The sequence below is a fragment of the Shewanella sp. FDAARGOS_354 genome, assembly GCF_002209245.2.
Taxonomy (GTDB): Bacteria; Pseudomonadota; Gammaproteobacteria; order Enterobacterales; family Shewanellaceae; genus Shewanella; species Shewanella xiamenensis.
The window spans coordinates 57,672-980,417 of the sequence record NZ_CP022089.2 but is presented as its reverse complement, the minus strand read 5'-3'; the positions used below and the strand labels follow the sequence as shown (position 1 = coordinate 980,417).

The 922,746-nt window shown below is 45.7% G+C and carries 765 protein-coding genes, 34 tRNA genes, 3 rRNA genes, 36 pseudogenes, 2 riboswitches and 1 other annotated feature (2 of these 841 running past the window's edge); of the genes and pseudogenes, 348 read left to right on the top strand and 490 right to left on the bottom strand.

Annotation, left to right across the window (positions count from 1 at the left end; all coding sequences use genetic code 11):
• The 3 genes and pseudogenes from CEQ32_RS04530 to CEQ32_RS04520 form a co-directional block, all read left to right on the top strand.
• A protein-coding gene (locus CEQ32_RS04530) for a LamG-like jellyroll fold domain-containing protein (RefSeq protein WP_122040735.1) crosses the window boundary here: on the top strand, positions 1–4 show its end. 3,362 nt of this gene lie to the left of the window's left edge; the window shows 4 of its 3,366 coding nt (coding positions 3,363–3,366); its start codon lies off the left edge, out of view; the stop codon is at positions 2–4.
• A gap of 469 nt (positions 5–473) precedes the next feature.
• Positions 474–1,370: an SMP-30/gluconolactonase/LRE family protein gene (locus tag CEQ32_RS04525; protein WP_088585576.1), complete on the top strand. Its 897-nt coding sequence runs from the start codon at positions 474–476 to the stop codon at positions 1,368–1,370.
• 529 nt (positions 1,371–1,899) lie between these two features.
• Positions 1,900–3,231: pseudogene (locus tag CEQ32_RS04520) on the top strand (molybdopterin-dependent oxidoreductase); the annotation flags it as partial.
• 12 nt (positions 3,232–3,243) lie between these two features.
• Here the strand turns inward: CEQ32_RS04520 and CEQ32_RS04515 are convergent.
• Positions 3,244–4,452 carry an IS4-like element IS10A family transposase gene (locus tag CEQ32_RS04515; protein ID WP_001206290.1) on the bottom strand — a complete coding sequence of 403 codons (1,209 nt, stop codon included), beginning with the start codon at positions 4,450–4,452 and terminating at the stop codon, positions 3,244–3,246.
• A gap of 101 nt (positions 4,453–4,553) precedes the next feature.
• Between CEQ32_RS04515 and CEQ32_RS04510 the strand changes: the two are divergent.
• The 8 genes and pseudogenes from CEQ32_RS04510 to CEQ32_RS04475 all read left to right on the top strand — a co-directional run.
• Positions 4,554–6,254, top strand: a pseudogene (locus CEQ32_RS04510) (molybdopterin dinucleotide binding domain-containing protein); the annotation flags it as partial.
• Between the two features lie 2 nt (positions 6,255–6,256).
• Positions 6,257–7,159 (top strand): formate dehydrogenase subunit beta, encoded by a 903-nt coding sequence (gene fdxH / locus CEQ32_RS04505; RefSeq protein ID WP_088585575.1) that lies wholly within the window; start codon positions 6,257–6,259, stop codon positions 7,157–7,159.
• Entirely contained in the window at positions 7,156–7,776 is a 621-nt protein-coding gene (locus CEQ32_RS04500; protein ID WP_088585574.1) for a formate dehydrogenase subunit gamma, read from the top strand. The genes fdxH and CEQ32_RS04500 overlap by 4 nt, the downstream gene beginning before the upstream one ends.
• Positions 7,777–7,781: 5 nt before the next feature.
• A complete protein-coding gene (gene fdhE / locus CEQ32_RS04495) occupies positions 7,782–8,681 on the top strand; it encodes a formate dehydrogenase accessory protein FdhE (protein ID WP_088585573.1) in 900 nt (299 codons plus the stop codon).
• 27 nt (positions 8,682–8,708) lie between these two features.
• Positions 8,709–9,554: a formate dehydrogenase accessory sulfurtransferase FdhD gene (gene fdhD / locus CEQ32_RS04490; RefSeq protein ID WP_082389649.1), complete on the top strand. Its 846-nt coding sequence runs from the start codon at positions 8,709–8,711 to the stop codon at positions 9,552–9,554.
• A 617-nt stretch (positions 9,555–10,171) separates the two neighbouring features.
• The gene (locus CEQ32_RS04485; protein WP_088585572.1) at positions 10,172–11,104 is read left to right on the top strand and encodes a chromate resistance protein ChrB domain-containing protein; all 933 of its coding nucleotides are present in this window, start codon (positions 10,172–10,174) and stop codon (positions 11,102–11,104) included.
• Positions 11,101–12,467: pseudogene (chrA, locus tag CEQ32_RS23180) on the top strand (chromate efflux transporter). The gene CEQ32_RS04485 and the pseudogene chrA overlap by 4 nt, the downstream one beginning before the upstream one ends.
• A 54-nt stretch (positions 12,468–12,521) precedes the next feature.
• On the top strand, positions 12,522–13,265 hold the full coding sequence (locus CEQ32_RS04475; protein WP_088585571.1) for a superoxide dismutase: 744 nt from the start codon (positions 12,522–12,524) through the stop codon (positions 13,263–13,265).
• Positions 13,266–13,496: 231 nt separating this feature from the next.
• Here the strand turns inward: CEQ32_RS04475 and CEQ32_RS04470 are convergent, their stop codons facing one another.
• Entirely contained in the window at positions 13,497–16,493 is a 2,997-nt protein-coding gene (locus CEQ32_RS04470) for a Tn3 family transposase (RefSeq protein ID WP_122040734.1), read from the bottom strand.
• 18 nt (positions 16,494–16,511) lie between these two features.
• Positions 16,512–17,753, bottom strand: a complete 1,242-nt coding sequence (locus tag CEQ32_RS04465) for a site-specific integrase (RefSeq protein ID WP_088585570.1) — start codon at positions 17,751–17,753, stop codon at positions 16,512–16,514.
• Between the two features lie 260 nt (positions 17,754–18,013).
• Between CEQ32_RS04465 and CEQ32_RS04460 the strand changes: the two genes are divergently transcribed.
• The 4 genes and pseudogenes from CEQ32_RS04460 to CEQ32_RS04445 all read left to right on the top strand — a co-directional run bounded on the left by CEQ32_RS04460 (position 18,014) and on the right by CEQ32_RS04445 (position 21,517).
• Entirely contained in the window at positions 18,014–19,021 is a 1,008-nt protein-coding gene (locus tag CEQ32_RS04460) for a DNA-binding protein (RefSeq protein WP_088585569.1), read from the top strand.
• 28 nt (positions 19,022–19,049) lie between these two features.
• The gene (locus CEQ32_RS04455; RefSeq protein ID WP_088585568.1) at positions 19,050–19,259 is read left to right on the top strand and encodes a hypothetical protein; all 210 of its coding nucleotides are present in this window, start codon (positions 19,050–19,052) and stop codon (positions 19,257–19,259) included.
• A gap of 2 nt (positions 19,260–19,261) precedes the next feature.
• On the top strand, positions 19,262–19,798 hold the full coding sequence (locus tag CEQ32_RS22920) for a hypothetical protein (RefSeq protein WP_088585567.1): 537 nt from the start codon (positions 19,262–19,264) through the stop codon (positions 19,796–19,798).
• Positions 19,799–19,944: 146 nt separating this feature from the next.
• A pseudogene (locus CEQ32_RS04445) lies at positions 19,945–21,517 on the top strand (DUF3369 domain-containing protein).
• Positions 21,518–21,625: 108 nt separating this feature from the next.
• Here the strand turns inward: CEQ32_RS04445 and CEQ32_RS04440 are convergent.
• Positions 21,626–22,111 carry a hypothetical protein gene (locus CEQ32_RS04440; protein WP_037418559.1) on the bottom strand — a complete coding sequence of 162 codons (486 nt, stop codon included), beginning with the start codon at positions 22,109–22,111 and terminating at the stop codon, positions 21,626–21,628.
• Between the two features lie 223 nt (positions 22,112–22,334).
• Here CEQ32_RS04440 and ccoN point away from each other — a divergent pair, with 223 nt between their 5' ends.
• The 11 genes from ccoN (at position 22,335) to ttcA (ending at position 32,416) form a co-directional block, all read left to right on the top strand.
• Positions 22,335–23,771 (top strand): cytochrome-c oxidase, cbb3-type subunit I, encoded by a 1,437-nt coding sequence (gene ccoN, locus CEQ32_RS04435; RefSeq protein WP_011072351.1) that lies wholly within the window; start codon positions 22,335–22,337, stop codon positions 23,769–23,771.
• A gap of 12 nt (positions 23,772–23,783) precedes the next feature.
• Positions 23,784–24,410 carry a cytochrome-c oxidase, cbb3-type subunit II gene (gene ccoO / locus CEQ32_RS04430; protein ID WP_023265294.1) on the top strand — a complete coding sequence of 209 codons (627 nt, stop codon included), beginning with the start codon at positions 23,784–23,786 and terminating at the stop codon, positions 24,408–24,410.
• Positions 24,411–24,421: 11 nt separating this feature from the next.
• Complete coding sequence (locus CEQ32_RS04425; protein ID WP_011072349.1) at positions 24,422–24,598, top strand: CcoQ/FixQ family Cbb3-type cytochrome c oxidase assembly chaperone; 177 nt, start codon at positions 24,422–24,424, stop codon at positions 24,596–24,598.
• On the top strand, positions 24,598–25,566 hold the full coding sequence (gene ccoP / locus CEQ32_RS04420; protein ID WP_037430481.1) for a cytochrome-c oxidase, cbb3-type subunit III: 969 nt from the start codon (positions 24,598–24,600) through the stop codon (positions 25,564–25,566). Before CEQ32_RS04425 ends, ccoP begins: the two co-directional genes overlap by 1 nt.
• A 110-nt stretch (positions 25,567–25,676) precedes the next feature.
• Positions 25,677–26,156, top strand: a complete 480-nt coding sequence (locus CEQ32_RS04415; protein ID WP_037430483.1) for a FixH family protein — start codon at positions 25,677–25,679, stop codon at positions 26,154–26,156.
• A gap of 22 nt (positions 26,157–26,178) precedes the next feature.
• Complete coding sequence (locus CEQ32_RS04410) at positions 26,179–28,578, top strand: heavy metal translocating P-type ATPase (RefSeq protein WP_088585566.1); 2,400 nt, start codon at positions 26,179–26,181, stop codon at positions 28,576–28,578.
• Positions 28,579–28,598: 20 nt separating this feature from the next.
• Positions 28,599–28,802 (top strand): cbb3-type cytochrome oxidase assembly protein CcoS, encoded by a 204-nt coding sequence (ccoS, locus tag CEQ32_RS04405; protein WP_037418545.1) that lies wholly within the window; start codon positions 28,599–28,601, stop codon positions 28,800–28,802.
• Between the two features lie 8 nt (positions 28,803–28,810).
• Positions 28,811–29,503 carry a sulfite exporter TauE/SafE family protein gene (locus CEQ32_RS04400; protein ID WP_192959165.1) on the top strand — a complete coding sequence of 231 codons (693 nt, stop codon included), beginning with the start codon at positions 28,811–28,813 and terminating at the stop codon, positions 29,501–29,503.
• 55 nt (positions 29,504–29,558) lie between these two features.
• Positions 29,559–30,311, top strand: a complete 753-nt coding sequence (etrA, locus tag CEQ32_RS04395; protein WP_037418542.1) for an electron transport transcriptional regulator EtrA — start codon at positions 29,559–29,561, stop codon at positions 30,309–30,311.
• A 126-nt stretch (positions 30,312–30,437) separates the two neighbouring features.
• Complete coding sequence (gene uspE / locus CEQ32_RS04390; protein WP_088585564.1) at positions 30,438–31,370, top strand: universal stress protein UspE; 933 nt, start codon at positions 30,438–30,440, stop codon at positions 31,368–31,370.
• 77 nt (positions 31,371–31,447) lie between these two features.
• Positions 31,448–32,416, top strand: coding sequence for a tRNA 2-thiocytidine(32) synthetase TtcA (gene ttcA / locus CEQ32_RS04385; protein ID WP_047536988.1), 969 nt, complete (start codon positions 31,448–31,450; stop codon positions 32,414–32,416).
• A gap of 56 nt (positions 32,417–32,472) precedes the next feature.
• Here the strand turns inward: ttcA and CEQ32_RS04380 are convergent, their stop codons facing one another.
• Positions 32,473–33,096, bottom strand: coding sequence for a DUF2987 domain-containing protein (locus CEQ32_RS04380; RefSeq protein WP_037418533.1), 624 nt, complete (start codon positions 33,094–33,096; stop codon positions 32,473–32,475).
• Positions 33,089–33,901, bottom strand: coding sequence for a glucosaminidase domain-containing protein (locus CEQ32_RS04375; RefSeq protein ID WP_055647950.1), 813 nt, complete (start codon positions 33,899–33,901; stop codon positions 33,089–33,091). The genes CEQ32_RS04380 and CEQ32_RS04375 overlap by 8 nt, the downstream gene beginning before the upstream one ends.
• A gap of 290 nt (positions 33,902–34,191) precedes the next feature.
• Between CEQ32_RS04375 and CEQ32_RS04370 the strand changes: the two genes are divergently transcribed.
• Positions 34,192–35,112, top strand: coding sequence for a YvcK family protein (locus CEQ32_RS04370; protein WP_088585563.1), 921 nt, complete (start codon positions 34,192–34,194; stop codon positions 35,110–35,112).
• A gap of 98 nt (positions 35,113–35,210) precedes the next feature.
• Here CEQ32_RS04370 and CEQ32_RS04365 read toward each other — a convergent pair whose 3' ends face one another.
• The 6 genes from CEQ32_RS04365 to CEQ32_RS04340 form a co-directional block, all read right to left on the bottom strand.
• The gene (locus CEQ32_RS04365; protein ID WP_037418524.1) at positions 35,211–36,404 is read right to left on the bottom strand and encodes an amino acid aminotransferase; all 1,194 of its coding nucleotides are present in this window, start codon (positions 36,402–36,404) and stop codon (positions 35,211–35,213) included.
• Positions 36,405–36,698: 294 nt separating this feature from the next.
• Positions 36,699–36,785, bottom strand: a tRNA-Leu gene (locus tag CEQ32_RS04360).
• A 49-nt stretch (positions 36,786–36,834) separates the two neighbouring features.
• Positions 36,835–36,908, bottom strand: a tRNA-Cys gene (locus tag CEQ32_RS04355).
• Between the two features lie 23 nt (positions 36,909–36,931).
• A tRNA-Gly gene (locus tag CEQ32_RS04350) sits at positions 36,932–37,007 on the bottom strand.
• A gap of 281 nt (positions 37,008–37,288) precedes the next feature.
• Positions 37,289–37,723, bottom strand: a complete 435-nt coding sequence (gene tnpA / locus CEQ32_RS04345; protein WP_039978090.1) for an IS200/IS605-like element ISShes8 family transposase — start codon at positions 37,721–37,723, stop codon at positions 37,289–37,291.
• 171 nt (positions 37,724–37,894) lie between these two features.
• The gene (locus tag CEQ32_RS04340) at positions 37,895–39,328 is read right to left on the bottom strand and encodes a glyceraldehyde-3-phosphate dehydrogenase (RefSeq protein ID WP_023267065.1); all 1,434 of its coding nucleotides are present in this window, start codon (positions 39,326–39,328) and stop codon (positions 37,895–37,897) included.
• 206 nt (positions 39,329–39,534) lie between these two features.
• Here CEQ32_RS04340 and CEQ32_RS04335 point away from each other — a divergent pair, with 206 nt between their 5' ends.
• Together CEQ32_RS04335 and gap are read left to right on the top strand one after the other, a co-directional pair.
• Positions 39,535–40,422 carry a DUF2989 domain-containing protein gene (locus tag CEQ32_RS04335; RefSeq protein ID WP_088585562.1) on the top strand — a complete coding sequence of 296 codons (888 nt, stop codon included), beginning with the start codon at positions 39,535–39,537 and terminating at the stop codon, positions 40,420–40,422.
• Positions 40,423–40,636: 214 nt separating this feature from the next.
• On the top strand, positions 40,637–41,647 hold the full coding sequence (gene gap / locus CEQ32_RS04330) for a type I glyceraldehyde-3-phosphate dehydrogenase (RefSeq protein WP_037418518.1): 1,011 nt from the start codon (positions 40,637–40,639) through the stop codon (positions 41,645–41,647).
• Positions 41,648–41,782: 135 nt separating this feature from the next.
• Here gap and nadA read toward each other — a convergent pair whose 3' ends face one another.
• The 6 genes from nadA to CEQ32_RS22865 form a co-directional block, all read right to left on the bottom strand.
• A complete protein-coding gene (gene nadA / locus CEQ32_RS04325) occupies positions 41,783–42,856 on the bottom strand; it encodes a quinolinate synthase NadA (RefSeq protein ID WP_037418516.1) in 1,074 nt (357 codons plus the stop codon).
• Between the two features lie 144 nt (positions 42,857–43,000).
• A complete protein-coding gene (locus CEQ32_RS04320) occupies positions 43,001–44,608 on the bottom strand; it encodes a dihydrolipoyllysine-residue acetyltransferase (protein WP_088585561.1) in 1,608 nt (535 codons plus the stop codon).
• 9 nt (positions 44,609–44,617) lie between these two features.
• Positions 44,618–45,595 carry an alpha-ketoacid dehydrogenase subunit beta gene (locus CEQ32_RS04315; RefSeq protein WP_088585560.1) on the bottom strand — a complete coding sequence of 326 codons (978 nt, stop codon included), beginning with the start codon at positions 45,593–45,595 and terminating at the stop codon, positions 44,618–44,620.
• 3 nt (positions 45,596–45,598) lie between these two features.
• Entirely contained in the window at positions 45,599–46,777 is a 1,179-nt protein-coding gene (locus CEQ32_RS04310) for a thiamine pyrophosphate-dependent dehydrogenase E1 component subunit alpha (protein ID WP_037418510.1), read from the bottom strand.
• 162 nt (positions 46,778–46,939) lie between these two features.
• Positions 46,940–47,974 carry a succinylglutamate desuccinylase gene (gene astE, locus CEQ32_RS04305; protein ID WP_069454931.1) on the bottom strand — a complete coding sequence of 345 codons (1,035 nt, stop codon included), beginning with the start codon at positions 47,972–47,974 and terminating at the stop codon, positions 46,940–46,942.
• 10 nt (positions 47,975–47,984) lie between these two features.
• Positions 47,985–48,188, bottom strand: coding sequence for a hypothetical protein (locus CEQ32_RS22865; RefSeq protein WP_146128715.1), 204 nt, complete (start codon positions 48,186–48,188; stop codon positions 47,985–47,987).
• A gap of 64 nt (positions 48,189–48,252) precedes the next feature.
• Between CEQ32_RS22865 and msrA the strand changes: the two genes are divergently transcribed.
• Positions 48,253–48,732, top strand: a complete 480-nt coding sequence (gene msrA, locus CEQ32_RS04300) for a peptide-methionine (S)-S-oxide reductase MsrA (protein ID WP_037418505.1) — start codon at positions 48,253–48,255, stop codon at positions 48,730–48,732.
• Between the two features lie 121 nt (positions 48,733–48,853).
• Here msrA and pgm read toward each other — a convergent pair whose 3' ends face one another.
• Complete coding sequence (pgm, locus tag CEQ32_RS04295; protein WP_088585559.1) at positions 48,854–50,506, bottom strand: phosphoglucomutase (alpha-D-glucose-1,6-bisphosphate-dependent); 1,653 nt, start codon at positions 50,504–50,506, stop codon at positions 48,854–48,856.
• Between the two features lie 69 nt (positions 50,507–50,575).
• Positions 50,576–51,127 carry a replication initiation negative regulator SeqA gene (gene seqA, locus CEQ32_RS04290; RefSeq protein WP_047535036.1) on the bottom strand — a complete coding sequence of 184 codons (552 nt, stop codon included), beginning with the start codon at positions 51,125–51,127 and terminating at the stop codon, positions 50,576–50,578.
• Positions 51,128–51,422: 295 nt separating this feature from the next.
• On the opposite strand from seqA, the gene CEQ32_RS04285 reads away from it, so the two are divergent.
• From CEQ32_RS04285 to efp, 6 genes are all read left to right on the top strand, one after another.
• On the top strand, positions 51,423–52,199 hold the full coding sequence (locus tag CEQ32_RS04285) for an alpha/beta fold hydrolase (protein ID WP_088585558.1): 777 nt from the start codon (positions 51,423–51,425) through the stop codon (positions 52,197–52,199).
• Positions 52,200–52,300: 101 nt separating this feature from the next.
• Positions 52,301–52,522 (top strand): DUF2788 domain-containing protein, encoded by a 222-nt coding sequence (locus CEQ32_RS04280; protein WP_007648263.1) that lies wholly within the window; start codon positions 52,301–52,303, stop codon positions 52,520–52,522.
• Between the two features lie 11 nt (positions 52,523–52,533).
• On the top strand, positions 52,534–52,806 hold the full coding sequence (ybfE, locus tag CEQ32_RS04275; protein ID WP_011072323.1) for a LexA regulated protein: 273 nt from the start codon (positions 52,534–52,536) through the stop codon (positions 52,804–52,806).
• Positions 52,807–52,861: 55 nt separating this feature from the next.
• The gene (gene fldA / locus CEQ32_RS04270) at positions 52,862–53,389 is read left to right on the top strand and encodes a flavodoxin FldA (protein WP_023265275.1); all 528 of its coding nucleotides are present in this window, start codon (positions 52,862–52,864) and stop codon (positions 53,387–53,389) included.
• A gap of 73 nt (positions 53,390–53,462) precedes the next feature.
• Positions 53,463–54,665, top strand: coding sequence for an elongation factor P maturation arginine rhamnosyltransferase EarP (gene earP, locus CEQ32_RS04265; protein ID WP_413776991.1), 1,203 nt, complete (start codon positions 53,463–53,465; stop codon positions 54,663–54,665).
• Between the two features lie 44 nt (positions 54,666–54,709).
• Positions 54,710–55,270 (top strand): elongation factor P, encoded by a 561-nt coding sequence (gene efp, locus CEQ32_RS04260; protein WP_037418480.1) that lies wholly within the window; start codon positions 54,710–54,712, stop codon positions 55,268–55,270.
• A 44-nt stretch (positions 55,271–55,314) separates the two neighbouring features.
• Here efp and CEQ32_RS04255 read toward each other — a convergent pair whose 3' ends face one another.
• From CEQ32_RS04255 to CEQ32_RS23250, 9 genes are read right to left on the bottom strand one after another with little or no spacing between them, the layout of a single operon-like run.
• On the bottom strand, positions 55,315–56,382 hold the full coding sequence (locus tag CEQ32_RS04255) for a protein-glutamate methylesterase/protein-glutamine glutaminase (RefSeq protein WP_088585556.1): 1,068 nt from the start codon (positions 56,380–56,382) through the stop codon (positions 55,315–55,317).
• Between the two features lie 19 nt (positions 56,383–56,401).
• Positions 56,402–57,010 (bottom strand): chemotaxis protein CheD, encoded by a 609-nt coding sequence (locus tag CEQ32_RS04250; RefSeq protein ID WP_037418473.1) that lies wholly within the window; start codon positions 57,008–57,010, stop codon positions 56,402–56,404.
• A gap of 1 nt (position 57,011) precedes the next feature.
• Positions 57,012–57,839, bottom strand: a complete 828-nt coding sequence (locus CEQ32_RS04245) for a CheR family methyltransferase (RefSeq protein WP_080612388.1) — start codon at positions 57,837–57,839, stop codon at positions 57,012–57,014.
• Positions 57,836–58,372, bottom strand: coding sequence for a chemotaxis protein CheW (locus CEQ32_RS04240; RefSeq protein WP_037429777.1), 537 nt, complete (start codon positions 58,370–58,372; stop codon positions 57,836–57,838). Before CEQ32_RS04240 ends, CEQ32_RS04245 begins: the two co-directional genes overlap by 4 nt.
• A 12-nt stretch (positions 58,373–58,384) precedes the next feature.
• Positions 58,385–60,325, bottom strand: coding sequence for a methyl-accepting chemotaxis protein (locus tag CEQ32_RS04235; protein WP_088585555.1), 1,941 nt, complete (start codon positions 60,323–60,325; stop codon positions 58,385–58,387).
• A gap of 25 nt (positions 60,326–60,350) precedes the next feature.
• Positions 60,351–62,525: a chemotaxis protein CheA gene (locus CEQ32_RS04230; RefSeq protein ID WP_088585554.1), complete on the bottom strand. Its 2,175-nt coding sequence runs from the start codon at positions 62,523–62,525 to the stop codon at positions 60,351–60,353.
• Positions 62,522–62,842, bottom strand: a complete 321-nt coding sequence (locus tag CEQ32_RS04225; RefSeq protein WP_052183980.1) for a lipid asymmetry maintenance protein MlaB — start codon at positions 62,840–62,842, stop codon at positions 62,522–62,524. Before CEQ32_RS04225 ends, CEQ32_RS04230 begins: the two co-directional genes overlap by 4 nt.
• A 12-nt stretch (positions 62,843–62,854) precedes the next feature.
• A complete protein-coding gene (locus CEQ32_RS04220; protein WP_047535698.1) occupies positions 62,855–63,220 on the bottom strand; it encodes a response regulator in 366 nt (121 codons plus the stop codon).
• A 32-nt stretch (positions 63,221–63,252) separates the two neighbouring features.
• The gene (locus tag CEQ32_RS23250) at positions 63,253–64,428 is read right to left on the bottom strand and encodes a methyl-accepting chemotaxis protein (protein ID WP_088585553.1); all 1,176 of its coding nucleotides are present in this window, start codon (positions 64,426–64,428) and stop codon (positions 63,253–63,255) included.
• A gap of 515 nt (positions 64,429–64,943) precedes the next feature.
• Here CEQ32_RS23250 and eco point away from each other — a divergent pair.
• Positions 64,944–65,495: a serine protease inhibitor ecotin gene (gene eco, locus CEQ32_RS04210; protein ID WP_047535695.1), complete on the top strand. Its 552-nt coding sequence runs from the start codon at positions 64,944–64,946 to the stop codon at positions 65,493–65,495.
• Between the two features lie 77 nt (positions 65,496–65,572).
• On the opposite strand, the gene CEQ32_RS23175 is transcribed toward eco, so the two are convergent.
• The 7 genes from CEQ32_RS23175 to lrp form a co-directional block, all read right to left on the bottom strand.
• A complete protein-coding gene (locus tag CEQ32_RS23175) occupies positions 65,573–65,695 on the bottom strand; it encodes a hypothetical protein (RefSeq protein ID WP_037418447.1) in 123 nt (40 codons plus the stop codon).
• Positions 65,696–65,713: 18 nt separating this feature from the next.
• Positions 65,714–67,000, bottom strand: a complete 1,287-nt coding sequence (serS, locus tag CEQ32_RS04200; protein ID WP_037418445.1) for a serine--tRNA ligase — start codon at positions 66,998–67,000, stop codon at positions 65,714–65,716.
• Positions 67,001–67,018: 18 nt separating this feature from the next.
• Entirely contained in the window at positions 67,019–67,393 is a 375-nt protein-coding gene (crcB, locus tag CEQ32_RS04195) for a fluoride efflux transporter CrcB (RefSeq protein ID WP_037418443.1), read from the bottom strand.
• The gene (locus CEQ32_RS04190; protein ID WP_088585552.1) at positions 67,386–68,717 is read right to left on the bottom strand and encodes a replication-associated recombination protein A; all 1,332 of its coding nucleotides are present in this window, start codon (positions 68,715–68,717) and stop codon (positions 67,386–67,388) included. Before CEQ32_RS04190 ends, crcB begins: the two co-directional genes overlap by 8 nt.
• Before the next feature lie 8 nt (positions 68,718–68,725).
• Positions 68,726–69,346 carry an outer membrane lipoprotein chaperone LolA gene (gene lolA / locus CEQ32_RS04185; RefSeq protein WP_088585551.1) on the bottom strand — a complete coding sequence of 207 codons (621 nt, stop codon included), beginning with the start codon at positions 69,344–69,346 and terminating at the stop codon, positions 68,726–68,728.
• A gap of 69 nt (positions 69,347–69,415) precedes the next feature.
• A complete protein-coding gene (locus CEQ32_RS04180; RefSeq protein ID WP_088585550.1) occupies positions 69,416–72,154 on the bottom strand; it encodes a DNA translocase FtsK in 2,739 nt (912 codons plus the stop codon).
• Positions 72,155–72,478: 324 nt separating this feature from the next.
• Complete coding sequence (gene lrp / locus CEQ32_RS04175) at positions 72,479–72,985, bottom strand: leucine-responsive transcriptional regulator Lrp (RefSeq protein WP_037418431.1); 507 nt, start codon at positions 72,983–72,985, stop codon at positions 72,479–72,481.
• A gap of 180 nt (positions 72,986–73,165) precedes the next feature.
• On the opposite strand from lrp, the gene ald reads away from it, so the two are divergent.
• On the top strand, positions 73,166–74,281 hold the full coding sequence (gene ald, locus CEQ32_RS04170; RefSeq protein ID WP_037418428.1) for an alanine dehydrogenase: 1,116 nt from the start codon (positions 73,166–73,168) through the stop codon (positions 74,279–74,281).
• A gap of 251 nt (positions 74,282–74,532) precedes the next feature.
• Positions 74,533–75,486 (top strand): thioredoxin-disulfide reductase, encoded by a 954-nt coding sequence (gene trxB, locus CEQ32_RS04165; protein ID WP_011622726.1) that lies wholly within the window; start codon positions 74,533–74,535, stop codon positions 75,484–75,486.
• Between the two features lie 148 nt (positions 75,487–75,634).
• Here the strand turns inward: trxB and rplT are convergent, their stop codons facing one another.
• The 4 genes from rplT to thrS form a co-directional block, all read right to left on the bottom strand.
• The gene (gene rplT / locus CEQ32_RS04160) at positions 75,635–75,991 is read right to left on the bottom strand and encodes a 50S ribosomal protein L20 (protein ID WP_006081652.1); all 357 of its coding nucleotides are present in this window, start codon (positions 75,989–75,991) and stop codon (positions 75,635–75,637) included.
• 16 nt (positions 75,992–76,007) lie between these two features.
• Positions 76,008–76,202 (bottom strand): 50S ribosomal protein L35, encoded by a 195-nt coding sequence (rpmI, locus tag CEQ32_RS04155; protein ID WP_011072303.1) that lies wholly within the window; start codon positions 76,200–76,202, stop codon positions 76,008–76,010.
• Positions 76,203–76,286: 84 nt separating this feature from the next.
• Complete coding sequence (gene infC, locus CEQ32_RS04150) at positions 76,287–76,829, bottom strand: translation initiation factor IF-3 (protein WP_011072302.1); 543 nt, start codon at positions 76,827–76,829, stop codon at positions 76,287–76,289.
• 3 nt (positions 76,830–76,832) lie between these two features.
• The gene (gene thrS / locus CEQ32_RS04145; protein ID WP_088585549.1) at positions 76,833–78,761 is read right to left on the bottom strand and encodes a threonine--tRNA ligase; all 1,929 of its coding nucleotides are present in this window, start codon (positions 78,759–78,761) and stop codon (positions 76,833–76,835) included.
• Between the two features lie 376 nt (positions 78,762–79,137).
• Between thrS and CEQ32_RS04140 the strand changes: the two genes are divergently transcribed.
• Together CEQ32_RS04140 and CEQ32_RS04135 are read left to right on the top strand one after the other, a co-directional pair.
• On the top strand, positions 79,138–79,407 hold the full coding sequence (locus CEQ32_RS04140) for a hypothetical protein (protein ID WP_226871867.1): 270 nt from the start codon (positions 79,138–79,140) through the stop codon (positions 79,405–79,407).
• A 214-nt stretch (positions 79,408–79,621) separates the two neighbouring features.
• Positions 79,622–79,822 carry a CPXCG motif-containing cysteine-rich protein gene (locus tag CEQ32_RS04135; protein ID WP_011622722.1) on the top strand — a complete coding sequence of 67 codons (201 nt, stop codon included), beginning with the start codon at positions 79,622–79,624 and terminating at the stop codon, positions 79,820–79,822.
• A 9-nt stretch (positions 79,823–79,831) separates the two neighbouring features.
• Here CEQ32_RS04135 and CEQ32_RS04130 read toward each other — a convergent pair whose 3' ends face one another.
• Positions 79,832–80,452 carry a riboflavin synthase gene (locus CEQ32_RS04130; RefSeq protein WP_055647645.1) on the bottom strand — a complete coding sequence of 207 codons (621 nt, stop codon included), beginning with the start codon at positions 80,450–80,452 and terminating at the stop codon, positions 79,832–79,834.
• A 33-nt stretch (positions 80,453–80,485) separates the two neighbouring features.
• Here CEQ32_RS04130 and CEQ32_RS04125 point away from each other — a divergent pair, with 33 nt between their 5' ends.
• The 3 genes from CEQ32_RS04125 to CEQ32_RS04115 all read left to right on the top strand — a co-directional run bounded on the left by CEQ32_RS04125 (position 80,486) and on the right by CEQ32_RS04115 (position 82,312).
• Positions 80,486–81,865 (top strand): MATE family efflux transporter, encoded by a 1,380-nt coding sequence (locus CEQ32_RS04125; RefSeq protein ID WP_037427637.1) that lies wholly within the window; start codon positions 80,486–80,488, stop codon positions 81,863–81,865.
• 255 nt (positions 81,866–82,120) lie between these two features.
• Positions 82,121–82,197: transfer RNA gene (locus CEQ32_RS04120), tRNA-Val, on the top strand.
• Between the two features lie 38 nt (positions 82,198–82,235).
• Positions 82,236–82,312: transfer RNA gene (locus tag CEQ32_RS04115), tRNA-Val, on the top strand.
• Positions 82,313–82,763: 451 nt separating this feature from the next.
• Here CEQ32_RS04115 and def read toward each other — a convergent pair.
• Positions 82,764–83,255, bottom strand: a complete 492-nt coding sequence (gene def / locus CEQ32_RS04110) for a peptide deformylase (protein ID WP_037427638.1) — start codon at positions 83,253–83,255, stop codon at positions 82,764–82,766.
• A gap of 210 nt (positions 83,256–83,465) precedes the next feature.
• Here def and CEQ32_RS04105 point away from each other — a divergent pair, with 210 nt between their 5' ends.
• Positions 83,466–83,909, top strand: a complete 444-nt coding sequence (locus CEQ32_RS04105; RefSeq protein WP_122040788.1) for an MGMT family protein — start codon at positions 83,466–83,468, stop codon at positions 83,907–83,909.
• Between the two features lie 127 nt (positions 83,910–84,036).
• Complete coding sequence (locus CEQ32_RS04100; protein WP_037419101.1) at positions 84,037–84,834, top strand: DUF3108 domain-containing protein; 798 nt, start codon at positions 84,037–84,039, stop codon at positions 84,832–84,834.
• Between the two features lie 167 nt (positions 84,835–85,001).
• Here the strand turns inward: CEQ32_RS04100 and CEQ32_RS04095 are convergent, their stop codons facing one another.
• The gene (locus tag CEQ32_RS04095; RefSeq protein ID WP_037419104.1) at positions 85,002–85,781 is read right to left on the bottom strand and encodes a class II glutamine amidotransferase; all 780 of its coding nucleotides are present in this window, start codon (positions 85,779–85,781) and stop codon (positions 85,002–85,004) included.
• Positions 85,782–86,025: 244 nt separating this feature from the next.
• Between CEQ32_RS04095 and fadE the strand changes: the two genes are divergently transcribed.
• Positions 86,026–88,473, top strand: a complete 2,448-nt coding sequence (fadE, locus tag CEQ32_RS04090) for an acyl-CoA dehydrogenase FadE (RefSeq protein ID WP_037427644.1) — start codon at positions 86,026–86,028, stop codon at positions 88,471–88,473.
• 88 nt (positions 88,474–88,561) lie between these two features.
• Here the strand turns inward: fadE and CEQ32_RS04085 are convergent, their stop codons facing one another.
• From CEQ32_RS04085 to CEQ32_RS04065, 5 genes are all read right to left on the bottom strand, one after another.
• Complete coding sequence (locus CEQ32_RS04085) at positions 88,562–90,574, bottom strand: cation:proton antiporter (RefSeq protein WP_088585548.1); 2,013 nt, start codon at positions 90,572–90,574, stop codon at positions 88,562–88,564.
• A 171-nt stretch (positions 90,575–90,745) separates the two neighbouring features.
• On the bottom strand, positions 90,746–91,669 hold the full coding sequence (locus CEQ32_RS04080) for an IS5-like element ISSpu11 family transposase (RefSeq protein WP_088585547.1): 924 nt from the start codon (positions 91,667–91,669) through the stop codon (positions 90,746–90,748).
• A gap of 269 nt (positions 91,670–91,938) precedes the next feature.
• On the bottom strand, positions 91,939–93,015 hold the full coding sequence (locus CEQ32_RS04075; protein ID WP_231640378.1) for an HDOD domain-containing protein: 1,077 nt from the start codon (positions 93,013–93,015) through the stop codon (positions 91,939–91,941).
• A gap of 45 nt (positions 93,016–93,060) precedes the next feature.
• Positions 93,061–95,037, bottom strand: coding sequence for an EAL domain-containing protein (locus CEQ32_RS04070; RefSeq protein ID WP_055647649.1), 1,977 nt, complete (start codon positions 95,035–95,037; stop codon positions 93,061–93,063).
• Positions 95,038–95,045: 8 nt separating this feature from the next.
• A complete protein-coding gene (locus CEQ32_RS04065) occupies positions 95,046–95,624 on the bottom strand; it encodes a response regulator (protein ID WP_037419118.1) in 579 nt (192 codons plus the stop codon).
• Between the two features lie 92 nt (positions 95,625–95,716).
• On the opposite strand from CEQ32_RS04065, the gene CEQ32_RS04060 reads away from it, so the two are divergent.
• The 3 genes from CEQ32_RS04060 (at position 95,717) to CEQ32_RS04050 (ending at position 101,742) form a co-directional block, all read left to right on the top strand.
• Positions 95,717–97,027, top strand: a complete 1,311-nt coding sequence (locus CEQ32_RS04060; RefSeq protein ID WP_055647650.1) for an HD domain-containing phosphohydrolase — start codon at positions 95,717–95,719, stop codon at positions 97,025–97,027.
• Positions 97,028–97,316: 289 nt separating this feature from the next.
• A complete protein-coding gene (locus CEQ32_RS04055) occupies positions 97,317–98,684 on the top strand; it encodes a sensor histidine kinase (protein ID WP_088585545.1) in 1,368 nt (455 codons plus the stop codon).
• Positions 98,668–101,742: an ATP-binding protein gene (locus CEQ32_RS04050; protein ID WP_088585544.1), complete on the top strand. Its 3,075-nt coding sequence runs from the start codon at positions 98,668–98,670 to the stop codon at positions 101,740–101,742. Before CEQ32_RS04055 ends, CEQ32_RS04050 begins: the two co-directional genes overlap by 17 nt.
• A 36-nt stretch (positions 101,743–101,778) precedes the next feature.
• Here CEQ32_RS04050 and CEQ32_RS04045 read toward each other — a convergent pair whose 3' ends face one another.
• From CEQ32_RS04045 to CEQ32_RS04030, 4 genes are read right to left on the bottom strand one after another with little or no spacing between them, the layout of a single operon-like run.
• Entirely contained in the window at positions 101,779–103,077 is a 1,299-nt protein-coding gene (locus CEQ32_RS04045) for a sensor histidine kinase (RefSeq protein ID WP_088585543.1), read from the bottom strand.
• A gap of 2 nt (positions 103,078–103,079) precedes the next feature.
• Positions 103,080–103,652, bottom strand: a complete 573-nt coding sequence (locus CEQ32_RS04040) for a chemotaxis protein CheC (RefSeq protein WP_037427655.1) — start codon at positions 103,650–103,652, stop codon at positions 103,080–103,082.
• Positions 103,649–104,014: a response regulator gene (locus CEQ32_RS04035; RefSeq protein ID WP_037419128.1), complete on the bottom strand. Its 366-nt coding sequence runs from the start codon at positions 104,012–104,014 to the stop codon at positions 103,649–103,651. Before CEQ32_RS04035 ends, CEQ32_RS04040 begins: the two co-directional genes overlap by 4 nt.
• Before the next feature lie 17 nt (positions 104,015–104,031).
• Positions 104,032–105,240, bottom strand: a complete 1,209-nt coding sequence (locus CEQ32_RS04030) for an IS4-like element IS10A family transposase (protein ID WP_088585542.1) — start codon at positions 105,238–105,240, stop codon at positions 104,032–104,034.
• A 751-nt stretch (positions 105,241–105,991) separates the two neighbouring features.
• Here CEQ32_RS04030 and CEQ32_RS04025 point away from each other — a divergent pair.
• Entirely contained in the window at positions 105,992–107,194 is a 1,203-nt protein-coding gene (locus CEQ32_RS04025) for an IS256-like element ISSod4 family transposase (RefSeq protein WP_032482388.1), read from the top strand.
• An 84-nt stretch (positions 107,195–107,278) separates the two neighbouring features.
• Here CEQ32_RS04025 and CEQ32_RS04020 read toward each other — a convergent pair.
• Positions 107,279–108,305 (bottom strand): IS630-like element ISSpu8 family transposase gene (locus CEQ32_RS04020; RefSeq protein ID WP_088585529.1). Its coding sequence is split into 2 segments (ribosomal slippage): positions 107,279–107,854 and positions 107,856–108,305, totalling 1,026 coding nucleotides; the frame shifts between segments, so codons are not numbered across the junction.
• A 61-nt stretch (positions 108,306–108,366) separates the two neighbouring features.
• Between CEQ32_RS04020 and CEQ32_RS04015 the strand changes: the two are divergent.
• Positions 108,367–109,161: pseudogene (locus CEQ32_RS04015) on the top strand (IS982 family transposase); the annotation flags it as partial.
• A gap of 290 nt (positions 109,162–109,451) precedes the next feature.
• Here the strand turns inward: CEQ32_RS04015 and CEQ32_RS04010 are convergent.
• The 4 genes from CEQ32_RS04010 to dnaQ all read right to left on the bottom strand — a co-directional run bounded on the left by CEQ32_RS04010 (position 109,452) and on the right by dnaQ (position 112,032).
• A tRNA-Asp gene (locus CEQ32_RS04010) sits at positions 109,452–109,528 on the bottom strand.
• Between the two features lie 57 nt (positions 109,529–109,585).
• A tRNA-Asp gene (locus CEQ32_RS04005) sits at positions 109,586–109,662 on the bottom strand.
• Positions 109,663–109,826: 164 nt separating this feature from the next.
• A complete protein-coding gene (locus CEQ32_RS04000; protein WP_088585541.1) occupies positions 109,827–111,293 on the bottom strand; it encodes a TIGR03503 family protein in 1,467 nt (488 codons plus the stop codon).
• A gap of 10 nt (positions 111,294–111,303) precedes the next feature.
• Positions 111,304–112,032 (bottom strand): DNA polymerase III subunit epsilon, encoded by a 729-nt coding sequence (dnaQ, locus tag CEQ32_RS03995; protein ID WP_037419134.1) that lies wholly within the window; start codon positions 112,030–112,032, stop codon positions 111,304–111,306.
• A gap of 70 nt (positions 112,033–112,102) precedes the next feature.
• Here dnaQ and rnhA point away from each other — a divergent pair, with 70 nt between their 5' ends.
• Entirely contained in the window at positions 112,103–112,579 is a 477-nt protein-coding gene (gene rnhA, locus CEQ32_RS03990) for a ribonuclease HI (protein ID WP_088585540.1), read from the top strand.
• 23 nt (positions 112,580–112,602) lie between these two features.
• Here rnhA and CEQ32_RS03985 read toward each other — a convergent pair whose 3' ends face one another.
• Both CEQ32_RS03985 and CEQ32_RS03980 read right to left on the bottom strand, forming a co-directional pair.
• Positions 112,603–113,502 (bottom strand): LysR substrate-binding domain-containing protein, encoded by a 900-nt coding sequence (locus CEQ32_RS03985; protein WP_055647910.1) that lies wholly within the window; start codon positions 113,500–113,502, stop codon positions 112,603–112,605.
• A gap of 23 nt (positions 113,503–113,525) precedes the next feature.
• Complete coding sequence (locus CEQ32_RS03980; RefSeq protein WP_037419144.1) at positions 113,526–114,260, bottom strand: methyltransferase domain-containing protein; 735 nt, start codon at positions 114,258–114,260, stop codon at positions 113,526–113,528.
• Positions 114,261–114,420: 160 nt separating this feature from the next.
• On the opposite strand from CEQ32_RS03980, the gene gloB reads away from it, so the two are divergent.
• Entirely contained in the window at positions 114,421–115,224 is an 804-nt protein-coding gene (gene gloB / locus CEQ32_RS03975) for a hydroxyacylglutathione hydrolase (RefSeq protein ID WP_088585539.1), read from the top strand.
• Positions 115,225–115,475: 251 nt separating this feature from the next.
• The gene (locus CEQ32_RS03970; protein ID WP_037419149.1) at positions 115,476–117,023 is read left to right on the top strand and encodes a LysM peptidoglycan-binding domain-containing protein; all 1,548 of its coding nucleotides are present in this window, start codon (positions 115,476–115,478) and stop codon (positions 117,021–117,023) included.
• 219 nt (positions 117,024–117,242) lie between these two features.
• On the opposite strand, the gene CEQ32_RS03965 is transcribed toward CEQ32_RS03970, so the two are convergent.
• A complete protein-coding gene (locus tag CEQ32_RS03965; protein ID WP_088585538.1) occupies positions 117,243–119,063 on the bottom strand; it encodes an AsmA family protein in 1,821 nt (606 codons plus the stop codon).
• A gap of 38 nt (positions 119,064–119,101) precedes the next feature.
• Positions 119,102–119,596 carry a putative 4-hydroxy-4-methyl-2-oxoglutarate aldolase gene (locus CEQ32_RS03960; RefSeq protein ID WP_037419152.1) on the bottom strand — a complete coding sequence of 165 codons (495 nt, stop codon included), beginning with the start codon at positions 119,594–119,596 and terminating at the stop codon, positions 119,102–119,104.
• A 218-nt stretch (positions 119,597–119,814) separates the two neighbouring features.
• On the opposite strand from CEQ32_RS03960, the gene CEQ32_RS03955 reads away from it, so the two are divergent.
• On the top strand, positions 119,815–120,135 hold the full coding sequence (locus tag CEQ32_RS03955; protein ID WP_037419155.1) for a hypothetical protein: 321 nt from the start codon (positions 119,815–119,817) through the stop codon (positions 120,133–120,135).
• 165 nt (positions 120,136–120,300) lie between these two features.
• Here the strand turns inward: CEQ32_RS03955 and CEQ32_RS03950 are convergent, their stop codons facing one another.
• Positions 120,301–122,079 (bottom strand): DUF885 domain-containing protein, encoded by a 1,779-nt coding sequence (locus tag CEQ32_RS03950; RefSeq protein ID WP_088585537.1) that lies wholly within the window; start codon positions 122,077–122,079, stop codon positions 120,301–120,303.
• 353 nt (positions 122,080–122,432) lie between these two features.
• Between CEQ32_RS03950 and CEQ32_RS03945 the strand changes: the two genes are divergently transcribed.
• Positions 122,433–123,848: a DEAD/DEAH box helicase gene (locus tag CEQ32_RS03945; protein WP_088585536.1), complete on the top strand. Its 1,416-nt coding sequence runs from the start codon at positions 122,433–122,435 to the stop codon at positions 123,846–123,848.
• A 22-nt stretch (positions 123,849–123,870) separates the two neighbouring features.
• The gene (locus tag CEQ32_RS03940; RefSeq protein ID WP_088586941.1) at positions 123,871–124,365 is read left to right on the top strand and encodes a peptidylprolyl isomerase; all 495 of its coding nucleotides are present in this window, start codon (positions 123,871–123,873) and stop codon (positions 124,363–124,365) included.
• A 190-nt stretch (positions 124,366–124,555) separates the two neighbouring features.
• Here the strand turns inward: CEQ32_RS03940 and CEQ32_RS03935 are convergent, their stop codons facing one another.
• Positions 124,556–124,996 (bottom strand): YcgN family cysteine cluster protein, encoded by a 441-nt coding sequence (locus tag CEQ32_RS03935; RefSeq protein WP_037419163.1) that lies wholly within the window; start codon positions 124,994–124,996, stop codon positions 124,556–124,558.
• 199 nt (positions 124,997–125,195) lie between these two features.
• On the opposite strand from CEQ32_RS03935, the gene CEQ32_RS22915 reads away from it, so the two are divergent.
• Positions 125,196–125,354 (top strand): hypothetical protein, encoded by a 159-nt coding sequence (locus CEQ32_RS22915; RefSeq protein WP_192959149.1) that lies wholly within the window; start codon positions 125,196–125,198, stop codon positions 125,352–125,354.
• Positions 125,355–125,686: 332 nt separating this feature from the next.
• Here CEQ32_RS22915 and CEQ32_RS03925 read toward each other — a convergent pair whose 3' ends face one another.
• A complete protein-coding gene (locus CEQ32_RS03925) occupies positions 125,687–125,965 on the bottom strand; it encodes a YcgL domain-containing protein (RefSeq protein ID WP_055647906.1) in 279 nt (92 codons plus the stop codon).
• A gap of 122 nt (positions 125,966–126,087) precedes the next feature.
• On the opposite strand from CEQ32_RS03925, the gene minC reads away from it, so the two are divergent.
• Genes minC through minE form a run of 3 tightly spaced genes read left to right on the top strand, consistent with a single transcriptional unit; the run spans position 126,088 to position 127,850 of the window.
• Entirely contained in the window at positions 126,088–126,753 is a 666-nt protein-coding gene (gene minC / locus CEQ32_RS03920; protein WP_037419169.1) for a septum site-determining protein MinC, read from the top strand.
• Positions 126,754–126,780: 27 nt separating this feature from the next.
• Complete coding sequence (minD, locus tag CEQ32_RS03915) at positions 126,781–127,590, top strand: septum site-determining protein MinD (protein ID WP_037419172.1); 810 nt, start codon at positions 126,781–126,783, stop codon at positions 127,588–127,590.
• A gap of 2 nt (positions 127,591–127,592) precedes the next feature.
• Positions 127,593–127,850, top strand: a complete 258-nt coding sequence (gene minE, locus CEQ32_RS03910) for a cell division topological specificity factor MinE (protein WP_007648439.1) — start codon at positions 127,593–127,595, stop codon at positions 127,848–127,850.
• A gap of 179 nt (positions 127,851–128,029) precedes the next feature.
• Here the strand turns inward: minE and rnd are convergent, their stop codons facing one another.
• The 7 genes from rnd to tsaB form a co-directional block, all read right to left on the bottom strand.
• Entirely contained in the window at positions 128,030–129,139 is a 1,110-nt protein-coding gene (gene rnd, locus CEQ32_RS03905) for a ribonuclease D (protein ID WP_192959164.1), read from the bottom strand.
• Positions 129,140–129,209: 70 nt separating this feature from the next.
• The gene (fadD, locus tag CEQ32_RS03900; RefSeq protein WP_037430423.1) at positions 129,210–130,883 is read right to left on the bottom strand and encodes a long-chain-fatty-acid--CoA ligase FadD; all 1,674 of its coding nucleotides are present in this window, start codon (positions 130,881–130,883) and stop codon (positions 129,210–129,212) included.
• A gap of 199 nt (positions 130,884–131,082) precedes the next feature.
• Entirely contained in the window at positions 131,083–131,949 is an 867-nt protein-coding gene (locus CEQ32_RS03895) for an alpha/beta hydrolase (protein ID WP_037430426.1), read from the bottom strand.
• A gap of 21 nt (positions 131,950–131,970) precedes the next feature.
• On the bottom strand, positions 131,971–132,783 hold the full coding sequence (locus tag CEQ32_RS03890) for a class I SAM-dependent methyltransferase (protein ID WP_037430429.1): 813 nt from the start codon (positions 132,781–132,783) through the stop codon (positions 131,971–131,973).
• Between the two features lie 130 nt (positions 132,784–132,913).
• A complete protein-coding gene (locus tag CEQ32_RS03885) occupies positions 132,914–133,621 on the bottom strand; it encodes a M50 family metallopeptidase (RefSeq protein ID WP_088585534.1) in 708 nt (235 codons plus the stop codon).
• Positions 133,614–133,922 carry a hypothetical protein gene (locus CEQ32_RS03880; RefSeq protein WP_037419187.1) on the bottom strand — a complete coding sequence of 103 codons (309 nt, stop codon included), beginning with the start codon at positions 133,920–133,922 and terminating at the stop codon, positions 133,614–133,616. The genes CEQ32_RS03885 and CEQ32_RS03880 overlap by 8 nt, the downstream gene beginning before the upstream one ends.
• Before the next feature lie 143 nt (positions 133,923–134,065).
• Positions 134,066–134,776 (bottom strand): tRNA (adenosine(37)-N6)-threonylcarbamoyltransferase complex dimerization subunit type 1 TsaB, encoded by a 711-nt coding sequence (tsaB, locus tag CEQ32_RS03875; RefSeq protein ID WP_088585533.1) that lies wholly within the window; start codon positions 134,774–134,776, stop codon positions 134,066–134,068.
• 378 nt (positions 134,777–135,154) lie between these two features.
• Between tsaB and hemB the strand changes: the two genes are divergently transcribed.
• Positions 135,155–136,153, top strand: coding sequence for a porphobilinogen synthase (gene hemB / locus CEQ32_RS03870; RefSeq protein ID WP_088585532.1), 999 nt, complete (start codon positions 135,155–135,157; stop codon positions 136,151–136,153).
• Positions 136,154–136,247: 94 nt separating this feature from the next.
• Here hemB and CEQ32_RS03865 read toward each other — a convergent pair whose 3' ends face one another.
• Positions 136,248–137,153, bottom strand: a complete 906-nt coding sequence (locus tag CEQ32_RS03865) for a bifunctional methionine sulfoxide reductase B/A protein (protein WP_088585531.1) — start codon at positions 137,151–137,153, stop codon at positions 136,248–136,250.
• Positions 137,154–137,532: 379 nt separating this feature from the next.
• On the opposite strand from CEQ32_RS03865, the gene CEQ32_RS03860 reads away from it, so the two are divergent.
• Together CEQ32_RS03860 and ylqF are read left to right on the top strand one after the other, a co-directional pair.
• Positions 137,533–138,372 (top strand): isopenicillin N synthase family dioxygenase, encoded by an 840-nt coding sequence (locus tag CEQ32_RS03860; RefSeq protein WP_055647900.1) that lies wholly within the window; start codon positions 137,533–137,535, stop codon positions 138,370–138,372.
• Positions 138,373–138,496: 124 nt separating this feature from the next.
• Positions 138,497–139,438 (top strand): ribosome biogenesis GTPase YlqF, encoded by a 942-nt coding sequence (gene ylqF, locus CEQ32_RS03855; protein ID WP_037419203.1) that lies wholly within the window; start codon positions 138,497–138,499, stop codon positions 139,436–139,438.
• A gap of 383 nt (positions 139,439–139,821) precedes the next feature.
• Here ylqF and CEQ32_RS03850 read toward each other — a convergent pair whose 3' ends face one another.
• Positions 139,822–140,823 (bottom strand): rhodanese-related sulfurtransferase, encoded by a 1,002-nt coding sequence (locus CEQ32_RS03850; protein ID WP_055647914.1) that lies wholly within the window; start codon positions 140,821–140,823, stop codon positions 139,822–139,824.
• Between the two features lie 272 nt (positions 140,824–141,095).
• Between CEQ32_RS03850 and CEQ32_RS03845 the strand changes: the two genes are divergently transcribed.
• Positions 141,096–141,767, top strand: coding sequence for a glutathione S-transferase (locus CEQ32_RS03845; protein ID WP_055647899.1), 672 nt, complete (start codon positions 141,096–141,098; stop codon positions 141,765–141,767).
• Positions 141,768–142,377: 610 nt separating this feature from the next.
• Positions 142,378–143,700, top strand: coding sequence for an IS4-like element ISSba6 family transposase (locus CEQ32_RS03835; protein ID WP_088585530.1), 1,323 nt, complete (start codon positions 142,378–142,380; stop codon positions 143,698–143,700).
• Between the two features lie 47 nt (positions 143,701–143,747).
• Here CEQ32_RS03835 and CEQ32_RS03830 read toward each other — a convergent pair whose 3' ends face one another.
• The 3 genes from CEQ32_RS03830 to CEQ32_RS03820 form a co-directional block, all read right to left on the bottom strand.
• Entirely contained in the window at positions 143,748–145,505 is a 1,758-nt protein-coding gene (locus CEQ32_RS03830) for a SulP family inorganic anion transporter (protein ID WP_055646610.1), read from the bottom strand.
• A gap of 138 nt (positions 145,506–145,643) precedes the next feature.
• A protein-coding gene (locus tag CEQ32_RS03825; protein WP_088585529.1) for an IS630-like element ISSpu8 family transposase occupies positions 145,644–146,670 on the bottom strand; the annotation gives its coding sequence in 2 pieces (ribosomal slippage) (positions 145,644–146,219 and positions 146,221–146,670; 1,026 coding nt in all).
• Positions 146,671–146,831: 161 nt separating this feature from the next.
• Positions 146,832–147,458: a LysE family translocator gene (locus CEQ32_RS03820; protein WP_055646611.1), complete on the bottom strand. Its 627-nt coding sequence runs from the start codon at positions 147,456–147,458 to the stop codon at positions 146,832–146,834.
• 91 nt (positions 147,459–147,549) lie between these two features.
• On the opposite strand from CEQ32_RS03820, the gene CEQ32_RS03815 reads away from it, so the two are divergent.
• A complete protein-coding gene (locus CEQ32_RS03815) occupies positions 147,550–148,908 on the top strand; it encodes a PLP-dependent aminotransferase family protein (protein ID WP_055646612.1) in 1,359 nt (452 codons plus the stop codon).
• A 128-nt stretch (positions 148,909–149,036) separates the two neighbouring features.
• Here CEQ32_RS03815 and CEQ32_RS03810 read toward each other — a convergent pair whose 3' ends face one another.
• Complete coding sequence (locus CEQ32_RS03810) at positions 149,037–150,911, bottom strand: choice-of-anchor I family protein (protein WP_055646613.1); 1,875 nt, start codon at positions 150,909–150,911, stop codon at positions 149,037–149,039.
• A 482-nt stretch (positions 150,912–151,393) separates the two neighbouring features.
• Between CEQ32_RS03810 and CEQ32_RS03805 the strand changes: the two genes are divergently transcribed.
• The 3 genes from CEQ32_RS03805 to ilvN all read left to right on the top strand — a co-directional run bounded on the left by CEQ32_RS03805 (position 151,394) and on the right by ilvN (position 155,294).
• A complete protein-coding gene (locus CEQ32_RS03805) occupies positions 151,394–152,617 on the top strand; it encodes a multidrug effflux MFS transporter (RefSeq protein WP_088585528.1) in 1,224 nt (407 codons plus the stop codon).
• 464 nt (positions 152,618–153,081) lie between these two features.
• A complete protein-coding gene (locus tag CEQ32_RS03800; protein ID WP_088585527.1) occupies positions 153,082–154,800 on the top strand; it encodes an acetolactate synthase 3 large subunit in 1,719 nt (572 codons plus the stop codon).
• A complete protein-coding gene (gene ilvN, locus CEQ32_RS03795; protein ID WP_011072288.1) occupies positions 154,800–155,294 on the top strand; it encodes an acetolactate synthase small subunit in 495 nt (164 codons plus the stop codon). Before CEQ32_RS03800 ends, ilvN begins: the two co-directional genes overlap by 1 nt.
• A gap of 108 nt (positions 155,295–155,402) precedes the next feature.
• Here the strand turns inward: ilvN and CEQ32_RS03790 are convergent, their stop codons facing one another.
• The 5 genes from CEQ32_RS03790 to rimK form a co-directional block, all read right to left on the bottom strand.
• The gene (locus CEQ32_RS03790) at positions 155,403–155,846 is read right to left on the bottom strand and encodes an Hsp20 family protein (RefSeq protein ID WP_011622519.1); all 444 of its coding nucleotides are present in this window, start codon (positions 155,844–155,846) and stop codon (positions 155,403–155,405) included.
• Between the two features lie 329 nt (positions 155,847–156,175).
• On the bottom strand, positions 156,176–156,607 hold the full coding sequence (ndk, locus tag CEQ32_RS03785; RefSeq protein ID WP_011072285.1) for a nucleoside-diphosphate kinase: 432 nt from the start codon (positions 156,605–156,607) through the stop codon (positions 156,176–156,178).
• Positions 156,608–156,839: 232 nt separating this feature from the next.
• Positions 156,840–157,007 carry a hypothetical protein gene (locus CEQ32_RS03780; RefSeq protein WP_037418345.1) on the bottom strand — a complete coding sequence of 56 codons (168 nt, stop codon included), beginning with the start codon at positions 157,005–157,007 and terminating at the stop codon, positions 156,840–156,842.
• A gap of 207 nt (positions 157,008–157,214) precedes the next feature.
• The gene (iscX, locus tag CEQ32_RS03775; RefSeq protein ID WP_037418347.1) at positions 157,215–157,412 is read right to left on the bottom strand and encodes a Fe-S cluster assembly protein IscX; all 198 of its coding nucleotides are present in this window, start codon (positions 157,410–157,412) and stop codon (positions 157,215–157,217) included.
• Between the two features lie 68 nt (positions 157,413–157,480).
• Positions 157,481–158,380 carry a 30S ribosomal protein S6--L-glutamate ligase gene (rimK, locus tag CEQ32_RS03770; RefSeq protein WP_037418350.1) on the bottom strand — a complete coding sequence of 300 codons (900 nt, stop codon included), beginning with the start codon at positions 158,378–158,380 and terminating at the stop codon, positions 157,481–157,483.
• A 266-nt stretch (positions 158,381–158,646) separates the two neighbouring features.
• Here rimK and CEQ32_RS03765 point away from each other — a divergent pair, with 266 nt between their 5' ends.
• Positions 158,647–159,855, top strand: a complete 1,209-nt coding sequence (locus CEQ32_RS03765) for an IS4-like element IS10A family transposase (RefSeq protein WP_088585401.1) — start codon at positions 158,647–158,649, stop codon at positions 159,853–159,855.
• A gap of 257 nt (positions 159,856–160,112) precedes the next feature.
• Here CEQ32_RS03765 and CEQ32_RS03755 read toward each other — a convergent pair.
• The 11 genes from CEQ32_RS03755 to trmJ all read right to left on the bottom strand — a co-directional run bounded on the left by CEQ32_RS03755 (position 160,113) and on the right by trmJ (position 170,270).
• Positions 160,113–161,683, bottom strand: a protein-coding gene (locus tag CEQ32_RS03755; RefSeq protein ID WP_088585399.1) for an IS3-like element ISSpu6 family transposase whose coding sequence is annotated in 2 segments (ribosomal slippage) — positions 160,113–161,206 and positions 161,206–161,683 — 1,572 coding nt in all. Because the reading frame shifts where the segments join, the coding sequence is not laid out codon by codon here.
• Entirely contained in the window at positions 161,680–162,888 is a 1,209-nt protein-coding gene (locus CEQ32_RS03750) for an IS4-like element IS10A family transposase (RefSeq protein ID WP_001206290.1), read from the bottom strand. The genes CEQ32_RS03755 and CEQ32_RS03750 overlap by 4 nt, the downstream gene beginning before the upstream one ends.
• Before the next feature lie 109 nt (positions 162,889–162,997).
• The gene (gene fdx / locus CEQ32_RS03745) at positions 162,998–163,333 is read right to left on the bottom strand and encodes an ISC system 2Fe-2S type ferredoxin (RefSeq protein ID WP_037418353.1); all 336 of its coding nucleotides are present in this window, start codon (positions 163,331–163,333) and stop codon (positions 162,998–163,000) included.
• 8 nt (positions 163,334–163,341) lie between these two features.
• A complete protein-coding gene (gene hscA, locus CEQ32_RS03740) occupies positions 163,342–165,204 on the bottom strand; it encodes a Fe-S protein assembly chaperone HscA (protein WP_037418355.1) in 1,863 nt (620 codons plus the stop codon).
• Positions 165,205–165,271: 67 nt separating this feature from the next.
• Entirely contained in the window at positions 165,272–165,796 is a 525-nt protein-coding gene (gene hscB, locus CEQ32_RS03735; RefSeq protein WP_037418358.1) for a co-chaperone HscB, read from the bottom strand.
• A 15-nt stretch (positions 165,797–165,811) separates the two neighbouring features.
• A complete protein-coding gene (gene iscA / locus CEQ32_RS03730; protein ID WP_011072278.1) occupies positions 165,812–166,135 on the bottom strand; it encodes an iron-sulfur cluster assembly protein IscA in 324 nt (107 codons plus the stop codon).
• Positions 166,136–166,149: 14 nt separating this feature from the next.
• The gene (gene iscU / locus CEQ32_RS03725; protein ID WP_011072277.1) at positions 166,150–166,533 is read right to left on the bottom strand and encodes a Fe-S cluster assembly scaffold IscU; all 384 of its coding nucleotides are present in this window, start codon (positions 166,531–166,533) and stop codon (positions 166,150–166,152) included.
• A gap of 37 nt (positions 166,534–166,570) precedes the next feature.
• Complete coding sequence (locus CEQ32_RS03720; protein WP_037418361.1) at positions 166,571–167,785, bottom strand: IscS subfamily cysteine desulfurase; 1,215 nt, start codon at positions 167,783–167,785, stop codon at positions 166,571–166,573.
• 78 nt (positions 167,786–167,863) lie between these two features.
• On the bottom strand, positions 167,864–168,325 hold the full coding sequence (gene iscR, locus CEQ32_RS03715; RefSeq protein WP_006081858.1) for a Fe-S cluster assembly transcriptional regulator IscR: 462 nt from the start codon (positions 168,323–168,325) through the stop codon (positions 167,864–167,866).
• Between the two features lie 352 nt (positions 168,326–168,677).
• Positions 168,678–169,499 carry a serine O-acetyltransferase gene (cysE, locus tag CEQ32_RS03710; protein ID WP_037418369.1) on the bottom strand — a complete coding sequence of 274 codons (822 nt, stop codon included), beginning with the start codon at positions 169,497–169,499 and terminating at the stop codon, positions 168,678–168,680.
• A gap of 45 nt (positions 169,500–169,544) precedes the next feature.
• Positions 169,545–170,270, bottom strand: a complete 726-nt coding sequence (trmJ, locus tag CEQ32_RS03705) for a tRNA (cytosine(32)/uridine(32)-2'-O)-methyltransferase TrmJ (protein ID WP_037418371.1) — start codon at positions 170,268–170,270, stop codon at positions 169,545–169,547.
• Between the two features lie 154 nt (positions 170,271–170,424).
• Between trmJ and suhB the strand changes: the two genes are divergently transcribed.
• Positions 170,425–171,228, top strand: a complete 804-nt coding sequence (gene suhB, locus CEQ32_RS03700) for an inositol-1-monophosphatase (protein ID WP_011072272.1) — start codon at positions 170,425–170,427, stop codon at positions 171,226–171,228.
• 92 nt (positions 171,229–171,320) lie between these two features.
• Here suhB and lolE read toward each other — a convergent pair whose 3' ends face one another.
• From lolE to CEQ32_RS03685, 3 genes are all read right to left on the bottom strand, one after another.
• Positions 171,321–172,571 carry a lipoprotein-releasing ABC transporter permease subunit LolE gene (gene lolE, locus CEQ32_RS03695; protein WP_088585526.1) on the bottom strand — a complete coding sequence of 417 codons (1,251 nt, stop codon included), beginning with the start codon at positions 172,569–172,571 and terminating at the stop codon, positions 171,321–171,323.
• A complete protein-coding gene (gene lolD / locus CEQ32_RS03690) occupies positions 172,568–173,260 on the bottom strand; it encodes a lipoprotein-releasing ABC transporter ATP-binding protein LolD (protein WP_088585525.1) in 693 nt (230 codons plus the stop codon). The genes lolE and lolD overlap by 4 nt, the downstream gene beginning before the upstream one ends.
• A gap of 97 nt (positions 173,261–173,357) precedes the next feature.
• Positions 173,358–174,590: a lipoprotein-releasing ABC transporter permease subunit gene (locus tag CEQ32_RS03685; RefSeq protein WP_088585524.1), complete on the bottom strand. Its 1,233-nt coding sequence runs from the start codon at positions 174,588–174,590 to the stop codon at positions 173,358–173,360.
• 94 nt (positions 174,591–174,684) lie between these two features.
• On the opposite strand from CEQ32_RS03685, the gene CEQ32_RS03680 reads away from it, so the two are divergent.
• The 3 genes from CEQ32_RS03680 to CEQ32_RS03670 all read left to right on the top strand — a co-directional run bounded on the left by CEQ32_RS03680 (position 174,685) and on the right by CEQ32_RS03670 (position 179,884).
• A complete protein-coding gene (locus CEQ32_RS03680) occupies positions 174,685–175,305 on the top strand; it encodes a hypothetical protein (protein ID WP_055646622.1) in 621 nt (206 codons plus the stop codon).
• A gap of 86 nt (positions 175,306–175,391) precedes the next feature.
• Positions 175,392–178,886 carry a transcription-repair coupling factor gene (gene mfd, locus CEQ32_RS03675; RefSeq protein ID WP_055646623.1) on the top strand — a complete coding sequence of 1,165 codons (3,495 nt, stop codon included), beginning with the start codon at positions 175,392–175,394 and terminating at the stop codon, positions 178,884–178,886.
• Positions 178,886–179,884, top strand: coding sequence for a peptidoglycan binding protein CsiV (locus tag CEQ32_RS03670; RefSeq protein WP_055646624.1), 999 nt, complete (start codon positions 178,886–178,888; stop codon positions 179,882–179,884). The genes mfd and CEQ32_RS03670 overlap by 1 nt, the downstream gene beginning before the upstream one ends.
• Before the next feature lie 117 nt (positions 179,885–180,001).
• Here CEQ32_RS03670 and CEQ32_RS03665 read toward each other — a convergent pair whose 3' ends face one another.
• From CEQ32_RS03665 to nagZ, 3 genes are all read right to left on the bottom strand, one after another.
• Complete coding sequence (locus CEQ32_RS03665; protein WP_037418308.1) at positions 180,002–180,274, bottom strand: acylphosphatase; 273 nt, start codon at positions 180,272–180,274, stop codon at positions 180,002–180,004.
• Positions 180,275–180,833: 559 nt separating this feature from the next.
• Entirely contained in the window at positions 180,834–181,376 is a 543-nt protein-coding gene (ycfP, locus tag CEQ32_RS03660) for an alpha/beta hydrolase YcfP (protein ID WP_055646635.1), read from the bottom strand.
• 81 nt (positions 181,377–181,457) lie between these two features.
• Positions 181,458–182,486: a beta-N-acetylhexosaminidase gene (gene nagZ, locus CEQ32_RS03655; RefSeq protein ID WP_055646625.1), complete on the bottom strand. Its 1,029-nt coding sequence runs from the start codon at positions 182,484–182,486 to the stop codon at positions 181,458–181,460.
• 383 nt (positions 182,487–182,869) lie between these two features.
• Between nagZ and CEQ32_RS03650 the strand changes: the two genes are divergently transcribed.
• The gene (locus CEQ32_RS03650; protein ID WP_037429797.1) at positions 182,870–184,246 is read left to right on the top strand and encodes an L-serine ammonia-lyase; all 1,377 of its coding nucleotides are present in this window, start codon (positions 182,870–182,872) and stop codon (positions 184,244–184,246) included.
• Between the two features lie 111 nt (positions 184,247–184,357).
• Here CEQ32_RS03650 and CEQ32_RS03645 read toward each other — a convergent pair whose 3' ends face one another.
• The 3 genes from CEQ32_RS03645 to CEQ32_RS03635 form a co-directional block, all read right to left on the bottom strand.
• Positions 184,358–185,143 (bottom strand): S1 family peptidase, encoded by a 786-nt coding sequence (locus tag CEQ32_RS03645; protein ID WP_055646626.1) that lies wholly within the window; start codon positions 185,141–185,143, stop codon positions 184,358–184,360.
• 287 nt (positions 185,144–185,430) lie between these two features.
• Entirely contained in the window at positions 185,431–186,270 is an 840-nt protein-coding gene (gene fghA / locus CEQ32_RS03640) for an S-formylglutathione hydrolase (protein WP_037429803.1), read from the bottom strand.
• Between the two features lie 127 nt (positions 186,271–186,397).
• Positions 186,398–187,537, bottom strand: a complete 1,140-nt coding sequence (locus CEQ32_RS03635; RefSeq protein ID WP_037429804.1) for an S-(hydroxymethyl)glutathione dehydrogenase/class III alcohol dehydrogenase — start codon at positions 187,535–187,537, stop codon at positions 186,398–186,400.
• A gap of 195 nt (positions 187,538–187,732) precedes the next feature.
• Here CEQ32_RS03635 and CEQ32_RS03630 point away from each other — a divergent pair, with 195 nt between their 5' ends.
• Positions 187,733–188,608, top strand: coding sequence for a LysR substrate-binding domain-containing protein (locus tag CEQ32_RS03630; protein WP_055646627.1), 876 nt, complete (start codon positions 187,733–187,735; stop codon positions 188,606–188,608).
• Positions 188,609–188,670: 62 nt separating this feature from the next.
• On the opposite strand, the gene CEQ32_RS03625 is transcribed toward CEQ32_RS03630, so the two are convergent.
• Entirely contained in the window at positions 188,671–189,960 is a 1,290-nt protein-coding gene (locus CEQ32_RS03625; RefSeq protein WP_088585523.1) for an NAD(P)/FAD-dependent oxidoreductase, read from the bottom strand.
• A gap of 315 nt (positions 189,961–190,275) precedes the next feature.
• Here CEQ32_RS03625 and CEQ32_RS03620 point away from each other — a divergent pair, with 315 nt between their 5' ends.
• Positions 190,276–190,920 (top strand): DUF938 domain-containing protein, encoded by a 645-nt coding sequence (locus CEQ32_RS03620; protein ID WP_088586939.1) that lies wholly within the window; start codon positions 190,276–190,278, stop codon positions 190,918–190,920.
• A 114-nt stretch (positions 190,921–191,034) separates the two neighbouring features.
• On the opposite strand, the gene CEQ32_RS03615 is transcribed toward CEQ32_RS03620, so the two are convergent.
• From CEQ32_RS03615 to dmeF, 5 genes are all read right to left on the bottom strand, one after another.
• Positions 191,035–192,063 carry a GGDEF domain-containing protein gene (locus CEQ32_RS03615; RefSeq protein WP_047539657.1) on the bottom strand — a complete coding sequence of 343 codons (1,029 nt, stop codon included), beginning with the start codon at positions 192,061–192,063 and terminating at the stop codon, positions 191,035–191,037.
• A 159-nt stretch (positions 192,064–192,222) separates the two neighbouring features.
• Positions 192,223–193,848: a phosphoethanolamine transferase gene (locus CEQ32_RS03610; protein WP_088585522.1), complete on the bottom strand. Its 1,626-nt coding sequence runs from the start codon at positions 193,846–193,848 to the stop codon at positions 192,223–192,225.
• A gap of 258 nt (positions 193,849–194,106) precedes the next feature.
• Positions 194,107–196,200 (bottom strand): prolyl oligopeptidase family serine peptidase, encoded by a 2,094-nt coding sequence (locus CEQ32_RS03605; RefSeq protein WP_088585521.1) that lies wholly within the window; start codon positions 196,198–196,200, stop codon positions 194,107–194,109.
• Between the two features lie 262 nt (positions 196,201–196,462).
• Complete coding sequence (locus tag CEQ32_RS03600) at positions 196,463–196,924, bottom strand: MarR family winged helix-turn-helix transcriptional regulator (protein ID WP_037417825.1); 462 nt, start codon at positions 196,922–196,924, stop codon at positions 196,463–196,465.
• Positions 196,924–198,120 carry a CDF family Co(II)/Ni(II) efflux transporter DmeF gene (gene dmeF / locus CEQ32_RS03595; RefSeq protein ID WP_088585520.1) on the bottom strand — a complete coding sequence of 399 codons (1,197 nt, stop codon included), beginning with the start codon at positions 198,118–198,120 and terminating at the stop codon, positions 196,924–196,926. The genes CEQ32_RS03600 and dmeF overlap by 1 nt, the downstream gene beginning before the upstream one ends.
• A 626-nt stretch (positions 198,121–198,746) precedes the next feature.
• Here dmeF and gloA point away from each other — a divergent pair.
• Positions 198,747–199,157: a lactoylglutathione lyase gene (gene gloA, locus CEQ32_RS03590; RefSeq protein ID WP_037417829.1), complete on the top strand. Its 411-nt coding sequence runs from the start codon at positions 198,747–198,749 to the stop codon at positions 199,155–199,157.
• Positions 199,158–199,251: 94 nt separating this feature from the next.
• On the opposite strand, the gene msrQ is transcribed toward gloA, so the two are convergent.
• Both msrQ and msrP read right to left on the bottom strand, forming a co-directional pair.
• Positions 199,252–199,899, bottom strand: a complete 648-nt coding sequence (gene msrQ / locus CEQ32_RS03585; protein ID WP_037431360.1) for a protein-methionine-sulfoxide reductase heme-binding subunit MsrQ — start codon at positions 199,897–199,899, stop codon at positions 199,252–199,254.
• 114 nt (positions 199,900–200,013) lie between these two features.
• Positions 200,014–201,048 (bottom strand): protein-methionine-sulfoxide reductase catalytic subunit MsrP, encoded by a 1,035-nt coding sequence (msrP, locus tag CEQ32_RS03580; protein WP_069454838.1) that lies wholly within the window; start codon positions 201,046–201,048, stop codon positions 200,014–200,016.
• A 273-nt stretch (positions 201,049–201,321) separates the two neighbouring features.
• Between msrP and rmuC the strand changes: the two genes are divergently transcribed.
• The 3 genes from rmuC (at position 201,322) to CEQ32_RS03565 (ending at position 205,824) form a co-directional block, all read left to right on the top strand.
• The gene (rmuC, locus tag CEQ32_RS03575) at positions 201,322–202,935 is read left to right on the top strand and encodes a DNA recombination protein RmuC (protein ID WP_088585519.1); all 1,614 of its coding nucleotides are present in this window, start codon (positions 201,322–201,324) and stop codon (positions 202,933–202,935) included.
• Positions 202,936–203,003: 68 nt separating this feature from the next.
• The gene (locus CEQ32_RS03570; RefSeq protein WP_088585518.1) at positions 203,004–204,929 is read left to right on the top strand and encodes a transglycosylase SLT domain-containing protein; all 1,926 of its coding nucleotides are present in this window, start codon (positions 203,004–203,006) and stop codon (positions 204,927–204,929) included.
• A gap of 193 nt (positions 204,930–205,122) precedes the next feature.
• On the top strand, positions 205,123–205,824 hold the full coding sequence (locus CEQ32_RS03565) for an EAL domain-containing protein (RefSeq protein ID WP_037431641.1): 702 nt from the start codon (positions 205,123–205,125) through the stop codon (positions 205,822–205,824).
• 266 nt (positions 205,825–206,090) lie between these two features.
• On the opposite strand, the gene CEQ32_RS03560 is transcribed toward CEQ32_RS03565, so the two are convergent.
• The gene (locus CEQ32_RS03560; protein WP_226871866.1) at positions 206,091–206,291 is read right to left on the bottom strand and encodes a hypothetical protein; all 201 of its coding nucleotides are present in this window, start codon (positions 206,289–206,291) and stop codon (positions 206,091–206,093) included.
• Positions 206,292–206,589: 298 nt separating this feature from the next.
• Positions 206,590–207,549 (bottom strand): integron integrase, encoded by a 960-nt coding sequence (locus tag CEQ32_RS03555; RefSeq protein ID WP_055646947.1) that lies wholly within the window; start codon positions 207,547–207,549, stop codon positions 206,590–206,592.
• Positions 207,550–207,876: 327 nt separating this feature from the next.
• Here CEQ32_RS03555 and CEQ32_RS03550 point away from each other — a divergent pair, with 327 nt between their 5' ends.
• From CEQ32_RS03550 to CEQ32_RS03515, 8 genes are all read left to right on the top strand, one after another.
• Positions 207,877–208,179, top strand: a complete 303-nt coding sequence (locus CEQ32_RS03550) for a zinc-ribbon domain and TM2 domain-containing protein (RefSeq protein ID WP_088585517.1) — start codon at positions 207,877–207,879, stop codon at positions 208,177–208,179.
• 453 nt (positions 208,180–208,632) lie between these two features.
• Positions 208,633–209,544 carry an AAA family ATPase gene (locus tag CEQ32_RS03545; RefSeq protein ID WP_047539638.1) on the top strand — a complete coding sequence of 304 codons (912 nt, stop codon included), beginning with the start codon at positions 208,633–208,635 and terminating at the stop codon, positions 209,542–209,544.
• Positions 209,545–209,594: 50 nt separating this feature from the next.
• Complete coding sequence (locus tag CEQ32_RS03540) at positions 209,595–210,683, top strand: DUF58 domain-containing protein (RefSeq protein ID WP_088585516.1); 1,089 nt, start codon at positions 209,595–209,597, stop codon at positions 210,681–210,683.
• A gap of 23 nt (positions 210,684–210,706) precedes the next feature.
• A complete protein-coding gene (locus CEQ32_RS03535; protein ID WP_181159824.1) occupies positions 210,707–212,842 on the top strand; it encodes a transglutaminaseTgpA domain-containing protein in 2,136 nt (711 codons plus the stop codon).
• 129 nt (positions 212,843–212,971) lie between these two features.
• Positions 212,972–216,748, top strand: a complete 3,777-nt coding sequence (recC, locus tag CEQ32_RS03530; protein WP_122040732.1) for an exodeoxyribonuclease V subunit gamma — start codon at positions 212,972–212,974, stop codon at positions 216,746–216,748.
• Positions 216,748–220,548, top strand: coding sequence for an exodeoxyribonuclease V subunit beta (gene recB, locus CEQ32_RS03525; protein ID WP_122040731.1), 3,801 nt, complete (start codon positions 216,748–216,750; stop codon positions 220,546–220,548). The genes recC and recB overlap by 1 nt, the downstream gene beginning before the upstream one ends.
• Positions 220,545–222,710 (top strand): exodeoxyribonuclease V subunit alpha, encoded by a 2,166-nt coding sequence (gene recD / locus CEQ32_RS03520; protein ID WP_088585515.1) that lies wholly within the window; start codon positions 220,545–220,547, stop codon positions 222,708–222,710. Before recB ends, recD begins: the two co-directional genes overlap by 4 nt.
• 54 nt (positions 222,711–222,764) lie before the next feature.
• Positions 222,765–223,157, top strand: a complete 393-nt coding sequence (locus tag CEQ32_RS03515; protein ID WP_037418057.1) for a hypothetical protein — start codon at positions 222,765–222,767, stop codon at positions 223,155–223,157.
• Here CEQ32_RS03515 and CEQ32_RS03510 read toward each other — a convergent pair.
• On the bottom strand, positions 223,154–224,089 hold the full coding sequence (locus CEQ32_RS03510) for a sensor histidine kinase (RefSeq protein ID WP_055648450.1): 936 nt from the start codon (positions 224,087–224,089) through the stop codon (positions 223,154–223,156). The genes CEQ32_RS03515 and CEQ32_RS03510 overlap by 4 nt on opposite strands.
• Positions 224,082–224,627 carry a heme NO-binding domain-containing protein gene (locus CEQ32_RS03505; protein WP_055648449.1) on the bottom strand — a complete coding sequence of 182 codons (546 nt, stop codon included), beginning with the start codon at positions 224,625–224,627 and terminating at the stop codon, positions 224,082–224,084. Before CEQ32_RS03505 ends, CEQ32_RS03510 begins: the two co-directional genes overlap by 8 nt.
• 528 nt (positions 224,628–225,155) lie before the next feature.
• Here CEQ32_RS03505 and CEQ32_RS03500 point away from each other — a divergent pair.
• A complete protein-coding gene (locus CEQ32_RS03500; RefSeq protein WP_055648448.1) occupies positions 225,156–225,794 on the top strand; it encodes a PolC-type DNA polymerase III in 639 nt (212 codons plus the stop codon).
• A gap of 108 nt (positions 225,795–225,902) precedes the next feature.
• Here CEQ32_RS03500 and CEQ32_RS03495 read toward each other — a convergent pair whose 3' ends face one another.
• Both CEQ32_RS03495 and CEQ32_RS03490 read right to left on the bottom strand, forming a co-directional pair.
• Positions 225,903–226,943 (bottom strand): LacI family DNA-binding transcriptional regulator, encoded by a 1,041-nt coding sequence (locus CEQ32_RS03495; protein ID WP_055648447.1) that lies wholly within the window; start codon positions 226,941–226,943, stop codon positions 225,903–225,905.
• 309 nt (positions 226,944–227,252) lie between these two features.
• A pseudogene (locus CEQ32_RS03490) lies at positions 227,253–227,885 on the bottom strand (DUF3334 family protein); the annotation flags it as partial.
• 57 nt (positions 227,886–227,942) lie between these two features.
• Here CEQ32_RS03490 and CEQ32_RS03485 point away from each other — a divergent pair.
• Positions 227,943–229,145, top strand: a complete 1,203-nt coding sequence (locus CEQ32_RS03485; RefSeq protein WP_032482388.1) for an IS256-like element ISSod4 family transposase — start codon at positions 227,943–227,945, stop codon at positions 229,143–229,145.
• Positions 229,146–229,180: 35 nt separating this feature from the next.
• On the opposite strand, the pseudogene CEQ32_RS03480 reads toward CEQ32_RS03485, so the two are convergent.
• Positions 229,181–229,279, bottom strand: a pseudogene (locus tag CEQ32_RS03480) (DUF3334 family protein); the annotation flags it as partial.
• 342 nt (positions 229,280–229,621) lie between these two features.
• Here CEQ32_RS03480 and CEQ32_RS03475 point away from each other — a divergent pair.
• From CEQ32_RS03475 to crr, 5 genes are all read left to right on the top strand, one after another.
• On the top strand, positions 229,622–231,259 hold the full coding sequence (locus CEQ32_RS03475; protein WP_055648446.1) for a methyl-accepting chemotaxis protein: 1,638 nt from the start codon (positions 229,622–229,624) through the stop codon (positions 231,257–231,259).
• A gap of 209 nt (positions 231,260–231,468) precedes the next feature.
• The gene (locus tag CEQ32_RS03470; protein WP_037418252.1) at positions 231,469–231,864 is read left to right on the top strand and encodes an ACT domain-containing protein; all 396 of its coding nucleotides are present in this window, start codon (positions 231,469–231,471) and stop codon (positions 231,862–231,864) included.
• A gap of 23 nt (positions 231,865–231,887) precedes the next feature.
• Positions 231,888–232,145 (top strand): HPr family phosphocarrier protein, encoded by a 258-nt coding sequence (locus CEQ32_RS03465; RefSeq protein WP_037418255.1) that lies wholly within the window; start codon positions 231,888–231,890, stop codon positions 232,143–232,145.
• Between the two features lie 29 nt (positions 232,146–232,174).
• A complete protein-coding gene (gene ptsP / locus CEQ32_RS03460; protein ID WP_088585513.1) occupies positions 232,175–233,878 on the top strand; it encodes a phosphoenolpyruvate--protein phosphotransferase in 1,704 nt (567 codons plus the stop codon).
• Positions 233,879–233,949: 71 nt separating this feature from the next.
• A complete protein-coding gene (crr, locus tag CEQ32_RS03455; protein ID WP_037418261.1) occupies positions 233,950–234,459 on the top strand; it encodes a PTS glucose transporter subunit IIA in 510 nt (169 codons plus the stop codon).
• Positions 234,460–234,621: 162 nt separating this feature from the next.
• On the opposite strand, the gene CEQ32_RS03450 is transcribed toward crr, so the two are convergent.
• The 11 genes from CEQ32_RS03450 to CEQ32_RS03400 all read right to left on the bottom strand — a co-directional run bounded on the left by CEQ32_RS03450 (position 234,622) and on the right by CEQ32_RS03400 (position 247,081).
• Positions 234,622–234,948 carry a hypothetical protein gene (locus CEQ32_RS03450; RefSeq protein ID WP_088585512.1) on the bottom strand — a complete coding sequence of 109 codons (327 nt, stop codon included), beginning with the start codon at positions 234,946–234,948 and terminating at the stop codon, positions 234,622–234,624.
• Between the two features lie 138 nt (positions 234,949–235,086).
• On the bottom strand, positions 235,087–235,674 hold the full coding sequence (locus CEQ32_RS03445; protein ID WP_037418266.1) for a cytochrome c3 family protein: 588 nt from the start codon (positions 235,672–235,674) through the stop codon (positions 235,087–235,089).
• An 8-nt stretch (positions 235,675–235,682) separates the two neighbouring features.
• Entirely contained in the window at positions 235,683–236,168 is a 486-nt protein-coding gene (locus CEQ32_RS03440) for a nitrate reductase cytochrome c-type subunit (protein ID WP_037418269.1), read from the bottom strand.
• 10 nt (positions 236,169–236,178) lie between these two features.
• Positions 236,179–238,668 carry a nitrate reductase catalytic subunit NapA gene (gene napA / locus CEQ32_RS03435; protein ID WP_088586938.1) on the bottom strand — a complete coding sequence of 830 codons (2,490 nt, stop codon included), beginning with the start codon at positions 238,666–238,668 and terminating at the stop codon, positions 236,179–236,181.
• Positions 238,669–238,670: 2 nt separating this feature from the next.
• Entirely contained in the window at positions 238,671–238,928 is a 258-nt protein-coding gene (locus CEQ32_RS03430) for a chaperone NapD (RefSeq protein ID WP_047537299.1), read from the bottom strand.
• A 43-nt stretch (positions 238,929–238,971) separates the two neighbouring features.
• Positions 238,972–239,130, bottom strand: a complete 159-nt coding sequence (locus tag CEQ32_RS03425) for a periplasmic nitrate reductase, NapE protein (protein WP_011716898.1) — start codon at positions 239,128–239,130, stop codon at positions 238,972–238,974.
• A gap of 687 nt (positions 239,131–239,817) precedes the next feature.
• Positions 239,818–243,699 (bottom strand): ATP-dependent RNA helicase HrpA, encoded by a 3,882-nt coding sequence (gene hrpA / locus CEQ32_RS03420; RefSeq protein WP_088585511.1) that lies wholly within the window; start codon positions 243,697–243,699, stop codon positions 239,818–239,820.
• Positions 243,700–243,813: 114 nt separating this feature from the next.
• The gene (locus CEQ32_RS03415) at positions 243,814–244,230 is read right to left on the bottom strand and encodes a CBS domain-containing protein (protein ID WP_037418282.1); all 417 of its coding nucleotides are present in this window, start codon (positions 244,228–244,230) and stop codon (positions 243,814–243,816) included.
• Positions 244,231–244,525: 295 nt separating this feature from the next.
• Positions 244,526–244,975 carry a low molecular weight protein-tyrosine-phosphatase gene (locus tag CEQ32_RS03410; RefSeq protein WP_181159826.1) on the bottom strand — a complete coding sequence of 150 codons (450 nt, stop codon included), beginning with the start codon at positions 244,973–244,975 and terminating at the stop codon, positions 244,526–244,528.
• Positions 244,976–245,052: 77 nt separating this feature from the next.
• Positions 245,053–246,069, bottom strand: coding sequence for a hypothetical protein (locus CEQ32_RS03405; RefSeq protein ID WP_088585509.1), 1,017 nt, complete (start codon positions 246,067–246,069; stop codon positions 245,053–245,055).
• Between the two features lie 103 nt (positions 246,070–246,172).
• The gene (locus tag CEQ32_RS03400; RefSeq protein WP_088585508.1) at positions 246,173–247,081 is read right to left on the bottom strand and encodes a DNA ligase; all 909 of its coding nucleotides are present in this window, start codon (positions 247,079–247,081) and stop codon (positions 246,173–246,175) included.
• Positions 247,082–247,324: 243 nt separating this feature from the next.
• Here CEQ32_RS03400 and CEQ32_RS03395 point away from each other — a divergent pair, with 243 nt between their 5' ends.
• On the top strand, positions 247,325–247,696 hold the full coding sequence (locus CEQ32_RS03395) for a diacylglycerol kinase (RefSeq protein WP_088585507.1): 372 nt from the start codon (positions 247,325–247,327) through the stop codon (positions 247,694–247,696).
• A 100-nt stretch (positions 247,697–247,796) separates the two neighbouring features.
• Here CEQ32_RS03395 and hdfR read toward each other — a convergent pair whose 3' ends face one another.
• Complete coding sequence (hdfR, locus tag CEQ32_RS03390; protein ID WP_088585506.1) at positions 247,797–248,657, bottom strand: HTH-type transcriptional regulator HdfR; 861 nt, start codon at positions 248,655–248,657, stop codon at positions 247,797–247,799.
• A gap of 108 nt (positions 248,658–248,765) precedes the next feature.
• Here hdfR and CEQ32_RS03385 point away from each other — a divergent pair, with 108 nt between their 5' ends.
• The 3 genes from CEQ32_RS03385 to CEQ32_RS03370 all read left to right on the top strand — a co-directional run bounded on the left by CEQ32_RS03385 (position 248,766) and on the right by CEQ32_RS03370 (position 251,644).
• On the top strand, positions 248,766–249,224 hold the full coding sequence (locus CEQ32_RS03385) for a DUF413 domain-containing protein (protein ID WP_037430721.1): 459 nt from the start codon (positions 248,766–248,768) through the stop codon (positions 249,222–249,224).
• 20 nt (positions 249,225–249,244) lie between these two features.
• A complete protein-coding gene (locus CEQ32_RS03380; protein ID WP_037418145.1) occupies positions 249,245–250,204 on the top strand; it encodes an ATP-grasp domain-containing protein in 960 nt (319 codons plus the stop codon).
• A gap of 576 nt (positions 250,205–250,780) precedes the next feature.
• Positions 250,781–251,644 carry a hypothetical protein gene (locus tag CEQ32_RS03370; RefSeq protein WP_037418173.1) on the top strand — a complete coding sequence of 288 codons (864 nt, stop codon included), beginning with the start codon at positions 250,781–250,783 and terminating at the stop codon, positions 251,642–251,644.
• Between the two features lie 293 nt (positions 251,645–251,937).
• Here CEQ32_RS03370 and CEQ32_RS03365 read toward each other — a convergent pair whose 3' ends face one another.
• Positions 251,938–253,563 (bottom strand): M28 family metallopeptidase, encoded by a 1,626-nt coding sequence (locus CEQ32_RS03365; RefSeq protein WP_069454819.1) that lies wholly within the window; start codon positions 253,561–253,563, stop codon positions 251,938–251,940.
• Between the two features lie 159 nt (positions 253,564–253,722).
• Here CEQ32_RS03365 and CEQ32_RS03360 point away from each other — a divergent pair, with 159 nt between their 5' ends.
• Positions 253,723–254,748 (top strand): GGDEF domain-containing protein, encoded by a 1,026-nt coding sequence (locus tag CEQ32_RS03360; RefSeq protein ID WP_069454818.1) that lies wholly within the window; start codon positions 253,723–253,725, stop codon positions 254,746–254,748.
• Between the two features lie 111 nt (positions 254,749–254,859).
• Here CEQ32_RS03360 and CEQ32_RS03355 read toward each other — a convergent pair whose 3' ends face one another.
• The 3 genes from CEQ32_RS03355 to pdsO are packed head-to-tail and all read right to left on the bottom strand — an operon-like array spanning position 254,860 to position 258,660.
• Positions 254,860–255,540, bottom strand: a complete 681-nt coding sequence (locus CEQ32_RS03355; RefSeq protein ID WP_088585504.1) for a class GN sortase — start codon at positions 255,538–255,540, stop codon at positions 254,860–254,862.
• A gap of 9 nt (positions 255,541–255,549) precedes the next feature.
• Positions 255,550–257,817: a marine proteobacterial sortase target protein gene (locus CEQ32_RS03350; RefSeq protein ID WP_088585503.1), complete on the bottom strand. Its 2,268-nt coding sequence runs from the start codon at positions 257,815–257,817 to the stop codon at positions 255,550–255,552.
• Positions 257,818–257,862: 45 nt separating this feature from the next.
• Positions 257,863–258,660: a sortase-associated OmpA-like protein PdsO gene (gene pdsO, locus CEQ32_RS03345; protein WP_088585502.1), complete on the bottom strand. Its 798-nt coding sequence runs from the start codon at positions 258,658–258,660 to the stop codon at positions 257,863–257,865.
• Between the two features lie 232 nt (positions 258,661–258,892).
• Here pdsO and pdsR point away from each other — a divergent pair, with 232 nt between their 5' ends.
• The 4 genes and pseudogenes from pdsR to CEQ32_RS03325 all read left to right on the top strand — a co-directional run bounded on the left by pdsR (position 258,893) and on the right by CEQ32_RS03325 (position 264,218).
• On the top strand, positions 258,893–259,585 hold the full coding sequence (pdsR, locus tag CEQ32_RS03340) for a proteobacterial dedicated sortase system response regulator (RefSeq protein WP_037418159.1): 693 nt from the start codon (positions 258,893–258,895) through the stop codon (positions 259,583–259,585).
• Positions 259,586–259,617: 32 nt separating this feature from the next.
• Positions 259,618–261,777: pseudogene (gene pdsS, locus CEQ32_RS03335) on the top strand (proteobacterial dedicated sortase system histidine kinase).
• A gap of 125 nt (positions 261,778–261,902) precedes the next feature.
• A complete protein-coding gene (locus CEQ32_RS03330; RefSeq protein WP_088585501.1) occupies positions 261,903–263,102 on the top strand; it encodes a cystathionine beta-lyase in 1,200 nt (399 codons plus the stop codon).
• 216 nt (positions 263,103–263,318) lie between these two features.
• Entirely contained in the window at positions 263,319–264,218 is a 900-nt protein-coding gene (locus CEQ32_RS03325) for an IS982 family transposase (RefSeq protein ID WP_088585327.1), read from the top strand.
• A 12-nt stretch (positions 264,219–264,230) separates the two neighbouring features.
• On the opposite strand, the gene CEQ32_RS03320 is transcribed toward CEQ32_RS03325, so the two are convergent.
• Both CEQ32_RS03320 and yegD read right to left on the bottom strand, forming a co-directional pair.
• Positions 264,231–264,728, bottom strand: a complete 498-nt coding sequence (locus CEQ32_RS03320; RefSeq protein WP_086024101.1) for a CreA family protein — start codon at positions 264,726–264,728, stop codon at positions 264,231–264,233.
• A gap of 22 nt (positions 264,729–264,750) precedes the next feature.
• Positions 264,751–266,205, bottom strand: a complete 1,455-nt coding sequence (yegD, locus tag CEQ32_RS03315) for a molecular chaperone (RefSeq protein ID WP_055648432.1) — start codon at positions 266,203–266,205, stop codon at positions 264,751–264,753.
• Positions 266,206–266,524: 319 nt separating this feature from the next.
• On the opposite strand from yegD, the gene ppk1 reads away from it, so the two are divergent.
• Both ppk1 and ppx read left to right on the top strand, forming a co-directional pair.
• Entirely contained in the window at positions 266,525–268,687 is a 2,163-nt protein-coding gene (gene ppk1 / locus CEQ32_RS03310; protein ID WP_088585500.1) for a polyphosphate kinase 1, read from the top strand.
• A gap of 42 nt (positions 268,688–268,729) precedes the next feature.
• The gene (gene ppx, locus CEQ32_RS03305; protein WP_037426443.1) at positions 268,730–270,247 is read left to right on the top strand and encodes an exopolyphosphatase; all 1,518 of its coding nucleotides are present in this window, start codon (positions 268,730–268,732) and stop codon (positions 270,245–270,247) included.
• A gap of 103 nt (positions 270,248–270,350) precedes the next feature.
• Here the strand turns inward: ppx and CEQ32_RS03300 are convergent, their stop codons facing one another.
• Positions 270,351–271,220 (bottom strand): ion transporter, encoded by an 870-nt coding sequence (locus CEQ32_RS03300; RefSeq protein WP_037426445.1) that lies wholly within the window; start codon positions 271,218–271,220, stop codon positions 270,351–270,353.
• A 156-nt stretch (positions 271,221–271,376) separates the two neighbouring features.
• On the opposite strand from CEQ32_RS03300, the gene CEQ32_RS03295 reads away from it, so the two are divergent.
• The 3 genes from CEQ32_RS03295 to CEQ32_RS03285 all read left to right on the top strand — a co-directional run bounded on the left by CEQ32_RS03295 (position 271,377) and on the right by CEQ32_RS03285 (position 273,066).
• Entirely contained in the window at positions 271,377–271,892 is a 516-nt protein-coding gene (locus CEQ32_RS03295) for a L,D-transpeptidase family protein (protein WP_050991306.1), read from the top strand.
• Positions 271,893–271,958: 66 nt separating this feature from the next.
• On the top strand, positions 271,959–272,573 hold the full coding sequence (locus CEQ32_RS03290) for a VOC family protein (RefSeq protein ID WP_037426451.1): 615 nt from the start codon (positions 271,959–271,961) through the stop codon (positions 272,571–272,573).
• 232 nt (positions 272,574–272,805) lie between these two features.
• Positions 272,806–273,066, top strand: a complete 261-nt coding sequence (locus CEQ32_RS03285; protein ID WP_011626406.1) for a DUF5062 family protein — start codon at positions 272,806–272,808, stop codon at positions 273,064–273,066.
• A gap of 70 nt (positions 273,067–273,136) precedes the next feature.
• Here CEQ32_RS03285 and CEQ32_RS03280 read toward each other — a convergent pair whose 3' ends face one another.
• Complete coding sequence (locus CEQ32_RS03280) at positions 273,137–274,057, bottom strand: M23 family metallopeptidase (protein ID WP_192959148.1); 921 nt, start codon at positions 274,055–274,057, stop codon at positions 273,137–273,139.
• Positions 274,058–274,122: 65 nt separating this feature from the next.
• Positions 274,123–274,998 (bottom strand): 6-pyruvoyl trahydropterin synthase family protein, encoded by an 876-nt coding sequence (locus tag CEQ32_RS03275; protein ID WP_037426454.1) that lies wholly within the window; start codon positions 274,996–274,998, stop codon positions 274,123–274,125.
• A 503-nt stretch (positions 274,999–275,501) separates the two neighbouring features.
• On the opposite strand from CEQ32_RS03275, the gene ccpA reads away from it, so the two are divergent.
• Positions 275,502–276,503 (top strand): diheme cytochrome c5 peroxidase CcpA, encoded by a 1,002-nt coding sequence (ccpA, locus tag CEQ32_RS03270; protein WP_037418098.1) that lies wholly within the window; start codon positions 275,502–275,504, stop codon positions 276,501–276,503.
• Positions 276,504–276,627: 124 nt separating this feature from the next.
• Here ccpA and yejK read toward each other — a convergent pair whose 3' ends face one another.
• Positions 276,628–277,656 (bottom strand): nucleoid-associated protein YejK, encoded by a 1,029-nt coding sequence (yejK, locus tag CEQ32_RS03265; RefSeq protein ID WP_037418093.1) that lies wholly within the window; start codon positions 277,654–277,656, stop codon positions 276,628–276,630.
• 77 nt (positions 277,657–277,733) lie between these two features.
• On the opposite strand from yejK, the gene CEQ32_RS03260 reads away from it, so the two are divergent.
• From CEQ32_RS03260 to CEQ32_RS03250, 3 genes are all read left to right on the top strand, one after another.
• Positions 277,734–277,952 (top strand): YejL family protein, encoded by a 219-nt coding sequence (locus tag CEQ32_RS03260; RefSeq protein WP_011622981.1) that lies wholly within the window; start codon positions 277,734–277,736, stop codon positions 277,950–277,952.
• Between the two features lie 66 nt (positions 277,953–278,018).
• Complete coding sequence (locus CEQ32_RS03255) at positions 278,019–279,809, top strand: DUF3413 domain-containing protein (RefSeq protein ID WP_088585499.1); 1,791 nt, start codon at positions 278,019–278,021, stop codon at positions 279,807–279,809.
• Between the two features lie 199 nt (positions 279,810–280,008).
• Positions 280,009–280,941 (top strand): GGDEF domain-containing protein, encoded by a 933-nt coding sequence (locus CEQ32_RS03250; RefSeq protein WP_069454808.1) that lies wholly within the window; start codon positions 280,009–280,011, stop codon positions 280,939–280,941.
• 629 nt (positions 280,942–281,570) lie between these two features.
• On the opposite strand, the pseudogene CEQ32_RS03245 reads toward CEQ32_RS03250, so the two are convergent.
• Positions 281,571–281,747 (bottom strand): annotated as a pseudogene (locus CEQ32_RS03245) (GlyGly-CTERM sorting domain-containing protein); the annotation flags it as partial.
• An 81-nt stretch (positions 281,748–281,828) separates the two neighbouring features.
• On the opposite strand from CEQ32_RS03245, the gene CEQ32_RS03235 reads away from it, so the two are divergent.
• Positions 281,829–282,752 (top strand): IS5-like element ISSpu11 family transposase, encoded by a 924-nt coding sequence (locus CEQ32_RS03235; RefSeq protein ID WP_088585497.1) that lies wholly within the window; start codon positions 281,829–281,831, stop codon positions 282,750–282,752.
• Between the two features lie 21 nt (positions 282,753–282,773).
• Here the strand turns inward: CEQ32_RS03235 and rhlP are convergent.
• The 14 genes and pseudogenes from rhlP to CEQ32_RS03165 form a co-directional block, all read right to left on the bottom strand.
• A pseudogene (gene rhlP, locus CEQ32_RS03230) lies at positions 282,774–283,487 on the bottom strand (rhombotarget lipoprotein); the annotation flags it as partial.
• Positions 283,488–283,701: 214 nt separating this feature from the next.
• Positions 283,702–284,235, bottom strand: a complete 534-nt coding sequence (locus tag CEQ32_RS03225; RefSeq protein WP_037419319.1) for a cell division protein ZapC — start codon at positions 284,233–284,235, stop codon at positions 283,702–283,704.
• A gap of 200 nt (positions 284,236–284,435) precedes the next feature.
• The gene (pyrD, locus tag CEQ32_RS03220) at positions 284,436–285,455 is read right to left on the bottom strand and encodes a quinone-dependent dihydroorotate dehydrogenase (protein ID WP_037419316.1); all 1,020 of its coding nucleotides are present in this window, start codon (positions 285,453–285,455) and stop codon (positions 284,436–284,438) included.
• 62 nt (positions 285,456–285,517) lie between these two features.
• Entirely contained in the window at positions 285,518–290,362 is a 4,845-nt protein-coding gene (locus CEQ32_RS03215; RefSeq protein ID WP_037419313.1) for an NAD-glutamate dehydrogenase, read from the bottom strand.
• A 265-nt stretch (positions 290,363–290,627) separates the two neighbouring features.
• Positions 290,628–292,946, bottom strand: coding sequence for an efflux RND transporter permease subunit (locus CEQ32_RS03210; protein ID WP_055648420.1), 2,319 nt, complete (start codon positions 292,944–292,946; stop codon positions 290,628–290,630).
• Between the two features lie 31 nt (positions 292,947–292,977).
• Positions 292,978–293,988 carry a WD40/YVTN/BNR-like repeat-containing protein gene (locus CEQ32_RS03205; protein WP_037426463.1) on the bottom strand — a complete coding sequence of 337 codons (1,011 nt, stop codon included), beginning with the start codon at positions 293,986–293,988 and terminating at the stop codon, positions 292,978–292,980.
• A gap of 54 nt (positions 293,989–294,042) precedes the next feature.
• Positions 294,043–295,407, bottom strand: coding sequence for a DUF1329 domain-containing protein (locus CEQ32_RS03200; RefSeq protein ID WP_037419306.1), 1,365 nt, complete (start codon positions 295,405–295,407; stop codon positions 294,043–294,045).
• Between the two features lie 12 nt (positions 295,408–295,419).
• Positions 295,420–297,462, bottom strand: a complete 2,043-nt coding sequence (locus tag CEQ32_RS03195; RefSeq protein ID WP_037426466.1) for a DUF1302 domain-containing protein — start codon at positions 297,460–297,462, stop codon at positions 295,420–295,422.
• A gap of 338 nt (positions 297,463–297,800) precedes the next feature.
• The gene (locus tag CEQ32_RS03190; protein WP_037419300.1) at positions 297,801–298,016 is read right to left on the bottom strand and encodes a DUF2835 domain-containing protein; all 216 of its coding nucleotides are present in this window, start codon (positions 298,014–298,016) and stop codon (positions 297,801–297,803) included.
• A 262-nt stretch (positions 298,017–298,278) separates the two neighbouring features.
• Complete coding sequence (pepN, locus tag CEQ32_RS03185) at positions 298,279–300,840, bottom strand: aminopeptidase N (protein ID WP_037426469.1); 2,562 nt, start codon at positions 300,838–300,840, stop codon at positions 298,279–298,281.
• Positions 300,841–300,923: 83 nt separating this feature from the next.
• A complete protein-coding gene (gene prc / locus CEQ32_RS03180) occupies positions 300,924–302,969 on the bottom strand; it encodes a carboxy terminal-processing peptidase (RefSeq protein WP_192959147.1) in 2,046 nt (681 codons plus the stop codon).
• Positions 302,970–302,997: 28 nt separating this feature from the next.
• Positions 302,998–303,639, bottom strand: a complete 642-nt coding sequence (proQ, locus tag CEQ32_RS03175; RefSeq protein ID WP_086023985.1) for an RNA chaperone ProQ — start codon at positions 303,637–303,639, stop codon at positions 302,998–303,000.
• 277 nt (positions 303,640–303,916) lie between these two features.
• On the bottom strand, positions 303,917–304,375 hold the full coding sequence (locus CEQ32_RS03170; RefSeq protein ID WP_037419288.1) for a GAF domain-containing protein: 459 nt from the start codon (positions 304,373–304,375) through the stop codon (positions 303,917–303,919).
• A 14-nt stretch (positions 304,376–304,389) separates the two neighbouring features.
• Entirely contained in the window at positions 304,390–304,689 is a 300-nt protein-coding gene (locus tag CEQ32_RS03165) for a YebG family protein (protein ID WP_037419285.1), read from the bottom strand.
• A 205-nt stretch (positions 304,690–304,894) separates the two neighbouring features.
• Here CEQ32_RS03165 and CEQ32_RS03160 point away from each other — a divergent pair, with 205 nt between their 5' ends.
• Genes CEQ32_RS03160 through CEQ32_RS03150 form a run of 3 tightly spaced genes read left to right on the top strand, consistent with a single transcriptional unit; the run spans position 304,895 to position 308,772 of the window.
• On the top strand, positions 304,895–305,530 hold the full coding sequence (locus tag CEQ32_RS03160) for a paraquat-inducible protein A (RefSeq protein WP_037419282.1): 636 nt from the start codon (positions 304,895–304,897) through the stop codon (positions 305,528–305,530).
• 1 nt (position 305,531) lies between these two features.
• Positions 305,532–306,149, top strand: a complete 618-nt coding sequence (locus CEQ32_RS03155) for a paraquat-inducible protein A (RefSeq protein WP_037419279.1) — start codon at positions 305,532–305,534, stop codon at positions 306,147–306,149.
• Complete coding sequence (locus CEQ32_RS03150) at positions 306,136–308,772, top strand: PqiB family protein (protein ID WP_088585495.1); 2,637 nt, start codon at positions 306,136–306,138, stop codon at positions 308,770–308,772. The genes CEQ32_RS03155 and CEQ32_RS03150 overlap by 14 nt, the downstream gene beginning before the upstream one ends.
• Before the next feature lie 124 nt (positions 308,773–308,896).
• On the opposite strand, the gene CEQ32_RS03145 is transcribed toward CEQ32_RS03150, so the two are convergent.
• Entirely contained in the window at positions 308,897–310,123 is a 1,227-nt protein-coding gene (locus CEQ32_RS03145) for a nucleoside recognition domain-containing protein (RefSeq protein ID WP_088585494.1), read from the bottom strand.
• Positions 310,124–310,277: 154 nt separating this feature from the next.
• Between CEQ32_RS03145 and rsmF the strand changes: the two genes are divergently transcribed.
• Positions 310,278–311,726 carry a 16S rRNA (cytosine(1407)-C(5))-methyltransferase RsmF gene (gene rsmF, locus CEQ32_RS03140; RefSeq protein ID WP_088585493.1) on the top strand — a complete coding sequence of 483 codons (1,449 nt, stop codon included), beginning with the start codon at positions 310,278–310,280 and terminating at the stop codon, positions 311,724–311,726.
• Positions 311,727–311,982: 256 nt separating this feature from the next.
• Here rsmF and CEQ32_RS03135 read toward each other — a convergent pair whose 3' ends face one another.
• From CEQ32_RS03135 to apbC, 9 genes are all read right to left on the bottom strand, one after another.
• The gene (locus CEQ32_RS03135; RefSeq protein ID WP_037426481.1) at positions 311,983–312,771 is read right to left on the bottom strand and encodes a TatD family hydrolase; all 789 of its coding nucleotides are present in this window, start codon (positions 312,769–312,771) and stop codon (positions 311,983–311,985) included.
• Between the two features lie 128 nt (positions 312,772–312,899).
• On the bottom strand, positions 312,900–313,226 hold the full coding sequence (locus tag CEQ32_RS03130; RefSeq protein ID WP_037419265.1) for a PilZ domain-containing protein: 327 nt from the start codon (positions 313,224–313,226) through the stop codon (positions 312,900–312,902).
• Positions 313,227–313,232: 6 nt separating this feature from the next.
• Complete coding sequence (gene holB, locus CEQ32_RS03125; protein WP_088585492.1) at positions 313,233–314,189, bottom strand: DNA polymerase III subunit delta'; 957 nt, start codon at positions 314,187–314,189, stop codon at positions 313,233–313,235.
• Positions 314,183–314,812 carry a dTMP kinase gene (tmk, locus tag CEQ32_RS03120; RefSeq protein WP_037426486.1) on the bottom strand — a complete coding sequence of 210 codons (630 nt, stop codon included), beginning with the start codon at positions 314,810–314,812 and terminating at the stop codon, positions 314,183–314,185. The genes holB and tmk overlap by 7 nt, the downstream gene beginning before the upstream one ends.
• On the bottom strand, positions 314,809–315,819 hold the full coding sequence (gene mltG, locus CEQ32_RS03115) for an endolytic transglycosylase MltG (protein ID WP_088585491.1): 1,011 nt from the start codon (positions 315,817–315,819) through the stop codon (positions 314,809–314,811). The genes tmk and mltG overlap by 4 nt, the downstream gene beginning before the upstream one ends.
• Positions 315,816–316,625 carry an aminodeoxychorismate lyase gene (gene pabC / locus CEQ32_RS03110; RefSeq protein WP_047533970.1) on the bottom strand — a complete coding sequence of 270 codons (810 nt, stop codon included), beginning with the start codon at positions 316,623–316,625 and terminating at the stop codon, positions 315,816–315,818. Before pabC ends, mltG begins: the two co-directional genes overlap by 4 nt.
• 5 nt (positions 316,626–316,630) lie before the next feature.
• Positions 316,631–317,212, bottom strand: a complete 582-nt coding sequence (gene dcd / locus CEQ32_RS03105; protein WP_037419254.1) for a dCTP deaminase — start codon at positions 317,210–317,212, stop codon at positions 316,631–316,633.
• A 29-nt stretch (positions 317,213–317,241) separates the two neighbouring features.
• Positions 317,242–317,880, bottom strand: a complete 639-nt coding sequence (gene udk / locus CEQ32_RS03100) for a uridine kinase (RefSeq protein WP_011072566.1) — start codon at positions 317,878–317,880, stop codon at positions 317,242–317,244.
• Between the two features lie 11 nt (positions 317,881–317,891).
• On the bottom strand, positions 317,892–319,007 hold the full coding sequence (apbC, locus tag CEQ32_RS03095) for an iron-sulfur cluster carrier protein ApbC (RefSeq protein ID WP_037419322.1): 1,116 nt from the start codon (positions 319,005–319,007) through the stop codon (positions 317,892–317,894).
• Between the two features lie 160 nt (positions 319,008–319,167).
• Between apbC and metG the strand changes: the two genes are divergently transcribed.
• Both metG and CEQ32_RS03085 read left to right on the top strand, forming a co-directional pair.
• Positions 319,168–321,198: a methionine--tRNA ligase gene (gene metG / locus CEQ32_RS03090; RefSeq protein WP_037426495.1), complete on the top strand. Its 2,031-nt coding sequence runs from the start codon at positions 319,168–319,170 to the stop codon at positions 321,196–321,198.
• A 212-nt stretch (positions 321,199–321,410) separates the two neighbouring features.
• The gene (locus CEQ32_RS03085) at positions 321,411–322,367 is read left to right on the top strand and encodes an AEC family transporter (RefSeq protein ID WP_037426498.1); all 957 of its coding nucleotides are present in this window, start codon (positions 321,411–321,413) and stop codon (positions 322,365–322,367) included.
• Positions 322,368–322,461: 94 nt separating this feature from the next.
• Here CEQ32_RS03085 and CEQ32_RS03080 read toward each other — a convergent pair whose 3' ends face one another.
• Together CEQ32_RS03080 and CEQ32_RS03075 are read right to left on the bottom strand one after the other, a co-directional pair.
• Positions 322,462–323,214 carry a Nif3-like dinuclear metal center hexameric protein gene (locus CEQ32_RS03080; protein ID WP_037426500.1) on the bottom strand — a complete coding sequence of 251 codons (753 nt, stop codon included), beginning with the start codon at positions 323,212–323,214 and terminating at the stop codon, positions 322,462–322,464.
• Between the two features lie 75 nt (positions 323,215–323,289).
• Positions 323,290–323,760 carry a glycine zipper 2TM domain-containing protein gene (locus CEQ32_RS03075; RefSeq protein ID WP_037419247.1) on the bottom strand — a complete coding sequence of 157 codons (471 nt, stop codon included), beginning with the start codon at positions 323,758–323,760 and terminating at the stop codon, positions 323,290–323,292.
• Between the two features lie 54 nt (positions 323,761–323,814).
• On the opposite strand from CEQ32_RS03075, the gene aat reads away from it, so the two are divergent.
• The 3 genes from aat to infA all read left to right on the top strand — a co-directional run bounded on the left by aat (position 323,815) and on the right by infA (position 325,532).
• Positions 323,815–324,525: a leucyl/phenylalanyl-tRNA--protein transferase gene (gene aat, locus CEQ32_RS03070; protein ID WP_037426502.1), complete on the top strand. Its 711-nt coding sequence runs from the start codon at positions 323,815–323,817 to the stop codon at positions 324,523–324,525.
• The gene (locus CEQ32_RS03065; protein ID WP_037426504.1) at positions 324,515–325,231 is read left to right on the top strand and encodes an arginyltransferase; all 717 of its coding nucleotides are present in this window, start codon (positions 324,515–324,517) and stop codon (positions 325,229–325,231) included. The genes aat and CEQ32_RS03065 overlap by 11 nt, the downstream gene beginning before the upstream one ends.
• 82 nt (positions 325,232–325,313) lie before the next feature.
• On the top strand, positions 325,314–325,532 hold the full coding sequence (infA, locus tag CEQ32_RS03060) for a translation initiation factor IF-1 (protein ID WP_006081934.1): 219 nt from the start codon (positions 325,314–325,316) through the stop codon (positions 325,530–325,532).
• A 106-nt stretch (positions 325,533–325,638) separates the two neighbouring features.
• Here infA and clpA read toward each other — a convergent pair whose 3' ends face one another.
• Together clpA and clpS are read right to left on the bottom strand one after the other, a co-directional pair.
• A complete protein-coding gene (gene clpA / locus CEQ32_RS03055) occupies positions 325,639–327,906 on the bottom strand; it encodes an ATP-dependent Clp protease ATP-binding subunit ClpA (RefSeq protein ID WP_088585490.1) in 2,268 nt (755 codons plus the stop codon).
• 42 nt (positions 327,907–327,948) lie between these two features.
• A complete protein-coding gene (clpS, locus tag CEQ32_RS03050) occupies positions 327,949–328,257 on the bottom strand; it encodes an ATP-dependent Clp protease adapter ClpS (RefSeq protein ID WP_011622425.1) in 309 nt (102 codons plus the stop codon).
• Between the two features lie 193 nt (positions 328,258–328,450).
• Here clpS and cspD point away from each other — a divergent pair, with 193 nt between their 5' ends.
• Positions 328,451–328,657, top strand: coding sequence for a cold shock domain-containing protein CspD (gene cspD, locus CEQ32_RS03045; protein ID WP_011072576.1), 207 nt, complete (start codon positions 328,451–328,453; stop codon positions 328,655–328,657).
• 148 nt (positions 328,658–328,805) lie between these two features.
• On the opposite strand, the gene CEQ32_RS03040 is transcribed toward cspD, so the two are convergent.
• Positions 328,806–331,031 (bottom strand): NADP-dependent isocitrate dehydrogenase, encoded by a 2,226-nt coding sequence (locus tag CEQ32_RS03040; RefSeq protein ID WP_088585489.1) that lies wholly within the window; start codon positions 331,029–331,031, stop codon positions 328,806–328,808.
• A gap of 417 nt (positions 331,032–331,448) precedes the next feature.
• Here CEQ32_RS03040 and CEQ32_RS03035 point away from each other — a divergent pair, with 417 nt between their 5' ends.
• The 6 genes from CEQ32_RS03035 (at position 331,449) to CEQ32_RS03005 (ending at position 337,462) form a co-directional block, all read left to right on the top strand.
• Positions 331,449–332,234 (top strand): rRNA large subunit pseudouridine synthase E, encoded by a 786-nt coding sequence (locus CEQ32_RS03035; protein WP_181382085.1) that lies wholly within the window; start codon positions 331,449–331,451, stop codon positions 332,232–332,234.
• 56 nt (positions 332,235–332,290) lie between these two features.
• Complete coding sequence (locus CEQ32_RS03030; RefSeq protein ID WP_037426512.1) at positions 332,291–332,767, top strand: NUDIX hydrolase; 477 nt, start codon at positions 332,291–332,293, stop codon at positions 332,765–332,767.
• A gap of 295 nt (positions 332,768–333,062) precedes the next feature.
• The gene (mnmA, locus tag CEQ32_RS03020) at positions 333,063–334,181 is read left to right on the top strand and encodes a tRNA 2-thiouridine(34) synthase MnmA (RefSeq protein WP_037426519.1); all 1,119 of its coding nucleotides are present in this window, start codon (positions 333,063–333,065) and stop codon (positions 334,179–334,181) included.
• A gap of 30 nt (positions 334,182–334,211) precedes the next feature.
• Complete coding sequence (gene hflD / locus CEQ32_RS03015) at positions 334,212–334,802, top strand: high frequency lysogenization protein HflD (protein ID WP_413776995.1); 591 nt, start codon at positions 334,212–334,214, stop codon at positions 334,800–334,802.
• A 29-nt stretch (positions 334,803–334,831) separates the two neighbouring features.
• The gene (gene purB / locus CEQ32_RS03010) at positions 334,832–336,202 is read left to right on the top strand and encodes an adenylosuccinate lyase (RefSeq protein ID WP_088585487.1); all 1,371 of its coding nucleotides are present in this window, start codon (positions 334,832–334,834) and stop codon (positions 336,200–336,202) included.
• 120 nt (positions 336,203–336,322) lie between these two features.
• Positions 336,323–337,462 carry a cupin domain-containing protein gene (locus CEQ32_RS03005; RefSeq protein ID WP_088585486.1) on the top strand — a complete coding sequence of 380 codons (1,140 nt, stop codon included), beginning with the start codon at positions 336,323–336,325 and terminating at the stop codon, positions 337,460–337,462.
• 121 nt (positions 337,463–337,583) lie between these two features.
• Here CEQ32_RS03005 and CEQ32_RS03000 read toward each other — a convergent pair whose 3' ends face one another.
• A complete protein-coding gene (locus tag CEQ32_RS03000; RefSeq protein ID WP_037419348.1) occupies positions 337,584–338,036 on the bottom strand; it encodes a DUF4826 family protein in 453 nt (150 codons plus the stop codon).
• A 280-nt stretch (positions 338,037–338,316) separates the two neighbouring features.
• On the opposite strand from CEQ32_RS03000, the gene CEQ32_RS02995 reads away from it, so the two are divergent.
• Both CEQ32_RS02995 and CEQ32_RS02990 read left to right on the top strand, forming a co-directional pair.
• Entirely contained in the window at positions 338,317–339,351 is a 1,035-nt protein-coding gene (locus CEQ32_RS02995) for a Glu/Leu/Phe/Val dehydrogenase dimerization domain-containing protein (protein WP_037426528.1), read from the top strand.
• Between the two features lie 195 nt (positions 339,352–339,546).
• Positions 339,547–339,894 carry a hypothetical protein gene (locus CEQ32_RS02990; protein WP_037419354.1) on the top strand — a complete coding sequence of 116 codons (348 nt, stop codon included), beginning with the start codon at positions 339,547–339,549 and terminating at the stop codon, positions 339,892–339,894.
• A gap of 25 nt (positions 339,895–339,919) precedes the next feature.
• Here CEQ32_RS02990 and CEQ32_RS02985 read toward each other — a convergent pair whose 3' ends face one another.
• The 4 genes from CEQ32_RS02985 to ppsA form a co-directional block, all read right to left on the bottom strand.
• Positions 339,920–340,345, bottom strand: a complete 426-nt coding sequence (locus tag CEQ32_RS02985; protein ID WP_037419357.1) for a MarR family winged helix-turn-helix transcriptional regulator — start codon at positions 340,343–340,345, stop codon at positions 339,920–339,922.
• Positions 340,346–340,483: 138 nt separating this feature from the next.
• On the bottom strand, positions 340,484–340,975 hold the full coding sequence (locus CEQ32_RS02980; protein ID WP_088585485.1) for a DUF1285 domain-containing protein: 492 nt from the start codon (positions 340,973–340,975) through the stop codon (positions 340,484–340,486).
• Between the two features lie 88 nt (positions 340,976–341,063).
• Positions 341,064–344,105 carry an FAD-binding and (Fe-S)-binding domain-containing protein gene (locus CEQ32_RS02975; protein WP_088585484.1) on the bottom strand — a complete coding sequence of 1,014 codons (3,042 nt, stop codon included), beginning with the start codon at positions 344,103–344,105 and terminating at the stop codon, positions 341,064–341,066.
• Between the two features lie 99 nt (positions 344,106–344,204).
• On the bottom strand, positions 344,205–346,574 hold the full coding sequence (gene ppsA, locus CEQ32_RS02970; protein WP_069455135.1) for a phosphoenolpyruvate synthase: 2,370 nt from the start codon (positions 346,572–346,574) through the stop codon (positions 344,205–344,207).
• Positions 346,575–346,698: 124 nt separating this feature from the next.
• Between ppsA and CEQ32_RS02965 the strand changes: the two genes are divergently transcribed.
• The 4 genes from CEQ32_RS02965 (at position 346,699) to CEQ32_RS02950 (ending at position 350,210) form a co-directional block, all read left to right on the top strand.
• The gene (locus tag CEQ32_RS02965) at positions 346,699–347,511 is read left to right on the top strand and encodes a pyruvate, water dikinase regulatory protein (RefSeq protein WP_011072591.1); all 813 of its coding nucleotides are present in this window, start codon (positions 346,699–346,701) and stop codon (positions 347,509–347,511) included.
• Positions 347,512–347,692: 181 nt separating this feature from the next.
• Positions 347,693–348,757 (top strand): 3-deoxy-7-phosphoheptulonate synthase, encoded by a 1,065-nt coding sequence (locus CEQ32_RS02960; protein ID WP_037426544.1) that lies wholly within the window; start codon positions 347,693–347,695, stop codon positions 348,755–348,757.
• A gap of 149 nt (positions 348,758–348,906) precedes the next feature.
• On the top strand, positions 348,907–349,338 hold the full coding sequence (locus tag CEQ32_RS02955; RefSeq protein WP_037419524.1) for an acyl-CoA thioesterase: 432 nt from the start codon (positions 348,907–348,909) through the stop codon (positions 349,336–349,338).
• Between the two features lie 209 nt (positions 349,339–349,547).
• The gene (locus CEQ32_RS02950; protein ID WP_037419521.1) at positions 349,548–350,210 is read left to right on the top strand and encodes a response regulator transcription factor; all 663 of its coding nucleotides are present in this window, start codon (positions 349,548–349,550) and stop codon (positions 350,208–350,210) included.
• Positions 350,211–350,297: 87 nt separating this feature from the next.
• Here the strand turns inward: CEQ32_RS02950 and cysB are convergent, their stop codons facing one another.
• Positions 350,298–351,272: an HTH-type transcriptional regulator CysB gene (gene cysB / locus CEQ32_RS02945; protein WP_011622367.1), complete on the bottom strand. Its 975-nt coding sequence runs from the start codon at positions 351,270–351,272 to the stop codon at positions 350,298–350,300.
• Between the two features lie 227 nt (positions 351,273–351,499).
• Here cysB and zomB point away from each other — a divergent pair, with 227 nt between their 5' ends.
• Positions 351,500–352,279, top strand: coding sequence for a flagellar motor control protein ZomB (gene zomB, locus CEQ32_RS02940; protein ID WP_037419518.1), 780 nt, complete (start codon positions 351,500–351,502; stop codon positions 352,277–352,279).
• Positions 352,280–352,423: 144 nt separating this feature from the next.
• Here the strand turns inward: zomB and topA are convergent, their stop codons facing one another.
• The gene (topA, locus tag CEQ32_RS02935; RefSeq protein WP_088586936.1) at positions 352,424–355,060 is read right to left on the bottom strand and encodes a type I DNA topoisomerase; all 2,637 of its coding nucleotides are present in this window, start codon (positions 355,058–355,060) and stop codon (positions 352,424–352,426) included.
• Positions 355,061–355,391: 331 nt separating this feature from the next.
• Between topA and astB the strand changes: the two genes are divergently transcribed.
• Entirely contained in the window at positions 355,392–356,726 is a 1,335-nt protein-coding gene (gene astB, locus CEQ32_RS02930) for an N-succinylarginine dihydrolase (protein ID WP_037419515.1), read from the top strand.
• Positions 356,727–356,809: 83 nt separating this feature from the next.
• Here the strand turns inward: astB and CEQ32_RS02925 are convergent, their stop codons facing one another.
• The 8 genes from CEQ32_RS02925 to CEQ32_RS02890 all read right to left on the bottom strand — a co-directional run bounded on the left by CEQ32_RS02925 (position 356,810) and on the right by CEQ32_RS02890 (position 364,292).
• Positions 356,810–357,307, bottom strand: coding sequence for a GNAT family N-acetyltransferase (locus CEQ32_RS02925; protein ID WP_047538930.1), 498 nt, complete (start codon positions 357,305–357,307; stop codon positions 356,810–356,812).
• A gap of 34 nt (positions 357,308–357,341) precedes the next feature.
• Entirely contained in the window at positions 357,342–357,890 is a 549-nt protein-coding gene (locus tag CEQ32_RS02920) for an NAD(P)H nitroreductase (protein ID WP_047538933.1), read from the bottom strand.
• A gap of 129 nt (positions 357,891–358,019) precedes the next feature.
• Positions 358,020–358,613 carry a DoxX family protein gene (locus tag CEQ32_RS02915; protein ID WP_047538935.1) on the bottom strand — a complete coding sequence of 198 codons (594 nt, stop codon included), beginning with the start codon at positions 358,611–358,613 and terminating at the stop codon, positions 358,020–358,022.
• A 51-nt stretch (positions 358,614–358,664) separates the two neighbouring features.
• Positions 358,665–359,537, bottom strand: coding sequence for a DUF6279 family lipoprotein (locus CEQ32_RS02910; protein ID WP_088585482.1), 873 nt, complete (start codon positions 359,535–359,537; stop codon positions 358,665–358,667).
• Positions 359,538–359,715: 178 nt separating this feature from the next.
• A complete protein-coding gene (locus CEQ32_RS02905; RefSeq protein ID WP_226871864.1) occupies positions 359,716–360,867 on the bottom strand; it encodes a phosphotransferase in 1,152 nt (383 codons plus the stop codon).
• 74 nt (positions 360,868–360,941) lie between these two features.
• Positions 360,942–361,607 carry a nicotinamide riboside transporter PnuC gene (gene pnuC / locus CEQ32_RS02900; RefSeq protein ID WP_088585480.1) on the bottom strand — a complete coding sequence of 222 codons (666 nt, stop codon included), beginning with the start codon at positions 361,605–361,607 and terminating at the stop codon, positions 360,942–360,944.
• Between the two features lie 120 nt (positions 361,608–361,727).
• The gene (locus CEQ32_RS02895; RefSeq protein WP_037427460.1) at positions 361,728–361,988 is read right to left on the bottom strand and encodes a hypothetical protein; all 261 of its coding nucleotides are present in this window, start codon (positions 361,986–361,988) and stop codon (positions 361,728–361,730) included.
• 102 nt (positions 361,989–362,090) lie between these two features.
• Positions 362,091–364,292, bottom strand: coding sequence for a TonB-dependent receptor (locus CEQ32_RS02890; protein WP_088585479.1), 2,202 nt, complete (start codon positions 364,290–364,292; stop codon positions 362,091–362,093).
• 53 nt (positions 364,293–364,345) lie between these two features.
• Positions 364,346–364,455: riboswitch (TPP riboswitch) on the bottom strand.
• A 223-nt stretch (positions 364,456–364,678) separates the two neighbouring features.
• On the opposite strand from CEQ32_RS02890, the gene CEQ32_RS02885 reads away from it, so the two are divergent.
• Positions 364,679–365,359 carry a Crp/Fnr family transcriptional regulator gene (locus tag CEQ32_RS02885; RefSeq protein WP_037427464.1) on the top strand — a complete coding sequence of 227 codons (681 nt, stop codon included), beginning with the start codon at positions 364,679–364,681 and terminating at the stop codon, positions 365,357–365,359.
• A 76-nt stretch (positions 365,360–365,435) separates the two neighbouring features.
• Here CEQ32_RS02885 and tsgA read toward each other — a convergent pair whose 3' ends face one another.
• The 6 genes from tsgA to hinT form a co-directional block, all read right to left on the bottom strand.
• Entirely contained in the window at positions 365,436–366,590 is a 1,155-nt protein-coding gene (gene tsgA, locus CEQ32_RS02880; RefSeq protein ID WP_047538945.1) for an MFS transporter TsgA, read from the bottom strand.
• Positions 366,591–366,640: 50 nt separating this feature from the next.
• On the bottom strand, positions 366,641–367,345 hold the full coding sequence (gene deoD / locus CEQ32_RS02875; protein WP_037427467.1) for a purine-nucleoside phosphorylase: 705 nt from the start codon (positions 367,343–367,345) through the stop codon (positions 366,641–366,643).
• Between the two features lie 269 nt (positions 367,346–367,614).
• The gene (locus CEQ32_RS02870) at positions 367,615–368,007 is read right to left on the bottom strand and encodes a YcfL family protein (protein WP_088585478.1); all 393 of its coding nucleotides are present in this window, start codon (positions 368,005–368,007) and stop codon (positions 367,615–367,617) included.
• 113 nt (positions 368,008–368,120) lie between these two features.
• The gene (locus tag CEQ32_RS02865; protein ID WP_088585477.1) at positions 368,121–368,585 is read right to left on the bottom strand and encodes a PaaI family thioesterase; all 465 of its coding nucleotides are present in this window, start codon (positions 368,583–368,585) and stop codon (positions 368,121–368,123) included.
• Positions 368,572–369,099: a PaaI family thioesterase gene (locus tag CEQ32_RS02860; protein WP_037427471.1), complete on the bottom strand. Its 528-nt coding sequence runs from the start codon at positions 369,097–369,099 to the stop codon at positions 368,572–368,574. The genes CEQ32_RS02865 and CEQ32_RS02860 overlap by 14 nt, the downstream gene beginning before the upstream one ends.
• Positions 369,096–369,452: a purine nucleoside phosphoramidase gene (hinT, locus tag CEQ32_RS02855; RefSeq protein WP_011623075.1), complete on the bottom strand. Its 357-nt coding sequence runs from the start codon at positions 369,450–369,452 to the stop codon at positions 369,096–369,098. The genes CEQ32_RS02860 and hinT overlap by 4 nt, the downstream gene beginning before the upstream one ends.
• Positions 369,453–369,597: 145 nt before the next feature.
• Here hinT and CEQ32_RS02850 point away from each other — a divergent pair, with 145 nt between their 5' ends.
• Positions 369,598–371,364: a M61 family metallopeptidase gene (locus tag CEQ32_RS02850; RefSeq protein WP_088585476.1), complete on the top strand. Its 1,767-nt coding sequence runs from the start codon at positions 369,598–369,600 to the stop codon at positions 371,362–371,364.
• Positions 371,365–371,535: 171 nt separating this feature from the next.
• On the opposite strand, the gene CEQ32_RS02845 is transcribed toward CEQ32_RS02850, so the two are convergent.
• Positions 371,536–372,171, bottom strand: a complete 636-nt coding sequence (locus CEQ32_RS02845) for a LuxR C-terminal-related transcriptional regulator (RefSeq protein WP_011717426.1) — start codon at positions 372,169–372,171, stop codon at positions 371,536–371,538.
• A gap of 296 nt (positions 372,172–372,467) precedes the next feature.
• Between CEQ32_RS02845 and CEQ32_RS02840 the strand changes: the two genes are divergently transcribed.
• Complete coding sequence (locus tag CEQ32_RS02840) at positions 372,468–373,214, top strand: cytochrome b/b6 domain-containing protein (RefSeq protein ID WP_037427475.1); 747 nt, start codon at positions 372,468–372,470, stop codon at positions 373,212–373,214.
• A 71-nt stretch (positions 373,215–373,285) separates the two neighbouring features.
• Here the strand turns inward: CEQ32_RS02840 and cctA are convergent, their stop codons facing one another.
• Positions 373,286–373,636, bottom strand: a complete 351-nt coding sequence (gene cctA / locus CEQ32_RS02835) for a tetraheme c-type cytochrome CctA (RefSeq protein ID WP_037419470.1) — start codon at positions 373,634–373,636, stop codon at positions 373,286–373,288.
• Between the two features lie 325 nt (positions 373,637–373,961).
• Complete coding sequence (htpX, locus tag CEQ32_RS02830; protein WP_088585475.1) at positions 373,962–374,825, bottom strand: protease HtpX; 864 nt, start codon at positions 374,823–374,825, stop codon at positions 373,962–373,964.
• A 285-nt stretch (positions 374,826–375,110) separates the two neighbouring features.
• Here htpX and pepE point away from each other — a divergent pair, with 285 nt between their 5' ends.
• Both pepE and CEQ32_RS02820 read left to right on the top strand, forming a co-directional pair.
• Entirely contained in the window at positions 375,111–375,821 is a 711-nt protein-coding gene (pepE, locus tag CEQ32_RS02825; RefSeq protein ID WP_055648401.1) for a dipeptidase PepE, read from the top strand.
• A gap of 372 nt (positions 375,822–376,193) precedes the next feature.
• Positions 376,194–377,777, top strand: coding sequence for a glucan biosynthesis protein G (locus CEQ32_RS02820; RefSeq protein ID WP_088585474.1), 1,584 nt, complete (start codon positions 376,194–376,196; stop codon positions 377,775–377,777).
• A gap of 233 nt (positions 377,778–378,010) precedes the next feature.
• Here CEQ32_RS02820 and CEQ32_RS02815 read toward each other — a convergent pair whose 3' ends face one another.
• A complete protein-coding gene (locus CEQ32_RS02815; protein ID WP_001206290.1) occupies positions 378,011–379,219 on the bottom strand; it encodes an IS4-like element IS10A family transposase in 1,209 nt (402 codons plus the stop codon).
• Between the two features lie 86 nt (positions 379,220–379,305).
• On the opposite strand from CEQ32_RS02815, the gene CEQ32_RS02810 reads away from it, so the two are divergent.
• Complete coding sequence (locus CEQ32_RS02810; protein WP_320060510.1) at positions 379,306–379,884, top strand: DUF3187 family protein; 579 nt, start codon at positions 379,306–379,308, stop codon at positions 379,882–379,884.
• Positions 379,885–380,041: 157 nt separating this feature from the next.
• Complete coding sequence (locus CEQ32_RS02805) at positions 380,042–381,250, top strand: IS4-like element IS10A family transposase (protein ID WP_088585397.1); 1,209 nt, start codon at positions 380,042–380,044, stop codon at positions 381,248–381,250.
• 57 nt (positions 381,251–381,307) lie between these two features.
• On the opposite strand, the gene bioD is transcribed toward CEQ32_RS02805, so the two are convergent.
• From bioD to bioB, 4 genes are all read right to left on the bottom strand, one after another.
• The gene (bioD, locus tag CEQ32_RS02800) at positions 381,308–382,003 is read right to left on the bottom strand and encodes a dethiobiotin synthase (protein WP_037427484.1); all 696 of its coding nucleotides are present in this window, start codon (positions 382,001–382,003) and stop codon (positions 381,308–381,310) included.
• A gap of 54 nt (positions 382,004–382,057) precedes the next feature.
• Positions 382,058–382,885 (bottom strand): malonyl-ACP O-methyltransferase BioC, encoded by an 828-nt coding sequence (bioC, locus tag CEQ32_RS02795; protein ID WP_037427486.1) that lies wholly within the window; start codon positions 382,883–382,885, stop codon positions 382,058–382,060.
• 97 nt (positions 382,886–382,982) lie between these two features.
• Positions 382,983–384,188, bottom strand: a complete 1,206-nt coding sequence (locus CEQ32_RS02790; RefSeq protein WP_088585473.1) for an aminotransferase class I/II-fold pyridoxal phosphate-dependent enzyme — start codon at positions 384,186–384,188, stop codon at positions 382,983–382,985.
• Positions 384,189–384,287: 99 nt separating this feature from the next.
• Positions 384,288–385,340, bottom strand: a complete 1,053-nt coding sequence (gene bioB / locus CEQ32_RS02785) for a biotin synthase BioB (RefSeq protein ID WP_088585472.1) — start codon at positions 385,338–385,340, stop codon at positions 384,288–384,290.
• 122 nt (positions 385,341–385,462) lie between these two features.
• Between bioB and bioA the strand changes: the two genes are divergently transcribed.
• Positions 385,463–386,821 carry an adenosylmethionine--8-amino-7-oxononanoate transaminase gene (gene bioA / locus CEQ32_RS02780; protein ID WP_088585471.1) on the top strand — a complete coding sequence of 453 codons (1,359 nt, stop codon included), beginning with the start codon at positions 385,463–385,465 and terminating at the stop codon, positions 386,819–386,821.
• Positions 386,822–386,840: 19 nt separating this feature from the next.
• Here the strand turns inward: bioA and CEQ32_RS02775 are convergent, their stop codons facing one another.
• Positions 386,841–390,278, bottom strand: a complete 3,438-nt coding sequence (locus CEQ32_RS02775) for a NahK/ErcS family hybrid sensor histidine kinase/response regulator (RefSeq protein ID WP_037427492.1) — start codon at positions 390,276–390,278, stop codon at positions 386,841–386,843.
• Positions 390,279–390,453: 175 nt separating this feature from the next.
• Between CEQ32_RS02775 and acs the strand changes: the two genes are divergently transcribed.
• The 3 genes from acs (at position 390,454) to CEQ32_RS02760 (ending at position 394,727) form a co-directional block, all read left to right on the top strand.
• Positions 390,454–392,406, top strand: a complete 1,953-nt coding sequence (gene acs / locus CEQ32_RS02770) for an acetate--CoA ligase (RefSeq protein ID WP_037427494.1) — start codon at positions 390,454–390,456, stop codon at positions 392,404–392,406.
• 227 nt (positions 392,407–392,633) lie between these two features.
• Entirely contained in the window at positions 392,634–394,406 is a 1,773-nt protein-coding gene (locus CEQ32_RS02765; protein ID WP_088585470.1) for a DEAD/DEAH box helicase, read from the top strand.
• A 60-nt stretch (positions 394,407–394,466) separates the two neighbouring features.
• Positions 394,467–394,727, top strand: a complete 261-nt coding sequence (locus CEQ32_RS02760; RefSeq protein WP_011072684.1) for a GrxA family glutaredoxin — start codon at positions 394,467–394,469, stop codon at positions 394,725–394,727.
• 276 nt (positions 394,728–395,003) lie between these two features.
• On the opposite strand, the gene CEQ32_RS02755 is transcribed toward CEQ32_RS02760, so the two are convergent.
• From CEQ32_RS02755 to motY, 18 genes are all read right to left on the bottom strand, one after another.
• Positions 395,004–395,079 (bottom strand) — tRNA-Lys (locus tag CEQ32_RS02755).
• Between the two features lie 33 nt (positions 395,080–395,112).
• Positions 395,113–395,188: transfer RNA gene (locus tag CEQ32_RS02750), tRNA-Lys, on the bottom strand.
• Positions 395,189–395,221: 33 nt separating this feature from the next.
• Positions 395,222–395,312, bottom strand: a tRNA-Lys gene (locus CEQ32_RS22895).
• A 36-nt stretch (positions 395,313–395,348) separates the two neighbouring features.
• Positions 395,349–395,424, bottom strand: a tRNA-Lys gene (locus CEQ32_RS02745).
• A 33-nt stretch (positions 395,425–395,457) separates the two neighbouring features.
• A tRNA-Lys gene (locus CEQ32_RS22890) sits at positions 395,458–395,548 on the bottom strand.
• 35 nt (positions 395,549–395,583) lie between these two features.
• Positions 395,584–395,659: transfer RNA gene (locus tag CEQ32_RS02740), tRNA-Lys, on the bottom strand.
• Between the two features lie 35 nt (positions 395,660–395,694).
• Positions 395,695–395,770, bottom strand: a tRNA-Lys gene (locus CEQ32_RS02735).
• A gap of 35 nt (positions 395,771–395,805) precedes the next feature.
• Positions 395,806–395,881 (bottom strand) — tRNA-Lys (locus CEQ32_RS02730).
• A gap of 54 nt (positions 395,882–395,935) precedes the next feature.
• Positions 395,936–396,011 (bottom strand) — tRNA-Lys (locus CEQ32_RS02725).
• Between the two features lie 142 nt (positions 396,012–396,153).
• Positions 396,154–396,903, bottom strand: coding sequence for a tol-pal system protein YbgF (gene ybgF, locus CEQ32_RS02720; RefSeq protein WP_037419433.1), 750 nt, complete (start codon positions 396,901–396,903; stop codon positions 396,154–396,156).
• A gap of 24 nt (positions 396,904–396,927) precedes the next feature.
• Positions 396,928–397,461, bottom strand: a complete 534-nt coding sequence (pal, locus tag CEQ32_RS02715) for a peptidoglycan-associated lipoprotein Pal (RefSeq protein ID WP_037419429.1) — start codon at positions 397,459–397,461, stop codon at positions 396,928–396,930.
• A 46-nt stretch (positions 397,462–397,507) separates the two neighbouring features.
• A complete protein-coding gene (gene tolB, locus CEQ32_RS02710; RefSeq protein WP_037419426.1) occupies positions 397,508–398,836 on the bottom strand; it encodes a Tol-Pal system beta propeller repeat protein TolB in 1,329 nt (442 codons plus the stop codon).
• A gap of 9 nt (positions 398,837–398,845) precedes the next feature.
• Positions 398,846–399,880, bottom strand: a complete 1,035-nt coding sequence (gene tolA / locus CEQ32_RS02705; RefSeq protein WP_037427498.1) for a cell envelope integrity protein TolA — start codon at positions 399,878–399,880, stop codon at positions 398,846–398,848.
• Positions 399,881–400,315, bottom strand: a complete 435-nt coding sequence (gene tolR, locus CEQ32_RS02700; protein WP_037419420.1) for a protein TolR — start codon at positions 400,313–400,315, stop codon at positions 399,881–399,883.
• Complete coding sequence (tolQ, locus tag CEQ32_RS02695; protein ID WP_037419415.1) at positions 400,315–401,001, bottom strand: protein TolQ; 687 nt, start codon at positions 400,999–401,001, stop codon at positions 400,315–400,317. Before tolQ ends, tolR begins: the two co-directional genes overlap by 1 nt.
• On the bottom strand, positions 400,991–401,392 hold the full coding sequence (gene ybgC / locus CEQ32_RS02690) for a tol-pal system-associated acyl-CoA thioesterase (protein ID WP_037427499.1): 402 nt from the start codon (positions 401,390–401,392) through the stop codon (positions 400,991–400,993). The genes tolQ and ybgC overlap by 11 nt, the downstream gene beginning before the upstream one ends.
• Before the next feature lie 169 nt (positions 401,393–401,561).
• Positions 401,562–403,742 (bottom strand): prolyl oligopeptidase family serine peptidase, encoded by a 2,181-nt coding sequence (locus CEQ32_RS02685; protein WP_055648389.1) that lies wholly within the window; start codon positions 403,740–403,742, stop codon positions 401,562–401,564.
• A gap of 689 nt (positions 403,743–404,431) precedes the next feature.
• Complete coding sequence (gene motY / locus CEQ32_RS02680; RefSeq protein ID WP_088585469.1) at positions 404,432–405,301, bottom strand: flagellar protein MotY; 870 nt, start codon at positions 405,299–405,301, stop codon at positions 404,432–404,434.
• Between the two features lie 142 nt (positions 405,302–405,443).
• On the opposite strand from motY, the gene rnt reads away from it, so the two are divergent.
• Positions 405,444–406,112, top strand: coding sequence for a ribonuclease T (gene rnt, locus CEQ32_RS02675; RefSeq protein WP_088585468.1), 669 nt, complete (start codon positions 405,444–405,446; stop codon positions 406,110–406,112).
• 75 nt (positions 406,113–406,187) lie between these two features.
• Here the strand turns inward: rnt and CEQ32_RS02670 are convergent, their stop codons facing one another.
• Positions 406,188–406,793, bottom strand: a complete 606-nt coding sequence (locus tag CEQ32_RS02670; protein WP_011623136.1) for a peroxiredoxin — start codon at positions 406,791–406,793, stop codon at positions 406,188–406,190.
• Between the two features lie 368 nt (positions 406,794–407,161).
• Here CEQ32_RS02670 and CEQ32_RS02665 point away from each other — a divergent pair, with 368 nt between their 5' ends.
• Positions 407,162–408,481: a Na+/H+ antiporter family protein gene (locus CEQ32_RS02665; RefSeq protein WP_122040730.1), complete on the top strand. Its 1,320-nt coding sequence runs from the start codon at positions 407,162–407,164 to the stop codon at positions 408,479–408,481.
• Between the two features lie 88 nt (positions 408,482–408,569).
• On the opposite strand, the gene CEQ32_RS02660 is transcribed toward CEQ32_RS02665, so the two are convergent.
• Together CEQ32_RS02660 and upp are read right to left on the bottom strand one after the other, a co-directional pair.
• Positions 408,570–409,976 carry a GGDEF domain-containing protein gene (locus CEQ32_RS02660; protein WP_192959146.1) on the bottom strand — a complete coding sequence of 469 codons (1,407 nt, stop codon included), beginning with the start codon at positions 409,974–409,976 and terminating at the stop codon, positions 408,570–408,572.
• Positions 409,977–410,163: 187 nt separating this feature from the next.
• Complete coding sequence (gene upp / locus CEQ32_RS02655) at positions 410,164–410,790, bottom strand: uracil phosphoribosyltransferase (RefSeq protein ID WP_023267861.1); 627 nt, start codon at positions 410,788–410,790, stop codon at positions 410,164–410,166.
• Positions 410,791–411,117: 327 nt separating this feature from the next.
• Here upp and purM point away from each other — a divergent pair, with 327 nt between their 5' ends.
• The 5 genes from purM (at position 411,118) to asnB (CEQ32_RS02630) (ending at position 417,691) form a co-directional block, all read left to right on the top strand.
• Positions 411,118–412,155: a phosphoribosylformylglycinamidine cyclo-ligase gene (gene purM, locus CEQ32_RS02650; RefSeq protein ID WP_088585466.1), complete on the top strand. Its 1,038-nt coding sequence runs from the start codon at positions 411,118–411,120 to the stop codon at positions 412,153–412,155.
• Positions 412,155–412,799, top strand: a complete 645-nt coding sequence (purN, locus tag CEQ32_RS02645) for a phosphoribosylglycinamide formyltransferase (protein ID WP_037427506.1) — start codon at positions 412,155–412,157, stop codon at positions 412,797–412,799. The genes purM and purN overlap by 1 nt, the downstream gene beginning before the upstream one ends.
• A gap of 139 nt (positions 412,800–412,938) precedes the next feature.
• The gene (locus CEQ32_RS02640) at positions 412,939–413,685 is read left to right on the top strand and encodes an HAD-IIA family hydrolase (RefSeq protein ID WP_088585465.1); all 747 of its coding nucleotides are present in this window, start codon (positions 412,939–412,941) and stop codon (positions 413,683–413,685) included.
• A gap of 185 nt (positions 413,686–413,870) precedes the next feature.
• The gene (locus CEQ32_RS02635; protein ID WP_088585464.1) at positions 413,871–415,544 is read left to right on the top strand and encodes a M28 family metallopeptidase; all 1,674 of its coding nucleotides are present in this window, start codon (positions 413,871–413,873) and stop codon (positions 415,542–415,544) included.
• 482 nt (positions 415,545–416,026) lie between these two features.
• Complete coding sequence (gene asnB / locus CEQ32_RS02630) at positions 416,027–417,691, top strand: asparagine synthase B (RefSeq protein ID WP_037427511.1); 1,665 nt, start codon at positions 416,027–416,029, stop codon at positions 417,689–417,691.
• Between the two features lie 150 nt (positions 417,692–417,841).
• Here the strand turns inward: asnB (CEQ32_RS02630) and CEQ32_RS02625 are convergent, their stop codons facing one another.
• From CEQ32_RS02625 to CEQ32_RS02605, 5 genes and pseudogenes are all read right to left on the bottom strand, one after another.
• Entirely contained in the window at positions 417,842–418,849 is a 1,008-nt protein-coding gene (locus tag CEQ32_RS02625) for a patatin family protein (protein WP_088585463.1), read from the bottom strand.
• 264 nt (positions 418,850–419,113) lie between these two features.
• Positions 419,114–420,883 (bottom strand): annotated as a pseudogene (locus CEQ32_RS02620) (TonB-dependent siderophore receptor); the annotation flags it as partial.
• Between the two features lie 21 nt (positions 420,884–420,904).
• A complete protein-coding gene (locus CEQ32_RS02615; protein ID WP_088585462.1) occupies positions 420,905–422,026 on the bottom strand; it encodes an ISAs1 family transposase in 1,122 nt (373 codons plus the stop codon).
• Positions 422,027–422,104: 78 nt separating this feature from the next.
• Positions 422,105–422,590: pseudogene (locus tag CEQ32_RS02610) on the bottom strand (TonB-dependent receptor plug domain-containing protein); the annotation flags it as partial.
• A 292-nt stretch (positions 422,591–422,882) separates the two neighbouring features.
• On the bottom strand, positions 422,883–424,673 hold the full coding sequence (locus CEQ32_RS02605; protein WP_037427239.1) for an acyl-CoA dehydrogenase C-terminal domain-containing protein: 1,791 nt from the start codon (positions 424,671–424,673) through the stop codon (positions 422,883–422,885).
• 227 nt (positions 424,674–424,900) lie between these two features.
• Between CEQ32_RS02605 and CEQ32_RS02600 the strand changes: the two genes are divergently transcribed.
• Positions 424,901–425,749, top strand: a complete 849-nt coding sequence (locus CEQ32_RS02600) for a D-hexose-6-phosphate mutarotase (protein ID WP_088585460.1) — start codon at positions 424,901–424,903, stop codon at positions 425,747–425,749.
• A 96-nt stretch (positions 425,750–425,845) separates the two neighbouring features.
• On the opposite strand, the gene CEQ32_RS02595 is transcribed toward CEQ32_RS02600, so the two are convergent.
• The 11 genes from CEQ32_RS02595 to yceD all read right to left on the bottom strand — a co-directional run bounded on the left by CEQ32_RS02595 (position 425,846) and on the right by yceD (position 434,548).
• Positions 425,846–426,721, bottom strand: coding sequence for an NAD(P)-dependent oxidoreductase (locus CEQ32_RS02595; protein ID WP_037427241.1), 876 nt, complete (start codon positions 426,719–426,721; stop codon positions 425,846–425,848).
• A 326-nt stretch (positions 426,722–427,047) separates the two neighbouring features.
• Positions 427,048–427,527, bottom strand: coding sequence for an acyl-CoA thioesterase (locus tag CEQ32_RS02590; protein WP_037419717.1), 480 nt, complete (start codon positions 427,525–427,527; stop codon positions 427,048–427,050).
• A gap of 116 nt (positions 427,528–427,643) precedes the next feature.
• Positions 427,644–428,012 carry a hypothetical protein gene (locus tag CEQ32_RS02585; protein ID WP_037419714.1) on the bottom strand — a complete coding sequence of 123 codons (369 nt, stop codon included), beginning with the start codon at positions 428,010–428,012 and terminating at the stop codon, positions 427,644–427,646.
• Positions 428,013–428,190: 178 nt separating this feature from the next.
• Complete coding sequence (gene fabF / locus CEQ32_RS02580) at positions 428,191–429,429, bottom strand: beta-ketoacyl-ACP synthase II (protein WP_088585459.1); 1,239 nt, start codon at positions 429,427–429,429, stop codon at positions 428,191–428,193.
• Between the two features lie 209 nt (positions 429,430–429,638).
• Entirely contained in the window at positions 429,639–429,872 is a 234-nt protein-coding gene (gene acpP, locus CEQ32_RS02575; protein ID WP_006081231.1) for an acyl carrier protein, read from the bottom strand.
• A 163-nt stretch (positions 429,873–430,035) separates the two neighbouring features.
• Positions 430,036–430,770 (bottom strand): 3-oxoacyl-ACP reductase FabG, encoded by a 735-nt coding sequence (fabG, locus tag CEQ32_RS02570; RefSeq protein ID WP_197062292.1) that lies wholly within the window; start codon positions 430,768–430,770, stop codon positions 430,036–430,038.
• 21 nt (positions 430,771–430,791) lie between these two features.
• Positions 430,792–431,718 carry an ACP S-malonyltransferase gene (gene fabD / locus CEQ32_RS02565; RefSeq protein ID WP_088585458.1) on the bottom strand — a complete coding sequence of 309 codons (927 nt, stop codon included), beginning with the start codon at positions 431,716–431,718 and terminating at the stop codon, positions 430,792–430,794.
• Positions 431,719–431,822: 104 nt separating this feature from the next.
• Complete coding sequence (locus tag CEQ32_RS02560; RefSeq protein ID WP_088585457.1) at positions 431,823–432,782, bottom strand: beta-ketoacyl-ACP synthase III; 960 nt, start codon at positions 432,780–432,782, stop codon at positions 431,823–431,825.
• 9 nt (positions 432,783–432,791) lie between these two features.
• Positions 432,792–433,820 carry a phosphate acyltransferase PlsX gene (plsX, locus tag CEQ32_RS02555; protein ID WP_037427251.1) on the bottom strand — a complete coding sequence of 343 codons (1,029 nt, stop codon included), beginning with the start codon at positions 433,818–433,820 and terminating at the stop codon, positions 432,792–432,794.
• Positions 433,821–433,835: 15 nt separating this feature from the next.
• A complete protein-coding gene (gene rpmF / locus CEQ32_RS02550; RefSeq protein WP_011072715.1) occupies positions 433,836–434,006 on the bottom strand; it encodes a 50S ribosomal protein L32 in 171 nt (56 codons plus the stop codon).
• Positions 434,007–434,023: 17 nt separating this feature from the next.
• A complete protein-coding gene (yceD, locus tag CEQ32_RS02545) occupies positions 434,024–434,548 on the bottom strand; it encodes a 23S rRNA accumulation protein YceD (RefSeq protein ID WP_011072716.1) in 525 nt (174 codons plus the stop codon).
• Between the two features lie 284 nt (positions 434,549–434,832).
• Here yceD and CEQ32_RS02540 point away from each other — a divergent pair, with 284 nt between their 5' ends.
• Positions 434,833–435,417, top strand: coding sequence for a Maf family protein (locus tag CEQ32_RS02540; RefSeq protein WP_081990957.1), 585 nt, complete (start codon positions 434,833–434,835; stop codon positions 435,415–435,417).
• 3 nt (positions 435,418–435,420) lie between these two features.
• Here CEQ32_RS02540 and CEQ32_RS02535 read toward each other — a convergent pair whose 3' ends face one another.
• Both CEQ32_RS02535 and rluC read right to left on the bottom strand, forming a co-directional pair.
• On the bottom strand, positions 435,421–436,164 hold the full coding sequence (locus tag CEQ32_RS02535) for an HAD-IA family hydrolase (RefSeq protein ID WP_088585456.1): 744 nt from the start codon (positions 436,162–436,164) through the stop codon (positions 435,421–435,423).
• Positions 436,165–436,206: 42 nt separating this feature from the next.
• Positions 436,207–437,166 (bottom strand): 23S rRNA pseudouridine(955/2504/2580) synthase RluC, encoded by a 960-nt coding sequence (rluC, locus tag CEQ32_RS02530; RefSeq protein WP_069455170.1) that lies wholly within the window; start codon positions 437,164–437,166, stop codon positions 436,207–436,209.
• Between the two features lie 595 nt (positions 437,167–437,761).
• Between rluC and rne the strand changes: the two genes are divergently transcribed.
• On the top strand, positions 437,762–441,052 hold the full coding sequence (gene rne / locus CEQ32_RS02525) for a ribonuclease E (RefSeq protein WP_088585455.1): 3,291 nt from the start codon (positions 437,762–437,764) through the stop codon (positions 441,050–441,052).
• Between the two features lie 143 nt (positions 441,053–441,195).
• Positions 441,196–442,755, top strand: coding sequence for a SulP family inorganic anion transporter (locus tag CEQ32_RS02520; RefSeq protein WP_037427309.1), 1,560 nt, complete (start codon positions 441,196–441,198; stop codon positions 442,753–442,755).
• A gap of 337 nt (positions 442,756–443,092) precedes the next feature.
• Here CEQ32_RS02520 and CEQ32_RS02515 read toward each other — a convergent pair whose 3' ends face one another.
• The 3 genes from CEQ32_RS02515 to CEQ32_RS02505 form a co-directional block, all read right to left on the bottom strand.
• Positions 443,093–443,302 (bottom strand): cold-shock protein, encoded by a 210-nt coding sequence (locus CEQ32_RS02515; protein WP_011072720.1) that lies wholly within the window; start codon positions 443,300–443,302, stop codon positions 443,093–443,095.
• Between the two features lie 305 nt (positions 443,303–443,607).
• Complete coding sequence (gene rlmA, locus CEQ32_RS02510) at positions 443,608–444,423, bottom strand: 23S rRNA (guanine(745)-N(1))-methyltransferase (protein ID WP_037419673.1); 816 nt, start codon at positions 444,421–444,423, stop codon at positions 443,608–443,610.
• A gap of 34 nt (positions 444,424–444,457) precedes the next feature.
• On the bottom strand, positions 444,458–445,261 hold the full coding sequence (locus CEQ32_RS02505) for a hypothetical protein (RefSeq protein WP_069455174.1): 804 nt from the start codon (positions 445,259–445,261) through the stop codon (positions 444,458–444,460).
• A gap of 174 nt (positions 445,262–445,435) precedes the next feature.
• Here CEQ32_RS02505 and sbcB point away from each other — a divergent pair, with 174 nt between their 5' ends.
• On the top strand, positions 445,436–446,848 hold the full coding sequence (gene sbcB / locus CEQ32_RS02500; protein ID WP_088585454.1) for an exodeoxyribonuclease I: 1,413 nt from the start codon (positions 445,436–445,438) through the stop codon (positions 446,846–446,848).
• Positions 446,849–447,021: 173 nt separating this feature from the next.
• Positions 447,022–447,912, top strand: a complete 891-nt coding sequence (gene cdd, locus CEQ32_RS02495; RefSeq protein ID WP_037419666.1) for a cytidine deaminase — start codon at positions 447,022–447,024, stop codon at positions 447,910–447,912.
• A gap of 72 nt (positions 447,913–447,984) precedes the next feature.
• On the opposite strand, the gene CEQ32_RS02490 is transcribed toward cdd, so the two are convergent.
• The 3 genes from CEQ32_RS02490 to CEQ32_RS02480 form a co-directional block, all read right to left on the bottom strand.
• On the bottom strand, positions 447,985–448,194 hold the full coding sequence (locus CEQ32_RS02490) for a DUF1289 domain-containing protein (RefSeq protein WP_037427261.1): 210 nt from the start codon (positions 448,192–448,194) through the stop codon (positions 447,985–447,987).
• Entirely contained in the window at positions 448,169–448,519 is a 351-nt protein-coding gene (locus CEQ32_RS02485) for a VOC family protein (RefSeq protein ID WP_037427263.1), read from the bottom strand. The genes CEQ32_RS02490 and CEQ32_RS02485 overlap by 26 nt, the downstream gene beginning before the upstream one ends.
• 79 nt (positions 448,520–448,598) lie before the next feature.
• Positions 448,599–449,303 (bottom strand): DUF445 domain-containing protein, encoded by a 705-nt coding sequence (locus CEQ32_RS02480; protein WP_088585453.1) that lies wholly within the window; start codon positions 449,301–449,303, stop codon positions 448,599–448,601.
• Positions 449,304–449,651: 348 nt separating this feature from the next.
• Here CEQ32_RS02480 and CEQ32_RS02475 point away from each other — a divergent pair, with 348 nt between their 5' ends.
• The 3 genes from CEQ32_RS02475 (at position 449,652) to CEQ32_RS02465 (ending at position 454,077) form a co-directional block, all read left to right on the top strand.
• Positions 449,652–450,032: a VOC family protein gene (locus tag CEQ32_RS02475; RefSeq protein WP_037419655.1), complete on the top strand. Its 381-nt coding sequence runs from the start codon at positions 449,652–449,654 to the stop codon at positions 450,030–450,032.
• Between the two features lie 249 nt (positions 450,033–450,281).
• The gene (locus tag CEQ32_RS02470) at positions 450,282–453,503 is read left to right on the top strand and encodes a DUF748 domain-containing protein (RefSeq protein WP_088585452.1); all 3,222 of its coding nucleotides are present in this window, start codon (positions 450,282–450,284) and stop codon (positions 453,501–453,503) included.
• A 217-nt stretch (positions 453,504–453,720) separates the two neighbouring features.
• Complete coding sequence (locus CEQ32_RS02465) at positions 453,721–454,077, top strand: glutaredoxin family protein (RefSeq protein ID WP_037419649.1); 357 nt, start codon at positions 453,721–453,723, stop codon at positions 454,075–454,077.
• Between the two features lie 30 nt (positions 454,078–454,107).
• Here CEQ32_RS02465 and CEQ32_RS02460 read toward each other — a convergent pair whose 3' ends face one another.
• On the bottom strand, positions 454,108–454,797 hold the full coding sequence (locus CEQ32_RS02460) for an energy-coupling factor ABC transporter permease (protein ID WP_169548688.1): 690 nt from the start codon (positions 454,795–454,797) through the stop codon (positions 454,108–454,110).
• 212 nt (positions 454,798–455,009) lie between these two features.
• On the opposite strand from CEQ32_RS02460, the gene CEQ32_RS02455 reads away from it, so the two are divergent.
• Positions 455,010–455,471: a hypothetical protein gene (locus CEQ32_RS02455; RefSeq protein ID WP_088585451.1), complete on the top strand. Its 462-nt coding sequence runs from the start codon at positions 455,010–455,012 to the stop codon at positions 455,469–455,471.
• Between the two features lie 117 nt (positions 455,472–455,588).
• Here CEQ32_RS02455 and CEQ32_RS02450 read toward each other — a convergent pair whose 3' ends face one another.
• The 4 genes from CEQ32_RS02450 to CEQ32_RS02435 are packed head-to-tail and all read right to left on the bottom strand — an operon-like array spanning position 455,589 to position 460,925.
• Positions 455,589–455,768: a Trm112 family protein gene (locus tag CEQ32_RS02450; protein WP_037419644.1), complete on the bottom strand. Its 180-nt coding sequence runs from the start codon at positions 455,766–455,768 to the stop codon at positions 455,589–455,591.
• Entirely contained in the window at positions 455,758–456,765 is a 1,008-nt protein-coding gene (lpxK, locus tag CEQ32_RS02445) for a tetraacyldisaccharide 4'-kinase (RefSeq protein ID WP_088585450.1), read from the bottom strand. Before lpxK ends, CEQ32_RS02450 begins: the two co-directional genes overlap by 11 nt.
• The gene (msbA, locus tag CEQ32_RS02440) at positions 456,766–458,571 is read right to left on the bottom strand and encodes a lipid A export permease/ATP-binding protein MsbA (RefSeq protein ID WP_055647209.1); all 1,806 of its coding nucleotides are present in this window, start codon (positions 458,569–458,571) and stop codon (positions 456,766–456,768) included. It lies immediately after the preceding gene.
• Between the two features lie 32 nt (positions 458,572–458,603).
• A complete protein-coding gene (locus tag CEQ32_RS02435; protein WP_055647208.1) occupies positions 458,604–460,925 on the bottom strand; it encodes a DNA internalization-related competence protein ComEC/Rec2 in 2,322 nt (773 codons plus the stop codon).
• 32 nt (positions 460,926–460,957) lie between these two features.
• Here CEQ32_RS02435 and CEQ32_RS02430 point away from each other — a divergent pair, with 32 nt between their 5' ends.
• From CEQ32_RS02430 to CEQ32_RS02405, 6 genes are all read left to right on the top strand, one after another.
• A complete protein-coding gene (locus tag CEQ32_RS02430; protein ID WP_037419631.1) occupies positions 460,958–461,467 on the top strand; it encodes a DUF2062 domain-containing protein in 510 nt (169 codons plus the stop codon).
• A 287-nt stretch (positions 461,468–461,754) separates the two neighbouring features.
• Positions 461,755–462,930 carry an NnrS family protein gene (locus tag CEQ32_RS02425; protein ID WP_055647207.1) on the top strand — a complete coding sequence of 392 codons (1,176 nt, stop codon included), beginning with the start codon at positions 461,755–461,757 and terminating at the stop codon, positions 462,928–462,930.
• 152 nt (positions 462,931–463,082) lie between these two features.
• Complete coding sequence (locus tag CEQ32_RS02420; RefSeq protein WP_011623180.1) at positions 463,083–463,487, top strand: phosphate-starvation-inducible protein PsiE; 405 nt, start codon at positions 463,083–463,085, stop codon at positions 463,485–463,487.
• A 150-nt stretch (positions 463,488–463,637) separates the two neighbouring features.
• Entirely contained in the window at positions 463,638–463,940 is a 303-nt protein-coding gene (locus CEQ32_RS02415) for a PilZ domain-containing protein (protein WP_037419625.1), read from the top strand.
• A gap of 77 nt (positions 463,941–464,017) precedes the next feature.
• Complete coding sequence (locus CEQ32_RS02410; RefSeq protein WP_011623182.1) at positions 464,018–464,686, top strand: AAA family ATPase; 669 nt, start codon at positions 464,018–464,020, stop codon at positions 464,684–464,686.
• Entirely contained in the window at positions 464,673–465,014 is a 342-nt protein-coding gene (locus CEQ32_RS02405; RefSeq protein WP_037427275.1) for a hypothetical protein, read from the top strand. Before CEQ32_RS02410 ends, CEQ32_RS02405 begins: the two co-directional genes overlap by 14 nt.
• A 109-nt stretch (positions 465,015–465,123) precedes the next feature.
• Here the strand turns inward: CEQ32_RS02405 and CEQ32_RS02400 are convergent, their stop codons facing one another.
• Complete coding sequence (locus CEQ32_RS02400; protein WP_037427277.1) at positions 465,124–465,375, bottom strand: YecH family metal-binding protein; 252 nt, start codon at positions 465,373–465,375, stop codon at positions 465,124–465,126.
• Positions 465,376–465,503: 128 nt separating this feature from the next.
• On the opposite strand from CEQ32_RS02400, the gene CEQ32_RS02395 reads away from it, so the two are divergent.
• The 4 genes from CEQ32_RS02395 (at position 465,504) to CEQ32_RS02380 (ending at position 470,031) form a co-directional block, all read left to right on the top strand.
• Positions 465,504–467,186 carry a sensor histidine kinase gene (locus tag CEQ32_RS02395; protein ID WP_037419617.1) on the top strand — a complete coding sequence of 561 codons (1,683 nt, stop codon included), beginning with the start codon at positions 465,504–465,506 and terminating at the stop codon, positions 467,184–467,186.
• Positions 467,183–467,893, top strand: coding sequence for a two-component system response regulator BtsR (btsR, locus tag CEQ32_RS02390; RefSeq protein WP_037427280.1), 711 nt, complete (start codon positions 467,183–467,185; stop codon positions 467,891–467,893). The genes CEQ32_RS02395 and btsR overlap by 4 nt, the downstream gene beginning before the upstream one ends.
• A gap of 195 nt (positions 467,894–468,088) precedes the next feature.
• Positions 468,089–469,537 (top strand): carbon starvation protein A, encoded by a 1,449-nt coding sequence (locus tag CEQ32_RS02385; RefSeq protein WP_037427281.1) that lies wholly within the window; start codon positions 468,089–468,091, stop codon positions 469,535–469,537.
• A gap of 125 nt (positions 469,538–469,662) precedes the next feature.
• On the top strand, positions 469,663–470,031 hold the full coding sequence (locus CEQ32_RS02380; protein ID WP_055647206.1) for a VF530 family protein: 369 nt from the start codon (positions 469,663–469,665) through the stop codon (positions 470,029–470,031).
• Between the two features lie 211 nt (positions 470,032–470,242).
• On the opposite strand, the gene CEQ32_RS02375 is transcribed toward CEQ32_RS02380, so the two are convergent.
• Positions 470,243–471,352, bottom strand: coding sequence for a PQQ-dependent sugar dehydrogenase (locus CEQ32_RS02375; RefSeq protein WP_082389610.1), 1,110 nt, complete (start codon positions 471,350–471,352; stop codon positions 470,243–470,245).
• Between the two features lie 36 nt (positions 471,353–471,388).
• The gene (locus CEQ32_RS02370; protein ID WP_069453180.1) at positions 471,389–472,483 is read right to left on the bottom strand and encodes an RNA-guided endonuclease InsQ/TnpB family protein; all 1,095 of its coding nucleotides are present in this window, start codon (positions 472,481–472,483) and stop codon (positions 471,389–471,391) included.
• 46 nt (positions 472,484–472,529) lie between these two features.
• Here CEQ32_RS02370 and tnpA (CEQ32_RS02365) point away from each other — a divergent pair, with 46 nt between their 5' ends.
• Positions 472,530–472,934 (top strand): IS200/IS605 family transposase, encoded by a 405-nt coding sequence (gene tnpA, locus CEQ32_RS02365; protein ID WP_069453179.1) that lies wholly within the window; start codon positions 472,530–472,532, stop codon positions 472,932–472,934.
• A 156-nt stretch (positions 472,935–473,090) separates the two neighbouring features.
• Here tnpA (CEQ32_RS02365) and CEQ32_RS02360 read toward each other — a convergent pair whose 3' ends face one another.
• Entirely contained in the window at positions 473,091–474,299 is a 1,209-nt protein-coding gene (locus CEQ32_RS02360; protein WP_001206290.1) for an IS4-like element IS10A family transposase, read from the bottom strand.
• Between the two features lie 180 nt (positions 474,300–474,479).
• Here CEQ32_RS02360 and CEQ32_RS02355 point away from each other — a divergent pair, with 180 nt between their 5' ends.
• Entirely contained in the window at positions 474,480–474,932 is a 453-nt protein-coding gene (locus CEQ32_RS02355; protein ID WP_037427284.1) for a FlxA-like family protein, read from the top strand.
• Between the two features lie 39 nt (positions 474,933–474,971).
• Here the strand turns inward: CEQ32_RS02355 and CEQ32_RS02350 are convergent, their stop codons facing one another.
• The 8 genes from CEQ32_RS02350 to CEQ32_RS22910 form a co-directional block, all read right to left on the bottom strand.
• Positions 474,972–475,748, bottom strand: a complete 777-nt coding sequence (locus CEQ32_RS02350) for a hypothetical protein (protein ID WP_055647205.1) — start codon at positions 475,746–475,748, stop codon at positions 474,972–474,974.
• A gap of 221 nt (positions 475,749–475,969) precedes the next feature.
• Positions 475,970–476,581, bottom strand: a complete 612-nt coding sequence (ribA, locus tag CEQ32_RS02345; RefSeq protein WP_037427288.1) for a GTP cyclohydrolase II — start codon at positions 476,579–476,581, stop codon at positions 475,970–475,972.
• Between the two features lie 263 nt (positions 476,582–476,844).
• Positions 476,845–477,201, bottom strand: coding sequence for a YibL family ribosome-associated protein (locus CEQ32_RS02340; protein ID WP_037419602.1), 357 nt, complete (start codon positions 477,199–477,201; stop codon positions 476,845–476,847).
• Between the two features lie 125 nt (positions 477,202–477,326).
• Positions 477,327–477,788, bottom strand: coding sequence for an anaerobic ribonucleoside-triphosphate reductase-activating protein (gene nrdG, locus CEQ32_RS02335; protein ID WP_055647204.1), 462 nt, complete (start codon positions 477,786–477,788; stop codon positions 477,327–477,329).
• A gap of 115 nt (positions 477,789–477,903) precedes the next feature.
• A complete protein-coding gene (gene nrdD, locus CEQ32_RS02330; RefSeq protein ID WP_037419596.1) occupies positions 477,904–480,021 on the bottom strand; it encodes an anaerobic ribonucleoside-triphosphate reductase in 2,118 nt (705 codons plus the stop codon).
• 303 nt (positions 480,022–480,324) lie between these two features.
• Positions 480,325–481,005, bottom strand: coding sequence for a hypothetical protein (locus CEQ32_RS02325; protein ID WP_037427297.1), 681 nt, complete (start codon positions 481,003–481,005; stop codon positions 480,325–480,327).
• A gap of 112 nt (positions 481,006–481,117) precedes the next feature.
• A complete protein-coding gene (gene rssA / locus CEQ32_RS02320; RefSeq protein ID WP_055647202.1) occupies positions 481,118–482,065 on the bottom strand; it encodes a patatin-like phospholipase RssA in 948 nt (315 codons plus the stop codon).
• A gap of 116 nt (positions 482,066–482,181) precedes the next feature.
• Positions 482,182–482,355 (bottom strand): hypothetical protein, encoded by a 174-nt coding sequence (locus CEQ32_RS22910; protein ID WP_156312309.1) that lies wholly within the window; start codon positions 482,353–482,355, stop codon positions 482,182–482,184.
• 79 nt (positions 482,356–482,434) lie between these two features.
• Here CEQ32_RS22910 and CEQ32_RS02315 point away from each other — a divergent pair, with 79 nt between their 5' ends.
• The 4 genes from CEQ32_RS02315 to CEQ32_RS02300 all read left to right on the top strand — a co-directional run bounded on the left by CEQ32_RS02315 (position 482,435) and on the right by CEQ32_RS02300 (position 485,474).
• The gene (locus tag CEQ32_RS02315) at positions 482,435–483,784 is read left to right on the top strand and encodes a DEAD/DEAH box helicase (protein ID WP_088585449.1); all 1,350 of its coding nucleotides are present in this window, start codon (positions 482,435–482,437) and stop codon (positions 483,782–483,784) included.
• Between the two features lie 114 nt (positions 483,785–483,898).
• Complete coding sequence (locus tag CEQ32_RS02310) at positions 483,899–484,336, top strand: DUF3010 family protein (RefSeq protein WP_037419582.1); 438 nt, start codon at positions 483,899–483,901, stop codon at positions 484,334–484,336.
• A 56-nt stretch (positions 484,337–484,392) separates the two neighbouring features.
• Positions 484,393–484,920, top strand: a complete 528-nt coding sequence (locus tag CEQ32_RS02305) for a M48 family metallopeptidase (RefSeq protein ID WP_037427302.1) — start codon at positions 484,393–484,395, stop codon at positions 484,918–484,920.
• An 86-nt stretch (positions 484,921–485,006) separates the two neighbouring features.
• Positions 485,007–485,474: a hypothetical protein gene (locus CEQ32_RS02300; protein ID WP_037427304.1), complete on the top strand. Its 468-nt coding sequence runs from the start codon at positions 485,007–485,009 to the stop codon at positions 485,472–485,474.
• A 361-nt stretch (positions 485,475–485,835) separates the two neighbouring features.
• On the opposite strand, the gene CEQ32_RS02295 is transcribed toward CEQ32_RS02300, so the two are convergent.
• The 4 genes from CEQ32_RS02295 to CEQ32_RS02280 all read right to left on the bottom strand — a co-directional run bounded on the left by CEQ32_RS02295 (position 485,836) and on the right by CEQ32_RS02280 (position 492,714).
• The gene (locus tag CEQ32_RS02295) at positions 485,836–487,131 is read right to left on the bottom strand and encodes a peptidoglycan DD-metalloendopeptidase family protein (protein WP_037419574.1); all 1,296 of its coding nucleotides are present in this window, start codon (positions 487,129–487,131) and stop codon (positions 485,836–485,838) included.
• A gap of 267 nt (positions 487,132–487,398) precedes the next feature.
• The gene (locus CEQ32_RS02290; RefSeq protein ID WP_088585448.1) at positions 487,399–490,455 is read right to left on the bottom strand and encodes an SbcC/MukB-like Walker B domain-containing protein; all 3,057 of its coding nucleotides are present in this window, start codon (positions 490,453–490,455) and stop codon (positions 487,399–487,401) included.
• The gene (locus tag CEQ32_RS02285; RefSeq protein WP_088585447.1) at positions 490,452–491,651 is read right to left on the bottom strand and encodes an exonuclease SbcCD subunit D; all 1,200 of its coding nucleotides are present in this window, start codon (positions 491,649–491,651) and stop codon (positions 490,452–490,454) included. Before CEQ32_RS02285 ends, CEQ32_RS02290 begins: the two co-directional genes overlap by 4 nt.
• 292 nt (positions 491,652–491,943) lie before the next feature.
• Positions 491,944–492,714, bottom strand: a complete 771-nt coding sequence (locus tag CEQ32_RS02280; RefSeq protein ID WP_037430888.1) for a TSUP family transporter — start codon at positions 492,712–492,714, stop codon at positions 491,944–491,946.
• Between the two features lie 141 nt (positions 492,715–492,855).
• Between CEQ32_RS02280 and CEQ32_RS02275 the strand changes: the two genes are divergently transcribed.
• Positions 492,856–493,749, top strand: coding sequence for a LysR family transcriptional regulator (locus tag CEQ32_RS02275; RefSeq protein ID WP_088585446.1), 894 nt, complete (start codon positions 492,856–492,858; stop codon positions 493,747–493,749).
• Positions 493,750–493,799: 50 nt separating this feature from the next.
• Here the strand turns inward: CEQ32_RS02275 and CEQ32_RS02270 are convergent, their stop codons facing one another.
• The 12 genes from CEQ32_RS02270 to gmhB all read right to left on the bottom strand — a co-directional run bounded on the left by CEQ32_RS02270 (position 493,800) and on the right by gmhB (position 506,459).
• Entirely contained in the window at positions 493,800–494,195 is a 396-nt protein-coding gene (locus CEQ32_RS02270; protein WP_037419558.1) for a hypothetical protein, read from the bottom strand.
• Between the two features lie 44 nt (positions 494,196–494,239).
• Positions 494,240–494,695 carry a GNAT family N-acetyltransferase gene (locus CEQ32_RS02265; protein WP_037419745.1) on the bottom strand — a complete coding sequence of 152 codons (456 nt, stop codon included), beginning with the start codon at positions 494,693–494,695 and terminating at the stop codon, positions 494,240–494,242.
• Between the two features lie 93 nt (positions 494,696–494,788).
• On the bottom strand, positions 494,789–495,391 hold the full coding sequence (locus CEQ32_RS02260) for a GNAT family N-acetyltransferase (RefSeq protein WP_088585445.1): 603 nt from the start codon (positions 495,389–495,391) through the stop codon (positions 494,789–494,791).
• A gap of 643 nt (positions 495,392–496,034) precedes the next feature.
• Complete coding sequence (locus tag CEQ32_RS02245) at positions 496,035–497,165, bottom strand: sodium ion-translocating decarboxylase subunit beta (RefSeq protein ID WP_069455194.1); 1,131 nt, start codon at positions 497,163–497,165, stop codon at positions 496,035–496,037.
• A gap of 8 nt (positions 497,166–497,173) precedes the next feature.
• A complete protein-coding gene (gene oadA, locus CEQ32_RS02240; protein WP_088585444.1) occupies positions 497,174–499,009 on the bottom strand; it encodes a sodium-extruding oxaloacetate decarboxylase subunit alpha in 1,836 nt (611 codons plus the stop codon).
• An 11-nt stretch (positions 499,010–499,020) separates the two neighbouring features.
• On the bottom strand, positions 499,021–499,308 hold the full coding sequence (locus CEQ32_RS02235) for an OadG family protein (protein ID WP_069455196.1): 288 nt from the start codon (positions 499,306–499,308) through the stop codon (positions 499,021–499,023).
• A gap of 555 nt (positions 499,309–499,863) precedes the next feature.
• Positions 499,864–499,979, bottom strand: a 5S ribosomal RNA gene (gene rrf / locus CEQ32_RS02230).
• A 222-nt stretch (positions 499,980–500,201) separates the two neighbouring features.
• Positions 500,202–503,094, bottom strand: a 23S ribosomal RNA gene (locus CEQ32_RS02225).
• Positions 503,095–503,376: 282 nt separating this feature from the next.
• Positions 503,377–503,452, bottom strand: a tRNA-Ala gene (locus CEQ32_RS02220).
• Between the two features lie 137 nt (positions 503,453–503,589).
• Positions 503,590–503,666, bottom strand: a tRNA-Ile gene (locus CEQ32_RS02215).
• A 119-nt stretch (positions 503,667–503,785) separates the two neighbouring features.
• A 16S ribosomal RNA gene (locus tag CEQ32_RS02210) occupies positions 503,786–505,327 on the bottom strand.
• Together the 16S, 23S and 5S rRNA genes with 2 tRNA genes alongside form the textbook arrangement of a ribosomal RNA operon.
• 580 nt (positions 505,328–505,907) lie before the next feature.
• On the bottom strand, positions 505,908–506,459 hold the full coding sequence (gene gmhB / locus CEQ32_RS02205) for a D-glycero-beta-D-manno-heptose 1,7-bisphosphate 7-phosphatase (RefSeq protein ID WP_037426804.1): 552 nt from the start codon (positions 506,457–506,459) through the stop codon (positions 505,908–505,910).
• Between the two features lie 316 nt (positions 506,460–506,775).
• On the opposite strand from gmhB, the gene CEQ32_RS02200 reads away from it, so the two are divergent.
• Entirely contained in the window at positions 506,776–507,447 is a 672-nt protein-coding gene (locus CEQ32_RS02200; protein ID WP_037419935.1) for a GntR family transcriptional regulator, read from the top strand.
• A 92-nt stretch (positions 507,448–507,539) separates the two neighbouring features.
• Complete coding sequence (locus CEQ32_RS02195) at positions 507,540–508,604, top strand: ketoacyl-ACP synthase III (protein WP_037419932.1); 1,065 nt, start codon at positions 507,540–507,542, stop codon at positions 508,602–508,604.
• A gap of 34 nt (positions 508,605–508,638) precedes the next feature.
• Here CEQ32_RS02195 and CEQ32_RS02190 read toward each other — a convergent pair whose 3' ends face one another.
• The 8 genes and pseudogenes from CEQ32_RS02190 to CEQ32_RS02155 all read right to left on the bottom strand — a co-directional run.
• Positions 508,639–509,238, bottom strand: coding sequence for a lecithin retinol acyltransferase family protein (locus CEQ32_RS02190; protein ID WP_088585443.1), 600 nt, complete (start codon positions 509,236–509,238; stop codon positions 508,639–508,641).
• A 211-nt stretch (positions 509,239–509,449) separates the two neighbouring features.
• Positions 509,450–510,127, bottom strand: a complete 678-nt coding sequence (locus CEQ32_RS02185) for an exonuclease domain-containing protein (protein WP_069455198.1) — start codon at positions 510,125–510,127, stop codon at positions 509,450–509,452.
• On the bottom strand, positions 510,127–511,989 hold the full coding sequence (locus tag CEQ32_RS02180; RefSeq protein ID WP_069455199.1) for a DUF294 nucleotidyltransferase-like domain-containing protein: 1,863 nt from the start codon (positions 511,987–511,989) through the stop codon (positions 510,127–510,129). Before CEQ32_RS02180 ends, CEQ32_RS02185 begins: the two co-directional genes overlap by 1 nt.
• 150 nt (positions 511,990–512,139) lie before the next feature.
• On the bottom strand, positions 512,140–513,876 hold the full coding sequence (locus CEQ32_RS02175; RefSeq protein ID WP_088585442.1) for a sodium:solute symporter family protein: 1,737 nt from the start codon (positions 513,874–513,876) through the stop codon (positions 512,140–512,142).
• Positions 513,877–513,887: 11 nt separating this feature from the next.
• On the bottom strand, positions 513,888–514,154 hold the full coding sequence (locus tag CEQ32_RS02170; protein ID WP_011622295.1) for a DUF4212 domain-containing protein: 267 nt from the start codon (positions 514,152–514,154) through the stop codon (positions 513,888–513,890).
• Between the two features lie 430 nt (positions 514,155–514,584).
• Positions 514,585–515,208, bottom strand: coding sequence for a thiol:disulfide interchange protein DsbA/DsbL (locus CEQ32_RS02165; protein WP_037419917.1), 624 nt, complete (start codon positions 515,206–515,208; stop codon positions 514,585–514,587).
• Between the two features lie 139 nt (positions 515,209–515,347).
• A complete protein-coding gene (locus CEQ32_RS02160; RefSeq protein WP_088585441.1) occupies positions 515,348–516,199 on the bottom strand; it encodes an NAD(P)-binding domain-containing protein in 852 nt (283 codons plus the stop codon).
• A 68-nt stretch (positions 516,200–516,267) separates the two neighbouring features.
• Positions 516,268–516,786, bottom strand: a pseudogene (locus CEQ32_RS02155) (HD-GYP domain-containing protein); the annotation flags it as partial.
• Positions 516,787–516,844: 58 nt separating this feature from the next.
• Here CEQ32_RS02155 and CEQ32_RS02150 point away from each other — a divergent pair.
• Positions 516,845–518,047 (top strand): IS256-like element ISSod4 family transposase, encoded by a 1,203-nt coding sequence (locus CEQ32_RS02150; RefSeq protein ID WP_032482388.1) that lies wholly within the window; start codon positions 516,845–516,847, stop codon positions 518,045–518,047.
• Positions 518,048–518,081: 34 nt separating this feature from the next.
• Here CEQ32_RS02150 and CEQ32_RS02145 read toward each other — a convergent pair.
• The 3 genes and pseudogenes from CEQ32_RS02145 to CEQ32_RS02135 form a co-directional block, all read right to left on the bottom strand.
• Positions 518,082–518,774: pseudogene (locus CEQ32_RS02145) on the bottom strand (HD-GYP domain-containing protein); the annotation flags it as partial.
• A 219-nt stretch (positions 518,775–518,993) separates the two neighbouring features.
• Positions 518,994–519,467 carry a DUF2919 domain-containing protein gene (locus CEQ32_RS02140; RefSeq protein WP_037426787.1) on the bottom strand — a complete coding sequence of 158 codons (474 nt, stop codon included), beginning with the start codon at positions 519,465–519,467 and terminating at the stop codon, positions 518,994–518,996.
• Positions 519,468–519,712: 245 nt separating this feature from the next.
• Positions 519,713–520,333: a LysE/ArgO family amino acid transporter gene (locus CEQ32_RS02135; protein WP_023266289.1), complete on the bottom strand. Its 621-nt coding sequence runs from the start codon at positions 520,331–520,333 to the stop codon at positions 519,713–519,715.
• A gap of 112 nt (positions 520,334–520,445) precedes the next feature.
• Between CEQ32_RS02135 and CEQ32_RS02130 the strand changes: the two genes are divergently transcribed.
• Complete coding sequence (locus CEQ32_RS02130; RefSeq protein ID WP_037426785.1) at positions 520,446–521,363, top strand: LysR family transcriptional regulator ArgP; 918 nt, start codon at positions 520,446–520,448, stop codon at positions 521,361–521,363.
• 112 nt (positions 521,364–521,475) lie between these two features.
• Here the strand turns inward: CEQ32_RS02130 and CEQ32_RS02125 are convergent, their stop codons facing one another.
• Together CEQ32_RS02125 and CEQ32_RS02120 are read right to left on the bottom strand one after the other, a co-directional pair.
• Positions 521,476–522,582 (bottom strand): AI-2E family transporter, encoded by a 1,107-nt coding sequence (locus tag CEQ32_RS02125; protein WP_088585440.1) that lies wholly within the window; start codon positions 522,580–522,582, stop codon positions 521,476–521,478.
• 199 nt (positions 522,583–522,781) lie between these two features.
• A complete protein-coding gene (locus CEQ32_RS02120; protein ID WP_037419895.1) occupies positions 522,782–523,015 on the bottom strand; it encodes a sulfurtransferase TusA family protein in 234 nt (77 codons plus the stop codon).
• 111 nt (positions 523,016–523,126) lie between these two features.
• Between CEQ32_RS02120 and CEQ32_RS02115 the strand changes: the two genes are divergently transcribed.
• The 4 genes from CEQ32_RS02115 to CEQ32_RS02100 all read left to right on the top strand — a co-directional run bounded on the left by CEQ32_RS02115 (position 523,127) and on the right by CEQ32_RS02100 (position 527,723).
• Positions 523,127–524,596 (top strand): M48 family metalloprotease, encoded by a 1,470-nt coding sequence (locus CEQ32_RS02115; RefSeq protein ID WP_037426781.1) that lies wholly within the window; start codon positions 523,127–523,129, stop codon positions 524,594–524,596.
• Positions 524,597–524,708: 112 nt separating this feature from the next.
• A complete protein-coding gene (gene arsC, locus CEQ32_RS02110; protein ID WP_047535240.1) occupies positions 524,709–525,059 on the top strand; it encodes an arsenate reductase (glutaredoxin) in 351 nt (116 codons plus the stop codon).
• Positions 525,060–525,110: 51 nt separating this feature from the next.
• Entirely contained in the window at positions 525,111–525,491 is a 381-nt protein-coding gene (locus tag CEQ32_RS02105; RefSeq protein ID WP_088585439.1) for a DUF2069 domain-containing protein, read from the top strand.
• A gap of 279 nt (positions 525,492–525,770) precedes the next feature.
• A complete protein-coding gene (locus CEQ32_RS02100) occupies positions 525,771–527,723 on the top strand; it encodes a hypothetical protein (RefSeq protein ID WP_192959163.1) in 1,953 nt (650 codons plus the stop codon).
• A gap of 112 nt (positions 527,724–527,835) precedes the next feature.
• Here CEQ32_RS02100 and hda read toward each other — a convergent pair whose 3' ends face one another.
• Both hda and CEQ32_RS02090 read right to left on the bottom strand, forming a co-directional pair.
• On the bottom strand, positions 527,836–528,546 hold the full coding sequence (gene hda, locus CEQ32_RS02095) for a DnaA inactivator Hda (RefSeq protein ID WP_037419883.1): 711 nt from the start codon (positions 528,544–528,546) through the stop codon (positions 527,836–527,838).
• Between the two features lie 76 nt (positions 528,547–528,622).
• On the bottom strand, positions 528,623–529,705 hold the full coding sequence (locus CEQ32_RS02090) for a DUF2066 domain-containing protein (protein WP_088585437.1): 1,083 nt from the start codon (positions 529,703–529,705) through the stop codon (positions 528,623–528,625).
• Positions 529,706–529,920: 215 nt separating this feature from the next.
• Between CEQ32_RS02090 and CEQ32_RS02085 the strand changes: the two genes are divergently transcribed.
• Entirely contained in the window at positions 529,921–531,159 is a 1,239-nt protein-coding gene (locus tag CEQ32_RS02085; RefSeq protein WP_037426776.1) for a uracil-xanthine permease family protein, read from the top strand.
• Positions 531,160–531,265: 106 nt separating this feature from the next.
• Here the strand turns inward: CEQ32_RS02085 and CEQ32_RS02080 are convergent, their stop codons facing one another.
• Positions 531,266–531,598, bottom strand: a complete 333-nt coding sequence (locus tag CEQ32_RS02080; protein ID WP_007649079.1) for a Grx4 family monothiol glutaredoxin — start codon at positions 531,596–531,598, stop codon at positions 531,266–531,268.
• 227 nt (positions 531,599–531,825) lie between these two features.
• Between CEQ32_RS02080 and sodB the strand changes: the two genes are divergently transcribed.
• The 4 genes from sodB to CEQ32_RS02060 all read left to right on the top strand — a co-directional run bounded on the left by sodB (position 531,826) and on the right by CEQ32_RS02060 (position 537,466).
• Positions 531,826–532,410 (top strand): superoxide dismutase [Fe], encoded by a 585-nt coding sequence (sodB, locus tag CEQ32_RS02075; protein WP_088585436.1) that lies wholly within the window; start codon positions 531,826–531,828, stop codon positions 532,408–532,410.
• Positions 532,411–532,661: 251 nt separating this feature from the next.
• Positions 532,662–534,596, top strand: a complete 1,935-nt coding sequence (locus tag CEQ32_RS02070) for a PrkA family serine protein kinase (RefSeq protein ID WP_088585435.1) — start codon at positions 532,662–532,664, stop codon at positions 534,594–534,596.
• A 65-nt stretch (positions 534,597–534,661) separates the two neighbouring features.
• The gene (locus CEQ32_RS02065; protein ID WP_047535224.1) at positions 534,662–535,930 is read left to right on the top strand and encodes a YeaH/YhbH family protein; all 1,269 of its coding nucleotides are present in this window, start codon (positions 534,662–534,664) and stop codon (positions 535,928–535,930) included.
• Positions 535,931–535,939: 9 nt separating this feature from the next.
• Positions 535,940–537,466: a SpoVR family protein gene (locus CEQ32_RS02060; protein ID WP_088585434.1), complete on the top strand. Its 1,527-nt coding sequence runs from the start codon at positions 535,940–535,942 to the stop codon at positions 537,464–537,466.
• A gap of 109 nt (positions 537,467–537,575) precedes the next feature.
• Here the strand turns inward: CEQ32_RS02060 and fadR are convergent, their stop codons facing one another.
• Positions 537,576–538,301, bottom strand: coding sequence for a fatty acid metabolism transcriptional regulator FadR (gene fadR, locus CEQ32_RS02055; protein ID WP_037419862.1), 726 nt, complete (start codon positions 538,299–538,301; stop codon positions 537,576–537,578).
• 302 nt (positions 538,302–538,603) lie between these two features.
• On the opposite strand from fadR, the gene nhaB reads away from it, so the two are divergent.
• From nhaB to CEQ32_RS02035, 4 genes are all read left to right on the top strand, one after another.
• On the top strand, positions 538,604–540,205 hold the full coding sequence (nhaB, locus tag CEQ32_RS02050; RefSeq protein WP_037419860.1) for a sodium/proton antiporter NhaB: 1,602 nt from the start codon (positions 538,604–538,606) through the stop codon (positions 540,203–540,205).
• Between the two features lie 95 nt (positions 540,206–540,300).
• Positions 540,301–540,828: a disulfide bond formation protein DsbB gene (gene dsbB / locus CEQ32_RS02045; RefSeq protein WP_037426767.1), complete on the top strand. Its 528-nt coding sequence runs from the start codon at positions 540,301–540,303 to the stop codon at positions 540,826–540,828.
• A gap of 156 nt (positions 540,829–540,984) precedes the next feature.
• Entirely contained in the window at positions 540,985–543,624 is a 2,640-nt protein-coding gene (locus CEQ32_RS02040; RefSeq protein ID WP_088585433.1) for a cache domain-containing protein, read from the top strand.
• Positions 543,621–544,823, top strand: coding sequence for an IS256-like element ISSod4 family transposase (locus CEQ32_RS02035; protein ID WP_032482388.1), 1,203 nt, complete (start codon positions 543,621–543,623; stop codon positions 544,821–544,823). Before CEQ32_RS02040 ends, CEQ32_RS02035 begins: the two co-directional genes overlap by 4 nt.
• A gap of 148 nt (positions 544,824–544,971) precedes the next feature.
• Here CEQ32_RS02035 and CEQ32_RS02030 read toward each other — a convergent pair whose 3' ends face one another.
• From CEQ32_RS02030 to smc, 8 genes are all read right to left on the bottom strand, one after another.
• A complete protein-coding gene (locus CEQ32_RS02030) occupies positions 544,972–545,352 on the bottom strand; it encodes an STAS/SEC14 domain-containing protein (RefSeq protein WP_037426761.1) in 381 nt (126 codons plus the stop codon).
• Between the two features lie 362 nt (positions 545,353–545,714).
• Complete coding sequence (locus CEQ32_RS02025; protein WP_037419846.1) at positions 545,715–546,071, bottom strand: DUF3802 family protein; 357 nt, start codon at positions 546,069–546,071, stop codon at positions 545,715–545,717.
• A 171-nt stretch (positions 546,072–546,242) separates the two neighbouring features.
• Positions 546,243–546,818, bottom strand: coding sequence for a YceI family protein (locus CEQ32_RS02020; RefSeq protein ID WP_088586934.1), 576 nt, complete (start codon positions 546,816–546,818; stop codon positions 546,243–546,245).
• A gap of 148 nt (positions 546,819–546,966) precedes the next feature.
• A complete protein-coding gene (locus CEQ32_RS02015; RefSeq protein WP_055648128.1) occupies positions 546,967–547,422 on the bottom strand; it encodes a YaiI/YqxD family protein in 456 nt (151 codons plus the stop codon).
• A gap of 18 nt (positions 547,423–547,440) precedes the next feature.
• Positions 547,441–548,079: a pyridoxamine 5'-phosphate oxidase gene (pdxH, locus tag CEQ32_RS02010; RefSeq protein WP_047535211.1), complete on the bottom strand. Its 639-nt coding sequence runs from the start codon at positions 548,077–548,079 to the stop codon at positions 547,441–547,443.
• A gap of 161 nt (positions 548,080–548,240) precedes the next feature.
• On the bottom strand, positions 548,241–550,310 hold the full coding sequence (ligA, locus tag CEQ32_RS02005) for an NAD-dependent DNA ligase LigA (RefSeq protein ID WP_088585432.1): 2,070 nt from the start codon (positions 550,308–550,310) through the stop codon (positions 548,241–548,243).
• A 98-nt stretch (positions 550,311–550,408) separates the two neighbouring features.
• A complete protein-coding gene (zipA, locus tag CEQ32_RS02000; RefSeq protein WP_088585431.1) occupies positions 550,409–551,449 on the bottom strand; it encodes a cell division protein ZipA in 1,041 nt (346 codons plus the stop codon).
• A 26-nt stretch (positions 551,450–551,475) separates the two neighbouring features.
• The gene (smc, locus tag CEQ32_RS01995; RefSeq protein WP_088585430.1) at positions 551,476–554,904 is read right to left on the bottom strand and encodes a chromosome segregation protein SMC; all 3,429 of its coding nucleotides are present in this window, start codon (positions 554,902–554,904) and stop codon (positions 551,476–551,478) included.
• Positions 554,905–555,145: 241 nt separating this feature from the next.
• On the opposite strand from smc, the gene cysZ reads away from it, so the two are divergent.
• Both cysZ and CEQ32_RS01985 read left to right on the top strand, forming a co-directional pair.
• Positions 555,146–555,925, top strand: coding sequence for a sulfate transporter CysZ (gene cysZ / locus CEQ32_RS01990; protein WP_037426752.1), 780 nt, complete (start codon positions 555,146–555,148; stop codon positions 555,923–555,925).
• Positions 555,926–556,111: 186 nt separating this feature from the next.
• The gene (locus CEQ32_RS01985; protein ID WP_192959145.1) at positions 556,112–558,472 is read left to right on the top strand and encodes a carbohydrate binding family 9 domain-containing protein; all 2,361 of its coding nucleotides are present in this window, start codon (positions 556,112–556,114) and stop codon (positions 558,470–558,472) included.
• Positions 558,473–558,531: 59 nt separating this feature from the next.
• Here the strand turns inward: CEQ32_RS01985 and CEQ32_RS01980 are convergent, their stop codons facing one another.
• The 3 genes from CEQ32_RS01980 to CEQ32_RS01970 all read right to left on the bottom strand — a co-directional run bounded on the left by CEQ32_RS01980 (position 558,532) and on the right by CEQ32_RS01970 (position 561,555).
• Positions 558,532–558,981, bottom strand: a complete 450-nt coding sequence (locus CEQ32_RS01980; protein ID WP_088585429.1) for a hypothetical protein — start codon at positions 558,979–558,981, stop codon at positions 558,532–558,534.
• Positions 558,982–559,153: 172 nt separating this feature from the next.
• Positions 559,154–560,275, bottom strand: coding sequence for a beta-ketoacyl-ACP synthase III (locus CEQ32_RS01975; RefSeq protein WP_069455208.1), 1,122 nt, complete (start codon positions 560,273–560,275; stop codon positions 559,154–559,156).
• Complete coding sequence (locus CEQ32_RS01970) at positions 560,272–561,555, bottom strand: RDD family protein (protein ID WP_088585428.1); 1,284 nt, start codon at positions 561,553–561,555, stop codon at positions 560,272–560,274. Before CEQ32_RS01970 ends, CEQ32_RS01975 begins: the two co-directional genes overlap by 4 nt.
• 246 nt (positions 561,556–561,801) lie before the next feature.
• Between CEQ32_RS01970 and cysK the strand changes: the two genes are divergently transcribed.
• The 5 genes from cysK to CEQ32_RS01945 all read left to right on the top strand — a co-directional run bounded on the left by cysK (position 561,802) and on the right by CEQ32_RS01945 (position 569,826).
• A complete protein-coding gene (cysK, locus tag CEQ32_RS01965) occupies positions 561,802–562,770 on the top strand; it encodes a cysteine synthase A (RefSeq protein ID WP_011622282.1) in 969 nt (322 codons plus the stop codon).
• Positions 562,771–562,990: 220 nt separating this feature from the next.
• Complete coding sequence (locus CEQ32_RS01960) at positions 562,991–564,067, top strand: methyltransferase (RefSeq protein ID WP_088585427.1); 1,077 nt, start codon at positions 562,991–562,993, stop codon at positions 564,065–564,067.
• Positions 564,068–564,186: 119 nt separating this feature from the next.
• Complete coding sequence (locus CEQ32_RS01955; protein WP_037419806.1) at positions 564,187–565,182, top strand: TDT family transporter; 996 nt, start codon at positions 564,187–564,189, stop codon at positions 565,180–565,182.
• Positions 565,183–565,612: 430 nt separating this feature from the next.
• Entirely contained in the window at positions 565,613–566,821 is a 1,209-nt protein-coding gene (locus tag CEQ32_RS01950) for an IS4-like element IS10A family transposase (RefSeq protein WP_001206290.1), read from the top strand.
• 350 nt (positions 566,822–567,171) lie between these two features.
• Entirely contained in the window at positions 567,172–569,826 is a 2,655-nt protein-coding gene (locus CEQ32_RS01945) for a TonB-dependent receptor plug domain-containing protein (RefSeq protein WP_088585426.1), read from the top strand.
• A gap of 152 nt (positions 569,827–569,978) precedes the next feature.
• On the opposite strand, the pseudogene yfcC reads toward CEQ32_RS01945, so the two are convergent.
• Positions 569,979–571,067 (bottom strand): annotated as a pseudogene (gene yfcC / locus CEQ32_RS01940) (putative basic amino acid antiporter YfcC); the annotation flags it as partial.
• A gap of 123 nt (positions 571,068–571,190) precedes the next feature.
• On the opposite strand from yfcC, the gene CEQ32_RS01935 reads away from it, so the two are divergent.
• Positions 571,191–572,801: an IS1634-like element ISSpu7 family transposase gene (locus tag CEQ32_RS01935; protein WP_011787758.1), complete on the top strand. Its 1,611-nt coding sequence runs from the start codon at positions 571,191–571,193 to the stop codon at positions 572,799–572,801.
• 20 nt (positions 572,802–572,821) lie between these two features.
• Here the strand turns inward: CEQ32_RS01935 and CEQ32_RS01930 are convergent.
• A pseudogene (locus CEQ32_RS01930) lies at positions 572,822–573,313 on the bottom strand (hypothetical protein); the annotation flags it as partial.
• 377 nt (positions 573,314–573,690) lie between these two features.
• Here CEQ32_RS01930 and CEQ32_RS01925 point away from each other — a divergent pair.
• Positions 573,691–574,638: pseudogene (locus tag CEQ32_RS01925) on the top strand (IS30 family transposase).
• Positions 574,639–574,675: 37 nt separating this feature from the next.
• Here CEQ32_RS01925 and focA read toward each other — a convergent pair.
• On the bottom strand, positions 574,676–575,662 hold the full coding sequence (focA, locus tag CEQ32_RS01920) for a formate transporter FocA (RefSeq protein WP_037426738.1): 987 nt from the start codon (positions 575,660–575,662) through the stop codon (positions 574,676–574,678).
• 1,028 nt (positions 575,663–576,690) lie between these two features.
• Here focA and pflB point away from each other — a divergent pair.
• Both pflB and pflA read left to right on the top strand, forming a co-directional pair.
• Positions 576,691–578,973, top strand: coding sequence for a formate C-acetyltransferase (gene pflB / locus CEQ32_RS01915; protein ID WP_088585424.1), 2,283 nt, complete (start codon positions 576,691–576,693; stop codon positions 578,971–578,973).
• Positions 578,974–579,036: 63 nt separating this feature from the next.
• Complete coding sequence (gene pflA, locus CEQ32_RS01910; RefSeq protein ID WP_037419790.1) at positions 579,037–579,777, top strand: pyruvate formate lyase 1-activating protein; 741 nt, start codon at positions 579,037–579,039, stop codon at positions 579,775–579,777.
• 14 nt (positions 579,778–579,791) lie between these two features.
• On the opposite strand, the gene yfbV is transcribed toward pflA, so the two are convergent.
• Positions 579,792–580,235 carry a terminus macrodomain insulation protein YfbV gene (yfbV, locus tag CEQ32_RS01905; RefSeq protein WP_088585423.1) on the bottom strand — a complete coding sequence of 148 codons (444 nt, stop codon included), beginning with the start codon at positions 580,233–580,235 and terminating at the stop codon, positions 579,792–579,794.
• A 141-nt stretch (positions 580,236–580,376) separates the two neighbouring features.
• On the opposite strand from yfbV, the gene ackA reads away from it, so the two are divergent.
• The 3 genes from ackA to CEQ32_RS01890 all read left to right on the top strand — a co-directional run bounded on the left by ackA (position 580,377) and on the right by CEQ32_RS01890 (position 584,744).
• On the top strand, positions 580,377–581,576 hold the full coding sequence (gene ackA / locus CEQ32_RS01900) for an acetate kinase (RefSeq protein WP_088585422.1): 1,200 nt from the start codon (positions 580,377–580,379) through the stop codon (positions 581,574–581,576).
• 121 nt (positions 581,577–581,697) lie between these two features.
• Positions 581,698–583,851 (top strand): phosphate acetyltransferase, encoded by a 2,154-nt coding sequence (gene pta, locus CEQ32_RS01895; RefSeq protein ID WP_037419786.1) that lies wholly within the window; start codon positions 581,698–581,700, stop codon positions 583,849–583,851.
• A gap of 458 nt (positions 583,852–584,309) precedes the next feature.
• Entirely contained in the window at positions 584,310–584,744 is a 435-nt protein-coding gene (locus CEQ32_RS01890) for a hypothetical protein (protein ID WP_088585421.1), read from the top strand.
• 635 nt (positions 584,745–585,379) lie between these two features.
• Here CEQ32_RS01890 and CEQ32_RS01880 read toward each other — a convergent pair.
• Positions 585,380–586,396 (bottom strand): annotated as a pseudogene (locus tag CEQ32_RS01880) (IS256-like element ISSod5 family transposase); the annotation flags it as partial.
• Between the two features lie 127 nt (positions 586,397–586,523).
• Here CEQ32_RS01880 and CEQ32_RS01875 point away from each other — a divergent pair.
• Positions 586,524–588,134 carry an IS1634-like element ISSpu7 family transposase gene (locus tag CEQ32_RS01875; RefSeq protein ID WP_011787758.1) on the top strand — a complete coding sequence of 537 codons (1,611 nt, stop codon included), beginning with the start codon at positions 586,524–586,526 and terminating at the stop codon, positions 588,132–588,134.
• An 11-nt stretch (positions 588,135–588,145) separates the two neighbouring features.
• On the opposite strand, the pseudogene CEQ32_RS01870 reads toward CEQ32_RS01875, so the two are convergent.
• The 3 genes and pseudogenes from CEQ32_RS01870 to CEQ32_RS01860 form a co-directional block, all read right to left on the bottom strand.
• Positions 588,146–588,352: pseudogene (locus CEQ32_RS01870) on the bottom strand (IS256 family transposase); the annotation flags it as partial.
• 23 nt (positions 588,353–588,375) lie between these two features.
• Positions 588,376–589,314, bottom strand: a complete 939-nt coding sequence (locus CEQ32_RS01865; protein ID WP_088585420.1) for a class I SAM-dependent methyltransferase — start codon at positions 589,312–589,314, stop codon at positions 588,376–588,378.
• A gap of 6 nt (positions 589,315–589,320) precedes the next feature.
• Positions 589,321–590,427 carry an AI-2E family transporter gene (locus CEQ32_RS01860; protein WP_088585419.1) on the bottom strand — a complete coding sequence of 369 codons (1,107 nt, stop codon included), beginning with the start codon at positions 590,425–590,427 and terminating at the stop codon, positions 589,321–589,323.
• 98 nt (positions 590,428–590,525) lie between these two features.
• Here CEQ32_RS01860 and folX point away from each other — a divergent pair, with 98 nt between their 5' ends.
• From folX to gltS, 3 genes are all read left to right on the top strand, one after another.
• Positions 590,526–590,894, top strand: a complete 369-nt coding sequence (folX, locus tag CEQ32_RS01855) for a dihydroneopterin triphosphate 2'-epimerase (protein ID WP_037419769.1) — start codon at positions 590,526–590,528, stop codon at positions 590,892–590,894.
• A gap of 82 nt (positions 590,895–590,976) precedes the next feature.
• Entirely contained in the window at positions 590,977–591,867 is an 891-nt protein-coding gene (locus tag CEQ32_RS01850) for a TIGR01777 family oxidoreductase (RefSeq protein WP_037426729.1), read from the top strand.
• Between the two features lie 549 nt (positions 591,868–592,416).
• Positions 592,417–593,640, top strand: a complete 1,224-nt coding sequence (gltS, locus tag CEQ32_RS01845) for a sodium/glutamate symporter (RefSeq protein WP_037426727.1) — start codon at positions 592,417–592,419, stop codon at positions 593,638–593,640.
• Positions 593,641–593,804: 164 nt separating this feature from the next.
• Here the strand turns inward: gltS and CEQ32_RS01840 are convergent, their stop codons facing one another.
• The gene (locus tag CEQ32_RS01840; RefSeq protein WP_088585418.1) at positions 593,805–596,306 is read right to left on the bottom strand and encodes an ABC transporter permease; all 2,502 of its coding nucleotides are present in this window, start codon (positions 596,304–596,306) and stop codon (positions 593,805–593,807) included.
• A 3-nt stretch (positions 596,307–596,309) separates the two neighbouring features.
• Positions 596,310–597,059, bottom strand: a complete 750-nt coding sequence (locus tag CEQ32_RS01835) for an ABC transporter ATP-binding protein (RefSeq protein WP_088585417.1) — start codon at positions 597,057–597,059, stop codon at positions 596,310–596,312.
• A 52-nt stretch (positions 597,060–597,111) separates the two neighbouring features.
• Here CEQ32_RS01835 and CEQ32_RS01830 point away from each other — a divergent pair, with 52 nt between their 5' ends.
• A complete protein-coding gene (locus CEQ32_RS01830) occupies positions 597,112–597,711 on the top strand; it encodes an arylesterase (RefSeq protein ID WP_122040729.1) in 600 nt (199 codons plus the stop codon).
• A gap of 144 nt (positions 597,712–597,855) precedes the next feature.
• Positions 597,856–598,923, top strand: coding sequence for a DUF3083 family protein (locus CEQ32_RS01825; RefSeq protein WP_037428585.1), 1,068 nt, complete (start codon positions 597,856–597,858; stop codon positions 598,921–598,923).
• Between the two features lie 100 nt (positions 598,924–599,023).
• Here CEQ32_RS01825 and CEQ32_RS01820 read toward each other — a convergent pair whose 3' ends face one another.
• The 4 genes from CEQ32_RS01820 to CEQ32_RS01805 form a co-directional block, all read right to left on the bottom strand.
• Positions 599,024–599,755 (bottom strand): AcvB/VirJ family lysyl-phosphatidylglycerol hydrolase, encoded by a 732-nt coding sequence (locus CEQ32_RS01820; RefSeq protein ID WP_037428586.1) that lies wholly within the window; start codon positions 599,753–599,755, stop codon positions 599,024–599,026.
• Positions 599,756–599,762: 7 nt separating this feature from the next.
• Positions 599,763–602,315, bottom strand: coding sequence for a bifunctional lysylphosphatidylglycerol flippase/synthetase MprF (gene mprF / locus CEQ32_RS01815; RefSeq protein ID WP_088585416.1), 2,553 nt, complete (start codon positions 602,313–602,315; stop codon positions 599,763–599,765).
• Positions 602,316–602,521: 206 nt separating this feature from the next.
• Complete coding sequence (locus CEQ32_RS01810) at positions 602,522–603,730, bottom strand: IS4-like element IS10A family transposase (protein WP_001206290.1); 1,209 nt, start codon at positions 603,728–603,730, stop codon at positions 602,522–602,524.
• Between the two features lie 128 nt (positions 603,731–603,858).
• Entirely contained in the window at positions 603,859–605,067 is a 1,209-nt protein-coding gene (locus CEQ32_RS01805) for an IS4-like element IS10A family transposase (protein ID WP_001206290.1), read from the bottom strand.
• 318 nt (positions 605,068–605,385) lie between these two features.
• On the opposite strand from CEQ32_RS01805, the pseudogene CEQ32_RS01800 reads away from it, so the two are divergent.
• A pseudogene (locus CEQ32_RS01800) lies at positions 605,386–608,103 on the top strand (SO2930 family diheme c-type cytochrome).
• Between the two features lie 137 nt (positions 608,104–608,240).
• Positions 608,241–609,422: an SO2930 family diheme c-type cytochrome gene (locus CEQ32_RS01795; RefSeq protein WP_037428591.1), complete on the top strand. Its 1,182-nt coding sequence runs from the start codon at positions 608,241–608,243 to the stop codon at positions 609,420–609,422.
• 443 nt (positions 609,423–609,865) lie between these two features.
• Here the strand turns inward: CEQ32_RS01795 and CEQ32_RS01790 are convergent, their stop codons facing one another.
• The 3 genes from CEQ32_RS01790 to CEQ32_RS01780 form a co-directional block, all read right to left on the bottom strand.
• Positions 609,866–610,885 carry an AraC family transcriptional regulator gene (locus CEQ32_RS01790; protein WP_037428594.1) on the bottom strand — a complete coding sequence of 340 codons (1,020 nt, stop codon included), beginning with the start codon at positions 610,883–610,885 and terminating at the stop codon, positions 609,866–609,868.
• A 193-nt stretch (positions 610,886–611,078) separates the two neighbouring features.
• Positions 611,079–612,095: a protease SohB gene (gene sohB, locus CEQ32_RS01785; protein WP_037428596.1), complete on the bottom strand. Its 1,017-nt coding sequence runs from the start codon at positions 612,093–612,095 to the stop codon at positions 611,079–611,081.
• A gap of 111 nt (positions 612,096–612,206) precedes the next feature.
• A complete protein-coding gene (locus tag CEQ32_RS01780) occupies positions 612,207–614,690 on the bottom strand; it encodes a VolA/Pla-1 family phospholipase (protein ID WP_088585415.1) in 2,484 nt (827 codons plus the stop codon).
• Between the two features lie 261 nt (positions 614,691–614,951).
• On the opposite strand from CEQ32_RS01780, the gene CEQ32_RS01775 reads away from it, so the two are divergent.
• Positions 614,952–615,689 (top strand): YciK family oxidoreductase, encoded by a 738-nt coding sequence (locus tag CEQ32_RS01775; RefSeq protein WP_037419993.1) that lies wholly within the window; start codon positions 614,952–614,954, stop codon positions 615,687–615,689.
• A 64-nt stretch (positions 615,690–615,753) separates the two neighbouring features.
• Here CEQ32_RS01775 and CEQ32_RS01770 read toward each other — a convergent pair whose 3' ends face one another.
• The 6 genes from CEQ32_RS01770 to rnm form a co-directional block, all read right to left on the bottom strand.
• Positions 615,754–616,716, bottom strand: coding sequence for a hypothetical protein (locus tag CEQ32_RS01770; protein ID WP_047533854.1), 963 nt, complete (start codon positions 616,714–616,716; stop codon positions 615,754–615,756).
• 105 nt (positions 616,717–616,821) lie between these two features.
• Complete coding sequence (gene rluB, locus CEQ32_RS01765; RefSeq protein WP_037419997.1) at positions 616,822–617,697, bottom strand: 23S rRNA pseudouridine(2605) synthase RluB; 876 nt, start codon at positions 617,695–617,697, stop codon at positions 616,822–616,824.
• Positions 617,690–618,286: an SMC-Scp complex subunit ScpB gene (gene scpB, locus CEQ32_RS01760; protein ID WP_088585414.1), complete on the bottom strand. Its 597-nt coding sequence runs from the start codon at positions 618,284–618,286 to the stop codon at positions 617,690–617,692. Before scpB ends, rluB begins: the two co-directional genes overlap by 8 nt.
• 3 nt (positions 618,287–618,289) lie before the next feature.
• Complete coding sequence (locus tag CEQ32_RS01755) at positions 618,290–619,078, bottom strand: segregation and condensation protein A (RefSeq protein WP_088585413.1); 789 nt, start codon at positions 619,076–619,078, stop codon at positions 618,290–618,292.
• 197 nt (positions 619,079–619,275) lie between these two features.
• A complete protein-coding gene (locus CEQ32_RS01750; protein ID WP_037420004.1) occupies positions 619,276–619,896 on the bottom strand; it encodes an L-threonylcarbamoyladenylate synthase in 621 nt (206 codons plus the stop codon).
• Positions 619,893–620,753: an RNase RNM gene (gene rnm / locus CEQ32_RS01745; protein WP_055648773.1), complete on the bottom strand. Its 861-nt coding sequence runs from the start codon at positions 620,751–620,753 to the stop codon at positions 619,893–619,895. The genes CEQ32_RS01750 and rnm overlap by 4 nt, the downstream gene beginning before the upstream one ends.
• Positions 620,754–620,963: 210 nt before the next feature.
• Positions 620,964–621,069 (top strand) — a sequence feature (Trp leader region).
• Positions 621,070–621,121: 52 nt separating this feature from the next.
• Between rnm and CEQ32_RS01740 the strand changes: the two genes are divergently transcribed.
• The 16 genes from CEQ32_RS01740 (at position 621,122) to xthA (ending at position 639,089) form a co-directional block, all read left to right on the top strand.
• Positions 621,122–622,831 carry an anthranilate synthase component 1 gene (locus CEQ32_RS01740; protein WP_088585412.1) on the top strand — a complete coding sequence of 570 codons (1,710 nt, stop codon included), beginning with the start codon at positions 621,122–621,124 and terminating at the stop codon, positions 622,829–622,831.
• A gap of 10 nt (positions 622,832–622,841) precedes the next feature.
• Positions 622,842–623,450 carry an aminodeoxychorismate/anthranilate synthase component II gene (locus CEQ32_RS01735; RefSeq protein WP_088585411.1) on the top strand — a complete coding sequence of 203 codons (609 nt, stop codon included), beginning with the start codon at positions 622,842–622,844 and terminating at the stop codon, positions 623,448–623,450.
• Entirely contained in the window at positions 623,450–624,493 is a 1,044-nt protein-coding gene (gene trpD, locus CEQ32_RS01730; protein ID WP_088585410.1) for an anthranilate phosphoribosyltransferase, read from the top strand. The genes CEQ32_RS01735 and trpD overlap by 1 nt, the downstream gene beginning before the upstream one ends.
• 77 nt (positions 624,494–624,570) lie before the next feature.
• Complete coding sequence (gene trpCF, locus CEQ32_RS01725; RefSeq protein ID WP_226871934.1) at positions 624,571–625,980, top strand: bifunctional indole-3-glycerol-phosphate synthase TrpC/phosphoribosylanthranilate isomerase TrpF; 1,410 nt, start codon at positions 624,571–624,573, stop codon at positions 625,978–625,980.
• Between the two features lie 108 nt (positions 625,981–626,088).
• Complete coding sequence (gene trpB / locus CEQ32_RS01720) at positions 626,089–627,279, top strand: tryptophan synthase subunit beta (protein ID WP_037420018.1); 1,191 nt, start codon at positions 626,089–626,091, stop codon at positions 627,277–627,279.
• A 5-nt stretch (positions 627,280–627,284) separates the two neighbouring features.
• On the top strand, positions 627,285–628,121 hold the full coding sequence (gene trpA, locus CEQ32_RS01715) for a tryptophan synthase subunit alpha (RefSeq protein WP_055648772.1): 837 nt from the start codon (positions 627,285–627,287) through the stop codon (positions 628,119–628,121).
• 208 nt (positions 628,122–628,329) lie between these two features.
• Positions 628,330–628,773, top strand: coding sequence for a glycerate kinase (locus tag CEQ32_RS01710; protein WP_080612445.1), 444 nt, complete (start codon positions 628,330–628,332; stop codon positions 628,771–628,773).
• A gap of 193 nt (positions 628,774–628,966) precedes the next feature.
• Complete coding sequence (locus CEQ32_RS01705; protein WP_037428620.1) at positions 628,967–629,251, top strand: DUF2798 domain-containing protein; 285 nt, start codon at positions 628,967–628,969, stop codon at positions 629,249–629,251.
• 577 nt (positions 629,252–629,828) lie between these two features.
• Positions 629,829–631,325 (top strand): lysine N(6)-hydroxylase/L-ornithine N(5)-oxygenase family protein, encoded by a 1,497-nt coding sequence (locus CEQ32_RS01700; protein ID WP_088585408.1) that lies wholly within the window; start codon positions 629,829–629,831, stop codon positions 631,323–631,325.
• Positions 631,325–631,966, top strand: coding sequence for a GNAT family N-acetyltransferase (locus CEQ32_RS01695; protein WP_122040728.1), 642 nt, complete (start codon positions 631,325–631,327; stop codon positions 631,964–631,966). The genes CEQ32_RS01700 and CEQ32_RS01695 overlap by 1 nt, the downstream gene beginning before the upstream one ends.
• A 4-nt stretch (positions 631,967–631,970) precedes the next feature.
• On the top strand, positions 631,971–633,863 hold the full coding sequence (locus CEQ32_RS01690) for an IucA/IucC family protein (RefSeq protein ID WP_088585407.1): 1,893 nt from the start codon (positions 631,971–631,973) through the stop codon (positions 633,861–633,863).
• Positions 633,864–633,947: 84 nt separating this feature from the next.
• Positions 633,948–636,161, top strand: coding sequence for a TonB-dependent siderophore receptor (locus tag CEQ32_RS01685; RefSeq protein ID WP_192959143.1), 2,214 nt, complete (start codon positions 633,948–633,950; stop codon positions 636,159–636,161).
• 88 nt (positions 636,162–636,249) lie between these two features.
• Positions 636,250–637,272 (top strand): siderophore-iron reductase FhuF, encoded by a 1,023-nt coding sequence (gene fhuF / locus CEQ32_RS01680; protein WP_088585406.1) that lies wholly within the window; start codon positions 636,250–636,252, stop codon positions 637,270–637,272.
• A 160-nt stretch (positions 637,273–637,432) separates the two neighbouring features.
• Positions 637,433–637,978 (top strand): septation protein A, encoded by a 546-nt coding sequence (locus tag CEQ32_RS01675; RefSeq protein WP_037420040.1) that lies wholly within the window; start codon positions 637,433–637,435, stop codon positions 637,976–637,978.
• Complete coding sequence (locus tag CEQ32_RS01670; RefSeq protein ID WP_011072939.1) at positions 637,978–638,277, top strand: YciI family protein; 300 nt, start codon at positions 637,978–637,980, stop codon at positions 638,275–638,277. The genes CEQ32_RS01675 and CEQ32_RS01670 overlap by 1 nt, the downstream gene beginning before the upstream one ends.
• Entirely contained in the window at positions 638,277–639,089 is an 813-nt protein-coding gene (gene xthA, locus CEQ32_RS01665; protein WP_088585405.1) for an exodeoxyribonuclease III, read from the top strand. The genes CEQ32_RS01670 and xthA overlap by 1 nt, the downstream gene beginning before the upstream one ends.
• A gap of 158 nt (positions 639,090–639,247) precedes the next feature.
• Here the strand turns inward: xthA and CEQ32_RS01660 are convergent.
• The 3 genes and pseudogenes from CEQ32_RS01660 to CEQ32_RS01650 all read right to left on the bottom strand — a co-directional run.
• Positions 639,248–639,439, bottom strand: a pseudogene (locus CEQ32_RS01660) (IS256 family transposase); the annotation flags it as partial.
• Positions 639,440–639,573: 134 nt separating this feature from the next.
• Entirely contained in the window at positions 639,574–640,017 is a 444-nt protein-coding gene (locus CEQ32_RS01655; protein ID WP_088585403.1) for a hypothetical protein, read from the bottom strand.
• The gene (locus CEQ32_RS01650) at positions 640,014–640,613 is read right to left on the bottom strand and encodes a hypothetical protein (protein WP_088585402.1); all 600 of its coding nucleotides are present in this window, start codon (positions 640,611–640,613) and stop codon (positions 640,014–640,016) included. The genes CEQ32_RS01655 and CEQ32_RS01650 overlap by 4 nt, the downstream gene beginning before the upstream one ends.
• Positions 640,614–640,805: 192 nt before the next feature.
• Between CEQ32_RS01650 and CEQ32_RS01645 the strand changes: the two genes are divergently transcribed.
• Positions 640,806–642,014: an IS4-like element IS10A family transposase gene (locus tag CEQ32_RS01645; protein WP_088585401.1), complete on the top strand. Its 1,209-nt coding sequence runs from the start codon at positions 640,806–640,808 to the stop codon at positions 642,012–642,014.
• 257 nt (positions 642,015–642,271) lie between these two features.
• Here CEQ32_RS01645 and CEQ32_RS01635 read toward each other — a convergent pair.
• The 5 genes from CEQ32_RS01635 to CEQ32_RS01615 all read right to left on the bottom strand — a co-directional run bounded on the left by CEQ32_RS01635 (position 642,272) and on the right by CEQ32_RS01615 (position 647,751).
• Positions 642,272–643,842 (bottom strand): IS3-like element ISSpu6 family transposase gene (locus CEQ32_RS01635; RefSeq protein ID WP_088585399.1). Its coding sequence is split into 2 segments (ribosomal slippage): positions 642,272–643,365 and positions 643,365–643,842, totalling 1,572 coding nucleotides; the frame shifts between segments, so codons are not numbered across the junction.
• Positions 643,839–645,047, bottom strand: coding sequence for an IS4-like element IS10A family transposase (locus CEQ32_RS01630; protein WP_001206290.1), 1,209 nt, complete (start codon positions 645,045–645,047; stop codon positions 643,839–643,841). Before CEQ32_RS01630 ends, CEQ32_RS01635 begins: the two co-directional genes overlap by 4 nt.
• Positions 645,048–645,634: 587 nt before the next feature.
• A complete protein-coding gene (locus tag CEQ32_RS01625) occupies positions 645,635–646,099 on the bottom strand; it encodes a hypothetical protein (protein WP_088585398.1) in 465 nt (154 codons plus the stop codon).
• Positions 646,096–647,304 carry an IS4-like element IS10A family transposase gene (locus CEQ32_RS01620; protein ID WP_088585397.1) on the bottom strand — a complete coding sequence of 403 codons (1,209 nt, stop codon included), beginning with the start codon at positions 647,302–647,304 and terminating at the stop codon, positions 646,096–646,098. The genes CEQ32_RS01625 and CEQ32_RS01620 overlap by 4 nt, the downstream gene beginning before the upstream one ends.
• A 102-nt stretch (positions 647,305–647,406) precedes the next feature.
• Positions 647,407–647,751 carry a hypothetical protein gene (locus CEQ32_RS01615; RefSeq protein ID WP_146128714.1) on the bottom strand — a complete coding sequence of 115 codons (345 nt, stop codon included), beginning with the start codon at positions 647,749–647,751 and terminating at the stop codon, positions 647,407–647,409.
• 686 nt (positions 647,752–648,437) lie between these two features.
• Here CEQ32_RS01615 and CEQ32_RS22905 point away from each other — a divergent pair.
• Positions 648,438–648,614 (top strand): hypothetical protein, encoded by a 177-nt coding sequence (locus CEQ32_RS22905; protein WP_192959142.1) that lies wholly within the window; start codon positions 648,438–648,440, stop codon positions 648,612–648,614.
• Positions 648,611–648,793 (top strand): hypothetical protein, encoded by a 183-nt coding sequence (locus tag CEQ32_RS22860; RefSeq protein WP_146128713.1) that lies wholly within the window; start codon positions 648,611–648,613, stop codon positions 648,791–648,793. The genes CEQ32_RS22905 and CEQ32_RS22860 overlap by 4 nt, the downstream gene beginning before the upstream one ends.
• 540 nt (positions 648,794–649,333) lie before the next feature.
• On the opposite strand, the gene CEQ32_RS01600 is transcribed toward CEQ32_RS22860, so the two are convergent.
• The 9 genes from CEQ32_RS01600 to CEQ32_RS01560 all read right to left on the bottom strand — a co-directional run bounded on the left by CEQ32_RS01600 (position 649,334) and on the right by CEQ32_RS01560 (position 660,310).
• Positions 649,334–650,308 carry an IS481 family transposase gene (locus tag CEQ32_RS01600; RefSeq protein ID WP_088585394.1) on the bottom strand — a complete coding sequence of 325 codons (975 nt, stop codon included), beginning with the start codon at positions 650,306–650,308 and terminating at the stop codon, positions 649,334–649,336.
• Positions 650,309–650,499: 191 nt separating this feature from the next.
• Positions 650,500–651,954 carry a methyl-accepting chemotaxis protein gene (locus CEQ32_RS01595; RefSeq protein ID WP_088585393.1) on the bottom strand — a complete coding sequence of 485 codons (1,455 nt, stop codon included), beginning with the start codon at positions 651,952–651,954 and terminating at the stop codon, positions 650,500–650,502.
• Between the two features lie 113 nt (positions 651,955–652,067).
• A complete protein-coding gene (locus tag CEQ32_RS01590; protein ID WP_088585392.1) occupies positions 652,068–652,559 on the bottom strand; it encodes a DUF1097 domain-containing protein in 492 nt (163 codons plus the stop codon).
• 362 nt (positions 652,560–652,921) lie between these two features.
• Positions 652,922–655,168, bottom strand: a complete 2,247-nt coding sequence (locus CEQ32_RS01585) for a xanthine dehydrogenase family protein molybdopterin-binding subunit (protein ID WP_088585391.1) — start codon at positions 655,166–655,168, stop codon at positions 652,922–652,924.
• Position 655,169: 1 nt separating this feature from the next.
• Positions 655,170–655,667, bottom strand: coding sequence for a (2Fe-2S)-binding protein (locus CEQ32_RS01580; protein ID WP_088585390.1), 498 nt, complete (start codon positions 655,665–655,667; stop codon positions 655,170–655,172).
• Positions 655,668–655,670: 3 nt separating this feature from the next.
• Positions 655,671–656,375, bottom strand: coding sequence for an NTP transferase domain-containing protein (locus tag CEQ32_RS01575; RefSeq protein WP_088585389.1), 705 nt, complete (start codon positions 656,373–656,375; stop codon positions 655,671–655,673).
• The gene (locus CEQ32_RS01570; RefSeq protein WP_088585388.1) at positions 656,375–657,388 is read right to left on the bottom strand and encodes an XdhC family protein; all 1,014 of its coding nucleotides are present in this window, start codon (positions 657,386–657,388) and stop codon (positions 656,375–656,377) included. The genes CEQ32_RS01575 and CEQ32_RS01570 overlap by 1 nt, the downstream gene beginning before the upstream one ends.
• Before the next feature lie 214 nt (positions 657,389–657,602).
• Positions 657,603–659,342 (bottom strand): methyl-accepting chemotaxis protein, encoded by a 1,740-nt coding sequence (locus CEQ32_RS01565; RefSeq protein ID WP_088585387.1) that lies wholly within the window; start codon positions 659,340–659,342, stop codon positions 657,603–657,605.
• 323 nt (positions 659,343–659,665) lie between these two features.
• Positions 659,666–660,310 carry an MBL fold metallo-hydrolase gene (locus tag CEQ32_RS01560; protein WP_037431095.1) on the bottom strand — a complete coding sequence of 215 codons (645 nt, stop codon included), beginning with the start codon at positions 660,308–660,310 and terminating at the stop codon, positions 659,666–659,668.
• Between the two features lie 179 nt (positions 660,311–660,489).
• Between CEQ32_RS01560 and CEQ32_RS01555 the strand changes: the two genes are divergently transcribed.
• Complete coding sequence (locus CEQ32_RS01555; protein WP_088585386.1) at positions 660,490–661,779, top strand: alpha/beta fold hydrolase; 1,290 nt, start codon at positions 660,490–660,492, stop codon at positions 661,777–661,779.
• A gap of 223 nt (positions 661,780–662,002) precedes the next feature.
• On the opposite strand, the gene CEQ32_RS01550 is transcribed toward CEQ32_RS01555, so the two are convergent.
• The 3 genes from CEQ32_RS01550 to CEQ32_RS01540 are packed head-to-tail and all read right to left on the bottom strand — an operon-like array spanning position 662,003 to position 665,654.
• Positions 662,003–662,386: a cytochrome c3 family protein gene (locus CEQ32_RS01550; protein ID WP_088585385.1), complete on the bottom strand. Its 384-nt coding sequence runs from the start codon at positions 662,384–662,386 to the stop codon at positions 662,003–662,005.
• Between the two features lie 41 nt (positions 662,387–662,427).
• Entirely contained in the window at positions 662,428–664,065 is a 1,638-nt protein-coding gene (locus tag CEQ32_RS01545; RefSeq protein ID WP_088585384.1) for an HAL/PAL/TAL family ammonia-lyase, read from the bottom strand.
• 35 nt (positions 664,066–664,100) lie between these two features.
• Positions 664,101–665,654, bottom strand: a complete 1,554-nt coding sequence (locus CEQ32_RS01540) for a flavocytochrome c (protein ID WP_088585383.1) — start codon at positions 665,652–665,654, stop codon at positions 664,101–664,103.
• Between the two features lie 165 nt (positions 665,655–665,819).
• Between CEQ32_RS01540 and CEQ32_RS01535 the strand changes: the two genes are divergently transcribed.
• Positions 665,820–667,346, top strand: coding sequence for a sigma-54 interaction domain-containing protein (locus CEQ32_RS01535; protein ID WP_088585382.1), 1,527 nt, complete (start codon positions 665,820–665,822; stop codon positions 667,344–667,346).
• Between the two features lie 90 nt (positions 667,347–667,436).
• Here the strand turns inward: CEQ32_RS01535 and CEQ32_RS01530 are convergent, their stop codons facing one another.
• Entirely contained in the window at positions 667,437–668,606 is a 1,170-nt protein-coding gene (locus CEQ32_RS01530; RefSeq protein ID WP_088585381.1) for a porin, read from the bottom strand.
• A 249-nt stretch (positions 668,607–668,855) separates the two neighbouring features.
• Entirely contained in the window at positions 668,856–670,985 is a 2,130-nt protein-coding gene (locus CEQ32_RS01525; RefSeq protein WP_088585380.1) for a DNA topoisomerase III, read from the bottom strand.
• 201 nt (positions 670,986–671,186) lie between these two features.
• Here CEQ32_RS01525 and CEQ32_RS01520 point away from each other — a divergent pair, with 201 nt between their 5' ends.
• Both CEQ32_RS01520 and CEQ32_RS01515 read left to right on the top strand, forming a co-directional pair.
• Complete coding sequence (locus CEQ32_RS01520; RefSeq protein ID WP_088585379.1) at positions 671,187–671,474, top strand: hypothetical protein; 288 nt, start codon at positions 671,187–671,189, stop codon at positions 671,472–671,474.
• Between the two features lie 372 nt (positions 671,475–671,846).
• Complete coding sequence (locus tag CEQ32_RS01515; RefSeq protein ID WP_088585378.1) at positions 671,847–673,331, top strand: alanine/glycine:cation symporter family protein; 1,485 nt, start codon at positions 671,847–671,849, stop codon at positions 673,329–673,331.
• Positions 673,332–673,444: 113 nt separating this feature from the next.
• On the opposite strand, the gene purF is transcribed toward CEQ32_RS01515, so the two are convergent.
• From purF to fabB, 9 genes are all read right to left on the bottom strand, one after another.
• Entirely contained in the window at positions 673,445–674,959 is a 1,515-nt protein-coding gene (gene purF, locus CEQ32_RS01510) for an amidophosphoribosyltransferase (RefSeq protein ID WP_037420099.1), read from the bottom strand.
• Positions 674,960–675,140: 181 nt separating this feature from the next.
• Entirely contained in the window at positions 675,141–675,629 is a 489-nt protein-coding gene (locus tag CEQ32_RS01505) for a CvpA family protein (RefSeq protein WP_011072963.1), read from the bottom strand.
• 110 nt (positions 675,630–675,739) lie between these two features.
• The gene (locus CEQ32_RS01500; RefSeq protein WP_088585377.1) at positions 675,740–676,555 is read right to left on the bottom strand and encodes an SPOR domain-containing protein; all 816 of its coding nucleotides are present in this window, start codon (positions 676,553–676,555) and stop codon (positions 675,740–675,742) included.
• The gene (folC, locus tag CEQ32_RS01495; RefSeq protein WP_088585376.1) at positions 676,548–677,846 is read right to left on the bottom strand and encodes a bifunctional tetrahydrofolate synthase/dihydrofolate synthase; all 1,299 of its coding nucleotides are present in this window, start codon (positions 677,844–677,846) and stop codon (positions 676,548–676,550) included. Before folC ends, CEQ32_RS01500 begins: the two co-directional genes overlap by 8 nt.
• A 52-nt stretch (positions 677,847–677,898) precedes the next feature.
• Positions 677,899–678,684 carry a tRNA pseudouridine(38-40) synthase TruA gene (truA, locus tag CEQ32_RS01490; protein ID WP_088585375.1) on the bottom strand — a complete coding sequence of 262 codons (786 nt, stop codon included), beginning with the start codon at positions 678,682–678,684 and terminating at the stop codon, positions 677,899–677,901.
• A 112-nt stretch (positions 678,685–678,796) separates the two neighbouring features.
• Entirely contained in the window at positions 678,797–682,111 is a 3,315-nt protein-coding gene (locus CEQ32_RS01485) for a FimV/HubP family polar landmark protein (protein ID WP_088585374.1), read from the bottom strand.
• Between the two features lie 179 nt (positions 682,112–682,290).
• Entirely contained in the window at positions 682,291–683,307 is a 1,017-nt protein-coding gene (locus CEQ32_RS01480; protein ID WP_088585373.1) for an aspartate-semialdehyde dehydrogenase, read from the bottom strand.
• A 2-nt stretch (positions 683,308–683,309) separates the two neighbouring features.
• Entirely contained in the window at positions 683,310–684,440 is a 1,131-nt protein-coding gene (locus CEQ32_RS01475; protein ID WP_088585372.1) for a 4-phosphoerythronate dehydrogenase, read from the bottom strand.
• A 150-nt stretch (positions 684,441–684,590) separates the two neighbouring features.
• Positions 684,591–685,802: a beta-ketoacyl-ACP synthase I gene (gene fabB / locus CEQ32_RS01470; RefSeq protein WP_192959141.1), complete on the bottom strand. Its 1,212-nt coding sequence runs from the start codon at positions 685,800–685,802 to the stop codon at positions 684,591–684,593.
• A gap of 138 nt (positions 685,803–685,940) precedes the next feature.
• On the opposite strand from fabB, the gene mnmC reads away from it, so the two are divergent.
• Positions 685,941–688,028 carry an FAD-dependent 5-carboxymethylaminomethyl-2-thiouridine(34) oxidoreductase MnmC gene (gene mnmC / locus CEQ32_RS01465; RefSeq protein ID WP_088585370.1) on the top strand — a complete coding sequence of 696 codons (2,088 nt, stop codon included), beginning with the start codon at positions 685,941–685,943 and terminating at the stop codon, positions 688,026–688,028.
• Positions 688,029–688,268: 240 nt separating this feature from the next.
• On the opposite strand, the gene CEQ32_RS01460 is transcribed toward mnmC, so the two are convergent.
• From CEQ32_RS01460 to prmB, 6 genes are all read right to left on the bottom strand, one after another.
• Positions 688,269–688,877, bottom strand: coding sequence for an RNA methyltransferase (locus CEQ32_RS01460; protein WP_088585369.1), 609 nt, complete (start codon positions 688,875–688,877; stop codon positions 688,269–688,271).
• Between the two features lie 3 nt (positions 688,878–688,880).
• On the bottom strand, positions 688,881–689,162 hold the full coding sequence (locus CEQ32_RS01455; RefSeq protein WP_011716529.1) for a YfcL family protein: 282 nt from the start codon (positions 689,160–689,162) through the stop codon (positions 688,881–688,883).
• Between the two features lie 55 nt (positions 689,163–689,217).
• Entirely contained in the window at positions 689,218–690,360 is a 1,143-nt protein-coding gene (locus CEQ32_RS01450) for an ATP-NAD kinase family protein (RefSeq protein WP_088585368.1), read from the bottom strand.
• A gap of 63 nt (positions 690,361–690,423) precedes the next feature.
• On the bottom strand, positions 690,424–691,593 hold the full coding sequence (locus CEQ32_RS01445) for an MFS transporter (RefSeq protein WP_088585367.1): 1,170 nt from the start codon (positions 691,591–691,593) through the stop codon (positions 690,424–690,426).
• 69 nt (positions 691,594–691,662) lie between these two features.
• Positions 691,663–692,757, bottom strand: a complete 1,095-nt coding sequence (aroC, locus tag CEQ32_RS01440; RefSeq protein ID WP_088585366.1) for a chorismate synthase — start codon at positions 692,755–692,757, stop codon at positions 691,663–691,665.
• A 114-nt stretch (positions 692,758–692,871) separates the two neighbouring features.
• Positions 692,872–693,816 (bottom strand): 50S ribosomal protein L3 N(5)-glutamine methyltransferase, encoded by a 945-nt coding sequence (gene prmB, locus CEQ32_RS01435; protein WP_011716525.1) that lies wholly within the window; start codon positions 693,814–693,816, stop codon positions 692,872–692,874.
• A gap of 80 nt (positions 693,817–693,896) precedes the next feature.
• Between prmB and smrB the strand changes: the two genes are divergently transcribed.
• Positions 693,897–694,427, top strand: coding sequence for an endonuclease SmrB (gene smrB / locus CEQ32_RS01430; RefSeq protein ID WP_041416788.1), 531 nt, complete (start codon positions 693,897–693,899; stop codon positions 694,425–694,427).
• Positions 694,428–694,504: 77 nt separating this feature from the next.
• Here the strand turns inward: smrB and sixA are convergent, their stop codons facing one another.
• Positions 694,505–694,975 (bottom strand): phosphohistidine phosphatase SixA, encoded by a 471-nt coding sequence (sixA, locus tag CEQ32_RS01425; protein WP_088585365.1) that lies wholly within the window; start codon positions 694,973–694,975, stop codon positions 694,505–694,507.
• Positions 694,976–695,144: 169 nt separating this feature from the next.
• Here sixA and CEQ32_RS01420 point away from each other — a divergent pair, with 169 nt between their 5' ends.
• The 3 genes from CEQ32_RS01420 (at position 695,145) to CEQ32_RS01410 (ending at position 702,835) form a co-directional block, all read left to right on the top strand.
• Positions 695,145–697,934 (top strand): insulinase family protein, encoded by a 2,790-nt coding sequence (locus CEQ32_RS01420; RefSeq protein WP_088585364.1) that lies wholly within the window; start codon positions 695,145–695,147, stop codon positions 697,932–697,934.
• 284 nt (positions 697,935–698,218) lie between these two features.
• Positions 698,219–702,451: an EAL domain-containing protein gene (locus tag CEQ32_RS01415; RefSeq protein ID WP_122040726.1), complete on the top strand. Its 4,233-nt coding sequence runs from the start codon at positions 698,219–698,221 to the stop codon at positions 702,449–702,451.
• A gap of 63 nt (positions 702,452–702,514) precedes the next feature.
• On the top strand, positions 702,515–702,835 hold the full coding sequence (locus CEQ32_RS01410; protein ID WP_146128712.1) for a hypothetical protein: 321 nt from the start codon (positions 702,515–702,517) through the stop codon (positions 702,833–702,835).
• A 756-nt stretch (positions 702,836–703,591) separates the two neighbouring features.
• Here the strand turns inward: CEQ32_RS01410 and fadJ are convergent.
• Positions 703,592–705,709 (bottom strand): fatty acid oxidation complex subunit alpha FadJ, encoded by a 2,118-nt coding sequence (gene fadJ / locus CEQ32_RS01395; protein WP_037420294.1) that lies wholly within the window; start codon positions 705,707–705,709, stop codon positions 703,592–703,594.
• Positions 705,710–705,714: 5 nt separating this feature from the next.
• Complete coding sequence (fadI, locus tag CEQ32_RS01390; protein ID WP_088585362.1) at positions 705,715–707,025, bottom strand: acetyl-CoA C-acyltransferase FadI; 1,311 nt, start codon at positions 707,023–707,025, stop codon at positions 705,715–705,717.
• A gap of 272 nt (positions 707,026–707,297) precedes the next feature.
• Between fadI and CEQ32_RS01385 the strand changes: the two genes are divergently transcribed.
• The 17 genes and pseudogenes from CEQ32_RS01385 to CEQ32_RS01305 form a co-directional block, all read left to right on the top strand.
• On the top strand, positions 707,298–708,254 hold the full coding sequence (locus tag CEQ32_RS01385; RefSeq protein ID WP_047535105.1) for an AAA family ATPase: 957 nt from the start codon (positions 707,298–707,300) through the stop codon (positions 708,252–708,254).
• Positions 708,255–708,349: 95 nt separating this feature from the next.
• Entirely contained in the window at positions 708,350–709,333 is a 984-nt protein-coding gene (locus tag CEQ32_RS01380) for a DUF58 domain-containing protein (protein WP_037420190.1), read from the top strand.
• A 60-nt stretch (positions 709,334–709,393) separates the two neighbouring features.
• Entirely contained in the window at positions 709,394–709,987 is a 594-nt protein-coding gene (locus CEQ32_RS01375; RefSeq protein ID WP_088585361.1) for a DUF4381 domain-containing protein, read from the top strand.
• Positions 709,981–710,997 (top strand): vWA domain-containing protein, encoded by a 1,017-nt coding sequence (locus CEQ32_RS01370; protein ID WP_088585360.1) that lies wholly within the window; start codon positions 709,981–709,983, stop codon positions 710,995–710,997. Before CEQ32_RS01375 ends, CEQ32_RS01370 begins: the two co-directional genes overlap by 7 nt.
• Positions 710,997–713,063, top strand: a complete 2,067-nt coding sequence (locus CEQ32_RS01365; protein ID WP_088585359.1) for a VWA domain-containing protein — start codon at positions 710,997–710,999, stop codon at positions 713,061–713,063. The genes CEQ32_RS01370 and CEQ32_RS01365 overlap by 1 nt, the downstream gene beginning before the upstream one ends.
• A complete protein-coding gene (locus CEQ32_RS01360; RefSeq protein ID WP_088585358.1) occupies positions 713,057–714,718 on the top strand; it encodes a BatD family protein in 1,662 nt (553 codons plus the stop codon). The genes CEQ32_RS01365 and CEQ32_RS01360 overlap by 7 nt, the downstream gene beginning before the upstream one ends.
• Positions 714,719–714,800: 82 nt before the next feature.
• Positions 714,801–715,364: a sigma-70 family RNA polymerase sigma factor gene (locus CEQ32_RS01355; RefSeq protein ID WP_088586930.1), complete on the top strand. Its 564-nt coding sequence runs from the start codon at positions 714,801–714,803 to the stop codon at positions 715,362–715,364.
• The gene (locus tag CEQ32_RS01350; protein WP_037420207.1) at positions 715,357–716,061 is read left to right on the top strand and encodes a DUF3379 domain-containing protein; all 705 of its coding nucleotides are present in this window, start codon (positions 715,357–715,359) and stop codon (positions 716,059–716,061) included. The genes CEQ32_RS01355 and CEQ32_RS01350 overlap by 8 nt, the downstream gene beginning before the upstream one ends.
• A gap of 158 nt (positions 716,062–716,219) precedes the next feature.
• On the top strand, positions 716,220–717,671 hold the full coding sequence (gene putP, locus CEQ32_RS01345; protein WP_069455253.1) for a sodium/proline symporter PutP: 1,452 nt from the start codon (positions 716,220–716,222) through the stop codon (positions 717,669–717,671).
• Positions 717,672–718,010: 339 nt separating this feature from the next.
• Positions 718,011–719,306 (top strand): OmpP1/FadL family transporter, encoded by a 1,296-nt coding sequence (locus CEQ32_RS01340; RefSeq protein WP_069455254.1) that lies wholly within the window; start codon positions 718,011–718,013, stop codon positions 719,304–719,306.
• A gap of 100 nt (positions 719,307–719,406) precedes the next feature.
• Positions 719,407–719,793 (top strand): VOC family protein, encoded by a 387-nt coding sequence (locus tag CEQ32_RS01335; RefSeq protein ID WP_037428235.1) that lies wholly within the window; start codon positions 719,407–719,409, stop codon positions 719,791–719,793.
• A 158-nt stretch (positions 719,794–719,951) separates the two neighbouring features.
• Positions 719,952–720,668: an SIMPL domain-containing protein gene (locus CEQ32_RS01330; RefSeq protein ID WP_069455255.1), complete on the top strand. Its 717-nt coding sequence runs from the start codon at positions 719,952–719,954 to the stop codon at positions 720,666–720,668.
• 186 nt (positions 720,669–720,854) lie between these two features.
• On the top strand, positions 720,855–721,868 hold the full coding sequence (locus CEQ32_RS01325; protein ID WP_069455256.1) for an efflux RND transporter periplasmic adaptor subunit: 1,014 nt from the start codon (positions 720,855–720,857) through the stop codon (positions 721,866–721,868).
• 35 nt (positions 721,869–721,903) lie between these two features.
• Positions 721,904–725,146, top strand: coding sequence for an efflux RND transporter permease subunit (locus tag CEQ32_RS01320; protein ID WP_069455257.1), 3,243 nt, complete (start codon positions 721,904–721,906; stop codon positions 725,144–725,146).
• Positions 725,147–725,187: 41 nt separating this feature from the next.
• Positions 725,188–725,400, top strand: coding sequence for a DUF2892 domain-containing protein (locus CEQ32_RS01315; RefSeq protein ID WP_069455258.1), 213 nt, complete (start codon positions 725,188–725,190; stop codon positions 725,398–725,400).
• Between the two features lie 25 nt (positions 725,401–725,425).
• On the top strand, positions 725,426–725,824 hold the full coding sequence (locus CEQ32_RS01310) for a rhodanese-like domain-containing protein (protein ID WP_037428230.1): 399 nt from the start codon (positions 725,426–725,428) through the stop codon (positions 725,822–725,824).
• 585 nt (positions 725,825–726,409) lie between these two features.
• Positions 726,410–727,642 (top strand): annotated as a pseudogene (locus CEQ32_RS01305) (S8 family serine peptidase); the annotation flags it as partial.
• Between the two features lie 62 nt (positions 727,643–727,704).
• On the opposite strand, the gene tnpA (CEQ32_RS01300) reads toward CEQ32_RS01305, so the two are convergent.
• Positions 727,705–728,109: an IS200/IS605 family transposase gene (tnpA, locus tag CEQ32_RS01300; RefSeq protein ID WP_069453193.1), complete on the bottom strand. Its 405-nt coding sequence runs from the start codon at positions 728,107–728,109 to the stop codon at positions 727,705–727,707.
• Positions 728,110–728,155: 46 nt separating this feature from the next.
• Between tnpA (CEQ32_RS01300) and CEQ32_RS01295 the strand changes: the two genes are divergently transcribed.
• Together CEQ32_RS01295 and CEQ32_RS23245 are read left to right on the top strand one after the other, a co-directional pair.
• Positions 728,156–729,250, top strand: a complete 1,095-nt coding sequence (locus CEQ32_RS01295) for an RNA-guided endonuclease InsQ/TnpB family protein (protein WP_069455259.1) — start codon at positions 728,156–728,158, stop codon at positions 729,248–729,250.
• 9 nt (positions 729,251–729,259) lie between these two features.
• A pseudogene (locus CEQ32_RS23245) lies at positions 729,260–730,465 on the top strand (proprotein convertase P-domain-containing protein); the annotation flags it as partial.
• Positions 730,466–730,509: 44 nt separating this feature from the next.
• On the opposite strand, the gene CEQ32_RS01285 reads toward CEQ32_RS23245, so the two are convergent.
• From CEQ32_RS01285 to CEQ32_RS01245, 9 genes are all read right to left on the bottom strand, one after another.
• Positions 730,510–731,055, bottom strand: coding sequence for a YaeQ family protein (locus CEQ32_RS01285; RefSeq protein ID WP_037420235.1), 546 nt, complete (start codon positions 731,053–731,055; stop codon positions 730,510–730,512).
• An 85-nt stretch (positions 731,056–731,140) separates the two neighbouring features.
• Positions 731,141–732,052, bottom strand: a complete 912-nt coding sequence (locus tag CEQ32_RS01280) for a bifunctional precorrin-2 dehydrogenase/sirohydrochlorin ferrochelatase (protein ID WP_069455260.1) — start codon at positions 732,050–732,052, stop codon at positions 731,141–731,143.
• Positions 732,053–732,374: 322 nt separating this feature from the next.
• The gene (locus tag CEQ32_RS01275; RefSeq protein ID WP_037420242.1) at positions 732,375–732,692 is read right to left on the bottom strand and encodes a DUF2007 domain-containing protein; all 318 of its coding nucleotides are present in this window, start codon (positions 732,690–732,692) and stop codon (positions 732,375–732,377) included.
• A gap of 261 nt (positions 732,693–732,953) precedes the next feature.
• Positions 732,954–733,901, bottom strand: coding sequence for a protein translocase subunit SecF (secF, locus tag CEQ32_RS01270; protein ID WP_069455261.1), 948 nt, complete (start codon positions 733,899–733,901; stop codon positions 732,954–732,956).
• 12 nt (positions 733,902–733,913) lie between these two features.
• Entirely contained in the window at positions 733,914–735,764 is a 1,851-nt protein-coding gene (gene secD / locus CEQ32_RS01265) for a protein translocase subunit SecD (protein ID WP_069455262.1), read from the bottom strand.
• Between the two features lie 17 nt (positions 735,765–735,781).
• Positions 735,782–736,114, bottom strand: coding sequence for a preprotein translocase subunit YajC (yajC, locus tag CEQ32_RS01260; RefSeq protein ID WP_069455263.1), 333 nt, complete (start codon positions 736,112–736,114; stop codon positions 735,782–735,784).
• A gap of 26 nt (positions 736,115–736,140) precedes the next feature.
• A complete protein-coding gene (tgt, locus tag CEQ32_RS01255; protein WP_088586929.1) occupies positions 736,141–737,265 on the bottom strand; it encodes a tRNA guanosine(34) transglycosylase Tgt in 1,125 nt (374 codons plus the stop codon).
• Between the two features lie 160 nt (positions 737,266–737,425).
• A complete protein-coding gene (queA, locus tag CEQ32_RS01250) occupies positions 737,426–738,463 on the bottom strand; it encodes a tRNA preQ1(34) S-adenosylmethionine ribosyltransferase-isomerase QueA (protein ID WP_069455264.1) in 1,038 nt (345 codons plus the stop codon).
• Between the two features lie 64 nt (positions 738,464–738,527).
• Complete coding sequence (locus CEQ32_RS01245; protein WP_037420254.1) at positions 738,528–738,734, bottom strand: hypothetical protein; 207 nt, start codon at positions 738,732–738,734, stop codon at positions 738,528–738,530.
• Positions 738,735–738,922: 188 nt separating this feature from the next.
• Between CEQ32_RS01245 and CEQ32_RS01240 the strand changes: the two genes are divergently transcribed.
• From CEQ32_RS01240 to CEQ32_RS01230, 3 genes are all read left to right on the top strand, one after another.
• Entirely contained in the window at positions 738,923–739,549 is a 627-nt protein-coding gene (locus CEQ32_RS01240) for an ACP phosphodiesterase (RefSeq protein WP_069455265.1), read from the top strand.
• 104 nt (positions 739,550–739,653) lie between these two features.
• Positions 739,654–740,208, top strand: coding sequence for a protein disulfide oxidoreductase (locus CEQ32_RS01235; RefSeq protein WP_069455266.1), 555 nt, complete (start codon positions 739,654–739,656; stop codon positions 740,206–740,208).
• A gap of 79 nt (positions 740,209–740,287) precedes the next feature.
• Complete coding sequence (locus tag CEQ32_RS01230; RefSeq protein ID WP_069455267.1) at positions 740,288–740,959, top strand: RluA family pseudouridine synthase; 672 nt, start codon at positions 740,288–740,290, stop codon at positions 740,957–740,959.
• Between the two features lie 133 nt (positions 740,960–741,092).
• Here CEQ32_RS01230 and CEQ32_RS01225 read toward each other — a convergent pair whose 3' ends face one another.
• Positions 741,093–741,527 carry a hypothetical protein gene (locus CEQ32_RS01225; protein ID WP_037420263.1) on the bottom strand — a complete coding sequence of 145 codons (435 nt, stop codon included), beginning with the start codon at positions 741,525–741,527 and terminating at the stop codon, positions 741,093–741,095.
• Between the two features lie 336 nt (positions 741,528–741,863).
• Between CEQ32_RS01225 and CEQ32_RS01220 the strand changes: the two genes are divergently transcribed.
• A complete protein-coding gene (locus tag CEQ32_RS01220) occupies positions 741,864–743,243 on the top strand; it encodes a Gfo/Idh/MocA family oxidoreductase (protein WP_047537287.1) in 1,380 nt (459 codons plus the stop codon).
• A 65-nt stretch (positions 743,244–743,308) separates the two neighbouring features.
• Here the strand turns inward: CEQ32_RS01220 and CEQ32_RS01215 are convergent, their stop codons facing one another.
• Together CEQ32_RS01215 and CEQ32_RS01210 are read right to left on the bottom strand one after the other, a co-directional pair.
• Positions 743,309–743,833: a CIA30 family protein gene (locus CEQ32_RS01215; protein ID WP_069455268.1), complete on the bottom strand. Its 525-nt coding sequence runs from the start codon at positions 743,831–743,833 to the stop codon at positions 743,309–743,311.
• Positions 743,834–743,859: 26 nt separating this feature from the next.
• On the bottom strand, positions 743,860–744,915 hold the full coding sequence (locus CEQ32_RS01210) for an RNA-guided endonuclease InsQ/TnpB family protein (RefSeq protein WP_069455269.1): 1,056 nt from the start codon (positions 744,913–744,915) through the stop codon (positions 743,860–743,862).
• A gap of 131 nt (positions 744,916–745,046) precedes the next feature.
• Between CEQ32_RS01210 and CEQ32_RS01205 the strand changes: the two are divergent.
• Positions 745,047–746,073, top strand: a pseudogene (locus CEQ32_RS01205) (IS630-like element ISSpu8 family transposase).
• A gap of 95 nt (positions 746,074–746,168) precedes the next feature.
• Here the strand turns inward: CEQ32_RS01205 and sstT are convergent.
• From sstT to CEQ32_RS01175, 6 genes are all read right to left on the bottom strand, one after another.
• Positions 746,169–747,395, bottom strand: a complete 1,227-nt coding sequence (gene sstT / locus CEQ32_RS01200) for a serine/threonine transporter SstT (protein ID WP_037420273.1) — start codon at positions 747,393–747,395, stop codon at positions 746,169–746,171.
• 169 nt (positions 747,396–747,564) lie between these two features.
• On the bottom strand, positions 747,565–748,464 hold the full coding sequence (locus CEQ32_RS01195; RefSeq protein WP_069455270.1) for a chemotaxis protein CheV: 900 nt from the start codon (positions 748,462–748,464) through the stop codon (positions 747,565–747,567).
• A 135-nt stretch (positions 748,465–748,599) separates the two neighbouring features.
• Complete coding sequence (locus CEQ32_RS01190) at positions 748,600–749,070, bottom strand: dual specificity protein phosphatase family protein (RefSeq protein WP_069455271.1); 471 nt, start codon at positions 749,068–749,070, stop codon at positions 748,600–748,602.
• A 66-nt stretch (positions 749,071–749,136) separates the two neighbouring features.
• Entirely contained in the window at positions 749,137–750,420 is a 1,284-nt protein-coding gene (locus tag CEQ32_RS01185) for a DEAD/DEAH box helicase (RefSeq protein WP_088585357.1), read from the bottom strand.
• Between the two features lie 37 nt (positions 750,421–750,457).
• Positions 750,458–751,024 carry a methylated-DNA--[protein]-cysteine S-methyltransferase gene (locus CEQ32_RS01180; protein ID WP_088585356.1) on the bottom strand — a complete coding sequence of 189 codons (567 nt, stop codon included), beginning with the start codon at positions 751,022–751,024 and terminating at the stop codon, positions 750,458–750,460.
• 107 nt (positions 751,025–751,131) lie between these two features.
• Complete coding sequence (locus CEQ32_RS01175) at positions 751,132–752,757, bottom strand: DNA-3-methyladenine glycosylase 2 family protein (protein ID WP_088585355.1); 1,626 nt, start codon at positions 752,755–752,757, stop codon at positions 751,132–751,134.
• Positions 752,758–752,939: 182 nt separating this feature from the next.
• On the opposite strand from CEQ32_RS01175, the gene CEQ32_RS01170 reads away from it, so the two are divergent.
• From CEQ32_RS01170 to CEQ32_RS01155, 4 genes and pseudogenes are all read left to right on the top strand, one after another.
• Positions 752,940–754,769 carry an ABC transporter ATP-binding protein gene (locus CEQ32_RS01170; protein ID WP_088585354.1) on the top strand — a complete coding sequence of 610 codons (1,830 nt, stop codon included), beginning with the start codon at positions 752,940–752,942 and terminating at the stop codon, positions 754,767–754,769.
• A 272-nt stretch (positions 754,770–755,041) separates the two neighbouring features.
• A pseudogene (locus CEQ32_RS01165) lies at positions 755,042–755,794 on the top strand (IS30 family transposase); the annotation flags it as partial.
• A 133-nt stretch (positions 755,795–755,927) separates the two neighbouring features.
• The gene (locus CEQ32_RS01160) at positions 755,928–757,538 is read left to right on the top strand and encodes an IS1634-like element ISSpu7 family transposase (protein ID WP_011787758.1); all 1,611 of its coding nucleotides are present in this window, start codon (positions 755,928–755,930) and stop codon (positions 757,536–757,538) included.
• Positions 757,539–757,558: 20 nt separating this feature from the next.
• Positions 757,559–757,756: pseudogene (locus CEQ32_RS01155) on the top strand (transposase); the annotation flags it as partial.
• 204 nt (positions 757,757–757,960) lie between these two features.
• Here the strand turns inward: CEQ32_RS01155 and CEQ32_RS01150 are convergent.
• The 10 genes from CEQ32_RS01150 to gltX all read right to left on the bottom strand — a co-directional run bounded on the left by CEQ32_RS01150 (position 757,961) and on the right by gltX (position 760,877).
• A tRNA-Glu gene (locus CEQ32_RS01150) sits at positions 757,961–758,036 on the bottom strand.
• Positions 758,037–758,134: 98 nt separating this feature from the next.
• Positions 758,135–758,210 (bottom strand) — tRNA-Glu (locus CEQ32_RS01145).
• Positions 758,211–758,308: 98 nt separating this feature from the next.
• A tRNA-Glu gene (locus CEQ32_RS01140) sits at positions 758,309–758,384 on the bottom strand.
• A gap of 98 nt (positions 758,385–758,482) precedes the next feature.
• A tRNA-Glu gene (locus tag CEQ32_RS01135) sits at positions 758,483–758,558 on the bottom strand.
• A gap of 98 nt (positions 758,559–758,656) precedes the next feature.
• Positions 758,657–758,732, bottom strand: a tRNA-Glu gene (locus CEQ32_RS01130).
• Between the two features lie 98 nt (positions 758,733–758,830).
• A tRNA-Glu gene (locus CEQ32_RS01125) sits at positions 758,831–758,906 on the bottom strand.
• Positions 758,907–758,969: 63 nt separating this feature from the next.
• Positions 758,970–759,045: transfer RNA gene (locus CEQ32_RS01120), tRNA-Ala, on the bottom strand.
• Between the two features lie 107 nt (positions 759,046–759,152).
• Positions 759,153–759,228, bottom strand: a tRNA-Glu gene (locus CEQ32_RS01115).
• Positions 759,229–759,287: 59 nt separating this feature from the next.
• Positions 759,288–759,363: transfer RNA gene (locus CEQ32_RS01110), tRNA-Ala, on the bottom strand.
• 104 nt (positions 759,364–759,467) lie between these two features.
• A complete protein-coding gene (gene gltX, locus CEQ32_RS01105; protein WP_088585353.1) occupies positions 759,468–760,877 on the bottom strand; it encodes a glutamate--tRNA ligase in 1,410 nt (469 codons plus the stop codon).
• 514 nt (positions 760,878–761,391) lie between these two features.
• On the opposite strand from gltX, the gene CEQ32_RS01100 reads away from it, so the two are divergent.
• The 13 genes from CEQ32_RS01100 (at position 761,392) to CEQ32_RS01040 (ending at position 769,301) form a co-directional block, all read left to right on the top strand.
• Positions 761,392–761,467, top strand: a tRNA-Val gene (locus CEQ32_RS01100).
• Positions 761,468–761,515: 48 nt separating this feature from the next.
• Positions 761,516–761,591: transfer RNA gene (locus CEQ32_RS01095), tRNA-Val, on the top strand.
• 27 nt (positions 761,592–761,618) lie between these two features.
• A tRNA-Val gene (locus CEQ32_RS01090) sits at positions 761,619–761,694 on the top strand.
• 40 nt (positions 761,695–761,734) lie between these two features.
• Positions 761,735–761,810, top strand: a tRNA-Val gene (locus CEQ32_RS01085).
• Between the two features lie 25 nt (positions 761,811–761,835).
• A tRNA-Val gene (locus tag CEQ32_RS01080) sits at positions 761,836–761,911 on the top strand.
• A gap of 25 nt (positions 761,912–761,936) precedes the next feature.
• Positions 761,937–762,012 (top strand) — tRNA-Val (locus CEQ32_RS01075).
• 25 nt (positions 762,013–762,037) lie between these two features.
• Positions 762,038–762,113 (top strand) — tRNA-Val (locus tag CEQ32_RS01070).
• 150 nt (positions 762,114–762,263) lie between these two features.
• Complete coding sequence (locus CEQ32_RS01065; RefSeq protein ID WP_055647659.1) at positions 762,264–762,494, top strand: hypothetical protein; 231 nt, start codon at positions 762,264–762,266, stop codon at positions 762,492–762,494.
• A 393-nt stretch (positions 762,495–762,887) separates the two neighbouring features.
• Positions 762,888–763,907: a TRAP transporter substrate-binding protein gene (locus CEQ32_RS01060; RefSeq protein ID WP_055647658.1), complete on the top strand. Its 1,020-nt coding sequence runs from the start codon at positions 762,888–762,890 to the stop codon at positions 763,905–763,907.
• 65 nt (positions 763,908–763,972) lie between these two features.
• Positions 763,973–764,617: a TRAP transporter small permease gene (locus tag CEQ32_RS01055; RefSeq protein WP_055647657.1), complete on the top strand. Its 645-nt coding sequence runs from the start codon at positions 763,973–763,975 to the stop codon at positions 764,615–764,617.
• Positions 764,617–766,014 (top strand): TRAP transporter large permease, encoded by a 1,398-nt coding sequence (locus CEQ32_RS01050; protein ID WP_037428311.1) that lies wholly within the window; start codon positions 764,617–764,619, stop codon positions 766,012–766,014. The genes CEQ32_RS01055 and CEQ32_RS01050 overlap by 1 nt, the downstream gene beginning before the upstream one ends.
• Positions 766,015–766,113: 99 nt before the next feature.
• Positions 766,114–767,925 carry a sensor histidine kinase gene (locus CEQ32_RS01045; RefSeq protein ID WP_069455279.1) on the top strand — a complete coding sequence of 604 codons (1,812 nt, stop codon included), beginning with the start codon at positions 766,114–766,116 and terminating at the stop codon, positions 767,923–767,925.
• On the top strand, positions 767,922–769,301 hold the full coding sequence (locus tag CEQ32_RS01040; protein WP_055647655.1) for a sigma-54-dependent transcriptional regulator: 1,380 nt from the start codon (positions 767,922–767,924) through the stop codon (positions 769,299–769,301). The genes CEQ32_RS01045 and CEQ32_RS01040 overlap by 4 nt, the downstream gene beginning before the upstream one ends.
• 123 nt (positions 769,302–769,424) lie before the next feature.
• Here CEQ32_RS01040 and CEQ32_RS01035 read toward each other — a convergent pair whose 3' ends face one another.
• A complete protein-coding gene (locus tag CEQ32_RS01035; protein WP_069455280.1) occupies positions 769,425–772,496 on the bottom strand; it encodes a transglycosylase domain-containing protein in 3,072 nt (1,023 codons plus the stop codon).
• Positions 772,497–772,779: 283 nt separating this feature from the next.
• Positions 772,780–773,358 (bottom strand): thymidine kinase, encoded by a 579-nt coding sequence (locus CEQ32_RS01030; protein ID WP_037420539.1) that lies wholly within the window; start codon positions 773,356–773,358, stop codon positions 772,780–772,782.
• Positions 773,359–773,737: 379 nt separating this feature from the next.
• Here CEQ32_RS01030 and CEQ32_RS01025 point away from each other — a divergent pair, with 379 nt between their 5' ends.
• The 3 genes from CEQ32_RS01025 (at position 773,738) to CEQ32_RS01015 (ending at position 779,402) form a co-directional block, all read left to right on the top strand.
• On the top strand, positions 773,738–774,661 hold the full coding sequence (locus CEQ32_RS01025; protein WP_069455281.1) for an IS5-like element ISSpu11 family transposase: 924 nt from the start codon (positions 773,738–773,740) through the stop codon (positions 774,659–774,661).
• Between the two features lie 304 nt (positions 774,662–774,965).
• Positions 774,966–777,080, top strand: a complete 2,115-nt coding sequence (locus CEQ32_RS01020) for a multiheme c-type cytochrome (protein WP_055646637.1) — start codon at positions 774,966–774,968, stop codon at positions 777,078–777,080.
• Positions 777,081–777,251: 171 nt separating this feature from the next.
• The gene (locus tag CEQ32_RS01015) at positions 777,252–779,402 is read left to right on the top strand and encodes a M3 family metallopeptidase (RefSeq protein ID WP_055646638.1); all 2,151 of its coding nucleotides are present in this window, start codon (positions 777,252–777,254) and stop codon (positions 779,400–779,402) included.
• A gap of 92 nt (positions 779,403–779,494) precedes the next feature.
• Here CEQ32_RS01015 and CEQ32_RS01010 read toward each other — a convergent pair.
• Positions 779,495–779,872, bottom strand: a pseudogene (locus tag CEQ32_RS01010) (Na+/H+ antiporter NhaC family protein); the annotation flags it as partial.
• Between the two features lie 12 nt (positions 779,873–779,884).
• Positions 779,885–780,979: an RNA-guided endonuclease InsQ/TnpB family protein gene (locus CEQ32_RS01005; RefSeq protein ID WP_083243992.1), complete on the bottom strand. Its 1,095-nt coding sequence runs from the start codon at positions 780,977–780,979 to the stop codon at positions 779,885–779,887.
• Positions 780,980–781,025: 46 nt separating this feature from the next.
• Between CEQ32_RS01005 and tnpA (CEQ32_RS01000) the strand changes: the two genes are divergently transcribed.
• Complete coding sequence (gene tnpA / locus CEQ32_RS01000; protein WP_069453179.1) at positions 781,026–781,430, top strand: IS200/IS605 family transposase; 405 nt, start codon at positions 781,026–781,028, stop codon at positions 781,428–781,430.
• Positions 781,431–781,456: 26 nt separating this feature from the next.
• Here tnpA (CEQ32_RS01000) and CEQ32_RS00995 read toward each other — a convergent pair.
• The 3 genes and pseudogenes from CEQ32_RS00995 to CEQ32_RS00985 form a co-directional block, all read right to left on the bottom strand.
• Positions 781,457–782,689, bottom strand: a pseudogene (locus tag CEQ32_RS00995) (Na+/H+ antiporter NhaC family protein); the annotation flags it as partial.
• A 79-nt stretch (positions 782,690–782,768) separates the two neighbouring features.
• Positions 782,769–782,965, bottom strand: a riboswitch (Lysine riboswitch).
• Positions 782,966–783,060: 95 nt separating this feature from the next.
• Complete coding sequence (locus CEQ32_RS00990) at positions 783,061–783,987, bottom strand: electron transfer flavoprotein subunit alpha/FixB family protein (RefSeq protein ID WP_037420528.1); 927 nt, start codon at positions 783,985–783,987, stop codon at positions 783,061–783,063.
• Complete coding sequence (locus CEQ32_RS00985; RefSeq protein WP_037420526.1) at positions 783,988–784,737, bottom strand: electron transfer flavoprotein subunit beta/FixA family protein; 750 nt, start codon at positions 784,735–784,737, stop codon at positions 783,988–783,990. It abuts the gene before it with no gap.
• A 309-nt stretch (positions 784,738–785,046) separates the two neighbouring features.
• Between CEQ32_RS00985 and CEQ32_RS00980 the strand changes: the two genes are divergently transcribed.
• The 12 genes from CEQ32_RS00980 (at position 785,047) to CEQ32_RS00925 (ending at position 799,771) form a co-directional block, all read left to right on the top strand.
• Positions 785,047–785,439 (top strand): H-NS family nucleoid-associated regulatory protein, encoded by a 393-nt coding sequence (locus tag CEQ32_RS00980; protein ID WP_037420523.1) that lies wholly within the window; start codon positions 785,047–785,049, stop codon positions 785,437–785,439.
• Positions 785,440–785,646: 207 nt separating this feature from the next.
• The gene (locus CEQ32_RS00975) at positions 785,647–788,721 is read left to right on the top strand and encodes an amidohydrolase family protein (protein WP_088585351.1); all 3,075 of its coding nucleotides are present in this window, start codon (positions 785,647–785,649) and stop codon (positions 788,719–788,721) included.
• On the top strand, positions 788,721–790,010 hold the full coding sequence (locus CEQ32_RS00970; protein ID WP_088585350.1) for an amidohydrolase: 1,290 nt from the start codon (positions 788,721–788,723) through the stop codon (positions 790,008–790,010). The genes CEQ32_RS00975 and CEQ32_RS00970 overlap by 1 nt, the downstream gene beginning before the upstream one ends.
• A gap of 77 nt (positions 790,011–790,087) precedes the next feature.
• Positions 790,088–790,468 carry an Rcs stress response system protein RcsF gene (rcsF, locus tag CEQ32_RS00965; protein WP_037420516.1) on the top strand — a complete coding sequence of 127 codons (381 nt, stop codon included), beginning with the start codon at positions 790,088–790,090 and terminating at the stop codon, positions 790,466–790,468.
• Between the two features lie 95 nt (positions 790,469–790,563).
• Positions 790,564–791,298 (top strand): tRNA (N6-threonylcarbamoyladenosine(37)-N6)-methyltransferase TrmO, encoded by a 735-nt coding sequence (gene tsaA / locus CEQ32_RS00960; RefSeq protein WP_069455286.1) that lies wholly within the window; start codon positions 790,564–790,566, stop codon positions 791,296–791,298.
• Positions 791,299–791,928: an acyltransferase gene (locus CEQ32_RS00955; RefSeq protein ID WP_011716467.1), complete on the top strand. Its 630-nt coding sequence runs from the start codon at positions 791,299–791,301 to the stop codon at positions 791,926–791,928.
• A gap of 198 nt (positions 791,929–792,126) precedes the next feature.
• A complete protein-coding gene (locus tag CEQ32_RS00950) occupies positions 792,127–793,839 on the top strand; it encodes a proline--tRNA ligase (protein ID WP_088585349.1) in 1,713 nt (570 codons plus the stop codon).
• 265 nt (positions 793,840–794,104) lie between these two features.
• Entirely contained in the window at positions 794,105–795,229 is a 1,125-nt protein-coding gene (locus CEQ32_RS00945) for a patatin-like phospholipase family protein (RefSeq protein WP_037428284.1), read from the top strand.
• 268 nt (positions 795,230–795,497) lie between these two features.
• Positions 795,498–795,737 (top strand): hypothetical protein, encoded by a 240-nt coding sequence (locus tag CEQ32_RS00940; RefSeq protein ID WP_088585348.1) that lies wholly within the window; start codon positions 795,498–795,500, stop codon positions 795,735–795,737.
• Between the two features lie 149 nt (positions 795,738–795,886).
• Positions 795,887–796,597 carry a YjbF family lipoprotein gene (locus tag CEQ32_RS00935; protein ID WP_088585347.1) on the top strand — a complete coding sequence of 237 codons (711 nt, stop codon included), beginning with the start codon at positions 795,887–795,889 and terminating at the stop codon, positions 796,595–796,597.
• A gap of 10 nt (positions 796,598–796,607) precedes the next feature.
• Positions 796,608–797,393 carry a capsule biosynthesis GfcC family protein gene (locus CEQ32_RS00930; protein WP_055646644.1) on the top strand — a complete coding sequence of 262 codons (786 nt, stop codon included), beginning with the start codon at positions 796,608–796,610 and terminating at the stop codon, positions 797,391–797,393.
• Positions 797,393–799,771: a YjbH domain-containing protein gene (locus CEQ32_RS00925; protein WP_088585346.1), complete on the top strand. Its 2,379-nt coding sequence runs from the start codon at positions 797,393–797,395 to the stop codon at positions 799,769–799,771. The genes CEQ32_RS00930 and CEQ32_RS00925 overlap by 1 nt, the downstream gene beginning before the upstream one ends.
• Positions 799,772–799,790: 19 nt before the next feature.
• Here the strand turns inward: CEQ32_RS00925 and rfbC are convergent, their stop codons facing one another.
• The 4 genes from rfbC to CEQ32_RS00905 form a co-directional block, all read right to left on the bottom strand.
• Positions 799,791–800,333: a dTDP-4-dehydrorhamnose 3,5-epimerase gene (gene rfbC, locus CEQ32_RS00920; protein WP_037428279.1), complete on the bottom strand. Its 543-nt coding sequence runs from the start codon at positions 800,331–800,333 to the stop codon at positions 799,791–799,793.
• Positions 800,320–801,210, bottom strand: coding sequence for a glucose-1-phosphate thymidylyltransferase RfbA (gene rfbA / locus CEQ32_RS00915; RefSeq protein ID WP_055646646.1), 891 nt, complete (start codon positions 801,208–801,210; stop codon positions 800,320–800,322). Before rfbA (CEQ32_RS00915) ends, rfbC begins: the two co-directional genes overlap by 14 nt.
• A 143-nt stretch (positions 801,211–801,353) precedes the next feature.
• Positions 801,354–802,715, bottom strand: a complete 1,362-nt coding sequence (locus CEQ32_RS00910) for a sensor histidine kinase (protein ID WP_088585345.1) — start codon at positions 802,713–802,715, stop codon at positions 801,354–801,356.
• A 345-nt stretch (positions 802,716–803,060) separates the two neighbouring features.
• Complete coding sequence (locus CEQ32_RS00905; RefSeq protein WP_001206290.1) at positions 803,061–804,269, bottom strand: IS4-like element IS10A family transposase; 1,209 nt, start codon at positions 804,267–804,269, stop codon at positions 803,061–803,063.
• A gap of 173 nt (positions 804,270–804,442) precedes the next feature.
• Here CEQ32_RS00905 and CEQ32_RS00900 point away from each other — a divergent pair, with 173 nt between their 5' ends.
• The 4 genes from CEQ32_RS00900 (at position 804,443) to CEQ32_RS00885 (ending at position 806,855) form a co-directional block, all read left to right on the top strand.
• Positions 804,443–804,889: a copper resistance protein NlpE gene (locus tag CEQ32_RS00900; RefSeq protein WP_192959140.1), complete on the top strand. Its 447-nt coding sequence runs from the start codon at positions 804,443–804,445 to the stop codon at positions 804,887–804,889.
• A 275-nt stretch (positions 804,890–805,164) separates the two neighbouring features.
• Positions 805,165–805,932, top strand: coding sequence for a HutD family protein (locus tag CEQ32_RS00895; protein WP_086904479.1), 768 nt, complete (start codon positions 805,165–805,167; stop codon positions 805,930–805,932).
• 106 nt (positions 805,933–806,038) lie between these two features.
• Positions 806,039–806,461, top strand: coding sequence for a type II toxin-antitoxin system antitoxin (locus tag CEQ32_RS00890; protein ID WP_069455294.1), 423 nt, complete (start codon positions 806,039–806,041; stop codon positions 806,459–806,461).
• Entirely contained in the window at positions 806,454–806,855 is a 402-nt protein-coding gene (locus tag CEQ32_RS00885) for a type II toxin-antitoxin system toxin (RefSeq protein ID WP_069455295.1), read from the top strand. Before CEQ32_RS00890 ends, CEQ32_RS00885 begins: the two co-directional genes overlap by 8 nt.
• Positions 806,856–807,048: 193 nt before the next feature.
• Here the strand turns inward: CEQ32_RS00885 and rfbB (CEQ32_RS00880) are convergent, their stop codons facing one another.
• Complete coding sequence (gene rfbB, locus CEQ32_RS00880; protein ID WP_088585343.1) at positions 807,049–808,080, bottom strand: dTDP-glucose 4,6-dehydratase; 1,032 nt, start codon at positions 808,078–808,080, stop codon at positions 807,049–807,051.
• Positions 808,081–808,870: 790 nt separating this feature from the next.
• Here rfbB (CEQ32_RS00880) and CEQ32_RS00875 point away from each other — a divergent pair.
• Together CEQ32_RS00875 and CEQ32_RS00870 are read left to right on the top strand one after the other, a co-directional pair.
• Entirely contained in the window at positions 808,871–810,082 is a 1,212-nt protein-coding gene (locus CEQ32_RS00875; RefSeq protein WP_088585342.1) for an NnrS family protein, read from the top strand.
• Positions 810,066–811,475 (top strand): ammonia-forming cytochrome c nitrite reductase subunit c552, encoded by a 1,410-nt coding sequence (locus CEQ32_RS00870; RefSeq protein ID WP_088585341.1) that lies wholly within the window; start codon positions 810,066–810,068, stop codon positions 811,473–811,475. Before CEQ32_RS00875 ends, CEQ32_RS00870 begins: the two co-directional genes overlap by 17 nt.
• Positions 811,476–811,495: 20 nt before the next feature.
• On the opposite strand, the gene CEQ32_RS00865 is transcribed toward CEQ32_RS00870, so the two are convergent.
• A complete protein-coding gene (locus CEQ32_RS00865; protein WP_241407254.1) occupies positions 811,496–811,741 on the bottom strand; it encodes a transposase in 246 nt (81 codons plus the stop codon).
• A gap of 106 nt (positions 811,742–811,847) precedes the next feature.
• Positions 811,848–812,081 (bottom strand): hypothetical protein, encoded by a 234-nt coding sequence (locus CEQ32_RS22855; protein WP_146128711.1) that lies wholly within the window; start codon positions 812,079–812,081, stop codon positions 811,848–811,850.
• A 391-nt stretch (positions 812,082–812,472) separates the two neighbouring features.
• On the opposite strand from CEQ32_RS22855, the gene CEQ32_RS00855 reads away from it, so the two are divergent.
• From CEQ32_RS00855 to CEQ32_RS00845, 3 genes are all read left to right on the top strand, one after another.
• Positions 812,473–812,730, top strand: a complete 258-nt coding sequence (locus CEQ32_RS00855) for a hypothetical protein (protein ID WP_216841348.1) — start codon at positions 812,473–812,475, stop codon at positions 812,728–812,730.
• A 156-nt stretch (positions 812,731–812,886) separates the two neighbouring features.
• Positions 812,887–813,090, top strand: a complete 204-nt coding sequence (locus CEQ32_RS00850) for a hypothetical protein (RefSeq protein WP_088585338.1) — start codon at positions 812,887–812,889, stop codon at positions 813,088–813,090.
• A 68-nt stretch (positions 813,091–813,158) separates the two neighbouring features.
• Positions 813,159–814,364: an IS256-like element ISSod5 family transposase gene (locus CEQ32_RS00845; protein WP_088585337.1), complete on the top strand. Its 1,206-nt coding sequence runs from the start codon at positions 813,159–813,161 to the stop codon at positions 814,362–814,364.
• A 609-nt stretch (positions 814,365–814,973) separates the two neighbouring features.
• Here the strand turns inward: CEQ32_RS00845 and CEQ32_RS00840 are convergent.
• The 3 genes from CEQ32_RS00840 to CEQ32_RS00830 all read right to left on the bottom strand — a co-directional run bounded on the left by CEQ32_RS00840 (position 814,974) and on the right by CEQ32_RS00830 (position 818,960).
• A complete protein-coding gene (locus tag CEQ32_RS00840) occupies positions 814,974–816,383 on the bottom strand; it encodes an ammonia-forming cytochrome c nitrite reductase subunit c552 (protein WP_086904809.1) in 1,410 nt (469 codons plus the stop codon).
• A complete protein-coding gene (locus tag CEQ32_RS00835; RefSeq protein WP_086904808.1) occupies positions 816,367–817,578 on the bottom strand; it encodes an NnrS family protein in 1,212 nt (403 codons plus the stop codon). Before CEQ32_RS00835 ends, CEQ32_RS00840 begins: the two co-directional genes overlap by 17 nt.
• 170 nt (positions 817,579–817,748) lie before the next feature.
• Positions 817,749–818,960 (bottom strand): IS256 family transposase, encoded by a 1,212-nt coding sequence (locus CEQ32_RS00830; RefSeq protein WP_088585336.1) that lies wholly within the window; start codon positions 818,958–818,960, stop codon positions 817,749–817,751.
• 952 nt (positions 818,961–819,912) lie between these two features.
• On the opposite strand from CEQ32_RS00830, the gene CEQ32_RS00820 reads away from it, so the two are divergent.
• The gene (locus CEQ32_RS00820; protein WP_088585334.1) at positions 819,913–820,545 is read left to right on the top strand and encodes a hypothetical protein; all 633 of its coding nucleotides are present in this window, start codon (positions 819,913–819,915) and stop codon (positions 820,543–820,545) included.
• Positions 820,546–820,872: 327 nt separating this feature from the next.
• Entirely contained in the window at positions 820,873–821,247 is a 375-nt protein-coding gene (locus tag CEQ32_RS00815) for a hypothetical protein (RefSeq protein WP_088585333.1), read from the top strand.
• 535 nt (positions 821,248–821,782) lie between these two features.
• Here CEQ32_RS00815 and CEQ32_RS00810 read toward each other — a convergent pair.
• Entirely contained in the window at positions 821,783–822,991 is a 1,209-nt protein-coding gene (locus CEQ32_RS00810; RefSeq protein ID WP_001206290.1) for an IS4-like element IS10A family transposase, read from the bottom strand.
• 286 nt (positions 822,992–823,277) lie between these two features.
• On the opposite strand from CEQ32_RS00810, the gene CEQ32_RS00805 reads away from it, so the two are divergent.
• The 7 genes from CEQ32_RS00805 to CEQ32_RS22900 all read left to right on the top strand — a co-directional run bounded on the left by CEQ32_RS00805 (position 823,278) and on the right by CEQ32_RS22900 (position 832,287).
• Positions 823,278–823,649: a hypothetical protein gene (locus CEQ32_RS00805; protein WP_086904845.1), complete on the top strand. Its 372-nt coding sequence runs from the start codon at positions 823,278–823,280 to the stop codon at positions 823,647–823,649.
• The gene (locus CEQ32_RS00800; protein ID WP_088585332.1) at positions 823,649–825,259 is read left to right on the top strand and encodes a site-specific integrase; all 1,611 of its coding nucleotides are present in this window, start codon (positions 823,649–823,651) and stop codon (positions 825,257–825,259) included. The genes CEQ32_RS00805 and CEQ32_RS00800 overlap by 1 nt, the downstream gene beginning before the upstream one ends.
• The gene (locus CEQ32_RS00795; RefSeq protein WP_088585331.1) at positions 825,252–828,200 is read left to right on the top strand and encodes a hypothetical protein; all 2,949 of its coding nucleotides are present in this window, start codon (positions 825,252–825,254) and stop codon (positions 828,198–828,200) included. Before CEQ32_RS00800 ends, CEQ32_RS00795 begins: the two co-directional genes overlap by 8 nt.
• A 7-nt stretch (positions 828,201–828,207) precedes the next feature.
• Positions 828,208–829,722, top strand: a complete 1,515-nt coding sequence (locus CEQ32_RS00790) for a hypothetical protein (protein WP_088585330.1) — start codon at positions 828,208–828,210, stop codon at positions 829,720–829,722.
• Positions 829,723–830,135: 413 nt separating this feature from the next.
• Complete coding sequence (locus CEQ32_RS00785) at positions 830,136–831,302, top strand: tyrosine-type recombinase/integrase (protein ID WP_088585329.1); 1,167 nt, start codon at positions 830,136–830,138, stop codon at positions 831,300–831,302.
• A gap of 73 nt (positions 831,303–831,375) precedes the next feature.
• Positions 831,376–832,101, top strand: coding sequence for a zeta toxin family protein (locus tag CEQ32_RS00780; protein WP_088585328.1), 726 nt, complete (start codon positions 831,376–831,378; stop codon positions 832,099–832,101).
• A gap of 21 nt (positions 832,102–832,122) precedes the next feature.
• Positions 832,123–832,287: a hypothetical protein gene (locus CEQ32_RS22900; protein WP_014610884.1), complete on the top strand. Its 165-nt coding sequence runs from the start codon at positions 832,123–832,125 to the stop codon at positions 832,285–832,287.
• A 77-nt stretch (positions 832,288–832,364) separates the two neighbouring features.
• Here the strand turns inward: CEQ32_RS22900 and CEQ32_RS00775 are convergent, their stop codons facing one another.
• The 4 genes and pseudogenes from CEQ32_RS00775 to CEQ32_RS00760 form a co-directional block, all read right to left on the bottom strand.
• Entirely contained in the window at positions 832,365–832,541 is a 177-nt protein-coding gene (locus CEQ32_RS00775; protein WP_205403037.1) for a tyrosine-type recombinase/integrase, read from the bottom strand.
• A 71-nt stretch (positions 832,542–832,612) separates the two neighbouring features.
• A pseudogene (locus CEQ32_RS00770) lies at positions 832,613–833,164 on the bottom strand (dTDP-glucose 4,6-dehydratase); the annotation flags it as partial.
• Between the two features lie 30 nt (positions 833,165–833,194).
• A pseudogene (locus tag CEQ32_RS00765) lies at positions 833,195–834,344 on the bottom strand (IS3-like element ISShes1 family transposase).
• Between the two features lie 96 nt (positions 834,345–834,440).
• The gene (locus CEQ32_RS00760; RefSeq protein WP_088585327.1) at positions 834,441–835,340 is read right to left on the bottom strand and encodes an IS982 family transposase; all 900 of its coding nucleotides are present in this window, start codon (positions 835,338–835,340) and stop codon (positions 834,441–834,443) included.
• A 232-nt stretch (positions 835,341–835,572) separates the two neighbouring features.
• Between CEQ32_RS00760 and CEQ32_RS00755 the strand changes: the two genes are divergently transcribed.
• Both CEQ32_RS00755 and CEQ32_RS00750 read left to right on the top strand, forming a co-directional pair.
• Positions 835,573–835,827, top strand: a complete 255-nt coding sequence (locus CEQ32_RS00755) for a type II toxin-antitoxin system HicA family toxin (RefSeq protein ID WP_088585326.1) — start codon at positions 835,573–835,575, stop codon at positions 835,825–835,827.
• The gene (locus CEQ32_RS00750; RefSeq protein ID WP_014610929.1) at positions 835,824–836,165 is read left to right on the top strand and encodes a type II toxin-antitoxin system HicB family antitoxin; all 342 of its coding nucleotides are present in this window, start codon (positions 835,824–835,826) and stop codon (positions 836,163–836,165) included. Before CEQ32_RS00755 ends, CEQ32_RS00750 begins: the two co-directional genes overlap by 4 nt.
• Before the next feature lie 157 nt (positions 836,166–836,322).
• Here CEQ32_RS00750 and CEQ32_RS00745 read toward each other — a convergent pair whose 3' ends face one another.
• From CEQ32_RS00745 to tnpA (CEQ32_RS00725), 5 genes are all read right to left on the bottom strand, one after another.
• Entirely contained in the window at positions 836,323–837,531 is a 1,209-nt protein-coding gene (locus tag CEQ32_RS00745; protein ID WP_001206290.1) for an IS4-like element IS10A family transposase, read from the bottom strand.
• A 134-nt stretch (positions 837,532–837,665) separates the two neighbouring features.
• Positions 837,666–838,046, bottom strand: a complete 381-nt coding sequence (locus CEQ32_RS00740) for a helix-turn-helix transcriptional regulator (protein ID WP_086904820.1) — start codon at positions 838,044–838,046, stop codon at positions 837,666–837,668.
• Complete coding sequence (locus CEQ32_RS00735) at positions 838,043–839,410, bottom strand: type II toxin-antitoxin system HipA family toxin (protein WP_014610930.1); 1,368 nt, start codon at positions 839,408–839,410, stop codon at positions 838,043–838,045. Before CEQ32_RS00735 ends, CEQ32_RS00740 begins: the two co-directional genes overlap by 4 nt.
• Positions 839,411–839,764: 354 nt before the next feature.
• On the bottom strand, positions 839,765–840,037 hold the full coding sequence (locus CEQ32_RS00730; protein ID WP_069453183.1) for a CcdB family protein: 273 nt from the start codon (positions 840,035–840,037) through the stop codon (positions 839,765–839,767).
• A 106-nt stretch (positions 840,038–840,143) separates the two neighbouring features.
• Positions 840,144–840,548: an IS200/IS605 family transposase gene (gene tnpA / locus CEQ32_RS00725; RefSeq protein ID WP_069453179.1), complete on the bottom strand. Its 405-nt coding sequence runs from the start codon at positions 840,546–840,548 to the stop codon at positions 840,144–840,146.
• Between the two features lie 46 nt (positions 840,549–840,594).
• Between tnpA (CEQ32_RS00725) and CEQ32_RS00720 the strand changes: the two genes are divergently transcribed.
• Positions 840,595–841,689, top strand: a complete 1,095-nt coding sequence (locus CEQ32_RS00720) for an RNA-guided endonuclease InsQ/TnpB family protein (protein ID WP_088585325.1) — start codon at positions 840,595–840,597, stop codon at positions 841,687–841,689.
• An 18-nt stretch (positions 841,690–841,707) separates the two neighbouring features.
• On the opposite strand, the gene CEQ32_RS00715 is transcribed toward CEQ32_RS00720, so the two are convergent.
• Both CEQ32_RS00715 and CEQ32_RS23305 read right to left on the bottom strand, forming a co-directional pair.
• Positions 841,708–841,953 carry a type II toxin-antitoxin system CcdA family antitoxin gene (locus tag CEQ32_RS00715; RefSeq protein WP_014610893.1) on the bottom strand — a complete coding sequence of 82 codons (246 nt, stop codon included), beginning with the start codon at positions 841,951–841,953 and terminating at the stop codon, positions 841,708–841,710.
• A 580-nt stretch (positions 841,954–842,533) separates the two neighbouring features.
• Positions 842,534–842,716, bottom strand: a complete 183-nt coding sequence (locus tag CEQ32_RS23305; protein WP_041412043.1) for a nucleotidyl transferase AbiEii/AbiGii toxin family protein — start codon at positions 842,714–842,716, stop codon at positions 842,534–842,536.
• On the opposite strand from CEQ32_RS23305, the gene CEQ32_RS23300 reads away from it, so the two are divergent.
• Positions 842,703–842,924, top strand: coding sequence for an AbiEi antitoxin N-terminal domain-containing protein (locus CEQ32_RS23300; RefSeq protein WP_205403036.1), 222 nt, complete (start codon positions 842,703–842,705; stop codon positions 842,922–842,924). The two genes, CEQ32_RS23305 and CEQ32_RS23300, sit on opposite strands and share 14 nt — an antisense overlap.
• A 65-nt stretch (positions 842,925–842,989) precedes the next feature.
• Here the strand turns inward: CEQ32_RS23300 and CEQ32_RS00700 are convergent.
• Positions 842,990–844,240, bottom strand: a pseudogene (locus tag CEQ32_RS00700) (type II toxin-antitoxin system HipA family toxin).
• Positions 844,237–844,542 carry a helix-turn-helix domain-containing protein gene (locus CEQ32_RS00695; RefSeq protein WP_004249763.1) on the bottom strand — a complete coding sequence of 102 codons (306 nt, stop codon included), beginning with the start codon at positions 844,540–844,542 and terminating at the stop codon, positions 844,237–844,239. The pseudogene CEQ32_RS00700 and the gene CEQ32_RS00695 overlap by 4 nt, the downstream one beginning before the upstream one ends.
• A gap of 283 nt (positions 844,543–844,825) precedes the next feature.
• Here CEQ32_RS00695 and CEQ32_RS00690 point away from each other — a divergent pair.
• Positions 844,826–845,466: pseudogene (locus CEQ32_RS00690) on the top strand (transposase); the annotation flags it as partial.
• A gap of 122 nt (positions 845,467–845,588) precedes the next feature.
• Here the strand turns inward: CEQ32_RS00690 and CEQ32_RS23240 are convergent.
• Positions 845,589–845,744, bottom strand: a pseudogene (locus CEQ32_RS23240) (type II toxin-antitoxin system RelE/ParE family toxin); the annotation flags it as partial.
• 81 nt (positions 845,745–845,825) lie between these two features.
• On the opposite strand from CEQ32_RS23240, the gene CEQ32_RS00680 reads away from it, so the two are divergent.
• From CEQ32_RS00680 to CEQ32_RS00655, 6 genes and pseudogenes are all read left to right on the top strand, one after another.
• Positions 845,826–846,704 (top strand): helix-turn-helix transcriptional regulator, encoded by an 879-nt coding sequence (locus CEQ32_RS00680; protein WP_088585324.1) that lies wholly within the window; start codon positions 845,826–845,828, stop codon positions 846,702–846,704.
• A complete protein-coding gene (locus CEQ32_RS00675) occupies positions 846,701–848,170 on the top strand; it encodes a DUF3375 domain-containing protein (RefSeq protein WP_088585323.1) in 1,470 nt (489 codons plus the stop codon). Before CEQ32_RS00680 ends, CEQ32_RS00675 begins: the two co-directional genes overlap by 4 nt.
• 2 nt (positions 848,171–848,172) lie before the next feature.
• Positions 848,173–848,826 carry a DUF4194 domain-containing protein gene (locus CEQ32_RS00670; RefSeq protein ID WP_088585322.1) on the top strand — a complete coding sequence of 218 codons (654 nt, stop codon included), beginning with the start codon at positions 848,173–848,175 and terminating at the stop codon, positions 848,824–848,826.
• On the top strand, positions 848,823–852,269 hold the full coding sequence (locus CEQ32_RS00665; protein WP_226871862.1) for an ATP-binding protein: 3,447 nt from the start codon (positions 848,823–848,825) through the stop codon (positions 852,267–852,269). Before CEQ32_RS00670 ends, CEQ32_RS00665 begins: the two co-directional genes overlap by 4 nt.
• Positions 852,270–852,271: 2 nt before the next feature.
• A complete protein-coding gene (locus CEQ32_RS00660) occupies positions 852,272–853,450 on the top strand; it encodes a Wadjet anti-phage system protein JetD domain-containing protein (RefSeq protein WP_069453191.1) in 1,179 nt (392 codons plus the stop codon).
• 29 nt (positions 853,451–853,479) lie between these two features.
• Positions 853,480–853,659, top strand: a pseudogene (locus tag CEQ32_RS00655) (transposase); the annotation flags it as partial.
• A gap of 88 nt (positions 853,660–853,747) precedes the next feature.
• Here CEQ32_RS00655 and CEQ32_RS00650 read toward each other — a convergent pair.
• Together CEQ32_RS00650 and CEQ32_RS00645 are read right to left on the bottom strand one after the other, a co-directional pair.
• Positions 853,748–854,085 (bottom strand): annotated as a pseudogene (locus tag CEQ32_RS00650) (helix-turn-helix domain-containing protein); the annotation flags it as partial.
• Between the two features lie 38 nt (positions 854,086–854,123).
• Positions 854,124–855,218: an RNA-guided endonuclease InsQ/TnpB family protein gene (locus tag CEQ32_RS00645; RefSeq protein ID WP_069453180.1), complete on the bottom strand. Its 1,095-nt coding sequence runs from the start codon at positions 855,216–855,218 to the stop codon at positions 854,124–854,126.
• A 46-nt stretch (positions 855,219–855,264) separates the two neighbouring features.
• On the opposite strand from CEQ32_RS00645, the gene tnpA (CEQ32_RS00640) reads away from it, so the two are divergent.
• On the top strand, positions 855,265–855,669 hold the full coding sequence (gene tnpA / locus CEQ32_RS00640) for an IS200/IS605 family transposase (protein WP_069453193.1): 405 nt from the start codon (positions 855,265–855,267) through the stop codon (positions 855,667–855,669).
• A 78-nt stretch (positions 855,670–855,747) separates the two neighbouring features.
• Here tnpA (CEQ32_RS00640) and CEQ32_RS00635 read toward each other — a convergent pair whose 3' ends face one another.
• The 5 genes and pseudogenes from CEQ32_RS00635 to tnpC all read right to left on the bottom strand — a co-directional run.
• Positions 855,748–856,116: a helix-turn-helix domain-containing protein gene (locus CEQ32_RS00635; RefSeq protein ID WP_014610936.1), complete on the bottom strand. Its 369-nt coding sequence runs from the start codon at positions 856,114–856,116 to the stop codon at positions 855,748–855,750.
• 10 nt (positions 856,117–856,126) lie between these two features.
• Entirely contained in the window at positions 856,127–856,426 is a 300-nt protein-coding gene (locus tag CEQ32_RS00630) for a type II toxin-antitoxin system HigB family toxin (RefSeq protein WP_088585321.1), read from the bottom strand.
• Positions 856,427–856,738: 312 nt separating this feature from the next.
• Entirely contained in the window at positions 856,739–857,023 is a 285-nt protein-coding gene (locus CEQ32_RS00625; protein ID WP_088585320.1) for a type II toxin-antitoxin system RelE/ParE family toxin, read from the bottom strand.
• Entirely contained in the window at positions 857,013–857,252 is a 240-nt protein-coding gene (locus CEQ32_RS00620; protein WP_069453195.1) for a CopG family ribbon-helix-helix protein, read from the bottom strand. The genes CEQ32_RS00625 and CEQ32_RS00620 overlap by 11 nt, the downstream gene beginning before the upstream one ends.
• Before the next feature lie 115 nt (positions 857,253–857,367).
• Positions 857,368–858,009, bottom strand: a pseudogene (tnpC, locus tag CEQ32_RS00615) (IS66 family transposase); the annotation flags it as partial.
• Positions 858,010–858,096: 87 nt separating this feature from the next.
• On the opposite strand from tnpC, the gene CEQ32_RS00605 reads away from it, so the two are divergent.
• Together CEQ32_RS00605 and CEQ32_RS00600 are read left to right on the top strand one after the other, a co-directional pair.
• Positions 858,097–858,414 (top strand): antitoxin of toxin-antitoxin stability system, encoded by a 318-nt coding sequence (locus CEQ32_RS00605; RefSeq protein ID WP_226871861.1) that lies wholly within the window; start codon positions 858,097–858,099, stop codon positions 858,412–858,414.
• Complete coding sequence (locus CEQ32_RS00600; protein ID WP_088212880.1) at positions 858,405–858,821, top strand: type II toxin-antitoxin system YafO family toxin; 417 nt, start codon at positions 858,405–858,407, stop codon at positions 858,819–858,821. Before CEQ32_RS00605 ends, CEQ32_RS00600 begins: the two co-directional genes overlap by 10 nt.
• Before the next feature lie 779 nt (positions 858,822–859,600).
• On the opposite strand, the gene CEQ32_RS00590 is transcribed toward CEQ32_RS00600, so the two are convergent.
• The 3 genes from CEQ32_RS00590 to CEQ32_RS00580 form a co-directional block, all read right to left on the bottom strand.
• Complete coding sequence (locus tag CEQ32_RS00590; protein ID WP_226871860.1) at positions 859,601–860,800, bottom strand: J domain-containing protein; 1,200 nt, start codon at positions 860,798–860,800, stop codon at positions 859,601–859,603.
• A gap of 220 nt (positions 860,801–861,020) precedes the next feature.
• Entirely contained in the window at positions 861,021–861,368 is a 348-nt protein-coding gene (locus CEQ32_RS00585) for a type II toxin-antitoxin system RelE/ParE family toxin (protein ID WP_055647497.1), read from the bottom strand.
• A 1-nt stretch (position 861,369) separates the two neighbouring features.
• A complete protein-coding gene (locus CEQ32_RS00580; protein WP_086904670.1) occupies positions 861,370–861,630 on the bottom strand; it encodes a type II toxin-antitoxin system Phd/YefM family antitoxin in 261 nt (86 codons plus the stop codon).
• Positions 861,631–862,059: 429 nt separating this feature from the next.
• Here CEQ32_RS00580 and mntA (CEQ32_RS00575) point away from each other — a divergent pair, with 429 nt between their 5' ends.
• Together mntA (CEQ32_RS00575) and hepT (CEQ32_RS00570) are read left to right on the top strand one after the other, a co-directional pair.
• A complete protein-coding gene (gene mntA, locus CEQ32_RS00575) occupies positions 862,060–862,482 on the top strand; it encodes a type VII toxin-antitoxin system MntA family adenylyltransferase antitoxin (RefSeq protein WP_088585314.1) in 423 nt (140 codons plus the stop codon).
• On the top strand, positions 862,475–862,891 hold the full coding sequence (gene hepT, locus CEQ32_RS00570) for a type VII toxin-antitoxin system HepT family RNase toxin (RefSeq protein ID WP_088585313.1): 417 nt from the start codon (positions 862,475–862,477) through the stop codon (positions 862,889–862,891). The genes mntA (CEQ32_RS00575) and hepT (CEQ32_RS00570) overlap by 8 nt, the downstream gene beginning before the upstream one ends.
• A 395-nt stretch (positions 862,892–863,286) precedes the next feature.
• Here the strand turns inward: hepT (CEQ32_RS00570) and glmM are convergent, their stop codons facing one another.
• The 30 genes from glmM to rfaH all read right to left on the bottom strand — a co-directional run bounded on the left by glmM (position 863,287) and on the right by rfaH (position 898,717).
• Positions 863,287–864,639 carry a phosphoglucosamine mutase gene (gene glmM / locus CEQ32_RS00560; protein WP_088585312.1) on the bottom strand — a complete coding sequence of 451 codons (1,353 nt, stop codon included), beginning with the start codon at positions 864,637–864,639 and terminating at the stop codon, positions 863,287–863,289.
• Between the two features lie 103 nt (positions 864,640–864,742).
• On the bottom strand, positions 864,743–866,683 hold the full coding sequence (locus CEQ32_RS00555; RefSeq protein WP_088585311.1) for a polysaccharide biosynthesis protein: 1,941 nt from the start codon (positions 866,681–866,683) through the stop codon (positions 864,743–864,745).
• Positions 866,684–867,175: 492 nt separating this feature from the next.
• Entirely contained in the window at positions 867,176–867,724 is a 549-nt protein-coding gene (locus CEQ32_RS00550; RefSeq protein ID WP_088211952.1) for a sugar transferase, read from the bottom strand.
• A gap of 9 nt (positions 867,725–867,733) precedes the next feature.
• Positions 867,734–868,690, bottom strand: coding sequence for a UDP-glucose 4-epimerase family protein (locus CEQ32_RS00545; RefSeq protein WP_088211953.1), 957 nt, complete (start codon positions 868,688–868,690; stop codon positions 867,734–867,736).
• A complete protein-coding gene (locus CEQ32_RS00540; protein WP_088585310.1) occupies positions 868,683–869,855 on the bottom strand; it encodes a glycosyltransferase family 4 protein in 1,173 nt (390 codons plus the stop codon). The genes CEQ32_RS00545 and CEQ32_RS00540 overlap by 8 nt, the downstream gene beginning before the upstream one ends.
• 10 nt (positions 869,856–869,865) lie before the next feature.
• Entirely contained in the window at positions 869,866–871,506 is a 1,641-nt protein-coding gene (locus CEQ32_RS00535; protein WP_088211955.1) for a heparinase II/III family protein, read from the bottom strand.
• A 2-nt stretch (positions 871,507–871,508) separates the two neighbouring features.
• Positions 871,509–873,641, bottom strand: a complete 2,133-nt coding sequence (locus tag CEQ32_RS00530) for a bi-domain-containing oxidoreductase (protein ID WP_088211956.1) — start codon at positions 873,639–873,641, stop codon at positions 871,509–871,511.
• Entirely contained in the window at positions 873,642–874,490 is an 849-nt protein-coding gene (locus CEQ32_RS00525; protein ID WP_176399943.1) for an AAC(3) family N-acetyltransferase, read from the bottom strand.
• 25 nt (positions 874,491–874,515) lie between these two features.
• Positions 874,516–875,571 carry a hypothetical protein gene (locus tag CEQ32_RS00520; RefSeq protein ID WP_088211958.1) on the bottom strand — a complete coding sequence of 352 codons (1,056 nt, stop codon included), beginning with the start codon at positions 875,569–875,571 and terminating at the stop codon, positions 874,516–874,518.
• 241 nt (positions 875,572–875,812) lie between these two features.
• A complete protein-coding gene (phbB, locus tag CEQ32_RS00515; protein WP_088211959.1) occupies positions 875,813–876,550 on the bottom strand; it encodes an acetoacetyl-CoA reductase in 738 nt (245 codons plus the stop codon).
• Between the two features lie 68 nt (positions 876,551–876,618).
• Positions 876,619–877,707, bottom strand: coding sequence for a glycosyltransferase family 4 protein (locus CEQ32_RS00510; RefSeq protein WP_088211960.1), 1,089 nt, complete (start codon positions 877,705–877,707; stop codon positions 876,619–876,621).
• A complete protein-coding gene (asnB, locus tag CEQ32_RS00505) occupies positions 877,694–879,604 on the bottom strand; it encodes an asparagine synthase (glutamine-hydrolyzing) (protein WP_088585309.1) in 1,911 nt (636 codons plus the stop codon). Before asnB (CEQ32_RS00505) ends, CEQ32_RS00510 begins: the two co-directional genes overlap by 14 nt.
• A 1-nt stretch (position 879,605) precedes the next feature.
• Positions 879,606–880,148, bottom strand: a complete 543-nt coding sequence (locus tag CEQ32_RS00500) for an acyltransferase (protein ID WP_088211962.1) — start codon at positions 880,146–880,148, stop codon at positions 879,606–879,608.
• The gene (locus CEQ32_RS00495) at positions 880,129–881,421 is read right to left on the bottom strand and encodes a hypothetical protein (RefSeq protein WP_122040724.1); all 1,293 of its coding nucleotides are present in this window, start codon (positions 881,419–881,421) and stop codon (positions 880,129–880,131) included. The genes CEQ32_RS00500 and CEQ32_RS00495 overlap by 20 nt, the downstream gene beginning before the upstream one ends.
• A gap of 102 nt (positions 881,422–881,523) precedes the next feature.
• The gene (locus tag CEQ32_RS00490; RefSeq protein ID WP_088211964.1) at positions 881,524–882,717 is read right to left on the bottom strand and encodes a hypothetical protein; all 1,194 of its coding nucleotides are present in this window, start codon (positions 882,715–882,717) and stop codon (positions 881,524–881,526) included.
• 1 nt (position 882,718) lies between these two features.
• Entirely contained in the window at positions 882,719–883,681 is a 963-nt protein-coding gene (locus CEQ32_RS00485) for a glycosyltransferase family 2 protein (RefSeq protein WP_088211965.1), read from the bottom strand.
• Positions 883,681–884,418, bottom strand: a complete 738-nt coding sequence (locus CEQ32_RS00480; protein ID WP_088211966.1) for a dTDP-4-amino-4,6-dideoxyglucose formyltransferase — start codon at positions 884,416–884,418, stop codon at positions 883,681–883,683. The genes CEQ32_RS00485 and CEQ32_RS00480 overlap by 1 nt, the downstream gene beginning before the upstream one ends.
• On the bottom strand, positions 884,415–885,506 hold the full coding sequence (locus CEQ32_RS00475) for a DegT/DnrJ/EryC1/StrS family aminotransferase (protein ID WP_088585305.1): 1,092 nt from the start codon (positions 885,504–885,506) through the stop codon (positions 884,415–884,417). Before CEQ32_RS00475 ends, CEQ32_RS00480 begins: the two co-directional genes overlap by 4 nt.
• Positions 885,503–886,372: a glucose-1-phosphate thymidylyltransferase RfbA gene (rfbA, locus tag CEQ32_RS00470; RefSeq protein WP_088211968.1), complete on the bottom strand. Its 870-nt coding sequence runs from the start codon at positions 886,370–886,372 to the stop codon at positions 885,503–885,505. Before rfbA (CEQ32_RS00470) ends, CEQ32_RS00475 begins: the two co-directional genes overlap by 4 nt.
• 1 nt (position 886,373) lies before the next feature.
• On the bottom strand, positions 886,374–887,447 hold the full coding sequence (rfbB, locus tag CEQ32_RS00465; RefSeq protein ID WP_088585304.1) for a dTDP-glucose 4,6-dehydratase: 1,074 nt from the start codon (positions 887,445–887,447) through the stop codon (positions 886,374–886,376).
• Between the two features lies 1 nt (position 887,448).
• On the bottom strand, positions 887,449–888,471 hold the full coding sequence (locus CEQ32_RS00460; RefSeq protein ID WP_088585303.1) for an NAD-dependent epimerase/dehydratase family protein: 1,023 nt from the start codon (positions 888,469–888,471) through the stop codon (positions 887,449–887,451).
• 12 nt (positions 888,472–888,483) lie between these two features.
• The gene (gene tviB, locus CEQ32_RS00455; RefSeq protein ID WP_088211971.1) at positions 888,484–889,761 is read right to left on the bottom strand and encodes a Vi polysaccharide biosynthesis UDP-N-acetylglucosamine C-6 dehydrogenase TviB; all 1,278 of its coding nucleotides are present in this window, start codon (positions 889,759–889,761) and stop codon (positions 888,484–888,486) included.
• Entirely contained in the window at positions 889,761–891,029 is a 1,269-nt protein-coding gene (wecC, locus tag CEQ32_RS00450; protein ID WP_088211972.1) for a UDP-N-acetyl-D-mannosamine dehydrogenase, read from the bottom strand. The genes tviB and wecC overlap by 1 nt, the downstream gene beginning before the upstream one ends.
• 51 nt (positions 891,030–891,080) lie before the next feature.
• Positions 891,081–892,205 (bottom strand): non-hydrolyzing UDP-N-acetylglucosamine 2-epimerase, encoded by a 1,125-nt coding sequence (gene wecB, locus CEQ32_RS00445; RefSeq protein WP_088211973.1) that lies wholly within the window; start codon positions 892,203–892,205, stop codon positions 891,081–891,083.
• A gap of 197 nt (positions 892,206–892,402) precedes the next feature.
• Complete coding sequence (gene hepT / locus CEQ32_RS00440) at positions 892,403–892,843, bottom strand: type VII toxin-antitoxin system HepT family RNase toxin (RefSeq protein WP_037424711.1); 441 nt, start codon at positions 892,841–892,843, stop codon at positions 892,403–892,405.
• Positions 892,840–893,229 (bottom strand): type VII toxin-antitoxin system MntA family adenylyltransferase antitoxin, encoded by a 390-nt coding sequence (gene mntA / locus CEQ32_RS00435; RefSeq protein ID WP_037424713.1) that lies wholly within the window; start codon positions 893,227–893,229, stop codon positions 892,840–892,842. Before mntA (CEQ32_RS00435) ends, hepT (CEQ32_RS00440) begins: the two co-directional genes overlap by 4 nt.
• Before the next feature lie 117 nt (positions 893,230–893,346).
• Positions 893,347–894,321 (bottom strand): Wzz/FepE/Etk N-terminal domain-containing protein, encoded by a 975-nt coding sequence (locus CEQ32_RS00430; RefSeq protein ID WP_088585302.1) that lies wholly within the window; start codon positions 894,319–894,321, stop codon positions 893,347–893,349.
• Between the two features lie 186 nt (positions 894,322–894,507).
• A complete protein-coding gene (locus CEQ32_RS00425; protein ID WP_069453219.1) occupies positions 894,508–894,885 on the bottom strand; it encodes a four helix bundle protein in 378 nt (125 codons plus the stop codon).
• 150 nt (positions 894,886–895,035) lie between these two features.
• Complete coding sequence (locus tag CEQ32_RS00420) at positions 895,036–897,522, bottom strand: SLBB domain-containing protein (protein WP_088585301.1); 2,487 nt, start codon at positions 897,520–897,522, stop codon at positions 895,036–895,038.
• Positions 897,523–898,216: 694 nt separating this feature from the next.
• A complete protein-coding gene (rfaH, locus tag CEQ32_RS00415; protein ID WP_037424726.1) occupies positions 898,217–898,717 on the bottom strand; it encodes a transcription/translation regulatory transformer protein RfaH in 501 nt (166 codons plus the stop codon).
• 475 nt (positions 898,718–899,192) lie between these two features.
• Between rfaH and CEQ32_RS00410 the strand changes: the two genes are divergently transcribed.
• Complete coding sequence (locus tag CEQ32_RS00410) at positions 899,193–900,662, top strand: peptide MFS transporter (protein ID WP_037420415.1); 1,470 nt, start codon at positions 899,193–899,195, stop codon at positions 900,660–900,662.
• A 304-nt stretch (positions 900,663–900,966) separates the two neighbouring features.
• Here the strand turns inward: CEQ32_RS00410 and CEQ32_RS00405 are convergent, their stop codons facing one another.
• Positions 900,967–902,070 (bottom strand): response regulator, encoded by a 1,104-nt coding sequence (locus tag CEQ32_RS00405; protein ID WP_037424734.1) that lies wholly within the window; start codon positions 902,068–902,070, stop codon positions 900,967–900,969.
• 120 nt (positions 902,071–902,190) lie between these two features.
• Positions 902,191–902,976 (bottom strand): VacJ family lipoprotein, encoded by a 786-nt coding sequence (locus tag CEQ32_RS00400; RefSeq protein WP_037424736.1) that lies wholly within the window; start codon positions 902,974–902,976, stop codon positions 902,191–902,193.
• Positions 902,977–903,196: 220 nt separating this feature from the next.
• Between CEQ32_RS00400 and CEQ32_RS00395 the strand changes: the two genes are divergently transcribed.
• Both CEQ32_RS00395 and CEQ32_RS00390 read left to right on the top strand, forming a co-directional pair.
• Complete coding sequence (locus CEQ32_RS00395) at positions 903,197–905,197, top strand: flagellar hook-length control protein FliK (RefSeq protein WP_088585300.1); 2,001 nt, start codon at positions 903,197–903,199, stop codon at positions 905,195–905,197.
• Positions 905,198–905,212: 15 nt separating this feature from the next.
• Positions 905,213–905,521 (top strand): EscU/YscU/HrcU family type III secretion system export apparatus switch protein, encoded by a 309-nt coding sequence (locus CEQ32_RS00390; RefSeq protein WP_037420403.1) that lies wholly within the window; start codon positions 905,213–905,215, stop codon positions 905,519–905,521.
• A gap of 95 nt (positions 905,522–905,616) precedes the next feature.
• On the opposite strand, the gene CEQ32_RS00385 is transcribed toward CEQ32_RS00390, so the two are convergent.
• The 19 genes from CEQ32_RS00385 to fliN all read right to left on the bottom strand — a co-directional run.
• Positions 905,617–906,015: a DUF2802 domain-containing protein gene (locus CEQ32_RS00385; RefSeq protein WP_037420401.1), complete on the bottom strand. Its 399-nt coding sequence runs from the start codon at positions 906,013–906,015 to the stop codon at positions 905,617–905,619.
• A 153-nt stretch (positions 906,016–906,168) separates the two neighbouring features.
• Positions 906,169–906,663, bottom strand: coding sequence for a chemotaxis protein CheW (locus CEQ32_RS00380; RefSeq protein ID WP_011073088.1), 495 nt, complete (start codon positions 906,661–906,663; stop codon positions 906,169–906,171).
• A gap of 7 nt (positions 906,664–906,670) precedes the next feature.
• A complete protein-coding gene (locus tag CEQ32_RS00375; RefSeq protein ID WP_037424742.1) occupies positions 906,671–907,651 on the bottom strand; it encodes a chemotaxis protein CheW in 981 nt (326 codons plus the stop codon).
• Positions 907,635–908,426, bottom strand: coding sequence for a ParA family protein (locus tag CEQ32_RS00370; protein ID WP_037420395.1), 792 nt, complete (start codon positions 908,424–908,426; stop codon positions 907,635–907,637). The genes CEQ32_RS00375 and CEQ32_RS00370 overlap by 17 nt, the downstream gene beginning before the upstream one ends.
• Before the next feature lie 66 nt (positions 908,427–908,492).
• The gene (locus tag CEQ32_RS00365; protein ID WP_037420561.1) at positions 908,493–909,011 is read right to left on the bottom strand and encodes a hypothetical protein; all 519 of its coding nucleotides are present in this window, start codon (positions 909,009–909,011) and stop codon (positions 908,493–908,495) included.
• Between the two features lie 13 nt (positions 909,012–909,024).
• Complete coding sequence (locus tag CEQ32_RS00360; protein ID WP_088585299.1) at positions 909,025–910,149, bottom strand: protein-glutamate methylesterase/protein-glutamine glutaminase; 1,125 nt, start codon at positions 910,147–910,149, stop codon at positions 909,025–909,027.
• A 20-nt stretch (positions 910,150–910,169) separates the two neighbouring features.
• Positions 910,170–912,485 (bottom strand): chemotaxis protein CheA, encoded by a 2,316-nt coding sequence (locus CEQ32_RS00355; protein ID WP_088585298.1) that lies wholly within the window; start codon positions 912,483–912,485, stop codon positions 910,170–910,172.
• 15 nt (positions 912,486–912,500) lie between these two features.
• Positions 912,501–913,238 (bottom strand): protein phosphatase CheZ, encoded by a 738-nt coding sequence (locus tag CEQ32_RS00350; protein WP_037420388.1) that lies wholly within the window; start codon positions 913,236–913,238, stop codon positions 912,501–912,503.
• A 13-nt stretch (positions 913,239–913,251) separates the two neighbouring features.
• Positions 913,252–913,635 carry a chemotaxis response regulator CheY gene (gene cheY / locus CEQ32_RS00345; RefSeq protein ID WP_007649667.1) on the bottom strand — a complete coding sequence of 128 codons (384 nt, stop codon included), beginning with the start codon at positions 913,633–913,635 and terminating at the stop codon, positions 913,252–913,254.
• A gap of 47 nt (positions 913,636–913,682) precedes the next feature.
• A complete protein-coding gene (locus tag CEQ32_RS00340) occupies positions 913,683–914,396 on the bottom strand; it encodes an RNA polymerase sigma factor FliA (RefSeq protein ID WP_047539533.1) in 714 nt (237 codons plus the stop codon).
• Positions 914,389–915,270, bottom strand: a complete 882-nt coding sequence (locus CEQ32_RS00335; protein ID WP_037420384.1) for a MinD/ParA family protein — start codon at positions 915,268–915,270, stop codon at positions 914,389–914,391. Before CEQ32_RS00335 ends, CEQ32_RS00340 begins: the two co-directional genes overlap by 8 nt.
• A 4-nt stretch (positions 915,271–915,274) precedes the next feature.
• On the bottom strand, positions 915,275–916,654 hold the full coding sequence (gene flhF / locus CEQ32_RS00330) for a flagellar biosynthesis protein FlhF (protein WP_037420382.1): 1,380 nt from the start codon (positions 916,652–916,654) through the stop codon (positions 915,275–915,277).
• Positions 916,655–916,665: 11 nt separating this feature from the next.
• Positions 916,666–918,765, bottom strand: coding sequence for a flagellar biosynthesis protein FlhA (gene flhA / locus CEQ32_RS00325; RefSeq protein ID WP_037420379.1), 2,100 nt, complete (start codon positions 918,763–918,765; stop codon positions 916,666–916,668).
• A 394-nt stretch (positions 918,766–919,159) separates the two neighbouring features.
• The gene (gene flhB, locus CEQ32_RS00315; protein ID WP_037424768.1) at positions 919,160–920,290 is read right to left on the bottom strand and encodes a flagellar biosynthesis protein FlhB; all 1,131 of its coding nucleotides are present in this window, start codon (positions 920,288–920,290) and stop codon (positions 919,160–919,162) included.
• A 17-nt stretch (positions 920,291–920,307) separates the two neighbouring features.
• Positions 920,308–921,105: a flagellar biosynthetic protein FliR gene (gene fliR, locus CEQ32_RS00310; protein WP_069453227.1), complete on the bottom strand. Its 798-nt coding sequence runs from the start codon at positions 921,103–921,105 to the stop codon at positions 920,308–920,310.
• A gap of 4 nt (positions 921,106–921,109) precedes the next feature.
• Complete coding sequence (fliQ, locus tag CEQ32_RS00305) at positions 921,110–921,379, bottom strand: flagellar biosynthesis protein FliQ (protein WP_037420368.1); 270 nt, start codon at positions 921,377–921,379, stop codon at positions 921,110–921,112.
• 17 nt (positions 921,380–921,396) lie between these two features.
• On the bottom strand, positions 921,397–922,143 hold the full coding sequence (gene fliP / locus CEQ32_RS00300) for a flagellar type III secretion system pore protein FliP (RefSeq protein ID WP_088585297.1): 747 nt from the start codon (positions 922,141–922,143) through the stop codon (positions 921,397–921,399).
• Positions 922,140–922,547, bottom strand: coding sequence for a flagellar biosynthetic protein FliO (fliO, locus tag CEQ32_RS00295; RefSeq protein WP_037424769.1), 408 nt, complete (start codon positions 922,545–922,547; stop codon positions 922,140–922,142). The genes fliP and fliO overlap by 4 nt, the downstream gene beginning before the upstream one ends.
• 34 nt (positions 922,548–922,581) lie before the next feature.
• A protein-coding gene (gene fliN, locus CEQ32_RS00290; RefSeq protein WP_037420360.1) for a flagellar motor switch protein FliN crosses the window boundary here: on the bottom strand, positions 922,582–922,746 show its 3' portion. The gene runs 210 nt beyond the window's last position; only the last 165 of its 375 coding nucleotides appear in the window; its start codon lies off the right edge, out of view — the gene reads right to left on this strand; it ends in the stop codon at positions 922,582–922,584.

The following is a 922,746-nucleotide window of genomic DNA, read 5'->3' as shown; positions in this document are numbered from 1 at the left end:
ATAACTGATCAGTTAAGCCAGATCGCTTGACGATCCCATTCAAAAGATCAAAATCCGATGACCACTCGTCATCGGATTTTTTTATGCAACTCACTACCGCGCTTGCACTGGCCGGAACCATTCCTAAAAGAATTGATAGTTTAATCGCAGAAACAGAGCAACATATACTACCGATACAACGAGAATTAAGGGTTTATCCTCGATGTGTCATAGCGAAACCAAGGAAATACCCAGTCAAAAGAAAAGGCCAGTCAGCTCTTAACTGATTGGCATTACTCTCAATGGTGCATTTAAATCAATGTCTTAAGATATTTAAATCTTGGCGATTATGAAGGTCATTTATCGACTATTATCGCGATAACCCGACAGCTAAAAGAACCACAAGCTATATTCACGTTTTACCCTTGCTTCATCCCATAAGTTGTTTAAGATTAAGCCTTTCTTGATTACAGAGTTTATTTCTGAGTAACGCAATGCAAACGGTCACGGTTGGCGAGCTGTTGATGACGATCCCAGTAGGAAACCTCCTTGGAGAAGGCGTATTATGGGATGAATTACACCAATCCATTTGGTGGACTGACATTCTCTCCTCTGTGATTTATCGTTTTACTCTCGCCACCCGCACACTAGATACTTTCTCCATGCCGCACCGCGTCGGCTCCTTTGGCCTCACGGCAAAGCCTACAACACTGATCGTCGCATTCGATATCGGTATTGCGACTTATAATATTGAAGATCAAAGCCTGACATGGTTGGCGCAGCCAGAATCTCATTTTGCCGGCAATCGCTTTAATGATGGTCGCATCGATAGGCAAGGGCGTTTTTGGGCCGGCACTATGGTTGAGCGACGCGATACTTTGCAACAAACGGCAGCCCTGTATTGTCTGGATGAGAATGGGCATTGCCACCAGCGCCTCTCAAATCTCGAAATCTCCAACGGCCTATGCTGGAGCGTGGATGGGCGAACGCTCTACCATGCTGATTCGCCAAAACACCAAATCTATCAATATGATTTTGATATTGAGCAGGGGCTATTGAGTCGTAAGCGCCTCTTTGCGAGCACGAGCCATCACATTTTCCCTGATGGCGCCGATGTCGATGCGGCGGGTTATCTTTGGAATGCCCAGTGGGGCGGTGGCCAAGTGGTACGCTATCGTCCAGACGGTAAAGTCGATCTTATCCTCAAATTGCCCGTTACAAACACAACCAGCATCGCCTTTGGCGGCGCAAAATTAGATTTACTTATCGTGACCAGTGCTAAACACTCACTTGACGCATCGCAATTAGCTCAAGAGCCGCAAGCGGGGGATGTGTTTATCTATCAATTACAGGGTATTTATGGCGTAACCGCCCCACGTTTTTGCGGTTAGATCTAAGTAAACATCAGCGTTTTTAGCGCAAATTTTGTTATCAAATCCACTCACCAATCCCTTAGTCAAAAACGATTTACCGCGCTTTCAGGCAAAATCGCCGCTTATCGCCCCAATCATTTACCTTAAATTGTGATCTTGCTCAAAAAGCGGCTAATCGGTATTTTCACTCATAATTTGAGCAACTAACGCCATTTTTGTGACGCGCATCAACAATAAGATTTACGGCTATCAGAAATTGGTACAAAGTGGACAAAATGACTAATCAAAATGTCCATATCAATAAAATAGTTAAATCCTGAGAAATAACATTATTTAAAAATATTAATTCAACAATCACAATAAAACTTACATATATCAGGATATTATTCCATTGAAAGCTTAATGTGATTTCGATCACCTGTCGGAAATTGTCATTATTAGTCACTTTTTTATACTCGCACCTTGAGTAGGGTTAAGTTCTCTACTCAAGCATGCAGCGTATTCGCTGCAACTTGTGAGCACATAAAAGAGAGTGTGTGAAATGACAATGAATAGACGACAGTTTTTTAAACTCTGTGCTGTGGGAGCCGCGACTTCTGCTATTTCTGCACTGGGGTTGATGTCCGAAAAGGCATTTGCATCCGTCAGAGGTTTTAAATTGCTACGCGCAAAAGAGACGCGTAACAATTGTTGCTACTGCTCTGTGGGTTGTGGTTTGTTGATGTACAGCCAGAGCAGTAATGGGAAAAATGCGGAGCAGAGCATTTTTCATATCGAGGGCGATGCCGATAATCCAATTAACCGTGGAGCTCTGTGTCCTAAGGGCGCTGGCTTGGTTGACTATGTGAATAGCCCGCACCGTTTAAAATATCCTGAAGTGCGTTTACCTGGTTCGGATAAATGGCAGCGCATTAGCTGGGATGAGGCCTTTAAGCGTATCGCAAGACTTATCAAAGACGAGCGTGATGCCAATCTGATTGAAAAAAATGCCCAGGGTCAAACCGTTAACCGCTTAGTCAGTCTAGGCATGATGACTTCATCGGCCCAAGCAAACGAAGGCTGCTACATTACCCATAAATTTGGCCGTGCCATTGGCATGTTAGGCATAGATAACATCGCCCGCGTTTGTCACGCTCCGACACCTGCTGCGATGGCGCCCACCTTTGGCCGCGGCGCTATGACTAACCACTGGGCAGATATGAAAAATACCGATCTGGCCATTGTGATGGGCGGTAACGCTGCCGAAGCGCATCCCGTCGGTTTTGGTTGGGTGACAGAAGCGATGGAGCACAACAATGCCAAGTTGATTGTGGTCGATCCGCGCTTTAACCGCAGTGCTGCCGTCGCCGATTTATATGCGCCTATTCGTTCAGGCACCGATATTGCCTTCCTACTCGGCATGATCCGCTACCTGCTCGAAGCCCAGCAAATCAACCTTAACTATGTCAAAGCCTATACCAATGCCTCGTTTATCGTGCGGGAAGACTTTGAATTTAATGAAGGTTTATTCAGTGGCTACGATGAAGCTAACCATAAATACGACCAATCTACTTGGTTCTATGAGTTAGATGAAGAGGGCTACGCTAAGGTCGACACAAGCTTAAGTCATCCTCGTTGCGTGATTAACCTGCTGAAAAAACACGTTGATCGCTACGATCCCGACACAGTTTCCAGTATCACTGGGACGCCTAAAGAAACCTATCTTGAAGTGTGTAAGCAAATTGGGACAACCCATTTTGACCATAAAGCCGCCACCTTCCTGTATGCCCTCGGTTGGACACAGCACAGCGTCGGCGCGCAAAACATCCGCACCATGGCGATGATCCAATTGCTGCTTGGCAATATGGGGATCATGGGCGGCGGCGTGAATGCACTGCGCTGAAGGATCCCCTCATAAATCAGCCATAGCATAGCCATATTTGAGCAACTGATTGGCGAATAATACCCAGGCCGCCAGCAATTCTTTCTCCGTGATTTGATAATCAGGCCGCCTGAGTACCTCCAATCCCAAGCGAATCGTTGAGAGTACCGTTCGATGCCCAATGGTATTGGCCTGAAAATGCTTATCCCAGCCCTGTTGCTGTGCGTGTAAACCAACTAGCCACAACAGGCATTGAACCATCAACGCTATCAGTAGGATGATGTCGAATCGCTCTGGACTGTTGGTACGACTTTGGCGTAAGCCAAAGCCGTATGCCGGGCTTTTGAGGTCACGAAAGGTTTCCTCTATTTGCATACGTTTGGCGTACAGGTTTACCAGCTGCTTTGGGCTCCGAGATTCTGGTGGTAAATTGCTGGCTAACACCCAAGGCTCTTTCGCCGATGTTGAGTACGTTTTTGCCGATGGATGGTGGCAATTAGTCCTCGTTGAACGCTGATTTGTACGCCCCTTAGGTTTGCTACGATAAAGCGTGAGATGGCAATTGATAGGGTTAGTTTTGGTCAAGGTCTTACAACCCAGGCTCTTCGCTTGACCGTTGGCCAAGTCATGTGTACTGCGAACTGCACGCCAATTTTCAGCGCCAATATCTGCAAATTGAACTGTACCGCGAATACGGCTTAGCCAAAACCAACCATGCGCCTCAACCTCTTTGTACCAAGGCACTTTGAACCCCGCGTCAGTCACGATGAGAGGGGTAACATGCAAAGGTAAAATCTTGGCTAAGTCCGCTAAAAAACCGTTGTGGGAGGCCTTAGAGCATTGTTCTGATAGGGGATAGGACTTCTCATACAGGGTAATAGAGCGGCCATTGAAGGCTATTGAGGCGCGCAGAGCCATGATGCGTTTATGCTCTCGGATGTCTGACCAATCGACGAGCACAATCGGCATAGGGTTACCAGAACAGATGAGGCTGGCATGCCATTGGTAGACAGCTAACCGTTCTTGATGCAGATGCGTGTTGCCGAGCAAACGATCAATGCGCTTGATGTTGTGCTTGGTTCGGGCCGTGGTTGGTAAATTTCGACCTAACTCAGTCAAGGTCAGTGTCTTACATTCAATCAGTGCCTTAGAGGCCAGCATCAAGCTGTTTAATCGTTTTAGGTGAAGTTCTGGGCAGTATTGGTGTAAAGAATGTTGTAGGATATTGGCTTCGCGCATCTTGTTGTCCAAGTGTAGTTTTTAGCGAAACCATTTGATCATGCAACAAGATGCGCTTCCACCCTAATTTGATGATTTATTTGTAAATCATCAGGGGATTCTTCAGTGCACTGCGTGGTCACTCAAACGTTCAAGGCGCAACGGACTTAGGGTTATTGTGCCAAGCCTTACCGGGTTACCTTAAATTACCTCAAGATAAAGATGTTGATTTACAAAACTATTTAGCCCATTACACCCCAAAAGCCTTAAGACCAAACCAAACCAACTATTGGCACAATTACCCAGCCTTTACCGTGTCGTTGTTAAAAGCCTTCTTCGGTGAACATGCGACGGCAGAGAATGATTATGGCTATGACTGGCTGCCAAAGTGGGACCAACAGTACGATATCAACAAGCAAATCGACATGATGGTTCACGGTGAGGTCAATGGCTACTTTATCCAAGGCATCAACGCGCTTAACTCTCAGCCCGATAAGCAAAAAGTGTCTAAGGGCTTATCGAATCTGAAGTTCTTAGTTGTGCTGGATGCACTTGCAAACGAAACCTCCACTTTCTGGCGCAATGCAGGTCAGTTTAACGATGTGGATACCGCCAGTATTCAAACTGAAGTCTTCCGCTTACCCACGACCTGTTTTGCTGAGGAAAGTGGTTCAATTGCCAACTCAAGCCGCTGGTTACAATGGCACTTTAAGGGCGCAAATCCACCCGGCGAAGCCTTGTCTGATCCTGAAATTCTTTCTGGCATCATGTTGGAATTAAAACGTTTATACCGTGAAGAGGGGGGTCGTTTACCTGCGCCAATTGAAGCCATTAAATGGGACTATGCGATCGAACATGAACCTAGTTCAGAGGAAATCGCGCGGGAGATGAATGGTTATGATCTCACTACCGGTAAGTTACTCAATGGTTTCTCCGAGTTAAAAGCCGATGGATCAACCTCATGTGGTGTTTGGGTTTACTCAGGCATGTGGACCGAAGCGGGCAACTTGATGGCGCGTCGCGATAATAGCGATCCATCAGGCAAAGGCATTACCCCAAATTGGTCATTCGCTTGGCCAGCAAACCGGCGCATCTTGTACAACCGCGCCTCCTGCGACGTGCAAGGTAAGCCGCGCGATCCAAGCCGTGTACTGCTCGAGTATAAAGACAACAAGTGGCAGGGCATTGATGTGCCAGACTTTAATGCCAAATTGAATGCCGAAGAATCGGCCCATCCTTTCATCATGCAAGCCGATGGCGTTGGCCACTTATTTGCGCTGCGTGACTTAAAAGATGGCCCATTCCCAGAGCATTACGAGCCGTTCGAATCACCACTGGCGAGTAATCCGCTGCACCCTAAGGTCACCAATAACCCAGTGGCGCGGATGTTCAAAGGCTTACGTGAAAGCTTTGGTACCAATGAAGAATTCCCCTATGTTGGCACCACTTACTCAATGACGGAGCACTTCAACAACTGGACCACACATTGTCACCTTGCTGCGATTACCCAGCCACAGCACTTTATCGAAATCGATGAAACCTTGGCGGCGGAAAAGGGCATCAATAACGGTGATTGGGTCAAGGTGAGCTCTAAGCGCTCGCATATTGTCACTAAGGCCTATGTCACTAAACGGCTCCAACCCATGATGGTTCAGGGCAAAAAAGTCCATACCATTGGTATTCCACGCCATGGCAGCTACGAGGCCTTGACGCAGAAGAGTTATATCGTTAACGAACTAACTTCATCTGTGGGCGATGCCAATACCCAAACCCCTGAATACAAAGCATTCCTTGTGAATATTGCCAAAGCGGAGGGCTTCTAATTATGGCTTCTCAAGATATTATCCGCATCTCAGGCACCACGGACATCACCCCAGCGTCTCAAGGACGCATTGGAGCGGTCCAGCAGGTGACTAAGCTGTTTGATGCGACGAAATGTACCGGCTGTAAGGCCTGTCAGGTTGCCTGCTCCGAATGGAATGACCTTCGTGAAGATGTCGGTACTTTCCAAGGCAGTTACCAGAACCCGATGACACTGTCACCGGAAAGCTGGAACATCATGCAGTATCACGAAGTGATGGATAACAATAAGTTGCGTTGGCAATTTACCCACACTGCCTGTATGCACTGCGCCGATCCAGCCTGTTTAAAAGCCTGTTCAACCAGCGGAGCGATTGTGCAACATGCCAATGGCACAGTGGATTTTGACTCGAACAAGTGTATTGGCTGCGGCTATTGCGCCAGTGCCTGTCCTTTCAATGTGCCTAAGATCAGCGCCAAAGATAACAAAGCCTATAAGTGCACTCTGTGCTCAGATAGGCTCGCCGTTGGCCTCGAGCCTTCCTGCGTTAAAACCTGCACCGTGGGAGCACTGCGCTTTGGTACCCGCGAAGACATGTTGTTCTATGCCGAAAAACGCGTCGAGCAGTTAAAGGAACGTGGCTTCAGCAAGGCGGGACTTTATAACCCAGAGGGCGTTGGCGGAACGCATATGATGATGATCCTCCACGACATCACGCAACCCGAAAGCTATGGCATGCCCAAGGATCCGCAAATCCCTGCGGCAACCGAATGGCGTCAAGATTGGCTCAAACCGTTGGGCACCGCAGGCCTGCTCGCAACGGCGGCGTTCGCCCTGATGCACCGCATTGCGGTAGGGCGCAACATCGTCGAGGAAGATCAGCCTGGTTATATTGATGCCGGCGTCAAAGAGGAGGAAAAACTATGAGTCATAAAGAAATGATCGTGCGCCATAAGCTCGTTGACCGTCTGTGTCACTGGACCATAGTCTTTGTTGGCCTAGTGACCTTTCTAACGGGGTTCTCGTTTTTTTATCCCTCGTTCCAGTGGCTCAGTAGCATTGTTGGCACACCACAACTGGCAAAAGTGATGCATCCATTCTTTGGAATTGCCATGTGTCTGCTGCTGGCGGTGATGTTAATCCGCTACTACCAGCACAATAAGTGGAATAAATACGATTTGCCCTGGATGAAAGCCGTGGTGTGGGTGTTACTGCAAAAAGAAGAGAACATTCCGCCCGTGGGCCACTACAACCCAGGTCAGAAAATGTTATTCCGCGCCTTTGTGGTTTTTGTACTGGCGTTTCTGATCAGCGGCATCATGATGTGGCAACCTTATTTTGCCCCCATGTTCTCGGCAGAAGCCGTCAATTGGGCCACCTTAGTCCACTCGGCCTGCGGCATATTAATGCTGTTATCACTAGTGGTACACGTATGGATGGCCTGCTGGATTGAAGGCTCTATCACTGGGATGCTCTACGGCAAAGTCTCTAAGGCTTGGGCCCGTAAGCACCACCCAGCCATGTTAGAAGAACACGAGGAATAATAGCAATGAAGATGGCCAGCGATATCCCGTTAAGTTTTGTTGATAAATCTCCCTTAGCTTTGAAACCGCTAAAAGCAGCAGATCCTGAGAAAATTTATCAACATAGAGCACGTCGTTTAGCCCAATTAGCGCAGGATTCTCCGCTGGCGGATTATCTTAAGCTCTGCCAAATCCTAGTGTCTGCGCAGCAAAAACTGGCGGCAACGGATATGGGCTCAGCACCAATGATTGACGTTGAGGCGCCATATCCGTTGTCCCTAAGCCAAACTCAAACGGCTCAGGATTGGTTACAACCATTGCAAGCATTGCTGACAGAATTGTTATCCCAAGTGCCCGCGCATTTAGTGCCTGTTCTCCAGGAGCTACTGGAGCAATCGCCAGTCCAATTGCTCCAGTGGGGCAATCAACTAAGGCAAGGGCAGTTTAGTGCCGTACCCGCACAGTTTAGCTTATTTATTTGGGCGGGTTTGTCACTCTATTGGTCCCATTGGGCGCCCATGGTGATTGCGCGTATGGATACCAATAGGGTTAAGCAGTCCAGTTTATGCCCTGTATGCGGCAGTCATCCTGTCGCCAGCATGATTGTCGATAAACCACGCGAAGGGCTGCGTTATCTACATTGCAGTCTGTGTGAAAGCGAGTGGCACTATGTGCGAGCCCATTGTACCTGCTGCGAACAATCCCGTGAGATGTCTATTTGGTCGTTTGACGATCATAAGGCTGCCGTACGGATTGAGAGCTGCGAGGCGTGTAAAGGATATACTAAGATGTTGTTTATCAACCGTTTGCCATTGTTAGATGCGGCAGCGGATGATATCGCATCGATGGGATTGGATGCCGAGCTCAATACAAAGGGCTATGGTGCGACAACTGTCAATCCGCTATTGCTGGCCCATGAAGCTTAGAAAACGTAGTTAACAGGAGATGCGTTGATGGTTGCTGATAATTCTTTCCCTAATTCAGTTGTTACAGCCGATGTGACTCGATTTAGCACGGCAGGGAATGTTGAACAAACTGAATTACTCGCCAATGAGGTAAGAGTGGCGTTGGTGTATAACGGATTGGCGCACACAGTCATGATGGCAAGCCCACAGGACTTGGAAGTGTTTGCGATAGGTTTTACGCTTTCGGAAAGAATTGTCTCAACCATTAATGATATAAAAGATATTGAACTTGAATATGTTTCTAATGGCGTGATCATTAAGATAGAGATTAATCAACGCTGTTTCAATGAGTTAAAGGAGCATCGCCGTAGCATGGCGGGACGCACTGGCTGTGGTCTCTGTGGTGTTGCACAGCTTAAAGATGCTGTAAAACCAGTTCAAGTCGTCGGATCCGATATCAGATTCAACATTGCCCATCTCGACCCGATTTTAGTCCGAGTCAAACAACTACAACAGACTTTTGCTTTAACTGGTGCAACCCATGCTGCAATTGGTGTAAATGAAAACGGGGAGGTGATTTATCTATTTGAAGATATTGGCCGACATATCGCTTTAGATAAATTGATCGGGGCGATGTCTGTACGGTATGCAGCAAAACCCGCTGCGGTATTGTTAACCAGCCGCGCCAGTTTTGAAATGGTACAAAAGGCGGCAAGTGTCGGTATTCAAATTCTGTTTGCTATGTCAGCCGTGACGGCGTTGGCTACTGAGATTGCGGAGCAAAGCAATGTGACTTTAGTCGGTTTCTGCCGTGATGGTCGAGCAAATATTTATAATCATGGCTATCGACTTCAAGGAAGCCAACTGTCACAACCAGCCGTGGTCGGGCTTTAAGATTTGACCGTAGGCAAATGAAGAGATTGATTGGCAAAATAAAAAGTCGATCCAAGTAATAATAGACACCAACATCATGATATAAAACGCGATGCTATGTGAATTCTTTAGCACTATGCGGAGTAATCTCTGCAAACATTCACGTAGCAACGCGATATAAGCAATAGCATTTCTTCCTTAAACCAATAAATCCTCAATCAAGCAGAACCAGCAGAAGTGAAAGTACTTTAACGTAAATCCATAGAGAACTGTTTCTTTCCCCAAAACACAATTTAACATAATATACATTGTGCGCAGTTTTGTGTGCGAGGGATTTGAGGGCCCAACGGGATTCTGAATTTTTTTCACAAAAAGCCACCTAAACAATTAATATTAAACAACTAAATATGTGAAATTGGCTTGCATCAAATCATTGATATGCCCATTGTCGCTGCTCTATCGAATTTTTTTAGGTAGTGAACTCTGATGTTTATGGCCTTTTCACAACACATTCCGTACACCATCCTCAAAGTGAAAAATACACTGCATCTGATATAACAAATTGCCGTTTCCTCCTGTACTCCTTGTGTTAAATGACATAAACTCGCCTTTATTTTATGTAAGTTTCTCTACACTTTATGAAATGGTTATTACTTATTTTGTCTTTACCTACGTCAAATGCAACTACGCGAATGCGGACATGGCGAGCACTTAAATCAGCGGGTGCAGCTGTATTACGTGACGGTGTTTATTTACTCCCCCAACGGCAGGAACATCAGCAACTATTTGATGGTTTAGTAAAAGAGGTCGAAGCAAGCAAAGGCTCTGCTTATGTACTCCAGGTTGACACCGAAGAGTCGGACCTGTTTAGCGGAATGTTTGATCGTAGTGATGCGTATGCCAGCGTTTTACATGATCTACAATCTGTAAAAGGAATGACGGAAAACTCATTACAAGAAGCGACACGGCAATTGCGTAAATTCCGTAAAAACTTCACAGCTATCTCAGCGATTGATTTCTTTCCAGGTGAAGCACAATCGCAAGTTCAGCAGGTACTACAAGATCTTGAACTCCAACTTAACCGCCAGTTCTCACTCAATGAACCCCACGAACACACAGGTCACATTCCAAGGTTAGACATCTGCCTTTACCACGGGCGCTTGTGGGCAACCCGTCAACGCCCTTGGGTAGACCGTCTTGCCAGTGCTTGGCTGATCCAACGCTATATCGATCACGATGCCCGCTTTGTTTGGTTGGCAACGCCTGAAGATTGCCCCGCAGATGCGCTGGGGTTTGATTTCAATGGTGCACAGTTTACTCATGTCAATGGCAAGGTCACTTTTGAAGTTCTACTTGAAAGTTTTGGTTTGAATAGCCCCTGTTTGGCGCGTTTGGCTGCGTTGGTCCATTTTCTGGACGTTGGTGGGATCCAGCCAAATGAGGCCAGTGGATTAGAGCAGATCCTCTGGGGGTTGCGAAACAGCATACATGATGATGACCAACTCATCTTAAGTGCCAATTTTGTTTTCGACGCACTATGTACCGCTTTTACAGAAAAGGAACCGTTATGAGTACTATCGTGGAACGAACATCCGATCAACAAGTTCAAACGCCAGAAGCCGTGAGTTTTTGGCAAGCATTCCTGTTCTGGCTAAAGCTCGGGTTTATCAGCTTTGGCGGTCCGGCGGGCCAAATCTCTATCATGCATCAGGAGTTGGTGGAGCGCAGACGCTGGATCAGCGAAAAGCGGTTTCTACATGCGCTTAATTACTGCATGGTATTGCCTGGCCCTGAGGCACAACAACTCGCTACATACATTGGTTGGTTAATGCACCGCACCTGGGGGGAATAGCAGCGGGTGTTCTGTTTGTATTACCATCGCTCTTTATTTTGATCGCTCTCTCGTGGGTGTATATCGCCTATGGTGATGTGGATTGGGTGGCTGGTTTATTTTATGGCATCAAGCCAGCAGTAACGGCCATCGTCGTGCATGCCGCGCATCGCATTGGTTCACGAGCATTAAAAAACAATCTGATGTGGGCGATTGCCGCTGCCGCATTTGTAGCGATATTCGCTCTTAATGTGCCCTTTCCTTATATTGTCATTGTTGCAGCATTGGCTGGCTATTTAGGCGGTCGGTTTTTACCTGACCATTTTAACAATGACGGAGGCCATGGCACTTCCGATAAATCTTTCGGGTCAGCTTTAATAGACGATCATACCCCGACACCTACTCACGCCATTTTCCGTTGGTCGCGTTTTTGTATGATTTTAATATCCGGGCTATGCCTATGGGCAATTCCTTTACTTACACTGTGGACATTCTTGGGCTGGGATCACACATTCACCCAAATGGCTTGGTTCTTTACTAAAGCGGCACTACTCACTTTTGGTGGTGCATATGCCGTACTGCCTTACGTCTATCAGGGAGCTGTCGGTCAATACGGTTGGCTAACACCCACACAAATGATTGATGGACTTGCTCTGGGCGAAACAACTCCTGGGCCACTTATTATGGTCGTGGCTTTTGTTGGTTTTGTTGGCGGATATGTAAACGCTGTATTCGGTCCTGACATGGTATTTATTGCAGGCGCTGTTGCTGCGTCCATCGTCACGTGGTTTACGTTCTTACCGTCATTTATTTTTATCTTCGCAGGCGCTCCTTTTATCGAAACGACACAAAACGATCTGAAATTCACTGCGCCACTGAAAGCCATCACCGCAGCTGTAGTAGGTGTGATCTTAAATCTGGCTCTGTTTTTTTGTTACCACATTTTGTGGCCAAAAGGTTTTGATGGCCAGTTTGAGTGGATTTCTGCCGTCATTTCAATCGCAGCGGGAGTTGCATTATTTCGCTACAAAATCAATGTTATTAAAGTGATCAGTGTCTCTGCACTCGCCGGACTTTTGGTTTCATTAATGGAGCTCGTTTAAGTCATCTTTCAACGCACAGTACCCAACTAACCCCTTGAATGGAGAAAAATACCAGTGGATGAATTTAACCAAAACCGACGTGATTTTCTCATCACCAGTGCGGCCGCAGCCGGAAGCTTACTGCTGAGTTCGGCAGTCAACGCCGAAGTAGCAGTGAAAACCACGAACACAAGTACAGGAGCAAATTGGATGATCCCAGAACTTAAACCTAAACCGCTACCATTTAATGCGGCAAAATTAAAAGGCCTTTCTGCGGCTCTTCTGGAGTCTCATTGGGTTAATAATTATAGCGGATCCATCAAAACCCTAAATGCTGTCAATAGCCAACTGAATCAGGCGCTTGAGAAACCAGACACACCGCCATTTCTCTACAATGATCTCAAGAGGGAGCATTTGATCCGCACAGGATCGGTCATTTTGCATGAATTGTATTTTGATAATCTGGGAGGAGATGGTAAAGCAGATAGCGAGTTACGTTCCGCAATTGCCAAACAATTCGGCACCTTTGACCGCTGGGAAACTGAATTTCGAAAAATAGCTCAAGGCTTGGGCGGAGGTTCCGGCTGGGTCGTTTTGGGCTACAACACCCATTTTAATAAACTGGAAAATTATTGGATGGGTGATCACGCGCACTATCCGGTGGGAACTACACCATTACTGGTGATGGATATGTATGAACATTCGTATCATATGGACTTTGGTGCTGCTGCGAACAAATACATTGATGCCTTTTTTACCAACATTAACTGGGACAAAGTTGCAGAACGTTTGAAAATGCCTACTGCAAGCTCCGTGTGATTACGTAAACTAACATTACATTCTTACCAAGAAAATGACCACTTAGGAACAAATTAGGTGGTCATTTTCAAAAAAACATATCTTCTGTGGTAGTTGCTTACTTTGTCGTTTACTGGCTTCACCTAAAGAGACAAGCTGAATACTCTGATGAGGAGTAAATCGGCAACAATTTAGATTGCTGTTCTGGGGCCTTATACATCAGACGTTCCGCGCCGCTTACATCGCACTGCATTACGTGACCTTAGATATGTCTAAATGAATATCCATGGGTTCAATGGGTCTGTTCACATCAATATTATAATCGCCAAACCGGTTGATGTAGGATGTCCAGTAGGGAGCTAGACATCCCAGCAACTCCTGGGTGATTTCATGACCTTCCGCAGTGAGTTGCTTTAAGATCTGAGTCATTTTCGCGGTCGTGTACAAAATCACCATATTGGCCACCAGTTGATTGTACTTCACAATTTTTTGCTGCTCGTAGCGTATGTTTTCGGTGATGATCCGCTCACCACCAAAAAAGAGCCACTTCTTGTACTGGTGAAACTCTTCCGTTTTATTAGTTTCAGCATGAATAGTCTGGCGCATCACTGGATCATCAATGTAGTTCAGCAAGAAGATGGTCCGGATCACTTTCCCCAGCTCTTTAAAGGCGAAATACAGTTTGTTTTTGCGGCTGTACGTGCCCAAACGTTTGAGTAGTGTCGAGGGGGTGATCCGTCCCAGCTTGATAGAGACCATTACCCGGAGCATATCTGGCAGGTATTTACGGATCAGTTCAAAATCGATGCTGCCGCTAAACAGTGAGTCAATGTGCTGATACTTGGTGTTCTTGTCCGGTCTGAAAAACCGCAAGTCGTGAATATTACGAATGCGGGGCATCAGCTTGATCCCCAATAAATGCGACAATCCAAAAACGGTGTAGCTTTGCGCGTGAGTATCGCCATGCAGTGTATCGGGCTGAATGTCCGACTCATTTTTTTGCAGGACATCAAGGATATACACCCCTTCATAGGTGCCACACGGAATAAAGTGGCTGAACAAGGCAATGTACGTATCCGAAACATGGTAATAGCCGATCCCGCCATACCCGCCGTAACGAATGTGATACTGAGACATCATATTTTGCTCGTACAGCTCCCATTTGGTGCCATCGGCGGACGCATGACTACCGTCACCCCAGAATTTGGGCAGATCAAATTGATTGTACGCATTGATCACTTTGGTGATGGCCTTTTCCAGTTTCACCTCGCTGACTTGTTTTATATTCAGCCAGGCCACCTGGCGCGGACTCAGTCCTTTGATTGACCGAGCTGTTTGGGTTGGGCCCAGATTACACCCATAGCAAAACAACGTCGTAATAAATCGGTACTGCGGGTTGTCCAAACGACTTTTGTTGCCGGAGTGGGGATAGATAATTTTATGCAGATCAAGCCAATGCTCTGTGTCCGTCAGTATATCGACGATACTGGTGGTTTCCAATTTTCCGCTGATGAGCTCCTTCAGTGCTTCCACTTCATTGTCCGGCCGTTCTTTTTTGCCTTTTTTCAGACTCAGTCGTCCGGATTTGAGCGTTGCACTGTCGTTGGCTGGAAACCGGGCATCGACCCGTTGTGCTGTTTCAGTTAATAGGGTTTTCAACTGATCAATAAATTCATCAGGCTTGTTCACCGGAAGTTCTATTTCCTGGGCATACCGGTCAATTTCCTGCAGATACTCTTCGACACTGACAAACTCTTCGCGGTGGTCGTAGTATTCCTGACCATGAAGCACATGCAGATCCCCGGACTCGAGTTCCTGCTTGATCAGTGTCCATATCGCCAGCTCCAGGTATTTTCTGTGGTATTTCACATCGTCGCTGTCGTTCGTTGGCGTGACTTTGACCAGCTTGGCCCATTGGGCAGGAAACAGCGGTGTGGGATCGGAGTCACAGTACTCCAGCACCTGCTCCTCGGAAATAAATTCTTTGTGACTATTTCTAAGGGCCAAAAGCAATCGCAGCAGCTGCAGCGTGCTGTCATCACTGGTGGCACTTTGCAGTTGCAGCACATCCAGGCAACGGTACATCAATCCTCGTTTCAACCGGTACGAGGTCAGCATAAAGGGATAAAAATTGTTGCCTGAGTACGCCAGGTATTCATCACACCGCGACATCACCAGCGTACTGCCGGGCTTCAGTGCTTCACCGACCGCATCCAAACGCTCGGTTTCAGAGCTATCCATTTCATACGCCACGGTCACGGCCCGAAGAGTCTGGATCAGATCCGTGACCTTTTTCTGTTGCTTTAGGATGTACTCATCCAGACTTTTCTGGGCCAGACTCTCCATCTGCCGCAACATCCGGATGAGCATATTGGTCACATCGTCTAAAGCTTTGCCTTTTTGCCCCCGGATCAACAGCACAGCCAGCGCATAGCGCTTGATGGGTTTGAGTTCCCGCATCTCCCGTACATCCAATGCCTGTGCTTCCGTCAGAAATTGCTTCAGCTTGACGGCCGGGATCTGCACGTCCGGCATTTTTTCGGACAAATCCAACAGCCAGGCGACATGCTGCAGGTAAAAGTTAATTTCCTTGGCACCGGGTTTCTTTGGCTCCCGCTTGAGTTGCTGCCAGGCGCTGTAACTTTGTTCGGTGTCTTTTTGCAGTAGCGTATCGATGTGCAGCCGGGCCTCGGCGCTGAGACCTTCGGCTATGGTCTTAAAGTAAGCAGTGTTTACCTGGTTGCGTATGAGCCGGGCAATGCGTTGCAGCTCAGAAAAACCTGGCAGTTCATAACAAAAGCGAACCAGCTCTTCCAGCATCACGTTGATAATGTCGGAGACATTGTCTTTGGTTTGCGCTGCTTTTCGTGCAACGTCCATCAACCATGGCTCATCTTCATCGGTGTACCGCCGCACACCCCGAGTGGCCCGAATATCATCCAGTTGCTTATAACGACTGGCGGCGGTGCTGTATGTGGACCACTCGGCCTCAGTGGGCAGACTGTGGACCCCGGCAAATTTCATCAAAAAGCGGATCAGTGGCAGTGGGAACTCTTTGGGCACCACAAAGTAACCCATCCGCTGGAAAAGCTTCAGGTGAATGAGGAAGCCGAGCCGGTGCAAAGGCTTGCGATAAGCGCTGGCCCAGCTCAGTTCCAGATCGGTCGGTCGATAATGCTTTTCCAGTAAACGAGCGCTGTACTGCGTATCTAAGACGGGATACGCCGTATCCTGATAACCACCTTGCATCCGATGCGAACTCCTTCATTAATCCCAATAACGTCCTGACGCTGGCTCCGTCAGGGTGATCTCAATCATGCACTGGTGATCCTGAGCCATGTGATAGAGGCTGGCCAGGAGGTCATCAATACGTTCATCCAGTTCTGCTTCGTCGGCGACCCGCAACGTCAGGCGGTAACGATGATCCACTCCATCGATACACTCGGCTTTGAGTGGTTTAAGGCAAAAGCGGTCTATTTTTTGGCGAACTTTCACTGGGTCACGGCTATTTTTGTGGTAGCGCTGCAGGCTATAGCGAAGTTCCAGCTCGTGTGTACTCAACGTCTGTAGAGGCGCTGACTCCACCTCTGTGGGTGTAACAGGCAAAAATGGCACGGGGCTATCCATGTAACGCATGGCAGAATTCAGATCTTTCCAGCCGACATATTCCATCAATGCCTTGAGCGACCAGCCACTTTGACCGGCCCATGTGGCAAAGCCGCGGCGTAAGGAATGGGCGCTGTAGTGTCCTGCATCGGCTACCCCGGCGGCGATGAAGTTTTTGCGTAGCAGTGGCACAATATTTTTGGCGGTCAATGCCGCTTTGCCTAGCTGGCCCCAGCGGTTGATGCTCCGAAACACCGGCCCTTCGGTCAGCCCGGACACCTCCAGATAGCGCTCCAGTGCCTGCACAGGACACAGCTGCGCTAAGGCCGGTAATCGATAAACTTCCCCTCGGTTGGCGCGATCCGTTTTGCTTCGTCGCAGATAAATGTGCAGTCCTTCTCCTTTGGCCAGAACAAGATGCTCCACGTCCATCCGGCACAGCTCATCGCCACGAAAACCACGCCAGAATCCGACCAGAATAAAGGCCCGATCCCGGCAGCAGCGCAGCAACTCCGGTTGTTCATTCTCTTCAATGGCTATGGTTTCGCGCTGGTCCAGACTTCGGACGATTTGAGCCAACGTCTCTAGCTGCAGGGGTTTGGCTTGTTTTTCCCGGACGGGATGCAATTCACGGATCCCTTTGAGCACCTTTTTTACCATTGGCGCTTTGGTCGGATCGACAAAGCCTTGCTCACGGTGCCAGGCGGATAAGCCGGACAGTCGCTGCTTGAGTGTATTGAAGGTTAACGAAGGTGCGTAGTGGGCCAGGTAGCGGCAGATCTCCGCGCTGGTCGTCGGCAGTAGTCCCCCAAACTGAGTTTCAAAATGTTCCACCGCCGCTTGATAACTGCGTCGGGTGTTATCCCGTGTCGCGGCCTGCAGATACTGATCAATGGTGTTCACTACGCGAGTCGATCCCCACAACGGTGCCGTTGCTTGTTTTTTGTACGCCCACTATACGGGCTCGCTCCGATGCTTCGCAAGGGGTTCTGTACGGAGACAGAAAAATACGTATGGCGTAGGCCTACAGTTGACGCGGCTTCCAGCCTAACAAGTAATAATCCATAATTATTACTTGTTATAAATGATGAAATTTTGACTATTTTTATTTTTGATTTAGTATGTATATACATATTACGTATTAGTATGAAATGGAGTAAGACATGGCCAGAACCGGGATCACAAAAGACGATGTAAAAGACGCCAGACAACGGCTGATGGACGAAGGTCAGTCGGTTACGCTGGATTCGTTGCGTATTGAGCTGGGCAATACCGGTTCCCGGTCAACCATACAGCGCTGGCTCAGAGAGCTCGAGAATGACGATTCGACGTTGTTGCATGATGAGCAGCTTCTGACGGAGACGATCAAGACGACGGTGCTGCAATTGGCCAGGCGACTTCAGGAAGAGGCTTTGACCCACGTGACACAAGCTGAGGCCATGCATAAGGCTGCACAAGCGAATTGGCAGCAGTTGGCTGACAACCTGCGCACACAGATCCAGGATTTGACGGCGCAAACCGACGACTTGCAACGCAAGCTCTTATCATCTGAGGACAGCAATAAAAAGCTACAGGAAGCCAGACAGCAAGATGCACTCACCATGGCGGAACTCACCGGTGAAAATGCCCATCTGAAAAGCCTGCTCGCCACCAAAGAGCAGCACATTAGTTCTCTGGAAGAAAAACACCAGCATTCACGGCAAGCTTTGGAGCATTATCGCGCTTCTGTCCAAACGCAGCGTGAGCAGGATGTACAGCGCCATGAACACCAGATCCAGCAGGTACAGGCAGACCTTCGCGTAGCACAGCAAACTGTGATGGTGAAACAGCAGGAAGCGAGCACTCTGCTGGCGCAGGTACAGCAATTAACATCCACGCTGCAGCATGTAGAGACTACATCCGCGCAGTTGAAGGAGCAGATGGGTAGTCTTGAGACGGAGCGCCGTCAATTAGAGCGTCAACTGGAGCATCGAGATACACTGTATGCTGAGTTGCAAAAAGCCTTTGATGCGAAATGCCACGATGTACAGCAATTACAGGCCCATGTTTCGAGCGTGAAAACACAAGAAACGACCTGGTTGCAGGAAAAGGCCGCATTAACCGCGACCTTGGCCACTCAGCAGCAACTTTGGCAGCAGTTTTCACGCAGTTCAGCAGCACCTGCATCCTGATCATTACTATTACTTAGGAGTTGTATTTATGGCCCTGACGGATGAACAGTCACAAGAACTAATGGACGCCATCATCGAGAAATGTGAAACCATGGAGCTATCGCCGGAGGAAATCATCGATGGTTTAGGGCGGGCGCTCATGAGTGCCACAATGGCTTTTGAAAAGCAGTCAGCGTCCATAACAGTAGAAGGCGTAGGCTACTGTGATGTCGTTTTAGAAACCGCAAGTTCACTGTGAGTATGAAGCCAAGACACCGAGTGAATGCTATGCCACGGTGGTGGCAACAGCAGCACGGAGTAGGCGGGCTTATATTTCATGATGAAATTATCTTAGCTCCAGGCAACTATGACTTAAACCCCAACAGTAAATGGGCACACTTTAAAACTACCCAGCTAAAATCGCAGTCTCCAACACCACAAAACATTTCCCGAGATATGTTCAGGCGTATTCACCCGAGCAAAAAGAATAGCGTCAACGTGAACGATCATGACGAAATGCAGTCATTGCCGACAAGACCGGGTTGTTATGCTGTGATCCGTGACAAACAGGTTCTGTACGTCGGTGCCTCGAGTGATCTGAGAGAACGATGCTATCGATTCATTGGCAAAGGGGAGAGAGCAGACCGGCTTTACTTCTGGATCTGGCGCTATCCGTATTCTTTGGAATACATCTTGATTTCGTTCCTTGCACCAAAGGACAACTGCCACGGTAAGTACAATAAGTTTCCGGCTATATGCGCCTGGAACGGTAAATTCAGAGAAGAATTGGATTTTTAAAACGTCTCGTAAAAGCAGGTTTAAATCAATTTATATATTAATAATATCAATGGCTTAAATAATTTTTTGTGAAAAAAATTCAGAATCCCGTTGGACCCTCTACTACACTCTAACTGTGCGACATAAATTAAGTGATGAGGTCTCGGATGGTGATTGATCTTACAAAGAAAAAGCCGCTCTTTTCAGGGAAAAAAACCATAGAAACTTCTGCATTTTCTGCGCCCTGGAAAATTCTTGTTGTTGATGATGAGCCTGATGTACACACGGTCACTAAACTTGCACTTTCTCGTTTTAAACTCGATGGTCGTGCCCTCTCCTTTATTAACGCTTATAGTGCTGAACAAGCTAAAGAATTTCTTTTAAATGAACAAGATCTGGCAATTGCCTTTATTGATGTTGTAATGGAAACCGATCATGCTGGCTTGGAGTTAGTAAAGTGGATCCGTGAGGAACATAAAAACAATCCGCCTAATTTTGCGCACAGGACAGCCAGGCCAAGCTCCTGAAGAAGATGTTATCGTCAACTACGATATCAATGACTATAAGGCAAAATCTGAACTCGATTCACGCAAGTTAATGACAAGTGTCTACTCGGCACTGCGTTCTTACCGCGACATTATGGAAATCGAACAAGCAAGGCGTGCACAGCTGAATCATCGAAAAGGATTAGAGCGAGTGCTCGAGGCAACCTCAGGATTATTTGAACTCAGAACGCTCTATCGATTCGCTGATGGCTTGCTGACCCAAGTTGCAACCCTATTGAATCTCGATTCCGAAACACTGCTGCTAACCTGCAATGCCATGGATGCGATAAGCGGCCATATGGAATCTGCTGAGATTAAGATTTTGGCGGGGACGGGACAATTTGCCGAGAGTCCCGCGAACAAAGTGTTACCAATGCATATTGATAAGTTATTACGCACGGCTCTCGCACAAAAGCGTTGTTTATATGAAGATAACTGTTTCGTTGGCTATTTCCCAACGAAGAGCGGGCTTATCAACCTGCTTTATATGGATGGGATTGATAAAATCGACGATTTAGATAAAAAACTTATTGATATTTTTGCAATAAATGTGGGTATCGCCTTTGAGAACCTACTTCTAAATCAAGAGGTCGAAGATACCCAGTCTGAACTTATTCTACGTTTAGGAGATGTCGTTGAAAGCCGCTCAAAAGAGGCTGCTAATCACGTAAAACGTATGGCCGAATATTGTGCCAAACTGGCACTACTTGCAGGATTATCTGAGACCGAAGCTGAACTTTTACGCAGAGCATCGCCTATGCATGATATTGGTAAGATAGCGATCCCCGATGCGGTGTTGCTTAAGCCAGGCAAGTTAGACGATAAAGAATGGTCGGTTATGCGTCAGCACCCTACTATTGGCTACCAGATCCTCGCTAATTCCGAGCGGCCTATCCTAAAAGCCGCTGCGATTATAGCCTTGCAACATCATGAAAAGTATGATGGTTCAGGCTATCCAGCCAATTTAAGACAAGAACAAATTCACATTTTTGCCCGTATTGTTGCAATTGCAGATGTGTTCGATGCTCTTTCCCATGCACGTTGCTATAAAGCAGCTTGGCCACTGGAAGAGGTTATCGATGAAATGCGTAAAGGTGCAGGTAAACATTTTGATCCTGATTTACTCGAACTCTTTATCAATAACATCGATATTTTTGTACAGGTAAAGGAAAACTGGAAGGATCATGATGAATAGCCAAAAAAGCATTCATAATCAATCATCCACCTATGATAATCGATCATATGAATAAGGAGCGGGAGTTAATATTGTTAACAAGCTCTTTATCCGGCGAACGCCATAAACTTAATATGGATTATCGGCAAGAAAGTCAAAAATAACGGCTTGCTCGATACCATTTCGACTAAAACTGATAAAACCACGCCACACCATATATCCACTGCTACAGGAACCGTAAATCAACTGCCCCTCATAGGTTGTTTTATCGAGTTGACGAATATTGACAGGGATAATGCCCATAAACATATCTCTACCTTCTAAACGGACCTGTAAATTATCAAGTACATCAGAAGATAATAGCTTCAATGTTAATGGTTTTTCACTTGGCGCACGATCTGGCGAAAGGCTGATGCTCAGCACTATATCCCCGACCTTTTTAATGCAATCCCCCTGAGTAAACACACAAAGAGTGGGATCTGTAGGCGGTATTTTTACCTGTTGCTCGGCTTTTTTATCACAAGCGCTAAGATTCAACGCAATTAACATGATGTAAAGCGGGAGACGTTTGCGATTAAGCACAAAAATTAACCTTGTGATGCAAGATGTTAACATTCTATGGCGTAGGTTGATCTAGATCAACTTTCCGTCCCCCTTCTTTGGTATCTTTTTTGACATGGCTCAAGTATCATTGCGAAACCTCATATTTGAGCACAAATGTGTAGGGTAACGCATTGACATGGCTTCATAACCCTTATAGGGACATGAGCTTTGTGTCATATATAACAGGTAAAGCTAGTCTTTACTAAAAGTAAAAGTAATAAGCAGTGGAAGCATTATGATGAACCATTCCCAGCCAACAGGCGCTGATTACAATTACACCATTGTCCGCCAATTCGCCTTAACCACAGTTTTGTGGGGTATTGTTGGTATGTCAGTCGGTGTTTTAATTGCGGCTCAGTTAATCTGGCCACATCTGAACTTCGATACGCCTTGGTTTACGTATAGTCGCTTGCGACCATTACACACCAATGCGGTAATTTTCGCGTTCGGAACATCAGCCCTCTTTGCAACATCCTATTATGTCGTACAACGCACCTGTCAAACCCGACTATTTGCACCTAAATTAGCTGCATTTACGTTTTGGGGATGGCAAGCCATCATTCTGTCAGCAGCCATCACTCTGCCAATGGGTTATACCAGCGGTAAAGAATATGCTGAATTAGAATGGCCAATCGATATCGCTATTACGATCGTTTGGGTATCCTATGCAATAGTGTTCTTCGGCACTATTATCAAACGAACAACATCGCATATTTACGTAGCGAACTGGTTCTTTGGTGCATTTATCATTACGGTTGCCGTGCTTCACATCGTGAACTCAATGGCCGTTCCTGTTAGCTTGTTTAAGTCATACTCTATGTACAGTGGCGCGGTCGATGCCATGGTGCAATGGTGGTATGGTCACAACGCGGTAGGCTTCCTGTTAACCGCTGGCTTCTTAGGTATGATGTACTACTTCGTTCCTAAGCAAGCGGGTCGTCCTGTTTACTCATATCGTCTGTCGATTGTGCACTTTTGGGCACTGATCGCACTGTACATTTGGGCAGGTCCTCACCACTTACACTACACTGCCCTGCCTGACTGGACTCAGTCTTTAGGTATGGTGATGTCACTGATCCTGTTCGCACCATCTTGGGGCGGTATGATCAACGGTATCATGACCTTATCTGGCGCATGGCACAAACTGCGTACTGACCCAGTATTGCGTTTCTTAGTGGTTTCTCTGTCTTTCTATGGTATGTCGACCTTCGAAGGTCCGATGATGGCCATCAAGACAGTTAACGCTTTATCTCACTACACAGACTGGACAGTAGGTCACGTTCACTCCGGCGCGCTAGGCTGGGTTGCAATGGTATCTATCGGTTCTCTGTATCACTTGATCCCAGTACTGTTCGGCCATGGCCGTATGTACAGCATCAAGTTAGTTAACGTGCATTTCTGGTTAGCGACAATCGGTACTGTTCTTTACATCGTGTCTATGTGGATTTCGGGTGTAATGCAGGGTCTGATGTGGCGTGCAGTTAACGCTGACGGTACTTTGACTTATAGCTTTGTTGAAAGTCTGGAAGCTTCTTATCCTTTCTACTTCGTACGTTTCCTCGGCGGTTGTTTCTTCTTAACCGGTATGCTGATCATGGCATACAACGTGATCCGTACTGTGAAAGCCTCTAAAGATTCATTGCCAGCACTGGCTGAAGCAAAAGCGGCTTAAGGAGCAAACTCGATGAAATTTAATCATGAGATAGTTGAAAAAAACATCGGTTTGTTAGCGATATTCACTGTTATCGCTATCAGCTTCGGTAGCTTGGTTGAAATCACGCCGCTGATTTTCCAAAAAGATACCACTGAGCCTGTTGAAGGTTTGAAACCCTACACTGCCCTGCAACTTGAAGGCCGTGACATTTATGTACGTGAAGGTTGCTACAACTGTCACAGTCAGATGATCCGTCCTTTACGTGCAGAGACTGAACGTTACGGTCACTACTCTGTTGCCGGTGAGTCTGTTTGGGATCACCCATTCCAATGGGGTTCTAAGCGTACTGGTCCAGACTTGGCCCGTGTTGGCGGTCGCTACAGCGATAAATGGCATGAAGTTCACTTAATCGATCCTCGTGCTGTGGTCCCTCAATCGAATATGCCAGCCTTCCCATGGCTTGCCGAAAACAAGTTAGACGGCAAGTTAACCGGCGACAAGATGACTATTCTGCGTAACATGCACAAAGGCGGTTACAAAGGTAAGGATCTTTACACCGATGAAGAAATCGCAGGCGCGCAGAAAGCTGTTGAAGGTAAGACAGAGCTGGAAGCCTTGATTGCATATCTTCAGTCTTTGGGTCACGCACTCAAATAAGGAGGCAGTATATGGATTACGGCACATTACAAGGTATTTTAACCATCATTGTGATGCTGACCTTCGTCGGTATATTTGCTTGGGCATATAGCTCGCGTCGTCAAAAATCCTTTGATGAAGCAGCGAATCTTGTGTTTTCCGATGAGGAAATCAGCAAGGAATCGAAGGACTCAGGAGAGAATAAGTGATGAGTAGCTTCTGGAGTATTTGGATTAGCGTACTCTCGTTAATTGTGATCGCAGGATGTTTTCTGTTGCTACGTGTGTGTTCAAAGAACACCACCGATGTCAAAGAAGGCGAATCCATGGGTCACAGTTTCGATGGTATCGAAGAACTCAATAACCCACTGCCAAAATGGTGGAGTTATATGTTCTATATCACTATCGTGTTTGGCCTAGTGTACTTAGCCCTGTTCCCAGGTTTAGGTAACTACAAAGGTCTACTGAACTGGACCAGCTCTAACCAAAGCATTGGTACAGAGAAAGGTATTAAAGCCGATTCTGTAGCCGCGATTGAGCTGGCGGCAAAAGAAGGCATGTACGTTCAGTACGACCAAGAAGTTAAACACGCTAACGAAAAATATGGCCCAATCTTCGCGGCTTACTTGGCAACACCACTCGAAGAGTTAGTGAAAAACCAAGAAGCGTTGAAAGTGGGCGGCCGTTTGTTCCTACAAAACTGCGCGCAGTGCCACGGCTCTGACGCACGTGGTAGCAAAGGCTTCCCTAACCTGACCGACAGTGATTGGTTATACGGTGGCGATTTAGCCACGATTAAAACCACCATCATGAGCGGTCGTCATGGCATGATGCCACCGAAAGGTGGTTTGCCAATCGACGATAGCGAAATTGCAGGTCTAGCCGAGTATGTGGTTAAGTTATCTGGTCGTGAACACGACGAGAAACTCGCAGCTCTTGGTCAAGGTTCATTCATGAAAGGTTGTTTTGCGTGTCACGGTATGGACGCAAAAGGCAACAAGCTCATGGGCGCACCTAACTTAACTGACGATGTTTGGTTATATGGCGGTAGCCGTGGTGTGATCGAAGAAACGATCAAACACGGCCGTGCAGGCGTGATGCCAGCATGGAAAGACGTTCTCGGTGAAGAGAAAGTCCACGTGATCGCAGCTTATGTTTATAGCTTGTCAAACAAGTAATTAGATATGAGTAACACTAAGGCCTCGATAACGTCGGGGCCTTTTTTTTAAAGTGCTAAAGCCACCTTTTAACGGTAAAATGGCGCAAATTTTTATAATGGGTATTTAACATGAGCGAACAACAACCCTGGTATAAGCAGTTTTGGCCTTGGTTTTTAATTATTCTTCCTTTATGTGCCGTCGTCGCAAGTTTTACCACGCTAAAAATTGCCCTCTCAAACTCTGACTCTCTGGTTGCCGAGGATTATTACAAAGAAGGCAAAGCCATCAACATGGACTTGAGTAAAGTCAAATATGCCAAGCAGCTTGGCATGCAATGGCAACTTGAACAGAATAACCATGAACTCCTATTCACTCAGCACGGCGGCCCAGCCTATCAAGCTGCGTTGAAAGTCGAATTTTACCACCCAACGATTGCCGAAAGAGATATTAAGACCACTGTCACCGCCGATGCCAATCATGTGTATCGCATTACTCTGCCCGATGTGTTAACGGGTGCTTGGGAAGTCCGCCTCGAAGGTTTTGACGGTAAATGGCGTATTCATCAACGTGTCGAATTAAAAGACAACGTCCAATTGTGGTTGAACTGACGGTGGTTGAATAAGTATTGCTATGACACATCCAAGTTGTTTTCACTGTAATGAACCTGTACTCACCGGCACGCAGTTTGTCACTCGCATTAATGATCGCGATGAACTCATGTGTTGCCCAGGCTGCCAAGCGGTATCCCAAGCCATTGTTGATGCAGGCTTATTAAGCTATTACAAGTTTAGAACTGAGCCAGGTAATAAACAGACGGCCCTTGTGCCTGATGAATTAAATCAGTTTAGTGCCTATGACTTGCCCGAGGTACAGCAGGACTTTGTCCACTCAGTGGAGAATAGCGACTCAGTGTCGCTGTCCATTGATGGCATTACCTGCGCGGCCTGCGCTTGGTTAATTGAACATAAAGTGAAGCAACTGCCTGGCGTAAGCCAAGTGATGGTCAACTCCACCACCCAAAGGGCGCTGATTAGCTGGGATAAACAACAAGTTAAACTCAGTGATATTTTGGGGCAAATTAGCCGTATCGGTTATCAAGCTGCGCCCTATCAAGTGGATGAACAAGAACTGACCGCCAAGCAAAATAGCCGTAAATTCTTACTGCGTTTAGGTTTAGCGGGCTTTGCCACCATGCAAGTGATGATGTTCGCACTCGCCCTCTATACCGGTTACTTTACCGATTTGGATGTGCAATATCGGGATTATTTCCGCTGGGTGAGCATGATTTTCGCCACGCCCGTGGTGCTCTATTCGGCGCAGCCCTTCTATTTTAGCGCGATTCGCACCCTGCTCAGTGGCAAACTCAATATGGACGTATCGGTCTCTATCGCCATTGGCGGCGCCTATATCGCCAGTTGCTTTGCGACCGTTAACGGCACGGGCGAAGTCTATTTTGAATCCGTTTCCATGTTTACCTTCTTCCTGCTGCTGGGACGTTATTTCGAGCAGAAGGCCAGACAAAAGGCCTCCGTTAGCTCCAGCAATCTGCATAAGTTAGTGCCGTTAACGGCGCATCTGGTTACGGCGCAGGGGCAAGAAGAGATCCCCGCTAAAAAATTATGTCTTGGGGATATTATCCTTATTAAACCCGGTGAAATGGTCGCCGCCGATGGAATCGTGGTTGACGGCCACACCAGCATCAATGAAGCCATGCTCACCGGTGAGCAAATGCCGATTGAAAAGCCCGTCGATAGCCAAGTATTTGCAGGCACCATTAACCTAGACCAACCCATTAAGGTAAAAGTCACCGCTCTTGGGCAAGACCAATTGGTTGCTGAAATTATTCGCTTGCAGGAATTAGCCTCAAACACTAAACCTGCCGTCGCTATGCTAGCCGATAAACTGTCGCGTTATTTCTCAGGCACTATCTTAACCATAGCGACAATCACCTATCTGGTGTGGCTACAAATCTCCCCCGAAGACGCCTTTTGGGTGACCTTGTCAGTATTAGTGGCCACCTGTCCTTGCGCCCTTGCGCTGGCGACGCCTACCGCAGTGACCTGCGCGACCGCGATTTTTACCCGTCTTGGGATCATTACCCGTAAGGCGGGTGTATTTGAAAAACTGCCTCAAATCAGGCATGTAGTATTTGATAAAACCGGCACCCTCACCTGCGGCACGCTATCGATAGCCAAGGTGCAATGTCATGGTGATTTTAGTAAAGAACAAGTACTAGCGATTGCCGCAGCGTTAGAAACGGGCTCTCGTCATCCCATTGCTGCTGCATTTGCTGCTTATTTGACACCCGATGTCGTCGCAAATCAGGTTCACCATGAAGTGGGTTTTGGGGTTAAAGGCATTATCAATGGCGCTGAATATCGCATTGGGAATGCTCACTTTACTGGCGCAATAGTCAATTCAGAGTTTATCAATCAACAGATTTGGCTTGCTCGTGCCAATGATGACCAACTAAAGGTTATCGCCACTATTGAGATCAAAGACAATATTCGTATCGATAGCAAAGAAACTGTCGACATACTGAAGCAACAAGGTTGCAAGGTCAGTATCGCCAGCGGGGATAGCTCTGGGCATGTGCATCAATTGGCAAAAGAGCTCGGCATTACGGATGTACACAGTGGACTCACACCGGCCGATAAACTCTCGCTAGTGAATAAGTTACAGCAATCCAATCCTGTGGTGATGTTCGGTGATGGCATAAATGACGCACCAGTACTCGCTGGCGCCGATTTATCCGTGGCCATGGGCAGCGGTAGTGCAATTGCCAAAAACAGTGCCGATCTTATTTTGCTTGGCGATCACCTCTCCCGCTTCACCCAAGCGGTGAGGGTTGCTAAACTGACCACACAAATTATTCGCCAAAATCTCGCTTGGGCATTAGGTTACAACGCGCTCATTTTACCTTTAGCGGTAACCGGCCATGTTGCACCTTATATTGCCGCTATCGGCATGTCGACAAGCTCACTGATTGTTGTGGGTAACAGTTTGAGATTATTACGAATTAAAATATAACAATAAAATAGGCTTAGCTAATGAGCATCATTTATGTACTTATCCCTATTGCGATGATCTTTGTGTTGATCGCTGTAGCCGTGTTCTTTTGGGCGGTAAAATCCGAACAATTCGATGATTTAGACCGCCAAAGTGTCTCAATTCTATTCGATGAAGATGCCGACAAACCTAATCCTGCGAGCATCAAGCAACAGGAATCTCAAGACAAAGGCATGCCTCAGTGACTGGCACTGTGATTGAATACAATGTAATGGGTGCATTTCTCGTTGGTCTAATGGGAGCCGCTCACTGCTTTGGCATGTGCGGTGGCCTTGTTGGCGCCTTTTCCTCTCAGCTTGCTAATCCTAAGCAAGGAAACCACTTAGCCCATCAACTCACTTACTTATTAAGTTATAACCTTGGCCGGATTGTCAGTTATACCTTCGCGGGCGCTTTAGTCGGCGGTTCATCTGCCATGCTTGGGCACTTATTTGAGCTAGATAGCTACCTATTAATTCTCCGGATCATCGCCGGCGTCATGATGATTGCAACCGGGCTTTACATTGCAAAAATTTGGATCGGAATAGTACAAATTGAACGCCTTGGTCAGGTATTGTGGCGTTATTTGAAACCCATAGCACAACGTCTGGTGCCAATCACTACGCCAATGCAAGCCATCACCGCGGGATTGATATGGGGATGGCTGCCCTGCGGACTGGTATATAGCACCTTAACTTGGTCTGTAGCGGCAGGTTCTGCCAGTCAAGGCGCCTTGATTATGCTGGCATTTGGTTTGGGTACACTCCCTGCACTACTCAGTGCAGGATTGGCGGCCAAACGCTTAGCCAATTGGGTACAGCAAAAAACCGTTAGATTATTGAGTGGCTTACTTTTAATTGCCTTTGGTGCACAAACTTTATATATCGCCCTGTCGCAGCTAAACTAGCCCAAGCGAATGAATTGGTTTAACATGGCTGCAGTGGATTAACTTGAGAACCGACATGACAATAGAGCAGAATAAAAACCGTCGTCCCGCCGCCAGTGGGTGCGCAATTCATTGTCACGATTGCAGTATGGGAACCCTTTGTATCCCATTCACCCTCAATGCAAATGAACTCGATCAACTCGATGACATTATTGAGCGTAAGAAACCTATTCAAAAAGGCGAACAGATTTTTAAATCGGGTGATCCTTTAAAATCACTCTTTGCGATCCGCTCAGGCACCATAAAAAGTTACACGATCACCGAACAAGGCGATGAACAGATCACTGGCTTTCATTTAGCGGGAGATGTCATTGGTTTTGATGGTATTCATGCACAATCTCATCAAAGTTTTGCACAAGCCTTAGAAACTTCCATGGTGTGTGAAATACCCTTCAATATTCTCGATGAACTTTCAGGCACAATGCCTAAATTACGCCAACAAATCATGCGCTTAATGAGTAATGAAATCATGAGCGATCAAGAAATGATTTTGCTGCTCAGTAAGAAAAATGCAGAAGAACGCCTCGCTGCATTTATCAGTAATCTCGCTAACCGCTTTGGTAATCGAGGTTTTTCTGCCAAAGAATTTCGCTTGACCATGACACGTGGGGATATTGGTAATTACCTAGGCCTTACCGTTGAAACCATCAGTCGCTTGTTAGGCCGCTTCCAAAAATCTGGGTTAATCGAAGTAAAAGGTAAGTACATCATTATCGTTGATTATAATGAACTTAATCTTCTAGCGGGTAATGCCAGAATTGCCAGATAAGCTTCATCATTAATCATGCGTTTTTGGCGCTAGGCACTGGTTTTCAAAAGAGTTTTGATCTAGAACAATACAGATAATTGCCAAAGGCTCATGATGAATATGAGCCTATGACTAAAGGAACAAGTTATGAAGGATTATCAAAAAATACTGGTCGTTGTCGATCCTACGACAGAACATCAAGTGGCACTCGCTCGAGCGGTTACCTTAGCCAGTAAAAGTAACGCCCATGTGACCGTGTTTCTTTCGATTTTTGACTTCTCCTATGAAATGACATCGATTCTATCGAGCCAAGAGCGCGAAGCCATGCGCCAAGGTGTGATTGATCAACGTTTAGCTTGGATACAAGATCTGCTGTCAGCCTATAACCACCTACAACTGAATATTGATACGCAAGTTATTTGGCACAACCGCCCCTTTGAAAGCATTATTAACTATGCCATTGCAGGGCAATATGATCTGATTGTTAAAGGCACCCATGCTCATGATAAATTAAAAGCGGTGATCTTTACTCCGACGGATTGGCATTTAATGCGTAAAGCCCCTGTTCCTGTATTAATGGTCAAAGATCATGATTGGCCTGAAACCGGTAAAATCCTCTGTGCGGTAAACGTGGCGACTGAGGATACCGATCATCAAATGCTTAACGGCAAAATTATTGAACATGCGAAGGATTTAGCCGCAAAATTTGCCGCCGAAGTTCACTTAGTCAATGGCTATCCTGGTACACCGGTAAATCTTGCCATTGAACTCCCCGATTTTGATGCACAAACCTACAACGACACCATTCGCCTACAACACGAACAAAGAGTGCAATACCTGGCTAATGCCTATGGTATCGATACACTCCATTGCCATGTGAGGGAAGGATTGCCAGAGGATGTGATCCCTGAGCTTGCTGAGCAGCTCGATGCTGAATTAGTTATTTTAGGTACAGTCGGTCGTACGGGCTTTTCAGCAGCACTCATTGGCAACACAGCAGAACATGTTATCGATAGCATCAATTGTGATTTATTAGCTATCAAACCTGATGGTTATAAATCGCCGCTTGAAGAGGCATAGCGCACGCCGCTCTTTACCCCGCCGTCGATAGCTGGAATAATACGCGCCCTGAAACTGAGTTACTGGGCGCTTTTTTTATGTTGGAAGCTATGTCTGAAGTTACGGCGAGTCAAATGCCTGAAGAATTATCAAAAAAACAAATTACCCGTCTGAATAAATTACAGAAGCGTCTGCGTCGTGAAGTGGGTAGTGCTATCGCCGACTACAACATGATTGAAGATGGTGACCGAGTCATGTGCTGCCTAAGTGGCGGTAAAGACAGCTATGCTATGCTGGATATTCTGCTCAATCTACAACAGCGCGCGCCTGTACAGTTCGAAATTATTGCCGTTAATTTAGATCAAAAGCAGCCAGGTTTCCCTGAAGATATACTGCCTGCCTATCTAGATAGCCTTAATATTCCCTACCACATTCTTGAAAAAGACACTTACTCGATTGTGAAGGAGAAAATTCCTGAAGGCAAAACCACTTGCTCACTGTGCTCTCGCCTGCGTCGTGGCACTCTCTATGGTTTTGCGCAACGAATTGGCGCAACCAAGATAGCTCTCGGTCATCACAGAGACGATATTATTGAAACGCTATTCCTCAATATGTTTTATGGCGGCAAGATGAAAGCCATGCCACCTAAGTTGCTCTCAGACGATGGCGCAAACGTGGTTATTCGCCCACTTGCGTACTGTCGTGAAAAGGATTTGGAAGAATACGCACAGCTTAAAAAATTCCCCATTATTCCTTGTAATCTCTGTGGCTCTCAGGAAAACCTCAAGCGTCAAGCGGTTAAAGACATGCTCAATCAGTGGGATAGACTATATCCTGGCCGTATTGAAACCATTTTCACTGCTATGCAAAATACTGCACCTTCACAGGGTGTTGACCGTGACCAATTTGACTTTGTATCGTTGAAACGCGATCCCAACGCGCCGATGAAGGGGGATGTGGCCGAAGCTGAACTGCCCGCCTTTGATTTTCTCGATATTGCTAACAACGGCCATATCGATTTAGATGCGGCAAAACGCATCAATATCGTCAACGTGTACGAAGCGTAAATGCGACAAGCATAAAAAAGCCCACTGACGTGGGCTTTTTTATAGCTAATCTATTGTTACTTAACCCAAGGACTTAATACGGTCGGCACATGGCTAAATTGCAATGATGTCAAACTATTGATCTGCTCAACGCTCAGCTTAAAGCTGGTATTCACCTGTTGTTCACGCCCATCAAGCGTCACGGTAACAGTTTGATCTTGAGCAAATTCAAAATTTAATCCTGCAATAGGATCCTTAAAGTAACGCATCGGGAAGCCCTGCATAGCCCCTAGTAAGTCATCCATTTCATTAGCAATTTGCTGTAAGCGTTCTTGATCATATTGAACTTGTGTTTGCTTCGAGCGCACTTGCATCGCAATTCCACAGCCTTCAGCCTTACCCTCAAACTCTAGATTTACTAATGCCCGCTGGTCTTTCAGTGCATCATCAAAGGGAATAAACAAACGTTGCGCAGATGTATAAGTGAGTGGCGTTGAATTTAATTCACTCGAAATGGTACCACTCTGAATATGGCAGTTAGGCAGCATTGGTACACTAAAGGCCACTTCGACTAACTGATAACTGCCCTTATTGACCTGCTTCAATCTGTCATAAAACCCTTTATATTCAAGGGAAATTGTTTCTGCCTGCACATTTGATGCAAACAAGCAAACTCCCACTAACAACCATTTTTTATACATCCGCCTTCACCAAATATTTTTCATTATGACGTAACATATCGAGTAATTCATCGATATAAGCTTCTTGCCTTTCAGAATAATTCACTAATCCATAGATAAGTTGGTCGGCACTCAACTCGGCCTCCTGAGCACGTAAATCGGCTCGAATTGAGCGAAACAAGGCATATGCTGTGTTCGAGTTTAAATTACGCATATAGGAGGAAACTGAAGCGTCTACCGATGGAAATATTTCTACTTCGTGTATTTTACCTGAGCCTCGCGAAGAAGGCACAATGCCGCAGCCATGACTAAAACACCATTCACCAAAGAAATTAAAACCTTCACGAGCAAAACGAGAACTGCCCCACCCAGATTCATTAGCCGCTTGGATCAGCACCATCGATTCTGGAATAATATCAACCCGTTTGAGTAAGCTGTTAAGGGATTTAGTATCGACACTGCGGGCAGCATATTGATATTTATCAAATAATTGATTGAGCTGCGCTAACTGTGATTCGGACAACGTATTGCCATTATCTAATACTGCCAACATATCAATGATAAATTCACGTTCAGTGGCAATAATGGCGTTTTGTTGTTGAACAATCGGCCTCAAAAAGTTAAAAAAGGCACGTTTTTTTTCTGCAACATCACTGATAGCAGAAAAGTCAGGAACTTGCGTAACAGGCTCAACGGCGTTTTCCAATTGGTTAACAATAGATTCAGGCTCATTCGTCGTAGGAATGAGCCACAATCTCAACGAAAAAATCGCCGAGATCACTAGGGCTAACGCGAGTGTAAACGAACCAATTCTACCAGTTTTCAATAAGTCACCTTCGATGTTGAGTTACTAGTGGCAAAATAAGCGCCAGATTATATGTCATATCTTGAAATTCACGAAATTTGGATGCAAAAACAACAATTCTTCCCAATACTGCATTCACACATATTTAAAATGCGATCCGGCGCTTAAGTATTAGAATGCGTGAGAATTTTTAGTGCATGCTTTTGACTGAGCTTTTATACTAAGGTTCCGTTAGCTTCGGCAGTAACAAACTGAGTTTATCCTAGTTGATAACAGGATAGGATTTTACGGGTATTCAGGAAGGAAGCCTCATGCAGCAAATCTTAAACCAATTCAATCATGTAGTGGCTATCGGTGGCGGCCACGGTCTTGGACGTGTACTTTCATCACTCGATTTTCTAGGCAATCGTCTCACAGGTATTGTTGCTACGACGGATAATGGTGGTTCTACAGGTCGATTAAGAGCCGAGCAGGACTGCATTGCTTGGGGTGATTTGCGCAATTGTTTGTCCCAACTTGCTCATCGTCCTTCTGTCGGCTCACAATTATTTGAGTATCGCTTTCAGGGCGAAACTGAACTCAGTGGTCACAATCTAGGTAATTTGATGTTGCTCGCCTTAGATAAGTTGTGCGTTAGGCCCCTCGAAGCCGTCAATCTTATTCGGCATATGCTTAAAATTGAGACCAATATCATTCCGATGTCGGAGCAACCAACCCATTTGGTGGCATTACGAGCGTCCGGCTCAAAAGTGTTTGGTGAAGTGAATGTCGACAAGATGAATGAAGCTCCCATTGCACTATGCCTTGAGCCACAAGTTGATGCGACAGCCGAAGCCTGTGAAGCCATTTGCCGCGCGGATCTGATTATCTTGGGACCTGGCAGTTTTCTTACGAGTGTGATGCCACCTCTCTTATTACCCTGCTTTGCTAAAGCATTAGCAATGACAACCGCGCCAGTAGTCTTTATCGATAATCTGAATGAAGAAACTTCGCCAGCAGGCCAGTTTAGTATTGAGCAGCGCATAGCCTGGTGCCATCAAGTAATTGGTAAACCCGTGATCACTAAAGTGCTGCGACATTCGGAACAAGTGCGTTTAGGCACCCTAGTTAATTATTTTCCCTTAAAAAATCGTCATAATCCGCAATTGCATGATCAGGCTAGTCTGCGTGATGCGCTTAACGCCATACTGCGGATAAAGTCAGAATTATCTTTAGAAACATTGGCTTCGTAATTGTTGTCTATACTGATAAACCATAAAACTTAAGTTTATCGACCGCATAAAAGTAAAAGGACAGCCTAAGCTGTCCTTTTTCGTGAGCCTCTTTTAAGTTAGAGGATTTGAGCAATCGCCTTACAGATCACAGGCATATTAGTTTTGGTCATACCCGCCACACTAATGCGACCCGAGCCGACGATATAAATGCCGAACTCGTCTTTCAAACGGGCAACCTGTGCTTTATTTAAGCCGGAGAAGCTAAACATACCGTTTTGACGGGAAATAAAGCTAAAGTCCTGTGTCACACCTTCATCTTTTAAGCTTTGTACAAATAGCGTACGCATCTCGGCAATACGTTCACGCATTTCGGTCAGCTCTTGTACCCAAAGGGCTTTCAATGATGCATCACTCAGAATCGTACTCACAATTAACGCGCCATGGGCTGGTGGATTTGAGTAATTTGCACGAATAGTACGTTTCACTTGGCTAAATGCACGCACCGCTTCATCGGCATTTTGTGCAACCACAGTCACGGCGCCGATACGCTCGTTGTATAAACCAAAGTTTTTAGAGAATGAATTTGCGACCAATAGTTCTGGTACTTTTGACGCAACTAAGCGTAAACCAGCAGCATCTTCTTCAATACCAGCACCAAAACCTTGGTATGCAAAGTCGAATAATGGAACTAATTGCTTGTCCGCACAGAGATTAGCGACTAATTCCCATTGGGTTAACGTTAAATCAATACCCGTTGGGTTATGACAGCAACCGTGCAGTAGAATAATGTCACCCGCCTGTGCATTGGCGAGATCTGTCATCATGCCATCAAAATCAATATCGTGGGCACTGGCGTTGTAGTAACCGTATTCTTTAACCGTCAAACCCGCAGTTTCAAAAATATTTTGATGGTTTGCCCAAGTTGGATTACTTACCCACACAGTGCGCGATGGCGTATTACGCAATAAGAACTCGGCAGCAATACGCAGTGCACCTGTACCACCAGGCGCTTGAGCCGTTGCTGCTCGGCCAGAAGTCACGAGATCACTACCTTCACCAAATAGCAGCTCTTGTACTACGCGATTATAGGTTTGAACCCCTTCTATCCCTAAATAGTTTTTAGTTTTCTCTTGCTCAAGCAATAGGGCTTCAGCTTTCTTCACTGATTGCAATACTGGAGTCTGCCCTGCTTCATCCTTATAAATGCCAACACCAAGGTTGACTTTATCTTGGCGCGGATCGGCCTTAAATGTATCGGTTAAACCAAGGATGGGATCGGCGGGTGCGAGTACTACCTGAGAGAAAATCATGACTACTTATCCTAAATGTTCACGTGTAGGGGGAAAATTCAGCTTATTTATACCACTGTCTTAAGAGAGGGAATAGCGCCTATTACCGCTTCTTAAGGAAATAGTTTGGCTATTATGGATTGATTAAAATAAATAACAACTAAATGAGAGATCATTTATGTGAAAGCTGAATTTTTTGAAAAATATGATTTTTTAGAGGCAGATCACTATCGCTTCAAGAGTGGCTTTAAAGTTATAAACTTGAAATTATTGCCAATAAAAAAGGCCTAACAAATGTTAGGCCTTTTTATGTTATGGTACCCGAGGCCAGACTTGAACTGGCACGCTGTTACCAGCGAGGGATTTTAAATCCCTTGTGTCTACCGATTCCACCACTCGGGCAAACTCTTTATATTAACGACAGTAATCTTATCATTAATACTTTAATCTATGGAGGCGCGACCCGGAGTCGAACCGAGATCGACGGATTTGCAATCCGCAGCATAGCCATTCTGCCATCGCGCCAAATTTCCAAACTCGTAAAGAGTTGGAGCGACATATCGGGTTCGAACCGATGACCTATACCTTGGCAAGGTATCGCTCTACCAACTGAGCTAATGTCGCATCGATGTCATAGAGTAACGTTACTACGCTTTCCCCTGACTGCGGATTGGCATTCTACCGATTTAACCTTCAGAGTCAATCAACAAATTTGAAATATTGCGCTTAACCACACTGTTTGCCCAATATTCAGCCATAGCGATATAAACTTGCCGATAGAATCAACAATTCACGGATTTGCTCAATAACAATGTCCAGATAAATTGTTATTCAACATAATTGAAGTGTAAAGAATCCACCTTCTAAAGAAGGTGGCTTTGTTTTAACCCCCTAAAAGGGGGCCTTTATTCAAGAGCAAGTTGACCCTGCTCTTGCCGCTCTACTTTCTCTTGATGCCTAACGTATCTACGGATTATTTCCTCGTTAATTCCAATCGAATCGACGAAGTATCCTCTCTGCCAAAAATGATTTCCCCAAAGTTTATTCTTACGTAGGTAAGGAAATTTACTGAATATTTTCAAAGCTATCTTACCTTTTAACGCCCCCATTAAATTCGATATAGATATCTTCGGAGGTACCTTCACCACTAAATGAACATGGTCAACTTGAACATTTAGCTCCATGACTATGCATCCCATTTGATGGCAATAAACCTGAATGCATCGATAAACCTCTTTTCCGACATTACCTTTCAATATCCGAAAGCGGTACTTTGGTGTCCAGACTATATGATATTGACATCGCCAGAACACATGCGATGCTTGCTCGTATCTACTCATGTTATTTGCCTCTTTTGACTTCGCTAAAAATCAAAGATGCATTTAACATGGGTAGGTATACAGGCAAAGCCTCAAATGATGATAACCACCTACTGAAGTAGGTGGTTTTGGGCTAAAAATAAAAAAAGCGCCCTCTCAGGCGCTTTCTCGTTGTACTTCTGTCTGTCGCAATTAAGCAGGCAGAGACAGCGTTGTTAAGCCTAACATCGTTTGCATCACACCGACTACTTGGCAGCTGTAACCAAATTCGTTGTCATACCATACGTACAGAATGGCGCGTTTACCTTCGGCGATGGTCGCTTGAGAATCAACCACGCCCGCATAGCGAGAACCCACTAAGTCGCTTGATACGATTTCAGTTGAGTCTGTGTAGTCGATTTGGTTCTGCAAGGGTGATTGCAGCGCCGTGTCTTTTAGGTATTCGTTCAATTCGTCTTTGTTGGTCTCAGCATTTAAGTTCATGCTGATGATTGCCATAGACACGTTTGGCGTTGGCACGCGAATCGCGTTGCCTGTCAGTTTACCCGCTAATACTGGCAGAGCTTTAGCAACCGCTTTAGCTGCGCCCGTTTCAGTGATCACCATGTTTAATGGTGCACTGCGACCACGACGGTCAGCACTGTGGTAGTTGTCGATCAGGTTTTGATCGTTTGTATATGAGTGAATCGTCTCAACGTGACCATTCTCGATACCGTACTTATCGTTTACCGCTTTCAGTACTGGTGTAATGGCGTTAGTGGTACAGCTCGCAGCTGACACAATGATGTCTTCTGGCGTAATGTCGCCTTCGTTCACACCGTAAACGATGTTCTTGATGGCGCCTTTAGCAGGCGCTGTCAGTAATACTTTGCTTGCACCAGGGCTCTTCAAGTGTAAGCCAAGGCCTGCTTCGTCTTTCCAAATACCCGTGTTGTCTACCACTAAGGCATCTGTAATACCGTATTTGGTGTAATCCACTTCATCTGGTGAGTTTGCGTAAATTACTTGGATATAAGTACCGTTAGCGATGATGGCGTTGTTCTCTTCATCCACTTCAACAGAACCGTTAAATGGACCATGAACAGAGTCACGACGCAGTAAGCTTGCGCGTTTTTCTAAATCGCCCTTCTTACCACCACGTAATACGATTGCACGCAGTCTTAACTTGTTGCTGCGACCAGTACGTTCGATCAGTAAGCGCGCTAATAAGCGGCCAATACGACCAAAACCATACAACACCACATCACGCGGAGCGATATCATCAGCATGATCAATCGCAGCCGCTAATTCGCGTGCCATATAGCTTTCAATTTCGTTGGTATCAGTATGTTCAGCCCAGTATTTGACAGCAAGCTTACCAATATCCACTTTACATTGTTTAACAGCGAGTCTGCTTAAGGCTTGAACAAACGGGAAACTCTCGCGTAAACGTAATTTCTCGCCGACATGACGACGAACTAAACGGTGCGCTTTAATAATCTCAATAGTAGAAGCATTGAGTAATGGCTTACCATAAACCACAACTTCGACGCCTTGGTTACGGTATAACTTGCCCAGCAAAGGTTGCATTGCCTCTGCCATTTCAAAACGTTCTTGCCAACTTTGTAGGTGTTTATCAGCGCTCATTTACAGATCCTTTATCTCACTTTTCAATAAAATATATTGAAAGGTTTGAGTAACATGACGAAAAGACCAATAATCTTATGTAGGTTTTAGGGAAAACCCTCTGTTTTGGTCGGCGCCATTGTAATGAAAACTGACCCAGCTTGCTAGTAAGATATTTTCTGTAAATCTGTAATTTTATTAGAGAAAATTGCATTTTGGAGCGTATTTTGAGACAAAATCTAGTAATAATTACATCATTTACCCTCGCGATAAGCCTTTTCGGTTGTGATAATGGCCGAAATATCGAAACGATTTGTAAAAATAATCCTGAAATTTGTGCCGATTTGCATAAGGATGGCTGGTGTTTAGCCGAAAAAACAAAGTTGATCCAAAGTCGATACGATCTAATGGACAATAAAAATCCAACAGGCAAGCAACTCTATCAACAGTTAACTTACCTCGAGGACTATAGTCGATGTATTGAATTGGCCTCAGGCGTTCAGCACATTATCCACACAAGCCGCACAGCTGATAGAGCCAGAGCCTTTCGACTAAGTACACAAAATTTGAGTCGGTTGCAGGATGAAACCCGCGAGCGCCAAGACCCGTTTATGTCTTATTATCAATGGACACGTTTTGGTGACACGGATGCGTTAAACCGACTCTTGGCGCAAGAAAATGCTGGCGAAGTCACTGAGCCATTTCTTTTAGCGCAAATAGCCACCTACTACAGCAACCGTAATGCCATCAAAGCGCAACAACTCTACCTTACTGTGTTCGCAGAGATCCAATACGCTGACTTTGATCCAAATTGGTTGCTTGGGCTCGCTGCAGCCTATCGCCAAACCCAAGCGCTTGAAAAAACTTACATGCTGACAAAAGCCAATTTACTACTTACGCAGCAGAAGTATTCTGAAGATAAGATGCTAGCCTTAATCGGTGGCAACAAAACGCTGGCGACAAGATTAGATGAATACGCCCAGAACTTGATCAATGCGTTAGAAAATGGCCTCTATTCGACTAGTCCGGTTGCGCTCTGGCTTGCTCCACCTCGGACAGAGGTAACACCGCCAGCGGCAACTCCCGTCGAACCAGAGAAGCCAAACTCGCCTTAAGGCTTGGGCCTTGAGTAACGTCGGCAAAATGTTTGCCATCTTGTAATTTTTTATCCAAATGCAGTGCTGAAAAAGGTGTTTTCGCGAGCAATGTAAAAAAAACACCTAATTTGTTAACCAAATCCCGGCAAAATAGCCGAATTAACTTGACGATAGCTGTCAGTTTGGTAATTTTACTACCAGTTGAATTTTATAATCACCAGAGGGATATGAGATGACTATCCGTGTTGCAATAAATGGTTACGGCCGTATCGGTAGAAACGTATTACGCGCCCTGTACGAAAGCGAAAAAGCTTACCCAATCAAAATTGTTGCCATCAACGATTTAGGCGACGCTTCAATCAACGCTCACCTGACAAAATACGATTCTGTACATGGTCGTTTCAATGCCAAAGTTGAGCATGATGCGGAAGCAATTTATGTTAACGGTGACAAGATCCTCACTTTCCAAGAGCGCGATCCAGGCAAATTACCTTGGGGCGACCTACAAGTAGACGTGGTATTTGAATGTACCGGTATCTTCACTTCTAAAGATTCTGTTCAACCGCATTTAGCCGCTGGCGCAAAGAAAGTGATTATCTCTGCACCAGGCAAAAACGTTGATGCAACCGTCGTTTACGGTGTGAACAACAATGTGTTGACCGCGGATATGACAGTTATCTCTAACGCGTCATGTACCACTAACTGCTTAGCGCCTTTCGCTAAGCCGTTAAATGACGAAATTGGTATCGAATCAGGTCTGATGACCACCATCCACGCGTATACCAACGACCAACGTTTATCTGACGTATACCACACAGATTTACGCCGTGCCCGCGCAGCGGCACTGTCGATGATCCCAACTAAAACTGGCGCTGCCGCGGCAGTAGGTTTAGTTGTGCCTGAATTACAAGGTAAATTCGATGGTTTAGCGGTACGTGTACCGACTGTTAACGTGTCTTTAGTGGATTTATCTTTCATTGCATCACGTGACACAACCGTTGAAGAAGTTAACGCCATCATCGAGCGTGCAGCAAGCGTAGCACCACTGAGCGAAGTATTGGCCGTCAACAAAGAGCCATTGGTATCTATCGACTTTAACCACAATGCGTTTTCATCTAACTTCGATGCGACGCAAACCCGTGTTAACGGCCGTTTAGTCAAAGTAATGGCTTGGTACGATAACGAATGGGGCTTCAGTAACCGTATGTTAGACAACGCGGTTGCGTTAATGAACGCTAAATAATCTCGATTAGCGATTTAGCTAAAGCCCTGCAAATGCAGGGCTTTTTGTTATTTTCCGTATGGCAACTGCAATTAAAAAAATATCCCCGCAAAGCGGGGATATTAATGTTGAAACTCGATGTGCGACTAAAAGCGCTTAGGCATTACCCTTCACTTTCATATTGAGCGTTTTAGCGAAATCGAGCATACGGGTCAGCGGGATTAACGCTTTCACTCGCAAGTCTTCATCAACAAAGATCTCATGGGTGGTTTTGTCGCTATCACTTAATGACGCTTCAATGGCTTTTAAGCCATTCATTGCCATCCAAGGACAGTGGGCACAGCTCTTACAGGTCGCACCATTACCGCCAGTCGGCGCTTCGATTAAGGTTTTACCCGGCGCCGCTTGTTGCATTTTGTAAAAAATACCGCGATCGGTCGCGACAATAAAACGCTCGTTAGGCATGGTTTGCGCAGCTTTGATCAACTGACTGGTGGAGCCGACAGCATCCGCCATCGCCACCACACTCGCGGGTGATTCTGGGTGTACCAAAATTGCTGCGTCGGGATAAACGCTTTTCAGATCACGCAGGGCATTCGCTTTAAACTCATCGTGAACGATACAGTCGCCCTGCCACATCAGCATCTCGGCGCCCGTTTGTTTGGCAATATAGCTGCCTAAGTGACGGTCTGGGCCCCAAATAATTTTTTTGCCTTCGCTGTCTAAATGCTCAACGATTTCAAGGGCAATACTCGAGGTCACCACCCAATCGGCACGGGCTTTTACCGCCGCAGACGTGTTGGCGTAAACCACCACGGTATGGTCTGGGTGCGCATCACAGAAGGCGCTGAATTTATCGATGGGGCAACCTAAGTCTAATGAACAGGTCGCCTCCAAGGTTGGCATCAGAATGGTTTTTTCTGGGCTTAAGATTTTGGCAGTTTCCCCCATAAACTTCACCCCAGCGACGATTAACGTCTTTGCGGGATGATCGCGGCCAAAGCGCGCCATTTCAAGTGAGTCAGAAACACACCCACCAGTTTCTTCAGCCAACGCTTGAATTTCAGGGTCGGTATAATAATGGGCAACCAATACCGCATCCTTTTCAATCAGCAGCTGCTTGATACGTGCCTTGTAGTCCGCCTTTTCGGCATCGGACAGAGGAATTGGCTTAGGCGGAAACGGATAATCAATAGTTTCGATTGTTGGGGCAAATGGGCTGGGGCTCATAACAAATCCATCAGGATAACAACGTTCGCGAATTATACGTAATTGGGATCAAAAGATTAACCCATTTATGGCCTGCGAATAAAAAAGGACGCTAAATTGCGTCCTTTTTTGCTGGATTGGCTGTAAGTATTGGCTGACAGCCGACTAACGCATGGCTAATAGCATATCCTGCGGTTGCTCAAGGTATTGTTTCCAAAGGTTACAGAAACGAGCAATGGTGCCGCCATCGATAACGCGGTGATCGCCAGACCAACTCACTTGCATGATCTGGCGCGCTTCGACTTCACCTTTCGCATTAAAGCGCGGCAAGGTTTGCAACTTACCAAGCGCAACAATCGCCACCTCTGGCTTATTGATAATTGGTGTTGCGACTGTGCCACCCAATGCACCAATATTCGAAATCGAAATCGTGCCTTCTTTAAGATCCGCTGGTGCCACACGGCCGTTACGCGCAGCAGTGGTTAAGCGGGTGATCTCGGCAGCCACCTCAAGAATACTCTTATCTTGCACATCCTTCACATTTGGCACTAACAATCCCACTTTCGAATCTACTGCCATACCAATGTTATGACGCGCCTTGTAGGTGATTTCCGTACAATCAGCATTCACTTGGCTGTTAAGCACAGGGAACTGCGTTAAGGCTAATGACATGGCCTTCATAAAGAATGGCATCATGGTCAACTTAACTTCGTCGGAGGAATACTTGGCCTTCATGCTTTCACGCAGAGCGACTAAGTCTGTCAGATCAAACTCTTCGCAATAGGTGAAGTGTGGAATGGTTGATACCGATTCGACCATCATTTTCGCCATCACGGCTTTCACGCCACGGATAGGCTCAACAATGTCACCCCGTGCAGAATTTGCCACGACGTTAGAGACGGTTGATTGAGTCACACCTGATTGAGTCGGTGCTACAGCCACTGGCGCAACGGCAGACACAGCGCCGCCCTGCGCTTGGAAGCGAGTAATGTCTTCCTTATATACTCGGCCATGTTTGCCACTACCAGGTACGCGACTTAAATCGATATCTAAGGCACGTGCCATACGGCGAACGGCTGGGCTGGCTAAGGCTTTACCTTGGCGAGCAGACTCTTGCACCACACTTGCACTCGAACAAGCTGCTGGAGCGGTATTCGCAGCGCCGACGCTTGCTTCCTGTGCATGGCTGACCGGCGCACTAACGCCACCTTCAACCTCAATCGCAAATAGTGGCGCATGTACTTTCGCTAACTGGCCCTTACGGTAGTGCAACTTGACAATTTTGCCCGCTTTGATGGCGGGGATTTGCACTAAGGCTTTATCAGTCATCACATCGGCGATGGGTTGGTCTTCCACCACAGTATCGCCTTCTTGGACTAACCATTCGACCAGTTCACACTCAACAATGCCTTCACCAATATCGGGCAGCAGGAACTCTTCGACGCTGGTACCCGCCACGCTGGCTTGGCTTGCAGATGCTTGAGTAGATGTGTGTGCTTCAGGTTGAGACGCAGCAACAGGCGCAGCTTCGTCAGACTCAACCTGCACGGCATACAGCGGTGCATGCACCTTAGCAATATCGCCTTTGGCGTAATACAACTTAGTCACGACTCCTGCAAAAGGCGCCGGAATTTGCACTAAGGCTTTGTCGGTCATCACATCGGCGATGGGCTGATCTTCCACAATCGTGTCGCCCTCTTGCACCAACCACTCGACGAGTTCGCACTCGACAACGCCTTCACCAATGTCCGGCAAAATAAAATCTTTAATCATACCGGACTCCTAGAAGTTCACTGATGCCTTAATGGCTTCAAAAGTTTTGAGCGCATCGGGCATATATTCTTTTTCGTGGACCAGTGGATATGGGGTATCTAGACCACATACACGGCTGATGGGTGATTCTAAATACAAGAAACACTCCTGCTGAATGGTGGCCGCAATTTCACCCGCAAAACCACCCGTTAATGGTGCTTCATGGTTGATCAGTAAGCGGCCTGTCTTCTTCACAGAATCGGCAACGGTATCTACATCCCAAGGCGCGAGTGTACGCAGGTCGATAATTTCGCAGGAAATCCCCTCTTTTGCTGCCATGTCGGCCGCTTTTTCGATGATTTCCATCTGTGCGCCCCAAGCGACTAAGGTGATATCTTTCCCTTCACGCACCACTTCGGCTTTACCCAGCTCGATGTCATAATCGCCCGCAGGGACTTCTCCCACAGAAGCACGGTATAAACGCTTAGGCTCGAAGAACACCACCGGGTTTTTATCGCGAATAGAGGCTAATAATAAACCTTTGGCTTGAGCAGGATTACGCGGCACAACCACTTTTAAGCCTGGGGTTTGGGTAAAATAGGCTTCTGGCGATTGTGAATGATAATGGCCGCCCGCAATACCGCCACCATAGGGTGTGCGGAACACTAGACTTCCCACATTAAACTCATTACCGCTGCGGTAACGGAATTTAGCCGACTCGTTTACGATCTGGTCAAACGCCGGAAAGATGTAATCAGCAAACTGGATTTCCGCTACGGCAGTCATACCATTAGAGGCTAACCCGTTGGCAAAACCCGCTATACCTTGCTCAGTCAGTGGCGTGTTAAAGCAGCGGCTGCGACCAAACTTTTCCTGTAAACCTGAGGTTGCGCGAAACACGCCGCCAAAGTGGCCAACGTCTTCACCAAACACCACCATGCGCTCATCAGCTTGCATGGCGATTGACAAGGCCTCATTGACGGCCTGTAACATATTCATTTCTGCCACGGCTTATAGCCTCCCTGCACTTTTGGGATAGGATTGCGGATATTTTTTGATGTGTTCTTTAAGATCGCTCAGTTGCTTTTTAAGCGCAGGCGTTGGCTTGTCGTACACGTCTTCAATAATCTCATCCAGCATAGGGATAGGTAATTTTTCCGCGACTTTAACGGCGGCTAACACTTCTTCACGGTACTTTTCGTAACGCTGGGCATCATCGGCCTCGGCTAACCAGCCTTTATTAATCAGCCACAACTTAAAGCGTTTGACTGGATCGTGTTGTTGCCATTTCGCCTCTTCTTCTTTTGAGCGATAGCCAGAAGGATCGTCAGAAGATGAGTGGGCGCCCAGACGATAAGTCATAGCTTCAATCAACACGGGGGCATTGTGTTCAATCGCATAGGCGCGCGCTTGTTGAGTTGCAGCTAACACTGCCAGCATATCGTTACCGTCGACACGAATAGTGTGCATGCCGTAACCCACGCCACGACTGGCAATACCGTTACCGGCAAATTGCTCTTCCGTTGGGGTAGAAATGGCATAACCATTGTTACGGCAGAAGAAAATCACGGGGCATTTTAACACCGCCGCCATATTCAATCCGGCATGGAAATCGCCTTCCGATGCAGCGCCTTCACCGAAATAACAGACAGCAACATTACGTTTCCCCTGCATTTTCAGGCTATAACCGACACCTGTCGCTTGCGGGATTTGCGTGGCCAGTGGCGATGAAATGGTTTGGTAGTTTAACGCCGCGCAGCCATAGTGAATTGGCATTTGGCGACCTTTACCTAAGTCCTTCTCATTGCTGAACATTTGGTTCATAAACTGTTCAGTGGTAAAGCCGCGATAACGTAGCGCCGCATGTTCACGGTATTGCGCGAGGATCACATCTTCTTGATCAAGTGCGGCCACGCTACCGACGATCGCCGCTTCTTCACCCGTACAGGTCATATAGAAGCTGATCCGTCCCTGACGCTGTGCGCCAAGCATACGTTCATCGAGTACCCGCGTGAATACGCAAGTATCGTAAATTTTGGTGGCTAAGGCTTCATCTATTACAGGCAAAACCGCGGTTTCATAGGTAGTGCCGTCTGCTTGTAGAATTCGAAGGATAGGAATGTGAAGCGATGCCTTATCCAAGAAGCCGACACGATGCACTGTATCAGTGTTGAGTGTTGCTTTGCTCATATTGTGCTCTTGTTATCTCGTTACGCAGCAGAAGAACCACTGCGCCTAATTTATACGAATATGCCGGATGAACATTACGTTAACGTAAACTACCTATCAACCGTTGGCACAGTTCAAACGACAACTAATCCCCTGTGGGCATGTATATAATGCTTTACAAAACTAGCGAACATCTGGCGCAACTGAAGGGATCAGGCAAATCACAGTGCGATTGCCGATGGGCACCTTAGCATTGGGGAAGACAATCGCTTCAAATTCCTGTTCGACTTTAATTTCCTGCCCACCCTCTCGGGCCAATACAAAGCCTTTCGGGAACGATCGAAAGTTTTCGACATCAGTTGCGAAGGTAAATTCAAAATCATCAAAATGTTTGTTGATCACCCGACACACTTGATACAGATTCACCTTATCCGCTGAGAATGGCTCAAGCGCTAAGGGTTTGTCTGTGATAAGACGCATAAACATCTCTTGGGCGGCAATAAAACGCGTCATATCGTTTTGGCCCATGGGATACACTTTACCTAATTCAATGGTAAAGGCATCGGCGCCATACTGCTCGGAGGAAAAATAGCTAAAGGTGGTTGTCGGCTCATGGTGAAATAACACAGTATCGACGCCACTGGCCGCTAAAAACATGATTTGCTCGGCGCTGTAAGCACGGCCGGGACGATAGGGATAAATCGCAAACTTTTCGTGTTTTGACGCCCGCATCGCCGTGTGTAAATCGTAGTGAATTCGCTGGCGCCCTGAGGCTGCGCCCTTATAGAAGCGGTCAACATAGGCTTCTAATTTTTTCGCCCGCACCCGCTCAGGATTCACTAATCCCGGTGGATTTGAATGCTCGCCACTAAACAGACGATTCATGTTCTCGTCGATAATGCGAGTGCCGTTATTAATCGCTAAAGGGTTACCAATAAGAAAGAGCGTGCGTTGTTTGGCGATGATTTTTTGTTGGAGAAGCTGTTTGATTAAGGTATTGCAGAGTTCGATGGGGGCGGTTTCATTGCCGTGGACACCGCAGGAGAGAATGACATCCTTACCTTGGGCTTGTGCAGGCTCAAAAACGATGACGCCCGTGTCCCACACCTCTACTCGAGTATGTTCCCCTAAGGCGAAACTAAACTCATCCCCGAGGGTTTCAGGATTAGCGAGGGTCAGCGCGAGAAAATCCTTCGAATCTAACAGAGCTTGTAACACAGAATTCTCCTTATAATAGCGTGTTAAAGACGGGAGTGATGGCAATAACTGCCTGTTTCATGGCACTTATCGCTACCCGCCTTAAAAAGCGCATCCATACTAACACAAGTTTTTGGGCCGTTACTCTGTCATTCTGGTCAAACAAGCGCATTTCGCGGCAAAACAACAGCATCTTAGCCGCATTTGGTCGACATAGGATTAATTTTGTCGACACACTTGCTTTTAGGCATGAGTTTTATCACAATCCTTAGCCATCTAGACTTCTATCAGGATTTATCATGGCGTTAGCAACTTTCGGTGCCGGCTGTTTTTGGGGCGTGGAGTATTTCTTTAGACAAGTCAACGGCGTGACCAACGCGACCTGCGGCTATATGGGTGGCAATAACGAAGCGACCACCTATGAGGAAGTCAAAAAAGGTAAGACAGGCCATGCTGAAGTCGTGCAAGTAGAATTTGACCCTGCGATTGTCAGCTACGACGAGTTACTGGATGTGTTTTGGAAAAACCACAACCCGACCACGCTCAATATGCAGGGCGGCGATATTGGTACTCAATACCGCAGTACCATTTTCTTCCATGATCGTGAGCAAAAAGCGGCGGCAGAAGCCTCAAAACTGGCCTTTGCCCGTTCAGGTCGTTGGGGATTGCGTCATATCGTCACTGAGATTGTGCCGTTACAGCAATTCCATGTGGCAGAGGAATATCATCAAAACTATATCGATAAGAATAACTTACCGAGTTGCCATATCGAGTACTAGGCTTAGCGATTAAGCTCAAACCTGAATAATTTGACCTTACAATCGCTGCAAATAAAAACGCACTCATAGGATTTCAATGAGTGCGTTTTTTTATCGGTAAAAAGAATGCGTAAACGCTAAATCAGGCGCTGAGGGCCTTATCGATCAGGGCTTGTGCGTCCTTAATGATATCGGCAAGATGTTGCTCACTGATAAAGCTCTCACCGTAAATCTTGAATAACGCCTCAGTGCCCGATGGCCGCGCAGCAAACCAACCATTGGCCGTGGTCACTTTAATGCCACCAATTGAAGCATTATTGCCAGGTGCATGGGTCAATACAGCCTCAATGTTCTCACCCGCCAGCGTAGTGGCGTTTAAGGTCTCGGCATTAAGCTTGGCAAATTTGGCTTTGTTCTCAAGGCTAATTGGGCTGTCGATACGCTTGTAGAAGCTTTGACCAAATTGCGCCACTAATTCTTGATGGCGTTGCCCCGGCGTTTTACCTGTGACCGCAAGCATTTCGGCTGCGAGCAGCACTAAAATAAAACCGTCCTTGTCAGTACACCAAGTCGTGCCATCACGGCGCAGGAACGCGGCGCCCGCACTCTCCTCACCGCCAAACGCAATGGTTGCCTCGGCTAACCCATCGACGAACCACTTAAAGCCAACAGGGACTTCAAGCAATTTTTTGCCATGGAAGGCACAGATTTTATCGATAAGCGCGCTCGATACCAATGTCTTACCAATGGCTAAGCTATCGCTCCACTCTGGTCTGTGGGTCAGCAGATAATCAATCGCTACTGCTAAATAGTGGTTGGGGTCCATCAGCCCTGTGCCCGGACACACGATGCCGTGTCTATCGTAGTCAGGATCGTTACCCACACATAAATCGAAGGATTCTTTATGGGCCAGTAAACCTGCCATCGCATAGGGAGAAGAGCAATCCATGCGGATCTTGCCGTCCTTATCCAATGACATAAAGCTGAAGCTTGGATCGACCTTATCGTTAACTAAAGTGATATCAATGCCATAGTGCTTGGCAATCGGCGCCCAATAATGAATCCCCGAGCCGCCTAATGGGTCAACGCCCACTTTCAGCTTAGCCTTAGCGATAGCATGCATATCGACGACATTGTCTAAATCCGTCACATAGGGCGTGATTAAATCAATGGCATGCACATAACCCGAAGCCAATGCATCTGCATAAGCGAGCTTATTAACGCCCTTGAGTGCAGCGCGCAGGTAATCATTAGCGCGGGACTCAATCCACGCAGTGATATTACCTTCAGCAGGGCCACCATGGGGTGGATTGTATTTAATCCCACCATCCTGCGGTGGATTGTGGGATGGCGTAATAATCAAACCATCGCTTAACGCGGCACCACTTAGTGCCGCCTCGCGATTTGCACAAATAATCGCATGTGACACCACAGGCGTTGGCGTAAAACCATCATGTTGCTGGATATGCACAGTCACCTTATTGGCTGCTAACACTTCAATCGCTGACACATAAGCAGCGTATGATAAGGCGTGGGTGTCGATACCTAAGAACAGAGGACCGTCGATATTCACCGATTGGCGATAATCGACAACGGCTTGGGTAATCGCCCAAATATGGTCTTGGTTAAAGCTCCCCTGAAATGCAGTTCCGCGATGGCCTGAGGTCCCGAATGTCACACGCTGCTCGGCAGCATCCACATTGGGTTTGATGCTGTAATAATGGCTCATCAGCTTTGGAATATTCACCAGATCCGTCTGACTCGCGGTTTGTCCTGCCCGTTGATGTATTGCCACCTGATCCTCTCCTACTGGAAAATCGGTTATTAAATGGAAACGCCGCATCATTGCGGCGTCGATAAATCGTTATACGCGTTCGGCAATGCCGTTGGCGATTTGGGCATCACAGCCCAATTGCACCAAGGCCTCGGCTAAAATTGTCCGTTTTTTTGCAGTATTGTTGTTGGTCGTTACCCAAAATCCGGTATTACCGATTTCCTTTGGATTTGCGGTGGCGCTAGCCTTGAGTAACTCCTCACGAGAGCGCGCAAAGTAGAGACGATCGCGCCCTTGGATCTGTAAAATTTGCGAAAACTGGGCTTTGTTAAGTTGATACAAGCTCTCGAGCAAAAATAAGAAGCGGCCCACCGCGCCTTTTTGTTGTTCTAACTTATGTTCATCAACCAATTGATTAAAATCGGTGACAGACTCGAAGCTTTCTACTTGCGGAACGCTCTGTGGCTCAGGCGTTACCACCTCTAAACTCGGTTGGCTGATAGACTGTGGCTGTGACTGTTCAACCGCATCGACGGACAGGCCGAGTAATCGACGGAGAATGTCAGAGGCGCTCTCACCAATACGTTCCGTTTTGCTGGCAATATGACGATAGAGCTCTTCATCCACTTCGATGTATTTCATAACCTTATTATCCTTTGTTATTCGATAGGCTTAACCGAAAAAGTGCACCACAGGCGATCCTCGCAAAGGATCTGTGCGATCGTTGCCCCAGTGTATCTATCTCTATCAATCTGATAAAGCATCATTAATCTAAAAATGCGTGAAATCGCACATCAAATTAGCACAAGCGCGTTAATCGCTGAAAAAGCCAGCAAGTTGAAGGTTCTTAATTTCAAAACCGCCACAAGACTTGTCAAACTTAACGCATTGAAGGCACAATTCGCGCAACGTTAGGTACCATAGCACAGGCTATTCCATGAATTTTGTATCTTCTGGTCAAGGAGAAGCGGTCCTCCTTATCCATGGTCTCTTTGGCAATTTAGATAATCTTAAAGGCTTAGGTCAAGTTATCGAAACCCATCATCAAGTCATCCGCGTTGATGTACCTAATCACGGCTTAAGTGAACATTGGCAACAGATGGATTACCCAAGCTTAGCGAAAGCGATGGTGGATTTACTCGATGATCTCAAGCTTGAGCGCGTGCATATTGTGGGGCATTCCATGGGTGGGAAAATTGCCATGGCAACGGCCCTAGCCTATCCAGAACGCATCAGCAGCATGGTGGCCGCTGATATTGCCCCAGTTGCTTATCAACCACGCCATGATGTGGTATTTGCCGCACTCGAAAGTTTGCCACTTGAAGGCCACACCGATCGCCGTTTTGCCTTGGCCCATTTAACCCATAGCGGCATTGATGAAGCGACAGCCCAATTTCTTCTCAAAAATTTGCAACGGACTGAGACAGGATTTCGTTGGAAAATGAATTTAAGCGGCTTAAAAGCGTGTTATCCCAATATTATTGGTTGGCATAATCTTGTAGAAGAAAAGCGCCAAACTTACCACGGCCCCAGCCTCTTTATCCGCGGAGGAGACTCAAACTATGTCACTGGTGAACATAGAAATGCCATCATGACACAATTCCCATTGGCACAAGCAAAAACCCTTGAAGGGTGTGGCCATTGGTTACATGCGCAAAAACCTACCATTTTTAACCGGATTGTGTCTGAATTTATTGACAAACACACGGTGTAAATGACAACGATTCTCGACCTAAATCATATAGCCGACACCCTGTTGATGTGATATATTCGCGCCTCTTTTAGCCTTAGAACACTCTAGAGGACTAAGAAAGTATGTTATCTCAGTACATGGAACAAATTGAGACCATCGGCTTGAACCTGTTTTTTGCCGCGATATTTTTCTTTATCGGCATGGCCATCCACGATGTGCTAAAACAAGGTAACGTACCGAAATTCGGTCGATTTATTGTTTGGTTAGTGTTATTTCTCGGCTGCGCCGGGTTTATTGCAAAAGGTATTATCCAGATGTCTTGGGAAGGTTCAGGCATCGGTTAAACAATAAGAACATGGCAAAAGAAGCAACAGATAGAACGACCATTGACCTTTTTGCCAATGAAAAGCGACGGGGACGCCCACGTAGCAATCCTTTGTCCCGTAGCCAGCAACTTAAGGTCAATAAGCGCAACCAGATCCAGCGGGATAAAGCCAAAGGATTAAAGCGAATAGAGTTAAAGGTGTCACAAGATTTATATGACGCCTTGAATGAGCGGGCATTGGCCAGTAACATCAGCCGAAGCCAGTTAATCGAATTAATTCTTCAGCAAAAAATAGAATGCTGAGCAATCAATAGCAGCAAGATTAACGTATAAGTGAACTAGACATAAAGGATAGACAATGGCAACTGTAGGTCTTTTTTTCGGTAGCGACACAGGCAACACCGAAGCTGTCGCCAAGATGATCCAGAAGAAACTGGGTAAGAAAATGGTTGAGGTGAAAGATATCGCCAAAAGTACCAAAGAACAGATCGCAGAATACGACCTGCTGCTGTTCGGTATCCCAACCTGGTATTATGGTGAAGCACAGTGTGACTGGGATGACTTTTTTCCTGAGTTAGAACAGATTGATTTTACAGACAAACTGGTTGCTATTTTCGGTTGTGGTGATCAAGAAGACTACGCGGAATATTTCCTCGATGCCATGGGCATGATTGGCGATATCGTTCAAGCCCGTGGTGGTATTATCATTGGACATTGGCCTACTGCAGGTTACAACTTCGAAGCTTCTAAAGGCTTAGTGGATGACGATCACTTCATCGGTTTAGGGATTGACGAAGACCGTCAACCAGAGCTGACCGAAGAGCGTGTTGATGCTTGGGTCAAACAAATCTACGAAGAAATGTGTTTAGCAGAACTCGAAGACTAAGCCTAGTTTCATCGAGTGAGCTCTGTAAAAAAAGTGGCCAATGCCGCTTTTTTTACATTTGTTATCCACGTAAATGAAAGCGATATTTCCAATGGTAACTCCCCAACATCCCCACTGGGATATCTTCTGCACTGTCGTCGATAACTACGGTGATATTGGCGTTACTTGGCGTTTAGCCAAACAGTTAGTCAATGAATATCAGATCCCAATTAAGCTTTGGGTCGATGACTTAAACAGTTTTTCGCATATTTTACCGACCCTTGACCCTAACCTCACTTGCCAGATTTTTCATGGCGTGACTATCCTTCATTGGACTACGCCCTTACCTTTGGTATATGAGCCAGGCGCAGTGTTAATTGAAGCCTTTGCCTGCGAACTACCCGATGTAGTGAAGCAACAACTTGCTGAACTGCATATTAAAACACCAAAATCTGTGCCTTTATGGCTTAATTTAGAGTATTTAAGTGCAGAAGATTGGGTCGATGGCTGCCATGGTTTACCCTCGATGCAGGCCAGCGGCATTAGAAAGTATTTCTTTTTCCCGGGCTTTACACCTAAGACGGGTGGACTGATTTGTGAGCGAGAGCTATTTGCAGAGCGCGATGCATGGCAACAAGATAGCGCCAATAAGCTGCAATTATTTGAGCGTCTTGGTCTTAAGGATATTAAAGCGCAAGATACTGTCTATAGCGTCTTTAGTTATGAAACCGAGTCGCTCCCAGCCTTATGTGAACTCTGGCAAGCCACGGCCAAACGCGATGCAAAAATTCACGCCCTTATCCCAAAAGGCCGCAGCTTAAACAGTTTGCAGCACATATTGCCCTGCCCTATAGAGGAATTAATACCTGGGCAGCAAATTAAACTGGGGGATTTAACCCTGCATATCTTGCCGATGACCGATCAACAGGGATTTGACCGCCTACTATGGAGCTGCGACGTTAATATTGTCCGCGGTGAAGATAGCTTCTTACGGGCCCAATGGGCGGCAAAACCTTTTATTTGGCATATTTATCCGCAAGAAGATGATTATCATCTAATAAAATTAGAAGCTTTTATTCGACTTTACTGCGATAATCTGCCCCCTGATATTGCTGACACTTGGTCTAAATTGAACGTTGCATTTAACCAAGGAGAGCAATCCGCCGTGAAAACTCACTGGCAAAACCTAAATCCAGTCTGTTTGCCACTCTTACAACATGCTAAAGAATGGCCAATTGACGCAATAAATGCTGCAGATCTTGCAACTCGGCTAGTCCAATTTGTGAAAAAAAGCTAAGATGCTGCGCTGATATAGAAAATCGACATATAGGAAATTGTGTAATGAAAACTGCTCATGAAATCCGTCCTGGTAACGTGATCATGTTTGAAGGCAGCCCATGGGTTGTACAGAAAACAGAAACAACTCGTTCTGGCCGTAACGCTGCCATCGTTAAGTTAAAGCTGAAAAACTTACTGCTTAACTCTGGTACTGAAACCACTTTTAAAGGTGAAGATAAGTTAGACGATATTATCCTAGATCGTCTGGATTGTACTTATTCTTACTTTGCTGATCCTATGTATGTATTCATGGATGCAGAATACAACCAATACGACGTAGAAGCTGAAAACTTAGGTGATGCAGCAGCTTACATCGTTGACGGTATGGAAGAAACTTGCCAAGTGACTTTCTACGAAGGCAAAGCAATTTCTGTTGAAATGCCAACCACTATCGTACGTGAAGTGATCTACACTGAGCCATCAGCTCGTGGCGATACTTCAGGTAAAGTAATGAAGCCAGCGACAATCACTGGTGGCGGCACTATCAGCGTGGCTGACTTTGTGAAAGTTGGCGACAAGATTGAAATCGATACCCGTACTGGCGAATTTAAAAAGCGCGTATAACCGCCTTTTTTCGTCAGAGAAAGCCAGTGTCCGCACTGGCTTTTTTATTCTTTGGTAAACGCAATAATTTCCTCAGCAATATTGCTTAAAGCAACCTGCCGACTGACTGCGCCGAGCTTCACAGCCTCTTTTGGCATACCATAAACCACACAACTGGCTTCATCCTGTGCCAATGTTGTGGCTCCAGCATGATGCATATCTAGCAAACCCCGAGCCCCATCGTCCCCCATACCAGTCATAATTATGCCTAGGGCATTTTTACCCGCAGCATTAGCGACTGAACGAAACAACACATCAACCGAGGGGCGATGCCGACTGACCAACGGTCCGTCCTTAAGCTGAACACGATATTGAGCACCACTACGTTGTAGCAGCATGTGCTTGCCGCCGTTAGCAATGAGCACAAGACCCGGCATCACTCTATCGTTATCTTCGGCTTCTTTCACTTCCATTTCACATAAACTATTTAACCTACTAGCAAAGGCCGCCGTAAAATGCTCTGGCATATGTTGGACAACAACAATACCGGCACTTGTACGTGGCAATGCCGTTAACACGCACTCAAGTGCGTGGGTTCCACCCGTTGAAGTTCCGAGTGCAACAACCCGATCCGTGGTTTGGTGTAGCGCATGGTTTGTTGATGTTAACACTACATCGGCGTTATGTTTTGCGGCGACAGGCATTTTTGTGGGGGTATTAACACGCAATTTTGATACTGATGCTTTAGCTGCAGCACGCACGGACTGGAGTAAACGGGCTTGTGATTCCTCCAAAAATCCCTTCAATCCTAATTTAGGTTTAGTAATGATATCAACCGCTCCCGCGGCAAGTGCAGCAATAGTCACTGAAGCACCTTGCTCAGTGAGTGTTGAGCAAATCACGACAGGGGTTGGCCTTTCAGCCATCACTTTTTTTAAGAAAGTAATGCCATCCATTCTTGGCATTTCAATATCAAGAATAATGACATCGGGCCATTGCTGTTCAAATAATTTAAGCGCAAACAACGGATCCCGAGCACAGCCTAATAAAGTAATATCAGGCTGGTTAGCTAACATGCTGCTGAGCACTTGTCTGACAACTGCTGAGTCATCGACTATGGCGACATTAATCACAAGGCCCCCTTAAGTCTTGTTAATCCGACCAAATCACCACCGAGTTATTAGAGGTACGCATATCTTCACTCGCTTTATTAAAATATCGGTATTCTTCATCCTGAAGTGACGCAATTTCTTCATATTTATTCTCGATTAAACTGCGATACACCGAATAATCCGACGGATCGAAATAAATTATTCGACCAGAATGGCCTCCAAGATCTTCACTAATAACAGGGATTCGTTCACGTTGTAGAAACTGTCTAACAAAATCAATATTCATCCCGCCAATATCATAGTGATTAAGGATATTGTCAGCACACAAAGATAAAACATTCGCGCCTCCAAATATTTTACTCTGCAAATATTGCCGCTGTGCTCCTAACTTTAGCATGGCATTGATTAAGATCTCCATGGCATGAACACCATAGTAACCTGCGCGAGAATCAAGAAAATGTGTAAGCTTGCGCCGATCAGCAGCCAATAAAAAGTGATTCATTCCAATGACCTGAGCCTTGGGATCAAATAAACATACTGCCACACATGAGCCCAATAATGTCTTTATGACTTCGTTTTTCGCCGTCACATAATGCTCACCAGGGCCAATCATAATTACTGTTCTTTGATTTAAGGCTGTCTTTTCCACATCAAATCCTTTGATAGATAGAAGGTTTAATCTGCTTTAACCCATGTTTTACGTGCATCAAGGATTCGGTATGTGAAATAAACAAATAACCACCGACTTTCAACTGCTTTATTACATGGTTTATGACCCTTTGCTTAGACTCAGCATCAAAATAAATCATTACATTACGAATAAAGATTAAGTCGCACATTCCGACACTTTCACAGGATTGAGTCAGATTCATCGCAAAAAAGCTAACTTTACTCTTTAAGCTTTGGTCAATTAAAAATGTACCGTTTTGCTTACCTACCCCCTTTAAGCAATACTTCTGTAATCTCTCAAAGCCGATGGCGTCATTACGTTCAAGGGGATAATGTGCCATTTCAGCCTTCGCTAGCACCCGCTGGCTAATATCAGACCCCTGCACTTGCCAGTGACCATCAATCCCTAAATGATCCGCCAACAGCATGGCCAAGCTATAAGCCTCCTCTCCAGATGAACAAGCTGCTGACCATACCTGCCAGCTTTTTTTTTGTGGATGTGTTTTTATTAGGTGTTTAACAAATTCAAAATGCTCTATTTCACGAAAAAAGAATGTTTCATTGGTCGTCAAAGCATCTATAAAATGATGATATTCAATATGTTCAGAGTGTTTTTTGACGAACTCAAAGTAATCTCCATAGTTTTCATAACCAGTTTCTTTTAGGCGTCGACATAATCGACTAGCCACCAATGATTTTTTAATGTCGCTCAAGAATATACCGGCCTCCTCATACAAAAATTGCCGGATATGTTCAAATTCCCTTTGCGTTAAGGCGGTATGTTCAAGCGGCAACGGTGAGGACTTCATAGTGCTTCATCAGTGGCATCAGCTGCATGAAAATTGAGTTGGCTAATTGCACTAATGTCGGCCACCGATAGCACATAATTGATATCAAGTAATATCATAAAATGTTCGCCAACTCGCCCCATTGCGCGAATAAAGTCAACTCTGAGATCGGCACCAAAATCCGGTGGCGGCTGTGTATGTTCATCATCAATTTCAAGGATTTCATTCACTTCATCCACTAACATCCCAATGGTTTGCTGCTCATCCTCGTGACTAACTTCTACCAATACAATACAACTTTTTTTTGAGATGACCGTTGTCAGACGCCCTAGCCTTTTTGACAAATCAATAACAGGAACGACCTTACCTCGTAAATTAATAATACCGCACAAAAATTCTGGCATCATAGGCACCCGCGTAATGCCTTCAATTTCAATGATCTCTTTTACATCTAAAATACCAATTGCAAAGGTATCATTCCCTGACTGAAAGGTAAGATATTGGGTAATATCTCCCACTGAATTGGCCTTCATCTCATTCACTAATTGATTCATGATAGGCCCCTATCAGAATCGTTCGAAATCGGTACGTTCAACATGTTGCTTAGCTTTGGCTGTCTTACGCCCAGAAGCCGCCATTACTGTTGATTTACCTTGATGAGATCTTTCACTACTGATGGCAAGTTTAAAAAACTCTACTGCGTCAAGTAGTTGATTAGCCTGACCGTTTAACTCCTCTGATGTCGCGGCTAACTCTTCTGACGCAGATGCATTCTGCTGTGTGGCTTTATCAAGCTGTAACATAGAGTCATTAATCTGGCTGATCCCAATGGCTTGTTCCTCAGAGGAGGAACTAATTTCCTGAACCAAATCAGATGTTTTTTGAATATTAGGCACAATATTAGCGATCAAGCGGCCAGCATTTTCAGCAATACCAACACTTTCACTGGCTAGTTTATTAATTTCTTGTGCAGTTAAGCTGCTGTTTTCAGCTAATTTTCTAACCTCGGAGGCGACAACGGTAAAGCCTTTACCATGTTCACCAGCACGGGCCGCCTCAATGGCCGCATTGAGACTTAATAGATTAGTTTTATATGCAATGTCTTCTATTAGGCTAATTTTCGCCGCAATCTGTTTCATTGCGGCAACGGTTTGTTCTACTGCTATTCCACCTTGTCGTGCTTCTTCAGCGGCTACCGTTGCCATATTATTGGTAACCCTAGCATTTTCGGAGTTCTGCTGGACAGATGCATTTAACTCTTCAACGGCACTGGTCGTCTCTTCGACACTAGCAGCCTGCTCTGTTGCTCCTTGGCTTAGACTTTGTGCGGTACTACTGACCTGTGAAGAAGCACTAGACAAATTATCTGCACCACTTCGAACCTGAGCAATCACAGAAGTAAGGCTATCAATCATATCAATCATCGCCTTATAAACCCCCGTCGCATTTTCACGCTGTTTTAGCTCTACCGTTAAGTCTCCGTTAGCGATTGCGCGCGCAATCGTTTCCATATCACGAGGTTCTCCGCCCAACGGTTTTTTAATTAACTTCACTAAAAACCATGCCAAGAAAATGCCGATCAAAGTAGCGGCGATAGATACACTAATAACAGTGCTAAGGGTCTGCTCATTCTGTGCTTTAACAATAGGACCAAGGGCATCTTGCCTTTTTTGGATGGTTAATTTGATATCTTCAGTTTGGCGCGCAACATCAGCACCGATACGGTCGAGTTGATTTTGCACAATATCGTTTCTTTCGCTAATAGTGCTATAAACTGACTTTAACGAAGACGCATAATTGTCAATGCTGCTGGTAAATTGTAATAATTTTGATTGTGCATCTAGATCTATTGCCACAGTTTTTAAGGCAGAAAGACGCTCTCCCTTAGCTAAATCAATAGCCATCAGCGCCTGCTGTAAATCGGCATCTAAATTTGTTTCAAGGAATTTAGATGCTGCTAAACGAGCAGTCAATATCGATTCGAGCACAGAACCTGCTCGATAAGCAACATCAATCTGACCTTTATTATAGGATTGATGCATAGTGTCAGAAATCAGTTTTACAACTTCAGTTCCTTTAGGAACCAACACGTTGGTAACTTCATCATTGCGAGATTTAATCAATTTTACTACAGATTCAAAGTAATTATTGTAATCAACAATATCTTTGCGAATATCTGAAAGTTGTTGACTCAATTCAGGCTCGCTAATCTCCGTCATGGCTTTTTGAATGATGTCATTAAGAATAACATTACGTTCATTGAATACTTTATAAGCTGACTCGTTCTTCTGAAAGATATAGTCATAAGCCTGCATTTGAATTGTAAGCATATTAGCTTGGATGCGACCAGCCATATTAGAGTCGCGCGCCAACGAGCGGTAATCATTAAAACCGTTAATGGCTTTCGTTAGTCCAAAATAGGCGGCTAATGAAATCACGATCAATAGTAATAACACCAATGCATAACCACCAGAAATCTGCATGCTGAGCGTCAGTTTTTTAAACATAGTCAATATTCCTTTTCAACATAGGCTATTCATCAATCAGTGCTACATGATGATATTTTTTGGCGCTAATGCTTGCTTCAGTAATTAAACCCTGTACGTCAAGGATCAAGGCAATATCTCCCGTTCCTAAAATAGTGGCACCGCTTAATCCCTTGAGATGTTGAAACATTTTCCCTAAGGGCTTAATCACTGTTTGCTGTTCACCAAATAATTTATCGACAACTATCCCTGCTTTAGTTCGACCAAAACGAACAACAACAAGGCTTTCACGGGTATGGTTTTGATTTAAATTGGGTATATTAAAAAAACTTTTAAGTCGAATAAAAGGCATCAGTTCTCCACGCAAACTGATGTAATTCTTCTGTTGCTCATGCCATTCGCCCCGATTGAGCTCGACACATTCTTCTACCATATTCAGCGGTATCACATAGTTTTCGTTGGCAGCACCGACCATAAAACCATCAATAATGGCAAGAGTTAATGGTAATGTGATCGTCACTTTTGTACCTTTACCCAGCTCGCTATCGAGTTCAACTGAGCCGCGTAACGCTTCAATATTGCGTTTAACAACGTCCATACCAACACCTCTTCCTGACAGATTACTTGCTTTATCTTTAGTACTGAGGCCTGGTTCAAAGGCTAATTTCAAAATTTCAGAATGGCTAAGCATCTGGTTTACATCAATTAACCCCAATGCTTCAGCCTTTCTTCTAATGCGTTCAGGGTCAAGTCCAGCACCATCGTCAGTGACTTCAATAACGATATGTCCAGAATCATGGTAGGCATTTAACATCAGATGTCCCTCAGCGGATTTACCTGCCTTGAGACGAGCCTCTGGAAGTTCAATACCGTGATCTAGGGCATTGCGAACGAGGTGGGTTAAAGGGTCATTAATCTTTTCAACAACGATTTTATCGAGTTCAGACTCTCCCCCTTGAATGGTTAACTCAATTTGTTTACCTAGTTCATTGCTGACATCGCGTACTACTCGCCGGAAACGTGAAAAGGTTTCGCCTATCTGCACCATACGCAGTTGTAAGGCATTTTCTCTAATTTCTTGGACCAGATGTTCTACCGATCCTACTAGGTCATTAGCATCGAGAAATTGGTAACGGTCGACCATCACCTTCATCGCGGCACTTGCCGTCACCAGCTCACCAACCAAATTAATTAACTGGCCAAGACGATTAGAATCGACGCGAATAGTTTGCGCCTGCTCTCGAGCTTGAATTTGTTTTTTAAGGGCTTGCTCAACCACAGGTTTATCGACAAGTAAGTTTGCAATTAGCACTTCGCCCAGTTTTTTAGTCGTGCAGTCTTCACTCTTACCAGACTGTAAATCGAGTGATTTAGAGAGTTCTCTTTCAGTGATGGCGCCGATCGATAGCAGAATTTCACCTAGCCGCTGATTTTCAGACGGATTAAGCTGTTCAATCAGCGCTTGAAATGATTCGGAGATTTTTTGTGAAGGTAGAATCTGTATATCGCAATCATCTTGGGCAAATTCAAATACCGACTCAATTTGTTCTTTTGTACAATCTCCAGCAAAAATAATACGATAGCGTAAAAAGCAACTTTCGAAGTCACATTCTTCGAATGGCGGCAACTTGTGGCTTAAACATATAACTTCAAGCACTTGACCTAATTGATGCAAATAACGAATAAAGCTTAATGGATCTAATCCATTACGTAGTGCATCGGCTTTAAAATCCAGTGATATAAGCCAATGGCCCGTATCAAGATAATGTCCTTCTATCCGTTCTGGGGTAATCGCCTCTGCGGCGAGAGTCTGAGGGTAACAAGGTTCAAGGTTTTCATGTTGCGCTAATTCGGCCAAAATTGACTGACTTTGAATGCAGAGTGTATTCAACTCTGCCTCATCCTCCTCTACCGCAGCATTGACCAACGCCCATGTATGATCTTTACACTTAAGGAGTAGTGCTATAAGCGTACTATCTATTTTCAATTCATTTTTGCGCAGCCTATCAATTGACGTTTCAATGGGATGAGTAAAATCAACGATGGCACGATAATTAAAAATACCCGCTGCACCTTTTATCGTGTGCATTGCTCTAAAAAGTTGATTTATTAATTCTGTACTTTCTGCGTCGACCTCTAATGACAATAATGCATCTTCCATTTCTGTCAGTAGTTCTTCCGCTTCGGTCATAAATAACTTTTGTACGTCATTGGCGGTCATAGGCGAGTCTCCGAGGATATCACTATGGTATCGTCAAATGTGCCAGACAAACCCGAAAGTGCGAGAGCATCTATTACCGCTTTGCTGTGGTGACAAAATTCTACTCGATGTGCCTCATTCAATACTTTAAGCGCCAGAAGCCACTGAAGCCCTGCGGTATCGATCTCTGTCACTTGAGAAAGATCAACACTGATGTCTACACCCGGTTGCAAATGACCGACTAGTGCATCACGAAATTCCATAACACTATAGATAGTTAACTCTTCGGTTAAGTTAACCTTAATAGATTGATCTTTTAGCGCGATATTGATTGGCATACACAAATCCTTTTACGGTAAACAAAGTTTAGCTACCGCATCAAGCATTTGGGGTGGTTGAAAAGGCTTGACTACCCATGCCTTAGCTCCCGCCATGCGCCCTTCTTCCATTTTATCCCGACCCGCCTCGGTGGTGAGCATAATGACTGGAGTGAATTTATAACGCGGATGTTTTTTAACTTCTTTTAAAAAGCTAATGCCATCCATATTTGGCATATTAACGTCACTGATAATAAGATTAATTTTATCGCCATTGAGTTTACTCAGTGCATCTCTACCATCACAGGCATCAATGACCTCATAACCTGCGCCCCTAAGCGCAATACTGACGACATGTCGGATAGAGGCAGAGTCATCAACTACGAGTATTCTTTTCATCTCAGTGGCCATCCTTGTTTTATAAACGTGAACTAAAAGAAGTTAATAGAACTTTTCTCTGCATGTTGATAATGGCTATCTTTTTTTGAACTATGGTGAATATGCTGTTCGGTCGCCACATACCTTTGCTTCATCATGGCAAGCAAGGAATCCACATCACCTTCAGGAATAGGTAAACCGGCTTCCCTCGCTTGCTGTTGAACACGGATTAGCTCTGTAAGTTCATCAATACTGGCAACAAGCTGTCTTAACATTTGGTCGCAGCGATCTTGAAATTGAAAATCCACTAATATTTGCTCAATTTCTCTTTTAACTTGCCGACCAAGCTCTAATGCTTGAATACCCTCATCTTTCATTTGCAAAGTACGATTTTCGAGGTGGTCAATTACACGGATGAGAATGGACTCACCACCTTCTAGCGCTTGGCTTTCCTGTAAAGTAGCTGCATCGGTCAGCTGGTATAGCTCCGCCATACGTTGATTTAATTCAGTGATCTGCTGAGTGATCCGTTCACCTGTCTGCCCTGATTGAGCTGACAAGGTTCTGACTTCATCAGCCACTACGGCAAAGCCGCGACCCGATTCTCCGGCTCTAGCGGCTTCAATTGCCGCATTTAAGGCTAATAAATTGGTTTGTTGGGCAATTTTTCTAACTTCAGCTGCGAGTCCATCAAGTGCTTTGGTATCGTTAACTAATGCGGTTAACTGTTCTAAATGGTGCAGTTTGGCACTATTCATCTGGTTTAAGTCATTAAATAATGCTTTTAGCAGTGCTTTGTCGTCTTCTATAGCTGGGGAGTGGAGTTGATCTGCGATCCCCGTTGAATTACTAGTGACTTTTTCGATTTCGCTGATAATTGAACTAAATCGCTCCGTCATATTGGCTACGCTTTGGTTCATTTGTTGGTCGACAGAGACGATATGTCCCTGCCAAACGGGTACTAAGCGGGAAATAATCGCCTCAAGTTTGGCGACTTGTTGGTCAACATGATGCCGTTTCTCTTTTTCATAGGCGAGTTGGCGAGATTGATAAAGATGAGTCGATTTGTGAATTTGTGCCCGAAGCACCCAAGCAAATCCAAAGTATGAGAGTAAACATAAGCCTGCAAGCCACCAATGGGAGAGCCAAACGAGCCCGCAGAAGACTATAGCTCCAACAATAAAGGTCAAGGTGGTGGTAGAAAAAAGATTGCGCTCCATGCTTGTCATTTTTACTGTCTCTTTTATTTCTATTATGTTGTTACGGAAGAAACTTTTCCCTACAAATAAACGTAGTCGCTTTTTTCGTATTACGCCAAAACTCTGAGTACTTCTTGAACAAGATCACACAAAAGGCTGATTTAATTAAATAAGCCTCTAATTATCTCAATAAATTTAACATTGGGGATGAAATGACGTTCGGATTAAGAACATCGTAAGTAGTTGATGGCTATCGGTCTGCTAAGTGGTATTATTTTTTAAACAGTTTTTAAGCTCAAACAAACCACAGCATTGAGACTATAAAATTTTCTATGAATGCGCCATTTTTCAAAAACACAGTTCAACTCTCTAAAATTCATTGATTTTATAGCCGAATGCTAGATAAAGATCTTAAGGAAAATGAGTCATGGGCTTAAATTTTCCTGCATAAATAACCCTTTCTTGCAAGTAAGCCGTTTATAGGTACCGTAGAATGGTTGTTCCATTATCCTAGCAACCTATTTTTGAGTCTTAAGGAGAAATGTATGAAATTAACTCAATTGCGTCATCTTGCGGTAGTACCACTGGCCTTTACGTTGCTTTCTTTTAATGCCAGTGCTGTCAGTCCGCCTCATCCAACAGGACTTAATGCCCCAATGATTAATGTTTCTCGTATGAACACCAATAATTATGCTCCAGGGGAAGCCGTTAAAATGTTCCCAGCCCCCAAGAAAGGCATGGTTCAACATATTTTGACATTACCTAAGCTTGAGAATGAAGCAGACTACATGGTCGAGATCCAAATAGGCCAAACTCAACTTGTTGATTGCAATAAACATGGACTCAATGGCCAGCTTAAAGAGCTCACCGTTGAAGGTTGGGGTTATAACTACTATCAGGTCGATGAAATATCAGAAGGCCCAAGCACTATGATGGCCTGTTTTGAATTAGCCAAAAAAGAAGCATTTCTAAGGATCCCAAGTGAATTAACACTGCGTTATGACAGTCGTCTACCAAAGGTGTTTTATCTACCCGAGGGTGCAGAACTGCGCTTTAGAACGTGGAAGGCTGATTCAGCGTATCAATATTCAAAGTAATCATGTAAAAAAATCAAAAAGAAGGGATATCTATTGCAGATATCCCTTTTCATTTTGAGTCTTAACATTGAGTCGTGCTAATTGACGTTTTCTAACACAACCCAGACAGCTTTACCTAAGGTTGCGAGCATCACAGCGCAAAATATGGCGATGACCGCAGTATAGGAAAGCCAACGAAGATAGCGTTGACCTTTATCCATGGTATTGTGTTATGTCAATTAACCGATCTGTGTGAGCCCGCCCATGTATGGACGCAGCGCCTCAGGAATAGTCACGCTACCATCAGCATTTTGATAGTTTTCCAAAATTGCAACTAAGGTACGACCTACCGCAAGACCAGAGCCATTTAAGGTATGTAATAATGCGGGTTTGTTATCAGCCTTAACACGGTAACGCGCTTGCATACGGCGCGCTTGGAAATCCTTCATATTTGAGCATGAAGAGATCTCACGGTAAGTGTTTTGCCCAGGTAACCACACTTCAATATCGTAGGTCTTGCTTGAGCCAAAGCCCATATCACCGGTACAAAGCACCACAGTACGATATGGTAAGCCTAAGCGTTGTAAAACCGTTTCCGCATGGCCAGTCAACACTTCGAGTGCAGCCATTGAATCTTCTGGCTTAACTAGCTGTACTAATTCCACTTTATCAAACTGATGTTGACGAATTAAGCCACGGGTATCTTTACCGTAAGACCCTGCTTCACTACGGAAACACGCGGTATGTGCGGTTAATTTAATGGGTAACTCATCTTCATCAACGATGGTATCACGCACTAAGTTGGTTAATGGCACTTCTGCGGTTGGAATAAGGCTTAAGCCTTGGCCTTCTTCGGTCGCAGGTTTTGTGTGGAATAAATCCTCACCAAACTTAGGTAATTGGCCTGTACCCAATAAGCTTGCTTCGTTAACCAGTAATGGCACGTAGGCTTCGGTATAACCATGCTCAGTGGTGTGTAGATCTAGCATGAACTGCCCTAATGCACGATTTAAACGAGCAATTTGGCCTTTCATCACGATAAAGCGTGAGCCAGTGATTTTCACTGCGCTCTTAAAATCTAAACCGTTTAGGCCTTCACCTAAATCGATATGATCTTTAACAGGGAAATCGAAGCTGCGTGGCGTGCCCCAACGACGGATTTCGACGTTTTCAGTCTCGTCAGCACCGATAGGCGCAGACTCGTCTGGCAGGTTTGGCATCGACATAGCAATCGCGTTCACTTCTTCAAGTACCGCGGCCAGCTCGACTTTCTTCGCATCTAATTGCGCACCTAAATCGCCTACCTGCGCCATGATGGCATCCACATCTTCGCCGCGGGATTTAGCTTGTCCGATGGACTTGGAAATAGCATTACGCGAGGCTTGCAGCTCTTCCGTTGCCACTTGCAGTGACTTACGTTTTTCTTCTAATTGGGTGAGATGAGCGACATCTAAAATAAAACCACGGGTAGCTAATCGCTCAGCGGTCACTGCTAATTCGTTGCGCAAAAATTTAGGATCTAACATGTGATATATTCTTAATAGTTAAATGCGAGAAAAAACCAGTTGTTGACCTAAGTAAACCATAAACAAACATAGACTTAGGTTCAACACCACATTCAAAGCCGCCTTCAACCAATCTCCTTCTTGCATCAGCAATAAAGTTTCGTTTGAGAAGGTTGAAAACGTTGTCAAAGCACCTAACAGGCCAACACCAATTAGTGCTTTGAGTTCTGGGCTGATATGACTCAATTGTCCCAGTGCGTAAATGACGCCCATTAAAAATGAACCAAGGACATTGACCAACAGTGTACCAAAAGGAAAACTGCTGCCAAATACTTGGATCATGAATATTGAAATAAGATAGCGAAAAACCGCACCAATGGAACCACCTAAGGCAACAAGTATGAGATTATTCATACCTTTTTCTCCCACTGGCTTGATCTAATTGCGCTAATTGCGCCAATTTGTCCTTAATCCGCTTCTCAAATCCGCGTTCAGTCGGGAAATAAAATTGCGATGCTTGTAAGGATTCGGGGAAATAATTCTCACCGCTGGCATAGGCATTGGGTTCATCGTGGGCATAACGATACTCGGCGCCAAAACCCATTTCCGCCATGAGTTTTGTGGGTGCATTACGTAAATGATAAGGCACGGCCTCTTGGCTGGTTTCGCGTGCCAGCGCCCTCGCCGCTTTAAAGGCGGTGTAAACGGCATTACTCTTAGGCGCACTGGCTAAATACACAATCGCTTGGGCAATCGCCCGCTCACCTTCGGCAGGCCCAACGCGGTGGAAACAATCCCAGGCATTGAGCGCAATGGTCATGGCAGCAGGATCTGCGTTGCCCACATCTTCTGAGGCTATGGCTAATAAGCGTCTGGCGACATACAGCGGATCGCCGCCGCCTTCTAAAATGCGGCAAAACCAATAGAGCGCGGCATCCGGCGCAGAGCCGCGAATCGATTTATGTACCGCAGAAATCAAATCGTAAAACTGATCACCATTTTTATCGAACCCTGCCACTTGATGGCCTGCGACTTGAACCAGCATTTCAGTGGTAAAACTGCCACCATCGGCCACCATATCGCTCATCAACTCAAGCAGGTTCAGCGCCTTACGCGCATCGCCATCACATAACTGCGCCAGCTTACTGAGCACATCCGTTGGCATAATTAACTGACGCTGCCCTAAACCACGCTCGGCATCCGTTAAGGCTTGGGTGATGATATGCACTATCTCGTCTTGGCTTAAACGCTTAATTAGATAAACACGCGCCCGCGACAGTAAGGCATTATTGATTTCAAATGAAGGGTTTTCCGTGGTCGCCCCAATAAAAATCACAGTGCCATCTTCAATAAAGGGCAAAAAGGCGTCCTGTTGACTCTTATTAAAGCGATGCACTTCGTCGACAAACAGCAAGGTGCGTTGGCCACGGGATTGAGCAATCGCTTGCGCTTGCTCAATGGCGGCGCGAATATCTTTTACACCCGACGTGACCGCCGAAATACGTTCGACATGGGCATTGGAGTAATGGGCGATAAGTTCGGCAAGGGTCGTTTTACCAGTACCAGGCGGTCCCCATAACATCATCGAATGGGCACGGCCCGCTTCTAATGCTTGGCGTAGTGGTTGACCTTCACCCAACAAATGGGCTTGACCTATGTACTCAGCTATCGTCCTTGGGCGCATACGCGCGGCCAAAGGACGAAAATCGGGCGCAAAATTAAACGATAAACTACTCACTCGCTAACCTATTGGGGTTTAACACGTTGGTCATCAACATCAACGTTATCAGGCAACACAAACTTAAACAGCGCTTTATCCGCAGAACTAATAGTGTGTTGGTTGCTTAAGTCAAACTGGCTCAGATTGCCTTTATCATCGAGTACATTAAATTTATTCAGTGTGCCTTTGTTAAAACACACATTAACCGCAGAAATACCAGCGTCCATCGACTTAGGTTTGATTTCATAACAGTCTTGCTTCTTGGTCACGCTATATTGCGACCAAGTGGCATCATCGCGGTGAACTAATAAAGCGATAGGCGATGCATTAATAGCTTCAGCAAAATCCATAATCACAACTTCCTCGGCAAAGGGGTTGTAGATCCATAAGTCTTTACCGTCGGCGACAATTTTAGACTCATCGGGCGCCGTTAAATGCCAATAAAACTGATTAGGGTGAGCAAGTGCAAATACGCCAGCACCGCTTTGGATAACTTTTTTATTCACATCAGTAACGGTTTGCTTAAAATCCGCCTTAAGGGACTCCGTGCCGTTTAAGGTTTCGCGTAATTGCTTAGCATCATCGGCCAACACTGCATTGCTGTATAACAATGGTGATAACAACACAGCACACAACAGTTTTTTCATAGGTATCCTTTGGACTAAAAGTTCAACTCGCCGCATTATGGCAAGTTCAAACTGATATCTAGCTTAACATTAATAGTGTTTTGGGGCCGGAGGTGCTAACACTTCGCGGTTACCGTTATGGCCCTGCGCCGAAACCACACCCTGCATTTCCATTTGTTCGATAATACGTGCTGCACGGTTATAACCAATCTTAAATTTACGCTGCACGCTCGAAATCGAACCTCGGCGAGTTTCGGTCACGAAGGCAACGGCTTCATCATAAAGCGGATCGTATTCTTCATCGGATTCGGCGGTTTCACCCGGCAATAGCACTTGTTCACCCTCACTGACGCCATTGAGGATCTCATCAATGTATTGTGGCTTACCACGGGCGCACCAATCGGCTACCACACGGTGAACTTCATGGTCATCGATAAAGGCACCATGGACACGATTTGGCACTGCGGTTCCGGGCGGTAAGTACAACATGTCACCCATACCGAGTAAGGTTTCGGCACCTTGCTGATCTAAAATGGTACGGGAGTCGATACGGGAAGACACTTGGAACGCCATTCGCGTCGGAATGTTAGCCTTGATTAAGCCGGTGATCACATCCACCGACGGACGCTGGGTCGCGAGGATTAAATGGATACCCGCAGCACGGGCTTTTTGGGCGATACGGGCGATCAGTTCTTCCACTTTCTTACCGACAATCATCATCATGTCGGCAAATTCATCGACAACCACCACAATCGAAGGCAGTTTATCTAAGGCTGGTGCCTCTGGCTCCATGCTGTCAGACGATTTCCACATAGGATCATAAATCACTTCACCATTGGCTTTAGCTTCAGCGATTTTCGCGTTATATCCCTTGATGTTACGAACGCCCATCATAGACATTAATTTATAACGGCGCTCCATCTCACCCACACACCAACGCAGCGCATTGGCCGCTTCTTTCATGTCGGTAACGACTTCACAGAGTAAATGCGGGATACCTTCATAAACCGAGAGCTCAAGCATTTTCGGGTCAATCATGATAAAGCGAACATCTTCAGGACCAGACTTATACAGCAAGCTGGTGATCATCACGTTCACCCCGACTGATTTACCCGAGCCTGTCGTACCAGCAACCAATAAGTGCGGCATTTTACCTAAGTCAACCACCACAGGCTCACCGGAGATATCTTGGCCAAGCACCATAGTTAAATTCGATTTGCTCTGAGTAAAGGCTTCACAGTCGAGTACATCACGCATATACACGGTTTCGCGAAACTTGTTTGGCAGTTCTAGGCCAACGTAAGATTTCCCTGGGATCACCTCAACGACTCGCACACGCTCTGCCAGCAGTGAACGGGCTAAGTCATTTGCAAGGTTTGAAATCTTAGAGGCTTTAATACCTGGCGCAAGTTCAAGCTCAAAACGAGTGATCACCGGACCTGGATAGACCCCCACAACAGTGGCAACAATATTAAAGTCGGCAAGCTTAGCTTCAACCAAACGTGCCACATGTTCTAACTCTTCGGGACTAATCGGGTTCTTTTTACGATCAGGCACATCGAGCAAACTGATGCTCGGCAGCGGATCCATAGGCTTAGTCGGCACAGGTTTATCTTCTTGGCCGGGTAATACGACAATGCCATCGACAATCTTAGCCTTAGGGGCCTGCTTTTGACGCTGCGCTTGAGTTACTGCACCCGTAGATGCTTTGGTATCAAAATCGATCACATCGTCATCATTGAACGTTAAGATGTCATCGTCTTCATCAATGATAGCTTCGCGATGCAATACTGGTTCATCCTCATCGTCGTCGAAAACCTGAGCATTGAAACCGTTATCGGTTTCATCTTCTTCCAAATCAGCATCTTGCGCTTTAGCTACCCAAGGTGGCGCTTCAAAATGACCGTATTCAGCGACCGCGCTAACAGGATCAAGTTGCGGCTCAACGCGTTGCTGGCCTTTAGGTTCAGCTTTTGCTTTATTGTTGTTTAAACTTAAAATTTTAACCAAAGAAGATAACTTACCTTTACCACTACTGGCTTCAGTGATGAATTCTTCACGGGGCTCTTCTGGTAACGCCCGTGTATGGATCACGCGGCTTTGTGTTATATCTGGTTGACGTATTTTTGCTTTATCAAGCACATGTTGCGAATCACGACGCTCGCGGAATTTATCCACAACAGACATAAAACCGCGAGTATCTTCCGTTTCTCGCTCACGCTTTAACGACTGAGGTAAACGTTTGAGTTGTTTGTAGCACCAGATTGAGACAAAGCCGACCTTTTCAACCACGGTCAGCCAACTGATCCCTGTTAATAGCGTAAAACCCGAGCCTAAACAGCACAATAGCAATAAGGTTGTGCCTAACTTATTAAAATATGGCAGCATCGCTTGACCAATGACATCACCAGCTACACCGCCTGCGGAAAACTCATAGATATTATTGGCGTTCATGCTGGCTAATGCCGAAAAACCAAGAATAAGTAGCAGAAAACCAATGATCCGCAATGCGACCGAAAAGTAGTCGATTTCCAATAAATCATGGGCGCGCTTAAAAAGCAGCCAACCAGTAGAGGCGACAATAATTGGCATGATATAGGCTGTCACGCCAAAAAAATACAGCAGGATATCGGCGATCCAAGCACCAACAGCCCCTGTCCAGTTATTGATATCACCTTGAAAATGAGACTGACTCCAACCCGGATCTGAGGGACTGAAACTGGCTAAAGCGAGCAAAATATAAGTGGCTACAACACAGCAAATGATAAGTCCGCCTTCGAGCAGACGCTGCAAGCCTGAGAGCGTGCGTACACTATTTCCTTGAGACAAACGACTTAATCCATAAAATTGAAACAGGTGGGCTAACGATACCAGAATCCCATTAAATGTGGAGCATCTTAGGCTGTTTTTCTCCTAAGAATTACTGCTATAAGATAAAAAAACGCTCTTGGCTCATAAAAGCTAGGACTTTGACCATTAACTGATTATTCCGCAATCAATTTAGGCTACATAGTTGAAGACAAATGCCAGATAAAAATATGCCCCTAAGCTGGCTAACTTAAGGGCAAAAGCAAGGTTATAAGTGTGGTTTTAAAAGGCTTACACTGGAATAAATAAGGGGCCTAGGCCCCTTATTGTAACCATTTCAGGGTATTAAATATCGCAGAGCAGCTGGTTTATCGCAACACGACTAGTATGTTTAACTTCTTCCATCACCACGTAGGTACGGGTATCTGAAACAGAAGGTAATTTCAGTAAAGTTTCGCCCAATAAGCGGCGATAAGCCGACATATCAGAAACACGTGTTTTTAATAAGTAGTCAAAGTCACCAGAAACGAGATGACATTCTTGAATATCATCCAACAGTTGCACAGCGCGATTAAACTTATCAAATACTTCGGGAGTATCACGGCTTAATGTGATTTCCACGAATACCAGTAGGGATGCACCCAAGAAATGAGGATTCACCAAAGCAGTATAGCCATTGATATATCCTTGCTTTTCGAGTCGTTTCACTCTTTCTAAACACGGAGTAGGACTTAATCCCACTCTTTTAGATAGTTCCACATTTGAAATGCGTCCATCAATTTGTAATTCATTAAGAATGTTGCGATCGATGCGATCCAAGTCTTTTACAGGACTCTTTTTATTATATGCCATTTATTTAACCTTGCTTTATCACTAAAACAACATTTTATTCTACGTATGTCTAAAGTTCAGCAGCATAAACTGCGTCGCCGATACTATACTAGATATCCCTGAATTAATCACGTTCAGGTCACGATAAAATAACAATTATGCCCATTAAAAGTGGGTTTTTCAGGCAATTGAGGCTCAAAAATGATTATTGGTGTACCAAAGGAAATTAAAAACCACGAGTATCGTGTCGGTATGGTTCCTTCAAGCGTTCGCGAATTGACAATCAAAGGTCATGAAGTGTTTGTAGAAACGAATGCCGGCACGGGAATTGGTTTTACTGATCAGGATTATATTGATGCAGGCGCAAAAATATTAGCAACTGCTGCTGAAGTCTTTGCTAAAGCAGAGATGATTGTAAAGGTAAAAGAGCCTCAAGCAGTTGAACGCGCCATGCTGCGTCATGACCAGATTTTATTCACTTATCTGCATTTAGCACCGGATTTACCACAAACTGAAGATTTAATTAAAAGTGGTGCCGTATGTATCGCTTACGAAACTGTGACCGATGACCGTGGTGGCTTACCGCTGTTAGCCCCGATGTCAGAAGTGGCTGGCCGCATGTCTATCCAAGCGGGTGCGATGGCGCTGGAAAAATCTTCTGGTGGTCGTGGTATGTTATTAGGTGGTGTACCCGGTGTTGAGCCAGCTAAAGTTGTGATCATTGGCGGTGGCATGGTCGGTACTAATGCAGCGCAAATGGCTGTTGGTATGGGCGCTGATGTAGTTGTGCTTGATCGTAGCATCGATGCACTACGTCGCTTAAACATGCAATTTGGTTCTGCTGTTAAAGCGGTTTACTCGACTGCCGATGCGATTGAGCGCCATGTATTAGAAGCTGACTTAGTCATTGGTGGCGTATTAATTCCTGGTGCTGCGGCACCTAAACTGGTGACACGTAGCATGATTTCTCGAATGAAACCAGGCAGTGCTATCGTAGACGTTGCTATCGACCAAGGCGGTTGCGTGGAAACCTCCCATGCAACGACTCACCAAGATCCAACTTACATCGTTGATGACGTAGTGCACTACTGTGTAGCGAACATGCCAGGCGCAGTAGCCCGTACATCAACCTTCGCTCTCAATAACGCAACTCTGCCTTATATCCTTAAGTTAGCTAACTTAGGTTATAAAGCCGCCCTGTTACAAGACAAGCACTTACTAAACGGTTTGAACGTAATGCACGGCAAACTGGTTTGTAAAGAAGTGGCTCAAGCATTAAATCTTGAGTACACAGCGCCAGCAAGTTTATTAGCCTAATCATATGAGAGCCTAGGTTCACACGGACCTACTCTGCTTTGTTCGGCCTCACTCTGTTGAGGCCGATTTTTTATGCAGATCACAATTATCTTCACTCACGCCGGTTTTAAGCCATAGCCTTAGTAAACTCAGGCTGACAATTTGCCTTAGGATTCGATTAGCATAATCTAAAAGAATCACCAAACATCGCTTTACCCCTACAGGTAAATTCCCTACAATCCATGCAATTTGCTAAAAGCACGGAGAGAAAAATGAGCCAAGTCAGACATAGTAACCTATTGATTTTAGGTTCAGGTCCCGCAGGATACACCGCTGCAGTTTATGCTGCGCGCGCAAACTTAAAGCCTGTGATGATCACAGGTATGCAGCAAGGTGGTCAGTTAACGACCACGACTGAAGTTGAAAACTGGCCAGGTGATGCAGAAGACTTAACGGGTCCAGCATTAATGGAACGTATGCAAAAGCATGCGGAAAAATTTGATACTGAAATTCTGTTCGATCATATTAATGAAGTGACGCTAACTGAGCGCCCTTTCCGTTTAAAAGGCGATAACGGCGAATATACCTGTGATGCGCTAATCATCGCCACTGGCGCCTCTGCCCGTTACCTAGGACTTGAGTCTGAAGAAGCGTTCAAAGGACGCGGCGTATCGGCCTGTGCAACCTGTGATGGTTTCTTCTATCGTAATCAAAAAGTTGCAGTGATTGGTGGTGGTAACACAGCCGTTGAAGAAGCACTATACCTAAGCAATATCGCCGCCGAAGTGCACTTAATTCACCGTCGCGACACCTTCCGCTCAGAAAAAATTCTTATCGACCGTTTAATGGATAAAGTCGCCAACGGCAACATTATCCTGCATCTAGACCAAACCATGGAAGAAGTGGTTGGTGATGCAATGGGTGTAACAGGTCTAAAAATGAAGAGCACCAAAGACGGTTCTATCACTGATCTAGCCGTTGCCGGTGTGTTCGTGGCCATTGGTCACAGCCCAAACACAGGGATTTTTGAAGGCCAATTAGAGATGAACAACGGCTATTTGAAGGTGCAGAGTGGTCTCCAAGGTAACGCCACGCAAACCAGTATAGAAGGCGTGTTTGCCGCAGGAGATGTGATGGATCAACATTACCGTCAAGCGATTACCTCTGCGGGTACAGGTTGTATGGCAGCATTAGATGCCGAGCGTTACTTAGACGCGAAGAAATAATCTACTGTAAGTCTTATCTAAACTCAAATAATAGCAGGCACAGGTTAACTACCTTAGCCTGCTTTTTTTTATCTGCATGTTGTGGCTAAAAAACAGCAACAAAAAAAGGGACCAAATGGTCCCCTCTTAAGTGCGACAAACTAATTGCTTAGTTTAACGCTTCTTTTGCTTTTTCAACTAAAGTTGCAAATACAACTTTGTCAAATACAGCGATGTCAGCCAAAATCTTACGATCGATTTCGATAGACGCCTTTTTCAGACCGTTGATGAAACGGCTGTAAGACAGACCATTTTGACGAGCTGCAGCATTAATACGTGCAATCCACAGTTGGCGGAATTGACGTTTTTTCTGACGACGGTCACGGTAAGCATATTGACCAGCTTTAGTTACTGCTTGAACAGCAACGCGGTAAGTACGGCTACGAGCGCCATAATAACCTTTAGCTAATTTTAAAACTTTCTTGTGACGAGCACGTGCGGTTACACCACGCTTAACTCTTGGCATTTTCTAATCTCCTAAATTAAGCGTATGGTAATTGACGCGCGATTGCTGGAACGTCAACTTTGGCAACTAAACACTTGTTACGTAAGTGACGCTTACGCTTAGTGCTCTTTTTGGTCAGAATGTGACGTAAATGGGCTTGCTTGCGCTTGAAACCATTAGCGGTTTTCTTAAAACGCTTCGCTACACCTCTGTCGGTTTTCATTTTAGGCATTACTAAAACTCCGCATTGGGATGTTAAATAAAAAGCAAGGCGAGCGAAGGCATATAGCCTTCGCTACTTTATAGGTTGCCCTACTTATTTCTTTTTAGGCGCTAGCACCATGATGGCTTGTCGGCCTTCCATTTTCGGGAAGGATTCAACAACTGCATACTCATCCAAATCAGTCTTAATACGGTTCAAAAGATCCATACCAAGATTTTGGTGGGCCATTTCGCGACCTCGGAAACGCAGCGTAATTTTCGCTTTGTCCCCGTCTTCCAGAAAACGTATCAGGTTGCGTAGTTTTACCTGATAGTCGTTTTCGTCAGTTCCAGGACGGAATTTAATTTCCTTAACCTGAACCTGCTTTTGCTTCTTCTTTTGTTCCTTGGCTGACTTAGCCTTATCAAACAGGAACTTACCGTAGTCCATAATGCGACATACTGGAGGTTCAGCATTTGGACTAATTTCAACGAGGTCTACACCTGCTTCATCTGCCAAATTCTGAGCATCTCTGATGCTCACCACACCAATAGCTTCACCATCAATGCCGGTTAAGCGTACTTCTGGTACACCTGTGATTTCTTCATTGATTCTATTAGGGGCCAGCTGACGCCCTGCTGTTTTCTTGATCTTTATGACCTATTCCTCCAACAATTTGAGACTACGGAGCGAAATCTGTTGATGGATTTTAGCGGCGAAATCTTCAATTCGCATCTTACCTAAATCAACGCCATCACGAGTACGCACCGCGACTTCCTTATTTTCCATCTCTTGATCGCCAACGACCAATAAATAAGGGACACGCCTTAAGGTGTGTTCGCGTATTTTAAAGCCTATTTTCTCATTCCTCAAGTCAAATGAGGCACGAATACCTTGTTCTTTGAAGAATTTGACCACTTCTTCAACATAATCAGCCTGTTTGTCGGTGATATTCATCACGACAACTTGCATTGGCGCTAACCATGTTGGGAACCGACCAGCATATTCTTCAATTAGAATACCTAAGAAACGCTCCAACGAACCTAAAATTGCACGATGGATCATCACAGGCGTTTGACGGCTATTATCTTCCGCCACATAAGTTGCACCTAAACGGCTTGGTAATGCGTAGTCAAGTTGCACTGTTCCGCACTGCCATGCACGGTCTAAACAGTCGTGCAGTGTGAACTCAATCTTAGGACCGTAGAAGGCACCTTCACCCGGTAAAATAGTGAATTCAATATTATTAGCACGTAAGGCTTGTTTCAACGCTTCTTCAGCTCTATCCCACATCGCATCGTCACCGATACGTTTTTCTGGGCGAGTTGATAGTTTTACCACGATGTTTTCAAAACCGAAGGTAGAGTAAGTATCGTATACCATTTGGATACAAGAGCTGACTTCTGCTTGAACTTGATCTTCAGTACAGAAGATATGGGCATCGTCTTGAGTAAAACCACGTACGCGCATCAGACCGTGCAGTGAACCTGATGGCTCATTGCGGTGACAGCAACCAAATTCCGCCATACGCAGTGGCAGATCACGGTAAGATTTCAAGCCTTGGTTGAAAATCTGTACGTGGCCTGGGCAGTTCATTGGCTTAACCGCATATTCACGGTTTTCACTGCTGGTGGTGAACATGGCTTCTGAGTACTTATCCCAATGACCAGAACGCTCCCACAGTACGCGGTCCATCATGAGTGGACCTTTCACTTCTTGGTAAGTGTATTGATTTAACTTGCGACGAATGAATCTTTCTAACTCAAGGAAGATACTCCAACCGTCGTTATGCCAGAACACCATGCCGGGTGCTTCTTCTTGCATATGGTATAGATCGAGCTGCTTACCAATCTTGCGGTGGTCACGTTTAGCCGCTTCTTCGAGACGAGTTAAATAGGTACTCAGGGCTTTTTTGTCAGCCCATGCAGTACCATAAATACGTTGCAGCATCTTATTTTCAGAGTTACCGCGCCAGTAGGCGCCGGCAATGCTCATCAATTTAAAATGCTGGCAAAAACGCATGTTTGGCACGTGAGGACCACGGCACATGTCGGTGTATTCTTCGTGATGATACAGAGCAGGTGTCGCATCTTTGCTAATGTTTTCATCCAGAATCGCAATCTTATATTCTTCACCGCGAGCGGCGAAGGTATCACGGGCTTCTTGCCAGCTTACAACGCGTTTCACTACGTCATAGTTGGTTTTTGCCAGTTCAAGCATACGTTTTTCGAGGGCTTCGATATCTTCTTGAGTCAGCTTATGCTCAAGATCGATGTCGTAGTAGAAGCCGTTATCGATCACAGGACCGATCGCCATCTTGGTTTGTGGCCATAATTGCTTGATTGCATGGCCTAATAAATGCGCACAAGAATGGCGAAGGATTTCAATACCTTCTTCGTCTTTAGCGGTAATAATAGAAAGTTCGGCATCGGTTTCGATAAGATCGCAAGCGTCTTTGAGTTCGCCATTCACGCGACCAGCGATACAGGCTTTCGCAAGACCAGGGCCAATATCAGCGGCAACATCGAGAGTCGATACGGGATGTGCAAACTCGCGTTTGCTACCATCAGGAAGTGTAATTACAGGCATGAAATATCCTTGTCCAGTGGTGACCCACACGTAGGGCCACATGGTGATTAAGTAAAAAGAGTAATGCTCGCGAGGTTAAGACAGTACAGGAGTCTTAGCCGCCTTGCGTAGCAGGCAGTTATTCTACGGGATCGTCTTTAATACACGCAAGTTAAATGGCCCGATTGCGGGGCTTAACGCCCAAATCGATGCATTTATTAAAACCAATCCGCGAAGTTTTCCGTTAATTCATCATATTGCAGTCAATCGTTCATGTGGCAGTCATTTAACGCCCCTACGCTATGCGCGTTAAATGACCGCGAGATTCTTTGTTATTTGCCATAACAAATGCCGTTGCCGTCACATCGCTGTAAATAATGAAGCAAAAGGAGTTGGTATGTTCACGAGTATCCTATTGACGGTTGCACTTAGCCAAGTCGCCCAGAATTCAATCTCTGTTAACCCCATACCAAAAACACAACCTGAGCCGATAGTGGTTCAAAGCCAAACTGTAGTACATGTACAATTCGACACCATTGGCTTACAGGCCGATATCCATGCCGAGCTTTTGCTACAGATAGAACGACTATCGCAGGCCATTAGTGACAATATAGAGGAAGGCATATTACCGACGGCGCCTGTCGAACTGATGACTGTAAAGGATTGAGTTAACTTAACTGGTGCACATGCTTGACGGTTCTTACGCTAGAAAATTTTAGTGAAAAAAGTACCAAGCGCTGAGCTGAATGGAAAAATCTAGTTAATGAGATTTTGATATCGACTTTATCTAAGCTGCCACGGCACATTCTTGTATACTCAAACAAAGCCAGTATGAAGGCTTAGCGACAAATATCATCCCTTCGTTAGCGAGGAGTTGCGCCATGAGGATCATGAATAAAGTCATTGCCTGCCCCCACTGCGGACACCATCAACATATTAGTATTGATGCCAGCAGCGGCGATCAGGATTATTACGATGACTGCCGAATTTGTTGTAACCCCATCCACCTGCGTTTACATGTGGATGATGCCCGCCGAACCATAGAGTTATATATTGACTCGGACGACGAGCAAATTTATTAGGCATGTTGATTAAGATTGGCCGCTAAAACGTTTAGCCAGCACACGCTCAACGGTGTCGACGATGGCTTGGGTTTGGCTGTCAATTTCGATATTTAACTCATCACCAACCTGACATTGGCCTAAATTGGTCAACTTAAGAGTTTCTGGGATCAAGTGCAGCATAAAAGTACTCTCGGTCACCTCGCCAACGGTAAGGCTGCAACCATTTACCCCAACAAAGCCTTTATAGAGAATATAATTCATCCATTTAGGATCGACGCTTAAGGTCAGATCATAATGTTGCTCGGTGTGACTAATGTGACTGACTTTTGCCTTGGTATGAATGTGTCCAGATAGGATATGGCCGCCAATTTCGCTACCAAAAGTCAGAGAGCGTTCAATGTTAACGCGCTGCCCAACGGATAAATTTGCCAAGTTAGTCAATCTTAAGGTCTCTTCCACTACATCGAAAAATACCCTATCATCAACGACCTGAGTCACCGTCAGACATACCCCGTTATTTGCCACACTTGCGCCAATTGCAAGTCCCTCATGCAAATCAGGTTTAAACGCTACCTCAAGGGTATTGAGGCCATCTTTCTTATGTATTGCAACCACCTCACAGGTGGCTTGAACTATACCAGTAAACATTTTTTGCTCGCTTATTCGTTAAAGGCTGTATTTATGAATCATTCAGGCTTTCAGGCCAAACGCTTAATTCAACTCGCACTTCCAGTGTTGATCGCCCAAGTGACACAAACCATGATGGGGTTTATCGACACTGTAATGGCGGGTCGCGTCAGTGCGGTCGATATGGCCGCAGTTGCCGTGGGAACCAGTCTTTGGTTGCCCGCAATTCTATTTGTACAAGGGCTACTGATGGCGTTTACGCCATTATTTGCCCATCACAATGGCGCAAATAATCAGAAAGCCATTCAACCTTTGGCGTTTCAAGGCGCCTACTTAGCCTTAATTGGTGGCCTTGGCGTAATGGCGTTTCTCGCATCCGCGCCACTCGTGCTCAGCCATATGAATTTAGAGCCCCAATTGTACAACTTAACCATAGGATATATCGACGGTATTTTATGGGGCGCGCCCGCATTTGTGCTCTATCAAGTATTGCGTGGTTGCAGTGAGGGGATTTCTTATACCTTACCTACCATGATCATCGGTTTTGTGGGGCTCGCCGTAAATATTCCAGCAAACTATATCTTTATTTATGGTCACTTCGGCGTGCCTGCCATGGGCGGCGCTGGCTGCGGTGTCGCAACTGCATTGGTATTTTGGGCCATGTTGATCGCCATGACGATTTATATGCAGTTTCATAAGAAATTTGCCGCATTGGCACCCTTTAGCCAATTCCATCGCCCCGATTTTACCACCATGAAGAAGATGACCAAGCTCGGCATGCCAATCGCGATGGCGTTATTTTTTGAAGTAAGTCTGTTTGCGATTATCGCCCTGCTGCTGGCGCCATTAGGCGCAACTGTGGTGGCAAGTCATCAGATAGCGTTGAACTTCTCCGCTATTGTATTTATGTTGCCACTGTCGATTGGTATTGCCGTCTCGATTCGTATTGGCTACTACCTTGGCCGCGATCGTGCAGATATTTCTGCCGTGGTGGCTAAAGTCGGATTGTGGTTGGCACTATCGTTGGCCTTATCGACGGCAATCTTAACGGTGATATTCCGCTTTCAAATCGCCGAGTTATATAACAGCGATCCTGAAGTGGTGGTACTTGCGGGCAGTTTGATGTTGATGGCCGCGCTATATCAACTATCTGACTCAGTCCAAGTGGTTGCCGCTGGTGCACTACGTGGATATAAGGATACCCGCAGTGCATTTTATATTACGCTGTTTTCCTATTGGGGAATCGGCATGACCTTAGGTTATACCTTGGCGTATACCGACTTTATCGTACCCGCCATGGGCGCCCATGGCTTTTGGGCAGGATTGATTGCAGGTCTCACCTCTGCGGCGCTGCTGTTTTTTATCCGTCTACGTTATATTCAAAAGCATGGCGTACATTTAAGTCTGATTGAAGGCGACAGCGTGCACCATTGACATAGGACATAATTCACTGAATCAACGGCGAGCATTAGCTCGCCGTTTTGTTTAATTTCTTTTAATTTTGCAATCTTTGAAGCCTAACATGCCGTTTTATCAGTAACTTTGCTGAAACACTGGGCAAGTTGCACAGCAATTCACCATTTGACAATAAAATTCGTTTTTTTGCTTGCCAGCCTTTCGCTATCCCCCTAATATAGCGCTCGTTCGAAAGCGAGATGCGTTTAGCGGTTTCGATATAGCTAATACAATGCACCCGTAGCTCAGTTGGTTAGAGCACTACCTTGACATGGTAGGGGTCGGTGGTTCGAGTCCACTCGGGTGTACCACTCTTTTCACAGAGTCTAAAAAGTGAAATTCAAACAGTGCACCCGTAGCTCAGTTGGTTAGAGCACTACCTTGACATGGTAGGGGTCGGTGGTTCGAGTCCACTCGGGTGTACCATTTCTAGCTTTAACTATCTATAAAACCTCAATTTAATATAATCACCCATCAAGATGCTTAATTTTTATTTGTGCCTAAGATAAAATTTTCGAACCTGTTCTAGGTTTTTCCACAAACATTCAAACATGTCCCTCCCTTCGGCTCTGCCTGATTTTGCCTCTATTGCTTAATCCACATTTACCGCTCTTCCCCCCCAAAAAAATTCGCTGTTTTCTCTAAATTTGTACCCATTTCGCGCCAAACCTGTTGGCACAACATGCTTTTGATGATTTTTTGTTATTACCATCGTAGTTAGCCCATAGATGCTGATAACAGACTCGTTTTGCGTGTATCTAGATAAACATTCAACAACGTAACAATTTTATCACCATGAGTACGACGGGTAATGCCGCCTAGAAACAGCAAAGCCGCAATCTAATGTGCGGCTTTACAGAGCAAGACATTGGGGAAATTAGGCGTATTTACGTACCTTTTTTAAGGCGATTTGTTGCTTCAATGCCGATAAATGCTCGATAAACACTTTACCGTGTAAATGATCAATTTCATGTTGCAAAACAATGGCTAAAAAGTCGTCGGTTTCGATTTCAACCGCTTTGCCTTGTCTGTCTAAGGCGGTGACTTTGACCTTTTCGAAACGGCTCACTTTCGCGCGATAACCAGGGATTGAAAGACAGCCTTCTTCACCCACATACTCGCCAGACTTTTCAACAATCTCTGGATTAATCAGCACTAAGGGTTGGTCACGGGTTTCGGATAAATCGATCACAATCACCGCATCTGTACTGCCCACTTGGGTAGAGGCCAGACCGATACCATCGTCAGTGTGGTACATGGTTTCGATTAAGTCATCGATAAAACCCTGAATCGCTTCTATATCTTTTACGGGTTGCGCTTTGCGTTTTAGACGTTCATCGGGAATTGTCAGAATATCGAGTACAGCCATGCCTGTTTCATCTCTTATGGAGTCAAAAAAATTGGCGCCATTATGAACTATTCCTGTGTTTTCTCAATATTCAAAACTAAATAGTTTAATAAAAATCATTACAATCGATTTTTTAGATTTACATTACGGCTTTTCAAACTAGCCTCTATTTCACTTGGCCTTTATTTAACGCTACACTGGCTCACCTTTTTCATGGTTTTATTTGGCATCATCATGCGGTTTGCAAAAGATAAATCTCCACTTTATCGCTACTTAGAGCAAGATAAGGCTAATACGCCAGACGAGTTAGGCAATACACAAGAGATACGAAGTCATGTCCTATCACCCATGGCGAAGATTTGGCAGATTGTAGCGATGATCCCGCCCAGCAAAGTAAGCAGTTATGGTAAGATCGCCGATTTCGCAGGGTTACCAGGACGCGCTCGCTATGTATCCAGGGCTCTCAAATTGGCCCCCGAACATTTGTCACTTCCTTGGCATAGAGTACTCAATAGCCAAGGAAAAATTTCCTTCGAAAAACATTCAGCCTCCTTTCAGGAACAGATGGAATTATTGCGCCTTGAAGGTGTAATGGTGAACTGTGGCAAAGTGAACTTGTCTGAATGTGAGTGGCAACCGGATATGGCAACCTTAGTGATGTCAATCCCGTTCTAATTTAATATATTGATCTAAAAACTATTTATTCCAATATAAACTCGGTTATAAACACTTAAATTTGATAGCTGAGCCATAGGATAAGCAGTGTTAGACGCTTTCTGTTTGCGATATAAAGGAGCATTAATTGCGCACAATTCCAACGTTATTCGTGAGTCTCGCACTCACCCACAGCGTATTTGCGATGGCGGCGCCAACGCCTTTAACGCCTCAAACTGCTGAATATCAAGTTAATTATGGTGATGTTGAACTGGGTAAGGCCAAGTATCAACTGCCAGCCATAGAGGATGGCGTCTATAAATATCGCTTCGACAGCGATCTTAGCCTGTTATTACTGACCGATGTGCGCCATGTACTGAGTGAGTTTGCCCAAGAGGGCAATCAATTATTACCCCTGCGCTATTTGCATGAGCGCCAAGGTGTCGGTCCGAATTTTATCGAGCAAACCGCCTTTGCCAAGGGGCAAGGGATGATCCATACCCGTTATAAGGATGAAAAAGGTAAATTCCCCTTCGAAGGCGATATTTTCGATCCGTTAATGGTGCAGCTGCAGTTTCGACTCGATATCAGCGCTGGCAAAGAAGTGCTTGATTATAAAATGATTAAATCTAACGAGCTCGATGAGTATAAGTTCCATGTGATTGGTAAGGAACGGATGACAATTGAAAGCGGCAGTTATGATACAGTCAAAATTGAGGTAGTGCGTGACAATCATAAACGCCAAACCTTCTTTTGGATGGCGCCGGATTTAGCCTACCTCCCCGTTCGTCTAACGCACTTTGAAAAAGGCAGTAAGCAGCTAGATATCAAACTGCTTAAGTATCATTTTGACGATGTGCCAGTTGAAGCCGCGCCCGCTGCCGTTGATACTGAAGTTCCGACGGAGCAGAAAGTACCTAAACTCCTCGGCACAGGCGCGAATTAAGCCAGTTACACATTTATCGCAATTTAAGATGGATTTAGCGCTGTTTCTAAGATGCCGTAACAACACAGCACAAAACATAAAAGGCCAAACGTGAGTGACTCCGTTTGGCCTTTTGTGTCTTATTTAATTCCGTCAAAGTGCAATGACTGACTGTTACAGCGCCCCAATTACAAATCGATAAGCAGCTCACCTAAGCGGAACAACTTCCAATTACCGGGTTGCATCACCTGCCAGTCTTCGTTTTCGGTTAGCGGCCGAGTGGCAATTACAGTCACGACATCGTGTGGCGTGGTTTCTTTATCAAAATCAATCACTACATCGGTATCAATTAATTTTGCCTTGCCAAACGGCGCCCTGCGGGTGATGTAACACAGATTATTACTGCAATAACTCATCAAGTATTCACCATCGCTGAGGATCATATTAAACACCCCAAGCGCACGGATTTGTTCGGCCAGCGTTGCCACAAATCGAAACACCGCTTGCATATCTTCAGGCCGACGATCACCAAACTTGGACGCGATTTGCTCCAATATCCAGCAAAAAGCCAGCTCGCTGTCGGTATCACCAACACTCTGATAACGAGACACCTGAAACTTCGCCTGATAATCGCTTAACTGACCATTATGAGCATAGGTCCAATAACGGCCCCACAACTCACGGGTGAATGGGTGAGTATTTTCAAGGGAAACACAGCCGCGATTGGCCTGACGAATATGGCTTATCACCACCTCGCTTTTAATCGGATAGGATTTGATCAATTTTGCAATGTGCGACTCACTACTCGGGCAAGCATCTTTAAAAGTTCTGCTGCCACGGCCCTCATAGAAAGTTATCCCCCAACCGTCAACATGGGGCCCAGTGACGCCACCACGCTGTGCTAAACCCGTAAAACTAAAAACAATATCGGTCGGCACATTGGCGCTCATCGCCAGTAACTCACACATGTTTATCGCCTTTCTCTATCCAAATATCCACAGTTTTGCATTGTAACTAGTTGATGACATTTGTGGAATGATCAAAGGTGACAAAAAATTTAAACAATTGTTTGAAAAATACTTGTATTAAAACTGCCTTAGGTTTAACTTTTATGCGACACAGGTCAGACCACAAACTATAATTGTGATCGCAATCAACAAAACTCGTTATGACCTGTGATTGGCACTCAGTCATACTTAAGGAGAAATTACAGTGACTACCCTACTTTGGATCATCGCCATGATCTTAGTGCTAGGAGCCCTAGCTTACCTTCGGGTATCTTTGCTCACTGCCACTATTGCAGCCGCTGTTGTGATGACAGCCGGATGGACACTCGATGTTGTCGGCCCTATCTCTTGGATTATCTTCCTGGTGATCGCGCTGCCCCTCAATATCAGTGCATTTAGACAAAATGTTATCAGTCGCCCACTGATGAAGATGTACCGTGGCATCATGCCCGAAATGTCTTCAACCGAAAAAGAAGCGATTGAAGCTGGTACCACTTGGTGGGAAGCCGATCTGTTTGCGGGTAACCCAAACTGGAAAAAACTCCACAACTACCCTGTTGCTCGTTTAAGTGCCGATGAGCAAGCCTTCTTAGACGGTCCAGTTGAAGAAGTGTGCCGCATGGTGAATCAACACCAAGTATCACACCAACTTGCTGATTTGCCTGCTGAAGTATGGCAATACCTGAAAGATCACGGTTTCTTCGCCATGATCATTAAGAAAAAGTACGGCGGTTTAGAGTATTCAGCCTACGCCCAATCACGCGTACTGCAAAAGCTTGCGGGTTTAAGCAGCGAGCTGGCATCCACTGTAGGTGTGCCTAACTCCTTAGGCCCTGGCGAACTGTTACAACACTATGGTACGCCAGAGCAGCAAAACTATTACCTGCCACGTTTAGCCAAAGGGCTAGAAGTGCCATGTTTCGCACTGACAAGCCCAGAGGCTGGTAGCGATGCGGGTTCTATCCCTGACTTTGGTATCGTGTGTAAAGGCCAATGGGAAGGCGAAGAAGTCTTAGGTATGCGCTTAACCTGGAACAAGCGTTATATCACCCTCGCACCTGTTGCGACTGTATTAGGCTTAGCCTTTAAACTGCGTGACCCTGATCACCTGTTAGGCGATAAAGAAGAGCTGGGCATTACCTGCGCGCTTATTCCTACAGACGTTGAAGGCGTTGAAACGGGTCGTCGTCACTTCCCGCTGAACTGTATGTTCCAAAACGGTCCTACTCGCGGTAAAGACGTATTCGTACCATTAAGCTTTATCATCGGTGGTCCGAAAATGGCTGGCCAAGGCTGGCGTATGCTGGTTGAGTGTTTATCTGTTGGCCGTGGTATCACCCTGCCATCAAACTCTGCCGGTGGCGTCAAAACCGCAGCGTTAGCAACTGGTGCCTATGCGCGTATTCGTCGTCAATTCAAACTGCCTATTGGTAAGTTGGAAGGGATTGAAGAGCCAATGGCACGCATCGGTGGTAACGCCTACCTGATGGATGCCGTGACCTCATTAACCACCACAGGTATCGACTTAGGTGAAAAACCTTCAGTTATCTCGGCTATAGTGAAATATCACCTGACTGATCGGATGCAGAAATGCGTTATCGACGCCATGGACATCCACGGTGGTAAAGGTGTGTGCTTAGGCCCTAACAACTACTTAGGCCGTGGCTATCAAGCGGCTCCGATTGCGATTACCGTTGAAGGCGCAAACATCCTGACACGTTCGATGATCATCTATGGTCAAGGTGCAATCCGTTGTCATCCTTATGTATTGGCCGAAATGGAGTCAGCGTTTGATACTGAGTCTGGCCAAGGCTTAGCTAACTTCGATGCGGCCATCTTCGGTCACATTGGTTTTGCGACCAGTAACTTTGTCCGTAGCTTCTGGTTAGGTCTGACATCAAGCCGTTTCTCTAACGCGCCATACTCAGATAAAACCAAACGTTATTATCAACATATGAACCGTTTCAGTGCTAACCTTGCCCTGTTATCAGACTTGGCCATGGCAACCTTAGGCGGTAACTTAAAACGTAAAGAGCGTATTTCTGCCCGCTTAGGCGATCTGTTAAGCCAGTTATATCTCGCCTCTGCAACCTTAAAACGTTACCAAGATGAAGGCCGTCAAACTGACGATCTACCACTGGTTCAGTGGGCGGTTGAAGATGCTCTGTATAAGTTACAAGCTTCATTAGACGATTTACTGGATAACTTCCCAATGGGTCTGGGCGGTGTATTACGCGCCATCATGTTCCCATTCGGCCGTCCACTGAAACGTCCAAGCGATGTGTTAGACCATAAAGTGGCTAAGATCATGCAAACGCCCTGTGAAAGCCGTGATCGTTTAGGTAAAGGCCAATTCTGGACTAACTCTGAGCACAATGCTGTGGGTATCCAAGAGCAAACGCTGAAGGATATTCTGGCCGCCGAACCTTTATTCGACAAAGTCTGTAAAGCCAGTGGCAAACGTTTACCTTTCATGTGGCTAGATAAAGTCGCTGCTGAAGGTAAAGCCTTAGGCGTACTAAGCGACAGCGAAGTACAACTGTTGGAACGTGCCGAAATCGGCCGTATGAAGTCTATCAATGTGGATGACTTCGACCCAGCAGAGCTGCGCCCTGAAGTCGTTGCAACGACGTCACAGGAACGCGCCGCTTAATCGCTAAGCTGTACTAAATAAGCCCATCAAAATAAACAAAAGGCACTACAATCTAGTGCCTTTTTTATTTTCGTCTCACTTAACGGGCTTATCCCTTAGCTAGAGTTTCATCAGATGTATTAATGCTTTCTTGAACTTCAACCTCAGGTTGCGTTTGTTCCGCCGCCTTGATTTGCGCTTGCAGCTCAAGTCGTTGACGTTCAGCTTCAGCGTTCTCCTCGGCCTTGGCTTTCGCAAGGGCAGCTTCTTCCGCCGCTTTGGCCTGTGCAGCGATCGCCTCTTGCTCTGCAATCGCCTGTTGGATTTTCGCTTCTTCAAGTGCTTCAACGGGCAATAAACTAATCAACTCAATGCCATTGGGGAATTGGTTGTTATTGCCTGAAACAATCACAACTTTATCTTCTTTAGTCAGATACACTAGCGGCAATGCCGTTTCGCCATAACGTTTGCGGAAATGATCGAAGGTGAAGTTTTCAGTTAAGTTAGTGACCTTAAGCTGCGCTCCTTTCGCCATTTGGCTGGCGATTTTGGCATAGGAAACCGTATCACCAAATAAACATAGCCGCTGTTTGTAAGACTCAGACAATTGATGGCGCGCGCTGCCCTGCTCGGCATTATTAAGGCCAAAAACCTTTTTTGCGCCTAATACATCTTGAAAATAAAAGGTCACTAGCGGGTTTAACTGCTTGTAGGGCGACATGATCAGCACGCGACCAATTCCTGTTAGATCCATATAGGTTTCAGCATGTTCCGAGGCAGGGTTACCAAAATAGACAGGAATATTGTCCATCCGTGCAAGGCGAATATTATCCCAGTTGCTGTCGGCCAGTAGCACTTTGACATCTTTGCTTTTTAAGATTTTTGCCAGCTCGCGGGAAAACTTGGAGGCACCAAAAATTAATAATCCTTGCGCCGAACCCGACGTGACCCCAAGGTATTTCGCCCAGCGGCCCGCGGTTAGGCTTTGGATCACCACGGTGCCGATAATGATTAAAAACACTAAAGGTACAATGGCTTCGGCGCCCTGTACATTGTTTGCCTCTAACTTAATGGCGAATAATGAAGACACGGCCGCCGCCACAATCCCCCGCGGAGCAATCCAACATAGGAACCACTTATCGGCCTTTGAGAGTGACGTCCCAATGCCTGACACCCAAATACTGAGTGGCCGTGCAACTAGCATAGTCACGGCGAGCACACCAATGCCGCCCCAACCTAAATCCATCATGGCATTCGAGTCGAGTCTGGCGGCTAACAGGATAAATAAGGCGGAGATCAGCAGAACTGTCAGTGTTTCTTTAAATTCAAGGATTTCAGCAATATCCACGCCGCGCATATTCGCCAGCCAAATGCCCATCACAGTCACGGTGAGCAATCCCGATTCTTCCTGCAACAAATTTGAGCCGACGAAAATCCCCAGCATTAGGGTTAATACTGCGGTATTACGTAAATAGTGTGGCAACAAATTGTGGCGGATCACTTGGCCAATTAAGTAACCTGATGCAGCGCCTAAGCCTAAGCCAAGTGTGAGCATAGAACCTAGTGCATAGAGTACATGGCTAGTTTGATTGCCAGATACCGTTATATATTCAAACACTAATACCGCTAGCAGCGCGCCAATTGGGTCAATCACAATCCCTTCCCAGCGTAAAATACTCGCGAGCTGCGACTTTGGCCTAACGCTGCGCAGCATTGGTACTATCACAGTTGGCCCCGTGACCACCACCAACGCACCAAATAGCAGTGCAACTTCCCAGCTAAAATCCAGCAGGTAAAAAGTGGCAACACTGATACAACCCCAGGTGATCACCATTCCGATGCTCACTAAGTGAGTCACCATGCGGCCATGATCTTTAATCTCTTTAAAATTGAGGGTTAATGCGCCCTCAAACAGGATCACGGCAACGCCTAGGGAAATAATCGGAAACAGTAAATCCCCAAATATTGCATCGGGATTTAACACTCCAAATGCTGGACCTAGTAATAAACCACAGAGTAGTAGCGGTAAAATTGCTGGTAATCTCAACTTCCAACCAAGCCATTGACAAAAAAGCGAAAGCACGCCGATGAGTGCTAGCATCCCAGTGATTTTTTCAACCATAAAACATCCTTTCGTTAGGTGAGGCATGCGATTGTGGATTTAACCTAACACGCTTTTTCATTCAGGAAAATAAACGGTTAATGATAACAATAGCAGTAAAAAGCACGCTCTAGTGAGGCTTTGTTTCCTAAATCGATTCAGCGAGCAAAGCTCCTCATAATCGTTTGAATATTAAACTACACGGTAAGTTTCAGGCATGCCTAGCCCAGTGAGTTTGTTCAACGCCTTTATCATCGCGTAAGTTTCTCCTACCTGACCGTTATAATTTCGCAGGCTCAATCTGCCACCAAGTAGTTGCTTCACTCTGTACATTGCTGTTTCTGAGATTGACCGCCGATGATAACCATACCGTTTTTTCCACTGTTTATTTGAACCATGAAGCTGTTGCCAACTGACCGCTAAGTTACGCGGATGACCTTGTTCCCAGAGCGCGGCACCTTCCCTCGGTGGAATGAGTACTAAAGCCCGTTTTCTACGAACGGCATCGTGACAGGCTCTTGTGTCGTAAGCACCATCACCTGAGATATTGCGGATTTTGCGATGGGTTTGCTTGAGCAAATTCGGCATAACTTCAGCGTCAGTGACACCGGATAAACTCAGTTCCGCTGCAATAATTTCATGGCTATGGGTATCGACAGCGATATGCAGCTTACGCCACACGCGGCGCTTGCCATTTGTGCCATGTTTCTTCACTTTCCACTCACCTTCGCCATAAACCTTCAAGCCTGTCGAGTCGATAGCCAAGTGCTCAATGGTGCCACGCGTCTTGGTTTTAAAAGCAATCTTGACGGTTTTAGCGCGTTTGCTGATGCAAGTGTAATGTGGGCACGAAAGCGGAATATCAGCCAGTTTAAACACCGAGTTGATAAAGCCTTGTAACGCTCGTAGTGGCATCGAGAAAACACGTTTAACCATCAGCGCGGTGGTAATGGCTAAGTCGCTAAATACGCGTGGTCGACCTTTCCTTGGTTGCTCGGCCTTAGCTTTCCACTGGGCGATAGCGTCCTCATCAATCCAGAAGGTAAGTGAGCCACGATTGATCAGGGCTTGATTGTATTGCTTCCAGTTGATTGTTTTATATTGAGGTTTTGACACGATTGATGGGCGAGTTGATGGGCTATGTCGATCAGATCACCAGCTATGGTTTTAGTTCAACTGATTTAGGAAACAAAGCCCTCTAGTGATGCAAATAAGTTAGATGATATTCAACTTTATTCGCATACCAAGGGAGTTCGAAGGGTTACATTGCTATATAAGAAACACGAAAGCGACAGAGAATAAAGTTGCAGTCTATTCAGCAAGTTGGGATAAGTTAGTGATCGAATAAATATGTAAGATCTAAATGCCCACAAATGTATCTTGAGTTAGAGATTAGCTAATTTTAGTTTTATTTGCTCATCGGGTAGCTTATTCAATATTTCATCGGGGATTCTGCCGTGATATTTAGTGGCATAGTGTGCCAAGCATAATAATAAGGCTAGATTATGTTCAACATTACTCACCTCTGGCTCTGCGCTGGATAAAATGTTGTCACATAAGGATTCGCTATACCCCCAAAGCGTTAAAAGATAGGCTGATATAGAGACGATGAGTTTTCTCACTGGCCACTCCGTAAACTGAGTCGCAAACGAATCTTGCCAAATACGAGATGCCAAAATCAACTCACCTATTGACGACATCAAAGCCGCAATAAATAGCTCTTCTTGTAAACTCTTTTGTAAATTAAGTGCTTTAGCGATTTTTTGAGCGTTAAGCGCTAACTGATACGCATGTTCGTTAATTCTACTCTGCGCAGACTTATCAATAATCGACGTCGCCGATTGCTCAATGGCGATAGAACTAATAATCGCGCTAGTTAAATCCACCCCTAAGCGTTTGATAGCCTCTTCAATTGACAGTGTTGTGCGGCTAAAACCCAAAAACGCGGAGTTTGCGAGTTGTAATAATTTGGCGGTAATAATTGGTTCGTGGGCAATAAGATCAACAATATCGGCGGCTTCGGATTGCTGATTTAGAAGCACTTTGCGGACCTGTTGTACTATGTCTGGCAGTGGCAGTAATAAAGCACTTGCGCCCAACATTGCTCTAACGTCTTGGGAGAATGGCAATTTATGAACCCGTTCCACAGAGGTCAGAAGTTGTACAATATCCTGTTCATTGAAGGGTTTACTCAATACAAAATGAGCCGTTTTGCCCGCTTTGCATACTACTTCCTCTGTCGTGTCACCTGTAAGTAACGCTCTAATTGCCTGGGGATAATGTTTTGAAACCTCAACGAGTACCCTATCGCCATTAACATCAGGCATTAAATAATCGCAGATTATAAGATCGACATTAACATCATTAGCTATAGATTTTGCCCAGTTTAGGCCATCCTCCTCAGTCCAAAACTGCCAGTCAGGTCTCAGTCTTTTCGCTAGCCGTAAGAGAGCTCTAAGCATAAAACTGTCATCATCAACAAAGAGTACATTAAACATAACTCTCTCCTAAGCCATTGTGGCTGAAAGACTTTCAAAAGAAGCCAATAGCGCTAAATACTCCTCTTCAGATTGCGGTTTAGAAATGCAGTATCCTTGCACTACATCACAACCTAAGGATTTGACAATATTGAGTTGGTCCAATGTTTCAATACCCTCGACAACCACTTTCATGTTCAGATCATGTGCTAACCTGACCACATTAGCCACTAAACTTTCAGTATTCAAATTACTTTCAATATCGAGCACAAGTGAACGGTCAATTTTTAGTACATTAATAGGCAGTTTACTCAAGTAACTCAAAGATGAATAACCGGTACCAAAATCATCTATCGCAATACTGATACCGAGTTCAGCAATCGCCTTAAGGGTGATCGCACAATCTTCAAGGTTATTAAGCAAAAAAGTTTCGGTTAATTCAAATTCTAAATCTGTAGGTGAAACGCCTGTCAGCTGAATATGATGCTTTATCCAGTGAATAAAATCAGGCTCAGTTAACTGTCGACCAGATATATTAATTGCCATTTTTCCAAATTGAATGCCTTCACTCTGCCATCTAGCCGCAGTAATAAAGGCCGTTTTGAGCACCCAATAGCCAATATCCACCATTTGGCCATGTTGCTCTGCTAAAGGAATAAATAACGCAGGTGAAACCATCCCAAATTCGGGGTGCTGCCACCGAATGAGGGCTTCACAGCCGGACAAATTATATTTGGCAAAATCAAATTTTGGCTGAAAATGCAGAAAAAGTTGACGCTGTTGCACCGCATGAAATAACGCCTGATTTAATGAGATCTGGTGTTTTTTTCGTTCAATAGCTTGCTGATCATAACGCATAAACATCCGGACGGAGTCTTCTGCCATCATCAGATTACCCAGTAATAAATTATTCAGAACGGATCGAGGCTCATCACCATCGTCGGGTATAAGACAGTAACTGACAGCATAATCCAACTTAGATGAGGTCAAATTAGCTTTACCAGTCACGGGGTCAATAATTGAAGCGGCCTTCTGTAAAGCGTCCATCTCGGAGGTAATATCAGGTAAACAAAGCACAAATTGTTCATTAGCTAGTAGTGCAAGCTCCCCTGCCGTACCAGTGGAATTAAGTAGCTGTAATGCAATATGCTCGATAGTCCGCTGCGCTTCTGAATAACCAATCATGCGGCTCCAGAGTTCAAAACTTTTGATCTTGATAACAACGAGAACCATAGCTCTGCGAGAATTGAGATATTGTGTTATCACCGATATAAGCTGCTGATAATTAAGCAGCGAAGGAAGTTCAAATGCCGTGTTTAGCAACTCACCATCAGTCACGGGATTTAAACACAAAACTACCCCAGAAGGACCAGCTAAACGACAACTCACTTCTAATTCAGTGTGATTCAATAACCTAATAGATACACTCTGACCGATTGCTAATGTCTGTTCCTGCAAGGTTAACCTATCTGTTTCAACCAAAAACTCATCAAGCAAACGTCCCTCGACCAAGGTTGAACCCAAGAGCTTTGTCGCCGCAATATTAGCATGCACAATTTGATTAGATGGGGATATCTCGAGTAAGGCATCGGAACTAGCCAACAACATTTTTTGGGATTGGCGTTGAAAAATCTGTTTGTTGTGATGCGTAAATGCATTCGCTATTTCATCAAGTAACTCGTTATCTTCCCAAGGTTTTTGCAGAAAACGATACGCACTACCCGCATTAAGTAATGACTTCACCGACTCAAAATCTGAATAACCACTAATGACAAGCCCGACGACTTCAGGATATAAGCGTTTGATTTTAGAAAGTAACAGCCCTCCATCCATATAGGGCATTCTAAAATCGGTCAAAACAACTTTACAATCATAAGTGAGTAATAGGTTTAACGCTTCTTCTCCACTTTGAGCTGTCTTTACCGAATAGCCAGAACGAGTTAATAAGCGTTTTAGGGCCTTTAAAATGCCAACATCGTCATCGACTAGTAGTAAAGAGTTATCCATTGTGGCCTCTAGCTTAAGAGCATATTTACTCTGTCCAATAGATCATGATTATCAAAAGGTTTTGCTATCGCATCATCCGCACCTAATCTAATCGACTCTGCTAACTCTTTAGGTGAAAGCCCTGATAATACTAAAATTTTAATATTTGCTAACTCTGGTCGCTCTCGAATAAATTGGATAACTTCAAAACCATTCAACCCAGGTAAGGACAGGTCAAGAAGAATTAAATCTGGCTTTTCAGCAATAATTTTCACCCCAGCCTGAAAACCATCCTGTGCCGATAAAATTGCAAAGGGTGTTGAATGGAGTGCCCGCCTGAGTGCATTTCGCATCGATAATTCATCATCAATGATAAGAATAGACTTTTTATCAGCCATTAACTCATTATTATTTGAGGCTAAAAAGGCTTCTGGCATTGGCATGTTTTGTTGATGTAGAAAACTAATGAAGTCATCAACCAAGACTCGATAATTACCCCGTCCAGGTAATTTGTGACCTTTTAATTGACCTTTAGCGATCCAGCGACTCACTGTGCGTTGATGAACATCGCAATATTGAGCAATATCGCTTGGCTTGAGCGTTTTCATGCTCTCGTACCCATGATTATTCTTGCTTAGTTAACACTTATAGCATAATTTTAATCTATAAGACAAATAGGACAAATGCGATAGGTGACTTAATGCCAACCCCATCTGAAAGCACTCTGCCATTGATTTTGTGTGTAGACGATGAAGCCAGTATTCTAAAATCGCTACAGCGGCTTTTTATCGGTAAGGAGCTGCAGCTTTTATTGGCTGATAGCGGGAGCCAAGCTTTAGAGTTAATGAAGCAGCATAGAATCAATGTCATTATCACCGATATGCGCATGCCGAATATGACGGGGGCAGAATTTTTAGCTAAAGCGGCGGTATTACAACCAGACGCTTACCGCATTTTAATGACCGGTTATGCTGATCTTGCCTCGACGGTCTCTGCAATCAATCTTGGAAAAATCCACAGATATGTTCAAAAACCTTGGGATAATCAAGAACTATTAACTGTGGTTGACGAAGGATTAGCAATGTACCACTTAATTCGTCAAAACAAACAACTTACTGCCAAGGTAGCCGCACAAAACAAACAGTTAAAAGAACTCAATAACTCCCTTGAGGAAACCGTTCAAAAACGTACAGAACAACTTAAGCAAACACTATTAAAATTCAAAAACTTAGCAAGTGAACGACAAAAAGATGAAGCTGCTACCTTAGAGGTACTCTACAATATCATCGTGAGTTATCCACCGCTCAGTGGCGAACTGGCCCGTAAAATCAGCGCCACCTGCGAATATCTTGCAAATGCATTGCAATTGCCTGCAGAACAGATAGTTACGATAACAAAAGCGGGCTTATTTTCAGAAATCGGTAAAATCGCGCTCCCCACCAAAATAGCTGAAACGGCATATACCGACCTCTATGATCGTGAACGTCGTTTATTTAATGAACATCCATTACATGCCGAAGAGATCTTACTGCCCGCGATACATTTAAGCGAAATGTCACTCATCATCGTCAATCAATTAGAGCGCTTTAATGGCGGAGGTGAACCCGCTCAAAAAGCAGGCGTAGACATCCCTCTTGGGTCACGAATATTGGCAGTAGCAAGAGATTTTTGGCTGCATGTTGAAGGCCGATACGATGGTAATAAAAAAAGCATGGCTGACGGCTTTGACGCAATAAAACTACGCCAGGGCAGTTATTATGACCCAGTGATTGTCAACGCTTTGTCAATTTTAGTCACTTCCGAAGAAGTAGACATAGCAAACAAAGCTAGAAGAGGACTACAAGTGAGTGCACTCAAAGCCGGTATGAAATTAAAGCAAAACTTATACAATCTTAAGCACATACTGCTGTTGCCTGAAGGACATATACTAACCTCTGCTTCACTTGATAAATTATCAAAGTATCAGCTAAAACATAAGGAGCAATTGTTAGTTGAAATAGAAACAAACTAAAGCTTAAAACATTATAGATCAATGGGATGACTTAAATATATGACTCACTGAATACATGTAAAATGCCCACGCTGTGATGTTAAAAGTCCGACAAATATTCAGCAGTTATCATCCCTATGACCATTGCGGTGATTATTGGCAAGCTAAACGAAGCTATACTCAGTGTTGATACAAAGCTAACTTTCATCCCTTCCATTAGCATTTGTAACGTTGACATACGTGCTCCATATCAACTGTGTCAAAACGACTAATACTCTTATAAAGTTAGCTGTGCAATTTGGACTATTGAATGAATAAAAATGACCAACAGCAATTGCTGATACAATTAAGAGCAGAAAATCAGGAATTATTAGAGTTTAAAATACTCAATAATTTAATTTCAAAATCGATGCAAGCTTTGACGGAAAACATAGACCAAGCTATGCCATTTAGCGTCTTATTTTCACTAGTCAAACAGGAGTTAAAACCTGATCTTCAATTAATCGTAACTTGCAACCCAGAAAGTACTGAACTGAGTATTTTAGCATGCACACATGAGGAACTAATTGGAAAACACATTACATTCGAAAATACTAAAACTGTAAAATTTGAATTTAGAGAAACAACAGTGATCAATTTAGACTCTACCTCTAATTGGTCAAGCACACTAAAGCGCCTATTGCCCCAAGCGACATCAGCATTAATTCAGCCTGTAAAATTTAACAACAGTGATTATGCCATCATCTTGCTAAAAAAAGAGCCCTATAGCTTTAACTCTGGAGCGCAATCTATCATATCAAACTACTGTAGTTTTATCGCAAACACACTCACATTGAGAGACTATCGCCATATTGCAGCTGAACGCGAAAGTTTATTTGCACAACAAAAAAGAATTGAAAACAGTTTATCGAAACAAGGAAAGTTAGCGGCAATTGGTCAACTTGCAGCCGGTGTTGCCCACGAATTGAATAACCCACTAGGATTTATTTATAGCAACTTGAACACGCTTGACGTGTATTTAAAAGATATCAGCTCATTCATAAACGAAGTAAACAATACACATCCAGAAATTAATATGTCCGTTAAAAAGTACAAGCTTGATTTTATATTAAAAGACAGTATTGAATTAATTAATGAAAGTCAAGAAGGTGCTAGACGTGCGAGAGATATTATTAAAAACCTACGTAACTTCTCACATCCAGATGAACAAACCATATCAACTATAAACATAGTAAAGCTTGTTGAAGATACGGTAAAGATAGCTAAAGTCAATCTAAAAAAACACATAAAAATAAATTTAACTCATCATTTAGAAAGTGTATTAGTCAACGGAAACACAACACAACTAAGTCAAGTAATATTCAATATGATAAACAACTCCTATTATTCAATAAAACATAAAAAAGGATTATTTGAAATAGATATCACGAAGATAAATCATTGGATAAACATTGAAATAAAGGATAATGGGAATGGTATACATGAGACTGATATACCACATATCTTTGAACCTTTTTTTACAACAAAAGAAATTGGTGAAGGTACTGGGTTAGGGCTATCAATATCAAGAGCTATAGTAGAGCAACATAATGGATTTATTACTCTTGACTACACAGGGCCTTTGGGCACAAAATTTGTTATAGGTCTACCGGAGTCTAGCCATGCTAGCAATAATTAGAAGACATAATAAATCCATTAAGAAACACCGAATATTATTCTTATTATATTGTATTATCATTGGATTGGTTGCCAATTTATCAGTTGTAACCGTTCCAATTGCAGTACCTCTCAATATAGGCAATGTTGCAGCTTTATTGATTCTAGCACGTTTAGGTCCCTTGTGGGCGTTAGTATGTTTTGTTTTTGTTGCATCTCCACTCCCCTCTTTTATTGCTATAATACTAAGCCTTATACAAGTCGTATTATTTAATATTTATATTAAAAAAAATAGCTCAAACACAACGCAAATTTCTGTGATTTATTTTTTAGCAGCTGTTCTCATTATAAAAATGTTTTCACTGGAAGCTATAAAGGATAATTTATCCTTCTTAATTATATATAGCTCTTTATCAACGGCATTATTTATTTGGAGTATAAAAGCCGCACGTTTACTCCTTGCATTATATGTTAATAATGAGCAATTAAGAAAACAGTCATTGCAACATCAACTATCTTTTAGAGTCGGATTATACACAGCAATCCCTGCAACATTACTGATTACACTTGGTCTCAATGGACTAACGAGTTTAGAACTTGTGAAACAAATGGTTCATTATCAAAATGAAGTTAACTCTCTTAAGGACAATATTGAGTTAAAACTAAATGATTACATCGTAAAGATTGAAACCATTGTTAATACAACTGAAAAACAAGTTACTAAAAACACCTTAAAACTTCTTGTGGAACAATCTCCAGAATCTATATCTTCACTTGTAACAGATGAGAATGGTATTGTTAGAGATTTCTACAAAGTTGATGCAAACACAAACAACATCGGCAACTTGAGCGTTGCAGACCGTCCCTATTTTTATTTGGTAAAACAAACAAAAACGTCTTTTATAAGTGATACCTTCAAAGGAAGATCACTCGGAGATGATCAATTATTTGCTGTAAGCACACCTATAATAAGAGAAAATAAATTTGATGGTGTACTACAATTAGCAATAAAACTTAATTCATTACTGACATTATTTGATAAACATAATGATAGTATTTCACATCGTATACTCATAGATAAATCAGGAAGAAAAGTATGGGGAAACAATGTAAGTGGTGATATCGGCAGTGTCTGGACTCGCCCTAAAGATAGCGAGCCGATGAAAGATACATTTTTAAGAAAAAGTATATTCAACCCACTTAATCCTATTACATTTAGCAAAGATGCGCATCACTTTATTATCAATGAAAAAGTCGGTTTAACTGGTTGGGAGTTATATTTTTTCATTGACACGAACGATCTCTTCATAAAACTTTCAATTTATTTTTTTCTTGCACTAGCCTTAATCACTATAATATTAGAAACATCTGTTAGATTATCAAAAAGATTTGTAAAAAACTACACACAGGCATTAGAGCAATTGGTAGATTACACTCAACAATGGGATGGCAAAACCTTAAATAGCAAAGCATTGAATCTGACTCAATCGGCGCTTGAAATTGACACTTTAGCGCATAGCTTTATAAATATGCAACGACGAGTAACTGGTGCTCACAACGCAACAATATCATCAATGAATGAGGTAAGACTTCTTAATGAAGAGTTAGAAGAAAGAGTTGAAAAACGAACAAGAGAATTAGAAGAAGAGCGCGATAAAGCAAATCATCTAGCGGCAATTAAAACTAGATTCCTTGCTAATATGAGCCATGAAATTCGTACTCCAATAACGATAATTAAAGGTTTCACTGAACAAATTTTACCCATTACCCATGGTGAAGTACATACTGCTCTTTGCAAAATTGAACAAAATACATCTCACCTTCAAAGTATAATTAATGACATTTTAGACGCGGCTAAAATTGATGAAGGAAAAATGTCTATAGCTGAGCAATCGGTTGCTATTGAACCGCTTTTAAACAGCTTAAGTGATGCATTAACTGTTTTAGCACATTCGAAAAATTTAACTACTCAGTTAGACATTAATCTATCAAATATTAAATATATAAAAACAGACCCTTATAGACTTAAGCAGATATTACTCAATTTTATTAGTAACGCAGTAAAGTTCACGCAAAAAGGTACTATAAAATTAGTTGCGAACATAACAGATAAAAATGAGTTATATATTGCAATTATCGACAACGGCATTGGTATTTCATCTGAACAAGCATCGAGTTTATTTCATGCATTTACTCAAGCAGACTCCAGTACCAGTAGAGATTATGGCGGTACAGGTCTAGGATTATTTATCAGTAAACAATTAGCTGATGCTATGTCTTTACAACTTAATATGCATAGTACAGTTGGGATTGGGTCTTGTTTCTCTATCACATTACCCGAAGAAAAATTAATTAATAACGTTGCCATAACGCATGATGAAATCAACATTATTCAAAATGACATCATAGACTGGAAAAAGAAAAGCATCTTATTTGTTGATGATGTAGAGGATATTAGAGACTTAGTAGCAATTTACCTAAAAGATACCGGAATAAGTATAGATTTTGGTGTCAATGGTGAAGAAGCAATACAATTAGCATCTCTAAAACATTACGATCTGATCATATTAGACCAACAAATGCCAGTTATCGATGGACTTACCGCTGCAAATACAATACGTGCGATGAATAAAAATATTCCTTTATTATTATTAAGTGCTGATATTTTTTATGATGACAGTGAAAAAAATAGCTCTTTCAACAAAAAAATCACAAAACCTTTTAGCAAACAACAGATCATTGATACCTTGCAATATTTTCTGGGAGAAAACCAATCAACATATAATAAGCAAAAAAAAGAAGATGACATATTAGATAATGATTTAACAATTGAATATCTAAAAACCTTACCTAATACATTGTCTTTATTAAAGCAACTTATCAATGATGGAGAAGTAAAAAAGTTAGGACATGAATTACATAAGCTAAAAGGAACAAGTGCGTGTTTAGGGCTTAGCAATATATCGTCATGTGCGGCTCATCTCAATGTGAAACTAAAAAATCGAATGATAACCCTAGATGAAATCAACGAATTGTCAACCGCTATAACGGATGCACTTTTAGCTGAAAATGAAAAATAATAGGATATAATATCAATGATAACACATGAGTCAGACCTAACACTCAAAAACATCAGCAGGAGTTAAGATTGGTAATATCACAGTGAAAGAAGTGCCCACACCCAAAGTAGAAGTGACTTTAATCTCACCTTTATGCTTTTGAACTATACTGTAGGATAATGATAAACCAAGCCCTGTGCCTGTTCCGACAGGTTTGGTGGTGTAAAAAGGTTCAAATATTTTACGTATATCTTGTGCTGCAATACCAGAACCAGTATCACGAATAACAATCATAAATTCTGATTCTGTCGCACTTACATCGATAGATATTTCACCTCTTTCCTCTATAGCTTGCGCAGCATTAACTAACAAATTAAGGAATACTTGATTAAGCTGCATTGGCTGACAATATAGCTCTGGCAAATTATCCTGGAAATTACGAAGAACAACAGCTTTATATTTAATTTGGTTAGCAGCAATTTTTAATGTATTTTCAACACCCTCTATTACATTAGCATATTGCCATTCACTACTATCGACATGAGAAAAAGACTTGAGGCTTTTCACTATTACGGCAACGCGATCTAATCCCTCAATCGATTCATTGATTAAATCAGGTAAATCTGAGCATATAAATTCAAACTGATGTCGCTTCAACATATCTTGTTCAAGTGCAAAATAAGGAGGAGACCCAATCTTATGTACTAGTTTTTGATAAAAGCTAAGTAATTTCAACAACTTATCATTATAATCTTGTAAGCTTTGTAAATTTGAATTCACAAAACCAATTGGATTATTAATTTCATGAGCAACGCCTGCAGCTAACTGTCCAATTGCGGCCATTTTTTCAGATTGTAATAATTGATTCTGAGCAGCCTCTAGTTTTTTATTGAGAAGACTCAGTGCTGTATGCTCTTGTTCCAATTGTTCAGAAAGGCACTTTTGTGCTTGGTAATAACTTGCAAGCTCAGTTACATCTTGCACAATTAAACAAACTGTTTTCACTTGATTATTTTCTATATCGAGCGGGAAAAACTCAATATTTTGGTACATAGCAGTCTCTTCACCTGTAATAGGCCGACTGCTACTAAAGTCAAATACATGTGGACGATGTTCCCAATATGAGAAACTGGCATTATTAAGCACAAAAACGCTATTAATTTTTTTTTGAAGAAATTTTGCGGCATCAGGGAATAACGTGAGTAAGTTATTTTCGTGTGTAACTGACTTATTATCGGTTGACAATCTATCGGTAAAAAATTCATTCCAGTAAATAATTTGATAAAACTCATCAACCACACAAATTCCAAGTGGTAAGCGTGAAGTAAGCTTCTGCAATAGCTGTGACTGACTCATAATTACTCCAGCAGCTGCTGTAGTTTCACTAATAAAGTTTGAACTGATGCCTCTTCCAAACAGATCACAACTTTTGAGTCAAACTGACTCACTTCCACTTTAAACTCAACCTCCATCATTAAAGTACTTGCCCATCTATAGTGGTAATGCTGACTAGCCGCATTATACATTGTCGGCATACTTAACTTTGCGTTTAATGAAAGTTGCTCAGCAAATCCGGTTAAACATGCACCAGCTAAAATATTGGCAAGTTCTAACAACAATTCATTTAACCGGTCTTGAGTAAGTGGCAGTTCATACTCCATTAATGTACCAATCGCATCGCAGCCCTGCTTAGATAGCGTTGAAATAACTTCACCTTTAATACTGCCTAAAAATGATTGGCGTGTGTACCACATTGCCTCGTCCGATAGCATAGAGACAAATTGTTCAGGAGTAACATCACTGATTTTAGGAATTGATAGTGTAATTTTAGCTTCGATTAAACGAGCAAGTGAATTAGCTGCTTGCCCCATAGAAATATTCATCAATTCCTGGAGCGCGTCTCGCTGTTCTTCAGATAGCAACATGTTCATATTAGCCCCACATCGAAAAGTGCTTCTCTTAACTGTGCGGGTTGTAACGGTTTTTGTAAGAAACGAAAAGCACCTAGGGAATCAACTAACAATTTAGCTTCTGGCTGTATATCTGCACTTATCACAATCACAACCGTCTTTGATTGTTGTTCATGAAGACATTTAAGTACTCCAAATCCATCAAGTTCAGGCATGGTCAGGTCAAGAAATAGTACCTCAGCCTTACCTGAATTAGCTGCTTCTAAGGCCTCTTTTCCATTACACGCTTCAGTGATCTCAACATCCCAGTCCTCCGGTAAAGCTCGTCTTACCGCTTTTCTGGACATTAAAGAATCATCAGCAATTGTGACAGGTATTGGCATAGCACTGAAGGATCCCCTCATAAATCAGCCATAGCATAGCCATATTTGAGCAACTGATTGGCGAATAATACCCAGGCCGCCAGCAATTCTTTCTCCGTGATTTGATAATCAGGCCGCCTGAGTACCTCCAATCCCAAGCGAATCGTTGAGAGTACCGTTCGATGCCCAATGGTATTGGCCTGAAAATGCTTATCCCAGCCCTGTTGCTGTGCGTGTAAACCAACTAGCCACAACAGGCATTGAACCATCAACGCTATCAGTAGGATGATGTCGAATCGCTCTGGACTGTTGGTACGACTTTGGCGTAAGCCAAAGCCGTATGCCGGGCTTTTGAGGTCACGAAAGGTTTCCTCTATTTGCATACGTTTGGCGTACAGGTTTACCAGCTGCTTTGGGCTCCGAGATTCTGGTGGTAAATTGCTGGCTAACACCCAAGGCTCTTTCGCCGATGTTGAGTACGTTTTTGCCGATGGATGGTGGCAATTAGTCCTCGTTGAACGCTGATTTGTACGCCCCTTAGGTTTGCTACGATAAAGCGTGAGATGGCAATTGATAGGGTTAGTTTTGGTCAAGGTCTTACAACCCAGGCTCTTCGCTTGACCGTTGGCCAAGTCATGTGTACTGCGAACTGCACGCCAATTTTCAGCGCCAATATCTGCAAATTGAACTGTACCGCGAATACGGCTTAGCCAAAACCAACCATGCGCCTCAACCTCTTTGTACCAAGGCACTTTGAACCCCGCGTCAGTCACGATGAGAGGGGTAACATGCAAAGGTAAAATCTTGGCTAAGTCCGCTAAAAAACCGTTGTGGGAGGCCTTAGAGCATTGTTCTGATAGGGGATAGGACTTCTCATACAGGGTAATAGAGCGGCCATTGAAGGCTATTGAGGCGCGCAGAGCCATGATGCGTTTATGCTCTCGGATGTCTGACCAATCGACGAGCACAATCGGCATAGGGTTACCAGAACAGATGAGGCTGGCATGCCATTGGTAGACAGCTAACCGTTCTTGATGCAGATGCGTGTTGCCGAGCAAACGATCAATGCGCTTGATGTTGTGCTTGGTTCGGGCCGTGGTTGGTAAATTTCGACCTAACTCAGTCAAGGTCAGTGTCTTACATTCAATCAGCGCCTTAGAGGCCAGCATCAAGCTGTTTAATCGTTTTAGGTGAAGTTCTGGGCAGTATTGGTGTAAAGAATGTAGTAGGATATTGGCTTCGCGCATCTTGTTGTCCAAGTGTAGTTTTTAGCGAAACCATTTGATCATGCAACAAGATGCGCTTCCACTCTAATTTGATGATTTATTTGTAAATCATCAGGGGATTCTTCAGGGCATAGCATCACCTCATGAGTGTCTCATCTGTCTTATATTAGTCGTTATTCACTATGCGTCAATGTTAAGCGCTAATAATAAGAATCTTAGTAGAACCTTCAGCACAATGATTTTCTCGATAAGGTTGAACTTAAAAAATAACTCATGCCAAAACAACAAACTAGTAAAACTATTCCACCGTCTTGATTGCATTCCAGTTGCTTTCAGGATGAAAATTTAGCTCAACAGTCATTTGTAGCTTTAACTTGGCTGAAAATAGATGAACAGATGGTGTTAAATGAATGCGAGTGCAATATAAGAATAAAACCACATAACAGATACGACCATATTAGGGCGTGTTGGCAACGTTTCAGAGTGGTTTGTTTCAGCAGTTTGGCTGGTTATGCGAGGCAAAGTCCGTACAGCATAGTTAACCTGAGCTTCGGATAAGAATTTAGCTCCCAAAAGGAACTAAATGCTCGTTCCCTGATCCGATCATTCGACCAAGAGTGATTAGAAAAAGGAACGAGCATGAACAAACTAGTTGAAACTTACTGTGATGTCGATGATTTCTGTCAGTTATTTATCCCACATTGGCAACGCTTATGGTAGTGTTCATAATTCTGTGTCATTTCAGTAAAATATTCAAAAACAGGAATGACACATGACCCAACCTTTTAACTTCGAACAAGCCCTTAAAGATCTGCAATCAGGTAAAAGCCTCACAGGTAAAGACAGCATTCTTGGTCCACTGATCAAGCAACTCACTGAAGCGGCTCTCCAGGCTGAGCTTGAGCAGCATTTAGCGCATGATCCTCAGCCTAATCGTAAAAATGGCAAAACCTCTAAGACCATTAAGTATCCGTCCGGTAACTTTGAGTTAGACGCGCCTAGAGACCGCAATGGCACCTTTGAGCCTCAGTTGATTAAGAAAAATCAAACTACGCTAACCGATGAAATCGAACGTAAAGTGTTATCGATGTTCAGTATAGGTATGAGCTATCGCGATATTAATCAACATGTTGAAGATATGTATGGGCTCAATGTGTCTAACGCAACAGTCAGTGCTATCACTGACAAACTCATCCCCGAACTTAAAGCGTGGCAACAGCGCCCATTAGATAGCCATTATCCTATCGTTTGGCTTGATGCGATACATTACAAAGTCAAAGAGGATGGGCGTTACGTCAGTAAAGCCGTTTACACATTGTTAGCGCTTAATATGAAAGGAAAAAAGGAAATTTTAGGGCTTCACTTGTCCGAAAATGAAGGCGCTAATTACTGGCTATCCGTACTGACCGATCTTAATAATCGTGGTGTAAAAGATATTCTTATCGCCTGTGTTGACGGTTTGACCGGTTTCCCTGAGGCCATAGCCAGTATCTTCCCTCATACGGAAACACAGCTATGTGTTATCCACCAGATCCGCAACTCAATGAAGTATGTCGCCTCAAAAAATCAGAAAGCGTTTATGGCTGATTTAAAGCCTGTGTATCGAGCCGTGAGTAAAGAAGCCGCAGAGATGGCATTGGACGAACTGGAGGCCAAATGGGGTGATGCTTATCCGCTGGTAATCAACTCTTGGCGTCGCAAATGGCATAATTTGTCCCATTATTTTAAGTACCCAGAACATATCAGGAAAGTGATTTACACGACCAATGCGGTTGAGGCTGTGCATCGCCAATTTAGAAAGCTCACCAAAACCAAAGGTGCTTTTCCTAATGAAAATAGCTTGTTGAAGCTACTTTACGCAGGCATATTAAACGCCTCAGATAAATGGACCATGCCAATCCACAATTGGAGCCTTTGTTTATCTCAGTTAGCGATTTATTTTGAAGGACGTTTAGATAGCGTGCTGGAAATTTAAAAATTAGCCTGACACAGAATTTTGAACGCCCTCACGCTTATTGCTTGATAATGGTGAAATGAAGCGTAATACCAATTCCATTAACTAACTGGTCAAAATTGTCCATGGTCTAGTACACAATTCTATCACTCTTGCTTTCTTCTCAATGAAGGTATTCCATGCGATAGAGCACTGTTCGACAATATCGTCATAACCACTAAAACAACGATTGGCCAACACATTTTGACGCAGCCATTGCCATACCTGCTCTATTGGATTCAACTCCGGTGAATAAGGTGGCAACTTGAGAAGCGTCAGATTATCAAAGTCATCGGCCAAATCCTGTTGATGCCAGCCTGCGCCGTCCATGATGACCAGCGCATGGCGCCCAAATGCGGTGGCGGCTGAAATCAGTTTTAAATGCTCGTTCATATATTCGCTATTGGCATGCGGGGCAATAATCGCTTGTGTCGCCCCCGTTGCCGGACACACGGCGCCATATAGATACGCTGATTCAAATTGTTGCTGCTTGACGGCCCGTGGACGGGTCCCTTTCTCAGCCCAAATACGGGTGGTGGTATTCTGTTGGCCAAAGCGGGCTTCATCTTGAAACCAAACGTCAATGCGATCGAGTGCAACGTGCCCAGGTGTGTTAAGGATCGTTGCCATCCGGAAGTTTTTTAAAAGCCTCTTGTATAGCCTCAGATTGTTTCGGGTGGCGAGAGCGAGTGGTAATCCATGAGAAGCCAAGTTGATGCAGCAAGCGGTAGATATTTGCTTGCTTGAACGTCACACCAAATTCAGACTGAATAAATAGGCCGACATCCTTGGCCATCAACCTGCCACCTTGTTCAGATAGACTTCTGTGCTGTACGAACGCTTTAAGCTTAGCTTGTTGTGCGATGGACAGTGTCGCAGGACGGCCCGGATTGGGCGCATCGTCAAGGCCAGTCAGCCCATGGGTTAAATAGGCGGTGACCCAGCGATTGACACTGGTTCTACTGACCTTAAGCATGCTTGCGATGGCGGTACGAGAATGACCTTCAGTGAAATGGAGTAAGGCAAGATAGCGCATACGTTTGCGTGCACTTTTCTCCGATTTTACTAAGGCTGCGATGTGGGGATTATTCATATTTTGTATGATTAAAAACTGATGACCAATTAGATCACATAATTAATATAATTGGTATAATAGACCTTGTCGCCTTTCTCCCGCAGAAGTGATGACCATTATCATTCATTTCCATCAATCACATTACCGAGATTTCAAAAATTATTATCTGCACTATGTTTGTCGCCAGCTAAAACCCTATTTTCCAGAGTTGTTGAGCTACACTCGTTTCCTTGCATTAATGCCTAGCGTCGTTGTCCCTATGTGTAGCTATCTGACTTCAAAGCTTGGAAAGCCAACGGGAATTCAGTTTGTCGACTCCACTAAAATTGAAGTCTGTCATATTATTCGAGCGAAGCGAAATAAGGTTTTTGAAGGCATTGCCGAACATGGAAAGGGAACTATGGGCTGGTCGTTTGGATTTAAACTGCATCTTATTATCAATCACTTGGGTGAAATTGTAGCGTTAAAACTGACGAAAGGTAATGTCGATGACAGGCAACCTGTCAGTGAAATGGCTGAGTCTCTTTTTGGTAAGCTTTATGGTGATAAAGGCTATATTAGCCAAGCCCTAACAGGTGAGCTTTTGGAAAAGGGCGTTGAGTTAATCACCACAGTTCGTAAGAACATGAAGAAAAAGTTTATTTCTCTATGGGATAGAGCAATCTTAAAAAAGCGATTCATCATTGAAACAGTGAATGACCAATTGAAGAACATTTCCTATATTGAACACTCAAGACACCGCAGCGAGCATGGGTTCATGCTCAATCTACTTGGTGGATTGATTGCATATTGTTTAAAAGAAGAAAAGCCATCGTTAAATCTAACAGCTCAGGAGCTTGAACTGTTAGATAGCTCTAATTTAGTGCTGGCTTAACCAGATCTGAGGTTAGTTAAGCTACATAATACTAAAATAACTCAGCAGAAATATCAGCCAAATACTGCCCGAAGAGTTCATTCTGGCAAGACTTTTCTCTTTACTTTCAGTGATTAGAGACGCTGGTAATTTGAGTAAAATAACGACCCATATTTACTCGCTTCGCGAGCAGCACTTGCTCAAACAAAATTGAATCTTAAAATATCAACATTCTTTAGACGGTAGACACTAGTGGTTTACTGATATCGCAAATGAAAAAGCCTCATCAAATGATGAGGCTTTTTCATATTTGGCGGAGCGGACGGGACTCGAACCCGCGACCCCCGGCGTGACAGGCCGGTATTCTAACCAACTGAACTACCGCTCCAAACTTTTTATTATACCGCTATCAAAGCACTATAATTTTAACTTTTAATAACTTGACTGGCGGAGCGGACGGGACTCGAACCCGCGACCCCCGGCGTGACAGGCCGGTATTCTAACCAACTGAACTACCGCTCCACTCAAGTTGCGGTGAATAATACGGTTGAGCGTTCGAAGCGTCAACCGTTTTTTTCACTCAATTGCATCGATTAGTTAAAATTTCGCCAAACTTAACAAAACCCCATGATAAGTGAACAAAATATCTGCAAATCCCGATGTAAATCTCACCCTTTCCTTCACTTTTATCTACGATTATCAGGTTCATCTGGCATAGTTAAATCTATTTCATCAAGGGATGGGACATCAGCTTTATTTTGTTCCGCTTCATCTAAAATCCGCTGTTCGGCCGCGGCTAGTGCTTGTGCCAAACTTTGACGCTTACGCCAAATAATCAGCCCAACCACCCCCAGTAGCACTAACACCACATTGACGGTGATAATCCAGAAGATCGCTTCCTGCTTAGCGAGTGCCTCTTCCTCTGCAGCCTTTTGCGCGGCCACAGCTGCGAGCTCTTCTTCGCTAGGTGGTGGCTCGGGCGGTTGCACTAGGTTGAAGAACAGTTCAGGTAAATCGAGTACTATTTCACGGCCAGTGACTGTCGTTGTCGCAGCAGAGCCTTTTATTCGGTAACTGCCAAACTCGGTCACAGGCGGTATCGGCAGTTCAGTGTCGCTCTCCTTAAGCCCATGAACTACGAGGGGAAGTTGCAAACCAGCAGGTCCAACAAGCTCAAATGAAAAATGGGTTTCAGCTAGCTGTAATACGCTACTATCGGCATGTAGCATGATTTTCCATTGACCCGTTAAAGGATCTTCAGGAGTTATCACCTCTGCATTTACGGGTCGTGGAGATAAGCTAAAAGGAAATGAGACTTGCCTTTCAAATACGTTGTTACGCGCTTGAACGACAAAGTCGTACTCACCCCATGGCTGCTTAAGATTGATATCGCCTGTAAATATGCCGTCATCAGGTCTTTCATCGAACTTTTCACCATTATCTTTGTAGGAACCAACGATAATGTCACCTGCGGCAAAGTTTTCATCGCCCGTCCGATGCTTACTGACAAAGTGAGCGGTCCACTCGACTAAATAGTCCATCCCAGGCATGCGAACGCGCTCTGCATCTCCCATTAATTGGGCAATCACTTTGGTTTGTTCGCCTTGGAATAATGGCTGAGGTAATCGTTGAACTTCAATCTCAAGCTTTGAAACCCGTTTAATTTTCGAGCCCGGCACCACCTTCCCCACTAATTGCCAAGGACCTGGCTGGGGTGATTCGATATAAATAATATCTCCGGTCATACCATCAACCCATTTAACGGTTTCTGGATGACGATTGGCGTACCACTTACTGCCATCGGGCAAGACAATCACCACGGGGGCCGAACCATATTCTCGCTGGATCATGAGTGTCATACTGCTGACCATATGATCCACCCGAAAACGATTTTTAAGCTCAGAAGCCGTATCTACGGGCACGACTTTCATATTCGAGGGCTTGGACGTGTTTACCTTACTCTCAGCACTGTTTACCTTAACCTCAGCACTTGGCTCAGCAGTATTTTGAACCTTAGCTGCCATATCGGTAGTCGGCTTTGTTGGCTTAGCGGTCACTGGTTCCGTATCAGCCGCAAGCAATGACGTGCTCAAGCTAAGGTAGCCGAGTATTAACGTGGTATTGACTAGATATTTTCGCAGCAACATCGTCATAGGCTAAAAATTATCCTCTCCAGAGGCACTTTCCTGATTTTGCGACTAAATCAAGGCGTTGTTCATGTATAACGAGTTCATCGGCCGATGCGCTGATCACTTTAAGATTAAGTGATGCGGGATCAAAGCGTTGAATGCCTCCCGCCTCTTGACCAACTTCTTCGTTAGAGAGATTGAACTTAGTCTGACCTCCCGTCATCGACAAATACACATCGGCAAGAATTTCGGCGTCGAGTAATGCGCCGTGGTAATGACGGCGGGAATTGTCGATGCCATAACGTTTGCAGAGAGCGTCTAAGTTGTTTTTTTGCCCAGGATGCAAAAACTTAGCGATATCGAGGGAGTCTAAAATATCACAAATGTCGCGAGTCTTTGGTCCTAACGGTTGCAGTAAGGAAAACTCATGGTCCATAAAGCTCACGTCGAAGTTTGCGTTATGGGCTACAATTTCTGCGCCACTGATAAAATCGATAAACTCTTGCGCTATTTGATGAAACCTTGGCTCATTTGCAACACGCTCATCGGTGATCCCGTGAACAGCAATCGCTTCTGGATCAATCGCTTGGCCAGGATTGATATATTGATGGTAATAACGCCCCGTTAAACGGCGGTTGATGACCTCAACACAGCCTATCTCAATAATTCGGTGTCCTAAATACACCGCACCACTCCCCTGGTTCATACCAGTGGTTTCAGTATCCAAAATAACCTGACGGCTTGCGTTTGAGATAATATTCATACTTTTATGCGCTTCTTATGACTTTTTTTGGTTATACTCGGCCGATATTTACGCCGCTGGTAACCACTTGATGACTGAACTAAAACTAATCCACATCTTCACCGATGGTTCTTGCTTAGGCAATCCGGGCCCCGGTGGCTATGGCATTGTAATGAATTATAAGGGCCATACAAAGGAGATATCCGATGGTTTTGCCCTGACAACCAATAATCGCATGGAATTATTAGCCCCAATCGTTGCGCTTGAGGCCCTAAAAGAACCCTGTAAAATCATTCTCACCAGCGATAGCCAATATATGCGCCAAGGGATCACCACTTGGATCCACGGTTGGAAGAATAAAGGCTGGATGACATCTAATAGAACGCCGGTGAAAAATGTCGATCTTTGGAAACGTTTAGATAACGCCGCTCAACTCCACCAAATTGATTGGCGCTGGGTAAAAGGCCATGCCGGACACGCGGAAAATGAACGCTGTGATCAACTTGCTCGCGCCGCCGCAGAGGCAAATCCTACGCAAATTGATGCAGGTTATCAGGCGGAGTCCTAACACTTATCGCTGCTAGAACACCATTATTCTCGTGATAAATGGAAAAAATTACTGCAAAACTGCACAAAGGCCAGCCCTAACGACGTTGCTTGGCGACTCTTATGAGTTATGCGGTAAAACTGCCGCTCTAGCACTAATCCTTCAATGGTGACTAGAGCCAATTCTTTTCGACTAATGTCTTTATCCAACGCAAGTTCTGACAAAACCCCCAAACCAGCACCTTGTTTTACCGCCAACTTGATGGCATCTGGCGTGGTAAAGCAGAACTTAGCCTCCGGTTGCATACCCAGTTCATTGGCCGCATTAACAAAATATTCCCGAGTTCCCGATCCTTCTTCACGCAGCACCCAAGATTGGCCTTTTACGGCCATAGGCTTAACCGTTTGCCCTGCTAATGGATGAGCGGGATGGCAAAACACCAATAATCGATCCTTGTGCCACGGCTCGATATGAAGACGGTTATCAGTACAATGCCCTTCAATAAACCCCATTTCGGCACGAAATTGTGCAACGGATTGAATCACTTCTTGGGTATTGGTGATCGCCACGTCTACATGGGTTTGGATATGTTGCTGGCAAAATGCGACTGCCGCTTTCGCCAGTAAATAATTACCAATCGTTGAGCTTGCACTCACACTTAAGTGTCCAACCAAATCACCATCTTGACGAGTAAATGCCTGCTCAATTTGTTCAACACGATGTAAAAGATCGGTGGCCAACGGCAACAAGAGGTTACCTTGCGAATTCAGTTGCAGACGATTGCCAATTCTTTCAAATAACCGAGCATTGAGCTGTTTTTCCAGTTCGGCTAAGGCCATAGAGGTCGCAGGCGGCGATAGATTAACTTGTTCAGCCGCTTTTGCCACCTGACCACTGCGTGCGACGGCTTCAAAAACTGCAAGTTGCCTTAGGGTAATTCGCATATCGGACTCATTAATCGATGATGTTATTTTATATGTTCGGATAAATGCCCAGTGCGTCCGGCACTTGGCGCAGTGGCCCAATTGGGTTGTCGAACTTTACGTTTGTCACGGATTGGGGTTAATGGTGATTCTAATTTTCGAGCCACAATCAAATACAAACTCCCCGCACTGGGAAGCCATGAAGCTAAGGTTTGCTGTAAAAAACGACCACGATTCAATTCGCCGATCAGGGGATGGTAAACCAAACGCTCATCACTCACCACTTGATAACCAAGTAGCCCTAACCAATCTCGCACCCTAGATGGCATAAAAAAGCGTCCGCACCAAGGTAGATCATCTTGATATTTCGGCCACAGCTTGCCAAGAAACACTGAGCTTAAGGGGTTAAAGCCCACAATAAATAAATAACCACCGGCGATCAGCACTCTGTCGGTTTCCCGTAAAATACGGTAAGGATCAGCCTCAAACTCTAGTAGCAGGCTCATCACCACAGCATCAATCACCCCATTTTGTATCGGCAAATGACAAAAATCCCCCATTAACGAGGCTGTTGGTGCTGAGCATAGTGAAAAATGATGAGCAACAGGGGATGCCATACTGGAAAGCTGTGCACTTAAGGGGCCCAACTTCAACAAATGATAGCCAAACACCCTTGGCCACCAATCAGTGAGTTTATCGGTAACAGCTTGCTGGAGTGCGTCGCCATTGGGTAAATCTTCCCATTGCTCAGGTTTACGCACAGAACTGTTATACGACACAACTCACCTCCCTTTCCGTTATCTTATTACTTTTACCGAGTTAAGACCTTCATTGAACATCCATCATTAGGTGATTTAAAAATCACAATAGTCGCCAACTGATATCCACCTGTGGATAATAACCTCATCTTGAAATCAAAATACAGCTATCGGCGGTGCTATGCTCACTATAACAGCGATTAATGCCTTTAATGACAATTATATCTGGGTGTTGCGACAAGACTCCCTGCAAACGGTGTATGTGGTTGATCCTGGCGATCCACATGTTGTGCTCGACTACTTACGTAAACATCAACTTACGTTAGCGGGTATTTTGATCACTCATCATCATCATGATCATACAGGTGGAATAACCGCCCTCGCCGCCCATGTTAAGCAGACAACAGACCAGATCCTGGCTGTCTACGGTCCGGAACGTGAAGCTATTCAAGGCATCAATCAGCCAATCGACCCTACACAGATCAATACACTTACTTTGCCCTTTATCGATGCGCCCATACACATTTTGTCTGTACCTGGGCATACTGCTGGTCATATAGCGTATCTACTTGATGGTGCACTATTTTGTGGTGATACACTCTTTAGTGCAGGCTGCGGTCGTTTATTTGAGGGCACCCCTGCACAAATGTGGCAATCCTTAAGTTTGCTCGCGGCGTTACCCGATGAGACTCGAGTGTACTGCGCCCATGAATATACTCTTGCGAATCTTAAATTCGCCCAAGAGGTAGATGCAGATAACGCTGCACTCAACAAGTATGTAGAGCAAGCCACCACAATGCGTGCCCAAAACAAAGCCACCATCCCCTCCACCATAGGGTTAGAGCGGGCAATCAATCCCTTCCTTCGTCCGTTAGCGCCTACCATAGTCAACAGCATAAAAAGTAAGTTTTGTGACCAAGATCTGACTAAAGCTGATGAACTAAGCTGTTTTACCCTACTTCGGCAGTGGAAAGATATTTTTTAGTAAAAAATGATCCATTTATGGCTGAAATTTATACAGATTTTTCCACTTTTGATGACGTAAATCAAAAGTGACCCTACAAGATGTACGATAATTTAGGGACAAGCTCGAAAAGATCCCATAGAATGGCTCGTTTTTGCGTGAATACTTTGCGCTCTGTGTTGCCACTTTTTTTCACATAATCAATTCGTTAGATAATTTACGTTGTACGAAGAGTGCAGTGGCAATGCACTAACAGAGGACTATCGTTTTCCATGAGAGTATCACTTTATGTTGTAGTAGGGGGATTTGCCCTACTCACAGGTTGTCAGACGTTAGACAACCCTCAGGTGCCCAAACCTGAAGCTGAAACCGTCACGACCGAAAATACCGTCCCACAGTATTATCTCGCAACCGAACCTGAATCGGCGCAAATTACTGATGTATGGGAACGAATTCGTCAAGGAATGCAGTTACCTATTCCAGACAAGAAACTCGTTAACTATTATCGCGATTGGTACATTAACAACCCTAAACACCTTGAATTGATTTCTGAGCGTGCAGCGCCTTACATGTATTTGATCGTCGAAGAGCTTGAAAAACGCCATCTACCAATCGAGATAGCCCTGCTTCCGATTATTGAAAGCGCTTTCGACCCCAGTGCTTCTTCGGCCAGTGCTGCCTCAGGGCTTTGGCAATTTACCACCCCGATGGCGAGCCACTTTGGGTTAGAAATGAACTGGTGGTATGACGGCCGTCGCGATGTGCCTGCATCCACGACAGCAGCCCTAGATATGCTCGAATATTTGTACGATAAAACCAATAATAATTGGCTTTATGCAATTGCGGCCTACAACTCAGGAGAGTCACGCGTACTCAATGCGATTAAACGCAACGAAGATAAAGGTCTTAAAACCGATTTTTGGTCGCTCGATCTCCCAAAAGAAACCAAACGTTATGTGCCACAGTTATTGGCGCTCGCTGAAGTGATTAAACATGCCGATGAATATGGCATAACTCTGGCACCCATTGATAACAGCCCTTCAATCGAAGTGGTTGATATAGACAGTCAAATTGACTTAGCCATGGCAGCAGGTCTCGCCAATATGACCACCAATGAGCTATTAAAGCTCAATCCAGGTTACAATCGCTGGGCAACCTCACCAATGGGCCCACACACTTTAGTATTACCCATTGATAAATCTGAAGAGTTCAAAAAAGCACTTGCAGAAACAGAAAGTGAGGCCCGTGTAAGCTGGCTTAGATATACGATTAAGCCTGGAGATAGTTTAGGATCTATTGCAGAAAAACATCATACAAGCATCAATGCGATCCGTGCTGCTAATGGTATGAAAAACAACAATATCATTGCTGGAAGACCGCTAATTATCCCAGTCTCTGCTGATGACAAACAACTGTATGCCCTATCAACCAGTCAGAAATTACCTAAAAAAGCCGCTGTTGCCGCCTCGGGTAACAAGTTGACCTATAAAGTAAAATCCGGTGATAGTTTGTGGCAAATTGCCCAAGCACATAATGTTAGCGTCAAACAGTTAATGACTTGGAACCATTTAAGCAAAGACAGCAAATTACAAAGTGGTCAGCAATTGACGATTGTTGCACCACAAGAAAAACACGATAACGAGCAGATCCGAACCGTCAGCTACAAAGTTAAGGCTGGTGATTCACTCGCACGAATTGCAAACAAGTTTAAGGTGACTGTTCCTGAACTTCGCGAATGGAACGGCTTAACCGCATCACAATATATTCAACCCGGTCAAGTGTTGAAACTGGTTGTAGATGAAAGCAATTTAAATACATAAAGCATTTAAGTGTGAATCACTCTAAATACCTTATGTTTAATTTGTTAATAAAATCGTCTTGAATCTAAAATAAAGATCAACATAAAAAAGCAGTAACCTCTGGGTTACTGCTTTTTTATTGGCTCAATACGCCGTTATCTTTCGAGCAGAACGTTGCCGGTTACGCTCACACATCGACTGTTGACGTAGGAGATGACCGAGCACGCAAAACTTGCATACCTACAAGCCGCCCAACTTTTTAAGTAGCGAATCCTTTAATTTTTCTTTCGCTTTATCAGTCTCTTCCTTCAACTGATTATTTAATAACGCTTGAGTATCTAAGGCATATTCCGGCTTTTGGAAAGTACCCGTAATCGCGAGAGGGATATCAATTCCTGCCAGCGTATCTTTCTCACTGCCACCTTGACCTTTAAGGGAATTGACTAAACTGGTCGTTAACCGATAATCCAGAGTTTGCGTCAAGAGATCCGCGCTGCCCTTACCCGCAAGCCTAAGCAAAGGTGAAGACATAGCGAGATCAGGGTTTGTCGCTACACCATGATCAAGGGAGAAGTTACCGGTTAGGCTCGAGAAGTCGGTTTTACGCTCCTCTTTCGTGTCCGCAGACAAATCCCCCTTTAATTTAGCCTGAGCACTACGGATCATCTGCGGGATATTGACACCGTAAAGGGCACCATCGGTGATATCAAAACGACCATTTGCGAGGAGGTTTTTCTTTAATTGTTCAGGAATCAAACTCTTACCTTTTCCTTTTACACTAAAATTTGCCGTTCCCGCCAGAATATCAAGCTTGGCCGCATCCTTAAGTAATGGTTGAATTTGAACACCTGATATTTGCTTATCAAATTGGTAACTTGCCACTTTTGATCTCGCATCAACCTGAGCATTGAGCATTAACTTACCTTGGTAGAGATCTGCACTTAGCTGCTTAAGATCAACCTCACTATTTTTAATGCCTAAATCCATTAACCAATTTTGCGTAGACAAATTCGCGACTTTGATCGATTTAACCGCCAATATTAGCTTCGCATCCAAACCATTAAGCGCCGTTAAATCGGGTTCAACAGCCTGAGTCTGTGAAGACGCAGCTGCGGTTTGTTCTTCTGAAGTGTCAGATTTGGGTAGCAAAGCATCGAGGTCAATATCCCCAAATTGGAAATCCGCACTAATTTTCGGCACTTTGCTCCCGTAACTGACGGTCAACTTACCCGCTGCATTGATATCCATTGCCGTTAATTTACTGATGTCCGCCGATAACTGCTTTTTATCTAATGCAATTTGGCTGTTTAGACTAATCTCGGCGGTCAATTTTTTATTAGGGATCCCCTCTCCTTCAACTTGAGTCTCAATATCCAGCTTCTCAATCACCAGCTGATTAAAATCATGACTTAACTTGATTTGCCCTTCGCCTTTGCTGCTCACTGTCATATCCGGCAAGGTCGCGGCAAATTCGTAGGCCATCGGCGCAAATTTATCGAGTGAAAATGCCCCCAAAGTGAACTGTTTTAAGGTTAAGGTTTGGGTTTGCCCTTTAGCTTCATCAATTAAATTGATTTGCGTATTCGTAATAGAAATACCACCTACATCGATACTGGCTAATTGTGCTTTAGCACTTGGTTCAGATGGGGTAGCAGATAGCTCAGTGCTCTTGCCCGTTAAGCCATCTAGGCTTGAGCTACCATTTTTACGGGTGACCAAATTGATTTTTGCGCCATCAAGAGTGAGCTGAGCGATTTCAATTTGCTTGCTAAACAGTGGTATAAGCTCAACCTCAGCTACGGCTTTATTAACTTCAAGCATCGATTTTGGGGTAAATCCCTCAGGGTTAGATAGGGAAACACCGCCTAAATTAATCCCTATGGTCGGAAAAAATGTCCATGACAAGTCATCGGTTATTACTAACTCGCGCCCAGTTTGTTTTTTAATAGCGTTGACAATTTCGGGTTTAAAATCATTAGGGTCAAAGAAAACAGTAAGATATAAGGCGACAGCGACAATTAAGGTCGCCAGAATGGCTAAAAACCACTTAATGAATTTCATGAAAACATCCTTATCAATAACATCTTGAATTTAAAAACTTAACTTAAAAATGCGAAATTTAAACACTCCTCACTGATGGCAATGCCATTCTCATCAACATAAACCATCATACCGGGTTTGACTGTAACACTGCCAAACTCGATAGGCACATTGACTTGCCCTTGATCTTTCTTATCAGTCTTGATGGGCATCGCGCCTAAGGCATAAACCCCTAAATTAAAAGTATTCAGTCTAGCAACATCCCGAACATAACCATTGATAATCACGCCTTGCCAACCATTATCCATGGCGCTTTGGGCGATTAAATCTCCCAGCAGTGCACGACGGGATGAGCCTCCACCATCAACAACAAGCACTTTCCCTTGACCTGGCTGTGCTAAAACTTCTTTCACTTTGGAGTTATCTTCAAAACATTTGACCGTCACAACTTCACCCCAAAACAACTTCTTACCACCATAAGCACGAAACGCTAGCGGCAACAAAGTGAGTTTGGATGGATAGTGATCAAACAAATCGGGTAATAGATCAAGCATTTCAATCTCCACTTGGCGAAAAGTTTAGACTACTCATTATTGTAGACGCCGACAAGTACTATGAGAAAACCAGCTTTTTATTGGTTTTAGCACTTTAATACTTGGTCAGCATTGGCATAAACATTATAATCTGCGATAGTAAAATGCTTGTGATACCCTCTTGGGTTAAGGCATTCATTCTTTCGCTTCTCAACGTCTCGTAATAAAGTGAACACCAAATGACAACTGATCTAGATTTGCAAAGCGCTATCGCTGCACTCGATGAATATGGATATGAGAAAAAAGTCTCAACGGATCTTGAGCAAGCCCGTAATAAACAACAAATGGGGAAATACATCAAATCCCTTGATTACAGTTTACGTCGCTTATTAATATTGCAAGAAACTGTTAACGAACTAGTTGAAGAAAAGAAACACCAACTTGCACAGCAAGAAAATATTCAAACCTATAAGACTAAAATTATTAACCTTTCTCGAGAGTTTAACATTTCATACGAAGATGTATTAGCTATTATGGCTGAGTTACCCAACAAAAAATAATACCGAAAACAGCCTTCCAGAAAGAACAATTATAACAAGGCCGTACAGAATCTGCTGTATGGCCTAAATTAATCGTTGTATCAATTCAGACGTATTCATCCACGCAATGTTTATCAAAACAGCCAGTGAAAAGGCGCCATTGATGGCACCCTTTCAATTATTGGCTTATTTTTCTAGCATTAACTGACGAATATATTTCACTGGCGCACTGCCATAGCTTAAAAACTTCTCATGGAATGCTTTGAGATCAAAATCCTTACCTTTGAGCTGCTTATATTCTTCGCGGAAATCGTAAATTTCACGGTAACCCGAGTAGTAACTGGTCAGCTGTACTTGGCTTAGGGTAGCACGGCGCCACTTGCCTTCAGCCTCAGCTCGTTGCTGGAAGGCTTCATCCATCATCAGGCTGATGGCTTGATCTTCAGTCATGCCTTTAACATGAATGCTGTAATCCAAGATCGTGTTACAGATAACACGTAGATTCCACTTGTAATACATCAACCACATTTCAGGCTCGAAATTGCCATAACCTTCTTCAAGCATCATGCGTTCGGTATAAACAGCCCAACCTTCGACCATTGCGCCATTACCAAATAAGCTTTTCACTAAGCTTGGCGATTCATTGGAATACACTAATTGAGTGTAATGCCCTGGAATCGCCTCATGGATATTTAAAATCTGTAATATCCAATGGTTATATTCGCGTAAATAGCTTTCAGCGGATTCATCATTCATACCATCGAGTGGCGTGACGTTATAATAGGTATTGCCTAATTTATCATAGGGGCCAGGGGCACTAATCGACGCTCCAGCATAACCACGCATATACTCAGGAGTTTCACGAACCACTAATGGTTTTTTTGGGTCTAAAGTCACTAATTTTTTTTGATTTACAAACTCAATCAACTCAGGAATTTGTTTACGGACTTCGCTAACAAAGTCGTCGCGTTTAACGTGCTCAGTCGACAATTTATCAATTAATTGGCGGATGGCGATTTTATTATCACTTGGTTTTGGCGTTGTAAAATATTTAGGCCAAAGTTTATCGGTGATCTTGGCCATTTCACCTTGGACCCTATCTTTATCTGCCATGGCTTTTTGATAGAGCTGTTTAGCCGTCATGCCCGCTTGGATATCAAAGGCAAATTTTTGCTCGTATAATTCTTCACCGATCCTAAAGCTACGGGCGCCTTCTTTTTTCAGCAAGTCAACCTGTGCATTTAACCAACGAATATGTTCATTAATTGCTTTCGTTGCCGTATCGAAGCGGGATTTAAATAGCGATTTTTCCGCATCCGACAGACCGGAATCCGCCACTTGTTTTAATAAATCATCGGAGAATACCGAAAACGCACCTTGGTTTTGCATTACAGCAAGTTCCGTATGCTCTAGGGTTGGTTTCGATATATTACTTCTTGCTGCGGCGTAATAAGCTGGGATATTTTCCATCCTGGCCAATACCGAGCGTAATCTGTCATCCAGCGGCGCAAAGTTTTCATTGATGATTTGTGCAAAACCGCCCGCCACGTTATAGCTAGAGGGATCCCATTGCCAAGATTTAAAGTCAGTGATATCCCACGCCATGCTGTTTAGCAGGTTATCAATCAAATGATAATCGATGGTTTCGTTAGAGCTCAGAGACTTAATTTCAAACTGTTTCAGCTTTGCCTGCTGGTTTTTTACAAAGGCAAGTGTCTTAACACGGCTAGCTTCATTGGGGATTTCTAAATAGCCATCATTAACATGCTTGCCGCTATATAGCGCCCATGTTGGTGATAATTGCCACAAATCATCGATAAAAGCATTACTAAACTGCGCAAAAGAAACCGTGCTAACTTCACCACTAACCACTTTACTTGGCGAGGTTTGGTCTAATTGAGATTGGCAGCCTACAAGGCCGGTGAACGATAACAATATCGCAAGGGATAGGGTGGTTTTTCTCATTCTTTTTTGTCCTTTTTATATTTATACCAACGCGTTGTTGTAATGCTTACCCTAAGCAAGCTGGTAAAACGAATGCTAGGCGTATTGAATTTGGCGATAAACGCCTGAAAGCTCGCTCGTCAGGCGTATTTAACATTACTTTAGTTAATCATATCAGCCGCCTAATTGCAGCAATGTTAATATCTAATACATGCCCAGTTACAAATTTGTAAGCCCATTTATTAACCCCTCGAACTAACCGCAAAGTTGAGATAATCCCCTATTTCAACAATGCTACTGCTATAATAGCGACCTGCTTCGCTGTTTGCGCCACGCCAACAGTTTGCCAATAAATCATTTAGTTGAGATCCTCAATGCCATTCACCCAACTTGGATTACACAGCGCGCTTATCAAAGCCGTGACTGAACTGGGTTACCAAAGCCCTACGCCAATACAAGCTCAGGCCATTCCCAGCATTCTTGCGGGGAAAAATGTGCTAGCCGCAGCCCAAACCGGTACAGGTAAAACGGCTAGTTTTGTATTGCCGTTGCTGCATCGATTTGCTGACGCTCCCAAAATTCGGCCTAAACGGGTACGTACCATCATTCTTACCCCCACACGGGAACTGGCGCTGCAGGTTGAACAAAACATCAATCAATATGCCAAGTACCTGCCGTTAACGGCCATGGCCATGTACGGCGGTGTTGATGCTGCGCCGCAAAAAAAACGTCTGATTGAAGGGGTTGATCTGCTCGTTGCAACACCTGGGCGTTTGCTGGATATGTATACTCAAAGAGCCATTCGCTTTGATGAAGTCTCAGTATTAGTGCTGGATGAAGCCGATCGTATGCTCGATATGGGCTTTATCGAAGATATTAATAGCATTATTGAAAAGCTGCCTGAACAGCGGCAAAACCTGCTATTTTCGGCAACCTTATCAAAACAGGTCAAAGCACTGGCTAAAACCGCTATTCCGGATGCCATTGAGATTGAAATCAGTCGTAAAAATGCCGCTTCAACGCAAATTGAGCAGTGGTTAACGACCGTTGATAAAGATCGAAAATCCGCACTATTGAGCCATTTAATTAAAGAGAATAACTGGGCACAGGCATTAATTTTTATCCAAACCAAACACGGCGCTGCCAAATTGGTTAGCCAGTTAGAAAAGCGTGGCATTACCGCGGAGGCTTTTCACAGTGGTCGCAGCCAAGCGGTGCGCGAGCAACTACTTATCGATTTTAAAGCGGGTAAAGTCTCCTTTTTAGTCGCGACCGGTGTTGCGTCACGCGGTATCGATATCGATGCGCTCGAGCGAGTGATTAACTACGATTTACCCGATGAAGCCGATGATTATATCCATCGCATTGGCCGCACCGGCCGCGCGGGCAATCAAGGTGAAGCCATATCCTTTGTCTCTAAAGATGATTTTAGAAACCTGTGCGCTATAGAGCGCCGTTTAGGCCATATTATCGAGCGCAAGCACATCGAGGGGTTTGAGCCTAAAAAAGCGGTGCCTATTTCAATTCTCGATTTTGTGCCTAAATCGGCTTCTACATCAGCGCATAAACCCAATAAAAAAGCTCAAGCCTTGCCCTATTCCAGTGGAAAACCCGGCACCTTTGAAGCAACTCAGGCGAAAAAGCACCGTAGTGCTAAATCCAAGCCGCAACCTAAGCAAGCGACAAGGTTAACACAGCCCGATGTGAGCGAAAGCACCGAGAAACAACAAACACAAGGTGAAACATCTCCATCATTTAATCCTTGGCTTAGTGGATCTCACACCAAATAACTCACTAACAGAAGCGCAGCATATGATTATTTTCACGACAAATTTTGGCGATATAACCCTCGAACTTGATGTAGAGCGCGCCCCCGTTACCGCCAAAAACTTTATTCGTTACTGTAAAGAAGGTTTTTATGATCACACGATTTTCCATCGTGTGATCAAAGGCTTTATGATCCAAGGCGGTGGTTTTACCGCCAAAATGAAAGAAAAGCCCACCCACGAACCAATTGTCAACGAAGCCAACAAAGGCCTATCGAATGTATTTGGTACTATCGCCATGGCCCGTACCGATGCGCCACACTCGGCAACCGCGCAGTTTTTTATCAATACTGCCAATAATGAGTTTCTAGACCATACGGCACCCACCAATAACGGCTGGGGTTATGCGGTATTTGGTAAAGTCACAGCGGGACTCGAGGTTGTACTGCAAATTGAAGGCGTTAAAACCACACGAGTAGCGGGCCATGAAGACGTGCCCCGTGAAGCCATCATTATCGAAAAAGTGACGATTATTGAATGACTTTATCTAATCGATAAAATTGTTTTGCGTGACTGAGCGGAGGTCCAGCAATAACGCCACCATATCCTTGATAAATAACGCTTTGGTTTTAAACTCGAGATAGAAAAAAGGAGCAATCAACCGAAATGGTTAGTTGCTCCTTTTTGTTCATTACTATCTGACATTACAGACAAAAACTGCTTGAATAGTATTAATCCAGATCTTTCAGCGGCCATAGCACGATATGGTCTTCAATATCCTTAATCCTGCGCTCATCTACCACTTTACCTTGAATCGACATACCCGCAAGGTGCATGGCCTCTTTAGAACCCGTAAGTAATGGATGCCAGCTTGGTAAGTCTCTGCCTGATGCCAAACGGCGATAGGCGCAGCTATCGGGTAGCCAGGTGAGTTCATGCACATTTTGCGCAGTAATCACAGTACATTGGGGAACATGGCTAAAACGGTCACTATAATGTTTGCAGCTGGCACTTTGGTGATCGAGTAATAGACAAGCCGCATTGGTGTAATACAGCTCTTCAGTTTCATCATCAATCAATTTGTTTAAACAACACTTACCACAACCATCGCAGAGGGACTCCCACTCCTGCGACGTCAGCTCGGTTAACGCTTTATTCTGCCAAAATGCCATGTTTACGCTTATCTTCATATAAAAAATCCGCTCAATGCGGGCCATTTTACACCAATTTATAGGGGATGCTTAATTCTCTCCGATACATGCACCACAAAGATGCCTAAATAATCGCACTCATCTAAATAATTCACCGCTTGCCTGTAGGTAATTGTTATAGACGAAAGACCTTGCGCCATAAGGCATGTGAGACGAAGGCATGAATATTTTTGTGATTGGGCAAATCACTATTATCGAGATGCCTTACCCCAATGGTTGCCACTTACTAGGGCGTGTTGACGTTTCAGGGTTATTTTTGCAGCAATTTGGCTGGCGTTTATGCAAGGCAAAGTCCTTGCAGTGTAGTTGTTCTACATAAACGGACGATAACGCAGCAGAAACGTCAGCCAAATGCTGCCCGAAGGGGTCGTCTGGCAAGCCCTTGCTCTTACTTTCTGTCATAAGAGCCGCTCGTCATTTGAGTAGAATAACTACACATCATTCCTCGTTTCGCGAGCACGTGCTTGCTAGAACGAACAAAATCTAATCTCGAAACGTCAACACGCCCTAATGTCTGCGGCTGCTTAAATTTAAGAGGCGAGTATTAAAGAAGGATACTTGCCCTTACGAATTAAGGGCAAGAAGAGCTTTGTATATGCTGCAACAGATTTAAAGACTGTCTTTGGCATTTACCCTGTGCACAGTTACAGACTAGTCTTGAATCCCAAGGCTTTCTCTGTGCTCGGCCAATAAATTAACCTGCGGTGGCGGAATTTGTAAATAAAACCCCTTTTCCTTGAGTGCTGCTCTGACCTTATTAATATCGGCGATACCGAGTGATTCACGCTTAGCAATCGGGAATACCATCACTAACTGAGGCACACCAAACATATCTAACAACGCCTGCGGGACGTCGTCGAAACAGTCCCTTTTGTTTACAAATAAGTAAGTGTCAGCCTTTCGACTACTTTTATAAACCGCACATAGCATAAGAGTATAAATATCCAATAGTTCAAACTTGCCAGTCAATGGGGCACACTATAACATGGTCGCCTAGTAATTTAATTGCAAATCAGCGAACCGACTGATGATTTCTGGAGAATAGTGCCGGGATGTCAAAACCTAGCTTAGAGTTAAAAGGCGCTTCTTTTACTCTTTCAGTGCTTCATATTAATAACAGCGATTTAAATGCTGTCATGGCTGAATTAGATAGCAAATTGGCACAAGCTCCCCAATTTTTTCTGGGTGCCCCTTTAGTCGTCAACCTCAGCGCCATTCAAGATAACGATTTTAATTTACAGGGCTTAAAAGAGTTATTACTTTCCCGCCAGTTAGTTATTGTAGGAATTACTGGTGCAACTAACGTCCTGAGCAACCAAGCTAAAACACTCGGACTTGCCATAGTCAAAGCGGGTAAACAAAGCGTCGCCCCCCCACCAGCACCGCGTCAAACTAAGATTTTGAAGCAAAATATCCGCTCAGGTCAGCAGGTCTATGCAAAAAATGGCGATTTAATCATATTTGGTGCGGTAGGTAATGGCGCTGAAGTCATCGCCGATGGTAGCATTCATATTTATGGTGCGTTACGAGGAAAGGCCATGGCGGGCGCAGCTGGCGACAGCAGCGCGGTAATCATTGCTCATTCCCTCGAGGCAGAATTAGTTTCAATAGCAGGGCAATATTGGCTCGCTGAAAATCTACAACAACATAGCTCAGATAAAGGCGGCTGCATTCGCTTAAATGGCGAGTCGCTTATCGTTGAATCATTGCCCCTCTAAATGGCACAAAAAAGGATAGAGAGAAACATGGCACAAATTATTGTTGTCACTTCAGGTAAAGGTGGTGTTGGTAAAACCACATCCAGTGCGGCGATTGCAACTGGACTTGCACTACAAGGGCATAAAACTGTTGTTATCGATTTCGATATAGGCTTGCGTAACTTGGATCTAATCATGGGCTGTGAGCGCCGCGTCGTCTATGACTTTGTCAATGTCATCAACGGTGAAGCGAATTTAAATCAGGCACTTATCAAAGATAAACGCTGTGAAAAACTGTTTGTACTGCCAGCCTCGCAAACTCGTGATAAAGACGCCCTAACAAAAGAAGGCGTGGGCCGTGTGCTTGACGATTTAGCCAAAGAATTTGAATTTATTATCTGTGATTCCCCTGCAGGTATTGAGCAAGGCGCGATGATGGCATTGTATTTTGCCGATATCGCCATTGTGACGACCAACCCTGAAGTAAGCTCGGTTCGCGACTCTGACCGTATTCTAGGAATGCTGCAAAGCAAGTCACGCCGCGCAGAACTCAGTTTAGAGCCGATAAAAGAGTACTTACTGTTGACTCGTTATTCTCCAAGTCGGGTAAAATCGGGCGAAATGTTAAGTGTTGACGATGTAAAAGAAATCCTTGCCATTGATTTGCTTGGCGTTATCCCTGAATCACAATCCGTACTCAAGGCATCAAACTCCGGAGTACCTGTGATTATCGATCAAGAAAGTGATGCAGGCGCCGCTTATAGTGACACTGTCGCGCGTTTATTGGGTGAAGATGTCCCAGTACGCTTTATTACGGAAGAGAAAAAAGGTTTCTTACAACGGATATTTGGTAGCTAATTATGTCTTTACTCGACTATTTCAAAAGCAAGAAAAAGCCTAGCACCGCGGTAATGGCAAAAGAGCGATTACAAATTATTGTGGCCCATCAGCGTGGACAACGCGATACACCTGACTATTTCCCGCAGATGAAGCAAGAAATCATCGCCGTGATCCGCAAGTATGTGCAGATTTCGGATGATCAAGTTTCAGTGCAATTAGATCAGAATGACGATAACTTGTCGGTACTCGAACTTAACGTGACGTTGCCAGACAGATAAGTCGAGCGTTGGCGTCATCCTCAAATGGGGATGACGCTTTCTGCTGCGCCTTTCTCCTACCCCCATGCTTTAGCTGGGGTAAAATCAAGGCCTAACACCTTAAATGCAAATTTAGGCATCAAATCTTAGGTCAAAACCGAAATGTTAAAAGCAAAATGTTGGCGCCTAACCAGTAAAACTTAAACTTCAAGTTTTACCAATGACTCGGCCGCGATCTCTCCGCGCCAACCGCTTAATACTGTAGGTAATTCCCCTTGTTGTTTATCCCAACGCCATTGTAAATACTCATGAATATGACGTTTGGAGCCTAGCATTTCCATCGGAATAGCATGTTGTTCGCAAAGTTCGGTTAAACAGGTTTTAATGGTCTTAAAGGCGGATTTATAACCCGGTTTAAGCGCTAAAACATCAACTAGCTCCGGTGGATTGTTTAAGTCAGCAGTCTGCATTACCCGTAAAATATCTTTACCGTGGATGCGTTTTTCCTGCTCAGTTAAATCGTTCAATTTAAACAAATCACTTATGCTTTTAGGCTGTTTTTTCGCTAGCGCAATCAAGCCATGATCTTTAATCACAAAGCCTAAGGCTAAATCCCGTGCTAAAGCTTTTTCTAAACGCCATTTAGCCAGCACTTTAAGGTAAGCCAATTGAGGCTCGGTTAATTGAAATGCGTTTTTTACTTTAAGGTATGCAGTCTCGACATCGGGAGGAGCTAAACGCCCTTCAGTCATCCGCTCGCCTTCTTCATAAAGCCAATCTAAACGGCCTTGCGCTTTTAGCTTGTCGGCGAGTTGCGGATAAAGTTGATAAAGATACAACACATCATTGGCGGCGTAGCTAAGTTGCGCCTCGGTTAAGGGACGACGTATCCAGTCGGTGCGTGACTCGCCTTTATCAATCACTTCACCTAAGCAGGTTTCGACTAACTTGGCATAACCTAAGCCATGGCCCATACCGCATAGTGAAGCCGCAATTTGGCTATCAAATAAGGGCGTAGGTTGGCGCTGGCCATAATGGGCGAAGACTTCTAAATCCTCACTGCAGGAATGTACTAGCTTGATAATGTTAGGATTATCTAACAAAGCCCAAAATGCACCGAGATTGGGTAAAGCCACAGGGTCAATCAAAGCTAAGGTGTTACCATCATAGGCTTGGATCAGGCCAAGCTTAGCGTAATACGTACGTGTGCGCACAAACTCGGTATCTAATACCAGTACTGCGCTCTGTTGATATTGAGCGACGAGGGCATTGAGGCTCGCTTCGTCGCTCACATAGTGAAACACTGACAAATTCTTCTCCAGTTCCTGTGGGATAATCACATCCATAAAAACAAAAGCCGGCTTATTGCCGGCTTCAATCTTACGCGCGCTTGACTTCGTCTCTCAGTTCTCGTCGCAAGATCTTACCCACATTGGTTTTAGGTAACTCGTCCCTAAATTCTACCAGCTTCGGCACTTTATATCCCGTTAAATGCACTCGGCAATGCTTAATGATGTCTTCAGCGGTTAAAGATTTATCTTTCGCCACCACAAACACCTTCACTAACTCGCCACTCGCATCATTAGGAACCCCTACTGCCGCGACTTCTATCACCTTAGGATGTAAAGCAACAACCTCTTCCACTTCATTGGGGAAGACGTTAAAGCCAGAAACTAAAATCATGTCTTTCTTACGATCAACAATATAGAAGAAACCCTGTTCATCCATATAACCGATATCGCCCGTGGCGAGCCAGCCGTCTTTATCAATCACTTTGGCTGTCTCTTCTGGACGCTGCCAATAGCCTTTCATGATCTGTGGGCCTTTACCAAATAGCTCACCCGTCTCGCCTTGGGGCAACACATTACCCGCATCATCACGCACTTGAATGAGTGTAGATGGCGCAGGGAAACCGATAGAACCGTTATAACCGTCTAAGTTATAGGGACAGCACGTTAACAGGGGCGAGGCTTCAGTTAACCCATAACCTTCAAGTAAACGGGTTTTAGTGATGCTCTGCCATTTATCGGCCACGGCTTTTTGCACGGCCATACCGCCACCAATGGATAATTTGAGGCGAGAAAAATCCAGCTCAGCAAAATCACTACTATTCACTAAGGCATTAAACAGGGTGTTAACACCTGTCAGGGCGGTAAAAGGATATTTCTTGAGTTCAGCCACAAACCCTGGAATATCCCGAGGGTTAGTGATTAACAGATTCTGACTGCCCTTATGTAAAAACAGTAAGCAATTCACTGTTAAGGCAAAAATATGGTAAAGCGGTAATGCAGTTACAACAAATTCAGTACCGTCTCGCAGCGCTGGAGAATAAGCACCGTTGGCCTGCAACACGTTTGCCACCACATTACTGTGGGTTAACATGGCGCCCTTTGAAACCCCAGTCGTACCACCAGTATATTGCAAAAAGGCAAGGTCACCCCCAGTAATTACGGGTTTGACATACTGCATTCTGCGACCTCTTGACAAGGTTTCGCGCATCGAAAGGGCATGGGGTAGATCGTATTTAGGCACCAGTTTTTTAATATATTTAACAACAAAGTTAACTAAGGTGCGTTTTGGCGCACTTAGTTGATCGCCTAAACTAGTGATAATGACACTTTTCACGGGCGTTTGATCGACCACTTCTTCTAAGGTGCGGGCGAAGTTAGACACCACAACAATGGCTTTGGCGCCCGAGTCAATCAACTGATGTTTGAGCTCTCGCGGGGTATAAAGTGGGTTAACGTTAACCACCACCATACCAGCACGTAATACCCCAAATAACGCAATAGGATATTGCAACAGATTGGGCATCATCAGTGCGACACGGTCGCCCTTTTGTAGCTTCAATTCATTTTGTAAATAAGCAGCAAAAGCACGGCTACTTTCTTCAAGTTTACGGTAAGTTAGCGTGGCCCCCATGTTGATAAATGCAGGTTGATCCGCATACTTAGCCACCGCGGTCTCGAACATATCGATAAGCGATGAATACTGATCCACATTAATCTCAGCAGGCACATCTTTTGGTAAATGTTTAATCCAAGGCTGATCCACTACTTTCTCCTAAATCCCCACAACTGCGGATACGGTACCCTTACTACCGCCAATACTCGACAAATACCGAGTTAAAATACCGACTTACATTTTATTGTTATTGATTTACCCGGATAAATCATACGGGCGTTTTAATTTTGATCATCATCACATAAAAGAAACAAAAAACCTAGTGTCTTTTTTATGTTAGTAAAAGCCATTATTCGACAAAACGTTGGATTAACTGACTAACCGCTTGCGCATTATCCATATGCACATGATGGTCCCCCTCAAGCATATGTTCAGACAAATTGCTGAACCATTTCCTTGCTTTAGGTAGCGCCGTATGTAATTGGCTAAAACCTTGTTTGCCGCAGATGAGTAAGGTAACCACCGAAATATTTTGCATTAAAGCATCGACTTGCTCAAAGGTCAGTCGCATTGGCGAGTCGAGCCTTAGTCTTGGATCACTTCGCCAAACAACTCCATCAGAAGTCGCTTGCATATTGCGGTCAAGTAATAGTCGACACCACGGTTCGGCCAATCCGGTTAAATGCACTCTAGCCTTAACTGCCGTTTCCAGACTATCGTAGACTCTCATCCGTTTGTGTTTTTGCGCTAAAAATTTCTCATGTTGGTAAAAGCTTTTCCTCAGCCGCGATTTGGCTTGGGTTGCTGACTCATATAAGGGACTTAAGGCCTCAATTAAAATCAGCTTATTAACCTTTTCTGGAAATGCTGCCGTATACGCAGAGGCGATAATCCCCCCTAATGAATGCCCAATAATAGCCAGTGGCTTTTGTGGCAAAATCGCCAGTAACGCATCGAGATCGTATAAATAGTCAATCCAGTATAATGGGTAATGTCCCGGCCGATGCGCCGAAAAACCATGACCGGGCCAATCTATGGCAAGAATTTGGTAATCTGACAAATACTCAGCGAGAGGCTCAAAACTGTTGGCATTGTCTAACCAGCCATGCAACGCGAGCAATAATGGCTTATCTTTCGCTCCCCATAATCGACCACTCAGCTTGATATGGGGTAACACAAACTCGACTTGATTTTTGGGGGCGAAAGATTGCCACATATTGCCTCTAATGTCAGGTGATTAGCGGGATTTTTTGACAAATTTGAGCGTCATGCGATCACTCTCACCAATTGCTTGGTATTTTTCTTTATCTGTATCACCTAAAGCAAAGGAAGGTGGCAACGTCCATACTCCCTTGGCATAGTCCTTAGTGTCTTTCGGATTGGCGTTGATTTCGGAGCTTTCGGCTAAGGTAAAACCGACCTTTTTGGCCAGCGCGATCATCTCGTCTTGATCCATATAGCCCGTGCTCATATTCATGCCTTTATTGGCTCTATGTTCGACGACGCCAAATACACCGCCATCTTTAAGCACTTTGTAAGAAGCGGCAAACACGTTTTCGAGCTGGTCGCTTGAAGCCCAATTATGTAAGTTACGGAAAGTTAATACCAAGTCAGCACTGCCATCGGCACCTAAATTCATTTTGGCTGGAGGGTCGAGAACCACCATTTTCGCATTACCAAATAAGGCTTTATTGGCCGTCATCCAAGTATCGAATTTCACGCCCGCATTGGCGCGATAGCGATTACCAGGGGTGTCCGTGCTGGGGGTAGTTTCGAAACTGGCGGCAATATATTGTCCCTTAGGCGCAAGATAAGGGGCAAGGATTTCAGTGTACCAGCCATTACCTGGCCAAAGTTCAATCACGGTTTGTGTTGGGGTTATACCAAAAAATGTAAGGGTTTCTGCGGGGTGACGATAAATATCGCGGCTAGCGTTTTTGGCTTGGCGAAAATCACTTTTAATGGCTTTATCTAATGCTTCATCTGCATTGGCCATACCTGAACAGAGACCAGCAATCAGCATACTGGCGATGAGTGTGACTTTTTTCATAATAATTCTCCTTGGATACCGAAGACTTAAGCTAGCAGTCTATATAAAAAAATCCAAGAATTAGCCGCATAAGTTGACCATTTAGGCTGTAAATATTTGTGATGTCATGGGAGCATTAATGTGCGATGTATTAACGAGAGATGGCGGAATCCACCCGCCGCCAAGCCATATACAAGGCGCAGATACTGCAAAACAACCAAATGGCGACCCAAATCCACGCTGGTATCCATGAACGATCAGCCAGCAGCACCGCATCGCCCAGCCCTTCGAGTCCGAGCAATACCGTTGGGCTTGCCAGCGCATTGAGCATGATCATCAAACCAATAATGCGTAAAAATTGCGTGAGGATTTTATTTTTGCTGAGTTTTAACGGCAGTAACAACACTATCGTCAGTACCGCTAAAATGGCTAAGGTGAGCAAATCTCGCCCCCACAGCAGACCACTTAGCACCACTAAACCGCCTAAAAACGCAAAGCTTAGGCGAATGCCCTTAGGCCAAGTCGCCAGCAGATAAATAAGGTATCCCCAACAGGCTGCGCCAAAATAGCCCGCAAATCCAATCACCAGTGGCGAGCCACCTTGGCTAAAGCAAAACCCCGCACCATTGGGAAAGAGTTGAATATGACTCACTATGCCGCCACTGAGCACTGTCGCTATCCCATGGGACAACTCGTGGAAATAGCTCTCTAACCACTTAAAAGGCACACTCAGATAAGGAATGCGCGTCAAAATGAGGGCCAGCATCAGTTCGATGATAAACAAACCGCGGCTCGGAAGGCCGCCAGTTAAACGAGGTGTAAAACGGGATTGAGAAGACACAGGCGCACTATCAGGCATAAATATCCACACCCACCATCTGCTGAATCTCTTCACGTTTGGCGGCATGTTGCGTTTGTAGGTATTGGGCGATAGCCCCTTGATGTCCTCGGGTACTTTGCTCGTATTCGAGTTGGGCACCGAGTCTGGATTGTAGGTTTTGTGACGATCCTTCATCGGTATCATCAAGGGCTAAAGCTGAAACCGCATCGAGCTCAATCACAGGGCGCGGCGCTTCCGTGGGCGACATTCCCTGTATGATCGCGGGGCGATTACTCGCAACCGCTTGTGTCAAACTCGTTTGAAGCGAATTTACCTGCATCGAAATGCCCAGTTAATATCCTAGTAGTCCTAGTTAGTATTATTAGGCTGTTGTGACAAACGCCTAACTAAGATTTGATGTCTACATCGTGAGCCAATGCAGACAGTTTAGATTCTAACGTATCACGGGGAATAATGAACAGTTTATTCACGTCCCGGTAACTTTTTCCATGTCACAGTATCACGAAGATATACAGGTTCGAGTTCATCGACACTGGTGGTTAATCCCGCTTTGATACCCGCTTCGGCCAGCACTAACATGGCTCGGGCATCGGGATACTTCACCGCCGCTAAGGAGGTAATGCCGCTGCCTAGAGCTAATAACTCGGGATAAGCATCAAACCCAGTGCCGCAACCCACAATGGTTTTATTAAGATCGAATGCCAGCTCAACCTGTTCAGGCGCGCTCACCACCTCTTTACCGACTAATGTAGCAATGCCATCGACGGCAACAAATTGACCCCAGTACACTTCTCCCATGCGCGCATCGATACAACAGAGCACTTGCTCGGCAGCGTGCTCAGCAATCGCCATTTGTGCCATGGCCGCTAAGGTGGAAATGCCGATAACGGGTAAGTCTAACCCTAGGGCTAAACCTTGGGTCATGCTGGTACAAATACGGATGCCCGTAAAACTGCCTGGCCCACGGCCGTAAGCAATGGCATCCAGTTTATCTAAGCCGACATTGGCTTGTTTTAATACTGCTTCCACCATAGGCAATAAACGCTGACTATGCTCCCGAGGCGCATCGGCTAACTCAGCAAAAACCTGTCCTTGATAATACAGGGCAGCCGAACAAGCTTCGGTACAAGTGTCGAGGGCGAGAATACAAACAGAGTCTTGGGGTGTTGTCATATAAAAACCGCGCTGTGGGTATAGTTGGACAGACGAATAGCGACTTATCGAAATCCTGCACTATACCAAGTGTAAATTGGCGCAAATGATAACATCAAATAATCGAAAGCAAAGGCTTAAAAACAGCGGTGAATGGCTCGATTGGCTTAGCGCTGGGTTTGTGATCGCCATCACTAACTCAACAACCTCTTCGGCCTTGGTCCAAATACAGGGAAACTTTTGCCCTATTTTAGGTCTGAGCAAACAGTGCTGAAGCTTTTGTCTCACTTAATCAAGTTCACTAAAGCACCAACAAGTACAACCTAAGCATCGTTTTAACTCTCTCCCTTTGACGCGAAACTTCGCGTGATGCTTTTACACTGTTAATAAGGAAATTCAATGAGCAGTACACAAGAAAAATCCCTCAAACCTCTTCGCCGTTTAAGACGCCTACGCCGCACTGAAGCCATGCGTGATCTCGTGCGTGAAACCCAGATTTCCCTAAGCGACTTAGTTCACCCACTTTTTATTGAAGAGCACATCAACCAAGCCGTACCCATTTCAACCTTACCGGGGATCTGCCGTCTGCCCGAAAGTGCGCTTGCCGATGAAATCCAAAGGCTTTATGCCCTAGGGATCCGCTATGTGATGCCCTTTGGTATTTCCCACACCAAAGATGCACAGGGCAGCGACACTTGGGATGACAATGGCTTACTCGCACGGATGATCCGCACCATCAAAACCGCCGCGCCAGAGATAATGGTGATCCCCGATATTTGTTTTTGTGAATATACCGACCATGGACACTGCGGCGTATTGCACCATGGTGAAGTCTGTAACGATCAAACCGTGGCTAACTTAGTCAAACAATCCATTACCGCCGCCAAAGCCGGAGCCGATATGCTGGCGCCATCGGCCATGATGGACGGCCAAATTAAAACTATCCGCCAAGGGCTGGATGAGGCAGGCTTTGAGCACATTGCCATTTTGGCCCATGCTGCCAAGTTCGCCTCTTCCTTCTATGGGCCTTTTAGGGCTGCGGTGGATTGTGAGCTTAGCGGAAACCGTAAAGGCTACCAGCTCGACTACGCCAATGGTCGCCAAGCCTTGCTCGAAGCGTTGCTCGATGAAGAGGAAGGCGCGGATATTTTGATGGTAAAGCCCGGCACGCCCTATTTGGATGTGTTAAGTCGACTAAGACAGGAAACCCACCTTCCCTTAGCGGCTTATCAGGTCGGCGGCGAATATGCCGGCATTAAGTTTGCCGCACTGGCGGGCGCCCTCGATGAGCGCGCCGTCGTCACCGAAACCTTTATCGGGTTAAAGCGGGCTGGCGCCGATTTAATCGTCAGCTATTACGCGAAACAATATGCCGAGTGGTTAGCGCAATCCCGCTAATGCGCTGAGTCTTCAGTCTATCAGCCAAGCCATCAACGAAAACGCCACCCTATCGGTGGCGTTTTTTATCCGTCAATTTGCTCGCACATTAAGCCTATGCTTGTAGCTCGGCAAAGAGGGCTCTGATCTTTTCAACCTTTGGCCGCACCACAATTTGGCAATAGGGCTGCTCGCCATGCAGGGCAAAATAATCATTGTGGTAATCCTCAGCGGGATAAAAAGACTCAAAAGCCACCACTTGGGTGACGATCGGCGCATCAAATACCCTTGCCTCGGTTAATTTTGCAATCATGGCATTGGTCTCTTCAATCTGCGCCGCATCATGGGCAAAGACGACGGAGCGATACTGCGGCCCTTTATCATTACCTTGGCGGTTGAGCGTGGTGGGATCGTGACTCTCAAATAACACCTGCAGCAGCGTTGTAAAGCTGATTTGTGCGGGGTCAAACTCGATGTGCACCACTTCGGCATGCCCAGTTAATCCCGAACACACCGACTTATAATCGGCATCGCTCGCCTCGCCGCCCGAGTAACCAGAGCTGACATTCAGCACGCCCTTCAGGCTCTTAAAAATCGCTTCAACACACCAAAAACAGCCCGCACCAAAGGTGGCAAAGGCCGTTTTATGCGTTGATGTTGTCACCTCATCGGCCGCTTGAAATACCATGGAGACAGAATTAACGCAGTGACGAATATTCTTTGGCGTTAAATATTCCCCTTCAAACACATGGCCTAAATGACCGCCACACTGACTACAGACGATCTCGGTACGGCGACCATCGGCGTCAACATGACGACTCACAGCGCCCGGAATTTCATCATCGAAGGCTGGCCAACCACAGTGGGCATTAAACTTATCTTCTGAGCGATACAATGGTGCATGGCATTTTTTGCACAAATACACGCCTTTGGCGTCATGTTGATAATACTCCCCGCTAAAGGGACGTTCTGTACCCTTTTCTTCTATGACATAGCGTTCAAAATCAGTCAGTTTGTTCATAAAAGTCTCCTTTAGCTCCTAAAGTATTCGCCTGCATAAGACCGTTTGTTCCTCAGGTTTATTACGCCTCGGCTTGAATTGGCTTTTTGGCATAGTAGCCGCTTTAGTCGATAAAATCCTGTTGATTGAGCCAATGCTTAAATAACTGGAGGAAAATTCAGCAATGCTCTACGCCTATCGTTTTCAATGTTTGCACCGCGCACAGTGCAAAGTTACACTTGCTGCGGGTCAATTCTCTACCCAAATCCTTTCTATATTTGGCCGCTTTTGCACTAGGGCTGAGCGCACCATACCGATAATGAGATAAGTGGCAATGACTCCTTACCGTTATCCTTAGAAAGTGTTTGGTTAACAACCATATATAACAAGTAGAAACAATATGAAATTAGAAACCATTGATTATCGTGCAGCCGATAGCGCCAAACACTTTGTGGAATCCCTACGTGAAACGGGCTTTGGTGTACTCTCTAACCACCCTATCGATAAGGAACTGGTCGAAAACATTTACACTGAGTGGCAAGCCTTTTTCAATTCTGACGCTAAGAACGAGTTTATGTTCAATCGTGAAACCCACGATGGCTTTTTCCCCGCGTCGATTTCAGAAACCGCAAAAGGCCACACGGTTAAAGACATCAAAGAGTATTACCACGTGTACCCTTGGGGTCGTATTCCTGATTCACTGCGTGCCAATATTCTAGCTTACTATGAAAAAGCCAATGCGCTGGCCGCTGAACTGTTAGAGTGGATTGAAACCTACTCGCCAGACGAGGTTAAAGCTAAGTTCTCGATTCCGCTGCCAGAAATGATTGCCGACAGCCACAAAACCCTGCTGCGCATTCTGCATTACCCACCGATGACAGGCGATGAAGAAATGGGCGCTATTCGCGCAGCGGCCCACGAAGATATTAACCTTATCACTGTGCTGCCCGCGGCCAACGAGCCAGGGTTGCAAGTCAAAGCCAAAGACGGCTCTTGGTTAGATGTGCCAAGTGATTTTGGCAATATTATCATCAACATTGGTGATATGTTGCAGGAAGCCTCGGGTGGTTACTTCCCATCAACCTCACACCGCGTAATTAACCCAGAAGGCACGGATAAGACTAAGTCGCGTATTTCACTGCCCTTATTCTTACACCCTAAACCTTCGGTCGTGCTGTCTGACCGTTATACCGCCGACAGCTACCTAATGGAAAGATTACGCGAGCTAGGCGTACTTTAAGCAATACATGCTCAAATTCGCATCAAGATTAAGCAATTAAGCGCCTTCGGGCGCTTTTTTTATGACATTCGTCGCCTTCAAGGTAGAATAGCCGTCTTTAGGTCATTTAGAACAAGGCGCTATCATGGCAATTCAATGGTATCCGGGGCACATGCACAAGGCACGCAAAGAGATCGAAGAGGCTATGCCTCAGGTCGATCTAGTAATTGAGGTGCTGGACGCCCGTATTCCCTACAGTAGTGAAAACCCCATGGTGTCAAAGCTTCGCGGCGACAAACCTTGTATTAAGCTACTGAATAAATCCGACTTAGCCGATCCCGACATTACCGCCCAGTGGATTGAATATCTTGAGCGTGAACAAGGGGTAAAAGCCACAGCGATTACCACATTGCAACCGGGTATGTTGAAAATGCTGCCGGATCTTTGTCGTAAGTTAGTACCGAGTCGCGATAAAACTGAAAAAGATATTCGCACTATGATCATGGGGATCCCAAACGTGGGTAAGTCCACCATTATCAACACCTTAGCCGGTCGCGTTATCGCCAAAACCGGTAACGAACCCGCCGTCACCAAAACCCAGCAGCGCATTAACCTGCGCAACGGTATTGTGCTCTCGGACACGCCAGGGATTTTATGGCCTAAGGTTGATAACGAAGCTAGTAGCTATCGCCTTGCCGTCACGGGTGCCATTAAAGATACCGCCATGGAATACGAAGATGTGGCGCTGTTTGCCGCAGGTTATTTCTTAAAGGCCTACCCGAAGGAAATTTGCGAGCGTTATAACATCAGCGAGTTACCTAAGGATGATATGGCGTTACTCGAAGAAATCGGCCGTAAACGTGGCGCCCTCCGTCCCGGTGGTCGCATCGATTTGCATAAAGCCTCGGAAGTCGTATTACACGATTACCGCTCAGGTCGAATTGGCCTGTTATCCCTTGAAACGCCTGCGATGGCTGAAATCGAAAAAGCCGAAGTGGAACGCATTCTGGCTGAAAAAGCCGCCGAGAAAGCCGCTAAGCTAGAAGCAGAAAAACTGAAACGCTCAGGCAAACGTCATAACGTTTAATATTACGTTGAATACTCTTAAATATTGGCAAAGTCCATTGGTAAATGCTTTACCGCCCCGTTAATGGGGCGGATGTTCATTAAAGATAACCAGTGGTCATTTTTATCATTAGCGCGACCAATCGATTTTGCCATATAGGACATTCTTTAAGACATTCAGAATTAAATTTTGATCGTTCTAGCAAGCTCGTGCTTACGAAACGAGGAGTGACATGTCGCCATTTGACTCAGTTGACAAGCGGCTATCATGACAGAAAGTAAGGGCCAGAGCTTGCCTGCCCTTCCTTTTGACAGCCTTTAGTTTGCCATTTCTGCTGCATAATCGTCCGGTAAAAAAAGTGAGGCTGTCCATAATTGAACAGCATCACCTTAGCTGAGCATGCGTTAAGTGTTAGCTTGCTTGGTTTTATTTTTCTCTGCAGCTTGTTTGCGCTGTGCTTCTTTCTTTTGTCGACGGGCTTCAATCACATAATTCACATCACTACCGATATGAGCCTCGTTACGGGATTTAGCTAAATTCACTTGGCGTTCACGTTCAACAAAACGCTTTCGCTGCTCCTCTGAAATCTTATCAATACAATGTGGGCAACTCACACCTTGCACATAAGCTGGGGATAATTTTTCCGCTTCAGTGATTGGCATACGACAAGCATTGCATTGATCGTATTGCCCTTTCTTTAAATCATGGTCGACCGCCACACGATTATCGAAGACAAAACATTCGCCTTCCCACAGGCTTTCTTCCTGTTTGACTTCTTCAAGGTATTTAAGGATGCCACCTTCGAGGTGATACACTTCTTCAAAGCCTTGCTCTTTTAAATAAGCGGTTGATTTTTCACAGCGAATACCACCAGTGCAGAACATCGCCACTTTTTTATGCTTGGCAGGATCGAGATTCTGCTTAACATACTCAGGGAATTCTCTGAAGGTTTCGGTCACGGGGTTAATGGCATTTTTAAAGGTGCCGATTTGCACTTCATAGTCGTTGCGGGTATCCACTAGGATGACTTCAGGATCGGAAATCAGCGCGTTCCAGTCCTGTGGCTTAACGTAAGTGCCCACCACTTTAAGCGGATCGATACCCTCGACGCCCATGGTGACGATTTCTTTTTTGAGCTTCACCTTAGTGCGGTAGAAAGGCATTTCGTCGTCAAAGGATAACTTGTAAACGATGTTTTCAAGGCCATTTTGGTTATTCAGCCAAGCCAGCAGTGCGTCGATAGCCGCTTGAGTGCCGGCCACAGTGCCGTTAATCCCCTCACTTGCCAGCAACAATGTGCCTTTAATCTCAGCCTGTTCCATCATGGACAGGAGTGGCTCACGCAGCGACTCAAAATGCGGTAATGAAACAAACTTATATAAAGCACAAACAACAACGTTAGACATAACACCCTCAACTGCTGGCTGGAACTTAATTTCCAGTGCATTAACCAATAATCACCCAAGCCTAAGCTAGGTCGCAAAAATAGGGCGAAATTCTACCTGAGTCACAGTCGGATAAACACAGACAAAAACCAAGGTCATTGCTTATTTACAGGCAAACGGTGGAATAATCAGTAATAAACGCAGTATTTCTGTTTTAAAGTCACTACTATTGCCAACTTTTAACCCACAGTCGTGACTAAATCGTTTTTATCATTGCATTAAGGAATAAGACTATGCCCTTACCCATACTCTACAGTTTTCGCCGCTGTCCTTATGCTATGCGCGCTAGACTTGGGCTATTGCTCGGCCAATGCCAAGTGGAAGTGAGAGAAATCACCTTTAAAGCGAAACCCGCAGAGATGTTAGCCATCTCCCCCAAGGGCACAGTGCCCGTATTGCAGCTCCCTACTGGAGAGGTGATTGCTGAGAGCTTGGATATTATGCTCTGGGGACTGCATAAGGCTGACTCGCCAGCCGCACAGCAGTTACTCGGACAAACCACCTCAGCGCAAAGCCTGATTAATGAGCTTATTGTGCAAAATGATGTTGAATTTAAACCTTGGCTGGATAAGTACAAATATGCAGACCGGTATCCAGAATACTCGCAGGCGGATTATTTCGCCAAGGCCAGCACTTTTCTGGTACGACTCGAAGCACAGCTTCAGCAACATCCTTATCTTATCAGCCCTGCGTTAAGCCTTGCTGATTTTGCCATTATGCCTTTTATCCGCCAATTTACTGCGGTGGATGCCAAACGGGATTTGAACGGGGATTTCCCACGGCTTATGGCATGGTTAACTGAGCTAACAAGCACTGACATATTTCAACATGCCATGACTAAATATGTGATCTGGCAGACTGGTAATACCCCAAATTACTTGTTAGGAATGTCTATAAGTAAATAAGAATTAACGTTTATTTTTATATACCCCATAGCAATCGGTAAAATGTTCACGTAAAGTAGCTCTCACTTAGGTAAAGTGAGTAAATCCTTTTTAACATTTTATGCTAAATCATCACGATGAATTACAGGGATAAAGTACTTGGATAATACGGATATTATAATCATAGCGATGCTCATCGGTTTAGCCCTACTGCATTGCTTATTCGCAGCTCGAGTATTTAAGAGCCAAGTTAATCTCAGCACTAACAAAAAATGTTTATGGTGCCTGCTAAGCTTATTTTTAGGCCCCATAGGCTACTATGCCTATCATGGTTTAATCCCTTTAGATAAACTGCAAAATGACTAGAACGGGTTGATGTTTAAGCTTTAGATGTTGCGCAAGCTCGCGAAACGAGGAATGACGCGTAGTTATGATACTCAAATGACGAGCGGCTCTTTACGCCACAACCATCATACTTTCGAGGCATCAAGTATAAAGTGCACATATCTATGCACTTGAACAATAAACCGAAAAGCGCGGACATTACCTAATGCCGATCAGTTAAGACAGATCGCTTGACGATCTCGCTGAAAAGATCAAAATCCGATGACCTCATGTCATCGGATTTTTTATGCAACTCTCGGAAGCACTCGCCCGTACCCATATTACCCGCCTAACCGAATTCACCTGCTTAGCTGATGTGTTAGAACCTGAGTTAATTCAATCTTGCCTAGACTCCCAGGGCGTTGCGACGTTAAGACGGCGTAAATTGCCGATGGACGCGATGATTTGGGCCGTTATCGGAATGGCTTTGTTCCGAGGGGAGTCTGTTCGGTCACTCATCAACAAACTCGACATTGTTTTGCCGCAAGAGATTGATTATGTTGCACGCAGCGCCGTGACTCAGGCGCGTAAACGATTGGGCAGTGAGGTTATTAGAGAAGTATTTAGCCGCAGCGGCAATACCTGGCACGCGAGAGCTGAACATCCTCATTGGTGCGGTCTTAACTTGTATGGTGTTGACGGTGTCGTGTGGCGGACACCCGATAGTGTTCAAAATCAAGCCGCCTTTGGACGAACCGCCAACGCTTTAGGCGAAGCGGCTTATCCGCAAATTCGCATGGTTTGCTTGATGGAGTTAAGCAGCCATTTATTGGTCAACAGCGCCTTTGATTCGGTTGCCGAAAATGAAATGAACTTAGCGTCCCAGCTCATTCCTAGCATTCCCAATCACAGCCTAACCCTATTTGACCGAGGATTTTACTCGCTCGGCCTGCTGCACGCTTGGCAGCAAGCGCAACCTGATAGCCACTGGTTGTTGCCATTGAAGAAAGGCACTCAATATGAAGTAGTGCGAACGCTGGGGAAACATGACCAGTGGGTGAAACTCACCACGACACCTCAAGCCAGAAAGAAATGGCCGCAGCTCCCAGATACCCTTGAAGCGCGTTTATTGACTAAGACAGTGAAAGGTAAGTCAGTCGCCATTTTGACCTCGTTGACAGACCCGATGCGTTACCCCAGCGAAGACATCGTCGACTTATATGCCCATCGATGGGAAATCGAACTGGGCTATAGAGAGATGAAACAACATCTACTGGAGAGCCGTTTTACGCTCCGCAGTCAACTACCGGAGCTGGTGACTCAAGAGTTATGGGGCGTGCTACTGGCCTACAATCTCATTAGATATAAGATGTTGCTGATGGCTAAAAGCTTGCCATCGGTCCATCCCAATCAACTGAGTTTTCGGGATGCGGCGAGTTATATCATCTTCAAGTTGACACAACTGTCATCACAAACACCGGGGAATGTCCCGAGAGACGTATTGGATATAGAACGAAATGCACGGCAATTTAAGCTGGATGGTAAACGGGAAAGGGCATATCCACGAGTCCTTAAAATGAGCAAAAACAAGTTTCCGGTTAGACCAAAGAAAAATGCCGTTCACTCTTAAGTGAACGGCATTACGGACATTACCGCACTTTTCGTTAAAATAGTATCCTATAAATGACTATGAAGTAGCACATCATCCTCAGGCGCTTTTTTGATAACAGGTGCTTGGCCTTCAGCTAGTGCTTGCTTGTAACTTTGGTTCATTTTCAGCGCAAGATATAAATCTGGCCGAATTAAAATGCCGCCTTCGCCTGACGGGATCCCCGCCTGTTCAAACCAGCCAAGCATCTGCCTTTTACGCCCCGCCAAGACTAAACGTATCCCACGCTTCTTCAATAATTGATGGAGATCTGCAAGCATGGCCATCACACTTAAATCCAAGTGGGTAAAACACGGCACGGCATCAATAATGATGCAATCGACGGGTTCAGGCTCACGGATAAACTTCTCCAGTAACCGACGTTTAAAGTAAGTGGCATTGAAGTAGGTTAAGGGTGAATTAAAGCGGTAGATAAACACCCCTGGCACAGACTTAGCCTTGCCCGAATCATCTACACTGCGGATAACCCCTTTATGATCAAGCCCTAACACTTGATCCGTTGGCCGCATCACAGTCGCTAAAAACTGGAATAAACCGAGTAACACCGCAAAGGTAATCCCAGGGATAACACCAATAAACAGTACTGAAAACAATGTGGTGCAAGCAAGCAAGAAGGCTGAGCGGTCTCTGACGCGCAGATTCCATAGCGCCTTTAAATCAATCAACGAAATAGAGGCAATCACTAAGACCACACCAAGAGCTGAACTGGGGATATATTTCAGTGGTGCAGTAAAAAACAGCGCAACGATCGCAATCAATAACGCCGCGATGATTGATACGAGCTGACTTTTACCGCCGTTAGCATCATTGACAGCTGTACGCGAATCAGCACCGCTGACCGCAAAACCTTGTGATAAAGCTGAAGCAATATTGGCAATACCGAGGGCGCGAAACTCCTTGTCCGCATCGATATCATAGCCATTTTTAGCCGCAAAACTGCGTGCAGTAAGCATCATACTCACAAAGCTCACCATGGCTAAGTTAAGCGCAGGCACAACTAGTTCACGGGCAATACCAATATTAAAAACCGGTGCTTGAAACGAAGGCAAGCCTGCACTCACCTCGCCCACCACATTGATATCGAAGCTGGTTAAGTTAAAGGCCCACACCAAAAATGCAGCCATTGCCATTGCACACATTGAAGCAGGCCATTGTGGGCGATAACGTTTTATTAAGGCATAGGTGGCTAAGGTCACCAGTCCCATCAATAAGGTGGGCCAGTGTGTTTTGGTAAGATAGGAAGGCGCACCGGATAAGCGCTCAATCAAATAACGCTCATCGAAGGTGAAACCAAAAATCTTTGAGAATTGACCGACGATAATAGTGATCGCCACACCATTTAGTAACCCCATTAAAATCGGTTTTGAGAGAAAGTCCGCCAAGACGCCAAGGCGAAAACGGCTGGCGATTAAACACCAAAAACCGGTCATGGCCGTCATGGTCATCACGAGTTGCCAGTGCTTCATGCTGTCGCCAGCAGCAAGTGGCGTCACAACTGCGGCAATCACGGCACAAGTCGCGGCATCGGGACCAACGATTAATTGTCTAGAAGTACCAAACAATGCATACACTAACATTGGCAGCACACAGGAGTATAAACCGACAGCGGCATTAACCCCTGTAAGTTGTGCATAGGCAATGGCTACAGGTAAAGCGACCGCCGCCACGGATAATCCGGCTCGAACATCATCCCTGAGCCATTGCTTCTCGTACTGCAGCATCTGCGCCAAACCAGGCATAAATGATACTAAACTGGGAAACTTCACGCGCTAACCTCCATATACTCCCAAGTCAATTGCTAACTTGTTATGGTTAGATAACTCACCTTATATCGGTGCAATACCCATGGAACCAACTTCTTCAGTTTGTTTAGGTATATAAAACCGTTATACCAATTCCATTAACTAACTGGTCAAAATTGTCCATGGTCTAGTACACAATTCTATCACTCTTGCTTTCTTCTCAATGAAGGTATTCCATGCGATAGAGCACTGTTCGACAATATCGTCATAACCACTAAAACAACGATTGGCCAACACATTTTGACGCAGCCATTGCCATACCTGCTCTATTGGATTCAACTCCGGTGAATAAGGTGGCAACTTGAGAAGCGTCAGATTATCAAAGTCATCGGCCAAATCCTGTTGATGCCAGCCTGCGCCGTCCATGATGACCAGCGCATGGCGCCCAAATGCGGTGGCGGCTGAAATCAGTTTTAAATGCTCGTTCATATATTCGCTATTGGCATGCGGGGCAATAATCGCTTGTGTCGCCCCCGTTGCCGGACACACGGCGCCATATAGATACGCTGATTCAAATTGTTGCTGCTTGACGGCCCGTGGACGGGTCCCTTTCTCAGCCCAAATACGGGTGGTGGTATTCTGTTGGCCAAAGCGGGCTTCATCTTGAAACCAAACGTCAATGCGATCGAGTGCAACGTGCCCAGGTGTGTTAAGGATCGTTGCCATCCGGAAGTTTTTTAAAAGCCTCTTGTATAGCCTCAGATTGTTTCGGGTGGCGAGAGCGAGTGGTAATCCATGAGAAGCCAAGTTGATGCAGCAAGCGGTAGATATTTGCTTGCTTGAACGTCACACCAAATTCAGACTGAATAAATAGGCCGACATCCTTGGCCATCAACCTGCCACCTTGTTCAGATAGACTTCTGTGCTGTACGAACGCTTTAAGCTTAGCTTGTTGTGCGATGGACAGTGTCGCAGGACGGCCCGGATTGGGCGCATCGTCAAGGCCAGTCAGCCCATGGGTTAAATAGGCGGTGACCCAGCGATTGACACTGGTTCTACTGACCTTAAGCATGCTTGCGATGGCGGTACGAGAATGACCTTCAGTGAAATGGAGTAAGGCAAGATAGCGCATACGTTTGCGTGCACTTTTCTCCGATTTTACTAAGGCTGCGATGTGGGGATTATTCATATTTTGTATGATTAAAAACTGATGACCAATTAGATCACATAATTAATATAATTGGTATTATCTAAAAAAGTCATCAATACTATGTTGGTTATGGCATAAAGCCAATCATTAAGCGAGTCAGTATCCCAGAATATTTAAGCTTTTAGCCTAATTAGCTCTGCTTACCGCAGGATCATCGGCAATGAAACTAACAATAAACTGCCCATAAACCAGTTAAAATGGCGTCGACGTTTATCCGTATTCAGTTTTTTACTGATTGCTGCACCAACAAACACCCAAGTGAAGGACGCGGGAAATCCCACCAGATTAAACACTAACACGCCTAGTAATGCACTGAGCCAAAAACCATCGCCCCCTAAGGTAAACGCACTACAAAGGGTAATGGTCGACATCCAAGATTTAGGATTAATCCACTGAAACAGCGCCGCCTCGATCACACTCATCGGCTGACGCCCGTCATCCAAATGTGCCGCCTTAACAGGAGAGGTGGCTAATCGATAGGCAAGGTGCAACAAATACAATAACGCTGCGTACTTTAGCACTTGATGCAACACGGGAAACGCCTCGAATAAAGCGCCAAGACCCAGTAACACCGACAGATGCAAAGAGGTCGAACCTAAGCGGATCCCTGCAATATGTGGAATGGTACGCATCACCCCGAAATGAGCGCCGGAGCTGGCGAGTAAAATATTATTAGGCCCCGGAGTCATGGTCATGGTTGCACAAAAGAGTGCTGCTGAGGCCATTAATGTCCAGAGTTGTGGATCATTTAAAAGTTGAATATCCATAAACACCTAAATTGTATGCATACAACACTTGACAATAAAAGATACAATAAATAATATAGGGAGATTAGCGGAGATCAATGGATTTATTGTCATGGGTACAATTTGGACACCGGATCTAGAGGCATTTACAGGTCCTAAATATCAACGTCTCGTCAGTGCGATCGAACAAGGCATTTTGTGTAAGACCCTGCCCCATGGCACAAAACTCCCACCACAGCGGCGTTTAGCCGATGCACTTGGAGTGACCATAGGCACAGTCACACGAGCCTATGCCCTTGCAGAGCAGCGTGGCTATGTGGAAGCGCGTATTGGTGATGGTACCTATGTCAACGCCTCTCCCGTGCCAGAGCTCAGTCATTTGCAGCTCAATATGGCGACTTGTCAGCAACCGTTGACGGATCAAATAAGTACGCTGAGTGATTGCCTAAGCCAACTGGCTAAGGATCCAGCGAAACTGAGTCAACTCCTTGGCTATCGCGCCAGCCCCTTAGATCAACATCAACAGGTATTTCACCACTGGCTTTTACTACGCGGTATTGAACAGCAACCCGAGCAACTGATCTTTACCCATGGTGGGCAACAGGCCATTTTTGCCTGCCTTAATGCCTTCCTAGCCAAGGGCGAGGTGCTCCTGCACGAGCAGTACAGCTATCCCGGTGTGCGTATTTGCGCGAAACAATTGGGTATCAATAGTATTGGCGTGCCGTTAACCGCTGACGGGGTCGATCTGGCAAGATTCGAGGCCTTAGTACAAATTCATCAACCTAAATTGGTGTACTTAACCCTCAACAATCAAAACCCCACCTGCATTCAATACAGTGAGCCACAGAGAGAAAAACTGTTGGCACTCGCGGAGCAGTACCAGTTTTATATCATTGAAGATGATGTGAATTATTCTCTCCCCGAGGAATGGCACCCTCCACTGTGGCAGTTAGCACAGACGCTGAATGTACCGAGGGTCATTTACATTTCAAGCCTTTCTAAGCTGTTTTCTGGGGGCTTAAGGCAAGGTTTTATCCTCGTACCCGAGCCGCTTATCGCACCATTGCGCCTCGCCATTCATAGCCAATGCTGGATGGTTTCGCCGCTCAATGTGGAGCTCGCCTGTCAGCTAATCAAACGCGGGCACATCACGGCCAATCGCGATGCGATTATTCGCGCGCGTCAGCAGCAATGCATAGCATTGGGCGACAAGCTAGGGTTAACTCAGCGCTGGCGGGGTTTAAATGGCTGGATCCAGTTACCCGAAGACATTAAAGCCCATCATCTGGTGACCGCCTTAGCAGCAAAAGGTGTACTGATCCGCAATGGGGATGACTTTAACTGTCATGATAACTTTATCCGTTTAAGTTTAGGTGGCGCCGAAAACGATACCCAATTCCAGCTTGCGCTCGAATGCATCGAATCCACCTTTAACGCACTCAAGCAAAACGCCTATTCAGTCGTTTAACCTTGCATTTTTATCGCGAGAAAGAAGCAAAAAGAAACGCCAGAGTGGTGCTCTGGCGTTTTAAGCTTACTTACAAGCATTTAAGATGTTGAGATCTAAAGTTATCGCACCTTGAACAGAAGCTATGGCTATTGCACCTTGATCTGGTACACGCTGGTTGTGCCACTGACTTCATTACCAATGATCAACAGAGGCTGACCATTAGGACTCTTCTCGGCACTCACAAACTTCATGCCTTCTGGCCCTAAATCGCCCGCTAAACTGGCATCACCTTTCACTTCACCCGTATCTGTATTAATGCTGAAACTCGCGTCAAAATCACGGTTTACCACATAATCCACAAAATGCACGTCAAAGGGATTTGTCACGTCGTAAATCATAAAACCAGAGGTACGTTCAAGCCCGATAAAGGCATAGCGTTTTTGGCCAATTTTGCCTAGAACTAAGGCTTCTGGCTCGGGTCCTTTATCATCACTGCGACTATCGCCTTTGTTTTCTTCATTGTTATTGTTGAAGTTATTGCCTAACAAGGCTGCGGTGATCCGCTCAAAATCGCTGCCACTGTCAAACACCTGTTGACCATCGGCGGTCCAGATTGAGAAAGAACGCGCGCCGAAGCTCACAATTTTGTCATAATCGCCGTCGTTATCGTCATCCCCCATACTCTTAGTCACTTTCAAACGGGCTAATTGGGTCTTATCTTTTGCGGCAGCAAATTGTGGATGATTAGGATCTAAAGTTAAGTCACCGGCACGGGCTTCCTCCGAAAACCCAGCATAATCACGGGAATCCCCTTCGTTTGCGGTAACAATAAAATCAGCATTATTCCAACGGTAACTCGCAACTGTATCGGGTTGATACATGCCATACACGCCCGCATAGGCCTGAAGGTTGACCATATCATCCTGGTCACTTGCATCAATTTTATTCACATCAAGACCATAATCCTTCAGTCCTAAGGGTAAAATCTTCGTTACTTTGGCATTGGTGATATCAATCACCGCGATGGCATTGTTCTCCTGCAAGCTCACAAAGGCTCGGCTGTTATCGGGGCTGACACTGATAAACTCAGGCTCCAAATCTTGCGCGACAGTGGCCATTGGGCCATTGATTTTAATGTCCTTGGTGATTTCATTATAGCGAGCATTGCCCTGATTAAACTCGGTGAATGTCACTAGCGTCGCCGTTGCTGCGGGTTTACCATCCGCAATGGCGATAATGGCTACACTACCCTCAGGATCGATACTATAGTCTTGATTTGGTTCACCTTCATTCGCAACGAGTACCGTTTTGCCATCATGACTAAAGACTACGTTATCTGGTAATGCACCGACTTCAACCGCGCTGAGATACTGCGGTGTCTCATTGCCATTGAGTTGGTAGAAAGCCACATAGCCATTGGCTTGAGTCTTATTGCCCGCTGCATCGCCGCGCTCAATGGCCGCCGCTAACAAGTTACCATAAATACTGACACTGTTAACGCTGCCCATAAAACTCAAGCCCACATCTTTAGCGACATCCAGCTCGCCGAGCTTATCAAGATTATTCAAGGCTAATAGCGCAGTTGCCTCAGCAGCATTGCCAAGTAAGTTGGCATCGATAATGTCGACTTTACCGCTTCTCGCATTGACCACAAAAATACGCTGAGAAGCACTATGGTATTCAACAATCTCAGCAGCGCTCAGGCCATAAACGCCCGTTTGATGACGACCAATAAGCTCCGCCTTGACTCCAACTGCTTGGGGTTGGCAAATAAATTGCGTTTGCGCCGCATCGATTTCAGTCTCTTCCAACTTACCATTACGATTCGCATCAAGCCCGGTATCGATACGTTGACCACCGGCGGGACAGTTTGCATCACCAATAGAGAGTGGGGTTACTTTAACTAATGAATTTAAGCCGTTATCCCCCTGCTCACCATTGGTACCGTCATCACCATTACAGGCACTAAGGAGTAAACTTGCCAGTATCGCACCGGCCAGCGGCAGTCGTTTTGTGTTCATTGCATCATTCCTGAATGTGTTGTTATTAGTCGTAGGGTTAAGCTAAAGCTCATTAAACTAATCTGCATTCAAGACGTTTAGATGACATACAGATGACACTGGGGTGACAACCTCAGTCGAATGAATGACGCTCAGGCGTACATTGGTAAATTAATGCAATACAAGGACAGTAAAGCGATTTTGGTTACAATTTAAGTGTAAAGATATCGTCATCGAGATTGGCTTATTTGCCCGAGCATTTTACTATGTTATGGCTTAATATCCTTATACTCGATGACAAGAGCTATCATTCAGTTCAACTGTTGGCTGAGTCTTCGCTGGCCACTCATTTCTTCCCTATACTCCTCCAATGTTCATGGCGAAATTACGCTATGGTAATTGAGGCAAAATGAGTCGCCATTAGGCAAAATTGTTACCCTACAATTTTGGTTTTCGAGTTACATAACACTTAATATCGCCTTCTTTCGCCACCCGAGGTAACTGTGGACCCACAACCGTCAAGCTATCCGACTAAACCGAGCAGCATTCCCCACTTGGCACTGCTGATCCCTATGCTCGCCGCTATTGTTGCGATCACGCCGCTCGCGATCGACATGTATTTGCCCGCTATGGCAACACTTGCCCAGAGTTTTCATACCGATATCACCTTAGTGCAACAATCCTTGAGTGTTTACTTAGGCGGCTACGCCCTCGGCATGCTGTGCTTTGGGCCGCTTGCTGACCGTATTGGCCGTCGTCCCATGGTGATTATGGGACTATCAGGTTTTATGTTAGCTAGCCTGTTGTTAGGCTTAGCCGAGCAGATTGAAGTGTTTTTGGGCCTGCGCTTTTTACAAGCTTTTATCGGCGCAGCGGCCACTGTGGTTGTCCCTGGCTATATCAAAGAAGTCTATGGTGAAAACACGGCTAAAGGTATGTCTTATGTCAGTTTAATCATGATGTTAGCGCCATTATTAGCCCCTAGTATTGGTAGTCTTATCCTCGAACTTGGCGAATGGCATTTGATCTTCTTTATCCAATCAGCCTATGCCCTGTTATTACTGATGTTGGTCATTACGCTGCTGAGAATGCCCAGCGATAAAGATCAAAGTAGCCGCAGCCAAAAATCTTTTTTGGGCGCCTATGCCACTGTGTTTTCACGCCCAGGCGTCAAAATGAATATTGCCAGCGGTGTGCTCACCTCTTTTGCCTTTTTCTGTTATTTAACGGCATCGCCCTTTGTCTATATGGAGGTTTTTTCATTAGATAAATCCTTATTTGCCCTACTCTTTAGTACCAATGTGGGCGCTCTGATGCTGGCAAATATCATCAATACCCGAATTGTGGGCCGTTATGGCTCGTTAAGGATGTTGCACGTGTCGACTTTCTTAGGAGCGCTCGCAGCTGCAGGTTTACTGGGAGTGAATTTATTGGGTCTCAGTTACCACTTTACGGTATTAATGCTTATTCCACTGATGGGTTCTCTTGGCATTATGTCAGTTAATGCTGATGCCATTGTGTTAATGAAATTTAAGCAGGAAACCGGCACGGCAACTGCGGTGATTGGCACCTTAAGATTTGGCTTTGGTGCCCTTGCAGGACCATTACTCGCGCTGTTTTACAATGGCACCGCAGTGCCCTTCTCGGCATTAATGTTGACGGCGGTATTATTGGTGGGATTCTGTCAATTTAACCGACAGACTCATCAAGCCAAACCAAAGCAATAATCTGCGCCTTTATGCCGCGTAAGCGAAGCAATCAAAGTTTTCATCGCTTTTGTGGTTGATTTGTAACAAATTAAGCTTTCCCTAAACAAACGGCACTTAGGTTATATAGTATCTTGGTGCCGTTTTTCATTGTAAATTACCTAACCCATTCTAATTAAAGTGATTAAATAAAATTTTCACACACGAAACTCCCGTTTAATGAGCATTTATCGTGCCTAAACATGAAATTGTCTCAAGTTGGTTATTTTTTACAGAAAACCCTTGAAATGTGTTCTTTTTTGAATATGATGAAATTCTGTTCATTGCAACAGCTGCTGCATCCAAAGGGATGAGCGCTTGAAATCGATGATTTCAAGTTCAGCAAACGGAGTCTGAATTACCCTTCAGGCTTATTTTTAGAGCGATTACCGTCGCTGTAACAAGATACTGTTTACCGTAACGGTACTATGCAATAGGAGTTTCACATGGAGAAGTTATCCGGCGCCAGCATGATTGTGCGTTCCCTTATTGATGAAGGGGTAAAGCACATATTTGGTTATCCTGGCGGCTCAGTGTTAGATATCTACGACGCCCTGCACCTTATCCCCGGTATTGAACATATTCTGGTTCGCCACGAACAGGCCGCCGTGCATATGGCCGATGGTTATGCCCGAGCTACGGGAAAAGTAGGCGTAGTACTCGTGACCTCAGGCCCAGGTGCCACCAATGCCATTACTGGCATCGCCACCGCCTATATGGATTCGATTCCATTAGTGGTGTTATCTGGCCAAGTGCCGAGCAATCTAATCGGTAACGATGCGTTCCAAGAATGCGACATGATTGGGATTTCACGCCCAGTCGTCAAACACAGCTTTTTAGTCCAAGATCCCACTCAAATTCCTGAGATCATTAAAAAAGCCTTTTATATTGCCTCCACGGGTCGTCCTGGCCCCGTCGTGGTAGACTTGCCCAAGGATTGCCTCAATCCGGCATTACTGCACGACTATATTTACCCCGAGAGCATAAAAATGCGCTCCTATAATCCAACGACATCGGGCCATAAAGGTCAAATTCGTCGAGGATTACAGGCATTATTAGCAGCGAAAAAACCCGTGCTCTATGTGGGTGGCGGTGCGATTATTTCTAGCAGTGAAAAGCAGATCTTAACCCTAGCAGAAAAGTTAAATATCCCCGTTGTCAGCACCTTAATGGGCCTTGGCGCCTTCCCTGGCACCCATAAAAACAGCTTAGGTATGTTGGGGATGCACGGTCGCTATGAAGCTAACATGACCATGCATAACTGCGATCTTATCTTCGGAATTGGCGTGCGTTTCGATGACAGAACCACCAACAACATCGAAAAATACTGCCCTAACGCCACCATCTTACATATTGATATCGACCCCTCATCGATTTCAAAAACCGTACGAGTGGATATCCCGATCGTTGGCTCGGCCGATATTGTATTAGACAGCATGTTAGCCCTGCTTGAAGAATCGAAGGAGAGCAACGATAGCGAGGCGCTCAAGCAATGGTGGCAAGAAATCACTGTGTGGCGCGAGCGTAACTGCTTGGCATACGATAAGGAAAGTCATCGGATCAAACCACAACAAGTGATCGAAACCCTATACAAACTCACTAATGGTGAGGCCTATGTCGCCTCGGATGTGGGCCAGCATCAAATGTTTGCCGCACTCTATTATCCCTTTGATAAACCCCGCCATTGGATTAACTCCGGTGGCCTTGGCACCATGGGCTTTGGTTTACCCGCAGCCATGGGGGTCAAAATGGCAATGCCAGACGAAACCGTCGTGTGCGTAACGGGCGATGGTTCGATTCAAATGAATATTCAAGAGCTTTCAACCGCTCTGCAATACGATACGCCGGTTAAAATTATCAACTTAAACAACCGTTTCCTCGGCATGGTCAAACAGTGGCAGGATATGATCTACTCGGGTCGCCATTCCCATTCCTATATGGATTCGGTACCCAACTTCGCCAAAATTGCCGAAGCCTATGGCCATGTTGGCATGACGATTAGCGATCCTGCTGAGCTTGAGTCTAAGATGGCCGAAGCTCTTGCCATGAAAGACAGACTGGTATTTATCGACATTATGGTGGATGAGACTGAGCACGTGTATCCGATGCTTATCCGCGGCGGCGCGATGAATGAAATGTGGTTAAGCAAAACGGAGAAATGCTAATGCGTCGAATTATATCTGTATTACTTGAGAACCAGTCCGGCGCCCTATCCCGTGTTGTCGGCCTGTTTTCCCAGCGCGGTTATAACATTGAAAGCTTAACCGTGGCGCCGACCGATGATAATACCTTGTCACGTCTTAATATATCACTTGTCGCCGATGAGAAAGTGCTTGAGCAAATCGAGAAACAACTGCACAAGTTGGTCGATGTGCTCAAGGTGTCGAATGTCACCGAGTCAGCTTATATCGAGCGGGAACTGGCACTGGTTAAAGTCCGTGCCCAAGGGGAGCTTAGGGAAGAAATTAAGCGCACCGCCGATATCTTCCGTGGGCAGATTGTCGATGTCACCGCCAATCTTTACACCATCCAATTAGTGGGCACGACCGAAAAACTCGATGCCTTTATTCATTCCATGGGTGAAGTGACCAAAGTCGTTGAAGTATCGCGCTCGGGCGTTGTCGGCTTAGCTCGCGGCGAAAAAGCGATGAAAGCCTAAAGAGCTTATATAAAGATAAGGCTTAGAAAACATCTCCAATTCGAGCCAGACAAGAGATAACAAGAAGGGGAGCATTTAGCTCCCCTTCTTTACCCGTGCGATTCAGGATTAGGATTGACCATCTAATAGGCGTGAAGTGGTGATTTCAATCTTGCGTGGTTTTAACGCTTCTGGGATTTCACGCACTAAATCAATGTTCAATAAACCATTCTCTAAGCTGGCACCCAATACGGTCACATAATCAGCCAGTTGGAAGGTGCGCTCAAAACCGCGCTCGGCAATACCTTGGTATAGGTATTTACGCTCAGTTTGGCTTTCGGCCTTATTGCCTTTAACCAGTAATTTCTCACCTTCGCTACTGATCTCAAGCTCTTCCATCGAGAATCCTGCCACGGCCATCGTAATGCGATAACGATTTTCGCCGAGGAGTTCAATATTATATGGAGGATAACCTGAGTTGCCATTATTGGCGGCAGCATGTTCTGCCATCTGGGCTAAACGATCAAAACCAATAGCACTACGGTAAAGAGGAGTTAAATCATAAGTACGCATATTCATATCCTTATCTTAAGCAATATGGGAAATTGGCGAACGGTTTTCAGGTTGAAAACACACATTTGTTTCGCCTAAATTAACTTCTGTCCTAACGGCACAGAATCGATTGGGATCCTCATCGAGCGATCCTGCAATAGATATAAGGATAGGAAAGCGGATTTCAAGGAAGTTTTTTAAATTTTTTTAAAAACTGAATAAAAATAACCTGTTACTAGCATTAAACACTTTGTCCTTGGCGTAGTTAGCAAAATGCAGCCAATAAAAAAGGAGCACTAAGGCTCCCTTTTTCGGTCTCGCACTCAGATTAACGAGTACGTGGACACAGATTAACGAGTACGTGGACACAGTTCTTCAGCACTGAAGAAGTATGCAATTTCACGTTCTGCAGATGCTAAAGAATCAGAACCATGAGCTGCGTTTTCGTCGATGCTTTGAGCGAAATCAGCACGGATAGTACCAGGAGCTGCTTGAGCTGGGTTAGTTGCACCTAAAATTTCGCGGTGAGCTAAAACAGCGTTTTCGCCTTCTAATACTTGAACCATGATTGGGCCAGAAGTCATGAAAGCAACCAGAGCACCGAAGAAGCCACGCTCGCTATGCTCAGCATAGAAACCTTCAGCTTGTTCTTTAGTCAGGTGTAACATTTTAGCTGCAACGATCTTCAGACCAGCAGTTTCAAAACGGTTGTAGATTGCACCGATGTGGTTTTTAGCAACAGCATCAGGCTTAATGATAGAAAATGTGCGTTCGATCGCCATAACAAGCTTCCTTTGTCAGCAAGTTTGAAAAAATTCGCGCGGATTATACGAAATTTAAAAAGTAAATCCTATCTTTAAAGCACATAAGTCTGAGATATTGCGCACATTGGCTGGATTTGTAACCAGATTGATCACACAAAAAAACGCCAGTTGTCATTTAAGGGCAACTGGCAATTTATTATCGAGATATCTCTAAGGAGATGAATACAGGAGTAAGTATTATCAAATTAGCTTACTTTCTATTTTTTGCCCAAATTCCAGCCCAAGCAATCAAAGCAACCAAAATAACCGCTGGCGCTAAATCGAGCAAATGATGGAATAAACCGACACCGCCATGACCAGGATGAGCCCATGCCAACGCGGGTAACAGTGTGAATAACATAGCAAACAAAAGTTTCATGTGAACATCCTTGCGTTGCGAGAATAATATTAAGCGGTTAACTGCTTAACCGATAAGTAACAAGGTACGTTATTCAATAAAAAGGAATTTGATACTGATCAAACTCCGACTAAAATCCCATTTCACAGCCAAATAAGCGTGATGGATGTCACGCAAATTGATTATTTCGTGGACAAGTTGCCGCAACAACAAGGTGAGGAACTGATGTTATTTTTCCTCGATCCAGCATTGTTGAATAGCTTCTAATACCTTTTCATTGCAATGTTTAGGATCGTCATCAAAATCCTCTAGCGCTAACACCCACTCATACAACTCGGTAAAATGCAGTTTGCGGGGATCAACATCTGAATGTTTTTCCAGTAATTCCAAGGCGATATCTAATGAATCAATCCACTTTAATGACATCCTCTTTCCCCTATGCAAACGGACATTTCAACGCATTTCACCTGAGTTTAGCTTAATCACCACTCACTTTACGCTTGAGTTGTTTTTTTTGTCTTAATTGCGTTTTTCTCAACAAACTCGATTATCGCCCCAGCGACATCCTTAGCTGTAGCACCTTCAATCCCTTCAAGGCCTGGTGAAGAATTCACTTCCATCACTAATGGGCCATGGTTGGAACGCAATAAATCCACCCCCGCAACGTTCAGGCCCATGGTCTTAGCGGCACGAATAGCCACTGAGCGTTCTTCAGGCGTAAGTTTAACTAAACTTGCCGTACCACCACGGTGGAGGTTTGAGCGAAACTCCCCTGGCATGGCTTGGCGCTTCATCGCGGCGACTACTTTATCACCAAGGACAAAACAACGAATATCCGCACCGTTAGCTTCTTTGATATATTCTTGTACCATGATATTAGCCTTTAATCCCATAAAAGCTTCAATCACGCTTTCGGCCGCTTTACGGGTTTCAGCCAGAACAACGCCAATACCTTGAGTGCCCTCAAGCAATTTAATCACTAACGGCGCGCCACCGACCATATCGATTAAATCAGGAATATCGCTTGGCTTATTGGCAAAGCCGGTGATCGGCAAACCAATACCACGACGTGACATTAACTGCATTGAACGCAGCTTATCGCGGGAGCGTGAAATGCCGACAGAATCATTGAGCGCATAGACACCCATCATCTCAAACTGGCGTAGCACCGCAGAGCCATAAAAGGTAATTGATGCGCCGATACGTGGGATCACCGCATCAAAGGGCGGTAATTCTTCACCACCAATATGAATGCTCGATTGGCGCATATTGATGTTCATATAGCATTCGAGCGGATTGATCACTTTGACTTCGTGACCACGTAATGTCGCAGCCTCAACGAGTCGCTTTGTGGAATATAGCTCAGGCCCTTGCGATAGGATCGCGATTCTCATTCTGGTCTCCGACAACCATTTCATTTTGAGCGCATAATACGCTTGCTTAAGGATAAATCAATCATGGCTATTATTGCTTGCGCAAATGCTAGTCTACAAAAGACAAAAACCAGTCACTAGGACTGGTTTTTGGCGATTTCAGCACAAAAGTGACTTAGCCCTGAAGAATCCCCTGATGATTTACAAATAAATCATCAAATTAGAGTGGAAGCGCATCTTGTTGCATGATCAAATGGTTTCGCTAAAAACTACACTTGGACAACAAGATGCGCGAAGCCAATATCCTACAACATTCTTTACACCAATACTGCCCAGAACTTCACCTAAAACGATTAAACAGCTTGATGCTGGCCTCTAAGGCACTGATTGAATGTAAGACACTGACCTTGACTGAGTTAGGTCGAAATTTATCAACCACGGCCCGAACCAAGCACAACATCAAGCGCATTGATCGTTTGCTCGGCAACACGCATCTGCATCAAGAACGGTTAGCTGTCTACCAATGGCATGCCAGCCTCATCTGTTCTGGTAACCCTATGCCGATTGTGCTCGTCGATTGGTCAGACATCCGAGAGCATAAACGCATCATGGCTCTGCGCGCCTCAATAGCCTTCAATGGCCGCTCTATTACCCTGTATGAGAAGTCCTATCCCCTATCAGAACAATGCTCTAAGGCCTCCCACAACGGTTTTTTAGCGGACTTAGCCAAGATTTTACCTTTGCATGTTACCCCTCTCATCGTGACTGACGCGGGGTTCAAAGTGCCTTGGTACAAAGAGGTTGAGGCGCATGGTTGGTTTTGGCTAAGCCGTATTCGCGGTACAGTTCAATTTGCAGATATTGGCGCTGAAAATTGGCGTGCAGTTCGCAGTACACATGACTTGGCCAACGGTCAAGCGAAGAGCCTGGGTTGTAAGACCTTGACCAAAACTAACCCTATCAATTGCCATCTCACGCTTTATCGTAGCAAACCTAAGGGGCGTACAAATCAGCGTTCAACGAGGACTAATTGCCACCATCCATCGGCAAAAACGTACTCAACATCGGCGAAAGAGCCTTGGGTGTTAGCCAGCAATTTACCACCAGAATCTCGGAGCCCAAAGCAGCTGGTAAACCTGTACGCCAAACGTATGCAAATAGAGGAAACCTTTCGTGACCTCAAAAGCCCGGCATACGGCTTTGGCTTACGCCAAAGTCGTACCAACAGTCCAGAGCGATTCGACATCATCCTACTGATAGCGTTGATGGTTCAATGCCTGTTGTGGCTAGTTGGTTTACACGCACAGCAACAGGGCTGGGATAAGCATTTTCAGGCCAATACCATTGGGCATCGAACGGTACTCTCAACGATTCGCTTGGGATTGGAGGTGCTCAGGCGGCCTGATTATCAAATCACGGAGAAAGAATTGCTGGCGGCCTGGGTATTATTCGCCAATCAGTTGCTCAAATATGGCTATGCTATGGCTGATTTATGAGGGGATCCTTCAGCACCAGTACTAAAGTTAATCTCACTTAATCCGGCGTCTTTTAACTTTTCAGCAATTGTTCTTGCATTCGAAAGTGTATTACCCCAGTAACCGTTAGTTACGCAACGCGACATCTTCCCATTTAATGTTGCAGCTTGAATGCCAGCATAAAGATCACTTTTAAGGGTGAAGCATTCGCCGCCACTAAACACTATCATTTTAAGATCCGGTGTTTTTCAAGATAGTTGTCACTCTTTGTTTAAATATTAAGCTGCATTTATTACGCCTTCTTCTGGTGCCTTATCTGGGTTGAGTGTTACAGCGCCAACCGCTTCACAATTTCTGATCTCTGTAGACCAACGCATCGGTTTTCTTTCCTTCGCCGCCTCAAGCACTTTCTTGCGCTTCGCTAAAATAGCGCCATCTTGCAGTGCATGACGTTGCCCTGGTGAGACAAAATTTAGCTGGCTGTGTTTATGCTCATCGTTGTACCAGGTTACAAACTTTTCCACCCATTCTCTTGCTGTTGCTAAGCAGCTAAAACCTGATGCCGGCCACTGTGGGCGGTATTTCAACGTTTTAAATAACGACTCTGAAAAGGGGTTGTCATTACTCACCCTCGGCCGACTTAATGATGCCGTAATACCAAGCTCTTCCAGCTTGGCTTTCATGGTCAGTGACTTCATCGGCGCCCCATTATCAGAATGCAGCACTAATGGCGTGTTAAAGCATTGCTCGCGTAACAGACAGCGTTGGATTAGCGCAGCGGCATATTCCCCACTTTCTTGCTCATGAACTTCGTAACCCACTATTTTTCTACTGTAAATATCTTCAAACAGGTACAAATAGTAGAACTGGCCTTTGACGATTGAGGCTAAATAAGTGATGTCCCATGACCACACTTGATTCGGCCCATCTGCCCGATAACTCAACGGTTTGCTTCGATTGACCGCAGCCTGAGTGCGGCCACGATGGTTAAGTTGACCATGAGCATTTAACACTCTGTAGAAGCTGGATTCCGAGGCGATATAAATCCCGTTATCTAATAATGTTGGCACAATTTGCGACGGGGGTAAGCTGGCGTACTCCGTTTGATTACACACGCTTAATATCTGTTGTCGCTCATGTTCTTCGAGTTTATTGGCCGGCTCTGGTCGAGCTGCTGTCGGCCTTAAATCAGCTTGTACTTGACCTTCTCGATACCAACGTCGATAGGTACGCTTACTGAGGCCCGTTTCTGCACAAGCCTTATAAAGGCGAGCACCATTGGTATAGGCCTCTTGGATTAAGGCAATCAATGCTATGCGCTCAGGCAAAGGGGTTAGCTCTCCTCGCTGTCGTCCCCCCAGAGCGCATTGAGCTTTTTTCTGAGCACCAGTAACGCAGCAGCTTCAGCCAGCGCTTTCTCCTTATAGCGCAATTCCCGTTGCAGCGATTTGATTTCGGCTTTGTCAGCCTTAGCCTGCTGTTTAATGGTTTTAGTTTGTACTTCTGAGGTTTGAAAACCAGCTAAACAATCCTGTTTCCACTGCTGTACTTGCTCGCGGAACAAGCCCTTTTCACGGCAATACTGGTTTATCTCCGCTTCCGACAGCGGCGCTGTTTCAATAATCACGGCAAGTTTTGCTTCAGCCGACCAATCATCGGCTGTTAATGTTTTACCTGGCACGGGGCGACCTTCTTTTCTGGCAATATCTCGCCAATGATACAAGGTTTGCACCGCGATGCCTTCTTCCCGAGCGACCTCTGCGACCGTTAAGTTGTGAGGAGGTAATAATTTTTTAAGGATCGCCTCTTTACGTTCTGGTGAATACCGAGCCCTGAAGGATCCCCTCATAAATCAGCCATAGCATAGCCATATTTGAGCAACTGATTGGCGAATAATACCCAGGCCGCCAGCAATTCTTTCTCCGTGATTTGATAATCAGGCCGCCTGAGTACCTCCAATCCCAAGCGAATCGTTGAGAGTACCGTTCGATGCCCAATGGTATTGGCCTGAAAATGCTTATCCCAGCCCTGTTGCTGTGCGTGTAAACCAACTAGCCACAACAGGCATTGAACCATCAACGCTATCAGTAGGATGATGTCGAATCGCTCTGGACTGTTGGTACGACTTTGGCGTAAGCCAAAGCCGTATGCCGGGCTTTTGAGGTCACGAAAGGTTTCCTCTATTTGCATACGTTTGGCGTACAGGTTTACCAGCTGCTTTGGGCTCCGAGATTCTGGTGGTAAATTGCTGGCTAACACCCAAGGCTCTTTCGCCGATGTTGAGTACGTTTTTGCCGATGGATGGTGGCAATTAGTCCTCGTTGAACGCTGATTTGTACGCCCCTTAGGTTTGCTACGATAAAGCGTGAGATGGCAATTGATAGGGTTAGTTTTGGTCAAGGTCTTACAACCCAGGCTCTTCGCTTGACCGTTGGCCAAGTCATGTGTACTGCGAACTGCACGCCAATTTTCAGCGCCAATATCTGCAAATTGAACTGTACCGCGAATACGGCTTAGCCAAAACCAACCATGCGCCTCAACCTCTTTGTACCAAGGCACTTTGAACCCCGCGTCAGTCACGATGAGAGGGGTAACATGCAAAGGTAAAATCTTGGCTAAGTCCGCTAAAAAACCGTTGTGGGAGGCCTTAGAGCATTGTTCTGATAGGGGATAGGACTTCTCATACAGGGTAATAGAGCGGCCATTGAAGGCTATTGAGGCGCGCAGAGCCATGATGCGTTTATGCTCTCGGATGTCTGACCAATCGACGAGCACAATCGGCATAGGGTTACCAGAACAGATGAGGCTGGCATGCCATTGGTAGACAGCTAACCGTTCTTGATGCAGATGCGTGTTGCCGAGCAAACGATCAATGCGCTTGATGTTGTGCTTGGTTCGGGCCGTGGTTGGTAAATTTCGACCTAACTCAGTCAAGGTCAGTGTCTTACATTCAATCAGTGCCTTAGAGGCCAGCATCAAGCTGTTTAATCGTTTTAGGTGAAGTTCTGGGCAGTATTGGTGTAAAGAATGTTGTAGGATATTGGCTTCGCGCATCTTGTTGTCCAAGTGTAGTTTTTAGCGAAACCATTTGATCATGCAACAAGATGCGCTTCCACCCTAATTTGATGATTTATTTGTAAATCATCAGGGGATTCTTCAGGACTTAGCCTTCGCTCACCATATTGACAGTGTATTTAGGCATTTCAATCACCAGATCGCAATCAACCACTTTAGCCTGACAGGATAAGCGGCTCTCAGGCTCGAGTCCCCAAGCTTTATCAAGCATATCGTCTTCAAGTTCATCACTTGGCTCTAGCTCATCAAATCCTTCACGCACAATGCAATGGCACGTAGTGCAAGCACAGGATTTTTCACAGGCATGTTCGATATTGATGCCATTGCGCAGCGCCACATCGAGAATCGTTTCACCTACTTCAGCTTCCAACACTGCGCCATCGGGACACAACTCAGCATGGGGAAGAAAGACTAACTGGGGCATCACATCACCTATATCTTGTCAATTGACTGACCTTTAAAGGCCACTCGAATAGAATTATCCATACGTTTTGCGGCAAAATCTTGAGTATGTTCATCAAGAATTTCGATCGCATTTTTAATTGCATCAGCATCATCACCGCCAGCGACGTGAACCAGCTGAGCCATCACAGTATCAATCTGCTGACGCTCATCGCTTGTGAGTAAGTCACCATCTTTAGAGAGCGCTGCATTCAAGGACTCAAGCACCCTCGCCGCCTCAACTTGCTGCTCAGCCAGCATACGGCGGCTGATATCTTCTTTAGCATGCTTCATCGAGTCTTTGAGCATAGTCGCGATCTCAGTATCCGATAAACCAAACGAAGGCTTGACCTGAATGCTCGATTGCACGCCAGTGGATTTCTCCATGGCCGTCACACTTAATAATCCATCAGCATCCACTTGGAAGGTCACCCGGATATGGGCAGCACCTGCCGCTAACGGTGGAATACCTTTTAAAGTGAAGCGTGCTAGAGAGCGACAATCGTCAACTAACTCGCGCTCACCCTGCACGACATGGAACGCCATCGCCGTTTGCCCATCCTTGAAGGTGGTAAACTCTTGGGCGCGTGCCACGGGGATAGTCGTGTTACGAGACACCACTTTCTCCACTAAACCGCCCATGGTTTCAATCCCTAACGACAAGGGGATCACATCGAGCAGTAATAATTCAGATTCGGGTTTGTTACCGACCAAAATATCAGCCTGAATCGCCGCGCCAATGGCGACAACACGGTCAGGATCGATTGAAGTTAATGGCGCTTTACCAAAAAAGGCTTCAACTTGCTCACGGACTAATGGCACGCGGGTAGAGCCGCCAACCATGACGGTTTCAAGCACTTCATCAGCCGTTACGCCCGCATCACGTAGGGTGCGGCGACAACTTGCGATGGTTTTCTTCACAAGCGCAGCAATGAGGCTCTCAAATTGCGCCTTAGTAACCACTTGTTTGAGCACCGAACCATCGGCAAGGGTAAGACTAGCCTCAGTATCACTCGAATCGGTTAAGGCTTCTTTCACCCGGCGCGCTTCAATCAATAGCTGGCGACTTAACTGAGAGTCGATATCAGTCAGCTGCCACACTTGCTGCATATGTGCTTGTAAAAGATGATCAAAATCATCACCACCGAGCGCAGAATCGCCGCCCGTAGCCAGTACTTCAAATACGCCACGGTTTAAGCGCAAAATAGAAATATCAAAGGTGCCACCACCGAGATCGTAAATGGCAATAACACCTTCTTGCTTAGAGTCTAAACCATAGGCAATCGCAGCCGCAGTGGGTTCATTTAATAGGCGTAAAACATTAATACCCAATAACGATGCTGCATCCTTAGTTCCCTGACGCTGGGCATCATCGAAATACGCAGGCACAGTGATCACTGCACCTTGCAGCTCACCGCCAAGGGTTTTTTCGGCGCGTTCAATTAAAGGACGTAAAATTTCGGCAGAAACTTGCACCGGATTCACTCGACCTTGGGGCGTCACAAACAGCGGTAAACCATTTTCACTGGCTTCGAATTGATATGGGAAAGATTGCTCGCCAGCTTGGATATCCGCAAGGCTACGCCCCATGAAACGTTTAACGGAAACGATAGTGTTTTTAGGATCCTGCGCTGAACTTAACGCCGCCACATAACCCACTTCAATTCCATCATGAGTGTAACGAACTATCGAAGGTAAAGAATGCTGTCCGTTTTCATCGGGCAAGGTTGCCGTTACGCCACTGCGTACAGCAGCCACAAGTGAATTGGTTGTACCTAAATCGATGCCAACGGCAAGTCTATGTTGGTGTGGCGCGGCACTTTGTCCGGGCTCAGCAATCTGCAAAAGGGCCATATGTATCCAACTTAGTAACGCCGACTCAAATCAATCGGAATCGGCAAAATAACTGCAATAAGAAAAATTAATCGAGCAACGCGTCTTCGATACGCGTCAGTTCATCGTGTAATTTTGCCATAAATTTAAGTTTGCGAACTTGATCTGCCGCTAACAAGGCGTCTTCGTCACTGCCACTGCTCAGCTGTGAAGCCAATACTTTATTCAACTGAGCGCGGTAAGTCGCAAAAGAATCGTACAGTTCATCAATGCTGGCTTGGGGATCGGCGCTATCACGAATATCTTCAAGTGCTTCACGCCATTCCATCTGCTGCATTAAAAATGCAGTATCTTTCACTGTCGTGGTCTCATGACTTAAATCAATACCACGCAGGGAGAGCATATGCTCAGCACGGCGGATGGGGTCTTTTAGGGTTTGATAACCGTCGTTGACTTGTGCGGTGCGTTGCACCGACAACAACCGTTGTTGCTCGGTATCATTGGCAAACTTATCGGGATGAACCGCACGTTGCAGGTCGCGGTAGCGTTCTGCAAGCAATGCGGTGTCAATATCGAAGGTAGGAGAAAACTTAAACAGCTCGAAATAATTCATGCGTCAATTCGGCAATTAAACAGTGAAACTCTCACCGCAACCGCACTCACCTTTTGCGTTCGGGTTGTTAAATTGGAAACCTTCGTTCAGTCCTTCTTTAACAAAATCCAATTCAATGCCCTGAAGATAGATAAAGCTTTTCGCATCAATAATGATTTTTACACCATCAATATCATATACTTCATCGTCATCGTTCAGTGCATCAACAAACTCAAGCACATAAGCCATACCTGAACAGCCTGACGTCTTTAAGCCGAGGCGCAGACCAATGCCCTTGCCTCGATTTGCTAAGAAAGACCTGACGCGTTCAGTTGCCGCTGGGGTCATTGTAATTGCCATCTTAACTCCAGATGTTACTTAGCTTGTTTAGATTTGTACTCGTCAATCGCCGCTTTAATGGCGTCTTCAGCCAAAATAGAACAGTGGATTTTTACGGGTGGCAGAGCTAACTCTTCAGCTATATCAGTGTTTTTGATCGCCGCAGCTTGCTCAATTGTCTTGCCTTTAACCCACTCAGTAACCAGTGAGCTTGATGCAATCGCACTACCACAACCATAGGTTTTAAACTTTGCATCTTCGATAATGCCATCAGCGCCGATTTTCAGTTGTAACTTCATCACGTCACCGCAAGCTGGTGCACCCACCATACCGGTTACGACTGAAGGATCGTTTTTATCGAAAGAACCAACGTTACGTGGGTTCTCGTAATGATCTATCACTTTTTCACTGTAAGCCATGATACTGCTCCAAAATTATCTATTGTCATTAGTCGAATTAATGATGGGCCCACTGCACCTGATTCAGGTCGATGCCATCTTTAAACATTTCCCACAATGGAGACATTTCTCTTAATTTATCAATAGATTGAGTAATAACTTCAATAGCGTGGTCGATTTCTTCTTCGGTGGTAAAACGGCCGATAGAGAAACGAATCGAGCTATGCGCCATTTCATCATTTAAGCCCAGTGCACGTAACACGTAGCTCGGTTCTAAACTGGCTGAGGTACAAGCCGAACCCGATGAAACCGCTAAATCTTTTAATGCCATCATCAGTGACTCACCTTCAACATAGTTGAAACTAACGTTGAGACTGCCACTCACACGCTGAGTCATATCACCGTTGATATAGGTTTCTTCAATGTGTTTGATGCCATTCCATAATTTGTCACGCAGCTTAGCAATACGCGCGTCATCTGTTGCCATTTCAGCTTTTGCAATCGCCGCAGCTTCACCTAAACCGACAATTTGGTGAGTTGGCAGAGTACCACTACGCATACCCCGCTCATGACCACCACCGTGCATTTGCGCTTCTAAGCGGATACGGGGTTTACGACGAACATACAAGGCACCAATCCCTTTAGGACCATACATTTTGTGGCCAGAAATGGAGATCAGATCTACTTTAGTGCGTTGCACATCAATCGGTACTTTACCAGCACTTTGCGCCGCATCCATATGGAAAATAATGCCTTTTGAACGGCATAACTCACCGATTGCATCGATATCGTGGATCACACCGATTTCGTTGTTGACGTGCATAATACTGACGAGAATAGTATCGTCACGCATAGCCGCTTCTAAGCGCGCCATCGGAATAATGCCGTTGGATTCTGGTTCTAAATAGGTGACTTCAAAACCTTCACGTTCAAGTTGACGGCAAGTATCTAACACAGCTTTGTGTTCAGTCTTACTGGTGATAATGTGCTTGCCTTTCTTATTGTAGAAATGCGCAACGCCTTTAATGGCGAGGTTATTCGACTCAGTTGCACCAGAGGTAAACACGATTTCACGGTGATCTGCATTGATAAGATCAGCCACTTGGTTGCGAGCGACATCTACCGCTTCTTCAGCTTGCCAACCATAACGGTGAGAACGTGATGCTGGGTTACCGAAAATGCCATCCATCGTCATGTATTGGAACATTTTTTCCGCAACTCGCGGATCAACTGGCGTGGTGGCGGCATAATCTAAATAGATAGGAAGCTTCATAACACACTCCGTACTTAGCAGTCTCTGCCGAGGCTACATACAACGTACAAAAATAATTTTTATCGTATAACAAAAAGCCTATAAGCTGACTCTTTGCTCCTTTTGCATAGTGTCTTGCTTAAGCGAAATAAATTGCACATCTCGTTTCTGCATTAAGCCCGCAAGACTGATACCATCTAAAAAATCTGAAATTTGTTTGCTTAAATCACCCCAAAGCGAGTGCGTTAAGCAGCGAGTTCCACTCTGGCAATTGCCTAATCCTTGACAACGAGTCGCATCGACAGACTCGTCAACGGCATGAACCACCATGCCAACAGAAATATCATTTGCCTCTAGGCCTAAACGGTAACCACCACCAGGACCTCGGACACTTGCCACTAGGCCATGTTTGCGTAACTTTGCGAAGAGTTGTTCCAGATAGGAAAGCGAAATCCCTTGTCTTTCAGAGATATCCGCCAAGGGAACTGGTCCTGAAGCTGAGTGGATAGCCACATCAAGCATTGCGGTTACTGCATAACGACCTTTAGATGTAAGTTTCATAACTACCATAGCTCCCGAACAGGTATGGAGCTATTTCAACATACCCGAGTAAATCAGTCAAGTATAAAACCGAGTAAAACACTCAAGTATTTAAGCGTGCCGTTAACCAATACCCTTTCATCTTGGTGGGGTATTTAACCTTTTTCTGCCCTAAGATTCAATGCCAAAGGGGCAATTAATCACCCAAATTGGCCTGATATCGGGATCTAACGCACTATCTTGAAATGAAAGCAGAGCACACATGCCCAAAGTGTTCAAAAGCTATACAATGGGATTTGCACTATCGAAATAAAAGCGTTAGCAGAGTGGTGACACTCTAAAAGAAATTGCATCTACTCTGCTATTTTCAGGACTATATACTTGGATCAAACTCATCAAGCGCACTTTGGCGCTTATCAGCAGCCGCCTTTTCGACATCGTTAAAATCGCCAACATTCAGCTCTGGCAATCTTTCGGTGCATACATCGCCACCTAAACGCTGGATAGCTTGACACAATTCCTGCACCTTTGAGTCCATTAAATGCATATGGTCCAGCATTTGACCAATCGCGTTAGCAACGGGATCGGGATTATCAGGTGAGACCGCGTAAGCATCGAAACCATACTTCTTAGCCATAGCACTACGGCGTTCGGATTTTTCTTTTGATTGTGGTGAGGGTGTTGCTACCACACGCCCAGGAATACCAACCACTGTCGTATCCTTAGGTACATCTTTTACTACAACAGAATTTGAGCCGACACGCGCCCCATCATGCATAGTGATAGGACCTAAGATTTTGGCGCCAGCACCGACAACGACGTTATTACCCAGTGTTGGGTGACGCTTACCTGCTTGCCAAGTGGTGCCGCCCAATGTCACGCCGTGATACAAGGTGCAATCATCGCCAATTTCAGCGGTTTCACCGATTACCACGCCCATACCATGGTCGATAAAGAAACGGTCGCCAATAGTAGCACCAGGATGGATCTCCACTCCGGTCAACCAACGCGAAAAAGTCGATAAACAACGAGCCATTAAGCGCCAATCACGCTTCCATAATTTATGGCTTATCCGGTGCAGCCAAATGGCGTGCATGCCAGGATAATTAACCAAGATCTCAAAGGCGCTACGCGCCGCGGGATCACGGTGATATATAGATTCAATGTCTTCTTTTAGCCTAGCTATCACACCCATTACTCAATCCTTCGCGATTACCGTTATGTACCAAATTTGCTTTGGCTATTTTTGTTTATTACCCACCACTTTATCAATCGAAGTCAAAATTCCCCGAAGAATATTCATTTCTTGACTTTCGATACGTGCACGGCTGAATAGACGGCGTAACTTTGTCATCACTTGGCCGGGATGGTTTTTAATAATAAAGCCTGTCGATGATAAGGTACTTTCAAGATGTACAAAGAAACGCTCAAGATCGGCAGAGAGTGGATATTCTTCAACCTCTTGTGACACCGCCGTTTGGGCTAAATGTGCCACACGCGTCTCATAACAAATGATTTGCACAGCCTGCGCGAGGTTCAATGAGCTGTATTCAGGGTTAGCAGGAATCGCCACATGGTAAGTACATTGCTGTAATTCTTCATTAGTTAACCCATGATTTTCACGACCAAAGACGATGGCGACAGGCCCAGTTATCCCTTCGGTCACCAGCTTTTGTCCCGCTTCTCGCGGATCGAGCATAGGCCAATCCAAGGTACGGCTACGGGCACTGGTGGCAATCACCAAACTGCAATCGGCGATGGCTTCTTCTAAGGAATCCACTTTAACCAGATGTTTTAAAATGTCCGAAGCGCCTGCGGCCAAGGCAATGGATTGACCGTCCACTTCACATCTTGGTTCGGCAAGATACAGGGTTGATAACCCCATCGTCTTCATCGCTCTGGCGGTTGAGCCAATATTGCCGGGGTGCGATGTCCCCACTAAAATCACCCGAATATTACTTAGCATGAAACGACTTAATTTAATTCACAAAACACAGGGAGCGAATACTATCACAGGCGTGCGCGAATGCTTATATGAAAATCGGTATTTGATATAACAATCAAATCGAGTATAATGCCGCCCGCTATTTTTAACGTTCTTTAACATCCAGGGGATTGCAATGCATCCGATGCTGACGATTGCTGTTCGCGCTGCTCGCGCGGCCGGCCAAACTATTATGCGTGCCTACACTGAACTTGACCGAGTTGAAGTCAGTGCTAAAGGTATCAACGATTTTGTTACCAGTGTAGACAAGGAAGCAGAAGCCGCTATTACCTATCAAATTCGTAAATCTTACCCGGATCACACTATCGTGGGTGAAGAAAAAGGCGAAAACCGCGGTGAAAACAAAGACTATATTTGGATAGTCGATCCTCTGGATGGCACTAACAACTTCGTTAGAGGCATTCCCCATTTTGCGGTTTCTATCGCACTCCAATACAAAGGCAAAACTGAAGTTGCCGTTGTTTATGATCCAGTTCGTGAAGAATTATTTACCGCTATCCGTGGTAAAGGCGCCAAATTAAACGATTTCCGTATTCGCGTGACCAATGTTAACGAACTAGCACCAACCATTATCGGTACAGGTTTTCCATTTAAAGCCCGTCAACATACCGAAACCTATATGGCCATTTTCGGCGAAGTGTTTGGTCATTGTTCAGACTTACGTCGCACAGGTTCTGCAGCATTAGATTTAGCCTATGTGGCCGCAGGCCGTTTAGACGGTTTCTTTGAAATTGGCTTAAAGCCATGGGATATCGCTGCTGGCGATCTGTTATGTCGTGAAGCGGGTGGCACAGTCACTGACTTTACTGGCGGTCATAACTATCTGATCTCTGGCAATATCGTTGCGGGTTCTCCGAAAGTGACGACCGAATTAGTAAAAACCATGCGTCCTTTACTAAACGAAGGCTTAAAGCGTTAATCACGTTTAGCGCAAAACAAGACCAAAAAGGCCAGTGATATTATCACTGGCCTTTTGTTTTTGAGCTTTTAAGTGCAGAACGGTAGCGCCAGTTATCTGCCCGCCAATGCCTGCGCAGGGCCAATTTGACTTGCTTTCCATGCAGGATACAGGGTTGCAATCAGGCTCATTATAAACGCGGTGGCAATCACTAAACCGGCATCCGCCATATGCAGTTCGGAGGGAAGAAAATCCACAAAATACACATCCGCAGATAACAATTGGATCCCAAGTAATTGCTCAATGCCACGAGCAATAGCACTGAGATTAATGGCTGTCGCAATACCAATCACCCCACCGAGCGCACACCCCACTAAACCGTTTAATGCCCCCTGCACCATAAAAATGCCCATTACCGATAAACGGCTCAGTCCCATGGTCATCAGGATCGCAATTTCACTGGCCTTATCGCGCACCGCCATCACCAAGGTCGAGACAATATTGAAACAGGCCACACCAATCACCAGTACTAATACGAGGTACATTATGGTGCGAACCAATTGAATATCTTGATATAAATGACCTTGTGTTCGAGTCCAATCACTAATATACACTGACTGATTCAACGCATAACCTAACTCGCGAATTTTCGCTGGCGCATCGAATACCTGTGCCACACTAATGCGAACCCCCGTCACGCCTTGATGTAAATTCAGGATATTTGCCGCATAACGCATGGGAATATACGCGGTGGTTAATTCAAGCTCTCCACCTAAGCGATACACACCTGACACCACAAAGCGATGGCTTTTTGCAGCACGTAAGCTTCCCGCATGTTCAGGGTCAAGATCTTGTACATACAGCGCCAGCGTATCGCCGACTTCGAGGCCTAATTTTTTCAGCAAACTTTCACCAAGGACGATGTGATTATCATCTTCACTCAAGCTCTGCCAAGTCTCGGAATTCATAAATTGCGACAATGTAGAGACTTTTGCCTCTTGTTCAGGATCAATGCCAACGACAGCAAGCCCCTGAAAACCACCGGGCTTTTGCACCAAACCCTGCATACGAATAAAAGGTGCCGCCGCCGTAACGCCTTCAATCTGCAACGCGGTTTGCTCAACAGCTCGCCAGTCAGCAATCGGCTCATTCACGCCTACCACATCGGCTTGGGAGATCACCCCGAGTAAACGTTGCTCCAGCTCGCGCTCAAATCCATTCATCGCCGAGAGCACGATAATCAATACGGCGACGCCTAAGGCGATACCCGCTGTCGATGCAAAGGAAATAAAGCTAATAAAACTATTGGATTGGCGCGCACGGTAAAAGCGCCAACCAATCGAGAGGGCTAATGGTCCTTTCATTGGGCGCTATCCGGTACTTGCAGATAACCATTTTTCATGGTGAGTTGTCTGTCCATCCGCGCCGCCAATTTAGGATCGTGGGTGACCACCACAAACGCGGTACCGAGTTGATTGGCCAATTCACGAATAAGTTCATACACGGCCTCACCGCTCTTGGCGTCAAGGTTTCCCGTTGGCTCATCGGCCAGCACTAACTTGGGTTTGTTGATAAGCGCCCGGGCAATCGCCACCCGTTGCCGTTCACCGCCCGAAAGCTCAGCAGGAATATGGCTCATTCTGTGCCCAAGCCCAACTCTCTCGAGCAAAACCTTGGCATCGGCCTGCGCCAATGTGCGATCACGACCTTGGATAAATGCCGGCATAGCCACGTTTTCAAGGGCGGTAAATTCAGGCAATAAATGATGGAATTGATAAATAAAGCCTAAATCCTGATTACGGATCTGCGCCTGGCGCGCACTGCTCACTTGATATAAATCCTCACCTGCCAACAACACTTTGCCCGATGACGGTTTATCAAGCGTCCCCATAATATGCAGTAACGTACTTTTACCAGATCCTGAAGTGCCCACAATCGCCAGCTGTTCACCCTTAAATACCTGTAAATCCACATCAGACAACACCTGCGTGGTTACATCGCCGTCGTGATAACTCTTACTCACCGCCTGCACTTGCAGTAACACATCTTGCATTGAGATTCTCGCTATTGATTCTATATGACATGGCAAAGTGCCACGTCTACACTCCACTTTTACGATGGAGCAATTATTTTAGTCGTTGAAAACACCGTTATTCATAACGCAACGCTGTGGCTGGTTGCACCCTTGCAGCCCGTAGCGCAGGGTAAAGGGTTGCCACTAGGGTCACCACTAAGGTACCGACAATAATCAGCGACAATTGCCCAAGCGCCAGTTTTACCGGCAACATTTGTCCAGTCCCTAAAATCGAAATACCCAGGGTTGCCATAATGCCATTCAAATTAAGGGTAATTAGAATACCCACCACTAAGCCCAGCGCTAAACCTAACACCGCATTCAATAAACCTTGCACCACAAAAATGCCCATCACAGCTGAGGTTCTTAAACCTTGGGTTTTAAGCACTGCGACATCGGTGGTTTTATCGACAACCATCATTACCAGCGCCGAGACAATATTGAATGCCGCCACCGCCACAATCAGGCTGAGCATCAGCGACATCATGTTTTTTTCCATCTTCACTGCGCTAAATAGATGTCCATAGGTATCACGCCAATCGCTCGTGGTCACCTCGATGCCCTGCTCTGTTAAGATTTGCTGCACATCCTTGGCAAGCGCAGGCGCGTTAAAAGGATCGTTTAAATACAGCCTTAGCTGGTTGATTTCATCACTGGGCTGACGCATTAACCGCTTTGCATCTTGGTAATGGATATATGCAACGCCCGCATCCACTTGTGACCCCATTTCGAACACCGCGGACACTAAAAATTTACGTTGGCTGGGCACAGGGCCAAGCGGCGAGTACACCACGCCATCGCCACTTAATAAGCGTACCGTATCCCCAGGGCTGACTTTTAACTGGCGCGCCAGTTCGCTGCCCAATATGACCTTATACTGGCCACTGGTTAACTCGTTAAACGCGCCTGAATAGGTATGTTGCGCCACCGCGGAAAGTTTTTCGGCCAGCTCAGGAAACACCCCAAATACTTGTACCGCACGGATATTGGCCGCTGACTGCACCATAGCTTGCGTCGACACACTGGGCGTCACCCCTTGCACGCCGGGCAGCTCAGTTAGCTTTTTTGCCGCAATAGTCCAATTGCTTAAGGGAGCTTTAGTGTAAACCGTCAATTGCGGTACAGCGCCGAGGATGCGCTGCTTTAATTGCCCTTCGAGGCCATTCATCACCGAACTGACCACGATCAAGGCGGCAACCCCTAAAAAAATGCCCGAAACGGCAAATAAGGTAATAAAAGAAGCAAATGCGTTTGCTTTTCTGGCCCGCCAATAACGGTAACCAACGTAGAGAGGGAATCGAAGATCCATTGAAAGAGGGCTGCGTCCTGTGTGCTGAACTTGCTAAATCATAAAGATGGGCACGATAATAGGGGTTTAGGTTCTATAAATAAAGAGGCAAGCCTTGTTCACTGACACCAATCCGTATTTTAGTGTGCCTCATCCCTTTACTGCTTACTTAAGCCTCTGGGACGAAAACCGACCTCTACCCAATGAAATGGCTTTAAGATCAATGCAATCCTTAGGGATCCAGCTATTGAGTGAAGTAAAAGCCCTTGAAGCGAGCTGTTTGTTACAATTGCGGCATTTAGATAATGAAGCCAAGGTGGTGGTGGATTTTCTCAAGCTACAATCACGCAAGGTGGATTTAGTCCTGCAACACGTGCTCGAAAAAGAAGTCCAAGAGGGTGATAAATATGATGGTTGTCAGTTTGGTGGTAGCGGTATTCGCATAATCAGCACGACCGAATTACCTCTAGGGCGCCATGTTAAAGTGACCTTATTTATCCATGACGAACTGGTCGCTATTTTATGTTTTGCCAAGGTCACCGCTTGTATGCTCTCACAGGAAGCCCAATCAACTGCGCAGCAAGCACAACAGCACAACGCCTCGTCGCCCTATCTAATCGACCTCGAATTTAGCCAAATACTGGATTCGGATGTGGAGCAACTGGTCAAAGCGAGCCTCAATGTTCAACAAAAACAACTTAAACTGCGTAAACAAGCTAGGGACGAACGCCAATAAAGACGAGAGTTTTCACTAGCACCCTAGCGCCCAAGTCACTACAATAAATGCAACTTTTTGTGAATGAATCCGTTTATCCCACGCCAATGACACATATTTCAGCCCTAACACCGCCCGTTGTAAAAAATGGCACTCAAATGCAAACTCTGTCGTGTATCGCCGGAGTGGGTCAAGCGGTCACCCTCGCCAGCTTGATACGCCAACACCCAGGCACCACGCTCATTGTCACCAGTGACACACCAACGGCATTGAGTCTCGAGTTAGAGCTTAATTATTTATTAGCGAACACCACCATTAAGGTGCGGCTATTTCCTGACCGTGAAACCCTGCCCTACGACAGTTTTTCACCCCATCAGGATTTGATCTCCCAGCGTTTAGAAACCCTATCGCAAATATCCCATGCTGAGCACAGCGTGGTTATCGTGCCAGTGACAACACTGATGATGCGCTTGCCGCCGAAATCCTATTTAAGCTCCAATGTATTTGTGCTTAAAAAGGGCGATAAATATCAGCTCCATGATGTGCGCCAGCAATTAACCGATACGGGCTATCATTTAGTTGAGCAAGTTTACGAACATGGCGAGTTTGCCATTCGGGGCTCAATTCTCGATATCTTCCCTACCGGCGTGAATATGCCGCTGCGTATCGAGCTTTTCGATGATGAAGTTGAAACTATTCGCCATTTCGACCCAGAGACCCAGCGCTCATCCACACCCGTCGATGCGGTGCGATTATTACCGGCAAAAGAATTTCCAACCGATAGCAGTGCTATCGAAGGCTTTAGACAACGCTATCGCCGCCGTTTTGAGGTGATCGTTAAAGAGCCAGAGTCGGTTTATCAATTGGTGAGCCGAAATTTGATGCCCGCTGGGATTGAAAACTATCTGCCACTGTTTTTCGATGAGGTCGCGACGCTATTTGATTACCTGCCGAAGGACACTCAGTTAGTCACCTTGGGCGATATCGAAAAATCCGCTCGCGCCCATTTGCATGAAGTGGAAACACGGTATGAAGACCGACGGGTCGATCCGCTACGACCACTGCTTGCCCCTAAAGAACTGTATTTACTGATAGAAGAATTATTTGCCGCCTTTAAGCCGCTACCTCGCTATCAATTTGTGGCCCCAAATCCTGACACCAATGGTGTTGCGGCGCAAATTGATGCCAGAGCCTTGCCTGAGGTAAGCGCCAATCACAAATTAAAGCAGCCGTTAATCGCACTGCAGGATTATGCTGAGCAGGCGCCGCGCATATTATTTAGCGCAGAATCTGAAGGTCGCCGTGAAGCGCTGCTCGAACTCTTAGGTAAAATCCAGTTAAAGCCTACGGTATTTAGTCATTTTGATGAGTTTATTAAAACTGATACCAAACTTGGCTTGATCGTTTCGCCCTTATCCCGTGGTTGTGTACTGGGACTCGGCGCACAAACTGCCGTCAGCATCATCTGCGAAACTGAGCTCTTCGGCCAGCGGATTTCACAGCAGCGTCGCCGCGAAAAACAGCGTCAGATCAGTAACGATACCTTAATCAAAAATTTAGCCGAGCTGAAAGTTGGCCAGCCGATCGTACACTTAGAGCACGGTGTTGCCCTTTACCAAGGTTTAGTCACCCTCGATACTGGCGGCATTGTTGCTGAATATTTGCAACTTGAGTACTCAGGTGGCGATAAGCTCTATGTCCCCGTTTCCAATTTACATTTAATTAGCCGTTATAGTGTTGGCGCCGATGGGGAAACGCATCTTAATAAACTGGGTAACGACACTTGGGCTAAGGCGAAAAATAAAGCCATTGAAAAAATCCGCGATGTGGCCGCAGAACTTCTCGATGTCTATGCACGTCGCCAAGCTCGTCCGGGTGAGAGCTGCGAAATCAATGACGAAGAATACGCCCAATTCGCTCAAGGTTTCCCCTTTGAAGAAACCGTCGATCAAGAAAGTGCAATACATGCCGTGCTCGCCGATATGCAATCGCCAACCGCAATGGACAGATTAGTTTGTGGTGATGTGGGCTTTGGGAAAACCGAAGTCGCGATGCGCGCCGCCTTTGTGGCGGTGAATGCGGGTAAACAAGTGGTTGTGTTGGTACCCACCACGTTACTCGCCCAGCAGCACTACGAAAACTTTAAGGACAGATTTGCCGACTGGCCGGTGGTGATTGAAGTGATGTCACGCTTTAGAACCGCCAAAGAGCAGACCCAAGTGCTAAAACAGCTCGAAGAAGGCAAAGTCGATATCGTGATTGGCACCCATAAGCTGCTGCAATCCGAGGCTAAATTTGAGAATTTAGGCCTACTTATCATCGACGAAGAACACAGATTCGGTGTCAGACAAAAAGAGAAAATTAAAGCACTGCGGGCCAATGTGGATATTTTGACCCTCACCGCCACACCGATCCCCCGCACCTTAAATATGGCGATGTCGGGAATGCGCGACTTATCGATTATTGCCACACCTCCCGCTAAGCGTTTGGCGGTGAAGACCTTTGTGCGCGAATCCGATCCCGCGACGGTGCGCGAGGCTATATTGCGTGAAATCCTCCGTGGTGGCCAAGTCTATTACCTGCACAATAATGTCGAAACCATTGAAAAATGTGCCCAAGACATTAGTACCTTGTTACCCGAAGCGCGGGTTGTGGTCGCCCATGGCCAAATGCGTGAGCGGGATCTTGAGCGGGTGATGTCGGACTTTTATCACCAAAGATTCAACGTGTTAGTCTGTACCACTATTATCGAAACCGGTATCGACGTTCCCAGTGCAAACACCATTATTATCGAACGCGCCGACACCTTTGGTTTAGCCCAGTTGCATCAGCTACGTGGCCGTGTGGGTCGCTCTCACCATCAAGCCTATGCGTATTTGATGACGCCACATCCTAAACGTATGACTAGCGATGCTCGCAAACGTCTCGAAGCCATCGATGCCCTTGAGGATTTAGGCGCCGGTTTTATGCTCGCCACCCAAGATTTAGAGATACGCGGCGCAGGCGAACTCTTAGGTGATGAGCAAAGCGGCCATATCTCAAAAATTGGCTTTAGCCTCTATATGGAAATGCTTGAATCGGCGGTCAAAGCGCTTAAGCAAGGTAAAGAGCCATCGCTGGCGCAAATGCTCAATCAGCAATGTGAAATGGAACTCAGAATTCCGGCCCTATTACCTGAAGACTATGTCGGTGATGTGAATATTCGTCTGTCGCTCTACAAGCGTATCGCCAGTTGTGACAGCGAAGAAGCCTTAGACGAACTTAAAGTTGAGCTTATCGACCGCTTTGGTTTGCTGCCAGAGGCCACTAAAAACTTGATGGAAATGACTCTGTATAAACATCAGGCAACTCGGCTAGGGGCGACTAAAATTGAGGTACACGCCAAGGGTGGCAGTATCGAATTTAGCCAAGATCATAATATCGACCCAAGCTTTATCATTGGATTACTGCAAAGTCAGCCACAAATCTATCGAATGGACGGGCCGAATAAGTTAAAGTTCATGCTCAGCGCCGAAACGGCAAAAGAGAGGCTCGCGTTAGTCAAGCTCTTGCTCGAACAACTATCTCAACATCAATCGCAACATCGTCTTGGAGATAAATAGTGTTACGTCAACTCGCGGTCTCTATCGCTACACTTATTGCACTTTCACACAGTTCACTTGCCCGTGCTGAGGCGTGGTTCGAGGTTGAAGTCTATATTTTCGAACGCCAAAGCCAGTCAACTGAACAATGGCCTATGGCCCCAATTGAGACGAAAACCAATAGTGCAATCGACCTGATCTCACCGGTTGTAGGTCAGGCTGTGGTCTCCATGAGTAATGAGTCTGCGCCTTGCACACTTGTTTATGATGCCGATGCCAATAGCCATTGTGCAGAAAACACAAATACGAATGCCACTAATAACACCGATAATAGCACTAGTGGCGGCTTAAGGATCACAGGCCCAAGCACAACGACCACCCAGTACCGTTACCCAAGCATGATCCCATCGGAAATCGGCAGTAGCAGCCAAACCTACGCCAAACTTGGCAGTGGCCCGGTATTACTCGCAAGCAACCAAGGTCAGTTTGCAAGTATCGTTAATAGCTTATCCAGAGAACGTGGTAATCGTAGTCTACTGCATATGACATGGCAGCAACCTATGACGGGTAAAAGCGGCTCAGTGCCTGTTCGCCTATTTGCTGGTAAGGATTTCTCCGCCAACTACCACTTCGATGGCCGCCAAATTGTGCAACAAGCGTTAAACAGTTCGATGCAAAATACTCAAAGCTCCCAAGGAATGGCTTTAGAAAGTTCGGCACCATTGCTACCCTCTCCTGTTTGGCAACTTGATGGCACGCTAAATATTTATCTCAGCCACTACCTCTATATCGAAACGGCCTTAAATCTTCGTAAAGAAGGACGTAAGTTAATGCCTGTGCCAACCGATGAAACCAGCACAAATACTAATGCGACGCCTGTTAAAGTGATGACGCCTTACCTGATGTCTATTCCGCTGGAACAGAATCGCCGAGTGAAAAGTGATGAAATTCATTATCTCGATCATCCCGAAATGGGCATGGTGATCCAGATCCGTAAGATGGCGCAACCTAGCGCATAAAACGCCAGCCAATCAATGCTAAATAAAAAGCGGTAATACGAGTGTAATTACCGCTTTTTTTATCACCAATAGCTCCATGACCATTCAAGACTCATCGAGACTGAATTTAGCAACAAATCAGCGCACTATTGAAAAATCCAAATAAATATCATCGCCTTGGTCTTCTTCCACCTGCACCATTAATCCATCGGTGCAAGGCACGCCTAACTCACACCAGGCAATAAGATTATCTACAGCAGGATTACTGCCCTGTGCGAGCACTTCGACACTTCCATCGACGCAATTAGTCACATAACCTGTCACGCCCAAGGCTCGAGCCTTTGTCAGTGTCGCATGCCGACAGCCCACACCCTGTACGGTTCCCGTTAATTTGATTAGCACCCGTTTCATTTAAGACTCCTGAACAAGGTTAGCTTGTTATTCTCATGCGAGTTTAAGCATAGCCGAGATTTGAGCTTAGTTACGTTATAAATGTGTTAAGTGATGGATTTACTGAGTGAAACAAATGAAATGAAACGCATAAAAAAACAGCTAACAAGACCGCTGTTAGCTGTGTCGGGCGACATACGCAAAAGGTTGTCCATAAATGGACTAATGGCATAAAAGTTTGTAGCATTTTGTAACAAACTATTAAGACGCGCTACTTTACACAATTAATTACAAATTTCAACAAAATGATAGATAAATCCACTCTTACAGTACTTATTTAATGCTTTTTACTGAAATAGCCAACCAAACCAATAATATATACCGTCAACCATTCCAAATATGAAATATATCGATATACCAATACATGACGCTCGGTAGCATAAGCAGCAACCCCGTACATATAACGAACTGAAATATGGAAATGAGCGAAGGCTAAGGCTGGCAATCACACGAAAACCAAACCTATTCCCCTACAAATGAGTAGCGATGCGCGGTCTAATGATGAGTCTGCAAACGAGTATTAACCGTTTAGCTTAAAAGCTTTGATTTTAGGCAAATGGGCCGCTAATTGGGGGAATTTATGGGGTTGAGTTTCATCCCATTCGATAGGGTAAAAACAACTGAGTTCACTGGACGTTGCTTGACTGTCGAGCACTTCATCAAAACGAGACAGAATGCACATCGCTTTGTGGGTATTCTTCAACCTAAACTCTGAAACACACTTATTGGCGATGTCGGCATACTCTTCCGGGCGATCAATTTTCCCTTGCATTGTCTCTTCTGGATGAAGATTGGGATTGATCAACACCGACTTTAACCCATTTAAAAAGCCAATTCGCTCAGCCCAATACGCCCCCAAACCGACGCCCACCATTAACGGCGTGGGATCGTCGCTATACTGCATTTGCTTGGCGACCTCTTTCAATAAATGCTGCATATCATGCTTGGGGTGCAAAGTGCTGTAGCTGATAAGCCTTACATCAGGGTCAATAAACTGCAACTGACGCATTTTTTCGTGATTACCAGGGCTAGTCGCATCGAATCCATGAAGATAAAAAATCATATTGAGACCTTTTAACAATCTGCCAAACACGGCGTATGCCACTAACCCTAGCAAATATTCATTGCAGAACCTTGCGCTACATCAAACTTTTGCCTGTTGTGCGAGCTGTATTTGCTCGGCCAGCTGCTTAGCATTTTCCCAACGAGCGCTATTTTCTAATGCGATAGCAGTCTGCGCCGCATTAGGTTTAAGTAAACTCGCCGGATGTTTCGGTGCAGCAGAAGGCCATACAAAACCGTTTAAGAGTGACATAACACCTGGATTATCATTACAAACCAAAATCATATCGCAACCCGCATCCAACGCAGCTTGAGCGCGGCCTATATAATCTCCCGCAAAAGATGCGCCCTTCATCCCCAGATCGTCGGAGAAAATCACCCCGTTAAAACCCAGATCTTGGCGAAGGATCTGCTTTAACCAATAGGTTGAAAAGCCCGCAGGATTGGGATCAACTTTAGGGTAGATCACATGGGCAGGCATAATGCCTGATAATTTACCTTGAGCGATCAACTCCTTAAACGGCAGAATATCTTGATTAAAAATCGCCTCAGCCTCACGTTCATCGATAGGTTGCGCAATATGGGAATCTGCAGCCACACTGCCATGACCTGGGAAATGCTTACCCACGGCACCCATGCCCGCCTCGGCCATACCCTCAATAAAACTCTGCGCTAACGCAATCACTTCATCGGGCTTTGCACTAAAACTACGTTTGCCAATGACTTGGCTAATGCCGTTAAGATCGAGCACAGGCGCAAAGCTTAAGTCGATGTCACAGGCGAGTAACTCGATGGCCATTAAAAAACCCAGCTCACAGGCCCAACGTTTCGCCAATACCATCTCGCCCTTAGCCGCTGGCAAAATATCCCCCATGGCCGGAATAAGCGTAAAACCTTCGCGAAAACGTTGTACTCGTCCGCCCTCATGGTCGACGGCAATCAAAATCTCGGGACGAATTTGGCGGATCTGCTGCACCAAGGCAATTAATTGCTCACGGCTAGTAAAGTTGCGGGAAAACAGGATCAAACCGCCCACTTGCGGATGGCGCAGCATCTCAGCTTCAGCATCACTGACCTCTAAAGACAGCAGATCCAGCATTAGATAACTCATAATTCTCCCTAAAATTTCTTATTCATACTCAAAAAATAACCATAGCGATACTGGCTACGGGGTTCACAAAAATCCCCAAAAAGCGAGCCATTTACCGTCAAATTTTGCCCAAAACCGATAATGTAGACCATTAAATCGACATTAATGATCCGCTAATTAAGCTCAGCTTATCCGAAGACTTTCTAATAAAAAAAACTAATGTGAATCTTGATACTGATTTATGGGATACTGAACATAAGCGTATCACACAAGCCTATTTTTACGTGGATAATGCCTGCAGTTTGCCAGAGTTGATGCCCTAAAAACCAGCGTATTAACACGATAACTGCAAAGTTCATCCGCACACACTAAAATAAAAATCGAGACACAACAGGACTTCAATCATGATTAGCGTATTCGATATGTTCAAGATCGGCATTGGCCCTTCGAGTTCACACACTGTTGGCCCCATGAAAGCGGGCAAAATTTTTATGCAGCACCTTGCTGATTCGGGCCAGATTGCCCAAGTGGATGAATTAAGAGCCGAACTCTTTGGTTCCCTCGGCCAAACCGGCAAGGGCCACGGCACAGGTAAAGCCGTTATTTTAGGCTTGATGGGTGAAGATCCTGAAACCGTCGATACCGACAGCATCGATGGCATTCTTGAGCAAGTGTCTAAAAATGAAACCCTCACCCTCAGCTGCGGCAAAGTAGTCAAGTTTACCCGTGAAGACGGCATTACCTACCACAGACGTAAAACCCTTCCCGCCCATGCGAACGCCATGACACTGTATGCCTACAGCAAAGGCGAATGTATTTTTGAGCGCACTTACTACTCTGTCGGTGGCGGATTTATCTTAGATGAAGATGAAATCAACCAACGTAATGCCTCACCAGCATCGCAAATTGAATCAGCACCTTATGATTTTAACAGCAGCGCCCAATTACTCGAACTTTGTACTGAACATGGCTTAAGCATTTCATCCTTAATGATGGCCAACGAACTTAGCCTTGCCAGTGAAGAAGAGGTCAAAGCCAAGCTGTGGAATATCTGGCAAACCATGAAAACCTGTATTGAACGTGGTTACCAAAAAGAAGGCATTTTGCCAGGCGGTTTAAAACTTCGTCGCCGTGCGCCAGCACTCTATCGTCGCCTCAAAGCCGAAGGCCGTAACAACGTCGATCCATTAACCGCAATGGATTGGGTCGATTTATTCGCCCTCTCGGTAAACGAGCAAAACGCAGCAGGCGATCGCGTTGTGACTGCACCAACAAACGGCGCCGCAGGCATCATTCCTGCCGTGCTTTGTTACTACGATACCTTCGTGCAAGAAGTCGATATCGACGTTTGCGCCCGTTACCTGTTAACCGCCGCTGCAATTGGTATTCTTTACAAGAAAAATGCCTCGATTTCGGGCGCTGAAGTTGGCTGTCAAGGTGAAGTCGGCGTAGCCTGCTCAATGGCGGCTGGCGCCTTAACCGAGATTATGGGCGGCACAGTGGAACATGTTGAGAACGCAGCCGAAATAGGCATGGAACATAACCTAGGCCTGACCTGCGACCCCGTTGGCGGTCTAGTACAAGTGCCCTGTATTGAACGTAATGCAATGGGCGCAATCAAGGCCATTAACGCCTCACGTATGGCGCTACGCGGCGACGGTAACCACAAGGTATCACTGGATAAAGTGATTAAAACCATGATGGATACAGGTAAAGATATGCGCAGTAAATACAAAGAAACCGCCAAAGGCGGCCTCGCAGTGAACATTGTTGAGTGTTAATCCACTCAAACTGTTAATTAACTTAAGTCTTTAGCACTGTCATGCCGCGCTTAACCGTTCAAACCTAAACGATTAAGCGCGGCATTTGTTTATCCCGTACAATCTAATGCCTTAACTATCAGGACAGATTTCTGGCGATATCCCTGATATCTGCCAAAGTGTTTTCTCGATCCAATCTCTGAAATAGGAAATGCGTGAGTAATGCTCAATCACGCCATACTTACCTTCTTCCCAATTGGTTGACTCAGCATTTTGCCATGAGCTGACACCGATAAGGCAGACTGAATTTGTCGAGACGAGATATGCGGGGCCTCCCGAATCTCCTGGGCCACTGATCCCCTCCAATGGTAAAGTATTCGCGTCGCGGTCAAAGATAAATTGCAGCCATTGCTCCTGCACCCCAACCACGGCATTGTGTGCCGCGCGCAATTGTTTGTCGGCCGCCACAACGCCCACTAGCCCATTTCCAAAATCGCCACGTCCGACGAAGGTAGCGATTTTACCCGTTTCGGTTGAGGCATGATTCAATTTAGCGACTGTGGCGTCTTCAATTGGTGAAGCCAATTGAACCAATGCAATATCATTGGGAAAGTGTCGTTCTTTCCAAAGTGGATGTTTTATCACATCTTTAATCGGGTAAAAATCCGTTTTAAATTGCACTTTATTGCCAGTCGTTAGCTCGTTAGCCACATGCGCCGCCGTCACAATCCATTGCTTATCGATAAGGCTGCCTGTACCAAGCACGATTTCATCACCTTTATAAAGTCCTAAAAAGATGACCGTCGAATTATCGCGTTGCGCCGCCGCTTGATATTTCGCGTCATCGACATCATGCCTGATAATCATGGCATTAGCGGTACTCGCTGTCGCCAGTAACAGTACGAACATCCATTTCATATTGAACTCCTATCCTTATGTATATTTATTCGCCAATATTGTATTGAGAATATAGAGAATGAATCATCATTAATTTCGAGCACTTAACAGCTTTTTCTCATTTGAGATATAGCCGCTGCATTCAAATCATTCAGGCGCCATGGGTCAACATGACATGTTGAATGACATCGCAACTTATCCGTAAAAATAAAAACGCGGTGAACTTGATGTTCACCGCGCTTTTTAATATTTAACCCTAGGCTTTAACTCTGAGGTTTAATCCTGAAAGGGGTTAACGATTGGCAACCTTATTTAAAATACAAGCTATGGAATTTAAGGTGTTCTTCAATAAAGCTCGCAATAAAGTAATAGCTATGGTCGTAGCCCGCCTGCATACGCAAATCTAAGGGATAGCCTTTCGTTTTGGCGATATCACTGAGCGTGTGTGGCATTAATTGTGTTTCTAAAAAGCTGTCGGCATCGCCTTGGTCGACTAAAATAGGCACTTCGCTGATCGCCAATTTGAGTAACTCACAGGCATCATATTGGCGCCAGTGCTCACGATTTTCCCCTAAATACTCGGTAAAGGCTTTAATCCCCCAAGGCGCATTGCTTGGATTGCTGATAGGGCTAAAGGCCGAAATGGAGCTATATCTGTGGGGATGGGTTAATCCAATGACTAACGCGCCATGCCCGCCCATGGAGTGGCCAGAGATGGCGCGCTGTCCGGTTACGGGGAAATTCGCTTCAATCAGCGCTGGCAGCTCATGCACAATATAGTCGTACATTTTATAGTGGCGATTCCAAGGTGCTCTGGTCGCATTCACATAAAACCCTGCGCCGAGGCCCAAGTCATAGGCTTTATCCGGTGCATCGGCGACATCATCGCCACGAGGGCTGGTATCCGGGGCGACGATAGCCATTCCCAACTGAGCCGCAATACGCTGCGCGCCCGCCTTCTGCATAAAGTTTTCGTCGGTACAGGTGAGACCCGATAGCCAATACAGCACAGGTACAGGTTTATTGGCCGCCTCGGGTGGCAGGTAAATCGCAAAGCGCATCTCGCAGTTCAGCGCCTGAGATTGATGGCGATACTGTTTGTGCCAACCACCAAAACTCTTGTTACAGCTGATATTTTCTATGGTCATTTCAATCCCTTTCCTGTTCACTTTCAGCGGTTAGCTTGCCGTTCAAGACCCTATCACAAGCTTAAAACACATAAGCAGCAGATAAGTCGTTAGCGGTTATCTGCTGCTGTGATGACAAAGAGCGCAATTATTTATCGAAATGGATCACGCTGCGAATGCTCTTGCCTTCATGCATCAAGTCGAAGGCTTCGTTGACTTGCTCAAGTCCCATAGTGTGGGTGATAAAGTCATCGAGCTTAAACTCACCTGCTAGGTATTGTTCAACGATTTTAGGTAATTGCGAGCGTCCTTTTACGCCACCGAAGGCTGAGCCTCGCCATACGCGACCTGTCACCAGTTGGAACGGACGGGTAGAAATCTCCTGCCCTGCGCCTGCAACACCAATGATCACTGATTCGCCCCAGCCCTTGTGGCAACACTCGAGCGCGCTGCGCATCACATTGACATTACCGATACATTCGAAGGAGTAATCCACGCCGCCATCGGTCATCTCGACAATCACCTCTTGAATAGGTTTGTCGAAATTTTTAGGATTAATACAATCGGTTGCACCTAATTTACGGGCAAGTTCGAATTTAGATTCGTTAATATCAATGGCAATAATCCGGCTGGCTTTAGCCATGGTCGCACCAATAACGGCCGAAAGACCGATACCACCTAGGCCGAAAATCGCTACGGTCGCGCCTTCTTCCACCTTAGCGGTGTTCATTACGGCGCCCATACCTGTCGTCACACCACAACCTAGCAGACAGATCTCTTCTAATGGCGCAGTTTTATTGACCTTAGCCAATGAAATTTCAGGTAATACAGTGTACTCAGAGAAGGTAGAACAGCCCATGTAATGGAAAATTGGCTGACCATCTTTATAGAAACGCGTGGTGCCATCTGGCATTAAACCTTTGCCTTGAGTCGCGCGGATCTTCTGGCACAGGTTTGTTTTACCCGATAAACAGAATTTACATTCGCCACACTCAGGCGTGTAGAGAGGGATCACATGGTCGCCCACCTGCACGCTGGTCACGCCTTCGCCCACTTGCTCAACAATACCACCGCCCTCATGGCCGAGGATCGCTGGGAACACGCCTTCAGGATCGTCACCACTTAAGGTAAACGCATCGGTATGGCACACCCCAGTCGCCACGATGCGCACTAATACTTCGCCGGCTTTAGGTAACATCACATCGACTTCTTCAATCTTGAGTGGCTGTCCCGGCCCCCAGGCCACGGCGGCCTTTGACTTGATAAACTGTGGTTTTTCGTTCGACATGCTTGTCTTTCCTTATTTTAATCAATGGGCTTATCGATTTACGGCTTATCCTAGCCCTACTCGCTTGTAAGCATAGATTGAGGTGGACGGATAAGCTTAAAAATAGTGTGCGGTAATGCAGTCACTAGATTGTATTTATTTCCTGAGGATTGATAATCTAGCATTTTGGCAATTCATTTTTACTGAGAAGCAACAATGTACCTTTGGGATGGCATATCAGAATTTGTAGCAGTGGCCGAGGCCGAGAACTTTACCTTGGCCGCACAGCGCCTCAATGTGTCCACCGCCCACGTGAGTCGGCAAATCGGTGCGCTGGAAAATCGCCTCGGCACTAAGCTGTTTTATCGTACAACACGCAAGGTATCGCTCACCGAAGAAGGCACGATTTATTATCGCCATTGCCGCCAATTGCAAACAGGCCTCGAGGAGGCCGAACGGGCGATTACCGATCTAAAAGGTTCACCCCAAGGATTGGTAAAACTCACCGCGCCCGTAGCCTACGGCGAAAAATTTATCATGCCGTTACTCAATGATTTTATGGTGCAATATCCCAGCGTGGAATTTAATGTCGACTTGACTAACAGAACCTTAGATTTGATTGAGGGCGGCTATGATTTGGCCATTCGCCTTGGCAAACTCGCCGACTCCAGCCTGATGGCCAAACCCTTGAGCAGCCGCACCCATTATGTGGCCGCCTCGCCCAGTTATGTTGAAAAATACGGTGAGCCCCATACGCTTTCGGAGTTAAATCAACATAATTGTCTGATCGGGAATCACAATTACTGGCGCTTTATTGAACATGGCCGCGAGCGCAATATTAAGGTACGCGGCAACCTTATCTGCAACAGCGGCTATGCCCTGCGGGATGCAGCGTTAAAAGGCATAGGGATAGTACAACTCCCTGATTATTATATTGAAGAAGATATTCATGCAGGCAAACTTATCTCCTTCCTCGACGCACACCGCGAAGCCAAAGAAGGCATTTGGGCGCTCTACCCCCAAAATCGTCATCTGAGCGCCAAAGTGCGGGTTTTAGTGGATTATTTAGCTGAAAAACTGGCGAGCAGTTAACTCACAACAATTAATCCAATATGAGTGACAATCACCTCGCGGTCGTCAGACGCCCCACCTGTTTAGCGCCAGTTTTCCCTCAAGGTGTAATACAGCATCCCTAGCGCAAGGGCCTGATTACCAAACCATTCATTCAGTGGGATCCGGATATGGCGCATCGCGGCGAAGAGATCAAACTCTCGCATTTGACCATCGATCGCCTGAGCCATGATTTCGGCCATGATATGGGAAGTTGCCACGCCATGGCCGGAATATCCCTGACAATAGAAGATATTCGGCGCTATCTTGCCCAGCTGGGGAATACGGTTAATCACTATCCCCGCCATGCCTGCCCAGGCAAATTCAATATCGACACCTTTTAACTGGGGGAAAGTACGTTCAATCGCCGGGCGCAGCTCGGCGGCAACGTTTTTAGGATCGCGGCCGCTGTAATTGGTGCCACCGCCAAACATCAAACGGTTGTCGGCAGTTAAGCGGTAATAATCCAGCACGAAGCGGCAATCATACACGGCCAAATCCTGCGGATTAAGTTGCTTAGCTAACTCAGCCGGCAATTGGGCTGTCGCACAATTGCCAAGGGAGGCAGGAAATAACATGCCCCGTAGCTTGGGACGGCCCAATTTGTGGTAGGCATTGCCGGCGATGAGCACGCTATTTGCCTTTACCCTTCCCTTTGGCGTGACCACGGTTGCAAGCTCTCCTTGCTGAATATCCAGCACCTGCGAATGTTCAAAAATCTGCGCGCCTAATGAGGCCGCGGCTCGCGCCTCACCAAGGCATAGATTTACCGAATGCAGATGCATATTGCGCCGATTGACTAAACCGCCGTGGTACAAGGGCGAGGCTAAATAGGTGGGCATCTCCTGCTCAGGCACTAAGGTCATAAACTCCCCCATGCCACGGCGATTAGCCTCGTCGAACATTTGCTGTAACTCTGCCATATGTGCGGGGCGATAGGCCGTCTGGATATGACCAAATTTTAAATCACAATCAATGTTGTACTTCGCCACTCTAGTTTTGATGATATCGTGCCCACGCCAGCGAAGATCCCACACATAATCCTCGGCATCCTGACCAAGATGACGCCGTAATTGCTTGGTCATCGCTGCATCGCCAGATAGGCTTCCGGTCACTTGACCACCATTACGGCCAGTCGCGCCCCAAGCAATTTTATTTGCCTCTAATAATGCGACTTTGTAGCCTTTTTCAGACAACTCAACCGCTGTTGCAACACCAGTAAACCCACCGCCGATGATGGCGACATCCACACGGATATCACCTTCAAGTTCAGGATAATCAGACTCTTGCTTAATGGTGGCATTGTAATAAGAGGCACAGCGTTTGGCTGACATAGGGTTTCCTTACACGATGTTATTATGATTTTTCGTTTAATATTTTTTACAAACGTTCAGAATTTTTGAGTATAACTAAGCTATTATCATGGTCAACAGAAGAATGCCCCCTCACAGGGAAATAAGCGAGTTTGGCAAAACAGCTTAAGCCATTGGATTAACGAGGTTAGTGACTTAAGCTAGGCACCACCCGCTAGGATGGTAATAGAATTGACCCTGCGTTATTGTCTCAAGGGTAATCGCCATCAGAAAGACGCATTTCACAAAGATTTATTTAACAATAACTTGTTTAACAATGACCTATCAGGAGAAACTATGCCGCAGGATATACAACCTCAAACAACTGATGTTCTGCCCTTTTCTCAAGCCTGTGAAAATAATAAAGCGCCTATTCTTGCGGTATTAAAAACCGCTTTTGCCAATACCAAACAAGTACTTGAAATCGGCAGCGGCACGGGACAACACGCCGTTTATTTTGCGGCGAATCTCCCTCAACTTTTTTGGCAAACGAGCGATCAAGCGCAATATCTTGAGGGCATTAGTGCAAGATGTTTACAACAAGGTCATCAACTTGGCGTTCATAATCTTGGCTTACCTATTACACTTGATGTGTCACTACCTTGGCCTATCAACGGCCCCCATATCGATGCAGTATTCAGCGCCAATACCTTACATATTATGAGTAAACCCAAGGTGGAAGCATTTTTTAATGGCTTAGGTGAGTATTTACCGCGGCTCAACACCCTATGCCTGTACGGGCCTTTTAACTATCAAGGTCACTATACCAGCGACAGCAATCAGCGATTTGATGACTTATTAAAACAAAGAGATAGTGAAAGCGGTATTCGAGATATTGAATGGATTGTCACCCTTGCCCAAGCCCAAAACTTAACCTTAGTCGAAGATATCGCCATGCCCGCCAACAATCGCTTACTGCATTTTAAACATTTATTGGCGTAGGGCGCTCAATCCCGAACCCAAGATTCGCATCAGTGAAGCATAAGGATGCTGTGACTACTAACACTTAAACCATTATCCATACGCCCTCAAACTATACTGATAATAAGCAACAACTCAGCCCCGCACGCAATTACGGCCATCAGATTTAGCTTCATACAGGGCTTTATCCGCTCTGCTAAACAAGGTTTCTGCATCATCGCCCTTTTGCAAAGAGGCTAAGCCAATCGACACCGTAATGGCGCCCAATGAGAGTTTTTTATCTTTGCCTATCGCTAGGCGCCGCTCGGAGATCCGCTCCCTCAAAGTCTCGGCCACTTGCAGCGCATCATGAAAATGGGTATTAGGCAGCAACACCACAAATTCCTCACCGCCGTAACGGGCGACAAAGTCATCACCACGCACACATTGTTTTAAAGCCAGCGCAACATAAGCCAAGACTTTGTCGCCGATTTGATGCCCATAGGTGTCGTTAAATATCTTAAATCTGTCAATATCCACAAGTAATAAACTACAACGGGTTTGTTGTTCCTCCGCACGATGGATATGGTCTTGAATAGCAATTTCGTAAGCTCGGCGGTTATGTAACGAAGTCAATTGATCTGTCATTGCTGCCAGACTTAAATTTTCCATTTCAGCTTTTAAGTTTTGTACTTCTTGTCCCATGGCATTGAGGCTCTGCTCCATGGCTTGGTTATTAACCAATAGGCTCTGCATTTCATCAAGCACCCCATCGACTAATTGATTTAACGTATTCACATCGGGCGTTGATTGCAGTTGCAATCCAAAATCCGCCAAGGTGCTTGTAAATGCTTCCGTCCCTTGGGTTAGCTGAGTAATTTTACTGATGAGAGAGTTAATCAGTATCTGAGTTTCTATCTGGACATTCTCGATGACTTCAGGGGACTTCTCTTGAATAAAATTCTTGTACAGACTGGTATTCACTTCTTTGGTAAATACGACATTGTTAGCAAGAAAACCATCAATAGCACGATTAAGATCTAAGTTTGACTGAGCAAAATACTCATACCAAACGGTGTAATTTTCTGGCGTAACCGGTATATCAAGCGCAGACATTTGCGGTACAGCTAAACGTAAAATTTGAGCCGCTGAATCGAGCTCTTTATTTGCTGCAGGAAAAGACATGAATCATGCATCCATGAGTTGTTATAATTTTGTATAACTTAAGTTAACTCAACTGCTTCGTTTTGGATACTGGGTAAAATGATTATTATGATGGCGCGCAAAAACAAAAAGAGGATGTTGCCATCCTCCTTTAATTTTTTATGTTATGCCAAAAGCGGCTCAACCTCGGCAGTGGGCAAAAATATCCAATTCAGGCTGATAAACCTGAGTTTGAACATTCATTAATCCCAATAGGCTATCGAATAAATTGTCATGGGAAAATCCCCCCTTTTCAGCTTCTTTAGCAAGACAAGCCATATTCAAGTGATTATCTTGACTAAAGTCCTCAGAAAACCAAGCCAGCATAGGAATACTCGTTTGCTCAATAGGCGCTATGCTGTAAGGGGCGCCATGCAAGTACATGCCTTTCTCACCCAAAGACTCGCCATGATCGGAGAGATAAAACATGGCGGTATCAAATTTTTCTTGCTGCTGTTTAAGTTTATTGACAACCTGACTAAGAATGTAATCGGTATATAAGATAGTGTTGTCGTAGGTATTCATTAACGCTTCAGCAGTGCAATTTTGAATATCACTACGTGGGCAATCCGGCGTAAATTTACGGTGCTCTGGCGGATAACGTAGATAATAGGTCGGCCCGTGACTGCCAATAATATGTAACGCAATCACGGTATCTTTTTGCTCGGCGTTAGCTAATGCTTCATCAAGTTTGTTCAACAAAACTTGATCAAAGCAATATTGACCGGAGCACAACTCAGGATCGCTCTTTAAATCGATAGTGATGTTCTCAACCTGATCGCACACGCCTTTACAACCCGAGTCATTATCAAACCATTGCACCTTAATCCCGCCATGATTCAGTACATCAACGGCCGTGTCTTGGGCATAGGCACGGCGGGAATCATAGTCATCGCGTCCCATGCGGGAAAACATGCAAGGCAGCGATACTGCGGTTGCCGTTCCACAAGAATGGGTATCCTTAAAGACCAGTAATCCTTGCCCCTGAGTATGGGCGTTAGTCGGTTTATCATAACCATAGTATTGATAGTTCATCGAACGAGCCGTTTCCCCAACCACCAGCACTAATAAATTGGGCTTACCGTTGGCATTGGGACTGACATTTTTTGCATCCAAGCCAAGCTGTTCATATTTGATTGGTGTTTGTAGGTAATGCACATTGATGTACTTAGCCGCCGCACCAATAAAATAGGTCGGCACGATATAACGCTTAATCTCATCATTATTGCGGCCAAAGGAAGCGTAGTCTTGGAAATAGAAGAAGGCGATAATCCCAAGCCCTGCTAACATCGCCAGCATAAACAACACTTTATGTAGTAACTCTTTGAAAAATGGCTTGTATTGGATATCAGCTTTGTAAATCAAATAGGCTGGCAAAATCCCCGTAAGCAGCATATTGAGTATGGAAGCAAAATTGACATACATCAGCGCTTCAGCGCTGTTGGTTTGAAAGGTGTTTTCAATCATGCCGTAATCAAACACGATATTGTATTTTAAGGCCGCAAAAAACACGCTAGATGATAATAAAGTGAGGATGATAAAAAAGGGCTTTAGCAGATACTTCACTGTAAACAGCGAAAACACAAAACTCAGCGCAAAGATCAAAAATAACGGCATACTGGCGATAAAAACCGGATCGACATCAGGTTGTTTTTCAATGCCTTTTTTGATGATTTCAAACAGTGGGATATTAAAAACGCAAACGTAAAATACTGCGGTGATAAAAGTGAAACGATTCACGGTTAGGGTTTTAAATCTCGTCAGCACTGGTTATGGTCTCTCAAATCAATAGTGGGCCGAAGCTAACTTAGTTTTCTTAAGGCAATCTTATGCCCTACAATTTGCGCCATCTTAGCAAGTCGTCAGATTCTCCTCAATTAAATAATCTTTATAATTAACAAGTTATAATGCGGATTAAAAAAACGGCCGAATCTGAAGGCATTCGACCGTTTTTGACTCCCCAACCTATAGGGACTTGCTGGGAACTAACCCCAGCTTGTTAATTTACTGCGGTAACAAGTGCGATTATTTTAACTGCTGTAATAAGTAGGCAAACGCCATTGAATTTAGTTCCGCAGCTTGATTATTATCTGCAGCCCCAGCATGCCCACCTTCGATATTTTCATAGTAAAGCACATCAATACCCATATCCTTCATCTTAGCCACCATCTTGCGGGCGTGCCCTGGATGTACCCTGTCGTCACGGGTTGAGGTAGTGAAGAACACCTTAGGATAATGCTTATCCTTGTGCAGATTATGGTATGGCGAATAAGTTTTAATGTAAGCCCATTCCTCTGGCACATCGGGATTTCCGTATTCCCCCATCCAACTTGCGCCGGCGAGTAACTTATTGAAACGGTACATGTCGAGTAAAGGCACTTGGCAGACCACGGCATTGTAGAGATCGGGACGACGGGTAAAGGCGGCGCCCATCAGCAAACCACCGTTACTGCCGCCTTGAATGCCTAGATGCTTGCTCGAGGTGATCTTACGGGCGATCAAATCCTCAGCGATGGCCTCAAAGTCCTCGTAGGCCTTATGACGATTCTGCTTAAGCGCCGCTTGATGCCACGCAGGACCATACTCGCCGCCACCTCGGATATTGGCCAGTACATACACACCGCCCTGCTCTAACCAGTTTTTACCAATGGTAGCTGAATACGCTGGGCGAAGAGACACTTCAAATCCGCCATAACCATAAAGCAGTGTTGGATTGCTGCCATCGAGCTTAAGATTTTTTGCCATCACCACAAAATAAGGCACTTTGGTACCATCCTTTGAGGTGGCAAAATATTGCTCGGTTTTAAATTTATCCGCCGCAAACTGCTGAGGCATACCTTTGATTTTTTGAGGTTTAAGCGCCTTAGCATTGACGGTATACAGGCTCGATGGCTCAAGGAAGCTAGTGTAGTTGACGAAGAAATCGTCACTGTCACGCTCCATATCCATCACAGTTAGCGCGCCGTTGGCCTCAAAGGGCACTGGCGTGCTTTGCCATGCGCTTTTTTCATCTTGCTCGTAGCGAACCAGCTTGCTCTTCACGTTATCGAGCCAATTAACAAAAATCGCGCTCTTACTGAAACTTAGCTGCGCGATAGATGCTGTTGGGGTTGGGCTCACAAATTCAGTAAACGCCGCTTTTTGGGCAATTAAATCCGCCACATTGGCGTACACCACAGCGCCTTGGCCGAATGTCGCAGCAGGCGTTGCTAAGTCACTTTTTAGCTCAATAAACAATTTGCCTTGGAAATAGCCTTTAATCTCGGCATCTTGTGGGATTGGCAGCTTAGTCAGTTTTCCGTCTTGATAAACATATTGGGTGGCGGTGTAAAAGGTATGTGCTTCTGTGACTAGGCTGAGCGGGGTTTTATCGTCGAACATCACCCAACCCGATACCGCGACAGAGGTTTTATCCCCACTAAAAATCGTTTTCGCTTGCTCAAGTGGCGTACCACGTTGCCATAACTTCACCACGCGGGGGTAACCCGAGTCCGTCATGCTTTGGCCATCGCCAAAGTCGGTGCCGACAAATGCATGGTCTTTATCTATCCAACTTAGGCTAGATTTCGCTTCTTTTAAAAAGAATGGCTTATCTTTTGCTGGCACAAAATCTTTAGTGGTTAAATCAAATTCACGCACTTCCACCGCATCGGCGCCGCCACGGGATAAAGACACAAAACAACGTTGATTATCGGGATATTGGCAATCAATGCTCTTAAATACCCAGTTAACCGATTCCAACTTACCTAAAGCATCGACATCAAGCACGGTTTCCCACTTGGGTTGCGCCTTTGTGTATTCTTCCATGGTCGTGCGGCGATAAATCCCCCGGACATGGGTATCGTCCTTCCAAAAGTTATACAGCTTGTCGCCGATGTGGGTGGCGTAAGGAATACGCTCTTTGTCATTGAGGATAGCGAGGCTATTTGCGACTAAGGTATCAAACCCTTTGAAGGCTTTAATTTCGGCGGCAGAAGCGGCATTTTGGGTCTTAACCCATTCCATAGGCTTGGCGCCTTCAACCTCTTCAAGCCAAATATACTTGTCTTCTTGCGCGTGAACTTGAGCAGTCATAGTGAGCACACCTGCGATGCACCAAGGCAGTAATTTACGATTCATGTTATTCCTTTTTAAACAGAGCCCTTAAACATAGTCCTTAAACAGAGCCCTTAAATTGATTCCATCTTAATTTCTGCTCTACATTACCTTAATTGATTTTCAGTTCAACTTTTAATCCAACAAGAATGTAACAAAAGATAAGATATTGTAATCACGGATGATTAATCGAGAATGAATCGAAAATATTCAAGATGTTGTGTCATAAAAAAAGCGCCCATCGGGGCGCTTTAATCGTGACTTAATGAGCTACATAAATGTGCAATTAAAACTCTTGGTTCATCCGCGTCAGCAGGTTCAGCAGCACGCTGCGCTCCTCCGCGCTCATTTTAGCGGTGAGATCGGTCGTTAATTGCAAATGCAGCGCATCATGCTCAAGGAACAGTGCTTGACCCTTTTCGGTTAACTCGACCAGAATCGAGCGCCTATCGGTTTCGTGCGGGCGGCGCACAACCCATTGGGATTCGACCATCTTATCGATTTGCACCGTAAGCGTGCCAGTCGTTACCCCAATTTTATCAGCAAGTTCCTTCATCCGCATCGCGCCGTGCACTCCCAATAATTCAATGGTGTGAACCTGTGATAGGCTAAAACCCTTATCACGCACGATAGCATGCTCCCAAGATGATAATTTTTCATAAAACTCAATAATCACATGGTTTAACGCCTGATCCGTGGAATGGACGGCCGAGGCTGATAGAGCATCATGCTGCGGTGCAACTGTCATTAGGCTTCCTTAGCGACACACTCACGTTGACGACAAGTATGCAGCTCAATAGTAATATGGGATAACTCAGGGAACTTAGTCAGTAACTGATTAAAATAACTGGCTTCTTTCGGTGAGTGGGACACTATGGATAACATAATAGCATGGTGATCGGCACTCACGCGCCAAATATGTAAATCGGCGACTTGGTGATCAGGCACCGCTTCAATGGTTTCGCGCACTTTACGCTGTAACGCTGCATTTACCCCGCCGTCGAGCAAAATTGGACTCGTTTGCTGAATCAATCCCCATGACCAGCGGCTGATAATAATTGCCCCTACAATCCCCATAATCGGGTCGAGCCAAGTTAAGCCCATATATTTGCCGAATAAGAGTGCGGCAATCGCCAGCACTGAGGTTAATGCATCGGCTAATACGTGAAAATAAGCGGCTCTCAGGTTGTGATCATGCCCCGAATGCCCATGGGAATGTCCATGTGCGTGGTTGTGTGAATGGTCGTCATGGTCATGGTCATGGTCATGGTCATGGTCATGGTCATGGTCATGGTCATGGTCAGCAGCATGATGATCGTGCCCATGGCAGCAATGATTATCTTGATGAGCCTTATGGTCATCGTTCTCATCATCATGATCATGTGCGTGAGTGTGACCATGAGAGTGACCGTGTGAATGCCCATGTGAATGTCCATGGTCGTGGGAGTGATGGTCTTTCAACAAAAACACGCTTAATACGTTCACACTTAATCCAATCAAGGCTACGAAAATGGCCTCATTAAAGTGAATATTCTCAGGGTTTATCAAACGCATCCCTGATTCGATAAGCATGATAAGTGCAACCAGTCCTAAGGCGATGGCGCTGGTATAACCGCCAAGGACACTCACTTTACCGGTACCAAAGGCAAAGGTTGGATCATTGGCATGCTTACGGGCATAGGAATAGGCAAACAGCGTAATCATAAAGGCGGCGGCATGAGTGCCCATATGCCAACCATCGGCCAGCAATGCCATAGAGCCGTATATCGTGCCCGCCACAATCTCGGCCACCATAGTGATAACCGTTAAATACAGCACATAACGGGTATTTTTTTCGCCAGCAGTATTTTGTGTAGAGAATCCATGGGGATGTTGCCATTGGGCAATGGAGTGTCCAACGCCATGACTTGGCTGCGGCGTTGTTGTTGAAGGGGTTATTTTCATTATTTTTTCCTACGTTCCCTGCCCTTATCTGACCGATTTGGACAAAAGTACCTGTGGTGTTTGATGATGTCTGCCAACATTTTAGTTTGAAAATCAAAATATATAAATATCAAAATAATCATTTTTCAAACTATTTGCAGAAATATTGCCGACAATCACGAGATGTTAAAACGGACAGATACGGAAAACGGCGGAGTCTAGAAACACAAAGGCGCTTAAATCAACCGATTTAAGCGCCTTAACACAGGATTTGATTAGAATGCGGTATCAGAACATAGATACGAAGAATGCACTGAAAAATAAAGCAATTACAACTGTAGTACCTAGCGCCATTTTAAGTTCGGTGTTCATATTCACTCTCCTAGTGGGTATGAACCCATTATTATCAAGCCTGCGATAAATGCCTATATTGAGATAGTTATTTTGTGAGCAAGACCTAAATTATCCTGTACTTTTCACATCGCGTTTAATGGTGACGTGATACAGCTCACACCATGCAATCTCGCCTAGCGCACATCAACTCAAAAATCAAGGCATAGCAATTCGCTTATTCGATTAACATTAAGACTCGATTAACAATGATTTTTGTTATAATGCCGGCATAATTCATTGACCGAGATAATCCTATGTCACAACTGTTACACACAATGATCCGCGTTGGTAACTTAGAGCGCAGTATTAATTTTTACACTCAAATACTTGGCATGAAGCTGCTACGCACCTCAGAAAACCCAGAATACAAATATTCTTTAGCCTTCGTGGGCTACGGTGAAGAATCAACAGGCCAAGCGGTGATTGAATTGACCTATAACTGGGGCACTGAAAAATACGATCTCGGCACAGGCTTTGGCCATATCGCCATTGGTGATGAAGACATTTATGCTCGTTGTGAAGCCATTGCCGCCGCAGGCGGTAAAGTCACCCGCGCGCCTGGCCCTGTTGCGGGTGGCACCACCGAAATCGCCTTTGTGGAAGACCCTGACGGCTATAAGATTGAATTTATTCAAATGAAATCGGCAACCCAAGGTTTAGGTTAAACCTATTATCTTCCAACGTCTGATATAAAAACGGCGCTTGCAGTGTATGCAAACGCCGTTTTCTTTGCTCGTTGATAAATGCCAACACTACAGATTATCGCTTGCCCTCGGCGGCCATCGCGATACGGCTGCTGCGCTTCTTCTGCCAAATGGGTAAACGCCATGCGAGCAACAAACCAAAACCGAGGATATACAGACTCGGTTCGATGATTTCGGATTTGACCGACCAATAAAAATGGATCGGTGCTAGTATCGCCACGACATACACTCCATTGTGCAGCGTTTGCCAACGGCGGCCCATTTTTCGCATTAAGACCTTAAATGAGGTAATCGCTAAGGCGCTCACAATCACATAAGCCACAGCACCAACTAAAATATAAGGCCGTTTCGCCACCTCGCTGAAAAACAACTCCCAGGCAAACAGCAGATCTAAGCTGAAAAACGCCACAATATGCAGTGTGGCATAGGCAAACACATACAAGCCGACAAGCCTGCGAGTCTGCATTAACCAACCTAACTTAAATCTCTTGGCAATAGGTGAAATCAGTAGTGTTGCCAGTAGCGCATTGAGTGCGCCAATTCCAGTAAAGTGGATAATATGCTGCACAGGGTCGCCGCCCGCACGCCCCGACAGCACAGTAAAAACCAACCAAGTAATCGGGATAAACCCAATCAAATGAAAAACTAACTTTACCCAGAGCAGCTGTTTTGGTGTGACTCTTAACGCCGTGATGTTGAACATAAGACTCCTACTCTTTTCCCCTTTAAAGGCGCTAACCACTATCTCACTAGACAGATATTGCAACTTGTTCGCTAGGCGCAATCGATTGCGCCTAGAATACGGTCACCGAATGGGTTAATAAAACTGCCTCAAATCCATGCCGTCATATAAAGAGGCCACAAACTCGCCATAGCCATTAAAAGGCAATGTATCGATGCGCTGCGCCGAGAATAACCCACCTTCACCGATGCGCCGCTCACTCGCCTGTGACCACCGGGGATGATCGACAGCTGGGTTCACATTGGCATAAAACCCATACTCATGGGGTGCGAGTTGATTCCAGCTGGTGGGTGGCTGCTTGTCCATCACCCGAATACGCACAATCGATTTAATGCTCTTAAAACCATATTTCCACGGCACCACTAAGCGGATCGGCGCACCGTTTTGCGGCGGCAGGGTTTTACCATACAGCCCGACTGACATCAGCGTCAGTTCATTCATCGCCTCGGCAATGGTTAAGCCTTCCACATATGGATAATGAATGCCACCGCCCATTAAACGGCTTTTTTGTCCTGGCATTTGCTCGGGATCGAAGGCGGTCTCAAAAGCAACATATTTTCCCTTGCTGGTTACGCCCACTTTTTTCAATAACGCCGCAAGTGGAAATCCAACCCAAGGGATCACCATCGACCAAGCTTCAACGCAGCGCAGTCGATAAGTACGCTCTTCAAGCGGAAACAGCTTAGTCAGATCCTGATAATCAAGCGTCATGGGGCGCTCAACTTCGCCTTCAATACGCAATTGCCAAGGGTCGACTTTATACTGCTGCGCATTATCAGACGGGTCTTGTTTGCTGGTACCAAACTCATAAAAGTTATTATGGGTTGTGACCTTATCAAATGGTGTAAGCACCTCACCCTGACCAAAGCGCGCATTGGCCTCAAAAGTCAGTGGCGTGGTGATAAAGCTGGTTTTGGGCTGATCACCAAACAGATCAAATAATCCCGCCTGCACATAACCTGGGATACTGGCACCAATCGCACCTAACCCCATGGCTTTCACTATGTGGCGACGTGCCTTAAAGACCGACTCAGGAGTAACTTGATTGTCTTGTATATGCCAGCGTGCTTTTTTCAAAATACCCGGTGTAAAACGTGATTGATTAGCCAATTGACACCTCTGCAGAAATAAAATGTTATGTACCGGCTTTTGCTAACGCTAAGCGCTCACCCATAAAGCTCAGGTAAATTAACCTGTGTTGATAAGCTTAGGGATATAGACACAGAAAACCGCAAAAAAATTTCATCTCTCACACTATATCAACCTAAGCGACTAAGTCTTGCTCATTTGAGTCATCAGCTAAACAGATTGTTTATTAAAGCACTTGAAGCCTTTCTAGGGGCATGCGACCCTAAGCGCCATCGCAAAAGGAGTGCTAGTAAGATGCCATTTTCTCAATCTTTTTCCCTCGCCCAGATCATCGGCCTAATCGCCGTGGCCTTTTTAGGACTGTTAATCGGTGCCCTACTCAATCAACGTCTCACCCGTTCTCGCTGGCAACAGTTTAAGGACGAATTAGAACAAGAAATGCGCCAAGTGAACGAAGATGCAGAGCTTTCCCTCGCGCAGCAGCAAATCTTAGTGGACGATAAAGATAGCCAACTCCGTCAATGCCAGCAGCGCCTAGAGCAAAAAATCGAACATCTAGGCAAAGCCGAGGCCTTAGCCGAGCGCGTGCCGAGTTTAGAGCAGCAATTAAACGATAGTCATCGCCGTCAACTCGAATTACAACTGGCGTTGTCTAAATCCAATGCCCTACAACAAACTATTCAGGCCAAAGCGGATGCCCAGCAAGAATCACTGCGGGAAAAGATCGCCACCCTTGAAAGTGCCGAAGTACGTCTGCAAACCCAATTTGAAAATCTTGCCAACCGTATTTTCGAAGAGCGCAGCGAAAACTTTAAACACCAAAACGCCAATCAATTAGAAGGCGTACTTGGGCCGTTAAAGCAACAGTTAGAAGGTTTTAGGCAGCAAATCCGCGAATCCTATAACCATGAGCAATCCGAGCGTAGTGCACTCAAACATCAATTAGAGCACTTGCGTGAGCTCAACTTAAAAATGAGCCAAGATGCCATTAACCTGACAAAAGCCCTAAAAGGCGATAACAAGCAGCAAGGTAACTGGGGAGAGGTCATTTTAGACCGCGTGCTGCAAGAAAGCGGCCTGCGCGAAGGCCACGAGTACCATACCCAACAGGATCTCAAAGACGACAGCGGCAAACGCTTTAAGCCCGATGTCATCGTGCATTTGCCTGAAAATAAAGACGTGGTGATCGATGCTAAGATGTCACTTATCAGCTACGAGCGCTATTTTAATAGTGAAGATCCGCTGGTGCGCGAACAGGCCATCAATGAGCATGTGCTATCCATACGCAACCACATTAAAGGCTTGAGCCAAAAAGATTATCAGCGTTTACACGGGCTTAAAAGCTTAGATTATGTGCTGATGTTTATCCCCATCGAGCCCGCATTTTTGTTGGCTTTAGAGCATGACCCAAGCCTTATTAACTTTGCCCTTGAGCAAAATATTATGCTGGTCAGCCCAACCAACCTCTTGGTTGCCCTGCGTACCATCAATAATATCTGGCGTTACGAGTATCAAAACCAACACGCCCAAACCATTGCCAAACAAGCAGGCCGGATCTACGACAAACTCTGCGGCTACCTCGACGATATGGAAAAACTTGGCCGCGCTTTAGATAACGCCGAGAAAACCTATCACAGTGCCATGAATAAATTATCCTCTGGCAAAGGCAATTTGGTGCGTCAAGCGCATTTAATGCAGCAACTGGGTGTTGATACCAGCAAACAACTCGATAAGATGTTACTTGAGAAGGCGCTCAATGAAGCCTTAGACGACAGTGATATTGATGAAACCAGCGAGTTCGAAAACGATAGCTCAGCTAAAACAACTGAACACCAAACCAGGGTAACAAAAATTGAGGATGCCACCGCACTCGAACAACTCAACACCCAAACGCAGCAAAACGCCTAAATCACTATTAATCCTGAATCGATAGGGAAAAATCGATTGTAACCTTGATGCCCGGAGGCAAGTTCTGCATGTGCAACCCATTCACAAAGATGGTGTTATCCAGCGCAATTATTATCGCAGGTGCATTTAATGCCTCTGCGGCTTTTGCTTTAACGTCGACCCAAAAGACTTTTCTTGAGGCTGAAAAAGCCTTGAAGAAACAAGACTATGCAACCTATAAGCCCCTGCGTGCTAAGTTAGGTGAATATCCGCTGGCGATCTACTTAGACCATGATATCGATATAGGTCGGCTCAATGATTTACGCGGTAATGACGCTAAGTTTTTGATAGATAAATATCAAACAACACCAATGTACCAAAGACTGCGTTCGAAATATTTATTGAATGCTGGTAGCCAAAAGCGCTGGAACGATTTTCTGACGCTGGCTCAAGATGCGCCAACCGATGTCAGGCTACAGTGTTATTTTTATGAGGCAAAACTTGCCAAAGGTGAAACTCAAACCGCCTATACCGCCGCGCAGTCGCTATGGGTCTATGGTGATTCCCGTCCGAAAGAATGTGACCCTCTGTTCAATGCTTGGACCAAAGCGGGCAAGCGCACTCAAGAGGTGATTTGGGCACGGATGTTAGTGAGCTTCGATGAAGGCCAAACCAGTCTTTTGAGCTTTCTATCGCAAAAAATTACGGTCCATAGCGCCGAAGCCAAACGCTTAGTCGCGGTATTTAAAGATCCCAATAGCCTGCGCCATACTGAAAAATTTAAAGACAAAAACCCTATTGTTGGCGATATCGTTGCTGCTGGGTTAAAACGCCTTGCCCGTAAGGATCTCGACCAAGCCATCGATTTATATACTCGGTATCAAAAAGCCAAACGTTTTAGTCCCGCGCAAGATCTACAGCTGCAAAAGTATCTGGTGCGCCGAGTATTGATTGAGCAGGATGATAATTTTAAAGACTGGGCCGATAATCTGCTGCCAGAGATGAAAAGCGACGATATGTTCGAACGTCGTTTACGTTGGGCGATTCGCGAGCAGGACAGCACCCATATTGCCCGCTACTTAGATTTATTATCACCTGAAGCTCAAGCCAAAGAACGCTGGCAATATTGGCTGTATCGCACCAATGCCAAACACGCCCCAGAAAGCGCCACCAAAGCCCTAGCGGCCGTTAGCAATGAGCGCGGCTTTTACGGTTTTGCCGCCTCACAATTATTGAATAAACCCGTATCGCTAAATCAAAGTCCTGAGCCGGTTATCAATGGGAACAGTCCAAAACTCGAAGATGATTTGGGTTTTGTGCGAGTACAGGAGCTGATGGCGCTCGATCGTTATTTCGATGCCCGTTATGAATGGGTGGCACTGCTCAAACGTAGCAATAATGACATGCGTGCTCGTTATGGCCGTTATGCCCATGATCAAGGCTGGTATGACTTTGGCGTCGAAGCCAGTATTCAAGGCAAACTTTGGGACGACATTCCCCTACGCTTCCCAATGGCGCATCAATCGGGCTTTGAACATGCGAGCAAAAAGCACAAAGTTAATATCGATGAAATCCGCGCCATTAGCCGACGCGAAAGTGCGTTTTTCCTCTATGCAACGTCTGGCGTTGGTGCCCGCGGTTTAATGCAAATTATGCCCGCGACCGCCAAGGCTACAGCAAAAAAACACGGTGCTAAGTACAACGATCCAAAGGATCTCTACAGTGCCGAACTTAACTTAAACTTAGGCAGCGCCTATTACGCCCAATTATTGAAGGAGTTCAATCAAAACCGCGTATTAGCCACAGCCGCTTATAACGCAGGCCCATCAAGGGTTCGCCGCTGGTTATCGGAATCAAATGGTCAACTCGATGCGATGAGTTTTATCGAGTCTATTCCCTTCTCCGAAACCCGCGAATATGTACAAGCCGTGTTAAGTTATCGTTTGATTTACGAAGCGCAAAAACAACAACCACAGCCTTTATTTAACGAGGCTGAGCTGAAGTTCCATTACTAAGGACAAGACTAAATGTAATAAAGGTGGCAAAGGCCACCTTTATTGCATTCACTAACATAATACCGTTTCAAATTCATATCGTTAAGCTATGTATATAAAATCAGCAAACGCACATCACTCAGGCAAACTTATTTGCACTTAGCACTATTAAATGCGAATAATTAGCAATTAGTCATTATCCATGCGTTGCTACATGCTCAAGCTCAGCGGTTTATCCTTAAGTTGCGAATACCAACCCTTCGTTTGCCCTCACACTAAACACATTCATGGTTATGAAGCACTCGCCCGTTTCTACCTTGAGCAAGGTCAAGCCATCGCTCCTAATCTGGTATTTGAGCAGTTACACGAGAACAGCGATGCACTTGCTTCGATCGAGTATCAGGCCAAAGCCTTTCAGCTTAAACACGCCCCCGCTGAACAAAGCTTATTTGTGAATGTCGATCCCCATGCAGCTAACGGCGTGCATACCCAAAAGTTACTCGACCTACTCTCCAGTCACCCGCAAGTCACAGTAGAGATTATTGAGAATACCTGCATTAATGACGCCGAGCTTGCCAATCAACTGTTTCATCAATTTAAAGCAGCCAATATTAACGTGGCACTTGATGATATCGGTGCGCCCCACTCCATGCTGTCGGTCGATTTAATGATGAATGTGGATTATCTGAAGTTTGATCGTCACTGGCTAAATTTAGTTGCCGAACCTCACGGCATCGCACTACTCAGTGCATTGATTGAATTTGGCAAACGCACTGGCAAACAATGTATCCTCGAAGGCATAGAAACCGACGCCCAGCTCCAGCTAGCCCGTGAACTAAATGTCGATCTAGTACAGGGATTTTTATTTAAACCTTGGTTTATCCGCCCAGAGCAAAGCGAAAAGTTAATTTGTTAGGAAGAATAAAGTGTTATACAAAAATGGCAGAGTGCATATTGGTTTGCCGCCATTAATAATGTTAATGGTTCTTCGAATTTTATAGTCACATAGTGCAGATATTGATTGTCATTGTTTTTCCAGCAACGCTGCCAAAGCTGAATCGAATATGGCATTAATACATTGCCACTACTTCCCCAGTGACACGCCGCCTATTTATTTAACAAGAAGTATCCCTATAGGCTCGACGGCGGCATCTTCAACACATTGAAGTGTAAATACCGCGTTCACATGGCCGATGATGTTCCCAACATCATAGTGGCATTTCCCATATCCCTATGGGTCAGATGTGAAAGAGCGGCAATGCTGCCAACGGACACTGTTGCAACAATGCCATTCTTAACGATCATTGAACTATTCATCTGGCTAAAGGCTTTTGCCCCAAAACGAGATAAGTTTGTCGTCAGGTGTGTAGGATGAATTGTCATTGTTTCCCCAGTGACACGCCGTGCTCTTTGTTTAAAAAGCAGTGTCCCTATAGGCTCGACGGCGGTATCTGCAACACATGGAAGTGTAAATGCCGCGTTCACATGGATGTGAAAGAGCGGCCATGCCGCCAACGGTCACAGTTGCAACAATAGCAATTTTGACGACCATTGCACTGTTCATTTGGCAAAAAAGCTAATGCCCCATTCCTAGTTAGCAAAGTAGTATCTAGCTCACTTTAACATCAGTATGTTGACTCAATTTTAGTAATGCTACAGAGTTACAAAAGGACTCTGACATTTATAATGTGTCTAACGGGCTAGTTGTTCCCGCAAAATGTTGGCCAAGTACATGTGTATAGATTTGTGTGGTACTAACGTCATTGTGGCCCAGTAACTCTTGAACACTTCTTATATCACGACCAGCTTGAAGTAAATGGGTTGCGAAGCTATGCCTAAACGTATGGCAGGTGACGCGTTTATTCATTTGAATATTACGCACGGCATTCCCGAGCGCTTTACGAATAACACTTTGATGTAAATGATGCCTGCAAAGTGTTCCTGTATAAGGATTGATACAGGTTGTGCTGGAAGGAAAAATAAACATCCACCCGTGTTGCCTAAACGCATTGGGATACTTACGTTCTAATGCATTTGGCAGAGATGGACCTATCCCTTGCTGGTTATCATTCTGTTGAATTTTAATAGCCTTTTCAATATATGTAGTGAGCTTTTCTGCGCATCTATGGCTGAGGATGGTTTGCCTATCTTTATGTCCTTTACCGTCTCTAACGGTCAGCGAAGCTCTCACAATATCAATATCTTGGATACGTAACCTGAGGCATTCTGAAACTCTTAGTCCACTACCATAGAGTAGTTCTATTATTAGCCTATCGCGGCCATCAAGTTCATTTAATATTAGTGAGATTTCTGATGGGGATAACACTGTCGGTAAATGTCTCTGTTTAGTGGCATAGCAAAAACCTAAATCCCCAAGCTCATGGTGCAAATGCTTCTGATATAAATAGGCTAATGCGTTAAGTGCAATTTTTTGTGTGTTGATGGCCACATTTCGTTGATTGGCAAGGAAGGTTAAAAATTGTGTAACTTCTTCCGTTCCCATTGTTTCAGGGTGACGTTTGTTGTGAAAGTTAATAAAGGCCTTGATCCAATAGAGATAGGTTTTTTCCGTTCTAATACTGTAACCACGCATACGCATTTCTTCTTGAAGGCCGCTTAGAAATGGGCTTTTTAGACTCATGATAATCCTCGCTCTTAAATACTGTTATTTTATACAGTATTATTTAAAATTCCCGGATATCAAGGAAAATAGTGGAAAAATTTTGCGCGTTTGTACACGGACTAATTTATATAATTATTTTATTTCAATCAGTTATGTGCTTGCGATTTGAGATAATAGGTTTGGAAAACGCGCATGCGCGTTTTTCCAGATAGTATATTTGAAGAGAAGCTGATAAGTTATTTGCAATACAAGTAGTTAACTGTGCGCGTTTTTACTGGTCAAACGAGGTAAACGCGCATGCGCACTAATAAAATGTTAGCTTTACAACCAAAAAGGAGAAGAAGTATGGCAGGTATGATGTTTTGTCGCGGGTGCGGCAAAGAGATTCACGAAAGTGCTCGATCCTGCCCCCATTGTGGGGCAGTTCAGCGAACTGGGGGACAAGGTAAGAGCAAAGTTGTTGCGGGTGTTCTTGCCTTATTTCTTGGTGGCTTGGGCATTCATCGGTTTTATCTGGGGCAGTGGTGGGGGCTTTTCTATCTGCTTTTCGTTTGGACATTCATTCCCTCAATCATTGCGTTCATTGAAGCCATAGTGTTTTTTTGTACCAATGATGCTGCATGGGAACAAAAGTATGGCCAAACATAAAACGAAAGCTAACAATAGCATGCAGCGGACGGCGCTTCGCGCCTCCGCTGATGCTGGGCGTTAAACCCATAGAATTTTTAATCCGAAACTCAAAAATTAGAGTTGGGGATCTAACACGCTTTTGTCCCAAAACGTGTTGTTTATTTCTTTAAAATTTACAGGCGACACAGATGCTAAATAGGTGAGTCGTGGCGATTAGCGAGACGACCGTCCGCCCCACGGACGGGGCGGTCAAGCACCCACGGATGGACTCGCTGCGCGTCGTTGAGCAAATGCCATAGCTCACCTATATATCTATGCTTCAAAGCTCCAAGCACAGTAAGACCTACATAAGGTTACTTAGCAACGACTCACTAAGCCGTTTGATTTCACAGTAAAAGTGACTGGCTAAGCGCAACATATTCCGCCATAGTGGTAGAGCGAATGACCTCATCCATGCACAAGGAGTCTCCCGTGGCACATTCTGGTTTAAGCCAACTATTACAACAACTTGAACAGGTTTTATTGGGCAAGCCACGGCAAATTCGCTTAGCCCTCGCCTGTATTCTCGCCCGTGGGCACCTATTAATTGAAGATTTGCCCGGCATGGGCAAAACCAGCCTGTCCCATGCACTCGCCCAGAGCCTCGGCCTTAGTTATCAACGCATTCAATTTACCAGTGATATGCTGCCCGCCGATATTCTCGGGGTATCTATTTTTGATAAACACCAAGCGCAATTTGTGTTTCATCCAGGTCCGATTTTTAAGCAGATGGTGCTGGCCGATGAGATTAACCGCGCCAGTCCTAAGACGCAAAGCGCCTTGCTCGAGGCCATGGCCGAGCAGCAAATTTCTGTCGATGGTATTACCCACAGATTGCCCAATCCATTTTTTGTGATTGCTACGCAAAACCCGACTGAGCAATCAGGCACCTTCCCACTGCCCGAATCCCAGCTCGACCGCTTTATGATGCGGATTTCCATTGGTTATCCGAGCCACGATGCCGAGCTTGCGATGCTCAAAACTGTGCAAACGCCGCAAACTCTGGATAATCTGCCGCAATGTTTAACCCCTTTGGCGTTAACCCAATTGCAGGAGCAATGCGATAAGGTCACTGCATCCGATGCGCTGCTTAATTATATTTTGGCCTTAATCCATGATTCTCGCAGCCAAACGGACGCCATTGGCCTGTCGCCACGGGCAACCAAAGCCCTGTTACAAGCAGCCAAGGCTTGGGCATTTTTAGAAGGTAGACACTATTTAGTACCCGAAGATGTACAGGCAGTATTTTGCAGCGTCGCCGAACACCGGCTTAGAACCAGCAGTCAATTACAGGGAGAAGCGCTCTCGGAGCGGATCCTCGCAGGTGTGAATCCGATCATGTAACGGCTCAATCAGCCATTAAATGTGAATATTGAAAAGAAGATGAGGACAGTGTGAAACGCGTGTTTTCTGCTTTTTGGCAGCGCTGGTTGGCAAGGCGCATGCCGCCCAGTTCTGAGTTCACCTTAAGCCACCGCAGTATCTTTATTCTGCCCAGTGGCTTTGGGTTTGTTTGGCTGGGGCTGGTATTGCTACTGTACTTGTTTGGTACTAACTATCAGAACAATCTCGTGATTGGCCTGAGTATTTTGCTGCTCAGCTTATTCAATACCTGCATTCTCTATAGTTACAAAAACTTAGCAGGGCTACGACTACGGGCACTCACGCCGCCGGAGGTGTATGCGGGCGAGACGATCACTTTTCCTATTTTGCTTAACTCAAACCACAGCAGCCATCATATCAGCCTAAATTATCCGAATAATTTAGGTTATTTAGTCAAACACGTTGGCACGCAGGACGAGCAAGCGCTAGTGTCGTTTGCAAATCAACAGCGTGGAATAGTCTCCGCTGGACGGCTGAAGATTGAATCCACCTACCCTTTAGGACTCTGCCGTGCATGGTCGCATATCGACCTTGATAACGCCCATATTGTCTATGCCCAGCCGCTTGAAAGCCCCTTACAACTTGAAGCCGCAACGGAATCCGGACAGGACGAACCGCTTGAGCGAGCAGGCAAATATATTGCTGGCATTGATGAATATAAAGGCCTTAAACCCCATGTGCTCGGTGAGTCATTAAAGCAAGTGGCATGGAAACAATGGGCCCAAGGGCGTGGCATGTTAACCAAGGAGTTTGAACAGCCTCAAGGTGATCCGGTCTGGTTAAAATTAGCCCCTGATCCTACGCACCTCGAACAGCAACTCAGCCAATTAAGCTGGCAGGTGAACCGCTTAAGTCAGCTTGAGCAATATTTTGGCCTTTGGCTGCAACAGCCTAATGGGGAAGATATTATTCTGGCGCCCGCCCTCGGTAACTCGCACCGAATCGCCTGCCAACGGGCACTGGCGCTTTATGGAACACATAAACAAACGCAAGATACAAGCGACAAATTATCTGTTAATCATGGATTTAGTCATAAGCCACATATTCCTCCCCACAGGCATAGCACTCAAACAGCATCAGATGTTGAGGATCGCCTATGAGCCTCAAATCAATGACTAGTGCAATGGCCACTGAAAGTGCAGCTCAGCTAAATGCCTATCGCGCTAATGGACCTCAAACTGGGGATAATATCAGTCGTCAAACCCTGTTTTGGCTATTGCTCACCAATTTAGCAGTGCTCAGCCCGTTATTTGATAAAACCACCCCTTGGACCCTTGGGATCTGCGCCATTTGCTTGCTGTGGCGCATTGGTATCTATGTCGGCAAAGTCGCTAAACCTCCCCGTTATCTTGTCACAAGCCTTGCTATCGGCGCGGCAATCACGCTGGCACTGGTCTCGGGCACAATTGGGCTATTAAACGCTTTAGTCAACCTGCTCATTTTAGGTTATGCATTAAAATACATTGAGATGCGAAGTGTTAGGGATGTAAGAGCCGTCGTGATTGTCGGCTATTTTTTAATTGCCCTCACCTTTATTGACCACCAATCCATGCTCAATACCGTGCACCTTATTGGCGTCACGATTATCAATACCTGCGTACTGGTCACCCTCTACCAAAGCCAACATCGCTGGCAACACACGGCATGGATTGGGGCTAAGTTATTGCTGCAAAGTATGCCCTTAGCGTTATTACTTTTTTTGGTGCTGCCCCGTTTTGCACCGCTTTGGCTTGTGCCCAATGTGAAGGAAGCCCAAACCGGGCTCTCGGACTCCCTTGCCGTGGGCGATATCAGTAAACTCACTCGCTCATCGGCCTTGGCATTTAGGGTGAGTTTTACCGATGCCAGCCCCACGCAAGCCGAACTCTACTGGCGCGCCCTAGTGCTGGAAGATTATGACGGCTTAACATGGCGCCAAGATGCGGGTATCAAACAAATTCAAAAGGATGCGTTTTTCTTTCCGCCCTCAAGGCCAGATCCTGCGCGGCAGTTGCCCTCGTTAACGCCAAAAACACAAAACAGTACCAGCAATAGCCAACCAAGGGTTTACCGTTACCAAGTGATTGCCGAACCCAGTCATCAACCTTGGCTATTTGGCCTTGATGTGGCCTACAGCCAAGATGATAAGCTGGTGAATTTGCCCGACTATCGGCTCTATGCGCTGCGTAATGTCGATCAACGAATGGGCTACAATGCCAGTTCGTGGCCACAGGCGAAAATGGATCTCACCTTAAGTGACAAACAGCGACAAATAAACCTCAATCTACCAGCGGACAGCAATCCCCGAGCGCGCCAACTCGCCGCTGAATTTAAGGCTAAATATCCAGAACCCCATAAGCGACTTTGGGCCATGATGGGCTATTTTAATCAACAGCCGTTCTTCTATACCCTCACGCCCCCACCGATTGGCCGCCAGCAAGTCGATGACTTTCTGTTTGAAAACAAAGCAGGATTTTGCGCCCATTATGCCTCTGCCTTTATTTTTATGGCGCGCGCCAGCGGCATACCAGCACGGATGGTGACAGGCTATCAAGGAGGCGAATACAACCCACAGGCCAATTACCTCAGCGTGTATCAATACATGGCCCACGCCTGGGCCGAGGTGTGGCTCGAGAATGAAGGCTGGGTGCGTTTTGATCCGACCGCCATGGTGGCACCTAATCGGATTGAACAAGGCTTTGATGCCGAGTTTTCCCCTGAGCAAAGTTACCTGCAAGAAAGCCCTTTTAGCAGTTTACGATTTAAATCTATGCCTTGGCTCAACGAGTTGAGGCAACGCTTTGCTAGCGTTGATTATTACTGGAGTTTGTGGGTGCTCGGTTTTAATCAAGAACGGCAGAACAAAGTGCTAAGCGGTATTTTAGGAGAAGTCACTAAGGCCAAAGTCGCAATGTTTATGAGTGTGTGTATTGGGCTTATTGGCCTCTATATCGCCTACAGCGTAGGGCTATTTCGCTTTAAAAGGGAACAAGATCCCATCAGCGCTAAGTACCAACGCATTTGCCAGCGACTCAGTAAATTTGGCATCGCCCGCCCAGCCCACTTAGGCCCGAACGCCTTTGCAGCGCAGCTTATTGACACGCACCAGCAGCAATCCCCTCTGTTTTGTCGTGAGTTTGACACGTTCACCCAAAGCTACGTCGCATTGAAATACCAAAACTTGGCGGATAACGACTATCAAGTGGCGCTAAAGCGCTTTAATGCCGCGGCCAAAGCCCTCAACTGGCTGCTATTTGGCCCAAGTAAACAGTTAAAATAGATAGGATAGACCGCGGACAGACAAGATTGTTGAATCTTATAAATCAAACACATAGAATTGCCAAGCCCGTTTGCTATGCATAAAAGCAATTGGCTATGCATAACAGCAATCCCAAATCGTGAGTCGAATATGCTGAAGTTAATCCAATCCAACCAAATGGAAGTGCTCTGTGCCCATCTCGCTGCATATTTGCGCCAACCACTACCCGGCACGGCGTTATTGCAAAGCGAGCATATTTTGGTGCAAAGCCCTGGGATGTCGACTTGGTTACGCCTTGAAATTGCGAAACAAAATGGCATTGCCGCCGCGCTTGAGTTCCCTTTGCCCTCCAGTTTTATTTGGCAACTGTGCCACGATTTACTGCCCAATGTCCCCAAGGAAAACGCCTTTACTAAAGCGGCAATGACCTGGAAATTAATGCAGCTACTGCCTCGCCTACTTGAGGAGGAATCCTTTGGGCCACTGCGGCATTATTTAGGTCATATTGAGTCAAGCAGCCCCAACTCGAGCACAACAAATAATCAACTTGAAGCGTCAAACTCAATCGCCGCCGATAATATTAAGCTTTATCAGCTCTGCGGCCGTATCGCCGATATCTTCGACCAATATTTAGTTTACCGCCCCGACTGGATTGCCGCATGGGAAGCTAATGAACCACTCGATGCACTCAAATTAAATGAGGAACAACGCTGGCAACCTATTCTTTGGCGGGCGCTGATTGCCTTCAACCGTGATGAGCTGCGTCAAAGCCATTACCACAGGGCCAATTTACATCAGGATTTAATTGCCGCGCTGGCTGATAGCACCCATTCCATTGCCAAATTGCCTGAGCGTTTATTTGTGTTTGGCATTTCGTCTATGGCCCCACAAACCATTGACGTGCTCCACCAGCTCGCGGGCCGAATTGATGTCATCATCCTTAACCTCAGCCCCTGCCAACATTATTGGGGCGATATTATCGATCCTCGGCATCGAGCGCGAATGGCACTGCAATATGCTGGCAAACGCCAATTGGCTGAGCAATGGGAGGATAAACTCGAGGTCGGCAATCCGCTGCTTGCCAACAATGGCAAAATGGGCCGCGAATTACTCGATATGCTGCTCGAACTCCCGCCTGAACACTGCGATTTTGGTGACGATGTGTACTGCGAGCCCTGCAGCGATCCTAACGATCCGCATAGCAACGCCAGCATGCTGGCGGGGGTGCAATACGATATATTAGAAATGCAAACCCTCGACCGCGTACTCGGGCCTGATGCCGAGCTATATCAAGACGTTGTCAATCGAAGAGTGTTAAAAAACAGCGACCATTCGATTCAAATCAAGAGCTGCCACAGCCCGCTGCGTGAAGTCGAAACCTTACACGATCATTTACTCGACCTGCTGGATCGCGACAACCAACTCACGCCCAAAGATATTGTGGTAATGATGCCAGATGTCGCTGCCTACGCGCCTTATATCGATGCGGTGTTTGCCGCCAAACAGGGGCTCGAATATATCCCCTACGCCATTGCCGACCGCGGTGCGGCGCAGGAATCGCCACTCATTAACAGCTTTTTGAATTTACTCAATATTAATCAGAGTCGCTTCGGACTGACCGATATTTTAAGCATTTTAGAAGTGCCAGCGATTTTACGGCGTTTTCAACTCGAAGAAGACGAGCTACCACTGATCCGCCGTTGGTTAGATGAAGCCGGTGTGCGTTGGGGGCGCGATGAGCAAAGCCGTGTTAAACAGGGTGTGCCTGCCTTTGAGCAAAACTCCTGGGCCTTTGGTATCAAACGGTTAATCTTGGGCTATGCCTTAAGGGACGATGCCCCCTTGTATCAAGCAAGCCCACAGGCGCCGAGCTATTTAGTGGTGTCAGGGGTAGAAGGCCAATCGGCGCAGGCCCTTGGCAAACTGTTGAACTTTATTGAAGTCCTCGATGAAACCACGCTGCAATTAGCCCAGCCTCAAGCGCCTTGCCAGCGTTTATTTGAACTGACTGAACTGTTAAATGCTTTTTACGCCCCCGATGAGGATGAGCGTGAACAGTTACAGGAAATCCGCGACGCCATTGCTACCTTAGAGCAAGAGTTACTGGCCGCCAGCCCTGCTGACAGCTATACATCGGCATACGACTTAACCCCCAACTTCCTAGACCAAAGCGGCTTACACTCAAACGCCTTGAACTTAAGCATCGAAGTACTCGCACAATGGTTTAATCAGCGCTTAACCGAGTCACGGGTTGGCCAGCGTTATCTGGCGGGCAGTGTAAATTTTTGTACTTTAATGCCGATGCGCTCGATTCCGTTTAAGGTGGTGTGCCTACTCGGCATGAATGATGGCATATATCCGCGCATGCAACATCCTGTGGGCTTTGATCTGATGGCACATTTTGGTGCTCGCAAAGGCGATCGCTCCCGCAGATTAGACGATAGGTACTTGTTTTTAGAAGCACTACTCTCGGCACGGGAACAGCTTTACATCAGCTATATTGGCCGCAGTGAGCGGGATAACTCGGAGCGTATTCCCTCTATGCTAGTCTCCGAGCTGATTGAATATTGCCAGCTGTGTTATGTGCCAGAATCGCTTACAGCAGAAACTCCAGCCGTGGGTAATGAAGCCGCCCAACAGGCATTGCTTGAGGCCATCATAAGCCACCAGCCGCTGCAACCTTTTGATCCTAAACTGTATCAATCAACAGAGGCGCAAGCGCAGACGATAAAACAAAGTTACAGCCAGCAATGGTGCCCACCGGACATCAGCACACAGTCACTCCAGCGTCGTTTTATTGATACAAATACGCTGATTGTGCTCGAAGATGACACGATTGGGGATAGTGATATTCAACAAGATATTGAGCCACTAAGTGAAGAAGAGCATGTTGATATCTCCGCTTTTATCCGATTCTTTCGTAATCCCGCGCAATATTTCTTTAACCGCACATTAAAGGTTGATTTAAACCTGAATATTCAAGCGGATGATAATGATGAACCTTTTAGCCTCAATGCGCTTGAGCGTTATCTGTTACAGGCAAGGTTGCTCGATGATGCGCTCGAACAAGGCGCTCTTGAACAAGGACAGGCGCAGCCCAGTAGCGAACTATTACAACGCTTAAAAGCCAGTGGTAATTTACCCATGCAGCCCTTTGATAATCTGCTGCTGCGCCAATATAGCCATGATATCGCGCCGCTTGTCGGCAGAACCTTATTTATGCGTGGCGATGTCCCCCCGCGCCATGCGGATATTCGGCTCGCCTTTGAGTTACCTCATCAGAACGCAGGGAATCAGGTAAAAACCAAGCGCGTGATCCTCGAAGGTCGCATTGATGATATCAGTCCAAAAGGCTTGGTCAGTTGTCGGCCCGGCAGTGCCCATGGGCGGGATATTTTAGCGCTGTATCTGCGCCATTTATGTTTAATGGCCGCAGGACTAACTCAGCCTAGCGATCATCTGCAACCTAGCTATCTCCTCGATATGGGGCATTTTCACGCCCTCTCGCCGATTGCGCCAAAGCAGGCCCATGATCAACTGGCTCACTTGTTACAGCATTTTTATCAGGGACAGTTGCATCCGCTGTGTTTTATGCCCAAAACCTCCCTTGCCTACACCAGTGCAGAGATCAATGAGGATGAAACCAGTCAACTTGATGGCAACCACGATAGTCAGCACAGTGTGCGGCTAGAGGCGGCGCAAAGCGAATGGCTGGACGAACAAGGTGAGCTTGGCGAAGGCACCGATCCCCATTACCAGCGGCTATTTCGGTTTCCTCAGGATTTTACCGAAGCAAATTTTGGCAAACTGGCCGACGAGATCTATCGACCCATGCTGAGCTTGTACCATAAAGACACCCTCGCCCAACTTGAGGAGTTTGTGCTCAATGCAGAACCACAAGCCGCCACATCAGAGGGAGCGCAGTAATGAGTGAACTATCAAATAATATGATCCTTCCTACTACATCACAGGCGCTGCCGTTAGATCCGCTCACCCTGCCATTTGGTGGTAGCCGATTGATAGAGGCCAGTGCGGGCACAGGTAAAACCTATACGATTTCGGGCTTGTATCTGCGACTACTGCTTGGGGATGGCTTAAGCGAACCACTGAGTTGCGAACAAATTCTGGTAGTAACCTTCACCAATGCCGCCACCGAAGAATTAAGGGACAGAATTCGCCGCCGTATACAAGTGGCTTTTAAGTGTTTCTTAGGGCTCGAAATTAACGATCCCTTTGTACAGGCGTTGTACGATAAAACCCCAGAATCTGAGCGCGCGATCGCCCTTAGACGCTTCGACTTGGCGCTCAAATCCCTCGACGAAGCGGCGATTTTTACCATTCACGGTTTTTGCCAACGGATCTTAGCCGATCTCGCCTTCGAATCCTCTTTACTGTTCGAGTCAGATTTTACCTTAGACGACAGCGAGTTTTTGCACCATGCGGTACGGGACTTTTGGCGTGAAGCCTGCTATCCGCTGCCGGAATATTTAGCCCAGATTATTGCCAGCGAATTTGGCGATCCCGATGGCTTAGTCAAGCAGCTTCGAGCCTTGCTCGGTGCCAGTGAGGCAAAACCGCTTAAACCCGTGCAGCCCTTTACTCGTTTGGCTGAGTCCTTAAGCCAGAGTGTGCAGCGCTTTAAACTCGCCTGGCCGCGTGGCCGCGACGCGCTGTTAGAGTTACTTCATAGCCTGCCGCTTAATGGCCAGCGCTTTGGTAAAGCGAGCGACAATTACCCCAAATTGGCGGAAATGTTCGACCAATTGGACAACTTTATCGCCTTTGGTCACGGCTTACCGCCGCTAAAAGTGCTTGAGGCCTTGTCACTCTCAGAGCTTAAGCTCAATAAAGGCGGTGTACTCCCAAGTGCCAGTGAAGCACCACTGCTTGACCATATGGAGCAATTAGCCGCGCTGATTAACGCGATTAAACCCGCATTTCTCTATAGCGCCAAACAAGGGATCAGCGAGCGCTTTGCCAAGCAAAAACAGCAGAAAAATGTGCTGACACCCGATGACCTGCTCACAACCTTGGCAGCGGCGATGCAGGCCAATCCAGACACTTTACCTAAGGCTGTGGCGAGTCGCTTCCCCGTGGCCTTAATCGATGAGTTCCAAGATACGGATCCTCTGCAATTTGCAATTTTCTCAGGGATTTATCAAACCCGTTTGGGGCTTGAAGCTCAAGGTTCGACGGCTGTCGAACCTAAGGATCGCTCGGATAGCAAATTAAGCCTGCTGATGATTGGTGACCCTAAACAAGCGATTTATGCTTTCCGCGGCGCCGATATTTACACCTATATCGAGGCGCGCAGACAAACCCAAGCACACTATTTTCTCGACACTAACTATCGCTCGAGTCGTAATCTGGTGGCGGGAGTGAATCATCTATTTGCCCAGCATCCCAATCCTTTTATTAGCCAATCGATTCCCTTTGACAGGGTAAAAACACCCGCCAGTGCGGCGGCAAAACAGTTAGTCGATAGTACAGCCAATAGTGCCGCACTGCGGTTAAAACTGTTACGCGAGGGCGAAACGGGGCTGAATAAAGCCAGCGCCAGACAAACCTTGGCCGAAGATACCGCCGCCGAGATCACCCGTTTACTCACACAGGCCGCCAATGGACAATGCCATACGCCAAAAGGGCCGTTAATTGCCAAAGATATTGCCATTTTAGTGCGGGATAGAAACGAAGCTGCGGTCATGAAAACGGCGCTCAGTAAACGCCAGATTGGCGCGGTATTTTTAAGCCGCGATAGTGTGTTTGATACCGTTGAAGCGCGGGAAATGGCGCTCATTCTGCGCGCATTGGCCAGTCCCAAGGATGAGCGCGCCCTGCGCAGCGCTCTCGCCACCGCGCTACTTGGCTATAGTGCCGAGCAAATTCATGCCTTTAACCAAGATGAAGAGCAGCGCCAAATGCTGCTCGAGCAGTTTTTTGCGCTACATCAGATCTGGCAAAAGCGCGGCATTATGCCGGCGCTGCTGAGCTTAGCCAACGCTACCCATATGGTGGCACGGCTACTGCAAACACCCAGCTTTACAGCCACTGCCGACCAAGATAGCGAAGAGCCCGATGAGGCGAGTAATGGCGAGAGGCGACTAACAGATTTTCGCCACTTAGCCGAGCTGTTGCAGCAAAAGGCCACTGAGATTGATGGCATCAGTGCCCTACTCAATTGGTATGAGCAGCAACTAATTGATAATACAGGGACAGATGAGCAGCAGCTTCGCCTTGAAAGTGAGCAAAATCTGGTGCAAATCGTGACTATCCATAAAAGTAAGGGGCTGGAATACCCAGTGTGTTTTATCCCCTTTGTTAGCCTTGCACGGGATAATCGCCGCCGCCCGACACCCATGCTCTATCACAGAACCGATGCGGATGGGGCACAAGAGCTGGTATGGGATATTGAAGGTACAGACGAAGGCTGGGAGCAGGCAAAGCAAGAAACCTTAGCCGAAGATCTTCGTCTACTTTATGTGGCGCTCACCCGCCCCGTATATTTGTGTTATTTGTACATCGCTAACCATAGCCGGATGTTAAAAGCCGGGATCAAAAGCCAACTGCATGAAACCGCTATCGGTTACCTTTTAGGCATTACCGATGCCGACTGTGATTTTGCTCGTCTGCACAATGCGGCGCAGGCGCTACTTAATGGTGTAGAGTCGAATGCGCAAGCGATCAGCGTTGAGTGTGTTGCTGACAACATTGCTGATAGCAAGCTGCACACGGGTGAAATGCAATCCCACACCTTAAATGCCCGTAATGTCACCCGTCAGTATCGCACCCCATGGCGAGTAGGCAGTTATTCAGGTTTAGTCAAAAATGCACCCCACGCCAAAGCCAGTCCGGGCGCCGATGATGAAGTTAGCGCGGTATTTGGCGCAGAACCTGCCAATAGCCTAAGTGAATCCTCATGGCAAGATAGCGCTGATGTGCCGCAGCTACCGCTACTCAATCGCTTTAGCTTTGAGCGCGGCGCCAACGCGGGGAGTTTTATGCACTTAGTGCTTGAGTTAATTGATTTTACCCAAGCTCAAACCGACTTACCGCGAGAGCTACCTAAGGCTATGTTGCAATACGGTATTGCCCCCGAATGGCAAAGTGTATTAGAGGATTGGTACCTTGAGGTCTTACAGGCACCGCTGGCATTGATGGCGCAGGATAATCAGCTCATCAATCCCGAGCTGTGTTTAGCCGCGCTCGCGCCACAACACACCTTAGTGGAGATGGAGTTTTACCTGCCTTTAAATCGATTAAAAGATGCTGAGCTGAATCAACTCCTCGGGCAATTTCGTTACGATACCGCGCTGCATTTTGATGAATTACAGGGCATGCTCAAGGGATTTATCGACTTAACCTTTGAATATCAAGGTAAGTTTTATATCGCCGACTATAAATCAAACCATTTAGGCGACACGATTCAGGCCTACCATTATGGTGCGCTTAAGCAGGCGATTAGCGATCATAGGTACGATTTGCAATATATTCTCTACTCCCTCGCCCTGCATCGATATTTGGCGATGCGACTGCCAAACTATGACTACGATACCCATATCGGCGGCTGTTATTACTTGTTTTTACGGGGAATGTCGGTTCAGTATCCCGGCTTTGGGGTTTACTACGATAAGCCACCTAAGGCGCTCATTCTCGCCTTAGATGCGCTGTTTAACCGCAGCCAAGATGAAAGCCATATGAGTCAACATAATACGGGAGCGATGGCATGAACCACAGCACCGAAATGAATAGCACCGCAATGAATAGCGCCACAGCCCTTGCAGCCAATTGGTACAATGCAGGCGCACTCAGACTTAAAGCACCACTGGCTGAGTTGCTCAAATATTGGGAAAAAGAGCGGCTTATCACCGCTCTCGATCGTCATTTTGCCCTCGAGATGGCCCGTCTTCACCCCAATGACGCCCAAGAGCCACTGTTTATGCTGCTGTGCGCCCTGCTGAGTCAGCAACTGTCGGCCCAACATACTTGTCTAGTGCTCGAATATATAGTGCCAACCAATCCGATGGCAGAGCCAGTAAACCGCTGTCAAATCCGTTTAAGCCTTACTGAACTGATTGACGCACTGCAACACTTTGACGCCATTGGAGCACCAAATAGCAATAAACCACTGATTTTTGAGGATGGTAGACTCTATCTTGAGCGTTATCATCATTTTGAAACCCAAGTCGCCAGCGCCTTAACAAGGTTATCAGCGACGGCGCTTTCGTTAACGCCCTCGCAGCCTTTAGCATCGGATAATCAGTCACTTTTGCCGCTACGCAGGCAACTGGATTGCTTATTTCCAAGCGCAACCCACACCGCTGAAGTAAACATCGATTGGCAAAAGGTCGCCACCGCTACTGCGCTCGGTAGAAAGCTGGCGGTGATAACTGGTGGCCCCGGTACAGGTAAAACCACCACGGTGACTAAATTGCTGTTGTTACAACAATTAGGTACACCAAAGCAGATAAGACTTGTCGCCCCGACAGGCAAAGCGGCCGCCCGTTTAAGTGAATCCATTAAGGCCTCTAAAGCGAGACTCGAGCAGGAACTTAAGCAGGCTCAAGCGACAAACGAACTGGCGCAAAACCACGAAACCCAAGCCCTGTTAGCCGCGCTTAAGCAAGTACCGGAAGAGGCATCAACCTTACATCGCCTGCTGGGTGTCATCCCCAATTCAGCGCATTTTCGCCATCATCAAGGTAACCCATTACGGCTCGATCTTTTGATTGTGGATGAAGCCTCCATGGTCGATTTACCTATGATGTACAAGCTGCTTAGCGCATTGCCGGAACACGCAGGCTTAATATTGCTGGGGGATCAGGACCAACTCGCTTCAGTTGAGGCAGGCGCCGTACTTGCCGATATTTGCGCCGGACTTAAGCAAGCCTCGATGCAACATACCGAATGGAAAATGCGTTATAGCCAAGCACAGGCCGAACAATTAACCGCGCTCACGGGCTTTAATTTAACCCCCTTTATCCACGCTGAGCCTAAAATTGGCGATAGCCTGTGTATGTTAACCCACAGCCATCGATTTAAAGGCGATGCGGGGATTGGCTTGCTAGCCAGCGCAGTCAACCGTGCCGATCTCGCGGGCATTTTAGCGGTATGGCAAAGAGGGCTGGCCGAATTAACCTGGCTAGAACACAGCGTAGATCACAGCCAAACTCAAGCAAAAGTCAGTGAACCTAGCAGCAATACCGGACTTAAAGCGCTACTTGCACAAGCCTGTGAGCAATACGGTGACTATTTGCGCCTATTACAACCAACGCACGCCACCACAATACACACGAGTGAGCCATTTTGCCCGCCAAGCGCCATGGAGGCGATTGCCAAATTTAATCAATATCGCATTTTGTGCGCCGTGCGAACCGGCGATTATGGTGTCGAAGGGATTAATCTTGCGGTGACGAAGGCGTTAGCACAGGCCAAACTTATTCAGCCGCAGCAGGAATTTTACCTCGGGCGCCCGATTATCATCCAAAGCAACGACTATAACTTAGGTCTGTTTAACGGCGATATTGGTTTGATTTTGCAGGATGAAGAGAGAGCTGACCGACTGATGGCCCACTTTATTAAGGCCGATGGCAAACTGCTAAAAGTGCTACCCGCAAGGCTACCTAGCCACGAAACCTGTTACGCCATGACGGTACATAAAAGTCAGGGCAGTGAATTTAATCGAGTCGCCCTAGTGCTCCCGCCAAATCCTAGTCTCGTTCAGTGGCAATTGCTCACCAAAGAGCTGATTTACACCGCTATTACCCGTGCAAAACAACACTTTAGCTGTTTAGGTACACAGCAAGTCTTCGAGCGTGCTAGCTTGCAAGCTACCCAGCGCGCCTCAGGTTTAGCGGATAGACTCTGGCGCGATAAGTCGATAATCAATTAACATTTAACAAATTGATTAATAAATAAAAATAGCAAAAAATGGAGCAAGGAGTTGATGGAACAAACAATGATAAAACTGCAACAGATGCAAGATGTCATCAATTTATTTGATAGCATCAAGCCTGAGGCGCAGTTACCCGCGCAATACTATGAAAGCACACGCTATATTCGTTGGTCTGAATTTGAGGCAATGCAAGTGTATGAGCTTGATTTTGAGCCTTATTTATCAATTGCTGAACGCTGTAACATGCGTTTTTTTACCCTGCATCAGAGCCAGCAACGTGTGTACCTTGCTCATTTGAATGATGCTGGCCACGCACCAAGATGGGAAGCCCGGCCACTCTTATTATCACAGTTGCGTGATACCGAGTTGATGACATCTCTTATGCAAGATCACGCCTATCAATTAGGGCTGAAGATCAATCTCGAAGCAAACTACCCTATTTAGATTTTAGTGCTAGACGACATTGAAACCGCTTGTGGATCGATTGGAAAATATATTTTTACCTCAGTTCCCTTGCCTAACTCAGATGCGACGTCAATCGTACAATCGTGCTGACGCAAAATTTGAAGCACGATAGACATTCCCACTCCGGTCCCAGTCCCAACGGGTTTAGTGGTATAAAAGGCATCAAACATTCTTGTGAGGGTATACTCATCCATACCGCAGCCGTTATCAACGACCCTTAAGCATATGTTTGTATCGGATTGGGAGAGGTAAAGCTCTATTGCAGCAGATCTATCATCGACCACACTACAGGCCTGATAAGCATTCACAATAATGTTCATTAATACCTGATTGAGTTCGCCAACATTAAATAAAACCATAGGCACATGCGAAATCTCATTTTTTATCAAAACATTATTAAGCATTGGTCGCAATAATTTAAGGGTAAACTCTAGGGCATCGGCTAATTGAATGTAAGACTTCCCCGTTGAATCTGTTCGAGCAAAAAAGAGTAAATGGTTAACAATATCTTTGATACGCATTAAACCTTGGCAAGTATCGCTTGCCAGCTCAGGCAAATCTTCCTTAATAAACTGTAGCTTAGCCTGATCAATTTGTTGTTTATCGCCCGCATCAATACTCGCCAATAAGTCCTGAGCGTAGCTGGTTAAACTCCTGACATTTGAAAGGATATATGCAAGTGGATTATTAATCTCATGGGCAACCCCAGCAGCCACTGTGCCAAGTGATGCTAATTTCTCCTGCTGAATAATTGATTGTTGTTGCTGCTTAATCAGATCGATTTGTTGCTGTAACAACAGATTTTTCTCATAGAGTTGGCGGGTACTGTCTTCGAGCAACTGCTCCACCTCTTGCCTTGCCCTTTTTTCCCGCAGATAGGCTGCGTAGTAAGGATTTTCGCTGTCAGTCATTTTGTAACTCGATGATTAACATACAATGATCGGCGCCAGTATGCATGCAAGTATCGTGGGTGATCTGGATCTTTTGTTTAAAATGCTCTGCGGCACCAAACAGCAATCCTTCAGCACAAAAACACAGTCGGCGGGGGGATGAGTACCTTAACGCAATTTGATTGTCTGACAAGTGCTGGCCAGTAATATTCGGCAATGAGGGTTCATGGTAGAGCTTATTGACTTCTAAATGAATCACATCGTGGATCCCCATCACTAACGAAGTAAAATCTTCAAAATGTTCAACAACACTAGCGTGGCGTGAGGCCAGTCCATTAAACAGAAACTGACCAAATGCTTTGACTACGTCCTGTATCGGCATATTAAGCCGCTGAGCCACGTCCTGAACAATGCTAAATAACTCGGACTCAGCATAACTTTTGGCAGACACATACACGCGATCCTTAGGAGCATGTTTTTCCAACAAATCGTTCCACACTGACATACCGCACTGAGCTACGACCATATCTTCAAGCACATTAAAAATAATTCCTTTCATACACACCTCATGGGGTGACCAAGTCGAGCTAACAGGCGAGTGTCACATTTGTCCTATACATTACCTATAAAGTAATAGCAGCAATCTTAATGTTCACCAGTATTTTTATGCGAAGTTGCTAGGGCGTGTTGAATGTTTCTAAACCCAAGTCATCAAGTAATGACGTCATAGCCAAGCCGTTAATAACATCGTCGATAATAACCCTTAGCAGCAGGTCTATTCGTGAAGCGTTACCACTCACTGGTTAAATGTTGATTTAGATACACAGATGCGAACTTGCGTCTCTTTTCTTGAATAAAATCAACAGGAGTATAAGTCGACGTCCATCAATGCAGCATCCTGTTATACAAGGGTTGTTGATGCGCTAAATGCGCTTATCGCGCCCTTTATGCCAGTAAAAATTGCATCGCAATTTGACAATCTGATGGATAGCCACTTTTGTTTAGCCTAATATGCCACCAACTGTGAAATAGGCCATGCGACAAACGCATATTACAAACATTGCCATACCAATAAGTAGTCACTTTTATGCCTAAAACACCCGCCCACTCGCCCGCTAATACCCTTGTGGTCCTCGATTTTGAAACCTCGGGTCTTTCGCCCAGTCAAGGTGCTCGAGCTATTGAGATTGGGGCGGTATTGATTGAACAGGGCCAAATCACTGCGCGTTTTTCAGAATTAATGAATCCAGGTTTTCGGATAAACACCTTTATTGAAGATTACACCGGGATCAGCAATCAAATGCTGTCACGTGCAGCGCCCTGCGCCGAGGTAATGTCACGATTTGCCAAGTTTATCGGCAAGCACCATTTGGTTGCCCATAATGCCGCATTCGATCAGCGGTTTCTTGATGCTGAATTTGCTCAAATTGGTCACCAATATTCCGGCCAGTTTGGCTGCTCTCTCCTGTTGGCAAGGCGCTTGTACCCAGAGGCGATTAATCATCAACTGGCAACGTTAGTAAGCTATAAACAACTGCCGACCGAGGGGACTTTTCACCGCGCGCTTGCTGATGCGGAAATGACGGGACACTTATGGCTACGAATGTTAGCGGATCTGAAACGGGACTTTGCAATAGCCGAACCACCCTTCAGTCTAATGCAAAAAGTGATGCGCAAGAGTAAAGCTGAGGTGCCTAAGTTTCTGCGTCAATATGCCAGAGGTTAATCCACTCAGCGTTGACCAGTTTTACACCATACACCAGCCAAACTTGTCATAAAAAGCCAAGTGCTAGCAAACACTTGGCTTAATCGCGTAAATCAATACAGAGACAGCTTAGCCTAGCAATGCGAGGTCAATCCCGCAGGAACTGCGAACGACTAAGGTGGTTGGGATCAATTGAGGGCCTACCGCCTGACCGCGAATAAGCTTGAGCAAACTCTCGACTAAAATCTCACCCGCTAACTGAGTATTTTGTTTGATGGTTGTCAGTGGTGGATTAGCAAAACTTGCCACAGGAATATCATCATAGCCCACCACAGCCACTTGCTCTGGCACTAATATCCCCTTCTCTTTTAAGGCACGAATGGCACCAATAGCAATCAAATCACTAGCGGCAAAAATCGCATCAAACGTAAGCCTTTTTTCTATTAATGCCATCGCCGCATCATAACCAGCACTTTCAGTGCTAATGGCTGAAATTTGCCGCTCAGCCACCACTGGTAATCCTGCGGTTTGTAAGGCTTTGACATGACCTAAATATCTGTCCCTAAATTCTGGGCTATGACTAGAGGCGTCACCTAAGAAGGCAAAAGCGCTACGGCCAAGGGAAATCAAATGTTCAGTGGCTATCAGGCCACCTTGGTGATTATCACAACCAATGGATAATACGGATTTATTGTTATGCTCGGCGCCCCAAATCACAAAATGAGTATGTTGAGCGAGTAACTTTTCAAGCTTCTGCTCGTAATCCATATAATCGCCGTAGCCCAGCAAAATAATGCCATCAGCTTTATTACTGTCTTCGTAGTCGGCATGCCAATCGCTAGAAAGCTGTTGAAATGAAACGAGTAAATCATACCCCTGTTGCGCAGTTGCCCGTGTTATTGAGCCTAACATCGACAGAAAAAATGGGTTGATGAGGGAATCATCATTAGTCGGGTCTTCACACAATAACAGCGCCAGAGTATGACTATTTTGGGTACGCAAATTACTGGCGTTTTTATCAACCTTGTAGTTAAGTTCCTTTGCAATTGCTTGGATCCGCTGACGGGTCTCTAAGTTGACAAGCGGGCTATTTCTGAGGGCTCGGGAAACTGTAGACTGGGATACACCAGCACGATAAGCAATATCAATTGAGGTCGCTTTCGATGCCATAACGGAGGTCACCATAATTATTATTTTGGGGGATACTAAAACAGTTCTAATGACTTGTATAGCCGAAGGGTTTACAACTGTCTAACAAGTTAACCGAGTTAATCTGCTTTAACCTATTGAAAGCTAAACTAACTTAACCGCCACCTTAACGCTGGGTGCTTAACCACGATAATGCGGCTTATGATTGTGTGACTAAAAACACAGACTAGAGAAAATAAATGCTTCAAAAAAACCGCTAACGCTATTCACAGCTTTGCATTCACTAATAATTTGCTGAGTCGCATTTATTTTCTCTTAACCAGATAGAAGTTAAATCCCTAATTCATCGAGTAAATCATCGGCGTCCACATTGGTATGATGTTGACTTATCGCGGGCTTGTCCGCCATTCGGCTCCAAGGAGTGCTTTCAACATTTGAAGCTTGCGTCCCACTCACGCCGTGCTGTTCGAGTAAGCTATCAGGGTCAAACTCCTCATCATATTCAAACTCATCCAGTTTGATAAACTCGGTCTTATCCATCGCAAATTCAAGGTAGAAAATGTGATTATTTTCGGTTTTAAAGGACACTCGCCTTGCTACAGCATCATCCAAGTTTGCATCAATAGAGATAGTCAACTCTTTGTTTATCGTTAACATTTTTGGCTGACTTTGGCTGATGGAAGTTTGTAATTCCTTAGAGACTTTATTAATAAAGTCACCTAAGATTTGGTTCATTAACTCCCCCATCACATTACCCACTTCATCAGAAGTATGGGAAAAGGCTAATTCCTCTTCAGGCATGCCCATATTGAGCATATAGCGACGGTAGATTTCGATAGCCGCAGCAGCGGAAAAGTTAATAACAACAAGCCCTGAAAATCCCCCATCAAAAATCGAAAAACATCCTAAGTCGGGTTTTAAGCGGGTACGGGTAATGCTTTGTACCATACCTGCATGGCTCACGGTAGTGTTCATAATTCTGTGTCATTTCAGTAAAATATTCAAAAACAGGAATGACACATGACCCAACCTTTTAACTTCGAACAAGCCCTTAAAGATCTGCAATCAGGTAAAAGCCTCACAGGTAAAGACAGCATTCTTGGTCCACTGATCAAGCAACTCACTGAAGCGGCTCTCCAGGCTGAGCTTGAGCAGCATTTAGCGCATGATCCTCAGCCTAATCGTAAAAATGGCAAAACCTCTAAGACCATTAAGTATCCGTCCGGTAACTTTGAGTTAGACGCGCCTAGAGACCGCAATGGCACCTTTGAGCCTCAGTTGATTAAGAAAAATCAAACTACGCTAACCGATGAAATCGAACGTAAAGTGTTATCGATGTTCAGTATAGGTATGAGCTATCGCGATATTAATCAACATGTTGAAGATATGTATGGGCTCAATGTGTCTAACGCAACAGTCAGTGCTATCACTGACAAACTCATCCCCGAACTTAAAGCGTGGCAACAGCGCCCATTAGATAGCCATTATCCTATCGTTTGGCTTGATGCGATACATTACAAAGTCAAAGAGGATGGGCGTTACGTCAGTAAAGCCGTTTACACATTGTTAGCGCTTAATATGAAAGGAAAAAAGGAAATTTTAGGGCTTCACTTGTCCGAAAATGAAGGCGCTAATTACTGGCTATCCGTACTGACCGATCTTAATAATCGTGGTGTAAAAGATATTCTTATCGCCTGTGTTGACGGTTTGACCGGTTTCCCTGAGGCCATAGCCAGTATCTTCCCTCATACGGAAACACAGCTATGTGTTATCCACCAGATCCGCAACTCAATGAAGTATGTCGCCTCAAAAAATCAGAAAGCGTTTATGGCTGATTTAAAGCCTGTGTATCGAGCCGTGAGTAAAGAAGCCGCAGAGATGGCATTGGACGAACTGGAGGCCAAATGGGGTGATGCTTATCCGCTGGTAATCAACTCTTGGCGTCGCAAATGGCATAATTTGTCCCATTATTTTAAGTACCCAGAACATATCAGGAAAGTGATTTACACGACCAATGCGGTTGAGGCTGTGCATCGCCAATTTAGAAAGCTCACCAAAACCAAAGGTGCTTTTCCTAATGAAAATAGCTTGTTGAAGCTACTTTACGCAGGCATATTAAACGCCTCAGATAAATGGACCATGCCAATCCACAATTGGAGCCTTTGTTTATCTCAGTTAGCGATTTATTTTGAAGGACGTTTAGATAGCGTGCTGGAAATTTAAAAATTAGCCTGACACAGAATTTTGAACGCCCTCTGGCTCACATGGCTTGCGCTGGTACTCGATAATACATGGGCAACAGAGTGGCATAACTTCAACAATATATCGTCAGAAGTCACAATCGTATTTGTAGTCATAATTGATTCTCAAACATAACAGTTGATTAATCTTGCGCGTAAAACGGTAAAAAATCAAAATTAAAACAACTAATTAGATATAGTTATCATGATTGAATTTGTTAATAAATGGTAAGTTGTTGAATTTAATAAATACTTCATCACATGCGATTAAACTGATGAAATATCCTCAAAATAAGCCATAAAATCACCACTCAGGAGAAGGCCTGCAAAGATCCTGCTTAAGATCAAAGAAACCCCATATTGTTTACCAGTTTATATGAAATTTAACCCGCTAATATTCTATTAAAAAACATTCGCAGGTATATTGTTGAACATTATTTTTGCGCCCGAGGACTCCAGATGATCACTTTTTTGCGCCAATTCACCATTTTAAAACGTCTAATGATGATGTTAGTGATGGCGGCCATTGGAACTGTTTGTTTTGCAAGTTTTTCGATTAAAGAACAATACAGTAATTTGATCGAACAAAAATGGTTACAAATCGATGGTCAACTTGGCAGTATCCTCAGTGTGATAGACGTTTATCGCCAAGATGCTGTTAACGGTAAAATGAGCGAGCAAGAGGCTCAAAAAGCTGCTGCGAACCTCATTAACCAAACCCGTTATGCCGGGGTTGGTTACTTTATTCTGATTGATGACAACAACCAAATCCTAGCCCATGGTGAAAATGCCAGCCTAATCGGTACCTCTGCACAAAATTTCACACTCCCCAATGGCACTAATCCGCTGACTACGATGCTGTCTCAAGCTCGGCAACATGACAAAGCCATGCTGGAATATCCGATTGCTAATCCTGTTTCAAAAATTGTTGAGGACAAATTGGCCGAAGCCCGCTACTACCCACAATGGGGCTGGACTGTGATCACAGGGGCTTATCTCAGTGACGTAAAAGAGAGTCTGTATAATGTGATGATCGACTATCTGATTATCATGTTTTTGATTTCTGTACCTATTTTTGCATTTTTCCTTGTTCTTAATCATTCGATTACCTCACCATTGAATGATGCTATTGAAGCCCTTGAAGATATCGCTCAAGGCGAAGGCGACTTAAGCCAGCGTTTAAGCACTCAAGGCAAAGATGAAGTTGCTCATCTCGCCCAAGCCTTTAACCTTTTTGCCCAAAAAATTGGCGATATGGTGGGACATTTGCAACCCCTGGGAAAATCGCTCGACAACGATGCTAAACAGTTAATGCTTGCCGTTGAGGAGTCGAACCAAAGTGCGGAACATATCCACCGTGAAACCGGTAGCGTAGCAACGGCAGTTAATCAAATGCTGTCTACGACCCATGAGATGGCGAGCAATACCCAGCAGGCCGCCGATGCCGCCACCAGTGTGAAAAATCAGGCTCAGCAAAGTAAAGCTGTGATTGACAATACGGTGCGCGATACAGAGAAGTTGGTCCAAGAGCTGAAAGCATCAGAAGCAATCACTCAAAAATTGGGACAAGCCTCTGGTCAAATTGGCAGTATTTTGGATGTGATTCGGGGCATTGCTGAACAAACCAATTTGTTGGCACTTAATGCCGCCATTGAAGCTGCTCGTGCGGGTAGTCATGGCCGAGGATTTGCCGTTGTCGCAGATGAAGTAAGAGCCTTAGCCAATCGCACCCAAGACTCGACCAATGAGATCCAAAAAATTATCTCAGAAATTCAAACCGGTGTGGGCTCAGTGATGCAAAGCAATAGCCAAACCCAACATCAATCAGAAGAATTGCAAGCTAAGGCTCAAGAGGCTGGGCAAGCCATGGCCGCAATTCTGGGGCTAATTGCCCACATCAGCGATATGAACACTCAGTTAGCGAGTGCGACAGAAGAGCAATCCCTCGTGACAGAGGAAATTAACCGTAATATCTGTAATATTTCAGAGCTAACCGAAGTGTCTGTAAAAGCCAATGACAGTAATAGCCGAGCAGCACAATCATTACAGGATATTAGCCAGGATATGTCCCATACCTTAGGGCAATTTAAAATCTAACCTAGCGAATGTTTTCAATAGCAAACAAGAGGACGTATAAAAACGTCCTCTCTTCCTTTAACATTAGCTAATGAAACGACACAACCAACCCTAGCATACGAAATGCAGGCTGATTGAGGATGCACTTGAGAACAATGTCCTTTAAACAGGAATCCATGTTATAAGGTAAACTCCTAACTTGCATTCACCTCGCCAAAGGAGAACCGCCTATGCGTATGACCTTAGCCGTACATACCCGGCAATATACCATTCACAGTTTTAGCCCTAAGGCGCAAATTCCTACCGAAGTCTTTGCTGAAGAAGTGTATTTTATCTGCAAAACAGAAGAAGGTTTGACCTTGGTTGTGCCTAGTGAGCTTGCGCTTGATAGCTTAGAGCAAGAAACTAACTGGAGCTGTCTAGAAGTGTTAGGCCCTCTAGGATTTTCATTAACGGGTATTTTATCAAAAATTGCCAGCACCTTAGCCGATGTGCAAATCAGTATTTTCGCCCTTTCAACCTTTGATACTGACTATATTCTCGTGAAGAAAAATTGCCTCCAAGGCGCCATTGCTGCCTTAAAAAAGGCCGGTTATAAGATTATAGAGTCGAACGAAGCGCCATAATATTCATAAAGAGTTAAGCCACTATGTACGAAAAATCTGTCACTATCACCGCAAAACATGGTATTCATACCCGCCCTGCGGCACTATTGGTGAAAGAAGCCAAGACCTTCGATTGTGACGTTTTGGTTGAATGTAACGGCAAGCAAGCCAGTGCTAAGAGCTTATTTAAGCTACAAACATTAGGTTTATACCATGGTGTCACTGTCAGGGTTTTCGCCGAGGGAGAGCAGGCGCAGGAAGCCGTCGAAAAAGTCTCGGCCTTGTTAATCACCTTAAGTTAGCGAACCGCCCAACATCATTAGGAATGACTATGTCGATAACGGGGATTATTGTGTCATCGGGTATAGCCTTCGGTAAGGCTTTACACCTTAATCATTGCGAAAACCACCTCGACTATCGCCCAATTCCGCTCTCTAGGATCCCGCAGCAACAAAGTAAGTTTCTTAAGGCATTACAAACACTGAAACAACAGCTCAGTCTAAGCCAAACTAAGCTCGATCCTGACAGTGAAAACTACCAACTGATTGAAGCCGATTTATTACTCCTTGATGATGAAGAACTGATAGAACAAGTCAAAGAAGCCATTCGCACCTTACAACTTTCCGCCAGTGTTGCTGTTGAGCGAATATTTGCCCATCAAGCCAATGAACTCGAGTCCCTAGACGATCCCTATTTAGCCAATCGTGCCCAAGACGTTCGATGCCTTGGACAGCGCATAGTCACCGCGATTAATGGCCGTTTGGACCACGGTTTAACTCACCTGAGTGAACCGACGATACTGCTAGCACAGGATCTCACCCCAGCAGAATTTGCCTTGCTCCCTAAAGAGCACATCAGCGGTATTGTGCTTAAAACCGGTGGACTCACCAGTCATACCGCTATTTTGGCCCGTGCAGCAGGTATACCCGCTATTTTAAGTTGTCAGTTCGATGCAGAGCTCATCCCTAATGGCACCCCGTTAGTGCTCGATGCAATAAGTGGGGCGCTTTATGTCAATCCGGAGCCTGAGCAACAAGCTCGTTTAACCGTGACCCTGCACCATGAACAAGCAAGACGTCAGGCACTTCAAGCTTATCGCGATGTTCCGGCTCAAACACAGGACGGACATCAGGTTCGCCTGTTGGCAAACGTCGGCAATTTGAATGAGATCACCCATGTCAAAGATGAAGGGGCCGATGGAATAGGCTTATTCCGCACTGAATTTATGTTAATGCATACCAGCACCTTGCCGGATGAAAAAGCCCAGTACAATCTTTACTGCGAGGCTCTGCATGCTCTAGGTGGTAAAACTTTTACGATCAGAACCTTAGATATTGGCGCCGATAAAGAACTCCCCTGCTTATGCCAAGACATAGAAGATAATCCCGCCTTAGGACAACGTGGGGTGAGATACACCTTAGCGCACCCAGAATTATTTAAGACCCAACTTCGTGCCATTTTACGGGCAGCAAATCACGGTCCGATTCGCTTAATGTTTCCTATGGTCAATCAAGTGGAAGAGTTAGATGAGATATTTACGCTTATCGCCGAATGCCAGGATGCCCTCGAAGACGAAGAAAAAGGCTATGGTGAACTGAGTTATGGCATAGTGGTAGAAACGCCCGCGGCGGTGTTGAATTTAGCCTCTATGCTACCAAGGCTGGATTTTGTCAGCATAGGCACCAATGATTTAACACAATATGCCATGGCAGCAGACCGCACCAACCCACAACTGACACGGGATTACCCTTCTCTTTCACCTGCGATTTTAAGCTTGATAAACATGACAATCATTCAAGCCAAAGCAGCCGAGGTCACAGTATCACTCTGTGGTGAATTAGCCAGCTCGCCACACATCGCTCCGCTACTCGTGGGAATGGGGCTGGATGAACTCAGCGTTAACTTAAGCTCATTACTAGAAGTGAAAGCAGCCATTTGCCAAGGTGAACTGGCGAAATTTTCTGCGTTAGCGCACACTGCGATGCAGCAAAATAGAATTTCAGATCTGCAACAGTGTATAACAAACTGTAAATAGTACATTTAATTGGTTATGCTGCTTTACAGACCAACACAGAACAACAAAAACAAGCAAAGGGGCACCACATTATGGGATTTTTAAGCCGCATAAGGCGATTGGTATCAGGACAGCCACAACTTGCAGGTGGCATTATGGTCTACGCCCCCGTCAATGGGGAAATAGTCGCGATTGAAAAAGTCCCCGATGTCGTTTTTGCAGAAAAGATTGTCGGTGATGGCATTGCTATCGCGCCTAAGGGCGACACGATTGTTGCACCTATTGATGGTACTATCGGTAAAATATTCGAAACTAATCATGCCTTTAGTATTGAATCACCTCAAGGATTAGAACTATTTGTTCACTTTGGTGTTGGTACTGTCGAGCTAAGAGGGCGTGGCTTTAGTCGTTTAGCCGAAGAAGGTCAAGAGGTCAAAGTAGGCGATCCGATTTTGTCATTTGATATTGAGTATCTTAAAGACCAAGTAGACAGCTTACTCACGCCCGTGGTGCTTGCCAATATGGAAGATGTGAAGTATTTAGACAAAGCTCAGGGGAGTGTCACCGCGGGCAAAGATCCTATTTTTACGGTGCAACTTTAACAATTAATCCAGTGTTAATTAGCAGTCCATTTAAGATCCATACCTTAGCTAATCCCCTTTTCTTCGTTAATCATACCGCTGGTAGTTTGCTGATACTGCCAGTGGTCACATTCGCAGCATTAACCTAAGCAAAAACAGCAGCACCTCAAACAGCTAATCGACCTAATATCCATTAATAGTGATAAATTCAGTATTTTCGATAATAGGTAATTGGCCTAAGCGTGATAATTCTTGTTTGAGTTTGGTCATCACATCCATCTGTTTAGCTGAAGGCGGTAAATGTATCTTAACAATCCGTATAGCCGCGATGGACTTATAGTCAATCACCCGTCTTACAAATACGCAGTCTTTTGCCTGTATTTGAGATATCACTTCATTTGATACTTCATAATCCAATGGAAAATCAGCCTCACCTACCAGTCGTAATTGTAGGTAAACACTGTGTGACGCTAAGAGACTAATGCATTCACGCCATTTGGTATTGTTCATCACAACTCGTTGTCGTTATCTTTAATTCTGAATAGTATATATTTTTCAGATAGATAAATCATAGATTGCAATCTAAAAATAAAAGGCCAAGTGTGGAGAGCACTTGGCCTTTGACTGGAGATGAAATATTACACGCGATTAGAAACCTTCAACGCCCGCCATATCGGGAAGATGATGGGCAATACCTTTGTGGCAATCAATACAGGTCTTCTCACCACTGGCCAGCGATGTGGAGTGCATCTGCGCGGCGCGTGGTGACTGCCTAGTAAAGTCCATATAGGTAAAGTTATGGCAATTTCGACACTCGAGCGAGTCATTTGCCTTTAACCTTGCCCATTCATGTTCAGCCAGCTCGCGACGTTTACTCTCAAACTTTTCGCGGGTATTGATGGTACCAAACACTTTACCCCACACTTCTTTCGATGCCTGCATCTTACGGGCAATTTTATCGGTCCAGTTGTGTGGCACATGGCAGTCAGGGCAAGTTGCACGCACCCCACTACGGTTAGTGAAATGGATAGTCGACTGTAACTCTTGGTAGACGTTATTTTCCATTTCATGGCAACCAATACAAAAGGCTTCTCTGTTCGTGGCTTCAAGCGCAGTGTTAAAGCCCCCCCAAAAGATCACCCCTGCCACAAAGCCACCTAAGGTTAGAAACCCTAAACTGTAGTGCACACTCGGACGATTGAGCACTTGCCAGATCTTTTTAAGTTTATCTAACATGCTGACTCCTAGTGTTTTTTCTGCTCAGTGTTCGCTTTAATCAGATGATCCATATCCACAAAGTCGTTCTCGACCAGTAATTTGGCATCCAGTTGCGGCACATGGCACTGAGTACAGAAATAACGCCTTGGTGAAAGCTCAGCTAAAAAGTTGTTATCCCTATCCATATAATGGGTCACGCTCACCATGGGTGCTTGCGAATCTCCAGTGCGTTGTCTTGCATGGCACGCCATACATTTATTGACCTTAAGATCGAGCTGATAGCCATCGATCTTATGCGGGATCACGGGTGGCTGCATTGGGTAGTTACGCACCTCTTTGATATCTTTATTCAGCACCGCCTGCATCGCGGGCGGTGTTGGCTCAACGTTAATCGGCGCCTGACGTAAGGTATCGATCTTATCCTCAGGAATACTGGCTGCAGTCACACTTGTCATCATCAGGGCTGAAAAGACAAGCGCACTAAATGCTGAAGCTAATTTGAATGTTTTCATCCTGTACTCCTTATACCTTGACGATTTTCACGGCGCATTTCTTAAAGTCGGTTTGTTTCGACAGCGGATCTGTCGCATCCAAGGTGACTTTATTAATGAGCTGACTGGCATCAAACCAAGGTACAAACACCAGACCCACTGGCGGCTTGTTACGACCACGGGTTTCGACACGGGTTTTGATTTCACCACGGCGAGACACGACTCGAACTTCATCACCACGGCGTAAACCACGTTTTTTGGCATCTTCTGGATGCATAAAACACACAGCATCGGGGAAGGCACGGTAAAGCTCAGGCACACGTTGGGTCATCGAGCCCGAATGCCAGTGTTCAAGTACACGACCCGTGGATAACCAAATATCGAACTCTTCATCAGGAGACTCTGCTGGTGGCTCATAGGGCAGCGCAAAAATCACCGCACGGCCATCAGGATGTCCATAAAACTCAAAGCCTTTACCCGGTTTAACATAGGGATCCGTTCCCTCACGGAAACGCCATTGGGTTTCTTTGCCATTAACAACTGGCCAGCGAAGGCCATGGGCTTCGTGATAAGCATCAAACGGGGCCAAATCGTGACCATGGCCACGGCCAAAGGTGGCGTATTCTTCAAACAGGCCTTTTTGGACATAGAAGCCAAAATGTTTCGCTTCGTTGTTCAAATACTTAGGATCGGTATCGGCCAGCGGGAACTTATCGACATTGCCGTTTTTGTACAGCACTTCAAATAAGGTTTTGCCCTTAAATTGTGGATTCGCCGCTAAGACTTCCTTCGACCAGACTTCATCGGTCGTAAAGCGTTTAGAGAACTCCATCAATTGCCACAGATCCGAGTGGGATTCGCCCGGCGCCTGCACCATTTGATGCCAGAATTGAGTACGGCGCTCGGCATTACCGTAGGCGCCCTCTTTCTCAACCCACATGGCGGTTGGCAGAATTAAGTCCGCAGCCTGAGTCGTGACAGTAGGATACGCATCGGATACCACAATAAAGTTGGCAGGATTACGATAGCCAGGTAAGCCTTCCTCGTTGATGTTCGGCCCTGCCTGCATATTGTTGTTCACTTGCACCCAATAGCAGTTCAAGTCGCCATCTTTTAAGCGGCGGTTTTGTTCGACGGCGTGATAACCGGGTTTTGGCGGAATAATGCCACTGGGGATCTTCCAAATTTCTTCGGCGTGTTTTCTATGCTCTGGGTTTGTTACCACCATGTCGGCAGGTAAACGGTGTGAGAAGGTTCCCACTTCGCGAGCCGTACCACAGGCAGAAGGCTGACCGGTTAACGAGAATGGGCTGTTACCGGGCGTTGAAATCTTACCTGTCAGTAAGTGGATGTTATAAATCAGGTTGTTACACCACACACCACGGGTATGTTGGTTAAAGCCCATGGTCCAGAAGGAGGTGACTTTAGTCTCAGGATCGGCATAGAGTTTGGCCAATTCGATGAGTTTAGCCTCAGGCACGCCCGACATCTTACTGACCTTCTCCACCGTATATTCGGCGACAAAGGCCTTAAAGGTATCGAAATCAATCGGAGTCGAATCCCCTGCCGTTTTCACGTTTTTGGCTTTCTGCTCCAGCGGATGGGTTGGACGTAAACCATAGCCGATATCCGTGGTACCTTGGCGGAAGTTAACGTGCTTCTTCACAAAGTCCCAGTTTACTTTATCGTTTTGAATGATGTAGTTGGCGATAAAGTTCAGGATGGCTAAGTCAGTTTGCGGCGTAAATACAATCGGTAAATCCGCCAAGTCGAAGGAGCGATGCTCAAACGTCGAGAGTACCGCAACCTTCACATGGGATGCGCTTAAACGGCGGTCAGTCACTCGAGTCCATAGGATCGGGTGCATTTCAGCCATGTTGGAGCCCCACAGCACAAAGGCATCGGCCGCTTCCATATCATCGTAACAGCCCATAGGCTCATCGATACCGAAGGTACGCATAAAGCCGACCACGGCTGACGCCATACAGTGACGTGCATTCGGATCAATGTTGTTAGAGCCAAAGCCCGCCTTCATCAATTTAACGGCGGCATAGCCTTCCCAGACGGTCCACTGACCCGAGCCAAACATCCCAACTGCGGTGGGGCCTTTGGCTTTTAAGGTTTCTTTCCATTTTTGCGCCATGATATCAAAAGCGCTATCCCAGCTAATGGGAGTAAATTCACCGTGCTTGTCGTACTTGCCATCGGTCATTCTGAGCATTGGCGTGGTCAAACGATCGCTGCCATACATAATTTTCGATAGGAAGTAACCTTTAATACAGTTAAGGCCGCGGTTCACTTCGCTGTTTGCATCGCCGTGGGTCGCAACCACTTTGCCATCACGTGTCGCAACAATCACAGAGCAGCCCGTGCCACAGAAACGGCAAGGCGCTTTGTTCCACTCTAATTTGGTTTGCTCTGAGCTAGTAATTAAATTGCTGGCTGATGCCGGCAGCGCTAAGCCTGCGGCGCCCGCTGCTGCAATCACCGCATTGGCTTTAATAAAGTCACGTCTATTCATGTTCATTCTTCACCCTCTTCGAGCTGTTCACTCTGGTGGTAAACCATAGTGGCGGACAAGACGCCAGGAATGGCATTAATCTGTTCGATACCGTCCATCAAGGCACGTTGGGAGTTACCTTCAAGTACAACGACGAGTTTTACTTCGTTATTGACAGAGAGTTCGGCATTCTCAATCGCCATAATGTGTTGCCTAACATCCGCCATCTTATTTGGCATGACTTGCACCACGAGACTTGTGATATGCAGCTCTTTGCTCATCCGACACTCCGCTTTAATTCTGTTGTTATTATTTTGTATTGACTCAACCAGCCCCAGGTGGGCCGGTAAAGATTTGGCTAAACCATATGGCAAATCCCAATCCACTCACCAACAACACGGATAAGAGGGGGGCGAGAAATACGGTTAAAAAGATAAAAATTTTCAGTTCTAAGGATTTTTCTGCTGCGCTGTTAGCACTCATGCGTCCTCCAAGAGGTTCATTCCTGTGATGGATTACTCTGATCACTACAGGATTTATAGGTATCTCTATTGCATCTTTGATCCACCAATTGATCATAGCGTTAAGGTGTTAACAAACTGTATACCTCAAAATCGGTAAACCCTTTGATGCTTGATCCAGATCATCAATTTGGCGATAGATTTAGTTAGATCATGGTTTTTAAGCGTTTTTTTAGATTGTAATTCGATTGATTGGTTATATTTTTTTATTAACCAATTGCTAAAGCATGGAAAAGAGATAGGCGCTAAGCAAGGAAACCGCACAAGATTTAAACAAAATATTCCTTAAGGAGTATTAGGGGTTGGTAAAGGAAGGCACAAATTACCGATTATCTGCAGCGAAATTGGCTTAACATCTTCGTCAAATCGTTAACTCGCTCAAGATATAGCTGTATTAGCTAACTGTTTATCAATTAAAAGCCATTAGGGGCCATTCATTCGCTACCTACTTTGCCCTTTGGGGTTAGCCTGTGATAGCCCATAGCAAACAATCACGCCTGCAACAACATGCTGATCGCGGCTAATTATAGTTAGGTGAAAATGAGCAATAAAAAAGCCGAACCCTAAGGTTCGGCTGTTAATGCTAAAGATGATGCATTATGCATAACTGACTGAATCTACAGTTTCAGTCAGTTATGTATCAACATCATTAACTCAGCAGGATATGGTTTAAGATACGCTTTTCCGAGATAGGATAAGCCGTTCCCAGCGCCTGTGCAAAGCATGACACCCGGTATTCTTCAATCATCCAACGGGCCTCAATCAGTGCCGCAGGCACGGGCTGTGAGCGCGGCACCTTGGCAAGTTGCGCCGCTAAAGCCTCCTGCACTTTAGTGATACTTTGCATATGCAAACGGTCACGGGTCGGATCCACGGGCAACTTATCGATACGGGTTTCGATCGCTTTTAAGTAACGCGCCACATCCGCTAAGCGATTCCAACCACAGGCTTCGACGAATCCCTTAAACACTAATTGGTCTAATTGGCTTTGAATATCACTCATCGCAAAAGCGATATCTAAGCTAATTTTACCCTTAGTCCGCTTTTTAATGCCTTGATAGAGCGTCAGGATTTGTTCCACTTTTAGGGCAATTTGCTCAGCCGTTGAATTCAGCTCTTGGCGCACCCAATCCTTGGCCTGTTCGAACTGAGCAGCATCGCGCACATCCAGCGCCTTTTCATCAAGCAATTGCTGCACGGCTGCGGCAATAATGTCATCAATCAGAATTTGCACTTGGCCAAATGGATTGAAATACATCGCCAGTTTTGCCTTGTTCGGCAGAGCCTGTTGCAGGTGTTTTACCGGCGATGGGATATTGAGTAACAGCAAGCGACGAAGACCTTGACGATGCGCCGCCTGCGCCTCAAATTCATCATCAAATAATTTGATGGCAACTGAGTCTTTATTATCAATCAGTGCGGGGAATGCCCGCACTTGGTAGTTACCCTTACGCTGTTCAAATTGTTTTGGTAAGTCGCCAAAGGACCACTCGGTGAGCGCATCTTTCTCAATGCCCTTATCCGCCACTTGACGAATCGCCTTAGCGACCACGCCCTGTAACTCGGCCTTTAAGGTATCGAGTACCCGCCCCTGTGCGACTAATTTGCCCTTGTCGTCCTCAATCTTAAAGTTCATTTGCAAATGCGCGGGCATCTGCGTGACATCAAAATCTTCAGGATTGACGCGGGTGCCACTCATACGCAAAAGCTGTTTGCACATGGCGTCGAGTAAACTGGCGCTAAAGGGCTGCATTGCTTGCACGCAGGCTCGGGCATAATCGGGCGCAGGCACAAAGTTACGTCTTAGTCCTTTAGGCAAAGACTTAATCAGGGCGACGCATTTCTCCTCACGCATCCCCGCCACCAGCCAATCGAAATCCGTATCATCGATTTGATTGAGTAGTGCCACTGGAATATGCACAGAAACGCCATCATCACTCGCTGCAGGATCAAAGTGATAACTCAGTTGCAAGCGAATATTGCCCTTGTGCCAAGTGTCGGGGAAATCGAGCGCCGAGATATGATCGGCACTGCGCTGCATCAATAGTGACTTATTAAAATCGAGTAAATCGGGCTGAGTTCGGCGCGCTTCTTTCCACCAGCTAAAGAACTTAGGCGCGTTATAGATGCCTTCGGGGATACGCGGCTCATAAAAGTCCATCAACACTTGTTCATCGACCAAAATATCGCGGCGACGGGACTTGTGCTCGAGCGCTTCGACATCCTCCAATAACTTTTGGTTAGCGATAAAAAAGGCTTCTTTGGTCTGTAACTGCCCTTCGGCGAGCGCGCTACGGATAAAGATCTCCCGCGCTTCAACAGGATTAATCGGCCCGTATTGTACGCGGCGGCGATGCACCACGGTCAAACCGTAAAGCACTTGGTTTTCAAAGGCAATCACACTGCCCTGTTTCGCCTCAAAATGTGGCTCTAGGTGATTCTTTTTAATCAGATGCGCCGCTAACGGCTCGAGCCACTCAGGCTCAATCTTGGCGCAGCAGCGAGCAAACAGCTTAGAGGTTTCCATCAGCTCCGCCGCCATGATCCATTTCGGGCCTTTTTTCGCCAGCGGTGAACCTGGGAACACAAAAAACTTACGATTGCGCGCGCCTAAGTATTCGTTGTTATTGTCCTTAAAGCCAATATGGCTGAGCAGACCCGATAACAGCGCACGGTGCAGCGCATCGTAGTTGGCAGGCGTGTCATTTAAGCGCCACTTTAAGTCGTGAACCGCTTGTTTTAGCTGAGTATATAAATCCTGCCATTCGCGCACACGCAGGTAGGCTAAATATTCATCACGGCATTTTTTACGGAACTGGCTGGCGGATAATTCCTTTTGCTGCTCTTTTAAGTGCTGCCAGAGGTTTACCCAACTGACAAAATCAGACTGGGGATCGGCAAAGCGACGATGGGCCTCATCGGACGCCTGCTTTTTATCCATGGGCCGCTCACGGGGATCTTGAATCGACAGCCCTGAGGCGATCACTAACACCTCATTTAAGCAACCAAGTTGGTGGCTCTCGACCACCATACGCGCTAAACGTGGGTCGACGGGGATTTGCGATAACTGCCGCCCCAGCGGCGTTAACACTATATTGCCCTTCTGCTGTTTAACCGCCTGTAATTCCTCAAGCAATAAGAAGCCATCGCGAATATGGCGCGGATCGGGTGGCTCAATAAACGGGAAAGCAGCGATATCGCCAAGGCCGATAGCGAGCATCTGCAAAATCACCGACGCCAAATTGGTTCGTAAGATTTCGGGATCGGTAAAGGCTGGGCGGTTATTAAAATCCGCCTCATCGTATAAACGGATACAAATCCCCGGACCAACACGGCCGCAGCGGCCTTGGCGCTGATTGGCACTCGCCTGTGAAATCGGCTCGATCGGCAAACGCTGTACTTTAGTGCGATAACTGTAACGGCTGATGCGTGCTGTTCCTGGGTCAATCACATAACGAATACCCGGCACAGTCAGCGAGGTTTCCGCTACGTTAGTCGCAAGCACAATACGACGCCCTGTATGGCTGCTAAAGACCTTGGATTGCTCGCCGTAGGAGAGGCGCGCGTAGAGCGGTAAAATCTCGGTATCGCGGTAATTACGCCGATTTAGCTGCTCTGCGGTATCGCGAATTTCACGCTCACCGTTCATAAAGATCAAAATATCGCCTAAGCCTTCGGCAACCAGCTCATCAACGGCGGCAAAAATCCCTTCAATTTGGTCGAGATCGGCCTCAGTATCTTGTAACAATGGGCGATAACGGGTTTCGACCGGATAGGTACGCCCAGACACCTCAATAATCGGCGCATTATTGAAATGCTTAGAAAAACGCTCAACATCAATGGTCGCCGAGGTGATGATGATCTTAAGATCGGGGCGTTTTTTCAGAATTTGCTTAAGGTAACCAAGGATAAAATCGATGTTAAGGCTACGTTCATGCGCCTCGTCGATGATGATTGTATCGTATTGATCTAAATAACGATCTGAAGTCAGCTCCGCCAGTAAAATCCCGTCGGTCATCAGTTTGATATAGGATTCACTCTTAAGCGCATCGGCAAAACGCACCTTAAAGCCCACGACTTCGCCGAGCGGGCTTTGTAATTCTTCAGCCACCCTTGACGCAACACTGCGCGCTGCCAACCTCCGCGGCTGGGTATGACCAATAAAACCACGGCTGCCTAAGCCCAGTTCTAAACAGATTTTTGGCAACTGCGTGGTTTTACCCGAGCCAGTTTCACCCGCAATGATCACCACTTGGTTTTCACTAATGGCTTTGGCGATGTCTTCGCGCATGCTACTGACGGGCAGATTGTCAGGATAGTTGATCTTAGGGCGAGCCTTCAGGCGCTGCTCTACTTTCTCGAACGCTGCTTGCGCCTGCTCAGCAAGTTTGGCTAATTCTTGTGTTTTTTTGTCAGAATCGGCTTCTTTATGGAGCTTAAATAAACGGCGGCGGATCCGCGAGGCATCACTTTGAAAGCACTGCTGGAGAAAAGCGCTCGATAGCGGATGTTTGTCAGAGTTCAAAACCAAATTCCATTGCTAGCATCGAAAAAGGCGATCCTAGCAAGGAACCTGGTTTATTGGTATGGCTAATTGTTCAAAACACACCGTAAACCGCTGGAAATTAGCCACCCAAATAACGGCTTAAGCAGGTGCAAGATAACATTGCTGCATGTACACATTCATCGCCTTCAACACATTGGTGCGATTGATTGTGCCGATGACTTTGCCATTATCCACCACCGGATAGGTCTTTGGTTTAGCGCCCAGCATCTGCTCCGCGAGTTGTAAAATACTCTCATCAGGACCGACATACAGGACTTCAGTGCGCATACAATCCTTCACCACTGAGGTTAAGTCACAGTGATAGCTGCTCTTTAACATGACAGCTAAGCAGTCTTGCTGGGATAAAAAGCCCACTAAATTACCACTGTCATCCACGACAGCTGCACCCATCTTGTTATTATCTAACAGTTTCTCAACCGCAGTAGCCAGTGACATATTTGCACTGAGCAACACAGGCTGACGGTCCATATGGTCGCGTATTTTGATTGAATCCATAGCAATCTCCCCAAACTTACCTGTAACAAACTCACTTACCTGAGCTTTGAGTCTAGTCAAAATCTCGCAAGAGTTAAGCAATTAATATCGATTGAGCTTATCTGACGACTAGGGCATGTTGACGTTTTAAGGTTATAGATGTACGAACTGTTTGAGATAGATTTAGTATCCCGAAAAAAGCTTAGTTAGCGCTTAATGAAATTAACCCAATGATTTTACGTTCTATTGCATAGGTAAGCAGGGGGGTGATACTTTGACTCATCGAAGTTCAAAGGCACCTACTCCGCCTTAATCATTAATCTGTGTCATTCGTTTTTCCTGCTAATTGATCTAACAAGCTATCGATACTCTGTTCGAGCAAATCAAGGACTAATTCAAATCCTTGAGTACCGCCATAATAGGGATCGGGGACCTCATCAATTTCACTATTTCCGTAAGACAACATTAGCTGAAGTTTGTATTGATACTCAAGCGGACAACGACTACGTAAATCCACTAAATTACGATTATCGGCCGCTAAAATAAGATCAAAATATTCAAAATCGGCATCAACAATTTGTCTTGCGCGCATACCATCGAAACTTAACCCGCGTTTTATACCCGCAGCCATGGCGCGACTGTCAGGTTTATCTCCTTGGTGATAACCAATGGTGCCAGCAGAATCGACTTCAATATTGAGGCGACGTTCACGAATTTTTGCACGGCAAACGGCCTCTGCCGTGGGCGAACGACAAATATTCCCCATACAGACCATTAAAATTCGTCTTATATTTTTTGCTTTTAACGCTTTATCTTCTAACAACTTAGCATCCTCTGGCAGCGCTATTTAGGGGGAGATACGATTTGCCCAAAGGCGGGAGAAATACATTTTTTCACTTCAAAATGATAACCGTATTTCTCGTTAGCAGACTCGGTAATTTCCAGTATTTCGTAATCGTTTAACTCAACCACCACAGAATTGGCTAATTTTTCACAACGACTACGGCCATCGGCCTCAAACTTATAGGCAAATAACGCGATTAATTCTCGGATCCCCTTGTAGTATGTGTGCCCAAAAGTTCTTAAGGATTCAATAGTGCCATCAGCAGATTGCATAGTGAGATCATTAGCCGCGTTCTCAGCTTCAGTCTGGGCTTTTTCGGTTATTTTGACTTCAACAACAGTGTTTGCAAGACTCACTTTTTCATTTTTTTGTATTTTGTTCGCAACGTTCTCCAATAAAGTTTCACCATCGGAGATGGCAACAAGATTCATTAATAACACCACGGATAACACCATACGTAAAAATGCCGTTGTTACCACAAAGCGTTTTTTATTATCCTGTTGGTTGGTCTCTAACCCTAAAATCCGTAAACCGATATGGAACAATAAATAACAAGGGATCACAATTTGCAGAAGCAGTAACGCGAGAATAGAAATACACACGAACCAAATAGGTAAATACAGCAAAATGGCAAAGTTGTGGGTGTAAGACAAATGTGAAGCTGAAACACCTGTGATTTCATTAACCACACTACCACTGGCGGCCAAGGCAAAGTTGGCAATAACGGCATAAAAGAGTAGGAAAATGGCTTTTCCAGCCAATGAATGCCACGCTATTGCAAATTTTGGCCAAAATTCAATGATTAATGCAACCGCAGTGATAATAGCTGCCAGCCAAATGTCTGACTGAAATAGCAATAAAGCAATTAATGCTAATAGATAACAGCGCTGTGCAATGGTTAAACTTTGCAAAAACGCTTTAGCGGTGACAATGGGCTGCTTAGTCCATTTGGGGACCGTTAAGATTTTAGCCAAGCGTTGCTTCAAAGAATGTTCACTAAATTGAATATCAACCAAAACCTACTCCTTGGTGTTATTGCCTATTAATAATCAATATGATATCCGGCAAACCCCTTATTGATAGCGTTCGATTTTTATCAATATCCAACAATTTCGCAACTTATTCTTTAACTTCTTTATCTTCAGGCACAATGTCTGTCCTGATCCGTAAATAACTAGCAAATCGCGGCAAGCCATTCACCGTTAATCCTAGATACTTGTAAGTGATAAGTGTACCGATAGCAGGGGGATGCTGACGCTCTGCAAGGTTAAAACCTGTGCCAATACTAAAAATTCGCCCCTCTGGTGTTTGCACTCTTAAGGCACCCATTTTCCCGGCAAATTGCCCTTTGCCAGCAACATAACCAATCACCGTCGCTTCAGCATCTAAATAGGGCTTTAACTTCATTACATTAGGATTACGTCCCGGCGTATATACCGCAGTGCGTCGATGTAAAATTAATCCTTCAGCGCCAAGGGCAACTAAGGTATTTAAAGTGTCATAGAGGGCCTCGACACTGCCGACACTAAATTGCTCAATAACTTGAAGATAAGCCGATTTTCCCACGATCAGAGTTTGCATTTGCAGATAACGGTCTTCAAAGCTCCCCTTGGTTGTCGGTAAATCAAATACCATAAAGCGTACCTTTTGCCAGTCCGTATCCTTTGGCGATGTTTGACGTATTAATCCTGAAATCGCCTCAAACTGCCCTCGCCCGATCCATAACTCACCTTCCATTGCGATAGTGGGAAACTCGGCGGTAAACCAACTTGGGGCCAGAATGGGATTCCCCTGACGGGTAAACAAACGTTGCCCATCCCAGTAACCACGCACACCATCAAGTTTTTCACTGACCAGAAACGCGCCGATTTGAGTATGATCGTCGAGTGCATATTCCGTTGCTAATTGAATATTCGGTGCAGGACTTGCATAGCTAACCGCAATAAATAAGCTGCAAAGACCAATGAGAAGCCCAAAGCACTTGGCAAGTGCATTTCTTAAAAAAAGTACGCGAATTGTCAGAGTCATTCCTTTGTCTCTCTGTAAGTCATCCCACTGCAAGCTTAGTATTTAGCCTTGATTGCCGCTAATCCGGCCGCAATATGATCCCCCTAACAGAGCGAGCAATTTGTATAGTTAACTATTTATACACATAAATTATCGGGCTATACTGCGGCCTCTTTTTTAAGCTCGTTCAAAAGCCGGCACACATGTCGCATTCAGTTTGAACGAAAATGCTCACGAACAACCGCCCAAGTCGATGGAATAATTATGAAACCAGCAAATAACCACGGTATAAAACGTATCTTTAGAGCGACGGGATTTTCAATGAAGGGCTTAAAAGCGGCGTGGATCCATGAAGCTGCGTTTAGACAAGAATTGATGCTTGCGGTGGTGATGCTCCCCATCGCCCTATTGGTCGATATCAGCACCATGGAACGCTTAATGTTGATCTTAACGCTGTTTATCGTGTTAATTGTAGAGCTATTAAATTCTGCTATTGAAGCCGTTGTTGACCGTGTTGGCAGTGAGATCCATCCCCTGAGTGGTCAAGCAAAGGATATCGCCTCTGCTGCGGTGTTCATGAGTTTAGCGCTCTGCGGGATCACTTGGCTCGTGCTGTTATTACCGCGCTTGATATAATCCTTTGTGCGCATTAACACTGATTTAGGTCATTAAATTCGCTGATAAAAAACGCCTTTAGGAATTATCCCAAAGGCGTTTTTTATCCAACTCAACAAATTTAGTTATCTTCGATTACGAGCTTATCCGCTAAAAAACTTATCGCCTGCTTAATTTGCTCTAGTCTGTCATTTTCAGCCCAATAGGCGACATACACACTGCGTGAAATCGCACTCGCCCCCGCGACCAAATTCAGTTCGCCTCTTTGAAGCAAAGGCTGCACCAAATGCTCGGGTAAAAATGCGCAGCCGCCGTTATTTAAGATAAAATCTAAGGCGATTCGAGCCGAACTGGTATGTAAAGTTGGCACAGGTAAAGCCGCATATTCCTGCGCATGAATAATATTAAAGGCCGTCCCCCAATCGACTTTGACATATTGTCCAGCTTGCACCTTATTAACGGACACATCCCGGGATTTAGATACCAGCAGCAAATTGATTTGGCCTAATTGGATTAATTCAAATTGGTCAAGTTTGGGTGGATCAAAAGAGATCGCCAGATCGAGAGTCCTATCCATCAATTGCCGTGTCATTACGGTGAGTGGCAAAACCTCGGTCCGCAATGCAACCCCAGGAAGTCCCACATGCAGATGCTGTAAATACCGCTGTAAATAGGCATCCCAAATATTGGGGCCCGCGCCAATCGCTAATTGAGTCGATTGTAACTGACTAAGCGAAACATCCTGCTTGGCGCGCTCCCATGCTGTCAATACCGCTTCCGCATGGCCCAACATCCGTTCCCCAGCAGGGGTCGGCTGAATATTATTTCGTTGGCGCTCAAACAAGGCAACACCAAGAATGCTCTCAAGCTGTTTAACTCTAAAACTTACCGCACTACGGGTAAGGTAGAGGTTTTCCGCTGCCTTACCAAAATGGCGGGTACGAGAGACTTCCAGAAAGGTCTTTAGTAAATCGGTATCCATAAAAATTCTTGACCAACATAGGCAAATTTTTTTGATTTATAAATCAATAATACTAGCCAATACTCCACTTGCAAATCTTTGTATACCAAAATCTAGAAGGTAACAGCCATGTCTGAACAGTCTTTTTCAAACGCTAACAGGGGTTCTGAGACGCTGAACGGCTCAGCTGCCAGTTTTGTATCTCACAAACGCTTTTACGACGATACTAATTTCCCCAAAGGTTTTAAGCGCAGTGGCGACTTCACAAGTAAAGAAGCCGAACTGCTCGAATTACATGGTCATGCCATGAAAAACCTTGCTGAAGGCAAAACACTCCCAGTGACCGCCGACGAAGCACAATTTGTCGAAGTCATCAAAGGAAACATCGCTCCGAGTAGCTTGTTAGAGCAGATCTGGTTAAAGTACCGCAAACTCGCCCGGGGTAAGCCCTTTTATGCAGTGGTTGGCACGGTTCATTTACCAGCAACCAAACCTGAGGTTGAGCCAGAAGCGGCATTCGATGTAGATGTGGATGTTGAAATTGAAGATGATGTTCAGGATGAAGCTGAACCCGAGGACAAAGCATGAAAATGAAGGTTTGCGATTAAATGCGTGGTTGGATTTTATATAAAGAAACCGCGACTCAGCTAAAACCTGAATGGTATGAAATCGAACGTCTGTTGGCGGCAGCTAAGGCCGACAATATTGAATTAGCCGTTTATGCGCCGGATGAGTTTGATCTCACCGTGACGAGAGAAGATAACAAAAGTATTTTGTTAAATGGACAACCCGTTGAATTGCCGGATTTTATCATTCCGCGCATGGGTTCTGGCACCACCTACTTTGCGTTGGCAATCATTCGCCATTTAGAACGCTTAGGGGTGTATTGTTTAAATCCTTCAAAAGCTATTGAGATTGTTAAAGATAAGCTCTTCTCCCAGCAATTGTTGGCCGAGAAGAATTTACCTACGCCAAAAACCATGTTGGTCAAATTCCCGGTTGATATTGATCTGGTTGAGCGCCATTTAGGTTTTCCCGTAGTGATTAAAACGCTCTCAGGCTCTCAAGGCAGTGGTGTATTCTTATCACACAAAGCCCGTGAGTTTGATGACTTAATGCAACTAATCGAAGCGACTAATAAAAACGCCAACATTATTTTGCAAGAGTTCATTGCCAATAGTCATGGCCGCGACTTGCGAGTCTTTACTATTGGCGGACGCGTTGCAGGCTGCTATGAGCGACGTGGGCAAGAAGATAGCTTTAAAGCTAATGTCAGCGCGGGTGGCTCGGCGAGGCCCTTTGAAATCACCCCTGAAATCGAATGGCTCGCGACGCAAACCGCCAATATTCTCGATTTAGATGTGGCAGGTATCGATTTATTGTTCGATAACGGCCATTACAAAATCTGCGAAGCCAACTCATCACCTGGGTTTGAAGGATTAGAATCGTGCTTAAATGTGGATATTGCTGCGCAAATTTTGCACTTTATCCGCATCCGTTTAGGCATGTTTAACAAGGACGAGAAAAGCAGCGAGCCAACATCGGCCGCTAACACGCATAACAATTGATGCGGTCTCGTTAAGCTCTTATCGGCGGATCAGTCTCTACTGGGCCGTTTTTTTAGGCTTTACGACATATTCCCGTCACTAGGGCGTGTTGACGTTTCAGGGTTATTTTTGCAGTAATGTGGCTGGCTTTTATGCAAGGCAAAGTCCGTACAGTGTAGTTATTCTACATAAATGGACGATAACGCAGTAGAAAAGCCAGCCAAATGCTGCCCGAAGGGTTCGTCTGGCAAGCCCTTGCTCTTACTTTCTGTCATAAGAGCCGCTCGTCATTTGAGTAAACTACACATCATTCCTCCTTTCGCGAGCACGTACTTGCCAGAACGAACAAAATCTAATCTCGAAACGTCAACACACCCTAATCACCAAGATGTAAATTACTGTGATCCCTCCCTCAAGCCTGCAATACCAAAGCGATTAACCATACAACTTTTGTTTTAAATCACGAAAATTCACACTTTCCAAAACATTTTATTCACATTTAAAGATTTACTGATACACTCCAAATGTTCATAACTTATGGCACTTAAGTCTGATGTTATCGCTGGATATAATAAGAAGAATACTGGAGTAGCGTTGATTTCCACTCGTCTAACCCCCTTAGTGATCGCCCTTCTCACTTGCACTCCTGTGCTGGCGGGCGAATTCAGCTTGGAGCTAGGGGGATTTTATTCGCAGTCAGATACCAATATGGAAGTGACTAACCCGAATACCGCGAGTAACTTCACCTTAAACTATGAGTCCGATCTGCAACTGGCCGAAAACGAATTTTTGCCCTTTGTTGAGCTAAATTATCACTTCAACGAACGCCATCATCTTTACCTCGACTGGAAACAACTACACCGCACAGCCGAAACCCAAGCCCTTTCCAAACCCTTCCAAATTGAAATTAACGATACAATTTACGATATTAAAGCAGGCGGAAAACTCAGCTCCACCTTAAATATCGATATTCTACGTGTTGGTTACGGTTTTGATGCAATTCAAGGCAGTAACTATGATGTTGGTTTGTCTCTTGGTTTACACACAATGTTTATCAAGACAGGATTTGAAGGCATTATCGGCGTCTGTAAAGCCTCTGAGTTACTGAATAATGTCTGTGCGAGCCAGGCAATACCGCAAATTGTCGATGAGAATATCACTGCACCACTGCCGGACTTTGGCGTCTATGCTAATTACGAATTTATTTCTGGATGGGATTTAACCACTCACGCCCAGTATTTCTATATCAACCTCAATGATGTCAAAGGCGAGTTGGTTGATATTAAATTAGGCATAGATGCGCAAATTACTCCCAATTGGCGTATGAGTGTTGCCTATAACTATTACAAAGTTGACGTCGATATCGCACAAAAGTCCCCAAATAAAGAGACTCAAATTGCCGATTACAATATTTACTACAGTTTTATCGGCCCCATGCTTTCTGTTAGCTACACCTTCTAGTTAACCTGAACTCGGGATAACCAGTGTCGAAAAAATCTAAATTTAACAAACTAAATCAATGCTATAAATGATTCTTTTGAAAAGAAAAATCTTTTTTCTAACGGAATGCGCAGATTTTTGCGCATATCAAGGCGCTCAGTCTTATGCCATAGCGCGCTATGGTGAGACAGAGCAATGCAGAGAGGCGCCCGAAAAGATGCCTATTCAGCGGCTCTGCTTATCCCGAGCTCAGGTTAATTAATTGAATAAACATAAAAAAGGACGCAGCAGCGTCCTTTTTACCTTAATCGGAATTACTTTTTACGGCCATCCTGCTCACGCTTAGTCTTAAAATCCGATGCTTCTAACCAATGCGGCCAATCTTTACCATTGGCTAAGGTGGTTAACATACTCGCCATCAGATCTAAATCCTGCTTCACCCCTTCGAGGGTCCAGTTAGGATCATAATCATCGGCTCCTTTATGGTATTTATGGGCGATGTAGTCAGGATCCGTATCCCCAAGGCTCATAAATAACAAGCCGGGCACGCCTTGCTGGGCCAGAGCGAAGTGGTCCGATCTAAACATCAAACCATTTTGCGGTCTAGGATCAGCCTTGACAACCCGTCCCTGTGCCTTGGCGGCCTTATCTAAATAACCTTCTAACTCAGACACGCCCTCACCATAGCGCAGAATATATTCTACCCCTTGGTTCATATTCATGCCGTCGATATTTAAAAAGGCGACAATGTTTTTGGTCGGTACACTGGGATGCTGAGCAAAATGCTGAGCACCGATCAGCCCTGTTTCTTCGGCGGTAAAGGCACTAAACAGAATCGAGCGCTCAAGCGGCGCCGTTTTTGCTTGTTTGGCAAAGTAACGCGCAAGCGCTAACACACCTGCCACACCACTGGCATTATCGACCGCGCCATTAATGATTTCCGGTTTACCGTCTTCTATCACTGTACCTAAATGATCCCAATGGGCATGCATCATCACCACCTCATCAGGGCGGCTTTTTCCAGGTAATAGTGCCGCCACATTGTGGGATTCGGCGCGTTCAATCGTATTGTTTAAACTGACATTCGCCTTGAGTTTTAAGGGAATTGCCTTAAAGTTTGGCTTAGCGGCTTGTTGCTTTAAGGTATCAAAGTCCATACCAGCCTTAGCAAAAATCTTTTTGGCGACATCATGTTGCACCCAACCCATCACGCCAACCTGCCCTTGATTATTGTTGGCATCGATGAGGGTAAACTTGGTACCTGTGTTAGAGTTTTGCACGACACCCCAGCCATAGGCTGCGGGTTCAGTTTCATGCACAATAAAAACAGCTTCAGCGCCTTGACGCGCGGCCTCTTCGTATTTGTAGGTCCAGCGGCCATAGTAGGTCATGGCATTGCCTTTAAAGACCTTGGGATCTTGAGTTGCAAAACCAGGGTCATTGACCAGCACTATCACGGTTTTACCTTTTACATCGAGTACCTGATAGTCATTCCAACCATATTCAGGCGCATTAATGCCATAACCGACAAACACTACATCGCTATTACTGAGGTTGACTTTATCGCTAATTCTCTGGGTTCTGGCGGTAAATTCACTGCCATTGACAAACTTAAGTCCGCCGATATCGAGTTGCATATTTTGATCGGCGGTGATTTTCGCCAGCGGTACCGCCTGCAAATAGCTGTCGCCAAATCCCGGCTTGAGCCCCATCTCTTTAAAGGCTTTCTCAAGGTAATCGATGGTCAATTGCTCACCTTCGGATAAGGGCGCACGGCCACCAAAGGCATCACTGGCTAAGGTTTTGACATCAGTACGATACTGATTCAAATCTAGGCTGTCGCTGAAGGAAGAGGCAGCCATTGCAGGTAGTGAAAGTAAGGAACCTAGGGCACCAGCAAGGATGAAATTTTTCAAGACTTTCTCCCAAGTTATTATCATTATTTAATTTTAGCGATAAACTCTATCATATCCCCCCAAGCTTGTGGCAGGTAATTGCCCCAGCTTTTGGGCTTTTGTTGTAACGGGATTTGACGAGCCATATTGTTATCCATGTGTGATATGCATGGTTTATCGGATTATTTTTACTGGAATTTATCCATGTCACGAGATTTATTACAAACCGCAGCCTTGAATCTTAAAAAAGCGGTTCCCTTAATGCTCAAGCATCAAATTCCCACAACGCCAATCAATTATGCTCTGTGGTATACCTACGTGGGGGAACAAAACCCAGCGTTAAACGCCCAGCTCGATACGGTTATCGCCCACTACAACACTTGCCCACCAGTGAGCAGTGAGTTGTTGTTTCGCCAGTATGTCGCCGATCCTGTTGAGCTTGATGTGCGTGATATGAGGCTTAATCTAGAGGCCATGGCCACAGAGCTGTCGCAATCGATTCGGGATACTAATCTTGATGCAGCCGACTTCCAAAGCTGTATTAATAATAACTTTGCCAAGCTCAATGGTGTCGAAGAAGGCACGCTCAGTGTTGAGCAAGTGCTCGATTTAGTACGTAATTTAGTCAAAGAAGCCGACAATATTCGCTCAAGCACCGAGTTTTTTACGACCCAATTGCAAAAAGCCCAAACAGAGATTGATGCGTTAAAACAAAAGCTTGAAAAAACAGAAAAAGATGTACTTTACGATGCGCTCACTGGCTGTTTAAACCGCCGCGCCTTTGATGCCGATATCGCAGGCATGTTGGCACAGGCTCCCGAGGGCACCTGTCTTATCTTGGTCGATATCGATCACTTTAAGGCCTTTAATGACAACTATGGTCACCAGCTTGGCGACCAAGTATTAAAGGTCGTTGCAAAGCGTTTGCAGGAAGCCTGCCGAGATGGCTGTAAGCTGTACCGCTTTGGCGGTGAAGAATTTGCCATTTTAGTGCCAAAGAGCCAATTACGAATCACCAGGCAACTGGCTGAAGCCATGCGCCGTGGGCTTGAAAAACTCAGCATCAAGGATCGACGCAAAGATCAACGTATCGACAATATCACCGCCTCCTTTGGTGTATCTCAGTGGCAAGAAAGACAATCAGTAATACAACTTATTGAAAATACAGATAAGTTGCTTTATGAGGCAAAACGTCTAGGCCGTAATAGAGTGATGCCAATAAACAATTAATGCTGACATTAAGGCAGAGCCTTCAGCTCTGCCCTAATTGATTTGCCAATTTTTTAGTTACCAGTCAACCTGCCCATTGTAGCGAGTAACTCAAGCTATCAACTCGAATGTTCAAGCCACTTTTGGCTCCAACGTCCTATCGACTGTCGCCCCTTCGGATTGAGCTGCAGTTTCTGGCTCGACCGGGATAGCCTGTACCACAAAACGCAGTTCCGCCCCACCTTGCAGCACATCGAAGGGATAGCAAGTGATCAGGGTTAAACGATTATCCTCACTTGGCGCCATCAACTCAGTTTGCGACTCATGCACCACTTGGGTCGCCACCACTTGGTAAACAATCTCCCTGCCCGCTGCGGTTTGCAGCGCTAGGCGACGCCCGACGCTGATACCATTTAACATCGCAAAATGCGTATCCCTGTGCCCTGCAATCACAGTATTACCTTGCGCGCCAGCGGGCGCACTCGACAGCACTAAAGCTGGCCCGAAGGCCAAGTTACGGCCAGATGCGCCCGCCAGCACATATAAGCTGTCGTTGGATGCCGGACCATCGAAGTGATTCGGTCTTTTAGCCTGCTCGATGGAGAGCTTAGCCACGGGATAGGTATCGGCCCAGGACCAAGGTTTATGGGACTGACCATCGATTAAGGTTTTAGCCCAAGCTTGTTCAATCAAATATTGGGCAAAGTGTGCTTTCGCTTGCATATAGAATCCTTTTCCAAACAACGTGATGCCGATTAATACCAATCCCACCAGCAACCCTATTTGTATCTGTTGAGTCACGCGCATACTCATGGACATGACTCAAGTGTGTAGCGCTAATGACAGCGCGCGTTGCTGCCGCTGCTGGCGACGAATCGACAGCGCCAACATCAAGGCAAGCAGTAACACGCCGCCCCCTAAGAGCATGTCGAAACGGCTCGAGGTCGATGTTTGTGGTAGAACCCCCATTGGCTGCCAACCCAAGGGTAAATGCTGGCGCACCACCGCATCTCGGCTTATCGCATTCGTGGTGATGGGGGTTAAATCCACCGCGACCAAGCTGGTATAGGGGCTGACTAAGTGATAATTCAGCGACAGCGCCGTGACCTGCTCTTTGACCTTGTCATCGTTAGCGCCGTTTTTACTCAACTCTAAGGCCGCAATCTGTTTGCGCGCCCAGAGTAAATCGAGCCCCGCCGCAGGCTGCGCAGCATCAGTTACTGAATGGCTTGCGTCATTGGCTTGCAAAGATAACGACTGTTGCCAGTTTTTATGGCCCTGACGACCGGAGATCACGAGTTCCTCAGGGTCACGTGGGTGGCGCTTTAGGCTGATCAATACCGGTTCACCGCGGTAAAGATCGGGGATTGGCGCTGGCCAGTAGTCAGGCACAGATCCATCGTCAAAGCGCACCTGTAAATCGGTGAGTACCGGATACTGGATTTTGGCCAGCAATTGGCTGATCTTTTGCTCCACTTCATCCACATCACCAATGTAAGTAAAAGTGCCACGCCCAAGTTCAGCCGCACGCTGCATAAAATGCGAGTTCGGCGCCGAGCCAATGCCTACGGTGAAAAGACGGTTGTCGCCAATTTGATTGCGGATTAACTCAAATAACGCCGACTCACTGCCGACGGAGCCATCGGTCATAAAGATCACTTGTCTTAGCGACTTATCCTCAGCCGACGCTGTGTTAAACGCCTGTCTTGGCAGCGCGGCATTTAAAGCCAGCGCCATTTCGGTGCCGCCATCGGCCTGCAAACGATTCACAAACTGACGCGCCTTGTCCAGATTAGTTGCTGTCGCGGGCAGCGGTGTTGGCGATAGTAAAGACACATCGGAGTTAAATTCGATTATGTTAAAACTGTCCTGTGGCCTTAAACCGCGCAGCGCATAACGCAGGGCATTTTTCGCCTGAATAATGGAATCTCCCGCCATCGACCCCGAAGTATCAATCACTAAAATAAGCTCACGGGGCAAGTTCAGTTGTTCACTGGCCTCGACTTTGGGCGGCAGAACCATCACTAAGCTGTAGTTATCTGTATTGCTACTATTACCAGTTGGACCTGTATCCGCACTCGCATTGTCGTCCTGTGCCGTATGGGTTTTGCCCGCTTGGTTGAATACCCAAGCCACGGGACTATTGCCCTGCTTAAGACGCCATTGCAGCACAAAGTCACGATTGGCGGGCACGCGATTAGCTAAGGCCGCCGTCAGTTGCCCCTGTTTTTCCGCTATCGTAATGGGATGATACGGACTCACCACGGCTGATTTGTCCACCCCTTCACCGAGTTTGACCTTAATATCGGCCTTTAGCACAGGGTCTGCCTCGCTATTGGCGTTGCGGATCGGGGCGATAATCCGGTCGGCATCGAAGACTTGGCTGCTGGTTATACGCTCACTCTGGTTCCCACCGAGTGTTAGGCCTGAAATATAGCGCGGCGCTACCACCAGCGGAAAACGTAGGCTAAAGAGACCATCTTCATAATGAATGGTTTCTTGATAGCTGATTTCGACCACCAACTTTTCATCGGGTGCGAGGTTGGCGACTTCGGTAGTGAACATATTGGGCCGTTCTTGACTGACTAAACTGGCGCGTTTTCCTTCGGCTTTGGCCTGTTCAAAAATCTGCTTTGCTTGCTGTTTTAGGTGAATTTGACCTTCGATGATCCGCTCACCGATATGTAAACGCAGTGAGTCTACTGCCGCCTCATTGGGTAAAGGGAACAGATAGCGGCCATTGAGGACAAATCCCGTTTGATTACTGAACACCTGCTTTACGCTCACCCTATTGGTTAACCCAGAGACCTGCATCGACACTTGCGTGTCCACGGGTAAAGATGGCATTAAACGGCCGCTGGCGGTTTGATACACCAACATCCCTTGGGTGACATCATCGAAACTAAAAGCTGGCAATGTGCTCGCCGTGTGTTCTTCGAAGGTCGCCGCAATATTTTGTGGTGCCGATAATGTGCCCACACTGTTTGGTGAAGCTAACACCGCAAAGGGGAGCCCCCAACAGATGGAGGCGCCGATCATTAGCATCGCCAGTGTTTGACAAACTTCTTTTACCCTTTTCCCTGTGATCATCACAAAGGCTCCTGATCTTGATTGAATACGATTGATATTGTTGAATTATTCGGTCACGCGGCTCGCCATCAGCCCTTGGTTAGGCTGCATGGTCAGAGTGACTCGGCGATCGAACACATCGGATTCACTGTCTTGCTGATCATTGAGTGGCATTCCGGCGCCGAAGGCTTGGGTGGTGATCCGCTCGGGGGCTACGCCTTGTTTAATCAAGTAGCCCCGCACTTCTAACAAACGTTGCTCCGAGAGCGCTTGGTTGTAGGCCAGATCACCGCGGCGGTCGGCATAACCTTTCAGCTCGAGATTGGACTCGCTCAAGCGCTTCATCACCTTGGCGACATTGTCTAATTGGGGCAAAAAATGGCTTTCAAGCTCCGCAGAGCCAGTACGAAACTGCACATTCATACCCAGCGCCAATTCACTAAACAGTTGTTGTTGCTCGGCGAGCAGTTCATCGAGTTGCTTTTGGGTTAAGGCGTATTCGACGGCGCGTTGCTCGCTAGCCTGTTGTTTGGCCGATAAGCTCGTCAATTGTTGACGCTGCAAGGCAATATGTTGTTGCTGAGTTTTAACCGTGTCGGTATCAGATACCGACTGGCCGATTAAGGTGCCAGTAAATCCGCCGATAATGGCGCCAACGGGGCCGCCCACTAGGGCGCCAAGTAGCGCTCCGCCGCCAAGACCTATCAGCGCTTCGCCGTCATCCTCCTCTTGCTCAATCATTAGCTCTGTCTGTGGCTCTATGAGCAGAGGTTGATTTTGAAGCGACACCTTTGCCGATACATTGGCGATGGGCGCGGCGAACACACTTAGGATCAACATATTAATTAGCGTCTTTTTCATCATCTCATTCCTTTTGATTTGTGCTGCGTTTACCCGCCTAAGTCATTAGCGCGGCGGGTAAAACGGAATGAGCGTATTAAACACAAGTGCCATGGCATAAGCGGGGATGGAAAATGGCAATGCGACTATCAATTGTGGCAACAAAATGGCAATTGCATTCGGGAGCTTTTCTCAGAAATAAATTCCTGTATAGTCACGAAAACTTATCCCCAGCAGTCAATAGGAAGATGGCTAAATGAAACGTATCGCCATTGTGGAAGATGAAGCGGCCATTCGCGAAAATTACAAGGATGTGTTGCAGCAACACGGTTACAGTGTGCAAACCTATGCCGACAGGCCATCGGCCATGTTGGCATTTAATACCCGTCTGCCGGATTTAGCCATTATCGATATTGGCCTTGGCAATGAGATTGACGGCGGTTTTATGCTGTGTCAGTCCCTACGCGCCATGTCAAACACTCTGCCGATCATCTTCTTAACCGCGCGGGATAGCGATTTTGATACTGTGTGCGGCCTGCGTTTAGGCGCCGATGATTACCTGAGCAAAGAAGTGAGCTTCCCCCATTTGACCGCTCGTTTAGCAGCGCTGTTTCGCCGCTCTGAGTTAGCCACCAGCCAAACATCGCAGGAGAATTTACTGGAGCGCGGACCGCTCACCATCGACGCCAATCGAATGCTGGTTTCTTGGAATCAGATCCCGATAGAACTCACAGTCACCGAGTTTTGGATGGTGCACGCCCTTGCCAAACACCCGGGGCACGTCCGAAGCCGCCATGAGCTGATGCAGGAGGCAAAGATTTTTGTCGATGACAGCACTATTACTTCCCATGTGAAGCGCATCCGTAAGAAGTTTATGGCCGCCGCGCCCGAATTTGATTGTATTGATACCGTTTACGGCATGGGCTATCGCTGGGACAGCCTAGCCTAAACCATGCCAAGTAGCAGATTAGCCAGCATTCTATGACACGTTTTCCCTTCGGTCTTCGCACTAAAGTTATTGGCCTCAGCCTGTTTTTACTCTGCCTACCTTGGCTGGGGTACCAATATGTGTGGGAGATGGAAAAATACCTGCGCCACGGTCAGGAACGCACCTTAGAGGGCACCACCCAAGCCTTAGCGACCGCACTGCACGAGCGCCCCAAGCTGTTCGACGGTCAGGCGAGCTTTTTAAAGCAGGTGGAAAAGAGTCGCGATCTCTATGCTTACCCCTTAGCGGGCGCGATTCTGCTCGATGGCAAACTCAATGAATGGCAGGAATATCAGCACAGATTTATCCAGTACGGTGAGGCGAATCTCATCATGCGTGCCGATCCCAGCACGCCGCTCACCTTAAGTTTTACCCATATGGTGGGTCAGTACGATGGTTATCTGTATGCCTTTTTTCAGGTGGTCGATCCCAATGTGGTGTTTCGGGGTAAAAATGCCTTAAGCGTCGATAGAAACGATCACCTGTCGATTGCGACCCTTGCTCCCGACAATAAATTTAAGCGTTATATCGTGGCTACGACCCAGCCCGGTTGGATCAGTGCCTTCGAGCTGCCCGCAAATCCTAAACAAACCGTGCCAGTGACACCCGAGGTGCGTATTCAAGGGCAATGGGCCACCACGGATGTGGGCTACAATATCGAACTGCGTATCCCCTTGGATATGGTGGGCAGCAAACTAGGATTTGCCATTGCCGATGTCAACGACAGCAAATACCGTGATGTGACCGCAGTGGTTGGCACCTCAGCCTTAGATACCGTCGACAAACTCGGTACAGTATTAGTGCCATCACCCGAAATTGAAAATATTATCAAAGGGATGAGCCACTATAGCTCGCGGATTTGGGTGGTCGATAAACACGGCCGTGTGCTCGCGAAGTCTGGCGATATCCGTGACAGCAACAGTGTGTGGACGCGCACCCTCGATGATGAAAACAGCAACTCGATGTGGCAACGTTTTCAGCGCGACTACCTGCACCCGCTCTACTATAAAATCCTCACTAAACCGCCGAAGGATTTTATCGATTCCCTACAGGACTCGACCGAGCTAGACGGTAGCCATATTCAAAAGGCACTTGCGGGACAACAAAGCTCGACCTGGCGACTGACGCCGGACAATAAGGCCGTGGTGCTGGCGGCCGCGAGCCCCATTTGGATTGATAACAATGTGATGGGCGCCGTGGTGGCCGAAGAAACCACCCACGGTATTCGCACCCTGCGTAACCGCGCGCTGGAAAAACTGTTTAACGTGATCCTGACCATTATGAGTATGGGCACCTTAGCGCTGTTTTTCTTTGCCTCGAGTATTTCGAATCGTATCCGCAAACTGCGCGATGAAGCCGAGAATGCCATCGACAGCCAAGGCCGTGTGCGGAACCATTTAAAACCCTCCAAGGCACGGGACGAGATTGGCGACTTATCCCGCAGTTTTGCCAGCATTGTCGGCCGTTTGGGCCAATACACCCATTATTTGGAGAATATGTCGTCACGCCTGTCCCATGAACTACGCACGCCGGTGGCAGTGGTGCGCTCCTCTTTAGAACACTTAAATCTGCAAACCTTAGATAAAGACACCCAAAAATATGTCGACCGCGCCCAAGAAGGGGTAAGCCGTTTAAGCATGATTTTGAACAATATGAGTGAAGCAACGCGCCTCGAGCAGAGCCTCACTCAGGCAGATGTGACTAAGTTCCCGCTGTCCCAAGTGGTGAGCGGCTGTATGCAAGGCTATCAAATGACCTACCCTGAGCAGCAATTTAGCGTCAAAGTGCCTGAGCAGCCGTTGATGATGCAGGGCGTGCCCGAATACATCGCCCAATTGATGGACAAACTTATCGCCAACGCCATCGAGTTTTGTCATCAAGGCAGTGCGATTGAAGTGACTCTCACCCAAGTTGGCAAACAGGCTACTCTGCTTATCAGTAACTTAGGACCACAGTTGCCAGTGGATATGTCGGAGCAGATCTTCGATTCCATGGTCTAGGTGCGGGCCAATCAAGCTCAAGATAAACCTCACCTTGGCTTAGGTTTATATATTGCGCGGCTTGTGACCGAATTCCACCAAGGGAAAATTTTGGCCCGTAATCGCAGCGAAAACGATGGGGTCGATATTCTGGTCACCCTGCCGCTTAGCTAATACAAAGACTTACAACTTGAGGCAAACTCATCTGTTTGCCTCCTGCCATTTTCACGGGCAGATGCTAAGATGACGGCCATCACAATGGATAACAACATAAAAACTGACTCGCCAAGGTAAGCCCTATGACAGATAAACATCAGCTAGCCACCCAAATCGTCAGCGTCGGTCGAGATAAAAAATGGACCAAGGGTGTGATTAATCCGCCCGTATTTCGCGCATCCACTATCGTCTTCGACACCATGGAAGATATGCGTCACGCCGCCAAAAACAAAACCAATGGCGAAATGTTTTACGGCCGCCGCGGCACCCCAACCCATTTTGCGTTTCAGGCGGCGATCAGTGAGCTCGAAGGTGGCGTAGGTACGGCGCTGTATCCCTCGGGTGCAGCAGCGATTAGCGCGGCTTTATTATCGTTTTTACAGGCGGGCGATCACCTGCTGATGGTCGACAGTGTGTACGAGCCAACCCGCGATCTTTGCAGCCATATTCTGGCGGGCTTTAATATTGAGACTACCTATTATGATCCCCTGATTGGTGAAGGTATTCGCGCGCTTATCCGCCCCAATACTAAGGTGCTATTTTTGGAGTCTCCCGGCTCCATCACCATGGAAGTGCAGGACGTCCCTACTCTATGCCGTATCGCCCATGAACACGGATTAGTGACTATTCTTGACAACACTTGGGCATCGCCAATCAATAGCAAGCCCTTCGAGATGGGTGTCGATGTGTCGATTCAGGCTGCAACCAAATATATCGTCGGTCACTCTGATGTAATGATTGGCACCGCGACCGCCAACGAAAAGTACTGGCCGCAGCTGCGTGAGCGCAGTTATTTATTGGGGCAAACCACCTCCCCCGACGATGTGTATCTCGCCACACGCGGATTACGCACCCTAGGCGTGCGCATGGCGCAGCATGAAAAAAATGCCCTTAAAGTGGCTAACTGGTTGAAAACGCGCCCCGAGGTTGACCATTTACGTCACCCCGCCTTTGATACCTGCCCAGGACATGCGTTCTTTAAACGCGACTTTAGCGCATCAAATGGCTTGTTTTCCTTTGTATTAAAGCAAGGGGATCAGGAGGCGGTCACCGCACTTGTTGAAAATATGCAGCATTTTAAAATGGGCTTTTCTTGGGGCGGTTATGAGAGTCTGATCCTAGGGATTTTCGGAATTGAAAAAATCCGTAGCGCCACTCAATGGGATGCAAGCAAACCATTGATCCGTGTGCATATTGGCCTAGAAGATCCCGATGATTTAATTGCCGATCTCAGCGCAGGCTTCGAGCGCTTTAATGCCGTACTTGCTGCCAAGGCCAAATAAGGCTTAAACAACTTATATGTTAAACAATGAAGGCGGGAATTATCTCGCCTTCATTTTGCCCCGCCTTCGTTTAAGCCCACCTTATTTTGACTTCGGCTTTACCCACTTTTACTATTTTACCTGAGCTTCGGATAAGAATTTAGCTCCCAAAAGGAACTAAATGCTCGTTCCCTGATCCGATCATTCGACCAAGAGTGATTAGAAAAAGGAACGAGCATGAACAAACTAGTTGAAACTTACTGTGATGTCGATGATTTCTGTCAGTTATTTATCCCACATTGGCAACGCTTATTGCTTGATAATGGTGAAATGAAGCGTAATAGACCTTGTCGCCTTTCTCCCGCAGAAGTGATGACCATTATCATTCATTTCCATCAATCACATTACCGAGATTTCAAAAATTATTATCTGCACTATGTTTGTCGCCAGCTAAAACCCTATTTTCCAGAGTTGTTGAGCTACACTCGTTTCCTTGCATTAATGCCTAGCGTCGTTGTCCCTATGTGTAGCTATCTGACTTCAAAGCTTGGAAAGCCAACGGGAATTCAGTTTGTCGACTCCACTAAAATTGAAGTCTGTCATATTATTCGAGCGAAGCGAAATAAGGTTTTTGAAGGCATTGCCGAACATGGAAAGGGAACTATGGGCTGGTCGTTTGGATTTAAACTGCATCTTATTATCAATCACTTGGGTGAAATTGTAGCGTTAAAACTGACGAAAGGTAATGTCGATGACAGGCAACCTGTCAGTGAAATGGCTGAGTCTCTTTTTGGTAAGCTTTATGGTGATAAAGGCTATATTAGCCAAGCCCTAACAGGTGAGCTTTTGGAAAAGGGCGTTGAGTTAATCACCACAGTTCGTAAGAACATGAAGAAAAAGTTTATTTCTCTATGGGATAGAGCAATCTTAAAAAAGCGATTCATCATTGAAACAGTGAATGACCAATTGAAGAACATTTCCTATATTGAACACTCAAGACACCGCAGCGAGCATGGGTTCATGCTCAATCTACTTGGTGGATTGATTGCATATTGTTTAAAAGAAGAAAAGCCATCGTTAAATCTAACAGCTCAGGAGCTTGAACTGTTAGATAGCTCTAATTTAGTGCTGGCTTAACCAGATCTGAGGTTATTTTGGCTGCGCCGCACTTATTGCGGGGTCAACCCACGCCTGAGAGCCGTATAAAGGCACGGTCGATAAGGCATGCTTGTGGCTGCCATTAGTCTCTTTGGTTGAATAAGACAAATACAACAGGGTTTGATTGGGCGCATCGTAAATTCGGCGCACTTTTAAAGTTTTAAATAAGATACTTAAGGATTCGGTAAAGACTACTTCGCCGTGTTTGCTCTTATCGATTTTGGCGATATCGGCGGCGGAAATCGGCCCCGTTTGACGGCAGCTAATGCCCATATCGGAGGGATCGGCAAAATCAAGATTCGCTTCGATACGACTAATATGGCAGGTCACACCGGGGATTTTCGGGTCTTGCTTGGCATCGATAATCACGTCTTTCGTGGTAAATAAACCGAGGCTCACTTTGCCCACATCATCACCACAGCCCGTGAGCAGTGTCCCCGCCAACGTCACGGCCAGCAAAGACATTAAAGCCTGATTAACTTTCTTCATCTGTTTATCCTTATTCATCATCCTATTGAGCAAAACGCTTTTGTGCCCAGCGCGTTAAGCCAGCCGTCACCGAACCAAAGTGATCCCCAACCACCACAGGCGTATTGGGATAAAGGCTAGTGATTTTAGCGTAAATTGCTGGGCTTCGTGCGGTACCGCCCGTCACATAAATCACATCGGGTTGGCACTCATAGGTTCCAGCCTCGACAGCCAGTTCTTCTGGTGCTAATCCATTGCCAGCAAGACTCTTGGCCGCCTGAGTCAGTGCTTGGTGCATTAAGGCTTCTATCTTAGTCAATGACGGTTCAATGGCATTTTCAAAACAATCGCGACTCACTTCAACATTGAGCTTGGCCTCAATAAATTCCAATGAACTTTCAGTTGTTTGGGCCTCAGACAAGGCTATTTTAGCTCGCTCGGCTAAACGTACAATTTGGTAGCTTAACTGTTGTTGCTGCACTTTGAGCAATCTTTTTAATAAATGTGGCTGCTCAGCGTCTTTGATCAGTTCATCTATCAACTTGCGAGTGCTTAAGGTGGCAAACTCACGCTGGGCACTGATATCGTTTACTGCCACCGCATTCCAAAAGGGATTACTCGGCATAGGTTTACCATTACTCATCAGCGAACCTAAACCAAAGTGCGGCATAAAGGCATTCATCGCCAATGCGATATCCAGATCGTTACCACCAATACGCTGGCCGCTGTGGCCAAGACAATCGGCACTGCGGTCGAAATTCGCCTGATGCTTAGGCCCCATTTTAACTACAGAACAGTCGGTGGTACCGCCACCGACGTCGACTACCAGTACGGTTTGATCGGATTTGAGGCTGGCTTCATAGTCCATACCCGCGGCAAGCGGCTCAAACAGAAATGCCACATCGACAAACCCCGCCCGTTTCGCGGCTAAGGTTAAAATGGCCTCGGCTTGGCGGTTGCTCTCTTCACCACCAATACCCTGAAAGTTCACCGGGCGACCAATCACTGCATGGGTAATGCTGGCTTCGCCTGCGGATGTTACGCCCTTTTCGGCGAGTACGGCTTCGGCGCGCATTTTAATGTACTGCATCATTAAAGTGACTATGTCTTCAAACAGGGCGACTTGCTCGGGTCTAAGGCCAGTTGCACCTAAAAAGGATTTTGGCGAACGGACATAAAAACCTTCTTCCGGCATTTCAAGATACGCGGCCACGGCCAGCTCACCCACAAACACCGCTGGCGTCTCGGCATCGAGATCTAATTCATGACGTACCATACGGGCGCGGCTTAATTGCGCGGCGCGCTTTTGGGCATAATCGGCTTTTAATTCTGTGGGAAGAGCGCGATAAACGGCTTCGGCAATTAACTCTCGGTCCATCGCATATAGCGTTGACGGTAAATAAGTTGAATCGGTGGATATTGGTAAGAGTGATACTTCATCTCCCTGCATGATCCCAACGGCACAGTTGGCACTGCCATAATCAAATCCAACAAACATCCGCTTACCTCTAAGTCATACCACAATAAAAAGCCGAGCACGTTAACACAGTTTGCCTCAATCCCAAAGAAAGCCTAGTGCATATCCTACCCTTTACCTTGTAAACTCGTGACTAGCCAACGTTAAGTTAAAGTCACATTTTTGTCACAATGGTCATCAATCTGACATATTCCGTTCGTATCTTTATGGACTTATGACTTTCGCCCGAAGGGGAATTTGCCTTTAAATCCCTTCATTTGTAGCAGTAAATCTGATTGCACTCCGATGTATGAATGCTATTGTATACTGCGCCATGACGCTTGCTTAAAGGAGCTGTGCAGTGTCCCCGAATACCGATAAACTGTCGATTGATAAAGAACTCTCTTGGTTGTCATTTAATGAGCGAGTGCTGCAAGAGGCCTGCGACCCCAATGTGCCGATTGTTGAGCGCGTGCGCTTTTTGGGTATATTCTCCAATAATATGGATGAGTTTTTCCGGGTGCGGGTCGCAGCAGTCAGGCGCTCTATATTACTGTCTTCCCTGCAGGAAGGGCGTAGTAATAGTCGTCACTTAATGGCAAAAATTCAATCCAAAGTGATGGCACTGCAGGAGCGTTTCGACAGTATCTATGCCGAGCTGATGCGCGAATTAGTTCGCCGTAATATATTGTTAATTAATGAAAAACAATTAAGCGACTTCCATAGTAACTGGCTTAAAAAGCATTTTCGCGATCATTTTAAACGCCATATAGCGCCGCTTATCGTCAATAACAATCGCGACCTCGTAAAACATATCAACGATGATGCAACTTACCTTTGCGTATGCTTATACACTAAGTTGCGCAGACAATATGCTCTCGTAGAGGTACCCACCAAAAATGTCCCGCGTTTTATTGAGTTACCAGCAGAGAAATCTAAAGCCAAAAAATACCTGATCCTGCTGGATAATATTATCCGCCACTGTGTGGATGAGTTGTTTGGACCGTTTTTTGAATACAATGCGATTGAAGTTTATTCGATGAAGCTCACCCGCGATGCGGATTTTGATATTACCGATGAGCTAGAACAAACTCAGCTAGAAAAAATGACCAAGGGTCTGAAAAAGCGCCTGACGGCTGAACCTGTGCGTTTGGTATACGACAAAGAAATGCCCGAACATATGCTTGAAATGCTGAAGGAAAATTTAAATATCAGCTCTACTGAATGTTTGATCCCAGGCGGGCGTTACCACAGTTTCAAAGACTTTATTGGCTTCCCCAACCCCAGCCGTGATTACCTCGAAAACGAGAAACTGCCCGCGCTAAATAGCTCGGGCTTTGGCCGCAGTGCCAACAGTTTCGATGCGATCAAAATGGGCGATATTATGCTTAATTATCCGTACCATAAGTTCTCCCACTTTACGGAAATGGTACGTCAAGCCGCCTACGATCCTGCGGTACGGTTTATTCGCATCAATCTGTACAGGGTAGCGAAAAAATCCCATGTGATGCAGTCACTTATCGATGCAGTCAAAAATGGTAAACAAGTCACTGCGGTAATAGAACTACGGGCTAGATTTGACGAGCAATCCAACATTGAATGGACGCGAGTACTCGCCGAAGCCGGCGTAAAGGTCCACCATGGGATCACCAGCTTAAAAGTACACTCTAAGTTGTGCTTAATTGGCCGTGAAGAGCAAGGCGAAATGAAGCTTTACTGCCATGTCGGCTCAGGCAACTTTAACGAAGGCACGGCACGGGTCTATACCGATTTGTCCCTCTTTACCGCCAATCAGGAAATCGCCCGCGAAGTGGAGCAAGTGTTCGACTTAATTGAACATCCCTACCGCCGTGATAACTTCCAGCATTTGATTGTGTCACCCTATGATGCGCGACAAAAGCTCACCCATTTGATTGATAAAGAGATTGTTAACGCCCAAAGCCATATTAAGGCGGCGATTACTTTAAAATTGAATAACTTACTCGATGAGTCTCTAGTACAAAAGCTCTATGAAGCATCGGCTGCGGGCGTCAAAGTCAAATTATTGATCCGCGGAATTTGCTCGCTGATACCGCAAATTCCGGGGATCAGCGATAACATCGAAGTCTACAGTATTGTCGACCGCTTTTTGGAGCACTCTCGGGTGATGCTATTTCACGCGGGTGGTGAAAATAAGTTGTTTATTTGCTCCGCCGATTGGATGAGCCGCAATATTGATAACCGTGTTGAAGTGAGCGTACCAATCTATGATCCGCGTCTAAAACAAATGGTGATGGATATTTTATCGTTACAATTCAACGATAATACTAAGGCTCGCATTATCAATAAGGAACAGAGTAATCCTTATCGTAATCGCGGTAATAAACGTAAAGTGCGTTCTCAAATTGCCATTTATCAATATCTGATTAATTATGAAAAGCGGTTACAGCAAGAATTAAACGCCCAACGGGAAGCTGCAAAGCTTGAAGCAGAGCAAGCACAAGCACTGACTCTCGATCCCGCATTACAGGCCAAAGCCAGCTAACGCTGGCTTTATTTTAGTCTCGATTGCCTAAGGATAATCCGATTGGTTGCCACACATTCACAGCCGCGACACTTTGTCGCCATCGACATGGGCTCAAACAGTTTTCACTTGGTTATCGCCCGAGAGCAAGACGGCAGTTTGCAGATATTACACAAAGAAAAACAGCAAGTTCAGTTAGCGACAGGCCTCAATGCGCAAAATATTCTCAGTGCTGATGCTATCGAACGCGGCCTAAATTGCCTACGGGACTTTAATCAGCGTTTTTCAAACCTCGACCAAGCACAGGTACGCTTAGTCGCCACCCACACCTTAAGAGTGGCTAAAAACCGTGAGCAGTTTATTGAGGCAGCGCTGCGTATTATGCCCTACCCAGTGGAGGTGATTTCTGGCCATGAAGAAGCGCGGCTCATTTATAACGGCATTGCCCAAAGCCAAGTACTTGGGAAACGTAATATCGTTATCGATATCGGTGGCGGCTCTACCGAAGTAGTGCTCGGGCAAAAAAATACCCCTACCCATTTATCGAGCCTACGCTGTGGCTGCGTGAGTTTTAATGAACGCTTTTTTATCGATGGCCAAATTACTCCAGCGTCGTTTCGCGGTGCGCAAAGCGCTGCCGACAAACAATTTGCTTCACTGTCGAAGGAATATTTCAGTGGCGATTGGGACTTAGTGCTCGGCAGCTCTGGCACCGTAAAAGCTATTTGCGAAGCAATCCAAGAAGAACATGGTGATGAAATCGTCACCCTCGCCCGCCTCAAACAATTAAAGCTGAAACTGATCAAGTGCGGACACATCAGCCAAGTGCACTTTGCCAATGTCGATGATAAACGCACGCCGCTAGTACCTGCTGGCCTTGCTATTTTAATCAGCTTTTTTAGACGTTTACCCATTGAGCAATTGGAGTTTAGTCCAGGCGCCCTGCGCGAAGGCGTGCTCTACGAATTAGCCAAAATCGGCCAATATCAAGACATTCGCCACCGCACCGTTGACAGTATTGCCCAGCTTTACCATGTGGATATGCCCCATGCGGCTAAAGTGCGTGACACCGCCATGGCGCTGTTTGAGCAAGTCGCCGATGAATGGGGATTAAGACCCCATGCACGCTTACTCTCCTACGCTGCGACCCTGCATGAAATTGGGTTACACATTAACTCCAAGGCATTACACAAACACGGTGCTTATATCATTAGTAACAGTGACTTACCGGGTTTTAGTGAAGCGCTGCAACAGGATTTAGCCAGACTAATCGCCAACCACCGTAAGAAACCCAATGAATTGCTACTGGCCGAATTAGAGCCTAGCCACAAACTCACCCTCATTCGTCTCGCCTGTCTACTGCGCTTGGCGGTGTTAGTGCATTTAGGCCGAATTGCCAAAGCCCTAGTGCTTGAGAAAATCCAAGTGGTTCCAGATGGCCTCATGCTAGTGCTCCCTAGCCACAAGCGTAAAATAAGTTTGTTTATGAAAGACTTGCAGCGAGAGCAAAAACAAATGGCAGCCCTAGGGATGCAGCTGCGTTTTGTTTCAAGCCTTGAGCAGCGCCAAGATAAACCGTAAGAAGTAAAAAGTGGCATGCTAAACAGCATCGCCAGTGAATAAAAGCATTTCATCCCTCAGAGACATTGAGAGCTCTAAGGGATGAACTGATAAATGCCTTATGCTATTTATCCCCCTTCCCTTGAGGGATCTCGAGGTTATCAAGCTCACAACCACAGCGATTACAGTAGGTTGCATCTAAATCATGACCCATTTTATGGCATTGATTACAAGTACGCAGATCCCTATGCCGTCCCGCTTCTTGGGAAATTTCTGCGGTTAAAATGCCCGTAGGGATCGCAATAATGGAGTAACCCAGCAACATGGTAAATGCGGCAATCGCTTGGCCTAGTTCGGTTTTCGGCGTGATATCTCCGTACCCTACCGTCGTGATGGTCACAATAGTCCAATATACTGACTTAGGAATAGAGCTAAAGCCATTCTCAGGCCCCTCAACGACATACATCACGGCACTTAATACCATGATGATTAAACTCACCGAAAAGAAAAATAGGAACACTTTACGACTAGATTGCATCATCGCCTTAAGCAGCAAATTACCCTCGCTTAAGTAGCGCAGTAATTTAAGCACCCTAAAAATCCGAAAAAGTCGCAGCACACGAATCACTAAGGTGAAATTTGCTCCAGGAATAAAGAGCGCGAGATAACTGGGCAGTACCGATAATAAATCCACTAACCCATAAAAACTGCGGGCATACAGTACTGGATGGGTCGCGCAATAAAGCCTCAAACCGTATTCAACGGTAAAAATCAGCGTAAACACCCACTCTAACACCCGAATAATGTGTCCATAATCCCGATGAAACGCTTCCACTGTGTCAAGAAACACCAACGCCACACTCAGTACAATACAAATGATCAGACCAAGATCAAAATAGCGGCCTGCGGGTGTATCGGTACCAAAAATAATGATGCGTAACTTACGTTTAAATGGGCTTTCAGTGTCCAGTTTTTCAAGCGAATGGTTTGACATAGGGGAAAACATCCTTGCGGTAAATAGCGTTATCTGCTCCTAATTTCCAAAGTCTGCCATGCAATTGCTACTCGCTCAAAATTATCTACTCACATTGGCAAAAATTTGCGGTATGATGCGCAAAAAAGCGTTAACAGCGTCATTTTAGAGGAAGACATGCGCGTACCACTACTTTCCAAATCCATTACTGTGGCATTAACTCTCGCCGCACTGATTTCTCCCCAAGTGCTCGCCTCATCGAGTATTGGCAAAGTCGATTTAGTGGTAATCACTAAGTCTGAATCCAATATGGCCTTATTAAGGGATGGCAAAGTCCTGAAACAATACCGCATTGCTATGGGTGACTTGCCGACAGGCCATAAGTTGACTGAAGGTGACCAACGTACACCACAGGGCCGTTATATTCTGGACTATAAAAAGTCCGATAGCGCCTATTATAAGTCCATCCATATTTCTTATCCGAATGAAGAAGATAAGTTAAGAGCCAAGGCGCTAGGGATCAGACCCGGTGGCATGATCATGATCCATGGCCAGAACCCACGCTCGCCTCTCCCTCCTGAGCAAGCACAGCAATACAACTGGACCGATGGTTGTATCGCCATTACTAACGCCGAGATGGACGAAGTGTGGAAAGCCGTTGATGAAGGTACACCCATCGAGATTTGGCCCTAAGCCATCACAGAATACGCCCAGTTAAATGGGCGTTTTTATTTGTGTTACCTGCTTTAAGGATTTTTGATGTCAACAGCAAACACAGAAGCTAATGTATTGAGCTTCAAAGCATTAGAACAGACATGGCCTGAATTTGAGGCGAAGATATTGGCGTTTCTAGACCAATTGGGCTTAGCAGATAAAGCATTGCATTGCGATCATGTCGCCCTGAGGGTGAACAGTATCGCCGCTGCAGATGCACTCAAGCAAGCCTTAAGTGCCCGCGGGCGGATCATCTCGGATAATCAAATTAATGGTCGCACAATCCTGATCATTGAACTGGATAAGCCCTTAAGACTCGGCAACTTTAGCATCGACTGTGTCGAACTCCCCTATCCTGGCGATACCGTTTATCCTCAAGAAGGCTGGGAGCATATCGAGCTGGTATTGCCATCCACTGCACAGGACTGCGACAGTCTAAGCCAAGAACTGACTCATTTGAGCCCCTCACTTGTGCAATTACTCCAAGGGCATTCGGCATCCTTAACCGAAGCGCCAATAAAAGTGAAATTTAGCTCACCTAAGGGCGATAAAGAACGCTTAGCTAACCCCACCATCGCCTTTAAACGAGCCGATGTCTGTATCAAAATCCACCCGCACAGCATTAAAGCGGTTATCGCCAGCGAACAGGCGGAGATATAAGATCAATCGAGGCGCAAACCGTTGACATTAGGAATGTGACAGCAATTCCAATGACATATAATGGATTGCATGAAACAGGCAGTTTGCGAAAAAATCAGCAGCAATAACGGTTGAAATAGCCTAGATTCAAGCTATTAACACTTTGGTTAGTCATTAGATTTTCTCGATTTTGTGTTATCGACCACGGGAGTCGCCGATGCGCATTGCCGTGATACCCATAAGGATGCAGCACATGAAGCCACATAAGCACGAGGCACAGCTACTCAAACTCGCCCTCGAAATTGGGATCGGCTACGCCAAAAAACGCGGTTTTGATGACTTTGACAAGGGTGTGTCGCCCAAGGATAAAGTGGAATGTATTTATCGACTTTTAGTGACCGATAATCTGATCCAACCCTTAGCAAAAGATAAAGAAGACGGCCCGAATATGAAGCACAAACTGGTACTGTGGATCATCCGCCATCTGCCGACTGACCATCCTTTATTGCAATAAGCACTCAAACACAAAAACAGGGCACCAATGATTGGGTGCCCTGTGTGGAAATAAGAAATAGACGCGGGAGTTACTTCGCGACTTTTTGCACTTTCTGTGCTTGTTCCGCCGCCAACACAGTGGCCATCGGTGGCACTATGGTTGTCGGATCGAGGCGCATTTGGAACCAATTCAATCGCCAATCTAAATGCGGACCATTCGCTCGTCCTGTCGCCCCAACTTCAGCCACAGCTTGCCCTTGCTTAACGGTTTCGCCCGCATTCACATAGAGTTTGCTTAAGTGTAAAAAACTTGAACTCACGCCATAGCCATGGTCGATAACCATAGTCCCGCCTGAATAAAACATATCGGGAACCGACAGGCTAATCACCCCATCAGCGGGTGCGACCACCACAGTGCCAGTTTTCGCAGCGACATCCACACCAAAATGTGGGTTGCCAGGCACATCGTTATAGATGCGCTGACTGCCATAAACACCGGAGATCCTGCCAGTTAATGGCCAAATAAACGACTGTAAAAACGCGATTTGTTCACTAAAAGTCCCGCGTGCCGCTTTGACCTGCGCCGTATCCTTTGCTGCCCGCTCCTGCGCCACCGGATCGGGCTTCATAATCTTATTACTGATCCCTTTAACATTCTGAATATTGTACTCTCGCTTCTTGATATTTAACGGTTTAACTTCAATTAAGCCATCGGGATACATCAAACGTAATTCTTGAGTCAGCTGCGCATCCCTATCAAAACCAAAGGCAAAATGACCATCAGGCGTCACTTTAACGGCCTCGCCATTAAGACTTACCTGAGTACCCGCTGGGGCTTTACCACGAATTAATGCACCTTGTTCAAATTTACCGTCAAAACTCACTTGTGCTTGAGTCGATAAGCTAAACAGGGCCAAAAGTGACAATAACGCCGCCTTACAGGTGCGCGATGGCATGTTCGGCAACGTTTTTAACAACTTAGGTAGAGCATTAGGTACAGCGTTTAGCATATTTTCAAAAATCCTTATTCAAACAATAACGCCCTAAAGATTAGGGCGTTAAAAAATCGATAGGGTTAATTCCCTTTGGTCACTATGGCGCCTTTACCCACACCTTCGTAGGCAATCACAGTAAATTGGCTTGAAGGCACTTTCGTGGCTAAAGTGGTTGCCATATAGTCTGCCAGCAATTCGACCGTGGTATCGTGCGGGATCAAATCACAACATTCCTTGGGCATCGCCAGTTGGAAATCCCCCTGAGGCGCTTGATAATGGAAACCATAATGGCTGTCATCGCTGATCCGCGTTTGTGGCGATAGGTTTAACGTCTTCACCGAGACTAAATCCTCTTCGCTACCGAGGTAGATATCGTGCCAACGCTTGGCCCAATACTCATCCCATTTCGGCGCGGACACTCCATTCTCAAACACTTGAACTGGGCTGCGATGACCGTGGGCAATCCGCTGGCAATTACCATCGTGTTTACGCAAACCATGGCTATAGTGATAGTAAGGCGCGTTCAGGATCTCATGCCTTAAAGTGAGGCTAATCCCTTCAACATTATCGGGCAGAGTTTCCCGTAAGGCTTTTTGTAAAAAGGCGTTAACGCTTGGAATATCAATCTGTTCCGATGGAACGAGTGCAAAGGCTTGGGAAGGGCAAGCTAAGTGGATCTCACCGAGCGCGCTTTCAAAATCCATCCACACCCGATCGCCCTGCTGCTGCCAACGCACGCCGCTGCAGGCAGTAGGCACCAATAAACGATGATCGGCCACCGCATCAATCGTGTGCTTAATCGCACGTTTGACCTTGGCAAAATCGAGCACCATATTTTGCTCGTCTAGACCGCCTTCTAATACGACATCAACAATCCAGCTTTCCCCCACCATGCCACGCTTTGGGCACAGGTAAGAAAAATCGATCACGGTTAAATCTTTTACAAACAGTTGCATTGACTCTCCTCGGCAGAAAAACAGTCCGCCTTAATAGGGATTGCGCCACTTAGCGATGGCCGAGCACGCTCACTTGGACAGACACCAAGCTTACCCAAATAATAAGGATTCTAATCAATTCTGCTTCGCCCCGCGACAAATGAATCCTTTCTTAGATACTTTTTATCTTAAGACATGTGTAAACGAACTTAGCCCACCATAGTTTGCTATCGCATGAGTAACAAACACAAAATAACGCAAACCGTTTAATCGGCCATATCGTGACCGACAGATAGTTTCAGCCGCACACTAATAGACACTACAGATTAGCAAGCAAACCCCTAAACGAAACACCGCAAACCCTACAAAGTTAATCGAGTAAAAACAGCGAATTAGCTCACAAAAATCTAATCCACAACAGCGATAGACCCAATCGAAACAAGGCGTTATCCCTAAGCCATTTTAGTCGTTACTATCGCCCTATAAACCATACAACTAACAAGGTTAATAAGGGAGAAAACCAGATGACAAAACTTACCGCTATCGCGATAACCCTCACAGCTATAGTAGCGAGTAGCTATGCCGTTGCCGCCGAACCGATTGAAGTCATTTCCCCAGCAAAAATCACTGAACCCGAAAAGGTGGAGCTGGGTAAAATGCTGTTTTTTGAACCAAGGCTGTCTAAATCAGGTTTTATTTCCTGTAACTCTTGCCACAACCTCTCCACCGGCGGCGTGGATGCCCTGCCCACATCGATTGGTCACCATTGGCAAGAAGGCCCAATAAACTCTCCGACCGTGCTAAATGCTGACTTTATGCTGGCGCAATTCTGGGATGGCCGCGCCAGCGACTTAAAAGAACAAGCCGCGGGCCCAATTGCCAACCCCAAAGAAATGGGCTTTACCCATGAACTCGCCACCGAAACCATTGCCTCAATGCCCGCTTACCGTGCCCGCTTTGCCAAGGTTTACGGCGATGAAAAAGTCGATATTGACCGCTTAACCGATGCCATTGCCGCCTTCGAAAAAACCTTAGTCACGCCAAATAGCCCATTCGATCAATATCTATTAGGTAAACAGGATGCGATAAGCAGCGAAGCCAAAGCGGGTTACCAACTGTTTAAGGACAAAGGCTGCGTCAGCTGCCACAACGGCCCTGCGGTCGGTGGCACTATGTTTATGAAGATGGGCTTAATCAAACCGTTCCACACCAATAACCCCGCCGAAGGACGTAAAGGTGTAACGGGTAAGGATGCGGATAAGTTTGTGTTTAAGGTACCGACACTGCGCAATATCGAGCTCACCTACCCCTACTTCCACGATGGCAGTGTATGGACGCTCGAAGAAGCGGTAAATACCATGGCGGATATTCAGTTAGGGCAAAAGCTTACCGACAAGGAAACCAAGGAAATGGTAGCGTTCTTAAATTCACTGACAGGTGAACAGCCACAGATCACCCTGCCGATCCTCCCCCCATCGAATAAAGAGACTCCGCGCCCAGTACCTTTTGCGACAGGAGCAAAATAAGGATTAAACCTAAGAAGCATTTAGCATAAAACAAAGGCCGAGGATAAACTCCTCGGCCTTTTTGTTTAATGCTTGGTGCTTAAAAGCTGACGCTTAAAGCTTAAGCGATATTATCCCAAGCGGCTTATTCGCCCTTAAGACGTCTATCTAGCTGATCTTTTAAGTTTGCCGGCACGCCTTTAATCAAAATTGTGTCGGAAATCGGATCGTAAATCACTCGCTGACCTAAATGGCCACCATCGAAGCTAATGGTGACTCCGCCACCGGTACCCGAAAACTTCTTCAATTGTCTTAAGGTCGATTTATCGGCGGGAAATTCTTCATCCAGCTCATAACTGCCACCACGGGCAAAGTCATAGAAAGACTCCATACCTTGATCGGCAAGCTCATCCGCTAAATCTTTGATCTCAATATCGGCGCCTTCGTCGAACCGCTCGGAGCAATATTCAAACACTTTATTACGACATTGCTGGCGTTCTTCTTTGGTCAGGTCACTACTGGCGACAAAGTCTTCCACCGCGTTCATCAAGGTTTTGTTTTGCGCCTTGGTATTCACCCCTTCGACACAGCCCATAAAGTCGAGGAAGAAGTCCGCCACTTTACGGCCTGCACGCCCACGGATAAAGGAGATGTACTTGCGAGAATCTTTATCAGCCTGCCATTCGGTGAGATCGATTCGCGCAGCCAATTGGATATTGTTTAAATCCAAATGGTTATTTTGTGACAGCTCCATATCATCGAGTACCGTCATTGACGATTTTGCACTGAGCAGCGCCACAAACAAATAATCACTCGCCATGTTGGTGTAGCAGGACATCAACAAGAATCCGCCTTGGCTAAAATCATATTTTGCCAACTCTTCCTGCAACAACTTACTGGCTTGGCCGGTAAATTCGACGAAACCTAAATCCCCTGCACGGTATTCCTTTAGCGCATTGGCAAACGCCGGATTAGCCTCACCATCATCACCGTGAATACCAAAATAACCGAATCCTTTGCCGGATTTGCTGGTATAAGTCTGATGCAACTCTTCGAGCATCATCTCGACAGCCTGACCGTTCAGCAGAGGTTGAGGACGTAAACGGCAGCGTAATTGACCCTGACTGTCCTGGGAAATCTCGTGAATAATTGCTTGTTCGATGTTAATACTCATAAGCCCTGATAGTGATGCTGGAATAAATCCGCTATTATATGCCGCTAATCCATTCCAAAGTGAAACATTTTTTGATTATGGCAATCCAATCGAAATACTCAAACGCACAAGTTGAATCATTAATCGCCGAAATTTTAGCGGTACTCGAAAAGCACAAAGCTCCTACTGACTTAAGCCTGATGGCGCTAGGCAACTGTGTCACTCACCTGCTCGAGCGCAAAGTGCCAAGCGAATCTCGCCAAGCGGTCGCAGAACAATTTGCGAAAGCGCTCGCACAATCGGTGAAATCCAATTAAGTTAGTCGAGTAACAATGATTAAAACAGCATAAGATACAACGCCTTTTAGGAATAAGCGGATCACTATGGTCGAGCGAAAAAAACAAATGAGCCGCGATCGCGTATCGCGACTTATCAACTGGGGACATTGGTTCGCCTTCTTTAATGGCCTATTGGCTATGATCGTCGGCACACGCTATTTAAGTAGTGTGGGTTATCCCGAAACCTGGTTTGGCTGGGGCTATCTCGCCGTCAGCACCATTGGCCAGTTCAGTTTTCTTGCTTTTATCGCCTACTTGATCTGCCTATTCCCACTGACGTTAATCTTACCTTACTCCAAGATACTCAGAGGCTTAGCGGCCGTTATTGCGACCTTAAGCCTGTGTATTTTATTGTATGACACGATTGTTTATGCCGATTACGGCATGCACTTAAGTCCCTTCGCCTTTGATTTAGCCTGGGCCGATTTGAGCGCCCTACTCCACGGTACGTCTTATATCGTCACGCCCATCGCCATTTTGGTGATTGAGCTAACGGCGGCGAACTTCCTGTGGAAACGGATTGAAAAAATCCAAAAACTCAATCTTGGCAATAAAGTCATAGCCTTTGTTGGAGTATGCTTTGTTAGCAGCCATTTGATCCATATTTGGGCCGATGCCGCTGATATCACCGAAATCACCCGTTTCGATGACACGTATCCGCTGTCGTACCCCGCAACGGCTCGTAGCTTTATGGAAAGCCACGGCATTGACGGTTCATCCCAAATCGATGATGACGCAAATCATGCCACTAATGTGCTCAGCTATCCTATCCAGCCACTGCAATGCCAAGCGGATAATAAACCAAACGTATTAATGCTAACCATCGACAGCTTACGTGCCGATATGGTGGACGCCAAGACCATGCCGTTTTTGCATCAATACACCGAGCAGAATCAGAATTTTACTCACCACTACAGTGGCGGCAATCAATTTAAGACGGGCATGTTCTCCCTACTTTATGGTTTACAAGGCAGCTATGGCGATGCACGCATCTTCAATACTACAAGTCCAATCATCACCCGCAGCTTTAAGCAGGAAGGTTATGAACTAGGCTTGTTTATCCCAGAAACCAATCTGAATTTGCGTGCAGCCCAGGCCATGTTTAATGACTTTACCCCCGTCATTGCCAAAGAAACCAATGGCAGTGCCGAGGCGGATATTCTTAGTGTTGGCCACTTTACACAGTGGCAAAGCGTGCAACAACGTCCTTGGTTTGCTCTAGTAAACCTTAAAGCACCCGAGAATTTTGATACACCGGTAGGCTTCCTCGGTATCGAAACTGTCAAAGCCGATGCGAATTTACAACCCGCGCAAAAGGTATTATTTAACCAATATCGCCAATCATTGAATTTTATTGATAAGCAAATTCAATCGATTGTAAGTCAATTACCTAGCGATACCTTAGTGGTGATCACCGGCGTCAACGGCAAAATGTTTACCAGCAATAGTGACGAAGCGCTGCGTAATTTGTCACCAGATAGCGTTAGAGTCCCACTGGTTATCCACTGGCCAAATGTAGGAGCTAGCACGGTTAACTATCGCACTAGCCACTATGGTATCGTTCCCACTTTAATGACCCATGTCTTAGGCTGTACCAATAACCCCACAGACTACAGTGCGGGCCGTAGCCTGTTGCAACCAAGCCAAGAAACCTGGATTTACATCGGTGACAGTCGCATTTTTGCCATTTACCAACAGTCGGAAATCACCGTCATCGACCGCCATGGCAAATACCGCATTTACGATGAAAACTTTGAGCACAGACTGTACAAAAAGATGAGCGCACCTGAGCTTATTCAAGTGATGCGCGAAGGCAGGCGCCTTTACAATCACTAAAAAGTATTTTACCTCAAAGCCCTAAATCACTTAGGGCTTTTTGTTTTAACAATTTCATTGCGAGTAGCGTGTTGAAAAGCCAACAACTTGATCACATTAATCACACCATTACTAAACTAATATCAGACAGTTAGTCCATTAAATGCTAAAATAACTATATGACTCATAAATGATATTTTTATTTGGCTGATTTCATTCCATGACTCTTATTAAAAACGATCAGAATCAAGCCTTTGACGCCATTCATACCATCCTTAACAGCCTAGATGCGCTGGTCTACGTTTCTGATTTACACAACTATGAGCTACTGTATTTAAACGATTATGGAACGGCCATTTGGGGCAAACCCGCGGGTAAAAAGTGCTATCAACTCCTCCAAGCAGGCCAAAATAGTCCCTGTGCTTTTTGCACCAACCACAAACTGATTGGGCCCGAGGGCGACGCCACTGGTGTACATGTATGGGAGTTTCAAAATACCCAAAATAAGCGTTGGTACCAGTGTCGAGATCAAGCGATTCGTTGGACCGATGGCCGCCTGGTGCGGATAGAAATCGCCACTGATATCACTGAACGTAAACACATGGAACAGGCATTAATCGAGGCTAAGTTCATCGCAGAACGCCTTGCAAATACCGACGAACTCACAAAACTCTACAATCGCCGCGCCTTTTTCCATTTTGGGCACCCTATAGCACATCAGTCAGGCCAAGCGCTGGCGTTTATTATGTTTGATATTGACCATTTTAAGCGCGTCAATGATCAATGGGGACATGCTACAGGCGATGCTGCCCTTATCCATATCGCACAGCTGACGCAAACTAAACTGAGAACAAATGATATTCTTGCTCGTTTAGGTGGCGAAGAATTTGGGCTGATTTTACCCAACACCCAACATGAACAAGCATGGCAAATTGCAGAGTCTATTCGCCATGGATTTGATACACAGCCACTTTACCTTGATGGACACAGGATTCATTGCACTGCAAGCTTCGGCATATCATCCTTGATCTTGCCTCAAATCAATCATCCCGATGAAGCACAAGCACTCTTGGAGACCCTATTTAATAATGCTGATCAGGCCATGATGCGAGCGAAACGCACAGGCAGAAATCGAGTCTGTGATGCGGAATAAACCAGCTCAAAGAAAGTTTAGCCATTTAAATTCAGCTTAAGACTCAAGATCGGATAAGCATTTTTAGCCAGTAAGGCAGTTTTTATCGCCATTGAGCCTGCTTTATAGTCCAATAGAATGGTTTCGCGGCTTAACAGTTTATTCCTCAATTCAAGACAAATTTGTCGTCAGGTGTACTGGATAGCCCATATACCCATACATTGTTAGTCGATTTCTGGTAAGGCCAAACATAGGCAAATAGATAAGAATATGTATGGTAGCAGGTGTGGGAATTTTCGGTTGAGCTAACGACCCGAAACACATAATGGGTCAAAAGCTTTTAGCCAGATGAACAGTTCAATGGTCATTAAGATTGGCATTGTTGCAACTGTGACCGTTGGCGGCATGGATGCCGCCGTCGAGCCCTCAGGGATGCTTCTTGTGAAATAAAATGGCGGCCTGTCACAGGGGAAACAATGACAATTCATCCTACACACCTGACGACAAACTTATCTTACTTGGGGCAAAAGCCTTTAACCGGATTAACCGTGTAATGGTTAGTTAAGATTAGCATCAATAATGCAGTCTCTTAACGGCATAAATATCATCCTAACTAACCTTCCCTATCTCACTAAATAACCCCAACTCAACTATTCTCGGCAGATAGTTAAACGGCGAAGCGCAAATATACCCAGTAGCGAAAGGATTAATAGGGATAAACTGCCACCGCCGCTATAACCTTGTTTATGTTCTATGGTCGCAATATGTTCTTCTTTCACACGGGTTTTAAAGCGGGCTAATTCGGCGTCTAAATTAGTGATCATATCGGGCTTTGTTTCCTAAATCAGTTGAACTAAAACCATAGCTGGTGATCTGATCGGCATAGCCTATCAACTCACCCATCAATCGTGTCAAAACCTCGCTATAAAACAACTAACTGGAAGCAATACAATCAAGCCTTAATTAATCGTGGCTCACTTACCTTCTGGATTGATGAGGACGCTATCGCCCAGTGGAAAGCTAAGGCTGAGCAACCAAGGAAAGGTCGCCCACACGTATTTAGCGACTTAGCCATTACCACCGCACTAATGGTTAAACGTGTTTTCTCTATGCCACTGCGAGCGTTACAAGGCTTTATCAACTCGGTGTTTAAACTGGCTGATATTCCGCTTTCGTGCCCACATTACACTTGTATCAGCAAACGAGCGAAAGCCGTCAAGATTGCTTTTAAAACCAAGACGCGTGGCACCATTGAGCACTTGGCTATCGATTCGACAGGCTTGAAGGTTTATGGCGAAGGTGAGTGGAAAGTGAAGAAACATGGCACAGATGGCAAGCGCCGCGTGTGGCGTAAGCTGCATATCGCCGTCGATACCCATAGCCATGAAATTATTGCAGCAGAACTGAGTTTATCCGGCGTCACTGATGCTGAAGTTATGCCGAATTTGCTCAAGCAAACCCATCGAAAAATCCGAAATATTTCAGGTGATGGTGCTTACGACACAAGAGCCTGTCACGATGCGGTTCGTAGAAAACGCGCTTTAGTACTCATTCCACCGAGGGACGGTGCTGCACTCTGGGAACACGGACATCCGCGTAACTTAGCGGTCAGTTGGCAACAGCTTTATGGTTCAAATAAGCAGTGGAAAAAACGGTATGGTTATCATCGGCGGTCAATCTCAGAAACTGCCATGTACAGGGTAAAGCAATTACTTGGTGGTAGATTGAGCCTGCGAAATTATAACGGTCAGGTGGGAGAAACTTACGCGATGATAAAGGCTTTGAACAAGCTTACAGGGCTAGGCATGCCTGTAACTTACCGTGTAGTTTGATATTTAGACGATTATGAGGGGCTTTGTTCGCTGAATCGATTTAGGAAACAAAGCCATCATATCGTTTACCGCTAGATCAAAGCCTTCGGCGGATTTTTCACGTAACACGTTGGTGACGCTTACCGCGGTTGACGTGTCAGTAAGTTGGTTGATGCCGGGCGCCCTAAACAGCATTTTTTGGCTACGCATATCAAATACAGCGGTATCGACAAAGGTTTGGATCGCGTTTTCATTGCCGGGCACCATATACATGCCGACTATGGTCCAATACAGCAGTGAAGCCTTATTCTCGCTGCTTTGTAATAGTTGATCGTAAGACACCAGTGCCATCACATCGACATCGTGTAAGCGGGCAACCTGCTGCAAGGTGCTAAAACCTTTGCCATTTTTAAGGTAAGTGCTGGGAATTAATTCGATACGGTCAATAAAGTCGTATTTCACAAAAGACTGTTTTACTTTATCCAGCAAGGCGATTTGCGAGCTGCTATCGAGGGCTTCGGATTGCCAATGGGTGGAAGGTAAAAAGGCGATGCCGACCGTGATGGGAAGACGTAACACGGGAATACTGGGCTGCTGTGCCTCACGCTGTTTATCGTCGGGATAGAGATATTCAACCAGACTGCTGGAAACCACGTTTTTTTCGGTGGTGTTACCGTTAAAAAAAGCACTGCAACCACTAAGCAAGATGCTAATCGATGCCAGCGCGCCTACAAGCGCAATGAATTTTGTTTTCATCTGTTTCCCTACCGTATCCTTACTGCACACAGGCCCATGCAACCCGTGCATATTGCCGCTACCTTAGCGAGTCACTGCTGTAAAAACAAGCCGTTAACTTCACATATCGCGCTTTTGTTTGGCTTTTTAGAGGCTTAGAAACAACCAAGCCGCATCGAAATGCGGCTTTGGCTTTGATAACGACATAAATAACATCACAAACTAATCATAATGATTATGCTGCAACCACATGCCGCTGTGCGCGAAGTGGGTGTAAACGATTATGCATTACTTTAATAGTTTCGAACTGCACCATAGTTTTAGCACCGGATAACACACATTCAGGTGATAGCAACATCACTAACGCCGATTGTAAGGTGTTTTCGACGACTAACACTAATGCACGTTGTTTTTGGCATTTAAGCTCAAAGACTTTACCGACATCACTGTAAACGCATACATCGCTGGTATCAAAAAACCAAGATTTAGGCATTTGGGGAGTCAGCATAAAATGGGCCGCTGTCGCATTAAGGGCAATTTGCACTATTGCGGCATCGGTTAGAGATAAGTTTTTTGGCAACTTGTCGAGTAAGCTCATATAGAATTTGGCGTGCGCGATATTAAATTCCATGCTTGATAAGGCATCAGGAATTAATGATTTCGCTTTATAAGCCGTCAGAAATTCTATCTCGGAACCTAACGAAACGCCTAATACACCATACGAATCGTTATATTTCCAGTGCCAATCCTTTTGTGGCAATAATAACATAACGTTTACCTACTATTTGAACACTGCCACATCATAGTAGATATTTTATGCAATATCAAAATAAAAATAATAAAATACAAATTAATTAACAATTACTTAGAAGATCTATTTAGAGATCATAACCGCGATCTGATGATCGTTTTAGATCGCGGTTATGATAAAAGATCTTGTTTTAGATCCTTAGTGAGATTTAAAGATCATTATTTTAAGCGATAAGCTTCAACTATCTCTTTAATTAACTTTGGACCTTGATAAATAAAACCAGAGTAAATCTGAACCATTGTCGCACCGGCATCAAATTTTGCTAAGGCATCTTCAGCACTATTAATCCCGCCCACACCAATAATTGGGAGTTTTCCCTGTAAAGAAGTCGCCAATTGTTTAATCACTTTTGTTGACAGTTCTGTTAAAGGTTTACCGCTTAAACCACCGCTTTCATTAGCATTGGTAAGCCCGCTAACACCGTCACGAGTTAAGGTTGTATTGGTCGCAATTGCACCGTCAAACTGATTTTTAATTAATGCTTGAGCAATATTTTCAATTTCTTCTGTGGTTAAATCGGGAGCAATTTTAAGGGCTATTGGTACATATTTTTTATGCTTCTCTGCTAGCTCAAGTTGCTTGGTTTTTAATGCGCTTAATAATTCATCTAATAGATCGCCATATTGTAACGATCGTAATCCTGGCGTATTGGGTGATGAAATATTCACCGCAATATAGGCGGCATAAGGATAAACTTTATCCATGCAGATCAAATAATCGTCTTTCCCCTGCTCTACTGGCGTGTCTTTATTTTTACCTATATTGACCCCAACCATGATATCGGTTTTCTTTGCGATCAAATTTTTGACCAGATTATCGACACCTTTGTTATTAAAGCCCATGCGATTGATAATCGCCTTGGCGGGTTTTAATCTAAATAAACGGGGTAAATCATTACCGGGTTGTGGTCTTGGAGTAACAGTTCCCACTTCCACATGACCAAATCCCATCGCATGAAAAGCATCGATCGACTCACCATCTTTATCCATACCTGCGGCTAAACCCACAGGATTTGGAAACGTCAGCCCCATAAAACTCACTGGCGCAGGAGCAATATGCTGAGCATAAAAAGCATTCAGAGGGCTATTACCTGTCAGTCTCAGGCTACCAATGGCTAAATTATGCGCTCGCTCAGGATCCATCTGAAACATGACTTTCTGTGCGATTTTATAAAACATGTACTTTCCTCGACCTAAAAAAAGCCCCGGCGATCGCCAGGGCTTCTGATTGTTATAAAAGTTTACTTTTGCCCTTCGCAGTGAAGGATCAGAAGGTTAAGTTCACGTAGGGCGACAGAGAACTTAGCAAACTCATGGCTTTGCGACGTTTTAAAGTCAGCTAGCATATGGAACCATCTTTCCAGTAAGGCTTGATTAGTATCAATCCACTGGGAAATCACGCTCTGTGCGTTACAGGTTGCACTGCACGTTCTTAAAACCACTGACGTCAACGCACGTTGCTGCCAATCCAGCTCTTCCCTAAAGGCTGCACGGGCCAGTGCTTGCCAATGGTTAGTAACTGGTTGCGCACTGATCTGTTCTAGGAACCAGTGCAGCTCAACACGGGCACCGAGTTTGAAATAAGTCTCGGCAACAAGCGCAACTGTCTTCTCTTCTGTCTGCGCAATTTGCGCAATATCAAGTGTAGAGAACAGTGTGCTCATATTAGCAACGGTAGAGGCAACATCCTGAGGCACATTCTCTTTAATCAGAGCATTGATCTCAGCTTGGATACCTGCCGCTTCTTCTTCGACTAAGTATGAATGAACATTCGCTTTGAGTTGTTCAAATACAGGTTTGAAGAAAGCAACAGTTTGCTCAATGCTCCAACTACGGTTACGGTGACGCAGGAACCAGCGGCATGCACGACGCATATTACGACGTAACTGGTGCAACATTTCACCTTGAACCACAGCAGGTACAATACCGTTTAAGTCAGTGATTGATTTAGTTAGTTCAGCTAAACCAAAGACTTCGCGAGCCATAGTGTAACAAATCGCCGCATCGGCAACTGAGGCACCTGTCTCATCTTGCATACGTTGAACAAAGTTAAGCCCCATGTCGTTGACCAACTCGTTGGCCAGCGATGTAGCAATGATTTCACCGCGCAATGGGTGCGTAACCATTTTATGACTGTACAGTTCCTGAAGTTTTTTCGGGAAGTATGCAATCAACAATTGGCTCAACAATGTATCTTCAGTGATTTCAGGGGTGAGTAACTGCTCTTTCAGTACCATCTTAGCGTAAGCCACCAGCACTGATAGCTCTGGACGCGTTAATGCACGGCCATTAGCTAGACGTTCTGCGAGTTCTTCTTCCGAAGGTAAGAATTCTAACGCACGGTCTAACTTGCCTTCTTTCTCCAGATACTGGATAAAGCGAATTTGCTCTTTTAGTTGTTCTGCACCACGGACTTGAGTCACCGAAATCGTGCGAGTTTGGTCTTTACAGTCTTGTAGAACAATTTGACCCACTTCTTCGGTCATCTCTTCCAGTAAACGGTTACGTTGCTTGAGTGTCAATTCACCCTCTGCCACTAACGCGTTTAACAGAATCTTGATGTTTACTTCGTTGTCAGAACAATCTACACCACCTACGTTATCCACGAAGTCAGTGTTGATACGACCGCCGTTGGCCGCGTACTCAATACGACCTAATTGGGTACAACCTAAGTTACCACCCTCGCCCACGATCTTGGCGCGCAGTTCACGACCATTGACGCGCAGTGCATCGTTAGCGCGGTCGCCGACTTCAGCATTGGTTTCGCGGGAAGACTTAACGTAAGTACCGATGCCACCGTTCCAAATCAGATCGACTGGCATTTTCAGCAGCTCTTTCATCAACTCGGTTGGTGTCATCGACGCCTTTTCAGTTTCCAGCATTTGTTTCATTTCAGCAGATAATGGAATCGACTTAGATGAACGCAGGAAGATGCCGCCGCCTTTAGAGATCAGTTTGCTGTTGTAGTCTTCCCAGCTTGAACGTGGCAGTGCGAACAAACGGGCACGCTCTTCATAACTGGCAGCAGCATCCGGATTTGGATCGATAAAGATATGCATATGGTTGAATGCGGCCACAAGTTTTGTGTGCTTAGACAACAACATACCGTTACCAAATACGTCACCCGCCATATCGCCGATACCTAAACAGGTAAAGTCGGTAGTTTGGCAATCGATACCCACTTCGCGGAAATGGCGCTTAACAGATTCCCAGCCACCTTTAGCCGTGATACCCATTTTCTTATGGTCGTAACCGTTACTACCACCCGATGCGAACGCATCACCTAACCAGAAATTGTATTCTTGGGAAATGGCGTTAGCGATATCTGAGAAGGTCGCAGTGCCTTTATCCGCAGCCACAACGAGGTATGGATCATCCTCATCATGACGCACCACATCTACTGGATGTACGATTTCACCGTTAACGATGTTGTCAGTAATATCGAGCAGTGCACGAATAAAGATGCGGTAGCACTCTTGGCCTTCAGTGAAGAACGCCTCACGGCCCCCTTCAGTTGGCAGCTGCTTACAAACGAAACCACCTTTTGCCCCTACAGGGACAATAACGGTGTTTTTCACTTGCTGTGCTTTCACTAAGCCAAGCACTTCGGTACGGAAGTCTTCACGACGGTCAGACCAACGCAAACCACCACGAGCCACTTTACCACCACGTAAATGCACACCTTCAACCCGTGGCGAATAAACGAAAATTTCGAATTTCGGTAGTGGGCGTGGCATTTCAGGGATCATCGAAGGCATAAACTTGAAGGAGATATAGCTCTTCGGTTCACCCTTAGCATCTAATTGATAGAAGTTTGTCCGCAGCGTAGCGTTAATCAGATCGAGGTAACGACGGATAATACGGTCATCATCTAAGCTTGATACTTCGTCTAAACGTAGGTTGATCTGCTCCATAAACTTGCCCAATGTGCGGGTTTTCAGTTTTGGATTGAACTTACGGATAAACATTTTTACCAACAAATCAGCGATTTGTGGATAACGACCGAAGGTTTCTTCAATATAGGCTTGGCTGAATGTCGCATCGATTTGACGCATGTATTTAGCGTAAGCACGCAGTACGGATACTTCACGGCCCGTTAAACCTGACGCCAGAATGATACGGTTAAAACCGTCATCTTCTAATTTCTTTTGCCACACTTGAGACAGTGCCGTTTGGAATCTGTCTTGGCTATCGGCGATATTGTCAGTATTGGCGACTTTGACCGTCATTAAGAAGTCTAAGATCCAGAAGGTTGAACCGTCTGAGGTCGTCACTTCATAAGGGCGCTCGTTGATCACGCGCAGACCAAAGTTTTCCAGCATTGGCAGTACGTCAGAAAGATGGATTGGTTCATCTTTATGGAACAGTTTTAAACGCACTTTGTTGTCGTTCAGCGCAGCTTCCTGCGGTTGATAGAACAACATGCCTAATTTGTGTTCGTCATCTAGCGCTTCAAGCTGTTGCATATCCACAACGGCCGAGCTTGGCAATACATCTTCTTTATAGCTTTGTTCGAAGGCGTTAGCGTAACGCTTCATCAGATGAGTACCGGCTTCTTCACCTAAGGCGTTATTTAGCGCAGTATTTAACTTATCTTCCCAAGAACGTGCCGCTTCAATTAAATTGTTCTCTATGGCAGCCACATCTACATCCATATTATTGTTATCAACTTTGACAATGTAGTGAGTACGGGCCAGGGTTGACTCGGAGAAATATGTCGTAAACTCTACATCTTCTTTGCTGTTGAAATGCTGGGCCAGAATACGCTGGGTATCTTGGCGAAGTTTAGTGTTGTAACGATCTTTAGAAACATACACTAAACAGGATAAGAAACGCCCGAAACCATCTTTACGAACAAAGAGTTTCAGTTTATCCCTGTCTTGCATCTCGAGCACACCGTGCGCTGTGTGTGCTAAATCTTCCACATTGGCTTGAATTAGCTCATCGCGCGGTAAGTTTTCGAGAATGTTCAGTAGGGCTTTGTAATCGTGAGAACGTGGCGTTAAACCTGAGCGATCTAATACACGTTGAACTTTTTCGTTCAGCAGCGGGATCTCACGTGGGCTGCGGTTATACACGTTTGAAGCGTATAAACCGATGAATCTGTCTTCACCAACCACATTGCCTTTTTTGTCGAAGCGTTTGATACCGATATAGTCAACATAGGCTGGACGGTGCACACGGCTCTTGGCGCTGCTCTTAGTCAGGATCAACAAACTGTGATCTAAGGCTTCTTTACGCGCACTATCAGAGAAGCTTGATAGCAACAAACCTTGCTCTGGTTGAGCCTTATGGTGTTTGTTCATTAAGCCTAAACTCGAGGCCATATTCGGCACCAACTCAACATCCCCTTCAACACGTTTTAAATCGTATTGACGGTAGCCCAGTAAGGTAAAATGATGATTATTAAGATAAGTTAGGAAGTTAATCGCTTCTTCTAACTCTTGCTTCTCACCGGGGAATGGACGCTTAGGCAGGTCTTTAATAGTCTCACTCAGCTTGGCTGACATGGCTTCCCAGTCATTAACTGATGCGGCGACATCGCCAAGCACTGATTGGATTTCACGCTCAAGGGCTTTGATATCCGCGCTACTGTTTTGACGATCGATTTCAATCAGGAAAACCGCGACCTGCTCAGTGCTGTCAGGGCTTTGCTTCAAGTAAGTTACTTTAGTGACTTCTTGCGCTGAACGCTCAATCGCCAGCGGAGTGTGTAACATCATATGGGCCGTAATACCCATGCGATTCAATGCCATACCAACAGAATCAACCAAGAATGGCATATCAGGTTGGATGACTTCAATGATCGAATGGGTCGATTGCCAGCCGTGTTTAGACTGACTTGGGTTGAATACTCTGAGGTGAGTTTCCCCTTTCGGGGTTTTATTCAGTGCATTCCATAAACTGAGAACGGCACCGTACAGATCGCTGTCATTACGCGCATTGAGGTCGTCTTTCGACATGTGGGCATAAAGGCAGGTCGCGAACTGTTCAACTTGCTTGGCTTGTGAATTAGGGACTTTAGCGTGAATTAAACTGACTACATTTTCAAGTAGTACTGAAGGCATTGCATCTTTCAAGGCCATGTTGCTGTTTCCTTAAGCGTCTATGGCAGCGCTTTTTTTCATTATTTGGATGCTTCGGCTTAACAATCTGAGAAAAGCGAGTGTGATCTAGATCGTCGCGCGAAGTTTATTACTAAATCCTCTGTATTTCGAGGAAAATTTTAGTGGTACATCCTCTTGAAATCCAGTCGCCACGCGATTAAAGCACACAAAATGACCAAACAATCGTAAAAACAGACTATCTATGCAAAAGAAAATGGGGAGTTAAACTCCCCATTCATTGATACTACTTAGCTTGTCGCCAAAACACTGCCGACAACGCTGGCAAGATAATTATTGCCCCCAACATATTTACCACAAACATGAAAGTAAGCAGGATCCCCATATCCATTTGGAACTTTAGCGCCGAGAAAAACCAAGTGCTTACCCCAATCGCCAAGGTTAAGCCGGTGAATATCACTGCACTGCCCCGCTCGACTAAGGCTTCATAGTAGGCTTGTTGAACTGGCATCCCATTCGACAACTTGGACGACATGGTCGACAGGATATAGATACCATAGTCGACCCCGATGCCTACACCAAGGGCGATAACGGGTAAGGTACTAACAGCTAAGCCAATATTGAGCTGAGTCATCAACGCTTGCGCCAGTGTTGAGACTACATAAAGTGGAATAATCACCGCTACCGTTGCCTTAAATGACTTAAAGCTGATAAGGCAAAGTACAAATACTGCGCCATACACATAGATCATCATAGGTAATTGGGCTTCAGCAACGGCTTCATTGGTTGCGGCCATCACTCCCACTGGGCCAGAGGCTAGCTTAAATTGCAGCTTATCATTATTCATTTTGGCCGCGACCGCTTTCACCTTGGCAACCACAGTCTCAATGGTTTCTGCTTTATGATCCTGCATAAATAAATACACTGGCATCACCGAGCAATCACCATTTAACAACCCTGACGTCGTAGGAATTTGACCAATCGCCTGCACTAAACTCGCCGTTGTACGCGGCAACACTTCCCATCTTGGATTGCCTTCGTTAAAACCTGCGTTTACCTTTTTCGCCACGGATGCCAAGCTAACGGTTGACTCAACGCCAGGAGTATTACGTACCAACCACTCAAACTCATCAATCTGGGTCAATACATCGTGATAGGTACAAGCTTCTGGAGTAGCTTCAACTATCACAGTCATTACATCCGTGGTGATAGAGAAGTGGTCGGTAATAAAGAAAGTATCTAGGTTATAACGTGAATCTTGGTGCAGAGCAGGCGCGCCGCCTTGTAGATCACCAATTTTCATCTGGTTTGCCTGTTGCAGCCCCAAAAAATACAAGGCTATCGTTGCCACTATCACTACCATCGCATATTTAGGCGTAGCAAATTTTGCTAGGTAGCGCCAAATCGCCTCGGCACGCACTTCATCCGATGATGGCGCAGCACCTTGTGGCGCAACTTTGAGCTCAGTAAAGGAAATCACCAGCGGTAACAGGATAAGGTTAGTGAAAATAATCACACCGACACCTAAGGATGCCGAAATCGCTAGCTCTCTAATAATACCAATATCAATAGAGAGTAACGTAATAAAACCCACTGTATCAGACAGTAATGCTACGCCACCGGGGACGAGTAAGCTACGAAACGCCGAAGCCGAGGCCGCCTTGGTCGTTTGTCCATCCATCACCCGACGTCTTACCGCGTTAATAATCTGTACACCGTGACTAACACCAATCGCAAACACCAGAAATGGCACCAGAATCGACATCGGATCGAGACCGAAACCAATTACCGTTAATAAACCAAGCTGCCAGATCACCGCAGTTAAGCTACAGACGAGAGGGAATATTGTCAGAATAATCGATTTAGAAAACAGATAGACCATTACAGCGGTGATAAAAATGGCAATCACGAAGAACAGCAATACGCCTTTGGCACCATCGGCCACGTCACCCGCCATCTTGGCAAAACCAATGATATGGATTTTCACCTTGTCGGTTTCATACTTACCGCGAAGTTCCTTCTCCAACTGAGCGGCAAAGGCAATGGTATCTAAGGGTTTACCCGTTTGTGGATCAAAGTCCATCAACTGGGCCGACACCATAGCAGCACTGTAATCATTGGCAATCAAACGTCCCACAATGCCTGCTTTTTCGATGTTATCGCGCACCGTATTTAAACCCGCTTCAGTGGTCGTAAAATCGGCGGGGATCACAGGGCCGCCAGCAAAACCATCTTCGACAACCTCAGTAAAACGAGTCGAAGGTGAAAACAAGGATTTCACCTGCGAGCGGTCAACACCTGGAATAAAAAATAGCTGATCATGGACATTTTTAAGGGTATCAAAAAAGTTAGGGTTAAAAATATTGCCGCTGGTGTCTTCCACCGCCACCATAATGCTATTGGCGCCACCAAAATCTTTTTGGTGTTTGAGGTAGGTTTGCATATAGCTATGATTGAGCGGAATATTTTTAATGAATGCCGCATCCATTTTTAATTGGCTTGCCTGGTAGCCCAAAAAAAACGTCAGCAAAATAAAAATGCTCACCACCCAAGCACGGTTGCGGAATAAAAATGACTCAAATCCGTTGACCAGTTTTTCTAACATCTTATCGGCCCTGTTATTGTTGTTTTATAATTTATGGCTTCAGAGTGAGTAGCCCTTGGCTACCCGATAACCACACATTCCCTTGGTTATCTTTGGCAATTGAAACTAAGTTTTCCCCTTGGCGACGAGTGACAATACTCGAACTATCATCCTTATTTAACTGGATAACCACGCCAGCATTTCCCACTAGATAAAGGCTAGTGTCCGAGCTAACCATGGCGCCGTTGATGGATGATTTAACTGGCATCTCAATCTCATCCCATTGGCCAAGACTCAAATCCGCCTTAAAAACATGCCCCCTAAGCCCCATTACGTAGACTGAATCCTGCAATTGGATAGCATTGAACATAGAGCCATCGTAATCAAACCCTGTGCGGGTAAAGGTTTGGCCTTTATCAGCCGACACCGCCACTAAACCAAGCTCTCCGACTAATAATAAGCGGCCATCATTAAGCTCAATCATCCGATTAAAATGTGGCAATAATGAAGCGCGCTCGGTCAGATAAGCGTCTTGGTCGCTATTTTTTAACTCCGATAAATAGGATACGTCTTCTTCGGCCAGTAACTCTTCATGGAATTCTTCAGCCCAATTTGCGCCACCATCACGGGTGCGATAAAAAAGCCCGTAAGCACCAATCGCTATGCCCTCTTGTTCATTTAAAAACAACACATCAAGGAAAGGCTTTTCAATTTCAGTTGACTGCATTTGTAACGACCACGTTTGGCCGCCATCTTGAGTGTGCAAAATGGTGGCATCGTGACCAACAGCCCAACCGAGTTTTTCATTTAAAAAGAAAACCTTTGTTAACTGAACCGAAGTTGGCGTCGGAACTTGTTGCCATTTGTCATTTAACACTAACACATGACCACGCTCACCCACGGCAACCAAATGCTGTCCAGCGTGTGCAATATCGAGCACTAAAGAAGATGCGGCCAACGGCTGGATTTGTGGAAAACGCTCTGGCACAGCAGAAAACAACGGGGAAGAAAATAAACAACCAACACTTATCGCAGCGACACATTGAAGGATGCGAAACGACATACAAACTTCCTTAAACTAATGAGGGGCGCTTAGCGCCCCTTTTACCGTGGCTGATTAACGAATACCTTCGCGACGCAGCGCATCTGGGGTGAAGTTCGCTTCACTCAGTTTGGCATCGAAATTATACATACCGCTCTGGTTGTCTAAGCCCATAGCTAAGTAACGACGGGACTGCAAATCATGGAACACTTCTAAGGTATCCCACTGGGTAGGCACTTCGTAATAGTTCAAACCATGGGCAACCGCCACACGATAAAGTTCATTACGGTTGTCATACAGATCGGCAATCGATACCTGCCAAGAGTCTTCATCAAGATACATCACGCGGGTTTTATAGATATGGCGCATACCGTCTTTCAGTGTCGCCTTAACTTCCCACACGCGGTGTTTTTCCCAACGGACGAACTCAGGATTGATATGACCGGGTTTTAAAATTTGGTCATATTTCAACTTATCTGAATGCAATTTGTAGTCATTGTAAGGAATATAGATTTCTTTCTTGCCCACAAGCTCCCAGTTGTAGCGCACGGGTGAGCCGTTAAACATGTCGAAATCGTCAGTGGTGCGCAGACCATCGGATACGGTACCCGGTGTATCAAAGGCAACGTTGGGTGCCTTACGCACGCGACGCTGGCCTGTGTTATAGGTCCATGCCTGGCGCGGTAAAGCTTCTTGATCCATGGTTTCTTTAACTAGCAGCGCAGTACCCGCTAAACGTGCAGGTTGAGTCACTACTTGTTTAAAATAAAACAAGGTGTTGCTCGCTTTTAACTGATCTAAAGTAATCTCAGGACGAGAATATTCGAAACGGATTTCCTCGGCAGTTTCCACTAAGGTGAAACTACCATCAGCTGTCGGTGCCGCTTGGCTACGTGAGGTTTCAACATCCACACCACGGAAGCGTAGAATATGGTTCCAAATGGCTTCTAAACCGTTAGCTGGAATAGGGAATGGAATACCTATCGATGCACCCGAAATACCATTACCTTGCGCCACCAATTCGGCACGGGTCGCATTGGCTTTGGTCGCATCGTAGACAAATTGCGGTACGGAAGCACTACGACGAGTCTTGTACACATTCATCTTGTAAGTATCAGGATAAAGCTCAAATAATTTCATCTGACCTGGGGTCAAAAAATCTTTATATTGCGCTTTGTTTGCATTGGTAATGGTAAATTCAATCTTATCTTCAGGAAAAGGATCAGGATGATGCATCCCCTTAGTGTAACCCGCTACAGGCTTAGTAATACCACCATCCCATGCGGGGATAGAACCATCAGCATTTCCAGCCTTTTCAGCACCTAATGGGGTTAATTCGTTACCCAGTTTTGCGGCCTCGACTTCGGATACTTTAGCCATCGCTGCTGGTGCTACAAGTGCCATAATGACCGCACTTGCCAATATCGACAGTTTCTTCATTGTTATAGTCCTTTAGATCGAATACTTGATATTGAATGAAATATAATCACGATCTGCCATCGCGTTGGTTGTACCTACACCACCAAAGAAGTTGTTGTAGGACAGATCGGCCCCCCAACGGTTTTGGTATTCAAAGTTCAGACCCAAAGCGACTGACTTGCGTCCCTCTGTGAAGAGGAACATAGGATCTGGTGTAATACCATCAACATCGTGCGAGAAAATCATCCGTGGAGACATGTTTACACCCGCAAACAAGTTGTTGAACTCAGCTTTAGCTACAAGGCGATATCCCCATGCGAAATCGGTTGGGAATGGGTTAGTTTCAGGGCCGTTATGCAACGCTTGAATAATGCCTGGCATATCAGGATTACCGCCAGAACGCGCCGTTCCCGGACCATTTAAGCGCAATTCATCAAACCCAGGCATATCATGGATCCACACCCCGCCAACTTCAGCTAACATCGTCAGGTTATCTAGGCCCAATGTAGGACCAAATAGGTGAGTGAAAGTGACTTGCGCCTGAGTCGTATCTAAGCGGATAAAGCCGTCAACGGTATCACCAGGCTTTACTCCATCAATTTGTGAAATACCGTCGAAATCGGGGCGAATACCGGCATTTGCTAACTGCTGAGGCATACCTGCGAACAGCAGTTCTACGTCATCAATTTGCAGTGGTTCATCTTGACGGTGGGCAATTTCAGCACCAACTGAAGTATCGCCTAGTGAAGTGTTAAAACTGAAGCCATAAAGCTTGATGTCTTCAGGGTACACAATTTGCGCTTTAGAGAAACTCTTTAAACTGAGCAGTAATTCGCGGTTGATATCACCCGCATTTTGCCCCAGAACCGCTAAGTCAGATAACAGAGCACCGGTGCTAAAATCGGCGGCTGTACCGCTGATCAGCGGACGGCGGCTATGGTAGTTCATAAAATAGAAACCAAACTCGGTATCGCCCAATTCAGGCGCGTAATACCCCAATTTGACACCATATTGGCCATCATTACTTGGCTCTTGTTCATCTTGCACTAAAGTGACTTTAGTAGGATAAGCTAATGCCATCGCGACGAGCTGTTGCGTTGGAATTGTCTGACCACTGGCAATCATCCCAGCTAGACGTTGATATTCCTGCATCACAAAGTCTAAGTTGATATCAGGGTTGGCGTTAAAACCTAACTGTGCGTTTTGATTGTAACCACCAAAGCCTGCAAAATCGTTAGTCGCAAAAATTGAACCAGGTGTTGGCACCCAAATAGGTTCCCAATCATATTGATAGAAAGCTTCTACCGATAAGTTTTCTGTGATCCCAAGAGAAGCCCACACCATGCCCTGAGGTCTAAAGGCTTCTTTCAGTTCAGCACCGGGAGCATTAAGGATGTTCAAATCAACAGGGTTAATCTCACCAATACCATGGGCGATAAGAGTACTTTCCCCCCAAGAAACCACTTGGTTACCTAAACGGATAGAGAGTGGGTTGGCACCGTCATTTAAATCAAAATTCGCATAAACAAAGGCATCTAACAGACGGATGTCCTTACATTGCACTTCTGAAGCACGATTATCCTCACAAGGATCGAATTCTTTGCCTGTTATCGGGTCATTGAAGTCATAGTTACCATCGTTTAATTTACGATCGTAAAAATACATGCCACGAGCAAACAGACCATAGTTCTCATACTTCAGGGACAGCTCATGTAATCCTTTAACGATCTCAGAAGTAGTATCACCCTGAGAATAAAGCAAATTACTTAAATCGTTATTGCTTGAATAGGAACCTGGCTGTGCCCAAATCTCAGCAGATGTGTATTTAGTATTGCCAAACGCAGTATAATTCGACCAATCAAATTGTGGCTGGTTAACTTTACCAATTTGTCCATCCCAATCGCGCTCACCGACACGCCAACTGGCACCCGCAGTCCACGTTGAGTCAAACGTGCCTTGTACCTCCCCCCAATCGAACGCAACCGCATTAACATTCGATATCATCAACAAACTCAATGCCGACGCCACCCCCAAAGCAAGCGCCGACTTGTTAAAACTTTTTTTAACAATTTTCATTTTAGCTCTCCGTACCCTGCTGGATTCTTTGTTCTTGGAATTACAACCAACATCTTGTTAGCTCACAGGTAACATCATTGTTACAGCAATTAATCCCCATGAGCAAGGCACAGTTAGAGAAAATTTTCTAAAGAATTAAGCACGTAGACACATTTATGTCATCGAGTACAAAGATGGGATTTAAATTAGTAAAGCAGAAGATTGGAATACTGAGGCAAAGCAAGATAAAAAATCATAAATTTCATTAACATAATCACAAAGAAATTATCATGTTTTATTAATTGTAATTAGTCGACCGTTTAAAGTAATTACTCTAAGATAAAATCAACAATTTGTTTCTACAACCGCTCCAATGACACAAATTGACCTTTATCGTCGAGCACGAGTTTAAACTGCCCATGAATACCATTTTCAGTTAAAAAACGCCTAAAATGTCGCCCGCTAATCCAAAGGATCCGCCCTTGACGTTCACGCACTTCAACTTTATCGGCCAGCCCTTGATAGTAAGGTAAAAAATCTTGATAGCTAAGGGTTAACTTAAAATACAATTCCATATTGATAAGGGCAGCAAAATGCTGCCCTCCTCCTCTAATTAACCTGAACTCGGGGTAACGAGTGTCGAAAAACCTAAATTTAATAAACTAACTCAATGCTATAAATGATTATTTTGAAACGAAAAATCTATTATCTGCCTGAATGCGCAGATTTGTGCGCATATCAAGGCGCTCTGTCGTATGCCATAGCGAGCGATGGTGAGACAGAGCAACGCAGAGAGGCTCGAAAAGAGCCTATTCAGCGGCTCTGCTTATCTCGAGCTCAGGTTAATGACGACTTCGCTAACGCTTTGGACACTTTTTCGAATAAATCCTTAGAGAGTCCAGGTAAGTCTAATAAACGCGTTAAACAGGCCTTAATCTTACGCTGACGTGTTTCATCGAATTTACTGAATTGGATCAGCGGTGTCACCATTCTGGCGGCAACTTGTGGGTTAAGCTGATTTAAGTTGATAAGGCACTCAGTTAAAAACTCATAACCTCTGCCATCGGCGCGGTGGAATTGATAAATATTTCCAGAGGCAAAACTACCAATAAGCGAACGCACCCGATTGGGATTACTCATGCTAAAACTCGCGTGTTGTTGTAATTGACGTAATGTATCAATCACATCATCGCTATCATGAGTCGCCTGTAACATAAACCATTTATCCATCACTAGCGGCGTATCACGCCAGCGCGTCTCAAATTGAGCCATTAACTGGTCACGGCAAGTTAAAGAGCCAACATTGGCTGCCGTTAATGCGCCGAGCGAATCCGTCATATTACAAGCCTTAGCAAACTGCTCTACCACAAAGGTTTCGGCATCATTGCTAACTCGGCTAAGCCAATTTAGACATTGGTTTTTAAGGGCGCGGGCTTTAGTGCAATCCAAATTAACCAATGAGCGATAAAGTGCCGTTAATTCATCTTCGCAGTAAGCAGCAAGCTCTGTGAGCACAAATTCACGCGCGAGCGCTAACGCATCAAGGTCAACAGTATCAGTTTGCTCAATCAAAGCGGAAGCCGATGGAATCGCTAAAATCTCAGCCATTAATGCCTGATCGAGTTTCTCATCGAGTAAAGCCCCTTTAAAACTATCCTTCACTCTTCCATCTAAGGTCATCGTCTGATGTTGCTGTAAATGTTCAACATTTTGCCAAATTGCTTGGCTAACGAGAGTAACGGATGCCTCCCAACGCGCCACTTCACTCGAAGCAAAACGCATCAAATGAACAAGTTGGTCAACTTCGAAGGGATAGTGCAATTTAACTGGCGCAGAGAAATCTTGCAGCAATGACGCCACAGGTTTATGGCGGAGTCCTTCAAAAGTAAATACTTGTTCGGCGTCAGTAAAACTGATCACTTGGTTGACCAGTGATAGTCCCTTATCGTCCAACAGCTCCAGACTAAAAGGAATATGCAGCGGCGAGGTGCAGCCTGTAAGAGTCTGTTTAAGTGTTAACTGATAACGCCCTGATGCAGCATCAAAACTGTCGCTTGCGGTTACTACCGGCGTACCTGCTTGGCTATACCAGAGGCGGAATTGGGTTAAATCGATACCACTGGCATCTTCCATCGCCGCAACAAAATCATCGCAGGTCACAGCTTGGCCATCGTGGCGTTTAAAGTATAACTTCATCCCCGCTTGGAAACGGGCTTCACCAAGCAAAGTGTGCATCATGCGAATAACTTCGGCGCCCTTGTTATACACTGTCACCGTATAAAAGTTATTCATCTCAATCACGGACTCTGGACGAATTGGATGTGCCATTGGGCCTGAGTCTTCAGCGAACTGCTGGTTTTTAATGACTTTAATGGCGTGAATTCGATTTACCGCGCGCGAACCTAAATCCGAACTAAACTCTTGGTCGCGAAAAACTGTTAAGCCTTCTTTGAGACTTAATTGGAACCAATCACGGCAAGTGACACGGTTGCCCGTCCAGTTATGGAAATATTCATGGCCGACTACGGATTCAATACCATGGTAATCCTCATCAGTGGCGGTCAAAGTATCGGCGAGGACATATTTGGTATTAAAGATATTTAAGCCTTTATTTTCCATCGCCCCCATATTGAAAAAGTCGACAGCAACGATCATGTAGATATCTAAATCATATTCAAGGTCAAAACGGGACTCATCCCAAGCCATAGACTTTTTAAGGGATGCCATAGCATGGTGCGCCTTATGCAAATTCCCTTTATCAACAAAAACCTGTAGCACCACTTTACGCTGACTGCGGGTAATAAACTCATCCTGCAACAGATCAAAATCACCTGCCACGAGGGCAAAAAGGTAGGCCGGCTTGGGGAAAGGGTCCTGCCAACGTACATAATGGCGTCCGCCATCGAGATCACCTTTGTCAATCAAGTTGCCGTTACTGAGCAGGAACGGGAACGCCAGCTTGTCGGCTTCAATACGCACAGTATATTTAGCCAATACGTCAGGACGGTCGAGGAAGTAAGTGATACGTCTAAAGCCTTCAGCTTCACACTGGGTGCAATAGGCACCGTCAGACATATAAAGCCCTTCGAGGCTTGAGTTGGCTTCAGGATCCAGTTGGGTGATGATGGTCAGCTCAAACTCATTTAGGGTCGTTTCGATTGTCAACTGCCCTTCACCAACTTGATACGCTACCTGTTGACCATCAATCGCCACGCTGACTAAGGTTAATCCTTCACCATCAAGCACTATAGGATTAGCGTGGGAAGAGCTACGTTTAACCTTGCTTATAGCCTTAACAACGGTATTTTTACCGTTAAGATTAACATCTAAGTCGATGGATTCAATCGTGAACTGGGGAGCTTGGTAGTCTTTAAGGTATTTTGCTTGAACTTGTGTCATTTCGTTCCCTTTAACACTGATTTAAATAAGAAAAACGCGCCATAAGCGCGTTTTAAGGTAAGGTAAACAGACGTAACTTCCGCCTATTTAGTGCCAGCGTTAGCTAGCTTTTTCGCATCCACCATATCTAGAGTGATATAAGCCGTTTCATCTAAAAATGCATCTGGCGCAGCAACATCATCTTTAATATCTTCCATCGATTTAACTGGCGCTAAACCATTGGCTACGCGACGCTCATTGGTTCTATCGAGCACTTTCTTCTCATCAGCTTCACGTGATGCAATACGCTCACTTTCCTCTAAGGAGACCGTTTTCTCTTTGTGATGCTTTTTAAAGTCAGCAATATCTTGATTGATATAGTTAAACTCAACACTGTTTTGAATACGGGCAAGGTGCTTTTTCTCTAAACTCGCCACCAGTTCAGGGGTGATATCATTTAGCGTACCGTATTGCGCCATCGGGACTTTGTCCCAAGGCAAAGCATTCTTCTCTTCAGCTTCACCATACTCACCAGGCTCTAACGCACTTGGATACGCAATATTCGGCGTCACACCTTTGAGTTGTGTACTACCACCGTTAATGCGATAAAACTTCTGAATGGTGTATTGCACATGGCCGATAGGCTTCTCGTACATATCGTAGATCCGACCTAGGCTCTTATGCTGTTGCACTGTGCCTTTACCGAAACTGGACTCACCAACAATCAATGCACGATCATAATCCTGCAATGCTGCTGCAAAAATCTCAGAAGCTGATGCGCTGTAACGGTCAACCATCACGGTCAACGGACCTGCGTAGGTAGTCTTGCCATCGTTATCGCGGTGAGCTGACACACGGCCATCGGCGTCACGGATTTGCACCACAGGGCCCATGTCAATAAAGAGTCCGGTCAGTAACACGGCTTCGGTTAATGCACCGCCGCCATTACCACGTAAATCGATAACGACACCTTCGACTTTTGCTTCGTTGAGTTTAACGAGTTCCTTTTCCACATCCTGGGATAAATTCATATAGAATCCAGGAATTTGGATAACTCCGACTTTACGATTGGCGTATTCACCGTCTTTAGGTTCGATGATTTTAGAAGTCGCGGCACGGTCTTCTAAGCGAATCTTGTCACGTACTAAAGTGACGTTAAACGGCTTAGCATTTGAGCCACCTTTCTTCGGTAAAATCTGCAAAACGACTTTACTGCCCTTAGGACCTTTGATGAGCTCAACGACATCGTCTAAACGCCAGCCGATAACATCAACGATCTCGCCACCCTCTTGGCCAACACCAACAATCTTATCTTCTGGTGACAGTTTTTCACTGCCAGCGGCAGGACCACCTGCGATTAAACTCTTAATCACAGTGTAATCATCTTCGAGCTGTAACTGCGCGCCAATACCCTCTAGGCTCAAGTTCATTTCCATTTGGAAACGCTCAGCATTACGGGGGGATAAATAGCTAGTGTGCGGCTCAATGCTGCGAGAAAATGCATTCATCACCGCTTGGAACACATCTTCACTATTGGTCTGAGTCAAACGTTTGATGGCGTTGTTATAACGTTTTTGCAGAATCTCAACAATTTCAGGCCATTTTTTGCCAGTAAGCTTGAGATTCAACGCATCGTATTTCACTCGCTGACGCCAAAGCTCATTGATTTCAGCTTGATCTTTTGGCCAAGCGACATCTTCCCTATCGTACTCGTAGGCATCACCAGGAACGGTAAAATCCATTTCTTTATCGAGCAGAGAAAGCGCGTACACAAAGCCTTCGTAGCGACGTTTTTGAACCAAATCAAACATTTTGTAGGCAGGGTCGAGTTCACCTGAACTCAGCATATCGTCAAACTGATTGATATAAGGCTTAAAACTGTCGACATCGGCTTGGGTCAGCACATTGCGACGGTAATCAAGTTGCTGTAAATAGCGGTCAAAAATCTGCGCAGAAAACGCGTCATCGAGCGCAAATCGATGGTAATGCGAACGAGTGTATAAATCTGTCACTCGTTTACTGGCCACTTTATGCTGCGCTTCCTGCTTGAGAGTGGGTAACTCGCTGATTTGAATCGTAGGAGGCACAGCCCAAGCCGAGAATCCGACAAAAACAGTGGCGATGGATGTAGCCAAAATGAGTTTTCGCATCAACAAGTTACTCCGTTAGATTAAATGATTACAGCAGAATATGTTCTGCTTTCACTTTTATCGTTAAGCCGCTATCAAGCTGAACATGAATGTCTTCTTTGTTAATGTCAGTGATCACGCCGGCTACTGGCGTCATACCTAACTTAACATTGACACGCTGTTTCTTAGCTAAATCGGTCAATTGCGCTTGGACTAAGTTAACAGCAGGTTCAGCCTTAGGAGCCACTTTGGCAGGACGCTCAGTCTTGCGGGCAGGAACAGCTACTTTCTTAGGGGCCTTTTTCGCTGGAGCTTTGCCAGCCGGAGCCACTTTGGCAGCTTGAGCAGCACGCTTAGCTTTGGCTTTTTCTTGGCTTTCTTTCAACATGGCTTGAGCATGATCGATATGTTCTTGCTCTAGCTCGCCACAAGGCTGACCATCAAGATCCACACGCTGGGCACCAGCTTTTACCGATTTGAGGTAACGCCAACTGCTAGTGTAACGTCTTAACGCCACGCGCAGTTGAGTTTTACTGACTTTAGAATCATCAGCCAACCTTTCAGCCAAATCTTGAAACAATCCGATTTTTAATGGCTTAGTTTCACCTTCAGCAATAAAGCACAAAGGAAATGTTTCATACAAATACGCCAAAATTGCGTTGGTGTCGGTCAACTTATCTGTTGATTCCATCATTACTTCCACAGTTAAAAAGGGACATCGAATTCGAGGTGATATAAATCAGCTTCTTACGTGTCGTTTATCTTGGTTAAGCTCACAATTGAGCCAAAGTACAAATTAACATTCTCGCCGAGTTAACTAAAGTTAAAAAATATCAGTTAACCATTTTTTACGGCTAAACCTCTCAGGTTTATTCGGGCAATGCCCAAACAAGCCTTATCAGGGCATGCGCTATTATAAGGCGCACGCCACCGATTGCGACTATGAATTATGCGTTATTGTACGCAAATTAAGCAAATAGGCAGTTTTCGAAGCTTTTTACCAATAATTCCAAGCCCTTTTGGTCTTCTTCGTCAAAGCGGTCAAAAATAGGGCTATCAATATCCAGTACAGCAATCACCTGACCATTAGCGCGAACAGGGATAACAATTTCGGAATTACTGGCCGCATCGCAGGCGATATGTCCATCGAATTGATGCACATCGGCAACCCGTTGAGTTTGATTAGCCAGTGCTGCAGTGCCACACACGCCTTTACCCATCGGAATGCGGGTACAAGCCACTTTACCTTGGAATGGGCCTAATACTAACTGTTCGCCGCGCATAACGTAAAAACCTACCCAGTTTAGTTCGGTTAGGTTGTCATTAAGCAGGGCTGAAAAGTTAGCCATGGCAGCCACTAAATCATCTTCGCCTTCGAGTAACGCTAACGCTTGACGGTTCAGTGATTCATAAAATTGCGGTTTCATATGCTTCCTAAAAATTATTCAGCAGCATCGTCCTTCTTAGACGCTTTTTTGGCTGTGTTTGGTTTTGTTGGCGTACTATTAACTTGAACCACGCCTTTAAGCAAGTTTGTTAGCTCATCTTTATTGTTAGCAAAATAGAATGCGAGCTGTTCGGTTAGACTTTCATCAATCCCAAGTTCCGCTTTCTGAATAAATGGAATGAGGTTATCAGCGATGTCGAGCATCTTATCGTAGGCATCAGCCTCCTTTTTCGATGTGAATGTCATCTTTTCTACCCCTTCTCTTACCACGACAAACTGTGTAATAACTGCCATGACCGCCCTCGCACTGTTTTTATATACAGTAACCAGAATGACATAAAGTGAACTAGTGATGCAAGTGTTCTGATTATTCTGATATTATGACTGCGCTTTATGTTGTGGAGATGGGTCAATCAATTTGATATCTCACCTTATAATTTGTTGTTTTCGGATTATTTGCTCAATCTCAGTGGCTTTGGGGCTAATATAATATTTTTATATGCATGACAATACAGCAGAAAACTCTGTAATCCTCTGTCGTTCCTGCGACTTGGCCATTCGGAAACGTGCCCTCCCAACAGGGGTCAGAGCGTTGTGTCCGCGTTGCAACACCGCACTTTATGACACTCCATACTGTTCAGTAAATGGCATGTTGGCACTGTGCATTACCGCGTTGGTGTTTTATTTTCCTGCTAACTTTTTTCCTGTGCTAGAAATCCATTTTCTGGGCAGTATTCGCACAACAACGGTATTTCAAGGCGCTTTTGCCGTCTTCGAACAAGGTTATTGGGTAGTGGGATTAGCCGTCCTTGCTGCCGCAGTGGTTGGCCCTGGTTTATTGATCCTATCGATTCTTGCGCAAATTTTGATTATAAAATGGGGGCTTGCGAGCCCGTTTTGGCGCCATAGTCTCAAACAATTACTCACATTTCAGGGGTTCCTTTCGCAGCTGACAATGCTTGAGATTTATGTGATTAGCTTCCTCGTCTCATCATTTCAATTGTCTGATTTTTCGGATATTTATTTTGGAATGGGTACCTTTTGCTTCACCATGCTTTTTTTAGTCACCCTGTTTTTACAGCGTGAATATGATATTGAGCATATGTGGGGTCTTCTTATGCAGGAACATCACTGATATGAAGCAGCAAGGAAAGGATTTAGGCCTGTGTTTGTGCCGCGTTTGTAGGCAACTCAATAGCAGTGAGGATAGCCACTGTAGTCGTTGTGAATCAGAATTACAGGTCCGCGATTACAACAGCTTACAAAAAAGTTGGGCGCTGCTTATTACTGCCGCCATTTTATTGGTTCCAGCCAACCTCTATCCCATTACGGTGCTCACCAATCAGGGAAAGGTGCGTCACGATACGATCTTTTCCGGAATTGTTCATTTAGTCCAATCGGATATGTTACCCATCGCCATTATTGTGTTTATTGCCAGTATTTTAGTGCCTTGGGTAAAGATTATCGGCTTAGCCACTTATCTGTGTGCTATCAGTTTCAACCTGCCAATTTCAAAGCAAAAACTTATGGTGGGATTTCATGTTATTGAGTGGATTGGCCGCTGGTCGATGCTCGATTTATTTGTGATCTCGCTGACCGTTGCCCTGGTGAATATGGGGCAATTACTCGATGCAAAGCCTGCACCCGCGGCCACGGCATTTGCATTGGTGATTTTACTGACGCAACTTGCCGCAAAAGTTTTAGACACTCGTTTACTCTGGGATCGACTGGAACCTCAAGATGACACAAATTGAATCGCCAAAAGTTGTGAAGAAAAAGCTCTTTTCGCCGATTTGGCTGCTCCCGATTGTGGCGCTCGCGCTTGGCGCATGGCTGGGTATTAAGAGCATCAAAGAATCGGGCATTGAAATTCAAATCCACTTCCCTAGTGCCACTGGGATCGACGTTGGCAAAACCTTAGTCAAATACCAAGGCTTAACCGTTGGTAAGGTAAAAGATATCGGTATTGATGATGATCTTAAAGGCGTTAACGTGAAGGTGATGATGGACTATCGCGCTAAGCCTTTCTTAAATAAAGAAACCCTCTTCTGGTTAGTTACCCCAAAGGCCAGCATCACAGGCGTTGAAGGTCTGGATGCGCTGTTTTCAGGCAACTATATTGCAATCCAACCAGGCAAAGGCAATGCCGCCACCTTGTTTGAGGCAGAACGCCAACCGCCACCAATGCAAATTGGCTCCGAAGGGGTAATGATTGAACTGACGGCCGATAAACTCGGCTCATTAGATGTGGGCTCGCCAGTGTTCTTCCGTCAAATCCCTGTGGGCAGCGTGGTCAGCTATCGTTTAGATGGTAATGCCAGAGTCATTATTAGTGCGTTTATCCAAGAGCAATATGCGCGTTTAGTGAAGAAAAACTCTCACTTTTGGAATGTGTCAGGCGTTAAAGTCGATGCTAGTTTAGCGGGCATTAAAGTCAACACTGAGAGCCTTGCTTCTATCCTTGCGGGTGGCGTGAGTTTCAGTTCCGATGAAAAAGCGCCTGCGGCACAAAATGGCGACAGTTTTGCTCTCTATGATTCCGAAACCAGCGCCCTTGGCGGGATTGAAGTCAGTCTGACCATGAGTGATGGCAATGCTATTGATAAAGGCACTCGCATTGTATATCGCGGCATCACCATTGGTGCAGTTCAAAGCAAGCAACTCACCGCTGCAGGTGTAACTGCGGTGGCAAAATTTGAGCCTGAATACGCCAACCTATTAACTCGGGACGGCCAGTTTTGGCTTGAAGGCGCCGATATTTCGCTCTCAGGGATCAAAAACCCCGAGCGTTTACTCACAGGAAGCGTGATTAACTTTTTACCCGGCACCCATGCTAATTCGGCACTGCCAAGTAGTTTTGCCTTGCAATCCTCTGCTCCTGATGTGCTACAAGCGAAAAAACTTAAGGCAACAATAACCTCGCCCGAAAACATGGGCTTAACCGCTGGCGCCGAAGTGCGTTACAAGCAATTACCTATCGGTCAGGTGCTCGAGGTGAAATTAACCAAAGATCTGTCGGCCGTTGAATATCTACTCGAGCTGCAACCTGAGTTTGCCAGCTTAATCCGCAGTGATAGCTATTTTGTTCCCGAATCAGCGTTGAGCGTCGATGCGTCTCTTGATGGTGTATCGGTCAAAGCACGCGATCTAGCGACATTAACTAAAGGCGCGGTGAGTCTTATCCCTGGTACCAGTAATACCCCGCTGGCGGCAAATGCGCGTTTGCCACTATTTAGCTCAATGGATGAAGCTAAGCAATTCTTTGTCCGTCAACAGCGTTTATACTTTACTCTCATCAGTGCTGATGGCGCCGATGTTAGTCAAGGATCTCCGATTTACTATAAAAAAATGCAAATTGGTAGCGTGGAGTCGGTCAACTGGCAGAGTAAAACCGAAGACTTTGCGATTAAGATCGCTATTGATAAGCAGTTCCAACCCTTAGTGCAAAAACCTAAAGTCTTTTGGCGTAACAGTGCCGTGGATGTCAGCGCCAGTCTTGCGGGTATTGATGTCGCCGTTGCTCCACTACAAGGCGCGTTAAAGGGCAGTATCAGCTTAGGTTTATTGGACAGTTCAACGACTGAGCCTAATGCGGCACTTAAACTATACGAAAGTAAACAGCTCGCCTTAGCGCAGGCTCAAGCAATCAAACTCACCTTACCCGCCTCGGCAAAATTGGCTGCAAAAGCCGCCATTCGTTACCAAGGTCATCAGGTGGGTGAAGTGACGCAAGTTAAGCTCAATACCGATTTAACCACCCTTACAGCCACCGCCTATCTCTATGGCGACTATGCCGAGCATTTCAGCCGCAGTGATACTGAGTACCATATGGTCGAAGCGCAAATATCTTTAGCAGGCATTAAAGCGCCAGAAACCTTAATCACTGGGCCATATATTGGCGTGTTACCGGGTAAGAGCAAGCAAAAGGCGAGTCAATTCCAGGCCAAATTGGTTGAGAGCAGCTACGCCAACGTGGCCGAAGATGCGCTTAAGTTTACCTTAGAAGATAGCAACCTTGGCTCGATGAAAGTCGGCACGCCTATTTTCTTCCGCGGCATTAAAATCGGCCAAATCGATGGTTATAGCCTGTCGTCTCAAGGTAACAGTGTACTCATGCAAGCGCACATTGAGCCCCAGTACAGTCACTTAGTAAATCAGAGCAGTCAGTTCTGGGACGCCTCAGGCATTAAAGTCGATGTAGGTATTTTCTCTGGTGCACAAATTGAAGCCGGTTCGCTCGAAACCCTATTAGCGGGCGGCATTAATGTTGCAACCAAAGAAACAACTCAAGAGAGTAACCGCCTCAGCGAAGGCGCAGTGATTAAACTGCAGCATAAAGCCGAGCGTGAATGGCAAGAATGGGCTCCGGCGCAATAGCCTCCCATGCAATAAATAATCGCGCTATTGATGTAAGCTAAAACGCTAAAGTATTTAAACGCGACATTAACATCAGGTGCATTTGGTCAGTTCCAATGCGCCTGATTTTTTCATATAACGCTGCTTAGCCATAGAACCAATAACAGACCGCAATAGCTGCACTAATCCCTGCAAAATCCGCCGTTAGACCACAGGCGAGCGCATGGCGCCCATGACGAATACCCACTGAACCAAAGTAAACCGCCAGCACATAGAAAGTCGTTTCAGTGCTGCCTTGGAAAATCGCCGCCAATCGACCAGCAAAGGAGTCCACTCCGTGGTGTGCCATGGTTTCGAGCATCATCGCCCGCGCGCCCGAACCACTAAAGGGTTTCATCAACGCCGTAGGCATAGCATCGACGAAGCGAGTATCAAACCCGAAAAGACTCACGCAACTCGCAATCAGTTGCAGCAGATAATCCAACGCGCCCGATGCCCTAAGTAAACCAATCGCCAGCAGCATGGCTAGAAGATACGGGATCAGTTGTATCGATTGGTTAAACCCCGCCTTAGCGCCTTCGATAAACTCATCATAAATCGCCACTTTTCGCACGCCTGCCACCAGCACAAAACTGAAAACTAACAGTAGTAATACCCCGTTGCCCAAGGCAGTCGACACAGTGCCAATCGCGTCAGCCGTTAAGGTCATCAAATAAAAACCACTGGCAACTAATGCCGACAGCAGCACTGCGCCATATCCGAGTACCACGGCATTGAGCAGTGAAAGCCGCTGCACAACAGCAACGATCAGAAGCCCTGCTAATGTCGAGGCAGAGGTTGCGAGGAGTATGGGTAAAAAAATGTCTGCCGGAGCCGCCGCGCCCTGCTGAGCACGGTATAAAAACACCGTGACAGGCACTAAGGTCACCGAGGAGGTATTGAGCACTAAAAATAGAATTTGTGCGTTGGTGGCAATGGTTTTGACCGGATTAAGACTCTGCAAATCCTGCATTGCCTTTAAACCTAATGGAGTAGCGGCATTATCCAATCCAAAAATGTTGGCCGTTAAGTTCATCGTCATACTGCCAAATGCGGGGTGTCCTTTAGGCACTTCGGGCATTAAGCGGCGCAGCAGTGGCTCAAATACAAAGGCAATCGCCCCAACAACACCGGCTTTTTCACCAATTCGCATTAATCCCATCCACAGAGACAACACACCCACTAAGCCTAAGGCGATTTCAGCGGCGAGTTTAGCGCTGGCAAACAAGGCCTCAACCGCGTTGGCAAGCACATCGATATGCCCATTAAAAAGCTGTATTGCCATCGCCAACAGCGATGTGAGGAAAAACACTAACCACACCCGATTTAGCACTCTGCCCCTTCCTTATTGTTATTCAAACTGTTTATTCGTGTCGCTTTGTTTATTTAACGCAAATCTGAACCAACGATAGTAGAGGGATAAAATCCCAGCCCCACTAAGGGATTATGATATACTTGCCGCAGTTGATACACAGCCAAATTCCGTTATGGTTCAATTAAATCAAAATTTTATCAGTACAATTGCCCAAGAATTGCCCGCCCATCTCTCAATGGATGACTTTATTGCGGCCTGTTCAAGACCACTACGTCGCTCAATTCGCGTCAACACCTTAAAGATCAGCAGCGAAGATTTTAAGCGTTTGATGCAGCCGAAAGGTTGGACCTTCGAGCCTATTCCCTGGTGTGAGGATGGTTTCTGGATAAGCTATGATGAAGAAGAGCAGCTCGGCAATGCCCTAGAGCATATTCAGGGCTTATTCTATATCCAAGAAGCCAGCTCCATGCTGCCGCCAATCGCACTATTTACCCCCAATGCAGATTGGCAATGTGTGTTGGACTTAGCAGCTGCACCTGGCTCTAAAACCACGCAAATGGCCGCCTTGATGAATAATCAAGGCTTATTGGTTGCCAATGAATATTCTGCAAGTCGCGTCAAAGTACTCCATGCTAATGTGCTGCGCATGGGCGCGAGTCACTGCGCCCTAACCCACTTCGATGGCCGAGTATTTGGTGAGTATCTGTATGAAAGTTTTGATGCGGTATTAATTGATGCGCCTTGTGGCGGTGAAGGCACGGTCCGTAAAGATGCGGACGCGTTAAAATCTTGGTCGCTCGATGAGGTTCTTGCAATTAGCGAAACCCAAAAAGCCTTAATCGAATCCGCATTTTTGGCCTTAAAACCGGGTGGCAGTTTGGTTTATTCAACCTGCACCCTTAATCGGCACGAAAACCAAGGTGTATGTGAATATTTGCAGCAAACCTATGGCAATGCAGTGCAATTTGAGTCCTTAAGCCAATTATTTGATGGTGCTGACAAAGCCACTACGCCAGAAGGCTTTTTGCACGTTTGGCCACAGATTTACGACAGCGAAGGCTTTTTTGTCGCGAAGTTGACTAAAACCCGTTCGGTACCACGCCTACAGCCTGAGCCGAAATTGCAAAAGAATTTCCCCTTTACGGAGGCGAGTGCCAAACAAGCCAAAGCCATTCAAGCCTATTTTACCGATGATCTGGGTATCGAACTGCCCGATGATCTCATTATGGTGCGCGACGATGAGTTTTGGCTATTTCCCCATGAATTTAAAGACTTTATTGGTAAAATGCGCTTTCAGCGGATTGGGGTTAAGCTTGCCGATCACAGTAAACATGGCTTTAAAGTGCGCCATGAGGCGATTATTGCTCTAGCGGGTAAAGCGCTTAAAGCGGGGGCAAAAAACGGCGCTAAAGTCGTAGAAGTGAGCGATGAGCAGGCAAAAGAGTATTTGATGGGACGAGATATTCCCCTCGATACGGCCAGCAAAGCTCAGGGCGAAGTGATTGTCTGTTATGGCGGCGCGCCTTTAGGCATGGCGAAACATTTAGGTAATAAATTAAAAAACAACCTGCCCAGAGACTTAGTGAAAGATAAAGTATTATTGCTACCACCGCAGGCATAATGGTTATAAATAGGTGATTTTTTAGCGAGAAATAACCTAAAAAACGGGGCAGAGAAAGTGTTACTCATACTAAACTCAACTACACTGAGTCTATTGTAAAGTGCTCTGTATGGCACTTTCGTTTGTAGCGCACGGCTCTTCAACGAGCCATTCCCCTAGGCCCAAACAGCTAGAATCGTTTTGGGCCTTTTTTTATGGGCTTGCGTTTTAACGAATATGAGCAAAATTGTGCTCACAAGAGAGGGGCAAACCTAAATCAACGCCCAATCAAGCGCGCCGCATCCTTAAACAAGTTAAAGAAGTTCTCACTGGTATACTGCGCAAGATCTTCGTAACGCTCTCCGCGCAGCTCTGCCACAAACTCGGCCACATCACGCACATAGGCGGGTTGATTTTCCTGTCCACGGTGTGGAATAGGCGCAAGATAAGGCGAATCGGTTTCCACCAATAAACGCTCTTTCGGCACTTTGCGGATCACGGTTCTTAACTCACCGGCATTTTTAAAGGTCACAATGCCTGAAACGGAAATATAAAAACCTAAGTCAATCGCCGCCTTGGCCATTTCCCAGTTTTCCGTAAAGCAATGTAACACGCCACCGACTTTATCAGCCTGCCCCGCTTTTAGCATGTTGATGGTGTCTTCACGGGCATCACGGGTATGCACAATCAGCGGCTTATCAACTTCAACCGCCAAGGCAATTTGTTGCTCAAAACATTGCTGTTGCAGGGCTTTAGTTTCATCGGCATAAAAATAATCTAACCCAGTTTCACCAATGGCCACCACTTTGGGGTCCATTGCAAAACGGCGAATTTGCTCCACATCGAGGCCGTCTTTCACATCCAGCGGATGCACGCCCGAAGATAAAAACACCTGCTCGAAACCCGCAACCTTGTCGCGCATCGACTCAAATCCCTGCTGGCGCACATTGACACAGAGCATATAGTCGACACCGCGCGCCTTAGCGTTGGCGAGGATGAGTTCTAAGGTGGGTTGATCGGGAGCCGCTTTCAGGCGATCGAGATGGCAATGTGAATCGATAAGCACAGCAATGTCCAAGCAGATAAACAAAAAGGAGCACAAGGATACTCAGCGATGGGATCGAGGTCAAATTTCGCTAAGGCTTCACTCAGCACTTAATACTCAGTGTCGACCCTAGCTGACCACTCTATGCATTACATCGTGCAGGTTAAGTCACCAGAGGCGAGTTCACGGGATAACAATTTTTCAATATGGTGTTTATGGCTGTCGGGCTCTGAGACTATCTTGATACCAATCCCAGCAGGACGTCCACCCGATGCTCCCAAAGGATTGATCCACACAACGACGCCACGAAATTCGTTTGAGGTGGTCGCGCCGGGTAAACGATAGGCGATGGTTAAGGTCTCACCGAGGTAATGGGTTTCCCCGGTGGCGACAAACAGCCCTGCCGGTTTGATAAACGGCATATAGGCGCGGTAAAGCTGATGTAAGGTATCAAAATTGACGACAAGATCGACCATGGCATGTTACTTATTTGTTATTTCTTTATATTCTAAGACATAACTTTGACACAAGCCTAAATAATTGACACTCGGCATTGCACTTAAGCTATGACACATTCCCATGATTTTCGCCGCCAAGTTCCCTATTTGCGCTTGCACAAACGCATCTTGGTCGCCGTACTTCAATAAAACTTGTCTCAGGAGTAAGTATAAAACCTTAAGAGCATCAATGATTTGTTGTTCACTTATCGTTAACAAACTAGCACACAGATGGCCCGACGACAAACTTTGCGCCCAATCTTTGCGAAACCCTAACAAGGCTTGATAACGACTGGGTTGCGTACCGTCAGATTGCAAACTTTCGGCCAACTTTAATGGGCCACCGACCACACTCAAGCACCAAGTCACATCCTCTTGGATCTGGCATTGCTGAATTAACCAGTTTTTGATCAACATTTTAGACGGCGTCACAAAGGGAAGCCGCTGACAACGACTACTGATCGTGGCCATTAAACGTGCGGGTGTGTCGGAATGTAATAGTAGTAAGGTGTCTTTACCCGGCTCTTCGAGCGTCTTGAGTAGCGCATTGGCAGAGGCTGAGTTTAAACGCTCGCTATGGTGGATAATGGCTACACGGCGGCCACTTTGCTGGGCAGTCGCACTTAAGCGGCTACAAAGCTCACGAATTTGATCGACTTTGATTTGATGGCCATCGGCCTCGATTTGATAAAAATCAGGATGATTACCCGCATCAAATAACTGGCAGGACTTACAAAAACCGCACCCGCCCGCGGGAGTGGGTTGTGAACACATGGCGGCGCGCGCCATAAACACACTCAAAAGTTCACCGCCATAGGCAGAATCGATACCCACGAGTTGCGCGTGAGGGACTTTTTGAGTTTGCAACTGGGTTAAAAACGCCTGCCTTGGCGCATCGAGCCAAGGCAGGGTTAATACATCAAAACCGCTTTGCACTACCATGCCATCGCCTGTAACACGGCCAGAATATCTTTATGCACTTCGGCCATGGTTTGGCTGGCGTCGATAACGACAATCCGCTCATCTTCGCTGGCAAGCTTGAGGTAAGTTGCGCGCGCCCGTTCAAAAAAGTCGATGGCTTGCTGCTCAATTCTATCAAGTTCGCCCCGCTTTGCTGCTCGTTGCAGCCCAAGCTTAGGGTCAAGGTCAAGATAGAGGGTTAAATCGGGTTTAAACCCTTTGAGCGTTGCGTTACTTACGGCTTCGACTAAAGGCATTAAGCCACGTCCACCGCCTTGGTACGCTAAAGATGACAAATTGTGTCTATCCCCTAACACCCATTTGCCTTCAGCCAGCGCGGGTTTGATCACATTGGCGACGAGCTGGGCTCTGGCGGCATAAATCAATAAACATTCAGACTCATCACATAAAGGATCGTTTGGGTCGGCAATTTTCACTAAATCACGAATGCGCTCGGCCAGCGGCGTGCCGCCTGGCTCGCGGGTGCAAACAGGCGCGAGCCCGGTGTGCTTTTCAATAAAATCGCGAATAAGGGCAATCGCACTCGATTTACCGGCGCCTTCCAGTCCTTCAACAACGATGAATTTGGCGGATGCTTGGGTCATTTTTTCTTTCTCTGATAAATATCGACGGCGCGGTTATGTTCTTCCAAAGTGGTCGAAAATACATGGGTACCATCGTTACGCGACACAAAATACAAATAACTGACCTTGGCGGGTTTCGACACTGCCTGTAATGAGGCCTTGCTCGGTGCCGCAATCGGTGTTGGCGGTAAGCCGAAAATCCGATAGGTATTAAACGGTGTCTCTTCGACTAAATCTTTACGGGTGATATTGCCTTTAAATCTGTCTCCCATGCCATAAATCACCGTGGGGTCGGTTTGCAGCTTCATGCCTAGATTCAGTCGATTAATAAAGACGCCGGCGATTTGATCACGCTCAAAGGCTTGACCAGTTTCTTTTTCGACAATCGATGCCAAGATCAGCATTTGGTAAGGTGATTTAAGCGGTAAACCGGGCACACGCTCTGCCCAGGCTTTGGCGAGTTCTTGCTCCATCATTTTATAACTTTGGGTCAGCAGTACCTTGGCATCACTGTCAGCGGTGTAATGGTAAGTATCGGGGAAGAATTTACCTTCGGGCAACGCCGAATCGTCCCCCTGCTCCATTAATACGGCACTAAAAACCTCTGGGGTCAGTTGTAAATGGGGCGCACTTGCCAGTTGTTGTTCCCACTCGGCAATGGTTTTGCCTTCGACTAAGGTCAGGCTAAAGGTTTTCACCTTGCCATTGACTAAGTCGTTAAGTAAGTCGGCAAGCGTCTGCGAGGGTGACATCTCGTACAGACCAGTGCGGATCTTGCCCAGCTCTGGACGCAATCTAAGTAACCATTTGAGTTTCCATTTGTCTTGGATAACGCCATCGGTTTCTAACTGCTGCGCCAACTGGTGCACACTCGTACCACGAGCAATGGTTAATTCTTTGGCTTCGGTTAACGCTAATGGCGTTTGGCTGTAATCAATAATCGTACGGTAACCCCAATAACCCGCCAAGCAAGCTAAGGTCAGCAAGGCCAATAAGGTAGAGCTTGCGATCAGAATGAGTTTTTTCATAGTGAGAGTGAAAGTGTGTGTCTAAGATCGGCAGTCAAAGGAGAAGGCTTGAAACTGTGCGAATCGATCGCCAGTACATCCACCACGCCTAAGATGCTGTTAGTGATAAATGCCGAGTCAAACTCCACTAAACGCTCGGCGCCAAAGGGCAAACAATCAATATTCATCTGCCGTGCAAGTAAGGCTAACATCACTTGCTCGCGTATGACACCCGCAACGCCGCAGCGCGCCAAAGATGGGGTAATCACTCGATGGCCTTTAACAAAAAAGATATTCGCCATCGAAGATTCTATCACCTGCCCAGTACAATCCAGCACTAACCAATCATCAAAACCCTGTGATAAGGGCTGGGATTTGATTAACACTTGCTCGAGGCGATTAAGGTGTTTTATCCCCGCCAATAAGGGTTGATGACCTAATTGGACTGCGGAGGTTTTAAGACGAATACCCAGTTGTTGCCACGCAGCATAATGGGTAGGAATGGGATGAACAGAAACGATCTCCGTAACGTTTACCTGCTCAGGCGGGGCATAGCCTCTGCCCCCAACACCGCGTGTGATCATCAATTTAATACAGTGATGCGGGTACTGTGCAGCAAGTGTATTGAGCTGCTCGGCAAGGGCTGAACTCATTTGCCAGTCAAACCCAAGTCTTGCAGCGCCAGCCGTAAGACGGGCTTCATGCTGCTCAAAAAACAAAATACCACACTCGCTACTTCGCATCGTAGCAAAGAGGCCATCACCATAGGCAAGTCCCCTGTCCATAGGAGCAATGCTTGCCTGTGAAACCCCATTAACCCAAATCAAGGGTATTAGTCCTGACTGATACGGCTAGCAACCGCATCCTGTTGATCTTTATACTTGGCATTTTTGCGCTTGTTATACGGACGCGCCACTGGGCCACTTAAACGTTCAAAGTTTAACGCACCAATGGTCATCCGTGGGCGCAGCGCTAAAGGCAACTTACCGCTGTTGTAAAACTCGAGCACGATTTTACCCTGCCAACCCGGATCAATCCGGTGCGCAGTGACGTGCACCATCAAGCCTAAACGCGCCAGTGAAGAGCGGCCATCGAGCCAACCGACGATATCGGCAGGCAGTGTCACGCTTTCATAGGTCACGGCGAGCGCCAATTCACCGGGGTGTAGGAAGAAGGCTTCGCCGTCTGGGATTTCGATGATTTCGCTCATCACCCGATCGAGCGCCGCCTGCACTTCAATACTCGGACCACTGAGGTCGATAAAAGGCGCAGTATGATCCTTAAAGACGCGAAATTGCCCACCTAAGCGCACATCCACACTGACGCCAGAAATCGCATCTATGCTTGGGCGAGGTTCTATAACGATAGTGCCGTTATCAAGGGCCTGTTCAATTTCGATATCGGTTAAGCGCATCTTGCCTTTTACTCCCTGAGTTTTAGTCGTTATTTTGCCAGTAAATGTTGAATACGAGTCTTCAAAATATCGGTCGCGATACGGTTTTTACCGCCGCGAGGCACGATAATATCAGCGTATTGTTTTGAAGGTTCAATAAATTGCAGGAACATAGGACGCACTGTCTTCTTGTACTGTGAAATCACTGACTCCATCGTACGGCCACGCTCGGCCACATCGCGGGTTAAACGGCGCAGGAAGCAAATATCCAGCGGCGTATCCATAAACACGCTCGCATCCATCAATTCACGTAATTTAGGGTCTGTTAACAGCAGGATGCCTTCTAAAATGATCACTTTTTTCGGCGTCATTTTTACAGTTTCGGCCATACGCGTATGTTCGGTATAGCTATAGCAAGGAATATCAACAGCTTCGCCAGACTTTAGCAACTGCAAGTGCGTGCATAGCAGCTGATGGTCTAACGCCTTGGGATGGTCGTAGTTAGTTAACACACGCTCATCCATGGATAAATGACTCTGATCGCGGTAGTACGCGTCTTCGTTAATTACCCCAATCTGATCTGTGCCTAAATCGCGGCGAAGTTCGTCAAAAATCGTCTTGGCAATTAAACTCTTGCCCGATGCTGACGCGCCAGCAATTGCAATAATGACACACTGCTGAGAATTCATACCCTTAAACCTTACTCGTCATCTGATACGCTAATAGAAACTGTTTTCTGGCTCTGTTTAAGTGCCAATTCGGCGCCCACTTTACGGGCAATTTCCCGATAAAGTGCCGCCACTTCACTGTCAGGCTCGGCCACAACCGTCGGCGCACCCACATCCATGGCTTCACGGATATTGATGTGCAGCGGTAAGGCGCCTAACAGTGGAACTTGATAACGCTCAGCCATTTTACTGCCACCGTGCGTACCAAAGGGGTGTTCTTTATGGCCACACTCTGGACATAAATGGAAACTCATATTCTCAACAATGCCGAGAACGGGGATATTCACTTTCTGGAACATGGTGATGCCTTTCTTGGCATCGGCGAGAGCGATGTCCTGCGGCGTTGTCACAATCACCGCGCCGCTGACTGGCACTTTTTGCGACAGGGTTAATTGAATATCACCCGTGCCCGGTGGCATATCGACGACTAAATAGTCTAGCTCTGGCCACTGGGTTTCATTGAGCAGCTGCGCAAGCGCGCCCGCCGCCATAGGGCCACGCCATACTGCGGCTTCATCACCACTTAACATAAACCCAATCGATTGGGCGGCAATGCCATGGGCACTGGCGGCGCTCATGTGTTTACCATCGAGGGAAACGGGCCTGAAGTTGGGGATCCCAAGCATTAATGGGACGGAAGGACCATAAATATCGGCATCTAAAATACCAACCTGTGCGCCCTCAGCGGCCAGTGCTAAAGCAAGGTTGACCGCCGTGGTTGATTTACCCACACCGCCTTTGCCGGACGCGACAGCAATCACTTGCTTCACATTGGCAATCGGTGCGATAGAAGCAATCGCAGAATACACCTTAGGTTGAAAATCGATTTCACACTCAACCTCATCAATGGCATCCAGCACAGCGAGCTTGTTGGTGAGCGCCATCACGGTATCGCGGTATTGAGTCATACAAGGGTATGGGTAGACTAAGCCAAGCTGCAAACGCTTACCTTCAATCGCCAATTTATTCACGCATCCTGCGCTCACTAAACCCTTCGCTAAATACGGGTCGATATATGCATCGAGAATGGCCAGAACTGGCCCGAGAAGATCGTCACTTAAACGATAATCAGTTTGAGTTGAAGACAAAAGAATTACCCCCACCAATAAATTTGCCCAAGTGTACCAGATAATGACAAAAACATTAGCGCAGATTTAACCCAATCGACTCAGGTTTTGATGAAAATCATCCTGTAATCGGTTAGTATCTCTACCATTATTTTTGGCCCACCACGATATTTGAGACAAGATGGCAACTTCACAACGTAAAATTCTCGTGACCAGCGCACTTCCCTACGCGAACGGACCGATTCATTTAGGTCACATGCTGGAATACATCCAGACGGATATCTGGTCGCGTTATCAAAAACTTCGTGGACATGAGTGCCACTATATTTGTGCCGATGATGCCCACGGCACACCGATTATGCTCAAGGCGCAGCAATTAGGTATGGCGCCTGAAGAAATGATTGCTCAAGTCAACAAAGAGCATCAGCAGGATTTCGCCGATTTTAATATCGCCTTCGATAATTATCACAGCACCCACAGTGACGAAAACCGCGTGCTGGCGAGCGATATTTACTTAAAACTGCGCGCTAATGGCTATATCAAAAGCAAGAGCATTTCTCAGCTATTTGACCCTGAGAAGTCGATGTTCCTGCCAGACCGCTTCGTCAAAGGCACCTGCCCTAAGTGTAAATCGCCCGATCAATACGGCGACAACTGTGATGCCTGCGGCGCAACTTACAGCCCAACTGAGCTTATCAATCCAAAATCAGCGGTATCGGGTGCCACGCCAGTGATGAAAGACACTGAGCACTTCTTCTTCGACTTACCCGCCTTCGAAGACATGCTCAAAGAGTGGACTCGCTCCGGCGCACTGCAAACCGAAATGGCCAATAAACTCGACGAATGGTTCGAACAAGGCCTGCAACAGTGGGATATCACCCGTGATGCACCTTACTTTGGTTTTGAGATCCCAGATGCACCGGGCAAATACTTCTACGTTTGGTTAGATGCGCCTATCGGCTACATGGGCTCATTCAAAAACCTGTGTGACAAACGCCCAGAGCTAAGCTTTGACGAATTTTGGGCGAAGGATTCTAAAGCAGAGGTTTACCATTTTATCGGTAAAGATATCGTTTATTTCCACAGTCTGTTCTGGCCTGCGATGCTCCATGGATCAGGCTATCGCCAGCCAAACAGCGTCTATGCCCACGGTTATGTAACGGTGAACGGCGCTAAGATGTCTAAATCTAAAGGCACCTTTATTAAAGCCCGCACCTATTTAGATCACTTAGATCCTGAATATTTACGCTACTACTACGCGGCCAAACTCAGTAGCCGTATCGACGATTTAGATTTAAATCTGGAAGATTTCGCCCAGCGCGTAAATTCAGATCTAGTCGGTAAGCTAGTGAACTTAGCCTCTCGCACCGCAGGTTTTATCACTAAGCGATTCGATGGCAAGCTCGCAAAAATTGCGGATACCACGCTAACTGAGGCGTTTTTAGCCAAACAAGAACAAATCGCTGAGTTTTATGAGACCCGTGAATACGGTAAAGCGATGCGTGAAATCATGGCACTCGCGGACATCGCCAACGGTTTTGTCGCCGATGCAGCGCCTTGGCAGCTAGTGAAGCAAGATGATCAACAGGAAGCCGCGCACCAAGTGTGTTCAAACGCGCTGAACCTGTTCCGCATTTTGGTGACGTACTTAAAACCTGTGTTACCACGCTTAGCGCAAGACGTTGAAGCCTTCTTCCAACAAACCTTAACGTGGGATGGCTTAGGCCAAGATATGGCGGGCCATGAAATTGCGCCATTTAAAGCCATGATGCAACGTGTTGAGTTAGACAAAGTTGAAGCTATGGTGGCCGACTCTAAGGAAAACTTGCAAGCCACGAGCGAGCCAGAAGCACCAAAAGGGCCATTAGCAACCGATCCCATTAGCGATACCATCAACTATGACGATTTCGCTAAAATCGATCTGCGTATTGCGCGTATCGTTAAAGCCGAGCATGTAGCCGAAGCCGACAAACTGTTAAAACTGCAACTTGATATCGGCGGCGAAACCCGTCAGGTATTTGCAGGCATTAAATCAGCCTATTCGCCTGAGGATCTCGAAGGCAAGCTGACTGTGATGGTTGCCAACCTTGCACCACGTAAGATGCGTTTTGGCATGTCAGAAGGCATGGTCTTGGCAGCAGGCCCTGGTGGCAGCGATTTGTGGATTTTAGAACCCCATGAAGGTGCACAGCCTGGTATGCGGGTGAAGTAATCGACACTACGCACCCGTCAAGTTACAGGTAAGTAGACATAAGGCCGCATTTAATGCGGCCTTATTTATTAAACACACATTCCTTTACGCTTTATCAGGGAACGTAAGTTGATGTGGCCTCGACAAGTGACTGACAGTGCGACACTATCGCGGCTATGGCTAAGCCGCACTGATTCAGCGACAACGCACTATGGAATTTTCGAGGAGAAGTTATGGGCAATATCATTGAGCAGCTGTTGTTTTCTGCTTCAATAACCGGTCCCATCTGTTTAATGTTAGCCTTAGGCGTGATGCTTAAACGCACCCAAGTCATTGATGAACACTTTATTGATGTCGCTTCTAAACTGGTTTTTAATGTCACCCTGCCGGCGCTGTTGTTTCTCAGCATCATCAGCTCGCATCACGATCTTGCCGCCAGTGCGCCATTAATCGGTTATGGCTTACTCGCCAACTTACTGTTTTTTATCCTCTCAACCTACACGACAAAACGATTTTTCCCCGAGCCGAAGGATCAAGGCGTCATCATTCAAGGGGGATTTAGGGCCAATACCGCCATTATCGGCTTAGCCTATGTCTCTAATGCCTATGGCGAATCAGGCGTTGCTTTAGCGGCCGTTTATGTGGCGTCCATGACGCTGCTCTACAATATTCAAGCCGTGATTTGCTTGAGTCCTAAGGGTGAGGAATCAAGCCGCCGCGCTTTTGCGGTGATCATTAAAACCATCACCAAAAATCCGCTGATCATTGCCATTATACTCGGCATGTTGTTTTATCTGCTGGCGATCCCCTTACCGAAAATGGTCCTCGATGCTGGGCAATACTTTGCCAATATGACACTCCCATTAGCACTGCTGTGTACAGGCGGTTCATTGGATATTGGCTCGCTCAGACATGAAAAGTATGCCACTTGGTTCTCAACCGCCTTAAAACTTATCTTTGCGCCACTGTTCATCACCCTAGGCGCCTTGATACTTGGCTATCGCGAAGTTGAACTTGCCTTAGTGTTTTTGATGAGCGCCGCGCCCACGGCAGCCGCAAGTTATGTGATGGCGCGGGCCATGGGAGGAAATGCCACGCTTGCGGCCAATATTATCGCCTTAACCACCGTTTGCTCGCTGCTCACCTGCACCTTAGGCATTTTTATCCTGTCGACCCTAGGGCTTATTTAAACTTAGGACTGATTTGAACTTAAGGTTGATTTACATAAGACAAAGGCGAGCATGGCTCGCCTTTCATTTACAAGATGTCGATAAAGCAAGATTGTTAAACAGGGTTAGCGATATCTACAAAATGGTGTACCAAATTAAATTCGCGAGCGAGATGACGCCCCAGCGCCTCAATGCCAAAACGCTCGGTCGCATGGTGACCCGCCGCATAATAGTGAATTCCCTGCTCCACTGCGCTATGGAAAGTACGCTCTGACACTTCGCCACTGATAAACGCATCCACACCAAGACTCGCGGCAACATCGATATAATCCTGCGCACCGCCCGTACACCAAGCTAAATATTGGATTTCATCCGAACTCTCGCCAATATGCAGCGGCGCTCTGCCAAGTACTTCGTCTAAGGTCGCGGCAAATTCACTGGCACTGACGGGCAAATCGAGCTTTCCACGCCACACTAATCCCTGTGCCACATCTTCTACTGCTTCAGCATCGATGATCCCCAGTTTGCGGCCTAAGACCGCATTATTACCTAACATTGGATGGGCATCTAAGGGCAAGTGATAACCAAACAGATTGATATCGTGGGCGAGTAAGGCTTTGATTCGGCGCTGCTTCATGCCTGTGATCACCTCAGGCTCACTCTTCCAGAAAAAACCATGGTGAACCAAAATCGCATCGGCTTTGAGGCGAATCGCTTCATCGATTAACGCTTGGCAAGCAGTCACACCTGTCACTATGGTGCGGATATCTGCTTTACCTTCAACCTGCAAACCATTGGGGGCGTAATCTTTAAAGGCCGATATCCGCAAAAAATCGGCTAAATATTGGGTTAGTTCTGTCCTTGTCATTCCATCACCGTTTAACGTTCTTTATTAATGTTTGGCAGTTAGGCTTAATTTCCTCGCGTTAGGTGCATGGCTTAGTTACATGGCTAAATCAACGCGAACCCCACCTTGCAGGTACACCACACGTACCCTATCCCCCGCATTGAACACCATGCCAGGATCATAATCTTGGATCACCATGACTTGCGTGCCGTCTTCCTGAGTGATCATCAGCTCCACGAGCTTGAGCGATTGCACCGTTGTGCCACTGCCATAACGATTGCCAACTCCAGCACCAATTAAGGCGCCTAATATTGTCGCAATATCTTGGCCAGAGCCACCACCAAATTGATGGCCGATAACACCACCCGCTAATGCGCCACCGAAAGTTTTCCAACCTTGGTTTCGGTCTTCAATTAATTGGGTTTCGGTGATATTACGTACTGAGTTGATATCACCATAGAGGACTTTCTCGACCGGCACCGCCTGATTACGATCGTAACCTGCTTGCACCGGAGAAATCACTAAAGCACAAATAAACATAAAGCTCGCTAGTGTAGGTTTCCACATATCCGAATTTCCGCTAACTTAGTATAAGGGTCTATTACTGAATCATACGCAATTGTGAACTCACTGTCTTTTCTGAATCACGAATTTGAAGCTTTTCCTTCACCCGAACTCGCCCTCACCGATCCAAACGGCTTATTGGCGATAGGTGGTGACCTACGCCCAGAGCGTTTGTTGACCGCCTATTATCACGGCATTTTCCCTTGGTTTAACGCCGAGGATCCTATTTTATGGTGGTCACCCGATCCCCGCGCCATTTTTATTCCAGGCCAAGTGAATATCAGCACCAGTTTACGTAAATATTTAAAAAAACAGCCTTGGCGCTATACCATCAATCATGCCTTTACCGATGTGATGGCAGGTTGTGCTCAACCTCGGCGTAAACAAACTGGCACTTGGATAACCCATGAAATCCAAATGGCCTACCGTGAGCTACACCATAATGGCCATGCCCACTCAATCGAAGTTTGGCACGGTGAGCGATTAATCGGTGGGCTTTATGGTCTCGCCATTGGCCAAGTGTTTTGTGGTGAATCCATGTTCCACCGCGAAACCAATGCGTCAAAGGCGGCCATGGCGGTGTTGCAACAACATTTAATCAAAATGAATTTTAAACTTATTGATGCACAGGTAATGAATCCCCACCTTGAGAGCTTAGGGGCAAAACCCGTTAAACGCGCGAACTTTATACAACTCTTAACCCAGTTTAGGGATAACACGGTTAATCCTGCAGCTTGGATACCAAGTGAGGTCACACTTGAACTCTAACGCGAGTAACACCCCAATCGCCATTGGGATCAGCCAAATTTTCCCCTGCAGTTACCTCGATGGTCAGCAGGAGCAACTGTTAGTCATTCAGGAGGAAACCCTCGACCCAATACTATTTGAGCGGCTACTCGCCATAGGTTTTCGCCGCAGTGGCAGCGCCATTTATAAACCCCGTTGCCCCCGTTGCAGTGCCTGTCAGCCAATTCGGTTACCAATTAAAGAATTTACACCGTCTAAACGGCAAAAGCGCACCCTAGCCCATAACCGTGATTTAACTTGGCGCATCACCTCAGAACATACCGAGGCTCAATATGCCCTGTATGAAAAATACATCCGTGAGCGCCACTTCGATGGCCCAATGTTTCCGCCAAGCAAAACCCAATATGAACAATTTTTATTCTGTCATTGGCTGCCCCCCACGTTTATTGAAGTCTATGATGGCAATAGACTTGTGGCTGTAGCAGTGACAGACACTCTGCCCAATAGTTTGTCAGCCATTTACAGCTATTTTGACCCCGATGAAGAACGCCGCTCCCTTGGCGTATTATTGATCTTACTCCAGTGCAGATTGGCTAAAATGCAGGGTAAAGATTTTCTTTATCTGGGGTATCAAATTGATGCAAATCGGAAAATGTCCTACAAACGCTTATACCGCCCTTATCAGATTTTAACCCCCCAAGGCTGGGAGTATTCCCAAGTTTGCTAGGCACATCCCCTTTACAGCAAGGTGAATTTGCGGCATGATACGCCCGTTTTTTATATTCGAAGGCTAATGGGATAAATAATTAATGGCGAAAGAAGATAACATTGAAATGCAAGGCACTATCCTTGAAACCTTGCCAAACACAATGTTTCGCGTAGAGCTTGAAAATGGTCATGTGGTGATAGCCCACATTTCAGGCAAAATGCGCAAAAACTACATCCGGATCCTGACTGGTGACAAAGTAACAGTTCAGTTGACCCCTTATGATCTGACCAAAGGTCGTATTGTCTTCCGCGCACGCTAATATTCCCCTTTAGTTGAAAAACCCGGCGAGGCCGGGTTTTTTTGTTGGCGTGAGATTAGAAAAATGGCTGCAATTGCAGCCATTTTTATTGGGTTTTCGCGAGAGATTAAGCCTTAGTGGTACTTTTCTCGTGGCGTTCGGTGTGGATCACGATTTCACCGTCTTTGGCATCAACCTGAGCAACACCACCATGTTCCAGTTCACCGAAGAGAATAGCATCCGCTAATGGACGTTTAATAAGCTCTGTCACCACGCGGGCCATTGGCCGTGCGCCCATGCTCTTATCATAGCCTTTCTCGGCGAGTAGGGTTCTGGCCTCATCACTGACTTCAAGTAACACATGTTTCGCATCAAGTTGTGCTTGTAATTCCACCAAGAATTTATCAACCACCTTGGCTATGATAGTCATATCTAAATGGTTGAACCAAATGATGGAATCTAAGCGGTTACGGAACTCTGGCGAGAATACTCGATTGATTTCCGATAAGGCATCTTGGGTATGATCCTGCTGAGTAAAGCCAATAGACTTACGGATCGTTTCCTGAACACCTGCGTTTGTCGTCATCACTAAGGTGACATGCCTAAAATCCGCCTTGCGACCGTTGTTATCGGTTAAGGTGCCATGATCCATCACCTGCAGTAACAGGTTGTAGACATCGGGGTGAGCCTTTTCGATTTCATCGAGCAACACCACGCAATGGGGATTTTTAATTACAGCATCAGTGAGTAAACCACCTTGGTCGTATCCTACGTATCCAGGAGGAGCACCAATCAAACGAGAAACCGTATGGCTTTCCATGTACTCAGACATATCAAAGCGCACCAGCTTCATTCCTAGGCAACTAGCTAACTGATTGGTTACTTCTGTCTTACCTACCCCAGTTGGGCCTGCAAACAAAAAGCTACCAACAGGTTTTTTATCTGTACCTAAACCACTGCGCGATAATCGAATCGCCGAGCTTAAGGATTCAATCGCCTTGTCTTGACCAAAGACCACCATCTTGAGATTGCGCTCAAGGTTACGCAGTAAATCTTTGTCGCTGGCGGAGACTGATTTTTCAGGGATCCGAGCAATCTTCGCTACTATGGTTTCAATCTCGGCCTGACCGATGGTTTTCTTACGTTTGCTCTGTGGCAGCATAGCCATGCGCGCACCCGCCTCATCGATCACATCGATGGCTTTATCGGGTAGATGCCGGTCATTAATGTGTTTTGCCGACAGCTCTGCCGCGCTGTTAATCGCCGCTTGGGTGTAACGCACTCCATGGTACTCTTCGTACTTAGCCTTGAGCCCCATCAGAATTTTCGTGGTTTCAGCCACTGAAGGCTCATTGATATCGACCTTTTGGAAACGACGCGCCAGTGCACGATCTTTCTCAAAAATACTCTGATATTCTTGGAACGTGGTTGAGCCCATGCAACGCAAATTACCGCTCGATAATAACGGCTTTAGCAGGTTAGAGGCATCCATCACCCCACCCGATGCGGCGCCTGCACCAATAATGGTATGAATTTCATCGATAAATAAAATGGCGTGTTTATCGGCGCTGAGTTCCTTAAGCAGACTCTTGAAACGTTTTTCAAAATCGCCACGGTATTTAGTGCCTGCGAGCAAGGAGCCTAAGTCGAGGGAGTATACAGTCGCCTGCGCCATCACCTCTGGCACTTGATTATTGACGATTCGATAAGCCAAACCTTCAGCAATCGCAGTTTTACCCACGCCCGCTTCACCCACCAACAATGGATTATTTTTACGGCGACGACATAAAGTTTGGATGGCGCGTTCGATTTCTTGATCACGACCAATCAGCGGATCTATCACCCCTTGTTTTGCAAGTTGGTTTAAATTGCTTGCAAACTGCGACAACATGCTACGTTCTTCGTTCGCTTCGCTTTGATCATCGATGCGTTCTTGATCTTGATGAGCGTCGCTGTCCTCATTTTTTGAAAAACCATGGGAAATATAATTCACCACATCTAAACGGCTGATGTCGCTGCGACGCAGCAGATAAACAGCTTGGGATTCCTGCTCACTAAAAATGGCCACCAGCACATTAGCACCAGTGACTTCATTGCGGCCCGAGGACTGCACATGGAAAACGGCGCGTTGCAGTACCCGCTGAAACCCGAGCGTTGGTTGGGTTTCTTTATCATCATCCATATCCGCAATGATTGGGGTGGTTTGTTGGATAAAGCTTGCTACTTCATCTCTAAGTTTATCTAAATTCGCTCCACAGGCGATTAGCGCTTCTTGAGCCGCAGGGTTGTCGATCAGAGCCAATAACAGATGTTCAACCGTCATATACTCGTGACGAGCCTCTCTGGCTTGCTGAAACGCCAGATTTAAGGTGACTTCCAGATCTTTGTTCAGCATAAGCACCCCCAAAATTAACAACTGACAACAGAGTAAGCGCTGTTAAGCCTTCTCTAACGAACACAGTAACGGATGTTGGTTTTGTCTTGCAAATTGATTTACTTGTATCACCTTAGTTTCTGCAATGCCGTAGGGAAAAATCCCGCAGATACCCTTTCCCTGGTGATGAATAGTCAACATGATATCTGTGGCTTCCTGCTCATTCTTGCGAAAGAAGATTTGCAGCACTTCAATCACAAAATCCATTGGAGTGTAATCGTCATTATTGAGGATCACCTTATACATTGAAGGTGGCATTAACTCAGATTCCACACGCTCTTCAACGTGTTCTATGTTTCCTGTCTTACCCATTTTTTAATACTAGCCTCTCGTGTTGTCCTCTTCCAATTGCTATCTTCAAATTAATCAGTTGTTACCTCTTTGTTAATTTTAGCTTGACTTCCGCTTTTACTCCTTACATTCTGTAGCTCAGACGGTGAAACAATCCCGTCTATACAGGTTTTACTATCTTACTGGTAAGTAGACAACAGAAGGAAGTGGAAGTATGGCAAGCGGAACTGTTAAATGGTTCAACAACGCCAAAGGATTCGGGTTTATTTGCCCTGATCAAGGTGGCGAGGACGTTTTTGCACACTATTCTACCATTGAAATGGAAGGCTATAGAACTCTAAAAGCAGGCCAACCGGTTCAATTTGAAGTAGAACAAGGTCCAAAAGGAATGCACGCTTCAGCCATTTCACCAACAAAATAATGTATGGTGAGGCCAATGATCTAAAAGGCAGGGATTTTATCCCTGCCTTTTTATTAGGCGATTGACAACTTTCTTGAAGATTGAGTCTGATAAAAAAGGCCTGCGATGCAGGCCTTTTCAGTATTAATGCTAAGTTAACGATAAATCGTTAAGCAATTAATAGCTTGTTCAGTGTCTCGCTTGGACGCATGGCTTTTTCGGCTTTTGCAGCGTCTAAACGGTAGTAACCGCCTAAATCCACTGGTGCACCTTGCGCGTTGTTTAGTTCAGCAACAATCACTTGCTCATTGGCGCTTAAAGCGTGCGCTAATGGAATAAAGTGAGCTTGTAACTGCTCGTCTTTGGTTTGAGCGGCTAACGCTTGTGCCCAGTACATCGCCAGATAGAAATGGCTACCACGGTTATCCAACTCACCAACACGTCTTGATGGCGACTTGTTGCTATCTAAGAACTGACCGATGGCTTGATCTAAAGTATCCGCCAGTACTTGTGCCTTAGGATTACCCACAGTTTGGCTCAAATGCTCTAAAGAAGCCGCTAAAGCTAGGAATTCGCCCAGAGAGTCCCAACGTAAGTGACCTTCTTTTTCAACCTGTTGTACGTGTTTAGGCGCACTACCGCCCGCACCCGTTTCGAACAGGCCGCCACCATTCATTAATGGCACGATAGACAGCATCTTAGCACTGGTCCCCAGTTCGAGGATTGGGAACAAGTCAGTCAAATAGTCACGCAGTACGTTACCAGTAACTGAAATGGTGTCTTTACCTTCTTTGATGCGCGCTAAAGAGAAACGTGTTGCTTCTTCTGGCGACATAATGCTGATGTCTAAACCGCTGGTGTCATGCTCAGGTAGGTATTGCTTCACTTTAACAATCAATTGCGCATCGTGGGCACGATTTGCATCTAACCAGAATACCGCTGGAGTATTGCTTAAACGTGCGCGGCGAACGGCAAGTTTGACCCAGTCACGGATAGGCGCGTCTTTAACTTGGCACATTCTCCAAATGTCGCCCGCTTCCACATTGTGACTCATTAATACTTTGCCACTGGCATCAATCACGTTAACTACGCCATCGGCAGGGATTTCGAAGGTTTTATCGTGGCTACCGTATTCTTCGGCTTTTTGTGCCATTAAACCCACGTTTGGCACACTGCCCATAGTGCTTGGATCAAAGGCACCGTGCTCTTTACAGAACGCGATAGTTTCTTGATACACACCTGCGTAGCAACGGTCAGGGATCAGGGCTTTAGTATCGTGCAACTTGCCATCAGGGCCCCACATTTGGCCAGATGAACGAATAGCCGCTGGCATAGAAGCATCGATAATAATGTCGCTTGGGACGTGTAAGTTGGTGATGCCTTTGTCAGAATCCACCATCGCCAGCGCAGGACGCTCAGCGTAAACCGCCGCGATATCGGCTTCAATTTGGCTGCGTACATCGGCAGGTAAGCTGGCTATTTTGGCGTATACATCACCAAAGCCGTTGTTCACATCAACGCCTAACTCAGCAAATAATGCCGCATGTTTATCAAACACCGGTTTGAAAAACACTTTCACTGCATGACCGAACATGATGGGATCAGACACTTTCATCATGGTGGCTTTAAGGTGCAGCGATAACAGCACATTTTCAGCCTTGGCATTGGCAATTTCACGCTCAAAGAAGCTCACTAAGGCTTTTTTGCTCATCACTGACGCGTCGATGATTTCACCAGCTAGCAGTTTCAGGCCTGATTTAAGGACGACTTCTTGACCGTCTTTTTGTGCCAGCACAATGTTGACAGTGTCAGCGTGAGCAAGCGTTACTGACTGCTCGCTACCGTAAAAATCACCTTCGCTCATATGAGCAACGTGTGACTTAGAGTCTTTCACCCATTTCCCCATAGAGTGTGGGTTCTTTTTCGCGAAGTTTTTCACTGACAGCGGCGCGCGGCGATCAGAATTACCTTCACGCAGTACTGGGTTTACCGCACTGCCCTTGATCTTGTCGTAACGCGCTTTAATTGACTTTTCTTCGTCAGTCTTTGGCTCGTCAGGATAATTTGGAATGTCGTAACCTTTCTGTTGCAGCTCTAAAATACAAGCTTTTAACTGCGGGATTGAGGCACTGATGTTTGGCAGTTTAATGATGTTAGCTTCAGGTTGGTTCGCTAATTCACCCAGCTCAGCTAAGTGATCGCCAATCTTTTGCGCGTCAGTCAGTTTTTCAGGGAAATTAGCAATCACACGGCCCGATAAAGAAATATCACGGGTTTCAACCGCAACACCCGCTGCATCGGTAAAGGTTTTGATGATAGGTAACAGAGAAAGCGTTGCTAGCGCTGGTGCTTCATCGGTTTCGGTATAAATAATTGTTGGTGAGTTATCTTTCATGTTACATCCTACATTATTGTAAAATTTAGTATTTTTATAATAATTTTATATCATGACGAACAAACATTGGCACGAAGGAATTCTCTATCGAGGCAATCGTAAACGCCCCTATAAAACCTATAAACCCGCTGCAACATCCTCTTTGCGTTCGCCAACGTGGGTAAATCGACTCATTAATACCTAACAAACATTTAGGCGTAGATCACATTTTCAGGCCGACATCATAGAGCATTCACAATAATATTCAAATTCCACTAACGGCGAATGCCAAGTACACTGTGTGCAGATAAATAACACGTCTTCTTTCTGACGTCTGCTAACGGATAGGTTCAGTCGTATATCATCGGCGACGACGTAAAATGACTAGACTGTCTTAAGCGACTATTCGTCACGGTATGAACAACAATTAGTTACTGCATGAACAAAAATAACCCGCTAACTTCTCAGGCAACACCTCGCACTCGCGGCCAGAGCGCATCCACCACGCACCCGCAGCATAGGGCAGATAACCGCAGCAAAGGAAGTAAACTAAGCTCCTTCGCCAAATCTGCCAAGGCAAGTTTGCAGCGCGATACAGGGTCACAACAAAATAGTCCCAAAACACGGCTTCAAAAACACTCATCGGCCTCACGCGTCAAGCCTCAAACTGCGCCTATCATCGTCTTATTTAACAAGCCCTTCGATGTTCTGTGCCAATTTACCGATGAGCAAGGCCGTAAAACCTTAAAAGATTACATCCCTATTCCGGGCGTTTATGCTGCTGGGCGCTTAGATCGCGACAGCGAGGGACTGTTGCTGTTAACCAATGACGGTCAACTCCAAGCCAAACTGACTGAGCCAAAAAAGAAAACCTTTAAAACCTATTGGGTACAAGTGGAAGGTGTGCCATCGGAAGCCGATTTAGCCAAACTGCGCCAAGGGGTTGAATTAAAAGATGGTATGACACTCCCTGCGAAGGTCAGCATCATGGCGACGCCGAATGTGTGGCCGCGTAATCCGCCGATCCGTGAGCGAAAAAACATCCCTACTACTTGGCTTGAAATTCAAATCCATGAAGGACGCAATCGCCAAGTTCGGCGGATGACGGCCCATATTGGTTTTCCGACCTTAAGACTTATTCGCTATAAAATAGGCCAATGGAGTCTAGATGATTTAGCGACAGGTGAGCATAAATGCATACTGGTGGCTCAAAAGACCGAATAGTCTTGCGCCAACAAGCAATCCAATATCCCTAATCTAGCCGCTCAAAGGTAATCACTGTGACAGTAAAAGCAAGATATAAACCCAATGTAACAGTTGCTTGTATTATCCATGCCCCGACCGAAGACAAGTATCTATTAGTGGAAGAGTGGATTGATGGTGAGCAGCGTTTTAATCAACCAGCAGGACATTTGGAAGCGAATGAAAGTCTTATCCAAGCCTGTGAGCGCGAAGTCTTTGAGGAAACAGGCCTTCAACTCAAGCCACAGGGATTGGTCGGGATTTATCAATTTAGCGCCAATCAGGACCTCGCATTTGTGCGTTTTACCTTTTTGGTGCAAGTCGATACGCTACTCACACCTAAGCCACAGGATGCGGATATTTATGCCGCCCATTGGTTGAGCTTTGAGCAGATCGCAGCTAAAGCTCATCAACTGCGCAGTCCATTAGTGCTCGATTGCCTCAACGATTACCGCAAACAGTTGCAACAAGGGCAAATTCATTCGCTCGAATTACTCAATAGTCAGCGTCTGTAGGGATGTCAAAGATAGCCCCAAGCAACAAGGCGTGATAGAATACGCCCCCGCGTAAATGCGCGATTCGATAAGGCATTTAACTGCGCTTTTGGGTTAAAAATTTGGGGTATTTTAGCATCATGCATCTTGTGCTTAATGATGTTGGGCTGATGTATCTCAGATGCTAAACGGATCACCAATAAGCCTGCCCTAACTACGCAGCTAAATAAACGCAGATTTAAAAGTGAGTCATGCACTAATGACAACGGTTCAAGCCACGACTCGCTAACACATATACTCAATGGTTTTAGGATCTATGACATCAATCGAACCCACTCATACAGGTAAAAAAGTCATTGTCGGCATGTCCGGCGGTGTTGATTCATCCGTTTCAGCCTATTTGCTTATGCAGCAAGGCTATCAGGTTGAAGGCCTTTTCATGAAGAACTGGGAAGAAGATGACAACGACGAGTACTGCGCGGCCGCCGAAGATTTAAAAGATGCTCAAGCCGTTTGCGATAAGCTTGGGATAAAACTCCACACGGTCAACTTTGCTGCCGAATATTGGGACAATGTATTTGAGTATTTTCTTGCCGAATACAAAGCAGGTCGTACCCCCAATCCCGATATCATGTGCAACAAAGAAATCAAATTTAAGGCCTTTTTAGAGTTTGCCGACGATATTCTCGATGCCGACTACATCGCCATGGGTCACTATGTGCGCCGCCGCGACAATGCCGATGGCACAACGCAAATGCTGCGCGGGGTCGACAATAATAAAGATCAAAGCTACTTCCTATACACCTTAAGCCATGAACAAGTGGCACGCAGCCTGTTTCCGGTGGGTGAACTCGAAAAACACGAAGTGCGAGAGATCGCCAAACAGATGGGATTAATTACCCATGATAAGAAAGACAGCACCGGCATTTGCTTTATCGGTGAGCGAAAATTTACTGAATTTTTAGGTAATTACTTACCAGCGCAACCTGGCAATATCGAAACCGCCGAAGGCGAAGTCATTGGCACGCACCAAGGTTTGATGTACCACACCTTAGGCCAACGTAAAGGTCTGGGGATTGGTGGCATGAAAAATAGCAATGATGACCCATGGTACGTGGTGGATAAAGATCTCAAACGTAACGTGCTTGTTGTTGGCCAAGGTGGTCACCATCCGCGATTGATGTCCAATGGCATGTTTGTCAATCAACTACACTGGGTCGACCGCAAAGGTCCCGCCGATGGCAGCCAAATTGTGGTGAAAACCCGTTACCGCCAGCAGGATATCCCTTGCACCCTCACCTATCTTGATGACAATACCCTCAAAGTGGTGTTTGACGAGCCCGTTGCCGCCGTGACGCCTGGCCAATCAGCGGTATTTTACGATGGCGAAGTGTGCCTCGGTGGCGGAATTATCGATCAACTGATCAGAGGATAAACCGTGAACGAACAGCTCCATGATCGTACTATGGCCTTTGCAGGAATACTGCAGGCCATTGCACAAGTTCAGTATTTAGCCCGTCATGGTGAAAGCGACACCAATGAGCTAGCTGCCAGTTTACACACCATTTTAGTGACTAATCCCGAAACCCCCGCCGATGTCTACCAAGATAAGGCTGGCCTGCACAAAGGCTACCAATTGGTGTTAAATCAACTGGGGGATAGCAGTCAAAAAGATGTGGAAATAACCCGCTATCTAGTGGGAATTTTAGCCCTTGAACGTAAATTAACCCGTTCAAACACCGGGTTAGCTATGCTTGCCGAACGCATCAATCAAGTGAATCGTCAGCTACATCATTTTGCGATCACCGACGAACAAGTCATTGCCAATCTGGCCAGTATTTATAGCGACATTATCAGTAATCTTGGACCTAAGATTCAGATCTCAGGCAATCCTGTGTGTCTGCAACGTCCAATAGTACAACAAAAAATCCGCGCCTTGCTGCTTGCAGCCATGCGCAGCGCAGTGTTATGGCGACAACTAGGCGGCAAACGTCGACACTTAGTCTTTGCCCGTAAAGCCATCTTAGACACGGCTAAGAAAAGTCTTACCCTATAATAAAATAAGTTTTCATCAAGGAGCTTCACATGGATCTTTCCGCACTAACTGCTATCTCTCCGGTAGACGGCCGTTACGGTAGTAAAACAGCGTCATTGCGAGGGATTTTCAGCGAGTTCGGTCTTACTAAGTACCGTGTTCAAGTTGAAATCAACTGGTTAAAGTTACTCGCCGATTGCCCAGAAATCACCGAAGTGCCGCCATTAAGCGAGTCAGCGAACGCGCTTCTCGATGCCATTAAAGACAATTTCAGTGAGCAAGATGCGCTTCGCGTGAAAGCCATTGAAAGCACCACCAACCACGACGTGAAAGCAGTTGAATACTTTATCAAAGAAAAAATCGCAGACAACGCGGAACTCGCCGCTGTCGGTGAATTTGTTCACTTCGCCTGTACTTCTGAAGATATCAACAACTTAAGCCATGGCTTAATGTTAACTGAAGCCCGCGAGCAAGTGGTACTGCCTTATTGCAATGAACTGCTTAGCGCCATCAAAAAACTAGCCGTTGAATACCGCTCAGTACCTTTGATGTCACGTACCCATGGTCAGCCAGCCTCGCCTTCAACCTTAGGCAAGGAAATGGCTAACGTAGCCGTGCGTTTAGAGCGCCAAATCAAGCAAATCGCGGCTGTTGAAATTATGGGGAAAATTAACGGCGCCGTAGGTAACTACAACGCGCACATATCTGCATACCCAGAAGTGAACTGGCATGCACTGTCTGAACGTTTTGTGACAAGCCTTGGCCTGCACTGGAACGCATACACCACTCAAATCGAACCGCATGATTACATTGCAGAGCTCTTTGATGCGATTGCGCGTTTCAACACTATTCTGCTCGATTTCGACCGTGACGTTTGGGGTTATATTGCCTTAGGTCACTTCAAGCAACGTACCATTGCCGGTGAAATTGGCTCATCAACCATGCCACACAAGGTCAACCCTATCGACTTTGAAAACTCTGAGGGTAACTTAGGTATTGCCAATGCGTTGATGCAACATTTAGCCGCAAAACTACCCGTTTCAAGATGGCAACGTGACTTAACCGATTCCACCGTACTGCGTAACTTAGGTGTGGGTATCGCCCACTCGCTGATCGCTTACCAAGCGACCTTAAAAGGCATCAGCAAGTTACAAGTGAATGAAGAGCATTTACGTGCCGAGCTCGATCAAAACTGGGAAGTATTGGCCGAGCCCGTACAAACCGTTATGCGTCGCTATGGTATTGAAAAGCCATACGAGAAGTTAAAAGAATTGACACGCGGTAAACGCATCGACGCTAAGCAACTTGCCGAATTTATCGACGGTTTAGCCCTGCCAGAAGACGTGAAGGCTGAGCTGAAGAAGATGACGCCAGCCAACTATATTGGCCGTGCAGAAGCATTCGTTGACGAACTTAACTAAAGTTCAGTTTACGGCTAACGCTTCGTTTAACGCTAAGCTGACATGCTTAGCTTATTATCTAGCCTAAATAAGGATTGAGGCGGTTACATTGTTAAGGATGTAGTCGCCTTTTTTGACACTATGTATAAACTCAATCTCGATATTGCCCAATTCCTCAAGGATTACTGGCAACAAAAACCTGTGGTCATCAAAGGCGCTTTTCCTCACTTTGAAGATCCAATCAGTGCCGATGAGCTGGCCGGCCTAGCCTGCGAAGAAGAAATCACTTCGCGCATCGTCGTTACCCAAAAAGATAACTGGGAAGTGATCCAAGGCCCCTTTGAGAATTACGACAATTACGGTGAAACCCACTGGCAATTATTGGTGCAAGCGGTTAACCATTGGTATCCCGACTCACAACCCCTCGTTGAGGCCTTTCGTTTTCTCCCCGATTGGCGATTCGATGATTTGATGGTGTCATTTGCCACTCCAAGTGGCGGTGTCGGTCCCCATATCGACAACTACGATGTGTTTATTATTCAAGGCGAAGGTCAGCGCCGCTGGACCGTAGGTGACAACACCCCACAACAACGTCGTGGCGGTAATCCTAATTCACCTCTGGTTGAAGACTTTGATCCCATTATTGATATGGTGTTAGAGAAAGGCGATATGCTTTATATTCCACCAGGATTCCCGCACTGCGGTGAAACCTTAACCTTAGCCTTGAGCTATTCGATTGGTTACCGCGCACCCAGTCAGCAAGAATTAGTCAGCGAAGTGGCCGACTATTTACTCGACAAAAATTTGGGTCAACAGCGTTTTACCTCCGCATCCGAGCCAGCAAATCCGGGCATTATTAGCCAAGATCATCAACTCGGCATTATGTCGCTGTTAAGCCAGCTTGCCCAAGATCCTGCGAGTTATCAGGTTGTGCTAGGTAAACTGCTAAGCCAAAACCGATTTGAATTAGATATTTGTGAAGGCGAAGAAGCCTATAGCATCGACGATCTGCAAGATGCCTTTGAACAAGGCGCTGGTGTAAATCGCATTGGCGGTTTAAAAGTACTACGTCTAGAGAATGATGTTTACTCGCGCTTATTCATTAATGGCGAAATCTATGATTTGCCCAATACACCCGAAGCGGTGCTTGTACAGTTAAGCGATCATGTCAGCTTTGATTGCGAAACAGCTCTCGCGTTATGCGAACATGATGAAGTACAACAGCTATTGCTGGAACTGATTAATCAAGGTTTATACTATTTAAGTGATGAAGAAGCGTAATCCTTTAATATGGAATGAAACCGTCGGTATGCTCAACGTAGAACACAACGCTTGAGACAGACTTAAACAACAAAGGCACTCAATCGAGTGCCTTTGGTTTTATGACTCAACACAAGGAAATCTAGCTATTCCACAGTTTTTCATCATTGTGCATACGATATAAACTCTCTGCACGGGAGACTAATAACTGGGCAAATTTTGCCTGGGTTGCATCACGTCTGGTTGCGCCTGAACGGATCAAATTTTCAGCCTGCATTTGCCACATCATCGAGAAATGACGAACCGCATCACGCGCCGTTTTAGCCACTTTGACATCCACAAAATCCGATGGTAAATCGCCTGACATCACCCAATAGGTTTTGGTCGTAGGACGTTTGGATTCCATCTTCCAAATCGCTAAATAAGGTGCAAGATAACGGCTCTCATCGGCTAAAACCTTGCTGGGGATAACCCCTTTTTCCGCTAAAAAACGGTTCGCTTTTTGGAATTGTGTTCTGACCCACTCTTGGCGCAATTTCTCCATTTCTTCAGGAGAGATTGTTGGTTGAGCTTGATCGACAGCTTGTTCAGTCATACTTCCGTCCTATCTTATTGTTATAGCGCGGCTCTCATTCTTGGGACAGCACGCGAATCATTCTAATGTCTGAGAATATCATCAGTTAAAACTGGTTTCGCATCTCTAAGCTTACGTTTACGTAAAGTGGAAAGCTAGATTGCCACAAATAATCTATTTATTCGGTCATTATGCATGGTTGAGAGTATCGCTAAATGCTATGGTTCTGCAATAAATATAACTAGCTGTCGATGGGAAGTCGTTCCATCGACGTTTTATTGTGTATAGCGGAGAACTTCACGTGGCTGTATTTAATCATGTATCCTTTGATGAACATGAACAGGTCGTATTCTGTCATGATAAAGAAAGTGGCTTAAAAGCCATTGTTGCCATCCATAACACCAACTTAGGTCCAGCTGTGGGTGGATGCCGGATGTGGAATTATCAATCCGATGATGAAGCCCTGACAGACGTATTACGCCTCTCCCGTGGTATGACTTACAAAAATGCCCTCGCCGGTTTAACCATGGGCGGTGGTAAGTCAGTGATTATTGCCGATCCTAAGCGTCCTGATCGCGAAGCCCTTTTCCGTGCCTTTGGCCGTTTTATCAATAGCCTCGGTGGACGTTACTATTCTGCTGAAGACGTGGGCACCACGACCGCTGATATCATGATTGCCCATCAAGAAACACCTTACATGGCAGGGCTTGAAGGCAAGAGTGGCGATCCATCGCCATTTACAGCATTAGGCACCTATTTAGGGATCAAGGCTGCAGTTAAACATAAACTCGATTTAGACAGCTTAAAAGGCCTTAAGATCGCCGTTCAAGGTGTTGGCCATGTCGGTTACTACCTGTGTAAACATTTGCATGAAGAAGGTGCACAGCTGATTGTTACCGATATTCACCAAGCATCACTGGATAAAGTGGCTACCGACTTTGGCGCCATCGTTGTTGCTCCACAGGATATCTATGCCCAAGACGTGGATGTCTATGCGCCATGTGCACTAGGTGCAACTCTAAACGATGTCACTCTACCACAACTGAAAGCTAAGATTGTTGCGGGTTGCGCCAACAACCAATTAGCCGAAGTCCGCCATGGCGAGCAGTTAAAAGAAATGGGCATTCTGTACGCGCCAGATTATGTGATTAACGCTGGCGGCATTATCAACGTGTCATTTGAAAAAGATTATGACGCAGCAAAATCAGAAGCTAAGGTCAGAGAAATCTACAACACGCTGCTGAAGATTTTTGCTAAGGCCGATGCTGAAAACCGCACGACAGGTGCAGTAGCTGACGAAATGGCCCGTGCCATTTACCAAGCGGCCAAAGCCTAATCATGCAGTAGGCGGACAACGAGTCGTTGTTCGCCTTAACCACTTCCCTCGCTCCACTTATCCATCTAAAAAATAAATTCCTCTCAATACCAATCAGATACCAAAACGCCACGTAAAATTCACTTTTCTGTAGTGGAAAACCCTATATGTCTCTGCTTGAATTAACTACTCGTCAGTCACGGAGAAGGTGCCACTATGGTCAGTTTCAAATATGAGCTGGGGAAAGATTCACTTGAATTACAAGCAAGTGATTGGTCGGGTTTGGAGAGAGTCTATATCAATGGCCAAATGGTTTCGCGCAAACTCAATTTTAGTCATCAAAGTGAACATCTGATCAAATTGAAAGATGGTGGGCAATGCCTATGTAAGTTATTTATTGACCCCTTCACAAATGAGTTAACTTGCCGTATTTATAAGCGTAATCAGCTAATCACTAGTCTGAAACAGGGAAAAAATAGCTTAATGCAGCGACAACGATTACTGCAACAAGGGTTATTACTGGGGTCAAGTTTAGTATTACTTTTTATGCTACTTCCACTGTAAATAACCGAAAGAAGCACAATAAAACTTACGGATTAGATGACAGTTTATTTATTTTATTCAAAAGCTTAATAAAATAACTTCGTTCATCTTCAGTAAGATTAGCAAGAAACTTTTCATTGACGCGCTCGGCCTCACGGATCAAATCCTGCTCCAGCGCCTTGGCCTCATCGGTGAGAAAAATCTGGAAAGCTCGGCGATTATCGAGTTCTTGATGGCGGGTGATGAGGCCTTGCACCTGCAACTGATCGAGCAAACGGGTCATGGTATAGTTCGCTACATCACAACGTTTGGACAACTCGGTCTGAGTAATCCCCTCCTCCTGCCAAAGCGCGAATAATACTGGCCACAACTTAATGTCGAGCTGATAGCGTTTCAACTGCAAATCGAGTTCATTTTGCAGCTCAATATTTAAGTGCGAAACAAGATAGCCTAAGCTTTCATAACGGTTCAAACAGCACCTCCGAAAACAACATTTAGACCCATCGACACAAACCTAAACCCGAGTAGGATTGGCTAAGGTTAGTTTTAATACTATCACTTAACCCATAATAAACTAGTCAGCCTCCCCAAGTTATTACAATCAAAATCTTTAAGCACTGAGGCCACCTTCATCGGTTAAATTGAATTCATTCACAAAATTGTAGTAACAGGCACGGCTCAATTTTCCCCATAGGCCACGCTCTAGCGGCAGATAAATCCCAAAGTCGGTGAGCTTTAAACGATTGAGTGTCGCCAGAGAATGCTCGGTGCCAATACTACTGTGCAGCGTTAAACCCGATGTTGTCTCATCCTTCATATAATCCACAATCACCAGTGGCGCATCATCCACCTCGACTCGCACCTTTTCGACTGGTGTGATCAAAAAATGTTCGCCATCGATGCCATGTAAAATACTGGCAAACAGCTTAGCAAACTTCGTCGGTAATGGGCTGTCCTGATATATCCAGTCACCGGAGAGTTGGATACGAAATAACGCGACTTCACTACACAGCGCCGTTGGGTGTGTGGTGACATCATACGGCGTTGGCTTGCTGGTGAATGCCTGTAGCGTATCGATAACATTGTCCGTGTGTTTTTCCATAGCGTCCCCTCAATAAAAAAACCAGCCTGACGACTGGTTTAGTGTGGCATTGCCTTAGGGATTATCCAATCCCTAATTAAAAATTGCGTTAAGCCTTAACGAGCTCCAATAAAGCCTCTAATGGATGTTTTGGCTTGTAACCGGCGAAACGTTTCACTTGGCTGCGACAAGAGTAGCCAGAGACTAGCACCTGCGACGCGTCTATCTTGCTTAAAGTGTCTTTCCACGACATATCAAACAAGGTCTTAGAACGCTCAAGATTCTCAGCCTCATGGCCGTAGGTACCCGCCATGCCGCAGCAGCCCAAATTCACCGCCGTCAATTTAGCGCCAAAGTGAGTGAAGATTTTGCTCCACTCATTGGCTGTATTAGGCTTCGCCGTAGACTCAGTACAATGGCTAAACCAAGTAAATTGTTTATCTTGCATGGCCTTAGTGGGAATATCCTGCAGTATGCCAAGCAGCCATTCGTTAGCCAGTTTAACCTCAAACGCGCCGCGGTTAGCCCCTAAAATTTCTTTATATTCATCGCGATAACAGAGCACTAAGGCGGGATCGATCCCAACCATCGGCATACCTAACTTATGCACTTGGTTTAAGAAATCCGCACTCGACTGCGCCGTTTTAGCAAATTTACCCAAGAAGCCCTTGATATGCGTCGGTTTACCGTTGGGCTTAAACGGCAGTAGAACGGGTTTTAATCCTAAGGTTTCAATCAATTGGATAAAGCGATACACCAAGCCCGAATCGTAGAAACTGTTGAAGGGATCTTGTACAACTAATACAAATTTTGCCCTCTCATCGGCGGGGATGGCCTGCAATGCCGCCAGGTCATAACCGCGACTCGCATGACCATCGAGTCGTTGTTTTAATGTCGGCACCGACAGCGCTGGCGCATCCACATAACCGATGGCCTTTTTGATCACCCATTGGCTGAGCGGGTTTTGCGAGGCGAAATTGGTCAGCCTTGGCGCAGCAGCCATCAGAGGTAAGCTGTCTTCTATGCCCGCAACCAGGTAATCCTTGGCCGGACGCAGATAACGTTGATAGTAAATATTAAAGAATTGCGCCCTAAACTTAGGTACATCCACTTTAACCGGGCACTGACTCGAACACGCCTTACACGCAAGACAGCCCTTCAGCGATTCCATCACTTCATGGGAATAATCATAATCACGTTTGGCATTGATGGTGTTTTGCATCCGCTGCAAAATGCCTAAGGGTTTGGCTTTCGCCAGCGCGTTCACATCCACCCCTTCCGACTCAAGCAAACGCAGCCACTCACGCATCAGACCCGCACGGCCTTTGGGGGATTGCACCCTATCGCCAGTCACCTTAAATGACGGACACATGGGCGAGTAGCTACTGTAATTAAAACACAGGCCATTGCCGTTACAGTTCATCACATCGGGATAGGCATCGCGTACTTCAACGGGAATTTGTCTGTCAAACTTGCCGCGCTTGGTACTATCCACATCAAATGCCAAGCTGCCGACTTGCTTGGGTGCCACTAACTTGCCGGGATTAAGCCTGTTATCAGGGTCAAATAGACCTTTAATGTCTTGCAATACGCCATAAAGTTCATCGCCAAATACCGATGGGCCGTATTCGCCACGCACGCCCTTACCATGCTCGCCCCACATCAGGCCGCCGTATTTGAGTGTCAGCGCCGCAACTTGATCAGAAATCACCCTCAGCAGTTTTTCATCTTCGACATCGCACATATCCAGCGCAGGCCTTACGTGTAATACGCCCGCATCCACATGGCCAAACATACCGTATTGCAAATTGTGACTATCGAGTAGCGCACGAAACTCCATAATGTAATCGGCAAGTTTTTCAGGCGGCACTGCAGTATCTTCGGCAAATGCAATGGGTTTGCGACGTCCCTTGGTAGCACCGAGCAATCCAACGGCCTTTTTACGCATGCCATAGATTTTCTCAATGCTGGCCTTATCTTGAGTGACTTGATAACCGACCACACCACATTCACAGCGACCAATTTGCTCGGTCAATACAGCCTCAAGATTCGCAAGCTTTTGCTCAACTTCTGCCGTATCACCAGCAAACTCGACCATATTCAGGCCATCGATGACTTTACCCGGCACTTCTTGAATAAGGTCGGAAACCGAATGCCAAACAATGTCCTCGCGGGCAAGATTAAGCACTTTAGAGTCCACGGTTTCGACAACCGTTGCCCGCGCAGCCACTAAGGAAGGTGCATGACGCAGCGCAGACTGGAAGGAATCGTACTTAATATTCACCATAGCCCGCTCACTGGGCAGTGGTGTAATGTTGAGTTTCGCTTCGGTGATGACCGCCAGCGTGCCTTCAGAGCCTGTTAAAATGCGTGAAAGGTCGAACTGAGTTAAGCCTTCATTCCAGACATTCTTTAAGTCATATCCAGTTAAAAATCGATTGAGTTTAGGGAATTGTTGCTCAATGAGCGCGCGCTTCTCACGGCATACCTTTGCAATAGCCGAAATCAGTTTTTGTCCAAGTGGATTTTCACTCACGTTATCGGGATTACATAACAGACCCGCATCGAGGGGACGAGTATCTAACACACTGCCATCTATCAATACACTGCGCAGTGCCAGTACATGGTCGGAAGTTTTACCATACACCAAAGAGCCTGCGCCCGAGGCGTCGGTGTTGATCATACCGCCAATAGTGGCGCGGTTTGAAGTTGAGAGATCGGGACTAAAGAAGAATCCATGGGGACGCAGCGCATCATTTAGCGCATCTTTAATGACCCCTGCTTCAACCCTAACCCAGCCCTGCTCAGGATTCACTTCTAACACACGATTCATATAACGAGACACATCGAGGATCAAACCGTGGGTCAGCGACTGACCATTAGTGCCTGTTCCGCCACCTCTGGCACTAAAAGTCACACCCACAAACTCTGCTTTCGTAGCAAGTTTAAGCGCTATCTCGATATCCTTTTGATGTTTAGGATAAAGCACCGCTTGGGGCAAAAATTGATAGACGGAGTTATCCGTGGCTTGCACTAAGCGCGCGCTGTAGCGCTTATCAATATCACCTTCATAGGCACTTTGTTCTAAAGCATCAAGATAGGCCAGATAAACAGGTTCTAAGGTTTGTTGATGTGATAACAGAGGTAACATGGGCGGCTTCAGTCAATTATTGTTATGCGGCCCATTATAAACAAAAAAAAGCCGCTAAAAAGCGGCTTTTTTAACACCTTGATAAAATTACGGCCTAGATCAAGCGTGCGCTTCGGCTAAATATAACCAAGTATCAATTACGGTATCAGGGTTTAACGATACGGTATCGATGCCTTGTTCAACTAACCAAGCCGCGAAATCGGCGTGATCTGAAGGTCCTTGACCACAAATACCGATATAAGCACCCTTGGCCTTAGCCGCTTTAATGGCCATAGACAGCAGGATCTTCACCGCTTCGTTACGCTCATCAAACAAGTGGCTGATGATGCCTGAGTCACGGTCAAGACCGAGTGTTAACTGTGTTAAGTCATTTGAGCCGATAGAGAAACCATCGAAGTGCTCAAGGAACTGATCCGCTAACAGCGCATTTGATGGTACTTCACACATCATGATGACGCGTAGACCATCTTTACCACGCTCTAAGCCCTGCTCTTTCAGCAGTTCAATCACTTGCTCAGCTTCTTTCACGGTACGGACGAATGGGATCATGACTTCAACGTTCTTCAGACCCATTTCATTACGCACGCGCTTAATCGCTTCACATTCAAGCGCGAAACAATCGCGGAATGATTCAGAGATATAACGGCTTGCACCACGGAAGCCCAACATTGGGTTTTCTTCGTCAGGTTCGTAACGATCACCACCGACTAAGTTAGCGTATTCGTTAGACTTAAAGTCTGACATACGTACGATCACTTTCTTCGGATAGAAAGCCGAACCAATAGATGCAATACCTTCGACTAAGCGAGCGATGTAGAACTCAACAGGAGAGTCGTAACCGGCGATCATCTCGTTGATTTCTTCCTGCAATGCAGCATCTTGTTGGTTGAATTCAAGCAACGCTTTCGGGTGAATACCGATCATGCGGTTGATGATGAATTCTAAACGCGCTAGACCCACACCTTCGTTAGGTAAACGGGCAAAATCAAATGCACGATCTGGGTTACCCACGTTCATCATGATCTTCATCGGTAATGTAGGCAGTGCATCAACGCGGTTTGAAATCACTTCAAACTCTTGTTTACCTTCGTAGATGTAACCTGTGTCACCTTCGGCACAAGATACTGTCACTAACTGACCATTTTTGATACGGTCGGTCACATCACCACAACCGACTACCGCTGGTACGCCTAATTCACGGGCAATAATCGCCGCGTGACAGGTACGACCGCCACGGTTAGTCACGATGGCGCTGGCGCGCTTCATGATAGGTTCCCAATCTGGGTCTGTCATGTCGGTCACTAACACATCGCCTGGTTGGATTTGATCCATGTCAGCGATAGAGGTTAATACCTTAGCCACACCTGAACCCACTTTATGACCGATAGCACGACCTTCAGAGATCACTGCGCCACGGCTCTTTAAGTGGTAACGTTCAATTAATTGTACGTCTTCACGGCTACGAACCGTTTCTGGACGCGCTTGAACGATATAGAGTTTGCCATCGTTACCGTCTTTCGCCCACTCGATGTCCATTGGACGACCGTAGTGTTTTTCGATAACCATCGCTTGTTTAGCCAGTTCCATCACTTCGGCGTCGTTGATGGAGAATTGACGACGTTTTTCAGCAGCAACGTCTTCAATTTTCACTTGTTTGCCGTGAGCAGCATCATCGGAATACACCATCTGGATGAGCTTACTACCGATATTACGGCGAACAACGGCTTTATGACCTTGAGAAAGGATAGGTTTGTGGACATAGAATTCGTCAGGGTTTACCGCACCTTGAACAACCATTTCACCCAGACCGAAAGATGAAGTGATAAACACCACATCGTTGTTGCCTGATTCAGTGTCCATGGTGAACATAACACCTGATGCCGCTTTGTCTGAACGAACCATGCGTTGTACGCCGGCAGACAGGGCAACACCGTGGTGCTCATAACCTTGGTGAACACGGTATGAAATAGCACGGTCGTTAAAGAGTGACGCAAACACGTGCTTAATCGCCACGAGTACAGAGTCAAATCCTTTCACGTTTAAGAAGGTTTCTTGCTGACCAGCAAAAGAAGCATCTGGCATGTCTTCTGCGGTAGCAGAAGAACGTACTGCAAATGATGCATCGCTAGTTTCAGCGGCAAGTTTATCGTAAGCTTCACGAATGGCTTGCTCTAAAGCTGGTTGGAATGGGGTGTCAATCACCCATTGTCTGATCTGTGCACCTACTTTTGCCAGTGCATTGACATCATCTACATCCAGTGTGGCTAGAATGTCATAAATCTTCTGGTTTACTCCACTTTGTTCAAGGAACTCATTGAACGCATAAGAAGTAGTCGCAAATCCGCCAGGTACTTGAACACCGGCATTAGCTAGATTGCTGATCATCTCGCCAAGAGAAGCATTTTTACCGCCAACCAAGTTGACGTCACCCATGCCTAATTCCTGATACCAGAGTACGTATTGCTGCACAGTTCTATCTCCGCAAGTTTATTTCAGTGGCCCCTTCACACGAGGGCAGCGGCATTTTACACTCCCGCTGAAGAAGCGTAAATCTATAATTTTATTTGTAATTTTATTACTACAAGAGGTCAGTATGGCACCAAAGGTATTTTACATCTCCGACGGCACAGCGATCACAGCAGAGGTTTTTGGGCATGCAGTTCTCTCGCAATTTCCATTAGAATTTGAGTCACTTACAATTCCATTTGTTGAAACATTGGCAAAAGCTGAAAACGTTAAACGACAAATTAATGATTGTTTTATTACAACAGGCGAACGCCCCTTAGTGTTCCATTCAATCGTTAAACCGGAAATTCGGGACATCATTTATTCGAGTGAAGGTCTCGATTACGATTTTTTAAATACCTTCGTCGCTCCACTTGAACAACATTTAGGCGTAAGTGCATCGCCTGTATTACACCGCACCCACGGTAAAGCCAATCAGGGTTATGAAGCCCGTATCGATGCCATCAATTTTGCGATGGATAATGATGATGGCCAAACCATGAAGCATATGGATCAGGCCGATTTGATCCTGCTGGGCGTGTCTCGCTGCGGTAAAACCCCGTCCAGCCTCTATTTATCGATGCAGTTTGGTATTAAAGCGGCTAACTACCCGTTCACCGAAGACGATATGGATAACCTTAAACTGCCCGAAGCCTTAAAACGCAATAAGAAAAAATTGTTTGGGTTGACCATCGATCCGGTACGCTTACATGAAATCCGCCAAAGTCGGATGGAAAACAGTCGCTACTCTTCCTTAAAGCAGTGTCGTTTAGAGGTAAAAGAAGTCGAGATGATGTTCAAACGTGAACGTATTCCCTATATCGACACCACCAACCACTCGGTCGAAGAAATCGCCACTAAGATTTTGGATGTCACCGGCTTAGAACGTCATATGTTCTAATCTTGATGATTTCGAACGAGACAATCGAGTCCCTCGATTTAGGCTAAATAGGTCTAACTTAAATCAAATTCATTGCACAGTTGCCGACAATTAACACAATTGGCACTGTGCAATGCTGTTCGATTCGTTATAATCCGAGGCAATCTGGCGAAAAGCGCCGCACGCAAGCTCGGTATTTTGAATGACCATTAAAACAGACGAATTACGCACTTCCTTATTAGCTAAAGTCATCTCACCTGCACAACTGGCATCTGAGTACCCGTTAACCCAAGATGCAGCCGATTACCTCGTTCAGCAACGTCGTGAAGTTGAAGCCATTATTATGGGCGAAGATCATCGTCTACTGGTGATCATTGGCCCTTGCTCTATCCATGATACGCAAGCTGCCCTCGACTACGCCCGCCGTTTAGCTGTGCTGCATCAAGAGTTAAAGGACGATCTCTGTATTTTAATGCGGGTGTACTTTGAAAAGCCGCGCACCATTGTTGGCTGGAAAGGGTTAATTTCCGATCCTGACTTAGATGGCAGCTTTGAACCCAATAAAGGATTGCGTATTGCCCGTCAGCTACTACAGCAAATCACTGAGCTGAAATTGCCGATTGCCACCGAGTTTTTAGATATGGTGAACGGTCAATATATTGCTGATTTAATCACCTGGGGCGCTATCGGCGCTCGCACCACTGAAAGCCAAGTCCACCGCGAAATGGCCTCGGCACTCTCCTGCCCTGTGGGTTTTAAAAATGGAACCGATGGCAATATCAATATCGCCGTTGATGCCGTTCGTGCCGCCAAAGTGCCACATATTTTCTATTCACCAGATAAAGATGGCGCTATGTCAGTGTATCGTACCCATGGCAATCCTTATGGGCACATTATTTTACGCGGTGGTAAAAAACCTAATTACTTTGAGCAGGATATTGAACAAGCAAGATTAAAACTTGAGTCTGTCAATGTAACGCCGCGTGTGGTGGTTGATTTTAGTCACGGTAACAGTGAAAAAAATCACCTAAAACAACTGGTCGTTGCTGAAAATATCATGGCGCAAATGCGTGCCGGTAGTACGGCCATTGCCGGCATCATGGCAGAAAGTTTCTTACAGGAAGGCAATCAAAAAGTGGTTGAGGGTCAACCTTTATGCTACGGCCAAAGCATTACCGATGCCTGCTTACATTGGGATGACTCAGAAAAATTACTGCGAGATCTGGCTAAAGCCTCACGCGATAGGCGTGAACTTCTCGGTAAATAAGTCGATTACCAAACACTAAAGGCTTCCACTGGAAGCCTTTTTACTTTTCGTTTTGTCTTAAAACCTAACGATATAGTCGTTTTATATCATTCAAATTGAAAACTCACTATAATCGCGCCTCTTGAAAATGCATAACCTCAGGTTGCCGTATGCCACATTCACTCGACTCTACTCGCCCTGCTTTTTCCGATGCCATTGAACAACGAATCAATCAATCCGAAGCGCGTGTAATCAAAGCCGTATTTCCTTCTATCACCAATCACCACAATACCTTATTTGGTGGTGAAGCCTTAGCATGGATGGATGAAACCGCTTTTATTGCTGCGACTCGTTTCTGCCGTAAAGCCTTAGTTACAGTCAGCTCTGATCGAATCGACTTTAAAAAACCTATTCCAGCGGGTACCTTAGCAGAGCTTATCGCCCGCGTGATCCATGTAGGTAATACCTCGTTAAAGGTCGAAGTCAATATTTTTGTCGAAGACATGTACCAAGATCACCGTGAGCATGCGATCCGTGGCGTATTCACCTTTGTTGCGGTAGACGAACAACGCCATCCAACCCAAGTGTGGACGGCTGAATAAGATTTATACTACGTAATAACGTACTCTAGCCCTTTAACAGCAAGGTTTTAGGGCTAATTTATTCGTTCATTTAAGCAAGACAAAAGTATAACAACCAGAAACATATAAAAATTTTGTCCTTCTTGCTGCATAAACCAATAGGATCCTCGATTACTTTTCTGTTACATTGGGTTTAATCTTCACGCGCCACGAACATAATCAAAAAAGCCATGAAGCTAGAAAACTTAAATATAATTATTGCCGACGACCATCCATTGTTTCGAAATGCACTACGTCAAGCACTCAGTAGTGCCTTTGAGCGCACCCAGTGGTTTGAGGCTGACAGTGCCGATGCGTTGCAGTCTGTGTTAGATTCACAAAGTGTCAGCTACGATTTGGTTTTACTGGATTTGCAGATGCCAGGTTCCCACGGCTATTCGACGCTTATCCATCTGCGCTCTCACTACCCTGAGCTGCCTGTTATTGTGATTTCGGCCCACGAGGATATCAATACCATTAGCCGTGCTATTCACTATGGTGGTAGTGGTTTTATCCCTAAATCGGCGTCGATGGAAACCTTGAAAGAAGCCCTAACCGCTGTTTTATGTGGGGATTTATGGCTACCTAAAGGTGCTGATATTATACCTATCGAAGATGACAGCACTGATAAAATGGCCAGTAAGCTCTCAGATCTCACGCCGCAGCAATATAAAGTACTGCAAATGTTTGCTGAGGGCTTGCTCAATAAACAAATCGCCTATGACTTAGGGGTTTCTGAAGCAACAATAAAAGCGCACGCCACTGCCATTTTTAGAAAACTTGGCGTTCGAAATCGCACTCAAGCGGTTATTGCTTTAAGTCAGCTTGAAATGGATAAAGTCGATTTGTCATAGTCGTGCGTGTCATTTCAACTCTCTACACAATAAAAATGCCGCAATTGATGCGGCATTTTTATTAATTTCACCAATAGTGTAGCTTAATCAACGCATAGGCAGATTTTTATCTGCAAACATCTCATCAATTAATTGCTGATCACGCAGTGCTACGGCCTTCTCAACCACATCACGAGTTAAATGTGGCGCAAAGTGTTGAATAAAATCATACATATAACTACGTAAGAAACTACCCTTCCTGAAACCAATTTTAGTGGTGCTATGGGCAAATAAATGACCAGCATCGATGGCAACTAAATCTTTATCAATATTTGGATCAATCGCCATAGAGGCAATCACTCCGACACCTAAGCCTAAGCGCACATAGGTTTTCAGCACATCAGCGCTGGTAGCACTAAAGACAACCCGCGGCTCAAGGTTTGCACGATTAAACGCTTTCTCAATTTCCGATGCCCGATCAAACCCAAACACATAAGTCACTAATGGAAAACGGGCTAAATCTTCAATACTAATATGAGTCCGTGTCGCCAAGGGATGATCTTTTGGCACAACGACGGAGCGATTCCAGTGATAACACGGCAACATAATCAAATCGGAATACAAATGCATCGCTTCGGTCGCAATCGCAAAATCAGCATCACCTCGGGCTGCCTGCTCACTGATCTGCGATGGCGTCCCCTGATGCATATGTAGGTTAACTTTTGGATAACGGTCGATAAACTGGCGAATGATATGGGGTAAAGCATAGCGAGCTTGGGTATCCGTTGTCGCAATATTCAATTCACCTTGATCCGGTTTTGTATATTCCTCAGATACTTTTTTAATACTTTCAACTTTACCTAAGATGTCATTGGCGATATTAATCACCTGCTGTCCAGCTGGCGTCACATGGGTCAAATGTTTACCACTGCGACCAAATATTTGAATACCTAATTCATCTTCCAACATGCGAACTTGCTTACTGATCCCAGGCTGTGATGTGTATAAATTTTCAGCTGTGGCCGATACGTTAAGGTTATGCTTTACGACCTCAGCAATATACCTGAGCTGTTGCAGTTTCATCTTATGTCCTTGTCTCAAACAGGCTGAAATGGATTGGTTAAAATAGCACCACTCAGTATCAGCTATAATCAATCGTTATAGTATATAGTAAAAATTAAAGCAAATAGGAATATAGAGCACAAGTCTTATGTTTCAAACGACAGAAATGATAACCTAGGCTAAGATAACTATGCTAGTTTATTGATTTATTGTAGCATTAGCTCAATTGGATAAATAATGGAACAGCTATGACATTCACCTTGGTTCTGATCCTCATCGGTGCACTATTACTGCTTGTTATCGGAATTAACGTAATACAACAACAAAAAGAACGTGCAGAGGCTGAACGTAGGATTGAATTTGCCCGCCAACGTGCGATTCTTGATGAAACAGAAACCGTATTATCCAATACAGGGATGATACCTTGTAGTACACATATAATGTTAGTGCTCTATCGCCGTGTTCAAGATGCTTTGGAAATGGCAACATCACTGAGCACAAGCCAACAACAAGCTGATTTTCAACGTCGACTTGCCGATATCAAAAATCAAATTGATTCATTACAAGCTAACCCACCTCAAGTCCCGCCGATTGAGAATTTTAGATTGCCTGATAACGACAAACAAACTTTGGTGTTAGTACAAACGTTAAAGAAACTAAAAGCCATTTTGCGTGCAGAGCATAACAAAGGGAGAGTCGACCCAGCGGTGTTTGGTCAGGAAGAAAATCGTATTGATAGTTTACAGCTCAGAATTAACGTTGACTCTATGTTGTCACGTGCTCGCGCCGCAAGTTTTATGAAGCAATACGGATCTTCAAAGCAAATGGTGACTAAAGCATTAGCCACTTTGCATGCGATTAAAGCGCAGACGCCAAACGATCCCTTCATCGCTCGTAAAGTCGATGAAGCCAAAATGCTATTAGATGAAATTATGGGCGCACAAAAACTCACTGCACCCAGTGCACCTAAACCCAAGAATGAAGAAGACGATATCGATATGCTGTTTCAACCGAAAAAGAAATGGTGATCAATCTTTAAAACACAAAAGCCAAGTCAGTGACTTGGCTTTTTTATTGGTTGAAATCTAACTTAAGCAGTAACACAACCTAGAGCATATTCACAAAGCGTTCATCCTCAATGACGATTTGTGAACATGCCCATAAGCACATGTTTATTTCTTCGCTTTCTTCGCTGATGATTCACTTACCCATTTACCATTAACATAATGGGCGGACCATCCAGTGGCTTTACCGTCGACTTCCGTCGCCACATATTGCTCTTTGGTTTTACGGCTAAACTTCACCGCAGCCTTATTGCCGTCATCATCGGCGATAGGTGCATCAGCAAGATACTGATACTTTGGCCATAAGAGTTCACGGTATTTCACTAATTCTTCAACCAGTGGCGCACGGGTTTCCCTCGATTTAGGGAAGGTACTGGCCGCTAAGAATATCCCTGCCGCCCCGTCACGCAGCACAAAGTGCGCATCCGACTTGCTACATTTCAGCTCTGGTAAGTAAATAGGATCTTCTTTTGGTGGCGCCGCTTCACCGTTTTTCAGTAATTTACGGGTATTCTTGCATTCCGCATTCGTACAACCGAAGTACTTACCAAAACGACCGTTTTTCAGTTCCATATCATGACCACAGCGGTCACATTCGATTAATGGGCCTTCGTAACCTTTGATCTTAAATTGCCCTTCTTCGACTTCATACCCCTCACAAACAGGGTTATTACCACAAACATGCAGTTTGCGTTTTTCGTCGATAAGATAACTGTCCATCGCCGTGCCGCAAATACCACAGCGGTGCTTGGCACGCAATGCATCGGTTTCGGCATCTTCACTATCGCTGATCGCTTCAATGCCTGGCGTTAAGTTCATGGTGGTTTTGCAGCGCTCTTTTGGTGGCAACTCGTAACCAGAACAACCGAGGAATACCCCTGTTGTGCCGGTACGGATCCCCATTGGACGACCGCAAGTCGGGCACTTAATATTGGTCATCACCATTTGATTGAGGCGCATACCGCCCTCTTCCGGTGCTAATTCTGCTTTCTCTAATTGTTTAGTGAAGTCAGCATAGAAACCATCGAGCACTTTTTTCCAATCCAACTCACCCTTAGCAACATCGTCGAGGGTCTGTTCCATGCTGGCGGTAAAGTCATAGCTCATCAACTCGGCAAAACTATTGACTAAGCGTTCACTGACTATTTCGCCCATTTTTTCAGCGTAGAAGCGGCGGTTTTCCACTTTCACGTAGCCACGTTCTTGGATCGTCGAAATAATGGTGGCGTAGGTTGACGGACGGCCAATACCGCGCTTCTCTAACTCTTTAACCAATGACGCTTCACTGTATCGCGCAGGAGGCTTAGTAAAATGTTGTTTAGGCTCGAGTTCAACGAGAGATAATACATCCCCTTCGTTCACTGCCGGTAGCGTATTGTCTTCTTCGTTTTTCTTCTTGATTGCAGTTTGAACACGGGTCCAACCGTCAAAGCGCAGGATGCGTCCTGTTGCTTTAAGTTCGTAGTCGCCTGCTTTCACCGTGAGTTTAGTCGCGTCGTATTGGGCAGGTGTCATCTGGCAGGAGACAAACTGACGCCAAATTAACTCGTAAAGGCGCTGCGCATCACGTTCCATATCAGTTAAAGCCGCAGCTTCAACATTGACATTTGAAGGACGAATCGCTTCGTGCGCTTCTTGTGCGCCTTCCTTAGAACCGTAGCGGATAGGCTCGGCAGGTAAATACTTGGCGCCGTATTCCTTGCCAATCATCTCACGTACGCTGTCTAAGGCCTCTTGGCTTAGGTTTGTCGAGTCGGTACGCATATACGTGATGTGACCCGCTTCGTACAAGCGCTGCGCCATCATCATGGTTTTCTTCACCCCAAAGCCTAAACGAGTACTGGCCGCTTGTTGCAGGGTGGAGGTAATAAAGGGGGCAGAAGGTTTACTTTGAGTCGCTTTGTCTTCACGGGCAATCACTTTAAAGCTGGCCGAAGATAAGGCCTGCACCGCGGCTAACGCTTGTTGCTCGTTGGTTGGCTCAAAAGCTGAATCTAAATACTTAACCACTTCCATGCGCAGTGCTTCGCTGGCTGGCGTATTGAGCTCAGCATGCACATCCCAAAACTCTTCTGGCACAAAGGCTTTGATTTCACTTTCGCGTTCCACCACGAGACGCACTGCCACAGATTGTACCCGTCCTGCGGATAAACCACGGGCAACCTTCTTCCACAACAGTGGTGACACCATAAAGCCGACGACACGGTCTAAAAAGCGTCGTGCCTGTTGGGCATTAACCATATTGGTGTCGAGGGAAGAAGGCTTACTAAAGGCTTCTTGAATCGCAGATTTGGTGATCTCGTTAAACACCACGCGCTGATAACGTGAAGGATCGCCACCAATCACCTCTTGCAAATGCCAGGCGATGGCTTCCCCTTCACGGTCTAAGTCCGTTGCGAGATAAATTTGGTCAGCAGAATCGGCTAAGGCTTGCAGCTCTTTAACCACTTTCTCTTTACCCGGTAGAATTTGATATTTAGCCGCCCAGCCCTTTTCAGGGTTAACGCCCATACGCGATACCAGCGCTTGATGATCTTTCATCTTCTTGTATCGCGCCTTTTCTTCTGGCGACATCTTCTTTACTTCGGCGGCAGGTTTCACCTTATCGGTGCCGTCAGATATAGAAGATGTAGGCAGATCACGGATATGACCTACGCTCGATTTAACGATGAATTCTTTGCCAAGATATTTATTAATGGTCTTAGCTTTGGCCGGTGATTCGACAATAACTAGCGATTTACCCATAGTTTGATTTGCGCCAAAAAATCTCAAGAAGGTGGAAATTGGCTCCATATATAGAGGGTTGCATTGAGAGTTTCAAGCTAATCCCTCTTTTATATGTACCAGCGAGTCACTTTTTAATCAAAGTTGAAAAAATGTAAAAAAATAATATTGCGTAATTAAAAACTAATATTTCATTATTTGCCAGCAAGCAAGAAATAGTTATGCATTTATCGCGAAAAAGTCGCTTTGAGCACAAAACCGTGCGCTTGTGCCCACAAAAACCTTCAGTATACTGGGTCGCTTCAGGGACCATTTGAATAAATAATAACCTTCCCTATCACAAGGATATGCAATGAAGCACTTTGAAGCGAATTTCGACGGACTCGTTGGGCCAACCCACAATTATGCCGGTTTGTCTTTTGGCAATGTGGCCTCACTCAACAACGCCGCTTTAGTCTCTAATCCTAAAGCCGCCGCTAAACAAGGTTTGCAAAAAGCCAAAGCACTCGCTGATTTAGGGATGATCCAAGGCATGTTAGCGCCACAAGAGCGCCCCGATCTTAACACGCTGCGCCGAATTGGTTTTTCTGGCAGCGATGCCCAAGTTTTACAACAAGCCGCTAAAACCGCGCCTGCACTACTTAATGCCTGTTGCAGTGCTTCAAGCATGTGGACGGCTAATGCGGCTACCGTGTCACCCAGTGCCGACACCCGTGATGGTAAACTGCATTTCACGCCCGCTAATCTAGTCGATAAGTTGCATCGCAGCATCGAGCCCATCACAACGGGGCGCATCTTAACAGCAACTTTCAATGATCCCCACTATTTTCATCACCATAATCATTTACCTGAGCATAATAGCTTCGGTGATGAGGGCGCAGCGAACCACACTCGCCTGTGTCAGGAATACGGCCATGCTGGGGTTGAACTCTTTGTTTATGGACAAGAGGCGACAAATCCTCATGCTCCTAAACCACTGAAATATCCGGCAAGACAAACCCTCGAGGCCTCGATGGCGATAGCAAGATTGCATCAACTCGAAGAGGATAACTGCGTTTTTATTCAACAAAATCCCGACGTGATTGATCAAGGCGTATTTCACAATGATGTAATTGCCGTGGGTAACCAAAATGTGCTGTTTTACCATGAGCAAGCATTCTTAAATACACAGGCAAAATTGGATGAAATAAAACGCAAACTCGATACCGAGTTATATTTTATCGAAGTTCCAACCGCCAAAGTGGCGATTAACGATGCGGTGAAAAGTTATCTATTTAATACCCAAATCATCACTCTCCCCTCAGGAGAGATGGCGATCATTGCCCCAACCGACTGCCAAGAAAACCCCGCTGTTTATGCTTATTTAAATGAGCTACTCACCTTAAATACGCCAATCAAACAAGTGCTGTATTTCGATGTGAAACAAAGTATGCAAAATGGCGGCGGCCCAGCCTGCTTACGTTTACGGGTTGCCATGAATGAGCGCGAAGTTGCCGCAGTAAATCAGCACACTTTACTTAACGATGCTTTATTTGCACGTTTAAACGCTTGGGTAGATAAGCACTATCGCGACCGTTTATCAACTCAGGATTTAGCCGATCCACAACTCGTTATCGAATCACGCACCGCGCTAGATGAGCTCACTCAAATTATGAAACTCGGGAGCGTATATCCATTCCAGCGATAGTGTTTCAGTAAAAAGTAACGTTAGTTAATCGCATAATGAGGCCCCCAATGTTGGGGCCTCATTTTTTGAGTGCTTCGAATTTATCAGGAAAATAATTCAACTGGGGGGTCATTAGGCGTTAGTTGCAACTCGGTTTCAAACGACATGCCCAATTTTTTCAGCAGCGACTTAGAGGCCTGATTATGTGGGCTGACAATCGCGACAATCCGTTCAATCCCTAAGGTTTTACCGAATTCCAGTGATGCCCTAGCGGCTTCAAACGCGTAGCCTTTGCCCCAATATTGAGGCAAAAAAGCATAACCTAAATCCACATCCTTCAGCGTGGGTCTTTTAATTAACCCGCAGATCCCAATCGGAAAACCATTTTCGGCCAGTACCACGGCAAATAACCCAAAACCATGCTCGCGATAGCTGATAGCAGGCCCATTAGCGATATAATCCTTGGCGTCCTGCAAGCTACGCACTCCTTTATCACCAATATTGTCGATAAATCCTTGGGTGTTGAGTAGCACCAAAATAAATGACGCATCATCGGGCGTTAACTGCCGCAGCAGTAATCTTGGGGTTTGGGCAACTTGCATACTCACGACTCCCATTCAGAGGGGATAAACTAGGTTATAGGTAACGGGCGTACTGGCTGCCATCTTTTTGCGGTTTTTTCGGTGCGGCTACCGCTGGGGTGCCAACATATAAAAAGCCGACGATTTGATCCTCTGGTGCTAAGCCTAACGCCGCATTCACATTGGCATCAAAGGCAAAATCCCCCGTGCGCCACACTGCGCCTAATCCTAAGGCGAATGCCGCTTGCTGCATTGCCATCGTAGCGCAGCCCGCTGCAATTTGCTGCTCGAGCACTGGCACTTTAGGATGTTGTTGGGTTTTCGCTACAACCGTAATCACCATGGGCGCGCGCATCGGCATCCCTTTGGCTTTGTTGATAAAATCTTCATCGGCGCCGCAGGCTTTGGCGGCATTAACATAGATATCCGCTAAGGTGTCTAAACCCTTCCCCGTGGCAATAATAAATTCCCACGGTGCTAACGCGCCATGATCCGGCACTCGAATCGCCGCATCTAAAATGATTTTAAGCTCATGCTCATTGGGTGCTGGCGCGGTTAATCTTGGAGTAGATTGGCGGGTGAGTAAAAGTTCGATAGCGTCCAAGTAATTATCCCTGTTCTTATAAATGAGTGCGTATAAATTGGCTCAAGCATAGCAAATTGCGGCTAAAGAGGTACAAAAAATCCCACGTAAAAGTGGGATTGAAAGCGTTTACAGGCAAGGTCGCTCGGCTTACTTTATGCCATAACGCTTAGCGATAACGTAATCAAGACTGGTATAACGCCCACCACCTAGGCTTAAGAGTGCCAGCAACATAATGAAATAGGTCACCGCAAACTCAATTCCATTATTCAATACAACCAAGTTACCTGAACTGGTTAACCAATCGTAATTGCCGTATTGCTGCAACAGGGATTTGGCCTTATCCAGCTTGTCACCCGCCTCGAGCACCCGCTCATTTGCCAGCCATGAACTGCCATCGGCAATTGCCAGCCAACCATTAGGCCAATGCACGGTAAAAGCGGCCACCAGCATAGTGATCATCAGCGGGATAGAAATCAGTCGTGTGGCTAATCCGAGCAATAACAAAATCGCCCCAAAAAACTCAGTGCCCGCCGCCAGCGCGGCCATTAATGTCGGCATTGGTAGACCCAGCCCCCAGTCGGGATTCGCAAACCAAGCGACGGTGTCTTCAAAATGTGCGAGTTTGTTATACCCAGCCTGCATCAGTACAGGTGCAAGATAGAGCCTAAGGGCTAAGGGTGCGAGTCCATCAAACAGACGGCTAGCATTGAGTGATTTTTGGTAAAAAGAAACGAGGGACATGGGCTATATCTTCAACAAAATGACGTTGCTCAATAGACCTTGTCACCAGGATTAATCTTTCATAGTCTTAACAGCCTTTTCGATTCCCTCTTGATTTAATTCGCGAAGATCTTGAATAAGCTTGTTCAGCTTCTTATAAAAATGTTTGGACTGCTTAGGTGTCAAACTAGCATTAATGGCCAGCAATAACGCCCCAAAGGCCTCGGTATTTTGCCTTAAAATAGCGCGGTGTTTTTCTGATTTAAGCTCGTCTGGCTGTGTCATCAGCAACGTCAAACGCTCGGTCAACAGCGGAATATCGCTGCGCTGCCCGAGGGCTATCTCAAACTGGCGTAGCCATTCATGGCGGTAGTCGAGCCACATATCTAGGGTGGATAACCGCTGTTGATTATATTGATGGATAAGCGCTTTTTGCTCATCCGTTACGCTCCCCAGCCAGTCATCGAATTGCTCGATAAGATTCTCATCGGCCTCTTGTTGTAGCTGCTCTGGAGTTTTACCGGCAAATTCCTTAATCAATTCCTGCTCGTCTTTTCGAGACTGGGTAAGAATTTGCTTTACCTGAGAATCCGTTAATGATGCGATGATCGGCAACATGTCAGGTAGCGCAAACTCAAATAACCTAAACCAATGCCGCTTGGCGAGTGTGACATGCTCAGCCCAAAGCGCAGGGGTTAAGGTATTGGTTTGAATGAGATGTTCAACTTCGGTTAACTGCGCCACATAGTGAGCAAGCTCTTCAGATTGATGCCAACGCACAAACTTTTCGATAAGCCGATCCATACTCTTTTGCTGAGTTTTATCTAAAGTGACATAGTCATCTAATTCCCAACCGATAGCCCAATCCAGAAAATGGTAACTAAACTTAGTCGAACACGCGGATACCCCAAACACCAATACCAACAGCAACAAGGTTTTTTTCATCAATTTGCGTCCTTTCTCTCTTTGTCATCCTACGACACCCAGGTTAACAAAAAGTTGCACCAATAACATAGCAGTAAACATCACGAAGTGTTTGACCTTAACTGTTTTGCTTAAGTGGTTTTACAGAGGATTATGGGTGCAAGCATCTTTGACTAAGTGTGGTAGCGTAAAGATGTGTTTAAGCGTCTTGGCTTACTAGCTGCCAAAAGCTATCAAACCAAGCAAGATACGCCTGCTGACGCTCTACATCTGTTTGCGCCGCCATCAGTAGCGCCCAGTAAAGCGCAAACACCCAATACATTTCAATTGCAGCTGGAATCGCCGTGATCGCGGTGGATGTGAGGCCTGGATGTTTTGCAAGATATTGCTGTACTAAAATATGCCGCTGCGCTGGTGTTAATCTGTGGGTCGCCAGCACAGCGGCCAGCTCACATAAAGGATGAGAGGCAGTGGCGTATTCAAAGTCGATACAATACAGCCGGTTATCCTTTATCAGCAGATTATGCGGATTTAAGTCTCGATGGCAAAATTGCGCCGCCACCAAACAATCGGCTAACGCTTTTGTCCAACGATGAATTTGCGGTTGTAAGCCCAACAATGAGTCCAACCGCGTCTGCCAAGCGCAGCCTTTATCGGTTGCAGCAAAGGCTAATAACTGCTGATGATATTGCTGCCACTGCTCAGTCACGCTGATGTGATAAGGCCCAGCTGATTGCAAGCGTAGCTGTTGCAATAATTGCTGCAATAGAGCATGTGCATAATTTGGGCACTGGGATTCAAGTAATGTCAGCGGTGTGAACTCTGCGGCGAAAGACTGAAGCGTGGGAACCTCGTATAATGCGCACTCAAGATTTTCAGCATGCGCTTGCAGCCACCTTTGCACCCACAATTCTCCATGGGTGAATTCGGCCGCACTACACTGATATTCCAAGTCGTTCCAGTTAACCACGTGATAAAAATCAGCCCCGTCGCCGAGCATTTCCGGCGTCCGAGAAACGTTAACTCGACAGGCAATCTCCTGTGATTCGATAAATGCACTTACATAGTAACGATGATCGCAACTTGCCCATATCAGCTCAGGCGCAAGCTTTGCCTTAGCCAGATTACGCCAATAAAACAACTCCTGCTCTCGAGAACAAAACCGGTTGGCGGCATCGGCATTAAGACGTAACACGTATTGTGCCGCAGATGTTTGAATATGATAGTTATGATTACTTAATCCACCCGCCAACTCATGGATATGCGTGATATGGCTTAGCCCTGCCTGGCGTAATATAGGAACCAGCCTTGCAAACGCCTCAGCAGATAACGGCTGCATTAACGGCTGCATTAACGGCTTACCACTGATGTTGCAGTTAAGATCTTAGGTGTTGGCAGTTGGTCCATATCAGTATTTGTCATCACTTAACCAAGTAACTTAGCGGCACGTTCGCCATTAAGATTGAGACGACTCTCGGCCAGTGCGGTGCGCCATAGGAAATAGCCCACAACAGCTAACCCCACATAAAGCACAAATAATAATGAGGTCAGCATAAGGCCTTTACTCAAGTAGAGGTAAATAGACACCAGATCGATAACGACCCAATACAGCCAGTTCTCCAACACTTTTTTGGCGACTAAATAGGTGGTCATCACCGCAAAACAGCTGGTCGCAGCATCGAGATAAGGAAAAGAAGCTTGAGTAAAGGTCGCCATACCATGACCAATGCCAAGGGAGACTAGCGTCGTAGCAGCAATCAACTTTAAATGGGTTTTCAGCGGCCAAGTGGTCACCTTAACACCTTGATGTTTATCACCACCTTGAGTCCAGAGCCAATATCCATAAAGTGCCATGCCCATATAATAGATATTCAGCATCGACTCCATCAGCAATGCTACTTTCCAAAACAACACAGTGTAAATGGCCGTGCTGGTAAATGCCGCCGCCCAGCACCATACGCTTGCTTTCATTGCCAGTAGCAAATACGCCATGGCTAATACCACAGCAAGTGCTTCCCACGCGGTCATCACATGGACTTCCCCAAGGGCGGCATTAACACTACTGACTAGCGTTAACCATAAATCTGTCATTGCCTTACTCTCACGATAAATCGCATTCTAAAAACCTGTAGGCTTGAGCCGTAACTGAGTGAGCGAGCCTTAAATTAACCACTGATATCGCGCAGTGGCCAAGATCATTAAAGGCATTACTCACTCACTGTGGGCTAAATTTAGCTCGCCACCAATAAACTTACACACAAACACGGCTTTGCCCCACTTCTCATGGGCGGCTTGCATTTCGGTGGCCAGCATCGCCATCACGTCCGAATAGTCACCGCACACTTGGGTCGCCATCGCATTGGTAACACGTTGAATCGTTGGATAACTGTCCAAACGATGAATAAACCATTTAATTGGATCGAGATAATTTTCATTAAAGGGATACATGCTAATTTCGGCGGTCAGTTTCATCTTCAATCCTTATTTCAAATACTTATCATAAAAATAGCCGCACCGTGAAACGGTATAGTATGAAGCCTCAAGTCTCACTCCACAGCGCGGCTAGCTTGGGCACTACATAAACTTAACGTTCAGTGTTACCCCAATTTGGCGTGGGTCGCCGTAACGGATATATTGTTTTTCCGCCCAGCCATTATCGGGCTCATTACCAAAATAGAAGCCACGAACGCCATATTCTTCATCAAATAGGTTGCGGCCCCATAAATACGCTGACCACGCACTTGCCTCATAACCTAAACGCGCATTCACAACAGTATATGGTTCGGAACGCGAGTCGTTACTGTCTGAGTAGTAAAACTCGCTCTTACCACTCATATTCAAGTTGGCAAACCAACCCGAGTTCGCACGATAGGTGCCGCCTAGGCTATAGGTTAAGTGCGGTGAATGGGCCAGATCGCGCCCCGTTAAATCCACATCAGCACCGTATTTATCTTGATATTGGTAATTACCGTAAGCAGTCTGTAACCAACCAAGGCTTGAGTAAAACTGGAGATTATCCGTGGCATACCAAGTTGCATCCAGCTCGGCACCGTAGTTGTTTGAGCTACCCGCATTTTCAGTGTAGAGAATAAACCGTTGTGGCTTATTAGGATCTTGCTGGGAAGCCGCCACTTGCTGATCCTGTCTATCCATATAGAACAGCGCCAGATTAGTATCGATAAGCCCTTCAAACCAATGGGATTTTAAACCGATTTCGTAGTTGTATAAGGTTTCGGTATCAAACTCTTTTTTATCATTGAGTTCGACTGGCAAGGTCATGTTGAAACCGCCCGCCTTGTAACCTCGCGCCACACGGGCGTAGACATTGTGGGACTCATTGAGCACTTTACTCAGCGCAATATGGCCGCCCCACATGGTTTCACTCGGGTCAAAATTATCATTGTTAGTGTCGGAGTAATGACTATTACGACGCTCCACACGCAGCCCAACAGACAAGGCATAGTCAGCACCTAAATCTGTGTCCAGCTGACCAAATACGGCGTAATTGGTTGCTTCATATTCAGAATCTAACACCTCATCAGGCCAAGTATTATATTCAGAATACAGTTGGTTATCTTCTTTAAGGTTCATCGCATAAACCCCAAGTAACCAGTCGGTTGAGTCTGCAAAAATACGGCCTTGGTCGGTCGAGCTTAAACGGAACTCTTGGGATAAGGTTTTACGCTGACCGGTTTTGTCCCAGAAGTAATCGTACTGACAAGGGGCGAGATTGCCCTCATCCTCACATTGCTTGGATGCCCAATACTCAGGGTTTGCCCAATCGCCATCGTAACTATAGTGGTGATCGGTATTGGCAAATGACGTCAGCGAGGTCAACTCAAACTGCTCTGCCCCAGAATATGTCGCTTTAAAACCTGCGCCGGTGGTGCGCTGGCTATCGACACCCGGTTGATCAGATAGGGTGTTTGTCGGATCGTTGGTCAAACTCCACACATCATAACCGTTATCAAAATCGGCATGCAGCAGAGTTAAATCCAGTTGCAGATCATCGGTGGCATACCAGCGCAATTTAGCGCGGCCAGTAAATTCATCACGACCATTGGTATCTTCTTTATTTAAATAGATATTGTCGCGATAACCGTTTTGCTGATGTTGCTGCAGTGCCACACGGTACAGCAATTTGCCTGAATCGCTTAAGGGACCAGAGCTAAAACCGCTAAAGGTTTGTAGATCATCATTACCTAAAGAAACCTCGGCGCCATGTTCAAACACATCGGTTGGGTCATTACTCTTAAGGTAAATTAAGCCCGCTAACGCATTGGCGCCATAGCGGGTTCCCTGCGGGCCGCGTAACACTTCAACCTGCTGCAGATCGTACATGCTCGACACCATGCCGATACCGGATAAATCAATATCATCAACAATATAACCAACGGATGAGTTAGGCGCGCCTTGATATTGCTCCTGCTCACCCACGCCACGGATCTGGAAATACTTGGGGCGTGAACTACCACCTGACCAGTTGAAGTTGGCGATAGAGTTCATCACATCTTCAAAGTGCTGGGCGCTTTCATCTTGAATTTGCTGGGCATCGATAACGGTAATGCTTGAAGGCATTTTTTCTAAACTGGCACTGCGAAAATCCGCCGTAACCACCATGATTTCCATATCATTATTGGGATCAGGTTTGTCGATAGCATCGGTTTGCGCCCATGCCGACGCACTTAACGCCGCAGAGACGGCCAGCGCTAATGGTGCACGAGTTAACGATATCGTGAAGATTGAAGATTGGTTGTTAGACTTTTTGTTAGACATAGGACCTCAAATACATGTTTGAGATCCGGCAACGAATAAGCGATTCAGAAGTGTGCTGTTGATTGGCCCATTCCTACGCCGGTATTAGCCGGATCAGGTTCTAAGGGTTCGTCTGATGACATCTCAGTCTGCCGAATGTTGGCAAACACCCCTTGGCGGCGCTTAGTATACATGACGAAAATAATAAAGTAGACACACTTGTGCCGGCGATATCCTTAAATATCACTAAAACCTTGTCTTTCTACGCAATGTTAAAAGTCTTATGCCAAACGCCCGCAATCCCAATGCCTAAAATCGCCAGTCAACTCCTTTGGCCCATTTGACCGTTTATCACGATAATGTTATAGAAGGCCGCCATTTTACATAGGATAAGAGGATCATACTCAATGCAGCTAAAACCGTTAGCCAAAGGACGTTATAGCCAGCGATGGGAGCAAGACTATCCCCTTATTGAAGCGGTGATACTCAGCTGTATCAGCGAAGTTAAAATGCTTAAAAAAGGCGCCCATCTAATGACACAAGGTGAAGCCATGACCTCACTGGTGTTGGTAAAACAAGGGCGCGTGTCGCTTGGCCATACCGCCAGAAATGGTCGATGTTTTCAATTGGGGACTATCGATTGTGATTCGCAACTCTTTGGTGAAATGGAGTTTTTTACTCAGTATCACTGCCAGTTGGATATTATTGCTAATGAAGCCTTAGAAATCATGGTCATTAGCGCCGAAAAACTACAACATTCCCTCGGTCAACACCCTCAGCTTGCGTTATTTTTTGCCAGCGCCATTGCTATTGACTACCAAGACACCGTCGATATTTTTACCCGGCGCCTGCTGTATCCCATCAGCTATAACGTGGCATATGATATTTACCACGAATATTTAAATGATTTACCCGTTGATGGCTTTAGTAAGCGTTATTTAGAAGCGGAGCGATTTGGTACAACCGATCGCGTTTACCGACGGGCACTACAGTTGCTTGAAGAACGTGGCCTGATTGAACGCAATAAAGAAGGCATAAGGATTAAAGATCTCAATGCCCTTAAACAATTTGTTGAAGCTGCGATATAACCAAATTAAAAAAGCCCACTCTCGAGATTATTCATTAGCAAGAGTGGGCCAAATCAATTAACGTCGCAAATGGACTTTAGGCCGCAGCAGGTTTCATTCGGCCTGAAACAATCAGCATGATAAATATCGCAACATAAAGTAGCGGGATAACATACATCACCGTTTGCAATCCAATAATACGTTCAAAGAATGAGCTAATGGCGGGACTAAACATCGCACCCGTGCTGCCACTGATCAAAATATAAGACACATTTTTACTGCTCGCCTTTTTAACAAAAGACACACCATAAGCAATAAATGCGTTGTAAAGAGCTGCGCACACAAAGCCATAACCATAGGTTAAATAACCTATCCAATTAAGCTTATCAGTTGTCACAATCATAAAGGTGATGACCATAGCCAGGCCGATAATTGCGACTAGAAAATGGTGGATTTTTACCCGAGTCACAATCAGCGTCGAAATTAACGCACCAATCAGTGCGGCTGACCAATATTGAGTAATAATATTGCCCGCGTCTTCAAATGGAATATCAAATTTTTGCTTAACAAATAAAGGGGCCCAGGTTAAAAACGTATACAGCGCCAACATGCCTAAAAATAACCCAATGCCACCGCTAATAATGCCGAAATTCCATTCAGATTGTTGCTTATCTTCCGTATTCGATGATTGCTCACATAGCGAAAAATTAGTGAACAAAGTAATAATCACGGTTCCTAACGCGACTAAACCTACGGCTAAGTAACTGTAACTCCATGACAATGAACTTGTGAGTGCGTAAGTTGTAATTAAAGGGAAAATAACCCCCGCAATATTAAATGTGGCATCTTGCACGACGAGCATGGTGCTTTGTAATTTCTCTTGCCACACTGATACCACTATCGTACCCGCAATACATAGCCCCACACCGCCACAAAAACCAATCAAGGTCATGGCTATCATCACCACTTGTAGCGAAGTGGTAAGATGTAACGCGACAGCACACAATGCCACTAGACTGTAACTAATTAAGGTAATTCGCTTGATACCCAATTTTTCAATAAAGAAAAAAGCGGCAATAGTCCCCGCCAGTGCGCCGCCATTAAGCAAGGAGAATATTGAAGCAACGTCATTCACGTTTGCTGCAAATTTATCCGCTATGGGTTCAATCAGCATCCCAAATTGAGTGGCAAAGCCCGCCATTATAAAATTAGCGAGAAAACTAATTGCGGTTAAGGTGATTTTATTATTCATGTTGTCATTCCATCAGTGAAATGCTAAGGGTACAAAGGATAGCGTTAACCCTAATTAAGCGCGGTTTCTAAGGCGAGCTCGATCATATTATTAAAGGATAATTGACGCTCTTGCGCCGTGGTTTCTTCACCAGTTAAACAGTGGTCAGATACCGTCAGAATCGCTAAGGATTCAATTCCCTGTTGATGTGCCAAGCCATAAAGTCCTGCCACTTCCATATCAATACCTAACACCCCGAAACGCTCAAGCGCCGGGATCATATCTTCGTCAGGATCATAGTAAAGATCGCCACTAAATACGTTGCCAACTTTCACGCTAATGCCTTTTTCATTGGCTTTGGTATAGGCTTTGTGAAGTAAGGAAAAGGTGGCTGAGGTCGCCATTTGGTAGCCACTGCTGCGTTTAGCATTCGTTGGGGAATCCGTGCCAGCGGCTTGAGCTAAAATCACATCGCGCATTTCGACATGCTGTTGGGTCGCCCCTAAACTGCCGATACGAATAATACGTTTAACGCCGAAAAAATTAATCAACTCATGGCCATAGAGCACCATAGATGAAATACCCATACCATGGCCCATCACCGAAATGCGTTGCCCTTGGTAATAACCTGTGTAACCCAACATATTGCGAACGTTAGTCACTTCTACGGCATCGGTAAGATAGGTTTCTGCTATATATTTAGCCCGCAGCGGATCGCCGGGCATAATAACAGTTTCTGCAAAATCAGTAGGTTGCGCATTAATATGAGCCGTCATAGATCTATCCTCATGTGGTAATATGCAGATAGTAGTGCTCAACCGCGAAATATTTTTAGGACTAAAGTCCGGATCTTCTGTTGTAATCCCCCTTTTTTGTTAAAAGTGGATGATTTATCGCAACGTTTACACTTAGCATCATAAAACTTAATAACAAAATCTTATTTAACACATTGTATTTGATACAAATAAAAAGACTTACACCCAAAAGAGTAAGTCTTTTTAAATATAGAGAACCCAGCACAGACTCTACTAAAACAAACACCAATCTAGTTTGAATGGGTCTCGCGCACATAAACGTCAAATTTTACCACTTGGGCATTTGGTGCCACAGCCGACACTTGTAGCTGTTGTTTGCCGTGTAATTTCACCGATTTCCAACTGGTGGCTTCATCTTCAATGGTAAAACCGCTGGCATCATACCAAGTGAACTTATATTGCACTCGCATATCGCTTGAGGACTTGCTGACGATCAGCGCCGAACCTTGGATAAGATCGCCAACACGGCGCGCCTCACCCCCTTCGACACTGATATCACGGGCAAAACTCTTACTATCGACACGGGTATCTCCCTGTGAGTTCACCGAAATGCCCGCCGTATTAGTGCAGGCGCCGAGTGTCATTGCTGCTGCCAAGATTAATCCACTGTAAATTGCTTTCATTTTGTTTTCCCTCACTCACAAAAACCTAGGTGCCGAACAACGGATGGGCAATGACACTACGCGACGCCAGCTGAACTTATGCTTAACGTGCTCATCATGCCCCGCGCTCGCGATTAATCGATCAAAAAGTGCGCCCTTGCGGTAGCGATAAGCTGCTTACGATTGGTTTGCCAACAATTGATATTCACATTGGCGACTCGTCGCCCCTGACGGGTGATACGACATTCGGCGAAGCTGTCTTTATGCAGGCCTGCTCGCAGGTAATCAATCGAGAAATCGACCACTTTTGGCACTTTTGCCGTTTGCATAAACACCATTAACTGCACTATGGCTGACATTTCCATAAAACCGGCTATCACCCCACCATGAATCGCAGGCAGGATGGGATTACCGATATTGTCATCCTTAGCGGGGAGTTTGAAAATCAGCTCATCGCCAAAGCGCTCGACCTTCATGCCAATAAACTTAGCATAAGGGACATGTTCGAGCAGATGACCAAAGTCGTTCAGCTCGGTGGCGCGTTTTACAATTTCCTGTACATCGAGGGTTTTCGGCTCGGCCGGCTTATTTGAGTTCATCTGTCTCTCCTAAAGACGGCACGGCTTCTCCCATCAAGGCTTGCCTAAAGGCATCGCCGACCATTTCTGGGCTGATACGCATAAAGGAGCCCACCGCATGGGCGATAGGATCATCAATGCTGTCCTGATAGGCGATGGCGCGGGTAAAGGCAATATTGGATGACAACTTATAGCACTCGGCAAAGCCATAAACCGGTTTATGGGGCTGCGCGGGCTTCATATAATCGACCCGTAAGTCGAGGGTGGGCGAAATCTCTAAGGATTGATATTTTTGAAAAATCGCACTCACCACTGCGCTTCCACAGGCGGTATCCATCAGGGTGGTGATCACCCCGCCGTGGATAACGCCCGTATCGGGATAACCAATTAACTCCGTACTATAGGGCAACTCAATCAGTACATGGTGCTCACTGGCTTCGAGTACGGTTAACCCTAAGCGACGGCACTGGGCGAGCTGATCGACAAACCGCTGCGCCATTTGAGTCAGCGGGAAAAACTCAGGATTTACCTTCATTGACCTTGGCTCAACATGGGTCCCAGTGGCTCTCCGCCGACGAGATGAATGTGGATATGGTACACTTCCTGTCCGCCATGTTTATTGCAGTTCATGATCAAACGATAACCGTCTTTGGCAATCCCCGCCTCTGCTGCCAGTTTGGCTGCCACAGTCATCATCCGGCCGAGTGCGGGTTCATCCGAGGCTTTCATATCATTTGCGGTTGGGATCAAATGATTCGGCACAATCAGAATATGGGTTGGCGCCTTTGGCGAGATGTCTCTAAAAGCAGTCACCAGCTCGTCTTGATACAGAATGTCGGCGGGAATTTCGCGGCGGATAATTTTGCTGAAAATGGTTTCTTCGGCCATGGGGAGTCCTCCTTGGGTTAATTGGGATAGTATACTAGCAATTCAACACTTTGTGTCTCCAGATATTTTGCGTTTCATTTGCCTGTTGTGCGTATTTTTGGCAGCATGACGCCCATTAAAACGCAGCGGTTTTACAGGATAAATTATGATCCACTATCACATCATTCCCGTCGATCCCAAGGCGCACTTGTTCGCCGTTACCATGACGGTACAAAAGCCCCACCCTAAGCAAGTTTTTAGCCTGCCCGCGTGGCTTCCCGGCAGTTATATGGTGCGGGATTTTGCTAAGAATATTATCGACCTTAAAGCCACTGTCGATAATGGTGAGACGCTCCACCTCACTCAGCTTGATAAACAAACCTGGTCGGTCGAACATCAGTCCACGCAACTGACCTTAACCTATCAAGTTTATGCTTGGGACCTGTCGGTACGCACCGCGCATCTGGATATGACCCACGGTTTCTTTAACGGCAGCAGTGTATTTTTAGCCGCCCACGGCTTTGAGGCAGGCTTACACACAGTGACTATGGCGGCGCCGACCGAGCCGAGCCTAAATGAATGGCGCCTTGCCACCAGCATGACACGCAACAGCGGTGATGAATTTGCCTTTGGTGAGTTTTGCGCGCAAAGCTATGACGAACTTATCGATCATCCAGTTGAGATGGGGCTATTCACCCACGCCAGTTTTGAAGCCTGCGGCGTAAGACACGATATCGTGTTAAACGGTCGCCACCGCGCCCATATGCCTAGACTCTGCCAAGATTTAAAGGCGATTTGCGAGTATCAAATCAAGCTGTTTGGCACGCCAGCGCCCTTTGAGCGTTATCTGTTTATGACGACAGTACTCGACAATGGCTTTGGTGGTTTGGAACATAGGGCATCGACAGCACTCATGTGCTCACGCAAAGATTTACCGCTGTCGATGGATGCGCCGATAAATAACGACTACCGCACTTATTTATCGCTCTGCAGCCATGAATATTTCCACAGCTGGAACGTTAAGCGCATCAAGCCGGAATGCTTCTTGCCCTATCAACTCGAGGCGGAAACCTATACGCCGCAGCTGTGGGCCTATGAGGGCATCACCTCCTATTATGATGATTTCCTTACTTATCGCGCAGGCTTAGTGGATGAACAAAGCTACTTAGATATGCTGAGCGAAACCTTTACAAGGGTGTATCGCAGTCAAGGCCGCTTTAAACAAAGCATTAAGGACTCGAGCTTTAACGCTTGGACTAAGTTCTACAAACAGGATGAAAACGCCCAAAACGCCATTATCAGTTATTACACTAAGGGCGCCCTGTTTGCCTTGTATCTCGATTTAACCCTAAGAAGCGAAACTAAGAGTAAACACAATCTCGATGATCTAATGACCATTCTGTGGCAAGAATATGCCCTGCAAAATCGTGGTACCACTGATGAATGCCATCAAAGGATTGTTGAACGCTTACTGGGGCGCGATTGCCAACATCTCTTCGCCTTTTTAGACAATACCGACGATATCCCACTGGCACCGCTACTTGCCGAGTTTGGGGTTGAGTTGACCTTACGCGCGAGCAATGGTGCGCAGGATGTCGGCGGTGGTACGGCCAAAGGGTATGAGATTGCCTTTGGCGCTAAAACGCAAGCTGCGCCAATGGGCCTTAAAGTGACGACTGTCGCCCAAGGTAGCCCTGCGCACCTTGCAGGCTTAAGTGCCGGAGATATCTTAATTGCGGCGGATAATCTACAGGTAACAGCCCAATTTGAAGCTCAGCTTCAGCAATACCCAATCGGACAACGCTTAAGCCTGCATTGGTTTAGACGCGATGAATTGATGACGGGAGAACTGATTATTGCAGAGGCGCCTAAGGATACGGTTGCCTTAAGTATCACAGATAAAGACAAACTGCAGGCTTGGTTAGGTCGTTGATCTTTAATCTATTAGCCTTTAATGCACTAATTTTTAATGCATTAGTTTTTAATGCAATAGTCCTTAACCCATAAAGCACAAAAGGGGCAATCGTATCGACGATTGCCCCTTTTTATTTGATTCTTAAGTTGTTCAATTGAATATTGGCTTCGCGGCCCCATCAACAACGCGTTACACCACCACATCGTGTAAGTAGGTTTGCGCCCATGCAATGGCTTGCCCACGGCTTGACACACCAATCTTACGGAACACACGGTACAAGTGAGTCTTAATGGTGCTCTCACTCACAAATAATTGATTCGCGATATCGAGGTTAGTGCTACCAGACAGCAGGGCTTGTAACACTTCGCGCTCACGGATGGTTAATGGCTCAGTGTCTTCGAACAATCCAAAGTCATCATTTACCCCATTCACCAATTGGATGGGGATCACTCTGTGTCCACGCAGGATGTTAGACAAGCCAAGGCTGATTTCAGTCAGTCCTGCATCCAGATAAAACACCCCTGCCGTAGTCGAGGCTTGCATTAAAAAACGGGCATCAACCTGTTTAGGGAATTGAATGTAGACGACTCGCACACTCGGGTGTTCACGGGCAAGCAAGCGTTGAAATTGATAGGCTTTTTGAAGATCGACGGTGGAAAGGTCAATCACCACCATAGAGGCTTGGTTATCTTTGATTTGATCGCACATTTCATCTGGACTGACTTGCGACAGCTTCACCAGAAACTCCTGCGGCCAGCGGCCTGCAAGCAATTCCATCAGAACTTGCGATCTTGACACTACAATCCAATGTAATATTTTGAACATCCTGCTCACTCCCTGTCTGGTTAACGATTATTTATTTTGAGAGGAGAAACATCTCTCAATACCACTTCAACATCCGTTCAATAGACTTCCAAGTCTATCGTGCACACGATATTAGCATTAGATAAAACAGATTCAAAAGACTTACGTAAAAAATATTTACCGTACGCAAATCAAAAACTTCTACAACTTTAGGACAAATCATTGTCAAGCAGAAGGCTTAATTTAAACTGAAAATAATGCGCTATTTTTAACAGAAAGGCGTAAGATCAAATCAATACAAAACATAAGGAAATACCATGTCCAGCCAGCAACCAAGCCCTATTGAAATACAATCCTACCCCGTCTGGGACAGACCTACGCGTCTGTTCCACTGGATTAATGTCATCCTCGTACTCTCCCTGCTTATCGTGGGCGGTATAATGATGTTTCGCAGCGACTTAGGTATAACCGAACTCTCCGGTAAAATCGGGCTTAAGACCCTGCACGTCATCATTGGCTATGGCTTTGCGATTAATTTACTGATCCGCTTAGTGTGGGGTTTTATGGGCAATAAATACGCCCGCTTTAGCCATATGTTCCCCAATGCCAATAGCAAGGCCGAGTTACAAACCTATAAAGCAGAACTTGCCGCGGGTAAAAATCCCCAGTATCTAGGCCACAATCCTAAGGGGAAATTCGCCGTACTCGCTATCATGCTCTTATTAGTCACAATTATGATTACTGGGCTGATCCGCGCCGGTACCGATATTTACTATCCACCCCTGGGAAGTGCAGTCCAACAGTACCTTGCGGCCACCAATGTTGATCCGAGTAGCCTACAACCCTACGATGCTACGGGCGTCGATACCGATAAAGCTAACGTGATAAAACCCATAAAAGGTCTTGTAGGAGAGGTACATGTGTATGCAGTGTATTTATTGATACTGTTGATCATGCTGCATGTTTTTGCCGTAATCTACACCGAAGTCAAACGCCAACCTGGCATTATCTCAGCCATGTTTTCAGGCAAAAAGCTTATTCAAGGACAACCGAAGGACGAATGAGGTCAACTCAATGAGCATAAAAAACGCCAGCATTTGCTGGCGTTTTTATCAAGCTCAATCTGAAGTCAAACTTACTTCTTCAGAATAGATGCCGGAGTACGGCCATCGTCGTGGCAGCTTTCACAGGTAGGTTTTTGACCTACGTTCATATCGTGTGGCGCATGGCAGTCAGCACAGACTAAATTGCCATCGTGTGGCTTATGTACTGCGTCCATTTCAGAAAGCTTACCATGGCAGCTTTGGCATTGTTCAAACTCATAGGCACCATCAGCAGATGGCGTACCATCTTTATGACAGCTTTCACAACCACCAGATTCAGCGTGGAAGTCAGATAATTTTTGATCCGCGGCAAATGCGGTTGGCGACAGCGCTAGCGCTGCAAGACTTGCCCCGAAAAGCACACTTAATAGTTTTTTGCTCACAATTGTATCCTCCAATGGTGATTGACAGTGGAAATTCTTGTCAGGGGTGACTTCCATCTTGCAACCAATGTAAATAGCACGACTCGATTTAACTTAGCTAAGGATTGAGTAATAAGCAACACAATCTTATGCAAAGTAACTTTATCAATATACTCAAGGGTAAAATGTGCGCTGCATCATGTAACCACATGCTTATATAAGAGTTTTACATTGTCACAACCTACCAATTACAACTAAAAGCCTCCCTAGCTTAATCATCAGCAAAAGAAAAGCCCTAATAAAAAAGGAGACCCTAGGTCTCCTTTTGGTGAACGTTTGGACTCAATTAACGAGTTTGTAAAGCCGCAATACGCTTCTCTAGAGGTGGATGGCTCATCATTAACTCAGCCATTGAACGCTTGCCGTTAATACCAAAAGCAGACATTTGTGCTGGCATTGCTGAGCTTTCTGGGCCTTGGCGTAAACGCTCAAGTGCTGCAATCATCTTATGCTTGCCCGCTAAGCGAGCTGCACCTTCGTCGGCACGGTATTCACGAATACGTGAGAAGTAAGCCACGATAATTGATGCCAAAATACCAAACAACATATCAAGAACAAATACCACTGCCATATAAGCAAACATGCCCAAACCTTCGCCTTCTTCATCATTGCTCGAGACGAAGTTGTTGATGATGCCTGCAACAACACGCGCCGCGAAGATTACAAAGGTGTTCACCACGCCTTGAATTAAGGTCAAAGTGACCATATCGCCGTTAGCGACGTGGCTTACTTCGTGGGCAAGTACGCCTTCGACTTCGTCTTGACTCATGCCATACAACAGACCTGTACTCACGGCAACTAATGAGTTGTCCATACTTGGGCCAGTTGCAAATGCATTCATCTCCGGCGATTGGTAAATTGCCACTTCTGGCATTTTAATCCCAGCTTGCTGGGCTTGGCGGGCAACCGTCTCCACTAACCAACGCTCAGTGCTATCACGTGGGGTGGTGATTACTTCACAACCCATGGTCTTTTTCGCCATCCATTTTGAAATCGCTAAGCTGATGAAGGCTCCGCCGAATCCAAAAATCGCAGCGAACACTAAGAGTCCACCCATAGTAGACGTATTCACGCCTAGAATAGACATTACAATTGAGGCTACTAGCAACACGGCTAGGTTAGTCGCAATCAATAAAAATATACGCTTCATATCAGCTCCTTTACGGCACAAAGGTGCCATTTATTTTGTTCAAAGACATAATATGTCCAATTAATCGAAATTCAAGGGGTAAAGGTAAGAGTTTTTCTAATCGCTTATTTTTCTCTCAATTTAGACACAGCCTTTCATGGCTCGTGAGTCTAGGGACAGTCTATTAAGCCAAACTTAAATCTAGGCGCTGTCAGTGTTACAGCCAAATTCATGTGTGTTTATCTATGTTTATCGTAATTAAACTTTGTTAACATGCCTGCACATTCTGAGATTTAAGGATAAAAAATGACCGTTAATGCCCTACTGCTAAGCAGTTCACGTGTTGGTGACACGCCTTATCTTTCCCATGCGCTGCCTTTTATCAAACCACTCACCGCTCACGCACAAAAATGGATTTTTATTCCTTATGCAGGGGTAAGCATGAGCTACGACACCTACTTAGCCTCTGTAGTGACGGGACTCAGTGAGCTTAAACTCGATATTAGTGGTATTCATCAACACCCTGATCCGCGCCAAGCGATTAAAGATGCCGACGGTATTTTAATTGGTGGCGGCAACACTTTTCATCTTTTGCATGAGTTGTATAAGTACGATCTTGTGCAGCTTATTCGTAATGAAGTCCTTAGCGGTAAGCCTTACATTGGTTGGAGCGCAGGGTCAAATGTATCTGGATTAAGCATTCGTACAACTAACGATATGCCGATCATTGAACCGCCATCATTCGCGGCCCTAAACATAGTGCCTTTTCAGGTAAATCCACATTATTCAAACTACCGTGCTCCAGGACATAACGGTGAAACTCGGGCTCAGCGATTACTCGAATTTACCCGTGTCGATCCGAACACGCCCGTCATTGGCATTGTTGAAGGCAGTGCGCTATGGCGACAGGGAGACACTTTATCACTGTTGGGTGATAATCCTGCCTATTTATTCTGTGGCGAACAGCAGGAGCTCCCTATTCCCGTAGGTAGCGATTTATCTCATTTGCTAAAATAAGATCTCGTTAGCGGCATTCATCGTGGTAAATAGGGTAACATTCACACTAAGCTAACCACTTAACATGCAAATGCCGCTCCTTTAAGAGTTGAACGCGACAAAAAACTAGACTGATTTATTGACCTTGCCCGCTATCAATATCCTTTCATCATGCAAGGATCGGCATATCTCCCGCAGGAGAAAAAACTTGCACCACTTAAGTATCTGCACTAATTTCGTTGTCGAACACCTTGATAAACAAGATTAATTTTTGCATTTACCCCTAGCTACATTCTGAAACAAATTTTCTAAGTTATTTAAAATTAGGGAGTTATGACCAAGGCACAGGAGTATTTTTTTACCCTTGGTCCATCCAAGTGAGGAGTTTTCATTTTGCGACTGCATTCAACATTGAACCATTCAACCCCGATGAACGGTCATAAAAAGACCAAATTAACACTTTTTTTTGGGTCTATACTGGCCGGCATAATGAGCATCAGTAGTTTAGCCCCCGCCTATGCCGCCAATGCAAGCAATGATAAAAAAGCTAAGGCATTCTCCCATGACACCGTCGTTGAGTTAGCACAGCAACTGGCTCAAAAACCCTTCAAAGAAGCTAGAAAGGCTCCGAAGGAACTGATCGACTTAGATTACGCCACTTATGGCAAGATCAATTATCAAGAAAACGCTGCGATTTGGGGCGGAACACCCACTAAGTTTTCAGTGCAACTTTTTGCGCCCGGTTTTTTATACAAAAATTTGGTGGATATTGATGTCGTTGAAAACAGCCGAGCTTTTCCTATCGAGTTAACAGAATCTTCCTTTAGTGTGCCCAATGATACCATTGAGAAATTGCTCACGCAGGTAGGACAATATGCAGGCGTTCGACTTCATTACCCTATCAATGACGATGAAGTCAAAGACGAGTTCATTATGTTTCAAGGGGCAAGCTATTTTCGTGCATTATCCAAGGGCCAAACCTATGGATTATCAAACCGCGGGTTAGCCATTGATGTTGCCCAACCTAAAGGTGAAGAATATCCCTTATTTAAACGTTTTTGGATAGAGCGGCCCTCTAAATATCAAACAGCGATTGTGGTACACGCATTGCTAGATAGTCAGAGTGTTACAGGTGCCTATCGCTTTGGTATTTATCCTGGAGCACCGACACGTGTTGATGTCGATGTCACCCTCTTTCCGCGCCGAGATATCGCCCACGTTGGCCTAGCACCACTGACCTCCATGTTTCTTTATGGTGGTTTAGATACGCCTGACAAACCCGATTATCGTCCTGCAGTGCATAACTCTGAAGGATTACAAATTGATCGAGGTAACGGTGAGCGTTTATGGCGACCACTCAATAATCCAAACAAACTGCAAATCAGTGCCTTTGGTGACGAAGGTATTAAGGGTTTTGGTTTAATCCAACGCCATCGTAACTTCGACTACTATCAAGATCTTGGTGCGAACTACCAACAACGTCCTTCTGCATGGATTGAACCATTAAACGATTGGGGTAAAGGGCAATTAATACTGCTTGAAATTCCATCAAGCGCCGAAACCAATGATAATATCGTCGCCTATTGGGAACCTCAGGGGGGATTAAAGCAGGCTGAGCCCTATCGCTATTCCTACCGCATTACAGCGTCTAATGACAGCCCAAGTTTTACAAACAAAGCACGGGTAATTCGTAGCTCTAAGGGACAAAAACAGGCCAAAGGCAAAGAACTCCTTATCGACTACAGCAATATCAAGCCACAAGATATTGAAAAAATTACAATTGATGCCAGTATCAGTAAGGGTAAAATTCTCTCATCTCGGATAGTAGCTCACCCTGAAATTAATGGTGCTCGGATCTTCATTACGTTTGAGCCTGAAAGTACCAATGTGGCAGAATTGCGCATTCAATTGCGTAAAGATGAAAAACCTGTCGCCGCTACTTGGCTATATCGCTGGAACAGTGATGATTGGCCCTAGGCCGATAAACTAAGACTTTTGCTTAACACCATAAAAATCGCCGGAAATCCGGCGTTTTTTATGGGTAAAATCAATATTTCCACACTCACATTAATAACCTTACAGTTAAGCAGTTTAATATTTCCGATGACTTACCACAGTATTTTTCGGAATAAGTAGGATTATTTATCTCTAACAAAAATAGGGATTTTCAGTTCCAGTTTTTGAATCCTATTTAGCGCTGAAGGATCCCCTCATAAATCAGCCATAGCATAGCCATATTTGAGCAACTGATTGGCGAATAATACCCAGGCCGCCAGCAATTCTTTCTCCGTGATTTGATAATCAGGCCGCCTGAGCACCTCCAATCCCAAGCGAATCGTTGAGAGTACCGTTCGATGCCCAATGGTATTGGCCTGAAAATGCTTATCCCAGCCCTGTTGCTGTGCGTGTAAACCAACTAGCCACAACAGGCATTGAACCATCAACGCTATCAGTAGGATGATGTCGAATCGCTCTGGACTGTTGGTACGACTTTGGCGTAAGCCAAAGCCGTATGCCGGGCTTTTGAGGTCACGAAAGGTTTCCTCTATTTGCATACGTTTGGCGTACAGGTTTACCAGCTGCTTTGGGCTCCGAGATTCTGGTGGTAAATTGCTGGCTAACACCCAAGGCTCTTTCGCCGATGTTGAGTACGTTTTTGCCGATGGATGGTGGCAATTAGTCCTCGTTGAACGCTGATTTGTACGCCCCTTAGGTTTGCTACGATAAAGCGTGAGATGGCAATTGATAGGGTTAGTTTTGGTCAAGGTCTTACAACCCAGGCTCTTCGCTTGACCGTTGGCCAAGTCATGTGTACTGCGAACTGCACGCCAATTTTCAGCGCCAATATCTGCAAATTGAACTGTACCGCGAATACGGCTTAGCCAAAACCAACCATGCGCCTCAACCTCTTTGTACCAAGGCACTTTGAACCCCGCGTCAGTCACGATGAGAGGGGTAACATGCAAAGGTAAAATCTTGGCTAAGTCCGCTAAAAAACCGTTGTGGGAGGCCTTAGAGCATTGTTCTGATAGGGGATAGGACTTCTCATACAGGGTAATAGAGCGGCCATTGAAGGCTATTGAGGCGCGCAGAGCCATGATGCGTTTATGCTCTCGGATGTCTGACCAATCGACGAGCACAATCGGCATAGGGTTACCAGAACAGATGAGGCTGGCATGCCATTGGTAGACAGCTAACCGTTCTTGATGCAGATGCGTGTTGCCGAGCAAACGATCAATGCGCTTGATGTTGTGCTTGGTTCGGGCCGTGGTTGGTAAATTTCGACCTAACTCAGTCAAGGTCAGTGTCTTACATTCAATCAGTGCCTTAGAGGCCAGCATCAAGCTGTTTAATCGTTTTAGGTGAAGTTCTGGGCAGTATTGGTGTAAAGAATGTTGTAGGATATTGGCTTCGCGCATCTTGTTGTCCAAGTGTAGTTTTTAGCGAAACCATTTGATCATGCAACAAGATGCGCTTCCACTCTAATTTGATGATTTATTTGTAAATCATCAGGGGATTCTTCAGCGCTAAACATCAAAATCAAATATTTTCTAAAGATGCCGTTAATCAACAAGATATTTCAGGCGAAAACCTCAATAATGTCGTCATACTTTATGTTGGCTACCAATTGTTTGAAAACCAATATCAGGGCTTATCTTTAGGAGGCAGCCTATATTATAACTATGTCGACTCAGGCCCCTTTGAAGATGAAAGCTTTGAACAAGCGTTACAGCTTAATTACAGCTTTCGTTATGAAAAACATCATGTTCATTCTACCGCAGCTGTTAGTTTTAGGCAGGGTAATGAGGTTCTTTCGGGGATAAGCTACGATAATCATGCTTATTCCGTCAATCTCGGTTATGAATATTTAACGGGTCGCCATGGCTGGTTACTTGAATTACATCACTATCAGGGCTTACTCGAAACCGAAAATGATTTTTCAAAAGCCTCGAACGAAATATTACTCGGCTACCGTTACTATTTAGATACCAGTGCAATAGAATTCTCTATTGTTGAAAACTATTTCAATATGGATAACAGCACCGATATTGCCTTTAATATTGGCTATCGCGTTAAGTTTTAGACACAATAAATTAAATCTACACTAACTAACAAAAACAGAGGCGATATTGCCCTGAAGAATCCCCTGATGATTTACAAATAAATCATCAAATTAGGGTGGAAGCGCATCTTGTTGCATGATCAAATGGTTTCGCCAAAAACTACACTTGGACAACAAGATGCGCGAAGCCAATATCCTACAACATTCTTTACACCAATACTGCCCAGAACTTCACCTAAAACGATTAAACAGCTTGATGCTGGCCTCTAAGGCACTGATTGAATGTAAGACACTGACCTTGACTGAGTTAGGTCGAAATTTACCAACCACGGCCCGAACCAAGCACAACATCAAGCGCATTGATCGTTTGCTCGGCAACACGCATCTGCATCAAGAACGGTTAGCTGTCTACCAATGGCATGCCCGCCTCATCTGTTCTGGTAACCCTATGCCGATTGTGCTCGTCGATTGGTCAGACATCCGAGAGCATAAACGCATCATGGCTCTGCGCGCCTCAATAGCCTTCAATGGCCGCTCTATTACCCTGTATGAGAAGTCCTATCCCCTATCAGAACAATGCTCTAAGGCCTCCCACAACGGTTTTTTAGCGGACTTAGCCAAGATTTTACCTTTGCATGTTACCCCTCTCATCGTGACTGACGCGGGGTTCAAAGTGCCTTGGTACAAAGAGGTTGAGGCGCATGGTTGGTTTTGGCTAAGCCGTATTCGCGGTACAGTTCAATTTGCAGATATTGGCGCTGAAAATTGGCGTGCAGTTCGCAGTACACATGACTTGGCCAACGGTCAAGCGAAGAGCCTGGGTTGTAAGACCTTGACCAAAACTAACCCTATCAATTGCCATCTCACGCTTTATCGTAGCAAACCTAAGGGGCGTACAAATCAGCGTTCAACGAGGACTAATTGCCACCATCCATCGGCAAAAACGTACTCAACATCGGCGAAAGAGCCTTGGGTGTTAGCCAGCAATTTACCACCAGAATCTCGGAGCCCAAAGCAGCTGGTAAACCTGTACGCCAAACGTATGCAAATAGAGGAAACCTTTCGTGACCTCAAAAGCCCGGCATACGGCTTTGGCTTACGCCAAAGTCGTACCAACAGTCCAGAGCGATTCGACATCATCCTACTGATAGCGTTGATGGTTCAATGCCTGTTGTGGCTAGTTGGTTTACACGCACAGCAACAGGGCTGGGATAAGCATTTTCAGGCCAATACCATTGGGCATCGAACGGTACTCTCAACGATTCGCTTGGGATTGGAGGTACTCAGGCGGCCTGATTATCAAATCACGGAGAAAGAATTGCTGGCGGCCTGGGTATTATTCGCCAATCAGTTGCTCAAATATGGCTATGCTATGGCTGATTTATGAGGGGATCCTTCAGGATATTGCCTCTGTTTTGATATCAAACTTATTATTTGAATAAGCTTATTTCATCAATAAGGGCTGAATATTCATAAAATTGGCGGCATGCTCCGCATCCGCCTGCTTAAGATGTGGAATACACCCGAGAAAAGGCGATACCATCATCTCTTTAAGCGACGCTAAGTTTTCATCGAACACACTCATATTGGGATCGACACAGTTTGCCACCCAACCTGCGACCGTTAAGCCATCGGCTAATATCGCTTCTTGAGTTAATAACGCATGATTTAGACAACCGAGTTTCATTCCCACCACAAGAATGACGGGTAAATTAAGCTGTTGTACCAACTCAGATAAGTAGCGCCCTTCCCCTAAAGGCAAACGCCAACCGCCGGCTCCTTCGATTAAACAAAAATCCGCCTGCGCAAACGCCGCACGATCAAGCTTGGCCAAAATCGCCTCGGGGGATAAATTAACTCCCTGCTGTTTTGCTGCAATATGCGGTGCAATCGCAGGTTCAAAACTAATCGGATTCACCTGCTCATAGCTCAGTTTAAGGGATGAAGCCGACATCAGTTTTAATGCATCACTGTTACGCAAACCCTTTTCAGTGATTTCACAGCCTGAGGCAACAGGCTTTACCCCAAGACTTGAGCGCGAAAACCCTGCGCGCAGAACTTCACGATTGAATGCGGTCAAGAGTGCAGTCGATACTAAGGTTTTACCGCTATCGGTATCTGTTCCTGTTACAAAAAACATGCCTTTTACCTGTTAATCTGTTGGCCAACTATGCGCCAAACCGTTGCTAGAGATTTATACCGAGCCGCCTTGGCGACGCACACGAAATTGGGCGATCTGATAGGTTAAAGGCAGGCCCTGAGCCTCACGAAATTGCTCTGCGCGTTGTTGTAAAGCCTGCCAATCGTGGCGGCCACGCAATTTACCTAAATGGGCATCGGATTCAGAAGAAGTTAGGCTCTGTACTGAGGATTGCACCGATGCGCCCACGCCTTTAATGGAATAGAGTAAGGCTTTAAGATCTTGAAAATAGACGGTCATTGGCATGAGTTTCACATCAAGAAATTGCCAATCTGTGTCGTCAAATGCCGCTTGTAAGCTTTCAAGAGATAAGAAACTGTTGACCCTCAAACCAAGATTAGATAACTGAGCCAAGCTGCCTGCCGCCACGATACTCAGGTGAGCTTCTCCACCCGATGTTAAGACTCTGGCCATTTCACTGGTTGCCGCCGAAAAATCATGGCACCACTGCAGAGCTAAATTGGAGTAAATATTATCGATGCACGCATCGGCAAAGGGTAATTGCTCGGCATTACCGCAAACACACTGTTGATAAGGGTAAGTCGCGTTAAGCTGTTGCAGCATGCCCAAAGCGATATCGAGTGCATAAACCCTCATCTCCTCGCCCATTGCTCGGTTAGCGAAATCAGTCCCCGGCCCTGCGCCAATATCAAGAATTGCGCCCTTGGCTACAAATCCCTGCAACAAACTCGCACCGCTTAAACGCTGCAAACAGTTATGCTCTTGATAGCTCTTGGCTGCTGCTGAAAACCGCTCGGCAATATGCGAGAGCTGATCTGCGGGCTCATGGGGATTAAGGCTAACGCCAAGCGGCATGGACATCTCTGGTTATTCTCACTTTTAAATCAAACGCTGATCTTTCAACTCTCAAGACTAAGCCATCGAATCGTCGGCCATAAGCAGTATCGAAAACATTGGCTTATCGCGCAGGACGCTCAGATACCCTAGGTAGTGCAACTTCGGTCAGCACTTGGGCAATCCCGTTAACGCAGCGCCGAATTGCCGCCTCGCTATGGCATGCACTCAAAGTAATACGTAATCTTGCTGAGCCTATGGGCACGGTTGGTGGACGAATTGCCCCAACCCAAATCCCCATGGCTTTTAGCTTTTGCGAAACCAGTAAGGTTTGCTCGGCATCGCCAATGATCAGAGGTTGAATCGCGGTCTCACTACCAAGAAGCGGAATATCGGCATCTTGGCATAACTGTTTAAAAATCGAGATATTACGCTGCAAATTTTGCCTAAGTTCAGGATGAGCTTCACAGTGTTCAACTGCGGCCAAAGCTAGCGCAGCATTGGCCGGTGACAGTGCAGTTGAATAAATATATTCCCGCGCATTACTCACTAAAAACGCAATCAACTCACGACTACCCAGAATTGCTGCGCCTTGACAGCCTAATGCCTTGCCAAAAGTCACTATCTGGATATCGATAAGGTTGGCAGCTGGCTGATTAAAAATATCAGACACGCCAAAACCATGAGCATCATCGACAATCAACCACGCATTATGCGCGCGGCAAAGTGCAGATAACGCCGCAATCGGCGCAATATCGCCATCCATGCTAAATACACTTTCAGTGATCAGCGCTGAAACCGTGTTTTTGGCTAACAGCCGCTCGGCACTCTCAGTTGAGTTGTGCAAAAAGCGTTTAAAATCTGCGCCACTATCGCGCAAACCATCGATAATAGACGCGTGAACCAGCTTATCCGCCAGCACAACATCTTGCTTATCGAACAGGGTTTTACAGAGCGTACTATTAGCGCTAAACCCTGAGCTAAAGAGTAACGCTGACTCAAATCCGGTTATCTGGCACAGCTTGGTTTCCAGCGCTAAATGCGCCTCATTGTAGCCCGTCACCAGTGGCGATGCCCCGCTGCCGACACCATATTGCTGTGCGCCGCGGTGTAGCGCCGCAATTAATTCGGGCGCACGGCAAAGCCCTAAGTAGTCGTTACTGCTGAAATTAAGATAAGTTTGCCCCTCAAAGCAAAACTGCGGCTCAGCGTCACTTAGCTCGGCATCGGTTGATAATGCTTGACGCTGCCTTAGCAAACCTTGCCCTGCTAAGGCTTGCTGACGAGCGCGGATTTTTGAAGCCAGTTTTGACGCGAGTGGTGAACTCATATTCTCTTGCTCAGGATTTTCTTGCTAAACGTAAGCGCCATAAATCCTTTAGAAGGTAAAGCGCTCCAACGCTTAACGAAGCGCATTTATACACTGTGGTTATAGCGCAGCCGCATCATAAAACTGAGACGCAGCTTTATCTTGGTGAGCCGCAGCTTTAGCTAATACTGCTTGCTCATCATCGATAGTCGCAGCTGCGCCCTGCTCAGGGCGTAAGCCCAGACGGCGGAACAGGCCCATATCATCACTTTCTTCTGGGTTTGGCGTAGTCAATAACTTACAGCCGTAGAAAATCGAGTTAGCGCCCGCAAAGAAACACATAGCCTGCAGTTCGTCAGTCATGTTTTCACGGCCCGCCGATAAACGCACACGGGACTTAGGCATTAAAATACGTGCCACGGCGATGGTACGGACAAACTCCAGCGGATCTAAATCATGGAGTTTTTCGAAGGGGGTGCCCGCTACTTTGACCAACATGTTAATGGGCACAGAATCCGGATGCTGAGGTAAATTCGCCAGTTGTTGCAATAAACCCGCCCGGTCTGTGGCCTTTTCGCCCATGCCAACAATACCACCAGAGCAGACTTTCATGCCCGATGCGCGCACATGGCTTAAGGTATCTAAGCGGTTTTGATAGGTACGGGTGGTGATCACATCGCCGTAATATTCAGGCGAGGTATCTAAATTGTGGTTGTAATAATCAAGGCCCGCATCGGCCAACTCGTTGGCTTGCTCGGCGCTTAACATCCCTAAGGTCATGCAGGTTTCCATGCCGAGGGCTTTCACCTCTTGCACCATTTGCTTAAGGTATGGCATGTCTTTATCTTTCGGGTTACGCCAGGCGGCGCCCATACAGAAACGCGAAGCACCCGCGGCTTTGGCACTGCGCGCTTCTGTGAGCACGGTTTCCATCGCTAATAGACGCTCTTTTTCAAGGCCAGTGTCGTAACGCGCACTCTGCGGACAATATTTACAATCCTCAGGACAAGCACCGGTTTTGATCGACAGTAAGCGGCTGATCTGCACTTCGTTAGGATCGTACACTTCACGGTGGATACTGTGGGCTTTAAATAATAAGTCATTCATCGGCAGCGCAAATAAGGCTTCGATTTCTTCCCGCTTCCAATCATGACGAACTTGCAACTGCGACATTGAACACCCTTTTATTTTTGTATTTTACCTTGGCTAGGATAACCTCAGCCCTTAAACTGTCAACGCCAACCAGTGATACAGGTTTACCACTGATTAGTTTTCAACCAACACTGTGAGCTTTTATGTGCAATTTACTCGACTTGGATTTTGATAGCGCCCATATTTGGCACCCTTATACCTCCATGACTCGTGCACTTCCTGTTTTCGGGGTACACAGTGCCCAAGGCTGCGAGCTGGAATTGGTCGATGGCCGTAAACTTATTGATGGCACCAGCTCTTGGTGGGCCTGCGTGCATGGCTATGGTCATCCGGCAATATTAACGGCGATGGAGCGGCAGCTGCACCAACTCAGCCATGTCATGTTTGGCGGCATTACCCACGAGCCCGCCATTGAACTCTGTAAAAAACTGTTGGCGATGACCTGCGAGCCCCTCACTAAAATCTTTCTGTGCGACTCAGGCTCCATTGCCGTTGAGGTTGCCATCAAAATGGCGCTGCAATATTGGCAGGGGCAAGATTTACCTTTAGCGCAAAAAGCCCAAAAACAGCGCATCCTTACCGTGAAGAAGGGCTACCATGGCGATACTTTTGCTGCCATGAGTGTCTGCGATCCCGAAGGTGGCATGCATACCATGTTTGGCGAGGCGGTCACTAAACAATGTTTTGTTGACGCGCCGCAAACGCCCTTTGGTGAATCGTTACACCAAGACGATTTAGCACCCATGCAGCGTATATTGCGCGAGCAACATCAAGACATTGCTGCCGTGATTATCGAACCGATTATGCAGGGCGCAGGGGGCATGCGCTTCTACAGCAGCGAGTATTTACGCGGCCTGCGTGCCCTGTGTGATGAATATAATGTGCTGCTTATCCTCGATGAAATCGCCACGGGTTTTGGCCGAACCGGTAAGTTATTTGCCTACGAACATGCCGACATCACGCCGGATATCCTCTGCCTAGGCAAAGCATTAACAGGTGGTTATATCAGTCTTGCCGCCACCTTATGCACAGATAACGTCGCCCAAGGCATTAGCCAATCGCCCGCAGGCGTCTTTATGCATGGCCCCACATTTATGGGCAATCCCCTCGCCTGCGCCGCCGCCTGCGCCAGCTTAGATTTGATCAATCAGCAGGAGTGGCCAGCGCAGGTTGCTGCCATCGAGCAGCAAATGCAGCGCGAGCTTGCCGATGCCATCGATATTCCCAGCGTAAAAGCAGTGCGCGTGCTTGGCGCGGTCGGCGTGCTCGAAATGCACCAAGCGGTGAATACCGCGGCGCTGCAGCAGCAATTTGTCGACCTAGGCGTATGGGTTAGACCCTTTGCCAACCTGATTTATATTATGCCGCCCTATGTGATAAGCCCTGCTCAGCTCACACAGCTGACTCAGGCGATGAAGCAAGTCGCGGCCACCATTACACCACCGAAAACCACTTCGGATGACGCAAGTCGAGGCCAAAACATCTGCATCAGCCATGGCTAATCGCCATGGCTGCAAGTTATTAAGCCTTCTTGACCAGGCTTGATATCAATGCCCGCAGCGCCGCCGGTTTAATCATTTTGGCCATATAGTGATAACCGCGGCGCTGCACATCTTCCACCAGCTCTTTGCGAGTGTTCGCTGTGATTAAAATGCCCGGTAACTCTTTGCCATAAAGTGCGCGGATCCCATCCATCGCATCAACACCGTTTTGACCATCATCCAAGTGAAAATCGGCTAACACGATATCGGGCGCCACGCCTTTAAGGCCTAACTTAATCCTCGCGTCTGCTAAATCCTTGGCACAAATCACCTCACACTGCCAACGACTGAGTAAGCTCTCAAGCCCCGCAAGAATCGCCTCCTCATTGTCGATACACAATACTTTAATCCCTGATAACGGTTGTAATAACGATGGCAATGCCTTCACCTGCGGCTGACGCACGGTTTCCCCTAAGGGAACCGTAATGGAAAACACCGAGCCACGCCCCAATTGCGAAGACACCTGAATACTGTGATTAAGTACCCGGCTTATCCTATCGGCAATCGCCAACCCTAACCCTAAACCGCTGACACTTTTACTACGTGGATTATTTAAGCGTTTAAATTCTTTAAATATTTCATGAGTTTCATGCTCATCAATTCCGCAGCCCGTATCGAGTACTTGGATCTCCAATTCGCTGCCGCGATGACGGCAACCAAACAGCACTCGCCCACCACGGGCATAACGGTAGGCATTGGTTAAAAAGTTTTGTAGCACGCGCCTGAGCAAAGAAGGATCAGAATTCACCGTCGCGCTGCAAGGGATCATCTTAAAGCGAATTTGATTGTCCGCCGCCATCGCCTCAAATTCGACCGACAGGCCATTGAGTAGCTCAGATATAGCAAAGTCGCGGCGGTTCACTTCGACCATGCCAGAATCCAACTTAGAAATATCCAATAAGTCGGTGAGCAACTCGCCAGCGGTTTTGAGCGAGCTATTCACATGGGATAAGGTGGTGCGTGCCTCGCGATCCAAATTAGGGTATTGGGATAACGACGCAGTAAACAATCTTGCCGCATTCAGTGGCTGCATTAAATCGTGCCCCACCGCCGCTAAAAAGCGACTCTTAGAGGCGTTAGCCATTTCTTCCTGTGCTTTGGCCTCAAGTAACTCACTATTTAGCAGAGCTAGTTCGTAGGTACGTTCTTTAACACGCGACTCGAGCGTTTCATTGGCTTCGAGCAACGCCCGTTCCTGCTCACGATATTGGGTAATGTCGGTAAAGGTCATCACAAAACCACCATCGGGCATGGGATTACCTTGAATTTTAATCACTTTACCGTCTTTACGTTGCCGCTCTGAAGTATGGGGTGTGCCATTACGCATATGCTGCACACGTTTTTCAACCTGTTGCTCTATATCGCCATCACCACAATAACCTCTGGCGGCATTAAAGCGGATCACTTCACTGATAGGCATACCCTGCTGTAAAAAGCCTTCAGGATATTGATATAACTCGACATATTTGTAGTTCCATGCAACCAAGTTAAGGTCGCTGTCGATCACGCTCATCCCTTCGTAGGCATGCTCGATAGCGCCGCGCAGCATATCTTGACTGAGCATAATTTTGGATGAGGCTTCATCCACAAGGCTAAAGACTTCATCTAAGGCCAAGTCACGCCCTTGTAAGACCGAATCCATAACTAAAGAAGCACTCGAAGCGCCGAGCACACCAGCGAGTAAACGCTCGGTATGAGCAATCAGTTCTGGAGTCGCGGCCTTATGCCAACTGTCACTTTTAACCGCTTCGGTAGAGAATCGACTAAAACTTTCATAGGCGCGGGTTGGACTCACAAAGCGGCTGGCTAAGATCAATAAATCCTGCTGCGAGATAGGGCCGCTTTTCTTATTGGCATTATTTTTAAGCTTACCAGGGCTGACAAAAGCACTGGCCTGAATACGCTCGGCCACCCCGGCCCTGAACCAAATCGAGCCCAACACATAACAGGCAATATTGGCAAATAACGCCGTAAGCGCATCACGCACATTCGGTGTAATAGCATCTAATAGGTCGAAATTACTAGACATTAATGTCGCTGGGCTTTGGTTACCCGTCATACCACTGAGCATGATGTAAAACCACAAGCTAAAACCCACACTGAGTCCTAAAAACACCCCTGCACGATTACCGTGTTTCCAGTAGAGTCCACCCACTAACGCGGGTGCAAGTTGGGCAAAAGCACCAAAGGACAGCATCCCCAGATGCGATAGCGAGTCGCTGTCAGCCAGCGCCAGATAACTGCCGTAGCCCAACCCAAGGATGATGATAATCGCTAGGCGGCGGGCATTTAGTAGCATCTGCGAAAACTGGCTGAAGTTTTTCTCGCGGATATTGCCAGTACGTAACATCACAGGGACAAGCCATTCGTTACTCACCATAACACTGATTGTCACCACGGCCACAATCACCATCCCCGTCGCCGCAGATAAGGTGCCTAACAGCGCAATCACCGCCAGCAGTGGATGATCTAACGCAAGCGGTAAATTAATCACATAGGTATCAGCGGCAACGCTATCGCCCAAGATCAATTTACCCGCTAATGCCAGTGGCCCGACAAATAGACCAAATAAGGCCAAATACAGCGGAAACAACCAACGTCCCTTAGACAAAACAGACTCATCGGCACATTCCACCACCATCACATGGAATTGGCGCGGCATACACAAAAATGCCGCCATACCGACAAGTAGTTCAGGCATCAAGGTTTCAATACGGGGGTTTGGGTGATGAATTAACGCTTTATCACTCGCCTGCTGCCAAATATCGCCAAACCCGTCAAATACGCCAAAGCTAATCACCATCCCTACCAGCAAAAATGCCGCGAGTTTAACTAAAGATTCGAACGCGATAGCCAGCATCATCCCGGGATTATGCTCGGTAGCATCGAGCTTACGAGTGCCAAAAAGAATGGCAAAAATGGCTAACAGCGCGGTGATCAGTAGCGCAATCATAATGCCATTTAAGGGGTCATCCGCGGGTTGAAATAGATTTAGGCTGAACACCATCGCCTTAAGTTGCAGCGCAATATAAGGCATGATGCCAAACAACGCTATCAGGGTAACAATGGCCGCCAAGGTTTGCGATTTACCGTAACGGGCAGCAATAAAGTCGGCGACCGAGGTAATATTTTGCGCCTTGGACACGAGGACCATCTTGCGCAACATGCCAAACCCTAAGGTGAAGATAAGAATTGGGCCGATAAAAATCGGAATGAACGACCAAAAATCCTTAGCCGACTGTCCAACCGTGCCTAAAAAACTCCAAGAAGAACAATAAACCGCCAAGCTTAAGCCATAAATGACCACTTGCAGCTTCTTGGTCACGCCGCTAAACCAGCGCTCCGCCCCCCAGGCTAAAAGGAATAAAAGTGATACATAACAAATAGCAATAACGGCGACGACTAAGGTGAGATTCATATTTTTGCTCTTTTTTCCATTATTGTGCGATAAATAATGGCTGAAATCTAGCCAGATTTTCGAGTGCAACAGCCTAAATATAAAGGAAATTTTAAAACTAGACCAAGGTCTAATGGAGTTGACTCCCTCTTGCATACCATACTCAGACCACGCAATTTTTCGAAAGGGAAGCCCTATGAGCTCGCAGTCTCTCTACAAAGTCTCCGGCAATATCGCTGCCAATGCACTTGTAAATAACGATCAATATAAAACAATGTACCAAGAGTCGATTGTCAATCCAGAGGGTTTCTGGAGAGAGCACGGCAAACGCATCGATTGGATAAAGCCATACACTAAAATCAAAAAAACCACTTTTGACGATCATAATTTATCGATTAACTGGTTCTATGACGGCACCCTAAACGCATCGGCAAACTGTCTAGATCGCCATTTGGCGGCGCACAGCGACCGTGTTGCCATTATTTGGGAAGGCGATAACGCCAACGAACAACGCAAAATCACCTACGGTGAACTGCACACTCAAGTATGTAAATTTGCCAACGCGCTACGCAGCCAAGGCGTACGCCGTGGCGATATCGTCACGATTTATATGCCAATGGTGCCAGAAGCCGCCGTCGCGATGCTGGCCTGCGCTCGCATTGGTGCTGTGCATTCCGTTGTTTTTGGTGGTTTCTCACCCGATTCTATCGCCTCTCGGGTTATCGATGGTAAATCCAAAATCGTCATCACCTCCGATGAAGGTATGCGTGGTGGCCGCGCCATTCCGCTCAAACACAACATCGACGATGCGTTAAAACATCCCGATGTGACCAGTGTTGAGAAAGTCATTGTGCTTCAACGCACTGGCGGCAAGATTGACTGGGTAGAAGGTCGCGATGTGTGGTGGCATTCACTGGTTGAAACCGCATCCGAACATTGCGCTGTCGAAGAAATGGGCGCAGAAGATCCGCTGTTCTTACTCTATACCTCAGGTTCAACGGGTAATCCAAAAGGCGTATTGCACACTACTGGTGGTTATATGGTGTATGCCTCCATGACCCACGAGTATGTGTTCGATTACAAACCCGGTGAGATTTACTGGTGTACTGCTGATGTGGGTTGGATTACTGGTCACTCCTATATGGTATATGGCCCGCTTGCCAACGGCGCAACGGTACTCATCCACGAAGGTGTTCCTAACCACCCAAGCCCTGCGCGTTTAGGCGAGATGATTGACCGCCATAAAGTCAATATTCTCTATACTGCACCAACGCTTATTCGTGCACTAATGGCCGAAGGTAAACAACATTTTGATAAGTACGATGGCAGCTCACTGCGCATCATGGGCTCTGTAGGCGAACCCATCAACCCAGAAGCTTGGCGTTGGTACCACGAGGTCATCGGCCACGAGCATTGCCCGATTGTCGATACTTGGTGGCAAACTGAAACAGGCGGTATTTTGATCACCCCACTGCCAGGCGCAACTGATACTAAGCCCGGCTCGGCGACTCGTCCTTTCTTTGGGGTACAACCGGCGCTCGTGGACAACATGGGTAACATTTTAGAAGGCGCAACCGAAGGAAACTTAGTGCTGCTCGACTCATGGCCAGGCCAAATGCGTACCGTATATGGTGACCATGAACGTTTCGTGCTGACCTATTTTAAAACCTTCCGTGGCATGTACTTTACCGGTGACGGCGCTCGCCGCGATGAAGACGGTTATTACTGGATCACTGGCCGCGTGGACGACGTGATTAACGTCTCAGGTCACAGATTAGGTACCGCCGAAGTGGAAAGTGCACTGGTGTCACACGAACTGGTCGCTGAAGCTGCTGTTGTGGGCTATCCCCATGATATTAAAGGCCAAGGTATTTACGCTTATGTGACCTTAACCCGCGGTACAGAAGAAAGCGAAGAACTTCGCCAAGAGCTGCGCCAATGGGTTCGCAAGGAAATTGGCGCCTTAGCAACACCGGATCTTATCCAGTGGGCAACAGGATTGCCTAAGACACGTTCTGGCAAAATCATGCGCCGCTTCCTGCGTAAGATTGCCGCGAACGAAGTAACCAATTTAGGGGATGCATCAACACTGGCCGACCCAGCTGTGATTGAAACCTTGATTGAAACTCGCTTGAATCGCAACGAGTAATGGTTGTCCCACACTTAATCGTGATTTATCACGGTTAAGTGTGGCTTTAGCCCCTGTTCATTTGAACACCTGTCCGTTTTAGCAAGTGTTCCTTTTAATCAAGTAAACCCTGTTGAGAAAGTGCCTGATTGCCCCTTTCTCTTAGTTGCCCCTCCAACCAAGGGGCATTTTTTTTGTTCTGTGTTAAGCTTGGCGCTAAACTCAGTCGACCAAGAATAGCTAGCAGCGTGTCAGTTAATTCCAGCCCAAGCGTTACCCTCAGGGATTATCAGCAACAAGCCGTCGATGCCGCCATCGCGCATTTCAAAAAAAGCACCGATTCCGCCGTGTTAGTCCTACCCACGGGTGCCGGGAAAAGTATCGTTATTGCCGAGCTTGCCCGCATCGCCAGAGGACGAGTGCTCGTTTTAACCCATGTGAAGGAACTGGTTGCCCAAAACGCGCAAAAGGTGGGATTACTGACGACTGAGGCCAGCATTTACTCCGCTGGGTTAAATCAAAAATCGACTGACGGCAAAACCGTCGTGGCCAGTATCCAGTCCGCCGTGCGCGCCTTAACTCAATTCGATGAGCCCTTCTCGCTAGTGATTATCGATGAATGCCACAGAGTCAGCCTCGAAAAAACCAGCCAATATCAGCAGATATTAAGTCATTTACAGCAGCGTAATCCAAAGCTCAAATTATTAGGCCTGACTGCCAGCCCTTATCGACTGGGCACTGGCTGGATTTATAAACGCCACTACCACGGCAAAGTCGGCTCGCCCGAGCTTGGGGTCTTCGAGCAGTGTATTTTCGAGCTTCCCATCCGTCCGCTGATTAAGCAAGGCTATTTAACTGCGCCCACCTTGTTCGATGGGTTAAGTGCCCAATATGACTTCAGCCAAATCAAGCCCAATGACAATAGCGAATATCCCGAGGCCCAAGTTAATGCGCTGCTGAACCACGCCGGACGCGCGACAACGGCGATTGTGAAGCAACTGATTGAACTGAGTCATCATCGCCAAGGGATCATTATTTTTGCCGCGACAGTGCGCCATGCTGAAGAAATTGTCAGCCAGCTCAACAAGGATCACAGGGAGCAAACAGCAATCGTCACGGCGCAAACGCCAGATAATGAACGTGATGAGCTTATCGAGCGCTTTAAAGCGAAGGAGCTTAAGTTCCTCGTCAACGTCGCGGTATTAACCACTGGCTTCGATGCGCCCCATGTGGATTTGATTGCGATTTTACGCCCCACCGCATCGGTGAGTTTGTTTCAGCAAATGATTGGCCGAGGCCTTAGGATCTGTGAAGGTAAAAAAGATTGTTTAGTGATTGATTACGCGGCCAATGGTTATGATTTGTATTTTCCAGAAGTCGGCCAAGCTAAGCCCAATAGTAAGTCGGTTCCGGTACAAGTGCATTGCCCTGTCTGCCAGTTTGCCAATATCTTTTGGGGATTAACCGACAAGGATGGCGATATTATCGAGCACTTTGGCCGTCGCTGTCAGGGCATTGTCGAGCATCATGGGCAAAAGCAACAATGTGACTTTCGATTTAGGTCTAAATCCTGTCCCGATTGCGGACAAGAGAACGACATTGCGGCGCGTATTTGCCAGCATTGCCATTCGACCTTAATCGACCCCGATAAACGCCTTAAGCAAGTATTGAATAAGCAACACCATCATCTGTTCCGCTGCCAGCATATGACGTTAATGGATGATGCAGGCGATCTTAAGGTGCAATATCTAGACATTGACGGAAATGAGTTTAATCGGCACTTTAAGCTGCAAACACCCGCCCAATGGCGTGCCTTGTATGCGCTGTTTATTTTCCCCCATAGTCGCACGCCAGGCATTAAACCTAAGCAATACAAAAAAGTGTCTGAGCTGATTGCCGATAGTGCCGCCTTTCGGATGCCAGATCTGTTACTGCTTAAAAAGCACAAAAAAGGCTGGGATTTGCTCGAAAGCTATTTCGATTACCAAGGCCGCTATCAAACTGAAAATAAACACATCTGACATTATCAATTCGGTTAGCGCTATGGTATAAAACGCTTAAAGTAATCCTAAGGAGCTATTATGTACGTTGTTATTTTTGGCCGTCCTGGCTGTCCTTATTGCGTGCGAGCAGTACAACTGTCAGAGCAACTCGTTGAAAAACGTGATGACTTTAAATTTAGATATGTAGATATCCACGCCGAAGGGATTTCTAAAGCAGATCTCGAGAAGACTGTCGGCAAGCCAGTCGAAACGGTGCCCCAGATATTCGTTGATGAAAAACACGTAGGTGGTTGCACCGATTTCGAGCAATATGTTCGTGATAACAATCTGTTGGGTTAACCCTAATACGAGATAAAAAGGAGACCTGAGGTCTCCTTTTTTACTTTTGCATCAGTTGTTACATCAATAATGTTGCAGAGTAAAGCAACCTCAATTTTGCTTGTTCCATTTTGTGTTTCCCCAGTTGTTATTATTTATCTGCAGCCAATATGGAGCATTTAACACGTGAGAAAAACTGACAATAAGTCTATGAGCAAACTAGAAAATGCAGTGAAATTAATTAAGATTTTTAGTGATGAGTAGCGAAAGAAGATTTTTACTAGGAGAGATAAAGAGTGGTGGGTCGTGAAGGATTCGAACCTTCGACCAATTGGTTAAAAGCCAACTGCTCTACCGACTGAGCTAACGACCCATCTAGTGAACGCTGATTTTACACTTCAGTAAGTGGTGGGTCGTGAAGGATTCGAACCTTCGACCAATTGGTTAAAAGCCAACTGCTCTACCGACTGAGCTAACGACCCATCTAGTGAACGCTGATTTTACACTTCAGTAAGTGGTGAATCATGAAGGATCTAAACCATTCGATTGATTGGTTAAAAGCCAACTGCCCTAGCTTTATAACATAAGCCACTGAGCTAACGACCCATCTATTGGATTCTGAATTTTACACTTTCAGAAAAGTGGTGGGTCGTGAAGGATTCGAACCTTCGACCAATTGGTTAAAAGCCAACTGCTCTACCGACTGAGCTAACGACCCATCTAGTGAACGCTGATTTTACACTTCAATAAGTGGTGAATCATGAAGGATTTAAACCATTCGATTGATTGGTTAAAAGCCAACTGCCCTAGCTTTATAACATAAGCGACTGAGCTAACGACTCATCTAAAAATTCTGAATTTTACACTTCCAGAAAAGTGGTGGGTCGTGAAGGATTCGAACCTTCGACCAATTGGTTAAAAGCCAACTGCTCTACCGACTGAGCTAACGACCCATCTAAGGATTCTGAATTTTACACTTCCAGAAAAGTGGTGGGTCGTGAAGGATTCGAACCTTCGACCAATTGGTTAAAAGCCAACTGCTCTACCGACTGAGCTAACGACCCATCTAAGGATTCTGAATTTTACACTTTCAGAAAAGTGGTGGGTCGTGAAGGATTCGAACCTTCGACCAATTGGTTAAAAGCCAACTGCTCTACCGACTGAGCTAACGACCCATCTAATCTACTACACTTCAAATACCGTTAACTTATTCTATTTACTAGAGTAAGTGGTGGGTCGTGAAGGATTCGAACCTTCGACCAATTGGTTAAAAGCCAACTGCTCTACCGACTGAGCTAACGACCCATATACTGGTATTTTGCGCCCCGAACGACCTCGCCGTTCCGAGGGCGCCTATAATACCTTTTTCATTTCCCCATGCAAGCGTAAATTCCCAATTTTTTGTCGTTTGCATGAAAAACAGACTAAGAGTATGTTTTTTAGTTAATTACGCTTTAATTGCAGCCAGTTGTTGCTGGGCAATGCGTGCTGCAGCGCTGTTGGCGTAGTCTTTTACTACTTGTTGGTAATATTGAGTTGCACCAGCTTTATCGCCCATTTTCTCTGCGATCATGCCAAGCTTCACTAAACTGTCACCACGTTTGTTGGAATCACTAAAACGGGTCACGACCGTATTGAAAACTTGCTTAGCTTCAGCAAACTCACTTTTATTAAACAGCAATTGTCCTAACCAATAATTAGCATTGGCGGCATAAACTGAATCTGGATATTGTTTAATGAAAGCGCGAAAGGCTGGGATTGCATCATCATACTTACGCTCTTTCAGCACGAGATTAACTGCGCTTTCGTAGCTGGCCGTTTCACTTAAACTACTGGCGGCCGCATTCGCGGTTGCTGCTGCAGCGGCAGGAGTGGAAGGCACTGAAGCGGCTGGAGTCGCTGCTTTAGAAGATAAATTAGCAATTTCATCATAAAGCTGACGCTGGCGTTGCTGCATCTGCTCTATTTGATAATTTTGTTGTTCAGTCAAACCACGTAAGTCGAGAACTTCTTGCTGCAAAGTATCCAGACGGCGCTGCATATCAATTTCGCTTTGTTGTCTCGATTTTACAATGCGCTCTAAACGAGCAAGTCTGTCATCACCTGAACCACCAGCAAGGTCTTCAACAGGAGCAGGAGCTGCAATTGCAGCTCCTGCGCCGAAGAACATTGCCGTAATTAAGACGGCACGTTTCATCTCGTTACTCTCCGTAATTCAATCTTAGTAAACTAAAACTGCACGACGGTTTTTAGCAAAACCTTCATCGGTACGAGTGAAGTCAAGTGGCTTCTCTTCGCCATAGCTTACGATGCTCATTTGGCTAGGTTGTACACCCATGCCTTGTAAGTATTTAGCAACAGCTTTAGCACGACGCTCACCCAATGCGATGTTGTATTCTGGCGTGCCACGCTCGTCGGCATGACCTTCAATCAATACACGAACACTTGGGTGCTCAACTAAATAAGTACCGTGGGCTTCGAGGACAGCTGCATATTCAGTTTGAACTTCACTGCGGTCGAAATCGAAGTAAATAATGTGCTCTTTTCTCAACTGCTCGAGTTGCTGACGTTGTTGCTCTTCAGGCGACAACATTCCACCAATACCGCCCGTTTGAACACCACCATTGAGTTCACTACCAGAACCGCTTGTAGAGCCCATAGCATCAGTTTCTGATTCAGAAGTTGAGCTACACGCACTAATAGCCATAATTGGAAGTGCTACCAACATAGCTTTTAACAACTTGTTCAGATCCATTACTTGTTCCTTATAAAATTAAATGTTAATAAATCAAACTAATACACTAGAGAAACGGAGACCAAGAAGGTGATTTCACCTCGCCCTGACCTACCGGTAATCTCGCTTTAAAGCGTCCGTCCGTAGAAACAGCTGCTAAAACTTGCTTGCCTTGATACGTAGTGCCATAAATCACCATAGTACCATTAGGGGCCACACTTGGAGACTCGTCCAAACGTGTCGATGTCAGCACCTGCATAAAGCGCGTACTTAAATCCATACGTGCAATATTAAATTTACCATTTGTGCGATTCACAAAAATCATGCTGCGACCATCAGGGGTAATTGAACCACCTAAATTCCATTCACCTTCAAAGGTTTCACGGGTCACTTTGCCTGAATTTAAATCTACACGATATAACTGTGGTCTACCACCACGCTCGGAGGTAAACAACAATGACTTGCCATCAGGATACCAAGAAGGCTCAGTATCGATGGAATAGTGGTTGGTAATACGTTTAATCGCCTTAGTGGCAATATCAATGACATAAATCTCAGGTTGACCATCCTTAGAGAGGGTCACGGCCAATGATTTACCATCGGGCGAGAAAGAAGGCGCACCGTTAATGCCAGGGAAACTACTCACCTTAGTACGCACTTGAGTGTATAGGTCCTGAACAAAAATCTCGGCTTTTTTGTTTTCAAAACTCACATAAGCTAAACGACGGCCATCGGGTGACCACGCGGGTGACATCAAAGGCTCAGGAGAGCGCAATAACATCTGCTCATTGTAACCATCATAGTCAGCAATCATTAATGAATAAGCCGCTTTTTGACTGTGGTTAACCAATACATAAGAAATGCGCGTTAAAAACGCACCACGAATACCGGTCAATTTTTCATAAACGATATCACTTATACGGTGGCCATACTGACGAAACTGGGTCGCAGAAATCACTGTCTGACGACTATCCATCAAAAATTCAGTTGGACTTGCAGGACCTTTTAGTGCTTGGTTTTGTGCTTTAACCAAATCAATAAGATCAAAGCTCACCAAAAACTGATCCGTGCCGTAAGGCTTAACCGAACCAACCACAACGGCTTCTGCACTAACATTAGCCCAAGCATTGGCATCAAACTGTGCTAAGGCTCCAATACCACGTTGAGGTAACCCTAATTCATCGAGAGGTTTAAACGTACCGCTGCGCACTAAGTCAGACATAACCACATCGGCAATCGCCTGTGGTGGCGCACCAGCACCTTGCCATTGGAATGGCATCACCGCGATTGGTCGCGCTGCATCCACACCTTCGGTAATCACAATATCCAGCGCCGCTTTTGCCGGCATAGTGCAAAGCAGAACTGCCAATGCTAACCATTTTGCCAAAATTTTCATGGGACTCCTTTAATTAAACGTTGGTTCAACGATTAAGTTAATTTCTTTCATCAAGTTATATACCGCAGGGTCTGGAGACACTGGTAACTTACCCGCTTTTAAAATCGCCGCTTTAGCTGCACGACACACATTCGGATCACCACCTTGTGTCTGACTGCTAATCACAAATCCATCATTCGCTAAACGCACAGAAACAGTACACGTTTTACCACGCATCGATTCATCAACCACAAGGTTACGCTGAATCGTTGATTTAATCATAGCGGTATACTTACCGACTTCCGTTTGCATCTGCTTATTCATGGTTTGCGATAAGGCTGCCTGCTCGGCGGCTAACGCATCAGCCATTTCCTGCTCCTGCTGAGCACGGGCTTCAGCATCCGCTTTCGCCTTAGCATCTGCTTTTGCCTTAGCTTCGGCTTTTGCTTTCGCCTCTGCATCAGCCTTGGCTTTTGCCTCTGCTTTGGCTTTAGCGTCTGCCTCAGCTTTTGCCTTGGCTTCGGTTTCTTTCTGCTTACGGTCTGCCTCAGCTTTCGCGGCAGCGGCCTCTTCTACTTTACGTTTTTCCGCGGCTTTTTGAGCTGCATCTTCAGCAAGTTTACGTTCTTGCTCCTTCTGCTTGCGATCGGCTTCGGCTTTTTGTGCTTTTTCCTTTTCCTGTTGCTGCTTCACCTGCGCGGCTTTCGCGGCATCATTGGCCTTTTGGGTCTCAATTTCTTGCTGCTTACGTTCTTCCGCCAGTTTCTTCAACTGTGCTTGTTCACGCTCACGGGCTTGCTTTGCTTCCTGTGCTTTGCGTTCAAGTTCGGCTTGGCGCTCACGTTCTCGGCGCTCTGCATCGCGCTTTTCCTGCTTTAGCTTTTCAACTTGATTAGCGACTTGTTGCTGATCAACCATAACAGCTTTTACAGCAGGGGCGCTAACTTGTTGCACAGGTTCAGGTTTATGGGTGAAATCTATGCCAATGGCCAGAATAATTATCACGCCAATATGAATACCTGCTGAAATTGACAGAGGTAATGCAACATTTGAATTATCCGCCACCTATTTCTCCTTGGGTGAATCCGTCATCAAACCGACTGAGGGAACGCCTGCCTGTTGCAAGGTCACCATCAATTGGATCACGTTATCGTAAGGAATAGTTCTATCGGCTTTAACCACCACTGGACGTTCAGGCTCAGTCACCATAATCGCCGCCACGGCGGTGGCTAACTCTTCCAATTCCATTTCTTCGTTATTGGAACCGCCCTGATTAAGAAAATAAGTACCGTCGGCATCAATAGACGCCACAACCGGCGGCTTACTATCCGCGGGTAGTACTTCGGCCGCACCTTGCGGCAGCTCCACTTTCACCCCTTGGGTCACAATCGGCGCTGTTACCATGAAAATAATCAGCAACACGAGCATGACGTCGATGTAAGGCACCACGTTGATTTCGGCAACAGGGCGACGACGTTTACGCTGATAACCGACTTGCATTATACGCCTTCCTTCTCACTGTATGCTTGGCGATGCAGGATGCTAGAAAACTCTTCCATAAAGTTAGCGTAACCGATTTCCAGCTTTTCAACCTGAGTCGCAAAACGGTTATAAGCGATAACTGCTGGAATTGCCGCAAACAGACCCATAGCGGTAGCAATCAGTGCTTCTGCAATACCTGGCGCTACCATGGCTAATGTTGCGTTTTCCATCGAGCCAATTGCGATAAATGAATTCATAATACCCCATACCGTACCAAACAAACCGATATAAGGGCTAGTCGAACCAATGGTTGCCAGTAACGGTAAGTTAGCTTCTAACTTTTCTAATTCACGGGATAAGGTCACACGCATCGCCCGCGAAGTACCATCCATAACCGCATCAGGCACTTTGCTATTTAATTTATTTAGACGTGAATATTCTTTAAAACCCGTCACAAATAATGACTCTAAGCCCGTATTATCTGGACGAGCCGATAATTCTTTATACAGACGATTTAAATCGACGCCTGACCAAAATTTATCTTCAAATTTTGCCGATTTATTTTTTGCAGATGTCAATAAACTACGGCGTTGTAAGATCACCGTCCAAGACATTACAGACAAGCAAAGTAAAGTGAACATAACAAATTTCACTAATAAACTGGCTTGTAAAAATAACCCGACAATCGACATATCAGCTTGCACTGTCAAACTCCTGCACAATATTTAAGGGGATAGCTCGGGGCCGCATACGTGATAAGGCTACACAGGCTACTAGCACTGTGCCTTCACAATAACAGTCTCCCAGATGATCAACCAAACGTTGATGAAATACCAACGAGGCCTTTTTCAACTCTATGACCTTAGTTTCTACAATAAGGTTCTGTTCAAAACGTGCGGCTTTTTTAAAATCCAATTCCGCCCGCTTAACCACAAACGCCGTGTCCTCGGCCAACAGTGCAGTCTGACTTACGCCTAAGGCTTTTAACCATTCGGTTCGCGCTCGCTCAAAAAAATTGAGATAGTTCGAATGATAGACAACGCCACCTGCGTCGGTATCTTCGTAATAGACTGAAATGGGCCAATTAAACGTCATGCGAAATCAGTAGATTTTGGTTGAAAAATTGACGCTACTATACCTAGGGAAACAAGACTTGTGAATGACCCGATGAAGATATAGATAGGGATAGCAGGGGTTTCAACGCAATTGAGGGATTTGTAAATAACAATGGGGTCAAACGACCCCATTTAATTAACATAGTTAGCTATTTTGCAAGGGTTTGCGGTAGTGCCAAACCAAAGCTTTGCCACAGGAAGCTATAAATATCGGCAAACTCGTCGATCTTCATCGCGGTTGGTTTACCCGCACCATGTCCAGCATTAGACTCAATGCGCATTATCACGGGTTTATCGCCCTGCTGTTTTTCTTGCATCATGGCGGCAAATTTAAAGCTGTGTAGCGGCACCACACGATCATCGTGATCAGCCGTCATCACCATAGTTGCAGGATAAGCCTGCGCTTTAACATTATGGTAAGGCGAATAAGCTAATAATGCCGGAAACTGCTCTGCATTATCTGCACTGCCATATTCACTAGTCCAAGCCCAACCAATGGTAAACTTATGGAAGCGCAGCATATCGAGCACGCCAACTGCGGGTAATACTGCAGCAAACAGCTCAGGACGTTGCGTCACCGCGGCGCCCATCAATAAACCGCCATTACTGCGGCCATAAGCGCCTAACTTTGTAGTGTTGGTGTATTTTTCGTTGATCAGGTATTCGGCAGCGGCAAAATAGTCATCAAACACATTTTGCTTTTTATCGAACATACCTGCCTGATGCCAGCTTTCACCATAATCCGCGCCGCCGCGTAAACTTGGTACGGCGTAAATGCCGCCCATATCTAACCATGCGATGTTGGCGGGGCTAAAACGCGGCGTCATCGAAATCGCGAAACCACCGTAGGCATACAGAAGCGTTGGGTTTTGACCATTCTTCACCAGCCCTTTTTTGTAGGACAGCATCATCGGGACGCGAGTACCGTCTTTGCTGGTATAAAACACTTGCTCAGACACATAATTATCGGGATTAAATGACACCTGAGGTTTAGCCACAACGGTCGACTGCGCTGTTTTAAAATCAAACTTATAGGTGGTTTCAGGTTGAATATAGCTGTTAAAGACATAGTAGAAATAGTCTTTACTCGCCTTACCGAAAGGCCCGGCGACATTACCTTTACCTGGTAAAGTGACATCTTGACGCTTTTGGCCGCCCATACTGAAAATCGATAATTGTCCCAATACATCGTGTAAATAGCTGACGACTAAATGGTCATTGATAATAGCGACTTTATTAATGGGATCTTTTGATTCAGGAATAATGGTTTGCCACTGCGATTTCTCGCTATTACGGGTATCAATGGCAATCACTTTACCGTTAGGCGCATCTAAATCGGTTTTAAAATAAAATACCGAACCGTCATTACCTAAAAACTCATACTCTGCTTCGAGGTTAAGGATTAATTCCACCACCTGTGCTTTAGGTTCAAACAGTGATTTATAGAAAAAGCGATTACGTTTGTCCGTACCCTGCGAAATCGATAGCAGTAAATATTCGCCCTGCTCAGACACATCGATGCCAAATCCCCAATCTTTGTTTTGGGGACGTTCATAAATCAATAAATCTTGGCGCTGATCTGTGCCTAATTTGTGGTAATACACTTTTTGATTAAAGTTCACATCGGCCAGTAAATCCCCGCCCGCTGGCGCATCGTAACGGGCATAGAAAACCCCTTGGTTTTCCTTATCCCATACCGCGCTGGAGAATTTAATCCAGTTGAGTTCATCTTTAAGCTTTTTACCCGTGGCAATATCAATAAACTGCCACTGCTGCCAGTCAGAGCCTGACTTAGACACTCCATAGGCTAGAATCTTACCGTCATTACTTACCGATACACCAGACAACGCCACGGTACCATCGGCTGAGAAGCTATTTGGATCGAGCACGGCTTTCTCAACGCCATCTTTACCTTTTACGTAAAGGACCGATTGCGCTTGTAAACCATCGTTACGGTAATAAAACTGGTTATCGCCATTCTCGAAGGGGGCTGAAATCTTCTCGTAGTTCCACAGTTCAGTGATACGGTCAACCACGGCTTGTTTGTTGGGGATTTTTGCCAAGTAAGCTTGACCAAAGGCCTGTTGTTCTTTTACCCAGCTTTCGGTTTCTGGCGTGTTTTCTTCAAGATGACGGTAAGGATCCGCCACCGCAACACCGTGAAGAGTGTCGACTAAAGCGTCTTTTCTCGTTTCAGGGTAAACCAATTTGTTTGCGCTGACCTGCTGTGCGGCCTCTTCTGGCGTATTGCCACTCTGGCAGGCGGCCAACGCCATGCCCAATGTGGCTACTAATAAACCTTGCTGGGCAAGGCGAAATCTTAATGCCATCTTTTATCGTCCTTTTGGTGATGTCCGGCTTAACGCTCTTTTGCAGCAAGTACTATACAAGCAAAATTTTTCATGGCAATGCTGTAGCAAAAGATGAGGTTTTCTCGCGAAGAAGAAGGATTTAACAAACTGGTAGCAATGATGAGCTTATTGAAGTGTATTTTTATGCAGTAATTATGACTGACAAGTTATTAATCATGCTAAATAGTGACTTAAGTGAGGCAGATCACTTAATCAATCATTAGTTTTGCTAATGTATCGAGGCAATTTTTCTCGTTTGCTAGCCAAATAACAACACACTAGAATGTGCTTGTTTTCAGGAGATATCCGCTAGCGGATATTGAAAACAAAGAACTTTTAAACTGATGTCTTTTAAGTACTTCAGTTCATCCCTGGTTCTTATGCTTGACTTCCTTCCTTCAATTTGTTGATTGCAAATGCATTATTTTGCGGCCCGCTTAGATTAAGCGGGCTTTTTTTTACCCAGAATCAAACATCAAGCGACACTTATCGGCGTTCAGTATTTTTTGTTACATAAAAATCACTGGAGCCTCTCAATAAATGGCGCTTATTTGCGTGTAGCCATCTAAATCAACAGACTGCCATCGCATTTTGAGGCGAATACAAACAGCGTCAATAAACAACAATGCCAAGTCAGTAGACTTGGCATTGTTAGGTTAAGCTTTGATTTAGAGGGGCTTACTAATGCGGATCACAACTCGGCGGTTTAGCGCCCTTTCCTCAATATCGTCATTTGAAGCCACGTGACGCCGCTTGCCGTGACCCACAGTCACAATTCGATCTTGCGGAATACCGCTTGAGACAAAGAAATCTTTTACCGATTCAGCGCGTTTGTCCGAGACTTTCTGATTCACTGAACGACCACCATAACTATCGGTATAAGCATCGACTAATACTAATTCTACATCTGGATCGTAGGACAAATATTCCTGTATTCGCGTAAGCTGTTGCTGTGAGAAGCGAGTTAAATCCGTTCCTCCTTCATCATAATTAAGCACGGTAAAAGCAATATCTTCAAAGCTATAAGGCAATAGGTGCGATAAACACGCCTTAAACTCAGCATATTTTCGGCCAAAATTCGCTGCCGACAGCCCTACAGCAATTTTATTGGACTCATCATACCAATCGGCATAGTAAAATGTCGGCTCCATACCACGGCTTAGCTCGTTTAACATGGACCACGCGGCGCGTTTAGGTACTTCACCATTAAAATACTTTTGGTAACGTAACGAAGTGATTTCTTTTGACACCACACCTGGTCGCCATTTGGGAGCTCGGCTCATCAACTTGGCTTGGGTCACTTGATCAGGTTTTACCCACATATCCAAAGTGAAATTGAGATTTAATTGCTTACCCGCTTCACTGGTAAAAATCGCTTTACCGTAGGAAGGAATATCATGCTCAAGACGGCACACGATCGGACTGTTTTGACTGACTCGCCATTGGGATTCACCCAAAGAGGCCACATAGTGGCGCAACTCTGCCATTGCAGTTGCTGGAACGCATAAAATTGATACTAATATCAGTTTTCGCCACATAGCCCTTACTCGTGTTTATTCGGTTACGAGGTTTTATCGGCAAACTTTTTAGTTCCTTTAGCTCATAAAACCAGCAATCAAACATGACACATCCTAGTTCATTAAGCATAATAGCGCCCTGTGATTTTTCTTGGGTACTTTAATGAGCGATATTTGCGACGCAAACAAATTGAAACACCGATTTCGTGGCTACTTTCCGGTAGTGATAGATGTCGAAACCGCGGGCTTCAACTCTCAAACCGATGCGTTGCTGGAAATAGCCGTCACGCTACTGAAAATGGATGATGAAGGTGTGCTCGGGATTGATAAAACCCTGCATTTCAACATTGAGCCCTTTGAGGGTGCAAATTTAGAACCCGAGGCGCTGGCTTTTAATGGTATCGATCCCACCAATCCATTACGCGGTGCGGTCAGCGAAAAAGAAGCCTTTTTAGAAATATTTAAAGCCGTTAAAAAAGCCCAAAAGGCATCTGATTGTCACCGTAGTATTATTGTGGCGCACAATGCGGCCTTCGATCATGGCTTTGTGAGTAAGGCTATTGAACGTTGTGACTTAAAACGCTCTCCATTCCATCCGTTTGCCACTTTTGATACCGCGACGTTGGCAGGATTAGCGATTGGCCATACGGTATTAGCAAAAGCCTGTATTATGGCAGGCATCCCTTTTGACAATAAAGAAGCCCATTCTGCACTCTACGATACCGAGCGCACTGCTGAACTCTTTTGTTATATCGTCAACCGCTGGAAATCTTTAGGTGGCTGGCCACTCTTAGCCACCAACGGACCTGATGATTCGGATAGCGAAGCATAGCTTTACCAACAATTGCCTAAAACAAGAAAGCTGCCAAAAGGCAGCTTTCTTTTTACCTAACTAAAGGTTTACAAATTACAGAGAGCTTGCGTTTTCAGCTAAGTAAGCCGCAACACCTTCAGTGCTTGCGTTCATACCTTTGTCGCCTTTTTCCCAACCTGCTGGGCAAACATCACCGTGCTCTTCGTGGAATTGCAGTGCGTCGATCATACGCAGCATTTCGTCAACGTTACGGCCTAATGGCAGATCGTTAACCACTTGGTGACGTACCATACCTTCTTTGTCGATCAGGAATGAACCACGGAAAGCCACGCCAGCTTCTGGGTGCTCAACATCGTATGCTTTACAGATGTCGTGTTTAACGTCAGCAACTAAAGTGTATTTCACTTGGCCAATACCACCTTTTTCTACTGGGGTGTTACGCCATGCGTTGTGAGTGAATTGAGAATCGATAGACACACCGATCACTTCAACACCACGCTTAGTGAACTCTTCCATGCGGTGATCAAAAGCGATCAACTCTGATGGACAAACGAAAGTGAAGTCAAGTGGATAGAAAAATACCACTGCAGGCTTGCCTTTGATGGCTGCAGTTAAGTTAAAGCTATCTACGATTTCGCCAGAACCTAATACAGCTGCTGCAGTAAAATCAGGAGCCGGACGGCCTACTAATACGCTCATTTTATATCTCCATCTATGAGTTGAACTAACTATAAAAGTAAAACATCCCTTAAACACGCTTGCACATTTGTGCGAGTGTATTTGAGAGCGCTTACCAATCAAATCTTTAGGCATTATAAGTCGTGCGTTTTGCCTTACAACCTATTTAAGACCAATATCACATTTTTCAAGGGCATTTTGACGTTACTGCTTAAGGATAGAGCAATCTGTGCCATTGATAAGCGCTTTAGCCCACATTCATCTAACACTAAAAGCCCTCTGGATTCACATTTTCAGATATTTTTCAGATTAAGGCTCGGTAAACTGGACAGACACGGCCTTAGCAGTCGAAAATAACCCTTTTGGTTTACAGAATTAAGAATTTGTCTATGAATGCAGTCGTCATTGCTGTGTGTTTAATGTTAGCCCTTAGTTTGGCGAGGGTGAATGTAGTGGTCGCGCTCACCATCAGCGCCCTCGTTGCTGGTTTAGTAGGGGGAATGGATCTGCATCAAACGATTGATGCCTTCAATACAGGATTAGGTGGCGGCGCACAAATCGCCCTGAGTTATGCCTTATTGGGTGCATTTGCCGTAGCATTATCCCATTCAGGCTTGACGACGCTGATCTCCAACTCGATCATTAAAAGCCTTGGCCAAGAACCTAATCCGACCAACACTAATTGGGTGCGCTGGTTACTGCTGTTATCCCTGCTCGTGATGTCGATGGCCTCGCAAAATATCCTGCCGATCCATATCGCCTTTATTCCGATACTCGTGCCGCCACTGCTGCATGTGATGACCAAACTGCATATCGACCGCCGTCTAGTCGCCTGCGTATTGACCTTTGGTCTTGTGACCACCTACATGATTTTACCCGTGGGCTTTGGTGGTATTTTCTTAAATGATATTTTACTGTCAAACCTCACCAGCAACGGCTTAGTCGCTGTGCGTGACCAAATCCCCCCAGCCATGTTGATCCCCGCAGCGGGCATGGTGGTCGGTTTATTGATCGCAGTATTTGTTAGCTATCGCAAGCCGAGGGTATACGATGAAACTAAAGTGCTCAGTGCCGAGCCTGAAGAGACGCTCAATAAGCGCAATATCGCTATCGCAGCGGTAGCAATTCTTGCAACTTTATTTGTGCAGCTTGAGACGGATTCGATGATCTTCGGCGCTTTAGTCGGCTTTATGATCTTTAGTTTCTCTGGCGCACTAAAACACGTTGCTGACCAAGATATCTTTACTCAGGGCGTGCGCATGATGGCCAATATCGGTTTTATCATGATCTCCGCCGCAGGTTTTGCCGCAGTAGTGAAAGAAACTGGTGAAGTTGGCACCCTGGTTTCATCATTGAGTAGTCTGATTGGCGACAATAAAGCCCTCGCCGCCTTTTTGATGTTAGTCGTTGGACTATTAATTACTATGGGTATTGGCTCATCCTTCTCGACCATCCCGATTATTGCGACCATTTATGTGCCCTTGGGGCTAAGTTTTGGCTTTTCAGTACCCGCAACTATAGCGTTAGTCGGAACTGCTGCTGCGTTGGGCGATGCAGGCTCGCCAGCGTCGGACTCAACATTGGGTCCCACATCGGGTTTAAATGCCGATGGTCAGCACGACCATATCCGCGACAGCGTGATCCCCACCTTCATTCATTACAATATTCCACTGTTAGTATTTGGTTGGATTGCCGCCATGGTGCTCTAAGCGTAGGAAAGACATATAAACATAAGCAAAAGCGTGGTAATGCCACGCTTTTTTTATGATAGGGATTTAAGCATTGAGTATTAGAACGTTACCGCAAAACATCATTTTCATCATCGGATCTTTTTTGTGTCTTATCCGCGTATAACGCCTTATCTGCCGCCAGAAATACCGCCTCAAAGGATAGGCAATCCATTGAATCTGCGACACCGCAAGAAACAGTTAGCATATTTAAAAAATGTCGCTGCCGAATGTTATCTTTAAGTCTATCCGCAAGTTGTTGTGCTTTATCAATAGGACAGTTGGCTAAAATCACTACAAACTCATCACCACCAGTGCGGATAATAATGTCGTTTTCTCGAAAAACGGCTCGCATCGATTCGACAATTTGCATTATTGCCAAATCACCTAATTGATGACCATGTGTGTCGTTAATCGTTTTTATTTTATCGCCATCAATACAAATCACAGCATATTGAGACGCAGTTGCAGCCTTAAAAATAAGTGTTTCATAGATTTTTTTATTGTAGGTCTTAGTAAATGGATCCAACAGCATAGCTTCAGAAAATTGCTGACGCTCAGTACGTAACTGCTTGAGACGCATAAATTTAAGTTGGAAAATAATTGTTAAGCCCGACAGCAATAACCAAAGAGGCAGATATTGCATAAAAAACCTTAACGTACTGATTTTGTATGTTAAAACACTCTGATTATCTAAGTGATTACTCATAGCATAAAACAGAAAGTTGGGCGTGATCCGTATCCAAAAACTATCTCCGCTAATGACAATCTCAGTGCCATAAGCCGAGTTCTGAGTTTCAAACACTTTTCTTTGCATAAAATCCGTTGCCATAAATGATGTATCAGCAATCACATCTCCCCAAAGATGCTCAGGCGCATGTGAGGATGAAATGGGCGCCGCCATAGAAAGAATAATGTTTCCCGTTACTTCATCACGATAAGGAACAGACAGCACAATATCATCAACTAAGGAGTCAGCAGAGGCATCCTTACTGCAATAATGCAGCCGTTGGCAAAACTCATTGGTGAAAGAATTTTCGTGTATTAAGCGACTTTTCACCTCATCAGGAATCGTGGAGGCAAAATATAGCGCATTACTTTTGTATAGACCGATATATATAAACGCACTTCTGACAGGATTCTTATTATTTGAATATAAATAGTCAAAATAGCGCAGTATCAGCTCTTCTTCTGGTGATAAGGCTCCGCCTGAAGGCAATAATAAGCGGGAGGAATCAAGCTTAAATGGTGTAAGTAGCGCACTATCAAAATCAATAATATCGTGTAAAGATAAGCTCTTACCAAGCAACTCTAAATAACTTGGCACCACGTGTTTCGCCCGTACAAATTTGACAAATGCCCGGTGTTCTTTCTCTATTCGCAGGGGTAAAAGGACCAGCAGTAACACAACAAATATCAAGGTAGCCAATGAACAAGATTGGCGAACAAGTGACCAACTTAGTTTTGAAACCATCATAATCCCCGATGATGACCTGAGTTAAATCGATTTATTGCAAACCTACTGCGCCGCGCAAAACGCATTCTGTCAAAAATTAATCTTATCGTTAACTGTAGAACGAGTCGGCAAAAATGGAATCATAAAAAACAAAAAGGGAGCCTAAGCCCCCTTGTCAAATCGAGATAGCATTTAAGCCATCAGAACATTATTTAGTCCCAAAAATCTTATCGCCCGCATCACCTAAACCAGGCAGGATATAGCCCTTCTCGTTTAAGCATCTGTCGATTGCGGCAGTATACAGCTCAACATCCGGGTGAGCCGCTTCAAGGGCTTTGAGCCCTTCTGGCGCGGCAACTAACACTAAGGCTTTAATTGACGTACAACCGCGTTTTTTCAGCAGGTCGATAGTTGCAATCATCGAGCCACCAGTTGCCAGCATAGGGTCAACGATCAGCGCAATACGCTCGTTCATGTCGCTGGCCAGCTTTTCAAAATATGGCACAGGTTCTAGGGTTTCTTCGTCGCGGTAGATACCCACAACCGAAATACGCGCACTTGGAATATGCTCAAGTACACCGTCCATCATGCCTAAACCCGCACGCAAGATAGGCACAACAGTCACTTTCTTGCCTTTGATCTGATCCACATCTACCGGACCATTCCAGCCTTCAATCGTAACAGTTTCGGTTTCGAAATCTGCGGTAGCTTCATAGGTTAACAAGCTGCCGACTTCAGCGGCTAGCTCACGGAAACGTTTAGTGCTAATGTCACCTTCACGCATTAAGCCGATTTTGTGACGCACTAACGGGTGTTTAACCTCGACAACTTTCATTTTTCTCTCCTACTATTGTTCGCGAATTATCTTAGGCAAATTTTTCAGATTTTAGATGATTTGTTTATTGGGTAAAACATAAAGTTTTTCCATTCGGACTAATCGTGAGCAATATCGCAAGAATTATTGCTTATCGCTTAAGATACGCCCACTAACACACTATTTTATGACCAATCACTAGATTGAAAATGTGAAATATCCCCCTGTGAAGCTAAAAAAACTTCAGAGATACTGATAAATCCAAATCATGACTTTCGACCCCTAGCACAAGCTGATAGAATACCGCCGCATAAAAATCCAATAACGATGTACCCGAGAGGATCCTCCGTGAGCACTCCTACCCCACTGAGCTATAAAGACGCTGGCGTTGATATTGATGCTGGTAATGCACTGGTAAATAACATTAAAGCGGCTGTTAAACGTACCCGTCGTCCAGAGGTAATGGGCAACTTAGGTGGTTTTGGCGCATTGTGTGAATTACCCACTAAATACAAGCAACCTGTTTTAGTGTCAGGCACCGATGGTGTTGGTACTAAATTGCGTTTAGCTATCGATTACAAAAAACACGACACAGTCGGTATCGACTTAGTGGCCATGTGTGTGAACGATTTGATCGTTCAAGGCGCTGAGCCATTGTTTTTCCTCGATTACTATGCAACAGGCAAGCTCGATGTTGAAACAGCAACTTCTGTTGTTAACGGCATCGGCGAAGGTTGTTTCCAATCTGGTTGTGCGTTAATCGGCGGCGAAACCGCTGAAATGCCAGGCATGTATGAAGGTGAAGATTACGACCTCGCAGGTTTCTGTGTGGGCGTGGTTGAAAAGGCCGACATCATTGACGGGAGTAAAGTGGCTGCGGGTGATGCACTGATCGCCTTAGCTTCAAGTGGTCCTCATTCAAATGGCTATTCATTAATTCGTAAAGTATTAGAAGTCAGCCAAGCGGCCCCTCAACAGGATCTCAATGGCAAGCCATTGATCCAACATCTGTTAGAACCAACCAAAATTTACGTTAAATCATTGCTCAAGCTGATTGAAGCATCAGACGTGCACGCAATGGCACACATCACTGGCGGCGGTTTCTGGGAGAACATTCCTCGCGTACTGCCTGAAAACTGCAAAGCCGTTATCCAAGGTGATTCATGGCAATGGCCAGCTGTTTTCAATTGGTTAATGGAAAACGGTAACATTGCAGAATATGAAATGTACCGCACCTTTAACTGTGGTGTAGGCATGATCGTTGCGCTGCCAGCCGATAAAGTGGATGCCGCACTTGCGCTGCTTGCAGCGGAAGGCGAACAAGCATGGCTTATCGGTGCTATCGCTGCTCGCGAAGGTAATGAAGAGCAAGTGGAGATCCTGTAATGCCCCAAAGCTGTCGTGTAGTTGTATTAATTTCCGGAAATGGCAGTAATCTGCAAGCCGTTATCGACGGTTGTGACGATAATTTGCAAGCCGAAGTTGTCGGAGTGATCAGTAATAAACCCGATGCCTACGGCCTAGTTCGTGCCCATCATAGTGAAATTGATACCAGCTGCGTGATTGCTCGCACAGGTGAATCTCGCTCTGATTACGATGCACGGTTAATGGCTGCAATTGAACAATACCAACCGGATTTAATCGTGTTGGCTGGATTTATGCGCATTCTAACTGATGAATTCGTGAATCATTATTTAGGTCGCATGATCAATATCCACCCTTCATTGCTGCCCAAATTTACCGGATTACACACCCACCAACGTGCCATTGATGCCAAAGAAACAGAACATGGCGCAAGTGTGCATTTTGTTACCCCAGCGCTAGATGCTGGTCCGGTGATTTTACAGGCGAAAGTCCCAGTTTATGAAGACGATACCGCAGAGATGCTCGCTGCGCGTGTCCACGAGCAAGAGCATGCTATTTACCCCCTAGTGGTGAAATGGTTTAGCCATCAACGCCTAAAAATGCAAGACGGCCAAGCCTATCTTGATGGCACGCTCATCGGACCTAATGGTTACGCACCCGATTAATCTCTGAATATTTGAAGAAGAGACCTTAAAGGTCTCTTTTTTTTGGGCTATGACATACAAAACCATTGTTTTATGGACTAATGTGGCATTAGATAAGCTAACGAAAAGTGATTTTGTTCGGCATAAAAGAGATTATTAGATGAAAAATATTATCTGCGATATCGATGGTGTACTCCTGCACGACAATAAGCTGATCCCCGGCAGCGATAAATTTATCCAGCGCATTCTCGAGCAAGGCAACCCCCTCGTCATCCTCACAAACTATCCGGTACAAACGGGCAAAGATCTGCAAAACCGCCTTAGCGCAGCGGGGATAGACATCCCGGAGGAATGTTTTTATACCTCGGCCATGGCTACCGCCGACTTTTTAAAACATCAAGAGGGCAGTAAAGCCTTTGTGATAGGTGAAGGTGCCCTCACCCATGAACTCTATAAAGCCGGTTTTACTATTACCGACATTAATCCCGATTTTGTGATTGTTGGCGAAACCCGTTCCTACAATTGGGATATGATCCATAAGGCTGCCGGATTCGTCGCCCGTGGCGCCCGTTTTATCGCCACCAATCCCGACACTCACGGCCCCGCTTACAGCCCCGCCTGCGGCGCCCTGTGCTCCCCTATTGAGCGAATTACTGGCAAAAAGCCTTTCTACGTCGGTAAACCAAGCTCATGGATTATCCGCTCGGCGCTCAATCATATTGACGGTCACTCCGAAAATACCGTGATCATCGGCGACAATATGCGCACCGATATCTTGGCGGGCTTCCAAGCCGGACTTGAGACCATTCTGGTTACCAGCGGCGTAAGTAAGCTTGAAGATATCGATAAAGAACCTTTCCGCCCAAATCATGTTTTCGCCTGCGCGGGCGATATCGATGTCGTTTAAGCATCAAACTGCCAGCTTCTCAGCACCTTAGCGTGCTGAGAAACACCACTGACCTTAACATTAAGTAACATATTTGCCGTTGGACTTCCCTTGTACCCCATTGTCGCTTGATTCATGATAAGGCACGACATCCCCCTTTGATATTCGCGTTAAACACGCCCTAAAAATAACAGTAGGATCAACCTATGCGACGTTTGTATCCGTTTTGCGCACTAGCCTTGCTCAGTGCCTGTAGCCCCAACTCGGCCCAGCCCGATGCCAACAGTAGTGCCGCACTGAAACCCGTGCAAATGAATGAAGCACGTTTTAGAGACGATATTAAAAACCTGTCTTCCGATGAGTTTGAAGGCCGCGCCCCAACCACTCAGGGTGAAAAACTCACCTTGGATTATTTATCCAAGGCCTTTGCAGAGATGGGACTTAAAGGTGCTTACCAAGGTAGCTTTTTACAACCTGTGCCTATGGTGAGCTATACCGCCGATGAAGCACAGCAAGTCACGCTAGCAGGATTACCCCTTAAATACCGTCAAGATCTGGTGCTCAGTAGTCGCCATGATAACGGTGGTATTAACATTGAAAACGCGCCATTGGTATTTGTTGGCTACGGTGTTAATGCACCTGAATATGGCTGGAACGATTACCAAGATGTGGATATGAAAGGTAAAATCGCAGTCATCTTAGTGAACGATCCCGGTTTTGTCCGCCCAGACTCAGGCAAATTTAATGGCAAAGCGATGACCTACTACGGCCGCTGGAGTTATAAATTTGAAGAAGCTAGCCGCCAAGGCGCACTCGGCGCGCTGCTGATCCACGATACTGAGCCTGCATCTTATCCTTGGTCTGTCGTCGAAAACAGTTGGACGGGGCCACAACAGGATTTAGTGCACAGCAAAGCTGAGCAGGATAGCCGCGTCCAAGTTGAAGGTTGGTTAACCTTAGATACCGCCACAAAACTGTTTGAAAAGGCTGGCCTATCACTTCCTACTCTCATGGCTCGCGCTGCCGATAGCCCAATTAGCTTATCCCTAGAGCAAACGGCCAGCATCGCCTTTAAAAACAAAGCGGAATACGCCAACAGCTATAACGTCGTCGCCACCCTTCCTGGCACCAAGCAAGTAGATGAGCAAATCCTGTTTACTGGCCACTGGGACCATATTGGCAAAGATGACAGTAAAGAAGGCGATAAAATTTACAACGGTGCCATGGACAACGCATCGGGCATTGCGGGCATTTTAGAAATCGCCAGACAACTCGCCGATAACGCTAAACAGGGCCACGGCTTAGCTCGCTCGGTGACCTTTATCGCCACAACGGGCGAAGAACAAGGGTTGCTTGGCTCACGTTATTATGCCGCTAATCCTATCTACCCCATTGATAAAACCGTGGCAGTGCTAAACCTAGATAGCACCAATATCTATGGAAAAACCAAGGATTTCACTATCGTCGGTAAAGGCAAGTCCGAGCTTGAAAACTACTTAATCGATGCCGCCAAACAGCAAAACCGCATTGCTTTGGGTGAAAAGAATCCTGCATCGGGCGGTTTCTTCCGCTCTGACCACTTCAGCTTCGCCAAACTTGGCGTTCCTGCGGTCTTTGCCGGTGGCGGTAGTGAGCCAATCGATGCAGCAACCTCGGACTATAAGACCCAAATGCAGGCGACCATGAAGGGCTGCTATCACAATGTCTGCGATGAATATCATGAAGACTGGGATTTGAGTGGTGCGATTCAAGATCTGGAAATTTACTATCAAGTGACTCGCAGCTTAGGCAACAGCCAAGATTGGCCAGGCTACTATCAAGGTACTGAGTTTAACAGCCTGCGTCCTGCCAAAACAGAACTTGCCACGACCGCAAAGTAAGCGGCTTGAGCAAAGGGATTAATCGCTAAAAAATCTAATAAGGCACCTTGAAGGGTGCCTTATTATGTTATGAGTATTTTATGAGCCGCCCCACTTTACGCTCACTGTTGACCTTGACTGTAGCAACACGGGCAATGACTGCCGATAAGCCGTTCATAAAACCAGCAACATTTACACTTAGATCACTATCTTGCTCACATTTATCATGATTTTGCCAAAAACGGATTTTCTTGAGTGAACATTATGTATTTGCCAATATCCCGCCTTGTAATCAACACCAAAAAACACTTTGTTTATAAAAAAGCTGGAATAGTTAAATAAACTTCAATTAAAACCATTTAAAAGATAGATCAAACTCACCCAAAACACCTAATAACGAATAAATCATCAAAAATAAAATTTGGCAAAATCCCAAATCGCTGGCACATTGATACTCAATTGAGACATCCTCAAATGAAATACAGTGGTTTAGGAGTGGGATTATGTGTTCGATTTTTTCAATTTTAGATATTCAATCCGATGCGAAAGAGCTACGCCAAGTGGCACTGGAAATGTCCAAACTGATGCGCCATCGAGGCCCAGATTGGTCAGGCATTTACGCCAGCGATAAAGCGATTTTGGCACATGAGCGCTTGGCGATTGTCGATATTGAACACGGTGCGCAGCCACTGTTAACCGAAGACGGCAGCCTTATCCTCGCGGTCAACGGTGAAATCTATAACCACAAAGAACTCAAAGCCCAACTCGGCGATAAATACAGCTATCAAACCAATTCAGATTGCGAAGTCATTCTAGCGTTGTATCAGGAATATGGTACTGAATTTCTTGATAAATTAAACGGTATTTTCGCCTTCGTACTCTACGACAAAGCCAAAGACGCTTATCTTATTGGCCGCGATCATATGGGTATCATTCCGCTCTACACGGGTCGAGATGCGGCAGGTAACTTCTATGTCGCCTCCGAAATGAAAGCACTGATGCCAGTGTGTAAAACGGTGGAAGAATTCCAGCCGGGCCAATACTTATACTCAAGCGATGCTGCGGCAGTGAAATACTACACCCGCGATTGGCAACAGTATGATGCAGTTAAAGATAACGGCGCCAGCCAAGAAGAATTGCGTGAAGCTCTAGAAGCCGCGGTAAAACGTCAATTGATGTCCGATGTACCTTACGGGGTATTACTCTCTGGCGGTTTAGACTCATCAGTTATCTCGGCTATCACCCAGACATTTGCTAAACGTCGCATCGAAGATGACGGTGAAACGGGCGCTTGGTGGCCGCAGCTACACTCCTTTGCTGTCGGTTTAAAAGGCGCTCCGGATTTAATCGCGGCCAAAAAAGTTGCCGATGCCATTGGAACGATTCACCATGAGATCAACTTTACCTTCCAAGAGGGTTTAGATGCGATTAAAGAAGTCATCTACCACTTAGAAACCTATGATGTGACCACCATTCGTGCTGCCACACCCATGTATCTGATGGCGCGTAAAATCAAGGCGATGGGGATCAAAATGGTGTTATCGGGTGAAGGTGCCGATGAACTCTTTGGCGGTTACTTATACTTCCATAAGGCGCCAAACGCGCAGGCCTTCCATGAGGAACTCGTGCGTAAACTGGATAAACTGCATCTGTTCGATTGTCTACGCGCCAACAAAGCCATGGCGGCGTGGGGATTGGAAGCCCGTGTGCCTTTCCTCGATAAGGAATTTATGGATGTGGCAATGCGCATTAACCCTGAGGCAAAAATGTCTAAGGATGGCCGGATTGAGAAACACATTCTGCGCCAAGCCTTTGAGCATAAATTACCTAAAGAAGTCGCCTGGCGCCAAAAGGAACAATTCAGCGATGGCGTAGGCTACTCTTGGATTGATGGTTTGAAGGCCCATGCCGCAGAACAGGTCGACGATTTGCAACTGGCCAACGCGAAGTTCCGCTTCCCGTATAACACGCCAGAAACCAAAGAGGCTTACTTCTATCGCTGTTTCTTTGAAGAGCATTATCCATTGCCAAGTGCTGCCGAAACGGTTCCTGGTGGCAAGTCGGTCGCCTGCTCTACCCCAGAAGCGCTGGCATGGGATGAAAGTTTACGGGGTATTATCGACCCATCAGGCCGCGCCGTGCGCTCAGTGCATGCTGCCAGTTATTAACCACTGATATCCCATCCTAATAATAAAGCCACCCTCGGGTGGCTTTATTACCTTTAACGCTTTGCCCCATTCATTTAGCTTTGCCAAGCAAGCTAAAATACGGCCGAGCAATAATACCTTGAGTGATTCAAGAAGAAGCGAACCAATGACCTAGACCGATATTGCCAATGGTAAAACTGGCGTCACATCGTTAGCCTTAGAGATTTGCCAAGAGAACCCAGCAAGAAACGCCTTTCCCGCCTTTATTCCTTGCAGGTAATCAATCCGTAAATCCGTATCTGTGCTACCTAACAGCTTACTCTGTAATGGTGACTTAGCAAAAATCTGCACAATTTCAACATCATCGGGAGGATTGGCAATAAAGTCTAGCTCGGCCTGATAGGCCTCTTCATGCTGCACTAAGTAATCAATGGTCTTAGGGCAAAAACCTGAGACGCAGATCCACGACTTGAGTTTATGTACCCAAGCGGATTGGGCTTGAAAATCCTCATTCACCGTTCTGACCACCACAATTTTACGGGCGCCGCGTCGATACGCCTCACGCACAGGTAGCGGCGCAGCTAAACCACCATCGAGATAAAAATCCTGCTCTGGCTCAGCCATAACTTCGGCATGATTAGCAGATTCAATCGCTAACCAAGGTGTTAACTTCACCCCTTGTTTATATAAAAAAGGCAATGCGCTAGAGGCTTTAAGTAGTTCACGCCAGTGTTCGTGGTTGGTTGGGCTCAAGAAATACCCTTGGCGATCGCTGACTCGCGTGGTGGTGATAAGAAGTTCTCGCCCACGGAGGGATTGACTCGCCGCGGCTAAATCTAGCTTAAAGCTGCCACGTTGAATCTGGTCAAAATACCAGTCGAGATCGATCACATTGGCGCCAATCAGACCTCGTCCTAATTGATAGAAGCGTTTATGACGCGTTAAGCCACGGATAAGTTTTTTAGCGTATCCCTTTTGCCTAGCTAAGAAACTCGTCAAGTTTTGCGAGCCAGCGGAGGTACCAATCAATAAATCGAAAGGGTCGAACTCCGCATCAAGCCAAGCATCGAGTACGCCTGCGGTAAAAATACCGCGCTGACCACCACCCTCTGCAATTAACGCCACTTTAGGCGCGGTAACAGATTGAGAAGCTGAGGATAAATGGTTAATCGGCGGCATAACTGACCTTATCGCAATGGAGAATAGATAAGCCCAGTCTAAACAAAGAAAGTCATAGTAAAAAACGGATAGAATCTATTGTTGTAATCGATAAATAAATATAAGAAGCGTTTTGCGTGAATTAAAGCACTTTAGCAACGATGCAATACTCGCATACATAGTTAAAAGCTATAGGTAAAGTTGCTTGTAGATACAATGCGTTGCATATGCAATCTACGCCCGCGAATCGTCACGCTGGCTTAGATTGCACTTGGTTTCTTAACGTTAGAACTTATGGGTTAATTCAAGCGTGACATTGCGCGGCTCACCGGGGAAATGGCCATTGCGCTCACTAAACCCGCTGACAGCATATTCCTTATCGAAGATATTCTTCAGATTTACGCGCACTTGGGTTTGGTCCCACTGGGTCGTCCAGCTCATATCAAACACTGTATGGGGTTTTACCGTTTGACCATTGAGGCTAAATTGCTCACCCACATAGTCCATCCCAAAAGCAATGGCGGAATCAATCGCTTGAATATCGTAGCGCGTCCATAGCCCTGCTTGATGGCGCGGCGCATTGGCAAAGTGTTTGCCGTCGCCAAAGGTGTTGGTTAGGCTGTCGTTGGTCACGCCCTTGATCACTTCCGTATCGTTATAGGCATAGTTAGCCGTTACGGTAAGGTTATCTGTGAGATCACCCACCAGCGTCCATTCCACCCCTTGGCTACGTACTTCGCCAAAATTAACTAAATTCGGAATACCATCGTCATCCCCAGTATCTAAAGGGTTAGCCTGGGCCACATTTTGTTTTTCAATGCGATAGAGTGCAAGCGTGGTCATAAACTGGCCATCGAGCCACTCGTTTTTCATCCCAAGTTCTATTTGATTACCAGTTTCGGGATCGAGTGCGCCGTCACTTTTGATGCTCTCTTGATCAGACAATGCTGCCGGATTGAAACTCTCTGAGTAGTTCAAGTAGAAAGACATCGCATCGATTGGACGATAATTCAATCCAGCCCTTGGGGTAATGGCATTATCGCTAAAGGAGAATCCGGTCTTTTTATCGTAATCATCAAACTGGCTAAAGCGTAGACCTGCAATTAAAGACCACTGCTCGTTGAAATGCAGATGCTCTTGCAAATAGAGGCCAAAACGGTTGGCACGGGTACCGTCGGTATCCATGTCTTTTAACTGATAAGCACTTGGGTTTGTTTCACCGTAATTCAGCTCAAAGATATTCAGATTACCCACGCCTTCCTTACTGGTCGCCAACTTGTAATGGTATTCGGTTTCGACGTAGTGATAATCACCACCAAACAGGAACTCATGCTCAAAACCTAAGGCATTAAAACGATAGACAAAATCATTGGTTAAACTGATTTCGTCATTGGCACGGGATTGGACACGATATTCACGTTTGATCGTACCATCTGCGCTGTTTGCCTTGCCATCACCATTCACATCGACCCAACCACGGGATTCGTGATATTGCTGATCGGATTCATTATTCAGGTAACGAATTTGAGTTTTTACCGAAAAATCATCACTAAATTGATGATCGAGAATCGCTTGCAGCACCAAGGCATCCATTTTCTGGAAATCGCTTTTCTCGTTGGCATTGTAGGAAGGATCGACAAGGAAATTACCCGCATCATCCACGGGTACACCACGGAGTCGATTGCCACCCAAATCCTGCCTTATCAGATCGAAGGTGGTGGTGACCTTGGTATCTTCACTGATTTCATAGAGTAAACCACCTGCCACTTCGGCATTTAAGCTATCGGCATTGTTACGAAAGCTATCTTCCTGCTGATAGTAGCCCCCCAATCGATAGGCTAAATCCTCAGTTAAACCGCCAGTGAAATCCAGCGAGCCGCCCATCATATCGTAACTACCCGTGCTTAAGGTGAGCTCTTTACGCTCGACAAAGGTCGGTTTCTTCGTCACATAGTTAATCATTCCGCCGGGTTCACCGCCGCCATAGAGTGCCGATGCAGGGCCTTTTAATACTTCAACCCGCTGTACATTGAACAGTTGTGGCACCGAAAATCCCCAGGGCGACCGCATGAGTGTCTACATTTTAACCACATGACTAAAACCAGCGCTTAATACCTCCTCTAGCATGGTTGTGCTCATCATGCATCGCTTTTGTTTACCAACAATGCTTAGCTTGGTTGGCTCTGCTCGAAGCATATTCAAACTCATATGGCGTAAGCAAGACAGATTTTCTGCACCATGACCTTTATATATCTGGCACGCATCTTCATTCATGGTGACATCAAGCACCCAGTGCATTGACTCTATGCCCCAGTGGTCTCTGACTGCTACCGCAGCTTGCTCTGCACTAAGCGCTTTGGAACTGATGTAATAACGGTACTCTAGCTCGACAGATTTGCCTTTCTCAAAGCGGAAGTTTTCAACCATGATAATGTTCTTCAACCCTTTCCAGCGAGAGAAGTCACCATCAAGGTTGGTACTGGCCAAAACATAGCATTGGCGAGACTCTATACGTCCATGCCCCTGTTCAAGGTTGACAGTGTCTGCCACATTGGCTCGCTGAGATGAGAATGCTTTTTCCATCGCTTGTCGGAGTTTTCCTTGATTGCTCTTTACTGCAAGCAAGTAATCACCACCTTGCTCTACAATGGCTTTGGCTATACTAGTCTGACAAGCCATTGCATCAATGGTGACTAGGGCTCCCCTGATATCAAGCATCTTTATCAGCTCAGGAATGGCCGTTATTTCATTACTCTTTTGCTCAGTTTTTAACTGTCCCAACACAAGTTTGTTTGATGATGCATAAGCACTGATCATATGGATAGTGCTCGACCTATCTTCGCGATTGTATGAGCCTCGAAGTGTTTTTCCGTCGATCGCAACGACTTGACCTTGGGTAAGAGTATGTACTGACGACATCCAGTTGATGAAGCACTCATGAAACGACTCTGGTTCAATCGTCGATATTATGCGAGCAATAGTGTCATCAACAGGAATGCCGTTCACAAAGAGGCCATTACGCTTAAACCAATCATGATGACCGAGAATGTATTCACGAATATCAAACCAGCCTTTCGCGCCTGCAATCACCGCACATAGCGAGCCAAAAAGGACTTCAAACAGGCAATATGTGACCTTTGCACCTTGGCGTTGGTCGATAATCGTTTGAAAATGTTCTTTGAAGTGGTCAATGTGCATGGTGCTCTCCCTAAAAAGGGAGTATATGATCACAGCTAAATGTGATCGTCAAATCGATCATGAATTTGGTTAAAAAGTGTTCGCGATCTCACCCTGCGAAAATCCCGAATACGGGTCGCCACGTACACCATCGTAAAACACGTTTGCATCATCGCGAAAGCCACGAAAGGTCACGCCGGAATAGCTAAATTCACTCACACCGGCAATGGAGCGGTATAAGTCAGTGATGTTACGAGCGGCTTGATCGTCAATCAGTTGCTCGGTCAGCACTTGTACAGACTGCGGCAATTCCATCACATTGATTGCCGTTTTAGTGCCGATTTCAGTCTCTTTATCAACATACATTTGCATGGCGCGACCACGCACGACAATTCGCTCTGGCGCCTTAGTCTCAGCTTGTGTGCTGGCTTGCGCTTCGGCCTGTGTGTTGGTTTGTATATCGGCTTGTGCCGTTGAAGCACTTTCTTGCTCGGGTTTACTCTCTTGAGCGTTAGGCGCAACCGCAAAGACCAAATGCGGCATCAGGGCAAGCGTTAGTATTGAATAGGCAAAACGTGATTTCACAAAGTCCCCCAACCTTGAGCAAACCTATGGTTTACCCATGTCATCTAAAATGTGCCGTCATTATAAAGTTTGATTGTTAGATGACAATAATTCTCATTTAAATTTACATCGGTCAGGATTTGTAACAATTGTAAAGAGAGTCTACTCGTTATGTGTGGATATAGCGGCATGACTCTTAGTGCATAGCACTTACTGAATGGCGTTTAACGAAAGCCATCTCCAATAAAAAAGCCAGCATCACGCTGCTGGCTTTTTACTGTTTTTAGTGGCTATACGCTTTGAATATAAAAACTTAAAAAACAGCCTCATCAAGCGTGGTTAGCATCTCACTCGCCTGCTCCAACTGTTTACGCAGGCTGCGGCTCTGCACAGCCCAATACGCCATATAAAAGTCCGCCGTTTTTAGTTTAGCCTGGTAAAACTCCGCCTCTTGCGTGCCATTTGCGAGCGCAGTTAGCGCAATCTTGGCCATACGCGCCCACATCCATGCCAGAGCCGTAATGCCAAATAACTCCAGATACGCCATCGATGCCGCGCCGATAATGTCGGGATTGCTGGCTGCATGGCTCGCTAAATAACCGCTCGCCTTTTGTAAATCGGTGGCGCAATCCATTAGCCCGCTCACATAGGGCTGCATTTGCGCATCTTTGCCCTGTGATTGAATAAATTCAGTGACCAGCGTTGACCATTGCTGCATTGCGGCGCCGCGATCGCTCAGCAGTTTACGTCCAACTAAATCGAGCGCCTGAATGCCGTTAGTCCCTTCATAAATCAGTGCAATACGGCTATCACGCACAAATTGCTCCATCCCCCACTCGTGGATATAACCATGACCACCAAACACTTGCTGCGCATCCACGCAGGCATTAAAGCCTCGGTTTGTGATAAACCCCTTCACCACTGGCGTAAACAAGGCCGCTAATTGCGAGGCCGCTTTAGCTTTTGCAGGATCACTATGGCGCTCAGCCTCATCAAGCCACAGCGCCTGCTGGCCAACAAGTGCACGGGCACCTTCATTGAAGGCTTTTTGCGATAACAACATCCGGCGCACATCACCGTGTACCAAAATCGGGTCGGCAGCTTTTTCAGGCGCTTTAGCGCCACTAATGGCGCGGCTCTGCAATCTGTCCTTGGCATAGGCTAAGGCATTTTGATAGGCGATTTCGGACACGCCTAATCCCTGCATTCCAACCCCCAAACGCGCTTGGTTCATCATGGTAAACATGGCGCGCAGCCCTTGGTGGGGTTCTCCCACTAACTCACCGAGTGCATCCTCAAATACCATCACACAGGTTGAGTTGCCGTGGATGCCCATTTTATGCTCAAGCCCACTGGCATAGAGGCTGTTCGCCTCACCTAAACTGCCATCACTGTTCACTAACACTTTGGGCACAGCAAACAGCGAAATGCCCTTAACCCCTTCGGGCGCATCGGGCAAGCGTGCTAACACTAAGTGCACTATGTTATCGGTAAATTGATGGTCGCCCGAGGAGATAAAAATCTTCTCACCTGTTATCGCAAAGTAGCCGTCCGCCGCAGGCACGGCCTTAGTACGCAATAGTGCTAAGTCGGTTCCGGCATGGGATTCGGTTAGGTTCATGGTGCCAGTCCATTCACCACTCACTAATTTGGCTAAGTATTTCTGTTTAAGTGCCTCACTGCCGTGGGCATGAATGGCCGCATAGGCGCCGTGGGTAAGGCCGGGATACATGGCAAAGGCCATATTAGTCGAGGTTTGCATCTCGGTGGCGAAAATCCCGACTACTTCGGGCAGCCCTTGGCCACCGTATGCAGGATCGCAGGTCAGTGTCGGCCAACCATTGTCGACAAACTGCTGATAGGCGTAGGCAAAACCTTCGGGGGTAACCACTTTGCCATCCACGAGTTTGCAGCCCTGCACATCCCCCACGCTATTTAACGGCAACATCACCTCAGTACTGAAATCCGCCATACCCTGTAGGATGGCATCAACCAGATCGGGGTCGATCTCATCGAAGCCTTTTAGGGCATCTTGCTGATAAATATGCAACATTTCATCGAGGATAAATTGATAGTCACGCAGTGGTGCTTGATAGACTGGCATAATCGCTTCCCTTTCTTGTTTTATGGCAATGGACTAAGTGCTCTGACCACTTTAGCTAAATCTGTTGAAAAAGGAAGCATCTGAGCCTCTGTGCAGTGACTTTTGTTTGCACAATCGAACAGCAAAACCGTAAATTGATCGCAACAAAGGCTTATGCTCAAGTGCAAAAGTTTGTAAGCTAAGTGTCTGTATTGCTGATACGTCATCAGGTTGAGGATATTGTTACTATGGGTTCTGTTACCACCAAAAAACACGCAAACGGGCTCGATTATGTCGAAGTGAACACTGCGTTATGCCAAGCAAGAATTTTTTTACAGGGCGCGCAAATCGATCATTTTCAACCCGTAGGTAAGCCCCCCTTGTTATGGGTGTCTTCAGCGGATGACTATCAACCCGGTAATGGGATCCGTGGCGGAGTGCCCGTCTGCTGGCCTTGGTTTGGTATGAGCAATCAAGCTAATTTCCCACAACATGGTTTTGCCCGTACCCGTATTTGGACACTCGAGTCGGTTGAGATGCGTAATCAACTGGTGGATTTACGTTTTAGCTTAGCCATCAGCGAAGGAGACAAGGTCTTTTGGCCGCACCATACCCAAGTCAACGTACTCTTTACCTTAGGTGAAACCTTAAGTATCAGCTTAGTTAACACTAACCTTGGCGATGTGCCGGTTACACTCACCCAAGCGCTACACAGCTATTTTCCGATTGAAGATATTCACCAGCTTAAAGCCACTGGTTTTAGCGGTGCTCAATATATTGAGTTTTCCGAAGGGCCTTACCCGCAAACGACGGATGACGTGCTATTTGACCGCGAAACCGACCGCGTTTACACCAACCTAGGTCCAGTACAACACTTACATACGCCCAAAGGTGTGATTGAAGTGAGCCGTGAAAATAGCCACTCGGCCGTGCTGTGGAACCCTTGGATTGAAAAATCGATCCGTCTTGCCCGCTTTAATGACGATGACTATCTCACCATGGTGTGTCTCGAAGCTGCCAATGTGCTTGAAGATAAGTTAACGCTGGCTCCCGGCGAGAGCCACAGCTTAGTTACCCATATTCGCTGGGCAGACTAATCGGTCTTTATCACCTCATCAATGAAAAGCCCTGTGCATGACTGGGCTTTTTTATGCCATCAAATCCACGATGGCCAGCTGTTTGGCAATAACCGCCTACTTAGGGTTTTTCTCAAAACGGGCTAACAAGCTTGAGGTGTCCCAGCGATTACCGCCCATGGCTTGAACTTCTGAGTAAAACTGATCCACAAGCGCGGTTAAGGGTAAGTGCGAGCCATTGCGGCGAGCTTCTTCTAGGGCAATGCCTAAATCCTTACGCATCCAATCGACAGCAAAACCAAAATCATAGCTTTGGCCCCACATGGTCTTGTAGCGATTTTCCATCTGCCAGCTTTGCGCCGCACCTTTACTGATCACTTCCACCACTTTTTCACCGTCAAGACCGGCCTTACGAGCAAATTGCAGCGCTTCGGCAAGGCCTTGAACCACACCTGCGATACAAATTTGATTGACCATCTTAGTGAGTTGGCCGGCACCAACCTCACCTAAGCGCTCAGCGCAACGCGCAAACGCTTCGATAACGGGCTTAACACGCTCGAACACGGTTTGATCGCCCCCAACCATCACGGTCAGTACGCCATTTTCGGCACCAGCTTGGCCACCCGATACAGGTGCATCGAGAAAATCGACGCCTTTTTCGGCCAGCATTTTATGTAATTCACGGGCCACATCGGCTGAAGCCGTCGTATGGTCAACCAATACAGTGCCTTGAGCCATACCATGAATGACGCCATCATTGCCTAATACCACTTCGCGCAAGTCGTTATCGTTGCCTACGCAGGTAAAAACAATATCTTGGCCGATTGCCGCCTCTTTAGGCGTTGGGCAGCAGCGACCGCCGTAGTTCTCGACCCAGGTTTGTGCCTTGGCAAAAGTGCGGTTATACACAGTAACCTCATGGCCCTTGTTGAGTAAGTGTCTTGCCATGGGGTAACCCATTACGCCTAAACCAATAAATGCGACTTTTGCCATGAGGAACTCCTTTAATTGATAAACAAGGTGAAACGTTTTACACCACACATTTGCACTGCGTTCATTTAACCTCACTGAATTAACACAATAGATTAACGACACACAGGATGCGCGCTTATGTTACTCCGAGAAAGACCCGACCCAAACTAAAAAAATGCGAGCAAGTGTTTCAACTTAAAAGGTCAATCTGTAGCTAAAACGGTGGCGGCAGTGTAGCACTCGATTAGGCGAGCGTCAGAGTAAAAATGCCCTTGGTAACAAACGCAGTATTCGACAGAAACAACAAAGGCGCACAGAGGCGCCTTTGTTTTTATAACTAACCCAAATCACTTTTGTACGTGTGCTTCCATTTCGGCGCCAATTTTCTTGCGCATTTCCATTAAGCGCAGTGCGGAATCACGCAGATGAATATCATACTCAGTCTGCGGCACCCATTCAGGCACGGGTGTTGGTTGTCCGTTTTCATCCACGGCAACCATGATGACGATACAGTGAGTGGTGAGATGACGCTCAGAAACCTTAGGATCCCCTGCCCGTACATCAATACCAATATGCATCGAGGTCTTGCCGGTATAAATTACCTTAGCGCTGACTTCGACAATATTACCCACGAGGATAGGCTGAACAAATCGAATTCCACCCGCATAGGCGGTAATACAATATTTACCACTCCAGCCCGCAGCACAGGCATAAGCCGCAAGGTCAATCCATTTCATCACAGCGCCACCGTGAACCTTACCACCAAAATTCACATCTGCGGGTTCTGACAAAAATCTCAGGGTAATTTGTCTATCGATACCAGCCATATAACCTCAACTTATTCAGCCTCTGTGGCTCAATGATTTTGCAATGAGTTGAGTTTACGATAGAAATGCGCAATAGCGTAAAGATAATTACGATTGTCTCAGTGAAGAGAACCGATTTAGCCAAAGTAACTTATTAGCCCACAGGAGAGTAATAATCCCGGCAACGCCAGACGATACAACCACAGCTGTAATTGACTGCTAACAAAGCGAGTGCCCTTGCCATAAGTGTAAACACCCAACCCAGCCAAAAACAGCCCAATCACTTCAAATCCCGATGACATATGGTTACTGCCACCGACACTGATGGCGGTCACCAATAACGCGAACCACACCAACACATATGCCGCAATCGCAAAGGTGAAGGTCTTCATGCCAATATCCATATTAGGATGCCAAGCTTTGGATTCACCACGAATTAATTCGGTCAAATTTGCGGTTACGGCACCAACGATAGGCACAAGCGGGATCACCAGAGGGTTTAACATGACAGATTTCCTTTTAAATAGAATATGCCTGTCATTATCGGCGGCAAAGGGCATTAAACAAGCTTGATGAACAAAGGTTAACTATTTGGATATCAGCAGGTTAGAAAGTGATATCAGGCACAATTCGAGCATAAAAAAATGCGCCAGTAGGCGCATTTTTTATCGAGCTAACCGCTGTTTAGACTTTCTTAAACAGCAATGAACCGTTAGTGCCACCAAATCCGAAGGAGTTACACAGAGCATACTCTAACTTTACATCACGGGCAGTGTGCGCCACGAAGTCTAAATCACAGCCTTCATCTGGATTATCGAGGTTGATGGTCGGTGGTACGGCTTGATCGCGCAGCGCAAGCAGAGTGAAAATCGCTTCAACCGCACCCGCAGCGCCCAGCAAGTGACCCGTCATAGACTTAGTCGAGCTGACAAGCAGGTTGTAGGCATGATCGCCAAACACAGATTTCACCGCGGCCGCTTCCGCTTTATCACCCGCAGGCGTTGAAGTGCCGTGCGCATTGATATAACCAATTTTTTCAAATGGCAGCTTAGCATCATTCACTGCATTGACCATAGCCGCCGCAGCGCCCGCACCATCGCTTGGCGGCGATGTCATATGGAACGCATCACCGCTCATACCAAAGCCAACGAGCTCACCATAAATGGTCGCACCGCGCGCCTTCGCGTGCTCGTATTCTTCCACCACCATCACACCCGCACCATCACCGATGACAAAACCATCACGGTCTTTATCCCATGGGCGACTGGCCGCCGTTGGGTCATCGTTACGGGTTGACAGCGCTTTAGCTGCACCAAAACCACCAACACCGAGTGGACAAGTGACATCTTCGGCGCCACCGGCAACCATCACGTCAGCATCGCCATAAGCGATAGTGCGCGCCGCAAAACCGATGTTGTGCACACCGGTTGTACAAGCGGTCGTGACGGCAAAGTTAGGGCCTGTCATTCCGTACATAATCGATAAATGGCCGGCAATCATATTAATGATGGTGCTCGGCACGAAGAAAGGCGAAATTTTACGAGGGCCACCACTTAATAGCGCGCTGTGGTTTTGTTCAATCAACCACATACCGCCCATGCCAGCACCGATTGCGGTACCCACACGGCCAGGGTTTTCTTTACTCATATCCAGACCTGAGTCTTGGATAGCTTGGATGCCCGCAGCCATACCATACTGAATAAAGAGGTCCATTTTGCGGGCGTCTTTTTTAGTTAAGTACTGCTCAACATCGAAATCTTTTACAGAACCACTGAAACGAGTGGTAAATTCGCTGGCATCAAATTTGGTTATGGGCGCAATCCCACTCTTACCCGAAAGCAGGGCTTTCCAAGTAGTGTCGACAGTATTGCCCACGGGCGTTACTAATCCTAAACCGGTTACCACTACACGACGTTTAGACACGGCAGTCACCTTTTGAATGCTAAATAGATTAAGTTATGACAGACAAATGCGGTTCTATCATTAAAATGTCTTCGCCAATCTGCGGCGAGCATCTCATGGATAAATTCAACACAGCTTCCAGAGACGATTGAATGGCACTATTGCAGAATTAGGCGGGGATAAAACAAAAACAGGCGGCATATTTGCCGCCTGTTCTCTAGAATTCAGAATTACTGATTCTTAGAAACGTAATCGATCGCTGCTTGAACAGTAGTGATCTTTTCAGCTTCTTCATCAGGGATCTCGGTATCAAACTCTTCTTCCAGAGCCATAACCAACTCAACAGTGTCCAGAGAATCTGCACCCAGATCGTCAACGAAAGATGCCGCTGGTTTAACGTCTTCTTCTTTAACGCCCAGTTGCTCTACAATGATTTTCTTTACACGTTCTTCGATGTTGCTCATTAGTTTTCTTTCCTATTCAAATTACGCACTTGCGTAAGATTGCGAGTAGTTTATTAGATTTGGCTGACAATGCAAGCTTAGTTTTCGTGGTCTAACCACGAAATTTAGCGACCAATTGATACAGATCACTACTCAGTTGCGACAGTATCCCTGCCATCCGCCCTTAAACCATGTACATTCCGCCATTCACATGCAAAGTCTCGCCTGTGATATAAGCGGCAGAGTCCGACGCCAAGAAGAGTACGGCATTGGCAATTTCTTGCGCTTGCCCTAATCGTTCCATCGGAACCTGAGACATGATAGCTTTTTGCTGATCTTCGGTCAGCTCATCAGTCATATCGGTCTGGATAAATCCAGGAGCGATAGCATTAACTGTAATTTGACGAGATGCAACCTCTCTTGCAAGAGATTTTGTAAATCCGATCAAACCAGCTTTTGCTGCCGAGTAGTTAACTTGACCTGCATTGCCCATAGTGCCTACCACTGAACCGATATTGATGATCCGGCCGAAACGCTTTTTCATCATGGTACGCATCACAGGTTTTGATAGTCTGAACAATGATGTCAGGTTGGTATCGATGATATCGTTCCATTCATCATCTTTCATTCGCATCAGCAAATTATCACGGGTGATACCCGCGTTGTTGACTAGAATATCAACATCACCCGCTTTTTCTTTGATCGAATCGAATAAATCGGTGACGGATTGACTATCGGTAACATTAAGCACTAAACCAAAACCTTTGTCACCCAGATATTCTTGAATTGCTGCGGCGCCCTTCTCACTTGTGGCAGTTCCAACCACAATCGCACCGGCTTCGACTAAGGTTTCGGCAATCGCACGGCCAATACCACGGCTCGCGCCTGTCACTAAGGCAACTTTGCCCGCTAAACTCAGATTGATACTCATACAAACTCCTTATTCAGTTAACGCGGCAAGGGATGCAACGTCATTAACTGCTTGGGCAGAAAGAGATTTATTAATGCGTTTCGTAAGACCTGTCAATACTTTACCAGGACCGCACTCAACTAACTGGGTAATACCTTTTTCGGCCATTAATTCAACGGTTTCGCTCCAGCGTACTGGGCAATACAGTTGACGAACCAGCGCATCTTTAATGTCGGCAACCACAGTGGGTGATGCCACATCTACGTTATTAATAACGGTGATGCTCGGCGCATTAAACTGCACATCGTTTAACGCAAGAGCTAATTTATCAGCAGCAGGTTTCATTAATGCGCAGTGTGATGGCACGCTGACAGGCAAGGCTACCGCCATTTTGGCGCCCGCAGCTTTACAGGCCGCAGCAGCGCGTTCAACCGCATCTTTTTGACCGGCGATAACCACTTGGCCAGGGCTGTTGAAGTTAACTGGGCTTACCACTTCGCCTTGAGCGGCTTCAATACACGCATTAGCAATACCGTCATTATCTAGACCGATAATCGCGTACATAGCGCCAGTACCGGCGGGTACGGCTTGCTGCATCAATTGACCACGTAGCTCAACCAGTTTGATCGCATCTTTAAAGTCGATGACACCAGCACAAACTAATGCAGAATATTCGCCTAGGCTGTGACCCGCTAACATCGCAGGCATAGCTTTACCAGAGGCAACATAGGCACGCCAAATCGCCACACTTGCCGCTAATAAAGCAGGCTGAGTTTTATCGGTTTCATTTAAGGTTTCAACGGGGCCGTCTTGCACTAATGCCCACAAATCATACCCTAACACCTCACTCGCTTCGGCAAAGGTTTGTCCCACGTTCGGCTGTACAGCAGCCAGCTCGGCTAACATGCCTAGGGCCTGTGAACCTTGGCCAGGGAATACAAAAGCTACATTTTCCATATCAAATTACCTATGGCGAACTTAATTTATTGAACACTAAACCGTTATCTTGGACAGCTAACCAAGATAACGATGAGCAGGAATTTATTCGTATACAGATACGGTTAAAAACGGACGAGCGCACTGCCCCACGCAAAACCAGCGCCAAAGGCTTCGAGCAGCAAGAGCTGACCACGTTGGATCCGACCATCACGCACAGCTTCATCCAGAGCAATAGGTACCGAAGCCGCCGAGGTATTACCATGCTTAGCAAGGGTTAACACCACTTTATCTAAGCTCATGTCTAGCTTTTTCGCCGTGGCATTAATAATGCGGAAGTTAGCCTGATGGGGAACCAACCAGTCGATTTCCGACTTATCGATATTATTCAGGCGCAAGGTTTCAGTCACGACATGGGATAACTGAGTCACCGCCACTTTAAAGACGTCATTGCCTTTCATCGTCATAAAACCAACCGCTTCAGAGGTTTCCCCCTGACGTGGTGGGAAAGCGCACTTAAGCAAATAACCTTGACGACCATCGGCATAAATATGGGTTGAAATAATCCCGGGCTCATCGGAAGCATCGATAACCGCCGCCCCAGCACCATCACCAAACAGAATAATGGTGGTACGATCTTCCGGCTCACACAGACGGGATAATACATCAGCGCCAATCACGAGGACTTTTTTCGCGGTACCGTTTTTAACGAATTGGTCCGCAACCGATAAGGCATACACAAAGCCTGAACAAGCCGCCGCGATATCGAAGGCTGGAATGGTGTGCACACCGAGCATGGCTTGGATTTCGCAGGCCGCGGCAGGGAATGCATTTGCCGCACTGGTTGTACCGCAAATGATCATATCTAAATCTGATGCCTCAATACCGGCCATCTCTAACGCATTTAATGCCGCCTGATAGCCCATCGTTGAGACAGTTTCGTCTTGCGCTGCAATGCGGCGCTCTGAAATACCAGTGCGTTCAACAATCCATTGGTCACTGGTTTCCACCATTTTTTCCAAATCTTGATTACTACGCACCTGCACCGGTAGGTAACTACCAGTTCCGAGAATTTTTGTATGCATAAGGAGGAATCAGTTATTTATATCTAAAAGAATCGACTCCAAACGATCTTTTATCATTTCGGGGAGTCGACGTTGCGCTTCAGTCACTGCCAAACTAATTGCTTGTAAATAGGCAGTTTCATCCGCATTTCCATGGCTCTTTACAACTATGCCGCGCAATCCTATCAGACTTGCACCATTATAGTGGTCGGGGTTCATCTGGCTGAGAACCGCCTGAATACGGGGGGCGATGAGTTTTGCCAAAAAACGCACGAAGAAACCTTGGGTTAGGCCCCGTTTTAACTGATGTACCAATAGCTTGGCAATGCCTTCAGAGGTTTTGAGCGTGATGTTACCCACAAAACCATCACAAACGATCACATCAACATTCCCAGAATAGATTTCATCACCTTCAATAAAGCCGGTGTAATTAATCTGATCAGTGTTTTGCAGTATTTGTGCCGCTTGTTGAACCTGATCGTTGCCTTTGATTTCTTCTGTGCCCACATTAAGGAGTGCGACTTTAGGGCGAGATTTTTTATCCACGGCCTCACACAGCACTGAGCCCATCACGGCAAATTGGAATAGCGTTTCGGAATCGCAGGAAATATTGGCACCTAGATCCAATAAATAAACTGGCTTTTGCGTCACGGAGGGTAAACAACTGACCAATGCAGGTCTGTCCACGCCGGGCAAGGTTTTTAACAGCACCTTGGCCATCGCCATTAACGCGCCGGTATTTCCCGCACTCACACACGCAGCAGCACGTCCATCTCGCACCAGTTCAATCGATAAACGCATCGAACTATTTTTACGAGTGCGCAAAGCGTGCACGGGCCTGTCAGACATACTCACCACTTCATCGGTGTGAATGACTTCAATACGGGAGAGTAACTCTTGTTCTGCTTGGTGCAGATAGACATCTATTTCAGTCTTATCACCGACTAAAATGATTTTAAGTGAAGAATGAGATTGTAGTGCCCGCAAAGCTGCAGGCACTGTGACGTGGGGGCCATGATCACCGCCCATCGCATCTAACGCGAGCGTCAGACTCGTCATTAGGAAACCAACAAATTACTTGTTGATTACCTTTTTACCGCGATAGAAACCATCAGCAGTCACGTTGTGACGCATATGGACTTCACCGCTGGTAGCGTCTACAGACAGCTGAGCAGTGCTCAGTGCGTCATGTGAACGGCGCATACCGCGCTTTGAACGAGATTTTTTATTCTGTTGTACAGCCATTGGCCCTGTCTCCTAGATTACTTGCTCTTCAGTTTTTCTAACACTGCAAACGGATTTGGACGCTCCTCTTGAGCGGGTTCGATCTCGCCTACAACTATATCCATTGACCCGATATTGCAATCAGTTTCTTCATGCATCGGGATGATGGGCATAGCGACTATCAATTCATCTTCGATCAATTGATGCAGACGTACTTCGCCAATCTCATTGCACTCAATTGGGTCATACGCATCCGGGAGCTCATCGATTTCTGCCTTAGTCCGGCATGGACCGAAGCAAAACTCGACCGTAACCTCAGTGGTAAATAGTGTCATGCAACGTTGACATACCAGAGTGAGCTCCGTCACAGCCTTCCCTTTCAGGTAGACTATCCCCTGCAAATCTACGCCACATTCAAGCGACACTGCCACATCGGAACAGTCGCCGGCACATAACTCATTTAATCTTTTCAATTGCTGCCCGGGCACAATCCCCTCATAGGTAGAACGGCTCGAGGCGGCGCGAATAGGATCAATTGAAACCGGTATCTTTACTGTTTGCATAAGGCGCGCATATTATAGTTTGAAAACGCTAGAGTCAAAGAAAAATTTCTTACTTAAGTCCCAGTTTGCAACTTAAGCGATTCTCTAGCCCCAACATTGAATTAATGGAAGCGAAATTTTACCCAAGCAGGGGGCGGCACACAAGCGTAAGCCGTCTAAAATAGCCGCATTCACCGAAAGAATCCTTAATTACCTTCCTAAAGTGACAGCATCTGTTGCCACGGCTTGCATTCAATCATCCAGATTGGCGACAATAAGTGAAGTTTTCTAATGGATTATTAATGATGACGCCCCAGTTAATCCTCGCCTCCACCTCCGTATATCGGCAAGCACTGCTGAACAAATTAGGCTTACCCTTTGAGTGCTGCGATCCCAAGGTTGATGAAACCTCACTGCCTAATGAGTCAGCGCAAGCCTTAGTACAACGATTAGCGCAGGCAAAAGCAGAAGCTGGTGCAAAATATTGTCCTGATGGTCTGATTATTGGCTCCGATCAGGTTGCCGTGATCGATGGCAAGATCATCGGTAAGCCATTAAATCGCGATAATGCGATTAAGCAGCTCAGTCAAGCCTCGGGGAAAGCCATTACCTTTTATACAGGTCTTGCGCTTTATAATGCTCAAACGGGTGAAATGAATGCCCAAGTTGAGCCTTTTACAGTGCATTTTCGGCACCTTACAGCATCACAAATCAGTGCTTATGTGGATAAAGAGCAACCGTTTTACTGTGCAGGCAGTTTTAAAAGTGAAGGTTTAGGCATTGCGCTCTTTAATCGTTTAGAAGGACGAGATCCTAATACGCTCGTGGGATTACCTTTAATCTTACTCACGGAAATGCTGCTCAGCCAAGGCATAGATGTATTAGCATAATGCTTATAAATGCTGAAGGAGCTGCTGCGGTGAATCAATCAATGCTATCGGCTTAGCTTGTCGTAATACCGCCTCACTATGGGCGCCGTAAGTCACACCGATGCTATCGATACCTGCGTTCGCTGCCATGGTTAAATCCAGTAAAGAGTCACCGACCATCAAAGCACGCTCAGGCTGAATGCTCAGCTCCTGCAATAGGCTGATGATCATCTCAGGATGAGGCTTACTCTGCGCTTCATCGGCGCAGCGGGAGGTAATAAAGTAATGCCCTAATCCAGATTGCTCCCACACGCGCACCAGACCAGCTCTCGCCTTCCCCGTCGCCACGGCTAACTGATAACCCTTTGTAGATAATGATTCGAGCAATTGTGGCGCTTGGTCGAAGATTGGCGTTGGCGTGGTATCAAGATGCAAATACTGCGTCTTAAACTCGGCGCGCATCGTGATGTAACACTCTTCAGTGCCAGTGCTGACAGTAGAAGCAGTAGACATATCCTCTTCAGGAAACGCCGAAAATCGCTGTGATGAAGACAATAATCCGCAAGGAAACAACACTTGTAACGCCTGCGTCATCGACAAGCCAATCACATTACGAATATCCGCCTCAGCAGGAACAGGCAGCGCAAGTGCCCTAGCCATATTCTCAATGCAAATAATGATCTTGCCGATGGAATCCATCAAAGTGCCATCCCAATCAAAAATCACTAAATCATATTTACGCAGGGTAGAATGGTTGGCAGCCTTCATGCTTCAAGGTTATCCACGGGTATATAGAGAGAGGAGCGGGAATTAAACCCGCTTTAATTTATTCAACAGTTGCTGCAGATTATCATCCAGTGGTGCAGAAACCCGCATCACTTCATCGTTTTCAGGATGGATAAACATTAATTCTGCTGCGTGCAAAAACAATCTACTCAAGCCAAGCGAGCGCATACTGTCATCGAAAGCTTGCTCACTGTACTTATCATCACAGGCAATGGGATGCCCGGCATATTGACAATGCACGCGAATTTGATGAGTACGTCCCGTGACAGGACTCGCCTGCACCAATGTACAACCTTGATAACGCTGCACAATTTTAAAACGCGTTTCTGATGGTTTGCCTTCTGCATTGACCCGCACAATGCGCTCACCGGATTTAAGTGTCAGCTTTAATAAAGGTTGTTTGACCACTTTATCCTGCGCCGACCACTCCCCCTTAACTAAAGCTAAGTAATCCTTCTGCATTTTTTTATAACGCAGTTGATCGTGCATATGTTTAAGTGCACTGCGTTTTTTAGCGACTAACAGTACGCCAGAGGTATCTTTATCAAGGCGATGAACCAACTCTAAAAACTTCTGTTGCGGACGTAAGGAGCGCAGCGCTTCAATCACACCATAATCAACACCACTGCCGCCATGAACCGCAATACCCGCAGGTTTATTGAGCACAATAAGATGATTATCTTCATGCAAAATACGATCTTCGAGTTGCGACACTTTGCTCAAGTTAGCCGAAGGCGCGGTCCGATTATCAGACTCAGCCATTCTCACGGGTGGCACACGTACCACATCACCAATTTGTAATTTATATTCTGGCTTAATGCGCTTCTTATTCACCCGTACTTCGCCCTTACGGACGATACGATAAATCATGCTCTTAGGTACACCTTTGAGCGCTGTGATTAAAAAATTATCAATTCGTTGGTCGAGGTGGTCTTCGTCAATGGTGATCAACTGCACCTGTTGCTGTGGAGATTCTGTATTCATGATGTGCCATCTGCTTATAACGGCGGCCATTGTACAACAACTCACAAGAATTGTGCCTTTCCATTGCTGAATTTTTTGATTATTGCTATATTTCACCAGCGATTAGGGATAAGCCGTGAATAAAGTGTTCACAAACTCCCTGTCCCAAGTGAAAAGTTTTATAGATCAAAAAAGATTTTCTTGATAGCAAATCATTGATTTGCAAATCGTATACTGAGTAAAAATACCACAAATGCGTTTTTTACGATTAAATCGAGAATCTCACCTTACTTTATCAAGGTTTATCTAAAGCTTTTCTCACCGATTTCGAAATATATTTTAACTTGTCGTCAGACAAACCGATTCGACTTGGGCATTACCGGAACGAAATTAAAGAATTTATGGGGTTGGTTGATGTTTTACAACGAATTCCTTGTTTTTGTAATCATTAAAAAATAAGCCATAAATAGGATGCGACACGCAGCGACTGCGTCTAACAGTAATGCGCACCTTGCCTAGCTCACCAGCCGTGAGGCTTTGTTCACCACAGCTAGGCCCGTAATGCAACGAAACGCGATTGTTTGATGACCTCCATTTAAAGAAGAATGACGTCATCATGAAACGTATGTTAATCAATGCAACTCAATCAGAAGAGTTGCGTGTTGCCCTCGTTGACGGGCAACAACTGTACGACCTCGATATTGAAAGTCCTGGTCATGAGCAAAAAAAATCAAATATTTACAAGGGTAAGATCACCCGCGTAGAGCCCTCTTTAGAAGCCGCTTTCGTAGACTATGGTGCTGATCGCCACGGCTTTTTACCATTAAAAGAAATTGCCAGAGAATATTTCCCTAAAGGTTATTCATTCCAAGGTCGCCCAAACATCAAAGAAGTCGTCAGTGAAGGACAAGAAGTTATTGTTCAAATTGACAAAGAAGAACGTGGCAACAAAGGCGCGGCGTTGACCACCTTTATCAGCCTTGCTGGTTCTTACTTAGTGTTAATGCCAAACAACCCACGTGCAGGCGGTATTTCTCGCCGTATCGAAGGGGATGAGCGTACTGAATTAAAAGAAGCTATGGCCGATTTGGAAGTCCCTGCTGGTATGGGCCTTATCGTCCGTACCGCTGGTGTGGGTAAAGAGTCGACAGAGCTAAAGTGGGACTTAAAAGTTCTGCAACACCACTGGGCGGCGATCACTGAAGCGGCGCAAACCAAAGGCGCACCTTTCCTCATTCACCAAGAAAGTAACGTGATTGTTCGCGCCATTCGTGACTATTTACGCCGTGATGTCGGGGAAATTTTAATCGACCATCCACGTATTTTCGAAGAAGCTAAACAGCATATCGCACTTGTGCGCCCAGATTTTGTTGAACGTGTAAAACTCTACGAAGCTGAAGTACCGTTATTCACTCACTTCCAAATCGAGTCGCAAATCGAATCGGCGTTCCAACGTGAAGTACGTCTGCCATCGGGTGGCTCAATCGTCATTGACCCAACTGAAGCCTTAACCTCTATCGATATCAACTCTGCCCGTGCCACCAAGGGCGGCGATATCGAAGAAACTGCATTAAATACCAACCTTGAAGCCGCCGATGAAATTGCCCGTCAATTACGTCTACGTGACTTAGGTGGCTTAGTGGTTATTGACTTTATTGATATGACGCCAGTGCGCCATCAACGTGAAGTCGAAAACCGCCTACGTGATGCCGTGCACCATGACCGCGCTCGCGTTCAATTAGGTCGTATTTCTCGTTTCGGCTTGATGGAAATGTCACGCCAGCGTCTGCGTCCATCATTAGAAGAATCCGCTGCACATATCTGCCCTCGCTGTCATGGCCAAGGCACTATCCGCAGTACTGAATCTTTAGCGTTGTCGATTCTGCGTTTGATGGAAGAAGAAGCCATCAAAGAAAATACCTCACAAATCGAAGCCATTGTGCCTGTCGATGTGGCTGCATTCCTGCTTAACGAGAAACGTAAAGCGATTCGTATCACCGAACAACGCCATGACGTGGAAGTCTATGTGATCCCAGATCCACATATGATGACCCCAGATTATCGTGTGATCCGTCACCGCACCGACGATGAAATCGACGAATCCAGCTACAAGCGCATTGAACAGCCTGAAGCAAAATTGTACGAGCCACGTAAACTGGAACGTACTGCGGCGCCAGCTCCAGCCCTAAAAGGCTTTGCTGCTCCACAAAAAGTAGAACAAGACACTGCACCAGTTGCCAAAGTTGAAACCGCACAGCCGGGTTTCTTCAGTAAACTCTTCAGTGCAATTGGTGCTTTCTTTAGCTCAAGTGATAACGCAGTCGCAGAAAAGAGCACCGAGACTAAGAAGCCAGACAGTCAAGCCACGAATGCCAACCGTCGCAATCGTCGTAACGACACTCGCCGTACTCGCAATCCACAAGATACTGAAAAAGCGAAAGAAGGTACTCGCGAGCCACGTACTCGTAATGCCAAAAAAGTCGCCGATGCACCACAAGCTCAAGAGCGCCCAATCCGTGAAAAGGATGAAAGTGCGAAACGTGCTAAGCCTGAGCCTAAACCCCGCAATCAAGCAGTTAAAGAAGTGATTGCGGATGTTCAAGACGAAGCACCAAAGCAAGAGGTCGTCCGTGAACGTCGTCAGCGCCGTAATATGCGCCGTAAAGTTCGTATCGACAACACCACAGATGTTGTAGAAACGTCAATTCAGGAAGAAGCGATTTTAGCTGAGTTGGTTGCAATCAATGCGGATGTCACGGTAGAAGTTCAACCAGAAGTGAAAGCGCCGCGCCGCCGCCAGCCACGTAAAGAGGTTACGGTTGCGAATGAGGTCGGCGACACCACAGTATCAGAAGCTGCTGATGTCGTAGAAACTAAGCCAGCCGATGCTATTGTTGATATGCCTGTTGTTGAAAGCCAAGCAGACACTCAAGTGGATGCTAAGTTAGACACTCAACCAGCGGCCATTGATGAAGATAACGCCGAAGCAAATGTTGATGCAGATGACAAAGCCAAACGTGAATCCCGTGATGGACAACGTCGTAGCCGCCGTAGTCCTCGCCATCTGCGAGCTGCTGGCCAACGCCGTCGCCGCGATGAAGATGAACAAGGCACAACGGCTCCTGCGCAGTTCATTCCTAATGATGCGTTAGGCGAAGATCAAGACTATCCAGCACCAACTGCAGTTGTTGAAACGGCTAACTTAACAGAGCAAACCGTGGCTGAAACGGTTGCAGTTGCAGTTGAAGTTGAAGTGAAGAGTACAGCAACGCAGCCAGCGCCGATTGTGCACACTGCTGATGTGATTTCCTCAACTGAAGCCGCAGTCTCTCAAAGCATAGCGACTGAAAGCACGGTATCAGATACCACAGTAACTGAATCCTCCGCGGAAATTAAGTCTGATGCTGTTGTCGCTGAAGTCACATCTAAACCTGTAGTTAACGATAAGGCCGCTGAAACGGTTAAAGCATCTGATGCCGAGCCACAATCAGCAACAGAACCAGCAGTGCAAGCCACAGAGGCTATGCAAATAGTGACTGATATAACTCCTGAAGCAAAAGCCGAAGAAGTGACACCAGTGACAGAAAAGACTGAGCCGAAAGAAGCGGTAAAATCAGTCGCATCAGCACCGATGGCGAAACCTGCAGCGTTTGTTAAACCTCAGGCAAAACCTGTAATGGCGCAAGCTGCTACGGCTCAACCAACGGAAGTTGTCGTCAGCAAACCGAAAGCGTCTAGCCGTTTTGGTGCTATGGTGTCATCTGAAATGACTAAACCAACGGTAGAAGTCAGAGCGCAGGTTGAAGTGCCTAAAGGCCGTGAGTATGAAAATACCGCCACCGCTGAAGCCACTGAACCTAAGCTGAAACACAGCAATAGTGCTGAATCGGATATGGCTCGTCCATAGGACCCTTCCACAATCTAAAAAGCCATGCATCTGCATGGCTTTTTTATTTTCAGCTAATTAAGGCATATTTCAAGTTTAGCTCAATCAGTTTATTTGATAGTATGCGCGGCTTATTTTGTCTACACACCAGTAACAGAGGTTTCATGTTCGATCTCTTCCGCCACAAAACATCTAGCTACAAAGCCGATATACTCTCAGGGCTAACCGTCGCACTCGCACTGATCCCTGAGGCTGTGGCCTTTGCTTTTGTTGCCAATGTCGAACCTATGGTGGGCCTCTATGCGGCTTTTATTATGGGATTGGTCACCGCACTGATTGGTGGTCGACCTGGGATGATTTCTGGTGCAACAGGAGCGATGGCCGTGGTCATGGTGTCCTTAGTGGTTGAACATGGCGTGCAATACTTATTTGCGGCTGTCGTGCTGGCAGGATTAATCCAAATCAGCGCTGGCATCTTTAAACTGGGGAAATTTATTCGCATCGTACCCTATCCGGTGATGATAGGTTTTGTAAACGGCCTCGCCATTGTGATTTTTTTGGCACAACTTGGCCAGTTTAAAGTAAAAGACACTGCTGGAAACTTAGTCTGGTTACCACCAGAGCCGTTATTGCTGATGTTTGCTCTCGTAGCATTAACCATGGCAATTATTTATTTCTTGCCTAAGCTGACCACTGCAATACCGTCCTCGTTGGTCGCAATTCTTAGCGTCACGGCTATTGTCGTCAGCTTTGATCTTGATACTCGTAACGTATTGGATTTTCTCAAGACTATGAGTGGTGACGAGAATGCGACAATTGCAGGCTCACTCCCAAGCTTTGCAATCCCACAGGTACCTTTTAACCTTGAGACGCTCTATATCATTCTGCCCTATTCCTTTATTTTAGCCGCAGTCGGATTAATCGAATCCCTGTTAACCTTGACGGTTATCGATGAGATGACCCATACCCGAGGACGCAGCAATAAAGAATGTATTGGCCAAGGTGTAGGTAACATCACCAGCGGCTTTTTTGGGGCTATGGGTGGTTGTGCCATGATCGGTCAATCGATGATTAATATTAATTCTGGTGGCCGCGGCAGGTTATCAGGGATTACCGCGGCCATTGGCCTACTGGCATTTATTCTCTTTGGTGCAGCCTTTATCGAAATTATTCCGTTAGCAGCCCTCGTTGGGGTGATGTTTATCGTTGTACTCGGCACATTCGAATGGGCAAGTTTTAAGTTTATGGGCAAAGTGCCCAAACATGATGCCTTTGTGATCGTTCTTGTAACCACAGTAACTGTGTTTACTGATCTCGCCTTTGCTGTATTTGTGGGAGTGGTGGTATCCGCGCTGGTATTTGCTTGGCAGCATGCGAAACACATTAGCGTCAAAGTGACTCAAAACTCTCAAGGCTGGAAAGTCTATGAGCTTAATGGACCACTGTTTTTCGGTTCTGTCGCGAGTTTCCTCGAGTTATTTGATGCTTCACAGGATCCACAGGATGTCGTCATCGATTTTAAGTTTTCTCGCGTAGCCGATCACTCTGCCTTAGAAGCGATTGATACGCTTGCAGAGCGTTATGTGTCCATAGGCAAAAGACTACATTTGGTGCATTTAAGTGCTGATTGTAAAGCCTTACTTCATAAGGCAGGTGATCTTGTTGAAGTGAATCTGTTGGATGACCCACATTATAAAGTCGCGGATGATAAACTCGACTCCTAATGAAGTCACTATCCATCCTTAAGCAACGGTCCACGGCACTGCAATATGGCTGTGGGCTGACAGTTATCGCCCTGAATGTTCGCGTACGTAAATAGTCAGTTTTCAAGCCAAGTTTATGTATTTATTAATATCGTTAACAGCGAAATAAACAAAATTCACGGGAAAAATGATAACAGCTAACAGCAGATTAATCTGAACGAGGTCTTAAAAGTGAGAGAAATGATAGAAATGAGAGATGTAAGTATTAAGATAAAACAGCACAAATAAAAAGAGCTATGGTAAAAACCACAGCTCTTAAATCCATTGCTATTAGCGTCTAGGCTAACAGCACTGAAAATTAACCGATTACGGTTACGTTTTCAGCTTGAGGACCTTTTTGACCTTGGGTCACAGTGAAAGACACTTTTTGACCTTCATCAAGAGTTTTGAAACCGTCAGAGTTGATTGCACGGAAGTGAACGAATACGTCTGGACCAGATTCTTGCTCGATGAAACCAAAACCTTTGTCAGAGTTGAACCACTTAACTACACCAGTTACTTGAGACATGATATAAATCCTGTAAATAAAAAATTAAAGCCTTAACGGCGGTGGAGCTGGAAAATGCCGGTATTACTTATGTTTACAGGACGAACGGGTCGTATTGAACACATAAATATAAGCCCAACCTTCAAGCTAGTAAAACTATAAACCATTCTAAAGATAAGTCAACATACTGCGACACTTTGAAAAATTTATTTAAACAAAGCCTTTTAAGGTTTTGCTACCGGCTCGCAGAACAATATGTTCTTACGGCTTAAGCTTTGACAGTAAAGCATTTTAAATAATTTATTTCAATAGGTTAAAATCAGCCCCTAGACTGAAATGCGATGTACTTCAATCTGGAAATCTAACTCACAGCTTAATCCGCGCTGAGTAAATGCTTGTTTCTGCTCTGCGGTAAACTTCCACGCATAGGGAGTCATTTCGAGAAAATTGCCGATATCTTTGCTGTCGTTAAGCTCGAGTTGCGCGCTAAGCCGCTCTTGATGTAGGCATTCAAATCCATCAACTCTGGCCTCAGACTCAGGATGCAATCTTGGCTGGTCATAAATCTGTTGTTTTAGCGCAAAATGATGCAAAGGCCCTGGCGATACCGTGATAAGAATGCCGCTAGGTGCCATGATCCGCTGAAGTTCTTCTACTTTTGATGGTGCATAAATTCGAATCGCTAAATCAATGCTATTAGATGGGATCGGCATTTCATAGGCACTCGCTACACAAAAGCTTAAGTTAGGATAGCGCTTGGCTGCATATTTTATTGCCGACTTAGAGATATCAACGCCCTGTAAATAACAAAAATGATGAGCAACAAGGGCATTATATAAACGATGACTGTAGTAACCCTCACCACAGCCTATATCAAGGATCTGCTGTGCACTACTGGCATATTGGAGTGCCAGTTGATTAACTCTATCACTTAAGATTTGATAATAACCCGCATTTAAGAACTCCCGACGAGCAAACATCATTTGCTGATTATCACCCGGATCTTTCGAGTTTTTTTTCTGAACGGGAAGCAAATTGACATAACCTTCTTTCGCCATGTCAAACTTGTGTGCCTGCGGGCATCCCCAAGTTCGTTGTGTTAGGGTGAGGGGTAACGCGCACAAAGGACATATATATTGCATTGATTAACTCTATTTAAAATGGGGGATGTCAAGCTTATATCTCATCTTCCATTAATCGCTCGACCATTTGCAGTAATTCAGGAGAAGCGAGTAGCTCAAAACACTCAAGTTTCCTTAAGGCTTTGTCGATATTCTGACTATCATTTGCGGCGCGACTAAAGCTCGGGCGCTCAAACATGTGGGTATAAGTTCGAAAAAGCCATTGGCGCTTCTGTTGCAGTAATGGATCTAATCGTACGGCCTCTTCAGCTAAGCCAGTATGGTATTGACCAAGTTCACCCCGTAAAAATGCTTGTAACTCCAATCTTATCTGCTCAATTTCGGTGAGGTAAACCGCAAGGGATTCCGATGTCGCACCGTAATCGTACTCCCTAGCAAGAATAGCCTTAGCCATCATCAGTACTCTCGGCTCATGTAAGCCTCTGACGTCGGATTCAAGTGTTACAAACTCGAACTTTGATGCCGATTGCAAAGAGAATGTTACACTTTCTCTCACATCAACTTTAATTAAAATTCCTGCCCGAAGCTCTTGGGCAACAAATTTAGGGGCAGTCCCCATTCGATGATAAAGCCGTACGCCTTGACCCAAGCACCTTGATACTGGAGCACTTAGCCCTGCGTCTGCAACAGAAGTTGTGTTTAGTTTTAACCCTAAAATCGGTTGAAGGCGCACTGCAATCTGTGGTGGAGTTTGTGAAACGACAATCAGCTCAAGTAAGGGAGCTCCCATCGTTTCAAGCACAATAAAATCACTCATGTTGCTTGGTAACGTTATGATCAATGACGACGTCTGTGCGACATCGAGTATCATAGGTTCATTGAGATATTGATGATGCATAAGACTGATCCCCTGTTCAATGGGAATTGTAACTGCCAATCGTGGTAAAGATCACCTGTTAAGCGCTTCTCTTTTCAATATAATTTATCCATCAAGGTTTTTGCTGATCAATATTGGGGTGAGTTTAACGGCTAAGATGCTATCATTCGACAAAACCGTCATTTGATTGAAATTATGTATACAGCATCTCAGCCAAGTATTTTTTGGCACGACTATGAAACATTCGGTGCAAACCCAGCCCAAGATAGACCCGCCCAATTTGCCGGGGTCCGTACCGATTTAGATCTTAACATTATCGGTGAGCCAGAGACTTTTTACTGCAAACAATCAACGGATTACCTGCCCTCACCCGAAGCGATTTTAATTACAGGGATCACGCCACAATTAGCCAATTTAAAAGGCTTACCTGAAACCGAGTTTATGGGGCGTATCCATACTCTCTTCAGCCAACCTAATACCTGTGTCGCTGGCTATAACTCGTTACGATTTGACGATGAAGTCACCCGCTATGGCTTTTACCGTAACTTTATCGATCCCTATGCCCGCGAATGGCAAAATGGCAATACGCGTTGGGATATCATTGATTTAGTTAGGGCTTGTTATGCCTTTAGACCCGACGGTATCCATTGGCCATTAAAAGAAGACGGTTCACCCAGTTTTAAACTGGAACATCTGACCCAAGCTAATGGTTTAAGCCATGAAAAAGCGCACGATGCCATGTCAGATGTTTACGCCACCATCGCAATGGCAAAACTGATAAAAGAAAAGCAACCTAAGTTATATCAGTACTATTTTGAATTGCGCCGTAAACAAGCCGTCAGCGCGCAAATTGACGTATTAAATATGCTACCGCTTGCCCATGTCAGTTCGAAGATAAGTGCAATGCACGGTTGTACAACCCTTATCGCCCCCGTTGCACACCACCCAAGTAACAAAAATGCCATTATTTGCGTGAATTTAGCGATGGATTTAAGCCCACTGTTTGAGCTGGATGTCGAGCAGATAAAAACGCGCATGTACACGCCCAGAGCGGAGCTTGCCGGGGATGAGTTACCCATCCCAGTTAAACAGGTGCATCTTAACAAATGCCCTTTTATTACTTCGGCCAAAATTTTAGATGATGTGCAGGCAGAAAGACTCAACATTGATAAAGCCTTTGCCAGAGAACAATACAAACGCTTAAAGTCTCACCCGGAATTACGGGAGAAGCTGGCGCAACTGTTTGAGCATGATGGCGAAGTAACCACCACGGATCCTGACTTAATGTTGTATTCGGGTGGATTTTTCAGCCCTGCCGATAAAGCCAAGATGGAGATCATTCGCCATACCTTACCTCAAAATTTAGCCGCACTTGATTTGCAATTTGATGATGGACGCATCCCAGAAATGCTATTCCGTTATCGGGCGCGCAATTATCCCGAATTACTTGATGATCAAGAGTCCCATCGCTGGCGCACCTTCTGTCAGCAGCGTTTGGCCGATCAGGATTATCTGCTCAAACTTGAAAATTTGTTGCAAGATACCGAAGGCGATGAGCATAAACAAAAACTACTCGCCGCCCTGTGCCACTATTTGCGTGGATTGTAGACCACAAAATAGCCCATGTTTTTTGTTGATTTAGCGTCTATGATTGATAACTTCTTTCAGATGTTAACTAACAGGCGCTTAATTGAACCATAAACGCGAACTAACTCGCATTTATACTGTAACAAAATTACTAGAATGTTCTTCCATGAACTTAACAAACAAGGAGTCGGGAAATGCAAGATAGATTTATCCGAAGCATAACCCAGCTGCCAACCCCATTGGCTGACGCATTAATTCCCTTATTACATCAAGGTTTTGCGGGACATATCGATGCACAGCAACTGGCAGAGTTAGTCAAAAGCAGCAATATGACCGAATCAGAGGTGTTACTGGCTTTGTTACCTATTGCCGCCGCCTTGGCCAAACCACCGATTAGTGAGTTTTATGTTGGTGCAATTGCCAAAGGAAAAAGTGGCGACATTTATATGGGTGCCAACTTAGAACTGCCTGGCGAAGCCCTCTTCCACTCAGTACACGCTGAGCAAAGCGCTATTAGTCACGCGTGGCTTAGCGGCGAAAGCCAGATTGTGGATATGATAGTGAACGCCAGTCCCTGCGGTCATTGCCGTCAGTTTATGAATGAATTAGTCGAAGGCGGCCAAATCAAGATCCATTTGCCATCACAGGATAGCCATTTACTATCCTATTATCTGCCCTATGCGTTTGGACCAAAAGACTTAAATGTTCAGTCACCGCTATTAGTCAAGCAGGAAACTGAATTTGCACTCGATAGCAGTGATCCTATGGTAATTGAAGCCTTAGATCATGCGGGCTTAAGCTATGCACCTTATACCCAAAGCTATGCGGCGGTTGTATTAGAAACCGCGGATGGCGCAACCTACTGTGGTCGCTACGCTGAAAACGCCGCGTTTAACCCATCGATGCTCCCAATGCAAATGGCGCTATCGAATCTGACTCGGCATAATCGTGATTTTGGTGAGATCCGCCGCGCGGTATTGGTGGAATCCTCCCAAGGTAAAATCAGCTTAGTGGGCGCAGCGATGGATGCATTGCATGCTGTTGCCGCGATAGAACTCGAACATATTGTGGTTGATCCTATCTAGCCAGTTAACGCGGCGCTTCTGTTTTTATACTTCGGTATTGACTTAAGTTGCGCCGCGATGCTTTGGCCTATTTTAGCTACTGGGGCGTTTTGACATAAAAACGACTTTGCGCTCAGCCATTTTAAGATAACATGCGCTTCGCTGCTCCTCTGTCATGTTTCGCCACGCCAAAATCTCCTCAAGATGCCTAAAACACCCCATGCAGATATCCTGCTGATCGAGACAGCAATTTCGTACACAGGGCTGATAAATACTGTTATTCTGACCAGACCGCATATTCATTGCCCGCAGGCTCGATAAAATGGAAACGTCGACCACCTGGGAAGCTAAAAATCTCAGTGCTAATGGCGCCGCCAGCCGCGATCACGGCGGCTAAAGTTTCTTCCAAGGTCTTACTGTATAGCACAATCAGGGGACAGCCCTTTTCTAGGGTAAAACAAACCTCAGCTTGATAAAAACCGCCCGTCATTCCCGCATCGATAAAGCAACTGTACTGTGGGCCATAATCCTCAAAATGCCAACCAAATACGGTATTGAAAAACGCTTTAGAACAATCAATATCAGATGTTGGAATCTCTAAATAATTGATAGTGTGATGACGATTCATAATCTTCCCTGCCCAATGAATAACTTAATCAATAAAAAAGGGAGCCATTGCTCCCTTCGCGATAGTGGCTAATCTAAGATTAGCCCTGTACTAAGGCGGCGACAAGTCCGATGGCTCCACCAAACACACCGCCCCACACCACGAGCCAACCTAAATGCGTCTGGATCATCTCCTGAACTATCTGCTTAACCATTTGTGGTGTTAATTCATTTAAGCGTTGCTCAACGATATTAGCAATCTTATTTTGCAGATCGGCCATCACATTTGGCTGTTCAAGCTCTTGCTTCAATAGACTGCGGAATTGTTCACTCTCGGCCATATCGACCAATGAAGCTTTCATCTTCTCAATAAAGGGTTCTTTTAGCGGCATTAGCGCCTCAGCCCCCCCAAACATGGCTAACATGCCACCAAATGAAGATTGTGCCACAGTATTGACTAAGGCATCGAAAGACGGTGCTAAGTCTACTTTCTCAATCACAGGCGCCAAATCGATTTGGCTTATACCTTCTTTTTCAGACAAAAAACGATCAATGTTTTCAGCGGTAAAAAACTGTTTCATCATCAGATGAGCAATGCCGAGTTTAAATTCTTCAAACCGCGAAGGCACCACACCAGAACCATACAAACCAGGGACTTTTTCAAACAACATATACACCGCAAGCCAGTTGGTTATCGCACCAGATAATGCAAACAACCCAACATTAAATAGAATGGGTAAGCTCAGTGCGTATCCCAAGATCACACAAATGGCTGCCAACACATTGGTCACTAAACTCTTATTCAATCGTTAATCCCCCTATTACGCAATTTCATCGATTGCAAATGGCGCTAGTTTAGCAAGCGAAGGGGAGTAAGGTCTAATGCTGTAAAACAATACTAACACCACCAATCAGCCGCAAAACAGAGCGCAAACTCAGCAAATACTCAGCGGAGCGGCACAAGCACAACATCAAGACAAACTCGATAAACAGATTTTTGTTATTTCATTAATTAACATTAACTTAGTTTAATGATTTACAGCAGAAAATAATGTCACATTTCTGGATCTGCTTAGGAATTATTGAAAAGCATCGTCTACACTCAAAATACTAATCGCCTCGCCACAAGGCTCAATAATATAAAGGACGCGCTTATGGACTCTGCATTTAATACCGCTGGTGCCTTAGGCTGGCATGAACTCACGACCCACAACACTGAAGAGGCCATGCGCTTTTATGGTGAAGTATTTGGCTGGCAATTTAGAACGGTCAAGATGCCCCATGGTCAGTACCACTTGATTGAAAACCAAGGTGTAGGTATCGGCGGTATCACTGACAATCAGCTCCCGACGCTACCTTCACACTGGACAGGTTATGTCACGGTCGCCGATGTCGACTTGGTCGCGATTAATGCTAAAAAACTTGGTGGCGATATTCTGTTTGGTCCAGAAGATATTCCGAAAGTGGGTCGCTTTTGTTGGATAAAAGATCCACAAGGCGCCGTCATCGCCGCAATAAGTTATCTCACCACTTAAACTAAGCTATTCGTATTAAATAGCTTAGCGGTCATAAAATGCCCACTGGAGACACAACATGTTACCCTCGTAAAGCGAGGGTTATGAGTTAACATACATTCTGACTCACATTGGTTGCCATACGGTAACACTCAGATTTAATTGACAAAACACCAAAAAAATCATGCAGAGATAAGCATTATTCGCTAGAATAACCACATTTATTGATAGATTTCGCGACAGCGTGCGTATTGGAGCATTAATCTGACTATGCTAACTCAACTATCACGGTTAAAACTTGCGTTTTTTAGTCGCCCCCGATACCAACGAGTTCTCGTCTATTTAACCATTACCTACTTAAGTTACCTTATCGCCCTCGGATTAATACTCCCCAAGGCTATCGTCGCCTTCGCCCCAGAGAAGCTTTCACAGCTATTAGGGCGTCCGGTCAGTTTACAGGGTATGCATATCAATCCTTTTAACTACCGCGTCAATATCGACCAGCTCGCCGTTAAAGAGAAAGATAATCGGGATTTTGCCGGATTAGCACAGCTCCAATTTGAGGTGCATTTTTGGCAGTCTATATTCAATCGAGCCTTAGTGATTGATCATATTCAGTTGCAAACGCCCTTTGCTCATATCCAACGGTTTCAAACTCATGGGGCAACTCAGTTTAACTTTGACGACATCGTTACCACCCTCAACCAAGCTAAAACCGCCAGCAAACCAGACACGAGTGCTGAACAAGCACGTCCTTTGCGCATCATCTTAGGTGAGTTAACCGTCAGTGCAGCCAAGTTCAAATTTGATGACAAGATAACCAAGGCGCAAATTGATTACCCCAATGTCAACTTCAAACTCAGTCAATTAGATACTGAATACCTGATGTTACCTAATCCTGCTAGCGTAGCTAAGACGTCATCAACCAAAGATGCGGTGACAAACAATGCCGTTCCAGCAACAACTACGGCGAATACTACTCCAGCAACATCGGCGACAAATGCCACTACGACTATCGTGCATAACCAATTTGTCGCCCAGTTGCAGGATGCCCACGCAGGTGAAGTGAGCCTTGCCGGACAATTTCAGCTCTTTCCCTTTAAGCTCGTCGGGGATGTACAGCTTGCCAAACTCAAACTTGCTCCGCTTTGGCAATTTGTTGCCGATCAATTCAATGTCAAACTGGGGACAGGTGAGCTCAGTATTAACGCCCATTACCAAGTAGATTTACCCGAGCAAGGTGAATTACAACTCACTGCCGAACGTGGACAAGTGATTGTTGAAAAAGTGAATTTGCTCAATGGTGATCAATCGGTTATCACCCTGCCCCTGCTGGCTGTAGATGGGATCAGCGCCAATCTGGCCAAGCAGCGGGTCAATATTAAGCAAATCCACACTGAAGGCTTAAGTCTTAAGGCCAAGCTAGATGAACAAGGTATTGATTTAGCACCACTGTTGATGCCCAAATCGATGGCAGCGACCTCTGGTACAGCAACAACCCCTGATGTAACTGAAGCGTCTGAAGCGATAGTCGCTAACCCTACCACTTCGCAAGCTGTGGCGAGTAACAGTACCACTGAAAATACCAATGGATGGCTTGTCACCTTGGGAGGACTGAATGTCGAAAACTATGATATTCAGCTTGAGGAGCACAAACTCAGCAAAACGGCGCAGCAATGGCGAATCTATCCATTAGATTTTGCGACTCAAACCATAGTGAGCGATTTAAAAGCCCCGATTGAATACCAACTCTCCTTTGAGCTAAACGATAAAGGCCATTTTTCCTCGAAGGGGCAAGTCGATGTCCTTGGGCAAGCCATCAGCGCTAACCTCAAAGTGGAGCAGTTGGCCTTAGCCCAATTTCAACCTTACCTTGAGCCCTATGTCAATATGCAGCTAAAAAGCGGCCTATTCAGTAGCGATGGCGAGGTTCATGCCGATGGCAAAGGCAAAGCCATTTATCAAGGTAACGTTGAGCTGGATGATTTGAATATCCTCGACAGCATCCGCAAAGCGCCATTGGTAAAATGGCAAAAAATGCATATTAATCAGCTCGATTTTGACCAGCAACAGAATCAAATCAAGATTGATCATTTAAGTTTTGAGCAACCTTATGCCAAGGTTGTTATCGCGAAGGATCGTACAACCAATATCAGCAATCTGATTATTGAACAGCAAGCCATTGCCGATGGACAAATGGCGCAAGGCATTCAAGCCGAAAGCAGCACCAATACAGTTGCACCATCCCAAACCGCAGCTAAAAAGCCCGAGTTAAGCTTAGATATTCAAAAAATTAGCTTTAACCAAGGATCAGCATTTTTTGCCGATAATTCGCTAACACCTAACTTTGCCTCAGGCATCGAGCAGCTAGAAGGTTATATCAGTCACCTATCCTCCAAGCCGGGTACTAAGGCATCTGTCGATATTAAAGGCAAAATTGACCGCTATGCACCAGTGACATTAAAGGGGGATATTAATCCCTTGTTAGATAAACCTTATCTTGATTTAGACTTGGTTTTTAAGAGTGTTGAGCTGACGTCAGTAAACCCATACTCTGGCACCTATGCGGGCTATTACATTGATAAAGGGCAATTGTCGTTAGCACTTAACTACAAACTTGAGCAAAACCAACTCAAGGGCAGCAACCACCTAGTGATTAATCAACTCAAACTGGGGAAACGCAGTAACAGTGATTTAGCCACCAGTTTACCCGTAACGTTAGCGATTGCATTATTGCAGGATCGCCATGGCGTAATTGACCTAGGAATGGAAGTCTCTGGCGATCTAGACTCACCCAGCTTTAGTGTTGGCAGCATCATCATGACAGCCATTACCAATGTGATTACTAAAGCCGTCACAGCCCCCTTCTCTTTCCTTGCAGGTCTCATTGGCGCTGATGACACCTTAGATAAAATCCCCTTTAATCCTGGGCAATTTACCCTCACTTCCCGTGAACAAGAAAGCCTAGATAAGCTCGCCAAAGGATTAGAGGATAGACCCATGCTACAGCTCAGTCTTGAGGGCAGTGTCGATGCAATAAACGATAGCCAAGCAATTAGCGAGCGTATGATGAAACGCAAGCTGGCTGCCTTAGCGAATATTCAGCTGACGGAATTGCCGGCAGATCTCAGCCCGAGTCAGTTTCCGACCCAAGGACCTCTAGCCGATGCCCTTCTCAAACTCTATGAGCAGGAAGTTAAAGCCAATCCTGATGATGTGAAAGACAATATTATTTCTGAAACCAAAGATGCACCACTGAGTAAAGAGGAACTGACCACCCGTTGGCATATCGCGCTTTATAACCTTTCGCTAAAAGCGCAAACGGTCGGTCAAGACAGGTTGGGAGATTTAGCGCAGGAGAGAGCGAAATCAGTCAAGGCCTACCTTGTTGATAGCAAGGGCATCGCACCTGAACGCATTTTCCTACTCGAAAGTCGCGTCACCCTCAATCAAGATGCTGCCCAAGTGAATATGAGCATCGAAGCTAAATAACGCGTTGTACAAGACCATAGAGAATCAAATGCCCAGTATTCACTGGGCATTTTTATTGGTTGATTAAGGTAGCGCCCCCTCGTTCTATTACTTGGCCTAAAACATCCATTAGGTTAAACTCTGCGGCTTTATGCGAGCGGAATCACATTCCGCGCGTCAATCCCCTTTCGCACAGCCAATATTGCGGCGCGCTAAAACACTTTTACTCGAGGTAGTTATGTTCATTATTCGCTGGATTTTAGGCCGGATCATTTTGTTGCTTAACTTTGTGTTCGCCCCAAAGAAACTCAAACGCCCATCAGCAGAACAACAAAAAATCGATGCGCAAACTCAAGCACTGGCGCTATATCAGTACAATGCTTGTCCTTTCTGCGTAAAAGTGCGCCGAGCTATGCGCCGTCAAGGGCTGAATATCCAAACCTTGGATGCAAAAAAATCCCCACATAAAGACGAGCTCATCGCCCAAGGTGGCAAGCAACAAGTGCCCTGTTTACGGATTGAAGACAATGGTCAAGTGCAATGGCTATATGAATCTAAGGATATCATCAGCTACTTAGAACAACGTTTTGCCTAGCACAACAATGCGCGCCCCACGGCGCGCTTTTCATTTACGCCACAAGTACTCACGGTCAGAATAATCAAACAACCATTGGGGTTGATACACCACCAACAGCGTTACCGCCATGCCATTTAGCAACGCCTCAGGAAAGGCTAATAACGGGATCAACATCAGATAGTTATCAACTAACATGCTCCAGTCATAATCCGCCGACAACCAAAGCCAAAATGCCCAACTAAATTGATGAAAAACCGTCGATAATCCTGCATTAATAAAGGCGCCAACAAAAATAAACACAAAAAGATGCTTAGGAAATAAATGGTAACTGCGGCTGTAAAGCATAAACGCACAGAATAACGGGAGGGCTATTGCAAACAAGCCAAATGCACCAAACTCATCAGGCTGCTTTAGGACAAATATGCTGAAAAACGCACTTGGGAGGAGTAAGGCAACCGTCGCTAAGCGCCAACCAAACATCAATAGACAAGTGACTATCCCTAAAAAGTGTAAATGCAATCCCACTTGAATACTGGCATTGAGGAGCCATAAGGTATTTACCGCAATCAGCGTTAACAACAACCGCCATTGCAAGCCTTTATCCTTAACAACCTGCAGTAACTCTTCCTTAGGCCAAATAGCATAAATCCACAGACCCAGCAGTAGCAGGCTTAAACCCTGTAATGGGCTGATATTCCAGTCTATTTCAGCAAATCGCTTGGCCCAAAAATCCAGCATCAGTAAGGCTCCGGAGTAGATGCCCATTCAACCTATCGCGACAAGTTTCAGAGCAGATTCAAGTTGTTTCGGTATTAGGGTGATTAACCAACCTATTCGGGCGAATAAACTTCTTTAACAGTATATCGCGAATAAAACCGATAATTGCATGATATTGAGCGACATATTAAGGTATTCTTCGCTAAGTAAATCATCTAAGAGTAATCCTTGATATGCCATTGAGATCGATAAGCCTGACATTATTGAGCTGCTTAACATTACTCGCTTGCAGCAGCGCTCAGATAGACCCCTCTGAATTTGCAGGTAAATTTAAAGACAAACTCACCACTGATATCCGCGCAGATGGCCTTAAACTCTTTACCTATCAGGCAGGTTTTGCGGAGGAATACTCACCAAGAGATGTCACCGAACGCCCCTTCCCCCACGAAGAACGTATGCGTCAAGTCGCGCAAGATCTCCGCGAGCAGCGTCGTTTATACCAACAAGCGGATGCACTCGATATCTGGGGCAGACAAGTTGAATTGGGACTCGAGAAAACCTTAGAAATGACAGGTTACTGCCGCGAAGGTTACTTTGAGTTGAGCCGAATAATAGAATCAGGACGGGGAGAAATACGTGGTGAATGTAAAGAAGGCGCCACTGAGGAAGATAAACAAAAGTTTGTGCGCTTTTAAGTCATGAAAAGGGCGAGATGATCGCCCTGTTCTCTACACTTATGCACGGCGGTGTCGAAAGTACACGACTTAGCTCAAACCGTTAAGTTCAATAACGCTGAGTTTTATGCCTAAAAATCAAACTGCTTCATTTAACGGTAAGGCACGATTTTCCAATAACACTGGGATGCCATCGGTAATGGGATAAGCTAATTTGTCCGCTTTACAAATCAATTGCTGCGCCGCCTTATCGTACTCCAACTTTCCTTTACATACTGGACAAGCAACGATATCTAACAGTTTTTTATCAAACGCCATGGGATTTTCCTTTTTTAGCTGCAGCCACAGAGCGTAATCGGCTCAGCAACTGTTGATCAAATTGTGGCGATAGCTTGGCATCGACAGCCAAATACCACCAGTTTTCTTGTGCAAAATCGCGACATTTAACCGCATCTTTTTCAGTCATCATCAAGGGGCGAGATGCTGCAAGCTCGCATAACACGTGTTTATCGTAGGCTTGGTGGTCATCAAAACCATGGGATAACGCGAGTTGAAAACCTTGCTGCGTTAAGGTTTCAAAAAAACGCGCCGGATGACCAATACCCGCCATTGCCACCACGGGCTGGGTCGGATCAAACACGGCCTCAGCCTTAGGATTTACCGGCAACACCGCACTTGGGCTCAGCTGCATCTCATATTGATTCGCCTGCGCGGGTCCACTATTGACCACCACAAAATCCACTTGATTAAGACGCCAAGCACCTTCCCGTAGTGGGCCTGCTGGAAGCAAATGACGATTCCCTAAACCGCGCTTTCCATCAATCACCACCAGCTCAATATCACGGCCGAGGGCGTAATGTTGCAAGCCATCGTCACAGATAATGACATCCACGGCAAACTGCGCCAGCAAGATTTTTGCGGTATCAACACGTTTAGGGCCCACCACCATAGGCACACCAGTACGCGCCACAATCATAGCTGGCTCATCGCCCACATCAGTTGCAGCATCCTTTACGCTAACGACTTTTACCCCTTGGATATCCGCGCCATAACCACGGCTGATCACACCCGGATTAAACCCCTGTTGACGCAGCAGTTCAATCAAATAGATGACTGTGGGGGTTTTACCACTACCGCCAACGGTAATATTGCCCACCACGATCACGGGGACTGGCAGTGTGGTTTGTGATTTAATCCCTAAGCGAAATAAACCACGGCGAATTGCGGTAATAAGCGCAAACAACGCAGAAAAAGGCAGTAAGAGCCACCGTAATGGGTGGCCTTGATACCAAATTTGATTCACTAACGCCTGCATTTAGCTACCAAACTGCATTTGGTATAACTTGGCATACATGCCGCCAAGTTCGAGTAGAGATTTGTGGGTGCCACGCTCAACGATGCGGCCTTGATCGACCACTAAAATTTGATCGGCACTTTCAATCGTTGATAACCGGTGAGCAATCACAACCGAGGTGCGGTTTTGGCGTAAATTGTCTAATCCCTGCTGAATCGCTTTCTCAGATTCAGTATCAAGGGCCGATGTCGCTTCATCCAGAATGAGCACTGGTGCATCACGTAACATTGCCCGCGCAATCGCAATCCGTTGTCGCTGACCGCCTGACAATAGCACGCCGTTTTCACCGACTTGGGTATCTAAGCCATCGGGCAATTGCTCAATAAATTCCATCGCATGAGCTAAGGTCGCCGCCTCAATAATCTGCTCGCGGGTGACTTCGCCCGGATAGGCATAGGCGATATTATTGGCAATAGTATCGTTAAACAGTGTCACTTGCTGCGATACCAAAGCCACTTGGCTACGTAATGATTTCAATGAGTAATCATAAATACTCACATCATCAAGCAGAATATCGCCAGACGCTAGTCCGGTGTAAAAACGAGTCACTAAGCTTGCGATCGTCGACTTCCCCGACCCAGAGCGCCCGACTAAGGCTAAGGTTTGCCCTTGGGACACTTCAAAGTCAATTTTATCTAAAGCGCGGCGCTCCTGGCCTTCGTAACTAAAAGAAACATTATCAAAACGTAAGTTGCCCTTAGCACGCTTGACGGTATAAGTACCAGTATCCGATTCTGGCAAAGTGTCTAACAGTTCAAATACTGTGGTGCACGCTGCAATACCACGTTGAAATTCGGCATTCACACGCGTGAGGTTTTTGATGGGTTGCAGCATGGCCATCATCGCGCCAAGAATCGTCGCGAAGGTCCCTGCGGTCAAATCGGCTTTCATGCTATCTAGGCTCGCCGCATACAGCACAAAGGCCAAGGCAAAGGAGCCAATCACCATGATAAGCGGCTGGCTGATAGCCTGTGCGATCGCAAGTTTCATATTTTGATGACGGTTTCTGTCATTAATTTTGGCAAAGCGAGCCGTTTCTGTTTCTTGTCCACCAAAGGCCAGTACGTTTTTATGACCTTTTATCATCTGCTCGGTCGCGGCACTAACATCCCCCATCGCCGTTTGGATTTGTTTCGACACCTTACGGAAGCGGCGACTCACAATAGTCATCACTAATCCCATAATCGGACCAATCACTAAAATACACAGAGAAAGCTTCCAAGAGTTATAAAACATCAATCCCAGCATACCGATAACGGTCACACCGTCACGAACAATCGAAATCAAGGCACTGCCCGATGCACGGGCAATTTGCTCGGTATCGAAGGTCACTTTTGAAATTAAATTGCCCGTGTTTTCCTTATCCATGTAACTCACGGGTAAACTTAGATAATGTTGAAACACTTGCTGGCGCATATCCATAATTAACCTAGCGCTCATATAAGAAATGCCGTAGGTGGATACGAAGTTTGCAAAGCCGCGCAGGGAGAACATTAAAATAACCACGATAGGCGCCATTAATAGCACTTGGTTATCGGCATGAAAGCCTTGGTTCGTGGGGAGTGCAATACCGTTAGTTATCGCTGGTGTACTGCTGGAAAACCCTTTATCGATAAAAGGGCCAATAAAAGAAATAAAAGCCGCATCGACAAGCCCATACACAATAAGGCCAGCAACTGAAAGCAAAAACATGCCCTTCATCGGTTTGAGATAGGCCAGTAATCGCTTGAATACGGTCCACATTTCGTCTTTAGGATATGCTGTCATTGGTAACACTAAATTATGGCAAAGTGCTCATTCTACTCTGGATTAATCAAGTCACCAAATCTAAACAAGCGGTTATACCAAAATGGAGCTAAATCTTGCCGATAGGTTTTTACGTCGAGTCGCCCTTGTTCAAAAGTAACGCTAATTTGTCCTTCAATCCCTGTGGTTAAGTGGTTTATCTGCAAAGCTTGGTAGCGGGCAACGACATCGGCTTTAGGAAAGCCATAACGATTATTCAACCCCGCAGGAAACAGTACTAACTCCGGTGCCACCCTTTCAATAAATGCCAGCGTAGATGAGGTGCGGCTTCCATGGTGTGGAGCAATAAGCACCTGACTTTTAAGTATAAAGCCCGCTTGCACTCGCTCAATCAATATACTCTCTGTTTCCTTTTCAATATCACCGCTCAGTAATAGACTTTGCTGACCATCATCAATCCGCAGCACACAAGAAGCATTATTGCCACCCGCCTGGGTTTGTGGGGAAATAAAGCGTAAGGTAAGTTGTTGCCAATCAATCTGTTGTGGCAAACAAGGCTGAGCATTTAAGTGGTCAACATCAGTAATCCATTTTGCCTGAGGATACGCTTTTGCCAGTACTTGAGCGCCTCCAGCATGGTCGTTATCGCCGTGGCTGATCACAATAAAATCGATATCAGTTAATCCTCGAGTATTAAGAAAAGGGATAACCACACGGTCACTGTAGCTAAAATCATCGCCAAATGCGGCGCCCGTATCATAGATAAGTGCCCTATCATCCTTTTCAACCACCACGGCTAATCCTTGCCCTACATCAAGTAAATGTAGTGTCCATTGAGTGGTTTTCGATGCTGTAATGCGCTGAAAAACAGACAATGCCAGAGGTAGAAACAGTAACCCTATCAACAAATGCCAGTGCCAATATTGGCGCCGATGAGGAACATATCGCCACAGAATCAACGCAAAAAGTGCGCACAGGCCGCTTGCTAATAATGTCTCGGAAACCACATGCCAATGGGCGGGTAAATCGACGCTGAGTTCGAGTAACTTGCCGTAGGGAAATAGTGCTAAATCCGCCAAATTGAATAATCCCAACCACGATTGCCCCAAAAGCGTACCTAACCACCAGATGATAAAAGCCAGCATCGATAGCGGAATGACAATAAGACTAAACCAAGGCACCACCAGCATATTCATCCACAAACTATGGATACTCACACCACCAAAAAAGATGGCTTGCAGCAGTCCCAATATCAGGCTTAAGCGCCATTGTATTGACCAAAACTGTATGACTCTGACTCGCGACTTGGCTAAAAAAGTTGTTTTACTATCAAAAGACTGTGTAAATTTGGCACTTTCTAAGGTATATAAAATAATCGCCAAAGCACAAAAAGAAAGCCAAAATCCAGCACTCAAACAAGCGAGAGGATCAATGAGTAACACCACAAATAAGGCAAACAGCAAACGATCCCATGCGCTTGAGTAGCGTCTTAATAAACTCAACAGCATAACCAATAAAATCATCACTAACGCCCGCTGTGTTGACACGGCAAAACCGGCTAAATAGCTATAAAATAGAGCACTCACTCCTGCTAAAATGAGCGCAATAACTATATTTCGTCGACTTGGATGCGGCGCCAAACGCGTAAGAAAAAACAAAGCGCAAGCATAGACCCAAGCGGTGATCACCGATAAATGTAATCCCGATATCGCCACCAGATGGCCCGTGCCCGTTTGCCTTAACGCCTGCCACTTAGTTTGCGAGATAAGTTGTTTATCCCCGAGGATTAACGCCAGCAGAATATCCCCCTGTGTTAACGCAGATAACTTTGGAGCAAGTCGTGTGATTAAGTGATGTCTTAACGAAAAACGCTCAGCTTGAAGCCTTGCATGCATAACGCGGCCTTTACCGACAATATGCTGACTAATCAATTGCTTTTGTTCGTTATATCCTCCTTGATTGAGTACACTGGATATACTTTTAGGCATAAAAGTGAAATCCCAAACTTGCCCAACTTGCAGTGTCGCCTCGGATTGCCAGGTTAAACGCAACTTAGCCGTTGGCCCAAAGATTAAATTTGGTTTATCGACAACAATATCGAAGCTAACCCAGTCGCTGTTTTGACTAACTAGTGATATGATTTCGCCCCTCACCTGTATAGGCTTTTGGGATAAAGGAAGATCCTGCCGAGATAACACTAAGCAAAATCCTGTTAGCCAGAACATCGCAAAGAGTGTGCCAGATAAGCTAGGTGCTTTTTTGAATAAGATGAGAGCCCCAAAGCAAAAGTAGGGTAGATAAGTAATTGGCGGCAGCGAAGGCCATAACATCGCTGACAGTAAGGTGGCACTAAAGCCAAACATGAATCCATTCATAGTGAATTAAGTTAAGACAGCAATTTCAGCCTATGCCAAAAAAATTAATAAAAAGATTTATGCCTAAGCCTGAAACCCTGCGTGAGCACAAACACCTACGCATTTTCGGTCGCTTATTACACAATCCTAATCTTTGGGCGCTTAATCGACGCTCTGCGCCGGGGGCCTTTGCCATAGGCTTGTTTGTCGCTTGGATCCCAATGCCTTTTCAAATGGTGGTCGCCGCGGCCTTTGCAATCCTTTTTAATGTCAATATTCCCGTTTCCGTCGCTTTAGTCTGGATCACCAATCCACTTACGATGCCAGTTATGTTTTATGGGGCTTATTTATTAGGTGCAAAAATTCTTGGCCACGCACCGCAGGAATTTGCCTTTGAGGCAAGCTGGCAATGGATAGAAGCCTCATTAGCCACAATTGGGCCAGCATTCCTACTAGGTTGCCTAGTATTAGGGATCGTGTTTTCTACTGTAGGATATTTAATGATCAGTAACCTCTGGAAATACTCGATCATGTTTAAGTGGCAAAAGCGTAAGACCAAATAATTGCGACTTGCAGATACAATGGCTTAACTTGTTTTATGTTAGAGAAATTGACTTTCCTAATTGAACAAGTTAAGCATTAACGCCTTTTTAGCGTTTGCATCCCTGTATTTCCTTTACGTCCTCTATTGTAATTTATTCTACCTTATCAATAGATTAAACCACGGCGATAAGACTATCTTAATCCCTTCACTCGGACGCTTACTTACAAGCTACTCATAAGTAGATATATACATTCATTTAATTTGCAGCTTAAAATACTTTTCGTGTTTCACTACTACGCTGTCATTATGTTGAATATTGATGAACCTGCACATTTACAACCTAAACTACCGCTTTTCCGCTTAGGTTTTAGACCTTTCTTCTTATTTGCGAGTCTATTTAGTCTATTAAGTTTAGGGATCTGGGGAGGATTTCTTTCCGGTCTGTCATTACTTCCTAACAACATCAATCCTTTATGGTGGCATGGTCATGAGATGATTTTTGGGTTTGCCTGTGCCGTCGTCGCAGGTTTTTTACTCACCGCAGTACAAAACTGGACAGGACAACCTGGGTTGAAAGGCTTACCTCTTATAGGGCTATTTACGGTCTGGTTACTACCAAGGCTTTTATTTATATTGCCGCTAGATATTCCGTTTGTGGCGATCATGATCATCGACTTGATGTTTTTACCCTTAACCGCAATTGCATTATCAATATCTGTGGTTAAAGTACGCCAATGGCGTAACTTTGTGTTTATCCCTATTCTCAGTTTACTCACGCTTTTTAATGGATTTAGCTATTACGGTTTAATAACTAATCAATTACAGTGGGCTAATAATGGTCTTTATGCAGCAGTCATCCTTGTTGGGGTAATTGTTGCTTTGCTTGGTGGTAGAGTGATCCCATTCTTTACTGAGCGCGCCACCCAATGGCAAAGACACTCCCCTATTCCCATACTGGAATGGTTAAGTTTTGCTAGCCTATTAGCGCTTGTTGCGAGTCTCTTTTTACCGCAGATAATATTACTGACGCGCGCTCTGGCTGGTATTGCGGGTCTGGTACTATTACTACGTTGGTCTCGTTGGGGATGGCAGGCAAGTTGGTCTGTGCCGCTGTTATGGTCACTGCATTTAAGTTACTTATGTATTCCCATTGGTTTGATACTGATTGCTACAGGACTACCACTTTCCGTAGGAATGCATGCCATTACTGTTGGAGGACTTGGCGGCATGATCCTCGCAATGATGTCGAGGGTATCGCTAGGCCATACCGGCAGACAACTAAAACCCGCTAGGCCAATGACACTGGCTTTTGGGTTAATGTTACTGGCTACAGTGTTCCGTGTCTTAGCGGGTTTACCCAGTGCATGGTTTATTGAATTAATGCTCGCAGCCATTATTTGTTGGATGCTAGCTTTTGGGTGTTTCTGTTACTACTACGCACCAATGCTTTGTCGCGTCAGAGCCGATGGACGGCCAGGCTAAGCAAGGTGACTCGAGAAAACTCATGGCGCGATGCCTTTAGCAGACAACCAATTACTATCTTGTGAATTGAGTCACAGAGAATCGCGTCTCTTTTCCCTAACTAAAGTATTTTTACTGTTACTATTTACAAAAATATTGAGTAGGGAGTACCCATGCCATTTTATCGTCAATATGGTGCCAAAGGCTTAAAAGCAGTTGAGCATCTCGTCTTAATCATCATAGCAATAGCGACTGTGGTTGCTATTGGTCAAGAAATTGTCCATGTATTTAATGTCGGCGCAGTCGCCCTTGCCGATCTGTTGTTATTGTTTATTTATCTCGAAGTACTGGCCATGGTTGCTAATTATGCAGAATCGGGAAAATTGCCCGTGCGCATGCCGCTGTATATTGCCATTGTTGCTCTTGCACGTTATTTGATCTTAGATATGAAGAGTATGGATGACTGGCGCATCGCCGCAATTTCGCTTTCAACTTTGATCCTTGCGGCAACGGTCATCGTGATCCGTTGGGGCCAATTAAAAATGCCCTATCCTAAAAATCAAGAATACGATAACTAATTACTACTGGGCGCCATTGCCAACCAAGCTCAATGGCGCCATTCTTTACCTGCAAAATCCTTCCAAATCCCTCGCTTTCAGATTGGTATTCTGCCAAAAAGCAATTATGCTAGTTTTACTGAGATCAATTATTTACGGGACAATTGAGTTATGGGTGAACATCCAGTTGGATTTGAAGAAAAACGCAGCTCACTTCGAGTAGATATGGAAGCTGAACGCGTGCTCTTGCATTGGACTGATAAGAATGGCGTTGAACATACGGACGAAGGCGTATGTATCGATTTAGCCCGCAGAGGCATTCTGTTTGATTATAAAAACCCATTTGAACTCGGTGAATTAGTTAACGTGACATTCAATCCAGAAACATCCCGACAAAATAGCGTAAAAGGCCAAGTTTGCCGCTGCTCTAAACGTCATGATCAAAGTTATCATGTCGCGATGCAATTGCTTTAATTTCAATCTAGCTACGCAGGGTCGATTGAGCTGTTCTACACTGAATTAGTTGAACTATTCGTACAAAGGACATTGCTATGATATTGCTGGTGGGTGGAGAGAAAGGTGGCAGTGGCAAGAGTTGCCTCGCGCAAAATCTTGCGGTTTATATAAAGCAAAAATTTGCCGCCAATGTACTAATGGTAGACTGCGATCCCCAACGTACAACATCCGATTGGATCCAAGCTCGAAACAACGACCCTAGCCTCCCTGCAATCAATTGTATTCAGCTCTACGGCAAAATACGTAACGATCTGCTCAGTCTTAATGAACGCTTCGACTACGTCATTGTTGACTGTGGCGGTCAAGATAACCTTGCTATGCGCGCCGCCATGTCGGTGGCCACTTACGTAGTTATCCCACTTAGACCCAAACGTCGCGATCTTAAAACCTTACCCCATATGGAAGATATGCTCAGCACCTGTAAGATGGTTAATCCCAAAATGGTGGCAACCATTGTGCTAACCCAATGTCCCGCTTTGCCCACCCAAGTAAAGCGTATTTTAGAGGCCAAAGAAGTGGTCCAATCCTTTGGATTACGCGTACTCAATTCGGTGACTTTTTGCCGAAATATCTACGATGACAGTGAGGAAAAAGGATCGTCCGTAATGGAAATTGAGCCAGATGGGAAAGCGGCCGACGAGATCCGCGCCATAGTGGATGAGCTGTTCACCTTACCACCAGAAAATAGTTATGAGCTTAACTGATCTTAAACGCAAGAAACCAAAACAAGTTATCAAAACGGTTTCTATTGAGGATTTTATCGAAGATGCCAATAACTATGCTTTAGGTAAAGCGAGTATTTTAGCGGTCCCTCCCGCAGAGCCAAAAGGCTTAGATAAAAAGTCAGCCAAAATTTATCGCCATGCCACCTTTACCTTAACGGAAACCAGTATTACCCAATTAGATGGGCTCGCCAAAGGAACTAAAATCGCCAAATCACGCTTATTGCGGATCTTGATTGATGAATTCAGTCAAAAAACAATTGCAGAACAGCTTGAAGTGGTAAATAAAAGTAAGCAGGATGAGCATTAATCTTTATGGCATCAAGGTAAACCAATCCGTTGATCGCCCTTTCTTTAACAGCAAGTTATGGCCTATGACCCCAAGCTATTGCGCGGCTCATAGACCAGATTAGCCATACTTAATGATCAGAATGATGACACTGCCGCCCAGCAACAAGGGCGAGCCCTTGCGCTGATTCTGCCATTTTCCCTTTACTCAACAACAAAAAAATTAACTCCTCCGCAGTAAGGTTTTCGGCACTACAAGTGTGATAACGCGCTGCTTCTCCAAAGGTTTCAGTCATCAGAGCAATAAACTGAGGCTTTAAAACGGGATGAGCTTGCGCTACCATCAGCGCCATAACGTCATGACCGTGAACAGAATCGGACATAGTCTCTCCAAAAGATGCAAATAAGATTAAGCTTTATAACCGAACTGTTGAATTTTAACCCTGATCTTGCGCACATACTGCCAATGTCAATAACTGCGCTGACCGCTGTGACGATAAAGTGAGCCACTATGTCCTTGATCTTGCTACTGACCCAACAGATGTCACTCTATTTAGTGATTGTTTATTTAGTCAGTAAAACACCACTTTTTAAACTGTTTGCAGAAACATCACCGCGTCTACCTCATAAAATATTTATTTATCTGGTTTTTTCTAGCTTTTGTATCATGGCGACCTATTTTGGTGAGCAAACTTCAGGGGCCATTGCCAATACTCGCGCCATGGGTGCCGTGCTAGGCGGTTTACTCGGCGGTCCTGTCACCGGATTTTTAGTCGGATTCACTGGCGGTTTACACCGCTACAGCATGGGTGGCTTTACCGATTTAGCCTGCGCGATTTCAACCACTCTCGAAGGACTCTCCGCGGGAATGATCAGTTTTTACCTACGCCGCGCGGGTAAGAGTGAACTTATCTACAATCCTCTCTTAGTCTGTTTGGTGACCTTTTACGCCGAAATGATGCAAATGAGCATTATTTTGCTGATTGCACGCCCGTTTGATGCCGCATGGGAATTAGTGCGGCAGATAGCTCCGCCTATGCTGTTGGTTAATTCCATTGGCGCAGCGCTGTTTATGAGCATGATCCGCGACCAAAAAACCATGTTTGACAAGCTCTCCTCTAGTTTCTCAACCAAGGCGCTTAAAATTGCCGAGCGCAGTGTTGGGCTGCTTTCTAAGGGGTTTAACGAAGAAAGCAGCGGCAAGGTCGCGCAAATTGTCATTGAAGAAACCAATGTGGGTGCTGTTGCCATTACGGACAGAGAAAAACTTTTGGCCTTTATCGGTATTGGTGCCGACCATCATATCCCTGGAACACCGATTTCCTCAAAAATCACCCTTGAGGCCATAAACCAAAACAAGGTGATGTTCGCCGATGGGGTGGAGATGCCCTATTCCTGCTCGATTTCGAGCCAGTGTAAACTCGGTTCGAGCCTTGTGATCCCACTTCGCAGCGACACCGAAGTCATTGGCACCATCAAGTTATACGAGCCAAAAAATAAACTATTTTTGAACATTAACCGCACCTTAGGGGAAGGGATTGCTCGGCTATTGTCGAACCAGATCCTCTACGGCCGTTTTGAACAGCAGCAAAACCTGCTCACCCAAGCGGAATTAAAATTACTGCAAGCTCAAGTGAATCCACACTTTTTATTCAACGCTCTCAATACCATCAGTGCGATTATTAAGCGCGATCCCGATATGTCGAAGCAACTGTTGCAGCAGTTGTCACAATTTTTGCGGATCAATTTAAAACGTACAACGGGTTTAGTGACACTCGGGGATGAGCTCGATCACATAGCGTCTTATCTCACTATTGAGAAAGCGAGATTTATTGATAAATTACAGGTCAACATTGCTATACCTGAATCACTTTACCACTGTAAAGTGCCTGCATTTACCCTACAACCCATCATTGAGAATGCGGTAAAACATGGCACCTCCCATATGATAGAGCAAGGACAAATCAAGGTCACAGGACGCATGGATGACCATATATTAGCCCTTGAGGTGACAGATAACGCCGGCCTTTATCAACCCTCAATCGATTCTGAGGGATTGGGGATGAATTTAGTTCATAAACGGATACAAAATCTGTTTGGCGAACAGTATGGCATCCAAGTTGAATGCAAGCCGGATGAATACACCAAGGTGACCATCCGCTTACCCATAGAACAGACGGAAACTAGCACGTGATCACTTGTTTGATTGTCGATGATGAATTGTTTGCTCGCGAGGAGCTTGCGGATTTGCTCGGCCAAGAAGCCGACATTGAAATTATTGGCCAATGCAGCAACGCCATAGAAGCATTGCAAACGATTGCCAAAGAAAAGCCTCAATTAGTTTTTCTCGACATCCAAATGCCACGTATTTCAGGCATGGAACTGATTGCTATGCTCGATCCCGACACCTTACCTAAAATCGTGTTTGTCACTGCATTTGATGAATTTGCCGTCAAAGCCTTTGATAATCATGCCTTTGATTATTTACTTAAGCCAATAGATGCCGATCGACTCAGCCAAACCCTAAAACGTGTTCGCAAGGACCTCACTCCGCAAGCCGTTAATCTGATCGCGCCTCGATGCCTCGAGCACCTACCCTGTTACAGCGGTAGTAAATTAAAAGTGATCCCCATTCAAGATGTTGAGTATGTTTTTAGTGATTTAAGCGGTATTCATGTCGCCTGTACCAAGGGCAAAGTCCATACCCAACTTACCCTTAAAGTGCTGGAAGAAAAAACACCGCTAGTGCGTTGCCATCGCCAATATCTGATTTCACCCAAAGCCATTGCCGAAATAGAGCTGCTCGATACTGGCGCCGAAGTCACGACTCTGCTTGGCGACAAAGTGCCCGTTTCTCGCCGTTATTTAAAAAGTCTTAAGCAATTGTTCGGCTTCCAATAGCCCCATTGTTAACCACTAATGCGCGTATCTAAGCCGCTGGAGGCGGTTAATACTTATGAATGACATCCTCATACAACCGCTCGCCCCATTCTATTGCCGCTGAGTCAGCATTATCGACCTCTCACCCAGTTACCCCTGTTTTATGTAAACAACTTGTTTACACTCTGCACAACTCAAAATGGGGAGATAACTAAAATGATGTGGTTCCTACTCTGTGTCGGTCTATTGATCGGCGGCTACTTTATCTACGGTACCTTTGTCGAAAAGGTATTTGGTATCAACGAAAAACGTCAAACACCGGCTTTTACCCAAACCGACGGTGTGGACTATGTGCCTATGTCGAAAGGCAAAGTGTACTTAATCCAATTATTGAATATCGCAGGTGTGGGTCCAATCTTCGGTCCAATCCTCGGGGCGCTCTACGGTCCTTCAGCGATGTTGTGGATTGTGATCGGCTGTATCTTTGGAGGAGCGGTGCACGATTACTTCTCCGGTATGTTGTCGGTCCGTAATGGTGGTCAATCTGTACCAAACCTTGCTGGTAAGTATTTAGGCAAAAGTGCCAAGCACTTTATGAATGTGTTTGCCATCATTCTATTATTGCTCGTAGGTGTGGTGTTTATCTCTGCGCCAGCAGGCCTGTTAGGCAAGCTAACGGGTTGGGATGTTAGCATTTTCGTTGCGATTATCTTCGTTTACTACCTGATTGCCACTGTGGTACCTGTCGATAAAATTATCGGCCGTTTATATCCTTTCTTTGGCGCGCTGTTGTTCTTCATGTCATTTGGTTTAGCCTTTGCGATCATGTTATCAAGCGAACATACGCTACTGCCCAATGTGCAAGCGGGCGACTTCTTCCAAAATTTAAACCCTAAAGATATGCCATTATGGCCTGCGCTGTTTATCACCATCGCTTGTGGTGCGATTTCAGGCTTCCACGCCACGCAATCACCACTGATGGCACGTTGCGTTGAAAACGAAAAGAACGGTCGTTTTGTGTTCTTTGGTGCCATGATCGGTGAAGGTATCATCGCCCTACTCTGGTGTGCGATTGCACTGTCTTACTTCCACGGTGTTGAAGGATTAAGCACAGGCATGGCGGGTAACCCTGCAAACGTTGTATACGAAGCATCAACTGGTCTGTTAGGCGCAGTGGGTGGCTTTATGGCAATCCTTGGTGTGATCATTCTGCCAATTACTTCAGGCGATACGGCTTTCCGCTCTGCTCGTCTGATTTTGGCTGAATTCTTTAACATGCCGCAGGTGGCTTTACCTAAACGTTTAGTGTTAGCTATTCCATTGTTTGTGATTGGTGGCTTACTGACTCAAGTCGACTTCGGCGTGATCTGGCGCTACTTCGGTGTGGCTAACCAAGCGACAGCTGTATTAATGCTCTGGACGGCCTCAGCTTACCTACTGCGTCACAATAAACTGCACTGGATCACCACCATTCCAGCCATGTTTATGACCACAGTAGTTATCACCTTCCTACTTAACTCTGCAACTTTAGGTGCAGGCTTACCGATGACCTTATCCACCATCGCAGGGACTGTTTCAACGCTAGTCATCACAGGCTTACTGATTGTGAAAACCAAAGGTAAAGGTGAAGTTGATAGCGACAGCGAATTACCCGATGAAGCTTAATTTCCAACAATATTGATATACAAAGCAAACGGGCACTGATGAGTGCCCGTTTTTTTATCTATGATTTTAGTCAATCGGTATAATACTGGTATAATCCGATTATTGTTCACGGTAATTTATACAAAATGACTCAAGAAAATAACCCATTACACGGCATCAAACTGGAAACCATAGTCACACAACTCGTTGAGCACTATGGCTGGGAAGAACTCGGAACTCGCATCAAGATCCGCTGTTTTACCGAAGATCCGAGTATCAAATCGAGTCTACGATTTTTAAGAAAAACCGATTGGGCACGGGAAAAAGTAGAATATTTATATTTAAAAACCAATAAACTGCCGTTGCCCGCCGCGAAAACATCCAATGCACCAGCGAAAACATCGGCCAAAAAACCTGCAAAACCAGCACAGAAACCAGCTCAGGCAAGTACGGTTACATCGATAGCCGCAACAGATGGCCAGATTAATAGCCATATCTGGGGCAAGCGCGACTAAATTTCGCTCGAATATTCAAACGCATATTCACAGGAACAGACAAAAATGCGCGGAATAATTAATTCAATTATCCCGCGCATTATTTTTTAATCTGTCTATCAGCTAGATTAGCGCCAATCCAATATCCTTCGGTGGGCAACCATGATTGGCAAGAGTCCCCTGCTAATCAAGCCAACGGCTAAGAATAAGCGTTTAAGACTTCACCTATTGGCTATTTTGTCTGCGGATAAGTGACGCGATAGATTGCCCCTGCATAATCATCCGACACGAGTAAACTGCCATCGGCCAATTCAGCAAAGGCCACTGGGCGACCAAAGGTTTGCTCGCCCTGCATAAAGCCAGTTAAAAATGGAGTGTATTTGACCACCTTGCCTTGCTCTATCGTCGCCACAGCCACTTTATAACCCGCTTTCTTAGTGCGATTCCACGAACCATGCTCAGCCACAAACAACTGCTGTTGATAATCGCTAGGGAACTGTTTACCAAGATAAAAATGAATGCCTAGTGGCGCCACGTGAGCCCCTAAGGAGAGCGCAGGAGCGGTGTATTTGGCAGGATCTTTACCTTGGCCAAACTCAGGGTCAAGAATTGTACCTGCATGCACATAGGGGAAGCCAAAATGTTCACCCAAGTAACTGACCTTATTGATTTCGCAGGGAGGAATATCATCGCCCATCATGTCGCGGCCATTATCGCTAAACCAAAGGGTTTGAGTGCCGGGCTGAAAATCAAATCCGACCGAATTACGAACTCCTTGGGCAATGGTGGTTAATTTTTTAGTCTCGAGATTGAGCGAGAAAATACGTCCATAGCGTTCATTCTCCTCGCACACATTACAAGGCACGCCTACAGGAATGATTAACTCGCCTGTCGGTGAAACCCCTAGTACTTTCCAGCCATGGTGGGTTTCAGTTGGAAACCCATCAAAGACCACCTCAAATGTTGGTGAGTTTAAGTGGTTATCAATATCCTTGAAGCGAATGATGCGCTCCACTTCGGAGACATAGAGGTCGCCATCTTTGATCACCACACCTGATGGTAGCTTTAGTCCAGAGGCAACCAGAATTTTCTCATCGGCAACACCGTCCTGGTTACTGTCGATAAGGGCATAAACATTCCCGGCCTTCATCGAGCCCGCATAGACAATGCCCTTTTCGGATACGGCAATTGCGCGCGCATTGTCAACATTATCTGCAAATAAGCTCAGGTTAAAGCCTTCTGCAACGGTCAGTTTATCTAAAATATTTTTAGCCATCGCAGGCACACTTATTCCACTCAAAGCCAAAAATGCAGCGCATGTTATTTGTAGTTTACGAGCCATATCTTTCATATCCTTATCATTGACATCCTCCCCGCGCTAAAGCACGGGGATTCCTACAGCTAGACGGCGATGCCCCGCCGCGAGAATATTGGTTGCCGCGTTTATATCGCGGTCGTGCTCTGCTCCGCACTCAGAGCACACCCATTCTCTTATTCCAAGACCAGTTCTACCTTTCGGACTGCTGACGGGGATCGCCCCACAGCTCGAACAGGTCTGGGTGGAGTAGGATTCATTGACTATTTCGAACACAACTGACCGCGCTATCGCTTTATATTCCAATTGTGTTTTGAGCATTGACCAGCCTGCGTCTAAAACCGATTTTGCCATTTTAGTTTTCGCTAACTTGGAGCTGCTCACATCGCCAACAAATATTGCGGCATTTTCATTGACCAGCCGCGTACTAAATTTATGCAAAGCATCTTTGCGACGATTCTTGATCTTCGCATGAATGGCCTTGACTCGCTTTTTCTTATTTGCTCTTTGGGCAACGCCTAAATCCGCCTCTAGATCGCGGTAGAAGTTCCCCCGTTCTAATTTAGCCCCATCACTGCAAGTTGCCGTATCTTTTAACCCTAGATCGATACCGATGGCTGTCTTTCCAGAGGTGGGCGCTGAGGCGCCTACATGAACACACACATTAAAGTACCAGCGTCCTCTTGAGTCTTCAGAGAAAGATCCTGAAGTAAACTCGTATTGTGAAAGCCCGTAGGTATCCCAAACCTTAAAGTGCTGTTTTGCGAATAAGACTTGCCCACTCTTCCACTTAGCAGAACCTTTTTTAAACGGCACAAAGCCAAGAGAGCGTTTAGAGCCTGAGCTTATTCGCCAACGTAACTTCGCTCGTTTGAATTGTTTTCTTGCTTGGGCGTGTTTGGCGCAGACCTCTTGAGCTGTGTGGGATGGAATAATAAATCCAGATTCGTTCCTAAAACTTAGAATCGGTTTTTGCACATCGTAAGCCGACATCCAGACAGGTCTAACCGCGCCAGCATCGCTATAGTTGCGACTCGCTTTCATGGTTAGTTCGTTGGCCAGGTTAAAGCATTGATTTACTTCATACGCCATCTGTCTTAACAGCTTCGCATGTTTATCTTTTACCCTAACACTTAAAGTTTTGGTCTGAATGCTCATAATGCACTAATATAGGTTCTTTAAGCTTGATTGTAAAGGTTGGCCTATGGAATTACGAAGAGGAAGGCACTGCGTATTTATGATGCATGTGCATCTTATTTTTATTGCTAAATATCGTGGCAAGTTATTTACGGATGCGCATCTAAAAACGATGCGAGACATCATGGAAAAAGTCTGTGCGGATTTTGAGGCTGAGATCGTAGAGTTTAACGGGGAGCAAGACCACGTTCACCTGTTAGTGAACTACCCACCGAAAGTGGCTATATCGAAGCTGGTTAATAGTCTAAAGGGGGTTTCTAGCAGGAAGTTGAAACAGTACTATCCAAATCTTCATAAGCCAGCCTACATGAAAAATGCACTTTGGTCGCCCAGCTACTTTGCAGGATCTGTTGGGGGCGCTCCAATAGACGTATTAAGGCAATATATTGAGCAACAAGATAGGCCGCATTAAGTTGCTTCGCAACTTGCGCTATCCTTCCCCGCGCTAAAAGCACGGGGCTTGTCGCGCATTTTGGTCAAAAAGTGAACGACCTTAACCATTAATCCCCTAACCTATCCTAGATACGCCTTTTGTATCAAATAGGATGCTTAGCACTGAAGGATCCCCTCATAAATCAGCCATAGCATAGCCATATTTGAGCAACTGATTGGCGAATAATACCCAGGCCGCCAGCAATTCTTTCTCCGTGATTTGATAATCAGGCCGCCTGAGTACCTCCAATCCCAAGCGAATCGTTGAGAGTACCGTTCGATGCCCAATGGTATTGGCCTGAAAATGCTTATCCCAGCCCTGTTGCTGTGCGTGTAAACCAACTAGCCACAACAGGCATTGAACCATCAACGCTATCAGTAGGATGATGTCGAATCGCTCTGGACTGTTGGTACGACTTTGGCGTAAGCCAAAGCCGTATGCCGGGCTTTTGAGGTCACGAAAGGTTTCCTCTATTTGCATACGTTTGGCGTACAGGTTTACCAGCTGCTTTGGGCTCCGAGATTCTGGTGGTAAATTGCTGGCTAACACCCAAGGCTCTTTCGCCGATGTTGAGTACGTTTTTGCCGATGGATGGTGGCAATTAGTCCTCGTTGAACGCTGATTTGTACGCCCCTTAGGTTTGCTACGATAAAGCGTGAGATGGCAATTGATAGGGTTAGTTTTGGTCAAGGTCTTACAACCCAGGCTCTTCGCTTGACCGTTGGCCAAGTCATGTGTACTGCGAACTGCACGCCAATTTTCAGCGCCAATATCTGCAAATTGAACTGTACCGCGAATACGGCTTAGCCAAAACCAACCATGCGCCTCAACCTCTTTGTACCAAGGCACTTTGAACCCCGCGTCAGTCACGATGAGAGGGGTAACATGCAAAGGTAAAATCTTGGCTAAGTCCGCTAAAAAACCGTTGTGGGAGGCCTTAGAGCATTGTTCTGATAGGGGATAGGACTTCTCATACAGGGTAATAGAGCGGCCATTGAAGGCTATTGAGGCGCGCAGAGCCATGATGCGTTTATGCTCTCGGATGTCTGACCAATCGACGAGCACAATCGGCATAGGGTTACCAGAACAGATGAGGCTGGCATGCCATTGGTAGACAGCTAACCGTTCTTGATGCAGATGCGTGTTGCCGAGCAAACGATCAATGCGCTTGATGTTGTGCTTGGTTCGGGCCGTGGTTGGTAAATTTCGACCTAACTCAGTCAAGGTCAGTGTCTTACATTCAATCAGCGCCTTAGAGGCCAGCATCAAGCTGTTTAATCGTTTTAGGTGAAGTTCTGGGCAGTATTGGTGTAAAGAATGTTGTAGGATATTGGCTTCGCGCATCTTGTTGTCCAAGTGTAGTTTTTGGCGAAACCATTTGATCATGCAACAAGATGCGCTTCCACCCTAATTTGATGATTTATTTGTAAATCATCAGGGGATTCTTCAGTGCTTAGCACTTAAGTTTTTTATCTCAAGGCCGATAATTCGATAAATAACCTTCAGGTACTTATGGAGCCTATCGTGAACATTAATGGATTAAATACGACCGCAAATAGCAGCGCCTTCAAATCTGTTTCCAGCGCTTATATCACCACTACGCCAACAGCTAGCTCAGCTTCTGAGAATTCGTCGGCAGAGACCAGCACGCAAGAAACGGTCAATATATCCAATGCCGGAAGACAAGCTCTCGCTACCGAAGTAGGCGCTTCTCTCAGAGGTCAAACCGCGGAAAAACGGCAACAGACGGAAAGTGCTGAGAATGAAGAACCCAAATCTATCATTGATGAACAAATTAAGCGTCTGAAAGAGCAAATCAAAGCTTTGCAGGAGATGCTCACGAAACTGGAAGGAGATGATTCGAAGGCCGCGGCTCAGCAACGTAAGCTATTGCAGGAACAAATTATGCAACTCGGTAACCAAATTGCCGTGTTAATGGACCAGAAAATGCGCGATGCACAAAAAGCCGCAGGCTAAGCTGAGTACAGAATCATTTTCAATCTTGGTAGCTGTAAACTAGATTGGGAAACTAAACAATAAACGCCAAATATTTAACCCGTCGCCGGTTCGATAACTGATGCCAATTCTATCTATGCCGAGGAGATCGCCGCCCAAAGGCTTAGAAAATGCCAGTGTGGCACCAAACTCATAGCTTCCAGAGACAATGGTTTCATCTTCAGTATCTTGGCTAAAATCCAGCTCGTTGAAGTACCAATAACCGACCGCAAATAATCTAGGTTGCATCTGGATATTCAGCCATTGCCAGCGCGGCGAAAGGCCAATATCTACCCCGGTTTGCAATACCGCAAATTGGTCGGTTAATTTTCCTAGCCGCTCACTATAGCCCGCAAACTTTAACCTCGATACCCAGACGCTGTCTTCACCCGCAAGACTAAAATCATACAAGGTACTTACACCTGAGGCTAAAATCGCCACATTCGCATCGGTCTCAAAATTTGTCCCAAAGCCCACATCCAAATAGGCTTCCATCCGCGTATTTGCCGTTGCCTGCCAATGGTGCTCGATGCCGGGCGTTATCGTCATGGTGCCAACTGACGATGGCAATTCGCCGTCGGTGATGTCTTTGGCTAAGTAGTCAAAAAAACCGAAAGATAAGGGTAAACGCAGCCAAGTCTGACTACTATCATCCTTCAAAAAATCAAAGTTTAACGGAATACTAACGACGGTGGCATTTTGCTCAGCAGCTCGATATACCCCTGTGCCAAGGTAGCTGCCAAAGGCATAAACAGAGTTAGGATTATTTTTCCCATCAATCGGCGTTTCAGGGCTAATCTTCGAAAACGCTTAGGAAGATTGGGGGGCAAATGCTGCAATATCTTGCGGGTGACTGAAGTTTGAAACAGGCTCTGTCGACGCCAACAGCGGGAAAACAATTCCCATTGATAGCGCCGAAATGGAGCTGAGGTTGACGATAAACCGACTAAAAATGATATTCAATTTACGCAAACAGATCCTAATTTGCAGCCTAATCGGTAAATTTATTGCACTAAGAACTACTGTTCATCCGTAAAATGATACTCAGACATCATATGCCCAAGCTCAGTGGACTTAGTCTTTAAGTAAGCCTCATTATAGCGATTTTTACCGACTTGTAAGGGTACGCGCTCAACCACTTCGATGCCGATTTCTTTCATCGCTTTGACTTTGCGAGGATTATTGGTCATTAAGCGTACATGCTTTACGCCAATCTGCTCAAGCATAGGCTGGATCATATCGTATTTACGCATGTCCGCAGGGAAACCTAACTGTTCATTCGCCTCAACCGTATTGGCGCCTTTATCCTGCAACTCATAGGCGCGGATCTTATTTAGCAGACCAATACCACGACCTTCCTGACGCAAATATAAGATAAACCCACTGCCGGTCTCGGCAATGTTTTGCATCGCGGTTTGCAGCTGGAATCCACAGTCACAGCGTAAGCTGAATAAGGCATCGCCCGTGAGACACTCAGAGTGAATACGGCCTAAAACAGGAGCATCGCTACTTAGGGTGCCAAATGTGAGGGCAACATGCTCTTTACCGGTTTCGGTATCTTCAAAACCGTGCATGGCAAAAACGCCCCAGGGAGTGGGTAATTTTGACGTCGCGACATATTTTATCGACATGACTTAACCTTAACGACAACTCTCATTCCATGAGACGGAAGGAACATCCATAAACAAAACAATGATTAGGTACTTAGCCTACGGCGCACCTATTCTAAAGTGTTTTCAGCAATCACGAAATACTTTAGTAATTTAATCAACTACAAAACTAAGCTATTAACTGGGTGACTCATTCAGCTCAATGGGTAATATGTCGAGCCAAGGCGCTGCAAAATAGATAAGTGTTCTATTTTGCAACTTATTGAATAACTTAGCAATGTAGCTTAAAATTTTGCTGGTGCAAAACCTGTTACTTCAGTCAAGCCCATTTCGCGCCCTAAAGCAGTCATTGGGTGCACAACAACTAAGCCTTTTACTGACTTTTTGAGTTGACCCATATCGGCTTGCTCGGCTTTGGTGAGGGCGCGGTGAAATGGCAAGTGCTGAATATCCACCCCTTGCTTTTGTAATAAACGCGACTGCTGCGTTTTTACGCTATTGATTTGCTTAGTAACAGCCTCAATCTCGCGTTTAAACTGCGCCACGATGACAACATCGCCACGTTGCTCTGCCGCCGCCAGTTTACGACGAAACTTATCTAACTTATCGTTTAGCTGCTGCAGTTCTTGCTTTAAATTCATTATGTTACCTTAAATTACTTTAGTGAGTCCCGACCGATATTGACCTAATCTTTGGCCTGTTTGTCTGGGTCACTGTGTCAAGGTGTGGGATTATAGCAGCAAGTTAGCGATCCTCGTTACCGCTTTTATAAGAAACGGATCACCTGATTACTGCTACCTCGATATGGAAGGCTCGGATCTGCAAGATTTTGCTCAAATTTGCCATCCACCAGCACATCTACATATTCCAGCACCGCACGCTGTTTATCGCTCAATTCATTCCATACATAGCCCGTCCACAGCCAAATATCTTTACCGGGACATTCAGCTTTGACGCGCTTAACAAGCACCAAAATCCCCTCAAGATTGGCGGGTAAAAGTGGATCGCCGCCAGAGAGTGATAAGCCACGGCGAACGATTCGCGTATCCTGCAAATCGGCGATGATATTATCTTCCATTGCCTTATCAAATAAATGGCCAGAGCGCACATCCCAAGTACTTTGATTATAGCAACCACGGCATTGGTGCTCACAGCCTGAAACAAATAAGGTGGCCCGAGTGCCTGGGCCGTTGACCACATCAACGGGATAATATTGCTGATAGTTCATTGTATAAGTCCAATACGAAATACAAGGAGCGCCAGACTGGCTAAAAATCAAAGCACAGTCCCATGCTAAGCGACTGTGCTGATATCAGTGTAACAAACACAACAAGGCAAAAATGTTACAAGTGTTTGATCCTACGCTTCACTTCTTCTTGCTTACCATGGTTGAACGGTCTGGCATCGGGACTGCCTAAGTAACCACACACACGGCGCGTAACAGACACTCGACTTGGCTCATGGTTGCCGCATTTAGGGCAAGTAAATCCTTTACTAGTACAGCTAAATTCGCCGGTAAAACCACAATCATAACATTCGTCAATCGGCGTGTTAGTACCGTAGTAAGGTACACGGCTATAGCTGTAATCCCAGACATTTTCGAGCGCTTCGATATTGTGCTGCATATTAGGATATTCGCCGTAGCAAATAAAACCACCATTGGCGATGGCGGGATATGGCTGCTCAAAATCGATTTTATCGTAAGGATTCACGTGCTTTTCCACATCTAAATGGAAGCTATTGGTGTAATAGCCCTTATCGGTTACACCCGCAACCACACCAAACTGGCGCGCATCGAGCTTACAAAAACGACTGCAGAGACTCTCACTTGGGGTGCTATAAAGGCTGAATCCATAACCCGTTTCGGCCTTCCATGCGTCGGTAGCCGCTTTAAGGTGCGCAACAATCGCCACCGCTTTTTCACGAAGCTTAGCATCATCAAACACATGGGTTTCAGTGCCATAGAGCGCATTAATGGTTTCATGTAAACCGATATAACCTAATGAAATCGATGCCCGACCATTTTTAAAGATTTGGGCGATATCATCATCGGCACGCAAGCGCACGCCACAGGCACCTTCCATATACAAAATCGGCGCAACTCTGGCTTTCACTCCGTTTAACCGTTCGATACGCGTATCTAATGCGCGGCGGGCAAGTAATAGCCGCTCATCCAGAATACGGTAGAACTCAGCCTCATCGCCATTCGCTTCTAGCGCAACACGTGGCAAGTTTAAGCTAACAACGCCAAGGTTATTGCGCCCTTCATGGACGAGTTCACCATTTTCTTTATAGGAACCTAAAAAGCTGCGGCAACCCATAGGGGTTTTAAACGACCCCGTCACTTTTTCCACTTGCTCATAGTTCAAAATATCTGGATACATGCGCATACTGGCGCATTTAAGGGCCATTTGTTTTACATCGTAATTGCAATCGCCGACTTTGTGGTTAATACCATCACGGATGGCAAACACCAATTTAGGGAACACCGCTGTTTTACGATTTTTACCTAACCCCGCCATGCGTACTTTCAGCATCGATTGTTGAATTAAACGCGACTCCCACGAAGTACCTAGACCGAAACCAAAGGTCACAAACGGGGTTTGTCCATTAGCGGTATGTAAGGTATTCACCTCATATTCAAGGGATTGGAAAGCATCGTGGCATTCTTTTTCAGTCTGAGCAGTGGCATAGGCTTTAGCATCTTTAATCTGCCAATTCAGTGCCACTTGATAATGTTTGTCATAACTCTTGGCCACAAAAGGCGCTAACACTTCATCAATACGATTAATCGTGGTGCCGCCATAGATATGGCTTGCCACTTGGGCAATAATTTGCGCCGTCACGGCCGTAGCGGTAGAGATCGATTTTGGGGTCTCAATTTCGGCATTGCCCATCTTAAAGCCATGGGTCAACATGCCCGCCAAATCAATCAACATACAGTTAAACATCGGGAAAAAGGGCGAGTAATCAAGATCGTGATAGTGGATCTCACCGATTTCGTGCGCAGCCACCACATCCTTAGGCAGAATATGGCTCTTGGCATAATGTTTAGCCACGATGCCCGCCAGCAGATCCCGTTGAGTTGGGATCACTTTAGAGTCTTTATTGGCGTTTTCATTTAACAGCGCGGCATTGCTCTGCTCGACTAAACCACGGATTTCAAGATTGAGCTTACTGGTAGCATCGCGGCAAATGTCTCTGTCGTGACGATATTCAATATAGACCCGTGCCAATGATTTATAAGGGCCTTCCATCAATAGGTTTTCAACCGCATCCTGTAGATGGTGGATTTCAACTTCTGCCATATTCGCCACTCGTTCTCTCACACAAGCGGCTACCGTCGCGGCATAATCTGCGTCCTCTATCCCAACCGAGTTTGCAGCAGCGACCACTGCATCTCTTATCCTTGTTTCATCAAAAGGTGTGCGGCAACCATCCCGCTTGATCACGACTGGCATTGTTTAATTCCTCTCCATCCCGATTAAAATTAACACTATATATAGTGATTAAATAATCTATCAACACAATATGTAGGCAATTAAGCGGCATCGACACCTAAAATTCCATGATCCAGATCATGATTTATCCGATGGATAAAAAGAACAAATAAGAACTGCTGCCAAACCCAATGATCTCAGTTTTAGGCCTTGACCTTGATGCTAAAGCAAGATAGTAGACGCAGGAAATGGCGCTAATAATGACAAAAGACTTTGACCCAGAAGCCAAAGTCTATTGTTTTTGAAAGAATATTGTAAATAAGACTAGCGCTTAGCTAAGGCAAGATAACTGCTCAATTGTCCCAACGCTGATTGCTGCATCCCCATGGATGAAGCCACCTGCATCGTTGATTTAAGTCCCTGCCATAACTGTTTTTGACTATCGCTCATGGTGGGGTTGCTATTCAAATAATCCGTTAATTGACCAAACACTTTAGTCGCCTTTTGTGCCAGCACTGGCGACTGGGCATCATCCATGTTTTTTAACACATTTTTAGCATCAACTAACGTGTTGATCATCGGGCTATTAGGCGATTTTTCAGCCAAAGACTTTAGCTCATCATCGATAAAATCCTGCAAAGACTGCTTATTGGTACTTTGGCTTGGCAAACTAATGCCGTTTTGCGAGAGCCGTTCCACCTGTGCATCGGAAAGAATACCGTCTTTTTGTAACCGCGAGACTAAAGCGGGTATCTCAGCCACGCTAAATTTGCCATCAGCAAAAAAGTCTTTCGACATGGCCTGAATTTTTTGTGCTCGCAGTGCCCGTGGTGACAGCGCTATCTCGTCACTCGGTTTAGTATCAACCTTAGGGGGTTCTTTGGCTGAGGAGTTTGACTCCGTACTCGATTCAGTTTTACCTGTCTCCGTCTTTTTGCTATTCAGGCCATAAGCTTCAGCGGCACTGCTACGATTTAGATTAAGGGCATTTAAAAGAGAATTCATCGTCAATAATTCGGCGTCTAATACTGATTAATCGTTTTAAAGCAAAAACTAAGCCAATCAAGCAGTAAGTAGTGTCATATCGTAATTAACAGATAAATTCATCCTGACATTTTTAGCCTTTCCAGATCGCCGCTTCAATTAAATGTGCCACTTTTGCCACGGCGTCTTCACCTGCTGCAATGGCTTCAGCTGCTCGGTGGAACTCCATGGTGCCGATATTCGCGACTTCGGGTACAACACAGATATCGGGAGGGTCACCCATTAAACGCGCCCGTTTATGCCGCTGCTCTAAAATACTCATCGACTGGGACATCACCGCAATCATACCGGGATTAGATTTAGTCCCTAGGGAAAACTTATCGGTTAAGCTACCGACATATTCTCGCCCGCGGGCGAATAAATCCATAAAACCCGTTTCTTGGCGCGCGGGCATTTGGGTTTCATCTTTAGGTGCCCGATGGCTGGTCATATTAACGGGTAAAACTTGTAATCGACCAGTATGAAAACCTTGTAAATCAACGGCAATGACAATATCTACCCCCATAGCACGGCTCACCGAAACGGGGACAGGATTAACAACTGCACCATCCACCAACCAACGCTCACCTTGACGGACAGGCGCTAATATCCCAGGCATAGAGCAAGAGGCCCGTACGGCTTGGCGTAAATCACCATGGCGAAACCAGATTTCCTGACCTGAATACAGATCCGTAGCAATGGCCGCAAAGGGACGCTCTAAATCCTCGATATTGATATCACCAATCCGCGATTGCAGCACATCGAATACTTTTTCGCCGCCAATTAGCCCACCTTTACGCCAACGAATATCCATCAGTCCCAACACATCCCAACTAGAGAAGCTGCGCACCCACTCTTCAAGTTCCGCTAAATGATTATGGGCATAAGCAGCGCCAACAAGGGCGCCGATTGAGCATCCAGCGACCTTATCGGGTTTAATTCCCATGGCGGCAAGCCCATTGAGTACGCCAATATGCGCCCAACCTTTGGCTGCACCACTGCCTAAGGCAATACCGATCGTCGGAGTTGTCCCCTTACTCATAATAAATTCCCTTAATAAATCGATGATTTAAAGAAGCGCTATGACGTGAAAAAGCTAAATTCCAGCCAAAGTGTTGTCAATCATTAGACAACATAAACCGTTACGCTAGCCAGTCATTAGATACATTTATATGGTTTACGCTCGGCCTTATCCCCTTGGGCAGAGAGTAACCACATCGTCGCTTGATATCCTGTAAGTTCATAGCCAATTTGGCTAAACATAGCACTCGGGGCAAATATCGAGCGTGACACAAGCCAAGCAAATAAGTGGCTATTTAGATGATTACGCAAGATTATGCCCAATCAAGATAGCTGACCATAGTGATTTAGCGCTATAATCTGCCCTCACTCAGATTTAGGGGATATACCTTTGCAGTTTACTGATTTTTCTCTGGACCAGCGTCTGTTACAAAGCTTAAAGCATATGGGGATTGCAACCCCAACCGCCATCCAGGAACAAGCATTACCTATCGCATTGGCAGGTAAAGATTTAATGGCATCATCAAAGACTGGGTCAGGTAAGACCTTGGCATTTTTGCTGCCCGCATTGCAAAGGGTTATCTCCACCCGCGCCCTCAGTAAGCGCGACCCTAGAGTATTAATTTTATTACCGACCCGCGAATTAGCCCATCAGGTGTACAGTCAGTTACGCTTATTGGTGGCCAATACCCAATATAAAGCGATTAGTGTATTGGGCGGTGAAAACTTTAACGATCAGGCTAAAGCGCTGGCAAAAGAGCCGCATTTTATTGTTGCAACGCCAGGCCGAATCGCTGATCACTTAGAACAAAAAAACTTATTCCTCAATGGATTAGAGTTGTTAGTTTTGGACGAAGCCGACCGTATGTTGGATTTAGGCTTTGCGCCACAGTTAAAAGCTATCAACGAGGCGGCCGATCATAAACGTCGTCAGACCTTAATGTTTTCAGCAACCTTAGATCATAGTGAAATCAATGAGATTGCGGCGGCATTACTTAGAAATCCATTACATGTGGCAATCGGCACGGCCCACAGTGAACATCAGGATATTTCGCAGCGAATTTATCTGTGTGATCATTTAGATCATAAAGAAGCCCTACTCAGTCGTTTACTGACGGATGAATCGCACAAGCAAGTGATTATTTTTACCGCCACCCGTGCCGATACAGAGCGGTTAGCCGCTAAGCTCTCGGCTCAAGGTTTTGCAACAGCCGCCTTAAGTGGCGAGTTAAAACAAACGGCACGTAACCAGATCATGGACCAATTTGCCCGTGGTCAGCAGCAAATATTGGTGACCACAGATGTGGCATCCCGTGGTTTAGACTTACTGAATGTATCCTTAGTCATTAACTTCGACATGCCCAAATTTGCCGAAGAATATGTTCATCGCATTGGCCGCACTGGCCGCGCGGGAGCCAAAGGTGACGCAATCTCCTTAGTTGGTCCTAAGGATTGGGATAACTTTAAAAAAGTACAACTTTTTTTAAGAAAAACCTTCGAAATCAGTGTAATTAAAGGGCTCGAAGCTAAATTTAGTGGTCTAAAAGAAAAGCCAAAGTCCGTCGCGACTAAAGGTGTAGTAAAGGCAAACACCAAAGCCAAATCTAAACCTAAGTCGCACCTTGTTAAAGCAGCGCCATCCCGTGATAAACGCTTTATCACGGGTGTTGATGTCGGTGATGCGCCAATGCGCAAAAAACCTGCGGCACAACTGCTACAAGATAATGACGACGAGATCTAAAAATAACGCAAAAGATAGCTCAAGTCCGTGAAACTTGAGCGCTCAAAATGAGTGACTCGCTGGAGCGATTCTTCCGGCGATACATAAGTAATTTGAAATAGTTAAAGGTGTAACATGCGAATTTGTGGTGTTGAATTAAAAGGTGGCGAAGCCATCATCAGTCTGCTCAGTTACGAAGGTGAAACCTTCAACGTACCCAGCTGCCGTAAAGTGTCTTTTAGCATTGCACAGTCGGCATCGACGGAGGCAATTCGTGAGTTTCATTTTGCTTTCCATAAGTTGATGGAAGATTACAAGATCGATGAAATTGTCATTATTGAGCGTGAGCAAAAAGGCAAACTGGCAGGTTCTGCTACTAGCTTCAAACTCGAAGCCGCAATTCAATTAGGCGAGCTGCCTGTAACCTTGCTATCTCCAGTGGCGATCAAGGAACAAAATAAGCGCAATCCACCTCAGGTAGACTTTGATAGCTTAGATCTGAAACGCTTCCAACAACCCGCCTTTGAGGCTGCCTACGCTCAGCAAAATCGCCATATTTTTGGTAAAGCTTAAGTGCTCTTGCTTGGCGCTATCACTTAGCGCCAAGCCTCTTACATGTCGCAAGCATCATGCAAAACCTAAAATATGTCAGTGGTTATAGCCTAGATATCCAACGCCAAGTTGAACAGCTTTTACAAAGTGGCAAGCTTGGGGAAGTATTGCTTCGCCGTCATCCGCACATTCATCATATCCGCAGCGATAAAGCCCTCTACGACTATACCCAAGGGATAAAAAATCAGTTTTTACGCCAATCCTCTCCCCTATCGAAAGTGATCTTTGATGACAAAATTAGCATGAGTCATCATGCACTTGGCTTACATTCCTACGTATCTAGAGTGCAAGGTAACAAAATCAAAGCGAAGAATGAAATTCGTATATCTTCTCGCTTAAAACGTGTACCTGAACCTTTGTTACGAATGGTAGTGGTGCACGAACTCGCCCACCTAAAAGAGAAGGATCACAATAAAGCTTTTTATAATCTGTGTACTTATATGGAACCAGATTACCACCAATTTGAATTTGATCTGCGCTTACTGCTGACCTGTATTGATGCCAATCAATCCCCTTATATCGCGCACTCAATAGACTCAGTTTGAGTACTTATTTTTATTGACCCAAGAGTTGACTGATAATAGTTTTCATTTAGAATAGTCATGTATTATCTGTCACGTACTTAGGCTGTATGAAAACGCAAAATATTGGTAGAAAGCTAGAAAAATGGTGTAAGAAACAAGCCAAGAAACTGCAAAAGCAACAGGCAACATTATCCTATGCGGCATCAGTTAACTATGCTGCAAAATCATCTTTCTCAGCGGAACCAATAAAACAGACGACTGCGGCCAAAAGTAAAAAAGCACAACGCAAGCACTTAAATCAATTATTGGCTGAGTATATTACCAAACAACACATTCAAGATCTTGATAAAGCAGCCCGTAAGCAGCAATTAAAATTAGCCAAAGCGCATTTTAATGCCGCAAATGATGCACAATTTTTATCCTTTGCAGCCATCAAACGTATTTCCCCCTTACCGACAGAGCGAAGCTTTGCACTTCGTCCTTATAAAAAGTCTCCCTGTGGAGGATGTCCTGCATTAAAGGGGCGTCTATGTAAATGTGCGTTAAAAGCGATGCAGAAACGCCAGGCAAGTTAATATTGTTTATCGATCTTGATTAAATAAATTTGAAGATATCTCAAAGTAAGAGTGGTTAGATATTTTCTGCTAGCTATCTTCGCTATTCACACGTCATTCAATCAATACCTGTACGCTCACTAAAGCCTAAAGTGGCTCGATTTATTATTTTAAATACCGATAACAAGGGCGAAATTTAATCAAATTTAAGCAAGCAGTCTTATCCAAGCATATGCAGCTAAACAACAAACCCAACAAAAAGCCTGACAAATACACCACTCAAATCATTTAGTTGCTGAGGCACACTCAATAGAAATAAAAACGCCGATGAATCAGTATTCATCGGCGTTTTTATACTCAGAACGGGACAAACGAAAATGAATTAACCTAAATTCATCAACGACTGACGACTATTGACCATATTCGTAAAGCTACGCAATTCTTGGTTTGCTAATTGGCTCGCCATAGGAATATCGGCTTTCATTGGATCGACGGGTTTACCGTTTACATGGAATTCATAATGTAAATGCGGACCAGTTGAACGCCCAGTATTACCAGATAAAGCAATCACTTGGCCACGTGTTACTCTCTGGCCTTTACGCACTAATGCCTTTGAAAGGTGTAAATAACGGGTGCTATATTTACCACCATGTTCAATCACAATATATTTACCGGCAAATTGGTGATCCGTTACTAAACTCACCACGCCATCACCAGGCGCGATAACCTTAGTACCAATAGGGACAGAAAAATCGGTACCATTATGGGGGGAAATACGGCCAGTGATCGGATGTTTACGAGCAGGGTTAAAACGTGAACTCATGCGAGGCTGTTTAGCCAATGGAATACGCTGGAAAGCACGCACTAAACTGCGCCCTTTTGCATCATAATAACTGCCATCAGTATGCTGAAAGGCACTGATTTCTGAACGCCCAGTTTTAATGCTAACGCCTAATATTTGGCTGCTACCGGTTGCTTCACCTTCAACATATTGATCATTTACCAAAACAGAAAATTTATCTCCTGCATGTAAATCCCGTGCAAAATTCACTTTTTCCTTGAGTAAATCTTCAATCCGCTGAATATCAGCTGCCGCTAAGCCCATTTTTTGAGCCGATACGTAAAATGAGCCTTTAATATCACCAGTAATAATGCGGTTTTGCCAAACGCCTTCAACGTTAATTTCTTCAACGTTGAAGCTACCATCTTCATAACGAGTAAATACGACTTGGCGTGCGGCGTTAAAATAAAGCTCCAACTTTTGCAGTTGGCCATCATTATCGAGCCAAAACTGAATCCGGTTCCCAGGTAATAAAGTATCGAGTGCCAAAATATTTAAATCGGCCTCTAGTACTTTATACATCGTTAGCTGGTCAACACCCGCCTTAGAGAATAAAGCGCTTAGAGTATCACCGGAGGCAATAACACGCTCAAAATCAGGGGTATTGTCAATAACAGTGGTAGAATCAACAGGCTCAGAAACTTGCGGTAAAACAGTTTCAATGTCGAGAGCTACGGGAATTCGTTGTGCTGTGGGTACGACATGATTAGCATTCGGCATTAACATCGCCGCACCGATCAATAAACCACCTACGAGGAGAATATTCTTATGGGCTGAAGATAAATTCTGCAAACGAATTTGCGGAAAATTAGCCAAATTGGGTTTGCCTGTCTGCAACGCTTTCACCTTTTGTTATCGTTTTTGCGCTATATTTTTGAACCAGTCCCGCCTAGGGAAGCCCGAATTTTCCCAACTTATCCCAAAAAACCGATTATGACAAACGCTATTTTGCACTTTAACAGCACTATTTCCCAAAAACATGCGTCAGTTGGCACTTTAAATCGATTGTGCGTTCTGTATCCAGATGTTAAATAGCACAAAACAACGTCTTCAATCACAATTAAAACAATAAGTTAAATAAACAATTAATCCCTTTAACTGACACTAAGGCAAAATCATCTTGATTTCGCTCCCATGGGAGGTTTTCAACAGATCTATTCGAGTGTTTATCTGCTCTTTCATCTCAGAAACATGAGATATCACGCCGATCATCCTACCCGCAGATTGCAAATCCATTAAGGTACGGATGGCAAGTTCAAGGGAGTCCTGATCTAGGCTGCCAAAACCTTCGTCGATAAATAACGTATCAAGTTTTATCCCACCGGCGTAGGCTTGCACCACGTCTGATAAACCCAGCGCCATAGATAAAGCTGCCATAAAACTCTCCCCACCACTTAATGTCGCCACGGGACGCACTTTTGCGGTGTAAGCATCTTCGACTTCAAGCTCAAGCCCTGATGCCTTATTTCCCTTCGCTCTGTCTTCTTTACGCAGTAATCGATAACGGCCTTTACTCATCAGGTGTAATCTCTGAGTTGCTGCGAGTAAAACATCATCGAGTAATACGCTTAATACAAAACGTTGCAGAGAAATCTTGTTGCCGGTATTGCCATTGGCCACATCGGCCAAGGTGCCAATAATGGCGTATTCATCCTCAAGGGCTTTCGCTTTTTGATCGACAATACTGAGCTGTGTTTGAGTTTGTTTAAGCAAAGAGAACCGCGTATTAAGTTGGCTCCATGTAGCTTCAGCGAGATTAAGTTGTTGGTGCTTTTCTGCGAGCATGGCTTCTAGGGCATCAAGGTCGGGCACGCTGACATCACTAAGCTCAGTTCTTAGCTGATCAAGCTGTGATTGATTTAAGGCGCACTGTCGATGATAGGTTTCAATACGCTCGCCCAACGCTTGAATTTGCTCATCGGCTAACAATGCCGCCCTTAATGCGTCCCTATCAGTAAACCCCGCTAAATGCAGTTGTGAGTTAAGGTCACCATCGGCCACAGCCTGCTGCTCATCTGCGCTATGGCAGCGTTGTATCGCCGCCTCTAGCGCCGTTTGCGCCGCCACACAATGCTCAGATGCCTGCTTTAGTGAGTTTCTAAGAGCATGAATCTGCTCACGAGTGTTCTCAAGCTGCCGTTGATTATTATTAATCGCTTGATTTAACGCAGTAAGCGAGCGGTATTCCTCAGGGATCCGAAGCGCCTTTTCCGCTAATTGACCGGATAGACGCGCCACTTCACCTTCTTGTTGATGATACCGCTCACGCTCAAGCTCTAATTGTTGCGTCAATGCTAACTCTTGCTGCTGCAACGCTTTGATTTGCTGCTGTAACTGCTGCAATGCTTGGGTGGCGACTTCAGCTTGTTTTGCTTGGCGTGTTAATTCCTCAAGCCGATGGACATGCGATTCAAGTGGTAACTCAACCGTATCCCCCAGCGAGGAGGCCAGTTCATTTGCCTGCGACTGCTGTGCTTCTAACTGTTTTTGTAGCCCCCGATACTCTGCCCTCGCTTTGCTGAGCTGTTCGAGTGCATTCACCTCGGCATCCTGCGCAGCTTGCAGCTGTGCGTCCGTTGGTAAATGATCATGACTGGTTGCAGGATGAGGATGCTCGATACTGCCGCAAACTGGGCAGGGTTCATCGAGTTTGAGTTCCCTCGCTAAAATGGCTGCTTGACCTTGAAACCAGTTGAACTGTAAAGACTTATAGTCACTTAGCGCTGCCTGATGCTGCGCGTTCAGCATCTTTCCTTGTAATCCTGCTTGTACAAGTGCCTCTTCGGTTTGTGCAACTTTGGCGCAGATTTGTTGCCATTGTTTGAACAACTCAAGTAAGTGGCGCTGTTGCTGCAAGGCTTGTGCGGTCGCGAGTTGACGCTCACTTTGCTGTTGTAATGCTGGCAATTGATTTTCATAGGTGCTGCGCTGATCAACTAAGCTTACAAGCGCCGTCTTAGTCTCTTGCCCCTGCTCTTTGGTTTGTTGCAGTATCTCTTTTGCCTGCGATAAAGCTTGTTCAAGGCTAGAAAATTCTGCCAACTGCGGTACTAACGTGCTGAGTTGATTATGTTGTTGTTCAAAATCGCGCAGCTGTTGTTCAAGGGGAATAAGTTCCTGCGCTTCGATCTCAGCTTTGGCAAGCGCAAGCTTTGCCGTATCGAGAGCCATTTGGGCATGGCTGCGCTGATCATTAGCAATTGTCGCTTCCTGCTCCCTCGATAACGCATTATCCAATAAGGGCTTAAGACGCTGCGCTTGCTTTGCCACATTCAGGCGAGCCGTTTGCGCTGCAATATCTGCTTGCTGTTCATGAAGCAAAGTGGCTTGGGATTCTAATTCACTTAAACGAGTAAATTCAGCAAACCGTTGCTGCGCACTGTCATGCTGTTTTAACGCCTGTAGATGCGCCGCCGTGCTACGTTCTTTCGCGGCGATAGCGGCCGCCAATTCGGGTTCTATTCGACTAAATTCAGCGGCAAGCTCGTCGTCACTCGCTAGCTCCGCGGTTTGTAGAATGCCATCGCGACGCGCACGCTGCTCTTTAACCAAGCCGCGGATATCGGCCGCCTTCGCCTTTAAGATATCTTCAATACGTTTATAGATATGGGTTTGAAATAATTGACTAAAAATTTGCTCACGCGCCTTGGAGTCAGCCATGAGTAATTCACGAAACTTCCCCTGTGGCAGCACCATAACCTGACGAAATTGTTCTACGTCTAAGCCCGTTAACGCTTCAATTTCAGCCGTTGCCTCTGAGACTTTACTGGCGACTAATAGGGTTTCAGTACCATCGGGAGCGATCTTAAACAGCTGCGCCTCGCTCTTTTGGACTGTCGAACCCTCGCCATTCTTTTTGAGTCTGTCCTGTTCGGGCACTCGGCGAATACGATAAGCAGTGTTACCCAATTTAAAACTAAAGGTCACCTCAGTAAGCAGATTATCATCGGCCATATCGCAGCGCATTTGGCTGCCTTCACGCTCATTGCCAGTGGTTTTTCCATACAACGCAAAGCAGATACCATCGAGCAGAGTCGTTTTACCCGCGCCAGTTGGCCCGTTGATCAAAAATAACGGATTATCACCAAGTTCAGTAAAATCAATTGTCTGAGTCGAAGCAAACGGACCAAAAGCCGACATGGAAAGTTGTAGTGGCTTCATTCTGCCTGCTCCTCTTTTACGTCACGATGTGTTTCGCTGCGTTCGAGCCCGTCTCGATGAAGCTGAGTTAGGATATCCTCCATTACCGCCTGCTGCGCCGGCGTTAATTCATCCCCCGAGACTTGGGCAAAAAAGTCACGGAACATGGCCATTTCACCTTTTTTTATATGATCTCGATTGAGCACCACCGCCTGATCGCCCGCCATCAATCCGGTGCGTTCTAAATGCAGCACATTGGGATAAACACTGCGCAGTTTGCCCATGGCATCTAAAATGGCGTGTTTATCGAGCAGGCGCACCATTAAATAATCCTCACGCTTGGCATCGGTTTTACCTACTTCTAATAAATGTGCCAATTCCCCTTCCATAATCCGCACATCACGTAGCGCAGTTAAGGGCAAGAGTTGGATTTGAGCGGGAGATTGCGCTGCGATATCCACTAAGGTGACAGACTTATGCTGGTGTTGCTCACTAAAGGAATACTTTAGGATTGAGCCTGAGTAGCGCACTTGTTCGCAGCCTTTATATTGCGGGCCATGCAAATGCCCTAGGGCGACATAGTCAAACTCACTAAACAGCCGTGGGGAAATTTTATCCGCGCCGCCGATACTTAATGGACGTTCGGATTCAGACTCGCTGCCACCATCCAAAAAGCAATGACTCACCACCACTTTAGGTAAACCTTGGCTATCATGGGAGTGGACCTGTTCTAACAATAACGCCATCGCCTCTTCATGGCTCGATACGCTAAGGCCTTTGGCATCGGTTTCAAACACTTGGCGCACGGTCGCAGGTTCGGCGTAAGGCAGCGGATAAAAGTAAGCATCGCCACTGGCACTGGTTAAACGAGTAGGCACTAATTCGGCCTGTAGCGGCCCAATAATATGTAAACCACTGGCAGCCATTTGTTTAGCAGCAAATCCCAAACGCTCATGGCCATCGTGATTGCCAGCAATCATCAGCACTTGTATACCCAATTGGTTAATAAGGCGATTAAGCACATCATTAAGCAAAGCGACGGCACTGGCGGGTGGAATCGATCTATCGTAAATATCCCCCGCAATAATCACCGCATCAACACTGTGCTGCTGCGCCAATGCAACAATTTGATCAAGTACATAGGCCTGATCATCCAGTAATGATTGATTATGTAACTGACGGCCAATATGCCAGTCTGAGGTGTGAATAAATCGCATTATTGCTGAACCTTAATGGATACTAAGCCAACGCTATGGCGCGGAATGCTTGTCGTTAAGTTATTTGTCAAAGCTGCTTGTCGGATAATCTCGCCCAATGACTCGCCAATAAACCCTAAAAACACTTTAAAAAATGCTAGGTTATCCTAAAAAATGCCGCTGAGTATAGTCAATACAATGGGAGTGGAGAGATTTACAGCAATGAGGTCGAAGACTGCGCTAACAGATCACCATTAGCGCAAATAAGGTCAGTGCTCAGCTTGAAGAAAGTTGATCCGTACCAAAATCATCATCAAAACAGTTGGTATTGGCTGGCGAGCAATTTCACACTCATGGCCAGCGACATGGTCACTACTAAGGGCTTAATGATCTTTGTGCCCTTAGTGACCACTAAACGTGATCCTAAGGTTGCCCCAATGGCTTGGCCCGCTAACATCACTAAGCCGAGTAACCAAATGACTTTTCCGCCAAGGGCGAAAAAAATCAGCGAGGCAATATTGGTCGAAAAATTCAACACCTTTGCGTGAGCCGTCGCTTTGGCGAGGCCAAAACCCGCAAGGGTAACAAACGCCAACGCAAAAAAGCTGCCAGTTCCTGGACCAAAAAAGCCATCATACAAGCCCACACCTAACGCGGCAGTAAAAGCAAAGGCGGTAGGGGTTAAGACTTGATGTCTATCCTCCTCGGAAACTTTTTTCGAAAATAAAAAGTAGCAACCAATGGCGAGGATTAAAAACGGCAATACTAACTCAAGGATTTTGGTATCCACTAACTGCACCAACACTGTACCTAACGCCGCGCCGATAAAGGCACAAAACAGCGCGAGTTTGACAGTTTTGAGATCAACCAATCCCTTACGAACAAAGTACAAGCTCGCAAAAAAGCTGCCACCGCAGGCCTGTAACTTGTTAGTGCCAAGGGCGACCGCTGGCGGTAACCCTGCCCACATTAACGCAGGAATCGTCAGTAATCCCCCACCTCCAGCAATAGAGTCGATAAAGCCCGCCACCATCGCCACGCCAAACAGTAATGCTGCAACTTGTAGAGTTAATTCAAATTCCATGATTTTTATAATTGAGTTATAGGAGCTAAGGCTTCGCATTAGACTGCGTTTGCCTTATAAATGCAAAGGAGTTATTGTCGCGCTAGCGTGAGCAAAGCTCACACTAAACCGTTTGTTAAACACCTTGATTTGGATATGAATATGTTTACTAGCTTGCCACCGCTCAATGCATTACGAGCATTCGAGTCTGCTGCCCGCTTACAGAGTATGACGCTGGCGAGCAAAGAACTGCATGTCACCCACGGCGCAATAAGTAAACAAATCAGGGTATTAGAAGATTTTTTAGGTTTCGCCCTCTTTGTTAGGCTACATAAAAAAGTCGAACTCACAGACGAAGCCAAGCGTTACTTCCCCCACGTACAATCGGCGCTGCAAACCTTATCGAGCGCCACCGCCGATTTGCGTAGCCAAGGTTCTCGGCCACAAACCTTAGCCATCAATGTATTACCAAGTTTAACCATCAACTGGTTAATCCCTCGTATGGAGCAATTTAAGTCGCGTTATCCACATTTATATGTGGATCTCTCGATAGGTGACTTTGCCGTTGACTTCAGCCAAGGGCGCTACGACATCGCGATCCGCAGTAGTACCAAGCTGCCCAAGGGAGTGAATTACATCAAACTCATGGATGAAGATCTGTGCTTAGTTTGCGCGCCGTCATTGGCCCCAAAACTGAAATGTATTGAGGATATTAATCATGTCACCTTACTCAAACACACCACTCGCCCAGAACTTTGGGATTATTGGGCTGAAAAGGTAGGCTTAACACTCACGCAAGAACAAACCTTCGGCGTGGAGCATTTTTACATGTTGAGTCAGGCGGCTGCCAGTGGCATGGGCGCGGCGCTGATCCCACGCTTTTTTATTGAAGAACAATTAGCTAATGGCAGTTTAGTCATCCCCTTCCATGCACCGTTTACCAGCCCATACGTTTATTACCTACTCACGCCTAAATCCCCAAGCTTGCCGTTAAAAGTGCAAGCATTTATCGAGTGGATGCTCGACCTCTTCGCTCCTTATCGCAATGCATGCTAAAAACTAAAAACCACCCGAAGGTGGTTTTTACGTCAGTCATAGTAACCACGTTACATGGTTGCCATTGTCCAATAATCGAGGCGCTTTTGAGGATCAGCCAGTAAGTTTTTACACTCTTCTTTATATTTCCCCATCAATACCCCGAGATTACTAGAGCCACCCAGGCTTTGTATTTGACGAGCTTTGGCATCGGCAACGGCTTGGGTCACCTCGGCTTCTGACTGGTATTTCTTCGCCAGATTTTCGGCTTCAACTTTAGACGCTTTTAAGCGTTCACCCACCGCTTGCATTTGTGGGGCATTCATGGCGCCAATCGCTTCAGAGCTAATTTGATAATAGGCTGCACATTCTATGGCTTCTTTAGCCAGAGCCTGTTGGGCTTCATCCGCAAACACGCTGTGGCTCATCGTCAGCATAAGACCTGCAATAGCAAAAGCTTTTAACATTGATATTGTCCTTTTTATTAGTAATTAAGAGTAAGCGACTTAAGCTAAGGATTTAGCTCAAGTTCATAGGTTACAAATTGTTGATCGCGCACAAACCCAAGTGCTTCATAAAGCCCTTGAGCACGTAAATTCTCTTTTTGGGTTTCGAGCACTAAATAACGTGCTCCTTGGCTACGAGCATAGTCTGCTGCCCGTTGTACCAGCGCCCGACCTAGCCCGACACATCGCGCATGCTGCGTGACAAATACATCATTCAGAATAAAAATCGGCGCTAAATTAAGGGATGAAAAACTGGGATATAACTGCACAAAACCCAAGCCTAAACCTTGAGGTGAGCGCGCAAAAAAAATTACCGATGACCCCTCATGCAAACGAGTTCGGATAAACAGCTCACCCGCCTCTACATCATCCTTACAGCCATAAAACTGCCGATACTCATTAAATAAAGGAGCAATATCATGACTGTGGGACTCATTAGCTTGAATGATTCTATTTGCCATCGGCTTAACCAACCTTAAGTCCATATCCATATTGACGTCTTATCAAGCTATATCTACTCATAGTAGATATGCGCGATACGCATCCATCATTCCTTACACTACCAGTCGCTGTTGTAAGCGAAAGATTAAATGATGTTTCACCGTCGCCCACTCAGAATCAATAATGGAATAAACCACAGTGTCCCGAATGGTGCCATCCTTAAGAATTTTATTATTCCGTAAAACCCCATCTTGCTTGGCTCCTAAACGAGCGATGGCTTGGCGCGAAGCTTGATTGTGCCAATGGGTTCTAAACTCCACCGCAATGGCCTCAAGGGTTTCGAAGGCAAAGGTGAGTAGTAGCAATTTAGCCTCGGTATTAATACCTGTGCGCTGGGCGCGCTTAGCATACCAAGTGTAACCAATCTCTAAATGGCGATGCTCACTCTCCCAATGGCAAATGCGCGTACAACCCACAATCTCACCAGAAACTTTGTCTCGCACCGCAAAGGGAAAACTTTCCCCACGGGATTTTTCAGCTAAGGCTTTCATTACATAAGCTTTCATCTCACTCGGCTCAGGCACACTGGTAAACCATAAACGCCACAGTTCACCATCGGTGACCGCTAAGCTAAGTGCCGCCACATGGGATAACGACAAAGGCTCTAGAACGACATGTTCACCATTTAAACACGCTGAAAGATCATCATTGCCCATTATCTCGTCTCCATTAACGCGGTAAAAAGTGTGCCATTGCGCACACTTTTTACTAGCCTATCATTTATATAAAATAAAAAAACCTCTATTTTCAACATGATTATATAAATTTTATTCCGGACAATAGCTAAGTTTCTCTTAAGCTTCACCGTTGAAAATGACAGGTTAATGAATCGGTGCATAAGCCTGCCATGGTTTAGCACATGGCACGCTGTAGCCTAGGGCTCCAGCCTATTTAGATCGTGTAAATATAAGGCCGACCAACACATCAATGTATTTAGGGCGTGTTGACGTTTCGAGATTAAATTTTGTTCGTTCTGGCAAGCTCGTGCTCGCGAAACGAGGAATGATGTGTAGTTTACTCAAATGACGAGCGGCTCTTATGACAGAAAATAAGGGCAAGGGCTTGCCAGACGAACCTTTCGGGCAGCATTTGGCTGACGTTTCTGCTGCGTTATCGTCCGTTTATGTAGAATAACTACACTGCACGGACTTTGCCTTGCATAAACGCCAGCCAAATTGCTGCAAAAATAACCCTGAAACGTCAACACGCCCTTGTAGGCCTTTTGATGTATCCCACTCGCTTTAGCAGGCGCGATAACCTTACACTATGGGTTAATACTATATTTTTCGTTTTATTCTATTAGCCGAGTACGGCAAGTAGTATCCCCGCTGCGACCGCAGAACCTAGCACGCCAGCAACGTTCGGTCCCATAGCATGCATTAATAGAAAGTTATGCTGATTAGCCTCTAATCCCACTTTATTCACTACCCTTGCAGCCATAGGCACAGCTGATACTCCTGCCGCCCCAATCAGCGGATTAACCTTACCGCCGGATAACTTACACATCAGTTTTGCCATCAACACTCCTGCGGCAGTACCTATACCAAAAGCAAGGGCACCAAGTACTAAGATCCCCAAGGTTTCTACCCGCAAAAACTGCTCGGCCGATAATTTAGAGCCGACAGCTAAGCCCAAAAAAATCGTCACGATATTAATCAGCTCGTTTTGTGCTGTTTTTGAGAGCCTATCCACCACGCCCGATTCGCGCATTAAGTTACCAAGGCAAAACATCCCTACCAGTGGCGTTGCCGCGGGTAAAAACAGAATGGTTAAGCCTAATACCATCAGCGGAAAAATAATCCGCTCCTTTTTACTGACTTCCCGTAGCTGCTCCATTTTTATCTCACGTTCCGCTTGGGTTGTGAGTAAACGCATGATCGGCGGCTGAATAATCGGCACCAACGCCATATAGGAATAAGCCGCCACAGCAATCGCTCCCAGTAACTCAGGCGCAAGCTTAGAGGCAAGGAAAATAGCCGTTGGTCCATCCGCCCCACCGATAATGGCAATGGCTGCGGCATCCTGCATGGTAAATTCAAAGCCTGGCACCAGATTTAGGGCGATAGCGCCAATTAAGGTCGCGAAAATCCCAAACTGCGCCGCCGCGCCGAGTAATAAGGTTTTTGGGTTGGCGATCAGTGCACTAAAATCTGTCAGTGCTCCGACCCCCATAAAGATCAGCAGTGGAAAAACGCCGGTTTCAATCCCCACATGATAGGCGTAGTAGAGTATTCCCCCCTCTTCGGTAAAGCCTGCGTTGGGAATATTCGCCAGCACTGCACCAAAGCCAATAGGCAACAGCAACAAAGGCTCAAATCCACGCACGATAGCGAGGTATAACAGCAACATGCCAACGGCCATCATTAAGACTTGCCCTGCGGTAAAATGGGCTATGCCCGTTTCGGCCCAAAACGCCAGTAAACCATCCATATAGACTCCTAGGCTAAGGCCAATAATTGAGAACCCACGACAACTGAATCGCCTTCTTTCACAAAGAGATGGGTAATAACACCATCCCCCTGAGCGCGGATCTCTGTCTCCATTTTCATCGCCTCAAGGATGATCACCACATCGCCGGCGCAAACCTTGTCGCCAATCCCCACATGCACTTTAAAGATATTGCCCGATAGCGGCGCACTCATCTTCAGCTTAATCTCGGCGGATTGAGCCAATGGTGCACTGTTTAAATGAGAAGTAGGGGCATAATTAAGCTGCGAAGCTACCTGTCCTTGAGGTTGGATCTGACTAATTTCGCCGCCCTCGGCAACCTCAACCACATAAGTTTGCCCCTCAACCGTGACGGTATAGGTTTCGGCCTCACGCGGCGTAACTGGTAAGATTGGCGCAAGTTCAGGTTTAGGCTCAAATGCCGCCGGATTATGGCGATTCTTCAAAAACTGTAAGCCAATCTGTGGAAAGAGCGCATAAATGAGTAAATCATCGTCCGAAGGCTTTTCCTTACTCTCTAAGACGAGACTAATCCCTTGATCCTGCGCCTTTGATAATAACTCTGCACGCAACTTGTCTAACTCTGGTACGAGTAAATCCGCAGGACGACAGGTGATAGCCACCTGCCCATTAAGTACTCTTGCCTGCAACTCTGAATTCACTGGCGCTGGCGTAGCGCCATATTCGCCCCTTAACACACCTTCAGTCTCTTTCGTTAACGATTGGTATCTTTGGCCCATCAGTACGTTGATAACCGCCTGTGAGCCGACAATCTGCGAGGTTGGCGTGACCAAAGGCAGAAAACCTAAATCTTGACGCACCCGAGGGATCTCCTCCAGCACCGCATCTATCTTATCTAGTGCACCTTGCTCTTTGAGTTGACTCTCCATGTTTGTCAGCATGCCGCCAGGGACTTGAGCACGTAGAATACGGGAATCAATCCCCTTTAGCGCACCTTCGAATTTGGCGTATTTTTTGCGAACCTCACGAAAATAAGCGGCAATCTCCTCAAGTAATACAAGATCATAGCCTGTTGCACGTTCAGTATCTTCCACCATAGCGACTACCGTTTCAGTTGCGGTATGGCCATAGGTTTGACTCATGGATGAAATGGCGGTATCGAGTACATCGACTCCCGCCTCAATAGCCTTTTGATAGGTTGCGGTACTCAGGCCTGTGGTGGCGTGGCAATGCATTGACAGCACAAGTTGCGTTTGGGATTTTAGTCGACTTATAAGCTCAAACGCTTCCATCGGCTTCAGCAGACCCGCCATATCTTTAATACACAAAGAATCACATCCCATATCTTCGAGACGTTTTGCCATATCCACCCACGTCTCTATGGTATGCACTGGACTCGTCGTGTATGAGATCGTCCCCTGCGCATGGCCACCAACTTGGCGCACGGCTTTTACTGCAGTCTCGAGGTTGCGCACATCATTCATCGCATCAAAGATACGGAACACATCGACCCCATTGGCATGGGCACGTTCGACAAAACGCGTCACTAAATCATCGGCATAATGGCGATAACCCAATAGATTTTGACCACGCAGTAACATTTGTTGAGGCGTATTGGGCATGACCTTTTTCAGTTCGCGGATCCTGTCCCAAGGATCCTCACCTAAATAACGGATACAGGCATCGAAGGTCGCTCCGCCCCAAGACTCTAGCGACCAAAATCCCACTTTATCTAAGAGCGGTGCAATCGGAAGCATGTCATCGAGGCGTAAACGCGTCGCTAAAATAGACTGATGTGCATCCCTCAAGACAACATCGGTTAACTGTAATGGCTTAGGCGCCACTATCGAATTTACTCGGTTCATATGGCGCTCCATTATTTAGCCTGAGAACGATACTGCTGGACGGCTAAGCTGATCACAGCCACCAATTTAGGATCTAAAGTGCTTGCGGCTCCAGTTGAGCTCGCATCATTGACCTTCAACGGTTCTACTGCTTTGTGCTCTTCACGACACCACTTAGCAACCAGATTCACAGCTAATATCAATACACTTAAAAATAAATAGACCAGCCCCATCCCCAATAACATGATGCCAACAGCGTCTAATAACTGTTGCGTTAGCTCCCCTTTCACTGCCCTACCTCCTTCGCCCTTAACCAACATTCGCGTTTTAAATTAACAACCACACAACATCTGCATTGATAACAAATTTAATCGACGAATGTAAATTGGTAAGACCAATTTACATAAGATCAGCAGCAAGTGTCTGAGGGATCCTTAGTGAACGACCGATAAAATGAATATTCGTTAATGAAACGGCAAAGCAGAAATTTTTATTGAGGAGTAATGACGAAATGAAGATACCAACCAAGATGAAACCAAAAGCAAACATGGGCTGACAATAAGGTTCTGACTCCCCCTTAAACGAGCATACGAAGAGTACAAGCTTTAAATTTACTGATTAGTCCTATAAGGACAAAAATCAAAGGGGTCTCAATGCACTAAAGTATTTAGACCAAGCAGCCATTTAAATGAATGATGCTAAAGGTGTTGGAGAATGAAGAAAACGGAGCAATGAGGGGCTCTCTGTTTATATTCCGTATGAGGCGAAAAATTAAAGATACTTAGAGAAGTATTGTGAAGAATAGAACGTTGAAATTGAAAACACTAAAAACAAAAAAGCCAGCTTGTTCAGCTGGCTTCGTTGTTTAATTAGGCGCTTGGCGATGACCTACTCTCACATGGGGAGACCCCACACTACCATCGGCGCGATTGCGTTTCACTTCTGAGTTCGGGATGGGATCAGGTGGGACCACAATGCTATTGTCACCAAGCAAATTCTTACTGGTTAATTCTACGTCTGACGGCATTGTTTCCTCACTCCAGTGCTCATGTACTACCGTACACTCCGCCCTTCGCTCGTCACGGCTTTGTCTGCCGTACAATTACCTGCGTAATTAACCTTTATTTGTTAATTTAGAAAGCTGTATTGAGTTCACACTTCTTAAGTGTTTCTATTCGTCTAAGTGCTACTTAGTAAAACCCATCTGGGTTGTATGGTTAAGCCTCTCGAGTCATTAGTATCAGTTAGCTCAACGCCTCACAACGCTTACACACCTGACCTATCAACGTCCTAGTCTCGAACGGCTCTTTAGTGGACTTAAAGTCCAAGGGATGACTCATCTTGGGGCTCGCTTCCCGCTTAGATGCTTTCAGCGGTTATCGATTCCGAACATAGCTACCGGGCAATGCCATTGGCATGACAACCCGAACACCAGCGGTTCGTTCACTCCGGTCCTCTCGTACTAGGAGCAACTCCCCTCAATCATCCAACGCCCACGGCAGATAGGGACCGAACTGTCTCACGACGTTCTGAACCCAGCTCGCGTACCACTTTAAATGGCGAACAGCCATACCCTTGGGACCGACTTCAGCCCCAGGATGTGATGAGCCGACATCGAGGTGCCAAACACCGCCGTCGATATGAACTCTTGGGCGGTATCAGCCTGTTATCCCCGGAGTACCTTTTATCCGTTGAGCGATGGCCCTTCCATTCAGAACCACCGGATCACTATGACCTACTTTCGTACCTGCTCGACGTGTCTGTCTCGCAGTTAAGCTGGCTTATGCCATTGCACTAACCGTACGATGTCCGACCGTACTTAGCCAACCTTCGTGCTCCTCCGTTACTCTTTGGGAGGAGACCGCCCCAGTCAAACTACCCACCAGGCACTGTCCTTACCCCAGATAATGGGGCCAAGTTAGAACATCAACACTACAAGGGTGGTATTTCAAGGACGACTCCATCAGAACTAGCGTTCCAACTTCATAGTCTCCCACCTATCCTACACATGTAGGGTCAATGTTCAGTGCCAAGCTATAGTAAAGGTTCACGGGGTCTTTCCGTCTAGCCGCGGGTATACGGCATCTTCACCGCAATTTCAACTTCACTGAGTCTCGGCTGGAGACAGCGTGGCCATCATTACGCCATTCGTGCAGGTCGGAACTTACCCGACAAGGAATTTCGCTACCTTAGGACCGTTATAGTTACGGCCGCCGTTTACCGGGGCTTCGATCATGAGCTTCTCTTGCGATAACCCAATCAATTAACCTTCCGGCACCGGGCAGGCGTCACACCGTATACTTCCTCTTGCGAGTTTGCACAGTGCTGTGTTTTTGATAAACAGTTGCAGCCACCTGGTATCTGCGACTCCCGTCAGCTTAGAGAGCAAGTCTCATCACCAACAAGAGCGTACCTTCTCCCGAAGTTACGGTACCATTTTGCCTAGTTCCTTCAGCCGAGTTCTCTCAAGCGCCTTGGTATTCTCTACCCGACCACCTGTGTCGGTTTGGGGTACGATTCCCGCTAACCTGAAGCTTAGAAGATTTTCCTGGAAGCATGGCATCAACTACTTCATCCCCTTGGGGACTCGTCATCAGCTCTCAGTGTATAGTGACCCGGATTTGCCTAAGTCACCCACCTACCACCTTAAACGCGGACTACCAACGCCGCGCTAGCCTAGCCTTCTCCGTCTCTCCATCGCAGTTAGCGGAAGTACAGAAATATTAATCTGTTTCCCATCGATTACGCCTTTCGGCCTCACCTTAGGGGTCGACTCACCCTGCCCCGATTAACGTTGGACAGGAACCCTTGGTCTTTCGGCGAGGGGGTTTTTCACCCCCTTTATCGTTACTCATGTCAGCATTCGCACTTCTGATACCTCCAGTGTGGGTTACCCCTTCACCTTCAACGGCTTACAGAACGCTCCTCTACCGCGCAACTCTAATGAATTGCACCCGTAGCTTCGGTGGTATGTTTAGCCCCGTTACATCTTCCGCGCAGGCCGACTCGACTAGTGAGCTATTACGCTTTCTTTAAATGATGGCTGCTTCTAAGCCAACATCCTAGCTGTCTAAGCCTTCCCACATCGTTTCCCACTTAACATACACTTTGGGACCTTAGCTGACGGTCTGGGTTGTTTCCCTTTTGACGACGGACGTTAGCACCCGCCGTCTGTCTCCCGAGTAGTACTCATTGGTATTCGGAGTTTGCAAAGGGTTGGTAAGTCGGGATGACCCCCTAGCCTTAACAGTGCTCTACCCCCAATGGTATTCGCTCGAGGCGCTACCTAAATAGCTTTCGAGGAGAACCAGATATCTCCCGGTTTGATTGGCCTTTCACCCCCAGCCACAAGTCATCCGCTAATTTTTCAACATTAGTCGGTTCGGTCCTCCAGTTGATGTTACTCAACCTTCAACCTGCCCATGGCTAGATCACCGGGTTTCGGGTCTACGCCTTGCAACTAAACGCGCAGTTAACACTCGGTTTCCCTACGGCTCCGCTATTCGCTTAACCTCGCTACAAAACGTAAGTCGCTGACCCATTATACAAAAGGTACGCAGTCACGGTCTCAAGAACCGCTCCCACTGCTTGTACGTATACGGTTTCAGGTTCTATTTCACTCCCCTCACAGGGGTTCTTTTCGCCTTTCCCTCACGGTACTGGTTCACTATCGGTCAGTCAGGAGTATTTAGCCTTGGAGGATGGTCCCCCCATATTCAAACAGGATATCACGTGTCCCGCCTTACTCGTTTTCATCAAAGGTTAGTTTTCGTGTACGGGGCTATCACCCTGTGCCGCTGGACTTTCCAGACCATTCCACTAACACCCCTCTGACTTAAGGGCTAATCCCCGTTCGCTCGCCGCTACTAGGGGAATCTCGGTTGATTTCTTTTCCTAAGGGTACTTAGATGTTTCAGTTCCCCTCGTTTGCCTCATGTAGCTATGTATTCACCACATGATGACCGCTTATGCGGCCGGGTTCCCCCATTCGGACATCGTTAGCTCAAATGCTTGTTACTAGCTCGCCAACGCTTTTCGCAAGTTACTACGTCCTTCATCGCCTCTGACTGCCAAGGCATCCACCGTATACGCTTAGTCGCTTAACCATACAACCCAAATGAGTTTCACTTGCGTGAGCCACTTGAGTCGTTGCGACCAGCTGGTTTTACTTGTCTCATCTTCGACCAAGAAGATGGACTCGCCTTAGACTTGAATATTCAAGACACTTAACAAGTGTTTTAAGAACTCAATTTTTTTCGTATTAACACAACGACAGACATCATTGCGTTAATTACTATCAGCTTTCCAAATTGTTAAAGAGCGGGCTTAAAAAAGCCAAAGATAATGTTTTAGTTTATCTTTGGCATCTCTAACCATAATGCAGTAAATGGTGGAGCTATGCGGGATCGAACCGCAGACCTCCTGCGTGCAAGGCAGGCGCTCTCCCAGCTGAGCTATAGCCCCATTTACATGCAGTGCGAGTAAATAAGATGTTCCAAACCTCTTAAAGGATTGGTTTGCCAATCATTTCTTATCAAGGCGGACAGTAGCGACGTTTAGTTCACTAAACGAGTCACTTTCCAACGCTGAGAAGGAAGGATTGGTGGGTCAGAGTGGACTTGAACCACCGACCTCACCCTTATCAGGGGTGCGCTCTAACCAGCTGAGCTACAGACCCATCTTTTACTCTATCTTCTATCAAGCAAATCTGTGTGAACACTCAAAAGGTACACGGATGTACCGAATGTCTAAAATGCAGGAGCATTTTTAGACCAAACATCGAGTTAGTCGTATAGGTAAGGAGGTGATCCAGCCCCAGGTTCCCCTAGGGCTACCTTGTTACGACTTCACCCCAGTCATGAACCACAAAGTGGTGAGCGCCCCCCCGAAGGTTAAGCTACCCACTTCTTTTGCAGCCCACTCCCATGGTGTGACGGGCGGTGTGTACAAGGCCCGGGAACGTATTCACCGTGGCATTCTGATCCACGATTACTAGCGATTCCGACTTCATGGAGTCGAGTTGCAGACTCCAATCCGGACTACGACGAGCTTTGTGAGATTAGCTCCACCTCGCGGCTTTGCAACCCTCTGTACTCGCCATTGTAGCACGTGTGTAGCCCTACTCGTAAGGGCCATGATGACTTGACGTCGTCCCCACCTTCCTCCGGTTTATCACCGGCAGTCTCCCTAGAGTTCCCACCATTACGTGCTGGCAAATAAGGATAGGGGTTGCGCTCGTTGCGGGACTTAACCCAACATTTCACAACACGAGCTGACGACAGCCATGCAGCACCTGTCTCACAGTTCCCGAAGGCACAACCGCATCTCTGCAGTCTTCTGTGGATGTCAAGAGTAGGTAAGGTTCTTCGCGTTGCATCGAATTAAACCACATGCTCCACCGCTTGTGCGGGCCCCCGTCAATTCATTTGAGTTTTAACCTTGCGGCCGTACTCTCCAGGCGGTCTACTTAATGCGTTAGCTTGAGAGCCCAGTGTTCAAGACACCAAACTCCGAGTAGACATCGTTTACGGCGTGGACTACCAGGGTATCTAATCCTGTTTGCTCCCCACGCTTTCGTGCATGAGCGTCAGTCTTTGTCCAGGGGGCCGCCTTCGCCACCGGTATTCCTCCAGATCTCTACGCATTTCACCGCTACACCTGGAATTCTACCCCCCTCTACAAGACTCTAGTTCGCCAGTTCGAAATGCTATTCCTAGGTTGAGCCCAGGGCTTTCACATCTCGCTTAACAAACCGCCTGCGCACGCTTTACGCCCAGTAATTCCGATTAACGCTCGGACCCTCCGTATTACCGCGGCTGCTGGCACGGAGTTAGCCGGTCCTTCTTCTGTAGGTAACGTCACAGATGAGCCGTATTAAGACTCACCCTTTCCTCCCTACTGAAAGTGCTTTACAACCCGAAGGCCTTCTTCACACACGCGGCATGGCTGCATCAGGGTTTCCCCCATTGTGCAATATTCCCCACTGCTGCCTCCCGTAGGAGTCTGGGCCGTGTCTCAGTCCCAGTGTGGCTGATCATCCTCTCAGAACAGCTAGGGATCGTCGCCTTGGTGAGCCATTACCTCACCAACTAGCTAATCCCACCTAGGTTCATCCAATCGCGAGAGGCCCGAAGGTCCCCCTCTTTCCCCGTAGGGCGTATGCGGTATTAGCAGTCGTTTCCAACTGTTATCCCCCTCGACTGGGCAGATCCCTAGGCATTACTCACCCGTCCGCCGCTCGCCACCTCAGGAGTAAACTCCCTTGTGCTGCCGCTCGACTTGCATGTGTTAGGCCTGCCGCCAGCGTTCAATCTGAGCCATGATCAAACTCTTCAATTAAAAGTTTTGTGTTTAACTCGCGTTAAACGACTCAATGAATTCTACTGTTTTGATTCGCTTTGCTCCCTAAGAAGCATCGCGTTTCAATTCATACATTACTGTATGTACATATTGCTATGAACACTCATTCATTGATTTAATTCTTTGATTACTCGCCAAACGGCAGAATAATTTCGATTAACTCAACACCTGTGAGTGTCCACACAGATTTGCTTGATAAATTATTAAAGAGCGTGGTTATTTACCTTAAGCATTTAGCGCTTTTGGCTTTCACCGTTGACCCCGCTGGGCCAGTGGATGCGCATTATATGGATGTCAGATTTTACTGCAACCCCTTTAGGCAAAATAATTAGAAAAAGCGATGTGAATGCGCATTTTTTAAACCAAACCTAGGTTTTAGCGCCTAATTCGCTGTAATTTCCATCACGTTGGCTATCTTTATCGCCTGATAACGCCGTTAGCATCGGTCACTAAGCAAAACGATAAAGCCAATACCGCACTTTTTATTGTTAAGCTCGCGCTTCAAGTTCAATCTCACGGTTCAAATAGATTGATGCACGCTTTAAGTTGCAAGAATAGGCTATTTCTTTAAAAAACCCGGTACATCGGCAATGCTATCGAGCACCACAGACGCCTCGCTATCATTAGCAATGGCTTTACCAGTACGGACGAGGATACGTGTCGGCACCCCTGCAGCTTTGGCCGCGAGCATATCGTCGGCTTTATCTCCTACCATCACAGATTGGGACAAATCGATTTTCAAAAATTTTGCCGCGTCGAGTAACATTCCTGGTTTGGGTTTGCGACAGTCGCAATCGACTTTATATTCACCAATCCCTTTTTCGTTATGGTGCGGGCAATAATAGATACCATCGAGGTCGACACCTTTATCGGCAAAGTTCCAATCCATCCATTCGGTGAGACTGTGGAATTGGTCTTCGGTATACATGCCACGGGCAATTCCCGACTGATTAGTGACCACCACCAATTTGTATCCCATTTGCTTTAATGCAAGGCACGCCTCAAATACGCCTTCAATATATTCAAAGTCATCTACCTGATGCACATAACCATGATCTTTGTTGATCACACCATCACGGTCCAAAAAAACAGCTCGATTGACTGCACTCACAGTACTACTCCACTCACAAAAAACAGCGCTTAATGCGTAATTTTACTATTATTCCATCCATTGCAAGAAATTGCACCGCGAAGTTGACGGATACCACTTGGCAATTTGAGCTTGATTCATATTCTGACAATTCATTTGCGATAGTAACGCCTATAAATGGTCGATTAACACATCTTTAAGGGCGAATTCGTCCGCGAATAATTGTTTTTGCCATCTAGTCGATACGCAGCTCAATCGAGCTTTCCCTTTATTTGTGCTGTTTTTAACGGTAATCTTGCACGGATAACAATAAAACACCTAAAAATAGACGGTCATAATGAGTCGAACTACGCCTATAGTCCATAAAACCCGCACCCAGTTAGTTGTAGAGGTGCTCAGAGAGAAAATACTTTCGGGTGATATAGCCGCAGGAGAACCACTCAGACAAAGCGCACTAGCCGAAGCATTGAATGTTAGCCGCATTCCGGTAAGAGAAGCCTTGCTGCAACTTGAAGCTGAAGGGCTGGTAAAATTCGAACCCCATAAAGGGGCAACGGCGACTGAATTATCCGTTGAACAAGTGACCGAGCTGTTTGAGTTGCGCGCCATGATCGAGACTGATCTGCTCGCCAAAGCCATTCCACGACTTCAAGAAGAAGATTTAATAAGAGCTGAACGCGTATTAGAACAATTGGAATCAGCCTTTAAACATGAAGATGCCGTCGCCAGTTGGAGCGAGCTAAATACACAGTTTCATACCTGTTTATACCAAGCCGCCAATCGCCCACATACGCTAGAGGTCGTGCATGGCCTCAATACCAACTGCGATAGATATATTCGTTTGCAATTACTGCTCGCAGGAGGCATTCCCGCAGCAGAGCACGAGCACCGCGAACTGCTCAATTATTGTAAGCAAAGAGAAACAGAGAAAGCCACGGCGTTACTGCGACATCATATTTTGCATGCCGCAATGACAATTCGGGATCTGGTCGCCAAACAGGTGGTATAGATCACGGACTGTCATTCGTTATACCGATAAGCTTTGTTGTCGATTTGAGGCAGCACTAAAGGTTCTGCCTTTTTTATTTGAGAGAAAACACCATGCAGTACGCCACAATCACGGGCTGGGGAAAATGTGTTCCACCCGCCACTTTGACTAACGATGATCTTGCCACTTTTATCGAAACGTCCGATGAATGGATTAAATCACGCACAGGGATCAGTCAACGTCATATCAGCCATGTGAACACCTCGGAATTAGCCTCAGTTGCCGCCAAGCGTGCGCTTGCAGCGGCTGGGATTGAGGGCAGCGAAATTGATATGATCATTTTAGCCAGCGCTAGCCCAGATACTTTGATCCCCAATATAGCCTCAACAGTGCAGGCCAATATTGGTGCAAGCTGCGCAGCCTTTGATATCAACGCCGCCTGCAGTGGTTTTTTGTACGGCTTAGGTTTAGCGAGCTCACAGATCAAGAGTGGTCAATGCAAGAAAGTCCTCGTTGTGGGCGCCGAACGCTTATCTTTCTACCTCGATTGGTCTCGCCGTGAAACCGCCGTATTGTTTGGTGATGGCGCGGGCGCAGTTGTCGTGGAAGCGACCGATATCCCTGGTGGCGTATTAGGCTATGAGCTGAATAATGATCCCGATGGCCGAGACATCCTCAAAGCGGGTTTCGGTACCGCGATGGATCGATTCTCCGCCGAATCATTAGACTTTTACATCCAATTTGATGGCCAAGAAATTTTTAAACGCGCCATTAATGGTATGAATAAGCTAAGCACTCAAGTGCTTGAAAAATGCGGCGTCGATAAGGATGAAGTTGATTTAGTGATCCCACATCAAGCGAACGAGCGCATTATTGATACCCTCGTTAGCCGCATGAAGATCCCTAAAGAAAAAGCCTTTGTGAATATTGCTAACTATGGCAATACATCGGCGGCAACGATTCCAATCGCGATTTGTGATGCACTCGAAAAAGGGTTAATTAAACCGAACCAAACCATTCTTTCTTGCGCCTTTGGTGCGGGATTAACCTCTGCTGCATTGCTATTGCAATGGGGTGAACGTGTCACGCCAGTGCAAATCAGTGATGCCCAATTACCGCCTTGCGATCAAAGTGGAATCGAGTTGGTAAAACGCGCTGTAGACTATTTCTGTAAGTAAGTTTATGCATATAAAGGCCATCATTGGATGGCCTTTATATATCTGTAAGCGCTGATGCAAAATGCATTTCATCCCAGTAAATCCCCTGCGCAAAATAAGCTGCGAGTTTTTGATTTAGCTCGTTAAAGCTTTTAATCGCTCGTTCCTCACCGCACAAACATGACCACACAAATCGGTGGCAATTATTGTAAAACAGGTCATATTCACGGTACTGATAAATCGCCCGCTCGGCCCGATTAACAATGGTATTGGCGATAAGCGGTTGATGTTGATGATTACAGGCAATAAAAATTTGGCTACCTGTTCGGCCCGCTAAAAATCGCTTTACTGATACGGCTCGAACAAGCCCAGAGCCATGTAACTCCACAATGCAATCTCCCGCTAACCAAATCCCTGTATGCTCAATCACTCCAAACACATAACAACAAACGATACTCCCAGGTTGTGGCGTGACTTGCTTAAAACCCTTTTGCCATTGGCTCGGCGCAGTAATCATCGCCTGCTTTGTGCTTACTTGGCGAGGAACGCTGCCTAATAGTCGATTGCGTTCAAGCTGTTGTCGCTTTTCGCGTTCATCGGCGAGCATCAATGCGCCCATCGCTGCACCGCCAATCCATAGTAACGGTAGTGGCATGATCTTCTCCTATTCGCTTAACACTCCAAACCACGCAGTAATACTCTCGTGCACCACTTGCTCAACACAACTTGGCGAGAGCAACCAATCACCGTATAAGTTAACCAATCGCAAATGCCTCACTCGTAATGAGTGTAGCTAATGAGTCATTAATCAAATATGAAAAGCCTTCTGTTCCAGAAAATATCGCGAATGAAGTGGCTTAACGTGATTAGGTCAGTAAATCCCCGACCGAAATATCTGCACCTCCCCCCATGGCCGCCACTTGTGCTAATAATAACTCCGCACAGGCTAATGCATCGGTTAATGCACTATGGGCACCGTAAATCGGTAAGTGATAACGCTCTCGACAGGCTCCAAGCCTTAGACTTCCTTCTTTAAGTACCGAATGCTCACGTAATAACCGTTGTTTCTCAAGTACTAAGGTATCTATAGCGGGGAGTAAAACGGCTTGATGGTAGATAGCCAATATATCTTGTTGTAAAAAACGACAATCCAGTGGGGAGTGATGGGCAACTAATACTCGGCCACGGGTTTGAGTAATAAACCATGCCATAGCCTCCTCAATGCTCACCGCTTGGATTAAATGGTTGTCGAGAATCCCATGAATCGTCGCACTTTGGCCGACACTGCCCTTAATTTGCACTAATTTTTGCTGCGCCTCACCAAGGGGGATCACTCCATTTTCAATGGGGACTAAGCCAATGCTTAAGATTTGATCCTGAAGGGGATCTAACCCTGTCATCTCCAAATCCATCGCCATCAAGGGAGCACGATTGATGGGCAGCGCCATCAGCGGGATTAAGGACTGATAATAATCCTTAAATAATTGATGCTGACAGCGCAGTGCTCGCCATTGCAACTTAGCATTAATCAACCAAGCGCCCATTAAAAGCTCCGCATAAATTTCATCTTCATGCCCGACTGGGCGTCATGAACCACCTTGAAGGCATCCCGTAATTGATGCCGAACTAAAGAAGATAAATGTGCGGGTAACAGATAGTTACTAATCTCAAGTCCCTGCGTATGTTGATAACCTTGGTTTGATAACCGCATATGGGCGATAAACTCATGGGCATCGGCTAAGTTAAGCGCATCCTTACGATTAAGAATATTAGCGTCCATCAGTGCCCGAATGCGTTTGGCGGTATTTACTTCTTTAATGCCCGCAGACAGGGCATATACGCGAGCAATATCATTGATCAAAGCATTACCCTTATGCTTTAAATCAATGCCTTTTACCTCACTGCCATCGCGCTCTAACACAAATTTTCGAAAGAATCCTAAGGGCGGAGACTCGATTAAGGAATTGCCAGTCAAACCCGCGAGAAAAATATCGTTGTCTTTGGTCTGTGCCAACACCTTATCCTGCAATGCATCAAATAATGATAATGGACCAAATACCGAACGCATATCGAAGAAAATACTTGCATGCATCAATGCCTTAGGCTCTGGCGTGACAACCCACTTTTCAAAAACCTGCTGCCATTCTTTGAGCGACATACGCCACTTGGGATTTTGCGCCATGATATTACCAGGGCAATACGCATAACCACACTGATCAAGCCCTGCACAAACCGCATGGGTTAACGCATCAAAGTAGCCCTTTGCAAAATCATCCATTTCCTCGGCCACCAGCAAGCCGTTATCTTGATCCGAACAGGCGGCTTGGTCTTGCCGCCCCTGCGAGCCAAAGGCTAACCAACAAAACGCCATCGGCGCCTCACCGAGAATTTGCTGATTTAGCACAATCAAGCGCCGGGTTAAGGCATCGGTGACCGAGGTCAGCACGCGACCAATCTCCTCAGCCCGTGCATCAGCACTGATTAAATTTTGCAATAACAAGGGGATTTGTTTACTAACGCTAATGAGACTTGCGAGATCACGTTGGCGCTCTATTTCACCAATGAGGAGTAATGGCTGCGAACCTTGACCGCGTAAAATATCGGTACTAGTCACCATGCCAATGGCTTTCACTTCCTCGCTATTTTGCTCATCAATAATCGGCAGATGGTGAATATTATGTTCACTCATCAATAGCATAGCTTCAAAAATCAAGGCATTCGATGAAATCGAAATCGGTGAAGTCGTCATGGCTTGATGCACGGCAATTCGGCCATCAAGCCCTGCGGCGAGCACTCGATTGCGTAAATCTTTATCGGTTAAAATCCCCACCAGCTTACGATTATCGGTGACGAGTAAAGACGATACCCGCGAGTTACGCATCAAGAGGGCTGCTTGCGTTACACTTGCGTGGGCGTCGATCATAATCGGTGAAGATGACATTAAGGTACTAATACGACTGGTGGTCGTCAGATCTTTAGCCTTAAAACGCGCTTCATGGCGTAACCGTTTGGCAAAAGCACGGGTAAAAAATTTATCAAAGTGCCGACTCTCACTTCGTAGTTGATCGAATAATGCCTGTGGTAAGTGGTATACCAAACTGTCTTCAAGAATGGCGACCCGATTCACTACCTTCTCCCCTGACAATAGCGTCGAAAAACCAAAAAACTCCCCTTCGGCGACTCTATCCACTAATACCCCTTCGGGATCGCGCACCTCAAAGGCACCGCTGCGGACCAAATACAATTTCGGCGCATCGGCATCAAAGGTCACAAACCCTGAGGCTTTACTGTAATACCCGACGATGACTGACTTAGCACAATGGCGAATGGTTTCGTCAGGCAAAGTATCAAAGGGAGCTGTAGACGTTAAAAACTGCACAACGGGTTGTAATTCGCTGGCGTTCATAGCAACACCTTATTTTAGGTGAATTTTATCTCACTATAACGCGCTCGATTGTTGGGCCATATACGACTAAAGTCAGGCTCAAACTCTGCACTGACACCACCAAAAACAAAAGGACGCAAACGCGTCCTTTTCTCTTAATCTAGGTGAAAGTTAGTGGCCGCTGGCCTCACCCGCCCCTTTAGGGAAACGGATAGACTCAACCATTTCCTGCACATGAGCTGGTGCCGCTGCGGTCAGTTTGCAGACAATAGCTGCTACCACAAAGTTCACTAGCATGCCCACCATACCGATACCTTCAGGCGAAATACCAAGGAACCAGTTCGCAGGTACGTTTGCATTAGGATCAACAAACTTAAAGTAGATGATATAACCTGCGGTGAAGAATAAGCCAAGCACCATACCTGAAATAGCACCTTCTTTATTCATGGTCTTAGAGAAGATACCCATGATGATTGCAGGAAACAGAGATGACGCAGCCAAACCGAAAGCGAATGCCACCACCGCCGCCACGAATCCTGGAGGGTTAACCCCGAAGTAACCCGCAATCACAATACCGATACCAGCAGCAAGTCGAGCGTACATTAACTCTTTCTTGTCAGAAATATTTGGCATCAGGTTTTTCTTCATTAAATCGTGTGACACTGATGTAGAGATAACCAACAACAAACCCGCAGAGGTAGATAGCGCCGCAGCGAGGCCACCCGCAGCCACCAGCGCAATCACCCAAGCTGGCAGATTCGCGATTTCTGGCGTTGCTAATACAATGATGTCGTTGTCGATTTTCATTTCGTTAGGGCTAGCAGCATCTTCCATTTTGCCTTTGGCATAGTAGATTTTGCCATCACCATTTTTGTCATCCCATTTGATCAGACCGGTTTTTTCCCAGTTTTTGATCCAATCAGGCGCAGTTTCATAGGCAACACCCTTTTGATCTGGGCCGTTAATGGTTTCGATCATATTGACGCGAGAGAATGCCGCTAATGCAGGAACTGTGGTGTACATGATGGCGATAAACACCAATGCCCAACCCGCTGATATACGTGCATCTTTCACTTTCGGTACGGTGAAAAAACGCACAATAACATGGGGTAAGCCCGCTGTACCTACCATCAAAGCACCAGTAATACAGAACACGTCGATCATGCTCTTAGAACCATCGGTGTAAGGGGCAAAGCCTAAATCCACAGAAAGATTATTCAGTTTCTCTAACAGATAAACGCCAGAATTATTCCCCGCAGCATCGAGTAACTCAGCACCAAAACCAATTTGAGGAATGATATGACCCGTCATCATCACAGACAGGAAGATTGCAGGCACCATAAAGGCGAAGATCAGTACGCAATATTGGGCAACCTGAGTATAGGTAATCCCTTTCATACCACCGAGTACCGCATAGAAAAACACCACGGCCATACCAATATATACGCCGGTATCTACCTCTACCTCAAGGAAGCGCGAGAATACCACGCCCACTCCGCGCATTTGGCCAGCAATGTAAGTAAAGCAGATGAAGATGGCGCAAATAACTGCTACCGTGCGCGCCGCTTGGGAGTAATAGCGCTCACCCACGAAATCAGGCACGGTAAACTTACCAAATTTACGTAAGTATGGTGCCATACACAGGGCTAATAAAACGTAACCGCCGGTCCACCCCATCAAGTACACACTGCCGTCATAACCGACGAAAGAAACAATACCCGCCAACGAAATGAAAGATGCCGCAGACATCCAGTCGGCGGCGGTTGCCATGCCGTTTACAACAGGATGAACACCACCACCCGCTACATAAAACTCTTTAGTTGAACCTGCACGGGACCAAATTGCAATCCCAATATAGAGGGCAAACGACAGCCCTACAATCAGATAAGTTAATCCTTGTACACCCATCTCTGTGCTCCTTAGTCTTCTTGTACGTTATATTTTTTATCTAAGGCGTTGGCTTTTGCCGCGTAGACAAAAATAAGCGCAACAAAGACATACATCGATCCCTGTTGAGCAAACCAGAAACCTAATTTGAATCCCATAAAATGGATTTCATTGAGTACATCAACCAATAGAATGCCGCAACCAAACGAAACTGCGGCCCAAATAGCTAATAGGCCCAAAACCAGACGTAAATTCTCGTTCCAGTAACCTTTTGCTTTATCATTATTTTCAAACGCCATAGCGACTCCCCTGTGCTGTTTTATTTTTAAGTCTCGTTAAATCTAGCAACAGCTGGAGTGACCACAATCAAGACCTTAGTCTAATTTGCGAAATACCTCACATAGCAAAAAATAAAATATCATTTAAAACCATCATCTTAACAATGATTTTACATTTTGTTGCAAAAGTCGTTTTTTGAGCAACTTAGACCAATGTCGAAGAACCTAAGACTAGAAAGAGACAAAATAGCGTGATAAATGGAACAACTAGAAAGTAGTAATAGCCTGTCATATAAACAAAATATCGTATTACTTCGAGTGTAATACGAGAGCTATCATCTCAATCTACACCACTTAGATTTGTCAGCAGACAGGCAAAAAATAACCCAGCATGGCTGGGTTATGGGAAACTGGTAAATTGGCGCCAGCATAGACGCCAGTATCAACGTTATTATTTAGCGGCTAAGTACTTCACTAACTCAGCCAATTCTTCAGGAGTATGAACCCGAGACGTGACTAAATAACGGCCATTTACCAATAATGATGGCACACCTTTAATCCCGGCCAATTCCGCTTGCGAATCGTAACTCATCAGTGAAAATTTAGCGTCAACAGAATTCATCGCCGCATCCACATCATCAGCTTTAGCACCTTGAGCCACAAAAAAGGCTTTCACTTGCTCAGGGCGGGTAAATTGCTCACCCTTGTCATGAATTTGTTTAAAAATCGCCTCATGGACTTGCTTGGTCATATTGAGCTTTTGCGCGATATAATAAGCCAATTGGCTCAGTTCCCACGCAGGACGCCCCGCCCCCACAGGCGTACGCTCAAAGGCAACATCCTTGCCCAAGAGTTTTACCGTGGAAGCAACAAAGGGTTCCTGTTTGTAGCAATGTGGGCAGTTATAGGAAAAAAACTCTCGCAGCACAGGCTTTTGCGCCTCGCTCATTCCTGCGACAGTGACATAATCCTTCCCTTCTTCAAAACTGGCCGCTTGCAGCGCAAAACTGGCGCTTAAGACCAATCCACAGGCCAAAGCAGCCAAAGGTCGAACAAGATTAGTTAGGGTTTTCATATATTCTCTTCTTATTAGTGAATGATTAACACGCATCATTGAATCGTAAGTCGTTTGCAACAGGCACAGGCCATTAAGATACCTCAAAATATGGCTATTGTTCTTAAACATTTGTTAACAATAGGTGATAAATCCGCCGCTAACAGGCCGCTAGCATCGTAAGTGGGGAGGTAAACTGATACTTAAATCCCAGATCGCGGACGATTTTATCCCCCAGAATCACTTTGCTGGGTTGCAGCTGGGTATTAAATTGCGGTTCAGCCAATCCCAGTGACAGAGCCGCAGCACCGTAAAATTCGCTTCTCGATGGATGCTCTGGCGCGCATAGATTATAGATAGAGGCGATCTTCTCTCCCTTTAGCTTAGTGTCGATAATTAAACTCACTGCCGCGACGCAATCCTGTAAATGCACGAGATTGACTGCAACATTACCACCAGCCACATCGGTTTTGCCTGCAAAAAAACGCCCCGGATGACGCTTTGGTCCAACGAGTCCAGCAAAACGCACCACGCAAGTATTAGATTGGTGAGCAAATAAAGCTTCAGCATCCAGCAACACCTGCGCTGAAGGAGACTCGGCATGAGCATCCGCTTCGCTCATGGATTTATCAAGAGAGGGATAAACGCCCGTGGTGCTAATAAACACTATGCCTTGATATTGCCAGCCTTGGGTTAAGTCGATGAGTTGTTTTAGTTCGTTAAGATAAGCTGTATTACCATGCTTTAGACGAGGAGGAATATTAACAACAAGAAAGTCTGTCTGAAATAAGTCTTGCAACAGCTGTAAATCGGGAACAATATCAGCCTCATCACCAAGTTGTAGTTGGAATGCCTCAATACCCGCGTGTGTTAACGCCGGAAGATCCTCACTCTGGCGCTTAGCCCCAGTCACGCGATAACCGGCTTGAACAAGTTGTTTTGCGAGCGCAAAACCGAACCACCCACAGCCTACAACCGCAACACTCTTTTTCTCCACCACAGTGTGTTCCATTATCTCTGACCTACTTACTGCTAATCATATATTTTGGCCAATAGCATACGGAACTCTGGTAAAGGGATTCAAGCTTGTAAGGAACTAAAATAAAAACTAATCCCCTTATCGACCTGCAATGTTCGCCTTGCGCCCTCAGTTAAATCTTCAACTCGCAAAGACTTTTGCACTGTCACGCCCTCATCACTTAAAAAGCGTAACGAGGCTTCACTACCATCTTCTTTACAGGCCCACACCTGAGGCTGACTCACTTCTTTCGTGGTCATAATGACTTTTGCAACGCTATCATCCGATAGCTTAACTAAGGTCCCTGGTGGATAAATACCTAATATCTTGACTAAGACAGAAATCAACGATTCCGAATGTTTACTGGCTCTATTTTTAAATAAGTAACCGAGGGCAACTTGAGGAGAAGAAGCTTGCTGACCACTCAGTTGCTGATCGTAATCATTTGCTAGACTAACGATTTGAGTCACGATGGGAATTTTATGACCTGTGAGCCCATCAGGGAAACCCGAACCATCAACAAACTCATGGTGATGTAACACGATATTTAATACTTCTTTGGGGAACAGCCCTGAACGATTAGGTAGTGTTCATAATTCTGTGTCATTTCAGTAAAATATTCAAAAACAGGAATGACACATGACCCAACCTTTTAACTTCGAACAAGCCCTTAAAGATCTGCAATCAGGTAAAAGCCTCACAGGTAAAGACAGCATTCTTGGTCCACTGATCAAGCAACTCACTGAAGCGGCTCTCCAGGCTGAGCTTGAGCAGCATTTAGCGCATGATCCTCAGCCTAATCGTAAAAATGGCAAAACCTCTAAGACCATTAAGTATCCGTCCGGTAACTTTGAGTTAGACGCGCCTAGAGACCGCAATGGCACCTTTGAGCCTCAGTTGATTAAGAAAAATCAAACTACGCTAACCGATGAAATCGAACGTAAAGTGTTATCGATGTTCAGTATAGGTATGAGCTATCGCGATATTAATCAACATGTTGAAGATATGTATGGGCTCAATGTGTCTAACGCAACAGTCAGTGCTATCACTGACAAACTCATCCCCGAACTTAAAGCGTGGCAACAGCGCCCATTAGATAGCCATTATCCTATCGTTTGGCTTGATGCGATACATTACAAAGTCAAAGAGGATGGGCGTTACGTCAGTAAAGCCGTTTACACATTGTTAGCGCTTAATATGAAAGGAAAAAAGGAAATTTTAGGGCTTCACTTGTCCGAAAATGAAGGCGCTAATTACTGGCTATCCGTACTGACCGATCTTAATAATCGTGGTGTAAAAGATATTCTTATCGCCTGTGTTGACGGTTTGACCGGTTTCCCTGAGGCCATAGCCAGTATCTTCCCTCATACGGAAACACAGCTATGTGTTATCCACCAGATCCGCAACTCAATGAAGTATGTCGCCTCAAAAAATCAGAAAGCGTTTATGGCTGATTTAAAGCCTGTGTATCGAGCCGTGAGTAAAGAAGCCGCAGAGATGGCATTGGACGAACTGGAGGCCAAATGGGGTGATGCTTATCCGCTGGTAATCAACTCTTGGCGTCGCAAATGGCATAATTTGTCCCATTATTTTAAGTACCCAGAACATATCAGGAAAGTGATTTACACGACCAATGCGGTTGAGGCTGTGCATCGCCAATTTAGAAAGCTCACCAAAACCAAAGGTGCTTTTCCTAATGAAAATAGCTTGTTGAAGCTACTTTACGCAGGCATATTAAACGCCTCAGATAAATGGACCATGCCAATCCACAATTGGAGCCTTTGTTTATCTCAGTTAGCGATTTATTTTGAAGGACGTTTAGATAGCGTGCTGGAAATTTAAAAATTAGCCTGACACAGAATTTTGAACGCCCTCAACGATTAAGCATGTCATAGCCAAAATTAGGATGCATCTGTAAGTAATTGGCTTCATGGGGAGTCAGAGCACCACGCTTTCGACGGATCACATCGGGCACTTTTAGCTTACCAATATCATGGAATAAACTGCCAAGGGCAATATCGCGCAAATCCCTCGCTGGTAAATCCAGTGCATGACCTATCATCATGGCGAGCACCGCCACTGATACACCATGCTGGGTCACACTCACATCCTTTTCGTCCATCCCAACTAAGGTCAAGAAGGGTTTTTCCACCTCTTGTAAATGACTGAGTAAATCTTCAACTAACGCTGCAGACAGGCGATATGCTCCTTCAGGATCGCTCACTATCTTGCCATACATATTCCGGCACTGATTAACACTCTCTAAAAAACGTTTTTGACTTAAACGCATCGATTTACGGGTATCTGCTTTTAAATCTCGCTCTGGTGGCGCGGCTTCAATATCTTCAATGTCTTCCTCTTCTTCAGCAGTATCAATCTCATCATTACTGCCAGAAATGAGGTAAACATAGGGAACACCAAGCCCCCGGATCATCTCAATCTGAGCCGCACTATTGATATCAACTCGGTTAAATAAGAATGGGTGATTTGTCCACGACAAAGGCAACTTAACCCGCATACCGGGCTGAAGTTCTGAGAGTAGTAATTTTTTATGAGCTGCTTTTGCCACGCAATATGACTCCTTTCATGCACGCAAGAATGCAATATGACTTCTTGGCGCGTACATTTAAGCTAAGTACATATAACTATAGATGATTCAGCAAAATCAGTAAGCTGTTGGTGAAAAAATGCTTATCAAACTGAGGGATAGAACACATAAATTATGCTAACTTCATCGAATAAGACATAAAAAACAGTAATAACAAAGAGATGTAGACTACTATGTTATTTAAGTTTTTATTTCCTTCGGCCAATCCGTGAGGTAATAACGCAGTCGTTTTGACTGATAGACATAAAGACAGGACCAAAACAACACCAAGGCATCGAGTGCCAAACTCCAATGGAATAAAAACTGTCCGTGAATTAACCGCTGAGACAGTAAAACCGCATCAACTAATAACAATAACCACAGTCCCCATTTGAGATGGACAAACAACGGCCGAATCCATGAGGGCGAGCGGCGCCGCTCCGCGAGTACGACAAAATAAAGCACTACAGCACCAAGACCTGCCGCAAGTGCAAGTAAAAAGTCTGATTTTTCAGGATAAAAGAGCCTTACCAATTCAGCTCTATCACTGGCTTGAGTCAAGGAGGCGATAAAAATACACCAGCCTCGCGCGAGGAATGCCAAAATCACATATAAAAAAATCGGCGGTTTAATATGGCCTTTATCATCAAGCCAAGTGATGTGACTAAAATTCAACGGCAATCCATTAAGTAAAAACTTAAGCAATAAATATTAAATGGTGCCTATTGGCGTAATTTCAATGGGAGGGATAAACAAATCAAGCACACTCAACGGTTAGATCAACATTTCCGCCGTGTGCGCTACCCCATACTCCCTGCGATATGTAGATTTAACCATTTGAACTTAATAAGAATAAGGTCGAAGGATTAGCCCCATCGACCTGAACATGACAACCAGCCATAAAATTTCAAAAAGGCACATTAATTTACCGTCATATATGGCCAAATAATTGCCGCGGCGATGCTCCACATAGTCAACCAAATAAAGCGATCTAAGTATCGCCACGCCGCTGGACGACTAAATATCGGCGCCAATAAACGCGCACCAAAACTTAAGCTAAAGAACCAAATAAACGAAGCCAGTACCGCGCCCGCACCAAACCAAGGACGATGGGCATCTTCGAACTGAGTACTAATGCTCCCCAGCAGCACCACTGTATCTAAATAAAGGTGTGGATTAAGCAGGCTGATCCCAAGTGTGGTCAGCATGGCCTTACGCAAAGTGTCGGCATTTTGCGCATTATCCATCTCCATCCCTTTAGCGACAAACGAGGCTTTAAGTGCATTCGCACCATACCAAATCAAAAAGGCGGCACCACCAAAACTAGCCACATGTTTGATAGTCGGAAAGGCTTCAATAATATGCCCAAGCCCAGCAACCCCCGCAGTGATCATTAAGGCATCGATGATTGAACAAAGCAGCGCAATCGGCAAAGGATAAGCTCGCTTAATCCCCTGCTTTAGCACAAATGCATTTTGCGCCCCTACGGCAATGATCAAACTACCACCAATGCCCATACCTTGTATAAACGCCGTTTGCATAACTACCTCTCATGTCTGAAGAAGGCGCTAGCATAGACAAAACAACAAAATTAATATAACTAATGTTTTTTATGTATCATAAGTAAAATTAATAACCTTAAGGACGGCAATCATGTTGGAATACGCCAATCTTAAAGCGCTTGCGGTCGTCGTCTCCGAAGGCGGCTTCGAGCGCGCCGCAAAAGTGTTGCATATCACCCAATCGGCGGTGTCACAGCGCGTTAGGCAATTAGAAGAACGAGTCGGCCAATCCTTACTTATCCGCTCAACACCTGTGGTGGCGACCCCAACAGGGAAGCGTTTATTGCGCCACTATTCACAGGTGCAACTACTCGAGAGTGAATTGAGAGCCGAGTTAGATGCCGATGACCCAAATCATCCCACGACGGTGCGAATTGCAGTCAATGCCGACAGCTTAGCGACATGGTTTTTGCCCGCATTGGCCGATATGTTCAGCCGACATGCTTGGCTGCTGGAATTGATTGTCGATGATGAGTCCTACACCCATCACCTACTGAAAAACGGTGAGGCCGTCGGTTGCGTGACCACGACAGCCAACCCCATGGCCGGTTGTAGCAGCGAGTTTTTAGGAACCATGGAATATATGTGCGTCGCCACCCCAGCATTTGCGGCGCGTTATTTCGAATGGGCAAAAAATAGCGATAATGTCGGCGCTCAAATAACCCAAGCGCAGCTTGCGAAAGCCCCGGCCGTGGTGTTTTCGACCAAAGATAAAATGCATGAAAAGTATCTCGCCCAGTATTTTCAAATGTTGCCAGGTCAATGGTGGCAACACAGCATTCCCTCATCGGAGAGTTTTTTAGAGGCGATTAACTTAAGTCTGGGTTACGGTTTAGTGGGTCACTTACAGGCAAAACCCTTGATAGACAAAGGCATATTAATTGAGCTCACCCCAGAAAAACGCATTCGGGTGCCCCTCTATTGGCAGCATTGGAATATCAAAGCTAAACAAACCACTTTGGTTTATCGGGCGCTTGCCGCCACCGCACAGCATCTATTACAGCAATAATGAGTGCAGCAAGAGTGAGTAAAACAATTGTTAGTACAAATCGTTAGCGGATAAAAAACTGGGCACTCGTGCCCAGTTTTTATCTATTAGTTTTTAATCTATTGCCAGCGGCTTAGGCTTCTGCCGAATCCGCCTTCACCTGCGCTATCGCTACAGGTTCAATTTCAATCTCAGTTTTAGGCCAAGCATTAATCACCGCTTTCACCAAGGAAGCTAATGGAATGGCAAAGAACACACCCCAAACGCCCCATAAACCACCGAAAACTAACACAGCAGCAATAATGATCACCGGATGCAAATCCACCGCATCGGAAAACAGGATAGGTACAAGTACGTTACCATCCAAGGCCTGAATAATGCCGTAACCTAGCATTAAATAACCAAACTCAGAGCTAAAACCCCACTGGAAAAAGGCCACCAGCATAATGGGTAGAGTCACTAAGGTCGCGCCCACATAGGGAATCAACACCGACAACCCGGTCAACACCCCCAGTAAGGCCGAGTATCTCAGCCCCATAAAGGCAAAGAAGATGTAGCTCGCCACCCCGACAATCACAATCTCAATCACTTTGCCGCGAATATAGTTAAAGATCTGTTGGTGCATTTCAAACCACACTTTTCGAGCCAACTGGCGATTGGTGGGGAAAAAACGCTTACTACCGCGGATCAGTTGATCTTTATCCTTAAGAAAAAAGAACACCAACAATGGCACTAAAATAGCGTACACCATCAGCACCAATAATGACGCAGAGTAACCAATCAGCTGTTTCGCAATGTCGAGCACATGTTGGGTATCAAGTAATTTCTTCAACTCGGAGACCATTAAATCAAGCTGTTCAGTACTTATAAATTTAGGATACTGGGTCGCTAACCCCTGCAAGGTCAGTAGCCCTTTATCTATCATATTCGGTAAATCCGTCATCAGACTTACCCCTTGACGCCACACGCTGGGGATTAGCCCAAAGGTCAGCAGCACCACTATCCCTAAAAACAGCACGAGTACTAAGGAGGCCCCCGTCGTGCGATTAATCCCCAATTTCAGCATTTGCGCCACGGGCCATTCGAGTAAAAAAGCCAACACCAGAGCAACAAGTAGCGGGGCTAACAAACCACCAGCAAAATAAAGTACTAACGCTAAACCCACTAGAATGGCCAATAAGGTGACAGCCTGTGGATCACTAAATCGCTCTTGATACCAACGAGAAAAAAAACTAAACATGCATTCATTCCAATGGGGGTTGGCTTTCCCAACAGGCAGGAAAGTGACTTATGAGTTAACCTTATAGCAGTAGATTAACTGTGTATATGCTTGAAAATCAGTTAACTGCTAACTATGACTGACAAGCCTAGGTTAAGTTGCAGTCAGCTAAGCTAACTCGCCATTTTGACTGCGGCATTGAATCATGCTTTGTGTATGATTATCCCTGCGATAAATCAACTTTTGTAATTAATAGGCCTAACTGGCTTGCATCATCGTGTAACGTCACGACCTGATGCCCCTGTTTTTTTAAAAAAGTGGGAACATCTCGGCGGGAACCTGGGTCTGAGAGTAGGATATGTAAGCTGTCACCAGCAGACACAGACTTCAACGCAAGTTTGACCTTAACCAAGGGAACGGGGCAGCGCAATGATGTTAAATCAATAAAAATCATAATGAACTTGCTATGAACGAACTTGGCTATTATCCTAAGTTGCAATTCAAACTACAAGCTAAGGGCTACCTAAGCCTTAGTTGAGACACTTAAAAGAAATAAAGGATCCACTTGCGTAATTTGACGTTTTTGACCCGATGTAAACCCCTTGCGGCGAGTGTGCTTTCATTAATGTTACTCGGTGGAGCCGCAAAGAGTTTTGCCAACAACGACTTGCCCGATCTGGGTACCGCCGCCGTCAATACCTTCAGCCTAGAAAAAGAAATGGTCTATGGCGATGCCTATATGCGCGTTATTCGCTCATCGGCGCCCATGCTGAACGATCCGGTATTGAGCCAATATTTAACTGAACTGGGCAACAAATTGGTCGCCCACGCCACGGGAGTCAAAACGCCCTTTTATTTCTTCTTGCTGCAAAATGATGAAATCAACGCCTTTGCCTTTTTCGGCGGCCACGTTGCGGTGCACACAGGGCTATTTCTTAATGCTGATAACGAAAGTGAACTGGCCTCAGTATTAGGCCATGAAATCACCCACGTGACCCAGCGTCACTTAGCACGCTCCCTCGAAGCGCAGCAAAAAACCGGACCAGCGACTGTTGCTGGTTTACTCGGCGCCATTTTATTAACGATTGCCGTTCCTCAAGCAGGGATGGCCGCGTTGGCAACCACCCAAGCCATGGCGACACAATCAAAAATCAACTACACCCGCCTGCATGAAAAAGAAGCCGATCGTATCGGCATGCAAATTTTAGTTGACGCGGGATTTGATCCTAATGCCTCCGCCGATTTCTTTGGCAAACTCGCCAGTCGTTACCGTTTTACCACCACGCCACCGCAAATGCTGTTAACCCACCCTTTACCTGAATCACGGATTTCCGAAGCGCGGGATCGTGCCCAGCAATATCCCCACCGTTATGTGCCGGATAATCTGAACTTCCAGCTCGCTAAAGCCCGTATTCAGGTGCGTTTTTCCAGTTATAGCGACGATGCGGTATTGAGCATGTTTGAAAAGCAGCTCAATAAGCAAACCTACAGCTTTAAAGAGGCGGCCCTCTACGGCAAAGCATTAGCACTGTTTAGATTGAAGAAGTTTGATGAATCCGAAAAAATTGTCGATGAACTATTAAAAATCGATGATAACAACTTGTTTTATCTCGATACTAAGACGGATTTGCTTAACGAACGTAAGGATTATGCCCAGGCAACTCAGTTACTCGAAACTCAGCGGAAGATGAAACCCACTTCGCAGGTGATCAACGCTAACTTAGCCAATATCTATATCGAGGCTGGTGACCCCGCTAAAGCGATTCCGCTGCTCGAAGATATGATTTTCCTCGATAAGCAGAATCAACTGCCCTATCAGTTGTTAAATCTTGCCTACAAGAAACTTGGTAACCAAGGGATGGAGTATTTCTCCAATGCCGAGTTAATGGCGCTAGGCGCTAACTATAAGGGCGCTATCGATCAGCTTAACTTTGCTTACCGCGCCTCGGAAGGTAATCCATTACAACTGGCGCGAATCGAAGCACGTATCCGCCAATTTAAACAGGCAGATAAAGAAATGGATGCCCTAAAGTAAAATCAGCCATTTTATCTCTACAGCCTATAATCGCGCCCCGAACACCCTGACGGGGCGCTGTTTTTTCTGCTATCATCCGCGCCATTGTTTTAGCCGATTGAGCATGAGAACTATGACCCAAGCAACGATTTACCATAACCCACGTTGTTCAAAGAGCCGCGAAACCTTAGCCCTACTCGAGCAACAAGGCTGCGATATCACAATAGTGGAATACCTTAAAAATCCTCCAAGCGCCGCTGATATTCGTGGAATTTTAGCCACGCTCAAACTCAGCGCCCGTGAGTTAATGCGCACTAAGGAAGACGAGTATCAAGCACTAGGTCTTGCCAATCCGGCTTTAACCGAAGAACAACTTATCGACGCCATGGTCAAAACGCCAAAATTGATTGAACGCCCAATCGTACTGGCTAATCAACAGGCAGCCGTTGGTCGTCCACCGGAAAATGTACTGAATATTCTCTAAGTTGTTCAGGCTATTTCACCACTGTTCCAAGATGTTTAGATTAGGAAAATCATGACCTCAAGCTCTCTACTGACACTTAGCCGCTTAGGCTACCTTGCCCTTGTTCTGCTGCTGGGCGGCTGGTTTATTGGTCAAGGCGTAAATGGGGAATATACATTATTATTCAGCCTATTATGGATAGTGCCTTTATTGCTTCCCATCAAAGGCATTTTAAAAGGTAATCCTTACACCTACGCATGGGCGAGCTTTATTTTATGCTTATATATGCTGCACGCCCTCACCTTGTTGTATGTCACGACCGATGCATTGGCCTTTGCCATTATTGAGGTCCTGCTCATTGGCGCATTGTTAGTCGCGTTCCCGTTTTATGCTCGTATCCGTGGGCGTGAACTCGGCCTAGGTCTGAAGAAAAAATCCGATAAGCAAGACTAATATTCCGAATATAATAAAGCGCGGTTGATTTACACCGCGCTTTTTATTGCCCGACACCCACTCTGCGTCAGTCCATCCGTTTTTAGTCAAAATGATCAACGCCCCGCCTATCTCCAATAATCACTACAAACAACCTATAACATTTAAGCTACCTTCGATCGCTTTTTGTAACTAAAAGAGCGTGCTATAGTCATTTTTTGTGCCAATAAATGACGGTGAATCGTGCCTGTCAAACAACAAAAACAAACAATAACAGCGAATTAATTGGAGTGAGTCATGATGGAAATATGGGGCCCAATTCGTCGATTCAGTATCATAGCCGCAGCAGCAACATTGAGTGCCTGTGGCGGCGGAGGTGATAGCAACAGCGATGGCGGCACCGTTACGCCTCCCACAACCAATGTGCCACGTTGTACCTCAGTCACACCATTAGTGACCACAGATACTGGTGCAATTCGGTTTAAGACGGAATCTCAATACGGTGTTGGACAATCCAGTGCCATTATTGCCAGTCTAGGTAATCGCGATTCGCAGGATCTCACCTTCCGTTGGCAACAACTCGAAGGCCCCAACATTGAACTCGTTAGTCAAAATAGTCCTGTGTTAGCGATGGAGCTCCCGGCCGCGGGCAGCTACCGCTTTCGCTTACAAATCACCGGCGCCAATACCAATGTGACGGGTGACATCAGCATTAATGCCGATAACAACACGGGCGGATTACTGAATATTCGTCAAGATCATCAAGCCGTTGAGGGTAACGATGTGAGCTTGCGCATTGGTCAGCAAGCCGGCCTCAGTGCCGCCAATATCAATTGGTGTATCGCCGAAGGCCCCGATGTCAGCCTTGACATAAGCGATCCCTTTAGACCCCTCTTTACCGCACCCGCTGTTGCTCAAGATACCTTAACCCGTCTTAGGGCATCAGCCACGATTAACGGTAATGTAGTGACAGATGAAGCCTTTGTATTAACCACGGCAGCGCCCACGATAAGCTCCAGTTACTTTGATACGCCACTTGCGCGTACTCATGCTTATCATCCAACCTCACCTTATGCCAGTGCGTTAACGAGCTGTGTGTACTCGAATCAGTTAAAAGAGGCTTGTACAATCAATCAATTGCCACTCATAGGCCAAGTTTCGGATAACCTTGATGTCGATACGATTCTTGATAGGGTATTAGTGTCCCACGATTGGATGGGGGACAATTTTGCCGCATTTTTACGGCAGATGGATCCTAATAGTGACTTTGCCCGCCTGCTACAATCGGTCACCGCAGTGGTGATTAGTTATGATGTGCGCCCATCTTTCTATTGGGTTGTTACAGGGGCGATTTATCTCGACCCCAACGACCTTTGGCTGACACCTATGCAGCGCGATACCATCAACGAAGCGCCAGATTATCGCAGTAGCTTTGGCAATGAGCTGAATTTCATCATGCCATGGCGTTACGTTAAAAATAATCAATATGCTTCACAGGGCTTCCCAATCACTACGCGCGCCACACGGACTCTGGCTCAAATTAACCCTGACCTCGCCTCACTCTTATACCATGAGCTCGCCCACGCTAATGACTTCTTCCCAAGCAGCGTGCACGCATCACTTACAGGTCCAAGACTATTGGATGACTATAGTCGCCGAAATGCCAGTAAGAGTTTGATTTCAGATCAAGTAAGCCGCAGTTATCCCCTCACGAGTACCGAAATGACTGGGCTTGCTGGAGTGAGCTTCTTGGGTGCGAAAGCCACTGCCACCCAAAAAGCCTACCAACCTTCGGATGTCAGTACGTTTTTCTCCAGTGATATCGCCAATGATTTTTACAATTATTCCAGCACCCGCGAAGACACTGCAATGCTATTTGAAGAAGCGATGATGAGCTATCGCTATCAGATCCTGCGGGATGTAGCAGTGACAAATGCACCCGATGTAATCACCGCGGATACGATTATCGTCAACTGGGGACAAAGAGGCCGCATTGGCGCCGATAATTTGCTCAACCGTGCCGCCTTAGTGATCGATGGTATGTTACCCGAGTTAGATGGTATTACCTTGCTAGCAAGCCTGCCCGAGCCCATCCCGATGACCCAAGGGCAAAGCTGGCGTCAAACATTAGGGATATCGCCCAATGCAGCCATTGTGAAAGGACAACAAAGTAGTACCGCAGCCAGTCGCGATAGCATAGCCGAGCCAGAGCTGCGCTTCAGTGGCGATCGTCATCGCCATCCGCAGCAGTAGTCACTTGATCTAAGCGAGCAGATAGACAAGATTTCAGTATTTCAGCTCATTTGAAGATATAAAAAAGCCCGTCGTAATTATGCGACGGGCTTTTTGCTAATACGGTATCAGCTCAGAGGTGCAGCATTTCTTTTGCAAAAGGAATGGTGAGTTTGCGCTGATGCACTAAAGATGCTTTATCAAGTTTATCTAACACATCAAACAGAGTACGAAGGTCTCTTGCCATTCGATTGAGCAAAAAACGCCCAACGTCTTCAGGTAATTGTAGCCCACGCATGGCAGCACGGCGTTGCAATGCTGCGAGTTTTTCATCATCAGCCATTGGCTGGAGTTGATAATTGAGTCCCCACTGCATTCTTGAGACTAAATCGGGTAATAAAAATCCGGCATCCGCAGGCGCAGACCGACCACTCACCACCAGCGCGCAATGTTTATTTTCAGCAACACGATTATACAGATCAAAAATCGCCTCTTCCCAAACTGGATGGCCTGCGATGTCGTCCACATCATCAATGCAAATCAAATCAAGTTGTTCCAAACCTTCTAATAGCGCCGTCGAAATACTCGCATGGATCCCAAGTGGCAGATAAAAGCTGCGGCGGTCGAGCTCATTCGCATGGGCACAGGCGGCATGCATTAAGTGAGTACGTCCCGATTTTACGGGTCCCCAAACATAGATAGCCGCTTCACCATGCCCCTCAGCATTAGCGCGCAGCTTTTGAATAAGTTCATCATTACCCGCTGCAGGATAATAACTATTAAAAGTTTCATCGTCTGGCAGATAAACCGGCAATGAAAGTTGTAGCGGTGAGTTTAATGGCACTCGTACGTCTCAATATCAATAAATTATCAACCCCACGCGACTGGGTAGAGTATTTCCCAGCCTCTACGAGGGAAGTTTAAGGTAACCGCCATTGATAGACAGTTTTACCTGCAGGGCTCGCACTGGCGGAAAACTCTCCAGGAGTGACCACCGAAATTCTCGGCTCTAAACTTAATAAACGCTCAAAGTCTGTCTGTGAGCCAAATAGATCTAACGAAAAAGTCACAGTGTTACCTTGAATGCGCGACAAAGTCGCATTCTTAACCGCACTCAGTTGTTTTAAATACTTTTCTACCTCAACAACTTGTGCCATTTTATCAATGTTCACAAAGGTCACACTGGCGCCAACCTGCTCACCAGAATCCGCAATAGCATACTTAGTAAAATAGTAATCCCCTAGGGCAGCCATCATCGCTGTGATCGCCTGCGCACTATTTTCAGCACTGCCATTAAAACTAAACAATGGTGGCGTTAATGAATCAATCGTAGTTTTAGAATACAGATTTAAGCGATAACGCACCTGGTTCCCTGCTGGCTCAATGGCAACAAGCGCTAAGAAATCAGCTTGATAACGTCCAGAGACACTGGCCACGATATCCGCAAACATGCCTTTGACATCGTTCGGGTTAATCCCCATGAGTTCATCAAGATCGAGGATAGGCAATAGCACAGGTATCCCACGTTCATCAGAGTAAGAGCTAAACGCCTGACGCTCGGTCGATGTGGAAGAATCACTTAATAAAATGGTGTCACCTTCACCGGGCATCGCCACCCAAAACAGGGTCAATGGACGCTGGGTGCCCCATACAGGGAGTTGTGCTTGACGCAACAAGGACACAATTCGTCTATGCTCGAAATTTGCTTTCAGCAGCAATTGACCATTTTGTTCAACATAACCAAATTGACTTAACAAAGCATCAGGATTGGCCAACTGCGATTGGATCACGCTATTGTCCAAAGAACGGGCCGTCCCCGTGTTTTTAATGATCACTTTTTCTAAAGCGGTTTTCAACGCGCTATTACGCTCTGGAACCGCACGGGAAGTGACCGGTACATCGGCCTCATCTAATTTACTCACTTCAACAGCTTGCAGGCTATTAACGGTAAACAGGCAGTATAAAAACGCGACTAAGCTTGGCTTTAATAGAAATTTCAGCATCTTTGGGTAGTTGAAGTAACATCAGATAGTGCAAATTGTACCATAGTTCGCGCCTTTAGCGAGTCTTAGCCTTATTCGATACTCTGAATAAGGATCGCTACTCTGACAAGCCATAAAACAGTGATCGCCACCCGCAAATATATCATTTAATAAAGATCATATTGCAACAAACTGTTATCATCTCGCGGTTTACCCTAAATTTACGAGAATAATAAATGAGACGACTTGCTATTCCATTGCAGGGCGCACAAATGCTGTTTGTCGCATTTGGCGCCCTAGTACTGATGCCACTGTTAACTGGACTCGACACCAGTGTTGCACTCTTTACCGCAGGTATTGGTACCCTACTATTTCAATTAATCACTAAACGCCAAGTGCCTATTTTTCTGGCTTCCTCCTTCGCTTTTATCGCCCCGATTCTTTACGGGGTACAAACTTGGGGGATCCCATCAACCATGGGCGGTATCATGGCCGCAGGCGCGGTCTATGTATGCCTAGGCGCCTTAGTTAAAGTACGCGGCACTGACTTTATTCATCGGCTGTTACCACCTGTAGTTGTAGGACCCGTCATCATTATCATTGGCCTAGGCTTAGCGCCTGTTGCCGTGAATATGGCGCTGGGCAAAAGTGGCGACGGCAGTCTAACCTTAGTCGCAACCAATACGGCATTAATCATTTCGCTTGTATCCCTTTGTACCACCATTGCCGTAGCGATTTTTGCTAAAGGGTTACTCAAGGTGATGCCCATTCTTGCTGGCATTATCGTTGGCTACAGCCTGAGTCTAGCATTTGGTATCGTCGATTTTGCGGTAGTCACTGCAGCAAGTTGGATCGCCATTCCAAAATTTGTCGCCCCCGAATTTAACTGGCATGCGATTGCGTTTATGATCCCTGTTGCCATTGCTCCTGCGGTTGAACATATCGGTGACATCTTGGCTATTTCCAATGTCACTGGTAAGGATTTTATGAAAAAACCTGGCCTGCACCGCACCTTAACGGGTGACGGCGTAGCAACAATCGCCGCAGCAGCCTTCGGTGGTCCACCAAACACCACCTATTCAGAAGTCACAGGTGCAGTCACTTTAACCCGTAACTTCGACCCAAGGATCATGACATGGACAGCCATCACTGCCATTACCTTGGCGTTTGTAGGTAAATTAGGGGCACTGATGCAAACTATCCCCGTTCCAGTTATGGGCGGCATTATGTGTTTGTTATTTGGTTCAATTGCCGCTGTAGGATTAAATACCTTAATCCGTAATCACGTGGACTTATCCGAGCCGCGTAACTTAAGCATTGTCGGTGTCACCTTAGTCTTCGGTATTGGCGGTATGGCCTTTGGTATTGGTTCTTTTAGCCTTACAGGCATTAGTCTTTGCGGGATTGTCGCCATTACCATGAATCTGCTATTACCTGCGAGCAAACACCACGATCGAGATGCGGCATCACACTAAGTGTTGCCCTTCAATTCCTCACTCAGTAGGAATATCGCAATAAAAAAGCCGCTAAGTTATTCACTTAGCGGCTTTTTGTTATTCTTCATCGCTCTGTTACGAGTAATTACTCTGCGGTTTTGTACTTTTCTGCAGTCGCTTTGATTAATGGCTGTAATTCGCCTTTTTGGTACATATCAACCACGATATCACAGCCACCAATCAGCTCGCCTTCAATCCACAGTTGTGGGAAGGTTGGCCAGTTTGCATACTTAGGTAATTCAGCACGAATATCTGGGTGCTGGAGAATATCCACAAACGCAAACTGCTCGCCGCAGTTAATCATGATTTGGGCTACCTGAGATGAAAAACCACAGCTAGGTAATTTAGGAGAACCCTTCATGTATACAATGATTGGGTTTTCAGCGATCTGCTGTTTAATTTTCTCTACTGTTTCCATTTTAATTCCTAAGTATGATGACATTGACTCAATGCTGGCTATTGTACGACAGCTAAGCACAGAACAAAATCCCACAGTTTGTAAGGTTATGGCCTGCAATTAGTTTTTCGATGACGCCTATCTAATCAATTAGCCAAACAATGATTCACATCACAAATTTTATCGGTACAATAGTGTCCAGTGAGCACGTTTAAAAAACGATAACCTAAGACCATGGAGAGATACTAATGGCTTTCGAATTACCCGCATTACCATATGCAAAGAACGCACTAGAACCACACATTTCTCAAGAAACCATTGAATACCACTACGGCAAGCATCACAACACCTACGTTGTTAAGCTAAACGGTTTGATCGAAGGAACCGATTTCGCAGGCAAATCTTTAGAAGAAATCATCAAAACTTCTACTGGTGGCGTATTTAACAACGCAGCTCAAGTTTGGAACCACACTTTCTACTGGAACTGCTTAGCGCCTAACGCTGGCGGTGAGCCAACTGGCCCTGTGGCTGATGCCATCAACGCGGCTTTCGGCTCATTCGACGCATTCAAAGCACAGTTTACCGATTCTGCAGTCAACAACTTTGGTAGCGCTTGGACTTGGTTAGTGAAAAAAGCCGATGGCACTGTTGCTATCGTCAACACTAGCAATGCTGCAACTCCTCTGACTGACAGCACTGTGACACCAATCCTGACTGTTGACGTGTGGGAACACGCTTACTACATCGATTACCGCAACGTACGTCCTGACTACTTGGCCCACTTCTGGCAATTAGTTAACTGGGACTTCGTGAACCAAAACTTCGTGGGTTAATCGTCTCTCAGCGATCCTTAAAAAGAGCCCAAGTGGCTCTTTTTTATTACCTCAAAAATCATTCATCTTCGACTTCCCGTTAAACTTCACCTGATAACTACAAGTGCAATAATTGCAATTGCAATCATTTGTTATTGTTTTTATTTGATATTTTTTTGACACAGCAAGCAAGTTTGTGTCTAAGATTAGTGTAGGAAGCTGAAAAATCAGTTATCCCTTCCATAACATCACTGGCGTTTCAGGGGGTTTATATGGGCATTTTCGAGCATTACCAAAAGCGCTACGAACAAAAACTCGATGAAGAATACACTTTGCAGGAATTTCTGGATATCTGTAAAGAAGATCGCAGTGCTTATATGTCAGCATCTGAGCGATTACTGCTCGCCATCGGTGATGCTGAAATTATCGATACGGCTAAAAATCCAACCCTAAGCCGTATCTTTTCGAATCGTCTCATCTCACGCTATCCCGCATTTAAAGACTTTTACGGTATGGAAGATGCGATTGAGCAAATCGTTGCCTACCTAAAACACTCAGCCCAAGGCTTAGAAGAATCTAAGCAAATTTTATACTTACTCGGCCCAGTGGGTGGCGGTAAGTCATCACTGGCAGAAAAACTTAAATCATTGATGCAAAAAGTGCCCATTTATATTCTGAGCGCTAATGGGGTAAGAAGCCCAGTGAATGATCATCCCTTCTGTCTCTTCGATGTGGACGAAGATGGTCAACTATTGCGGGATGAATTCAATATTCCCAGCCGTTATCTCAAAACCATCATGTCACCTTGGGCGGTGAAACGTCTGCACGAGTTTGGTGGCGATATTTCTAAATTCCGCGTGGTCAAAGTCTATCCCTCTATTCTCGATCAATTGGCGATTGCCAAAACCGAGCCTGGGGATGAAAACAACCAAGATATTTCTTCCTTGGTGGGTAAGGTCGATATTCGTCAGCTAGAACATTTCTCGCAAGACGATGCCGATGCCTATGCCTACTCCGGCGCATTATGTCGCGCTAACCAAGGGATAATGGAGTTTGTGGAAATGTTTAAGGCGCCGATTAAGGTGCTACATCCACTGCTGACCGCGACGCAAGAAGGTAACTATAACGGCACGGAAGGCTTGTCTGCCCTGCCCTATAGCGGGATTATTTTGGCACACTCTAACGAGTCAGAATGGTCAACCTTTAAAAATAACAAGAACAACGAAGCATTCCTCGACAGGGTTTATATTGTCAAAGTGCCTTATTGTTTACGGGTATCGGAAGAACTGCAGATTTACAAAAAGCTCATACAAAATTCTGAGCTATCTCAAGCACCTTGCGCCCCCGGAACCATAGAAACCCTAGCGCAATTTAGCGTACTATCAAGGCTCAAAGTCCCAGAAAACTCTTCTATCTACTCGAAAATGCGAGTTTATGATGGTGAGAGCTTAAAAGATACTGATCCTAAAGCAAAATCCTACCAAGAATATCGCGATTATGCAGGCGTCGATGAGGGAATGAACGGCCTTTCTACTCGTTTTGCCTTTAAGATCCTGTCACGGGTATTTAACTTTGACCATTCCGAAATTGCCGCTAATCCAGTGCATTTATTCTATGTGCTTGAACGGCAAATTGAGCAGGAGCAATTCCCTAGCGATACCGCCGAACGTTATCTGGAGTTTTTAAAAGGCTACTTAATTCCTAAATATGTCGAATTTATCGGTAAAGAAATCCAAACCGCCTATTTAGAGTCCTACTCTGAATACGGCCAAAATATCTTCGACCGTTATGTCACCTATGCCGATTTTTGGATTCAGGATCAAGAATATCGCGATCCAGAAACGGGCCAGTTGTTTGACCGCGCCGCACTGAATGCCGAACTTGAAAAAATCGAAAAACCTGCGGGCATCAGTAATCCAAAAGATTTCCGTAACGAAATTGTCAACTTTGTCCTGCGCGCTCGCGCAAGTCATGAGGGCCATAACCCACTGTGGACCAGCTATGAAAAACTACGCACTGTGATCGAGAAGAAAATGTTCTCGAATACAGAGGACTTACTGCCAGTTATTTCCTTTAACGCCAAAACCTCGACTGACGATCAACGTAAACACGATGATTTTGTCAATCGAATGATGGAGAAAGGCTATACCAAAAAACAAGTCAGACTCCTGTCTGAGTGGTATTTACGGGTTCGTAAATCCTCTTAACTTGCGCTCACTAAAAACGAGGCTTTGGTGTTGCCAAAGCCTTCGCTGGGGTTTGGGAGGTGCGTATGGCGAACTTTATCGATAGACGGTTGAATGCGAAAGGAAAAAGCACAGTCAACCGCCAACGCTTTATCAACCGATATAAGCAACAAATCAAAAAAGCCGTCAGCGATGCCGTCACGCGTCGCAGTGTAACGGATGTAGATAAAGGTGAAAAAATCAGTATTCCCACACGGGATATCAGTGAACCTATGTTCCATCAAGGTAAAGGAGGCGTAAGAGACAGAGTTCACCCAGGGAATGACCAATTCACCCGTGGCGATAAAATTGACAGACCACCGGGAGGTGCTGGCGGCGGAGCGGGTAAAGGTGATGCCTCCGATTCAGGTGAAGGTAATGATGACTTTGCATTTGAAATCTCAAAGGATGAATACCTTGAATTGTTATTTGAAGATTTAGAGCTCCCGAATCTACAAAAAAATCGTCTCAATAAGCTCGTTGAGTATCAAATCTACCGTGCGGGATTCACCAATGATGGGGTGCCTGCCAATATCAATATTGTGCGCTCACTGCGTTCATCCTTGGCGCGCCGTATCGCCATGTCGGCGAGTAAAAAGAAATTGCTCAAAGAGTTGGAACAGGAACTGGCAGAGCTTGAAAATATACCTGGAACAAAAGCTGAGCTGATTTTGGATTTAAAAGCACAAATTGAGGAGTTAAAGCAGAAAATTGCTAAAGTACCGTTTATCGATACCTTTGACTTACGCTTCAACAACTTTACAAGGCGCGAGGTGCCCTCAAGCCAAGCGGTCATGTTCTGCTTAATGGACGTATCAGGCTCGATGGATCAAGCGACAAAAGATATGGCGAAACGTTTCTATATCTTGCTGTACTTGTTCCTCACTCGTACCTACAAAAACCTCGAGGTGGTCTATATCCGTCACCATACCCAAGCGAAGGAAGTAGACGAACATGAGTTCTTCTATTCCCAGGAAACTGGCGGCACCATAGTGTCGAGCGCCTTGAAATTAATGCACGAAATTCAACAGGCGCGTTACCCTGCCAATGAGTGGAATATTTACGCCGCGCAAGCATCCGACGGCGACAATTGGGCCGACGATTCACCAACCTGTAGGCAATGGTTAGAACAAAAAATATTGCCACTGGTGCGCTATTACAGCTACATCGAAATCACCAATCGTGCCCATCAAACCCTGTGGCGTGAATACGAATCCCTAAAACAACACTACGACAACATAGCGGTACAACATATTCGTCAAGCCGAAGATATCTACCCTGTCTTTAGAGAATTATTTAAAAAACAGGCGGTTTAAGGGGGCTCTATGGGGATTAAAGAAGCAAAAACACGTACAGCCTTAAGCGATGGTCCAGACTGGAGCTTTGAGCTGCTACAAAGTTATTTAAAGGAAATTGAACGGGTGGCAGCAATTTACAAATTAAACGCCTATCCGAATCAAATCGAAATCATCACCGCAGAGCAGATGATGGATGCCTATGCCGGTATTGGGATGCCCATAGGCTACACCCATTGGTCTTTCGGCAAACGCTTTATCGAGACCGAACAAGGCTACAAACGTGGGCAAATGGGGCTCGCCTATGAAATCGTGATCAACTCCAACCCTTGCATCGCCTATCTCATGGAAGAAAACACCATCACGATGCAAGCATTAGTCATGGCGCACGCCTGTTTTGGACATAATAGTTTTTTTAAAAACAATTACCTATTTAAAACCTGGACCGATGCGAGTTCGATTATCGACTATTTGGTGTTCGCTAAAAACTATATCAGCGATTGCGAGCAAAAATACGGTGTCGAGCAAGTTGAAAGCGTGATTGACTCCTGCCACGCCTTAATGAACTATGGCGTTGATAGATATAAACGTCCTGCTGAAATCTCTTTTAGGGAAGAACAAGCGAGGCAAAAAGACCGCGAAGCCTATCTGCAAAGTCAAGTAAACGATCTGTGGCGAACAATTCCTACCTATCAACAACAGCAACCGTCGACCACTAAGCGCCGTTTTCCCGCCGAGCCGCAGGAAAACATTCTGTATTTTATTGAAAAAAATGCGCCATTGCTGGAGTCATGGCAGCGGGAAATTATCCGGATCGTACGCAAAATGGCACAATATTTTTATCCGCAAAAACAAACACAAGTCATGAATGAGGGGTGGGCAACCTTTTGGCACTACACTATTTTGAATCATTTATACGATGATGGTGTTGTCACTGACCGCTTTATGATGGAGTTTTTGCAAAGCCATACGGGCGTCGTAGCGCAGCCTGAATATAACAGCCGATACTACAGCGGAATCAATCCCTATGCCCTAGGGTTTGCGATGTTTACCGATATTCGGCGCATCTGTGAGGCTCCGACTGATGAAGACAAAGCCTGGTTTCCGGATATTGCGGGGAGTGATTGGCTCGAAACCCTACACTTTGCGATGCAGAACTTTAAGGATGAGAGTTTTATCAGCCAATACCTGTCACCAAGAGTGATCCGTCAATTCAAGCTGTTTGGCATCCATGATGATGAAAAACGTAACTATTTATCCGTATCCGCCATCCACGATGAACAGGGCTATCAAGATATTCGTAACTTATTATCGCAGCAGTACAATTTGTCTAATATTGAACCCAATATTCAAGTGCATAATGTTGAAATAAACGGCGACAGATCCCTTACGCTAAGGTACGTTCCCAACAAAGATATCCCGCTTGCTAATAGCTACAAAGAAGTGCTCAAGCATCTGCACCGTCTTTGGGGTTTTAGTGTTAGCCTTGAACAAGCCAACGCTGATAATAGTATTACATTATTAGCTACATGCCCTGAGCAGCCCAAAACGGACTGATAATCAGTGGTAAGACAACATACAAAAAAGCCGTTTTAGCGAAAACGGCTTTCATATTTTATTTGACCTGATTTTAACAAGCACCCAGATAGTGAATGCTCAGCGTCAGCTACGAATGCGAATCCTGTTGAGCAATTGAAGACGGCATATCATCACGCAATTGCAGCCACATTTTGCCACTATTGATCCCATAGGTACGCATTAATGCAGGCACATCGAGATAGTTTTTCGCTTTCGCTAACAGTTCTAACTCTTTATAAAAATTAAGTGCCAACTGACGAGCCTCTGGACTACTAAAATAGTAACGCCCAACTCGACTATATAGTCCCTTAAAGCCATTCAAGATCAATACATAAAGCGGATTACCCGATGAGAACGCTAACGTATGATGCAACAGATAATCATACTCGGCAAAAGATTCAGCGGTATCCTCTAACTGATGGATTTTAGCCAATACTTCCATCGCAGTATCAGGGCTGTTGCGCAGTGCGCCACGGAAATAAATTGCACTCACATTGGTACGAGCAGAGAGTAATTGGTCCACTAGTACAGGGAAGCCCTCAGGGTTGAGATCTGCAATCGTCTCAAGAATATTCAGACCCGAAGTTTCCCAAAAATTATTGACACGAGTCGGCTTGCCATGTTGAATTTTCAACCAACCATCACGCGCTAAACGCTGTAACACCTCACGCAACGTCGTCCGGGTCACGCCGATCAATTCAGAAAGCTCACGTTCAGCCGGTAAAATGGACCCTGGAGGAAACTTATTTTCCCAAATCGATCTTACAATATACTTCTCTGCAAAACTTGCAGGTCCTTTGGCATTGATAATCATCAGCCCACTTATCCAGTTGTTGTGCTTTAATAATGGTCACTGATCATACCAGAGCGGTAAAAAATGGAAACCATTGACTGAAACTCCCCGCTTCATCAGCGTACAATTGTCACAAAAATGTTTAATAAATCGACACAAATCAATAGCAATTGTACCAATTTTGCCGATTAGCTCCGCTTTTTGAAATCTGGGTTTGAGTAACTCGTTACATTAGCATTCTCTTTAGGCTAGACTGAATCCTAAAACATATGTCACTAACAATAACTTGTGAAATTTAAAACATAATTAGAAGAGAGGATGCCATGCCGATGACAATGAGTCAGGCGTTTATTGGAAACTTCTTAGGTAACTCACCTAAGTGGTACAAGATCGCAATACTGTCGTTTTTAATAATCAATCCAATACTCTTTTTCTATGTCAGTCCCTTTGTGGCTGGTTGGGTATTAGTGCTTGAATTTATTTTCACCCTAGCAATGGCGTTAAAATGCTATCCATTACAACCCGGCGGTTTGTTAGCCATCGAAGCGGTTGCAATTGGCATGACTTCAGCCAGTCAAGTGCTACACGAAATTGAAGCTAACCTTGAAGTGTTATTATTGCTAGTGTTCATGGTGGCTGGCATTTACTTCATGAAGCAACTGCTGCTATTCGTGTTTACTAAGATGATCACCAAAGTCCGATCTAAAATCTTAGTGTCTTTAATGTTTTGTTTAGCTTCAGCATTCCTATCCGCCTTTTTAGATGCTTTAACCGTTATTGCAGTAATTATTACCGTTGCAGTGGGCTTTTACTCTATTTACCACAAAGTTGCCTCGGGTAAAGATTTCTCTGCCGATCATGACCATACTTCAGAAGATAAAAACGAGGAAGGTGATGCCCAACTCAACGAAGCTGAGCTGGAGTCCTTCCGTGGCTTCTTACGTAACCTATTGATGCACGCAGGCGTTGGTACCGCATTAGGTGGCGTGTGTACTATGGTTGGCGAACCACAAAACTTAATTATTGCCGCCCAAGCTAACTGGCAGTTTGGTGAGTTTGCAATTCGTATGTCACCAGTTACCGTGCCGGTCCTGATTGCTGGTATCTTAACCTGCTACTTAGTCGAAAAATTCCGTATCTTTGGATACGGTGCGCAATTACCTGATGCTGTTCATAAAATCCTCTGTGACTATGCAGCCTATGAAGATGCACGTCGTACCAATAAAGATAAAATGAAGCTTATTGTTCAAGCCATTATTGGGGTTTGGTTGATTGCAGGTCTTGCGTTACATTTAGCCTCTGTCGGCTTGATTGGTTTATCCGTGATTATTTTAGCCACTGCGTTTAACGGTATTACCGATGAACATGCCCTAGGAAAAGCCTTCGAAGAAGCTCTCCCCTTTACGGCGCTGTTAGCGGTATTCTTTGCCGTGGTCGCAGTGATTATTGATCAACAACTATTTGCTCCCGTGATCCAATGGGCGCTGAACCACGAAGGCAATACCCAATTAGTGATTTTCTATATTGCTAACGGTTTACTCTCTATGGTCAGTGATAACGTGTTTGTGGGGACGGTCTACATTAACGAAGTCAAAGCGGCTTTGATTAATGGTCAAATTACCCGCGATCAATTCGACCTGTTGGCTGTGGCAATTAACACTGGAACTAACTTGCCTTCAGTTGCAACACCCAATGGTCAAGCTGCATTCCTGTTCTTACTGACATCAGCACTTGCACCACTCATCCGCTTGTCCTACGGCAGAATGGTATGGATGGCATTGCCTTACACGATCGTCCTATCGGTTGTGGGTGTAATGGCGATTCAAATGGGTTTCTTAGAGCAAATGACGCAGTATTTCTATGATTCCCATGCGATTTTGCACCACAGTGTTAAGGAAGCCTTAGCGCCTGCGGCAGCTCACTAACATAAATATCAGAGTTGACTGAACTTTATGAGTTCAGTACAGTCAAACAAACGCCCTATCTTCAAGGGCGTTTTTTGTTGATACGGAGTTCACTTTTGACAGCATTCACTCGCTTTGCCCATTCCCGTGCATCTTGGTTTATTCTGACAGGCTCTGCGATTGTCCTTGAAGCGGCCGCTTTATATTTTCAATACGTGATGAAATTAGATCCCTGTGTGATGTGTATCTACCAAAGACTCGCTGTATTCGGTATTTTGGCTGCAGGACTTGTGGGAATGACGGTGCCAAAGTACCGTATCGTTCGAATTTTGGGAGCACTGGGTTGGGCAATAAGCGCAACATGGGGCCTAAAGCTAGCATTAGCCTTAGTGGATATGCAAAACAATCCCTCACCGTTTTCTACCTGCTCGTTTTTACCCGAATTTCCAGCCTGGATGCCACTGCATGAATGGTTTCCTGCCATCATGATGCCGACGGGTATGTGTACCGATGTGCCATGGCAATTTATGGGAGTGACAATGGCCGAATGGATGGTCGTTGCCTTTAGTGGTTATCTAGTGATGTTATTACTGTTTATTGTGCCAATTCTCAGCGGCTCAAATAAACCGTCACTCTATAAATAAGTTTCAATAGGCAGACTTAAGGTCTGCCTTATTTTTATGCCTCTCCATTTATAACTTTAGTTAGTGTTATGACTTAACTTTGATTTAAGCCAATGGCAATTAGATCAAAAAAAGCTAAACTGGCTCAATGATCGCGGCATTTGGACCCCGTATAACATGGATAAACGGCCTATCTTTGCGCCACAAGCCTCGTTAACCCAATGGCAAAAAAGCCTGCCGTTTAAGCTCAGCTTGCTCCAACTCATCATCGCCAGCATACTGATTTTCAGTACTGCTTGGGTCATCCTTAATATCCAGACCCAACAAATCAGTGAGCAACAGACGTTGCTTAATCAGAATCACGGTCAAATAATTATTGCTAAACTGCAGGAGATGACCTCACAAGTCGAAAATCAAGTGAATGCGATTAGTCAAATCGCCATGCTCTACCGCCATGAACCTGAACAGCTCAGTAAAAGTATTCCCGTTTTACTTTCGATAGAAAGTCAAAAAGACATCATCTCTGGTGGCGGTATTTGGCCTGAGCCAGGCGCATTTAATCGGCAAAAGTTCCGTGACAGCTTGTTTTGGGCGCACAATATTCGCGGTGAGTTGGTTGCGATAGACAGCTACAACAGTGATAACTTCCCAAGTTATCACACTGAAGAATGGTATCGACCAACCCGTTTTTTCCCCGCAGGTAAAGTCTTTTGGTCTAAATCCTATATCGATCCCACAACCCATGAACCTATGGTTACCGCATCAAGCGCCATGTGGGTAGATCACCAATTTATCGGTGCAGCTACCACGGATATTAGTCTAGAAAAACTCAATCAGCTGTTACGCAATGCCATGTTGGATGTCAGTGGCTATGTCGTGGCTATTGACCATCAAAATCAAATACTGGCTTTTCCTAATCGTGATAATACACGCCAATCTCAGTCTGATACGACACACCATTTAATGAGCTTTGATGCGTTAGCTAAAGTAGAGCACGCTTTTACTCCTATAGCATCAGCGCTTCAGTTGGCAGATCGCAGTTTTATCGACCAAGCAATTGCTGAGCGCGTTTTTACTCAAGAGCAAATGGATAATCTCACTCGATTAAGCAGCGATAATGAGCGAGAAATGCTCTCTGCAATTGTGAATGACAACGCGAAAAACCATTTCACAACCCCCCGACGTATCGCTTCAATCGCATTGACAATGGATCCTGTCCTAAAGGCGCCTTCACTCGTTTCTGTTTTTCTCATGCCCCATACTTATTGGAAAATTTTAGTCGTCACACCAGTCGCACCGTTACAAGACACCGCTAAAAAACTGATTGAAAAGGTGGGGCTTTCTTTAGTCGCAATCCAAATGCTAGGCCTTATATCCTTGTTCATACTGCAACATAGGCTAATCATGGCTCCTATAATGGAAATGGTTAGAGCGCTTAAACGCAATGACTCTGCCTCCATCGAACTCAAAGCCAAAGAGCGCCATGACGAAGTCGGATTACTCGCAAAGACTTTTTTATCGCGTACTCAACAGCTTGAAATCGCTATGGCGAGTTTAGATGCCAGCAATCTCGCACTGGAACAACAGTTACTTAGTCAACAACATGTTCAACAGGAATTAAATCGACATAAGGAACAATTAAGATCTTTATTAGACTTTGCATCTACCATCATTTATATCAAAGACTTAAATGGCAGATACACCTTGGTCAATCATAAATATTGTGAAGTACTCGGTATCGAACGGCGAAAAATTATCGGTGCCATGGATTTTGAACTCTTCCCTGCTCCTCTCGCTCAACTCTACCAACAGAACGATCAAAGGGTAAACCATCGCCACGATGCTCTGCATTTTGAAGAGCCAATACCAACTCCCCGTGGTGAAATTATTTACCAGATGACTAAGTTTGATATCCGAGATGATGAAGATAATTCTATTGGCGTTGGTGCAATTGGCTTTAATGTGGATCTCAAAAAGCGCCAAGAGAAAGCACAAGAAAAACTGCTAGAACAACAACAGCAACAAATAAAGGAACAGCAACATCAAACTCAGTTAGCCCAGCAAGAACTCGCCTTAATGAGGGAGCAGATAGGTGAGCTCAATCATGAAATTACACAGCAAATCCAGCTCAACCTCAATAAACAGCAAAGTCTAAAACTCATGCAGCACTTCCTCGCCGAAGTGATTAATCAAATGATGCAAGAGCAGGATCGCCTCCTCGCTCAAGTATGTCAGATTCGTCAAGGTGAATATGTCGACCAGTCTGCTAAAGCGGTGCATCTCATGAGTCAACAGGCCGTAAGATTAAGACAAATATCGCAGCTATTTACTGATCAACATAGTGAAATACGACCGCTCCATTTAGCGCAGTTTCTCCAACATTTGCTCAGCCTATTACAGCCACAATTACTCAAAGCACAGGTGAAAGTAAATCTTAACTGCGATGAACTATTAATTATCGATGGTAATGCTTGGCAATATTTGCAGTTTTTCTATCGATTGCTTAATAACACTCTACAACACGCATTTAAAGAGCATCATCAACATCGCGAAATACTGTTGCAACTCGATAAACGAGGTAATGAATTACATATACTGCTACAGGATAATGGTGTGGGGATCTCGACAGCTCATCTTGAGCAACTCAGGCATGACATACTTCAAAGACAATGCACAGGAACGCTATCCTGCCTCAATTTGTGGATAAAATATGAGTTAAATGGCGAGCTAATCGTAAACAGCGAACTCAATCTAGGGGTAGTGTTCATAATTCTGTGTCATTTCAGTAAAATATTCAAAAACAGGAATGACACATGACCCAACCTTTTAACTTCGAACAAGCCCTTAAAGATCTGCAATCAGGTAAAAGCCTCACAGGTAAAGACAGCATTCTTGGTCCACTGATCAAGCAACTCACTGAAGCGGCTCTCCAGGCTGAGCTTGAGCAGCATTTAGCGCATGATCCTCAGCCTAATCGTAAAAATGGCAAAACCTCTAAGACCATTAAGTATCCGTCCGGTAACTTTGAGTTAGACGCGCCTAGAGACCGCAATGGCACCTTTGAGCCTCAGTTGATTAAGAAAAATCAAACTACGCTAACCGATGAAATCGAACGTAAAGTGTTATCGATGTTCAGTATAGGTATGAGCTATCGCGATATTAATCAACATGTTGAAGATATGTATGGGCTCAATGTGTCTAACGCAACAGTCAGTGCTATCACTGACAAACTCATCCCCGAACTTAAAGCGTGGCAACAGCGCCCATTAGATAGCCATTATCCTATCGTTTGGCTTGATGCGATACATTACAAAGTCAAAGAGGATGGGCGTTACGTCAGTAAAGCCGTTTACACATTGTTAGCGCTTAATATGAAAGGAAAAAAGGAAATTTTAGGGCTTCACTTGTCCGAAAATGAAGGCGCTAATTACTGGCTATCCGTACTGACCGATCTTAATAATCGTGGTGTAAAAGATATTCTTATCGCCTGTGTTGACGGTTTGACCGGTTTCCCTGAGGCCATAGCCAGTATCTTCCCTCATACGGAAACACAGCTATGTGTTATCCACCAGATCCGCAACTCAATGAAGTATGTCGCCTCAAAAAATCAGAAAGCGTTTATGGCTGATTTAAAGCCTGTGTATCGAGCCGTGAGTAAAGAAGCCGCAGAGATGGCATTGGACGAACTGGAGGCCAAATGGGGTGATGCTTATCCGCTGGTAATCAACTCTTGGCGTCGCAAATGGCATAATTTGTCCCATTATTTTAAGTACCCAGAACATATCAGGAAAGTGATTTACACGACCAATGCGGTTGAGGCTGTGCATCGCCAATTTAGAAAGCTCACCAAAACCAAAGGTGCTTTTCCTAATGAAAATAGCTTGTTGAAGCTACTTTACGCAGGCATATTAAACGCCTCAGATAAATGGACCATGCCAATCCACAATTGGAGCCTTTGTTTATCTCAGTTAGCGATTTATTTTGAAGGACGTTTAGATAGCGTGCTGGAAATTTAAAAATTAGCCTGACACAGAATTTTGAACGCCCTCAATCTAGGCACTCAAATCGAGTGCTATTGGCCGTTGGCTACGGTGTAACAGCTCTTTGCCGCCCGGCTCTATGCTTTACAAATTAAGCATCAACAATCCGAGCAGTTACTCTCTGTTACAGTGCAATCACTTTGTCGTCGTCTAGCCATTCCTTAGCCAGTACACGCTCATTTTCGCCAAAGACTTTAACCGGACAAGGCAACATAAAAGCTAACGTATTGACCATAGTCCCAAGCATTTGCGTATCCGCAATCATCACTACCCGCGCGAAATCACTGAAATGGAACACACTGAGTAAAGCATCGTCCCAAAGTGCTCCAACTGTAACACCCATAAAATCAGCACTAAATTCATACCATAAACGAATACAAGCATGATCCAATAACTTTGCTTCAATGGCCGGAAACAAAATGGTTTCAATATCCTGATGCGTTACCTGACCGGAAACAGCAATGGTTAATAAATCATCGGCATAGCTAGGACATATGGTTAACATTATGCATCTCCCTTCGTATATCACCCAAAAATATCGTTATAGAGTAAAGATATACCCTGTAAGCAAAGATGCTTAAACAACTGGTGATTTTTCTACGGCTCGGAAAGCAAAATAAGCAGAGTGATAGCTTATCTCCCCTAACCACATAGGCTTTTGTGCGAATATCGACAGAAAACAGAAAAATGAGCACAAAGGGTTGTTACTAACAACGGCAATCAATCCAGCGTGAAGAGACAAGCCATGATGGAAAAACCAATATGCAATTGCTGAAGGCAAGGAACGGGATTAAAACACGACTTCAATTCCCAAGAGCTAACGATAAGCAATGGGAGTAAGAGTAACCCGATGACTAGCCTCAAACATTAAGCATGGGATTGAAATTTTGCGATCTCTTGATCAAATAAATTTTTGATGAGTCCTGAAAATTCAGTGATAAACAGCGTTTGCTCAGGTGTTGCCCTATGATTGGCTACAGAGGCGAGAATTTCCTCGAGATCATACACAATGGCATCGACCTCACGGATAATGGTATTACGCTCACTAAAGGAGAGTGACGGATTTTGACCACAGACCATAATAATCTGCGCGGATAATTGTTCCTCAAACAATTCCATCACAGTATCGTCGGACACATTTTGGGTATCAGGCGTTTCGAACAAGCCAAGATGCTCAGTCAAATACTGGATTAAATGCATGTAACCGTCTTTATCTGTGACCATTTTTAACCCTTAAAACAACTAAATCGAGCGCCATTAAGGACACTGTTAACATCTAAAAAGCCTCAACATCCACCCATTAAGTGGTCAGTATGAGCATTATACGTCAGCCACCTCATAACCTTATCTTAAATACAACAGCTGACGTATTGATCTAAACCAATCTTATTGTTGTTACTGAGTTAAGGTTAGTACAAACGACACCGGAACGGCTTGGCTAATACTAGATAAACCTGCAATATCACGCAACTTATCAACCCCAGCAACCAAGCCAAATTCATTGGCATTGATAATTATCGGCTGAAAACTACTAACCATCAGTTTATTATCAGATACTTTGGTCAAAATTACCGAAAAAGTTTTTGTTTGCTGTTTTCCATGCAGGGCAATTTTGCCCTCGATGTCAACAACCTTTGACTCATCCACGGCAAGCGCTTTGAGCATTTGACTATCGACTTGGGCACTCAAGTTAAGTTCAGGATACAGTGACACTTCAAACAATAAGTGCTGCATACGCTCATCACGCACATCAATACCCGTTGCTACGCTTATCAGCGAAATTGTTAGCTCAAATTGGCCAGTATCCTTCAGAGTACCTTTTAGCTGCTTAAAATGATGAACCTCAGCAATATCCCCTTTTTTTACCGACACGAAACTGACCCTAGAATCCTGCTCAATCACTTGCCATTGGGCAACGGAGCTGAAGCTGATCAACGTCGATAATGCCGCGATTCCTATCCATTTATTCATCGTATCCATCCTCAATTGTGAGTTGTAAGACCCAGCAGCAGCTCCTTGTTATGAAGTACAAAGCTGCCCAGCACTTAGCAAACCGTGACAAAGATCACCTAAGCTTCACTAAAGATACTCTTTTTATTGATTAGCGACCAGTGAACTATCATTTAACCCGCACAAGCCATTTGTCTAAACTATTGGCAAAAGCCTGCTTATCGGCCGCAGACAAAGTATCAGGTCCACCTGTATGTACACCCGATGAACGTAAATCTTCCATAAAATCACGCATCGTAAGCTTTTGGCGAATATTGTCAGTGGTGTAGAGTTCACCGCGGGGGTTGAGCGCCAGCGCGCCCTTTTCGATCACTTGCGCCGCCAACGGGATATCGGCAGTGATGACTAAATGTGTGGCCTCAACATGGTCGACAATGTATTGATCCGCCACATCAAAGCCTGAGCCAACACGCACTTGACTGATATACGGTGACGGTGGCACCCGTAGCATTTGGTTCGCCACCAGCACTAGCGGCAGCGCCTTTCGCTCAGCTGCACGAAATAAAATCTCTTTAATTGGGTTTGGGCAAGCATCGGCATCCACCCAAATCTTATACTGTTCCACATTAAGCTCCTAAAGCCATTAGGGTGCTAAACGGTCAATCATCCATTCATCCGCTTGGCGAGTGTAGAGAAAGCGGTCATGCAGGCGATGCTCTCCACCTTGCCAAAACTCAATACTTGACGGCTTAACTAAGTAACCGCCCCAAAAGCTCGGCAATGGTACATCACCCTTAGCAAATTTCGCTTTCATTTCAAAGAACTTACCTTCGAGCACTTGTCTGGCACTCAGTTTGCTCGACTGCTGCGACACCCAAGCGGCAATCTGGCTATCCTTGGGGCGGGTCATAAAGTATTTCAGCACTTCGGCGGTAGAAAGCGGCTGCGCCTCACCGAGAATAGACACTTGGCGTTCAATCGGATGCCAAGGAAAATGTAGACTCACTTTATTATTGGCCGCAATCTGCTGTGCCTTGCGACTGCCCAAGTTAGTGAAGAACACAAACCCCGTTTCATCAAAACGCTTTAACAGTACAATTCGTTGAAAAGGTTGGCCATGTTCATCCACTGTGGCAACACACATCGCGGTAGGATCAGTTAACTGCGCATCTCTGGCTTGTGTCATCCACAATTCAAATAACTGCATCGGGTTTTGGGGTAAATCGGCGCGTCTTAAGCCACCTTTGGTGTATTCACGGCGAATATCACTGAGATCTGTCATAGGTTTTCCTTTTTATAAGCGCACAATGATTGCTATCTGTGCAATCTGCGGATAGATCAAGTTTATCATGGCTCCGCCAGAAAACCGCGCCCAACCAAGATGAACCCTCAACAAAAACGCCTTGCTAAGCAAGGCGTTTTACTCATCAAATCAAACTCGCATTAGGTATTGGCAGCGAGCAGCGCGAGCAATTCGTCTTCGCCAATCACCTTCACGCCAAGCTCCTGCGCTTTGGAAAGCTTAGAACCCGCTGCTTCGCCCGCCACTAAACAATCGGTATTTTTCGATACACTGCCCGCTACTTTGGCGCCTAAGGCCTGTAACTGCGCCTTAGCATCGTTACGGTTGAGTTGATTTAAGGTACCCGTTAACACCCAAGTCTGCCCTTTCAATGGCTGCTCATCGGCACTTGGCGCTGCAATCGCAGGCCAGTTGACACCAGCCGCAATCAAAGCATCGATCACCTCTAGGTTATGGGGCTGAGCAAAGAAATGCGCTACGTGCTGGGCAACGACTTCACCAATATCTTCAACTTGAATGAGTTGCTCAATGGTAGCTACGCGCAGTGCCTCTAGACTACCAAAGTGAGTCGCAAGGTTCGCCGCCGTGGCCTCCCCCACCTCTCGAATGCCTAAGGCATAGAGGAAACGAGGCAAAGTCGTGGTTTTAGCCGCTTCAATCGCCAGCGCGAGATTGGTGGCCGACTTCATTCCCATACGGTCCAGCATAGTCATCATAGAGGCGGTGAGTTTAAATAAGTCCGCCGAGCTTTGAACCAACTCCTTATCAATCAACTGCTCAACAATTTTATCGCCCATGCCGTCGATATCTAATGCCTTGCGGGAGGCAAAATGTTTGATCGCCTCTTTACGCTGGGCCTCACAGAATAAGCCGCCGCTACAACGCGCCACGGCCTCACCTTCTAATCGCTCAACCAAACTGCCACAAACGGGGCAATGTTGTGGGAAGGCAATCGCCTTAGCATCTTCAGGGCGACGCTCTGGCACTATGGCCACAATTTGCGGGATCACATCGCCGGCGCGGCGGATAATCACGGTATCGCCCACCATCACACCTAAACGCTCGATTTCATCGGCATTGTGCAAAGTGGCGTTCGATACCGTCACGCCGCCGACAAACACAGGTTTTAGGCGCGCAACAGGAGTCACCGCGCCAGTGCGGCCCACTTGAAAATCTACGCCTTCGAGCAGGGTCATTTCTTCCTGCGCGGGGAATTTATAGGCAATCGCCCAACGGGGTGATTTGGCCACAAACCCTAAGGTTTGCTGCTGGGCGATATCGTTCACCTTCATTACCACACCATCGATTTCAAAGGGTAAATCGCTGCGGCGAGTCAATATATCTTGATAGTAGGCAAAGACTTGGCTGAGTTCGTCGCAGACTTTGATCTCGCTACTGACTGGTAGCCCCCATGATTTAAGTTGCTGCAATTGCTCATAATGCGTCTTAGCTAACTCGTGGGAAGTCGGCTCCACCACACCTAAGGCGTAGGCATAAAAAGACAGCGCCCGTGACGCGGTAATTTTACTGTCGAGCTGACGTAAGCTGCCCGCTGCCGCATTACGCGGATTCACAAACAGTTTTTCATCCTTTAAGCGTGCACGCTCATTTAGCGCCTCAAATGCCGCCTTGGGCATAAAGGCTTCGCCGCGCACTTCAACCAATTCGGGATAGTTGTCACCGCGCAGTTTGAGCGGAATCGACTTAATGGTTTTAACGTTTTCAGTAATATCCTCACCCACAGTGCCATCGCCACGGGTCGCGGCGCGTTCAAGCACCCCATTGCGATACAAAATACTCACCGCCAAACCATCGAGTTTCGGCTCACAGCAAAAACTCACTTGCCCCACTCTGTCGCTGACACGCTTATGAAATGCGCTAAAGTCCACCTCATCGAAGGCATTATCAAGACTTAACATGGGTTTAAGGTGAGTAATTTGTTCAAACTTTGCCAGCGCCATGCCGCCCACTCTTTGGGTGGGCGAATCGGCAGCAACAAACTGAGGATACTCGGCCTCAAGCTGTTTCAGCCGCTGCATTAATCTGTCGTATTCTGAGTCAGTAATGCTTGGCGCATCGTCGACATAATAACGAATATTGTGTTCATTCAGAGATTGGCAGAGCGCCTGCATCAATGGCTGCGCATTTTCCGACGTAACAGCTTGTGAAAGCAGTTCAGATAGGCGTTTATCGAGTTGAATGTCTTGCATATTCATTATCCAGAATTCTTAAGCATCAAAAAGTTGCAAAAAATGAGGCCGCATTTAGCGGCCCCATCTGTCCATCACCGCGGTCTCGCGGCGGTGCATTAAGCGTTTGCGCGAATGCGGTGTAAATAATCTTGCTTAGTAAACTCGCCCCAAGGTTGACGCTGACCATCGAGCACAACCGCGTCGATATCATCCGCCAATTGGCGCGCCGAGTTAAGCATGATAGAGAAATTCATTAGCGCATCACCGTAGCAAGGTAAAGTCATAAAGAACACCACGCCTTGGGTGCTGAATTGCTCCATATTGTCTGGGTCAAAAACACCAGGTTTTACCATATTAGCAATGGAGAACAACACCTTACCATTACCAGCATTATCCACATGACGATGGAAAATATTCATATCGCCATATTTAAAGTTAAGGGTTAAGAAGCAAGGTAATAATTCTGCACCATTAAGTTGCTGACCTTCTTTCGCCACTACGTGCAGTACGAGTACATCACGTGGTTCACCTAAATCATCATCGGCCTGTTCAACGGCTTGAGGTTGCTCTTCTTCATACGCCTCTTCATCATCAAACAACGCGGTTTGGGTGGGCATTTGCACTTGGGCACGTTGCTCTTCAGCCGCCTTTTGCGCCACTATCGCCGCATGGGATTGGCCAACGTGAGCTTGATTTAAATGCGCTGTATGGCTTTGCAATACTGGCTCTTGGCGCGATGCTTTAGGGCCGCGGTGTTGCTCTTTCACACTCGGTGATTGCAAATTAAAGTCGGGCTGCGCCATGCTTGGTTCTTGCTTAAACAGTGGTTTAGGTTCAACTTGAACGGGTTCCACTGGTTGCAGTTGTGCTTTGGCTTCTTGCTTTAAATAAGGGTTAAACGCAGGTGCCTCTGGGGTATGAGCTTCATTCGCTTTACGAACTCTGACCGCGCCAATACCATCGGCGTCGAAACCATCGGCATCAATACGCTTGGGGGCAGCCTCGCCACGCTCTGCCTGCTTTTTGTAGAAATTGCCCATCGGACTATCTTTCAATGACTTAGGCTGTTGTCTTCTGATAGACCAAAATCCATGCACCAGCACAGCAACTATGGCTATGGCGCCTAAAACGAACAAAACTAGTTGCAAATCTTCCATTGGTTACCCTGTCTTTCTTCTAGTTATCACGCGTCGGCCATCGCCACCGCTTGCTCTAAATCTACTGCGACTATACGGGATACACCCGGCTCATGCATAGTCACACCGATAAGTTGATCAGCCATCTCCATCGTAATTTTGTTATGGCTGATATAGATAAACTGTACGCTCTGCGACATCTCCTTCAATAATCGGCAGAAACGTTCTACGTTGGCATCGTCTAAGGGCGCATCCACTTCGTCTAACATACAGAAGGGAGCTGGATTCAACCTGAAAATCGCGAATACCAATGATAAAGCCGTTAGGGCTTTTTCACCACCGGAAAGAAGATGGATTGTGCTGTTCTTCTTACCTGGCGGCTGGGCCATGATGGTCACGCCCGTTTCTAATAAATCATCTTCCGTTAGCGCAAGGTAAGCACGCCCGCCACCAAACACCTTGGGGAACAATCGCCCTAAATCCTCGTTGACTGCATCAAATGTGGCTTTAAAGCGGGTGCGGGTCTCCTTGTCGATTTTACGAATGGCTTCTTCTAGTGTTGCAAGCCCTTTATTGAGATCTTCATCTTGATGATCCAAATAGGATTTTCGCTCACTTTGTTGCTCAAATTCTTCGATCGCCGCGAGGTTTATCGCACCTAAACGGATAATTTTTTGGCGGATCTGATCCAAATCACGCTGCCACTTGTCTGGCTGACCATCGCTAGGCAGTGAATCAATCACCTGAGCAAGCACAATTTGCTGTTCCGCCAGGGCTGCCAACTGGCTGTCAGCCTGCCCTTTTAATCCCTCACGACGTAACTTTAACGTGCTGAGGCTTTGAGTCAAGCCCTCAAGCTTACCAAGCTCTTGTTTTTGCTTTAATCCTATACTGTTTAGCGTTTCAGTGAGCGAACTTTGTTGTGCCCTGAGCGTTTTAAGTGCCTGTTGCTGACTCTGTTGCTGATTGAGTAGCTGCGCCAGTTGTTCACTCAGCTTTGCCGTTTGCTGATCACCCTGCTGTGCGACAACACTGGCAAGCTGGGCTGACAGTGTTTCCTGTGAGTGGACTAATTCACTGACACGGACCCGCTGTAATTCAATTTGTTCTGTGCTCACCGCCATCCGAGTGGTGACCGATTGCAGACTGGCATTGAGGCTCGCTAAGCGGCGCTCGGCATCGCTAATTTGTGCCTTTAGCGCTTGGTGACGGGCTAAATCCCCTTGGGCTTCAAGGCTTTGTTGTTGCTGTTTCTCAAGGCTTAACGCTAGCGCCTCCGCCAATTCATCCTCTTGTTCCGAAAGCAGCATTAACTGCTCAGCCAGCTCGGCTAACTCATTTCGCGTTCGCGCAACGGTTTCTGCTAGTTGTCCCCGTTTAACTTCGCGCTGCTTGGCCTGGGCCTCTGCGTTATTAAGCTGGGTAGATTTGGTGGCTTTATCGAGCTGTAATTGGTGTAAGCGTTTGATACCTTGGCTTAAGCTGTCACGCACTTGGGTTAATTGCTGCGCCAACGCATCGAGCTTTGACTGCTGTATTACCCGCGCCTGCTCACACTCATTAATCGCTTCGCTTAATTGAGTTTGTTCTTTACTCAGTTGCACTAACGATTGGCTATTGTCTTGTTTGGCAATCAAAAAACCTTTGCCAAGCAGATAACCATCAGCGGTCACTATTCGCTCATCGGCCGCCAAGCTCGCCACTTGTGCTTGTGCGCTGGCCAGATTATCGGCCCATTTAAGTCCCTTAAGCCAAGGGGCAAGGTTCAATTTGGCCCCTAAGATGGGAGAGCCATCCAGATGCGCATCCGCCGCCAAGGCAGCATCGGCATAAAACCCTATATCATTAGCGTCAACGCCCACGGGTAGCGTCATTAATCCCTGCAGCGCCAGCTCTGCCGCGGCTTCCCAGCCGTTTTCGACTTGAATGCTTTGCCACAGCTGCGGCTTATCACTTAACTCTTCTTGTTTTGCCAGCCATTGTTCAACCAGTTCGAAGCGCGCCCGCATCGAAGTTAAACGCTGCGATAATTGCTCAAACTCACCTCGCGCAACATCTAACGCGTGAGTATCGGTAGCCAGAGTGGATTCAAACTCTTGATTAATTTCAACTTGTTCAGCTAATGCTTGCTCTAACTGGGTAATCTCGTCATTGAGTGATGCGCTGTTATCTTCAAGGGCATGCTCATTGAGTGAGGCTAACTCTTGCTGTTGTTCTTGATGTAACTGGGTTTTATGGGCATTTAATTGTTGCTGATGCGCCAGTTTGCTGCGGTGTAATTCTAATTGTAGCTTATGCTGAGCGGCGGCCGCCGCCAGCACTCTGGCGCTTTCACTCTGTGCCTCACTGCGCGAAACACTCATCTCCCATTGGGCTTGCAGCTCATCCATCATTTCCTGCTGCAATTCATGTTGCGGCGCAAGTTGGCTAAGCTCTGCCTCCAGCGCTTGAAAACTGGCTTGATAAGCGGCTAATTTGGCTTGGTTTTGGGTGATTTGCTCGCTCAATTGCTCGAGCTGAGTATGTAGCTGGGCGTCGCGCTGCTTTTGGCTCTGTAACTGTTGCTCTAACTTAGCAATCTCAGTACCCGTTAGATAATAGGCTTCGACCGCCTGCTGCTCTTGCTCGGCTAACTGTGAAAGCGTAACTTGCAGCTCAGTGCTTTCTAACTCACTCGTTTGCGCTAAGGATTGCGCTGCCGCTTGTTGCAGCTCGAGCGAGCTAATCTGCTCCGATAAACTCGTCATCTGGCTTTGCAGCTCTTGGTAGCGCATCACCAGCAATTCAGCATGGGTTTTACGCTCAGCCTGCTTTAGCTCGCGATATTGTGTTGCGGCTTTAGCCTGCTGACTGAGCTTTTCCAGTTGTTTGGCTAACTCACTGCGAATATCCCCTAAACGCTCTAGGTTTTCACGGGTGTGACGAATACGATTTTCCGTTTCACGCCGCCGTTCTTTATAGCGAGAAATCCCCGCAGCTTCTTCAATAAAAGTACGTAAATCCTGCGGTTTCGATTCGATTAAACGTGAAATTGTGCCCTGCTCGATAATGGCGTAACTGCGCGGCCCAAGCCCTGTACCCATAAATAGATCGGTGATGTCTTTGCGGCGACACTTTTGGCCGTTGAGAAAATACCAAGATTCACCGTCACGGCTCACCTGACGCTTGACCGAGATTTCTTCATAACTGGCATATTGGCCCGCTAGGCGGCCCTCTTTGTTTTCAAACACCAGTTCAACGCCCGCCACAGACACGGGTTTACGGGCGCTGGAGCCGTTAAAAATCACGTCACTCATGGAGTCGCCGCGCAAATGCTTTGCCGAGCTTTCGCCTAGCACCCAGCGCACAGCGTCAATCACGTTCGATTTACCGCAGCCATTTGGGCCAATAATGGCGCTTAATGCCTGTAAAAACGGAATTTTGGTGGGTTCGACAAACGACTTAAAGCCGGCAAGTTTTATTTGTTTTAATCTCATAGTGCCAGTTAGCGCGTCTCAGTTTAAAAAGCCATCAGGGCGATGGCAGATATCGGTGCAGGCCAATATTAGCCCGAGTCGTGTCATAGAATTCTGAGGCCAACTTTAACAAAGCAAGCCGCATTTTGTAACGCTTTTTATTGAATTCATGCGGCTTTTAGCTTGTCATCTCGCGACGAGTTGATCACAATCGCAGTTATCTGTCTCCCGCGCTGTATCTCAACTTTATTGGAATGACGATATGACACAGAAATTTCCCTCGCCCTCACAGGCTAAAAGTGGTGTGAATTATTTTCTCGATGGCTTTGGTTTGATTACACGTAAAGGTCTTCGTACTTTTGTATTTATTCCTTTAATGATTAACCTGTTACTTTTTGCCGCCGTAATTTATGTGGCTGTCGGTCAGCTCGATCTGCTCTTTACTTGGATGAATGCCCAGCTCCCAGAATATTTAAGCTGGCTTAACTTTCTGCTCTGGCCGCTGGCGGTTGTCACTATGTTGGTGATGCTAGCCTTTGTGTTTAGCTCAGTGATGAACTGGCTAGCCGCGCCTTTTAATGGCTTACTGGCCGAAAAGGTTGAACAACTATTAACCGGCAAACCCATGCATACCGGTTCAGGCATGGACTTAGTCAAAGACTTACCGCGCATTCTTGGCCGTGAATGGATCAAACTGAAATACTATCTGCCCCGTGCATTGGTATTTTTACTGCTATTTTTAGTGCCAATGGTCGGGCAAACCTTGGCGCCTATTCTGTGGTTTTTATTCAGTGCTTGGATGATGGCGATTCAATACTGCGACTATCCCTTCGATAACCACAAGGTGAGCTTCAAGGATATGCGCTTTGCACTGAATCAAACCCGCGGCACCAGTTTCAGCTTTGGCGCAACAGTGACACTGTTTTCGATGATCCCTGTGGTGAACTTTATTGTGATGCCTGTGGCAATTTGTGGTGCCACCGCCATGTGGGTCGATAAGTACCGTGAAGCCTACCGTAATCCTGTGGTCGCACCTGAATAATCCTCCTTATCGCACTGGATGCATGCCATCCAGTGCGCTTTGGCTCTAACTCAATCCAATTTAAATACAATCCTTGTAACAATTACTCATTCTTGTTAACTCAAAACTTCTGGCACACTGCGCGTAATTTACGGATTATTTTGTGCCCAGTTGTTGAAGACGTTTCTCCCCTTTCTGCTATCGAGCATGATGTTTCTGAGCTTACCGAGTCAGGCCGGCTCAGTTAGCCAATTTCAGTTAACAATTCCAACCTTAACTGATACCGCCGAGATTGATGGTGAATTTGATGAGGCAGTGTGGCAGCACGCGGCGCTGGCCGAGTTACGCTATGAGACTCAGCCCGGAGAAAACACGGCGGCGCCCGTTTACACCGAGGCCAGAATCTACGCGACCCAAACCAGCCTATTTGTGGCCTTTACCGCCAAAGACAGTCAGCCTCAACGCATTCGTGCCACTCTCAAGGACAGGGATAATCTCTGGGGTGATGATCTGGTGGGGATCAAACTCGATACCCTCAATAACGCACGCTTGGCCTATCAGTTTTTTATCAACCCGCTGGGCGTGCAACTAGACTCGATAGAGAATGAACTCACGGGCGAAGAGAGCGAAGCGTGGGATGGCATTTGGAAAACCGCCGGTAAAATCACCGCAGATGGCTATCAGGTGGAAGTCGAACTGCCATTACGGCTATTCAACTTTGACGATAAAAAGCCCATTCAAGACTGGGGATTTGAGCTTATTCGCTACTATCCACGTAATGAAAACCATCGTCTCTCCACCCATAAAATTGACCGCAACATCAGTTGCCAGCTCTGTCAGCTCGGCGTCGCCACGGGTTTAGTTTCAGCCAAGCAAGGGCAAGATCTGCAAATTACTCCCGCTTTTGTAGCAACTCGCAATGAACATAAAACTGCACATGGTTGGCAAACAGATACGGACTATAAACCGGGGTTTGATTTACGCTGGGGAATGAATGCCCGCACCTTGTTGAATGCAACCATTAACCCCGATTTCTCTCAAGTCGAATCCGATGCGGGTCAGCTCGATATTAACAGTACATTCGCATTGTTTTACGACGAAAAACGCCCCTTCTTCCTCGATAATAAAGACTACTTCGATACCCAAGTGAATCTGCTACATACCCGCAATATCGTATCGCCGGATTATGGCCTCAAACTCACCAGCCAAACCGAGCAACACACTTGGGCACTGCTGGCCGCCAATGACAGCCAAGCCACCTTTTTAATGCCGGGTAATTTAAGTTCAGAGGTCGCCTCATTAGCAGAGGAAAGCCTCAATCTGGCTGCGCGTTACCGCTTCGATATGGATAAAACCTTTTCCTTTGGGGGTCTTATCACGGCTAAGAGCAGTGCCGACAATCAACTGACTGAATTTGCTGCACAAACCGATGATAATAATGATTACCACAATTATGTCATAAGTTTAGATGCCAAATACCAGCCTACTGAGCAAGATATACTTACTGCTCAGGTCGCCCATTCCCAGACACGTTACCCCACAGCCCTATACCAACAATTTTGTGGCAATGTGGAGGGAGAACTGACAGAAGGGCTACTCTGCGGTCAAACGCCCTTAAACTGTGAATTTGGCCAATGCCAAGTGAATGAACAAGTATTACGTAGCCAATCAGATGAGGATTTTAGTGGCGCCTTGTATCAACTGACCTATGAACACAATGCCCGCGATTGGTTTGCCTACAGCGAATATCACGATGTTTCCCCTAATTTTCGTGCCGATTTGGGCTTTGTAGAGAAAATTGACTATCGCACCTTTATGGCTGGCGGTGGCTTAATTTGGTATCCGCAAGTGGTGTTTAACAAGATAAAATTTGGCGGTGACTGGGATATCACCCACAATCAAGCGGGAGAACAGCTCGAGCAAGAATTTGAGATCATTTGGGAAATGTATGGCGCACTACAAAGTGAATTGTCCTTTGGGGTAGAAACCCGTGAGCGGGTCGGACCACGCCATAATACAGCGCAACTCGCCGTAATAGGTAACAGCAATCAATATGAGGAAACTCAAGGCTGGCTTTACGGAGCCATTACGCCGATTTCAGCCCTCAGCCTTGAGCTGGAGATCCATTACGGCGATGAGATTGATTTTCTCAATGATAGATTAGGCACAAAGACCTTAATCAATCCAATATTGAACTGGAAAATCGCCAACGGTTTATCGGTGGAGATTTCTCATCTTTATCAACATATGGAGGTCGAGCAGGATAAACTCTTTACCGCAAACCTTTCAGATTTGCGCCTGCACTGGCAACTGAGTCTGCACAGCTTTATTCGCCTATCGAGCATTTACACCCAAATCGAGCGTAATCTTACGCAGTATTTGTATTCGTCGCCCGATAGCGAAGAGGCGCACTTAGGCAATGAAATTCTCTACGGCTACAAACTCAATCCCCAGAGCGTGTTCTATTTGGGCTATTCCGACAGTTTAACCTCGGATGATGAACTCACGCGGCTCACTCGGGACGAGAAGACCTATTTTATGAAGCTAAGCTACGCCTGGTTGCTCTAGGCAGAAAGGTTTAGCATAAAGCCCACAACAAGGCTTGTGGGCTTAAATCAGAATTCTAGCTAAGACTCATGGATCCCCAATAAGCTTGGGCTGGGAAGCGCAATCCCTATTGCGGTGAGCTCCACTCCCCAATGCCGCAGCAGCGCAAGATACGCCTGTTCAAAGGGATAGCGTGGCCGCGGGAATGCCCACGCTGAAGGAAAACACCATTCCTCCTCGCTCTCATCAATTGCTAAATAGGCGACAAAATCATGCTTTGTCTCACTCAGCGCAGCGATTAGATTTGTCGCCATTGCAGCCCTGTGGGCAGAGGTAAATCCCAACTGTTCACCAAACTCATCAAACACATAAGCATCGTACAGCGCTTGCAGCTGCACGGGATCTAAAGGATCGTAGCGATTGAGTGTTTCCCCTAGGGTTTCCTCTCGGTCATAACAATTAAAGGCGCCAAGAAACCAGCCAGGATTGGGATGGAACGGAATATCCGAATCGGGATAAAAAAGCATCATCGTTATTGGCTCTGGTATCTGAATTGAGGCTATAAAGAAAGTGCTATCAAGACTGCAAACGGTCTAGTACTGATTAAAGGCATTTTCGGTTAAGGTACGGCATCAAGCCGTTTAACCAATGTGCTGATATAAAAGCAAAAGCCCTATTGCTGGCAATGGGGCTTTTGTCGATTTAGCGTTTTTGCAGGATCACGCTACCGATGGAGTAACCCGCACCAAAAGAGCTTAATAGCCCTAAATCGCCCGCATTAAAGTCTGCGGAATATTTATGGAAAGCAATCACAGAGCCGGCGGAGGCGGTATTGGCATACTCATCGAGCACCACGGGCGCCTGATCGGGCGTCACCTCATCCCCTAGCAGTTTTTTCACCACAAACAGGTTCATATTGATGTTGGCTTGATGCAACCACAAACGCTTAAAGGACTGCGGCGTGAGGGATTGCTCGGCCAGATGCTCATCTAAATGCTGATAAATCATCGGCAACAGTTCTTTAAAGACTTTGCGCCCCTGTTGGTGGAATAGCTTATCTGCCTGATGCGCCGAACTTGGATCGCAGCGATTGAGAAAGCCAAAATTACTGCGAATATTGTTCGAGTAGTCGGTAAAACAACGGCTTGAAACAATATTAAAGCCTTTACTCGCGGCCACTAGACTTTGCTCTTCGAGCACCATAGCGGTTGCGACATCCCCGAAGATAAAGTGACTGTCACGGTCTCGGTAGTTAACCTGCGCCGAACAAATTTCGGGATTAATCACTAATACGCGCGACGCCGAGCCCGTCGCAATCGCATTGGCGGCAGCCACAATGGCAAAAGTGGCCGAAGAACAGGCAACCTGCATATCGTAACCATAGCCACGGGTACCGAGTGCCCGCTGGATTTCAATCGCCATTGCCGGATAAGCGCGCTGCGTATAAGCACAGGCAACGATCACTAAATCGATTTGCTCGGCCTTCACGTCCGCTTGTTTCAGTGCCATCAATGCCGCCTCAACCCCAATTTCGGCCTGCATGGATAACTCATCACTGCTGCGCTCAGGGATCAGCGGCATCATGATTTCAGGATCGAGAATACCGTCTTTAACCATCACATATCTGTGCTTGATGCCCGAGGCTTTCTCGATAAACTCACTGGAAGAATAAGACAGCGGCGCGACATGGCCCTGCTCAATTAATCCTGCATTTTCAAGGTTAAACATATCGACATAGGCGTTGAAGCTTTCCACCAAAGCTTCATTTGAAATACTGTGTGGCGGCGTAAATAAACCGCTGCCAGAAATAACGACCTGTTTCATAGGTGCTCCGAACGGGTGCTTGTTGTAAGGTGAGCAGACGTCGCATTATTCTGTGTTGGCACGGCGGCTAATGCGTGTTCAGCCTGCGCCTGTTGCTGCTCTAATTGTTGCTTTTTATGCATTTGCGCTAAGTCTATCACGACTGTGGAAGATATTTTATCTTGGATCCCCTGCCGATTGGCATCCCAAAAGATCTGGATAAAGCCAAGTAAGCCTGTCGTAAAGCCCGCCGCATAGCCACCATAACGGCCAAAAGCGGTCCAAAGGCTGATTTTAGCGCCATCAAGTTGAATAACGCGAATACCTAATAGTTTTTTACCTAAGGTCTGACCATCAAATTTGGCGGTAAACACGGTAAAGTAAAATGCTGCCCAACCAAACTCTAAGCCCATATCGCTCATAAAGCCTTTAATCCACGCCAGCACACTGCGGGTATCACTTTCCTCCTCATCGGCGTTTTCGGTGTTGTTACTTTCCGCTTGACGCACGGAATTAAGATCTTCATCTGCGGCTTGTTTATCGGTATGCGCGTTAGCTAATCCATCGGCTTGTGGTTCAGACACAGGGTTCGCCCTACGTTCAAGCTTGTCATCAAGCAAATGACTTGGCTTTGGTGATTGTGATGGTGTTGTTGAATCCGTGGCTGAATCGAGAGTGACTTCAAACACTTTCACCTCGGGCCAGAGAGTGCCCGCCATGATTTCATCACGTAACTGCGTTTTATCAGCCTCGGATAAATCCGTGCTAGCTAAAGTATCTAATACCATATCGCGGCGCTCAGCTGCCGACATGCCCTCAATGGGTACATTTTCCAGCGTCTGAGTTTCGAGCGTCTGTTGCAAAGAACGGATTTGTTCACGGGCACAATCCGTATTTTCACAGAGTCCGAGGGAGACAAGGCCAGGAATCGCCTTAACAACAGTCTTACTATCCTGGGGCGCGGAGACCTTGTCGCGGGTGGATTGATGCAAATCCCACAAATTCCCCGCCGAGCTAAAGAGCATTAACCCTAGCATGGCGGCATAAAGGCCCCATTTGAGAAAGCGGCCAAACTGGCGGCTACGTTTTTCGATATAAATAATCCCCACCACCAGCAGAACAAACAGCCAATCCATTTGCTCGGCTAAAATAGTGATAAATAAACCGTCGATTAATATCGCTAGCGCCCGCTTAAATGGTGTTGCTAATGGGGTATAAAGTACCGATTCGGCAATAGTAAATGCCTTAGGAGCGACCATAGTTCTAGGATCTTTGCCCAAATCTGTTTGTTGTTGCTTCATAATGGTTGAAATCCGATTCCGATAAGCGCTTTTATCACCAAAACATCAAATGACTGTTCTCGTTCTATTGCAATTTTTATTGATGTTAGCAAGAGGTTAACACAGTTAAACCCACGACCAATCTGGCTTTACAAATAACAGCGACATCTTTAATAACTAAATCGAATAAAGAAGAACAAACAATCACTTCTAAATACGCCACAGGCGATTATGATTCAATAGTGCAAACATAGGAGCAAGCAATCCATGAGCAAAATTTTCGAAGACAATTCATATACTATTGGCAACACCCCGTTAGTGCGTTTAAACCGCGTAAGCCAAGGTAAAGTGCTCGCAAAAGTCGAAGCACGTAATCCAAGTTTCAGTGTCAAATGCCGTATCGGTGCCAATATGATTTGGGATGCCGAGAAAAAAGGCCTGCTCACCAAAGATCATGAACTGATTGAGCCTACCTCAGGTAACACCGGGATTGCCTTAGCTTATGTAGCCGCCGCCCGTGGTTACAAGCTGACGTTAACGATGCCAAACACTATGAGCCTAGAGCGTCGTAAGCTGCTTAAAGCCTTAGGCGCAAACCTTGTACTGACTGAAGGCGCAAAAGGTATGAAAGGTGCGATTGATAAAGCGGAAGAAATCCGTCAATCAGCGCCTGAAAAATACATTATGCTGCAGCAGTTTAATAACCCTGCTAACCCAGAAATCCATGAAAAAACCACAGGTCCTGAGATCTGGAATGATACCGATGGTGCTGTGGATGTGTTTGTTGCGGGTGTAGGTACTGGCGGTACTATCACTGGCGTGAGCCGTTACCTGAAGAAAGTTGCAGGCAAAGCCATTACTTCTGTCGCGGTAGAACCAGCAGATTCACCAGTTATCACCCAAACCTTAGCGGGATTACCCGTACAACCTGGTCCACACAAAATTCAAGGTATTGGCGCTGGTTTTATTCCAGGTAACTTAGATCTTGAGTTAATCGATCGCGTTGAAACCGTCACTAACGATGAAGCTATCGACATGGCCCGTCGCTTGATGCAAGAAGAAGGCATTTTAGTCGGTATTTCTTCGGGCGCAGCAGTGGTTGCAGCTAACCGTATCGCTGCCCTGCCTGAGTTTGCGGATAAAAACATTGTGGTTATCCTGCCTTCAGCTGCCGAGCGTTACTTATCATCAGTATTGTTCCAAGGCCAATTTGGCGACGAAGAAAACATTCAGTAATCTCCTCGCTTGTTGATAAAAATACCCAGCTCCGTCTGGGTATTTTTATACCTGTCAGTTAATTCTTGCCATGCATATCTCTTTCGAACGAATATTGTTGCTATCAAGAGCCTGATTTATTGGTGAAATTGGACACAGTTCATAGTTTTTCCGTGCAATGCTAGCTTTAACAATTCAGTCCGCTATAAATAGCCCTCTCCAAGATTAACGTCAGTCTTTTATGTCTTTCTACCAAAATCCAAAAGCGTTAAGCGCCTTTGATGCCAAGTTTGAGGCACAGAAAATTGCCTTTGGACCCGTGAGTTTTCAGGTCGCGCATTGTCTACTCAAATTTGAAGTGCTAGCCATTATTGATAAGGCTGGTGAGCAAGGGGTGACCTTAGCGAAACTAGCCCAAACGAACCTGTTGAGTGAATACGCCCTTGGGGTGTTATTGGATATGGGACTAAGCATGGGGCTGGTGTGGCTTAACGAAGACGCCTATGTTCTCGATAAAACAGGTCATTTTTTACTGCATGATGATATGGCAGCAATCAACCTCAACTTTGTGCAGGACGTATGTTATCAGGGATTATTTACGCTGGATAAGGCGCTACTCACTGGTAAACCCGCGGGGCTGAGTGTATTTGGTGACTGGCAAACGATCTATCCCGCATTGAAAGATCTGCCTCACGCCGCAAAAGAGAGTTGGTTTACATTTGATCATTATTATTCTGATCATGCTTTTCCGCAGCTTTTACCCTTAGTCTTTGCCCATAGTCCAAAACACTTAGTCGATATTGGTGGTAACACCGGAAAGTGGGCTCTACGCTGCTGCAAATTCGATCCTAAGGTTGAAGTGACCCTGATGGACTTTCCAGGGCAATTAGCCATTGCCAAAGAAAATGCTGCAAAACATGGAGTTACCGATAGAGTCCATACCTTTGCCACCGACTTACTCGATGAGTCGCGCCCTTTTATTGAAGGTGCTGATACCTATTGGATGAGTCAGTTTCTTGACTGCTTCTCTAAGGCGCAAATCTTAAGCATTTTGCAACGCACCGCAAATGCGATGACAGCCAATAGTCAGCTGTTTATTGTCGAAACCTTCTGGGATAGACAGCCTTCTGCCGCCTCGGCCTATTGTGTTAACGCCACGAGCTTGTACTTCACCGCAATGGCCAATGGCAATAGTCGAATGTACCACTCTAAGGACTTGATGGCCTTGCTGCATCAAGCAGGTTTATACGTCGATGAGGATACTGACAATATTGGGCTTGGGCATACTTTGCTTCGTTGTAAACGAAAACCTTGCTAGTTAATAAAAACTGAATCAATGAGTAAAATTAATCAATTTTATTTATTAATACCTTAGTCATACACTGGCATTAACAAATAGATACATCGAATTAATGTCAGTGTTGAGAGGTAAGTAATATGACTTCAAAGCGTAAACGTTGGACCGCACAGGCCGCAAAATTACCTAGCCCTATGGGCGGACTCGCACTCGCAATCGCAAGCTTAGGGTGGACTTGGGAAAGTGTAATGCCTTCACTGAATGGCTGGGGTCAATTAATCGGTGCAATTATTGCCTCAGCACTGTTACTAATGCTAGCCGGTAAGTTTTTGCTGCATCCTACAGTGCTCAAAAATGAACTTAGCCATCCCGTCGTCGGCAGCGTAATACCGACTTTTGCTATGGCATTGATGGTAGTGTCTAACCTGCTAGGTCACTATTTTCCCCATGCGGGATTAGCCCTTTGGTTAGCCGCCATTGCGATTCATATCGTATTTTTAGGCGCCTTTATCTACTATCGTGCTATCGACTTTAAACTCGAACATATGGTGCCTAGCTGGTTTGTGCCACCCATTGGCATCATAGTGGCTGCGGTGTCTTTCCCCAGCAATGGTGAACCTTGGTTAGTTAACACCATTTTAGCCTTCGGTATGATCGCCTATTTAGTCATGCTGCCACTGATGCTCTATCGCTTGATCTTTTGTCAAGCGATTCCTGACGCAGCTAAGCCCACTATTGCCATCCTTGCTGCTCCCGCAAGTTTATCACTTGCAGGCTATTTAACGGTTTGTGAGCAACCATCAATCGCCTTAGTCGCCTTATTGGCAAGTATTGCTATTTTGATGACAGCGGTTATCTACCTTGCTTTTTTCCATTTACTTAAATTGCCTTTTAGCCCTGGTTATGCAGCCTTTACTTTCCCCATGGTGATCGGTGCTACTGCACTCTTTAAAACCGCTCACTGGCTTGAGCAATTTAGTCAAATGACCGATCTCACTCAATGGGTAAGGTTGTTGGCAGATTTTGAACTCGGTGTCGCCACTGTCGTCGTTGCCTACGTCGCTCTTCGGTATCTGACTCATTATCTACCCAACCCAATGGCCAATATTGACACAACTATAGTTGAACTTAAGTAATAGGCATAAAATACGGTAAGTGTATTTGGCTACTTAACGTACTAAATAAAAATTTAATAACACAACATACAGAATAAAATAAGGAGTGAATTTATATTCACTCCTTTTCAAATTAAAATCCACACCATCAATTCACTCACAAAACTTTAGACTGACAAAGTAAAAAGAACTCTCAAAAATTTAATAAAGGCTATAACAGCTTTATAAAACCATTCTTAAATCCTTTCGTTAAGATATTTTCAACATTAAACACTCCAAAATACCGCATAAAAATCTGTATATTTAATATTGCTTAAATTTAAATCTACACATACTGAAAAAGTACTGAAGAATCCCCTGATGATTTACAAATAAATCATCAAATTAGAGTGGAAGCGCATCTTGTTGCATGATCAAATGGTTTCGCTAAAAACTACACTTGGACAACAAGATGCGCGAAGCCAATATCCTACAACATTCTTTACACCAATACTGCCCAGAACTTCACCTAAAACGATTAAACAGCTTGATGCTGGCCTCTAAGGCACTGATTGAATGTAAGACACTGACCTTGACTGAGTTAGGTCGAAATTTACCAACCACGGCCCGAACCAAGCACAACATCAAGCGCATTGATCGTTTGCTCGGCAACACGCATCTGCATCAAGAACGGTTAGCTGTCTACCAATGGCATGCCAGCCTCATCTGTTCTGGTAACCCTATGCCGATTGTGCTCGTCGATTGGTCAGACATCCGAGAGCATAAACGCATCATGGCTCTGCGCGCCTCAATAGCCTTCAATGGCCGCTCTATTACCCTGTATGAGAAGTCCTATCCCCTATCAGAACAATGCTCTAAGGCCTCCCACAACGGTTTTTTAGCGGACTTAGCCAAGATTTTACCTTTGCATGTTACCCCTCTCATCGTGACTGACGCGGGGTTCAAAGTGCCTTGGTACAAAGAGGTTGAGGCGCATGGTTGGTTTTGGCTAAGCCGTATTCGCGGTACAGTTCAATTTGCAGATATTGGCGCTGAAAATTGGCGTGCAGTTCGCAGTACACATGACTTGGCCAACGGTCAAGCGAAGAGCCTGGGTTGTAAGACCTTGACCAAAACTAACCCTATCAATTGCCATCTCACGCTTTATCGTAGCAAACCTAAGGGGCGTACAAATCAGCGTTCAACGAGGACTAATTGCCACCATCCATCGGCAAAAACGTACTCAACATCGGCGAAAGAGCCTTGGGTGTTAGCCAGCAATTTACCACCAGAATCTCGGAGCCCAAAGCAGCTGGTAAACCTGTACGCCAAACGTATGCAAATAGAGGAAACCTTTCGTGACCTCAAAAGCCCGGCATACGGCTTTGGCTTACGCCAAAGTCGTACCAACAGTCCAGAGCGATTCGACATCATCCTACTGATAGCGTTGATGGTTCAATGCCTGTTGTGGCTAGTTGGTTTACACGCACAGCAACAGGGCTGGGATAAGCATTTTCAGGCCAATACCATTGGGCATCGAACGGTACTCTCAACGATTCGCTTGGGATTGGAGGTGCTCAGGCGGCCTGATTATCAAATCACGGAGAAAGAATTGCTGGCGGCCTGGGTATTATTCGCCAATCAGTTGCTCAAATATGGCTATGCTATGGCTGATTTATGAGGGGATCCTTCAGGAAAAAGTATGATTATTATTTTATTACAAATGCTTTCAATTTTTACAAACAAAAAACAAATTAACAAACAAAAGTAAACAAACGCCATGTTTTCATTAGCAAAAAAGATTAAACACACCCTAAACCAGTAATCCATCAATAAAAAACAACTTAAGATAAACACTTTTGCAACAAAACACCTTTGCACATCGTAACCAACATCAACATCAACTGTTGCACTTGTTATTTTCTTGTGGTTATATCTGGAGCCTAATTAAATAGGCACTTATTTCCTATAACGTTCCGTATTTAATTAAAATAACAACTAAACAAATAACAAGTGTTAAGGGAGAATGATATGCGCGCTAATTCAACATTAGCCAAAGCGGTTCGCTTTGCGTTAATTGGTGGTGCTACAACAGCTGCTTTATCTAGTATGGCTGTTTACGCTGAAGAAGGAGATAACGCTAAGGTAGAACGCATTGAAGTAACAGGTTCACGTATCCAAAGAACGGATATGGAATCAGCGTTACCAGTAACAGTTTTATCTGCTGAAGATATTGCAAAAACAGGTTTAAGTGATGTTTCTGCTGTTTTAGCACAAATGCCATTTAACACTGCCGGTAGCTTCATTAGCGATGCAGGTAGTTCTGCAAGTAACCATGCTAGCTCAGGTATGCGTGGTTTAGGCTCAAACCGTACGCTAACCTTGATCAACGGTCGCCGTATTGCGCCATCTGCTACATTTGGTGGTGATGCCACTAACCTCAATTTAATTCCAATGGATGCAATTGAACGTATTGAAATTTTACGTGACGGTGCATCAGCAATTTATGGTTCAGATGCTATTGGTGGTGTAATCAACATCATCCTTAAGAAGACTTTCGACGGTTTAGCATTTGATGCCAAATTTGGCAGCCCAACTCAAGGTGGAAGAGATGAAAAGTCGGCTTCTATCACTTTTGGTAATACCAGTGATAAAAGCAGCAGCTTAGTAATCATCGAACACAAGCAATTTGATCCACTGCAAGGTGGCCAACGTCCTCACTTAACCGCTAACTGGGATAAGAAATACGGCCGTAGCGGCTTATATGCGCCAGAAGGCACATATCGTCCAGTAGAATCTCGTCCAGTGAAAGGCGCAGATGGCACATTCGGCACACCTGTCTATACCGGCTTACAGGTTCCAGGTAAAGATTGTCCAGCTGATCGTATTGTTACCAGCAAAAACGGTTCTGCTTGTGGTTTTAACCAATTTGATGGCACTGATTACCTACCAGATCAGACAAAAGACTCTGTATTCTCAAATATGACTTACCGTATTACTGATGAATTAGAGTGGTTTGGTCAGGCTATCGTTATGCGTGATAAATCCATCACGTCTTCTACTGCGCTATGGACTCCTAACTTATACATGGCAGCAGATAACCCATTAAACCCAACATTCGGTACCGCTAATGCATCTGAAGTGCAAGCCTATCACCGTTTGAAAGGGGTTGCAGACCGTAAAACAGAATTCGATTCAAACGTAGTTGATATCGTAACGGGTCTAAACCTTGAATTAGATGCAGGCTCTCTAAGCTGGTACGTACAATACTCAGATCAAATCGTGAACATTGAAACTGACTCTTACGTATTCGAAGATAAGTTACAAGAAGCAGTAGATAAAGGCTTGTACAACCCATTCGTTGAGGGTGGTAACGCAACCCAAGACACGTTAGACACCTTCTTACACACAGCTACTCGTAAAGCGACATCTAACACAACAGGTACTGGTATATCTTGGGCTGCACTGGCTCCAATTTCATTACCTGGTGGTGACTTAGGTTACGCAGTGGGTATGGAATACCAAAAAATCGAATACAAAGATACCCGTGATGCTCAACAAGCAGCAGGTAACGTATTAGGTACTTACGGCGGTGATTCTGCTGGTGATAGAAGCTACAAAGCGGCATTCGTTGAGTTAGAGTTACCAGTTTTAGATCACTTGAACGTGAAGCTCGCAAGCCGTTACGACCAATATAGCTTACCAGATGTTGGTCAGCTTTCTAGCTCTGTAAACGTACGTTACGAAGCCTTAGATAACTTAGTGCTACGTGCATCTTATGGCCAAGGCTTTAGAGCACCGTCACTAGATGACCTGTTAGGCAAACCAGCAACCAGTTACGACAGAGTCACAGATACTACTCTGTGCCAAAGTCTACCACCTGATCAACAAAACGGTAATCCTGCTTGTGAAGATAACCAATATCTGCGTAAGAGTTCAGGTAACACAGAGCTAGATCCTGAGAAATCTGCTCAGTACTCTTTCGGTGCCGTATGGAATATCACTGAAAACATCGACTTAGTTGTTGATTATTACAACATCGAAATCACAGACCAAGTCAGCTACATCGATGCACAAACAATTGTGGATTTAGAAGCGATTGGTGGCTTAGGTGCTTATGACCCTAACTACATCTACGTCAAACGTAAAGCTGACGGTACCATCGATGAAATTGGCGCTGGCAACATCAACATGGATGGCGTACAAACATCAGGTCTTGACGTGTCATTCACCTCAAACTTCGATTTTGCTGAATTTGGTGCATTTAAGTTTGCGGTTGAAGGAACCTATGCTCTTGAATATACAGAGCAAGCAAGCCCGATTGCAAAACGTTATGACGTATTAGGCACTAAGGGTTATCCACCACTACGTTTCAATACAACATTTAGCTACGCCATTGATGACTTCTCAGCATCTTTGATTGCTAAATACATTGATTCTTATGATGGTGAAACTCCACAACAACAAGAAGTTGGCACAAATAAACAAGACTTCTCATCGTTCACTACGTGGGATCTGACATTGAACTACGACTTCGACAGCTATGGCAAAGTTACTGTTGGTGCTCGTAACTTGTTCGATGCGATGCCAACAGTTAACTACAGCTTAGGTTACCCTGGATACGATACTGACACCCATAACATCGTGGGCCGTGTAGTGTTTGCAGGATATAAAGTGAAATTCTAATTTCCCTATAGGAAGATAGAAAACCACACAAAAACGGCATCCTCGGATGCCGTTTTTTTATCTACTATTTAACCAAATAACTAAGTTAGCCTTTAGCGCCTATTTACCCCGCTGCTTCAGGTTCCCCCTAGCGCCTAGCTAAATTCTCACACCTAGTTAAATCCAAGATAATGCGCGCCAATCACCAGTACGCTTGAGACCAGCATCAGCAGCAACATAAAGCGCCATACAAATTTCAGCCAGTTACCCCAATCGACGCGGCATACGCCAAGAGTGGCCATCAAAGACGCTGAAGTAGGTACAATGATATTGGTGAGCCCATCGCCTAATTGAAAGGCCAATACCGCCACTTGGCGCGTCACACCAACGATGTCAGAAAGAGGTGCCATCAGTGGCATAGTCAAGGCAGCCTGCCCTGACCCTGATGTCACAAAAAAGTTGAATACAGATTGAAACAGCAACATAAACCACGCCGAGAGCGCATCAGGCAGATGGCCAATCACCCCGCCAGCACTGTTAAGTACCGTATTTAACACGCTCGGTTCAGTCGGTGCACCGCCGCCAAGGAGCAGTAAAATCCCCGAGGCACATCCCACTAAAAGAGCAGGCTCTAACATGGTTTTAGCGCCGTCCTTAAAACTCTGCGCCACCTTGTTAAGCGTCAATCCATTAAGTTTAAACACACAGCCAATGACGCCAGCTACCATACCCATGGTAAAAAACTGACTGGCAATCTCAGGGATAAACCAAGCTTTTACCACTACGCCCCAAATCACCCATCCCATAGTGAGCACTAACAATGCTAAAACCAGTATATCGCCAAGATTAAAGCGACTCTCTAATGTCGTATTGGCATGATGCTCTCGAAAATAAGCATCGGACTGAAAACTATGGGATAAACTGGGTTGCTGCTGAATGCGATGGGCGTAACGCATAGTAAAGACAATCCCGAGCAAGGTGAATCCAAGCCACATAGGAAAGCGAAACTCACTGCCTGAAAGAACCGGTATTCCCGCAATACCCTGTGCAATCGCCACACTGAAGGGATTCATCCAAGAACTGGCAAAACCAATTTGAGTCGCCACATAGGTCACCATCACAGTGGTGATGCCGTCATAGCCCAAACGGATCATTAATGGGCAGATAATAATGGCAAAAGCTATGGCCTCTTCTCCCATGCCAAACACGGCGCCACCAAGGGAAAACAGCGTAAATATCACCGGAATAAATAACCCGTCATTCCGCAGCTAATTCCAGAATTTAAATAGTGTGATCTGGCGATCAGCTTTTCATAAAAACTACGACACCATCTTGACCGCGATCGACAGTTTTGATCTATTACTGCTATTTGACGGTCTCAAAATATGTCTACCCATCCTGTTATTAAACGCTTAGATCACCTTGGTCTCATTGCCGCCTTTTGTCACGAAATTGGCCTGCCACGGATGATAGATGCCGTTATCCCAAAATATTCTGACCACAATGTTTCTCATGGTGACGCGGTATTGGCCATGCTCCTAAATGGACTTGGCTTTCATAGCAGAACACTGCACATGTTCTCGGACTTTTTTAAGACCAAGCCTGTATCTAAGCTACTCGCCAAAGACATTGAAGCACACCACCTGACTGATGATGTACTAGGCCGCACATTAGATGCTCTATACGAAGCCGATGTCTCAGCGCTCTATCAGGTTATTGCTGAGCGTGTTGTTGATAAACTGGGCTTGACGACCGATTCTGTTCATCTTGATATCACTAGCTTCCACGTTGATGGTGAGTATGCACAAGATGAAAACACCAACGTGATTAAGCTTGTAAGAGGTTATAGTCGGGATCATAGGCCAGAGCTTAACCAAGTCGTGCTTGAACTCATCTGTGAAAACCAAGCAGGTATTCCTGTTTACATGCAAGCACTGAGTGGTAACACCAATGATGCCAAGGCATTCGCTGAAGTCACTAAAAGACACATACATTGCCTAAAAGCCGCGCAAAATAGTCGTTACTTTATCGCTGATGCCGCTTTGTACACCGAAGAAAGCATCTCCTCGCTAGATGAGCAAAATCAAAAATTCATTACCCGTGTCCCCATGACCATCAAGCTCGCAAAACAAGCACTACTTGCGCTAGAGCCAGAGCAATTAAGCACTATCGGTCATGGCTACTCAGGATGTTGGATAGACTCGGATTACGGAAAGGTCAATCAACGTTGGTTGCTCGTTCACAGTGAACAGGCCACCAAGCGGGAAGAAATCACTTTCTTCAAGAACTTAGAGAAAAACATAGCAAAAGAAATCAAAGCGTTGGAAAAGCTAAGTAAAAAACCATTCGCTTGTGAAGTTGACGCAGAATTAGCGTTTAACGATTTCAAGAAACAATGTGACTTACTTGGGTTTGAACAAGGCACTCTCATCAAACAGCCGACTTACTCTCATTCGGGCCGCCCAAAGACAGATGAAGCACCGACAGGATACCAATACTTTATCGAAGCCGCCCCCTTCACCGACCTAGAAAAAGTAAAACTGGCTAAGCTCAAAGTAGGCATGTTTATCCTCGCGACGAATGACACCGACAATGAAGCACTCACCATGGCGGCTCTTCTAGCACATTACAAATCGCAACAAAAAGTCGAGCGCGGCTTCCGTTTTCTAAAAAGCCCTGAGTTTTTAACCTCTTCCATCTTCTTGAAAAAGCCTGAGCGCATTGAAGCGTTGCTAATGATAATGACGTTGAGCTTGCTTGTTTACGCTAGTTTAGAACACAAAATCAGAGAACAACTCGCACAAACCGAAGCGTTCTTCCCAAGTATGGTAAAGAACAAGACGACCTCCAGACCGACGGCACGTTGGGTCTTCTTGCAATTCGAAGGCATAGATACGCTAGAGATTAACGGCCAAAGGTTCATCACTGGACTTCAAGATCACCAAACACAACTACTCAAATTACTCGGTAGATTCTATGAGGTAGTTTATTCCTAAATTAGCTGCGGAATGTCGGATAACTTTTCATTGCCACGGGTTTTATCGATTAACTTTAAGATGCCGTTATCTATGGTGCCTGTGGCCATCACCACCCCAAAAGAGCCGCCAATCACCAGCATGAACATGATCACGCCAATCGCACTGCCCCATTTAGATCCTGAAGTTAGGCCCTCAAAGGCAAAGTTAAAAAAGCCAACCCCGCCCTCGCCTTTAAACAATGCCACAGGTTGCAATTTAGGCTCGCCCGCAGCATCCAATTGATAGGCAAAAGAAGTAGGGTCGACCACCGTCCGCGCTTTATCGACACCATCCGTTAGATAATGCACCTCTTGGGTTTGAAACGACCCGATGGGGATAAAGTAAGTCATTAATCCCGCAAGCAATGCCACAAAAAAGATGATCACTAAGGTATCGGGCATTTGAAATGGTGAGGGAGTGTGTGAAGCGGATGATGCCGGAGCAGTCTGAGCTGCTTCTGTTGGCTGATTCGTCGAAGGTGGAGTCGTCATAGATGCGCCATTTTATGTCAAACGGAAAAGGCCGCACTATAAACTAAAGCGCTTTAAATCAGTATATAAAATCTTCATTAACTTGCATGAATATGCAAAATGGTCACATCTATCACAAACAAGTAATCTGCATAAAAAAGCCTTTGCGGTGAAAAAACAAAAAATGCCCAGTAAAACTGGGCATTTTTTTATGAGCCTAAGGCAAATATCACTCAAAGAGAGACTCACAAACCTAAGTGACTTACTCTCTTGATTACTTTCTCTTAATTACTCCCGATTTCAGATAATAAGTGCGACATTCATGGAAAGGTGTAGAAGAGGAAGCCAACTGCTAAAAGTGGTACGCTCTTCTCGCCAAAGAAACAAGCAGTACTACCATGAATTATCAGCAGTTGACCGAAGGCAGAAGATACCAGATTTCTGCTCTTTTGGAACGGGGGATTTCAGTTTCTGAGATTGCTAAAACCGTTCAGTGCCATCGCTCCACGGTATATCGGGAGCTTAAACGTGGCAGCAAGGGCAGTCATTATTGCCCAAACGAAGCTCAGGTGTTATCACTCAAAAAACGCACATTAGCGCGTAAATACAGAATACCTCAGGAGCGTGTTGATTTTATCCGCCTCCTTTTAGAAGCGGATTGGAGTCCAGAGCAGATTTCCAGTGTATTAACTAAAGTCGGTGCCGCTGTCAGCTATGAGTGGATCTACCGATTTGTTGCGCAGGATAAACGCTCGGGTGGCAAGTTATATCGCCACTTGAGGCAAGGTCACAAGCGGTATCGTCGCGGTAAAAAAGAGAAAGCACCAGCGATCAAAAATGCGGTTTCTATCGATGATAGGCCAAGCATCGTTGACAGTAAGGAGCGATTTGGTGATTGGGAAATCGACACCGTATTAGGCAAGCACGGCACGGGGGCGATGGTGACTATTTTAGAGCGTAAAACATGATTTTACTTGGTGAAGAAAGTGCCATCCAAGTCAGCGGATGATGTCACTAGAGCAACCATAGAGCTACTCATGCCTTACAAGGAGCATGTCCATACCATCACGGCAGATAACGGGAGAGAGTTTGCAGGCCATGAAACCATCGCAAAGGAGTTGGAGGCTGATGTTTACTTTGCCCACCCTTATAGTTCTTGGGAGCGTGGAGCCAATGAGAATGCTAACGGTCTTTTAAGGCAATATGTGAAGAAAGGAACCGACCTAACAACGGTAACAGACAGTGATATTGAATTCGCTTTATCACGGATAAATTATCGACCGAAAAAGTGTTTAGATTTCAAGCAACCAGCGATTGTCTTTAAAGAAATGGTATTGGCTGCTTGATATTGGCGAGTGTCGCACTTCGCAGTTGAATTCGGGCTTAGTCCCTTAATGACTTAGTCTCTTGGCTATTTTTCGCCTTTTCAGTATGCAATGGTGACGCGAAAAAATGAGCCTGATGGGATTTTTGTGGATCGGGTAAGGCAAGTTGTCCTTGCTCAATCCACCAATAGCCGAGGCCAACAATCACGCCGCCGCCGACGATGTTGCCTAAGGTCACAGGAATTAAGTTATTGAATACAAAATTTGTTACCGTTAAATCAGCAAATTGTTCTTGGGTAATACCTAAAGAAGCAAAAAACTCCGGACTTGCCACAGCTTGAATTGTTATCCCAAACGGCACCATAAACAGGTTTGCAATGCTGTGCTCAAAACCGCTACTAACAAACATGGCTACAGGTAGGATCAATAAAATGGCTTTGGTTAGCGATTCTCGGCTGGCGAAGGTCATCCAAATACCAAGACATACCAGCATATTACATAAAATACCTAAGCTAAATGCTTGAATCCATGTATGGTGCAGCTTATGTTGTGAGACCTTTAAAGCATTTAGTCCCCAATTTCCGCCATCAAGCTCATATAAGCCCGCCGCCATAATCAAGCCGACCATTAACATGGCGCCGACAAAGTTGCCTAGGTAAACTCGCGTCCAGCATTTGAGTAACTCACTGGTAGTCACTTGTTTTTGCGCCCAAGCCACACTGCTTAAGACTGAACTAGTGAACAACTCGCCGCCGCAAATCACGACCAAAATTAACCCTAAGCTAAAGGCGATACCGCCCACAAGACGTACTAAGCCCCATGCACTATCGCCCGCGCCCGTGGTGACGGTCAGGTAAAACACAAAGGCTAAAGCAATAAAGGCACCCGCAAATACCGCTAAACCAAAGGATTGCCAAGGCGCCTTAACCACTTTGCTTTTGCCGTAGATTTCGGCTTGGTGATAACAACTAAAATGCGAAGAAACCTGCACAGGCTCATAGCCATTTGATGATGTCTGTGGAGCGTTAGCATGTGAGTCTTTCATAACCTTACTCCCAAACCCGATAAACAAACGCGAACTTGCAACATAGGTCTCTCCTACAGCGCCGAGGCGCAGATCAAACCAATCAAAATTTACATTAAGACTTGCTTAAATGATGACTCACTAAAGTCACGCTTTGTAACATACAAATCGTGTTCGCCGTGAAGCAGAGTTTGCCAAAGCGTGATGTTATTCACAGGTAAAATGTAAAATTTTTGAAGAGGCAAACACAAAAGGTTAATTGGTCATACCAATTTTGTTTGCATTTTGCCAATTTATCACCGCCCATCTAAGCATTATTCACTGACTAGATTAAGCAGATTTAACCTTATACAGAGTGAGTGAAGCATAAGTATCCTTCACTGAGATGGCGGGTTGTTGACTAAGTGCTGTAATCTTTTAAATAGCGGCTCAACAAGAAATCACAGTATTCGAAGCCCGACACAACAATATTCCGCATCAACATCCTTATCTTTAAATGCTTTAGCACCGCCAAGCATTCCGTATAATCAGGCCTTTGTCATCCCAGCTTTACCTGCTCATTGGAGATTAAATCGTAACCATTAAAAATCAATCGATACGGTGATAGCTTTCGCCGGTTAAAAGCGCGACAGTCTGTTAAATAAGCGATAGCTTCAGCCCGCAATGGGCCAACAAAAGCGTGCTTTAATCCTTATTGTGCTAAAAAAATGCTACCTCGCTAGCAAATTTAAGATTAACAGAGTACAAACTCGCCCGTTTAAGATGCGAGACAGTAAGAGCTATGTTAATATGCTTATGGATAATTGGTCTTACCAATTTATAAAAAGAGTTATCGATAGCCGATAATCCACGTTAAACGTATATTTGTCATCTTATCGGGTATCAATAGACAGACACTTGGCGCGATAAACATCCCCAAGTTCCAGTTCCCATCATAGGGCGTCATCTTGAAGGGAGCTTTAATCAGGAAATAGCAATTGGCCTATACTCAACATGGCTTACCCCATGAGCGCCAATGACCTTTATCTCAACCAAAAGGTATTAGTACGATGACCGACAAAACTGAACTGTTTGCCAACGCATGGGAAGGTTTTACCCCTGGCGATTGGAAATCTGAAGTCAATGTACGTGACTTTATTCAACAAAACTATGCTCCCTATGAAGGTGACGAGTCATTCCTAGCCGGTGCCACCGAAGCCACAACCAAGTTGTGGGACAAAGTGATGGAAGGCATCAAGCAAGAAAACCGTACCCATGCGCCAGTTGATTTCGACACTAAGATGGTTTCAACCATCACTTCCCACGACGCGGGTTATATCAATAAAGATTTAGAAACTATCGTTGGTTTACAAACTGATGCGCCGCTCAAACGCGCTATGTTGCCTAACGGTGGTATTCGTATGGTGGAAAGCTCATGCGCCGCCTACGATCGCGTACTAGATGAAGATGTTAAATACATTTATTCAGAACTGCGTAAAACCCATAACCAAGGCGTATTCGACGTCTATACCCCAGAAATCATGGCGTGCCGTAAATCTGGCGTATTAACCGGTTTACCCGACGCCTATGGCCGTGGCCGTATCATCGGTGACTATCGCCGTGTTGCACTTTACGGTATCGACTTCTTAATGAAGGATAAATTCGCCCAGTTCAGCTCACTGCAAGCGCAGTTCGAAGCAGGTGAAGATTTATCTAACGTTATCCAACTACGTGAAGAAATTGCTGAGCAGCACCGCGCACTGGGTCAAATGAAGAAAATGGCCGCAAAATACGGTTTCGATATTTCTCGCCCAGCAACCAATGCTAAAGAAGCGATCCAATGGACTTACTTCGGCTACTTAGCTGCGGTTAAGAGCCAAAACGGCGCAGCCATGTCTTTAGGCCGTACTTCAACGTTCCTGGATATCTATATAGAACGCGATCTGAAAAACGGCGTGATCACTGAGCAACAAGCTCAAGAAATGATTGACCATTTCGTGATGAAACTGCGTATGGTGCGCTTCCTACGTACTCCAGAATACGATGAGTTATTCTCAGGCGATCCAATTTGGGCAACCGAATCTATCGGCGGTATGGGCTTAGATGGCCGTACACTGGTGACCAAATCAAGCTTCCGCTTCTTGAACACGCTATACACCATGGGCCCAAGCCCTGAGCCAAATATCACTGTGCTCTGGTCTGAAAAACTGCCTGTTGGCTTTAAAAAGTACTGCGCAAAAGTGTCTATCGACACCAGCTCAATCCAGTACGAAAACGATGACTTAATGCGTCCAGATTTCCAATCTGACGATTATGCGATCGCTTGCTGCGTGAGCCCAATGGTTGTGGGTAAACACATGCAGTTCTTCGGTGCCCGTGCAAACCTCGCCAAAACCATGTTGTACGCAATTAACGGCGGCGTTGACGAAAAACTGAAAATCCAAATCGCGCCAAAAGCCGACCCAATCACTGACGAAGTGCTGAACTTTGATGATGTGATGAATCGCTTAGACGGTTTAATGGATTGGTTAGCAACGCAATATGTCACAGCACTGAACGCCATTCACTACATGCACGACAAGTACTCCTACGAAGCTGCGCTAATGGCGCTGCACGACAGAGATGTACGTCGCACAATGGCCTGTGGTATCGCAGGGCTTTCAATCGCAGCCGACTCACTGTCAGCCATCAAGTACGCTCAAGTTAAACCTGTACGTGATGAAAATGGCATTGCCGTTGACTTTGAGATCAGCGGTGATTATCCAAAATTTGGTAACAACGACCCACGTGTTGACGATATCGCGTGTGACTTAGTTGAACGTTTTATGGCGAAAATTCGCGACCGTAAAATGTACCGCAACGCGATCCCAACGCAGTCAATTCTGACCATCACCTCAAACGTGGTTTATGGTAAGAAAACCGGTAACACACCAGACGGTCGTCGTTCAGGTGCGCCATTTGCACCGGGTGCAAACCCAATGCATGGCCGTGATGAAAAAGGCGCAATCGCCTCGTTAACCTCAGTGGCTAAACTGCCTTTCGCCCACGCTCAGGACGGTATCTCTTACACCTTCTCTATCGTACCTAATGCCCTAGGTAAAGATGAAGACGGTCGTCGTACCAACTTAGCAGCGTTGATGGACGGATATTTTGCCCACAACAAAGGACACGAAGGCGGTCAACACTTGAACGTGAACGTGATGAACCGTGAAATGCTTGAGGATGCGGTTGTCAACCCAGACAAGTATCCACAACTGACCATTCGTGTTTCTGGTTATGCAGTTCGCTTCAACTCACTGACTCCAGAACAGCAACAAGATGTGATCACGCGTACGTTCACAAAAGGTCTGTAAGCTAAATTAGGTAAGGCTGTAGTACAATGTGCTACAGCCTCACTTATTTCAACAGGAGTCACAATGGCAGTTACCGGTCGGATCCACTCAGTGGAATCCTTTGGCACAGTGGATGGTCCAGGCATACGGTTTATCACCTTTATGCAGGGCTGTTTAATGCGCTGCCAATATTGCCACAACCGTGATACTTGGGATCTCGATGGCGGTAAGGAAGTGCAAGTCGACGAGTTAATGAGCCAAATCATTAGCTACCGCCCCTTCCTCGATGCCAGCAACGGCGGCGTCACCGCTAGCGGCGGCGAAGCCATATTACAAGCGGAGTTTGTCGCCGAACTCTTTAAAGCCTGTAAAAAAGAAGGCATTCATACCTGTTTAGATACTAATGGCTTTGTGCGTAAGTACACGCCAGTGATTGATGAGCTACTCGATAATACCGATCTGGTATTGCTCGATATCAAACAGATGAATGACGATAAACACATTGAACTAACCAAGGTTAGCAACCACAGAACGCTGCAATTTGCCGAGTACCTCGCCAAACGCAATCAGCCAACTTGGATACGTTATGTGGTCGTGGGTGGATTTACTGATGATGAAGCCTCGGCATTACAACTGGCCGAATTTATCAAACCCATGAAGAATATTGAAAAAGTAGAACTCCTGCCCTACCACGAGCTTGGTAAACACAAGTGGGAAGCGATGGGAGAAAGCTATCAACTCGATGGTGTCGCACCACCTAGTCGCGAAACCATGGAAAAAATTAAAGCCGTGTTTAGCTCACAGGGGATTAACGCGGCATATTAAGCGCCAAAGGAGGCTTAAAGCTCCTCCCAATAACTGGCATCTAAGCGCTCAAAGGCTATTTTTAAGATGAGCGCCATATCAAGGTAACACGCCTTAGCGCCCAAGGATTGGCAATGAATGCCCATGGCAGACAATTTCGCACTCAACTGATTACTCCAGTCGAACAGCGATAACGGTAATGGATGGCGCGCACGCAAGCCTAGCCATAACAAGCCCTGCAATGGCAGGCTGATAAAAAACAACGCGATAGTGAGTGCTTGGGGTAAAAATCCCCAACCATAGGTATAGAGCTGACTCACGCTCGCTAAAATTGCCAATACTGGCATCACCAGAATGGCAAGCTGAGTGGCGCGTACCACCCGATACTCAGGAAAATACAAACCCAGTTGTCTAACCATAGGCCACGTCTTCATATAACGACGACCGTCACCTAAGGTTTTGAGAATATTGAGACTCAATTTTAGACACCTACTACAGAGGAATACTGCTTTTACCATAGCACAATCTGGCACTACGCCCCAAGACTGTGATGGCAAATTACTCGCGTGTTCCCAAGATTTTGAATCGTTAACTTAAACACAATGGCAAAAGGTTTACACATGTCTAATAAACTGGTTTTAGTACTCAATTGCGGTAGCTCTTCACTCAAATTTGCCGTCATTGACGCGCAAACAGGTGACGATCAGATCTCTGGCCTAGCCGAGTGTTTTGGCTTAGAAGACTCGCGCATTAAATGGAAAATCAACGGTGAAAAACATGAGTCCTCTTTAGGTGCATTCACCGCTCACCGTGAAGCCGTTGAATTTATCGTCAATAAAATCCTCGCGGGTCAACCTGAATTAGCCGCACAAATTCAAGCCGTAGGTCACCGTATCGTACACGGTGGAGAAAAGTTCACCCGCTCTGTGATCATCGACGAGCATGTGATCAAAGGTATTGAAGAATGTTCTTCACTGGCACCGCTGCATAACCCTGCGCACCTTATCGGTATTCGCGCTGCCATTGCGTCTTTCCCTAAACTGCCCCAAGTGGCGGTGTTCGATACTGCGTTCCACCAAAGCATGCCAGAGCGCGCTTTCATCTACGCCCTGCCATACAAATTGTACCGTGAGCACGGTATCCGCCGTTATGGCATGCACGGCACTAGCCACCTGTTTGTCAGCCGTGAAGCCGCTAAAGTGTTGAACAAGCCTTTAGAAGAAACCAATGTGATCTGCGCGCACTTAGGTAACGGTGCCTCTGTGACGGCGGTTAAAGGCGGCAAGAGCGTTGATACCTCAATGGGACTGACGCCGCTTGAAGGCTTAGTCATGGGCACACGCTGTGGCGATCTCGACCCATCGATCATCTACCACTTAGTACACCAACTCGGTTACACGCTGGAAGAAGCCAACAACCTGATGAACAAGCAAAGTGGTCTGCTGGGGATTTCTGAACTGACTAACGACTGCCGTGGCATCGAAGAAGGTTATGCCGATGGCCATAAAGGTGCAACCTTAGCACTGGAGATTTTCTGCTACCGTCTAGCGAAATATATCGCATCTTACACTGTGCCGCTCGGTCGTTTAGATGCAGTAGTCTTTACTGGCGGTATCGGCGAAAACTCCGATATTATCCGCGAGAAAGTGCTCAACATGCTGCAAATCTTTAATTTCCATGTTGATAGCGAGCGCAACAAAGCGGCACGCTTCGGTAAAAAAGGCATTATCACCGCCGACAACAGTACTGTCGCTATGGTCATCCCAACCAACGAAGAGTGGGTTATCGCCGAAGATTCAATTAAACTCATTAGTAAATAATAAGACTCATTAAGCCGTTTGCGTCGTCAAACGGCTTTATTATTAGTGATCTACAACTAAACAAACACAAGCAAATCCGCAGAGACTACTCTGCCAAAAACCATCGAACTTAGAGGTTTTTATGTCTCGAAATATTATGTTAATCCCCATAGGCACAGGAGTCGGCCTGACCTCCTTAAGCCTTGGTATGGTGCGCGCCTTAGAGCGCCACGGGGTAAAAGTCCAATTCTTTAAGCCTATTTCACAGCTTCGTCCGAATGATAACGGTCCAGAACGCTCAACCACGATTTTAAGCAAATCGCCAACGGTTAATCCGTTAGAGCCCTTCGATATGGCCCATGCTGAAGCGTTGATCCGCGCCGATCAAACCGATGTGCTGATGGAGCAAATCATCGCCCGCGCCGCAGAATGCGCCAGCAACACCGAAACCCTGATTGTTGAAGGTCTGGTGCCTACCCGCAACCATCCCTTTGCCGATGACGTTAACTACGCTATCGCTAAAGCCATGGATGCTGACGTGATTTTCATTGCCACTCCTGGCAGTGATACTCCAACAGGGTTAATGAATCGCCTCGAAATTGCCTACAACTCTTGGGGTGGCAAAAACAACAAACGTCTGATTGGTGCCGTGATCAACAAGATTGGTGCACCGGTGGACGATGAAGGTCGTGCACGCCCTGACTTATCAGAAGTGTTTGATCATCAAGGTGTACAACGCTCTGATGCCTCTATCATGTTCCAACTGCCGGGTAAGAGCCCACTGCGCATTTTAGGTAGCGTGCCTTACAACCTAGACTTAGTCGCACCACGCGCCTCTGATTTAGCTAAACACTTACGCGCACGGATTCTTAATGCCGGTGAGATGAATATTCGCCGTCTACGTAAAGTCACCTTCTGTGCTCGCAGCTTACCTAATATGGTCAACCATATTAAGACAGACTCTTTACTGGTGACTTCTGGCGATCGCTCCGATGTGATCGTATCTGCGTGTCTTGCCGCCATGAACGGCGTGAAGATTGGTGCCCTGCTGCTGACTGGCAGTTACGAGCCTGAGCCAGAGATCCTTAAACTCTGTGAACAAGCTTTTGAGACAGGTTTACCGGTTTTCCTGATTGATACCAATACTTGGCAAACCTCATTAAATATCCAACGCTTCGACCATGAAGTGCCAGTGGATGATGCCGTTCGTATCGACTTAGTGCAGGAATATGTCGCCAGCCATATCGACCAAACGTGGATTGAGAGCGTCACGAAAAACTCTCCGCGGGAACATCGCCTGTCACCACCAGCGTTCCGTTACAAGCTAACCGAGCTTGCCCGTGCCGCCCACAAAACCGTGGTGCTGCCTGAAGGTGATGAACCTCGTACGATCAAAGCCGCGGCCATTTGTGCTGAACGTGGTATCGCGCGTTGCGTGCTATTAGGTAAAAAAGATGAAATTCTGCGTATAGCGGCTCAGCAAGATGTCGTGCTGGGTGAAGGCGTTGTTATTGTCGACCCCGATGAAGTACGTGATCGCTATGTAGAGCCAATGTTGGATCTACGCCGTAGTAAAGGCTTAACCGAAGTCGTTGCCAAAGAGCAGTTAGAAGACAACATGGTGCTAGGCACTATGATGCTGGCACAAGACGAAGTCGATGGCATTGTCTCTGGTGCGGTTAACACCACCGCCAACACCATTCGTCCACCGCTGCAATTGATCAAAACAGCCCCAGGCTCGAGCCTTGTTTCTTCCATCTTCTTTATGTTGATGCCGGATCAAGTGCTGGTTTACGGTGACTGCGCGATTAATCCCGATCCTAATGCCGAACAACTGGCCGATATCGCGATTCAATCGGCAGAATCTGCTAAGGCCTTTGGTATCGAGCCAAGAGTGGCGATGATCAGCTACTCAACGGGTAACTCAGGTACTGGTTCAGATGTGGATAAAGTACGTGAAGCCACCCGTATCGCCAAAGAAAAACGTCCTGATCTGGTTATTGACGGTCCACTGCAATATGACGCGGCCGTTATGCCAAACGTGGCTCGCTCTAAGGCACCTAACAGCCCTGTAGCAGGTCAAGCCACTGTGTTTGTGTTCCCCGATCTCAACACGGGTAACACTACCTACAAGGCTGTACAACGTAGTGCTGACCTGATCAGTATTGGCCCAATGCTACAAGGCATGCGTAAACCTGTGAACGACTTATCCCGCGGTGCGTTAGTGGATGACATCGTCTACACTATCGCCCTCACTGCAATTCAAGCGTCACAAAACGATGCTAAAAAATCGTAAATTGAGCTAACAACACGCTCAACCTAAAAGCACTGACTTGTTCAGTGCTTTTTTATTTCCAGAGGCAAATAGTCGCAAAATAGACAGCATTAAACGCTTAAATTAAAGCCAAAATACGGTGAAAATGTTGCTGATGAAAAACTAATGCTGTGAATAGACTGGAAAGTTTTATAAAAATATCCACAAGGAAAGGCCAGAAATAAGGCTTAACAGAAAGGCGTCACTTTTTAACCAGCCAATAAAGCGCTAGAGTATCAGACACTTATAAAGTATCCATCTAGTCTTCAACATACTTTTCCACAGATTCTGTGGATAACCTAAAAAGTGAATCTTTTAAGGTATGCCACAACCATTAGACAGGAGTCAAGACATTCTCGCCAAAGATGCCCATTATTACAAAACTTGAACATAGCCGCTAAAATCGCGATACTCGTGACAAATTCCTATAACTAAAAGCCATGAGAACCTTATTTTTCCTTTCATTACTGTTTTTGTTTGGCTGTGGCGAACCCACAGACAAAGAACAACACGTGCTCACGCCCGAAGAAGTCAGCCTAGGCTTTTTTAGCGCCATTTATGTTGACCGCGATGTCGAAAAAGCCAAGCAATTTGTGAATCAGCCACTTAAAGAGGTGTTAAGCCACTACTATATTGCCGCGGCAGTGCAACGCAATATGCTTAGTCTTTCAATGACTAATGTGGAAATGGAAATTGATGACATCGATATCGACTTCTTCCGTAAATTTACTAAAGACGTCTTAGTAGTCGTTAAGATGAAAGGTCTAAAAGGTGGACAACCTTGGATTGATGACAGAACCATTCGCCTACATAAAATTAATGGTAAATGGATTATCGTTGAGATTATGCCCGAAAAACGTAAGGTCAATGGCTAATATCTTGATAACGCATCAATCTAATATCCAAACTCAGATAAAAAAATAGCAACCCTAAGGTTGCTATTTTCATGTGCTTGTATTTGTTACTTCAGACTCAGAATTGTCCTGTAAGCGAATGGCTTACAGAACTTAGACCGCTTCTTCTTCGTTCTGCGCAGGTAAAGACGTCATCACATCGTCTTTAACTTGGTAGTAAGCGTTTTCGTATTCATGAACTTCCATAACAACTCCTGCTCGATTTTGTAAGGTCGCAAAGGCATGTCGTTCTATGCAGACATTTTGCCCATGAGGAAAGGGAATCTCCGTGGCGCTGAGTATACCAAAGCAAAATCAACAATTACAGAAAACTTTCAGTTTTGTTTCCAACTTAAAGATGAAATCGGTGCTTTATCGTTGCAAATGCCAAAAAGCAGTATTAAACCATGAAAGACTTTCAGTCGATGTAGGATGATGTGCTAAAGAATTGTGGTTGATAAATAAAGCATATAAGAAGATGAGTGCAAAATGGGAGCAATTGCGTAGAAAGGTAATATGGATGCTATAAAAGTAGTCATCAAGGCCACTTAACCCTGATGACTACTGTAATTTACGCTTTTAAACGAGGCTGTTCATAATTCTGTGTCAGGTTAATTTCACAGATCGATATGGTTTTCTAAGCGCCCCTCAAAATGGATTGAGAGCTGTGATAGCGTCAAATTCCAGTTTTGGATGGGATGGGTCCAGCGCTCAGAGGCCTTCAATATACCCGCGTAAAGCAGCTTGAGTAAACTGTTCTCGTTAGCAAAACCGCCCTTCGTTTTGGTTAACTTCCTGAATTGTCGATGTACCGCTTCAACGGCATTGGTGGTGTAGATAGCGGTGCGGACATAGTCTGGGTATTTGAAATACACCGATAGCAGCGCCCATTTGTTACGCCATGATTTAATCACCACGGGGTATTTATCGCCCCATTTTGTCTCCAGCTCATCCAGTGCCATCTCGGCCGCATTCAAGGTGGCAGCCTTATAAACGCACTTTAAATCCGCCATGAAGGCCTTTTGATGCTTTGAAGCAACATACTTCATTGAGTTGCGAATTTGGTGGATGACACACAGTTGTACTTCCGTCTGTGGGTAGATGGTTTCAATCGCTTCAGGAAAGCCTTTAAGGCCATCAACGCAGGCGATGAGGATGTCTTTTACGCCGCGATTATACAGGTCGGTTAGCACGCTTAACCAATGGTGAGCCCCTTCATTATCAGACAGATATAGGCCTAACAGCTCTTTTTTACCTTCGACGTTAAGGGCCAAAATGGTGTAAACCGCCTTGCTGATAAAGCGGCCGTTCTCTTTGATTTTATAGTGTATCGCATCGAGCCATATGACGGGATAAAGCGGCTCTAGCTCGCGTTCACGCCATGCTTGAAGCTCAGGGAGTAACTTGTCAGTGATGGCGTTCACCGTGCCGTTGGACACCGACATGCCGTACATGTCTTCGATATGCGCGCGAATATCTTGGTAGCTGGAGCCTAATGAAAATAAGCCAATGATTTTACGCTCCATTTCATCGGTAAGTTGGGTTTGGTGCTTTTTGACTAATTGAGGTTCGAAGGTGCCCGCCCTGTCCCTGGGCGTGTTCAACTCGAAGTTGCCAAGGGGGCTTTTAACCGTCATTCCGCAGCTAATTCCAGAATTTAAATAGTGTGATCTGGCGATCAGCTTTTCATAAAAACTACGACACCATCTTGACCGCGATCGACAGTTTTGATCTATTACTGCTATTTGACGGTCTCAAAATATGTCTACCCATCCTGTTATTAAACGCTTAGATCACCTTGGTCTCATTGCCGCCTTTTGTCACGAAATTGGCCTGCCACGGATGATAGATGCCGTTATCCCAAAATATTCTGACCACAATGTTTCTCATGGTGACGCGGTATTGGCCATGCTCCTAAATGGACTTGGCTTTCATAGCAGAACACTGCACATGTTCTCGGACTTTTTTAAGACCAAGCCTGTATCTAAGCTACTCGCCAAAGACATTGAAGCACACCACCTGACTGATGATGTACTAGGCCGCACATTAGATGCTCTATACGAAGCCGATGTCTCAGCGCTCTATCAGGTTATTGCTGAGCGTGTTGTTGATAAACTGGGCTTGACGACCGATTCTGTTCATCTTGATATCACTAGCTTCCACGTTGATGGTGAGTATGCACAAGATGAAAACACCAACGTGATTAAGCTTGTAAGAGGTTATAGTCGGGATCATAGGCCAGAGCTTAACCAAGTCGTGCTTGAACTCATCTGTGAAAACCAAGCAGGTATTCCTGTTTACATGCAAGCACTGAGTGGTAACACCAATGATGCCAAGGCATTCGCTGAAGTCACTAAAAGACACATACATTGCCTAAAAGCCGCGCAAAATAGTCGTTACTTTATCGCTGATGCCGCTTTGTACACCGAAGAAAGCATCTCCTCGCTAGATGAGCAAAATCAAAAATTCATTACCCGTGTCCCCATGACCATCAAGCTCGCAAAACAAGCACTACTTGCGCTAGAGCCAGAGCAATTAAGCACTATCGGTCATGGCTACTCAGGATGTTGGATAGACTCGGATTACGGAAAGGTCAATCAACGTTGGTTGCTCGTTCACAGTGAACAGGCCACCAAGCGGGAAGAAATCACTTTCTTCAAGAACTTAGAGAAAAACATAGCAAAAGAAATCAAAGCGTTGGAAAAGCTAAGTAAAAAACCATTCGCTTGTGAAGTTGACGCAGAATTAGCGTTTAACGATTTCAAGAAACAATGTGACTTACTTGGGTTTGAACAAGGCACTCTCATCAAACAGCCGACTTACTCTCATTCGGGCCGCCCAAAGACAGATGAAGCACCGACAGGATACCAATACTTTATCGAAGCCGCCCCCTTCACCGACCTAGAAAAAGTAAAACTGGCTAAGCTCAAAGTAGGCATGTTTATCCTCGCGACGAATGACACCGACAATGAAGCACTCACCATGGCGGCTCTTCTAGCACATTACAAATCGCAACAAAAAGTCGAGCGCGGCTTCCGTTTTCTAAAAAGCCCTGAGTTTTTAACCTCTTCCATCTTCTTGAAAAAGCCTGAGCGCATTGAAGCGTTGCTAATGATAATGACGTTGAGCTTGCTTGTTTACGCTAGTTTAGAACACAAAATCAGAGAACAACTCGCACAAACCGAAGCGTTCTTCCCAAGTATGGTAAAGAACAAGACGACCTCCAGACCGACGGCACGTTGGGTCTTCTTGCAATTCGAAGGCATAGATACGCTAGAGATTAACGGCCAAAGGTTCATCACTGGACTTCAAGATCACCAAACACAACTACTCAAATTACTCGGTAGATTCTATGAGGTAGTTTATTCCTAAATTAGCTGCGGAATGTCGGTTTTAACTGTTTTAGTGGTTTTGCCATTCTTACGATTGGCACCTTCAGTGCTCGCCAAGTGGCCATCCAGCTCCGCTGCCAAGGCCGCTTCAGTGAGTTGCTTAATCAAAGGGGTTAAGATGCCATCCTTGCCGGTGAGGTCTTTACCTTCACGTAGTGCTTGAATGGCAGCATCGATATCAAAAGTAGGTGTGGTCATAAATCATCTCTTTTTGGTATAGCTTAAAGAAATGACACAGAAATTTGAACACTACCTTTTAAACGATACCGCAGCACCTTTAATGATTTCTCCTCAGAGATGTCTGCAAAGGATGCAGGGTTAGGTAAACGTTCAAGGTATTCAAGCTCAGGAGCCGCCTCCTCAACCTGCTGACGCAAAAATTGAGTGTCAAGCTCTGGCGCATTTAAGCAAAGCAAGACTTCAGCATTATCGGCTAACAACTCGGGTAAATGCCTGAGCAAACGCACATAATCCTTAGTTGCTACAAAACTGCCCTTTTGATTACTCGGCGGATCAGCAACCACGATGTCATAGGGGCCTAACTTACGCAATTTACCCCACGATTTAAAAATATCGTGCCCTAAAAAACGCGCGCCAGCGGTAAAGCCATTCAGCAGATGATTCTGCTTACCTATCGCAAGAGCTCCCTTACTCATGTCCATATTCACCACTTCATCGGCGCCGCCCTGCAGTGCTGCCACCGAGAATCCACAGGTGTAAGCAAACAAATTCAGCACTTTCTTGTGGCGTGCATTGGCTCTCACCCATTCACGGCCATTGGCCATGTCGAGGAACAAACCGTGGTTTTGACCACGCAGTAAATGTACCTGAAACCTCGCACCATTTTCAGTCACGATGTGAGGCTCTGGCACGTCACCCGCCAGTAATTGACTAAAGGTTTCGCCACCACTGCGGTATTGATACACCAAATTTAATGGCTGATTGGGTTGTATCACTTGCCAACGTGCCGTAATGGCCTGTTGGCAAAGGGCTAGATCCGCTGCTTCAAGGGCCGAAAAACTGGTGAATAACAATACGGGCGCGAACCAGTCTAAGCAAAGATGCTCGCAACCTGGATAATGTCCACCGCGGCCGTGGAATAATCGCGTGGCATCTTCACTGACTTTTATTGTCGCCAGTGCATCTATAAAACCTTGCATTATCTACTACTTCTTATCAGTTGGATGAGTATCGACAGGTTCAGAAACCGGAGTAGTGCTTGTCGATTGGCTCACCAATTTATCATCCACATCATCGGACAATAAAATGGCTAACCAGCTACCACTCTTACTGGATTCAAGGGCAATTTTAACCACCATGGTTAAGGGAACCGACAACAACATGCCAACAGAACCCAACAACCAGCCCCAAAAAATTAACGATAGAAATACTACTAAAGTGGAAAGCCCTAGACCGCGGCCCATAAATTTAGGCTCGACCACATTGCCCATCACCATATTCGCGCCGATGTAAAGCAGCGCGGTTCCGCCTGCTGCGGCAGGGCCTAATTGGATAAATGCTAGCAATACAGCAGGAATAGCGGCAATAATTGAACCGATATTGGGAATATAGTTGAATAAAAAGGCGATAACCGCCCAAAGCAGCGCGTAATCCACACCGATAAAGGCCAGTCCAATACCGACTATCAAGCCCGTCGCTAAACTAACGAGGGTTTTAATCACCATATATTGATTTACCGATTGCAGAAAACGGTCAATCTGTTGCAGGCGCATATCCGGATCATCCAAGGCCAAGTGCAGTTTTTTCGGTAAAGACTGCGCTTCAAATAGCATAAAGACGATGGTCAGGATGATAAGGAACAAATTCGCCATCACATTACCCACACCCGACAACATATTTGTGGTCATAGATAGCGCCATGCCAGGGTCAAAATAGGCTAACACTTGCTCCTTAGAGATTTGAATATTGAGTGCCTGTAACTTATGTAGCACCCAAGAAAACTGCTCCACCAGCTGATCGCGATATTGCGGCAACTGCTTAGAAAACTCATTGATTGAACTGCCCACTAAAGAGGCGAGCCATAAGCCCATCAACACGATAAACCCCATTAGCAGGATCACGGCAAGCCATTTAGGCAACCGATATTTAGTCATCAAGACAATCGCTGGATTACAAATCACCGCAATAAAACAGGATAAAACAAAGGGAACAACAATCGGGCTGGCGGCCTTTATCCCTGCCAAAATAATCACTACAAAAGCCATAACTGCAAAACCTTTATAGGCGGCAGTCGGCGAATTGGATCGTGTCATGGAGTAAAAATCCTTCTTGATCTTCGATAAAGTTGTTAGGCTAGCCTAAGAAATGCCTCGAACTCAATCACCTAAGCATTAGATACTAGATTGTTATTATGAAACCAGAAACCGCGATTATACGCATTAAAAACTTAAGACTGCGCACTTTTATCGGCATAAAAGAAGATGAAATCCAAAATAGGCAGGATGTAATCATTAATGTCGTTATCCATTACTGCGCCGCCAAAGCTCGCAACAGCGATAATGTCGATGATGCGCTTAATTATCGTACTATCACAAAAAAGATCATTGAGTTGATTGAAAACAATCGCTTCTCACTACTTGAAAACCTTACCAGCCAAACCTTAGCCATTGCCAGCGAGCATCCTTGGGTTGAATTTGCCAGTGTCGAAATCGATAAGCCCCATGCCCTGCGCTTTGCTGATTCGGTATCGATGGAACTGTGTTACCAAAAAAATCAATAAAGTGATCCCCACTTGTCCGTTGTCGTATATTGCTTATAAGGTTTGAAATAAAAGATAGCCACCCTCACCTAAGGATTTGACGATGAAGATTTTGATAACGGGAGCAAGTGGGTTTATTGGTCAGCAATTAGTGGCCCATTTAGCCAACCATCACCAACTGTTATTGCTGACTCGCCATCCTGCCAATAGTCGGCAATTATTGGGCCCACAGCATCAATATCTAAGCTCCTTAGACGAAATTGATGATTTGAATCATATTGATGCCGTGATCAATCTCGCCGGAGAACCGATTGTTGCTAAACGTTGGAGTGCGCAGCAAAAACAACGCATCTGCGATAGTCGTTGGAATATCACCGCAAGACTAAGCCAACTGATTTTGCAAAGCAGTAATCCACCTCAGGTGATGATAAGCGGCTCTGCAATTGGCTTTTACGGCCGTCAAGGCGCGAATACGATTGACGAACACGCAGCCCCCCACCCTGAATTCAGCCATGACATTTGTAAAGAATGGGAGCGACTCGCGCTAGAGGCTGCAACTAAAACCCGTGTTTGTATCCTACGCACGGGTATAGTGCTTGGGCATGGCGGTGCGCTAGCTAAAATGCTCCCGCCCTTTAAACTCGGCCTTGGTGGGCCTATAGGCCATGGTCGTCAAGGGATGAGTTGGATACATATCCACGATATGGTGGCCCTGATCGACTTTCTACTTTGTCATGAAACTTGCCAAGGCATATTTAATGCCACAGCCCCCCATCCTGTCAGTAATGCTGAATTTTCTAAAACTCTTGGTAGAGTATTAAATCGTCCAGCCTTTATGACAGCACCTGCACCAGTTTTACGACTCGCAATGGGTGAAATGGCGGATCTGCTGATCGAAGGCCAATTTGTTCTCCCCAAACATGCGCTCGACGCAGGCTTTAGTTTCCGTTTTGCTCAACTTGAGCCAGCACTTAAAGACCTACTCACAAGTTAATCTGTTATATGGCGTCATTCATACCCCGTAACTGGCTTGGTAATAAAATGTTATCAAGCCAATCGGCAAGCGTTAATATGATACTGAAGAATGACTTAGAAATCAGAGATAAAAAACCAGTATAGAATTTGTTTATCAGCCTAGTGCAACAAGGCTGATTAGACCGATTTGGCAACAGCATCAAAACATAAATACAACACAATGATTCTAAAGACTATTTAGCGACATCAACCCGTTTTTCTGTTACACTTTCGCCTCTTGCTTATCTATATTGTCGTGTTAGCACCCGCACTGAAGCACAGTTAACGCCCCAAGCAAGACCATTATCTTCAGTATTCGCCCACTCGGTGGCGATGCTGATCAACTATACCAATACGGTTCATATTCGCGCTTAATATTTCTTCTCCAACCTTGGGGATTGACAAGAATCGGTCCTTAGATCGCGCGTTTAACACTTAGCATTAGCGAGAGCTAAACAATGAGATGGGTCACCCTAACTCACCTTGAGTCTAGCGGTATTCCCACACAAACCATTTGTAAGGAACTATCATGCACACCACTTATACAATTGGCGAACTCGAGTCGTTCTTAATTGCTATCTTCGTGCTGTTTATTGGCCATTCCATCAATCGCCATGTGCGTGTTTTTAAACAATACAATATTCCAGAACCTATCGTAGGTGGACTGGTCATCGCCGCAGTCGTTGCCTTTTTACATTTCCAAGACATCACCCTCATCTTTAGTTTACCCATGCAAAATACCTTAATGCTGATGTTTTTCAGCACCATAGGTTTATCGGCTAACTATAAGCTACTGCTTAGTGGCGGCAAGAAAGTGTTTATCTTTCTCGGCGTGGCCTCGGTCTATATTATTATTCAAAATGCGGTTGGCGTGAGTCTCGCGAGCCTCCTTGGTTTAGACCCTATTTTAGGCCTTATCGCAGGCTCGATTACCCTCTCTGGCGGCCATGGAACTGGTGTTGCTTGGTCGCAAACCTTTGCCGAGAACTACGGCATCAACACCTTAGAACTTGCCATGGCGGCGGCCACCTTTGGCTTGGTCATGGGCGGCATTATCGGCGGCCCTGTCGCGCAGCGACTCATTGGCAAGCACAATCTGATATCTAGTTACGGCATGGGCCGTAAGCACCACGCCACGCATCCACAACTGGTGACCTATGATCAGCTCGAAGAGGACCAAGTTACCGCCAAGACAATCATCGAAACCCTGTTTGTACTGCTGATCTGCGTTGCGGGGGCAAAATGGTTTACTGTGTTTGTCAGCGAATATCAGCTGAATTGGCTCAAGATGCCAGACTTTGTCTATGCCCTGTTTCTTGGCGTAATCATCGCCAACATCACCGAAGTCACCCGTGGTTATAAACCGCATACTGAGAGTATCGATGTGATAGGCACAGTGGCACTGTCGTTATTCCTCTCTATGGCATTGATGAATCTCAAATTGTGGGAAATTTTAGATCTAGCGATCCCACTACTGATTATCCTGTTGGTGCAAACCGTCGTGCTGGCGCTGTTCGCCTATTTTGTAACCTTTAAAGTGATGGGCAGCAATTACGATGCAGCAGTGATCACTGGCGGTCACTGTGGCTTTGGTATGGGCGCCACCCCAACCGCAGTGATGAACATGGGCGCACTGGTATCGCGCACTGGCCCTTCTCCTCAGGCCTTTATGGTGGTACCGATTGTCGGCGCCTTCTTTATCGATATCGTCAATTTGATTGTATTGCAGGGCTACCTCAGTTTTATAATGTAACCCTACAAGGCTTTGTAATGAACTGAACGGTAAAGTCATCATCGTTGTAATCCAATGATAGAAACGATTTCATCGCCAATTAAAAAGCACTGGTTTATGCCAGTGCTTTTCATTTTACAAATGGGGTGTTACAGCGTTTGCCTCAGCTCCAAACTGACCTCATCTTAAGTGCCCACTTTTAATAATTCAGCGCAGGATTGATTGAGTAATTGGCGGCAACGCCATACACCCAGCAGCGCGACCAATAAGGCGCCGCAGACAGGGGCAATCCCCCACCAGGGCCAGTGCATATACACGTTGAGCTCAAACACTTGGGTCTTTAACAGATACAGCGCAAATTCCGCCACTATCACTGCAAGCACCCCAGCTATGCCCCCCAGTAAGGCAAATTCAAGCCCAGTGGCACTACGCAGTAACCAGCCCGAGGCGCCAAAGGTACGCAGCACCGCGAGTTCACGCTGGCGCGTCGCCATTCCCGCCTCAGTTTGGGCGATAAGCACTAAGGAACTCGCTAGTAAGACGAGGACCAAAACCAGCGTCAGCGACAGGGACACCTGCTCAATGATCTGCCGCAATTGCCCCACCATGGCGCCAACATCGATAATCGATACCGTAGGAAACTGCTGAATAAGTTCGAGGATCACTGTGTTCTTCGGGGCATCACTACCTTGCAAATCCGCATTTTTGTCGTCGAGGTAGAAGCTTGCCATCGAGGTATAGGCAAAGGGCGCCAACGCTTCTTGGGTGAAGATCATGAAGAAGTTTGGCTGTAATGTTTCCCAGTGCACGGCACGAATACTGGCGACCTTAACCCTTAGCTCTTGGTTATCAATCATATAAGTCAGCATATCGCCCAGTTTTAGCCCTAAACGATCGGCAACACCGGATTCCACCGACACCTCATCAGCAGCTTGATTAAAATGCCCTTCAATCAACTCGTTGTTGGCAGGCAAGCTATTGCGCCAAGTGAGATTAAGCTCGCGGGAAATCCCTATTCGTCCCTTCTCTCCGGCCTCGGCCTGCTCGTTAGAGATCAAGGTCTCACCATTAATTTGTGTCAGCCGGCCACGAATGACGGGGTAGATATCCGTGGCTGCTATGCCCTTTTGTGCCATAAAGTCGTTTAATGGCTTAGCATCATCGGGGGCGATATTGACCAAGAAATAGTTAGGTGCATTCTCGGGCAGCTGTTTTTGCCACTCGTTGAGTAAATCCTGTCTAAGCGCCAAAATCGTCAGTAACAATACCAAAGCCGCACTAAAGCCCACTAATTGCACCGCATTTTGCCTAGCTCGGCGCCTTAGGCCTGCCAGTGCAAGTTGCAAGGGATTGGTGGTTTTCATGCCGACACTGTGGCCAAGGCGGATCATCACAAAACCTAAAATACTGAGCAATACGCCGAGTAGCAGCACAGCCGCGACTACCGTCAGTGTCAGTGCCCAGCTTTGGGAATACAGATATCCCAACAGGGCCATCGCCCCTAAACTTAAGAGTAAATGCAACCACATGCCGAGCTGCAACCCCTCAAGTTGCCTTTGTAAGACCCGCAGTGGCGGAATCGCTAGCAGACGCATTAAAGGATAGGCCGAAAACATAAAGGCGCTGATAAGCCCTGTGCTGATCCCAAGCAGAAGCGGCCGCGTCAATGGCGGCGAATAGGCAGCGATTTCAGGGGGCAACAGTTGATTAATGCCTAAATCCAGCAGTGCCCCACCGATTAACCCCAGCAAAATGCCAAACAGCGTCACTAGTAGTAAATGGATGCCGAATAGTCGACGGATTTGAGTTGATGAGGCGCCAAAGGTTTTAAGCATTGCCACCACATCATAATGACGTTGGCAGTAACGCTGGGCGGCAATCCCTATCGCGGCGCAAGCAAGGGCAATACCGAGCAAGCTTGCCAGCAGTAAAAAACGCTCCGCCCGCTTCACCGCGCCCGCTATCGGTGAATCGCCAGACTGCACATCGACCCAGCGCTGGGAATTATTCAGCAGCGGTTTAACGCTATTTTCAAAGGCGCTTAAGGCACTTTCTTCACCCACAAATTGATACAGATACGTCACACGGCTGCCGGGTTGGATAACCCCAGTCTTGGCGACATCTTCTATCCGCATTAATACCACGGGGGAAGAAGCAAACGGATTAAAACCCGCATCGGGTAAGCGGCTGATTTCTTGACTTAAACGAAACTCACTGTTGCCTAATTCCAGTGTTTGCGGGTATCCCAAGAGTCCCCCTAAGCGACTCTCGAACCACACCTCATCGGCGTGGGGCAAGCCTTGGGCTTTTACATCTTGGCCATTGGCCGCTTTAAGTTCGATGTCTCCCTTAAGTGGATAACCGGACTCAACCGCACGCACTGTGACTAACTGAAACTTATCCCCCGCATACACCATGGAATTAAATTGCATATTGGTGACATGCTTAAGGCCAAGCTCATCGGCCTTGGCCAGAATGCTGGCGTCAATTTGAACGGGAGAGTCGATAATACGATCGGCGGCGATAAACTGAGTCGCTTGTCCGTTGATAGCAACTTGCAAACGCTCACTGACCCGCGCAAGACCGCTAACCGACAGCACCGCCAAGGTAATGGCGAGGATAATCAATAACAACTGCCCCTGTTGCAACTCGCGCTTAAACAGGCGCCATGCCAAATTAAGCTCCATGGGTTAGGCCTCCTTGGCGCTTAATTCAAGGTTACCATTCACATTGTGCGATTGGGTCGAATCCAACTCTTCCTGCAAGTGGCCGTTGTCCATAACCAGTTGCCTTTGGCAGCGTTTCGCCAGTTGCAAGTCATGGGTGACTAGGATGAGCGTGGTGTGGCTCTCTTGGTTCAGCTCAAACAACATATCGGCAATTTTATGGCCGTTAACACTGTCCAAATTGCCGGTTGGCTCGTCGGCAAATAGCACTTTAGGTTCACAAATAAAGGCCCTCGCAATCGCAACCCTTTGCTGCTCACCGCCGGATAACTGTTTAGGTAAATGAGTCAAACGGTGGGATAACCCCACGCGCCCCAGCATGGCCTCGGCCTTCTCCTTGGCATTTTTAACCCCGGCAAGCTCGGCCGGTAGCATCACATTTTCAAGGGCGGTTAAGGTATCAACTAACATAAAAGATTGAAAAATAAAGCTCACTTTTTGCTTACGCAGCGCGGCTTTCTGTTCTTCATTGAGCGGTGATAGGGCCTGGCCATCGAGCCAAATCTCCCCCGCCGTTGGGGTATCGAGCGCGGCGAGTAAGCCAAGTAGCGTCGATTTACCCGAGCCGGAGGGTCCTAATATCGCAACACTTTCGCCCTGCTTGACATCTAAGTTAATGCCCTTGAGGATAGTGAGCGAACCTTCCTGAGTAGTCACCGATTTTTCGAGGTTAACCACATTAATGGCACTATTTTTTGAAACGACGTTAGACATAGGATCCTTCTTATACAAATCGTTCTTGCGTCAATTGCTAAGATGCAAGCCTATGGCAAAGGCCGTGAGCGCCTGCATCCTGTTAAGTCTATTTATAACCACGCCAGTTCAGGCGGCGAAAGTGTTGATCCTCGGCGATAGCTTAGGTGCCAGCTATGGCATGTCGGAACAAGTAGGCTGGGTGGCGCTGCTGCAAAAAAACTTACCCGATCATGAATTTACCAACGGTTCGGTGAGCGGTGAAACGACAGCGGGCGGTTTGCGTCGTTTGCCTGCGCTGCTCGATTCCGTTGCCCCCGATTTGGTAGTAGTCGAACTCGGTGGTAACGATGGTCTACGTGGATTCCCCCCGACGCAACTCAAAAATAACCTAACCCAAATCATTACCCTAGCTAAAAATAGCGGTGCTAAAGTGCTACTGACCGAAATCATGGTACCGCCTAACTATGGCCCTCGCTATAGCCAAAAGTTCACCCAAGTGTATCAAGAGATTGCAAAAGATGAGGATATTGACCTTATCCCCTTCTTTATGCAGGAGGTCGCTCCCCATCCAGAGTTGATGCAAAGAGACGGTATTCATCCCAATGAAAAGGCCCAAGAGAAGATTGCCACTTGGATGCAACCTTGGATTGAAAAAGCCTTAACTCAATAAAATCGCTGCAATTTTAAGCTAATAAACAGCTTGCTGATGTAAACTTGTATTTAAGCGATAAAAACATGCTCCAACGCAACATTAACGCCTGAGATAAACAGTAAAATTCGTGTTAGCAAATGGTTAACCCAACAAGGAGTCAATATGTCCCTTAGCCATCAGCAAAAAGTGTACATACCCAAGGAAGCTCGTACCAATCAGTACATCACCGCCGAAATTAAAGTCACGGATGAATTACTGGCGCAATACCCCGATTACCATAGCTGTTATCAAACCTTAAGCCGCATTATTTTTAACTTGGCAGAACAACACGATCTCCGTAACGTCCATGTGATCACTAACGATAAACTGCCAGTCGTGCGTTACCATACCGAAGCGTATTGTTTCCAAACCGCTGAACAAATTCTGTTTTTTTACAATCCCGCCTATCACGAGGCACAAAATCTGTTCACTGCGGACAACTACCGCGCCCGCAAACTGCGTATTGTTTTCTTAGCGACTGGCGATGAAATCCGCAGCAACTCAGCTAATTTCCATACCCGTGTACGGGAGCTATTAAACGAATTAATGCCTAAGCTGCCGATTAACGATCTTAAGGTAAAGATCCGCGACCACCAGCATTTATCCTATGATTTATTCGCCAAATCAAAAGGTAATAAAGAAACCTACGGCTATAAACTCAGAGCCATTGCACCAAGATACAAAGCCAGAAAATGTGACCTGCCGGAAAATGTCAGCTCACTCACCTATGTCACCGTCAGCCTGCCGCTGAGTCGCAAACTCAAACAAGGTTTACTACCAGAGTCAGCAACTGACTTTAGCCCGTTATATCAACACCTTGAGGATAATTTCATCAAGGCGGCTACCAATAAGCAATTAACGCGCTTGGCTATGATCGCCAACGGCTTAACTCCCTTAGTGCGTAACAGTAAGTTTGAAAAACTCGACAGCAAGGCCGAAGTGCAGATGATTGGTTTTGACCCGAACGCAACTGAGCAGCAAGTAATTCGCCGCTGGGATGCTGATAACTTAGTCGAAGCCGCGCATTTTACTATTGTCGCGGGTGCGAAGGACTGTGATGACTCAGGCTATGGCCGTTTTATGAATAACGTTGAAGCCGCATTGAAAACCTTTGCCGCCGAGATTGGGCTAGATCCTGAGCGTGAAGATCTCGTGGTGCGCTTCCACCAACACATTAGCTACCAACTCTAGTTATTCGCTGTAGCACGACCTAAAACAAAGGGCGCATCTGCGCCCTTTTTATCTATAATTGCAAAGCATTAGGCTCATACGATGCCCAGCACTAAAGCGCCTAACTGGTCTTCAGCCAACCTTTTATCAACTTGACCACTTTATCGTAATCGTCATCAAAACTGTGGCCACCGCTTAACTCCATCACAGTGACATTGGGCTGCTTGACCTCTGGGCATAAATGCAGCGGCGCATCGTCCTCTTTACCATAGAGACAAAGCATAGGCACAGTGGTTTGTTTGTTGACTTCGGGTAAGGTTAAGTAACGAGCCGATTGGTTATCCGAGGTGACAATCTCACTCACATGGATTTCAAAATCCGAGGATTGTGAAGGAGAAAGCAGCACAGCGCCCAAGACATTCTGCCGATATTGAGCGGGCATATCATTTAACACAAAGGGAATCACTTCGGCCCCGAAGGAATAACCAATCAAAATCACTTTTTGCGTGCCAAATTCCGCCTGGTACTTATCAATAATCGCTAAGGTATCTTGGGTGACCTCTTTAGGATCTTTTTGTTTCCAATAATATTTCAGCGAGCTCCAGCCGACGACAGGCCAGCCCTGCTGTTGCAAAATGCCCCCTACGGCTTTATCAAGCGTTGCCCAGCCACCGTCACCACTCAAAAAAATCACCAACGGTGGTTTGGCATGGGATGACGCAGCTTTTACCTGAGTTGATGATTCGACAGGCAATAGGGTCAGCCCCAAATTATCGGCAAACTCATCAGCAAAGACGTTAGCAGTGAAACATAAAAGTAAAACGCTCAGTAGCTTGATTAAGGATTTCGTCATCTCGCACCTACTTTTTAAATACGCCAGTTGTACCACGACTCGTTAAGGTCACCAGACTGCCCACCACTACAGGTAAAGAGAGCCCACCATAACAAATCAAATACTTAGCCTCCCACCTGGGATTAAACTTATCCTTATACCTTCTAAGCCCCTGAAAGTTGTAAAATTTATTTCCCTTCTTATAAACCGTTTTGGCAAGCTTAGTCCAAAATGGCACCAAGGCTCTATCAGTCAATCCAGACATGGGCGCCATGCCAAGATTGAACTGCTGATATCCTTGCTGTTTGCCCCATAGCAAGAGTTCTGTAAACAAAAAATCCATAATATTACTGCCCGATAAACTAGGCTCATAGCGCATCAAATCAACCGAAAACTCTATTTTGGCCGCACTGGCCCACACATTGGAAAAAGCTACAAGCTCGTCGTTTAAATACACTAAGGCCATCGGCGTGGCGCACAGGTAAGCAGCAGAAAAATACCCAACTGAAAATCCCTTTTCTCGACCTTGCTTCGCCTTAAGCCAGCTCGAAGAAATAACCTCTAACGTTGGCAATAGGGCCTTCACTTCACTGGCCTCGATAATTTTAAACCGTAACCCTTCCCTTAAAGCCTTCGCATGACTTTGACGCAAGCTACGATACTTACTCGACTGTAAATCAAATTCCGCTAAGGGCACTATGGCCTCCTCGCCGAGTTTATATAGGCTCAACCCTTGTTCTAAAAAGTGGGGTAAATACCTTTGCGTGACTTGATAAAATACTGGCCAACCATCGTAAGCATCGCATAACTCCCTAAACTGCCAGAGTAAATCATCAAATTTATCTGGATTTCCAATCGGATCGCCCATCACAACCCAGCAATGTCCTGCGCGGGCATACATTAAAAATGCATCGTTATCTTCATTAAATAACAATGACTTATCTTGAACTAAAGCAAGAAATCCGTGGCTACTTGGGGCGTTAGCGACGATATCCATAGCGCAGCTTAAAGTATGCTCATCCAATAGACGGGTTTGCGGTCTTCTCATCGCTAACACGTAGCGAAAGGCAAAAATCAACAAGATCACTAGGGCAACCGCCCCACCCCGCAATGCACGGGACACATGGCTATCTTGAGAAAAAGTAAACCAAAGTGAATGATCGTAATCCACATCCTGATAGGCAAAAAATAGCACCCACATCATCAAAAATAATGCCGCCGCCAGCGATAAGGCCCAACCAAAAGAATATTTAATTCCCACAATAGAACCTTGGCGATAAAAAATCTGCTCGCAGGGCAGCATTAATAAATAAATAAGACCAAGTGCGAGGGATATCTGCCACTGAGCGCCCTTTAGTACAATAAACACCATGGCTACCAATAAGAGTTTTTGCGTTAACTCAAACGCTTTTTGATAACGTTTAAATAGACCGTGGGATAATAGCAAGAGTAAAATAGCACTCGCACTCAATATCAAACTTGATAGTTCCACAATTGGTTGCGGCACTATCTCACCTAGCCAATGATATTTATGAATAATGGAAGGGTTAACAACCGATAGCAACAACACTAAGCCAACGCCAAAAACACTAATGCTTAATAATGGTGGCAATAATTGCCTGACAATCTGTAAATTAACATTTAACTTAGAAAACTTATCCTTATTAGTTAATACTAAGGTTGCCACAAAATACATCAGCGCTAAAATAAATGGCACTATGTAATACATTAATCGATAAATAATCACTGAACTTAAAATTTGTTCGGCAGGTAAATATTGCGATAAGGTAACAGTAACTACCGTTTCAAATACGCCAATCCCTCCAGGCACATGGGCAAGCACCCCGATTGCATTGGCTACAAAAAAGATGCTAAGGACCTGTAAATAACTTAATCCATCCACCTCAGGTAGTAGAGAGTAAAATAATGTCCCCACAACGATCCAATCAATACTCGATACTAGAAACTGCTTTAGAGATAAGGAAAAAATCGGTGGTGCCAATTCGAACCCACGAAATTGAATAGACCTTTTCCACATCAGGCTAAATACAAAATAGCTAATGACACCCAGCAACATCAAGATACCAATCACTCGATTAAGAGAGAAAAACCAAGTTGGCAACGGTAAGTCGGAAAGTTGCTCTGCAGGAAAATTAATCAGAGCAAGTCCGCAGATAAAGAAAAGTCCAAGGAAAAATGTCACTGAGCAAGCGAGTACAACCTGGGTAATATTATTGCCACTCAAACCTAATTCAGAATAAAATTTGTAGCGTATAGAAGTGCCGGTCAATAATGAAAAACCTATCGTATTAGAGAAGGTAAATGCCAGGAATGAAACAGGAGCTACCTGTTGATAACTTAAGGGCGATTTTAGTTCTCTAATGGCAAGATAATCATATAATGTTAATAGTAGATAACTGACCAACGTCAATAAAACCGCTAATAAAATTTTTGATGGTGCAAATTGTTTAATCTCTAAAAAAATATCATTTAACTGATAATCCTGCTCTAAGTTATATAGCAGAAACAACGAGACTGTGAATATTATCAAACTAATAATCACACGGATCCGCCTACCCATTTTACTCTCCAAGCGCTGTTTAATCTGCAAATAAAATCAACAATAAGCATTGATAGGACATTAAAATAAAATTAACTTTATTTTATTATTCAATCCTATTTAATCGAACGATTTTTAACATAGTGATTTTGGAGAGGCAATCTAATTAATCATTCGCTTCATGATGTTTTATTCATCTTGTAAACACTTTGTTCTGAAGGATCCCCTCATAAATCAGCCATAGCATAGCCATATTTGAGCAACTGATTGGCGAATAATACCCAGGCCGCCAGCAATTCTTTCTCCGTGATTTGATAATCAGGCCGCCTGAGTACCTCCAATCCCAAGCGAATCGTTGAGAGTACCGTTCGATGCCCAATGGTATTGGCCTGAAAATGCTTATCCCAGCCCTGTTGCTGTGCGTGTAAACCAACTAGCCACAACAGGCATTGAACCATCAACGCTATCAGTAGGATGATGTCGAATCGCTCTGGACTGTTGGTACGACTTTGGCGTAAGCCAAAGCCGTATGCCGGGCTTTTGAGGTCACGAAAGGTTTCCTCTATTTGCATACGTTTGGCGTACAGGTTTACCAGCTGCTTTGGGCTCCGAGATTCTGGTGGTAAATTGCTGGCTAACACCCAAGGCTCTTTCGCCGATGTTGAGTACGTTTTTGCCGATGGATGGTGGCAATTAGTCCTCGTTGAACGCTGATTTGTACGCCCCTTAGGTTTGCTACGATAAAGCGTGAGATGGCAATTGATAGGGTTAGTTTTGGTCAAGGTCTTACAACCCAGGCTCTTCGCTTGACCGTTGGCCAAGTCATGTGTACTGCGAACTGCACGCCAATTTTCAGCGCCAATATCTGCAAATTGAACTGTACCGCGAATACGGCTTAGCCAAAACCAACCATGCGCCTCAACCTCTTTGTACCAAGGCACTTTGAACCCCGCGTCAGTCACGATGAGAGGGGTAACATGCAAAGGTAAAATCTTGGCTAAGTCCGCTAAAAAACCGTTGTGGGAGGCCTTAGAGCATTGTTCTGATAGGGGATAGGACTTCTCATACAGGGTAATAGAGCGGCCATTGAAGGCTATTGAGGCGCGCAGAGCCATGATGCGTTTATGCTCTCGGATGTCTGACCAATCGACGAGCACAATCGGCATAGGGTTACCAGAACAGATGAGGCTGGCATGCCATTGGTAGACAGCTAACCGTTCTTGATGCAGATGCGTGTTGCCGAGCAAACGATCAATGCGCTTGATGTTGTGCTTGGTTCGGGCCGTGGTTGGTAAATTTCGACCTAACTCAGTCAAGGTCAGTGTCTTACATTCAATCAGCGCCTTAGAGGCCAGCATCAAGCTGTTTAATCGTTTTAGGTGAAGTTCTGGGCAGTATTGGTGTAAAGAATGTTGTAGGATATTGGCTTCGCGCATCTTGTTGTCCAAGTGTAGTTTTTGGCGAAACCATTTGATCATGCAACAAGATGCGCTTCCACCCTAATTTGATGATTTATTTGTAAATCATCAGGGGATTCTTCAGCACTTTGTTCTGAAGGATCCCCTCATAAATCAGCCATAGCATAGCCATATTTGAGCAACTGATTGGCGAATAATACCCAGGCCGCCAGCAATTCTTTCTCCGTGATTTGATAATCAGGCCGCCTGAGCACCTCCAATCCCAAGCGAATCGTTGAGAGTACCGTTCGATGCCCAATGGTATTGGCCTGAAAATGCTTATCCCAGCCCTGTTGCTGTGCGTGTAAACCAACTAGCCACAACAGGCATTGAACCATCAACGCTATCAGTAGGATGATGTCGAATCGCTCTGGACTGTTGGTACGACTTTGGCGTAAGCCAAAGCCGTATGCCGGGCTTTTGAGGTCACGAAAGGTTTCCTCTATTTGCATACGTTTGGCGTACAGGTTTACCAGCTGCTTTGGGCTCCGAGATTCTGGTGGTAAATTGCTGGCTAACACCCAAGGCTCTTTCGCCGATGTTGAGTACGTTTTTGCCGATGGATGGTGGCAATTAGTCCTCGTTGAACGCTGATTTGTACGCCCCTTAGGTTTGCTACGATAAAGCGTGAGATGGCAATTGATAGGGTTAGTTTTGGTCAAGGTCTTACAACCCAGGCTCTTCGCTTGACCGTTGGCCAAGTCATGTGTACTGCGAACTGCACGCCAATTTTCAGCGCCAATATCTGCAAATTGAACTGTACCGCGAATACGGCTTAGCCAAAACCAACCATGCGCCTCAACCTCTTTGTACCAAGGCACTTTGAACCCCGCGTCAGTCACGATGAGAGGGGTAACATGCAAAGGTAAAATCTTGGCTAAGTCCGCTAAAAAACCGTTGTGGGAGGCCTTAGAGCATTGTTCTGATAGGGGATAGGACTTCTCATACAGGGTAATAGAGCGGCCATTGAAGGCTATTGAGGCGCGCAGAGCCATGATGCGTTTATGCTCTCGGATGTCTGACCAATCGACGAGCACAATCGGCATAGGGTTACCAGAACAGATGAGGCTGGCATGCCATTGGTAGACAGCTAACCGTTCTTGATGCAGATGCGTGTTGCCGAGCAAACGATCAATGCGCTTGATGTTGTGCTTGGTTCGGGCCGTGGTTGGTAAATTTCGACCTAACTCAGTCAAGGTCAGTGTCTTACATTCAATCAGTGCCTTAGAGGCCAGCATCAAGCTGTTTAATCGTTTTAGGTGAAGTTCTGGGCAGTATTGGTGTAAAGAATGTTGTAGGATATTGGCTTCGCGCATCTTGTTGTCCAAGTGTAGTTTTTAGCGAAACCATTTGATCATGCAACAAGATGCGCTTCCACTCTAATTTGATGATTTATTTGTAAATCATCAGGGGATTCTTCAGCACTTTGTTCTAATCTGGCTTAAATATCACCCGAATAGTTTAAAACAGCCATTAAGTGGTCAGCTTTTTTGGCTTAACCATTCTAAAAAAATGAATAGGTTGCATGTCCTATCCTTCACTGTACACAGCATGATTTTGGCCATATTTCACATTGCCTTTTTCAGCTCCGAGCGCATCCTGTTAACGAAATTATAACAAAAGCAGGAGCACCTATGTTCAACAAAACAATCCACTCACTCTCAGGCAAAGAATCGACAGCCAAACAGCGTCATTTTTTGCCGAGCAACCCCAATCGTAAGGCGAGTTGGCTAATGCCTACAGGCATAGCTCTATTAATGGCATTCAATCTAACAGGTTGTTTTTCTGACGATGATCCCGCACCAGTGGTAACGCCACCCGTGGTGCAGCCACCTGAAACTGGACCCACCTTTCCCGAAGGTGCAATCAAAATCCCCGCTGGCGATAACCTCACGATGCGTATTCAAGAAGCCTTAATTAACGCGCAAAGTGGTGCAGTGATCGTGCTTCCTAAAGGAACCTTTAATATCGACTCAACTTTGCTATTCGATGGCGATGTAGATGGGGATGGCAGTTATGCCAAAAACGTCACTATCATGGGCTACGGGATGAAGGACACTATCCTTAATTTCGCCCAAGCTAACTCGGGAGATGGGATTTTCGTCCAAAACGCTCTCAACATTACCATTCAAGATCTGTCGGTTAATGAGGCAAAAAACAATGGTATCAAACTTAAAAACACTAACGGCATTATCCTGCGCCGCGTTGGTGCAGTATGGGAAGGCGAACTCGATAAAGATAATGGTGCCTATGGTTTGTATCCGGTTGAATGTGAAAACATTCTGATTGAAGACAGTTATGTTCGCGGCAGTGCCGATGCGGGGATTTATGTTGGGCAGTCCCAATATATTGTGGTGCGTCGCAATATCGCCAAAGAAAACGTGGCGGGGATTGAAATCGAAAACTCCAAATATGCCGACGTGTATAACAATGAAGCGATGGGTAATACGGGTGGGATTTTAGTGTTCGACTTGCCGATCAATAACCACAGATACGGCTCTAGCGTGCGGATTTTCAACAACAAAGTGTATGACAACAACACGCCGAACTTCGCCAATGCTTCTGCTAACCCCGCAGGTGTGCATATTGTGCCGCCAGGCACTGGAGTGATCATTTTATCCACCGCAGATGTGGAAATTTTCAATAACCAAATTACCCGTCACGACACCCTAGGAGTGACTGTGAGTAGCTTTTTTATTGCAGAACCCGATATGACCTCCTTTGTCGGCAACTATGGTCAACCTGGTCAAGCGATTGAGGATGGTTGGCGTCCTGTACCACGTAATATTTATTTACACGACAACGTAATTACCGATTATGGTAGCAAGCCAAAAGGTTATTTAATTCAAGATATTATTCGAGCCTATATCATAAATCATGGCACGTTACCCGGCGTACTCTGCGACGGCTTAGGGGAAATGCTTGCTAATAACGGCACCGCCGCTTACCTCGGTTTGAAAGAGACGCCCTTTGCCACTGACGGTAGCGATAACGTCTGCGCCAGTGATAATGGCAACGTATCCTATGGCCGGCTCTATGCCAACAGCAATACGGATATCAGCATCGCCGATGTGCAATATGAAAAGACCCAAAACGCCCTACTGAAATGTACTCAAGTGAGTCTGCCTGTGCATACCGTCACCTTTGCAGGCCAAGTATTTGGCTGCGGGGTTGACGATAATACCGCAGGTTGTGATGGCGGCGTATTGGTCGGTGGCGGTGGTACTATCGGTGAAGGCGAAGGCGGTCTAGTAGGCGATGGCGATCAAAGTCTGTGTAAAGCGACTGGCTCAAATGTTAGTTGAGATGCACTGCTGAAAGCAAACTGTCCTAAACTGTCGGATTACAACCTGTTTAGCGATGCCAAAAACCCCACCACAGGCCCGAATTCGGGTGGTGTCCCTTACGATCTCAACACGCAGCTCTTTACTGACTACGCCAGTAAATATCGCTTTGTGTATTTACCTGCGGGACAAAAAGCCAGTTACTCCGAAAAAGAAGCGTTTGATTTCCCTGTGGGGAGCGTTATCGTCAAATCCTTTGCCTTGCCAAGCGATACCAGTAAGCGCGGTATTAGCAACGAGAGCTTGATTGAAACCCGCTTACTCATCCATCGTCCAACGGGCTGGAGCGCACTGCCCTATGTGTGGAATGCAGATAAAACCGATGCCACGTTGGCGAAAGCGGGAGCGATTAGCAGTCAAACGTTGAGCCATAAAGGGGAAAGTCTGACCTTTAACTACATGGTCCCGAGCATGAACCAATGTAAGCAGTGTCACCAGTTTAAAGCTGATAACAATAGCAACGCCGTGTTTGTGCCTATTGGTCCTAAGGCGCGCCATTTGAACCGCAATTTCAGCTATCAAGATGGCAGTATGAACCAACTGCTGAAATGGGAAAGCCTTGGTATTTTGCAAGGATTGCCCAACCTAAGCCAAGTGCCACAAGTGCCCGCCTACCACGATGGTGACGAAGCGACCGTCGCAAGCTTAAGCGATACCGCATTAATGCAAACGGCTAAGGGTTATCTCGACATCAACTGCGCCCATTGCCATAGACCCGAGGGCAACGCCTCTAATACTGGCCTAAAACTCGAGTACTGGCGTGGCTACAGCGATGATGCAGGTTTCTCCCATGGCACCTGTAAATCACCGGTTGCCTATGGCGGTGGAAACTTAGGTTTCGATATAGTCCCAGGCAATGCCGCTGAGTCCATCCTGCACTTTAGAATGCAAAGCACGACTCCGGGCGATCGTATGCCTGAAATTGGCCGAAGCTTAGCCCATGATGAAGGCGTAGCGTTGATCAGCGAATGGATTAAACGTCTACCCGCAGCAAGCTGCTCACGCTAGCGTTAACGTAACAGTGGGTGAAAGCATGCTTGCAATCACCCACTTGCTTACCACTTCAAGACAGAGCGACCCCTGACATTGAAGGCCAACTCGAGGCCTTCTTATTTTCTAATGACATCTTAACGAGCTGATAATCCATGAAAAATCGCCAAACACTTTCGTTGGTGTTGATTATCACTGTGCTGCTCACAGCCTGCGGCGGTAGTGACAGCCAAAGCAGCGATAGCGGCCAAACACCGCCGCCCACGACCCCAACCAATCCAACGATACCAACTAGCCTTTGTGTTAATACTTCAGGGCAAGTTAACTGGCCCGCCTTGATGGCAGAAGACTGCCCAGTGTTAAGTCAATATGGTCTCTTTATCGACCCGACAAACCCAACCATACAACCACAAGCTCCGGGGTTTAGCTATCAGCTCGCTACGCAGCTGTTTTCTAACTATGCCAGCAAATACCGCTTTATCTATTTACCCGCGGGCAGCAGCATACAGTACCAAGCGCAGGAGGCATTTGAGTTTCCAACTGGCGCCGTGCTGGTTAAAACCTTTGCTCTTCCACAGGATACGGCTATCACAGGCATAGCCAACGAAACGCTAATCGAAACGCGGCTATTGATAAAACGCCCCCAAGGTTGGACGAGTCTGGTTTATCAATGGCAACAAGGTGAGGCAAAGCTGCTTACCGCAGGTGCAAGCGTGCATCATACCCTGATTAACCAAGGCCAAAGTCAAAGCTTCGATTACAACATACCGAGCCGCGCCGAGTGCAAAATTTGTCACCAAACCAACCAAGATAACAGCAGCCAAATCATTCCGATTGGCCTTAAAGCCCACTTATTGAATCGCGACATAGTCGACCAAGGACAAAGCGTCAATCAACTCAGCCTGTGGGCCAAACAAGGCAAGCTTGAGCAGTTACCCGAGTTAAGCCAAGTGGCCAAAACCTATGCAATTGACAACCATCAAGCCGATTTAACCGCCCGCGCTAAGGGCTATTTAGATGTAAACTGCGCCCACTGCCATAGCGCTAAAGGCTTTGCCAGTATCTCTGGATTACGCCTCGGTTTTTATATCGATCACACCAGTTATCAATATGGGATCTGCAAGCAGCCTCCGGGATGGGATGGCGGTGCGAAAGGACTTGATTACGATATTGTCCCCGGCAATGCTGAACATTCAATTTTGCTGTATCGCCAAACGCTCTCTGAACCGAAAGATCGCATGCCGCCTATCGGTCGCAATCTTGAGCACCAAGAAGGCGTTGAATTAATTCGTCAATGGATAGATTCACTGGCACCGAGTTTAGGGAATTGTATTTAGGAAAGTGCTGAGTAGTACTAGGGCGTGTTGACGTTTCAGGGTTATTTTTGCAGCAATGTGGCTGGCTTTTATGCAAGGCAAAGTCCGTGCAGTGTAGTTATTCTACATAAACGGACGATAACGCGGCAGAAAAGCCAGCCAAATGCTGCCCGAAGGGTTCGTCTGGCAAGCCCTTGCTCTTACTTTCTGTCATAAGAGCCGCTCGTCATTTGAGTAGAATAACTACACATCATTCCTCGTTTCGCGAGCACGTGCTTTCCTGAACGAACAAAATCTAATCTCGAAACGTCAACACGCCCTAATGTCACTCACATTGCATAGCAATGGAGTGACGTTAAACAAAAATAAATGGGATAAACAAGGATGAAATTGAATATAGGATAGCGCCGTTTCCCTTAAAGTATCGCGTCCGTTTTTAACCAATTAAGCTAGTTCACTATCCTTTAGCCGCAGTTAAGCCGACTAAAATACCCTGGCGGGTGGCCAATCCAATGCTTAAAGGATTGACGGAAATGGCTCACATCGCTGTAACCTAAGGTCTCGGCAATCGCCTCAATATCTAGCTTGTTGGCTAAAATCAACTCGACCGCACGTTGGCAGCGCACCTGATCAACGAGACGCTGATAACTCGATCCCAGCTGAGCAAGTTTACGCCGAAAACTGCGGTCGCTCATATGCAGCTGCGCCGCCATTTCATCCAAATGAAGTACATGGGGAAAATGTGCGCGGATCGCTATCAATACGGTTTCGATAAAGGAGGTGGTAAAAGCTGAAGGCGTTACCTCTGCAAATTTAGGGAAAGGATAGTTTATTGCAAGAGCAAGATAATCAAGGGAAATACTCCATTCGTAATATTCGCAATTAAACTGCACTTTCGCACCCGTTGCCTCCTCTAAAAAACGGCAGTCTCGACCTGACCCAACCAAATTAATTTGACTTAGCGTTATCGCCTCCCCAGTCAGCTCTCTGGCGAGCCCCAATAGTGACCCAATACTGTGTAAAAACTGAAATCCGTATTGTGCTTTATCAATACGACCCGTATTAAGCCAACGAATGCAAACACTGTCATCTGTTAGACGTACCAAAGAATCAGTAAAACTACCAACTAAACTCGGGTGATTAATCACAAACTGTAAGCAGGCCTGCAATGAGCTAAGTTGAGCAAGATGGGGCAACAATACATCTAAGCTACTCACCCGATAACTCAGCCCTAATTTAGTACCAATATCGGGATCTCCACCCTGTAAGCGTAAAAACTCCATCGCATATTCCACCTGCCAGACAAAGACAAACTGGCAATGATTAAGCTCAGTCCGGCCAACACCAATATGACCACAGACTTGCTGTAAGGCTTTTTCGCCTAACTGTGAGGCAATAAAGTCGAGAATATTACGCAGCTCAAATGCGGGATAGGTTTGATCGCCTACCATCAGGTTCGTCTTGTAATCGACGCGCTGTAACATGGAATATCCTTAATGTGATTTGTTCAGCTTTTAATTCCCTAGGTGATTAGTTGTATAAGATCTCGCTTATTTTGAATAGTCTTAAACCAAACTTAATGTTAAAAAAATGTATTATTTCATTTCGCGCCCAAACAAAACAAAAACGCCTGCATATTCGCAGGCGTTTTCATCTGTATTAAGTCAATGCGTCGGCTTACATGGGACGATTTTTCTCAACTAATCGATTAAAAATCGCATTTACCGACAGGGACGCACCATGGGCGATTTTATCGGCTAGTTTCTTGCGCACCTGATAACGCAGCTTATACACGGTACGTTCGCCCGCTAACTGCATTAACACATCATCACTGGTTGAAATCGCATCGATAAGGCCTAATTCAATCGCCTGTTGACCGTACCAATGTTCACCAGTTGCCACCTTTGCCAAATCGAGCTGAGGACGATATTTGGTTACAAAAGCTTTAAACAGCTCATGGGTTTCTTCGAGCTCCTGTTGGAACTTCTGTCTGCCCTCGTCAGTATTTTCGCCAAAGACGGTTAAGGTGCGCTTAAAGTCACCGGCTGTGTGTTGCTCATAATCAATTTCGTGCTTTTTCAGCAAACGGTTGAAGTTAGGCAACTGAGCAACTACCCCGATAGAACCCACGATGGCGAATGGCGCGGCATATATTTTATTGGCGACACAGGCCATCATATAACCACCGCTGGCGGCAACTTTATCCACGCAAATCGTTAATGGGATCTCGGCCTGACGCAGACGATCGAGCTGGCTCGATGCCAATCCATAACCATGCACCATGCCACCGCCACTTTCGACCTTGACAATAACTTCATCACCCTTTTCGGCGATGGTTAAAATTGCGCTGATTTCTTCCCGCAAAGATGCTACTTCGGCGGCATCAATACTGCCTTTAAAATCAATGACAAAGACCTTGCCTTTGTGGTCTTCTTCGGCCGCTTTTTCCTTCGCCTTTTCGTCTGCTTTCAGCTGTTTTTCGTAGGCTTTAAACTGCTTCTTCGTCAGCAGTTCCTCCTTCAAACTGTGCTTTAGTTCTTCCAGTTCTTCTGAAAGGTTAGTGATCCTCAGTTCACCTTTATCCGATTTGTGCTTCACAGTGGACGCGAGGACGACAATAATCACAGCAACAATCGCAACAACGATAGTCACAGCTTTGGCCAAAAACATGCCATATTCGTATAGAAATTCCAAAGTACTCTCCGTTGGGACCTAAGGTGATCCGGTTTAATGCGCGCTATTCTAACAGCCTAAAGCGCCATAAAAAAACCCAGCAAAGGCTGGGTTTTTAGGATTTAACTCGGATTAGTTAGGACAAGTCGCGATCACACTTGGATCGGTGACGTAAATAGTGGCCTCACCTTTACCCGCAGTCGATGCATAGGTGGCTACTTGAGTCTGCATCTCTACCGTTGCCGCAGCTGCCATACCATCTGTAGAACTCTTCTCGCTTGGGTCAACAATAGAACTGTGATGGCCCTTGGCAAAACGCACCACACCAAGCCCTTTCGTCGTAGCATCGACGCAAGGTAAACCCATTGCAGAGATCAGCGGTTCAGTACCTGATAATGGGAAGTTATCGACACTATTAGGTAACACTTGATCCGCTAAGTTACCATTACCATCACCGGCGACTTCAATTAAGTGCACAGGTAATCCTGTTGCTTTTAACATGCCAGCATGGTTAACCGGATCTGCTGAGTCCACCGCCGTTTGCACAGCAAAGGCAAAAGTAGGAATAAATTGCGCGTAAACCGCCTGAACTAAAGCCGCATATTCAGGGCTGCCTGGCTCATATCCTGCCGTATTAGCCTTATCGACTAAAGCTTTGAATGTCGCCGAAGCAGTGACATTATTAAACAGTACGGGACCGAAGGTGGCTGAACCGGCAAAAGCGCCTGCTAAACCACCAGCAGGAGCAACCAAAGAAGCCGCATTAATCACATAAGGGTTAGGTAAGGCTTCACCCGTGGTTGGATTTCTCATCCCCGTGCTGGCATAGGTAGCAAAATCGGTTCCCACAATCGCACCTAAACTTAACCCCTGCGCACTGATCTTAGAGACATCAAATACTTGTGGTTGATTAGCCTGCGTAAGCCCTTGTGCGAAGCCAGTTAAGGCTAAACGCACGCCAAGGTGATCCATGGTTGCCTGACGGAAGTTATCTCGCACAGAAAGTGTGCTTGAGATATTGACAAAGACTAACGGGTTACCATTTTTAAAGGCATCCGGAGTACCAATCACATTGCCAAAAGAGGGATCGGTTGCCGAAACTTCGTAAATACCATCCCCATTAGCATCAAATGAACGAGCACCATGTAAAGGCATATCGATAGCTACCGTTGCCACGCCCATGGCCGCATAAGAACCCGCATAAGCTAAAGACATTTCCTTACCGCCACCTAAACCATGCAGCGCAATCGTGGTTGGCCAGCCTGATGTTGGTGGTGTAAAGGTTAAGCCTTGCTGCTGATAGAAGGCCGCGAGTTTAGTGGCATTAGGCATAGAAATCAGTACAGGTACCGTTTCATAACCTTTAATCGCAGGGATTGGGTTAAATTTGGTCAAATGTTTGGTTTTATCAACCGCAGTACCATCGTCTAATAGCCAGGTTTTACCTGCCATTAGCGAAGGATTAGCTAATGCATCAGCAGGGTTAGCAATACCATTAGCGACAGCCTGCATACCAAAGTTTGTTTGACTTAAGGTGCCCGCTTGCAGCGCTAATAGCACAGAAACGGGGCTATCGCCTTGGGCTTTCCAACTCCCATTTATTAGTGGTTTACCTTCTGCAGATAAACAACTGACAGAAGAACAATCACCGTAAATTGGCAATTTAATTTTTGCAGTATAGACATCCGCTAAATTTGAAACCACGTAAGCCATACCATCTGCTGGTTTTAATCCCGCAGCCTGAGCCACAGTTAACCCAGTAGGAGTAGGCATTTGTGCAAAACTAGGTGCATAGGGAGCGCCTCTTGCCATCAACAGTTTTGTGGTTTCATAAACATTTGCGACTGATTGAGTAGTGAACAAGCCAGAGTAGGTAATGGTTGAAGTATCAACATTATGTGCAGCTGCTATCCCCTTCTCATAACTATTGATTAAGGTTTGCAACATCAGTTGATCTGGCGTTTCTAGAGGCAGCGTATTGATATCCATCTTCAACGTACCATAGGTTGTTGAAGGGGCAATGCCGCGTCCCTCTGAATCCTGAATTAACTTAGTGGTCGCATAAATATAAGACTGACCCGCTTTAAGCGGTTTTAGTGGAATAATGACGACTTTATTGCCTGAGGCAGTAGAAACAAAGTCCACACCAAATTGTAATTCAGCCCCTACTTTACAAGCTGATACTGACGGTTTGGCTTTACACTCAGGATCAGAGGACAAAGCGCCCCCCACGGTAGCCTCAAACATTCTTACCGCGCCCGGCTGGGCAACAGATGCCGCCATCAGGGTGAGCTGGGTGCCATCATGATCTTTTGCTAAATCGATATCAATTGAAATGGGCGACGTAGTTGACCATCCATCTAATGCACCGAGTGCAATCTGAGGATCGGTATAATTACCAGAACTTTCACCCGGTATAGATAAAGTACCATCCTTAGTGCCGCTGAACAGGAGGTCATTTGGCAAAGGAACTTTAGAGTTAGCAGGGTCGAATACCATACGGGATTCAGGGATGAGCGGCTCCGTCTTATCCTTGAGTTCGTTATAACTGTCCTCGCCACATCCTGTGAGGCCCAGTGCTGATGCAATCGCAACACACAAAATGAGTCTTTTCATTTTTTTTCCCCAAATCTTGTTGTAATAGTTTTGTTTTCCCCAAGAAATTAGTCACAATAGCGCAAAAGCTATGACTAATAGGGCTTATGTTAGCCCCTAACTCATTTCAAGTTAACGTAAAAATATTGAGTTAGCCACAAGTTTGTCACAAAGATTTTAGCTATTTATAACAAAGTTTCATTCATTTGTTTGAAACATGCGTTTAGCAGTTCAGCGACTCTAGAAGTGGCGGGCATTTTCGCCAAGAGGAATAAAAGGCTCATGTTGGAATATCAAGCAGCAAAAGATTTACTTAAAGGTAAAACTATTTTAGTCACTGGTGCAGGAGCAGGCATTGGTCGAGCGGCAGCTATCGAATTTGCCAAGCATGGCGCCACGGTGATTTTACTCGGTAAAACCGTTAAAAAACTCGAAGCCGTTTACGATGTTATCGAGCAAGCGGGTTATCCGATGCCAGCCATTGTGCCACTGGATTTAAAAGGTGCGACCGAACAAAACTACCGTGATATGGCCGACACGATCAGCGAACAGTTCGGCCATTTAGATGGTTTACTGCATAATGCCAGTTTACTCGGCGCCCTAGGTCCGTTTGAACACATCGATATTCCTTCTCTTGAAGATGTACTTAAAGTCAATGTCACCGCACAAGTGATGCTAACCAAGGCATTACTGCCAGTGCTACGCCAAGCACCAAGTGCCTCGATTATTTTCACCTCAAGCAGTGTTGGTCGTCAGGGCCGCGCCTACTGGGGGCCCTATGCCTTCTCGAAATTTGCCACCGAAGGCATGATGCAGGTACTCGCCCACGAATGTGATGGCACTTCAGTCCGCGTGAACAGCATTAACCCAGGCGCAACGCGCACCGAAATGCGTGCTAAAGCATACCCTGCCGAAAATCCATTGGATTTAAAAACGGCCGAAGAAATCATGCCGACTTACTTGTATTTAATGGGACAGGACTCTAGCGATATTAACGGTCAGCAATTCAATGCCCAGTAAGTAAGGCTCACTAAACGCTGTGGTATAAAAGTAAAGGGAACCGAATGGTTCCCTTTACTTTTACTCAGTCGCTGAGTCTAATTTTAGCAAAGTAAATCATTGTTTTAGACTTCTCTTGCAAGTTATCACTTTGGACTTGAATATTATCGGGAACCGATACCTGCTCGTGACTTGAATAATAACTCACCCAAAGATGATCACCTTTCAGAACAATGCCAGCATAACTAGTATCGCCCTGCGAAGGTAACGTGAGCCTCTCATGAATAGCGCCCGTATCTTGATTTATTTCAATAAGTGCAGTGCGAATGTTCCCTTCATAAAGACGTACAACCGCCATCAAACGGGATTGATAGACAAACAGCACTGGCCCGCCAATGCGTTTATCGAGTGTTTGCCAAGTCCATTGCTTGAAAGGTGGCAAGCTGTGACCCAGTAAACCTAAAAACTCGTCACTCCACACGGGATCGCGCCTTAATAAACAAAAACAACTCCCTTGGTGAAATACAAGCGAACTTTCATTTACATAACCTTGGTCATTAAAAACAGGCATCCAAGGTTTAAAGAGCTGTCCATCGTCACTTTTGTAGAAACGGGTATCTCCATCAGGCCCCGCCCGATATCCCACACCATAGAGTGCATCTTGATGCTCAGTTAAACGCCATAACCAGTAACCTTTATCAGCTACCGCCTGTGGTTCGGACCAATGTACGCCATCCTTTGAGCGCCAAAGATAGGACTGTAAACCTGATTTATCGTGCTGAGTACCGCCACCCAATAGCAACAACTCACCTCGAAATTCAATTAATTTGCCATCCCGTAAATCAGCATGAGCCGAAGTCAGCAGCGCCACACTTTGCCAATTTTCCCCGGCATCATAGGAGCAAAGAATACGTAAAGCGCCATCAGGAGATACGTGAGCAGAGCCTTCTCGAAATACACAAAATAATGCCCCTTGGTATAACACCAGATCGGTAAAAGCATTATGCTCACCTTGCGCCCAAATTCGCTTGACCGATATTAATTCCATGGTTCATCTCCTCGTCATCTTTAGGCTTGTTGTTATAGCATAACCATAGGCTACAGAAAGCAAAAAAGGCCGCAAGCGGCCTTTTAACTGGGTAACATAAACCGATTAGCTACGTTGACGCGTTGGCTTCGGTTTACCCGTTGAGGTGACTTTATGCTTACGTACAGCGCGGCGAATTTTGGCACTCTTCACCTGCGCACGGGCCACACTGTGTTTATCTGCAGCCAGCATAGTGCGAGTTTCAGGTTCAAGACCCGCTAATTGACGCAGGTAGTTAACTTGCTCAATTGGCAATTCAATCCAACCACCACGGGGTAAGGATTTAGGCAATTCCACCATACCGTAACGCACACGGATAAGACGGCTGACTTGCACCTCTTGGGATTCCCATAAACGGCGCACTTCACGGTTACGGCCTTCACGTAAACACACGTGCCACCATTGGTTCATACCCTCACCACCCGCGGCTTTAATGGCATCAAACTGTGCCATACCGTCTTCTAACATCACGCCGGTACGCAGACGTTGTACCGCAGCCTCTGGTACTTCACCAAAGGTACGAACCGCGTATTCGCGTTCAACTTCGTTAGACGGGTGCATCAAACGGTTTGCCAGTTCACCATCAGAGGTAAACAGCAATAGGCCTGAAGTGTTGATATCCAGACGGCCTACCGCAACCCAGCGCGAATCACGCACTTTAGGCAAGCGATCAAACACAGTTGGACGACCTTCAGGGTCTTTACGGCTACAAATCTCACCTTCGGGTTTGTGATAGGCCAGCACGCGGCAAATCACATCATCGGCGGACTTGAGCGATATGGCTCGACCATCGATACGTACTTTTGCATCAGCTTCGATACGATCGCCAAGATTGGCAATCACGCCATCAATACTAACTCGGCCTGCAGCAATCCATGCCTCCATCTCACGACGGGAGCCATGGCCTGCACGGGCCAAGACTTTCTGCAATTTTTCACTCATTAGTATCTTGCTCTTCTGACTGTTCAGGCGTTACTTTCAAACCCGAAAATACCGCCTGCAATGACTCAGTATCCGTAAGCGCGGGTAAATCCGCGAGGGTATCTAAGCCAAAATAGGCTAAAAATTCTAAGGTCGTGGCGTAGAGTGCGGGTCGCCCCGGGACTTCTTTATGGCCAACGACTTTAATCCAATGTCTATCTGACAAACTTTTGATGATGTGACTACTAATGGCCACACCACGCACCTGCTCAATATCACCACGGGTCACAGGTTGACGATAGGCGATCACCGCCAGAGTCTCTAATGTTGCCCGCGAATACTTAGGTGCTTTTTCCTGCCACAGGGGTTGCAAAAACGGACTCAGGACTTCCAAGGTCTGGAAGCGATAACCTCCAGCCACTTTCACAAGTTGAACACCCCGTTCCTGATAATCCTGTTGCAACTCGTCCAATGCGGCTTTGATTTTGTCTCTGGAAACACTGAAATCCGCCAACACGGTTTCTTTCAACATTTTCAACGACAAGGGTTTCCCCAATACAAACAGACTCGCTTCAATAAGCTGTTTTAATTGAATTGGATTTATCTGCATCAATTAATAGGCCTTTACATAAATAGTTGAAAACGGCTCTGTTTGGTACAATTCCACTAATAATTCTTTGACCAATTCCATTAGCGCTAAAAAGGTCACCACCACACCGGCGCGGCCTTCTTCGGCACTGAATAAACACTCAAAGGGCGTAAACGTCTCGCTATTAAGCATGGCTAAAATTTGGCTCATGCGCTCGCGGGTCGATAACTGTTCACGCTTAACATGATGATCTTCATTGGCATCGATACGTTTAAGCACCTCGCCAAAGGCGCGGGCGATTTCAAATAACGATACATCAGGCGGGATCACCAAAGGTTTGATATTTGGTGAAGGTGCCGCGATTGCTTGAAACACATCGCGTTCAAGCCGAGGTAAATCATCAATTTTTTGCGAGGCTTCCTTGATTACCTCATAGGCCTTCAATTGACGGATCAACTGGGCCCGTGGATCTTCTTCCACCTCATCTTCCGCCACCATACGCGGCAGCAGCAGACGGGATTTAATCTCGGCCAGTGTAGCCGCCATGACCAAATAATCCGAGGCCAGTTCAATACGCGCCTGAGTGAGCATCGCGATATATTCTAAATATTGCGCGGTGATCTGAGAAATGGGTAAATCGACAACATCTAATTTTTGCTTACGGATCAGATACAAAAGTAAGTCTAGCGGCCCTTCAAAGGACTCCAAGAACACTTCCAACGCCTCAGGTGGAATAAACAAATCCTGCGGCATTTCGGTCATCGCCTGACCACGAACAACGGCTAAGGGTAAACTTTGTTGCGTGCCCTGCATCCGCTATCCCCATGTAAAACAATCACCTTGAAACCGCCATTCCCAAGCAAACAGTATCAGTCTCATTAAATCGAGTTGACTCGCTTCTTCGCAAACGCGCGATTATACCCGTAATTTAATGGCGATAAAACTGCCAAATGACGGTTTTATCGGGCTAACATACGCTGCCATACACTATCGCTGAGACAAACCTGATTTTACAGAAACGGAGTCACATCCCCAGCGCCTTCACGCAGGACTTCGAACCCATCTTCCGACATATCGATGACAGTGGTTGGCTTTTCACCTAAATAACCACCATGAATAATCACATCCACTTGATGCTCTAACAGGTCGCGAATATGTTCAGGGTCCGACTCGGCAAATTCTGCGTTTGGCATCACTAAACTGGTCGACATCAACGGCGCATCTAACGCCTCGAGCAGTGCTAAGGCAATCACATTGTCTGGCACGCGGATACCAATGGTTTTTTTCTTGTCATTTTGCAGACGACGGGGCACTTCCTTACTCGCCTTAAAAATGAAAGTGTACGGCCCTGGCGTGCAACTTTTTAGGATGCGATAGGCCTGATTATCCACCTTGGCGTAGGTCGCTAATTCAGATAAGTCACGGCACATTAACGAGAAATTATGATCGTGTTCGATTTGACGAATGCGAGTAATGCGCGTCATTGCGTCTTTCTCACCGATCATGCAACCGAGGGCATAACCCGAATCGGTTGGATACACAATTACGCCGCCGGACTTCAGCACAGCCACGGCTTGACTAATCAAACGTGTCTGTGGATTTACTTCGTGTACATAAAAAAATTGACTCATGGTCGTTCCACCCAAGATCCCGACTGCCAGACCCAATCAATACCTTGAGGCTGGTAGAGATTTTTACCTAATTCAATCCAATTGCTTGGAAAGTGAAAATCACTTCCTATCGATGCAAGCAACTGATTTTGGACACTCAGCGCCACTAAATTGGCCCTATCATCCACCGTTTGCTGGCCGAGCACCACTTCCATGGCATCCCCACCAGCTTCTTTAAATTCTCGCACTAAACGCTTTAACCACTTGGTAGACAGCTTATAACCACTCGGATGGGCCAATACCGCGAGCCCACCCGCGTTGTGGATCACCTTAATTGCGCTGGCCATATCGCCCCAATTATTGGGCACATAACCCGTCTTACCACGGGCTAAGTAACGCTTAAATACACTGGGCATATCCACCGCATAACCGTGATCGGCAAGCCAACGAGCATAGTGACCACGGCTTAACGCTGCGCCTGCCGCAATTGCTTTTGCGCCTTCATAGGCGCCTTCGATCCCGGCTTTAGCCAATCGATGGCCGATTTCTTCGGCGCGAAGCTCACGTAACTCACGCTGGTTTTCTAAAAACGTTAATAACTCTGTGTGGGTTTCATCAAAATTGAGCGCCACAATGTGAATATCATAACTATTCCATCGGGTTGAAATCTCAACCCCAGAAATCAGCTTTAACGGTTCGGTCTGCGCTTGATTGAAGGCGCGGGCTTCACTTAAGCCTGCAACCGTATCGTGATCCGTTATCGCAAATAACTGCACGCCCTTTTCAAGGGCTCTGGCGACCAGCTCGGACGGCGTGAGATGACCGTCGGATGCGGTCGTGTGGCTGTGCAAGTCAGCCAAGATGCTTTGAGTATTCATGCCGTTATTGTACGTTAATTTAAGATGAAATGTGCATTTATCTCACACTTTATCCAGCAGGAACCGCATTTGACACAGTGAGTTAGCCACATGAATCCATCATTTTGAAAAATATTCAATTGACTTTCGCCTCAGGCTCATGTTTTCTATAGCTCAACTAACGAATTATTGAGACCCTTTTGAATGACCCATACTAACGCTTCTTTCAACATCATTTGGTGGTGGCACTTCCCAACGTAGCGGGTGGTGTGAAGCTCTGTGCTCATTTGAAAGTAACAGAATCAACAAAAGCCCGCAGAAATGCGGGCTTTTTTGTTGGTGCGAAAAATGTCTGCAACGCGGTAAACGGATAAAAGCGAGATAACAGCATGACCCTAAAGACATTTAATCAGGTTACCCAAGCCGATGGAGGGAATTTCCCCTCACCTCCGCAGACATTTGCACGTTCACATACGCTCAAGGCCACCTTGGCATACCATAGCGATCCGCTGCGTTTGTACCAACACATCACTCAAGATGCGCCCCATACCATGTTGTTGGAATCAGCGGAAATCGACAGCAAGGAAAATCTTAAGAGCATGGTGATGACCCATGCGGCGCTGATGATCCGCTGCGACGGGTATTGTTTACGCTTTAGCGCACTGAGCGACAATGGTGCCAGTTTACTTGCCCCCATCGAGCAATTTTTTCGTGCTCGCTCAAGCCAAACTCAATGCCAACGCGATGGCCACAACCTAGTGGTCACGCTACAAAAAGACACTGAGCTTAAGGACGAAGATGCCCGCTTAAAGTCCACCTCGCCACTTGATGGTTTACGCTTGTTTGTTAAACATATCGACTGTGGCGCTCATACTGACAGTCAATCCAAGCCGGCATTCGAAGACTTATTTTTAGGTGGCGTACTTTCCTACGATTTGATTGATACAGTGGAGCCACTGCCTAAAGCACCAAATGGTGCAAATGATTGCCCTGATTATTTATTTTATCTTGCCGAAACCTTAATTCTTATTGATCACAAGCAAAAACAAGCCGAAATCATCACCCACAATTTTAGTGAAGGTTCTGCAAAACAGGTTGAGGTGACCCAAGCCTTAGCCAAACGAGCTAGCCACATTAGCGCTGACTGCCAAACCTTAGCCAATGATATAGAACCTGCGCCCGCGCTGGTTGGGATAACAGCGACTGAGCAAGTCAATATCAGTGATGAGGCCTTTAAACAAACCGTTATCGATTTAAAAGAACACATTATTGCGGGCGATATCTTCCAAGTGGTGCCCTCACGCAGTTTTAGCCTGCCCTGCCCAAATACTTTAGGGGCTTACCGCGCGCTGCGATTAACCAACCCCAGCCCCTATATGTTTTATTTCAGGGGCCATGACTTCACCCTTTTTGGCGCCTCACCCGAGAGCGCGCTGAAATATGAAGCCAGCAATAATCAGGTCGAAGTCTACCCGATTGCAGGTACCCGTAAGCGCGGCAAAACCGCCAGCGGCGAGATTGATTTCGACCTCGATAGCCGTATCGAACTCGAATTGCGCTTAGATAAAAAAGAGCTCTCCGAGCACTTAATGTTGGTTGATTTAGCCCGTAATGATATCGCTCGAATCAGCCAAAGTGGCAGTCGTAAAGTAGCCGAGTTACTTAAAGTCGACCGTTATTCCCACGTAATGCACTTAGTCAGCCGCGTTACTGGCCAATTACGCCAAGACTTAGATGCGCTCCACGCCTACCAAGCCTGTATGAATATGGGCACCCTGGTTGGCGCCCCGAAAGTGCGCGCCTCGCAATTGGTGCGTCAGGCGGAAAAGACCCGCCGAGGCAGCTATGGCGGCGCCGTAGGTTACCTCAACGCCCTTGGGGATATGGACACCTGTATCGTTATCCGCTCCGCCTTTGTGAAAGACGGTGTTGCTCATATCCAAGCAGGAGCTGGCGTGGTATTTGACTCAGATCCTCAAAGTGAAGCCGATGAAACCCGCCAAAAGGCGCAGGCAGTGATTTCAGCCATCAAAATGGGCGCAGGCTTGGATGAAAGCCATCAAGCAACTGCGACCACTACGACTGAACAACCAAGATAAGGAGCCTAAGATGAAACTCTATTTACTCGATAACTTTGACTCCTTCACCTACAACTTAGTCGACCAATTTAGAAGCCTTGGCTGTGAAGTAGTGATCTACCGTAACGATGTTGCCGCCGACTATATTGCCGACAAGCTGTTGGCGGAAACCGAGCCTAGCGCCTTAGTCTTATCGCCAGGCCCAGGTGCGCCCCATGAAGCGGGCTCCATGATGGCGCTAATAGACAAAGTCGCGGGCAAAGTGCCTATGCTGGGGATCTGTCTAGGTCATCAAGCCATGGTGGAATATTACGGCGGTAAAGTGGAGCGCGCGCCTTTTGTCGTGCACGGTAAAGCCAGTCCCACCTTCCATAATGGTGAAGGCGTGTTTGCTAACTTACCTTCGCCCTTACCTGTCGCCCGCTACCACAGTTTAGTAGCCACAAAAGTACCTGATTGTCTTGATGTTATTGCCACCACAGAAGATATGCCTATGGCGATTTTGCATGCCGAGCACAGGGCAGTCGGTTTTCAGTTTCATCCCGAATCCATTTTAACGACCTTGGGCAGCACATTGTTAACCCAAACCTTACGCTTTTTGACTCAAGACATCGCCCACAATACCGCAGGAGCGCAATAATGAATGCAACATCGATTCAGCCCCTGCTCGATATTTTGTTTCAGGGCAAGGCATTAACACGCGAGCAAACCGCCAGCCTCTTTAGCACCCTTATCCAAGGTGAAATGAATGAGGCCGTGATGGCGGCGATGTTAATGGCGCTTAAAATTCGCGGTGAAACCATTGCCGAAATCAGTGGCGCCGCCGATGCGATGCGCGCCGCCGCTAAGCCATTTCCCTACCCAGCCTCAAGCCGTAACCAAGGGATTATCGATATCGTCGGCACCGGTGGCGATGGTTTTAATACCATCAATATTTCCACCACAGCTGCCTTTGTCGCCGCAGCCGCTGGCGCCAAGGTTGCAAAACACGGTAATCGTTCCGTCTCGAGCAAATCGGGCTCTTCAGATTTACTCGCCCAATTTGGCATCGATTTAACCATGTCACCCGAGCAGGCGAGCCGCTGCCTCGAATCACTCAATCTGTGTTTCCTGTTTGCGCCCCACTACCATGGCGGTGTCAAACATGCAGTACCTGTGCGCCAAGCGTTGAAAACTCGCACTTTATTCAATGTGTTAGGGCCATTGATTAACCCAGCGCACCCAGAATTTATGCTGCTTGGGGTGTATAGCCCAGAGCTGGTGACACCCATTGCACGCGTACTGCAAGCCCTCGGCACGCAAAGAGCCATGGTGGTACACGGCAGTGGTTTAGATGAAGTGGCGCTCCATGGCAGCACACAGGTCGCCGAACTCAAAGACGGTGAGATTATTGAATATCAATTAACGCCGGCGGATTTTGGTGTGCCGCAGGCCCACATTAGTGAGCTTGAAGGAGGCGAACCTGCGCAAAACGCCAAAATCACTCAATCAATTTTGCAAGGGCAAGGCAGCGATGCCCACACCCATGCGGTTGCCATCAATGCCGGTTGTGCCTTATATCTGTGTGGCCTATCGGACTCAGTCAAAGTCGGCACCGCCCTTGCGCTCAATACCATAAAAAGTGGCAAAGCCTTTGAATTACTGAATCAACTCGCTAAAGTCAGCAGCGAAGCACAGGAATAATGACCATGGCACAGGTTCAACAACCCGAGGCGCATCGCTCGGAAGATAATCAAGCATCGCAGGATGTAAGGGGTAGCATGCAAACCAGCACCGCAAAAGCAAACGTTTTAACCCGTATCGTCGATACAAAGGCCGCCCATATCGCCGCCCTTAAGTTGCGCTTTCCTGAAGACAGCTTAACCCCCAAGATTTCGGATCGTAGTTTATTTGCCGCCTTAAAAGCCCCGAAGGCGGGTTATATTTTAGAGTGCAAAAAGGCCAGTCCATCCAAAGGCTTAATCCGTAAAGACTTTGATGTCGAAGCCATCGCTTCTATTTATACCCAATATGCTGCTGGGATTTCGGTATTAACCGATGAGCAATTTTTCCAAGGGGACATGGACTATATCCCGAAAGTGCGGGCCAAAGTGAGCCAACCGATTCTGTGTAAAGACTTTTTTGTTGATGAGTATCAAATCAAATTGGCGGCTCATCAGGGCGCCGATGCGATTCTGTTGATGCTTTCAGTGCTCGATGATGAGCGATATCAACAACTTGCCAACGAGGCGGCCAAGTATCAACTCGATGTGCTGACCGAAGTCAGTAATGAGGAAGAACTTGAGCGCGCCATCGCCTTAAATGCACCGATTATTGGTATTAATAACCGTAATTTGCGGGATTTAAGTACCGATTTAGCCACCACAGAAGCCCTTGCGCCACACATTGGCAGCGATCGCGTGGTGATCAGCGAATCGGGCATTTACACTAACGATCAAGTGCGCCGCTTAAGTCCATTGGTCGATGGCTTCTTGGTCGGGAGCTCGATTATGGCCGAAGAAGACATTGATTTAGCCTGCCGTAAATTGATCTTCGGTCACAATAAAGTCTGCGGTCTCACCCGCCTTGAAGATATTCAAGCGGCGGCCACTGCTGGCGCCGTGTATGCTGGGCTGATTTTTGCTGAAAAATCGCCACGCGCGCTCACTAAAGATGCCGCCAAACAATTAGTACAGCAATACCGCGCCGCTAACTTGCCCGCCATTGAGTTTGTCGGGGTGTTTGTTAATAGCACGCCTGAGTTCATGGCGAGTATCGCCCAAGAATGTGGCTTAGCCACGCTGCAACTGCACGGCAGCGAAACTGAGCTGGAAATTGCCGAGCTAAGCCAATTACTGCAACAGGCCGGACTGAGCACCCAAATCTGGAAGGCGGTCAGTGTCGATGCTCAAAGCGGCGAACTTGCTGCTATGCCAAGAGGGGTACAGCGTTATCTCTTCGATAGCAAGAATGACGCAGGTTTTGGTGGTACTGGGCAAGCCTTTGATTGGCAACTCCCCATTGCCCATAAAGCCGAGGCCATGCTTGCGGGCGGCCTCAATGCTGACAATGCTGCCCGAGCCAATGCCCAAGGATTTTACGGTTTAGATTTTAACTCTGGCCTCGAAACGGCCCCCGGCATTAAGTCGGCAGAGAAAATCCAAGCGGCATTTAGTCAATTACGACTCTAGACCCACTTTTATAAAAACCTGTGCAAAGCACAGGCTAGCAAGAATTGAAACTCGATGGCGTTAACCTAAACCGCCATTGAAACAAATGAATAGGATAAGGAACAAGGTATGTCACAGTTAAAGCTTAACCCTTATTTCGGCGAATATGGTGGTATGTATGTACCGCAGATTTTAGTCCCCGCCCTCAAGCAACTTGAGAGTGCTTTTGTCGACGCACAAACCGATGAGTCCTTCCAAGCCGAGTTTACCGACTTACTGAAAAACTACGCGGGTCGCCCCACGGCGCTCACCTTAACCCGTAATTTAAGCCCCAATCCCATGGTTAAAATCTACCTCAAGCGGGAAGATTTACTCCACGGCGGCGCCCATAAAACCAACCAGGTATTAGGCCAAGCGTTACTGGCTAAGCGTATGGGTAAAAAAGAAATCATTGCCGAAACGGGTGCAGGCCAACACGGTGTTGCCACCGCCCTTGCCTGTGCACTGCTGGGATTAAAATGCAAAGTGTATATGGGCGCGAAAGACGTTGCCCGCCAATCACCTAACGTATTTAGAATGCGGCTGATGGGCGCCGAGGTTATCCCTGTAACCTCTGGTTCTGCCACCTTAAAAGACGCCTGTAACGAGGCGATGCGCGACTGGTCTGGTAGCTACGAAAAAGCCCACTATCTGCTCGGCACAGCTGCTGGACCACATCCGTTCCCGACCATAGTGCGTGAATTCCAACGTATTATTGGTGAAGAAACCAAAAAACAAATACTTGAGCGCGAAGGTCGCCTGCCCGATGCGGTCATCGCCTGTGTCGGCGGCGGCTCCAATGCTATCGGGATGTTTGCCGACTTTATTGATGAAGCCAATGTTGAGCTGATTGGCGTCGAGCCTGCGGGTAAAGGTATTGATACCCATATGCACGGCGCGCCGCTAAAACATGGTAAAACCGGGATTTTCTTTGGTATGAAAGCCCCATTGATGCAGGACAACGAAGGCCAAATCGAAGAGTCTTACTCGATTTCAGCAGGATTAGACTTTCCCTCGGTCGGCCCACAGCATGCCCATTTGAACGCCATCGGCCGTGCCCGCTATGAATCGGCCACCGATGATGAAGCCCTAGAAGCCTTCCAATTACTGGCTCGCAGCGAAGGGATTATTCCGGCGCTCGAATCGGCCCACGCCCTAGCCTATGCAATGCGTCTGGCGAAAGAGTGCACCAAAGAGACCATTTTGGTTGTCAACCTCTCAGGCCGAGGCGATAAGGATATTTTCACTGTGTCAGACATTTTAAACGGTAAAGAGGAATAACTAAGATGAGCAGCATTTCAAACCAAACTATCCCTCATCAAGCTGGCCGTTATCACGCCGCTTTTAGCCGTTTAAAAGCCGAAGGCCGCGGCGCCTTTGTGCCCTTTGTTACTTTGGGTGATCCTAGTCCTGAGCTGTCACTGAAAATTATCGACACCTTAGTGCAAAACGGTGCCGATGCGCTGGAGTTAGGCTTTCCCTTCTCTGATCCTCTCGCCGATGGCCCCGTGATCCAAGGCGCAAATCTCAGAGCCTTAGCCGCGGGTACAACACCAACAGCCTGCTTTGAATTGCTGGCCAAGATCCGCGCTAAATACCCTGAACTTCCAATTGGGTTATTGCTGTATGCGAACCTCGTATTCGCCAATGGCATAGATGCTTTTTATGCCAAAGCGCAGCAAGCGGGCGTGGATTCAGTGTTAATTGCCGATGTGCCAGTTGAAGAAGCCGCACCATTTATTCAAGCGGCCAAAGCCCATGGCATTGCGCCAATTTTTATTGCGCCGCCCAATGCCGACAGTGACACCCTTGCGAAGGTCAGCCAAAGTGGTGAAGGCTATACCTATCTATTGTCCCGCGCTGGCGTAACAGGTACAGACACTAAGGCAGGTACGCCCGTTGAAGAAATTTTAGCTAAGCTGCAAGCATTTAATGCGCCGCCACCGCTATTAGGCTTTGGGATTGCAGAGCCTGCTCAAGTGAGCGCCGCCATTCAAGCAGGCGCCGCGGGTGCAATTTCTGGCTCGGCCGTGGTGAAAATTATCGAAACCTATCAACAGGATGAAGTGAAACTACTTGCAGCATTAGGCGATTTTACCCGCGCGATGAAAGCGGCAACCTAATCTATTCATCTGAATAACGTCCCGATTTAGGGCCAAATCAGCAGAGTTGGCCCTTTTTTATATATTCCCCATAGCAGTAACAACCATGGCTAGCACAGAATCAACAGCATCTTAAAACTGTCAAACCCAAGGCTTATATTAGGATCTGTGTCTCATGCGTTTACGAGATAAATGTTAATATAGCGCAAATAATATCGACGCTTTTGTTATGGTAAATGGACTTTATATGCAGTATCGGATCTATATTCTCGACGTCACCCCCTGGGGCTGTGGTTTTCAAGGTGAAGTCGCCGCCCAATGGGATAATGGCGCTCCAGTGTGGTTTTACTATCAAGGCAATGATCAACAAGCTAAGCAACGTTTCCCCGTCAATCAATGGGTGACGGTTGAACTGTTTGGCCGTTTAGCCAAGGCAAATTTGCAAACCGACATTATTGAACATCGCCAAAGTCTGCAATTCCCCAAACATAATTGTCACTTTGAGGCCTCGGGACAAATTGTTGAAATCACCCAAACGCCTGATGATACTGTGTATTTACTGCAATCAAGTTTCACCCTACCCTTTGATAATGAACTCGGTACCTCACCAATTTCTCGCGGTCACTGGGTCAACGTTACCGGGGAATTATGGGCAACCAATTGGCAAGCCTAGGCGATAAAACGATTAGTTCTGATTATTCACCCAACGCAAAACGACCAGTATCGGTCTGTATCACCATAGCTTTTGCCGTGTTTTGCTCCTAAAATGGCGAACGGATTGCGCTTTGGGTTTACATAAATACATGTAAATCTTAAGCACTAATCAGCAAGCTCTTTCGCCTAAGTCACACCCTGTTGAGGTTTCCATGTCCAGCTTACACTCTGTACCAACAAATAAAAGCCGCACTATTTTTGGTACACCAAAGTTACCCGCAAAATACGCCACAGTTGTGATGCCATTTTTTCTTTCTATTTTAATGAGTTGCATCGTTTCTGGGATCAGTACTTTTAATGGTGTCGGCGCATCAGCACAATTTGTTGAGCTCTGGTTGAGCGCATGGTTTATCTCTTGGGTGGTGGCATTCCCGACTCTGCTGATGGTATTGCCCCTAGTGCGTAAACTTACCGCCGCTTTTGTGCAATTACCTTAGGCCTTTGCTTCTCCCTCTGCTTTTGACTCCACAAAAAGCCATTTTTAAGATGGCTTTTACGTTTGCTTATCCACTCTTTTATAGCTGACTAGCAGTGTTAATTGACGAACTAATTCGGATTTACAGTCGATTTACACTCAGCAGTTATTCATACTTTCGTTGCCTCCTAAAAAGCCACTAAAAACAATTAGTGCAAAATCTCACCAACCAAAAAACAACTTAATTAACTGTTTTTAAATAAATATTATTTTTGATAATACATTTAGACACCTCTTAGACCTTCCTTCTTCCCCATTGATCAACTCACCGACAAACCGTATTTCAGCCTTTTATTTAACAGTCAAAAGTACGACTCATCCGACAAGTGGCAAATGAGAATGATTTGCATTTGTAATTTTTATGATGCTAATTTATTCCTCGTTGCACTGAGCAAGTAATAGCAAAACAAGCGGTAAAGCTCCTGTTCGGCAGCACAAAAGAATGATTCATAAAGCAACAGTAGAGAGGTCCACTCATCTACTCATCCATCAGTCGATGGTGGCTGCAACCGTTTTAATAGGAATTCAAGGAGGCGTAAGTGACTACCCCAAAAAAGGAAACTGATCGTACGATTTACGATCTACTCGGCATTGGCATAGGCCCATTTAATCTAGGACTGGCGGCTCTGTGTGAACCTCTTAATAACTTCAGCTGTTTATTTTTAGATGCTAAAACCGAGTTTGATTGGCACCCGGGTATGCTGATCAACTCCTCTCGATTACAAACACCTTTTATGTCCGATTTGGTCACTATGGCCGATCCGACAAGTCGTTTTAGTTATCTTAACTTTGCCAAACAAACAGGCCGACTCTATTCCTTTTATATCCGTGAAAACTTCTTTCTCCCAAGGCATGAATATAACCAATATTGCCAATGGGTTAGCACACAACTATCCAATCTGAGATTCAGTTTTAAGGTCACACAATTAGATTACAACGCCGGTGAAGGCATCTACCATGTTACGGGAGTAGATAGACGCAGTGGTAAACCCCACACTTATCTCTGCCGCAAACTGGTATTAGGTACAGGCACAACTCCCTATCTACCCGATAATTGCCCAATTCAAGACCCGCGTGTGATGCACAGCGCCAGCTATATGCGGCAAAAAGCCTACTTGCAAAGCCAAAATGCTATCACAGTGATTGGCAGTGGCCAAAGTGCTGCGGAAATCTTTTATGACCTTCTACAAGATATTGAAATATATGGTTATCAACTAAATTGGATGACCCGCTCGCCACGCTTTTATCCGCTGGAATACACCAAACTCACCCTAGAGATGACCTCGCCAGATTATGTGGATTATTTCCACGAACTGTCGCCGGAAAAACGCCATCGCTTAATCGCAGAGCAAAAGTCCCTCTACAAGGGGATCAATGCCGAGCTAATCAACGATATTTATGACCTGCTTTACCAAAAGCGTTTAGTCAGCGATATCCAATGCCAGCTGCTGACTAACGTGGCACTGACAGCAATCGATACCTCGGGCGACAAGCTGACACTCAAGTTCAACCACCTCGAGCAAGAATATGCCTTCGAGCAACTGACAGGTGCCGTCGTCTTAGGCACTGGCTATCAATATCATTTACCTGATTTTATTCAAGGAATTAAATCACAAATCGAATTTGATGATCGTGGCCAACTCGCCATCCAGCGTGACTATGGCATCGATGTCAGAGGCGATATTTTTATCCAAAATGCGGGCCTACATACTCATGGCATTAGCTCACCCGATTTGGGTATGGGCTGCTATCGCAATGCCATCATTCTGCAAGCGGTTTTAGGTTACGCCCCCTATCCGATTGAAACGCGGATCGCCTTCCAAACCTTTGACCCCAACAACATCAACGACGCGAAAAACCAACCCGTCGAAAGCAACACTCACTCAGCGGTTGCATCTTCTAAGCCTTGTCAGGAGTCAAATCCGTCAGCCAACCCCACGCAACAACCCAGTAATGAGCCACAAACCGTGCTACGGATAAGCCCTTCTGGTGGCAGTGCATCGGCCTTAATGGCACCGAATAAGGAGGCACTGTAATGGCCAGCCAATGGAGCCAACGCTGTTTAGATTTGCTCTCAAAACAGATTGTAATCAATGAGTTTGTGCTTAAACCACTGAACCTTGAGCAAGACATTGCCATGCTGCAATCATGGCTTAACCAAGACTATGCCAAGTTTTGGGGCATGCAGGGGATGAGTCTTGATGCACTTGCTCAAGCGATGGCGCCAAGCGAGCACAAGTTCTCGCTGATCGGTGAATGGCAAACCAAACCGCTGTTTATGGTGGAACTCTACGATCCCTCCCATGACGAAATTGGCCAGCACTATCAGGTTAAGCCGCTCGATTGCGGTATGCATTTAATCCTTGCGCCGATTGAAGGCAAACCCGTTCATGGCTTATCCCGCCAAGTGATGGAGGCTATCGCCCAACTAGTTCTTGAAACCCTTGCTTTTACGCGACTGGTAGTCGAGCCAGATCAGCAAAACCACAAAATCCACCGCTTAAATTGCCAAATTGGGATCCGTTATCAAAAAGCCATCCAACTCAGTACCAAAGCCGCATTTTTAGGTTTTTGCAGTGCCCAAAGCTGCCAGACGGCAACTCAAGCTGCCCCCCAATTGCCGAGTGAAAATCGTCCTGTTACCCAGTCACTTTTAACCTTATCACTTTGTAGGTGAACCGATGAACTTAGCCACTAACACCTTATTACTCAAACCATTCGCCCAATCCGAGTTGCCGAATATCGAGGCTTTATCCTCTTACGCCCATGTGCCCGCCCATTTAACGCCCCAACATTGGCAGGCGGCTAATCGCCATTTGGTGAAGAAAATCCTCTGCGAATTTACCCATGAGAAGATCATCACCCCACAAATTTATCGCCAAGCGGCAGGCATCAATCACTATGAGCTAAGGCTCAAAGACTGCACCTATTACTTCAGTGCGCGCCATTATCAGCTCGACCACCTTGAAATCGAAACCGGGTCGATTCGCGTCAGCAGCGCGGGCCAAGACAAGCCACTCGATGCCATGAGTTTGATTATCCAACTGAAAGATGCCTTAGGTATGAGTGAAACCCTGGTGCCCACTTACCTTGAGGAAATCACTAGCACCCTCTACAGCAAGGCCTACAAGTTGGCCCATCAAGCTATCCCCGCCGCAACACTCGCTAAGGCCGATTATCAAACTATTGAGGCGGGCATGACCGAGGGGCATCCGGTGTTTATCGCCAACAATGGCCGCATTGGTTTTGATATGCAGGACTATTACCAATTTGCCCCCGAGAGTGCCAGCGCGCTTCAGCTAGTGTGGATTGCGGTACGTAAGGACAAAACTACCTTCTCCGCTCTCGAAGGATTAGACCATGATACCTTGCTAAAACAAGAGCTTGGTGAACAGTTCACCGAGTTTCAACAACACTTAAGCGCAAAGGGGCAAGCGGCCGACGGCTTTTATTTTATGCCCGTTCATCCTTGGCAATGGCGCGAAAAAATTGCCCGCACCTTTGCTGGCGAAATCGCCCGCGGCGACATTATTTATCTCGGCGAAAGCCAAGATTGCTACCAAGTTCAACAATCGATCCGTACCTTCTTCAACTTAACTGCGCCGCAAAAATGCTACGTCAAAACCGCGCTTTCTATCTTAAACATGGGCTTTATGCGCGGGCTTTCGCCGCTGTATATGAGCTGCACCCCGCAAATCAACGCTTGGGTGGCCAACCTTATCGAAAGCGATAGCTATTTTGCCGAGCAAGGTTTTGTGATCCTAAAAGAAATCGCCGCAATCGGTTATCACCACAGATATTACGAAGAGGCACTCACCCAAGATCGCGCCTATAAGAAAATGCTGTCGGCGCTGTGGCGCGAGAGTCCGTTGCCGCATATTGAGCCGCAGCAAACCCTGATGACCATGGCGGCGCTATTACACGTCGATCATCAGGAGCAAGCCCTGCTTGCCGCCTTAATCGCGCACTCAGGCTTAAGCGCCAAGGAGTGGGTCAAGCGCTATCTCAACCTCTACTTATCGCCGCTACTGCACGCTTTCTTTGCCTACGATCTGGTGTTTATGCCCCATGGCGAGAACCTGATTTTAGTGCTCGATGCCGGTATCCCAGTCAAAATATTGATGAAGGACATCGGCGAAGAAGTCGCAGTACTCAACGGCAGCGAGCCACTGCCGCAAGAAGTGCAGCGCCTTGCGGTCGAGCTTGAAGAAGATATGAAACTCAACTATATCTTGCTCGATATTTTTGACTGTATTTTCCGTTATTTAGCGCCAATTCTGGATAAGCAAACCGAGGTCAGCGAAGCGCTGTTTTGGGAGCTTGTGGCAGACAATGTACGCGACTATCAAGCGCAGCATCCGCAGTTGGCGGACAAATTTGCACAATACGATCTCTTTAAAGACAGCTTCGTTCGCACTTGCCTGAATCGCATTCAGCTTAATAACAACCAGCAGATGATTGACCTAGCCGACAGGGAGAAAAATCTGCGATTTGCGGGCGGGATTGATAATCCGCTAGCCGCCTTAAGGCAAAGCCATGCCTTTGGAAATCAGAAGTTTAAACCCAAACCCTAAATCACTTTTAACCTTGAGTGGGCCCACGCCCACTCTGGGCACGCGTCTGTGCCCAAAAACAACCTAGTCAATCAAACAGCCTAAATGGAATTTAAGATCATTATTATGAAAACCTTCCCCCTCAACCGACTCGCGGCGCACTGCCAACTCGTCATCAAACGCCCAGAGCTAATCCTCTGCTCTGCCATACTCAGCACGCCCTATGCTTATGCCGATGCCAGCGATACCCAGAAAAAATCCACTAAAGACATTGAAATTATTAATGTCGTTGGCGCTAAGGATCTCCACGATAAGCACTACAAAACCCCGGCAATGAACACGGCAACAGGCCTAGATTTGTCTTATTTAGAGACGCCGCAATCCGTCACCTCGGTCACTCGCCAAATGATGCAAGATCAGCAGTTAAACAGCGTGATTGAAGCCATGACCAGCGTGGCCGGCATCAATGCTCGGCCGATGGACAACGACAGATACAGCATCAGCTCCCGCGGAATTGCGGTCACTAGTATTCTTTACGATGGCGCGCCCACCACCTATGACACTCGTTTTAACTACGGCGATAACCTTATCGATACCGCCATCTACGAGCGGGTGGAAATTGTCCGTGGCGCCACAGGGTTAATGACGGGTGCGGGTAATCCCTCGGCCGCGATTAACCTTATTCGTAAACGCCCGACCCAAGAATTTATGGGCAGCACCTCAGTGAGTGTCGGCTCATGGAACAATCTGCGCGGCATGGTCGATTTATCCAGCGGCTTAAATGACAGTGGTAGCATTCGTGGCCGTGTTGTCGCCGCCTATCAAGATAAGGAATCCTTCCAAGACAGATATGAGCAACAACGCACCACCCTCTATGGCATTGTTGAAACCGATATTACCGCCAGCACAATGCTGACCTTAGGAGTGGATTATCAAGACACAACGCCCGAAGGCACTATGTCCGGCGGTCTGCCGCTGTTCCACAGTGATGGCAGCCGTACAAATTACGATCGAGCCACTTCTACCGCCCCCGATTGGGCCTCGGCGCATACTCAAGGGCTTAATACCTTCGCCAGCCTTGAACATCGTTTTGATAACGGTTGGGAACTAAAAGGCACCTACAGTTACGGCGATAACTCACTGGAATATAATGTACTGTGGGCTACAGGTTATCCAGATCCTGTGACCAATCTTGGTGCAACCGCAGGTTCCATCGCCTATATTGACGGTAGCCGAACCCAACATAACCTCGACTTACGGGCGCAAGGAATGTTTGCCCTGTTTGGCCAAGAGCATCAGCTGACCTTTGGCTGGACGGGTCAGCGCCAAGAGTTTGCCAACCCTTACTATTATCCTACGGCCGCCGTACCGCCCTTGGGAGATTTTCGCGATCCCAACTTCCAGTATCCAAAACCGCAGTGGAAAGAGACTCACACCACGGGCTCCTTCGGTGAAACCGAGCAAAGCGCCGCCTATGTGGCCACGCAGCTCAATCTAACCGATGCCTTGGCATTACTTGCGGGGCTGCGCCTTAACCAGTGGCAAACCGACCAAGATAACTTTGGCAGCATGTATGATTTTAAGGTCGACAATGAGCTCACCACCTATTTTGGCCTGACCTACGCACTGAGCGAGCAATACTCCCTCTACGCCAGTTATACGGATATTTTCGCGCCGCAAACCTTGCAGCGCATCAATGCAAGCTACATCGACCCCGTCAAAGGCAAAAACTACGAGGCGGGTATTAAGGCCAGCTTGATGGATGAAAGCTTAGATATGTCGTTGTCGGTATTTGAAATTCGCCAAGACAATGTTGGTGAACGCACCGGAGATGTACTGCCAGGCACCACTGTCCCAGTGTATCGAGAGGTTAACGGCACTAAAACTCAAGGCTTTGAGTTTGAATCCACAGGTAAAATCACCGATGACTGGAATATCTACTTCGGTTACACCCAGTTCAGTACCGATGATCCTAAGGGCAATCGCATCAACACCACTTCCCCTCGCCAGCAGCTAAAACTCTTTACTACTTATACCTTTAGCGGCGATTGGAACAAGTTGCAGCTAGGCGCTGGGGTCAATTGGCAAAGCCGAGTCTATCAAACCGTCAACTCGCCCTTAGGCAGAGTCGAGGTTGAGCAAGACTCCTACGCATTGCCCAGCCTAATGGCAAGTTATGCCTTTACCGAGCAGCTAAAGCTAAGCGCCAATGTGCACAACGCCTTAGATAAAACCTATTACAGCCAAGTGGGTCAATATAGCCAGTTCCAATACGGCGCCCCACGCAGCATGAGCGTGAATTTGGATTATCGCTTCTAGCGGACTGTCGATAACCAGTTGTTCATCAATGAAAACTGCGGAGAGTAGACTCGCCGCAGTTTAATCCATTCAAGCCTAAGGAGTGATTATGGCGCGCCAAAGGGAAACGCTACCGACATTAGCCAAGCTTTCCAGAAGAACTCAACCTGAACATACCAAGCAGTGTCATCACAAACCCTCACAGAGTGTTGGCACTGTGGCCGGCGCGCAAACAACCGACTTAACAGCGCTAAGCCCTGCGGATTTAACTCAAGTCGCCAAAGCGTTTAATCAACGACTGGCGCTGTGTGCCCCATTTTATGCCCAGCATTTTGTGGCAACCACTAAGCCCCAAGGACTCAATATTGATACTTGGAGTCAGCCAGCCGTGTATCAATCGCTATTACTGGATTTTGCCAAGGCCTATCCACCTTTGGGAAAAACCACAGCTTCCATCCCGTTAGAAAATATACCCGAGCAGGTATTGCTCAGCCATAGCCATAATTCCAAAGCCCTGCACTCGCTATGGGGACAGTGGTATTTCGGTCTGTTAGTGCCCCCCATGTTGGAATGGATTATTAACGCGCCGCACTCACTCGCGAGCACCATTGAGCAGATTGAGCTGATTGATATAGCGCCTGAACATTTTTATCTTCGGCCCCACGATTCAGGCAGAGTCGCAGGTTTTGAGTTTCAATTAACTCCCACTCCTCGGGATAAAGTCGCCATAGTTAAAACCACTGTCTTAACGCCAACCCGCGAGCGACAACTTATTAAGTGGATTCAAAGCCATCTAATCCCTAACGTTGAGCGATTAACCGATCTAAGCCCAACCCCCGCAAAGCTGTATTGGAGCCATTTAGGCTACCTTATTCACTGGTATTTAGGCGAAATGGCATTGCCAGAGATTGAATTTGAGCACCTTAAGGCGCTGCTATTTAACACAACATCCTTTGACGATGGCGAGGTTAATCCACTCTATAACAGCATTAATCTGCTACCCGCCCCAGTTGCTGACGTGGGCAATATTCGCCGCGTGTGCTGCTTAAGGTATCAACTCACGAATAGTCATCGCTGCGGCGATTGCCCGTTAGCCACGCGCGCCCAAGCAAAATGTGCTGCTCACGCTTAGCCTTATCGGTCGCAGCTCGCAGACTTGATGGACTATATGGATTACAACAGCCGTTGCCGCCGCTTTCATGCAACAGTTAGCAATCGGTCACCTTTCACGGCTTTTTCCCTCTAGCCCCCCGTGCTACACTCAAGCCCACGTCTTCTTAACACGATTATTTATGAAACAACTGCTTGATTTTTTGCCACTCGTTATCTTTTTTGCCGTCTATAAATTTTTCGATATTTATATCGCCAGTGGCGCCTTAATCGCAGCCACCGCACTGCAATTAGTCGTGACCTATGCGCTGTATAAAAAATTGGAGAAGATGCACCTGATTACCTTCGCTATGGTGACAGTGTTTGGCACCCTCACCTTAGTGTTCCATGACGATGCCTTTATCAAGTGGAAAGTCACTATTATTTATGCGTTATTTGCCCTAGCCCTTGGCGTGAGCCAACTACTCGACAAGTCGATTTTAAAGTCCATGTTGGGTAAAGAGATGAAGGTGGCCGATAATATTTGGGCACATGTAACTTGGTACTGGGTAAGCTTTTTTGCCATCTGTGGCCTAGTCAATATCTATGTCGCCTTTAGTCTGCCATTAGAAACTTGGGTGAACTTTAAAGTGTTTGGCCTCACCGCCTTAACCCTGATTAATACCGTAATCACCGTCTTTTACCTTTATAAACATCTTCCCGAAGATCAACGCAAGGAACTCAAATAATGTGGTATATGATTTCAGCTCAAGATGTTGAGAACAGCTTAGAAAAACGTTTAGCAGCACGCCCTGCGCATTTAGCACGCTTACAAGAACTGGCCGATGAAGGTCGCCTGCTCGTTGCCGGTCCACACCCAGCTATCGATAGCGAAAACCCAGGTGATGCAGGGTTTAGCGGCTCATTAGTCGTTGCAGATTTCGATTCGTTAGCCACAGCTCAAGCCTGGGCAGATGCCGATCCTTACTTCGCGGCGGGCGTATATCAAAGCGTTGTGGTTAAACCCTTCAAACGAGTTCTGCCTTAATGAAAATCGTTTCTTTCAATATCAATGGATTGCGTTCTCGCCTGCATCAATTGCAAGCGTTAATCGACAGCCATCAGCCCGACATTATCGGCCTGCAAGAAACCAAAGTGCACGATGAAGCCTTCCCGCTCGCCGAAGTTGAGGCCATGGGTTATCACGTGCATTACCACGGTGGCAAGGCACACTATGGCGTTGCCATGCTCTCCAAAGTCGCCCCACTTAAGGTGCAAAAGGGCTTTGCAACCGATGAAGAAGATGCCCAGCGCCGCATGATTATCGGCACCTTTGCTCAGGCAAATGGCCGTCCGCTAACTGTGCTGAATGGTTATTTCCCTCAGGGCGAAAGCATTGACCATCCGACTAAGTACCCTGCTAAGCGTAAGTTTTATCAGGACTTAATGGCGCATTTGCACGCTAATCATAGCAACGATGAAGATATCGCCATCATTGGGGATATCAATATTTCGCCCATCGATTTGGATATCGGCATCGGTGAAGTCAACCGCAAGCGTTGGCTAAAAACCGGAAAATGCAGCTTCCAACCCGAAGAGCGTGAATGGCTGAAAACCCTGCAGGATTGGGGATTGGTGGATACCTTCCGTCAACTGCACCCCGACCGCTGCGAACGTTATTCATGGTTCGATTACCGCAGCAAAGGCTTCGATGATAACCGCGGCCTACGCATCGATGTGATCTTAGCCACGCCGTCACTGGCCGCACGTTTAGTCGAATCCGACGTCGATTACGATCTGCGCGGCATCGATAAACCCTCAGATCACGCGCCAATTTGGAGCACCTTTAAAGAAGCCTAACTCGCTCGAGTGAATTCTTTAATCGATATAAAAACATCGGCCTAGGTCGATGTTTTTGTTTGGGAGTTAGCTATTTAAGTACAGAGTCCATAGGCAAGCTATGGTATTCGCTCGACGACACGGTGAATATTACCTGACACAGAATTATGAACAGCCTTCGTTTTAGTGGTTTTACCGTTTTTACGATTTGCACCTTCAGTGGCAGCTAAGTGATTATCCAGCTCTGCCACCAACGCCGATTCAGTGAGAGGCTTAATCAAAGGGGTTAAGATGCCATCTTTGCCAGTCAGATCTTTACCTTCACGTAGTACTTGAATTGCAGCATTGATATCAAAAGTAGGCATGGTCATAAATCATCTCATTTTTGGTATGCTTAAAGAAATGACACAGAAATTTGAACACTACCGTGCTAGTTGCATGCATATGCGGGAACTAAACAGTGAAAAGCACTTTAACAATAGTGCTTTTCACTAGCCGCGATACATTAGGAGGTAAACTTTTTAAGTGCTTGATATAGTTCCAGTGGCTTATTAGTTCCAACTACGATTGAAACACCTGAGCGGAAGTCAATTTTAACACCTTCGAAACCTGATATATTATATATAGTTCCTTCAGATGAAATTCGCACTCCCCAACCACAGTACCACTTATTTCTTACTATAGACACATTGTTAACATCTGAAAGATCAAATCTCTTTTTAAATAATCCAATTCCGTAACTTAGAGTAAGTTGTTTATCTTCGATACTCACTCTTAACCTAAAGGTCATTAAAAGTGCAACACTTAATATTAATATTAACATTATAAAATCGTTTTCACCTTTAAACTCTTGCAAACCGAATTTATTAACTGCAAAAACAAATATCAAAGTAAAGAAACAAATTATAAAAAAAGGATACCCTATTTGACTATTTGAGTAACTCATCATCTAATCTCCTTCATAACAAGTTTATCTTTGCTATATTTTTTGGAAACAAACTCGCTGGCGTGATATTTAATAAGAACATTGGACATATACTTTTCATAATTTTCCTTTAGCGCAGACACAATTTCTGGTTTTTTATGTAAATACACACAAGATTGGCAATTGTGAGAAACTGTACCAATGGAGTTTTCTATGTATCCACTACCCATTAATTGCTCAATAATCGAGGTTGGGCCATCTACTTTAATCCAAATTTTCAAAAAATCATTCAATTGCTCATCGTAAGCTTTTCTCAGAGCGTCTTTATCACCGATACTACCGAGTTTCATCTCAGGAATGTGTTCAAACGTTAAACCGCAACACCCTGATATTCTGCCATGTGGTGTGACAACTAAGTTATTAAATATTTGTTCACAGCCCTGCATCAAGTCATCTTGATGAATTTGCACACCTCTATCTACATAATCCAACTTGAAAGGCATCCAAGTGTTATTTTGAAGCATCAATTTTCTATTTGATAATAATTCTAATATCAGAGGATTAGTATTGATAGTTTCCCTACAAGATGAGGTCTCAGTATCCTTTTCAATTGTTATCATAGTCCAAATACCTAACTCTGCACATGCTTGGACAGCGTTGATAACCGAACTAAGAGGCACGTGTTCTTGATGGTCAACACCAGTACCTGAAGAATCCCCTGATGATTTACAAATAAATCATCAAATTAGAGTGGAAGCGCATCTTGTTGCATGATCAAATGGTTTCGCTAAAAACTACACTTGGACAACAAGATGCGCGAAGCCAATATCCTACAACATTCTTTACACCAATACTGCCCAGAACTTCACCTAAAACGATTAAACAGCTTGATGCTGGCCTCTAAGGCACTGATTGAATGTAAGACACTGACCTTGACTGAGTTAGGTCGAAATTTATCAACCACGGCCCGAACCAAGCACAACATCAAGCGCATTGATCGTTTGCTCGGCAACACGCATCTGCATCAAGAACGGTTAGCTGTCTACCAATGGCATGCCAGCCTCATCTGTTCTGGTAACCCTATGCCGATTGTGCTCGTCGATTGGTCAGACATCCGAGAGCATAAACGCATCATGGCTCTGCGCGCCTCAATAGCCTTCAATGGCCGCTCTATTACCCTGTATGAGAAGTCCTATCCCCTATCAGAACAATGCTCTAAGGCCTCCCACAACGGTTTTTTAGCGGACTTAGCCAAGATTTTACCTTTGCATGTTACCCCTCTCATCGTGACTGACGCGGGGTTCAAAGTGCCTTGGTACAAAGAGGTTGAGGCGCATGGTTGGTTTTGGCTAAGCCGTATTCGCGGTACAGTTCAATTTGCAGATATTGGCGCTGAAAATTGGCGTGCAGTTCGCAGTACACATGACTTGGCCAACGGTCAAGCGAAGAGCCTGGGTTGTAAGACCTTGACCAAAACTAACCCTATCAATTGCCATCTCACGCTTTATCGTAGCAAACCTAAGGGGCGTACAAATCAGCGTTCAACGAGGACTAATTGCCACCATCCATCGGCAAAAACGTACTCAACATCGGCGAAAGAGCCTTGGGTGTTAGCCAGCAATTTACCACCAGAATCTCGGAGCCCAAAGCAGCTGGTAAACCTGTACGCCAAACGTATGCAAATAGAGGAAACCTTTCGTGACCTCAAAAGCCCGGCATACGGCTTTGGCTTACGCCAAAGTCGTACCAACAGTCCAGAGCGATTCGACATCATCCTACTGATAGCGTTGATGGTTCAATGCCTGTTGTGGCTAGTTGGTTTACACGCACAGCAACAGGGCTGGGATAAGCATTTTCAGGCCAATACCATTGGGCATCGAACGGTACTCTCAACGATTCGCTTGGGATTGGAGGTGCTCAGGCGGCCTGATTATCAAATCACGGAGAAAGAATTGCTGGCGGCCTGGGTATTATTCGCCAATCAGTTGCTCAAATATGGCTATGCTATGGCTGATTTATGAGGGGATCCTTCAGCACCAGTACTAAAGTTAATCTCACTTAATCCGGCGTCTTTTAACTTTTCAGCAATTGTTCTTGCATTCGAAAGTGTATTACCCCAGTAACCGTTAGTTACGCAACGCGACATCTTCCCATTTAATGTTGCAGCTTGAATGCCAGCATAAAGATCACTTTTAAGGGTGAAGCATTCGCCGCCACTAAACACTATCATTTTAAGATCCGGTGTTTTTCAAGATAGTTGTCACTCTTTGTTTAAATATTAAGCTGCATTTATTACGCCTTCTTCTGGTGCCTTATCTGGGTTGAGTGTTACAGCGCCAACCGCTTCACAATTTCTGATCTCTGTAGACCAACGCATCGGTTTTCTTTCCTTCGCCGCCTCAAGCACTTTCTTGCGCTTCGCTAAAATAGCGCCATCTTGCAGTGCATGACGTTGCCCTGGTGAGACAAAATTTAGCTGGCTGTGTTTATGCTCATCGTTGTACCAGGTTACAAACTTTTCCACCCATTCTCTTGCTGTTGCTAAGCAGCTAAAACCTGATGCCGGCCACTGTGGGCGGTATTTCAACGTTTTAAATAACGACTCTGAAAAGGGGTTGTCATTACTCACCCTCGGCCGACTTAATGATGCCGTAATACCAAGCTCTTCCAGCTTGGCTTTCATGGTCAGTGACTTCATCGGCGCCCCATTATCAGAATGCAGCACTAATGGCGTGTTAAAGCATTGCTCGCGTAACAGACAGCGTTGGATTAGCGCAGCGGCATATTCCCCACTTTCTTGCTCATGAACTTCGTAACCCACTATTTTTCTACTGTAAATATCTTCAAACAGGTACAAATAGTAGAACTGGCCTTTGACGATTGAGGCTAAATAAGTGATGTCCCATGACCACACTTGATTCGGCCCATCTGCCCGATAACTCAACGGTTTGCTTCGATTGACCGCAGCCTGAGTGCGGCCACGATGGTTAAGTTGACCATGAGCATTTAACACTCTGTAGAAGCTGGATTCCGAGGCGATATAAATCCCGTTATCTAATAATGTTGGCACAATTTGCGACGGGGGTAAGCTGGCGTACTCCGTTTGATTACACACGCTTAATATCTGTTGTCGCTCATGTTCTTCGAGTTTATTGGCCGGCTCTGGTCGAGCTGCTGTCGGCCTTAAATCAGCTTGTACTTGACCTTCTCGATACCAACGTCGATAGGTACGCTTACTGAGGCCCGTTTCTGCACAAGCCTTATAAAGGCGAGCACCATTGGTATAGGCCTCTTGGATTAAGGCAATCAATGCTATGCGCTCAGGCAAAGGGGTTAGCTCTCCTCGCTGTCGTCCCCCCAGAGCGCATTGAGCTTTTTTCTGAGCACCAGTAACGCAGCAGCTTCAGCCAGCGCTTTCTCCTTATAGCGCAATTCCCGTTGCAGCGATTTGATTTCGGCTTTGTCAGCCTTAGCCTGCTGTTTAATGGTTTTAGTTTGTACTTCTGAGGTTTGAAAACCAGCTAAACAATCCTGTTTCCACTGCTGTACTTGCTCGCGGAACAAGCCCTTTTCACGGCAATACTGGTTTATCTCCGCTTCCGACAGCGGCGCTGTTTCAATAATCACGGCAAGTTTTGCTTCAGCCGACCAATCATCGGCTGTTAATGTTTTACCTGGCACGGGGCGACCTTCTTTTCTGGCAATATCTCGCCAATGATACAAGGTTTGCACCGCGATGCCTTCTTCCCGAGCGACCTCTGCGACCGTTAAGTTGTGAGGAGGTAATAATTTTTTAAGGATCGCCTCTTTACGTTCTGGTGAATACCGAGCCCTGAAGGATCCCCTCATAAATCAGCCATAGCATAGCCATATTTGAGCAACTGATTGGCGAATAATACCCAGGCCGCCAGCAATTCTTTCTCCGTGATTTGATAATCAGGCCGCCTGAGTACCTCCAATCCCAAGCGAATCGTTGAGAGTACCGTTCGATGCCCAATGGTATTGGCCTGAAAATGCTTATCCCAGCCCTGTTGCTGTGCGTGTAAACCAACTAGCCACAACAGGCATTGAACCATCAACGCTATCAGTAGGATGATGTCGAATCGCTCTGGACTGTTGGTACGACTTTGGCGTAAGCCAAAGCCGTATGCCGGGCTTTTGAGGTCACGAAAGGTTTCCTCTATTTGCATACGTTTGGCGTACAGGTTTACCAGCTGCTTTGGGCTCCGAGATTCTGGTGGTAAATTGCTGGCTAACACCCAAGGCTCTTTCGCCGATGTTGAGTACGTTTTTGCCGATGGATGGTGGCAATTAGTCCTCGTTGAACGCTGATTTGTACGCCCCTTAGGTTTGCTACGATAAAGCGTGAGATGGCAATTGATAGGGTTAGTTTTGGTCAAGGTCTTACAACCCAGGCTCTTCGCTTGACCGTTGGCCAAGTCATGTGTACTGCGAACTGCACGCCAATTTTCAGCGCCAATATCTGCAAATTGAACTGTACCGCGAATACGGCTTAGCCAAAACCAACCATGCGCCTCAACCTCTTTGTACCAAGGCACTTTGAACCCCGCGTCAGTCACGATGAGAGGGGTAACATGCAAAGGTAAAATCTTGGCTAAGTCCGCTAAAAAACCGTTGTGGGAGGCCTTAGAGCATTGTTCTGATAGGGGATAGGACTTCTCATACAGGGTAATAGAGCGGCCATTGAAGGCTATTGAGGCGCGCAGAGCCATGATGCGTTTATGCTCTCGGATGTCTGACCAATCGACGAGCACAATCGGCATAGGGTTACCAGAACAGATGAGGCTGGCATGCCATTGGTAGACAGCTAACCGTTCTTGATGCAGATGCGTGTTGCCGAGCAAACGATCAATGCGCTTGATGTTGTGCTTGGTTCGGGCCGTGGTTGGTAAATTTCGACCTAACTCAGTCAAGGTCAGTGTCTTACATTCAATCAGTGCCTTAGAGGCCAGCATCAAGCTGTTTAATCGTTTTAGGTGAAGTTCTGGGCAGTATTGGTGTAAAGAATGTTGTAGGATATTGGCTTCGCGCATCTTGTTGTCCAAGTGTAGTTTTTAGCGAAACCATTTGATCATGCAACAAGATGCGCTTCCACCCTAATTTGATGATTTATTTGTAAATCATCAGGGGATTCTTCAGTACCGAGCCATATCGTTCTCTTTTGCCGCACCCTGTCTTTAAACATAATGATTATTTAGGGGTGACAACAATCCTGACACAGGGGGGATCAGGAAAGGAAGTGCACCCAGTATCAATTATTTCCAAAATATCAGTTCTTGATAATCTAGATTTTAAGTTTGGATTTGACTCAAAACAGCATTCTTTACATGCTGCTGTACACCTATAAGTAGGAAGAATAGTAATTATATTAGGGGATTGTTGATACATATTATTCACCATTAATTTAAACGTAAAAAATTTTAATTTTTCTCCAGAGCGTCCGCATAAGTGCTTGTTTTTTTGCTCTCCATAAGGTGTTCGTGTTATAAGCATTGCTGGACATATGCAAATAACAGCCAATTTAGTTTGCGTTATTAAGTCTTTATAGCTCACGTTTTGCTCGACCTACATAGCTGTTTGGCTCTAAAAAACGTTCATGCGGACGCCCTGTAATTTACCCTTACTTTAAATTTTTAAAATTAATATTATCAAGTTCATTAATAGCAGATTGAATTATATAATTAAGGTTGTCTTCATTATTGATTAGACCTAGGTTATACGCCGCGGTAAAAAAAGCTCGCAACTCAGTTATGGCAATGTCTTTATAAATATAATTATTCAAATTTGGAACTCCTGATGCTTGCGCCAGGGAATATGCTATCCATTTGTTGTTAGCAATTTTTTCATTTGACAAGGCTATTTTTCCAAACTCACCCTCTTGAGAATCTAGATAATTTGGCAGCGAGTTAGGCTGGGGATTGGGACCCCATAGGTAAATCCCTGCATAAACAGCCAAAATAGCCGCAACCGCAACGTTAGTAGCAGCAACAGCATTAACTGCAACGGCTGCAAAAGAAACACACGTAACACAAGCCTGAGTATAGTAATCATCTTTACCTAACGTAACTCTGAAGGATCCCCTCATAAATCAGCCATAGCATAGCCATATTTGAGCAACTGATTGGCGAATAATACCCAGGCCGCCAGCAATTCTTTCTCCGTGATTTGATAATCAGGCCGCCTGAGTACCTCCAATCCCAAGCGAATCGTTGAGAGTACCGTTCGATGCCCAATGGTATTGGCCTGAAAATGCTTATCCCAGCCCTGTTGCTGTGCGTGTAAACCAACTAGCCACAACAGGCATTGAACCATCAACGCTATCAGTAGGATGATGTCGAATCGCTCTGGACTGTTGGTACGACTTTGGCGTAAGCCAAAGCCGTATGCCGGGCTTTTGAGGTCACGAAAGGTTTCCTCTATTTGCATACGTTTGGCGTACAGGTTTACCAGCTGCTTTGGGCTCCGAGATTCTGGTGGTAAATTGCTGGCTAACACCCAAGGCTCTTTCGCCGATGTTGAGTACGTTTTTGCCGATGGATGGTGGCAATTAGTCCTCGTTGAACGCTGATTTGTACGCCCCTTAGGTTTGCTACGATAAAGCGTGAGATGGCAATTGATAGGGTTAGTTTTGGTCAAGGTCTTACAACCCAGGCTCTTCGCTTGACCGTTGGCCAAGTCATGTGTACTGCGAACTGCACGCCAATTTTCAGCGCCAATATCTGCAAATTGAACTGTACCGCGAATACGGCTTAGCCAAAACCAACCATGCGCCTCAACCTCTTTGTACCAAGGCACTTTGAACCCCGCGTCAGTCACGATGAGAGGGGTAACATGCAAAGGTAAAATCTTGGCTAAGTCCGCTAAAAAACCGTTGTGGGAGGCCTTAGAGCATTGTTCTGATAGGGGATAGGACTTCTCATACAGGGTAATAGAGCGGCCATTGAAGGCTATTGAGGCGCGCAGAGCCATGATGCGTTTATGCTCTCGGATGTCTGACCAATCGACGAGCACAATCGGCATAGGGTTACCAGAACAGATGAGGCGGGCATGCCATTGGTAGACAGCTAACCGTTCTTGATGCAGATGCGTGTTGCCGAGCAAACGATCAATGCGCTTGATGTTGTGCTTGGTTCGGGCCGTGGTTGGTAAATTTCGACCTAACTCAGTCAAGGTCAGTGTCTTACATTCAATCAGTGCCTTAGAGGCCAGCATCAAGCTGTTTAATCGTTTTAGGTGAAGTTCTGGGCAGTATTGGTGTAAAGAATGTTGTAGGATATTGGCTTCGCGCATCTTGTTGTCCAAGTGTAGTTTTTGGCGAAACCATTTGATCATGCAACAAGATGCGCTTCCACCCTAATTTGATGATTTATTTGTAAATCATCAGGGGATTCTTCAGAACGTAACTGATGATAAGTCATTCGCTAGGAATAGCTTTTCATACTCCTCTTTATTTTGCTCAATATAGAATTGGTATTGAGGCACTAGTTTTGAAAAATCATCTGCATTAACAAGATTATAATCAACTAATAGTTGAATAATGTTATCATAATCCCTAGCTATGCTTGCCGCTCTAAATCTTGGATCGCTAATCACCTCTAGAAATTTAATGCTTGGGTTAGTATCTACTTCTGATAAAGATACTCCCATCCCCTTAAGAATTGCCTCTTTATTATAAATATAATCGTGAGCATATTCAGAATCTAAATACATACGTTGAATATGATTACTAATAGCCAAGTTTTTCTCTGTATTTATAGGTAGCCTTACAAGGCTATTTTTTCAATTTTCGGGGGGTGTTCAAACAAGCTATCTGGTATGCCATATAAACTATCTGAATCATTTGTAATGGCTTTTACTGGAATAGATAAGGCAGCGCCACCTAATATTGCAAGAGGTAATTTTTTCGTTTAAATCTCCATATAAAATTAAATCCGTCAAAGTGAACCTAAGCGTAAAACTTTACATTGTCAATAATACTTTTTATTGATATGCAATTAGTGTATACGTTCATTCCTAATAGAGAATAAATTCTGCCATCCATTTTAAATCAACAACATAATTCACTTTCAGTTTATCTAAAACTTGTCCGAGTTAAAATGGCTTAAATAAGAGTCATAAATCATCGCATTGACAGCGTAGGTGTAATAGATTGCGCTAACTCCTTAAAAAATGGGTATTTCATCAGACAAGGAAATAAATTCGACCATCCATTTTAAATCAACAACTTCAGTTTGCCTACAACCTGCTCCGGCTAATACGGCTTGAATGAGAGTCATCAAAAGCTGTAGGGGCAGCTTCTGAGGAAAAAAATAGCACTAATTCATTAAAAAATGGTGTATTCAGATGAGGTAAGTTATCCCATATCGCTTAGGAAGTATTTGACTAAGATTGTTGTCGACGAAATATAGTCGCTATAAGTGGTTGTGAAAGTATTGACAGCTTACCGCAAAGTGCCGTCATCGCTTTTCGAGATGTTAGCAGTAATCGGTCAGTTCTTGCAGCATGCCCACTGGGCAATGAAGGCTTTTTGTCCAATTTTAATGGTTCCTGTCCTTGTTTTCTATTCATTTGAATTTGGGGAAATTACTGAAAATACATGAGTAACAGAACCAATAGTGATCCAATCACAACTGCACTGCCCATAAAAATGTACTCCTTAATTTCAGCAATCGAAGAAGGATTACTTAAATTTGACCAATTAGCGAATAATTTGACTAATGAAACTGTCATTCCGCCTAACCCAAATGCAAACGAGCAGAAACCAAAACTAAATATGTAAAGATAAAGATCGTCACATTTTCCAGTTATCGAGTTAAAATCAGTAAAAGTTAAGTATATAGGCCTGATAAATGACTTGGCTCCGATGATTGTCATCAAAATGATTAATAAAATATACGAAAAATAGTTAATTCCCCTCCCTCTGATTAGAGATATAAATTTTTTCATATTATAGAAAAATCCTGCCATCCGTATTAGCTCAACAACATAATGCACTTTCTGTTCTTCTACAACCTGCAAGGGCCAAAATAGCTTGGATGAGAGTCATCAAAAGTCGCTGGAGTGCATCTGAGGCAAAAATAGAGCTAATTCATTAGAAAAAAGTTGAGACTGAAATAACCTCAAGGTCGCACGTGAGCCTTTAGCTTTCTATCTCGACAACGTTACTCGCCCTATTACCTTTGAATAGCAAAACGACTGTGGGTATAAGTTTTTGGCCAAATGTACAGTCAATTGACAGTTAAACTAAATGAACGATATTGCCTAATTTTAAGAATATAAAAATGGCGGCACATCAGATGTAACCGCCATGTTTATTTGACTATTTGTCAGGTCCCGGGCGATTGGTAGGTCTTATCCGAAATAATTCCGGTGAAGCTTGGTAATACTCTTTGAGCTTATCCAGCGGTGTAAGATGATTCAATGCCTTCTGTGCAATGAATTGATTATACAGCCGCTGATAACGCTCAAGTGTGGCCGCTAGATCTCCTGAGCACTCGAACCGAGTTTCCTTCAGCAGCGTGGCAATTCGCCCATTGAATCGCTCGACCATCCCGTTGGTTTGCGGCTTGCCCCGCTTAATCAGCCGATGTTCAATTTGCTGCTTGTTGCATACCACGTCAAATGGATGGTGGCCTGTTGGCTCTCGCTGACCCGTAGCGCAGTATTTATCGGTAAACTCTTTGCCATTATCGGTCAGTACAATGCTGAGCTTGAAAGACGCTTTGCGTACCAGCCGACTTAAGAAACCACTAGCAGAGCGGGCGCTCTTATCTGGCAGGATTTCAAGATAGACCCATCTCGAGGCACGGTCGATTGCTACAAACAAGTACTTCCTGCGAGTTTCATCAGGCATCTGAGGTAAGTATTTGATGTCCATATGGACATAGCCTGGTTCATAATCTTTGAAGGACTTAGGCGAAGTGACTGGCTCGGTTTCAGGGAGCAGCGCTTTTAGATTACCCACATTATTGCGAACCAAACATCGACTTAAGGCTGAGCGAGATAATTCAGGAAAGATAAAGCGTCTAACCACAACCAACAGGTCATCCAATGGCAGCAAGAGAGTCTTGCGCAGCTCGACAATTAGCCATTCTTGCACAGGGTTGATAACCGTCTGCAAGCGGTGTGCAGTGTGAGAGCGGTCTTGGTCATTATCGCGGTCCTTCCACCGACGGATGGTGGTTTCAGACACACCAAGCTCCTTGGCCAGCACCGCAACGGACTTTGTAGACTGTTGGATCAGTTGACGCGTTTTTGGGGTTGTTGCCGCATTGGCATGGAGTTTAATGTTCACGGAGCTGTTCCTGAAGTTGGTTAATAAAGTCTTCCATCCATCGAGTAGATTTAACCAAACGATGGCTGCGATTGTCTAACCAATCATCAGGGACCCAACAACTATTACGCTTCGCCAAGGGAGCGAGATTCAGCTTCAAAGCTAATGAGGATTCATAGAGCTAATCCACATATCCACATAAAAGCAACCACTTAGCTAGTGCGATACTGTTTGAGGATCCCTTCGAGTTCAACCGAAGCATGTTGCAAATCATGCGCTAGGGTGACACTGCGCTGCGCCGTTTGTTTAATGGTATCAGATTGATGGCGGATCTCATTAAGCTGGCCTGCGATATCGCGGGCCGCGACGCTCTGCTCTTCCGCCGATGCGGCAATCTGGCTACTCATATCGAATACGGCATTAACCGATTGCGCCATCCCTTCAACATCGTCGCCCACGGCAATAATGGCGCTACGTCCTTCATCGGCGCGGTCCACAATCTCAGTGGTGATATTGGAGAGCTGACGAGTGCCTGATTGCAATCCTTCGATCATCGCTTGGATCTCAACTGTTGCCTGCTGGGTACGTCCCGCTAAGGTACGGACTTCATCGGCAACCACCGCAAAACCGCGACCTTGCTCACCTGCGCGCGCCGCTTCAATGGCCGCATTCAGCGCCAGCAAGTTAGTCTGCCCAGAAATACTATTGATGGTTGTTACAACCGCATCAATAGCCGCAGCATCCTTAGATAACTGTTCTACCGATGAAAAGGCCGCGCCAATTTTGGTTGAGAGCAAACCAATACTGTCCACAGTGTGGCTAATACGCCCTTGGCTGGCACTCATTTGGCTGGCGTTATCTTTAGTCTGTAGTGAAGTGTTACTGGCATTGACCGACACTTCTTCAATCGCCGAAGTCATTTGCGCCATGGCCACAGCCACTGAATCTAAAAATTGATGCTGGGCACCAATTAACTCACCGCTGATTTTTGCTTGCTGATTAAACTCATCAGCAGCGAGGGAAAGTGTTTGGGCATTATTGCGGATAGCGCTCACCATTTCGCTCATATTGTCGGCGCAGCGGTCAATTTCGCGGGCGATTAAGCTGAAGTCATCGGTACCGAAAAAGTTTAATCTGAAACTTAAGTCGCCATCGGCTAAGCGTTTGATAGCCATGTACATATCCCACAGACCACCGCCGAGGGAAGTTGAAATCCAATAGCTTAGTTGGAATAAGGGCAATAAACCGATTAATGCAAGCCAAAACATCAAATTAGCATCGCTGCGGCCATCACTTTCCCATTCGGACACATTTTGCGACAGTGCGAGCGCGCTGCCAGATGCCACCGTGGCGCTGGCGGTGACATTATCCCTTTGGCGCTGCGCCTCAGTTTGGCGAGAGACAACACTCAGCCCATTGTCTCGGGCAAATTGTGATAATGCATCGCCCTGCAACTGTTGCGCATTTGCGACTTGGGCAAAGGCATCAACCGTCGCCTGAACTCGAGCCAAAGAGGCAGCTTCTAGGTTGCGGTGAGCATGTTGGTAATTGATAAGTGCGATGGTAGCCGTGATTAACGCCACCATAGAACAGACAATCCAAAATTTGCCGTTAAGACTGAACTTGATCAATATGGCATCAATGGTGCGAAACTGGATTTGTTTCATCTTGATATTTCCTAAGACCTAAAGCTATCGGGTACTAAATCAGCATTATAGCTCATCTATTCGATCACTCAGTTACCGCATGGCTATCATGCGAACACAAAAGTGATGGAAGATTAATCGGCACTGGCGATTTCAGAACCTGTTGATGCTGACCATTTTTGGCGAAGGCTGATTAACTGTGCCGTCAATAAGCTCATACAAAAACCTAACAGGGCGCCTAACACTAAAGGCGGCACAATATTGGCCACATCCCCAGCCATAGCAAAGGTAATACAACAGCCGATAAAGGAACCGGGAATAAAACTGAGTTTTTGATAACTGGCCTGTAGGCACATTGCCGAGGTAGCGATACCTGTAAACAGATAACCCGCCACAGGCGATACGAAAAAACTGCTACCGCTGATAATGAGCCAAGCCCAAAACACACCGGAGAGATTGGTGCACCACGCCATCATCACGCCTTGAAAACCGGCCTTCGGCTGAGCAAAAAACGTGCTGCAACCTAAAAAGCCAATCCAAGTAACAAGATGAAAAGTATCTGCGATACCACACCATATTGCGGCTAATAGCCCCGCAGAAATAGCGACCTGCCAACGATTTTCCATGATGACCCCTTTATTGTTTTCACGGAAGTTAACTACTCAAATGCGCTCAAGGTGCGGCTGTATTATGGTGTTATAGCGCCCTTCACTTCCGTGTCGATCAATTTTTAGTAGGGATCTGCAATCGAAAACTGACTCACAGGCCGACTAGTAACCGATTCAAATGAATGTGTACGCGAGTCCGCATACCTTAGGTCACTTGAGTAAACATATTGGTTAAATTACCTCTATTCTGGTAACAAAAACCTGATCTATTGCTAATTTTCGGCATTAATGCCCGTAAATTTGCTAACAAGCAATTTATTTGTGGTAAAAAAACGAAAAAAGCGCTTATTAGGCGCTTTTTTGCTCACTCAGGTATCGTTTCACACCTTTAACTGTTTATTAACTGGCAGGTCGCGGATCCTAAAGCCTGTTGCGGCAAATATCGCATTGGTCAGACTAGGCGCCACTGGCGGTACCCCGGGCTCCCCCACACCGGCAGGTGGCGCATCCGAATCGATAATGATGATCTCCATCTCTGGCACTTGGGGTAAACGTAGAAGCGGATAATCATGGAAGTTAGACTGCATCACCTTACCCTGTTGGTAACTGATCTCCCCCATGAGCGCCAAGCTTAACCCAAAGACTATCGCGCCTTCGGTCTGTGCTTTCACCCTGTCGGGGTTAACCACAGTGCCAGCATCAATCGCTGCAATGGCATTTAGCACCTTAAGCTGTTTGTCCTCGCCGACTTCTACTCGCATCGCCACCGCCACCACACTCACAAAGCTGCGATGCACGGCAAATCCCCAACCTTGATTCTTACCCGCTTTAGGCGCCTTGGCTTGGGCTTGTTCAACCGCCTCAATCACCTTGAGGTAACGGCCGACATCGACGGGATGACGGTTTAAGTCTTCACCATAGTTGCCATATTTAAAGCCTTGGTTCTCAAAGGTCTCTCGCCTCACTTGACCCAGTAAGCTACGCCACATATCGGGACAAGATAACTTGGCTTTATGGGCCATTTCATCGACAAAACTGCCTACGCCAAACCCATGTTGAATGTTGCATACCGAGCGCATCCAACCGATACGGCTGTGGGCGCTGGCCTTCACGGCCTCGTAGCGTAAATTTGCGAGGGCAAAGGGCACATCGACAAAACCTAAATCCAGCTCTCCACCGGATGGATACTCAACGCCCTCGGCAAAGGTGGAGCTGATCGACGGGAAGCCCGTACGCGCCAGCAGCGCAGTGGGTTTGTTATTGGCATCGAACAAGGCCTGATAACACTGGGCGCTGATGGCATGGTAATAACCGTTTTGGATCTCATCCTCACGGCTCCAACTCACCTTCACCGGCCGTTTAAATTGCTTGGAGAGTAGCGCCGCCTCCACACTGAAATCTGGTTTAGACTTGCGCCCAAAGCCGCCGCCCAGTAGCGTCACATTCACTTTCACCGCATCCTCGGCGATACCTAAGGCCGCGGCCACATTTTGTTGGGTACTTTGCGGTGTTTGTGTCGATGCCCAAATTTCACAGCCCTTATCGGTCACATTCGCGGTGGCCACAGGCGGCTCAATGGAAGAATGGATAAGGTAAGGCACGGTATAAATCGCCTTAAGGGTATCGTCCTTTGGCCAGGCTTTGACCTCATCACCAACTTGACGTACCACCTTGCCTGGATCTTGTACCTTGTCCACCAGCTCTTGCAGATAGGTTTTAGAATCGTGGCTACTGTTGGCAGACTGAGTCCAGCTCACTTGCAAGGCTTTACGTCCCTGCAGCGCACTCCAAGTATTTGTCGCCACCACAGCTACGCCGCCTAAGGCTTGAAAAGCGGGCGCGCCCTTGGACGTTGGCAAACGGTACACATCGACCACACCTGCTACTTTGCGCGCCGCACTATCGTCAAGACTAGCCACATCGCTCCCCAATACGGGTGGGCGCATAATGCTGGCATAAAGCATGTTATCCAGTTGGATATCATAGCCATAGACAGCCTTACCCGTGAGCATGGCTTGCATATCGACTATCTGACGCGAAGCCCCTATTTGCTTGAAATCCTTAACCGCCTTTAATCGCAGTGAATCGGCCGCGGGCAGTGGTAATCCTGCCGCATCGAGGGCTAATTCACCAAAGCTGGCAGAACGGCCAGATTTAGCATGCAGCACTTGATGATCTTTAGCCTGCACTTCACTCACGGGGACTTTCCAGCGGGCTGCAGCTGCTTGTTCAAGCATGGTTCGAGCCATCGCGCCCATCTCTCGCATACGGTCATAGTTTTCGCGGATACTGCGGCTACCATCGGTATTTTGGCTGGCGTAGCGTTTATCGGCGAGCCCTTGAATAGGCACAATTTTATCCCAATCAGCCTCCAGTTCTTCGGCTAAGATTTGTAAAATCCCCGTGCGGATCCCCTGACCCATTTCGGAACGGTGGCAGGTCAAATAGACCTTGTCGTCCTCACCGATGGCGATAAACAGATTGAGCCGCGCCTGTTGGTCCTGTGCCAATGCCATTGGACTCCAACTGAGGCCACTGGCACCAAGGGCGAGACCGCCCCCGACGGCGCCGAAGAGTTTTAACACATCGCGGCGACTGATATTTTCAACTGCGGTGAATGTACTCATCTTAGCCCTCCTGTTTGGCATAGCTTTGCAGCGCCGCTTTTATCCGAGGATAGGTACCGCAGCGACACAAATTACCCGACATGGCAGCATCAATTTGTTCCGCCGATGGTTTTGGATGCTGAGTGACTAAAGCCGCTGCTGACATTAATTGCCCGGCCTGACAATAACCACACTGGGGTACATTGTTTTCGGCCCAAGCATTTTTAAGCTTTTGATTATCCAGCCCTTCAATCGTGGTCAGTTGCTTGCCTTGCGCCTGGGATACGCTGGTTAAACAGGCGCGCACAGGCTGACCATCTAAATGCACGGTACAAGCGCCGCAGAGCCCCGCGCCGCAGCCATATTTAGTGCCCATTAAGCCTAAAATATCCCGTAACGCCCAGAGGATAGGCATATTGGGATCCGCATTTAAAGTAAAGGATCTGCCATTAATGGTCAGGTTTAGGGAAGGCATCGCAAGGCTCTGGTCCTGTGCCGCCTCCGAGGATGGTATTGCCATAACTCACTCCTTAAGTGCCAACCACGACGCAAGATCGGCTTTAGTATCAATATCAATCGCGGCATGGGGCAAAGGAACAGCCACTAACTCACCCACATTTGCCAGTTGTTTTAAGATGGATTTGGCGCCGCGATCGCCGGTCAAATCCGTTAATAAATCGAATATTGAGGCATTAAAAATAACAGGGGCGCCTAATTCATCCAACGTCCCTTGTCCATTCAACATCTCAGCTTCGTTCGTATAAAAAGCGGCCACAGATTGTTGACTCGTCTGCCAAGTCTCAATCACCTGCCGATAGTCTTCAAATGTCAGCGCGACTTGATCCGCTAAGGTGAGTAACATGCCATCAAACTGCTGCGCTTTTGCAAAGTCCGCCGCAACTCGCAGAGACGACGCCAAACCTGTTTGCCAATTAGGATTATCAAGCAACGTCAGTTTTAGCGCTCCGAGAGCGTCAAGTTGCGGACGCAATAATGTTTGATGGGCACCAAGCACTACCAACAGTTCTGCAGTGACTTGATTAGATGCTCCCATTACTAATGGAGCCGAGGTGAAGCGAGCCAAACGGTCGATATGGCGTTGTAAGATGCTATGCCCTTGCCCCTCACTCGCCGCTGTTGATAAACGTTGTGCCAGCTTCGCCCCCTGAAAGCGCCGGCTCTCACCTGCCGCGAGCACAGCAATGAGCAATCTTTGCCTGATGCGCATTAAGGCATCATTCCATCGAGCGAGGAAAATGCCGCGCCATGAAGCACCCCATGGCATTGGGCCAAGATACTCAAGGCAATGGCGCTCGGTAACTCGCCACCAAGAGCAAGCCCCGCGGGTGCCGAGAAAAAGCCACTAAACGACTCAGTATTGAGTTCGGCCATCGCCAGCACTTTATCCCGCCGATGAGCGGGCCCCAAGAGAGCAACATATTTAAGATCAAAAGGTTGAATAGCTTTGAGCGCCGCCGCATCCAAATTCAGGTGATGGTGCATGACCACGGCGCAATCTAATTGCGCGACAAGCGCTTCGGCATCATCAAGGCTTTGCTTGACGATATGGGCATGGGGAAAGTCGGCACTTCTCGCGTAGGCGGTGCGTGTATCAAACACGCTCACCTGCCAACCTAAACTGTGGGCAATCGCTGCCACGGGTTTAGCATCTATTCCTCCACCAAAAATCCCTAAATGAAATCGCGGTCTGAGTGGGATGATAAGCGCCTCCCCTTCAGGCTGACTGAGTATGCCCGCCTTTGGAAAATCCGCCGTAGGAAAAGGGGCACTTTGCGCCGGATAAAACTGTGCAGCGTAACTGCGAGCATCGCTGCCCGCAGGCACTAAGGGCAATTGATAGTAGCCCGACAGCCCCTTGCGAAACGCTTGTACTATGTCCACTAGGCCAAGATCATGATTTTCTTTAAGCAGAGGGATCAACATGATATCGACTTTACCACCACAACCTAGGCGGTAGCTGGCATCGGATTCATCGGTCGCATCATAGGTGATACAAGTAATCTGTTGCGATTGCATGGCTTGCTGTGCATGACGGCGAAGATCGGCCTCTAAACAGCCACCACTTAATATCCCTGCGCCTTGGCCAAACTCGTGGAATAACATCATGGCGCCGGGTTTACGGTAGGACGAGCCTTGGATATGGGTAATCACCGCCAGCACCCATGAATCATCCGCGAGGGGCAACCAATGTTCTAATAAGTCTTCCATTTGGTGATCCATCGACATTGACTCCCTCTCTATTTCGCTAACTTAGGGACACATTTAATGCATCCACGATTGAAATCAGCGTAACTGATTAAAAAATTATCTTTATGTAGAACAAGCTAACAAAGGAAAATTGAATTTAAAAGGGCAAAAGCGGGGAAACACAAAATAGCTAAAGGATAAAGCTGACATCCCTGTCAACAAGTGTGAGATAGCCTTGAACTAAGGGTTAAAACTGATACTCTCCAGCCTTAGTTCGTAGTGCTTGGGATTGATTATCTAAGCTAATAGAGGTGAATTCGATTTGCTCAATAATTTGTGACACTTCGCGGGAATTATCGCGGATTACCATAAGACTGGTGGCAATATCCTTAGACACCAGAGATTGCTCTTCGGTTGATGCCGCTACTTGGGTATTAATCCCATGAATCGCCGCAGTGCTATGGCGAATATCATCAAAGACCGTCACGATACGTTGCAATTCACCTGAGGCTTTTTTCATTAAGTTAGCCGCTTGGGTGACTGAGCTGCCCACCTGATTGGTGCGATTTTGTAAACTGGCAACAATATCATCAATTTCCTTGGTAGAATCTTGAGTGCGCTGTGCGAGTGAACGCACTTCATCGGCTACCACCGCAAAACCACGCCCTTGCTCACCCGCCCTCGCCGCCTCAATTGCGGCATTGAGTGCCAATAAGTTAGTTTGCTCAGCAATCGCTTTAATCACACTTAATACATTACTGACTTGAGTGCTCTCATTCACCAAATGCTGCATCGAATCTTGGGTGGTCGTAAATTCACGTTCGAGCACCGCCATCGCATTCAATGCCTCTGAAACCGTATCCTGACCAACGCCCACATGGGTTTCATTTTCTGCTGCCCGAATTTCGGCGTTCGAGGTGCTCTCACTAACATGCACTAAGGTGGTCGTCATTTCTTCCATCGCGCTCGCACTGGCATCAAGCTCTTTGGCGACTCGGTTTGAGCTTTGACGGGAAACTTGAATCGAAGCTTTAGTTTGTTTAGCGAGATCTGCCACCTCCTTCGCAATACTGTCCGTCGTCGCTAATGAACTGGCTAGAGATGAAATGAATAAATTAATTTGGCTAACAATTTCCCCAATTTCACCCTGAGTCGAAACTGAGATCCTGCTGGCAAGATTTTTAGACCTTTGAATATCAAGTAATTCGCGACAGGTTTGTACGAGTGGAGTCACAATCCTACTTTTAACAATAATAAAGCCGCCAACGGCAACTAAAATCACCAAAAAGAGTACAAACTGCGAACCATTGAGTGCCATATTTAAAGAATCCAATCGATTACTCACCTCACCCTCAGTGCGTTTATCCAAGGCGGTAAAAAACTGATCGATCGGCTGCATAATCTTGGCTTTTTCACTATGATATTGATCGCTATGTAGTAATTCCCTCGCCATCGCGAGATTCGGCTCACCTTTAATGCTGTAGGTTTGGGTATTAGGATCGATAAAAATTCCTTTCACCGCGTTCATCGCCTTGACCTCAAGGGCGACTAAAGCATCAGAATTTTGCTGTGCCTGCTCGAGATAATGGAATTCCTCATCGGAAAACCCCAAAGCCTTCATTTGGCTTTTGATGGCCACTCTGGCGCCATCTGGCTTAGGTTTATCGCCATAACTGAGCACCAAATCCCAATAAATCTGGTGATATTTTTCCGGTCTAGGTTTTTCACCGTTACGAATGGCCAGAATATCCATATACATTTTTTCGTACTTTTCATCCCCAGTCACCGCATAGGTACGGGCGAGTCTGGTCAAATCATCAGAACTTTGCCGAAGTTCATCAGCAATTTGGTAGGATTGATAGCGAATATTCGCAGCATCATTAAAGAGTTCAATCTTAGATTTGACATTAAAACTCAGCACCGCCGTAATCACTGCACTAGCGACGATTGTGGAAAAAACAACACTCATCATCGTTTTTGTATTCATAGTTACCCCGATAGACACCTACAACGTTAGCTTTAAGTCTAGTCAGTAAAATGTAGCTAAAACGTAAAAAAACAGAATTTTGATGAAATAATACACAGAGTTACGAGCGATTCTCAGTTGCGTAAATAACCGATACTTGGTTTAGGTCAAAATATAATGCTTAAAAATAGATAGTTGCGGATAAATCTAACTAAAAAGACCCAAGATGTGTGTCAAGCAGAGATGAGTTTGCAGGTTTAATCAGGCACAGTAGATATGAATTGTACCTGATTAAAACTCGCATTTTGGCTGATATTAAGTCAATTGACGCAGTGTTATGCAACTTAGAGCAGTAACTGATCAGCCACAAAGGGATTATGTTCACGCTCTTCGCCAAAGGTAGACATAGGTCCGTGGCCAGGAATAAATTCCACGTCAGCGCCTAAAGGCCAGAGTTTAGAGGTGATTGAATGGATCAAGCTTTGATGATTTGACTGAGGAAAATCAGTACGGCCAATCGAGCTTCTAAACAAAATATCTCCGACCCATGCAAGCTTAGATGAGGCCGAATAAAACGCCACATGTCCTGGTGTGTGGCCAGGGCAATGCAGCACAGTCAAACTTTGCTCGCCCACGGTGACGGTATCGCCATCACACAGGTATTGATCGGGTTCAAAGGCATCACAGTGGGGAAAACCAAAGTTTTGACTCTGTTTAGGCAGATTTTCAATCCAAAACTTATCCGCCTCATGTGGACCAACGATGGGTACATTCGTTTGTTGTGCTAATAACTTAGCACCGCCAACATGATCAATATGACCATGAGTGAGTAACACTTTTTCAAGGGTCAGCCCTAATTTAGTGACTTCACCTAAAATACGGTCAACGTTCCCTCCCGGATCGACAACCGCTGCATGCTTAGTTTTTTCACACCAGATCAAGCTGCAATTCTGCTGGAAAGGTGTCACAGGAATAATTTGGTACTTCATAGCTTCAATCTCGTGTTATCCATAGCCGATAGATTACGCTAAGAGGGTTATCATGGCTCAATTTTTTATAATAAAAATTGATCTCAACCAAAGGCTAATCAAATAATCCTAACTTGCGACAACAGGGCTTTTGTATACAATCTGCCATAAATAACAAGCCTAGCCCTTAAGGTCAATTGATGAAACCCGATATGATGCTCGCTGGTGTTTTCGCCAAGAAACACACATTTACTTTGCCACTCAACTACCAACAACCCATTGGTGAGCAGATTACTGTGTTTGCGAGAGAACTTTGCGCCATTGAAAATAAAGATAAAAAATTACCCTATATCGTCTTTTTCCAAGGAGGTCCTGGCTTTGCCGCTATGCGACCCGCCAGCAATAGCGGCTGGATCCGTCGAGCACTCAAAGAGTTTAGAGTCTTATTGCTCGATCAACGGGGCACAGGCCTTTCTAGCCCCATCAATTATCAGAGCCTCAGTCACTTCCCCCCTGAGCAACAGGCCGAATATTTAAGCCATTTTAGAGCCGACAATATCGTCCGTGACGCCGAATCCATTCGCACCCAGCTCTGCCCTGCCGACAAGTGGGCTATCCTCGGTCAAAGCTTTGGTGGTTTCTGCGTGCTGCACTACTTAAGTGCTGCGCCTCAGGGCGTAAGTGAAGCCTATATCACAGGTGGTATTCCCTCCTTAACGCGCAGCAGTGATGAGGTTTATCAAGCCACCTATCAGCGCGTACTCGCCAAGAATAAGGACTTCTTCCAGCGCTTCCACGATGCGCAGCATCTGGTGACTCGCCTAGCCAAACATTTACTCGAACATCCAGTGCAGTTAGCCACGGGTGAACCCCTCACGGTTGAAATGCTGCAACTGCTTGGCATTAATTTAGGCATGGAGCAAGGCCCTGAGTCAGTCTACTATTTACTTGAACAGGCCCTAGTGCACTCGCCCCAAGGTGATTATGTCAACCCGCTGTTTTTAAATCATTTCTGCCAATTACTCGACTATAACACCAACCCAATTTTTGCCCTGTTACACGAGGCCATCTACTGTCAACACAGTGCGTCACAGTGGTCTGCCCATAGGGTACGGGAACAGTATCCGGCCTTTAACTATCAAGTGGGTAAACCTTTCCTGTTTACTGGCGAGATGATTTACCCTTGTATGTTTGAACAATTTAGCCATTTAGCGCCACTTAAAGCCGCAGCCAATATTCTTGCCCATAAAACGGACTGGCCAGCGCTTTACAATCTTGAGCAGCTCAGCCAAAACCGCGTCCCAGTTGCGGCCGCGATTTATAGCGAAGATATGTATGTCGAGATGGATTTCAGCCTAGAAACCGCCAAACAGGTAGCGCACCTAAAGTATTGGTTAACCTCAGAATATGAACACAATGGTATTCGAATGGATGGCGAGCGGATCTTAGATAAGCTCATCAGTCTCAACCGAGGTGAACTCTTAAGATAAATGTTAATTTTAAGGGTTAATTAAGTAAAAGCTGTCATTGTGTGCAGGCTCCTCATCCAAATGAGTGATTTTGGCTACAACGTTCAACGACCTATTTTCCGTGAGAGTAATCCGAGTTGGATTACTCTTTTTTTTGCTGAAAAAATGCACTCAACAAAGTTGAGTGCATGACAATAATATAATCGTCAAAATACAGGGGAGCGGGTGTTTAACGAGAATTAAATTAACGTTTCATTTGAGGATAAGTAAACTCATGGCATTGATTACAATAGACTTTACTTTCTTTGTGTTCCTGATGGCAGTAAGTACAAGGCAGATCAGTACCATAGTGCAGACTGTCATGGGGATTCGGCTCAACCGAATGATCCGCATCCGCAGGGCGCGCAGTCAACTTAGCCACGTCCTCGGGTGAACCATGACAACGACTGCAAGTCGCAGCATCGGGAACAGTTTTGCGTTTTGCATCACCGTGGCATGCCGCACAATCGACTTTACCATCGGCTCCAGTCATTACCTCTTTATGGTAATCCTTGATATTCATTGCATTAGTAGCCATAGGTGCTGCCAGCATGGCACCGAGTAATAGAATAAATACGGGTTTTAACATCAGAGTCTTCCTAGGCGGGGCATGATGCCCCGCATCGCAGATTAATAGTGTGTAATAAAGTCAGTCGACGCTTGGATGTCCGGCGTGAATGGGCGATCTTTCGCAACAAAAGGCACTTTCTCGCGGTAAGCCTTGTACATGGCTTGCGTCGCTTTACCAAGCTGCAGCTCAGGATTCGCTTGTTTACGTAAATCAATCGCTTGAGTTGAATGTAGCAGCTCTAAACCATAGATGACTCGCGTGTTATCCACGATTTGGATCAGGTTATCAGACGCTAACTTAAGGTTAGTGAAGGTATCTTCAATACCACCAGCGATAGAAATCCCATCGAAGGAGACTGGCGTCGCTAACTGCTTGTTACGCACTTGCATATCCACAAAGGCTTTTTGAATCGCACCAAAGGCATGGCCTTGGTTTTCAGGCGCACTTAGGAAGCGCGTCAGCTTAGTAAAGTGTTCATCGGACAAATGAATGGTCCGCATCACACTGTTATGGGACACATGGGTCAAGGCCACACTCAGGTTTTGCACCGCGAGAGCCACAGGCAGCGGCTCGAAGTTAGTGGTTGGGAATACACCACCCTGCCCTTCAACCAAATACTTAGCCACTTGTGGGAACTGCGCATACTGGTTTGAGGCACCCACAATTACTGCGGGGTTATCATCTGAATGGTTGATTTGGATATTGAGTACTTCATCCAATGAAGCTAAGGCCTGTTCGGCGCCAGCAAAAGTATAAGCTGTCGTTCTAAAGCTCAGCGGATCTTGCAAAGAACGCTCATCATTCAGCTGCCATAAATAGCTGCCATCGAGTTGTTTTAAAATGTCACTGGCGGCGGTTTTAATATAAGGGAATGGGCGAATATCATTGGTTTGTGGCAAGAATGGCGCCACGTTGCCGTTTAATCCCTCAAGGCTTAATCCAAAGACGGTGGGCGACACGGCCAATAGTTGCTTCGCCTCGCGGTAACCTTGCATTGCATACGCCACAGCAAAGGCGTTGTTAGATAAAATCGACAGCGCATCTTTCCCCATTGGAACTAATGGTGCAATCCCTGCATCAGCCATCGCCTCTTTACTGCTAACACGCTGACCTTTATAGAATACTTCCCATTCGCCAACCATGGCTAAACCGACATGGGATGAGAGTAGAATGTCCGCCTCACCTACCGTGCCCTTGGCTGGGATCACAGGTGTCAACCCCTTGTTAAGATAAGCTTCATAAAGCTCTGCCACCACAGGCTGCACACCGGTTTGTCCGGCTAGCATAGTATTTAACCGCACAGCTAATGCCAAACGTGTTAAGCGGATGGACGCAGCGTCACCCACGCCTGCACTATGAGCACGAAAAGTACTAAAGTTAAAACTTCTTGAGGCATCGAGTACAGCATCACTCAATTTGCCATTAGCATCGAACAGTTTGTGGTCTTTATTAAGTCCAACACCTACGGTTAGACCATAAACGGGTTTACCTAGACGTGCGGCTTCCATCAATAGCTCGTGTGCTTTCACTAATTGGGTTTTCGCTTGTGGAGCAATTTTTACTTTAGCGCCATCGGCAATTGCCCAAGCTTGGTCTTGGGTTAAATGTTTACCATCAAGCACGACTTGCTCCATCGCTAACGCACTGCCTGAGAGTAAGCTCAAGGTGAGTGAAGCCATCAACACTGATTTATTCATAATCATCTCCAACATTTTGTTATATTTAGTAAAATCTAGGCTTGCTTAAGTGTCACAGCACTCGCTGCGGCGCAGTTACGGCCAGCGTTACGCCCCGTCACCACCCCTTCAGCAACGGCGCAGGCACCTAATCGACTTGCACCGTGGATACCACCGGTAGCTTCGCCAGCGGCATATAATCCGGGGATGGCTTTATTGCTGACCAAATGCAGCACTTCGGATTGGGTATTTACCTTCACTCCGCCCATGCAGTAATGCACCTTCGGCCACATACGCACCGCATACCAAGGTCCTTTGTCTAGCACGATGGCCTCTTGCATTGGGCGATCGAATTCTTTATCTACACCAGTCTTAACCGCCTCATTCCAGCGCTCAACTTGCGCCTTTAACGCCTTAGCAGGCATGCCGTAAATAGCAGCCAGTTCGTCTAAGGTCTCGGCTTTGCTGATGACGTTATATTTCAGTCCCCAATCTAGGGTTTGCGCCTTGCTGGCACCAGCGGCATTAGTAAAGCCAATGGGGTAGACAGGTTGTCCCTTTTCATCTCGTCTGGTCATAATGGCGTCGGCCCGCGCCTTACGGTCGGCTAATTCATTGAAGAAACGCTCGCCGGTGCGTACATCGACAACAATGCCGTGGGGATAAGTGGCAATAGTGTTAAATTGTGAAGCCGTGCCAAACCCCTTCTCGTCAGGAGATGCCCAGGGACCGAGTTGAATTTGGTCTAAATGAATGGGATTGGCCCCAATCAGCATCATTTGCTTGAGTGCCTCAGAGGTGGCACCTGCATGGTTGGTTGAATCTAAATCACTATTTAACTCAGGTAATTGCATCATGCGGTATTCGATATCACGGCCAAAACCACCGGTCGCCATAATCACGCCGCGGCGCGCGCCGATACGGCGTATTTTACCCGTGCGCTCATTGGGAAAATAAAAACCTTCACGAACTTCGACACCGATCACCCGCCCAGCCTCATCTTTTACAAAGCCTTCGAGCTTGGTCTGATTTTTCATGACCACGCCCTTGTCACGCGCAGCTTTGATCAAGGGACGAATAATGCCTGCACCTGAGCTTTCGACGGTTTGCAGTACCCGTTGTACTGAGTGACCGCCAAAATGTTGTACAAAAGGCTTCCAGTGAACACCGTAATCAATTAGCCATTGGCAAGATTCTGCTGTGCCGTTGCACACCAGTTTAAGCATTTCAACATCGTTCATGCCGCGGCCTGCCCGTAACATGTCTTCGACCATGGCATCGACTGAGTCTTCAATCCCAGCCTGCTTCTGTAGGACAGAACCTGCTACCGCCATCGCACCGCCGTTGATGGTCGAGTTGCCACCAAAGACAGGCATTTTATCGATAATCATCACGCTCACACCGGCCTCTCTGGCTTGCAGCGCTGCTGACATACCAGCAAAACCGCTGCCAACAACCAGTACATCCACTATTTCGTCAAAGCTGACAGGGGCCGAATCACAACTTGCTGTGGCAGGCAGCGCCATACTTGCCCCCAGCCCTGCGGCCATGACCATGCCTCCCTTTAATAACTGGCGACGCCCCGCATTAATATCTTGGGTTTTACTCATGCTGATTTCCTTCAATAATCACTGGAACTTGTCAGCATGAAAGTGCAGGTGCTGTGCCAAGCACCTAAAAGGAGGTATTTAAGTGGTGAATTTTGATTGCAGGCACAAAATCACGAAATATAAAGATCTACAATCACGATACTTAGTGATCAACTTGAAATATCAATGGAAAAACACTTTTATTACGAATCAACCCTAAGGCTCTGTAGTAGTCTGCAACTGGAGAAATCCCTACAGAGCTACTTTGAGTTTATTCGGGATGAACTGCCCATTGATGGGCTATTTGTGAACATTTTCCGCAAACAATTTAATGATATACAGTTTATTGCCCATGTAGATGACACCCAATGTTGTACGCTCGATAAGCGTGTCCAAATTCCTGAAAAAATGGCGCAATACTTAGAAGATCCCGAGCGACCAAGGGTTAGAATTGTTAATGATATTGAGCATGATCCTGTTACTGCATTAGTCGCACCTCAGGTGATTAAAGATATTCGGTCACTGATTATCCTGCGAATGTCGATAGAAAATACTCATCTTGGAATCGTTGGCTTTTACGCCAAAACGACAGGGGTATTTAGACCACGTCACGCCGACTTAATCGCGCCGCATATGCAGAACTTAGCGCTGATCACGGCGCTAAATTTAAGGGATCGAAACTTACTCAAAGAAAATGAAGCGCTCTCAAAACAAAACGTCAGTCTGCGCCGCACTTTAGATATTCAAAATGGCGTGGTTGGTGCCAATTCGGGCCTAAAACAGGTGATGCAGCAGGTGCAATCCATCGCCAAAATCAACACCACAGTGTTAATGCTGGGAGAAACTGGCTGCGGTAAGGAAGTCATCGCCAACGCCATTCACGAGCTGTCTGAACGTTCGGGTAAACCTTTTATCAAGGTTAACTGTGGCGCTATCCCTGATACCTTGATTGACTCCGAGCTTTTTGGTTATGAAAAAGGCGCATTTACAGGCGCCGATTCGCGCAAAATTGGTTACTTCGAACAAGCCAACGGCGGCACAATTTTCTTGGATGAGATTGGCGAGCTACCGCTTTCGGCCCAAGTTAGACTACTCAGGGTTCTACAAAATAGTTGTATCACCCGTGTTGGCGGCCACGATGCAGTGCAACTTGATATTCGTATTATCGCGGCGACCCACAGAAACCTTCAAGCTATGGTGCACAGAGAAGTGTTCCGTGAAGATCTCTGGTATCGACTGGCGATTTTCCCCATCGAGATCCCGTCACTCAGACAAAGACGCACAGATATTCCTCTGTTAGTGCAACATTTTGTCGAGCAGCTCAGTGCCAAGTTTAATTTGCCGCAGTTACCAAGGATTGCACCAGAACAGTTGAATATCCTCAATCAATATGGCTGGCCCGGCAATGTGCGAGAACTTATCAATGTGCTTGAGCGCGCCATGATCCAGCATCCTGCAGGTCCGCTTGACTTTCGTTTTCTGGTTCCACAACACTGTGAAGAAGTGAAAACCCCATCAAATCAAACCGTGATTATCGATCCAAGCCATGCCAGCGATAAGCTGGTGCCGCTAGAGGTGATGACCAAAAAATACATCAACCATGCCTTAAGGATCACGGGGGGTAAACTCTATGGCCCGGGCGGTGCCGCTGAATTACTGGATATCAATGCTAATACCCTGCGCAGTAAAATGAAGAAGTTAGGGATTGTTTAACTCTTTGAGTAGAAATGGATAGTTATAATAAAGGCCACAATCTGTGGCCTTTGATTTATGCTGCCGAATTAGTCGCTCAAGTCATTGAACTTAGAAGAAATAACGAATACCAACGGCGTAGTTGTTATCTTGTAGGTCTTCGTAGGCTTTATCGTCCATATCGCTGAAATCGATTTTGGCTTCGGCATACATGATAGTGTCGCGGCTATAGCGATAATGCAGACCAAGCACAGCAAACTGACGGGTCCATTTACCTTGAATTGCCGTGTTTTCATCGGTATCCAAATCCTGGTAAGTCAGCAGTAGGCTAGGCACGAATCCATTATCATAGTGGTAGGCGACGATAAATTCAGCACCAGTTGAGTCGTACAGTTCGCCCCCCACTAACTCGTTTTGCTCACTCTTATGGGCGTTAAAACCAACATACAATCCCTTAGCATCACGACCCGGTGCATATTGATAGAAACTGCCGTATTGTGCGCCGATACCGATGATTTGGTTGGTGTTGTCTACGTCTTTACCCGCAAGATTGCCAGTGAAGTCGCCACGGTTAAAACCTGCTAACACCTTAAATTTATCAGTGAAATAGTAAGTCGCACTCGCACCATAGCTTGGGTCGAAGCTCAGCTCAGAACCATCGTTTAAGGCGTGACCCTGATTGTCATAAAGTGCTACATCGCTATTTTGCTTAGAGGCGTATTGCACCGCGATATGTAGATTACCAAAAGTATTACGGTATTGCAGCGCCGCATCGGCACGACCTGCTCCCGTTAACCCACCATCACCGAAGGTATAAGCACCGACCGACCAGCCAGTAAACGCATTGAGCACATCCGTGGTATAGGCTACATCGTAGTAAGCTCCCCATTGTTTACCAAAGCTGAGGGTGCCCCATTTGTCGTGCGACATACCAACATAACCTAAACGGTTAAACAGAAAATCTGAGGTTTTTGAAGCGGATAATTGGCCACCACCTTGGCCTTGAGTATAAATTAGGCCATCGTCACTGGTGACCATATTGATACCCCATTCAGTATGGGCAAAGGAGCGCCAGCCGTTTTTCTCTTGGCGGTCGAAACGAAATCCCACGCGGGAAAAGTTATCAATTACTGAAGTTTCGTGGCCATCGTTTAGCGCCGCAAAGCCTAGCCAACCCATCATATTGACGCTATTGGTTTGATCGTTATACAGCTCGACCGCATGAGTTGTACCTGTGAATAACATCGCGGGGATCATCACTGCAAGCAATTTCTTTTTCATATCATCTATACCTATTCATTCAGCTAAATCATAAATAATCTTATGATTTGATTGGCTTATTATATTCTCCAGCCAAGGCAAAGCAGTTAGCATGCCACGGAGCAGAAAAGTTGAGTTTCGAGGTATTTTTTAGAAGTGGATCGGCCAATCACGAAATAACGTGATTGGCGGTAATTAAATATCGCGGAATAAATTAAATATCGTTACCAAATCGCGAGCATTAGCGACAGTTTGATTACATTTGTGTCATCAGGCTTGGGCGGTCGCTTTGCTCGTTCGCCGTCTAGGGACGGTCGGTTTAGCTGTTGTGGATGTGGAAGATGCTGCGGCTGAATTTCTAGCATTCCCTTTTTTAGCGCCAGTACTGGCTTTGTTCCCGCCAGCAGCGCCTCTGGCTCCCGCTTTTCGATAACCGGACTTTTTAGTCGCGGCACGCTTAAAACCCTGCCCTTTTAAGCCATTGAGGGCCGAGGGTAATTGAGCACCTGCATTTTCGATTAAGTTATTTAGCGTCCCCAGCAGTGGCTGCATAAATCCTTGATAAGAGATTTCCTTATGGCAGATGCCATTTAGGCTTGCCTCCCACAGCGCCGTCATATCGGGCGTGGTGGCACTAAGGGGTAAGCTATTGATTAAACTTTTACCCACCTCAGTGGCCACAATCGACTTGCCCTGACGCTGAATAAATCCCCGTTTAAATAGCAGCTCAATAATGCCAGCGCGAGTCGCTTCCGTCCCTAAGCCATCGGTTTCCTTTAAAATTTTGCGGATCTCGGGGTCAGTCACATAACGATTAATCCCCGTCATGGCGCTCAACAAGGTAGCATCGGTAAAGGCTTTGGGGGGCTGAGTTTGCTTCTCGACCAATTCACCGTGGTTGCAGTGAAGGATTTGTCCTAGGGCTAAAGGCGGCAAAATGCCACAAAACACCTCATCTTCTGCATCCTTATCGGTACTTTTATCATTAGTATTTTGAAGCGATTCTCGCACCGTAGACTCTTTATGTTCATCAGCTTCCCGTGCAAACAGTTGTTTCCAACCTAGGGATTTATCCTGTCTAGCCTTCGTTTTAAAGAGACCACCTTCAATGGTCACTTCGACCGCTGTTTCACTGTAGCAATAGGCGGGGTAAAACTGCGCCAAATACTGGCGGGCAATATGTAGATAAAGCTGCCTTTCCCGCTGGCTTAAACTGCCTAAATTGGGCTGTTTTTCCGTTGGAATAATGGCGTGGTGGGCATCGACTTTTTTATCATCCCACGCCTTAGATTTAAGCCGAGGATTCGGCGCCTCAGCGTGTGCGACTAACTCGGGCGCCCCCCCCATAATGGCCGCTAATACACTGCTTGCTAGACCATGTTGCTCTGTAGGTAAATAACGGCTGTCAGAGCGCGGGTAGGTAATCAGCTTATGGCGCTCATATAAACTCTGGCAGGTATCGAGCACGTCCTTAGCGCTCATCCCAAACCGCTTGGCCGCATCAATTTGCAGTGCCGATAAGCTGTAGGGTAATGGCGGATTCTGCTGTTTATCCTTAGTGCTTAACTGGGTCACTTTAGCGGGTTTATCGGTGATCCGACGCACCACATTTTGTGCTAAGCCCTTAGCAAGCACTCGCCCTTCTTCGTCCATATAAGGTAAACAGGCTTCACTGGGTTGCCACTTCGCAGTGAAAGATTGTTGTTTATCCGTTACTAAATGCGCTAAGACTTCATAAAAGGGTTTAGATTGAAATCGCGCGATTTCCTCATCGCGGCGCACGATAAGCCCAAGGAGCGGGGTTTGCACTCGACCGACCGATAGCACGCCCTGATAGCCGACCTTTTTCCCTTGGATGGTGTAGGCCCGTGTCATATTCATACCATAGAGCCAATCGGCACGACTCCGGGCAAGTGCAGAAGTAGACAAAGGAATAAACTCACGGTTATTACGAAGTTGCGACAAGGCACGTTTCACCGCCTGCGGGTTTAAGTCGCTGATAAGGAGTCGCTGCGTTTGCTGTAATTTATCGCCCGTCACGCCCAAATAGGCGATTACTTCATCAACCAATAATTGCCCTTCCCTGTCTGGATCACCCGCATTCACTAAGGTATCGGCCTGTTTTACCAGCTTTTTAAGTACAGTGAGTTGGCTACGGGTCGCGACCTTAGGTTTAAGCTGCCACTTCTCGGGCACTATGGGTAAATGCTCAAACTTCCACGATTTGAACTCGGGGTTATAGGCATCGGGCTCGGCCTGTTCAAGCAAATGCCCAACACACCAAGACACGCAGTTTCCTTGGGCGTCTTCAATAAACCCGTCACCTTTTTTGTGGGGTTTTGGTAGCACATCGGCGATTGCACGCCCAAGACTTGGTTTTTCAGCAATATAGAGGATCATATCTACATCAAATACTGGATATAATTACAGTGTAATTTAGCCCAAAGCAGACAATAGTGCAAACAGCCTTCTTTAGCTCAAGAGCCAATTTAGCTCGTTAAGCTCTAACTGAACACTAAAGCTGTGTAAATTTAGTTGAGAATAATTCTCATCTAAATTTATTATTCCTTCCATCACTTAAAGAGGAATCAGGAAAAAGAGATGAATATACTAACCTTGCCCTATCATGCTAAACCCGCATTTAAACCAGCATTAGTATTAAGATTCAATCAATTAATGCTATTTCATAGCCTCTTATTACTGGCATTAAGTCTGCTTTGTGGGATGGGTCTTGAAACATTAAATCTTGAGGTTCCGTTCCTCTCTTGGGCTTTTATCCTGTTTCTACCTGTGGCTGTAAGTCTATCTTTGCTATTAAAACATCGCGTTAGCCGCCGTAGTCTGGCATGGCTCTTTGGACTGTGGATGCTGTTATGGTTGGTAATTTAAGCCAAGTTTTCTTTGCCTTGCACAAATACCGTCCCCGCTATCCACTGTGGCAGAGTTAATAGTCTCAATCAATTCGCCTTATCTCCCCCGCTTTTCTCAATGATTCAAGTTGCTAGATTACAAATCTCAATGCAGCAGAGATAACACGCTGCAAAATAAAGCTCCTCAGTAACCCCATTAAATAAAGAACGTTAAATTATCAAATATTTAACAACTTTAGCTATGAAGTGACCAAAAAAATCGTTATGTTGAAGCTCTTGGACGCACACACGCGTTTTAACCTTAGGCCTAATTGGCTGTTTAGTACCCAAAATCACCTAAAAAATCTTAAAAACTCTGCAAAAAAACAACAGAATATTGGAGTTGAATTATATGAATGAGATTATTAATGCGGTCAACAATATCGTCTGGAGTCCCGCGCTCGTTTATCTTTGCCTCGGTGTAGGACTCTTTTTCTCCCTGCGCTCACGCTTTTTACAGTTACGTCATTTACCCGAAATGATCCGTCTAATGTTTGATGGCAAAAGCACCGATGCTGGCGTGTCTTCCTTCCAAGCTTTAGCCATGACCTTAGCGGGTCGTGTTGGTACCGGTAATATCGCTGGTGTTGCCACGGCGATTACCTTTGGTGGTCCTGGCGCTCTTTTTTGGATGTGGATGGTGGCGTTTCTGGGCGCAAGCTCAGCATTTGTTGAATCCACCTTAGGCCAAGTCTACAAAGAAAAAATCAACGGTGAGTACCGCGGCGGCCCCGCCTTTTATATCGAAAAAGGCTTAGGCATGAAGTGGTACGCTTGGACATTTGCCATTGCGACCATTTTTGCCTGCGGGATTTTACTGCCAGGGGTACAAGCCAACTCCATTGGTTCAAGCTTAAAAACCGCCTTCAATATTGACCCTAATGTCACAGCAGCCATTCTTGCGATGCTATTAGGTTTTATTATTTTTGGAGGGGTGAAACGGATTGCGCAGTTCGCCAGTACTGTAGTGCCTTTTATGGCGCTCGGCTATATCATTGTCGCCTGCGTGATTATCGCCCTTAACATTGGCCAGCTGCCTGACATTATTCTGCTGATCCTAAAAAGTGCCTTCGGACTCGATGCAGGCTTTGGTGCGATTTTAGGTCTTGCGATTATGTGGGGGGTAAAACGCGGTATTTACTCCAACGAAGCGGGTCAAGGTACTGGTCCGCACGCTTCTTCTGCCGCCGCCGTGAGTCATCCAGCCAAACAAGGGTTAGTGCAAGCCTTCTCAGTGTATGTTGATACCCTGTTCGTCTGCTCAGCCACTGGCTTTATGCTGCTGATCACGGGCCTGTATAACGTGCAGGGCCCTGATGGCGCAGCGCTTTATACCGGGATTGCGGGGATTGCGGCGGGCCCTGGTTATGTACAAACCGCAATGGAAAGCATGATGCCAGGCTTTGGTAATATGTTCGTCGCCGTTGCGCTATTCTTCTTCGCCTTCACCACCATTGTGGCCTACTACTATATTGCCGAAACAAACATCGCTTATATCAATCGCAAAGTGAATCGTCCTTGGCTTACAGTGGTACTGAAAGTCGTGCTAATGGCCTCCACAGTCTATGGCACAGTGAAAACCGCAGACTTGGCTTGGGGGATGGGTGATATTGGTGTGGGAATTATGGCGTGGTTAAACATTATTGCCATTATTCTCCTGCAAAAAATTGCCTTCACTTGTCTTAAAGATTATGAATCTCAGCAAAAACAAGGTATTGAGCCACAGTTTGATCCTGAAAAACTCGGTATTCACCATGCGGACTATTGGGTTGAGCGTAAAAATGCGCAGGATGAGCTAACACAGAGCCAATCCAACGAGAATCCAAAAATCTCCTAAGGCTTAAAATTCCAAACAAAAAGCCAGTGACTTATCACTGGCTTTTTGTTGTGCATTTTAAAGTGTGCCGACGCTTAACGCCAAGCACACTCTTTCATCTTAAGCGTTTCATCTTATGGATGGCAGACGTTGTGTAACTCAAGGTTAGTGCCAATATCCTTATTGCGATCAGCTTTGGCATCATCGTTACGAAGCTGCGTTAAATGATCGAGATAGGACTGATCAACGTCGTTGGTGATGTAGTGACCATCAAATACTGACGTTTCGAAACGTTTGATCTCTGGGTTTTCCATTCTCACCGCTTCGACTAGATCCGGCAGATTTTGGAAGATAATACCATCGGCGCCGATAAGCTTAGCAATTTCATCGGCATCACGACCGTGTGCGATAAGCTCATTCGAGGTTGGCATGTCGATACCGTACACGTTCGGGAAACGAATTTCCGGTGCAGCCGAAGCAAAGTACACTTTCTTCGCCCCTGCTTCACGGGCCATCTCAATGATTTGCTCTGAAGTAGTACCACGTACAATGGAGTCATCGACTAACAGGACATTCTTACCTTTAAACTCAGTGTTGATGGCATTGAGTTTACGGCGTACCGATTTTTTACGCTCTTGTTGGCCAGGCATAATAAAGGTACGGCCGATATAACGGTTTTTCACAAAACCTTGGCGGTAAGGTAAGTCCATGCAACGGGCGATTTCTAATGCGATATCGCATGAGGTTTCCGGAATTGGGATCACCACGTCGATATCATGGTCGTACCATTCTTTTTTGATCTTTTCACCGAGTTTGGCCCCCATGTTCACGCGGCTGGCGTAAACCGAGACATTATCGATAGTCGAATCTGGACGCGCAAAATACACAAATTCGAAGATACAGGGCGAGTAGCTTGGCTCTTTTGCACATTGGCGAGTATAAAGATTACCGTCGAGGGAAATATAAATCGCTTCACCCGGCGCAACATCGCGCATCACTTCAAAGCCGACAGCATCGAGTGCCACACTCTCTGAGGCAACCATATATTCAGTGCCAGTTGGGGTTTCGTGCTTACCCAGCACTAAGGGGCGAATGCCGAAAGGATCGCGAAACGCCACTAAACCTTGGCCAACAATCAACGCCACAACGGCATAAGCGCCACGGGCTTGTTCATGCACTTTAGCGATAGTGTCAAACACTTCATCAGCAGTCAGTGCTAAGCTCGTGGTTTTTTGTAGCTCATCGGCGAGCAGGTTTAACAACACTTCGGAGTCGGATGTGGTATTCACATGGCGACGCTTTTTAATCAGGCCTTCGGCCAATTCAAGCGTGTTGGTTAAGTTACCGTTATGGGCTAATGAAATCCCAAATGGCGAGTTAACATAGAAAGGTTGCGCCTCTGACGCGCTGGAACTGCCAGCAGTAGGATAACGCACATGACCAATGCCCGCATTGCCCTGTAAGCGCTGCATGTGTTTGACTTCAAATACGTCTTTGACCAGACCATTGGCTTTACGTAGTCTGAAAGCACCACGATCAACGGTGACAATACCTGCCGCATCCTGACCTCTGTGTTGAAGCACAGTCAGTGCATCATAAATGGTCTGATTAACCGATGATTGGCCAACTATTCCGACGATACCACACATGGGTAAGCTTCCTCATTGTAAGATGTTCTATGCCCTTTCATGTGAAATATAAGTAAAACACGAAGTAACTCCCCAGCCATTTGACCAGCGACCTTCGCCTCGATTTGAGTCTGCACCAATAGCGCCACAGAGTTCAAAGCAGACTTATTTTTCATCACTTAGGATAAATTTATTGTCTTTTTTATAGTTTGGGTACAAAGCTGGAGGTGTTTTCCAAATAGTTAAAGAACCACTGGATGACAACGCCAAATTCGGGCACTAATACAGAATCCTTCCACCATTGGGCGTTAGGTGAGCCTGTAAAAGCATCCATAAAAAACAGCAGCGCACTGACAATCAACGCGCCCCTAATAGCACCGAAACACAGACCTAAAAGTCTGTCAGTGCCAGATAATCCGGTTTTAACCACTAATTGCCCAATGATGTAATTGATAAGGGCACCGAGTATTAATGTGGTGATAAAAAGAATGGCAATAGAAACGCCATTGCGCAGCATCTCATCGTTCATTTGTGTCAGATGGATGGCGAGGTCTTGGTAAAATTGACTGGCAACAAAGAAAGCAGCAAACCATACCACTAACGACATGGCTTCTTTGGCAAATCCACGGATCAGACTAATAAGAGTCGATAACCCGATAACGAAGATGATAGCGTAATCAATCCAAACCATTGAGATGGCTTTCCAGCATAGGCTTTAAGACGGCGCGATTCTACCAGAGACTGAAACGATTCTCACCCCTAGAGAGGTAAATAAATTATTTCAGCCTCGGCAGTTCTGCATTAAGATTCCAACGGATTAAAAGGCACAATCCGACCTTTTAAACGTGTCAGACTTTCAACTTCTTCTTGTATTTTCTTCAACTTAACTTCTGACACATCTGGCCCCACAAACACTTTAGTCAACACGCCATCCTTTGGTGTGTCTGGAATTGTGTACGCCTTGTAACCACTTTTACGCAACTGCGCCACTAGCGCTTTCACATTGGCGGCATTGCTAAATGCGCCCAGTTGCAGGGTAAGTCCGGGCTTTAATGAATCACGACTCACCACTTTTATGCCATCGTCTTTGGCAGGTTTTGCAGATTCAGTTTTCGCTGTTTCGGCCTTAGGCTTTTCAGCTTTTGCAACCGTGGTTGGTTTAACCTCTGGCTTTTTAGGTTCGGTTTTAGCTATCGCAGGCTTAGGTGCATCTTTTTTAGGTTCAGACTTTGCCGTTTCCTTCAACTCAGCCTTGGCATCAGTTTGTACGGTCTGCGGCTTAAGTTGCTCCTTAGCAGCAGTTTGCACGGGTTCAGATGCAGACTCAGGTTTAGACTCTGGCTTAGCATCCGCACCCACTGCCTGCGCTAATGTCGCCTCATCATTGGGAGAAGGCTCTTCTGGCATAACATCTTTGACATCCACTTCTTGCGCAGATAGCACTTCAAACGTGTCATCGGCATTTTTATGCGCTATCGCGGTAGGACGTAAGGGAATTTCGGCAAATTGCTCCTTTTGCCGCTCCTTCTTACCGTCTAAAATATCCGGCAAAAAAATCACCCCGAGGGCGACCAGCACCACAGTGCCGACTAATCGATTATGAAACTGGCTAGACAAAACGGTTATCCTGCTTAAAGAGAGACTTAAAACCTGCCACAGTGTAAAAGGAGCCAAACACAATTACCACATCATCGGGTTGAATTTGCGCTTTTAATGCCGTCCAAGCCGTGGCGATATCCTCGAATTCGAGGGCCTTAGTGTCTTGCGCTAAGGTTTGACGTAGTAAGCTGGCATTAGCGCCACGCTCACCCTGTAAACTCACTAAGTACCAAGTGTCAATTAAGGGCGAAACCACAGGTAATACGCCGCCAATATCCTTATCCTTTAGCATACCGCACAGGGCAAACACTCGCTTACCCGCGACGATGGGCGTGAGTTGCTTGACTAAAAACCTTGCAGCATGGGGATTATGAGCCACATCGAGTAAAATCAGCGGCTGTTCGCTGACTTGCTCCAAACGTCCAGTTAAACGGGCGCTGCTGATCCCTTTGGCAATAATATCGGCAGCAATATGTGGCCAACCCTGTTCGACAATGGCAATTACTGTCGCAGCATTGGGTAATGGCAATGTGGGGAGACTAAGCTGTGTTAATTTAAGTACTTGCCCTTGATAGTCCCACGTGTTGCCATTTTGCTGATAGGTAAATTCTGTCCCGACTCGATACAACTTGGCGCCTAGGTGTTGGGCGACATCATTGACGGTATGGGGCAAGTTTGGCTCGCCGACAATGGCAGGCTTTCCTTGGCGAAAAATCCCCGCCTTTTCGCGGCCAACCAGCTCACGGGTATTACCCAAATACGCCTCATGGTCTAAATCAACCGAGGTCACGACGCTGATATCAGCATCAATCATGTTAGTGGCATCTAAACGGCCGCCAAGACCGACTTCCAAAATCACCACATCCAGCTTGGCCGCTTTAAATAGGATTAAGCCCGCCAAGGTGGCATATTCGAAAAAGGTCAGCGAAATCTCGCCACGTGCCGCTTCAATCTGTTCAAAAGCCGCTACAAAGGCGTCATCGCTGGCGTCCTGACCGTTGATTCGCACCCTTTCATTGTATTTGAGCATATGGGGCGAGCTGTAGACGCCCACCATCAACCCTGATAAACGCAGGATGTTCTCTAGCATGGCGCAGGTCGTGCCTTTACCATTGGTGCCAGCAACAGTGACAATTTGACTTGGCCCTAAATCCAATACATTAAGGCGCTCGGCAACCTTAGAAACCCGAGTTAATCCCATGTCGATTTCGGTTGGGTGAATCGATAATAAATACGCGAGCCATTGATCCAGTGGCGCGTTTGCTCCTGGCGCAACTAAGGCTGTCAATTCACTTGGGGCTATGGTCATCGGTTATTTCCTTCCTTCGAAACGCATTTAAGCTCTGCCACTATAAAAGCCATTAATCCAACATAAACAATGGCCCAAGCGCTAACTTTGGCAATTGATATTGCTCCGGATATGTCACATCCACAAGATAAAGTCCGTTCGATTTAGCCGTTGCCGCGGCTTGATTTCTATCTTTTAGTGACAACAGATCCGCCATCCAGGTCAATGGCTGGTTGCCAAGCCCAATCTCCAGCAGCGAACCGACAATATTACGCACCATATGGTGCAAAAAGGCGTTGGCAGATATATCGACGATCACATACATGCCTTGACGCGTCACTTTAACGCTGTGCACATTGCGAAACGGGGTTTTAGATTGACATTGAATAGCACGAAAACTGGTAAAATCCTGCTCGCCGAGCAGCGCCTGCGCCGCAATATGCATTTTATCAACGTCGATATCACCATGATAATGGCTGACGCCGTGGCGTAGGATCCCTGGGCGAAGATTATGATTGTAAATCACATAGCGGTAACGTCTAGCCGTGGCCGAAAAGCGGGCATGGAAGCTCTCATCTACCTCTTTTACCCAGCGTACGGCAATATTATCGGGTAAATTGGCATTAACACCTAAGGTCCAGGCACCTTCGTTACGTACGGCGTTGGTATCAAAATGCACTACCTGCCCCGTTGCATGAACACCAGCATCGGTTCTTCCTGCACAAAACAAGCTAATGGGCTCGTTTGCCACCTTAGACAAGGCTTGTTCTAATTGCCCTTGTACTGAATCGACTTCGGCCTGACGCTGCCAACCAAAATAGCCACTGCCGTCATATTCAATACCTAATGCAATCCGCATCACACATCCTCACAATTAATTTAGCGGCGCATTTTATCACAGCAGCCCGTAAAAAAAACGGCGCTGTGAGCGCCGTTGATCGTTAACATTAAAGCTTAATGCCAGTTCAAACTTAGCCGATCTCTTTAAGTAAACGAGCCGCTTCGTCCTGTTGACGCTCATTACCATCAATTTGAACTTCACGGAGTAGCGCTTTGGCACTGTCACTGTCATCGATTTCGATATAGGCACGGGCCAAATCGAGCTTAGCGTTAACAGAGTTCTCTTCATCGTCCACATCAATCATGGCTGCATCACCAATCAGGGCACCCACATCACTCATCTCCACATCCATTTCAGGGTAGAGATCTGTCTCTGTGTTATCCTGCTCGGCGTCATTAAGCAGTTTTTCAATATCGATATAGCCATGTTCGTTTTGGAAATTAGTCAAATCATGCTCAGGTACAAACTTCTTCGACTGACGTGACTCCTGCGCATCTAGCGCTGCTAATGCTTCATCGACCGTGAGAGTGTGCTCTTCATCGAGGGCAAAGCTATCTTCTGGTGTTAATACCTCATCATCTTCAACTTCGGTATTGGCACTAAAAGCAGCAAGCACATTGTCGTCACTTAAATCGATATCGTCATCAGTATCTAAGTCCGCCCTGAAAGCAAACTCATGAGCGACATCCTCATCAACAATATCATCATCTTTGTCAGTGATAATCTCGAATGTAGGCTCGACCTTATCAATCGGTTCGTCTAAAACAAATTCCAGAGGTTGACGCGGGGAAACCGCTTGCGGATCGACAGCGATAGGATCCACGGGTGCAACAGGTTCGGATTTAGGACTGTCAGTTTGTGCGCTAGACGTAGGCGCAAAGTTAAGCTCAGTGTCCCAATCCAGTACGTGGGGATCTTTACTCTTGTTAGCTTTTAAGTCGTTAAAGAAAGAAGCCTCTTTCTCTTTAACTTTTGCCGCGGCGGCAGCTGTCGCAGCCGTTAAAGCTGCGGTGGCAAGTACCGTATCATCCGCTTGATTATCGGCATCGAAACCGGTAAATGTTGGCTCAATTGCGGTTTCGTTTGGATTATCATCTGGGCTCTTCGCAATCGTATCACTGAGCTCAAAGGTATCATCCGTACCATCAATCGCATGGGCAGCACCGATGCCCTTGAGTAAGCCTTCATCCTCGAGCTTATCATCTGTTTCAGGGTAGGTGGTTTCGAGGTCGAAATTAAACTCATCTGCGTCGGCTTCAGCCTGCTCTGGCACATCAAATTCGGCGAGAAGAGATTCGAGATCATCATCTGCAGACGATAACTCTTCAGGTAATGCCGTTTCGAGCTCTGCTGCCAGCATATCGTGAGGGATGTCGGAATCATCGCTAGACGTTTGTTGTTCCGCCGAATCTTGGGCCTCAAAACCTGCGAGCAACTGGTCAAGATCATCATTGACTGGTAGGTCGGTGTTTAGTTCATCTTCCAATTCCGCAGCAATGGCTGCTGCAAGTGCAGGGTCATGCGCGGTTGGTGCATCCAAACCTGCGAGCAGAGAATCAATATCGTCGGATTCAATGACACCGATATCATTAAGTTCAGTATCTAATTCTGCGGCGATTTCATCGCTTAAATCAGGCTCTGGCGCTGCGGGTTTATCAAAATCTGCCAGTAACGCATCAATATCGTCGGTTTGCGCGACCCCTAGCTCTGCTAACTCATTATCTAATTCAGCAGCAATTTCATCGCTAAGATCGGATGCTGTAGCGGTGTTTTCCTTACCATAATCCGCTAATAATGCATCGAGGTCGTCCTCAGCCACTGGCTCAGATACCGAATCGGTCATTTCAGATTGATTAAACCCGGCGAGCAAGGCATCAATATCATCTTCAGCCGTTTCAGTTAACGCTATATTTTCAAGTTCATTATCTAATTCCGCAGCAAGCGATGCGGCTAAATCTTGATCGGTATCTAACTCAGCTGCATCAACCACCTCTGGGTCGGCTGGAATATCAAATCCCGCTAATTCATCAAGGTTCTCATTAGTAGATGGCGCATCAGGCTCTTCGGAGCCAAGCCCTGCCAATAATGCATCAAGATCCTCTTCTTCGAGAATATTACCTGATTTGGGTTTTTCTTCCGCAAAGGCATCCTCTTGGTCGCCCATGGCCTCAGCCCAGAGATCATCTAAGGATTGGCCTTCGTCCTCTTCAAATTGTGGTTCTGCCGCAGTGTTAACACCTGGGTCAATAAACATTTCAGAAGCGATGTCCATCTGCTCATGGCCATCGGTCATTTCATGCTCGGGTTGTAAACTCACGCTACCGACATCTAATAAGCTATCAATGGAATCGGCATGGTCAGTGTCTAAATGCACAGCCATATCGTCAAGATCATCGTCATCCATCGCCAGCACTGATGCTCCCGTTGCCACACCAGCAACACCTGTCGCCATGGCTACCTGCTGGGCTGCTAACTCACGGCGTTCTTTATTACGCTTACGACGAAGCATCCAGAACACAAGCAGCAGTAGTAACAATGCAGGGACTACCGCTGCTGCAACCAATAACAGCGGATTATTTATCAAGTTTCGCCATAGATCTTCAGGCTCAGTAGGCGTTTGCGGCTGCGCATCGGCATCTGATGGGGCTTGAGCAGCTTCCACCTCGGCCTTCAGTGCAAGATTTTGCTTTTTACTCGCCTGTAAGGTTTCCTCTAATACCGCAATTTGTTGGTTTAAATCCTCAATTTTGGCTTTAAGGGCTTCAACATCGGCATTTCTTACCGCGAGCTGATCTTGTGCTCTGGCTAACTCATCAGTTAAGGATAAATTTTTGCTCTCCGCGGCCTCAAGGCGAGTATTCACATCGGAACTCACCATTTTCGGCGCAGCGGGTGGCGTCGCAACGGCATCCGTTTTAGCAACTTCGGTCTTAGCCGCTTCGGGTTTAACATCGACTTTAGGTTGAGGCTCTACCTTAACTACGGGAGTGACAACAGTCGGTTTAGTTACCGGTTTAGGAGCCGCTTTTGCGGTATTACGGACTTGCTTATCGCTGCGTTCGGCACGGGCAATCGCTACACTATTGGGAATGGATAACATCACTTCTTTCGAAGGGATCAGCAAAATCATGCCACGTTCGAGGCTATTGTAACTGTCGGAGTTAAACGCATGGGGGTTGGCATCAAATACTGCAGCCATGACTTGATAAACACTGACACTGGCATCGGGACGGACTTTTTGCGCAATACTCCAGAAAGTATCTTTAGCGGTCGTTGGTCCATATTGATGATTGACCTGACGGATTTGTCCATCTGGTCCCATGATTTTTAAAGGTTTTATTTTGGGAGTATCGGCAGCTATCGCAGGATCAATAAAAGAGGTCGTGGAAAAAACAGCTAAAACGGTGGCCATCAGGCCCACAAGATACGAAGTGCGAAATTTCATCAATCCTTCCCTTTGAAGCGCTATTTAAGTTATCTCGCTGATAACAGGCTTTAGGCAATTGTATTTATTGAGATTACTATAAACTAGAAATCCCAGCCCTGCTACTGTTCACAATTGTAAAACAAAAAAAGCCTGCTGGCAGCAGGCTTTTTCATTGGGCATCAATTGCTACTTAAGACTTAGTAATAATCTCTCACTAAAATCTCGGCAATTTGCACACTGTTTAAGGCTGCGCCTTTACGAATATTGTCCGACACTACCCAAAGGTTAATACCGTGAGAATGGGAGATATCCTTACGCACACGTCCCACATAAACAGGATCGGTACCCGCTGCATGGGTCACAGCCGTTGGATATTCGTCATCGGACTCGAACAATACCACTCCTTCGGCATTACGCAGTAAAGCTTTAATATCTTCTGCATCGGCAGGTTGTCGAGTTTCGATGTGAACCGCTTCAGAATGGCCATAGAATACCGGCACGCGCACAGCAGTCGCGTTAACGAGAATGTCATCGTCACCAAAAATCTTCTGGGTTTCCCAGACCATTTTCATTTCTTCTTTGGTGTAGCCGTTGTCCATAAATTTATCAATTTGCGGCAATACGTTAAACGCGATTTGCTTTGGATAAACGTCAGCGTCAGCAGGCAGACCTTGCAGCAGCTTAGTGCATTGTTTTGCCAATTCTTCAATCGCTTTTTTACCCGTACCAGAGACCGATTGATAAGTCGCCACGTTAATACGACTGATGCCATAAGCGTCGTAAATCGGTTTTAGAGCCACCAGCATTTGGATGGTCGAGCAGTTCGGGTTGGCAATAATATTACGGTTGCGGAAATCAGCAATCGCATGGGGGTTAACTTCAGGCACAACCAATGGAATATCAATGTCATAGCGGAAGTGAGAGGTGTTATCGATCACCACACAACCCGCTTCAGCGGCGATAGGCGCCCACTTGGCCGAGACATCACCACCGGCAGAGAAGAAGCCTAACTGCGCTTGGCTCCAATCGAAGGTTTCGACGTCCAAAATGGTAACTTGTTTGCCATGGAAGCTGACCGTTTCACCGGCGCTACGGCTACTGGCTAAAGGATATAAGTTCGCAACCGGGAAGTTACGCTCTTCGAGGATCTCAATCATTGTTTGACCCACTGCACCCGATGCACCTAAAACGACAACATTAAATTCCTGCGACATAATTACCGACCGACTCCTGAAAAACCTAAATTGGACAACCAATCTACCTCAGATTGGCCGTGATAAGCCAGCGCCAATGCACTAAATTCGCGTCGATGTTTGTGATTTTTTCTCATAGTGTCGAAGCCATTCGACCTTGCAAAGCCATTTCGGAATACGGCATCGTCATCACGCAGGTCGTAGACGAATCTTGCGAGCTGTAATAGGGCTTTTTCATCGGGGACTTGTTCGAGTTCAACCGCCTTAAAATGAAATGGCGGCAATAGCTCGGATAAGCGTTTAGTGGCCGGAATGGCTAACAACTTACACAATTTTTGGTACAGCATAAAAGTGCCACGAGCCTTACCTTCTAAGCTGTAACCGGCGATATGCGGGGTGGCAAACTCAGCAAAAGGCACCAACTCCGGCATGGGATTCGGCTCCCCTTCCCATACATCGAGCACCAATTTAAGATCATCCCTTTGCTGCTTGACCTTAATTAAGGCTTGATTATCAATTACATCACCACGGCAACAGTTCACCAACCACGTATTAGATTTAAGACTCATTAGGCGCGCTTCATCGAATAAATGCAGTGTCTTATGCTCGCCAGTGCGAGTGATGGGCACATGTAGGCTGATGATATCCGCTTCATGTAATAGGGTTTCAAGGCTCACAAAATGACGGGGATCGCCTTCGGCCGCTTTGATGGGGTCATTGAGCAATACCTTAATACCGTAGGCTTCGAGGCATTTGGCCGTCGCGCTGCCAGTATTGCCCGCGCCGACAATCCCCACAACTTTACCCTTGAGCGGCGAATTAAACCGCGCTGCCAGTTCTAACATCGCAATAAAGGCAAATTCCCCGACAGCGGTCGCATTACAGCCGGGCGCATTCGAAAAGGGAATGCCACGCCCAGCAAGGTAGGCCAGATCCACATGATCAGTCCCTATGGTGGCGCTGCCGACAAACCTAAGTTTTGGATTGGCATCTAACAGTGCGGCATTGACTCGGGTGACAGAGCGTACCAGCAGCACATCGGCATCTTGCACCTGCTCAGGCGTTAATGTGCGGCCATTAACTGGAATTATCTCGCCTAACGCCCCAAATAAGGGTTCGACATAGGGCATATTTTCATCGACAACAATCTTCATGGGGACCTTTCTGATAAAAATGGGCTAGAGAGTGAGTAGCCAAGGATTCTAGCAAGACTCTGATCATAAACCCAATCCCTGAGTCGCATTGCTCAATTTTAGCTAATAAAAAAGGAAGCCGAAGCTTCCTTTTTTAACAAAAATAATAGTTTACTTATATTTGCACATCACTAACGTTGCGTTAGTGCCACCAAAACCAAAGCTGTTGCTCATGACAGTGTTTAGCTCTGCATCGCGGTATTCACGCACGATTGGCATGTCCTTCGCAGCTTCATCTAAGTTATCGATGTTGATGCTTGGGGCAATAAAGCTGTTTTCCATCATGATTAAGCTGTAAATCGCTTCATGTACGCCTGCGGCGCCTAATGCATGACCCGTCATAGACTTAGTCGATGCAATTGGTGGACACTTGTCTTTAAAGACTTCACGTAGTGCTTCTAATTCACGCACGTCACCTACTGGAGTAGATGTACCGTGGGTGTTGATATAGTCAATTGGTGTGTCCACACCGGCCAGTGCCATTTGCATACAACGCACCGCACCTTCGCCAGACGGAGCCACCATATCGTAACCGTCTGATGATGCACCATAACCAATCACTTCAGCATAAATCTTCGCACCACGAGCCAGTGCGTGCTCTAACTCTTCAACGATTAAGATACCGCCACCACCAGAGATAACGAAACCATCACGGTCAGCATCATAGGTGCGAGAGGCTTTTTCTGGAGTGGCATTGTATTTAGTCGATAGCGCGCCCATCGCATCAAAGCCCATGGTCAGTGTCCAATCCACTTCTTCCGAACCGCCCGCAAACACCATATCTTGCTTACCCATTTGGATAAGTTCTACGGCGTGACCGATACAGTGAGCACTGGTCGCACAGGCTGAACTGATTGAATAGTTCATACCTTTAATTTTAAAGGGTGTCGCTAAACAAGCGCTGGCCGTGCTCGACATAATGCGTGGCACGATATAAGGACCCACGCGTTTTACGCCTTTTTCGCGTAGAATATCAGCCGCTTGCACTTGGTTAGAAGACGAAGCGCCGCCTGTACCCACAATCAACCCTACGCGAGGATCTGAATATTGCTCTTCAGTTAACTGAGCATCCTTAATGGCTTCTTGCATTGCAATGTAAGCATATGCCGCAGCATCGCCCATAAAACGCAGCGCTTTACGGTCAATCAGCTCTGAAGGATCTAATTTGATATTGCCCCATACATGACTGCGTAGTTGCATTTCTTCAAACTGAGCGGAATGTGTAATACCACTACGGCCCGCTTTAAGTGACTCAGTCACTTCTTGCTTGTTATTACCGATACTTGAAACAACACCCATTCCGGTGATCACGACTCTTTTCATTTTATTGCTATCCATTGTGTACATGTCAGTACCTACTTTTTGCTGAGCCAATAGTATCTGTTTTGCTTCAATTAAGTGGTCAGCTTTCCATAAAGGCGGGTAAAATAATGCCTAATATGAGACCGAGAGTATATTTCTTTGACTGCTAAGCCCCAACAATCTTACCAATTTAAGCGTGATTACCCGCATTATCCCCAATGCGCATTGACTACTGCACAGTCTCTGGACAATTTTACTCTCCTTCAACTCTCTCGCTTACCGACGAAATCAACTCAGCTCATTCAGGGCTTACGCGTGATGGGGCAATGGGGATTAGGCGATGGACTCGAGCTACTCTCTTTACTGCATCACTGGCAAACGCATACTCAACCTCAAGGCAAAACGCGTCTGTTAGTCAAAGTGTTTGAGCCCAATCCCATTAACGATTACGAACTTAAATTACTTTGGGATCAATCGCAAAGTTTAATTTCCAAGCCTCATTTACAACCCATTGCCAATGCCATACTTAGGGCAAAGCCTGCGCGCATTATAGGGTGCCAGAGATTAATTTTTGATGACTGCCTAATCACAGTCGATTTGCATTTTGGCGATCTGAACACAGCACTTAGCCAACTCCCACACAGTACTTCTCATCCCATTCAGCAATGGCTGGTTTTACCGCATTTATCTGCGCAGCTAAATGGTAAGCAACTCTGGCAAATGGCGCGCTTGAGTGCGGATGATGCCCTACTGATTGGGCTTAATCTTAGTGAAACAGCACAGCACCTTGCCCACAGAAGCGGCTTTAGCACGCTTGACGTCAGACAAGACGCTCTCAATGAAAATGTCTGCGACTCACTGCGAAGCCAGATTATCAGCGACAAGATTCTGATCCATGAGCGTAAATTGCTGCGTCAACAAGCCGATACCGTTCAGGCATTTACCCCAAAACCTTCGGCACTCGCCACTAAAGAGCAGCCAATTGCCATCATAGGCGGGGGACTCGCGTCAGCGCATCTGATGCTATCACTCGCCGAACGAGGCCAAAGTAGCATATTGTTTTGTAAGGATAATGAGTTAGGCCAAGGCGCGTCTGGTAATCGCCAAGGGGCGATCTATCCCCTACTCACGCCAGAAAATGATGAACTTAGCCGTTTTTTCCAACAGGCGTTTCTATTCAGTCGCCGCCGAATCGAGGCGCTGAGTCTTGCATCAACGATGGGCACGAACGGAACATCTGGTGTGACACCAATTTCCCATGATTTTTGTGGTGTGCTGCAAACGGGTCATGATGAGCGCAGCCAACAACGGCTGGATAAAATCATCCAAAGCCAAGACTGGCCAGTGGAAATCGCCTACGCCGTTGATGTGAATGAAGCCAACGAGATTGCCCGAATAGGTATTGATAAGGCTGGATTTTTCTATCCCCTTGGGGGCTGGGTATGCCCATTTGAATACGCCAAAGCCGCGGTAGATAAGGCCTCGCAACTTGCCCATGTGCTGTGCCATTTCAATACCGAGATCACCGAAATCGAGTGTGATGCAAAGGCTTGGTATCTCCACAGTCAAGGCCAACGTTTTGGACCATTCCGCCAACTCGTACTCGCCAATGGCGCGCAACTCACCCAATTTTCGGCCAGTGAGCGGTTACAGATAAGTCCGTTTCGCGGCCAAGTGAGCCACGTCCCCGCCCAATTTAAGCTGAGCCAACTAGCGACAGTGTTATGCGCCAACGGTTACCTCACGCCGAGTCATCAAGGCTTACATTGCCTCGGTGCCAGCTATGTCAAAGCGGCAGAGCACCTCGATTTTTGCCCGCAGGAGCAACGGGAAAACTTAGGAAAAATGCAAGAAAGCTACCCCAATCAAGCCTGGGTTGACGATATCGACATCAGCGGCAATAGCGCACGTGTCGGCGTGCGGATGGTAACGCGGGATCATTTCCCCATGATGGGCTGTGCACCCGATGTGGCTGAAATATTGGCGCGCTATGAACAGCATCAACTCAATCAGCAACAGGCCGAACAGAGCAGACATTATTGGCAAACAACTCCCGCGCCTATCCTCGATGGCCTTTATATTTTGGGTGGTTTAGGGTCGCGGGGATTAAGCTCAGGCCCCTTGGCGGCCGAATGCTTGGCGGCACAGTTAACCGGAGAGCCGCTGCCACTGGATTGGCCAACCTTAAATAAACTCAACCCCAATCGGATGTGGTTACGCAAATTACTAAAGGGTAAAGCGCTTTAGATCAAGCAGTGTAGAAACAGCACGTTAGTAAAAAGCGTTTTGGTATAAAGTGCTTTAGTCAAGATAAGCATCGTGGTTTGAGTGAAAACCTGTGTAATTAAAACAAAGGTTTATCATTGAGCGCGAATCAGCGCTTGCATCTTAACGCCCCAATAATTGGCAGTTCAAAACAAAAAAGGATTAAGCAGTGCTTAATCCTTTTTGCATTAACTATCAAACATGAACCATTGAGCGTTAACCCTAGGTCGAAGAACCCTGTTTAGTGGTTTTTACTCGGGTGCGATTATTGTTGTCGCGACTTTGGCGGATCAAGGCATCACCATCGAACTCGGTCTGAGCTGATACCTGCTCGCGATGGGCTTTCGCCAATCTATCGTAAAGCAGTACGTTCACCGAGGCTGCCAGATTCATACAGCCTACCGTAGGCACATACACCACGGCATCGGCTCTATCGATAATCTCTTGGCCAATGGTGCCATCCTCTGGGCCAAACACATAAAAGGCTTTCTCGGGATGCACAAACTCAGGCAAGGGTGTCGCCCCTAGAACTAAATCCACGCACACCAGCTTAGTGTCAGAGGGGAGCGCATCGAGTAAGGAGGCCACTCCAGTTAACGGAATGCGCTCGGCGGCGCTCTGCGTATCGGCGTTATATTGCTGCGGCCCACGGGCAGCATACTCATAGCGTTTGCCGGTGTAGAACACGGCATCGACACCATAACAGCCCGAAGCGCGCATAATGCCGCCCACATTGGTCGGGGTTTTCGGATTGACTAGACCGATATAAACCGCTTGCTGCACTTCAGGTTTTGCCATGGCATCAACCGAAGTCGTCGTGGATGTACTCATCAATTAGGCCGCTAAATGACTAACAATCTTGCCATGTAATTGTGCCCACGCCGCTTCTACTAAAGCAAAATCGGCATCATTTAATTCTTGGCGCGCGAGGGCTAAACAGTCGGTCATTTTTTCAAGCAAGGCTTCTAGCGTGCTCTCGCCTTCGTCTTCGAGTTGCGATAACACCACCGCCACATGGCCTTGCAGATAACCGCAGGCAAATAAGGCATCGTCATCACCATGGCTCACTACCGACTCAATCCACTGTTCTAGTGCTTCTTCATACTGCTCTAACATCGGGTCAAACTCTCCAATAACGTATTTCGCCCAAATGGCCGCTGGCCCCTCGGTGCTATAAATCTGAATAGTCGGGGTTGGCCACCTGATACATCACATAATCATGGTAACCCGTCGTCACTTTGTAATAGCCACAAAGCTCACGATCTAATTGAGGGTCGCCACTATCCACAATTAAGGGGCGTCCTTCAAGTGCTTTTAGCTTAGTTTTTGTGGCGAGGATAATAATATTGTCCTTACCGAGGCGGCGGATAAGCTCTGGCGACAACTGCTGGTTGCCACGGCCGAGTATATGCCCCTGCCCGCCAATCAAGGTAATAACCAGTTTTGTCGGCTTATCTTGGGTAAGGTCGAGCAACTGCTTAGCGGTTAAATCACTCGCTACTAAAGTTTTATCTTGGATTAGATCAACCCCCAATAGGGTGTTATCGAGCCCAAGCTCTTCCATCACAAAGGCAACCGTGCTGCCCGAGCCCATAATGTACAGCTCGTCTTCCATCTGCTGGATAACATCGGCGGCAATGTCGGCGAGCACGAGCTCATTGACTTCTTTTCCGCCCATCTTCACTGCTTGCACATAACGGGGTTCGGCGGGCACTAACAGCTCACCAAAACGTTTGGCACGCACAGTGCCTTGGCGAAAGGCAGCTTCATCAATATCCATCACATCCGCGCTCATCAGGCTGACTAACTCACCTTCGAGCAGCATTTTCACCACCATACCCGCAGCATGGGGCGTGATGCCGTAAACGCCCGAATGGATTTTTACCCCAGCCGGCACACCAAGCACGGGTAATTTATCGTCGATAACCGCTTGCTCAAACACGCTATACACATCGCGCGCCGTGCCATCGCCCCCCGCAAACAGTAATAAATCCAACGGTTCGTTCAGCAAGGTACGCACAACGGCTTGCGTGTCGATGGCCTGAGTTTTATCTGGGGTTTGATACACCACACGGGTGTTAAAACCTAAGGCGTTGGCGGCGTATTCCCCCATCACGCCGGAGGCGGTAATGATTTCGATATCATTGGCATAGGGGGCAATTACTTCTAAGGCTTGCATCATACGCTTTATCGCCTTGGGCTCGGCACCTAAGGCGAGTGCCTGCTCGGCCACGCCATCGCTGCCTTTAAGACCCACACTTCCACCTAAACCCGCCAGTGGATTGATGACTAAGCCTAAACGAAACCGGATCACCTTAACCTCTCTTGTTCATTATTTTAGTTTTTACAATGAGTTATTTTCACAATCAATATCAGCTTATGACGCAACCGCTTGCGCCCTATCCTTAGGGATCAAAAATACCGCGAGCATAGCAGCAAAGGCACAGGCCGCCGCGAATACCCAAGACCACACAGCGCCGCTGCCATCGCCCCAGATATAACCGCAAATCCAAGTTCCGAGTGCGCCGCCAACCCCAAAGCTTAAGCTGGCATACAGGGCTTGTCCTTGACTGCGATGACTGGCATCAAAATGGCGGTGCACAAATTGAATCGAGGCCGCATGAGTCAAACCGAAGGTGAACGCATGCAGTACTTGGCTTAAGCCCAGTAATAACATGCTCTCAACTCCAAAGGCGACCAGCAACCAGCGCACGGCGGTCATGGCGATACTGACGACAAGCAAGGTATTGACGCCATAACGTCCAAGTAAGCGAGGCGCAAACATAAACATCACGATTTCGGCCATTGCACCGAGGGCGACAAAAATCCCCGCGGCCGCTTCGGTGTATCCCGCCTGCTTAAGATAGAGCACAAAGAAGCCGTAAAACGGCCCAGCGCTCATCTGTAATAACATCGCCGACACCATGAACCACAGAATGGGCTTAGTCCATTTGAGCGGATGGCGCTCCTGCCCTTGAGGCCGCACGGCACGATTCGCAGGCAAGGGCAAGGCGCTGACCAGCATCCCAGTGAACAAGGCTAAACCAATATAAGGCAATACCTCGGTGCCCCATTGGCCGATAGCAAAACCGGCGCCGACCACTAAGCAGATATAGCCAATGCTGCCAAAACTGCGGATTTGCCCATAGCGGCTGGCATTTTCACCTAAGGTTTCGAGGGTGATCACCTCAAGCTGTGCCAAAATTGCATTCCAGAAGAAGGTATACAACGCGAGGCTGAGCGCCATATACACAAAGCCACCGTGGTAGAAGAAACTCAAATACGCCAGCATCGCGGCGCCCGCCCCCATCTTCACCAATTCGGCGCGCATGCCAGTGCGATCGGCCACCTTAGCCCACACATTGGGTGCCACGATACGGGTCGCCATTAAAATCGCCAGTAAAAAACCGATTTCTTGAGGGTTAAATCCACGATTTTCGAAAAAGACCCCAAGGTAAGGGATCATAGTGCCGAGAATTGAAAAGAAGAAAAAATAACAGGCACATAGCCAGCGTAACTGCTGGCTTGTGCTAGAGATAGTTGGCATTAACGCATTCCATTTATTACACAGCCGCTATGCATTTTTATTCCATGCAGACTGTCTCATTCATCGCACCTATCTCATGCCGAGGATCGGTGTATGACTGCGAACATTCTGATTTTGAGCTCTATGTCTTAACAGATGATCCATCAACACAATCGCCAGCATAGCTTCGGCGATCGGTACCGCGCGGATCCCGACACAGGGGTCGTGACGACCTTTAGTCACCACTTCTGCCATTTCACCTTGAGCCGTCATGCTTTGGCCCGGCACACTGATACTTGAGGTGGGTTTTAATGCAATATGGGCGACAATGGGTTGGCCCGATGAAATGCCGCCAAGTATGCCACCGGCATGATTAGATTCAAAACCCAGTGGCGACATTAAATCGCGCCCTTCCGAGCCCTTTTGCGTGACAACGCCAAAACCATCACCGATTTCAACGCCTTTTACCGCGTTGATGCCCATTAAGGCATGGGCGATGTCGGCATCGAGCCTGTCAAACACGGGTTCGCCCAGTCCCACGGGAACACCCGTCGCTACTACAGAGATTTTGGCGCCAATGGAATCACCGGATTTTTTCAGCTCGCGCATATATTCATCCAGCGCCTCGAGCTTACTCGCATCGGGGAAGAAAAAGGCGTTCTGCTCGATTTGACTAAAATCGAGGGTCTCGGCGCTAATCGGCCCAAGTTGCGACATATAACCTTGGATACTAATGCCATGCACTTGTTTTAAATACTTTTTCGCCACAGCACCCGCAGCGACCCGCATAGCGGTTTCGCGGGCAGATGAGCGACCGCCGCCACGGTAATCACGCAGGCCATACTTTTGCTGATAGGTATAATCGGCATGTCCTGGGCGGAATAAATCTTTGATATTGGAGTAATCTTGGCTGCGCTGATCGGTGTTTTCGATCAGAAGCCCAATGGAAGTGCCTGTGGTTTTGCCTTCAAACACACCGGATAAGATCCTTACTTCATCAGGCTCACGGCGAGCGGTGGTATAACGGGATGTACCAGGACGACGGCGGTCTAAATCATGCTGCATATCGGCTTCGGTGAGTTCGAGCCCTGGTGGGCAACCATCAATAATACACCCGAGCGCCACACCGTGACTTTCACCAAAGGTAGTCACCACAAAATTTTGACCAATACTGTTTCCAGACATCCGCTTTTTACACCTTAAATGATTTGCTTATCGCTCCGCGCCCAGCAATGGCTGGACAATTCTTTTTCCCGCTGCAAGCCTAACTGGCAGCGGGAAAAGACTCAACCTAATTTATTATTGCGCGTCGCGATAAATAGCAAAAAGCGATTGATGTTCGACCAGTTGATCGCGAGTCAACACAAACACACCGTCTCCGCCGTGTTCAAAACTCACCCAAGTAAAAGGTACTTCGGGGAATTGCTCCATCAGATGCACCATAGAGTTACCCACCTCAACCACTAAAATCCCCGTTGGTGTCAGGTATTGGGCCGCATTCGCTAAAATGCGTTTGGTTAAATCGAGGCCATCGCGACCCGAGGCTAAACCAATAGCTGGCTCATGGTGGTATTCATCTGGCATATCGCCGATATCTTCTTCATCCACATAGGGCGGATTAGAGACAATCAAATCATATTGTGGACCTTCAGGAATGGCTGAAAACAGATCAGATTGCATCGGGAACACTCTGTCCATTACCCCTAAGGTTTCAACGTTGATTTGCGCCACATCGAGAGCATCTTCGCTGATATCCAGCGCATCGACCTCGGCTTCATCAAATTCGTAGGCACAGGCAATTGCGATACAACCACTGCCGGTACATAAATCTAAAATACGATTAACGGGTTTGCCGTATAACCAAGGGCCAAAGCGATTGGCAATCATCTCGGCGATAGGTGAACGTGGCACCAATACGCGCTCATCCACATAGAACTCAAGCCCTGCAAAGCGCGCTTTATTGGTTAAATAAGGCACAGGCAAACGCTCACGTACGCGGCGAATGATCAGCTCAACGATTTTGTGTTTTTCACTGCTGGTTAAGTTACTTAAAATCACTTGTTGACCGATTTCTTCGGGCAAGTGCAGCGCATGAAACACTAATGCGATGGCCTCATCCCACGCATTATCAGTCCCGTGGCCATAGTACACATTGGCATCATTAAAGCGGCTCACCGCCCAACGCAACATGTCACCTATGGTGCGTAACTCTGTCACAGCTTCATCTACAAAGATCTTATCCAAAACGCTCTCCCGCTTGTATGTTCACAAACATTGTAACTGAACTCTATTCAGAAACCATAGGATTCAATAGAATACCCGCCATGAATAAAGACGATGACAAAGAAGGCATGGCGATGTTTTCGGCGCTAATCGAGGGGATAAAACCTATCACCCAAGATAAGCGGCATTTTCGCGCGCCCCTAAAAACCAAACAAGAAATTGAACTAAAAGAGCAGCAGTTGCATGCTAATAGTTATTTCTCAGATACTTATCAACCTCTGCTGCCCGTTCAGGGACCAATGCGTTGGCTCGACGAGGGTGTCGATAGTCTGGAGCTTAAACGCTTAAGACGTGGTGATTATCAGCCGGATTTGCTGCTGGACTTACACGGTTATCGCCAGTCGGAAGCCAAACTCGAATTAGCAGCGCTGATCCAAGCCTGTGTAAAACAGCAAAGCCAATGTTGTTGTGTGATGCACGGTTATGGCACGGGCATACTTAAACAACAGGTGCCAATGTGGTTGGTGCAACATCCTATGGTGAAAGCCTTTCACCAAGCGCCCAAAGAATGGGGTGGCGATGCCGCGTTATTGGTACTTATTGATATTGGTGACCAGCCCCATAGACGTTAAGTTATCCAACTCTATAAAAAAAGCATACTAAAACAAAGGGCCCACATCTGTGAGCCCTTTGTTTTATATTGAATTTATTAACTAATACTATGAGGAGCATGCTGCCACACAAGAGAGGCTTGCTCGGCATGTTTATCGATTAATGTAATCGCAGAGGTAGCAAACAAAGGCGGTTCAACACCTGCTACCAGCTCACTCACCAAATAACCTAACAACGGCATATGGGAAATCACCAACACTTTATCGGCCTTATACAATTCGGCATAGGCCAAAATCAATGCAGCAACATTAGCAGGATCGCCTGACGGCACTAAATCATCGACAACTAGCCATTTACGGGGCTCAGGAAAATGTTGACTCAATGTTTGCCAAGTTTGCTGAGCCCGTAAGTAAGGACTAACCAAAACAAGATCAAAATCGCTGACGCTTCGGGCTAACCAGTTGCTCATTAACACTGTATGGTGTCTTCCAACATCGGTTAACGTTCTATCCCTATCCGACTGAGCATTAAATCCAGCATCACCATGTCGCATCAAAAATAGCTGCATACGTCTCTCGTTACCCATACTTGTTTTTGTTTTATCCCAATTGTAGCCCTAAAATGGATTTCGACAAACCTTGCAAGAGTTAATCTTTAGTCGATAAGCACAAGAGATATTTGCCAAAAACCATTAAGACTATCAATATATAACAAGCCATCGTCATCGGAGTGTCTCTTTGCAAGCCTCTCAGTCTATTTACAAAAGTCCAAACGATCATCGCCAGTACCGTTATCTCGTGTTAGATAATGCGCTGCGGGTATTATTGGTGGAAGATTTGGACGCTAACCAAGCCGCCGCCTCCATGGCGGTCGCAGTGGGACATTTTGATGATCCTGTAGATAGACCCGGTATGGCGCATTTTTTAGAGCATATGCTCTTTTTAGGCACCGAGAAATTTCCCGACTCAGGCGAATACCACTCATTTATCAATCAGCATGGTGGCAGCAATAATGCTTGGACAGGCACCGAGCATACCAATTTCTTTTTTACCATCAATGCCGATGTTTTCGCCGACTCCTTAGACAGATTTAGCCAATTCTTTATCTCGCCAAAATTTGACTTGGAATTGGTGGATAGAGAACGCCAAGCCATTGAATCTGAATTTAGTTTAAAGCTGAAAGATGATATCCGCCGCAGCTATCAAGTGCTAAAAGAAACCGTCAATCAACAGCATCCATTCTCAAAGTTCTCCGTGGGAAACTTAGTTACGTTAGGAGGAACGCAGGCACAGGTTAGAAGCGAGTTATTGGCGTTTTATCAAACTCACTACAGTGCTAATTTAATGACACTGTGTTTAGTTGCACCTATGTCGTTAGATGCGTTGCAAGCACTTGCAATACAATATTTCAGCGAGATCCGTAACTTAAACTTAGTCAAACAGTATCCTGATGTTCCGCTGTTTTCACAAAATGAACTGCTTAAGCAAATCAATATTGTTCCATTAAAGGAACAAAAACGTTTAAGCATCAGCTTTAATTTCCCAGGCATCGACCACTACTACAAACGTAAACCACTCACCTACATTAGCCATATTCTCGGTAATGAGAGTAAAGGCAGCCTGTTGTCGTATCTTAAAGAACAAGGTTTAGTGAATAATTTATCGGCAGGTGGCGGTGTCAATGGCTATAACTTCAAGGACTATTGCATTGGCCTGCAGCTCACAGATAAAGGCATGAGCAATATTGAAGACATTGTTTGCAGCTGTTTTGAGTATATTGAGTTAATCAAAACTCAAGGCCTCGAAGACTGGCGCTATTTGGAGCGAGCAAATCTGCTAAAAATGGCATTTCGCTATCAAGAACACGTTAAATCCCTCGATTTCGCCAGCCACTTAAGCATCAATATGCATCACTATGAAGTGGAAGATCTGCTCTTTGGTGATTATCGTATGGATGGTTTAGACGTGCCCGAAACACTCGAGTTATTGGCACTAATGACACCGCAAAACATGCGGTTGCAACTTATTGCACAGTCCGTTAATAACGACCGTAAAGCTAACTGGTATCACACGCCATACCAAATTTTGCCGATAAAGCCTGAGTTCCTCGCCCGTTGGCAAGTCACAGATATACGCCAAGAACTTCAGTTACCCACAGCGAATCCCTTCATTGTGGCTGATTCTATTGCTCGTCCCGATAAAAGCGAAGTCGCAGTCCCTGTTATCGTTGCGGAATCCACGGGATACCGGATTTGGCATAAAAAAGACGATGAATTTAATGTCCCTAAAGGGCATATGTATTTATCACTCGACTCTGAGCAAGCAAGTAAAACCCCCAAACATGCCGCTCTCACCCGCTTGTATGTCGAGATGTTACTCGATTATCTAACCGAGCCTACTTATCAAGCTGAAGTCGCAGGATTAAGCTACAACATCTATCCACACCAAGGGGGCGTAACGCTACATTTATCCGGTTTTACTGGTAATCAAGAGACACTGTTAGCTTTGCTTATCCATAAAGCAAGAGAACGTAATTTTACCGAAGAACGGTTTGCCTTAATCAAGTCTCAGCTGTTACGTAGTTGGCAAAATTTAGCTCAAGCTAAGCCGATTTCACAACTGTTCACCAGCCTGACAGCAACATTACAGAAGCGCAGTTACGAACCAGCCAGAATGGCCCAAGCACTTGAAAATATAACCTTGAATGATCTACATAACCATGTAAGGGCATTTTACGAAAAAATTTATCTAGAAGGATTAATTTACGGCGATTGGTTAGTCTCAGAGGCGCAGGCACTCGGCAAACGTCTGGAGCATATCTTGTCTCTGGTCTCTAGCCCTAGCGCAGAATCCACCCGTGAATTAATTAATTTAACCGGACAAGGCACCCTTTTAAGAGAACTGGCGATAGATCATCAAGACAGCGCCATTATCGTCTATTACCAATCAGCAAGGGCAACGCCAGAAAAAATGGCACTGTTTAGCTTACTTAATCACACAATGTCTTCAACCTTCTTCCATGAACTGCGCACTGAAAAACAATTAGGCTACATGGTTGGCACAGGTTACCTTCCGCTAAATCGCCATCCTGGGCTCATTTTCTATATTCAATCACCCACAACGGGTCCACTGCATTTACTGGAAGCAATCGACGAGTTTATCGCGGACTTTAATTATGCTGTTATGCAAATAACGAATGAAGAATGGGAAAGCACAAAACAAGGACTCATCAACCAGGTAATGGAACATGATGCCAATCTTAAAACTCGTGGCCAACGTTATTGGGTGAGTGTCGGTAATCGAGATTATCAGTTCAATCAACGGGAACTGGTTGTGGCTGAAATCAGCAAGCTCACCCGCCCCGATTTAATCAAGTTTATGATGCAAAAAATGCGCACAAAGCATAGTGATCGCTTAGTGCTTTTTAGTACCGGTTCTGAGCATGTATCTCAATCTGCCCTCAAATCTGACAATATGATTACCGATCTAAAACTGTTCAAACAAAACGCTGAAAAGTTCAATTTTTAACCTAAAAAAAGCTGTTAGATCATTAATCCAGCATTTACTGTAAACAAACAAAACCGCTGCATTCATGCATTTGTGCAGTAGTATCTCTGGTCTTTGTAGTAAAAATTAATGTAAAACATGGTCAATCCATCCCTCAGATCAAATGCTGCACACTATCTAACGCCATCTGTCTGCAATTTAAAGGAATTTTTACATTATCACTTTTGACAAAAGCTTGTATTTCTGGAAAAGTGATGTAACACAATTGTTTCATGGCATCCTCGGACAATACTAAGAACAACACTATGCCAAAAGCACTCTTACAAATTTTCCTCTTACTTACGCTAGCATTCTTCTCTTACGTGCAAGCACAAGAACTTCCTATTGCACTGAAAACAGAATCCTATGGTGTTCCCGAGGGCTTATCACAAAGTACCATCACATCTGTAGTAGAAGACACTGATGGCTACATATGGATCGGAACATTAAACGGGCTTAATCGATTTGACGGAGAAGAATTTAAGCATTTTTTTACAAATGACCGCTCAGGTTTATCCAGCTCATTTATTCAAAGTTTACTATTCGATAATGGGAAATTATTTGTCGGTACAGATAATGGCCTGAACATATACAACTCGGACTTAGAGACATTTGAAAAATATCCAGAAATTAATGAAGCAATTTGGTCAATAAATGATAATAACGACTTTTATACAATTAGCACTAAAGACACATTAATCGAAATAGATAAAAAAAGCCTAAAGATAGAAAAACAATATAAAAATGACACCTTTAATTTTGTGAAAAAGGCAATAAAAACTTCTGATGGATACATAGTAAGAAATCATGATGGAAAAATATTTTTTACTGATAAAAAAAACAAATCAGAAGTTTTATCTAAAAACTCCACTGACATTGAAATATCTCCGATTGGAATACTAGAACTTTCGCCTAATGGCCGATATCGAGTAATCTCAAAGAAAGTACCATTAACAAAAAAACTCAGAGATGAACTCACCTCGATTACTCACAACCAGCTCTTAAGAACAAACTCTAAAACCCTTGATGTCGAAACCATTGGATTTATATCGGAAAATATTGCTTCGGGAGTTAGAAAAACATACCGAACAAACAATTATCTACTAATCCCTTCATTAGGCATGGGATTCACCCTAGTAAGAGATAATAGAAACCTTGTAAAATCTTTAGTCGAACCTCGTGGTAATATATGGTCGATTTCGACTTTAGATAACAACGGACTAGCTATATCTGATGATAGTTCAGAAATAAAAATATATGACAATAAACTTAACTTAAATAAAGTTGTCAAAACAAATACTAATGGACCTAAATATATTACATCTACAAATAACTCTATTATATATGGTGGATATAATGGCTTATTCAAGTCTGATGACAATATAACTACTCAATTAATTAACTCAAATATAACCACCTTATTAAAAACAAAGAACTCAGACACATTGATTGCGGCGACTGACAATTCTGAAATATTTACATTTACATTACCAGAAGCTGAAAGTTATACAAAATACACATTAAAAAACAAACACCCTATATTCCAAGTGTTAAAAAATAATTCTAATGAGTTATTACTGGCTACACAAGGTGGCCTGCTCCTAATCGACAAAGATGGTATAGAAAAAAACATATTCAATGAAGACTTTGTTTATTGTATTTCAGAAACGGAAGATGAATATATTTTTGGCACAAGAACAGCTATTTTCTCTACAAAGAAGAGCAATTTAGAAACACGTTTAATTTTTAGTTCAAACAAGCCTATATACTCTATTGCGACAGATGGAAACGATTTTATTGCATCATCTATTAGTGAGTTAATTATAAGATACAATAATAATTTTTATACATTATCGACCGCAGATGGAAGTCAAGATGAATACAATAACCAAAGTGGATTATTCAATGATGGTATATTTTATTTTGGTGGTATCGCAGGGATAAGCGCCATAAATAAAGATGAATTACTTTCTTACCTTAAAGGAAATTCTATTGAGTCAAACATCAGTGAGTTATTAGTATTCAACAAGCCAGTAAATATTGATGGTAAAATATTAACAAAAAGTATATCAAAACTAGATAAAATAGAGCTAAAATATTCAGACTATCCATTTACAATCAAGTTCAACTCTCCCAAATCAAGCAACAAAAACATTGAATTCTATTATAACTTAAAAGGTCTCAGTGACTCTTGGATGCCTGCAACAACAGGAGTAAACTCTGCGACTTATACTAATCTTTCACATGGTGAATATATATTTAATGTGTATGGAGAAAATCCAGTCACAAAGGAGAAGGGGCCTGCAACATCTATTAAAATATATATAACTCCTCCTTGGTGGCTTTCTGGTATTGCTAAAACAATATATATTTGTGTTACAGTATTAATTATTTTTTTCATTTTTAGAGCCGTTTTAAGAAAAAGAGAGGTCCAGCGACAAATAGCTTTAAGTGAGGAGCGCCTAAAGCTTTCTCTCTGGGGAAGTGGCGATGAAATGTGGGACTGGGATATAGAAACGGGTAATATTTTCCGCTCGAATATTTGGGGTGCATTAGAGTTCCCAAGGGATGGCCACCGTTCTGGTAATACTGATGAAGAAAGTAACATTCATCCCATGGATCAGGAGCGCGTCAGAGAAGCGCTGAATAAACATTTCTATGGTGAGACAGATCACTTTGAAGCGGCATATAGAGTTAAGGGCAAAGATGATAGCTGGATCTGGATTTTAGATAGGGCCAAAATTGTAGAAAGAGATGATAAAGATAATGCCCTTCGAATGACCGGCACTATTAAAAATATCAGTCAATTTAAACAAAAAGAAGAACAATTAAAACTGTTCGAAAAAGCCATCGAAAATATTTCAGAAGGCATGTTTATTCTCGACAGAGAATATCGTTTTGTCGAGGTAAACGAAGCATGTTGTAGAATTTCTCAGCGAAATCGAACTGATTTTATTGGTAATTTACTTACCTTTGAGTTATATCCAGAATCCTTTTCAAATCAAATTCGTACCATGCTTAAACAACAAGGGCGCTGGGCAAATGAAGTAGAAGCAAGCCGTGGTGACAAAAGCCATTTTCATATGGAACTCACCATCGATGCTATTTATGACGAATTAGGTGAACTATCACACTATGTAGGTGTTTTCTCTGACATATCAAGACGTAAACAGCAGGAAGAAGAGCTTCGAAAACTCACCAACAATGACCTATTAACGGGTCTACCCAATCGCTCAAACTTGCAAGTCACATTAGGAAACTTGGTTAATAAAGAAATTACCCATGCCTTAATGGTACTCGATTTAGATAATTTTAAGCGTATCAATGATTCATTAGGCCACCAAGTTGGCGATCAATTACTTAAACTGGTATCTGTCAGAATAAAATCCTCCGTACCGAAAAACACGAGCATCTATCGTTTAGGTGGAGATGAGTTTGCCATTGTGCTCGATAAAACCTCTGATATAAGTGCCTGCGCGGCAATTGCGGGACGAATTATTGAAGCTTTTAAAGCTGTATATGAAATAGGCAATGAGCAACTTGTTTTGGGTGCAAGTATCGGGATTGTACTTTATCCAGAGGATGAACAGAGTGAACAAGCATTACTGAGAAAGGCGGATATTGCCATGTACCATGCAAAATCGGCTGGCGGTAATTGTTACCAATTCTATTCAGAATCCCTTAACCAACATGCGATTAAGCAATTAGAAATTGAAAATCTTATCAGGGAAGGTTTAAAAGATGATTTATTTGAGGTGTATTACCAGCCTAAAGTTGATCTAAAGCATGGTCATGTTACTGGAATGGAAGCCTTAGTGAGATTAAATCATCCTATCTTAGGACTTATTCCACCGAATGATTTTATTCCTCTTGCTGAAGAAAATGGCCTCATTATTGAAATTGGTGAAATTGTACTCAGAAAAGCCTGTTTTGCCGCCCAAAAATGGCGTGAACTGGGCCTTTTCAAAGGGAGAGTAGCCGTCAATTTATCGTCACGTCAGTTTGCACTACCCGATCTGCAACAACGAATTGAATCTATTTTACGATTAACACAATTGCCAGCTGCACATCTTGAACTCGAAATAACCGAAGGGACGGTGATTAAACAACCGGAAATGGCCATTACCGTTATGCAGCAATTGACGAAAATGGGTGTCAATCTAGCATTAGACGACTTTGGTACGGGTTATTCGTCACTTTCTTACTTAAAACGATTCCCTATCCATACGCTAAAAATCGATAAAGCCTTTGTCGATGATATTGATAAGTCAGATCGTGATTTGAAGATGGTCGATTCTATTATCACCATTGCTCATAATATGGGACTATCCGTGGTTGGAGAAGGTGTTGAACAAGCAGCACAGCTAAATATCCTACGTGCCCTAAACTGTGAAGAAATACAAGGTTATATCTTTAGCAAAGCGATTAATGAGACCGAGTTTACTCAATTGCTGCAAGATGACCGGAGTAAATTCATGCCCCACCACAACATTATTTAATCATTTAATTATCTTTCTGCTGGTAGTTTGAAACATTGGCACAACATCTGCAATAGATGTCCAGTGTCAAAAAATAAAATATTATCAACTACCCTGAGAGATAAAACGATGAAAGGAATTCTTACCGCAGCAGCTTTACTGTCTACCATTGGCTTTACAGCACACACTCCTCAAATAGAAACCGAGGCAGCTGCTAATGTACACTTAAACCCTGTTGAAGTTGCTTCTGTGCCAAACGTACGCTTCAAGCCAACTGAAGTTGCATCAGTTCCAAACGTGCGCTTTAAGCCTGTAGAAGTGGCTTCCGTACCAAACGTGCGCTTTAAGCCTGCAGAAGTGGCTTCTGTGCCAAACGTTCGCTTCTCAGAAACAACTTTGGCTTAATGGTTTAATAAATTTTAGAGACAAGGAGCTAATGATGATTAACTCACTCAAAAAAGCACTTGGTTTGGCAAAGCCTGTTCGTAAAAAAGTAAAATTACCAGAAGGCTTAAACCACCTTGAAGTGATCCCTGCAAAGGGTTGGTGGAATTAATTCCATCTAAATGTGGAAACCTTATTATTTAGATAGTCTAGAGCTACTCAGCTAGCGCACAGCCTAGGCCAATAAAAAGGAGCTTGATGCTCCTTTTTTATTGGCCACATTTACGACAAATCATATCTATATTAAGCAGTCAGACTTCCGTCAGAACTCTGACACATTCTTCTTAGTGCTATACGCTTATGGGAGGAAAAGAGTGGAAACGCTAAAGGACCCAGTATAAATCCCATTACAGCCCAATAGCTTACCGATAACCCAGCTCTAAAAGCCGCAATCCCAAAACACCACGAACAACTCACCGACAAGGCAGCAACTATATAAAACATCAATCCCACAGCAACCTCTTTATCGACTAAGTCCTGATATTGAAAACCCAAAATAGCAATTCGCTATACAAATAGACTCCAAGCGAGGCTACTTATAAGCATTAATCAACATCAGATATGCACATACGGTATAACAGCACAACTGCCGTAATAGGTCGCCATAATACAAGATCCCCCCAATAAATGTGAACGTTTTTTAGGCAAAACTTAGCCTTGAGGCAATAAAAAAAGCGGCATTAAATTGCCGCTTTTTTGACCAAAGATATCTAAGTGTTAGAAGAAGCGAGCTTTTTCTGCCGCCATCGCCTTTAGGCGTGGGCAAGGCTCAAATCGATCGCCATATTGCGTTTGATAACGTTCAAGTATTTTGACTAAGTTATCCGCACCTAAAGTATCAATATAATGGAATGGTCCACCCAAGAATGGTGGAAAGCCGATACCAAAGATAGCACCGATATCACCATCGCGCGGCGAAGCAATAATACCTTCATCTAAGCAGCGCACAGCTTCATTCAGCATTTGCACTACACAGCGTTCCGCTACCGCGCTCATTTCTTTATCGACACCAGGCTTGATGCCTAATACACCATACACACTTTCATCGACGGCTTTTTTCTTGCTGGCAACACCATACTGATAAAAACCTTTGCCGTTTTTACGGCCCTTTCTATCGTCGCTTAACAGCTTGTCGAAAGCAGCTGGGGCTTTAAAGCGCTCGCCAAGCTCTTTTTCAAGAATGGGAGCGATTTTAGCGCCCACATCAATACCGACTTCATCAAGCAAAGTGATAGGGCCAACGGGGAAACCAAACTTCACTAACGCTTTATCGAGATGTTCAACACTTTGCCCTTCTAGCAGCAATTGTGCGGCTTCGTTCATATAAAGCGCGAGGATGCGGTTAACATAAAACCCCGCACCATCTTGTACTACGATTGGTGTTTTACCCTGTTTACGGGCAAAGGCGACCGTGGTGGCAATGGTTTCTGGGGAGGTTTTGGCGTGGGCAATCACTTCCACCAGCGGCATTTTTTCTACTGGCGAGAAGTAATGTAAGCCAATCACATTTTCAGGACGGCTAGCCGCTTGTGCAATTTGACCAATGGGTAACGATGAGGTGTTAGACGCAAAAATCGTGTGCTCACCGCATTCACGCTCAATATCTTTAACCATTTGATGTTTAAGCGCTAAATCTTCAAATACCGCTTCGACAACAATATCGGCATCCTTAACGCCTTTGTATTCGGTCGTCGTTGTCATCAGCGCCATTAAATTGTCGCGTGCAGCTGGCGTCATATGACGACGTTTAACACCTTTATCCAATAACTTATAGGCGTAGGAAAGCGCGTTGCTTAAGCCCTTTTCGTTAATGTCTTTTACCCGCGCAGGGATTTTAGCCTTAGTCGTGGTGACCGAAGCAATACCACCGCCCATCAAACCGCCACCTAAGATCACGGCTTTTTTGACTTTACGTGGTGTTGCCCCTTCGGCGCCGGTTTCTTTCTTCATCTCTGTGGTTGCAAAGAAAATACTGCGCAGCGCTTCAGATTCTTTCGACACCACCAGTTCCGCAAAATGGCTGGCTTCTACCTCAAGCCCTTTTTGCATTCCCTTCGCCATACCTTGACGCACGCAATCAATAATTTTTGCAGGCGCGGGGTAGTTACCTTGGGTTTTCTTAGCGACTTGCTTAGCGGCTTGATCAAAAATAATGTTGCGACCAAAGCCAGTACCTTCAAGCAATTGGTTTACTAGTGATTTTTTAACTGGCTTAGCTGTTTTTTTACCCGCAAGCGCCATCTCCACTGCGGTTTGCAGTAAAATCGTCTGTGGCACCACATCGTTAACTAAGCCCATCTTTAACGCTTGTTTTGGACGAATTTGTTTACCCGTCAACATCATATCTAGCGCAGTGGTGATCCCCACTAAACGAGGCAAACGCTGAGTACCGCCGCCACCGGGTAATAAACCGAGTTGCACTTCGGGTACGCCCAGCATGGTCTTGCCATCATCACTGCATACACGTTGATGGCAGGCAAGCGCAAGCTCTAAACCGCCCCCTAAACAGGCGCCATGTATCGCGGCAACCACAGGGATATTCAAGGCTTCTAACTCGTTAAACACCACATGCCCTTGTTGGGATAAGGCTTTCGCATCGCCCGCCGTTTGGCAAGCATCGAGCATAGAGATATCAGCACCGGCAACAAATGAATCTTTTTTGCCCGAAATCAGCACTAGGCCACGGATACTCGAATCGCGTTTAATCTCAGACAGGATCTCACTGATCTCAGGGCCAAACTCTGCCTTGAGGGTATTCATGGTTTCGCCGGGTACGTCCATCGTTAGAATGGCGATACCGTCTTCACGGCGGGTTAAATTAAATGTCTTTTCCATCGCCATTACTCCACTTCCACAATCATTGCAGCACCAAGACCACCCGCAGCACAAGCAGTTGCCAGACCCGTTCCGCCGCCACGTCGTTTAAGTTCACGACAAACCTGAGTGATTAAACGCGTACCTGTAGCCGCAAATGGATGGCCATAGGCTAAAGAACCACCGAGCACGTTAAATTTGCTCATATCGATGTCGCCAATGGCGCGGTTGCGGCCAAGTTTTTCTTCGGCAAATTTCTTTGAGGCAAACATCTGCATATTCGCTAGGGTTTGTGCCGCGAAAGCTTCATGCATTTCGATGAGGGTTAAATCTTCTAATTCCATGCCGGCGCGCTTTAATGCCAATGGCGTTGCATAAGATGGGCCCATGAGCATGTCTTGCCATACATCAATGGCGGTAAATGCGTAGCTCTTAATGTAACCAATTGGTTGATAACCTAAGGCTTTAGCACGGCCTTCACTCATCAAAATGATCGCCGAGGCGCCATCGGTCAGCGGCGTACTGTTAGCGGCCGTCACACTGCCATGCTTTTTATCGAAAGCGGGACGCAGTTTGGCGTAAGAGCTTAAATCAGAGTTTTCACGAATATTATTATCGCGCTCAATAAACTGTTTGTAGGGTGGAACATGGGCCACCATCACTTCGTCACGTAAATGGCCTGAAGCCCAAGTTTCACTCGCCAGCGTGTGGGAGCGGTGCGCCAGCGCATCTTGATCGGCGCGGCTAATATTGTAAGTCTTGGCCATTTGCTCTGCGGTTTGTCCCATGGACAATCCAGTTGAATACTCGGCAACGGCAGGTGGTACTGGCAATAAATCTTTAATGCCTAGACGGCGGAAAATCTGTAATTTTTGGCCAAAACTGCGGGCTTTATTCAGATCGACTAAGGCATGGGCGAGCTTTTTAGACACACCAATAGGTAATACAGAAGAAGAGTCGGCACCGCCGGCAATCCCGATGTCGATATTGCCGGTCATGATTGACTCAGCCACATTCACCGCCGATTGAAAACTGGTCGCACAGGCACGGGTCACGCTATAGGCATCGGTAGACACATTCATACCCGTTCCTAATACGATTTCACGGGCAATATTCGGTGCCGCAGGCATTTGTACCACCTGACCATACACGAGTTGCTCAATCAATTTAGGATCCAGTTCGCTACGAACAAGCAGTTCGTTAACCACCATTTTGCCCATATCAAGCGCCGAAATACCGTGGAATGCGGTCGCCTGTTTCGCAAATGGCGTTCTTAAGCCCGCCACAATAGCGATACGCTCACCCTTTGCATTAGTTACCTGTTGTCTATCACTCATTTGTCACCCTCTTTATGTGCGCTATCGCTGAGAGATTTCAGGCGGCGCTATCGATTTCCATGTTTGCCCTGCTGTTTGGCACCCAAAAAGCCTAATAACAGGTCTGACCATTAAAGTGTGATCTGATTCTAACTTCTTGTCAGCAAGTTTTAAACACCTGTTTGTTTTTTTAACACTAGCCAAACCCTTAGGGAATTCTTTACCATATTCGTTGTCTTAAGCCCACACACGTATTTTCAATTGATATTTTCAACCTAAAAACGAGTAGCATCATGCCTTTGAGTCGCTTCCATGCATTACGCACTTACCTAAATAAGGTTGTTTTAGGGCAGCCAGTACTGACCGAAAATCTGCTCATTGCCCTCATCGCCAATGGCCATTTATTAGTAGAAGGTCCACCAGGACTTGCCAAAACCCGCGCGGTTAAAGCCCTTTGCGACGGAGTTGAAGGCGATTTTCACCGGATCCAATTTACCCCTGACTTGCTGCCTGCCGACTTAACAGGAACGGATATCTATCGCTCCCAAACCGGTACCTTTGAATTTGAAGCTGGTCCAATTTTCCATAACCTGATCCTCGCCGATGAAATCAACCGCGCCCCCGCTAAAGTGCAATCGGCGTTATTAGAGGCTATGGCCGAAGGTCAAGTGACCGTGGGGAAAAATAGTTATAAATTGCCACCGTTATTTTTAGTGATGGCAACGCAAAACCCCTTGGAAAACGAAGGCACTTATCCGCTGCCTGAAGCTCAACTCGACCGTTTTTTAATGCACCTGAATTTGGATTACCCAAGTGGCGACACTGAGATCGAAATCTTGCGTCAATCCCGTAAGGAAGCACTCACCCACGAGTTGCCAACCACAGAGCCGATTGCTCAAGCGGATATTTTTGCCGCCCGTGATGAAGCAATGGAAATCTATCTAGCTGAGCCGCTAGAGAAATACATAGTCGAAATTATTATGGCAACCCGCCAACCCGCGCGTTACAGCGACGAACTGACCAAATGGTTAGAGTACGGTGTGAGTCCTCGTGCGACGATTTCGCTTGAACGCTGCGCCCGCGCCAGAGCCTGGTTGCACGAGCGCGATTTTGTCTCTCCCGAGGATATTCAAGCTGTTGCGCCCAATGTATTAAGACACAGACTGCTGCTGAGCTATCAAGCGCAGGCCGAAGGGGTCAGCCGCGACCAAGTGATTAACCATATTTTGACTCAAGTCGCCGTGCCTTAGACCTGAACGCCATAAAACAGTCCCATAGCTATGTGTTCAGGTGGCGAACAAACTAACGTTAAGTTAAATAAATGGCTTTAAATGAGTGACGTTGAATGAATAACAGTGCGCTAAACGCATCCCTACATAATGATGTTGCACAACATGGCTTACCTCTTAATGGTTTGCCCTTGTTTGCCGACGGGTTGCATTTAACCGAGAAGGAACTGCTCGCCTGCCAGACCATCGCTCGGGCTATCCCAGAGCGTCACAGCCGGGCACGCGCCAATCTGGCTGGTCATCGCAGCAGTCTAATCAAAGGCCGCGGGATGGAATTTGCCGAAGTGCGCCATTACCAGCAAGGTGACGATGTCCGCACCATAGATTGGCGCGTCACCGCCCGCACTGGGCAAACCCACACCAAACTCTTTATCGAAGAGCGCGAGCGCCCTATTCTGCTGCTGCTCGATTTAAGCCAGAGTCTGTATTTTGGCTCGAGTTTGCTGTTACAGTCGGTTCAAGCGGGGCATCTGGCTACCACGCTTGGCTGGAACGCAATTAACCACGGCGACCGACTCGGCGCCTTAATCGCCTGCGAATCGGAGCACCTTGAATTAAAACCCCGCAGTCGCCGCCAAGGGATATTGCAGCTCATCTCAGGCCTGCGCCGAGTGCACGAGCAGCAACTCAATCAGCTCGGCAGTCATCCGCGCGATCCTGACCATATCCTGCGCGCCTGCCAGCGGTTGCAACGCATCGCTAAACCGGGCTCATTAATTTGGATCATCACCGATGGCAGCCATTTTACGCCGCAATGTATCGCGCCGCTGACAGAACTCAAACGCCACTGTGATATTGGCGCGTATTTGATAACAGACCCTTTGAGGCAAGGTAACCTGAATTTGCCTAAACAGTTCAGTTTACCCGTCCGAGATGGGGAGCAAGACTTAGTGTTGACTCGCCATAGCTATCAGGCGTGGCTTGCGCTGCAACACCAGCAACAGAATGACTTTATTACCATGATGCAAAAGCTTAGGGTACACACCCAATTTATCGATGCAGGCTTACCGCTTGCAGAGCAATTAGCATTACTGCAGTAACCACATGGCAGAGAAGCAATTCAGTTGACAATGAACAGAAAGAATAAGTGAGTCCAAAGCGTGAACCCACAAACTTTACCGCCAGCCTCGGATAAGGCTGTAACGCCAAATCCCATGTTGGCGGATTTGCAGGATATTATTCTCCCCGATCCCATTGGTGCTTGGCCATGGGCCGTAGGCTATTGGTTAGTACTTGCTATCCTGCTGGTGCTAATCATCAGCGCGATCCTTTGGCTTAAAAAACGCGCCGCTTACTTAGCGCCGAAAAAAGCCGCCCAAGGTTTGTTTGCAGCACTTGACCCCAATTCAAGCCAGTACGCCTCGGAAGTCAATCAGCTATTAAAACGAACTGCACTGAGTTACTTACCAAGAGAAGAAATAGCGAAACTCGATGGCCCCGCTTGGGCAACTTGGTTAGATAGCCATTTGCCCGCAAAACAGCGTGGCCGCATTGGACCCTTATTGGAAAAGCGCCATCAGGCTAAACCACTAAGCGCCGACGAGGCCCGTGAGTTACAGGCCCTCGCCCGCAGCTGGTTTGCCTCAAAAGCCAAATTAAGCGCACCGATAATGCACGCGGCTACAAACCCAAACCCGGCTACGTCAGCAGCATTAACACTGGCTCCAGCAAAGCCTGCGGAGGAGCAATGTTAACTTTAGCCTGGCCTTTTGCATTGATTTTACTGCCTTTACCTTTTATTTTTTGGCGTCGCCAATCAGTACATGCCGAAGGTGCGCGCCTGCAACTGCCCGGTATTAGTCAAACGGGCAAGGCCAATATCACTAGCCACAACCGCCAAAGCCGTAAACGCTATTGGTTAATGTGGAGCTTGTTAGTGCTTGCTATCGCCCGTCCACAATGGCTTGGCGATCCAATTGAGCTCCCTAGCCAAGGTCGCGATCTCATGCTGGCGGTGGATTTATCCGGCAGTATGCAGATTGAAGATATGGTGATCGACGGCAAAGTGGTCGACCGTTTTACCCTCATCCAACACGTGGTCAGTGAGTTTATTGAACGCCGCAAAGGCGACCGCATCGGTTTGATTTTATTTGCCGATCATGCCTATTTACAAGCACCGCTCACCCAAGATAGACGTTCCGTGGCCCAGTTTTTAAAGGAGGCACAGATTGGCCTTGTAGGTAAACAAACGGCGATCGGCGAATCGATTGCACTGGCGGTAAAACGCTTCGATAAAATGGATGAGAGTAACAGGGTTTTAGTTCTATTGACCGATGGTTCAAATAACGCCGGTAATATCGATCCTGAGCAAGCGGCCCAAATTGCCGCCAATCGTAAAGTGACGATTTATACCGTTGGCGTGGGCGCCGATGTCATGGAAAGACGCACCCTCTTTGGTCGTGAGCGCGTCAATCCGTCAATGGATTTGGATGAAAACCAACTGCAGCAGATTGCCGATGTCACCCACGGCCGCTATTTCCGCGCCCGCAATAGTCAGGAGTTAGAGCAGATTTATCAAGAAATCGATAAACTTGAACCCGTTAGCCGCGATCAACTCAGTTATCGCCCTCAAGCGGAGCTATTTTACTGGCCGCTCGCATTAGCACTTCTCACCAGTCTCTGGATTGCACTAGCGCAGTTACCGTTTTTTACTCGCGCTAAAACCCTTGTTTTATCAGCCACACCGCGGGGGAATGTCCGTTAATGAGCCTGCATTTTATTCGTCCTGAATGGTTACTCGCCCTATTGCCGTTAGGGATTATTTTATGGACGCTTTGGCGCCAGCATGCAACTAACAGTGCGTGGAATCGTTATATTGCGCCACATTTGGCAAAAATATTAGTCACAGAAGGAACGCAAAAGTCCCGCAGGCCGCTGTATATCTTGGCCTTTTCTTGGTTTATCGCCGTGTTAGCGTTAGCGGGACCCGCCCTCAATAAACAATCTTTACCCGTCTTCGCCGCGGAGCAAGGCCGAGTGCTGGTGATGGATATGTCCGTCTCCATGTTTGCCACCGATTTGGCACCTAACCGTTTAACCCAAGCCAAGTTTAGGGCGACGGATTTATTACGCGGCCTAAAAGAAGGTGAAACCGGGCTCATCGCCTTCGCCGGCGATGCCTTTACCATAAGCCCCTTAACCCGCGATACGGGCACACTACTCAATTTATTACCCACCTTAAGCCCTGAGATAATGCCCGTGCTAGGGTCAAACTTAGCCGCCGCATTAACCCAAGCCAAAAACCTGCTGGCACAGGGTGGACATCTTCGTGGCGATATTATTGTGATGACGGATGGCATCACGCCTAAACAATTCGATGAGGCCAACTCAGCCTTATCAGGCAGCCAATATCGCCTCGCGATTATGGGATTTGGTAGCCCCCAAGGCGCACCAATTCGCTTACCCGATGGTCAACTACAACGAGATAGCAGTAATGAGGTTGTCGTCGCGAAAACCGACTTTGGCTTGCTGCAAAAATTAGCCGATAACCATAATGGCACTATGATCCCCAATCGCGCCGATGGTGAGGATCTTGTCCAACTTCAACATTGGTTAAGCGATACTGGTGATGCCAAAGCCACGGATCTCGATGGTGAAACCTGGCAGGATCTCGGCCCTTACCTCGCCTTATTCTTACTCATTCCTGCCCTGCTGAGCTTTAAGCAAGGTATGCTCGCCAACTGGCTGTTGATGGGATTAGCTGGTTTATTATTCGGCGCATTGCCGCAAAACGTCCACGCCAGCGCCTGGGATTCGCTCTGGCACACCCAAGAGCAGCAAGCGATGCGGGCCTATCAAGCCGAAGATTATGCCAATGCAGCCCAAAAATTTGAAACGCCCCAATGGCAAGGCGCTGCGCAATATAAGGCAGGCAATTTCGAACAAGCGCTAAAAACCTTTGAGCAAGATAATTCAGCCAATGGGCTTTACAATCAAGGCAACGCGCTGATGCAAATGGGCAAACCCGATAAAGCTAAAGAACGGTACCAAGCAGCGCTCGACAAGCAACCCGATTTCCCACAGGCCAAGGCCAACCTTGAGTTAGCGGAAAAACTGCTGGATCAGCAACAATCCCAGCAAAATGCTGACAACCAAGATCAGCAGTCTCAGGGCGACCAAAACCAACAGGGACAGAACCAAAACGATCAGCAGCAAGGACAAAACCAGCAGCAAGATCAGCAATCCTCGCAAAACGACCAAGCTCAAGAGCAGTCTCAAGAGCAACAGTCCCAACAGCAAAATAATGCCGACCAAGCGGACGAAAAACCGTCGCAGGATCAAGACACCTCATCCGAGCAGCAGGATAATGCTGAGCCAGGCGCGCAGGATAAACAGCAAGATGCTGATAAAGCACAACGAGATCAGCAAGAAGCTAAAAATCAACAACAGCAGGCACAGCAAGAAGCCAATCAGCAAAATAGCGCCGATAACAATGCTGAAGATAATGCAGAAGAGCAAGCCAGCAACGAAGCCCAAATGCAGGCAAAGGTTGCGGATGATAAGTCCAACACTGAGCAAGAACAGCAACAAGCCCTAGCGCAAAAAGCGGATAAAGATAAACAGTCGCAGGCAGATAAAGACACTGAAACCGCCATCAGTGAAACACTAGAAGCCCCGCCCAGTAACAGTGAACCTTTGCCCGTGGAGATGCAGCGAGCACTGCGAGGCGTGAGTGAAGATCCGCAGGTGTTGCTGCGAAACAAGATGCAACTCGAATATCAAAAACGCCGTCAAAATGGCCAAATATCAAGGGATAACGAACAGTGGTAATCAGACAATTTTTTATCCTCCTCATTCTTTGCATCGCGGTTATCAATCCCGCCTTTGCCCTGAGCAAACTCGAGGCGTCGGTCGATCGCAATCCAGTAATGGAGGGAGAGTACTTTGTGCTCAATGTCAGTGCCGACGATGAGGTCGACACAGGTAAACTCGACACCTCCATCCTGCTAAAGGATTTTATTGTGGGTCGCACCAGCGTGAGCCGCAGCACTCAGATCATGAACTTTGACGCGGTTAAAGAAACCCGCTGGCAAGTGCTGCTAGCGCCAAAGCAAAAGGGTCAACTGACCATTCCATCCTTTAGTATTGATGGCGTCAGCTCCGCCGAAATTCCCCTCAAAGTAGTCGAAGCCGGTGCGCAACCTGAGCAGGCTAAGAATCTGTTTATCGATGCTAAGGTATCGAGTGATGAGGCCTACGTCGGCCAGCTTATCACCTATAAAGTGAAGCTCTACCTTGCGGTCGAACTGCAACGCGGTGTGCTTAATGCTCCCGTTATCGAAGGCGCGCAGATTAAGCAAATTGGCGAAGATAAAGACGGCTCGGAGATCATCGATGGCCGTCGTTACCGCGTCATTGAGCGCACCTATGGCATCATTCCCGATTTGCCCGGCCAAGTGAACATTAAAGGCGCCACCTTTTCTGGTGATGTATTAGTAGAATCACAACGCCGCGGTGGCATGTTTGGCTTTAATGAAAGCCGTCCTATGCAAGCAGGTGCGCCGTCCTTAAGCATTCAAGTAAATCCGGCCCCAGCAAGCTTCCTTGGGCAATGGCTTGTAGCCGACTTGGTAGTATTAAAAGAGAGTTTTCCTGAGGATGTAAAAGAGTTTACTGTTGGTAGTCCCATTACCCGCACAATCACCTTGTTGGCATCCAATGCCGATGAAAATAGTCTACCGGATATTGTGCAAGGGCTGCCGCCAGAGCTCAAATCCTATCCCGAAAAACCCCAGCGCCAGAGCTTTGTGCGTGACGCGCAGATAGTGTCCCAATACAGTATTACCTCAGCGATTGTGCCCAGTAAAGCAGGCACTTTTACCTTACCGGAAGTGAAAGTACCTTGGTGGAATCCACATCTTAAACGCCAAGAAATCGCGACCCTGCCCGCTCGCACTATTGAAGTAAAAGGTGGCGCCGTGGTCGATACGCCCATCGAACCCAACTGGCAGGCAAACACCAGCACCCGCAATGAAGGTAGTTGGAGCGCCAATCTGTTTGCCCTGCTATGGCTAGTAACATTGATTGCATGGGGCGTGACCTTGGTTGCTTGGCGCCGTGCACTTAAGCGCCAAAGACCTGTTAACACTCAGGTTCAACCTCAACCACTCGTCCTTGGCAATGGTCTTAAAGGCTTGGAGCAGGCCTGCGCTAGAGGTCATGTCAGCGATATTTTGCAGCAATTACAACAATACTTTAGTGAGCAGGCCGCTCGCCCTATGACGCTCGATAAAATTGCCGCACAATCGAATGAATTAGCAGAGGCTATTCGCCAATTACAAGCATTGGCCTACGACGGAAAAGCCAATAGCGGTACACAACTGGCTGACGCGGTAAAAGCATTGTTAAGCGCGGTAAAAAGCGGCAATCTAAAAACCATGGTGCAGCCATCTACGCCATTACGGCCGCTAAATCCAAACGGCTAATCCTAAACAGCGCGACGGCTTACTCGAATAAATAAGGTGTAATATTTTGAATCGTAAAATAAAAAGAAAAAAAATCAAAAAAATGTTTACTAACTGGCGAAAGAAATCCGTTGAGCCTGCGGTCTCTTCTGACATGCTGAGTAAACAACGACGATATAACAGCCTAGTCAAGGCGCTGCACGCCGATATTTTCCGTTATGCCTTTTGGTTGTGCGGTGATAAGTCGGTTGCTGAAGATATAACCCAAGAAACCTTCTTGCGTGCGTGGCGCTCTTTAGATTCCCTTCAGGATGATAAAGCGGCGAAGGCTTGGCTGATCACGATTTTAAGACGTGAAAATGCCCGTCGATTCGAGCGCAAACAATTTGATTACGCCGATGTCGAGCAAGACAGCTTAGAAGATCACATAGCCTCCAGCACTGAAGAGCAAACCGAGCAGTACTGGTTGAGAAGGCAAATCGCTAAGTTGGATATCGAATATCGAGAGCCATTACTACTGCAATTGATTGGTGGTTTTAGTGGGGATGAAATCGCCGAACTGTTGGAACTGAATCGTAACACAGTAATGACGCGCTTATTTCGGGCGAGGAACCAATTGAAAGAATTACTTGAGAAAACAGAGGTAAGAGGTCAATCCAATGGATGAGCTTAAATTTAGACGTCAAGCTTATGAAGATCCTCATAATCAAGACCCAGAGTTTCTTGAGCAAATGCGTGCCAAACCTGAGCATCAGGCCCTTGTTTCTGAGCTTAAACGCTTCGATGCAAAACTCAACCAAGCCTTAAAAGTGGAAGTACCGGAAGACTTAGCCGATAAACTCATCCTACGCCAACAACTACAACAACACCACAAACAGCGACGTCAAACGGGCTTTTTAGTGGCGATGGCTGCCTCCATCGCCTTTATCGTGGGCATCAGTTTTAGCCTGCTACGTTTAGGTCCAGTGGATTTAGCTGAGCATGCATTAGCCCATGTCTACCATGAAGGAGTGGCGTTGCAGGTTGATCAGAATGTCAATTTCAGCCAAGTGAATGCGCAGCTTGCCTCGATGAAAAACCTTCAAAATGCAAAATTTATCGAACAACCAGGCAAAGTTTACTACACCTCTTACTGTGATTTTCAAGGTGTTAAGAGTCTGCATTTAGTTTTACAAGCAGAAAAAGGCAAAGTCACACTGTTTATTGTGCCGATTGAAAAACGTATGGTACTGGATAACACCTTTGCCGATGGCAAATATAAAGGAATGGGATTTGAAACCCGCGATGCTTATATTTTGCTTGTGGGTGAGGATCAAGCAGACCTTAGCTTTGTAAAAGACGAAATCAACAACACCTTTATCTAACCAACTAATATATAAACCTTTCTTAAATCCACCTCCGGTATTTTTTCACGATCGGAGGTTGGATTTTGATCACATCTCCATCTACTAATGGGCTCTTGCTCAAACATCTGGTAGCATGCTTGCCACTTTTAATAATAACAAGATGGGATAAAAACAATATGACGATTGAAACCCCAATTTTAATCACATTTGTTGGCTATTTAGTATTGATGATGGGCATCGGATTTTGGGCTTACCGTGCTACCGATACTGTGGATGATTATATTTTAGGTGGCCGCAAAATGGGCCCCGCCGTAACCGCACTCAGCGTTGGCGCCTCCGATATGTCAGGTTGGTTACTGTTAGGCTTACCCGGCGCGGTATATTTAGGTGGTTTAGGTGAAGCGTGGATTGGTATTGGCTTAGTGATAGGTGCTTGGCTGAACTGGTTATTTGTAGCAAAACGCTTACGCATTTATACCCAATTAGCGGATAACGCTCTCACCCTACCCGACTTTTTCGAGAAACGGTTTCACGATAAACAGGGGTATCTCAAGCTGGTTTCAGCGGTCACTATTCTGGTGTTTTTTACCTTTTACGCATCCTCTGGCATGGTGGGCGGCGCCATTCTATTTGAAAAGGTCTTTGGTTTAGATTACAACGTCGCCTTGGTAATAGGCTCAGCCATTATCGTTGGCTATACCTTTATTGGCGGTTTTTTTGCCGTGAGTTGGACCGACTTCTTTCAGGGCTGTTTGATGTTAATTGCCCTGCTGATCATCCCATTTGCGGTATTTTCTCATCCCGAGAGTCATGCAGGCATTGAATCTATCGATCCTGCCATGCTGGCATTAATCAGCGATAAAACTACCGTGATTGGTTTGTTATCACTCTTGGCTTGGGGACTAGGTTATTTTGGTCAGCCACATATTTTATCGCGCTTTATGGCGATCGGTAGTGCCGATGCGCTGCCTGTGTCACGCCGTATTGCCATGAGCTGGATGATTTTATCCCTGCTCGGTGCCCTAGCGACAGGCTTGGCGGGATCATTGTATTTTGCCAATGAACCACTCGCAAATGCCGAAACTGTCTTCATTCACTTAGCTCAGGCGGCATTTAATCCTTGGATAGGAGGTTTACTGATTGCTGCCATTTTATCGGCCATTATGAGTACCATTGATTCTCAATTATTGGTGTGCTCGAGTGTGATTACCGAAGACTTTTACCGCAAATGGTTACGCCCTAAAGCAGATGACCGTGAACTTATGATGGTTGGTCGCATGGGCGTACTTGCAATTGCAGTGATTGCTGGTGTTATCGCCTTGAATCCTGAAAGTAGTGTATTAAACCTGGTGAGTTATGCGTGGGCCGGATTTGGTGCGGCCTTCGGCCCAGTTGTGCTTTTGTCGCTGTTTTGGAAGCACTATAGCCGTAATGGCGCTATCGCAACGATTATCGTCGGTGCGTTAACCGTGGTATTTTGGAAGCAACTTTCTGGCGGTATTTTTGACTTATATGAAATTTTGCCCGGATTTATGTTTGCCATTATCGCCGGTGTAATTGTGAGTAAACTCACTCGACCAAGCGATGAAATCACCGCCGAATTTGAGCAATTTAAGTCAGCGTTATAACCGCCGAATATCGCTTCTTCTTGTAAAAAGCGTACAAGTGTACGCTTTTTACAATTTGTATAATTTTATTAACCTTCGCATCATTACAAAGTATTAACCTCAATTAAAACCACCTCACCAATTAAAAGTCATAGATACCAAGCATCTGGCCAGACCATTCGTTCAAGCTAAAGTACAACCTAGTTTTAATTAACTGAAATCTAACAAATTTCAAATCTGGTCGGACTTGTTGAGATTACACACAATCCCTAACATGCCGAAGACTATAAAAGGATTTGCGCGTTGTTCTGGTAACTAGGACCGAACAAAATCCAATATCAAAATAATGAGAGAATAATAATGAAATCATTCAACAAGACGTTGCTTGCTGTTGCTGTTGCATTGGCGAGCTCACAGACTTTCGCTTCGGGTTTCCAATTAAACAGTCAATCGGCCACTGGTATGGGTCGTGCTTTTGCAGGTGATGCTGTTATTGCTGACAACGCTTCAGTGTTATCGCGTAACCCCGCAGCGATGGCATTATTTGATAAAGATGCGATCTCTTTCGGCTTAACCTATGCCGATATTACTGTTGACGTTAAAGACGTTAACTTTGCCGGTGGCGCCTATGACTTAGGCAGCATCGACGATGCAGGTAGCTCTAAAGTTATCCCAAACATTTTCTACATCCACCCCATCGACGATAAGTTAGCCGTAGGTTTTGCGGCATTCTCTAACTTCGGCACAGGTACCGATGCCAGCTCACTTTCGAAGAATTTACCAGCAGGCTCACCAGCACCTTATGACCTTCTTGGTGAAACAGAAGTAACAACAGTCAACTTTAACGCCAGCGTGTCATATCGTATTAACGATATGTTCAGCATCGGTGCGGGTGTAGATGCCGTCTATGGTGAAGGTCGTTTAACCCGTAATATGGGCACCACGCCGCTGGTTGACGTAGACGCAGACGGCTGGGCATTTGGTGGTATTGTGGGTGCCACAGTTGAGTTAGATAAAGATAACCGTTTCGGTATCAGCTACCGTTTCAGCCCAACAGTCAATGTTGAAGGGGATATCAACACCATCACCTCAACAACAATACCTGGTGTGGGTACGGTTCCTGTTACGACCAGTTTTGATAGTTTAGATGTACCGCTAGCAGATATTTTCCAAGTTGCGGGCTTCCATCAGATTACACCTAAGTTTGCACTGCACTATACCGCGCAATACAGTAAGTGGGGCAACTTTGATCAAATTACAGCTAAAGACGGTACAGCAACAATTGCAGCTGTAGGAGCCACTAAAAGCGTAGGTGATATCGCCCTTAAAGAATACCAATGGAAAGATTCATGGTTATTCAGCTTAGGTGGTACTTACACCATCAACGAACAATTCACCGTTCGTGCGGGTTATATGCATGACCAAGGCGTTGTAGACGAGATTAGTTCGATTTCATTCCCAGACTCTGACCGTAACTGGTACACAGCAGGTATGAGCTACCACATCAATCCACAAAACACCCTTGACTTTGGTATTGCCTTTATTAAGGGTGAAGAAGTTCACCTGATTGAAAACAGCGCAATCACAGGCCCTGTGAACGCGGTAACTGAATCAAGCGGTATGTACTACTCAGTACAGTACAGCTACCAGTTCTAAGCTGTTTCGAACACAAAAAAGCCGCATTTTTGCGGCTTTTTTGTATCTTGCGTATTTATTGTCTAAAGTTAATCCATATTCCTCTCACTCTATAACCCTTATGGCAAAAGTCATTGGACTTGGTGGTATTTTCTTCAAAAGTACCGATCCCGTTGCCTTAGCAACCTGGTATAAAACTCACCTTGAGATCCCTATTGAAAACTGGGGAGGCGCGGCGTTCTATCATAGTGATAAATCCATCCCGAGTTACCATGTATGGACACCGTTTGACGATAACACAACCTATTTTGCCCCCACTAATAAAAGCTTTATGGTGAACTTTATCGTGGACGATCTTGAGCAAGCCCTACTTCAAGTCACGCAGGGTGGCGGCGAGCAAATCGGCGATATTGAAGACTCTGAATTCGGCCGTTTCGGCTGGTTTATTGACCCCGATGGTAATAAAGTCGAATTGTGGCAACCTAGTGCAATCCCACCCATGAGCTAATAGGTTAACTTACAAGCCACTTTTACAACAGCATGACGCTAATCCTGAATAACACCTGAGCATTTAGTATAAAGTTGAATGTGTTAGGCATTTGCCTATGCACAAAGCTAGCTAATTGAAGTAAGGTATCTGAAGGAATTCTATCAAGAGAGTCTGTTATGCAACGCAATTATCTACTTCCCGCCATCGTGCTCGGTGGTTTTTTATGTGCAGGCATGGTTTATGTTGGACAAAGCGCCAGCTCAGCATTATTAGAGATGAAAGCCTTAGAGCGCACAGTCACGGTTAAAGGCTTGGCCGAAAAAGAAGTCAAAGCCAATATCGCTATCTGGCCGATTAACTTCACCGAAGTCGACAACAACCTCCCTAAGCTTTATGAAACTGTTCAGCAAAAAACCGACAGAGTTATCGCCTTCCTTAAAGAAAGTGGATTTAGCGACAGTGAGATTACAGTGTCATTGCCATCCATCGAAGACCGTCAGGCCCAAGGCTATGTCGACCCCAATGTCAGGTATCGTTACTCGGCTAAGATTAATCTCTCTGTCTATACCTCACAAATTGATCTCATGCTAAGCACCCGTAAGCAAATGATAAACTTAGTTAAAGAAGGCATTGCTATCGCCAGCCAAGACTATGAAAACCGCACTGAGTTTTTATTTACGGCGCTCAATGATGTCAAACCGACCATGGTGCAAGAAGCAACGCAAAATGCGCGGGAAGTGGCCGAAAAGTTTGCTAAGGACTCACAATCGCGTCTGGGTAAGATTAAGAGTGCCAGCCAAGGCCAGTTCACGATTTCCGACCGTGACAGCAGCACGCCTTATATAAAACAAATTCGCATTGTTTCTACGCTGACCTATTATTTAAACGACTGATATTTAAGCCGCTCTGATTGCGGCTTAAAAATGATGACGATGGCGATTGATGTAAGGGAAAACGCATTCGCCTTTCCCCTATATTAGTGAAATCGATTACATTATATTTTTCTAATAAATATTGATTGCCTATTGAAACCAACTCCATTAGAATTTACTCATGAATTACTTTTGGGATGATTTGTTATGGCAGCAATATCACGAACTCTGTTCACATTATTAGCATTTTCTACCTTCACGACGCAGGCATCTTCTTTAGAAACTCTCGAAGTGATGAGCAAACCCTACGCGAATTGGGTGACTTTAGATGCCAATATTGAGGCGGTAAAAGCTGCCACGGTATCAGCGCAAACCTCAGGGCGTATCGTCAAACTCAACTACGATGTCAATGATGTGGTACCAGAAGGCGCAGCCTTACTCGAGATCACCAGTAAAGAGCAAGGCGCTGAACTCGCAAGCTATGAAGCCGATCTCGCCAAAGCCACCGCACTAAATGTGGAGGCGCAGGCACAATATAAACGCTACAAAGAGCTCTTTCCCCAAGGCGCGATTTCAAAAGGCGCTATGGATGAAGCAACCGCCAATGCTAAAGCTGCCGAACAAGCCGTGAGTGCGGCTAAGGCGCGGGTTATCAAGGCGACTGAGTCTCTCAAATATACTGTGGTATCGGCCCCATTTAGCGGGATTGTTACCGAGCGTTTAGTCGAATTAGGTGAAACCGTGATTGTCGGTCAGCCGCTACTCTCTGGATTTTCACCAAGCCAAATGCGCGCTATCACCCAAGTGCCACAACGCTATATTCAACAGCTAAAAAGCGCCCCAGAATTTTTAGTACGCTTAAATGATGGTCGTGAAATCCTCTCTAAGGACCTCACCATCTTTAGCTTTGCCGATCCCGTGAGCCATAGCTATCAAGTGCGGATTAACCTGCCAAAGGATGAACCTAACCTGCAACCCGGAACTTGGGCCAAGGCGCTGTTTAAAAATGGCGAGCGAGAAAAAATCCAGCTACCGATTTCAGCGCTAATCACTATGAATGAACTCAGTAGCGTTTACCTGAAAAAAGGCGAGCAATTTGTACTCACTCAGGTACGAGTATCAGAACCTGTCAATGGTGAAGTGGAAATTCTCGCAGGACTTAAATCCGGAGATATTGTCGCCGTGGATGCTTACCAAGTGTTGCTTGAACAAAAGCAATAAATTCCCTAGCGATATCAATTTGATGAGGTTGTTGAATGAAACACGCTAATGAATCTCCGATGACACTTGGTATTTCGGGTCGGATTGCGGCCGCCTTCCAAAACAGTGCCATCACACCGCTGCTGGCACTTTTAGGCTTATTGCTCGGCTTATTTGCTATTTTAGTGACCCCAAAGGAAGAAGAACCGCAGATTGACGTTACCTTTGCCGACGTCTTTATCCCCTTTCCTGGCGCCACTCCGGCCGAAGTTGAAAACTTAGTCACCCTGCCCGCCGAGCAAGTGATATCTGAAATCAAAGGGATAGACACGCTCTATTCTTTCTCCCAACCCGATGGCGCCATGATCATTGTGATCTTTAAAGTCGGCGTAACCCGCAATGATGCCATAGTGAGTCTCTACAACCAGATTTATTCCAATATGGATAAACTGCCGCAGGGCGCGGGTGTTGGCGAGCCATTGATTAAACCACGCGGTATCGATGATGTGCCTATTGTCAGCCTAACACTCTGGTCCAAGGACAAACAGGTCTCGGCCGAACAATTGACCCATGTTGCGCAAGGGTTAGAAACCGAAATCAAGCGTATCTCTGGCACGCGGGAGATATACACCGTCGGCCAACATGAGATAGTGGCCAATGTACGCATCGATCCCGCCAAAATGAATAGCTTTAATCTCACCTACGACAAGTTGAGACAAAGCCTAAATGACAATAATCACATCTCGATGCCTGCGTCTTTAGTACAAGGTAATCAAGAGATTAAGGTTCAGGCTGGGCAATTTTTACAAACAATAGACGATGTAAAACAGCTCGTTGTGAGTATTTCGCAGGATAAAAACGGCAAGCCTACCCCGGTTTATTTGGCCGATATCGCCGACATCAGTTTAAAGAGTGATATTCCCACTCAAAGCGTTTGGCACAGTGACAAGACAGATATTTACCCTGCGGTGACGATTGCCATAGGTAAGCAACCGGGGCAAAACGCTGTCGATATCGCCGATGCAACGATTGATCGCATTGCTAAGGTCAAGAATGTATTGATCCCCAGCAATGTCGAAGTGACTGTTTCGCGCAACTATGGTGAGACGGCGGCAGATAAATCTAACACCCTTATTCTTAAGCTGATTTTTGCCACCAGCGCCGTTGTCGTATTGGTATTTTTAACCATGGGCGCACGCGAGTCCTTAGTGGTCGGTGTCGCCATTATTATCACCTTGGCGATCACTCTATTCGCCTCATGGGCGTGGGGATTTACCCTCAACCGAGTGTCACTCTTCGCGCTGATTTTCTCCATCGGGATCTTGGTCGACGATGCCATTGTGGTAGTGGAAAACATTCACAGGCATATGGCGCTGGGTAAAAAATCCTTTAGTGAACTCATCCCCGTTGCGGTGGATGAAGTCGGCGGCCCGACGATTCTCGCCACCTTTACGGTTATCGCCGCTCTGCTGCCCATGGCATTTGTGTCAGGATTAATGGGCCCATACATGAGCCCGATTCCCATCAACGCCAGTATGGGCATGCTGATCTCCCTTGTGGTTGCCTTTGTGGTCACGCCCTGGCTAAGCCGTAAGCTGCTCAAACACCATAGTGGCCCAGCGACCGAAACTGTCCACAGCGACGATGCCGTGATAAATGAAAGTAAAATGGTGCGCCTGTTTACCCGTCTAATTGGCCCCTTCCTATTAGGTAAAGGCGCCCGTAAAGCACGGATTGGACTCGCTGCGGGTGTATTTGTCTTGATCGGTATCGCCGTGGCCTTGCCCATAGGTCAGCTCGTGGTGTTAAAGATGCTGCCCTTCGATAATAAGTCAGAGTTCCAAGTGATGGTGGACATGCCAGAAGGCACACCAGTGGAACAAACCCAGCGCGTACTTCAGGATTTAAGTCGTTACCTTGCCACTGTGCCTGAGGTGGAACATTTGCAGCTGTATGCTGGCACCAATGCGCCAATGAACTTTAACGGCTTAGTGCGTCACTATTTCCTGCGTAATAGCCAAGAACTAGGCGATATTCAGGTCAATTTAGTCGATAAAAAGCATCGCAAACGCGATAGCCATAGCATTGCACTCTCAGTGAGAGAGGAACTACAGCAAATAGGTGCGCCATATCAAGCCAATATAAAAGTGGTTGAAGTGCCACCAGGCCCACCAGTCTGGTCGCCGATTGTAGCCGAAGTCTATGGCCCAAGCCCTGCTATTCGTGAACAAGCAGCTTATGATCTGCAGTCACTGTTCCGTGAGACTCAAGATGTGGTCGATATTGATATCTTCCTGCCCGCAGCACAGCAAAAATGGCAGGTGATGATCGACCGCTCGAAAGCTAGCCTGATGGCAGTACCCTATAGCAATATCGTTGATTTAATTGCGACCTCAGTGGGCGGTAAGGATGTAAGCTACTTGCATATTGCTCAGCAAAAACACCCCGTGCCTATCCGCCTGCAACTGCAAGAAGGGGCGAAAATCGATTTAGAGCAAGTGCTAAACATGAAGTTACAAAGCCAAACTGGGCAATCCGTGCCCGTGTCTGAGCTGGTGACCATCAAGCGCGGTAAAATCGATGCCCCTATTATCCATAAGAATATGATCCCTATGGTGATGGTGGTTGCCGATATGGCAGGCCCGCTCGACAGTCCGCTCTATGGCATGTTCGACATGGCGGGCAAAATCGACGGCGACGGTGGCTTAGGTTTCGATCAGCATTATATCCACCAACCAACAGGCTTAGACTCAGTGGCCGTACTTTGGGACGGGGAATGGAAGATCACCTATGAAACTTTTAGAGATATGGGTATCGCCTATGCCGTGGGCATGATTGCAATTTACTTATTGGTCGTCGCCCAATTTAGATCCTATCTCGTGCCGCTTATCATTATGGCGCCCATCCCACTGACGGTGATTGGAGTGATGCCGGGTCATGCCCTGCTTGGTGCGCAATTTACCGCCACCTCGATGATTGGCATGATTGCCTTGGCGGGGATTATTGTCCGTAACTCGATATTATTAGTGGATTTTATCAATCAGGAAACCGCCTCAGGTGTGCCCTTTGAGCGCGCAGTGATCCACTCGGGTGCGGTGCGAGCCAAACCGATTATGCTGACCGCTTTGGCGGCCATGATTGGCGCCCTGTTTATTTTAGATGATCCGATTTTCAATGGACTTGCGATCAGTCTGATTTTCGGGATTTTTATCTCGACCTTACTGACCCTAATCGTGATCCCTGTGCTTTACTACGCGGCGATGAAAAATCGCATAAACTTAACTCAAACAGCTGATTAACCCACAATAGGCAGCCATCGCGCTGCCTCTAGGAGCAAGCTATGTCACTCGAACGCAGCATTATGGCCTTTGCCGGATTTATGGTGTTACTGTCTTTGGTATTAACCGCTTTTGTTCACCATAACTTTTTATGGTTAACCGCCTTCGTAGGCGCTAACCTATTCCAAAGCGCTTTCACGGGTTTTTGCCCAGCGGCAATGATTTTACGCAAACTCGGCGTCAAATCCGAAGCTGAAATCGCTAAACAACGTTAATGCAGATTTGCAAAGGAGAAAGTCAGTGTTTAACAAGTTATTGTTTGGCAGTAAAAAATTACTTGGAGTAGCCCTATTGAGTCTTTTGTCACTCTCCATAGTACCTCATGCAGCAAATGCGGCAGATCAACAGCCTCAAGTAGCATGGGAGAAAATCGCTGCTGGGGCCATGGTGCTTGATGTTCGCACCCCTGAGGAATTTGCCGCGGGCCATTTAGCCAATGCGGTTAATATTCCCTTTGAGCAAGTCGCCGCAGAATTCGCTAAACGCGGTATCGCCAAAGATGCGCCAGTGGTGTTGTATTGCCGCAGCGGTCGACGCAGCAGTATCGCGACCGAAGCCTTAGTCGCGGCGGGTTACACTCAAACCTATAACGGTGGCGGTTATCAGACCTTAGCCGACGCTCAGCCTAAAACAGAGTAACTTGCTGTTTCGATTCACGATGGAAAAGCGCCTGTTGGCGCTTTTTTATATTTCTGCCGAGATTCATGTATCTCACCCACCACTCACTAGTCGATTATCCTGTTGCGCTCATGCATAAAAGCCAATAAATTGGCAAATGCCAAACCACCGACGCATCAACTCAATAAAATTGCATAATCAATCACTTGAATTAAACTCAACATCAAACGCTTAAAAATACTATAGATTTCTCACCTTTTAATTCCAAAAAATTATAAATTTAAATTTCAACCACTTAAGCAATCATCTTAACTCATTATTCGCTGTTAAAGCCGCTAGAATTCACTTTTACTTATTCACCTTTTCCACATAAATAAACATAAATAGCACCAACACATTCGTTACAAGTTGTAACAATTGATTATTTATTCAATAAATTCGCTTATTACCTCAGGCAGTTTTACCAACCGCCATACCATTAACATTTAATTTACAAATACTTACACGAAAGATAAATTCACTAACCGAGTAGCATCTGAGTCGTAGTTATTCTTTAAAAGCACAAAATAATAATGATTAACTCTAAATTGAACATGGAAGAAAAACATGACAATCAACCGAACCACTAAAATAGCCCTGAGTGTATCCAGCTTAGCTATTGCAATTTCAGCAAGTGTTCATGCTGCCCCCGACGTACCGGGTTTCAACGCGGCGATGCAAGCACAGACCTCTCCTTTACCTAAGCGCTATATCGTTAAATTTAAAAATGCCGATGCTCCCGCTCTGATGTCTGTCGATAGTGCTCAAGTCAGCGACCAATTACCCACCACCATGAACTACCAGCCTAAAGTGGCTGAAATTAGCGCCCAGCACAGTGTGCTGAACAAGGCGCAAGCCAAAGAAATGAAGCGTATTGGCCGCAGTAACAGCTACTCAGTTAAGCTGGATAACAATGGCATTAAGGCATTAAGAGCCCGCGCCGATGTGGAATATGTGGAAGAAGACATGCCACGTAGGCTCTTAAGCGAAACAACGCCTTGGGGACAAACCTTTGTGGGTGCGACCCAATTAAGCGATAGCCAAGCGGGTAACCGCACCATCTGTATTATCGACTCAGGTTATGACCGTGGTCACAGCGACTTAAGCGGTAACAATGTCACAGGCACCAATAACTCCGGCACCGGTAATTGGTTTGAACCTGGCAATAACAATGCCCATGGTACCCACGTTGCTGGTACTATCGCGGCGATCGCCAACAACGACGGCGTGATTGGCGTGATGCCAAATCAAAATGCCAATATCCATGTGATTAAAGTATTTAATGAAGCTGGCTGGGGTTACTCATCTTCACTCGTATCTGCGGTCGATACCTGCGTGAATAATGGCGCCAATGTGGTCACCATGAGTTTAGGTGGCGCAGGCTCAAGTACAACCGAGCGCAATGCCTTAGCTGCCCACTACAATAACGGCGTACTCTTGATTGCAGCCGCGGGTAACGATGGTAACAATACCCATAGCTACCCCGCTTCGTACGATGCGGTAATGTCAGTAGCGTCTGTTGATAATCACAAAGACCACTCAGCCTTCTCGCAATACACCAACCAAGTCGAGATCTCGGGTCCTGGTGAAGCAATTCTCTCTACCGTTACACGCGGTGAAGGACGTTTAGCCGATATTACTATCGGTGGTCAGTCATACTTTAACTCCGGCGTTGTGCCACACAATCGCTTTACGCCATCAGGCACTAACTATGCGCCCAATCCATACAATGGCACGGCAACCGCAACCTTAGCCGAATGTACGGTTAGCGGCTCAACCTTCAACTGCGGCAATATGACCAAAATGCGCGACAAGCCCCGTGCTTTTAGCGCGGGGAAGGATAGCGCAAGTTGCGAAGCAACTTAATGCGGCCTATCTTGTTGCTCAATATATTGCCTTAATACGTCTATTGGAGCGCCCCCAACAGATCCTGCAAAGTAGCTGGGCGACCAAAGTGCATTTTTCATGTAGGCTGGCTTATGAAGATTTGGATAGTACTGTTTCAACTTCCTGCTAGAAACCCCCTTTAGACTATTAACCAGCTTCGATATAGCCACTTTCGGTGGGTAGTTCACTAACAGGTGAACGTGGTCTTGCTCCCCGTTAAACTCTACGATCTCAGCCTCAAAATCCGCACAGACCTTTTCCATGATGTCTCGCATCGTTTTTAGATGCGCATCCGTAAATAACTTGCCACGATATTTAGCAATAAAAATAAGATGCACATGCATCATAAATATGCAGTGCCTTCCTCTTCGTAATTCCATAGGCCAACCTTTACAATCAAGCTTAAAGAACCTATATTAGTGCATTATGAGCATTCAGACCAAAACTTTAAGTGTTAGGGTAAAAGATAAACATGCGAAGCTGTTAAGACAGATGGCGTATGAAGTAAATCAATGCTTTAACCTGGCCAACGAACTAACCATGAAAGCGAGTCGCAACTATAGCGATGCTGGCGCGGTTAGACCTGTCTGGATGTCGGCTTACGATGTGCAAAAACCGATTCTAAGTTTTAGGAACGAATCTGGATTTATTATTCCATCCCACACAGCTCAAGAGGTCTGCGCCAAACACGCCCAAGCAAGAAAACAATTCAAACGAGCGAAGTTACGTTGGCGAATAAGCTCAGGCTCTAAACGCTCTCTTGGCTTTGTGCCGTTTAAAAAAGGTTCTGCTAAGTGGAAGAGTGGGCAAGTCTTATTCGCAAAACAGCACTTTAAGGTTTGGGATACCTACGGGCTTTCACAATACGAGTTTACTTCAGGATCTTTCTCTGAAGACTCAAGAGGACGCTGGTACTTTAATGTGTGTGTTCATGTAGGCGCCTCAGCGCCCACCTCTGGAAAGACAGCCATCGGTATCGATCTAGGGTTAAAAGATACGGCAACTTGCAGTGATGGGGCTAAATTAGAACGGGGGAACTTCTACCGCGATCTAGAGGCGGATTTAGGCGTTGCCCAAAGAGCAAATAAGAAAAAGCGAGTCAAGGCCATTCATGCGAAGATCAAGAATCGTCGCAAAGATGCTTTGCATAAATTTAGTACGCGGCTGGTCAATGAAAATGCCGCAATATTTGTTGGCGATGTGAGCAGCTCCAAGTTAGCGAAAACTAAAATGGCAAAATCGGTTTTAGACGCAGGCTGGTCAATGCTCAAAACACAATTGGAATATAAAGCGATAGCGCGGTCAGTTGTGTTCGAAATAGTCAATGAATCCTACTCCACCCAGACCTGTTCGAGCTGTGGGGCGATCCCCGTCAGCAGTCCGAAAGGTAGAACTGGTCTTGGAATAAGAGAATGGGTGTGCTCTAAGTGCGGAGCAGAGCACGACCGCGATATAAACGCGGCAACCAATATTCTCGCGGCGGGGCATCGCCGTCTAGCTGTAGGAATCCCCGTGCTTTAGCGCGGGGAGGATGTCAACAACAAAGTCTGTCTAGTTGAGCGTGTGGGTAACCAAGGCACTTCTTATCCAGAAATCAATGCGGTAAAAGCCTGTAAGAATGCGGGCGCTAGCGCTGTTATCGTGTACAGTAACACCGCCTTACCTGGACTACAAAACCCCTTCTTGATCGATGCTAACAGCGAAATCAACATGGTGTCAGTGTCTGTTGACCGTGCAACCGGTCTAGCACTGCGTAACCAGTTAGGCGCAACCGTTACCGTAAGCAACCAAGGTAATAAAGACTACGAGTACTACAACGGTACATCGATGGCGACTCCACATGTGTCAGGCGTGGCAACCTTAGTGTGGAGCTATCACCCAGAATGTAGCGCTGCTCAGGTGCGTAACGCACTCAAGCAAACGGCTGAAGACTTAGGCACAGCTGGCCATGATGATTACTATGGTTATGGTCTGGTCAATGCCGTTGCAGCGAAAACCTTCTTAGATGCGTCCTGTAATGGTCCTACGGATCCGGTTGACCCTACACCAACTGACAGCGTGTTAGTGAACGGTGTGCCAAAAACTGGTCTAAGCGGCGCCGCCAGTGAAGAACTGTATTTCTCTTTTGAAGTACCACAAGGTGCAACTAACTTAGGCTTTGTGATGAACGGTGGCACGGGTGATGCGGATCTGTACGTACAGTACGGCGCAGCGCCAACGACCTCAAACTACGATTGCCGTCCATACAAAGGTGGTAACAGTGAATCTTGCCCAATCAGCAACGTTCAATCAGGTACTTACTACGCGATGGTGAAAGGCTATTCAGCCTTTAGCGGTGTATCGTTAACCGCAAGCTACACAGCCCAAAGCGGTGGTGGTACTCCTACCACGCCAGCAAGCTACACCAACACCGATAACTACAATATTCCTGATAACAAGACCACAGGTATCACGAGCCCAATCACAGTTACTCGCACGGGTAACTCAGGCACAGTGACTGCCGTGGTGAATATTGTTCACCCTTATATTGGTGACTTAAAAGTGCAGCTTATCAGCCCTACAGGCCAAACGGCAACACTGCATAGCAACACTGGCGCAGGCGCAGACAATATCAATAAGAGCTACACAGTGGATATGACTGGCATTGAGTCAAGCGGTGTGTGGAAACTTAAAGCGGTAGATAGCGGCCGTGGTGACGTAGGCTATATCGATAGCTGGGAATTGAAATTCCAATAATCACAGCGAATTAACACAAGAGCCTGCAATCGCAGGCTCTTTTATTATTGATAATCCTTAAGCATCTCTGGTTCGATAAGCAGACTATGCTCATTATCCGATAACCAGACTTGCCCTTCACTGATAGACGCTTGCAGCGACATAGTGCGGCTCACTAAGGCCTCCATCGCCGTCACTGACTCTTCGGCAATATTCCATACTTTCAAATTTTTATAGCGCTCTAATGCCGCTTGATTCTGTTTCCACCAAATAGGAACACTACGTCCGCCGTAGGTAAACAGCTGCACCGCTTTCGCACGGCCGCTCGCCTTACGCAGCCATTTTTCATCGGCTTGGCCAAACTCAATCCACAGGTTGACTTCCCCTGAGAGACTCTTATCCCACAGTTCGGGTTCATCATCGACGCACAATCCCTTAGTAAAGCTTAAGGTCTCGGAAGCATTGAGGATAAATGCCAGCAAACGTACCATCATGCGGCCATCGGTTTCCGAAGGATGCTGAGCCAATGTCAGTTGATGATCTTGATAATATCCTCGGTCCATATCGGCGATCTGAAGATTGACCTTAAACACGGTCGCTTTAAGCGCCATAGTACATCCTAAGCTTAATGATAAAAAATAACGGCGAGTCTACCTAAGACTCGTCGTCAGCTCAAACAAACTGCGATAAAGAAGACTAAATCGCCCCGGGGCGTAAATGCTTCGCGACAGGAAAGTGGGCCTTTAGCTGATTAATTTTCTGAGTATCTGCAACAATCAGCATCCTTGTGCCCTGCTCATATTCGTGAGTTATTTCGCTCAGAGCGAGCAATCCGCCGCGGTTAGCATCACGGCGAACGAATTCTGATAATTCATCCGTTAAGATCTCTTGGCTATAAATCCAGTCAAGGCGTTGCAGTAACGGCATGGCCGCCAGCGGCAATAACTCGACGGGGGTGGCCTCATCCAATAACAGGATTTCTCCACGGCTGACAATATGGTTAAAAGCATTTTGGTAATGCTCTAGCGTACGTGCATCAAACCTATCACCATTGGTATCGAAAAAACGTTCCCAAAATAACCGACGTGTCGCGGTTTTGGTGAGGCGTTGTTGTACTTCGAGACGTTTGTCGGCCACAAAGTCAAATAGCGGTTTCAAGGATTGCGGTAGACTGGTTTCTAATCTCGCTCGGATGGTACGGGCAAATACAGGTGCGGCCCCTGCGGTACTGATCGCCACAACAAGTCGCCCTCTATCCACGATGGACGGCGTAATAAAACGGCAAAAAGCGGGATTGTCCACGGCATTAACCCAAATGCCACGCTCAGTGGCTAAGGTCGCTAATTCACTATTGAGTTTATCGTTGGCCGTTGCGAGATAAATAAGATCGTAATTTTGAATATCAGCCTGCACGACTGATCGTTGTGACAATAATATCCGTCCCTTATCAGCATAGGCTTGCACCTCAGAATTTACCTCTGGCGCAATAACATGGATATTCGCTTCGGTACGCGTCAGCAAGGCAAGTTTACGACTCGCTACATCCCCGGCCCCAACAAGCAGCACATTCAGATTAACGGTATCAATAAATAACGGGAAATATTGCATCGTATAAGCCTAATAAATATTGAGTAAAAACAAACTTCAATTATTTTCATGCACAGGGTTAACATCTGTTTTGGTCTATATAAAAATCAAGGCTCTGATTATAAACAGCGTTAACTCAACATTATGAATAAGCGCATTATCTGACAGAATAATGCAGGCATATCTTATCGTACTAACTAAATGATAAGTCAGCGTAGATTAACACGATACTCAACAATAAATACTTAATAGTATGAATAAGTTAGAAAATTTTTATCTAAATAAAAATATGCAATAATGGTCGGGAATATGGATCCCGACGATAGATGGATTGATGAGTAAATTAATTATGGCTCTCGCTACGCTCAGCACTACAATGCCAACACAATTCGAAGCTGCCCTCATTCATCTCATGGCACTGTACACATTGCCATTGGGGACTAACCACATCCAAGCCGCTTAATTGCGCTTGTGCGTTAGCCAACTGCGACTCTCGAACCCAAAGCTCAACATTGTGAAGATTGGCAGGTAACTCACCGACGCCACCCAACAAGGCCTCTCCACGCAACTCCACATGAATACCACAGGCTTCTAATAATCCCTTCCATGTATGGGCCTGTAATAGGTTTCCACCAGCAATTAATGTTTTACGTTCTTCCATGCGACTTCCTACTGCATTTATCTTTTAAAAATAGCGGCAGCCGACATCCTACAGTGAAATAACTGAGCCTGTCGAGTGCTGTTTTTTACGCCAGTTGTTAATCAATTTAACATTTACGTTTTACAGCATTAGTCACTATAAAGTTGTGAGTTTGATAGCAGATTATCGAAAGTGAGTAATCATGGCGAAAAAAATGCCACTTTAAAAGTGGCATTTTTATCAACAATATTGGTATCTAAAATAGATTAATTTGAGACCCATTTACGGCATCATCGGTGGTTGATCTGCACCTTCTTTCTCTATCTCAACTGGCATCATATGCTCACGGCAAATGCCGAGTTTGATCGCTAAGAAACTCGCCACATAGATAGAAGAGTAAGTACCAACGAAAATACCCAGTAACAGTGCGGTCGCAAAGCCATGGATCATGGTGCCGCCCTTCAGGAACAGCGCAACAACTGTCACCAGCGTCGTACCCGTCGTGATAATGGTACGGCTCATGGTTTGGGTAATTGAAATGTTCACGACTTCTTCAGGATCGCTCTTACGCATCTTGAGGAAGTTTTCACGGATACGGTCAAATACCACAATGGTATCGTTCAGTGAGTAACCCACAACGGTTAACAGACCGGCTAATACTGTTAGGTCAAACTCCAGTTGAAATACTGAAAACACCCCTAAGGTCACAATCACGTCATGGGCCAATGCCGCGACTGAACCCGCAGCCAAACGCCATTCGAAACGAAACGACACGTAGATCATGATACAGATTAATGCAACTAACACGGCTAAACCGCCCTGCTCAGCCAGTTCTTTACCCACCTGAGGACCGACGAATTCAACCCGTTTTTGTTGAACGCCTGTATCCACTTGCTGGGCAGCTGTCATCACAGATTTAACCTGGGCATCGCTGCTCACGCCTTCTTTCACCGACAGACGAACTAACACGTCGCGACTTGAACCAAAGTTTTGCACAATCGCGCCATCTAATTCAGGCGATGACAGTTTTGTACGCAACACGTTCAAATCAACAGGTTGAGTGAACTCCATCTCAACCACAGTACCGCCAGTAAAGTCTAAGCCCCAGTTGATACCCTTAGTCGCCAGAGAAACAAGCGAACCAAATACCAAAATGGCCGACATAATACTGATAGGCAGCGCATGACGGAGGAAGTTAACCGTACGTTTTAAAGATAAAATTTCTAACATTATCGCTTCCCCTTAGATAGACAGCGTCTTCACGCGCTTACCGCCCCAAATCGCGTTAACGATTGCGCGAGTTCCCACGATAGCGGTAAACATTGATGTCGCAATACCGATCATCAGGGTCACAGCGAAGCCTTTGATCGCGCCCGTACCTACGGCGAACAGGATCAATGCTGTTATGAAGGTAGTAATGTTAGCGTCGGCGATAGTAGAGAATGCGTTGCCGTAACCTTCGTGAATGGCCTGCTGCACACTGCGACCTGCACGTAACTCCTCACGAATACGCTCGTAAATCAGTACGTTACCGTCAACCGCCATACCCACAGTTAACACCATACCCGCAATACCTGGCAGGGTTAACACGGCGCCAGGGATCATAGACATCACCCCAACCACCATCACTAGGTTTGCCGTTAGGGCCAAGTTGGCGATAAAGCCAAAACTGCGGTAGTAAACCAACATGAAGATAAGCACGACTGCCATACCCCAGATCATGGCTTGCACACCGCTTTCGATGTTTTCCGCACCCAGGCTTGGACCAATGGTACGCTCTTCCACAATCGATACTGGCGCGATCAAAGCACCTGCACGTAGCAATAACGCGAGGTTTTGTGCTTCACCGTGGCTTAACCCAGTGATCACAAAGTTGCGGCCTAAACGTGCTTGAATCGTCGCAACTGAAATCACTTCTTCGATTTTCAGCATTTTGACGCTGCCATCGGCGTTACGTTCACCACTGTCTTTATATTCAATGAATAAGGTCGCCATCGGCTTACCGATATTGTCCTTAGTCACGTTAGAAAAAATGGTACCGCCTTTAGCGTCGAGGTTAATACTTACCTGTGGACGGCTATATTGGTCAAAGCTAGGTTGTGCGCCAGTGATATGATCACCCGTTAGCATCACTTCCTTCTTCAGCACCACTTGACCGCCTTCACGGCGTTGATACACCTCAGAACCCGCGGGTACACGGCCAGATTGCGCCGCATTAGGGTCAGCCTTATCGTCCACCATATGGAATTCAATCGATGCGGTTGCACCTAAAATTTCCTTGGCGCGAGCAGTATCTTGTACACCTGGTAACTCAACGATAATACGCTCAGCACCTTGGCGTTGTACCACAGGCTCTGATACCCCTAACTCGTTTACACGGTTACGGATAGTGGTAATGTTTTGCTGCAGTGCTTCTTCTTTAATCTGCTTGAGATAGATTTCGCTCATCACAGCTTGCAGGGCAAAATCTTCACCCTTGCTCACATCGGTGAACACCATATCGTTGCTGCGAGATTTTAAGAAACGTTCTGCACTGGCTAAACTTTCAGCATCACGGAATTTAATCTCGATACCTTGGGCATTTATACGAATGCCCGCGTAACGGATTTTTTCTTCACGTAATTGCGAACGGAAATCAGCCACTTTGGCTTCTTCCATCTTACGAATGGCTTCGCCCATGTCCACTTCCATCAGGAAGTGCACACCACCACGAAGGTCCAAACCGAGTTTCATTGGGCTACCACCCATAGACTCGAGCCATTTAGGTGTTGCAGGGGCAAGGTTAAGTGCTACGGTAAACTTATCACCTAAGTCTTCGGCGATAGTTTCCTTGGCCAACAACTGTTGATCCGCGTTTTGTACGCGAACCAACAATTGGCCTTTTTCAAGCTCAGAACGCTTTACCGCAATGCCCTTACTGGCTAACAGCTCGTTCACTCTGGCTTGGGTAGATGCCGTGACTTCAGCACCTCGAGTCGCCACTACTTGCACCGCATGATCTTCACCGAACAGGTTAGGTACGGCATAGAAACAACCTATGGCGATGATAAGCACCACCATAATGTTCTTCCACATTGGGTATTTATTTAACACGCCTGAGCCCTCTTGGCTTACAACGACTGGATAGAGCCCTTAGGCAATACAGCTGCAATGTAATCTTTTTTAATTGTAATTTGAGTCGTGTCGTTCAAGCTCAGTAACACGTAGTCATTGTCATCGCTGATCTTCGCAATCTTGCCTAAAATGCCGCCGCTGGTCAGCACTTCATCACCTTTTCCAAGTGATGACATCAGGTTTTTGTGCTCTTTAACACGCTTCGATTGCGGACGGAAAATCATGAAATAGAAAATCAGGCCGAAAATCACCAGCATGAAAATCAATTCCATAGTGCCACCACTCTGTGGAGCGCCACCAGCATTTGCATATGCATTTGAAATGAACATAGTTTTCTCTTCTTATTAGCAAAAAATCAATCGACTAACTCTAGTACTTCGCGACCTTGGCTGGTATAGAAGTCCTTCACAAAGGCGTCTAATGTACCCGTCTCAATCGCACCGCGCAAACCTTCCATTAACATTTGATAGTATCTCAAGTTGTGAATGGTGTTTAAACGCGCACCCAGAATCTCATTACAACGATCTAAATGGTAAAGGTATGCCCGTGAATAGTTTTTACAGGTATAACAATCACACTTAGGATCGAGCGGTGAAGTGTCATCACGATGACGCGCGTTGCGGATCTTGATGACACCTTCACTGGTAAACAGATGGCCGTTGCGGGCGTTACGGGTTGGCATCACACAGTCAAACATGTCGATACCACGACGCACACCTTCAACTAAATCCTCTGGCTTACCGACCCCCATCAGATAGCGCGGCTTGTCAGCAGGAATTTGTGGACAGACATGCTCAAGAATGCGGTGCATGTCTTCCTTAGGCTCACCTACGGCCAAACCACCGACGGCATAACCGTCGAAACCAATTTCGACTAAGCCTTTTAAGCTCTCGTCGCGTAAATCTTCATAAACACTGCCTTGGATAATCCCAAATAATGAATTGGGGTTTTCCAGGCGGTCAAACTCGTCGCGTGAACGCTTAGCCCAACGCAGTGACATCTGCATAGACTTGCGCGCTTCATCTTCGGTTGCTGGATACGGAGTACATTCGTCAAAAATCATTACCACATCACTGCCCAATGCATGTTGAATTTGCATTGATTTTTCAGGATCTAAGAAGATTTTCTCGCCGTTGATTGGCGAGCGAAAATGCACACCTTCTTCGGTAATTTTACGAATGTCACCCAAACTGAACACTTGGAAACCGCCCGAATCGGTCAGAATAGGACGCTGCCAATTCATAAAATCGTGAAGGTCACCATGCTTACGCATGATTTCTTCGCCAGGGCGTAACCACAGGTGGAAAGTGTTACCGAGCAGAATATCGGCGCCAGTAGCACGCACTTCTTCTGGCGTCATCCCTTTTACCGTACCGTAAGTCCCTACAGGCATAAATGCTGGGGTTTCGACTGTACCACGTTCAAAAATCAAGCGACCACGGCGCGCACGGCCGTCGGTAGTGTCAAGTTCAAATTTCATCATTCACCTCGCCAGATAAACAGTCTGACTACATTTTTAATGGCAAGCGCCATTTTGATTAACAATAGAGATAGGGACAGTTCAAAAAGGTTCAACCTTTGGCTGAAAAAATACCCGCCCAAACTCAATGTGGGCGGCTATTTTAAAACAAAATCTTGGTCTAGTGAGCTTTTTTCGTCACAAACATGGCATCGCCATAGCTAAAGAAGCGATATTTTTGCGTGATTGCGTGTTGATACGCCGCCATAACATGATCAAAACCCGCAAAGGCACTAACCAACATGATGAGCGTCGATTCAGGGAGGTGAAAGTTAGTGATCATGACATCGACGATTTGGAACTGATACCCAGGGTAGATAAAGATATCGGTATCACCGCTAAAGGCTTTAAGTTCGCCTTCACTTGCACGGGCCGCACTCTCCAGTGAACGTACAGACGTCGTGCCCACAGCAACCACACGCTTGCCTGCCGCTTTCGTTTGGGCAATTAAATCCACCACATCCTGCGGCACATTGGCCCACTCGGAATGCATTTTGTGCTCGAGCACATTATCGACGCGCACAGGTTGGAAGGTGCCTGCACCGACATGCAGAGTCACAAAGGCGATATTTACGCCCTTGGCTTTTAATGCCTCAAGCATGACATCATCAAAGTGTAGACCCGCCGTAGGCGCGGCAACCGCACCGGGGTTCTGGTTATACACGGTTTGATAGCGCTCTTTATCGGCATCCTCATCGGGACGGTCGATATAAGGAGGCAATGGCATATGCCCTACTGCTTCGAGCACTTCTAAAATTGTGAGATCGGATAAGAGTTCGAGTTCAAATAAGGCGTCATGGCGCGCAGCCATCTTCATCTCATAACCGCCGTCGAGATGAATAATGCTATCTACTTTCGGGGATTTAGAGCTGCGCACATGGGCGAGGATACGCTTATCGTCGAGCATACGCTCAACTAAAATCTCGAGTTTGCCACCACTGGCCTTTTGGCCAAATAAGCGTGCGGGGATCACCCGGGTATTGTTAAATACCATTAAATCGCCGGGATTAATCATCTCCAGCAGATCGGTAAACTGTTTATCGGCGAGCGTGCCAGTATTGCCATCTAAGGTTAACAGACGTGACGCCGTACGTTGCGCCATGGGATAACGAGCGATAAGTTCGTCGGGAAGATCGAAAGAAAAGTCTGTTACGCGCATGCAAAGGCCTCTAGATAGCTTAGAACGGCGGCTAGTCTATGGTTAGAGGCCAATAAGATCAAGATTACTTGTTCACGATATCCATATCGGTCACTGCATCCTGCTCATTGAGCGTATTTGAGCTCAATGCGTCATCTACATCATATTTAGCCCGAGTGCGGGCAAAATGATCGATGCTGAAACTATGTTGCTCATAGGGAATATCAACCAGCATTTTTTTACGTTTGGGACGCTCGTCTTTACCAAGCATTTTGATGAACCAGTTCCACATCGTCCATGATCCTTAACAGGTTAGTTGATTGGCGCATTTTCTGTCTTTAGCATCAGCATTTACACTCCTGTTAGAAATGCTGAATCTAGCACTACCTTACAAAAGCACACGATTTTTGCCTATTTGCACTTTCCTCAGTGCGCCTGCCCATGATAACGTGAACCAACGCGATTAACCAAGCACAAAAAATGAACATTCTTACACACTTACATCTGGCTGATATCAGTAAAACCCACCTTGGTGCCAATCTAGCAGGCAATTTTATTACCGCGTCGATAGACTATGCCCCACAAGCACTACGCCAAGGACTGTGGTTAAACCATGAAATCAATCAGCTCTGCGCGACCCATGAGTTGACTCAAGAACTCATCGCATTGTTTCCTAAACAGTTAACAAGCATAGCAGCAGATTTGATGTTCATCAGTTTCGATTATTATTTAGCCTTCTACTGGGAAGAATATCATCATCTGTCACTGCCTGATTTTAGCCAAAAAGCCTATAGTGAACTGGCAGAATTTGCCGCGCAAAGCGATGTGTATCACCCTCAGCCATGCCTAGACATTATCGCCGATATGCGCCGTCAAGATTGGTTAAACGGCTACGCCACACCTAAGGGCATTCAACAGGCATTAACCCAAAGGGCCAAAGGTCATCCCCACAGTGCCTTATTTAACGGCGCGGATAAAATTTTAGCCCAAATGCAGATTGAGACAGAAACCGCCTTTCGCACCTTCTACCCCCAGTTGATGGCCTATACCCGTATTTGGAGCCGTAAAACTCCGAGTGACTATTTACCCAGTGGCTCAGCCGACTAAGCTCTAAGTCGAACGCCTGCATTCTGGTATCAAGCCTTGTTTAAGCCTAAGCGTTTACCCTAACGACTTTGCGATAACTCCAATTCAGTGAGGTTCCCGTCACAATGACGTCAGCAAACTCAAGCGCTAAACCAGCTCAACCACTCAGTTGGCGCCAAAAACTGCAAAGCCCTCGATTTTGGCTAAAGCAGCTTAGGGATTTAACCATTATGGCGCTACTGCTCTATGGGGTAAGCCTCTATTTACAACGGGATATGGTCACAGGCCAAGCGCCAGTATTAAGCGGTATTACCATTGATGGCAGCAAGTTTGCACTTAATACAACCCAAACTGAGCCAACATTAGTCTATTTCTGGGGAACCTGGTGCCCAGTATGCCGCGTAACATCGCCGATGGTTGAGACCATCAGCCAAAATCATCGGGTGATTTCAGTCGCCGTTGCTTCAGGTAGTGATAGCGAGATTCAAACCTTTATGGATGAACATCAATATCACTTTCCGGTACTTAATGATGATAGTGGAACGCAAAGTGCTTTCTGGGGCGCGATGGCATTTCCAGCCATTTATGTTATCGATACGCAAGGAAATATTCGTTACGTTACCTCAGGAGTAACGTCTACCTGGGGGATGAAGTTTAGATTATGGTTAGCGCAGTTTTAATGCCCCATGACATTGTTGAGAATATACTGCTTAGTAACTGATATTTTGCTAGTATGGCCGCGCAAAAGATGAGGATACGATGCAGATATTTGATTACCAGCCCCCTTCAGTCCCTTGGTTAGATCTTCGCTATCAAGATAGAGATGTGATCGTTATTAATAAACCTTCGGGCTTATTGTCCAACCCCGGCAGAGCCGCACATACCTTCGATTGTGCCCTCACTCGGCTGCAACGTCTTTATCCTGAAACGATTCTGGTGCACAGACTCGACTGCGCCACCTCAGGAATTATGGTTTTTGCGCGCAATAAAAAAGCCGAATCCCACTTAAAAACCCAGTTTCAAGATCGACAAAGTGAGAAAGTGTATATTGCCGAGGTCATGGGACTGGTCGAGCTGGATGCAGGTATGATTGATTTAGCTATCGCCCCCGATCCCGAGCACCCACCCTATCAAAAGACGCAAGCGGCGGGGACGGCTGGCGCGAAAAGTGCTCTTACCCATTACCGAGTGCTCGAAAGACGCGAAAACAGCACCTTAGTGGAATTAACCCCAGAAACGGGCCGAACCCACCAGCTTAGGGTACATATGCTCGCCCTTGGGCATCCCATTTTAGGGGATGAATTTTATGGTAATGCTGAGGTGATCAAGGCCAGACCGAGACTGTGTCTCCATGCCCAAAGCTTGAGCTTTACCCATCCGTATTCGGGTAAAAGGATGCATTTTTTCAGTCAGCATCCTTTCAATGAATAATCGGCAAAAATACAAGAGGTCGCATTAAGCGACCTCTGTTTTAACCAAACCTGACCATTCCGCTACACAGGGATAAGCTTGAGAGGGAATATTATTCGCCCAACTCAGTTGCCATTAAAAAATCACAACCGTTTTAAGCAACACGCTGATTAAAATCAATATCCGCAACTAATTTATCTACTTGAAAATAACTGCCCTGTTCGTTGCAAAATTGCAGTTGCATATTAGGCGTTACCATAAAATACTCACCGAAGAAATTACCGCCTACATCTTCTACTTTTTTGCCCTGTGGCGTATCAGTTAAATTGACTTCATCTAAGCTATGGCAGCCATCACTGAACCAAGTTTCTAAATAATATTTATCTGCTTCTTTATAGAGGGTAATTTTGTCACCTAGCAGTGGACGCTCATCTAACCAACGACCAATAATTTCACGATTTTGCATATCTGTCTCCCGCCAATGTAGGCGACGGCGTTTTTCAATCCCAGACATCCTGATATCCTTATGCAATACCCACTCACCTAAAGTGAACGTCAGTTGTGGTAGTACATTAAGCATAGAACCCATTTACCGCTTTACTCCCCCGAGTCGCAAATTACATCAAACTCATCAAAAAATGTAATTTTTTGGTTAAATTTAATTTGCTAAACATTTAAAAACTAAAAGATAATTTAGCTTGATTAATTAATGGGCAGTGTAGCTTAATTAGAAAATAAAAACGCGATCTTTATCACTATTTATCTATCGCTAAAGTAAAGATAAATAACCTGTTGCAATACGGTTTATTTAATTACGTATGAATGAGCTTGTTACATCTTTTAATGTCAACTTACAGTGAGATTCTGATATAACAAGATGGATTAAAATCGCCCTACAAATAAACAGCAATAAAGCAGGAAGCCTATGCACAATATTCATCGCCGCCATTTTCTGAAAGCCGCAGGCGCGGTCACTGCCGGTCTTGTTACGGCCAATATTGCCCTCGATGCTACCGCCAGTAACGTTGCCCCGAAACCCAGTCGCGGGAAATCAGTTATTGGACTCATTGCCCCTAAAATGGAGGTGGTTAGAGTTGGTTTTATCGGTGTGGGAGAGCGTGGATTTAGCCATGTCGAACAGTTTTGTCACTTAGACGGCGTGGAGCTAAAAGCCATTTGCGATACGCACCAAGCGGTTATTGATAGAGCGGTTGAGCATATCGTTAAACAAAAACGGCCAAAACCTGCGATCTATACTGGCAATGATCTGAGCTATCGCGAGCTATTAAACCGTGATGACATTGATATTGTGATTATTTCCACTCCGTGGGAATGGCATGCTCCGATGGCTATCGACACTATGGAAAGTGGTAAACACGCCTTTGTTGAAGTTCCACTCGCCCTCACCGTCGAAGAGTGCTGGCAAATCATCGATACCGCCGAGCGTACCCAGAAAAACTGCATGATGATGGAAAACGTCAATTACGGCCGTGAAGAATTGATGGTGCTTAACATGGTGCGCCAAGGCTTATTTGGCGAATTACTCCACGGCGAAGCCGCTTATATCCATGAACTGCGCTGGCAAATGAAAGAAATTGACCATAAAACCGGCTCATGGCGCACTTATTGGCATACTAAACGCAATGGTAATTTATATCCCACTCACGGTTTAGGGCCTATTTCCCAGTATATGAATATCAACCGTGGTGACAGATTCGATTACCTGACTTCCATGAGTTCGCCAGCTTTAGGTCGTGCTTTATATGCTAAGCGAGAATTTCCCGCCGATCATGAACGTAATCAGCTCAAATACATTAATGGCGATATGAGCACTAGCCTGATTAAAACCGTGAAAGGCAGAACCATTATGGTTCAACACGATACCACCACCCCAAGACCCTACAGTCGCCATAATCTAATCCAAGGCACTAACGGTGTGTTTGCTGGCTTCCCTAATCGTATCGCAATCGAAAATGGGGGTTTTGGTCAGAGTTACCACGAGTGGGATATGGACATGCAAAAGTGGTATGACAAATACGATCACCCACTGTGGCAACGTATTGGTAAAGAAGCCGAAATCAACGGCGGTCACGGCGGCATGGATTTTGTGATGCTTTGGCGAATGATCTATTGCCTACGTAACGGCGAGGCACTCGATCAGGATGTCTATGATGGTGCGGCTTGGTCTGTGGTCAATATTTTAAGTGAACAATCACTCAATAACCGCAGTAACTCAGTAAACTTCCCCGACTTTACCCGCGGCGCATGGGAACATGCTAAGCCCCTAGGGATAGTGGGAGCCTAAATCGCGCTGAGTTGAGCGTGTAGCAGTAGATTAAGGGGACAAGCATTAGCTTATCCCCTTATGACTCAATAACAGCCTATTGATTTAATTTTTAATGCAAAATCACCACTTTGCTGCGCACCAATCACTAGCCCAATACTTGTGAGACGACTCAAATCAATCTCAGCACGCTCAATCGGCTTGCCACGGCACTGGGGATGAAACGCTGTAAAGGGGATTTCAATACGTTGCCAGTGAATAATACTGCCACCATTAACGCCAAAAGACTGATGCTTAGCATCGGGCATCGGTGCTTGATAAACCGTACTCTGCGGCGTGTCGGCATCTTTGAGATTCACTTTGTAGTGCTTGCTTCTATCACGGTCGAGTTCGAGATAAATCCCAGTGAATTCACTCACATTTTTGGGTTCAAACTCACAGCGCACCGAGGCAAACCCGCCACCATTGGCGAGTGACACATGGCCGCTAAACACCCCATAGCCTAACGGAGAGATGGTGAGCTTACTGCGTGACAAACCGCCCATCACAGTATCATTAACGCCATACCAAGACTTTGCCGCATTTAACTCTTTAAAATCGAAAAGGATCATAACTACTCCCTTGACATCCTCCCCCCCTAAAGGAGGTGGATTCCTACCGCTAGACGGCCATGCCCGGCCGCAAGAATGTTCTTCGCTGCATTGATATCTCTATCATGCGCAGTGCCACAACCACTGCAAGTCCATTCTCTTATTCGCAAACCTGTCCTACCTTTCGGACTGCTGGCGGGGATCTCCCCGCAGCACCAACACGTTTGGGTTGTGTAACTTTCATTGACTTCTTCAAAAACAACGCCTGCGTGAGCGCATTTATATTCCAGCATTGTTTTTAACATTCCCCAACCAGCATCTAAAACGGACTTAGCCATTTTGGTTTTTGCCAAACCTAGGGAATTGACGTTACCAACAAAAATCGCCGCGTTTTCATTGACCAACTGGCGACTGTATTTGTGCAAATCATCCTTGCGGCGATTGCGAATTTTGGCGTGGATCGCCTTAGCTCGTTGTTGTTTGTGTGCTCGCTGAGCTAATCCTAATAGCCGCTCTAGCTTACGGTATTGCCGACCAGTGACACCGTTGCCATTGCTGTCCGTGGCGGCCTCTTTACAACCCAGATCAACACCGACACTGGCCGCACCTGAGCTTGGTCGTGTTTCTATTTCCACCACAACATTGAAGTACCAGCGACCGCGAGCGTCCTCATTGAACGTGGCCGTTTTGAACTGATATTGACTCAGACCGTAACTATCCCACACGCTGTAATAGTGCCCGTTGAAAAACACTTGGCAGTTCTTCCACTTAGCCGCGCCCGTATTAATCGGTATCCAACCGAGTGAGCGCCTAGCTCCGCCAGACTTGCGCCAGTTAAGGCGAACCTTTTTAAATTGGACTCGGCGTGTAACGTACTCTTTAGCAATACATTGGAGCGTCTGACTGTGAAGCCCTAACTCCTTGTTTGCGCCTTTGGTGTAAGGATGAATATCAAATGCAGACAAAAAACGCCCACGCTCTTTGATAGCGCATGAGCTTAATTCGTTAATGTAGTTCCAGACAAAGTTAACCGCTTTAGCTTGCTGAATGAGTAAGCTTCGGTGTTTGTCTTTGACTCGGACTTTAAGTGTTTTCGTCGGCATTTTCGTATATTTATACAGTCACCGATAGAATGCAATGGGCGCTTACATCCCCGCACTAAAAGTACGAGGTATTATACCAATTATATTAATTATGTGATCTAATTGGTCATCAGTTTTTAATCATACAAAATATGAATAATCCCCACATCGCAGCCTTAGTAAAATCGGAGAAAAGTGCACGCAAACGTATGCGCTATCTTGCCTTACTCCATTTCACTGAAGGTCATTCTCGTACCGCCATCGCAAGCATGCTTAAGGTCAGTAGAACCAGTGTCAATCGCTGGGTCACCGCCTATTTAACCCATGGGCTGACTGGCCTTGACGATGCGCCCAATCCGGGCCGTCCTGCGACACTGTCCATCGCACAACAAGCTAAGCTTAAAGCGTTCGTACAGCACAGAAGTCTATCTGAACAAGGTGGCAGGTTGATGGCCAAGGATGTCGGCCTATTTATTCAGTCTGAATTTGGTGTGACGTTCAAGCAAGCAAATATCTACCGCTTGCTGCATCAACTTGGCTTCTCATGGATTACCACTCGCTCTCGCCACCCGAAACAATCTGAGGCTATACAAGAGGCTTTTAAAAAACTTCCGGATGGCAACGATCCTTAACACACCTGGGCACGTTGCACTCGATCGCATTGACGTTTGGTTTCAAGATGAAGCCCGCTTTGGCCAACAGAATACCACCACCCGTATTTGAGCTGAGAAAGGGACCCGTCCACGGGCCGTCAAGCAGCAACAATTTGAATCAGCGTATCTATATGGCGCCGTGTGTCCGGCAACGGGGGCGACACAAGCGATTATTGCCCCGCATGCCAATAGCGAATATATGAACGAGCATTTAAAACTGATTTCAGCCGCCACCGCATTTGGGCGCCATGCGCTGGTCATCATGGACGGCGCAGGCTGGCATCAACAGGATTTGGCCGATGACTTTGATAATCTGACGCTTCTCAAGTTGCCACCTTATTCACCGGAGTTGAATCCAATAGAGCAGGTATGGCAATGGCTGCGTCAAAATGTGTTGGCCAATCGTTGTTTTAGTGGTTATGACGATATTGTCGAACAGTGCTCTATCGCATGGAATACCTTCATTGAGAAGAAAGCAAGAGTGATAGAATTGTGTACTAGACCATGGACAATTTTGACCAGTTAGTTAATGGAATTGGTATTACGCTTAATGAGATAAAAAAGCAGCCACCGAACTGACTGCTCCTATGATACTTTCTTCTACACTAACAACAGCACACTTTATCCAAGTTTAGCTTTGTTTTCAGCGGCTTCACAAGCAGCCGCGGTAAAAATCACGTCCGTAGAGCTATTCAGTGCCGTTTCGGCAGCATCTTGGATCACGCCGATAATAAAACCAACAGCAACCACTTGCATCGCCACATCGTTAGAAATGCCAAACAAGCTACAAGCAAGCGGAATAAGTAGTAACGAACCACCCGCCACACCGGATGCGCCACAGGCAGAAATAGCAGCTACCACGCTAAGCAGCAAGGCAGTCAGCAGATCAACTTGAATCCCCAAAGTATGTGCCGCAGCTAAAGTCAGTACGGTAATCGTAATCGCAGCGCCGCCCATATTGATGGTTGCCCCTAACGGAATAGAGACTGAATAAGTATCTTCGTGCAGATTTAACTTTTCACACAATGCCATATTCACTGGAATATTGGCCGCACTTGAGCGGGTGAAAAATGCCGTCACACCACTCTCACGCAGACAGCGGATCACAAGTGGATAGGGATTACGTTTGATTTTAACGTAAACAATCAGCGGGTTAATAATTAAGGCGATAATAGCCATCGCACCGAGCAATACGGCTAATAACTGAGCGTAGCCCGCAATTGCCGCAAAACCGGTTTCAGCAAATGTGGCAGCAACTAGACCAAAAATACCAATAGGCGCTAACCGAATGATAAAATGCACCATTTGCGAAATACCATGGCTCACATCCGCAAACACTTGTTTGGTTGAATCACTCGAATGATGTAAGGCTAAGCCAAGACCCACGCCCCAAGCCAAAATACCTATGTAGTTCCCCGTCATCAGGGCATTCACGGGATTATCAACCAGTTTAAACAACAGGGTGTTAATCACCTCACCAATTCCCTGTGGCGGACTGGTGCCTTCAACACCCGCAACTAACACCAGATTAGTCGGGAACATCATACTTAAAATCACTGCGGTTAATGCCGCAGCAAAGGTACCCAATAAGTACAACACCACGATTGGGCGCATATTCGTTTGAGTATTTTTCTTTTGATTCGCAATGGAGGATGCCACGAGAATAAAGACTAGAATAGGCGCTATCGCTTTTAATGCACCAACAAATAAACTACCTAAAAAAGCGACTTGTTTGGCCCATTCATGTGAAAAACTGGCTAAAGCGACACCAGCGATAATCCCGACGAGAATTTGCAGCACCAAACTGCTATTAGCCAACTTGGCTAAAAAAGATGATTCTTGTTTCATTACTTAACCTATCGTTATTATATTTCGGCTGAGTTTCCCCATCCCACACCTTCAAAATTGAGGCAAATAAGGTTTTATAGGATGTGATGGAACTTGTCTAGCTTTGCAGGGAAATAAGCGAATTAAATTACCCAGTCCCTGCAAAACCCTTACAAAAATCCAACACGCTCTAATTTGACCACTTAGCCGCTAAATCAGCCCCCCGTAGCATAGCTTCCACAAGCTCATGGGCATCAAACTTAGTCAGCGCCTCATTTGCCCCAACTTGATGGGCTTGGCTGACGCTGATTTCGCTCGACAACGAGGTATGGAGAATAATATAAGCATTAGCCAACAGTGGATTATCTCGGACTTCAAATGCCAGCTCATAGCCATCGAGCCCCGGCATTTCGATGTCACTAACTAAAATATCAATCGGGTGACGCTCGGCAGCCGCCTGCTCCATAATAGAGAGCGCTTCTCTTCCATCAGGGGTCACGAAATAGGGAATATTAATACTATCGAGCGCATCGGAAAGTTGCTTACGGGCCACCTTAGAATCATCGACCAACAGAATCCGCATGGGTTTTAACTTCTCCCGCTGCACATCCGTTAGGATTGCTCGATTGGCCTCGGGTGCATCGGGGAACACCTTAGACAGTAACAGCTCCACGTCAAGTAACTGCACTAACTGGTTATCGTAGCGCGTCACCCCAGTTAAAAAGGCATTTCTCCCTAAATTTGCCGATGGCGCTTCAATATCACGCCAATTGCACTCAATAATCTTATCAATGGCGCGCACTAAAAAGCCGATAATCATGCGCTGGCAATCAGTAATGATGATATAGCAATGTTTACGTTCTTCATCACTGATTGGCCGATAACCAATGGCAGCCGCCATATCCACCACAGGGATGGTATGACCACGAATGGTCGCGGCCCCCATGATTGTCGGATGAGATTTAGGGATCTTACTCAGCGGCGTGTAAGGCACTAATTCACGAATTTTGAGCGTGCCTAAAGCAAATACCTGATGTTGAGATAACCGAAAAAGGAGTAGCCCTTGTGACTGATTTGCCTTACTTTTCATGATAAAACTAAGCGCTCACTCAAATTAAACTGCCAGTATATTAACCTTAACATGCCTTAAAAGTGATGACTAAGGTCAAATGTGATCAAATCAGCCAATTACTTTATCTTTGGAACAATCTTCCCTTCCCAAGGGCTAATCCTGCAAAGCATAGAGCACATCGAAGGCAAACTGATCCCACCCCTCAGCGCTAAAAGCGATGTCGCGAATACTACGAACTTGGCTAACGGCATGCAACGGCGCAGCACCATTAACCATAAGGTAATAAGCCATAATGAGCCCAGTACGATCTTTTCCCGAACGGCAATGGATTAACACGGGTAAATCATCGGCTTCACATTGTTGAATAAAGGCTAACGCTCTGGGTAGTTGGGCGACACAAATGGCGATATCCCCCTCCTGTGGCGGCACGTTTCTGGAAAACGGGATACATTCATAACGCAAACCATGGTGCTGAAAACTACCGGGCTCGCAGCCTTCTCCGCCATTAACGGATAACACGGCGCGGATCCCCGATGTTTTAAGCTCTGCTAAATCCCAAGGGTCCTTATTAGGGCCACTGCGGCCCGCGATTTTACCTTCAACTAACCAAAATAAATGCTGCATACTGCCTCTACCAAACCGATTCGAAACAACCTGAAGATATGCTAAGCATAACTCACACCAGAGGAATTAAGACTTTTTACCCCAAAACTCAACATTCGCCACGGGTAACTGTTTACGCTTTTTCTTGCCAGAGCCTTCGGGCTTGGCCTGAGGTTTTTCCTGCGCTAACACATCCAGCGGTATTTCAGCATTGGCTTCAAATCCGGGGATTTGTTCACGCACCAGTTTGATTTTGTTTTTCTTTTCAATCACACCAAAGTGGTGATATTCCTCATGGGAAATTAAAGTCACCGCGAGGCCCGCCTCGCCCGCACGACCGCTACGACCAATACGGTGCATATAATCGGCTGGACTTCTTGGTAAATCAAAGTTAATCACGACGGGGAGTTTATCAATATCAATACCACGGGCTGCGATATCAGTCGCAATTAGCACACTAATGTCACCATTTTTAAACCCATCAAGGACGCGAGTCCGCGCACCTTGAGCTTTATCGCTATGGAAGACTTCGGCGCTAATTCCCCGTTTTGACAACTTTTGCGCGAGGTGGTTACAGGTATTTTTAGCACTGACAAAAATTAACGCCTGTGACCATTGATGCTGTTTAATCAAATGGACCAATAACGCTGTTTTTTGCTCGCGGTTAACGGTTATCACACGCTGAACAATGGTGCTTTCTTGCTCACTTTGCAGATGAAATTCAAGCGGTTGGTGGAGTAATTGGGTCGTTAGCGCGCGCACTTCTTCGGGGAATGTCGCCGAAAACAGTAAGGTTTGTTTTTTGGCAGGGAGCGCCTCAAGCACTTGATTTAATTCATCAGTAAACCCAAGGCTTAACATGCGGTCCGCTTCATCCAGCACTAAGGCCGAGACGCGATTTAACTTAAGCGCATTGCTGGCTAATAAATCCAGTAAACGCCCAGGAGTTGCGACCAACACATCGGCGCCAGCGCGTAAACTTTGCATTTGCAGATTGACAGACACGCCACCAAAGGCCGCAACTATCTTAAGTTGGCCATTAAAATGGGATGCATAGGATAAAAAGCTGTCGGCGACTTGTTGCGCCAATTCGCGCGTAGGCACGAGCACCAAACAACGCACTTGGCCTGCCGACTTATCAGCACTTTTCGCTTCACTCAATCGCTGCAATAACGGCACTGCAAAAGCAGCGGTTTTTCCAGAACCGGTATTCGCCCCTGCTAACACGTCCTGTCCACTGAGTACGGCAGGAATGGTAGCCGCTTGTATCGGAGTGGGAAAAACATAACCCAGCTCAGAGAGTCGATTACATAAGGGGGCAATAATGCCAAGTTCGGCAAAGCTGGCAACGGCGGAAGAAGCTTGGGTCATAAAAAATTACATGGCTCATCAATAACAAATATGACCGCTATTCTAACGTAAAATGCGCGCCCTTGCTTGTCGATTCCAGCATTAACAGTTGCTGTTTCATCGTAAGTCCATAGGCATAACCCGTTAATTGGCCATTTTTACCAATGATACGGTGACAGGGCACAATAATCGCGATGGGATTGGCGCCATTGGCCGCGCCAACTGCTCGAACGGCTTTGGGTCTTGCGATACGCTGGGCAATCTCGCCATAACTGCAACTCTGGCCATAACCGACCTGCACCAAGGCCTGCCACACCTGCTGCTGAAATTCGGTTCCCTTGGGCGCTAAGCTTAAGTGGAACTGGGTTAGCTCACCGCGAAAATAATCCAGAAGCTGCGCCTTTGCCTGATCAATATGACTTTTAGCCCGCGCGAGTTCGTCATCACTTGCGACCTTTAGGGGGATCTCGGTACGACTAGACCCCACAACAGTTAAATGGCTCAATCCGTAGGCATTGGCATTAAGTTGTAGTACGCCCACAGGAGTACTTAAGATATCGACAGCGCAGGGCTGATAATCTTTGGCCGTTGGGGCGCTAATCAGTTGCGATAAATTCGGGCTCATAGTGGTTCTCGTCAACGGCTTTAGTACAGTGTTTTCGTACTGTGTTTCAAATAGTGGCTCTCATATAGAGCCTCGGTACTGAATCAATAAACATGGCCTGTAATGCCCTATGCATTGGACCACAGCAGGAAGGTCAAATAACTCCCCCAAGGGGCGATATCCGCACTTACCCGCTCAACAATCGCTGAATAATCCAGTTGTTTTTGCGCTTCAGTATCCAACCCTGTCTGCTCACCCATAGTCGCCAGTAATTGCTTTTTCACAATTAAATCCGTGTGCAGGAAGATATTTGGATCGCCAAGCCCACGTAATTTGGCATAGGCAATGGTCCAGGGGCCAATGCCTTTTACCCTAATCCAATCATCAGCTGTGGCTTCTGGGTGCTCACAGATAAACGCTGCAAGCGCATTGAGCGCCAGTTTGCGCGCGCCAGGCATTTTAAGCTTATCGAGGCAGGCATGACGGATCACCTGCGGTGTAGGGAACAAGCGATACTCTTGCCCGTTTAAGCTAAAGCGTTCACCATAGGCTTCGACCAATAAATTGAGTAACTTAGTGGCCTGCACTACGCTCACCTGCTGACCTAAAACGGCTCGGCAACCCGCCTCAAATAAAGATCCTGCTCCCGGGATCCTAAGACCTGATTTAGGGATTAACTTAAGATCGGTCAAACGCTGTAGGTTGTGCTCAATCAGCTGCATATCGGCATCGAGATCTAAAATGCGCCGCACTTGGGTGATGAGTTTTTGTAGGCCCGCCAAGGGCGAGTCGGGTGTTAATGTCAGCGTGATTTTAAAGCGATGCAAATGTGCCTCATGGGCGATACGCACCACTGCGCGGATATCCTCAAGTTGCAGGGTGCGACCATACTCAAGTGTATCTTGGGGCATCATGTCGTTGGAGTCATGATTTGCCCCCTCACAAAACCACTCCATTCCCGCCACGGCGCGCAGGCGATAAAAAGCTAACTGCGCCGGCCAATCGAGCGGCGGTCGGTAATACTGATATAGACTCAAACTGTGCGCTGGCATCTCCTGCGGACTAGCCTTATTAGTTCTCTCCCCTTCCTCTAACTTGGCAGTCGACTTCAGACTGGATTTTCTTAACTGTGTGGGCGTTAATTGCAGAGTCTGTTGAAATGCCTCGTTGAAACGGCGAATACTGTTAAAGCCTGCGGCAAGCGCAACCTGAGTGATGGGCAGCTGCGTCTGATGCAACAACTGTTTTGCGAACATTAACTGACGATAGAGTGCAAATTGCTTAGGCGAAGTGCCAAATCCAGAGGTAAATAACTTATTTAGATAACGGCTGCTGATCCCCAGTTTGTCCGCCAAGGCCTCGACCGTTAATCCATGCTCACCCGATAAGGCGCCAGCTTCAATCAAACCTATAGCTCTGTCTAGGGTTGTGCCTGTACCTTTCCACGGATTAGAGCCTGGTGCACTGTCTGGGCGGCAACGTAGGCAAGGCCTCAGCCCCGCCTGTGCGGCTTTAATGGCCGAGTCGAAATAACGTACGTTTTCTTCTTTAGGTGCAACGGCAGGGCACACAGTTCGGCAGTAAATACCCGTACTTAACACGCCCACAAAGAACTTACCGTCAAAACGTGGATCACGGCTGATGCGAGCCTCGCGGCAAATCGTCGCGGATAAGTAGCACTCTTGCAAATCGTTTACTACTGGCACGACTAGTGGTTTAGTGGTTGGTTTTGGACTCACTGCTATCAGCTTCATTTGGCTATCCGACAATCTTATTCACAATTTTGTACTTGTCGGTTACTGTACGTCACCCTATGCTAGCACACTCGCGGAAAACGGAACTGGATCATCGCGTGCTTTTAAAGTGCAAGATCCTATATGCTAGACACCTCGACGTTTTTCCCCATTTACTTTTCTCAATAAAATAGAGTCAATTCATGTTTAAACGATTTGAATCTTGGGTGGAAGCCCTACCGGATGGCGAACCAACCAAGCCTCCCACGGGGGTGTATGCGTTTTGCCGCCACTACACTAAGGGTTATGAATTACCGCTGATATTAATGTCAGTGCTGACGGCCTTCATCGCCATGCTCGAAGTTTCACTCTTTGGCTTTATGGGACAATTAGTCGATTGGTTAGTGAAAAAAAGCCCAGAGACGCTCTATCAGGATGAAGGTTCAACACTGATATTAATGGGTGTAATGGTCCTAGTGGTGATGCCATTATTAGTGCTATTTCATGCACTGATCATGCATCAAACCTTGCTGGGCAATTATCCCATGTCGATCCGCTGGCTTGCGCACCGCTATCTGCTCAAGCAAAGCGTGTCCTTCTATCAGAATGACTTTGCTGGCCGTATTGCCACTAAGGTGATGCAAACCTCCCTTGCGGTGCGTGAAACCGTGATGAAACTCCTCGATGTACTGGTATACATTTTAGTGTACTTCACCTCCATGCTGGTGATGGTGGCCAGTGCCGATGTGCGCCTAGTGGTCCCGATGCTGATTTGGCTAGCGCTCTATATTGGTCTGCAATGGTACTTTGTGCCGCGGCTTAAAACAGTCTCAACCGAACAGGCCGATGCCCGCTCGACGATGACTGGCCGAATTGTTGATAGTTACACCAATATCACCACGGTGAAACTCTTCGCCCATACGGATAAAGAAGCTGATTACGCTAAAGCGAGTATGCGCAGTTTCCTCGACACGGTTTATCGCCAGATGCGCCTCGTCACAGGGATCAGCGTCAGTGTACAAATCATTAACTACTTACTCGCGTTCAGCATTGCCGCCGTATCAATCACGCTCTGGAGTGACAATGCTATCTCGGTGGGTGCAATTGCAATTGCAGTGAGTTTAGCACTGCGCCTCAATGGGATGTCGCAGTGGATCATGTGGGAAATCAGTTCATTATTTGAAAATATTGGTACAGTCACCGATGGGATGAACACCCTTTCCAAGACAACACTCATTCAAGACTCGCCAGATGCAAACACCTTAGTAGTGGAACAAGGTCGGATCGATTTTAATCAGGTGAGCTTTCATTATGGTGAAAATACTGGCGTAATCGACGAACTCAACCTCACGATCAAAGCGGGCGAAAAAGTCGGTCTAGTTGGCCGCTCGGGCGCGGGTAAGTCTACCTTAGTCAATCTGTTAATGCGCTTTTACGATGTTGAGAAAGGCCAAATTTGTATCGATGGACAAGACATTAAGTCCGTCAAACAGGATTCGCTACGTTCACAGATTGGTATGGTCACCCAAGACACTTCCCTACTGCACCGCACGATTCGTGAAAATATTCTGTACGGCAATCCAGGGGCGAGCGAAACCCAACTCGAACATGCGATTAAACAAGCTCAGGCCCATGATTTTATTAATGAACTAACCGACCCTAATGGCAATCATGGTTTAGATGCACAAGTCGGTGAACGCGGCGTGAAACTCTCTGGCGGACAAAGACAACGTATCGCGATTGCTAGGGTGCTATTAAAAAATGCCCCTATTTTACTGCTCGATGAGGCCACTTCTGCCTTGGACTCTGAAGTTGAAGCTGCGATTCAAGAAAGCTTGTACGAATTGATGCAGGGCAAAACCGTAATTGCAATCGCCCATCGATTATCGACTATTGCCGCAATGGATAGATTAATCGTGCTTGATCAAGGTCGGATTGTTGAACAAGGAACCCATCAAGAGCTGATTGCTGCTGGCGGTATCTATGCCCAGTTATGGGCTCACCAAACTGGCGGATTTTTAGGGGTTGAATAGTGCCGAGTTGTAACTTAATGAACTGATTTTAAAGGCGACATTAAGTCGCCTTTTTATTTTGTTCTGCCCCGTCCTAAATAGTGTTGTTGCATACTAACAACGAGACATCGTTCCAAGACTTTATCCCAATATGCAGCAAGCAAGTCTAAACCCAATAGAAACAGAGGCCCGATTTCAGATAATAAGTGCGACATTCATGGAAAGGTGTAGAAGAGGAAGCCAACTGCTAAAAGTGGTACGCTCTTCTCGCCAAAGAAACAAGCAGTACTACCATGAATTATCAGCAGTTGACCGAAGGCAGAAGATACCAGATTTCTGCTCTTTTGGAACGGGGGATTTCAGTTTCTGAGATTGCTAAAACCGTTCAGTGCCATCGCTCCACGGTATATCGGGAGCTTAAACGTGGCAGCAAGGGCAGTCATTATTGCCCAAACGAAGCTCAGGTGTTATCACTCAAAAAACGCACATTAGCGCGTAAATACAGAATACCTCAGGAGCGTGTTGATTTTATCCGCCTCCTTTTAGAAGCGGATTGGAGTCCAGAGCAGATTTCCAGTGTATTAACTAAAGTCGGTGCCGCTGTCAGCTATGAGTGGATCTACCGATTTGTTGCGCAGGATAAACGCTCGGGTGGCAAGTTATATCGCCACTTGAGGCAAGGTCACAAGCGGTATCGTCGCGGTAAAAAAGAGAAAGCACCAGCGATCAAAAATGCGGTTTCTATCGATGATAGGCCAAGCATCGTTGACAGTAAGGAGCGATTTGGTGATTGGGAAATCGACACCGTATTAGGCAAGCACGGCACGGGGGCGATGGTGACTATTTTAGAGCGTAAAACACGATTTTACTTGGTGAAGAAAGTGCCATCCAAGTCAGCGGATGATGTCACTAGAGCAACCATAGAGCTACTCATGCCTTACAAGGAGCATGTCCATACCATCACGGCAGATAACGGGAGAGAGTTTGCAGGCCATGAAACCATCGCAAAGGAGTTGGAGGCTGATGTTTACTTTGCCCACCCTTATAGCCGTCATTCCGCAGCTAATTCCAGAATTTAAATAGTGTGATCTGGCGATCAGCTTTTCATAAAAACTACGACACCATCTTGACCGCGATCGACAGTTTTGATCTATTACTGCTATTTGACGGTCTCAAAATATGTCTACCCATCCTGTTATTAAACGCTTAGATCACCTTGGTCTCATTGCCGCCTTTTGTCACGAAATTGGCCTGCCACGGATGATAGATGCCGTTATCCCAAAATATTCTGACCACAATGTTTCTCATGGTGACGCGGTATTGGCCATGCTCCTAAATGGACTTGGCTTTCATAGCAGAACACTGCACATGTTCTCGGACTTTTTTAAGACCAAGCCTGTATCTAAGCTACTCGCCAAAGACATTGAAGCACACCACCTGACTGATGATGTACTAGGCCGCACATTAGATGCTCTATACGAAGCCGATGTCTCAGCGCTCTATCAGGTTATTGCTGAGCGTGTTGTTGATAAACTGGGCTTGACGACCGATTCTGTTCATCTTGATATCACTAGCTTCCACGTTGATGGTGAGTATGCACAAGATGAAAACACCAACGTGATTAAGCTTGTAAGAGGTTATAGTCGGGATCATAGGCCAGAGCTTAACCAAGTCGTGCTTGAACTCATCTGTGAAAACCAAGCAGGTATTCCTGTTTACATGCAAGCACTGAGTGGTAACACCAATGATGCCAAGGCATTCGCTGAAGTCACTAAAAGACACATACATTGCCTAAAAGCCGCGCAAAATAGTCGTTACTTTATCGCTGATGCCGCTTTGTACACCGAAGAAAGCATCTCCTCGCTAGATGAGCAAAATCAAAAATTCATTACCCGTGTCCCCATGACCATCAAGCTCGCAAAACAAGCACTACTTGCGCTAGAGCCAGAGCAATTAAGCACTATCGGTCATGGCTACTCAGGATGTTGGATAGACTCGGATTACGGAAAGGTCAATCAACGTTGGTTGCTCGTTCACAGTGAACAGGCCACCAAGCGGGAAGAAATCACTTTCTTCAAGAACTTAGAGAAAAACATAGCAAAAGAAATCAAAGCGTTGGAAAAGCTAAGTAAAAAACCATTCGCTTGTGAAGTTGACGCAGAATTAGCGTTTAACGATTTCAAGAAACAATGTGACTTACTTGGGTTTGAACAAGGCACTCTCATCAAACAGCCGACTTACTCTCATTCGGGCCGCCCAAAGACAGATGAAGCACCGACAGGATACCAATACTTTATCGAAGCCGCCCCCTTCACCGACCTAGAAAAAGTAAAACTGGCTAAGCTCAAAGTAGGCATGTTTATCCTCGCGACGAATGACACCGACAATGAAGCACTCACCATGGCGGCTCTTCTAGCACATTACAAATCGCAACAAAAAGTCGAGCGCGGCTTCCGTTTTCTAAAAAGCCCTGAGTTTTTAACCTCTTCCATCTTCTTGAAAAAGCCTGAGCGCATTGAAGCGTTGCTAATGATAATGACGTTGAGCTTGCTTGTTTACGCTAGTTTAGAACACAAAATCAGAGAACAACTCGCACAAACCGAAGCGTTCTTCCCAAGTATGGTAAAGAACAAGACGACCTCCAGACCGACGGCACGTTGGGTCTTCTTGCAATTCGAAGGCATAGATACGCTAGAGATTAACGGCCAAAGGTTCATCACTGGACTTCAAGATCACCAAACACAACTACTCAAATTACTCGGTAGATTCTATGAGGTAGTTTATTCCTAAATTAGCTGCGGAATGTCGGTTATAGTTCTTGGGAGCGTGGAGCCAATGAGAATGCTAACGGTCTTTTAAGGCAATATGTGAAGAAAGGAACCGACCTAACAACGGTAACAGACAGTGATATTGAATTCGCTTTATCACGGATAAATTATCGACCGAAAAAGTGTTTAGATTTCAAGCAACCAGCGATTGTCTTTAAAGAAATGGTATTGGCTGCTTGATATTGGCGAGTGTCGCACTTCGCAGTTGAATTCGGGGAAAACCAATAAACGTTGTGGCTTGTGGCTTGTGGCTTGTGGCTTGTGGCTTGTGGCTTGTGGCTTGTGGCTTGTGGCTTGTGGCACGATAAAATAATAGATACAAAAAAACCATCTTTCGATGGTTTATTGTCTTCAACTAACGTTAGCGATTAACTTTAGTTGAGGTGGTATCCCCTAGGGGATTCGAACCCCTGTTACCGCCGTGAAAGGGCGGTGTCCTAGGCCTCTAGACGAAGGGGACACAAGGACTTATGTTTTTCCTCATAACTGAGATCTTGCGATTTATCTCAAACAACTCGTTGGTCATTTGCGATGCGCTCTATCTTATTAGGGATAGAGTGGTATCCCCTAGGGGATTCGAACCCCTGTTACCGCCGTGAAAGGGCGGTGTCCTAGGCCTCTAGACGAAGGGGACACAAGGACTTATGTTTTTCCTCATAACTGAGGTCTTACGATTTATCTCAAACAACTCGTTAGTCATTTGTGATGCACCCTATCTTATTAGGGATAGAGTGGTATCCCCTAGGGGATTCGAACCCCTGTTACCGCCGTGAAAGGGCGGTGTCCTAGGCCTCTAGACGAAGGGGACACAAGGACTTATGTTTTTCCTCATAACTGAGGTCTTGCGATTTATCTCAAACAACTCGTTAGTCATTTGCGATGCGCTCTATCTTATTAGGGATAGAGTGGTATCCCCTAGGGGATTCGAACCCCTGTTACCGCCGTGAAAGGGCGGTGTCCTAGGCCTCTAGACGAAGGGGACACAAGGACTTATGTTTTTCCTCATAACTGAGGTCTTGCGATTTATCTCAAATAACTCGTTAGTCATTTGTGATGCACTCTATCTTATTAGGGATAGAGTGGTATCCCCTAGGGGATTCGAACCCCTGTTACCGCCGTGAAAGGGCGGTGTCCTAGGCCTCTAGACGAAGGGGACACAAGGACTTATGTTTTTCCTCATAACTGAGGTCTTGCGATTTATCTCAAATAACTCGTTAGTCATTTGTGATGCACTCTATCTTATTAGGGATAGAGTGGTATCCCCTAGGGGATTCGAACCCCTGTTACCGCCGTGAAAGGGCGGTGTCCTAGGCCTCTAGACGAAGGGGACACAAGGACATATTAATTTGACAACTATTATGACTAACAGTGCTCTCGCTTAATATGGCGAAATTGGTGGAGCTAGACGGGATCGAACCGTCGACCTCTTGCATGCCATGCAAGCGCTCTCCCAGCTGAGCTATAGCCCCAAACTCTTTCGACAAAACTGAAACTCAGTATATCGCAGAAATTTAGATTTGTTCTTACCAGACAACTCGTTAGCTATTTGGTAGGAGCACTATGTCGTAAAACATAGTGGTATCCCCTAGGGGATTCGAACCCCTGTTACCGCCGTGAAAGGGCGGTGTCCTAGGCCTCTAGACGAAGGGGACACAAGGACATATTAATTTGAATTTCGTTAAAAACTCTCGCTTAATATCGGCGGTAAGTTTGGTGGAGCTAGACGGGATCGAACCGTCGACCTCTTGCATGCCATGCAAGCGCTCTCCCAGCTGAGCTATAGCCCCAAACTTATTAAACCACATTTAAGTGCACTACAAGCATTTGCTCGTCTGTGTCTCAACTGCGAGGCGCATTCTATGCAGCGCACCTAAATGTGTCAACTCGTTTTTTAGGAATTTATTCTATCTGCTACAAATTCAATCGCTTTGGATATTCTTTGCTCAGAGCGTGCCTTTCCTATTAAGAATAAGGTGATATCTAAGCCTGGAGACTGCCCTGCTCCGGTCACAGCGACACGTAATGGCATCCCCACTTTACCCATACCTACTTCTAATTCAGCAGCGGTGGCTTCAATCGCTTGGTGGATACCTTCAACGGTCCATTCCGGTAATGCCGCTAGCTTTTGTTGCACTAATTGTAATGGCTCAAGCGCCACACCACGTAAATGCTTTTTCGCCTGCTCGGCATCGAACTCTGCAAAATCCTCATAGAAGTAACGGCTAGATGCAGCTAACTCTTTTAACGTTTTGGCACGTTCAGCTAATGCTGTCACTACAGCTGATAAAGCTGGACCATTTGACGTATCAATCTTTTGATCGTCCATATGCCATTGTAAGTGGGAAGCCACATATTCAGGATCAAGCGTCTTAATATAGTGTTGGTTTAACCAAACCAGTTTTTCGGTATTAAAGGCTGAAGGGGCTTTGTTAATATCATCTAACTTAAAGTACTGCTTCATTTCCTCTAAAGAGAACACTTCTTGGTCGCCATGTGACCAACCTAAACGTACTAAATAGTTAAGCAGTGCTTCAGGCAGATAACCATCATCACGGTATTGCATCACGCTTACCGCACCATGGCGCTTAGACAGCTTGGCACCATCATCCCCTAAGATCATCGATACGTGGGCGTATTCAGGAATAGGTGCACCCAATGCTTTAAGGATGTTGATTTGGCGTGGCGTGTTGTTGATATGGTCTTCACCACGCACTACACAGGTAATCCCCATATCCCAATCGTCTACCACTACACAGAAGTTATAGGTAGGTACACCATCGGTACGAGCAATGATCAGATCATCTAACGCGTCGTTTGAGAATTCGATACGGCCACGAACATGGTCATCAAATACGACTGAACCACCGATAGGGTTTTTAAAACGTACAACAAAAGGCTCATCAGTATCACGCGCCGGCAAGTCACGGCAGCAACCATCGTATTTTTGTGCTTCGCCATTTGCCGCTTGTGCTTCTCTTAACGCATCGATACGTTCACGCGAGCAATAACATTTATAAGCTGTGCCCTGCTCTAACATTTGCGTGATGATTTCGTTATAACGATCAAAACGCTTAGTTTGATAGTACGGGCCCTCATCCCACGTTAGACCTAACCAGTTCATGCCCTCTAAAATGGCATCACAAGCGGCCTGAGTAGAACGCTCAATATCCGTATCTTCGATACGTAAAACAAACTCACCGTTATTGGCACGGGCTTGTAACCAAGAATAAAGTGCAGTACGGGCACCGCCCACGTGCAAAAAGCCTGTTGGGCTAGGGGCAAAACGCGTCTTAGTTGTCATAGTGGGACACTAACCTATATAAAGTCGTCTAGATAAAGACAATCACGATAAAAAGTGGGCTTATTCTAGCAGCCTAAGTCTGCGCTGCAAATGGAACATAACCGCTGATAATACAGATAACACAAAAGTCGATGTATTAATTCGATATAGATATCGCTAGCTGACCAATCATAATAGAAACTAAACGCGCTCACTCACCTCGACTCAGGATCATAAAGATATAACAGCACCGTTAAACTCATGCCCTATAACCGACCTAAAAATCCATCGTCTCGTCGATAAAGAAAACCTGATAAAGTTTAGTGGTTATTTGCGCGGTAACATTCACTATGGGCTGACATACAAAGCTTACTTAAATCACTCAATCTTAAATTGCCCAATAAAGTAACACTTTAAATGAGCGCATGATTAACATTAAGTCAATGCGAACAAAAATAGCGCGACCAATGCTTTTTTCATTAAAAAGCGTTGACACCCGATCGAACCTCCCTATAATACGGCTCCACACAGCAGAGGTCGCTTAGCTCAGCTGGGAGAGCACCTCCCTTACAAGGAGGGGGTCACTGGTTCGATCCCAGTAGCGACTACCATGTGTTAAATGCAAATTTAATCATGGTTTACATGTTTTTATATACCCGGGTCGCTTAGCTCAGCCGGGAGAGCACCTCCCTTACAAGGAGGGGGTCACTGGTTCGATCCCAGTAGCGACCACCATATAACCTCACTGTGTAGTCATTCCCAGGTCGCTTAGCTCAGCTGGGAGAGCACCTCCCTTACAAGGAGGGGGTCACTGGTTCGATCCCAGTAGCGACCACCATATTTGTGAATGACATAAAAATTTGTATTGAAAGAATTCCGGTCGCTTAGCTCAGCCGGGAGAGCACCTCCCTTACAAGGAGGGGGTCACTGGTTCGATCCCAGTAGCGACCACCATATTCTTCATTACTAATTTACCCCGGGTCGCTTAGCTCAGCCGGGAGAGCACCTCCCTTACAAGGAGGGGGTCACTGGTTCGATCCCAGTAGCGACCACCATATTCTGCACTACTGATTTACCCCGGGTCGCTTAGCTCAGCCGGGAGAGCACCTCCCTTACAAGGAGGGGGTCACTGGTTCGATCCCAGTAGCGACCACCATATTCTGCACTACTGATTTACCCCGGGTCGCTTAGCTCAGCCGGGAGAGCACCTCCCTTACAAGGAGGGGGTCACTGTTTCGATCCCAGTAGCGACCACCATATTTACCTCAAAAACTTTACCGCCTTAGTATCTCAACTATGCTTGTTCTAAATCAGCATGACGTTAATTGAGTCCATTACTTAGCATTTACCCTAATTTTGGCTAAAACGCGCTGATTCATTGTCTTGAGCAATTTGGAGATCAGCACTATGGCTAGCGTCAGTCAATCCGCATCCCTCACCAATATCGCCGCTTATCTTAAACATACTCATTCCTGTGACGAGCAAACAGCCTTAAGAGAAGCCCGTGAGGTCATGCAAAACCTTCTGAGTATGCGCCAAAAAGGGTTTATTACTGGCTGGTATTTCGATGAACGTGGACATTTGGAGTTACTCCCAAGTGATGAAATCTTAAAACGAATAGGCGAAGATCATGGCTGACCGTCACTGTGCTTCATCTTAACCATGTCACCGTCTCCCTACTCTACAGTCATTTTTCAAACCATTTTTGATCAAAAAGCAACTTATTTTGCTCAGTTAACCATCAAGCTAAAAACCTCAGCTCATACCCCACAAAATGCAGTTTGGGTGGATTTCCCCCCATAGGTAAAATCAACGTGAGCGAGATCTCACCCACAAAACTAAAAGTGTGACAAACATCAAATGAACTACACTTTATTAACCAAACACTTACAGAATCCATCGTAAGTTGGCGTGGTATTTGCCTTTAATAAGACAGACCTCAGGGAAATCAAGGCTGTATTCCTACTCACACTTGGTAACAAACTAACCAAGGCTGAGGACAAATCCTAACAACAGAAAAAGGAACTCAAAATGACATTGAATCAACAAACTGGATTGACCCGTCCACTCAAAACCTTAGTCAAAATGCTCGCCGTTGCCTCCGTATTCGCAACCAGCTTTAACGTATTTGCAGAACCGATTGAAATTAAGTTTTCACACGTTGTGGCAGAAAATACGCCCAAAGGCCAAATGGCACTGAAGTTTAAAGAACTCGTTGAGCAACGTTTACCGGGTGAATACAAGGTCAGTGTATTTCCTAACTCACAGTTATTTGGGGATAACAACGAGTTAGCAGCACTATTGCTAAACGATGTGCAATTTGTAGCACCTTCACTCTCAAAATTTGAACGTTACACCAAACGCTTACAAGTTTTCGACTTACCTTTCCTGTTCAATGACATGGATGCAGTAAACCGTTTCCAACAGGGTGAAGCAGGTCAAACACTACTCAACTCAATGAGCCGTAAAGGGATTGTGGGTTTAGGCTATTTACACAATGGTATGAAGCAGTTTTCTGCAAACGCACCACTCAAGCAACCTTCAGATGCTAAAGGCTTAAAATTCCGTGTAATGGCATCTGACGTATTAGCCGCACAGTTTGATGCAGTTGGCGCTATCCCCGTGAAAAAACCATTCTCTGAAGTGTTCACCCTGCTACAAACCCGCGCGATTGACGGTCAAGAAAACACTTGGTCTAACACTTACTCACAAAAATTCTATGAAGTTCAAAGCCATATTACAGAAAGTAACCATGGCGTATTGGATTACATGGTCGTGACCTCTGATGCCTTCTGGAAAAGCTTACCTGCGGACAAACGTAAAGTGATCAAAGAAGCATTAGACGAATCTATCGCTTTAGGTAACAAAATCGCTGCAGAAAAAGATAACGAAGACAAGCAATTAATTCTTGATTCAAAACGTTCTCAATTGGTGACCTTAACCCCAGCAGAACGTCAACAATGGGTTGATGTGATGAAACCAGTATGGGCTAAGTTTGAAGACCAAGTCGGTAAAGATGTGATTGAAGCCGCTGTTGCTGCAAATAAATAATAATGAAATAAGCCGCTTAATCTCATTTTGAGGTTAAGCGGTATTTAAGCGAGGGGAGTACAGCTGTGATATCGCGAATTTTTGGTTACTTTGAAGAAGGGGTGCTCAATCTCTTGATCACCTTAATGACACTCTTAGTGTTTACAGAGGTAGTGGCACGGTTTTTCTTCAATACCGGTTTCTTATGGATCCAAGAACTCACCTTAACCATGTGTGGTTGGTTTGTACTCTTTGGTATGTCCTATGGGGTGAAAGTCGGCGCTCACATCGGTGTTGATGCGTTTGTAAAAAATCTACCACCTAAAGCTAAAAAGCTCACATCTCTAGTGACAGCATTGATTTGCTTGGCTTATTGCGGACTATTTCTAAAAGGTAGCTGGCAATATCTGTCGCAGATGTACCAAATTGGCGTTCCGATGGAAGATATTCATTTCCCTAAGTTTTTGTTAAACAGCTTAGATCCTGACTTTGCTTGGAACACATTAAAAATTGATATTGAAGACGGCGCTGTGCCAATTTGGTTATCCCAAAGCATTCTATTGATTGGTTTTAGCATGTTGACTTGGCGTTTCTTAGAACTGTTTATCGCTATCCTGCGCAACCAAGTATCTGGGTTCCAATTTGCCGATGAAGCGAAAGAAAGCATGCATTTAATTGATGAAGCTGCTCAGCACGCACAACAAGAAACAGACAATAAGGAAGCGAAGTAATGGCCATTGCGACCCTCTTTACTGCCCTACTCGTCTGTATGTTTTTAGGTATGCCTATCGCAATTGCGTTAGGTTTCTCGAGCATGCTGACGATTTTATTCTTTTCCAACGATTCCCTCGCCTCTGTGGCATTAAAACTTTATGAGTCATCGTCAGAGCACTATACCCTGCTGGCGATCCCTTTCTTTATTCTGTCCTCGGCTTTCCTATCAACCGGTGGCGTGGCAAGGCGGATCATCGACTTTGCAATGGATAGTATCGGCCATATCCGTGGCGGTTTAGCCATGGCCTCTGTGATGGCCTGTATGTTATTTGCCGCGGTTTCAGGTTCTTCCCCAGCGACAGTAGCCGCAATTGGCTCAATTGTTATCGTTGGCATGGTAAAAGCAGGTTATCCCGAAAAGTTTGCTTCAGGGGTAATTACCACCTCTGGCACTTTAGGGATTTTGATCCCACCTTCAATCGTGATGCTAGTATATGCAGCGGCGACAGAAGTCTCTGCGGCTAAAATGTTCATGGCGGGTTTAATTCCAGGCTTAATGATGGGTTTCCTACTGATGATAGTGATTTATATCGTCGCCCGTTTTAAGAATCTGCCATCACGTCCCTTCCCTGGCTTTAAGCAACTGGGAATTTCAAGTGCCAAAGCCTTAGGCGGTCTGGCGCTGATCTTTATCGTGTTAGGTTCAATCTACGGCGGTGTAGCCAGCCCAACTGAAGCCTCTGCCGTGGCTTGTATGTATGCATACTTTATTGCGGTATTTGGATATCGTGATATTGGTCCATTGAAAAATGTCGCATGGCGTAACCCTAATGAAGCCATCCCAAGCGCGATCGCTCGTAACTTAGGTCATATGGTGCTGGGGCTGATAAAAACTCCAATCGACAAAGAAATTCGCCATGTGGTGCGTGATGGTGCCAAGGTCAGCATCATGCTGCTGTTTATTATTGCCAACGCCATGTTGTTTGCACACGTGCTCACCACTGAACGTATTCCCCATATTATTGCCGAGTATATTGTGGGGATGGGGCTACCCGCTTGGGGCTTCTTAATCATTGTTAACTTACTGTTGTTAGCGGCGGGTAACTTTATGGAGCCATCAGCAATCGTGTTAATTATGGCGCCAATTCTATTTCCGATTGCTACTCAACTTGGTATTGATCCTATCCACTTAGGCATCATTATGGTGGTCAACATGGAGATTGGTATGCTAACGCCGCCTGTTGGGCTTAACCTCTTTGTGACTGCGGGGATCACTGGCCGCAGCATTGGTTGGGTGATCCAATCCGTACTGCCATGGTTAGCACTGATGTTGGCCTTCCTGGCGCTGATCACCTACGTGCCACAAATCTCGCTATTCTTGCCAGAATTACTGGATAAGCTTAATGGATATTAATCTTCAGGAATAAAGATTATTCCTTGATTCTAGATAGTTTTTAAGCGAGCCTACTCAGGCTCGCTTTGTTTTATTCAGTGTGGATCAGGATCGCCTGCTATGTTGCCCATGACGCCTAAAGCCAAAAAACGTCTATTCATGACCATAGTGCTACTTGCGGGTTTGTTTGCCATCTTAAAATTAACGTACTGGGTGCATTTTTATCAGGGAAAAATAGACATCCAACAACAATCTGAGAAACAACTCAAAGAGCTAGTCAGCTTCTTAGATGGCGCCCTGTCACGCTATGAAAGCATCCCTCATGTACTCTCAACCAATCCCATGCTCGCCAATGTGCTCAACGATCAACAAAATGCCAAGAAGGTGCAAGAGCTCAACCTGTATTTAGAGGAAATTCAGCATGTGACAGAGGCGTCTGATATTTATCTTATCGATGCCCTCGGCATTGCAGTCGCAGCCAGCAACTGGCAACAGCCCTTTTCATTTATCGGCAAAGACTACTCCTTCAGACCCTATTACACCGATGCGATTTCGGGCAATTTAGGCCGCTACTATGCGGTGGGCACTAGCTCGGATAAACGCGGTTTTTACTTTTCTTATCCTATTTATCAGCAAGGCGAAAAAGGCATTCTGGGTGCCATTATTGTAAAAGTGGATATCGCCGATATTGAACAGCAAAGCACCAGTATTGCAATGGCTGGCCAATACCAATTTTTAATCAGCGATCCCGACGATATCGTGTTTATTTCAAGTGTGGATGAATGGCGCTTAACCTCACTCACACCACTGACTCAGGCCAAACAATATGCCTTAAATGCCTCAAAGCGTTACGCCGAACGCCCGATAGGTGAACTATTAATAAAACCGCAATATCAAGAAAATAGCCTCAGCAGCGGCCATATCTACCAAATCCGCCAAGGCAATAATCAAGCGCAATATATGGATACCCACCATTTGATGACTAAAGCGGGTTGGCGAGTACATATTCTTGCACCATTAAAACCGCTACATGACTCTTTACCCGCACTGATGCTGCTATCGGCATCTATCTACTTGCTGCTTGCCTTAGGTTTACTCTTTAGCAGCGAGCGGCGCCGTAACTTGCAGCGTATGCAATTAGCACAAAGTTTGTTAGAGCAACGGGTCGAGGAGCGTACCCAAGATCTGCAGCAGGCAAATGATCGTCTAAAAGATACCCAAGATGAACTGATCCAAGCCGCTAAGCTGACCGTGATTGGTAGTTTATCCGCCAGTATCAATCATGAGCTTAATCAGCCCTTAGCGGCCCTTCGCAGCTACGCGCAAAATACTCAAACTTTCCTTGCCCGCAATATGCAAGATAAGGCACTGGATAACCTGAAAATTATTATTGAGCTGACCGACCGCTTAGCCGATATTGTTGGGCAATTTAAAAGCTTTACCCGTAAGAGCAAAGGTGCGGATAGTGCCACCGATCTTAAGGGCTGTATAAAACAAGCTCTGACCATAGTGCAGCCCGAAATCGACAAACAAGGGGTTGAACTCGATGTATTGCTACCTGAAGGCCAATATCAGGTTTGGGGCGACAAAGTGCGCCTGCAGCAAGTGTTTGTCAATATTATGAGCAATGCGGTAGTCGCTATGCAGCAATCTCCAAAACGTACACTGAGTATTAGGGTAAACTGCCAAGACAAGTTCTGTATCAGTATTCAAGATTCTGGCCCTGGAGTACGCGAAAGCCAAATGGAGAAAATTTTTGAGCCTTATTTTACCACTAGCGAGCGTACAGGACTTGGCCTAGGTTTATCCATTTCCCAGCGCATTATTGAGTCTATGCAGGGGCAGATTAATGTTGCCAATGCCGAGGACGGCGGCGCTATTTTCCACATTATTTTACCGATTTATTTAGCTGAGGAACGCCAGTCATCATGAGTCTTCCCAATTCAATTCAAGACTATAGCGTACTGATCATCGACGATGAGCCCCATATTGGCACAGTCCTGGTACAACTGTTTGAGCTTGAAGGCATCAAAGCCTTTGCCACCACCGATCCTAAAGGCATTGCTAAACTCCTTGATAGAGACTGGGCAGGTGTGGTGATTTCAGATGTGAATATGCCGCAACTCGATGGCATCAGCCTAATGCAGCAAATTCGCCAGCAAGATCCCGATTTACCCGTCGTACTACTCACTGGCTTTGGCGATATCGCTATGGCAGTCAATGCGTTAAAGCAAGGTGCCTACGATTTTCTCGAAAAACCCTTTAACAACGAGCATATGTTAGATGTGGTGAAACGTGCCTTGGATAAACGCAGCCTCACCCTCGAAAACCGCAAGTTAAAGAAAGAGTTAGAAAGCCATAACGTGCCAGGGCCGAGAATATTAGGCCACAGCGTCGGCATTTTGCGTATGCGCCATATTATCGACCAAGTTATCGACACCCCCGCAGATGTGCTTATCGAAGGTGAAACTGGCACGGGTAAAGAATTGGTCGCCCGCTATCTGCATGACCACAGTAGTCGCAATCAGGCCAACTTTGTCGCTATTAACTGCGGCGCAATTCCTGAAAATTTAATTGAGAGCGAACTCTTTGGTGCCGAAGCCGGCGCGTTTACCGGCGTCGATAAGCTACGGATAGGTAAGTTTGAGTACGCTAATGGCGGCACACTCTTTTTAGATGAAATCGAAAGTACACCGCTGTCGTTACAAGTCAAACTGCTGCGGGTGCTCGAAGATCGCAAGGTCGAACGCCTAGGCTCCAATAAAAGCATCCATTTGGAGATTCGGGTGATTGCCGCCACTAAAGTGGATTTAAAGTCCCTATGTGACACAGGGGAATTCCGCCAAGACTTGCTCTATCGCTTGAATCTGGTGACTGTGCCAATTCCACCACTCCGGGATCGCCGCGAAGATATCCCTTTATTGTTCTTACATTTTGCTCGTATGGCATCAGCGCGCTATCACAAGGCCTTGATTGCCCTCAATGCCGAGCAAAATGCCATCCTTACCTCCCACGATTGGCCGGGTAATGTGCGCGAACTTAGAAATCTGGCAGAGCGTTATGTGTTACTCGGTGGTGAAGCCGCCTTCGCTGGCAGCTTAGGTAATGCACCGAGTCTGCATACCAGTATGTCCTTACTGCAACGGGTTGAGTTTTTTGAGCGAGTCTTGATTGAAGAGGCCTTAAGTCATAACAAGGGCAGTATTAAGCAAACCATGGAACAACTCGAACTGCCCCGCAAAACCTTGTACGACAAGATGCGTAAGTACGATTTAGACCGCAAGCAATATATCAACGCCGACGAATAAGCTTGTCGGTGCCAATAAAAACCCCGCAAACCGGAACACGGCTGCGGGGTTTACTTTATCTAAGGAACTGCAAACTCATTACAATGCTTATGTTCCAAAAACACATATTGCAAAAGTGAGTCATTACTCATCCCGCACGCACATACCTTTTGATGATTTCACATAAGGCGCAAGAATAGGCATCATCCCTTTCATCACTTGTAATGGCAGCGCCGAGGTAAAACTAAAATCATCGGACTTACTACCTGGCACAAAGGCAGTTAAGGTGCCGAAGTAGTTATCACCTAAGTAAAACACAAAAGTCGCAGTACGGTTCATCGCCGTGGTAGCGACTTTTCGGCCCTGCTGCATCTGGGTCACAATACGGTTATCGCCCGTACCCGTTTTGCCGCCAATGGCCAGCATCTCGCCGTTATCATCGGTAAAGATACCCTTAAGACGTCGTGCAGTACCGTTTTGAACGACATTTGCCAACGCCGCCTTTAACGCCTGGGCGACTTCATGACGCATCACTCGTTCGCCTTGGGTATTTTGGTTTTCGAGCCGTACTTCATAGGGCGTACCTTCAGCAAAGTGCAATTGATTAATCCGCACCGTCGGTAAACGATAACCATCATTTTGAATAATCCCCATTAATTCCGCTAAAGCAGCAGGTCTGTCGCCCGAGCTACCGAGCGCCGAACCTAAAGAAGGCACCATAGATTCAAAGGGATAGCCTAAACGCGCCCAACGCTGATGAATATCAAGGAAAGCTTCGACCTCCAGCATTACTTGTACTCGCACATCCCTTGCGTTTTTGTGCCGAGTTCTAAACAACCAACGGTAAACCTCTTGCCGCTCATCTTTACTCGCCTCCTTCACATCGTTGAGGTTAGCTTCAGGATGTTGATTCAAATAATCGAGTACCCAGAGTTCAAGCGGATGCACCCGCGCGATATAACCTTGATCTGGGAGGTTATATTTTTCGGGGCCGTACTTGTTATATAGCTCTTTGATGCGCTTATCGGTGTAACTATTTTGTGGTAGCCGCTGCTGTAAAAAGGCCTTAAAGGCGGCGATAGACTCATTAGGCTGCAAATAACGATAAGCCGCAGTGAGTTGTTGTTCAGCTTGGGTTTGACCATCGAAAAACAGTTCTAAACGCTCATTGGCTGCCACTTTCTTATATTTACGGTAGAACTTAGTCACGAAGGTATTGCCTTCACGATCAGCAAATACCCGCAGATATTCCTCTCGGCGCGGATCCTTATCATTGCGCAGCAAACGCGCCATATTGCCTTCGTTTTGCATACTGCTGCTGTAGTTGACAATGTCACGCATTAAGCGCACGAAGGGCAAGTTGATCGAGTCTTGCAGTGCTTGATACATGGTCGGAACCTTAAGATCTTCCGTTTTCTTAAAGTTATTAAATACATGCAAACCACCGCCGGTGAAGAACTGCTCATTAGGCGAGGCGGAATATTCCCGTTGCAGCGCAGCGTCGAGCATGCGATCAAGGCGCCTATCGGGATTGACAATCAAATAGTCAATCGCCCAGCGCGTGAGATGATCGCGAGGTTCAATCACAATCGACTCCAACTCAATGCCGTGCTTTTTCGAATACTTATCGTGAATTTCAGCAATGATCTCAAGGTAAGTCGCGAGCACCCTTAGCTTTGCCGTCGACCCAAGCTCCAACTTACTACCTTCGTTAATATCGAAAGGTTGGTCAGTACTGTCTGTTTGTACCCGTACACGATTGGCCGTGGCGGTTTTTTCATACAGCGTAAAACTGTAGAGTACGTTTTGCAGTTGGCTAGGTTCGAGTAAACGCTCACCTAAAAGTCCGACTTTTTCAGCCGTTGAAGTTTGCCCAAGGCTGCGTAAGTAGTTACTTACTTGCTGTTGTAACTCACTGTGTAGACTACTATTCACGGTTAAATCGAGTCGGTCCAAATCATATAAGCCGACATTCAACATACCCGCTGTACGAATACGGATAGTGTTAACGCCCTTGTCTGCGCCCGATTGGGTATTACGCTGAGGTTTAGCGACTTTAAACTGTAATTTTTGTCCTAGTGCGGCATCCCTGAGTTTACGGTCAATCAGATAATATTGGCCGAGTAAACGGATATGGCTATCAACTAGATTCTCTAAATCTTCATGTCCCTGTAATAGGTAATAGGAAGGACGACGCTGAGCAATCATCAGTGCTACCACCTGGCGAAACACTTGGCCACGTTTGGCTGTATTAGCTTTAATTTGAGGGGAAGACAACAGCTGGTTTGCTGTATCGAAGTCAGTACCAAACCAAGCCCATAGGCCGTCACCTATGCCATGCACTTCACCGTGGTTAGGGGCTGAGGATAAAGGCACTGTGTTTAAGTAATCTTGGATGATACGTTTACGGGCAGGTTCAGTGATTTCTCCCTGTTGGTACACTCGCACTGTTGCTGAGGCTATTTGCAGCAATTTATCCTTGATACTTAAAGTTAATCCCTGAGAAGAATGGCGGAACTTTTCAATTTGCGTCGCCAGTGTACTGCCACCCGCTGTTGAGACATTCATCCCCACCATTTCAGCGATTTGGCTCATCCCCGCCACAATAAAACGTGGCCAATCAATCACCGGATTTAGTTTTGGCTCTGTGGTCCACAACTCGCGGTTTTCAATAAACAGCAAAGTATTGACGATTTCATTAGGGATTTTATCGTCATCCTGATACACACGTTTTGGATAAGTGAACTCGTAGAGATCGGTATTGCGACAGTCAAGCAAAGTCAAACCCGATTGTGCTTTCTCATGGTAAGGCGGGAAAAAGCCTATCTGGGCGTATTCCTGCAACGCAGGAGAAAACTCAACCTGCTGTGTCACTTGGAAATTACGTTGCAATAAGCGATCAATATATTGTGGCAACTTACTGTAGCCATGACGCTCATCGAAGGGGCCATAACTTGGATAGATAATCGACTGAGTAGGCTCGTTTTTCAGCTCATAGGTCAGAGTTTTAGCGTATTGGTGAATATACTTAGACTGGTAATAAGAGGTTTTGACCTCCTGACCAATCAAAATCGCTAAACAAAAAACCAGAATAAATAATAGAAACCAAGCACGCCCTTTAGATCTAGGCTTACGCTCACGCTTTGCCTTAGGCTCGGGTTGTGGCGGACGAGGACGATAGTTTTCAAATTGCATTTCTTGCGTAGAATTAGGCAAAACGGCTCCAAAAAATCACTTAACACATCCTTTCTACGTGGGATTTTTCCCAACTTATGCTTAATGCATCAACATGAAGTACAACGGCAAAACTCACACTTATGCTTATCTGAGCGTATCGCCGCGATACATTCTTATTACCTTGCTCGAACAAGATCTAACTGCTCTTGGATGATGGATTATATGTGTTATATCTCACCATATTTTAATGACTTGGCAGCAAGCCTCAAAGTGGTTAGCACAAAAATTCTTATATTTTGGTTAAGTGCTAACCGAGCTTAGGTTAATCCCAAATAAACTCACGAAAATGTTTACGGCATACCGATTCGTAACTTTCATTACCGCCAATTGCGACCTGCTCACCTTCGCGCATGACTTTTCCTTCACCATCTAGCCGCACCACCATATTCGCTTTGCGACCACAGTGACAAATGGTTTTTAGCTCAATTAATTTATCTGCCCAAGCTAATAAATAATGGCTACCACTAAAAAGCTCACCTTGAAAGTCAGTCCTCAATCCATAGCACAATACAGGGATATCTATATTATCAACAATATATGTAAGTTGTTTGACTTGTTCTTTAGTTAAAAACTGGCATTCGTCAACCAACACACAACTCAGATGATTCACTTGATGGGCAGCGGTAATCATTTCAATCAAGTTGTCATCACGGCTAAAAACCTGCGCCTCAGTCTCAATACCAATCCGCGAAGCTACTTTGCCCTTACCGTATCGATCATCGATAGAAGCCGTCATCACTAACGTATTCATACCGCGCTCACGGTAGTTATAGGAAGATTGTAATAAAGAGGTAGATTTACCCGCATTCATTGCTGAATAGTAAAAGTACAATTGCGCCAAAATGAATCCCTTTTTCAAACTGATTGATCATATCTCTGTCACCAGAGTTTATGCCGCTTAGTTTAGCATTGCGCTTGACCCTAGCACACTAGGCCTTTCTCAGCTTTTATACTGAAATCTCAATCTAAATATCTAGAATGGATATTTTAGTGATTTCATGGTCAATCAACTTTGAAAATCATTGTTCGTATTTCTGTTCAACGCTCAACATATGGAAACAGATAAAGCCATAAAAGCGCAATTGTTACAACAACCTTAATTTAACCTTAAATATTGTTTTAATTAAGAAAAATCGCATTGGCTTTGTTTCCTAAATCAGTTGAACTAAAACCATAGCTGGTGATCTGATCGACATAGCCCATCAACTCGCCCATCAATCGTGTCAAAACCTCAATATAAAACAATCAACTGGAAGCAATACAATCAAGCCCTGATCAATCGTGGCTCACTTACCTTCTGGATTGATGAGGACGCTATCGCCCAGTGGAAAGCTAAGGCCGAGCAACCAAGGAAAGGTCGACCACGCGTATTTAGCGACTTAGCCATTACCACCGCGCTGATGGTTAAACGTGTTTTCTCGATGCCACTACGAGCGTTACAAGGCTTTATCAACTCGGTGTTTAAACTGGCTGATATTCCGCTTTCGTGCCCACATTACACTTGCATCAGCAAACGCGCTAAAACCGTCAAGATTGCTTTTAAAACCAAGACGCGTGGCACCATTGAGCACTTGGCTATCGACTCGACAGGCTTGAAGGTTTATGGCGAAGGTGAGTGGAAAGTGAAGAAACATGGCACAGATGGCAAGCGCCGCGTGTGGCGTAAGCTGCATATCGCTGTCGATACCCATAGCCATGAAATTATTGCAGCGGAACTGAGTTTATCCGGTGTCACTGACGCTGAAGTTATGCCGAATTTGCTCAAGCAAACCCATCGCAAAATCCGCAATATCTCAGGTGATGGTGCTTACGACACAAGAGCCTGTCACGATGCCGTTCGTAGAAAACGGGCTTTAGTACTCATTCCACCGAGGGAAGGTGCCGCGCTCTGGGAACAAGGTCATCCGCGTAACTTAGCGGTCAGTTGGCAACAGCTTCATGGTTCAAATAAACAGTGGAAAAAACGGTATGGTTATCATCGGCGGTCAATCTCAGAAACAGCAATGTACAGAGTGAAGCAACTACTTGGTGGCAGATTGAGCCTGCGAAATTATAACGGTCAGGTAGGAGAAACTTACGCGATGATAAAGGCGTTGAACAAACTCACTGGGCTAGGCATGCCTGAAACTTACCGTGTAGTTTAATATTCAAACGATTATGAGGAGCTTTGCTCGCTGAATCGATTTAGGAAACAAAGCCAATCGCATTAACAAAAGTTTAGAAATGTGATCTACCTCCAAAGTTATAGTCCTAAATGCGGTTTGGTTCAAAAAAACAAACATATCAATAACAGTATTATTTCATCTGAGACTAAAAGTACTCAATTTAAAAAATAAAAGTATTCGATGCTTGCAAATGAAATCAGCGGTTCAAAGCACTAATCTCCCCTGCAAACGTTAGTGCTGCAATCCGTGCCTTTAAATGCGTATTGGATTAATGGAGATTATGATGAGAATATTCACCTCTAAAAAACTGGCATATGTTGTCGCGTTAGCACTTACCGGTGCTCTCGTTGGTTGCGGCAGTGATGGTAAAGATGGTGTAGATGGCGCGCCAGGCACTCCGGGGACACCTGGCACACCAGGAACACCGGGTGAACCTTGGGTTCCACCACCAGTCACGAGTTCAACAGTCACCAATGTAAAAGTACTGAACTATAGCTTTGGTGAAGGCAATATCACCTATGAATTTCAGATCACTGACGAAAATGGCAACTTAATCAATGGACTGAAAAATGCTGAAGCCAAAGTTGCAGCATTAACCGATAAAGGCTTTATCAATAATAGAAATGAAGCCGACAAAACAGACGCAAGTGGCAATCCTGTCAAAGATAACGTCAATATCGGTGGCGCTGCGACTCAAGCAACTGAGGGCGCTCTGCTCACTTCATTAGGCGATGGTCACTATAGCTTTAAAGCCCCAATGAAAGGTGTTAACGCAGGTACCGAAGGTATTGTATGGCTCAGAGTCGGCGGTAATGCTGAAACTGGCATTGCTCTCTCAGCACCGCTGGTGGTGAACAAGCCAGAGGGAACTCATTCAACCACGACCGATAGTTGCTATTCCTGTCACGTAGACTATTCAACAAGCCCACGTAAACACACTAAATATGTAGCAACCGGTATGGACAGCGAAGTCACCTTCGTTGAAGGCTGTTTAGTCTGTCACGGCTCAGTTAGCTTTGCAGCAAAAAATGCCGAAGGTTTCTCTATCGGCGGTTATTCAACCAACACACTGTCTAAGATTGGCCACATTAATCACCAGAAATTTACTAAAGATTTCAGCGTGATGAACTGTAGTTCTTGCCACGTTGAAGCTCCAACCAATATTAATGTTTCAGGCCCAGGCTGTATTGACTGTCACAATACTGGTGGTGTACCAGGCGCGATTGTGCCAAGTAATGGTGCCGATGTCCGTCCGATGCATGAAGGTAAAACAGGTATTACTGAGCGCCAAGCATTACGTGCTAAGTATAAACTTGAATTATCTACCCCTGTTAAAGTTGATGATATTTCAACAAAAACAGATCATTATGCGCCAACTGGTGCAGCTTCTGCCGTTACCGCACCAGGCTGGTGTACCACTCTGACAGTAAAAGATACTGACGGTAATATCTTTAGCATTAAAGATAACTTCAACTACTCAAATCCGCTGGTATTTGATGCTAAGAAACCGATTGTTTACGCAGGTGCTTATCTGCATTCCTACGAAAAAAATAGCTTAGTCGGTCGCCCAGGTAACCGTACTAACTATTACTATGGCTACAATGCTGATGGTACTAAAAATATCTGTCATCTGCTGACCGATATCAGCCCTGTAAACGCCAACTATGTCTACTCTGCACGTGTGACCTTCAGCACCGCAGGTTGGATGGAGTACGACGGTAACCAACGCTATCAAAGCAATGGCAGCCTCAGAGCCAATGGCTATGACGGCTCAATGGGGGTCTCGTTCACCGCATACTCTGATGTAGTCGATCCTGCGACTGCAACCAAAGTATCCGCCTTTGAACGTCGCACCGTAGTCAGTGATAACAGCTGTACTACTTGTCACAATGATGCCACCGCATTCCACAAAAATGGCGCATTTGACGAAGGCGGTAAGGCTTGCGTAGCTTGCCATGATAATGGTATGGCACGGACATCAGCCACACTCGGTGCTGGTTTTGGTCCTATGGTGCACAGCTGGCACTGGGGCAACGGTGCGAATGTCGGTGAGATGAAGGCCGATGGCACTCAAGCGAAAACCGCTAACGGTGCAGGTGCAATCAACCCAGTCACAAGCTGTGTTGCCTGTCACGAAACCGCGATTGATTTAAACAAAATACCAAACCAATACATCCTTGAACCTGGTAACAAAATGACCAGCCCTGTTACCGCTAACTGCTATGCTTGCCACACAGGCGATGCAGTCAAAGCTCACATGGCTAGCAATGGTGGCGAGATCAGCGTTCCTGCCGTAGGTGATTGGTTCAAACAACCAACAGGAGAAGCATGTGCTGTTTGCCATAACACAGGTAGCAGATCAGGTATCGACAAATACCACAACTTCACCCGTAAATAGTTAATCGTCCCACTATTTTCCCTGCAAGAAAATAGTTCAAAGCGCCCCGTAACCTTGGGGCGCTTTTTTTGTTTACTTTTACTTACAACTTCATCCCATAGGTTTTCAGTCCTATTTAAGTTAGTAACGCTAGAGTCACAAAAACTACAATTCTAAGGAAATCACTCAACTATGCGTAAAAGTTTTATTGCCATCGCCATTGGCGCCACACTGATGACCGGAGCACTAGCTGGCTGTAGCACTCAAGATACAAAAGCTGCAAATGTCACCGCAGTACAAACCCAAAACCCCTTATTCCAAGCCAGTACACTGCAATATCAAGCACCTGATTTCAGCGTTATTAAAGACGAGCATTTTCAGCCCGCTTTAGAACAAGGTATTAAAGAGCAGTATCAAGAAATTTTAGCAATTGCTAACAATCCTGCTGCGCCAACCTTTGATAACACAATTGTCGCCATGGAAAAAAGCGGCGCCCTGCTCAACCGTGCATCGAGCGTGTTTTACAACCTCGCAGGTTCGAACAGCAATCCAGCCCTGCGTAAAATCCAAGGTGAAATGGCACCCAAAATGGCTGCTCACTCGGATAACATCAACCTTAATCCTGCGCTATTCGCTCGTATTGAAGCCATCTATAACGACCGCAATAACTTAGGTTTAACGCCTGAAGCGGTACGTTTGGTTGAGGTGTATCACCAGCGCTTTATCATGGCTGGCGCTAAGCTGACCGATGAGCAGAAAGTAAAAATCCGCGCCCTGAACGAAGAACAATCAACGCTGACCAACGAGTTCTCTCAACGTTTACTACGCTTAACCAAAGAAATCGCTATTGTTGTCGATAACAAAGAACAACTCGCAGGCCTAAGCGACAGTGAAATCACCTCGGCAGCAAATGATGCCAAGGCAGCAGGCCATGAAGGTAAGTACTTAATCAATATCACCAACACTACTCGCCAGCCAATACTCGCCTCTTTAGAGAACCGTGAACTGCGCCAGCGCATTTGGGAAGCCTCGGCAAACCGTGGCTTAACGGGTGAAAACGAAACCGCATCTTTAGTGTCTCGCTTAGCCCAATTACGTGCCGAGCGCGCGGCTCTCTTAGGTTATGAGAACTGGGCTAGCTATCGCCTTACACCGCAAATGGCAAAAACGCCAGAAGCGGTTTACAGCATGTTTGGCTCTATGGTGCCAGCCGTAGTCGCCAACACAGAGAAAGAAGCGGCCGATATCCAAGCGATGATCAACAAGACCGGTGGCAAGTTTGAACTCGCACCATGGGACTGGGAGTTTTACGCAGAGAAAGTCCGCCAAGAAAAATACGCTCTTGATGCCAATAGCATTCGTCCCTACTTCGAATTTAACCGCGTCCTCGAAGACGGCGTGTTCTATACGCTTAAAGAGTTGTATGGCGTGACGTTAAAACCACGTCCAGATTTGCCTGTATACCACCCAGATGTGAAAGCCTATGAAATGTTTGATGCCGATGGCTCAAGCATGGCGATTTTCTATGCTGATTACTTTGCCCGTGAAGGTAAACGCGGTGGCGCATGGATGAGCTCGTTTGTAGGGCAATCCTTCCTCGAAGGTACTAAGCCTGTCGTAGTTAACGTGATGAACATTAAAAAGGCGCCTGATGGCCAACCTACCTTCGTCAGCTATAACGAAGTCACCACGATGTTCCACGAAATGGGCCACGGTACCCACGGTATGTTCTCCAAAGTGACTTACCCAAGTCTTTCTGGGACTTCGGTATCCCGTGACTTTGTGGAATTTCCATCGACTTTCGAAGAAGATTGGGCGGCCCACCCTAAAGTGTTAGCCAACTACGCCAAGCACTACGAAACAGGCAAGCCTATCCCTGATGAGTTACTGCAAAAACTGTTAAAATCCGGCAGCTTTAACCAAGGCTTCGATACGTTAGAGTATATGGCTGCGGCGCTAGTGGATATGGAATGGCACTCATTAAGCCCTGATGCACCATTGCAAGATGTAGCGACCTTTGAGGCTAATGCGCTGAAAAAGCACGGCTTAAATATCACCGCCGTACCACCACGTTATAAGTCAACTTACTTTGCCCACGCCTTCCCAGGTGGTTACTCAGCAAGTTACTACGCGTATATGTGGAGTGAAATTTTAGCGGCTGACGCCTTTGCCTATGTGCAAACCCAAGGCGGCCTAAACCGTGAGATCGGCATGAAATACCGTAAGACCATTCGCGAAGTGGGCAACAGTATTGCGCCAATGGAAGCTTACAAGAACTTCCGCGGCCAAGAGCCTACCACTGAAGGTTTACTCAACCGCCGTGGGCTCAATCAGACTCAGTAATTTTAGATACTGAGTAGATAAAAATCAGCCAGCATAGTTGCTGGCTGATTTGTTTTACATTCTCAATATAAGAGCGAAGTTAAATCACGGACTTATAAAGCCGTACTTTTGGATTTAATGTGCAAACCAAAAATCGTCAATACAAACAATATGCTACAAGCCACTAATCCCGCATTGACCGATTCAGTAAAGCCAAGCACTACGTAGCCGATCATGCTGATCAGCGCAACGATTACTGCGTAGGGAAGCTGCGTCACTACGTGGTCGATATGATGGCAACTGGCCCCCGTCGACGACAAAATAGTGGTATCAGAAATCGGTGAACAATGATCACCAAATACCGCCCCCGCTAATACCGAAGCCAGCATAGGTAACATCATGGCTGTGTGACTGCCCATCGCCATATCCGCAGCTATCGGCAGCATAATCCCGAACGTACCCCAACTGGTTCCTGTAGAGAATGCATTGACATCCTCCCCGCGCTAAAGCACGGGGATTCCTACAGCTAGACGGCGATGCCCCGCCGCGAGAATATTGGTTGCCGCGTTTATATCGCGGTCGTGCTCTGCTCCGCACTCAGAGCACACCCATTCTCTTATTCCAAGACCAGTTCTACCTTTCGGACTGCTGACGGGGATCGCCCCACAGCTCGAACAGGTCTGGGTGGAGTAGGATTCATTGACTATTTCGAACACAACTGACCGCGCTATCGCTTTATATTCCAATTGTGTTTTGAGCATTGACCAGCCTGCGTCTAAAACCGATTTTGCCATTTTAGTTTTCGCTAACTTGGAGCTGCTCACATCGCCAACAAATATTGCGGCATTTTCATTGACCAGCCGCGTACTAAATTTATGCAAAGCATCTTTGCGACGATTCTTGATCTTCGCATGAATGGCCTTGACTCGCTTTTTCTTATTTGCTCTTTGGGCAACGCCTAAATCCGCCTCTAGATCGCGGTAGAAGTTCCCCCGTTCTAATTTAGCCCCATCACTGCAAGTTGCCGTATCTTTTAACCCTAGATCGATACCGATGGCTGTCTTTCCAGAGGTGGGCGCTGAGGCGCCTACATGAACACACACATTAAAGTACCAGCGTCCTCTTGAGTCTTCAGAGAAAGATCCTGAAGTAAACTCGTATTGTGAAAGCCCGTAGGTATCCCAAACCTTAAAGTGCTGTTTTGCGAATAAGACTTGCCCACTCTTCCACTTAGCAGAACCTTTTTTAAACGGCACAAAGCCAAGAGAGTGTTTAGAGCCTGAGCTTATTCGCCAACGTAACTTCGCTCGTTTGAATTGTTTTCTTGCTTGGGCGTGTTTGGCGCAGACCTCTTGAGCTGTGTGGGATGGAATAATAAATCCAGATTCGTTCCTAAAACTTAGAATCGGTTTTTGCACATCGTAAGCCGACATCCAGACAGGTCTAACCGCGCCAGCATCGCTATAGTTGCGACTCGCTTTCATGGTTAGTTCGTTGGCCAGGTTAAAGCATTGATTTACTTCATACGCCATCTGTCTTAACAGCTTCGCATGTTTATCTTTTACCCTAACACTTAAAGTTTTGGTCTGAATGCTCATAATGCACTAATATAGGTTCTTTAAGCTTGATTGTAAAGGTTGGCCTATGGAATTACGAAGAGGAAGGCACTGCGTATTTATGATGCATGTGCATCTTATTTTTATTGCTAAATATCGTGGCAAGTTATTTACGGATGCGCATCTAAAAACGATGCGAGACATCATGGAAAAAGTCTGTGCGGATTTTGAGGCTGAGATCGTAGAGTTTAACGGGGAGCAAGACCACGTTCACCTGTTAGTGAACTACCCACCGAAAGTGGCTATATCGAAGCTGGTTAATAGTCTAAAGGGGGTTTCTAGCAGGAAGTTGAAACAGTACTATCCAAATCTTCATAAGCCAGCCTACATGAAAAATGCACTTTGGTCGCCCAGCTACTTTGCAGGATCTGTTGGGGGCGCTCCAATAGACGTATTAAGGCAATATATTGAGCAACAAGATAGGCCGCATTAAGTTGCTTCGCAACTTGCGCTATCCTTCCCCGCGCTAAAAGCACGGGGCTTGTCGCGCATTTTGGTCAGGCCCGCTAACACAAAAATTAATGCAGGTAAGAAAGCAAAGGGAATATTCCCAGTGGCTAGGCTAGCCATAAACTTACCGGTTTCAAGCTGGCCGATCACACCTGCAATGGTCCAAGCAAATAACAAGATGTAAATCGCAGGCAACATAGAGCGAGCGCCCTGCACTACACCTTTTAATACCATTGATTTTTCAACGCCTTGCACTAAGTTAAGTACCAGCGCAACCGCTAAACCAATCAGGGCACCAAAGAACAGTGATGAACTCACATCGGTTTTCTCGAAAGCAGAAATAATATTAAATTCAATGCCTTCTTTAGCTAATACTTGGGCACCGCTATCGATCATAAAATACAGGGTCGCAAATACCAGTACTGTGATAGGTAGGAATAACCCGAGGATTTTACCTGTTTCAGCTTCGGGTAAATCAGCATTAGCACCTGGCGGTAAACCTTTAGTCTCATCGTATAAATTACCGCGCATGGCATTTAATTCATGTTCACGCATAGGGCCAACATCTAAGCCCATAAACGCCACACAAAGCAGTAATAATAAAGAGAAAATTGCGTAGAAATTCATAGGGATCATTTGAATAAAGACACTTAAATGCCCTGAATCCGCAAAACCATGTGCTGTTAATATTCCGCCAATTAACGCAATAATATAAGCGCCCCAACTTGATACCGGTGAAATGACACAAACTGGTGCTGCGGTAGAATCTAATAAATAAGCTAACTTAGCGCGGGAAATATGGTAACGGTCGGTAACAGGCCTTGCGACAGACCCAACGACTAAACTATTGAAATAATCGTCAATAAAAACAACACAGCCTAAAAACATGGTCAGTAATTTCGCATCGCGCTTATTACGAATATGTAACATTGCCCAATCAGCAAATGCCCGAGCACTACCACTCACAGTAATTAGAGCGGTGATCATCCCCAATACAATCAAGAAACCGAGAATGTATAAATTCCAAGAATTTACGCCATCTTCCGACCAAAAAAGTCCTTTTACACTGTTAAATAAAAACTCACCGCTGGCCACAGGAGAAAGTTGATTGAGCAATAATACTCCAATCACAATTCCTAAACCGAGGGAAAGAAGCACTCGGCGAGTAAAAATCGCCAATACAATTGCAACCACAGGCGGGAGCAAAGAAAGCGCCGAATCGGCATAACTAACTACAGTCATTGATTATTTCTTCGTCAAAATACGAATGGAGGGCGACTGAACTGGTGGGAAAAGGCAATAGATACCCAAGATCACCTGTCCTATCAGTAGCGCTCCATAGTAACTATTCCTAATATCCGTATCTGGAAATACTATGGCAGTGTTGTACCTATTAGACACAACCCCAGCAGTTGATCGTGATAAATCAAACTACTTCGGCACCAAATCCTTTCGTGAACGATCAACGGAATCACCCTACTGATCACTACTGATATTTGGTGCGCCTCTACTTCTAAGAACGCCCATACATGGGCGTGAGGCTCATAAAAACATAAGCGGCTAAGCAGTTACCACCGCGAAGCCGCTTACTCTGACTTAGCTCACAAATAAAATCAACTTAAGCTTGCAATCAACTGCGGAACGGCTTCGAACAGGTCAGCTTCGAGGCCATAATCGGCAACTTGGAAGATAGGCGCTTCAGGGTCTTTGTTGATAGCCACAATCACCTTAGCGTCTTTCATTCCCGCTAAATGTTGGATCGCGCCTGAAATACCGACTGCAATATAGAGGTTAGGTGCGACAATTTTACCAGTTTGACCGACTTGCAAGTCATTCGGAACAAAGCCTGCGTCAACCGCCGCACGCGAAGCTCCTACTGCGGCACCAAGCTTATCAGCCAGTTGCTCTAACATCCCGAAGTTTTCACCGCTGCCCATGCCACGGCCACCAGATACGATAATGCCAGCATTACCTAACTCTGGACGTGCTGAAACTGTCAGCGCTTGAGACACAAACTGAGCTTTGGCTTCAAACACTTTATCCAAGGTAGTCACAGCAGCGTTATTACCCTGTGTCACCGCATCGAAAGCACTGGCACGCACTGTCATCACTTTGATAGCGTCATGGCTTTGAACTGTCGCTAAGGCGTTACCCGCATAAATCGGGCGAACAAAGGTATCGCTACTCACCACGCCAATCACTTCCGAAATTTGCGCCACATCTAAAAGTGCTGCCACACGCGGTAACGTGTCTTTACCCGCACTCGATGCCGCTGCGAGAATATGGCTGTAGTTTGGTGCTAAGTCCACCAGCAATTTAGCCACGTTTTCGGCTAAATGCGCTTCATAAGCGCTGTTATCGGCAACTAATACTTGCGCGACACCTTGTAGAGCTTGAGCGGCTTGCACCACTGCACCACATTGATGGCCCACCACCAATACATGTACATCGCCGCCGATCGCACGAGCTGCGGTGACAACTTTAGCGGTATCCAGTTTCAGCGCCGCATTATCGTGTTCTGCTAATACTAAAATGGCCATTTAGATCACCTTCGCTTCATTCTTTAACTTTTCAACCAGCTCTGCTACCGACGCAACCATAATACCGGCCTTACGTTCAGCAGGCGGCGTTACCTTGATCACCGTTTGATGCGCTTTGAGCGTCACACCTAAATCAGCTACCGTCAGCACATCTAACGGCTTACGTTTGGCTTTCATGATATTAGGTAATGAGGCATAACGTGGCTCATTCAAACGTAAATCCGCAGTCACCACAGCTGGCAACGGTAGATTTAAGGTTTGCATACCACCATCTATCTCACGAGCAACTTGAAGTGAATTACCTTCAACTTTAATTGCTGAAGCAAAGGTCGCTTGCGGCATATCCGTTAATGCAGCAAACATTTGGCCCGTTTGGTTATTATCACCATCAATGGATTGCTTACCAAACAGCACTAATTGCGCTTGTTCTTTTTCTTGTACTGCTTTAAGTAATTTGGCAATTGATACTGGTGCTAACTCTTCTTCAGTATCAATGTGAATCGCGCGATCAGCACCTAATGCTAATGCGGTACGCAATTGTTCTTGAACGGCTTTATTGCCGATGCTGACGACCACTACTTCAGTAGCACTGCCCGCTTCTTTTAAACGAACCGCTTCTTCTACTGCAATTTCACAAAAAGGGTTCAACGCCATTTTGAGGTTTGCGGTATCAACGCTGGTGTTGTCAGCTTTTACCCTGACCTTCACATTGGCATCAACTACGCGCTTAACAGGCACCAATACTTTCATAGGGCTTCCTTCCTACACTTTCATGTACATGGACAAAACATTGGTGATCACCAATGCAGGATAGAGCCACTTTACGTCCTGTTAACGTTAACGTCAACCAAAGTCAAACGCTTGTTTGCATTTTTAAGACTGTCGTATTGGCCACATTTTTGAACACTTATTTGCCATATATAAAAAGTTCAAAAATTAAATAATATTTAATTTTTGTTTATTGCATAATTTTATTTGATTCGAGCAATATTAGTTTCTATCATTTAGCTGTTGTTCACCATTATCCTGTAATAAAAATAGAGTGGGACGAAAATAGATATGAGCGAATTTTTAGAGATATTAACTCACGGTCGTCGTTTTAAAGCTGCTGTAAAAGATCTTAGCGTTGAAGAACTGCGTGATTTAGCGGCTAAACTAGATAAAATTTTAGTTGAGCGTGAGTCAATGGAAGCAGAAGAACAGCAAGCTATTGCTGCTCGTAATGCAAAAATTGAAGAAATCCGTCAACAAATGGAAGCCGTTGGTTTATCAATCGACGATTTAGGTGGTGTTGCAGTTAAAGCCTCGAGCAAGAAACGCGCTCCTCGTCCAGCGAAATACCAAATTGAAGTTGATGGCGAAGTGATCCAGTGGACAGGTCAAGGCCGTATGCCAACAGTATTTAAGAACGAAGTCAATAAAGGCCGTTCTATGGATGATTTCTTAATCTAATCCAATACCGTAATGGTAATGACAATAGCCATTCGCTATTATCATTGAGTAACATAAAAAAGCTCGCGCCCTGCGAGCTTTTTTATGCCTATCCCACCCCGCCCATTGTCATTCAAGTAAATGCTTAAATTGCGTTACAATTCATCTTTAGTATTTACATCTACTTTAGGTTACTCTTTATTCACCCTCCGTCTAAGTGAATAAAAAATGCAGATAAACAATAAGATAATAATAAGCTGCGGCATAATAAGTAGTTTTGTATCTCAACCCATTTTTGCCGAGGCCAATCCCATCCCACCCGTCAATAAGTTAACTGCATTGACCAATGCAGAATTAATTCTTGCACCGGGGAAACGACTCTCAAATGCCACATTATTAGTTGAAAACAATCGGATCAAAGCCATTATTGACCAAGGTGATATCCCCGCGGCAGCACTAAAAGTCGATCTCAGTGGTTATACTATTTATCCCGGTTTTATCGATCCTTTTACCGATTATGCTATCGAGTTTGAATATCCCAAATTGCAGCTCACTCGTCCGGTATATGATATTAAGCGTATTGGCGGGAATGCTGAAAATGGTGCAATTCACGCTGAAAAAGAATGGTTTAATTACATTTACCCCAATAAAGAACGCGCACGAGATTGGATCAATAACGGCTTTACCAGTGTACAAAGTAGTAAACTCGATGGTATTTTCCGAGGCACGGGTGTCAGTCTTTCACTCGCGGACAAAACTGCCAACGAGGTAATTTATAGGGCGCACAGCCAACCTTTTATGGCCTTCGATAAAGGTACGTCAGAACAAGACTATCCCAATTCCCTCATGGGTAGCATCGCGCTTATCAGGCAAACCTTTGCTGATGCTAACTGGTATAACCAAAATAAGCACAAATCGGTTAATAGTTCAGCTACACCTCAAATTGAATTTAATATTGCCTTCGAACGTTTAGATAACTTAGCCGAGAAACCAATCGTATTTGAAACAAAAAATCTGAACGATTTATTGCGTGCAGCTAACCTACTCAAAGAACATAAGCAGCCCGCCAACTTACTCGCAAGTGGCCAAGAGTATGCTCGGATCAACGAATTAAAGGCTCTGAATTATCCTTTAATTCTTCCTCTTAATTACCCACAAGCACCCGATGTGGGTACCGATGATGCCGATCGCGAAGTCTCCCTTGCAGAACTCAGGCAATGGGAGCGCGCGCCCACAAACCCTGCCGCAGTAGCAAATGCAGGTATCCCCTTTGCGTTTACCCAATTTGGCATTAAGACCGAGGCGTTTTGGCCACGCCTTCGTCAAGCGATTGCGCAAGGACTCAGCGAAGATAAAGCCCTCGCGGCCCTCACCACTCAAGCTGCTGAAATGGCAGGAACCGCTGACTTGACCGGAAAACTTGCTCCGGGCTATATGGCGGACTTTGTCATTACTAAGGGCAATATTTTTAAAGACGGACAAATTTACAGTGTCTGGCTACAGGGACAAGAACAAGCCATCCGCTCACTTTCACAAGCCAAGATGTTGGGTGACTATCAGCTGACGTTGAATAATTTAACTTTAGATTTGAACCTTGAAGAAGCAGACAAAGCAGGCAAAACCACTTTGCAAGGAAATCTGAGCAGTGGCGAGAAGAGTATTCCACTCTCCAACCTCAAGCTTGAAGACGACGGCCGCGTCAGCTTTAACGCCAATTTAACTGATGCAGGCATTCATGGGATCAGCCGTTTTACCCTCTGGTTTGCCAAAGACGGCATTCAAGGCCGGATGGTAGACGCCCAAAGTCGTAGCATTAATGTTGCTGGTATTGCCCTTACGCCTCTGCCAAAGACGGAGCAAGTAAGCACGCCTAAAGCCGATGCATCGCAAACCTTAGTCAGTCAACTGACCTACCCTAACGTCGCCTATGGTTTAAGTGAGGCGCCCAAAGCCGAGAAACTCCATATTAAAAATGCCACCCTGTGGACCTCAGATAAACAAGGTATCTTGGAACATGCGGATCTGCTAATGGCCAATGGCAAGATTGAAAAAATCGGCCAGCAACTCAACACGCCTTCTGGATATCAAGTCCTCGATGCAACGGGCAAGCACTTAACAGCGGGTATTGTCGATGAGCATTCCCATATTGCCATCAACGGCGGCACCAACGAAGGCACCGACGCAGTCACCTCTGAAGTGCGGATTGGCGATGTGATTAATCCTGAAGATGTCTCCATCTATCGCGCACTCGCGGGCGGTGTGACCAGCGCACAATTACTCCATGGCAGCGCTAATCCTATTGGTGGCCAATCCCAGTTAATAAAAATGAAGTGGGGAGAAAGCGCAGAACAGCTAAAGTTTGCCAATGCCCCTGCCAGTATCAAATTCGCCCTTGGCGAAAACGTTAAACAGAGTAACTGGGGCGAAAAGTTTGTGCAGCGCTTCCCGCAGACGCGCATGGGGGTAAAAGCCTTATTTGAAGAAACCTTCGATGCAGCACTCGCCTATGAGAATGCACTGAAGGATTATGATGATTTACGCAGCAGTGAGAAGAAGAAAACCCTCGCACCGCGCCCAAGTTATCGCCTGCAGGCGGTGGCCGAAGTGCTTAAGCAACAGCGCGATGTGCATATTCACTCTTATGTACAGTCGGAAATCTTAATGTTCCTGCGCTTAGCCGAAGCCTACCACTTTAAAGTGCAAACCTTTACCCATGTGCTTGAAGGTTACAAGGTTGCCAGTGAACTGGCTGCCCATGGTGCGGGCGCCTCGACCTTTGCCGATTGGTGGGCCTATAAGTTCGAAGTCTATGATGCGATCCCGCAAAACGCGTGCCTAATGCAAAAACAAGGTGTGCTGACGAGTATCAATTCCGATGACTACGAAATGCAGCGCAGACTCAACCAAGAAGCAGCTAAGTCAATGATGTATTGCGGTATGTCAAAGGAAGATGCCTGGAATATGGTGACCATCAACCCAGCGAAACAGCTCAGAGTCGATGAGTATGTTGGCTCACTCACCCCAGGCAAAATGGCCGATATTGTGCTTTGGAACGCCGAGCCGCTGTCGATTTATGCCAAAGTGACCCAGGCTTGGGTTGAAGGCAAACGCTACTTCGATCGCGACCAAGACCAGCTTGCCCAGCAGCAAGTAGTGGCTGAGCGTGCCGCTCTTATCCAAAAAATTCTCAGTAGTGATGATAACGCTAAGGCGGGTGAAAAAGTTACACCGCTTAACGAGCCACAATGGCACTGCGATATCCATTATCAGGCTTGGGGCCAACATCATCAGGGAGCAAAATAATGAAGCACTTACCCACGACCTTGCTGCTGTCGACACTGGCCATCACCTTGTCCGTGCAGGCACATAATCTCATCCCTACGCCTAAACAAACTCACGGTGTGTTGATTAAAAACGCCACTGTGCATACGGTCAGCCAAGGGGTTTTAACCAATACCGATGTCTTGATTGAAAACGGTAAAATCAGCGCGCTAGGACCACAGTTACACGTCAACGGGGCTGATGGTAAAGCACAGGTTATCGATGCCACGGGCAAACACTTATATCCCGGCCTTATTGCACTGGATACCAGTCTTGGCTTAGTGGAAATCGAGATGGTGCGTCCAACCGTAGATAACGCTGAAGTGGGTGACTTTAATCCGCAAATCAGCGCAGCGAGTGCCTATAACCCAGACTCAGAGCTACTGCCAACCATTCGCTATAATGGCATCACTCACGCACAAATCGTCCCTAGTGGTGACGGACTCGCGGGCCAATCGGTGGTCGTCGATCTCGATGCGTGGACCATTGAAGATGCATTGCACCCCAGTGAAGGCCAATTTCATGTTTACTGGCCACAGATAAAACGCATGCCAGAGGATGAAAAAGGAAAAGCCAAAGCGATTGAAAAAAATCAGCAGGCTATTGATAAGCTAATCAACGCCTTTGAGGACGGTTACCGCTACTTTTTGAGCCAAAATACACCGGATGCCGACCACAAGCCTAATCTGCGTTGGCAGGCCATGTTGCCACTGTATCAAGGTAAAGCAACGCTATTTGCCCACGCAGACAGTGTTAACCAAATCGAGCAAGTAATTGCACTGACTAAAAAATATCAATTTAAATTGGTCATTGTCGGCGGTTATGACGCGTGGCGATTAGCTTCAAGTTTAAGGGAAGTGAATGCCAGTGTGATTTACCCGCACACCCTAAGCCTACCTAAACGTACAGATGAACCGGTAGATTTACCGTTTAAAATCCCGTCGTTACTTGCGAGCGCAGGCATTCCCTATGCGCTTGGCTTTTCATCGGATTGGAACAGTCGTAACCTACCCTATGCCGCAGGTTACAGCGCGGCTTATGGCGTTACGGCAGAGCAAGCGTTGAAATCTGTCACGTTAGATGCTGCAAAGCTGTTAGGGATTAACGATTTAGGCGCTATCGAAGTAGGCTATCAGGGCAGCGTTGTGCTGAGTGACGGAGATATCCTCGACCCCATGAGTAACAAAATTGATGCGATCTGGATTGAAGGAAGACAAATAGATCTGAATAATCGCCACCAGCAGCTTTATCAAAAGTATCTTAAGCGATAGAATTTACTGAGATAAATCGCACAGCACCGCGCAGTCCATGGGACTGCGCTTCTTTACCCTTAATCTCAGGTCAAACCATGAAAATCATCCTCTCAAGTGCATTAGTGCTCCTGCTTAGCGCCTGTGCCAGCGACTACAGTTTTAATAGCAATTTAGACGGTGAAGCGATTAGTGACTACTTCAAGGCAGGCGATGTTACGCTATTTGAAGGTGATAGTTTGCCTAAAGGCCACTACGAATTGAAAGGCTTAGTGCAAGGAGAATCTTGCCAAGCGGATGTAAATGGCGTGCCAGCATCCTTAAGCGAAGCCAGAACCGAAGCCCGCCGCGCTGCGGCTGATAAAGGTGCTAACGGTATCATCATCAAACAATGCGTGATGATGGAAGAAGCTGCGCAAGGCTGTATCAGCCGCGCGTTATGTGTCGGTCAAGCGATTAAAATGGCCACCGCCGACTAGTTCATCGCGTGTATACTGCACGCCATTCTTGTTGTACTTTACAACCTAAGCCATCTGAGTTTGGGTTGTTGCTCCTTCCTTTAGGTGTTTTTTGCATGACATTTACCAACCAAATTACCGCTGTGGCCACCTGCCGTACCCCCTACAAACAAAAATTTGGCATTCCAAGGCAACCTGGTTTGGTGGAAGCACGCGGTTATGTTGAGCTGGAAGGCCATATCAATCATCTCGACGCTGTGCGTGGCATCGAGCAATATTCGCACCTTTGGTTGCTGTTTTGTTTCCATGAAAATCTCGCCCAAGGCTGGAAAACCACAGTTCGCCCACCGCGTTTAGGCGGTAATGAAAAACTCGGTGTTTTCGCAACCCGCTCGACTTTCCGCCCAAACGGCATTGGCCAATCCGTGGTAAAACTCCACCGAGTGGTGCAACGTAAAGGCAAAGTATGCCTGGAGATTTCAGGTATGGATCTTGTCGATGGCACGCCGATTATCGATATAAAGCCCTATATTCCCTTCTCAGATTCGATTGAAGGCGCCGTCGGCGGTATCGCTCAAGAAGCGCCTAAGCTGATTAGCGTGGTGCTTTCCGAGCTCGCGGCAACGCAGATTAACACCTACAGCAAACAGGACGCTTATACTGATTTGGCCGAACTTATCCGCGGCGTACTCGGACAAGATCCTCGCCCTGCCTATAAAAAAGCCAAGGATGATCCCAAGTTATATCAAGTGGCTTTGTATGATTTAGATATCTTTTGGCGGATGGCGGTTGATGAGGATGATCGGGAATATATTCAAGTGCTCGAACTCAAACCGGGGAAATGTGGCTAAATGCAGACGCTAAACACAACCGCATTGCCTGATTATCAGAGCCAACACAAAAAGCGTCTGTCTTGGATGCCCTGGCTGTATTTTTCACTCAAAGAAAAACACTTAGTCTGGGCTAAACCTTGGCAGGATGAAATTCAAACCAACCTTTGCGCCCTCGAAACCGTCACCATTGGTGATAACTGTTTTATCGCCCCCGAGGCACAGTTATTTGCCGAGCCCAATCGCGATATCAAGATAGGTAATCACTGCATGATTGCCGCCGAATGTTTTTTACATGGCCCTATCACCCTTGGTAATGAAGTCGCCATCAATCATGGCTGCTCCTTCGATGGCGGTCGAGTGGGGATTCAAATTGGCTCCCAAACTCGCATTGCTAACCATGTGACAATCTACGCCTTTAATCATGGCATGGCGCCCGATACGCCCATTTATCAACAAGCCTCCCACTCTAAAGGCGTCGTGATAGGTAAAGATGTGTGGATTGGCGCACAGGCCGGGATAGTTGATGGTGTCACCATTGGCGACCATGCGGTGATTGGCATGGGCTGTATTGTCACTAAAGATGTCCCCGCATGGGCTATCGTCGCCGGTAATCCTGCACGGGTGATTGGCGATCGGCGAAATAAGTAAGCAGCGACGAGAATCTAGATATGAGCAATGACGAAGTCGCCCCCTAACGGCGTAGTGCTTATCTTTGCTTTATCCGTTATCCAGCATCAAAAATGCTATTTGTCTCCCAGCTAGTTGAATTTAACCTAAATCCATAGGTGACATCATCAAAGCAGGTGATAAAATGGCGCCCATTCAACTCAAATTTGGACATCGGTAATGCGCGTTAGCAAATACCTACTTTCTACTCAAAAAGAAACACCTGCGAATGCAGAAGTCATCAGCCATCAATTAATGCTACGTGCGGGTATGATCCGCCGTAACGCTTCAGGCCTATACAGCTACTTGCCCACGGGCCTGCGTGTATTACGTAAAGTCGAAGCGATTGTTCGTGAAGAGATGAACAAAGCGGGCGCGATTGAAATCCTTATGCCTATGGTGCAACCGGCTGATTTATGGGTAGAAACAGGTCGCTGGGACAAGTTTGGTCCTGAACTACTGCGTTTTAAAGACCGTCATAGCCGTGACTTCGTTCTGGGACCAACCCACGAAGAAGTGATCACCGACTTAATCCGCAAAGAAGTCAGCTCTTACAAACAATTACCGCTGAATCTTTATCAAATTCAAACTAAATTCCGCGACGAAGTTCGCCCACGCTTTGGCGTGATGCGTTCTCGCGAGTTCCTGATGAAAGATGCTTATTCTTTCCATCTTGATGTGGATACCATGAATGAAACCTATGAGGCAATGTATCAAGCCTATAGCAACATTCTGTCGCGCATGGGCTTAGCCTTCCGCCCAGTTTTAGCGGACACGGGTTCTATCGGTGGCAGCATGTCACACGAGTTCCACGTATTAGCGCAAAGCGGTGAAGACTTAATCGCCTACTCTACGGGTAGCGACTATGCCGCTAACATCGAGAAAGCCGAATCACCAATGCCCACCGAAGCGCGTGGCGCGGCGACTGAAGCATTACGTTTAGTCGATACCCCCAATGCGAAAACCATTGCTGAGTTAGTTGAGCAATTCGGTTTAGATATCACTAAAACAGTGAAAACCTTAATCGTTAAAGGTGCGACCGACGCTGCACCACTGGTTGCGCTGATTGTACGTGGTGACCACGAGCTAAATGAAATCAAGGCAGATAAATTAGATTTAGTGGCATCACCATTAGAATTTGCCCCAGAAGCCCTGATCCGTGACGCCATTGGCGCAGGTCCAGGCTCATTAGGCCCTGTCGGCCTGAATATGCCTATCATCATCGACCACAGTGTTAGCGTGATGAGCGATTTTGCTGCCGGCGCAAACGTGGATGATAAACACTACTTTGGCATCAACTGGGAGCGCGATCTACCACTGGCACAAGCGGCCGATATCCGTAACGTGGTTGAAGGCGAGCCAACACCGGATGGTTTAGGTACCTATGCCATGGCTCGTGGTATCGAAGTGGGTCATATCTTCCAACTCGGCACTAACTATTCTAAATCGATGAATGCGACTGTTCTCGATGAGAACGGTAAATCACAGGTGCTGCTGATGGGTTGTTACGGTGTTGGCGTGAGCCGTATCGTGGCAGCTGCGATTGAGCAAAACTTTGATGACCGTGGCATTGTATGGCCAGAAGCGATTGCACCATTTAGCGTTGGCATTCTGCCAATGAATATGCACAAGTCGCACCGCGTCACCGATATCGCCGAGCAGTTATACAAAGACTTAAGTGCTGCGGGTATCGATGTCCTGTTGGATGACCGTAAAGAGCGTCCAGGCGTGATGTTCGCCGATATGGAGCTCATTGGTATTCCTCACACTGTGGTGATTGGTGATCGCAATATCGACGCGGGTGTATTTGAATACAAAAACCGCCGCACTGGTGAGAAGCAAGATGTACCATTCGACCAAATCGTCGATTTCTTAAAGAATCTGCAAGCTTAAGCACAGTCTTTTGCGCTGAATATACATTCGCCAGTGTGAGTTAATGGCTTACCATTAACCTCTCAATACAGCAACGCACTTAGGCTTAACTTAAGTGCGTTTTTTATTTCCAGTCTGTTGATGGCAAACAAGCTCTCAAGTGCTTGCCTTTGCCTTTTATCATCAAAAAATAAAGAAATGTCATTAAGATAACTGCTCAGACTTGCTTTTTTAGACAAGGCATTGCTTTAATAAAATCATAATAACAAGTCGTTGAGTATTAAGATTGCCAACATCAACAGCATTAGTTCTCGGTGGCGGTGGCGCTCGTGCCGCCTATCAAGTGGGAGTGTTAAAAGCACTGGTCCAGCTTTATCCTCGCAACCATGGCATTCCCTTCAAAATCATATGTGGCACTTCCGCTGGTGCCATTAATGGTACTTCAATCGCCACCCATGCCTCATGTTTTCATTTAGGTGTCAAAAAACTCGAATGGGTATGGCGTCATTTTGAAACTAGAAAAGTGTACAGAGCCACTCTTCCTGGCGTGTTAAAGCACCTCTCAAAAATGGCGCTAAAAGGCTTACAGGACGATAAGGTCAATACAGATGCTGGCAGCCTGCTCGATAATGAACCTTTACGGCACTTATTGAATGAACTTATCGATTTTAAAAGAATTGATCGCAATATCCGCAACGGCGCTTTAACCGCTCTGAGTGTCGATACCTCCTGCTATAACAACTCGCGTTCGGTGACGTTTTTTCAAGCGGCACGGGATATTGAAAACTGGACCCGCGCCAGACGCAGCGGTGAGCGGCGCATGTTAAATACCGAGCACTTGTTAGCAAGCTCAGCCATTCCCATGGTGTTCCCGTCAATTAAACTTAATCAAGCTTATTATGGTGACGGCTCAGTCCACCAGCTGGCGCCGCTTTCAAGTCCAATCCATTTGGGGGCTAATAAGCTATTGGTGATAAACCTAGACAGTCCCCATAAGCATTTTCCGATGGAGCTAGAATATCATCCGAAGACTGCGACCATCGCGGGTCATCTGTTGGATACTATCTTTTCTGATACCTTAAATAGCGATTTAGAACGCCTAGAGCGCATAAATCATACGCTTTCCCTTATTCCAGAAGAAAGCCGTGCGCAACTAGCATTACACCCCATAAAAACCTTAGTGATAAAACCCAGCGAAGATTTAAGTAAAATCGCCGCCCGCTTCTATGACGATATGCCCTGGGCAATTAAAACCTTACTGGGATTTTTTGGTATCGATAGGCAGTCTGACTCCAGTATTGTGTCTTATCTCTTGTTTGAAAAATCCTATACCAGCGCATTGATCGATTTAGGCTATCAAGACGGTATGGCGCACCTTGACGAATTGAAAGCATTTTTCAATTTAGCCTAATGCGATGACTCACAATAAAAAGGCTGAGTAAAATCGAATTGAAGCCCGCATCTTGCCGTGTTATAAATTAAGCGATGACATAATTCCTTAACCAAGATATGCGAAACTCATTAAAAATTAAGGATTATTCAGTAGCAGCTAAGCAGTAAATCAGTCTAAAGTCTGAATGACAGAATAGATTTAACATTGATCATTTAAGTTGAATCACCTATCATGCTGTACTAGATTAGCTAAAAATTAGGTTAATTTTTTCTAAAAGGGAATCACGATGAAAAAAACTTCATTAGCACTTATTGCTGCTATTTCAATGTTAGGTTCAGTTGCGGCTAATGCAAATAACACTGGTACAGCTACTGGTGGCACAACTGCCGGTGGCGCTACTGGTACTATCGTTGCTGGTGGTATTGCAGCTGGTGCAGTTGTAACTGGTGTTTTAGTTGCAGCAAATGGCTCAGATGGCAACCCAATCACCACCACAAATACAAATACCACCACTAACTCTAACTAATTGATTGGTTAGTGTGTGTAAATAACCGCCTTTTGGCGGTTGTTTTTTTTGGGGCATTTAGACGCCTAAAGCAAAATAGTGAAAGCTTGAAATCACGACATCATATATTTACATTGGTTACCTACTATTATTGAGAATAAGCAACTCGGATGCGTATATATAAAAGAATTTTCCCCATTATTGCCATTTCGGCAGTTATCGTAGGGCTATCGGGCTGCAGTCAACGAATTAGCGCATTAAACGATACCGCAAAACTAGCCTTTTTGGGGAGTGACGATGTGGTTCTCTCCCCTGAGCAAGTATCATCAAATCCGTATGCCAGCATCTATGTGAAACTTGAAGATACGGCTCAGGCATTTGTGGTTTTAGCCTTTGCAGAGCCTAAAATCAGCCTATCTTCAGTAAAAAACTCGCCCGAAGCACTCGAACTTAAGTGGTTATCTGCAGATAAAGGCATGTTGATTACGGTTAACGGCCGTTTAGTCAAAACCCATAATCTGCTTGCAGGTAACTTAAGTGCTGTTGAAAGTAATGAGCCAGATCCACTGTTATTAGGATTGCATTTAAGCAATACCCCCAAAACCTGGACTCGAACCCTCGATTGGCAACCTGGTTATCATTATGGCTACAAAGCAACATCAGAATTTAAATTGATTGGTGACGAAAATATTCTAATCAATGGCGCTCCCACACAAGCTTTGCATTTTAGTGAAAACGTCTCTGTGGATGCACTCAATATCCAATATCAAAATGAGTTTTGGCTAGATCCACAAACAGGCAACGTTATTAAAAGCCATCAGAAAATTGCGCCCAATCTGCCGTTTATTGATATCACCTTACTGAAGCCTTTTGCTGCTTAGTGGAGCCATAATGAGATCTTATATCACCCCGTTGGCACTGCTAGTAGGTTCACTGTTTTTACCCGCTGTAGAAGCCAATACCCAACTTGCTGTCAGTACCACTGCGTCTAACACGCCGCAGCTACACATTACCTATCCCTCAGCCATTCGAGTTGGACAAGCAGTTCAGGATGGGTTAACCCAGCTTCCTCTTTATAATCAGCCAACAAAAAATGAGGCTGTGGCAATTTATTGGCTAGGTGCGGCACTTTTAGATATAAAAAATACTGCAGCATTAGAGACCACTCGTCAGCAAGTATTGCAGCAATTGGCTACGATGGGTGAGCAAATCGATAATGGTAACTACATTGCAAAACTGAGCAAGCTTGCTCAGTTTTTACGCAACATCAAACTTGGTCAACGGATTAATCAACCATTAGATCTCGATTTAATCCGTATCACCGATGCTTATAATCCACTTATCGATGGTGATTTTTTACTCGTATTACCCCCTCGCCCAACTACGGTCACTGTCGTTGGCGCGGTCGCGCAAATCGGTGAACAAGCATGGCAATCGCGGGCCAGCAGTAAAGATTACCTAAAGCATGCGGGTTTACTCAATAACGCCGAAAATAGCTTTGTATGGATTATTCAACCCGATGGTAATGCAATAAAACAGCCTATCGCCTATTGGAATTATCAAGCTCAGGATATCGCCCCAGGTGCGATTCTCTTTGTTGAGTTTTCAGAGCTGTTTGCTGACCATGCAAAATTAAATAACAACATTATTGAATTACTCAAGAATCGGGCTCTGTAATGAAAAAGTCGACTCCCACTTTGCATACGTTCGGGCGTTTATCTGCGCTGTCATTAGCACTGCTACCTTTGTTACATGTTAGCGCCGATGAATTTTCTTATCCGACACTATTGCCTTCACAATCAGATTTTGGTGGCGTTGGTTTAATGCAAATGCCTACAGGCCGTATGGCGCCTGAAGGTGAATTTAACTTTAAAACCACTTATAACGATGATTATCAGCACTTTAGTGCTTCAGTAGCGCTATTTCCGTGGTTTGAAACCACCATTCGCTACACCCTAGTACAAGACCTACTTTACAGTAACGACCCAAGCTTTAGCGGTAATACTAAATACACAGATAAAGGCATCGATTTTAAGGTTCGCTTACTGGAAGAAAGTAATTGGTTGCCCGAAACCTCTATTGGGGTGCGAGACTTTGGCGGCACTGGCTTATTTGATGGTGAGTTTATCGCCGCAACGAAACGAGTCGGCCCATTGGATTTTACCCTCGGCATTGGCTGGGGCTATATTGGCAATAGCGGTAATCTCACCTCAGATAAAAAAGATCTTAATTACAACTGCGATAGAGATACCTCCTATGGTGGTAAAGGTGGAACCGTAGATTATCAACGTTGGTTTAAAGGTTGTGCAGCCCTTTTTGGCGGCGTTGAATATCAAACCCCATGGGAGCCTCTTCGCTTAAAAGTGGAGTACGACGGTAACGACTATCAATCGGATTTCCCCGTCGTACGTGGCAGCATTCCAATGCCTCAGGACAGTAAATTTAACTATGGACTACTCTATCGGTTTGGCGATTGGGGCGATCTGCATTTAAGTTATGAGCGCGGTAATACTTGGACGCTTGGCTTTAGTCTACAAACTAATTTTAATACCTTATCGCAGATTAAAACCGATCCTGCTGCCGCTAAATATAAGCCGCTTCCGGCTGCACCATTAACCCTTACCCAAACAGAATCCTCCGCACCGATAAACACACCAACAGTCGAACAAGCGACTGTGGGTGCTAATACTTCCGTGACTCACGATTCGAAAGTGCAAAGTGCTGAAGTAGTCAATCTAGAACCAGTAAACACGCCTAATCAGACGATGGCGGAAAGCCAAGTGGATTGGAACAAGGTCGCTCAAGACTTACAAACCATCGCAGGTTACGCAAACGCCAAAATTTATCTGGATAATGACAGCATTACTGTCGTCGGTGAACAAACCAAATTCCGCGATAGAAATGAAGCACATCAACGAGCGGCCACCATTCTTGCCAACAATACAGATGTAACTCGTATTAAAGAGTACCGATTAATAGAAACTCGTTATAGCCAACCGATAACAGAAACCCGTATCGATGCCCCCAAATTTGCCCAAATCGCAAATTATGGCTATCTCAATGCCAAAGTAACTGACGCAAGTGTTATAAAAGTTCCAAGCTTGCCACAGGGACAACTGGTCAATACTACTGATAAGGATTGGCTAGATAAGTTTAGCTTTGATGTTTCCCCCACCATGTCCCAATCCTTTGGCAGTTCAGAAGGGTTTTATATGTTTAGTATTGGCATGACGGGTAGTGCAAGTTACCGCTTTACCGATAACTTTGAATTTTCAAGCTCACTTTATCTTAACCTTTACGATAACTTTGATAAATTTTTATACGATGTACCGCCCGATGGTACTGACTTAAAACGGGTTCGCACCCTCGTTCGCCAGTATATTCATGATAATCCGGTTAGAGTGAATAACCTGCAACTGACTTGGATGGATAATTTAACCGATAATATTTCTTACCAAGCCTATGGTGGCTATTTAGAAATGATGTATGGCGGCGTGGGTGGCGAGGTTCTTTACCGTCCTCTAAACAGCCAATGGGCTTTTGGTGTTGATGTGAATTACGTTAAGCAACGCGACCCCGATAGCATGCTCGGCTTCTTTGCGGAAGAAAATCAATTTGACCCGCTCATTAACCGCTTCTATCGAGTACAAACGGGCAGTGTAACTGGGCATGCTTCAGTCTATTACCAACCCGATTGGTTCCCCAATACCTTGCTCAGGATAAGTGCAGGCCAATATCTAGCCGAAGATAAAGGTGTGACCATAGATTTCTCGAAACAATTCGATAGTGGTGTGATTGTGGGCGCCTTTGCGACTAAAACCAACCTGTCGGCAGAAGAATATGGTGAGGGTAGCTTTACTAAAGGCTTCTACGTGTCAGTACCATTTGATTTAATGACCATTAAATCAACCCATAGTCGGGCGACAATCAGTTGGATGCCTCTTACTCGCGATGGTGGCCAAACATTAGGGCGCAAGTACAGCCTTTATGACGTAATGGATGCAAGAGATCCTTGGTTCACTCGCCCCAGCACTGAAAATAAGCCTGTAAAATAATTGAAACCGCCGTTAGCGTTTAGACGCTAACGGCGGCATTGGCATCTCTTGCGGAAAGAATGGGTGTGTTATTTAACAGTGGCCACTCAATCGTAAACTCGGCACTATTCCAAGCAAGTACATATTCATCATCCGGCGCATAATAATCGCTGCAACGATACAACACATCTGCATACTCACTTAACACATAAAACCCGTGGGCAAACCCTGGGGGGATCCACATTTGCAAATGATTATCCGCAGAAAGAATCCTGCCAACCCATTTGCCATAGGTCGCGGATTGTGGCCGAATATCGACGGCAACATCAAAAATACTGCCAGCACACACTCGGACTAATTTGCCCTGCGGATATTGTTGCTGGTAATGCAATCCACGCAATACATGCTGCTGCGAGCGACTATAGTTATCTTGCACTAACGCTGGCGCTTCAAATCCGCGACTCAGCAAGCACTCAGTAAAATACGCTTGCCGAAAGGTTTCCATAAAAAAGCCACGCTCATCGCCAAATACCTTAGGTTCAAAGACTAGTACTTCAGCCAGCTCGGTTTCAACGCACTTCATTAAACACCTGTTTATGTAATAAGCCTAAAAGATACTCACCGTAGCCACTTTTAAGTAAAGGTTGAGCTAAGGCAGCTAGCTGCGAGGCATTAATCCAGCCACAATGGAATGCCACTTCCTCCGGGCAATTCACTTTCAAGCCCTGTCGTTTCTCAATAGCGGCAATAAATTGGGTCGCTTCAGCCATCGCATCGGGCGTGCCTGTATCTAGCCAAGCGGTCCCCCGCCCCATGATTTCAACCTGCAACTCCCCAAGCAGCAGATACTGATTGATCACATCCACAATTTCTAGCTCACCTCGCGCAGAGGGAGCAACCGTTTTAGCCAGTTGACTGGCTCTATGATCAAAGAAATATAAACCGGGAATGGCATAGGAAGACCGTGCTGCGCGCGGTTTCTCTTCAATGGAAATGGCTTTACCATTAGCATCAAACTCAACGACGCCATAAGCATTAGGATTCGCCACATGATAGCCAAATACGGTGGCGCCAACGGCTAACTGGGTCGCCTTTTGTAAGTTTGTGTTAAGTTGCTGGCCATAAAATAAGTTATCGCCAAGAATTAACGCACAGGAGTGGCCAGCAAGAAAGGGTTCAGCGATTATAAGGGCCTCAGCTAATCCCCTTGGTGAAGGCTGTACAGCATATTCAAGCTGGATCCCCCAACGCTGACCATTACCCAGTAATGCCTTAAAAAGTGGCAAATCATTAGGAGTACAAATAATCAAAATGTCTCTAATGCCCGTCTGCATCAGAGTCACCAATGGGTAATAGATCATTGGCTTATCGTAGATAGGCAATAATTGCTTACACACAACCTGCGTCATCGGATAAAGGCGAGAGCCTGTACCACCCGCCAATAGAATGCCTTTTCTCATTGATATATCGAGGATTAGTGGATTGAATTAAGGCACAGATAGTAGCATATAAATACAAGCTAAGCGCAGCGCGGCCAATGGCTTACGAGAAAAGGCAGAACGTTGCTATGCGACTTCTAGGCTTATAGGTTCTAGATTCCGCTTTATTTCTCAGGAAGTTGTATGTCGACTTTTACGCCTTGGTTAGGCGAAGAGGTCAGAATAATACTGCCATGGAGCTTTTGGGTAACCAAATTGTAGATAATTGACATTCCTAAGCCTGTGCCGCCATCTTTACGAGCGGTGGTAAAAAAAGGCTCAAAGGCTTTCATCTTGACCTCATCAGTCATGCCGACACCATTATCTTGATAACTCATGCAAACGTTCGAGCCTTGCTGTTCAACTCGGATAGTAATTTGTTTATCACCAGCAAAATTGTCAGGAAACCCATGCCGAAAGCTATTGGCAACTAGATTGGTAAAAATTTGCGCTATTGCCCCAGGGTAAGACTCGATGAAAATTTGGTCATCAAGGTCAACGGTTAAGGTGATATTCTTCTTACGCATTAATGGCCTTAATGAGCTAAAAATCTGGAAAAGATAAGCCTTTAAATTAAATCGCTCACGTTCAAGTACCGACTGATCCGCCGCGGTCCGCTTAAAGTTGTGGACTAACTCCGCTGCTCGCGCCAAATTTCGCTCTATCAGTCCCAAACCATCTTGCATCGTATTGATAAAGTTTAAAAACTTATCTTCGTCGAGTTCATTTTGCTCAAATGTACTTTTTAGCAATGCGACCTCATCTAAACAATGAGTTACGGAAGTAACAGCAATCCCCAAAGGCGTATTGACCTCATGGGCAACCCCTGCCACTAAACTCCCTAAAGCCGCCATTTTCTCATTTTCAATCAAATGATGTTGTGTCGAACGTAAATCCGCCAATGCGGTTTCCAATTCTTGAGTTCTTAATTCAACTTGCGCTTCCAAATCCGCATTAATGACTTTTAATTGCTGCTGATAATCTAAAATTTCCTTTGCACTCATTGCCCGACCAAATAAATCGGCCAAGGCGGAAGCAAAGGCTTTTTCATCGCGGGTCCATTCTCTTGGCTCACCTTGATGTTCAGAGCAAATAATGCCCACCATCTTACCGCGATGACGGATAGGGCTATCTAATATGGAGGTAATACCATTAGGCACTAAGTAAACCTTTACAAACTCATGGGTTGCTCTATCGGTTTGAGCCTGATTAGCCACTATCGCTCTTTCATTATCTAATAAACTGAAATAATAAGGATAATCAGCACGCGTTAAGACAAAAGCTTCTTGTCTTTGCATTTTATCGAGCAGGTAAAAGCAGTGCATACTTTGATGATCTTCAGTCCATAACCAAATACTGGCACGGCTGATGTTTAAGCCTTGGCACACTGAAGCAACAATGAGTTGCGATGCCTCAGCTAAATCGCCACCATCAATAATTGAGGAGCGACTCACGTCAAATAAAATCCTATCTAACATCCGCGTCATAATGATGGAGTTCTCCGCGTGGCTTCACCAGACATTGAAATCTGACAATAGCTTCAGTGGCCAATGCTTATGCAAGAGTCTTAAGTACTAACCTTAAAGTGATAGTCTTTAGTATAGATTCTATCTGCAAACTCACTAGGTAGATTACTCTACAGAATAGCATTTCAGCGCTTCTCACTCCCCCGGCTCAACTGCGATCGCGCCATATTATCGGATTTAACACTATAGCAATGAAGCCGTAAGCGCCGCTGAAATTAAGCTCCCAAATGCCATATCGAGCATAGCCTTAATGCCTTTAATATGACCCCTTACCATAGTAAATAAGTTTGGTGCTGAAGGATCCCCTCATAAATCAGCCATAGCATAGCCATATTTGAGCAACTGATTGGCGAATAATACCCAGGCCGCCAGCAATTCTTTCTCCGTGATTTGATAATCAGGCCGCCTGAGTACCTCCAATCCCAAGCGAATCGTTGAGAGTACCGTTCGATGCCCAATGGTATTGGCCTGAAAATGCTTATCCCAGCCCTGTTGCTGTGCGTGTAAACCAACTAGCCACAACAGGCATTGAACCATCAACGCTATCAGTAGGATGATGTCGAATCGCTCTGGACTGTTGGTACGACTTTGGCGTAAGCCAAAGCCGTATGCCGGGCTTTTGAGGTCACGAAAGGTTTCCTCTATTTGCATACGTTTGGCGTACAGGTTTACCAGCTGCTTTGGGCTCCGAGATTCTGGTGGTAAATTGCTGGCTAACACCCAAGGCTCTTTCGCCGATGTTGAGTACGTTTTTGCCGATGGATGGTGGCAATTAGTCCTCGTTGAACGCTGATTTGTACGCCCCTTAGGTTTGCTACGATAAAGCGTGAGATGGCAATTGATAGGGTTAGTTTTGGTCAAGGTCTTACAACCCAGGCTCTTCGCTTGACCGTTGGCCAAGTCATGTGTACTGCGAACTGCACGCCAATTTTCAGCGCCAATATCTGCAAATTGAACTGTACCGCGAATACGGCTTAGCCAAAACCAACCATGCGCCTCAACCTCTTTGTACCAAGGCACTTTGAACCCCGCGTCAGTCACGATGAGAGGGGTAACATGCAAAGGTAAAATCTTGGCTAAGTCCGCTAAAAAACCGTTGTGGGAGGCCTTAGAGCATTGTTCTGATAGGGGATAGGACTTCTCATACAGGGTAATAGAGCGGCCATTGAAGGCTATTGAGGCGCGCAGAGCCATGATGCGTTTATGCTCTCGGATGTCTGACCAATCGACGAGCACAATCGGCATAGGGTTACCAGAACAGATGAGGCTGGCATGCCATTGGTAGACAGCTAACCGTTCTTGATGCAGATGCGTGTTGCCGAGCAAACGATCAATGCGCTTGATGTTGTGCTTGGTTCGGGCCGTGGTTGGTAAATTTCGACCTAACTCAGTCAAGGTCAGTGTCTTACATTCAATCAGTGCCTTAGAGGCCAGCATCAAGCTGTTTAATCGTTTTAGGTGAAGTTCTGGGCAGTATTGGTGTAAAGAATGTTGTAGGATATTGGCTTCGCGCATCTTGTTGTCCAAGTGTAGTTTTTAGCGAAACCATTTGATCATGCAACAAGATGCGCTTCCACCCTAATTTGATGATTTATTTGTAAATCATCAGGGGATTCTTCAGAGTTTGGTGCCATCGTAGATGGCGGTTATCATCCCTAATATCAATAAATCAGAGGCTTGAGATGAATATGCAACGTCCACTCTTTACTATCGCCTTAGTCGCAATAATGGCAACTGCTTGCAGCGATCCGCAACATGCAACAGATCAAAACTCCACAGCCAATACAGAAACTCAAAAGACCATCCCCCTTGGCGATACCAGCCAAAATGCACTCGATTGGCCAGGCACGTATGAAGGTGTTTTACCCTGTGCGAGTTGCGAAGGTATTCAAACCACGCTAACGCTACTGGCAGATAACCGCTTTGAATTAAAAAGTATTTATTTGGGCAAAGATGAGAGCATCTTCAAGGTGGCAGGAAAATTTGACTGGGATGGCAAGGGCTCAAAAATTACTTTATCCGATGGCAGTAAATACCTCGTCGGTGAAAACCAGCTATTTATGCTAGATAACGAAGGCAACAGGATCAGCGGCGAACTGGCTGAGCACTATATATTGAAAAAGAAAGGGATGTAAAAAGAACATTGCAGCGTGACAGTGAGAAGTTAAGCGATTCGCTCACAGTAAAATCGTTGACAGAACGTTCTGCTTACCGATAACGGTAAAAGAAAAATGATTCGCTTACCGTCGGTGATAAGCAATTTCGTAAACCTTGAGCCACGCAGTGACGTTCCATTGCTGCTAGCGGCGTCCGTAGAGTTAGAGCGCTGCGATTCTCGATCTAGAGCAAGCTTGTCAGCGTCCTATCTTCTCGCGTCGGCGCCACCCAGATTGAAAAGAGTAACCTACACGTGAACTCTAATATCCAAATTATCCGTTATGAAGAATGCGAATCGAGCCTATGGAAAAATGGCGGTGGCAGTACTAAACAACTGTTAATATCGCCAAAGGATGCTGACCTCAGTAATTTTGATTTTAGGATCAGCATTGCCACCATTTCGAGTGATGGACCCTTCTCACAATTTCCCAGCATAGATAGACAGCTGTGTATATTAGAAGGTGCAGGCGTAAAACTTAAGATGATGTCTAATGATGCGGCTGAGGCAAATGAATTAATCCTTCGCCCCAATGAGCCCGCATTTTGTTTTAGCGGCGAAACTCAGATCGAAAGCCAACTCTTAGATAAGCAAATTATCGACTTTAATGTAATGACTAAACGCGGCAAGTATCGCGCGTATATTGAATGGCCGGAGTCGTATGGCTCGTTAAGCCCAGAGTCTATAGAAACCAGCAATATTGATGATGCTCATCAAACATCGAATGTACACAATAACGAGTTGCAACAGTGGTTATTGTGCCTTGAACCGCTGAACTTAGTTTACCAAGGCCAAATTATTCAACTTAAGCGTTATGATATGGTGCAATGCCTACGAGGCCAGAATTTAAAAGCGCAGCCGTCAAAAATGCAGCGATTAGAAGAAATTGAAACTTCCGATGCAACCTCTTCAGACGCTGAACGACCAATACTTAAGCACACACATATAGAAAACCCGTCCCTACTAAACCATAAACAATGTCAGGTACTGCGTATCGTTATAGAATGCACTAAAAAGTTCTAGATTATAGAGCCACACAGTGGCGTCTTCAAAACCTGAGTCCGTCCTTTTGGCTCCGCCTTATATGCTATATACTCACCCCGAATTCATCAAATCGTGCAATGGACCTATGCAACAACTAAATGAAAAGAAAATCATAAAGTTACTGCGAGACAACATCCCAAAGTTGCAATTAATCTACCTGTTTGGCTCTTATTCGCAGGGAACACAACACCGCAACAGCGATATCGATATCGCGGTACTCGCCGCTGACACTTTAGACAATATTGCACGCTGGGAACTTGCCCAAAAACTCGCTTCGGCGTTGGACTCAGATGTTGATCTGGTTGATTTACGCTCAGCATCCACAGTGTTATGCCAACAGGTAGTCACTCAAGGGAAGCAACTTTGGGGAACACAACAAGATGATGAACTTTTTGCCGTAAAGACCATCTCAATGTACCAACATCTACAAGCCGAAAGACAGGCAATTATTGATGATGTAATGGCCAACACCGCAGCCAAAGATCATAGGGGGAGTCACTTTGAATGACATTATTATCAATAAAATAGCCACCATCAAACGCTGTATAAAGCGCATCCAACAAGTCTATGGTGATGGAAGCCAGTTCAAACAAGACTTCACCTTGCAAGATAGCGTTATCCTCAATTTACAACGCTGCTGCGAAGCCTGTATCGACATAGCCAATCATATTAACCGCCAACAACAACTAGGCATCCCCCAAAGTAGCCGTGATAGCTTTACATTACTCGCACAAAATAACCTTATTACTCAGCCACTCGCAGATAACTTAAAGAAAATGGTCGGCCTGCGAAACATCGCAGTACATGACTACCAAGAACTCAACCTTGATATCGTTGTCCATGTTGTACAGCATCATCTTGAGGATTTTGAGCAATTTATTGATGTGATAAAAGCAGAGTGAAGATGTTGACAGAACAAGAAACGTTGAAGGTTGACGGAACGTTCGCAAGCTCACTCACAGAACGCTTCGCTTACCGTGAGAGCGAAGCCCGTTCCGTTATCCGTAAGTCACGTAGTGACATTCTGTAGCTGCTTGCGGCGTACCTAGATTCTAGAGCCACATAGTGATGTTCTAGGGTGAGCTTGCGCGAGTACTAGTCGCTCGTTATAGGATATTGCTGGTTAATAATCCACTCCACCGTCTTTCTGAGACCTGACTCAAAAGACTCTTGCGCTCTCCAACCTAATTCACGTTGAATTTTACTGGCATCAATAGCATAGCGTACATCATGGCCAGGCCGGTCAACAACATACTGAATTAAATCAGCAAAACCCGCACTACCCATTGCAAGAGATTGCGGATGAGTAGGCACTAACTCCTCTAATAAGGCGCAAATTTGCCGCACAACCGTCAAATTAGTTTGCTCACAGGAACCACCAATATTATAGGTTTGCCCAAGCTCCCCCTGAGTCGCAACTAAATAGAGCGCCTTAACGTGATCATCCACATACAACCAATCACGCACTTGCTGACCATTACCATAAATTGGCAACGGTTTACCCTGTAACGCATTGGTGACCATTAGGGGAATGAGCTTTTCAGGGTATTGAAAAGGGCCATAGTTATTGGAGCAGTTGGTCATCACTATCGGTAAAGCATAAGTTCGATGCCAAGCACGAACCAAATGATCCGCTGAAGCTTTACTTGCTGAATAAGGCGAGCTCGGATCATAAGCTGAGGTTTCACTAAACAATCCAGTTTCGGTCAGTGAACCAAAAACCTCATCGGTAGAAACATGATGAAATCTAAATAACCCTTTTCGCGTATCCGCTAATTGCTGCCAATATCGGCGCGAAGCTTCTAACAACGTATAGGTGCCCACAATGTTGGTTTGGATAAATGCAGCGGGTCCTTCAATTGAGCGATCAACATGACTTTCAGCCGCTAAATGCATTACCACATCGGGCTGATGAGCCTGAAAGACTTGCTCTAATGTCGCTCCATCACAAATATCCGCCTGTATGAAATGATAGCGCTCACTATCGGCAATAGCCGCTAAAGCCTCTGGATGACTGGCATAGGTTAACTTATCGACATTGATCACGATGCACATCGTTTGCTCAATCAGCATTCGCACTAATGCCGATCCAATAAACCCTGCACCACCGGTAATGAGTATTCGCATATCGCCTATCCCAAAGTAAAAGGTTAGAAAAATAAAAGGCCCGAAAGTATACAACTTTACCAGTAGAGCGACGTGACCTTTTTAAGTATGAGGAGCAAGAGAAATATACAAGCTGTGCAGGGCGAAGCGAACACTGAGGCGAATGCGCACAATAATTAACGATAAACATCGCGCTTAGATAACCCTAATTCAGGCATTGTTCTGAAGCAGGTCTGGGCTAGTACATTTACGTTAGTCGATAATTCACCTTTCACAACGGAGTATCAGTTGTTAATGGTTCACACTCTTGCGACATATATCCGGCGTCTGTTGCGCCCTAATGAGATCCAAATTGACATCTTACCCTCCTTGGCATCCACATGACCTCGAAGGCCACTTACACCGAAAATTTTATAGTCTCCAGGACTGAGTTCCCTTCCTTTGATCTACTATTTGGAACAGCTATTTAGGCGTTGTTGCCTAAATGAATGAACCTTCCACTTCAGATGGGATCAGATCTTGTGAATACCAAACAGGAACCGCTTTGACATCCTCCCCCCTAAAGGATGTCAAGCTCTCAGAACATCTGAGTATTTGCCTTGAAGCTTTTGCGTCTCGTTTCAACTCGATTACTGACAGCCGATAATCTGCAACGTGCCTATTTGAGTGGATCTATAGTCCACCGATTTTGTTTGTCTTTGGGATCTTGGTCCCAAAATTTAAGATTGGTTTGAATTGAAGGTCATAACAGCTCAACTTAATATGTATAATAAACGCACCTTATTTATCATCTGCTACTAGGCTGAAAACTATGCTAAATATTGGTGATCCTACACAAACCGAACGAACTCATGCGTTATGGCGACTTGGCTTTAGACCTTTTTTTCTTGGGGGAGCAATAGTAGCTGCGTTATATATCCCTTTGTGGTTAATAACTTGGTTTACTCCTCAATATAGTTTTTTTCCTTCGTCATTTTGGAGTAAAGTATTGCCCCTATGGTGGCATCCACATGAAATGTTGTTCGGTTTTGCAATCGCAATTGTTTGTGGTTTTTTACTTACTGCTGTTCAAAATTGGACAAATCAACCCACATTAAAGGGATGGCCACTTGCATTGACCTTTAGTTGTTGGTTGCTGGCACGATTATTACTTTTATTCCCTATTCAAATTCCACTCATCTTACCTGCATTGTTTGATTCATTGTTTCTTGGCTTGGCAAGCCTTACCCTATGGCGCTGTATTTATAAGGTTAAGCAATGGCGTAATATTGGTTTTCCAATTATGTTGTTTGTTGCACTCGTGATTAACAACATCAGCTATTATGCTCTATTTGAACGTGACTTCATCCTTGCCAATCAAATTTGGCAGGCCATGTTATGGTGGTTAGCCTTACTTATCACAATTGTTGGTGGGCGCGTCATTCCGTTTTTTACTGCTATGCGCATTAAGGCAACCAAAGCTGAACCCTTAACTTGGATTGAGTACCCACTTATCGTGACTATGATCTTGCTTGTTATTCAATCACTCATTAATTTCATCCCTCTTGAAGTTGCACGAGGCTTATTGTTGATTGCCGGGCTTTTGCAGCTTGTCCGATTTGCACGCTGGCTACCCCATAAAACACTGAAAGAACCCATGTTGTGGTCTTTGCATATTGCCTATTTAATGCTACCAATCAGCTTATTATCTATGAGTTGGTATCTTGATAATGAATATGCTTATCGCAGTTTGCTTCATCTATTTGCTATTGGTTGTATGGCAACGCTCTGTCTTTCGATGATCTCTAGAGTGTCACTCGGGCACACAAGTAGAAATATCTATGAAGGTCCTAAGATGATGTTAGCTTTTATTTGCCTACCGTTAACTGCGGTGTTCAGGGCTCTGATGGCTATTTGGTTTCCCGCGCATACTCAAGTCTGGTTATGGGTGGCGGCTAGTTGTTGGTTTATCGCATTTGCACTATTTGTATGGCACTACTTACCAATACTCACCCGACCCCGTATTGATGGGCGCCCAGGTTAATAGTGATATTATGGAAAAAGGATATAAAGTGAAAAATTCTTTAAAAACAGAGGCATTACTTAAATTTATTGGCTTATCTTCTATTGCGATATGTACAGCTGTTGCGGCTTCCGATAATAACCATCAACAAAAATATCCTAACCAATATCAATCTTGGCAAGCCACATCCGAACAAGTTGAACGCGAGGATATGCTCGCCAATTATCCTGCCAGTATCATACTCTGGGCGGGTTCTTCCTATGCCAAAGAGTACCATAGCCCACGGGGACACCATTTTGCCGTTGCCGATGTTACTCATACTTTACGTACCGGTGTGCCCCCTAAAGCAGGAGATAAAGGTTTATCAGCCAGTTGCTGGACCTGTAAAACGCCTGATGCTCCAAGATTAATCGAACAACTGGGATTTGAAGGATACTCCGCCAAAAACTTTACGGATCTTGGTAAAGAAATTCAAAGCGTTGTGTATTGTAGCGATTGCCATGAATCTGGCACTCAGAAATTAGCCTTACCTCGCCCTCATGCGCAAGACGCGATGGCTAAAATTCACCTGCCATTCGATAAACAAGATATTAATATGCAAGGTGCTCAGGTTTGTGGTCAATGTCATGTCACTTACTATTTCCGTCCGGAAAAAAGTAATGTTGTCAACATTCCTTGGATATTTGGCAATACCGCTGATGATATTGAAAAATACTATGATACTCGCCGCTTCTTCGAATGGATCCATCCTCTTTCAAAGACGCCGATACTCAAAGCACGGCATCCTGAGTTTGAACACTGGAGTCGCAGTAAACATGCCGAAGTCGGTGTTACTTGTATTACCTGTCATATGCCAACCCAGCAGGATGCAAAAGGTGTTGAATTTACTAGCCATAAAGTTGATAAAGCTTTACCGCACTTTGATAATAGCTGTAGTAGCTGCCATAGCAGTAAAACCAAAATTGAAACCAAGCTCGCGGCTAATAAATTAACGATTGAGACCAAAGCCCGCGAAGTTGAAGCTCTGCTCGTCAAAGCCCACTATGAAGCCAAAGCGGCATGGGATGCTGGTGCGAAATGGGATAACATGAATGAGCCTATTATGGCGATACGCCATAGTCAGTGGCGGTGGGACTTCGCGATGTCTTCACATGGTTTGTATGCACATAATCCAGAGGAAGGTAAGCAGCTTTTAGATAAAGCCATCGAACAAGCGAGCGAAGCACGTCATCTGCTCACTGGAATATTGAAGCAACTTAACGTGACCCAAGTTAGCTATCCAGATATCAGCACTAAAGAAAAGGCCCATCAAGCGATAGGATTAGTTGAGGCCAATTTAATTAAAGAAAAACAAAAGTTTATTGAGAATGATGTTAAGAAACACTGGCAACCAGTTAGTCAATATGGTTATTAGTAATTGACATCCTCCCCCCCCTAAAGGAGGTGGATTCCTACCGCTAGACGGCCATGCACAGCCGCAAGAATGTTCTTCGCTGCTTTGATATCTCTATCATGCGTAGAGCCACAACTGCTACAAGCCCATTCTCTTATTCGCAGACCTGCTCTACCTTTCGGACTGCTGGCGGGGATTTCCCCCCAGCACGAACAAGTTTGGGTTGTGTAACTTTCGTTGATTTCTTCAAAAACAACCCCTGCGTGAGCGCATTTATATTCCAGCATTGTTTTGATCATTCCCCAGCCTGCATCCAAAATGGACTTAGCCATTTTGGTTTTGCCAAACCTAGGGAATTGACGTCACCAACGAAAATCGCCGCGTTTTCATTGACTAGCTGGCGACTGTATTTATGCAAGTCATCCTTCTACGATTGTGGATTTTGGCGTGGTTCGCTTTCGCTCGTTGTTGTTTGTTCGCCCGTTGAGCGATGCCTAATGGCCGCTCTAGCTTGCGATATTGCCGACCAGTGACACCGTCGCCATTGCTATCCGTTGCGGCCTCTTTACAGCCAAGGTCGATACCGACACTGGCTGTACCTGAGCTTTGATATGTATATACTGGCATTAAAGTACCAGCGGCCGCGAGCATCCTCGTTGAATGAGGCCGTTTTGAACTGGTATTGACTCAGGCCGTAGCTATCCCACACGCTGTAATAGCGACCATTGAAAAACACTTGGCTATTTTTCCATTTTGCCGCCCCCGTGTTTACTGGTATCCAGCAAAGTGAGCGTTTAGCACCGCCAGATTTGCGCCAGTTCAACTTGGCTTTTTTAAACTGTTTTCTACGAGAAGCGTACTCTTTGGCAATACATTGAAGCGTCTGATGTGGGAGAGGAATAAAGTTTCTTACTATGACGGGTTGATGTAGGAAAAGCATCTTACACACATAAATAAATCTGAAAAACAATTATTCACTGACTGTACTGTGTATGGTCAGTGGTTTTCTGGGGGATTTATGTATCTCATACAATCGAGCGACGTTTACAAGCAGACAGAGTCATCGGTCATTGATAGCAGCTATCAATGTAGCCCTGTAGCGGGAAATATTGGCTCACTACCGACGTTGTTTAATCAAGATGGTTCATTCAACCACGAAGCGAATAGCTACCTCTTTTACCAGAAAGCCATCAAGGCCGCGAAAGACCTTTCTCCATGCTCTCAAGCATTGATGGCGTACTACCAATTCCTTGAAGACAACAGCAATGATAAATGACTTTACACACATCGGAGCCATAGTTTCTAATATTTCCGGCTACTCCAAAAGAGATATTTTAGCCGACTAAAGCTTTCTTATGCTGCTCTGAATTTACAAACGCATTACATTTGAATCATAAGGATCGTTATCTCAACTCTGCGATGGAGATACGTTATGAAAACGCTATCGATTATCTGTCCGCATGAAGCGCCTGTCTGTATGGATACTTTGCTCGATTACATTAACACTTGGCATGATGAAGTTTACGTGAAGGAAGCAGGTCAATTCGAAATTAAAGTTGACGAAGAAATACTTGATAGTGAAAGATTTATCCTCCGTAAACATTTCCCTTGGGTCACAGTAGACATTCTTAATTAACCGTTGTAATATGGTAGTGTTCAAATTTCTGTGTCATTTCTTTAAGCTATACCAAAAAGAGATGATTTATGACCACACCTACTTTTGATATCAATGCTGCCATTCAAGCACTACGTGAAGGTAAAGACCTCACCGGCAAGGATGGCATCTTAACCCCTTTGATTAAGCAGCTCACTGAAGCGGCCTTAGCGGCAGAGTTGAACGGCCATTTGGCGAACACTGAAGGTGCCAATCGTAAAAACGGTAAAACCACTAAAACGGTTAAAAGCCCCCTTGGCAACTTTGAGTTGAACACGCCCAGAGACAGAGCGGGCACCTTCGAACCTCAATTAGTCAAAAAGCACCAAACCCAACTTACCGATGAAATGGAGCGTAAAATCATAGGCTTATTTTCATTAGGCTCCAGCTACCAAGATATTCGCGCGCATATCGAAGACATGTACGGCATGTCGGTGTCCAACGGCACGGTGAATGCCATTACTGACAAGTTACTCCCTGAGCTTCAAGCATGGCGTGAACGCGAGCTAGAGCCGCTTTACCCCGTCATATGGCTCGATGCGATACACTATAAAATCAAAGAGAACGGCCGCTTTATCAGCAAAGCGGTTTACACTATTTTGGCGCTTAATGTCGAAGGTAAAAAAGAGCTATTAGGCCTATATCTGTCTGATAATGAAGGGGCTCACCATTGGTTAAGCGTGCTAACAGACCTGTATAATCGCGGCGTTAAAGACATCCTCATCGCCTGCGTTGATGGCCTTAAAGGCTTTCCTGAAGCGATTGCAACCATTTACCCGCATACGGAAGTACAGTTGTGTGTCATCCACCAAATTCGCAACTCGATGAAGTATGTCGCGTCCAAGCATCAAAAAGCCTTTATGGCGGATTTAAAGTGCGTTTATAAGGCTGCCACCTTGAATGCGGCCGAGATGGCACTGGATGAGCTGGAGACAAAATGGGGCGATAAATACCCCGTGGTGATTAAATCATGGCGTAACAAGTGGGCGCTGCTATCGGTGTATTTCAAATACCCAGACTATGTCCGTACTGCTATCTACACCACCAATGCAGTTGAAGCGGTACATCGACAATTCAGGAAGTTAACCAAAACGAAGGGCGGTTTTGCTAACGAGAACAGTTTACTCAAGCTGCTTTACGCGGGTATATTGAAGGCCTCTGAGCGCTGGACCCACCCCATCCAAAACTGGAATTTGACGCTATCACAGCTCTCAATCCATTTTGAGGGGCGCTTAGAAAACCATATCGATCTGTGAAATTAACCTGACACAGAATTATGAACAGCCTCAACACGCAGAGGGCATTCGGCAATCTAGTTAGTTCATTTCCATTGAGTAAAATTTAAAGTTAGGGATTTTTAGTAAATTTTTGTTTTTTCTAGGGCTTTCTGAGCTAGATTTTGGCCGTGAACATGACGATTTTTCTCCACTCAATACAAGCTCTGCATAAACCAACTGCCGTCTCTTTTTTTCCTCTACCAACTTATCATATTCAACACACATACTTAACCTGCATAAAAGCTATCGTTGTTAATAATAAGATTAGCTCTTACATATACAAATTACACTATATAAATGGTTGTGTTTTACGCTCAGCTGTATCTGGCTTTACACCAGATTGCTAAAAAGTGGACAATGCCACTACGAGATTGGAAGCCTGCCATGAGGCAGTTTATGCTCATGTACAGCAACCGTGTGTCGTTATAATAAATAGCCTTTTATAGTCTCCAACTCTCATATTTTGAAGACGATGTGTCAGATCTAGTCTGAACTAATACATTAAAGGGCGTTTAGACAGCATGCTTAGACATTTAATTTTAGCCTGATGCTGAATTCCGAACGCCCTACTAGCAATACTAAATCTCACTAATAACCATATTGACTAACTGGTTGCCAGTGTTTCTTAACATCATTCTCAATAAACTTTTGTTTTTCTTTAATTAAATCAGTCTCAACTAACCCTATTGCTTGATGGGCCTTTTCCTTAGTACTGATATCTGGATAGCTAACTTGAGTAACGTTAAGTTGCTTCAATATTCCAGCGAGCAGATGACGTGCTTCGTTCGCTTGTTCAATGGCTTTATCTAAAAGCTGCTTACCTTCTTGTGGATTATGTGCATACAAACCATGTGAAGACATGGCAAAGTCCCAGCGCCACTGACTGTGTCGTATCGCCATAATGGGCTCATTCATATTATCCCATTTAGCACCGGCATCCCATGCTGCTTTGGCTTCGTAATGAGCCTTGACGAGTAAAGCTTCCACTTCGCGGGCTTTTGTTTCAATAGTTAACTTATTCGCCGCGAGTTTAGTTTCGATTTTGGTTTTGCTGCTATGGCAGCCGCTGCAGCTACTATCAAAGTGCGGTAAAGCTTTATCAACTTTATGGCTCGTAAATTCAACACCTTTTGCATCCTGCTGGGTAGGCATATGGCAGGTAATGCAAGTGACACCGACTTCGGCATGTTTACTGCGACTCCAGTGTTCAAACTCAGGATGACGTGCTTTGAGTATGGGCGTTTTCGAAAGAGGATGGATCCATTCGAAGAAGCGGCGAGTGTCATAGTATTTTTCAATATCATCAGCGGTATTGCCAAATATCCAGGGAATGTTGACAACATTACTTTTTTCCGGACGGAAATAGTAAGTGACATGACATTGACCACAAACCTGCGCACCTTGCATATTAATATCTTGTTTATCGAATGGCAGATGAATTTTAGCCATCGCATCTTGCGCATGAGGGCGAGGTAAGGCTAATTGATGAGTGCCAGATTCATGGCAGTCACTGCAATACACTACGCTTTGGATCTCTTTGCCCAGATCGGTAAAGTTTTTAGCGGAGTATCCTTCAAATCCCAGTTGTTCAATCAATCTAGGGGCATCCGGTGTCTTGCAGGTCCAACAACTGGCGGATAACCCATTCTCTCCTGCTTTAGGTGGCGTACCCGTACGTAAAGTATGCGTCACATCGGCAACGGCAAAATGGTGTCCACGTGGGCTATGGTACTCTTTGGCATAGGAAGATCCTGCCCAGAGTATGATGCTGGCGGGATAATTGGCGAGCATATCCTCGCGTTCAACTTGTTCAGAGGTGGCTTGCCAAGATTGATATTGGTTAGGATATTTTTGTTGATTGCTAGTATCGGAAGCCGCTACAGATGTACATGTAGTGATGACGAACAAGCAAATCAATTTTAGCAATGTAACTGTTTTAAAATAAGTTTTCACTTTGTAACCTTTTGTCCTAACATCAATATTAACCTGGGCGCCCATCAATACGAGGGCGAGAGAGTATTGGCAAATAGTGCCATACAAACAGTGCAAATGCGATAAACCAGCAAGTGCCAGCCAACCATAACCATACTTGGGAGTGGGCCGGAAACCAGATGGGCATCAATGCCCTGAGCATTGCCGCTAATGGTAGGCAGATAAATGCTAAGATCATTTTCGGGCCTTCATAAATATTTCGACTTGTGTGCCCGAGTGACACTCTGGAGATCATCGAAAGACACAGGGTAGCCATACAACCAATAGCAAATAGGTGAAGCAGGCTGCGATAGGCATATTCATTATCGAGATACCAACTCATGGCTAACAGGCTAAGTGGCAACATTAAATAGGCAAGATGCAAGGACCACAGCATAGGTTCCGTCAGTGTTTTATGGGGTAACCAGCGTACAAATCGGACTAGATGCAAGAGCCCTGTAATGAGTAGTAAGCCTCGCTCGACTTCCTGAGGTATAAGGTGGATGAGTGATTGAATGACGAGCAAGATCATCGTCAGGATCAGCGGGTATTCAACCCAAGTTAAGGGATCTGCTTTAGTGGCCTTAATGCGCATCGCGGTAAAGAATGGAATGACACGCCCACCGACTATGGTGATAAGTAAGGCTAACCACCATAACATGGCCTGCCAAATTTGATTGGCAAGGATGAAGTCGCGTTCAAATAAAGCGTAATAGCTGACATTGTTAATCACGAGTGCGGCAAACAACATAATCGGAAAACCAATATTGCGCCATTGCTTCACCTTATAAATGCAGCGCCATAGGGTAAGGCTTGCCATACCAAGGAACAATGAATCAAATAATGCCGGCAAAATTAGTGGAATTTGAATAGGGAGTAACAGTAATAATCGTGCCAGCAACCAGCAACTAAAGGTCAACGCAAGTGGCCATCCCTTTAATGTGGGTTGATTTGTCCAATTTTGAACAGCAGTAAGTAAAAAACCACAGACAATTGCGATTGCAAAACCGAACAACATTTCATGTGGATGCCACCATAGCGGCAATACTTTACTCCAAAAAGATGAAGGAAAAAAACTATATTGAGGAGTAAACCAAGTTAGTAACCACAAAGGGATATATAACGCAGCTAATATTGCTCCCCCAAGAAAAAAAGGTCTAAAGCCTAGTCGCCATAACGCATGAGTTCGTTCGGTTTGTGTAGGATCATCAATATTTAGCATAGTTTTCACCCTAGTTGCAGACGACAGATAAGACGCATTGGGAAGTTCTGGAGATATTGAACTAATGCCATGTGGCCAAGCATCATTGTTCGTGTGTTTCTCTCTAAATTTAGAGGAACACACGCCCTTGAGGGAGAGACTATAAAATTTTCTGTGTAAGTGGCTGTTGATCATAACGACACACGGTCACTGTACATGATCATAAACTGTGTCATGGCAGGCTTCCAATCTCGTAGTGGCATTGTCCACTTTTTAGCAATCTGGTGTAAAGCCAGATAAAGCAACTTCAGCACCGCATCATCACTTGGGAATGATCGTCTGGTTTTGGTAACCTGACGCAGGCTGGCGTTTAGCGATTCGATGGCATTGGTGGTGTAGATCACCTTTCGTATCTCCGGTGGATAGTCGAAGAACACGCTAAGCCTTGTCCAGTTGTCGCGCCACGATTTGCTGATGCTTGGATGCTGGTTATCCCACGTCTCAGCAAATTGCGCTAATGCCTGCTCAGCCTGTTGCAACGTGGCTGCGCCATAAATGGTTTTAAGGTCTGCCGCGACGGCTTTGCGCTCTTTCCAGCTGACGAAGCGCAGGCTATTGCGGATTTGATGCACGATGCACAGCTGTACCTGCGTTTTAGGGTAAACCGCTTCTATCGCATCTGGGAAGCCCTTTAGGCCATCAACACAAGCAATAAAGATATCTTCCACACCGCGGTTTTTCAGCTCATTCATCACCGACAGCCAGAACTTAGCGCCTTCGGTTTGTGCTATCCATAAGCCCAGTAGCTCCTTCTCACCATCAGTGTTCACGCCAAGGGCCAAATAAACGGATTTGTTTTGGATGCTGCCGGAATCGCGGCTACGCACAACCAAACAGTCCAGGTACACTATCGGGTATACCGGCGCTAATGGCCGCTGCTGCCAGGCTTTCACCTCATCCAGCACGGCATTGGTGACCTGTGAGATAAAAGTCGGCGAGACTTCAACGCCATAAGCTTCTTCAAAGTGGGCTTGGATATCACGGGTAGACATGCCTCTGGCATACAGCGAGACAATACGCTCATCGAAACCACCAAGCTGTTTCTCGCCTTTCTTGATGAGCTTAGGCTCAAAGCTACCATTACGGTCTCGCGGTGTTTCAAGCTCGATATCACCGTGAATGCTGCGCACTGATTTACGGCTTTTGCCGTTGCGGGAATTGCCACTGTTTTTACCGGCGGCATCATGTTTGGCGTAACCAAGATGCTGCTCCATCTCGGCTTCAAGAGCACGCTCAGCAAGCTTTTTGGTTAACTGCTTCAGGATACCTTGCTCACCAAGCAGGTCTTCCGGGGATTTGTAGTCAGCTAATAACTGGTCGATAAGCTGGTCTGATACTGGCATTCTTATGTCCTTTCAAATACATGGATAGAATGCCACTTACACAGTTCTTTTTACACTCTCTTGAGGGAGTGTCCCTCAAGGGTAAGTTGTTTATAACTGTGTTATTTATTAGGTTGTTTGTTTTTATCTTGCCTGATGGCGAAACAACCTACTGCTACGAGCATTAAAGTCGCAACAGAAAAACCAGCTAATGAATACAAAATAAACGTTTCAGGTGACACTATGTAGTTACTCATAAGGATGTCCTTACCTTAGATTTTAGCATTTGATTCAATTTCGAGCAATTAACAGTGTTCAAGGCGACCCACTGTTATACTTATTCAGTAACCAAATCAGACCAAAATGCAAAACAATAAGGTTTCCCTCTAATACCACCATGATTGCACTTACCATTGGTGAAAAGCCTTGGTAAACACCGAGCAACGCCACTCCAATATCTAGTAAATATGTTACCAAAATTGAAGATATCGAGTTACGGATGCCCCCTAACTTCCAACCATCAATAAGCGTTAATGCAAAATGACTAAACATTAGCGACAATCTAAGTACAACCATCGAACAGGGCAGAAGCGTCTACTACATCACTACTTTTTAAAGACAGATGAAATAAATGTTGATTCACAATGTCAAACAAGTATGGGTTACTCTTTAGCCAGGGCCGGATTATACATTGTTAAATTGGTTAACAAACCTATCCAGTCAAACGAATTTCATTCGATTATGGATGATTTATATCAATCAATAATCTCGCATTAAGTCGACTTAAGAACAAAATAGCTAAATGTTAACAGAATTTACAAAGCATAATCTCACCCTGCCTCACTGAGGGGAGTTTTTTCCCTAATTGTCCCTGATTTACACCGTATTCATTGCTCTTTGATAGAGTATTAATCACTGATATACTTTATCTGTGCATTACGTGCGACACTTCTAATCTGGAATATCAGAGAAAATGCCAAAAATCTTTAGTGATGACTTCGAGCAAAAACTCAGAAGGTTACCGACTAACATATCGGAAACCGAAGCGTTCTTGCACGATCAGCCTACCCCCTTAGCATTGCCCAACTTTGTCGTGCAACACGGGTATCGGCTGCTTCAATCAAAGATTCGCGGTACCCATGAGGGCAATGAGCGCACAATTTGCTTGATTGCTGACACCGCAACTTATAGCGAAACCGTCTACAAAGTTAAAGTGCTGGTTCGCGAAACGCCTAACGCATATTTGAACGTTACCAATGCGACTCAGTTGCTTGTATGGAGAACTGCTGCTCCGAATCATGAAAATGCTTTAAATGGTTTTGCTTCAAAGGTGTTTGCTTATCTTTTACAGACACACAATATTATGGTGACTGATAAAGACCAAACACCTGACGGCCGTAGATTTTGGGAAAGACGCATTCTTGAAGCTATTTCAATGAATAATCGCCATGTTTATTACATCGTTCTAAGCGAACTTGATGATGAACTGGTGCCCGTTATTTTCGAAATTTCTGACTCGGATGTCTTCTATGAGCATTACGACCCCATAGCTTGGGGCAATGGCGACAGGGTATTTGTTATCTCCTGTATGAACCTCAATGCCTAGTTAATTAAACGCAGCAAGATATCAACCAAGCTGCGTTTTTTATGCCCGCAAATAAACCCCAGGTTGCGTCTTTCCTTTTTACTGCTAAAATCACTGTATATTTTAACAGTGATTTTAATTATGCGCGTTATACCCATCTATGCCAGAGCAGGGCTTACAGGCTTCGAACACATTCTTGCGGTCGGACTAGACCGTCTTACAGAAGAAAAGGTAGCAGCTTAACACTGCCCTCGTCTTTGAGCTGTAATGGCTCTTAGAATTCCCTTGCTTTAGCTGGGGGAGAAGTCAAAACGTAACAAGCTACTAGATAAATGCAGAGGAAAGAATATGCAAAAAATAAATTGTAACGAATCAACCGCAGCAAGGATTGGCATGAGAGCTGCCTTGCTAATATTGAAAAAATGGAACTGCAACCAACAGCAAATTCAGGCTTTGCTAAAGTTGCCAGAAAAGTATAACAACCTTGATATTGAAAAGGTGAACTTCAGTCAAGACCAAGTCGAAAGGATCAGCTATATACTGAATATTCACGCTGGTTTAAGTGTGCTTTTTAGTAACCCTGAAAATATTTATGGGTTTATGAACATGGTTAATCATAATGAACCTTTTAATGGCACAAGGCCAATAGATGTTATTTGCAACGAAAAAATCAATCATTTAAAAATGGTTATGGTCCATATAGATCAGTTAGTTATACTCTAAATTTGCCCTTTCTTCTTTAGCGTTTCCACAACAATCTGGTCCATCTTACACTATTAGGTATTTTACATTTAATGTTCTTTAAAATTGAGAGCGATACTTTACATTCTGTAACCTTAAGAAACTTTATTTTGTGACCTTGAGAAACTTTATTTTGTAACCTTGCAAAACTTTATTTAACAAAAACTCTCCTAACAAATTAGATAACAGTCCATTTTAATGATCGCTAGAAGTAGAAGTCAATGTGAGTAAATTGCCTCAGTACTTCTAGCCAATAACAGCACCCTAGCCTATCCCCAAGCAAGAACAGATGATTCAAGATGTACAAATACACTCACTAAAGCCGTGCTTATTACCTTATTCCTCTGACGGGCAGGATTTTATAAAATAAAGGGGTAAATAGCCTCCCTTAAAACCAGAATATAACTAATAAATAGTGTCAACAACTGGAAACAACATATTTATATCTACGTAAACATTAAAAAACTGTAGCGCAACAACGCAATCTCATATTAATATTTAGTACTGAAGGATCCCCTCATAAATCAGCCATAGCATAGCCATATTTGAGCAACTGATTGGCGAATAATACCCAGGCCGCCAGCAATTCTTTCTCCGTGATTTGATAATCAGGCCGCCTGAGTACCTCCAATCCCAAGCGAATCGTTGAGAGTACCGTTCGATGCCCAATGGTATTGGCCTGAAAATGCTTATCCCAGCCCTGTTGCTGTGCGTGTAAACCAACTAGCCACAACAGGCATTGAACCATCAACGCTATCAGTAGGATGATGTCGAATCGCTCTGGACTGTTGGTACGACTTTGGCGTAAGCCAAAGCCGTATGCCGGGCTTTTGAGGTCACGAAAGGTTTCCTCTATTTGCATACGTTTGGCGTACAGGTTTACCAGCTGCTTTGGGCTCCGAGATTCTGGTGGTAAATTGCTGGCTAACACCCAAGGCTCTTTCGCCGATGTTGAGTACGTTTTTGCCGATGGATGGTGGCAATTAGTCCTCGTTGAACGCTGATTTGTACGCCCCTTAGGTTTGCTACGATAAAGCGTGAGATGGCAATTGATAGGGTTAGTTTTGGTCAAGGTCTTACAACCCAGGCTCTTCGCTTGACCGTTGGCCAAGTCATGTGTACTGCGAACTGCACGCCAATTTTCAGCGCCAATATCTGCAAATTGAACTGTACCGCGAATACGGCTTAGCCAAAACCAACCATGCGCCTCAACCTCTTTGTACCAAGGCACTTTGAACCCCGCGTCAGTCACGATGAGAGGGGTAACATGCAAAGGTAAAATCTTGGCTAAGTCCGCTAAAAAACCGTTGTGGGAGGCCTTAGAGCATTGTTCTGATAGGGGATAGGACTTCTCATACAGGGTAATAGAGCGGCCATTGAAGGCTATTGAGGCGCGCAGAGCCATGATGCGTTTATGCTCTCGGATGTCTGACCAATCGACGAGCACAATCGGCATAGGGTTACCAGAACAGATGAGGCTGGCATGCCATTGGTAGACAGCTAACCGTTCTTGATGCAGATGCGTGTTGCCGAGCAAACGATCAATGCGCTTGATGTTGTGCTTGGTTCGGGCCGTGGTTGGTAAATTTCGACCTAACTCAGTCAAGGTCAGTGTCTTACATTCAATCAGTGCCTTAGAGGCCAGCATCAAGCTGTTTAATCGTTTTAGGTGAAGTTCTGGGCAGTATTGGTGTAAAGAATGTTGTAGGATATTGGCTTCGCGCATCTTGTTGTCCAAGTGTAGTTTTTGGCGAAACCATTTGATCATGCAACAAGATGCGCTTCCACCCTAATTTGATGATTTATTTGTAAATCATCAGGGGATTCTTCAGTATTTAGTAGCCATAATTAATGCAACGGTTTAAATGCACTCAATAGACCAATTAAAAACATAAACTTGAAAACAGAGACATAAATAAAAATTATTCCGGCGACGAAATTAGTTCATGAATTGACGATATTTACCATTTTTTTGTGATTTAATCTAAAGGCTTGAATGTTGGAGCTTGGTTATGAGTATCGAGAAATCTAAAAAAGTACTGCCCAATTTATTTTCACAGCACCAACACCCAGCACTTGTGAGACTGCTGGCAAATGAAAAGGTTAAACAGTGTGTCCCGCAGAACCGCACCTCCGCCTCTTTTGTTGCACTTCAAGTAGCGTTAAATGAAAGCACTATTCCACATGTCATCAGCACATTAAACACGCTTACACCTTCATTATCTTACCCAAAGTCTGCACGATGCCGTATTACGCAGGCTCATCAAATTCAAGCTGCAAAACAAGCAGAATCCCCAGTTGTATCTAAAATGCAACTAGCTCACTTAACGCAACTCTCTCCCAGTGCGATTCATACCTCAGATATCGGAAAAGGATATGAGTAATGGGAAAGCTACAAGCTAATGCTAAAAGTAATAGACTAAAAAATTCCGGCGGTGTCATGCCCGATAGACTCGGTACTAACACAGCGTTAATGAAGATGTTTTACCAAGCCGAAAAACAGAGTCATGAAACCAACTCAGGCAAATTATTAGTTGTTTTGTTGTATTTATGGCTTACTCAGCAGTTAGATGACTTTCTCCTGCACGCCAATGAAAAGCCTCTCACAGTAGATGATATTCCCGACTGCCACAAAGTGAAAAACAGTGATACATGCGAAGCACATCGATTCAAAAATCATAAGTTTGAGGATGGCAAGTCCTGGACCTATTACGCGCGTGCAACCATTACTCAAAACGGCGAGAAAAAATTCGAATGGCAACCCATACCTAATAGATTAATCCACATTTTCAAACCCTTCGTTAGCAATCACAGCTATAACGTTTCATGGCTAACGGCAGCTGAAAAACAACAATTGCTTAATCTGCTCATGGCCAAATGGCGAAAACCTGCTGAGATCGAACACTTTCCAGCAATAAGAAAGCAATTGTTTTTTAAGTACATAACAAGTTGTATTCGCACAGATAATAAACTGTCTAGTTTAACTAAATCATTATTATTACCTACTGATATACGGCACCATCGCCATGCCGCGGTTTATCAGCAAAAAAACAGTGAACAAGTTCGCGCTGAGCTATTTCACGCACAAGATCGGTATCTCAGTCGATTATTCACTCATGCAAACTCTCTAGGTGTGAGCAAACTGCTGACACTCACATTCTCGTCGAGTTCAAAAGTAGGTAAAGCCACACTTCCCAACATTTCGCTATTAAATGATAACGCCAAAAGAAACATTCCTGCTGACATTACAAGCTCAAAAGTGGGTGTGAGTTTTCATAGTAAATGGGTTGGTGACGACTTAGAAAAATACGCAGACGAGTCTGTGTGCTACGGCAGTAGTCGACTTATACCCGAGAGTGAGATTGTTGCGATTTTTCGTCATCTTCATGACGAGATAACTTCATCTAAGCCTGAAAACAAAGCTGGTCAAGCCGCTTTAATTCATTATCACAATCTCTGCGCTAACCATACTGCGCTGTTATTTATACTGCTTACGGGCATGCGCCCTACCCATGCTATCTCTATCAATAAACAATCACACTATGATTACCGCCGCACGACAGTATCTGATAAAGGCTTTCAACGCGAAATCAGAATTTGTGACTATCTGAGACAACAAATTCTGCATTACACCACGCTGCAACAAAAACTCAGTTTGAAGCTGAATTTGAGCAATGCTCTTCCCTGGGCATGGAGTTTATATGATGCAAATAATCAAGCGACTGCAATATCAGCAAAATCGCTGCGACAATTTTTACATCAAAGAGCCAATGGCATTGTCCCCTATGTGTTGCGTCATCAATTTGCGCAAAGTGCCGCTACCAGCATTATACATAAACTGACAACACACCAAATTGATCGCTTAATGGGACACGCGGAGTACGGTGAACATCTGGGCAGTGACCATACATTTCCAGCAAGCATAAAACAACAAGACTTATTTCTTGATAGTCTGCCGGCTCGATACGGGTTAAAGGAGTTGAAATATGTCTAGTTTATTCAACAAATTAAACCCTGTTGAGATTTACAATTATCACCAACGTCAGGGCTTGTCAAACGCTGGCATAGATGCCATTAGCTGGGTGATCAGCCAGTGGCCGAACCCAACACTCAAAGCCTCAAACCTTTCAGCTCAAAAGCCGACTAACATATCAATCTGCCAACCCCAAAGGCGTGAAATCACTCTTCAAGATTTACAAGTCATCAATAAAATCATTAGCTCGGTTCCTACAGGCAAGCAACGTCACTATAAAAGTGCGCTAGAAGCCATTATTGTCTACCTCAAAGAAGTACTGAAGTGGCAAACTCCTGGAGTTGAAAAGCTGCCTTGGCCAGATCCTGATTTAAGATGGTATGAACGCATCACCGCTCAAGCAAATGATGCATTTAAACTGCAAGCAGAGTATGAAAACGTCAAAGCTCAGTTCTTGCAACAGCGCTCCGCACTGTCAGCTGAGTTTATGGCATTGATTATTGCACTTGAAATTGCGCCACTAACCATTGCACATCTCGTCAACATCATTAACGACAAAGAAAGTATTCAGCATATTGAAAGACAAAAATATCTGAATATCAAACACTTAGACAAGTCATCAAACCAAGACGATCTACCGCAATCAAGCCGGTATCACCTGCCCTTATTTGTCTATCAATCATTGACGGAATATCAGGCATATTCGCATAGCAAGCTAACTGAAAAGCAGTTGCTAAAAAGATTAGAAACCTTATTAACGTCATTCTCCATATCAACTCAGGTCTCTCGTCATTACCAGCACCTTTTTCAAGCCGTTTGGCACTATCGCGATCATGTCGTTCCTACATTCTTAAAAGATATTAGTTACCCAGAACGTCATGTCGCAACCCCTTTAGTCTCGGTTGACAAGAAGGACCAACAACGACAATTAGTGAGAATTTATGGCATCGATTATGACGAAATGGCAGTTACCGCAATACCTAAAGCCAATCAAGCCTCGAAGAAATGGCCGCACCTCGAACTGCAAAATAATCGCAATAAGATTACAGAATGTGTCCATGACCTTAGTCATTGGCCTGTAGACAATATCCTGCCAACAATGCTCTATCGATACACGTTAGAACTCATCAATTTCGGTGGGGTAAAAAAGCAAAAACTCGCAGACAGCACCATCAAAAAATACTGCAATATTCAATTAAAACTCACGAGCCCGCTCAGTTATGACCAAGCAATAGACCAAGAACTACTACAACAATGGAGCCACAACATTTATGACAATTTAGCGACTGAAACAGAGCAACTGATCATGCTGTATTTTTTTCGCTTTATGCGTCACCAATCACTCACAGACCATTTAGACATTAGCCAGTTCGAACCACCACTCAGCCCTCCAGGTGTTGATCCATTTCGGATCTCAATAGAACAGTTGCATGAAATCGTCGCAAAGCTCATCGCGCCGCCCTCCGGGGGGTTATTGCAGAGGTTATTTTGCGCAGTCACTGTCATTATCAGCTATTTCGCAATGTTGCGCCGAGGAGAGTTACTGCGTCTTCGTTTAAAGGATGTATTTGTTGATCCAGCGAATAAACAATTGTTTCGTTTCAATATCACAAATACTAAGGAGGGGACGACCAAAAGCAGACATTCACGCGTTGTCTATACCGTCATACCGGAAGAATTCGCAATTCTAGTCAGAATTGTGATAAAAAACAGTGAACTTTGTGAACCTCACCAGCATTTGATCGGCTTCACAGAAGAGCCATACCATTCACGGCAGTTGCAATACTTATTACCTGCCACTAAATGCATCAAAGCAATATGCGGCCAGCAAGCGCGGTTTCATCACCTGCGTCATAGCGGTGTACATTTATTTATGCTGCAAGCACTGCACCTTGCATACAATCTGCCGCCAGAGCAAACCACGAATACAGAGCAAATGAAACGCTTACTCCATGATGACGTGCTTGCTGCGCGATTTGACTATTGGCTTGAAGGGCAACCATTTTCACTGTGCAATGATGGGATTTTGTTAGATGAAATGACTCGTCAAATCGGACACGAGTACTATGCAACAACTCGATGGTCCTATCTGCACGATATAGACTGGCTTTACCCATTCTATCGGCCAGGCTTTGGTGAATCACAGCCTCGAGAATTCTCGCATAGTGAATTGCGATATTTGCTGGGGTTAAAAAACGACTCAAATGATCTATCACGTCAACTCGCTTTAATCAGCCCTGATTACCAAGCAAAAGACATTAACCAGAAGCGTCAAAACCACGTCTTACTCACAGAGACAGCACTGAGACAACATCTATTTAAGACGAATAAAAATAGTGTCGCCCAAAAGCCGCTCAGCGATTTTCATACAGTCTCGATTGCACAAGACACCGTCAAGTATCATCAAAAATGGCTTGGTAACGCCAACAAAATTTCTCATGACTTTCTTCAATATCTATTTCTTGAAATGCGAAAAGTAAAAGAGGTTAACTGGCCGTTATTAAGCCAAATCTCGCAATCTCCAGGCAAATATCAATTCTTGCCAATGACCAAAGCGCAAATCACAGCACTCAGTAATTTGCCAGCAATCGTGCTAAGCAACGGCATACATCCAGCATTAACATTAACCTTGGCGTGTAATGTCAAAAATGCACGACATTTTGCAGCAGTATTTCGTCAGCCACTGTGGCGCTGGTTAGCGCCCAGCTTTGTGTTAACCGTGAATAGAAAAACAAAAATCGACATTCTATTAAACAGGTTAAAAGACCATTTTGCTCAATCGGGTGAAACAATAACGCTTCAAAAACAATCTGTTGGTCAAAGCGAACTGACCATCACTCTGACGCCCAAATTGAGTGAAACCAAACTAAACCCTCATAAGCAGCACGCTAAGTTAGTGGATCTGCAATTTGTCGTTCAACAAACACAGCTATATCTCTCACACTTTCAACAGAACAACTAGGTGTATTATGTCAAAGATATTAATCCCGAAAATAAAATCTCCCTTGTTTATCAATATGATAAATGCACTAGACAAACATCATTCGGATGCATGTATCAGTGTGTTTATCGACAGCGATAACAGCCGTATGCTCCTTATTGGTGGTGCCCCTGGTCAATATGGACAAATTGAAATACCTCTCGAAAAAGGCCATGGTTTGAAGAATGCTGAATTCTCAATCCCTTTCGATTTTTTCATGTGCATGAAAGAGCAACAGCAAGAGTTTAATACCCTAGCCAATCAGTATATTTTTGAGCTCAGGTACAAAAATGGCAAATACATCAATATCGAGTATTGTTTATTACTCAGAGACGACAAAAAGATTGATGATTCAATACATTTCCCAATGTCCCGTTTTGAATTAGACGCTGCTCATGAAAATCATATTCAATATCAGGTGGCCAATACTCAACGTGCTTATCATGAGCTGAACAGACGCTCGATTGTTGACATTATCAATTCAACCAATTCACTCATACCTTTTGATTTTGTTGAATTTAGAAAAAATGAAAAAGAGATCCGCTTCCAGAAAAATGGTGAAGTCACGACCAAACGATTACAAGACAATATCGACTTACCTCATACCCTCCCCTTGACTGAAGCCGCAAGCCAAACGCTTAAAACGCTGTACATGAACTCTGAAACAGGCAGCATAGCGTTTAGCTTAGAAGGAGAACTACTCACGTTTAAAACTGACCAGCACACGCAAAGTATCTCTCTGGAAGGCATAGAGCAATTTCATCGAAAAATAGCTCAGGAAAGCAGGTTACTCCTTGAATTTGCATCTAATTTATACGATTTCAAACAGTTAAATAACATGATCTTAAAAGAAACCAGCGTTAGATCGCTCAATACTGCGATGCTACTGTTTGACAGCAACAGGTTATTCTCATGCATGTTGCCCGGACGTCGGGAGTTCATTCGCGAAGTCAGCGTTAAACACCTTCATAATCACAACGCATTATTATTTTCCTATTCGCCTCGTACTCTCAAAGACATGAAATTAAAAATTTTTGCTAAAGGAGGCGAGATCCGCATTACGTTAACTCAAAATCAAAATGGTGAACTGAAACTCAATTTCTTTGATAAACCAGAAGATATTTCACCGTTTGATAGCCTTAACTTAGTATCAGAACAATCACAGTTAGCTGCATATCAAAAATTGAAAAACGAGTACCTGAACACTTACGATGACCGCTACATTTTGCCGCCATCGCGCCAAGGAGAACTCGATTTGTTTGCCGAACAACCAAGCGATGTGCCAGACGAAATTGATACTCCAGTTAATGACATAGAGTCGCATGCGCAATACACCGACACGACAGAAACCCAAACAGAAGATAAACTCAAGAACGCTCGTGTTTATTCGCCAACGACTTATCCTGATTTAGCACCTAAACCGAACAATAAGCATTCCGAAAACATCACAGAAAACAGTGGCGATTTAGCCAATATCGATGAATATGGGTTTGCCGATGATTAAGTAAGCTCTCAAACAGTAAACTGAATACGGTTGCGTGTGGTTGTGTGTGAAGTGGGGTAAATGACGGCAACAAGCTTACGCTAAAATGCTCAACAATTTTCATTGGTAAATGGTCAATTTAAAAAGCACAGCAATTTAAAATAAACCACTGGACAAATAAACAGTATTGGTTATATTGATAGGTGTGTTTTTAACCAATAGTTGGCAAACTGCAACTATTGGAAAGGGACATTTCAGGTTGAGTTGCGCGATGTAAAAGTGCGGTTAACCTAATAAATAAGCAGTTGGGAGAGAGCGGCTGCAACCACTCTCCCCCGTACCGGCTGCACTAGCTATTAACACAGACCCAGCCGATTGCGAAATTCTAACGAATTCCATCGGATAGGGACAGTGCTATTTGATGGAGGCCACCTATGGCTCATATTCGTGTGCGCCCCAATGGGCGTATTCAGTTCGACATGCATCTTTATGGCTGCCGTTTTCGTGAAGGCACAAAAATGCTGGCCACACCTAAAAACCTTGCTACTGCCAAAACTACGCTCAAAAAAATGAACGCTGAGATGGACTTAGGCTGCTTTCAATACCGTGACTATTTTCCCAAAAGTAAAAAAGTCACTCAATTTGAGCAGTTGCAGCGTGAAAAACATCCTGATCGTGAATATCCATTTTTCAATGATTTTGCTTATCAGTGGTTTGAACGCAAAAAGGCGACGTGGAAAAATAGCTATAGAAACACCATGCAAAACGTTTTAGATAAGTATCTGATCCCACAATTTGGCAATACATTGATGAATGAGATCACCCTATCGCAGATCGATTTTTATCGTCAGCAGTTAATGCAAATGGTAAAGGCAGATAATACCCGGCAATTATCTAATCGGCGCATTAATAACTTACTGTGGCCCATCGTCTCCATGGTAAGCCTCGCGGCAGAAGAATATAAATTTGAATACCCATTGAGGCGCTATCGCTCACTTAAAGAAGAAAAGGCTGAGTCTCATCCGATGACGATAAAGGAGGTTAAACTTTTCCTATCCCACGTCCCTCCCGAATGGAAAGATTACTTCATCATTCGGTTTTGGACCGGCATGCGCAGCTGTGAAATACATGGATTAGAGTGGCAACATGTTGATTTTAATCACCGCTTAATTCGCATACGGCAAAACTGGGTGAATGGTGAAGTATGTGATGTGAAAACACCAAAATCTAGGCGTGATCTTAAGATGTGTGACACGGTATACGATGCCTTTAAACGCATTAAAAATTTGGCATTGTCAGAGTCAGGCTTTGTGTTTACTGGCAAATCAGATGCGCCACTGGATACCCATTTTGTTAGCAAAAAATTATGGTACCCGACACTCATTAAAGCGGGACTGAAACGTCGACGAGCTTATGAAACTCGTCACACCGCGGCAGTGCTGCATATCGCAGCCCTAGAAAATCCACTGTATATCTCACAAATGCTTGGCCACAGTGATACTCGGTTATTATTTGATGTCTATGCACCTTATGTTGCAAACGCATCTCGAAGCGATGGCAACGCATTTGATAAACTCATGCGCAACGAAAACATGCTGTAAAACCCCGTAAGTTATACTCAACTTGAGTTGGCTGATATCATGTTGTTTAAATCTGGTAACGTTATCACTGACTATGACAGAGCAAGAAACAGAAATTGAAACTCAAGCGGTCACCTATGCGAAAGCAAATAGTACTCGGATAGCTCGAGAACTGACCGATTTGGACAAGTTTCCAGCTGATCAACAACCTGTGTCTATTTTTATGTGCGGCTCTCCTGGCGCTGGAAAAACCGAAGCTTCAAAAGCGTTTCTTGAAATGTTTGATGAAACGGGAATTATTAGGCTTGACCCTGATGAGCTAAGAGTCTTCTTCCAAGAGTACACTGGTGAAAATTCATTCCTCTTTCAGAAAGCTGTCAGCCTTATTGTTGAACGAACCCTAGACAGAATTTTTAACAACAACCAAAGTTTCATCTTAGATGGTACTTTTTCAAACTTTGATATCGCTTGTAAAAATATCGAGCGCTCACTAAAGCGAAATCGAGCCGTGCTCATCATCTTTTTTTATCAAGAACCTACACTAGCCTGGGAGTTTGTCCAAGCAAGAGAAAAGCTTGAAGGCAGACGCATTTTACCTACTACATTTATCGATCAATTCTTAAATTCGCAAGAGGTAGTCCGGCAAGTCAAAGCCAAATATGGCGCGGCAATCAAGATAGATTTACTGATAAAGAACAATGATGGTAGCACTCGTATTTACCATGATAACATTACGGATGTTCAGCATCATATAAAGAAAAAATACTCTCGCACAGAATTAATAAGACTGCTAAACTTGCCACCTGAGCCTATTTTTTAGGCTGTTTTATGTGAGAAATCTATGTCGACCAATACAGCTAAAATTAACGTTACTACATCCAAGCTTTCAGCCTTTGTTATGAACGCAAGTTCAGCAGAGAAAAAACGTGTGTATACTCAAGTTATCAAGAAAGCGACTGAGTCACAGAATAAAATGATTATTGAAGCCAAATCCATGGCAGTGTAATTCATTGGTTTTGTGAATAAAGCCCCGTTAGGGGCTTTTCCTATTTCCTCTGCATCATCACCAACACTCTTCAAGATTCATTCCCCCTCTCGTGCTGCAGGGTGCGTATGATGATAAACCTCCTTTAGCTTACCAATCGTCACCTGGGTATAGACTTGTGTTGTCGAAATATCTGCATGGCCTAGCTGCTCTTGGATATAGCGAATGTCGGCACCATTTTCTGACATTACGGTAGCGGTGGTATGTCGATACAAATTACATGCACCAGGTTTATCAAATTAAATTAGATCCTAAAAGTACTCTGACATCAATTACGCGGTGTTTTTTAGACCGCTTGCACTATCCACTCGACCGTTTTCCTAAGGCCTGAATCAAAGGATTCGAGTGGTTGCCAACCTAATTCACGTTGAATTTTACTCGCGTCAATGGCGTAGCGCACATCATGGCCTGGACGATCAGCAACATGTTGTATTAAATCACGAAACCCCATGCCACTCATTGTCAGAGACTGCGGATGAGTGGGCACTAACTCTTCTAAGAGATCGCAAATTCGCTGCACCACAGCAAGATTAGTGTATTCATTTGAGCCTCCAATATTATAGGTTTCCCCTAGTTGCCCTTCAGTGGCGACTAAAAATAACGCCTTAACATGATCATCCACATACAACCAATCCAGCACCTGCTGGCCATTGCCGTAAACGGGCAGTGGTTTTCCCAATAACGCATTATTCACCATTAAAGGGATCAGCTTTTCAGGGTATTGAAAAGGGCCATAGTTATTAGAGCAGTTAGTAATAACTATCGGTAAACCATAGGTACGATGCCAGGCGCGAACAAGATGGTCCGCCGATGCCTTGCTGGCAGAATAAGAAGAACTTGATCTGATCCGCTAACTCTGGACACTTAACTAAGCACTGTGTTTCAGTTCAAAATTCTCAGGGCTTAAATAGCCAAGTGAACTATGCCTTCTGGTTTTGTTGTAATCAACTTCTATGTATTCAAAAACGGTCTGTCGCATGGTTTCCCGGTCCATGATTGGCTCGTACTGAATCGCCTCAACCTTCAGTGAATGGAAGAAGCTCTCTGCACAGGCATTGTCCCAGCAGCAGGCTTTGCGGCTCATACTTTTGGTAAGTTAATGTTTTTCAATCAGATTTCGATAGGCATGTGAACAATATTGGCTACCGCGGTCGCTGTGAACAATTACATTTTTCGGGAACCCACGGCGGAACAATGCCATAGTCAGTGCATCACAAGCCAACTGAGCCGTCATACGATTATTCATTGACCAGCCAATCACAGCTCGCGAGTACAAATCAATAATCACCGCCAGATACAGCCAGCCTTCGCTTGTCATCAGATACGTGATATCACCGACCCATTTTTGGTTCGGGCCAGTGGCATCGAAGTTCTGCTCCAATAGGTTTGGCGCTACCGGAAGCTGGTGATCGCTATCGGTTGTGGTTTTGAATTTACGCGCAGCTTTAGCCACTAAATTCTGCCTTGTCATGCTGTTCATAATGGTTTTCAGATCAGCGCATTCCCCATCCTCCGCGAGGTCGGCTTGAATACGCCGAGCGCCTGAGCGCTCTTTGCTCTGGACAAAAAAGCTTTGATTTGCTCATCACGGCTGTGCTGTTTGAGCAAGCGCGCACTCGGTTCTTTGCTTGATTTTCGCCAGGCATAATACCCACTTCGCGTCACGCCAAGCACCGCCGCCATTGGTTTTAGGCGGAACTGGTGCTGGTGTTCGAGCATAAATTCGAATCGGTTTACTTTTGATTCTTCGCGAAGTAGGTGGCCGCCTTTTTTAGGATGGCTAAATCCTCGGCTTGGTCAGCTAACTGGCGTTTTAACTTGGCAACTTCAGCAGCAAGTTCTGCTTCGCGTTGGCTGGTTGTCGATTTCTTTTCAATGGCAGAGCGCCAGTTATAAAGTTGTGATTCGTAGATTTTGAGTTGCCTAGCCGCTTCAGCAACACCGACACGTTCGGCTAGTTTAAGGGCTTCTGCTTTAAATTCAGCAGTGTGAGTCTTGCGGGTCTTTTGGGTTGTCATATTCACCTCGTTAAGTCATTTTACTCACTTAGCGTGGTGTCCAAAAGTATTGGATCAGATCACAACACAAAAATTACTAACTAACCTCAGATCTGGTTAAGCCAGCACTAAATTAGAGCTATCTAACAGTTCAAGCTCCTGAGCTGTTAGATTTAACGATGGCTTTTCTTCTTTTAAACAATATGCAATCAATCCACCAAGTAGATTGAGCATGAACCCATGCTCGCTGCGGTGTCTTGAGTGTTCAATATAGGAAATGTTCTTCAATTGGTCATTCACTGTTTCAATGATGAATCGCTTTTTTAAGATTGCTCTATCCCATAGAGAAATAAACTTTTTCTTCATGTTCTTACGAACTGTGGTGATTAACTCAACGCCCTTTTCCAAAAGCTCACCTGTTAGGGCTTGGCTAATATAGCCTTTATCACCATAAAGCTTACCAAAAAGAGACTCAGCCATTTCACTGACAGGTTGCCTGTCATCGACATTACCTTTCGTCAGTTTTAACGCTACAATTTCACCCAAGTGATTGATAATAAGATGCAGTTTAAATCCAAACGACCAGCCCATAGTTCCCTTTCCATGTTCGGCAATGCCTTCAAAAACCTTATTTCGCTTCGCTCGAATAATATGACAGACTTCAATTTTAGTGGAGTCGACAAACTGAATTCCCGTTGGCTTTCCAAGCTTTGAAGTCAGATAGCTACACATAGGGACAACGACGCTAGGCATTAATGCAAGGAAACGAGTGTAGCTCAACAACTCTGGAAAATAGGGTTTTAGCTGGCGACAAACATAGTGCAGATAATAATTTTTGAAATCTCGGTAATGTGATTGATGGAAATGAATGATAATGGTCATCACTTCTGCGGGAGAAAGGCGACAAGGTCTATTACGCTTCATTTCACCATTATCAAGCAATAAGCGTTGCCAATGTGGGATAAATAACTGACAGAAATCATCGACATCACAGTAAGTTTCAACTAGTTTGTTCATGCTCGTTCCTTTTTCTAATCACTCTTGGTCGAATGATCGGATCAGGGAACGAGCATTTAGTTCCTTTTGGGAGCTAAATTCTTATCCGAAGCTCAGGTTAACTACAGACCCCGTATCAATGTGGGCAATTGCCGCTAATGCATTTTGATTGGTGGTACTAAAAAATAGTACCAAATTCGCTTGAAATGATACTAAAAAGTAGTACTATCGATTTAACGGATTATGAGACTTTATGAACAAAAAACATTTAAGAACGTTGACGGCTATCTTTGCTAGGCCTATCAGCGGAACTATCAAGTGGTCTGATATTGAAGCGCTGTTTATTGCTCTAGGGGCTGACATTGAAGAGCGTGAGGGGTCTCGAATTGGTGTGGTGCTGTTTGGTGAAGTTCAGGTATATCACCGCCCACATCCTCAGAAAGAAACTGACAAAGACGCAGTGATAAGCATCAAAAAATGGTTAGAAAGGAACGGGGTGAAAGCATGAAAAATCTTATGATGATCAACGGGGTAAAAGCCTTTATTGATTATGATCCAGACGCTGAAACATTCCGTGGTGAGTTCGTAGGCTTAAACGGCGGCGCGGATTTCTATGGTGAAAGCGTCGCTCAATTGGAAGCCGAGGGCGCGAAGTCATTAAGCGTTTTTTTAGAGATGTGTCAGGAGCGTGGCATTGAGCCTTACAAAAACTTCTCTGGCAAATTCAACGTTCGGATCTCGCCAGAGGTTCACGCTCGACTTAATGAAATTGCGCTATCGCAAAGCATTAGTTTGAATGCAGCGGTAGAAAATGCAGTCAATGACTACATTGCACATTCAGCGTAGGACGGAAAATTGTTCCTCGTTTTGCGGGGATGCAAGTGTTGGCATATAGCTAATGTTAAACGGGGTTCACCATGTCAATTAAAGCATGGGCTTGGCGATCTAATTCCTGACTTGCATCTGCACCCAGGCAGTCGTCGCTTTGCGCTGAAGGATCCCCTCATAAATCAGCCATAGCATAGCCATATTTGAGCAACTGATTGGCGAATAATACCCAGGCCGCCAGCAATTCTTTCTCCGTGATTTGATAATCAGGCCGCCTGAGCACCTCCAATCCCAAGCGAATCGTTGAGAGTACCGTTCGATGCCCAATGGTATTGGCCTGAAAATGCTTATCCCAGCCCTGTTGCTGTGCGTGTAAACCAACTAGCCACAACAGGCATTGAACCATCAACGCTATCAGTAGGATGATGTCGAATCGCTCTGGACTGTTGGTACGACTTTGGCGTAAGCCAAAGCCGTATGCCGGGCTTTTGAGGTCACGAAAGGTTTCCTCTATTTGCATACGTTTGGCGTACAGGTTTACCAGCTGCTTTGGGCTCCGAGATTCTGGTGGTAAATTGCTGGCTAACACCCAAGGCTCTTTCGCCGATGTTGAGTACGTTTTTGCCGATGGATGGTGGCAATTAGTCCTCGTTGAACGCTGATTTGTACGCCCCTTAGGTTTGCTACGATAAAGCGTGAGATGGCAATTGATAGGGTTAGTTTTGGTCAAGGTCTTACAACCCAGGCTCTTCGCTTGACCGTTGGCCAAGTCATGTGTACTGCGAACTGCACGCCAATTTTCAGCGCCAATATCTGCAAATTGAACTGTACCGCGAATACGGCTTAGCCAAAACCAACCATGCGCCTCAACCTCTTTGTACCAAGGCACTTTGAACCCCGCGTCAGTCACGATGAGAGGGGTAACATGCAAAGGTAAAATCTTGGCTAAGTCCGCTAAAAAACCGTTGTGGGAGGCCTTAGAGCATTGTTCTGATAGGGGATAGGACTTCTCATACAGGGTAATAGAGCGGCCATTGAAGGCTATTGAGGCGCGCAGAGCCATGATGCGTTTATGCTCTCGGATGTCTGACCAATCGACGAGCACAATCGGCATAGGGTTACCAGAACAGATGAGGCTGGCATGCCATTGGTAGACAGCTAACCGTTCTTGATGCAGATGCGTGTTGCCGAGCAAACGATCAATGCGCTTGATGTTGTGCTTGGTTCGGGCCGTGGTTGGTAAATTTCGACCTAACTCAGTCAAGGTCAGTGTCTTACATTCAATCAGTGCCTTAGAGGCCAGCATCAAGCTGTTTAATCGTTTTAGGTGAAGTTCTGGGCAGTATTGGTGTAAAGAATGTTGTAGGATATTGGCTTCGCGCATCTTGTTGTCCAAGTGTAGTTTTTAGCGAAACCATTTGATCATGCAACAAGATGCGCTTCCACTCTAATTTGATGATTTATTTGTAAATCATCAGGGGATTCTTCAGCGCTTTGCGGCGTTCTAGATCTTAGCTTCTAAATCGCCTCTACCGCCATTTTCAGCACGACACTATCCTTTGGCATTAATGCTATACGAAACCCGACTCCGCTAAAAACTCGATTAATCAACTCAACACCGTTTTTGCCTTTATCACTTTCGATATCAGACAATGCTTTACGGCTAACGCCAACCATTTTGGCATATTGGTCCTGGCTCAGTGATAACAACTCAACTCTCAGCCATTTAAGTACTTGACCTTGAGTCTTTTTCCCCGAAAAGAGATCCAATGTAGCGGCTAATAATAAATCTTCCCTATCTTTAAGGGTCAAAGGCTTTCGATTAACCGAAATTTTTTTTCGACCACCTCTGCCTTTTGTTTCAATCGAATCCGTTGCAACATTAGATGAAACCGTCATAATAGCCCCCATTGCTGCATTCTCGCTTCTAACGTGGCAAAACCAATTCCCGAATGCGCAAGAATCGATTCTGGCACACCCCGCTGACGTAAACGTTGCTCAAGACCAAGCAAACGAGCAGCGGTTTCATTCAAAGCGCTCATTAACTCATTAGGCGACAGTAAATCAGATAAATGTTCTGCAATTGCAGGAAAGTTATACACGCCACCTAACTCCATTCCCTCACCCCAGGTAAAGGTACGAGTGATCATCTCATAATCTGCTTTCATTGGCGCAAAATCATAAATGGGTGCCAGCTGGACGCGGTTTCCATACTTGATAAAAGAGGTATTTCGGCCATGATTATCTGAATTTCCAAAGGCAATATTTAATAAATCTCTACGTACCCATTCAATCACAAACGCCTCAATGCCGCTCTTGCCTTCAAGCTCAGCCTCAACGTCGAGTAGCGTCCTGGTATTACCATAATTTTCTTTTTTATTAAACGCGGCCAAAAGCCGTCTAATCACATCGGCATGTAGCAAAGGCTTTGCTGTCGGCTCACCTAAAATGGCATAAACCGACTCCATGCCATAACTCACCATTGCTCCCGCCTCAACACCGTAATCAAAGCGTGGCAACCATAAAGAAGGGCCACGTTCAGCTTCAATAAGCTTCATCGACTCAACGGAAATAGTCTCAAAGCCCAATTGTGTAAGCTCATGATAAAAATGATACTCTGCTCGCAAAATATCGCCATCCAGAGTGGTTTTACCCCTTGGAAACTTAACTAAATAAGGCTGATCGAGATTACGCGGATCATCTTGAAAGGTATCAATCCAAACATCTTGCTGCGCATTTAATCGCACTAATAACTTAGGTGCCGCCCCGCCTGCGCCGGAAGCGCCACCTGCTGCTGCACCGCGAGACTGGGCATACTCAATAAAATCAATCTGCAACTCACTGACATCAGCGATACTAAAGGTAACAGGTAATGATCTTTTAGCCTTTTCAGGCACCGATTCTTTTATACGTAAGTTGCCAATTGGCGCGATAGTTCCATATTTCAACAATTGGAAATCACGTTCCAAATTAGGCAAATCCTGCAATCCAAGCCGCTTAACCCAATAATCCCGGCTGGAACCTGCTGGCATAATATCTTCTAAAAAACGATGCCAGTGAGGGCTTCGCAACGGGATATTATCAACGGGTAACGATACACTCACTGCAGTTTGCGCAAATTGATGGAAGTAAGACGTGACATGTTCGATCTCATAATTTAATACACATGGCCCGCCAGTGCCCTTATCTGGCGCATAAAACTCCACCAAAGCAACATCACGCCATTCTCCGGCAATGTTCATCTGCACCGTTAAAATTTGCATTACCTAACCCCTAAAAGCAGACGACAATTAATGAACACTATAGCACTCAAAAATAGATAAAACAGCTAATTAATGCAACCTACAGCACTCAGCAATTAAGAAAAATACTAATTAATGACACCTAAAAAACGCAAAAACAGTCAGAGAAAATAAGATGGAAGGAAAAGCAAAGACGTTGACGGTTGACTGAACGCTCGCAAGCTCACCGTCCGGGCGGAGCCCGTTCAGTAACCTGCAGCGGTAAAACGGCGTTCCTAGATGTATGGACTCCCTCCCACTAAGAGGATACGGTCTTAATCGATTCAAAGATTAGCCAAAGGAGTCCATACATCTCGAGCAACGCTCCAGCTTCTGTTATATGCCAGTAATCAAAAAATCGATAGCCGCTACGATCTCATCCCTGAAACTACTCAACTCATTGACAGGCTCACGTAAAATCTTCGTTGGTACACTTGCCATTTGGTGAGTTAACATCACGAAGTCACCCTCATCGATATGGATCACAGGGCATAAATGCCTAGGGGCTTTTTTCTCCAATAGTTCGACAGGTGTTAGCGGAATAACTAACCGAGTATTCAAGATATTAAGCAATTCACTTTGAACATCAACAAAGTAAGGATATGCAATTGCAGTGCTCTTATCGTGGTTTTGGTATAAGGCAAACTGTGACCAAAATGCGCGACAAGCCCCGTGCTTTTAGCGCGGGGAAGGATAGCGCAAGTTGCGAAGCAACTTAATGCGGCCTATCTTGTTGCTCAATATATTGCCTTAATACGTCTATTGGAGCGCCCCCAACAGATCCTGCAAAGTAGCTGGGCGACCAAAGTGCATTTTTCATGTAGGCTGGCTTATGAAGATTTGGATAGTACTGTTTCAACTTCCTGCTAGAAACCCCCTTTAGACTATTAACCAGCTTCGATATAGCCACTTTCGGTGGGTAGTTCACTAACAGGTGAACGTGGTCTTGCTCCCCGTTAAACTCTACGATCTCAGCCTCAAAATCCGCACAGACTTTTTCCATGATGTCTCGCATCGTTTTTAGATGCGCATCCGTAAATAACTTGCCACGATATTTAGCAATAAAAATAAGATGCACATGCATCATAAATACGCAGTGCCTTCCTCTTCGTAATTCCATAGGCCAACCTTTACAATCAAGCTTAAAGAACCTATATTAGTGCATTATGAGCATTCAGACCAAAACTTTAAGTGTTAGGGTAAAAGATAAACATGCGAAGCTGTTAAGACAGATGGCGTATGAAGTAAATCAATGCTTTAACCTGGCCAACGAACTAACCATGAAAGCGAGTCGCAACTATAGCGATGCTGGCGCGATTAGACCTGTCTGGATGTCGGCTTACGATGTGCAAAAACCGATTCTAAGTTTTAGGAACGAATCTGGATTTATTATTCCATCCCACACAGCTCAAGAGGTCTGCGCCAAACACGCCCAAGCAAGAAAACAATTCAAACGAGCGAAGTTACGTTGGCGAATAAGCTCAGGCTCTAAACACTCTCTTGGCTTTGTGCCGTTTAAAAAAGGTTCTGCTAAGTGGAAGAGTGGGCAAGTCTTATTCGCAAAACAGCACTTTAAGGTTTGGGATACCTACGGGCTTTCACAATACGAGTTTACTTCAGGATCTTTCTCTGAAGACTCAAGAGGACGCTGGTACTTTAATGTGTGTGTTCATGTAGGCGCCTCAGCGCCCACCTCTGGAAAGACAGCCATCGGTATCGATCTAGGGTTAAAAGATACGGCAACTTGCAGTGATGGGGCTAAATTAGAACGGGGGAACTTCTACCGCGATCTAGAGGCGGATTTAGGCGTTGCCCAAAGAGCAAATAAGAAAAAGCGAGTCAAGGCCATTCATGCGAAGATCAAGAATCGTCGCAAAGATGCTTTGCATAAATTTAGTACGCGGCTGGTCAATGAAAATGCCGCAATATTTGTTGGCGATGTGAGCAGCTCCAAGTTAGCGAAAACTAAAATGGCAAAATCGGTTTTAGACGCAGGCTGGTCAATGCTCAAAACACAATTGGAATATAAAGCGATAGCGCGGTCAGTTGTGTTCGAAATAGTCAATGAATCCTACTCCACCCAGACCTGTTCGAGCTGTGGGGCGATCCCCGTCAGCAGTCCGAAAGGTAGAACTGGTCTTGGAATAAGAGAATGGGTGTGCTCTGAGTGCGGAGCAGAGCACGACCGCGATATAAACGCGGCAACCAATATTCTCGCGGCGGGGCATCGCCGTCTAGCTGTAGGAATCCCCGTGCTTTAGCGCGGGGAGGATGTCAAATTAGAATACTCGGTAAGAATCAGAAAATAAGCCTTGTTTTTCAACCAATTCATTGCAAGCGTTAATCGCTTGGGCATTTTGTTCTAACCATTCGGCTTTTAGGCGATGCTTTACTTCTTTCTCAAGAGCCTTTTCCATTGTCGCTGAAAGATTTATGTTCAGGCGTTTAGCTTCCGCTAATAACTCACTGTTTAAGCTTAAATTTGTAGCTTTTTTGTGTACTTGATTGCTATATTTGTTTCTCATAACAATAACCCATGCGCGTTGTTTGTGCGCATAAATTATAAGTATGGATAGGATATATAACAAGCCATCAAAGATGGCGCTGAGTGTATCTATAAACTGCAGCAGTAAAACAGCATTCGTAGAATGCTTAAGCGCATCGCTACTAGAGTCTAAACCCTAGAGCCACGTAGTGGCGTTCTAGCAGTTGCGTCGCAACGCCAAAGCGTCTCCCAGCCGAAGGCCGTCCTTTTTGCTGCGCCTTATATGCTATATACTCCCCCTGTATTCATTAAATCGTGCAATGGGCCTATGCAACAACTAAATGAAAGCATTATTTGATGCTCAGTTTGGTGCACTCAGTGCCGTCATTGCAGGGGCTCGTGGTTGGACGGACATTCGTGAATACGTTCTGGGTCACCATGAATAGTTTCGCCGTCAACAGTTAGATGTAATATTTGGCGAGGATGCCTGCCAAATTTACCGGGAGAATGCGGCATAAAATGTCGCTAATTTGCATCATATGTCACTGAACATGCTACGAGCTACAACTCAAGCCCATACCGATTACCGATATACTTTTCAATGACCTGCTTCATTGCAATTAACATCTTACTATTGAAGTCCCTACCTCCTGCAAATCAAGATATTCACTATATCGATTTGATTCTCGGCACAAACGCAGTGAAGTTCCGCCCTGAAAAACCAAGTTATCGAGTACCCAAGCTTCATCCAGTGCATACAAGATGTCGTAATGAAGAAGTTCTTTCTCAATGACAGGGCGCATATCCTTTGCGCCTCCTTGTTCCACAGCTTTAAGTTACTTTTATCCTACGAGTTTAGAAAATCAAAGCAAAATAAACCAACTACTTTTTATAGCACTTAAAGGTGTTGTACTGAACTCTTCATGGCTACTAGAAAAAGGGTATAGTTTACAATTACAAGATCGATACAAAAAAGTAAGTGGTTCAAATCAGTTGGCAGAGGCGCTTTGATACGTAAAAAGGAGCTGTTGATTATTAATTGAAATAAGTTGAGCTACGCTGCCGTAAGCTCACCATTAAACGTTAAACGCTGATTGTTTCATGGTTTGCTCGGCTCGGCTGACCCCTAGCCGCTTAGCAACGGTTTGCCATTGCTTAACCGCCATTAATACTTCATCGTAAATTTGCGTGGCTTGGGTTTGCGAAAGTCGGAAGAAGTCTTTTACGTCAAAGGCTAATTGGTAGTCTAGAGCGTTGTCTGTATCGGTAATATTCAGATGCAGGCCATGCTAACCCACTATCGGGTTTAAATCATAAGCGGGTGATAACTTCCAACCATTCTTTGTTAATAAAAACCCATGGTTACGCAGGTGATCATCCGTGTTGGACACCGCAATATTAAACACGATACGTCGCCATAACTGTGCTAAATCAGCTTCGGTTTGCGCACCATAATTGGAAATAAATTCAGCAATCTCTAAGTAGCTGGCACCTTGAAATTGTTCACCATCATAGTATTGAAGCTGTGTCATGGCCGATGAAAAATGCAGTCGCTTTTCGCCATCGCGGTCAAACCGTTTTGTTAAAAAGGTATGGTGCTGTGACGAAAACTGCTTGATCTCACTTGGAAACATGTCAACACCTGCCGCCAAAGCCAATTCATAACAGACCATCTCCCATGCGCCCACGTCATGGGTATCATTTAGATTGGGAAACTTTGCAATCCACAAGTGGCCTTGTTCATCTGTGACACAAGCCTTGGGCCTTGCACCACCTAATGATGAGCCTGGAGAAATCAGCATTTTCAACCAGCGATAATACTCGTCACTGTCGATGTCATCGTCTTTTTCAATCTGCATGGCTGCGTGCTCTAGCTCTCGCAAAGAAGCCATTGGCGGCGCAGCAAATTCAGAATTGTCGTCCAAAAAAGCATTCGAGCCTGCTCGCTTAAATCGAATACCACCCATCCGGTAAGAGTCGTGCACGCCCAACAGGTAATCCAATTCGTTTAATCGACTTGTTGCTCGAATGCCTTTGCGCGCATCAATCGCCGCACGCCGTTGCATTAAAATACGTCCCCATCTATCAGGCGATGAATCAAGAAATGCGCGAAAGTTTTTATCGGCTTCATCGTTGTAGAGTTCACCGGAGTGAAGCGTCAAGATTGGATCAATTTGCAAGCGACAGGCTGAGGTTAAAAATGCTTTATCGTAGGCAAAACTAAACACGCCACCTCGGCTTGAATCGCTATAAGTAAGCCGCCCTATTAGCAGTGGCGCTTCGATTGGCTGCCAGTCGGCATAGACTTCGACGATTTCACGGCTCATCTTGAACCTTCCAGCAATTTTATGTTTTGCAGCTTGATACCCACTTCATCATGAGCGGCCATTTCCGCAAAGTTGCTTTCCATGCCAAGTACGGCCATTACTTTTAAGTAAGTGCCTATGGCAACGCCCGGATCACCTGCGAAGACTTTGTTCACGGTTTTATGATCAAAACCAGTACGTTCACACAGCAGCTTTTTTGTAAAACCACGTCGTTTCATCGCCAACAACAAGTCCTCACCAAAATGAGTCAGGATTTTGCGTTGCTTTGGAAACAGTACATTGTGTAAATCACGCTTAGCCACATCACCAACCAAAGGGACTATATTCCCACTATTCAGCCATTAATGGGAATATAGTCCAACTTTGAAATCAAAGCAACTCTAACATGTGAAAGGCAGGACTATATTCCCACTTTACTGAATATTATAGGATTTATATCCCACTTTTAGGTTTAGATTGCGCGTTGGCCAAAGCGATGATGTGAATCCCTGAATTTCAAAGGCAACCAAATCACACTTTTGTGTGATCTGATCCAGTAGTTCTGTACACCGCGCTAAGTGAGTAAAATCACATAACGAGGTGCCTATGACAACTAAAAAGAACCGTAAGACTTATACCGCAGAATTTAAAACCGAAGCCCTGAAACTGGCCGAGCGTGTTGGCGTGGCCGAAGCAGCACGGCAGTTGAAGCTATACGAAACCCAGATTTACAACTGGCGTAATGCATCAGAGAAAAAATCCACTACCAGCCAGCGTGAAGCTGAACTAGCGGCCGAAGTAGCTAAGTTACGTCGCCAACTGGCTGATCAGGCTGAGGATTTAGCCATCTTAAAAAAGGCCGCAACCTACTTCGCGAAAAATCAAAAGTAGCTGCATTTGAATTTTTGCTGGAGCACCAACACAGGTTCCGCCTGCTGCGCATGGCCGCTGTGTTTGGTGTATCGCGAAGTGGGTATTATCAGTGGCGTCGTACCGGTGAAGAACCTGGCGAGAAAGCCCTACGGCGGGCCGCGCTGGACGAGAAAATCAATAAGGCTTTTACGCAAGGTAAGCAACGTGACGGTGCGCGCCGTATTCAGGTTGCGTTGGCTGAAAATGGCGACCATGCAGACCTGAAAACAATATTGAACAGCGTGAAAAGACAAGGGTTAAAAGCCAAAGCAGGTCGTAAGTTCAAGGTGACCACAGATAGCAACCATCAGTTGCCAGTGGCCCCAAATTTGCTGCACTACAGCAAGATCGGTGTTTTTCAAGGTAGTTACCCCTCAAACTGAAGCAGTGTTACCAACTACAATACACCTCCCGCTTGGCCCGCACCTAAAGGAGCGGGATTGCGCGGGCGTTTTGTTCAACGATTTTCTCGCGTATACCATAGTCGCAGCATGTAGATAATCGAATCAAGGATCTCATAACGAACATCGTACTCCCCAACCAAAATCCTCCTAACCTCACAGGGCTCAAACTGGAACAGTTGCTCTCCAATTCGTGGGTTGGTGAGCAAAACCGCCACCATCTAATCAAAATGATTGCATCATTTTGATTAGCCATATACTATAAAGCGCACTAAAGCAAAATGAGAAGTCCTATGTCAAGACTTGGTGATTTTCATCTCTATCCTCATGCTCAACGTAACCGCTTGGAGTTTATAGACTTCTGCCTCTACTACTTTGGCGAGGTGAGCAAAACCGATCTGCTACGCCAGTTTGCGGTCGGATCTGCCTCCTGTACCCGGGATTTGGCGCTATACCGTGAACTGGCTCCGGAAAACCTAGAGTTCAAACACCAAACCAAGCGCTATCACATAACGCAAAAATTTGTACCGCTGTTTAACCATGAGCCGGAAACCCTGCTCAGCCGCCTGAGCCAGGGTATGGGTGAAGGCGTAAAACAGATCTCGCCACCCGGCGAACACTGTGTTGATGCCATCCGCCTCATCCATCCAGACAGCAACACCATAGCCACCCTGATGCGCGCCATCACGCAGCGGCGGGCCATCAGCGTGCGCTATCACTCCTTAGGTTCCGGTGAGACAGAGCGTGAGCTGGTCCCACATGTCTTGGTTAACAACGGCCACCGTTGGCATGTCCGCGCCTACGACCGGCGGCATGGTGAGTTTCGCGACTTCGTCACCACCCGCCTGCTGCAAGTGCATGAATTGGCGCAAGCCCCAAACACAGAACAGCGCGAGGCAGATCTCGCCTGGCAGCGACAGATGACGCTGACACTCGTCCCCCACCCCGCGCTTGTCCACCCAGAAGCCATAGCCTTGGACTATGGCATGACCGATGGACAATTAACGCTGACAGTGCGCGAGGCGCTGGTGGGTTACTTGTTGCAACAGTGGCGAGTCGACTGCTCACCAGATGCCCGGCTCGATCCCCGTTCCCATCCGCTCAGACTGGCCAACCATGACGTAGTCGCCACACTGACCAACTGCCGCCTGCTGCCTGGAGTTGCCCCATGAATCAGGATCTGAGCTTTGAGTTTCTGGAGCAGTTCAAGGAGCAAAGCTTGGCGCTGCGTCTGTTGCGCTCCCCTCACTTTGCCCTGCTCGCCAGCTTTCTGCATCGGGCCTTTCTGGCTAAAAACCGCCGTGCCATCCCCTATCAGGAACTGATCGACGCACTGGAACATCATCTGCAGGACATTGCCGACAGCCATGGTCCCGAGCTGTTTCCCAAGAGTGCCCGCGCCTATGTCGACGACTGGATCAACAGCCGGGGCGGCTATCTGCGCAAATACCTGCCACTGCAGAGCGATGAACCCGAGTGCGACCTGTTGCCCGAGATCGAAAAAGCCCTGCGCTGGATCGAGGAGATGCAGGGGCGCCGGTTTGTCGGCACCGAGTCACGGCTCAAACTGTTGCTCGATCTGATCGGAGAGCTGGTCCACGGCACCACTGAAGACAGTGCATCCAAGCTCGCCACCCTGAGCGCTCGCAAGGCCGAGATCGAGCAGGCCATCTGTGCCGTCGAGCAGGGACAGGATACGGGGATGTCAGCGACCCAGATCCGCGAACGGCTGTTTTTTCTGGGCGATCTCTCGCGCCAACTGCTGGGGGATTTTCGCCAAGTGGAAGCCAACTTCCGCAGTCTGGACAAGGAGACACGCAAGACCATCACCCAGAGTGGCCTGCATAAGGGACTGGTACTGGATCAGGTGTTTGGCGATCAGGATGTCATCGACAGCTCGGACGAAGGACTGTCCTTCAGCGCCTTCTTCGAGCTACTGATGACGCCACAGATGCGCAGTGCCATGCGCCAGAACCTGCAGTCACTGCTAGAACATGAAGAGGCGAGAAATCTGGTGCAACAGGACACCCTGCTCAGCCATCTCTACAGTTACCTGCTGGATGCGGGAACCAAGGTGAACATCACCCGCCAGCAGATCACCGACCAGTTGCGCCGTTACATCCAAGAGCAATCCCAGGACAATAAACGCATTTTGGAACTGATCCGCGACTTCGAGGCACAGGCGCATCGCTTGGAAGGGCTTGATAGCCGCAGCTATCCGGATTTTGCCTCTGTGTCAGAGCAACAGGCCACGCTCTCTGTACTGCTGAGTCGCGGTCTCTACCATCCGCCGCAGAGCGAACAGTTCAATAACTCGGTAGCCGAAGCCGTGCCACAGGCAGAAGTGGATCTGCGTACCCTGTTCGAGGTGAGCCATATCGACGAACAGCAGTTGCAACGCCACATCCAACGTTGTCTGAGTGACTATCAAGGTCAGGTGAGCCTGGCCCAGGTCATCGAACACTACCCGATACGCCATGGCTTGGATGAGGTGCTCACCTATATCAAGCTGGCCTGCGAGCAAACGCTGCCTGCTCACATCGACACCACCCGGGAACAACAGATCCGCTGGCAGGCCGAGCCTGAACTCTGGCGGATATTGCGCATTCCAGCCATCACCTTTGTCAGGGAGCTGTAACCATGTCGACCATCCATGAAACAAGCGCACTGGGGGCGGATGCCCAACGGGACAAGTCTGCCGTGCTCATCCGGCTGCTCAAGGGCCCTCTCTATCTGCATCGGCAACGGGATCTCTGGCAGGTATTACTGCGCGAACAACACAGCATCCGCGACTACTTCCAGCAGATTGGCCTCTCCTTGCTGATCGACGAGGCCGAAGGGTACGCCTTCTTGAAGCAGCCCGAGAGCGCGGAAGAAGAGTCCGGTCAGGAGTTACCACGCCTGATCAGCCGCCGTAACCTGAGCTTTGGCCAGACACTGCTATTGGTCTGCCTGCGCAAGCGGCTGGCCGAGCACGACAGCGCAGAGAGTGCGCCCCGCCTCATCGTCACCCGGCAGGAGATCCACCAGTGGTTGTTACCCTACTACCCCGAGGTGGGTAATGAGGTAAAGCAACGCCGCGAGCTGGATGCGCTGATCAAAAAATGCGATGAGATGGGCTTCCTCTCAATGCTACCCAAGCATCCGGATGACTTCGAGGTGCCGCGCATTCTCAAGGCCTTTGTCACCGCCGAACAGATAGTGGAATTCAACCAGCTACTAGCGCAAAAACTGGCTGTCGCCGGGAATACGACAGAGAACGCTGAAGAGTACAACGAGGAGAACACCGAGTGAATAGTGAGCTGAACGCGCAAATCTCAGCCAAGCACAGCCTGCCAAACCAGGCCCTGCAGGGCTTTCGCCTGATGCGTTTCGAGGTGTTCAACTGGGGCACCTTCGATCAGCAAATCTGGCATCTGGCCGTAGAGGGCGACAACAGCCTGCTGACCGGCAACATCGGCAGTGGCAAATCGACACTGGTGGACGGTCTCACCACCCTGCTGGTTCCCACCCGCAAGCTGGCCTTCAACAAGGCGGCAGGCGCCGAGGAGAAGGAACGCTCGCTGGAGTCCTACTTCCATGGCTTCTATACCTCCCAGCAGGATGACTATGGCAAGGCGCGTCCGGTCGGCCTGCGCGGCAAGGATCACTACAGCGTTCTGCTGGCCCAGTTCCACTCCGCCGCCCTGCAACAGAGCGTGACCCTGGCCCAGGTATGCTGGCTGCCACCCGCAGAGAAGCGGGTCAAGCGACTGTTTCTGGTGGCCGAGCAGCCCCTTACCATCGCCAACCACTTCAGCGGCTTTGGTGACAAGATAGCCGGACTGAAAAAGCAACTAAAACAGCAGGGTGGCTGCGAGCTGTTCGACAGCTTTGGCCCCTATCAGCAAGCCTTTTGCAAGGCGCTGGGACTGGGTAACGATGGCAAGGCGCTGGATCTCTTCAATCAGACCATCTCGATGAAGTCCGTGGGCTCGGTCACTGACTTCGTACGCCAGAACATGCTGACCCAGCCCGATGTCGAGGGGCTGATCCAGGAATTGGAGCGCAACTATGACGATCTCAAGCGGCTGCATGATGCGGTGGTCGCAGCCCGCCAGAAGGTCGAGTTGCTGGAGCCTGTCAGCCGACTGGGGGAGGACGTGCTGCAGGCCGAACAGGAGAAACAGCATATCCAGCAGTGTCGGGAGCTGACCGATGGCTTCATGGCACAACATGCCATCTCCCTCTATCAGAAGCGACTGCAGCGCAGCCGCCAGAACCTGGACAAGCTACAACTGCAGCGCGAGAGCCTGGATCGTAGGCTCGGTGAGCAGGAGCAACAGGTTGCCACCTTGCATCAACAGATCCTGGAAAATGGCGGTAGCCGCCTGCAACAGCTGCAGGGGGAGATGCACCGCCTGAGTCAGGCGCGCGACACGGCTCGCCATCACTACAAAGACTATCGCGATCTGACCCAAGCCCTGGCCCTGCCGGATACTCTGGAACTCGACTGCTTTGTCAGCAACCAGGCCGCCGCCAAGGAAAGGGCCGAGACACTGATGGGCGAGTTGGCCCAACTGGAGCAGCAGCGAGATACGCTCAAGCAGCAGGAGTGGCAGCAGAGCGCCCAACTGCAGCAACTGGGCGACGAACTCGCCGCCCTGAAGAAACGCCAGAGCAACATTCCCGCTCAGCAGTTGGCCATACGCGAGCGACTCTGTGCCGAACTGGGGTTAGATGAGAGCCAGCTCCCCTTTGTCGGTGAGCTACTGCAGGTCAAGGGTAAGGAGCTCGCCTGGCAAGGGGCCATGGAGCGGGTGCTGCACAATTTTGCCCTGAGCCTGCTGGTGCCGGAGCGACTCTACCCCACGATCAGCGAATGGGTGGAAAAAACCCATCTGGGCAGTCGCCTGGTCTATTACCGGGTACGCCAGCCTGCCGATTATCTGCCAAGCCCGGCGACGCCTGGCTCGCTGCTGGGCAAGCTGGAGATAAAACCGGCCTGTGAGCAATACGACTGGTTGCACAAAGAGCTGCAACGCTTTGACTATCTCTGCTGCGAGGATCTGGCCACCTTTCGCCGCAGCGACAAGGCGTTATCCATCAACGGCCAGATCAAATCCGGCCCCTCACGTCATGAGAAAGACGACAGGCACGCCCTGCAGGATAAGAGCCGCTATGTGCTGGGCTGGAGCAACAAGGAGAAGATCCAACTGCTGGCCCAACAGTACAGCCAGTTGCAGCAGCAAATCCAACAACGCCAGCAGCAGCTGCAACAACAGGAGCGGCGCCGCATCATGCTCGACAAACTGCGTCATCAGGCGTTAAGACTGGCCGATTTCAATCTGGGGTTTGAACAGATTAACTGGCCACGTTTTAGCGAGCAGATAGAACAGTTACAGCAAGAAGTACAGATACTGGAGCAGAGTTCGGACCTGCTTCAGACGCTGCAGCAACAATTAACCTTGGCCAAGCAAGCTTTCAAGGCACTCGGGAGCGAGCGCGATAACCTGCTAACCAGCGTGGGGCAACAACAGAGTGAGATTGAGACCGATACCCTTGCCCTGACGGAAAAAGAGGCCTTGCTGGCTAGCGTCCCGCCGATCTTGCGCGAGCGCTGTTTTGCGACCCTGACCCAGTTCTATCAGGAGTATGGTGCCAGCGCCGGGTTGCGCTTCGACATGCTGACTAACCAGACCAGCTTGCTGCGCGGTAAACTCAACGAGCGGGTGCAACATCTGGAGGAGAAACGGCGCAAGAAGGAGGGGCAAATGATCGATGCCATGAGCACCTTCCACTACCGCTTTCCCAACGATGCCAGTGAACTGGACAAGAGTCTGGCGGCATTGAAGGAATATCAACAGCTCCTCCAACAACTGCAGCAGGAGGATCTGCCACGCCACGAAGCGCGTTTCAAGGAGATGCTTAACCGCGACACCATCCGCGCCATGGCGCTGTTTCGCAGCCAGCTCGACAAACATGAAGAGGAGATCAGTGCCCGCATCCGGCTCATTAACCAGTCGCTGTATGCACTGGACTACCAGATCGGCACTTTTATCGAGATTGACAGCGTCTCCTCCCCTGATGTGGAGATCCGCGAGTTCAAGCAGCGTCTCAAACAGTGTGTCGAGCACACGCTGGATGACAACCTCTACTCGGAGCAGAAGTTCGAACAAGTAAAGTCACTGATCGAGCAGATGCGACAAGATGCAAAATGGACCCAGAAGGTCGTCGATGTGCGCTTCTGGCATTTGTTCAACGTTATCGAACGCTTCCGGGAGGATGGCAGCGAGAAGGAGTGTTACTCCGACTCCGGTGGTAAATCGGGGGGACAGAAGGAGAAACTGGCCTACTCCATTCTGGCCGCCGCTATCTTGCTGCAATACAGGCTGGTCGGCAGCGAGACTACCCAGACCCGTGCCGAGCGCCGCTTCAATCTGGTGGTGATCGATGAAGCTTTCGCTCGTGGCTCCAAAGACAGCACCCGCTTCGGGCTGGAGCTGTTCAAGAAGCTGGGGCTGCAACTGCTGCTGGTCACCCCCCTGCAAAAACTCGATGTCATCGAGCACTATGTCCGCCATGTGCACTTTGTCGATCTGAAGCAGAATCGATCCATGCTGCTGAACATGACCATCGAGGAGTATCGGCAACGGCTGGCTCAACATCAGGCTCTCGGCAGCTACAGCACGCTGGTTTCTGAGGTCCCGATTGTTGAGGTGCAGGCTTCAGACGTGAATGGTTCCGTGGAGACATGACCATGATCGAACTCAAGACACTCAAGCAGAAACTACTGAAGAAATGGCAAGGTTATGGACTGCATCGGGCCTGGCTTGAGGGGGAATCACTGTTCCCCCTCACCATCAAACTATCCCGCCCCACCGACAAAGCACTGCTGCACGACTTTGCCGCCCTGCGCCAGCAGATCGCCCGCCTGCAGGAGGGACTGACCGATCTGCCCGGCATCACGTTGCAGCAGCAGGAGGTCAACTACCCGACCATGGGGCGCCAATGGCTGCCTGCTGCCGTCGAGTTTGCCGATATGGCCGCCTTGGCCCGCTTTGTCGGGCAGGCACAGGCTTGGCGGATCTTTTGCGATGAGCACGCACGGCTGCTCGCCGCCTTCCCGGCGCTGCAGGCCTGGTTGCTGGACAATCCGGCACAACTAGAAAAGCAGGCGGGTCATTGGCCTGAGCTCATCGCCGTCTGCCGCCACTTCTGTGCTCACCCACGCCCCGATTGCTACCTGCGCCAACTGGACATACCCGGCGTCGATACCAAATTTATCGAGCAACACAAAAGCATACTGAAGAGTCTGCTGGATCAGCTGCTACCAGAGCAGGCGATTGACCCGACCGTGACCAGCTTGCGCGATCACGGCTTCGAACGGCGCTTTGGCCTGCGCTACGAGGAGCCGCAGGTCCGCTTTCGTCTACTTGACCCGCAACTGGCGGCCGAGTTTGCCGGGGCCAGCGACATCACCTTGACGGTGCGCGACTTCGCCAAGCTGGACCTGCTGGTGGATCGGGTTTTTATTACCGAGAACAAGATCAACGGCCTGGCATTTCCTGGGGTACGCAATGGACTGGTGATTTTCGGCCTGGGTTATGGCGTGCAACTGCTCAAAGAGGTGCCCTGGCTGGGCGCTTGCCAGATCCACTACTGGGGCGATATCGACAGCCATGGCTTTGCCATGTTATCGCAACTACGCAGCTATTTTCCGCGTACCCGTTCTCTACTAATGGATGAAGCAACCCTACTTGCCTGCCGCTCTTGGTGGGGAAGCGAGCCTTCTGCCACAGCCCACAGAGCCGAACAGCTCCCCAACTTAAATGAGACAGAGCAACTGCTATACCAACGACTCAAGGCCCATTGGCAACCTAACTTACGACTGGAACAAGAGCGCATCCCTTTCTCTCTTCTCCAAACGTTAATTTGACATACGCATCAATTCTTACTGATGATGGAGTGGAAGTACCAACTTTACTTCACACTGCAAGCAAGGTCACAGGTGTTGATCTGGGGCTGTTTCATTTCGCCATCGAATCGAATGGCAAAAAGATAGCCAACCGAAGATTTGTAAAGCGTGCTGAGAAAAACCTCAGACGTAAGCAGCGCCAGCTATCAAGAAAAGCAAAAACTAGATTGATGGTCGCCAAATGCCATGAAAAAGCAGCGAATGCTCGCGCTAATTTAGTAAATCAGACTATGTTGATTAAGTTCAGCTATGCTGCCGTAAGCTTACAATCAGTTTACGCCGCCTACGACTGCCGTTGGTTTCTTTGGCTTTGTCCTGCCCTGTACATATCCAGCCGTGTGAGATTTTGGTTGCCTGAGTCTGAGTTAAATGGGCAATTAACTCTGCGGTTTGCTCAACAGATTACAGGCTTTGTGAACCGCGACATTTTCAGACTTGAGCTTCTCTGACAAGGTGTAATCGGCAAGGTGACGGCGGACCGTTGATTCATTTATCCGTAATGCTTGAGAAATCATTGCCGCGGTCCAGCCTTCGGATGCAAGAAGTACTGCTTTAATGCGGTCACAAACAAGCCCGTCACGCGTTTGAGCATGCAGGGTCTCTAGGACTTGTTTTTGTTGACATCCTCCCCGCGCTAAAGCACGGGGATTCCTACAGCTAGACGGCGATGCCCCGCCGCGAGAATATTGGTTGCCGCGTTTATATCGCGGTCGTGCTCTGCTCCGCACTCAGAGCACACCCATTCTCTTATTCCAAGACCAGTTCTACCTTTCGGACTGCTGACGGGGATCGCCCCACAGCTCGAACAGGTCTGGGTGGAGTAGGATTCATTGACTATTTCGAACACAACTGACCGCGCTATCGCTTTATATTCCAATTGTGTTTTGAGCATTGACCAGCCTGCGTCTAAAACCGATTTTGCCATTTTAGTTTTCGCTAACTTGGAGCTGCTCACATCGCCAACAAATATTGCGGCATTTTCATTGACCAGCCGCGTACTAAATTTATGCAAAGCATCTTTGCGACGATTCTTGATCTTCGCATGAATGGCCTTGACTCGCTTTTTCTTATTTGCTCTTTGGGCAACGCCTAAATCCGCCTCTAGATCGCGGTAGAAGTTCCCCCGTTCTAATTTAGCCCCATCACTGCAAGTTGCCGTATCTTTTAACCCTAGATCGATACCGATGGCTGTCTTTCCAGAGGTGGGCGCTGAGGCGCCTACATGAACACACACATTAAAGTACCAGCGTCCTCTTGAGTCTTCAGAGAAAGATCCTGAAGTAAACTCGTATTGTGAAAGCCCGTAGGTATCCCAAACCTTAAAGTGCTGTTTTGCGAATAAGACTTGCCCACTCTTCCACTTAGCAGAACCTTTTTTAAACGGCACAAAGCCAAGAGAGCGTTTAGAGCCTGAGCTTATTCGCCAACGTAACTTCGCTCGTTTGAATTGTTTTCTTGCTTGGGCGTGTTTGGCGCAGACCTCTTGAGCTGTGTGGGATGGAATAATAAATCCAGATTCGTTCCTAAAACTTAGAATCGGTTTTTGCACATCGTAAGCCGACATCCAGACAGGTCTAACCGCGCCAGCATCGCTATAGTTGCGACTCGCTTTCATGGTTAGTTCGTTGGCCAGGTTAAAGCATTGATTTACTTCATACGCCATCTGTCTTAACAGCTTCGCATGTTTATCTTTTACCCTAACACTTAAAGTTTTGGTCTGAATGCTCATAATGCACTAATATAGGTTCTTTAAGCTTGATTGTAAAGGTTGGCCTATGGAATTACGAAGAGGAAGGCACTGCATATTTATGATGCATGTGCATCTTATTTTTATTGCTAAATATCGTGGCAAGTTATTTACGGATGCGCATCTAAAAACGATGCGAGACATCATGGAAAAGGTCTGTGCGGATTTTGAGGCTGAGATCGTAGAGTTTAACGGGGAGCAAGACCACGTTCACCTGTTAGTGAACTACCCACCGAAAGTGGCTATATCGAAGCTGGTTAATAGTCTAAAGGGGGTTTCTAGCAGGAAGTTGAAACAGTACTATCCAAATCTTCATAAGCCAGCCTACATGAAAAATGCACTTTGGTCGCCCAGCTACTTTGCAGGATCTGTTGGGGGCGCTCCAATAGACGTATTAAGGCAATATATTGAGCAACAAGATAGGCCGCATTAAGTTGCTTCGCAACTTGCGCTATCCTTCCCCGCGCTAAAAGCACGGGGCTTGTCGCGCATTTTGGTCATAGACATTCCGTTATTTAGCTAATTGGTATTCTTTGACCAAGCAAGGCAGCGGGATTTTAAGCCCCTCATTCAGCTTGCGGATCATGTTCAGACTAAGTCGACGTTGGCGGTTTAGCACTTCTGATACTCGGCTACGTTGCCCAAGGAACGGCACCATATCGGCATCAACAAGCCCTTGCTGTTCCATGCGAAACTGAATGGCCGCGATTGGATCTGGCGTTTCAATTGGAAAATGAGCGTCCTCAAACGCGCTCACCAGCGTGATCAACACTTCCAGCTCATCACCCTCTGGCGTGTTAGGTTCAGCATCAAAAAGCTGTTCAATACGCTTTAAGGCTGCTTCATTATCAGCCACGGTTCTGATCGGTTTAATTTGCATTGCAAACCTCCTAAATTGTGGTTGCATCAACTTTGTCATACTCAGCATGAGAACCAACAAAGCGAACATAGACCATTGCAAACTTGTAATTCACGGCCACAATAAGACGGTACTTATTGCCGTGGATGTTGAATACCACCCTGTTATTGCCAACAAAACTCGCGTTGCGGTACAACGCTTTTATGTCTTGCGGATTTTGCCAGTTAGCGTTTTTAGCTTCCTCGTACCATGACTTGAGAGGTTGCTCACTATCTTGATAAATGGGCGGCTCCCAAAACTCCCGCAATGCGACTCTTGAAACAACTCTCATGCAATCCCCTTTTCTATATTTCCCATTATGGGAAACGCATAAACGATAGTCAATATTTAATTTCCCTTTTTGGGAAAATATATTAATTTTTTGATTTTTACCATATTGCTGCGAGCAAGCGTGTACTCTCCTTCATGCTCGGGTATTTGTGGGATTTTGGGATTGTGGGATTGTGTAGCTAAGAAGGTTCTGCTGGAATTGACATCCTCCCCCCCTAAAGGAGGTGGAGGATGTCAATGAATCACTCTTGCCTAAAGCCGCTTAAAAAATTCTGAGGAGCTCGTAGCACTTTTTGCAATTAAATCAATTTTTTTACCACTGACTAGGTAAGCGTAATCGCGTGTGGAATATCCGTAGAATATGGATTTCATCTTGCTTAACCCTGTACGGGATGATGAACGGGTAATCCTGTATAATCTGTTCCCGTGTACCAACTACGCGCCCAGCCCGTCCCATGGCGGGTTGCACCGGCAATAAGTTCACTAAGCGGTAAACGTCTTGCACGAATGCTTGAGCGACCTTGGGGTTGTCTTTGGCTAAATAATCATACGCATCTTCAAGATTTTGCGCGGCCTTGCGCAACCATTTAACCCGCATTGTTCCCCCAACGCTGGAACTTGGCATTCATCTCGTTCTCTGGCACAAAATCACCGGCATCGGCTTCACGTAATGCGGCTTGGATTTCAGCAATTTGCCAAGCTTCCCGGTCTAAATAATCCTGAATCGCTTGGCTGGCCAACCACGATTTAGTTCTGCCAGTTGACTGGGCAAGCTGTACCAGCTTTTGCTCGATTTCATCGGATAAGCGCACTGACATGACACTCATGGTAAACCTCATCATACAATGTATACATCAAACTACATTACACTGATTGAGGATAAATTGCCATGTTTGGCTTATCAGCCAAACTGAATGTTAGTATCCGTCCGGTGATCTGCACCTAGCCTAGTTTTGCATTCCAAGGTAACAAATGATCCAGGCTTTCTGGCTTGAGTGACAGCTGATCTAGGCAGTACATGAGATAGTCAAAAGGCATAAGCCCATTAGCCTTGGCAGTTTCTATCATGCTGTACAGTATGGCACTGGCTTTTGCTCCATTGGCCGTATTGGCAAATAGCCAATTTTTACGGCCAATGACGAACGGCTTTATGGCTCGCTCTGCGCGATTATTGTCGATATTCAGTCGCCCATCCTCAAGATAGCGGTTCAAATTGGGCCATTGATTAAGGCAGTAGGTTATTGCCTTCCCAAAGCTGCTTTTAGGTGGCACATGGCGTTGTGATTTCTCCAGCCAACGATGCAACTCATCCAGTAAGGGTTGGCTGTGCAGCTGCCTTTGTTGGCGGCGAACCTCGGGACTTGAGTCTTTATCCAAGGTTTAGATTCGGTAGATTTTCTGGATATGGTTCAGAGCCCAGTTTGCCTTGCCCGTTTTGCCTTTAGGCTGAGCGATTTCAGCCTCTGTGAACTTACGACGAGCATGGGCCCAGCAGCCCACGAGTTCGGCATCGGTTTTAGCATAACCGGCGTAACCATCGACTTGCAGGTAACCACTAAATCCGTCGTTTATTTGAACTTGATGGATGAATAATCCGATACTGGTATAGGTCTAAATTTAGGTCTATACTTAGGTCTTAGTATAACTGTCGCAACAGTAGAAAATGGAGCTATGATGTTACAGAAAATTTTATGTGGCTATACCACACCGATCAGCAAGTTCAAATCAAACCCCAGTGCTGCATTAGCCGAAGCCCAAGGAGATGCAATTGCGGTGTCATCTAATAACCAAATCCAGTTTTATGCGGTACCGGCGTCACTGTTTGAAGAAATGACGGCGTTTTGTGAGTTTGCCCAACGTGGCACCACCACATTGGAAAGCATCCCTGCCCAGTTTACTGCTGCCAATCTAAACATGGATAAGGTTTCTACTCAGATGGCCAACAAACTGAAGCAAGGTGCCAGGGGAGAATTTGAGGAATGGAAGTAAAGGCGGTACGCATATTTACGCATCCCTATTTAAAAGAGGCCCTAGGTGAGCTGGCTACCAAAGCATTAGTAGATGATTTTCGGGTGTATAAGGAAGGTAAAGGCCTGCCTACCACCTTTGGCCGCGACGTTCCTTACCTGTTTACCCATAACCGCTCGTATCTTGAATTACAACATCTGCATTTCAAAGCTGCAGGTTTTCCGCTCAAGCTAGTGCAATTCAAACGGACCAGCGGTTATGTTCTGGTGTATTGTCCAGGCTTCTTCAACAGCCATTGTTACCTACTGATAGCCATCATTAAACATTGGGATAAGAACAAGCCGAATGATGTCAATAATACCGATCGTGATAGCGGCTTAATGAACCAACTGGAGAAAATAGCCGAAGGCTTCAGGGAGCAGTTTTAATCATACCGAATTTACCCAACGCGCCAAAAATGTAAAGTTAGCCTACATTAAGGCCTTGTTGCTTGTCCGCTGATACAGCATATCTCGACTCTCTACGAGCTTGTTGGATCATGGCTGTTTATTGGCAATTAATGTGAGTCCGCCAAGATAAATGTAAGCCCGTTGTTAATTAATCTGCGTCCATTGGCAGTTAATGTGAGTCGGTGGTCCCGCTTATTATCAGCTAATGTGAGCCCAGTTTGGCGGATGTAATCGCGCCGAAGGGATTATGTGTGCAAGCCACTACAGTTACCAAACATATCGTTCTCCTATGATTCAGAAGAACAAGGATGGCGACATATGGTCAAGTTATGAAGGTGTGCTTCGGCGGACGCTTACGTTATTCTCGATAATTGCTCCTGCATTATTCTACCTTCGCCCGTCCCTGGGCTCGTACCTCCTGCATCTAACTACCATGGAGGGTGGAAATGTCATATTTTGTATGGAACAAAATTGACCATGCAGTCGTTCGCGGGAATGACAGAAAAGAGAAGGATTACGGAACGCTCGCGCGCTCACTCACCGTCAGGGCACAGCCCGCTCCGTTATCCGTAAGTCACGCAGTGACGTTCCGTAGCCGCAAAGCGGCGTTCGTCGCTGCCAGAGTCTAAAGCGACGTAGTGGCGTTCTAAAGCGAGCTGGCGAGCGTCCTAGGGCCGAAGGCATCCTAGCAGCAGTGCTTTTTGCTGCGTACTTGCGGCCGAAGGCCGTCCTAGCCGTTACGAAGCATCATCATTGCGCTATTTGTATTGCCAAAATTCATCAAAAGTTTCGTCATTAAACATAGCAAGATCAAAAATGTCGTTAAAACTCCCCCGTCGGCTACGTTGGTTTAATTCCTTTTGTATCGCTTGTACTGTTTTGATCTTAGTCACTTTTGCGAGTAACTCTTCAGTTTCAATCGTGAGATAATCACCATATTGGGCCAACTCCCTAGCGCGTGATGCTTTTGAACCACTCCCAAAACGTTGCCAAATCATACTTTTAATATCATCGCCATTCTGCATTGATTGATAATCTTGATTTAATAAACTAATTTTAACCTGCAACGCAGCCTCAATACGTTTAATCATATCTGCATCGGCCTCAAGCTTATACTCTGGCAGATATTCAAGGGCCAACATCAGCAAGGCGACAGCATCCTTGCTTTTCTTGGCTTGAGATAGTTGCTGCATCAACTCTTTTTTTAGCGCCTTTTTAGCAGGTTCAGGCTCTTTATCGGGATGAAATTGATTCGCCAATTGTCGATACAATTTGGTCATGGTTTTATCGCTAAATAACTCAAGGCTTAATGCTTGCTCTGGTTGACTCGATTCAAAGAAAAAATCATCCTCTTGGGCATCATACTCAGCCTCATCTTGCTCAAACGCATTTTCAGCGTCGCCGTCATCAAAAGCCTTATTGTGCTGCTCAGCCAATTTTTGCTCAAAAAATGCCTGGAACTTCGCCGGTTCATCAATGAGTTCAGACAGTTGCGCATCGTCTATATCCAACTCAAAGCCAAACATAGATTCTAACTCTTCACGAAAAGCATCAAGCTCGTGCTGACCAATGTCTTGCTTAGGCAAGGTTGCTTGATAAGCCATAAGCAAGTTAGTGAAGCTATCGCGTATTTCGTGAGTATTGATAGGATTAAACGGGTTCGATTCAATAATACTTATTTCTTCGTCAATCCATTCTAGCAGCGCCTCCCTTTGGCGACCTTTAATGGATTTACGCGGCACAAAAGTCAATAAATGACGCACCCATTGAGCTGAGGCATCACATACGGCCTGCTCTTTTTCAAGTAATTGTGAGGTGAACTCGCGATAAAAACCCTCTAATTTTGTTTGATAACGTTTATTTCTTAATTGTTTTTTTTCGTAGTCTTGCCACAATTTTTCGAGTGTTTGCGAGCGGTTACGTGATTGACTTGAAGCCGAAGTATTGATGATGTTCATTAATGACATAAATATTTTCTTTTGATGAAATGTTTACAAACCCGAGTGACCCAAAGTACAAAACTCGCATACCAATATAGCGAAAAACGTGACGACATCCTTAGCAAAGCGACGTTAGAAGAACGCTAGAGCGCTTCGCAGCTAGAGTCTAAAGCCAGCTTGTGAGTATCCTAGATTCTCGCGACTAAAGGCCATCCTCGATTCTCACTGCCGCAAGCAATTACTTATAAACCAAGCAATGATTGATCAGTTGATTCTGTATGCTTTGTCGTTGGTTCAAAAAAAGTAGCACAGTAACAAGAGACTCATCATTAATGTAGCTAACCTCGTACAGTATTCTAAAATCCTCTTTTATCGCGTGCCTTACTTGAGTAATGCCAAGTTCAACTAACTCTTGACATAATGCATGGCTCAAAGGATTTTGCGTCACAGATGCTTCAAATGCCTCAATAACTGCCTCAACTCTCTCAATAATAGTGATCTCGTCATGCCATTGGGAATAGTGAGATATAGCACTATCTACGGTATCTTCAAATGTCTTGGTATATTCAAGTTTTACCACAGACATACTACTTATTATCCTTTAAAGCCATTTTACGACCCGCCAAGCGTTCCTTGAATGCATTTGATGACATAGTGCGGCCATTTTGTTGATCGCTTTTTGCAAAACTGACTAGCTTGAGTAAAGCTATCGCCTCATCACGTCGATTTCTATCCGCTACCGACTCGATAACGTAAGCAGGTACACCATTTTGAGTAATAATCATCGGTTCATCGAGGGTTAAGCTCGCGGCATTTTTCTTCAAAAAACTGATTGTTTCTATGTTCATAGGTTGATGCCTAGTTGATTAATTGAAAATAAGAAAACCCATTCACTAAGCCAAAATCATATCATGCGATAGATTAAAGACCAAAAAAAGATTAAAAAAAGACTAAAAAAAGACTAAAGACATCAAAACGCTTAACGCCGTGCTGACGGTTGACAGATTACGAATTACGGAACGCTCCAAGCTCAACTCACCGTCAGGGCACTGCCCGTTCCGTAACCTGTAACCGCAAAAGGCGGCATTCCTAGCCCCTAGCAGCGAGCTTGCGAGCGTCCTAGCAGTTGCGTACGACTGCATGGATGCAGGAGGTAGAATAAAGCAGGAGCAGTTATCGAGCAACGCCCTAGTTTCTCCCAGCCAAAGGCCGTCCTTTTTGCTGCGCCTTATATGCTATATACTCACCCTGTATTCATTAAATCGTGCAATGGGCCTATGCAACAACTAAATGAAAGCATTATCATCAACTTACTACAAGATAACATCCCGCAGTTGAGATTGATCTACCTATTTGGCTCCTATGCACAGGGCACGCAACACCGCAACAGTGATATCGATATAGCGGTACTCGCCGATGTCACTTTAGACAATATCGCCCGCTGGCAACTTGCCCAAAAACTCGCCTCAGCGTTAGATACTGATGTTGATCTTGTTGATTTACGCACGGCATCCACAGTGTTATGTCAGCAGGTAGTCACCCAAGGAAAGCGACTTTGGGGAACGCGACAAGATGATGAGATTTTTGCAGTGAAAACCATCTCAATGTACCAACATCTACAAGCTGAAAGACAAGCAATTATTGATGATGCAACGGCCAAAACAACAGCCAACGATCACAGGGGACGTCACTTTGAATGACATTATTATCAACAAAATAGCAACCATCAAACGCTGTATAAAACGCATCCAACAAGTTTATGGTGATGGCAGCATGTTCAAACAAGACTTCACCCTGCAAGATAGCGTTATCCTCAATTTACAACGCTGCTGCGAAGCCAGTATCGACATAGCAAACCATATTAACCGCCAACAACAACTGGGTATCCCCCAAAGTAGCCGTGATAGCTTTACACTACTTTCACAAAATAAAATAATTAATCAGCAGCTTGCAGACAACTTAAAGAAGATGGTTGGCCTAAGAAACATCGCAGTACATGACTATCAAGAACTCAACCTCGATATCGTTGTGCATGTTGTACAGCATCATCTTGAGGATTTTGAGCAATTTATTGAAGTGATAAAATTTTGTCCAAGAATGAGTTATTGAATCACTCTTGCCTAAAGCCGCTTAAACAAGCCCTGAGGAGCTCATAGGGCTTTTTTTAATTAAATCAAACTATTAACACTGACTAGGCAAGCGTAATCGCGTGTGGAATATCCGTAGGATATGGGTTTCATCTTGTTTCACCCTGCGGTTGTCGCAAAACGGCGTTCGTAGAAGCTAGAGCGAGTTTGCGAGCGTCCTAGCAGTTGCGAAGCAACGCCCTAGATTCTCGCGCCACGCAGTGACGTTCCGTAGCCGCAAAGCGGCGTTCGTAGAAGCTAAAAGCCTAGAGCCACATAGTAGCGTCCTAGGGCCGAAGGCCTCCTAGCAGCAGCGCTTTTTGCTGCGTCCTAGCAGTTGCGAAGCAACGCCCTAGATTCTCGCCCGAAGCGCCCGCTTTACGCCGCTCTTACTGCCTCTGCGATAAACTCGGCTTGAGTCTGTGTCATCAGATTATCCGTTGACTCCACCATCACCCGGATTAAAGGCTCTGTGCCGGACTTACGTAATAGCACGCGTCCTTGGTCGCCCAAAATCCCTTCCGCTTTTACCACCGCTTGCTTAACACTGTCTAAAGCCAAAATGCTGTCGGCACTGCCTGATGATAAACGCACATTAATAAGTACCTGCGGCAACTTAGTCATGCCCGCTTTAATGTCGGCTAAACGTTTGCCTGACTCTAAAATGGCTTTAAGTACCTGCAGGGACGCCACAATACCATCACCCGTTGAAGCATGCTTTAAACTCAAAATATGCCCAGAACCTTCGCCGCCCAGTTGCCAACCCGTTTCTTTAAGCTGCTCAACCACATAACGATCGCCCACCTTTGCACGTACAAAGGGAATGTCCATTTGCTTAAGGGCCAGTTCTAAACCAAGGTTTGACATTAAAGTACCAACCACACCGCCGACCATTTCACCTTTTTGGAACGCAGCTTGTGCCAGAATAAACAAAATCTCATCGCCATCAACCACATGGCCATTATGATCAACAAACATGACTCGGTCGGCATCACCATCGAGCGCAATACCTAAATCCGCTTCATTGATCATCACCGCAGATTGCAAGCTATCTAAATGTGTTGCGCCACAATGATCGTTAATGTTCACGCCGTTGGGTTTGTCATTAATGCTAATCACCTCGGCCCCTAACTCGCGATACACATTCGGGGCAATATGGTAGGCAGCACCATGGGCACTATCGACAACAATCTTTAATCCCGCCAAGCTTAAATGATTCGGGAAGGTTCCCTTACAAAACTCAATATAACGACCGGCAGCATCATCAATGCGACGCACTTTACCCAGTTTTTCAGAAGCAACACATTGCAACGCATTATGCTCAAGTGCTTGCTCTAATAGCGCTTCAATTTCAAGCTCTTGTGCATCATTTAGCTTGGTGCCTGTGTTTGAAAAAAACTTAATACCATTATCATAAAAAGGATTATGGGAAGCACTGATAACAACGCCTGCATCGGCCCTAAAAGTTGAAGCTAAATACGCCACTGCGGGCGTTGGCATCGGGCCAATTAATGCCACATTTACTCCCGCAGCAGAAAAACCCGCTTCCATTGCGGATTCCAGCATATACCCACTACTACGGGTATCCTTACCAATTAGCACCTCTTTAGTGCCTGTGGATGCGAGCACTGTACCTGCCGCCCAACCTAACTTCATCGCAAAATCAGGCGTAATTGGGAATTTACCTACTTTGCCACGCACACCATCAGTACCAAAATACTTCCTAGACATACAAAATCCTTAAAAACGCTAAAAGACAAAAAGCCAAATCCATGGGGATTTGGCTTTTAAAAAGATTTAACTTTGCAACATCTAAACGACATAAGACATTGAATCAAGAAACTAACGTTACCACTTTCGGTTTTGTATCAGCTGGTTTAAATAATTTCCTTTGCTGCCAAACTAGATCACAAATACCATCAGTTGGGGCGAAACCGGTTGGCGCCGCAAGTAAAATCTCACGGATCGCCTCATGGTTGAACTCATGGCATGCTTTGTCTAAACGATTAAGAATTAACTCTAATTCGGACCATGGCAGATAAATTTCATTTGCTGTCATAATCCGCTCATGGTCTGTACCTGTTACATCATCGCCAATCAGTAACTCTTCATACAATTTTTCACCAGGACGAAGGCCGGTAAATTCAATAGCGATATCACCATTGGGATTTGCTTCATCCTTCACATCATAACCACTTAAGCGGATCATTTTAGCTGCGAGATCAACGATTTTGACCGATTTTCCCATATCAAGTACAAAGACATCGCCGCCTTTACCCATAGCACCCGCTTGAATAACCAGCTGTGATGCTTCTGGAATCGTCATAAAAAAGCGGGTTATTTCAGGATGAGTAACAGTTACCGGACCGCCATTAGCGATCTGCTTACGGAACAATGGCACAACTGAACCAGAAGACCCTAGCACATTACCAAAACGCACCATACAAAAACGCGTTTGATGCACCTCTTTTGCTAATGCTTGCAATGCCAGTTCCGCCATACGTTTAGTGGTACCCATCACATTTGTAGGGCGCACGGCTTTATCGGTAGAGACCAAAACAAAGGTTTCTACATTTGCCGCAATCGCCGCTCTCGCGGTATACAAAGTACCAAATACGTTATTGCGAACACCTTCAACCACATTATGCTCAACTAGAGGCACATGCTTATAAGCTGCGGCATGGTAAACCGTTTGCACTTTAAACGCCTGCATTACCGCTTGCACACGGTTTTCACGCTGAACAGAACCCATGATAGGGACAATTTCAACATCAATACCAAGCTCATTAGCAGTCGCAGAAAGTTCACGGTCAATCGAATAAAGTGCGAACTCCGATAACTCGAATAAAACTAATTGCTTAGGTTGCTGCTTTAAAATCTGACGGCATAACTCAGAACCAATAGAGCCACCAGCACCTGTAACCATAACCACTTTATTCTTGATATTCGCAGTCAATAAATGCTGTCTTGGGGCAACAGAATCACGCCCCAATAAATCTTCAATTTCGACTTCTTTAACGTCACTAAATAACTTATCACCACTGACTAAATCAGCCATCGCGGGCAATGTCATCACCTTAACGCTAAGCGGCTCAAGCTGATTGATAATCTCTTGCCTGCGAGAGCGTGAGGCACTTGGCATCGCTAACAATACTCGTGCAGTGGCTTTTTGCTTAATTAACTTACGTAATTCCTGTGGTGCATGCACATGTAGGCCCTGGATCACGGTACCTTGCAACGATTCATCATCATCAACAAAAGCGATTGGATGATATTCATGGCTTTGCGCTAGCGCAATTGCCGTTTGGCGGCCGCTCACACCGGCACCATAAATTATCACAGGTTCACCACGACGATTCATACCCGCACCAACTAAAGACCGCATAAGCGAGCGCGCGCCGCCAACAAACACTAGCGCAAAGGCAGCATAAATAAAGGGAACGGTACGAGGTAAATCAACACCGCCATAATAGGCTAGTAAAACAAGGGCTATGGTAGAAATAACTACACCCGCAACGATAGCAGTAAACGCTTGCGAGCCGATATAACGCAGCACTGCGCGATACAGCCCCAACCGCACAAAACCAGCAATACTAATGGGTATTGTTAATGCTATTAGCCCCCAATATTGGGCCTTGAGTAATACTTCAACAGAGTCTAAACGCACCAATAACGCAAACCAAAAGGCAAACAGCAGAAAAACAGAGTCAATAGCGACACTGACCACACGCTTTTGTGACCGTTTTAACGAGAATAAAAACTGCAAAAATTCCATCTTTTGCTCCAATGACATTTTCTTCATAAGTTAACCAATAACACTGTCGTGTACACGACACCGCCCGATACATCAGGGAGCCGCATTATAGCACCATGATAGGATTTAAGATGCAACACCGTGGCACCGTCTGAGAGGTATTCAACAGTTCACCACATTCATTTCTTAAAAAGGGTCGAATGTAGCGTTACCACACTCAACATTTTGGCTACGCAAACCAAGCAGGGAAGGATGCATCCTTCGCGAGTAAACCACAACCAGATCCTGCCACCTAAAAACACCGCTCAACGCACCAGCCACCGACTGACTCATAGAGCTCGCGGCGAAAATAGGCTCCGAAATCGGCGCAACATGGCAGAACACATCGCTGCACAAAACAGCCCTGAGACAGTTTTTTCGGCCGTTCATCAAATTTGAGACAGATCCCAAAAACGCTAAACGTTACAAAACAACCGCCTAGCGTCACACGTCGAATAGATAGGATTAATAGGGCTACTTTACTGCATCGCCACTACCACTACCAGTAGCCGTCATCAGGATGTACTTAAAATAACGACCTAAGGTTAAGGTTTCGATCATTCGCTTGTCCGTTTGCGCAAGCAATTTAGGCGTGGACATATCAATATTTTGCACTTGCGCCAACCCAGTTACACCAGGTAACACATCATATACCCCTAAGGCATCACGCTCGACTATCAACTCTTCTTGGTTAAATAAGTTAGGCCTTGGGCCAACCAAACTCATCTCACCTTTTAGGACGTTAATCAGTTGTGGTAATTCATCTATTTTAGTCTTGCGCAAAAAACCGCCAAACTTAGTGATAGCAGCATTGCTTGCAAGATGACTCGCAACCGATGCAGTATCCTTGCTCATAGTACGAAACTTAATTAGCTTAAATGGCTTTTTATGCTTACCTACTCGAGTTTGAATAAAAATTGGTGAGCCAGTATCAAACAAACCGATAATGGTGACGATGAATAATATTGGCCAAAGTACAAGCAAACCAAAGAAGGCTGCTAAAAAATCGATTAGACGGATCATTTAAAAACTCTATTTATTTTTATTAAGAAGAAAAGCTTCTGCAGTCTCTTTAAAACCTTGTTCAAGCGTTTGCGGTGGAGCCCAACCTAGCGTGTTCTTGGTATGCGTAATATCAACTTGCAGGGAGCCTAATAATCTATCAACCACATCAGTCTTTCCAGTTAACTTGCCAACTAAGCGATAACACCACAAGGGGACTGGGAGTAATCTACTCGACTTCCCAAGTGCTTGTGACATATGCTTTACCATTGAGGCTGTAGATACATCATGGTCATCAGAAACTAAAAATACTTGGTTTACGGCATTTGGATGATCAATACAGGTAACAATTAAATCGACAAGATTGTTTACTGAAACCAGGCTACGTTTATTATCCTTAATACTGCCGAAAGGCAACGGTAAACCTTTTGAGACTAATTTCAGTAGTGAAGCAAAATTAGCCTTAACCCCTGGTCCGTAAACCAATGTAGGTCGAATGATGACGACTTCTAATCCAGTACGTTTAGCTAGCTCTAATAATTGTACTTCAGCTTCAGATTTGGATTGTCCATAAAAGTCTTTTGGGCATCTGTCATCACTTTCAGTAAAAGGTTTACCTATCTCAGTTGATTCACCATTAACTTTAATGGAACTTACAAAAATAAATCTTTTTACACCAGCTTCTACTGACTGTCTAGCAAGATTCATGGTTCCCGCTGTATTAACTTCACGGAAGTCACTTAACGGATTTGATGAATGGTCATTCATAACATGTACCCTAGCTGCAGCATGTATAACAACATCTACATTCTGCAAGTAAGATGAATAATTTGAATTTTTATCTATCTCTGCCTGACAAAATTTACACTGAGCTAGTTGAGGGTCTTTTCTACTCAACAAGCGCAGCTCTCTAGTATGTAAATCGGACGCTACAGCATGACCAACAAAACCTGTTGCACCTGTCAGAAGTATTGTTTTATCAAGCATCTTGCCTCACCAAACTCACTATGTCTTTAGCCATCTCTGCCATGATTTGTTCACGGGAGAACTTGGTTATGAATGTAGTTCTGGGACTGACCCCTAGCTCCAGAGCATCAAAAGCGCGATAGGCTTCTTCATCATTCCCGGGGTAAAAAACAGAGGAGTTACTTACCTCTTCATTCAAAAAATCTGCCGCATACCCTGCAACACCCGCCCACACGGGCTTACCTAACGCCGCGTACTCAAATATTTTTGACGGTAGCACTTTTTTAAATGCAGGATAGTCGTTTAAATGTAAAAATAAAATATCAGCGTTTTGATATTCACGAATTAATTCATTGCGGCTGACTGGGGGTAATAACTCAACGTTAGAGATATCCGCCAAATGCTGCTGGAGAATAGCTTTACGCCCACCATCGCCAATTACTCTGAACCTGGCTTTTCCTGCCAGACGATTTGCTAATGCAGGCAATATAGTATGTAACCCTTGCCCTTCGCCTATATTGCCGGCATAAAGTACAGTCACCGGACCTGAAACTTCAGAAACCACCGAAGATTGTGGAGCAACAGCCAGAAATTCATTATCAATACCATTGGTAAACCATCGGTATTCAGCCTTAGGATAACGACTGGAAAAATAGTCGGCAAAACCTTTGGAAACTAAATTAATACGTTTAGCACGATCAAAAGCGTAAGACTCAATCCAAGAGAATATCGGTTTTGCCAGCCAGGTAATTTTACTGGGTAATACATCTTTTATCGTGTCAACAAAGATATCTCTAATATCTAGATACAAGGGCAACTTCTTAGACGACGATATTCTTGCCCCAAGAAATGCAGTAAATAAACGCGACGAGGTAGCAAAAACTAAATCATAGTTCTTGTCGCGTGTCAGTTTCATAGCCTGGAGGTAAAATGTAGTGAAGGCTTTGATTTGATCTAACATTCCGCTTTTATGTGATGGCAACGCAACGCGGTGAATTTCAACTCCATCCTTAATTTCATGCTGAAGTGCAGACGCAGAGAATGTAGCATACCTATTCGGAAGCGTTGTAATAACCTCCAGTTCGATACCAGAATGCTTTTTTAATTGTTCAATTAAAGCTGTACATCGAAACGAGCCAGCACATAAATCCGGTTCATAGTAAAAAGACAAAACTAAAATTTTCAATATGGATTTCCTAGATTATAGAAAAGGTAATTTTCACTGAGTCTGCACTAAAATCTGCAACTATTTTATTCGAATTGATTGTTTCACCAAAACCAGGGTGCCAGGTTGAAGGCTGCACTCTCAACGGAACGTCACATTCTACCTTTAAGCGTTTACCACTATTAAGCAAAAGACCTAGCTCATTTTCAGATATTTGCTCAACCTTGACTGACGGATGCAAGTGCCAATGCACATTAGCGCAAATAAACTTACCCAGTAGTTTATCTAGAACTGTGATTTTTTTATCACTCGCTTTCACTTCGCGTAAATGCCTAACGTTACCTGCCAGCCTTTTATAACCATCATGCGAGGCAAGCAACATTACATTGTCATCAGTAGCTTGTGTTTGTATAAGCGTTGCATACGCGCGGCGAGCTACCCGAAAACCGCTCCAAACTTCTGATGAATCAGTATTGTCTATTACAACAGTGTTATGCGCTGCAGTCTTGCGTTGCCGCAAACGCTCTTCACTTATGCCGTATACTGAAGTACCGGAATTAACAAGCACACGTTCGTGCCCAACAGACCACTCTATGCTAAGGGTGTCAGCATGAGCATGACCCGGCAAATAATCAGGGCCTACGGCAGCATGATCGAAAAGTAAACTATGCTCAACCATTGAAACCCGGCTATAACCAGAGACGGGAAGTGTTACCAACTGAGCTAATGGCAGGTTGTCTATTTCCAACTTTAAGCTGGCAGCATAACTAAACAATTGCGCGGGCGTCGCTGCAATACCCATCGCGCTGTCATTAAAAAAGCTTACCTCGCCATCAGGATGCTGCATGACTCTTAACCAACTCAGTGCTTTCAAAGCTACACTGCGCCACTGAGGTAATTTTGCAACCAACTCATGCCGGCCGGTAATTTCAGCAAGATTAATCAAATCGAGTAGATCCCATAGCAAAATACAGTGGTACATCGGACTCAGTTCAAAATGGCCACCATCCGTTAAAAACTGCTCCGGTATTTCCCGCTGAAGAATTTTTAAGCCTAACTCAAGGTATTTTGCTGCTGATTTCCCCTGCAAAAAACAACCAACAAACACCAGTGCTTTAGCATTGGCAAATAAGTGATTGCCTAAAATATGGTATTCAAGCTGTTTACTTAGGGCTTTTGCCTGGAGATCTATACTGTGGACAATTTCAGGCTTATTCAGTTTTACTCTGTTGTACCACTTAATCCAGTTAACCAACCGCAAAGATAAGGGATAAGGCTCCCAACCATTGCCTGATACTGCGGGATTTTCTGCAATCCAACGCTCGACCAGAGCAAGTTGTGTTGCGGTTCTTTGCTTACTGTCTCGGGCATTTAAGTCATCGAAATAATGCAGGTTATATAGCCAGAGCTTTTCAAAGGCAGGGCTATTCCAGTCCTGCTCTGACTGAACCTGACCAGACAGGTTCAGAAAACAAACCTGGTTATCGCCTAAAAAAGACGGCTCAACCACCTCTGGTCCATCCCAAATCCAATCGGCAGCATTGCTAGAAGTAGAATCGGCAGGTAGGTTCTTTAATGGAAATAGCTTATAGAAAATTCTATAAGCTATTTGTTCAAAGCGCAGCGGTCTTACCGTGTGGTAAAGCCGCTGAAATTTATTCAGCAGCTGCATCCTTAGCCCTGTTGTATTCTTAACTGTTCAGCAATTTCAATAGACACTCTTGCCACTTCAAACACTTGTTCAGCTGGAATAGGGCATTCTTTGCCTTCATTAATCGCCGCTAAGAAAGCCTGACAGCAAGTGACTTGCCCTTTATCCTGACGCCACAAGTTCATTTTTGAGAAGCCAGGCCAACCAAAGCCTTTCAGTTTTAGGAAGTTATCCAATTGCAGCACCCGTCCAGCAGTGAATACTTCAATTCGTTCTTTTGGAAAACTTGAAGAACCATTGGCAAAGTATTGAATAGTGCCAAAAGATCCGTCAGCAAAACCCAGAATAATGGCAGCCTTGTCTTCCGTTATCGCCTGATGTGGATTGTCTCCCATACGCCGCGCCTGCACAGAGACTATTTCGGATCCCGCCAAGTAGCGCATTAAGTCTACAAAGTGACAAGCTTCGCCTATGATACGACCACCACCGACTGCATTATCCTGCGTCCAATGATCTTCGGGAATCGCTCCGGCGTTCATCGTCATAATAAATGACTTAGGCTCTTTAACTGCATTTAGCAACGATTTCATCTTTTGTATTTGCGGCGAGAACCGTCTATTAAAACCAAGCATTAGTAGTTGCTTACCGCCTGTCTGGCTATAGGCAGCTTCAACTTTCGTCAGTTCATCTATGGTTATCGCTAAAGGCTTTTCTACAAAAACGTGCTTACCGTTCAGTAAAGCTTGTTCAGTAAAATAAGCATGACTGTTGTGCTGTGTAACAATAACCGCAGCATTTATCTCGGTATTTTCAAGTAATGCTTGCGTATCAGTAGAGGCATTGGCAAAACCAGACTTCTCACCGTGAATAACACTGTTAATACCACCTGAAGTACTAATAGTATGCAACTGAGCACCGGCGGCTTTAAATGCAGGGATAAGCACCCGGGAGGCATAATTTCCAGCACCAATAAAGCCTAACGTTGGCTTATCAGCGTTAAATGAGGCCTGTGACAAACTAACAGAACGGATGTGCCGTTGTTTAAATTCACTGGGGTACTTTAATAAAATACCTAACGCAGTTTTGTCATCGGTTAAAACCGCATAAGCATCCGCCGCATTCTCGAATATAAAGCGGTGTGTAATTAAGGCTTCTACATTAAGCGCCCCCGCTGACAACATATCCAGCACAGCCTCAAAGTTACGTTGTTCCGTCCAACGAACAAAAGGCAGCGGGTAATCCATACCTTTTTGCTCGTAGTCTGGTTCATAGCGGCCAGGGCCGTAAGAGCAAGAAACTTGAAACGTTAATTCTTTTTCATAAAAATCAGCCCGGTTCAATTCAAGGCCTGTTACACCGACCAATACAATACGGCCGCGTTTACGGCTCATTCTTGCTGCTTGAGTCACTGGGTCATTCGACTTAGTAGAAGCGGTAATAATAACAGCATCAACGCCATGGCCGCGGCTAAACGCCATACCTGCAGCAACCGGGTCTTCACCGGCGCCGGGGTTACAAATTTCCGCACCAAATTGCTTAGCAAGTTCGAGCTTGCGTTGATCAAAATCAATAGCTAACACCCGGCAGCCCTGTGCACGCAGCAACTGCACAGTCAATAAACCTATTAAGCCCACCCCGGTAACTACAACTGATTCACCTAAGGTTGGCTCTACCAGCCTGATACCTTGCAAACCAATACTGGCAACAACCGTGAAAGCAGCCGCTTCATCACTAACATTGTCAGGTATTTTTGCGCATAAGTTTTTAGGAACCCGAGCAACATCGGCATGAGGACCATTAGACACTACTCTATCACCTGGCTTAAACTGCTCGGCGCCTTTACCAACCGCTTCTACAACACCTACGTTACAGTACCCCAAAGGAAGTGGCTGGCCCAATTTAGACCTCACTGCATCAACAGTTATCAAAAGCCCATCAGTCTGAACTTTCTCAAGCACCATTTTCACTTTTTCAGGTTGTTGACGGGCTTTATCAATCAATGACGCCTTTCCAAAATCGACTAGCATTCTCTCTGTACCAGCAGAAATTAAAGTTGTACTAGTATTAATAACTACATGATTAATAGTCACTTTCGGAGCTGGTGCCTCAACAATAGTTGAGCCACCTTTTGCCATATCCTGTAGAATTTGTTTCATTTATTTATACACCGTTATTCCATTTTTAAAATCTACTTCAATCTGCTTTGTCAACTTGGCTCCATCAACAATAAAAAATGGTGACAAATACCAACGCGTTAAAACCCAACAATCTGAATTTAAATTATTTCGCACATACTTTTCTGGGTTTGCTTTTACTACAACATTCATGTCATGAACAAACGACTCGACAAAAACATCTTCCCCATATTCATTTACACACATCTTAGTGATTTTTTTCGACTCATTTACCTGTAAAGGATAGCTTTCAGGATTCATATCTTCGGCAATATGCACAAATGACAAATAGCTCATAGGTACCCCTATGCCTATGACCTTTGGATTTAACTCCAACAACTTGTGATAAGGAGATCCTTTACCAAAGGGGTAGTCGCATTCATGATGTCCACTTAGAACTTCCGCAGACAAACCTACACTTGCAATTGACTTAGTTGGATGAAAACTTCGTATAGCATCTTTCCTTTTTCTCACGTATTCAGAAAACTCCCCCATACCTGAAGGAGTAAATTTAACATCGAATTTTTTATTAGAGCACATGAACTGTTTTGAGGACATTCTCGGAAAACAAGGCACTGAAATACTGCCATTCTCCCCGACAATATCTCTAATTATATTATACACTTGCTCTGAACTAAGCTTGGTATTTAGCAACGACAAAGAAGCATGAACGAATAAGTTATCACCTTTTTTTATTTTAAGTTGTTTTTCAAGTAACTCTCGAAGATCATCCTCTGTCAATTCCGGTAAAGTTCTAACGAGCTTTTGCCTTGCCTTAAACTCCCATTTTTTTAGCTTCTTTTTTGTTGATTCACTAATAAATTTAGCCAAGATAGATCTGACAAACAGTCGCATTTTAATTCTCGATATTCTGCAAGTAATACGAAGTGACAGTGTCATAACTGACACTATATTCAGCCTCTAACATTCTAAATAGTAGGTGGAGGTCATCGTTTTGATAACTAGTTTTCGAATGACCTATTAGCGTTATTGGGAACTTCAAGTTATGCGAACCGGCTTCTTTAATTCGCGCTTTAACCATTGCAAACAACGTGTTTGAAGGCATAAAGTTAAAATCAGCTAGCACAAAATCTCTCAACAAAATTTTCTTAAGTTTGCCGATGATATTTGTACCTTGGTCCGTTACCTTTGTGGCATAGAATCGCGTTACAATTGAATTAACGAATTTCCGTTTTTTTGAAAAATAATAAAATGGTGCCATAATAGTACTTTTTGTCAAAATTGGCAGTTCCAAAATTGTATTATTTCCATCAGATTCTAGGCATATATTATTATCCACAAACCAATATGGTTTTTTCGAGGTAATCCTAAAATCAAAGGTGCCGTAGTCACTTTTTAAATGAGCTCCCTTCGCAACAGTACTATCAACTTTGTAACCGGCCTCTAATAATGCAGAAACCAACTTTCCTGAATCCTGAGCAGACCAAGCACCAGCTCTAAATGCAAAGCAGGTATAGTTAGGATCAACCTGTTTCAATAGTCCCTCTAAAAAAGACTTGCCTTGTGATAATAAATCAACAATACGATCGTATTGTAGAGATGTAATGTCATACATATCTTTTTTTAAAGTAAAGCCTTTATCTCGGCTAAATGTCGCCTCCAACCATGTAGGGTGTAGATGAAATTGAACATCATGTCCTCGTTGCACTAAATCTTTTAGCTGCTCTTCTATAGCTAGATTCATTACTTTTAGCTTTGGATCTAATTCTGCGTATTTATTAAACGCCCAATATTGACCGTATTCGAAATAAACCGTCAGTCTAGCGCCATATTGTTCACATATATCCATTAAATGGTTAGTTGGTATTATCTGCTCTCTATAAACATCACCCGAGCCATCACCAAATATTTCATAATCCAATGTTATTTGGAGTGAGATGTTTCTTTTCAATGACTTTTTCCTTATTGAATCTTGCTAATACGCAGGGCTTACGGCTGAACGATCACGAATTAAACAGCAATGCAGATCCAGATAGTAGAGTCCGACAGTACATCGAGCGCATCAAACGTAGGAAGCATTCACGGTGTAGAGGTCAACTAAATTTGGCCACAGCTTTATAATTGTCCCAAAATCTTCTCTCTGATACATAGGGTCAACCATACATCGTTCATAAGCGAGACGAAAAAAACGGTTACATGTATTGACCGCCATTAATAGATATGTCTGTCCCCGTAATAAAGCCTGAGTAATTTCCAACCAAGAATGCCACAGCATTAGCGATTTCTTCAGGCTTTCCTAATCTCCCTACCGGAATTTCTTTTACAATAGACTCAATAACACTTCCAGGCATACTTGTTACCATTTGTGTTCCAACATATCCTGGAGATATGGAGTTTACAGTAACACCTTTTCTTGCCCCTTCAAGCGCTAATGATTTTGTAATCCCATAAATCCCTGCCTTTGCAGCAGCGTAATTAACTTGACCAAACTGACCTTTTTGGCCATTGATGGAAGAAATATTCACTATGCGTCCCCAACCGTTGTCACACATATCAGCGAATACAGCCTTAGACATATTAAAAACAGAATCTAAATTTGTACGAAGCACATTATTCCATTGCTCTTGAGTTATCTTTTTCATGGTTGCATCAGAAGTAATCCCTGCATTATTGATTAGAATATCAATAGTACCGAATTCCTTTTTAATGAGGTCTGCTAATTCCTGACAAGAACTGAAACACTCTACGTCAACAGGAAATATGCTGATGCTAAATCCATCTTTTATCATCTTTGCTTGCCACAATTTTGCCGCATCAACATTTTTCGTTCTATAAGCTGCAATGACTTTAAAACCATCATTATGAAGACGTTTACATATTTCCGTTCCAATCCCGCCTACAGCTCCAGTTACAATAACATTTTTGCTCATATAAATTAGTCCAAGAGAAATTAATTCTCTTCCTCTCCCAGTTACTAATAGGAAGCGAAAGATAAATATTAATCAAAAAGCTTAAAAAGCTTCTCACAGTTAATCTTACGATCGTGAAACTCCCTCGAAATTCTCGAGCTTTCACTTGAGTATTTTGCAACCAATCCCGGATTGTAATAAAACTTTTCCATTGCCAACCTTAATGACTCTACACATTTGGGTTTAATTAACTCTGCGTTTATGCCATCAATTGCAGAATCAGGTATAGCGCCAACGGGTGTTATAATAGCCGGTAGCCCCTGACTAATCGCTTCTAATAATGCATTTGGAAATCCTTCAGCGTACGTAGGCAACACAAATACGGAAGCTTTTTTTAGCAACCCATCAACTTCCTGGTGGCTTTGCCATCCCAACAACTCAACATTGTGCAAGTTTCTTTCTTTTACAAAAACGGTGATAGCATCAAGAGCGTCGCCGCCACCTGCTATCAAAACTTTACATTTTTTAAGGCATTCAGAAGAGTCAATGGCACTAACAAGTTCAAAAATTCCTTTACTTTTGACAACCCAGCCAACAAATAAGAATGTTAATTCTTCCGCAGCTCTTACTTCTTTTATATCTGTCGAGATACAGCGCGAAGGAGGTAACCAGTTTCTAATAATTGAAACCTTGTTTTTGGGCACCCCTAATGACTGGTAAAAATCAAGCCAGTTAGAACCTTGTGCACCAATGCTAGAAGGTATTTTCAAAAGCACCTTTGCAATGGTTCTTCTGATGACAGAGCTATTACACTGATCCATAAAATGCCCTGAGCGCACAAACAAAAGTGATTTTCTTTTGAACAGTTTGCAAATCAAAGCCAGTAACGATTTCTCATAGAAGCTAAAGCCTCCACTACTAAAAATAATAATACCCGATACATGTTCATTTGCTAAAATGCAAATCAATTGTGTAACTCTATTTAAAGCTTTCGATAATCTCTGCTTAAATGAAGGAGGAGGAAAGCTCTCTTGTGCAGAGTCAATGATCTTCAGGTCTATTCCATTATTTTTAGCATACTCAATCAAACCTAAGGACGCCGTTGTTTGTCCTCCAGCGTGATTATTTACGAGGTCCGGTTTTGCACCGACAAATACTATAGTCTTATTGGGTTTCATGAGTAATTTTTTCGTTTTTTACAAGCCATATCATTAAGTTAAGAGTCTTCCAAAGAGTAAAACCATGATTTCGTTGACCTGTTTTATGCTCAGCCATCATAGTTCTAATTTCCTTATAGTCGAGAAAGTCTGAGCCCTGACTCTCAAGCATGCTGAGAAAATCATTGAACAGTTCGTAAAGTGCTCCTTTTAACCAATAATGGAAAGGCACACCAAAACCCGTTTTGGCGCCAAATAATATTTCGTCTGGTACAATTCCTTTAAGCGCCTGTTTTAGTAGCCACTTTTTTTGACCTCTTTTGACTTTTATTGACGAAGGTAACGACATTACATACTCAGTTAAGTCATTTTCTAAAAATGGCACTCTAACTTCGATACTCGCAGCCATTGTCGAACGATCAACTTTGTCTAGAAAAATATCTGGAAGAATAAGCTGTGTATCTGTATATAGCATTTTCTGAACTAAGTCTTTATCAGAAAATCTACTGTCACATTTAACAAACTCTGCAAAAGGGTCAATATTTACTATTTTGCTTTGCAGACTTTTAGAAAAAATCCTACAAGGATTGAGCTCACGATCTTCTGAGGTCAACAACAATGCCATTAAGGTTGCGTCGTCCTTGCTCTTCAGCGCATTAATGTAACGCTTTCTAGCAAAGTGACTTGCATTAGTAGGCGTTAACGCATTAGCGAACTGCACAAACGGCAAAAATGGTTTCCAATAGTTTTTGGTTGCTAGCGTTTGGTATCGCTTATACCCCGCGAAAATCTCATCACCACCATCCCCCTGCAAAATGACTTTAACATCACCTTTTACCTTCTCACCTAAAAGCAACAGCGGTATATTGGCGGCATCAGAAAATGGCGAATCATGATGTTCAACCAATTTTTGAACGGTATCAGCCAGATCATAACCACTGATCACGAGTTCTTGATGGTCTGTTCCAAACTTTTCTGCAACAAGTTTTGCTTTAGGTAATTCGTTTACCCCTTTATCAAAGTCAAATCCAACGGAATAAGTTTTTAATTTACTTCCATACTTTTGCGAGGCAAAAGCAGTAATTGCTGAAGAGTCAATCCCTCCAGATAGAAAAACGCCTACTGGTACGTCAGAAACTAGTTGTTGGTGAACTGCCTTTTGCAAAAGCACTCTCACATTTCTCACAATCCCTTCTTGGGAACCAGCACTTTTGTGAGTAAACGGTTTAATATTCTCAGGTAGCCAGTAACTGTGGATGGCAGTTACTAATGATGATAAATCGATCTCCATATAGTGGCCAGGTAAAAGTTTTTGAATACCTTGATAAAAAGTGTCTTCACCAAATACACTTCCATAGTAAGACCACTGTGGCAATACATCAGTATTTAGTCTGAGCTCTTCTTCTGATAAATTTACGAGACTTTTTATCTCAGAAGCAAAATAAACCGCTGTACTTGAAATACGATAATGAAGTGGCTTGATTCCAAATCTATCTCTGACGATAATAACTTTGTTTTTGTTACTATCGTAAATAGCGAAGGCATACATACCATTTAACTTTGGAAACAAATCAACGCCAAAAATGTTATAACCTTTTAGTATTACCTCTGTATCGGTACTGCTTTCAAATTTAACCCCCTTCTGAATAAGCTCATCTCGGATTTCCATGAAGTTATATACTTCACCATTATACGTAATTACGTTGTTCAGATTTTTTTCACGCATAGGCTGATGGCCTGCACTACTTAAATCTAAAATACTAAGACGAACTTGACCAAAAGCAATGTTTTGCTGAAAGTATTTTCCTTTATCATCGGGTCCTCTATAGCTTATGCTTTCCAATGCATTATCAAGCTGCTTTTCAAAGCGTTGAGCATCTATCCCTTCCTTAGTAACAAATCCAACTATTCCACACATGCTAATTTTTCCCAATTATCATTTTGTGTTTAACTAACTCTTCTTCAGTAAATCGCATTCCGATGACTTTAGCAGGGACACCACCAACAATCGAATAAGCTGGTACAGATTTAGTAACCAAAGCACCTGCCGCTACAATTGCGCCCGTTTCAATTGTTACACCTTTTAAAATTATTGCGCCACAGCCAACCCATACGTCGTCTTCTATAACCACAGGAAGATCATTCTCAGGTAGCTTTTCCTTAACATCATACATATAAGCACCGACTATACTAGTGTTGTGGTCGCCACCCATTATGGTGACATTCGGACCAAACATAATTTTATTGCCCAGAGTGATTGAGCTAACGGATGCACTAAAGTTAGCTCCAGGACCAATATATACATCGTTACCGACTGAAATAGTGTGGTAAGAAAAATGGTCATCCGGGTCAAACACAAATCCACTCCCATATTTTTTAAATAATGGTCTGATGAGTAACATCTTTAGCCTTCGAAAAATTTTGGCTAACAGCAAAAAAAAATTAGGAAACATGAGTGCCATAATTTGACTTCCTACTCCAATTTATAAAAAATGCAAAAAATAAAACTAACATAGTTATTTGAAAATTGATTCGAGAGAATACAAGAATCTCTTTGCTATTAAAAAATAAAATTAAAAATAGCAAAATGATTGGCAAACTTTTTTCAGCTTTTGATAAATAGCTACAACAAATGATTTTTGTTATAGCAAATATATAAAACAAATAGTGAAAAATAGACCCAAGTATTCCATAACCCCACAACAACCTAAAATATCCAATGTCGGTATCAATGTCATATGTCGTATTGTTATTCAAATAGCTAGCCTTTCCAAACAATAGATGCAGGGATTCATCTGGAATTATAAACATTTCTGATAAACGAGAGACGGTGTTCACTTTTACACCTTCCCCCTGATTATAAGCAATGAATGAATCAAAGATTCTTTGAAATGCAGAAACAAAACTAACGTTCTGTGATAGTATATCGTAAAACAGAAACCACAATAATGAAAATGTAGCCAACAAAGATACGAGTACCCCCATAGAGGTAACTACCGCTCTTTTGAGTGAAATTAAAGCGCTCAAGTAAATAAGATACAATGGGCAAAACAGAAAAGCAGTTATAAAACCACTTCGCCCAGCCATAAAAACAGACAGGATTATTAACGGGAAAGTTAGGAATACAATAAATTTTTGGCTGCTAGAATTAGTTTGAACAAAAAGAAAAACTCCCAAGATTAGACCGCAACTTTGTACTATTGATAACTGCGCACCACCTGCTCCAGTCAATCCAGCCATTCTTGTTGCTTGATATATTTCTAATACATATTTAGCTGTTGTATACTGATAAATGAAATTTCTAAAATCAACATTAAAGAACTGTATAGTCATTATTAAAGCATGAAGCAGTATGGCTAAATATATAATATATACAAATGAGTACATGCTAAATCTAGGATTTTCATGTATAACATAGTGGCAAAGAACTGCTATTCCAAATATTACAGGAATAACCCTAACAGGCCTTAAGATAGGTCTTAAGGCATACTGAACTCCATACGTATCCAAAAGAACTGCATTCGCTAGACAAAGAGCCATAATAATAAGTAAGAAAGTAACAAGCTGATAGATAAATCTGTTACTAAATACAACACTTTTCCTTAAAGCACCGAATAGCATTAACACAATGCATGTGAAAAAGCTTAGATCAACGACTTCCCCCAGTGAAGTGTCCAACACAGGGCCATAGATAATAAAAAAAATAGAAATGAACAAAATAGCATTTATTTTCAAAGTATCAGTACTTATTTGAGACCCAAAAATGGGATTTAAACATTTGAATTGATGATTTCGCTATGTCACAGTTAGTCATCTAGTCATCAAAAAGAATTAAATTTAAATGTACTTACTACGATAAGCCATATTTATCATCATCGCGGCGAAGTAGTTGACTATCACAGCGAGTGCTGCTCCATAAACTGAATATTTATTCATCAGAAAAATTGAATTAATACTGCCAAAAACTCCAATCAATAGAGTTGTAAATGATAATTGTATCCCATGGCCTCGTTTTATCCAAAATGGTGAAACGATCGAGCAGTAGAAATAAGGGATGAATCCTAAAGCTAAGATTGCGTATAACCAAATTATTTCGGTGGATAAGTTAATCCAAGAACGCAGTTGTGACAATACTAACAAAGAAAGTGGAAAAAGTAGTAAAAAAACAACGGCTACTTTCTTGAGAAGTTGCATTTGTGATTTTATCAGCAATCTTGAGTCTTTATATACTACCTTATCGTGATTAAACATTTGCACCATTTGAGGCATAACACAAAGCAAAGCAAACAGTCTAACTGCAATATCATAATTGGCGACATCTTCAAGTGTCAAATAGGCGTTAACTAATACTAAGCTAATAGACGAAAACATTACACCGCCGATAGTATCTATATGTAATTTCATCCCCGATTTAAACACGAGATTCTTGTATTTTGGTTTAGCACTTTTTAGCGACATAACTCTATAAAAAACACCTGCACTCAGCAAAAATTCGAGAAAGAAAATGGTAGAAATAAATAATAAAAAATTTTCAAAAGCTATTTTGTCAACTAGAGCAATCCATACTAATCCAATCATAACCGCAAAATTAGACACTAGTGATATCGAGTTGTATATCTTTAGTTTTGACGATAACGAATATAGATAAGCGCCAACTTGTATCCACACATAGTAGAAAACAGCCGGGTAAAAATATTTGATAGTTTCAATTGGTATATTACCATAAAAATTTATTAAATATTTTTTAAGTACCAAATGTGAAATAAAAGACAGTATAACCAGTAAAAGCGAAACAGTTATAGCACTGATATAAAGGCTACCATTGTCTAGATCTTTACCCTTCGCTCTTTCTAGTAACGCAATTAGACCTTTACCTATAGTAAAAGAGCTTATTGCACCGACTAGGCTAAAAGTGGCGATCAATCCTGCCACCACTCCCCTTGACTCAGAGCCATAAAGCCAAATCGTCGTACCTATAATCAAAAACTGAACGAACACAGTGAGGTAACGAATTAAAATGGTATAGAGCATGCTAGTGACTTTTTCTTTTTCGGTATGACGAGAAGTTTTTCTTCAAAGAATAAAGCATATATAACAACCTCGGGGTGATTCTAAGCCTATGAATAACCTGATGGTAAGAACCTAAATAAGTGCCATCTTTAGCGCTTTCTTCAATGAGTTCATTAAACAATTGATAGTTCTTTTGTTCCAATGCTCTCAATGAACGTTCGAAATTAATTCTAGCCAGTCCATAAATTATTGATTTTCTAGATACCCCAAAGGATTCAGCAATCTTAAGCGTTAAAATAAAGTCTTGACGAACTTGTTCTATTTTTTCTGTATTTGAAAAAACTACACTATTTGGGTTGTTCCTATAGGCTCCCAAAACCTCATCAATATAAGCAATCTTTCCGTGTCGAGCATGAATAATGTGCATCAGCCAATCAAAAACAATTTTTGTAGGAAGGGTTAGCTCTATATCTTCTATTGTACTTCTTCGAAACATTTTAGCGCTATGACATAACCCTGCACCATACTTAACTAACTCTTCTATCGTTACTTTCTCAGCTCGGTTAGAGTCGTTATAAAATCGAATAAATTTATTCGTTTTATCTTCAAAAACTTTCATGTTGTGAAAACATGCACTTACATCAAGATTCTTGTCTAAGTAATCTGATTGAGTCTGCAGCTTATTTGGATACATGAGATCATCGCCATCCAAGTGGGCAATGTATTCGCCTTTACAAGCAGCTAAAACATCTAAGTAGTTTTGGTTTGCACCAACGTTAGAGTCGTGAAGAACCAAACTTATATTATTATATCGTTCGGAGAACTCCTTCAGTATCTCTTGAGTTCCGTCTTTAGAAGCATCGTCTCCAATGACAATTTCAAAGTCAAAACTAGACTGCTGAGATGCGACACTTGTCAACACATCTCGGATAAAGTTCTCAGCATTATACGTAATTATAGCAACACTAACTTTTGGTTTATTCATCACTTAACAAGCTCTGCAGATAACCGAATATACACTTTTGAACCATCGGGTCTTAAGTAGTAAGCGTTGTTAAAATCACCATGGCTTAACGCTCTAAGCAGGTCAATGTGATCGCGAAGCGTTCCAATATGATCTAAATTCAGCTTACACAGTGCTTTAAAGTCACTTATTCCGTTGTAATTGCCTTTTTCATACGACAGTTTTTGCTGGTAATTAGCAAATACTAAGTCAGCCAAATGGTCCTTTAACAGATCCATTTCAGTTTGCTGAACTCTTTCATAAACATTTAATGACGTGTCCCACTCGAAAATAGGCACTTCTTTCTGAAATAAAATGGCGCCATCATCAATTTCTTCATTCATTAGGTGGATGGTACATCCAACTGGCTTTTTATTGATGATTGAGAAAACCTGCGGAAACCAACCACGATTATGTGGGTTTAAGCCAGGGTGGATATTAATGCAACGCACGTTATTAACTAATTCTGATGGAAATATCTGCTTGCAATGCGCGGAAACAACCAATTCGTAATGCTCAACAATATGTGCAACATCTTTCTCAGATTTTACATTTATTGATGTTAAACCTAAGGAGATAAGTGATGCTGGGTTCTTGTTTATAGCGCTGTAGCGATAATCAAAAGTTACGCTCTGAAATTTATCAGCATTAACTGCCACAAGGTTTTGTATAAAACTAACTAACGGCTTGTTGTCGGAGACAATCAGAACATGCATCATTTGCCACCCACTATTTTTCTAATTTCACTACAAACATAAGTAACTTCTTGTTCGCTTAATGCCGTGTATAGCGGAAGGCACAGCGTTGTGTTAGCACCATGTTCAGACACCGGGCAAGGAGTGTTATCAGCAGCACCATAACAGTTAATCTTATTTATAGATGGACTGAAATAACGTCTTGCAAATACACCAGAAGCTTTTAATCCATCTAACACTTTGCTGGTTATATGTTCATCATTGAACATCACTGGCATATAGGCACCGTTTAAACTCGCTCCATCGAGCCATGCTGGCATGGTGGCAATGCCGCAGAGTTGTTTTGCATAAAGTTCGAATAGATTTACCCGATGGCTAAGTATTGTTTCTATATCGTCAAGAACAGCCAAACCCATTGCTGCATGTACTTCACTCATTTTGGTATTAATACCACTATCAACAATGTTAATTGTTTTAGTATCTATACCAAAGTTTGTCATCAATACAGCGCGCTCATAGTCATCGCTATTTTTAAAGATCACTGCGCCACCTTCAACACTGTGAAACACCTTGGTAGCATGGAAGCTTAGGGTAGACGCATCGCCATAATTTAGTACGCTATTACCATTAACCTTAACGCCAAAGGCATGGGCAGCATCGTAAATCACTTTCACCTTGTGCTCTTTGCCTATTTGTTCAAACGCTTCGACATCACAAGGGTTACCGTATACATGCACTGGCACTATCGCTGTGGTGTCGGAATCTATGGCCTGGCGGGCTTTATTCGGGCATAAGTTATAACTTAGCGGGTCAATGTCAGCAAACTTAGGGGTTACACCTTCCCATGCCAAACTACTGCTGGTGGCAATAAATGTAAAAGGCGTAGTTACCGCATTGCCTTTTAAATTAAATACTTTATAGGCAAGTTGCATGGCGAGGGTGCCATTAGCCACTGGCAATAAGTTTTTTACGCCCAGATACTCTTCCAGCCGTACTTTTAGTTCCTGAACTAAGGGGCCGTTGTTTGTTAACCAGGCTTTATCATAAACGCGTTCAAGGTACTTGGTGTATTTTTTAAATGCAGGTAAATAAGGTTTATTAACTGGAATCATTTTGCTTTCACCAACTCAGCCAAATACTGGCCATAGCTATTTTTTGCCATCGTATTGGCTATACGACTGATGTCAGACTGTGTCAGCCAACCATTTAAATAAGCAATCTCTTCCAGCACCGCGACTTTAAAGCCCTGTCGATGCTCGATGGTTTGTACAAAAGAAGATGCTTCAAGTAAGCTGTCGTAAGTGCCAGTGTCCAGCCAAGCAAACCCCCGGCCCAACATTTCAACCTGCAATGCACCGCGTTTTAAGTACTCACGATTAACACAGGTAATTTCTAGCTCACCACGTGCTGAAGGTTGAATATTTTTCGCTATGTCGATGACATCGTTATCATAAAAATACAAGCCGGTAACGGCATAGTTTGATTTAGGTTTAAGCGGCTTTTCTTCTATAGATATCGCTTTACGATTTTCATCAAACTCGACTACACCAAATCTCTCTGGATCACGCACCTGATAGCCAAATACAGTCGCTCCGGATGGACGCATTGCAGCTTGCTTTAATTTCGGGCTAAAACCCTGGCCGTAAAAAATATTATCGCCCAGCACTAGGCACACATTGTCGTTACCGATAAAGCTTTCGCCGATAATAAAAGCTTGCGCCAGGCCATCAGGGCTTGGCTGTATGGCGTAACTTAAATTAATGCCAAAATCACTACCATCACTTAATAGTCGCTTAAAGGCGGGCTGGTCTTCCGGCGTAGTAATAATAAGAATATCACGAATACCGGCCAACATTAGTACCGACAACGGGTAGTAGATCATCGGTTTGTCGTACACTGGCAGTAACTGCTTAGATACACCACGGGTTATCGGATAAAGCCGGGTACCAGAGCCACCGGCTAGTATTATGCCTTTCATGCTAAGCTCCCTGGCCTATACGTTCCAGCTTGTAGCTGCCATCCAACACGGCTTGCCACCAGGCTTTATTTTTTAAATACCACTGTACGGTTTTGCGTAAGCCAGTTTCAAAGGTTTCTTCCGGTTTCCAGCCTAGTTCGAGCTCAATTTTGCTAGCGTCTATAGCGTAGCGCATGTCGTGGCCAGGCCGATCGGTTACATGAGTGATGAGTGATGAATGTTTAGTGTTAAGTGGGTAACCGCGTTCGTACATTGGCGCTAATTCGTCCATCAGCTCACAAATGGCGTGCACCACTTCGATATTTTGTTTTTCGTTATGGCCGCCAATGTTGTAGGTTTCACCTATTTTGCCTTCGGTTACTACCTTGTACAGCGCACGTGCATGGTCTTCAACATAAAGCCAGTCACGGATCTGGTTACCTTTACCATAAACAGGTAATGGCTTACCGGCTAACGCATTTAAGATGATTAGCGGTATTAGCTTTTCAGGAAAGTGATAAGGGCCGTAATTATTGGAGCAATTGGTCACTATAACCGGTAAGCCATAAGTACGGTGCCAGGCACGAACTAAATGGTCCGAACTGGCCTTACTGGCTGAATAAGGACTACTTGGAGCGTACGGAGTAGTTTCAGTAAACAAGTCATCAATGCCATGCAAATCACCATAGACTTCATCGGTAGAGATATGATGAAAACGAAATGCCTGCTTACGAACATGAGGTAAATCTTTCCAATAATTACGTGCAGCCTCCAATAACGTATAGGTACCAATAATATTAGTACCGATAAACGCTGCTGGGCCATCGATAGAACGGTCTACATGACTCTCTGCAGCTAAGTGCATTACCGCATCTGGCTGATGTTTATCAAAAAGATCTGCCATTGCATCTGCACTACAGATATCGGCTTGTTCAAACACGTAGCGAGTATTTTTTGCTACATCGGCGACCGAGTTTAAGTTACCAGCATAGGTAAGTTTATCGACATTGACTACCGAGTTATCGGTGTTTTTTATAATGTGGCGAACTACGGCCGAACCAATAAAACCCGCACCGCCAGTGACTAACAATTTCATATTACTGACTCATAAAGTTGATGTACCAAGGCATAGCTGCCGAAATGCCCATACGTATTGCGTGCGACGGAGCATATCCAAGCAAACGTTTTGCCTTAGTGACATCAGCCTGAGAGTGGCGCACATCTCCCGCTCGAAAATCACGATACACCGGCGTTTTAATGTAGGACTTACCATTTTCTTCTAATGCAAATTGTAACGCAGTAAACAGGTCATTTAGTGTTGTTCTATCACCAACTGCTACGTTGTATACCTGATCTTTCGCTGCATCATTCGCTGTTGCAGCCAGAATATTGGCCTGAACGACATTTTCGATAAAACAAAAATCCCGGCTTGTTTCACCATCACCGTTAATAATCAAATCATCGCCTTTGATCATTGCAGCCGTCCATTTGGGGATGACAGCTGCATAAGCGCCATTTGGGTCTTGGCGTTTACCAAATACATTAAAGTAACGTAATCCAATACACTTAAAGCCATAAGTACGGGCAAATACGTTGGCGTATAGCTCGTTAACATATTTGGTCACTGCATAAGGCGATAATGGGTTACCGATGTTTTCCTCTATTTTCGGTAACACTGGGTGATCACCATAGGTTGAACTGCTGGCTGCGTAAGTAAAACTTTTTACACCAGCATCCCTTGCTGCCACTAACATATTTAAAAAGCCAGTTATATTGGCGGCATTAGTTGTGATAGGGTCAGCAATAGAACGAGGCACAGAGCCTAAAGCGGCCTGATGCAAAACATAATCGACACCTGTCACCGCTTGTTGGTAATCTTCCAAGTTGCGAATATCACCTTGAATAAAGTTAAACCGTGACCACTGCTCTGGCGTTACCAGGGTTTTAACTTCATCAAGGTTATGCTGATGGCCGGTAGCAAAATTATCCAAGCCAACTACGGTCTGATTTAACTGCAACAAGGTTTCCAGTAAATTCGAGCCAATAAAACCGGCTACTCCCGTGATCAACCACACTTTAGGCTCTGCCAGTAACTGCCTTTTTACATTTTCATACTGCATAAGTAAGTAGCCTTATAGCCGCATATCTACGGCGTTTGCCGCAAAGACATATTTTAAATCGTAAATCACGCTATCAGCTTTAGTTAAGGCTTTAACACCGGCAGCACCAAGGTCTTTAAACTGCTGATGACCAACTGCCAGAATTACGGCATCATAACAAGCTGGCTCTAGTGAGGCGATTGGCGTAATACCATATTCGTGCTGCGCTTCGGCGCTATCAACCCAGGGGTCAAACACATCAGCTGCAACACCGTATTCTTTTAGCTCGGCTAAAATATCCACCACCTTGGTATTACGAATATCCGGACAGTTTTCTTTAAAGGTTAAGCCCATTACCAGCACTTTAGCACCGGCCACATGGATACGCTTTTTCACCATGGCCTTTACCAGTTCGCTGACAACATAACGCCCCATGCTGTCGTTAATACGCCGTCCGGCCAGAATGACTTCAGGGTGATAACCTACCGCCTGGGCTTTATGGGTTAAATAGTAAGGATCTACCCCTATACAGTGGCCACCGACTAAACCGGGGCGAAATGGCAGGAAATTCCATTTGGTGCCCGCAGCCAACAACACTTCTTCAGTGTCGATACCCAGCTTATTAAAAATCACCGCCAACTCGTTTATCAGCGCTATGTTTAAATCGCGTTGGGTGTTTTCTATAACCTTGGCCGCCTCTGCTACCCGAATTGAGCTGGCTTTATAAGTACCTGCGGTAATAATGCTGCTGTAAAGGCTGTCAACAAAATCGGCTATGTCGGGCGTTGAACCAGAGGTGACTTTTTTAATCGTCGTGACCCGGTGCTCTTTATCGCCCGGGTTTATCCGCTCCGGGCTGTAGCCAGCGAAAAAATCTACATTGTATTTCAGCCCCGACACCCGCTCGATTACCGGAATACAGTCTTCTTCTGTTGCGCCTGGGTAGACGGTTGACTCGTAAATAACGATATCGCCCTGCTTTATCACCTTGCCTAAGGTTTCTGAGGCTTTAATCAGCGGCGTTAAATCCGGCTGACGGTGCTCATTTATTGGCGTGGGAACGGTAACGATATACACATTGGCCTGACGTAAATAGGCAATGTCGCAGCTGTAGCTAAGTTTAGCCGCGGTCGCCAGCTCCTCACTACTTACTTCGAGCGTGTGATCTTGCCCCTGATTAAGCTCGTTAATCCTGGCCTGGTCAATGTCAAACCCCAAAGTTGAGTAATGTTTGCCAAATTCTACCGCCAGCGGAAGGCCAACATAGCCCAGGCCAATAATGGCGATATTAACTTGAGATAACTGCTTCATTAATTCCATATCCCCTTTGTATCGACTATATGACCCTTGGTCGGGCCTTCTGCCTTAAACTGCTTGTGATCAACTAATAAAACATGGATATCGGCTTGCGCAAAAGCCTGCTCAGCACTTAGCAACGTCTGCTCAGATAACTTCGCGGATAAGGTATCAATATTCGGTTCTACTAGCAGAACCGGACCTCTATGCAAAGCGATAAGTTGTTGTGCTATTAACATCGCAGGGCTTTCGCGTAAATCGTCAATATCGGGTTTAAAAGCTAATCCATAGCAGGCGACGGTAACATCTTTCGCTGTCTTATTTGGGTTAGCCAGCAGAAAGTCAGCAATGGCCAACTTCACTTTATCGATAACCCAGCCTGGTTTGCTGTCATTAACTTCGCGCGCAGTTCGGATAAGACGTGCTTGCTCGGGTGTTTTACTAACAATAAACCATGGGTCTACCGCAATACAGTGACCACCTACACCAGGGCCTGGTTGGAGGATATTTACCCGAGGATGACGATTAGCAAGGTTAATCAATTCCCATACATTAATATTCAATTTATCGCAGATCATCGATAACTCATTGGCGAAGGCAATTTGCACATCGCGAGAGCTATTTTCAGTTAATTTGGCCATTTCAGCTGTTCGAGCATTAGTGATAATGCAATCACCCTCTACAAATATTTTGTAAAGCTCAACCGAGCGTGCTGAGCATGTTGCAGAAATACCACCAATTACGCGATCGTTTTGAACTAGTTCACGCACTACATGGCCAGGTAATACACGCTCAGGGCAATGAGCTACATTTACATCCGCTAAATCACCCTCTGTTTGTGGGAAAGATAAATCTGGCCGAGCAGCCGCAAGCCACTCGGCTACTTGCTCTGTTGCACCTACGGGTGAAGTAGACTCTAAAATCACTAAATCGCCTTTTTTGAGCACGGGTGCAATACCTCGGCAAGCAGATTCAATATAGGTTAAATCAGGAGCAGGAATTTCGCCTTCGGCACAAGGTAAAAAAGGTGTTGGTACAGCGATTAAAAAGGCATCGGCAGGCTCTGGTGTCATAACAGCTCTGAGATAGCCCTCTGTCACCGCTGCATGCACTAACATATCAAGCTCTGGTTCAACGATATGAATTCTTCCTTGGTTGATGGTATCTACTGCATGTTTATAAACATCTACACCAATTACGTTGACCTTGCGCGAGGCAAACATTGCGGCTGTGGGTAAACCAATATAACCAAGACCAATGACTGAAATTGTTTTAAATGACATGATATTTCCTGAATGCTTGTATCTAATTTCTTGTATCTGATTCTTAATTTCTTACTTTGCTAATTCGCTTAAAATTCTTTGGCAGGCTTTGCCATCACCATAAGGATTGTGGGCAAAGCTCATCTCTGTGTAGGCATCTTCATCATTGAGTAGCACAGTAAGCCCTGAAACGATTTTATCTACATCCGTACCCACTAATTTTACTGTGCCTGCCGCTACTGCCTCGGGGCGCTCGGTTGTGTCACGCATGACTAAAACGGGTTTACCCAGTGATGGCGCTTCTTCTTGAATGCCGCCAGAGTCGGTCAAAATAATATGGCTGCGCATCATCAAATAGATAAACGGCAGGTATTCCTGGGGTTCGATTAAGATGATGTTTTCAATGCCGCCCAAAATGCGGTTAACTGGCTCACGCACATTGGGGTTTAAGTGCATAGGGTAAAGAATCTGCACATCAGGATTGGCTTTAGCAGTGATAGCTAAAGCTTCACAAATCCTCTCAAAACCACCACCAAAGCTTTCACGACGATGACCTGTTACTAAAATCAACCTTTTATTTAAATCTAAAAATGGGAACTGGGCAGCTAATTTATTTTGTAGTTCACTATTTTGTTCAATCTTGGCTTTTACCATTAGAAGTGCATCAATTACTGTGTTACCAGTAACAAAAATATTCTCTTCAACATAATTTTCTTGGAGTAAATTTTGTTTAGATATTTCAGTAGGCGCGAAGTGGTATTTGGTTAAAGCACCAGTGAGCTTTCGATTTGCTTCTTCAGGCCATGGGGAATATATATTGCCTGTACGTAAACCCGCTTCAACATGTCCTACAGCAATTTGCTCGTAATATGCTGCTAAGCTTGCTGCAAAAGTTGTTGCTGTATCACCATGCACTAACACAACATCGGGTTTAAACTCTTGCAGAACTGGTTTTAGCTCAAGCAAAATACGGGCAGTAATATCGTTTAAAGTCTGCCCTGCCTTCATCAGATTTAAATCATAATCTGGAGAGATATCAAATAATGACAAAACTTGATCTAACATTTCACGATGCTGGGCAGTTACACAGACTTTTGCTTCAAAACGCTCATCTGAAGCTAATGCATGTACCAATGGAGCCATTTTTATCGCTTCTGGTCGTGTACCAAAAACCGTAAGAACTTTCTTTTTCATCATTACTTCAGACCTAATTTAGAACAATTTCTAAAAAAGAAATTGAAATACTACACATATTCATCTCAGCCTTCCAAACCAAGCTGAGACACTTTTCATCCATTTTGAGACAACAGCATTTTCGCTATCCCACGTAAAGCCTAGGTTTTACTGTTTTTCTTCAAACTGTCCCAATAGGCAACGAAAAGCAAATTTAAAACCTAACACCCTCGTAAAAAATCTGTTGCTTTATCGCAAAATCCGCTTAGGGTTTGATAGCGGCCTTGCGCCACTATTAAGCGGATGATATTCACATCGATGTTTAAATAATCGTGTACCAAGCCATTACGCATCCCGATGATCTGCCGCCATTGGGCTAATTCATCTGCAGTGATAAATCCATGCTGATGCAATTGACTAAACGTCTGGTAAGCATCAGCAGCGGCATTAAGTTGGTATTTCTTTAAACAATGCTTAGCTAAACCGATGCATAGCTCGGTTAAAACTTGCAATAAACGTTCAATCGCCAAATAATCACGTCGACGTAGTTCACCTTGTGATAAATCGTGACGTAATTCATCAAGCTGTTGGCAATAATCTTGTTTATGTTTGGTTGCTTCAGTTAAGTACAACTGCAACCCCGCAGCTTGCTCATTATTCATTCTTTTGCCTCACGCTGCTGGTATTCAAATAAGCTATTGATACGCGATATTTCTTGCCACGCTCTAGCGCTACCATCGCTATAAATTAGCTGTCCAGTGTCGATAATTTGATACGCCAAATAGATTGGGGCTTGGTTAATATCTACCAAAGAGACTTGCTGCTCCGGCAACTGTAATTTGCCAGCCCAATCGAGCGCCAAACTATGTGGGCGCACATAACGTGCTAAGGCATCGAGCGAAAAATCATTAAACGCAATAGCTAAGTCATAATCGCTATCTTGCCTAGCTCGCCCTTGCGCTCGTGAACCATACAACCAAACAGCAGAAATGTCAGAATTTTGCTCGGCGAGTTGTTTAATGTAAGGCAGTAAATCGTTCGAAGCCATTATGAATTTATCTTATTGTAGAGCATGCGGTTATAGATTCTAGGTCCTAGAGCGAGCTTGCGAGCGTCCTAGCAGCGCTTTTTGCTGCCTCCTAGAGGCCGAAGGCCGTTCTAGATTCTAGTTTTGCTCTTTTCTCATAAAATGCCTTACCAGCACTAACATCACCCCTAACATACCGCCGAGCATGGTGCCTAAAACACAAATTAATGCGCGTTTGGGTTTGGCCTTTTCTTCAGGCGCTAATGCGGGATCAATGGTTTTAAATACGTATTCATCGCGTACTTCGGCAAACATAATGGTTTTTGCCTGCTCTTCAATCAATTTGTAAAGTACGGTTTTAATATCGGCGACATTGGTTAAAGCGATTTGTTGATTTAAAAACTCAGTACTGCGGTGTGCTTCAGCGACATCGCCATCTTTCATCACTTTATTAATATCTTGGATTAACCAAGTGACCCATTGCTGAGCAACGGTTGGCGATAAATGCTCTACTGAAATGGTTACCATGCCAGATTCTTTATCTTTATTAGCTGCAAAAATCTTACTGAATTCTTTATAGGCTTCCTGCATTGAAGGTTCAGGCTTAAATGGTGGTTCGACATCGCGCACCCAAGTATTGGTTTGTTCGTTATATAGCTCAGAGTCATAAATAATTTTATCCGTATCCCTATCCCATTTTTTTGCGGCCATTAAATCAGTAAGGATGTTGTGCTTTTGAATAAATTCACTGGTAAATTGGCGGGATTTTAATACTTCAATCGCCAGCTGGGTTTTATCAATACCACCTTTACCACCGAGATTAACCCCTGCAAGTCTGGCTACACCACCAAACTGCGATGCCAAGGCACTTAAGCCACCGTCCTGCTCCTCTGATGCTGGCGCCAACAACGCTTCGGATTTATAGATATTGGGTTGCAAAATAGCAAAGGCCACAGAGGCAATCGCAAAAACAGCGGTTATGGCAATAATGAGCCATTTGCCTTGCCAGATGACGGCAAAAAGCTCACGAAGATCGATTTCGTCGTCTTGCATTTGTGGAAATCTGGCGTCGGATTGGTATGTGTTTGGATTTTGAGTAATTTGTGTATTCATTTTTTAGGTTCTAGGCCCTAGGTGCTAGGCCCTAGGAAAGCTTAAAGATATTTAAAGAAGGTACTAGGTGCTAGGTACTAGATTCTAGGTTTTAAATCCTAGGTTCTAGGGCCTAGAGCGAGCTTGCGAGCGTTCTAGCAGCAGCGTTTTTCGCTGCGTCCTAGAGGGCGTAGGCAGCCCTAGTTTCTACGTACTTTTATAATCTGCGTACTCTTCTCGGACACTGCCTTTTCGTATTTTTATCAAAGAAGCAATCATTGCTGAAATTTCTTTTGCCTCTTTGATAAGAGTCATTCCGTTTTGTTTGTCTATTACGCCAATTTCTATCGCAATATATATCTGAGTTATCAGCTCCCCTGATGAGCCTTTTGCAAAATAAAGAAATCTTGCAGATTCAGCAGTTGATTCACGCTCTTCCCCCTCAGCAATATTTGAGGGAATAGAAACTGCCGCTCTGGTCATCTGATCTCTGAGCCCATAATCTCTGCAATTCTTAAGTTCCTTGTAGACATCACATGAAAGGCGGCAAGCTCGTTTCCAAACATCCAGTTGTTCGAATCGCATGAGAGCTCCTTAATTAGAGAAGGTTCTAGGGCCTAGAGGCCATAGGCCGTCCTAGATTCTAGAGCCACGCAGTGGCGTCCTAGAGCAGCGCTTTTTGCTGCGTCCTAGCAGTTGCGAAGCAACGCCCTAGATTCTTGCCACACCGTGGCGTTATATCCCCGATATCGCGGCTACAGCCACAGCGGTGTTATAGATAATGCCAGTCACTTGCGTCCATAGCGTGAGGTTATCTTTGTATTCAGTATCTAATGGCACGACGATTGTGTCGCCTGGCTCCATTGAGCTGCCACCAGTAAACCACATTGAAGATTCTGGCACTTGTACTGAACCATCCGCTTTTAGTATGTAAGTACGTGATTCATCAGCACGTTTACGCGGGCCACCAGATAAGGCCAAATACTGCTCATAGGTTAAACCCGGTTTAAAGCGATGAGTACTTGGGTGTTGTACTTGGCCCATAACTGATACGGTTTGATTAGTTGCCGGAATATAAAGAGCATCGGCGTCTTCTAACATCAAATTGGCACTTTCGATGCCTAATTCAATAGCATTAATATCAACCACTAAGCGGCCAACAGTTTTCACATTTTCCAACTGATTTAACATCATTTGTGCATCGTTATACCCCACCGTTGGAGTATCTTTAGTCAAGGCTTTTGCGGCTATCTCACGGCGCAATTCGTCAGCAAGTTTTGAAAGCTCTTGCTGTTCTTTTTGTTGAATAGATTTACGTAAAAAGACTGCACTGCGAGGTGCTGCATCATGCGTCATGCCACCGGCACGATCCAACACCTGTTTTAAGGTTTCGCCGCGCTGGATACTGTAAGTACCAGGGAATTTAACTTCTCCCTTGATAGTCACCCAGCGAGTTTCTTGCCAGTCAGGTAACGTACGTACCGTTAAGATGTCACGGCTTTGCAGTTTGATATTGGCAGCAGGATCATTTTGCATCACGCGATCTAAGCTCAACTGCACATGCTCAACTTTAACCCCATTTTGCTCAGACACTTGTTGGCGAGTCAGTTCCGCAGATAAGGTGTATGCGCCTTCTTCTAGTCCACCAGCTGCAATGAGTAATTCTTTAACATCGGCATTAACCGTTATTGGATACTGCCCAGGGAAACGAACATTACCATTGATATTGACCAGTTTGGCTGCATCACCAAAACGGCTTTGCTCTTTTAGCTTTTTAATAATGGGTTTAAGCAACTCTTCACGATCGGCATAGTCAAATACAATCACGGAATCACGAGGCTTTAGCTTAGGATTGTAATGTGATTTGGGCTCACCAATGGCACGGCCAAGATTAATGCGCTCGACTTCAATATCACCCCGTTGGTTGATTTCTCGAACGAGTAAGCTGTAATCCAAGTCGGCGGAGATGGTTAAATCCCCCCAAATTGAAGGCAATAAGTCGGCAACGGTTAAGCCGTTAGTCCATTGATATTTACCAGGGCGAATTACCGCACCAGCAAGGGTGATAGCATTATCAATACGGCTTGAGGCTGAGCGCACATTGAGTAGATCGCCATTTTTAGCCAGCGTGCTTAGGCCAGAGTTTTCAGTTAAATCAACGGTAACAACAGTTTTTACCGCGTCACGACTATAGCGCTCAATAGTACTGGCTTTAGGATAAGCACCAGGATTTAAGCCACTGGCCATGTTAATCACATCTGCCATGGTCTCGTTATTTTTAAGCTCGTAAATCGCAGGGCGACGCACTTCACCAATCACGCTAACTGTGCCACCCGCTGATGGAATAAAAACCACATCGCCAGATTGCAAGCGCATATCACCCGAAGCATCGCCGCGGAGCAATAAATCATACAAGTCTAAACGGCCAATAGTTTTACCGGAGCGCTTTAGTTGAATATCACGCAAACTACCGATTTGGTTTACACCGCCGGAGATAAACAAGGCTTGAGTAATCGTTGATAGACTCGATACGGTGTAAGAACCTGGTTTGTATGCGTCACCGGCCACAAAAATTCGGATTGAACGCAATTCACCCATAGTGATATTGGACTCAATACCTATCATACTTTGGCTGATTTTTTGTTGTAATAACTCACGTGTTTCAGCAAAGGTTAACCCGACCAGTGAAATTGGGCCCAGATTCGGGAATTGCACTGCGCCATCGCGGCCAACAGTTAATGTAAACTGATTGTTTTCTTTGCCAAAAAGTTGCACGTTTAAGGTATCACCAGGGCCCATCATATATTCGGCGGGCACTGGCACATCTGAAACAGGGGCAAAGGTGCTTGGCGAGCCCGCAAAAAGATCATACCCGAAACGCTTGAGTTGATTTTCTTTTTTATCTTCAATTGCTTCAACTTTCGCTTCAGTTTTAGTTGCCTGATTAAGCTTATCGTCTTCAGATTGATCAACCACATTATTTGTTGCTGCACGTGGGGTAACCACCACAGGGTTTTCAATAACTGTCGAGGTCGCCGAGGCTCCCGTGATCATTGACGGATCGATACCGTACTGGCGAGCTAAACGTTCTTGCTCTGACTTAGGTAATTGCTTGAATTGTTCAATCATCTGCGGAGAGGGCGTAACGGCTTGCGCCTGCGCGCCCATCAATATCGTGGCGCTAAGGCCAACTATGATGAATTTTTTGATTTGTTGTAACACCAGATATCTCCGATTGGGTTAAAGATGGAAAACAATGATACAGCAGAGCGTCGCTACGCTCCTTCTAGATTCTAGATTCTAGGGCCTAGGTCCTAGAGCAGCGCTCTTTGCTGCGTCCTATCAGTTGCGAAGCAACGTCCTTCTTTTCTTTCAGACACGCTACCGCCCATAGATTGCGGCCTCTATATTGCCCTTCGCGCTGCGAATATTCTAATTTTTCAAAAGGTTAAATATTTTAGAATGACGAGATTTTTACCTGCCATCAATCTAAAGTCATTAAAGTCTAAAGCCATCAAAGTTTACGATTTACACATCTAGAACCCTATGTACTTCGATGAACCAATGACCAATACTTAATGAAAATCTAAAACCTCATACTTCTGCTACATATAAACCAAGTAAAACTTTAGTTGTACAATCAGGTTTTGGCGACTTAAATGATCCGCAAATTGTACTGCTAAACCACTACATTGCTTGTTTAATAAACGGGCACATAAATTATTTTTGATTACTTATTGCGCAAAATTTATTTTGATAAACAATGTAATAACAAAAAATCATGTAACACACTGAAATACTATAAAGTTTTTCTTTAAGCTTAATATTGCTTAAAATCAAAAAACTCAATCTATAGCAAATGTCCTACACGTCTCTAAGCAAAGATCCTACTTAGCAAAGTGAACTCATTAACAAATCACACTCGTTCAACTGAGTGTTCAGGTACAGATAAGGTATTGATCTGCCCCATAATATTAAATAAAACATGGCAACGTTTGTTTGGGCATTTTTCTTGAAAAATACCTTCTAAATCAACAAATGGGCCGTCTTTAAAGCGGATTTTTTCCCCTGTTTTTAGTTCAAATTCGCTGTCTAAAACAGATTGGGAAGGCGTTAATTCTTTCATGCGAATGGCGTGAATGACTCGGTCATCAATGGGTGTCATTCTTTCCTGACAATTGACAATACGACTCACACCGCGAGTAGAGTGGACTTGCTTAACGCTAGTTTGGCTTGGGTCAAAATTGATAAACAAATAATTTGGAAATAAAGGCACACGACAGATCCGCTTCTGACCGCGTTGAGATTTTTCTTCAGAGACCATTGGCAAATATGTCTCTAAATTTTGAAGAGCTAAATTTTGTTGTGCCCTCGCTTCACTACGAGGTTTACAGTACAAAAGGTACCATGCCTTCATCGATTAATCTCACTACCCTATGTTAAGTGACGTCCATTCACGGGTCGCAATCATAACAAAGTTGTCAGGACGGATGGAAGCAGTTTTTTGCCTTAAAACCCTTGCTGTTCGGTATCTAAACAAAGTGCCGATATATTAGGAAAATCAACATAAATCGATATTTGGTGGCGAGTTGCAGATAATCTCACCAGTTAGCAAGTCAAAATTGACTTTAGTGACTTTTAAAGGGTATATAAGGTGGGAATTTTAGCGAAAATATCCTAATTAACGCTTAAAATATTACTTTTATTATAATAACGTAACAATAACTCATACTTAAATCTCAGCAATTCAACAATTTACTCATGCTTTTAAGCTAGAGCTAAATATCGAATTGACTCAAGATAAATGAGAAGAGCAACAATCATTTTTCTGTGGTGACATCATCCTGTTTCAGGGGCGCCACAGGCAATCACGAGCTTAAGGTGGAAACTTCATGAGCGTAGCAAAACCACAAGGGACAATGCTTGGCCATCCCAAAGGTCTGTTCCTACTGTTTACAACAGAACTCTGGGAACGTTTTAGTTATTATGCAATGCGTGCCATTTTAGTACTGTACTTAGTTGATAAAGTGCAAAGCGAAGGTGGACACGGTTTAGGTTGGAGCCAAGCCGATGCCATTTCGTTATATGGCACCTTCACTGGGCTTGTTTATTTGACCCCACTTCTAGGTGGTTGGTTAGCAGATACCTTTCTAGGCCAACGCCGGGCCATTATGATTGGCGGTACTTTAATGGCGGCTGGTCAATTTATTTTAGGTACGCCCCATGCGTGGGTACCTGGGATGGAAACCGAAGTATTCTACGTCGGCTTAGGCACGTTAATCTTAGGTAACGGCCTGTTTAAACCGAATATTTCTACTATGGTGGGCGATCTGTACCAAGAAGGAGATCACCGCCGTGACGGTGCTTTCACCATTTTCTATATGGGGATCAACGTTGGTGCTTTCCTCTCAGGTATTATCGTAGGCTCAGTGGTTGCCGCTTATGATGGCAACTTCCAAGCTGGTTTTATCTGCGCAGGTATCGGTATGATCCTGTCGTTAATTATCCAGCTTGTGTTTGCACAAAAGTTACTTGGTGATATCGGTAGAACTCCTGCTGCTAAGCTTGAAAAGCAAAAAGCAGCAGAAAAAGGAGAAGTCCGTAAAGAACCACTGACGAAGGTTGAACGTGACCGTATTAAAGTCATCATGGTGATGGGTTTATTTACCATTATCTTTTGGGCGGGCTTCGAGCAAGCGGGCGGCCTGATGAACTTGTTCACGAACGACTTTACCGACCGCATGATCGGTACATGGGAAGTACCAACCACTTGGTTCCAATCCTTAAACGCAATGTTTATCGTTATTTTTGCTCCTGTTGTTGCTTCGATTTGGGTACGTTTAGGTAAGAACGAACCTAACTCCCCGATTAAATTTGCTTTAGGCTTAGTGCTGTTAGCCGTTGGCTTCTTATTTATGATCGGTGCCGTTGTCGAAATGGGCGGTGACGCTACTGCTAAATCAAGCATGTGGTGGTTGGTTGGCGCTTATTTCTTCCATACCATGGGTGAACTTTGCTTATCGCCTATTGGTTTATCTATGGTCACTAAGTTAGCTCCACTTCGCATCGCTTCGTTAATGATGGGTTCTTGGTTCCTCTTTGTGGCTGCAGCTAACAAAATTGGTGGTGTGGTGGGTTCCTTTATTGGCCATGGTGGCGAAAAAGAAGAACAACTTGCCAATGCAATGGCTATCTTCTCGGGTATTGCGATTACCGCAGCACTTTCTGGTGTGATCTTATACTTTATGGCTGACAAATTAGTCGATTGGATGCACGGTGCGGAAAGCAAGCATCACAATGAAGCCGAAGCATTAGAAGATGAAATTGCGGTAACCGCTGAACACGAAGCCATTAAAAGATAACGCAGCTAGAAGCTAGGACGCAGCCAAATGCGCTGCTCTAGGTGACTTAGCTGCAAGAAAAAGCAGATCGGGCTTCGTCCTGATAGGGCGCATCTACCATCCTGAATAATTTATATTCGATAAAAACGCTGCAGAAATGCAGCGTTTTTTATTGCTTTGCTCCCAAAGCACGTTGAGATTAGAGATGGGATGTTTCGCACACAGACAAATTAGAATATGGGGACTAGATGCTAGAGTCTAGCTTCTCGAGCCACGTAATGGCGTTCTAGCAGCGCTTTTGGCTGCGTCCTAGCATCTTATCTTCTTATAAACTTAATTGAATAAAACCACCCGCAGGCAAGTTTGAATTGTAGACTAATCCTTTAAATTGATTATCTAATAACTGCTGCTTATGTTCAGGCTCATTGGTTGCGATACAAAGTTGCTCCTGGGGCAGAATCGTTCGAAACTGAACACTCGGTTTACCCCAATCTAATACCCCTAGTGGTAAACTTTCTGAAATAGCCAATGGACTTAACCCTTTGTCATTACGTAAATAGCACCTCAGACCCTTGCCTGCTAGGGCAATGGCTGCACGATAACGTGTTAATTCGATTGCGACATAAACAATATCTACGGTGATATCTAAACCGGACTTGACTAAACGCTCATTCAAGTAGCTCAGCATATTGAACGGCTCGATAATGGTTTTACTCTGACCACTTCGATAACTTTTCAGCTTTTGGTTGACAAAACTGCGTAGCAAAACACAAGCAAACGCCGCGCGATTGTCTTCGGGATAGAGGTGAGCCATATACATGATCAAATGATCACTGCCCACCATTGTTGAGTCAATAAAGTAGCTACTGATATCACTGCTTTTAAATAAGCTGTAATCAACTTTGGCGGCGGGATAACTGATATTTGAGGCTGGGAAAAGTTGCTGCTGAACTTGTTTGGCCGCTTCAACACTTTGCTCTAATAAGGCTAAATTATCATTCAACTCTTGGTGAGATAAAGCATCAAAGTCTGCCTGAGTAATATCATCGGGGTGATTTCGCTGCAGCCCTTGTTGAATGGCTTGCTCGATAATAAAGAGATCGGCAACAGGTTTAACCAAATAATCACTCGCACCGATGCGCAGCGCCTCGACAACATCCGCCATAACATTGTTACCTGAAATAACAATAGAAGGCACTAATGGCTCTAACCTGCTCATTTCCTTAAGCATATCTAAGCCACCAAGCTTTGGCATACTCAAATCGGCAAGTATGATATCGAAACGTTGTTGCTTGAAATGAATCAGCCCCTGCTCTCCATCGCCAGCCTGCACTACCTGTGCACCGCGACCATTTAGAAAGGTAGCAACGATTTGCCTGAATACTGGGTCATCTTCAACCCACAGAATTGAAACACCATTTAACGCCATAAAGATTCCCGCATAACGTTTACTGCAACAGCAATCATTCAATGATGACATGGGAAGAATCATTTATACGGCATGGGCTTGGCTGCATATTCATGCCTGCAGCCAAGTTAGCGCATGAGCTTACTCAAGTTCCTGCATGTACTGGTCGAGTAACTCATCATCTTCTTGTTTTTGAGGAACATTGCCATCATAGACCTTATAGTCCATGTGTTGTAAGTACGCATCTTTCACGAAGGCATAGGGATCGAGCGCATTATCAACAAGTCTTTCCTGGTCAATTGCCGAGGCTCTAGCATGTAAGCTTTTAAGGCCCCATTTAACCACGGATTGCCACACTGTGAGTTCAGATAGTGGAAAGTATAGACCATCAACCCAATCTGATGCGAGTTCACGAACAACATATGGACCAGCAAAGGGTGCCATAAAATAGGGACCATTAGGTACACCGTAATAGCCCAACACTTCGTTAAACTCGTCCTGCTTACGTGGCATTCCCATCATATCAGCCACATCAATAACGCCTAGTAACCCTATCGTCGTGTTAACCGTAAAACGACCACCCGCATTCGCCGCCCAACCCCATTTGCCTTGCAATAAGTTGTTTACCACGCTGCTGGGTTCTTCCAAGTTTTGCACAAAGTTATTAATCCCTGTTTTAGCAGGCAACGGGATATAATCGTTATAACCATGTGCAACTGGCCGGTATAGGTACCTATCGAGAAACAGATAGTTAAAGTCCCACATGGCGCGGTTGAACCCTTCAAAGGGATCTCTTGGATCTTCGTAAGTAATTTTTACAGCTGAAGCCCCGTCCTTTGGAGTGTTATCGGGTACGGCTACCTCTGCGCCATAAACCTTGGGCAGTAATGCAAAGCCTAAAAGTACCCCTATCCATTTCAACTTCATATTGCTCTCTTAAATAAATGTACTGCCGAGTTCACGAGTTTTCGTTAAAGTGACCATCAACAAGTGACGATAAAAGATTAGTCATCCGAGTCGTATACTAAGTATGACAGACAAAATGCCACTGACTTTACAAAGCGCATAAGCATACTTGGCAAAACAGTTTGGTCAATTGTTAATTTTTTAAATAACGCACCGCGAGTTATTCCAACAAAGGTTTAGTATGGAGTCGATTCCACTTAGTCAGATTACCAACGCACCATTAATCACTTCAGGGACTCAGAACACTGCCCTGAGCACCAATGCGCGTCCTATTCCCGCTGAAGTCCAACTATCTCCTGAAGGCGATAGTATTATTCTAAACGGTACAGAATATAATTTAAAGCTCGTTAATGCTCAGCAGCGCCAAGCATTAATTATTGCTAGTCAATTTTTAGTCAATCAAGTCGTGAATAGCCCCACTGAATCGAGTGCTATGACACAAACCTCGCAACTGATTGCCTTGGGTTCGACAGTCAACCTTAAGCTCCCAGAAGCGATCACATTACTTGCACAACAAAATGGGATTTCAGAGACAAAATTATATGCTCTCTCTGCCCGCCCACAGGGCTACCCTCTCCCTAATGTCATTGTTACTGCAAAAGAATTCCAATTTACTAATGGAACTGTTGTGCCACAGGATCCAGGAACACGACTTAATGCGGGTGAATATCAAGCAAAAATTACCCTTTTACAAGGGAAACCTATTTTAGTGTTGACCCCAATACTGAGCAAACTCGAAATCCAAATTGGCGCTCCGATAAATGAAACTCAGCTTCCCATTATTGATAAACAAGCGGGTCATGTTGTGATAAGCAAAATGGAACCCGTTCAGATTATTGCGAGTTTTTTACGTAAACTTGAGGGCTTAGTCCCCCAAACGGGTAGCACTGCAGCAAAAGTCAATACGTCTAGCACCCAAGGTGGATCAATTTCCGACATAAAAATATCCCAGACTCAAACGGGTTCTATTGCGGATGAAGTGACATCCGTAAAAAACTCACCATCCAAGATTGCTATTAGCGTCAATTTACAATCCACCACTGAAGCAAAGCTGACGGCAGGACAAACTACCAATCAACAAATTGATCCCAAAACGGCTATTCCTGAACCTAAGGCACTGACTAAAGATGCAAGCGCATCGGATGTAAAAAATACCGTAACGGTGTCAACTGCTTTGCAAAGTCAACATGCAAAATCGGACTTTAGCAGCTTACAGACTAAACCACAGGTCCCCGCTAATGAGTTAGCGATGACCAAAAATTTGTCCAGTAATGAAACACCGCTAAATCTTAAAACCCCATCAGACTCGTTAGGTGCTGACAAACAAAATAAGCTCAACGAAGCCAATATCATTGTTAATCAAGTGCTTCAAAAAGCCTTTACCAAGGCCGGTGCTCTCCCCATCGAGCAGATAGTCTCTCGAGCTAGCACAAACTTAGCTGCCGAGCTGTTAAAACATTTGCCTCATCTAGGCCCACATCCTTTAGGCCAATTAAGTGATCCAAACGAACTAAAAGACAGCATCCTTGGTCTCGCAACCTTAAATTTAGCAACGCCGCAGCTCGCTCAAGCCTCAATGCTATTGAATGCGGGAGCCATTAGCTCATTGTTTCAGTTGTTATTGGGGTTTAGGGCAAATAATGCTAATAGTAAAATGAGTGCTAAATTGGCTGATTACTTAGAGCAACTCCAAACTAAAATCGGATTATCTAACCACCAGCTGGGACAATTTAGTAAAGCTGGCGGCCTAGAAAGCATGGTACAACTAGCTTCAAGCCTACAGCTTTATCAACAAGCCAGTAGTGAAAATAATGGCAATTTAGTGTGGTTTTTTGCCCTTCCCTATGGGATTAATCAACGTCATGAACAATTAGAAGGTAAATTCGAGCGAGAAGCCGATAGCGATGAACAGCAACATCATAAAGGCTGGCATTTACAATTGAAGTTTAATCTCGCCCAGGGTCCATTACTGATATCGGCACGGTTTCACCAAGAAGTACTAGATATTCAGTTCAAAGGTGACAGTCAGTCATTACTTCGCCGAGTAGATAACTTTTTGGCTCCACTGGGACAAAAACTATCGCAATTAGGATTTACACCGGGTGAATTATCCACCCAATTAGCACCAGTTCCAGCAACATTGCTGCCTGGTGATCATTTTCTCGTGAAAACAAGAGCATAATTAAAGAGTCTATCTATGGCGGAAGAATATAAAACCCAGCAAGCTGTTGCCTTGAGTTATGACGGAAAACATGCGCCTAAAGTAGTCGCATCGGGTGAAGGGCTAATCGCTGACGAAATTATCGCTCTAGCAAAGGCCTCAGGCGTTTATATTCACCAAGATCCGCACCTGAGTAACTTTCTTCGATTGCTTGAATTAGGCGAAGAAATTCCAAGAGAGCTGTATCTGCTTATCGCCGAATTAATCGCATTTGTGTATATGTTGGACGGAAAATTCCCAGAACAATGGAACAATATGCATAAGAAGATTGTTGATAAGGCTTAAAGCAAAAGTGGCTAGCTCCTAGAGCCACAACGTGGCGTTCTAGAACAGCACTTTGCTGTGGCCGAGAATCACGAAGTGCGTCCTAAATTGCTCATCTATTTACGGTGTAAACGAATTAACAACTCAGCTTCAGCTTTAGGCAATTCACACTCTTTGATTAGCTCATCTACACCAGCTCCGAGGGCCACCATCTTCATCGCACGCGTATAAAGCTTTGCTTGGGGATCCTGTTGAGTAGATTCTTCAATGCGTTCAGATTGTTGATGTAAGCGTTTTTCAAGCTCAATCACACGACGTCCCATACCAATGGTACCGCTTCGAAGCTCCTGCATTTCACGCTTAAAGCCCTCGCGCTGACGATCGCCCTCTTTCACTAATACGGTTAACGCTTCAACTTTACTGCGCAACTTACTTAATTGTTTCTGAAGGTAAAGAACTAAACCTAAACACGCAATCACATAAACTAAGGCTGCGATTAAAAATTCATCGCCCATTCATCATCCCTACGCATCACAATCAGCTGAAATTAGCACCGACTCATCAAGTGGCATTCTAAAACTAAAAGAGTAAATTAAAGCCAAATGAATCGTTCGCATAACAAAAAGCAAAGCGGCAGATAGACACTATCTGCCGCCTCCGATGAATATTTAGAGTTGATTTAACTCAGCCCACTCTTCATCAGATAATAGTTTGTCTAAATCAACTAAGATCAACAACTCATTATCACGATTGCTGACGCCTTGAATAAACTTCGCACTCTCTTCTGTACCAACGTTAGGCGCGTTATCAATTTCAGAACGGCGTAAGTAAACGACTTCAGCAACACTATCGACCAAAATACCAATAACTTGCTTTTCTGCCTCGATGATCACAATACGTGTCGAATCATCCACTTCCGCTGATTGCAACCCAAAACGTGAGCGGGTATCAATAACAGTAACCACATTACCGCGTAAATTGATAATCCCTAAAACATAGTGTGGTGCACCAGGTACGGGAGCAATTTCGGTGTAACGCAGCACTTCTTGCACTTGCATGACATTAATACCATAAGTTTCGTTGTCTAACTTAAAGGTAACCCATTGCAATACTGCATCATCTTTACTTGCAGCCACGGCTGCGACATTTCTTGTATCTTTCATGTTTACCTCAACCAATGGAGTCCTGACAGCCTAAACCCGCATCAAGCATTTCAACTAAGGCTTGTACGTGCAAAATGCCACACATTTGTTCTTTAACCACACCAGCTAGCCAAGGACGTTTCCCTGCTTTGCTGCGCCAATTTACTTGCGATTTGGTAATTTTTACTGCATTAAGCAGGGACTCACAAGCTAATCCCCAATTACTGCCCTCTAATAATACAAGATATTGATAATTTACCGATTGCGCCAGTTTATCTGTGTATTTTTCTGGCATAACCCACGCACAGGTATCCACTAGATTTAACTGTTCTTCTCGATGAGTTTGTACACCAAGGAACCAAGAAGGACGACCAATAATATGATTAATCCGTTCTACTTTGACGATACCACCGAGACTGACTAATGGAACCGCTAACGTCAACCCGGCTACCTTAAAGAATAGTACTTGAAACTCATCATCGAGTACTTCTTGCAGATCTTTTGTCACACTTGGAGGCGCAAAGCCGACTTGAGTGTCGGGCACAGTCGATAAGTTATCGACTTGCGTCGGCGCAACATTCGCAGTCTCATCGACATCAGCCACCGTTATTACTACAGGTTGCTTGGGTGCTGGTAAAGGTTGCTCGATAACCTCCGTTGGCTTATCAACAACTGTAGCTTCCGCTTTTAGGACTGGCGCAAGCAGTCGTTCTAGCGACTGTTTATTCACTAACGGCTCAGCACTTTCCTTAGAGGAGACAGTAACAATGCTTTTTGCCCGAATAGGTTGTACTTCAGGCTCTAGAGTAGCTTTAACATCCGCTTTAGACCGCTCATGCTCTGCCAAAATGGCATTATTGAGCTGCTGAGTTTCCGTTTTTTTACTGCTATCAAAAGTGGTCGCAACATTTTCTTGAGATTTAATTGGGGGAGCACCAAAGGCACTATCATCTTCGTGCAATAATAATTCAAAAAAATCAAAAACAGTTTCATCAACCGATTTTGACATGGCCAAACTCCCCAGCTAAAAGAAAATCTAATAATCTTTCATAGGCCTTTACACCACGACAACCGCTTGCATAATGGGAGGCGGGTAAATGCGCTAAACTTGCATCTCTAAACTTAGTATCTACAGGAATAACATCACGCCATAGACTCTCACCATACTGTTCACTCAACACCTGCAACGCAGCAGGAGATGCCTTAGTACGCTTATCAAACATGGTTGGGACTACGGTATAACTGTAACGAGTCTTCTTTGACCGCCCCATGATTTCCATAGTTTTGACCATGCGCTCAAGCCCTTTAATCGCTAAGAACTCTGTTTGCACAGGAATGACAATATGTTGGCTTGCGGCTAACGCATTCACCATCAGCACACCTAAGACGGGCGGGCAGTCGACGATGGCAACATCATATTCATCAGCAACAAGGGCAAGCAAATTACGTAAGACAAGTCCCATGCCTTCTTGATGGCCTAAAGCTCTATCCAGTGTTGCTAGCGCCATAGTCGACGGTAATAAATCTAAACCATCCACCAAAGTTGGTACGATATGCGATTTAACCAGCTCTTTTGTAAGATGATTGTGCGCAACAAATACATCAAAAAGAGAACCGGGCACCTCTTCTGAGTCAACCCCAAGGTAGTAACCGAGTGAAGCATGAGGATCGGTATCAATCATCAAGACGCGCTTACCCCGTTTAGCGAGTGCTCCCGCTAAACTTGCTACCGAAGTGGTTTTACCGACCCCACCTTTTTGATTCGCTATGGTCCAGACTTTCAAAGCACTGACCTCTTAAATGTTGATTCTGTGCCATTTACAAGTGGAATGATTACGCGGCCCACCACGTTACTCTTCTTCCCTCGTCGTGACTCTTATGCCACCGTTAGGCAGGCTTATCACCTTAACACCGTCGGCATTTTCCGAAATCACCACAGGAACTTGAGTCGACTCCTGTCGAACCTCTGTTGTCAATGCTGCTTCATTTTGCAAACGCAAAGAGACTGATGATTCAGCAGGTGACTGAGAGGATAACTGTTGTTTATCCATCTCTGGCACTTTTTCAAGTAAAGGCGGAATATTATTACTACCCGCCGCTGGCATTTCTGGCCCAAGAGTCACTGCATTATGTTCACCAGGCGCCACCATTTTTAGCATAGCCTTAGTTTGTTCTGGGTGTGTGGCAAGCCAATCAGCAATGACCTTAGCTTGCTCATCAGGCACCATGAGCACGACTTGGGTCGATGCTAAGCGTTTAACATCAGCAAGCAATTTTATGTTTTTTCGATGATAATCGAAACTTAAGGCACCAAGACAAACTATCGTCATCATCATTAGCACCATAATAAGCACAATATTTGTGCTTATCTGTGACTTGCTGCTAGCCACGTGCAGACTCTTTTAAAATCGACTCAGCCATGTGCTCCAATGAAATGGATTGAGTGGCAATTCCCGCACTAGCCACTGCTTGAGGCATGCCATAAACGACACAACTCGCTTCATCCTGCGCCCAAATGGTCGCACCAGCAGCTTTAAGCATGCGTGCTCCTTCTCGGCCGTCAGCTCCCATTCCAGTTAACACTACCGCAAGCACATCTCCACCGTAGGCTTTTGAGGCTGAAGCAAAAGTGATATCGACACAAGGCTTATAATTCATTTCAGCACTACCAGCGAGCACTTTTATTCGGCCTGTGACGCCTGTACGCTCTACCATCATCTGCATTCCACCTGGCGCTAGATACGCACAACCTGGACGCAAAATATCGCCATTTGCCGCTTCTTTTACCTCGATTTTACATAAACCATTTAAACGATTCGCAAATGCTGGAGTAAAAGCGGCTGGCATGTGTTGGATCAGCAAAATAGGATGCGGATAATTTGCTGGAAACTGAGTCAAAATTTTCTGTAAGGCGACAGGCCCCCCCGTCGACGTACCAATTAACAATAATTTGTATTGTTTACCACTAGCACGAATGGACGATACAGGTGACGTGCGCACTGGCGCAGGAGCACTTTGAACAGGTGTGGTCACATTCCCTAATACCGAGCCCGTGCTTGGTCTTGGGGTAATTGGGGCAACGCTAGGACGCGCCACTGGACGGAAAATTCGACGACGACCAAGAGCCTTGACTCTTTGCTGCAATAACAAAATCGCTTCATCTTTATTGGTCGCGATATCTTCAAAACGTTTAGGTAAAAAATCTAACGCACCCGCATCTAGGGCGTCTAAGGTGGCCTTAGCGCCATCATGGGTTAACGATGAAAACATCAGAATCGGGGTTGGACACTTTGCCATGATTTCACGGACGGCGGTGATACCGTCCATGACAGGCATTTCAATGTCCATAGTGATTACTTGGGGATTAAGCTCAGCAGCCATCTTCACCGCTTCAGCCCCGTTAGCAGCCGTCGCGATCACTTCCAGTTCAGGATCTTGATTGACTATTTCACTAACACGTCGTCTAAAAAAGCTTGAGTCATCAACGACTAATACTTTAATGGCCATTCCATTCCTTAACTTGGGAACTAACTTTTATTTTTCGCATAATGCTTTAATAGCCCAGGAACATCCAAGATAAGCGCAATACCACCATCGGATGTAATTGTTGCCCCAGCCATACCTGGCGTACCGTGCAACAAGGCTCCCAGTGGCTTAATCACCACCTCTTCTTGGCCAATCAGTGCATCCACAACAAAACCGATCTGCATCATACCTAACTGCACTATCACAACATGACCATGTTTCTTGTCACCATGTTTGAAGGTAGTTTTATTTCGATGCAACCAATGCTCTAGATAGAAGAGCGGCACGGCCTTGTTGCGAACGATGACAGTGAGCTGCCCGTCAACAATGTTGGTTTTGGTAAGATCGAGATGAAAAATCTCATTAACACTTGATAATGGTAGAGCAAAAACTTGTTTAGCCACATCGACCATAAGGGTTGGCATAATTGCCAAGGTCAACGGCACTTTAATCTCAAGTATGGTGCCTTTGCCTTTCATCGAGTCAATATGCACAGTACCGTTGAGTTGGGTGATACGGGTTTTAACCACGTCCATTCCCACGCCACGACCAGAGATATCTGAAATCTCGACCTTGGTCGAAAAGCCTGGGGCAAAGATCAAGTTATAAGCTTCATTGTCCGTCATACGCGCAGCGGAATCTTCATCCAACACGCCACGTTTAATGGCAATTTGTTTTAACTTTTCGGGATCCATACCTGCGCCATCATCTTCGATTTTTAGCAGAATATGGTCACCCTCTTGGCTTGCCGATAGAGTAATCGTCCCCGTCCTGGGTTTGCCAGAGGCTTCACGGTCATTTGGCATTTCAATACCATGGTCGACCGAGTTACGGACCAAGTGAACTAAAGGATCCGCCAGCGCCTCAACCAAGTTTTTATCAAGGTCAGTTTCTTCACCGACCAACACTAAATCAATTTCTTTATTGAGCGTACGGGCTAAATCACGAACAACGCGAGGGAAACGGCCAAAAACCTTTTTAATAGGCTGCATACGGGTTTTCATGACCGCGCCTTGCAAATCAGCAGTCACTAAATCTAGATTCGCGAGTGCCTTAGACATCTCTTCGTCATCACGACTAATGCCCAAACTTACCAAACGGTTACGTACTAATACCAGCTCTCCCACCATATTCATGATTTGGTCGAGTCGTGCAGTATCTACGCGAACGGTCGTTTCACCTTGAGGAACATTTGCTGATGCGGCAGCGGCCGCTTTAACAGGAGCCTTCTCGGCGAGCGCAACTTCGGCCTGAGGTTTAACTGCTGGAGGTGTTACCGGAGTAACACTGGCTTTAGGCACAGCAGGAGCCGCAGCAGATGTGGCAGGAGTGGGAGTCGGTTTCGCAGATTCCACTTTTGCAACAGCTTTGGCTGGTGCCCCACCTTTTCCATGAAGTTCGTCGAGTAAACGCTCAAATTCATCGTCAGTAATTTCGTCTGAATCGACAGCAACAGCAGTTGGTGTTGGTGTTGGTGTTGGTGTTGACACTGGCACAGCAACAGTTTCAACCTTAGGCTGAGGTGATATAGGTGTATCTACTTTGCCATTAAATTTTCCTGAACCATGAAGCTCATCAAGCAGGGCTTCAAACTCATCGTCAGTGATATCATCACCCGAGCTGGTAGCTTGTTGTACTTTGGGCTTGGCTGTATTTGATACAGAGGGAGTTGACGCAGTGGGTACTGCCACAGCATCAGCATTAGTAGTGTTAGTCACACCGGGACCTTTTCCACTACCGTGCAGTGCATCAAGCAAAGCCTCAAACTCCGCTTCATTAATCTCATCAATACTTGAGTTTGAAGAACTCACAGCCTCAACAGGCATCTCTTCAACTGCGACAACGTCAACAACAGTTTCAATAACGGGCTCGGGCTCAGCAATAGATTCAGGCTCTGGCGCACTTTGTCCCAATTCTGACGGCAGAGGCTCACCAGAACTAAGTAACTTTAATTTTGCAAGTAATGCAGCATCAGCAGGATCTTGTTGCTCTCCCTGCTGGGTTTGAGCAAACATGGTGTTAATCGCATCAACAGCCTGAAGAATAATATCCATTAATTCTGCTGTGACACTGCGCTTGCCAGTACGCAATAAATCGAATGTGTTTTCTGCCTCATGGCAGACATCAACCATGGGAGTCAAACTTAGGAAACCTGCGCCGCCCTTTACGGTGTGAAACCCCCTAAAAATGGCATTTAGCAAGTCAGTATCATCAGGATTATTCTCAAGGGCAACAAGCTGCTCTTGAAGCAACTCTAATATTTCCCCCGCCTCGATTAAAAAGTCCTGGAGTATCTCTTCATCTACATCAAAGGCCATCAAATTGACTCCCAGTTAGAAACCCAGACTCGATAGCAGATCATCCACTTCGTCTTGACCTGTTACTACATCTTGACGAAGCTCGGCATTCATTATCGGCCCTTCAGCTTCAATATTATTTTTCTGAGTAATCTGACTCTCAATTATTGGCTGCTCACCAAACACCGTCAGCATAGACACCAGATTACTTTCAACTTCCATCACTAGATCGATTACCCTGCGGATCATTTGTCCAGTCAGGTCTTGAAAATCCTGCGCCATCAATATTTGGTTGAGCAATTCGCGTAATCGGTTTGAGTCCAATTCACTTCGCGACATCAAATGCTGAACGTTATGGCAAAGCACCTTAAAATCACTGAGGGCAATTTCACGACGCATTAATTTGTCCCACGATGGCATCACTTGTTGGATGTTCGCGGTTAATGCATTCGCTAACGGCAAGCACTCCTCAACAGCATCCATAGTCTTATTTGCAGCTTGTTCAGTCATGTCAATGACATAACTTAGCCGTTCCTTAGCATCGGGTATTTCTGTATTGGCTAACTCAACTAACCGATTATCGATTTGGAAATCCATAAGAGCGCTATGCAATTGGCGAGTGAGTTTGCCTACCTCATCAAAAAGTTCCCTCTGAAGAGGAGCTGCCAGTTCTCTTAATAAATCATCAGCTTGATTTTGTTCATTCGCGCTTAACAGTTCGACTAAACGCTGAGCATGCTCGAGCGTGATGAGCCCTGATGTATGTGACTTCATAGCTCATCCCTGCTTAAGCGAGTCGTTCAAATATTTTATCTAGCTTCTCTTTCAATGTTGCTGCGGTAAAAGGCTTTACCACATACCCATTCACACCCGCTTGTGCAGCAGCAATAATTTGTTCACGTTTTGCCTCGGCAGTGACCATTAATACCGGTAGATGCTTCAAGGAGTCATCGGCCCTAATGGCTTTAAGTAAATCGATACCCTGCATGCCTGGCATATTCCAGTCTGTAACGACAAAATCAAAATCGCCTTTTTGCAACATTGGCAAGGCGGTTGAGCCATCGTCCGCTTCCTGGGTGTTGTTAAAGCCCAAGTCTCGCAACAAGTTCTTGATGATACGTCTCATTGTCGAAAAGTCATCAACGATGAGAATCTTCATATTCTTGTCCAAGGTTTCCTCCGGTGAGCTGACATTCAGTGCTCAATTAATAATTATACTTATGTCCAATGCTTGAGTTTGCCTTTGAGTCGCAACATTGCCTGACTTAATATCTGGCTAACACGCGATTCGCTTACCTCAAGAATGGCGCCAATCTCTTTTAAATTCAATGCTTCATCGTAGTATAACGATAGCACTAGCGCGTCCCTTTCGGGCAATAATTTTATCGCCTCAACAAGTGCAGAATGAAACTGGGTTTCTGCCAAGACCTCAAACGTACCATCGCTAATATCATCGCTTGTAGTGAGTATATCCTGTGATACGCCTAAGTCTTCTATCCCTATGATTTTACCAACAGAAACATCGTTAAGAATATGATGGTACTCATCGAGCGTCATATCAAGTTTTTCTGCAATTTCTGTGTCGCGCGCATCACGACCTAGCACTTGCTCTAATTCATCAATAGCTTGGGCAACTCGACGATTATTTCGGTGGACAGAACGAGGAACCCAATCGCCACGGCGGATTTCATCCAACATGGCGCCACGGATCCTTATGCCGGCGAAGGTTTCAAACTTTGCACCTTTACCGCCATCAAACTTAGATGATGCTTCTAATAATCCCATCATCCCCGCCTGTAGCAGGTCATCTAACTGCACAGAGGCAGGTAATCTGGCGAGCAAGTGATGTGCAATTCTTTTAACCAACGGTGCATACTGTTCAACGATTGACGTTTTATTGTCTAAACAAGTATACGCTGCGGCTTTATTCACTCGTTTTTTCCTCTTGAAAATCTGGTCGTTGAACTAAGCGCTCAACGAAAAACTCCAAATGCCCACCAGGTTGCTGTGGTACTGGCCAGCTCATAATTTTATTCGCTAGGCCTTGGTAAGCAATTGCAGCGGGAGACTTAGGATAAGCTTCAACCACTAACTTTTGCTTGCGAACCGATTTACGCAAATTTTCATCAAATGGAATGGTCGCAACTAATTCAAGTGCCACGTCCAAGAATCTGTCGGTCACTTTACTGAGTTTAGCAAACAATTCCATACCTTCGCGTAAACTACGCACCATATTTGCAACAATTTTAAAGCGGAAGACGCCGTGTTCACGGCTGAGGATTTTGATTAACGCATAGGCGTCAGTAATAGACGTTGGTTCGTCACAAACAACAACCAACACATCCTGTGACGCGCGGGAGAAACTGAGTACCATGTCAGAAATCCCCGCGGCAGTATCCACGATGAGAATATCAAACTGGGTGCGCATCTCACTGAAAGCACGAATTAAGCCCGCATGTTGCGCAGGACTTAGCTCTACCATTCCCTGAGTACCCGATGTGGCTGGCACAATCCCAATACCTTTAGGCCCCCGGACAATAATGTCATCTAACTCAGCATCGCCAGACAATACATGGGAAAGGTTACGTTCAGCACGGATCCCTAACATGACATCGACGTTTGCTAAGCCAAGGTCAGCATCAAGCACTAAGACACGCTTGCCCTTCTCGGCTAATGCTACGGCAGTATTGATGGATACGCTGGTTTTACCCACACCACCTTTACCACCCGTAACCGCGATTACTTTCACTTTTTCGTTATAGGGTTGATTCATCATACGTAAACCACTTGCTTGATCCAGGGTCATAACTCTACTCAAATGCACAGGTCATATTATCTGACCACGCTGTGTCTGGTAACGATTGTTGTTCTGTGTTTTCTAAGGCCGCTAATGCTTGCTCAGCGAGCATCAAAGTATCAGCAACTTTCATATCTTCGGGCACTCGCTGCCCATCCGTAACATAACTTAATGGCAATCCACTTTGGATCAACACACTTAATGCGCCCGCTAACGACACAGATTCATCAAGTTTGGTGAGTACAACACCAGATAAGGGAATGCGTTTAAAGTGATTTACAGCATCTTGCAGCACGCGGCGCTGTCCTGTGGCAGACAGTACCAGATAACTGCGGATAGGTATTCTGCTATTTGCAGTTAAATTATCAAGTTGCTGGTAAAGCCGCATATCTCGTTGGCCCATACCCGCGGTATCTATCAATACTAGCTTGCGATTTCTAAACTGATACAGAATTTGCTCTAGTTCAGCAAGGTCATGGGCTTGTTTGACTGGGCAGCCCATGATTTTGCCATAGGTGGCCAATTGCTCATAGGCGCCAATACGATAATGATCTGTGGTAATCAATGCCACTTGGTCAGCACCATGGTGAGCAGCAAAGCGTGCGGCCAGTTTAGCCAAGGAAGTGGTTTTCCCCACACCAGTGGGACCAACTAATGCCACAACACCGCCTTGCTTAACAATATCATCACCTTGATTATCAAGCATATTAGCAAGACTTTGCGGCAGTGCACGAACTAATTCTGCAGGAGTATAGTGTTGGCTCAGCGCAGCTAATTTGTTTGCCACCGCTGGTGAAAACTCGGCCTCCAACAACTTTGACTCCAGCATGGCACCGACAGGGTCGATACGCTTTTTATGCTCAGTCATCAATGCTGAAACCTGATGGGTCAACAAATTACGTAAGGATGATAACTCGTCGCGCATGGCTTCAAGATCGGCATTTTGCTTTTGCGAACTCTGTGACTTTTTATCGAAGGGATTGCCCATATCACGGCGCTCAGCTTTAGGCGCAGCTGCGGTGGCTTGTAATCCTTTAGCCCATGCAGGAAGCTCAGCATCTTGTTGTTGATGCGTGAGTTGTTGGTTTAAACGATTTTGTTGCTTCTCAAGCAAGGCTTGGAGTGAGTCCGCTGGCGCCGAGGGTTTTAGCTTAGTTTCAGCGCGGATCGGCGCTTTGGCGCCGAGCGAAACTAAGTCATCACTCACATCCATAAAGGTCGGAGTGGCAGCAGGCGCTTTCGCTTTTGGCTCGTCGTAGTCAACGGCAGCGACAATCTCAATACCGCCGTTCACCTTTTTATTGGACATAATCACCGCATCGGAGCCGAGCGTGTCCTTCACTTGGGCCAGTGCAGCACGCATGTCTTTGGCAAAAAAACGTTTAATCTTCACTTATGCGTCCTCTACTGGCCGACGGCAGATACGATGCGTATTTGCTTTTCATCGGGGATTTCTTGGTAAGAAATCACTCTGAGATTAGGAATAGTATATTTAACAAAGCGAGACAGGGTCGCACGTAACATACCAGACGTTAGCAAAATGGCAGGCTGTCCGACCATTTCTTGCTTTTGAGCGGCATCCGCTAAGGATTGTTGCATACGCTCCGCAAGACCTGGCTCGATATTGGGGCCATCGCCACCCGTTGCTTGCATTGATTGATGCAACATCTGTTCCAACTCTGGCGCCAAAGTTATGACAGGGATTTCGAGTTCAGGGCCAGAGATCTCTTGAACGATCATGCGCTTCAATGCGATACGCACCGCCGCTGTTAACACTTCAGTATCGTTACTCTTAGTGCCGTATTCTAACAAAGTTTGCACTATGGTACGCAAGTCTCTGACAGAAACTCCTTCATTTAATAGGTTTTGCATCACTTTTACGACATTTCCGAGCGGCATCACATCAGGAATAAAGCCATCCACCAACTTAGGCGAGTGTTTAGCAAGCATATCCATCAGTTGTTGCACTTCTTCGTAGCCTAAAAGTTTTGCTGCATTATTCGTCAATATTTGGCTGATATGAGTTGCCACTACCGTCGCGGCATCCACTACCGTATACCCTAAGGTTTGGGCATGTTCACGCAGTTCAGGGGCAATCCACACGGCTTCGAGACCAAAGGCAGGATCACGGGTCTCAATACCATCTAACTTACCGTACACTTGTCCCGGATTAATGGCGAGCTCGCAGTCATGGCGAATATCCGCCTCACCCACAACAACACCCATAAGAGAAATACGATAGGCATTAGGCGAAAGGTCTAAATTGTCACGTATGTGAACCGCAGGAACCAAGAATCCCAATTCTTGCGAAAGCTTTTTACGTACACCTTTGATCCGGCTGAGTAATTCTCCACCTTGACCTTTATCGACTAAGGGGATTAAACGGTAACCCACTTCAAGACCGATAGTGTCAACATGATGCACATCGTCCCAGCTAAGTTCCTTAGGCTCTCTTTCGGCTCTTTCCGTTGGGCCCGTTTTGACTTGTTCGAGGGCTTTGGCACGTTTAGCCTCATTACGTTTAAATATAAAATAAGCCGCACATCCCGTTAAAACGGCGAAACTTAAAAACGCCATGTGCGGCATTCCAGGCACAATCCCCATAACGAACAATACGCCAGCAGCAATCCCTAGCGATTTATGACTGTCAAACATCTGACTCATCAACATCTGACCCATATCGCCAGATTCATTTTGGCGAGTTACCATCAATGCCGCAGCAATTGACAGTAATAAGCCTGGGATTTGGGCGACTAACCCGTCACCTATTGTTAAGAGGGTATAAATTTCAACCGCTTGAGAGAATGTCAAACCATGCTGAACAATCCCGATAATAAAACCACCGAGAATGTTGATCACTAAAATCATGATACCAGCGATAGCATCGCCCTTAACGAACTTAGACGCACCGTCCATTGCGCCATAGAAGTCAGCTTCGCGGGTGACTTCAGCCCGTCTGGTTCTGGCTTGATCTTGATTAATAATGCCCGCATTTAAGTCAGCATCAATTGCCATTTGCTTACCGGGCATCGCATCTAAGGTAAAGCGAGCACTCACCTCAGCAATCCGGCCAGCACCTTTGGTAACAACAGCAAAGTTGATAATAATCAGAATGATAAATACAACTAGACCAACGGCATAGTTACCACCAATCACTACGGAGCCAAAGGCCTCAATCACCTTACCCGCCGCATCACCACCGTTGTGACCTTCGAGTAATACCACACGGGTCGATGCCACGTTAAGTGCAAGTCGAAGCAGTGTCGCAACTAATAAAACGGTTGGAAAGGCAGCAAAGTCTAAAGGTCTATCGGTGTAAATCGCGACCAAAAGCACAATCAAGGCTAAAGCAATGTTAAAGGAAAATAAGATGTCGAGTAGAAACGGGGGAATTGGCAGTACAATCATCGCCAATGCTGCAAGCACTAGTGCTGGCGTACCTATGCCCTTAAAAGAGCTTAGCTTCAACTGTTTTACTTGGCCTAGGGAGGCTTTAACATCCATTCACAGATACCTAAACTTTGACGTATAACAGCCTAAAAGCAAAAAGCACGCCAACAACTAACAATCAGGTAGTGAAGCTAATATGTAGCTAGCTAACTTTACGTTAGAGCACTATTGACTCGTTACTAGGACTTGTTGAGATTTCAAGATTACATTTTGTTCATTCTGGGGCGAAACGAAGAAAGATGTGTGGTTGTTCTACTCAAATGACGAGCAGCTTTTATGACAGAAAGTAAGAGTAAGGGCTTACAAGACGATTCCTGATGGCTGCATTTGGCTGGCTTTTCTGCCGCGTTATCGTCCGTTTATGTAGAATAACTACACGGCACGGACTTTGCCTTGCATAAAAGCCAGCCAAACTGCTGCAAAAATAACCATGAAACGTCAACACGCCCTAGTACTTCAGATCTTCAGGAATAGGTTGATTAACGGGGATAGGGATAGGTTTGCGGCCACGCCCTTTTTGATACTGCCTTAACTGGAATACATAAGCGAGTACCTGTGCTACCGCGGTAAATAGGCCTTCGGGGACTTGTTGATCAAGTTTAGTGGTATGGTAAATCGCCCGCGCAAGTGGTGGTGCAGTAACGATGGCTATATTATGCGCCCTTGCTACCTCACGAATTTTAAAGGCAACCTCATCGACACCCTTAGCAATCACAAACGGTGCTGCAGAGCGCTTAACATCATATTTTATCGCCACTGCATAGTGCTCAGGGTTCACCACAATCACATCCGCATTGGGAACTTCGGCCATCATGCGCCGCTGCGCTAATTCACGCTGCATTTGGCGGACTCGCCCTTTGACCTCAGGTTTACCCTCGGTATCTTTATACTCGTCTTTGACCTCCTGCTTAGTCATTTTCAGCTGTTTATTATGGTTCCAGATCTGAAATGGCACATCGATCACTACAATGAATAATACGGAAGAGCAAAGTAGGATAAACATCCATACCAGTAAATCTAAAGCGTGGTAGACATTCCCAGGAAGATGATCGGCAGAAAGGAGTAAAATATCATTAAAATAATGATTTAGAAGAAAATATGCCGCCAACGCGACAACAGAAAACTTAGCAATGCCCTTCGTTAATTCAACCAAGGCTTGCACACCAAACATCCGTTTAAAACCCGCAATCGGGCTCATTTTGCTGGCTTTAGGCATCATGGCTTGGGTAGAAAAATTCATTCCACCAAGGGACACGTTTCCGATAAATGCCACCACCACAATCAGCAGCATAATCTTAAGCAACGGCCAACCTATTTCGCCGCCGACAACGCCCCAGACATTAAACATTTGATTAGTATCAAAAATTGCAGCTCTATCCATGGTAAACACACGTTCAAACACATTGGAAAGTGCTTTTGCAATACCAGGGCCGAGCATATACAGTCCTGTTGCAGCCGAAAGCAGAACTGTGGCCGTACCTAATTCTTTGGAACGGGCAACCTGACCTTTTTCCCGCGCCTGTTCGAGGCGCCTCCCGGTGGGTTCCTCGCTGCGTTCGCCGCTACTTTCTTCAGCCATTACGCGTTCCTATCCGGTTAAAGTATGCCATCGGCTTGACACTGAAGCCCTAAAATATCACACAGCAAAAGCTGTGCCGATGCCCATACTTCATCGAAATGAGCCATAACAGGAGTTAAGGTTAACCATAAAATTAACAATCCACCGATCATCGTAATCGGAAAACCAATCGAAAAAATGTTTAGCTGTGGTGCAGCGCGGGTCATAACCCCAAAGGATAAATTGACTACCAATAACGCGATAATTGCTGACAGCGACATAGTTAATGCCGCACCAAACATATAAGACCCCCATTCCGCCAACGCGCGATAGCTGGTCAACGTTAATCCCACATTAGAAATCGGCAGTGTATCAAAACTGGCCACAAGCATACGGATCATCAACAGATGACCATCAACAGCTAAAAAAATTAAGGTTGCGAGCAACAGGAAGAAGTTACCAATCACTGGAGTTTGTTGTCCTGAGCTCGGATCAACCATAGAGGCAAAACCTAAGCTGGTCTGCATGCCGATAATCTGACCCGTTAACACAAAGGTTTGCATCACCATTTGGGTCACAAAACCCATGGCAACACCAATAATAATTTGCTGTGCAGTAATAAAAACGGCGCTTAAGGAAAAGAGTTCTGCATCCTTAACGGGCGGCAACACGGGGGCTATTGCGAGGGTTATGGCAATAGCAAGAAGTAAACGCACACGAGTAGGAGTTGTTGCCGCGCCAAACACCACCATAACCATCAGCATACTGGCGACTCGAAACAGTGGCCACATATACGAAGCAATGGTTTGCATTAACGTATCAAGCAGCAACTCCATGGGATTAACCTACCACTTGAGGAATACGGTTAACCATTTCAATAAAGAAATCCATTAAGGTCTGTACTAACCAATGACCCATTAACATCAAAGCAAGCAAGGTCACAATAAGTCGAGGTAAAAAACTTAAAGTTTGCTCGTTAATTGAGGTCGCAGCTTGGAATACCGCCACAATTAAGCCAATGCCGAGCCCAGGCAGAACAATAGCCGAAACCATCATCACAATAACGGCTAGAGCTTCGCGAAAAATATCGATTAGCGCTTCTGGCGTCATCTCAGTACTCCGCCTGTCTAACCGAAGCTATTGGCTAAGGTGCCCATCACAAGCCCCCAGCCATCAACAAGTACAAACAGCATAATTTTAAAGGGCAATGACACAATCATAGGCGAGAGCATCATCATCCCCATGGCCATTAAGATACTGGCCACCACTAAATCGAGTACTAAAAAAGGCACAAACAACATAAAACCAATTTGAAAGGCCGTTTTGAGCTCGCTGGTGATAAATGCTGGCACAAGCACACTCATTGGTGCTCCTTCGGGTGAATTAATATTCTGGTAACCCGAAATATCGATAAAGGTTTTGAGATCCGTGGTACGTACTTGCCCCAACATAAATGCCCTTAACGGCTCTTTGCCCTTATCAAAGGCCTGTTGCAGAGTAAGCTGTTCATCAATATAAGGTTTTACCCCTTGATCATAAATTTTATCAAATACCGGCGCCATAATGAAAAAGGTCATAAACAAGCTCATACCGATTAAGACTTGGTTAGACGGTGTCTGCTGTAAACCAATCGCTTGGCGCAAAATGGAGAGCACCACAATGATGCGGGTAAAGGACGTCAACATAATGACCATGGCGGGTAAAAAACTCAGCGAAGTCATTAGCAATAGGATTTGCATGGTAACCGAATATTCGGTCGAACCATCGGCGGCGGTTTTTACGGTTACCGCAGGCAGTACACCATCGGCAGCGCCTACCGAGGTCGCAAACATCAGTGCACTGATCCCTATAAAAGTGAGTATGTACTTCATCATTGTTTTAATTTCGCCTGCCGTAGCTTGTCCGCAAAAGATACGGACTCAATTTCGATAGGCTCAGCTAATTTATCAATTAAATTAACTTGTTGCCCACTCACGCCAAGTAAATACTGCTGTTCACCCACTTGAACTAAAACAAGGCGCTCTTTCTGACCAAGGGATGTTACTGCAAGGGTTTTGAGCACACTATGATTGGTTGGCACTAAATTAAATCGCCTTAGCAGGTAAGCTAAGGCGAAAATAAGCAACAGAACTAAAATAAGCCCACCGAGCATACTCGCCGCTGCTGCCATTTGTGATGGCTCAGTCACTTTTGCTGTCGCCACTGCACCTTGGGTGGCCACTTCAGCGACACTCGCCTGAGCTGCTGACGCGGCATTGAGAATTACCGATGTGCTCATCTCGCTCCTTCAGGCTTTTTCTTAATGAGTGATATTACTTAAGCTTTTTAATTCGCTCAGTCTGACTAATTACATCTGTTAAGCGAATACCAAATTTATCGTTTACCACCACCACTTCACCATGGGCGATAAGCGTGCCATTGACCATCACATCCAACGGTTCACCTGCAACTCTGTCGAGCTCAACTACTGAACCTTG

Coding starts and splice junctions, on each gene's coding strand:
- CEQ32_RS04525 (WP_088585576.1), top strand. CDS start 474: ATGCAAACGGTCACGGTTGGCGAGCTGTTGATGACGATCCCAGTAGGA.
- CEQ32_RS04515 (WP_001206290.1), bottom strand. CDS start 4,452: ATGCGCGAAGCCAATATCCTACAACATTCTTTACACCAATACTGCCCA.
- fdxH (WP_088585575.1), top strand. CDS start 6,257: ATGGCTTCTCAAGATATTATCCGCATCTCAGGCACCACGGACATCACC.
- CEQ32_RS04500 (WP_088585574.1), top strand. CDS start 7,156: ATGAGTCATAAAGAAATGATCGTGCGCCATAAGCTCGTTGACCGTCTG.
- fdhE (WP_088585573.1), top strand. CDS start 7,782: ATGAAGATGGCCAGCGATATCCCGTTAAGTTTTGTTGATAAATCTCCC.
- fdhD (WP_082389649.1), top strand. CDS start 8,709: ATGGTTGCTGATAATTCTTTCCCTAATTCAGTTGTTACAGCCGATGTG.
- CEQ32_RS04485 (WP_088585572.1), top strand. CDS start 10,172: ATGAAATGGTTATTACTTATTTTGTCTTTACCTACGTCAAATGCAACT.
- CEQ32_RS04470 (WP_122040734.1), bottom strand. CDS start 16,493: ATGCAAGGTGGTTATCAGGATACGGCGTATCCCGTCTTAGATACGCAG.
- CEQ32_RS04460 (WP_088585569.1), top strand. CDS start 18,014: ATGGCCAGAACCGGGATCACAAAAGACGATGTAAAAGACGCCAGACAA.
- CEQ32_RS04455 (WP_088585568.1), top strand. CDS start 19,050: ATGGCCCTGACGGATGAACAGTCACAAGAACTAATGGACGCCATCATC.
- CEQ32_RS22920 (WP_088585567.1), top strand. CDS start 19,262: ATGAAGCCAAGACACCGAGTGAATGCTATGCCACGGTGGTGGCAACAG.
- CEQ32_RS04440 (WP_037418559.1), bottom strand. CDS start 22,111: ATGTTAACATCTTGCATCACAAGGTTAATTTTTGTGCTTAATCGCAAA.
- ccoN (WP_011072351.1), top strand. CDS start 22,335: ATGATGAACCATTCCCAGCCAACAGGCGCTGATTACAATTACACCATT.
- ccoO (WP_023265294.1), top strand. CDS start 23,784: ATGAAATTTAATCATGAGATAGTTGAAAAAAACATCGGTTTGTTAGCG.
- CEQ32_RS04425 (WP_011072349.1), top strand. CDS start 24,422: ATGGATTACGGCACATTACAAGGTATTTTAACCATCATTGTGATGCTG.
- ccoP (WP_037430481.1), top strand. CDS start 24,598: ATGAGTAGCTTCTGGAGTATTTGGATTAGCGTACTCTCGTTAATTGTG.
- CEQ32_RS04415 (WP_037430483.1), top strand. CDS start 25,677: ATGAGCGAACAACAACCCTGGTATAAGCAGTTTTGGCCTTGGTTTTTA.
- CEQ32_RS04410 (WP_088585566.1), top strand. CDS start 26,179: ATGACACATCCAAGTTGTTTTCACTGTAATGAACCTGTACTCACCGGC.
- ccoS (WP_037418545.1), top strand. CDS start 28,599: ATGAGCATCATTTATGTACTTATCCCTATTGCGATGATCTTTGTGTTG.
- etrA (WP_037418542.1), top strand. CDS start 29,559: ATGACAATAGAGCAGAATAAAAACCGTCGTCCCGCCGCCAGTGGGTGC.
- uspE (WP_088585564.1), top strand. CDS start 30,438: ATGAAGGATTATCAAAAAATACTGGTCGTTGTCGATCCTACGACAGAA.
- ttcA (WP_047536988.1), top strand. CDS start 31,448: ATGTTGGAAGCTATGTCTGAAGTTACGGCGAGTCAAATGCCTGAAGAA.
- CEQ32_RS04380 (WP_037418533.1), bottom strand. CDS start 33,096: ATGTATAAAAAATGGTTGTTAGTGGGAGTTTGCTTGTTTGCATCAAAT.
- CEQ32_RS04370 (WP_088585563.1), top strand. CDS start 34,192: ATGCAGCAAATCTTAAACCAATTCAATCATGTAGTGGCTATCGGTGGC.
- CEQ32_RS04365 (WP_037418524.1), bottom strand. CDS start 36,404: ATGATTTTCTCTCAGGTAGTACTCGCACCCGCCGATCCCATCCTTGGT.
- tnpA (WP_039978090.1), bottom strand. CDS start 37,723: ATGAGTAGATACGAGCAAGCATCGCATGTGTTCTGGCGATGTCAATAT.
- CEQ32_RS04340 (WP_023267065.1), bottom strand. CDS start 39,328: ATGAGCGCTGATAAACACCTACAAAGTTGGCAAGAACGTTTTGAAATG.
- gap (WP_037418518.1), top strand. CDS start 40,637: ATGACTATCCGTGTTGCAATAAATGGTTACGGCCGTATCGGTAGAAAC.
- nadA (WP_037418516.1), bottom strand. CDS start 42,856: ATGAGCCCCAGCCCATTTGCCCCAACAATCGAAACTATTGATTATCCG.
- CEQ32_RS04320 (WP_088585561.1), bottom strand. CDS start 44,608: ATGATTAAAGATTTTATTTTGCCGGACATTGGTGAAGGCGTTGTCGAG.
- CEQ32_RS04310 (WP_037418510.1), bottom strand. CDS start 46,777: ATGAGCAAAGCAACACTCAACACTGATACAGTGCATCGTGTCGGCTTC.
- msrA (WP_037418505.1), top strand. CDS start 48,253: ATGGCGTTAGCAACTTTCGGTGCCGGCTGTTTTTGGGGCGTGGAGTAT.
- seqA (WP_047535036.1), bottom strand. CDS start 51,127: ATGAAATACATCGAAGTGGATGAAGAGCTCTATCGTCATATTGCCAGC.
- CEQ32_RS04285 (WP_088585558.1), top strand. CDS start 51,423: ATGAATTTTGTATCTTCTGGTCAAGGAGAAGCGGTCCTCCTTATCCAT.
- CEQ32_RS04280 (WP_007648263.1), top strand. CDS start 52,301: ATGTTATCTCAGTACATGGAACAAATTGAGACCATCGGCTTGAACCTG.
- ybfE (WP_011072323.1), top strand. CDS start 52,534: ATGGCAAAAGAAGCAACAGATAGAACGACCATTGACCTTTTTGCCAAT.
- fldA (WP_023265275.1), top strand. CDS start 52,862: ATGGCAACTGTAGGTCTTTTTTTCGGTAGCGACACAGGCAACACCGAA.
- earP (WP_413776991.1), top strand. CDS start 53,463: ATGAAAGCGATATTTCCAATGGTAACTCCCCAACATCCCCACTGGGAT.
- efp (WP_037418480.1), top strand. CDS start 54,710: ATGAAAACTGCTCATGAAATCCGTCCTGGTAACGTGATCATGTTTGAA.
- CEQ32_RS04245 (WP_080612388.1), bottom strand. CDS start 57,839: ATGAAGTCCTCACCGTTGCCGCTTGAACATACCGCCTTAACGCAAAGG.
- CEQ32_RS04240 (WP_037429777.1), bottom strand. CDS start 58,372: ATGAATCAATTAGTGAATGAGATGAAGGCCAATTCAGTGGGAGATATT.
- CEQ32_RS04235 (WP_088585555.1), bottom strand. CDS start 60,325: ATGTTTAAAAAACTGACGCTCAGCATGCAGATTTCTGGTGGTTATGCA.
- CEQ32_RS04230 (WP_088585554.1), bottom strand. CDS start 62,525: ATGACCGCCAATGACGTACAAAAGTTATTTATGACCGAAGCGGAAGAA.
- CEQ32_RS04225 (WP_052183980.1), bottom strand. CDS start 62,842: ATGCCAATCAATATCGCGCTAAAAGATCAATCTATTAAGGTTAACTTA.
- CEQ32_RS04220 (WP_047535698.1), bottom strand. CDS start 63,220: ATGAAAAGAATACTCGTAGTTGATGACTCTGCCTCTATCCGACATGTC.
- CEQ32_RS23250 (WP_088585553.1), bottom strand. CDS start 64,428: ATGACAAGCATGGAGCGCAATCTTTTTTCTACCACCACCTTGACCTTT.
- eco (WP_047535695.1), top strand. CDS start 64,944: ATGAAATTAACTCAATTGCGTCATCTTGCGGTAGTACCACTGGCCTTT.
- CEQ32_RS23175 (WP_037418447.1), bottom strand. CDS start 65,695: ATGGATAAAGGTCAACGCTATCTTCGTTGGCTTTCCTATACTGCGGTC.
- serS (WP_037418445.1), bottom strand. CDS start 67,000: ATGTTAGATCCTAAATTTTTGCGCAACGAATTAGCAGTGACCGCTGAG.
- crcB (WP_037418443.1), bottom strand. CDS start 67,393: ATGAATAATCTCATACTTGTTGCCTTAGGTGGTTCCATTGGTGCGGTT.
- lolA (WP_088585551.1), bottom strand. CDS start 69,346: ATGAAAAAACTGTTGTGTGCTGTGTTGTTATCACCATTGTTATACAGC.
- lrp (WP_037418431.1), bottom strand. CDS start 72,985: ATGGCATATAATAAAAAGAGTCCTGTAAAAGACTTGGATCGCATCGAT.
- ald (WP_037418428.1), top strand. CDS start 73,166: ATGATTATTGGTGTACCAAAGGAAATTAAAAACCACGAGTATCGTGTC.
- trxB (WP_011622726.1), top strand. CDS start 74,533: ATGAGCCAAGTCAGACATAGTAACCTATTGATTTTAGGTTCAGGTCCC.
- rplT (WP_006081652.1), bottom strand. CDS start 75,991: ATGCCAAGAGTTAAGCGTGGTGTAACCGCACGTGCTCGTCACAAGAAA.
- rpmI (WP_011072303.1), bottom strand. CDS start 76,202: ATGCCTAAAATGAAAACCGACAGAGGTGTAGCGAAGCGTTTTAAGAAA.
- thrS (WP_088585549.1), bottom strand. CDS start 78,761: ATGCCTGTAATTACACTTCCTGATGGTAGCAAACGCGAGTTTGCACAT.
- CEQ32_RS04140 (WP_226871867.1), top strand. CDS start 79,138: ATGTTCACGAGTATCCTATTGACGGTTGCACTTAGCCAAGTCGCCCAG.
- CEQ32_RS04135 (WP_011622722.1), top strand. CDS start 79,622: ATGAGGATCATGAATAAAGTCATTGCCTGCCCCCACTGCGGACACCAT.
- CEQ32_RS04130 (WP_055647645.1), bottom strand. CDS start 80,452: ATGTTTACTGGTATAGTTCAAGCCACCTGTGAGGTGGTTGCAATACAT.
- CEQ32_RS04125 (WP_037427637.1), top strand. CDS start 80,486: ATGAATCATTCAGGCTTTCAGGCCAAACGCTTAATTCAACTCGCACTT.
- def (WP_037427638.1), bottom strand. CDS start 83,255: ATGGCTGTACTCGATATTCTGACAATTCCCGATGAACGTCTAAAACGC.
- CEQ32_RS04095 (WP_037419104.1), bottom strand. CDS start 85,781: ATGTGTGAGTTACTGGCGATGAGCGCCAATGTGCCGACCGATATTGTT.
- CEQ32_RS04085 (WP_088585548.1), bottom strand. CDS start 90,574: ATGGTTGAAAAAATCACTGGGATGCTAGCACTCATCGGCGTGCTTTCG.
- CEQ32_RS04075 (WP_231640378.1), bottom strand. CDS start 93,015: ATGCTTAGAGCTCTCTTACGGCTAGCGAAAAGACTGAGACCTGACTGG.
- CEQ32_RS04070 (WP_055647649.1), bottom strand. CDS start 95,037: ATGGATAACTCTTTACTACTAGTCGATGACGATGTTGGCATTTTAAAG.
- CEQ32_RS04065 (WP_037419118.1), bottom strand. CDS start 95,624: ATGAAAACGCTCAAGCCAAGCGATATTGCTCAATATTGCGATGTTCAT.
- CEQ32_RS04060 (WP_055647650.1), top strand. CDS start 95,717: ATGCCAACCCCATCTGAAAGCACTCTGCCATTGATTTTGTGTGTAGAC.
- CEQ32_RS04055 (WP_088585545.1), top strand. CDS start 97,317: ATGAATAAAAATGACCAACAGCAATTGCTGATACAATTAAGAGCAGAA.
- CEQ32_RS04050 (WP_088585544.1), top strand. CDS start 98,668: ATGCTAGCAATAATTAGAAGACATAATAAATCCATTAAGAAACACCGA.
- CEQ32_RS04045 (WP_088585543.1), bottom strand. CDS start 103,077: ATGAGTCAGTCACAGCTATTGCAGAAGCTTACTTCACGCTTACCACTT.
- CEQ32_RS04040 (WP_037427655.1), bottom strand. CDS start 103,652: ATGAACATGTTGCTATCTGAAGAACAGCGAGACGCGCTCCAGGAATTG.
- CEQ32_RS04035 (WP_037419128.1), bottom strand. CDS start 104,014: ATGCCAATACCTGTCACAATTGCTGATGATTCTTTAATGTCCAGAAAA.
- CEQ32_RS04030 (WP_088585542.1), bottom strand. CDS start 105,240: ATGCGCGAAGCCAATATCCTACTACATTCTTTACACCAATACTGCCCA.
- CEQ32_RS04025 (WP_032482388.1), top strand. CDS start 105,992: ATGACCCAACCTTTTAACTTCGAACAAGCCCTTAAAGATCTGCAATCA.
- CEQ32_RS04000 (WP_088585541.1), bottom strand. CDS start 111,293: ATGACGATGTTGCTGCGAAAATATCTAGTCAATACCACGTTAATACTC.
- dnaQ (WP_037419134.1), bottom strand. CDS start 112,032: ATGAATATTATCTCAAACGCAAGCCGTCAGGTTATTTTGGATACTGAA.
- rnhA (WP_088585540.1), top strand. CDS start 112,103: ATGACTGAACTAAAACTAATCCACATCTTCACCGATGGTTCTTGCTTA.
- CEQ32_RS03985 (WP_055647910.1), bottom strand. CDS start 113,502: ATGCGAATTACCCTAAGGCAACTTGCAGTTTTTGAAGCCGTCGCACGC.
- gloB (WP_088585539.1), top strand. CDS start 114,421: ATGCTCACTATAACAGCGATTAATGCCTTTAATGACAATTATATCTGG.
- CEQ32_RS03970 (WP_037419149.1), top strand. CDS start 115,476: ATGAGAGTATCACTTTATGTTGTAGTAGGGGGATTTGCCCTACTCACA.
- CEQ32_RS03965 (WP_088585538.1), bottom strand. CDS start 119,063: ATGAAATTCATTAAGTGGTTTTTAGCCATTCTGGCGACCTTAATTGTC.
- CEQ32_RS03960 (WP_037419152.1), bottom strand. CDS start 119,596: ATGCTTGATCTATTACCCGATTTGTTTGATCACTATCCATCCAAACTC.
- CEQ32_RS03955 (WP_037419155.1), top strand. CDS start 119,815: ATGACAACTGATCTAGATTTGCAAAGCGCTATCGCTGCACTCGATGAA.
- CEQ32_RS03950 (WP_088585537.1), bottom strand. CDS start 122,079: ATGAGAAAAACCACCCTATCCCTTGCGATATTGTTATCGTTCACCGGC.
- CEQ32_RS03945 (WP_088585536.1), top strand. CDS start 122,433: ATGCCATTCACCCAACTTGGATTACACAGCGCGCTTATCAAAGCCGTG.
- CEQ32_RS03940 (WP_088586941.1), top strand. CDS start 123,871: ATGATTATTTTCACGACAAATTTTGGCGATATAACCCTCGAACTTGAT.
- CEQ32_RS03935 (WP_037419163.1), bottom strand. CDS start 124,996: ATGGCATTTTGGCAGAATAAAGCGTTAACCGAGCTGACGTCGCAGGAG.
- CEQ32_RS22915 (WP_192959149.1), top strand. CDS start 125,196: ATGAATATTTTTGTGATTGGGCAAATCACTATTATCGAGATGCCTTAC.
- CEQ32_RS03925 (WP_055647906.1), bottom strand. CDS start 125,965: ATGCTATGTGCGGTTTATAAAAGTAGTCGAAAGGCTGACACTTACTTA.
- minC (WP_037419169.1), top strand. CDS start 126,088: ATGTCAAAACCTAGCTTAGAGTTAAAAGGCGCTTCTTTTACTCTTTCA.
- minD (WP_037419172.1), top strand. CDS start 126,781: ATGGCACAAATTATTGTTGTCACTTCAGGTAAAGGTGGTGTTGGTAAA.
- minE (WP_007648439.1), top strand. CDS start 127,593: ATGTCTTTACTCGACTATTTCAAAAGCAAGAAAAAGCCTAGCACCGCG.
- CEQ32_RS03895 (WP_037430426.1), bottom strand. CDS start 131,949: ATGTGGCAATCTTTCGCCCCCAAAAATCAAGTCGAGTTTGTGTTACCC.
- CEQ32_RS03890 (WP_037430429.1), bottom strand. CDS start 132,783: ATGAAAAAAGTCACACTCATCGCCAGTATGCTGATTGCTGGTCTCTGT.
- CEQ32_RS03885 (WP_088585534.1), bottom strand. CDS start 133,621: ATGCCTGATAGTGCGCCTGTGTCTTCTCAATCCCGTTTTACACCTCGT.
- CEQ32_RS03880 (WP_037419187.1), bottom strand. CDS start 133,922: ATGCAGGTAAATTCGCTTCAAACGAGTTTGACACAAGCGGTTGCGAGT.
- tsaB (WP_088585533.1), bottom strand. CDS start 134,776: ATGACAACACCCCAAGACTCTGTTTGTATTCTCGCCCTCGACACTTGT.
- hemB (WP_088585532.1), top strand. CDS start 135,155: ATGAGCAGTACACAAGAAAAATCCCTCAAACCTCTTCGCCGTTTAAGA.
- CEQ32_RS03865 (WP_088585531.1), bottom strand. CDS start 137,153: ATGAACAAACTGACTGATTTTGAACGCTATGTCATAGAAGAAAAGGGT.
- CEQ32_RS03860 (WP_055647900.1), top strand. CDS start 137,533: ATGAAATTAGAAACCATTGATTATCGTGCAGCCGATAGCGCCAAACAC.
- ylqF (WP_037419203.1), top strand. CDS start 138,497: ATGGCAATTCAATGGTATCCGGGGCACATGCACAAGGCACGCAAAGAG.
- CEQ32_RS03850 (WP_055647914.1), bottom strand. CDS start 140,823: ATGTCTAACGTTGTTGTTTGTGCTTTATATAAGTTTGTTTCATTACCG.
- CEQ32_RS03845 (WP_055647899.1), top strand. CDS start 141,096: ATGCCCTTACCCATACTCTACAGTTTTCGCCGCTGTCCTTATGCTATG.
- CEQ32_RS03835 (WP_088585530.1), top strand. CDS start 142,378: ATGCAACTCTCGGAAGCACTCGCCCGTACCCATATTACCCGCCTAACC.
- CEQ32_RS03820 (WP_055646611.1), bottom strand. CDS start 147,458: ATGGATATTCAACTTTTAAATGATCCACAACTCTGGACATTAATGGCC.
- CEQ32_RS03815 (WP_055646612.1), top strand. CDS start 147,550: ATGGGTACAATTTGGACACCGGATCTAGAGGCATTTACAGGTCCTAAA.
- CEQ32_RS03810 (WP_055646613.1), bottom strand. CDS start 150,911: ATGAACACAAAACGACTGCCGCTGGCCGGTGCGATACTGGCAAGTTTA.
- CEQ32_RS03800 (WP_088585527.1), top strand. CDS start 153,082: ATGGAGAAGTTATCCGGCGCCAGCATGATTGTGCGTTCCCTTATTGAT.
- ilvN (WP_011072288.1), top strand. CDS start 154,800: ATGCGTCGAATTATATCTGTATTACTTGAGAACCAGTCCGGCGCCCTA.
- CEQ32_RS03790 (WP_011622519.1), bottom strand. CDS start 155,846: ATGCGTACTTATGATTTAACTCCTCTTTACCGTAGTGCTATTGGTTTT.
- ndk (WP_011072285.1), bottom strand. CDS start 156,607: ATGGCGATCGAACGCACATTTTCTATCATTAAGCCTGATGCTGTTGCT.
- CEQ32_RS03780 (WP_037418345.1), bottom strand. CDS start 157,007: ATGAAACTTTTGTTTGCTATGTTATTCACACTGTTACCCGCGTTGGCA.
- iscX (WP_037418347.1), bottom strand. CDS start 157,412: ATGTCATTAAAGTGGATTGATTCATTAGATATCGCCTTGGAATTACTG.
- rimK (WP_037418350.1), bottom strand. CDS start 158,380: ATGAGAATCGCGATCCTATCGCAAGGGCCTGAGCTATATTCCACAAAG.
- CEQ32_RS03765 (WP_088585401.1), top strand. CDS start 158,647: ATGCGCGAAGCCAATATCCTACAACATTCTTTACACCAATACTGCCCA.
- CEQ32_RS03750 (WP_001206290.1), bottom strand. CDS start 162,888: ATGCGCGAAGCCAATATCCTACAACATTCTTTACACCAATACTGCCCA.
- fdx (WP_037418353.1), bottom strand. CDS start 163,333: ATGCCCCAGTTAGTCTTTCTTCCCCATGCTGAGTTGTGTCCCGATGGC.
- hscA (WP_037418355.1), bottom strand. CDS start 165,204: ATGGCCCTTTTGCAGATTGCTGAGCCCGGACAAAGTGCCGCGCCACAC.
- hscB (WP_037418358.1), bottom strand. CDS start 165,796: ATGAATTATTTCGAGCTGTTTAAGTTTTCTCCTACCTTCGATATTGAC.
- iscA (WP_011072278.1), bottom strand. CDS start 166,135: ATGGCAATTACAATGACCCCAGCGGCAACTGAACGCGTCAGGTCTTTC.
- iscU (WP_011072277.1), bottom strand. CDS start 166,533: ATGGCTTACAGTGAAAAAGTGATAGATCATTACGAGAACCCACGTAAC.
- CEQ32_RS03720 (WP_037418361.1), bottom strand. CDS start 167,785: ATGAAGCTTCCTATCTATTTAGATTATGCCGCCACCACGCCAGTTGAT.
- iscR (WP_006081858.1), bottom strand. CDS start 168,325: ATGAAACTTACATCTAAAGGTCGTTATGCAGTAACCGCAATGCTTGAT.
- cysE (WP_037418369.1), bottom strand. CDS start 169,499: ATGGGTGTGATAGCTAGGCTAAAAGAAGACATTGAATCTATATATCAC.
- trmJ (WP_037418371.1), bottom strand. CDS start 170,270: ATGCTAAGTAATATTCGGGTGATTTTAGTGGGGACATCGCACCCCGGC.
- suhB (WP_011072272.1), top strand. CDS start 170,425: ATGCATCCGATGCTGACGATTGCTGTTCGCGCTGCTCGCGCGGCCGGC.
- lolE (WP_088585526.1), bottom strand. CDS start 172,571: ATGAAAGGACCATTAGCCCTCTCGATTGGTTGGCGCTTTTACCGTGCG.
- lolD (WP_088585525.1), bottom strand. CDS start 173,260: ATGCAAGATGTGTTACTGCAAGTGCAGGCGGTGAGTAAGAGTTATCAC.
- CEQ32_RS03685 (WP_088585524.1), bottom strand. CDS start 174,590: ATGGATCTTCGATTCCCTCTCTACGTTGGTTACCGTTATTGGCGGGCC.
- mfd (WP_055646623.1), top strand. CDS start 175,392: ATGACACATATTTCAGCCCTAACACCGCCCGTTGTAAAAAATGGCACT.
- CEQ32_RS03665 (WP_037418308.1), bottom strand. CDS start 180,274: ATGAAACGGGTGCTAATCAAATTAACGGGAACCGTACAGGGTGTGGGC.
- ycfP (WP_055646635.1), bottom strand. CDS start 181,376: ATGATTTTTTATCTTCATGGATTCGATGCGACTAGCCCTGGTAATCAC.
- nagZ (WP_055646625.1), bottom strand. CDS start 182,486: ATGAGTTATCTAATGCTGGATCTGCTGTCTTTAGAGGTCAGTGATGCT.
- CEQ32_RS03650 (WP_037429797.1), top strand. CDS start 182,870: ATGATTAGCGTATTCGATATGTTCAAGATCGGCATTGGCCCTTCGAGT.
- CEQ32_RS03645 (WP_055646626.1), bottom strand. CDS start 185,143: ATGAAATGGATGTTCGTACTGTTACTGGCGACAGCGAGTACCGCTAAT.
- fghA (WP_037429803.1), bottom strand. CDS start 186,270: ATGACCATAGAAAATATCAGCTGTAACAAGAGTTTTGGTGGTTGGCAC.
- CEQ32_RS03635 (WP_037429804.1), bottom strand. CDS start 187,537: ATGTCGAACGAAAAACCACAGTTTATCAAGTCAAAGGCCGCCGTGGCC.
- CEQ32_RS03630 (WP_055646627.1), top strand. CDS start 187,733: ATGTACCTTTGGGATGGCATATCAGAATTTGTAGCAGTGGCCGAGGCC.
- CEQ32_RS03625 (WP_088585523.1), bottom strand. CDS start 189,960: ATGTCAGCCAAACGCTGTGCCTCTTATTACAATGCCACCATTAAGCAA.
- CEQ32_RS03620 (WP_088586939.1), top strand. CDS start 190,276: ATGCCGCAGGATATACAACCTCAAACAACTGATGTTCTGCCCTTTTCT.
- CEQ32_RS03615 (WP_047539657.1), bottom strand. CDS start 192,063: ATGTCTTTTCCTGCAGCAAATAAAGAGCTCGATTCAGCGGCTCAAATT.
- CEQ32_RS03605 (WP_088585521.1), bottom strand. CDS start 196,200: ATGAATCGTAAATTACTGCCTTGGTGCATCGCAGGTGTGCTCACTATG.
- CEQ32_RS03600 (WP_037417825.1), bottom strand. CDS start 196,924: ATGACAGTTGCACCGCAGCATGATGCTCTATCAGCCTCGGCCGTCCAT.
- dmeF (WP_088585520.1), bottom strand. CDS start 198,120: ATGAAAATAACCCCTTCAACAACAACGCCGCAGCCAAGTCATGGCGTT.
- gloA (WP_037417829.1), top strand. CDS start 198,747: ATGTCACAACTGTTACACACAATGATCCGCGTTGGTAACTTAGAGCGC.
- msrQ (WP_037431360.1), bottom strand. CDS start 199,899: ATGTTCAACATCACGGCGTTAAGAGTCACACCAAAACAGCTGCTCTGG.
- rmuC (WP_088585519.1), top strand. CDS start 201,322: ATGCCATTTTCTCAATCTTTTTCCCTCGCCCAGATCATCGGCCTAATC.
- CEQ32_RS03570 (WP_088585518.1), top strand. CDS start 203,004: ATGTGCAACCCATTCACAAAGATGGTGTTATCCAGCGCAATTATTATC.
- CEQ32_RS03565 (WP_037431641.1), top strand. CDS start 205,123: ATGCTCAAGCTCAGCGGTTTATCCTTAAGTTGCGAATACCAACCCTTC.
- CEQ32_RS03560 (WP_226871866.1), bottom strand. CDS start 206,291: ATGACAATTCATCCTACACACCTGACGACAAACTTATCTCGTTTTGGG.
- CEQ32_RS03555 (WP_055646947.1), bottom strand. CDS start 207,549: ATGAGTCTAAAAAGCCCATTTCTAAGCGGCCTTCAAGAAGAAATGCGT.
- CEQ32_RS03550 (WP_088585517.1), top strand. CDS start 207,877: ATGGCAGGTATGATGTTTTGTCGCGGGTGCGGCAAAGAGATTCACGAA.
- CEQ32_RS03535 (WP_181159824.1), top strand. CDS start 210,707: ATGGCCACTGAAAGTGCAGCTCAGCTAAATGCCTATCGCGCTAATGGA.
- recC (WP_122040732.1), top strand. CDS start 212,972: ATGCTGAAGTTAATCCAATCCAACCAAATGGAAGTGCTCTGTGCCCAT.
- recB (WP_122040731.1), top strand. CDS start 216,748: ATGAGTGAACTATCAAATAATATGATCCTTCCTACTACATCACAGGCG.
- recD (WP_088585515.1), top strand. CDS start 220,545: ATGAACCACAGCACCGAAATGAATAGCACCGCAATGAATAGCGCCACA.
- CEQ32_RS03515 (WP_037418057.1), top strand. CDS start 222,765: ATGGAACAAACAATGATAAAACTGCAACAGATGCAAGATGTCATCAAT.
- CEQ32_RS03510 (WP_055648450.1), bottom strand. CDS start 224,089: ATGACTGACAGCGAAAATCCTTACTACGCAGCCTATCTGCGGGAAAAA.
- CEQ32_RS03505 (WP_055648449.1), bottom strand. CDS start 224,627: ATGAAAGGAATTATTTTTAATGTGCTTGAAGATATGGTCGTAGCTCAG.
- CEQ32_RS03500 (WP_055648448.1), top strand. CDS start 225,156: ATGCCTAAAACACCCGCCCACTCGCCCGCTAATACCCTTGTGGTCCTC.
- CEQ32_RS03495 (WP_055648447.1), bottom strand. CDS start 226,943: ATGGCATCGAAAGCGACCTCAATTGATATTGCTTATCGTGCTGGTGTA.
- CEQ32_RS03485 (WP_032482388.1), top strand. CDS start 227,943: ATGACCCAACCTTTTAACTTCGAACAAGCCCTTAAAGATCTGCAATCA.
- CEQ32_RS03475 (WP_055648446.1), top strand. CDS start 229,622: ATGATCACTTTTTTGCGCCAATTCACCATTTTAAAACGTCTAATGATG.
- CEQ32_RS03470 (WP_037418252.1), top strand. CDS start 231,469: ATGCGTATGACCTTAGCCGTACATACCCGGCAATATACCATTCACAGT.
- CEQ32_RS03465 (WP_037418255.1), top strand. CDS start 231,888: ATGTACGAAAAATCTGTCACTATCACCGCAAAACATGGTATTCATACC.
- ptsP (WP_088585513.1), top strand. CDS start 232,175: ATGTCGATAACGGGGATTATTGTGTCATCGGGTATAGCCTTCGGTAAG.
- crr (WP_037418261.1), top strand. CDS start 233,950: ATGGGATTTTTAAGCCGCATAAGGCGATTGGTATCAGGACAGCCACAA.
- CEQ32_RS03450 (WP_088585512.1), bottom strand. CDS start 234,948: ATGAACAATACCAAATGGCGTGAATGCATTAGTCTCTTAGCGTCACAC.
- CEQ32_RS03445 (WP_037418266.1), bottom strand. CDS start 235,674: ATGTTAGATAAACTTAAAAAGATCTGGCAAGTGCTCAATCGTCCGAGT.
- CEQ32_RS03440 (WP_037418269.1), bottom strand. CDS start 236,168: ATGAAAACATTCAAATTAGCTTCAGCATTTAGTGCGCTTGTCTTTTCA.
- napA (WP_088586938.1), bottom strand. CDS start 238,668: ATGAATAGACGTGACTTTATTAAAGCCAATGCGGTGATTGCAGCAGCG.
- CEQ32_RS03430 (WP_047537299.1), bottom strand. CDS start 238,928: ATGAGCAAAGAGCTGCATATCACAAGTCTCGTGGTGCAAGTCATGCCA.
- CEQ32_RS03425 (WP_011716898.1), bottom strand. CDS start 239,130: ATGAGTGCTAACAGCGCAGCAGAAAAATCCTTAGAACTGAAAATTTTT.
- CEQ32_RS03415 (WP_037418282.1), bottom strand. CDS start 244,230: ATGGATTCAATCAAAATACGCGACCATATGGACCGTCAGCCTGTGTTG.
- CEQ32_RS03410 (WP_181159826.1), bottom strand. CDS start 244,975: ATGGGGAATATTTGTCGTTCGCCCACGGCAGAGGCCGTTTGCCGTGCA.
- CEQ32_RS03400 (WP_088585508.1), bottom strand. CDS start 247,081: ATGACTCTGACAATTCGCGTACTTTTTTTAAGAAATGCACTTGCCAAG.
- CEQ32_RS03395 (WP_088585507.1), top strand. CDS start 247,325: ATGAAACCAGCAAATAACCACGGTATAAAACGTATCTTTAGAGCGACG.
- hdfR (WP_088585506.1), bottom strand. CDS start 248,657: ATGGATACCGATTTACTAAAGACCTTTCTGGAAGTCTCTCGTACCCGC.
- CEQ32_RS03385 (WP_037430721.1), top strand. CDS start 248,766: ATGTCTGAACAGTCTTTTTCAAACGCTAACAGGGGTTCTGAGACGCTG.
- CEQ32_RS03380 (WP_037418145.1), top strand. CDS start 249,245: ATGCGTGGTTGGATTTTATATAAAGAAACCGCGACTCAGCTAAAACCT.
- CEQ32_RS03365 (WP_069454819.1), bottom strand. CDS start 253,563: ATGATAATAACTTGGGAGAAAGTCTTGAAAAATTTCATCCTTGCTGGT.
- CEQ32_RS03360 (WP_069454818.1), top strand. CDS start 253,723: ATGTCACGAGATTTATTACAAACCGCAGCCTTGAATCTTAAAAAAGCG.
- CEQ32_RS03355 (WP_088585504.1), bottom strand. CDS start 255,540: ATGAGTATGCGCGTGACTCAACAGATACAAATAGGGTTGCTGGTGGGA.
- CEQ32_RS03350 (WP_088585503.1), bottom strand. CDS start 257,817: ATGATCACAGGGAAAAGGGTAAAAGAAGTTTGTCAAACACTGGCGATG.
- pdsO (WP_088585502.1), bottom strand. CDS start 258,660: ATGATGAAAAAGACGCTAATTAATATGTTGATCCTAAGTGTGTTCGCC.
- pdsR (WP_037418159.1), top strand. CDS start 258,893: ATGAAACGTATCGCCATTGTGGAAGATGAAGCGGCCATTCGCGAAAAT.
- CEQ32_RS03330 (WP_088585501.1), top strand. CDS start 261,903: ATGACAGATAAACATCAGCTAGCCACCCAAATCGTCAGCGTCGGTCGA.
- CEQ32_RS03325 (WP_088585327.1), top strand. CDS start 263,319: ATGAACAAACTAGTTGAAACTTACTGTGATGTCGATGATTTCTGTCAG.
- CEQ32_RS03320 (WP_086024101.1), bottom strand. CDS start 264,728: ATGAAGAAAGTTAATCAGGCTTTAATGTCTTTGCTGGCCGTGACGTTG.
- yegD (WP_055648432.1), bottom strand. CDS start 266,205: ATGTTTGTTGGATTTGATTATGGCAGTGCCAACTGTGCCGTTGGGATC.
- CEQ32_RS03300 (WP_037426445.1), bottom strand. CDS start 271,220: ATGTCAAACCATTCGCTTGAAAAACTGGACACTGAAAGCCCATTTAAA.
- CEQ32_RS03295 (WP_050991306.1), top strand. CDS start 271,377: ATGCGCGTACCACTACTTTCCAAATCCATTACTGTGGCATTAACTCTC.
- CEQ32_RS03290 (WP_037426451.1), top strand. CDS start 271,959: ATGTCAACAGCAAACACAGAAGCTAATGTATTGAGCTTCAAAGCATTA.
- CEQ32_RS03285 (WP_011626406.1), top strand. CDS start 272,806: ATGAAGCCACATAAGCACGAGGCACAGCTACTCAAACTCGCCCTCGAA.
- CEQ32_RS03280 (WP_192959148.1), bottom strand. CDS start 274,057: ATGCTAAACGCTGTACCTAATGCTCTACCTAAGTTGTTAAAAACGTTG.
- CEQ32_RS03275 (WP_037426454.1), bottom strand. CDS start 274,998: ATGCAACTGTTTGTAAAAGATTTAACCGTGATCGATTTTTCTTACCTG.
- ccpA (WP_037418098.1), top strand. CDS start 275,502: ATGACAAAACTTACCGCTATCGCGATAACCCTCACAGCTATAGTAGCG.
- yejK (WP_037418093.1), bottom strand. CDS start 277,656: ATGAGTATTAACATCGAACAAGCAATTATTCACGAGATTTCCCAGGAC.
- CEQ32_RS03260 (WP_011622981.1), top strand. CDS start 277,734: ATGGCAATCCAATCGAAATACTCAAACGCACAAGTTGAATCATTAATC.
- CEQ32_RS03255 (WP_088585499.1), top strand. CDS start 278,019: ATGGTCGAGCGAAAAAAACAAATGAGCCGCGATCGCGTATCGCGACTT.
- CEQ32_RS03250 (WP_069454808.1), top strand. CDS start 280,009: ATGACTCTTATTAAAAACGATCAGAATCAAGCCTTTGACGCCATTCAT.
- CEQ32_RS03225 (WP_037419319.1), bottom strand. CDS start 284,235: ATGTTATTATTGCCACAAAAGGATTGGCACTGGAAATATAACGATTCG.
- pyrD (WP_037419316.1), bottom strand. CDS start 285,455: ATGTTTTATAAAATCGCACAGAAAGTCATGTTTCAGATGGATCCTGAG.
- CEQ32_RS03215 (WP_037419313.1), bottom strand. CDS start 290,362: ATGGCCTTGAAAGATGCAATGCCTTCAGTACTACTTGAAAATGTAGTC.
- CEQ32_RS03210 (WP_055648420.1), bottom strand. CDS start 292,946: ATGTTAGAAAAACTGGTCAACGGATTTGAGTCATTTTTATTCCGCAAC.
- CEQ32_RS03205 (WP_037426463.1), bottom strand. CDS start 293,988: ATGTCGTTTCGCATCCTTCAATGTGTCGCTGCGATAAGTGTTGGTTGT.
- CEQ32_RS03200 (WP_037419306.1), bottom strand. CDS start 295,407: ATGAAGAAACTGTCGATATTGGCAAGTGCGGTCATTATGGCACTTGTA.
- CEQ32_RS03195 (WP_037426466.1), bottom strand. CDS start 297,462: ATGAAAATTGTTAAAAAAAGTTTTAACAAGTCGGCGCTTGCTTTGGGG.
- CEQ32_RS03190 (WP_037419300.1), bottom strand. CDS start 298,016: ATGGAATTGTATTTTAAGTTAACCCTTAGCTATCAAGATTTTTTACCT.
- pepN (WP_037426469.1), bottom strand. CDS start 300,840: ATGACACAAGTTCAAGCAAAATACCTTAAAGACTACCAAGCTCCCCAG.
- prc (WP_192959147.1), bottom strand. CDS start 302,969: ATGCGAAAACTCATTTTGGCTACATCCATCGCCACTGTTTTTGTCGGA.
- proQ (WP_086023985.1), bottom strand. CDS start 303,639: ATGGAATCAACAGATAAGTTGACCGACACCAACGCAATTTTGGCGTAT.
- CEQ32_RS03170 (WP_037419288.1), bottom strand. CDS start 304,375: ATGAAACCGCAATTTTATGAATCACTGAACCGTCAAGCGTTAGCGTTA.
- CEQ32_RS03165 (WP_037419285.1), bottom strand. CDS start 304,689: ATGGCAGTTATTACACAGTTTGTCGTGGTAAGAGAAGGGGTAGAAAAG.
- CEQ32_RS03160 (WP_037419282.1), top strand. CDS start 304,895: ATGCATGACAATACAGCAGAAAACTCTGTAATCCTCTGTCGTTCCTGC.
- CEQ32_RS03155 (WP_037419279.1), top strand. CDS start 305,532: ATGAAGCAGCAAGGAAAGGATTTAGGCCTGTGTTTGTGCCGCGTTTGT.
- CEQ32_RS03150 (WP_088585495.1), top strand. CDS start 306,136: ATGACACAAATTGAATCGCCAAAAGTTGTGAAGAAAAAGCTCTTTTCG.
- rsmF (WP_088585493.1), top strand. CDS start 310,278: ATGGTTCAATTAAATCAAAATTTTATCAGTACAATTGCCCAAGAATTG.
- CEQ32_RS03130 (WP_037419265.1), bottom strand. CDS start 313,226: ATGGTCGATCTTGTCGTCAATTTTGATACCTTACATCAGCTTTACCGC.
- holB (WP_088585492.1), bottom strand. CDS start 314,189: ATGGTAGTGCAAAGCGGTTTTGATGTATTAACCCTGCCTTGGCTCGAT.
- tmk (WP_037426486.1), bottom strand. CDS start 314,812: ATGACCCAAGCATCCGCCAAATTCATCGTTGTTGAAGGACTGGAAGGC.
- mltG (WP_088585491.1), bottom strand. CDS start 315,819: ATGAAAAAACTCATTCTGATCGCAAGCTCTACCTTATTGGCCTTGCTG.
- dcd (WP_037419254.1), bottom strand. CDS start 317,212: ATGCGCTTAACCGATATCGAAATTGAACAGGCCCTTGATAACGGCACT.
- udk (WP_011072566.1), bottom strand. CDS start 317,880: ATGAATTCTCAGCAGTGTGTCATTATTGCAATTGCTGGCGCGTCAGCA.
- metG (WP_037426495.1), top strand. CDS start 319,168: ATGGCAACTTCACAACGTAAAATTCTCGTGACCAGCGCACTTCCCTAC.
- CEQ32_RS03085 (WP_037426498.1), top strand. CDS start 321,411: ATGGGCAATATCATTGAGCAGCTGTTGTTTTCTGCTTCAATAACCGGT.
- CEQ32_RS03080 (WP_037426500.1), bottom strand. CDS start 323,214: ATGACAAGGACAGAACTAACCCAATATTTAGCCGATTTTTTGCGGATA.
- CEQ32_RS03075 (WP_037419247.1), bottom strand. CDS start 323,760: ATGTGGAAACCTACACTAGCGAGCTTTATGTTTATTTGTGCTTTAGTG.
- infA (WP_006081934.1), top strand. CDS start 325,314: ATGGCGAAAGAAGATAACATTGAAATGCAAGGCACTATCCTTGAAACC.
- clpA (WP_088585490.1), bottom strand. CDS start 327,906: ATGCTGAACAAAGATCTGGAAGTCACCTTAAATCTGGCGTTTCAGCAA.
- clpS (WP_011622425.1), bottom strand. CDS start 328,257: ATGGGTAAGACAGGAAACATAGAACACGTTGAAGAGCGTGTGGAATCT.
- cspD (WP_011072576.1), top strand. CDS start 328,451: ATGGCAAGCGGAACTGTTAAATGGTTCAACAACGCCAAAGGATTCGGG.
- CEQ32_RS03040 (WP_088585489.1), bottom strand. CDS start 331,031: ATGAAAGATAACTCACCAACAATTATTTATACCGAAACCGATGAAGCA.
- CEQ32_RS03035 (WP_181382085.1), top strand. CDS start 331,449: ATGAACAAAAATAACCCGCTAACTTCTCAGGCAACACCTCGCACTCGC.
- mnmA (WP_037426519.1), top strand. CDS start 333,063: ATGACATCAATCGAACCCACTCATACAGGTAAAAAAGTCATTGTCGGC.
- hflD (WP_413776995.1), top strand. CDS start 334,212: ATGGCCTTTGCAGGAATACTGCAGGCCATTGCACAAGTTCAGTATTTA.
- purB (WP_088585487.1), top strand. CDS start 334,832: ATGGATCTTTCCGCACTAACTGCTATCTCTCCGGTAGACGGCCGTTAC.
- CEQ32_RS03005 (WP_088585486.1), top strand. CDS start 336,323: ATGTATAAACTCAATCTCGATATTGCCCAATTCCTCAAGGATTACTGG.
- CEQ32_RS03000 (WP_037419348.1), bottom strand. CDS start 338,036: ATGACTGAACAAGCTGTCGATCAAGCTCAACCAACAATCTCTCCTGAA.
- CEQ32_RS02990 (WP_037419354.1), top strand. CDS start 339,547: ATGGTCAGTTTCAAATATGAGCTGGGGAAAGATTCACTTGAATTACAA.
- CEQ32_RS02980 (WP_088585485.1), bottom strand. CDS start 340,975: ATGGAAAAACACACGGACAATGTTATCGATACGCTACAGGCATTCACC.
- CEQ32_RS02975 (WP_088585484.1), bottom strand. CDS start 344,105: ATGTTACCTCTGTTATCACATCAACAAACCTTAGAACCTGTTTATCTG.
- CEQ32_RS02965 (WP_011072591.1), top strand. CDS start 346,699: ATGGCACCAAAGGTATTTTACATCTCCGACGGCACAGCGATCACAGCA.
- CEQ32_RS02960 (WP_037426544.1), top strand. CDS start 347,693: ATGACCATTAAAACAGACGAATTACGCACTTCCTTATTAGCTAAAGTC.
- CEQ32_RS02955 (WP_037419524.1), top strand. CDS start 348,907: ATGCCACATTCACTCGACTCTACTCGCCCTGCTTTTTCCGATGCCATT.
- CEQ32_RS02950 (WP_037419521.1), top strand. CDS start 349,548: ATGAAGCTAGAAAACTTAAATATAATTATTGCCGACGACCATCCATTG.
- cysB (WP_011622367.1), bottom strand. CDS start 351,272: ATGAAACTGCAACAGCTCAGGTATATTGCTGAGGTCGTAAAGCATAAC.
- zomB (WP_037419518.1), top strand. CDS start 351,500: ATGACATTCACCTTGGTTCTGATCCTCATCGGTGCACTATTACTGCTT.
- topA (WP_088586936.1), bottom strand. CDS start 355,060: ATGGGTAAATCGCTAGTTATTGTCGAATCACCGGCCAAAGCTAAGACC.
- astB (WP_037419515.1), top strand. CDS start 355,392: ATGAAGCACTTTGAAGCGAATTTCGACGGACTCGTTGGGCCAACCCAC.
- CEQ32_RS02925 (WP_047538930.1), bottom strand. CDS start 357,307: ATGCAAGTTGCCCAAACCCCAAGATTACTGCTGCGGCAGTTAACGCCC.
- CEQ32_RS02915 (WP_047538935.1), bottom strand. CDS start 358,613: ATGTCCCTCGTTTCTTTTTACCAAAAATCACTCAATGCTAGCCGTCTG.
- CEQ32_RS02910 (WP_088585482.1), bottom strand. CDS start 359,537: ATGAAAAAAACCTTGTTGCTGTTGGTATTGGTGTTTGGGGTATCCGCG.
- CEQ32_RS02905 (WP_226871864.1), bottom strand. CDS start 360,867: ATGCAGCCGTTAATGCAGCCGTTATCTGCTGAGGCGTTTGCAAGGCTG.
- pnuC (WP_088585480.1), bottom strand. CDS start 361,607: ATGACAGATTTATGGTTAACGCTAGTCAGTAGTGTTAATGCCGCCCTT.
- CEQ32_RS02895 (WP_037427460.1), bottom strand. CDS start 361,988: ATGAAACTGACCGCCGAAATTAGCATGTATCCCTTTAATGAAAATTAT.
- CEQ32_RS02890 (WP_088585479.1), bottom strand. CDS start 364,292: ATGTCTAACAAAAAGTCTAACAACCAATCTTCAATCTTCACGATATCG.
- CEQ32_RS02885 (WP_037427464.1), top strand. CDS start 364,679: ATGCAGCTAAAACCGTTAGCCAAAGGACGTTATAGCCAGCGATGGGAG.
- tsgA (WP_047538945.1), bottom strand. CDS start 366,590: ATGAATAATAAAATCACCTTAACCGCAATTAGTTTTCTCGCTAATTTT.
- deoD (WP_037427467.1), bottom strand. CDS start 367,345: ATGACGGCTCATATTAATGCGCAACCTACTGATTTTGCAGAAACTGTT.
- CEQ32_RS02870 (WP_088585478.1), bottom strand. CDS start 368,007: ATGAAAGCAATTTACAGTGGATTAATCTTGGCAGCAGCAATGACACTC.
- CEQ32_RS02865 (WP_088585477.1), bottom strand. CDS start 368,585: ATGAACTCAAATAAGCCGGCCGAGCCGAAAACCCTCGATGTACAGGAA.
- CEQ32_RS02860 (WP_037427471.1), bottom strand. CDS start 369,099: ATGAAGGTAAATCCTGAGTTTTTCCCGCTGACTCAAATGGCGCAGCGG.
- hinT (WP_011623075.1), bottom strand. CDS start 369,452: ATGGCCGAAGAAACCATTTTCAGCAAAATTATCCGCCGCGAAATTCCC.
- CEQ32_RS02850 (WP_088585476.1), top strand. CDS start 369,598: ATGATCCACTATCACATCATTCCCGTCGATCCCAAGGCGCACTTGTTC.
- CEQ32_RS02845 (WP_011717426.1), bottom strand. CDS start 372,171: ATGTTCAAAATATTACATTGGATTGTAGTGTCAAGATCGCAAGTTCTG.
- CEQ32_RS02840 (WP_037427475.1), top strand. CDS start 372,468: ATGTCCAGCCAGCAACCAAGCCCTATTGAAATACAATCCTACCCCGTC.
- htpX (WP_088585475.1), bottom strand. CDS start 374,825: ATGAAGCGTATATTTTTATTGATTGCGACTAACCTAGCCGTGTTGCTA.
- pepE (WP_055648401.1), top strand. CDS start 375,111: ATGACCGTTAATGCCCTACTGCTAAGCAGTTCACGTGTTGGTGACACG.
- CEQ32_RS02815 (WP_001206290.1), bottom strand. CDS start 379,219: ATGCGCGAAGCCAATATCCTACAACATTCTTTACACCAATACTGCCCA.
- CEQ32_RS02805 (WP_088585397.1), top strand. CDS start 380,042: ATGCGCGAAGCCAATATCCTACAACATTCTTTACACCAATACTGCCCA.
- bioD (WP_037427484.1), bottom strand. CDS start 382,003: ATGTTTTTTGTAACAGGAACAGATACCGATAGCGGTAAAACCTTAGTA.
- bioC (WP_037427486.1), bottom strand. CDS start 382,885: ATGTCCATGCCGCTTGGCGTTAGCCTTAATCCCCATGAGCCCGCAGAT.
- CEQ32_RS02790 (WP_088585473.1), bottom strand. CDS start 384,188: ATGAGTTCACCACTCGCGTCAAAACTGGCTTCAAAAATCCGCGCTCGT.
- bioB (WP_088585472.1), bottom strand. CDS start 385,340: ATGTCGCAGTTGCAAGTTCGTCATGATTGGAAGCGGGAAGAAATCGAA.
- bioA (WP_088585471.1), top strand. CDS start 385,463: ATGTGCAATTTACTCGACTTGGATTTTGATAGCGCCCATATTTGGCAC.
- CEQ32_RS02775 (WP_037427492.1), bottom strand. CDS start 390,278: ATGAATCTCACCTTAGTCGTCGCCGTTATTGCTATTTGTTATGTATCA.
- acs (WP_037427494.1), top strand. CDS start 390,454: ATGAGCTCGCAGTCTCTCTACAAAGTCTCCGGCAATATCGCTGCCAAT.
- CEQ32_RS02760 (WP_011072684.1), top strand. CDS start 394,467: ATGTACGTTGTTATTTTTGGCCGTCCTGGCTGTCCTTATTGCGTGCGA.
- ybgF (WP_037419433.1), bottom strand. CDS start 396,903: ATGAAACGTGCCGTCTTAATTACGGCAATGTTCTTCGGCGCAGGAGCT.
- pal (WP_037419429.1), bottom strand. CDS start 397,461: ATGGATCTGAACAAGTTGTTAAAAGCTATGTTGGTAGCACTTCCAATT.
- tolB (WP_037419426.1), bottom strand. CDS start 398,836: ATGAAAATTTTGGCAAAATGGTTAGCATTGGCAGTTCTGCTTTGCACT.
- tolR (WP_037419420.1), bottom strand. CDS start 400,315: ATGCAAGTCGGTTATCAGCGTAAACGTCGTCGCCCTGTTGCCGAAATC.
- ybgC (WP_037427499.1), bottom strand. CDS start 401,392: ATGACGTTTAATTGGCCCATTTCAGTCTATTACGAAGATACCGACGCA.
- CEQ32_RS02685 (WP_055648389.1), bottom strand. CDS start 403,742: ATGGCATTAAGATTTCGCCTTGCCCAGCAAGGTTTATTAGTAGCCACA.
- motY (WP_088585469.1), bottom strand. CDS start 405,301: ATGTGGCGAAAACTGATATTAGTATCAATTTTATGCGTTCCAGCAACT.
- rnt (WP_088585468.1), top strand. CDS start 405,444: ATGAGCGATATTTGCGACGCAAACAAATTGAAACACCGATTTCGTGGC.
- CEQ32_RS02670 (WP_011623136.1), bottom strand. CDS start 406,793: ATGAGCGTATTAGTAGGCCGTCCGGCTCCTGATTTTACTGCAGCAGCT.
- CEQ32_RS02665 (WP_122040730.1), top strand. CDS start 407,162: ATGAATGCAGTCGTCATTGCTGTGTGTTTAATGTTAGCCCTTAGTTTG.
- CEQ32_RS02660 (WP_192959146.1), bottom strand. CDS start 409,976: ATGATGGTTTCAAAACTAAGTTGGTCACTTGTTCGCCAATCTTGTTCA.
- upp (WP_023267861.1), bottom strand. CDS start 410,790: ATGAAAGTTGTCGAGGTTAAACACCCGTTAGTGCGTCACAAAATCGGC.
- purN (WP_037427506.1), top strand. CDS start 412,155: ATGCCCCAAAGCTGTCGTGTAGTTGTATTAATTTCCGGAAATGGCAGT.
- CEQ32_RS02640 (WP_088585465.1), top strand. CDS start 412,939: ATGAAAAATATTATCTGCGATATCGATGGTGTACTCCTGCACGACAAT.
- CEQ32_RS02635 (WP_088585464.1), top strand. CDS start 413,871: ATGCGACGTTTGTATCCGTTTTGCGCACTAGCCTTGCTCAGTGCCTGT.
- asnB (WP_037427511.1), top strand. CDS start 416,027: ATGTGTTCGATTTTTTCAATTTTAGATATTCAATCCGATGCGAAAGAG.
- CEQ32_RS02625 (WP_088585463.1), bottom strand. CDS start 418,849: ATGCCGCCGATTAACCATTTATCCTCAGCTTCTCAATCTGTTACCGCG.
- CEQ32_RS02615 (WP_088585462.1), bottom strand. CDS start 422,026: ATGCACATTGACCACTTCAAAGAACATTTTCAAACGATTATCGACCAA.
- CEQ32_RS02605 (WP_037427239.1), bottom strand. CDS start 424,673: ATGCCAGTCTATCAAGCACCACTGCGTGACTATCAATTTATCCTCGAT.
- CEQ32_RS02600 (WP_088585460.1), top strand. CDS start 424,901: ATGGGTTCTGTTACCACCAAAAAACACGCAAACGGGCTCGATTATGTC.
- CEQ32_RS02595 (WP_037427241.1), bottom strand. CDS start 426,721: ATGGCAAAAGTCGCATTTATTGGTTTAGGCGTAATGGGTTACCCCATG.
- CEQ32_RS02590 (WP_037419717.1), bottom strand. CDS start 427,527: ATGGCTGGTATCGATAGACAAATTACCCTGAGATTTTTGTCAGAACCC.
- CEQ32_RS02585 (WP_037419714.1), bottom strand. CDS start 428,012: ATGTTAAACCCTCTGGTGATCCCGCTTGTGCCTATCGTTGGTGCCGTA.
- acpP (WP_006081231.1), bottom strand. CDS start 429,872: ATGAGCAACATCGAAGAACGTGTAAAGAAAATCATTGTAGAGCAACTG.
- fabD (WP_088585458.1), bottom strand. CDS start 431,718: ATGGAAAATGTAGCTTTTGTATTCCCTGGCCAAGGTTCACAGGCCCTA.
- CEQ32_RS02560 (WP_088585457.1), bottom strand. CDS start 432,782: ATGCATACAAAAATTCTCGGAACTGGTAGTTACCTACCGGTGCAGGTG.
- plsX (WP_037427251.1), bottom strand. CDS start 433,820: ATGACGAGTCTGACGCTCGCGTTAGATGCGATGGGCGGTGATCATGGC.
- rpmF (WP_011072715.1), bottom strand. CDS start 434,006: ATGGCTGTACAACAGAATAAAAAATCTCGTTCAAAGCGCGGTATGCGC.
- yceD (WP_011072716.1), bottom strand. CDS start 434,548: ATGCAAACAGTAAAGATACCGGTTTCAATTGATCCTATTCGCGCCGCC.
- CEQ32_RS02540 (WP_081990957.1), top strand. CDS start 434,833: ATGACGCCCCAGTTAATCCTCGCCTCCACCTCCGTATATCGGCAAGCA.
- CEQ32_RS02535 (WP_088585456.1), bottom strand. CDS start 436,164: ATGAAGGCTGCCAACCATTCTACCCTGCGTAAATATGATTTAGTGATT.
- rluC (WP_069455170.1), bottom strand. CDS start 437,166: ATGAATACAGAATCTCCACAGCAACAGGTGCAGTTGATCACCATTGAC.
- rne (WP_088585455.1), top strand. CDS start 437,762: ATGAAACGTATGTTAATCAATGCAACTCAATCAGAAGAGTTGCGTGTT.
- CEQ32_RS02520 (WP_037427309.1), top strand. CDS start 441,196: ATGTTCGATCTCTTCCGCCACAAAACATCTAGCTACAAAGCCGATATA.
- CEQ32_RS02515 (WP_011072720.1), bottom strand. CDS start 443,302: ATGTCTCAAGTAACTGGTGTAGTTAAGTGGTTCAACTCTGACAAAGGT.
- rlmA (WP_037419673.1), bottom strand. CDS start 444,423: ATGCAATATATATGTCCTTTGTGCGCGTTACCCCTCACCCTAACACAA.
- CEQ32_RS02505 (WP_069455174.1), bottom strand. CDS start 445,261: ATGCATCATCAATATCTCAATGAACCTATGATACTCGATGTCGCACAG.
- sbcB (WP_088585454.1), top strand. CDS start 445,436: ATGTATACAGCATCTCAGCCAAGTATTTTTTGGCACGACTATGAAACA.
- cdd (WP_037419666.1), top strand. CDS start 447,022: ATGCAAGATAGATTTATCCGAAGCATAACCCAGCTGCCAACCCCATTG.
- CEQ32_RS02490 (WP_037427261.1), bottom strand. CDS start 448,194: ATGAATATGCGGTCTGGTCAGAATAACAGTATTTATCAGCCCTGTGTA.
- CEQ32_RS02485 (WP_037427263.1), bottom strand. CDS start 448,519: ATGAATCGTCATCACACTATCAATTATTTAGAGATTCCAACATCTGAT.
- CEQ32_RS02475 (WP_037419655.1), top strand. CDS start 449,652: ATGGACTCTGCATTTAATACCGCTGGTGCCTTAGGCTGGCATGAACTC.
- CEQ32_RS02470 (WP_088585452.1), top strand. CDS start 450,282: ATGCTAACTCAACTATCACGGTTAAAACTTGCGTTTTTTAGTCGCCCC.
- CEQ32_RS02465 (WP_037419649.1), top strand. CDS start 453,721: ATGTTCATTATTCGCTGGATTTTAGGCCGGATCATTTTGTTGCTTAAC.
- CEQ32_RS02460 (WP_169548688.1), bottom strand. CDS start 454,797: ATGCTGGATTTTTGGGCCAAGCGATTTGCTGAAATAGACTGGAATATC.
- CEQ32_RS02455 (WP_088585451.1), top strand. CDS start 455,010: ATGCCATTGAGATCGATAAGCCTGACATTATTGAGCTGCTTAACATTA.
- CEQ32_RS02450 (WP_037419644.1), bottom strand. CDS start 455,768: ATGGCGTTTGATAAAAAACTGTTAGATATCGTTGCTTGTCCAGTATGT.
- lpxK (WP_088585450.1), bottom strand. CDS start 456,765: ATGCAGGCGTTAGTGAATCAAATTTGGTATCAAGGCCACCCATTACGG.
- msbA (WP_055647209.1), bottom strand. CDS start 458,571: ATGACAGCATATCCTAAAGACGAAATGTGGACCGTATTCAAGCGATTA.
- CEQ32_RS02435 (WP_055647208.1), bottom strand. CDS start 460,925: ATGAATGGATTCATGTTTGGCTTTAGTGCCACCTTACTGTCAGCGATG.
- CEQ32_RS02430 (WP_037419631.1), top strand. CDS start 460,958: ATGCCAAAAAAATTAATAAAAAGATTTATGCCTAAGCCTGAAACCCTG.
- CEQ32_RS02425 (WP_055647207.1), top strand. CDS start 461,755: ATGTTGAATATTGATGAACCTGCACATTTACAACCTAAACTACCGCTT.
- CEQ32_RS02420 (WP_011623180.1), top strand. CDS start 463,083: ATGCCATTTTATCGTCAATATGGTGCCAAAGGCTTAAAAGCAGTTGAG.
- CEQ32_RS02415 (WP_037419625.1), top strand. CDS start 463,638: ATGGGTGAACATCCAGTTGGATTTGAAGAAAAACGCAGCTCACTTCGA.
- CEQ32_RS02410 (WP_011623182.1), top strand. CDS start 464,018: ATGATATTGCTGGTGGGTGGAGAGAAAGGTGGCAGTGGCAAGAGTTGC.
- CEQ32_RS02405 (WP_037427275.1), top strand. CDS start 464,673: ATGAGCTTAACTGATCTTAAACGCAAGAAACCAAAACAAGTTATCAAA.
- CEQ32_RS02400 (WP_037427277.1), bottom strand. CDS start 465,375: ATGTCCGATTCTGTTCACGGTCATGACGTTATGGCGCTGATGGTAGCG.
- CEQ32_RS02395 (WP_037419617.1), top strand. CDS start 465,504: ATGTCCTTGATCTTGCTACTGACCCAACAGATGTCACTCTATTTAGTG.
- CEQ32_RS02385 (WP_037427281.1), top strand. CDS start 468,089: ATGATGTGGTTCCTACTCTGTGTCGGTCTATTGATCGGCGGCTACTTT.
- CEQ32_RS02380 (WP_055647206.1), top strand. CDS start 469,663: ATGACTCAAGAAAATAACCCATTACACGGCATCAAACTGGAAACCATA.
- CEQ32_RS02375 (WP_082389610.1), bottom strand. CDS start 471,352: ATGGCTCGTAAACTACAAATAACATGCGCTGCATTTTTGGCTTTGAGT.
- CEQ32_RS02370 (WP_069453180.1), bottom strand. CDS start 472,483: ATGAGCATTCAGACCAAAACTTTAAGTGTTAGGGTAAAAGATAAACAT.
- tnpA (WP_069453179.1), top strand. CDS start 472,530: ATGGAATTACGAAGAGGAAGGCACTGCGTATTTATGATGCATGTGCAT.
- CEQ32_RS02360 (WP_001206290.1), bottom strand. CDS start 474,299: ATGCGCGAAGCCAATATCCTACAACATTCTTTACACCAATACTGCCCA.
- ribA (WP_037427288.1), bottom strand. CDS start 476,581: ATGTCGATAAAATATGTCGCGACGTCAAAATTACCCACTCCCTGGGGC.
- CEQ32_RS02340 (WP_037419602.1), bottom strand. CDS start 477,201: ATGAATTTAAAGCAAGAACTGCAGCAGCTAAACGATAAGTTAGATAAG.
- nrdG (WP_055647204.1), bottom strand. CDS start 477,788: ATGAACTATCAGCAATATTATCCCGTTGATGTGGTCAACGGCCCAGGC.
- nrdD (WP_037419596.1), bottom strand. CDS start 480,021: ATGCCAGTCGTGATCAAGCGGGATGGTTGCCGCACACCTTTTGATGAA.
- CEQ32_RS02325 (WP_037427297.1), bottom strand. CDS start 481,005: ATGAATTCTCTTTTAAATGCCCTTAATCTAAATCGTAGCAGTGCCGCT.
- rssA (WP_055647202.1), bottom strand. CDS start 482,065: ATGAGTAAGGGGACAACTCCGACGATCGGTATTGCCTTAGGCAGTGGT.
- CEQ32_RS02310 (WP_037419582.1), top strand. CDS start 483,899: ATGCGAATTTGTGGTGTTGAATTAAAAGGTGGCGAAGCCATCATCAGT.
- CEQ32_RS02305 (WP_037427302.1), top strand. CDS start 484,393: ATGCAAAACCTAAAATATGTCAGTGGTTATAGCCTAGATATCCAACGC.
- CEQ32_RS02300 (WP_037427304.1), top strand. CDS start 485,007: ATGAAAACGCAAAATATTGGTAGAAAGCTAGAAAAATGGTGTAAGAAA.
- CEQ32_RS02290 (WP_088585448.1), bottom strand. CDS start 490,455: ATGAAGCCACTACAACTTTCCATGTCGGCTTTTGGTCCGTTTGCTTCG.
- CEQ32_RS02285 (WP_088585447.1), bottom strand. CDS start 491,651: ATGCGATTTATTCACACCTCAGACTGGCATATTGGCCGTCAGTTACAT.
- CEQ32_RS02280 (WP_037430888.1), bottom strand. CDS start 492,714: ATGGAATTTGAATTAACTCTACAAGTTGCAGCATTACTGTTTGGCGTG.
- CEQ32_RS02275 (WP_088585446.1), top strand. CDS start 492,856: ATGTTTACTAGCTTGCCACCGCTCAATGCATTACGAGCATTCGAGTCT.
- CEQ32_RS02270 (WP_037419558.1), bottom strand. CDS start 494,195: ATGTTAAAAGCTTTTGCTATTGCAGGTCTTATGCTGACGATGAGCCAC.
- CEQ32_RS02265 (WP_037419745.1), bottom strand. CDS start 494,695: ATGGCAAATAGAATCATTCAAGCTAATGAGTCCCACAGTCATGATATT.
- CEQ32_RS02260 (WP_088585445.1), bottom strand. CDS start 495,391: ATGGGCAATGATGATCTTTCAGCGTGTTTAAATGGTGAACATGTCGTT.
- CEQ32_RS02245 (WP_069455194.1), bottom strand. CDS start 497,165: ATGGATGGTTTACTGGCGTTTTGGGCCGAAACGGGCATAGCCCATTTT.
- oadA (WP_088585444.1), bottom strand. CDS start 499,009: ATGAACCGAGTAAATTCGATAGTGGCGCCTAAGCCATTACAGTTAACC.
- CEQ32_RS02235 (WP_069455196.1), bottom strand. CDS start 499,308: ATGTTGGTTAAGGGCGAAGGAGGTAGGGCAGTGAAAGGGGAGCTAACG.
- CEQ32_RS02200 (WP_037419935.1), top strand. CDS start 506,776: ATGAGTCGAACTACGCCTATAGTCCATAAAACCCGCACCCAGTTAGTT.
- CEQ32_RS02195 (WP_037419932.1), top strand. CDS start 507,540: ATGCAGTACGCCACAATCACGGGCTGGGGAAAATGTGTTCCACCCGCC.
- CEQ32_RS02190 (WP_088585443.1), bottom strand. CDS start 509,238: ATGCCACTACCGTTACTATGGATTGGCGGTGCAGCGATGGGCGCATTG.
- CEQ32_RS02185 (WP_069455198.1), bottom strand. CDS start 510,127: ATGGGCGCTTGGTTGATTAATGCTAAGTTGCAATGGCGAGCACTGCGC.
- CEQ32_RS02180 (WP_069455199.1), bottom strand. CDS start 511,989: ATGAACGCCAGCGAATTACAACCCGTTGTGCAGTTTTTAACGTCTACA.
- CEQ32_RS02175 (WP_088585442.1), bottom strand. CDS start 513,876: ATGGGTGTACAAGGATTAACTTATCTGATTGTAGGGCTGTCGTTTGCC.
- CEQ32_RS02170 (WP_011622295.1), bottom strand. CDS start 514,154: ATGGCGTTTGAAAATAATGATAAAGCAAAAGGTTACTGGAACGAGAAT.
- CEQ32_RS02165 (WP_037419917.1), bottom strand. CDS start 515,208: ATGAAAACCCTAACTAATCTTGTTCGACCTTTGGCTGCTTTGGCCTGT.
- CEQ32_RS02160 (WP_088585441.1), bottom strand. CDS start 516,199: ATGGAACACACTGTGGTGGAGAAAAAGAGTGTTGCGGTTGTAGGCTGT.
- CEQ32_RS02150 (WP_032482388.1), top strand. CDS start 516,845: ATGACCCAACCTTTTAACTTCGAACAAGCCCTTAAAGATCTGCAATCA.
- CEQ32_RS02135 (WP_023266289.1), bottom strand. CDS start 520,333: ATGCAAACGGCGTTTATACAAGGTATGGGCATTGGTGGTAGTTTGATC.
- CEQ32_RS02130 (WP_037426785.1), top strand. CDS start 520,446: ATGTTGGAATACGCCAATCTTAAAGCGCTTGCGGTCGTCGTCTCCGAA.
- CEQ32_RS02125 (WP_088585440.1), bottom strand. CDS start 522,582: ATGTTTAGTTTTTTTTCTCGTTGGTATCAAGAGCGATTTAGTGATCCA.
- CEQ32_RS02120 (WP_037419895.1), bottom strand. CDS start 523,015: ATGATTTTTATTGATTTAACATCATTGCGCTGCCCCGTTCCCTTGGTT.
- arsC (WP_047535240.1), top strand. CDS start 524,709: ATGACCCAAGCAACGATTTACCATAACCCACGTTGTTCAAAGAGCCGC.
- CEQ32_RS02105 (WP_088585439.1), top strand. CDS start 525,111: ATGACCTCAAGCTCTCTACTGACACTTAGCCGCTTAGGCTACCTTGCC.
- CEQ32_RS02100 (WP_192959163.1), top strand. CDS start 525,771: ATGGAAATATGGGGCCCAATTCGTCGATTCAGTATCATAGCCGCAGCA.
- CEQ32_RS02090 (WP_088585437.1), bottom strand. CDS start 529,705: ATGCTGAAATTTCTATTAAAGCCAAGCTTAGTCGCGTTTTTATACTGC.
- CEQ32_RS02085 (WP_037426776.1), top strand. CDS start 529,921: ATGAGACGACTTGCTATTCCATTGCAGGGCGCACAAATGCTGTTTGTC.
- CEQ32_RS02080 (WP_007649079.1), bottom strand. CDS start 531,598: ATGGAAACAGTAGAGAAAATTAAACAGCAGATCGCTGAAAACCCAATC.
- sodB (WP_088585436.1), top strand. CDS start 531,826: ATGGCTTTCGAATTACCCGCATTACCATATGCAAAGAACGCACTAGAA.
- CEQ32_RS02070 (WP_088585435.1), top strand. CDS start 532,662: ATGGGCATTTTCGAGCATTACCAAAAGCGCTACGAACAAAAACTCGAT.
- CEQ32_RS02065 (WP_047535224.1), top strand. CDS start 534,662: ATGGCGAACTTTATCGATAGACGGTTGAATGCGAAAGGAAAAAGCACA.
- CEQ32_RS02060 (WP_088585434.1), top strand. CDS start 535,940: ATGGGGATTAAAGAAGCAAAAACACGTACAGCCTTAAGCGATGGTCCA.
- fadR (WP_037419862.1), bottom strand. CDS start 538,301: ATGATTATCAATGCCAAAGGACCTGCAAGTTTTGCAGAGAAGTATATT.
- nhaB (WP_037419860.1), top strand. CDS start 538,604: ATGCCGATGACAATGAGTCAGGCGTTTATTGGAAACTTCTTAGGTAAC.
- CEQ32_RS02040 (WP_088585433.1), top strand. CDS start 540,985: ATGGATAAACGGCCTATCTTTGCGCCACAAGCCTCGTTAACCCAATGG.
- CEQ32_RS02035 (WP_032482388.1), top strand. CDS start 543,621: ATGACCCAACCTTTTAACTTCGAACAAGCCCTTAAAGATCTGCAATCA.
- CEQ32_RS02030 (WP_037426761.1), bottom strand. CDS start 545,352: ATGTTAACCATATGTCCTAGCTATGCCGATGATTTATTAACCATTGCT.
- CEQ32_RS02025 (WP_037419846.1), bottom strand. CDS start 546,071: ATGGTCACAGATAAAGACGGTTACATGCATTTAATCCAGTATTTGACT.
- CEQ32_RS02020 (WP_088586934.1), bottom strand. CDS start 546,818: ATGAATAAATGGATAGGAATCGCGGCATTATCGACGTTGATCAGCTTC.
- pdxH (WP_047535211.1), bottom strand. CDS start 548,079: ATGACAGATCTCAGTGATATTCGCCGTGAATACACCAAAGGTGGCTTA.
- ligA (WP_088585432.1), bottom strand. CDS start 550,310: ATGCAAGACATTCAACTCGATAAACGCCTATCTGAACTGCTTTCACAA.
- zipA (WP_088585431.1), bottom strand. CDS start 551,449: ATGGAAGATTTGCAACTAGTTTTGTTCGTTTTAGGCGCCATAGCCATA.
- smc (WP_088585430.1), bottom strand. CDS start 554,904: ATGAGATTAAAACAAATAAAACTTGCCGGCTTTAAGTCGTTTGTCGAA.
- cysZ (WP_037426752.1), top strand. CDS start 555,146: ATGACACAGAAATTTCCCTCGCCCTCACAGGCTAAAAGTGGTGTGAAT.
- CEQ32_RS01985 (WP_192959145.1), top strand. CDS start 556,112: ATGATGTTTCTGAGCTTACCGAGTCAGGCCGGCTCAGTTAGCCAATTT.
- CEQ32_RS01980 (WP_088585429.1), bottom strand. CDS start 558,981: ATGATGCTTTTTTATCCCGATTCGGATATTCCGTTCCATCCCAATCCT.
- CEQ32_RS01975 (WP_069455208.1), bottom strand. CDS start 560,275: ATGAAACAGGTCGTTATTTCTGGCAGCGGTTTATTTACGCCGCCACAC.
- CEQ32_RS01970 (WP_088585428.1), bottom strand. CDS start 561,555: ATGAAGCAACAACAAACAGATTTGGGCAAAGATCCTAGAACTATGGTC.
- cysK (WP_011622282.1), top strand. CDS start 561,802: ATGAGCAAAATTTTCGAAGACAATTCATATACTATTGGCAACACCCCG.
- CEQ32_RS01960 (WP_088585427.1), top strand. CDS start 562,991: ATGTCTTTCTACCAAAATCCAAAAGCGTTAAGCGCCTTTGATGCCAAG.
- CEQ32_RS01955 (WP_037419806.1), top strand. CDS start 564,187: ATGACTTCAAAGCGTAAACGTTGGACCGCACAGGCCGCAAAATTACCT.
- CEQ32_RS01950 (WP_001206290.1), top strand. CDS start 565,613: ATGCGCGAAGCCAATATCCTACAACATTCTTTACACCAATACTGCCCA.
- CEQ32_RS01945 (WP_088585426.1), top strand. CDS start 567,172: ATGCGCGCTAATTCAACATTAGCCAAAGCGGTTCGCTTTGCGTTAATT.
- CEQ32_RS01935 (WP_011787758.1), top strand. CDS start 571,191: ATGTCTACCCATCCTGTTATTAAACGCTTAGATCACCTTGGTCTCATT.
- focA (WP_037426738.1), bottom strand. CDS start 575,662: ATGAAAGACTCACATGCTAACGCTCCACAGACATCATCAAATGGCTAT.
- pflB (WP_088585424.1), top strand. CDS start 576,691: ATGACCGACAAAACTGAACTGTTTGCCAACGCATGGGAAGGTTTTACC.
- pflA (WP_037419790.1), top strand. CDS start 579,037: ATGGCAGTTACCGGTCGGATCCACTCAGTGGAATCCTTTGGCACAGTG.
- ackA (WP_088585422.1), top strand. CDS start 580,377: ATGTCTAATAAACTGGTTTTAGTACTCAATTGCGGTAGCTCTTCACTC.
- pta (WP_037419786.1), top strand. CDS start 581,698: ATGTCTCGAAATATTATGTTAATCCCCATAGGCACAGGAGTCGGCCTG.
- CEQ32_RS01890 (WP_088585421.1), top strand. CDS start 584,310: ATGAGAACCTTATTTTTCCTTTCATTACTGTTTTTGTTTGGCTGTGGC.
- CEQ32_RS01875 (WP_011787758.1), top strand. CDS start 586,524: ATGTCTACCCATCCTGTTATTAAACGCTTAGATCACCTTGGTCTCATT.
- CEQ32_RS01865 (WP_088585420.1), bottom strand. CDS start 589,314: ATGCAAGGTTTTATAGATGCACTGGCGACAATAAAAGTCAGTGAAGAT.
- CEQ32_RS01860 (WP_088585419.1), bottom strand. CDS start 590,427: ATGACACGATCCAATTCGCCGACTGCCGCCTATAAAGGTTTTGCAGTT.
- folX (WP_037419769.1), top strand. CDS start 590,526: ATGAAACCAGAAACCGCGATTATACGCATTAAAAACTTAAGACTGCGC.
- CEQ32_RS01850 (WP_037426729.1), top strand. CDS start 590,977: ATGAAGATTTTGATAACGGGAGCAAGTGGGTTTATTGGTCAGCAATTA.
- gltS (WP_037426727.1), top strand. CDS start 592,417: ATGCACACCACTTATACAATTGGCGAACTCGAGTCGTTCTTAATTGCT.
- CEQ32_RS01840 (WP_088585418.1), bottom strand. CDS start 596,306: ATGGAGCTTAATTTGGCATGGCGCCTGTTTAAGCGCGAGTTGCAACAG.
- CEQ32_RS01835 (WP_088585417.1), bottom strand. CDS start 597,059: ATGTCTAACGTCGTTTCAAAAAATAGTGCCATTAATGTGGTTAACCTC.
- CEQ32_RS01830 (WP_122040729.1), top strand. CDS start 597,112: ATGGCAAAGGCCGTGAGCGCCTGCATCCTGTTAAGTCTATTTATAACC.
- CEQ32_RS01825 (WP_037428585.1), top strand. CDS start 597,856: ATGTCCCTTAGCCATCAGCAAAAAGTGTACATACCCAAGGAAGCTCGT.
- CEQ32_RS01820 (WP_037428586.1), bottom strand. CDS start 599,755: ATGACGAAATCCTTAATCAAGCTACTGAGCGTTTTACTTTTATGTTTC.
- mprF (WP_088585416.1), bottom strand. CDS start 602,315: ATGGGTAGGCGGATCCGTGTGATTATTAGTTTGATAATATTCACAGTC.
- CEQ32_RS01810 (WP_001206290.1), bottom strand. CDS start 603,730: ATGCGCGAAGCCAATATCCTACAACATTCTTTACACCAATACTGCCCA.
- CEQ32_RS01805 (WP_001206290.1), bottom strand. CDS start 605,067: ATGCGCGAAGCCAATATCCTACAACATTCTTTACACCAATACTGCCCA.
- CEQ32_RS01795 (WP_037428591.1), top strand. CDS start 608,241: ATGAAAAATCGCCAAACACTTTCGTTGGTGTTGATTATCACTGTGCTG.
- CEQ32_RS01790 (WP_037428594.1), bottom strand. CDS start 610,885: ATGTTACAGCGCGTCGATTACAAGACGAACCTGATGGTAGGCGATCAA.
- CEQ32_RS01780 (WP_088585415.1), bottom strand. CDS start 614,690: ATGAAAAGACTCATTTTGTGTGTTGCGATTGCATCAGCACTGGGCCTC.
- CEQ32_RS01775 (WP_037419993.1), top strand. CDS start 614,952: ATGTTGGAATATCAAGCAGCAAAAGATTTACTTAAAGGTAAAACTATT.
- CEQ32_RS01770 (WP_047533854.1), bottom strand. CDS start 616,716: ATGGAATTAATATCGGTCAAGCGAATTTGGGCGCAAGGTGAGCATAAT.
- rluB (WP_037419997.1), bottom strand. CDS start 617,697: ATGAGTGAAAAATTGCAGAAAGTCTTGGCCCGTGCAGGCCATGGCTCC.
- scpB (WP_088585414.1), bottom strand. CDS start 618,286: ATGCAGATAAATCCAATTCAATTAAAACAGCTTATTGAAGCGAGTCTG.
- CEQ32_RS01755 (WP_088585413.1), bottom strand. CDS start 619,078: ATGCAGGGCACGCAACAAAGTTTACCCTTAGCCGTTGTTCGTGGTCAG.
- CEQ32_RS01750 (WP_037420004.1), bottom strand. CDS start 619,896: ATGAGTCAATTTTTTTATGTACACGAAGTAAATCCACAGACACGTTTG.
- rnm (WP_055648773.1), bottom strand. CDS start 620,753: ATGAATACTCAAAGCATCTTGGCTGACTTGCACAGCCACACGACCGCA.
- CEQ32_RS01740 (WP_088585412.1), top strand. CDS start 621,122: ATGACCCTAAAGACATTTAATCAGGTTACCCAAGCCGATGGAGGGAAT.
- CEQ32_RS01735 (WP_088585411.1), top strand. CDS start 622,842: ATGAAACTCTATTTACTCGATAACTTTGACTCCTTCACCTACAACTTA.
- trpD (WP_088585410.1), top strand. CDS start 623,450: ATGAATGCAACATCGATTCAGCCCCTGCTCGATATTTTGTTTCAGGGC.
- trpCF (WP_226871934.1), top strand. CDS start 624,571: ATGCAAACCAGCACCGCAAAAGCAAACGTTTTAACCCGTATCGTCGAT.
- trpB (WP_037420018.1), top strand. CDS start 626,089: ATGTCACAGTTAAAGCTTAACCCTTATTTCGGCGAATATGGTGGTATG.
- trpA (WP_055648772.1), top strand. CDS start 627,285: ATGAGCAGCATTTCAAACCAAACTATCCCTCATCAAGCTGGCCGTTAT.
- CEQ32_RS01710 (WP_080612445.1), top strand. CDS start 628,330: ATGGTAAATGGACTTTATATGCAGTATCGGATCTATATTCTCGACGTC.
- CEQ32_RS01705 (WP_037428620.1), top strand. CDS start 628,967: ATGTCCAGCTTACACTCTGTACCAACAAATAAAAGCCGCACTATTTTT.
- CEQ32_RS01695 (WP_122040728.1), top strand. CDS start 631,325: ATGGCCAGCCAATGGAGCCAACGCTGTTTAGATTTGCTCTCAAAACAG.
- CEQ32_RS01690 (WP_088585407.1), top strand. CDS start 631,971: ATGAACTTAGCCACTAACACCTTATTACTCAAACCATTCGCCCAATCC.
- CEQ32_RS01685 (WP_192959143.1), top strand. CDS start 633,948: ATGGAATTTAAGATCATTATTATGAAAACCTTCCCCCTCAACCGACTC.
- fhuF (WP_088585406.1), top strand. CDS start 636,250: ATGGCGCGCCAAAGGGAAACGCTACCGACATTAGCCAAGCTTTCCAGA.
- CEQ32_RS01675 (WP_037420040.1), top strand. CDS start 637,433: ATGAAACAACTGCTTGATTTTTTGCCACTCGTTATCTTTTTTGCCGTC.
- CEQ32_RS01670 (WP_011072939.1), top strand. CDS start 637,978: ATGTGGTATATGATTTCAGCTCAAGATGTTGAGAACAGCTTAGAAAAA.
- xthA (WP_088585405.1), top strand. CDS start 638,277: ATGAAAATCGTTTCTTTCAATATCAATGGATTGCGTTCTCGCCTGCAT.
- CEQ32_RS01655 (WP_088585403.1), bottom strand. CDS start 640,017: ATGATGAGTTACTCAAATAGTCAAATAGGGTATCCTTTTTTTATAATT.
- CEQ32_RS01650 (WP_088585402.1), bottom strand. CDS start 640,613: ATGATAACAATTGAAAAGGATACTGAGACCTCATCTTGTAGGGAAACT.
- CEQ32_RS01645 (WP_088585401.1), top strand. CDS start 640,806: ATGCGCGAAGCCAATATCCTACAACATTCTTTACACCAATACTGCCCA.
- CEQ32_RS01630 (WP_001206290.1), bottom strand. CDS start 645,047: ATGCGCGAAGCCAATATCCTACAACATTCTTTACACCAATACTGCCCA.
- CEQ32_RS01625 (WP_088585398.1), bottom strand. CDS start 646,099: ATGAGGGGATCCTTCAGAGTTACGTTAGGTAAAGATGATTACTATACT.
- CEQ32_RS01620 (WP_088585397.1), bottom strand. CDS start 647,304: ATGCGCGAAGCCAATATCCTACAACATTCTTTACACCAATACTGCCCA.
- CEQ32_RS22860 (WP_146128713.1), top strand. CDS start 648,611: ATGAGTAACAGAACCAATAGTGATCCAATCACAACTGCACTGCCCATA.
- CEQ32_RS01595 (WP_088585393.1), bottom strand. CDS start 651,954: ATGAAACAAATCCAGTTTCGCACCATTGATGCCATATTGATCAAGTTC.
- CEQ32_RS01590 (WP_088585392.1), bottom strand. CDS start 652,559: ATGGAAAATCGTTGGCAGGTCGCTATTTCTGCGGGGCTATTAGCCGCA.
- CEQ32_RS01585 (WP_088585391.1), bottom strand. CDS start 655,168: ATGAGTACATTCACCGCAGTTGAAAATATCAGTCGCCGCGATGTGTTA.
- CEQ32_RS01580 (WP_088585390.1), bottom strand. CDS start 655,667: ATGGCAATACCATCCTCGGAGGCGGCACAGGACCAGAGCCTTGCGATG.
- CEQ32_RS01575 (WP_088585389.1), bottom strand. CDS start 656,375: ATGCGCATCAGGCAAAGATTGCTCATTGCTGTGCTCGCGGCAGGTGAG.
- CEQ32_RS01570 (WP_088585388.1), bottom strand. CDS start 657,388: ATGGATCACCAAATGGAAGACTTATTAGAACATTGGTTGCCCCTCGCG.
- CEQ32_RS01565 (WP_088585387.1), bottom strand. CDS start 659,342: ATGAATACAAAAACGATGATGAGTGTTGTTTTTTCCACAATCGTCGCT.
- CEQ32_RS01560 (WP_037431095.1), bottom strand. CDS start 660,310: ATGAAGTACCAAATTATTCCTGTGACACCTTTCCAGCAGAATTGCAGC.
- CEQ32_RS01555 (WP_088585386.1), top strand. CDS start 660,490: ATGAAACCCGATATGATGCTCGCTGGTGTTTTCGCCAAGAAACACACA.
- CEQ32_RS01550 (WP_088585385.1), bottom strand. CDS start 662,386: ATGTTAAAACCCGTATTTATTCTATTACTCGGTGCCATGCTGGCAGCA.
- CEQ32_RS01545 (WP_088585384.1), bottom strand. CDS start 664,065: ATGAATAAATCAGTGTTGATGGCTTCACTCACCTTGAGCTTACTCTCA.
- CEQ32_RS01540 (WP_088585383.1), bottom strand. CDS start 665,654: ATGAGTAAAACCCAAGATATTAATGCGGGGCGTCGCCAGTTATTAAAG.
- CEQ32_RS01535 (WP_088585382.1), top strand. CDS start 665,820: ATGGAAAAACACTTTTATTACGAATCAACCCTAAGGCTCTGTAGTAGT.
- CEQ32_RS01530 (WP_088585381.1), bottom strand. CDS start 668,606: ATGAAAAAGAAATTGCTTGCAGTGATGATCCCCGCGATGTTATTCACA.
- CEQ32_RS01525 (WP_088585380.1), bottom strand. CDS start 670,985: ATGATCCTCTATATTGCTGAAAAACCAAGTCTTGGGCGTGCAATCGCC.
- CEQ32_RS01520 (WP_088585379.1), top strand. CDS start 671,187: ATGAATATACTAACCTTGCCCTATCATGCTAAACCCGCATTTAAACCA.
- CEQ32_RS01515 (WP_088585378.1), top strand. CDS start 671,847: ATGAATGAGATTATTAATGCGGTCAACAATATCGTCTGGAGTCCCGCG.
- purF (WP_037420099.1), bottom strand. CDS start 674,959: ATGTGTGGTATCGTCGGAATAGTTGGCCAATCATCGGTTAATCAGACC.
- CEQ32_RS01505 (WP_011072963.1), bottom strand. CDS start 675,629: ATGGTTTGGATTGATTACGCTATCATCTTCGTTATCGGGTTATCGACT.
- folC (WP_088585376.1), bottom strand. CDS start 677,846: ATGACCATAGCCCCAAGTGAATTGACAGCCTTAGTTGCGCCAGGAGCA.
- truA (WP_088585375.1), bottom strand. CDS start 678,684: ATGCGGATTGCATTAGGTATTGAATATGACGGCAGTGGCTATTTTGGT.
- CEQ32_RS01485 (WP_088585374.1), bottom strand. CDS start 682,111: ATGAAATTTCGCACTTCGTATCTTGTGGGCCTGATGGCCACCGTTTTA.
- CEQ32_RS01480 (WP_088585373.1), bottom strand. CDS start 683,307: ATGTCGCAGGAATTTAATGTTGTCGTTTTAGGTGCATCGGGTGCAGTG.
- CEQ32_RS01475 (WP_088585372.1), bottom strand. CDS start 684,440: ATGAAGATTGTTGTCGATGAAAATATGCCCTATGTCGAACCCTTATTT.
- fabB (WP_192959141.1), bottom strand. CDS start 685,802: ATGAAAAGAGTCGTGATCACCGGAATGGGTGTTGTTTCAAGTATCGGT.
- CEQ32_RS01460 (WP_088585369.1), bottom strand. CDS start 688,877: ATGAGTACATCCACGACGACTTCGGTTGATGCCATGGCAAAACCTGAA.
- CEQ32_RS01455 (WP_011716529.1), bottom strand. CDS start 689,162: ATGTTAGAGCAGTATGAAGAAGCACTAGAACAGTGGATTGAGTCGGTA.
- CEQ32_RS01445 (WP_088585367.1), bottom strand. CDS start 691,593: ATGCCAACTATCTCTAGCACAAGCCAGCAGTTACGCTGGCTATGTGCC.
- aroC (WP_088585366.1), bottom strand. CDS start 692,757: ATGTCTGGAAACAGTATTGGTCAAAATTTTGTGGTGACTACCTTTGGT.
- smrB (WP_041416788.1), top strand. CDS start 693,897: ATGAATAAAGACGATGACAAAGAAGGCATGGCGATGTTTTCGGCGCTA.
- sixA (WP_088585365.1), bottom strand. CDS start 694,975: ATGCAGCTATTTTTGATGCGACATGGTGATGCTGGATTTAATGCTCAG.
- CEQ32_RS01415 (WP_122040726.1), top strand. CDS start 698,219: ATGCCAAAAGCACTCTTACAAATTTTCCTCTTACTTACGCTAGCATTC.
- fadJ (WP_037420294.1), bottom strand. CDS start 705,709: ATGGAAAAGACATTTAATTTAACCCGCCGTGAAGACGGTATCGCCATT.
- fadI (WP_088585362.1), bottom strand. CDS start 707,025: ATGAGTGATAGACAACAGGTAACTAATGCAAAGGGTGAGCGTATCGCT.
- CEQ32_RS01385 (WP_047535105.1), top strand. CDS start 707,298: ATGCCTTTGAGTCGCTTCCATGCATTACGCACTTACCTAAATAAGGTT.
- CEQ32_RS01380 (WP_037420190.1), top strand. CDS start 708,350: ATGAATAACAGTGCGCTAAACGCATCCCTACATAATGATGTTGCACAA.
- CEQ32_RS01370 (WP_088585360.1), top strand. CDS start 709,981: ATGTTAACTTTAGCCTGGCCTTTTGCATTGATTTTACTGCCTTTACCT.
- CEQ32_RS01365 (WP_088585359.1), top strand. CDS start 710,997: ATGAGCCTGCATTTTATTCGTCCTGAATGGTTACTCGCCCTATTGCCG.
- CEQ32_RS01355 (WP_088586930.1), top strand. CDS start 714,801: ATGTTTACTAACTGGCGAAAGAAATCCGTTGAGCCTGCGGTCTCTTCT.
- CEQ32_RS01350 (WP_037420207.1), top strand. CDS start 715,357: ATGGATGAGCTTAAATTTAGACGTCAAGCTTATGAAGATCCTCATAAT.
- putP (WP_069455253.1), top strand. CDS start 716,220: ATGACGATTGAAACCCCAATTTTAATCACATTTGTTGGCTATTTAGTA.
- CEQ32_RS01340 (WP_069455254.1), top strand. CDS start 718,011: ATGAAATCATTCAACAAGACGTTGCTTGCTGTTGCTGTTGCATTGGCG.
- CEQ32_RS01335 (WP_037428235.1), top strand. CDS start 719,407: ATGGCAAAAGTCATTGGACTTGGTGGTATTTTCTTCAAAAGTACCGAT.
- CEQ32_RS01330 (WP_069455255.1), top strand. CDS start 719,952: ATGCAACGCAATTATCTACTTCCCGCCATCGTGCTCGGTGGTTTTTTA.
- CEQ32_RS01325 (WP_069455256.1), top strand. CDS start 720,855: ATGGCAGCAATATCACGAACTCTGTTCACATTATTAGCATTTTCTACC.
- CEQ32_RS01320 (WP_069455257.1), top strand. CDS start 721,904: ATGAAACACGCTAATGAATCTCCGATGACACTTGGTATTTCGGGTCGG.
- CEQ32_RS01315 (WP_069455258.1), top strand. CDS start 725,188: ATGTCACTCGAACGCAGCATTATGGCCTTTGCCGGATTTATGGTGTTA.
- tnpA (WP_069453193.1), bottom strand. CDS start 728,109: ATGGAATTACGAAGAGGAAGGCACTGCATATTTATGATGCATGTGCAT.
- CEQ32_RS01295 (WP_069455259.1), top strand. CDS start 728,156: ATGAGCATTCAGACCAAAACTTTAAGTGTTAGGGTAAAAGATAAACAT.
- CEQ32_RS01285 (WP_037420235.1), bottom strand. CDS start 731,055: ATGGCGCTTAAAGCGACCGTGTTTAAGGTCAATCTTCAGATCGCCGAT.
- CEQ32_RS01280 (WP_069455260.1), bottom strand. CDS start 732,052: ATGCAATATTTCCCGTTATTTATTGATACCGTTAATCTGAATGTGCTG.
- CEQ32_RS01275 (WP_037420242.1), bottom strand. CDS start 732,692: ATGGAAGAACGTAAAACATTAATTGCTGGTGGAAACCTATTACAGGCC.
- secF (WP_069455261.1), bottom strand. CDS start 733,901: ATGTTAGAAATTTTATCTTTAAAACGTACGGTTAACTTCCTCCGTCAT.
- yajC (WP_069455263.1), bottom strand. CDS start 736,114: ATGTTCATTTCAAATGCATATGCAAATGCTGGTGGCGCTCCACAGAGT.
- tgt (WP_088586929.1), bottom strand. CDS start 737,265: ATGAAATTTGAACTTGACACTACCGACGGCCGTGCGCGCCGTGGTCGC.
- queA (WP_069455264.1), bottom strand. CDS start 738,463: ATGCGCGTAACAGACTTTTCTTTCGATCTTCCCGACGAACTTATCGCT.
- CEQ32_RS01245 (WP_037420254.1), bottom strand. CDS start 738,734: ATGTGGAACTGGTTCATCAAAATGCTTGGTAAAGACGAGCGTCCCAAA.
- CEQ32_RS01240 (WP_069455265.1), top strand. CDS start 738,923: ATGAACATTCTTACACACTTACATCTGGCTGATATCAGTAAAACCCAC.
- CEQ32_RS01235 (WP_069455266.1), top strand. CDS start 739,654: ATGACGTCAGCAAACTCAAGCGCTAAACCAGCTCAACCACTCAGTTGG.
- CEQ32_RS01230 (WP_069455267.1), top strand. CDS start 740,288: ATGCAGATATTTGATTACCAGCCCCCTTCAGTCCCTTGGTTAGATCTT.
- CEQ32_RS01225 (WP_037420263.1), bottom strand. CDS start 741,527: ATGGGTTCTATGCTTAATGTACTACCACAACTGACGTTCACTTTAGGT.
- CEQ32_RS01220 (WP_047537287.1), top strand. CDS start 741,864: ATGCACAATATTCATCGCCGCCATTTTCTGAAAGCCGCAGGCGCGGTC.
- CEQ32_RS01215 (WP_069455268.1), bottom strand. CDS start 743,833: ATGATCCTTTTCGATTTTAAAGAGTTAAATGCGGCAAAGTCTTGGTAT.
- CEQ32_RS01210 (WP_069455269.1), bottom strand. CDS start 744,915: ATGCCGACGAAAACACTTAAAGTCCGAGTCAAAGACAAACACCGAAGC.
- sstT (WP_037420273.1), bottom strand. CDS start 747,395: ATGAAACAAGAATCATCTTTTTTAGCCAAGTTGGCTAATAGCAGTTTG.
- CEQ32_RS01195 (WP_069455270.1), bottom strand. CDS start 748,464: ATGAAAAGTAAGGCAAATCAGTCACAAGGGCTACTCCTTTTTCGGTTA.
- CEQ32_RS01190 (WP_069455271.1), bottom strand. CDS start 749,070: ATGCAGCATTTATTTTGGTTAGTTGAAGGTAAAATCGCGGGCCGCAGT.
- CEQ32_RS01185 (WP_088585357.1), bottom strand. CDS start 750,420: ATGACCCAAGCTTCTTCCGCCGTTGCCAGCTTTGCCGAACTTGGCATT.
- CEQ32_RS01180 (WP_088585356.1), bottom strand. CDS start 751,024: ATGAGCCCGAATTTATCGCAACTGATTAGCGCCCCAACGGCCAAAGAT.
- CEQ32_RS01175 (WP_088585355.1), bottom strand. CDS start 752,757: ATGAAGCTGATAGCAGTGAGTCCAAAACCAACCACTAAACCACTAGTC.
- CEQ32_RS01170 (WP_088585354.1), top strand. CDS start 752,940: ATGTTTAAACGATTTGAATCTTGGGTGGAAGCCCTACCGGATGGCGAA.
- CEQ32_RS01160 (WP_011787758.1), top strand. CDS start 755,928: ATGTCTACCCATCCTGTTATTAAACGCTTAGATCACCTTGGTCTCATT.
- gltX (WP_088585353.1), bottom strand. CDS start 760,877: ATGACAACTAAGACGCGTTTTGCCCCTAGCCCAACAGGCTTTTTGCAC.
- CEQ32_RS01065 (WP_055647659.1), top strand. CDS start 762,264: ATGGCTAGCGTCAGTCAATCCGCATCCCTCACCAATATCGCCGCTTAT.
- CEQ32_RS01060 (WP_055647658.1), top strand. CDS start 762,888: ATGACATTGAATCAACAAACTGGATTGACCCGTCCACTCAAAACCTTA.
- CEQ32_RS01050 (WP_037428311.1), top strand. CDS start 764,617: ATGGCCATTGCGACCCTCTTTACTGCCCTACTCGTCTGTATGTTTTTA.
- CEQ32_RS01045 (WP_069455279.1), top strand. CDS start 766,114: ATGTTGCCCATGACGCCTAAAGCCAAAAAACGTCTATTCATGACCATA.
- CEQ32_RS01040 (WP_055647655.1), top strand. CDS start 767,922: ATGAGTCTTCCCAATTCAATTCAAGACTATAGCGTACTGATCATCGAC.
- CEQ32_RS01020 (WP_055646637.1), top strand. CDS start 774,966: ATGAGAATATTCACCTCTAAAAAACTGGCATATGTTGTCGCGTTAGCA.
- CEQ32_RS01015 (WP_055646638.1), top strand. CDS start 777,252: ATGCGTAAAAGTTTTATTGCCATCGCCATTGGCGCCACACTGATGACC.
- CEQ32_RS01005 (WP_083243992.1), bottom strand. CDS start 780,979: ATGAGCATTCAGACCAAAACTTTAAGTGTTAGGGTAAAAGATAAACAT.
- tnpA (WP_069453179.1), top strand. CDS start 781,026: ATGGAATTACGAAGAGGAAGGCACTGCGTATTTATGATGCATGTGCAT.
- CEQ32_RS00990 (WP_037420528.1), bottom strand. CDS start 783,987: ATGGCCATTTTAGTATTAGCAGAACACGATAATGCGGCGCTGAAACTG.
- CEQ32_RS00985 (WP_037420526.1), bottom strand. CDS start 784,737: ATGAAAGTATTGGTGCCTGTTAAGCGCGTAGTTGATGCCAATGTGAAG.
- CEQ32_RS00980 (WP_037420523.1), top strand. CDS start 785,047: ATGAGCGAATTTTTAGAGATATTAACTCACGGTCGTCGTTTTAAAGCT.
- CEQ32_RS00975 (WP_088585351.1), top strand. CDS start 785,647: ATGCAGATAAACAATAAGATAATAATAAGCTGCGGCATAATAAGTAGT.
- CEQ32_RS00970 (WP_088585350.1), top strand. CDS start 788,721: ATGAAGCACTTACCCACGACCTTGCTGCTGTCGACACTGGCCATCACC.
- rcsF (WP_037420516.1), top strand. CDS start 790,088: ATGAAAATCATCCTCTCAAGTGCATTAGTGCTCCTGCTTAGCGCCTGT.
- tsaA (WP_069455286.1), top strand. CDS start 790,564: ATGACATTTACCAACCAAATTACCGCTGTGGCCACCTGCCGTACCCCC.
- CEQ32_RS00955 (WP_011716467.1), top strand. CDS start 791,299: ATGCAGACGCTAAACACAACCGCATTGCCTGATTATCAGAGCCAACAC.
- CEQ32_RS00950 (WP_088585349.1), top strand. CDS start 792,127: ATGCGCGTTAGCAAATACCTACTTTCTACTCAAAAAGAAACACCTGCG.
- CEQ32_RS00940 (WP_088585348.1), top strand. CDS start 795,498: ATGAAAAAAACTTCATTAGCACTTATTGCTGCTATTTCAATGTTAGGT.
- CEQ32_RS00935 (WP_088585347.1), top strand. CDS start 795,887: ATGCGTATATATAAAAGAATTTTCCCCATTATTGCCATTTCGGCAGTT.
- CEQ32_RS00930 (WP_055646644.1), top strand. CDS start 796,608: ATGAGATCTTATATCACCCCGTTGGCACTGCTAGTAGGTTCACTGTTT.
- CEQ32_RS00925 (WP_088585346.1), top strand. CDS start 797,393: ATGAAAAAGTCGACTCCCACTTTGCATACGTTCGGGCGTTTATCTGCG.
- rfbC (WP_037428279.1), bottom strand. CDS start 800,333: ATGAAGTGCGTTGAAACCGAGCTGGCTGAAGTACTAGTCTTTGAACCT.
- rfbA (WP_055646646.1), bottom strand. CDS start 801,210: ATGAGAAAAGGCATTCTATTGGCGGGTGGTACAGGCTCTCGCCTTTAT.
- CEQ32_RS00910 (WP_088585345.1), bottom strand. CDS start 802,715: ATGACGCGGATGTTAGATAGGATTTTATTTGACGTGAGTCGCTCCTCA.
- CEQ32_RS00905 (WP_001206290.1), bottom strand. CDS start 804,269: ATGCGCGAAGCCAATATCCTACAACATTCTTTACACCAATACTGCCCA.
- CEQ32_RS00900 (WP_192959140.1), top strand. CDS start 804,443: ATGCAACGTCCACTCTTTACTATCGCCTTAGTCGCAATAATGGCAACT.
- CEQ32_RS00890 (WP_069455294.1), top strand. CDS start 806,039: ATGCAACAACTAAATGAAAAGAAAATCATAAAGTTACTGCGAGACAAC.
- rfbB (WP_088585343.1), bottom strand. CDS start 808,080: ATGCGAATACTCATTACCGGTGGTGCAGGGTTTATTGGATCGGCATTA.
- CEQ32_RS00875 (WP_088585342.1), top strand. CDS start 808,871: ATGCTAAATATTGGTGATCCTACACAAACCGAACGAACTCATGCGTTA.
- CEQ32_RS00870 (WP_088585341.1), top strand. CDS start 810,066: ATGGGCGCCCAGGTTAATAGTGATATTATGGAAAAAGGATATAAAGTG.
- CEQ32_RS00865 (WP_241407254.1), bottom strand. CDS start 811,741: ATGCTGGAATATAAATGCGCTCACGCAGGGGTTGTTTTTGAAGAAATC.
- CEQ32_RS22855 (WP_146128711.1), bottom strand. CDS start 812,081: ATGCCAGTATATACATATCAAAGCTCAGGTACAGCCAGTGTCGGTATC.
- CEQ32_RS00855 (WP_216841348.1), top strand. CDS start 812,473: ATGTATCTCATACAATCGAGCGACGTTTACAAGCAGACAGAGTCATCG.
- CEQ32_RS00850 (WP_088585338.1), top strand. CDS start 812,887: ATGAAAACGCTATCGATTATCTGTCCGCATGAAGCGCCTGTCTGTATG.
- CEQ32_RS00845 (WP_088585337.1), top strand. CDS start 813,159: ATGACCACACCTACTTTTGATATCAATGCTGCCATTCAAGCACTACGT.
- CEQ32_RS00840 (WP_086904809.1), bottom strand. CDS start 816,383: ATGGGCGCCCAGGTTAATATTGATGTTAGGACAAAAGGTTACAAAGTG.
- CEQ32_RS00835 (WP_086904808.1), bottom strand. CDS start 817,578: ATGCTAAATATTGATGATCCTACACAAACCGAACGAACTCATGCGTTA.
- CEQ32_RS00830 (WP_088585336.1), bottom strand. CDS start 818,960: ATGCCAGTATCAGACCAGCTTATCGACCAGTTATTAGCTGACTACAAA.
- CEQ32_RS00820 (WP_088585334.1), top strand. CDS start 819,913: ATGCCAAAAATCTTTAGTGATGACTTCGAGCAAAAACTCAGAAGGTTA.
- CEQ32_RS00815 (WP_088585333.1), top strand. CDS start 820,873: ATGCAAAAAATAAATTGTAACGAATCAACCGCAGCAAGGATTGGCATG.
- CEQ32_RS00810 (WP_001206290.1), bottom strand. CDS start 822,991: ATGCGCGAAGCCAATATCCTACAACATTCTTTACACCAATACTGCCCA.
- CEQ32_RS00805 (WP_086904845.1), top strand. CDS start 823,278: ATGAGTATCGAGAAATCTAAAAAAGTACTGCCCAATTTATTTTCACAG.
- CEQ32_RS00800 (WP_088585332.1), top strand. CDS start 823,649: ATGGGAAAGCTACAAGCTAATGCTAAAAGTAATAGACTAAAAAATTCC.
- CEQ32_RS00795 (WP_088585331.1), top strand. CDS start 825,252: ATGTCTAGTTTATTCAACAAATTAAACCCTGTTGAGATTTACAATTAT.
- CEQ32_RS00790 (WP_088585330.1), top strand. CDS start 828,208: ATGTCAAAGATATTAATCCCGAAAATAAAATCTCCCTTGTTTATCAAT.
- CEQ32_RS00785 (WP_088585329.1), top strand. CDS start 830,136: ATGGCTCATATTCGTGTGCGCCCCAATGGGCGTATTCAGTTCGACATG.
- CEQ32_RS00780 (WP_088585328.1), top strand. CDS start 831,376: ATGACAGAGCAAGAAACAGAAATTGAAACTCAAGCGGTCACCTATGCG.
- CEQ32_RS22900 (WP_014610884.1), top strand. CDS start 832,123: ATGTCGACCAATACAGCTAAAATTAACGTTACTACATCCAAGCTTTCA.
- CEQ32_RS00760 (WP_088585327.1), bottom strand. CDS start 835,340: ATGAACAAACTAGTTGAAACTTACTGTGATGTCGATGATTTCTGTCAG.
- CEQ32_RS00755 (WP_088585326.1), top strand. CDS start 835,573: ATGAACAAAAAACATTTAAGAACGTTGACGGCTATCTTTGCTAGGCCT.
- CEQ32_RS00750 (WP_014610929.1), top strand. CDS start 835,824: ATGAAAAATCTTATGATGATCAACGGGGTAAAAGCCTTTATTGATTAT.
- CEQ32_RS00745 (WP_001206290.1), bottom strand. CDS start 837,531: ATGCGCGAAGCCAATATCCTACAACATTCTTTACACCAATACTGCCCA.
- CEQ32_RS00740 (WP_086904820.1), bottom strand. CDS start 838,046: ATGACGGTTTCATCTAATGTTGCAACGGATTCGATTGAAACAAAAGGC.
- CEQ32_RS00735 (WP_014610930.1), bottom strand. CDS start 839,410: ATGCAAATTTTAACGGTGCAGATGAACATTGCCGGAGAATGGCGTGAT.
- tnpA (WP_069453179.1), bottom strand. CDS start 840,548: ATGGAATTACGAAGAGGAAGGCACTGCGTATTTATGATGCATGTGCAT.
- CEQ32_RS00720 (WP_088585325.1), top strand. CDS start 840,595: ATGAGCATTCAGACCAAAACTTTAAGTGTTAGGGTAAAAGATAAACAT.
- CEQ32_RS00715 (WP_014610893.1), bottom strand. CDS start 841,953: ATGAGAAACAAATATAGCAATCAAGTACACAAAAAAGCTACAAATTTA.
- CEQ32_RS23300 (WP_205403036.1), top strand. CDS start 842,703: ATGACAGGGCGCATATCCTTTGCGCCTCCTTGTTCCACAGCTTTAAGT.
- CEQ32_RS23305 (WP_041412043.1), bottom strand. CDS start 842,716: ATGCGCCCTGTCATTGAGAAAGAACTTCTTCATTACGACATCTTGTAT.
- CEQ32_RS00680 (WP_088585324.1), top strand. CDS start 845,826: ATGTCAAGACTTGGTGATTTTCATCTCTATCCTCATGCTCAACGTAAC.
- CEQ32_RS00675 (WP_088585323.1), top strand. CDS start 846,701: ATGAATCAGGATCTGAGCTTTGAGTTTCTGGAGCAGTTCAAGGAGCAA.
- CEQ32_RS00670 (WP_088585322.1), top strand. CDS start 848,173: ATGTCGACCATCCATGAAACAAGCGCACTGGGGGCGGATGCCCAACGG.
- CEQ32_RS00660 (WP_069453191.1), top strand. CDS start 852,272: ATGATCGAACTCAAGACACTCAAGCAGAAACTACTGAAGAAATGGCAA.
- CEQ32_RS00645 (WP_069453180.1), bottom strand. CDS start 855,218: ATGAGCATTCAGACCAAAACTTTAAGTGTTAGGGTAAAAGATAAACAT.
- tnpA (WP_069453193.1), top strand. CDS start 855,265: ATGGAATTACGAAGAGGAAGGCACTGCATATTTATGATGCATGTGCAT.
- CEQ32_RS00635 (WP_014610936.1), bottom strand. CDS start 856,116: ATGCAAATTAAACCGATCAGAACCGTGGCTGATAATGAAGCAGCCTTA.
- CEQ32_RS00630 (WP_088585321.1), bottom strand. CDS start 856,426: ATGAGAGTTGTTTCAAGAGTCGCATTGCGGGAGTTTTGGGAGCCGCCC.
- CEQ32_RS00625 (WP_088585320.1), bottom strand. CDS start 857,023: ATGCGGGTTAAATGGTTGCGCAAGGCCGCGCAAAATCTTGAAGATGCG.
- CEQ32_RS00620 (WP_069453195.1), bottom strand. CDS start 857,252: ATGAGTGTCATGTCAGTGCGCTTATCCGATGAAATCGAGCAAAAGCTG.
- CEQ32_RS00605 (WP_226871861.1), top strand. CDS start 858,097: ATGATGTTACAGAAAATTTTATGTGGCTATACCACACCGATCAGCAAG.
- CEQ32_RS00600 (WP_088212880.1), top strand. CDS start 858,405: ATGGAAGTAAAGGCGGTACGCATATTTACGCATCCCTATTTAAAAGAG.
- CEQ32_RS00590 (WP_226871860.1), bottom strand. CDS start 860,800: ATGAACATCATCAATACTTCGGCTTCAAGTCAATCACGTAACCGCTCG.
- CEQ32_RS00585 (WP_055647497.1), bottom strand. CDS start 861,368: ATGTCTGTGGTAAAACTTGAATATACCAAGACATTTGAAGATACCGTA.
- CEQ32_RS00580 (WP_086904670.1), bottom strand. CDS start 861,630: ATGAACATAGAAACAATCAGTTTTTTGAAGAAAAATGCCGCGAGCTTA.
- mntA (WP_088585314.1), top strand. CDS start 862,060: ATGCAACAACTAAATGAAAGCATTATCATCAACTTACTACAAGATAAC.
- glmM (WP_088585312.1), bottom strand. CDS start 864,639: ATGTCTAGGAAGTATTTTGGTACTGATGGTGTGCGTGGCAAAGTAGGT.
- CEQ32_RS00555 (WP_088585311.1), bottom strand. CDS start 866,683: ATGGAATTTTTGCAGTTTTTATTCTCGTTAAAACGGTCACAAAAGCGT.
- CEQ32_RS00550 (WP_088211952.1), bottom strand. CDS start 867,724: ATGATCCGTCTAATCGATTTTTTAGCAGCCTTCTTTGGTTTGCTTGTA.
- CEQ32_RS00545 (WP_088211953.1), bottom strand. CDS start 868,690: ATGCTTGATAAAACAATACTTCTGACAGGTGCAACAGGTTTTGTTGGT.
- CEQ32_RS00535 (WP_088211955.1), bottom strand. CDS start 871,506: ATGCAGCTGCTGAATAAATTTCAGCGGCTTTACCACACGGTAAGACCG.
- CEQ32_RS00530 (WP_088211956.1), bottom strand. CDS start 873,641: ATGAAACAAATTCTACAGGATATGGCAAAAGGTGGCTCAACTATTGTT.
- phbB (WP_088211959.1), bottom strand. CDS start 876,550: ATGAGCAAAAATGTTATTGTAACTGGAGCTGTAGGCGGGATTGGAACG.
- CEQ32_RS00510 (WP_088211960.1), bottom strand. CDS start 877,707: ATGAAACCCAATAAGACTATAGTATTTGTCGGTGCAAAACCGGACCTC.
- asnB (WP_088585309.1), bottom strand. CDS start 879,604: ATGTGTGGAATAGTTGGATTTGTTACTAAGGAAGGGATAGATGCTCAA.
- CEQ32_RS00500 (WP_088211962.1), bottom strand. CDS start 880,148: ATGGCACTCATGTTTCCTAATTTTTTTTTGCTGTTAGCCAAAATTTTT.
- CEQ32_RS00490 (WP_088211964.1), bottom strand. CDS start 882,717: ATGCTCTATACCATTTTAATTCGTTACCTCACTGTGTTCGTTCAGTTT.
- CEQ32_RS00485 (WP_088211965.1), bottom strand. CDS start 883,681: ATGAATAAACCAAAAGTTAGTGTTGCTATAATTACGTATAATGCTGAG.
- CEQ32_RS00480 (WP_088211966.1), bottom strand. CDS start 884,418: ATGATGCATGTTCTGATTGTCTCCGACAACAAGCCGTTAGTTAGTTTT.
- CEQ32_RS00475 (WP_088585305.1), bottom strand. CDS start 885,506: ATGATTCCAGTTAATAAACCTTATTTACCTGCATTTAAAAAATACACC.
- rfbA (WP_088211968.1), bottom strand. CDS start 886,372: ATGAAAGGCATAATACTAGCCGGTGGCTCTGGTACCCGGCTTTATCCG.
- rfbB (WP_088585304.1), bottom strand. CDS start 887,447: ATGAAATTGTTAGTCACTGGCGGTGCGGGTTTTATTGGTTCGGCCGTA.
- CEQ32_RS00460 (WP_088585303.1), bottom strand. CDS start 888,471: ATGCAGTATGAAAATGTAAAAAGGCAGTTACTGGCAGAGCCTAAAGTG.
- tviB (WP_088211971.1), bottom strand. CDS start 889,761: ATGAAGCAGTTATCTCAAGTTAATATCGCCATTATTGGCCTGGGCTAT.
- wecC (WP_088211972.1), bottom strand. CDS start 891,029: ATGTCATTTAAAACAATTTCAGTCATTGGTCTTGGTTATATTGGTTTA.
- wecB (WP_088211973.1), bottom strand. CDS start 892,205: ATGATGAAAAAGAAAGTTCTTACGGTTTTTGGTACACGACCAGAAGCG.
- hepT (WP_037424711.1), bottom strand. CDS start 892,843: ATGAATAATGAGCAAGCTGCGGGGTTGCAGTTGTACTTAACTGAAGCA.
- mntA (WP_037424713.1), bottom strand. CDS start 893,229: ATGGCTTCGAACGATTTACTGCCTTACATTAAACAACTCGCCGAGCAA.
- CEQ32_RS00430 (WP_088585302.1), bottom strand. CDS start 894,321: ATGAATACACAAATTACTCAAAATCCAAACACATACCAATCCGACGCC.
- CEQ32_RS00425 (WP_069453219.1), bottom strand. CDS start 894,885: ATGCGATTCGAACAACTGGATGTTTGGAAACGAGCTTGCCGCCTTTCA.
- rfaH (WP_037424726.1), bottom strand. CDS start 898,717: ATGAAGGCATGGTACCTTTTGTACTGTAAACCTCGTAGTGAAGCGAGG.
- CEQ32_RS00410 (WP_037420415.1), top strand. CDS start 899,193: ATGAGCGTAGCAAAACCACAAGGGACAATGCTTGGCCATCCCAAAGGT.
- CEQ32_RS00405 (WP_037424734.1), bottom strand. CDS start 902,070: ATGGCGTTAAATGGTGTTTCAATTCTGTGGGTTGAAGATGACCCAGTA.
- CEQ32_RS00400 (WP_037424736.1), bottom strand. CDS start 902,976: ATGAAGTTGAAATGGATAGGGGTACTTTTAGGCTTTGCATTACTGCCC.
- CEQ32_RS00395 (WP_088585300.1), top strand. CDS start 903,197: ATGGAGTCGATTCCACTTAGTCAGATTACCAACGCACCATTAATCACT.
- CEQ32_RS00390 (WP_037420403.1), top strand. CDS start 905,213: ATGGCGGAAGAATATAAAACCCAGCAAGCTGTTGCCTTGAGTTATGAC.
- CEQ32_RS00385 (WP_037420401.1), bottom strand. CDS start 906,015: ATGGGCGATGAATTTTTAATCGCAGCCTTAGTTTATGTGATTGCGTGT.
- CEQ32_RS00380 (WP_011073088.1), bottom strand. CDS start 906,663: ATGAAAGATACAAGAAATGTCGCAGCCGTGGCTGCAAGTAAAGATGAT.
- CEQ32_RS00375 (WP_037424742.1), bottom strand. CDS start 907,651: ATGTCAAAATCGGTTGATGAAACTGTTTTTGATTTTTTTGAATTATTA.
- CEQ32_RS00360 (WP_088585299.1), bottom strand. CDS start 910,149: ATGGCCATTAAAGTATTAGTCGTTGATGACTCAAGCTTTTTTAGACGA.
- CEQ32_RS00355 (WP_088585298.1), bottom strand. CDS start 912,485: ATGGCCTTTGATGTAGATGAAGAGATACTCCAGGACTTTTTAATCGAG.
- CEQ32_RS00350 (WP_037420388.1), bottom strand. CDS start 913,238: ATGAAGTCACATACATCAGGGCTCATCACGCTCGAGCATGCTCAGCGT.
- CEQ32_RS00335 (WP_037420384.1), bottom strand. CDS start 915,270: ATGACCCTGGATCAAGCAAGTGGTTTACGTATGATGAATCAACCCTAT.
- flhA (WP_037420379.1), bottom strand. CDS start 918,765: ATGGATGTTAAAGCCTCCCTAGGCCAAGTAAAACAGTTGAAGCTAAGC.
- flhB (WP_037424768.1), bottom strand. CDS start 920,290: ATGGCTGAAGAAAGTAGCGGCGAACGCAGCGAGGAACCCACCGGGAGG.
- fliR (WP_069453227.1), bottom strand. CDS start 921,105: ATGGAGTTGCTGCTTGATACGTTAATGCAAACCATTGCTTCGTATATG.
- fliQ (WP_037420368.1), bottom strand. CDS start 921,379: ATGACGCCAGAAGCGCTAATCGATATTTTTCGCGAAGCTCTAGCCGTT.
- fliP (WP_088585297.1), bottom strand. CDS start 922,143: ATGATGAAGTACATACTCACTTTTATAGGGATCAGTGCACTGATGTTT.
- fliO (WP_037424769.1), bottom strand. CDS start 922,547: ATGAGCACATCGGTAATTCTCAATGCCGCGTCAGCAGCTCAGGCGAGT.